Source organism: Garicola koreensis, assembly GCF_014195445.1.
Lineage (GTDB): Bacteria > Actinomycetota > Actinomycetes > Actinomycetales > Micrococcaceae > Nesterenkonia > Nesterenkonia koreensis.
In genome coordinates this window covers 340,332-1,138,164 of sequence record NZ_JACIBT010000001.1, presented here as the reverse complement: position 1 = coordinate 1,138,164, position 797,833 = coordinate 340,332, and the positions used below count along the sequence as shown (strand labels likewise).

The window sequence follows — 797,833 nt, the reverse complement described above, 5'->3', positions numbered from 1 at the left end:
CTCATTGATCTGAGCGTCGAGGCCGAAGGCGACACCCACATCGACGTCCACCACACCGTGGAGGACACCGCCATCGTCATCGGGGAGGTGCTGGCCACCGCATTGGGCGATAAGCGTGGAATCCGCCGGTTCGGCGAGGCGACCGTGCCCCTGGACGAGGCCCTGGCCCACGCAGTGGTCGACCTCTCCGGCAGGCCCTATATGGTCCACAGCGGTGAGCCCGAGGGCCAGCAGTACCACCTCATCGGCGGACACTTCACCGGGTCCATGACCCGACACGTGTTCGAATCGATCACCTACCACTCCGGCATCTGCCTGCATATGCGCCTGCTGGCCGGCCGGGACCCCCACCACATCGTCGAAGCCCAGTTCAAAGCCTTCGCCCGGGCGCTGCGCAGCGCAGCAGAGTCCGACCCGCGAACCGACGAGATCCCCTCCACCAAGGGTGCCCTGTGACCCGACCGAGCGTGGCCGTGCTCGACTACGGCTCAGGCAACGTCCACTCTGCGGTGCGAGCCCTGAACCGCGCCGGTGCCGCAGCGCAGCTGACCCGCGACACCCAGACGCTGCTGAACGCCGACGGGCTGGTGGTGCCGGGAGTCGGCGCGTTCTCTGCGGTGATGGAGGCGCTGAAGGCCATCGACGCCCCGCGCTGGATCGGCCGGCGGGTCGCCGGATCCCGGCCGGTGCTGGGCATCTGCGTGGGCCACCAGATCCTCTTCGAACGCGGGGTGGAGCACGGTGTGGCCGCCGAGGGCATGGGGGAGTGGCCCGGTGAGGTGACCGCCCTGCCCCGCGACGTCGTGGTGCCTCATATGGGCTGGAACACCGTCGACGCCCCAGCGCAGAGTGCGCTGTTCGAAGGCATCGGCCAGGAGCGGTTCTACTTTGTGCACTCCTACGCGGTGCAGACCTGGGACTTCGACCAGACCCTGGAGGTGATGCGGCCCCCGGCGATCACCTGGTCCCACCACGGAGCCGACTTCATCGCCGCGGTGGAGAACGGCCCGCTCACCGCGACCCAATTCCACCCCGAAAAGTCCGGCGACGCCGGAATGCAGCTGCTGCAAAACTGGATAGGAACACTATGAAACCCCTAGAACTTCTGCCCGCCGTCGACGTCGCCGAAGGCCAGGCCGTGCGCCTGGTCCAGGGCGAGGCCGGCTCCGAGACCGGCTACGGCGACCCCCTGGAGGCCGCCCAGACCTGGCAGCAGCAGGGGGCAGAGTGGATCCACCTGGTAGATCTCGACGCCGCCTTCGGCCGCGGGCACAACCGCGAGGTGCTGCGCCAGGTCGTCGACCAGATAAACATCAAGATCGAACTCTCCGGAGGCATCCGCGACGACGAATCCCTAGACCGCGCCCTGGAGATGGGCGCCACCCGGGTCAACCTGGGAACCGCCGCCCTGGAGGACCCTCAATGGACCGCCCGGGTCATCGCACGCTATGGAGACGCCGTCGCCGTGGGCCTGGACGTGCGCGGCGAGACCCTGGCCGCACGCGGCTGGACCAAGGAGGGCGGCAACCTCTGGGAGGTGCTCGCCCGCCTGGAGGACGCCGGCTGCCCGCGCTACGTGGTCACCGACGTCACCAAGGACGGCACCCTGCGCGGACCCAACACCGAGCTGCTGGCGGCCGTGGGGGCAAAGACCAATAAGCCCGTCATCGCCTCCGGAGGCATCTCCTCGCTGGACGACGTCGCCGCCCTGGCGAAGATGGTCTCCTCCGGTGTGGAGGGCGCGATCATGGGCAAGGCGCTCTACGCTGACAAATTCACCCTGCCGCAGGCGCTGAAGGTCGCCGCCGACTCGGCGTGATGAGCAGCCAGCAGCTGCCGGCGCACATCGCCAACCTGCTGGAACGCCAGCAGCGCACCGAGCATGGTGAGCCCGCCGACTCCGCCGGCGTTGCCTGGAGCGGGCGAGACCTCAGCGGTGCCGGCAACCCGCTGCACACCTTCGACGGCGACGACGGACACACCCCGGCCCCCATCGCCGCAGCCAGACGCCGGCTCATCGCCGGTGAGACCGACGAAGCCCAGTTCGTGGCCTCCCTGGCCGGCCAGCGACTCTTTGCTCCGGTGATCGCCACCGGCACCGGCGACGCCGACCACGGCGATAAGGAAGCCGATATTTCGCTGGTCTCGCTGACCGCCCCCGACGGGCGCCGGGCCATGCCGGTCTTCACCTCGGTGCAGGCGCTGACCGGCTGGCACCGGCAAGCGCGGCCGGTGGCAGCCGAAGCCGAACGGGTGATGCTGGCCGCCCTCGCCGAAGACGCCGAACTGGTGGTACTGGATCCCGGTGCCGCCGAGGCGCCTGCCGAACTGACCTATGTGATTCGCCGTCCAGCGCTGGAAGCCCTGGCTCAGGGGCGGCTGTGGACTCCCAGCTACTTAGACCATGAGCTGGCCCAGGCACTGGACGAGCTGCCGGATCAGTGCCCGGGGGTGGCCCAACTGGTGCTGAAGCCCCACCGGGGCATCATCACACAGGCGGGCAACGGCGCCCGGGTGCTCGGCGGCGGTCACGGCCCGGAGCTGAGCCTGGGGGTGGTGGTAAAACCCGGTACGGACGCCGTGGGTCAGCGGTTGGCACTGGCGGCCGTGGAGGCCGCCTGCGCAGACGTGGAGATGCTGTCTCAGCGTGCCGACTCGCTGCACATTCAGCTGGTGGATGGTGAGCTGGTCGAGCAGCCGCGTTAGTCCGACTGCTGCACTGTGCGCTGGATCTGGCCGCAGATGGCTTCCAGCGCCTCGGCCTCGGCCTCGTCCACGGCCGGGTGGAAGAGCTGCTTGATGTGCTGGGCATGCACCCGGGAGGCTGCGGTGAAGACTCTGCGGCCCTCATCGGTCAGCGTCGCGGTCATACCGCGCTTATCGTTGGGGTCGGCCGAACGCTCAATGAGGCCCTGAGCAGCCAGAGTCTTCACCTGATAGGAGAGTCGGGAGGGGGAGAAGACCATCTTCTCGGCCAGCTCCCCCATCCGCAGCTGATTCCCCTCCGCCTCGCTGAGCACCAGCAGCAGGTTGTAGTCGGTGATCTTCAGACCCGTGGTGGCGTGCAGCCGCTTCTCCATACGATCGGTGATCAGCGCCGAGGCTTCGAAGAACGCGCGCCACGCCTTGGCCTTCTGGGAGAATCCGGTGAGGTCACGCTGCCTGCTGGTGGGATCAATTGTCACCCGACCAGCTTACCGGCTGCTCACCCCTCAGTGCAGCGCGGCCTCAGTGAAGCGGGGCCTCAGTGCCGCGCAGCCTCAGTGCAGGGGAGCAGCGGTGGCTTCGCGGATCTGCTCCTCGCTCACCCCAGGGGCGGTCTCGACCAGCGTGAACTTGGGGTGGGCCGGATCCGAGCTGACCTCGACGACGCCCAGGTCGGTGATCACCGTGTTGACCACCCCACGGCCGGTCAGCGGCAGCGTGCACTGGGGCAGCAGCTTGGAGCTGCCGTCCTTGGTGCGATGGTCCATCAGCACCAGCACCCGCCGGGCGCCGTGCACCAGGTCCATGGCGCCGCCCATGCCCTTGACCATCTTGCCCGGGACCATCCAGTTGGCCAGATCACCGTTCGCCGCGACCTGCATGCCGCCCAGGACGGCGACGTCGAGCTTGGCCCCGCGGATCATCCCGAAGCTGGTGGCCGAGTCGAAGAATGCCGCCCCCGGGTTGGTGGTGACCGTCTCCTTGCCCGCATTGATCAGGTCTGGGTCCAGATTCTCCTCCAGGGGGTAGGGGCCGACGCCGAGGATTCCGTTCTCGGAGTGCAGGATGACTTCGCGGCCGGCCGGAATGTGGTTGGGGATCAGCGTCGGCATCCCGATTCCCAGGTTGGCGTAGTCGCCGTCCTGGATCTCCTGGGCCGCCCGGGCGGCCATCTGCTCGCGGGTCCAGCCCACTGCTGCGCTCTGCTCAGTCATCTCAGTTCTCCTCCTGTGAGCCGGTGCTCACGGTTCGCTTCTCGATCGGCTTGTCAATCTCGGTGCCGACCTCCAGCACGTGGTGGACGAAAATGCCCGGCAGGTGGACCTGGTCGGGGTCGAGCTCGCCGGGCTCGACGAGCTCCTCCACCTGGGCGATGCAGACCCGGCCGGCCATCGCCGCCGGGGGAGAGAACTGGCGGGCAGCCTTGTTGAACACCAGGTTGCCGTGCCGGTCCCCGCGGGCCGCGTGGACCAGGGAGAAGTCAGGCACGATCGACTCCTCCAGCGCGTAGCTCACGATGCGCCCGTCGGGACCGGGGAAGGGCCGCACCTCTTTGGGGCTGGACTCCTGAAGGATCTTGCCTTCGGTGTCGTAGCGGGTGGGAATGCCGCCGTCGGCCACCGGTGTGCCCACGCCTGCGCGGGTGTAGAAGGCGGGGATTCCGGAGCCGCCGGCACGCAGCTTCTCCGCCAGGGTGCCCTGCGGCACCAGCTCCAGCTCCAGCTCACCCTCCAGGTACTGGCGGGCGAACTCCTTGTTCTCTCCCACATAGGAGGAGATCATCTTCTTGATGCGGCCGGCCTTGAGCAGCAGCCCCAGGCCCCAGTCGTCGACGCCGGCATTATTGGAGGCGATGGTCAGCCCAGAGGCGCCTTGGTCCAGCAGAGCCTCAATCAGTTGGATCGGGTTGCCGGACAGCCCGAACCCGCCGACCGCCAGCGTCGCCCCGTCACCGATGGTGGCGACAGCCTCAGCCGCAGTGGCCACCGTTTTATTCACACTCACAATTGTTCCTCCTCGTCGGTCAGACGCTGCTGTCGCGAGCGCCGGTGATCATGCGGCAGTCCAGCCGCCGTCGATGGTGTACGAAGTCCCAGTCACCATACCGGAGGCGTCTGAGGCCAGCCAGGCAGCCAGAGAGGCGACCTCATCGACCTCGACCAGTCGCTTGACCGCAGATTCGGAGAGCATGATCTTCTCCACCACCTCATCCTCGCTGATGCTGTGGATCCGGGCCTGGTCGGCGATCTGCTTCTCCACCAGGGGAGTGCGCACATAGGCCGGGTTGATGCAGTTGGAGGTCACCCCGTGCTCGGCGCCCTCCAGTGCGGTGACCTTGGAGAGCCCCTCCAGGGCATGCTTGGCGGCGACGTAGGCCGATTTGTAGGGGCTCGCCCGCATCCCGTGGGCCGAGGAGAGGTTGATGATCCGGCCGAAGCCGCGCTCATACATGCCAGGCAGGGCGGCGCGGATCAGCAGGAACGGCGATTCGACCATCAGCCGGTGGATGAATCGCCACTTCTCGGGGTCGAACTCCTGGATGGGGGCCACGTGCTGGATGCCCGCGTTGTTGATCAGGATGTCGGTATCGAGTGACAGGTCCTCCAGCGCCTCGGTGTCGGCCAGATCCGTGCTCCAGGATTCGCCGCCGATCTCAGCGGCGAGGTCCTGGGCGGCCTCACCGTTGAGGTCGCAGATGGTGACTGTGGCTCCGGCTGCCGCGAAGGCCCGGGCACAGCCTGCACCGATGCCGGAGGCGCCTCCGGTGATCAGTGCGCGACGACCGCTCAGGGCACCGGCGGAGATCGGTGCGCTGCGGGTGGTCTGGGGTTCCATGAGTACCTCCTGATGTGGATCGGTTCAGTGTGCGGTCGATGGATCAGAAGGCGCCGAAGACTGACACCACGCCAATCAGGGCAGCGACGACGACGACGGGGATCGCCAGTGTGACCATACCCAGATCTTTATAGGACTGCCGGTGGGTCAGCCCGCAGACGATCAGCAGGGTGACCACCGCACCGGAGTGCGGCAGAGTGTCCAGGCCCCCGGAGGCCATGGCGGTCAGGCGGTGCATAGCTTCCAAGCTGGTCCCATCGGTCATGGCCATATTACGCAGATCGTCGCCGAAGGCGTTGAGCGCGATGGTCATACCGCCGGAGGATGAGCCGGTCAGGCCAGCAGTGACCGAGGTGGAGACCACTGAGGTCACCAAGGCGTCGCCACCCATGTTGAACACCGAGTCGCGAATGACGGCGAAGGCTGCGACTGAGGCGACCACGGCACCGTAGCCGACCTCGGAGGCGGTGGAGAAGATCGGCAGCATGGAGCGCTTCACGCCGTCGGTGAACCCCACCCGCAGCTGGCGGACGTTCTTCGCGTTCAGCGCGATGATTAGCAGGATGGCCACCAGGATGCCGACCAGCACTGCCCACAGGCCGCTGCGCTCATCCACGGTGATTCCACCGAACTGCTCGTGCTGCAGGTAGTCCCAATTCATCGCCGGGAAGATCACCAGGGTCAGGGCGAAGTTGACTGCGAACACGGTCAGCAGCGGCAGGAAGGGCACGACCCGGTTGGTGGGAACCAGGGTGTCGATGTTGTGGGAGGACCCGTCATCGGCGGAGCCGCCGATCTGCGGTTCACTGGCAGCGGAGGCGAAGTGCTCGCCCTTCTTGATCAGGGCTCCGCGGCGGTACTCAAGCCACAGCAGGCCCAGGCCGAAGATCAGCACCCCGCCGACCAGGCCGATGCCGGGGGCCGCGTAGGTGGACGTCCCAAAGAACTGGCCGGGAATGATGTTCTGCACCTGCGGAGTGCCGGGCAGGGCGGTCATGGTGAAGGTGAAGATGCCCAGGGCGATGGTTCCGGGCACCAGACGCCGGGGGATATCGGCTGCGCGGAAGAGCTCGCGGGCCAGGGGATACATCACGAAGGCCACGACGAACAGGCTGATGCCGCCATAGGTCATCAGTGCCGAAGTGATCACCGTGGCCGCGATAGCACTGCGGGTCCCTACCCAGGCGGTGACCGAACGTGCGATCGACTCGGCATAGCCGGTCACCGTCATCAGCACCCCGAAGATCGCCCCGACGAGGAACACCGGGAAATAGTTTCCGACGAAGTCAGCCATCGCCGGCATGAAAATCTCGGTATAGGACGCCAGGATGGGCGCGCCCGAGAAGATCAGAGCCACAGCTGACGCGACGGGGGCGGCCAGAACCACGGGGACACCGCGGTAGGCCAGGGTGATCAGCAGGATGAGGGAAATGATGATGCCGACGATTCCGACAACCATGCGGCCTCCTTGGATGATGAGCGGATCTGCCGACCAGCTGGCCGGATGTTCGTCTCCAGCATGGTGGCCGCAGTGTGATGTGAGCTACATTCAGTGGTTCAAGGGAATCGGCACTGTTTCGTAGCTGACTACGAAGCTAGTCGACGTCGTGCTCTTCGGCGGGGGTGGGCGGCCAGCACCCAGGAGAGTTCGATCAGGGTGTTCAGGTCACCCAGGTCGGCGCCGGTGATTTCGCGGAACCGCTGCAGGCGGTAGCGCAGCGTGTTGACATGCACCGGGATGCTCCGGGCGGCGAGTGGGATGCTCATCCGGTGGGTGAGATAGGCATCGACCGCCTCGATGACGTGCTCTCCGAACTCTCCGGTGTTCTCCAGCGGGGCAAGATGCAGCTGATGCAGCAACTGGGTGACCTCGGGGCTGGAGTGGATGCCCAAGCGCCAGGAGAGCCGCTCCAGGGTGAGGACGCCTGACATTCCCAGGGTCTGGCCGGCCTGCAGCGCCAACGAGGCCGATTCGAAGGAACGCGGGAGCTCATCGACCATGGTGGCTTCGCCCACGCCCACCGCAAGACTCTTGGGGTGGCGATCCGGCACAGCGGGTCCCGCCATGATGCCCACCAGGGAGCTGCCCTGCACGGCGGTGAGGATGCGGGTGCCGGCTGCCTCAGCCCAGGCATGGAGGCGATGCTCACGGTCACCTTCGGTGCCCGGGGGTGCATCGGCGACTAGTGCGCGCACCGGGTCGGCGGTGGGTACGTCATACAGGGTGGCGCCGCGGGTGCGTTCCGCCGGGGCCAATCCGGTGGTCACCACGTTGCGGATCCACTCCGAGCGGCGTGTGGAGTCTGCGACCGCCCGGGAGACTTCCCGCTGCTGGTAGACCTCCACGGCACGGCTGGAGAACGCGTCCCCCAGGGCCCACAGCAGTGTTGAGGACCTCAGCACCTGGTCGGCTGGGATGTTCTCCTCAGGGGCGATGTCCAGCAGCCGGTGAAAGATGAACGACAGAGACACCCGGAAGCCGGCCAGCACGCTGCCGATGGGCACACCCTGGGCGTGCCGCTCTTCAGCCAGCGCATCAGCCTCGCCCATGCCCGCAGGATGTGGTTCTGTGCCCTCCTTGATGGTCCGAATGCTCAGCGCAATATTTCTGCGCACCGATTCTTCCAAGGACCGGGTGGGGACGTTGTCGTATCCGGGAACTGTGGCGCGCAGGTTCTCCACGCTCTGCTCGACGATGGATTCGTCGTCGTGCATCTGCTGCAGCAGCTGCTCCCAGCGCTGGTCGTGCCGTGCGGAGGCTAGAGACTCAGAGGTGGGCATGCCTCCAGACTATAGGGAGACCAGCACCAGCGCGGAGCCGAAGACGATCCCTGAGGCGATCAGCGTGATGGTGGTGTATCCCAGGATGTCACGCATCTTCAGCCCCGCGATCGCCAGCAGCGGCAGCGCCCAGAAGGGCTGGATCATATTGGTCCACTGGTCGCCGTAGGCCACGGCCATGATGGCCACTGCCGGGTCGGTTCCCAGCGAGTCGGCGGCCTCCAGCAGGATGGGCGCCTGCACGGCAATCTGGCCGCCGCCGGAGGGGACGAAGAAGTTGACCAGTCCCGCGGAGAAGAAGGCGAACAGTGCGAAGGTCTGCGGGGTGGAGATTGCCACGAACGCTTCAGAGATGATGGTGATCAGCCCCGTTCCGCCCATGATGCCCAGGATGCCGGCGTAGAGCGGGAACTGCAGCAGAATCTCACCCACGTTGGAGGCGGCCTTCTTGGTCAGTGCGATCAGTTCGAAGGGATTGCGCACCAGCAGCATGATCAGCGTCAGGAAGCTCCAGTTGACGATGTCCAGCGTCAGGGAGCCGCCTCCGGAGAAATGAATGACCAGATACGCCACCAGCATCAGCCCGGTCAGCAGGGTTGGAATGCGTGAGGCGTCCACCCGGTCTGCCGGGGTCTCCACCGCCTCGTCGACCTCAACCTCCTTCTCCCGGGCATCGACGGTCAGCGGCACGATGGCCTTCGCATTGCGCGGCGCGATGAGGAACAGCGCCAGGCCCACCAGCAGGATCGTGGCCAGAACTGCGAGCAGGTTCCACGTGGTGAAGATCGTCTCGGTGATCGCAAGCGGCTCGCCGAGCTGGTCCGCGACGAAGGAGTCCGGGGTGGCTGCCAGCAGCGGCCCGGAGGCGGAGTAGCCCATGTGCCACATCACGAACCCGGAGAATGCGGCGGCCACCAGCATGGGGAAGTGCACCAGCTGCTCACGACGACGGAACTCGTAGGCGACCTCCCGAGCCAGCAGGGCGCCGGCCACCAGCCCCAGCCCCCAGGTGATCAGCGAACCCAGGGCGGCAATGAGGAACACGAACAGGTAGGCCTGCATGGCGGTCTTGGGCACCCGGGCCAGCCGGATCAGCAGCTTCCGCACCGGCCGGGTGTTGGCCAGGATGTAGCCGAGCAGAAGGACCAGCGCCATCTGCGTCATGAAGGCCAGCAGCCCGGCCAGTCCCATTCCCCACTCTTCGACCACGGTCACTGGTCCGGCGTCGGTGAAGATCAGCGCCAGGACCGCCACGATGAAGGTCAGCACGATGGCGAACACCAGAGCTGAGGGGATGAACCGCTCCACCAGGGTGTTCAGCGGGCGCATCAGTGTGCCCAGAACAGCACCACCGCCTTGGGTGCTCCGCTTGTCCGGTCCTGACTCATTCTTGTCCGGCTCCTGTGCCGTCATGGCAGCCTCCTTCGGTGCGAGAACGTCCCACTCTCACAGGTGGGCATCAGGGTTCAGCGTGCCCCTGTGGTGTGGTATACGCTACATCTGCGCATGCGAAATCAGAGGGTGAATCTTGTGTGTCGCTACAAACGGGGAGCGTCTCACGATGGGGCACGCGTTCGATACGATGAGGAGGCTGGGTGTGAACTCGACCACGTACGGGTGGGACGCTGGGGCGGCGTCGTGCCTGACCCAGTGAATCGACTGCCCAGTGAACTTAGCCGCTGACGGGAGCTGAAGCATGCCAGATGATCCGATTTCTTCTCACCCTGCGCGGATCGAGCAGCGCGGTCTCTACCTCGACGAGATGCAGCTGGGGGCGACCTATTATCACGCCCCGGGCAGAACCATCACCGAGGCCGACAACACGCTCTTCACCACGATGACGATGAACACCCAGTCGCTGCACCTGGACGCCCATTGGTCATCGGCGCAGCCCTTCGGCCAGCCGCTGGTCAATTCGATGATGACGCTCTCCACTCTGGTGGGACTGTCGGTGGGTCAGCTGACGCAGGGAACGATCGTGGCGAACCTGGGGTTCGAGGCCGTGGACTTCCCCGCCCCGGTGTTCATCGGTGACACCCTCTACGCCGAGACGCTGATCGAAGAGAAGCGCGATTCTAAGTCGCGACCGGGCCAAGGAATCGTCACCTTCGTCCATACGATGCGCAATCAGGAGGCAACGGTGGTGGCCCGCTGCACCCGAAAGACTCTGATGTGGCACTCCGCCCACGCGCCGAGGGGCAACCGGCCAGCAGGACCCGAAGCAGGAACTGATCAGAGTGAGGCAGACGCATGAGCAGCACTGTTCCACAGACGTCCGGCCCGGCGATGCTCTTCTGCCCCGCAGATCGTCCCGAGCGCTATGCCAAGGCGCTGGACCGGGCAGATTCAGTGATCTTCGACCTGGAGGACGCGGTGGCGCCCGAGCAGAAGCCAGCGGCTCGCCAGCATCTGCGCCGATGGTGCCAGGACGAGCAGAACCACGCCTATCTTGAGGCTGATCCGGTCCGTGTGGTGGTGCGTATCAATGCCGCCTCCACTGAAGACTTCGCCGCAGACCTGCAGGCCCTCTCTGGCACCGGCGTCAGAGCGGTGATGCTGCCCAAGGCCGAATCGGCCCAGCAGATCGAGAAGATCACCGAGGTCCTGCCCGAGGTCTGCGTGCTGGCGCTGTGCGAAACCCCGCTGGGCGTCATCAGGTCCGAACAGATCGCCCAGCACCGGACGGTCAGCGGTCTGATGTGGGGCTCTGAGGACCTCATCGCCGCTATCGGCGGGTCCTCCTCCCGCACCGAGCAGGGCCAGTATCGTCAGGTGGCGCAGCACTCGCGCGCCGCGGTGCTGCTCAGTGCCACCGCGTTCGGCAAGCAGGCCATCGACTCGATCTACGCCGACTTCTCCGACGCTGAGGGGCTGGCCGCTGAGGCCAGGGACGCCTCTGCCAGCGGGTTCGTGCTGAAGGCCAATATTCACCCCTCGCAGGTGGGTGTGGTCCGCAGAGCCTATGCGCCCTCGGATGAGGAGGTGGAATATGCTCAGGCGCTGCTGGCTGAGGTGCACCGCTCCGCCGGGGCGGTGCAGTTCCGGGGTGCGATGGTTGATGAACCGCTGATTCGGCATGCGGAGAACATTGTGGAACGCGCTGAGAAGCAGGAAGCCGGCGCCCCATCAGAGTAGGACGCCGGCTGCTGCGTGAGCGGTGTGTGAGGTACTACTGGTCCACGTTGACCACCTCACCATTGGTGACGTCGATGTCGACCTCGGTGTCGTTGTCCAGCTCGATCTGCCACACCACGGTGCCGTCCTCGGTGTCGAGCTCACCCTCGTCGGGTTCGGCCCCGCCTTCGGACTCAGCACTCTGGATCGCCTCGGAGATCTCGATCTCTACGGCCTCGGCCTCTTCGCGGTCGTCGCCGTCGATGTCATCCTCCTCAGTGTCGATGATCTCGAAGGACTCGGAGTCGATCTCAAGCTCCCACTCGGTCTCACCGTCATAGACGGCGACCTCGACGTAGCCGTCGTCGTCCGTGTTGTCCTCGAACTGGGTGATCACGCCACCGTCGTACTCGGCCAGGGCAGCTTCAACGGCCTGGTAGACCGGATGGTCCCCGCCGCTACCGCCTTCGGCTGTGCCCTCATCGGTAGCCGTCGCCTCATCAGTGGCAGTATCCTCGTCGGTGGCATCCTCAGTGGGAGTCTCCTCCTCTGCGGTGGCCTCCTCGGTCTCAGCAGCGGCGCCTTCATCGGCGGTCTCTGTGGCCTGGTTAGTCTCTTCGTCCGTTGCCTCAGAAGTTTCCTGGGTTTGAATATCGTCGGCTGCTCCGCCGTCTTCGGTGGTGTCTTCACCGTCGTCCGGGGCGCATGCGCTCAATCCCAGCGCCGCGACGGCGGCGAGGGACAGGGCGACTCGTGATGTTCGGCGATGTGCATGAGTTGTATTTGTCATATCTTTATATTCTCTCACGTCAACTCTTAAATGACAGTGAGACAGCTTACTCTTTGGCTTTATGAGCAAAGTCTAATGATCAGTCAATGATCAGGTGGCACGGCCCACTGTGCGACGAGTGCGCCTTCGGGTCGCAGGTGCACCGCACGGCCGGGTATCGGCCGATCCAACAGCGGCAGTATGGCCGCGAAGGATTCGGCCTCACTGCGGCTGACGGGGCTGAGAATCACGTTGCTGCCCTGAGTCCGGGCCGGGTGAGCCCAGGGCAGCTGGCTGAACACTGCCCCCGAGGCCGGCGCGGTTGCGACGACGCGGGCGCCGGCGGTGATCGCCTGCTGAACGGTGTGGTGCTGTTCAGCAGTGCACCTGTGGGCATCGTCTATCAGGAGCACCTGGGACGGATCATCCGGCACACCGGCTGCACCGTGCATCAGGGTGGCATGGGCCATCCTGTGGTCCAGCAGACGCAGGCAGCTGCTCTTTCCGGTGCCGGGGGATCCCAGGATCAGGTTCACCGGACCCAGCTGAAGGGACACCGGTGCCCACGTCAGCTGCTGCACCGCGACCACGACACCGTCATCGTTGGTCTCCGGGTGGGGTCGATGCTGTTCGGACAAGTGCTGTTCAGTCAGGTGATCCGGAAGCGCGCGGACTTGTATGACAGGACTCTGGGGCGTCGGCGGTGGGTCCTCCGTCGTCGCTTCGCTGTGGTCCGAAGTTTCGGTGCTCAGCTGCACGGTCAGCCCGGGGGAGGGGATGGTGGAGCTGATGAGCACTCCGCGGCCGGGCAGCGGGTCGGTGCTGCGCAGCTTGGGCCACAGGTAGGTGACGTCTTCCCCGGAGCCGAAGGGCAGGTAGATCCGCTGGGCAAATCGGCCGGAGAGTTTTCCCACGGCGAGCTCCCGGCTGCCGGCGAGCAGTACGCTGATTCCGGCCTGGGGGCCTTCGGCCACGAGGGTGGCCAGCTGGTGTTCGAACCCGAAGCCGGTCTGCGGGGAGGCCAACCACTGGGAGTAGCCGGTGATGACGAGCACCAGCGGCTGCTGCGACCGTCCGCGCCCCATACGCCGATCCGCCAGCTCACGGCAGAGCTGGTCCACCAGGTGGGCGGCTTCGGCCATGTGCTCTTCACTCAGCCAGGCCCCTACCCGGGGGTGCCCGTCCAGCTGGGTCAGCGATCGGTCCCCATCGAGCAGATACACGGCGACCGGCCCCTCCGCGGTGAGCAGCTGACTGGTCACCGACAGGCATACTGCTGCGGCAGCGGCGGCTGCTTCGCCGATGAGCGCATATGACTGTGGGTGCTGCGGGTCCAGGCGCAGATCGTACTGGGACTGGGATGCGGGGTCATCGACCTGCCCCAGCAGTGCACCAGGTTCTGTGCTCAGCGCGTGCTGTGGCCCTAGGGTCTGCGGCAGCGGTGGAAGAAGCGGAGTGTGCACCCGATGCAGATTGCAGACTCGCAGCTGCTCCACCAGTGTGGTGATGACATCATCATGGGTCGGTGCCGCAGGTGCCGCGGGTACCGGCAGAGACTCCGGGGCGGCGTACAGGGCAGGTTCGGTGGCCCGCAGCAGCGCTGTCTGCAGCTCCACCGGGCGCTCTCCGGGGCGACGCAGCAGGGCGCGTCCGGGTGCCCGACGAGAGATCTCTGCCGCATCGGGGGTTCCGATGACGTCCCTGGACTCGTCCTCACCCCGCATGCGAAGGGCGATCGCGGCGCCGATATTGGCGCGAATGTCGGCAGTCACGGCGCCTTGGGGACGTTGGGTGGAGAGCACCAGGTGAAGCCCCAACGACCGGCCCAGAGTCGCCAACCGCATCAGTTCGTCCAACTGGTGGGGCAGTTCGTGGGCGAAGATGCGAAATTCGTCAATGACCACCAACATGCGTGGCAGGGGGTCATCGCTGAGCATGCGGTACTCGGTGTAGTCTCCGGCGCCTGAGGAGAGAAAGAGGCGCTCGCGGCGGACCAGTTCGCTGCGGATGCTCTCGATGGTCCGCTCGGTCGCCGCTTGGGAGAGGTCGGTGACGACGCCGAGGATGTGTTCGACCCGGGCCATATGCTGAAACGTTGCTCCGCCCTTGAAGTCTACGAGAACCATAGTGAGTTCCTGCGGGCTGTAGCGTGCACACAAGGAGAGCAGCAGCGTCTTCAGCAGCTCCGACTTCCCCGAGCCCGTCGTGCCGGCGATCAGCACGTGCGGTCCGTCGCTGACCAGATCCAGCTTCTCGCAGCCGGCGGTACCTGCTCCGAGGTCGCCTACCAACTCATTAGCAGCGGCACCGGCGAACAAGTCGTCGTCAATCCTGCCCACAGCACGCTCAGGAAGTTCATCAGGTCCCGCAGAGAAGGCGGCGCGCGGTACCGCCAAGCGGCACAGCTCACGCAGCGTGGCATCGCTGAGTCCATCCATCCGAAACTCTTCGGCATGGCGTACCGCAGCTGTGGGGTCACCGCGCCGGTGCACCGTCTGATCACCGAGACTGACCTCCCATCCCGGGCGGGAGCCGTCTGCGGGATTCTGCGCGGGGAGGACAACGTGCCAACCGGCTCGCAGTGCCTGGTCGACGTCGATCTGTTCCAGGGGCTCAGCACACAGCAGTACGCCGCTGCGTTGAGACGGTGGCCCGTTGGAGGAGACGTCGGATTCGGCGATCACTCGACATGTGGGCAGATCGCGCAGCTCGGCGATGGCGAGTTCAGAGGAATCGCCGACCACAACGATCCCACCCCGGACGGGATTGAGGACCAGCTGCAAAAGAATCCATCGCAGGATCCGCAGACGCTCGCGCCGCGGCCCTGAGACCGTGGTGGTCTCTCCGGCGAGAAACTCGACCCCAACGGCCGTGACGACCCTCTCAGGGTGCTGACTCTTGGCCGTCTCTCCACTCTGCAGCTGGGCCTGCACACGGCCCAAGCCTAAGCGCACTGCTGGGTGCCCCTGCGCGTTTGCCGAGACATGAACGGTGCCCTCACCGCGAAGCAGCCGCGTCGCCCGACCAGGGGAGAGCAGGGTTCGGGCAGTCTCTGCGCCCCAGGCCTCTGCCGCCTGCTGCCGGGCACGGCGGTACCGGCTCCGCTGCCGGCGACCGTGCAGAAAGATGATGGTGGCAACTAACGCACTGGCACCGCTGAACAGCAGGAAGAACCAGAGCCCGGTCACCAGAACCAGCACCACTCCTGCCACCAGCGGCACGAGTGCGAACGCCAACATCATAGTGTTTCTGCCTTCGGGAGGCTTGCCGTCCACCGGCGCATCATGCGGCGGCCAGGACTGCGGTGCTGCCGGCGGTGGGGCGCCGAGAACCAAGTGGTAGGCAGTTGTTCCCAGTTCGAAGCCCTCAGTTGTGGTCACCGTTCTTCCGAGGTCCGTCTGCGAGCTCTTCAGCCTGACGTCATGGGCGCCGACGTCCAAAACTGCCTCGCGGCGAGAGAGGCGAGGATCGGCGACGGACACATCAACCTGCCCCCGTCCGATCACGTGCCCGCCCCGGCGCAGCGGCAGCAGGCGTCCCGCGTCAGGGCCTGAATCCAGGCACAGGCTCAATGGCGTCGCGCGAATCGCGGTGAGGGGCAGTTGCCGCGGGGCTATCAGGATCACCATGCCGGGGTGCAGCAGGGGTGACCCAGCTTCGAGGGAGGCGAGGCTGACGCCTGCAGTACTCAGTGCGAACTCAGCCCTGTCAGCGCCGGCGACGTCGGCGAGGAATGTATCTATGGCAGTCGCAAGCTGGGCTCCGGAAATGTCGTGAGCCGCCGCATCAGCCCTGACGACGATGCGGCTCTCATGGTGATAGGAGCCCGGTGCTCTCCTGAGCAGCCGCTCCCACACGGGTTCAGGCACTGCTCCGGGTGCATGCACCAAAGTCACTGCCACGCTCATTCTGCGCCTCCATGAATCCACATCTGTACCAGATGAGATATGAGCGTATATCAAACACCATCAAACGTCCCCCAAAGACAAAACAGCCTGTGGATAAGGTCCTCATCCACAGATCGTCGACAGATTCGAGCTGGTAGCACAACGCCGTATAGAATGTCCAACAAGCAGCATCCCGCGCCACAGGATGAGAATTGTTGAAGTATTCATGACCATTGACGTAGTGACGCTTCTCCGCGAGCTCGACTTCAGCATCGCCGAGGGCACCTCGAGCACGTCATGGCTTCTGGGCGCGCCGGATGGTAGGTTCTTCGAGGTCACCCTCACCGTTCCGACTACGCGGCTGAACGCCCACATCGTCCGCAATCATTCTGCCCACCAGCGGACCGATCGTCGCCTGCTGATCGGTGAGTCCGCCACTGCGCAGGTCACAGCTCGGGCCATGGCTGGTCAGATCGACATTCTCACCGCTGAGCCGATCCGGCTGATCCACCACGGGGTCACCTATGCGACGGATGACGAGCCGGTCCAGGGTCACCACGTTCCGTTTCCCAGGCGGCCGGCCTGGATGCGATGGGCCGTGGAGCGGTATCTGCTGCTGGCCAAAGAACCGGTTCGCCAGCCGATGATCGCAGCGGCTCTGGGCACCAGCCAGCAGAGCGTCTCCAATGCCGTGCGCTCTCTGGGAGAGCTCGTCGCCGACCAACCGGATGGGTTCATCGCCGCCGACCGGGCTTCGATGTTGGAGCACTGGATGGGAGTGTATCCCGGACCCGGGGGCCAGGAGTTCGGCTGGTACAGCGTGGATCCGATCGTCGAGCAGGTCTCGACAGCCGTGAGAACGGCGAATCTGCTGGGCGCGAATCCTCTTGTGAGCGGAGACGTCGCCGCAGACCAACTCGCCCCGTGGAAGCTGCCGGCCCGAGGCCGGATCTACCTCGCCGAACCCGTTGACCTACTGGGTGAGGGATTCGTGCCCGCACCGGTGAAGGAGGCCTCTCTGACCACCCGTGTCCCACGCGACCCCAGCATCCCTGGCCTGGCTGAACTCCACGCCCATGTGCGGGAACCGGCGAGGATCACCCTGGCCGATGCCGCGATCGTCTACTGGGACATGGCCATCAGCACCGACATCGACAGCGCAGAGGCTGGTGAGCACCTCGCCGCCACACTCATCGGAGACGATTCATGAGCGAGGTCGTCGAGATCAGAGTTCACGCGATGAACAGAGCCGATGATCTGTGGTACCGCGGCCAGTACGCAGTGTCCCAGGCGGTGAACGAACGCGAGGAATTCCGGATTGTGGGCGGCCACATGGTGCGCCTGTTGCTGCACGTCTATCCCACGGCTCAGGTGGTCCCTCGATCCACCCTCGACGCCGATGCCGCGATCGGCAACGTCGAAGTCGTCGGGCCCGTCGTGCACAGTCTGATGAAGCAGAAGTTCACGAAGGAGAAGGGCAATCTTTTCTCCCGGACGTTGGAGGGCGGCGAGCGAGTCGAGATCAATCTGCTGCTGCCGCGCAGCGGACCTGCTCCAGGGGTTCGGTCTCAAGCAGTACCGGGGGTCGGAGAGGTCGACACGCTGCCCGAGCTGAGCTTCGCGATGAATCAGTCCCCTTTGGTCTTGGATGTCACCGCTGAGCTGATCGGCGGCCGGACGATCCGCTACCGGACCATGATCCCCGATCCGGAGACAGCGGTGATCCTCAAGGCACACAGCTGGAACAATCGTCGAGCCGCGAAAGATCTGGCTGATCTGCATTCTCTGCTCGAGATCCGGCAGGAGCATCCGAAGACCTCATGGTCCCTGAACGACCCCCAGAGGGGATTTCGGAGGGCTGCCGCGAGGATTCTGCAGAAGCTGGGCGAACAGCTGCCTCGCCAGAGGACAGGCTTCGAGTTGCCTGCTTCTCTGGATCGGATGCGCTTGGCGGGCCTCATCGCCAAGCACGTGCGCTGAACATTTCAGCAAGCGGCCAGGAGACCTCCCCCCGTAGGCGACGCCTGGACCCAGACCTGTCAGATACTGCCGCTGACGCGCACGGCAGCTTCGATAATTAGGTCAGTCCAGTCACCAGGGCCAGTGCAGCAGGGGGTTAGCGTATATCAAACACGATCAAACGTCCCCCACAGGCAGGGGATCCTGTGGATAAGATCCCTATCCACAGATCGTCGACAGGGTCTACCCGAATACATTCCATGTCGCTAGAGTGTGAAACTGTGAGACCTTCAGCAGCGTCCCGCGGCGATCACATGACACATTCCGGCGAAAGGCCGCGTACCGAAGCTTTGACCGTCGTCGAGGACGAGGTGCGCGAGACTGTGCGCGCCCAAGGTATAGATCCCGCAGAGGACGGCGCCGCCGTCAGGACCATTGCCGACACTGTCATCGCAGACTATGACCGCAGGTCCCTCGTCTCGTCCCTGCCGCTGCTGGGGGATTTGGAAGCTGCCTCCAGGTATGTGGTCAACGCCGTAGCCGGGTACGGCGAACTCCAGCCGCTGTTGGAGGACAGCGAAGTCTCCGAAATTTGGTGGAACGATCCGAGCCAGATTTTTATCGAGCGCCGGGGGCGCCCAGAGCTGACGTCGGTGACACTGTCCGGTCGGCGCGTATCGGACCTGGTGGAACGAATGCTGAAATCGTCCGGACGCAGACTCGATCTCTCCTCACCTTTTGTCGACGCCGCGCTGCCCGACGGTTCTCGGCTCCACGTCGTCATTCCCGATATCACCAAGCAGCACTGGGCGGTGAACATCAGAAAGTTCATCACCAGGGCTTCGACGTTGGAAGACCTAGTGGGAGTGGGCTCCTTGACCCCAGGAGCAGCTGATTTCCTGGGCCACTGCGTGGCAGCGGGGTTGAACGTGCTCGTGTCTGGAGCCACTGGTGCCGGAAAGACGACTCTGCTGAATGCGCTCAGCGGCTCCGTCGGACCGCGTGAACGTGTGGTCACCGTCGAAGAGATCTTTGAGCTGCAGGTTCACCTGCGCGACGTGGTCGGTATGCAGTGCAGACAGCCGAACCTGGAGGGTGAGGGTGAGATACCGCTGCGGCGGCTGGTGAAGGAGGCGCTGCGGATGCGGCCTGACCGTCTCATCGTCGGAGAAGTCCGCGAGGCCGAGAGCTTGGATATGCTCGTCGCTCTCAACAGCGGCCTTCCCGGGATGTGCAGCCTGCACGCCAACTCGGCATCCGATGCGCTGACCAAGATCTGCACTCTGCCGCTGATGGCGGGAGAAAACATCTCCCGAAGCTTCATCCTGCCGACTGTGGCGTCCTGCATCGACCTGGTGGTCCACTGCGTGCGCACTCCGGCGGGGCGCTATGTCCAGGAGGTTCTTGGTGTCGGCACCCGTGTGGAAGCAGACACGATCGAGACCACACGGCTCTTCTCCCACGACGGTGGCAGGCTGCGTCCGAACCCGGCCGCCGTCTTCGAGCACCCGCTGCTCGACGACCGTGCCCGCGAACTGCTGCACGAGGGCAGCTAGATGAGCTATCTGTATGCTGTCGTCGCAGGGCTCGGGCTGGGGCTGGGCCTGCTGGTGACACTCAGCTCGTTCACTCCACGTCGGCCACGGGTGAAGACGAGCACCCGGACCGGGCGACTGCGCCGGCTGCTGGATGAGGCCGGCCACCAGCGGCTGCCGACATCAGCGCCCCTCATCGCCGTTCTTGCCTGCGCGGTCATCACCTTTCCCATCGTCTTCGCCGTGACCCAGGCCGTTCCTGTCGCAATATGCTTCGCCCTCTTCGCATCTGTGGTCCCGTGGGCGATTCTGAGCTGGCAGGCACGACGACGACGTGCGGTGCTCAGTGAAGTCTGGCCCGATGCCGTGGACCACCTGCGCTCTGCGATCCGTTCAGGCCTCGCCCTGCCCGAAGGTCTCATGGAACTGTCCCGCACCGGTCCAGAGGCGCTTCGGCAACCCTTCGCTGAGTTCGGCCGGGACTGGCGCGCTGGGATGCCCTTCGACGCGGCGCTGGAGCGACTGAAGAGTCGGCTCGCTGACCCTGTGGCGGATCGAATCATCATGGCTCTGCAGATCACTCGCGAATTGGGCGGCACTGACCTCGGCCGGCTCCTGGGCAGCCTGGCCGAGGTGCTTCGTGAGAATGCCCGGACCCGCAGCGAGCTGCAGGCTCGCCAATCGTGGACCATCAGCGGGGCTCGGCTAGCCGTGGCCGCACCGTGGATCGTCGTGCTGCTGCTGGCCACCCAGCCGGGGGCCGCCGAGTCCTACCGTGGAGCAGCGGGTATGGCTGTTCTGGCCGGAGGACTGGTGGTCTCGGTGCTCTGCTACCGGGTGATGCTGCGCATCGGAGTGCTGCCGAAGGAAGAGCGGGTGCTGGCATGACCGGTGAGCTGATCTGGGCGTCAGCCGGTGGCCTGGGCATCGGCGCGGGCCTGCTGCTGAGCATATTCGGGCTGCCGGTGCTCAATAAGCCTCGCATGGCGGAGCGTCTGGCCCCGTATGTGCAGTCAGCTGCGCCGAGCGCCGAGCTGTCCAAAGCACCCGTCCTCGGAGGCGCGGCACAGATCTTCGCCCCCGCTCTCAATATGGCGCTGAGGCAATTGGACCGGTTCAGCATGGATCCCGGACACCTCCAGCGTCGGCTGGACGAGGCGGACCTTTCGCTGAGCGTCACGGACTACCGACTGCAGCAGCTGGGGTGCGCGGCTGGTGCGGCGGCACTCGCCGTCGTCGGGGTCGTCGCAGCTGCAGCGTCGGGCCGCTCACACTGGTTCTTCGCGCTCATCGCGGTATCGGCCGCCACCGTCTTGGGAGTCGGGCTGCGCGACCAGGCGCTCTCGGCACGCATCCGAAGACGCCGTGCCCGCATGCTCGCTGAGTTTCCCACAGTCGCTGAGATGCTGGCTCTGGCCGTCAGCGCCGGAGACACCGCACCGGGGGCGTTCGAGCGCATCAGCCGTGCGGCCCGCGGCGAGCTCTCCACCGAGCTCAACGGCCTGATGCGCAGGACCCAAGCGGGAGTGCCCTTCACCTCAGCCCTGCGCGGGCTGGACTCCCGCCTCGGGGTCCCACAGATCGGCAGATTCCTTGAAGGTGTCGCCGTTGCTGTCGAGCGCGGCACGCCCTTGGCGGAAGTGCTGCGCGCCCAGGCCGCCGACGTTCGCGAACTCTCCAAACGTGACCTCATGGAGACTGCTGGACGACGCGAAATCAGCATGCTCGCGCCGGTGGTCTTCGGAATTCTCCCCACCACGGTGGTCTTCGCGCTCTTCCCCGGACTGTCTCTGCTCTCCATAGGACTCTGACCCACCCCACGAGAGGAAAATCATGAAACGCATCAGCGAACACCTCGCTCGGCTGCACGGCGAAGACCGGGGAGATGTTCCCGGCTGGGTGATGATCACCCTGATGTCTGCGGTGCTCGTCGCAGCCCTGCTGGCTCTGGCCACGCCGGCGCTGGAAGGCCTGTTCAACCAGGCGATCGACCAAGTCAGCCGGTGAACCGCGGCAGGTTCGGTGAAGAGCGCGGCTCGGCCACCGCAGAGTTCACCATGATCTCGGCCCTGCTGCTGGGGCTCTGCTTGGTCGTGGTGCAGATCGCCGGGATGGTCCACGTGCGCAACACGCTCATCGACGCCGCATCCACAGGTGCTCGCTTCGGTGCGCTGCACGACCGCACCGCCGACGACGGACTGGACCGCACCCGCGAACTGATCAGCAGCTCAGTCTCCGGCCGCTACGCAGAAAATGTCACATACGACTACTCCGAGTCAGCCCAGGGGCAGACTCTGCGCATCACGGTGCGAGCCCAGTATCCGCTGCTGGGCCTGTTCGCAGGAGTCGGCGACTTAGAGGTCAGTGGAAGCGCCTATGAGTTCGACTGAACCAGCTCCCCTGGGGCAGCGCCCCACAATCAGCGACGAGGAGGGGTCAGCCGTCATCGAGTTTCTGGCCCTGGGACTGTTGCTGCTGCTTCCGGCCGTGTGGTTTCTGCTGGCCGTGGCGGAGGTTCAAGCCTCCTCCTATGCCGCCGTCGGCGCCGCCGACCAGGCTGCCAAAATGCACACCACCGGCGACGCCGACCCCGGTGAGCGTGCCGCCCGAAGCGAAGCGGCCGTCACCGCCGCCCTGGCAGACTTCGGCATCGGCGCCGACCGTGCGCAGATCAGCAGGCAATGTTCACCCGGCTGCGAGGCAGAGGGCGCCCTGGTCGGCTACACGGTGGAGATTCGCGTCCCGGTCCCGCTGATCCCTGAGGTCGCCGGGCTGCAGCACCGGTTGGTCACCGTATCGGCCAGCTCCACCCAGGTGCTGGGAGAGTGAGCGGTGACTGAAGATCGTGACGATGAATCCGGGCAGACCAGCGTGCTGATCCTCGGAGTGCTGGCCGTGGTGCTGATGCTCAGTGCCGTGATCCTCGGGGCCACCACCGTGAACCTCAGCGCTCGCAAACTTGTCGCCGAAGCTGATGGTGCCGCCTCAGCTGCGGCCCACACTGCCCAGAGCAGCGGCATCGGACCCAGTGGACTGCCCCAGGCGCAGTCCGCACAGGTCACCGAAGCAGTCGAAGATCATCTGCAGACCTCCCAGGCCCACAGTCGGCACGACAATCTCACCGTGAGCCGGGCCTGGGCCTCACCGACGGGTCAGACGGTTCATGTCGAGCTGGCTGCCACCGCCCAGCTGCCGGTGCTCTCCTGGGTGCTGCCGGCTGAGGTCGAAGTCACCGGCGCCTCCCACGCCCGAGTGACCGTCCATCGCTGAGCCTGACAGGAGACGACAGCCGTGGGCGGTAGTGTAGATACGTTATGGCTGACACAGACTTTCCTGCCGAAATCGCCGAGGTACGCGACACCCTGCGGCGCATCACCGAGGTGATCGACGTTCAGGCGCTGCGTGAAGAGGTCGCAGACCTCGAAGAGCGTGCGGCTGCGCCCGATCTCTGGGACGACCAGGCCAACGCCCAGCGCGTCACCAGCCAGCTCAGCCACAAGCAGGCCCAGCTGGAGCGGATCACCACACTTGAGCAGCGCATCGACGACGCCGAAGTCATGGCCCAGATGGCAGCGGAGGAGGACGACGACGACGTCCGAAAAGAAGCCTCCGATGAGCTGGTCTCACTGCGCAGGGCGCTGGAATCCCTGGAGATCGTCACCCTGATGTCCGGCGAATACGACGAGCTCGACGCCGTGGTGACCATCCGTGCCGGTGCCGGAGGCGTGGATGCGGCAGACTTCGCCGAGATGCTGCTGCGGATGTACACCCGATGGGCCGCCTCCCGCCAATGGGAGGTCAAAGTCCTCGACACCTCCTACGCCGAAGAGGCCGGTGTGAAGTCAGCGACCTTCGAAATCAAAGCGCCCTACGCCTTCGGCACCCTCTCCGTTGAGGCCGGCACCCACCGCCTGGTGCGCATCAGCCCCTTCGACAACCAAGGGCGCCGCCAGACCGGCTTCGCCGCCGTGGAAGTCATCCCGCTGCTGGAGGGCACCGAGAGCATCGACATCGACGAGAACGACCTGAAGATCGACGTCTACCGCTCCTCCGGTCCGGGCGGGCAGAGCGTGAACACCACCGACTCTGCGGTGCGCATCACCCACATGCCCACCGGAATCGTAGTGGCGATGCAGAATGAGAAGTCTCAGATTCAAAACCGTGCGGCCGCCATGCGGGTGCTCGAATCCCGCCTGCTGCTGCAGAAGAAGGAAGAGGAGGCCGCTGAGAAGAAGGAGCTCGCCGGCAACATCAAGGCCAGCTGGGGTGATCAGATCCGCTCCTATGTGCTCCACCCCTACCAAATGGTCAAGGACCTGCGGACCCACCACGAAGTCGGCAACGCCTCCAGCGTGCTCGACGGTGACCTCGACGGGTTCATCGAAGCCGGGATCCGCTGGCGGGCCCAAGACTCAGAAAACTCCTAAAGCTTGAAGGCGCACCTGTCATGATCCGCTTCGAGCACGTCACCCGGCACTACGGCGATGCGGACGCTCCGGCGCTGAGTGACATCTCCATCGAGTTCAACCGCGCAGACTTCGTCTTCCTCATCGGCGCCTCCGGCTCCGGAAAGTCCAGTCTGCTGCGCATGGTGCTGCGCGAAAGCCTGCCGCAGCAGGGAAAAGTCTCGGTGGCCGGCCAGAACCTGAGCCTCATGCTGGAACGCCGGGTGCCTGAGTACCGGCGCAGCATCGGCATGGTCTTCCAGGATTTCCGGCTGCTTCCAGACAAAACGGTCTATGACAACGTCGCCTTCGCCATGCGCGTCATCGGAGCCTCAAGGTCCACGATCCGCAAACAGGTGATGAAGATCCTCTCCCGGGTCAAGCTCGATCACCTGGCCAAGCGCTTCCCGCATGAGATTTCCGGCGGCGAACAGCAGCGTGCCGCCATCGCCCGGGCGATCGTCAACTCCCCGGCGATCATCCTGGCCGACGAGCCCACCGGAAACCTCGATCCGCGCGCCTCCGAAGAGGTCATGAAGATCCTGCGCTGGATCAACGCCTCCGGCACCACGGTCATCATGGCGACCCACGACCGACCGATCGTCGACCGGATGAGCCGCCGCGTGGTGCAGCTGCACCAGGGCAAGCTGGTCCGCGACGAGCCCAACGGCCTCTACGATCCCCCCGAAGGCTCCGAAGCGTGGGAGATCCTCAGCGCGGAAGAGGCTGCCACCGGCCTGCGAGCCTCCGATCCGATGCCCCAGCGCACACAGCTGCACTCAGTGGTTGCCCCGGCAGCCCCTGCACCGGGCTCTGCACCGAGCTCGGACGCCGAAACCGCAGCTCCGACACCCCAGCCCACCGGGCCACAGGCGCCCGAACCACACGCGCGTGCGGCCGAACCCGTCACGGCCGTCAACCACTACCGGGTGACCTGGCCGCAGGACGACGCCGCCTCCGACTCCGCCTCCGATTCGCAGCCCGGTGCGGGGGTGGATGCAGCCGACCTGCCGCAGTTCGACGCGATACCTGCTGCCGAAACTGAGCCGGCAGAGCATACTCCGGCACCAGGACCCGCAGCGTCATCGGAACCCACACCCGCAACAGAGTCCGCAGAGCCCACAACTGACCCGGTGGACACTGTGCCGGCCGCACCCAAGACCGGATCCGCGCCGCGGCTGAACTGGCTCAGCCATGCCGAGGATCAGTCCCCGCCGACTGCCGAGCCGAAGGCTGAGCAGCAGTCTGAGGTCCCTCGACCCCGAGCCTCAGCTGCTGAGGCGACCTATGCCGAATCGCAGCGCACCGCTGAGCAGATCAGATCCTCCAAGGGCGGCCTCTTCCGCCGCAGCCGGAGGCAGCGATGAGCGGCCTGGCCTATCAGCTGGGGGAGACGCTTCGCTCGCTGCGCAAGAACACCGCCATGGTGGTATCCGTGGTGCTGGTGACCTTCATCTCGCTGGGCTTCGTCGGTGCGGCAGCCCTGATGCAGATGCAGGTCAACCAGATGACCGATGACTTCTACGACCGGTTGGAGGTCTCGGTCTTCCTCTGCACCGATGAGTCCGCGCAGTCCGCATGCCCCACCGGCCCGGTGACCGACGGTCAGCGCAGCAGCATCGAGGAGATGCTCGACGACGGCGCAGCCAGCCAGTACGTCGAATCCTGGCGGCACGAATCGCAGCAGGAGGCGTTGGAGAACTTCCAAGAGTCCCGCGGAGACAGTGTCCGTGCGGCCAACGTGACTGCCGATGACATGCCGGAGTCGTTCAGGCTGCTGCTGGAGGACCCCGAAGAGTACCCGGTCGTCACCGAGCTCTTCGCCGCAGTCCCCGGGGTGGAGTCGGTCGCGGACCAGCAGGAGATCCTCGACCAGATATTCGGCATCCTCAACGGACTCACTGTGGTGGTGCTGATCATCGCAGCAGTTATGATTCTCTGCACCGTGCTGCTGGTCTCCACCACGATCCGGCTCTCAGCGTTCAGTCGACGTCGGGAGACGTCGATCATGCGCATGGTGGGGGCCTCGAAGTCCATGATCCGTGTCCCCTTCATCGTCGAAGGGGTGGTGGCCGCTGTTCTTGGGTCGCTGCTGGCCTGCGCTGCGACCTGGGTCATCGCGGAGTTCCTGCTCGGGCAGTGGCTCTCGGAACAGGTGGTGGGCATTGCCTTCATCGGCGGGGCGGACTCATGGATCGTGATGCCGGGGCTGGTGCTGTTGGCGGGGCTGCTGGCAGGATTGTCATCCTGGGTGACAGTCCGCAAGTACCTGCGCGTATAATAGGACATCGGCTGTGAACCAACGGCCAAACCCCGTCGCTGTCCAAGGAGGTGTGATCTGTGGCGAAGAAGAAAAAGGGGCGTGCCCCGAAGGACCCCCGCAATCACACGGTTGCGCTGAACCGGCGCGCCCGCCACGACTACACCATTTCGGATAAGTATGAGGCCGGCCTGGTGCTCAACGGCACCGAGGTGAAGTCGCTGCGCGAAGGGCAAGCTTCGCTGATAGAGGGTTTCGCCGCGTTCGACGACAACCTGGAGCTGTGGCTGGAACGGGTGCACATCCCGGAGTACCTCAACGGCACGTGGACCAACCATGCGACCCGCAGGAAGCGTAAGCTGCTGCTCAATCGCAAGGAACTGGTGAAGATCTCCCGCCAGATCGAAGATCCCGGCCTGACAGTGGTGCCGCTGAGCCTGTACTTCAAAGACGGCCGAGCCAAGGTCGAGATCGGCATCGCCAAGGGCAAGCGCGAATTCGATAAGCGGCATGTGCTTCGGGAGAAGCAGGATGCCCGGGAGGCTGCGCGAGCAATGCGGATGCGCGAGGTGCGCTCGGCCTAGCAGCCCCTCAGCCGATGACGCCTGCAATATAGCCGACGAAGATCAGGACCACCAGCAGGATCGCCACAATCGCTGCCACAGTGAGGGCCACCTTTGACTTTGGTGGGCGGGTGGGCGCTGGATTCGGCGGAGTGGCGGTGGCTGAGTTTGATTCCGGTGGAGTCTGCCCCGGTTGCAGGCCCTCTGCGCCCACATCTGGGTCTTAGGTCTGCTGCGGATCCGGATCGATGTTCGGGTTCCGTGCCGTCTCGTCACGCCCGTAGCGGTCTCTGCTGTCCTCGTGCGGGGAGGTGGTCATTCCGGCTCACCTACTCGTAGTCGAATCGACAATGTGCTTCGTCCATGCCCCAGAGTTGTCCGCCAACTCATCTGTCAGTCTAACCGCGCGAAACGTCCGGTGGCATTGACACAACCTGTATGTGGGGTGAAGGGGACCTCCGAGGCGATCAGCCGGTGGGGCGGCCCCGATGCTTGCGAACTGCTGTGACGACCGCTGCGATGACCGCAGTGACGATGAAGACGCCCAGCACCACCGCAGACACCTGCGCGAAGATGATCACGAAACTCCACACGCTCTCCATAGTTACACGCTACGGAAAGCAGCCCAGGTGCACATCGGCTCCGGGGATGACTTCGGCCTCATACTGCAGGAGTAGTCAGCGGATCGGTCTCACTCATCGCGGCGGAGCTGTTGTCACGGGGCGGCTGCCAAGAGAGCAGAGGGCTTCAGCCACGAAAAAGGCCGCTGATTAGGGGTTTCCCCTAATCAGCGGCCTTTTGAACGGTGGAGCCGGCGGGAATTGAACCCGCGTCCGATCTGGATTTTCGTGGACTTCTCCGAGCGCAGTCTGCGTCAACGTGTTGCTCGGTCTCAGGTGTCATGCAGACCAGCACCTGACAGACCCAGTCGCAAAAAATGTCGGGAGTTCTTCCTGCGACGAGAACAACTCCCCAGTGGCTATCTAGCTGATGCCAGTCACTGAGTCGACAGCAAACTCAGGCTGACAGACTCGCGGTCGCTGTTATCAGGCAGCGAGGGCGAAGTCAGTGCGCTTAGATTCGGCACTTAATTGGGTGCACAAGCGGTTTTAACGTGGTCGCCTGGCATCCACGGCTCGCTTCTCCACGATCAACTCAGATCGTCGAAACCAAATCGGCCCCGTATGTGTTTATCAAACATGGTCCCACCACTGGTGGGTCTGTCAGTATATCTCAACGACGACCAACCGGGAAATGTTCCCGGCCGACTCAGCCGGCCAACGTCCAACCCAGCCAGGCACCGCCGCCTGCGGCGACTAGGCCGCATCCGGTGTGCACCAGCCACAGCGCTGCCGCTTTGACCCGGTGCCGGGTGGTCCACAGCTGCGCTGCGTGCAGCGAGACCGTGGCGAAGGTGCTCAGTGCCCCGATGAAGCCGACTGAGAGGAAACCCAGGGCGGCGGCGTCCCAGGAGGAGGTGCTGACGGCGCTGATGCCCAGCATGATGCCCAGCAGCAGCGACCCGAGCACATTGGCCACCAGGACCCCGGAGCGCAGGTAGGACTCCAGCAGGAACCGTGCGGCGGCACCCAGGGCCCCGCCGGCGGCCGCGGCCAACACCACTGGGACCGTCAGTTCCACGATCATGGTTCGTCCCCGTTTCCGAAGAGGGCCCGGCCCACGGTGATGCCGGCGGCCGCGGCCGCGGTGCAGAAGAGCATTCCCATCCCCAGATACGCCAGCATCTCCCACAGGCCGGCGGGGATCACCTCATCGCCGGCGACCGCACCGAAGAGGCTGGACTGCTGCGATGCCACCGCAGCCAGCATGACGGCGGAGAACGTGGTGAAGGAGCCCAACAGCCCAGTGCCCAGCACCGGCACGCCCCAACTGGGCAGGCCCCTCCACCGGTGAGCCACCGCAGTCAGCAGCCCCAGGGCCGCCGAGCCGCCCAGATTGATCATCAGTGTCGCCCACGGAAACTTCATGTAGTGCTCCTCGAAGGGAGCTCCGATGCTCAGCCGCAGCACCGAACCCACGGCACCGGCGACGGCGACGGCGAGGATCAGCGCACCCAGGGACAGTCCGTCCTCGCGGTGGGGCGCCCAGGGTTTGGCGGTTCGGTGATCGGATGTGGACACGGGGACCAGAATAGACCTGAGAGCGGCTTAAACCGCGACGCTGACCCGCACGGCGTGGGCAATCTGGTGCGACAGGTCGCAGTCCGGGCTGCCGGAGGGTCCCTGGAGCACCACATCACCGGAGCGCGAGGTGAGCACCCTCAGGCTCGCCCCGATCTCGATGCGCTGATCCGCCAGAGCGTGCAGCGCCTCCGGCACCGAATCGTCCACCTGCTCCACTCGCACCCGGGCGCCTTCGGGGGCCCGGCACAGCAGGGTGGTCTCCGGGTAGTCCAGGCTGAGGTCCTTCGCGGGAATCGGGTCCCCATGCGGGTCCGTGGTGGGATGGCCCAGCTTGGCGTCCAGACGTTCGACGAACGTCTCAGAGACTGCATGCTCCAGCCGCTCCGCCTCATCGTGGACCTCATCCCAGCTGTAGTCCAGTTCGCGCACCAACCAGGTCTCGATGAGCCGATGGCGGCGCACCATGGCAAGTGCCAGCCGTCGCCCGGCCGTCGTGAGCCGCAGCGGCGCGTACGGCTGATGATCCAGCAGCCCCAGCTCGGCCATCTTTCGGGTCATCAGCGATACCGAGGGATTGGAAACCCCCAGGGTTTTGGCCAAGGAGCTGGCCGTCACATCCGCACCCTCCCACTCGGCCAGGCCGTAGATCGTCTTCGCGTAGTCCTCCACCGAGGTGGTGGCACGCGGAGTCGCCCCGGTGGGCGGCAGAGTGGAACGGCCCTGGGCCGATGTTCTGGGCATAGCCCTATCCTACGGCGGTTGCATGGGAGGAAGCACGACGACGCCGCAGCGCAGCAGCCAGCCCGTGGCGCGGAGAGCACAGATAAGCCAGCACAAACTGCCCGGAGGCGCAGAGCACAATAGCCCCGCCGGTGGAGACACCCCACCAGTAGCTGGCGTAGACGCCGAGGATCGCCGCCACAGCGCCCACACTGGAGGAGATGAGCAGCATCGTGGCGAAGCTGCGGGCCAGCAGGAACCCGGTGGCTCCGGGAATCACCAGCATCGCCACCACCAGGATCACCCCAAGGGTCTGCAGTGCAGTCACGGTGGTCAGCGCCAGCAGAATCAGCAGCACTGCGGTGAGCACGCCGGTGCGCAGCCCGATGGCCGTGGCGTAAGTGCGGTCGAAGGCGAGCAGGGTGAAGTCTCTGCGCTTGAGCAGCAGCACCAGTGCGGTGACTGCGGCAAGCGCGGCCACCTGGTAGAGATCAGCGCGCGAGGTGCCCAGCACATTGCCGAAGAGCAGATCCATCAGGTGGGTCTGACTGGGTGTGGCGGAGATGAGCACCAGCCCCAGCGCGAAGAGCGAGGTGAACACCACCCCGATGGTGGTGTCACGCTTCATCGTGGTGGTTCTGGACAGCCCGGCGATGAGGGCCACTGCCAGCATGCCGAAGACGAAGGCGCCGGCACCCAGCGGGATCCCCAGGATGAAGGCCAGCACCACTCCGGGCAGCACAGAGTGGGCCACCGCCTCTCCCATCAGCGACCAGCCCATCAGCACCAGCCAGGAGGAGAGCATGCCGCAGACCGCCGATGAAATCACCGCCACGGCCAGCGCGTTCTGCATGAACGCGTACTCGAAGGGGGAGAGCAGAAACTCGATCATGACAGCGAGGCTCCGAACGCGCGGGCCAGCTGCTCATCGGTGAGCACATCCTCGGGAGCCCCGGCGGCCAGCACCCGACGGTGCAGCAGGATGACCTCATCGGCCAGCTGGTGAACACCCTCCAGATGGTGGGTGGAGATCAGCATGGTGGTGCCGGCGGCGGCCAACTGGTGCAGCAGCTCGGTGATGAGGCGCTCGCTGCTGCGATCCACCCCCGCGAAGGGTTCGTCCAACAGCATCAGCTCCGCCTGCTGAGCGATCGCGCGGGCGACGAAGGTGCGCTTGCGCTGACCTCCGGAGAGCTCTCCGATGCTGCGCCTGCGATACTGGCTCAGTCCGGTGCGCGCCAGCGCCTCGGCCACGGCCTCGCGGTCGGCGCTGCGGGCTCGCCGGATGAAGCCCATATGGGTGTAGCGGCCCATCATCACCACCTGCTCCACCGTGATGGGAAAGGTGGTGTCGATCTGTTCGTGCTGGGGCACAAAGCTCACTGCGTTTCGTCGTCGTGCCTTCGCCGGGGCCTGCCCGAACAGCCGGACGCTGCCGGTGCGTGGGGGCAGCAGTCCCAGCATCGCGGCGAAGAGCGTGGACTTGCCGGACCCGTTGGCTCCGACCAGGGCGGTGATGCGGCCGCGCCCAAGCTGCAGGTTCACACCCTCCAAGGCGGAGACCCCGGGGTAGCCTGCGCTGAGGCCGCGCACCACCACAGCTGGCCGGTCAGGTGAGGAACTATTCATAGCCGGTGAGGATCCGATCGATGTCATATTCCAGCAGGTCCAGGTAGGTCGGCACGTCACCGTCGTCGGTGAGCGAATCCACGTACAGCGGTGGGCCGAGCTCGGCTCCGGTTTCGGCGGCCACCTGCTGCTGGGCCGAATCGTTGACGGTGGACTCGCAGAAGATCGTCGGGACGCTGTGCGCCTCCACGTAGTTGATCTGCGCCTCAGTCTGGGCGGCGGTGCCCTCGTTCTGGGCGTTCAGCGACCACAGGTAGTGCTCATCGATGCCGTACTCCTGGGCCAGATAGCTGAACGCGCCCTCACAGGTGACCAGGCGGACCGGGGCGTCGAGGTTCGCAAAGCGTTCCTCCGTGGTGCGGTGCAGGCTCTGCAGCTGCTGCCGGTACGCCTCGGCGTTCTGGGCGAAATGCTCGGTGTGCTGGGGGAACTGCTCGGCCAGGGCCGCTTCGATGTTATCGATGTAGACCTCGGCATTCACCGGTGACATCCACGCATGGGGGTTGACCGGCATATCGGCTGCGGTGCCGGCGTGGTCAGGGTGGTCGCGCAGCCAGGTGACCGCGAGCGTGTCGATGCCGTCGGTGGCGGTGACCGTGGGGGCGTCAGCGTGCTGGAGGAACTGCTGGAGCCATGCCTCCAGGCCCAGGCCGTTGGCAATGACCAGATCGGCCTCCGCGGCGCCGCGAACGGCTGAGGGAGTGGGGTCGTAGCCGTGGACCTCCGCACCGGCAGGGGTGATGGATCTGACCTCCACGTGCTCGCCGCCGACCTCAGCGGCCATGTCCTGCAATACGGTGAACGTGGTCAGCACCACCGGCAGTCCGGCCTCCTCGCCGGAGTCGGTGCCGGCAGTCTCCGGGCCGGCCGGCACACAGGCAGTGAGCACCAGGGCGGTGGCTGCCGATACGGCGGCGAGAGGAGCAGTGATTTTCGCCGGAGTGGGTCTTTTAGACACCCCTACACTCTAGTATTAGGGATGACTAAACGTCGAATGGGGGAGTGTCACAGCCCAGAGTCTCAGGCGCTGCCCAGAGCGTCAGATTCAGACGCCGCCCAGGGCCTCAAGAGACCGCTGGTGCAGCACACCGTTGCTGGCCAGCGCATTGGGTCCGGTGCAGCCGGGATCATTGGCCAAGGAGGTGAAGGCCCCGCCGGCCTCCTGGACGATCGGCACCAGGGCCGCCATATCGTAGAGCTCCAGCTCCGGCTCCGCGGCGACGTCGACGGTGCCTTCGGCCACCATGCAGTAGGACCAGAAGTCCCCGTAGGCGCGGGTGCGCCAGACCGCATCGGTGAAGTCCAGGAACTGCTGGAGCCGGCCCAGGTCTCGCCAGCCGTCCAACGAGGAGTAGGAGAAGGAGGCATCACTGAGCTCGGAGACCTTTGAGACGTGCAGCTGCTTCGCTGCCGTCAGGGATTTGCCCGTGTAGGCCCCGCCGTCCTTGGCCGCCCACCAGCGGCGCCCCAGTGCCGGAGCAGATACGACCCCCACCACCGGTTCACCGTGGTCCACCAGGGCGATCAGCGTCGCCCAGACGGGCACCCCGCGGATGAAGTTCTTGGTGCCGTCGATGGGGTCAAGGATCCAGCGGCGGGACCCTGAGCCGGTTTCACCGAACTCTTCGCCGAGGATCGCGTCGCGGCCGCGCGCGCGCCCCAGCTGGGACCGGAGGACCTCCTCTGCGGCCCGGTCGGCGACGGTCACCGGCGTCAGGTCCGGTTTGGTCTCCACCTCGAAGTCCATGGCGTTGAAATGCTGCATGGTTTTGGCGTCGGCCGAATCGGCGATCACATGCGCCAGACGGAGGTCTTCGGTATAGGGGCTGGATCCGAGGCTCATGGCTAAAAGCTACCAACCAGCCGCCGCAGACTGGTGCATCCGGCGGCTCAGCGGCCGAAAATGTCGCTGAGTCGGCGACGAGGGCTCATGCAGTGCCCAGGGTCTTCTCCTGAGACGGGCTCTGGCTGCCGGTCAGCGAGCTGAGCAGTCCGCGCAGCGACTGCAGCCGGGCGCCGCCGTTGACACCGGCGTGACCGGCTGCGACGTAGGCGTCCAGCGCACAGCCGCCGGCGGGGGACTCGTGGGCGCAGCCGGGCTCACAGTCGACGCTGCCCTCCACCAGGTCCTCGAAGGCGGCCAGCACATCATCCGGGTCCACATGCGCCAGGCCGAAGGTGCGCACCCCGGGGGTGTCGATGACCCAGGAGCGCTGGGCCAGAGGCTGCTCCACCTCGGGGCCGGGTTCCAGGGTCAGCGCCACTGCTGAGGAGGAGGTGTGGCGGCCCCGGCCGGTGATCATGTTGACCCCGCCGATGGCCCGGTCCGCTCCGGTGAGCGCGTTGACCATGGTGGACTTTCCCACCCCGGAGTGGCCGATCAGGGCGGTGACCTGCCCGCAGAGCAGACGGCGCAGCTGGGCCACCGCATCGGGGGAGAGCCGGGTGCGGTCGGGGTCCTGCGTGTCGGCGCGCGAGGAGATCACTGTGGTCAGGTCCAGGTGGCTGTAGTGGGAGACCAGGTGCGCCGGGTCGGCCGGGTCCGCGGCGAGATCCGCCTTGGTGATCAGCAGCACCGGGGTGATCCCGGCCTCGTAGGCGGCCACCAGAGCACGGTCGATGAACCCGATGCGCGGCTGCGGGTCAGCGGCGGCCACCACGATCAGCAGCTGATCGGCATTGGCGACGACGACCCGTTCGGCGTCGTCGGTGTCCTCTGCTGAGCGGCGCAGCAGGGTGCGGCGCTCATCGATCTGCACCAGCCGGGCCAGGGTTCCTTCGGCGCCGGAGGTGTCGCCCACCAGCCGGACCAGGTCTCCGCAGACCACCGCCGTTCTGCGCAGCGCCTTGGCCCGCATGGCGGTGACCACACGATCCTCGGCCCCCTCGGCACTGGCCACCGCGCAGGTGTAGCGGCCGCGGTCGACTTGGACGACGCGGCCGGACTCGGCGTCGTCGTAGGTGGGGGAATCTTTGGTGCGCGGCCGAGAGCCCTTCTTGTTCGGACGCACTCGGACGTCGGATTCGTCCCAGGAGTCCCACCGGCTCATCGGTTCACCAAGGTTTCCCAACGGTCGGGGAAGTCGGGCATGGTCTTGGCGGTGCAGCTGATGTCTTCGACCCGCACGCCATCGACGGTGAGGCCGAGCACCGCACCGAAGGTGGCCATGCGGTGGTCGGCGTAGCTGAGGACCTCGCCGCCGTGGGCGATGGGGCGCAGCACGGTGAAGCCGTCCTCGGTCTCCTGCGCGGCTCCGCCGAGCCGGCGGATCTCCGCCACCAGGGCTGCGATCCGGTCGGTCTCATGCCCGCGCAGGTGCGCCACGGCGGTGAACGTCGTCTCCTGGGGGCAGAGCGCCGCCAGTGCCGCAACGGTGGGGGTCAGTTCTGCGGTGGCCTCGACCACCCCGGGGGAGACCAGCTGTTCGGGTCCGGCAACGGTGAGGGTCGCTGTGGGGGCGGACCCGTCGCTGGCCGGGGGCTCGTCGGTGAGGGTGACGGTGCAGCCGAAGTCTTCCAACAGCTTCGGCCAGCGCCGACCGATCTGGGTGGACTCGGCGGGCCAACCCGTCATGGTCACCTCACCGCCGGTGGCAGCAGCGGCGCACAGGAAGGGCCCCGCGTTGGAGAGGTCAGGCTCCACCCGCACCGTGAAGGCAGCGATCGGGCCGGGTTCGACCCTCCAGGTGTGGGGCTGCGGGGAGCTGACGCTGACTCCCACCTGCTCCAGCACGTTCAGGGTCATCTCCACGTGCTCCAGCGAGGGCACCTGGGCGCCGCGGTGACTCAGGGTGAGTCCCTGACGGAAGCCGGGTGCGGCCAGCAGCAGTCCGGAGACGAACTGGCTGGAGCCTGAGGCGTCGATGGTGATCTGCCCGCCGGCCACCGTCCCGGTTCCCTCCACGGTGAAGGGTAAAAACCCCGGCTCGGCGTCGTCTGCAATTGCCACGTCCAGAGCGCGCAGGCCCTCAAGCACTGCGCCCATGGGCCGCACCCGGGCCTCGGGGTCGCCGTCGAAACGCACCTCACGGCCGCTCAGCGCGGCCAGCGCCGGCACAAAGCGCATCACTGTTCCGGCCAGTCCGCAGTCGACCCCGGCCGGCTCCCGGCCGGCCTCAGCAGAGCTGATGGGGGTGATGCGCACTGCTGGTTCGCCGCTGGTCCGCCAGTCGGCTATGTGCTCCACCTGCGCCCCCAGGGCAGTGAGGGCGCTGAGCATCAGCTGGGAGTCGCGGGAGTCCAACGGGTTGACCACCACGGAGGGGCCGGAGGCCATGGCAGCCAGCAGCAGGTAGCGGTTGGTCAGTGACTTCGACGCCGGCACCCGGATGCGTCCGGTCACCGGCTGCGAGGCTCGTGGCGCAAGCCATCCGAGAGCAGAGTCCTGGGGCAGTGGGGCCGCAGCCGTGTTCAGGGCGTGACCTTCTGCGCATCCTTGGCGACCTGGGCCACGGCCCGCTTGGCTTCGCTCTCGGCCCTGCGGAAGGATTTCTTGGCGTCCTTCTCGAAGGCTTTCAGCGTGTCGACGGCGTCGTCTCCGAGGTCCTCGGCCCACTTGGACGTCTTCTCACCGAACTTCGCGCCCTTCTTCTGGGCGCGCTTGGAGAGGTTCTCGGCGCGCCAGCCCAAGGACGGCTTGCCGGCCAGGTCGGCGATGGCCAGGCCGAGACCACCGAGGATGGAGACGTTCTTCAGCAGCGTGGTGCGCTGTGCGGCGACGTCCTCCTTGGTCTCCACACTGGCGGTGCGGAACTCGGCGTAGGAGTTGAGCTTGTGCACTCCGCAGAGGGCCAGTGCCGCCAGGCGCGGACACTTGCCGATGGCCAGCATCGCGCCGGCGCCGACCTGCACGCCGCCGAGCACCTGGGCGGTGCGCTTCGGGTTCGATGCCACCTGCTCGGCCTGCGGGACGAGGGAGGCCAGCTCGTCAAGAGTGGTCTGCAGCTCTGCGCTGGCCTCATCGGGCCGGCGAAGGCGCTCCACGCCGCCGGCGATGAAGCTGGCACCTAGCAGTGGTCGGGCGACTTTGCGGATCAGAGTCATGCTTCTCCTCCTCGAACGGGCGGACCGGTGGGGCCCACGCCGGGAATTCGGCTGTGTCCTGAACTAATCTATCAAGCGAATCAGCTGCGAGGAATGTGAACGGCGTCGGCGTCGTTATTCTCAGTATGACAGTGGCAGCTTTAGCACCAGCGGCACCGCAGCAGCGGGTGCGCGTAGACTCGTGGGCAATGAGTGAGCGCCCAACAGTTTCAGATGCTGCCCCGGAGGCAGTCGACGTCGCCTCGGAGACCGAGGCCGCCCGGCGGTTCCGGTTCGAGCGTGAGGCCCTGCAGTATGTGGATCAGCTGTATTCAGCTGCCATGCGCATGACACGCAATCCACAGGACGCTGAGGACCTTGTCCAAGAGGCCTACACCAAGGCGTACTCCGCCTTCCACCAGTACAAGCCCGGCACCAACCTGAAGGCCTGGCTGTACCGGATCCTGACCAACACCTACATCAACATCTATCGCAAGAAGCAGCGCCAGCCGAAGCAGACCAACACCGAACAGGTGGAGGACTGGCAGATGGCCCAATCCGCTCAGCACACCAGCTCCGGGCTGCGCTCGGCGGAGACCGAAGCGTTGGACCACCTGCCCGATTCCGATGTCAAGGATGCCCTGCAGCAGATCCCCGAGGAGTTCCGCCTGGCGGTGTACTTCTCCGACGTGGAGGGATTCGCCTATAAGGAGATCGCTGAGATCCTCAACATCCCCATCGGCACGGTCATGTCTCGGCTGCACCGCGGCCGGAAGCTGCTGCGCGGCCTGCTGGCCGACTACGCCCGCGAACGCGGCTTCAGAAGACGGGAGTCCACTTCATGAGTACAGAGAACTGCAAGGACTGCGACACCCCGGCTGAGTCCGCCCAGCGGCTGGAGCGGATCTATGAGTATCTCGACGGCGTACTCTCCCGCGGGGACATCGACGACGTCCAGGCCCACCTCAACGACTGCCCGGAGTGCGCCTCCGACTACGACCTGGAGTGTGTGATCCGCAGCGCGGTCAGGCGCTCCTGCACGGAGCAGGCCCCGGATACGCTGAAGATCACCATCATGGAGCAGATCAGCCAGATCAGAACTGAAGCAGGTCACTGACCCGCACTCAACCGTGCCACCTTTTCGCCAGAAAACCCCCGCTGGAAGAGACTTCGCAGCGGGGGTTTTGCTATGGCATCACGCCGGTGAAATGGTCGACGCTCAGCCGGACAGCGGCCGCTTGCCGTGATTGGCCTTCTTCTTGCGGCGGTCCTTGCGCTTACGTCCGCGCTTACTCATAGCCGACCTCCTTCTGTAGGGAACGGAACGTGGGCTATTCTACTGCAGCTGCCCCCGTTAGGACGATGCGGCCGGCTCGGGCAGGTCCAACCACTGGTACCAGCCGCGGTGCAGCATCAGCCAGGCGATGAGCCCATAGCCGGCCTGGGCCGGACGGCCCTCGTTGGCGGTGAGGTCCTCCCGCCACTGCTGGTGGTCCACCAGCGGGGTGAATGCGTCGACGTAGGGGTGGGACCGCCGGGTGGCGACATCCTGATAGGCGCGGTTGAGCTGTGCGGCCTGCCGGTTGCGCTCAGCGTCCAGCCCCGGCAGCGGGCCCAGCACCAGGCACCGGATGCCCTGCTGGGCGGCGCGGTCGAGGATATTGGCCAGGTTCAGCCGCGCCCGCGCTGAGGTCGCGTTGACCAAGTCATGGTCATTGAGCGCGATGAGCAGCAGGTTCTCCGTGGTGGGGCCGAACCGGGGAGCCGCCTCAGCCTCCCAGCGCTGCGACAGAGCCTCAGTGCCTTCGTCGGGAACCGCAAGCACATAGTGCTGCAGCTCCACGTCCTCCAGCGGCGTCTTGGAGAGCACGCGGCCCACCCAGCCCAGGGCTCGGGGGTCGCCGACGCCGGTGAGCAGCTCATCGCCGACGACGACCAGACGCAGCCGGCGCGTCGGTGCAGGATCCTCCATACCGCTCACAGCTCGAGGTGTGGGAACGCACGGCTGAGCAGGGAATCCAGTTCCGCAGCGTGGCGCTTGGCCTGTCCCACTGAGGTCGCCGCTGACGCAGAGCGACCGATCAGGTCCACGTCCTGCTTCAGCAGCGGAACGAAGTTCAGCCCGAAGAACGGCCACGGTCCCTGGTTCTGCGGCTCGTCCTGGGTGTAGATGAACTCCGCCTCATCCGGATACTTGTCCAACTCGGCCTGCAGCTGCTCAACCGGCATCGGGTAGAGCTGCTCCAGGCGGATGACCGCAGTGGTCTCATCCTCGTGCTTGGAGCGTGTGGCCACCAGATCGTAGTAGAGCCTGCCGGAGACGATCAGGACGCGCTTGACTTTGGCGGGGTCCACGCCGTCGTCGCCGATGACCTCCTGGAAGGTGCCGGAGGTGAAGCTCTCCACACTGTTCGCCGCCGCCTTGAGCCGCAGCAGCTGCTTGGGGGAGAAGACCACCAGCGGCCGGCGCGGACGCGACACGGCCTGGCGGCGCAGCAGGTGGAAGTAGTTCGCCCCGGAGGAGGGCAGCACCACGGTCATGTTGTTCTCCGCGCACAGCTGCAGGAACCGTTCCGGCCGGCCTGATGAGTGGTCGGGGCCCTGTCCCTCGTAGCCGTGGGGCAGCAGCATGACCAAGGAAGAGCGCTGCCCCCACTTCTGCTCGGCGGTGGCGATGAACTCATCGATGATGATCTGGCCGCCGTTGACGAAGTCGCCGAACTGGGCCTCCCAGAGGACCAGAGCGTTCGGGCTGGCCACCGAATAGCCGTACTCGAAGCCCAGTGCCGCATACTCGGAGAGCAGCGAATCGTAGATGAAGAACCGAGCCTGATCATCGGTCAGGTTCTTCAGCGGGTACCACTCGTCGCCGTTGACCCGGTCGTGGAAGACCGAGTGGCGCTGCACGAAGGTGCCGCGCCGGGAGTCCTGCCCGGAGAGGCGCACCTCGGTGCCCTCCATCAGCAGGGAGCCGAAGGCGGCGATCTCGGCGAAGCCCCAGTCGATACCGCCTTCGCGGGACATCTTGGCCCGCTTCTCCAACAGCGACTTCAGCTTCGGGTGGGCGGTGAAGCCCTCGGGGATGTTGGTGTGGACCTCACCGATGTGCGCCAAGTCAGCTTCGCTGATGGCGGTGTCCTCCGCACTGCGGCTCGGCGACTCGTCCTCCGGCTCCGAGGTTGCGGGCGAGGTCTCCGGTTCGGCCCCCTCGCTCTCCTCCTCCACAGTGGAGACCGGCTGGGTCTGAGCTGCGTGAGTTTCGGTGAAGACCCGCTCCAGCCGCTGCCGGTAGTCCTGCAACGCCTGGTCGGCCTCCTCCTGGGTGATATCACCACGTCCCACCAGGGCCTCGGTGTAGAGCCTGCGGGTGGTTCGCTTGGCCTCGACCAGGTTGTACATCTTCGGCTGGGTCATGGAGGGGTCGTCGCCCTCGTTGTGGCCCCGCCGACGGTAGCAGACCAGGTCGATGACCACGTCTTTGTGGAACCGCTGCCGGTAGCGGAAGGCCAGCTGCCCCACCCGGGCCACAGACTCGGGGTCATCGGCGTTGACGTGGAAGATCGGTGCCTGGACCGCCCGGGCCATGTCGGTGGCGTAGGTCATGGACCGTGCCGCAGAGGGCGGGGTGGTGAAGCCCACCTGGTTGTTGACCACCACGTGGACGGTGCCGCCGGTGCGGTAGCCGCGCAGCTGCGACATGTTGAAGGTCTCAGCGACCACGCCCTGGCCGGCGAACGCTGCGTCGCCGTGGATCAGCAGCGGCATCACTGAGAAGCTGTTGACACCGTCGGCACCCTGGTCCAAGCGGTCCTGCATGGCCCGGACCACACCTTCGAGGACCGGATTGACCGCCTCCAGGTGTGATGGGTTGGCCGCCAGGTAGACCCGGGTGGAGTTGCCCTTGTCCGAGGTGAATGCCCCCCGGTTGCCCAGGTGGTACTTCACGTCTCCGGAGCCGGAGCTGGAACCGGCCTCGCGGCCCTCAAACTCGCGGAAGACCTGCTCATAGGTCTTACCGGCGATATTGGTCAGCACGTTGAGCCGGCCGCGGTGGGCCATGCCGATGGCCACTTCGTCCAGACCCTCGTCGGCGGCCTCGGAGAGCACCGTGTCCAGCAGCGGGATCAGCGACTCCGAACCCTCCAGCGAGAAGCGCTTCTGGCCGACGAACTTGGTCTGCAGGAACGTTTCGAAGGCCTCGGCGGCGTTGAGCCGGCCCAGGATGCGGAACTGCTCATCGCGTGTGGGCTTGGAGTAGGGGTGCTCCACCTCGTTCTGGAACCAGGCGCGCTCATCCGGGGTCTGCAGGTGCATGTACTCGATGCCGGTGTTGCGGCAGTAGGTGTCGCGCAGCACCCCCAGAATGCTGCGCAGTGGCAGGCTGGGCTTGCCGCCGAAGCCGCCGGTGGGCCATTCGCGATCGAGGTCCCACAGGGTCAGACCATGGTTCTCAATGTCCAGATCCGGGTGGGTGCGCATCTGGTACTCCAGCGGGTCCACGCTGGCCATCAGGTGTCCGCGCACCCGGTAGGAGTGGATCAGCTGCTGGATGCGGGCGACCTTGTTGATCTGCTCCTCAGGGTTGACCTGAATATCGGCGGACCAGTGGATCGGCTCGTACGGAATCCGCAGGGCCTGGAAGATCTCCTCGTAGAAGCCGTCCTTGCCCAGCAGCAGCTCGTGGATGGTCTTGAGGAACTCACCGGAGACTGCACCCTGGATGACTCGGTGATCGTAGGTCGAGGTCAGCGTGATGACTTTGGAGATCGCCAGCTCGTTCAGCGTCTTCTCGCTGGCGCCTTCGAACTCGGCCGGGTAGCTCAGCGCGCCGACACCGACGATGACGGCCTGGCCCTTCGACAGCCGCGGCACCGAGTGGGAGGTGCCGATGCCGCCGGGGTTGGTCAGCGAGACCGTGGCACCGGCATGGTCTGTGGGGGTGAGCTTATTGTCCCGGGCACGCTGGACAATGTCGTCATAGGCACCCCACCATTGGGTGAATCTCAGCTCCTCTGCGCCCTTGACGCTGGGCACGATCAGTGCCCGTGTGCCGTCGGGGCGGGGCAGGTCGATGGCCAGGCCGAAGTTCACGTGAGCCGGCTGGATCGCAGTGGGCTTACCGTCGATGACGTCGTAGGTGACGTTCATCTCCGGGTACTCGTTGAGAGCCTTGATCATCGCGTAGCCGACCAGGTGGGTGAAGGAGACTTTGCCGCCGCGGCTGCGCTTGAGGTGGTTGTTGATCACCGTGCGGTTATCGATCAGCAGCTTGGCCGGGATCGCTCGGACGGTGGTGGCCGTGGGTACCTCCAGGGAGGCATCCATATTGGCCGCGATCGCTTTGGACATGCCCTTCAGCGGGGTGTGCTGATCCTCTTTGTCCTCGTCCGGCTTCTCCGTGGGAAGCTCACTCCTAGCCGGTTCAGAGGGGATCGGAGTGCGGGATCCGGTTGTTCTGCGAGTGGTGGGCTCGGCCGGGGCCTGCCGCCGGCCGTTGCTGCTGGAGGACTGCTGGCGCTTCTCATCAGGCTTATGGCTCTGGGACTTCTGTGACTCCGCCGGCTCTGCGGGGGTGGCGGTGGCGGGGGTGGTGCTGTCGTCGGGCCGCTGATTCTCCGCCGTCGGCTTCGCGTCCACGGCATCTCGGCCGGCAGCTTCTTGCCCCGCGCCCGACTTGGAGGAGCCGCCGCTGGACCCGCTCTGCGGGGAGTCCTTGGCCTTCGAGTCCTTAGCCTGAGACTTCTGGGCGGGCGCTCCGTTGGACGCTCCGTTGGACGAGGAGTCTGCCGATGAGCCCTCGGACTCCAAGCGTCTGAAGATCTCCACCCATTTGCGATCTATCGAATCGGGGTCGACCCTGAACTTGTCGTAAATGTCGGCGACCAGCCACTCATTTCCGGGAAACTCCTCGGCAAGACGGCTGGACGTTAGTTCTGACACGGTGGATACGCCTCTTCCATATGTGGTCTTCAGCAGGTGTCGTCGCACTGCACTGTGCGTGTACTTTGCTTCAGTCCAGCATAGTGACATTGGCACCTGTGATGCCACTGCACACGGTATCGTGTCTCATGATGCAGCTTCTTCACCAACCCCCCCATGATCTGACCTACTCAGACGTCTTCCTCGTCCCGTCCCGGTCAGCGGCGAGCTCACGCTTCGACGTCGACCTCGCCGCCGACGACGGCACAGGCTCCACCACGCCGCTGGTGGCGGCGAATATGACGGCGGTGACCGGCCGGCGGATGGTGGAGACCATGGCCCGCCGCGGCGGGCTCGGAGTCCTGCCGCAGGACGTTCCGGTGGATGTCATCCGTCAGGTCACCGCATGGGTGAAGGCCCGGCACACCGTCCTGGAGACCCCGCTGAAGGTCACCGCCGCCGACACCGTCCTCGATGTGCTGCACCTGCTGAACAAGCGCAATCACGACGCCGTCTGTGTCATCGACGATGAATCTCGGCTCGCCGGAGTGGTCACCTCAGCAGACGGTGAGGGCGTGGACCGCTTCTCCTCGGTCGCATCGGTGATGCGCATGCCGCAGGTGCAGTTCACCGAAGAGCAGATCGTCGGTGATGAGGGGCTGGAGCGCGCCTACGAGTCGATGCAGGCCTCCGGCACCGACTACGCCCCGGTCACCACAGCTGACGGCACGCTGACCGGGGTGCTCAGCCGCCCCGGGGCGCTGCGTTCGACCATCTATACGGCCAACACCGATGCCTCCGGCCAGCTGAAGGTGGCGGCCGCCGTGGGCATCAACGGTGACGTGCGGGCCAAGGCCGAGGCCCTGCTGGAGGCTGGGGTCGACGTGATGGTGGTCGACACCGCCCACGGGCATCAGCAGAAGATGGTGGAGGCGGTGAGGCAGGTGCGCGCTGCAGTGGAGGCCGCCGGCCTCGCCGTACCGGTGGTGGCCGGCAACGTCGTCACCGCCGAAGGCACCCGCGACCTCATCGAAGCCGGTGCCGACATCGTCAAAGTGGGTGTGGGTCCCGGGGCGATGTGCACCACCCGGATGATGACCGCAGTGGGCCGCCCGCAGCTCTCCGCAGTGCTGGAGTGCGCTGCCGCCGCCCGCGAGCTGGGCCGCCGGGTGTGGGCCGACGGCGGCGTCCGCTACCCGCGAGACATCGCCCTGGCCCTGGCCGCCGGCGCATCCCAGGTGATGGTGGGCTCCTGGTTCGCCGGCACCTACGAGTCGCCGGGGGACCTGCTCACCGCAGCCGACGGTCGCCGCTACAAAGAGAGCTTCGGCATGGCCTCGGCCCGGGCGGTTCAGCACCGCTCCTCCGGCGAGAGCGCCTTCGCGCGGGCCCGCAAGGGACTGTTCGAAGAGGGCATCTCCACCTCCACCATGTTCCTGGACCCGGCACGGCCGGGTGTGGAGGACCTCATCGACTCCATCATCTCCGGGGTGCGCTCCGCCTTCACCTACGCCGGGGCACACACCCAGGACGAGTTCCGCCAGCGGGCGATCATGGGGGTCCAATCAGCCGCAGGATACGAAGAGGGCAAACCGGTGACCCAGACCTGGTAGAAGGTCCGGTAGAATTCCCCTGTTATGGAGTATCGACAACCCGGCTGGTGCCGGAATCTCTCACTGACCCCGCAGCCGTGGATGCGGAGGTGGCTCCGCTAAGTGGAGTGGATCCTCCTCACGCTCGGCCTCGTGCTCATCCTGGGCAACGGCTTCTTCGTCGCCGTCGAGTTCGCCCTGGTGGCTCTCGACCAGCCCACTGTTCAGCACGCCATCGACAAGGGTGATAAGCGCGCCGAAACGCTGATGCGCTGCCTCAAATCGCTCTCCACCCAGCTGAGCAGCTGTCAGCTGGGCATCACGATCAACACCCTGCTCATCGGCTACGTCACCGAACCGGCCCTCAGCCGGCTGATCGCGCCGCCCCTGACCGGCCTGGGAGTTCCCGAAGCCGCCGCCGGCGGGGTCTCGCTGCTCATCGCCATGCTGGCCGCCACCATGGCAACAATGCTGCTGGGTGAGCTGGTGCCCAAGAACCTCGCCGTGGCCGAAGCATTCCGGATCGGCCGCGCCCTGGCCCGGCCCCAGATGGTCTTCACCGCCGTGTTCAAACCGCTGATCGTAGTGCTCAACGGCTTCTCCAACAAAGTCCTGAACCGGGTGGGCCTTCAGGTCAAGGAGGAGCTCTCCGGGGCGCGGACCCCGGAGGAGCTCTCCGCGATGGTGCGCCGCTCTGCCAGCCTGGGGACCCTGGACCAGCAGACGGCGACCTTCCTGGACCGTACCCTGCACTTCTCGGAGCAGACCGCCGCTGATGTGATGACCCCGCGGCCGCGGATGAGCAGCGTGGAGGCAGAGTCCTCGCTGGAGGAGGTCATCGACACCGCCCGCCGCACCGGGTACTCCCGCTTCCCGGTGCTGGGGGAGTCCGGGGTCGACGACGTCCGGGGCGTGGTCCACGTGAAGAAGGCCGTCGCCGTTCCGCGCAGCAAGCGCGGCCCGCTGGTGGCGGCGACACTGATGAGCGATGTGACCCGGGTGCCCGAGACCATCCACCTGGACGCGCTGCTTCCGGTGCTGCGCCAGGCCCCGCTGCAGATGGCGATCGTTGAGGACGAGTACGGCGGCACCTCCGGAGCCGTCACGCTGGAGGACCTGGTCGAGGAGGTCGTCGGAGAGGTCGACGACGAACACGACGCCCTCACCCCAGGAGTGCTGCAGAGCGCGTCCGGCGACTGGATCTTCCCCGGACTGCTGCGCCCCGATGAGATCAACTCCCAGATCCTGGAGCTGAACCTCTCCGAGGACCCCGCCTACGAGACCACAGCAGGATTCATGCTCTACCACCTGGGCCGCATCGCCGCAGTCGGCGATGAGGTCCCCATCGCATCCGGCCGGCTGACGGTGCTGGCCATCGACGGCCGCCGCATCGACCGCATCCGCTTCATTCCCGACCCCGAGGTGCGCCGGCAGGCCCTGCAGGACCAGGCCGAGCGGGCCCGCCGCATGGCCCAGGAGCGCGCCGGGCACATCCGTGCCGCCGATGAGCGCCAGAGGATGGTGGAGGGATCATGACCACAGATCTGCTGGGACTCATCTGGCTGGTGGTGCTGCTGGCCGGAAACGCGTTCTTCGTCGCCGGAGAGTTCGCGGTGCTCTCGGCGCGCCGCAGCCAGATCGAGCCGAAGGCCGAAGCCGGATCCAAACGGGCCAAGACGGCGCTCTACGCCATGGAGCACGTCAGTCAGATGCTCGCGGTGGCCCAACTGGGGATCACCGTGTGCTCGCTGCTGCTGCTCATCGTCGCCGAACCGGCCATTCACCACCTGCTGGCCGTGCCCTTCGACGCCGCCGGGCTGCCGACTGCAGTGACCACCACCGTCTCGCTGGTCATCGCGCTGGTCATCGTCAGCTTCCTCCACGTCACGTTCGGGGAGATGGTGCCGAAGAACTTCGCCGTCTCCGTGGCCGACCGGGCCGTGCTGCTGCTGGCCCCGCCGCTGGTGTTCCTCTACAAGGTGCTCATGCCGCTGATCTGGCTGCTGAACTTCACGGCGAACCTGGTGCTGCGCGCCTTCCGGGTGACCCCGCGCGATGAGGTCATCTCCACCTTCACGCTGCAGGAGATGGAGACGATCGTCGCCGAATCCAAACGAGGCGGCACGGTCACCGACCAGGCGGGCATCATCGCCGGGGCACTGGACTTCACCGACCGGACCGCGCAGGAAGTCATGGTGCCCATCGAGGAGCTGATCACCGTGCCCTCAGACGTCACCCCCACCCAGGTGGAGAAGGCCGTCGGCAGAACCGGCTTCTCCCGATTCGTGGTCACCGACGAGGCCGACGCCTACTCCGGGTACCTGCATCTGAAAGACATCATGGCCCTCACTGAAGCCGATGCCGGGCACCCGGTGCCGGTCACCGCAGTGCGTTCGCTGGGCAATATGAGCCCCAGCGACGACCTCGACACCTGCCTGGCGGCCATGCAGGCCTCCGGCTCCCATCTGGCGCGCGTCATCGACGACGACGGCCAGACCCGCGGCATCCTGTTCCTGGAGGACGTGCTGGAGATCCTGGTGGGTGAGGTCAATGACGCCACCCAGGCCCGGGATTCCCGGCGTCGTCACCGGGTCACTGACTCGGCTTAGACAGACTCCGCTCAGTCTGCCGGGCCACAGAGGTCGCGCGTCTGCGGCGACCGATGAGCAGACACCCCACGTAGAACAGGAAACTCAGCGTGGTGATGTAGGGGCTGATCGGCACGGTGCCGGTGATGGCGATCATGATCCCGCCCACTGCGGAGACCACGGCGATGCCGCTGGAGAGCAGCACCACAGTCAGCGGCCGACTGCTGACCCGCAGCGCGGCCGCCGAGGGCACCACCAGCAGCGAGAGCACCAGCAGGGCACCGACCACCTGGACGCTCATCGCCACCGCCAGGCCCAGCAGCACCATGAACCCCATGGACAGCACCCCGACGCTGACCCCGCGCGCCGCTGCCAGCTGCGGGTCCACCGAGACGAACATCAGCGGACGCCAGATCAGCACCAGCACGATGCTGATCAGCACCGCCGAGGTGACCAGGGTGCGGGTCTGCAGGTCGTCGACGCCGACGACCTGGCCGGTCAGCAGACCGAACCGGTTCGCGCTGCGGCCCTGATACAGGTGCAGGAACAGAATCCCCAGGCCCAGGCCGAAGGGCATCAGCACCGCGGTCACTGCTGAGGTGTCGCGGTCGCGCAGACTCAGAATCCCGATCAGCACAGCAGCGGCCACCGCACCCACGGCCGAACCGGCGACGACGTCGACCCCGGCCAGCAGCGCCAGCGCGGCGCCTGCGAAGGAGATCTCGGCGATGCCGTGGACCACCAGGCTGGAGCGGCGCAGCATGATGAAGATGCCGATGACCCCGCCCATCAGCCCCAGCACGGCCGCGGTGATGACGGAGTTGCGCACCAGCCAGAAGAGCTCCCAATAGTCTTCGGTGCTGAAGGAAGAGGTGAACTGTTCGATCACAGCTGATCCTCCGTCGCCGGATCGTGGTCGTGATAGCCCTCCAGATGTTCGGCGAAGACCACGATGCGCCCCCGGTGCTCAATGACCTCCACCGGAGCCTGGTAGAGCTCGGAGAGCACGCAGGAGCGCATCACCTCGGCCACTGTGCCCAGCCGGTGCTGGCCGCGGGCGAAGTACAGGACCCGGTCGACGTGCTCGATGACCGGGTTGATCTCATGGGTGACGAACACCACTGCGGCTGCGCGCTCCACCGCCTGGCGGCGGATCAGCTCCGTGATGGCCTGCTGATGGTGCAGATCCAGGGAGTGCAGCGGCTCATCGCAGAGCAGCAGCGCAGGGTCGTCGGCCAAGGCCTGGGCCGCCCGCAGCCGCTGCTGCTCCCCTCCGGAGAGCAGGCCGACCGGACGGTCGGCGTAGCTTCCGGCCCCGACGTCGTCGAGCAGGTTCTGTACCCGCGTGCGGGTGGCTCGCGAGGCCCAGGGCAGTCCGTAGCGGTGGCCTTCCAGCCCCAGTGCCACCAGGTCGCGGGCGCGCAGCGGAGTCTGCGGATCCAGTGTGTGGTGCTGGGGGATGTAGCCGACCCGGCTGCTGCCCCGGCGCACCGGGGCGCCCAGCACCTGGGCGGTGCCGGCGGAGAGCCGCTGCATGCCCAGCAGCGTCTTGAGGAAGGTGGACTTCCCTGAGCCGTTGGGGCCCAGCACCGCCAGAAATTCCCCGGCCGCCAGGGAGAGGTTCACCTGCTCCCACAGGGTGCGGTCGCCGAAGCGGACTCCGGCTTCGTGCAGCTGCAGCGCCGGCTCTTGGGGTGAGGGCAGTTCCGGGGAGGACTGTGCTTCGGCGGAGGTCACTGGGCCTCCTGCAGGGCGGCCTCGAGGGTGTCGATGTTGGACTCCATCCACTCGAGGTAGCCGGCGCTGTCCTCCGGGATGGTTTCGGTGAACTCCACGACCACCGCCGAGGCTTCCTGGGCGGCGTCGCGAATGCGGGAGGCCTGCTGGGTCTCTGTCTGGGCGTTGTAGGAGAGCAGGTCGACCTCCTCACTGCGCTGCAGAGCGTCTCGGTAGAGCCTGGGGGAGACGTCGTCGCCGTGCTCGACTGCGCTGAGGAAGGCAGGGTCGGTGCGGTTGTCGAACCCCGCGTGCTCCAACAGGTAGCCGGAGACGGCCTCAGTGGCCAGATAGCTGTGCCCGGAGGCCTGCAGCTGCTGGCTGCGCTCATCCAGGGCGCCGATCTGCTCCGCCAGTTCTTCGGCTCCCTCGGCGTAGAGCTCGGCGTGCTGCGGGGCCAGCTGCCCCAGGTGCTCGGCAACCTCGAGGACGAACTGCTCCATACGGGCAAGGTCGTACCAGAGGTGCTCGTTCTGGTAGGAGTCCCCGTCCTCGTGGTCGTGGCTGTGGTCATGGTCGTGCTCGGCAGAGCCCTCGGCGACCTGGTGGACGGCATCCTCCTTCTCCGCCGCGGAGGCCAGCTGGGTGATGAAGGAGTCGTAGCCGGCACCATTGGCGATGATCACATCGGCGTTCTCCACCGCCAGCCGGTCCTGGGGTGTGGCCTCATAGGAATGCGGATCCGTGGCAGTGGAGGTCACCAGGGCCTGGACCTCGACCGCATCGCCGCCGATCTGGGAGATCAGATCCGCGTAGACGTCGGTCGAGGTGACCACTGACAGCTCAGCCTGGCCCTCCTCGTCCTCTGCCGGGGAGCTGCCGGACCCGCCGCTGGACCCCCCGCTGGACCCGCCGCAGGCACTGACCGTCAGCACGGCGAGTCCGGCCAGGGTCAGGGCAATGCTGCGCAGCGGGTTCATTCCGCACACCATACTCTTATTGCAAACTGTTCTCAAAGTCAGGTGCTGCGGGGTGTGGTGCTGCGGGGTGTGGTGCTGCTGGGTGCGGAGCCGGGACTGGGACCCGCCGCAGCGTTGGTGGAAAAACACAGTGCTGATGCAGACAATCAGTGCCGGCGCAGAAACTGGGTGGTGCGGCGCAGCAGCAGTTCGGCGTCGTAGTCCAGGGTGGCCACGTGGCGGCTGCGGCGCAGAATGACCTCCTGCACCTGTCCACCCTGGGCCTGCTCACCTAGGGCACGCTTAAGGAGGGTGGCCGAGGCCGAACCGACCACATGGTCCACCGCCGAACGCAGCAGCAGCACCTGGGTCCGCTGCGCCGCCAGCTGCGGCAGCTGCCCGCGGCAGAGGCTGAACACTCGGGACAGCTCAGCCACTGCCCGCAGCGGGGTGCGCGCATAGGCCTCTTCGGTGACTCCGGGCTTGGCGATGTCGCCGGCGATGGAGCCGATCGTGGGCTTGAGCCGGGCCAGCAGGCGCGCGCCCGCCGCAGTGCCCGGGCTCAGGCGCAGTCCGGGGTTGATCACCACCGCGGACGGGCTGCGGTGCACTGCGGCACTGCGCAGCGCCAGGGCTCCACCCATGGACAGGCCCACCGGGATCACCGTGGTGCAGCGTGCGGCCAGCCGTCGGTGGGCGGCGTCGGCAGCTTCGATGATCTCCTCGGCCCGGGTGGCGGCCAGGTCTTCCCACCGGCTGCCGTGGCCCGGCAGCAGGGGCATCTCGACGTCGAACCCCGCCTCCTTCAGACCTTCGGCCACCGGTTCCATGGATGCGGTGGTGGAGGTGAAGCCGTGCAGCAGCAGCGCCCCGGGTGCAGTCATCGCCTCGGTCCCGGGGTCACTGCCGCGCGCAGCTCTGGCACAGCCCGAAGATCTCTAAGGTGTGCTGGACGTCGGTGAACTGGTGCGCTGCGGCGAGTTCTGCGGCCCAGGACTCCAGCTGCGGCGCCTCGAATTCCACGGTGAGGCCGCAGCGGCGGCACACCAGGTGATGGTGATGCTCCTCTGCGGCGCAGATCCGGAAGATCGCCTCACCATCGTCGGGCCGCAGCGCATCGAGCAGCCCCTCCTCATGGTGGGTCTGCAGGACTCGGTAGACGGTCGCCAGGGACACCTTCTCGCCACGATCAGTCAGGATCCGGTGCAGCTCCTGAGCGGAGACGAAATCCTCCAGCGAGTTCAGGGCAGCCCACACTGCGCGCTTTTGGCGGGTGCTGCGACCCCTCACCGGGGGAGTGGAAGGCGTGGTGCTCATATGCCTGCTAAGCCTAACAGGGCGCCCATCGCAGGGTTTAGAGTGGGAGGATGAGCACAGAGTTCACCAAAATCATCGACGGCGAACTTCCGGGCCGATTCATCTGGCGCGATGAGACATGTGTCGCGTTCCTCTCCACCGGCCCGTTGGTCTACGGCCACACCCTGGTGGTGCCGCGCACCGAAGTGGACCGCTGGACCGAGGCGGACCCGCAGGAGCTCAAGCACCTGAGCGCAGTGGCTCAACGCATCGGCAAGGCCCAGGTGGAGGCATTCGGATCCGTGCGGGCAGGGTTGGCGATCGCCGGCTATGAGATCCCGCACCTGCATGTCCACGTGTGGCCCTCCAACTCGATGGCCGATCATGACTTCGGCAGAGCCATGAAGAGCCCCGACTGGGCGAAGATGGACGAGGCGGCGGAGAAGCTGCGCGTGGCGCTGCGGCTGATGGGCGACACCGAGCACGTGCCGGCTGAGGAGCACTGACGCCGGAGCCTCAGGCCTGTTTGATGGCCCGACGCACCCGCTTGGCGCTGACCGTCTGGGCGGTGCCCAGCTGTTGGGCGAAGAGGCTGATGCGCAGCTCCTCGATCATCCACCGCACCTCCGCCAGCCCGGCCGGGAGCCGCCGCTGCTGCGGGATGGCCTCCACGGCGTCGTCGTACTCATCCTCCAACTGCTGGACCTGCTGCATATCGGTGGTGTCCTTGGCCAGCGACCCTCCGGCCTCCAGCCGGTCCAGCCGGGTGAGCATGCCCTGCAGATAGCGCGGCAGCCGCCGCATCGCAGAGTACCCGGTGGCGGTGACGAAGCCGGGATGGACCAGCTGGTCGATCTGGGCCTGCATATCGGAGACCGCCGGGCGCAGCGCCGCGGACTTCACCGCGGCCAGTCGTGCCCGCACCTGCGTGTTCAGCGTGAGCACCTGGGCCAGCGAATCGGTCAGCTGCAGAGTCGTGTCGATCTGCTCAGCACGGGCATGCCGCGCGATCGACTCAAACTGGTCAGCGCTGAAGGGCAGCTCCTGCGGCACCAGGTGGTCCAGCACCGCAGTGGTGGCCTCAGCCACCAACGCGTCGACCTCGCCGAACTGGCCAAAAGCCATCCGTTCACGGTTGCTCAGGTGCTCGACCACATAGCGCTGCGGCGAGGGCAGCACAAGACGCAGCAGCTCCACCACTCCGGCCCGGTGGGTGTGCGCCTGGGTCTGCGGGGACTCGGCCACGGTGACGGACACGCCGTCTCCATCGGCGGTGAGGGCCGGGTAGCCGGTCACGCTGCGTCCGGAGACCTCCGTGACAAGGCGCCGGGGGATCTCGCCGAAGGTCCACGAGGTCTGGCTGCGCTGCTGCGGCACTGCAGCAGCTGCCGGGCCCGGTGTCGGGGAGGAAGCCGTGGAGGGGGACGCCGGCCCTGTGCGCGACTCTGTGCCCGACTCTGTGCCGGACTCGGCGGTCACCGAGCGGCTGATCGCCTGCTGGTTCTGCTGGGCGAAGCGCAGCTGCAGTTCGCTGAGATCGGCGCTGGTGTCCAGCACACGGCCGCGCTCGCTGACCACGGCGAAGGTGAAGCGCAGGTGCTCCGGCAGTGCCGCCACGTCCAGATCCTCGGGGTCCACAACGACGCCGCGCAGCCGTCTCAGCACTGTGGCCAGGCCGCTGCGGAACGGGTCGACCCCCACCTGGTGCTCCGCCTCCAGTGCCTGACGCGCCTGGGCGGCCACATCGGGGGCGGGCACGAAGTTCTTCCGCAGCGGTTTGGGCATCGAACGGATCAGGGCGGTGATCATTTCGGTGCGACGGCCGGGGATGAACCACTCGAACCGGTGGGCCACCAGCTGATTGAGGAAGATCACGGGCACCCGCACCGTCACCCCCGCCTCATAGGCATAGGTCAGCTGCAGGTCCAGACCCTCGTGCTCGATGGTGGAGGGGAAGGCATCGAGGTCCACCTGCTCCGACTCAGGGGCCATCGCCACCGATTCAGGCAGGTCCAGCAGCTCCGGGGTGTCGTGGCGCTGCTTCTTCCACCAGGCGTCGAAGGCGCGCTGGCCGGTGATGGTCTGCGGAATCCGTTCGGCGAAGAAGTCCAGCAGCTGGTGATCGGCGGCGCGCAGGTCATGGCGCCGAGTCCGTTCCTCCAGCTCGTCGATCTCTGCGAATCGCTCCCGGTTGCGCTTGTCGAAGTGGTGGCGGGTGCTCCAGTCCCCGTCGATCAGCGCCCGGCGGATGAACTCCTCCCGGGCGAAGGCAGGATCCACCTTCGCGTAGAGCACCCGGCGGTCGGCGACGATGGGCACTCCGAACAGGGTGACCCGTTCGGTGGCGAGCACCGCGCCCTGTTTGGCGGACCACCAGGGGTCCGAATAGCTGCGCTTGAGCAGATGCCCGCCCAGCTCTTCGGCCCAGGCCGGGTCGATGCGCGCCGCTGTGCGGGCCCAGAGCCGGGAGGTCTCCACCAGCTCAGCAGCCATCACCAGGTCGGGGTTCTTCTTGAACAGTCCGGAGCCGGGGAAGATGTGGAACCGGGTGCCCCGGGCGCCCTGATAGTCGCGGGTGCGCGGCTGGAACTGTCCGATGTTGCTCAGCAGTCCGGCCAGCAGGGACTGGTGCACGGCGTCGTGCTTGCCCACATGCTCCACCGTGTCGCGCACGCGAATGCGCCGCGTGGAGAGCTTGGCCTGCTGCGCCAGGTCACCCAGCTGGGTCACCAGGTCCTGCCATTCGCGGATGCGCAGCCAGTTCAGATGCTCTCTGCGGCAGAGCTTGCGGAACTGGCTGGAGGAGAGGTCGCGCTGCTGCTGGGTGATGTAGCGCCACAGGTTCAGCAGGGCGGAGAAGTCAGAGTTCTCATCGGCGAACCGGCCGTGCAGCGCGTCGGCGGCATCGCGCTGCTCGGCGGGTCGCTCGCGGACGTCCTGGATGGACAGTGCCGCCGCCAGCACAGTGACTTCGCTCAGGCAGTCGCGCCGGGATGCCTCCACCATCATCCGGCCCAGCCGCGGGTCAACCGGCAGCTGCGCCAGACGACGTCCGATGCCGGTGATCGCCCCGGACTTCTGAAGCGCCCCCAGTTCAGCCAGCAGCCGGACGGCGTCGTTGACAGCCTTGGCGTCGGGCTTCTGCATGAACGGAAAGTCCAGCAGCTGCTGCGGATTCCGGGCCAGGCCCATAGACGACATCTGCAGCAGCACACTGGCCAGTGAGGTCCGCAGGATCTCCGGGTCGGTGAACTCCGGGCGGGACTCGAAGTCCGCTTGGCTGTAGAGCCGGATGCAGATGCCCTCGCTGGTGCGCCCGGAGCGTCCGGCTCGCTGGTTGGCGCTGGCCTGAGAGATCGGCTCGATGGGCAGGCGCTGCACTTTGGTCCGGGTCGAGTAGCGCGAAATGCGGGCGGTCCCGGTGTCGATGACGTACTTGATGCCCGGCACGGTCAGCGACGTTTCAGCCACATTGGTGGCCAGCACGATCCGGCGTCGTCCCGAGGGGGTGAAGACTCTGCGCTGCTCGGCGACGGAGAGCCGGCCGAACAGCGGAAGAATCTGCGCACCCTGCAGCTTCCGATGCCGGCCCAGGGTCTCGGACAACGCGTCGGCGGCCTCGCGGATTTCGCGCTCGCCGGGGAAGAAGATCAGGATGTCGCCGTCGGGCTCATCCGCCAGCTCCAAGACGGCATCGCCCAGCGCCTCGAGCTCATCGCGCGGCTCCTGATCCTCCTGGGCCTCAGGCTCAATCAGCGGACGGTATCTGATCTCCACCGGGTAGGTGCGTCCGGAGACCTCGATGATGGGGGCGTCGGAAAAGTGTTCGCTGAAGCGCTCCGGGTCGATGGTCGCCGAGGTGACCAGCACCTTCAGGTCGGGGCGCTTGGGCAGCAGGTTCTTCAGGTACCCCAGAATGACGTCGATGTTCAGGCTGCGCTCGTGGGCCTCGTCGATGATGATCGCCGAGTACTTCCGCAGGTCCGGATCGCGCTGCAGCTCGGCCAGCAGAATCCCGTCGGTCATCAGCTTCACCGCCGTGTCCGCACCGACCTCTGCGGTGAAACGCACCTGATAGCCGATGGTCTCGCCCAGCTGGCTGTCCAGCTCCTCAGCCAGGCGCTCGGCCACAGAGCGGGCTGCGATCCGGCGCGGCTGGGTGTGGCCGATCATGCCGTGGCCGTGGGCACCCAGCTCCAGCAGCATCTTCGGCAGCTGGGTGGTCTTTCCCGAGCCGGTCTCGCCGGCGACGATGAGGACCTGATTCTCCCTCAGGGCTTCTAAGATGGTGTCCCGCTCGGCGGTGACCGGAAGCTGTTCGGGGTAGTTCAGCGCCTCAGCGGAGATGGGCTGGGCAGTGCGGGGTGGGGCAGACATATCAGCGTAAAGTCTATCGGCCCACGCGATTAGGTCATCCTGCGGGGATGGGGTTAGGATGATTCTTGCTGTTTTCAGCACCCACGGCTCAGCGGAACCGGTGCACACCGGATGAGGCGAGCCGAACGCGCGAGTGGCGGAATTGGTAGACGCGCTGGCTTCAGGTGCCAGTGCCTTCACGGGCGTGGGGGTTCAAGTCCCCCCTCGCGCACAGCAGCCCCGGGAGCTCTGCAATGAGCAGAGCACCCGGGGCTTTCTGCGTGCTCGTCAGGTGCGGGCGGCTGGGGTGCAGGTACTGTGCTGAGGATGAACATTCCCCGCGAGCAGCCGCCTGCTGAGACCCCAGCTGCTGGGAGCACAGAGCCCGACGTCGTCGTCGGTGACGACGGGCTGGCCCGGCCCGCCTGGGCCGCGGCGGATCCGATGCTGCGTGACTACTACGACACCGAGTGGGGCATGCCCATCCGTGATGAGGCGGGTATGTACGAGCGGATCAGCCTGGAAGCGTTCCAGGCCGGGCTGTCGTGGGCGACGATCCTGCGCAAGCGCGAGGCCTTCCGCGCCGCATTCGACCAGTTCGATCCCGACGCCGTGGCAGCCTACGGCGACGCCGAGGTCGAACGGCTGCTGGGTGACGCATCGATCGTGCGCAACCGGGCGAAGATTCTGGCCACCATCACCAATGCGCGGGCCACCGTGGCGCTGCGGCAGAAGGGCGGTTTGGTGGACTTTGTGTGGTCGTTTCAGCCGGCGCAGACGCCCACGCCGTCCAGCATCGCCGAGGTCCCCACGCAGTCGGCCGAGTCCCGTGCGCTGGCAGCGGCGCTGCGCGCAGAAGGGTTTGCGTTCGTGGGGCCGACCACTATGTTCGCGCTGATGGAGGCGGTCGGAGTCATCGACACCCACCTGCTTGCCGCCCACCGCCGCGGCTCCTCCGGCGTCTGGGGGCTCTGAGCTCAGCTGCCGTCAGTGTCGCGGCTCTGGGCCAGCTTGCGCTTGACGTCAGTGGCGTAGCGGTCGTGGTACTCCTGCCCGGAGAGCCGCATGATGCGCGACATGATCTCATCGGTCACCGCACGCTGGGCGAAGCGGTCCGTGGCGTTGTCGAAGTAGGAGTCGAAGGTCAGCGGCTCGCCGATGATCAGCCCCACCCGGCGCACCCGGGGGATGCTCTTGCCCACCGGTTGGACCTTATCGGTGCCGATCAGCGCCATGGGCACCACCGGCACCCGGGCCTCCAGAGCCAGTTTGGCCACCCCCAGTTTGCCGCGGTGCAGCCGGCCGTCGGGGCTGCGCGTCCCTTCCGGGTAGATGCCCAGCAGGTGCCCGTCCCGCAGAGCCTGCAGCCCGGCGTTCAGTGAGTCCGAGGAGGCCTTGCCCCCGGAGCGGTCCATCGGAATCTGCCCACTGAGGCTGAAGAACCACCGGTTGATCGTGCCGGTGACCCCCGAGCCCTGCCAATAGTCGTTCTTCGCTAAGAAACGTACCTGCCGCGGCACCACGACCGGGATGAAGATCGAGTCGGAGAATGAGAGGTGATTCGAGGCAAGAATCGCCGGCCCGTGGGTGGGAATGTTGTCCAGCCCCTTCACCCAGGGGCGGAAGGCGGTATTGACCGTTGGGGCGACGACGAACTTCTTCGCGATGCTGTAGAACGACACACCACATACTCTAAGCCGAGTGGGCGGCAAATTCTGCGATGACGTCCGCGGCAGCGCCCGGTAGTCTTAGGGTATGAGCACACGAGGCGACAACGGAAACTTCTACCGGCGCAGAACGGCCCAGCCGCAGCCGGGCCGGCCCGTTCCGAAGAACCTGGGCCAACGGGGTCCGCGCGACTACAGCGTCTCCGCGGAGGAGGACGACTTTCGCCAGCCGGACCCGAAGAACCCGGTGGCCGGGGCCAAGCCCGGCGTGGTGATCGGCGCGGCTCTGATGCTGCTGGGCATCGCCGCGCTCGTGGTGTTCCCGTTCTTGCCGGTGTCCTTCCCCGGGTGGACCACGATCGCGCTCATCGGCGTCATCGTGCTGGGGATCGCGATCCTCTTCATGCAGATGCCCTCCAAGCGCAGCAGCAGGGGTGATGGTGCACAAGTCTGAGCCCCTGATTACTGCCCAGTAGACAACAAAACCAGCGCTGATTAGTGTGAACCTCACCACCACGCCGACGACCGAGGAGGAGATGGACCTGTGAACGAATACGCAGTGCCCGCCGCCGTCAACGTTGAGCCTGAGCTCAACTCCACTGATCTGCTGGAGAAGCAGGTCGCCGAGGCGCCGGACAACGCACTCTTCGGCCGCCAGCTGAGCCCAGGCACCTGGACTGATGTCTCCGCCTCCGAGTTCCGCGAGGACGTGGCGGCGCTGGCCAAAGGCATGATCGCCAAGGGCGTCGAGGTCGGCGACCGGGTCTCCATCATGGCCGCCACCCGGTATGAGTGGACGCTGCTGGACTTTGCCATCTGGTACGCCGGAGCGATCACTGTGCCGATCTACGAAACGTCCTCACCCTCCCAGATCGCCTGGATCATCGAAGACTCCCAGGTGAAGGTGGTCTTCGCCGAGAAGGAGTCGCACGTCAAAGCGGTGGACCGGGCCGTGGCCCAGGAGAAGCTCGACGTCGTCGAACAGCTGCTGCAGATCGAAGGCGAGGACCTCGACCAGCTGCGGGCCGAGGGAGCCGAGGTCGACGACGCCGCCCTGGAGCAGCGCCGCAGCCACGCCCAGCTGAAGGACGTGGCCACCATCATCTACACCTCCGGCACCACCGGCCGCCCCAAGGGCTGCGAGCTGACCCACAGCAACTTTGTGGAGCTGAGCCTCAACGCGATTGCTTCACTGAAGTCGGTCGTTCACCGGGATGCCTCCACGGTGCTGTTCATCCCGCTGGCCCACGTCTTCGCCCGGTTCATCTCGGTGGTCAGCGTGGCAGCCGGCGCCAAGGTCGGCCACACCTCAGACATCAAGGACCTGGTGGACGATCTGGGCACCTTCAGGCCCAGCTTCCTATTGGCCGTTCCGCGGGTCTTCGAAAAGATCTACAACGCGGCAATGATGAAGGCCGAAGGCGACGGCAAGGGCGGTATTTTCCAGAAGGCGGCCGACACCGCCGTGGCCTGGTCCAAGGCCCAGCAGGCCGGAAGGGTTCCCTTCAGCCTGCGGCTTAAGCATGCGGTGTTCGACAAGCTGGTCTACTCCAAGCTGCGGGCGCGGATGGGCGGCAACGTCACCCACGCCGTCTCCGGAGGCTCGGCCCTGGGAGCTCATCTGGGCCACTTCTTCAACGGCATCGGGGTGCTGGTCATGGAAGGCTACGGCCTCACCGAGACCACAGCTCCGCTGACCGTCAACACCCCTGACAATGCGAAGATCGGGGCTGTGGGCCGGCCGCTTCCGGGCAACGCGGTGAAGATCGCCGAGAACGGTGAGATCCTCGGCAAAGGCGTCTGCGTCTTCGACGGCTACCGCAACCGGCCGGACCTGACCGAGCAGGACTTCACCGAGGACGGTTGGTACCGCACCGGCGACGTCGGCTCCTTGGACGACGAGGGCTTCCTCACCATCACCGGGCGCAAGAAGGAGATCCTGGTCACCGCCGCCGGCAAGAACGTGGTCCCCGGGCTGCTGGAGGATCAGATCCGCTCCGATGCGATCGTCTCCCAGGTGGTCGTGGTCGGCGACGGCAAACCCTTCGTGGCCGCCCTGGTCACCCTGGACCCTGAGACGCTGCCGGTGTGGTTGGGGCGCAAGGGCATCGCCGCGGACACGCCGATGAAGGAGCTGGTCGAGCATCCGGAGATCATCAGCCACATCCAGTCGGTGATCGACACGGCCAATGAGTCAGTCTCGCGCGCTGAGTCGATCCGTGAGTTCCGCCTGCTGGAGGAGGACTTCACCATCGACTCCGGTCACCTGACTCAGTCGCTGAAGATCCGCCGGGCTGATGTGATGAAGGACTACGGCGAGGTCGTCGAGCAGCTCTACGCTGATGCTGCCCAGGCTCGCGCCGACCAGTCCTGAGGGACCCGAATTCCTCTCATGATGTGGAACCTCTGTCCCCTTATTAGGTGACCGGTCAGCCTCAGCTTTAGGCTGTGGGGGTGACTATCGCAGATGAGAACCGCCTCGAGACCCCGCTGACAGCACCCGGAGAGATCCTGCAGACCGGTGCCGCAGACTATCCGGGGCTCGACGCGTGGCGGCAGCTGCCCCTGAAGCAGCAGCCGGACTGGCACGGTCACCCAGACTTCGACGACGCCTATGAGGAGCTCTCCTCCAACCCGCCGCTGGTCTTCGCCGGCGAGGTGGACAAGCTCAAGGACCGCCTGGCCAGCGTGGCCAAGGGCGAAGCCTTCCTGCTGCAGGGCGGCGACTGCGCCGAAACCTTCGACGGGGTCACCGCCGATAAGATCAGCGCCCGGGTCAAGACGATCCTGCAGATGGCCGTGGTGCTCACCTACGGCGCCTCGCTGCCGGTGGTGAAGATGGGGCGGATGGCCGGCCAGTACGCCAAGCCGCGCAGCTCCGATATGGAGACCCGCGGGGACGTGACCCTGCCCAGCTTCCGCGGTGAGATCGTCAACGGGTTCGACTTCACCGAGCAGTCGCGCATCCCCGACCCCAAGCGCATGGTGACCGCCTACCACAAGTCAGCCTCGACGCTGAACCTGGTGCGCGCCTTCACCGAGGGCGGCTTCGCAGACCTGCGGGCCGTCCAGCAGTGGAACAAGGGCTTCATGGAGAACCCGGCACATGCCAGGTACGAACAGATCGCCGGAGAGATCGACCGTGCCGTGCGATTCATGGATGCCTGCGGAGTGGAGTTCGACGGGCTGAAGCGCACCGAGTTCTACGCCGCTCACGAGGCGCTTCTGCTGGACTACGAACGGGCCCTGACCCGCATCGATTCGCGCACCGGCGAGCCCTACGTCACCAGCGGGCACTTCGTGTGGGTCGGCGAGCGCACCCGAGACCTCGACGGTGCCCACGTGGACTACCTCAGCCGCGTCCGCAACCCCCTGGGGGTCAAGCTGGGCCCCAATACGTCCCCGGAGACGGTGCTGGAGCTGATCGAGAAGCTGGATCCGGCGCGTGAGCCTGGCCGGCTGACCTTCATCACCCGCATGGGGGCGGCGAACATCCGCGAGAAGCTGCCTCCTCTGGTAGAAGCTGTTCGCGATTCAGGTGCCGAAGTCGTGTGGGTCACCGACCCGATGCACGGCAACACCATCACCGCGAAGAACGGCTATAAGACCCGACGCTTCGACGACGTCATGGATGAAGTCCGCGGGTTCTTCGAAGTCCACCGTGCTGCCGGCACCTACCCGGGCGGCCTGCACGTGGAGATGACCGGCGACGACGTCGCAGAGTGCCTGGGCGGCTCCGATGTGATTGACGAGTCCGCCTTCGACGCCCGCTACGAGTCCCTGGTCGATCCGCGGCTGAACCACAAGCAGTCCCTGGAGATGGCGTTCCTGGTCGCCGAGGCGCTGACTCAGGTGAAGTAGCCGCAGCGAGCCGGCGCTACGGGGTGCTTCCGCCCAACGGCGGGATGATGGAGTTGCTGATGCCCAGCTGATAGGCGACCAGCATCACCACGGCCACGGTGATCATGGCCACTGCCACCGCGATTCCCCGCCGTGCCGGGGTGGGGCTGCGCAGCTCTTCTATGGGGCGCTGACGCTTCTTCCGGTCGGCCCCCGGGTCGTAGCTGCGCCGGGCCGGGGCAGCGGCCGGCTGAGACGCCGTCTGCGCATCCTCGACGCTCAGTCTGCTCGGCAGCGGCACTTCGGCCACCGTCTGCCGGTCCTCCTCGGCCAGGGAGGCCCACCGCTGCGCCGATGCGTCGGCTCCCGCCTGCTGCGGCGGGGGAGGGGGAGAGCTTGCAGCCTGATGCAGGGCAGCGGTGGCGGCCTCCTGAGGCGGGCCGTCGTCGGCGGTGGGGAAGTCCTCACCCAGGGCGAGGGTCGCATCCTCATCCGTTGCGGCAGGCTCAACAGCCTGGTCGGCCTCTGCCTCCGTCGGCGCCTCGGGCATCACCGACGTGGCTGTGGCGGCGGTGCTGTGCTCGGTCTCCGACTGCTGGTGCCGCCGGTGCTTCGCCGCCGCACCGTCGAAGTCCAGCTCCTCCTCGGTGAGCTGTGCCCGCACCTCGCTGAGCATCTCCAGCAGCGCATCGGCGTTCTTTGGACGGTCGTCGGGGTCGATCCGCGTGGCCTCGCGCACCAGCTCATCCAGCGCCGGGGCCAGCCCGGGCACATACGACGAGGGACTGGGCACCGTGGAGTTCACATGCTGGAAGGCGACCCGCACCGGGGAGTCTCCGGTGTAGGGCTGCACGCCGGTGAGCATTTCGTAGAGCAGGATGCCCACGGCGTAGATGTCGGCGCGCTCGTCCGCGCCTTCGCCGGAGAGCAGCTCAGGGGAGATGTAGGCGACCGTCCCCATCAGAGTGGAGGTCCCCGAATGGTGGGTGGCCGCCCGGGCCAGTCCGAAGTCGGCCAGTTTGATCCGGCCCTCCGGGGAGACCAGCACATTCTCCGGTTTGATGTCGCGGTGCACCAAGCCGGCGCGGTGGGCTGCGCTGAGACCGGAGAGCACGGCGTGGGCATAGGCCAGCGTGAGCCGCGGCGTCATCGGGCCACGCTTCAGCAGCGTGCGCAGCGTGGCCCCGGGCACGTACTCCATGACCATATAGGCGGTCTCACGGGTCTGACCCTGGTCGAGCACCTGCACCACGTTCGGGTGGGCGATGAGCGCGGAGTTCCGGGCCTCCTGCTCGAAGCGCTGAACCACCTTGCGATCCTCGGCCATATGCGGGAACAGCACTTTGATGGCCACATCACGGTGCAGGCGCTGGTCACGCGCCAAGTACACCGTGGACATGCCGCCGCGGGCGACACGCTTGTCAATGGCGTAGCGCTGATCGATCGTGGAGCCGATCCAGCTTTCCGGGGTGCTCATAGTCTCCAGGGTATCGAAGGCTGCAGCTTGCCACCCTCAGGACGTGCGAGCCACCAGGCGCTGCCGCACCTCAGCGAAGTCTTCCAGCACCGGCTGACCCACTCCGAGCTGGCGCAGGGGACCTTCAGCGTCCACACTGGCGCGGACCAGGGCGTCGATCTCGGCCTCGACGGCGGCGACCGCCCCGCAGGAGAGCAGAATCTCGCGGGCGGCGTCGACGTCGTCCTCGCTGAGGTCCTCACGGCCCAGCATGGAGGCCAGCTTCTCCGAGGCGGGACTGGGGGAGCGGAAGAGGCCGTAGGTGACCAGTTCGGTGCGCTTGCCCTCGCGCAGATCGTCGCCGACCGGCTTGCCGGTGATCTGCGGGTCGCCGAAGACGCCTAGGAGGTCATCTCGCAGCTGGAAGGCCACTCCCACCGGCAGTGCGGCCCGGGCCAGGGCCTGCTGCAGATCCGGGTGCCCGCCGGTGAGCGAACATCCCAGTGCCACCGGATACTGCGTGGAGTACTTGGCCGACTTATAGGTCAGCACTGCCCTGGCGCGGGCGACGGCCGTCGCCTCATCGGCCGGGGCTGCGGCGACTTCGGAGAGGACGTCGAGGTACTGGCCGGTGATGACTTCAGTGTGCATCGTCCGGAACGTCTCACGGCCGCTGCGGCTGGGAGCTGCGGCGGCCTGCTCAGCCTGATCGAAGGCCTCTGCCGCCCAGGACAGGGCCAGATCGCCGGTCAGGATGGCGCCGGCCGTGCCGAAGTGCTCGGCGTCGCCGGCGAAGCTGTGCTGCGTGTGCAGCGAGGCAAACCGGCGGTGGGTGCTGGGCTGGCCGCGTCGCGTCGCGGAGCGGTCGATGACGTCGTCGTGGATCAGCGCCGCTGCCTGGAAGAGCTCCAGGGCCACCCCCAAATGCTCCACGGCAGCCTCCTCGTCGGCGGCACCGGAGGCTCGCCAGCCGATCCGGGCCAGCACGGGCCGCAGCTTCTTGCCCCCAGCGGTCAGCGCAGTCAGGGAGCTCACCAGCTCATCCGCCTCCGCGGAGACCGCACGGACCTGATCCCGCTTGGCCTCCAGGAACGCCGCACAGCGGTCATTGACGCGTTGTACAAAGTCCTGTCCGCTCACGGGCCTATCCTAGACGGTATGGCCAGGGCTCCCATCATCGCGCACGCGGATATGGATGCCTTCTATGTGGAGGCTGAGCTGCTGGACAAGCCCCAGCTGCATGGGCAGAAGGTCATTGTCGCCGGTGAGGGACGCTCTGTGGTGCTCTCCGCCTCCTACCCAGCACGAGCAGACGGAGTGCATTCGGCCATGCCGCTGAGCCGGGCGATGAGGCTCAGCCCCGACTCCACCGTGCTGCCGCCGCAGATGAGCCGCTACCGAGAGCTCTCTGCGGGCATCATGGCGTACTTTGACACGCTCACTGAGCGTAAGGAGCAGCTCAGCGTGGACGAGGCCTTCCTCGACCTCACCGGGGCCGTGCGCCGCCTGGGCACCGCCGCACAGATGGCGGCGATGATTCGCCGCGACATCCGTGCACAGTTCAGCCTGCCGGTCAGCGTGGGCATCGCAGACCGCAAGTTCATCGCCAAGATCGCCTCCACGCATGCCAAGCCCGACGGGATGTTCCTGGTGCCCCCGGAGGAGCGGCTGCGCTTTCTGCACAGCCTGCCGGTCACCGCGCTGTGGGGGGTGGGCGGAAAGACCGCCGAGGCGCTGCACCGGATGGGGCTGCGCACAGTGGACCAGCTGGCGGCCACACCGCGAGAAACGCTGCGCCGACGCTTCGGGGTCAGCGGTGAGCATCTGCACGACCTTGCCTGGGGCCACGACCCGCGGCAGGTGGAGCCGGTGCGCGCGGAGAAGAGCATCGGGGCGGAGGACACCTTCGCCGTCGACATCAGCTCCACGCAGCAGCTCAGCACCGAACTGCTGCGGCTCAGCCACCGGGTGGCCGCCCGGCTGCGTGCGGCCGGACTGGGCGCATCAGGGGTGAGCCTCAAGCTGCGCTGGAGCGACTTCAGCACGCTGAGCCGGTCGGCGACTCTGGCCCATCCCACCCAGTCCGGCTCCCAGCTGCATCAGCACGCCGCCGCTCTGCTGCACGCGCTGGGGGAGCGGCCCCAGGCGGTGCGGCTGATCGGGGTTCGGGCTGAGCGGCTGAGCACCGACGACGGTGCGCTGCAGCTGAGCCTCACCGATGCGGGCGAGGACGCCCACCAGGAGGAACGGCTGGCCGCTGAGCGGGCACTGGACGCGGTGGCGGGGCGCTTCCCCACGGTCTCGGCAGGGCCCGCGTCACTGCTGAAACGCCCTCCGGCATCCCCGGAGGGCTCTGCCGGGGCCGATGGCTGAGAGCGAAATTATGACAACTTCGTCACAGCTGATCACGCTGACTATGCCATATGAGAGCTCACCAGATAGACTGTTAACCCAGAGAAGACCACGTTGACCAGTACCGAGGAGCGTCACGATGCCACTGTCGGAGCGCGAGCAGCGCATGCTCAAGGAACTTGAGGATCAGCTCCAGTCGGAGGATCCCGGTTTCGCCAGTTCCTTGCGGGAAGCTCCTGTGGGCAAATTCAACGTCCGCAACCTCGTGCTTGGGCTGCTGGTCGTCGTCGTGGGAATCGGCGTCCTGGTCTTCGGAATCTATCAGCAGTGGATCCCAGTCGGCATTGTGGGCTTCCTGGTCATGGGCCTGGGCGTCTACTTCGCCACCACCGGCGGTGCCGGTGACTCCACCGGCGGGGGAGGCCCCGGCAACGGCGGCTCCGGAGGATCCGGAGGCTCCGGGCCCCGATCCTCAGCACCCAGCCCCTCCGGAGGCTCCTTCATGTCCAGCATGGAGGAGAAGTGGGAGCAGCGCCGCCAGCAGCCCTGAGCCAGACGGCACCCGCACGCTGCGTCGAACAGCTGAGTCCTTCGACCAGCTGAGAACCTGAACCCCCGCTTCGGCGGGGGTTTTTTGTGCCCTCCACTCTGCTCCCGGCAGCGCAGAACCGGACCACCAGCGCCCCACAGCACCGCTCAACGGCGCTGAAACGCGGCGATCTGTTCGCCTTCTCCATTTTCTCCTCCACTGCGCCCCCACCTGCCTCCACCGGAACTGAGTCCTAAAAACTCCAGGTCAGCGGCGGTTCGGTGGATACGTTCGCGTCCTGAAACTGATTCAGTGGAGACCTGCGACCATTTCTGATTGGAAAGTGGGGGGAAGTGGAGTAAAGTGGAGCGCGATGGGAGACCAGCGGTCCTGATCGGCCAAACGGGAGGTGATGTGCCGTGTTCCTCGGCACGTACACGCCTCGGTTGGACGATAAGGGGCGCCTGATCCTTCCTGCGAAGTACCGGGACGAGCTCTCTGCGGGGCTGGTCCTCACTCGTGGGCAGGAACGCTGCATCTACGTGTTCAGCACTGATCAGTTCGCGGCAGTGCATGAGCAGATGCGTCAGGCTCCGCTGACCTCCCGTCAGGCACGTGACTACATCCGCGTGTTCCTCTCCGGGGCCTCCGATGAGACCCCGGATAAGCAGGGCAGGATCACCATCCCGCCCACCCTGCGGGAATACGCCGGTCTGGACCGTGAGATCACCGTGATCGGTGCGGGCGACCGCGCTGAGATCTGGGACTCCACAGCCTGGAACGCGTACCTGGAGGAGAAGGAGTCGGAGTTCTCGTCCACCGATGAGGAAGCCATTCCCGGTCTCTTCTAGGCCACGAGTCTTAACTGCATAGGGCCCTTGAGTGCGCCTCCTTACCGCTGCGGGCGTCCTGACTTCACTTCCCCGATGTCAGGCAGCCCCAGCGGTGGGGGAGCAGGCTTAAGGGCCTTTTCTGTCCGGCCACAGGCACACCGAAGGAGACTCACATGGCAGGCGGCGCAGCTGCGGACCGGCACGTGCCGGTCATGCGTGAACGCTGCACAGCCCTGCTCAGTGAAGCCTGCCGAACCGTGGCCGCCGACGGGTCTGTGCCGGTGGTCATTGATGCCACGCTGGGGATGGGCGGCCACGCCGAAGCCCTGCTGCAGGCCGAACCGCAGGCACACGTCATCGGCGTCGACCGTGATCCCCAGGCGCTGGAGCTCGCCCAGCAGCGGCTGGGCGAATACGGCCGACGCTTTCGCGGCGTCCGCGCCGTCTATGACGAATTCGACCAGATCCTGAGCGCACTGGACCCGCAGGAGAAGCTGGCCGGGGTGCTCTTCGACCTGGGCGTCTCCTCCCTGCAGCTGGATGAGGCCGCGCGCGGCTTCGCCTATTCCTACGACGCCCCGCTGGACATGCGCATGGACGCCTCAGCGGACTCCGCGGACGAAACTGCGGCCGATATGCTGGCGCGCATCTCAGAGGCGCAGCTGCGACGGATCCTCTCCGAATACGGTGAGGAGCGCTTTTCCGGCCGCATTGCCCGCCGCATCGTGGAGGCGCGTGAGGCTTCGGCGATCACCACCACCGCCCAGCTCACCCACATTGTGGACGCCGCGGTGCCCGCAGCCGCCAAACGCCGCGGCGGCCACCCCGCCAAACGCAGCTTCCAAGCAGTGCGCATTGCCGTGAACCAGGAGCTGGAGGTTCTTCAGCGGGCCGTGCCGGCCGCCCTGGATGCGGTGGAGGTCGGCGGTCGCGTCGTGGTGCTCAGCTACCACTCCCTGGAGGACCGCATCGTCAAACGAGCCATCGCGGCCAGGACCCAGTCGTCGGCACCGGTGGGCCTTCCGGTGGAGCTTCAGGAGCACAAACCCAGCTTCACCGTCGTCGTTAAGGGCGCCCAGCTCCCCACGGAGGCCGAAACGGCGCAGAACCCGCGAGCCGCCTCCGCCAAGCTGCGGGCAGCTGAGAAGATCAGACCAACTGCAAGGAGCACAGCATGAGCGTCCTCTCTGTGGCAGAGATGCGTCCCGGCCGCGCACCGGAGCCTGAATCCTTCGCGGCTCCGTCGCTGACCGCGGTGCCCACAGTGCGTCGACGCCGCAGGGGGCTGATGGCCGGGGTGATCGCCCTGCTGCTGCTCGCCCTGGGCGCAGTGCTGATCGTCAATATTCACGTCGCCAACTCTCAGTACCAGGTGGTGCAGATGAACAACACTCACGAAAGCCTGGTGCATGAGAACGCGTCACTGACCCAACAGGTCCAGGTCCTTCAGTCGCCGCAGTCGCTCTCCAGCTCCGCAGTCACCCTGGGCATGGTGATGCCCGCTTCCGCCGGGACGTTCGAGTTGGACACCGCCGCAGTCCTCAGCGGCGCCGAGGCCGCATCCTCGGAGGAGCGGCCCACCAACTTCGTCTCAGCCCCCAGCACGGCCGGCGCAGACGCCACCGCGCCTGTCGATGTTGCTGAGCGCGCCGAGGGGGCGCCGGGCGGACTGCTCGGTGCGGGCGCGTTGCACACGCTGATCACCGGTGACGCCGGGCAGAATAGCAGTGATGAGAATCAGTCCGGCGAGGCGGACCGGACTGACCCGACACGCGGCGGCGGAACCATCGACGCGCCGTCGCTGGACTGATCGCCACAGCCGAAGGAGGGCCCATGAACCGGATTCTGTCCTTCCGCATGCGCATCGGTCTGGCGATCGTGCTCGCCATGCTCGTGCTGCTCAGCGGGCGGCTGTTCCACGTCCAGGGTCTGGACACTGCTGGCCACGCCCAGGAAGCCGTTTCCGCCCGGTTGGCCTCGGTGGAGGTGCCCGGTGTGCGCGGCGACATTCTCGACGCCGACGGCCAGGTGATGGCCACCGCCGTGGAGCACTACGACATCGTCGCCGACCCGAGGATCGTCGGCGACTACACCGTCGACGACGAAGACTTGGGGCTGCAGCGGCCGGTGACCGTCGAAGAGACTGCCGATGAGCTGGCCGAGGTGCTGGATGAGGACGCCGATGAGCTGCTGGGGAAGCTCACCGATGACGACACCCACTACGCGGTGCTCTCCCGGTCGGTCACCCCCGAAGTGCGGCAGGAGGTCAAGGACCTTCAGGCGCCGGGAATCTACGCCGAACCCGTACCTGAGCGGACCTACCCTTCGGGTCCGGTGGCCGGTTCGATCCTCGGATTCGTCGGATCAGACGGACCGCTGGAAGGCATCGAAGCCGCTGCCGATGAGCACCTGAGCGGCGAACCGGGAGAACGCATCTACGAGGTCGGTGCCGACGGGGTGCGCATCCCCACAGCAACCTACGAGGAGGTGCCGGCCGTCGACGGTCAGGACGTGCGACTGACCATCGATCAGGACCTTCAGTGGTTCGCTCAGGAGGCGGTGGCCCAGAAGACCAACGAGTACAGCGCCGAATGGGGCAATGCGACGGTCGCAGATCTGGACACCGGTGAGATCCTGGCGATGGCCGACTCGCAGACGGTGGACCCGGCTGAGCCCGGTGAGACTGATGAGCTCTTCCGGCGCCCGCTGGCACTGACCCAGGACTTTGAGCCGGGCTCGGGCGGCAAGTCCGTCACCTTCGCCATGGCCCTGGAAGAGGGAGTGACCAGCCCCACTGAGAGCTACACGGTTCCCTATAAGTACACCTCTGACGGCCAGACCATCCAGAACGCCAGAAGTCATGAGGACTATGACATGACCGCTGCGGGCATCTATGCCCGCTCCTACAACACCGGCACGGTGATGATCGGCAATCAGGTGGATGAGCAGACCCGCTACGACTACCTGAGGCAGACCGGCTACGGTCAGCCGCTGGACATCGGCCTGGGCTCTGAGGCGAAGTCCATCCTGCGCCCGCCGGAGGAGTGGGACAACCGCCAGCCGATGACCACCCAGTTCGGCCAGGGCTACACCGGCTCGGTGCTGCACACTGTGCAGATGAACCAGATGATCGCCAACGGCGGGGTGAAGCAGCCGCTGCGGATCATTGATGCCTATGTCGACCCGGACGGGACCGAACATCCCGTAGAGTCCCAGCAGGAGCGGATCTTCTCCGAGTCCACCTCAGAAGAGATGCTCAAACTGATGGAAGGCGTCGTCGACTACGGAAGCGGCCAGGGCGCTGCGATCGACGGCTACCGGGTGGGCGGAAAGACCAGCACCGCCGAAGCGGCCGGGGACAACGGAGGATTCGACGGCTACACCGTCAACTTCACCGGCGTCGCCCCGCTGGATGACCCGCAGTTCGTCGTCTCCGTCACTGTTCACCGTCCCTCCGGCAGCTTCGGGGACTGGGAGCTGGCCGACGCGTTCTCCGAGATCATGTCCCACACTCTGGCCAGCTACGACGTGCCGCCCTCCGGATCCGAGTCGGAGGCCTATGATGGTTTCGTGGGCGAGCGGCAGGACTATCCGTGGTGACTGGGGCAGATGTCGGCGCCCTCACTGAGCAGCTGCGCGCCGCAGGGCACAGCCCCATCCTGACTCCGGTGGCCGGCTACGCTGAACGGGCCAGGGTGACCGGCGCGGCGATGCGCCCCAGCGACGTTCAGGCCGGCGACCTCTACGTCGCCGTCAGCGGGGCCCGCGCCCACGGTGCAGACTTCATCGCCGACGTCATGGCCCGCGGCGCTGCCGCAGTGCTCACCGACGCCGCCGGTGTGCCCAAAGTCCGGGAGGCGGCGGGCTACCGGCTGCCGGTGATCGAAGTGGCAGCCGTCCGCGATGCCGCCGGCCCGGCCGCAGCTGCGGTCTACGGCACCACTGCCGTGTCCGACCCGGCCCTGTTCGGGGTCACCGGCACCAACGGCAAGACCACCACCACCTACTTCCTGCGCGGACTGCTCACCACGCTGCTGGCGGCGGCCAAGCGCAGCACCGGCCTGATCGGCACCATCGAAATCGCCGCCGGCGCAGAGCGCATCGCCTCGGAGATGACCACCCCGGAGGCGGTCCAGCTGCATGCGCTGATGCACCGATTCCGCGCCCAGAATGTGGCCGCAGCCGCCATGGAGGTCTCCAGCCACGCCATCAGCTACCAGCGGATATCCGGGCTCTACTTCGACGTCGCGGGCTTCACCAACCTCACCCAGGACCATCTGGACCTGCACGGCTCCATGGAAGGGTACTTCGCAGCCAAGGCAGAGCTCTTCCGCCGCGCGCGCACCCGCATCTCGGTGATCACGGTGGACGACTCCTGGGGCCACCGCATGGCCGCCGAGGCCACCGGTCACGTGGTCACCCTCGCCACCGCGGGGCCGCCGGCACAGGCCCACTGGGAAGTCTCTGATGTGGTGCCCGAGGGTCTGGGAAGCGCCTTCACCCTCACCCACCGCGAGTCGGCAGAGCGCATCCGCACCTCCACGGCGCTTCCCGGGGACTTCAACGTCTCCAACGCTGCGCTGGCGGCAGTCATGGTGCTCGAAGCCGCCTCGGATCCCACACGCCCCCAGGAGTTCAGCCGTGCCGACGTCGTTGCCGCCCTGCAGCAGGATCGGCCCTTCCACGTGCCGGTGCCCGGCCGCATGGAGGTCATCGCCACCCGACCGGCGGCCATTGTGGACTTCGCGCACAACCCGGATGCGATGATCCGCACCCTGGATGCCGTGCGCCGCCCGCTGGTCGAGCAGGGCCGGGGCAGACTGATTCTGGTGATCGGCGCAGCTGGGGAACGAGACGTCACCAAACGCCCCACTATGGGGGCGATCGCAGTGCGGATGGCCGATCACGTCATCATCAGCGACGACGACCCGCACGGCGAGGATCCCGCCGAGATTCGGGCTTCGCTCATGGCCGGGGCCCGGGACGCCCAGGCCACCGGGGGGCTAAGCACCCAGCTGCAGGAGATCGCACCGCGCGGCGACGCCATTGCTGCCGCAGCGGCTCTGGCCGGTGAGGACGACACAGTGCTGCTGGCCGGCCGCGGCCACGAGGACCACCAGGACTTCGCCGGTGAGCGGGTCGAGATCGATGACCGCACTGAGCTGGCTCACGCTCTGCGCGCGCAGGGCTTCACCGTGCTGCAGAAGGGAGACAGCACATGATCGCACTGACCGCCGCTGAGATCGCCGAGGCGGTATCCGGAGAGCTGCGCGGGATCGCCGACCCGCACAGCATCACCGTCACCGACGCCGACACCGACTCTCGCAGCGCCGTCGCCGGTTCGATGTTCATCGCCAAACCCGGAGAGCACACCGACGGGCACCGGTTCATCGACGCCGCCCGCAGCGCCGGGGCCGTGCTGGTGCTCGCGCAGCGGGCCACCACCGATGCCTCCGGGACGCCGGATCCGGCCGTGATCGTCGACGACGTCGTCACCGCTATGGGTGCCCTGGCCGCCGAGATCGTCACCCGCATCCGCGCGCACTCACCGACCACAGTGCTGGGCATCACCGGCTCCGCCGGAAAGACCACCACCAAGGACCTGCTCGCCGCCCTGCTGAGCCCCGAAGGCGCCACCACCGCACCGCAGGGCTCCTACAACGGGGAGGTCGGAGTGCCGCTGACCATCTTCGGCGCCGCACTGGACACCCGCTACCTGATCGTGGAAATGGGCGCCGACGCCCCCGGCAACATCCGCCAGCTCTGCGACATGGTCAGACCCGATATTGGGACCGTGCTGATGGTGGGCTCCTCGCACGCAGCCAATTTCGGCGACCAACAGTCCATCGCCCAGACCAAGGGCGAACTGGCCGAAGCGGTCCCGGCCGGCGGGCACGTGATCCTCAACGCTGACGATCCCCGCGTCTCAGCGATGGCCAGCCGTGCGGCCGCACCGGTGACCCGATTCGGCCAGGGCGAATCGCCCCAGGTGGCTGCCGCCGATCTGCAGCTCGACGAGGACGGGCACCCGGTCTTCACCCTGCGCATCGGCCGTGATGAGCACCGCATCAGAAGCGGACTCACCGGCGCCCACCACATCACCAACCTGCTGGCCGCAGCCGCCGCCGCCTGGCGGGCCGGGGTGGCCGTCAGCGATATCGCAGACCGGCTGCAGGGGCTGGGGCCCACCAGCCGCTGGCGCATGGAGCGCACCGAGCGGGCCGACGGGGTCACCGTCATCAACGATGCCTACAACGCCAGCCCCGAGTCGATGCGGGAGGCCCTGCGCACCCTGGCCATCCTCACCCGCGAATCCGGGCGGCGCAGCGTGGCGGTGCTCGGGGCGATGCTCGAACTCGGTGCCGACTCCACGATGGCCCACCACCGGATCGGCGAGACCGTGGTGCGGCTCAACATCGGCCTGACCCTGGTCATCGGCCACGACGCCTACCCGCTCTACCGCGGGGCGGTGGCAGAAGGCTCCTGGGGCAGCGAGGTCCAATGGGTGGAGACTGTTGAGCAGGCGCAGGACTGGCTGCGCACCGCACTGCGGGGCGGCGACGTCGTGCTGTTCAAATCATCCAACGGCGCGGGGCTTAGACTTCTCGGAGACCACATCGCCGCACAGGAAGGAATCGAGTGATCGCCGTCGTCATCGGTGCCCTCCTCGGGCTGGTCCTCACCCTGGGCGGCACCCCCCTGTTCATCCGGTTCCTCGTCAAGCGCGGCTACGGCCAGTTCGTCCGCGACGACGGGCCCACCACCCACCACGTCAAGCGCGGCACTCCCACGATGGGCGGTGCGGTCATCATTCTGGCGGTGCTGCTGGCCTATGGGGCCACCCACCTGCTTCTGGTGCTGAGCACCGATGCCGCCCGCGGGCCCACCGCCTCCGGGCTGCTGCTGCTGCTGCTGATGGTGGGGATGGGCCTGGTGGGATTCTTCGACGACGCCGCCAAGATCACCAAGAAGCAGTCCCTGGGGCTCTCTGCCTGGGCGAAGATCCTCGGGCAGGGCTCGGTGGGAGTGCTCTTCGCCGTGCTGGCCCTGCAGTTCCCGAACTCCCAGGGTCAGACCCCGGCATCCACCGCCATTTCGTTCGTCCGCGAGACGGTGCTGGACTTCGCCGTCCTCGGCCCGGTGATCGGCGCCATCCTCTTCGTCATCTGGGCCAATCTGATCAACACCGCCGCCACCAACGCGGTCAACCTCACCGACGGTCTCGACGGGCTCGCGACCGCAGCGACCGCCATGGTCACCGCCGCCTACACGGTGATCTCCATCTGGCAGTACAACCAATCCTGCGGCGGGCTGCGGTCGGTGGACTCGGTCTGCTACACGGTGCGTGACCCTATGGATATGGCCACTGTGTCGGCGATCGTCACCGGCGCGCTGATCGGATTCCTCTGGTGGAACACCGCCCCGGCGAAGATCTTCATGGGCGACACCGGCTCGCTGGCACTGGGCGGTGCGCTGGCCGGCTTCGCGATCCTGACCCACACCCAGCTGCTGTTCATCATCCTGGGCGGCCTCTTCGTGCTGATCACCCTCTCGGTGATCATCCAGGTCCTCTACTTCAAAGTCAGCGGCGGCAAGCGGGTGTTCCTCATGGCCCCGCTGCAGCACCACTTCGAGCTGAAGGGATGGGACGAGGTCACCGTGGTGGTGCGGTTCTGGATCATCGGCGCACTGGCGGTGGGCCTGGGCCTGGCCGTCTTCTACGGCGAATGGGTGCTGACGCGGTGATGGCTGAGCACGACGACGCCGCAGCGGCCGCACTCGATCAGCTGCGCGGCTGGGACGGCCCCTGGACGGGACTGCGTGTGGCCGTCACCGGCCTGGGCGTCACCGGCTTCTCCGCAGCCGACACCCTCGCCGAGCTGGGCGCGGAGGTGGTGGTGGTCGACGCCGAGGCTACGGAGAAGAAGCAGCGGGATGCCGAGACCCTGCGCATCGTAGGTGTCAGCGATATCCGCTTCGGCCCCCAGGCGGTGAGCACACTGCCGCAGATCGCCGACGCCGACCCCGACCTGATCCTCACCTCCCCGGGGTGGCGGCCCGATTCGCCGCTGATCAGCGCAGCTGCCCACGCCGGCATCCCCGTCTGGTCAGACGTCCAGCTCGCCCACCGGCTGGGGGCACGGCCCGGCGCCGCACAGCCGCAGTGGCTGACCGTGACCGGCACCAACGGCAAGACCACCACGGTCCAACTGCTGGAGGCGATGCTGATCGCCGCCGGAAAGCGCGCGGTGGCCTGCGGCAACATCGGGGTGCCGATCCTGGACGCGATCCGTGACCCGATCGGCTATGAAGTGCTCGCCGTTGAGCTCTCCAGCTTTCAGCTGCACTACACCGAAGCGCTGAGCGCCACGGCCTCGGCGGTGCTGAACATCGCCGAGGACCACGTGGACTGGCACGGCGGCTACCCCGGCTATGCCGCGGCCAAGGCCCGCATCTATGAGGGCACGGTGACCGCCTGCATCTACAACGCTCAGGACCCGGTCACCGAAGCGATGGTCGCAGCCGCCGACGTCGTCGAAGGCTGCCGTGCCGTGGGATTCACCACCGACACCCCCGACGTCTCGATGCTGGGGATGGTGGAGGACATCCTGGTGGACCGCGCCTTCCTCGAGGACCGGCGCCACCAGGCCCTTGAACTGGGCACCCGGTCCGACTTTGCCGAGCTGGCGCCTCAGCACATGGTGGCCAACACGCTGGCCGCGGCCGCATTGGCGCGCAGCGTCGGGGTCCCGCCGGCGGCCGTTCAGCAGGCCATGCGGGACTATCAGCTCACAGAGCACCGCATCCAACCGGTGGCCAAGGCCGAGGACGTGCTGTGGGTCAATGACACCAAGGCCACCAACCCCCATGCCGCCGCGGCCGCACTGGAGAGCTTCACCGATGTGGTCTGGATCGCCGGGGGCCTGCCCAAGGGCATTGACTATGCCCCGCTGGTTCAGCGGGTGGGCCACCGGCTGCGGCAGGTGATCCTCATCGGTACAGACTCTTCCCAGCTGCGCTCCAGCCTTGAGCGACACGCGCCCGGCGTGCCGGTCATCGGTGCCGGTCTGCGGGAGGATGAGACGGAGAAAGCTCTGCGCTCGGCTGCGGGCCGCACAGCCATGCGGACCGCTGTGGAACTGGCCGGACGCCTGGCCGAACCGGGTCAGACCGTGCTGCTGGCACCTGCGGCGGCGTCCATGGACCAGTTCGACTCCTACGGTGACCGGGGAGAGGCGTTCATCGAGGCGGTCGCGCAGCTGATGCAGAGCAAAGGTTTCAGCACCGACTAAGGAGGCACCAGATGCAGACCGCCTCTGACGGTTCGGCCGGTCGCGCCTGGCGTGCCGAGCGTGCGCAGCGCCGCACCCGGCGCATCCGCAGGCTCTGGGACTTCTTCGAAGGCGGCAACCCCTACACCAACTACTGGCTGGTGCTCGGCGCCACCTTCGCACTGGCGACGATGGGACTGACCATGGTGCTCTCCTCCACCTCGGTCAATGCAGACGGGCAAGCCTTCACCACAGCCAGCCGCCAGGCCGTCTGGGCCGCCATCGGGGTGATCGGGATGTTCGCCATGTCCCTGGTGCCCACCCGCTGGATGGGCACCATCGGCTGGCTGCTGATGATCCTCTCCTCCGTGCTGCTGCTGCTGGTGGCCTTCTCGCCGTTGGGCCACACCGCCGGAGGCTCGACCAACTGGATCCGCATCGGCCCGGTTCAGGGCCAACCCTCCGAGCTGGCCAAACTCGCGCTGGTCCTCTGGGGGGCGGCCGTGCTGGCGCGCAAGGGAAAGCTGATCCGGCACTTCACCCACTGGATGATGCCCTTCGTCGCCCCCGGAGCACTCGCGGTGCTGGTGCTGGTGACCGCCGGCGGAGACCTCGGCACCAGCGTGATCATCATTGTGCTGGTGGGTGCGCTGCTCTTCGCCGCGGGCGTGTCCATGCGCTACTTCCTGATCGCCGCAGCGATCGCCGCGGCCGCCGTGGCCGCGCTGATGGTGATCACGCCCTACCGCATGATGCGGGTCAACGCGTGGCTCGGCACCAACTGTGACCTCCCGCAGGAGCCCTGCTACCAGACGGAGCAGGGCCTCTACGCCCTGGCCTCCGGCGGGTTCTGGGGCGTGGGGCTGGGCCAGTCCCGCCAGAAGTGGGCCTATATCCCCGAGGTGGAGAATGACTTCATCTTCACCATCATCGGCGAGGAGCTGGGCCTGCTGGGCACCCTGCTGGTGCTGGGACTCTTCGCAGTGCTGGTCGTGGGGATCTTCCGGATTGCCGCGGCCAGCGACGAGCGCTTCGTCAAGTTCGTCTGCTTCGGCATCGTCGCCTGGCTGGTGGGCCAGGCGTTCATCAACATCGCCATGGTCACCGGAATCATCCCCGTAGTGGGGGTGCCGCTGCCGTTCATCTCCTACGGCGGGTCCGCGCTGACCTGCGCGATGCTGGGCGTCGGGGTGGTGCTGAACTTCGCCCGCCGCCAGCGCATCGATGCGACCACCCCCAACCGGGGTGCGAAGGCCACCCGAAAGCGGTCTACACTGGCACCGCTGACCAAGACCGCGTGAAACCTGAAGGGCACCTATCCGATGACAGCTCCCACAGTCGTGCTTGCCGGCGGCGGAACAGCCGGCCACGTCAGCCCCATGCTCGCCATCGCGGACGCCATCACCGGGATTGACTCCGCCGCCCGGGTGTCGATGATCGGCACCGCTGCCGGTCTGGAGACCCGGCTGGTGCCGCAGGCCGGGTTCGAACTGGACCTGATCGACAAAGTCCCGATGCCCCGGCGGCCCAGCCGCGACCTGCTTCACCTTCCGGCACGATTCCGCACCGCCGTCCGCGAAGCCGCTGACATCCTGCGCCGCCGCCGCGCTGATGTGGTGATCGGAGTGGGCGGCTACGTCTGCGCGCCCGTCTACCTTGCCGCGAAGCGACTGGGAATCCCCACAGTCATCCACGAGGCCAACACCCGGCCCGGACTGGCCAACCGCCTCGGCGCCCGCACCGCGGCCTTCGTCGGCACCGCCTTCGAAGACACCCCGCTGAAAGGTGCGCAGTGGGTCGGCATGCCGATGTCCACCGAGATCTCCCAGCTGGACCGCAGTGCGGCACGCGCCTCAGCCCGCGAAGAGCTCGGCCTGGACCCCGGACGCACCACACTGGTGATCACCGGCGGCTCCACCGGGGCGCTGAACCTCAACCGTGCCGTGGCCGCCGCCCTGACCGACCTGCTGGAGACCGACGCCCAGATCCTGCACCTGACCGGTCGCGATAAGCGCGTCACCGACAGCGCCGGAGAGCCCCTGGCAGCTGCGGGCTACCACCAGCGGGACTATCTGGACGGCATGCATCTGGCCTATGCGGCAGCCGATCTCATGGTGGCCCGCAGCGGGGCCGCCACCGTCTGCGAGGTCGCCGCAGTGGGGCTGCCGGCGGTCTTCGTGCCGCTTCCGGTGGGCAACGGCGAGCAGGAGCTCAACGCCCGCGGACACGTAGACGCCGGCGGTGCGCTGCTGGTTAAGGACGAACACTTCACCCGGGACTGGATCAGCCGCAATATTGTGCCGCTGCTGCGCGAGCCGCGGCTGCTGCAGACCATGCAGCAGCTCTCCGCCGACCGCGGCATCACCGACGCCGACCAGCGCATGGCACGGGCCGCGCTGAAGGTCAGCGCATGAGCGGTCTCAACGAGCTGGGTCACGTCCACTTTTTGGGACTGGCCGGCGTCGGGGTCTCCGCCGTGGCGAAGCTGATGCTCGCCGCCGGGGTGCCGATCTCCGGAACCGATGCCAAGGACCTGCCGGTGCTTGAGCAGTTCCGCGACGCCGGGGTGCCGGTGCGGGTGGGCTACAGTGCCCAGAACCTGGCATCGGTGGAAGCCGAGGCCGGACACCGGGTGGACACGCTGATCGCCTCCTCGGTGGCCACGGCCGGAAACCCGGAGTACGACGCCGCCGCAGCCGGCGGGCTCACCCTGCTGCACCGCTCGCAGGGGCTCGCCGCCTGCATGGCCTCCAAGCGCGCCGTCGCAGTCGCCGGAACCCATGGCAAGACCACCACCTCATCGATGGCTGCGGTGCTGCTGCACACCGCCGGCCGCCAGCCCAGCTTCGCCGTCGGCGCCGACGTCACCGGACTGGGCACCAATGCCGCCCTGGGCGCGGGGGAGTGGTTCGTCGCCGAGGCGGACGAATCCGACGGCTCCCTGCTGAACTATCGCCCCGAAGTGGCCGTGGTCACCAATGTGGAGCCGGACCACCTGGACCACTACGGCAGCGCGGAGGCAGTCGAACAGGTCTTCACAGACTTCACCGCCAACATCGTCGACGGCGGCGCCCTGGTGCTCTGCGCCGAGGACGCCGGCTGCCGCTCCCTGCAGCAGAGGGTGACCGGGGCACTGGCTGCCCGGCAGGTGAGAATCCTCACCTATGGGTTCGGGTCTGAGGCCGATCTGCGCCTTCAGGTCACCGCCGCATCCGCCGGGCAGCGGATCAGCTTCACCCACCAGGGCGCGCGTGCCGCAGCCGATCTGAACGTGCCCGGTGAGCACAACGCGCTCAACGCCGCAGCCGCAGTGGCCGTGGGCCTGCGGACTGGACTGAGCCTCAGCGCGGCGGTGGAGGCGGTGAGCGCCTACACCGGCAGTTCACGCCGGTTCGAGCTGCGCGGTGAGGTCAGCGGCATCCGGGTCTATGACGACTACGCCCACCACCCCACCGAGGTGGCGGCTGTGCTGCGCGGAGCGCGCAGCGTGGCGGGCGCAGCCCGGGTCCACGCCGTCTTCCAGCCGCATCTGTTCAGCCGGACCCGAGACTTCGCCGCCGAGTTCGGCGCAGCCCTGAAGGCCGCCGACACGGCATCGGTGCTGGAGATCTATCCGGCCCGCGAAGAGCCGATCGCCGGGGTGAGTGCCGCACTGCTGGGCCACCCGGTGCGCAGCGCCCAGGCCACGCTGGCCCATATCCGCAGCACGGCCGAACCCGGTGACATTGTGCTGACCATCGGAGCCGGAGACATCACCCACCTGGCCGCAGAGATTGTGGCAGAGCTGCAGAGGCCGCTGGAGGACCCCCGGCCCAGATGAGCTCTCCCCACGACTCTGCGCTGTCCTTCCCCGAGCCGGAGAACATCACCGCCCGCCGGCGTCGTCGTCGAGTTCTGACTGCCCTGGGGGCCGGGCTGGCAGTGCTCCTCGGGCTGGTGGCGGTGCTGCACTTCTCCCCACTGCTGCCGGTGCGGGATATGGAGATCACCGGCAACGAGCTGCTCACCGACGCGAGGACCGATGAGCTGCTGGGCGACCTCTACGGGGAGCCCATGCCGCAGGTGGGCACCGCAGAGGTGCGCCAGCGGCTGCAGGAGGAGAACGTCGTCGCCGATGTCGAGGCCCACCTGGAGCTTCCCCACACCCTGCACATCGAGATCACCGAGCACCTTCCGGTGGCCGAAGTCCACCAGGACCAGGACGTTGAGCTCTACAACGAACACGGTGAGGTGATCCGCACCTTCGCCGGCCCCGAACAGTTGGAGGCCGGTGACCACGCCGCGGTGCTGATCGAGTCTGAAGCCGCGCTGCAGGATGAGGCGATCTTCGACGCGATCGTCGCCGTGCTGGGCGAGCTGCCCGAACAGGCGCGCGGGAGGCTGGAGTCCGCGGCCGCAGAGTCCATCGACTCGGTGCAGCTGGAACTCGCCGACGGGCGCACCATCGTCTGGGGCAGCGATGAGGACGGTGCCGAGAAGGCGGCGGTGCTGCAGGCTATCCTCGCCTCCGAGGACGAGGCCTTCACCGAAGCTGAAGTGATCGACATATCCACGCCCACCACACCAGTTACTCGGTGAGCCCACCTCCGGCAGGTAGTGTGGGTAGGGAAACAACTGAAGACTCCAGTCGGGACGGCTAAGGTTCAAGCTCAACTTGAACGTTGCCCCTCGGCCCAGTGGGGCTGAAGAATGACTCCTGTCACGAAGACTCCCGGTCGGTGTATGCGGACCGAGACGACGTCGACAGAGTCTGCCGCTTCCGAGGCATCCGCGAACTGCCTCGGCAGCAGCAGGCCCACTGGAGACGGGGAAGACAGTGAGGAGTCGTTCTCGACTCTGCTGACCGTCGGGAGTCTTCGTGCATCTGTGACTTCTCAATAGCTAAGGGACATACTCACGTGGCAACACCGAACAACTACCTGGCCGTGATCAAGGTCGTCGGCATCGGCGGCGGCGGCGTCAACGCTGTCAACCGAATGATCGAGGTGGGCCTGCGCGGTGTGGAGTTCATCGCCATCAACACCGACGCTCAGGCGCTTCTGATGTCGGATGCCGATGTGAAGCTCGACGTTGGCCGGGACCTGACCCGTGGCCTGGGTGCAGGCGCCAATCCCGAGGTTGGACGGCAGGCCTCCGAGGACCACGCCGACGAGGTTGAAGAGGTCCTGCGCGGGGCAGACATGGTGTTTGTCACCGCCGGTGAGGGCGGCGGCACCGGCACCGGCGGCGCCCCAGTGGTCGCACGCATCGCCCGTTCCCTGGGTGCGCTGACCATCGGTGTGGTCACCCGTCCCTTCACCTTCGAGGGTCGCCGTCGTGCCTCCAGCGCCGACGCCGGCATCGAGGCTCTGCGCGATGAGGTCGATACGCTCATCGTCATCCCCAACGACCGGCTGCTGTCCATCTCGGACAAGAACGTCTCGGTGCTCGACGCATTCCGCTCCGCAGATCAGGTGCTGCTCTCCGGTGTGCAGGGCATCACCGACCTGATCACCACCCCCGGCCTGATCAACCTGGACTTCGCCGACGTGAAGTCGGTCATGCAGGGGGCCGGCTCGGCGCTGATGGGCATCGGCTCGGCCAACGGCGAGGACCGTGCGATCAAGGCTGCCGAACTGGCGATCGCATCCCCGCTGCTGGAGGCATCCATCGACGGCGCCCACGGCGTGCTGCTCTCCATTCAGGGCGGCTCCGACCTGGGACTGTTCGAGATCAACGAGGCAGCCCGCCTGGTCCAGGAAGTGGCCCACCCGGAGGCCAACATCATCTTCGGCGCCGTCATCGACGACGCCCTGGGCGACGAGGCCCGCGTGACAGTGATCGCCGCCGGATTCGACGACGCCGACGCCACCTCCAAGCCCGCCGCCCCGGCGGCCAACCAGGCGCCCGCGCAGCCGCAGCGCCCGGTGGCACCGGTGGCCGGGGCCACCTCCGGCGCCGCAGCCGCCCCAGCGGCCGCCTCCCAGGACACCGCACCGCAGCAGCGGGTCGAGGAGACGCAGGAGGAAGAGCTTCCGGAGATCATCGAATCCGACTACTCCGGTAAGAAGGACGACGACCTCGACGTCCCCGACTTTCTGAAATAAGACTTCTGGCCGAACCTTCCCATCGCATGACAGGCGACGTGGACTCACCGTTCTGGTGGAGCGACTCCACCGGTGATGTCCACGTCGCCTTCACGTCCGCGGAGGCCGGAAACGTAGCCACCCACATCGGTGATTCCCAGGCGGCGCTGACCAACCGCGCCGACCTGGCCCAGCACCTGGGCGCCGCCCCGCGGTTTCTGGACCAGGTCCACTCAGCGGAGGTCTGCGACGCCGACACCGCCGGGGAGGCCGCCCCCACAGCCGATGCATGGGTCGGCACCGCGTCCGCCCCGCTGGCCGTACTGGTCGCCGACTGCCTGCCGGTGCTCTTCGCGGGGATCGACCGTGACCACCGGCCGATCACCGCCGCCGCACACGCGGGCCGGCAGGGGCTGCTGGCCGGCGTCCTGGAGCGCACCGCAGCTGCGATGCGCGCCCGCGGCGCACAGTCGGTGACCGCCTGGATCGGCCCCGGCGCCTGCGGAGGCTGCTACGAAGTTCCCGCGGACATGCTCGAAGCCGTGGCGGTCAACCGGCCGAGCATCGCCTCACGCACCAGCTGGGGGACACCCGCTCTGAACCTGCGCGCCGAGGCCCGCACCGTCCTGGAGTCCGCCGGAGCCGACGTCGTCGATGTTCCCGGGTGCACCATCGAGGACCCGCAGCTGTTCTCCCACCGCCGCTCACAGCGCACCGGGGACCCGCAGGGGCGCTTTGCTGGGATAGTTTGGTTCTGATGGCACAATCGCGCAGCGCAGAACTGACAGAGAAGCTCACCGCAGTCCACGGGCGCATCGATCGCGCCGTCGCCGCTGCCGGTCGCAAGGACCGGCCCGAGCTGATCGTGATCACCAAGTACTTCCCGGCTGCCGATGTGGAGCACCTGCACGGCTTGGGTCTGCGCGACGTCGGGGAGAACAAGGACCAGGAGGCGGCGGCCAAGGCTGCGGAGACCGCACACCTGCAGGATCTGAAGTGGCACTTCGTCGGGCAGCTGCAGAGCAATAAGGCCAAGTCGGTGGCGCGCTACGCCCACGCCGTGCACTCGGTGGACCGGCTGAAGGTCGCCAACGCCCTGGCCAAGGCCGCAGCAGCCGCCCTGGAGCGCGGTGACCGCACCCGCCCGCTGCAGTGCCTGATCCAGGTGGATCTGCGCGATCCGGCAGCCGAGGACGGCCGCGGAGGTGCCGCCCCGGCAGACGTCGACGCCCTGGCTGAGGCGATCGCCGACGCCGACGCGCTGCACCTGGCCGGTCTGATGGCGGTGGCCCCGCTGGATCAGCCCGCACGCCCGGCCTTCGAACGCCTGCAGCGCCTGAGCCGCCGGCTGCGCAGCATCCACCCGCAGGCAACCGCCGTCTCTGCGGGCATGAGTCAGGACCTGGAGGACGCCATCGCCTGCGGTGCGACACACCTGCGGATCGGGCGTGATGTCCTCGGGGAAAGGCCTGCGCACCGGTAGTCTCGGTCACGCGCAGTGACAACGACACAAACCTTCCCCAGGAGAATCTCATGGCCGGTGCATTCAAGAAGACCATGATCTACCTCGGCTTAGCCGATGGTGATGATTATCACGAGGAGAGCTTCGGCAACGAAGCCCCCTCAGCGCGCAGTCACGCCCACGCAGCGACCGGCGCCGACCACAGCCGCCCCGCAGCGGCGCATGCCTCAGCCGCACACGCATCCCAGCCCACCGGCGCCGTCGTCTCCCTCGCCGATCGTGCTGGCAAGCATGAGCAGCAGCACGACGACGCCGACCCGGCGGGCTCGTACAACGGCACCAATCTGGCTGTGGATCCCGACTACCGCGCCCCGGTGACCCCCATTAAGCGCGCCCCCTCCTCCCGCGACGAGAGCTCACCTATGCGAAAGATCACCACTGTTCACCCGCGCTCCTACAATGACGCGAAGATCATCGGCGAGTCCTTCCGCGAGGACATTCCGGTCATCATGAACGTCACGGAGATGGGCGAGGCGGAGGCCAAGCGCCTGGTGGACTTCGCAGCCGGACTGGTTTTCGGGCTGGGCGGATCCATCGAGCGGGTCACCAACAAAGTCTTCCTGCTGACGCCGAAGAACGTCGAAGTGCTGGCCGAGGATCAGGCTGCCGCTGAGCCAGAGGCGAACGCCGCGTTCTTCAACCAGTCCTGAACCCAGACTCTGAGGTAGCGTAGGCGGCTGTGGACCTCATCACTGCTCCGATCTATATCCTGCTGACCATCTACCAGTACGCGCTGATCATTCGGATCATCTTCAACATCACCGAATCCTTCGCGCGCCACTGGAAGCCCAAGGGGCTGGTGCTGGTGCTCGCCGTGGGCATCTACAGCATCACCGACCCGCCGATGCGATGGCTGCAGGGCCGCATTCCACCGTTGAACCTCGGCGGAGTGTCGCTCGATATGGGGTTCATCATCCTGTTCTTGGTGGTCATCATCGGCAAAGTCGTTGTGGCCTCCATCGGGGGCGCGTGAACCTGGGCTTGAAGGTTCGGCTCCGATCGCTGAACCGGTGATGGGGTATTCTGGCCCGCGAGACTGCACGCAGCCAATTTCCGGCCACTGATAATGAGGTGAGGCATTCCTATGGCTCTGACGCCAGAAGATATCCTGAACAAGGATTTCTCGGAGACCAAGTTCCGGCCCGGCTGGGACAAGGACGAGGTCGACGACTTTCTCGATGAGGTAGTCGTTGAATGGCGCCGACTCCTGCAGGAGAACGAGGAGCTCCGCGCTGAGGTCTCCTCGCTGCAGGACCAGCTGGATCACTCACCGGAGCACGTCGAGCCCGATGAGCTCAAAGATGCTGGGCTCTCCGGATACACCGGAACCGCCGCCGAGGTCACCGGCAGTGTGGAGCCGGTCCCGGACGAGGTGCAGCAGGACGAGGCACAGGAGACCGAGCCTGCCGCAGAGTCGGCCGTCTCCGCGCACACCGACTACGCTCCGGGGACCCGCCCGGCCCAAGAACGTCCGGTGGAGGAGACGCCGGCACCGGCTGCCGCTGCAGACGCTGATCAGCCCGCCGCTGAGGCGGCCGGGGTGCTCGCCATGGCCCAGCGGCTGCACGACCAGTATGTCTCCCAGGGCGAACAGCAGCGCACTCAGCTGATCACCGAGGGCGAGACCAAGCGTGAGGAGCTCATCACCGAGGGCACGGCCAAGCGTGACGAGCTGGTCTCCGAGGGTGAGCAGACCCGTGAGCAGTACATCACTGAGGGAGAGCAGAAGCGCACCGAGCTGGTCACCGAAGCTGAGACTCGTGCGGAGAACATGATCGAAGAGGCCGAGCTGACCTCCACCCGCACGCTGAACGCCTTGGAGCGGAAGAAGTCCGATCTGGAGAGCCGGGTGAGCGAGCTGACCAACTTCGAGCGCGACTACCGCGCCCGGCTGAAGGACTACATCGAGGGTCAGCTCAACGACCTTAACGCCAAGGGGTCCATCGAGAAGGAAACCACCGGCGCCGAATAAGCGGGACCGGTAGACTTCACTGGTGCCGAAAACTACCGCCCCCAGCCGCCGCACTGCCGTTCTCGCAGCGCTCATCATCGCCGCGACGGCCTGGCTCCTCGACCAGGCCACCAAGCGGTGGGTGGAATCAACGATGACCCTGGGTGAGCGGATCGAGGCGGTGCCGCCGGTGCTTCACTGGCAGTACCACCTCAACCCCGGCGCCGCCTTCTCCATCGGCACCGACCACACCTGGATCTTCACCCTCATTCAGTTCGCCGTCCTGTGTGTGACGATCTGGTATGCCCGCAGACTCGGTGGCTCATGGCTGTGGACCGTGGGCCTGGGCGGACTTGCCGGCGGCATCGCGGGCAACCTCACCGACCGGCTGTTTCGCCCGCCGTCGTTGGTCGAGGCCGGGTTCGACCAGTTCGGCCAGGGACACGTGGTGGACTTCATCGCGGTTCCGAACTTCGCGATCTTCAACATCGCCGACTCGTTCATCGTCTGTTCGATCATCGGACTGTGCGCCATGATGCTCTTCGGCCTCAACGTTGACGGCAGCCGAGAGACGAAGAAGCAGACTGAGCAGGAATCATGAGTACGCTGACCGTCCCCGAGGAAGGCGACGCCCAGCGGGCAGATGCAGTGGTCGCGATGCTCTGCGGGATCACCCGCAGCGAGGCTGCCCAGTGGATCGGCCAGCAGCGAGTCACCTGGGCACAGGACCGCACGCAGGGCAGAGCCGCCGGAGCGCCGTTGAAGAAGTCGGAACGGCTGCCGGCCGGGTCACTGATCCAGGTGGCCGTGCCTGCGCCGAAGGACCCGATCAAGGTGGAAGCCGTGCAAGATCTGAATCTGCTCTACCAGGACGCAGACATCGTCGTCGTCGACAAACCGGTGGGGGTGGCCGCCCATCCCTCGCCCGGGTGGCAGGGGTCCACGGTGATCGGGGGACTGCTGGCCGCAGGGGTGGAGATTGCGACCTCCGGCGCGCAGGAGCGGCGCGGCATCGTGCACCGGCTCGACGTGGGCACTTCAGGAGTGATGGTGGTGGCCAAGACGGAGCGGGCCTACAGCGTGCTGAAGGACGCCTTCCGCGACCGCACCCCTACCAAGACCTACCACGCGTTGGTGCAGGGGCTGCCCGATCCCTATGCGGGCACCATCGATGCGCCCATTGCCCGTCACCCCGGACACGATTGGCGCTTCGCCGTCGTCGAGGGCGGCCGTGAGGCCCGGACCCACTACCGGCTCATCGAAGCCTACGGTTCGGCCAGTCTGATGCACGTGACATTGGAGACCGGCCGCACCCACCAGATCCGGGTGCACTTCTCCGCGCTGGGCCACCCCTGCGCCGGTGACCTGACCTACGGCGCGGACCCGCAGCTTGCCAGCAGCTTGGGGCTGACCCGACAATGGCTGCACGCGGCCGAGCTGAGCATCACACACCCAGTCACCGCAGAGCACATCACCTTCGGCAGCGACTATCCGCAGGACCTGAGGCAGGCCCTTGAGATTCTCACAGGAGGCGACCGATGAGCAGGGGCTTCGTCCATCTGCACAACCACACCGAATACTCCATGCTCGATGGTGCGGCGAAGATTGAGGACCTCTTCGCCCAGACCAAAGCGATGGGCATGCCGGCGGTGGCCACCACCGACCACGGCTACATCTTCGGCGCCTACGAGTTCTGGAAGACTGCCCAGAACTACGACGTCAAGCCGATCATCGGCCTGGAGGCGTACCTGACGCCGGGCACCCACCGCACCGACCGGACCCGGGTGAAGTTCGGTGACGGCATCGAGGACGTCTCCGGCACCGGCGCGTACACGCATATGACCATGTGGGCTGAGAACACCCAGGGCATGCACAACCTGTTCCGGGCCTCATCGCTGGCCAGCACCGAAGGCTACTTCTATAAGCCGCGCATGGACCGCGAGATCCTCCAGACCTACGGCAAGGGGCTGATCGGCACCACCGGCTGCGTCTCCGGAGAGATCCAGACCCGGCTGCGCCAGGGCCAGTATCAGGAGGCGAAGAAGGCCGCCGGCGAGTTCCAGGACATCTTCGGCAAGGAGAACTTCTTCTGCGAGATCATGGACCACGGCATCGAGATTGAGCGTCGGACCCGAACCGACCTGATGCGCCTGGCCAAAGAGATGAACCTCCCCCTGGTCGCCACCAACGATCTGCACTACACCCACGCCCACGATGCCAAAGCCCATGGGGCGCTGCTGTGTGTGCAGTCGAACTCCACCTTGGATGACCCCAAGCGGTTCAAGTTCGGCTCCGAGGAGTTCTACCTGAAGTCCGCCGAGCAGATGCGCCACCTGTTCCGCGACTACCCCGAAGCCTGCGACAACACGCTGCTGATCGCAGAGCGCTGCCAGGTGGAGTTCAACGAATCCGCCTCCTACATGCCCCGGTTCCCCGTCCCGGAGGGGGAGTCGGAGCAGTCCTGGTTCATCAAGGAGGTCGAGCGGGGCCTGGCCTACCGCTTCCCGTCCGGGATCCCCGACGAGGTGCGCCGACAGTCGGAGTACGAGATCGGCGTCATCACCCAGATGGGCTTCCCCGGCTACTTCCTGGTGGTCGCCGACTTCATCACCTGGGCCAAGGAGAACGGCATTCGGGTGGGACCCGGCCGCGGCTCCGGCGCCGGGTCCATGGTGGCCTACGCCATGCGCATCACCGACCTGAACCCGCTGGAACACGGACTCTACTTCGAGCGGTTCCTCAACCCTGACCGCGTGTCCATGCCCGACTTCGACGTGGACTTCGATGACCGGCGGCGCAGCGAAGTCATCGACTACGTGGTCAACAAGTACGGCGATGAGCGGGTGGCGATGATCGTCACCTACGGCACCATCAAGTCCAAGCAGGCGCTGAAGGACGCCGCCCGGGTGATGGGCGAGCCCTTCGCCACCGGTGAGCTGCTGACCAAGGCGATGCCCCCGGACGCTCAGGGCAAGCCGATGCCGCTGGCTGAGACCTACGACGACGCCGGTGCGCGGTACAAGGAGGCCGGTGAGCTGCGTGAGCTGCTGGACACCGATCCGCGGCTGAAGGAGATCTTCGACGTCGCCACCGGCCTGGAGGGCCTGAAGCGCCAGTGGGGCGTACACGCTGCCGGCGTCATCATGTCCTCGGATCCGCTGATCGACATCATCCCCCTGATGAAGCGCGAGCAGGACGGCGCGATCATCACCCAGTTCGACTATCCCACCAGCGAGACCCTGGGTCTGATCAAGATGGACTTCCTGGGGCTGCGAAACCTCACCATCATTTCGGATGCTCTGGAGAACATCCGGCAGAACAAGGATGAGGACATCGACCTGGAGACCCTGGACCTCACGGACCGGCCCGCCTACGAGCTGCTCTCGCGCGGGGACACCCTGGGCGTCTTCCAGCTCGACGGCTCCGGGCTGCGCTCGCTGCTGCGCCAGATGCGGCCGGACAACTTCGAAGACATCTCCGCGACCATCGCGCTGTACCGACCCGGTCCGATGGGCGCGAACTCGCACACCAACTACGCGCTGCGCAAGAACGGCCAGCAGAAGGTCACTGGCATCCACCCGGAGCTGGAGGAGCCGCTCGCCGAGATTCTGGACACCACCTACGGGCTGATCATCTACCAGGAGCAGGTGATGGCCATCGCCCAGGCGGCGGCCGGGTACTCACTGGGCGAAGCCGATATTCTGCGTCGGGCCATGGGCAAGAAGAAGAAGGCTGAGCTGGACAAGCAGAAGGTCGGGTTCTTCGAGGGCATGAAGAGCAACGGCTACTCGCAGGAGGCCACGCAGACGCTGTGGGACCTCCTGCTGCCGTTCTCCGACTACGCCTTCAACAAGGCGCATTCGGCCGCCTACGGGCTCATCGCGTACTGGACGGCCTACCTGAAGGCCAACTATCCGGCCGAATACATGGCAGCGCTGCTGACCAGCGTGGGGGAGAACCGGGACAAACTGGCCCTCTACCTCTCCGAGTGCCGGCGGATGGGCATCACCGTGACCCCGCCCAGCGTCAACGAGTCGACACTGGACTTCACCCCGGTCGGTGACGACACGGTCCGCTTCGGCATGGGTGCGGTGCGCAACGTCGGTTCCAACGTGGTGGTGGGGATGGTCTCCGCGCGCCAGGAGCAGGGCCGCTATGAGTCCTTCAGTGACTTCTTCAAGAAGGTCCCGGTCCAGGTGTGCAATAAGCGCACAGTGGAGTCGCTGATCAAAGCCGGCGCCTTTGACGAGATGGGGCACACTCGCCGCTCGCTGGTGGCGGTCCATGAGCAGGCCATTGACCAGTCCATCGGGCAGAAGCGCAAAGAGGCGGAGAACCAGTTCGACCTGTTCAGCGACTCTGCCCTCGACCTGGGCGAGGCCCTGCAGGTCAGCGTTCCCGAGCTGCCGGAGTGGGACAAGATGGATAAGCTCTCCTTTGAGCGCGACATGCTGGGGCTCTACGTCTCAGACCACCCGCTGCAGGGGCTGGAGCGCACACTGGCCCAGCATGCCGACCGTTCGATCGCCCAGGTGATGAGTGAGGACGGCCCGCCGGACAACGCCACGGTGACGATCGCCGGAATGATCACTTCCCTGCAGCGCAAAGTCGCCAAGTCGGGCAACCCCTACGCCCGGGCCGAGGTCGAAGACCTGGTCGGCACCCTGGAGGTGATGTTCTTCGGCAAGACCTACCAGGCGGTCTCCATGGTGCTCGCCGAGGATCTCGTCGTCGCCATCAAGGGCCAGGTGGACCGCCGCGAAGACGGCGGGGTGGTGCTCAAAGCCATGGACGTCACCGCCCTGGACACCCAGGAGGACGGCACAGCGGGCCCGGTGGTGCTCAGCGTTCCGGTGCAGAAGGCCACTGAGAAGGTCGTTGCGGAGCTGGGCAGCACGCTGAAGGCGCATCGCGGCAACGCCGCAGTCCATGTCAAGCTGCTCTCCGGACACAAGGTCGAACTCATGCGACTCGGCGACGATTTCCAGGTCACCCCCTCACCGGCGCTGTATGGAGATCTGAAGGTCCTACTCGGGCCGACCTGCTTGGAGAGCTGAACCACTGAACCCCTAGATGTTGTGGCGGAAAAGTTGGTGGACACTATATCTAGTAGCTAGACTGTTCGGTGGGAGAGGAGGCCCACTATGTTCTGTCCGTACTGCCGCCACGACTCATCGCGCGTGGTGGATTCCCGCTCACTGGAGGACGGCTCTGGGATCCGGCGTCGTCGCCACTGTCCGCAGTGCTCAAAACGCTTCACCACAGTGGAGACGACGTCATTGAGCGTCATCAAACGTTCCGGGGCAGCCGAACCGTTCGACCGGGCCAAGGTGATCAACGGAGTCCGCAAGGCCTGCCAGGGTCGGCCGGTCTCCACAGACGATCTGGCCGTGCTGGCCCAGGAGGTCGAAGAGTCGGTCCGCGCCTCAGGCAACGCCGAAGTGGATGCCAACGATGTCGGCCTGGCGATCCTGGGGCCGCTGAAGCGCCTGGACGTGGTCGCCTATATGCGCTTCGCCTCGGTCTACCGCGGCTTCGACAACTTGGATGATTTCGAGTCCGCTCTGGAGCAGCTGCGCCGTGAGGAGTTGGACGCAACCACCGAGTCGGGCACCAAGGTGGTGCAGCCGCGCTTCGGTTTCCGGTAGACTGGTCACTCAGGCCGGTGATGGTCTCTTCAGGGGAAGGTTGAGACCGTCACCGGTTCTTCTCTGCCCGGACCATGCTCCGCAGGGCGCTGACAGCCTCGTCCGGGTCGGTGCTGCCGAACACGGCCGAGCCGGCCACGAATGTGTCGGCCCCGGCCTCGGCCGCCCGCAGGATGGTGTCGCGGCTGATGCCGCCGTCCACTTGGACTGCCACGTGGCCGCCGAGATCATCGGCCGCTCGCCGGGCGGCGGCGATCTTCGGCAGTGTGCTCTCCATGAAGGACTGGCCTCCGAACCCCGGCTCCACGGTCATGATCAGCACCATGTCCAGTTCGGAGAGGATCTTCAGATGCGGTTCCAGGCTGGTGCCTGGTTTGACCGCCATCGCCGCTTGGGCACCGTGCGACCGCAGGTCCCGGGCGAGCGCCCCGGGCCGGGCGGCGGCTTCGATGTGGAAGGTGACCGACTCGCATCCGGCTTCGGCGTACTCGGGGGCCCAGCGGTCGGCGTCGTCGATCATCAGGTGGATGTCCAGGGGGAGTGTGGTGGCCGAACGAATGGCTTTGACCACCGGTAGGCCGAGGGTCAGGTTCGGCACGAAGTGATTGTCCATCACGTCGACGTGGACGGCGTCGGCTGATGGGATGCGGGCCAGCTCCTGGGCGAGGTTGGCAAAGTCGGCCGAGAGGATGCTGGGGTGAATAGCGCTCATACGGGCTCCTTCTGCAGCAGGGCGAAGAACATGGCGTCGGTGCCATGGATATGCGGCCACAGCTGAACACATTTGGCGGCGACGTCGTCTGCGGCGGTGGGGCGTGCGGTCATCACCTCGGCTCCGCCGGGCAGCGCGAGGTCGGCCATGACCTGGTGAGCGTCAAGGATGTGCAGGTCGCTGCGGCGGCGCAGCACGTCTTGGACTTGGACGACGGTCTCGGCCATGTGCGGTGAGCAGGTCACGTAGGCCATCAGCCCGTCGGGGGCGAGCGCGTCGGCCCCCGCGTCGAGCAGCTGCTGCTGCAGCGCCGTCAGTTCAGCGAGGTCGGAGGGCTGCCGGCGCCAGCGGGCTTCGGGACGACGACGCAGGGCACCGAGCCCGGTGCAGGGCGCGTCCACCATGATGCGGTCGAAGCTGGTTCCGAGCTCGCTGATGGTGCGGCCGTCTCCGGTGCGGACACTCCAGGCTGTGTCATCAACTGCGGCGAGGGCCTGCTCCACCAGCTTGGCACGGTGGGGAGCGGGTTCGTTGGCGGTGAGGTGGACGTCGAACTCGGAGGCCAGTGCTGCCAGCAGCGCGGCCTTTCCGCCGGGGCCGGCGCAGAGGTCCAGCCAGCGCTCGCCGGGCTGCACAGCAGGCTGGGCCAAGGCACGGGCGACCCACTGCGAGCCGATGTCCTGCACGCGCAGGGACCCCTCGCGCACCCCGTGGAGAAGACCGATGTCTCCGCCGCTGAAGCTCGCCGCCCCATCCAGCAGCTGGGACGGTTCGGCTCCGGCCTCAACGGCCGCGGCGAGATTCGCTTCGCCGCCGGAGACGCCGGGCAGGCCGATCAGGTGTACCTGCGGGGCGACGTTGTCGGCGTCCAGCAGCGCCTCGAGATCATCGGACCGCCCGTGAAGCTTCAATGATTGACGCAGGGCGCGCACCACCCACGCGGGGTGGGCGTGGCGCAGGGCGAGTGCCTCGACGTCGCTGGTGTCGGAGGTGATGGTCTCCAGCCACTCATCCCACGACTTCTCGGCTACCCGACGCAGAACCGCGTTGGTCAGCCCGGAGGGGCCGGTGCCGATCTGGTCGCGGACCAGGGCGACTGTTTCGTTGACGGCCGCGTGGGTGGTGACGCGCATATTGAGCAGCTGATGGCTGCCCAGGCGCAGTGCGTCCAGCACGGGGCGGTCCAGCTGGGACAGCTCTCGGTCGACGCATCTGCTGAGGATGGCATCGTAGGTGCCCGTCCCGCGCAGGGTGCCGTAGGTGAGTTCGGTGGCGAAGCCGGCGTCGCGCTTGTTCAGTGCGGCGCGACGGATGGCTGGGGGCAGCACCAAGTTGGCGTAGGCGTCCTCTTCGCTCACTGCCTGCAGGACTCGGAATGCGACCACCCGGGCGGCGTCGGCGCGGCGGCTGCGCTGTGACGGTGCGGCCCTGCTGTACTGGCGCTTAGCCATGGTTGCCCCCTAGTCGGACGCGTTCCTGCTGTCCGCGAAGCCAATCGGTGGTGTTCATCATCTGTTTTCCGGCGGGTTGGACCTGGCTGAGCACGACGCCGCGACCGTCTCCGGCGGTGAGCACTGCCCCGCCTTGGGGGCCGACTGCTTGGAGATCGCCCGCAGCACCTTCTGCTTCACCGTCGAACCGGCGGGCCACCCCCAGTTTGATCCGGTGGTCCCCGTGCAGCGTCCATGCGCCGGGTTCGGGAATGGTGGCGTTGATGCGATTCACCAGCTCGTCGGCAGGCTGAGTGGGGTCGATGAAGGCATCCTGGCGGGTGAGTTTGGGCGCTAAGCTGGGTTCTCCCTCCTGTGGAACAGGCAGCGAGGTGCCTTGCAGGAGCGTGGGCAACAGGTCGATCAGCAGCCTGGTCCCGAGGTCGGTGAGCTCGGTGAGAGCAGTGCCGGAGGAGGTCATCTGTGGGATGGCGTATTCGGCTCTGCCGTGCAGCGGTCCGGAGTCCATGCCGGCCTCAAGCTGGAAGACCGTGGCTGCTGTGGTCGTCTCGCCGTTGAGGATGGCGTGTTGGACGGGAGCGGCGCCGCGATACTTCGGCAGGTCGGAGTAGTGCAGGTTGACCCAACCGTGGGTGGGAATGTCCAAGGTCGCGCGGGGGAGCAGTGCTCCGTAGGCAACAATGACGCCGAGGGTGGGCTGCCAGCGGGTGAGCTGTTCAGTGGCTGTTTCGTCAACCTTCTCGGCTTTCAGCGTCGGGATTGCTGCTTCTTCTGCTTCTTGGGCGACGGGGGAGGGCGTGAGAGTGCGTTTGCGACCGATGGGCGCATCAGGGCGGGTCAGGACGCCGACGACGTCGAACCCGGCATCCACTATGCCTCGCAGGGCTTGGGCAGCGATCGCGGGGGTTCCGGCAAATACGATGCGAGTCATACCGTCGTCCCTTCTCGCAGGGCGCGGTAGGCCTTCTTCTTGTGCTCGCCGGTGAGGCGATTGAGAAAGAGCGTGCCGTCGAGGTGATCGAGTTCATGCTGGAAGCACGCTGCCAACAGCCCGGTTGCTTCGATGCGGATGGCTTGAGCGTCTTGGCCGACCCCGGTCAGCACTGCATGCGGATAGCGGTCCACGGGGCCGTAAATACCGTTGGGTACGGAGAGGCACCCTTCGCGCAGGACGGTCTCCTCGTTCTCTTCCCCATAGCGCGGAACGAAGGCCGGGTCGCCGCTCAGTTCCAGTTTGGGGTTGATCACCGCACCGCGGCTGTCCTCGACATTCCAGGTGAAGATGCGAAGACCGACACCGACCTGCGGTGCCGCGAGGCCGATTCCTTGGGCATCGTCCATAGTGGCGTACATATCGTCGATGAGCCTGTGGATGCGGGCTTCTGCTGGATCTCTGACGGGGGAGGAGGGGGTTCGCAGCACCGGATCACCGATCTGCCGAAGCGGGAGGACTGACATGCTCATAATTCTGTCACGCAGCCTGTGTGTAGTGGCTCTTGATGTCGTACCCGGCGGTCTTCAACCGATGATGCCTTCGACACAGGACCTGGAGGTTCTCCGCGTGAGTGCCACCGTGCGGCCAGGGAACGATGTGGTCGATATCGCAGCGTTCGGCGGGCGTTCGGCACCCGTCGGCGACGCATACACCGTCGCGGAACTGCAGCGCCGTGCGCAGTCTTGGAGGCGGGTAACGCCCGACTGAGTGATAAGAGAGGATGTCCTCACCATGAGCCTTGGCATCGCTTGGGCTCTCCGCCGAACCGGGTGGTTCTCCGTTCGTCCCGAGTTCGCACCATTTGAGGTTGTCATGCTGTATTCGGAGCATGTCGCGAATATGAGGACCCGGGATCACTGCTCGTCCGTCGCGGCTGATGGCCGGTTGGTCTGAGGTTCCCTTGAGGGTTGCTTCGGGGACCAGAATCCCAATGTGAGTTTCAATCTCGATCCCGTTGCTGCTTCCTCCATCAAGAAGCCAGGCGGTGAACATGTCCAGCGCACGCTGGCTGATGTTCCGAGGATCACCGTCCGCCCGCGTTTCAGGAAGGTGTCCAGCAGCTTGCGCGTCGGTGTTCATTTCGCGGGGGCGCTCGTTCGGGCCGGGTGCTTCGGGCAGGCCTATCGGCGCCCCATCAGTGATATGGAGTCCGTCAGCAAAGGGCACTTGTTGTGCATTGAGGTTTTCCTCCTGCAGCTCCTGCGCCATGTGTTGGGCTGCCTGCCCGATTTCCCAACTATCGATCAGGGTGACCTCGCTTCCCTCAGAGCGGCGACCCGCATGCATCCACTGGTTGAGTGCGCGGGTGAGCTCGAGGCGCTGTTCCTGCTGATCGATCTGGGTGGCGATGAGGGGGTTGTGTGGAATCGCCTGCTGAGGCGATCGCGCAACGGCTTCGAGCTTCTGCTGAATGCTGTGGGCTGTCATGGTCGGCATGATTGCGGTCAGCAGGCTCATGCCGTCATCCAGGTCCCGTACTGTCACGTGGCGCTCCTTCGCCGCTCGCGTAAAACGCTCGGCGGCACCGATGGGTTCGACCTTCGCGATGAAGCGCCGCAGCCAATCATTGAGCTGTCCTGGACGGTGAGTCTCGGCATACGCGGGTGCCTTCTCATCAAGCTTTTCGATGGTGCCTTCCTTGAGCGGCTTGTTCAAGGTGCCGGCAATGCTGCGCAGCGCGCCACAGGTAATTCTTCCTTCGCGGAATGCTTGCCAGACTTTGGGCAACTGTGTGCGTGCGCTTTCGGCAGCAATGTGCAGACTCGTGACGTGATGTTCAGACAGGTTGAGCGCGTCTGCCGCACACATTATGGCCGCATCCTCAGCCGTTCTTACGGCATTTTCGGACTGTTGGGCGCATAAACGAAGAGCTTCGGGGGAAGCCTCACGGGCTTGAAGACTTTCGTAGTCTGCTCGCACTTCGCGACGCGTCTCATCGGTCTGGGAGTCGATGTACTTCATGAGAGTGACAAGTTTGTTGGCCTCAGCTATGCGTGCCGCGTATTCGGCTTCCCAGATCACCCGAGTCTTTGGGTCACGGAGCTCCGGAGGCTCGGGCTGGTCGCTTGCAGCTCCAGCCCCGGAAGCCTTCTCCGATTGGTCGTCTCCGCCGGTGATGCCGGAGGGACTGTTCTCATCCGTGCCCATGATTCGATTATATCTTCGAATGACTCTCGGAGTCAATGCATTTGCGAACATATATTCTAGTTTGATGTGAATGAATGACTGTGGCTAGCTCGGCAATTTGCCGCCCGCCTACTTATCCACAGCCCCAAACTTCCTCTGGCGCATGTGACCTCAAGGCATTAGCGTAAGGAGTGGCCTCAGTCACACTCATCTTTGTGGCTGGATTCGGAAACCGTTTCAGGAACGTGAACTCGTAGTGAGCAGAGAAGCAGCCACCCGACGAAAAGGTGTTACTCGCAGTAAGCCGCCGGGTGACAGAGGTGGGTGGTCGAGCGGGAGGCGTTCCTGGTTCACCGCCGCCGGTCTGATCGGACTAGGTTCTCTCCTGGCGTCCTGCGGCGGGGGCGCTGGTGGATCGCAGCCTACGGTGTTGGAGTCGGCTCCGCCGCCGACGGAAGTGTCGCCTACAGCGTCTACTGCGGAGGAAGGATCCGGCGAATCATCTGAGCCAGGCGAAGACGAAACCGATGAAGCTGAGCCGATCCCGGCATCGTCGGAGGGTCCAGCGCAGAATTGGCCTGAGCCTGAAATTCCCGAGGCAATCTACGAGCCGACTGAAGAAGGCGCAGAAGCGCTGATTCAATACTGGTTCGACGCCCGCCACCATGCCCGCATCACCGGCGACGTGGAGGTGCTGGAGTACGTGTCGCTTCCCGACTGCGAGCTTTGTGCTGTACAGGTTGAGCGGTTGCAGGAGGTTTACCCTCAAGGTTGGTACGTCGAGGAAGTCCCAAGCACAGTCGAGGAAGAATATGTCCGGCAAGAAGGGGAAGCGATAGTCTCTGGCCTGTTTGCTTTGGATGAATCTGAGTTCCAATCCTACTGGGAAGGGGAACTTCAAAGTGGGCGGTCCCGGGAGCAGTTAGACATATTTGGATTGGACTTCCGTTTTCAAGATGGCCGGTGGCAGGCCTTCGATTTTTCCCATCTGGGCACCTCGGATGAGGGGATTGACGCAGACGACGTACGCCAGTTCGAAGAGGGGGAATAGCTGTGAGACTCCGTTCCTCACTAACCGCTTTGGCGGCCAGTACCCTAATTATGATTGGAGGCGTCAGTGCGGCCGCGTCAGGGAATGAGCCACCTCCAGGCCTGGATGCGTACTTTGAAGAAGACGCGGTGGAGGTGCAACTATCTCGTGAGACTCGCCCCTCGGAGCGTACTCGGGGGGCAGAGAGCGAGGAGGGCGCCACCGAGGAGATCCAAACACCCGGCGCGCGGCGAATCCCCGACAACCCTGTTACTTTCCCCCGAGATCCCGGTTCAGAGCCCCCGGCTGGGAATGCGGAGGGCACCGAGGCTACAAATCCACTGCCACCGGGTGAAGATGGCGCTACGGCAAGTTACTGCAGAGCGATCACCTGGACCGTTGATGAAGCCTGTCAAGCGATAATTAACCTGACCGCTTCGTCTGAGCCTTGTGCTGTCACGTCAGAAGTTGCGAGGAGCCAAGGGCAATCGAGCCTTGCTCCCGTCTGCTTCGACGAGACGCCGGAGCCAATCGCGGAGGGCCCGGTCATTGAGGAGGCTGTTGAGTTCGCGGAGGAGACGGGGGAGAGCGACGGTGAGCCTGATATCTCTGTCATCATCGAGCAGATCCCGGGGCTTGTGTCTGAGGAGTTCACCACACTGCCGATCGACGGTGGGTCGGTCCAGTTCGAAGAGGATCTGCTGGGCTTCGGCTTTATCAACCGTCACACCAATGTCTTTGCTGATGTCGAGGACCAATCGTTCCAGCGGGACATGCTCGGCATCGACGTCGAAATCCGTGCTGTGCCCGTCGACTACCACTTCGACTACGGTGATGGCGCTACGCGCACCACAGCGTCTCCCGGCAGCTCTACCGCTGATCAAGCAGCGAGCGGCTCGGCCCTCACCGACGTGGAGACCCCAACCTCTCACGTCTATCAGGAGACCGGACTATACGACGTGGACCTGACCACGACCTTCACCGGTGAGTACCGCATCGCTGGCGGCACCTGGACTCCGATCGCCGACTCCACCACAGTCGCTGCATCACCGGGGCAAGCCGACATCTGGCGCACCCAGGCCCGCCACGTCTCCGGCCAATGCGAGGACCATGCCCAATGGGGGTGCAACGGGCCCTTCACCATAGAAGGCGATGACCGGCCCCCTGAAGTCTTCGCCGACCAGTACGACGACGCCGGCAACTGGCGGGGCCCCTGACTCAGTATCTGACTCGGTCCCTAAGGGCCGGCCGGAACGGAGGCCGGCGGCGGGCCGACCGGGTTGAGCGCCCGGCCCGACTCGGCGCAGGTGCGCGCGTGCTCCCACACCTGCCGCAGCGCCCAGAACTTCCGCCAATGCGTGCGCAGGCTCGAGGAGTCCGCCTGCATGGGAACCACCTCCGCCTCAGAGACCGCCACAGCGAGAAGTACCGGCTCCACCTCCGCCTCGGCGTACGGCCATGGCTCCCACGACCCGGCCGCGGCGTCGACCAGCACCTCCTCGGCGCGAAATCCGGCCACCAGCTGCATCACCACCGAATCGTTCAGCGGCTTCGCCCGGCCGTCTCGGGTCAGGCCCTTCGTCTTAAAGTCCAGAATGCACAGCCGTCCGCCGATCTCAGCCACCAGATCCAGCGTGCCCGCATACCCCACCGTGTGGTTCCACACCGTGACCTCAGCGGCAACCGGCTTCACCCCATAGAGCTGCCACCACTCGTCCAGACGATCAGCAAAACGGGACTCCCCACGCTGCGCCAGTGCGGCTCGGGCGCCGTCCGGGTCGGCGGCAGACCCCAGGGCCGACAGCGCGAGCTGCTCGGCATAGGCGTGAACCCGGTCCCCGCGCGCCGCAGCCGCATCGCGGAACCGCTCCGCCGCCGAGGAGGCCTCCCGCGCCAGTCTGCGCAGATCCGCGGCAGAACCCACGGCGCCGTTGAGCCTGGCGTCGCTGATCAGTTCGGAAGTGGCCATATGGCCCGCCCAGCCGGTGAAGTCCTTGGCCTCCTGGGCGATCACCGTGGTGATCGAGGGAACCTCCGGAGCGCTGGTGAGCGAACGTGAGTACATGCGTCCGAACTCGGTGGCGTGAGCAAGCTGGGGGTCGGTCATAGTCCAGCAGTCTCCCACGGACCCCGGACGTGAGCGCAGTCTGCCGGGACGGCTGAGCAGCGATTGGACTCGCTCGTCGAAACTGAGTTAAAGTGTCATGTCGTCGACCGGCTGCTGGAAAGTCGGCGCTGCGGATGTAGCTCAGCTGGCTAGAGCACCACCTTGCCATGGTGGGGGTCGCGAGTTCGAATCTCGTCATCCGCTCGCAGGAGCCCGGTGGGGTGGCCGAATGGCGAGGCAACGGCCTGCAAAGCCGTGTACGCGGGTTCGATTCCCGTCCCCACCTCGCTGGGTCCGGGACGCCGGGCCTGCACACAAATGCATAGGCGCGATTAGCGCAGCGGTAGCGCGCTTCCCTGACACGGAAGAGGTCACTGGTTCGATCCCAGTATCGCGCACGAGGGGTAGAACCCTCTTGCGGATGTAGCTCAGCTGGCTAGAGCACCACCTTGCCATGGTGGGGGTCGCGAGTTCGAATCTCGTCATCCGCTCGCAGCTGAAGAACGACGCCCGGAGTCATGACGATTCCGGGCGTCGTTCTTTCTGTGGCAAGATAGTTTCTACGTGCTTACGGGATCGGTGAAAGTCCGAACCGGCGGTGACAGTCCGCGACCCAGTGCGAAGCGCACTGGTTGAACCGGTGGAAATCCGGTACCGACAGTCAGAGTCTGGATGGGAGGAGCACAGAAGGAGACTGTCCATTGGGCAACGCCCACATCTGCGCCACCACCGGCCACCAGCCGCTCATGCAGGCCGCCCTCGACGCCGCAGAGCTGGGCCACCGGGGAGCGAACCCCCTGGTCGGAGCGATCATCACCGACGACGACGGCACAGTGATCGCCACCGGGCACCACCGCGGAGCCGGAACATTCCACGCTGAGCGCGATGCCATCACCGCCGCATACGCGGCCGGGTACACCGACCTTTCCTCCACCACGCTCTACACGACGCTGGAGCCCTGCCGACACGCCGGCCGCCAACCCGCCTGCACCGAACTCATCGAGGCAGCGGCCATCACCACGATCATCTGCGCCACCACCGACCCGACTGCAAACGGCGGGGGAGCGCAGCTGCTGCGCCAGCGCGGAGCCGAGGTCACCGTTGGGGTGCTGGAAGCCGAAGCCGAGCGGCTCAACCACCGGTGGACCCTCGCCCAGCAGCAGGGCCGACCCTTCGTCACCGTTCACATGGCGCAGAGCCTGGACGCCCGCATCGCCGCGGCCGACGGCACCAGCCAGTGGATCACCTCAGCGGCCTCCCGCAGCCACACCCACCGCATCCGGCAGCGGGTGGACGCGATCCTCGTGGGCACCAACACGGCGGCGGTCGACGATCCCCGCCTCAACGCCCGCGACGACGACGGCGAACCGAGTCCGCACCAGCCGCTGCGCTGCGTGATGGGTCTTCGGCCCACCCCCGCAGAAGCGCAGCTCACTGCCGGCAGACCCGAAGGTCAGGGATGGATGCAGCTGCGCACCCGGGAGCCGCTGCAGGCGCTGCGCACCCTGGCGGCCACCGGCCACAGCGGCCACCCGGTCCGGCACGTGCTCGTCGAAGGCGGCCAGAGCGTGCTTTCGGCGTTCTTCGCCGCGGGCCTGGTCGATGAGATCTTCGTCTACACCGCCCCGCTGCTCCTGGGAGCCGGACGAGCCAGCCTGGCCGACATCGGCGTCACCACGCTGGCCCAGGGGCTGCGCTGCGAACTCGACACCGCCGACGGCGGCCCCGTCACCCTGCTGGACAACGACGTCTGCATCCACCTTGCCCCGGCCGGGCCGAAAGGAGACCACTGATATGTTCACCGGAATCATCACCGGCACCGGTCGCTGCCTCGAGCGCACCGCCGACCCGGTCAAGGGAGTCGAGCGGCTCACCTTCGACGCCGCTGGCCACACCGCCGACCTCGAGCTGGGCGGATCCATCGCCGTCAACGGGGTCTGCGTCTCCGCGGTGGAGATCGCCGGCGAGCAGATCACCGTCGAGGTGATCGAGGAGACCCTGAAGCGCACCACCCTCGGCGAGCTGACCGCCGGTGACCGGCTGAACCTGGAGCGCTGCCTGCCCGCCGGTGCGCGGCTGGACGGCCATGTGGTCCAGGGCCACGTGGACGGCATGGCCACACTGGTCGAGCGCGACCACAACGACGGCCGGCACCGCTTCAGCGTGGATGCCCAGGTGGCCAAGTTCATCGCAGAGAAGGGCTCCATCGCCGTCGACGGTGTCTCCCTGACCATCACCGAGGTCGGCGAGGACGCCGGCGCGGCCTGGTTCGAGGTCGGGCTGATCCCCACCACGCTGGCCGAGACCACCCTGGGGGGCAAGCAACTTGGCGACGGTGCCAACATCGAAGTCGACGTGCTGGCCAAATACGTCAGCCGGATGCTGAACTTCGATGCCCAGAGCACCCAGAGCACCCAGAGCACCCAGAGCACACAGAGCACCCAGAGCACACAGGTCATCGAGCACGACGACGACGCTGCCCTGCTCGCCGTGACCCCACCGAACACCCCGGCGCCGATTCTCGACCCCATTGAGGTGGCCCTGAACCAGCTCGCCCAGGGCCGGCCCGTCGTCGTCGTCGATGATGCTGACCGGGAGAACGAGGGCGACCTGATCTTCCCCGCGGCAGTGGCGAGCCAAGAGCTGATGGCGATGACCATCCGCTACACCTCGGGGGTGCTGTGCACACCAATGAGCGCTGAGCGGGCGGCGCACCTGGGCCTGCCGCCGATGACGCGCAGCAACCAGGACCCCAAGGGGACCGCCTATACCATCAGCTGCGACGCCGCGGCGGTCACCTCCACCGGCATCAGCGCCGAGGACCGGTCCATCACCGCGCGGGCGCTGGCCGATCCCGGCACCGGCCCGCAGCAGCTGACCCGGCCCGGGCACATATTCCCGCTGATCGCCGACGCCGAGGGGGTGCTGGGCCGCGACGGGCACACCGAGGCCGCAGTGGACCTGTGCCGGCTGGCCGGATACCCGGAGGTTGGGGTGATCGGCGAGCTGGTCCACGACGACGGCACCATGATGCGCCTGCCCGGGCTGCGGGAGTTCGCCGACGCCCACGAGCTGGCGCTGATCAGCATCGCCGACCTGATCGAGTACCGCGGCGGCACCGCCAGCCCCGATGCCGTGCGCGAGTCCTACCTGACCTCCTGGGAGGAGCCCCACGATGAGGCCGCCAAACTGGTCACCGGCGGGCCCCAGGTGACCCTGCCCACCGACGTCGGGGTGTTCACCGCCCAGGTGTGGACCGAACATCTCAGCGGCCACGAGCACATTCTGCTCTCCGCGCAGCAGGCAGAGACCGACAACCCCCTGGTGCGGATGCATTCGGAGTGCCTCACCGGAGACGTGCTGGGCTCCCACCGGTGCGACTGCGGCACCCAGCTGACCTCCGCGCTGGAGACCATCGAGCGCGAAGGCGGACACCTGCTCTACCTGCGCGGCCATGAGGGCCGCGGCATCGGGCTGGCCAATAAGCTGCGCGCCTACAAGCTGCAGGAGGACGGCGCCGACACGGTGGAGGCCAACGAGATGCTGGGCCTGGCCGCCGAGCTGCGCGACTTCACCGGCGCGGCGGCGATCCTGCACAGTGCCGGGCTGAGCCGGCTGCGGCTGCTGACCAACAACCCGGCCAAGGTCCAGGCGCTGGCCGCGACGGGCCTCACCGTGGAGCAGGTGCCCTCCAACGGAGTGGTGCACCGGGACAACGCGCGCTACCTGCGCACCAAGCGAGACAGAATGGCCCATATGCTCGATCACCTGCAGCTGCAGGAGCAGGGCGAAATCACCACCGAAGGAGCAGCCCACCCATGAGCGGCACCGGCACTGTGCAGATCAGCGAGGCAGAGCTGAAGGACCTGACTGCGGCGGCCCAAGACCTGGGCCTGCGGGTGGCCGTGGTCGCCTCCCGGTGGCACACCACGGTGATGGGGGGACTCATCGCCGGGGCCGGTCGGTTCCTGGAGGCAGTCGGCCTCACCGACTACACGCTGCTGCGGGCCCCGGGCAGCTTCGAGCTGCCGGTGATCACCGCTCACGCGGCGCGGCAGTACGACGTCGTCGTCGCCCTGGGTGTTGTGATCCGCGGCGGGACTCCGCATTTTGAGTACGTCTGCTCGGCCGCCACTGAGGGCCTGAGCCGGCTGGCGATCGACACCGGCACCCCCGTGGGCTTCGGCCTGCTGACCTGCGACACCGAGGAGCAGGCGCTGGACCGGGCGGGGCTGGCCTCCTCCACCGAGGACAAGGGGTTCGAAGCCGCGCACGCCGGTGTGTCCGCAGCGGTGGAAATCGCGAAGCTGGACGCTTAAGGCATAGGCTGGAGGGCGTGAAAACTTTCGATGAGCTCTTCGCCGAACTGAGCCAGAAGATCGCCGAACGCCCTGCCGGATCCTCGACCGTGGTCGCCGTGGACGCCGGCACCCATCAGATCGGCAAGAAGATCGTCGAGGAGGCCGCCGAAGTGTGGATGGCCGCGGAGTACGAAAGCCGCGAGGAGGCGGCCGAGGAGATCTCCCAGCTGATCTACCACCTGCAGGTGATGATGCTCGCCAAGGGGCTCACACCCGAGGACATCTACCGCTACCTGTGAGGAACACCCACCCCATGTCTGAACCACGCACTACGCTTCGGGTCGCCGTGCCGAATAAGGGATCGCTCTCCGAATCGGCGATGGATATGCTCTCCGAGGCCGGATACCTGCAGCGCCGCGACCGCAACGAGCTGGTCCTGGTCGACGAGGTCAATGGAGTCGAGTTCTTCTACCTGCGCCCCCGCGACGTCGCCGTCTATGTGGGCTCGGGGATCCTGCACCTGGGCCTGACCGGCCGCGACCTGTTTCAGGACGCCTCAGTGGAGACCGGTGCCCAGGAGATCATGGGGCTGGGATTCGGCCGCTCCACCTTCCGGCTCGCCGGCCCGCGGGGCAGCTTCACGGCGGCCGAGGAGCTGGCCGGCCGACGCGTGGCCACCACCTATGACGGACTGCTCTCCAACTGGTTCGCAACCCAGGGGATCGACGACGTGGAGGTCGTCCACCTCGACGGCGCCGTGGAATCCTCGGTGCGCCTGGGCGTCGCCGATGCCATCGCTGATGTGGTCGAGACCGGCAACACGCTCAAGGCCGCCGGCATGGAGACCTTCGGGGCCCCGATCATGGAGTCGGAGGCCATCCTGATCGCCGGCAACGGCAAGCCCCACGACGACGCCCAAGCGATCGAGCGCGACACCCAGCGGCTGATCCGCCGGCTGCGCGGGGTGCTGGTGGCCCGGCAGTACGTGATGATGGACTACGACATCCGCCGGGAGAACCTGGACGAAGCCATGGCGCTGACCCCCGGACTGGAATCGCCCACCATCTCCCCGCTGGCCGATGAGCGGTGGGTGGCAGTGCGCTCCATGGTGCCGGCCAAGCGCACGAACCAGCTGATGGACGAACTCTACGACCTGGGTGCGCGCGCCATCCTGGTCTCCACGATCCACGCGTGCAGGATCTGATCATGAGCCTAGCCGTACGTGTGATCCCCTGCCTCGACGTCGACAGCGGCCGGGTGGTCAAGGGGGTCAACTTCGAGAACCTGCGCGACGCCGGCGACCCGGTGGAGCTGGCCGCACGCTATGACCAGGCCGGTGCCGATGAGCTGACCTTCCTAGACGTCACCGCCTCCTCCAGCGACCGGGAGACCACCTATGACATGGTCTCGCGCACCGCTGAGGAGGTGTTCATCCCGCTGACCGTCGGCGGCGGAGTCCGCACCGCCGAAGATGTGGCAACCCTGCTGCGATCCGGCGCCGATAAGGCCTCCATCAACACCGCAGCAGTGTCCCGGCCCGAGGTGATCAACGAGATCGTCGCCCGGTTCGGCTCCCAGGTGCTGGTGCTCAGCGCCGATGTGGCACGGTCTGCGGACGTCGCATCCGGCTTCGAGGTCACCACCCACGGCGGGCGCACCTCCACCGGCATCGACGCGCTGGCGTGGTGCGTCGACGCCGCAGAGCGCGGGGTCGGCGAGATCCTGCTCAACTCCATCGACGCCGACGGCACCGAAGCCGGCTTCGACCTTGAGCTGATCGCCGCAGCCCGGGCGGTGACCCGGGTGCCGCTGATCGCCTCCGGCGGAGCCGGGGACCCCAGCCACTTCCCGCCGGCGATCGCCGCCGGGGCCGACGCCGTGCTGGCGGCCAGCCTCTTCCACTTCGGACCGGTGGACATGATCGCCCGCGTCAAGGACGAGATCCGGCAGGCGGGGTACAGCGTCCGATGAGCACACTGGAGCAGGTCAGCTACAACGACGACGGACTGGTACCGGTGATCGCCCAGGAGGCCGACTCCGGGGACGTGCTCATGCTGGCCTGGATGAACGCCGAGGCGTTGGAGGCCACCCTGAACTCGCGGCGGGCCACCTACTGGTCACGCTCGCGCGGAAGACTGTGGGTCAAGGGTGAGAGCTCAGGCAACATCCAGCAGGTGCGCAGCCTCAGCCTCGACTGCGACGGCGACACAGTGCTGCTGCAGGTCGATCAGACCGGACCCGCCTGCCACACCGGAACGCCCACCTGCTTCACCGACCGTGAGCTGGAGGTCGGGGATGCATAAATTCGGCGTCGTCTCACCCACCCGGGAGGAGTTCCTCGACCTGGCGGCCGATCACCGGGTGATTCCGGTCTCGGTGCAGGTGCTGGCCGACAGCCACACACCGCTGAGCATCTATCGCGCCCTGGCCGCGGGGGAGCCGGGCACCTTCCTGATGGAGTCGGCGGCCCCCGGGGCCGCCTGGGACCGGCACAGCTTCATCGGCGTCAACTCGGCGGCCACCCTGTCGGAGAAGGACGGCCGCGCCCACTGGATCGGGGACCCTCCGGCCGGCGCCCCCGAGTCCGGAACCGCCGCCGAGGTCCTGCAGCAGACACTTCAGTTCCTCACCGGCGATCACGGCCGGGCCCTGACCCGGCAGCTGCCGCACCTGTCCTCCGGGCTGGTCGGCTACGCCGGGTGGGACGTGGTCCGGCAGTGGGAGCGGCTGCCCGGCGGGCCCGTCGACGACGTCGGGCTGCCCCAGCTGGCCATGAACCTGATCTCAGACTTAGCGGTGCACGACAATCGTGACGGGACGGTCACCCTGATCGCCAATGCGATCAACCGCGACGGCCGGGCCACCGGTGCGGCCGCAGCCTATGACGACGCGCTCGCCCGCCTGGACGCCATGCGTGCCACACTGGATGAGCCATTGGCCGCGGAAGTCTCAGCCGCCCCACAGGACTGGGGGGAGCTGGTCGAGGCCGATCTGGCGACCAAGGTCGAGCACACCTGGGACGAGCAGCAGTACCTGGCGACGCTGACGCGGGCCAAACAGGCCATCGTCGACGGTGAGGTCTTCCAGATCGTGATCTCGCGCCGGTTCGAGGTCGCCACCAGTGTGGACGCGCTGGCGGTCTACCGGATGATGCGGCTGCTCAACCCCAGCCCCTACATGTACCTGATGCACTTCCAGACCCCCGACGGAGAGCCCTACCAGGTGGTCGGCGCCTCACCGGAGGCGCTGGTGACGGTGGACGCCGAGCAGCGGGTGATCACCCACCCCATCGCCGGCACCCGGCCCCGCGGGGGAGATCCGGTGCAGGACGACGAACTGGCCGCCGAGCTGCTGGCCGACGAAAAGGAGCGCGCCGAACACCTCATGCTGGTGGACTTAGCGCGCAACGACCTCGCCAAAGTCTGCGAGCCCGGCTCCGTGGAGGTCACCCGGTTCATGGCGGTGGAGAAGTTCAGCCACGTGATGCACATGACCAGTCACGTCCAGGGGAAGCTGGCGGCGGGCGCCTCCTCCTTCGACGCGCTGGCGGGGACCTTTCCCGCCGGAACACTCTCCGGGGCGCCGAAGCCGCGCGCCCTGCAGCTGCTGGACCAGTGGGAACCCACCGGCCGCGGCGTCTACGGGGGAGTGGTCGGCTACTTCGACCTCTCCGGGCGCATGGACGCAGCCATCGCCATCCGCTCGGCCGTGCTGGCGGGCGGGCGAGCGTATGTGCAGTCCGGCGGTGGGATCGTCGCCGACTCGGACGAGGACGCCGAGCGCCTGGAGACCGTCAACAAGGCCGCCGCCCCGCTGCGGGCAGTCCTGGCGGCAGGGAGGCTGACATGATCGGCCACCTCGCCCACTTCTTCCAGCGCCGCAACACCATCCTGGTCCTCCAGGCCGGGGCGGTGCTGCTGCTGATCTCCTCGGTGCTCACCTGGGTCAGCGTCGGCGGCGGTCAGTCCGCCGTCTCGCTCTCCGGTGCGGAGATGACCACGCTGGTGCGCACCATCGGGGTGATCGGCGTCATCGGCGGGGTGCTGATCACCATGGCCCGCCGCTGGGTGCGGGGAGCCCTGGCGGCAGTGCTGCTGGGCGGCGGACTGATCGCCCTGGCTGCTGCCGTGGTCGCGATGCTCGACCCGGCACAGGCTGCGGCCCCGGCACTGTCCAGACTGGGCGCAGACGGTGATGTCCATACCCTCGGCGTCGGCCTCTGGGCCGGTCTGGCCGGAAGCGTGGTGCTGATCAGCGGGGCCCTGGCCGTACTGCTGTTCTCACCGGGCTGGGACGACGAATCGGAAGGCGGTGCTTGATGCTCAGTCGTCGCAATGTGGTCCTCACCGCGCTGATCGGTGCTGCCGCGCTGATGCTCTCCACCACCATGACGTGGGTCTCCGCTGAGGGGCTCGGAGAGACCTCCTCCGTCTCGACGGTCTCCGTCTCCGGCTCTGAGGCCGCCGACACGGTTGCCGCGATGGGCCTGGTGGGACTGGCCGGCGCCCTGGCTGTGACCATCGCCGGGCGCACCGGCCGCCGGATCATCGCCGGACTGCTGGTCATCGCCGCCGCAATGGCCCTCTACACCTCAGTGGGTGCGCTCATCGATCCCGCCGGAGCGGCGGAGACGGTGGTGGGAGAGTTCACCGGAACCACGACGACGGCGCAGAACTATCAGCTGGGCTTCGGCGCCTGGATCGCCGCGGCGGGTGCGGTGCTGATGCTGGGGTCCTCGGCGGCGCTGCTGAGCGTCGGCCACCGCTGGCCGGACCGGAAGGCGTCGAAGAAGTACAGCCGCAGCGGCGCAGAAGACACTGCTGAGCCGGACGAGTACGACCTGTGGGACAGCCTCAGCGAAGGCGACGACCTCACCGAGCGCAGTTAGGGCGCCTGCTGATTCGCCACGTCGGCGGGTCATGGCAGAATGGACTGCAGAATTAACCACCCTGCTCTTTTCAACCACCCTGCAGAGAATTCAAGGAGAACACCAATGGCGACCAGTCAGACAGCTGCTTCCAGGGCCACCGTCCGCGACGTGGAGCAGAAGCCGCAGGCCGCCGATGAGTTCATCCACCACGACCACATCGGCCACGGCTCCACCCCGGCGGCATGGGCGCTGTGCATCATCGTCATCATCGGCTCTGTGCTGGCCGCCGTCGGCTTCATCGGCCTGGCCTGGTCCAGCCAGTGGGCCATCCTGATCTGGATCGGGGCTGCGCTGATGCCGGTCGCCATCGTCGTGGGTGTGATGATGAAGCGGATGGGCTACGGCGTGGAGATGGACGCCAACGCGGTGCTGCGCCGGGGCGGCAATCCGCGCGAGCACAGCGGCCCGGCCGCCGGCCAGCAGACCCCCGGCGCCGCGCAGACGCGCCAGCCCGAACCCAGCGTCCGCTGAATGGCTACAGTGCTCGACTCCATCATCGCCGGAGTGCGGGAGGACCTCGCCGAGCGACGGCTGAGCGTCGGCCTGGACGCAATGCGCCGACAAGCTGCCGAGGCGGCGCCTGCCCTCAACGCCCACGCGGCGCTGCAGAACGGCCGTGCGGACGAGGCCGGGGTGCGCATCATCTCCGAGGTCAAACGCTCATCCCCCTCCAAGGGATCCCTGGCGCCCATCACCGACCCTGCGGCCCTGGCGGCCGCCTATGAGTCCGGCGGGGCCAGCGTCATCTCCGTGCTGACCGAGCAGCGGCGCTTCAACGGTTCGTTGGCCGATCTCAGCGCCGTCCGCGCCGCAGTGCAGATCCCGGTGCTGCGCAAAGACTTCATGGTCGATGAGTACCAGTTCTACGAGGCCCGCGCCTACGGGGCCGACCTGGTGCTGCTGATCGCAGCGGCCCTGGATGACGCCCAGCTGCGCGACTACATGGCCCTGACCCACCAGCTGGGCATGAACGCCCTGGTCGAAGCCCACACGGAGGAGGAGATCGGGCGCGCGGTCAGCGCCGGCGCCACGATCGTCGGGGTCAACGTGCGCAACCTGAAGACCCTCGACGTCGACGTCGACCACTACTCAGCGATGGCCCGGCACCTGCCCGCCGACGCGGTCCGCGTGGCCGAATCCGGGGTCGACGGCCCCGCTGTGGTGCGCGACTATGCCGCCCAGGGCGCGGACGCCGTCCTGGTGGGCGAAGCCCTGGTCCGCCACGGCGACCCCGAGTCGGCCGTTCGAGAATTTCGGGCCGCGAGCCTGACCAAGGAGGCCATGTGACCGCGCAGAGCTACCGAGAAGCACCCGGACCCTACTTCGGCGACTTCGGCGGCCGGTGGATCCCCGAGTCGCTGGTCGAGGCCCTCGACGAGCTGGCCGAGACCTTCGCCAAGGCCAAGGCCGACCCGGATTTCGTCGCCGAGTACCAACGGCTGAGCCGCGACTACACCGGCCGGCCCTCGCTGCTGACCGAGGCCACCCGCTTCGCCGCAGAGGCCGGCTCCGCCCGGATCTTCCTCAAGCGCGAGGACCTCAACCACACCGGCAGCCACAAGATCAACAACGCTCTGGGCCAGGCGCTCATCGCCCAGCGGCTGGGCAAGACCCGACTCATCGCCGAGACCGGGGCGGGCCAGCACGGAGTGGCCACCGCCACGGCCGCAGCGCTGCTGGGCATGGAGTGCGTGGTCTACATGGGAGCCGAGGACACCCGGCGTCAGGCACTGAACGTGGCCCGGATGAACCTGCTGGGTGCGGAAGTGGTGCCGGTGGAGCACGGCTCCCAGACGCTCTCCGACGCCATCAACGAGGCCCTGCGCGACTGGGTCGCCAGTGTGGACACCACCCACTACGTGTTGGGCACCGTGGCCGGACCCCACCCCTTCCCGGAGATGGTCCGCTGGTTCCACCAGGTCATCGGCGACGAGGCCCGCGAGCAGATCCTGGACGCCGTCGGCCGGCTGCCGGAGGCTGTGGTGGCGTGTGTGGGCGGCGGCTCCAACGCCATCGGGCTCTTCCACGGGTTCCTCGACGATCCCGGCGTCGGGCTCTACGGATACGAGGCCGGCGGCGAAGGTCTGGAGTCCGGCCGGCACGCAGCGGCCATCACCCTGCGGCGCTCGGGCATGCTCCACGGTGCCCGCAGCTTCCTGATGCAGGACGACGACGGTCAGACCATCGAATCCCACTCCATCTCCGCCGGGCTGGACTACCCCTCAGTCGGCCCGGAGCATGCGCATCTGGCCCAGGCCGGGCGCGTCACCTACGAACCGGTCACCGACGCTGAGGCGATGCGTGCCTTCGAAGCCCTGTGCCGCACCGAAGGGATCATCCCCGCCATCGAGTCCGCCCACGCACTGGCCGGTGCTGTGCGGCTTTCGGCCCAATGGGGCGAGGCCGCATCCGACCGCGTCATTGTGGTCAGCCTCTCTGGCCGCGGCGACAAGGACGTGGGCACGGCAGCCAAGTGGTTCGATCTGCTGCCGCCGGACGAGGACTCCCAGGCGCCGTCGACAGGAGTGCAGGCATGAGCAGAACAGCCGCAGCCATCGACCGGGCCACAGCCGCCGGCCGGGCCGCCTTCATCGGCTACCTGCCGGCCGGCTACCCGGACAAGGAACAGTCCATCGCCGCCGCCGTGGCCCTGGCGGAGCACGGCGCCGACGTCATCGAGATCGGCATCCCCTACTCGGACCCGGTCATGGACGGTCCCGTCATCCAACAGGCCACCACCGAGGTGCTGGCCCGCGGCTTCCGCATCGCCGAGGTCTTCGAGATCGTCCAAGCGGTCGTCGAAGCCACTGACGCCGCAGTGCTGGTGATGACCTACTACAACATCATCGACCGCATGGGTCCCGACGAGTTCGCCCGCCGACTGGCTGCGGCCGGGGGAGCCGGCGCCATCACCCCGGACCTGATCCCCGATGAGGCCGCCGAATGGATCGCCGCCGCCGAGGCCCACGACCTGGACCGAGTGTTCCTCTCCGCACCCACCTCCAGCCCCGAACGGGTGGCGATGATCGCTGAGGCCTCACGCGGATTCGTCTACGGAGTCTCGCTGATGGGCGTCACCGGCACCCGCGACGCCGTCTCTGACGCCGCAGTCCAGGTGGTTGAGGCCTCCAAGGCCGCCGGGGCGGCGAGAGTCTGTGTGGGCCTGGGCGTGTCGAGTCGATCACACGTGGAGGAGATTAGCAGGTATGCTGATGGTGTGATCGTCGGCACAGTCTTGGTTGCTGCGCTGCGGGACGGGGGTCCGGAAGCGGTGGGCAGGACGGCCGCACAACTTACTGGCAGATGACCCGAGGGGGCAATACAAGTGAGTGAATCAGTCGGCTCGCCGCGCAGGCCGCGCCTGCGCGAGAGCTTCACCGGACGCAACGCCTTCATCCTGGTGGCCATCGGCTCCGCCGTCGGTCTGGGAAACATCTGGCGCTTCCCCTACATCACCTATGAGAATGGCGGCGGCGCCTTCCTCATCCCGTATCTGATCGCCCTGCTGACTGCGGGAATCCCCATCCTGCTGTTTGACTACGCCATCGGATATAAGTTCCGCGGATCCCCGCCGCTGGCGTTCAAGCGCCTGCACCCCAAGGCGGAGACCATCGGCTGGCTGCAGGTGGGCATCTGCTTCCTGATCGCGATCTACTACTCGGCGATCATCGCCTGGGCCGCCATGTACACCTGGTTCTCCCTCACCCAAGCCTGGGGCGACGACGCTGAGGGCTTCTTCTTCAACGAGTTCCTCCAGTACGACGCCGGCGGCACTGAGGGCACCGGCATCTCAGTGGACTTCGTCGCGCAGGTGGGCTGGCCGCTGATTGCGGTCTGGGCCGTGCTGCTGGTCGCGCTGGCCACCGGCGTCCGCAGGGGAATCACCATCGTCTCGATGATCGGCATCCCGCTGCTGTTCCTGATGTTCATCCTGCTGGTGGGCTACTCGCTGACTCTTGAGGGCGCGGCCGAAGGGCTCAACGCACTCTTCACCCCGGACTGGGGCGCACTGACCAACGGGACGGTCTGGATCCAGGCCTACGGACAGATCTTCTTCACCCTGTCGGTCGGCTTCGGCATCATGATCACCTACGCCTCCTATCTGAAGCGCAGGTCCAACACCTCCGGCTCCGGCCTGGTGGTCGGCTTCACCAACTCGTCCTTCGAGCTGCTCTCGGCCATCGGCGTCTTCGCCGCCCTGGGCATGTTGGCTGTGGCCGGCGGCACCGCCGTGGACGAAGTCGCCTCCTCCGGGCTCGGACTGGCCTTCGTTGCCTTCCCGACCATCGTCTCCGAGGCGCCCGCCTCGGCGCTGATCGGTGTGCTGTTCTTCGGCGGACTCACCCTGGCGGGGCTGACCTCGCAGATCTCCATCATGGAGGTCGTCATCTCTGCGGTGAAGGACAAGACCGGCTGGTCCCGGGTGAAGACCGTCGCACTGGTCGGCGGGCTGATTGCCATCATCTCGATCGTGCTGATCGGCGGCGTCTCCGGAGTGACCATCCTGGATGTGGTCGACGCCTTCTCCAACAACATCGGAATCGTCGGCGGCGCCCTGATCGCCGTGGTCATGGTGGCCTGGGTCTTCCGCCGCCTGGACTCGCTGGCCGCAGCGCTGAACCGCTTCGGCTCCTTCAAGGTCGGCCCCATCTGGAAGACCCTGCTGGGCATCGTGCTGCCAGTGGTGCTCAGCGTGCTGCTGGTGATGGACATCACCGACAAGATCACCGAAGGCTACGGCGGCTTCGACACCTGGGTCCTGGTGACCTTCGGCTGGGGGTCCTTGGCCGTGGTGATCGTCGCCTCGGTCGCACTGAGCCTGATTCCCTGGCGCGGCGCCTCCGCCATGCACCAGGAGGACCCGGACCAGGACGAAGCTGGAAAGGAGACGGTCTAGATGGATACTGCAGCAATCGTGATGATGATTGTGGCCCTGGTGACAGTGTGGGGAGGGATGGCGGCTGCGATCGTGCACCTGAGCCGACATCCTGAAGATCCCTAGGACCTTGGCACAGTCAGATCTGATAGGTTTGCCGGCATGATTTCCGCCGGTTTCCCCGCCCCGCCTCTGCGCGGCATTGACCTTCCTGGTCCCTTCTTCATCGCCTTCTACTCGCTGGCGATCATGCTGGGCATCGTCCTGGCCGTCGTTGTGGCCACCCGGCTGTGGAAATCGCGCGGCGGCAGCAGCGACGACGTGTTCTCCGCCATGCTGTGGGCAGTGCTGTTCGGCATCGTCGGCGCCCGCATCTACCATGTGCTCAGCTCTCCCGACGCCTACTTCGGCGAGGGGGGAGACATTCTGGGCATCTTCCAGATCTGGGAGGGCGGCCTGGGCATCATCGGCGCGGTGGCCGCCGGCTCAGCGGCAGTGTGGATCTTCTGCCGCCGCAGCGGCATCAAGTTCGGCGCCTTCGCCGACGCGATCGTGCCCGGTGTGATCCTCGCCCAGGCCGTGGGCCGTTGGGGCAACTGGTTCAACCAGGAGCTCTACGGGGCCACCACCAACCTGCCCTGGGGCCTGCAGATCGACACCGACCAGCAGCACCAGGCGCTGCCCGACGGCGCCAGTGAGCTCACCACCTTCCACCCCACCTTTCTCTACGAATCACTGTGGAACCTGCTGGGCTTCGTGGCGCTGATCCTGCTCTACCGACGGTTCCACTTCAAGCAGGGCCTGCTCGCCTGGACCTATGTGGCCTACTACGGGCTGGGCCGGTTCTGGGTCGAATCGCTGCGCGTGGATGAGGCGGCCAAATCCACCCAGTACCCCCTGGAGGTCATCGGCCTGGACTGGCGGCTCAATCAGATCATCGCCGTGCTGATCTTCCTCGCCGCCGTCATTGCGCTGGTCTGGCTCTTCAGCCGCCGCCCGCGGACCGACGAGGCGCTGGCCGAGGAGCTGCACATCTACACCGCCGGCTCCCCGCAGCGCAGCCCCCAGGCGCTGACCGAGGACGGTGAGGATGATCTCGAGTCTGCCGACAACGGTGAAGACGAGGGTGAAGATCACGATGAAGCAGCCGATGATCTGGACACCGAGTCCGAATCAGGTTCGGTGAGCTCCTCACAGCAGTGACTCGCGCCTCACTTCTGGGATAGGCTCAGACAGTGACTGGTCCAGCGCCGTGCCAGCAGCATCGACCGCTAGATCAACATCTGAAGGTGAGCCATGAAACACGCCAAGATCGTCGCCACATTCGGCCCAGCAACCACCGGCTACGAACGGACCCGCGAACTGATCGAGGCCGGGGTCGACGTGGTCCGGGTCAACATGAGTCACGGCGACCACGCCGTTCATGAGGAGACCTACAGCACGGTTCGTGAAGTGGCGAAGGATCTGCGGCGCGCCGTAGCCATCTTCGCCGATCTGCAGGGACCCAAGATCCGGCTGGGCCGCTTCTCCGACGGTCCCCACGAACTGGGCCTCGGAGATCGCTTCACCATCACCACTGACGAGGTCGAAGGCACCAAAGAGCGCTGCTCCACCACCTTCAAGGGCCTGCCCGCCGATGTGGAGCCCGGCGATACGCTGCTGATCGACGACGGCAAAGTCGGGCTGCGGGCCGTGGAGGTCTCCGACACTGAGGTGGTCACCGAAGTGGAGGTGCCCGGGGAGGTCTCCAACAATAAGGGCATCAACCTGCCCGGTGTGGCCGTCTCCGTCCCCGCGCTGAGCGAGAAGGACGAGGAGGACCTGCGCTGGGCGCTGCGCACCGGATTCGACATGGTCGCCCTGAGCTTCGTGCGTGACGCCGCCGACATCGAGGCCGTCCACCGGATCATGGACGAAGAGGGACGGCGGATTCCGGTGATCGCCAAACTGGAGAAGCCTCAGGCTGTTGACGCTCTGCAGGATGTCATCGACGCGTTCGACGCCGTCATGGTGGCCCGCGGCGACCTGGGGGTCGAGATGCCGCTGGAAGAGGTCCCGCTGCTGCAGAAGCGCACTGTGGAGATGGCCCGGCGCTGGGCCAAACCGGTGATCGTGGCCACCCAGGTGCTGGAATCGATGATCGACAACCCCCGGCCCACCCGGGCGGAGGCCTCCGACTGCGCCAATGCGGTGCTGGACGGGGCCGATGCGGTGATGCTCTCCGGCGAGACCTCGGTGGGCAAGTATCCGGTGCGCACTGTGGAGACTATGTCTTCGATCATCCGTTCCACCGAGGGCAAAGGGCTCGAGCGCATCCCGCAGCTGGGCACCAAACCGCGCACCCGTGGTGGGGCCATCACCCGGGCGGCCAACGAGATCGCCGAGCAGCTGGGGGTGTCCTACCTGGCCACCTTCACCCGCTCCGGCGATTCGGCCCGCCGGCTCTCCCGGCTGCGTCCGCGCCAACCGATCTTCGCCTTCACCCACGTGGAGCACACCCACAATATTCTCTGCCTCTCCTGGGGTGTGCATTCGCGCTGGGTGGAGTTCGCCTCCCACACCGACACGATGACCGAACAGGTCGATAAGCTGCTGCTGGAGGAGCGGGTCGCCGAAGCCGGTGACCTGGTGGTGATCGCCGCCGGCTCGCCCCCCGGGCAGGCGGGCACCACCAATATGGTCAAAGTCCACCGGATTGGGGACCTCCCCGCCGGCGGAGTCGACGCCGAGGCGCTGCGCCGCGGCGACACGACAGGGCTGCCGGCCAAGGAGCCGGTGGGACCCTGGCCCTCGAGCAGCGCACCCAGCGCACACAGCGCGTTCTGAGAGGCGGGCAGACACCGGGTACAATAATCCGGTGCCTCCTGGCCCGAATGGCGGAATCGGTAGACGCGCTCGACTCAAAATCGGGTACCTAACGGTGTGTGGGTTCGAGTCCCACTTCGGGCACATAGGATCAATGAACCAGGCGTGAGTGCAAGGGCGGTGAGTGTGCTGGAGGCTGTGGAGTCGGACGCGGCCTTCATCGTCAGCGCTGACCAGCGCGGCACCCGGCACCAGCTGGAGGCCGTCGTCGCCTCCGGTGAGCCCGGCAGGTGGTACCACCGAGTCCATCTGGAGGCCGATGAGGTCACCCATGACTACACCGCTGCCTGCACCTGCGGCGTGGAGGACTGTGTCCACATCCGCGCAGCCCTGGCAGCCTCGCAGACGCACCTGCCGGGCATGGCGCCGGGACGGCGTCGGACCACTGAAGGCCCGCGGCTGCAGATCGGGACCTCCACCGAGGACGGCGACTGGTTCGACCTCAACGTGACCGTCACCGTGGCCGGTGAACAGGTCGACTTTCGCCAGCTCTTCGCGGCCCTGGTGCGCGGCGAGAGCGTCTACCTGCTGCCCGACGGCTGGTACTTTCCGCTGAACACCCCGGAGCTGGAGACCCTGCGACGGGTGATCGAGGAGGCCCGGACCCTCAACGACGCGCCCAGCTCCGGGCTGCGCCTGAGCCGCTACCAGGTCGACCTGTGGGATGAGCTCACGGAGCTGGACCTGGTCGCCGCCGATGAGCATCAGTGGTGGCAGCAGGTCGCAGCGCTCACCGGTGAGCCGGAAGCGCTTGCGGTGCCGCAGAGCATCACCGCCGATCTGCGCGACTACCAGCGGCGCGGCTATCAGTGGCTGAGCTTTCTCTACGATCACCGGCTCGGCGGTGTCCTCGCCGACGATATGGGGCTGGGCAAGACCCTGCAGGCGCTGACCATGATCCAGCGGGCCAGGGACCTCGCTCCCGAGGAGCCGCCCTTTCTGATCGTCGCGCCCACCTCTGTGGTCGGCAACTGGCGCTCTGAGGCGGCCCGCTTCGCCCCTCAGCTGGACGTCGTCGTCATCTCTGAGACCCTGCGCCGCTCCGGCGCATCGCTGAGCGGGCGCATCGCCGAAGCCGATGTGGTGATCACTAGCTACGCCCTGTTTCGGATCGAGTCGGCGCAGTATCACGCCAGCCGGTGGAGCGGGCTGATCCTGGACGAGGCGCAGATGATCAAGAACCCCGCCTCCCAGGGCTACCGGGCAGCCCGGGACCTAAGCACCGGCTTCACCGTGGCGATCACCGGCACACCGCTGGAGAACAACCTGCTGGAGCTGTGGGCGCTGGTCTCGCTGTGCTGCCCCGGGCTGCTGGGCCGGCGCGAAGCGTTCGGAAGGATCTACCGGGTGCCCATCGAGAAGGAGCGCGACGCCGAGGCGCTGGGGCGACTGCAGCGGCGGCTGCGGCCGTTCATGCTGCGCCGCACCAAGGAGACCGTAGCCGCTGAGCTGCCGCCGAAGCAGGAGCAGGTGCTCACGCTCAGCCTGCACCCGGAGCACCGGATGATCTACGACCGTCGACTGCAGCGAGAACGGCAGAAGGTGCTGGGCCTAGTAGATGATATGGGGGCCAACCGGTTCCAGATTCTGGCCGCCCTGAACCACCTGCGCCAGCTGGCGCTGGACACTGAGCTGGTGGGGGAGACCCCGGTGCCCTCGGCCAAACTGGAGGCCCTGACCCAGATGCTGCCGGAGATCACCGGCGAGGGGCACCGCGTGCTGGTGCTCAGTCAGTTCACCCGATTCCTCTCCAAGGCTCATCGGGCCGTGGAGGAGGCCGGGGTGGCGTCGTCGTACCTGGACGGCTCCACCCGCGAGAGGCAGCGGGTCATCACCGAGTTCCGCTCCGGGGCGACCGAGGCGTTCTTCATCTCGCTGAAAGCCGGGGGCTTCGGCCTGAACCTGGCCGAAGCCGACTATGTGATGCTGCTGGACCCGTGGTGGAACCCCGCTGCCGAGGAGCAGGCCATCGACCGCACCCACCGCATCGGCCAGAGTCGCAGCGTGATGGTCTACCGGCTCATCGCCGGCGAGACCATCGAGTCCAAGGTGCTGGGACTGCAGGAGTCCAAGCGTGCCCTGTTCGACACGGTGCTCGGCGCCTCGGAGGCTGCCGGAGAGCCGGTGCTCAATGCCGAAGCGATCCGCGAACTGCTGCAGTGACCTCAGTGCGTGCCGCTGGTCGCTGACGGTAGAATCGGACCAGCAGTGACCGTGACGCCGCCTGCGGTGGGCGCGTCGACCCATGATTTTTCCCAAGGAGATCTGTGACTGAGCCGACTGAGACCTCACCGGAGGGAGCCACGGAGCCCACCTCAGCGCAGGCACCCAAGCGCCGGGTTCTGGTGGCTGAGGATGAGACGCTGATCCGCCTGGACATCGTCGAGATCCTCACCGACGCCGGCTATGAGGTGGTCGGTGAGGCCGAGAACGGGGAGCGGGCCGTGGAGCTGGCCCGTGAGCACCGTCCGGACCTGGTGGTCATGGATGTGAAGATGCCCGTCATGGACGGGATCACTGCGGCCAAGACCATCGCCGAGGAACGGATTGCGCCGGTGGTGATGCTCACCGCGTTCTCCCAGCGAGACCTGGTGGAATCAGCCCAGGAGGCCGGCGCCATGGCCTATGTGGTCAAGCCCTTCGGCCAGAACGACCTGGTGCCGGCCATCGAAGTTGCTGCTGCCCGGTTTGACGAGATCCGCGCCCTGGAGGCCGAAGTCACCTCCATGGCGGATAAGTTCGAGACCCGCAAGCTGGTGGACCGCGCCAAATCTGTGCTGACCTCCAAGATGGGGCTCAGCGAACCTGAAGCCTTCCGCTGGATCCAGAAGACCTCGATGGACCGGCGGCTGACGATGCGCGAGGTGGCGGAGACCGTCGTCGACCAGATGGGCTGAATCCGCCGAGCAGGGCGCGCACCCGGCAAGAGCTCCACCCATACCAATAGAAACTGTGTTCGATACAAGTGTTGAGTCTCACACGTTTCGAAGATATAATCGAGTATGGACATCGAAGCTGTGGGCACCAGGGTCGTGGAGGTGCGGCCGGTCGGGCGCATCCATCCCGCCGAGTGCGCTCGCAGCTCTGTCCTTCCCGGGGTGGCCCGCGACGTCGACGATTTCCAGGACCCCGACCGGTTTGCGCCGGTGGCGGCGGCCGAGCCCGCGACTCTCGATGACTGTCTGCCGGTGATGGATGATCCGGCAGCCGAGATGGTGCGTGACCTGGAGATCCAGTCTCGGCAGCTGGAGGTGCGCAAGACCCTGGCGCTGGTCCACTACGTCGAGAGCTTCACGGCCGAAGCTCAGCGGCAGCGCCGCGCCGATGGCATCGATGGTCGCGACGTGGTCACTGTCGCTGATGATCAGGGCGAGCGTCGGCAGTTCTGGACCGAAGATGAGCTGGTCCGCACTGATGAGGACGCCGCGATCATGTACGTCGCCCAGGCCCTGGGCTGGTCGGAGTACCGGGCTGGACGCCTCTACGACAGTGCAGTGACCGCGCGCAGCAGGCTTCCGCGGGTGTGGGAATCCTACCGCGGTGCGCGAGTATCGACTCTGGCACTGGGCAAAGTGGCCCAGGCGGCCAATAAGCTGACGACCCAGCAGGCGGTCGACGGGCTGGACAAGCGGGCGGCACGCGTTGCCGCGCGACTGCGGCCCGGTGAGCTGGACCGATGGCTGAAGCGCTTCATCGCCGATGCCGAGCCGGATCGGCACGCCGAGCGGTTTGCTGAAGCGGTCCGCCACCGCTACGTCTCCGTGCGGCCGGCCGAGGAGCACGAGAGCATGAGCATACTCACTGCGCTGCTTCCGACGGTGACCGCCCAGGCGATCTCCGGAAAACTGCGCGCCATGGCCCGCTCCCATGTGCAGCCGGTTCCGCACAATCCGGTGGTCGCAGAACCCGCCGACCCTCGTGCAGAGGCCGCAGACGGCTCCGGCAACGAGGTGCCTGCCGATATCGCCGCAGCCGGCTACACCGTCTCCGAAGAGGACTGGCTGCGTGAACAGGTGGAGCAGGCCTTCGCCGACCTCGACGAGGAACTCGTGCCCCCACCCGCAGAGATGAGGCAGCCGCAGGCCTACGTCGACGGCGACGAACGGACTTTGGGCCAACGCGAAGCCGATCTGCTCTGCGCCTGGATGCTCAGCGCAGAGCATACCGATGCGCTGCCCGTCGAGGCCCAGGTGGGACTGCTGGTTCCGCTTCAGACGCTGACTGAAGAGTCCAATGCCCCCGGCGTCATGCGGGACCGCTCAGACGCAGTGCCGGCACAGGTGATCAGGCAGCTGATCGGCGACCCGGCGAACCGGATCCGATGGCACCAGCTCACCACCGGACCTCCCCGAGATAATCTCGACGACTTTGACGTGCTGTCCCACACCTACAGCGGATACCAGGTGCCACAGATCCTGCGCGAAGCGCTCTGGTTCCGCGATGGCGTGTGCCAAACACCCGGGTGCACTGTGCCAGCTGAACGCGGCGATATCGACCACATCATGGCTTGGCCGCACGGTGACACCCGGGCGGAGAACCTCCACGTCCTGTGCCGCCGTCACCACCGGCTCAAGACTGCCGGGCACCAGTTCACCAGCCGCTGAGCAGGCCGGTCTCAGGCCGCGTCTGCGGCGACTCGGACACTGAGCAGGCCCAAGGCAGTCCCGGTGGCGGCGTCCAGTGTGCGCCGGACCGGTCGGCGACGGACCCAGCGGGCCGCAGCGTGGACCAGCACCACGACGCCCAGCAGCTGCAGGAAACCCAGGACAGGGTGGGTGACCGCCAGCAGGCTCAGTGCCCAGAGCTCCATACCCGGACTCATGAACTGCGGCAGGATCGCCACGTAGAACAGCAGCACCTGCGGGTTGGTGCAGTTGACGACGAACCCCTGACGGAAGCCGCGGGTGGCTGCGGCCCGGCCTGCGGACCCTTCCGGATAGCGGCCCCTCCACGCGGAGCGCAGAGCCTGCAGAGCCATCCACGCCAGATAGATCACCCCGACCCAGCGCACAGTCTGCAGCACCAGCTGAGACTGGGCGATGAGGATGCCCAGTCCGGCCGCGGCCAGCACAGCCTGCACCACCGCGGCGCTCACCACGCCGAAAGAGGTCGCCAGGCCTCCGCGCCGGCCATGCTGCAGAGAGTTCTTCAGCACCACCGCTGTGTCTGACCCGGGAGTCAGGGCGATCACCAGAGCGGTGAGAGCAAAGGTGAAGTACGCGTCCCATTCCATCTGGGCAGTATCGCACCGATTGGGCCGCTCGAGTCGACAGCCGGCGGCGTCTCATAAGGTGAAATGGCCCCAGCGCTGCGGCGCAACCCTGTGGGATGGGCTTAGAATCAGAAGTATGTCCGCATCCACTGAGGAAAACACCCCCGCCGCACCCAAAGCCGCCACCGGGCCGTCCAATCCTGAGAAGCCGCGCTCCTGGAAGGTCACCGACGGCTACACCGCCGCACCGGCCCGCGGGATGCTGCGCGCGGTCGGCATGGGCGACGACGACTGGTCCAAGGCCCAGATCGGCATTGCCAGCTCCTGGAACGAGATCACCCCCTGCAACCTCTCCCTGGACCGGCTGGCCCAATCCTCCAAGCACGGCGTGCACGCCGGAGGCGGCTTCCCGATGGAGTTCGGCACCATCAGCGTCTCCGACGGCATCTCCATGGGACACGAGGGCATGCACTACTCCCTGGTCTCCCGCGAAGTCATCGCCGACTCTGTGGAGACCGTGATGCAGGCCGAACGGCTCGACGGCTCAGTGCTGCTGGCCGGCTGCGACAAATCGCTGCCCGGCATGCTCATGGCGGCCGCCCGCCTGGACCTGGCCAGTGTCTTCCTCTACGCCGGCACCATCATGCCCGGCACCGCACGCTTCGCCGACGGACGCGAGAAGGAGGTCACCCTCATCGACGCCTTCGAAGGGGTCGGAGCGTGCGGACGCGGCACCATGAGCGAAAAGGACCTGGACGTCATCGAACGCGCCATCTGCCCCGGCGAAGGCGCATGCGGCGGGATGTACACCGCCAACACGATGGCCTGCATCGGTGAGGCACTGGGCCTGTCGCTGCCCGGCTCGGCCGCTCCGCCCTCAGCCGACCGGCGCCGCGACTACTACGCCCACAAATCCGGCGAGGCCGTGATCGAACTGCTGCGCAGAGGGATCACCACCCGCGACATCCTCACCAAAGAGGCCTTCGAGAACGCCATCGCAGTGACCATGGCCTTCGGCGGCTCCACCAACGCCGTGCTGCACCTGCTGGCCATCGCGCGTGAAGCCGGAGTGGACCTAAGCCTGGAAGACTTCAACCGCATCGGCGATCAGGTGCCCCACCTGGGCGACCTCAAGCCCTTCGGCCAGCACGTGATGGTCGACGTCGACCGGGTCGGGGGAGTGCCGGTGGTCATGCGTGCTCTGCTGGACGCCGGGCTGCTGCACGGCGATGCGCTCACCGTCACCGGAAAGACTGTGGCGGAGAACCTGGCAGACATCAGCCCGCCGGACATCGACGGCAGCATCATCCGCACCTTGGACAACCCGATGCACCCCAACGGCGGCATCGCGGTGCTGCGCGGCAGCCTGGCACCGGAGGGTGCGGTGGTGAAGTCTGCCGGCTTCGACGCCGAGGTCTTTGAGGGAACGGCACGGGTCTTCGAACGTGAGCAGGCCGCGCTGAAGGCCTTGGAGGAAGGTGCCATCCAGGCCGGAGACGTCGTCGTCATCCGTTATGAGGGTCCCAAGGGCGGACCGGGTATGCGCGAGATGCTGGCCATCACCGGAGCCATCAAGGGTGCGGGTCTGGGCAAGGACGTGCTGCTGATCACCGACGGCCGCTTCTCCGGAGGAACCACCGGGCTGTGCATCGGCCATATCGCTCCCGAAGCCGTGGACGGCGGGCCCATCGCCTATGTGGCCGACGGTGACCGCATCCGGGTCGACATTGCGGCCCGGACCATGGATCTGCTGGTTGAGGAGTCCCAGCTCGGCCAGCGGCAGGCCGATCCCAGCTGGGAGCCGCTGCCGCCGTATGTGACCACCGGTGTGCTGGGCAAGTACGCCAAACTGGTCGGCTCCGCGGCCGAAGGCGCCTACTGCGGGTAGTCCGGAGCGCCCGGGGTGCTAACCCACCAGCGGGGTCAGCGCCTCCACCTCTTCATCGGTGAGCCGGTCCTTGTAGAACCGGTAGATGTTGCCGGTGGCGGTCTTGCGCGCCCCGGCAGCGTCGCGTCCCGCAATGTGCTCAGCCAGTGCGGTGGCATCATGGGCGGAGCGGCGCAGCCGCGCCGCCAGTGCCGCACCGTCGGTCTCTTGGCTCAGCCGCTGCCGCGCGATGGTGGTCAGCGCGTCGTCGACGGCCTGACCGGTGGCCTGCAGCAGCTGGTTCCCCGACGCGGCACGGATGGACCAGTGGAAGCGTGAGAGCAGACGGCCGAACTCCTCAGCAATCTCGGCGTACGGCTCAGTGCCGACGCCGCTGTCGGCCAGCCGGGTGAGATCCGCCGCCCGGGAGGACACCGTCTGCTTCGCTTCGGCATCGTGGGCCACTGCGGCCAACAGGGACGCCTGACCCTCCAGCAGCAGCCGAAACTGGATCAGCTCGGCACGTGTGGTTCCCTGCTGATGGGTCATACGCATCAGCGGTCGCTCCAGGGACTCTGGGGTGAAGGCCAGCACCTCGGGCCCGCGGGGGTCGCCGGCGCGCGTATTGACGACGCCGGTGGCGTGCAGCACGCGCATCGCCTCACGGACGGTCGGTCGTGACACGGAGAAGGTCTCCATCAGCTTTCGCTCTCCCGGCAGCCGGTCACCGGGGTTCAGCCGTCCCTCACGAATTCCGGACTCAATCTGGTCCACGATCATCTCGTATGAGTTCTGCTTCTTCACAGATTCGAACTGCATCTAGGGCGCACCTTCTCTGACACGGGGGATGGCGGCGACAAGTTCGGCGGTGTAGGGGTGCGCCGGCGTCCGCATCACGGTCTCAGCCGGGCCGCACTCCACGATGCGCCCGGCGCTCATCACAGCCACCACATCGCAGCTGTGATGCACCACGTTCAGATCATGGGAGACGAAGACCAGGGTCAGGTTGTACTCCTCGACCAGGTCGTCCAGGAGGTTGAGCACCTGGGCCCGCACGGAGACGTCCAGTGCCGAGACCGCCTCATCAGCGACGAGGATCTTGGGTCGGGTCACCAGGGCGCGGGCGATCGCAATGCGTTGCCGCTGTCCACCGGAGAACTCGTGGGGATACTTCTCAGCGGAGCTGCGCGGCAGCCCCACCTGATCCAGCAGCTCGTTGACCCGGGCACCCCGCTGACTGCGGCTGGCTCCGTGCAGCGGCTCGGCGATGATGTCGGTGACACTCATCCGGGGGTCCAGTGATCCCATCGGGTCCTGGAAGACGATCTGCATGGCTTCGCGCAGCCAGCGCAGCTGCCGCTCCGGCCGCCCTGGGATCGGTTCGCCGTTCACCTCCACCTGACCCGAGGTGGGTTCGTCGAGCTTGGTGAGCAGGCGCAGAAGTGTCGATTTTCCGCAGCCGGATTCCCCGACGATGCCGAACCGCTGGCCGACGGCGACGTCGAAGGAGACGCCGCGCAGGGCCGGGACCACCATGCCGCGGCCGAAGAGCCCGGGCTTGCCGTAGGTGCGGGTGAGGTCACGGACTCGCAGCGCCGGGCTGTGCACAGCGTTGAACACCGGTGTGCCGCCCTCGGCAGGGAGAGTGAGATGCTCAGCCGCAGCCTGCGGAGGCTCATGGGCCGGGGACGCCGGCGCCGGTGATACTGACTCTGCGCGGCTCTCGAGCGTGTCTGGGGGTGTGTCTGAGGCTGCGTGTGCGTCGTCGGCGGTCTCCAGAGTGAGCAGGCGCCCGGTGGCAGGGTGGGTCTCCAGGTCCGAGGCGGCAAGCAGCGACCGGGTATAGGGGTGCTCAGGTGCGGTGAACACCCGGTCGATGGGTCCGCTCTCGACTATTCTGCCGTGGCGCATGATGATGACTCGGTCGCACACTTCAGAGACGACGCCCAGATCGTGGGTGATGAACAGCAGCGATGAGCCGACACTTTCGACCTGCTGGGCCATAAGGTTCAGCACCCGCTTCTGCACGGTGACATCGAGTGCGGTGGTGGGCTCGTCCGCCAGCAGCAGCTCGGGTCCGTTGGCCATGGCCATGGCGAGCATGACACGTTGGCGCTGCCCGCCGGACATCTGGTGGGGATAGACCGTCGCGGTGCGCTGCGGATCGGGGATCTGCACCGAGGCGAGCAGCTCCGCGACCCGTGGCCTGAGGTCTTTGGTCTTGGGGTGGTGGAGCCTGATCACCTCGGCGAGCTGGTCTCCGACCTTCATCAGCGGATTCAGCGCAGTCATCGGCTCCTGGAAGACCATGGAGAGGCGGTTTCCGCGAATCGCTGAGAGCTGGTTCTCATCGGCATTGAGTAGGTCAACGTGCTGCGGCTCGGTCTCGGGCCCCGGTTCGGCTGCGCCGCTGGTGTGGAAGGTGATGCTCCCTTCGGCATGCAGCCCCTCGTCCAGCAGTCCGATGACCGAGAGGCAGGTCAGCGACTTTCCGGAGCCGGATTCGCCGATCAGGCCCACCCGTTCGCCGCGGAAGAGATCAAAGCTGATGCCTTGGACCAACTGGTCGCTGCCGGCGCTTACGGTGAGATTCTCCACGCTGAGGAGGCGCTCTGCGGGGTCGGTGCTCAACGTGACACCTCCATTCGGGGGTCGAACCGGTCCCGCAGGCCGTCGCCGAGCAGGTTGAATCCCAATACGGCGGTGGCGACTGCCGCCCCGGGCCAGAGCACGGTCAGCGGGGCGATCTGCAGCACAGACTGTCCGTCCTGCAGCATGCGGCCCCAGGAGGCAGCGGGTGGGGGAGTGCCCAGCCCCAGGTAGCTCAGCGCCGCCTCAGCCAGGATCGCGATGGCGAAGCCGACACTGGCTTGGACGATGAGGATCCCGCGAATATTGGGCAGCACATGCCGCACCGCCAGGTACAGGGGGCCGCGGCCTGCGGCACGGGCGGCAAGGGAGTACTCGCGGCTGAGGACCTGCAGGGTCCCGGAGCGGGCCACCCGCGCCACCCCGGGGGCGAGCCCCAGGCCGAGGGCGATGATGGCGGTCAGCGTGCTGGGGGAGAATACGGCCGCCAGGACGATGGCCAGCAGCAGGGCCGGAAATGCCTGCAGGATGTCGTTTCCGCGCATGATCCACATGCCGGCCCCGCGGTCGGTCATGGCGGCGGTGATCCCGATGGGCACACCGATCAGGAAGCCGACGGTGACCGTTCCCAGCCCCACCATCAGGGGCACGCGCGACCCGGCCAGCAGCATGGAGGCGATATCCCGACCCAGCCCGTCGGTGCCCAGCCAATGCTCAGCGCTGGGGGATGCGAGTCGGTTGACCGCATCAGTGGCGGTGGGATCCTGGGGGGTCCACACCAGCGACACCGCGGCCATGAGCAGCACCACCGCCACCAGAGCGCTGCCGGTGATGATCAGCGGGGTCCCGCCCCGACGCCGTGAGCTTCGGGCCGCGGGTGGTTCGGATTGGGCTGCGGTGGTCTGTGCGCGGTCGGTGGTCATGACGCGTTCCTGAGTCGGGGGTCGATGAGCGGTCGCACCAGGTCAACAAGGAGATTGGCCAGCAGCACCAGGATCACCACACACATCACGATGGACTGAATCATCACCAGGTCGCGGTTGGCGACCGCCCGGATCAGCGTGGATCCCAGGCCCGGGATCACGAACACGGTCTCGATGACGACGGCGCCGATGATCAGGTTGGCGAACTCGATGCTGGTCACCGTGACCACCGGCACCAGGGCGTTGCGCAGGCCGTGACGCATCAGCGCCGCACCAGGCTTCAGCCCCTTGGCCCGGGCGGTGCGCATGAAGTCCTCACGCATCACCTCAAGGACGGCCGCGCGGGTGTATCTGGCGAGAATGGCCCCATTGACCAGGCCAAGCGCAAGTGCGGGCAGCGCGAGGTGCCGCAGGAAGTCCACACCGGCCTCCGGGGGTGCCCAGCCTCCGGAGGGCAGCCAGCCCAGGGTCACGGCGAAGACTGCGATGAGCAGCAGGCCGGCGAGGAAGTTGGGGATCGAGATCCCCAGTTGGCTGATGGTGGAGAACAGTGTGCCGTCGGGGCGGTGGTGGCGCACAGCGGCGAGGATGCCCAGCGGCAGGGCGATGAGGATGGCGACGCCGATGCCGCCGAGCACCAGCAGCAGGGTGACCTGCAGAGCGTCGAGCACCTGAGGCGCCACCGGGGACCGGGAAGCGTAGGAGATTCCCATGTCCCCGGTGAAGAACCCGGTGATCCACTCCAGGTACCGCACCGGCAGGGCCCGGTCGACGCCGAGCTGCTCACGCAGCGCCTGGACATCCTCCTCGCTGGCCTGCAGCCCCAGCTGTGCCCGTGCCGGGTCGCCGGGCAGGATGCCCAGCAGGAAGAAGACCACGACTGAGGCGACGACGACTGTCAGGGCAAAGATGCCCAGTCTGCGAAGCGCGTTCAGCAGCACAGTTCTCCTTGGAGGCCTGGGTTACTCGGAGACGGTGACGTCAGAGAGGTCGATGCCCACACCCAGGTCGTTCAGCGGCAGCCCTGATATGCCCTCAGTAGTGAGCCCGACGTTCGGCGGGTTGTACAGCCACGCCCCCGGGGAATCCTCGACGATGACCTCGGTCAGCTCCTCCATCGTGGAGACGTACTCGTCATCATCGGTGGCGGCGGCAGCCTGGTCGAACAGATCCTGGGCTTGGGCTGAGTCGTAGCCCCAGTAGTAGTCAGGGTTGGCGTAGTTGGCCATATTGCGGGGTTCGACGTGGTTGATGATGGCTAGGTCGAAGTCCTGGTTGACCATGTTCTCCTCCACCCAGACGGCCGGAAACTCCTGGGTCTGCAGGTCTACTTCGATGCCGACGTCCTCCAGGTTGTCCTGGATCACCTGAGCAGAGGCTTCGGCGTAGGAGCGGTTGGGCACGTTGAAGGTCAGCGACACGTCCTCGGCGCCGGCTGAGGCCAGCATCTCTTCGGCGGCGGCGGGGTCGTACTCGTAGGTGCCGGAGAAATCGGTGAAGTAGGGGTCGGTCGGCACACTGGGCCCGCCCAGAATCTCCCCGTAGCCTGCTGTGGCGGCAGCCAGAACAGCCTCCTTGTCGATGGCGGTGTGGATGGCCCGGCGCACCTCAGGCTCCGCGAGCGCCTCATGTTCCTGGTTCATCGACATCACCACCACACCCTGGCTGGAGCCCACGTGGACTTCGATGTCCTCCTCAGCCTCGAAGCTCTCGAACTGGTCGAAGGCCTCGGAGCGCAGGATCGCATCGACGCCGCCGGTGCGGATCGCGTTGGCAGCTGCTGAGGCGTCCTCAAAGTAGGTCAGCTCCACACCTGCCACTCCGGCAGCCTCCCCCCAGTAGTCGTCGTTGCGGGCGAGCTCCATCCGGACGGCGTTCTCGTAGGTGACGAACTCGAACGGTCCGGTCCCGTTGGCCTCCGTGGCCAGATCGTCCACGCTGTCCGGGGCGAACATGGTGCCCAACGGTCCGGCGAGCCAGAAGAGCGCGTCGTAGTCCGGCTCGGAGAGCATCACGGTGACCTCGTGGTCATCGACGACCTCCACCGACTCCACTGCCGAGAGCATCTCAGGGGTGTTGGCGGACCATTCGTCCAGACGCTCCAAGGAGAACTTCACGATGTCGGCGTTGAATTCGGTGCCGTCGTGGAAGGTGACCCCTTCCTGCAGCTGGAAGGTGTACTCGGTGCCGTCGTCGCTGATCTCCCAGGACTCAGCCAGCAGCGGCTGGACCTCTCCGTCAGCGTCTAAGCGCACCAGCCCCTCGTAGACGTTGTAGAGCAGGGCCTCGAAGACTGCCGCGCCACCGGTGGTGGTGTAGTCCAGGTTGGCCGGCACGGCGAACATGCCGATGTTGACATTGGCGTCGGAGGCCGACCCGGTGCCTGCCTCAGTGCCGCCCTCAGCGCCGCTGTCGCCGCCGTTGGTGGCATCGTCGCCGCCGGCCCCGCATGCGGTGAGGGCGAGTGCGCCGACGGCCAGGCCGGCGGTGAGTGCCTTGCTGAATCGAGCTGGTCTCATCAGGGTGTCCTTTTCTCTCATGGTGCGGGTGTGTGCTGATGCGCGGCGCTGACCTGCGGCCATGGTCGTACCGCGTCCTGGGGGCGCTGTGCTTCGAAGAAGGCCGCTGCGGCCAGCGCGGTGCGATCCTGGTGCCGCTGTGCGGCGATCTGCACGCCGACCGGGCTGCCTGCCTCGGTGAACCCGCCGTTGACACTGGCTGCGGGCATACCGGCGAAGTTGTACCCCACGCAGAAGTGGATATGCGACATGGCGGTGTCCACATCGTTGGAGGGCATGGGCCATTCCGCGGGGAAGGCCGGCTCCGGGGAGACGGGGGAGAGCACGACGTCGAAGCCTTCAGTAGCGCTGAGCACGCTGCGGCCCAGCGTGATCTGGGCGTCGTGGGCCTCCAGGGCCTCCTCGGCGGTGATCGTCGACGCCGCCCGGCACCACTGCGCGATGAAGGGCAGCATCTTGGCCTGCTGCTCGGGGGACTTCTGCTGGTAGTTCCGCCAGTGGCTGGCTCGCCAGAACGTGTCCACCAGGCTGACGGTGCCCGGTGCCAGGTACGGGGGAATCTCGGTGACCTCTGCGCCGGCGGCAGCGAAAGTCTCCGCGGCCCGGCGGACCACGGAAACGACTTCTGAATCTGCTGCGGTGCCGTCCCCCACATCGAGGACTATACCGACTCTGAGGCCCGCGATGCTGAGACCCAGATCACCCCAATCTGTGTCGTCGGCGGCCAAGGACCACGGGTCGGCCGGATGCGGACCGGTCAGTGCGCCCATGGACCGAGCCAAGTCGGCCACGGTGCGTCCCATCGGGCCGATGGTCCGTCCGGGGTAGGGCGGATCCACCGCGATCCGGCCGTAGCTGGGCTTGAAGCCGGCGATCCCGCACCATGAGGCGGGCAGCCGGATGGAGCCGCCGATGTCCGAGCCCAGGTTGATCGGAGCGTAGCCGGCGGCTGATGCGGCTCCGGCTCCTGAGGAGGACCCGCCGGGAGCCCAGTCCAGGTTCCACGGGTTGCGGGTGATCGGATGGGCCGAGGCGATGCCGGAGGAGAGCATCCCCAGCTCAGACATGGTGGTGCGCCCCAGAATGGACGCGCCAGCATCCAGGGCTGCGTCCACCACCGGGGAGTTCTGCGGCGCCGGTGTGGGCTCTGTGGAGGCTGAGCCCAGAATGGTGGGCCGGCCGGCCACCGCCTGGTTCTCCTTCAGGGTGATGGGAATACCGTCCAGGGGTCCGCGCTGGGTGCCCTGCTCCCAGCGGCGGCGGGAGGACTCGGCGGCGGCCACTGCGTCGTCGTCGTACCTGTCGTACATGGCCCGCAGCGCCGGCTCACGCTCATCCATCCGGCGCAGGCACGCGGTGACCACCTCCACCGGGCTCAGCTCACCGGCGGCGTAGGCCGCGCTGAGCTGGCCCGCGTCCAGATCGGGAAGGTCGGCTGCTGACTGGGACTGCATATACTCACCCTGCTGATTCGATAGTTGTGGGGTCACGGATTCGGGCTGAAGCTAGGCCGGTGGGGTGAAGCGGCCGTCCACCGCCGTCCACCCGCCGTCGACCCGCAGTGTGGTGCCGGTGACGTAGCTGGCGGCATCGGAGGCGAGGTAGACCACGGCACCGGCCAGTTCAGCCGGCAGCGACCACCGGCCCAGCGCGCTCTTGGCCGCATAGGCCTGGTGCCACTGGGGGTCGGACTTGATCTGGCTGGTCAGCCGGGTCTCCACCACCCCCGGTGAGACCGCGTTGACTCTGACCCCCAGCTCGCCGAACTCCGCGGCCGCAGTCTTCACCAGCTGGACAGCTCCGGCCTTCGTCGCCGCGTAGACCGACTGGCCGGGCTCGACGACCTGGTCGCGGATGGAGGAGAAGATGATGATGCTGCCGCGCCCGCGCTCCACCATCTTTTCGCCGAAGTACTTGATCACCGAGAAGGTGCCGCGCAGATTCAGGTCCACGACACGGTCGAACTCCTCGGGCGAATAGTCCAAAATCCGCTTGCGCACGTTCATCGCCGCAGTGAGGACGACGACGTCGACCTCCGGCAAACTCTCGGCCGCGTGGCGAACAGCCTCAGAATCAGTGATGTCCAGCTCTGCTGACTGACCTCCCACCGCCGCCGCGGCAGCCTGGGCCGCGTCGCCGTCGCGGTCGGCGCAGGTGATCAGCGCGCCGTGGTCGGACAGCGCTCGGGCGGCCTCGGCGCCGATGCCGCCGGCGCCGATGATCAGCGCGCGGCGCCCGTCCAGCCGAAACAGGTCACTGTAGGTGCCCTTCTGGTCCCTCTGATCCATGCTGCTGGTGCCTCACTTCATTCCGGCCGGATGATGGCCATCCGGGTGACGGTCAGTTCCTCAATGGCGAACCGGGGGCCCTCCCGGCCGATGCCGGAGTCCTTCACTCCGCCGTAGGGCATGATGTCGGAGCGGAACCCCGGCACCTCGTTGACCACGACTCCTCCCACCTCGAGCTCCTCAATCGCTCTGAAGGCGTTGGCCAGCGAGCGGGTGAAGATGCTGGCCTGCAGCCCGTAGCGCGAACGGTTGGCGGCCTCCAGAGCGGCATCCAGGTCTGGGACCGACCGGACGGCGACCACCGGGGCGAAGATCTCCTCGCACCAGGCCTGCGCCGTCTGCGGCACATCGAGCAGCACCGTCGGCTCCACGGTGCGCCCGCGGACGGTTCCTCCGTGAAGCAGCTGGGCGCCTGCCTGCTGGGCGCTGTGAATCCAGGCCAGAGTGCGCTCAGTGGCTGCTTCATTGATCAGCGGCGCCACCTGAGTCTCAGGTTCGCGCGGATCGCCGAGCTGCAGGGCTGCGACGCGGGGTGTGAGTTCAGCCAGGAACTCGTCGCGCACGGCATCGCAGACGATGACCCGCTGCACGGCGATGCACGCCTGGCCGTTGAAGTAGTAGCCGCCGCGCACCACCGCGTCGGCTGCCTTGGCCAGGTCGGCCTGGGCATCAACGATCAGCGCAGTGTTGGACCCCAGCTCGAGCAGGGTCTTGCGCGGGGCGGCGTCGCGGGCAATCTGATGGCCCACTGCGTCGGATCCGGTGAACGAGACGGCGGCAGCGCGGGAGTCTCTGACCAGCAGGCTGCCCACTTCGGCGTCTCCGGTGATCACCTGGATGATCTCAGGCGGCGCCCCATGTGCGGCGGCGGCCTTGCGGACCAGTGCGGCCAGCCACAGCGTCGCCAGGGGAGTGGCCGGAGCCGGTTTGCAGATCACCGGGCAGCCGGCGGCAATGGAGGGGGCGATCTTGTGGCTTGCCAGCAGCAGGGGCGCGTTGAACCCCGCAATGCCCACCACCAGGCCGATCGGCCGGCGGCTCCAGAATCCGACCATTCCCGCCCCTGATGCCTGCATGTCCAGCGGGACGGTCTCGCCGTGAATGTGGCCGACCTCCTCAGCGGCCGCCGACCAGGTGAACAGGGTGCGGGAGACCTCCACCTCACAGTCCCGCCGGGTCTTGCCGGACTCTGCGATGAGCAGGTCGGTGAGCTCCGCCCGGTGACGGTGCAGCTGCGCATGCACCTCAAGGAGTATGGCCCGCCGGGCCTCGGAGGTGAGCCGGCCCACCGGCTTCACCGCAGCAGCGCCGCTGGCCAGAGCCTGCTCGGCGTGCTCGGGCTGTCCCACCGGCGCGTGGGCGATGAGCGAATCATCGTAGGGAAAGGTCACAGCGGCGGTGGGCATATCCGTGACCCAGTCCGGTCCCACCGGCAGTCCCTGCGGGATGCTCGGCAGTGCGAACGCCTGGTGGCTCATCTGGTCTGCTCCTCCTCGCCGGGATGCGGTGACGGACCCGTCTGCTAGTCAAACCCTTGTCTGCTGGTCAGACCAGTGACGCGGCAGTTATAGTGTGGTCCACATCTCACTGAACGGTCAAGTCAGTCGGGGCCACGAGTTAGCCGGAGACACGGTCCCTGCCGCAGTCTTCGGGCAGGTCAGAATGGGGAGGACGCACCAGGATGAACGCATACAAGCTGGCCGTTGTGGGTGGCGACGGCATCGGCCCCGACGTGACGCGGGCCGCGCTGGCCGGGGTCCACGCCGCGGCGGCACGCTGCGGCTTCAGCATTGAGGCGACCGACTTCGATTTGGGGGCCGAACGCTACCTGCGCACCGGCGTGGTGCTGGAGGAGGAGACCGTCTCGGCCCTGCGCGAGCACGACGCCATACTGCTGGGTGCCGTGGGGGACCCGCGAGTAGCACCGGGCATCCTGGAGCGCGGACTGATCGTCGCTCTGCGCGTCGCGTTCGCCCAATCGGTCAATATTCGCCCGGTGCGCCTCTACCCGGGCGTGGAGAGTCCTGTCCGGGGTGTGACCGCCCAGAACTGCGACCTGGTGGTGATACGGGAGAACACCGAGGGCCTCTACACCGGCGGCGGATCGCTCTCCCACGCTGGCACGGAGCACGCCGTGGCCCTGCAGAACTCGATCACCACCGCCGCCGCCACTGCGGAGACGGTCGAATTCGCCTTCCAGCTGGCCCAGGCACGCCGCGGACGACTGACCCTGTGCCACAAGACCAACATCCTGCTCCACGCCGGAGGGCTGTGGCAGGACACCGTCGATCAGATCGGCCAGCGGTATCCGCAGGTCGAGCACGACTACGTCCACGCCGACGCCATGTGCCAGCACCTGCCGCTGGACCCGGGCCGGTTCGACGTCGTCGTCACCGACAACCTCTTCGGCGACATCATCAGTGACCTGGGCGCCACTGTGCAGGGTGGGCTGGGGCTCGCGGCCGGCGCCAACTACAACCCGCGCGGAACTGCCCCGAGCATGTACGAGCCGGTGCACGGCTCCGCGCCTGATATCGCAGGCAAAGGATGGGCGAACCCGGCTGCCGCGGCCCTGTCGGCCGCGATGTGCTTGGCCGGTCTGGGGGAGCGCACAGCTGCGCTGATCCTGGAAGCGGCGGTGGCCTCCGTCCTGGCAGAGCTGCCGAGCCTGGCCGGACCCGACATGGGGCGCAGCACCGAGGAGCTGGGCGAGCTGATTGCCGATCGGGTCTCCAGCATCGAGGCCCCGCAGAGTGAGGCCGGGGCACGGTCGCTGATGAGCGCACTGGGTGGGCTTGCACTGGGTGGAACTGCACAGGGTGGGCTTGCACAGGGGCACGCAGCGGCTGGGTGAGCCTGCCCAGCGGGAGTCCGAATAATGAGACGGCTTCAGCCGGGGATTGACTTCCCCGGTGCCTGCGGCAACGATTGGGGTCATGCGCACATTGCTATCTGCTGCAGTAGTACCCGTCATTACCCCCGCCGGGGCATGAGCGGACTGCTTGGCATGCACTGACGCACACCAATCGTTCACCCCGGCACGAGGGCCCCGACAGGGACTCCGGCAGCCGGGGTTTCGTCTGTGCAGGGGCATCGGGCGGGATTGAAACCGAGCAAGGCAGGGAAGAACACATGAGCACTCCCACACAGGAAAGCCCCACTTCGGCCGCCGCGCATCCGCCGCGCAGCGGGCGCATCACCAGCGCCGAAGCTCGACTCTACGGCCCCGGGCGCAGCGTGGCGTCCGAGTCGGTGACCGGCAGTCAGGCCATCATCCGCAGCCTGGAGGAGCTGGGCGTCACCGATGTGTTCGGCATCCCCGGTGGTGCGATCCTGCCGACCTACGATCCGCTGATGGACTCCGAGCAGATCAACCACATCCTGGTCCGGCACGAACAGGGTGCCGGCCACGCCGCCCAGGGCTACGCGATGGCTACCGGCAGAGTCGGAGTCTGCCTCGCCACCTCCGGGCCCGGGGCGACCAACCTGGTCACCGCCCTGGCCGACGCGGACATGGACTCGGTGCCCATGGTGGCCGTCACCGGACAGGTCAACGCCAGCGTCATCGGCACCGACGCGTTCCAGGAAGCCGATATCGTCGGCATCTCAAACCCCATCACCAAACACGCCTACTTGGTCACCGACGCCGATGAGATCCCCCAGGTGATGGCCGAGGCCTTCCACATCGCTTCCTCCGGCCGGCCCGGCCCGGTGCTGGTGGACATCACCAAGAGCGCCCAGGCGGCGGCGACCACCTTCTCCTGGCCGCCGAAGATCGGACTGGCCGGATACAAGCCGGTCACCCGCGGCCACTCCAAGCAGATCCGCGAAGCCGCCAAGCTCACAGCCTCCGCCCAGCGGCCGGTCTTCTACCTCGGCGGCGGGCTGATCAAATCAGAGGCGCACCGTGAGTTCCGTGAGCTGGCCGAGACCGTGGGGGCCCCGGTGGTCAACACCCTGATGGCACGCGGGGCCTTCCCCGACTCGCATCCGCTGAACGTGGGGATGCCCGGTATGCACGGCTCGGTCTCCGCGGTGGCCGCACTGCAGCAGGCTGACCTGCTGATCACCCTGGGCGCACGCTTCGACGACCGGGTCACCGGCCAGCTGGAGTCCTTCGCCCCGGAGGCCAAAGTCATCCACGCCGACGTCGACCCTGCTGAGATCTCCAAGAACCGCTTCGCCGATGTGCCGATCGTCGGCTCGCTGGAGTCGATCATCCCCGACCTCACCGCCGCGGTGCGCGAGGCCTTCGCCGCTGAGGGCCATCCGGACCTCGATTCCTGGTGGGCCAGGCTGCAGCGGCTCATCGAGACCTATCCGCTGGGCTGGACCGCCCCCGAGGACGGGCAGACCGCACCCCAGCAGGTCATCCAAAAGATCGGCGAAGCCTCCGGGCCCGAGGCCGTCTACGTCGCAGGCGTGGGCCAGCACCAGATGTGGGCCGCCCAGTTCGTGGACTACGAGCGTCCCCGCCAGTGGCTGAACTCCGGGGGGCTGGGCACCATGGGCTACGCGGTGCCCGCCGCCATGGGTGCCGCCGTCGGCAACCCCGACCGCACCGTGTGGGCCATCGACGGCGACGGCTGCTTCCAGATGACCAACCAGGAGCTGGCCACCTGCGCGATCAACCGGATCCCCATCAAGGTCGCCGTCATCAACAACTCCTCATTGGGCATGGTCCGGCAGTGGCAGACCCTGTTCTACGAGTCGCGCTACTCCAACACACACCTGAACACCGCCGTCAGCGCCACCGGTGACCAGGTGGTCCGGGTGCCGGACTTCGTCGCGCTCGCCGAGGCCTACGGCTGCGCCGGACTGCGCTGCGAACGCGAGGAGGACATCGACTCGGTCATCGCCGAAGCCCTGGAGATCAATGACCGCCCGGTCGTCATCGACTTCGTGGTCTCCCGGGACTCCATGGTCTGGCCCATGGTGCCGGCCGGCGTCTCCAACAGCGCCATCCAGGTAGCACGGAATATGACCCCGGACTTCGACGATGAGGAGGACTGACCATGGCAGCTGAGGCTGACACCACCACCCGCCGCACACTGTCGGTGCTGGTCGAAGACGTCCCCGGCGTGCTCTCCAAGGTCTCCGGGCTCTTCGCCCGGCGCGCCTTCAACATCGACTCGCTGGCCGTGGGTCCCAGTGAGGTCGACGGTCTCTCCAGGATCACCGTGGCCGTCAGCGCCGACTCCCACCTGCTGGAGCAGATCACCAAGCAACTCAATAAGCTGATCAACGTCATCAAGATCGTCGAGCTGGAGACCGGCAACTCCGTGCAGCGCGAACACCTGCTCATCAAGGTCAGGGCCGATGCCGCCACCCGGCTGCAGGTCACCCAAGCGGTGGAGCTCTTCCGCGCCAAGATCGTCGACGTCTCCACCGAGTCGCTGACTGTCGAAGCCACCGGCGCCACCGATAAGCTCGAGGCGCTGCTCAGCGTCCTGGAACCCTTTGGGGTGCGTGAGATCGTCCGCTCCGGCAAACTGGCGATCTCCCGCGGCTCCAAGTCCATGACCGACAAAGCCTTCAAATAAGATCAACCACCGCAACAACCTCAGGAGAAACCACTGTGACTGACCTCTATTACGACGACGACGCCGACCTGTCCGTGCTGTCCGGCAAGACTGTGGCCATCATCGGCTACGGCTCCCAGGGCCACGCCCACGCGCTGAGCCTGCGCGACTCCGGAGTCGACGTCGTCGTCGGGCTCAAAGAGAGCTCCGCCTCCCGGGCCAAGGCCCAGGAGCAGGGCCTGAAGGTCGCCACCGTCGCCGAGGCCGCCGAGGCCGCCGACGTTGTGATGATGCTGGTGCCCGATCAGCACCAGGCCGATGTGTACACCACCGATGTGGCCCCGAACCTGCGCCCCGGCAACGCGGTGTTCTTCTCCCACGGCTTCAACATCCGCTTCGACTACATCCAGCCGGCAGCAGACGTCGACGTCGCCATGGTCGCACCCAAGGGCCCCGGCCACGTGGTGCGCCGCGAGTTCGAGGCCGGCCGCGGCGTGCCGGCCCTGGTGGCGGTGGAGCAGAACCCCTCCGGCAATGCCAAAGAAATTGCCCTGGCCTACGCCAAAGGGATCGGCGCCACCCGCGCCGGAGTCATCGAGACCACCTTCACCGAAGAGGCGGAGACTGACCTCTTCGGCGAGCAGGCGGTGCTCTGCGGCGGTGCCAGCCACCTGGTCCAGTACGGCTTCGAGGTGCTCACCGAGGCCGGCTACAAGCCGGAGATCGCCTACTTCGAGGTGCTGCACGAGCTGAAGCTGATCGTGGACCTCATGGTCGAAGGCGGGCTGACCAAGCAGCGCTGGTCCATCTCCGACACCGCCGAGTTCGGCGACTACGTCGGCGGACCGCAGGTGATCACCCCGGATGTGAAGGAGAACATGAAGTCGGTGCTGGCCGACGTGCAGTCCGGGGCCTTCGCCAAGCGCTTCATGGACGATCAGCGCAGCGGGGCCAAGGAGTTCCAGCAGCTGCGCGAGAAGAACCAGTCCCACCCGATCGAGTCGACCGGACGCGAGCTGCGCAAGCTGTTCTCCTGGATCCCCACCGACGACGACTACACCGAGGGCACTGCCGCACGCTAGAGCGCACGACGTATTAGGCTGTAGTGGGCGATAAGCGCCGGAATCCAGGCCTCGGGGCCGATTATTCCGGCGCTTAGCGCCCACCTGAGGCATTCGCGCCCCTGCGCACCACTGCACACCGCGGCACATCACCAGCAGAACAGTAAGGAACCTAGTGAGCACTCGTCCCGTCGTCGTCCTAGCCGAGGAACTCTCACCCGCGACCGTTGAGGCGCTGGGCCCGGACTTTGAGGTCCGCCAGTCCGACGGCACCGACAGACCCCGGCTCTTTGCCGACATCGCCGACGCCGAGGCGCTCATGGTTCGCTCCGCCACCCAGGTGGACGCCGAGCTGCTCTCCCACGGAAAGAACCTCAGCGTCATCGCCCGGGCCGGGGTGGGGCTGGACAACGTGGACGTGCCCGCCGCCACTGAGGCCGGGGTCATGGTGGTCAACGCCCCGACGTCGAACATCGTCTCCGCCGCCGAGCTGACCTGCGCCCACATTCTGGGTCTGGCCCGGCACATCTCCCCGGCGCATGAGGCGCTGAAGGCCGGCCAGTGGAAGCGCTCCAAGTACACCGGCCTCGAGCTGCAGGACAAGACACTGGGAGTGATCGGGCTGGGCCGCATCGGCGGGCTGGTGGCCGAACGCATGGCCGCCTTCGACATGGAGATCCTCGCCTACGACCCGTATGTGACCGCAGCCCGCGCCCACCAGCTCGGCGTGCAGCTGGTCAGCCTCGACGAGCTCTACGAGAAGTCCGATGTGATCACCATCCACATGCCCAAGACCCCGGAGACGCTGGGCATGCTCAACGCTGAGGCCTTCGGGAAGATGAAGGACTCGGTGCACCTGGTCAACGTCGCCCGCGGCGGGCTGATTGACGAGGACGACCTGGCGGCCGCGCTGCGCGCCGGCACCATCGGCGGTGCGGCCATCGACGTCTTCGCCACCGAACCCTCCACCGACCTGGACTTCTTCGGCGAGGAGAACGTGGTGGTCACCCCCCACCTGGGCGCCTCCACCCATGAGGCCCAGGAGAAGGCCGGGGTCTCGGTGGCCCGCTCAGTGCGCCTGGCCCTGGACGGGGAGCTGGTCCCCGATGCGGTCAACGTCGCCGGCGGGGCCATCGACGAGCTGGTCCGCCCCGGGATCCCGCTGATCGAAAAGCTGGGCCGGGTGGTCACCGCGATGACCACCGAGGCGCTGACCGACGTGGAGGCCGAAGCGGCCGGCGAGATCGCCGACTACAACGTCTCCGCCCTGAAGCTGGCAGCGCTGAAGGGCATCTTCACCGATGTGGTCGAGGACCCGGTCAGCTACGTCAACGCACCGGTGCTGGCAGAGCAGCGCGGCATCTCCACCCGGCTGAGCACCGCCACCGAGGTGGAGGACTACCGCAACGTGCTCACCATTCGTGCCTCCACCTCCTCCGGCACTCAGTTCGAGGTTCGCGGCACACTGACCGGACCGAAGCAGATTGAGAAGATCGTCGGCATCAACGGCTACGACCTGGAGATCCCACTCAGTGACCACCTGGTGGTCTTCGAGTACTCCGACCGGCCCGGCGTCGTCGCTGCTTTGGGTAAAATCTTAGGCGAGCACACCATCAACATCGCCGGCATGCAGATCAGCCAGAACACCAAGGAAGGCCGGGCGCTGGCGGTGCTGACCATCGACTCCGCACTGCCGGCCGGGGCGCTGGAGACCATCAGCACCGCAGTTGAGGCGGCACTGGCGGCCGAAGTGGATCTGGAAGAGAAGTAGGAGCCAGCAGACACTCATGGCAGAGCAGCCCACGTACTACATCACCACGGCGATCACCTACCCCAACGGTGAGCCGCATATCGGCCATGCCTACGAGTATGTCTCCGCCGACGTGATGGCGCGGTTCAAGCGTCTGGACGGCTACCAGGTGCGCTTTCTGACCGGCACCGATGAGCACGGCTCCAAGATGGAGCAGACGGCTGCGGGACTGGGCGTCACCGCCCAGCAGCTGGCGGACCGCAACGCCGCGGCCTTCAAACGGGTCGACGACGAAGTGCTCAACATCAGCTACGACCGGTTCATCCGCACCACCGACGCCGATCACTACCGGGCCTCGGCTGCGATCTGGACACGGATGCGCGAGGCCGGCGACATCTACCTGGACACCTACGCCGGCTGGTACTCGGTCCGCGATGAGCGGTTCTTCACCCAGGAGGAGACCGAGGTGGACGCCTCCGGTCAGCGCATCGCCACCGAGACGGGCACCGAGGTGACCTGGACCGAGGAGGAGTCCTACTTCTTTCGGCTCTCCAAGTACCAGCAGCCGCTGCTGGACTTCTACCGGGCCAACCCGGACTTCGGCGGACCCCGAAGCCGGTTCAATGAGGTGATCCGGTTTGTGGAGGCGGGGTTGGATGACCTGTCCATCTCCCGCACTTCGGTCAGCTGGGGAATCCCCGTCCCGGAGTCCCCGGGCCACGTGATGTACGTCTGGGTCGATGCCCTGACCAACTACCTCACCGGTGTGGGCTTCCCGGACACCGACGCCGAGGACTTCACCACCTACTGGCCGGCAGATCTGCACATCATCGGCAAGGACATCTCCCGGTTCCACTGCATCTTCTGGCCGGCCTTTCTGATGAGCGCGAAGGTGGAGCTGCCCAAGCGAGTCATGATCCACGGCTTCCTGCACAACGCCGGGGAGAAGATGTCCAAGTCGGTGGGCAATGTGGTCGCCCCGGAGGATTGGGTGAACACCTACGGACTGGATGCGGTGCGCTTCTTCCTGCTGCGCGAGTTCCCCTACGGTCAGGACGGCTCCTACACCCACGACGCCGTCGTCGGGCGTAAGAACTCGGACCTGGCCAACAACCTGGGCAACCTGGCCCAGCGCAGCCTGTCGATGATCGTGAAGAACTGCGAGGGTGCGATCCCGCAGCCCGGTGAGCTGGCTCAGGCCGACCGGGCGATCCTCGCACAGGCCGAAGAGCTGCTGGAGATCAACCGGGCCGCCTACCAGGTGCAGGACTTCCACCGGGCGCTGGAGCGCACCTGGTACGTGCTGGGGGAGACTAACGCCTACTTCGCAGACCAGGCGCCCTGGCAGCTGAAGAAGACCGACGCGGCACGCATGGCCACAGTCCTCTACGTGACCGCCGAGGTGATCCGCAAAGTGGCGCTGCTGGCCCAGGCGGTGATGCCCGAATCGGCGACCAAGCTGCTGGACGCGCTCAGTGTGCCCGCCGCCGGCGACGCCGGAGCCACCAACGCCTCCAACACCGGACCGCGATCCCTCGCCGCCTTCGACGAGCAGCTGGTGCCCGGCACCCCGGTCGAGAAGCCCAAGCCCATCTTCCCGCGCCACGAAGACTAACCCCCCCCCGAGCAATTATCACCGTGTTATCGGATCATCACCCCCGCAGAGGACGGTGATCACCCGATAACCGGGTGATAAAGCGCAGGGGAGCGCAGTGACTAAGGCGCAGAGATGGCGCAGATCATCTACAACGTCAGGAGCAGCACGTGAGTACCAAGCAGTTCGACATCGCAGTCATCGGCGGCGACGGCATCGGCCCCGAGGTCGTGGCTGAGGCTCGCAAAGTCCTCGACGCCGCCCTGGCTGATCAGGACGCCCAGCTGACCTACACCGAGTACTCCCTGGGCACCGAACACTGGTTGGCCACCGGTGAGACGCTGCGCGATGAGACCCTGCAGAAGCTGCGCGGCCACGACGCGATCCTCTTCGGCGCCGTCGGCGCGGACCCGCAGGACGAGCGGATCCCCTCCGGGCTCATCGAGCGGGACCTGCTGCTGAAGCTGCGCTTCGAACTGGATCACAGCATCAACCTGCGCCCGGTGCGCACCTATCCGGGGGTGGCGACACCGCTGGCCTCCGAGGAGGACTTCGACTTCGTCGTCGTGCGTGAGGGCACTGAGGGCCCCTATGTGGGCAACGGCGGAACCCTGCGCCGGGCCACGCCGCAGGAGATCGCCACCGAGGTCTCCGTCAACACCGCCCACGGGGTGTCCCGGGTGGTCGCCGACGCGTTCGGACGGGCCGAGTCCCGACGCGGACACCTGACCCTGGTGCACAAGCACAATGTGCTCACCCACGCCGGTGACCTGTGGCGACGCACAGTCGAGGCCGAAGCGGCCAAGCACCCGCAGGTCAGCTGGGACTACATGCACGTCGACGCCGCCACCATCCACATGGTGGCCAACCCGCAGCGCTTTGACGTGATAGTCACCGACAACCTCTTCGGCGACATCCTCACCGATCTGGCCGGAGCGGTCTCCGGGGGCATCGGCCTGGCCCCCTCGGCCTCCATCAATCAGGAGGCCAGTGCGCCCTCGATGTTCGAACCGGTCCACGGCTCGGCACCGGACATTGCTGGGCAGCAGATCGCCGATCCCAGTGCCGCAGTGCTCTCCGCAGCCCTGATGCTCAACCACCTGGGCCTGAGCAGCGCGGCCGCGCGCATCGAATCGGCCGTGCACGACCAGCTGCGCGAATGGGCGCGGTCGCAGACCGGGCACGGCCTGAGCACAGCTCAACGCGGGGATGCCTTCGTGTCCCGGCTCACCCCTGCCGCTGTGAGCTGAGCACCGCTAGAGTGTGCACCAGCACCCGTCTCACCGGAACGAAAGGTCCGTATCGCCATGACCGACTTCACTGTTGAAGCGCACCACAACCCGACCTCGGCTGAGCGGATCGCCCAGATTCTTCAGGACCCCGGCTTCGGAACCCACTTCACCGACCACACAGCGGTGATCGACTGGACCGCAGAGGCCGGCTGGCACAACCACCGGGTAGAAGCCTATGGGCCGATCAGCATGGACCCGGCGGCGGCAGTGCTGCACTACGCCCAGGAGGTCTTCGAAGGCATGAAGGCCTACCGGCACGACGACGGCAGCATCTACACCTTCCGGCCGCACGCCAACGCGGCCCGGATGAACAGATCGGCCCAGCGTATGGCGCTGCCGCAGCTGGATGAGCAGGTGTTCATCCAGTCGCTGGAGCAGCTGGTGGCCGCAGACAAGCAGTGGGTTCCCGACGGTGAGGGGGAGGCGCTGTACCTGCGGCCCTTCATGTTCGCCACTGAGGCGTTTTTGGGAGTGCGGCCGGCCAAGGAGATCAGCTACCGGGTCATCGCCTCACCGGCGGGCAACTACTTCGGCGGTGAGCTCAAGCCGGTGCGGATCTGGGTCTCCCGGGAATTCAACCGGTCCGCCCCCGGCGGCACCGGCGCCGCCAAGACCGGCGGCAACTACGCCGGCTCGCTGCTGCCCCAGCAGCAGGCCGCGGAGCAGGGGTGCGACCAGGTGCTGTTCCTGGACCCGCTGCACGACAACGCCATTGAAGAGCTCGGCGGTATGAACGTCTTCCTGGTCACCAACGATGGGCGGCTGCTCACCCCGGCGCTGACCGGCACGATCCTGGAGGGCATCACCCGCTCCTCGGTCATCCAGCTGGCCCAGGACCGCGGCCTCACCGTCGAGGAGCGCCGCATCACGCTTCAGGAGTGGGAGCGCGGCGTCGACGAAGGCACCATCACCGAAGTCTTCGCCTGCGGCACCGCCGCCGTCATCACACCGATCGGTGAGCTGGTCGATGGGGAGAAGACCATCGCCTCCACCGGCACCGGGGAGGTCACCCAGGCGATCCGTGATGAGCTGCTGGGCATCCAGACCGGCACGGTCGAAGACCGGCACGGTTGGCTGCACCGGCTGGCCTGAACAGGCTGACCTGGACTGAGCCGAGCAGCTCAGAGTTCAGCCAGCGCAGCCTCCAAGTCGTCCAGGCCGAGGGCGCCCAGTGAGAGCGCCTTCATATGCCAGGCCTTCAGGTCGAACTTCGCACCGCGTGCAGCATGGGCGGTTCGGGCGGCTTCGCGACCGCTGAGCCACGCGCGCTCACCCAACTTGTAGCTGATCGCCTGGCCGGGCCAGCCCAGATACCGCACGATCTCTGAGGCGATGAACTCCCGGGACCGTCCAGAGTGCAGCCGGAAGAACTCTTCGGCCAGCTCCGGGGTCCACCTCTGACCCGGTGCGATGGGGGAGTCAGCGGGGACGGGCAGCTGAAGGTGCATCCCGACGTCGATCACCACCCGTACTGCGCGCATCATCTGGGCTTCCAGGTAGCCCATACGCTCTTCGGCGTCGAGGCAGCCCAGCTCATCCATCAGCCGCTCAGCGTAGAGCGCCCACCCCTCCGTGGCGCCGGAGGAGGAGCCGATGGTGGTCTGAAACAGCGAGAGCTCACCGGAGACATGAGCCCACTGCGCCAGCTGCAGATGGTGGCCGGGCACCCCCTCGTGATACCAGGTGGAGACCAGGTCATAGAGGGGGAAGACTGTGCGGCCCTGGGTCGGCAGCCAAGTGCGGCCCGGCCGGGCGAAGTCCACCGAGGGCCGGGTGTAGTAGGGGGCGGCCGCACTGCCGGCCGGGGCGATTCTCGCCTCCACAGTTCTGATCGGTTCGGCGATCTCGAAGTGGGTGCCGTCCAGTTCGGTGATCGCCGAGTCCATCATCTGCTGCAGCCACTGACGCACTTCCTCGACACCCTCCACACGCTTACCGTGCTCATCGAGCCAGGCCATGGTCTCCACCGGGGTGGAGCCGGGCCGAATCTGCTCGGCCAGCTCACGCATCTGCGCATCGATCCGCTGATACTCCGCCCAGCCCCAGGCGTAGACCTCCTCCGGGTCGATGGAAGCGCCCGTCCAGCGACGGGTGTTGAGCAGATAGCGATCACGGCCCACCGCGTCGGGCACACCCTGGGCGGCCGGCAGATAGGTCTCACCCAAGTAGCTGCGCATATCGGAGACTGCGACCACCGCAGAGTCGGCGGCCCGTCGCAGGCTCTGCTGCAGCACTGTGGGCCCGTTGGCCACGAAGTGGTGGAACCAGCTGGTCCCACCACTGGTCGCCTGGTCGCTGATCCACTCACCCAGCTGATCGATGATGGTCTCCACCTGCCGCGGCGCCGACAGAATCTGACGACGTCGTCCCTCCTCCAGGGTTTCTCTCAGGGACGCATAGCAGTCGCTGAACTTCGCCATCCGGGCCGCGATCACCTTCCAATCTGCCTCGGTGGCGGTGGGCATCATCAGAAACAGGGAGCGCGCCCCGTGGATGGGGGAGGCGATATTGCGCAGCACCAGCAGCTGCTCACCGGTCTCGGTGATCTGAAGCTCGACTCCGATCCGGTCGCGCAGCAGCGTGGCGCAGCGGGCCTCAACCTGGTCGAAACCCTCAGCTGGGGCCTGGGCCTGCAGCTCATCCAGCCGGGCGAGCACCTGGTGGCCCAGGTCTGTGCGCGCTCGGTGCCGCGCCGGAGAGTAGTCGGGCATCCGCTGGTCGTCGGGGTTCAGCCCCAGCGCGGTGGCCACCTGCGGCTCCAACTCGGCCAACCGGTGCACGTAGGCGTCTGCCAGCTGACGTGGGGTGCGGGCATCCTCAAGACTGCTCATGCGACCAATCCTGCCAGAGGCCGATTCTTTCGCAGGTGAATGTCCTGCTGAAGTGCACCATGGTCTGGGTGATTCGCTTGGGCGCCTGCGGTATTCCCCGTCCCTGTTTCAGCTGGCGCCGTCTGCGACGTGGACATGAAACACCTGCGGGGATCACAGCAGGGTGACTTGGTCGAGCAACTCGGCGCGGCCGCCCTGAGGGCGATAGGGTGAAGCCATGAAGATCTGCCGATTCGTCACCGACGCTGAGCCCGCCTATGGAATCCTCGCCGGCGCTGAGGGGGAGGAATCCATCATCGAACTGGTGGGAGACCCCTTCTACCAGGGCATTAAGGAGTCCGGACAGACCCATAAGCTCGACGACGTCCGGCTGGTCGCCCCCATCATTCCGCGCTCCAAACTCATCGGTGTGGGCCGCAACTACCTGGACCACGCCAAAGAGATGGGCAACGATGCCCCGGCCTCGCCGCTGCTGTTCCTGATGCCCAACACTGCGGTGGTCGGCCCCAATGAGCCGGTCACCATGCCGGCCTTCTCCGAGGAGGTCAGCTACGAGGCTGAGCTCGCGGTCGTCATCGGCCGCATCTGTAAGGACGTGCCGCTGGACCGGGTCTCCGAGGTCATCTACGGCTACACCGTGGCCAACGACGTCACCGCCCGCGACGCCCAGCGCACCGACGGCCAGTGGGCTCGCGCCAAGGGATTCGACACCTCCGTGCCGCTGGGCCCCTGGATCGAGACCCAGCTGGACAGCGAGGACCTGCGGGTCACCGGCCGACTCAACGGAGAGACCGTCCAGGACGGCAGCACCGCAGACATGATCTTCGGCGTGGCCGAACTGGTCAACTACATCTCACAGGCGATGACGCTGCTGCCCGGCGACGTGATCCTCACCGGCACCCCGGCCGGGGTGGGGCAGGTCACCGAGGGCGACCGCTTCGAAGCCGAAGTCGAAGGCATCGGCACCCTGACCAACTTCTTCCGCTCCTGAAAGGACGAACACACCACGCTATGAGCGCAGCTGCTGAGGCCTCAATCCCGCTGGTGGAGGCCACCACACCGGTACGGGTGAGGTTCTGCCCCTCACCCACCGGCACCCCGCATGTGGGGCTGATCCGCACCGCCCTGTTCAACTGGGCCTACGCCCGCCACACCAACGGCAAACTGGTCTTCCGGATCGAGGACACCGACGCCAAGCGCGACACGGAGGAGTCCTACCTGCAGCTGGTGGAGGCGCTGCGCTGGTTGGGCATGGACTGGGACGAAGGCGTAGAGACCGGCGGCCCGCATGAGCCCTACCGGCAGTCCCAGCGCGGCGAGCTCTATCAGGAGGTGCTGACCAAACTGCTGGAGGCCGGCTACGTCTACAGGGCCTACTCCACAGCCGAGGAGGTCGAGCAGCGCCACCGGGCTGCCGGCCGGGATCCCAAACTCGGCTACGACAACTACGACCGCGACCTCACCGCCGATCAGGTGGCTGCCTTCGAAGCGGAGGGACGTCAGCCGGTGCTGCGGCTTCGGGTCCCGGATGAGGACATCACCTTCACCGACCTGGTCCGCGGTGAGATCACCTTCACCGCCGGCTCCACACCGGACTTTGTGGTGGCCCGAGCCAACGGTGAGCCGCTCTACCCCTTCGTCAACCCGGTCGACGACGCGCTGATGGGCATCACCCACGTGCTGCGCGGCGAAGATCTGCTCAGCTCCACACCGCGCCAGATTGCGCTGTACCGGGCGCTGTACGCCGTCGGGGTTGCCGAGCACCTGCCGGCCTTCGCCCACCTGCCCTACGTGTTGGGGGAGGGGAGCAAGAAGCTCTCCAAGCGCGACCCGCAGGCGAACCTCTTCCACCACCGCGACCGCGGGTTCATCCGTGAGGGGCTGCTGAACTACCTGGCGCTGCTGGGCTGGTCACTGGCAGCCGATGAGGACATCTTCACCGTCGATGAGCTGGTGGAGAACTTCGACGTCACCGATGTGCTCAGCAACCCGGCCCGGTTCGACGTGAAGAAGGCCGAGGCGATCAACGGCACCCACATCCGCCGGCTTCAGGCCAAAGACTTCCGCGACCGGCTGGCGCCCTACCTGCGGGCGCAGCAGCTCATCGGCGAGGAGCTCTCCGAGCGGGAGGCCCAGCTGCTCGACGGTGCGGCACCGCTGGTGCAGGAACGCATTGCCCTGCTGGCCGAGGGTGCGGACATGATGGCCTTCCTGTTCGTGGCTGATCAGGATCTGCCGATCGAGGAGAAGGCCTTCAGCGGCATCGGGCCCTCCGATGAGGTCCTGCAGGTGCTGGACGCCTCCACGGCGGCCCTGGAGAAGCTCGACGACGACGCCTGGGGCACCGAGGCCGTTGAGTCTGCGCTGCGTGAGGCGCTGATCGATGGGCTGGGTCTGAAGCCCCGCAAGGCCTTCGGCGCGGTCCGCTCAGCCGTCTCCGGCCGGAAGGTGTCCCCACCGCTGTTCGAGTCGATGGAGCTTTTGGGCAGGGAATCTTCATTGAAGCGCATCGCCCGGTTCCGCGGACTGGCCGAAGCTCGGGGCTGAGCGCAGCGCGGTTTGCTGAGTCTGCCGATGCTCGTGTAAAGTTGTGTGGCGTTGCCCGGTTGGGCAGACAAAGCATTGGGCTATGGTGTAATTGGCAACACGTCGGTTTCTGGTACCGTTATTCTAGGTTCGAGTCCTAGTAGCCCAGCGGTCTGATTTGCAGCTCAGACTTGTGGCTTGATAAGCTACCTCAGCTCCCGCAGAGCGGGAGCATTACTTATGAAAACAGCATATGGCCCCATCGTATAGAGGCCTAGTACGCCGCCCTCTCACGGCGGTAACGCGGGTTCGAATCCCGCTGGGGTCACGAGAATTTCATACAGCACAGAGCCCCAGGTCGAATCGGCCTGGGGCTCTGTGCTGCGCCCGGACTTCCGGTGTGCTGTGAGAGGCTGAAGAGATGCGAATTCTGATGCTTCGGCACGGCCAAACGCCGTCGAACGTACGTGGTCTGCTGGACACCGGAGCGCCCGGCCCGGGCCTGACACCGTTGGGGCAGCGGCAGGCTGAGGCGGTGCCCCAGGTGCTTCAGGACCGTGAGGTGGATGCCGTCGTCGTCTCCTCGCTGCTGCGCACCTCGCTGACTGCGGCACCGCTGCTGCACCAGCGCGGGATGGAGAAGTTGATCATCCCCGGCCTTGCGGAGATCGAGGCCGGCGACCTGGAGATGGCCGATGACGAACCGTCCCAACGGACCTATATTGAGACCGCCTTCGCCTGGTCCGGCGGCGAGCTGCACCGCAGCATGCCCGGCGGCCCTGATGGTCGGGCATTCTTCAGCCGGTTCGATCAGGCGATCGCTGACATTGCGGCATCGGGGTGGCGCAGCGCAGTGGTGGTCTCGCACGGGGCCGCGATCCGCACCTGGAGCAGATCACGGGTGGAAGGAGTCGACGTCGACGCCCTGACCCGGCACCACTTCGCCAACACCGGGGCCCTGGAGATGGAAGGCGACCCTTCCACCGGGTGGCGGCTGCTGGACTGGACCTCTGATCCGATCGGTGGGGCTGAGCTGGCTTCTGAAATCGCCGAGGATCCCACCGGCGAGCCCGCCTAGAACGGCTTCCGGCGGCGGAATACGGCGTCAGGCACTGAAGTTGTGCCCGGTATGAAAACAGTGGGATTCAGCACACCAGGCGGACCGGACGTCCTTGAAGTTCTCGACCTCCCGACCCCCACCCCCGGACCCGGCGAGCTGCGCATCCGCGTGCACGCCGCAGCGGTCAACCCCACCGACCTGATGAGACGGCAGGGCACAGGAACCAGCGGGTCGAAGGCCCCCTCCCCGCCTCATGTGCCGGGAATGGACGCAGCCGGTGTGCTGGTCGAAATCGGTCCCGGAACGGACACCGAGCTGTCCGTGAACGACCACGTGATCGCTGTGGTCGTGCCCTCCGGCACCCATGGGGCGTACGCGGAGCAGATCGTGGTGCCGGCTGAATCCGCTGTCCGCGCACCGGAGGGCGCCAGCCACGTCGAAGCGAGCACGCTGCCCATGAACGGCCTGACCGCCCGGCTGGCGCTGGACATCCTGGGACTGGCTCCAGGCAGCGTGCTCGCAGTGACCGGTGGTGCGGGCGCGATGGGCGGCTACACGATTCAGCTTGCCAAGCTGGCCGGGCTGAGGGTGGTCGCAGATGCCGCCGAGGCGGACGAGGCCCTGGTCGCTGAACTCGGCGCTGATCTGGTGCTGCCCCGCGGCGAGGGTTTTGCCCAACGGGTTCGCGAGCATTTCCCCGACGGGGTCGACGGCGCGGTCGATGGTGCCATGCTGCACCAGAGCCTGGCACCAGCATTGGCCGATGAGGCCACGATCATCACCATCCGCGGCTACCAGGAGCCCGGGGAGCGCGGCACCCGCTTCCAACCGGTCTGGGTGCGCGAGTATGCGACTGCCCAGGAGAAACTCGATGAGCTGAGCCAGCTGGCACGGCAGCAGAAGCTCAGGCTGCGGGTCGCAGACACCCTGCCGAAGGATCAGGCAGCCCAGGCTCACCGCAGGCTGGAGGGCGGAGGCGTCCGGGGCCGACTCGTCATTGAGTTCTGAACGAGTCCGACCTAGCGTGGATGGTGAGCAGTGGTGTTCCCCGACCGTAGGAGAGGCAGCTGTGCCGCATGGTTCTGGATGACCTTCTCGACGTGGAGCACCGCGGCTGGCAGTCGCTGTGTGAGAGCAGCGGTGCAGACTTCTACGGCACGCTGATGCTCGACGACGGCGTCATGATCCTGACCCACGGCTACGTCTTCGATCGCCAGCAGGTCATCGACTCACTCAACGATGCGCCCGCCTGGAGCCACTATGAGATTACCGAGCCGCGTCTCATCGAGCTCACTGATGAATGCGCAGTCCTTGCCTACCGGGGCACCGCCTGGCGGCACGGGGAAGATCCGGAATTCCGGGCATTGATGTCCAGCGTCTATGTCCGGCGCGATGGGAAGTGGCGGCTGGCTTCGTACCAGCAGACTCCGGTTCCAGAATGACCAGACCACACTGCGTGACGGATATGTGAAAGGACTGCGCTGTGAAGAAAGTGACGCCGCTGCAAGTAGGCTCGATGTTTACGACCAAGCGAATGGAGGGCGCCTCGGGGCAGCCCTTCCCGCGGCACACTGCCTCCGTCGAATCCGTGCTGGTGGTGACCGAGGGACGCTGTGTTCTGAAGTTCACCGATCAGGACCATGCAGTGGAAGCAGGAGAGTCCTTCATCGTTCCCTCCGATGCATGGCACCAGGTGGTCGCAGACCCGGCTTTCAAAGCAGTCCACGTCATGCCCCACGAGATCACGTTCGAATTCGCCGAGTGACAGCTGCCTCGGCGCGCGAGGCGGCACCAGGCAGATCGTCCGGAATTTCTGAGAGTTGAAGAACTCAGGGTTCCCACTGGATGCCCTGTGGTGGGATCATGAGTACATGAATACCACACACGTCACTTTAGGCGACCGAGGACGACTGGTCATCCCCGCCGAAATGCGCAATCGACAACGCTGGAGGGCGGGCACCCCTTTGGTCTTCGTCGACACTGCAGACGGTGTAGTTCTCATGTCCCGGGAGCAGGCACGCGAACGCATCCGACAACAGCTGGAAGGTAAAGAACTGGTCGAAGAGCTCCTGTCGGAGCGACGACTTGAGGCCGAGCGGGACGACCAGGCCGCATGACTGTCATCGACGCTTCAGCGTTGCTCGCGTTCTTGAAGAGCGAATTGGGTCAGGATGTCGTAGAGGAGGCACTTGACGCCGAAGTGCGCGTCAGCGCGGCGAACTGGTCCGAGGTGGCGCAAAAGATCGCCGCCGCAAATGGGGACTGGAATATGGTGAGCACAGTCCTGAAAAGCTACGGATTACGTGTTGAACCGGTGACTGAGACGGATGCAGAAGTGGCTGCTGAAATCTGGGAACCCGGGCGTGGACTGTCCCTCGCCGATAGACTCTGTATCGCTCTGGGCACACGGTTCGATGACACAGTGATGACTGCCGATCGCGCTTGGGGCAGTGGGCGAAGGATCCGGCAGATCAGGTAGCGAGGCCGTGGCAGCCTCGTGGGACTTGCTGGATTTTTGTCGGAATGATCGGGCCCGCCGGCTTCTTAGCACCAAGAATCTGCCACTCGATGGGGGGACGACGTCGTTTCAGAAGCGGAGACGACGTCGTTGTCGACGTCGCCACAGCTGTGGCCTAGGCCAGCTGATCACCGGCTGATCTGAGCGCCTGGTCCACATCCTGGTAGAGATCCTCGGCATCTTCGATGCCCACTGAGAGGCGGATCAGGCCCTCAGGCACGCTGGTGGGCTCGGTGAGGTGGCGCCGTCGCCGCTCCGCCAGGGACTCCACCCCGCCCAGGCTGGTGGCCGGAGTCCAGATCTGCAGCCGCTCCAGCACCGCATCGGCGATCTGCTGGCTGCCGGTGTCGAGGGTGATGATCGCTCCGAACCCGCTCAGCAAAGACTCAGCCCGCTCATGCTGCGGGTGGCTGGCCAGCCCCGGGTAACAGACAGAGCGCACCGGTACGGCGTCGTCGTGGATGGATTCCTCCAGCCGCTGCGCCAGCAGCTGGGCGTTGCGCTCTGCGGCGTCCAACCGGACCGCCAGAGTCCGGACACCGCGCAGGGCCAGGAACACCTCCATCGGCCCGGGAACCGTACCGTGAAAACTGCGATGATTGTGCAGCCCCTCATACATCTGGGTATCCGAGGTGATCGCCGCGCCCATCAGCACATCTGAATGTCCGGCAATAAATTTAGTGACCGAATGAAGCACGACGTCGGCCCCGTGCTCCAAGGGATTCTGCCGCAGGGGAGTGGCGAAGGTGTTGTCCACCGCAGTGGTCACCCCCAGCTGCTTCGCTCCGGCCAGCAGTGCGGGGATATCGGCGACCTCCAGCATCGGGTTGGTCGGCGACTCGATCCACAGCATCGCTTCGGTGCCAGCCGTCTCTGCCGCAGCAGCAGCCTCACCGACAGTGCCCAGCACCTGCTCAGTATCGGCAATATCGACACGATGAAGCCGCAGCAGGCCCTTATCCTCCATCTGCTGGGCCAGGGTGGAGAAACCCATATAGGCGTGGCTGGGAAGCACCAGATGAGCACCCAGGGGAAGCTGGTTGGCCACCGCGGAGATGGCCGCCATCCCGGAGGAGAACAGCAGTCCGTGGTCGCCGCCCTCCAACTCGGCCAGCAGCTGCTCCAGCGGGTCGAAGGTCGGGCTGCCCTCCCGTGCGTACTCCAGGGAGTTCTCCGCACTGGGCCGGTACATATAGGTGGAGGTGAAATCCACCGGGTGGTTCACCCCAGCATTGGGCTGATGGGGGCGGGCTGCTGAGACTACTCGGGTGCGCTGGTTCAGGGTCACAGTGACTACGTTAGCTCAGTCTCGGTCGCTGACGACTGGCCGCGGCCCCCAGAGAGTTCAGGGCTCACACCCTGGAGCGCTTCAGCCGGCGCAGCGCCTCATCGAGGGTGGAGCGTTCCTTGCAGAAGGCAAAGCGCACCAGCCGATCCAGGTCGGCTGAGGCCTCATTGCCCAGGGTCAGCGCCGAGACGGGAATCGCTGCGACCCCAACGTCGCGCGCCAAGTCGAGGCAGAACTCCGCAGCCGGGCGATCAGTGACCTCAGCGATGTCTGCCAGCACAAAGTAGCCGGCCTGGGGCGCGTAGGGGGTCAGGCCCGCGGCCGCCAGTCCCTCGGCGAGGTGGTCGCGGCCGGCCTGCAGCGCCGCCTGATTCTCGGCGAAGAATCCACGATCATCCTCCAACCCCTGCGCCACCGCCCACTGATAGGCCGGCCCAGAGGTGAAGCTCAGAAACTGTTTGACCCCGCGGACCTTATTGACCAGTTCTGCGCTTCCGGTGACCCACCCGACTTTCCACCCAGTCACCGAGAATGACTTGCCGGCCGAGCTGACGGCGACAGCGACGTCCTCCGCACCGTCAACCGCAAGAATCGGTGTGTGCTGCACACCGTCGAAGACCAGGTGCTCATAGACCTCATCACACATGATGACGACGTCGTGCTTACGCGCTGCCGCCACGATCTGGCCCAGCTCATCGGCGGTGAACACGGTGCCGGTGGGGTTGTGCGGAGTGTTCAGCAGGATCATGGAGGTCTTCTCCGAGATCATGCTCACCAACGTCGCGACGTCGGGCCGGAAGTCGGGTGCGCTCAGCGGCACGGTGCGCAGCCGCGCCCCGGCCAGGGCTGCTATGGAGCCGTAGGAGTCGTACCAGGGCTCAAAGCTGAGCACGTCACTGTCGGGCGCGGCGAAGGCCAGCATGGTCGCAGCGATTCCCTCGGTGGCCCCGGTGGTGGCCATCACCTGATGCTGCGGATCCAACCTGACTCCGAAGCGGCGCGCCTGGTGGGACGCGACGGCCTCGCGCAGCACCGGCAGCCCCAAGCCGGGCGGGTACTGATTGTTGGGGCCGTAGGTCGGGTCCGTGATGGACTCGGCAGCTGCGCGCAGCAACCACTGCGGGCCCTCGTCGTCGGGGAAGCCCTGCCCCAGGTTGATCGCCCCGGCGGCCATGGCGGCAGCGGTGGTGCGTTCGTAGATGGTGGGCAGGACCGCTGCGGCGGCTGTGTCGTAGGTGTTGGCGCCGGCGGCGGATCGGGCCCAGGGAGAAGTCAGCATGGGGGACAGTCTAGTGGCGAGCGGCCAGAGTCACTTGTGCCCTACGCGTCGGTGCGCCAGACCTGTGGATGCTCGCAACCCTGTCGCCGACTGACGGCGCAGAGGGGTCAGACCATGGGAACATGGCCTTCATGTGCCAAGACCAGCCCCACGTGAGCCAGACCGTCAGCCAAGCCGGGGAAGAGGCGGTGCTGGCCGCCATCCGCGAGGTGATCGACCCGCACAACGCCACCCGGACGGGCCTTGAGCTGGGCTTGGGCGACGACGCCGCTGTGGTCCGCTTCGGACACGGGCAGGTGGCGATGACCACCGATACGATGGCCGAGGGCCAGGACTTTCGGCGCCGGTGGTGGGCGCAGGCACGCGACTGGGCCACAGATGTGGGCACCAAGGCCGCAGCCCAGAACCTCTCGGACATCAACGCGATGGGTGCCACCACCACAGCGCTGCTGATCAGCCTCACCCTGCCGCCGGACACCCCGCTGGAGTGGGTGCAGGACTTCTACCGCGGGGTGATCCGCGCCTGCCAGGCACCCGGGGCCCAAGACTGCCTGATCGCCGGTGGAGACCTCGCCTCCGGTGAGACCATCTCAGTGACCATCACTGCTCTGGGGGAGGCTCCCGACGGCGGCAGTCCGCTCACCCGTGCTGGTGCCAATGCCGGCGACGTGCTGGCCGTGTGCGGGCCGCTGGGTTACGCAGCGGCAGGTCTTGCTCTGCTGGAGGGCGGCCATGCTCAGCAGGAGGGAGGCTCGCATCGGCAGCTCATCCACCAGTGCCTGCTGGCCCAGCAGCGGCCAACACCACCGCTGACCGCCGGTGCGGCCGCACGCAGCGCCGGGGCCAGCGCCGGCATGGATCTAAGCGACGGGCTGCTGCGAGATGCCACGCGGCTGGCCGAGGCCTCCGCCGTCAGCATCAGGCTGGATGACGCCGCGCTCGCCGCAGAGGCCGAGCAGCTGACTGCCGTGGCTGCGGCGCTGGGGGCCAGTCCTGCAGACGCGTTGGAATGGGTGCTGACTGGGGGAGAGGACTACAGCCTGCTGGCCACCTTCAGCGCCGACGCGAAACTGCCCACCGGTTTCCGGGCGATCGGCACCGTGGTGGATGACACCGCGCTGGATGACGACACCGTGCAGACGGATAAGCCGCGCAACCGCTCACATGCGGTGCTCACCGATCACACAGTCTCCGGCGCAGGGTGGGACTCTGTGGCACCCATTCACTGACCATTGTCCTTCAGGCCGTGGTCGGCGTCGGGATTCTTCCGGACCATCTCGGTGAGCTGCTGGGCCGCGGCCGCCACGACGGGGGCGAACTTCCTGCCCGGTTGGCGGGAGAGCCGCTCAATCGGCCCGGAGATGGAGACGGCGGCGAGCACCCGGCCCGAGGGGCTGCGCACCGGTGCCGAGACCGAGGCGACGCCTGCTTCGCGCTCGCCGAGGGACTCGCCCCAGCCGCGCCGGCGCACCCCGGCCAGCACCGTGGGAGAGAAGCGGGCGCCGCTGAGCCCATCGACTAGGCGATCGTGGTCCTCCCAGGCCAGCAGCACCTGAGCCGCTGAGCCGGCCTTCATGGAGAGCTGGGTGCCCACCGGGATCGAATCGCGCAGTCCGATGGGCCGCTCGGCGGAGGCCACGCACACTCGAGCATCGCCCTGGCGGCGAAACAGCTGGGAGGACTCACCGGTGGCATCGCGCAGCTTCAGCAGGATCGGCCCGGCGGCAGAGACCAGCCGGTCATCCCCGGCGGCCGAGGCCAGCTCACCCAGCCGGGGGCCGATCACATACCGGCCGCGAACATCGCGGGCCAGGAACCGGTGGTGGACCAGTCCGCTGGCCAATCGGTGCACTGTCGGCCGGGCCAGGCCCGTGGACTCCACCAGCTGCGCCAAGGTGGCCGGTCCCGCTTCCAAAGCGTCCATAATCGTCACGGATTTGTCGATCACACCGATTCCGGAGGGGGAGTGCATCGGCTGCGGCAGATCCAGAGCAGTGGTCGGCGGGTCAGAGGTGCGTTCAGCCATGACCCTCATTATATGGGAATCATCTCAAATAATGAGACCCGGGGTCAGACTCTTCATCTTGCTCAGGTTCAGTGGTTCCCTAGATACACAGGCCCACTCGGCCGGCGCGGCCGCCACGTTCATCACCCTGCAACTATCGCGGCGGCGCATTCACACACTGGAGGACCCCATGGCAGAGAACTCGGCAGAGATGCCGCTGACGCTGGCAGAGAAAGTTTGGCGCGACCACGTGGTGGTCCGTGGTGAGGAGAAGGACGGGCAGCGCTCCCCGGATCTGCTCTACATTGATCTTCACCTGGTCCACGAGGTGACCTCCCCGCAGGCGTTCGAGGGCCTGCGTCTGGCCAACCGTCCGGTGCGCCGGCCCGATCTGACCATCGCCACCGAGGACCACAACACCCCCACTCTGGAGATCGATAAGCCGATCGCCGATCCCACCAGCCGCAAGCAGGTGGATACGCTGCGGGCCAACTGTGAGGAGTTCGGCGTGCGGCTGCACTCGTTGGGGGACGCCAACCAGGGGATCGTCCACGTCGTCGGGCCCCAGCTGGGGCTGACCCAGCCCGGCATGACTGTGGTCTGCGGCGACTCCCACACCTCCACCCACGGGGCGTTCGGCTCGCTGGCGATGGGCATCGGCACCTCCGACGTGGAGCACGTGCTGGCCACCCAAACGCTGTCGCTGAGCCCGTTTAAGACGATGGCGATCACCGTGAACGGAAGCCTGAAGCCCGGTGTGAGCTCCAAAGACATCATTCTGGCGGTCATCGCTAAGATCGGCACCGGCGGCGGCCAGGGCTACGTGCTGGAGTACCGCGGCTCTGCCATCGAAGAGCTCTCCATGGAGGCTCGGATGACCATCTGCAACATGAGCATCGAAGCAGGCGCCCGGGCCGGCATGGTCGCCCCCGATCAGACCACCTTCGACTACGTGGCGGGCCGGCCCCACGCCCCCACCGGCGAGGATTGGGACGCCGCGGTGGAATACTGGTCCAGCCTGGCCACCGATGAGGATGCCCAGTTCGACGCCGACGTGGTGCTCAACGCCGATGAGCTGGAGCCCTTCGTCACCTGGGGCACCAACCCCGGCCAAGGCGTGAGCCTCAGCGAGTCCATCCCTGACCCAGCAGGCTTCCACGATCCGGTGGATCGGGAATCGGCCGAACGGGCCTTGCAGTACATGGACCTGGCCCCCGGCACCGCAATGAAGGACATCCGGGTCGACACGGTGTTCTTAGGCTCCTGCACCAACGCCCGGCTGGAGGACCTGCGCGCTGCCGCCGAGATCATCAAGGGCCGGCAGAAGGACCCAGATGTCTCCATGATCGTGGTGCCCGGCTCCGCCCGTGTGCGGCTGGACGCCGAGGCCGAAGGGATCGACCAGGTGTTCAAGGACTTCGGGGCGGAGTGGCGCTTTGCCGGCTGCTCGATGTGCTTGGGCATGAACCCCGACCAGCTGGCCGAGGGGGAGCGGTGCGCCTCCACCTCCAACCGCAACTTCGAGGGCCGGCAGGGCAAGGGCGGACGCACCCACCTGGTCTCGCCAGTGGTGGCCGCTGCCACCGCCATCCGCGGCACCCTCTCAGCCCCCTCCGACGTCACCGCCGACGCTCCGGTGCCAGCCTGAGAACTGTGCCCGCCTGAGAACCTGCGCCGGTCCGGCCGGTCAGCCGCTGACCCGCTGCTCAAAGTTTTAGGAGAACTATGGAACCGATCACCACCCACACCGGCGTCGGGGTGCCGCTGAAGCAGTCCAATGTGGACACCGACCAGATCATCCCCGCCGTGTTCCTCAAGCGCATCACCAAAACCGGGTTCGACGACGCCCTCTTCCACGCCTGGCGGAAGAAGGACGACTTCGTGCTGAACCAGGAGCCCTACCGCCACGGCACCGTGCTGGTGGCCGGGCCCGACTTCGGCACCGGCTCATCGCGGGAGCACGCCGTCTGGGCGCTGAAGGACTACGGGTTCCGGGTGGTCGTCTCATCCCGGTTCGCCGACATCTTCTACAGCAACGCGGCCAAACAGGGTCTGGTGGCTGCCAAGGTCGCCCAGCCCGACGTCGAGCTGATCTTCAAGGAGCTGGAGAAGGAGCCCGGCACCGAAGTCACCGTGAACCTGGAGTCCCGCACTGTGCGCTGCGGCTCGGTGGAGGCCACCTTCGAGATGGACAACTACACCCGGTGGCGGCTGATGGAGGGCCTGGACGACATCTCCCTGACCCTGCGCCAGGAAGCGGCGATCACCACCTACGAAACCACCCGCGGGGCCTTCAAACCCACCACCCTGCCGGCGAAGGTGTGACCCGGACCGCATCAGGCTGATCGGGTACAGTAGCAGGGCATAATTCGCAGACCCTACGACGCTGACCCTACGAAAGGGACCACCGACCTCTATGGCCAAGCTGCTCACAATCCAAGGCGGAAAGCCGCTGCAGGGCGAAGTCCACGTGCGAGGCGCCAAAAACCTGGTGCCCAAGGCGATGGTCGCCTCCCTGCTGGGCAGCGCTCCCTCTGAGATGCGCAACGTCCCAGAGATCAAAGACGTGGAGATCGTCACCAACCTGCTGACCATCCACGGGGTCAAGGTGGAGCGGGATGCCGAAGCTGGCATCATGCAGCTGGACCCCCGCGAGACCTATTCCGCAGAGCACTCCGAGATTGACGCCTACGCCGGCGACTCCCGGATCCCGATCCTGTTCTGCGGTCCGCTGATGCACAAGAACGGCGAAGCCTTCATCCCCGACCTCGGCGGCTGCCGCATCGGCGACCGACCCATCAACTACCACCTGGAAGTGCTGCGGACCTTCGGCGCCGTGGTGGACAAACAGGTCTCGGGCATCCACATCTCCGCGCCCAAGGGTCTGCGCGGGGCCAAGCTGGAGCTGCCCTTCCCCTCAGTGGGCGCCACGGAGCAGGTGCTGCTGACCGCTGTGCTGGCCGAGGGCATCACCGAGCTGAAGAACGCCGCCGTCGAGCCGGAGATCCATGACCTGATCGCCATCCTGCAGCAGATGGGCGCGCTGATCACCGTCTACACCGACCGCACCATCCGCATCGAAGGTGTCAGCCAGCTCTCCGGGTACCGGCACCGGGCCATCCCCGACCGCAACGAGACCGCCTCCTGGGCCTCGGCCGCACTGGTCACCGAGGGCGACATCTACGTCCGCGGGGCAGCCCAACGAGACCTCACCGCGTTTCTGAACATCTACCGGAAGATCGGCGGAGAGTTCGAAGTCGACGACGACGGCATGCGCTTCTGGCACGACTCCAAACCCCTGCAGCCGCTGGTGCTGGAGACTGATGTGCACCCCGGCTTCATGACCGACTGGCAGCAGCCCATGGTGGTCGCCCTGACCCAGGCTCAGGGCGTGTCGATCATCCACGAGACCGTGTATGAGAACCGGTTCGGCTTCACCCAAGCGCTGCAGCGCATGGGGGCCTCCATCCAGCTGCACCGGGAATGTCTCGGCTCCACCCCCTGCCGGTTCGGCCAGCGCAACTTCCTGCACTCAGCCGTCATCTCCGGGCCCAGCGAGCTGACCGGCAGCGATATTGACATCCCTGATCTGCGCGGCGGGTTCTCCCACCTGATCGCTGCCCTGGCAGCCAAGGGAACCTCCAATGTGACCGGCATCGAGATCATCGCACGCGGCTATGAGCACTTCATCGACAAGATCACCGGCCTCGGCGCAGACATCGAACTCACCGAACGCTGAAGCCCCTCGTCACTGACTCGGGCCGATAAGCTGATGCTCATGACCTCCGACACAGGATCGCGCCGCCGAGAACCGGTCCCGCCGTCCAGGAAAGGCTCCCGGAAGGCGGGTGCCCGCAGACTGGGACAGCGCAGACTCGGACAGCGCAAGACCCACACCCCCTTCGCGTTCCGCATCCTCGCCGGGATAGTGCGCCCGGCGATGAACGTGCTGATGAGCAAGGAGTGGCGCGGTCTGGAGAAGCTGCCCGACACCGGATTCATCGTCGTCACCAACCACATCAGCGAAATCGACCCGCTGGCCGTGGGCCACCCGATCTACCGGGCCGGCAACACGCTGCACTTTCTGGCCAAGGACTCCCTGTTCCGGGTCCCAGTCTTGGGACTGGCGCTGCGCCGGACGAACCAGATACCGGTCAACCGCGGCGACCGCGCCGAAGTCGGCAGATCCCTGGAAGTAGCCGCCACCGTCCTCGACGACGGCGGCGCCATCGTCATCTACCCCGAAGGGACCCTCAGCCGCGACCCGGACTACTGGCCTATGCGCGCCAAAACCGGGGCCGCCCGGCTGGCCCTGACCACCGGCGCACCGGTCATCCCGGTCACCCACTGGGGAGTCCAGGACTTCCTGCCGCCCTACGGCAAGCGCCCCAAGCTGCTGCCGCGGCAGAAGTACACGCTGCAGGTGGGCGAGGAGGTGGACCTCGATGATCTGCGCTCCCAACCGATGAGCCGCACGGTGCTGGCCCAGGCCACCCAGCGGATCGAAGCAGCCCTCACCGACGGGGTGGCCCAGCTGCGCGGCCAGACCCCGCCGGCGCAGATCTGGGACCGAGCGGCCAAACAGCGGGTGCCGCGCAGCGAATCCGGCGAGGCCGCGGCAGAGGAGCCCGCATGAGCCGGGTCGCCGTCCTGGGTGCCGGCTCCTGGGGCACCACCTTTGCCAAGATCCTCGCCGACGCCGGCGGATCTCAGGTGGTGCTCTGGGCGCGCCGGGCAGAGCTCGCCGAAGAGATCAGCACCTCCCACACCAACACCTCATACCTGGGTCAGATCCGCCTGGCGCAGACCATCACCGCCACCACCAGCATCGCCGAAGCGGTCAGCGGATCCGACGTCGTCGTGCTGGCCGTGCCCGCCCAGAGCCTGCGCAGCCACCTGGCCGAGGTCAGAGCCTCGCTGAGCGAGGATGCCATCGTCGTCTCGCTGATCAAAGGACTGGAGCGCGGCACCAACCACCGGATGAGCGAGGTCATCGCCGCCGAGCTCGACCTTCACCCACGGCAGATCGCGGTGGTCTCGGGGCCGAATCTGGCCATGGAGATCGCCCGCGAAGAGCCCACAGCCTCCGTGGTGGCCTGCCAGGACCACGAGGTCGCGGAGCGGGTCGCCGCGCTGTGCTCCAGCCCCTACTTCCGGCCCTACACCAACACTGATGTGGCCGGGGTGGAGATCGCCGGCATCGTCAAAAACGTGATCGCCCTGGCGGTGGGCATCTGCGACGGCCAACAGTTGGGGGACAACTCCAAGGCCTCAGTGATCACCCGCGGCCTGGCCGAAACCACCCGGCTGGCGGCAGTGCTGGGCGGGAAGTTGGAGACCCTGTCCGGCTTGGCCGGACTCGGCGACTTGGTCGCCACCTGCGCCTCACCGCTGTCCCGCAACCGCTCCGCCGGGCGGCTGCTGGGCGAGGGGCTGACACCGGAGGAGGTCACCGCACAGTTGACCCAGACCGCAGAGGGTATGAAGTCCGGATCCGCGGTGCTGGCCCTGGGCCGCAGCCTGGGCGTGGAGATGCCGATCACCGAAGCCGTCTGCGCCGTGCTGGACGGAACCCTGGACGTGGAGAACATCGCCTCGCTGCTGCTCGCTCGCAACCTGAAAGCAGAAGGAACCTGACCTATGGCAGATGACACCGGCGCCGCTGCATCCGGCGCCCACGAAGCCACCGCCAAGCCGCGGGTCGCGGTGCTCTATGGGGGGCAGTCCTCGGAGCATTCGGTCAGCTGTGTGACTGCTGCCGGTGTGCTGCGGGCCATCGACACGGACCGGTTTGATGTGGTGGAGGTGGGCATCACCCGCAGCGGTCAGTGGACTTCGCCGGTGGTGGACCCGCGGACCCATGCCTTCGGCTCCGATGAACTGCCGCAGGTGCTGCCCTCGGAGTCGACGGTGCAGCTGTTCACCGATGCACAGGGCTCCGCCGCCCGGGGTGCGGAGCTGATCCGGCTGGGTCCCGATGGTGCGGCGTCGTCGTTGGGTGGGATTGATGTGGTGCTGCCGCTGCTGCACGGTCCCTTCGGTGAGGACGGCACGCTGCAGGGGCTGCTGGAGCTGCTGGGTGTGCCCTATGTGGGCGCCGGGATGCTGGCCTCGGCGGTGGGGATGGATAAGCACTTCATGAAGCTCGCCTTCGACGCGGCCGGGCTTCAGGTGGGTCGGTGGGAGACCATCACCGCCCGGCAGTGGGTCGCTGATCCCGACGCTGCTGTCCACCGGGTGCAGGGCCTGGAGCTGCCGGTGTTCGTCAAACCGGCCCGGGCCGGATCCTCGGTGGGGATCACCCGGGTCGATGATTGGGCGCAGCTGGATGCCGCGCTGGCCGCCGCCCGGGAGCATGATCCCAAAGTGGTGGTGGAGGAAGGCATCGATGGCCGCGAGATCGAGTGCGGGGTGCTGGGAAGCCCCGGCGACGCCGCAGCCCGGGCCTCACTGCTGGGCGAAATCGTGGTGGACCATCAGGCGGACCCCGCAGCGTTCTACGACTTTGCGGCCAAGTACCAGGACGAGGCCGCCGCCGACCTGCGCTGCCCCGCCGAACTGCCGGCCGAGGTCACCGAGGAGATTCGCCGCCAAGCCGTGGTGGCCTTCGACTCCATCGACGGTGAGGGCCTCTGCCGGGCCGACTTCTTCTACACCGCTGACGGAAAGATCCTCATCAATGAGGTCAACACCATGCCCGGGTTCACCCCGATCAGCATGTACCCCCAGGTGTGGAAGGCCGCCGGGATGAGCTTCAGCGAACTGATCACAGAACTCATCGACCTAGCCCTCGAACGACCCATCGGCCTTCGGTAGACTGGTGTCATGATGTCCTCCACAGACAATCCGTTCCGGATGCACACTGCTGACCCTGCCGCTTCGCCCGGAGGCTCCGCCACCATCGAGCGGGAGCACCAGGAGCAGCTGGCCGAGCCCGGTGACCATGAGCGCTTCTCCCACTACGTCAAACGCGATCGGATCATGGAGTCCGCCCTGGAGGGTGACGCCGTCGTCGCGCTCTGCGGCAAAGTCTGGGTCCCCTCCCGCGACCCGAAGAAGTTCCCCGTCTGCCCGGAGTGCCAGGAGATCTACGAGGAGATGAGCGGCGGAGGCGACGAGGGTTCCGGCAAGTCCGGCGGCCGCGGCTTCTTCGGCTTCGGCAAGAACTGAGAGTGACCGAACCCACTCTCTTCGACGTCGGCACCGACGTCGGCTCACAGCTCCCGCCCGCCTACCCGCACCGGGCCCCCCGCGGCACCGCGTCCACCCTGCGCCAATGGCAGCAGGAAGCCCTGGACCGCTACATCGAGCGCCGCCCGCGCGATTTCCTCACCGTGGCCACCCCGGGCGCGGGCAAGACCACCTTCGCGCTGCGGGTGGCCAAGCTGCTGGTGGAGTCCGGGGAGGTCAACCGGCTCTACGTGGTCGCCCCCACCGACCACCTGAAGCGCCAGTGGGCCGACGCCGCCGCGCGGGTGGGACTCTCCATCGACCCCAACTTCAAGAACTCCGACGGTCGCCACGGCACCCAGTTCATGGGGGTCGCGGTCACATACTCCCAGGTGGCGAATAAGCCAGCTCTGCACCGCAACAAGACTGAGGCGGGACGCACCCTGGTGATCTTTGACGAGATCCACCACGCCGGTGACGCGCTGAGCTGGGGCGAGGGGGTGCGCGAGGCGTTTGAGCCGGCCGCCCGCCGCCTGGCGCTGACCGGCACGCCCTTCCGCTCAGACACCTCGCCCATCCCGTTCGTGACCTACCAGGAGGACCCCGACGGGGTACGCCGCTCCAAGGCCGACTACTCCTACTCCTACGGCCCGGCACTGATCGATCAGGTGGTCCGGCCGGTGGTGTTCATGGCGTACTCGGGCACCATGCGCTGGCGCACCGCCTCCGGCGAGGAGATGGAATCCACGCTCGGCGCCGCAGCCACCAAAGACATCACCTCCCACGCCTGGCGCACCGCGCTGAACCCCGAGGGCGAATGGATCCCGGCGGTGCTGCGGGCCGCCCACCAGCGGCTGCTGAAGGTCCGGGACAAAATCGACGACGCCGGCGGGCTGGTCATCGCCACCGACCACGAAGCCGCACGCGCCTACGCCGCCCAGCTGGACGCGATCACCGGTCAGCGCACCACCGTGGTGCTCTCCGATGACAAATCCGCCTCCCGACGGATCGAAGAGTTCAGCGATGACGGCTCCAGGTACTGGATGGTCGCGGTGCGCATGGTTTCTGAGGGCGTGGACATACCTCGCCTGTGCGTCGGCGTCTACGCCACCTCCACCTCCACGCCGCTGTTCTTCGCCCAGGCGGTCGGCCGCTTCGTCCGGATGCGGAAGAAGGCCGAGGTCGCCAGCGTCTTCCTGCCCTCGGTGCCGGTGCTCACCGAGCTCGCCAACGAGCTGGAGGCCGAACGCGACCACGCCCTGCAGGTCCCCGAAACAGCCCAGAACGACGACGACGTCGCCGAGGAGGATCTGCTCGACGAGGCCCAGCAGGAGGACCGGGCCTCTGAGGAGCTCACCAAGGGCGAGTTCGCCGCCCTGGGCTCGCAGGCATCCTTCGACAAGGTGCTCTTCGACGGCGACGAGTTCGGCCTCGGCGGCGATATCGGCTCCGAGGATGAAATGGGATTCCTGGCCATCCCCGGGCTGCTGGAGCCCGAGCAGGTCTCGGAGCTGCTGCGCAAGCAGCAGGCCGAACAGCTCAGACGCCGCCCCGCTGAGTCCCGCAGCCGGCCCGACGTCGTCGATCATCGGGCGCTGAAGGCCACGCGCAGCAAACTGAACAAGTCCGTCTCCGCCTACGCCGCGAAGACCGGGATGCACCAGGGCAGCATCCACACCAAGCTGCGCACCGCCTGCGGCGGCCCTCCCGTGCCCCAGGCGACGCAGTCCGAGCTGGAGACCCGGCTGAAGCAGCTGCAACTCTGGTTCCTCGGCAAAAAGTAGCCGCCCTGCCCCACCTGCTCACCGGCCCCGTCCCGCCCGTCCCTCCCACCTCCCGGTCGATGTTGCGTTTCATCGGCCCAACCTGCCTTCTGCGCAACAGCAGCTGGGACGTGGGGGAGTCGACACGGGATCACCCGGTCAATGTTGCGTCCTGGGCGATGAAATGCGCACCGGGCACTTCCTGAGGCGGGGTTATCCACAGATTGGCAGGGGGTGGTTCCGCTGGGTCAGGGCCAGTGTGAAGCTGAGAGCATGACGCTGACCCTTATCCACCACCGCAGAAGCTCATGGGTGCGGAGCACGCTGATGCGTGCGGTGAACCGTGGTGAACTGCTGCGGATACGTCCGGGCGTCTTTGTCGAGACGTGGCAATGGCTGACTGCCAAACCCTGGACCCGGCATGCCGCTCTGGCTGCGGCCGTGGGACTCCAGCAGCCCACCGCCATCTTCTGCAGAGAGACGGCATTGACGATCTACGGTGTGCCACAACTCAGCGTTCCTGCTGCTGTTCACGTCCGTGCTGTCTCCACCTCAGGGTGTGGTGCGTCTGCGGCTCCGCCCGTGACAGGCAGCTCCTCGGATTCGCTGATTGCTCAGGTCAAGGCTGAGGCGGAACGCAGAGAGGATGCCTACGTCTCAGCCTTCAAGCCACTTCCATTGCGACGCTGCCTGCCACCGGTTCCTCTGCAATCCACCGCACCTGAGTCGCGAAAGCTGTACTGGTCTTCAGAGACTGGGCCAGGCGGGATCCGCGTTCCCGTGCCGGAGGTGCGCTTGGAGGACGGGACTGCTGCCGAGGTGATGACGGAGCCGCTTCCCTTTGCACTGATGGACACGCTCCCACGGTTGAGTCGGCAGAGGGCCATTGTGGCACTGGACGCAGCAATGGCTGGTCGCTATGGATACGGCAGGCGTGTCACCCGAGATGACTTGGAGACCGTGAGTGAATGGCTGTGGAGCCGCAGGGCGGTCAGGGCATGGGATTGGGCTGCCACCTTTGCCGACCCGCTCAGTGAGTCACCGGGTGAGTCCCGTTCCCGAGTCCTGATCCACCAGTTGGGCTTCGCGGCCCCGAAGCTGCAAACACCGATACGGCTGCCCGATGGCAGCACGGCCCGGCTCGACTTCGACTGGGAAGCCGACCGCGTGGCCGGCGAATTTGATGGGCGGATCAAGTTTGACCAGGCAGCGGGCCTCTCCGGCACGACCGAATCCGGCGTCTACTGGAACCAGATTCAGCGAGAGGAGAAGGTCCGAGACACCGGACGGAGCATCGCGCGCTGGAACTGGGGCGACCTGGCCGAGCCGCGGAGGCTGGAGCTGAAGCTTCTGCGCGAGGGGGTTTCGCGGCGCTGAAACAACGACCGGGAGCCGAGGGGCAGGACTTCAGAAATCCCGGAGGATGTTGCGTGTACGCTCTGTACCGCACGCGGGACGCAACATTCGCCGGGATTTTAGGTTTCGTCGCGGGTGAGGAGCTCGACGTCGGCCTCGCGCAGCTCCTGGTAGGTCTCAGTGACCTTCTCCTGGCTGACACCGGCGGTCAGGTCGGTGATCACCCGGACTGCGTAGTCGTTCTCCGCGGCGTCCAGGGCCGTGGCGCGCACACACTGGTCGGTGGCGAGCCCCACGATGGTGACCGTGTCGACGTCGTGCTCCTGCAGCCAGGAGTTCAGATCCGGGGCATCGGAGGCGATCACATCTTCGGGTTCGACTTTGATGCCCTTCTCGCCCTCGAGGATGCCGACGCGCTCCGGATCACCCTGCCGCCCCTCGAAGCCGGAGTAGCCGTCGTCGTAGAGGCCCTTGAGGAAGCGGGCCTCCAGATAGTCGGTGTCCAAGTTGTCGTGGAGCTCGGCACCCGGCGTGCCGGCGGCGCAGTGCACCGGCCAGGACTTCACGAAGTCCGGAGCATCCGAGAAGTGCTCGCCCGGGTCGATGTGCCAGTCCTGAGTGGCGACGATGGTCGAGTACTCGCCGTGGCGGTCCTCGAGGAACTCGGAGAGGTCCGCAGCGATCTGTGCACCGCCGGTGACCGCCAGCGCCCCACCTTCGCAGAAGTCGTTCTGGACATCGACGATGATCAGTGCCTCAGCCATGTCAGCCTCCTAGGTGCTGTTCTCCCGTTGGGTCAGTGCCGCTGGCCCCTACGCTACTACCCTGGGCACCGCACCCGGTAGCGTCATGGGAGCCCGGGCCGTAGAACTGCGGCCGGGCAGTGGTGGTTGCGCAGTGGTGGCTGCGCAGGCGAGGGGCCGGCTCAGGCGAAGATGGTGGGGATGACCGGTTCGCCGGAGGAGAGCCGGCGCGCCTCAGCCGGCAGCTGGTGGACCGAAGCCCGGTGCCGGTGGCCGGCGCGCCGCACACCCTCCTCGCCCGTGCAGCCAGGCTGGACCTCCCCGCCGATCACCAACGGGACCTGCAGGGTCCGGCCGGTGTATCCGGACTCTTCAACAGGAGCCTCGGCTGAGATGACCTCCGCCTCGGCCCGGCCGTCCTCGCCGATGCTGCGCAGCACAGATTTGGAGCCGCCGATGCTGGTCTTGCCGGCCGAGGCCTTCTCCACCGGAACCGGCCGACCATCAGCATCGGCACGCTCCACCAGCTTGTAGACCATCGACGCCGTGGGCGCCCCCGATCCGGTCACCAGCCGGGTTCCCACCCCGTAGGAGTTCACCGGCGCTGCGGCCAACCCGGCGATCGCGTGCTCATCCAAGTCGGAGGAGACGACGATCTGGGTGTTCTGATTGCCCAAGGAGTCCAGCAGGCCCCGCACATCGTGGGCCTGCTGCACCAGGTCCCCGGAGTCCAGCCGCACTGCGCCCAGTTCGGGCCCGGCGATCTCCACGGCCTTGCGGACGGCGGCTTCGACGTCGTAGGTGTCCACCAACAAGGTGGTGCCGGCGCCGAAGGCCTGCACCTGAGCGGCGAAGGCCTCCTCCTCGGAGTCATGCAGCAGCATGAACGAATGTGCCGCGGTGCCCACTGTGGGGATGCCCCACTCACGGCCGGCCTGCAGGTTGGAGGTGGCGGCGAAGTTCACCACCGCAGCGGCACGGGCGGCGGCGACGGCGGAGTGCTCCTGGGTGCGCCGCCCGCCCATCTCCAGGCAAAGCCGGCCCCCGGCCGCCAGCGTCATCCGTGAGCCGGCTGAGGTGACTGCGGAGTCGTGGTTCATCACCGAGAGGATGAAGGTCTCCAGCAGGCAGGCCTCTGCGAAGCTGGCGGTGACCTTCAGCACCGGCGAGTGCGGGAAGTACGCTTCGCCCTCGGCGTAGCCGCTGATGTCACCGGAGAACCGGTAGTCGGCGAGGAACTGCAGGGTGGCGTCGTCGACGATGCTCTCCCGGCGCAGGTACTCCAGCTCGGCCGCCCCGAACCGGAACTGCTCCAGCCCCTCCAGCATGCGCCCGGTGCCGCCGACCACCCCATATCGGCGCCCCGGCGGCAGCTGGCGGGCGAACACCTCGAAGGTGCATTGCCGGTGCGCAGTCCCCGAGCGCAGCGCGGCCTGCACCATGGTGAGCTCGTACTGGTCGGTCAGCAGGGCAGTGGAGGCAGAAGCATCAGTCACAGCATCTATCCTAGGTGCCACTTAGAATGGAGCCATGAGCACCACAGCCGGATCCACGCTGACTGATGAGGCCACAGACCTGGCCACGGACCTGCGCACCCTGCCCCAACGCCCCTACCAGGTGGTGGTGTGGAACGACCCGGTCAACCTGATGTCCTACGTCTCCTGGGTGTTCCGCACCTACTTCGGCCACTCCAGGAAGCGCGCCGAGCACCTGATGATGCAGGTCCACACCGACGGTCGGGCCATCGTCGCCTCCGGTGCCCGGGAGGAAGCCGAACGCGATGTCACCGCCATGCACAACTATGGGCTCCAAGCGACCCTGGAAGGGGCGGAGTAGACCCATGGCCCGTGCGTTCCGCGCCACCACCCGTGGCTATAAGGCAGACCTGGAGACCCATGAGCGCCGGCTGCTCTCCCAGCTGTGCGCCGATGTGATCACCATGCTCCAGCAGCGTGGTCAGGACATCGCCGGCGAGGAGAGCCCCGACGACGAGTTCGCGCACTTCCGCGCCGAACTGGCGGGCCTGGGTGCCGGCCTCGATGAGGAGGACGACGGCGGGCTGCAGCCTCCGCAGGACGCTGTGCTTGCCCGACTGCTGCCCGACGCCTCCGCCGACCCCGAAGAGGCCGCCCAGTTCCGCAGACTGGCCGAAAGCTCGCTGCGCGAATCCAAGATCGCTGACCTGCGCGCGGCCCGACTGGCCCTGGAGAGCAACACGGTCGCGCTCAGTGAGGCGCAGGCGCCGGTCTTCGGCCGCGCGCTCAATGATGTTCGTCTCACCCTCTCGGCACGGTTGGGCATCGAGACCGAGTCCGACGCCGAACAGGTCCACAGCGCCGCGGGTCAGGGATCGGCAGCCACCACCGAGGAGTTCATGGGAGAGCTCTACGCCTTCTCCACCTGGCTGCAGGAGACCCTGTTCTCCGCGATGCTCGATGTCTTACCCGACGATCAGTGACGATAGGCTGAGCGACGATGCGACTGACCATCATTGGCTGCAGCGGCTCGTTCCCGGGCCCCAACTCACCGGCGTCCTGCTACCTGCTCAGCGCTGAGCATCAGGGCAGGACCTGGCGGATCATCCTGGACCTGGGCAACGGGGCCCTCGGGCCGCTGCAGCAGCACATCCCGCTGGAGACCATTGACATGGTCTGTCTCAGCCACCTGCACCCCGACCACTACATGGACCTCTGTGGCCTGCACGTGGCGGTGCGCTGGCGTCCCGACGGGTGGCCCGCAGAGCGGATCCCGGTCTACGGGCCGGCTGGCACGGACCAGCGACTGGCCGCCGCCTATGGGATGGACCCTGATCCGGGGATGCACCAGGACTTCAGCTTCAACACCTGGACACCGCGGCAGCCGGTGACGGTGGGTCCCTTCACCATCACCCCGGTGCCGGTGCGCCACCCGGTGGCTGAGCCCTATGCGCTGCGCGTGGACTGCGCCGAGGACGACGGCACCGTGCGGACCCTGACCTACTCCGGAGACACCGACACCTGCCCGGGCCTCACTGAAGCTGCCCAGGACGCCGACCTGTTCCTCTGCGAGGCCGCCTACCAGGATGAGCGCGATGAGCACTTCGAGGGCATCCACCTCACCGGCGCCCGGGCCGGGGAGGCCGCCGCCGAAGCGCAGGTCAAGCGGCTGCTGCTCACCCATATTCCGGTGTGGACTGACCCGCAGACGCTTATTCACCACGCCCGGGACTCCTACGAGGGCCATCTCTCGGTGGCGGTCAGCGGCGTCACCTACACCGTGTAAACACCTGTCCTATCACCACCATGAGGAGACGTATGACGCAAGAGTATGTGCGCACCGACGGCCGTGGGGTCGACCAGCTGCGTGAGGTCACGATCACCCGCGGGTGGTCCGCCCACGCCGAAGGCAGCGCCCTGATCGAGTTCGGCGACACCCGCGTGCTGTGCACCGCCAGCTTCGAGTCCAGCGTGCCCCGCTGGCTCAAAGGCAAGGGCCGCGGCTGGGTGACCGCAGAGTATGCGATGCTGCCGCGGGCCACCGACACCCGAAGCACCCGGGAGTCGGTCAAAGGCAAGATCGGCGGCCGCACCCACGAGATCTCCCGACTCATCGGCCGCTCCCTGCGTGCCGTGGTCAATCTGGAGGCACTGGGGGAGAACATGATCACCCTGGACTGCGATGTGCTCCAGGCCGACGGCGGCACCCGCACCGCGGCGGTCACCGGAGCCTTCGTCGCCCTAGCCGACGCTGTGGAATGGGCGCGGGACAACAAGCGCGTCGCCAAGCGCGCCGAGGTGCTCACCGACTCGGTCTCCGCGGTCTCGGTGGGGCTGTTGGCCGACAACACCGCCGCCCTGGACCTGCCCTACGCCGAGGACTCCACGGCGGAGACCGATATGAACGTCGTCGCCACCGGAAGCGGCGACTTCGTCGAGATCCAGGGCACCGCCGAAGGCATGCCCTTCACCCGTGAGCAGCTCAACGACCTGCTGGACCTTGCCGTTATCGGCACCGATCAGCTCACCCAGATCCAAAAGCAGGCGCTGGCCGAATGAGCGGACCGACACCCGGAGCACGCATCGTGCTGGCCACCGGAAACCAGGGCAAGCTCGCCGAGTTCCGCGACCTGCTGGCCGCCCAGCCGCAGCTGGCCCACCTGGACCTGCAGGCCGCAGTGATCGACGCCAAGAGCGCCGGCCTCGGCGAGGTCGCCGAAACGGGGGTCACGTTCGAACAGAACTCGCTGCTCAAGGCCCGCGAGGCGGCCCGCCGCACCGGCCTGCCCGCCGTCGCCGATGATTCCGGGCTCGCAGTCGACGTCCTGGGTGGGGCGCCGGGCATCTTCTCTGCCCGGTGGGCGGGTCGGCACGCCTCCGATGAGAACAACCGCCAGCTGCTGCTGGAGCAGCTGGCCGATATCGGCGACGAGCACCGGTCTGCGGCCTTCGTCTGCGTCGCCTCCCTGGTGATCCCCGACGACGAGGGCGCCCCGTCCGCCGAGCACACCGCGCAGGGCCGGATGGAGGGCACTCTGCTCACCGAGGAGCGCGGCGGCGCCGGATTCGGCTATGACCCCATCCTGCAGCCGAGCGGGGAGACCCGATCCGCTGCCCAGCTGAGCATGTCGGAGAAGAACGCTCTCTCCCACCGCGGCGAGGCGTTCAGCGCTCTGGCAGAGAGAATCGTGGAGGCACTGACCTAAAGCATGAACCCTGTAAGCTCCCTCGCCGGCCTGCGCCCGCCCCGGGTGGCCGGGCTGAACTTCACCGCTGTGGACTTTGAGACCGCCAACGGCTTCCGCGGCTCACCGTGCGCCATCGGCCTGGTCCGGGTCCGCGACGGAAATGTTGATGAACTCTACTTCCGCAGGATCCGCCCGCCTGCAGGCTTCGACCGGTTCGACCCGCGGAACTCCGCCGTCCACGGCATCACCGCCCAACGGGTCGCCGACGAGCCCCGCTTCGCCGAGGTGTTCTCCGAGGTCGCGGCATTCATCGGAGACGACACCTTGGTGGCCCACAACGCGGCCTTCGACGTCGAGGTCTTCGAATCGTCCCTGGAGGTCTCCGGTCTGGACTCACCGGGACTGCGCGCCCTGTGCTCGGTGCGCCTGGCCCGGGCGGTGTACAAGCTGGATTCCCACACGCTGCCCAACGCCGCGGCCGAGGCAGGCTTCCATCTCAAGCACCATCACCATGCGCTCTGGGATGCGCGTGCGGCTGCGGCCATCGTGGTCGACATCGCCCAGCGCGAGAAGGTGGGCGACCTCCACGCGCTGTTCGGCCGACACTTCATCGCCCCTCAGGAGTGCGAACCCTGGAAGGCTCCGCGCGACTACGAGTCCCGCGCCACCAGGCAGGTTCGCAGCTACGGCAGCATCTTCGACGCGAGCCTCGCGGGGGCGGACGGCACCGGGGTGGAGGATGATGCGCTGCCGGAGCTGATGCAGTGGCAGGACGAGGGCCCCAACCTGCCGCCGAACCCCGAGGCGGACTCCCAGCACCCGCTGTTCGGCCACCACGTGGCGTTCACCGGGACCCTGGCGGTGCCGCGCACCCAGGCCAAGGCTCTTGCGGCGCACTGCGGGGCGACGACGTCCTCGCGGGTCACCGGCTCCACCACGCTGCTGGTCATCGGCGACGGGTTCGCCGTCGAAGACCTCGACGAGCAGCACCAGGCGGCCCTGGGGAAGGGACACCCGCTGAAGGCGCGCAAGGCTCGTGAGGCGCTGCAGCGGGTCGGTGAGGGCCAGTCGATCCGGCTCATCAGCGAGAGCGACTACCGGCAGATGCTGGGGCAACTGTGGCCCAGCGGCACCGGGACGGCTGACACCGGGTCAGCTGACGCCGGTCCAGCTACTGCGGCGCAGTGACGGCCTCCCAGCGCTGAGCCAGTTCCCCCACGACGCCGAAGAGTGGGTGACTGCCCGGCTGCGCAGTGGGCGCATCCGCCTGCGACCGAGGTTGGGGCCCGGGTTGGTGCGGGGGGTGCTGCTGGGGTGAACTGGCCCGCTGGTGCACATCGGCGACCAGCGCGCGGCTGCGCTGCAGCAGATGAGCGCCGCCGTGGGTCATCGACACGTTCTGCTCCACCCACTCCATCCGCATCTGCTCCTCGATGTAGGGCACCAGGCCCAGCGGGGCCAGGCGCAGCAGCACATCGGTGTCGCCGGTATCCGGCTGCGCCGGTGCGGCGGGGTAGTGCAGCTGCCCGGCGGACAGGCTGCTCAGCGAGGTCTCGCCGGTGTGCTCGGTGATGCGCAGCGCCCCGGAGGCCAGCAGCCGGCTCAGCGCGGCGTCGGTATCACGCGGCGGCGGTTCGGGCGCCTCGTCGGGGACATGACCGGTGACCAGCCGGTGCCAGCGCAGCCCGGCCAGCCACATGCAGGCCAGCGGGTCGGTCCCCACCCCCTGCTGGGACCAGTCCAGAACCTCCAGCAGACCGTCGGCCAGGCAGATCCGGTGCAGCAGCTCGGCGTGCAGCTGGACCACCCCGTCGGCGGGCTGCGGAAAGCCTTCGAGCAGTTCGGGGTAGAAGCGGGAGATCAGCATCTGGTCACTCACGGGTCCCAACCTACCCACGGATCCCAGCGTACCGGCCCGGCGGTGGTCCGTCGGTTTGTCCGGCCTCGGCTATAGCGTGGGGGTATGCGATTGCTGCACACTTCAGACTGGCACCTCGGCCGTGGGTTCCACGGAGCCTCGCTGCGCGCCGATCAGGCGGATATGCTCACCACCGTCTCCTCGACCGTGGAGGAGCAGCGGGTCGACGTCGTGCTGGTCTCCGGCGACGTCTACGACCGGGCGCTGCCGCCGGAGTGGGCGGTCAAGGAGCTCGAGGACGCGCTGGTGAGGCTCTCGGCCTCCGGCACTGAGGTGATCGTCACCGCCGGCAACCACGACTCGGCCCAACGGTTGGGCTTCGGCCGCGGGCTGATGACCGCCTCGGGGGTCCACATCCGCAGCGCCCTGGAGGATTCCTGGACCCCGGTGGAGCTCACCGACGACGACGGCGCCACAGTGCTGGTCTACGGCGTGCCGTACGTGGAGCCGCAGCTCTACGCCGCCGAACTGGGGGTCCGCGCCAACCACACCGCGGTGATGACCGAGATCACCGACCGGATCCGCGACGACGCCGCGCAGCGCCGGGCGGGTATGGGAGCAGAGTCTCGAACGGGTGCGGCGGCAGAGCCGCGGGTGGTGGTGATGGCCCATGTGTTCGCCGCCAAGGGCACTGCCAGTGAGTCCGAACGCAGCATCGGCGCCCCGGCGGTGCCCGAGCAGTCCTTGGATCACCACCAGGAGAGCATCGGGGGCCTGGCAGTGGTGCCCCTGGAAGTCTTCGACGGCTTCGACTACGTGGCCCTGGGGCACCTGCACGGCCGCCAGCGGCTCAGCGGCCGCATCCGCTACAGCGGCTCGCCGCTGCGCTACTCGTTCTCTGAGGAGCACCAGGCCAAGGGCGCCTGGCTCATCGACACCGAGGCTCTGCAGGATCCGGCCGAGGCGGTCACAGCGGTGGACTGGGCGATCGGACGGCCGGTCAGGCGCCTTACCGGCACCTTGGATGAGATGCTTGATGCCGAGCAGGTGGCCCAGTGGGCCGAGGCGTTCGTGCAGATCACGCTGACCGATCCGCAGCGTCCGGAACGCGCCTACCCGCGGCTGCGTGAGGTGTATCCGCACCTGATGTCCTACCGCTACGCCGGTGCCGGCACCCAGCAGCGGTACTCCACCTACTCCCAGAAGCTGCAGGAGGCAGAGACGGAGTACGACGTCGTCGTCGGCTTCCTCAACCATGTGCGCCACCGCGCGCCCAGCACGGAGGAGACGGCCACCCTTGAGGCGGCGCTGGAGGCTGTCCGATGAGGTTCCACCACTTGGAAGTCTGTGCGTTCGGGCCCTTCGCCTCGACCGAGCGGGTCGACTTCGATGCGCTGAGCTCCGACGGGCTGTTCCTGCTGCGCGGTCCCACCGGCTCGGGAAAGACCTCGGTGCTGGATGCGCTGACCTTCGCGCTCTACGGTGATGTGCCCGGCGAACGCTCCAACGACCGGCTGAAGTCCCAGCACGCGCCCGCCGACCGGACCCCCTACGTGGAGCTGGAGTTCTCCTCCGGAGAGGACCGGTACTGGCTGCGCCGCCAGCCCACGTACTACCGGCCGGCCAAACGCGCCGGAGCCAGTCCCCAGCGGGAGGGAACCGCACTGGTCATCAAACGGTTCTCCGGCGGCGGCTGGCAGCCGGTTCCCACAGCCAGGGTCGCTGAGGGTGATCTGGAGCTGCAGCAGATCATCGGGCTGAAGATGCACGAGTTCACCAAGGTGATCCTGCTGCCCCAGGGGGCCTTCGCCAAACTGCTTCATGCCTCCAACGAAGAGCGTCGGGCCATCTTGGAACAGCTGTTCGACACCGGCACCTACGAACGGTTGGAATCTCACCTGTGGGAGCAGATGCGAAAGGCCGAAACCGAGCTGAAGGACGTCGAATCCCGGGTGGATGCCCAAGCCTCGGGGGTGCGCACTGCGGCGCAGGCGCTGCTGGCAGACCAAGCCGCCGAGCTTGAGGAGGTGCAGACCCAGGACCTGAGCGCTGAGGTGATTCGGCGCGGACGCACCGAGCAGGCCGCGCTCACCGAGTCGGAACGGGCTGCGGAGTCCACCATGACGCAGGCCGCCGCGCACGCCGAGGAGCTCAGCCTCGCCCGCCAGCAGCTGAACCGATGGGCGCAGCACCGGCAGCGCAGCGATCGGCTGGAGGAGACCCGCAGCGCCGCCGAGGGGGCCCGCCGCCGCATCGCGGAGCACACGGCAGCTGCTGGAATCCGCGACTGGATGAGCACCGCTGAGCAGGCTGACCGTGCCCACGTGAAGGCCCAGCAGCACGCCGATCAGGCGGTGCTCGAGGCCCAGCAGGCGCTCAATGCGCAGCAGGACATCGCTGCCGTCTCCCTGACAGCAGAGGGTGCCGCTGACAGCCAAGCGCTGAACGCGGCTGTGACCGAGCTGGTTCAGCTCCACGTGCGGCTCAACGACGAGGAGGCCGCTGAGGCCGAAACCCGCCACACCCAGCTGGTGACAGAGGTCCAGCGGGCGCAGCGCTCGGCGGCGCAGGCGCACCAGCGGCGCAGTGAACTGGGGGAGCAGCTCGAGGCAGAGCGTCAGCAGCTGCAGCAGCACCGGCAGAAGCTGGTGGACCCCGAGGTGCAGCAGAGCAGACGCGACACGCTGCATGAGAACGTGGAGGCCGCCCGTGGGCGCACCGAGCTGATCAGCGCCCGAGACCGTCTGCAGAGCCGGCTGCAGCAGGTGGTGGAGCGCATCTCCGCGCGGCAGAAGTCCTGGGAATCCGCCCGGCAGGCCCACCGCGAGGCCTCGGAGACCTACCTGCGCTTCCACGCTCACCAGCTGGCCGAGTCTCTGGAGGCGGGCCACCCGTGCCTGGTGTGCGGATCCGTGGACCACCCTGAGCCGCTTGCCGCCACCGAGGGGACGATCACCGACAGTCAGGTTGATGCTGCCGCAGAGGCGCTGCACACCGCACAGGCGGATCTTGAGCAGGCCCGCGCCGAATACCGCACCGCCGAGGAGTCCCTGGACCAGGTGCGGCAGAGCTTGGGCGACCATCGCGACACCACCGAGGAGGAGGCTCGGAGACTGCACCAGGAGTCAGCTGATCAGCTTGCCCAGGCGGATGCCTCCGGGGCCGCGCAGCGGGCACTTCGCAAAGACATCGACGCGCTCACCTCCCGCTCAGCCGAAACCGCGCAGCAGCACACCGCAGCCACGCATCAGGAGCAGCAGAGCACTGAGGAGGCGCAGCGGCTCAGCGCCGAATCGCAGCGTCTGCACAGCCGAATAGAGCAGCTGAGAGCCTCACACGCCAGCCTCGCCGACCGACGGGCCGCCCTGAACGAGCTGAAGGCCGTGCTGACCGATGCGCAGCAGGCCGTGCAGAGTGCCGGCGAAGCCGCAGGCCAGGCTCGCCGCAGCGCCCAGGCCGCCCAGGAGCAGCTGGAGAAGTCAGTCTTCACCTCCGCTGAGCAGATCACCTCCGCCCTCTGCGCAGAGGATGAGCTCGCCGCGCGGCAGAAGAGCGTCGCAGAGTTCGACGAGGAGGCAGCGCAGCTGAGGTTCGACGCCGAGCTGGAGGACGTGCGTGCCGGGTCTCGTCGCGCCGAGAACCAGGAGCAGACCCCCACAGAGGACGCGGTGACCCAAGCCCAGGCTGCGGCTGAACAGGTCAAGCAGAACCACCAGAACAGCCACCACCAGCTCACCGCCTACACCGCACGGTTGGAATCGCTGCGCGAGTCCACCGACGCACTGGAGCAGACGCTGGCTCGCCGCGCGGATAAGACCGAGGATCTGATGCGCCGAGCAGACCTGGCCAGAACGATCAACGGCCAGGGGGAGAACACCCTGCGGATGCGGCTGACCACCTTTGTGCTCGCCGCCCGGCTGGAACGCATCGCTGAAGCCGCCACCCATCACCTGAGCACCATGACCTCGGGTCGTTATCAGCTGCTGCTGGACGCGCAGCGCCCCGGACGGGGGCTGCGCGGCCTGGACCTGCAGGTCTACGACGAATACGCCGCCCAGCAGCGGCCGGCCGAATCGCTCTCCGGGGGCGAAACCTTTATGACCTCGCTGGCCATGGCGCTGGGTCTGGCAGAAGTGGTGCAGTCCGAAGCCGGCGGGATCGGCATGGAGAGCCTGTTCATCGACGAAGGATTCGGATCCCTGGATGACCACACCCTGGAGGCGGTGATGTCGGCGCTGCACACCCTGCAGGGTGAGGGGCGACGCATCGGGGTGGTCAGCCACGTCAGTGAGATGCACCAACAGATCCCGGTGCAGCTGCGGGTGGAGAAGACCCGCACCGGCTCCACCCTGCGCACGGAACTGCCCGCATGAGCCCGGGGGAGCGGCTGCTCTCACTGGCGGCCAGGCTGCCTGCGGCGATGCTGCCCTTCGCCGCAGCATTGGGTCTTGCCCATGCGGGATATCTTCCGGCACTGGGCGCCGCGGCTGCCGCACTGGCCGGCTGCTGGGTGGGACAACTCGGCGCATCCTGGCTGCTTCACCGGGTCCACGCGCGGCACGTGATGCTGTGCGCCGCGGTGATCTACGTGGTGCTCAGTGTGCTGCTCATCGTCGCTGTGGAGCAGCAGACACTGTGGGCCGCCGTGCTGCTCTCCGGCGTTGCGGGGCTCACCGCCCCGCCGGAACGGATCATCGTGCGCAGCCGGAGGCTGGAGCGGACCGCAGTGGGCACCGGGCTGCTGCTCGCCGTGGTCTGTGGGTTTCTCTCCGCCTGGACGGTGCCGCTGGTGGCAGCGGCCTTCCTCGCCGCCACGGCAGTGCCGGTGCTGGTGATGACCAGAGTTCAGCCGCCCAAAAACTCCAGCACCGCAGACTTATAGTCCCGGGCGGTGAGCGCGTTGACGTGATTGCGGCCGGTCAGCTGCACAAAGCGCGCTGGTTGGCCGGCGGCCTCAACGAGGTTCGCCAGTTCAGCCGAGTCGGCGGCGATCTCATCGCGGGTGCCGGCGACCACCAGAGTCGGCACGGCAGGAACACCGGTCGCCGGATCATAGGCCTCAGCGGCCAGGCTGAGCCGAAGCTCCACCACATGAGGAAGATTCTGCCCCGGTAGGGCAGCAGCCACAGTCACCAGCTGCCTGGTCGTCTCATCCTGTGGTTCCGCACCCCCGGCAGCCCAGGCGCGGGCCTGCTGCGCGTCAATCTGGTCGACGTCGCCTCCGGCAGGGGCTCCGCCCATCACCAACGACACCACCCGCTCGGGGTGCTGATGGCTGAACTCCCAGGCGATGCGCGATCCCAGAGAGTAGCCGTGCACCGCCGCCGCACCGCCGGCCTGATCCACCACCTGCGCCAGATCATCCACCAGGTCCGCGTTGCGCAGACCGGCCGGGTCGACATCCTCGGAGGCCCCGTGGCCGGGCAGGTCGACGGCGATCACCGTGCGGCCGGTACCGGCCAGCGGGTCCAACCAGCCGGTCTTCACCCAGTTGAACAGCGTGTTCGACGCGAAGCCGTGGATCAGCAGTATTGGTTCCGCCTCGGGCTCAGCGTGGGCCCAGGTATGAACGCTGAGACCGTGTGCCGTCCGGTAGGACTCTGGGGCGGGATAGCGAAGGGTTCCCATGGGTGGCGCCGCTGGGCTCAGCCTGCAAGCTTGAGGGTCCGCTGGCTGTCGGAGCTGACTTCCTGCAGCAGCTGAGGATCGTCGTTGAGCAGGCGCCCGTAGGAGGGGACCATCTCCTCCAACTTCGGCCTCCAGGACTCCATCTTGGAGGGGAAGCAGCGCTCCAGCAGCCGGAACATGATGCTCGGCGTCGTTGACGCGCCGGGGGATGCGCCCAGCAGCCCGGCGATGGATCCATCGGCGCCGGTGACCAGCTCAGTGCCGAACTGCAGCATCGCCTTGCCGTTCTCGTCCTTGCGCATCATCTGCACCCGCTGGCCGGCGGTGATCATCTCCCAGGCATCTGCCGGGGCATCCGGGTAGAACTTGTAGAGCTCCTCAAGCTTCTTCTTCTGTGACTTGGTGACTTCCTTCAGCAGGAAGGTCACCAGCTCCCAGTTTCCGGCTGCCACCCCGAGCTGGGTGGCCAGGTTGTGCGGCCGCACCGAGAGCGGCAGGTCCAGGTACGAGCTGGACTTCAGGAAGTTGGTGGAGAAGCCGGCGTAGGGCCCGAACATCAGGGCTCGGCGGCCGCCGACGAACCGGGTGTCCAAGTGGGGCACGGACATGGGCGGAGCACCCTTGGTGGAGGCCAGCCCATAGACCTTGGCGTGGTGCTGCTCGGCCACCTCGGGGTCGGTGGTGCGAAGGAACTGCCCGGAGACGGGGAACCCGCCGATGCCCCGGATCTCATCAATGCCGGAGGACTGCAGCAGCCCCAGCGCCCCGCCGCCGGCGCCGACGAACACGAAGGGGGCACTGGCGTTGAGCTTCTCACCGGCTGAGGAGTTCTTGGCCCGCACGTTCCACTGGCCGTCGGAGGTGCGTGAGACGTCTTTGACCTCGTAGCCGTAGTGCAGGTCCAGTCCGGAGGTCTGCAGGTGCTCCGCCAGCTGGCGGGAGATGGCGCCGAAGTCCACGTCGGTGCCGTCGTCGAACTTTGATGCGGCCACTGGCTGGGACGGGTCCCGGCCACCGGTCAGCAGCGGGGCCCAGTCACCGATGGTGTCCATATCTTCGGTGTACTCGATGTTCTCAAAGAGCGGCTCGGCGCGCATCGCCTCGTAGCGGTCTTTGAGGTACTGCACGTTCTCATCGCCCCAGACGAAGCTGATGTGGGGCAGTGAGTTGATGAAGGTTCGAGGGTCGCCCAGGGTGCCGTTGTTCACCCAGTGGGACCACAGCTGTTTGGAGACGTGGAACTGCTCGTTGATTCCGGCGGCCTTGGCAGTGGAGATGCTGCCGTCGGCCCCACGCGGGGTGTAGTTGAGCTCGCAGAGGGCCGCGTGGCCGGTGCCGGCGTTGTTCCACGGGTCGGAGGCTTCCTCCCCGGCGCTGTCCAGCGATTCGAACAGTGCGATGCTCCACTGCGGCTGCAGCTCCTTGAGGATTGCCCCGAGAGTGGTGGACATGATGCCGGCGCCGATGAGGATCACATCGTAGCGCTGTGTGGAACTCGTCGTCACTGACTCGCTCACAGAATTCTCCTTGGATGCTGATAGAGGTTCGTCCCTGACCTTACCCGCGTGCTCAGGGGTGGAGAAATTCACTGCTGCTCGTTGAGCACAATCTCGTTGAACCGTTCGTTGAGCACCGGCGACATCGGATAGTCAGCCACCCGTGGGCCCAGCGCCAACCCAGAGATGGGGTAGGCCAGCGGCAGTGCGGGCAGGTCCTCAGCAATCACCTCCGCGGCCTCCCGGTAGAGCTCGGTGCGCGGTTCTTCCTCGGTTTCGGCACGAGCGTCACGGAGCAGCTCGGAGAGTTCCTCGTTGGTGTAGTTGAATTCGCGGCTGACCTGTCCGAACAGTCTCCCCAGGAAGGCGTGGGGGGAGCGGAATCCGCCGCTGCGGCCCAGCAGGTGCATCGCCCGGTCACCATCACCCATCAGTTGATCTATGTAGCCGTCGTCCCATCTGACCGGTTTGGGAACTATGGTGAACCCGGCGGCGGTCAGATCCGCAGCGATGGAGGCGAAAACATGCTCCGGGCGGGGCAGATAGTTCCGTGTGGTCGCTATGGGATAGTAGAAGGTCAGCGGTTCGCCGTCGTAGTCGGAGTCCTGCAGCATCTCTTGGGCCTCGGCGAGGTCGTAGCTGTAGGGCTCGGCGGCATCCGAGTGGACACCCATTGCCGGTGGTGTGAATTGGTAGGCCGGCCGGGTGCCGTCCAGAAAATAGTCCTCCACCAGGGCCTGGCGGTTGATGGCCAAGGCTGCGGCCTGGCGGACGTCGTCGTCGGCCATCACCGGGTGGGCCATGTTGAACCCCAGGTAGAGGACGGAGAACGGGTCGCGCTGCAGGATCAGCCGGCCCGCCTGCAGCAGCGAGCGCAGACTGTCGGCGGTGATGCCGTCATAGACGTCGACTTCGCCCCGGTTGAGTTCGCGCAGCCGGTCGAAGGACTTTGGAAGTGGCCGCACGACCACCTCATCGGGTCCGTTCAGGCTGCCCCAATAGTCGCTGTTGGTCTCCAGCATGGTGTCCTGGTCTTCGGTGGGCACAAACCGGTAGGGGCCGGTGCCCACCGGGGTGCGTGAGACCAGGCCCGGGTCGGAGTCGGTCAGCACGGCGGCGGAGGCGATGCCGAAGGCCGGAAGCGTCATCGCCTGCAGCAGGAAGGCGACCGGTTCGCTCAGGGTGATGACGACGGTGCGGCTGTCTGCGGCCTCCACCGACTCCAGTACGCATGCGTCGCTGCCGATGAACCCGCCGAACACCGTGGGGAAGGCCAGTGCGGTCGAGCGGCTGATGTTGCCGAACCCATAGAGGTAGTCCAGCCGGCCGGTGCGCTCAATGTTGGCTGCGACCACCTCGGCGGTCAGTTCGCTGCCGTCGTGGAAGGCGACGTCGTTGCGCAGAGTGAAGGTGTAGGTCAGCTCGTCGTCGCTGATCTGCCAGTTAGTGGCCAGCAGTGCGGCCACGGCCCCGGTGTCCGGTTCAATGCCGAGCAGGGGTTCGAAGATCTGGCGCAGGATCCGTTGCGTCTCAGTGTCGGTGGACAGCCCCGGGTCCAGGGACTGCGGCGCCGACATGGAGGCGACCACAATGCGGCCCTCACGCCGGGCGGACTCGTCGTTCGTCTCCTGCGACGACGGCGCAGGCGCGGCTGTGCCGCTGCTCAGGGTCACAGCACCGCCGGCAGCAGAGGCGGCCCCGAGGAAGTGCCGCCGGGAGAGCGCGTTCATCGGCGCCACCGAATCGTCAAGCTCGGGCGCCTGGCAGCTGTGGAACCCGGCACTGCGAGACCGGGCGGCTGCGTGAGGAAGGATGCTGAAAACGGCACGGGGCAATGCTACCGCCCCCGCAGGAGGATGACCGTGCCGTCACGTGAAGCACAGCACCGTTGCCGGCTTGTGTCGGTCGTGCGGCGTACACTAGGACTATGTTCATGAATGTCGAGGAAGTCGAGCAGGCGCTCCTCGCTCTCGATGAGCATGATCGTGTTGCCGTGATCCATCGCGGCCTGCGAAGCCTCGACACTGAGGATGCGAACGTGGATCAGGCCGAGGTCGATGCGGCCTGGCGTTCCGAGCTTCGGCGTCGCATTGACGACGTTGAAAGCGGCAAGGTCGAATTGGTGGACGTGGACGAGTCGCACGCCCAGTTGCGGGCCGAGTTGGCAGCCCGCCGCAAGTGAGGGTGGAAAGGCGCGAGCATCCCGAGGCGCGCGATGAACTCCGCGAAGCCGCGTACTGGTACGACGACCGGGAACCAGGCTTGGGCGAGGACTTCTACGACGCTATTGACGAGGCGATAGCCCGTATCTCCGACTGGCCGCGCTCCGCGCCCATGTTTCCCGACTGGGTGGACAGTCCGACTGTGCGCAGCATGGCGGTTCCGGTGTTCCCGTACCGGGTGCTCTACTACCTCGCCGATACCAGCTTCGTGATCCTCGCCTACGCGCACGAGCGACGTAAGCCGAGATACTGGCAAGACCGGCTCGACCGCTGAACCGCTGACTATGGAGGGGCCGAATCGGCACGGCGGACTGCGGTTTTCAGGCCTCGTCGCGGTCGATGCCGGCGACTGGACGAAGACGAAGCCTCCCAAGGCCGGCAGCGCCCGTGTGCGCGAGGGGGGACTTGAACCCCCACGTCAAAGACACTGGAACCTAAATCCAGCGCGTCTACCAATTCCGCCACTCGCGCTCAAGCATCGCCGCACAGATGACGACGACGCCTCAGTCTACAAGGATTCAGGCTGCGAGCTTGTCGCGCAACCGAGCCACGTGACCGGTGGCCTTGACGTTGTACTGACCCAGCTCCACGCGGCCCTGCTCATCGATCACCACTGTGGAGCGGATCAGTCCTTCGGAGACCCGGCCGTAGTTCTTCTTCTCACCCCATGCCCCGTAGGACTCGGCCACCGCATGATCCTCATCGGCCAGCAGCGGGAAGGTCAGCGACTCGTCGTCGGAGAACTTCTTCAGTGCGCTCACCGGGTCCGGGGACACTCCGAGCACCTGATAACCGGCAGCCTGCAGAGCAGTCAGGGAGTCGCGGAAGTCGCAGGCCTCGGTGGTGCAGCCGGGTGTGGCGGCCTTCGGGTAGAAGTAGACGATCACCTTCTGCCCGCGGTAGTCACCGAGCGAGACGGTGCTGCCGTCCTGCGCGGTGAGGGTGAAGTCCGGTGCGGCATCGCCGGGCGCCAGGCGCGTGCTCATAGGTGTCTCCTTCATCGGTTGTGGGTATGACCTCACTTTATCTGCGCGTGACCTGAGATCTCTACACTGTGACTATGGTCATACACACTGAGCGCACCCGCGAGGAGGAACGCGTCGTCGCCGCCCTGCGCGGAGTCTTTGACGCCTCGGTGATGAACTTCGGCTCCTACAACCTGCTCTACGCGCGCAACATGGTGGATCAGTCCACCCAGCCCGACGACGACGCCGCACCCAGTGCTGCAGGCCCCGGAGAGGCCGAGGTCTCCGTTCAGGAGGCGGTGGCTCGGGCTGCGGGTCTGCTCATCGGCTACCGCCGAGAGCCGGTGGAGCTTGTGCTCTGCCCGGTGGACACCGATCAGGTGCTGGACCGACTGGGGGAGTACGACGACGCTGTGGCCATCGCCGAGGTGCCCGCGCTGCTGAACCTCACCAACCTGGCCGGTATGGCCACCGATGAGTCATCGGTTGAGATTCTCTTCTCCACCGGACGGCGGCTCACTCTCCGCGTGGATCCGGTGGTGCAGTTTCCCCAAGTGCCGGGCCTGTCAGTGCGTCAGCACTTGGACGTGGAAGACTTCTACGACTTTCTGGACCATTTCATGGACCAGGTGGAACAGACACAGCCCTGAGCAGACACAGCCCTGAGCCAGCAACATCCCTGGGCAAGTGCACCGAGACACGGATCACTGATCCTGAAGTGGCGCAGTGCGCTGAAGCGGTGATAGGCTGACTTGTCGTTGCCCACGGAGCTGGGGGACGTTTTCATGTGAACCTCTGACGAGGTGCGGGCCTCTAGCTCAACTGGTTAGAGCACCAGACTCTTAATCTGTAGGTTCCGGGTTCGAGTCCCGGGGGGCCCACTCAGATCGTTCACATTGGCAATCAGGCCGCTGATCATGGCGATCGGCGGCTTTTTTGCATTCCGCATCTGGGGCCCACTCGCTCGCTGATCCTGCCGGGCAGGCAGCGCTCGCCGTTGAAGGAGAATCCTGTGTCACAGCCGTCCGACTCTGCGCCGACTCGCGTCTCAGGCGCACCGGAGGTTGATCGTTCGCACTCGATTCTGGCCGCCCTGAAGTCGCCGCGCCGGCTGCGCACCGAGGTGCTGGCGGGTCTGGTGGTCGCCCTGGCGCTGATCCCGGAATCGATCGCCTTCTCCATCATCGCTGGCGTCGACCCCAGGGTCGGGCTCTTCGCCTCCTTCACCATGGCAGTCTCCATCGCGTTCCTGGGCGGACGACCGGCCATGATCTCAGCTGCCACCGGCGCCATCGCCCTGGTCATCGCCCCAGTGGTGCGCGAGCACGGCCTGGACTATCTGATCGCCACGGTCATCCTCGGCGGGATCCTGCAGGTCCTGCTCGGTGTGTTGGGCGTGGCGAAGCTGATGCGGTTCATCCCGCGCTCGGTCATGGTCGGCTTCGTCAACGCCCTGGCGATCCTGATCTTCATCGCCCAGCTGCCGTATCTGATCGATGTGCCGTGGGTGGTCTACCCGCTGGTGCTGCTGGGGCTGGCGATCATTATGCTCTTCCCCCGGCTGACCAAGACGGTGCCGGCACCGCTGGTGGCCATCGTGGTGCTCACCGCCATCACAGTGACCACGGCGATCGCAGTACCCACCGTCGGCGATGAGGGTGAGCTGCCGGATTCGCTGCCGCAGCTGCTCATCCCTGATGTGCCGTTCACCCTCCAGACCGTCCAGATCATCGCCCCCTATGCGCTGGCCATGGCCGTGGTGGGGATTCTGGAGTCGCTGCTGACCGCGAAGCTGGTCGACGACGTCACCGACACTCACTCGAATAAGACCCGCGAGTCCTGGGCGCAGGGCGTGGCGAACGTGATCACCGGCTTCTTCGGCGGGATGGGCGGCTGCGCGATGATCGGCCAGACCATGATCAACGTCAAGGCCTCCGGCGCCCGCACCCGGCTCTCCACCTTCTTGGCCGGGACCTTCCTGCTGATTCTGGTGGTGGCCCTCGGTGATGTGGTGGCGATCATTCCGATGTCGGCGTTGGTGGCAGTGATGATCTTCGTCTCCTGGGCCACCTTCGACTGGCACTCGGTGCGGCCTTCCACGCTGCGCCGGATGCCCAAATCCGAAACCACGGTGATGCTCTCCACCGTGGTGGTCACCGTCTGGACCAGCAACTTGGCCTACGGCGTCGTCGTCGGGGTGCTGGTGGCCATGGTGCTCTTCGCCCACCGGGTCTCGCGCTTCACCACGGTGACCCGGCGTGACACCAACGACGACGACGGCAAGCGGCTCTACCAGGTGGAAGGGGAGCTGTTCTTCGCCTCCTCCAACGACCTGGTCTACCAGTTCGACTACAGCGGCGACCCCGATCACGTGGTCATCGACTTCTCCAAGGCTCGCATCTGGGACGCCTCCACGGTGGCTGCCCTGGACGCGGTGCAGACCAAGTACGAGGCCCGCGGCAAGACGGTCACCATCCTGGGCATGGACCCCGACAGCGCGGCACGCCACGGCCGACTCTCCGGCAATTTGGGTGCCGAGACCTGATGCGCAGACCCTTCAGCAGTGCAGGTCCTCTACCAAGAGGGCAAGGTGCAGTGCCTGAAGCACGTCGTCGTCCAGCTTCCGCCCAATCAGACGCTCCAGCCGACGCATCCGCGAGTACAGCGTTGGTCGACTGATTCCCAGCTGTGAGGCGAGCTCGGCCTTGGTGCCGGTGGGGGAGGCCAAGGCCCTGATCAGTGATCGCAGCTCTGCGGCGTGGGGTCCACGTATCCGGCCCAGCTGAGCCGAGACGAACCACCGGGCAGCCTCCGGATCATTCAGCCGGGCCACCAGCCCCAGGGCGCCTAAGTCAGACGCCTTCCAGTATCCGCGGTCGGCGGCGGCATCGCTCAATCCCGGGAAGCGCTCACTGCGCGGAAGGACAGTCTCCAAGCTGGACAGCACATGGTGGGCTGATTCCAATTCGGCCACTGCCCCCAGGATGGTCGAGCTGGGGTTACCGGAGGCGATGACGAAGGTCGGAAGGGCGTCGGGTGCTCGAGCAGCATCTGTGGCATGCCGCAGCGCTGTGCAGAAGGTTGATTCGGCGGAGTCACCCGCGCCGTGGGGCAGTGCCAGCAGTATTCCCAGGTCGTTGAAGGGCGATTCACCGGCCAGCGCCCGGGTCTGTGAGCGTGACGAGACTGCTCGCACCGTTTGTGCGACCATTTCGTGGGCCCTGGACCGTTCTGCAGCAGCCAGAGTCCGGGTCGGACGGAAGCGAAGCAACAGACTTCTGTAGTGGGCGGTGGCAGCCATGCCCAGCATCTGGGACCGCTGAGCTGCTTCCTCCACGGAGTCGAGCTGCCCACCTGCGATATCACCGATGAGATGGGTAGAAGCTTCGAGAAGCGGGTCGTAGGAATCGGCACTGGACTCGTGGGCAATGTGCCGAGCGACGAGGAACCGATGGAAGTGTTCGGTGATGTCCACGAATCGCACCTGTTCGGTGAACAGAATGACCGGCAGACACCGTTCCGTCTCTGAGAGTCTTTCCTCCACCACGGTGCGCAGCGCCTGAAGCAGCCGGTGACGGTCGGAGAGGATCTCAACAGCCAGCGCTGAGGTCTGGACTGAGTCGAGGTCGTTCAGGTACGTCCGCAGGGAAGCAACTAGATCGGTTCTCTCTTCGGTGAATCGGGACAGTGTGGAGAGCACGAACTCCTGGCCCTGCAGCAGTGCCGCTGGCCGGGGATCATCGATGGTGTGAACCCATCGAACAGGTGCAGAGAGGTCTGCGGTGGGCGTCAGCAGCTGCCAAGGGGCCTCGAGAAAGGGCGGCAGTCCCACCACGTCTGAGACTTTGAGCTGCGCGGCCTCCGGCGTTCTCCTCATAGGTTTACAGTATGTAAGAAAATACCGGAAGAAGCCAACATCCTGTCACTGTGATCACGGGCACGATGTCGCTGATGATGGAACCATGACTAACACACCACATCTGATCAACGGCCAAGAGGTTATGCCCGCAGACTCCAAGACCGCCGAGGTGGAGAATCCGGCCTCCGGAGAGGTGGTGGCGCGCATCCCGCTGGCGTCCACTGCTGAGGTGGACCAAGCGGTCGGCGCCGCCAAAACAGCTTTCGAATCCTGGAAGTCCTTGTCGCTCTCCCGTCGTGTCCAAATACTGTTTCGTTACCGGGAGCTGCTGAACGCCCGGAAGGATGAGCTGGCTGCCATCATTTCCCGCGAGCACGGGAAGGTCCACTCTGATGCCCTGGGCGAAGTCACCCGAGGATTGGAAGTTGTGGAGTTCGCCTGCGGTCTCCCGCATCTGATGAAGGGCTCAGCGACCCAGAATGCTTCCACCGCAGTAGATGTCACCTCGTCTCGTCACCCGCTGGGACCGGTGGCAATCATCACTCCGTTCAACTTCCCCGCTATGGTGCCGATGTGGTTCACTCCCATCGCGGTAGCCACTGGCAACACCGTGGTGATCAAGCCCAGCGAGAAGGACCCCAGCGCGGTGAACTGGCAGGTCCAGCTGTGGAAGGAGGCCGGGCTCCCCGATGGGGTGGTCAATGTGCTGCACGGCGGCAAGGATGCCGTCAACGGACTGCTTCACCACCCGGACATCGAAGCAGTCTCCTTCGTCGGCTCCACCCCTGTTGCTCAGCACGTCTACCAGACCGGCACTTCCACCGGGAAGCGTGTCCAAGCTTTGGGTGGCGCGAAGAACCACATGCTGGTGCTGCCAGATGCCAATCTTGATCGTGCCGCCGACAGCGCCGTCTCAGCTGGGTACGGTTCTGCGGGGGAGCGGTGCATGGCGATCTCGGTGGTGATCGCCGTAGGGGATATCGCCGATGAACTGGTGAACAAGATCGCCGAACGAACACGGGGCCTGACCATGCAGGGGGACAACCCAGACATGGGCCCGCTGATCTCCCGTGATCATCGGGACAAGGTCCGCGGGTACGTCGACGGCGCCGAGGCTGAAGGGGCCAGCCTGGTGGTCGATGGCCGCACCTGGTCTGAGTCGGACCAGCCCGAGGCAGCTTTCCTGGGGCCGACTCTGTTGGATCGGGTGACCCCAGCGATGAAGGCGTACCAGGATGAGATATTCGGCCCCGTCTTGGCTGTGGTGCGTGCTGAGACCTACGACGAAGCCCTGGAGCTGATCAACGACAACCCCTACGGCAACGGCACTGCGATCTTCACCCGCGACGGCGCTGCGGCCCGGCACTTCGAAATGGATGTCCAAGTGGGGATGATCGGCGTCAACGTGCCGATCCCGGTGCCGATGGCCTACTACTCCTTCGGCGGCTGGAAGAACTCGCTCTTTGGAGACACCCACGCCCACGGCATGGAAGGCGTGAATTTCTACACCCGCGGAAAAGTGGTGACCTCCCGCTGGGGCGACCCGGCTGAGGGTGGACTGGAACTGGGCTTCCCACAGAGCAACTGAGCGCCAGGGACCACAGAGGCTGACCGAGGACGAAACGAGGAACTATGAGCCAGACGACCCAACGGCAGGAAACCGACGGACGCATCACAGAGGAACAGATCGCGGCCGGAAACCGAGCCTATGAACTGGATCGGGAGCACGTGTTCCACTCCTGGAGTGCCCAGGACCAGATCAGTCCGATGACGGTGCTTGATGCTGAAGGATCCTGGATCTGGGACGGGGAGGGCAATAAGATTCTTGATCTTGCCTCCCAGCTGATCTTCACGAATCTGGGTCATAAGCACCCCAAGGTTATTGAGGCGATCAAAGAGCAGGCAGAGAAGCTGTGCACAGTTGCTCCGCAGCACGCCAACGATGCCCGCTCAGAGGCCGCGCGGCTGATCGTTGAGCGGCTGGCTGGTGACATCAATCATGTCTTCTTCACCAATGGAGGGGCTGATGCGAACGAGCACGCGGTGCGCATGGCCCGGCTGCACACTGGTCGGCACAAGGTGCTCTCGGCATACCGGGCATACCACGGCGGCACCCACCTGGCGATCAACCTCACCGGGGATCCACGTCGGTTCGCCTCGGATAAGGCCAGCGATGGGGTGGTGCACTTCATGCCTGCCTATACCTACCGGTCCTACTTCGGCGCCGAGGACGACAAGCAGGAAGCTGAACGAGCCTTCAATCATCTGCGAGATGTGGTGATGCTGGAAGGGGCTGACCAAGTAGCTGCGATCGTTCTGGAAGCCATACCCGGCACCGCAGGAATCTACCTGCCGCCCCCGGGGTACTTGGAGAGTGTGCAGCAACTGTGTGATGAGCACGGGATCGTGCTGATCTTCGATGAGGTGATGGCTGGCTTCGGCCGAGCGGGGAAGTGGTTCGCCCACCAGCACTTCAACGTGGAGCCAGACATCGTCACCTTTGCCAAGGGCGTCAACTCCGGATATGTGCCCATGGGTGGAGTGGCGATGGATGATGCCATCTATGCCACGTTCGCTGAGCGAGTCTATCCGGGCGGATTGACCTATTCGGGGCATCCGCTGGCAGCGGCAGCAGCCGTGGCTGCCATCAACGCGATGGACGACGAGGGCGTCATCGATCACGCTCAGCGCCTGGGTGCCGAAGTGATCGGCCCACGACTTGAGGAGTTGAAGGATCGGCACCCATCGGTGGGCGATGTGCGCGGTGTCGGGGCATTCTGGGCCATCGAGCTGGTCCAAGATCGTGAGACGAGAGAACCGATCGCTCCCTATGGACAGACCGCACCGGTGATGAACGAGATCATGGCTGAGTGCCGGCGCCGCGGGGCCCTGCCGTTTATGAACATGAACCGGCTGCACATCTGCCCACCGCTGAACATCTCAGAGGAAGACGTTCTGTTCGGCCTTGATGTGGTCGACGAAGCACTCCGCCTCGCCGACGACGTCGTGGAAAGGAAGTGAGCCATGCTCGGGCTGCCTATGACCACAGTTCTAATTGTGGGGAGCATTATGGCCTTCTGGGTCATCTACACGTTGGTTTTTTACTTCTCAACGTCGAACTGGTCACTGGAGGACGCTGATTACGCGCCCTCGCAGGACGGCGCAAGTCCCGGCGATGCCTCGCCTCGCGTGGGAGGAGGTGAGGGCCGGTGAGCATTGAACTGATCTTTCTGCTTATCTACTTCGTTGTCGTCATCACCATTGGGGTCTCGGTCACCCGAACTGCGTCCAAGGATAGGGCCGGCTACCTGCTGGGTGGACGCAACCTCGGTGCTGGCGTTACTGCCCTCCGACTGCAGAGCACCTCCATGTCCGGCTATATGTTCCTCGGCGCCGGCGGGCTGGGCTACAGTCAGGGTTACTACGGGATGTGGTACGCACTGGGCGACATCGGCGGGGGAGTTCTCAACCTCTCCATCATCGGGCGACGGATGCGCAAGCTTTCCCACATGCTGGGCTCCATCACGTCCATCGGATATCTGGAGCATCGATACCCCTCCAAGTGGACCCGCTTAGTTGCCGCACCCATCGCCCTGTTTGCCATGTTCTTCTATGTGCTCGCGCAACTGTTGGCCGGAGGGCAGGGGCTCTCCCTGGTCACGGGGTTGGACCTTAACATCGCATTGGTCATCGCCATCGGCGTCATCCTTATCTATACCTTCCTCGGCGGGTACCTGGCGGTCGCCTACACCAACTTCCTGCAGTCGATCATCATGGTCATCGGCATGCTGTGGATCTTCATCGCCACATTGCAGCACGTCGGCGGGCTGACAGCTGGCAACGAGAGCCTGGGGGAACTGAACGAGAATCTCCTGACCATGTGGGGTGCCGAGGGACAGTACTTCGGGCAGTGGGGGCTGATCCTGGGCGCACTCTTGGTCTTCTCCATCGGTTATATGGGCTGGCCGCACGTCAATGTCGGCCACATGTCGATGCGCCGTGCCTCGATCGCACGCCGGGCTGGACTCTACGCCACAGGATTCAATTTCCTCTTCATTCCAGCCGCCTACATCATCGGTATGATGGGCTTGCTTATCGTGCCGAACCTTGACGACCCGGAGATGGCTATCTTCGAAGTTGCCGACACGGTGCTGCCACCCTTCGCCGTTGGGCTCGTTATGGCCGCGATTATGGCTGCAATTATGTCTACTGCAGACTCGCTGCTGCTGCAGACTGGCACGATTGCCTCTCAGGACCTGTGGCGACGCTTTGTGCAGAAGAATTTGGGCGAGCGCAGCTCGGTCACCATCTCACGAGTGGCGATTCTGATTGTTGCGCTGATCGGACTGAGCTTCGCGCTGATCCGGCCACCGGGCGTCTTTGACATAGTGGTGTTCGCCACCTCCGTACTGGGTTCTGCCTTCGTCCCCGTCTACGTATGCGCCGTCTGGTGGAAACGGGCCAACACACCGGGTGCGATCGCATCCATGGCTGTTGGAACGGTGGTCGCTGTTGCCGCGCAGCTGTTGAACACTGAAGAGGGACTCGGACTGGACGCGATGGTTTTCGGACTCAGCGCTTCAGTCATCACCATCGTCGTGGTGTCACTTGCAACACAAAAGTCACACCCCGTGCCTGCTCGGGTCCTGGCTGCGGTTGAGGAAACGATGAAGGTCGCGCCAGCGCCTAAGCGGCTGGTCATCGGTGAGGATGCCACGCTGGCCACCCAGCGGCCGAACGTGCCCGAAGAGGATGTGAGCCTCCGCAGCGGCGACACGACTGGCCAACAAGCTGGTGGGGAGAAACCATGAGTGTGACTGCATCAGGCAACACTGATGCTGACTCCGATCACCGCAAAGACCCGCAGATCGCCTGGCCAGCTCAGATTACTGAGCAGCGAGTCAGGCAGTGGGTCTCCCGCAGGCTGCCGGGTGCCACACAGGTTCGAACCGATATGTACCATCACCCGATGCTCGGTGTTGCCTTCCAATGGGAACGACCACTCGCCCGGCCTATGCATGCCCATGCGCTGGTTGACTTGGTGGGAGGGCGAGCATACGCCGCCGAGCACTGGGACGACGTCGATTTCGTCGCGATAGACCAGGTCGAGGTCAGCAGTCACCTCTCCCCGCCCGTCCAGGCGATTGCGACCGAGCAGGCGGAGGAGGCGGCCAGGCGGTTGGTCAACGGGGTGCTGTTGCGTCGTCGGCGTCTCGATTGCGCCGGACACCTGCGGCAGTACGGTAAGCCGGTGCTTTTCGGGAAACCCAACTGGTGGATTCAGGGTGTGTATCAGAATCGGAAACTGGAGGTTATTATCGACGGCCTCAACGGTAACCATTATGTTTTTTCTGCCTGACCGGGCAGTCTTATCGCGCACCGTTGGGGCTAGGGATTGGAAGACGTAGGATTGGTCTCATGAGCACTTATGCAGTCACTAACCCAGCCACCGGCGTTGTCGAGCAGGAATACGCCACCGCCACCGATGAGCAGATCGCCCGGGCGCTTGATGCCGCCGGGGACGCGTTTCCGGCGTGGTCGGCTACCGTTGCGTCGGAGCGGGCGGCGCTGCTGAGCCGGGTCGCCGACCTCTACGAGGAGCGGGCCGAGCAGCTGGCTGCGATCATCACCCGGGAGATGGGCAAGCCTCGTAAGCAGGCGCTGGGGGAGCTGAAGATCGTCGTCTCGATCTATCGCTACTACGCCGAGCGCGGCGAAGGCTACCTTGCCGACGAAGAGGTCGACGTCGCCCGCGGGGGCCGGGCCGTGGTGCGCAATGACGCCTACGGTGTGCTGCTGGGGATCATGCCGTGGAACTTCCCCTACTATCAGGTGGCCCGCTTCGCCGCACCGAACCTGATGGTCGGCAATACGATCTTGCTTAAGCACGCCCCGCAGTGCCCGGAGTCGGCAGCGGCGATGGAGCAGCTGTTCCTGGACGCCGGTCTGCCGGCAGGGGCCTTCGTCAACGTGTATGCCAGCAATGAGCAGGTTGCGGAGATGATCATCCCCGACCGCCGGGTACAGGGCGTCTCGCTGACCGGTTCCGAGCGGGCCGGCTCGGCCGTGGCACAGGTCGCCGGCAAACACCTGAAAAAGATCGTGCTGGAGCTCGGCGGCAACGACCCATTCCTGGTCCTGGACCGTGAGGTGGTGCCGCAGGCGGTCAAGCGGGCTCTGGCATCCCGGATGGGCAACGCCGGGCAGGCCTGCAACGCGGCCAAACGCATCATTGTGCTCGATGAGTTCTACGAGGACTTCGTGGACCAGCTCGAAGACGCCGTCAAGGGTGTGCAGCTGGGGGACCCGACCTCCGATGACACCTTCATGGGGCCGATGTCCTCTGAACGTGCGGCAGAGGACCTCGACGCCCAGGTTCAGGACGCCGTCTCGCATGGGGCGAGGGTCCACTCCGGAGGACGCCGGGCGGACCGGCCCGGCCCCTGGTACGAACCCACGATGCTCACCGGCATCACCGAGGAGATGCGGGCCTACCGCGAGGAGCTCTTCGGACCGGTGGCGATGGTCTACCGTGTGGCCGATCAGGATGCTGCGGTGGCCCTGGCCAACGATTCCGACTACGGGCTCTCCGCCTCCGTCCACGCCACCGACCTGGACCGTGCCGAGCGGGTCGCGGATCAGATCGAATCCGGCATGGTCTACCTCAACGAAGGTGCCAGCACTGCTGCCGAGCTGCCCTTCGGGGGAGTGAAGCGCTCGGGCATCGGCCGCGAACTGGGGCGCTACGGCATGGAGGAGTTCGTCAACAAGCGACTGGTCAAATACGCCAAGGAGCGCTGAACCAGCCCACTGCGGAGGTGTAGGCTCGCAGCTGTGTCCTGAACCGCCCCGAACGGGCCGCGCAGCAGCTGCGCTTCGGCCGCTGCGGCGAGTAACCGCTCAGAAAGTAGGCCTCAGTGGAAAGTGCCCTGATCAGCGTCGTCGTCATCGTTGCGACGCTGGTGGTGGCCGGGATTCAGCGCATCGTAGGCTTCGGCTTCGGCATGGTGATGGCACCGTTCCTGGTGCTGATCATGCCTCCGCACGAAGGCGTCATGCTGGTGAACTTCCTCAGCATCTTTGCCCCCATTCTGATCATGTGGCAGCTGCGCCAATACATCGAGTGGGGCAAATTCCTCTGGTTGGCTGTGCCGGCCCTGCTCATCATGCCGGCGGCTGCGTGGCTGGCGGTGCACACCCCACCGGGGCCGCTGTACATCGTGGTGGCCGCTGTGGTGCTGATGGGGCTGGTCATCTCAGCGGTGATCCGCCGGGTCAGCTCTCGGGTCGATGGGCGCACAGTTCAGACGCTGACCGGCATCGGTGCTGGCGCCGGCACCGTGTTGGCTGGGGTGGGAGCTCCGGCGACCACGGTGTATACGGTGCTCTCCAGATGGTCGCTGCTGAAGATGATCGCGACGCTGCAGCCGCTGTGGCTGGTGATGTCCGCTGCGGCCTTCGGAATGAAATGGGCGTTGGACCAAGGACAGCTGCCGGGGCTGCCGTGGTGGGGCTGGGTCGGTTCCACTGCGGCGATCATCGTCGGAATCTATCTGGGCCAATGGGTGCAGCGCCGAGTCAGTGATCAGCTGATCGGTCGCAGCGTGCTCGCACTGGCGGCCCTGGGCGCATTGGCGGCCCTGTTCACCGGCGTGCGCATGACTTTCTTCTAGAAAGCCGAGCAGAACTTATATGCCGCTGCGATAACCCCGGTGTGCACTCAGCGGCGGGTGAAGATGGCAAAATGGCGGTATATCCAGCTAAACGGTAGGCTGGTCCAGTCCGTGTCTGAGGCTGCCGGACACTCGTTGAGGGCAGCGCGGAAATTCATGGCATGAGCAACAGGGCTGTTTCAGTCCGCTTACTCGGGGCGTAGTTCAGTTTGGTAGAGCGCCTGCTTTGGGAGCAGGAGGTCGCAGGTTCAAATCCTGTCGCCCCGACGACGGCACCAGTGCATCATCAGCAGTGCCGCACTGACGTCTGCGGGAGCATCCCGCACCATTACGACCGAAACGCATCAGCAATCAGGAGTCCCTACGTGGTCAAGAGCACCGTCGAAGAACTGAACCCGACTCGAGTCAAGCTCACCGTGGAGGTGTCTGGCGAGGAGCTCGAGCCGAAGATCAAGGACGCCTACAAGACCATTGCGCAGCAGGTCCAGGTCCCCGGCTTCCGCAAGGGCAAAGTGCCGGCCGCCATCATCGATCAGCGCCTCGGCCGTGAGCAGGTCATCCAGCAGGCCATCAACGACGGCCTGCAGGAGTTCTACCAGGCAGGCCTGGCTGATGCTGACATCACCCCGCTCTCCCGCCCGGAGGTCGAGGTCGAAGAGATTCCCGACACCAAGACCAACGAGGGCGCACTGAAGTTCTCCGGCGAGCTGGACATCAAGCCCGACGTGGAGCTGCCCGACTACGCCGGCCTCGAGGTCGAGGTCGAGGCCCGCAGCGCTGACGAGGAGGCCGTGCAGAGGGAGCTCGACGAGCTGCGCAGCCGCTTCGGCACGCTGAAGGACATTGACCGTCCGGCAGAGAAGGACGACTTCGTCACCATCGACCTGATCGCTACCGTCGGCGAAGAAGAGGTTGACAACGCCACCGGGCTCTCCTACCAGGTCGGATCCGGCACTATGCTGGAGGGCCTCGACGAGGCGCTGGAGGGCCTCTCCGCTGAGGAGGACGCCACCTTCGAGACCACCCTGGCCGGCGGCGACCACTCCGGCGAGGAGGCCATCGTGAAGGTGACGCTGACCGCCGTGAAGGAGCGCGAGCTGCCGGAGGCCGACGACGAGTTCGCCCAGCTGGCCAGCGAGTTCGACACGATCGAGGAGCTCAAGGCCGACCTGACCACCAAGGCCGAATCCACAGTGGTGGAGGAGCAGGGCGTAGAAGCTCGCGACAAAGTGCTGGAGAAGCTGCTGAACCTGGTGGAGGTGCCCGTCCCGGACTCCGTCGTGCAGGAGCAGACCGAGCAGCACTTCACCTCCCAGGGTCACTCCGAGGGCGATGATCACGACACGGAGGACCACCGTGCCGAGATCCGCCAGCAGACCGAGGAAGCCTTCCGCAACGAGATCGTGCTGGACATCGTCGCCGACCGCGAAGAGGTCGGTGTTGAGCAGAACGAGATCATCGAATACATCGTGGCCACTGCCCAGCAGTACGGCATGGAGCCCAACCAGTTCGCCCAGATGCTCGACCAGGCCGGACAGGTGCCCATGATCATGGGCGAGGTCCGTCGTCGTAAGGCTCTGGCCAAGGTGCTGGAGGTGGCCAAGGTCACCGACTCCGAGGGCAACGACGTCGACCTCAGCGAGTTCGTCAACCCGCCCTCAGACGAGGACGACGGCGAAGCGACCGCCGAGGCCGCCGAGGCTGAAGAGTCCGCGGAGACCGAGGATGCCGAAGAGGCCGGCCAGACTGAGGGCGCAGAGGCTGAGGAGTCCGAAGAGAAGTAGCAACGAACGGGACACGTTCCCGACGTCGTCGCAGATCCCCTCGAATGTTGCGTCGCCGCTGCGAAAACAGCGGTGCGTGCAACATTCGGGGGGATTTTCTGTGCCCGCGCATCCACACGCCCGGGCCCGAATCGACTTCAGTGCCCTGGTGGTCCCGGGGAAAGCTGGGGGAGCGGACTTGGACCTCAGGGCGGCGGACAATGCGGCGGTCGCCCAGCGTGGTGTGCCGACGGCGAACAGTGCGGCGGTGAAGACCTACTCGTCCGCGCTCTCCAGTAGGGTTCTGGGGAGAACACGAGCCTGCAACCCACTGGAGGAACAGTCCATGTCTGAGCAGCAGCCCCGGATGGCGGATGTGGATCCGGCGTCCAAGGACGACTACATTTACAACCGCCTGCTCAAAGAGCGGATCATCTGGCTGGGCTCCGAGGTCCGCGACGACAACGCCAACGCCATCTGCTCGCAGATGCTGCTGCTGTCGGCCGAGGATCCCGAAGCCGATATCTACCTCTACATCAACTCGCCCGGCGGCTCGGTCACCGCGGGGATGGCCATCTACGACACGATGCAGTTCATCCCCAACGATGTGGTCACCGTCGCCACCGGCCTGGCCGCCTCCATGGGGCAGTTCCTGCTGTCCTCCGGCACCGTCGGCAAGCGCTTCGCCACCCCCCACGCACGCATCCTGATGCACCAGCCCTCCGGCGGGATTGGCGGCCAGGAATCTGATGTGCGCATCCAGGCCGAGCTGATCAAGCACATGAAGCAGGTCATGGCCGAACTCACCGCAGAACATACCGGTCAGACGGTGGAGACGATCCTCACCGACAACGCCCGCGACAAATGGTTCACCGCAGAAGACGGCCTGGAATACGGCTTCTTCGACAAGATCGCCAGGCGCCAGGCCACCGTCTCCGGCGGCGGGGGAGCCTGACCCTCCGGCGTACGACGACGACCGCCAGAACTTCTCAAGGATTCCTCAGGAGAGACATGAACTTCACCGCTGACCAGAATTCACAGGGCGCCCAGATGCCCGGGGCTGTGCCGAGCACCCCCACGCCCTCCAGCCGCTACGTGCTGCCCTCCTTCGAGGAGCGCACCCCCTACGGCTTCAAACGCCAGGATCCCTACGCCAAGCTCTTCGAAGACCGCATCGTGTTCCTGGGCACCCAGGTCGACGACGCCTCCGCTGACGACATCATGGCCCAGCTGCTGGTGCTGGAGTCGATGGACTCCGAACGCGACATCACCCTCTACATCAACTCCCCGGGCGGCTCCTTCACCGCGATGACCGCCATCTACGACACGATCCAGTTCATCCGCCCGCATGTGCAGACGGTCTGCCTGGGTCAGGCCGCCTCGGCGGCAGCAGTGCTGCTGGGAGCCGGGACCCCCGGCAAGCGGCTCGCTCTGCCCAACGCGCGTGTGCTCATCCACCAGCCGGCTATGGGCGGCTCCCAGGGGACCGCCACTGATCTGGCCATCCAGGCAGATGAGATCGGCCGGATCCGCACCTGGATGGAAGAGGTGCTGGCTGAGCACACCAACCGCAGTGCCGAGCAGGTTCGTGAAGACATCGACCGCGATAAGTTCCTCTCCGCCGAAGAGGCCAAGGAGTACGGGCTGATCGACGAGGTACTCACCTCACGCAAACTGCCGGTGTAGGCCACGCCGGTCACTGGTGGCGTCCGCCGGGTGGCGTAGTGTTGAACACATACCGATCATCCATCCAGCTCGAGGGGTTTCTCAGTCATGGCCCGAATTGGTGAGAGTACAGATCTGCTGAAGTGCTCTTTCTGCGGCAAGAGCCAGAAGCAGGTCCGCTATAAGCTCATTGCCGGCCCCGGTGTGTACATCTGCGATGAGTGCATCGAGCTGTGCAACGAGATCATCGACGAGTACCTCAACGAGGTCCAGGAGACCCCAGAGGTCGAGCTGCCCACCCCGCGCCAGATCTACCAGTACTTGGACGAGTACGTCGTGGGCCAGGACCAGGCCAAGCGGGCACTGTCCGTAGCGGTGCACAACCACTACAAGCGCATCCGAGCCACCGGTTCGGCGGCGAGGACCGCATCCCTGGAGAAGGGCCCCTACGACGACGTGGAGATCGGCAAGTCCAACATCCTGATGGTCGGACCCACCGGATCGGGCAAGACCTATCTGGCCCAGTCGCTGGCCCGCAGGCTGGAAGTGCCGTTCATCGTCGCCGACGCCACCAGCCTCACCGAGGCCGGCTATGTGGGCGAAGACGTGGAGAACATCCTGCTGAAGCTCATCCAGGCAGCCGACGGCGACGTGAAGAAGGCCGAGCAGGGCATCGTCTACATCGATGAGATCGATAAGATCTCGCGCAAATCGGAGAACCCCTCCATCACCCGCGACGTCTCCGGGGAGGGCGTTCAGCAGGCACTGCTGAAGATTCTGGAGGGGGCGACTGCTTCGGTCGCGCCCCAGGGTGGACGCAAACACCCGCAGCAGGAGTTCATCGAGATCGACACCTCCAACGTGCTGTTCATCGTCGCCGGGGCCTTCGCCGGGCTGGAAGAGATCATCGAGTCCCGCGCCGGACGCAAGGGCATTGGCTTCGGCGCTCCGCTGTCGACCATGACCCGTGATGAGGTCACCTATGCCGACGTCGAGCCCGAAGACCTCCACAAATTCGGCCTCATCCCGGAGTTCATCGGCCGGCTGCCAGTGGTCGCCACCGTCGAGGAGCTCGACGACGACGCACTGCGCGATATCCTCACCGAACCGAAGAACGCGCTGCTGAGGCAGTACCAGAAAATGTTCGCCATCGACGAGGTCGAGCTGGAGTTCGACCAGGAGGCGATCACCGCCATCGTGGAACAGGCACAGGCCCGCGGCACCGGTGCTCGCGGTCTGCGCTCCATCCTGGAGAACGTGCTCAACCCGATCATGTTCGACCTGCCCAGCCGCGACGACGTCGCCGCCGTGACCGTCACCGGTGAGGTCGTGCGCGAAGGCGTCGAGCCGCTGCTGCTGACCAGAGACGAAGCCAAGAAACTGCGCAAGAAGTCCGCCTAACCTGCACCGAGGCTGTTTCCGGCGCCGACACGGACCCGGCAGCTGCTTCCATTTTTCCCGACGTCCCAGTAATGTTCTGGGAACAGTCAGTGATGCACATCACTTCAGACGGGAGGGGTGAAGTGAGATGGGCAAACTCCAGAAACATCGCACGCCCCGCCTGGCACTGGCTGCTGCGGCCGCTTCGGCGCTGCTGCTGACAAGCTGCGGGCAATCCGACAGCGCCCCCGTGCTGACCTGGTACATCAACCCCGACGACGGTGGTCAAGCAGCGCTGGCCCAACAGTGCACCGAAGAAGCCGACGGCGCTTACCGCATCAATACCTCTCTGCTTCCCAACGACGCGCCGGATCAGCGCGAACAGCTGGCCCGCCGCCTGGCGGCCGGGGACTCCTCGCTGGACATTATGAGTCTGGACCCGCCCTTCATTCCCGAACTCGCTGACCCCGGTTTCCTCGCACCGGTCCCCGAGGAGGTGGCCGAACGAACCACCGAAGACACCCTGGAGGGCGCCCTGGCCGGAGCCATGTGGGACGACGAGCTGGTGGCTGTGCCCTTCTGGGCCAACACGCAGCTTCTGTGGTACCGCGAATCCGTGGCAGAGGAAGCCGGGATCAACATGGATGAGCCAGTGACCTGGGACCAGCTCATGGACGTCGCTGCCGAGCAGGAGAAGTACCTCGGGGTCCAAGGAATACGCGCTGAATCCATGACGGTGTGGGTCAACGCGCTGATGGAGTCCCAGGAGGAGTCCATCCTGGTCGACCCCTCCGCAGGCGCCGAGGAGCTGGAAACCAATCTCGATTCTGAGGCCGGGCGGAGATCAGCGGAGATCCTCTCCCGCATCGGAGAAGAAGGCCTCGGCGGCCCAGGCATCTCGTCCATGGACGAAAACCAGTCCATGCTTCTGTTCCAAGGCGACGACGGCTCATTCATGGTCAACTGGCCCTTTGTCTGGCCAGCCACCAACGCTGCCGCCGAGGAAGGAAGCATCGACTCCCAGATCCCTGAAGATATGGGATGGGCCCAATACCCACGGGTGGACCCGGACACCGAAGCTGCGCCACCCCTGGGCGGAATCAACCTGGCAGTCGGCGCCGAATCAGAGCACCCAGAACTGGCCTACCAGGCGATCGAATGCGTCGTCACCCCGGAGAACCAGGCCGAATATTTTGTCACCAATGGGAACCCGCCCTCCTCGGCGGCGGCCTTCGAAGACTCCCGGGTCGAAGAGGGCTTCCCCATGGCTGAGGCGATCCGCGATTCGCTCGACAGCTCCGCCCCACGGCCGCAGACGCCGTTCTACAACGAAATCTCCGAGTCCATCCAGGGCGAGTTCACACCGCTGAGCGGCGTGGACCCGCAGACCACCCCAGCTCAGACCGACTCATACATCATAGAAGTCCTGCGAGGGGAGCGTCTGCTGTGACCGCCACCGCTGAAAACACCCCCGGTGCCGAACCCGGCGGCCGCAGAGACCGCCGGAAGGACCATTCCCCCCGGAAGTCTGACCGGGCTAAAGCTGAAGTGCGGCTGGGCTGGATGCTGGCTGGCCCGGCCTTCGTGGTCATGCTGGCGGTCACCGCCTACCCGATCGCCCAGGCGGTCTTCGACTCGCTGTGGTCCTACCGGCTGACCGCCCCCGACGAACGCTCATTCATCTTCCTGGACAACTACCTGCTGCTGTTCACCGACCCGATGTTCTGGCGAATATTCGGGGTCACGCTGCTGATCACCATAGTGACCGTCGCCGTCGAACTGGTTCTGGGCTTCGGCCTGGCCATCGTGATGCACAAGGCGCTGAAATCATTGCGCGGGCTGCTCCGAACCTCGATTCTGGTTCCCTACGGCATCATCACCGTGGTCTCGGCCTTCGCCTGGTACTACATGTTCCACATCAACTCCGGGTTCGTGAACAACTGGTTCAGCTGGGTCCCCGGCATTGACAGTGAACTGGACTGGTTCGCCAACTTCGGCACCGCGATCAGTGTCATCATGGCCTCCGAAATTTGGAAGACCACCCCGTTCATCGCCCTGCTGCTGCTGGCCGGCCTGGCTCAGGTGCCCGACGAGCTGGTGGAGGCCGCCCGGGTCGACGGCGCCACTCGCTGGCAGCAGTACAGCCGGGTGATCATTCCCAACATGAAGGCCGCCATCATGGTGGCGCTGCTCTTCCGCGCCTTGGATGCGTTCCGGGTCTTCGACAACGTGTTCATCATGACCGGTGGAGACGCGAACACCGAAGTGCTGGCCCTGCTGGCCTACCGCCAGTCGATCTCCCGGCTGGAGATCGGGCTGGGTTCAGCAGTCTCGGTCGTGCTGTTCATCGCGGTGCTGCTGATGGTCTTCATCGCCATCAAACTGTTCAACGTCGATCTGGCCGCAGGCACCGACGCCTCCGGCGGCGGGAACAAGAAGACCGGCGCTAAGAAGGGAGGGGGCAAGTAATGGCTTCGGCAAAGGGCCTCACCGGTCGGCAGAAGCTGGGATGGACCGTGGTGACCGTCCTGGTTCTGCTGTATGCGCTCTTCCCGGTCGCAGCGATATTCGCCAACAGTTTCAAAACCCAAGCTGACCTGGGAAACCCTGCTTTCTGGCCCTCGAACTGGACCTGGGAGAACTACGAGATGATCTTTGTGGGAAGTGCCCAAGAGCTCTTCCTCACCGCGCTGCGAAACTCCATCGGAATCACCCTGATTGCCACCTTCATCGCCGTGGTCCTGGCCACCCTGTGCGCCTATGCGATCGCCAGAATGGATTTCCCCGGCAAGAAGTTCATTCTCGGAACCGCGCTGGCTGTGTCCATCTTCCCGGTCATCTCCGTGGTGACCCCGCTGTTCAACCTCTGGCGGACCATCGGTCTCTACGACACCTGGCCCGGGCTGATCATCCCCTACCTGTCCCTGACCCTGCCGATCTCGATCTGGACGCTGGCCGCATTTTTCCGGCAGATCCCCTGGGAGCTGGAACAGGCGGCCCAGGTGGACGGGGCCACCCAATGGCAGGCCTTCCGCAAGGCCATTGTCCCGCTGGCCGCACCGGGGGTGTTCACCACCGCGATCATCGCCTTCTTCATCGCCTGGAACGACTTCGTCTACGGCATCTCGCTGACCTCCACCGAAGCCGCCCGACCCGTGCCAGCCGCACTGGCCTTCTTCACCGGCGCCAGCCAATTCGAAGAACCCACCGGAGCAATCTCGGCAGCCGCCATCGTGGTCACCATCCCCGTGGTGGTCCTGGTGCTGCTCTTCCAACGCCAGATCGTCTCCGGCCTGACCCAGGGCGCGGTCAAGGGATAACAGATCATGGCAGACTTCATCCGCGGGCAGAGAAGGAGATCCTCATGGCGTCCATCACGCTGAAGAACATCGTCAAGAAGTACGACGACGGCTACCCGGCGGTCAACGACGTCTCCCTGGAGATCGACGACGGCGAGTTCGTGATCCTGGTCGGCCCCTCCGGATGCGGCAAGTCCACGGTGCTGCGCATGATCGTCGGCCTGGAGGACATCACCGAAGGCGACCTGCTGATCGGCGGAGACCGGGTCAACGAGAAGGCTCCGCGCGAGCGCAACCTCGCCATGGTCTTCCAGAACTACGCGCTCTACCCGCACCTGACGGTTTTTGAGAACATCGCCTTCCCCATGCGGCTGACCAAGGGCAAGTTCACCGAGGAGCAGGTCCGCGAGAACGTGGACCGGGCCGCGACGATGCTCGAGCTCACCGAACACTTAGACCGCAAACCGGGCAACCTCTCCGGCGGTCAGCGCCAACGCGTGGCCATGGGTCGGGCGATCGTGCGTGATGCCAACGCGTTCCTCTTCGATGAGCCGCTGAGCAACCTCGACGCCAAACTGCGCGGACAGATGCGCTCAGAGATCGCTCAGCTGCAGCGCCGGCTGAACACCACCAGCGTCTACGTCACCCACGACCAGACCGAAGCGATGACCCTGGGCGATCGGGTAGCGGTGCTGAAGAAAGGCATCCTGCAGCAGGTCGCCTCCCCGCGTGAACTCTATGAGCAGCCGGCCAACCTCTTTGTCGCCGGGTTCATCGGTGCCCCGTCGATGAACTTCTTACCCGGCACGGTCAAGACCAGCGACACTGGAGGTGACGTCCTGTCCACCCCGTTGGGCGATATTGAACTGCGTGAAGACACTGCCCGGGCGGGTCAGGGCCGCGAGATTGTGCTGGCCGGTATCCGGCCGGAGTTCTTTGAGGACGCTGCCACGATGGATCAGGGCCGCAAGAGCAGCGGTTCGTTGGTGCGGATTGATGTCAGCCGCACCGAATGGCTGGGCAACGAACAGTACGTCTACGTCGACTATGAAAACGACCCCCGGGTGCGGGACGCGCTGCAGAACCTGGCCCATGAGATGGACGCCGAGGACCTGCGCACCCAGCTGGTGGTCGCCGTGGACTCCAGCTCGCGGCTGCGCGGCGGCGATGAGGCCGAACTGTGGATCGACACTGGGCGGATCCACCTGTTCGACCCGGAAACGGGTGAGAACCTCACCCGCGACGCCGAGGCCGGGGCAGAGCTGACCCGCATGGCCGCCGAGGACCGCCAGCGCGACGCCGAACGCATGGCTGCGAAAGGCGCCTGAGGCGCTTCTACTCCCAGCGGAAGAGCGAAGGGAAGCCACCCTGCTGCACCTGGCCGAGGGCACGGTGAAGAACCACGTCTCCACCATCCTGATCAAGCTGGGCGCCCGGGACCGGACCAATGCCGTACTGCGCGCCATCCGTGACGGACTCCTGGGCTGAGATGCTAAGTTGGCTGTGACACACAGCTCACCCGGACTTTGAGCGGAGAAGCACCATGAGCAGCATTCCTGCAGACCTGAAGTACAGCGCCGAGCACGAGTGGATCGCCGAGGCTCAGACCGAAGGCGTGGTGCGCATCGGCATCACTGACTTTGCCCAGGACGCCCTCGGCGAGGTCGTCTACGTGGAGCACCCCGAGGTCGGCACCACAGTGGCGGCGGGCGACGTCGTCGGTGAGGTCGAGTCCACCAAATCCGTCTCCGACATCTACGCCCCGGTCTCCGGAGAGGTCACAGCGGTCAACGAGAACCTCGACGAGGAGCCGCAGGCCATCAACGCCGATCCCTACGGCGCCGGATGGCTCTTCGAAGTGAAGCTCGCGGCGGACTCCGGGTTCGAGGCTCTGCTGAGCGCAGAGCAGTATTCAGCCCACGCCGCCTGACTGTTATAGACTGGGTTCCAAGGTCTGCCGCGGGCAGCGCTCCCGCGTGTCTGCAGATCAGGATCAGATCGACCATGTCACGTGAACACCCGTAGGAGGCACCGGTGACTGAACACTCGCACGTCGCCGGTGGCGAGAATGCCGGGGAGACCACCAGCATCTCTCTGCCGCCCACGCAGACCGGAAGCCACCAGCCCAAGCTCTCCGAGCAGGACGCCGCAGCCATCGCGGCGCTGCCCAAGAGCTCCGCACTGCTGATCGCCCACACCGGAGCCAACCAGGGCGCACGCTTCTTAGTCGATCAGGACACCACCACCGTGGGACGTCATCCTGAGGCCGACATCTTCCTGGACGACGTCACCGTCTCCCGGCGGCACGTGAAGCTTGAGCGTGTCGAGGAGGGATTCGCCGCTGTGGACCTGGGCAGTCTCAACGGCACCTACGTCAATCATGACCGTGTGGATCGACACGTGCTGGTGACCGGCAATGAGGTGCAGATCGGAAAATTCCGGCTCACCTTCTACTCCGGCACCAAATAACACGGATTTGGCCTTCGGCACGCTACTCTGGGCACGACTTCTTTCCTTCCCCTGAAACATGAAAGAGGGTTCGTCAGTGAGTGCTTCACCCGCTCGACAGCCGAAGCCGGACAAAGCCGCCGGGCCTGCAGATACCCACGTCTTCACCATCTCTGAGGTGCTGCGGGAGCTGCAGCATGAGTTCCCCGACCTGTCGGCGTCCAAGCTGCGTTTCCTGGAGGAGCGCGACTTGGTCGAACCTGCTCGCACCGCCTCCGGCTACCGGAAGTACTCCGCCGCCGACGTCGAACGCCTGCGGTTCATCCTGGCCCTGCAGCGGGACCGGTACATGCCCCTGGACGTCATCAAAGAGACGATGGACGCCATCGACGCCGGTGAGAAGCCTGAGGCGCTTCCGGTGTCTGCCCCGGTGGGTCCGCGGGAGGTCACCGCGGACCTGGCCGCACAGATCACCGGGCGGAGCCGGCCGATGTCCCGCAAGGAGCTGCGTGCGCTCTCCGGGGCCACGCGGGGAATGCTCGACACGCTGGAGAAGTTTCGCATTATCTCCGCCGACGCGAAGGGCACCTACTCCCACCATGACCTCAAGGCGGTCAAGGCGGTCCGGGTGCTGGCCCGCTACGGCCTGGAGCCCAAACACTTGGTGAGCCTGCGCCGCTCCGCCGACGCGGAACTGGATCTGATCGGCCGGGCCATGGCCCCGCATGCTGCCCGCAAGGATGCCGCAGCCCGAGCGCGGGTGGCTGAGGCCTCCAAAGAGATGCTGCAGTGTCTGCAGGAGCTGCGATCCTCCATCATGGACGCTGAAGTCGAGAAGATCGACCGGCGCTGACGGCGCTGACACCACCCAAAAATCAACAGGGCCGCACACTCCCTGCCCAAAGTGCCTCCGACCAGCCTAGACTGAGGGTATGGAAGAACAGCAGGTAGTGCTAGAAGTGGTCGGCGTCCGCGTCGAGTTGCCCAGCAACCAGCCTGTGCTCATCCTGCGCGGCTCTGAGCCTGGCACGGAGAACTACCACGTGGCCGTCGTCGTCGGGCCCGCTGAGGCTGCTGCAGTCGCCCGCGCCCTGCAGGGAGAGACTCCGCCGCGGCCGATGACCCATGATCTGCTCACCGAGGTGCTGCAGTACTCCGGCGGCGGCATCGATTCCGTGGAGGTCCGGCTGCTGGACACCAGCACCTACGCGGGCACCATTCGGATGAAGAACGGTCACGAGGTCGACGCCCGGGCCTCGGACGCCATCGCGGTCGCCGTTCGGGCCCAGTGCCGGGTCACCATGGAGAAGACCACACTGCGCGCGGTCTCGGTGACCCCGCGGGTGCGCGGATCCAGCGACCAGGCAGCCTCGAGCCCCGGCGCCAGCCCCGAGTCGCAGACCGTGCCGCGCAAGGACCCGATCTCCGAAGACGAGATCCGCGAGTTCGAAAAGTTCCTCTCCGACGCCGAGCCCGATGACTTCGACCGCTCATGAGAGCCGACCATGAGACCGGCCCAGCGGCGTGCGCTCTGGAGGCTGACACGCCGCACAGGTGCCGGACGGTACCCCAATGGTGATGCGCGCCGATACACTGAAGCATCAGAGACCAGAAGCCGAACCTGCTGGCTGCGGCCGTTGAGCAGCCCCTACCCCACGGAAGGTGCCCGTTGAGCTTGGATTCACGTGCCAATACGCCGCGAAGCCCCGCAGCGCCGACGGCCGCCGCCCAGGAGCCGCTGTTCGACGACGGCATGCCGGATTTGAATGAGGAGCTGGGCTACCGCGGGCCGATCGCCTGCTCGGCGGCCGGCATCACCTACCGCCAGCTCGACTACTGGGCGCGGACCAAACTGGTCGAGCCCTCACTGCGCAACGCCTCCGGATCCGGTTCGGCGCGGCTGTACTCCTTCCGCGATATTCTGGTGCTCAAAGTCGTGAAGCGGCTGCTGGACACCGGAGTCTCGCTGCAGCAGATCCGCGCAGCCATTGAGCACCTGCGTGAGCGCGGGGTGGACGACCTGGCCCAGATCACCCTGATGTCCGACGGCGCCAGTGTCTACGAATGCACCTCCACCGATGAGGTCATCGACCTGGTCCAGGGCGGCCAGGGCGTGTTCGGCATCGCCGTGGGCCGCGTCTGGCGCGAAGTTGAAGGAAGCCTGGCAGAGCTGCCGCGTGAACGCAGCGACAACTACGTCGCCGCAGGACGGCCCGACGCTGGTGAACCTGACGCGGGAAGCTTCGGCGGCACCGACGAACTGGCGCAGATGCGCGCCCGCCGCCAAAAAGCTTCCTGAGGACTCGATAGGGTGGGGGAGAACTCGTTCACACCCGTCGAAAGGTCCTTGGCCCATGATCCTGATCGTCGTGAAGTTTCCGGTGAAGCCCCAATTTGCGGACCAATGGCCGCAGATCGTGGCTGAGTTCACCGAGGCCACCCGCGCTGAGCCCGGCAATAAGTTCTTCGACTGGTCGCGCAGCCTCGAGGACCCCAACGAGTACGTGCTGGTGGAAGGCTTCGACGACGACGCCGCAGAAGCGCACGTGAACTCCGAGCACTTCCAGAAGGCCATGTCCGCCCAGAGCGCCATGCACCAGGCGCTGGCTGCGACCCCGAAGATCATTTCCCGGCGCATCGACGCCGACGGTTGGGACGAGATGGGGGAGATGAAGGTGGACTGAGCTGCGCCCGGCTCACCCTTCGTCGTACCCGGGCAGGTCAGACCTGGCGGGGACAGATTTCACCCTTAGGATGGAACAGTGCAGATTCTCAGCGTATCCAGTTTGAAAGGCGGGGTCGGCAAGACCTCGGTCACCATGGGCTTGGCATCTGCCGCCCTCCACAACGGGGTGAAGACCCTGGTGATCGACTTGGATCCGCACGCTGATGCCACCACCGGGCTCAGCGTCTCCCGCGGGGCCGGCCGCGAAGCCGGCCAGCTGCTGCGTGAGGCGCGCAGGGCCAACATCGCTGAGCACACCGTGCGCTCCGGCTGGATCGACCTGCTCCCGGAGGAGCTGCAGCGCGATGCCACGCTCGACGTCGTCGTCGGTTCTGCGCTGTCCTCCACCTTCGACCGTCCAGACATCCGTCCGCGCGATATGAAGCGGCTGAAGACCCTGCTCCACGGGCTCAGCGGCTACGACCTGGTGCTGGTGGACTGCCCGCCCTCGCTGTCGGGGCTGACCCGCATCGCATGGGCCGCCTCCCACCAGGTGCTGCTGGTGGCCGAACCCAGCCTCTTCTCCGTGGCCGGCACTGAACGCACGATGCGCGCCATCCGGCTGTTCTCCAACGAATTCGCCCCGCAGCTGACCCAGGCCGGAGTGGTGGTCAACCGCGCCCGGGCCGACTCCGCCGAGCACGAGTACCGACTGCTGGAGATGGAGCGGCTCTACCTGGACAAGCTGATGCTGCCGGTGCTGGAGGAGAACTCCTCCTGGCAGCAGATTCAGGGCGCGGCGTACCCGGTCCACCAGTGGCCCGGCGACCAGGTGCGCGATATGGCACAGAGTTTCGACGAGCTGCTCAAGCAGCTGGTCCCGGCGAAAGCACTGAACGGCTAAACATCTATGACTCACTATGACCTGGCGATCATCGGATCCGGTTCCGGCAATTCGCTGATCACCCCGTACTGGGACGATAAGCAGGTGGCCCTGGCCGATCGGGGCATCCCGGCCACCGGGGCCTTCGGCGGCACCTGCCTGAACGTCGGCTGCATCCCCACCAAGATGTTCGTCCGTCCCGCCGCCCTGGCCCGCACCCCCGAGGAAGCGGCACGGCTGGGCGTGGAGCAGCACACCGTCGGCGCCGACTGGCCGGCGATCCGCGACCGCATCTTCTCCAGGATCGACGGCATCTCCACCGGGGGGCGGCAGTACCGCGAAGGCTTGAGCAACGTGGAGCTGATCTCCGAGGAGATCACCCTGACCGGCACCAAGTCCTTCCGCACCGCCTCCGGCAACGAGGTTCAGGCAGAGCAGATGGTCATCGCCGCCGGTTCGCGCCCGGTGCTGTCGCAGGTGCCGGGGATGGACCTGCCGCAGATTCACACCTCCGAGACGGTCATGCGCGTGGAGCAGATGCCGCAGCGGATCCTGATCGTCGGCGGCGGCTACATCGCTTGCGAGTTCGCCGCCATCTTCTCCGGACTGGGCAGTGAGGTCATCCAGATCAACCGCAGCATCGGGCTGATGAACCAGCTCGACGAGGAGATCGCCGCAGCCTACTCGCAGCAGGCGCAGCAGAACTGGACGGTGCAGTACCAGCGCACCCTGGCCGCAGTGGAGGAGCGCAGCCCCGACCGCGACGGTGGCCCGGCTGGGGTGACCGCCCACCTGGTGACCTCAGACGGGCGTGAGGAGCAGCACGACGTCGACCTGGTGCTGGTGGCCATCGGGCGCACCCCCAACAGTGACCTGGTGGGGGCGGCCGAGGCAGGACTCGATGTGCTCGAGGACGGGCGCATCGCAGTTGATGAGCACCAACGGGTGCTCAGCGCAGGCGAGCCGGTCGAGGGCCTCTACGCACTGGGCGATATCAGCTCCGAGGCGATGCTGAAGCATGTGGCCAACCACGAGGCCCGCGTGGTCGCCCACAACCTCGAACACCCCGATCGGCTGCGCAGCCCACGGACCCACGCGGTGCCCTCGGCAGTCTTCTCCCACCCGGAGCTGGCCCAGGTGGGACTCACGGAAGCGCAGGCGGCTGAGGCCGTGGGTGCGCAGAACGTGACCACCAAGACCCAGCGCTACGGGGACACCGCCTACGGCTGGGCGATGGAGGACGAGTACGGGCTGATGAAGGTGATCGCCGACCGCCGCGACGGGATGATCCTCGGCGGCCACGCGATGGGGCACCAGGCCTCGAACCTGATTCAGCCGATCGTGCACGCGATGAGCTTCGGCCAGGACGCCTACACTGCGGCCCGCGGCCAGTACTGGATCCACCCGGCGCTGATGGAGGTCACGGAGAACGCCATGCTGGGGCTGGAAGTACCGGTGCCCGACGACGCCCCGCTGTAGGCCGAGCTCACCGGCCGGCGGCTGGGCGCAGCATCAGCCGGGGTGCCGGGCTGCGGCGGCACATTATCCCCGCCGGTGTTTCATCCGCGACGATTCTCGGCGCTCGGACGAAACGAGGGTGGGGATAATCGGTGGGGAAGGGCGAGACGGCCGGGACGGGCCGGCCAGGACCGGCTGGGGAGGCCGGCGCGACGGTCTCTCAGCGGCGCAGCGACGAAAACGCGGGGTCCGCCGCAGCCTGCAGCCGCAGCGGACCCCGCGTCGTCGTCGCAGTGTCAGGTCCCCGCAGGTTCAGTCGAACTGTGGGGTTTCGGACCGGCTGCGCTTGAGCTCGAAGAAGTAGGGGTAGTTCGCCAGGGTCACGGAGGCGTCGAAGAGCTTGCCGGCCTCCTCACCCTGCGGGATGCGGGTGATGACGGGGCCGAAGAAGGCGGTTCCGCCGAAGGCCACCACGGGGGTTCCCACGTCCTGACCGACTTGGGAGATGCCTTCCTGGTGGGAGGCGCGCATGACGTCGTCGTGCTTATCGGTCTTGGCCTCATCGACCAGCGACTCGTCCAGCCCCACTTCGGTCACCGCACGGCGGGCGACGGCCTCGAAGTCGCGGTGGCCGTTGATGTGGATCTGGGTGCCAGCCGCCGTGTAGAAGTCGCCCAGCTTCTCCGGGGCTCTCTGGCTGACCGCTGTGGCGGTGCGGGCCGGGATCCAGCGGGCCAGCACGTCCTCGTCCTCCTCGGGGGAGGCGTTCTTGGCTTCGTTGAGCACGCCAAGGCTCATCACGTTCCAGTGCGTCTCAACGTCGCGGACCTTCTCCACCTCCAGGATCCAGCGTGAGGTTGCGAAGGCGAAGGGGCAGATGGGGTCGAACCAGAAGTCCACGCGCTCAGCCATGATGAGTTCCTTTCAGATGGGTATGAGGGTCTATTCACTGCCAACTCTGCAGTGGCCAGCATCATTCCTGCCGGAGGAATCAGCCTCGGCGGATCAGCTTGTGCTGGGCGGCCTGCGCCACCGGGCGCACCACGACCTGGTCCAGGTTGATGTGGTGCGGCAGCGTCACCGCCTGAGCGATGACCTCGGCGACGTCTTCGGCCAGCAGGGGCTTGTCCACCCCTTCGTAGAGCTTCTGCGCGGCCGCGGCGTCGCCGCCGAGCCGCTTGGTGGTGAACTCCTCGGTCTTCACCAGCCCCGGCAGCACCTCGATGACCCGGATGTTGTGTTCGGCCTCCTCCAGGCGCAGGGCGCCGGTGAGCATATGCTGACCGGATTTGGTGGCGTTGTAGCCGGCCCCGCCCTCGTAGGCGACCTGCGCGGCGGTGGAGGTCAGGTTCAGCACGGTGGCCTCGCCGTGGGCGCGCAGCATCGGCAGGAACGCCTGAGTGACGTGCAGGGTGCCCAGCACGTTGACTCGGAACATCCAGCTCCAGTCGTCGCTGCGTCCGTCGGCCACCGGGTCGACGCCGAGTGCCCCGCCGGCATTGTTGATCAGTGTGTCGATGCCGCCGGCCTCAGTGATCTGCTCCAGGACGGAGGCCACCTGCTGCTGATCGGTCACATCGCAGACCAGCGGGATGATGCCTTCCTGCTCAGCCAGGTGTTCGAGCTTCTCGGCCCGGCGGGCCAGGGCAAAGACCTGCCAGCCCTCCGAGGTGAGACGTTGGGCGGTGGCGGCACCGATCCCGGAGGAGGCTCCGGTGACCAGGGCGCGTCGGGTGGGCGCAGGGTGCGTGGCGGCGTCGTGGATCATAGTTCCTAAGGATAGTGAGTTGCGGCACGGATGTGGGGTATGCGACAAAGCTGGTCCCACCTGGTGACCATGACACAATGGCACCCATGGCCGAGAACTTTGAGGGCACAGACACGCCCGCCCGCCCGCACGCACACACCCCCGCAGTCCCCGAGAAGCCCGCTCTGGAAGGTTTGGAGGCAAAGCTCGACGCCGCATGGCAGGCCGAGCAGCTCTACCACTTTGACGAGTCGGCGAGCCGCGAGCAGGTCTACTCCATCGACACCCCGCCGCCGACCGCCTCCGGGTCGCTGCACGTCGGCCACGTGTTCTCCTACACCCAGACCGATGTGGTGGCCCGCTTCAAGCGGATGAACGGCTATGAGGTCTTCTACCCGCTGGGCTGGGACGACAACGGGCTGCCCACCGAGCGGCGGGTGCAGAACTACTACGGAGTCCGCTGCGACCCTGCAGTGGCCTATGATCCGCACTACACTCCGCCGGAGAAGCCGGCGAAGAACCAGCGTGACTGGGACGCGATCAGCCGGCGCAACTTCATCGAGCTGTGCGAGGAGCTCACCCTGGAGGACGAGAAGGTCTTCGAGGACCTCTTCACCCGGCTCGGTCTCTCAGTGGACTGGCAGCAGAGCTACCGCACCATCGACGACGACTCCCGCGCCACCTCCCAGCGGGCCTTTTTGCGCGATGTGCACTCCGGCAACGCCTACACCGCCGAGGCGCCCACCCTGTGGGACATCACCTTCCGCACTGCGGTCGCCCAGGCTGAACTGGAGGCCAAGGAGCGCCCCAGCGCCTACCACCGCTACCCTTTCTTCACCGCCAACGGCGAGAAGGTCTTCGTCGAGACCACCCGGCCCGAGCTGCTGCCGGCCTGCGTGGCGCTGGTGGCCCACCCCGAGGATGAGCGCTACCAGCACCTATTCGGCCAGATGGTGACCTCACCGATCTTCGGCGTCGACGTGGAGGTCAAGGCCCACCACCTGGCGGACCCGGAGAAGGGCTCGGGCATCGCGATGATCTGCACCTTCGGCGATATGACCGATGTGACCTGGTGGCGCGAGCTGCAGCTGCCCATCCGCGCGCTGATCGGCCGCGACGGCCGCTTCTCCCGGGAGACCCCGCAGTGGATCACCAGCGAATCCGGGATCACCGCCTACCAGCGGATGGCCGGCAAGACCGTGCACTCGGCCAAGGAAGCCGTGGTGGAGCTGCTGACGGAAAACGACCTGCTCGACGGGGAACCGGAGCCGATCACCCACGCGGTGGCCTTCTACGAGAAGGGCGATAAGCCCCTGGAGGTCGTCACCTCGCGTCAGTGGTACATCCGCAACGGCGGCCGCGACGCTGACCGGCGGGCGCAGCTGATCAATCGCGGCCGGCAAGTGCAGTGGCACCCCAGCTTCATGCGCTCGCGCTACGAGAACTGGGTGGAGGGCCTCAACGGCGACTGGCTGATCTCCCGCCAACGGTTCTTCGGGGTACCGATCCCGGTCTGGTACCGGCTCGACGACGACGCCAACCCCGACTACCAGGACCCGATCCTGCCCGAGGAGTCTCAGCTTCCGGTGGACCCCTCCTCGGACCCGGCCCCTGGCCTGTCCGAGGATCTGCGTGGGGTGCCCGGCGGATTCGTGGGGGAGCAGGACGTGCTCGACACCTGGGCGACGTCGTCGTTGACCCCACAGATTGCCGGCAAGTGGGAGCGGGACAACGACTTCTTCGCCCGCGTCTTCCCCTACGACCTGCGCCCGCAGGGCCACGACATCATCCGCACCTGGCTGTTCTCCACGATGGTGCGGGCCCATTCGCTGCACGAGACGATCCCGTGGACCCACACTGCCCTCTCCGGGTGGATCCTGGACCCGGAGCGCAAGAAGATGTCCAAGTCCAAGGGCAACGTGGTGGTGCCCGATGACCTGCTGGTGCGCTTCGGCACCGACGCAGTGCGCTACTGGGCGGCCTCAGCGAAGCTGGGCGCCGACACCGCGTTCGAGGAGGCGCAGATGAAGATCGGCCGCCGTTTGGCCATCAAACTGCTCAACGCCTCCAAATTCGCCTTCGGCATGGGCGTCACTGAGGCCCACATCGTCGCTGGGGAGACTGGCTCGGGGGAGAGTGGGGCCGCGGTGATCACCGAACCGTTGGACCGTTCCGTGCTGGCCCAGCTGCGCGATGTGGTCGCCCAGGCTACCGAGCATTTTGAGAACTACGACTACGCCCGGGCACTGGGCGTGGTCGAACACTTCTTCTGGGAGTTCACCGACGACTACGTGGAACTGGTCAAGGACCGGGCCTACGGCTCCCACGGGGAGGCGGGCCAGGCCTCAGTGCGGGCGACGATGGCGACGGTGCTGGACAAGCTGCTGCGACTCTTCGCACCGATCATGCCCTTCGCCGCCGATGAGGTGTGGCGATGGTGGCGCTCCGGCTCCGTGCACGGTGCTGCCTGGCCGCAGGCCGGCGACCTGGACGCTGTGGCAGGCGATCCGACGATCCTCGGCTCGGTCAGCGAGGCCCTGTCCGGGCTGCGCCGGGCGAAGTCTGACGCGAAGGTCAAGCAGCGCACCGAGATCCTCTCCGGACGCGTCACCGGCCCGGCGGAGGAGCTGGGCCATGTGGAGGCGGCGCTGAGCGACCTGCAGGCGGCCACCAAGGCGCGCAGCCTGGACCTGATCAGCGAAGGTGAAGCGGCCCAGGAGATCGAGGTCTCCGACGTCGTCCTCGCTGAGGCCGAACAGCCTGCCTAACCCGGCAGTTGCCCGGCCCGACCCCAGACCTCCCAGCCTGAGCGCCAAACCTCACAGCGCTGTGAAGGAACTGCGCCTGATCAGGCTATGAGATCTGAATACCGCTGTGCAGTTTTCCGCCTCGGGAGGAGGTAACCATGAAGCAGTACACACTGACCCATGAGGGGCTCACGGTGGATGTGGAGTTCGATCTCGGGATGCTGTTCTGGTATCGGGCGCGACTCATCGTCAATGACGAGCCGGTCGACGAGCGCGCCGTATTCTGGGGCACTACGCGGTTGCGGACATCCAACCCCCGGCCGGTCGTGGTGGACGCGAAGACCGGGTTCTTCGGACCCAAGACGCCGGTGCTCCGCGACCACGCTGAGTCCATCCCGTTCGACAAGCGCAGCTAGGCCTCTTCAGGACAGTGGTGGAGGCCACCCCTTCCGGAACGTTCTTGGGCCCCCAAAATAAGGTAAAATGCAGGTAATGTTCAGCTGCATATAAGGAGTTCGCGTGAGGCGTGCTGGTTGGGTCGGGGCTCTGACTGTGGGGACAGTTCTGGTGGGCGGTGTGGCCGTCTACGCACAGTCTGGAGACACCACCACCACGGTGGAAAGAGTGATCGACGGCGACACTGTTGATGTCCGAATCGATGGAGAGACCGAACGCGTACGGCTGCTCAACGTAGACACCCCGGAGACGAAGCACCCCGAGAAGGAGCTGGAGTGCCTCGGGCCGGAAGCTACCGCGTTCCTGGAAGAACAGCTGCCAGTCGGGCAAGAGATTCAGCTCGAGTTCGATGAGGAGCGAACTGACCAGTACGAGCGCGTATTGGCGGGTGTGTACAAAGAGGGCGAACTGGTCAATGCCGAGATTGCCCGGGCAGGCTTTGGAGTTGCGGTGTCCTATGAGCCCAATGTGCGCTTCTATGATGAGGTGAGCAGCGCACAGCACGAAGCCGAAAGTAAGGGCCTGGGACTGTTCGACGAATCGGAAGACTGCACTGTAACCGCCATGATGAGCGCAGTCGAAGAGCAGGTCTCAGCGGTCCCGGAAGAACTTGCCGATGAAGTCAGCGGCATCGAGGAACAGGTCTTAGTCATTCTGGCTGCCGCAGAGGCAGTATCTGCCGCGCAGGCGTCGCTGGCCGTTTTCGCCGAGTTTCCCGACGTAGGTATTTCCAGGGGATTCACAGATCGTTCCGAAGAGTTGAAGAAGACACTTCGTGCCGATGCTGAAAAGCTCGAGAACCTCGAGTCAGATGCGGAAGAACGCATCGACGCCATCCAGGAGGAGGAGCGGCTCGAGGAGGAGCGGCTGGAAGAAGAGCGTCGTGAGGAAGCTGAACGGCAAGCTGAGGCCGAACGTAAGGCTGAACGCGAGGCTGAACGCGAGGCCGAACGTGAGGCCGAACGGCAGCGACAGATCACCCCGCCGGCGCCCCAGCCTGCCCCGACCACCCAGGCACCGGCACCAAAGCCAGTGCAGACAGCCTCGCCAGCTCCGGCCCCCGAACCTGAACCAGCGCCGGAGAGGACGCAGGCACCCGCACCGCCACCACCTGCGCCGAGTAAGAGCAGCGGTGGGGGAGCCGGTACGCCGAACTTAGGCCCCGATCAGGCGCCTCCGGGGTACTTACACAGGGAGGCACCGACCAGTTACACAGGTCCTCGGTGCTTCCTGCCCGGCGGCAACTGGTGGAAGCCCTGCTGATTGTCGACAGCGGCCCGTCAGTCGTGTTCCTGCTCGGCTGAGCGGACTTCGAAGACGCCGGGCAGTTCACTGAGCTGCCGGAAGAGGTCCTCGTCGGCGTTCTGCTGCCGGCGGGTGAATCGCATCGAGGCCTCGACGACCTCCCCGTCGGACGCCTCGAGCCGCTTGGTGTGGGAAAGCGTCGATTCGTAGCCCATATCGCTGGCTGCGCGCAGGATGTCACGCAGCACCCCGCGCCCGTCGGCGTAGCGGACGGAATACAGTCGGGTGCGGCCGTGCTTGGGCAGGCGGCGCACCAGCCAGGTCAGCAGTGTGACGGTCAGCAGATACAGCACCACCGTCAGGGCTGCGATCAGCGGCATCCCTGCTCCGCAGGCCATTCCCACCGCAGCGGTCACCCACACGGAGGAGGCCGTGGTCAGTCCGGAGACGATGTTCTGCCGCACAAAGATCACCCCGGCGCCGAGGAAGCCGATGCCGGTGACGATCTGGGCGGCGATGCGTGAGGGGTCCAGAATCACATCATCACCGAGCACGTGGGCGAACCCGTACGCCGAGACCAGTGTGAACAGGGCGGACCCCATGCCCACAAGAATGTGGGTCCGGGTCCCAGCTGACTTCTGCCGGATTTCCCGCTCAAGCCCGATGACCCCGGAGAGCACGAACGCGCTGATCAGCAGCAGTGCTTCAGTGAGCAGCGTGTCCGGCAAGAGGTCGAGGTCCATCTGACCAATCTAGTCGCCAAATGTGCGTGGCTGAACAGGCATCAGCCGGGGCTGCGTCGTCGTCAGCTCACGGTGACATCACCTTCGGTGCCGCTGACAGCCCTGATGTCCTCAGCTCGGATCAGCCAGACGCAGATCAGGGTCACCACGCAGGTGAAGATCACATATCCCAGCGCGACGGCCAGCCCAGGGCCTCCGATCAGCCAGGTGAGGATCATGGGGGTCAGGCCCGAAGCGACGATTCCGGAGAGCTGGTAGACGATGGAAATGCCGCTGTAGCGCGTGGAGGGCGGAAAAAGTTCGGCATAGAACGCGGCCTGGGACCCGTACATCAAGGGGTAGGCCAAGCCCAGCATGACTACCAGGACACCGGCGAGCATCCACCAGGAACCTGTCTGAATCACCCCGAAGGCCGGGAAGATGAGCAGCGCCAGCAGCACTGCACCCGCCGAGAACACCACCCGCCGCGGGATCGCATCCGAGAGCCGCCCAGACAGCGGGATGCCGAACGCCAGCACCACGGCGGCCACCATGATCGCCAACAGCACCTCCAGTCGCTCAAAGCCCACAGTGCCGGTGGCGTAGGCGATGACGAAGACCGCCCAGAGGTTGTAGGCCACACCTTCGGCATAGCGTGTGCCCATGCCCAGCAGCAGGTGGCGCCGCGAGATCCGGTCCTTCAGCAGCTGCGCCAGCGGAATCTGCCGGCGCAGCTGGCCCAGCTCCTTCTGCGCGGCGCGGAAGCTGGGGGTCTCGGCGATCTTCGAACGCAGGTAGACGCCGACGACGACCAGGATGATGCTGACGAAGAAGGCGATCCGCCAGCCCCAGGCCAGGAACGCCTCATCAGACATCACCACGCTGAGCAGTGTGAAGGCTCCAGTGCCCATCAGCAGTCCCAGCGCCAGACCAAGCTGTGGGAAGCTGCCGAAGAAGCCGCGTCTGTTCTTCGGAGCGAACTCCACGCTGAGCAGGACGGCACCACCCCATTCGCCGCCGATCGCGATGCCCTGTGCGATCCGCAGCAGGATCAGCAGGATGGGCGCCCAGATTCCGATCTGGTCGTAGGTGGGTATGGCCCCGATGAGGAAGGTGGCGATCCCCATGATGTACATCGTGGCCACCAGAGTCTTCTTTCGGCCGATCCGGTCGCCCAGGTGCCCGAACAGGATCCCGCCCAGCGGCCGGGCCAGGAACCCGACGGCGAAGGTTGAGTAGGCCAGCAGCAGCGCCACTGTCTCATCGTCGTTGGGGAAGTAGAGCTGGTCGAAGACCAAACCGGCTGCTGTGCCGTAGAGGAAGAAGTCGTACCACTCGATGGTGGTGCCGATCGTCGCTGAGGAGACCGCGGTGCGAACTTCCTTCTTGGAGACCTCCTGCGGCTGCCTGTGGGGCTCTGCAGCGGCAGTCCCTGCGGCCGTCCCGGGGCTGGTGTGGTCGGCGTCGTCGGTGTTCATAGGTTCTGGTCCTTCGCTGATCGGCATCAGAGCGATTTGCGGAAGATCTCCCGGAATGCGTGGCGATCCGCCGGGCGCGGGACGACGGCGAGCTGGCGAGTCTGCTTCAGCGTGCCGTCCACCAGGGTGTCCAGGTCGTCTTGGTCGTATCCGAATGAGCGCAGCCCGTGGGGCATGTCGATATCGCGCATCAGCGAGCGCAGGACCCCCGGCAGGGCATCGGCGCCGTCTGCGGAGGTGAAGGTCTCTCCGGAGAGCAGCTCGGCCGCCTTCAGGTGGCGCTGAGGATTGGCGACGTAGGTCCAGCGGAAGACCTCTGCGGCTGTGGCGGAGACCGCCTGACCATGGGGCACCATAGGCATCTGCGGGTAGCCCTCGGCCTGGTAGTCCTTCACGGCACCAGCCACCGGGTAGGCGTTGGCGTGGGGCAGGTGCGTGCCCGCGTTGCCGAACCCGGTTCCTGCGTACATCGAGGCCAGGGCCAGCTGGTGGCGGGCCTGCCGGTCGCGGCCGTTGATCACGGCCCTGCGCAGGTAGCGCCCCACTAAGTCCAGCGCCATCTCGCACCACACGTCGCTGACGGGATTCGATCCGGCGAAGGGTGGGCGTTTGGCGGGATCCTCAGCGGCCGGCATCCGGTCGAAGGGAGTGGCCGTATAGCTCTCCAGCGCGTGGGAGAGGACGTCCATGCCGCTGGAGGCGGTGACCTGCGGGGGCAGCGTGTAGGTCACAGTGGGGTCGACCACGGCCAGCCGGGGTTTGAGCGCGGGGCTGGAGATACCGGCTTTCAGGTGCAGGCTGAGCATGTCCACCACGCAGATGTTCGTCGATTCGGAACCGGTGCCGGCAGTGGTGGGGACCGCGATGAGCGGCTTGAGCGGTCGGTCGGGCTTGCGTCCGCCTCCGATGGGTGGGGTGATGAAATCGAGGAGCTCGCCCTGGTGGGTGGTCATGAGGTTCACAGCCTTGGCCGTGTCGAGCGCCGAGCCGCCCCCGATGGCGACGAACCCGTCCCAGTCACCCTGCCTGGCGTACTCCACGGCCTCGGTGATGGAGACATCCGTCGGTTCCACCGCGACCTGGTCGAAGACTTCGCAGGACACCCCCGCACTGCGCAGCTGCTCGGCCACCCGATCGGGGACACCAGCTTGCCGAACTCCTGCGTCGGTGATGATCAGTGCCTTGGAGATGCCGAATCCAACAACATCGGAGGAGATCTCATCGATGGCCCCCTCACCGAACTTCAGCGGCGGTGCCGCCCAAGTGAAGACAGATTCATTGGGACGCAGGTCCTGCTCCATAGGGTTCTACCAATCTCCTGTGCACAGCTGGATGATCCGGTCTGGATGATCCGGTTACCGCCGGCATGCGTCACCGACTCGCCGGACCGTGGCGAGCCTACCACCGGGTCGGCGGGCCGGGGCCGCTACGCGGGTTCTCAACGGAAAAGGTAGAATGAACGTATGGCGGATATGATCATCAGCGACCGACGGGCTTCGCGCCCCGAGGTCGCCAGCCGTCGAAGTGAGATACGAAGGCGTGTAAGCATGTGTGGCCTAGACCACGCGCGCCTCGGTGATGACGGCACTGTGATTGTGCATGCTCCCAATCCTGGTTACGGTGCTGTGGCACGATTTGCCGCTGAAGCTGCCAACATAGTTGGTACCTATGTCCACGTGATCACCGACGATGTGCCAGCTGCTCAGTCCGATGCGCCAGCGCTGTGACCGCCCTTCGAGGGCGCTCGGCGTCTACGTGCCGTCATAGCTGAATAGCCGCCAGCGTCGACTGGGCCGGGCAGGGCGGGGATTCGGCGGAGTTGACGGCGCTGGCGTAGAATGGCCCGCAGCAGCGTGGACCCGGCCATCACCGGTGAGCTTCCGGAAGAACGCAGGACGACGGGCCATTCGTCGTCGTGCCAGTAGAGCCGGACGGGTAAGCCCGTCACAGCAGTCATGGAGAGGCCCGAACCTCTGGTGCACGACACCGGGGCTCGGACAAGCAAGGTGGTACCGCGTCAGCGCGCCGACCGGCGTCGACGTCCTTGCAGAGCACCGCAGCCGCACTGGCCGTACAGCAGGATGGATCCCATGACTGAGCAGTCTTCCTCGGGCCCGACCCCCTCCCAGCCCGTCTACCCGCGCGTGACCTCCCTCGATGAGCGCAGGGTCCCCTCCGCCGTCCGGTTCCCGCAGATCGAAGAGCGGGTCCTGAAGTACTGGGACGAGGACGGCACCTTCGCCGCCTCCATCGAGAACCGCCCCGAAGAGGACGAGTTCGTCTTCTACGACGGCCCGCCCTTCGCCAACGGGCTGCCGCACTACGGCCACCTGCTCACCGGCTACGTGAAGGACCTGGTCCCGCGCTACCAGACCATGCGCGGTAAGCGGGTGGAGCGCCGGTTCGGCTGGGACACCCACGGGCTGCCCGCCGAACTGTCGGCCATGAAGGAACTGGGCATGACCGATAAGGCCGAGATCGAGTCGCTGGGCATCGAGAACTTCAACCAGGCGTGCCGCAACAACGTGCTGAAGTACACCAAAGAGTGGGAAAGCTACGTCACCCGCCAGGCCCGCTGGGTGGACTTCGACAACGACTATAAGACGCTGAACGTCGAGTTCATGGAATCGGTGATCTGGGCCTTCAAGCAGCTGCATCAGAAGGGCCTGACCTACCAGGGGTTCCGCGTGCTGCCCTACTGCTGGAAGGACGAGACCCCGCTGTCCAACCACGAGCTGCGCATGGACGACGAGGTCTACAAGGAGCGCCAGGACCCCTCCGTCACCGTCACCTTCCCGGTCACCGGGGGAACAGGCCTGGGGGAGCAGCTGCGCGGGGTGAACCTGCTGGCCTGGACCACCACCCCCTGGACGCTGCCCACCAACTTCTCCATCGCGGTGGGCCCGGAGGTCGAATACGCTGTGGTCCAAGCACCCCAGGAGGGGCCGTTCCCCGGTCAGCACATGCTGGCCGCCGAGCTGGTGGGCGCCTACGCCAAGGATCTGGGATTCACCGACAACGACGACGCCACCGCCGCCCAGGCCGCCGACGCCGCCGTCGTCTCCCGCCACCGCGGCAGCGAGCTGGCCGGGCTGAAATACCAGCCGCTGTGGGACTACTACACCGACACTGACACCTGGGGCACCCAGAACGCCTGGCAGGTGGTGGCCGAGGACTACATCACCACCACCGACGGCACCGGGCTGGTCCACCAGGCCTCGGCCTACGGTGAGGAGGACCAGCAGTCCTCTGAGGAGCACGGCATCCCGGTGATCCTCTCCGTCGACGCCGCCGGCCAGTTTCTGCCCATGTTTGCCGAGCCCACCCCCAGCGGCGAGGCCCCGCTGGCCGATATCGCCGGAGTCCAAGTCTTTGCGGCCAACCGCCCGATCATCCGGAAGCTCAGCGCCGATGGCCGCCTGGTGCGCGAACAGTCCTACGTGCACTCCTACCCGCACTGCTGGCGCTGCCGCACCCCGCTGATCTACAAGGCGGTCACCAGCTGGTATGTGGCCGTCACCGAGATCAAAGACCGCATGCTGGCCCACAACGAGCAGATCAACTGGATCCCCTCCAACGTCAAGCACGGCCAGTTCGGCACATGGTTGGCCAACGCCCGGGACTGGTCCATCTCCCGCAACCGCTACTGGGGCAGTCCCATCCCGGTGTGGGTCTCCGATGACCCCGACTACCCGCGCACCGAGGTGTACGGGTCCCTGGAGGAGCTGAAGGAGGCCTTCGGCGAGTACCCGCGCAACGCCGAGGGCGAGCCGGACCTGCACCGGCCCTGGATCGATCAGCTGACCCGGCCCAACCCGGATGACCCGACCGGAAAGTCGACGATGGTGCGGGTCGAGGACGTCCTTGACGTCTGGTTCGACTCCGGGTCCATGCAGTTCGCCCAGGTGCACTACCCCTTTGAGAACGCCGAATGGTTCGAGTCCCACCACCCGGCCGATTTCATCGTCGAGTACATCGGTCAGACCCGCGGGTGGTTCTACACCATGCACATTCTGGCCGCCGCCCTGTTCGACCGCCCGGCCTTCACCAACGTGATCAGCCACGGCGTCGTGCTGGGCTCCGACGGCCAGAAGATGTCCAAATCGCTGCAGAACTACCCCAACGTCAACGAAGTCTTCGACCGCGACGGCTCCGATGCGATGCGCTGGTTCCTGATGAGCTCGCCGATTCTGCGCGGGGGCAACCTCATCGTCAACGAGGAGGGGATCCGCGAAGGCGTGCGCCAGGTGCTGCTGCCGATGTGGAACGCCTGGCACTTCTTCGCCCTCTACTCCAACACGGCCAAGGCCGGTGCGGGCTACCAGGCACAAGCGGTCACCCACGACGACGGGCGGCTGACTCCGCTGGACCACTACATCCTCGCCGCCACCGGCGACCTGGTCCGCGATGTCACCGATGCGTTGGACGAGTTCTCGGTGGCCAGCGCCTCCGATGCGCTGCGCCGCTACGCCGACACGCTGACCAACTGGTACATCCGCCGCTCACGGTCACGCTTCTACAGCGAGGACCTCACCGCCTACGACGTCCTCTACACCGCCCTGGAGACCTTCACCCGGGTGGCCGCCCCGCTGCTGCCGCTGATCAGCGAGGAGATCTGGCGCGGCCTCACCGGTGGGCGCAGCGTGCACCTGGCCGACTGGCCCGATCCGGGCGCCTATGTGAAGGATGAGCGCGCGGTGGAGCTGATGGAGCGCACCCGGGTGATCACCTCTGCCGCCTCCGCGCTGCGCAAGCAGGCCAAGCAGCGGGTGCGTCAGCCGTTGGCAGCGCTGACCGTGGTGGTCGACGACGCCGCCGCGCTGACCGGCACCTACCAGCAGATCATCGCCGATGAGCTCAATATCAAACGCATTGACCTGCGCGAGGCCTCCGAGACCAACGCCGACGCCTGGGGGATCGGCCGCCAATTGGTGGTCAACGCCCGTGCGGCCGGCCCGCGGCTGGGCAAGGACGTCCAGCACGCCATCAAAGGGGCCAAAACCGGTGATTGGAGCATCACCGAGGGGGCCGTCATCGCCGGTGGGCTGCAGCTGCACGAGGGGGAGTACACGCTGAGCACCACCGTCTCTGAAGAGCTGGGGGACAAAGCCGTCACCGTCCTGGACGACGGCGGCTTCCTGGTGCTGGACACGGCGCTCACCGACGAGCTGGTGGCCGAGGGCATCGCCCGCGATGTGATCCGCACCGTGCAGTCGGCCCGCAAGGACGCTGATCTCAACGTCTCCGAGCGGATCTCCACCACGCTGACCGCCTCGCCTGAGGTGACCGCCGCCGTGGAGGAGCACGCCGAACTGGTCAAGTCCGAGACGCTGACCCTGCAGCTGCACCTTCTGCAGGGTGATCACAACGAACAGACCCGCGCAAGCGTCAGCCCCGTGGAGGCAGCCGATGAGTGAGCAGCAGCCCGTTGACCAGTACTCGGTGGCCAGCATCTACGCCGAGATGCTCGCCCGCGCCCCGGAGAATGACATGCGCCCGCGCCTGGAGCCGATGCGCCTGGCCATGGACGTCCTGGGGGAGCCGCAGAAGTCGGCCAAAGTCATCCACGTGGCCGGCACCAACGGCAAGACCTCCACGGCGCGGATGATCGAAGCCGGGCTGCTGGCCCACGAGCTGCGGGTCGGCCGCTACAGCTCACCGCACCTGGGCAAGGTCACCGAGCGGATTGCCGTCGACGGGGCACCGGTGGCAGATGAGACCTTCGTGCGGATCTGGGATGAGATCCGTCCGCACATCAGCTTGATCGACCAGCAGCTGTCTGCGCGCGGGGAAGCGGCCCTGACTCTCTTCGAGCTGCTGACCGTGATGGCCTTTGCGGTGTTCGCCGACGAACCGGTCGACGTCATGGTCATTGAGACCGGACTCGGCGGCACCTGGGACGCGACCAACGTAGTTGAGGCCGATGTGCAGGTCATCACCCCGATCAGCCTGGACCACACCGACATGTTGGGCGACACCGAGGTGCAGATCGCCGAGGAGAAGGCCGGCATCATCAAACCCGGCGGGTTCATGGTCTCGGCCGCCCAGCTGCCCGACGTCGCCGATGTCCTGCTGGCTGCGGCCCGCGAGGCGCAGGTGGAGTTCCGGTTCGAAGGCGTGGAGTTCGGCGTGGAGACTCGGATGCCCGGCGTGGGGGGTCAGCAGCTGACCATTCAGGGTCTCGCCGGACGCTACCCGGACCTGCTGCTGCCGCTGCTGGGCGCCCACCAGGGGCAGAACTTCGCGCTGGCCGTCGCCGCGCTGGAGGCGTTCATCGGCGGCGGTGAGCAGGAGCTGGTGCTGGAGAACCTTCAGCTGGCCACTGAGCACATCACCTCGCCCGGCCGTCTGGAGACCCTGCGCAGCGGACCGGCGATCATCGCCGACGCCGCCCACAACCCGGCCGGCCTTGAGGCCAGCGCGCTGGCGGTGCAGGAAAGTTTCGGGCTGACCAAACTGGTGCTGGTGGTCGGGATCCTTCAGGAGAAGGACGCCCGAGCGATGCTGGAGACCCTCTACCAGCAGTACGGTGAGGTGGCCGAGGAGGTCTGCTTCACCCAGTCCACCTCTCCGCGGGCGGTACCGGCGCAGACTTTGGCCGAACTCGCCCTGGACGCAGGATTCGACGAGGACGCCATCCACACCACCGACCAGCTCGACGAGGCCATCGACTGGGCAGTGGCCCGCATCGATGAGGACGAGGCCACTGCCGACGGCGGCATTCTGATCACCGGGTCCATCACGTTGGCCGGTGAGGCACGGACCCTGCTGGGCGTGGAGGACACCGGCATCACCGGCGATATCGGCGGCAGCCGGTGATGGCCCCACGCCGTACCCGCGCCCAGCGTGAGTGGCGCCCAGGGCAGAGCCAGCCGCCGCGCTCGGTGAAGGCGCTCTTCGCCTCCACGGTGCTGTGCCTGGAGGGGGTCCTGCTGTTCTTCTTCGGGCTCGCCGCCTGGGGGCTGAACCAGAACGACTGGTACGCGTGGTGGCTCTTCGGCGGCCTCTGCGCCCTCGCCGGGGTCTGTGTCCTGGCCTGCGCCGTGCTGCACAGACCTTTCGGATACCCGCTGGGGTGGGTGCTGCAGGTGATGATGGTGCTCAGCTTTGTCACCGTCGCGCTGCTCTCCGAGTATGGGCTCGGGGTGCTGCTGGCACTGATCCCTGGTGTGGCCTTTACCGCCTGCTGGTGGTACGCGGTCACCAAGGGTGAAGTGCTCGACGCGGAAAAGATGGAAAGATATAGGGCGGAAGAAGAACTCGAGGCGCAGACCCGCCGGGCCGCCTCACAGAACGAGGACCCGGACAACAACTGAGGAGCAGACTTCATGAGCGAACGTACCCTGGTGCTGATCAAACCCGACGGCGTAGCGCGCGGACTCACCGGTGAGATCCTGCGCCGGGTGGAGGCCAAGGGCTACACCATCACCGCACTGAAGCAGGTCAGCGCATCTGAGGAGCAGCTGGCGGCCCACTATGCCGAGCATCAGGGCAAACCCTTCTACCAGCCGCTGGTGGACTTTATGCTCTCCGGGCCGACTGTCGCCGCCGTGGTCGAGGGCGACCGGGTCATCGAAGGGTTCCGCACCATGGCCGGCACTACCGAGCCCACGGTGGCAGCTCCTGGCACGATCCGCGGGGACCTGGGGCGCGACTGGGGCGAGAAGGTGCAGAAGAACCTGGTCCACGGATCAGACTCGGTGGAATCCGCCGAGTACGAGATCAGCATCTGGTTCGGCTGAGCCAGCCTCCGGTATGCCGGCCAGTGAATAGTCCCATGAGCCGTGTCGGCAGGAGGAGGGCTGCCAGCCTCTCCAGCGAACTGATACTGGAGGGATGGGTTCTGCCGTGGGCGGTGGGCGGTCAGCCTCGGTTGAGCAGCGTGCCGAACTCCTGTAGGGCCGGCTCGACGACGGCGTAGTAGGACCAGCGGCCGCGTTTGGTGCGGGTGAGCAGGCCAGCCTCAACAAGTATCTTCAGGTGATGGGACACTGTCGGCTGGGAAAGGCCCAGTGGTTCGGTGAGATGGCAGACGCATGCTTCGCCGTCGTCCTCATTCTCAATGATGGACAGCAGCCGGATGCGCGCCGGGTCGGCCACTGCTTTGAACACCTTCGCCAGGGGCTCAGCCTCGGCTTCTGTAAGGACCCGGGTAAAGGTGGGGGTGCAGCAGGCAGCCTCGGCGGGCGAGACAGCTGGGGAGCCTTCGGGTGCGGAAACGGTGGCAGTACTTCCCATGGTGGTGAGTCTACGTCATGCATTGACAAGTTTCGATGGATCAGTGAAAGTGGTGCACCACATCGATATTTTTCGATTCGACGCACTGAGAGATAGGACCACAATGACGCAGACAGATCGGGGCATGGTCTCCGACGACGAGCTTCCGGTGGTGGTGATTGGTGCCGGTCCTGTGGGGTTGGCCGCCGCCGCGCATCTGGTGGAAACCGGTTTAGATCCGCTGGTGCTTGAAGCCGGAGATATCCCGGCAGCGGCGATCACTGAGTGGGGCCATATCCGGTTGTTCTCGTCGTGGCGTCACAACGTTGATGCTGCGGCACAGAGACTGTTGCAAGCTCAAGGATGGAAAGAGCCAGATCCTGCTGGGCTGCCGACCGGGGCGGAGTTTGTGGCACACTATCTGGCTCCGTTGGCGGCGGTGCCGGAATTGGTGGGCAGGATCCGCACCGGGGAACAAGTCATCGGCATCAGTCGCGGCCAACGCGATAAGACACACGCGCAGGCCCGCAGTGAGGCTCCGTTCATTGTTCGGGTTCAGAGCGCCCAGGGGCTGGTCGACTACCGGGCCCGAGCAATTATCGATGCCTCCGGAACCTGGGGGCACCCCAATCCTGTGGGAGCTGCTGGCCTTCCGGCACTGGGCGAGGATGACCCGGAGGTAGCCAGCACTTTATTGGGCGGGTTGCCGGATGTCCTGAGTGAACGGCGCCGGGAGGTCACTGGAAAACACGTCCTGGTACTCGGCGGTGGCCATAGTGCGGTCAACACGCTGCTGAACCTTGTTGCCCTGCAGCGCGAGGCGCCAGAGACGACGATCACCTGGGCGATCCGTGGAGACAGTCCAGAAGCCACCTACGGCGGCGGCGATGCGGATGGTCTGCTTGAGCGTGGCGCTCTGGGTCAGCGGCTGCGGGAAGCAGTCGAGGCTGGTCGCATCACTCTGGTGCCCTCGGCGACCGTGCATTCGCTGGCGCTCACGGAGGCGGGTCAGGTAGCGGTCACCTTCGACGACGGTCGGCGTCTAAGTCCTGATTTCCTTGCTGCCGCCACCGGGTTCCGGCCAGACCTGGAGGTCTTCCGGGAGCTGCGAGTAGACCTGGACCCAGGTGTGGAGGCCCCCTCACGGCTGGCTCCCCTGATTGACCCGCAGTTCCACTCCTGCGGCACCGTGGAAGCCCACGGGGCTGAAACGCTTGCACACCCGGAAGAGGGCTTCTTTATCGCGGGCATGAAATCCTACGGCCGAGCACCGACGTTTCTGCTGGCCACCGGCTATGAGCAGGTCCGCTCAATCGCCGCCCACCTCGCAGGCCAGGACGCCACGGTCCGACCGTTGAACCTTCCGGAGACGGGGGTCTGCTCAGCAGCGGAACCTGCGCAGACCCAGGCTCCTGACGACGCCGGTGCAGGCGGCGGGTGCTGCAGTGCTGAGAGTCAGCCGGTGACGCTCGGTGTGCCCACCGGGCTGGTGCACGGACGCGGCGGCGCCTGAGGCCTGTGTGGCAGATAGCACGGTGAAATCCCCGGAGACAGAACGTCCGCTGCTGCGGACCGTGCTGACCGGGCTGTGCATCACCCAGATCGCCGCCTGGGGCGTGCTGTACTACGCCTTTCCCGTACTTTCGGCAGAGATCACAGCAGATACCGGCTGGTCGACCTCGGCGATCACCGCCGGTTTCTCCGCAGCCCTGGTGGTTTCTGCGCTGGTCGGGATCCCGGTGGGGAAGATCCTCGATGTCCGCGGACCCCGGATGGTGATGACCGCCGGCTCCTGCCTGGCGGCGCTCGGACTGCTGATCCTGTCCTGGGCGCCGTCGCTGCCTGTGTTTGTGGTGGGTTGGCTAGTGGTCGGTGTCGCGATGGCCGGTACGCTATACCCTCCGGCCTTCGCGGCGGTGACCCGGTGGTATGGGGCCCGCAGGGTGTTCGCGCTGACAATGGTCACTTTGGTAGGTGGGCTGGCCAGCACCGTCTTCGCGCCGCTGACCCAGGCATTGACCGGCTACATGGACTGGCGCGGGGTCTATACCGTACTGGCGGTAATGCTGGCAGTGGTGACGATACCGGTGCACGCGGTGGTGCTCAGGCGCACCTGGCCAGCTGCGCACAACACCGAGGACCCCCAGGGGGATGCGGACTACTCCAACCGGATCCTGCGCAGCGGTGCCTACATCTGCATGGTGCTCGGCTTAGGCTTAGGCTCCCTGGCCGCCTTCGCCGGCCTGATCAATCTGGTCCCCATGCTCATAGAACGAGGGGTCTCTCCCACCACGGCCGCCTGGGTGCTCGGGGTTGGCGGCATCGGGCAAGTGCTGGGGCGGCTCTTCTACGCACGATTGGCGCGCGGGACCACAGTCCGGGCGCGCACGGTCATGATCTTCGGGCTGTTAGCCGTCACCACTGCTGCGCTGGCCGTCGACCTCACCCACGGGCTGCTGCTGATGGGCATTTCGATGCTGGCTGGGACCAGTCGCGGGATCTCCACCCTGCTGCAGGCCACCGCTGTCACCGACCGCTGGGGGCCCCGGGCCTACGGCAGACTCTCTGGAGTCATGAGCGCTCCCATCATGCTGGCCGTCGCCGTGTCCCCGTGGCTGGGAGCCGTCACCGCCGAGCAGCTCAACAGCTTCGAAGCCATGTATCTGATCCTTGCTGGCATCGGTGTCCTGGCCGCGGCGCTGCTGGGTTTCAGCATCCCGCGCACGAGGTCGCCGGACTCATCGGGTGAGTAGCAGCGGGTCTGCTGGAGGTGGAGATAGCCTCAGCCCAGGTCGAGGAAGTTGCGCAGCTCTGCGAAGGCTTCGCGCACTACTGAGTAGTGGGCCCACCGGCCGCGCTGCTCACGGACCAGCAGCCCCACCTCAACGAGCTTCTTCAAGTGATGGCTGATGGTGGGCTGGCTGATGTCCAGCACCTCCACCAGGTCGCAGGCGCAGACGGCGTCACAGCCCTGGGCCGCAACGTGGGAGAGCACCCGAAGCCGGGTCGGATCAGCGAGGGCCTTCAGGGTCCCCGCGATCCGCTCGGCGTCGTGGGGCTGAAGTGGCCCGCTCAGCAACGAGCAGCACTTCTGCGGTGCCTCAGTCGAGACCTTGATGGCTTCTGGTGCAGCAGTCATAGGACAACCATACATTGACGCGTATCAATCAGTCGGGGTACTGTCACTCTGTCCAATAGATGATCATCTATACGAAGGGTTCCGCGAATGAGCACCACCGGCACCAATCCTGCGCTGACCGGGGCGCCGGTGCGCCGGCAGATGTCCTTTGTGGACCGGTGGCTGGCGGTATGGATCCTGCTGGCAATGGGAGCAGGCCTGCTGCTGGGCCGGTTCATACCCGGCCTGAATACGGTGTTGGATTCCTTAAGCATCGGCGGGATCTCGGTGCCGATCGCAGTGGGTCTGCTGGTGATGATGTACCCGGTGCTGGCCAAGGTCCGCTACGACGAGACCCGCCGGGTCACCGGAGACCGGCGGCTGATCGTGCTTTCCCTGGTGCTGAACTGGGTTGCCGGCCCCGCCTTCATGTTCGTCCTGGCCTGGATCTTCTTACCCGATCTTCCGGAGTTCCGCACCGGGCTGATCATTGTGGGACTGGCCCGCTGCATCGCCATGGTGTTCATCTGGAACGACTTAGCCTGCGGAGACCGAGAGGCCGCCGCCGTGCTGGTGGCCATCAACTCGGTATTCCAGCTCTTCGCCTACGCCCTGCTGGGCTGGTTCTACCTCCAGGCCCTGCCCTCCTGGCTGGGATTGCAGACCACCTCAGCAGAATTTTCCATCACCGCGATCGTGGTCTCGGTGCTGGTCTTCCTCGGCATCCCGCTGTTGGCCGGATTCCTCACCCGCACCCTCGGGGAGAAGACCAAGGGGCGCGCCTGGTATGAGGAGACATTCTTGCCGAAGGTCGGGCCGTGGGCCCTCTACGGGCTGCTGTTCACCATCGTGCTGCTCTTCGCCATGCAGGGCGAGGCCATCACCTCCAACCCACTGGACGTCGCACGCATCGCAGTGCCGCTGCTGCTCTACTTCGTGCTGATGTTCGGCTTCAGCCTGCTGGTTTCTAAGACAGTGGGACTGAATTATGCCAAGTCCACCTCAGTGGCGTTCACCGCCTCCGGCAACAACTTCGAACTGGCCATCGCAGTCGCCATCGGCACCTTCGGGGTGACCTCCGGCCAAGCACTGGCCGGAGTGGTCGGCCCGCTGATCGAAGTCCCCGTGCTCATCGGCCTGGTCTACGTGGCACTGTGGGCTGGACGCCGACTCTTCCCCGGGGACCCGACCGTTCCCGCCCGCCGGGCATCGGCACCGACTGCTGCCGCCACCACCTCCGAGACCACGACAGGAGCCCACTCATGACCGCCTCAGCCACCCCCAGCGTGCTGTTCGTCTGCGTGAAGAACGGCGGAAAATCACAGATGGCCGCAGCCCTGATGCGCCGCCGCGCCGATGAAGCTGGCGCAGACGTTGAGGTCCACTCCGCCGGCACCCGCCCCGGCAGCACGGTGAACCAGCTCTCCGCCGAGGTCATCGCAGAAGCCGGCGCCGACATGTCAGCAGAGGTGCCTAAGCCGATCGATGCTGACCTGCTACGACGGGTCGATCGGGTCATCGTGCTCGGTGATGAAGCCCGAGTAGAACCGGTTGCGGACATGAGAGCCACCATCGAGACCTGGCACACCGAGGAACCCTCACACCGCGGCATCGAAGGTGCCGAACGGATGCGTCTGGTCCGCGACGACATCAACAACCGGGTCCGGGACCTGCTCGCTGAGCTCACAGACGGGCCAGGCAGCCGCGGCCCCCGCTGACAGTGGGCATGGGGCTAGCGGGCCTGGACGTCGAGGCGGAAACAACCGAGCACGAGATCAGCATCTGGTTCGGCTGAGCCGCAGAGCACAGCATAAGCCTGCTAGCATTGCTAGCAGAAGGTGGTGGTGATGGCAGCGATTAGCGTACGCGGCCTCAGCGAGGATATTTCCGCTCGACTGAAAGTGCGAGCCGCCCGCCACGGGCGGTCGATGGAGGCTGAGGTTCGCGTGATACTCACAGAAACTCTGACCGACGAGGAGCATGACCGGCCCAACCTTGCGCAGGCCGTCCGGACGCGCTTCGCCGGCATCGGTGCAGACGAGTTGGAGATTCCTGTCCGGCGAGACCGCCCCCGTGCCGCAGACTTGCCGGAGTAGTCGTGATCATCATCGACACCAACATCATCTCCGAGATGATGCGGGAAGAGCCGAACCCACAGGTGCTGGCGTGGACCCAGAGGGCGGGCCGGCTGCACACCACAGTGATAACTCTCACTGAGATTGACTACGGCATCGCTCGGCTTCCGGAAGGTCGCCGGAAAGATCGTCTGTCGGCAACTGCGGCCGATGTGTTCGCGGACTTTGATGACGTGATCCTTCCCTTGGATGCGCGGGCTGCACGTCGCTATGCCGACATCGTTGTCCGCCGGGAGCGGGTGGGCACCCCGATCACCATGGCAGATGCGCAGATTGCTGCTATCTGTGCGGCCCAAGAAGCGACGCTGGCAACTCGTAATACAGAGGATTTCGAAGCCACAGGCCTCACCCTCTTCAACCCATGGACCGGATGACCTGACCGCCTCGTGAGCTCACAGACGGGGCAGGGAAGCGCGACCGCCTCTGATGCCAGGTGTGACGCTACCGCGCCTGGCTGGCCTCGGTGGGGCGGGTGCCTTCGGTGAATTCGATGTGGACCGGGGAGAGCTTCAGCAGGGTGCGGTCGTAGACGATCTGGGCTGAGCGCACACGGTCGTTGGCCTTGTGGTCGGTGTACTCCTCGTACTGGGCGCAGACCCATTCGGGGTCACCGTCGGCCAGCAGCCGGCCCTGTTCGACCCAGATCACCCGGGTGCACATCTGTTTGATGGTGCCCAGGGAGTGGGAGACCAAGAAGACGCAGCCGGCCTGGGCGCGCACCTCATCCAGGCGCTTCTTGGTGCGGGCTCTGAACTGGGCGTCGCCGGTGTTCAGGGCCTCATCGATGAGCAGAATGTCGGGGTCCACTGCGGTGGCGATGGCGAACTGCAGCCGGGAGGCCATTCCGGATGAGTAGGCTCGCAGCGGCATATCCAGGGCGTCCTGCAGTCCGGAGATCTCCACGATCATGTCGAACCGGTCATCGGCTTCCTTCGGGGTCAGGCCCATGGCCAGGCAGCCGAGTTTGATGTTCTCCCGCCCGGAGATCGTGCGCACCAGTGCCGCGTTGACACCCAGCATGACCGGGGTGGAGGTCGCATAGACGTCGCCGGAGGTCGGGCGGATCTTGCCGGTCAGCAGCTTCATCAGTGTGGACTTGCCGGAGCCGTTGGTGCCGATGACTCCGACCGTCTCACCGCGCCGGACGACGAAGCTGACTTCCTCCACCGCAGGGATCTCCGCCCATCCGGATCCCAGGACGCGTTGGATTCTGCGGCCGACGCGGTTCTGGGTTTTCAGATGCTCACTGGAGGATCGGACCCGGTAGGTTTTGGAGGCGCCGTCGACCGCTACGGCGATCTTCTTCGGGTCGATGGTCTCCACCACGGGGGCGCTGTGGGTCAGCGGCTGATCGTCCCAGGGGATCTCTTCGATCTCGTCGAAGCCGAATCCATCGTCAAGGATCTCCGGGTCGACGTCGAGCCCTTCGGCGGTCTTGGTGCCGTTGGAGGCTAACCAATTGGCCCGTCGCGGGGTGTAGTTGGGGGTGTAGCTGGGTGTCGGTACGCTCATCAGTGTCCGCTCACCGCTCCCTTCCGTAGGTCTCTTCGCCCTCCCAGAAGATGATGAAGCCGATGATGGTGCCGACGACGGCCCAGGCGGCCAGCACGATCCAGCGGTAGGGGTCGGCGAAGTCGTTGTAGAGCCAGGCGTGGCGGATGATGTCCAGTACGCAGAAGGCCGGGTTGTGGTACATCAGCCACATGATCCACTCGTGGCCCTTATCGGCGAAGCGGTCGACGCTGAAGATCACCGCGGAGGTGTAGAACCAGATGCGGGTGCCGATGCTGATCAGGTTCTTCACGTCGTTGTAGGCGTTGACCAGTCGGGCGAAGACGAGACTGAGCGCCACCATGACCAGCAGTGCTAAGAAGATGGCGGGGAAGAACAGCAGCCAGTGCCAGCTGAGCGTGATCGGTTCGCGGACCATGTCCCCGATCTGCATATCGCCTAAGAAGTAGACCAGGACCGCCATCACCACGAAGGTCGGCACTGTAGCGAAGAGCTCGCGCACCGTGGAGGAGATAGGCAGGATCGCCCGCGGGAAGTTGAACGCCTGGACGACCTTCTGGTTGCTGGCGATGGAATTAGCTCCGCCGGTCACCGCGCCTTGGATGAAGCGGAAAGTGAAGACTCCGATGATCAGGTACCCGATGAAGTTGGTGACCCCGCGGTGGGTCTCCAGGATGTAGCCGAAGATCGTGAGGTACACCATCGCCTGCAGGATGGGGTTGATGACCATCCAGACCCGGCCCAGGGCATCCATGGAGTTCTGCGAGGAGGCTCGGGAGTGGGAATCGTAGATCAGAAAGTGGCGGAAGTCCCAAATTTCGCGCAGATACCGCGTGAGCCGTGGGCGGGCGCCCACACGGGCTAGGTTGGTGCCGTCCATCTGAACGACCCGCTGAGCTCCGACGGTGAAGCTGGGCGTAGTGCGCTCGGTGGCAGGTGCAGCCATGATTCCTTCCCTATCAGCCGATCGTGCCGGGCCATGAGCCCCGGCAGAGCGGCGCCCAGTCTATCAGCGCAGGTTCAGCCAGCGATGCTCCCACGCTTAGGTCATTCGTCCTCGGGGCTCACTGCGCTCAGCGCTGAGCCGGAGTAGACGGGCCTCTCCCAGTGCTCGGCGCGCAGCCGCAGCTGATGGGTCAGCGGCCTGGCCACAATGCGCCGGAGCCCGAACGCAGGGTAGCCGTGCATCAGCAGACTGGCCCAGGAGTCGGCGTCCAGAGCCAGCGCGCCCTCGGCACTGTCCAGGGAGGGGGTGAGCACATCGATGCCGGCCGCACCCAGTCCCGGAATGGCCACAGCAGCGTCATTGGCCAGGCTGCGCAGATCGGAGCTGACCCGGGCGGTGACGTCGTAGGGCAGTCCCCCGGCAAGCATGCTGACGTTCTCTTTGAGGATGTGCAGGGCACCGGCAGCCGGCACATCGGTGAGCGCCAGTCCACTGGCGGCCACCAGCTGATCGGTGATGCGCGGCCGGTTACGGCTGAGGAACACATTGCGCTGCTGATGGGCGAAGGACTGCTCCAGCAGCTGCTGGAGGGTGGATTCTCCGTCGCCGGTCACGAACAGCGGCACTCGGAGCGTGACGGCCCGGGTTTGGCCGCCGACCACGAAGAACCGCAGACACAGCGCATCCTGAAACGGCTCCAGCAGCACCCCGTCTCCCATGCCGGGAACCCGGTTGGCCTCCACGGCGACTTTCCACGCTGCATCAAACCCAGCTGCGGTGACCCCGAAGGTGACACCGGCGCCATGCCGGCCGCTGTCTGGTTTCATCACCACCGGGGCAGGAGCCGAGCGGACGAAGTCGCGGGCGGCGTCGACGTCGTCGCCGTAGAAGCGGGATGCCTCAGCGGTGGGCACACCGGCGGCTGCCCAGTACTGGCGGGTCAGTGATTTGGAGGAGCACGCCTCGGCAGCCTGATCGCTGACCAGGGTGGTTTCCCGCCCATACCTGCCGCCGACGACCCTGCCGTTGTGCAGAAAAGCGGCGCTGAACCTGTCGGTCTGGGTGACCTGGATGGTCTGCCGGGCCAAGGCGCGGTTCATGATGCGATTGTGTACGTCCATCACGGGATACCGGTTCAGCGCGTCCCACTGCGGCAGCACCTGCTCAGTGATGAACCGGCCGATGGGACGCTGCGCGTCCGGCACAGTGGTCGTCTCGGGCATGACCTACAGCCTAATATGTGCGGGGCCCGCTCAGGGACAGGCGCAACCTGTGCTCCGGGATGAAGCGGACAATGAGCGCTAGAGTGGCCGGTGATGAGCCGCATAAGTGACCTCCGACGCCGGGCGGGCCGAATCTACCGCCGGGCCACCGGCAGCGACGTCGACGCGCTGCACGCTGAGCTGAGCGAACTCGCCGGTGAGGTCAGCGCACTGAGCGCCAAAGTCCAGCAGCTGGACCCCGACCCGCTGGAGCAGACCGACGTGGCGATCCTCTCCGACTTGAGGCTGCCCGGGGGCACCACCGCATCCATCGCGGAGGAGGTTCGCGCCCAGTCGGCGGCAGGGATGAGCTCCGCACTGATCCACGCCCAGAGTCAGACCACCAAGACCATGGTCGGCTTCAGCAGCCACATCCAGAAGGTCATGACCCTCGACGACGTCCACATCGTCTCCGCACGGGCCCGGCTGCACACCTCGCTGCTGGTGATCCGCCACCCAAGAGTCATCGAAACCGCCGCCGCGCAGTTCACCGGCATCACCGCTGAGCGGGTGGTGATCGTGGCCAACCACCCCGCCGTCGACGCCGCAGGAACCTGGCACTACCACGTGCAGCAGACTGACGACCGAGTGCGCGAGCTGTTCGGTGTGGACCCGGTGTGGGCGCCGATCAGCCCGGTGGTGCGCCAGAGTCTCGCCGCCCAGCAGACAGCTGTGCGCGTGGCAGAACAGGACTGGGTGAACATCTTCGGCACCGTGCCCGAGCTTGCGGCCCGCAGCGGATTCGTCGCCGAGGTGCCGGTGCTGGGCCGGCACTCGCGCCCGCAGCGGGAGAAGTGGCCAGACACTGCCGAGGACCTGCTGGCCGCCTACCCGGACACCGGGCAGCGGCGGGTGGAGATCCTCGGCGGGGCAGAGATCCCCGAGCAGATCCTGGGCAGACTGCCGGAGGCCTGGCATGTGCAGCCTTTCGGCGCGGAGGACCCGCAGCGGTTCCTAGCTCGGGTGGACTTCTGGGTCTATATGCACCACCCGCAGTGGCGCGAGGCATTCGGACGGGCGATCATCGAGGCGCTCGCGGCGGGCTGCGTGGTGGTGCTGCCACCCTATCTGCGCGACATCTTCGCAGACGCTGCGGTCTACACCGAGCCCGCTGGAGTCCAAACCACCGTCACCGAGTTTTGGCAGTCCCGGCAGATGTTTCTGGAACAGTCCCGCCGCGCCCAGCAGTTCGCCGCTCAGTTCGGCCCGGGCACGCATCTGTTGCGACTGAAGGACTATGGAGTGAGCGATGATTGAGCGCACCGACGAACCCACAGCGGTCTGCGGTGCCTTCGGTGACCTGACCGAGGAGCACCGCCGCCGGGCAGCCGATATGGCCCAACGGGCACAGACCGAAGGCGTGGACCTCAGCGTGCAGCATCAGCAGGCGGGGATCATGGTGTTCGGCAGTTCCGCGCTGCAGATCGTCCAGCTGGCTGACGGCACCCTGGCCGCAGCCTGGAACGCCGCAGGCGCCGCGGACACAGCGGACTCCTGGACCGAGACGGCCCGCACTGCTGATGCCTGCGGGTTCCGGATCCTCGACGGCACCGGGGTGGTGCACGGCAGCGTCTCTGGCGCGCAGGTCATCTACGTCCACGCCGCTGAGGGCGCGGTCTTCTTCTCCACCCGACTGCGCTGGCTGGCCGACACCGCCGAACGGCTCACCCCCGACTGGCAGTCCTGGGCGGAGATCATCGCCTTCGGCGCCCCGCTGGAGGGCCGCACCACGTTCACCGACTACCACCGGCTGATGCCCATGGAGCACATCCAGCTGGATGAGACCGGAACCGCACAGCTGCGCTGCGCCCACTGGCCCTGGGAGGACTACACGCCGCAGACTCCGGCCAACCTGGAGGACGTCACCCACGAGACGGTGGAACAGATGGCGGCCACGATGCGCCCCTACCTGGAACCGGCAGGGGTCGCCAACCCGATGCTCTCCGGGGGCCGGGACTCCCGGATGCTGACCGCCCTAGCGCTGCGCGAGGCCCAGCAGCCGGAGCAGGTGACCGCGTGGACGACCAGCTCTGATGCCGGATCCGCCCTGGAGGAACTGATCGGTGCCCGGGTGGCGCAGCGGCTGGGGGTGCGCCAGCAGATCATCGTGGGCGGCTACGCCGACTTCGGCCAGGACTTCAGGCGCTACGTGGACGCCGTGGACTACCAAGCCTCCTTCCACTTCTGGCTGACCCCGGTGGCGCAGCGGCTGCGGCAGCAGTCCGGCCCAGTCTTCGACGGACTCGGCGGAGGCGTGTTCTTCGGCGGGGGCTTCGCTGACCCGCCCGACGCCGATTCGATGTCGGCTGCCGAGCTGGTGGAGGCACGCATCGCAGCCCGCACCCGCTACCTGAGCGCCGGACCCAAAGTGCTGAGCGAACCTGGTGCTCAGGCGGTGAGCACACGCAGCCGGGGGCGAGCTGTGCCGCTGGTGGAGAAGTACTTCGATCACCCCAACGGTCACACCCTGGCCGCCTACCGGATGCGTTCAGTGCCGGGAATCGCCCAGGCGCCGGCAAAAGTCTTAGGCGGGGCCCGGCCCACCGTGATGCCGATGATCGGTGACCATGTGGTGCGCCTGGCCCTTCAGCTGCCGCACCGGGTCAAGGCCGACGGCGCCTGGTACCCGGACCTGTTGGCCGCCTCAGATCTGCGGCTGCGCGGCATGGCCACCGCCGACGACCTGGTGGGCACCCACCACCACAAGCGGCGCATCGCCAGCCGAGAAGGTGCCGGCTACCTGGCCCGGCTCATCCGGGGGTCCGCGGTGCGGGATCTGCTCTCTAAGACGCTGGCGCAGGCCGACCCAGAGGAACCCCACGGGCTGGTGGTCTGGCAGCGGCTGCTGAACTCCCAGCGGCCCCAGCACCTGATCCGCGGACTGGCCGTACTGGCGCTGTGGCTGGAGGACTACGGTTCGCAGCTGACGGAAACCGACCCCCGAAGGATCCTCGATGCCTGATAAGCCGCTGGAGACCACATGGGTCGGAACCACGCTGCTGCCCACCCTGCGCCGGGGCCGGCGCTTCAGCCGCAGAATGCTGCGCGCAGCACGCAGCCGGATCCTGCCGCGCACCGGTGTGTTGAGCGAAGGGATGTTGGGCGAGGGTGTGTTGGGCGAGCTGCCATTCTCGCTGCCTGCTGCGGCACCACTGAGATCTGAGGCCGCCGCGGCTGAGGTCCGCCGCCTCGACGTCGTCGTGCTCACCGTCCCGGAAGCCTCCGAGCAGATTCCGCCTGAGTACCTGGAGCCGCTGATCCTGGCCGAGCAGCACAGTGTGCCGACCGTGCTGGTGGTGACCGCGGCTGCGCAGGTGCAGCACCCGCTGGCAGCGGTGGTCACCCACCTGGTCACCGCCGATCCGCAGGTGGTGGCGGCGGTGGAGGACTTCGCCGGAGCTGAGCGCACGGCGCTGCTGGACGCTCAGGGGTCGGCGGGTCACCGGGCCGCGGTCCTGCGGCGGCTCACCCGGGTTCACACGCCGGTGGCCAGGCGGTAGGGCGCGCACTGCGCCGCAACGGTGAACCGGGGTCAGAGGGAGCGGGTGAGGATTGCGTTCTTGACTTCGGAAATGGCCTTGGTGACCTGAATGCCGCGGGGGCAGGCGTCGGTGCAGTTGAAGGTGGTGCGGCAGCGCCACACCCCCTCCTTGTCGTTGAGCACCTCCAGTCGCATGTCTCCGGCGTCGTCGCGGGAGTCGAAGATGAAGCGGTGGGCGTTGACGATCGCTGCTGGGCCGAAGTACTGGCCGTCGGTCCAGAAGACAGGGCAGGCGCTGGTGCAGGCGGCACACAGGATGCACTTGGTGGTGTCATCGAAGCGCTCGCGCTCCTCCGGTGACTGTTGCCGCTCAGCGCTGGGCTCCGGGGAGTTGTTGATGAAGAAGGGCATGATCTCCCGGTAGGACTGGAAGAATGGCTCCATGTCTACGATCAGGTCCTTCTCGATCGGCAGGCCCTTGATCGCCTCCACGGTGATGGGCTTGGAGGTGTCCAAGTCTTTCACCAGAGTCTTGCAGGCCAACCGGTTGAAGCCGTTGATGCGCATCGCGTCGGAGCCGCAGATGCCGTGGGCGCAGGAGCGGCGGAAGGTCAGGGAACCGTCCGTGTACCACTTGACCTGGTGCAGCGCATCCAGCACACGGTCGGTGCCGTCCATGGTCAGCGTCCACTCGTCCCACCAGGTCTCCTCAGCACGCTCGGGGTCATAGCGGCGGACCTTCAGGGTGATCTCAAAGCTCTCAGCAGCTGCGCCGCCGTCACCGGTTTCGGCCAGGTCGATCTTGGAAGGGGGCTCTTGCTCAACTGTGGGAGTGCTCATCAGTACTTACGCTCCATCGGCTCGTAGCGGGTGAATACCACCGATTTGGTGTTGAGTCGGTGCTCTAGGTCTGCGGCGGCAGCTGGGCCACCACTTCGTGGTCTTTTGGTATCGGACCTGTTTGCGCGGCCCCGCCGGGGGAGCCGAGATCGTCGAAGAACTCCACGTTCGCCCGGTAATACTCAGACCATTTCTCCGGGAGATCATCTTCGTAGTAGATGGCTTCCACGGGGCATACCGGTTCACAGGCACCGCAGTCGATGCATTCATCCGGGTGAATGTAGAGGCTGCGCTCACCCTCGTAGATGCAGTCGACCGGGCACTCGTCGACGCACGCCAGATCTTTGACATCAACACAGGGCAGGGCGATCACGTAGGTCATCAGCACTCCTTTACGCGCACATTAGATCTCAGTGGCATAGATGCACCATCCCCGGTATCAGGTTGTGCAAGGCGCTCGCACCCAGCCCACATCGCGACCTTCGGATGCTGACCACGATAGCAGTATTTATACAAGTAGCAATGGGATAAAAGTGCCAGTCAGTCTTTGTGCGGCTGGGGGACGACCATCACCGGGCCCTCAGCGCGGAGCAGCAGCCCTCGGGAGACCGAACCCAGCATGGCGCTTTTGAATCCGCCGTTGCCACGGGTGCCGACTACAGTCAGCTGCGCTGTTCGAGATTTCTCGCGCAGCACCGCGACCGGATCACCGGACTCCACAGTTGTCGCTACCTCTACCTCGGGGAAGTGCCCCTTGACCCAGTGGGATTCGTCATTGAGGGTTTCCTGCAGTTCTGCCCGGCGCTGTTCGGTCCGCTCAGTCATCTGGTCGGTCAGCTCCGGATACCAGGTCAATGCACCCTCCAGCGGGGGCAGCACCATGAGAACCTGCAGCTGGACCTCGCGCTCCACGGCCGCCCGCGCCGCCTCCAGGACAGCTGTGCGGCTATTCGCGGAGCCGTCAACACCGACGACGACCGGCACAGAGCGCTCCACCGGGGCGAACCGAGCTGCGCCTTCGCCCTCGTCGTAATTGCCCGGAACAATGACAGTGGGGCAGTTGGCGTGTGCTGGCAGAGCCGAGGCCACCGAGCCCAGCAGCAGCCCCAAGAAGCCGCCGAGGCCGCGGCCACCGACCACCAATAGCTGCGCATCCTGAGACTTCTCCACCAGGATGCCGGCGGCGTCGCCCTCTTCAGCGACGTAGGAGACCTCGCCGGGATAGTCCTTCAGCAGCTCACGGGCCTGGTCCAGTCTCTCTTTGGTGGCCTGCTCCTTCAGCTGCTCATCGGGTACGCGCGGAACACTCGCCAGGTGGGCGTAGACCCCTGGCGGCACCGTGAATGAGGTGAGCACAGTCAGGACACAGCCGCGGCGTTGGGCGGATCGTGCAGCATAGTGCAGGGCCAGCTTTGCGTAGGGGGATCCGTCGAACCCCACCACGACCCCCAGCTTCCGGTCGGCCGAGATGAAATCCGTTGCGCCTCTGGCGGTGGCAGCGTCCTTGTCCATGGAAGGCCCTCTCTCGGGGGCGCTGGAGCGAAGACGGTAGCGGCAGCCCCCCGTGATAAACCGCCCCGGCATGACTGAGTCTAGTCGATGGCTCGACCTATACTGTGATACATAGCACTGCTAGTCTGCATGTAAAGGGCGACGACGAGGTCCTCTAACGGGACGAGGAGGGGTATTCATGGCCGCGCAGAGCGTTGGAAGCACCAATTCCCTGGGAGTTCTGGTCGGTTTCGACGGTTCCGAGCACGCCGTTCGCGCATTGCATTGGAGCGCCATCGAAGCGCTCGCCCGCGGGGTGCCGCTGACTGTCGTGAGCGCCTTCACCGTGCCCCGTCTGATCGCCGGCGATGTCCCTTACGACTCTGATGAGTCGCTGGCCCGCCGCGTGGCTGAGGAAGTGGTGGAGAAGGCCCGTGAACAGCTGAAGGACTATCCCGGCGATGTGAGTTTCCACATTGATGACGGTGACGCCGCAGGGGTGTTGGTCGCCCGATCCCGCGAGGCTGAGATCGCCGTCGTCGGTGCCCGTGGGCGCGGTGGGTTCGTCGGTCGGATGCTCGGCTCGGTCTCTTCGGCGCTGCCAGCCCACGCCAATTGCCCCACCGTGGTTGTGGATCAGTACTACGAGCCGCCTCAGGGCGAGGGTCAAGCCCGATACACGCGCGTGGATCAGCGTCCCGTCGTCGTGGGAATAGACCAGTCCAAGGGCTCCAGACTGGCAGCCCTGCGCGCGGCCGAAGTGGCCGCCGCCCTACAGGTGGAGCTGCGTGTTGTCATGGCAATCGCACCCATAGAGGGATCATTGATCTGGTACCCAGAACTGGGGCCGCGGGAGGAGGAGGGAGAACGACGCCGGCGTCAGCTGGAAGACCAACTTGAAGACGACGTGCAGTGGCTCTCCAAGCACTTCAGCACCCTGACAATCACCCCCGCACTCTATGACGGCCCCTCAGGGGAGGTCTTAGGGGAAGAGACTGACCGCTCCCAGCTGACCGTTGTAGGAACTCGCGGTCGAGGTGGAGTTGCGCGTGCACTGCTGGGCTCGACGTCCTCTGATGTCATCATGCACGCTGCGGGTCCGGTGATGGTTGTGCCGGCCGGCGAAGATCCCCGCCTCGAAGAGTAGGACGATCTTCTTTAGCATCCGGGTACGCCACAAGTGCCGATTCACTCACTATGGCTTCCCATGTGGTAGCCACAGAGTTCAGCACGGTGGCGGCAGCCAACGACTACTGGCGTTAGAACCGCACATGAACCCCCGGTGATGAGGCCTGTCTGACCGAGCTGGTATTCACTGCGCCACCTCAGATGGCTTCGTCAACGGCGACAGTGACGCTCGGCAGCCGTTTGGAGTGGCGAAAGGTGTCAGACGGTCGACAGCTACCGGGGCGTCCAGCCCCTCGAGGAGTCCTCGCATCAGACCCAGGTGCACTGAGCAGACGACGTCCTGATGGGACTGGGCTACCTCCAGAAACGGACAGTGGCGCTGCAGGACTACCAGGCCTTGACCGTCGTGGGAGACCTCTGGCGCAAAGCCGATCTGGTCTAGGATCTGGGTCAGTGCGTCCACCGCATCTTCTGGGGACTGTGCCTCAGAAGAATCCGACGACAGCTCGAGGCCCCAGGCCCGACCAGCCTCGATAGACGGCCCGACTGGGTCAGAGTCCATAGTCGCGATGAGTCTCGCCAGGACCCTAGCGAGCTGACCGAATTCGCGCTGTTTGTCCCCGGCATTCGGAACCGCCGCGGCGGTGTACATCAACGGAGGACGCCCATGGCCGCCACCGCGTCCCACGTGCCGCAGCACCAGATCGTCTGCTTCGAGCCGTTCCAGGTGAAAACGCACTGTGTTGGGGTGCAAACCGGTCTGCTCAGCGATGAACTGGACATCACATCCGGCAGCAGACGCGCGGATTACTTGAAGGACTCGTCCGCGCGAGTCAGCTCGGGCGTACTCTGCGCGATCATCGACCGGATCCTGGCTCATAACCCCACGTCCAAGCTGATTGAAGTATTCACGCTCATGCGTCGAGAATACCGTTCCTCGGTATCAACGACGTCGATCGCAGGCGGGGGACTCGCTGGCGCTGCCGGCGAGCGGCAAGGGACAATCGAGGCTATGACGTTCTTCTCCGATCCGGTCCTGGAATCCATGGCGACCCGACGGTCGGTGTCCAAAGTGGGTCCGGAGGCCCCCACCGATGAGGAGCTTCTGGAGCTTTTGGCCGCGGTGACCCCGGTGGCTGATCACAAAGCGCTGCGGCCCTGGCGGTTGATCACCCTGCGCGGGGACGACCGTGCTCGGCTGGGCGAGGCGCTGGATGCCGCGGCTGGCACAGTGCGCGAACCCGGTGACTCCAACACCAAGCCCCTGCGCGCCGAGCTGCTCATCGCAATGGTTGCCAGTCCCACCGACCACCCGAAGGTCCCAGAGTGGGAGCAGCTGGCTACCGCTGCTGGGGCGGGCCACTTGTTGGAACTGGCGCTGTGGCAGGCAGGATGGGGCGTCATGTGGCGCACCGGTGTGCTGGCCAACAGCGCGGAAGTGCGTGCGGCCCACGGGCTGAGCGAGCAAGAGCACCTGATGGGATGGCTGTACGTGGGCAGCATTTCCGACTCGTTTCGGCGCCGTATGCTCGAGTCAAACCGCCCCGCCTTGGATCCGCACCAGTTTCTGGGCTCCATGCCGGGTCCCGCCGGAGACGGTCAGCACTGAACGCCCAGCCATGAGGGTCCAGCCCTCAGGGGCGGGGGCTCAGACCACCCCGCGGGAGCGGTAGTAGGCGGCGGCGCGCGGGTCGGCCAGCAGCGGGCCGTGGACCTGCAGCACGTTCATCCCGGAGTTGATATTGGCTTCCAGGATGACTGGCCCGGAGGCGGTGATGACAATGTCCCAGCCGACGTACTCCATGAACGCCAGCCGGCCGGCGGCCTCCAGCACCAGTTCCTTGGTCTCTTCCCAGAAGGGGACCTGGTGGCCCTGGATGCGCGCACCGCTGTCGGGGTGCTCGGAGAACCAGTGCAGCTGGTTGTCCTCAGGCAGCTGCGCGGCGGCCGAGAGTGTGCCGTCGTCTAAGTCCACGTTGGCGCTCAGCCCGCCCTTGGTCCAGTTGTCGATGTGGCCGGAGCGCAGGCTGCCGATCCGTTGGGAGGCTCGGGCGATGAAGGGGGAGAAGTCGCCTTCGACATCCGGCATGGTCAGCAGCCGGATGGTGTTGGTCGAGTGCGGGTTCAGCGCAGCTTGGTCGCCGTGCTGCGTCAGTGCCGCCTCAAAGAGCAGCGGGCGGGGGAACGTGCGGACCCAGTCGGCGATCTGGTGCAGCTCAGCCGCGCTGCCGTCCATGCGGTAGCCCTCGTCGGTGAGCTTCAGTGAGCGGACCCCGTTGGCTTCGGCACCGTGGAGGGGTTTGACGAAGATGTGGCCGCGTTCCTTCAGGGTCTGCTCCAGGAAGGTCTCCAGCTCGATCCGTCCCTTCTTCGGGAACGGCTGCACATACCCGCGGGAGTGCACCCCCAACAGGTCGACGACGTCGCTGTCCAGGCCCAGACTGTTGACCAGCAGGAAGAAGGAGAACTTATTGTTCAGCACCTCCTGCAGGTGGGGACTGACCATGTTCTTGGTGCGGAAGTAGCGCTGGACGTCGTTGATGTAGAGCGAGGGGTCATTATCGGGCAGCTGATACAGCGTCACCGAGCGGGAGAGGAACCCGCGGCGCCACCATTCGGGCTTGCGGTTGGACCAGTCGGTGGCCCACCGGAACTCTTTGCGCAGGAAGCGACGAGCGGCACCGAACTGACGACGGCGGTAGCGGTAGGTCTTCGCAGTGCGCTCCGGGATCCCGCGGGGATCCTTCACGTTGTTCAGTGCGCGCTGGGCCAGTCGCTTGGGGTATCCGGGCTTTTTCGAAGGGGAGGCCGAGTCTTGGGGCATGATTGCGATGGTACCGGCGATGCGGTGCAGCGGTGGAATAGGCTCGCACAGTCCGGCGCGGCTAGTGCGGTGACAACAACGGCCTCACTCTGACCGGCGGCTCCTGCGAATGAGTACCGCAGCCAAACCCATGCACAACAGATACACCGCGCCTACGGCGACCCAGCCCAGTTGGAAGCCGCCGGGAGAGCTGATGATCGCTCCCATCGCGACTGGACCGGCGGCGAAGCCGGCGAACATGCCCGCAGTGACCACCGCACTGGCGGAGGCCATCGACTCTGAGGGGATGACTCGCATCAGTGCGCTCATCACCACGACCGATACACCCAAGGCGGAGACACCGTGCAACGCCACCGCGGTCCACAGCAGCGGTGACCAGCCGGTGGCCCAGGCCCCGTAGAAGGACGCCGCACCGGCGAAGGCCAGAATCCCCAGAGTCAGCAGCACCAGTGGCCCGGACGCGCCGCGGGCCATCACCCTGGCCCAGCCCACACGAGCCATGACGCCGACCACTCCGGATACTGCCGCGGTCACCCCACCGAGGACCAGGGAGAAATCTAACTCACGGACTGCGAAGAGCGGCATATACACGTTGGTTGCCTGGACCCCGATGCCGTTGAGCAGCCCGAATGCAGCCAACGCCCACACCATTGCCGGGTACCGACGGGCGCGGCTGCCCCCGTTCTGAGCGGAGGAGGTCGGCTCAGCGGGGCGTGACTGCGCCTCCGGCAGCAGAGGGACCGATCGCAGGGAGCGCCAGGTGAGCACCAGAAGCACCAGAGGCAGCAGCGTGGTCACCAAAGCTGCTCCCCGCCACCCCATGCCTAGGGCCAGTAGCGGGAAGATGAGGCTGGCGGTGAGCTGGCTGACTTGGACACCGGACTGTTTGACACCCACCCAGCCGATGCGACGCCGGGCAGGCACCCGCTGCAGCAGGATTCGGTTGGTCACACCATTGGGGAAGGATTGTGCGAACCCAGACATCCCCACCGCGACCAACAGCAGCCAGTAGCCGGCCGGCACCGCGGCCAGCAGCAGGGCTGCGGTCGACAGAACAAAGACGACGGTCATCAGTGACAGATCAGAGTGCCGGTCCGCCAAACGGCCCAGGGTGGCGTTGCCGAAGGCCGCGCAGGCGAAGCACACGGTAGCCAGCAGACCGAACTGCGCCTCATCGATCCCCAGGTCTCCGATGATCCTCTCACTGGTGGCACTGAGGCCGTAGAGCAGCAGCGGACCGGCTCCCACTGCACCCAGCAGGACAGTCAGCAGCCCAGGACCCGGCTTGCCCGCTGGTCTGCTCCCCATGGCGCCCTCCGATTCCTCACGCATACGGCCCACGCTGGTGCCGCCCGTTCACCTGTTGAGCACCCTATTCCATTCTTGTCGCCTCGACCGTCGGGAAGTCCCCAGGGTGGGAACCTGCCGTGACGATAGGCTGGTGGGTTGAACCGGTAGTGATCGGCAGCCGAGAGGAGAGGCCCACGGCATGTATCTGAAGACGCTGACCGTCCGCGGCTTCAAATCCTTCTCATCTGCCACCACCTTCGCCTTCGAACCCGGTGTCACAGCGGTGGTCGGCCCCAACGGCTCGGGAAAGTCCAATGTGGTGGACGCGCTGGCCTGGGTGATGGGGGAGCAGGGTGTGAAATCTCTGCGCGGGGGATCCATGGAGGATGTGATCTTCGCCGGCACCGCTGAACGTCAGCCGCTGGGACGCGCCTCGGTGAGCCTCACCATCGACAACTCCGATGCCGCACTGCCCATCGACTACACCGAAGTGACCATCTCCCGGACCATGTTCCGCTCCGGGGGATCGGAGTACACGATCAATGGCAGCAAATGCCGGCTGCTGGATATCCAGGAGCTGCTTTCCGATTCTGGTCTGGGCCGAGAGATGCACGTCATCGTCGGCCAAGGCCAACTGGACCAGATCCTCCATGCCACACCCGAACAGCGCCGCGGGTTCATCGAAGAGGCCGCCGGAGTGCTCAAACACCGCAGGCGGCGGGAACGTTCGGTACGCAAGCTGGAGTCAATGCAGACCAACCTGGACCGGCTGGAGGACCTCATCGCAGAGATCTCCCGCCAGCTGGCCCCGCTGGGCCGGCAGGCCAAAGTCGCACGACGTGCCCAACGCATCCAATACGAGGTCCGTGATGCACTCAGCCGACTCATCGCTGATGACTTAGTCCAGGCCGCCACGGCGCTGCAAGCCTCCAGCCAGGGTGAACAGCACGACGTCGACGCCGCCGCCCAGCTGAAGGACACGCTCGCTGCACAGGACACCCAGATTGCTGAGCTGAACAGCCAAGCGGAGACGCTGCGAGTGCGTGCTGAGAAGTTCAGCGCCGGCGGCCACCGGCTGGCCCAAATCCAAGAGCGGCTGCGTTCGGTCGCCTCGCTCGCCGCTGAGCGTTCCCGCAGCCTGGAAGCATCAGCCAGCGTGGACTTCTCCGCGGGTCGCGACCCCCAGCAGCTGCGCGACCAGGCCGATCAGGTGGATGAGGAGACTGAAGCCGCGCAGCAGCAGGTCGAGGCGGCCACAGCCACGCTGGAGGCCACCAGCACCGTCCGCGCTGAGGCTGAAGAGAGACTGAAGACCGAGGAATCGCGCATCACCGAGCAGCTGCGTGCAGTCGCCGATCGCCGCGCCGGACTGGCCACTCTTCACGGGCAGGTCGAAACCGCCCAAGGACGCCTCGAGGCGGCACAGTCACGACAGCGTCGTGCCCAGGACCAGCATGATGCTGAACATGCAGCAGTTGAAGAGTCCCGTGCCGAGCTGGCCGAGTTTGAGCAGCGGCTGGCCGACGTCGACACTGAGGGACCAGGGCTGGAACAGGCCTATCAGCGGGCACAGGAGCGCCACGGCGAACTGCGGTCACAGTACGAGGAGCTCACAGCTGAACAACGGCGCCTGGAGATCGCGGTCAGCGAGTACCGTGCACGCCTATCCGGGCTGCAGGCCGCACGCAGTCCCAGAGACGGTGCCGCAGCCCTGGAAGAACAGGATGCGGGGTGGATCACCGGGCCCTATGCGGACACACTGAGGGTCCACCGCGGCTGGGAGACGGCTCTTGCTGCTGTGCTGGGCTCGCTGGACTCTGCTCTGGTCGTCTCCGACGCCCAGGCAGCCTCCTCAGCCATCGCCTGGTTGGGCGATCACGGCGGTGGGCGGGCCCACCTGGTCTACCCGCAGACTGCCCAGCGCAGCGACTCTCCGTCCGGCGAGCTTCCCAACGGTGCGCACTGGGCGCTTGACGTCGTCACCGTCTCAGCCGAGCTGGCCGCGCCGCTGGTCTCGGCGCTGACTGGTGTGGTGGTCGTCGCCGACGAAGCGGCGGGGGAGCAGCTGGTGGGGACCACGGGGGTCACCGCAGCTGTCACCGCCGAGGGGGTGATCCTGCGGGCAGGCGAGCGGATCGGTGGGGCTGCAGTCGAGAACGCTGAAATCGCGATCAACGCTCAGATTGAGGAACTCTCCGCGAAGATCAGCACCGCAGAGAAGGACCTTGAGCGGGTCACCGAACAGAGCCAGCGCAGCCACACCGAGGTGAACGCCGCCGAGCTGGAGGTCAACCGAACCTTGGAGACCCTGCAGACCAACGAGACGCAGCTGAGCTCAACCACAGACCAGCTGAACCGGCTCAAAGCAGAGATTGGTCGTTCCCAGCAACGGGTCACCGGCTTCGCCCAAGAAATCCAGGAAGCCGAGACGGCCGCCGTCGACGCCGCTGAACAGCTGCGTGAGATCACCCGTCGGCTCGAAGCCGCCGAGAACGAAGAATTGGTCGAGGAGCCCTCCACTGAGGAACGCGACCGGCTCACCGAAGCGGCCTCTTCAGCCCGGCGGGAAGAGGTCGACGCTCGACTGGCCGTGCGCGCAGCCCAGGAGGAGCTCAAGCAGCTGCAGGAACGCGCAGCATCCTTGCGGCGCTCAGCGCAGGCGGAGGAGCACCGCCGCGAACAGGCCCGCCGCACCGCCGAAGCTCGCAGCGAGCGCGCCCAGCAGGCCGACACGGTGCGCATTGAAGCCGATGAGGCGATTCAGACGATCACCGCCCAACTGACTCAGACCCAAACCGCCCAGCAGACCGCGGCAGACCGGCATGCTGGGGTGAAGACACAGATCGCAGAACTGACCGAGACCCGCGCGGCCCAGTCCAAGCAGCTGGAAGAGATCACCTCTCGGCTGCACCAGGCAGAACTGCAGCAGACTGAGCTGCGCCTGGCCATGGAGGCCGCCGAGAACCGTGCCGATGAGGAGCTCAGCCTCACCGCGGCGTACCTGATCGAACACTATGGTCCCGATCAGCCCGTCCCCGATGTGGACAGCGACCATGAGGGCGACGACGCGGAAGCAGCGTCGGCGCCGTATGTGCGCGAAGAGCAGGAAGCACGGCTCGGTCGGGCTCGAAGAGACCTGAAGGCACTGGGCAAGGTCAACCCGCTCGCCCTGGAGGAGCACGCCGCACTGGAAGAGCGCCACACCTACCTGCAGGGCCAATTGGCGGACCTGAAGACGTCCCGCCAAGACCTGTTGGACATTATCGCCGAGGTCGACTCCGAGGTGCACAAAGTCTTCACCGCCGCCTGGGAGGACACGCGGATCCAATTCGAACGGGTCTTCGCCAGACTCTTCCCCGGGGGAGAGGGCCGCCTGGAGCTGACCAACCCGGAGGATATGCTCAATACCGGCATTGAGGTCCACGCCCGGCCGCCGGGCAAACGCATTCGCAGACTGTCGCTGCTCTCCGGCGGTGAGCGCTCGCTGACGGCGGTCGCACTGCTGGTGGCGATCTTCAAGGCCCGGCCATCACCGTTCTATGTGATGGACGAGGTCGAGGCCGCCTTGGATGACACCAACCTCTCCCGGCTGCTGGTGATCTTTGACGAGCTGCGGGAGAACTCCCAGCTGATCGTCATCACGCACCAAAAACGCACGATGGAGATCGCCGATGCGCTCTATGGGGTGTCGATGCGACAGGACGGCTCAACCCGAGTTGTATCGCAGCGCTTGGGAAGCTGACCACCGATGATCGCTTCCAGATAGGAACACCATCCGGATTCAAAGCCCTCCGGCCTCGGGCGGGGTACGATTTCCCTTGGGTGAACGAACCGAAAGCAGGGACTATGTTGCACCAGAAGGCAAGCTCTGAAGGCCAAAATTTCAATGCTTCTACGGGGTTGAAAATCATCCTGAAGGGGGAACTCGATACGCGCCAAATCCTTCGTGACGCCCGGTCTGCTGCGAACGTAACCGGTACTGTTGGTTGGGCACGCCGAAGGTCAGACGGCACCGTTGAAGTTGTCGCCTTCCGTCCACACGGATTGCAGGACTTCATCCAAAGCATAGAGAGCTGGACTCACGAGGCCGAGGATGTGCGAGCCGATTTTGCAGAATCACTTGAGGCCGAAGGGACATCCAATTTTCGCATTCGGCGGGAAGAATTTCTCCTTGAGAACGAAGACGACGTTGCATATTACGACTCGCTCGGCATTGATACGACGTCACGTCAGTTCCCAGCCCTGCACTCCAGCGGGCTTCTTCAAGATGCTCCGATGGCTGAGGTACAACGGTCGAAGCAGTACTGGCGTGAGCTCTGGGGTCGGGATGTGGACCCCAGTTTTCACGTCGCCTTCTCGAATGTGACTCAATCCTGGGATCGCAGGGTGGTTCCGCAAGCCGAATATCGAACGATTTGGCGTGCTTTGAACCCAGGTGCCAACTTGATAGCCGCCTATTCCGACAAGGTGCTCTTCAGCCGATTGGTCCCAAATGAGAGGCAGCCGAGGATGCCGCTTGTCTGTATCGATGGGCGCTTCTACGATGCGGATGCCAACTGGATACTGGATGACACGGAGGTCCTCAAGATACTTTCGCGAGTAGGGAGGGGTATCATCAAGCCCACGAGCCTGGACAATGGTCGTGGCGTTGAGCTCTTGGAGTACGCAGGCGAAGACAAGATCGGCGTTGGCAGCAGGAAACTGACTCTCAGGGGATTGAAGCGGCGATATCGGCAGAACTTCATGGTGCAGGAAATAGTCCCACAGCATCCGACCCTTGCCGCGCCTCACCCGGACTCCCTGAATACCCTTCGGGTCGTCACGCTTCGGTGGAACGGAGATGTTCATCACCTTCTGACCTTTGCACGGTTCGGGGTCGACGGACGCATAAACGACAATGCGGGCACGGGCGGATTGTGCGTCGGAGTGCAGGCTGACGGGTCTTTCAACACGTACGCCATCAACGAGCACGGAAAGCTCTTCGAAAGTCATCCCGATAGCAGCGTCTCATTCAAGTCCATGCCGTCGGTCCCGGGCTACGGCGACGTCGTGGAGTTCGCCCGGAGGCTCCATCACGACGTCCCTTACTTCGACCTTCTGTCTTGGGACGTCGCCATAGATCACGACGGGCTGCCCGTGCTCATCGAATGCAACTTTCGGGGGGCTGTGTGGCTGTACCAGCTTGCTACAGGACAGCCCTTATTCGGAGACTTCACCGAAGAACTGCTTAGTGCGGTTCGAAGAAGCACAGAGCGCTGAGTGCTGGTCCGGAACGTCTCGGCGCCGATGCCCCAAAGGGTGGCGGGGTTACGACGTTGTTGCTCAATTTCCCGGGCCGCTTTGAGAGTTGGCGGTGCTGTCGAACCTTCGAAGGCGCACCTGGGATTTCGTAAACGTACAAGCTATCGACGGCCTAGAATTTGTTCACGAGAAAGGTTGCAAGTGAGGTAAGAGATGCCGCTGGCCATCCAGTGCACTAGCCAATAACGGGGCGTACTCCCACGGGGTGACCTCAGGTTCACCTAAAGACCCAACAGCCACAACAAGCGCATAGCGCCTAGCTATAACGAACGGCGGATCTACAATGACGATCTTTGACAGGTTTCCACCGATTGTTGCCGATGAACCCAACACGTACGAAGATCCGGAGTCTCAAAGCATAGTTTCTCAACAACTGGACCGGGGTCGGAGTATTGGAACCCTAGTTACCTCGCGCGCGGCCGAGCGGGACGGGGCGTCAGTTGAATGGCACGGCGTTTACACTGCGATCGCGAAGAAAGCGGGCCGCCGTGTCTTATTACGCGGACATATGTGCACCGACACGGCCACCAGTGGGCAGATTGTAAGAGACAAGTACCTGACCAAGCAGTTCCTGCAGGATGCGGGGCTATCTACCCCCCGCGGTGGACTTGCTAGCACCCCCGAAGAGGCTGAAGCCATCCGAGCAGAACTTGGATCGTCGGTTGTGGTGAAGCCAAGGTTCGGGGGGCAGGGAAAGGGGGTGACGGTCAACGTGCAGTCCGCATCGGAGGTTCGTGACGCCTTCTTCGCTATAGAGGTACGGAAGCAAGGCGTTATAATTGAGGAGTATATAGACGGGGTCGAATTTAGGTTGCTGGCAACGCCAGATGAGTGTTTCGGAGCTGTAAGGCGCTTGCTTCCTCATGTTGCCGGGAATGGAACATCGACGATCGAAGAATTAATTTCTGAGAAGAATGATGTTCGCAAAAGAAACCCGAATAACTGCAGGCTTCCGATTCCCGTGGACGACACCACTGAGAAACACTTGCATCGTCAAGGTCTGACGCTCGAATCCATTTTGGCGACTGATGAACGCATAATAGTGCGCAATGTTGGGGGGATTAGTAGTGGCGGGGAGGCCAGTGAGTGTCTCGACTTACTTGACCGTTCCGTGACAACCCTGGCCTGTGATGCAATGGCTGCAATACCCACCATGGAGTGGGGAGGCGCCGACATTCTCTTATCCGCAGGGTCCGGTACACCTTATATTCTTGAGCTCAATACAAACGCCGCCATTAGCAATTCCACTTACCCCGTTTACGGCGAACCCAAAGATGTCGGGCGGGTTGCTTGGACCCGCATGCTTGCCGAGTCGTCTGTGGAGAAACAGGAGCGTCAAGGTGCGGCCCCGCTTGCTTCTCCGACAGCAGTGGAAGAGGGATGGGACGAAAGTGGTCTTGAGCACGGTGTCCAGGGGCCTAACCTCAGAGCCCTATTGGTAACCCATCTAGAAAAAAACGGTTGGCTAGTAGACGTGAAGTCGGATCGTCTCATGCGCGCCAGCAGGACGCCTCATCACGAGAAGTGGTTTAACGGCGTAATGGATGAACGCTTTCCGGCTAGGGTCAGTTCTCTATTGCGACGTCACCACACGGTGCGATCCATTCTTCGCGACGCAGACGTGCGCGTACCTAGGGCTAGCCAAGTAATCGGCATCGAGCAGATTGAAGCCTACCGAGAACGGTCAAAGGTTGGGCTCGCGCTTGTTCCGCGGGAAATGGGGTGGGCCGGCCACCAGCGTTACATGGGCGCACAAGCGGAATTATCCCTTGACATGCGCTCGAGACTGTTGGCTCAGCGCATAGTTTCGGGTGCGCATGTACGGGCTCTTTGCTCCCGGACCCGCTGCTTAGCCGTCCTTTCTCGAGACCCCAGTTACATCCCCACGACTGAGCAAGCACATCGGGTGAGCATGGCTGCTCTAGACGCAGTGAGGGCGACCCCAGGCCTGCAGTGGGCTGAGGTTGACGTTGTCATTCCGGAAGCGCTTGGGAGTGCAGTACAAGTCGAGGGCATGTCGGTCCAGAGGAACCTAGCGGGCTTCAACTACTTGTGTGCCGGGTCCTTGGAGCTGGCGCTCGATACGATCGCAGGGTTCTAGTCGGTGGATCCGTTCATGTACCTGGCGCCCGGCAGGTGCCAGGTACGTGAAATGACGACTGGTCTTACCTTAAGAGTGCTTTCCTCGCCCTTCGGCGAAGACCGAAGAAGATCCTTCGGGCCAGAATGGTGCCGCTGCCTGCTGCGGAATCGGAGACAACCTTGAAACCGTGATGAGGCTCATCCCAAACAGCGGGTTCCATGGTGACGGATGTAGGAATAGCTCGCTTGGGGCCCTGCATGGCGAGGTAGCCCAGAGCAGACACGGCGTCGGCGTTGCCGGAGACGAGAGCCTCCACGCGGTTCCGTCCCGCCGTCTTGACGTAGCCGTCTAGCCCGAAATCTTCCGCACGGCGCCGGAACCAGTCCTTGTACTTACCACGCGAAACTCGGCCCCGCACTGTCAGTTTCAGAGTCAGTTCATCGCTTGGCGTCAGAGGAAGAGCGATGTTGTTATGTGCTGAAGTCACCTCAAAGAACTTCTTCGCCACTGGAGCGGGCTCGCCCCACATCGGGTACTGGGCGCTGCCGATGGCCGCATGGGCGTTGAGTTCGATAACGGTTACCCGCTGCTCCCATATAGGCTTCGTGTGGTCCTCGATGAGCATGTCCAGCCCGCAAAACCCTAGACCTGGGACCGCCTGGACCGCTTTGACAGAGAGCTCCTTGATCGACGGGTGCATATCATCAGCAATTTCAAAGCTGTCCCCACCTTGCGATAAGTTGGCGGAGTTAGCCAGCGTCACTACCTGGCCAGGTGCCGGTACAGAGGAGAAGGAGAGGTTCCGCAGGCTCAGCTGATACTCCACGGAATCATTGATCTTGATAAGCCGTGAACTGAGGTGTGGATTCTCGCGGCGGGCGCGGTTCTTGTATTCGATAAGGTCAGCAATAGTGTGCCGGCCGTCCCCGGTGACGGAAGCGGGGGCCCGAACAACTGAGGCCACCACCTGATCGCCAATCACAACGATGCGGTAATCCTCGCCCGGAACGTGCTCCTCAATCACAAAGTCATCATCGCCGAGCTCACTGTGTCGGTACAGCTTAAGAGCAGACTCCAGTTCAGTGCGGTTTTGGATGTTGGCAACCACTCCAATACCTCGAAGACCCGCCACGGGTTTGCACACCACGGGATAACCGATGCGGTCCGCATACTCCACCGCCAGCTCCCAGTCGGCTGGTGAGAACACTCGGCCCTTCGGAACAGGGACGTCGACTCTCTTAAGCAGGCGTCGAGTAGCTTCCTTATAGGAGCAGATGGAAAGTGCGACCCCGCTGGCCAGCGGCGATCGTCCCCATTTGAACGCCATCTGCTTTTCGCTATCAGGGTCAGTGACAACAAACGCACCGTTGGGGTAACGGGCGCTCGCCATTCCGTACCGCAGCGCCTCTCGTTCGAGAAGGTGCCCCTTGGTGCCGTCCTTAGGCAGGGGCTCAATGTATGGTGCGTCCTGGAAGGCGTTGGCGGGGGTGCCCTGGTAGCTCGGCGCGGCGGGCGCTGGCGAAACGAAGTACCGCGTGACGCTGCCCATGTTCCGATCGAGTAGCGCGCCGAGCTCATCAACTGCAACGTCAGTGGGTTCGGTGTTGCAAAAGACTAGGAAGGCTTCTTTGACTGCACGGAAAACCGTGTCAAACGCCTCTTGGGAGTAATCGGTGAGCGATCGCTTGGCAGTGTACTCGGCCGTGCGAGTAAGCTCGTCGATCAAGCCCCGAGTCCGACGGTGGTCGTCCAGCGTGATCTCGTTGGGGTGCAGCGCCTCCAGCACTGCCTCGCCTGCTGACCAAGCCTCCGCGGGCAGAGGGACGTGTTCGTCGTCGTGGAATAGTTCTGCGTGGCCGAGTGCTGAAACCTCTCCGCCGGGGTGCGCACCGACGATCTGAGCGTAGATTCTGCTCGGCTGGTGGCTCTCGTCGTTACGACGCAGTCGAACGAGACGTGTAAAAGTTATCGTGGCTGGCTGCTTTACTTTGATAGCACCAGAACTGCTTTCAGGAGTGCCGATTTCAGTCAATGGATGGTCCCTTCGAGTAGTTCACTGCAGCAGCTCGGTCTCTGAGGAGCTCACCGGCCATGAGCAGCTCAGCGAGTGCTGCAAGCACCTCGGGTGAGCCCGTGGCCGTAGCTTCAACGTCCCCAGTGACGGCATCAGCGTTGTCGATGCTGATTTCGGCGCCGTAGTTCTCGGCGATATTGGGCAGTTGGTCTGCCGCTTCGGCGGCGTGGCGTAGCCCTTCGATCTCCATGTGTCGTTTAAGCGAAGTCCTAGAGGTTCCGAGGGCGATGTTCGCTTCGCGTGCCTGAAACTCAAGGAGGGCGTCACCGATGAGGTCGCCGAGAGAATGCTTGGCTGAGAGATACGTTTCTATCCGGGGTCGTTCAGCCACACTCATTACCAGCGGTCCTCGAGCCGGACCGCTGCGCTCGTCAAGAACGTCCACGGTAGCGCAGGCTAAGCCAGGTACTGCCTCAGCAGCTTTCACCAGAACGTCGATAACTTCTGGGTCCAACTCCTCGGTCACCTCACGAACCCCGGTGTTGCGGTCGCCGTCGAGTTCCACTGCCGTTATGAGGCGGCCGCCCAGGACGAAACCGCGGATGGCGCGTCCAAAAGGGTCTTCCTCGACCAACATGCGTGACCGGAGAGGAGCAACTTCATTCCCCTCTTCGTCATAGGTGAACGTGAGACGGGTGGTGGCGTAGCCGGCGATGTGTGGGTTGCTGCCCGGGGTCCGATCGGCTTTGTCGCGACGGCGAAGTTGATTGAAGGCCGCGCGCAGTTCCTCGGCGGAGTTTAATTGCCGGATGGCCCGCGCTGGGTTCTCGCCCACGCCTTCGCGCACGAGGACTGGGAATCCTAAGTTGCTGGCCCACTTCTCGGCTTTGGAGATGCTCCGCCAAGAAAAAGATGCGCCCGCGGGCTTTGGAACTTGCGCGCGCTCAAGCAGCGCGCGAGTTAAGCGCTGATCTTGGGCGAAGGTCACGGCGGACAGACCTGAAGCTTCAGGGACCCCGTGGGTAAATGACACCTGGGACGGTACGGTCGCCTCAGTGCCGGCAAGAAGTACCTGCCGCGGGAGGGACAGAACATCGAGATCTCTCGCCAGGGCTGCGCGATGCACGTGGTAACCGTCGACGAGTCTGGTTGGTAAGGGGACCCCGCCCGCGTCCACGCGGGCCTCTTCTTTACGATTCATCGGCAGACGGTCCCTTTCGAATCATATGGTGCATCTTCGCGTGCGGGCGGTTTACTCGTTACCCGGGTGAGGCAAGAGAGTGGCCCCTGAACATCTGGAACAGTCTAATCCACCCGGCGCCCGTGCTCGAAGTGCCTCGCGCAGTGATGGTCAGACTTGTGATCTGGTCAGCGGCACGTCTCCGCCGCAAGGCGGGACGCCAAGGCAATGGTGGTTCAGGGGAAGACAATGCTTTGGTGCGGTGTTAGGGACTTCATGTGAGTACCAGTGCGTTAGGGCCAGCCGCGCCTCGAATCCCAGCAGAGCTGAAGGTGCTGATCGCCTCAGCGTTCATCATCGCTATCGGCTTCGGCATCGTCGCGCCTATTCTGCCGCAGTACGCGTCCGACTTCGGAGTCTCCGCCTTCGCGGTTTCCGCGGTGGTCTCCGCCTTCGGTCTCTTCCGACTCCTATTCGCCCCGGCGTCCGGAAAACTCACACAAGCGCTGGGGGAGACCCCGGTCTATGTGATCGGGCTGCTGATCGTTGCGGTCTCAATGATAGCCACTGCGTTCGCACCCAACTTCGAATTGCTGCTCATATTCCGCGCCCTGGGCGGTATCGGCTCCACGTTCTTCACCGTCTCCGCGATGACCTTCTTGGCTCGCAAGGCGCCGCCCCGGATTCGAGGACGGGTCTCGGGGGCCTATGCCTCAGCCTTTCTCATCGGCAACGTCGCCGGGCCCCTGCTTGGCTCCGGGCTCCTGGTATTCGGCCAGCGCGTGCCATTCCTTGTCTACGGCGGTGCACTGGTGCTTGCGGCCGGGTTCGTCTTCATCATGCTGCGGGGTACCCGGCTGGAGGATCGCAACAATAAAGACACTCGAGAACGCGCCACCCTGGCAGAAGCGTGGGCACAGACCAGCTACCGCGCAGCCCTCACCTCAGCATTCGCCAACGGCTGGGCAACTTTCGGGGTTCGGAACTCCATCGTGCCGCTGTTCGCGGCGTCCGCGTTCGTCGGCGGAGGGTGGGTCATCGACTCCAGCCAGCTCGCCGGCGTCGCACTAGCCGTCTTCGCCGCCGGCAACGTCGCCGTGGTCCTCACCCTGGCCAAACGGTCTGACGAGTGGGGGCGCCGTCGCCCCATCATGGTCGGCCTAACGATCGCAGCGGTGGCCACAGGGTTCCTGGGCCTCTCGCCTGAACCGTGGGTGCTGCTGGCGCTGAGTCTGATCGCAGGTGCCGGCACCGGGCTGATAGTTCCTGCTCAGCAGGCCGCTGTTGCTGACATAGTAGGGGAGGGGCGAAACGGCGGCTCGGTCGTCTCCACTTTCCAGATGAGCCAAGACCTCGGTGGAATCCTCGGCCCGCTGCTAGCAGGGTTCCTCGTCGATTACCTCGATTACGCCTGGGCGTTCGGCATCACCGGATTGATCATGCTAATCGGTGCCGCTGCATGGACCGCCGCGCCAGAGACGCTGCCCAGCAAAACCGATTCCGATCCTTAAACAGATTCCGCTAGCTGGGCGACGCGAGAACAGACCTCGGAGGGGCAACAAGGGGGGCCGGATCAGCTGAAACGGGCCCACTCGGGCCGAGGCTTGCCCAGCACTGCGGCGTCGATTTCGGTGTCTGGGAATGAGCGGCTGTGGCGGTATTGGGTGGTGTAGAAGATCGCCCCGATGAGCAGCCAGGCGCCCATCGCGATGAACGAGGGCATCGTCAGTTGAGCAGGTGAGCCCGGTGCCAGCAGCAGCACGGTGAACGCCAAAGCGACGAGGACACCAGCGGCGGCCAGCAGCTTCAGGGGGGTGGAGGCGGAACCTTCGACGTGTTCGCGGTCCTTGTGCCCGGACCATTGGAACATCTTGTATGCACAGGCGCAGGTGTAGAGGAAGGCGAAGGTAAACCCGATCGAGGCCATATCGACAATCCAGCTCAAGGCGTTGCGCCCAAACCACGGGGCAATCAGGCAGACGGCCATCACGAAGATGACCCCCACGTTTGGGGTTTTGAACCGAGGGTGGATTTGCCGGAACGCGGAGGGGACCATGTGTGCTCGTCCCATGGCGAGCAGTACCCGGGACGAGGCGATGTAGAAACCGTTGAGCCCGGTGGCGATGCCGGTCCCAGCTCCGAGGCAGAGCACGGTCAACCCCGTGACTCCCAGAGTGTTGGTGATCACATCGGCGGTGGCCCAGACTGGCTGATCGCCGAGCAGCTCTTGCCACGGCTGCCCGGAGGCGGTGGTAGTGATCATCGCCAGGTAGATCGCGGTGGCTGATACCAGCGACCAGAAAATCAGTGGGAAGGCCTTCTTGGCCGCGAAGTTGAACTCTTCGGCGGTCTGCGGGATGTTGTCGAAGCCGATAAAGGCCCACGGTGCTATGGCCACGATCGCCAATACTCCGGCGATCGGCGCGGTGCCAGGGGCAAAGACTGGTTCCATGTTGCTGATCTGTCCGTCTGGGGAGAAGAGGACTCCGATGAGCATGAACAGCACGGCAGCGATCATGACTACGCACAGCCAGAACTGCAGTCGTGAGGAGTTGCCGCCGCCTCGAATGTTGATGGCAGCGAAGATCACCAGCGCAGCACAGGCGATCAGTACTTCGCCGAGGTAGACGTCCCATCCGGCGAGGTTATAGAGGTGGACTTGTTCGACGACTTGCGGGAAGACGTGTTTGCCCAGCAACGCCAGAGCTGAGGCATTCAGTGCGACGATCGAGACATACCCTAAGGTCATAAACCAGGCGCAGATGAAGGCATGTGTCCTGCCGAACCCAACCAGGGTGTAGGCGAAGGCCCCACCTGAGACGGGAAAGACGCGGGCGAGGAATCCGTAGCTGACGCCAACCACAATCATCAGGCCGCCGCCGATGGCCATGCCCAGCAGAGCGCCGAGGGGACCAGCGGTTCCTATCCAGTCTGCGGGCAGGATAAAAGCGCCCCACCCGACCGCTGATCCCAGGGAGATCGCCCACACCCAATGCGGATGGAGATTCTTTACCAGGCGGCCTGACGGTGCCTGCTCTGTAGCCTTAGTCATCGATGAATACCTCAACTGGTGGGAACCACGGTTCTGGCGGCTACCCCGATCGTAACGGCTGGGGCGCCACGATAGGTCTACGTGTGGGCGTGGCGGGCGATCCTGGAACGAGACAACCGCCGGACCGCGTATATTGGTTTTCATGATAGAGCGTGAACCCCAGGGAGGAGTTGTGAGCAATCAGGACTCCGAGCAGGCGCCGCTGGTTGGGATCCTCGGCGGGATGGGGCCGGCTGCCACAGTCGACTTCTACTCCAAGCTGATCGCAGCCACCCCCGCGGTTACAGACCAGGAGCACCTGCGGGTGATGATCTGATGAGTCACAAATTAACCCGAGACCTTGCATCCTTGACATCTCAAGGAGAACCGAACGAATACTCCGACGCACGCTCGCTTGAACTTACCCAGCAAAGTGTCCAGTATGGTCGCAATCTTGGGGCAGCCACGATTGCCTATGCGGCAGAACAGCAGGGAGCTAACCTTGATTGGCTTACCACACGGAGCCTATGGGCAGTTTTCAACGACCGGCGAGTAGCGATCCTCGGCCACTTCGGCACTGAATCTTGGCTTGCTTCCGCGGTGGTGGGGGACAAACTACTGGCTAAGGAGCTGATGAAGGCTGCAGGCGTCTCGGTTCCTGCTGGTCGCGGCGTATCCTCAGCAGAAGACGCCATCCAAGCACAGCAGGAAATCGGACAATCGGTCGTCCTCAAACCGGTCCATGGCAACATGGGACGTGGCGTTACTGTCAACGTCACAGACCCTGACGATATCCGTGAGGGCTTCGTTCGAGCCGCCAAGGGCAAAGCAAGCGTCCTAGTCGAACAGTATATTGACGTTGTGGCGGAGTATCGTGCTCATGCGAGCTCAACGGCGTGTGAGGGAGTTTTTCGCAGACTTCTTCCCAACATCACCGGGGACGGTCATTCGACTGTCGTTGAACTCATTGAGCAGAAAAACGAAATACGACGCCACAATCCATCCACCCGACTGGCTCCGATCCCTATAGACGCCGTCGCGGAGGGTTTCCTGCGGCGTCGGGGACTTACGTTGGACTCTGTCCTTCCACAAGGCAGACGCGTGGACGTCCGCGATGTCAACGGTATTACCAGCGGTGGTGATTCGGAGCAGTGTTGGGATCTGGTCAGCGACCCAGTCAAACAAACCGCCGTCGCAGCTGTCGCAGCGATCCCGGGTATGGACTGGGGTGGGGTTGACCTTGTCGTCGATCACAAGACTGGCATTCCGTACGTCATAGAAGTTAACAGCGACGCGGCCATCAACGGTTCAACGTTCCCTGTCTTTGGTGCGCCACGTGACCTTGGCAAGGTGCTTTGGCGCCGGATGTATGCGCGTTCAACTCCAGAACCGACTGGAGCGGCGCAGATTCCGAAACTCCTGGACGTCCCACGTCGTCTTGGCTTCTCCTTCGATACAACTGATGGCGAGAAAGTGACTCTCTCAGACTTGATGCAAAGGAAGCTTCGAGCAAACGGCTGTCGGATCATTAACCACAACCGTCGAATCTGGTCTGCTGAGACGCCGGAGGAAGATCAACTGTGGTTCGGCTCTGTGCTCAACGAGAGCGATCCTGCGATCGCCATCTACCCGGTACGCAGGCCGCTTCTTCTTCGCGAAATCCTGCGCAAATCTCGGGTCGCGAGGCCTGCGAGTCGTCGTGTCCAGACCCGCGAACAGTTGGCTGCCTTTTGCGAAAGAGTCGGCGATAGCGTGTCAGTTATGCCGGCGCGCAAGTCCTTGGGAAGAGCGCACTCGAAGCTCATCGAACGTGTGGGCCAGATCGATGAGTCGATCCTCGCTGGAAGTCACAACTGGTTCGTCCAAGCCCGTCGTCCCGGCTTACGATTCAGCGTTATTGCATCACCCCATGAGGCTCTCGCGGTGATTGCACCATCCGAACAGGCTTCACCTAGCGAAAACGTTGTAGAGGAGGTCGCCCAACTTGCTGCTCGCGCGGTTCGAGCTGTGCCGCATCTACGGTGGGCGGTCGTTGATGTTATGCGGCGCTATCCAGAGCATGAGACGCGAAAGCGTCCGAATGCCGTAGTCGAAGAACTTTCCCTCAACCCGACCTTCAGCGGTGCGAGCGAACTGGTAGCCGGATCGATGGATAAAGTACTTGACCTATTAATCGCAGGCGCCCGACCGTCAGCTCCCGATGGAGCAGCAGGACCCTCGGAAAGTCCTCAATAGAAGCTAAACGATACTCGCGGAGCGCTCGCGAGGATTCTAGAGCGTAGGGCCTGCCAGGTTGAGCCATTCATCCCGCGTAGAACGTGGCTGAACAGACGACATGAACTAGGTGACCATGCTTATCGGTGCCGCTACATGGATCGTTGCGTCCGAAACGCTGCCTGTCGAAAGTGAAGACGCCAATGCTTCCGTCCGTCGTCGCGGAGCAGGCATTCGGCCTTGAGGGTACGGTGGATGCGTGCCCGGGCCGAACGACTATCCAATCGCGATTCATATGCGTGGTCTGAGCCATGCTGGCCTGAGCACCGTGCTGCTGGAGCGGGAGTGCTTAGCCGTCGGGTTATCCACGTGGAGAACCTCCGAGCAGACTTTCATCGCTTCCGCCGCTGACGGGCAAGGCATCTCGTTCAACAAGTCCGGCACGGTGCTCAACTCACGGCCTGCCGGTCCGCTGACCACCAATAAGCACTCCACCCGCCTGCTCCTCCAAGGTGCAGGAGTACCGGTTCCCCGCGGGCGGCGTTTCGACCAAAGCAACATTGCCGCAGCCACGGCATACGCCGAAGAGCTCGGCTACCCGGTGGTGCTCAAACCACTCCACGGCGCCCAGGGACACGGGGTCGTGACCGGGATCTCCAGCACAGAAGACCTTGAATGGGCTTTCCAGGACGTAGCCTCCAGCACCTATGCTCACGACGACATCCTCGTGGAAGAACAGATCGACGGCGAGGCCTACCGCATCATCGTGGTGGGCGACCGGGCCGTGTCCGCTCTGATCAGCCGCCGCGGAGCCATCACCGGAGACGGAAGGCATACCGTGCGTCAGCTGGTGGAGCAGCGCCAAGAGCTGCGAACCCAGAATCCCCACCTGATGAGCCGGCCCATCAGCATCGATGAGCGAATGCGGCATCTGCTGGAGCGACAGGACATTACGTTAGGCACCGTGCTCACCGAGGGTCGCGTGGTGGAATTCACTTATGGCTCCAACACCCAAATGGGCGGCGAACCCGCCCAAGTGCTGCCGGAAGTCCACCCCTCGATCCTGGAAGCCAGCGTCAGTGCCGTTCAGGCGTTGCCAGGACTGGGCTTCGGCGGCGTCGACTTTCTGGTCCCCGACATCAGCCAGCCGCTGAGTCAGCAGCGGGCGGGCATATGTGAGGTCAACTCACTGCCGGCCATCGATTCCCACGAATACCCGCTCTACGGCGCAGCCATGCCGGTGGCCCGGGACATGGTGGCCGCCTCAGCGCAGCACAACGGCCTGGCGCTGGGTGAGCATCGTGACTCTGTGAACCTCAAGGTCACCATCGACGCGCCTACAGCCACCTGGCGCTACCGCCGCTGGTTGCGAACAAGGGCGCGGAAAATGCGGCTGCGCTGCCGTCTGCGGACTGACGACCAGGGCCGGTTAGCCGCCGAAGTGTTGGGCGATGCCGGCCACGCCGCCGTCTGGCTTGCGCTCATACAGGACAACCGACACCGGATCCCCGTCCGGGAGGTGGAAACCGTCCATGCCTGAACAGCACACAGAGCGCCTCCACACCGCCGGGTCTCTGAACCGGGGCCAGTACGACGCGATGTGCATCCGTGCAGCGCTGGCGTCGCGGCGGCTGCCCACCACCAGTCTTCCCGGCCAGGTGGTCTTCACCTCCGAGCAGTCTGGGCAGCCGCTGGCATTCAACCAACTCAGCTCCTACGGCGCCACCTACGGGGGGTTCGGTCTGGTGAAGACCTCACGCCGGGCCTGGCAGGTGCTCCGCCGCTCCGGGGTGCCGGTGCCGCAGTCTCAGACATTCGCCCCGGACGCCCAGGCCGCAGCTGCGGCCTACGCACAACGCATCGGCCTGCCCGCGGTGGTCTCCTCGCTCACCGGCACCTACCGGCGCACCGCCCACGACGCCGACTCCCTCAGCAAGGCGTTCGGCGAGGTCGCTGAGCGGGTCAAGGGTCAAGTGCTGGTCCACAGCACCGTCCCTGGGGAGCTGATCCGGCTGATGGTGCAGGGCCAGCAGGTCCTGGCCGTGAGAGCCCAAGGCCACCGAGGCGCACTACACCCGGAGGACCTTGACCCTGCTCTGCTGCAGCTGGCAGTGGCCGCAGTGGAGGCCATTCCAGGGTTGGACCTGGCAGCGGTCACCATCTCCGTCCCCACCTCCGACCCCCGGCTCAAGAACAGCGACGTCGACAGGCAGCCTCTGGTGGAACGGGTGATGCGTTCTCCGCACCTGCGCGACTTCGCGGCCGGTTCCCGCAGGGAAGCGCTGCGGCTGGCCGACCAGCTGGTGCAGAATGCAGCCCGAGAACTGGATATCTCGCTGGCTGAGTCGAGCGCGCGGATCTCAGCTGATCTCGTCTTTACCGGCGTGCCGGATCCGGATTCATTCGTCGCCGAGCTGGCCGCCATGGTGAATGCGCTGGGCAGAGTCACCGTGGTTCGCGAGCCGCAGAGCGTCGCTGACGGTGCCGAACTGAGTATGCGCGGACCGGCAAGTGATGTTGCACTTGTCACTACTCAATCCATAGCAGGCTTCGCCAATGGAGACTCTGCCCACCTGGTGCACTGCCGACCGGCATCGGGGGATTGAAGATGAGGCTGCAGGCGCCAGCCGCCAACAAGTCGAATAGAGTCAATTCTTACTTACAAGATATGAATATACTATAGTGTTGGAGCAAAATTGACGTCAGGAAGTTTTCGAGTTCTTATTCTGCGGCTCCCCGTAAGCGGTGGGCGCGGTCGCGGGTCCACTGGTTCATGGCTGACGGCGCCCGAGGGCTTTGCGCACTCTTTAGAGCCCTCAGCGCCGTTCGTCGAGAGTTCGGACTATGTCATCGCATCCCTTCCGATCGGAACGCTTTCGACAGACGTGGCCGTGTCACACTCGCCTGAAAGCGATGAGTTCACTGCCGGTCTCGCCAAGTTCAGGGTCCGGGTTGGGGAGATGCAGGAACTCGGCGTCAATGCAGTTCACTTGGCTTCGGGCAGCCTCTCAGACGTTGGGCAATCTGACGTGAAGGCGCTATTGGACGCGCTTGATGAACAGAACCTCAAACGCTTCGGTGCTGGGCGAAGCCTCTCTGAAGCCCTAGAACCGTTGCGAGTGGAGATCCCGAGGACAGCAGGCGGCGGCCAGCTGAACTTTTATGGCTTTCATATGCGCCCCCGAAGCTCCTCTGGCAATTCGGCGCTCATTGCGCGGGAAGATCACGTCGGTCTTGCTCCACTGAGTACCGTGGAGGTCCCCAGACCGCGGCTAGAGACCACACGCATGGATGCATTTCACGTCGCCATGCCGTCCTGGCGGACTCAGTCTGCTTGGCGCAGCCGCCTCCAGTACTCTCTGGTGCATCAAATGCTCAACAAGGACTTTGACCTCGTCCTGGGTACCGGTACTGAGCGAATGCAGGAGGTCCATCGTAAGAGGGGACGGTGGGTGGTCTATGGACTCGGAGACAGTCCCGTCGCCTCACATGACCAACCAAGATCCTCCAGCAACACGGTCGAAGCGCTGCCATTCACACTGTGGGCCATGCTCGAAGTCCACGACTCCGAGGATTCTCGGCGTGTCAGCCTGAAGCTCTACCCGGTGCGCTCTGGGGCTGGGGGTCTGAACGACGTTGCTGTTGGTCCCGTATCTGGGGAGGACTTCGAGACGGTTGTCAATGCTCTGTCTGAGCGTCCGGTTAGGCCATGGCGGTTCGATAATCCAGCGATGACGACAGGTGCTGACGAACTGGGGCACCACCTGAAACTTGACCTAGGGGCATGGTCATCTGGTCTGCGTCCATCGCGGCTGGAAGCTCTAACGACGATGGGAGACCCGAACGAGTGGCCTCTTCAGAGTCCCGGCACGACTCTCGAGGATGCGGCGATCCGCTTCAACAAGCCCTCAGGCGCGATGACGCTCCCCCTTGGAGCCCAGGCGGCGGGCGCCGAGGTTTGGTGGCTGGCGGATTCGACTTCCGTAATCGATGCCGGTGACAGACGTTTCCTCACCAACGGGCCTACTGCACACGAGTCGGATGTCGGGTCCAGGATCGTTGGGGACAAGGCACTCACCGCAGAACTCCTGCAAGCCCATGGAGTGTCAACGCCGCGGACTGAGGTAGTGCGCTCGGCGGAGGATGCAATCGGCGCGGCGAGGACCATGACAGGACCGGTCGTGATCAAACCCAAGGGTGGCAATCAGAGCCGGGGAGTTGCCACAGACCTCATCTCGGATGAAGACGTCCGAAACGGGTTCGAGTACGCGTGTCAATATAGCGACGAGATCATCGTCCAAGAGCACATCGAGGTTGACCAGGAGATGCGTGTGATGGCCTCTCCTGATGAGGTTGTGGCCGTGAATGTGCGCGTTTTCCCGCATGTGATGGGAGACGGATCCTCTACGGTCCAAGAGCTGATCCGAGACAAGAACCTTCAAAGGGCGCGGAACACCATCTTTAGGCGCGGCGCGATCCCCATCGACGGGGTCACACTGCGCTTCCTCGAACGTCAGGGAATCACCTTGGAAGATGTCCCTGCGATGGGGGAGATAGTGACGGTACGCAATGTCGGCGGCAACAGCATGGGAGCCGATATCAAGCAGGACCTGGAAAACACCAGCCATGACGTCAAAGACACCGCACGCCAAGCAATCGCCGCGATTCCTGGGTTGGTCTGGGGCGGGGTCGACCTCATCACCGACCTGACGACTGGGAAAGCTTTCGTCATCGAGATCAACACCAACGCGGGATTTCTCTCCGCCGCCTTCCCCACCTATGGCCAATCCAGGGACGTCACTAAAGACATTTACCGGCTTCGATACGCCGACACGGCACCTGTACCGGCCTCAGATTCACCTATTCAGCTACCGGACGCGTCCACTCAACCCGTCACCCTGTGGACAACACACTGCATTGGAGCTCAGGAGAGCTCGACGATCGGTGGCCCGATGCATGACTCCTGGCTGAGGCAGGGTCTCTCCGTTGAACGAATCACCGATGAGGTCAGCATCATCGTGTCACATAGCGGGGTGCGCACCTGGGTCACCGCCGAAGGACGCACATCGGCTGATCGTTACGTCCTCCGAAAAGTAATGAGACACCATTACATGATGATCCAGCTCCTCGAAGAGGACTCGGTACCTGTCGTTCGATCCCAGGCCATCACCTCAACTAAAGGGTTGGTACGCTTCGTCAAAGGACGCACCACTCAAGTCGTCCTCATGTCGACGAAATCAGCATGGAACCAAGATGGCGTCCAGACCCTGACCGAACAAGAAGCCCTCGACCTCAGCGCTCTGCCTTTCCAACCCACCTGGGTCCAGGCCCGACCCTCGGGTCGCCACCTGAGAGTACTGGCCACACCCGACAAAGCCTGGGTCATCACCGAAGAGGCACCCCGCCGAACCCTCAGCGCAACCGAGGTTGAGGAAGCCAGTCGGGTCGCCGTCCGCGCAGTACGCGCGGTTCCCGAGCTGCGCTGGGTCGCTGTCGACCTGATCCTTCGCCGTCGCCGACTGCTCGATGGCCGACCCGACCCAGTACTTGTCGAAGGTATGTCCCTAACTCCGCGATACTCTCAAGATGATCACGTCATGGCGGGAGATTTCGATGAGTTCTGCCGCCACATCATTCAGTAACGCCGCCTTAGGCGCGATCCCGGTGTGGCTCGAGAAGCGAACCTCCGAAGGAGGTACAGGGAATTAGACCTCAGCGGTCGTTCCTCCATCGGCGTGGAGGGTTGTTCCGTTGACGTAGCTCGCTGCGTCACTGAGCAGGAACGCAACCGTCTCGGCGATCACTTCAGGTTGGGCAACTCGCCCGAAAGTCAGGGTCGTTGCCTGATCCAGTTGCTCCTACGTGTAGCCGGCGGTCTTTGAGAACGGCGTCTCCACCGTTCCTGGTGCGACACCGCCGGGTCAACGCTGACCCTTTTATAGGCCCGCGATAACGGCCCAGGCGACGGCGCCGACAACGTTGCGCGTCAGAGTTAATGAACCAGTCTCGGGTTTTTCACCCAACCAGCGGGCGGGTAGATTCACTGCTCGTTTGAAAGGTTGGATCCCGTGTCAGAACAGCAGAAATCATCCGCCTCGACTGGAGGTAAGCGTACCCGGCTGGGGCCTTCGGAGAAGTATGAGATCTACGTCAACATGCTCTCTGGTCAGGCCACTCAGCGTGAGGCTGCTGAGCGGTTCCAGGTCGATCGTTCGGTGGTGGTCCACGCCTGCCGGGTCGCTAAGCAGGGCGCTCTGGATGCTCTGGCGGCCTCGGTGCCAGGACGCCGGGCCACGACGAAGAGCGCTGAGCAGCGTCAGCTGGAAGAGGCCCAGACTGAGATCGAACGACTGCGGGCCACCGTCACTGAACAGGCGGTGGAGCTGTATCTGCATCAGGGAAAATCGCGTTGGGGCTAAACGCCGGCCTGGTCCCGCCGCGAGTAGACGCTACCGTCAAGGCCGGACTGTTGGAACTGGTGAACCACGCTGGCCGTGAGGGCAACTGGTCGCTCCGCCGGGCCGCAGCGGTCCTGGGGTTAGATCATGTGCGGGTGATCCGCTGGCAGCACCGGGCACAGACTGGCCAGCTCGATGATGCCCCGCCCGGACCGGATGAGGCGGCCCACGCGCTGCTGACCGCTGAGCGGGAAGCAACCCTGGACATCGCAGAAGGCTGGGCTGAGATTGACCGGTCCCATCGGAAGCTGGCCCACCGCGGATTCAGGTTGGAGGCCTTCTATGCCTCCGAATCCACGGTCCTGCGGGTGCTGCGAGAGGCTGGGCTGCGGCTTCCTGGACCCGCAGCCCGGGAACCGTTGGACCCTCGGACATGGCCCGAGTGGGCTGAGCTGGTACCTGGGGTGATCATGATTTACGACTTCACCCATTTCCCCCGAGCTGGCCGGTGCGTGGTCGCGGTCATCGACGTGATCTCCAAATACTGGCTCTCCACGGTGGTCTCTGCTGAGGAGTCCTCCACCCAGGTCGAGGTCGCCTTCACCCGGGCACTGGTCACTGACGGCAAAGAGCACCTGCTCGATGCCGAGCTGCTTCAGGAGCTGGCCACCGGGACTGTGCCCGATAATGATGAGCGGATCCCAGTGCTGCTGGCGATCTCCGATAATGGCCCGCAGATGACCTCGAAGGCCACTGCTTCGTTCATGGCAGGGGCGCGGATCGCTCAGCACTTCGGCCGCCCCGGTACACCGAACGACCAGGCGTGGGTGGAGTCCTTCTTCGGACACCTCAAAGCTGAGAACCCGCACCTGGAGAAGATCACCGACCCCGGGGCCCTGGAGTCCGAACTGGACCGGCTGCAGGTCCACTACAACACGATCAGATTGCACGAGGGCGTCGGCTATGTCACTCCCGAAGATGAACACTACGGCCGAGGTGGAGCTATCCGCGCTGCCAGAAGAGCCGGTCTGGCAAATGCTCGGGCTACTCGAATTGCCACACGACGAAAAACCCGGAAAGATCAATCATGAGACCCACCCGCTGGTTGGGTATTAAACCCGCTCACTGGTGCATTATCTCTGACACACCTCGGATCAAGGCTAAGTGGTTGGACGCAGAAGGGTGTTGAATGTATGGATGAAGATGCGTAGTGAAGCCCAATTCGGTGAACTGTCTGAGCACTCAGCTGCACCGCATGCCTGCTCCGCGCACACCCGCCACGAAGTGCTTTCCAACCTTCCGCTGCTCAAAGACCTGCCGCAGTCTGAGGTCACTGACCTCCACGCGCAAACGCGGGCGCCGGGGTACCGCGCTGAGGAAACCATCTATCACGCCGGCCAGCGTGCCGAGCACCTCTTCGTGGTCGCCACCGGGACGGTGAAACTGATGCGCACCGCAGTGTCGGGACAGTCCATCGTCACCGAGGTGCTCGGGCCGGGGGAAGCCTTCGGTGCCCTGGCGGACCTCGCGACCTACCCCGACAGCGCGGTCGCCATGCGGCCAACCTGCGCCCTCACAGTGTCGATGACCCTGATCCGCGGGCTCATGGAACGCTACCCGCAGCTGAGCATGACCACACTGGATCAGTTGACCCGGCGCTATGAACAGTCCCGGCAGCTGATCAGCCGGCTCTCCGCCGACAGTGTGGAAGCCCGCATCGCCGCCGCACTGATCGACCTGATGGACAAGCTCGGAGAGCGCAAAGGCGATGGGGTAGTCATTTCTGTCACCCAGCAGGATCTGGCCTCTATGGTCGGGACTACGCCTGAGTCGATCAGCCGCACCCTGGGCCGGCTGCGCAGCCAAGGCATCGTCGCCACCGGCAGAGGCCACACTGAGGTATTGGACGCCCGCAGGCTGGAAGAGCTCGCTGCTTGATCAATGTCATGGTACTGCCGCTGGCGGGCCGATAGCATGGAGACGCCCCGCAAGGGGGCACCTGAACTGCATCGAAGGGGAGGGTCCACCAATGACCACAGAAACGTCCAACATCACCCGCACGCTGCTGCGCGCTGAGGGGTTCTCCTGCCCCTCGTGTGTGGCCAAGATCGAAAAGCGCGTCGGCCGACTCAAAGGCGTCGAATCAGTCAAGGTCCACTTCGCCACAGCCAAGATCGAAGTTGACCACGACCCGGAGGTCACCAGCGTCGACGAGGTGATCGCCGCAGTGAAGAAGGCCGGCTACACCGCCCGCAAGTCAGCCTTCTAGGGGGAATGCCTCTAGGCCGGGCGGCAGCCGCTTGGCCCCATGAGCAGTGGTCGTCGTCGTTGTCCCAGGCCGGCACCCCCGGTCAGACCTGGAACTGCAGGTCAGGGAACGACGACGACCTTGCCTTCAGTATGGCCCGACTCCACCGCAGCCAGGGCCTCGCGTGCCTGGCTGAGCGGATACTGGGCGGTGACGTGTGGATCCACCAGCTCGTAGGAGATCACGTCGGTGATCTTCTCCAAGGTTTCCGGATCGGTGGGCCGGCCCTGGCCGCCCAGCTCTTCCGCGGTGGCCGGGTCCGCCGCAGAGACCACCCGGTCCGCAGAGACCGCGGCCGGGGCAACGCTGCGCAGCGCGTCCCCGCCCACCAGATCGACGATCAGGTCCACTCCGTCCGGTGCCAGCTCCGCCACAGCCTCGGCCACCGCAGAGTCTGAGGCGATGAAGGTGGCTCCCTTGGCCTCCAGCAGCTCCCGTTTAGCCTCAGAGGCCACTGCCAGCACCCGGAACTGGTGCACAGCGCAGATCTGGGTGGCCATATACCCCACACCGCCGCCGGCACCCAGGATCAGCACCGTCGCTCCGGCGTCAAGATCGCCCACGTGGGTGGTGTCGTAGGCGGTAGTGCCGGCCACCGGAATGGTGGCGGCATCGGTGAAGCTGACCTCTTCGGGCTTCAGGTGGGCGGTATCAGCGTCGAACAGCGTGTGCTCGGCGAATGCGCCCAAACCTGGCGCCGGGTGGCCCAGCACCTCATCGCCGGCGGAAAAGTCGGATACGCCCTCACCGACTGCAGTAACCACCCCGGCGGCCTCCCGCCCCATGGGTGCCGGCAACTCAGCACTGCGGCCCAGCAGGCCTTCGCGGATCTTCCAGTCCACCGGGTTGACCCCTGCGGCCCGGACCTGCACCGCTATCTGGCCCGGCCCCGGCTGCGGAGGTTCCCGGTCGATCAGCTGCTCGTGCTGCGGGCCACCATATTCGGTGAATACATAAACCTTTGACACCTGCGGCGTCCTCTCTGTGTGGGCTCAGCTCTGTGTGGGCTCAGCTGTTCTTGGTGGGCTCAACGGTGTCTGCCGGGTGCTCCGGCGGGGAGTAGACGGTGTAGAGCACCAGCGGCTCCTCGCCGGTGTTGCGGAAGTTGTGCAGGGTGCCGGCTGGCACCACGCACTGGTCGCCGGCCTCCACCGGGTGCTGGTGCCCGGCCAGATCAGCGTGGCCGGTCCCGGAGATGAAGGTGAGGATCTGGTCGCCGTGTTCGTGGACTTCTTCGCCGATCTCCTCACCGGCCGGGATGGTCATGATCACCAGCTGGGAGTGCTCTCCGGTCCACAGCACCCGGCGATAGTCGCTGGATTCGACTGCGATGTCGGCGATGGTGAAGTGGGCGATGTTGCCTTCCAGCGTGAAGTGCTTATCCATAGTGTTCAACCTTTCGTCCTTGATGTGACTGGTGAGAATGTGTGTCCAGTGCGCCTACTGTGCTGTGGTTGCTTCAGTCTGCGCCGCCGCGGGCGCCGGCCGGGATGCGGAGCGGTCCATGCCGGCGTCCTCGCGGTGGTGGCGCAGCAGCCGCATGGCGTTGGCGATCACCACCAGCACTGAGATTTCGTGGACCAGCATGCCGATGGCCATGGTGACGCCGCCGAAGAGCACCCCGGCCAGCAGTGCTGCCACCGTAGTCAGGGCGATGACGATGTTCTGGCGCATGTTGTTCACGGTGCGTTTGGCCAAGCCCACCGCCTGGGGCAGCTTCAGCAGGTCGTCCTTCATCAGCGCAATGTCTGCGGTCTCGATCGCCACCCCGGTGCCGGCGGCACCCATGGCCACCCCGATCTGGGCGGTCGCCAGGGCTGGGGCGTCGTTGACGCCGTCGCCCACCATCGCCACCGTGTGTCCTTGGGCCTGCAGCTCGCCGACGATCCGCAGCTTGTCCTCCGGCAGCAGGGAGGCGTGGACCTCGTCGATGCCGACCTGTGCGGCCACTGCCTCACCCACTGATTGGTTGTCACCAGTGAGCATGACGACCTTGGCGACCCCGACGCTGTGAAGCCTGGAGACCATCTCCGGGGCGTCGGTGCGGATCCGGTCGGCCACCGCGATCACCCCGATCACCTCACCGTCGCAGGCAACAGCCATGGGGGTGCGGCCCTGGGCGGCGAGCTGCTGCACCGTCTGTTCCGCGGCGGCGATGTCACTGACCCCCTCTGCCTGCAGCAGGGGGAGGTTGCCCACCGCCAGGCGGTGCCCGTCCAGGGTGGCGACGATGCCTTTGCCCGGGACCGGTTCGGTGTGCTGGGGCAGCCCCAGCACCGGCAGATTCCGCTGCGCTGCGGCTTCGATGATCGGCCGCGCCAACGGATGCTCGGAGCCGGCCTCGGCGCGGGCGGTCATCCGCAGCACCTCGTCCTCGTCAAACTTCGGGTGCAGGGCCACCACATCGGTCAGGTACGGCCGGCCCTCGGTGAGGGTTCCGGTCTTATCCACGGCGACCACATCGATCTTCGCGGAAGTCTCGAGGAACTCCCCGCCCTTGATGAGGATCCCGTCGCGGGCGCCGCGGCCGATGCCGGCCACAATCGCCACCGGGATGGAGATCACCAGGGCCCCGGGGCAGCCGATCACCAGCAGGGTCAGGGCCAGGACGATATCGCCGGTGATCAGTCCGAAGACCACCGCCATCAGCATGATCCCGGGGGTGTACCACTTGGAGAAGCGGTCCATGAAGGCCTGGGTCTTCGCCTTGGCCTCCTGGGCCTCCTCCACCCGCTGGATGATGCGCACCAGCGTGGTGTCGGCACCCACGCCGGTGGCCCGGACCTGTAGGAACCCGCCGGTGGAGATGGTTCCGGCGAAGACTTTGTTGCCGGTGGTCTTCTCCACCGGGATCGATTCGCCGGTGATGGAGGCTTCATCCAGTGCGCCGCTGCCGCCGGTGACCACACCGTCCACCGGCACTTTGGCACCGTTCTTCACCAGGACTGTCTCACCCTGGGCGACCTCTTCGGCCGGTATCTCATGCTGCTCACCGTCACGCAGCACCACGGCAACATCAGGGGCGACGGCGATGAGCTCTGCCAGGGCTGAGCGGGTGCGGTTCAGCGTGGCCGACTCCAGGGCGTGTCCGACGGCGAAGAGGAAGGTGACCGCAGCGGCTTCCCAGTAGTTCTGCACCAACACTGCGCCGATGGCGGCCACCGAGACCAGCAGGTCGATGCCGATGACCCTGATCATCAGGGAGTTGACCGCCTTGATCACCACCGGGGTGCCGGCAACGACGGCGGCGGCGATCATGAGCACATCGCCCCAGAAGGGCTCCTCAATAATCTGGGCGACGGCGAATGAGGCCAGGATGAGCAGCCCCGAAACCACCGGAATCACCCACCGGCCATGCAGCACTGACTGGATTCTGTCCACAGGACACCGACCTCCCTGATCTCGGAACGCCCGGCTCGCATTCATCGCTGCCGGCCACGCAACACATGCTACGAGTCCATCACAGGGTCGCAGGCTCGTCCATGATCCAGGTCAAGTCAGTGAATGACAGTGAAGGACAACCAGCGTCTCTGGCCATGCCATAAGTGGCCATCACCTTCCGCGTGGTTGGTGTGATGGTTCTGCCGACTTCCTGTTCAAGGATTCGGGGTAGCGTCAGCGATGAATTGACTCCGAATACTCAAGGAGGATCAAGAGCCATGAACTATGGAGAATTCGTCAACACGGTGATCGAGCGCGGCGGTCCAAGCGACCGCGAGATGGCCGCGCAGGTGACTCAGGTCGTCCTGGCGGACCTGGGCCAGCGGCTCACCGGCGATGAAGCCCAGAATCTGGCAGACCAGCTGCCCGAGGAGCTCAAAGAGCCGGTCATCGAACATGTGGCCGCCGATCCGGTGGTTGACGACACAGATGACTTTCTGCGCCGGGTCGCTGACCACCTGGGTGAGGGAGTAGACCCCGACCAGGCCCGAACGTATGTCCGCGCGGTCTTCACCACACTGGCCCAAGCCGTCTCGGCCGGGGAGATCGACAACGTTCGTGCCCAACTGCCGGCCGGCTTCGGCCCCCTGTTCGAGTAATTCAACCGGACACCAACTACGAAACTTGGAGGAGACTATGGATACTGCTGAAGTCACCGCATTGGTACAAGAACGTGGAGGTTTCGCCTCCGCCGATGAGACGCGCACCGCGATCAGCGAAGTGCTCAACGTGCTGGGCTCTCGCGATCTGGGCGGCGAAGCCAAGGACTTGGCAGCCCAGCTTCCCGACGGCGTGAGTGAACTGCTGCTCGGCGAAGGTGAGCCAGGCGAGCACTTCGGTGCCGAAGAGTTCATCGACCGCATCCAGAAGAATCTGAACGTCAGCACAGAGCAGGCCGAGCACACCGCCCGAGCAGTGCTCTCCACTGTCACTGACGCTGTCAGCGAGGGCGAACGAGCCAACTTCGTCAACGCATTGCCCAACGATCTTTCCGGATACACCCGCTGGACCTGAGCGCGTCACTCGGCACGAGCGTGGCGCCCGTGTTCAGATCGACCAGCTCATTTCGACCACGGGGACCTCGTAGGCTCAGTCCTCCAGCAGGGCGTCTACGAAGGACTCCGTGTCGAAGGGGGCCAGGTCGTCGGGGCCTTCGCCGAGGCCGATAAGCTTCACCGGCACGCCCAGCTGCTTCTGGATGGCGACGACGATGCCGCCGCGGGCGGTGCCGTCGAGCTTGGTGAGCACAATGCCGGTGACATTGACCGCTTCGGAGAACACTTTGGCCTGGTTCAGTCCGTTCTGACCGGTGGTGGCGTCCAGCACCAGCAGCACCTCGTCCACTTCGGACTTCTTCTCCACCACCCGCTTGACCTTGCCGAGTTCATCCATCAGGTTCGCCTTGTTCTGCAGCCGTCCGGCAGTATCAACCAGGACGACGTCGGTCTCCAGCTCAGTGCCCTTGTCCACCGCATCATAGGCAACCGAAGCAGGGTCTGCGCCCTCCACGTCTGAGGAGACCGTGGGCACCCCCACACGGGAGCCCCAGGTGGTCAGCTGCTCCGCCGCAGCTGCACGGAAGGTGTCGGCTGCGCCCAGGATGACGTCCTTATCCTCGGCCACCAGCACGCGGGCCAGTTTGCCGACTGTGGTGGTCTTGCCGACCCCGTTGACCCCGACCACCAGCACCACGGCCGGCCGCCCATCAGCGGTCACCGTCAGGCGACGGTCAAACTCCGGATCAATGAGCTTGACCAGTTCCTCATGCAGCATGGCGCGCACCCGCTGCGGGTCCTTCGAACCTTCGACCGTGACCCGCTCACGCAGAGTGTCGACCAGCTCCATGGTCGAATCGGTGCCCAGGTCTGCCATCAGCAGCGTCTCTTCAATCTCTTCCCAGACGTCCTCGTCGATTTCATCACGACTCAGCAGCGCCAGCAGCGACTTGCCGAAGACGTTATTGGACTTCACCAACCGGGCGCGCAGCCGGGCCAGACGGCTGGCCACCGGTTCGGGAGTCTCCACCGCGGGGGCCGCTTCAGCCTCGGCCTCTGGGGCCTCCACAGCAGCCTCCGGGGCCTCAGCGGCGGGCCGGTCGGCGACCAGAGTGTCGCCGTCCTCGCCCTCTGCGGCACCGGGGGGCTGATCATCGGCGTCGCGAGTCTCCGGGTAGAGCCTGCGGGTCTTCTTCGGGGTCAGCTTGCGGCCGCTGACCAGCAGCGTACCGACCAGGCCGACCAGCACGACGGCGAGAACAATGAATGTGATCAGAACTGAAGTTTCCACCCGGTCAGTGTATCTGTGCCCCACCGGGGGCTTCGAAACTTAACGGTCACGCAGAACTGGAATGCCAAGCAGCAAGCAGCCAGCAGGGTTTGGCAGTGATGACGGATAGGGTGAGCTCATGGTGCGGTTTCCCGGTCCTTGCCGTCGACGTGGAGTTGGCCCGTGGAAGGCCGTCGCAGTCGCCGCTGGCGCAGCGGCCGCCGTGCCGGTGGTGACGGCAGCTTCTCTGGTGGCTTTCGACTGGCTCAAACAAAGCAGTCGGCGCAGACAGCTGGCCCCGCATCCGGGAACCTTCCACGCTGAAGTGGAGGATTCTGAGCTGAGGGTCTACACCTCCGGTGTTGAGCTGTATCGCGACATGATCGCCGCTATTGACTCAGCGGAGCGAACAGTCATTTTGCAGACCTACATCTGGAAGCCTGACGAGGTGGGCCAACGGTTTATCGATGCAATAAACCGGGCTGCTTCGCGCGGGGTCACGGTCTTTGTGCTGTATGACGGGTTTGCGAATCTGCTCGTTCCGCGAGCTTTCTATCGACAGATCTCCGAACAGGTCCGCGTGTTCCGGATGCCCATGATCGCCCGACAGTTCTGGAAGGGCCCGGTGCGCTCCACCGGAGTCAACCATTCAAAAATCTTGGTCGTGGATGATCATGTGGGGTTCGTCGGCGGGTACAACATCGGCTCGCTCTACGCGGATCAGTGGCGCGACACCCATGTGCGCGAGATCGGCCCCGAGGTGTGGGGGATGCAGCATGCCGTGGCGCGGGTCTGGAATGACGCCCACCCACCGAAAGATCACATTCCATGGATTCCCCCGCGCAGCTGGAGCTCCACGATCAACGTGGTAGCTAACCTTCCAGTGCAGCTGGTCTACCCGATCCGGCAGATGTACCTCAATGCGATCGACCGGGCTCAGGACCACATCTGGCTCACCACTGCGTATTTCATCCCGGACCAGCAGATCCTCCACGCGCTCATAGCCGCCTCCCACCGCGGGGTCGACGTGCGGGTGATGATCCCCAACCAGTCGAACCACATCGTTGCAGACTGGGTGTCACGAGGGTTCTACGGTCAGCTGCTCGAGGCCGGGGTCACGCTGCTGCTCTTCAGCAGCTCGATGCTGCATGCCAAGACCGCCACTATCGATGGGCAGTGGTCCACAGTTGGCACTGCCAATATCGACCGGCTCTCCCTCTCATTCAGCTACGAAACCAACGTTGAGGTGATCGACAGCGGCTTCGCTGCGGAGATGGAGAACATCTTCGCCGCCGACTCCCAACACTGCGACGCCCTCACTTCCCCAGAATGGCGCGACAGGCACCCCATGGCACGCGTAGCCGAAACCGCTCTGGTCCCCCTGCGCCCGCTGCTGTGAGCCCCGCAGCTATGAGCGCCCACCGCGCTCAGTGCAGAGCCGCGGCACGTGGCAGCAGGCTGGTGGCGTCACATGGAGGGAGCAGGGGCCGAAGATGAGCGGACGACGAGCGAAAACCGCATCGAGGGTGTCCTGGGTGAGGGCCTCACAGCGCACGTGGATCAGGACTCAGGCGCGTTGGCTGACGCCCGCGCTGGTCATTGGATAGGCTTGCAACCAGCCCGACGACCCACGTTGCGGTCTGTCCCGTGTGCCCCGGTGGCGACCTGTGCACCATCGGGTCCGGCAGGCAGCAGCCGGTCTTCTCCACGAGAAATGGGAATACCTGTGAAGATTGCGATCCTCGGCGGCGACGGATTCTGCGGCTGGCCCGCGTCCCTGTACTTATCGGATGAAGGCCACGAGGTGAGCATCGTGGACAATTTGTCCCGACGGGTGATCGATGAAGAGCTGGGCGCCCAGTCCCTCACGCCGATCCGGGCCATCTCCGAGCGTCGCGCCGCCTGGCAGGAGGTCTCCGGACGGGAGATCGGATTCTACCGGCTCGACGTGGCGCAAGATTACGAGGGGCTGCTGCAGTTTCTGCTCGCCGAGCAGCCGGACGCCGTCGTTCACTTCGCCGAACAGCGCGCTGCTCCGTACTCGATGAAGTCTGCGCGGCACAAGCGCTACACAGTAGGCAACAACGTCAACGCCACGCACAACGTACTGGCCGCCATAGTCGACTCCGGTTTGGATATCCATCTGGTCCATCTGGGTACCACGGGCGTGTATGGCTACGGCACTGCGGGTATGAAGATCCCGGAGGGCTACCTGGACATCGAGGTCACCGCCGACCAGGACGCCGAGGGCAACCCGGTCGAAACGCACCGCGTCCCCCAGCAGATCCTTTACCCGACTAACCCGGGATCGATTTACCACATGACCAAGGTGCTGGACCAGCACCTCTTCGCCTACTACGCGAAGAACGACTCGGCGCGCATCACTGACCTTCACCAGGGCATCATATGGGGGACCCACACAGACCAGACCCAGCGGGACGAGCGTCTCATCAACCGCTTCGACTACGACGGCGACTACGGCACCGTGCTGAATCGCTTCCTGATGCAGGCCGCCGTGGGCTACCCGCTGACGGTGCACGGCACTGGAGGCCAGACCCGTGCCTTCATCCACATCCGGGACATGGTCCGATGTGTGCAGATCGCCCTGGAGAACCCGCCGGCGGCGGGGGACCGAGTCAAGATCTTCAACCAGATGACCGAGACCCACCGCGTGCGGGACCTGGCACGTCTAGTCGCTCGAATCACCGGCGCCGAAGTCCAGATGGTGCCGAATCCGCGCAACGAGTCTGCGGAGAATGATCTGCACGTGGCCAATGACACGTTTCTGGACCTGGGCCTGCAGCCTACGACCCTCTCCGAAGGCCTGCTGTTGGAAGTCGAGCAGATCGCCGCACGCTACCGAGACCGTGCCGATCTGACCAAGATCCCGGCTACCTCCTTATGGACCACCAAGCATGAAGCCGGAGTCCCGGCCAATGCGCCGGACCGTCCGGGACCTCGCCACGCCGGCGGCGAGCGTGCTCGTCGTACCCAGACCTGAGTCCGCAGTTGCATGCGCATCGCGATGTTCACCGAGGTTTTCCTGCCGAAGATCGATGGGGTGGTGACCCGGGTGGTCCGCACTCTGGAGCATCTCGCGGAGCTGGGCCACGAAGTACTGCTGTTTGCTCCAGGAGACCCGCCGGCCACTTACGCTGGGCACCGGGTGGTTCGGGTGCGTGGTGTCTCGCTGCAATTCCTCTACCCGGAACTGAAGGTCGGGATCCCGACCCCGAATATCGCACGCGCTATGGACGCCTTCCAGCCGCACGTGGTGCACGCGGTTAACCCGATCTGGCTGGCCGCCTACGGGGTGCTCTCCGCTGGGCGGCGCGACCTGCCGCAACTGGCGAGTTTCCACACGGACGTGCCGAACTACACCGAGTCACTGCGGATCGGTTGGCTTCGGCACCCTGTGGAAGCATGGACGCGGTACTTGCACAACAGATCTGGAGTGAATCTGTGCACTTCTGATCCGATGGTTGAGCGTGCCCGTGAGGTCGGCATCCGACGTGTCGGACTATGGCCCAAGGCCGTGGACACGGTCGCTTATCATCCGGGCCACGCCTCCGCCCAGATGCGCGCGAGGCTCACCGACGGCGTTCCCCAGGCTCCGCTGGTGGTCTACGTGGGTCGCATGAGCCGAGAGAAGAACCTGGACCAGCTCATCGAACCGATGCGCCGACTGCGACGACGGGTTCCCGGTGTAAGACTGGCGATGGTCGGCTCTGGACCGCAGGTGGAGGAGCTGAAGGATCAGTTCGACCCAGCCTGGACCGTGTTCACCGGGTACATGTCTGGCACACAGCTGGCTCAGGCCTATGCCAGCGCTGACGTCTTCGCCTTTCCGTCTACCACCGAGACACTGGGCCTGGTGGCTCTGGAATCTATGGCCTCACAGGTGCCCGTGGTCGGGGCCCGGGCGGGAGGGGTCCCGTTCGTGATCGACGACGGCGAAACCGGCTTCCTCGTCGACCCCCACGATACGGAGGGTTGGGTGGACCGGCTGGAGCAGCTGCTCACCGATCAGTGCCTGCGGGAGCGGATGGGGGTCGCAGCCCGGAAAGAGACGGAACGCCACTCCTGGCGAGCGGCAACCGAGGCGCTTGTGAGGTTCTACAACCAAGCGATTCAGGCCCACCGGTAGTGCGGTGATAGAGTCCCTCGGCGTGGTGCGTCGTAGATTAGGTGGTCAGGTCCGGCGGTTCACCGTCGTTGCCGCGCTTGCGGCAGTCGTGGACCTGACGATCTACCACCTCGCGCTCGGGCTGGGGATGTGGGACCATGCTGCGCGCGCCATCAGCTTCACGGGGGGCACCGCTCTGGCTTATGTCCTCAACCGACGATGGTCGTTTTCCGTCGCGCACAGCCGACGACGCGTGGCACAATTCGTCACACTGTATGGCACGACGTTCTTTGTCGTTCTCACCCTGCACGCGGTGGCCCTGGTCGTGTTGCCGGTGACGTGGTGGACCACCACGGCGGCATGGGCTCTGTCTCAGGCTTTCGGATCGACGTGCAACTTCCTCATGCTGCGACTGGTGGTCTTCCGCGTCCGAACCAAAGCTTTGAGTGAGCACCAGCGCTCCAAAAGTGGCACCTATTCCCGTGCTGACCACGGTCGGCTACCGTGATGTGGCCTCTGAGGCACCATCGTGAGCAGCCCCCGAGGAGCACTACACTGGGAGGGCAACCCCCCGAGTTTGCAGCTGAGTGAGGTGCCGCTGCCATGAGTGTCCCAGTACAGCCGGAAATTGACCTGCAGAACCGTTTCGCGCAACAGCTTCCTGAGCTGTCGATCTCCTGGTCAGCCGAAGAAGCCCAGGACCCGCAGCTGGTGGTGCTCAATGAAGCGCTCGCCGAGCAGCTGGACCTGGACCCCAGGTTTTTGCAGAGCCCCGGCGGCGTCGAGCTCTTGGTCGGCAACCAGGTCCCTGACGCTGCGACGCCGGTGGCCCAGGGTTACGCTGGCCATCAGTTCGGGGCCTACTCTCCGCGGTTGGGGGACGGGCGCGCACTGCTACTGGGGGAGCTGACCGACGCCGAGGGGAAGCAGTGCGACATTCACCTCAAAGGCTCAGGGCGCACCCCCTTCGCCCGCGGCGGTGCCGACGGTCGGGCTGCGCTTGGCCCGATGCTGCGCGAATACCTCATCAGCGAGGCCATCCACGCCTTGGGCATCCCCACCTCCCGCTCCTTGGCCGTGGTCACCACCGGCCGTGAAATCCCGCGCGAGAAACTCGTGCCCGGCGCGGTGCTGACCCGGGTGGCCAGCAGCCACCTGCGCGTGGGCAGCTTCCAGTACGCCCACGCCGCAGGCGAGGGGGAACTGGTGCGCCGCTTGGCCGATCACGCCATCGAGCGCCACTATCCCGAGGCCGCCAACGCGGAGAACCCCTATCTCGCGCTGTTCTCCTCGGTGGTCTCGGCCCAGGCCCAGCTGGTGGCCCAATGGATGCTGGTCGGCTTCGTCCACGGGGTGATGAACACCGACAACACGACCATCTCCGGCGAGTCGATCGACTACGGACCCTGCGCGTTCATGGACTCCTTCGACCCCGCCGTCGTCTACAGCTCCATCGACCAGAACGGCCGCTACGCCTACCGCAACCAGCCGGTGATCGCCGAATGGAACCTCGCTCGTTTCGCCGAAACGCTGCTGCCGCTGTTCCACGACGACGAAGAGCAGGCCGTCGCCACAGCCCAGGAAGCCCTGGCCGCCTTCCGCAGCGAGTACAGCGCCGCCTGGCTGCAGGGCATGAAAGCGAAGCTCGGGCTGGACCAGACCCTGGACGACGAGGGCGCCTCGTCGCTGATCGACGATCTGATCACGCTGCTGCACGAAGAATCTGTGGACTACACCTCGTTCTTTCGGTCCCTGAACCAGGCGGCACGCGGTGACGCCGAACCGGTGGGGCAGAAGGTCCACAACGGTGAGCGGCTCCAGCAGTGGCTGCGCCGCTGGCTGGATCTGAACCCGCGCCCGGAGCAGATGGATAAGACCAACCCGGTCTACATCCCGCGCAACCACCTGGTGGAAGAGGCCCTCGACGCCGCAACGGACGGTGACCTTGACCCATTCCATCAGCTCGTGAGTGTCGTGACCGATCCCTACGTCGAACGCGAGGGTCTCGAGCGCTACGCATCACCGGCGCCCCAGAGCTTCGGCCCCTATATGACCTACTGCGGGACCTAAGGTGCTGTGGCGCACCCCGGCCACTGCACCTGCTTCTCCTTCTCGGGCAGGCTGCGGAACCGCTGTTCACTGACAGGCCTCGGAAATCAGCGGCGAAGGCGCCGGGTGATGCTGCTCAGCGCGGTCCGTGCGTGGCGGGCAGCCGGGCTGACCCGCTCAGAGACTCGGTGGAGCAGGCTGGACTCGGTCTCCTCGGCCAGCACCTGCAGTTTGTGGTGGGCGCTCTCCGCTGAATCCGAGGCAGCGGTGACCGCCGTCTCCAGCTCTGCGATCCGCGCGTTCTGCGCTGAAATGCGGGCATCACGCTCAGCCAGCTGGGTCGAGCTGCGCTCCTGGCCCTCACCCAGCTCTTCGCCGGCCCGGACCTGGCGCTCAGCCTGTTCGGCCACCACTGCGAAGAGCTCATCGACACGTTCGGTAAGGCGCTCGACCTGGGCGGCAATGTCCTCACCGCCGGAGACCACGTGCTCCGCGTCCTCCACGCGAGCCTGCAGCCGGGCGTAGTCGACCTCGCGCACCTGCTCCAGGCGCTCATAGACGCTGTGCAGCTCGGCGATGAGATCCTGCTGGTGGCCCAACAGTGCCGTGACCACCTGGTGGGCGTTCTCGCCCAGATCGTCTGAGGCTGTGATCTGGGGTGAGTCCTCCGCCGTCTCCATGGGGTCGGTGTGCTCAGTCATAGCCCTGATCCTACTGGGTGGAGCCACTCTGCCCGGTGTCGTGCCCAGCCTGATCGGTGCCGCGCCCGGCAGCGGACCGGGCGCCGGCCAACCGGGTGCGAGTCTCCCGATCGGTGATCTGTTGGCCCAGCTCCTCGGGGACTGCTGCGGCTCCGATATGGGCCGGAACCTGAAGGGTGCGCATGTCCTGGGCGGTCAGCGCTCGCAGCCCGGCGGCGGGGAATGCCACCAGCTGCTCCAGGAACTCCCCGCGCTGGGCGAAGGAGGCGCACCGGGCGCGGTGGGCGGCCGCCAGGGTAATCGGGTTCTCCTGGCTGCTGAGCACATCCTTACGGCCCGTCAGGGCGCCCGCCACTCGGCGGTGGGCGTCCTCGGCGGTGGACAGATACTGCAGGTGGCCGGTCAGCGCAGCTTGGATGACACGCTCATCGCTGTGCTCGCGGTCCTCATCGGCGTCGTTCTGGCTCACCCGGCCACCCTATCGGCCACCGGTCATCTGCTGAGAGTCTGAGGCAGGCCAGCCGCCAGCTGGTGTGTAAAGTACCCAGAGACCAGGTCAGGAGAGTCATGATCGAATTCCGCTCCGTCGGCAAGCGGTTCGCAGATGGGACCCGCGCCGTCTCCGACTTCTCCCTCACTGTGCCCTCGCACACCACCACAGTGCTGGTGGGCTCCTCGGGCTGCGGCAAGACCACTCTGCTGCGCAGCGTCAACCGCATGGTGGACCTCACTGAGGGCAAGATTCTCATCGACGACGACGACATCGCTGCCCGCGACCCGGTGCAGCTGCGGCGCAGCATCGGCTATGTGATGCAGCACGCCGGTCTGCTGCCGCACCGCAGGGTCATCGACAACGTGGCCACCGTGCTTCGGCTCAACGGTGTCCCCAAGGCCGCAGCGAGGCAGCGCGCTGCCCAGGTGCTGGAAACGGTCGGGCTGGACGCTTCAGTTCACCGCAAATATCCCAGCCAGCTCTCCGGCGGCCAGCAGCAGCGCGTAGGAGTCGCCCGGGCGCTGGCCAACGACCCGAACATCCTGCTGATGGATGAGCCCTTCGGCGCAGTGGACCCCATCGTCCGGGCCGAACTGCAGCAGGAGATGCGCCGGCTGCAGCAGGATCTGAAGAAGACTATCGTCTTCGTCACCCACGACATTGAGGAAGCCTTCGCCCTGGGGGACCAGGTGGTGATCCTGCGCGAAGGCGGAAAGGTCGCCCAGGTCGGCGCGCCGGCTGAGATCCTCGCTCGGCCCGCCGACGAGTTCGTCGCCCGGTTCATCGGCCTGGAGCACGGCAGACGCCAGCTGCGCGTCCGCGATGAGAACGGACGGCGCATCGTGGTGGACGAGCACGGCCGCCCGGCGGGGGTTCTGGAGTGAACGGAGTCCTGCAGTGAACGGAGTCCTGGGGTGAACTGGGCGCTCACCAACTATGAGCGCCTGCTGGATCTGGTGTGGCAGCACACCTGGATCAGCGGCTCAGCCATCGCGCTCGGATTCGCCCTGGCACTGCCGGTGGGCTGGGCGGCCTACGCCATGAAAAGCTCGCCCCACGGCGCGGTTCGCCAGCTCAGCGGCGTCACCGTCAGCCTCAGCAGCGTGCTCTACACCATCCCTTCGCTTCCGCTGTTCGTGATCATGCCGACCATTCTGGGTCTGGGGTGGCTGAACCCGATCAATGTGCTCATCGCCCTGGTGATCTATGCCTTTGCCATCATGGTCCGCGGTGTGGTCGACGCCCTGAACGCGGTACCGCCCAGCGTGCTGGACTCGGCGGCCGCCTGCGGCTTCAGCAGGGGCCAGCGCGCTATCAGCGTCACCCTGCCGCTGGCCGGCCCAGTGATGCTTGCGGCACTGCGCGTGGTCTCGGTGAGCACCGTGAGCCTGCTGAGCATCGGCGCCCTGGTGGGTGTCAGCAACCTCGGCTCGCTGTTCACCAACGGGTTCAACCGCAACTTTCCCACCGAGATCCTCACCGGGGTGGTGCTCACCGTAGCGCTGGCCCTGGTCTTCGACCTGCTGCTGGTGGCAGCCGGGCGACTGCTGATGCCCTGGAACTCCGTGGTCTCGGCAGGAGGCAGCGCATGAGCCTGCTGGAAGAGACCGTGGCCTGGTTCAGCGAACCGGCTCAGTGGTCAGGCGCCACCGGCATCCCATGGCGACTGGCCCAGCACATCGGCTACACGGCCCTGGCGGTGGCCGCCGCAGCCCTGGTGGCCGTCCCACTGGGCCTCTACATCGGACACACCGGCCGCTGGCGCAACCTGGCAGTGCTCAGCACCGGAGCCCTGCGCGCCCTGCCGACCCTGGGGCTGCTGACCCTGCTGGCCCTGCAGCTGGGCATCGGGCTTTCCGCACCGATCATCGCGCTGGCGGTGCTGTGCGTCCCGCCGCTTCTGGCCGGGATCTACTCCGGGCTGGAAGCAGTGGACCCCGCCACCGTCGACGCCGCACGGGCCCAAGGCATGACTGAGGCCCACGTGATCCTGCGGGTGGAGCTTCCCCTGGCGATGCCGCTGATCATCGGCGGGCTGCGCTCGGCAGTGCTGCAGGTGATCGCCACCGCCACAGTGGCCGCGTTCATCGGCGTGGGGGGACTGGGCCGCTATATCATCGACGGACTGGCGGTCAGCGACACCGCCCGTGTGCTCGGCGGCGCCGTCGTCGTGGTGATCTTGGCCCTGGTCATCGATGCGCTCTTCGCCGCAGCCCAACGCCTCAGCGCACACTTCGCCGACCCCGCAACCCCGACCAAGGAGCGACACGCATGAGCATCAAACGACTGGCCACCGTCAGCGCCGCAGCCCTGCTGGTTCTGAGCGCCTGCAGCGACCCCGACGACGCGGGGCAGGAGAGCGACGACGCCGCACAGGAATCGGCCGGAACCATCGGCATCGGCTCAGCAGACTTCCCGGAGAGCCAGATCATCGCCGAAATCTACGCCCATGCGCTGGAGGCCGAAGACTTCCAGGTGGAGCGGAACTTCCAAATCGGAGCCCGCGAGGTCTACATGCCCGCCCTGGAGAACGCGGAGATCGACCTGATGCCCGAATACACCGGGAACCTGCTCAGCTACCTGGACCCGGAGACCACCGCCACCTCAGCCGAGGACATCGAAGCTGAGATCCCCCAGGCGCTGCCCGAGGGCCTGGAGGTCCTGGACACCGCCGAAGCGCAGAACAAGGACTCGCTGAACGTCACCGAAGAGTTCGCAGCCCAGAACGACCTCGAGTCCATCGGGGACTTAGCCGAGCTGGAGCAGCTGAGCCTGGCGGCCAACCCGGAGTTCGCCGAACGCGCCTACGGCATCCCCGGGATGGAGGAGGTCTACGGGATCACCGACGTTGACTTCACCCCCATCAGCGACGGCGGGGGCCCAGCCACGCTGCAGGCGCTGCTGGACGGCACGGTCGACGTCGCCGATATCTACACCACCACGCCCTCCATCGAGGAGAACGACCTGGTGACACTGGAGGATCCGGAGGATATGATCGCCGCCCAGCATGTGGTGCCGGTGGTCCGTGCCGAGGCGATGGACGAGCAGGCCCGCAGCATCCTCAACGAGGTCTCGGCGGCGCTGACCACTGAGGCGCTGACGCAGATGAATGCCCGCAACTCCGGCGACGAGGTGGAGGAGCCGGCCACCATCGCGCAGGACTGGCTGGAAGAGAACGACCTGGGCTGAACTTGTTACCCTGGAGCTTTGGCACCAGAGCATTGGCACCACTGGCCCCCGGTCACCGGCGTCGCGTGATGCCCCAGACCGTTGCAGCTCCATAAGACTTCTGTAAGGAACCCCACCGTGTTCAACTCGCTCTCCGATCGGCTGGCCGCAACGTTCAAGAACCTGCGCGGCAAAGGCAAGCTGACCGAGGCAGACATTGACGGCACCGCCCGAGAGATCCGCCGCGCGCTGCTCGACGCCGACGTCGCCGTCCCCGTAGTGCGCGAGTTCATCGCCCGCGTCAAGGCCCGCGCCCTGGGCACAGAGGTCGCCCAGTCGCTGAACCCCGGCCAGCAGGTCGTCAAGATCGTCAACGAGGAACTGGTGGGCATCCTCGGCGGCGAGACCCGTGAGCTGCACTTCGCCAAGCATCCGCCGACCATCATCATGCTCGCCGGACTGCAGGGAGCCGGCAAGACCACCCTGGCCGGCAAGCTCGCCGCGCACCTGAAGAACAGGGGGCACCAGCCGATGCTGGTGGCCTGCGACCTGCAGCGCCCCAACGCGGTGGGCCAGCTGCAGGTCGGCGGTGAGCGCGCCGGAGTCCCCGTCTACGCGCCGCACCCCGGGGTCAGCTCAGAGACCGAGGAGGCCACCGGTGATCCGGTTGCGGTGGCTGAGGATTCGATCACCCATGCCAACGAGAAGCTGCACGACGTCGTCATCATCGACACCGCCGGCCGGCTCGGTGTGGATGAGGAAATGATGACCCAGGCGGCGAACATCAAATCCGCCGTCGGCGCCCACGAAACCCTGTTCGTCATCGACTCGATGATCGGCCAGGACGCAGTCAACACCGCCCAGGCCTTCAACGAAGGCGTGAACTTCACCGGCGTGGTGCTCACCAAGCTCGACGGCGACGCCCGCGGCGGTGCTGCCCTCTCGGTGGCCCAGGTGACCGGCAAACCGGTCATGTACGCCTCCACCGGTGAGGGGCTGAAGGACTTCGAGGTCTTCCACCCTGACCGCATGGCCCGGCGCATCCTGGACATGGGTGACATCTTAAGCATCATTGAGCAGGCCGAAGCCAGCTGGGACAAGGCCGAGGCCGCCAAGATGGCCCAGAAGTTCACCGACCAGGAGGACTTCACCCTCGAGGACTTCCGCGCCCAGATGCAGCAGCTGAAGAAGATGGGCTCGATGAAGAAGCTGCTGGGCATGATGCCCGGTGCCGCCGGAATGCGCCAGCAGCTGGAGCAGTTCGACGACAGCCAGCTGGACCGGGTGGAGGCGATCATCAACTCGATGACCCCCCACGAGCGCAACGCCCCTAAAATCATCAACGGCTCCCGACGGGCCCGCATCGCCAAGGGCGCCGGTGTGCACGTCTCGGAGATCAACTCGCTGCTGGAGCGCTTCACCCAGGCCCAGAAGATGATGAAGAAGATGGCCAGCGGTGGTGGCGGCGGGGACATGCCCGGCGGCATGCCTGGAATGCCCTCGATGCCCGGTATGGGCGCCGGAGGCGGCGGAAGCAGAGCCAAGAAGGGCAAGTCCAAGAAGCAGAAGCCCAAGTCCGGCAACCCCGCCAAGGCCGCCCAGCAGGCCCGCGAGGCCGAGCAGAAGCGTCAGCAGACTGCGGAGAAGCGCATGGACGGCTCCAGCTTCGGCGGCGGCGCAGGGGACATCAGCCCGGAGGACCTCAGCCTGCCCAAGGGCTTCGAGAAGTACCTGAAGTGATATCCGGTGTGCGCAGAGCCTGAGGATCTGGCAGAATGGTGAGGTACTTTGCTCAGCGTGCCGCAAGCACCCTCTAATCTTGCGCGGCTGACAAACGTTCAGCGCCCGGTTGAGACTGTTTGCATCACCCCACGCGGTTCTTACGACCAATGCGCACCATGACTGAGAAACAGGAGTAACCACACAAGTGGCAGCCACAATTCGTCTGAAGCGGATGGGTAAAGTCCGCACCCCGCACTATCGTGTCGTCGTCGCCGATTCCCGCGCCAAGCGCGACGGCGCCAATATCGAAGAGATCGGCATCTACCACCCGATCGAAGAGCCTTCGTTCATCAAGATCAACTCAGAGCGAGCCCAGTACTGGCTTTCGGTGGGCGCGCAGCCCAGCGACCGGGTGCGCAGCCTGCTGAAGATCACCGGCGACTGGCAGAAGTTCAAGGGCCTGGAGGGAACCGAAGGCACCCTGAAGACCAAGCCGGAGGCCGAAGCGTTCGTCGCCCCCGCCACGGCAACGGTGATCAACGACAAGCCCGAGGAGAAAGCCTCCGAGGACAAGACCGAGGTCCTTGCCGACGAGTCGGCGCCTGAGGAAGCTGACGCTGAGGAGAAGACCGAAGCATGAGCGACGCTGTGATCACCGACGCGCTGGAGCACATGGTCCGCGGCATCGTCGACGCACCTGATGATGTCGACGTCCGGCGCCGCAGCGGTCGGCGCTACGACACTCTCCAGGTCCGGGTGGACCCCGAGGACCTCGGCCGGGTGATCGGCCGGGCCGGCCGCACCGCCAAGTCCCTGCGCACAGTGATCTCAGCCCTGCCCGGCGGCGACGACGTCCGCGTCGACGTCGTCGACACTGACCGCCGTCGCTGAACGGGCCCTTGTGAAGTCCGTCCATCTGACACCGGTGCTCAGGTCCGTACCGCGGAGGCAGTGTTCCGATGGCACACACTGAGGATGACCCGCAGATGCCCACCCACCCCGGGGAGCGTCTGCGGGTCGCTCGCATCGGCAAGCCCCACGGCATCCGGGGCGAAGTCACCGTCCAGCTCTTCACCGACGAGCCGACTGACCGTCTGGCCCCCGGCGCGCAGCTGATCCGCGAACCCGGAGAGCACACCCAGGACACCACCCGCACCACGCTGACCGTGGGCTCCCAGCGGTGGAACAAGAAGATCTGCCTGCTCGGCTTCGATGAGATTACCGACCGCAACGCCGCCGAGGCGCTGCGCGGCTCCGTGCTGTTCATCGATGTGGCCGAGGAGGCCCCCGAGGACGACCAGTGGTACAGCCACCAGCTGGAGGGGTTCAGCTGCGTGAGCGGCGAGGATCAGCCGCTGGGCACCGTCGCCGAACTGCTGCCCGGCCCCGCCCAGGACCTGCTGGTGGTCGACACCGCCGCCGGTGAACAGGTCATGGTGCCCTTCGTGGAGGAACTGGTTCCCCAGATTGATCCCGAGGCCCGCAGCATCCGGCTGGACCCGCCGGCGGGGCTCTTCCCGTGAGCAGTCTGGCGTGGATCGCAGCGCTTCTGCCGGACCGTGGAGCTGGAGCTCCACGACGGGGCAGAAGCGCCGCGATACGTGGGCACACGGAACGGTCAGGGGGCTGATCAGCGATGCGCATTGATGCCGTCTCCATCTTCCCGCAGTTCTTCGAGGTGCTGGATCTGTCGCTGATCGGCAGAGCCCAGCAGCAGGGGCTGCTGAGCATCAGCCGGATCGACCTGCGCGACTACACCGAAGACAAGCACCGCACCGTCGACTCCCCGCCGGTGGGCGGCGGTGCCGGGATGGTCATGAAGCCCGAACCCTGGGCGCTGGCGCTGGAGGAGGTGCTGAACCAGCGCGCAGAGCAGGCTGCGCAGCGGCCCACACTGATCATTCCCACCCCCGCAGGGGAGGTCTTCACCCAGTCCACCGCGGAACAGTTGGCCGGCCACCAGCACCTGGTCTTCGCCCCCGGACGGTTTGAAGGCATCGATGAGCGCCTCACCGACTGGGCCGAAGAGCACTTTGACGTGCGCCGGATCAGCATCGGCGACTACGTGCTCAACGGGGGAGAAGCCGCAGTGGTGGTGATGGTTGAGGCCATCACCCGGCTCATCCCCGGGGTGGTGGGAAACGCCGAGTCGCTGACTGAGGAGTCCCACTCCGAGGGGCTGCTGGAGTACCCGGTCTACACCAAACCCGCTGACTGGCGCGGACACACGGTGCCTGAGGTGCTGCTCTCCGGCCACCACGCCAACATCGCCCAGTGGCGCCGCGACCAGCAGGTCCAGCGCACCCGCAAGCTGCGCCCGGACCTCTGGGCCAAGCACGTGGTGGCGCAACAGCGCGCCAAGGAGTAGGATATAGGTTTGTGCCTGCTGGGTGCAGACTCTGCCATGGGGGAGCCTGCACCACACAGACAGGCCCGGTGCGAGCAAGAGCCTCACAGCCGGAATCACACTTTGATGACCAGCGCCGCAGCGGCCTTCGTGCTGACGCGGCCCGGGTCCCTGACATCAGGACCCTGACCTGTGGCAGACGTCCTGAAGGAGAATGCTATGCAGAAGCTCGACTTCCTCGACAAGGCCAGCCTGCGCGACGACATCCCGGAGTTCGCCCCCGGGGACACCGTCAATGTCCACGTCAACATTGTTGAGGGCAAGACCACACGTGTCCAGGTCTTCAAGGGCTACGTGCTGGGCCGGCAGGGCCGCGGCGTCGGTGAGACCTTCACCGTGCGCAAGCTGTCCTTCGGCGTGGGCATAGAGCGTACCTTCCCGGTGCACTCCCCAGTGATCGACAAGGTCGAAGTGGTGGCCCGCGGTGACGTGCGCCGCGCCAAGCTGTACTACATGCGCGACCGGCACGGAAAGGCCGCACGCATTCCGGAGAAGCGCGTATCCGCTGTGGCCCGCGCCAAGGGTCGCGACGTCGAAGAGACCATCGAGGACTGACACCGGCCTTCAGCCGCCACACTGTTCGTGCACAAGAGCCCCGAGACCCCCGAGCCTGCCTCGACGTCCCGGGGCTCTTCGCATGCCCGCAGCCGGCGACCCCGACTGCGCCGGTGGGGCCTGGTCACCGGTGCGGTGGTGCTGGTGGCGATCCTGATCAGCACCGGGGTGCGGATCTTCGCCGCCGACCTCTACACGATCAGTCAGGACTCGATGGACCCCACCATCGCCGACGGCCAACGGGTGCTGGTGGACAAGCGCTACCCCGGTCCGGCCGGGGCGGAAGCTGGCGACGTCGTCGTCTTCGATGGTGAGGGCTCCTTCACCCCCTACCGGGGCGGCACGAGCCTGAACCGGGTCCTCGAGCAGATCGGCCACTGGTTCGGCATCGGTGCCCGCAGCGAGGTGTTCGTCAAGCGAGTGATCGGCTCCGGAGGGGACACTGTGGTCTGCTGCGACGACGCCGGGCGGCTGAGCCTCAACGGGGAACCGATGGATGAGGACTACCTGCCCGAACCGGTCACTGCCGAGAATCCCGCCTCGGATCTGGAGTTCGAAGCCGAAGTCCCCGCTGGTCGGATGTGGGTGATGGGGGACAACCGGCAGGACTCGCAGGACTCACGAGATCTGCTCGGCGCTCCCGGCGGCGGTATGATCAGCCAAGACCGCATTATCGGGCGGGCCACCGACGTGGTCTGGCCGTGGTCGGAGAACCGCAGCCTGGAAGGAGCCCGGCCCTGAACACCGCCGAAGAGCCGGACGGCTCGGAGGAGCCGACACCGAGCTCCCACAAGTCAGCACGCAAACGCCACCCTGCGGTCTCGTTTCTGATCGAACTGGTGATCATCGTTGGCTTGGCCGTGGTGATCTCCTTCGTCGTCAAGACCTTCTTTCTGCGTGCCTTCTACATCCCTTCCGAATCCATGGAGCCGACTCTGGAGGTCGATGACCGGATCGTGGTGAACCTGCTCGCCCCCGATGTGATGGACATAGACCGCGGCGACGTCGTCGTCTTCGAAGACACCCGCAACTGGTGGGGCAGCGGTGAGACCCCGGAGACCACCGCCTTCCAGGATGCGATGATGTTCATCGGCCTGATGCCCGACACCTCCTCGCACTACGTGGTCAAGCGCGTCGTCGGGATGGAGGGCGACACCGTGGAGTGCTGCACGGAGGAGGGCGAGATCCTGGTCAACGGCGAACCGGTCCAGGAGCCCTACGTCCACCCCGGCAATGCGCCCAGCGAACCCGAGTTCGAGGTGACCGTCCCCGAGGACCACATCTGGCTGCTGGGTGATCACCGCTCGGCTTCGGCGGACTCGCGCGCCCACGTCGACGAACCGGACCAGGGTGCGGTGCCGGTCGATGATGTGATCGGCCGGACCCTGGTGACCGTCTGGCCGCTGGAGCGGATCAGCGGCGGCGGCTCCAACAACGAACCCTTCGAAGACGTCCCGGAACCACAGTGAGCACCAACGCCACCCTGCAGCCTGAGCTTCAGCTGGCCCGCAACCGCGGGGCGCGGCTCATCGCCGGCGTCGACGAGGTCGGCCGCGGAGCCCTGGCCGGGCCGGTGACCGTCGGTGTGGCGGTCATTGATCTGGACGTCCTGACCGCGCAGACCCTCCACGACGGCGTATGGCCGGTGCTGGACGGGGTGCGCGACTCCAAGCTGCTCAGCCCCGCTGCGCGTACCCGCTGGCATCCCCAGATCTGCGAGCACACCACCCAATGGAGTGTGCAGCACCGCTCACCGGAACAGATCGATGCCGAAGGCATCACCGCATCCTTGGGAGCCGCAGGCCGTGCCGGGCTGCGAGCCGTGGAGGCGGCGATGGGACGTGAGTTGGATCTGGTGATCCTTGACGGCGTCCACGACTGGCTGACCGGCGGAGCGTCGTCGCGGGTGCAGACGATGGCCAAGGCCGATGAGAAGAGCCTCACGGTCGCCTGCGCCTCGGTGCTGGCCAAAGTCGAGCGCGATAGCCTGATGACGCAGCTGGCGGCCGAACACCCCGACTATGCGTGGGACTCCAATAAGGGGTACGGCTCAGCGGTGCACCGCCAGGCCATCCGTCTAAGTGGTGCGACCATGCACCACCGCCGCTCCTGGAACCTGGGCCTCGACGCCCTGCCCGGCCTCTAGCCCGCGCAGGCGAACCGACGGGCAGGCGCCCTCGTGCCCAGGCATTGTTGTCGGTTTTCCCCAGCTGGCTCCTACGCTCACGACTCGCCGAGCAGTTCCCACAGTTGTGCGCCTCTGCCCACCCTGATGCCGCCATTGGGCAGGCTTGTGGTCACTGACCACGAGAGGAGCAGCAATGCGAGCCAAGGACCGCACCGGGCTGGTGGGGGAGGAGCGGGCCGCGGAGTTTCTCAGCGGCCGCGGCCACAGTGTGCTGGCCCGCCGCTGGCGATCCCGCACCGGTGAGCTGGATCTGGTCACCCGCGACGGCGATGCGCTGGTGGCTGTGGAGGTCAAGACCCGTCGCGGCACCGGGTACGGGCACCCGTTTGAAGCCGTCACTGCGCAGAAGCTGCGGCGGCTGCACAAACTGTTGGCGGAATTCGCCTCTGGCCAGACGCACTGGCCCACCAAGCGCCGAGTCGACGTGGTCAGTGTGCTGATTCTCCGCCAGCCGGGCACTGGACCGCAAGCATTCATCGAGCACCTGAAGGACGTCTGAGCCATGGGTATGGGGCGCGCCCGGTCTGTGGTGCTGGTGGGCATGGACGGGCACCTGATTGAGGTCGAGGCTGATATCGGCCAGTCACTGCCGGCCTTCGTGCTGCTGGGCCTTCCCGATGCGGCACTGCGTGAGAGCCAGGACCGCATCCGGTCTGCGGCGAAGAACGCCGGCCTGCAGCTGCCGCGGCGCCGCCTGACCGTCAACCTGTTCCCCGCCTCCCTGCCGAAATCAGGATCCGGCCTCGACCTGGCCATCCTCGCCAGCGCATGGGCCGCCGACGGTCACCTCACCGGCACAGACGACGCCGTCTTCCTGGCCGAACTGGGGCTGGACGGACGCCTCAGACCCGTCAAAGGTGTGCTGCCGGCAGTGGCCGCCGCCGCCGCAGCCGGGGTGGAGACCGTCGTCGTCTCCGCAGACAACGCCGCTGAGGCCGCACTGGTTCCAGGTGTGGAGATCCTCGCCGCCGAGCACGTGTGCGATGTCGCCGCAGCCTTCAGCGCCGCCGAGAGCGCCGCTATGCCCGAAGCAGGCAGTGAGGGGATCCAACGTGTCACATCAGCAGGAGGTGGCTGCGAAGACCAGGAGGAGTCAGTGGGCCATCAGGACCTGGCAGATGTGCGCGGCCAGCATGAGGCCCGGTTCGCCCTGGAGGTCGCAGCCGCCGGGGGACACCACATGATGTTCATCGGCGCCCCCGGAGCCGGCAAAACGATGCTCGCCGAACGCCTTCCCAGTGTGCTGCCCGCCTTGGACGACGACGCGGCGATGGAGGTCACTGCCATCGCATCCATCAGCTCCCACGCCGAAACCGTCACCCGCTTGCAGCGACGCGCCCCCTACCAAGCGCCGCACCACAGCGCCTCCGCGCCGGCCATCGTCGGAGGTGGATCACGCATTCCCGTCCCGGGCGCAGTGACGCGCGCCCACCGCGGAGTCCTGTTCCTCGACGAAGCCCCGGAGTTTCCGCGCAGAGTCCTCGACTCGCTGCGCCAGCCCCTGGAGACCGGCAGCATCTGTCTGCAGCGGGCAGCCGGGCAGGTGACCTACCCGGCACAGTTCCAACTCGTGCTGGCGGCAAACCCCTGCCCCTGCGGGATGAACGTGGGACGCGGCACTGCATGCACCTGCTCGGTGGCCGAACGCCGCAGATACCTCTCCCGGCTCTCCGGGCCCCTGTTGGACCGCATGGACCTGCAGGTCCACGTCGAAAGACCCCGATCGGCGGCCATCGCGCTCCAAGAGCCGGCAGAATCCTCCGCCGAGGTGCTCAGCCGTGTGGTGCGCGCACGCCAGATTCAGCGCGAGCGGCTGCTGCCCTACGGGCTGCGGCTGAACAGTGAGGCGCCGATGTCGCTGCTCAGCCGTGACCTTCGCCTACCGGCTTCCAGTACGAGACTGCTGAACCAGGCCCTGGACCGGGCTGCACTCTCACTGCGCGGCTATCTGCGGGTGCTTCGGCTGGCGTGGACGCTGGCTGACATCTGCGCCAAGGACACACCCGACCAGGACGACGTCGACGCAGCCATGCAGCTGCGACTCACCCGGTCATGAAGGAGCCAGACCCTATGAGTACCCCACCTCAGGCGGACTGGGCGCCGCCGCAGCTGCGGAAGCAGCGCTGCGAGCTCTCCCGGCTGATCGAACCCGGAGACCTGCTGGGACCCACTGCCGTGGCAGCCCTGGGAGTCGCGAGGACGCACGAACTGATCTTCAGCGGCCGCAGACCGACCTCCGACGAGCAGCAGGCGGTGGCAGCAGCGGCCCTGGAGGCTGGCCTCAACACGTCCCGGCTCACGCTGGCCGGGGGGCTGGAACGCTGGCGCACCCGTGCTGAGCAGGCCAACGGCGAGCGTGACCTCCGGGTGCTGCACCGGCTCGGCGGCGGACTCATCGTCCCCGAAGACGACGCCTGGCCCGCACAGCTGAACGACCTGTACCCCGCCACCCCACTCGGTCTGTACTTCCGTGGTCCCGCAGTCACCGCCGATGCGGACCCGCAGCAGAACTATCAGCTGGCCCTGCAGCGGCTGCCCGCGCCGCCGCGCAGCATCGCAGTGGTCGGCTCCCGGGAGATGACAGACTACGGGGGACGGGCCGCCTTCGAGCTTGCCGAACAGCTTGCCGGTCACGGGGTGAGCATTCTCTCCGGAGGCGCCTACGGAATCGACGCTGCCGCCCATCGCGGAGCACTGCACGCAGAGCACGATGAGCGTGGTGCAAGCCCGACCTGCGCCGTCCTGGCTGGGGGTGTCGACCGGTTCTACCCGGCGGGAAACGAACGGCTTCTGCGGGCGGTGACGGAGCGCGGACTGCTGCTCTCTGAGATGGCCCCAGGATCCACCCCGACCCGCCACCGGTTCCTGCACCGCAACCGGATCATTGCCGCGCTCGCCGCAGCTGTGGTGGTCATCGAAGCCCGCTGGCGCAGCGGGGCGCTCTCTACCGCCCACCACGGGCTGGGACTGGGACGGGCGGTCGGCGCATTCCCCGGCAGCGTCTACTCCTCCAGCTCCTCCGGCTGCCACAGGCTGCTGCGTGATACCCCGGCTGAGCTGGTCACCGACGCGGCCGAGGTCTTGGAGATGATCGTCGCAGGGCCTGGGGCCGAACAGCCGGCGCTGCAGATCCCCAGCACCGAGCCGGTGACCACGCCGGACAGGGCCGCCGACCACCTCAACGACCTCGATCAGCGGCTCTACGATGCACTTCCAGCCCAACGATCCACCACCGCAGGCAAACTCTGCGGAGTCGCCGGCCTGCCCATGCCCCAGGTGCTGGCTGGAATGAGCCGGCTGGAACGTCGTGGGCTGGCGAGCGTCGCCGACGGCCGGTGGCGACGGGAGAGGTGACGCCGTTCGTTATGCTCAGCATGACGTAAACCCCAGTGACCTTGGAGCAGAGTGTGCAAGACTGCCCACTGCACACAATGCTCGGCACCGCGGTGACACGCGGGTCGAGCGAGAAACAGTGGACCTCATTTAAGGAGTGAAGACGTATGAGCAGGTTGAGCAACGGAATTCTGCGCGGAGTCACCGGGGCGTACATGCTGCAGGCCGGCTACGGCAAGCGCAACATGTCCCGTGAAGCAGCCGAAGGAACGCAGCAGTTCGCCGCCACCGGCGTTCCCCAGGTGAAGAACATGCGTGGCGAGACCTTCGGCAAGCTGCTGTCCACCGCTGAGATGGGCCTGGGTGCCGTGCTGCTGACACCGTTCATCAGCAACCGCCTGGCCGGCCTGGGCCTGGCGTCCTTCTCGGCTGCGGTGCTGTCCATCTATTTCCGCAACGATGATATGACTCAGCGTGACGGCATCCGTCCCTCAGAGCCGGGTACCGGCCTGTCCAAGGACATCTTCCTGGCGGCCATCGCCGGGGCTCTCATCAGCGACCGCAGCAAAAAGTGACGTAGTTCAGGTGGCCCCGGGCTTAGACTCCTGGGTATGGCCACTGCTGAGTTCGCGGACCCGCTGATCGATGAGTTCATCGCGCATCTGCGGGACCATCGGCGGCTCTCCGAGCACACTGTTCGCGGATACACCAGCGACCTGCAGCAGCTCAGCTCCCACAGTGGGGGCCTGCGAGGACTGAATCTGCTCGCCCTGCGCACCTGGCTTGCCGAACTGCACGCCTTAGGGCTGACCCGCAGCACGCTGAATCGCAAGACGGCCTCCGCCCGGGCCTTCACCGCGTGGGCCTATCGGAGCGGGCACCTCTCCGAGGACCCCGCGGTCAGGCTGAAGTCTGCCTCAGCTGCTGGTCGGCTTCCTGATGTGCTGCAGACCCAACACATGACTGACCTCACCAGTGGTCTGGTCACTCGGCGGGAAGCCGCCGAGGCGAACAAGGACGACGACGTGACCGCATGGGCGCTCGCCGTGCGGGACGAAGCAGCCGTGGAGATGCTCTACGCCACTGGTATCCGCGTCTCGGAGCTGGTCGGACTGGACCTGGGTTCCGTCGATCACCAGCGCCGGCTGGTGAGAGTGCTGGGCAAAGGCCGCAGAGAGCGCGCGGTGCCCTTCGGCGTACCCGCCCAGAAGGCCCTGGACCGCTGGACCGCCGAGGCCAGGGACGTGCTGGAGAACGACAAGTCCGGCGCCGCCCTGTTCCTGGGGCGTCAGGGCGGTCGCATCAATGTGCGGGTCGTGCGCAGAACCGTGGACGAGGCCCTGGCCGCTCTGGGAACGACCGCGGCCCGGGGGCCCCACGCGCTGCGCCACACCACAGCCACGCATCTGCTGGACGGCGGGGCTGATCTGCGCACAGTCCAAGAGATGCTGGGCCACAGCTCACTGGCCACCACCCAGATCTACACTCACGTCTCAGCCGAGAAGCTCGCAGCCGCCTACAGCCAAGCCCACCCCCGTGCCTGAGCTGCCCAGCCGGCCCAGCTGCTTTCTGGACCAGCGGTGTTCCGGTGCAGGTGCGTTCCGGCCCGGCTACATGTCGAAGCTGCCGAAGATGCCCTCAGCGGTGGTGAGCAGTTTCTGATCCGGCCCCACCAAAGCTGCCGCGGCTACCGAGACTGTCCGCCCCGTTCGGCGCAGACTGCTTGGGGCCTGCACACCGTTTCCGGCGCCCAGCGGCACCGGTCGGTGGTAGACCACAGCGACGTCGCTGAGCACAGCCTGTGGGTCTGCGTCCGCGCGGCCCAAGGCGCTGTGCATCCCCAGCTCCAGGGCACGGACCAGCACCCCTCCGTGGACCATGGAGGCGGCGTTGTCGGTCGACGCCTGGGGTGCTGCCGAGCGCACGGTGGTTGGGTTGCCAGAGTCTGCGCTCGACCCCGGCAGAGCATCACCCAAACCCAGGGCAGCGTCCCAGGAGCTTGGGACCGCCGATCGGTCCAGTGCGCTCGTTGAACCTGCTGAGCTGGTGCTGCGCGGCTGGTCGATCACCACGAACCGGCACGTGCCCAAGGCCACCAGGTCGCCGGCTGCATCGAACGCCTCAGTGGAGGCCACGATGGACCGCCCGCGCACTGCACGGACCCGGCCGTAGACCTGCAGCCAGCTTCCAGCCGTCAGGGAAGCGGTGAGCTGCGCGTTCAGTGACAGTGTCCGAAGGGCGCTTCCGCGGTTCGGCAAGTGGGCTGCGGCTGCCTCGCCCGCAGCGGTGTCGATGGCCACAGCCACGTGGGACAGGGACGGGGCCACGTCGTGCGGCAGTGGCAGGTGCACACTGGCCTCATCAGACTCTGTGGCGTGCAGCCGGCACCCGGTGAGTTCATCAGCAGGATGGCGCGGAGAATGGACCAAAGGAGCTTGGAGCTCAGCTGTCTTCATGTCGGGCATGGTCTCTATCATGGCAGGTATTCGGCGGCTCAGTGACTCTCCGGCGGCGGCAGTCACGGCGCAAGAGTGTCCAGTACGGCGTTGACCTGTTAACATGAGAGCGAGTCCAGAATTCACTGCAGGTGCCCTTCGGTCGTTGGGGAAGACGAACCGAGATGCACACAGTGGAGGATGGACATGTCTGAATACACCGCTCAGGGAACCGGGGCACAGGGTGTGCTGCACATCCACTCGGCCCCAGCTGCGCTCTGCCCTCATATCGAGTGGGCAGTCTCCTCGGCGGTCGACGCGCGCGTCGACTTTGCCTGGACAGCCCAGCCCGCTGCGCCGTCGACCCAACGGGCAGAGCTGACGTGGCAGGGTCCGGCGGGACTGGGCAGCAAGCTTGCCTCCACACTGCGCAGCCTCTCCCATCTGCGGTTCGAAGTCACCGAAGAGGCCTCCCCAGGACACGACGGATCCCGCTGGTCCCACACCCCGGAGCTGGGCATCTTCCACGCCATGATGGATGTCCACGGCAACATCATGGTTTCTGAGGATCGCATCCGCTACGCCTACGAACTCGGCGCCGGCGACCCAACGGTGATGTACCAAGAGCTTTCCCTGGCGCTGGGAGAAGCGTGGGACGAAGAACTGGAGCCTTTCCGCCATGCTGCAGAAGGCGCCCCGGTGCGCTGGCTCTCCCAGGTCGGCTGACCAGCCCTAGGCACACGGGACGGTGGTCCCTACACTTCAGTCTATGGAGCTCGGTGTGCTGAGAAGGTCGATGCGGACAGCCAGAAGAAAGTCCTATGGCGGACCCTCGGTCCTTGAGTGTGCTGATCGACCGGTACCGAAGACCGCAGCGGACCAGATCCTGGTCAAAATCGCCTATTCCACCGTCAACCGGACCGACCTCGGATTCCTCTACGGACGGCCGCTGCTCACTCGTGTCTTCTCGGGGCTGCGGCGGCCGGGCTGTCCCGTTCTGGGCTGTGAGTTCTCCGGCGTCGTCGAAGAGGTCGGCGCAGACGTCCGTGATTTCGCGGTGGGGGAGCGAGTCTTCGGCTACGACGACCGGGGCAGGGGCTTCGGCGGACACGCCGAATACAAGACCATCAGCAGCACCGGAATGGTCACCACTGTTCCTGCCGGAGTCTCATTCGCCCGTGCTGCTGCCAGCACCGAGGGCGCCCACTATGCCTTGTCGATCGCCGAAAAAGTCACCATCGGCCCCGGGGAACGGGTCTTAGTGCACGGAGCCACCGGAGCCATCGGTTCGGCCATGGTCCAACTGCTGATCGCCCGAGACGTTGAGGTCACAGCCACAAGCCCCACGGAGCACCTGGAGACGGTCGCCGCGTTTGGGCCGGCACAGCTCATCGACTGGCGGACGACGCCGCTGGATTCTCTGGCCCAGGAGTATGACTACTTCTTCGACGCTGTGGGTAAGAGCTCGTTCGCTGTTGCGCGCAGAGTCCTCAAGCCCGGCGGGACCTACATCTCCAGCGAGCTCGGTGCCGGGGCGCAGCATCTATGGCTGAGCATGATCAACCCGATCCAACGGATGGTGACCAAGCGCAGCATCATCTTCCCGATCCCCTCAAGGGCTCCGAAGCTGTTGGCCGAGATCCGCCACGGGCTGCAGTCGGGTGCGTTCAAGCCGCTGCTGGACCGCGAGTATCCGCTGCGCGACACAGCAGAGGCGTTTGAGTATGTTCAGACCGGCCGCAAACTCGGCAACGTGCTCATCAGGGTTGCTCCACCGGCGGGCGGGCCCCCGGCCGAGTGACGGCGCCTCAGGCGGTGCGGAAGGCGACGACGGCGTTGTGGCCGCCGAAGCCGAAGCTGGAGCAGATGCCCACCTGATCCTTGCTGCCCAGATCTCGCGGTGAGCCGCTGACCACGTCCAGCGGAATCTCGGAATCCTGATTCTCCAGATTGATGGTCACCGGCGCTTTCCGGTCGGCCAGAGCCTTCACCGTCAGCACCGACTCCACCGCACCGGCGGCACCGAGCAGGTGTCCAGTCTGAGACTTGGTGGCGGAGACGCAGATGTTCTCCAGGTGGGAGCCGAAGGCAGCTTTCATCGCCGTGTACTCGGGAATGTCACCGACCGGGGTGGAGGTCGCATGCGCATTGACATGGCTGATCTCCTCCACGCCCGCATCCGCAGAGGCCATCGCCTTGCGCAGCGCTCTGGTGGCGCCGGCGCCTTCAATGTCAGGTGCTGTGATGTGGTAGGCGTCGGATGTGATCCCGCCGCCGGCCAACTCCGCATAGATGGTGGCGCCTCGGGCTTTGGCGTGCTCCTCAGTCTCGATGACCAGCGACCCGGCACCCTCGCCCATGACGAAACCGTCGCGGTCGACGTCGTAGGGCCGTGAGGCCGCGCCCGGGTCGTCATTGCGACGCGAAAGCGCCTGCATATTGGCGAAGGCCGCCATGGGCAGCGGGTGGATGGCTGCTTCGGTGCCGCCGGCCACCACCACCTCGGCGTCGCCGTTGTGCAGCAGGTCCATGGCCATGATCAGCGACTCTACCCCGGAGGCGCAGGCTGAGACGGCCGTGCGCGCCCCAGCGTGAGCACCCAGATCCAGGCTGATCGCCGCGGCAGCACCATTGGGCATGAGCATCGGCACGGTCATCGGCAGCACCCGCCGCGGCCCCTTGTTGCGCAGCGTGTCCCAGGAGTCCAGCAGCGTCCAGACACCACCGATGCCGGTGGCGAAGCTGACCGCGACCCGCTCCGGGTCGAGTTCCACCTGGTCCAGTCCGGCGTCGGCCCACGCCTGGCGGGCGGCGACCATGCCGAACTGAGTGGAGCGGTCCATCCGCCGCGTCTCGGGCCGGCTGAGCGTCTCAGCTGGCTCATGTGAGGCTTCGGCGGCGAATGTGACCGGCAGCTGGTACTCCTCCACCCATTCGTGCTCCAGGGTCTTGGCACCAGCAGTCCCTGTCAGCGCGTTATCCCACAGGCTGGGCACGTCACCGCCGATTGGGGTGGTGGCACCGAGTCCGGTAATAACGAGGCGGCGTGACATGGGGCTCCTTTCGGAAGGGTCTTTTCAGCCCTGGGCGTTAGCGATGTAGTTGACGGCGTCGCCGACAGTGGCGAGGTTCTTCACCTCTTCGTCGGGGATCTTCACGTCGAACTTCTCCTCGGCGTTGACCACGATGGTCATCATCGAGATGGAGTCGATGTCCAGGTCCTCGGTGAAGGACTTCTCCAGCTTGACCTCTTCGGTCTCCAAGCCGGTCTCCTCCTCGACGATCTCAGCCAGGCCTGCGAGGATCGCGTTCTTGTCAGCCATTGGGTGTTTCCTTTCGGTTGTGCGGTTTTGGTCTTTCAGGAGGATACTTCCTGAGAAGCTGATTCTATGGGATGCGGATCACTTGGGCGCCGTAGACCAGCCCAGCGCCGAAGCCGATCTGCAGCGCATAGCCGCCGCTGATCTCCGGGTTCTCGCTGCGCAGTCGGTGCAGTGCCAGCGGAATCGAGGCCGCAGAGGTGTTGCCGGCATCTGCGATGTCGCGGCCGATCAGCACGTGCTCGGGCAGCTTCAGCTGCTTGGCGAGCTCGTCGATGATACGCATATTGGCCTGGTGCGGCACAAAAGCGGTGAGGTCCTCCGGCTGCAGTCCGGAGGCCTCAAGGGTCTGCTTGGCGACTTTGGCCATCTCCCACACCGCCCAGCGGAACACGGTCTGACCGTCCTGGCGCAGGGTCGGCCACAGCCGCTCCTCGGGATCCAGCAGCCGGGAGGCATCGCCTGAGGTCTGCGCGTCGAAGAGGGCGTCGCGCAGCCGCAGCAGGGAGTTGTCCATCGAGACCGCACTCCACTGCTCCCCGTTGGAGCCGAGCACGGAAGGAGAGATGCCCGCGGTGTCGGAGGGGCCGACGACGGCGGCGCCTGCGCCGTCGCCGAGCAGAAAGGAGATGGAACGCTCATGGTTGTCGATGACGTCGCTGAGCTTCTCCACCCCGACGACCAGCACATACTCTGCCGCACCGGAGCGTACCAGCGCGTCGGCCTGGCCGATCCCGTAGCAGTAGCCGGCGCAGGCGGCCGAGATGTCGTAGGCGGCAGCCGGCGTGGCACCCAGCCGGTGGGCCAGGTCCGAGGCCGCCGAGGGTGTCTGGTAGGGATGAGTCACCGTGGAGACGATCACCCCGCCCAGTTGAGCGGGCTCAATGCCGGCATCGCTGAGGGCCTCCTGGGAAGCGCCCAGGGCCATATCGACCACGGAGACATCCGCTGGTGCGCGATGGCGGGTCACGATGCCGGTGCGTTTTCTGATCCACTCATCGGAGGAGTCGATCCATTGGCAGATCTGTTCGTTGTCGACCACGACATCGGGCCGGTGGGCACCCAGGCCGATGACGGTGGTTGCCTCAGTGGGGACAGTCTGAGTCAGGGGGGCGGCGGAGTGGACGGCGGTCACGTCGGTAGGGCCTTTCGGTCTGCTGAGGATCAGCTGGTGTGCTCGGTGATGAATTCTGCGGCGCCCTCGAGGTCCTCCGGAGAGGTCAGCGCATACGAGGCGACGCCCTTGAGGCCTCGTTTGGCCAGTCCTACCAGGGTACCGCCGGGCATCAGCTCCAGGACGCCGGTGACGCCCATGGCGGACATCGATTCCATGCACTGGTCCCAGCGCACCGGAGAAGTCACCTGAGCGATGATGCGACGCAGCACCTCCGCGCCGGCGTCGACGGCGGTCCCGTCCCGGTTTGAGAGCAGGGTGACCTGCGGATCGGTGGGCTGGACTGCTTCGGCGGCCTCGGCCAGACTCTTCGCGGCCGGGGCCATGTAGTCGGTGTGGAAGGCTCCTGCGACCTTCAGCGCAATGACTCGGGTGCGCGCCGGCGGGTTCTCGGCCAGCTGCTCCAGCGCCTGTTGGGAGCCGGCGGCCACCACCTGACCGGGTGCGTTGACGTTGGCGGCCTTCAGCCCGGCCGCCTCGATGGCGGTGATCACCTCATCGGCCTTGCCGCCGAGCACCGCCGACATCCCAGTCGGAGCTGCGTGGGCGGCCTCAGCCATGGCCTGAGCGCGCACTGCGATCAGTTCCAGGGCCTGCTCATCGGTGAGCGCCCCAGCCAGGGCCGCCGCCGGAATCTCACCGACGGAGTGTCCGGAGACGAGGACCCGGTCACCCAGGGAGGCCAGCTGCTGGGCGGTCAGGCCCAGAGCGTGTGCGCTGAGCAGGCTGGCCGCAGCGATCAGCGGCTGGGCCACTGCAGTGTCGCGGATGGTGGCCTCATCAGATTCGGTGCCGTGGCGCAGCAGATCAGTGCCGGAGGCCTCGGAGAAGCCGGTCAGCAGATCACGGGCACTGGCGTCCTCCAACCACGGGGCGAGGAGGCCCGGGGTCTGGGAACCTTGTCCTGGACATACGATTGCTAGCACAGTCTCCACCTTCCCATCCTGGGGGCCGCTTCGTCCTGGACCGGGGCAACCACGTCAGCCCCGGGTGCGTTGTAGCTTTTCTACAACTCTTCTACAGTCTGCCCAGTGCCAGCGCCGTCTGCAGCACGTAGGCGTCCCGGGGCTCCATCGGGTCCCATCCGGTGACCTCAGTGACCCGCTTGAGCCGGTAGCGCACGGTGTTGGTGTGCACAAAGAGCTCCCGCGCTGTGGCCTCCAAGGAATGCCCGGCGTTGACGTAGGACTCCACGGTCTCCAGCAGAGAGTGCCCGGCCTGCTCAAGCAGCGCGTAGATTCCGGTGACCAAAAAGTGCTTCGCGTGCTGATCACCGGCCAGGGCACGTTCGGGCAGCAGATCCTCAGCGGCCACCGGCCTGGGCGCCCGGGGCCACGCATCAGCGGCGGAGAACCCGGCGAAGACTGACTGTGCGCAGCGCGAGGACTGGGCGATGGGCCCATCGTGGCTGCCGTAGACCAGCTGCCCGGCGCCGAAGTGCGGCATCACCCGGTCCAGGCCCTCGGCCAAGTCGGTGACCCCGCCCAGCAGCAGAATCAGCCGATCGCCCTGCACCCCGACGACGGCGTCGGTGGCGAAGCGTATGCATTGGCGGCGCAGGTGCGACATGAACACCGAGTCGGCCTGGTCCGGGGCGCCTCCGATCACCACCACGGTCCGGTCCTGGCTCTGCCAGCCCACAGCCGCGGCGCGGGAGGCAATCTGCTCGGTGGGCTCTGCGCGCAGCACTGCGTCCACCAGCAGCGCCTCCAGCCGCGAATCCCACGCTCCGCGGGACTCTGCGGCACGTGCGTAGACATCAGCAATCGCGAAGGCGACCTCGCGGGAGTAGCGCAGCACGGCCTCGCGCATCAGCTGCCGGTCATCAGCAGGCATCAGCCCGGGCAGCCGCTGCTCAACCGCCTCCACGATGGTGCGGATCAGCTGCAGGGCCCGCTGCAGCGAAATGGTGCGCATCAGGTCCGTCGGTGCGGGCCCCAGCAGCTCATTGACCAGCGGCAGGTTCCGCGAGGCGGGGTCCTGCAGCCAGTTGATCAGCCCCTGGATCCCGCGCTGCGAGATCAGCCGCAGCGAAGCCCGCTCCTCAGTGCCCAGCTGCTTGTACCAGGTGAGTCGCTCCTCCAGGTGCTGACCCACGGTGGTGGTCAGCGCCCCGGAGTTGCGCTGCAGCACTTTCAGGGCCTCATCGCTGACCTTCACCGCAGGCGGCAGCTTGCCCGAGTCGACGCTCATAGGGATCGAGCGTACTTTGTGCAGACCCTACAAACCAACGGGCTGCTCTGGTGGTGGGCTATTCGTCGTCGGCGGTGCCGGAGGTTCCTGCGTTGACGTTGGTGAGGTCGTACTTGGTGATGGCTTGGTCGGCCTCCTTCTCCTTGCCGAGCATCTGCAGGGCGCGCACGACCATGGAGTGGGCGTCGATGCGGAAGAGCCGGCGGGCTGCGGCCCGGGTGTCGGAGATGCCGTAGGTGTCGGCTCCCAGGGTGGCGAACTCGTTGGGCACGAATTGGCGGATCTGGTCAGGGATGGCCGACATGAAGTCGGTAGTGGCGATGATCGGGCCTTCGGCGCCCTGCAGCTGCTGGGTGACGAAGGGGACCTCGGGCTCGCGCTCGGGGTCGAGCATGGCTGACTGCTCCACGTCCAGCGCCTGGCGGCGCAGCTCGTTCCAGCTGGTCACACTCCACACATCAGCTGAGACGCCCCAGTCCTCTGCGAGGAGCTCCTGGGCCTCCAGGGCCCAGGGCACCGAAACCCCGGAGCCCAGCAGCTGGACCTTCTCCCCGTCGTGCTCGGAGGTGGAGAGCTTATAGATGCCGCGTTTGACACCCTCAACATCCAGGTGCTCTGGCTGGGCGGGGTGGGTGACAGGTTCGTTGTAGACGGTGATGTAGTACATCACGTTGTGATCACCGTCGTGGTCGCCGTACATCTCGTAGAGCCCGTTCTCCAGAATGTGGGCGATCTCGTAGCCGTAGGCGGGGTCGAAGGTCTTCACCGCGGGGTTGGTGGAGGCCAGCAGCGGCGAGTGCCCGTCCAGGTGTTGGAGTCCCTCACCCACCAGGGTGGTGCGTCCGGCGGTGGCGCCGATGATGAACCCGCGGGTCAGCTGGTCGGCTGCGGCCCAGAGGGAGTCGCCGGTGCGTTGGAACCCGAACATGGAGTAGAACACGTAGAAGGGGATGATGGGTTCGTTGTGGGTGGAGTAGCTGGTGCCTGCGGCGGTGAACGCGGCGACTGCGCCGGCTTCGTTGATGCCCGGGTGCAGCAGCTGCCCCTGGGCGGACTCCTTGTAGGCCAGCATCAGCTCACGGTCCACGGAGAGGTAGTTCTGACCGTGGGGGTTATAGATCTTCGCCGTGGGGAAGAAGGAGTCCATCCCGAAGGTGCGGGCCTCGTCGGGGACGATGGGCATGATGCGTTCGCCGATGCCCTTATGGCGCATCAGATCTTTGAGCTGACGCACAAACGCCATCGTGGTCGCGGCCTTCTGCTTGCCGGAGCCCTTCTTGGCCTGGGCGTAGGTCTTCTCCCCGGGAAGCTCCAGCGAGCTGACCCCGGCCGGGCGCTGGGGCAGGGCACCGCCGAGCTGCTTCTCCCGTTCGGCGATGTAGCGGATCTCCTCAGCGTCATCACCGGGGTGGTAGTAGGGCACGTCGTAGAGGTCGTTCTCCAGCTGCTCATCACTGACCGGGATGCGCAGCGTGTCACGGAAGCGCTTCAGGTCATCAACGGTGAGCTTCTTCATCTGGTGGGTCGCGTTGCGGCCCTCAAAGCTGGGACCCAGCCCGTAGCCCTTGATGGTCTGCGCCAGGATGACGGTGGGTTTGCCCTGGGTGGCCTGCGCGGCCTGATAGGCGGCGTAGACCTTCTGATAGTCGTGGCCGCCGCGCTTGAGCCCCCAGATCTGATCATCAGACATCTCAGCGACCATCTCTTTGGTCTTTGCTGAGCGGCCGAAGAAGTGCTCCCGGACAAACTCACCGGACTCGGCCTTATAGGTCTGATAGTCCCCGTCGAGGGTCTCGTTCATGATGCGCACCAGCTCGCCGTCGTCGTCGGCGTCCAGCAGCTCATCCCATTCCCGGCCCCACAGCACCTTGATCACGTTCCACCCGGCCCCGCGGAAGAAGGCCTCCAGCTCCTGGACGATCTTGCCGTTGCCGCGCACCGGCCCGTCCAAGCGCTGCAGGTTGCAGTTGATCACAAAGTGCAGGTTGTCCAGATTCTCATTGGCCGCCAGGTGCAGCAGCCCACGAGACTCCGGCTCATCCATCTCTCCGTCACCGAGGAAGGCCCACACGTTCTGATCCGAGGTGTCCTTGATGCCGCGGTTGTGCAGGTACCGGTTGAACTGGGCCTGATAGATCGCATTCATCGGCCCGATCCCCATCGACACGGTGGGGAACTGCCAGAAATCGGGCATCAGCCGCGGATGCGGGTACGAGCTCAGCCCATTGGGGGCCTTGGAGGCCTCCTGCCGGAACCCATTGAGCTGCTCCTCGGTCAGTCGGCCCTGCAGATACGCGCGGGCATAGTTGCCCGGTGAGGAGTGGCCCTGCCAGAAGATCTGGTCACCACCACCAGGATGATCAGCCCCACGGAAGAAGTGGTTGTATCCCACCTCATACAGCGTGGCCACCCCCGCATAGGAGGAGATGTGGCCGCCCACCCCGATGTCCTCACGCTGAGCACGATGAACCATCACCGCAGCGTTCCACCGCAGCAGACGCCGGTAGCGACGCTCCATCTCCTCGTCACCAGGGAACTCCGGCTCCTGATCCAAAGGAATGGTGTTCACATAGTCAGTGGTGGTCACCATCGGCACGCCGATCGACTTCGCCCCAGCACGCTGCAGCAGGGTGCGGATCATGTACTCCGCACGCTCAGTGCCGTGAAACTCCACCAACTGGTCGAAGGACTCCAACCACTCAGCAGTCTCCTCGGGATCAACGTCGGGCAACTGATCGACCAAACCACTACGAATGTGCGACGTCTCTTCACCAGCGCTCATGGGTAGGCACCTTTTCTCTCGGTCGTTCTGCGGCCCTGGGGTGGTGGGGCCTTCGAGGTCTTGGGTGAGCTCACAGCGGGCAGGATGTCCGCCCACCGGGGTCACAGAACGCAACTCTACCTGCTGCCTGTGGCGTTGCACTTACCGCCTGGGCCCGATTCCGCGTAACGTTGGCCATGTGGAACAGAAGTACGATGCCGCCACCAACGTGGTCGACGACACCAGCCTTCTCGACGAGCTCGGGCTCAAGCCCGACACCCTGATTCAGGAGATCGGACTCGATGACGACGTCGATGATGACCTCCGCGACGTTCTGGAGGAGCACCTTGATGAGCCGCTGATCGATGAGGACGAGCAGGAAGTGGTCGACGTTGCCCTGCTGTGGTTCCGCGACGGCGACGATGATCTCACCGACGCCCTGATGGACGCCCTCACCACGCTCGACGAGGGCGGAGTGGTGTGGCTGATGACACCGCGCTCCGGCCGTGACGGATACGTGCCGCCGGTGGAGATCCAGGATGCGGCCCCCAACGCGGGGATGCACGTGACCTCCTCCGCTGGGGTGAGCGCCAACTGGGCCGCCACCCGGCTGGTCCAGCGCAAAGCCTGAGCACCGGGGGAGAGAATCGGTGGCTGAGTACCCAGCGCGCGGGGCCGAAGCCGTCAGCCCAGACCCGGCCCGCCCAACTCTGGGCAGCACTCAGCCGGCGCCCCCTGGGACCGGTGCCGCGGCCCCAGGCTTCACGCTGCGCAATCAGCACGGTGAGAGTGTGGAGCTGGCCGCCGCTGCCGGGGCACCTGTGCTGCTGATGTTCTACCCCTTCGCCTTCAGCCGGGTCTGTGGATCCGAGCTGCGCGAGGTGCACCGGCGCTGGGCGGAGTTCCAGCGCACCGGTGCCTCAGTGCTGGCGATCAGCTGCGACGCGGTGCACACCCTGCGGGCCTATGCCGATGAGCTGGTCAACAGCCTCGAGGCCGCCGGGCGGGGGTCGGATCAGACTGGCGTGAGTCAGACTGATGGGGGCCCGCAGCTGCTCAGTGACTTCTGGCCCCACGGCGCAGCGGCACAGCAGTACGGGGTGCTCAATCCGCACACCGGGGCACCGCAGCGGGTCAGCTTTCTGCTCGACGGCGGTCTGCGGGTCCAGCATCAGATCGCCTCGCAGAACAACGAGGCGCGCAGCGTGGATCAGACCCTGCAGCTGCTGCGCACGCTGTGAGGATGTCCCGCTGTGGCGGCTGCCTGCCCGCGCAAGTACCGGACGTTTCAGTATGTGGGACGGGCTCGGTGCGACTGACCATTTCGCCTCGGTGATGAAAGACTCTGCCATGTGGATTCTGTGGACCGCGCCATCCTGGAGGCGCTGACGCACAACGCGCGCATATCCAACGCGGCGTTGGCCAAGCACGTGGGGCTCACCCCCGGGCCGTGCCTGCGGCGAGTCCAAAAACTGGAGGCCGACGGGGTGATCCTCGGCTACACGGCCCAGATCAGCCCCGAAGCAATGGGCCGCAGCTTCGAAGTCGGTGTCTCCATCGAGCTCAATCAGCTCGACCACAACAGCGTCCCGGAGTTCGAGCAGACCGTAGAGGCCTTCGACGAGGTCCGGGAGCTGTACCGGCTCTTCGGCACCCCCGACTATTTCGCCCGAGTAGCGGTGGCCGACCTGACCGCCTATGAGCGCTTCCTCACCACTCGGCTGCTGACCATTCCCGGAGTCACCGTGACCCACTCTGCCTTCCCCATGAAGGTCATCAAGTCTCCGCGCGCCGGTGTGGACACTGACGCCATCGATTCGTGAGACCCAGCCGCTGCGCCGCTATACAGTGGACATGATGCCGACGCGCGCGCCGAGTCAGCTTCTGCTGCTGGCCACAGTGCTGATGGTCACCATCAATCTGCGCCCGGCGATCACTGTGGTCGGTCCGCTGGTCGAGACCATCGGCGCCGACACCGCCCTGAGCCCCACGCTGCTGGGTCTGCTGGGCGCGATCCCGGTGATCGCCTTCGCCCTGGTCTCACCGAGCGTGCACCTGCTCAGTGGACGCTTCGGCCTGGAGCCCACTATCTTGGGCGCCCTGCTGCTGCTGGCGGCCGGCACGCTGCTGCGTGCGGCACCGCAGAACCCGCTGCTGAGCACCGAAGCCGCGCTCTTTCTGGGGACCGTGGTGCTGGCGGCCGCCATCGGGGTGGGCAACGTGCTGGTGCCGGCAGTGGTCAAACGCGACTTCCCGGACCGGGTGCCGCTGATGACCGGGGTCTACACCGCCACCATGGTGGGGGCCGCGGCCGGATTCTCGGCGGCGGCGGTGCCGCTGGCCGAGCTCTTCGACTGGGGCCCAGCTCTGGGCGCACCTGCGGTGATGGCGCTGCTGGGAGCAGCCGCCTGGACCCTGCGCATGGGGAAGGTCCCGCATCGACCGACGACGACGGCGACGACGGATCCGAGCCACGGTGCCGCGCCGGCAACCATCATCGGCCAACCCCTGGCGTGGCAGGTCACCATATTCTTCGGGCTCCAGTCCTCGCTGTTCTTTGTGCTGCTGACCTGGTTCCCGGCCGTGCAGACAGCACAGGGGGTGGGGGAGAGCCAGGCCGGCTACTGGCTGGCCGTGTTCCAGGCCGTGGGAGTCCTCAGCAGCCTGATCGTCGGCCACATCATGCAGCGCACCCGAGACCAGCGCGGGATTGCCACCGTGATCACCAGCTTCATGATCATCGGACTGCTGGGCATGATCCAGCTGCCGCAGCTGATGCCGGTGTGGGCGCTGTCCAGCGGCATCGCCTCCGGTGCACTGCTGATGCTGGGGCTGAGCTTCATCTCCCTGCGTGCCGCGACCCCCACCCAGGTGGGCAAGCTCTCCGGCATGGTGCAGGGCTTCGGGTATCTGCTGGCGGCCGGGGGCCCGGTCATGGCCGGAACGCTGTACGAGGCCACCGGCACCTGGACCCCGGTGCTGTGGGTCTGCATCGGGCTCAGCGGCGCTCTGCTGGTCGCCGGTCTCTTCGCCGGGCGCAGCGTCCAGCTGCACCGTTAGGATGTGATCATGGCACCGCGCGGCAGAAGCACTCAGAGCACCGGTTCAGCATCGGCGAGCACCTTCCGCACCGCGGAGCCAGCCTCGCTGATGCTGCTGAAAGGCTCCGAGCACTATCTGGCCACCCGAGCGCTGGACCGGATCAAGACTGCGCTGAAGGCCCAGCACCCCGATCTCGAGTACACCCGCCTGGACGCCTCCGAGGCGGGGCCGGGAGAGCTGACCAGACTGACCTCACCGTCACTGTTCGGTGAGCCGCGGCTCATCCTGGTCGAGGATCTCGCGCAGATGAACGACACCTTCCTAGCCGATGCCCTGCGCTACCTGGAAGAGCCCGACGACGAGGACGTGACCCTCATCCTGCGCCACAGCGGCGGCAACCGCGGCAAAAAGCTGCTGGACGCGCTGGGCAGACGAGCAGTGGTCATCGACTGCTCCCCGGTGAAGTCCGACGCCGATAAGCTCGACTTTCTGCGCCAGGAGTTCCGCGCGGCCCACCGCACCATCCACCCCGATGCGGCCCGGGCGCTGGTCGCCGCGGCCGGCAGCAGCCTCTCCGACCTGGGCGGGGCCGGCCAACAGCTGATGCGAGATGTCGAAGGCGAGATCACCGCCGACCACGTGGACCAGTACTTCGGCGGCCGGGTGGAGGCCAGCGCGTTCAAGGTGGCCGGGGCCGCATTCGACGGCCGTGCCGAGGCCGCAGCCAGGCTCTACCGCCACGCTCTGGCCACCGGGGTCTCCCCAGTGGCGATCACCGCCGCACTGGCCCGGCTGGGCCGGCAGATCGCCGCACTGGTGGACCACCGCGGCTCCCAGGGCCAATTGGCCTCCGCCCTGCAGCTTCCGCCCTGGCAGCTGAAGCAGGCCGCCGAGACCGCCCGGCGCTGGACTCCCACCCGGGCAGCCGACGCCGTGGAGGCAGTCGCCCAGGCAGATGCCGAGGTCAAAGGCGTCTCCCGCACACCGGAGTACGCGGTGGAGAAAGCCATTGCGACCATCGCCTCAGGAGTATGAGGTGTGGTCTGCTAAGATTGGAAGCTAGTGTCTAGGATCCGCGCAGTCGGGTCATGCACTGCCTGACGACGGCACAATCAGCCTCGCCTGCTCATGGGCCCTCTCCCTGAGGAGCAGACGGCGGATCGCCATGGTGCCCCACACCACTGAAAACTTCGGTCGTCGTCGTGCCGTGAAGAGCACACCAGGCAGTGCAGGTCATCACAGAGCAGACGTAAGGAATAACACGTGGCAAACATCAAGTCCCAGAAGAAGCGCAACCTCACCAACGAGAAGCGTCGCCTGCGCAACCAGGCGGTGAAGTCCGACGTGAAGACTGCGGTGAAGAAGGTCCGCGCCGCGGCATCCAACGGTGACAAGGACGCTGCGGTCAAGGCCCAGCGCTCCGCGGCCCGCAAGCTGGACAAGGCTGCCTCCAAGGGAGTCATCCACCGCAACCAGGCCGCCAACCGCAAGTCGGGCATCGCCAAGGTGGTCGACGCGCTCTGAGGTCAGTTGCCGGTGCCCGCTGAGGCGGCCGGAGGTAAACTTCAGGGAAGGTCCCGTACGATCTGATCGTGCGGGACCTTCCCTCTATATGATGGACTGACCCCGACGCGAAGGATGGATTGAACACGTGAGTCCCCAGGCAAGCACTCCGCTGGTGCCCGCCAAGACCGATCCTGAGATGATCCGCAACTTCTGCATCATCGCGCACATCGACCACGGCAAATCCACCCTCGCTGACCGCATGCTCCAGCTCACCGGCGTGGTGCAGCCCAGGCAGATGAAGGCCCAGTACCTGGACCGGATGGACATCGAGCGTGAGCGCGGCATCACCATCAAATCCCAGGCGGTGCGCATGCCCTGGGAGCACGCGGAGGACACCTACGCCTTCCACATGATCGACACTCCCGGCCACGTCGACTTCAGCTACGAAGTCTCCCGCTCGCTGGACGCCTGCGAAGGTGCGCTGCTGCTGGTCGACGCAGCCCAGGGCATCGAAGCCCAGACCCTGGCCAACCTGTATTTGGCCATGGAGCACGACCTGGTGATCATTCCGGTGCTCAACAAGATCGACCTGCCGGCGGCGATGCCGGACAAGTACGCCGCAGAGATCGCCGGGCTCATCGGCTGCGAGCCCGAAGAGGTGCTGCGGGTCTCCGGCAAGACCGGAGAAGGTGTTGAAGAGCTGCTGGACCGCATCGTCGAAGAGGTCCCCGCCCCCGAGGGCGACGCTGAGGCCCCGGCACGAGCGATGATCTTCGACTCCGTCTACGACACCTACCGCGGTGTGGTCACCTTCGTCCGCGTCGTCGACGGGTCCCTCGGTCACCGCGAGAAGATCAGAATGATGTCCACCGGTGCGACCCACGAGCTGCTGGAGATCGGAGTCTCCCAGCCCGAACCGAAGCCCACCCAGGGCTTGGGCATCGGCGAGGTCGGGTACCTGATCACCGGGGTGAAGGATGTGCGCCAGTCCAAGGTCGGTGACACAGTCACCTCCCAGGCCCGGCCGGCTGACGAGCTCATCCGCGGCTACCAGGAGCCCCGCCCCATGGTGTTCTCCGGGCTGTTCCCCATCGACGGCAGCGAATTCCCGGTGCTGCGCGAGGCGCTGGAGAAGCTGCAGCTCAACGACGCCGCACTGAACTTTGAGCCGGAGACCTCCACCGCGCTGGGCTTCGGCTTCCGCGTCGGGTTTCTGGGGCTGCTGCACCTGGAGATCACCCGTGAACGGCTGGAGCAGGAGTACAACCTGGAACTGATCTCCACCGCCCCCAACGTGGTCTACGAGGTCACCGACGAGTCCGGCGAAACCCACCAGGTGACCAACCCCTCGGAGTTCCCCGAGGGCAAGATCGCCGACATCCGTGAACCGATCGTCGATGCCACCGTCATTGTGCCGGCAGAGTTCATCGGCCCGGTGATGGAACTGTGCCAAAGCCGTCGCGGCGCCATGCAGGGCATGGACTACCTCTCCGAGGAGCGGGTGGAGATTCGCTACAGCATGCCGCTGGCAGAGATCGTGTTCGACTTCTTCGACAACCTGAAGTCACGCACTAAGGGCTACGCCTCCCTGAACTGGCAGGGCACCGGGGAGCAGAGCGCGGACCTGGTGAAGGTCGACATCCTGCTGCAGGGCGACAAGGTGGACGCGTTCAGCGCCATCACCCACCGCGACCAGGCCTATGACTACGGGGTGAAGATGGCCTCGAAGCTGAAGGACCTCATTCCGCGCCAGCAGTTCGAGGTGCCCGTCCAAGCCGCCATCGGCAGCCGCATCATTGCCCGGGAGAACATTCGCGCCATCCGCAAAGACGTCCTCTCCAAGTGCTACGGCGGCGATATCAGCCGCAAGCGCAAACTGTTGGAGAAGCAGAAGGAAGGCAAGAAGCGGATGAAGATGGTCGGCACCGTCGAAGTGCCCCAGGAAGCATTCATCACTGCGCTGAGCTCCGAGAGCGGGTCCAAAGAGAAGGCGAAGAAGTAGCCCAGACGATGCCCGCTCCGCTTCCCATCGGTGACCCCGTCCCCGCCGACGGCTCCTTCCCGCCGCCGGTGCGGGACGCCCTGGCCTCCCGGGCCGAGAAGCCCTTCGGCCTCTACGTCCACATCCCCTTCTGCTCAGTGCGGTGCGGCTACTGCGACTTCAACACCTACACCGCAGAGGATCTGGGCCCCGGCGCCTCCCGGGACTCCTACCCGGACACGCTGATCCGCGAACTGGAGTTTGCCGCCTCCGCCCTGCAGGCCGCCGGAGCACCGCAGCGGAAGCTGCGCACCATCTTCTTCGGCGGCGGCACCCCGACCCTGCTGCCGGCCGAGGACCTCGCACGCATCCTGCAGCGGGCACGGGACCTGTTCGGCGTCGAGGAGAATGCCGAAATCACCACTGAGGCCAACCCGGACACCGTCACCGACGAATCCGCCCAGACCCTGGCCGAGGCCGGCTTCACCCGGGTGAGTCTGGGCATGCAGTCCGCCGTGCCCGAGGTGCTGCGCGTCCTGGACCGCACTCATAATCCGGACAACGTCCCCGCAGCCCACCAGGCGGCCCGGGACGCCGGGCTGCAGACCTCACTGGACCTGATCTACGGCACCCCGGGGGAGTCCCTCCAAGACTGGCGGACCAGCCTGCAGGCCGCGATCGAGCTGCGCCCGGACCACATATCGGCGTACTCGCTGATCATCGAAGAGGGCACCGCCATGGCGGCAAAGATCCGGCGCGGCCAGCTGGCCGACATCGACTCCGATGATCAGGCCGATAAGTACCTGCTCACCGATGAGCTGCTGGTCGAGGCCGGATACCACTGGTACGAAGTCTCCAACTACTCCACCGGGGAGTCGACCCGGTCCCAGCACAACCTCAACTACTGGTTGGACTCCGACTGGTGGGGCGCCGGCCCCGGGGCGCACTCGCACCTGGCCGGGCTGCGCTGGTGGAACGCCAAGCACCCGGCCGCCTACGCCCAACGGATGCACCAGGGCGTCTCGGCCGGTCAGGGCCGGGAGCTGCTCGATGACCAGGCCATCGTCCTGGAGCACCTGATGCTGCGGCTGCGCATTGCTGAGGGCCTGGACATCGCAGAGTTCAACGGGCTTGCTGCGCTGCTGCGAGGCGGTGGTGAGCCGATCACCGCAGCCACGCTGGAGACGCTGGTCGCCGAGGGGCTGATCGAAGCCGATGCCGCCGCGGCGTCGTCGTCCTGGCCCCAGGGCAGGGCCGTGCTGACCGTGAAGGGCAGACTCTTGGCAGACGCGGTGACCCGCAGCCTGGTGGAGTGAGTGTTCCGGGTGCCTACTGGAGCAGGCGCAGATTGAGCCGGTAGCGGTAGGGACGGCCCTTATTGCACTCCGAGCCGCCGATCAGCCCGGAGATGGCCATGAACGCCCAGACGAACACGCCGCCCAGACCAGCCACGGGTGCGATCGCGGGAATGAAAGCCAGCCCGTAGAACACCAGCACGATCAGGGTCAGCGGAAGCGTGAAGTTCAGCGCCTCCTTGGACTCCTGGGTGGTGAAGGGACCGCGGTCGCGATAGACGAAGTAGATCACCAGGGCCGGCAGGCAGCCGGCCACTGCCCCGAAGTGCGACAGCGTGGCCCACCGGGTGTCCTCCTGGCGGGTCAGCATGGGGGCAGGTCCTTCTGAGCCCCGCAGCCGCTGGGACGGGCTGGGGCGAGTTCCACGGTGTGCGGAATGCTGCCGATCATGCCGGTTGCTCACAGGGTGGGCTGTCCTTTCGGGGTCGTCGGGGCACTGTGAGGTGGGAGTAGTGCCTCGTATGCGCAGATTCTACGGGCAGAGGCTTAAAGAAGTCTGGCTCAGCGCTCAGGCGTGTCTGCGCCTGTGCGAAAGATCACGAGTCGCCGACGGTGACAAAGTCGATCAGCTCCTCGACCCGGCCCAGCAGACTGGGCTCCAGGTCCGCGTAGCTGCGCACCCGGGACAGGATCTGCTTCCACCCGTGGGCGATGTCTCGCTGATCGGCGTGCGGCCAGCCCAGGGCGGCCAGGGTGCCGACCTTGATGTCGGTCCCGCGCGGAATATGCGGCCAGGAGTCCAGGCCCACCCGCTGCGGCTGGACGGCCTGCCACACATCCACATAGGGGTGCCCCAGGATCAGCAGGTTCCCCCGGGCGCCGGGCAGCCTCATGGCCTGCTCGGCAATTCGCGACTCTTTGGACCCGGGAACCAGGTGATCCAGCAGGACGCCGAGCCGACGGTGTGGTCCCGGGCTGAAGTCGGTGACGGCGGCTGCCAGGTCGTCGGCACCGTGCAGCGGCTCCACCACGATGCCCTCCAGGCGCAGGTCCTCGCCCCAGACCTTCTCGACCAGCTCGGCGTCGTGGGTGCCCTCCACCCAGATGCGTGAGGCCCGGGCCGTGCGGGTCCCAGCTCCGCTGACCGCGAAGGATCCCGAGGCGGTGCGCTGCGGGCCGCTGGGTCGCTTGGTGCGTGTGGGAGCAGTCAGCTCCACCGACTCACCCTCGATGAGGAAGCCGAAGCCCAGCGGAAAGCTGCGCACCCGCCCACGGCGGTCCTCCAGCCGGACCACCTTCACCCCGGCGGCGGCCTCGACGCCGAGGACGGCACCCACCCAGCCGGATTCGCGCTCCTCGACGACCGTGCCCACAGCGGCCTCGGCCTGCGGCACCTGCTTGAGGCTGCGGCGTCGTCGTTCCGAGAGGTTCTGGGCTCCCCAGGAGTCCCAGTCAGTGGGGAAGTTCATCAAGTATGGGAGCCTAGCAAGGTCGCAGCCCAGATACGCGCGGGAAACACTGGCTTAGCTATAATTGGCAGTCACGCATTGCGAGTGCTAATCAGTGTGCAGATCTATAGGAAATGCGGATGAGAGGAGGCGAGACCATGTCAGACACCCGACGGCTCCACGTGCTGCGCGCCATCGTGGAGGACTACGTCCACACCCGGGAACCGGTAGGCTCCAAAGCCCTGGTGGACCGGCACCACCTGCAGGTCTCGCCGGCGACCATCCGCAACGACATGGCCCACCTGGAGGACGAGGGGCTCATCGTGGCTCCGCACACCTCCGCCGGGCGCATCCCCACCGACCAGGGCTACCGGCTGTTCGTCGACCGGATCACCGAGGTCAGGCCGCTCTCAGCAGCCGAGCGGCGCGCCGTGGACATTCTCGCCGAGGCCGCAGACGACTACGACACGATGATGGAGCAGACCGTGCGGCTGCTGGCGATGCTCACCAACCAGGTCGCCGTCATTCAGCATCCGCAGCACTCCTCAGCCAAGATCCGCCACATCGACGTGATCCAGATGACCCCGCAGAAGGCGCTGACCATCGTGATCCTCTCCTCCGGACGAGTGGAGCAGCGCATGACCACCCTGGCCGAACCGGTGGACGAGGAGGGCCTGCACCTGATCGGCCAGCGACTCTCCGAGCACCTGCACCAGCGCTCGGCCGCAGCCCTGCCGCTGCCGCTGGATGACCTTATCGGGGCCGTGGAGCCCAGCCTGCAGCCAGCCATGGCAGTGATCGCCCATGCCGTGGAGACGATCCTGGAGTCTGGGCGCGTGGATCGCATCATCATGGCCGGTACTGCTAACCTCGCCAAGTCAGGTGGTGACCTGGGGCCCTCGATCGCGCCGATTCTCGAAGCACTGGAGGAGCAGGTGGTGCTGCTGCGGCTGCTGCACGAAATGCAGCAGGACCGCCGCGGACTCTCCATCCGCATCGGTCAGGAGACCTCACACGCTTCGCTGGCAGAGACCGCAGTCGTCGCCGCAGAATACGCTCCGAGCGAAGTCGGCGGGGACGGGGCCAAGCTCGGCGTGGTGGGTCCGACCCGAATGGACTACGGTTCTACAATGTCGGCGGTCCGCGCCATGGCACGGTATTTGTCCCGCATACTTTCTGAAGGATAAGAATTGACTGATCACTACGAGGCACTGGGTGTAGACCGCAGCGCATCGACGGAGCAGATCAAGAAGGCCTACCGCAAGAAGGCCCGCAAGCTCCACCCCGATGTCAACGAGGCCGAGGACGCCGAAGAGCAGTTCAAGGCGCTGGGCCGAGCCTATGAGGTGCTCTCTGACCCGCAGAAGCGGCAGAACTACGACGCCACCGGAGACCCCGACGGCCGGGCTGCCGGCGGGTTCGGCGGAGCCTCCGGATTCGGCGGGTTCAGCGACATCTTCGAGACGTTCTTCGGCGGCGGCGGTGCCGGCGGCGGCCCCGCCTCACGCACCCGCCGGGGCCAGGACTCGCTGCTGCGGGTGCGCATCGACCTGCGCGACGCCGTCTTCGGCACCACCAAGGAGCTGGAGATCGAAACCGCGGTCACCTGCTCAGTGTGCGACGGTTCCTGCAAACGGCCCGGCACCTCCTCGAGCACCTGCCCCGACTGCCACGGCCACGGCCAGATCCAGCGCCCCATGCGCTCCATCCTGGGAACGGTCATCCAGACCCAGACCTGCGCCCGCTGCTCTGGATTCGGCGACATCATCGAAGACCCCTGCCAGGAGTGTGACGGCCAGGGCCGGGTGCGCGAACAGAAGAACCTCAAATTCAAGATCGACGCCGGCATCGACCGCGGCAACCGGATCCGGCTGCCCGGTGAGGGTGAGGCCGGACTCGGCGGAGGCCCCCCAGGGGACCTGTTCATCGAAGTCGATGTGAAGCCCCACGAGGTGTTCACCCGCCGCGGCGACGACCTGCACGCCGCGGTGACCGTGCCGATGACTGCGGCCGCACTGGGCACCACCATCAGCATGGACACCTTTGACGGCGACGAGCAGCTCGAGGTCAAATCCGGCACCCAGTCGGGGGAGACGATCACCCTGCGCGGCAAGGGCGTCGCCCACCTGCGCGGCACCGGACGCGGCGACCTCAAGGTTCACCTGAAGGTGGAGACGCCCGGCCAGCTCTCCGAGAAGCAGAAGGATCTGCTGCGGCAGCTCGCTGAGGAGCGCGAGGAGGAGCCGGGAGAATCCACCACCGAGTCCAAGGGAATGTTCAGCAGGCTGCGTGAGGCCTGGGAGTCGATCTGAATCCCCCCGACGCCTAGGTCACCATGACTGCTCCGCTGTTCCACCTGGCGCCCGGACGGCTCGACGCCGCTGAGCCAGGTTCGACCATCATGCTGGACGGGGCCGAGGGCCACCATGCGGCCACAGTGATGCGGCTGGGCTCCGGCGAAGCGGTCCAGCTCTCCGACACCCGCAGCAGACGGGCCGAGGGCGTCGTCGTCGCAGTGGAGACCGGCCAGCTGCAGGTGCAGATCGTTGCGGTGAGCACCGAGGAGCCGCCGCTGCCGCACCTGGTGCTGGTTCAGGCCCTGGCCAAAGACAGACGCGACCTGCAGGCGGTGGAATCAGCCACCGAACTGGGGGTCGAGGCAGTGATTCCGTGGCAGGCCGAACGGTCGGTGGCCCGGTGGAAGCCCGGCCGCGAGGCGAAGAAGCACGCCGAATGGGTCAACACCGTCACCACCGCGGCCAAACAGACCCGCCGCACCGCGATCCCTGAGGTCCGCCCGCTGCACAGCACCGCCCAGTACGTGCAGGCGCAAGGCGAGAAGGGGCGGGGCGAGAAGGGGCAGCGGGTCGGCGTCGTCGTGCTGCACGAGGCCGAAAAGATCTCGCTGCAGACTGTGCTGCAGGAGCTCGGTGTGCTGCAGGACTTCGGCGCACCGCAGGGGCAGCGGCCGCTGGATGAGCTGCACCTGGTGATCGGCCCCGAGGGCGGGATCAGCGACCGGGAGCTGCAGCTGCTGACTGCCGCCTGTGCCCGCACCGCCCGGCTGGGGCACCATGTGCTGCGCAGCTCCAGCGCCGGACCGGCCGCCATCGCCGCGACCCAGCTGCTGCTGGGCCGGTGGGACTGGTGAATCGTGGCGCTTCTGCCTGACCGTGAAGCTGGAGGTCGACGATCCGGCAGAAGCACTGCGGAAAGTGGAGAAGGCCGGGCACCGATGGCTCAATGGCGGCTTGGACGTAGAATGGAAGCACCCGTAGACCGACCAAGTGAGGCACCTGATTACCGAGACTGCCACGACGACCCCCACTGAGCGCGAGGTTCACTTCGCCGACCCCGAGACCATGTTCCGGACCCTGGGCATCCAGGACCTGGCGCTGCGCATCCTGGTGGGCCTGTATCCGGAGGCCGACATCGGACTGCGCGACCAGCAGATCACCGTCACCGGACCGGCCCAGGACGCCGCCCAGATCGTGGAGATCCTCACCCAGCTGAAGACGCTGGCCGCCTCCGGCACCACCGCCAGCGAAGAGATCATCGAACAGATCTCCACGATGGTCCGCGCCCAGGAGGCACCCAGCAGCGCACGCATGGTGGCCACCAACATCCTCTCCCACCGGGGGCGGGCCATCCGGCCCAAGACCATCAACCAGCAAGACTATGTGGACGCCATCGACGAGTCCACTGTGCTCTTCGGAATCGGCCCGGCCGGCACCGGCAAAACCTACTTGGCCATGGCCAAGGCCGTGCAGGCGCTGCAGGCCAAAGAGGTCAACCGGATCATTCTCACCCGCCCCGCCGTGGAGGCCGGGGAGAACCTGGGCTATCTGCCGGGCTCGCTGAACGAAAAGATCGACCCCTACCTGCGTCCGCTCTATGACGCGCTGCACGACATGCTGGAGCCGGAGTCGATCCCGCAGCTGATGGCCTCCGGCACCATCGAAGTGGCCCCGCTGGCCTATATGCGCGGCAGGACCCTGAACGACTCCTTCATCATCCTGGATGAGGCGCAGAACACCACTGCCGAGCAGATGAAGATGTTCCTGACCCGACTGGGATTCAACTCCAAGATCGTAGTCACCGGAGACATCACCCAGATCGACCTGCCCCGCGGCACCGACTCCGGGCTGCGCACCGTGTTGGAGATCCTCGAGGGCGTCGAGGACATCTCCATCTCCCGATTCGGCTCCGAGGACGTGGTCCGCCACGAACTGGTCGGACGCATCGTCGACGCCTATGAGCGGCACAACAATGCCCAACGCGGCGCGTCCTCGCATCGGGGCGGTCAGCGCCGCGGCGACCGCTTCCAACGACCGCCGTCCCAACGCTCAGCCACCCAGCGGAGCTCCTCCCCGCAGAGATCCACCTCCGAACCCTCCGAGCAGGAGGAGTCGTGACGCTCTCCCTGGACGACTCCAGCGACAGTCGGCTCATCACCGTAGAGCACCTGGCTGAGCTCACCGACCTGACCGCCTTCCTCTACGCCGAGCTTGGGCTTGGTGCAGAGGTGGAACTGGCCATCACCCTGGTGGACGAGGCCGAGATGGAAGAGCTGCACCTGGAATGGATGGCTCTGCCCGGGGCCACCGACGTGATGAGCTTCCCCATGGATGAGCTCACCCCCGGCAGCCCCCACGACCCGGTGGAGGCCGGGGTGTTGGGCGACGTCGTGCTGTGCCCGGCAGTGGCGCAGGCTCAGGCGACGGCCGCCGGCCACCCGCTGATCGATGAACTCTGCCTGCTGAGCACCCACGGGGTGCTGCACCTGCTGGGCTACGACCATCACGAGGCCGCACCCCGCACCGAAATGTTCACCCTGCAGAAGCGACTGCTGGAAGAGTTCCTCGGCCACGAAGCCCCAGTGCCGACTGAAACCGAGCTCACTGAAACCGAGGCTGCCGAAACCGAGCTCACGGAAACCGAGCCTCCTCAGACCCAGCCCCGGGGTGAGCGATGACCATCACGCTGCTGATCAGCGCTGCGGCGGCCGCTGCGGCGCTGGCCTTCCTGCTCGCCACAGCGGAGGCGGCCTTTCTGCGCCTGACCCGCAAAGAGGCCGAAGAGATCGCCGAGAAGCACGGCTCTCGTGCCGTAGAGATGATCCTCGCCCAGCCGAACCCGCACACCCTGGCCCTGCAGATGTGGCGCTGGGCGCTGACCACTGTGGCACTGGTGCTGATCACCCTGACGGCGATCCTGATCATCGGGGACCTGGAGCTGGGCGCGCTCACCGCCGGCATCGCCCTGGCCGCGGCCGGGCTCATCAGCGCCGTCGCCTCACCGCGGACGATCGGACGCGCCTACCACCTTCCCATCGCCTCGGCCACCGCCCGCATGGTGCGCGGCCTGCGCCTGGCCCTGGGGCCGCTGCCGGTCTGGCTGGCCGGGGTGGGCCGCAGAATTCTCCCGGGAACTGCCGGGGACCAAGGGTTCTTCGACGACGACGAGCTGCTGAACTACATCACCCGGGCCAACGAATCAGACGTGATCGAAGACAACGAAGCAGAGCTGATCGAATCGGTCCTCGACCTCTCCAGCACCCGGGTGCGGGCCGTGATGGTTCCACGCACCGATATGGTCACTGTTGACGCCGAAGCGAACCTGGACGAGGCAATGACCCTGTTCCTGGGGTCCGGACACTCCCGTATGCCGGTGACCCGCGGCTCCGCCGATGACATCACCGGCATGGTCTACCTCAAGGACGTCGCCAATCTGGAGCACATGCTGCAGCTGGGCCGAGCCCCGGACGCGTTCGCCGACCGCGACGCCGCATCCATCAGCGTCGACGAGCTGCAGCGCGACGTCCGCTATGTGCCCGAGTCCAAGTCAGTCGGCGAGTTCCTCTCTGAGCTGCAGCGCGAATCGACCCACGTCGCCGTCGTCGTCGACGAGTACGGCGGCACCGCAGGGCTGGTGACCATGGAGGACCTCATCGAGGAGCTGGTCGGTGACATCGTTGACGAATACGACCAAGAGGTCGAAGAGGTGGAGGATCTGGGGGACGGACGACGCCGGCTCTCAGCCCGGATGAGCGTGAACGACTTCGCCGACGTCTACGACCTGGACCTCGACGACGAAGAGGACGTCAACACCGTCGGCGGGCTGCTGGCCAAGCACCTGGGACGCGTTCCCATCGCCGGCTCCGAAGTGGAGATCGACGGTGTGGTGCTGCACGCAGACCGGCTCGCCGGCCGCCGCAACCGGGTCTCCCATGTGCTGAGCTGGGAGTCCGAGGACCGCCGCGGGGCCCGCGGGGGAGTGGGCACCGACAGCGAGGACGAGGTGCTGCGTCTGGAGCACGCCGAGTCCGCGGCTGCCGACACCCCTGCCCGAACAGCTGCCCCGACGGCAGCGCATCCCCGAACGGGTCCCCTACAGAAGGTGAAACAATGAGCAGCGACCGCTCTATGCTGATCGGCGACCTCCCGGAGTTCCCCGAATACGACGAGAACTACCGGGCGGGGTTCGCCAGCTTCGTGGGCCGGCCCAACGCAGGCAAGTCGACGCTGACCAATGCCCTGGTGGGCGAGAAGGTGGCCATCACCTCCTCAAAGCCGCAGACCACCCGGCACACCATCCGCGGGATCGTCCACCGTGACCACGCTCAGCTGGTGCTGGTGGACACTCCCGGCCTGCACCGGCCGCGCACACTGCTGGGCTCACGGCTCAACGACCTGGTGATTGACACACTCAGCGAGGTCGACGTCGTCGGGTTCTGCCTGCCGGCTGACGAGAAGATCGGCCCCGGCGATAAGTTCATCGCCGCCCAGCTGAGGAAGGTGCCGCACCAGCCGGTGGTGGCGCTGGTGACCAAGGTGGACAAGGTGGCCAGGGACCAGCTGCCCGAGCACCTGGTGGCGGTGGATCAGCTCGGTCGTGAGCACCTGGCCGGCGAAGGCAAGCAGGCCGAGGGATTCAGCGCGATCATCCCGGTCTCCGCCGTGGAGGGCGATCAGGTGGATGTGGTCGCTGAGGAGCTGACGGCGATGATGCCGCCCTCTCCGCCGCTCTACCCGACCGGGGAGCTCAGCGACGAGCCGGAGACGATGATGATCGCCGAGCTGATCCGCGAAGCCGCCCTGGAGGATGTGCGCGACGAGCTGCCGCACTCCATCGCAGTGACCGTGGAGGAGATGATTCCGCGTGAGGACCGTCCGCAGGAGAAACCGCTGCTGGATGTCCACGCCACGATCCATGTGGAGCGCAACTCGCAGAAGGCCATCATCATCGGCCGCGGCGGCTCGCGGCTGAAGCAGATCGGCAGCCACGCCCGGACCGGCATCAAGAAGCTGCTCGGAACCCCGGTGTACCTGGACCTGCACGTCAAAGTCACCAAAGAGTGGCAGCGCGACCCCAAGAAGCTCAACCGGCTGGGCTTCTGACCCGGGCCGACGCGTCCCGGAGCCGAAGGTGAAACCAGAGGCGCTCCGTGTTAGCGTGATTACGTGCAGACCATTCACAGCGCACTACGACTACAGCTTCTCCGCCGCAGCGGGGAAGAGTGCGTGCGCGTGTAGGTCACTGCGGACAAACTTCCCGGTCGAATCCCCGCTGCGGAGTCTCCGGCGCTGCTTGGCAGCTGCCCCACCTCGGCCCCGCGGACATTCTTACGCCACGAATCGAAGGAAGTTTTATGCGCCAGCTGCAGAAGCCCTCTGACATGCCGTTCCGCCGGTACACCCCGTTTGAGGATCAGATCACCACTGACCTGCCGGACCGCACCTGGCCGGAGAAGATCATCAAGGACGCCCCACGCTGGTGCGCGGTCGATCTGCGGGACGGCAACCAGGCGCTGATCGACCCGATGAGCCCCGAGCGCAAGCACCGCATGTTCGACCTGCTGGTGGGTATGGGCTACAAGGAGATCGAGGTCGGGTTTCCCTCCGCCTCCCAGACCGACTACGACTTCGTGCGCCAACTCATCGAGCAGGACAAGATCCCCGACGACGTCTACATCCAGGTGCTCACCCAGGCCCGCGAACACCTCATCGAACGGACCTTTGAGGCGCTGGAGGGCGCCCCGCGTGCCATCGTCCACCTCTACAACTCCACCTCCGTGGTCCAGCGTGAAGTGGTGTTCAAGCAGGACAAGGCCGGCATCATCGACATCGCCACCAGCGGCGCCCGGCTGTGCAAGAAGTTCGAGGAGCAGCTGCTGGCCACCTCCTCGGTCGAGACTGAGATCGTCTACCAGTACAGCCCAGAGTCCTTCACCGGCACCGAGCTGGACTTCGCAGCCCACATCTCCAGCGAAGTGGTTGATGTGCTCGGAGCCACCCCGGAACGCCCAGTGATCGTGAACCTGCCGGCAACGGTGGAGATGGCCACCCCCAATGTCTACGCCGACTCCATCGAGTGGATGCACCGCAATCTGCGCCACCGCGAGTCGATCATCCTCTCGCTGCACCCGCACAACGACCGCGGCACCGGTGTCGCCGCCGCCGAGCTGGGCTATATGGCCGGCGCCGACCGGATCGAAGGATGCCTCTTCGGCAACGGTGAGCGCACCGGAAACGTCGACCTGATCACTCTGGGGATGAACCTGTTCAGCCAGGGCGTGGACCCGCAGATCGACTTCCGCAGCATGGACGAGATTCGCCGCACCGTCGAATTCTGCAACCAGATGCCGGTGCCGGAGCGCTCCCCCTACGGCGGGGACCTGGTCTTCACCGCGTTCTCCGGATCCCACCAGGACGCGATCAACAAGGGCTTCGACCACATGGACGCCCGAGCTGAGGCCGAAGGCCTGCCGCGCGAGGAGATCACCTGGGCGGTGCCCTACCTGCCGATCGACCCCAAAGACATCGGACGCAGCTACGAGGCCGTCATCCGCGTCAACTCCCAGTCCGGCAAGGGAGGCGTCGCCTACGTGCTGAAGGCCGAGCGCGGCCTCGAGCTTCCCCGGCGGGCGCAGATCGAGTTTTCCGGGGTCATCCAGCGCCGGGCGGACGACGGCGGCGGCGAAGTCACCGCCGATCAGATCTGGGAGACCTTCCAGGATGAGTACCTGCCCTCCGACGAGGGCGACCAGCAGTGGGGCCACTACCGGCTGGGCGAGGTGAAAACCTCATCCACCGCCGCCGGGGAGTTCTCCATGGACGTGGACCTGCGCACCGACGGGGCCCAGCGCCAGCTGCGCGGTGAGGGCAACGGCCCCATCGACTCACTGCTGCGGATCCTGGCCAGTGACGGTGTCGACGTGCGTCTGCTGGACTACACCGAACACGCCATGAGCACCGGCGGCGACGCCCAGGCCGCCAGCTTTGTGGAGCTGGCCATCGGTGAACGCGTGCTCTGGGGCGTGGGAATCGACTACAACACCACGCTGGCCTCGCTGCAGGCGGTGATCTCCGCGGTCAACCGCGCCCTTCGCGACGGATAGCCTCCCGGCGGACTATTCTGGCAGCGCAGCGGCCCGGCCCCGGCGTCGTGCCGGTCAATCAGTGAGGGAGGCGAAGCAGCATGGCGGCAAGTAACTTCGCCTCCCGCAGCTACCGTGATCTGGGCATCGTGCTGCGCACCCAGAAGCTGGGTGAAGCCGATCGGATCATCACCGTGCTCACTGCCTTCCACGGTCTGGTGCGTGCCGTGGCCAAGGGGGTCCGCCGCACACAGTCCAAGTTCGGGGCCACACTGGAGCCTTTCATGGTCGCTGATGTGCAGTTCGTCCACGGACGCAGCCTGGACATCATCACCCAGGCCGTCGGTCGCAGCAGCTACGGCACCATGATCGCCGCCGACTACGAGAAGTACACCGCCGCCTCCGCCATGGCAGAGACCGCCGAACGACTCACTGACACCCAAGACGGCTCCGACACTCGGCAGTTCGACCTGCTGCACGGGGGACTCTCGGCTCTAGCCCGCGGAGTCCACACTCCGGACCTGGTGCTCAGCTCGTACCTGCTGCGCTCGATGGGCTCTGCCGGGTGGGCGGTGACCTGGTCCGTCTGCGTCTGTTGCGGCGCCGGCGGGGCCCACCTGGGGTTCCACCCCGGCTCCGGCGGTCCAGTCTGCGGCGACTGCCGCCCGCCCGGCACCCGAACCATCAGCGCGGGCACCGCAGAACTGCTGCACGCCCTGCAGCACGGCCAGTGGGATCAGGCCGCCAGGTCCTCCGCGGACCTGCGCCACGAGGCGGTGGCAGTGGCCACCGACTACGCCCAACATCACCTGGAGCGCCGCCTGACCTCGCTGCGGCTGGCACAATAAACCCATGCCCGCACCCGCATCCAGAAACCCTGCGACATCCAGAAAGTCTGCGACGTCGAAGAATTCTGCGCCGTACCAGGACCCTTGGCCCCACCCGGAGGGAGCGGTGCCGCCGGCCCTTCCTGCGGAGCTGATTCCCGCCCATATCGCCGTGGTCATGGACGGCAACGGTCGGTGGGCCAATCAGCGGGGACTGCCGCGCACTGAGGGCCACCGCGCCGGTGAGCACTCCCTGATGGAAGTCATGGCCGGTGCGATCGAGTCCGGGGTCAAGCATGTCAGCGTCTACGGCTTCAGCACTGAGAACTGGAAGCGCTCCCCCGACGAGGTGCGCTTCATCATGAGCTACTCACGCGAGGTGCTGCGCCGCCAGCGCGACGTCCTGCACTCCTGGGGTGTGCGGATCCGGTGGAACGGCCGGCGCCCCAAACTCTGGCGCTCGGTCATCAAGGAGCTGCAGTCCGCCGAGGAACTGACCCGCAGCAATACCCGAGCCACCCTGACCATGTGCGTCAACTACGGCGGCCGAGCGGAGATCGCCGATGCGGTGCGGGTGATCGCCGAGAAGGCCGCCCGCGGAGAGATCGATCCGTCACGCATCCGCGAATCCACCCTCGCGGCGCACCTTCAGCAGCCGGACCTGCCCGACGTCGACCTCTTCCTGAGATCCTCCGGCGAGCAGCGGATCAGCAACTTTCTGCTGTGGCAGTCCGCCTACGCGGAGATGGTCTTCCTGGACACCCTCTGGCCCGACGTGGACCGCACCACCCTCTGGGAAGCCATCGAAATCTACGCCAAGCGGGACCGACGATACGGCGGTGCCGTGGACCGATTCGGCCCCGAAGGCTGAGCGGGGAGCCAGCGCCGCAGGCGGAGAAGCTAGGGCGCGTAGCCCCGCAGCCAGCGCGCAGTTTCGGCGTAGGCGGTGCGCCGCACCTGCTCGCCGGAGGCGAAGACATCATGCATCGCCGAGGGCAGCCGCACCACGGTGACCCGGCGACCCAGGCGCACTGCGCGGCGAGCCAGCAGCTCCACGTCGAGCACACTGTCCTTCACCTGGTGCTCCGGAGTCCACTGGGCGCGGTAGACCGTGGCGGTGGAGAGCAGCACCAGCACCGGCACCTCCATATCCAGGCCCTCGTAGATCCTGCGGTGGCCGGCGAAGACGGCCTTCAGCCAGCCGACCGTCATGCGGAACGACTTTCGCGGCCGCCACAGCGGGTGCAGCCGCCACTCGCCGTGGGCTTCGTCTGAGAGCGACTCCCAATAGGTCTCCAGTCGGGGGACCCGCAATGTGGCGGTGGGGTTGACTGCGCCCAAAGGGGTCACGATGCCCTCTGCCGCCGCCCGAGCCAGGGCGTCGCCGGGAAGCTCCAGCCACGGAGAGTTCAGCACCAGGGCACTGAGGCGGTGCGGGTTGCGCTCGGCCCACAGTGCGGCCACCAGCCCCCCGGTGGAGTGGGCGCTGATGATCGGTGCAGGCGACTGCGGATTCTCCTCCGCCATGATCGCCAGGGCCGCGGCGATCTCGGTGTCGTACTGCTGCAGGCTCTCAATATGGCCGGGCGTCTGGTGCTGGCGCAGGCTGCGCCCATATTTGCGAAGATCCAGCGCGTAGAACCGGTGCCCGCCGGCGGCCCACCGTTGGGCGGTGGGCAGATTGTAGAAATAGTCCGACCACCCGTGAAGCTGCAGCACCGGCGCCGACGGCTGCTGGTCCGGCTGGTCATCCGGCCGCGCGGAAGGCTGCTGGTCCAAACGCACCAGAGTGGCGGAGACCGGGCCTTCGAAATCTTCTCCCAGCGGCAGCGTCATGCGCGAGCAGCCCGGCAGATAGTCCTGGACCCATTGGCCGGGGGCAGAGTCCTTCATGTGCTCGGTGCTCAGCTGCTCCCACCACCGCCGCTCCCCCCACGGCTGCTCCCGCCGTGTGCCCTGCGGCGCCGGTTCCGCCTCCTCGCCCTGCGGGGCACGAAAAGATGGCGACGTCGTCATGGCTCCAGTGTAGGGATGCTCCCTGACGCAGCCGCTGACCGATAGGATCGGGGCATGCCCCGCCCCGCACCGCTGTACAGCACCGCATTCCGCACTGTGTTCTCCCGGATGGATCCCGAGCGGGCGCACTCACTGGTGGTCGCCGGCCTGCGCATCGCCCACCGCGGGGGTGTGGGCCGGCTGCTGGAGGCCCTCACCCGGCCCGACCCCAGCCTGAGCACACACGCCCTCGGGCAGCAGTGGCCATCACCCTTCGGTCTCGCCGCCGGCTTCGACAAGGGAGCCGTGGCAGTGCTTCCGCTGGGGAGCCTGGGGTTCGGCCATATCGAGATCGGCACCGTCACCGCGCGGGCGCAGCCGGGCAACGAACGCCCGCGACTGTTCCGGCTGCTGGCTGATCGGGCATTGATCAACCGGATGGGTTTCAACAACGACGGCGCCGCAGCGGTGCGCACCAGATTGGAGCGCACCCGCCGGCTCCTGACTGCGCTGCGGACTGCCGGGCGCCATGCTCCGATGATCGGGGTGAACATCGGCAAGACCAAGATCGTTCCCCTGGACGGCGCCGTGGAGGACTACCTGCTCTCCGCCCGCGAACTGGCCCCGCTGGCCGACTACCTGGTGGTCAACGTCTCCAGCCCCAACACCCCGGGGCTGCGCCAGCTGCAGCAGATCGATACGCTGGCGCCGCTGCTGCGCGCAGTGGGGGAGGAGGCCGACGCCGCAGCCGGGGCTCATGTGCCGCTGCTGGTGAAGATCTCTCCGGATCTGGCAGATGACGACGTCGACGCCGTCGCCGACCTCGTGGCGCAGCTGAGGCTGGACGGCATCATCGCCACCAACACCACAATCTCGCGTGAGGGCCTGACCAGCTCGGCCGAAACCCTCAGCGCCGCCGGAATGGGCGGACTCAGCGGCCCGGTGCTGGCTGAGCGTTCCACAGAGATCCTGGTGCGTCTGCGCCGCAGGCTGCCCACGGAGACCACCATCGTCTCTGTGGGAGGTGTGACCACTGCCGAGGACGTCGCAGAAAGGCTGCGGCTGGGGGCAGACCTGGTGCAGGGCTACTCGGGGTTCGTCTACCAGGGACCGTTCTGGGTTCGCCGCATCAACCGCGGCCTGGCCCGCATGGCCGACACGTCGCTCAGCGGATCTTCTCGCCGCGGCTGACCATCGGTTTGGGCAGGCGCAGCCGGCGCACCTGCAGGGCACGCATCGCCGAGTAGAAGCGGATCCCCTTCTCCATCTGGCCCACCCCGAACGTGGTTTCGATGCGCTTTCGCACCTGTCGGCCGACCCACCAGCACTCGACGATCACGGCGAACATCACGGCCCACAGGCTGAAGGCCACCATCGTGCGAGCCTGCTCGGTCATGATGAAGGAGGCGAAGAGGAAGACCAGCACAATGATCAGCAGCCACTCGCCGATGCCCGTGCGGGAATCGACGAAGTCCCGCGCAAGGCGCTTCTGCGGCCCCCGGTCACGGGTCGGAAGATACTTCTCCTCCCCGGTCTCCATGGCTTGGCGCATCTTCGCCCGGTCCTCAGCGACCCGCTGCCGCTGCCGTTTGCGGGCCTCCTTGCGGTCGTTGGCCACTAGGGGGCGCTTGCGGGCAGCCTCCTGCTCCCTGCGCGTGGGAGTGGGCACGCCCTTCTTCTCCGGAAGCTTCTTAGCCGGCGGCTCTTCCGCAGCCGGTTCTGCGGGCTGCGGGGGGATGGTCTCATTCTGGGTCTTCTTCTTACGTCCAAGCACTGGGCCAGTCTACTGCCGCAGATGACCCAGCCGGGAATGATGCAGGTCCAGAGTTGGTTGATACCCTTCAAGAACGAAACACCGTCACACCAGGAGAGGGAGAACGTGATGAGCATTCCGACCCAGGAGACCGCAGAGAAGACCCAGATCCGTGGCAACGAGGTGGAGGGTCACAAGACTCACCAGGTCGAGATTTCCGAGGCCGCCGCAGAGAAGGTCTCCTCACTGCTGCAGCAGGAAGGGCGCGAGGATCTGCGCCTGCGGGTCGCTGTGCAGCCCGGAGGCTGCAGCGGCCTGATCTACCAGCTCTACTTCGATGAGCGAACCCTCGACGGCGACGCTCTGCGCGAATTCGACGGTGTGCAGGTCATCGTGGACAAGATGAGTGTCCCCTATCTGGAAGACGCCAAGATCGACTTCGAGGACTCGATCTCCAAGCAGGGCTTCACCATCGACAACCCCAATGCTGGCGGATCCTGCGCCTGCGGAGACTCCTTCCACTGATCAGCCGCAGTTTCTCTACGTAATGTAGAAGTCACATTGAAACCCGCGTTCCCCGCAGGAGCGCGGGTTTCTCTGTGTCCGGCTGCCACGCCCAGGGTGTCTGACCTGCCCGACTACTACCAGTCGTAGTAGTCTTGTCCCAGCGTAATGATGTCGCTCATCGGCTCCGGAGACACCAACCGTCCGGCACTGATCGAGACCAAAGTGAACGTGCGCGAGTCACTCGCACACCAAGTGAAGAGGAAGGGCCGTCTGTGAGTTCTTCGCAGAAACGAACGGGCAGCTTCAGCCGCACGGCGAAGTCGCTCGCCCTGGCCGGGGTGACCCTGCTGGTGCTCACCGCCTGTGCTGAGGACAGCTCCGCACGGCGCGGTTGGCTGCCGGGGGAGCGGAACACCACGTCCAACACCGCAGAGATCACCGACCTGTGGATCAACTCCTGGATCGCCGCAGTGGCCATCGGTGTGCTCACCTGGGGCCTGATGCTCTGGTGCATGGTGGCCTACCGCCGCCGCAAGGGCGAAACCGGATACCCCCGCCAGCTGGCCTACAACGTGCCGCTGGAGATCCTATACACCGCGGTGCCGCTGGTGATGGTTGCAGTGCTCTTCTTCTACACCGACCAGGTGCAGCGTTCCATCGATGATCCCTATGAGGAGCCCGACCTCACCGTGGAGATCTACGGCAAACAGTGGTCCTGGGACTGGAACTACACCTACACCGCCGACGACGGCACCGAATATGAGGTCCACCAGGCCGATGTGCAGGCCAACCTCGACGGCGAGGAGGGTGTGCGCGAGACTCTTCCGACCCTCCACCTTCCGGTCGACCATGACGTCACCTTCGAGCTGAAGTCCCGCGACGTCATTCACTCCTTCTGGGTCCCGGCCTTCCTGCAGAAGCGCGATATGGTCCCCGGACGCACCAACTACATCTACCTCAGCCCCCAGGAGACTGGCTCCTTCGACGGCAAGTGCGCCGAACTGTGTGGTGAGTTCCACTCTGAGATGCTCTTCAACGTCGAAGTGGTGGAGACCGATGAGTTCGTCGACCACCTTGAGACGCTGGACGAGGGGCACCGCGGAGACGAGTACAACCGCAACCCCAACCTGTATGACCAGGAGACCCTGACCGGAGGAACTGAGCAGCAATGACGACGTTGGAATACTCCTCAGACCAGTCAGGTCAGCAGACCCGGACAGTCCCAGTGTCCAAGGGCCGGATCGCGGTGGACTGGATGACCACCACCGACCACAAGACCCTCGGGTACATGTACCTGATCACCTCCTTCGTCTTCTTCTGCCTCGGCGGCGTGATGGCGCTGATCATCCGCGCCGAGCTCTTCGAGCCCGGCATGCAGTTTTTGCAGACCAAGGAGCAGTACAACCAACTGTTCACCATGCACGGCACGATCATGCTGCTGATGTTCGCCACCCCGCTGTTCGTGGGTTTCGCCAACGCGATCATGCCGCTGCAGATCGGGGCACCGGATGTCGCCTTCCCGAGGATGAACGCGCTGTCCTACTGGCTGTTCACCTTCGGATCCATCGTGGTGATGCTGGGCTTCCTCACCCCGCAGGGAGCGGCAAGCTTCGGCTGGTTCGCCTACGCGCCGCTGTCTGACACCACCTACTCACCCGGGGTCGGCGGGGACCTGTGGGTCTTCGGCCTGGCGCTGACCGGCTTCGGCACGATCATGGGCGGCGTCAACTTCATCACCACCATCATCTGCCTGCGCGCACCGGGTATGACCATGTGGCGCATGCCGATCTTCACCTGGAACACCCTGATCACCTCGATCCTGGTGCTGATGGCCTTCCCGCCGCTGGCGGCGGCGCTCTTCGGCCTCGGGTTCGACCGGCGCCTGGGCGGCAATATCTTCGACCCGGAGTCCGGGGGTGCCATCCTGTGGCAGCACCTCTTCTGGTTCTTCGGACACCCGGAGGTCTACATCATCGCCCTGCCGTTCTTCGGCATCGTCTCGGAGATCTTCCCGGTCTTCAGCCGCAAACCGATCTTCGGCTACAAGGGTCTGGTCTACGCGACCATCGCCATCGCGGCCCTGTCCGTGACGGTCTGGGCGCACCACATGTACGTCACCGGTGCAGTGATGCTGCCCTTCTTCGCCCTGATGACCATGCTCATCGCCGTGCCCACAGGAGTGAAGTTCTTCAACTGGATCGGTACCCTGTGGCGAGGGTCGCTCACCTTTGAGACACCCATGCTCTGGAGCCTGGGCTTCCTTGTCACCTTCCTGTTCGGAGGACTGACCGGAGTCATCCTGGCCAGCCCGCCGCTGAACTTCCATGTCTCAGACACCTACTTCGTCGTGGCGCACTTCCACTACGTGGTCTTCGGCACGGTGGTGTTCGCCATGTTCGCCGGCTTCTACTTCTGGTGGCCGAAGTGGACCGGCAAGATGCTCAACGAACGTCTGGGCAAGATCAACTTCTGGATGCTGTTCATCGGCTTCCACGGAACCTTCATGATCCAGCACTGGCTGGGGGTGATGGGCATGCCGCGGCGCTACGCCGACTACATGGTTGAGGACGGGTTCACCGCGATGAACCAGTTCTCCACGGTGTTCTCCATGCTGCTGGGCGCCTCGCTGATCCCGTTCTTCTGGAACGTGTGGATCACCCACCGCAGGGGCAAGCGCGTCCTCGTCGACGACCCGTGGGGCTTTGGAGGGTCCCTGGAGTGGGCCACCAGCTGCCCACCGCCGGCCCACAACTTCCATTCGCTGCCGCGCATCCGCTCCGAGCGCCCCGCACTGGATCTGCACCACCCGGAGCTCTCGGAGCGGCACAGCCTGCAGAGCCCGGCAGGAATGATCTTCGGCCCAGCTGACCAGCAAGACAAGGCAGGAGTCTAGGAAAGTCATGAAGGTAAGCTTCATTCTCTTCGGCGGCATCGGAGTCTTCCTCCTGGTGGTCACTGTGGTCTACGGTGTATGGACCCAGATGGGCGAGCTGGCCGGCTTCCCGCTGCTGCTGCTCACCGCAGGGCTGGGGTTCATGCTCTGGTGGTATCTGCGCTCCACGGCCAAGAACGCCGACGAGGAGATGTTCGCAGACGATCCGGACGGCGAAATCTCCGACATGTCCGGAAACTACGGGGACTTCTACCCGTGGAGCTGGTGGCCGTTGGGCCTGGGCGCCGCCCTGGCGTTCGTCGTTTTCGGCCTGGCCGTCGACTGGTGGGTCCTCTACCTCTCGCTGATTCCGGTCATCTTCTTCATCACCGGTTGGGTCATGGAAGGTAACCGCAAGACCTACGCCCACTGAGGGCGCGGCCGCAGACTCTGATGAGCGTTCACCCCATTGTGATCCACGGGGAGCCGGTGCTGCACCGGCGCGCCCGCGAGGTGGAGACCTTCGACGCCGAACTGGCCGCCCTCATCACCGATATGGAAGAGACCCTCGAGGCCTCCCGGGGGGTGGGTCTGGCCGCACCTCAGATCGGCGTCGGCCTGCGCGTCTTTGTCTGGAAGTACGACGGCGACACCGGCGAGGCACCAGCTCAGGGCGCGATCATCAACCCGAGCCTGCGGCTGATCGGCAAGGTCTCCCAGCAGCTGCCTGATCCAGAGGACGACGTCGAGGGCTGCCTCTCGGCCCCCGGGTACAGCTTTCCGCTGAAGCGCAGCGATCATGTGGAGCTCACCGGATTCGACCCGGCCGGGGCGCCCATGCGTTTCGAGGTCACCGGATGGTTCGCGCGCATCATGCAGCACGAGTTTGACCACCTCGACGGCTACCTCTACGTCAACCGGCTCAAGGAGCGCTACGCCAAACGGTGGAAGAAGGTGCTCAGGCGCGAAGGTTGGAACGTGCCGGGCCATTCGTGGATGCCCGGTGTCGATCCCGATCCCTTCGGCCACGACAGTACCGAGTGATCAGAGTCTGCTGTGGCCCGGCGCCTATGAGGTGAAGGCCACCCAGCGCTGCAGCACATCGGCGGCAGCCCCGGAATCTATGGATTCCTCCGCTCGAGCCATATTGGCCCGAATTCGTGAAACGGCATCGCCGGTGGAATCCTCATCGAGGGCGGTGAGCCCGGCGGCGGCGTTGATGAGCACCGCATCGCGGACCGGACCCGGCTCCGCGGCCACCAGCCGCCGCACCAGCTGCGCATTGTGCTGCGGACTGCCGCCCTGCAGGTCCTCGACTGTGCACCGTGAGACGCCGAGATCTTCAGGGGAGAGCTCGTAGTGGGTGACGCCTTCGGCACGGACCTCCCACAGGTCTGTCTGTGCCGAGGTGGTGATCTTGTCCCGGCCGTCGCGTCCTCGGAACACCATGCCGCGCGTGCCTCGAGCCCACAGGGCCTCAGCCAGCGGACGAGCCAGCTGCTCTGAGGCGCAGCCCAAAGCCTGAGCCTGCGGGCGGGCCGGGTTGGACAGCGGGCCCAAGAAGTTGAATGCGGTCCGCACGCCCAACTGTTTGCGCGCCGCCATCACATGGCGCATCGCCGGGTGGAAATGTTGGGCGAACAGGAACGTGATGCCCACCTGCTGCGCTGCCGCGGCCAGACGCTCGGCAGGCAGGGTGAGATTGACCCCCAGGGCCTCAATCACATCAGCGGCACCGGCTGTGGTGGAGGCCCCGCGGTTGCCGTGCTTGACGACGCGAGCACCGGCACCCACGGCCACCAGCGAACTCATCGTTGAGATGTTCACGGTGCCCAGCCGATCGCCCCCGGTGCCCACGATGTCCAGGGCGGGGCCTGGCACAGAGATCGGCTCCGCTTTGGCCATCATGGCCTCAGAGAGCCCCAGCAGCTCCGGACCCGCCTCGCCCTTGGCCCGCAGGGCTGTGAGGAAGCCGGCTATCTGGACATCAGCCAACTCTCCGCTCATCAGTCGACTCATCGCCCAGGCCGCTGTCTGTTCGCTCAGATTCTCGCCGGCGATCAGCGTTTCCAACAGTTCGGGCCAGGAGACGGAAGACGGTTCAGATGAAGCAGCCATGGTCCTCAGCCTATCCGTCCCCAGGGGGACGTCGTCACTTCAGAGACCCGAAAACGGGTGCGCCCGCCTGAGGTTTACTACGCGCTGTAGAAATAATTGTGCAACTTTCAGTAACGCTCACCGACGTCGATCCCAGAGATGACGCGGAACGAGGCGTCATGGGCCGGTCTTTGGACGCGCCACACCCAGCCGGCCAATGGCAATGAAGACGATTTTCAGGACATAATGGTTCTGTGACCACTGCAACCCAAGCCTCCAACGCTCCGTCGCGCACGTTGCCGAACCGGCCAGACATGGTCTCGGTGGGCACCATGGTGTGGCTGACCAGCGAGCTGATGTTCTTCGCCGGCCTGTTCGCCATGTTCTTCACGCTGCGCTCTACGCAGCCCGAAATGTGGGCCGAGTACAGCGCCGGACTCGACGTCGCCCTGGCAACGCTGATCACCGTGATCCTGGTGAGCAGCTCCTTCACCGCACAGTTCGGCGTCTTTGCCGCGGAACGGCATCAGCCCCGGCGCACCGGCGGCCTCTGGAACGTCAAGCACTGGGGGATGGTGGAGTGGTACATCCTCTCCTTCCTGCTGGGATCCATCTTCGTGGCCGGCCAGACCTTCGAGTTCGCCGAACTGGTGTCCCACGGGACGACCATCCAGGCCAACTCGTTCGGCTCAGCCTTCTACATCACCACCGGCTTCCACGGCATCCACGTGATTCTCGGGCTCTTCGCGTTCCTCTTTGTGGTCGCCCGGGCCTACTACAGCGTGAAGTTCACCTCCAAGGAAGCCCACGCCGCCGTCGTCATCTCTTACTACTGGCACTTTGTGGACGTGGTGTGGATCGCGCTGTTCGCGATCGTCTACCTGCTGCCGATATTCGCATGACGACCCCACACCCATCACGCTCGACCCCCGCACCTGAGAAGAAAAGGACACCGGCTAAGTGAAGGCATTGACGCAGAAGCGCCGCCACCCGTTCGCCTTCGTGGCGCTGCTCCTTCTGGGACTGCTGCTCACCGGCGGACTGTATGCCGCTGCGACAACGGTCAACGAAGCGCAGGCATCCAACCTGCCCGAGGGCTACAGCACCGAGCAGGTGGAGGAGGGCGAGCGGCTCTTCACCGCCAACTGTGCCACCTGTCACGGCATGGGTGCTGACGGCACGGAGAACGGCCCATCGCTGGTGGGAGCCGGGGCCGCCTCGGTCGAGTTCCAGGTCGGCACCGGCCGGATGCCCATGCAGATGCATGGCCCGCAGGCTCAGGAGAAGCCGCCGCAGTTCAATGACGAGCAGACCAGCCAGCTGGCCGCCTATGTGGCCTCGCTGGGCTCCGGTCCCGCTGTGCCGGCCGAGGAGTATCTTGATACCGACCAGGGCGACGCCTCCCGCGGCGGCGAGCTGTTCCGGATCAACTGCGCCATGTGCCACAACGCCGCAGCCGCCGGCGGTGCGCTCACCGAAGGGAAGTTCGCACCGTCGCTGGATGGGGTTGAGCCGGTTCATATCTACACCGCGATGAGCACCGGGCCGCAGAATATGCCGGTCTACAACGACGCCAACATTCCGCCGGAGGACAAGCGAGACATCATCGCCTTCCTGAAGAATGACCACTTCCAGTCCTCCCCGGGCGGGTTCTCGCTCGGCTCCCTCGGACCGGTCTCCGAGGGTCTGCTGATCTGGACGCTGGGACTGGCGCTGCTGATCGGGTCCATGGTCTGGCTGACCTCCCGGTCCTCCTAGGACGGGCGCAGAGAACACTCAAGCACCTATACCGCACGTAAGAAACAGCAAAGGACACACACCATATGGCCGAGCAGGGTAACGGCGAGTCGGGCGCCGCCGTCACAGGCGGCGAGGGGGGCTCCGAATCGTCCGCCGTCGACAATCCCGGGCTGCCTCCACACCGCCCGCGTTTGGCTGATGTGGACGAGAAGGCCGCCAAGCGCAATGAGCGGCAGGTCTCCGTCCTGTTCCTCATCTCGATCATCGGCACGATCCTCAGCTTCATCGGCTACTTCGTCGTCGGCCAGACCGAAGGCAATTTGGGTGATCTGCGCCTGCAGAACACGCTGCTGGGCGTCGGCACTGCGCTGGCAATGCTGGGAATCGGTCTGGGTGTGGTGCACTGGGCGAAGACGCTGATGCCCGATCACGAGATCGTCGAGGACCGCAAACCGCTGCGCACGGAGGAGGACCGGGCTGAAGCGGAGCAGATCGTCACCGAGGTGATCGATGAGACGCAGATCAAACGCCGTCCGCTGCTGCGCAACACGCTGATCGCTGCTGCGCTGATCGCCCCGCTGCCCGCTGTGGTGATGTTCCGCGACCTGGACCGCAGCGACGACTTCGGCCCGGAACGCATGCGTCACACCCTGTGGGATGAGGGCGTGCGTCTGGTCCGCGACCCCACCGGAACCCCGATCCGCGCCTCGGACCTGACCATCGGCTCCGCCATGCACGTCATCCCGGAGAACCTGCCCGAAATCTCCAGCCACGGAGAACGCATCGCGGAGAAGGCCAAGGCCGTGGTGCTGCTGATGCGGATGAACCCCGATGACTTCGAACACACCAGTCCCGGCCGGGAGAACTGGACCCATGAGGGCATCATCGCCGCCTCGAAGGTCTGCACCCACGTCGGCTGTCCGGTGGCCCTCTACGAGCGCCACACCCACCACCTGCTGTGCCCCTGCCACCAGTCGACCTTCGACGCGGCTCGGGAGTTCAAGGTCATCTTCGGACCTGCCGGCAGGCCGCTGCCGCAGCTTCCGATCACTGTTGACGCCGAAGGGTTCCTGGTGGCCCGCAGCGACTTCACCGAACCTGTCGGTCCGACCTACTGGGAGCGTGGCGAAGCATGAGCGCCTCTAAGACGACATACACCGAGGCCGACTACCTGGCTGTTGATGAGTACGAGCCGAAGACCAGCGGCGGCCGGATCGCCAACTACATGGACAAGCGCGTTGCCGGCACCGGCATGGTCCGTGAGTTCGGACGCAAGGTCTTTCCGGACCACTGGACCTTCATGTTCGGAGAAGTGGCACTCTACAGCTTCATCATTGTGGTGCTCTCCGGGGCGTTTCTGACCTTCTGGTTCGACCCCTCGATGGCCACCACACGCTATGACGGCTCCTATGCGCCGCTGCAGGGCCTGGAGATGTCCATGGCCTATGCCACTTCCTTGGAACTGAGCTTTGATGTTCGAGGCGGGCTGTTCATGCGCCAGCTGCACCACTGGGGTGCGCTGCTCTTCGTCATGGCCATGGCGGTGCACATGCTGCGTGTGTTCTTCACCGGTGCCTTCCGCAAGCCGCGCGAGCTCAACTGGGTGGTCGGTGCTTCACTGCTGCTGCTGGGTATGGGCGCAGGGTTCACCGGCTACTCGCTTCCCGATGAGGTGCTCTCCGGGAACGGGCTGCGCATCATCGATGGAATGCTGAAGGGCCTGCCGGTGGTGGGCACCTACATCAGCTTCTTCCTCTTCGGCGGAGAGTTCCCCGGAAGCGAGATCATCCCGCGACTGTACTCACTGCACATCTTCATCATCCCGGCACTGATCCTGGTGCTCATCGCGGTGCACCTGTTCCTGGTCGTGGTGCACAAGCACACCCAGTACCCTGGTCCCGGACGCACCGAACGCAATGTGGTCGGCTTCCCGGTCGGACCGGTGTACGCCGCCAAGGCCGGCGGATTCTTCTTCATCGTGTTCGGCATCATGGCGCTGATCTCCGGCACCTTCCAGATCAACGCCCTGTGGAACTACGGACCCTATGATCCCTCGCCGGTGCAGGCAGGCGCGCAGCCGGACTGGTACATCGGCGTCTTCGAAGGTGTTCTGCGCCTGGTGCCGGGCACCATCGGGGATCTGTCGCTGGACTGGGTCATCCCCACACCGTGGGGAGGAAACACGGTGGCATTCCCCATCCTGCTGGGGATACTGCCGGTGGCGGTTCTGTTCATCGGAATGTTCCTCTGGCCCTGGATCGAAGCGTGGATCACCGGTGACCGCAAGGAGCGGCACCTGCTGGATCGTCCGCGCAACGCCCCCACGCGCACTGCAGTGGGCACCGCGGCTGTGACGTTCTACATGATCATGTGGGGGATGGGCGCCAACGACATCATCGCCACCCACTTCAGCCTCTCGCTGAATGACATCACCTACTGGTCCCGGGTGCTGATATTCGTCGGCCCCGTCGTCGCCTACATCCTCACCAAGCGGATCTGCCTGGCCCTGCAGCGCAAAGACCGCGAGACAGCTCTGCACGGCCACGAGGCCGGCGTCATCGAAGTCTCACCCGATGGTGGCTTCCATGAGCGGCACCAGCGGCTCAGTGACCACGAGCTGTGGACCCTGACCTCCTTCGAAGCGCCGCGGCCCAGTGGCCCCCGGCCCAACGCCAAGGGCAAGGTCACCGCCGTGGAGAAGCTGCGAGCCGGACTCAACCGCATGTGGTTTGAGGAGCGGGTGGCCCCGGTCACGCGTGAGGAGTACCAGCAAGCGCTGGAGCATGATCACCACGACGAGGACGGCGGCCTGGAGGCAGCCGGATCCTCGCAGGGCAGAATCACCCGCGGCGGAGACTGAGTCCGTGGACGTCTGAGCTGGCGCAGTCAGAGCTGCGCCGGCTCAGGAGCCCTGGCCGCGGATGATGCTTCGCAGCCTGTCCAGCCGTGCGGCGACCGCGCGTTCGTGGCCGTTCTGGCTGGGGGTGTAGTAGTCCACTCCCACCAGGTCATCGGGGGGATACTGTTGGGCGGCGAGGTGATGCGGCTGGTCATGGGCGTAGACGTACTCCGTGCCGTGGCCCAGACGCTCGGCGCCGGCATAGTGGGTGTCCCGAAGGTGGGCCGGCACGGGGCCGCCCTTGCCGGCGCGCACATCAGCGATGGCCGCTCCCAGAGCCGCATAGGAGGCATTGGACTTCGGGGCCGTGGCGATATGGACGGTGGCTTGGGCCAGCAGAATCCGTGCCTCCGGCATGCCGATGAGCTGGACGGCATCGGCCGCCGCCACCGCGGACTGCAGGGCCGAGGGATCGGCCATGGCGACCTCCTCACCGGCAGCGATCACCAGCCGCCGGGCAATGAACCGAGGGTCCTCGCCGGCGACGATCATACGAGCCAGGTAGTGCAGAGCGGCGTCGACGTCGGAGCCGCGCAGTGACTTGATGAACGCCGAGACGACGTCGTAGTGCTGATCGCCGTCCTTGTCGTATCGCTGTACGGCGTAGTCGGCGGCCTGTTCGGCGTCGGTGGCGGTGATCGTCGTCTCGCCCCGGCCGGAGGTCACCGCCGCTGCGGCTTCGGTGATGGTCAGTGCCCGGCGAGCGTCCCCGCCGCAGACGCGCAGGATATGGTCGCGGGCGTCATCGTCGAGCTGGTAGTGGCCGTCCAGGCCCCGCTCGGTGCTCAGCGCCCGGTCCAGCAGCCCCGAAAGGTCCTCCCTGGTGAGCGACTGCAGGCTCAGCAGCAGTGAGCGCGAGAGCAGGGGCGCGATCACGCTGAAGGAGGGGTTCTCCGTGGTGGCGGCGACCAGGATCACCCAGCCGTTCTCCACCCCGGGCAGCAGCGCATCCTGCTGGGCCTTGTTGAAGCGGTGGATCTCATCGAGGAACAGCACCGTGGTGATGCCGCGCAGGTCCCGGTCGGCCAGCGCCTGGTCCATGATCTGGCGGACGTCCTTGATCCCGGCGCGGATCGCGGAGAGCTGCTCAAACTTGCGCTGACCGCCCTTAGCGATCACATGGGCGATCGTGGTCTTACCGGTGCCCGGAGGCCCGTAGAGCAGAACCGAGCTGGGGCCTGCCGGCCCGGAGGACCCTTCGGCCAGCACCCGCAGGGGAGAGCCCTCGCGCAGCAGGTGCTGCTGACCGAGGACCTCATCCAGCGTCTCAGGGCGCATGCGCACCGCCAGCGGCGTGTGGCGTGCGGGCCGGCCGGAGGGCCCGCCGCCGTCGTGGTCGGACTGCGCGCTGGAGAACAGGTCTCCGCTGAGCGGATCGGTCACCGCAGCCTCCTGGAGTGGACGGTCATATCCCCTTAAGCCTATTGGTGGATTGCTGACTCCGGTTTAGCGTCGACGCCGGCTTCCCGGCGCTGCTGGGCAGTGATGGGTGCCGGTGCTGAGGTCAGGGGGTCAAAGCCGCCGCCGGTCTTGGGGAAGGCGATGACCTCGCGGATGGAGTCCTCGCCGACCAGCAGCGCGACCACCCGGTCCCAGCCGAAGGCGAAGCCGCCGTGCGGGGGAGCACCGTACTTCATCGCATCCAGCAGGAAGCCGAACTTCTCCTCGGCCTCGGCCTGGCTGATGCCCATGACGTTGAAGATTCGCTCCTGCATCTGCCGCTGGTGGACACGGATGGAGCCGCCGCCGATCTCGTTGCCGTTGCACACCAGATCATAGGCGTAGGCCAGAGCGGCGCCCGGGTCCTCGTCGAAGGAGTCGGCATACTCCGGCTTGGGTGCGGTGAAGGCGTGGTGCACGGCCGTCCAGGCCCCGGAGCCGACGGCGACGTCGCCGCTGGCCCGCGCCTCAGCGGCTGGTTCGAACATCGGGGCGTCGACGACCCAGACGAAGGACCACTTGGTGTGATCGATGAGTCCCACGTGCGCAGCGATCTCGTCGCGGGCTGCTCCCAACAGTCCGCGCGAGGGAGAGGTCTCACCGGCGGCGAAGAACACGCAGTCGCCTGCGGAGGCTCCCACAGCCTCAGCCAGGCCAGCCCTCTCCTCCTCGGAGAGGTTCTTGGCGACCGGGCCGCCCAGTTCGCCGTCGTCGCCGATGAGCACATAGGCCAGACCCTTGGCGCCGCGCTGCTTGGCCCACTGCTGCCATGCGTCCAATTGGCGCCGGGGTTGGGAAGCACCGCCGGGCATCACCACCGCACCCACATAGGGGGCCTGGAACACCCGGAACGGGGTGCTCTTGAAATAGTCGGTGAGTTCGGTGAGCTCCAGACCGAACCGCAGGTCGGGCTTATCGGTGCCGTAGCGGCGCATCGCCTCGTGGTAGGTGATGCGCGGCAGCGGGGCCCCCAGGTCCACGTCGATGAGCTTCCAGAGCTGGGCGACCAGGCCCTCGGTGAGCTCAATGATGTCTTCCTGGTCGACGAAGCTGGCCTCGATGTCCAGCTGGGTGAACTCCGGCTGCCGGTCCGCGCGGAAGTCTTCGTCGCGGTAGCACCGGGCAATCTGGTAGTAGCGCTCGATGCCGCCGACCTGCAGCAGCTGCTTGAACAGCTGCGGAGACTGCGGCAGCGCGTACCAGGAGCCCGGGGCCAACCGGGCCGGGACCACAAAGTCCCGTGCGCCCTCCGGGGTGGAGCGGGTCAGGGTTGGGGTCTCCACCTCGGTGTAGGACTGCTCGTGCAGGAAGTTGCGAGCGATCCGGTTCGCCTCCGAGCGCATCCGCATGGCCCGCTGCGGGCCCGCGCGGCGCAGATCCAGGTAGCGGTGGCGCAGCCGGGCCTCCTCACCAACCGCCACATGCTCATCAATCTGAAAGGGCAGGGGGGCGGCAGTGTTGAGGACCTCGGTCTCCTCGGCGATGATCTCCACCTCGCCGGAGACCAGCTCGGGGTTCTCGTTGCCGGCGGGCCGACGCTCCACGGTACCGGTGACCCTGAGCACGTACTCGTTGCGCAGCTGGTCGAAGTCCTTCTCCTCGCGGACCACCACCTGAGCCACCCCGGCGGCGTCACGCAGATCCAGGAAGGCCACCCCGCCGTGGTCGCGGCGACGGGCCACCCAGCCGCTGAGGGTGACGGTCTGACCAATGAGTGCGGCGTTGATCTCGCCGGTGGTGTGAGTGCGGAGCACAGTGTCCTTCCTAAAGTTCTTCGGCGGTGCTGGGTTCGTCCGTGATGCTGATGATCTGTGGTGTGCGGTCTTCGGCCGGCGGGGCCCAGATGGCGGGGTCGGCTGGGGTCTGTTCACCGGAGCGGATGTCCTTGACCTCGTGGGCGCCGTCGTCGTGGGTGAACCAGACGAACGGGATGCCTCTGCGGTCAGCATATTTGATCTGTTTGCCGAACTTCTCTGCGCTCAGCGCCACTTCGGCGCTGATGCCCCGGGCCCGCAGCTGATCGGCCACGGTCTGGGCGGCGCCCCAGTCCTCATCGGAGCTCAGGGCCACATAGACGGCGGTGGGGACTGTGCGGGAGGCGGCCAGCTCCCCGGCGTCCAGCAGCCGCGAGAGCAGCCTGGTGACGCCGATGGAGAGCCCGACGCCGGGGAAGGCCCGTTTTCCTTTGGTGGCCAGCGACTCGTAGCGGCCCCCGGAGCAGATGGAGCCCAGCTCCTCATGGCCGTGCAGCACCGTCTCGATCACGGTGCCGGTGTAGTAGTCCAGGCCGCGGGCGATCGACAGGTCCGCTTCGGCCCGGCCCGGCACCCGGGTGCTCAGTTCGCCCATCACCAGGCTCAGCTCGGCCAGGCCCTCCTCCAGCAGGGCGGTCTCACCGACAGCCTCGGCTCCCAGCAGCGCACGCACCTGGGCGGCCACATCGGGATCGGCGGTGCGGATCGAAGCCAGGGCCAAGGCCTGCTGCGCCTGTGCCTGGGTGGCGCCGGCGGATTCGGCAATCTCGGCGGCGACCCGGTCCTCGCCGACCTTCTCCAGCTTGTCCACTGCGCGCAGCACGGCGGCGGTGTCCTCGATCCCGATGGCCCGGTAGAAGCCCTCGGAGAGCTTGCGACTGTTGACCCGCAGGGTGAAGTCGCCGATGTTCAGCGCTTGGAGTGCACGGGCCATCACCACCGCGATCTCCACATCGGAGCGGACCGGCAGCTCGCCGTCGCCGACGATGTCGATGTCCGCCTGGGTGAATTCCCGGAACCGGCCGGCCTGGGGACGCTCGCCGCGCCAGACCTTCTGAATCTGGTAGCGGCGGAAGGGGAAGGCCAGGTGTCCGGCGTTCTCGGTGACGTAGCGCGCGAAGGGAACCGTCAGATCAAAGTGCAGGGCCTGCTTCGCCTCGGCGGCGTCGTCGTGGATCCGGGAGACCCCGTAGACCTCCTTATCGATCTCGCCCTTGCCCAGCAGCACCTCGACCGGTTCCACAGCGCGAGACTCGATGGAGGCGAAGCCGTGGGCCTCAAAGACTCGGCGCAGGGTGTCGAGCACATGCTGCTCCACGATGCGCTCCTGCGGCAGCAGCTCGAGATAGCCGGAGAGGGATGCTGCACGTGCCATCAGTGGGTGGGCTCCTTGAGTCTGGACGCAGGGTCTGGGGTCAGATGTTTCGCACCAACGTGCCAAACCTGACCATCATATCCGTTGCCGGTACTCTTGATGGCATGAGTCCTGCAGTCAAGCCCACATACCACCAGACTTCCCTCGACGAGGTGCGTGAGCGCACCCGCGTGGATGCCGAAGGTCACGTCTACGTGAGCCCCTCACCCCAGTCGGAATCAGGCGAAGCCGCCGGTGAGGCCGCCACGAATGCTGCCTCAGCGCCGGAGCAGTACGTGGGGCAGTTCTCCGCCGGTGGTCCGGACGAGGCTCTGCAGTACTTCATCCGCAAGTTCGACGAACTCTACAACCGTGCCCTGCTGCTGGCCGCACGGGTCGCCACCCAGGCCGACTCCGCTTCCCACCTGCGCTCAAGCCGCGAACAGCTGAGCAAGGAGCTTGATGCCGGGGTGTGGGTCGGCGACGTCGAGTCGCTGCGCAGCCTGCTGGGCGAAGTTGAGGCTGGCATTGACGCCATCGCCGCTGCGGAGGCCCAGCAGCACGAGGCGGCGCTTCAGGCCAAGATCGCCGTGCGTGAGGAGATTGTGGCCCAGGCCGAGGAGCTGGCCGCCGCCGACCCTGACACCCAGCATTGGAAGAGCGCCCAGGCGAAGATGGCTGAACTGTTCGACTCGTGGAAGTCCGAGCAGCGGACCCCGCCACGACTGACGAAGGCGCAGGAGGACCCGCTGTGGCGGCGCTTCCGGGAGGCGCGCAGCACCTTCGAGCGCCATCGCAAGGCCTTCTTCGTGCGTCGCGATAAGCAGGCCGCGGAGATCAAGCGGGCCAAGGAGGAGCTCATCGCGGAGGCGGAGGCGCTGCAGAGCTCCACCGACTGGGGCCCCACCACCAAGGCCTACCACCGGCTGATGGACTCGTGGAAGGCCGCCGGGCGCGGACCCCGCAAAGCCGAGGATGCTCAGTGGGCGCGGTTCCGGGCGGCCCAGGACGTCTTCTTCTCCGCCCGGGACCAGGCCAACGCCGAGATTGACGCCGAGTACGGCGAGAACCTCAAGGTCAAGGAGGACATCCTGACCAAGCTGCGTGAGCTCATGCCGTTCACCAAGCCCGATGCTGTCCGAGAGCGCTACCTGAAGCTGATTCAGCAGTGGGACGACGCCGGCAAAGTCCCGCGCGCCGACGTGAAGCGCATGGAGCGCGCGATCACCGAGGTTCAGGACGCGTTCCGCAGCGCCGAGGGGGGCACGCGCAGCCCGCGGGAAGCCGCCCGCACCGAACGCCAGGATGACATGCTCACCCAGTTGGAGGACACCATCGCTGCGCTGCAGGCAGACCTCTCGGCCGCTGCGCAGTCCGGTGACAGCAAGGCGCAGAAGGATGCCGAGGAAGCGCTGGCGGCACGGCGCGGCTGGCTTGAGATGCTGAAATCACGATAGATAACAGATAGATTACAATCGTTAGGTCCCAGTGTGCCTGGGCGGGCCATCCCTGTGGTCAGACCTGCCGTCGATATCCCCAGCGAGGAAATGCGTGAGCGATGAACAGCCACCCGAGGTGGGTTCTCGGCGTCGCAGACGAGAGATTCGCGAAGCCAGAGAACGCGCCCGTATGGCGCAGCGCGAACGCGAGTCTGCAGTCCGGCGGCTGAGCACCAGCTCCACCGCCGAGGCTGACGCCGACGCTGACGCGCAGGGGCACCGGCCGGCGCTGTTCGACCAGGAGACGCAGACGCCCAAGGATGAGCGCAGCCGCCGCCAGCGCGCTCCGCAGCCGGTGCCGTCACACCCCACCGACGACGACGCCGGCGGCAGCCACTCTGCCCTGGCCGCTGAGGGGTACCTCACTCGCCGCGAACTGCGCCGGCTCAAGACGCAGCAGACTCCAGTTCAGCAGACCCCAGCTCGGCAGCCGGACCAGGAGCCGAGGCCGGACCAGGGGTCAGAGTCACCTCAGGGGTCAGAGTCGCCTGACGAGTCAGGGCCGACCCAGGCGTCGGAACCGCAGGAACCGGTTCAGCAGCCAGCTCAGGAATCGGCTCAGCAGTCGGACACGACGTCCGGCGCAGCTTCTGCCGATGAGGCACCCTCTGCCGATGAGCCACTCCGGCCCTCCGATGATGTGCCCGCAGCGACGACACCTTCCACGCCCTTTGAACATGTGGTCTCCCCGCACTCTGCCGCCTCCGGCGAGTACCGCGACGTCGATGCCGAACCTCACCAGGCCGACATCTATGAGTACGATTGGGACGCGGACGCCGATGAGTTCATCGACGAGGACGACGACGGCGCGCCGATGCTTGTGGAAGCGTCCGACTACGGACGCGGATACCAGACGGTCGCACCGGCAGAGGGGTACATGAGTTTCAGCATGCTCAAGCGTCGGCAGGCCAAGCGTCGTCGTCGTAATATCACCTTGACCATTGCCCTGGCCGGCTTCGCAGTGCTGGTCATCAGCTTTGTGCTGATTGTCAACTCATTCCTGGGCGACGACACGGTCAATGACTATGAGACTCAGGCCGGAGAGACGATTGAATTCCAGGTGGTCGAGGGTGATGGCTTTGAGTCTGTGGCCAACCGATTGGTGGAGCAGGACATCATCGCCAGCGGTGATGCGTTCTGGGATGCCTTGGATGAGCTGGACAACGAGCCGACCCCGCAGGCCGGGTCCTATGAGGTCCGCGAACAGATGCCTGCCGAAGACGCCGTCGCCGCGCTGTTCGATGACAGCCCGGCCGCCCGGTACGTGGCGCTGAATCCTGGCATACAGATCGATGATGCCCTGGCAGCAATCGCCGAGGGCACCCACCTGGAACTTGAGGAGCTGGAGGAGCTCAACGCCAATCCGCAGCAGTTCGGGCTTCCGGAGGAGGCCGAATCGTTGGAGGGCTATTTGGCCCCCGGAGAGTACCGGCCCGCCCTGGACGCCACGGCGGAGGAGGTCATTGAGGCGGCGGTCGCACCGACCTTCGAAACGTTGGAAGAGCTCAACATCACAGATGAGCAGCAGCAGTGGCGCACGGTGATCATCGCCTCGCTCATCACCGCAGAGGCCAACCATGAACAGCCTGATGACTACCCGCTGATCGCCGGGGCCATCGAAAACCGTCTGCAGCCGGACAACACCGAGACCGACGGGCTGCTGCAGATCGATGCGGCCGTCAACTATGGGTTGGAGGGCGAGACGGGCCTGCACTTCAGCGACGAGGACCGCCAAGACGATTCCAACCCCTACAACACCTACCAGAACGAAGGTCTGCCCCCGGGTCCGATCGCCGCGCCGACCGTTGACACCCTGGAAGCTGCGGCCAACCCGGCTGACACTGATTACTACTACTGGGTCACGGTCAACGTCGCCACCGGTGAGACCGAGTTCAACGAAACCTACGCTGAGCATCAGCAGGATGTGCAGGAGTTTTTGCGCTGGTGCCGGGAGGAGGACGATGAGGGGCTCTGCGGCTCGGCTGAAGTGGAGGCCGCAGAGGACATGGTTGAGGAGTGAGCCGGTCCCCGGCGACGCGTGCGGCAGTGCTGGGCTCGCCCATCAGCCACTCGAAGTCGCCTCAGCTGCACACCGCCGCCTACGAGTATCTCGGCGCGAACATCGAATACAGCCGGATCGAACTGGGCGCCGAGCAGGCTGCTGATTTTCTGCGCGAGCGCGCACAGGACTACCTCGGCTTCTCGGTGACCATGCCGCTGAAGGCGGTCATGGTGCCGCAGATGAGCAGCGTCTCCGAACGGGTGAGCCTGCTCGGGGCGCTCAACACGATCAGCGTTCAGCAGAGTGTGACCGGCCCGCCGGTGCTGCGCGGGGAGAACACCGACGTCGACGGCATCACCGCAGCCCTGCGTGAGGCCGGGCTGCAGGCCCCGGGTGCGGACACAGGCGCGGACACCCTCGCGGTGATCGGTGCCGGGGCCACTGCGGCAGCGTCTCTGGCCGCGGCAGCCGAACTGGGATTCAGCAGCGTGCGGGTCTACGCCCGCTCGCCCGAACGTGCCGCATCAGCGGTTCCGTTGGCCCATCGACTGGGACTGCACAGCGAGATCCGCAGCCTGGATCAGCTGCCCAGTGATCTCAGCGGTGATCTCAGCGACGATGTCAGCGGCAGTGCGGTGGCCGCCGTCGTATCCACCCTGCCGCCGCGCACAGCCGACTCCCTGGCGGCGCAGCTGAGGCCGTTCGGCCGCGCCCTGCCGCTGCTGGATGTGGCCTATGACCCGTGGCCCTCCGCACTGGCGACGCGTTGGCGCGCCGCCGGCGGCGTCGTCGTCTCCGGACTGCAGATGCTGCTGCACCAAGCGGTCAAACAGGTGGAGATCTTCACCGAGTCCGCTGCCCGCCCGCCGACCAGCCTCAGCGAGGCGGAACACGCGCAGCTGCTGCAGCGGATGCGCGCCGCCGTCGACCTCTGAACCCTCTCCCAGCGCTGGGGCTTTTCACAGCGCTGCGCCGTCTCACAGCTCGAACCGGCTTAAGCCTGCGCCGTGCGGAGCGATAGGATGAACCCCATGTTGCGCTGGCTGACCTCCGGAGAATCACACGGCAAATCCCTGGTGGGCATCATCGAGGGGCTTCCCGCCGGTGTGGAGCTGACCACCGGCCACATTCAGCAGACCCTGGCGCGGCGCCGCCTCGGGTACGGGCGCGGGGCGCGGATGAAGTTCGAACAGGACCAGGTCCAGCTGCTGGCCGGGGTGCGCCACGGCTCCACAATGGGGGGCCCGGTGACCATCGAGATCGCCAACACCGAATGGCCCAAATGGGAGAAGATCATGTCCGCCGACCCGGTGGACCCCGCCGAGGTCGAGGGCCTGGGCCGCAACGCGCCGCTGACCCGGCCGCGACCCGGCCACGCTGACTACACGGGTATGCAGAAGTACGGCTTCGCCGAATCCCGGCCGGTGCTGGAGCGCGCTTCGGCGCGGGAGACCGCCACCCGCGTGGCCCTAGGCACTGCCGCCGGCCAGTTCCTCAGGGGACTGGGCATCACCACGGTCGCCCACACCACCGCTGTGGGCACCGTCTCGGTGCCTGAGGACGCGCCGCTGCCGGACGCCTCCGATGTGGAGAGCCTCGACGCCGACCCGCTGCGCTGCTTCCACCAGCAGACCTCGGAGGCGATGGTCGCTGAAGTCGACGCCGCGCACAAGGCCGGGGAGACGCTCGGGGGGGTGGTGGAGGTCGTCGTCGACGGTGTGCCGCCGGGGCTGGGCAGCTACGTGCACTGGGACCGCAAGCTGGACTCCCGGCTGGCGGGGGCGCTGATGGGCATCCAGGCGATCAAGGGGGTGGAGATCGGCGACGGGTTCCGCACGGCGGCCCGCCGCGGTTCCGAAGCCCATGACGAGATCGAACTGGATGATCAGGGACAGGCTGTGCGCTCCACCAATCGTGCCGGAGGCATCGAGGGCGGCATGAGCATCGGCGGCACGCTGCGGGTGCGTGCCGGTATGAAGCCGATCGCCACGGTGCCGCGCGCGCTGCGCACAGTGGACACCGCCACCGGCGAGGCGACCACCGCCCACCACCAGCGCTCCGACGTCTGCGCGGTTCCGGCCGCCGGCGTCGTCGCCGAGGCCATGGTCAGTCTGGTGATCGCCCAGGCGGTGCTGGAGAAGTTCGGCGGCGACAGCCTGCCCGAGGTACAACGCAACCTGGCCAGCTACTTGGACAGTCTCCCCACACTCGGCGGCGACCCGCAGGCGGGGGGCCACGACGGCGACCCCGTCCAGCCTCCGGCCCATATCCAGTGATCAGCCATGCCCAGCAATATTGTGCTCATCGGCCCCATGGCCTCCGGAAAGTCCACGGTGGGGTCGGCGCTCGCCCGCCGGCTGAGCCGGCCGCACCTGGACACTGACCATTTCTTCGTCGCCCGGCACGGGGCCATCCCGGTCTTCTTCCGCACCCGCGGTGAAGCGGCATTCCGTGCGGCGGAGGAGAAGATCGTCGCCGAACTGCTGGATTCCCCGCGCCCCTCGGTGGTCAGCCTCGGCGGCGGTGCGATCCTCTCAGCAGCGACCCGGCAGCTGCTCGCCGACTGCTTCGTCGTCTTCCTGGACGTCACCGAAGCCCAGGCTCAGCTGCGCATCGGTGATGCGGTGACCCGGCCGGTGCTCAGCTCGGAGCCGAACGTCACGCCTATCGAACGCTGGAAACAGATCTATGCCGAGCGTGAGCCGCTGTACCGCCAATGCGTAGACTTGGTGGTCAGTTCCGCAGAGGATACGGTCGATTCCCGAGTCGATACCATCGTGCAGAGCATGGCAGCCCGCTGAGGCGGCCACTGCCCAGCAGACAACACCACCGAAGGACCCAGGCCACATACTATGAGCCCGCAGACCGAGAATCCGGAGAACCAGCCGACGGCGGAGCAGAACACGGCCGCCGCTGAGCCCACTGTCATCACCGTGGGTGAGGGCAGCGCAGCCGGCGGTGATGTCCTGGGCTACGACGTCACCATCGGCCACGGGCTGCTCGCTGAGCTTCCCCAAGCCATTGGGCCGGCCGCAGAACGGGTCCTGGTCATCCACCCCCGGGCCCTGCGTGCCACCGGCGACGTGGTCCGCGATGATCTGGAGAAGGCTGGCTACCAGGCGGTCACCGCGGAGATCCCCGACGGGGAGGAGGGCAAACACATTCAGGTGTCCGCCTTCTGCTGGCAGGTGCTGGGACAGAACGACTTCACCCGCTCCGACGCCGTCGTCGCCGTCGGCGGTGGGGCGGTCACCGACGCGGCGGGCTTCGTCGCCGCCACCTGGCTGCGCGGGGTGCGGGTGGTGCACATGCCGACCACGCTGCTGGGCATGGTCGACGCCGCCGTCGGCGGCAAGACCGGCATCAACACCGCAGAGGGCAAGAACCTGGTGGGAGCCTTCCACCAGCCGGCAGGGGTGCTGGTGGACCTCGACACCCTGCTGACGCTGCCGCGCAACGAGCTGGTCGCCGGCCTGGCAGAAGTGGTCAAGTGTGGGTTCATCGCTGACGAGGAGATTCTGCGGATCATCGAGTCTTCCCCGGAGCAGGCGCAGAATCCGCATTCGACTCAGCTGCGGGAGCTGATCGAACGCGCGGTGCGGGTCAAGGCGGAGATCGTCAGTTCCGATGCCCGCGAATCCGGTCGCCGCGAGCACCTGAACTACGGCCACACGCTGGGCCACGCGATCGAACTGGCTGAGCGCTATCAGTGGCGCCACGGTGCGGCGATCTCAGTAGGCATGATCTTCGCCGCCGAGTTGGCCCGCAGCCTGGGCCGGCTCGACGACGCCACGGCTGACCGCCATCATTCGGTGCTGACCATGCTGGGGCTTCCGGTCACCTACCGTGACGACCGGTGGAACCAGCTGCTGGAGGGAATCCGCCGGGACAAGAAGAACCGCGGCGACACCCTGCGGTTCGTCCTGCTGAACCGGATCGGCCAGCCGGCCACCGTAGAGATCCCCGACCCCTCGATCCTCTTCGCCACCTATCAGGAGATCGGTGAATCGGCCTCACCGACTATCTCCCTCTAGCCCGCCGCCGGACCCGCCGGACTTTGCCGCGGTTCGAAACCGGGCTGTGCCGCCGCCCGATCGCAGAGGTCCTGCCTCTGCGTGGAGTTCTACCTCGACGATCTGGCAGAAGCTCTGCGATAAGTGTGAAGTAGGGGGCGGCACGGTGACGAAGGCGGGGTGAAGACGGCGCGGAGCCTGTGATTCAGGCCCGAGTGATCCGCGGAACGCCCGCCCGGGTCAGCAGCTGCACCAGGCGCGTGCAGTCCGGCTGCATCAGGTCCTCCCAGTAGAATCTGACGATCAGCAGTCCGGTGCTGCGGATGGCATCCTCACGGATCTTCTCCTGCCGCATCGCTGCGGTGAACCCTTGGTCGTACTTCTTCCAGCCGTCGAACTCGGCCACCACACCGGCAGCCTCCCATAGGAAATCGACCCGGTAGGTGGCGCCGTCGATGCTCATACTGACCTGAAGCTGGGGCTGTTGGAATCCCAGCTGACGGAACCTGGCCCGGGCCAGCGACTCGCCAGGAGACTCCGACAGCGGTGAAGCGAAGTCCAGCAGCTGCTCAATACGACGGCGGGCGCGTGCGGAGACCAGACTCTCAGCTAAGTGCTGCAGCTGATCAATGCGCTCAGAGCTTCGGGCCCCGGCCTGTCTCAACGCGGCTTCTAAGGGGACCAAACCATGCTCAAAATCAAGCCGAGAAAGGGTGTCCACCAATGCCAGCTGCAGCGGTTCAGTGTGCACCGGCAGAGTGTGGGTCCCATCGGCAGAGCCGTCGAGGGAGGGCAGGACGAGCTTGCGCTGTTCCACCGGATGCTCACGCGCTTCGGGCGCACTGACTTCCGGCACAGCTCTTTTCAGTACGTTTCCTTGTGGAACACTGTGCCCGGCCGTGGAGAATCCGCGGAACAGCGCATCGGAGTAGCTCAAACCCTGAGTGGCCCCGTGGTGGAGAGCGCGTGTCCAAAACTCACTGGACGAAAGTCTTCCGGTCAGTGAGGGCTGACTGATGGTGCGAACCGAGCTGGCTGAGTATTTTCGGACATGGACCTTTTGGGGGCACGGTCAGCAGAGGAAGCCCGTGCGCGACCAGTGCGGACTCCCGGCAGAAGACCGGGCTTCGCAGATGATGGTGGGCCGCGGCCAGCATCAACTGATACCGCTGGGAGGGATGGCAGCGAAACCACAGGGCGGCCGGCACGTAGATGCCGCGGCGCAGTCGCAGCAGACGGCCCTTCCCCAAGGCTTTGGCCAGCGACTCTCCCCACCCTGGGTCACCAGGTGTGTCCGTGGCCATCATCAGGGGGCGGGTCAGCGGTTCCATGGCTCCACAATGACTGGTCTCGGTTACTGCTGCAGAGCGACTTCACAGGTGTGGATGCGTCCTGCATACGTGGAGGTTGTCCTGATAGTGGCGCTGCTGCGGCACAGGTCGTGGGGCTTCTGCCGAATCGTGGAGCTGCAGCTCTGCGCACAAGCAGGAGCCCTGCGGACGCCGGTCGGGGGTGGCAGGCGGCCCGGCTGGAGGCTGTAGAATGAAGGGCTGGTATCCGCTTCACCGTGACAACAGAAGGTTAGACGAGTGGCATCATCCAACGACATCAAGAACGGCGCCGTGCTCAAGCTGGAGGGCCAGCTCTGGAACACCTTGGAGTTCCAGCACGTCAAGCCCGGCAAGGGCGGGGCGTTCATCCGCACCAAACTGAGGAACCTCTCCACCGGAAAAGTGGTGGACAAGACCTTCAACGCCGGGGCCAAAGTGGAGTTCGCCACAGTGGACCGCTCCGACTACCAGTACCTGTACCAGGACGGTGAGGACTTCATCTTCATGGACCTGCGTGACTTCGACCAGATCATGGTGCCCGGCACCGTGGTCGGCGATGCCGCGAACTTCATGCTGGAGTCCCAGGAGGTCTCCATCGCCATGCATGAGGGCACTGCGCTCTACCTGGACATGCCACCCTCGGTGATCTTGGAGATCACCTACACCGAGCCCGGGCTGCAGGGCGACCGGTCCAACGCCGGCACCAAGACCGCCACCCTGGAGACCGGTCACGAGATCCAGGTCCCGCTGTTCGTCGACCAGGGCACCAAGGTCAAGGTCGACACCCGGACTTCCGACTACCTCGGCCGCGTCAGCAGCTGAGCCTGAACTGATCAGCTGACAGTGGCAACACGAAGCAAAGCCCGGCTGCGGGCCCTTGAGATCCTCTTCGAGGCGGAGCAGCGCGAGCAGACCCCCCACGAGGTGCTCTCCACCCGAGTGGACAAGGCCAACATGGTCGTCAACGACTATGTCCGTACCATCATCACCGGCGTCGCCGAGCACCGCGAAGAGATCGACGAGCTGCTGGCCACCTACGCGCGCGGCTGGACTCTGGACCGCATGCCGCGGGTGGACCTGATGGCGCTGCGCATCGGCACCTGGGAGCTGCTCCACAACGCCGAAATTCCCGATGCGGTCGCCGTCTCCGAAGCCGTCGGCCTGTCGCGGCAGCTCTCCACTGAGGAATCCCCACGGTTCGTCAACGGCGTCCTCGGCCGGATCCAGAAGCTCAAACCCACCCTCGTTGAAGAGTGAACGCCCCGATAGCGTAGAGTTGCTCCAGCAGAGCAACTGCCCCGCAGACCAACTGCACAGCCACGCTCCTTTAAGCATCGTCCAGTGAGGCGAGGAAGGAGGCATTCGAGTGAGCGAACCGAACGCCGCAGCCGAATCATCGCAGGTGATGAGTGCCGCCGACATTGATCGCGCGCTGACCCGCATTGCCCATGAGATCGTGGAGGCCCAGCGCGGCACCCACGGATTGATCATCCTCGGCATTCCCCGCCGCGGGGCCCCCCTTGCTCACCGGCTCGGAGCCAACCTGGCCCGCATCGACGCGGATTTCACCCCCGACGACGCCGTAGGCGCACTGGACATCACCATGTACCGCGACGATCTGGGCAGCGGCGGCGCCCGGACCCCCGAGCCCACTGACCTGCCGCAGGCGGGAATCGACGGGGCCACAGTCGTGCTGGTAGACGACGTGCTCTTCTCCGGCCGCACCGTACGCGCTGCGCTCGACGCCCTCTCCGACCTGGGCCGCCCCGCTGCTGTGAGGCTGGCTGTGCTGGTCGACCGGGGGCACCGCCAACTGCCGGTGCGGGCCGATCACGTGGGAAAAAACCTCCCCACCTCCCGGGAGGAGCGGGTCTTCGTCCAGCTGGCAGGAGTCGACGACGTCGCCACCGAGGACGAGGCGGTGATGATCACCCGATGAGGCATCTGCTCTCCACCGCCGACCTCACCCGCACTCAGGCACTGCGCATCCTCGACACTGCCGAGGAGATGACCGGGGTCTCCGCCCGCGAGGTGAAAAAGCTTCCCACCCTGCGCGGACGCACCGTCGTCAACCTCTTCTTCGAGGACTCCACCCGCACCCGAGTCTCCTTCGAAGCCGCCGCCAAGCGGCTCTCCGCCGATGTGGTGAACTTTTCCGCCAAAGGCTCATCGGTGTCTAAGGGCGAATCGCTGAAGGACACCGTCCAGACCCTTGATGCGATGGGCGCCGACGCGATCGTGATCCGCCACGGATCCTCCGGAGCTCCGGCGCAGCTGGCGGCCTCCGACTGGTCCGAGGCGGCGGTGGTCAACGCCGGCGACGGGACCCACGAACACCCCACCCAGGCGCTGCTGGATGCGCTGACCCTGCGCCGGGACTGGCACGCCGCCCACTACGGGGAAGCCTCCAGCCCCCGCGGCACCGACCTGACCGGCATGCGGGTGCTGATCGTCGGCGACGTCCTGCACTCCAGGGTGGCCCGCTCCAACATCTGGCTGCTGACCACCCTGGGCGCCACGGTCTCACTGGTGGCACCGGGCACCCTGCTGCCGGTGGGCGTCGAGTCCTGGCCGGTCACCGTGCACTACAGCTTCGACCAGGCACTGGCCGCCGGACCCGACGCGGTCATCATGCTGCGCGTCCAGGCCGAACGCATGGGCGGCAGCTTCTTCCCCAACGCCGCCGAGTACGCCCGCCGCTGGGGGCTCACCGAGGAGCGCCTGGCAGTGGTCAACCAGCTGCGCCTGGCAGAGACCGAGGCGCCCGCACTCATCCTCCACCCCGGACCGATGAACCGCGGCGTGGAGATCTCCGCCGCCGCCGCAGATTCGGCCCAGTCCCGCATCACCGAGCAGGTCACCAACGGCGTTTCGGTGCGCATGGCCGTGCTGCACCTGCTGCTGACCGGATCCCGTGGCCACCACGACGACGACAGGAGCAGCCTATGAGCGGCGCCACCCTGATCACCTCAGCCCGGCTCTACGGCCAGGACCCTGCGGACCTGCTGCTGCGCGGGGGACAGATTGCCGCCGTCGGCGATGATCTGCGCTCCCAGGCCGCCGAGCAGCTCGACGAGGACGTCACCGTCATCGACGCGGAGGGGCTGATCGCCCTGCCCGGGATGGTGGACCTGCACACCCACCTGCGCGAGCCGGGCCGCGAAGACGCCGAGACCGTGGAGACCGGCACCCGCGCCGCCGCCCGGGGAGGCTTCACCGCCGTGCACGCGATGGCCAACTCCGCCCCGGTGGCCGACACCGCCGGTGTGGTCGAACAGGTCCACCGGCTCGGCCTGGAGTCCGGCTGGTCCGAGGTGTACCCGGTGGGGGCGGTCACTGTGGGCCTAGGCGGCGAGCGGCTGGCCGAACTGGGAGCCATGGCCGAGTCTTCCGCTGCGGTGCGCATGTTCTCCGACGACGGCCACTGTGTGGACAACGCACTGCTGATGCGTCGCGCCATGGAGTATGTGAAGTCCTTCGGCGGGTTCATCGCCCAGCACGCCCAGGAGCCGACGCTGACCGCCGAGGCGCAGATGAACGAGGGCGAGGTCTCAGCCACCCTGGGATTGCCCGGCTGGCCAGCGGTGGCCGAAGAGGCCATCATCGCCCGTGATGTGCTGCTGGCCCAGCACACCGGCGCCCGGCTGCACATCTGCCACGTCTCCACCGCCGGCTCAGTGGGGATCATCCGCTGGGCCAAAGACCGCGGGGTGGCGGTCACCGCAGAAGTCACTCCCCACCACCTGATGCTCACCGACGAGCTGGTGACCTCCTACAACCCGGTATACAAGGTCAACCCGCCGCTGCGCACCCGCGTCGACGTCGACGCGCTGCGCCAGGGTCTGGCTGAGGGCGTCATCGACGTGATCGGCACCGATCACGCACCGCACCCGACCCAGGCCAAGGAGTGCGAATGGGCGCAGGCCGCGATGGGTATGACCGGCCTGGAGACCGCCCTGCCGGTGGTGGCCCACGCCATGATCTCCACCGGGCTGATGGATTGGCGCCGCTTCTCCGAGGTCACCTCCACCGAACCCGCACGCATCTACGGCCATCAGCACCAGGGCCGGCCGCTGCAAGCCGGTGAGCCAGCCAACCTGATCCTGGTGGACCCGCAGGCCGCCGGTCCCATCCGCCCGGAGTCTCACGCCAGCAAGGGCCGCAACTCGCCCTTCGCCGGGCTCGAGCTGCCCGGCCGGGTCCGCTACACGTTCCTGGCCGGCCACCCGACCCTCGCCGAGGGTGAACTGGCCACCTCACTGACCGGGAGAGCAGCATGATTCTCACCACCGCACCGGATATGACCGGCACCTACCTGAACTACCTCTGGATCGCCCTGGGGATCATCGCAGTGTTCTGCGCACTCATCTGGCTGGGCTGGCGCAATCGCAAACGCCGCCAGCGTGATCTTGAGGCCCCGGTCGAGGTCCCCGCCCAGCTCATCGAGTCCGAACCCGAGATCGCCGCGGAGGGCATGGTCATCGGCACGGTGAAGGGGGAGCACTACCTGGACCGGGTCGCCGTGCACGAACTGGGCCTGCGCACGGTGGGACGGGTGGAGGTCCACTGGGCCGAGGCGTCGGCGGACCAGCCCCCGCCTCCCCACGGAATAGCGATCTTTCGCTCCGGGGCGCGCAACTGGTTCATTCCCGCCCAGCAGCTTCAGTATGCGGGCACCGACCACGGCATCGTGGGCAAGTTCGTGGAGAAGGACGGCACGATCATCATCGGCTGGACCCTCGGGGAGACTCAGGTGGCCACCGGGTTCCGGCCCCGGCACGCCGCCGAGGGCAAGTCGCTGCTGCAGGCCCTGAGCAGCCGCACACCCCACACCCCGCCGAGCACCCAGCCGAACACCGAACCGAACAGCCCGCCGTCGGAGGCTGAGACCGACTCGCCCTCAGCCCAGAGCCCCCACCTGTAGAAGGAGACGCCGCCTACCCCATGAGCACCACAGACACCCTTGCGCTGCTGATCCTCGAAGACGGAACCGTCTACGAGGGTGCGGCCTACGGCGCAGCCGGCACCGCCCTGGGCGAAGCAGTCTTCAACACCGGTATGACCGGCTACCAGGAGACGCTCACCGACCCCTCCTACCTCCAGCAGATCGTGGTCCAGACCGCACCGCACATCGGAAACACCGGCGTCAACGATCAGGACCCGGAGTCGCGCCGCATCTGGGCGGCCGGATACGTGGTCCGCGACGCCGCCCGCCGGGCCTCCAACTGGCGGGCGATCGGAACCCTGGACGATGAGCTCACCGCCCAGGGGATCGTGGCCATCAAAGACATCGACACCCGGGCCGTCACCCGCCGGCTGCGGGACAGGGGCGCGATGAAGGCCGGGGTCTTCTCCGGCGAGGCCGCCGCCCGGCCGCACTCCGAGCTGCTGGCTGAAGTGCGGGCGCAGCCCGATATGCGCGGCGCCCGGCTGGCCCAGACGGTCACCACGGAGGAGGCCTACCTCGTGGAGCCCGCAGAGCACCAGTGGCAGGGCGAACCGCTGGGCACCGTCGTCGCGGTGGATCTGGGGATGAAGCACATGACGCCGGTGCGCATGGCCCAGCGCGGACTGCGGGTGCACGTGCTGCCGGCCGACACCAGCTTCTCCACCATCGCGCAGCTGAAGCCCGACGGGGTCTTCCTCTCCAACGGGCCGGGCGACCCGGCCACCGCGGAGGAGCAGATCAGCCTGCTGCGAGAGATACTGGACTCCGGCACCCCGTTCTTCGGCATCTGCTTCGGCAATCAGATCCTCGGCCGGGCCCTGGGCTTCGACACCTATAAGCTCACCTTCGGCCACCGCGGCATCAACCAGCCGGTGATGGACCACGCCACCGGAAAAGTCGAGATCACCAGCCAGAACCACGGCTTCGCCGTCGACGCACCGGTGGGGGAGACCCTCACCGCGCCCGAGTCGCGCTACGGCCGGGTCCAGGTCAGCCATTCCAGCCTCAACGACTCGGTGGTCGAAGGGCTGCGCTGCCTGGACATTGCCGCCTTCAGCGTTCAGTACCACCCCGAGGCCGCCGCCGGCCCGCACGACTCCGCCTACCTGTTCGACAGGTTCGTCGAACTCATCACCGCCCACCGCAGCGGCGCACAGCTCACCGGCGCCGACACCCTTGCCCCGACCGACCGGCGGCCCAGTGCCGCTGAGACCACCACCGCCGACTCCGCCCCCGCCGCCACAGGAGGACACCAGACAAATGCCTAAGCGCTCCGACCTCAACTCCGTGCTGGTGATCGGTTCGGGCCCGATCGTGATCGGCCAGGCCGCCGAGTTCGACTACTCCGGAACACAGGCGCTTCGGGTGCTCAAAGAAGAGGGCATCCGGGTGATTCTGGTCAACTCCAACCCGGCCACCATCATGACCGACCCCGAGTTCGCCGACGCCACCTACGTGGAGCCCATCAGCGCCGATGTGATCGCGAAGATCATCGCCAAGGAGCGTCCCGACGCCCTGCTGCCCACCCTGGGCGGCCAGACTGCGCTGAACGCTGCGATCGCCCTGGACAAGACCGGCACCCTGGACGAGTACGGGGTGGAGCTGATCGGAGCCAATATTGCTGCCATCGAGCTGGGCGAGGACCGCGAAAAGTTCAAAGGCGTCGTGGAGCGCTGCGGCGCGGAGTCGGCGAAGTCACTGATCGTCCACTCCATGGAGGAGGCGCGCGGCGCCGCCGATGAGCTGGGCTACCCCATGGTGGTGCGCCCCAGCTTCACCATGGGCGGGCTCGGCTCCGGCATGGCCTACAACGAGACCGACCTGCACCGCATCGCCGGCGCCGGGCTGCAGTACTCACCCACCAACGAGGTGCTGCTGGAGGAGTCCATCCTCGGGTGGAAGGAGTTCGAGCTGGAGATGATGCGCGACTCCAACGACAACGTCGTCGTCGTGTGCTCCATCGAGAACTTCGACCCGGTGGGCGTGCACACCGGCGACTCGATCACGGTGGCCCCGGCGATGACACTCACCGACCGCGAGTACCAGAAGCTGCGCGACATCTCCATCAACATCATCCGTGAGGTCGGGGTGGACACCGGCGGCTGCAACATCCAGTTCGCCGTGGAGCCTGACACCGGCCGGGTGGTGGTCATCGAGATGAACCCGCGGGTCTCCCGGTCCTCGGCGCTGGCCTCCAAGGCCACCGGCTTCGCCATCGCCAAGATCGCCACCAAGCTGGCCGTGGGCTACACCCTGGACGAGATCCCCAACGACATCACCCAGAAGACCCCGGCGAGCTTCGAGCCCACCCTGGACTACGTGGTGGTCAAGGTCCCGCGCTTCGCCTTCGAGAAGTTCCCCGCCGCGGACCCGACGCTGACCACCACGATGAAGTCGGTGGGGGAGGCGATGTCCCTGGGCCGGAACTTCACCGAGGCGCTGCAGAAGGCCCTGCGCTCCCTGGAGCAGCGCAGCAGCGAATTCACCTTCGACGACGACGCCGACCTTGCCACCCTGCTGCAGCAGATGGCCACCCCCACCACCGATCGGATCTACCAGGTCCAGCACGCGCTGGCCGCCGGGGCCGACTTAGACGAGATCTACCGGATCACCGGCATCGACCCCTGGTTCCTGGACCAGATCCAGCTGATCAACGAGGTCGGCGACGCCACCCGCGAAGCACCGGAACTCGATGCCGCCGTGCTGCGCCGGGCCAAGCGCCACGGCTTCTCCGACGAGCAGATCGGGCGGCTGCGCTCGATGGATCCCGCCGTGGTGCGCGGGGTGCGCCACGCCCTGGGGATCCGGCCGGTGTTCAAGACTGTGGACACCTGTGCCGCCGAGTTCGAAGCGTTCACCCCCTACCACTACTCCAGCTACGACATGGAGGACGAGATCACCGGGCACCAGAAGCCCTCGGTGATCATCCTGGGCTCCGGGCCCAACCGGATCGGGCAGGGCATCGAGTTCGACTACTCCTGCGTCCACGCCACGATGGCGCTGCGGGATGCCGGCTACGAGACGGTCATGGTCAACAACAACCCGGAGACCGTCTCCACCGACTACGACGTCTCCACCCGGCTCTACTTCGAGCCGCTGACCCTGGAGGACGTGTTGGAGGTCATCGCCGCGGAGGAGCGCACCGGGGGAGTCGTCGGCGTCTTCGTGCAGCTGGGCGGGCAGACACCGCTGAAGCTGGCACGCCAGCTCGCCGAGGCCGGTGTGCCGATCCTGGGGACCTCCCCGGAGGCGATCGACCTCGCCGAGCACCGCGGGGCCTTCGACCAGGTGCTCACCGGTGCGGGGCTGGTGGCTCCGAAGAACGGGACGGCGGTGAGCTTCCAGGACGCGAAGGCGATCGCCGACACCATCGGCTACCCGGTGCTGGTGCGCCCCTCCTACGTGCTGGGCGGCCGGGGCATGGAGATCGTCTACGACGAGCCCGGCCTGGCTCGCTACATCCGGCACGCCACCGAGGTCAGCGCCGAGCACCCGGTGCTGGTGGACCGGTTCCTCGAAGATGCCATCGAGGTCGACGTCGACGCGCTCTTCGACGGCACCGACCTGTACCTGGGCGGCATCATGGAGCACATCGAGGAGGCCGGCATCCACTCCGGGGACTCCTCCTGCGTGCTGCCGCCGATCACCCTGGGCCCCGAGGTGCTGGCCCGGGTCCGCGAGGCGACAGCGTCGATCGCAGCCGGAGTGGGGGTGCGCGGACTGATCAACATCCAGTTCGCGCTCGCCGCCGATGTGCTCTACGTGATCGAGGCCAACCCGCGGGCCTCCCGCACCGTGCCCTTCGTGTCCAAGGCCACCGGGGTGCAGCTGGCCAAGGCTGCCGCCCTGATCGGCACCGGGGTGAGCATCGCCGAGCTCCGCGCCGGCTCCGGGCACGCGGCCGCCGGGATGCTGCCCGAAGCCGGCGACGGGTCCCAGCTGCCCCCGGGCGCACCGGTCGCGGTGAAGGAGGCCGTGCTGCCCTTCGCACGGTTCCGCACCACCGACGGCCGCGTCGTCGACTCGCTGCTGGGCCCGGAGATGCGCTCCACCGGTGAGGTGATGGGCATCGATAAGCACTTCGACACCGCGATGGCCAAGTCCCAGCTGGCGGCGAACAATCCGCTGCCCAGCTCCGGAAAAGTCTTCGTCTCAGTGGCCAACCGGGATAAGCGCGGGATCGTCATGCCGGTGAAGCGCATGGCGGATCTTGGCTTCGGAATCGTCTCCACCGGCGGCACCGCCGATGTGCTGCGTCGCAACGGCATCTCCTGCGAAGTGGTGCGCAAGATCGCCGAAACCCCGGAGGAGAGCGGAACTGTGCTGGAGCTGATGGAGGCCGGACGCATTGATCTGATCCTCAACACACCCAGCGGCGGCGATGCCCGCAGCGACGGCTACGAGATCCGCGCCGCCGCCACCAGCCTGGGACTCCCGGTGATCACCACGGTGGCCGGGTTCGGCGCCGCCGTCCAAGCCATCGAAGCCCAGCGCACCTTCAGCTGGTCCGTCGCCTCCCTGCAGGAGCACGCGGCACGGCTGCACCAGGCTGGTCTCACCGCCGCAGGGGCCGCGTGAGCCTGTCGCAGCCGGGATTCGGGGCTCGGCTTGCTGAGGCCTATCGGGCCTATGGGCAGCTGTGTGTGGGCATCGACCCGCATCCGGGCCTGCTCACCGCCTGGGGGCTCAACGACGACGCCGCAGGGCTGCGTGAGTTCGGCCGCCGCATCATCACCGCGGCAGCGGGCCGCGCGGCCGCGGTCAAGCCTCAGGTGGCCTTCTTCGAAAGCTGCGGCCTCGGCGGGATGGCCGCCTTGGCGGACATCATCGCCGAGGCGAAGCAGGCGGGCCTGCTGGTCATCGCCGACGCGAAGCGCGGAGACATCGGCTCCACAATGGCCGCCTATGCTGAGGCCTGGCTGAACCCGCAGAACGATTTCGGCGCCGACGCGCTGACCGTCAGCCCCTACCTCGGATTCGGCTCCCTGGCCCCGGCGGTGGAAGCCGCCCAACGCTACCGGGGCGGGCTGTTTGTGCTGGCTCTGACCTCCAACCCCGAGGGGCAACAGGTGCAGCTGGCCAGGCGCGAGCAGGAGGTGGCCCCGGGGGCGAGCTCGGCGTCCACAGTGGCCGGTCACATCGCCTCCCAAGTCCAGCAGATCAACACAGCGCGGCCGGCGCCGGATGGAGCAGCGGTGGGTGAGACAGCGGTGGGTGAGACAGCGCTAGGTGATATTGGGCTCGTCGTCGGTGCTACCACCGCGCCCCTGGCCAGCAGCAGCGGGATAGATCTCACAGCCGGCCGGCCTGCGCTGCTGGCCCCGGGATACGGCGCCCAGGGAGCCACGGCCGCACAGCTGCGATCAGGGTTCGGCTCCGCCTGGCCGCAGGTGCTGGTCAACTCATCGCGGGCAATCCTTGAGCAGGGCCCGGAGGTTGCCGACCTGATTCGCGCGATCGAGGCGTCGCAGGCTGAGCTGCGATGACGATTTTCGCCGCCGTTCGGACACACACTGTTGCCCTTCACTGTGATTAGCGTTACATTCTCCGAAAAGGGAGTGCCCGGCTGGGCACAGCATGACGCTGAGGAGTTTTCACCGTGGCACTGCGAGAACTGACCCAGACAGAGCGCGATACTGCTCGGCAGAAGGCGCTGGCGGCCCGAGCCGAACGTGCGGAGGTGAAGAAGGGGTTCGGCGCAGGCACCCTGAGCTTTCAGCAGGTGCTGGCGGCCGCAGACAGCTCGGAGGCCGTCGCCCGGCTGAAGACGCTGGAGCTGCTGGAATCGCTGCCCGGCGTCGGCCGGGTCACCGCCACCCGGATCCTGGAGGAGCTGCACGTCTCGATCAACCGTCGTCTCGGCGGGCTCGGGGTCAAGCAGCGCAGAGCACTGGTTGCGCGTCTGGCAGAATTGGGCTGATGCCTCATACCCCACACGCCGACCCCGCCGTGACCGTGCTGGCCGGTCCCACATCAGTCGGAAAATCGACCCTGAGCGGCCACATCCGGACCCACTATCCGCAGGTCCACTTCTCGGTGTCGGCGACCACCCGCCCCGCCCGCCCCGGCGAGGTGAACGGGGAGGACTACTGGTTCATCGACCCGCAGGAGTTCGACCGACTGGTCCAGGAGGACGCTCTGCTGGAGTGGGCCACCGTCCATGGGCGCCACCGCTACGGCACGCTGCGCTCCACCGTGAAGGACGCCCTGGCAGCCGGTAAGCGGGTCCTGTTGGAGATCGACCTGCAGGGGGCCCGCCAGGTGCGCCGCAGCATGCCTGAGGCGCAGTTCGTGTTTCTTGCACCTCCGAGCTGGGAAGACCTGATCTCCCGGCTCAACGGCCGCGGCACCGAATCGCCCGAGGAGCAGCAGCGTCGGCTGCAGACCGCCCGAGTAGAGCTGGCCGCAGAATCGGAGTTCGACGTCACGATCATCAATGACGACGTCGCCCGTGCCGCCGCAGAGCTGGTTGAGCTGGTGTGCGCTGACCAGCAGGTCTGAGGATCACCGCGCTTCTGCGGTAGACTTGACAGGCTGAATACGACGAAGACCAACCCGCAAAGGAAACACTCCCACGTGACTGAGCAGCTCGAAGGCATGATCGACCCGCCGATCGACGACCTGGTGACCAAGGCCGACTCCAAATACTCCCTGGTGCTCTTCGCCGCCAAGCGGGCGCGGCAGATCAACAACTACTACGCCCAGCTGCACGAGGGCCTCTTTGAGCACATCGGCCCGCTGGTGGAGACCCAGCTGAACGAGAAGCCGCTCTCCATCGCCCTGCGCGAGATCAATGAGGGCCTGCTGACCCAGAAGTCCCCCGCCGCCCAGTCCGCCGAGACTGACCCGGCCTGAGCTCCGCCGCCCTGAGGCACCGACCAGCCTCGGGCGCCTAGCCACCTATGCGCATCGTTCTGGGAGTCTCAGCGGGGATCGCCGCCTATAAGGCTGTGCACCTGGCACGGCTGCTGAAGGAAGATGGGCATCAGGTCGACGTCATCCCCACCAGCGCCTCACTGGAGTTCGTGGGCCGGGCCACCTGGGAAGCCATCAGCGGCCGACCGGTGACCAGCTCCGTGTTCGAAGGCGTCGATGAAGTCCGCCACGTCCGGCTGGGGCAGGAGGCCGACCTTGTCGTCGTCGCCCCGGCGACAGCCGACCTGCTGGCCCGAGCCCGCATGGGCGCCGCCGATGACCTGCTGACCTCGACGCTGCTGGTCAGCAGAGCACCGACGCTGCTGGTGCCGGCGATGCACACCGAAATGTGGCAGCACCCAGCCACCATCGACAGCGTCAACGTGCTGCGCACACGCGGCATCGAGGTCATGGACCCTGCCGAGGGTCGGCTCACCGGCAAAGACTCCGGCCCGGGTCGGCTGCCGGAACCTGAAGAGATCCACGCCCGGGTCCGCGAGCTGCTGACGCCACCCGGCCCCACCTTCGCCTACGCACCCCTGACCGGGACCCATTACGCACCCGATGCCGATGCCCAGCCGTCACTGCAGGGCCGGACCGTGGTCGTCACCGCAGGCGGGACCCGCGAACCCCTGGACCCGGTGCGCTATCTGGGCAACCGATCCTCGGGCAAGCAGGGGTTCGCCCTGGCCGAGCAGGCTGCGGCAGCCGGTGCACAGGTGCACCTCGTCGCCGGCATCACCGAAGCCGAGCCGCCCACCGGGCATGCGCGGATCTCAGTGGAACGCATTGAGACCGCCGAGGAGCTGCAGGAGGCCGTCCGGCGTCGCAGCGCGGGCGCCGATGCGCTCATTATGGCCGCCGCCGTCGCCGATTTCCGGCCTGCCGACTACGCGCAGGCCAAGATCAAAAAGACCGACGACGGCCAGAACCCGGTCATCACCTTGGAGCGCAATCCGGACATTCTCGCTGATCTGGTCGAGCATCGTCGCAGCAGCGGGGAGGGGCCGCCGGTCATCGTGGGCTTCGCCGCGGAGACCGGCGGCGGTGATGATGATCCGATGAAGCTGGCGCAGCAGAAGCTGCAGCGCAAGGGGTGCGACCTGCTGGTGCTCAACCAGGTGGGGGAGAACCTGGTGTTCGGCCGCGACGAGACCGAGATCCATGTGCTGGCATCCGCAGCGGCGCAGTCCGCCCTGGGAGAGAGCGAGCCGGTGAGCTGGCGCGGCACCAAGGCTGAGGCGGCCGGCGTCGTCGTCGCCCGCACCGCCCAGCTGCTGGACGCTTCCAGCCGCAGCTGAGGCCATGTCCTGACAGCTGGGTGCCCCGTATTTCCGCCGTCCTGCTGCCCTACTGGCAAGTATCCCCGCGTTGTGAAAAAACTGCGCCTCCTCAGGGGGGTGAAACTTCACAACGCTGGGAAGAATGCGCGAAGCATGCTGACAGCCGGTGGGACGGCGGGTGCAACGCTCGGCGGGGTGGAACGGTCGCGGGAGAGAGCGCCGGGGGAGGCGTGGGCGTGAACGCGTGTGACGAAAGCCCAGCGAGACTGTTCCGCACACCGCTAGGATGAGCGGGTGAGCACTTCAGATTTCCTGCGCCTGTTCTCCTCGGAGTCGGTGACCATCGGCCATCCGGACAAAATCTGCGACCAGGTCTCGGACAGCATCCTTGATGCGATGCTGAACCTGGATCCCAATTCCCGGGTGGCGGTCGAGGCGCTGACCACCACCGGACTGGTCCACGTTGCCGGTGAAGTCACCACCGACGCCTACGTGGAGATCCCGCAGATCGTCCGCCAGACCCTGCTGGGGATCGGCTACGACTCCTCAGCCAACGGGTTCGACGGCGCCCGCTGCGGCGTATCAGTCAGCATCGGCCAGCAGTCGGCGGACATCGCCGGGGGCGTGTTCAACTCGCTGGAGGCCCGCGACGGCGCCGTGGACCCGCGCGACGCCCAGGGAGCAGGCGACCAGGGCATCATGTTCGGCTACGCCACCAACGAGACCGACACCTACATGCCCACCTCGATCGCATTGGCCCACCGGCTCTCCGCGCGGCTGACCGAGGCGCGGCAGTCCGGGCAGCTGGACTACCTGCGCCCAGACGGCAAGACCCAGGTGACCATCGGCTACGACGGCGACACCCCGGTGACCCTGGACACTGTGGTGGTCTCCAGCCAGCACACCGCCGAAACCACCCAGCAGCAGCTGCAGAAGGATATCTCTGAGGTCGTCATCAAACCGGTGATCAGCGAATCCGGGCTGCAGCTCAACGACCTGCAGGAGATCATCAACCCCTCCGGGCCCTTCGTCATCGGCGGGCCCGTCGGCGACGCCGGGCTGACCGGCCGCAAGATCATCGTCGACACCTACGGCGGCTTCGCCCGGCACGGCGGCGGTGCCTTCTCCGGCAAGGACCCCTCCAAAGTGGATCGGTCCGCAGCCTATGCGATGCGCTGGGTGGCGAAGAACGTGGTGGCCGCCGGGCTGGCCGACCGTGCCGAGATCCAGATCGCCTACGCGATCGGCCGTGCCCACCCGGTGGGAATCTATGTGGAGACCTTCGGCACCGAGAAGGTCGATCCCGCCAAGATCTCTGCGGCCATCCGCGAAATCTTCGACCTGCGTCCGCTGGGCATCATCGAAGAGCTCGACCTGCTGCGGCCCATCTACGCCGAAACCGCCAAGAACGGACACTTCGGCCAGAGCCACTTCCCCTGGGAGCAGCTCAACCGGGTCGATGAGCTGAAGAGCCTCTTCGGGGCGTAGTCCCGCGGTCGGCACTGTCCGAGCGGCCACGTAGCATCGAAGGTATGAGCACTCAGCAGCCGCACAGCGAGGACGGCCGGTCGCGGCAGCCCGCGCTGCTGGACTCCCTGGCCGCCCCGGCAGTCTCTGCGCTTCCGGCCGGCTCGGCGCAGCAGCAGCCGGTGGCCCAGGTGCTGCTGGAGACTGCGGTGCCGCACCTGGACCGGCCCTTCGACTATGCGGTGCCGATGGACTTCGACGAGAAGGTCGTGCCCGGGTGCCGGGTCAAGGTCCGCTTCTCCGGCCGAGAAATGTCCGGCTACGTGCTGTCGCGGACCCAGCAGTCCTCCACCGGTGTGCGGCTGAGCCTGCTGAGCAAAGTGGTCTCCCCGCTGCCGCTGCTGGCGGGGCAGATCCATCAGCTGGCCGAGCAGGTGGCCCAACGCTACGCCGGGGTCACCGCTGACGTGCTGCGCGCGGCCATCCCGGCACGGGCCGCCCGGGTGGAAAAGGAGTTCAGCTCCCTGGCGCCGCCGCAGACTCAGCCGCATCCCGAGGAGCCGGGGCCCCGGCAAGCGGGGCTGGCGCTGAAGGGCTACGGTGAGCAGGGCCCGGCCCACTTGATTCTGCAGGCCGTGCAGCAGACACTCGCCGACGATGGCGATGCGGTCGTCGTCGTGCCTGATCAGCGTGATGTGGAGCAGGTTGCCGGCCTGTTGGAGGCTGAGCTGGGGGAGGAGGCCGTGGCCCGGCTGACGGCGGAGATGGGGCCTACCCCCCGGTACCGCGCCTATCTGCGGCTGCGCTTCGGCCAAGCCCAGGTGGCCGTGGGCACCAGGTCAGCGATCTTCGCGCCGGTGGCACGGCCGAAGCTGATTGTGATGCTCGACGACGACGATCCCAGCCACGCCGAGCCGCGCGCGCCCTACCACCATGCTCGTGAGGTGGCACTGCTGCGATCGGTGCAGACGGGGGCGGGACTGCTGTTCCTCTCCACCGCCCGCAGCCTGGAGGTGCAGCGCCTGGCTGAGCGCGGCTGGCTGCAGGAGCTGGCGCCGCAGGGTCGGACCAGGCGGGCCGCGGCACCGCTGGTGCGGGCCACCAGCGACTCCTACACCCAGGAGCGTGATCCCTCGGCACACCGGGCACGGATGCCGCACACCGCCTACCGGGCCGCCCGCGAAGGCCTGGAGCATGGGCCGGTGCTGGTGCAGGTCGGCCGGGCCGGGTTCGTTCCGGCGGTGCTGTGCCAACGCTGCCGCAGCCGCCAACAGTGCCCCGACTGTTACGGGCCCCTGGCCCTGCCGGGGAACTACGCCCAGTCCCGGGCGCTGCGCTGCCGCTGGTGCGGACTGCACCACCGCCAGCACCGGTGCGCAGAATGTGGTCACACCTCCTTCCTCGCCGCAGCCCGCGGCGCCGACCGCACCGCCCAGGAGCTGGGCCGGGCGTTTCCAAACATCCCAGTGGTCTCCTCCACCGGAGATCAGCCGGTAGAGACCATCGGGGAGCTGCCTGCCCTAGTGGTGAGCACCCCGGGGGTGGAGCCTGCGCCGGCCACCGGATACAGTGCGGCGCTGCTGCTCGACGGCGATGCCCAACTGGCCCGCGAAGGCCTTGATGTGCCCCGCCGGGTGCTGGCCCGCTGGTTCAAGGCAGCCTCCCTGGTGCGGGGGCACAGCTCCGATCCGGCTCAGTCCGGCACAGTGGTGGTCACCGCTTCACAGGATGAGCTCACCGGCGCCCTGGTGCGTTGGGACCCCGTTGGCTATGCCCGCGATGAGCTCTACCGGCGCCTGGAGCTGGGCCTGCCGCCGGCCAAACGGATGCTTAGCCTCACCGGTGATCCTGCCGAGGCGCAGGCGCTGATCAGTGAGGTCGAGCTGCCGCAGGGCGTGGAATGGATCGGCCCGGCGCCGGTGGAGGAGGGCAGGCACCGCTGGCTGCTGTTCTTCAGCTTCGCTCAGGCTGGGGACGTCATCGCGGAAATCCGACGCGCCCGGCGCACCTCCAGTGCCACGCCCACCGGGGGCAGGGCACTGCGGATCGGGGTCGACGACGTCGCCACGCTGCAATTCTGAGCCTTCCCACAGGTGCGTGGGCTCAGAGGGCGCGCAGGAACCGGCGCATCGCCCGGGCCAGCTGGGCGGGCTTCTCATAGTGCAGCAGGTGTCCCGCCCCACGGATCATCTCCATGTGCCCCTGCGGCAGGGCAGCACGCAGCCGACGTCGTCCGGTGCGGGTGCTCAGCTGATCCTGGGTGCCCGGCAACAGTGCGACCGGCAGGTGAAGGTCCTGCGCATAGTCGGCCACAGTGTGCCTGCTGGAGGCCCAATACGCCTCCCACAGCGTTTGCCGGTCGGCGTAGCTGCCGAAGAACTGCCGGTGCTGATCGCGTACATAGCTCTGCACGGCAGGGTCGGCCTCCACGATCATGGTCAGGTTGGTCAGCCCCAGAATCGCAGCCGAGCGCAGCAGGGCGTTGGCGCAGCGTTCGGGAAGCACCCGGGTGAGTCGGTAGTAGAGCTCCACGGCGGAGGCGCCGGCCAGCATCGGTCCGGAGAAGACACCGTCGCTGATCGGTGCACTGAGCACCAGCCCGGCCCACTGACGCTGGTGCTTGGCAATATGGGCCGAGGCGATCGTGGTGCCGAAGGAATGGCCCATCAGCACATCATCAGCTCCCAGGTCCAGCTGCTGGGACAGCCGGGCCACCAGCCCCGCATAGAGATCCACGGAGTGCTCCACTCGGCGGCCGGAAGCCCCCCGAACCGGTGGGGTCTGCCCAAAGCCGGGCAGGTCTGGGACGAGCACCTCGAAGTCGGGCAGCGCGTCGACGATCAGCTGCATCCCGTGGTGATCACCGCGGAACCCGTGGATCATCAGCAGCCGCGGCCGTCGCGCAGACTCGTCAGCCGAATCGCCGGTGGGGGCGTAGCGCCACAGGGCCACCTCGGTGTGCAGCCCGGTCCAGCGGGATCCTGGGCCGAGCAGGCTGAACGTCACCGGGATGCTGATGCGCTCACCGGCCCGGTGCGGATAGCCCACCCAGGCAGGGGGCGGCTGCGGTGGCGTCGTCGTGCTGCTCTGCTGTGGGTTCACGGGACTCAGTCTAGAACCCGCTCAGTCTGGAAACCGCTCAGTTCAGAGCCTGCCCAGCCAAGACCGGCTCAGTTCAGATCGGGTGGTGCTGGGTCTGAGCCAGGAGGCTGTCGTGGGAACAGCCTCAGTGTGGAATGGATGGTCCAGCCGGGCGCACTCGGGATCGATTGTCAGATTCTTGTCGTTATGGGCGTACGGGTCGCCCCAGAGCACCCACAATCCATCAACCGATGCTCAGGGGAGCCGCGCGTTTCGGCGGCCGGGACGCTGGCCGGCGCGGTGGGCGCAGAGCACAGCGGACGGGGAGCGAGCGGAGCCGGCGAAAAGGCGGTGACAGCCGGGTGTGAGCGGGCAGGCGGGGTTCTCACTTAGACTGGTGCGAGTTGATAATCCTTCCTGCCCATACGCGGAGGCTGCCGTCTCTGCGCCGATGATCCTGAGGTGTCCCACTGGTGAGCGAAACCCCCGCGACCGCTGAGAAGCAGACCTACGACTTCCGCCGGATCGAAGAGCGCTGGCAGCCGTTCTGGGAGCAGGACGGCACCTTCGAGGTGGACCCCGACGATCCCCGGCCCAAGAAGTACGTCTGCGATATGTTCCCCTACCCCTCAGGGGACCTGCACATGGGGCACGCGGAGGCCTTCGCGATCGGCGACGTCCCGGCCCGCTATGCGCGGCTGCGCGGCTACAACGTGCTGCACCCCATCGGCTGGGACTCCTTCGGGCTGCCGGCGGAGAATGCCGCGATCAAGAACAACGCCCACCCCGCCGAGTGGACCTACAGCAACATTGAGACCCAGGCCGCCAGCTTCAAGCGCTACGCGATCAGCACCGACTGGAGCACCCGTCTGCACACCTCCGATCCGGTCTACTACCGGTGGACCCAGTGGCTGTTCCTGCAGCTCTACAACCGGGGACTGGCCTACCGGAAGAACTCACCGGTCAACTGGTGCCCCAGCTGCCAGACCGTGCTGGCCAATGAGCAGGTGGTCGAGGGCGCCTGCGAACGCTGCGGCACCCCGGTCACCAAGCGTGCGCTGAACCAGTGGTACTTCAAGATCACCGACTACGCCGACCGGCTGCTGGACGATATGGATCAGCTTCAGGGCGCCTGGCCGGACCGGGTGCTGGCCATGCAGCGCAACTGGATCGGCCGCTCCACCGGCGCCTCGGTGAGCTTCGCCGTCGAAGGGGACGACGCCGAACCCATCAGCGTCTTCACCACCCGGCCCGACACGCTCTACGGGGTGACATTCATGGTGGTCGCCGCCGACGCCGACCTGGCTGTGCAGCTGGTCACCGAGACTAAGCGTGCGGAACTAGAGACCTACCGGGAAGGCCTGAAGACCGTCTCGGAGATCGACCGGCAGTCAGCGGACCGCAAGCGGACAGGCGTGTTCCTGGGCCGCTACGCGGTGCACGCGCTCACCGGGGAGAAGCTGCCCATCTGGGCCTCCGACTACGTGCTGGCCGACTACGGCACCGGTGCGGTGATGGGTGTGCCCGCCCACGATCAGCGCGATCTGGAGTTCGCCCGGGCCATGGACCTCAACGTCAACGTCGTCGTCGACACCGGCGAAGAGGACCCGGCCACCTCCGGAGTCGCCACCGCAGGTGATGGCATCGCGATCAATTCCCCCAAGTGGCAGGGCCTGGCCAAGGACGAGGCGATCACCCGGGCGATCGAAGTGCTGGAGCACGACGACGCCGGAACCGCCAAGGTCAACTACCGGCTGCGTGACTGGCTGCTCTCCCGCCAGCGCTTCTGGGGCGCGCCGATTCCGATCATTCACTGCCGAGACTGCGGGGAAGTGCCGGTCCCCGACGACCAGCTGCCAGTGACCCTGCCCACTGATATGCGCGGCGAGCAGCTTGCCCCCAAGGGCCAGTCCCCGCTGGCCTCCAACGAGGACTGGGTCAGCGTGGACTGCCCGGCCTGCGGCAAACCGGCCACCCGGGACACCGACACGATGGACACCTTCGTGGACTCCTCCTGGTACTACCTGCGCTATATCGCACCCCACAGCACCGAAGAGATCTTCCCCACTGAACAGGTCAACCAGTGGCTGCCGGTGGAGCAGTACGTCGGCGGCGTGGAGCACGCCATCCTGCATCTGCTCTACTCCCGGTTCATCACCAAAGTGCTCCACGACCTTGAGCTGGTGAACTTCACCGAACCCTTCTCCGCCCTGCTGAACCAGGGTCAGGTCCTCAACGGCGGCAGGGCCATGTCCAAATCCCTGGGCAACGGGGTGGACCTGGGCGAACAGCTGGACACCTACGGGGTGGACGCGGTGCGGCTGACCATGATCTTCGCCTCCCCGCCGGAGGACGACGTCGACTGGGCCGATGTCTCACCTTCGGGGTCCGCGAAATTCCTGGCCAGGGCCTGGCGCATCGCCCAGGACGTGACCAGCCGGGCCGGGACGGACCCGAGCCAGGGGGCCCAGCAGCTGCGCCGGGTCACCCACCGAGTGATCGCCGACGTCCAGGGACTGCTGGAGGATCAGAAGTACAACGTGGTCATCGCCCGCGTGATGGAGCTGATCAACGCCGCCCGCAAGGAAATCGACTCCGGAGCCGGGCCCGCCGATCCGGCAGTGCGTGAGGCCGCCGAGACGGCCGCTCAGATCCTCTCGCTGGCGGCGCCCTACACCGCCGAAGACATGTGGGCGATGCTGGGCCGGCAGTCCTCGGTGGCCAACTCGGTGTGGCCGGACTACGACGAGGCCCTGCTGGTGCAGGAGACCATCACCGCCGTGGTGCAGGTCAAGGGCAAACTGCGCGACAAACTGGAGGTCTCCCCGGACATCAGCGAAGCCGAACTCGAGGCTCAGGCGCTGGCGCTGCCGAAGATCCAGAAGTACATCGACGACGACGGCCCGGTGCGCAAAGTGATCGTCAAGGCGCCGAAGCTGGTCAATGTTGTCACCAGCTGATGGGGCTGTGACCAACTGATGCCCCCCTCCTCGCCGGCAGAGCGCAACGCGGCATGGGCGGCTGCCGCAGAGGCGCAGCTGCTGAGTCGGCGCCGCCGGATGCAGGGGATCAGGCCCAATATGCGCCGCACCCGGGGTCGGATTGCGGTGCTCACCGACACCGCCAGCGCCCTGCCGCTGACCTGGCAGGGCACTGCGGACCTGGGGGTGCTGGGCGAGCACCTGAGCGTGGTGGCCATACCGGTGATGATCGACTACCCGCATAATGCCGCCCAGATCTATCCGGAGGCCTCCGAGGAGCTTGACCGCGACCTGCCGCTGGCGTTGGCCCAGGGGATCGGGGTGCGCACCTCCCGGCCTTCGCCCGGGCGGCTGAGCGAGGTCTACCGCCGGCTGCAGGGCCAAGGGTTCGCCGGCATCGCGGCGATCCACCTGTCTGCCAAACTCTCCGGAACTGCCGATGCGGCGCGGCTGGCCGCCGAGGACGTTGAGATCCCGGTCTCGGTGGTCGACTCTGAGCAGGCCGGCCTCGGCCTGGGGGAGGCCGTGATCGAAGCAGCCATCACCGCTCGGCTGGGCGGAACCCTTCGGGACGTGGTGGAGGCGGCCCAGCGCAGCGCCGCCGCAGCGGATTCGCTCTTCGTGGTGCCCAACCTTGAACAGCTGCGCCGCGGCGGGAGGATCAACCGGCTCTCCTCCATCCTGGGTTCACTGATGGGGGTGAAACCGCTGCTGGGCCTGCGTTCAGGAGAAGTGGTGCTGCTGGAGCGCCCACGCAGCCTGCCCCGGGCGATCGAGCGGCTGCGGGACACTGCTGTGGCAAGTGCCCAGTCTCTGCCGGAGGCGAGGCTCGGTGTGCACTGCTTCGGCAACCCGGACCAGGGCGCCGCGTTGGCCGAAGAGCTCACCGAACACTCTGCGGCGCCGGTGCCGGTTATCGACGTTCCGCCGGTGTTGGCAGCCCACATGGGCCTGGGTGCGCTGGCCGTCTCGGTCACCGGCGGCTCCCCACACTAGCCCGACGCTACGACGGCACTGCATACCTTTTCCCCACTGACCCTCGCGCGGCTGTGACACGGGGTCAACTGCACAGAAGCACCAGCACGGCAGCCGGTGTGGTGCGCTGATTGCTTAGCCTCGCGAGTATGGAGCGCGAGCACGACAACGACTTCCAGCGGCTGCTGAGCCGCCGGGAACGCCTGCGTGCCGACCGTCAGGCCGCCCACGCAGCACCCGGTCGCATTCGACTGCGCATGGGTGCGGTGGTCGTGATCATCGCCGCACTGCTGAGTTGGCTGATCGTCTCCTGGCTCACCGGCGCCGACTCATCCGGTGAGGCGCTGCCGGAATCGGCAGAACTCGATTCCTCCGCCACGCAGCGTCCGGCAGAGCGGCCCGCCCAGACATCGACGGAAACCTCGGATTCGGGGCAGGGCCTCAGTCCCCATGAGCCGGGCCCCCAGGAGACTGGGCCCCAAGATGCGGGCACCGAAGATCGCGCTCCAGTCGTGGTGCATGTCGCCGGGGCCGTGGAGCATCCCCAGGTGGTCGAGGTCGAAGCCGGTGCCCGAGCAGCCGACGCCGTCGAAGCCGCCGGAGGGCTCACCGAGGACGCCGCCGCCGAAGGGGTCAACCTGGCGGCCCAAGCCGTCGACGGCAGCTTCATCTGGGTGCCCACCGCCGAAGAGCTCAGCGCCGATGCCCCGGGGCCACCGGCAGCCTCTGGCCAGCACGAGGCCGGACAGCCGGAAAAGCAGGGTCCCATCAACCTCAACACAGCGTCAGCCCAGGAGCTGGAGGAGCTCTCCGGCATCGGCCCCGCTCTGGCTGAGCGGATCATCAGCTACCGAGAGACCAACGGCGGATTCAGCTCCCTGAACGAACTTGCCGCCGTCAGCGGGATCGGCCCGGCGGTCATTGAGAACATTGCAGACGACGTCGACTGGTGAACCCACTGGCGGCGAGCCGGAGGCGCAGACCCACCCTGACCCGTCGTCCCAGCCACTGGATCTGCGTCTGCTGCCCGCTGCCCTGGTGGCCTGGGTCGCGGCGCTGACTGCCATCTACTCAGCAGCGGAAGTCTCCCTGCGGCTCGGCGCCGTTCTGGGTGCGGTCGGCGTCGTCAGCGCCGCTGTGCTGTGGCTTCTTCCGCGAGCTTCCTCAGCCGCGTTGTGGGGCACAGCTGTGCAGAGCGTGCTGTGTCTGGTGATTGGGGCCTGCGTGATGATCTCGGCAGGCATGACTCAGCACCGGCAGGAGTCCACCGGCTGGGCCGAGGCCGTTGAATCAGACATACCTGTCCAGCTCACGCTGCGCGTCTCGACCGATCCGCAGCCGCTGGTCAGCCCCGGCCCACATGGTGAGGAGTCTTCGGGCATCCGCACCCAAGCGGTGGTCACCCATGCCCGCCTCGGGGCAGAGCAGCAGCCGCAGCGCATCGGCTCAGATGTGGTGCTGTTCGATCGCGGCGATGAGCCCGCGGAACTGGTCGCCGGTAGGCGTTACCGGCTGACGGCGACCCTGTCACCCGCCCGTTCCGGCGATCAGGCCGCAGCCTTGGTGACTCCCTTTGGAGACCATGAGCCCCAGTCACTGCCTGAAGACAGCTGGACCCAGGTGACCAGCCTGTTCAACAGTGTCCGCTCGGCTACCACGCAGGCTGCCGGTGTGGCCGCCGGTGACGGATCGGCGCTGCTTCCCGGCATCGTGTTGGGGGACCGGTCCCAGCAGGGCCCGGAGCTGACTGAGTCGATGCGCGTCGCGGGCCTGAGCCATATGACTGTCGTCTCCGGCACCCATACCTCGCTGGTGATGGGAGCGCTTCTCGGTCTGCTGAGATGCAGTCGGGCACCGCGCTGGATGATCCCACCGGTGCTCATTGTCGGACTGGTGCTCTACGTGCTGCTGGTGCAGCCGGCGCCCAGCGTGATCCGCGCGGCGGTGATGGGCAGCATCGGCGCCCTGGCAGTCTTCGCCGGACGTGGTCGAGCATCTTCGGCACTGCTGTGCAGCTGTGTCATCATCCTGCTGCTCTACAACCCCTGGTACGCATCGAACGCTGCCATGCAGCTGTCCGCAGCCGCCACGGCCGGAATTGTGGCGGTGGGGCACCGGCTGAAGCTGATCTTCGACCGGTGGATGCCAGCGGTGCTTGCAGGACCGCTGGCACTGGCCGTTTCAGCTCAGCTGTTCGTCACCCCAGTGCTGCTGCCGATCGCGGAGGGCATCACGCTCTACAGCATTCCGGCCAACATCCTGGCGGGACCGCTGCTGCCCTTCGCAGCAGTGCCGGGGACCTTGGCGGCAGTGCTGATCGGCGCAATGCCCTGGGTGAGCACCGGGCTGCTGTGGGTTGCCGGCTTCCCAGCGGCCGGGATCGCAGCCATCGGCACCTGGGTCAGCGAACTGCCCCAGGCACTGGCACCCTGGCCCGAAGGGTGGCAGGGCTGGGCGATGGCGGGACTGTATGTGGCCGCCGCGCTCGTGCTCTGCTGGCCCATTGTTCAGGCCCGTCGTCCGCGCCGCGGCGAACTGAGCATCTTGGGGGTGGCAGCCGGAATGCTGGCCGGAGTCATCCTGCCGGCGGGCACACTGTTTGCTGCGGGACCGGCTGAACAGTGGAGGTTCGCGCTGTGCGACGTCGGCCAGGGGGACATGCTGGTGGTACGTACTGCAGAGCGGGCAGGAATCGTCGTCGACGCCGGCGAGGATCCGCAGCCGGCGGAACAGTGTCTGCAGCGACTGGGCATTGACACAGTGGAGGTGCTGATGGTCACCCATGAGCACCATGACCACTACGGCGGAGCACCTGGTGTGGCCCAGGCCGCCGACATTGAGCAGATCATCTACTCCGCCACTGCGGGCTGGGGCCCCCGTGAAGTCATTGCGGAGTTGGACGCTGACTTCAGTGAGATTCCAGAGCGTCGTGGGCAGGTGGGGGACCGGCAGGTCTATGGCGGACCGTATCCTGCCGCCTGGAGCATATGGGCCGCTGCGGACTACCACCCCAGCGCCAATGACAACTCACTGGTGACACTCTTCGAGATCTGGGATGAAAAAGGGCCAGCAGACGCAGTCGGATCCGCGAACGATCCGCTGCGCCTGCTGGCCCTGGGCGACCTCGAAGAGGACGCCGCTCAAATACTGCTGCACGCCGAGTCACTGCCGAAACACGTGGACGTGCTCAAAGTTGCTCATCACGGTGCCGCCAACGGTGGAACACAGATCCTGCAGGATCTTCAGCCACCGGTCGCGCTGATCGGCGTCGGTGAAGATAACTCCTACGGCCACCCCACCCCCGGCATCATCGATGCCTTGGGGCAGTGGGGCTCTGCCGTCTACCGCACTGATCTGCACGGCACCGTAGTGTTCAGCCTCTCAGCCGAGGGGCGGCTGGAGGCCGAAACGTTGAACTGAGATTCAGTTGACGACCGGCAGCTTGAGCTCGTCACCGACGAAGATCACGTTGGGATCTTCGATGGTGTCGGCGTTAGCGCCCCACAGGGCTTGCCAGTCGAAGCCGTAGTCAGCAGCGATGGAGGACAGGGAGTCACCGGAGGCAACCGTGTAGGTTTCCCCGCTGACCTGAACATCACCGGCCGGTGCGTAGGACTGCTGCTGCGGCTGAGGGGCCGGCTGCGTCTGCTGCTGCGGCTGGGGAGCTGGCTGAGTGTACTCCTGCTGGGGAGCCTGCTGTGTCTGCTCCTGGGGGGCCTGCTGTGTCTGCTGCTGCTGAGGTGCTTGCTGCTGCTGCTCCGGGGCGGGGGCCCCGCCGCCGCTGGGGTCACCCGAGAGGCCCAGCTGAGCGGAGCAGGACGGCCATGCGCCCCAGCCCTGCATGGACTGCAGGTTTTCGGCCACCCGAATCTGCTCAGACTTGGAAGCCTGGTGGGGCATACCGGAACCGCCGGCGGCCTGCCAGGACTGCGGGGTGAACTGCAGTCCGCCGTAGAAGCCGTTGCCGGTGTTGATGGACCAGTCGCCGCCGGACTCGCACTCGGCGAGACGGTCCCAGTCACTGGAGGCGGAGGCAACGGGTGCCTGAGCGACCATAGCGCCGCCGGCCAGAGTCGCTGCGGCCATTGAGCCGCCGACCAGCTGCTTGAGGGTCTTGGAAGTCTTCATGGAGTAGTGTTTCCCTTACTCGTCTGGGTGATCTGAACATGCAGTGTGTGAGCCTCAGAGAAGGTCACACGCACATCACAGAAGATGTTCGTGTACCAGTAAAATGTCTCAAAGAGATTACGTCAACCCGTGATACAAGCCACTCAATGGACAAGAACCCCGGAATCATGCCGATCCCGGCCCGTTATCGTCCCGTTACATGGGTTTCTGTGACTTTTCTGTGAGAGTTGTTCCGGCGGTTGTGCGGCACACTCTTGGTCTGAGCCACCACCTGCACCTGGGTGTGCCGATTCGTGCCGTCCGCCCAGTCAGAGCAGAATGGCCGCAGGGGCCGTGACCAGCGGAGCAGCCGCGGGGTGGCCCGATCAGAGGTTGGACAGCTGAGGAGTGAAATTGGCGTACTTCGAACGGATTGATGACACGCGCTTTCGGGCCACAGAGCACGTCAGCGGGGCCTGGAACGAACAGGAGCAGCATATCGCTCCTGCACTGGGGCTCATGGCACATGTCCTGGAGCTTCACCGGGATGCCCGGCGCGAGGACCGGATGCGGATCAGTTCGCTGCACTACGACATTCTGGGTCCGGTGCCGGTGGGAGAGGTCGACGTCGTCTGCCGGGTCGTGCGCCCGGGCCGGACCATCGAGCTGGTGGAGGTAGAGCTGAGCTACCAACAGCGGACCATCGTGCTGCTGCGCAGCTGGCTGCTCGCTGAGTTCGACGCCGACCACGTCCAGGGCGGCGACCTGCCCAGGATCACCGGCCCGCAGAGCTTCGAACCCTGGGATGCGACAAGCCTCTGGCCCGGTGGTCTGATCCGCTCCATCGAGGGCCGACGACGGGAAGAATCCCCCGGCCGTGCCCAGGCATGGATCAGAACTGCCCACGCACTGGTCGCCGATGAGCAGGTCAGTGACACCGCGCGGTTCATCGGACTCTTCGACGTCTCCAATGGTGTGGCCGTCCGCGCCAAGCCCGACGAAGTGGTCTTCCCCAATGTGGAGCTGACCGCCCAGCTCTTCCGGGACCCCACCGGGGAATGGGTCGGCTATGACACCACAGTGACATTCGGCCCGGACGGTCGAGGACTGACCCACACCATCATCCACGACCAGAGCGGACCGATCGGGGCCGTCACCCAGGCACTGACCGTGCGCCCGCAGCGCTGACCGGGACAAGACGCATTTCGTCGGCGCCTCTGAAGAGGGGCAGAATGTCGGTGTGAGCTCCCCCCTGCAGGACAAGCCCGGTCGTGGCCTGGCTGTGATCGGCACTGCTGCCTTCAGCAGCCAATCCGGTGCGGCAGTGGGCTCACAGGCCTTCGACACACTCACCCCGGTCGGCGTGGTGGCCGGGCGCCAACTGGTGGCCGCCGTGCTGATGGGCGCGGTCGTACGCCCCAAGTTCTGGCGATACACCCGCAGCCAATGGGTGCCGGTGGTGCTGCTGGCGGTGTTCTTCGCCGGAATGAACTCCTTCCTCTATGCCGCAGTGGACCGCATCGGCCTGGGGATGGCAGTGACCATCGAGTTCCTGGGCCCGCTGGCAGTGGCGCTGTACTTCTCCAGAGGAGCCGGACGGGGAGGCCGCGGCATCGTCTGCGCCGTCCTGGCCCTGGCCGGGGTGGTGCTCTTGGCCCGCCCCGGACCCACAAGCGACTTCCTGGGTCTGGCGATGGCGCTGGTGGCCGGTGTGTGCTGGGGCGGCTACATCGTGACCAACCGGGTAGTGGGAAAACGAGTCCCCGGCGTCGAAGGCACGGCAGTGGCCACGATGCTCTCGGCCACTGGGATGCTGCCGGTGGCGGCGGTGATCATCTGGAACATGCAGCCACCACCGCAGGCCTACCTCTTCGCCATCATCGCCGGGGTGCTCTCCACCGTGGTGCCCTACAGCCTGGACCTAATCGTGCTGCGCCACATCTCTGCGATGATCTTCGGCCTGGGCACCTCGCTGCACCCGCTGTTCGCCGCACTGATCGGCGCAGTCTTCCTGCAGGAGCACATTCCGATCATCTCCTGGGGCGGCGTGGTGCTGGTGGCGGCGGCCAACGCCCTGGCGCTGATCAGGCCACCGGATCCCGAAGCGTCGGACAGCTCATACAGCGCGGACCACCCCGACCCCGGCCCAGCTCCCCACCAGGAACCTCGATAACGTCGACCCCAGATTCACGCAGGAACGCGTTGGATGTCGGAGTGCGGTCATAGGCGATCACCACGCCCGGGGCGACTGCCAAAGCGTTGCACCCGTCGTCCCACTGCTCTCTGGCCGCGGAGTGCACATCCTGCTCGGCGGTCAGAATCCGCAGACCATGCAGACCCAGCGCATCAGCGATCGCCCGGTGGGCGTGACCGGGTTCGTGGCCCACAATGTTCAGCTCAGGGTCGCCGTCGCCGGTGCTGAGTCCGCGCGGAGTGATGGTGTAGGAGGCGACGTCGCCGAGTCCGGCGTATTCGATGAACGAATGCTCGTCGACCATGGTCATCACCGTGTCCAGATGCATGAAGTGCCGGGCCACCGGCAGCCGCAGCGCGACCACCCGGTCGGCCTGGCCGCCGGCGAAGAGACGCTTGGCCAGCCGTTCGATCCCCTGAGGCGTGGTGCGCTCGCTCATGCCCACCAGCACCGCACCGTTGCCGAGCACCAGCACATCGCCGCCCTCCACCGTGGCCCGGCCGTCGGAGATGCCCTCGGACCAGCGGCTGAAATCAGTGGAGGTGAACCGCGGGTGCCAGCGGTAGATGGCCTCATAGGTCACCGCCTCACGCATCCGGGCCGGCTTGTTCATTGAGCTGACTGCCACCCCGCCGTAGACCCAGCAGGAGGCGTCGCGGGCAAAGAGGTGGTTCGGCAGCGCAGAGACGACCAGGTCGTCGGCAGCCATCGAGTGCAGCACCACCGAGCGCGGCTCATCAATGCGCTCCAACAGCTCACGTTTGGTCATTCCGCCGATGACCAGCTCAGCGAGCTCCGCGACACTCATCGACTCGGCCATGTGCCGCAGCGCCGGCACCGCCGCGGGCCCGTGGACCCGCTCATCGAAGGTGTGGTCCAGCACATACTCCTTGGCCGCAGGCTCACTCAGCGTCTCACGCAGCAGCGCATCCAGGTGGAGCACCTCGGCCCCGGCGTCATCCAACGCCTGAGTGAACATGTCGTGCTCCTCCTGGGCCCGCCGCACCCACAGCAGGTCATCAAAGAGCAGCGCCTCCTTAGTCTCCGGAGTCAGCCGCAGCAGCTCGGTGCCGGGTCGGTGGACAATGACCTGTTTCAGCTGACCGACTTCGGAGCCGACATAGAGACTGTTCATGCTCCTCATGCTGGCACAGTCGCGCGCCAGGTGTCAGTGTCCTGCCGTCTCGCTTAGACTCTTACCGGTGAGCAGACAGACTATATACGTCGCCGCTGTGGTGATCATGGACCCCACCCGACGCGTGCTGACGGTGCGCAAGCGCGGAACCGCTCGATTCATGCAGCCGGGCGGCAAGCCCGAACCTGGAGAGAGCGGTGTGCAGACCGCGGTACGGGAGGTCGCTGAGGAGATCGGACTGCAGCTGCGGGCCGAACAGCTCACCGCAATGGGAACCTTCCATGCCGCGGCCGCCAATGAGGCGGGGTTTCAGGTGGTGTGCGAAAACTTCATGGTCACCCTAGACGACGATGCCGGCGAAGTCCTCAGCCAGATCCAGCCGGCTGCTGAGATTGCCGAGCTGCGCTGGGTTCCGCTGCAGCAGCTGCACCCCAGCGAGGACTTGGCTCCGCTGCTGACCGATGAGATCGCCCCGGCGGTGCGGCGACTGATCACAGCTTCAAGGTGAGCCCCCTCAGCCCAGCAGGGTCAGGCGCAGCAGGCCTGCTGCCCCGATGGCCAGCGCCCAGCTGACGAAGCTGCCCACCAGAAAGTACTCCGCCCGGTTGCCGTGCTCCTGATCCGCCTGGATTTCCGGGAACCGCACAATGCCTTTGGCGGCGAAGAGCCCGGCTGCTGCCGGGTAGGCGCCGATGATCAGCAGCCAGGCCAGGGTGAGCCGCTCCAGGGGGCCGATCCAGCGCCCACCCTTCAGCTGTGGACCGGGTGCGGCCGGGATCTCACCCAGCGGGGCGGTCTCACGCTTCAGTGCGGCACGGACCAGAGCGTTGGAGCTCACCGCGAGGAACAGCGTCAGCCCGGTGGCCAGCACGAGGGTCTCTTCGGTGAGCCGGCCGATCAGCGGCACCGAGGTGAAGATGGAGCCGGTGGTCAGTTCTGCGCTCAGCACCGCTAGGGAGGTCAGCAGCAGAAAGAGGATAATCATCGCCGCCCGGCGCCGCGGGGAGGCCAGCAGCTGATGCGTGGGCACCAGCGCAGGCCCGATCTGGACGGTGACGAACCAGACCAGGATTCCTGGGGTCGCCATCACAGCCTGCCACCACGGGATCACCGCGGCGGCTGTGGCCGCCGCCAGCACGGTGAGGCAGAAGATCCCCAGCAGCAGGATTCTGGCCGGCACCGTCCAGCGGCGCGGGGTCAGGACCCGCAGAGCGTCTCCGCCGCCGATGGCGATCAGGATGACTCCCAGTACTGTCATGGGCTGCCCAGTGCTCCGTTCTCCACATCACGAGTCAGTTCGTTCAAGCCGATAATCAGATCTGCCGCGCCTGAGGTGCGCAGCGACTTGGAGACTGCCGGCTGGGTGACTCCCACCTCGGCGGCGATCTGGTCCTGACTCTTTCCCTCGGCCACCCCCCGAGCGTACCGGCGAGCGTTGACACTCATGCTGGACATCAGGTGGTCGCGGGCGAACAGATACGCGTTGACCACGGCGTCGTCGTGCGTCTGTGGGCCGAGGAACCGGGTGCGCAGGCTCCGGTGGCGCTTCTGCAGATCGGCGACCTCTTCTATGGCCTGCCGCGCTCGCCACCAGCCGGGTCCGTCCTGGATCTGATCAGAGGCGGCACTGTCCACGGCGAAGACTTCGCCCTGGCCCAGGCCGAAGCGCAGCTGCGGACCATCCTCGTGCAGCAGCGCAGCGTAGAGAGTGGCGGCCAAGGCCTGGTTGCGTGAACCGTAGACGGCTTGGAGCTCATCGCCGACAGTGGGGGAGAAGGGCTTGATCGGCGGAAAAGTTTCGGTGATGGTGGTCAGCAGGTGCTCGGTGCGGCGCTGCACCGCCGACCGGTCGGAGTATGACCGCGACCGGATCACATCGGCGATCACCGCGACATGTTCAGAACTCATACCATGAGTATAAAGGTTATATTTCGAGAATATAACCCCTGATGGAATAAACCTCGGGAGGGTTTCCATGCAAGTCAGCATTATCGACGGCGATATCACGGCCCAGGACGTCGATGCGATCGTCAACGCCGCGAACTCGTCACTGCTGGGCGGAGGAGGAGTGGACGGTGCGATCCACCGGGCTGCCGGACCCCAGCTGCTGGAGCACTGCAAGCAGCTGCGCGACACCGACTGGCCGGACGGGCTGCCGCCGGGGGAAGCCGCGCTCACACCGGGGGCTGAACTGAAGGCCCAGTATGTGATTCACACGGTTGGTCCCAACCGCACAGCCGGTCAGACCGACCCGCAGGTCCTGGAGTCCTGCTTTCGCCGCAGCCTGCAGGAGGCCGCAGCGAAAGCAGCGAAGACCATCGCATTTCCGGCCATCGGCGCCGGAGTCTACGGGTGGGACCCCGCCGATGTGGCTGAGGCGGCACACCGGGTTCTCACCGAGGAGGCTGAATTGGCCGAGCGCTTCACAGAAATCCGCTTTGTGCTCTTCAGCCCCGAGATCAGCGAGATCTTCCGGCAGCGGTTCTGACGCTGCGCGAGGCGCTGCGACGGGACCGGCCGCCGTGCCCACCGCTGTGCCCCGCGGTCTGGCGGCCGCGGCCACCTGAACTGCCTGAGCTGCCCTGGCGACGACGCTGGGGAGCAGGTGCCGGTGCCGGCTTCACATAGGGGGCCGTCTCGCCCACCAGTTGGGTGACGGTGTCCGAATCGCTGCTGACCGCCTGCGGGGTGGCCTTGATGGCCGCCTTGCGCAGCAGCTGCTGAGCGTCGCGGCGCTGGTCGGGCAGGATGATGGTGGCCACGTCCCCGGAGCTGCCGGCGCGTGCGGTGCGGCCTGAACGGTGCAGATAGGCTTTGTGCTCGGCCGGAGGGTCCACGTGGACCACCAGCTCCACCGAATCCACATGCACCCCTCGGGCGGCGATATCGGTGGCGACCAGTACGCGCACATCCGGTCCGCTGAAGGCGGCAAGGTTGCGGTCGCGCTGATTCTGCGAGAGGTTGCCGTGCAGATCTACTGCCGGGATGCCCTGGGTGGTCAGCTGCTTGGCGAGCTTCTTGGCCTGGTGCTTGGTGCGGGTGAAGAGGATCCGGCGGCCGGTGCCCGAAGCCAGCGCTCGGACCAGCGGCTTCTTCTCATCAGCGGAGACTTCGAACACGTGGTGGGTCATATCCGGGACCGACGAGGTCGCCTCGTCTACTGAGTGCATCACCTCGTTGTTGAGGAACCGGCGCACCAGCTTGTCCACCTCGCTGTCCAATGTGGCGGAGAAGAACATGCGTTGGCCCCGCTCAGGGGTCTGGGCGAGCAGCCGGGTGACCACCGGCAGGAACCCCAGGTCAGCCATATGGTCGGCTTCATCAAGGACGGTGATCTCAATATCGTCCAGGGTCAGCAGACCCTGCTTGAGCAGGTCGTCCAACCGCCCCGGACAGGCGACGACGACGTCGACCCCGCCGCGCAGCGCATTGACCTGACGGTTCTGGCTGACACCGCCGAAGATCGTGGTAGTGCGCAGCTTATGGGCGGCGGCCAGCGGCTCCAGGACACCGTTGATCTGGGTGGCCAGTTCGCGGGTGGGGGCCAGAATCAGCGCACGCGGGCGTGAGGGAGCGGAGCGGGCCCCGGACTTGGCCAGCGCGGTCACCACTGGGATGCAGAAGCCCAGAGTCTTGCCGGAGCCGGTTTTGCCGCGGCCCAGCACATCGCGGCCGGCCAGCGTGTCCGGCAGGGTCTGCTGCTGGATGGGGAAAGCATCGGTCTTACCTTCAGCCGCCAGCACGTCCACCAAGGGGGCAGGAACGCCGAGCTGGGCAAAGGTCATAGAAGAATCGGAGATGGCGTGAGCCTTTCAAACTGGGTCAGACGCGCACGGGTGTCCCATGAGGTCTGACAGATGGCGAAAAGCACCGGAACGGTGCACTTCAGTCGCCGCGAGAAATTCAGTGCTGAAACCCGAACCGCAATATTTTCTGGCCCGGTGAGCAAGGCGTTCTTACGACGCACGGCGCCCCGATCGGAGCACCTGATCTCTATTCTAGCTGATCAGCGGGACAGGAGCACACAGGATGGAAGGTTGGCCGCTAGAGTGGCCACCATGTCTGAGATTCGTATCCCGATCCAACTGCGTTGGGGAGACCAGGATGCCTACGGGCACATCAATAATGTGGCCATCATGCGGATACTGGAGGAGGCCCGCGCACGGGCATTCTGGAGTGGCTCTGCAGACCCTGAAGAGACGGGCATTCTGCCACCGCTGACATCGGGTCAGCCGGTGTGGACTCTGGTGGCCGACTTTCAGCTGAAGTACCGCCAGCAGCTGGACTATCAGCGGGAACCGGTCATCGTGGAGATGTCCATCCCCACAATCGGCGGAGCCAGCTTCGTGATCAACTACGGACTCAGAGCCGCAGCTGAGGATCCCACACCGAAGATCACTGCAGCCTCGACCTTGGTGATGGTCGACAGTGTCACCGGCCGGCCCCAGCGCATTGATGCTGAAACGCGCAGTCGGCTGCGGCTCTGGTCCGGCGACGACGACTCGTAGCACCGGGTGCGGCTGGTCAGCGAGAGGCCTTCGGCCCGCGCGGACTCAGCGAGGGCATTGTGCACATCATCAGGCGCATCACGGTCTGCAGCACCTTGGTCATGGGCGATCAGATCCCCATGACCAGGCGGATGCCGTCGGTGATCTTGGAGTCTGCGTAACGGGGCACGTGCCCGACCGGTTACGGTTCGGGGAACTCGCGGCTGACCGGGCCGACCTGCGAGACCACGGCGACGGAGTACTTGCTGAGCCCGGAAGGAAATCGTCCGACACGAGCGTCGCCGGTCGAGTTCCAAAAGCGCCGCATTCGGCCTCGAGACGGCTTCCCAGTAGGGGTGCGCAGGGCGGAACGGGTCAGCGCGAGGAGGCGAACATTCGTCCCTGGGGGTCGAGTTCGCCCAGCAGAGCTTCGGTGATAGCAGAGAGCTGCTCCACCTGCTCGTCGGAGAGGCGGTCGAACACCAGCTGACGCACGTTCTCGACATGACCTGGGGCCGCGGCGACGACCTTCGCCCAACCCGCCTCGGTGAGGGTGACGTTCTTGGCCCGTCGATCCTCTGCGCAGGCTGAACGCTCCACCAACGCAGTCTTCTCCAATCCGGTGAGCACCCGGGAGAGCCGGGGCAGGGTGGCGTTGGTCATGGTGGCCAGCTCGGTGATGCGCAGGGTGCGTTCCGGCGCCTCGGACAATGAGGCCAGTGCAAAGTACTCGAAGTGAGTCAGATCCTGGTCGCGGCTGAGCTGGGCGTCCAGTGCCCCCGGCATCAGTTCGAGCACGGCGGCAGTGCGCAGCCAGGCCCTCTGTTCGTCATCATCGAGCCAGCGTGTGTCAGTCATGGTCTTACCCCTCTCATGGTTGCATCTACAACTATACCCTTGTAGCATTGTAGTTGTACATACAAGTAAAAGCGTCAGAGGAGTTCAACACTATGACTACCTTCACCATCTTCGGCAACGGAGCCATGGCCACTGCGATCGCTAGTGTGGTGACCGGCGGCGGCGCCACTGTCGAGCACATCGGCAGCAATGACAAAGACGCAGCCGTCAACGGAGACATCGTCGTGCTGGCGGTGCCGTATCCTGCGCTGGAGCAGATCACCGCGCAGTACGCGGAGAAGCTCGCCGGCAAGGTCGTCCTCGACATCACCAACCCGCTGAACTTCGAGACCTTCGACTCCCTGGTGGTGCCCTCCGACAGCTCCGCGGCGGCCGAACTGGCGGACGCACTGCCCTCATCGACCGTCCTGAAGGCCTTCAACACCAACTTCGCCGCCACGCTGAGCTCACAGACCGTCGGGGATAACCGCACCTCGGTGCTGATCGCCGGCGACGACGATGCTGCTAAGCAGAATCTGGCCTCGGCAGTGCAGGCCGGAGGAGTCGACGCAGTCGACGTCGGTTCGCTCAAGCGTGCCCGTGAGCTGGAGGCGATCGGCTTCCTGCAGCTCACCCTGGCCGCCGGCGAAAAGACCCAGTGGACCACCGGATTCACCCTGGTCCGCTGAATTCGCCCCTCGCCCAGCGAGGTTCAATGCAGGCTCAGCCTGTGACCAACTGGGCCATCTCGGCGTCGATGCCGGCCAGGGCCTGACGGTCATAGGTAGAGGTGGAGACCATCAGCTCGTCAGCGCCGGTGGTCTCCACCAACTGCTCCAGCCGGCTGCCCACTGCGGCGCGGGTGCCGGCGACGGCGCGGCCCATCGACTTCTCCACTCGCCGCTGCGTCTGGGCGCTCCACTTCTGGCTGCGGATCTCTTCTACGGGCTCCAGAGGACCGAACGCGCCGGTCTCTCTGGCCCGGGCCATCGCATAGATCTCCGGCAGGGCAAGCCCGCGGGCCTCAGCCTCGGTGTCGGCAAGGTAGACGTCCGTGGAGATGATCACCGCCGGTTCGGCCGCCGCCGACGACGGGATGAAGTCCCGGCGGTAGGCAGTCATGGCCTCTGAGATGTCAGGATCCTGAAGAATCGGCCCGCCGACCACCACCGGCATCCCCAGCGCGGCGGCCGTCTTCAGGCCCTGCCCGGTGGCCAGCAGAAACGGCTGCGGACTCTGCCGGGCGAGTGGCCGGGCGGTCACCGCCGCTGAGCGGTCCAGGTAGCTGAGCAGCTCGGCGAGGTCCTCGGCATAGGTGTCGACGTCGTCGGTGTTCTGTCGCAGTGCCCGGCGCACCGGTTCGGTGAAGCCTAAGGTCCGGCCCAGCCCCAGGTCGATCCGGTCGGGATAGAGCGCCTGGAGCATCAGGAACTGCTCAGCGACCACCAGAGGCTGGTGCTGCGGCAGCATCACCCCGCCGGAACCAAGCCGGATGCGGGAGGTGTGCGCCCCGGCTGCCGCCAGCAGCACGGCGGGGGAGCCGGAGGCGATGCCGGGCACCGCATGGTGCTCAGCGGCCCAGAAGCGGGCATAGCCCAGCCGCTCTGCGTTCACCGCTCGCTCCACGGAATGGCTCAGCGCCGCAGCCTCGGGGTGCCCGGTGCGGGTTCGGGAACGATCCAGCAGAGAGAGTCTCACATTCCTGGTCAACTGCGGGAGGATTCGAATCCTTCCCGCAGGCGCTCAGGAGCCGAAGAGGACCAGGTGGTTGCGATCCGGGTCGTTGAGTTGCAGGATGCGTGCTCCGCCGCCGGCTTCGGGCCCTCCATGATGGATGCCGACTTCGGTCAGCCGGTCCGCGGCGGCGTCCAGGTCGGTTTCACCGAGGACCATCGAGGAGTATCCGGCACGGGCGGGATCCCTCCATACCTGCAGGCCAAAGGCATCGCTGAGATGCCATTCGATCAGTCCGGCCATTGGTCGGGTATCCGGACCTCGGCCGAATAGGTGGGTGTACCACTGCTGGGCCTGATCCAGGTCGGAGACTGCGCAGTTGGCGAGCAGATGATGGATCATGGTGGAGCCTCATAACTGATTGCAGTGTGCAATTGGTGACATGAGTCAAGCATATGTGCTTGTGCAGTGCAAGCAGTTTGTGTGAAGCTGGAAACCTTCCTGAACCGTGGGCTGCGGCTCAGCCGATCCAGAGAGGAACACGCTATGAGTGCTGAGAGTTCAGCGGCGCATGAGTCGAAGCTGGTAGTGCGTCGTCATGTGCAGGCGTCGCCGCAGGAGGTCTTCGCCCTGCTGAGTGACCCTTCCCGCCACGACCAGACGGAGCCCGGCGACTGGGTGGGCGAAGCCATCCACCCTGAACCGATCACCGGCGTCGGTCAGGTCTTCGGCATGCGGATGTTCCATGTCAACGCCGGAGGGCACTACCGCATGGACAATAGGGTGACGGCCTTCGATCCAGATACCAGGATCGCGTGGGCGCCGGGCCAGTACGACGACGACGCACACCTGAGCACCGGCGGCTGGGTGTGGCAGTACGACCTCGCCGCTGGGCACGGCGGCACCGAGGTCACCCTGACCTATGACTGGAGCGCGGTGCCCGAATCGCTGCGCTCGGAGCTGGGACTGCCGCCCTTCGGCCCAGAATTCCTCGAGGAGTCCCTCGAAGCACTGGATCGGGCGCTCTAAACGCGCTGCTGCGCCCACTCCCGCCAGGCGACTTTCAGATCCCATGCCTCCTCGGCGTGGACGGAGACCCCGCGCTCTCCGGCGCGGCGGGTGCGGCCACGAATGATCATCAGCTGAGTGCCGAACAGCAGCGGACCGGCCTGCTGCTGGGCCTCTTCGAAGAATGCGGTATCCGCGCAGCCGGTGCCGTCATCGAGGCTGATGAACACCGTGCGCTTTCCTGAACGCATCGGTGGGGTCTGGGTGGCTACCCGGATCCCGGCGATGAGGACTTCAGAGTTGCTTCTGATGCGCAGCAGGTCTGCAGCGGCGGTGACCCCCAGCTGATCCAGCAGGGGCCGGTAGGCCTCGATGACATGTTCCTCAACCTCCGCCGAGAGGCTCTCAAGCTCTGAAGCGACCTGCTCTGCGGCTGTGGGGTCGGGGATCGAGGCGTCCATGAGCTGACGGTCGTTGAAGAGCCGGGGCTGGGCAGGGTCCTGATGCTGTGCCGACTTCCGGGGGGCGGCGGTCAGCTGCCGGATGTAGCTGATGATGCTTCCGCGTCCGGCCGGGCCCCGGCTCTCCTGGGCAAGGTCGTCGAAGGCCCCCAGGGTGGCCAGGCGCACCATCAGCGGCCGGGACGGCTTGGCGCGGTGATAGAAGTCGGTGATGGAGGCATAGGGCTGGCCGGCGAGGATGCGGGACAGTTCTGCTGCGCTGATGCCTCTGACATCGCGCAGCGAGAGCCGGATGCCCTTCTCTTCGGTCGAGATCTGTTCCACCCGGTACTGATCAGCGGAGGCATTGACGTCGATGGGCAGCAGCGGGATCTGCATGCGGCGGGCCTCCGACATCATCAGTCGGCGCGGATACATCCCGGGGTCGTGTTCGAAGATCCCGGCCATGAACTCCACCGGGTAGTGGGTCTTCAACCACGCGCTCTGGTAGGTGGGCAGGGCGAAGGCGGCCCCGTGGGCCTTGCAAAAGCCGAAGCTGCCGAAGCCGCGCAGGGTCTCCCAGATCCGGTCAATATCAGCGTCACTGAAGATCCGCCGCTCTGCTTGGTCTGTGCGTTGGGCCGTCTGTGCGCGGAAGGCAGGCTCGATCGTCTCGACGTCGTGCTCCATGGACCGGCGCAGCTCATCGGCTGTGGCCAGCGAGACGCCCATGGTCTCGTGCAGGATGCGCAGCACATGCTCGTGATAGATCACCACCCCGTAGGAGTCCTGCAGGAAGTCGGCGAACCGCGGGTGCAGGTAGTCGATGCGCTCATAGCCGTGTTTGCGGTCAATATAGGGGGTGACCATATTGCCCTTCATGGGCCCGGGCCGGAACAGCGAGATGTCAGCGATCAGGTCCTCGTACTTATCCGGCTGCAGCTTGCCCAGCAGCTCGCGCTGACCGGGGGATTCGATCTGGAAGCAGCCCAGAGTGTGGGTGGTGCGGATCATGGCGAAGGTGGCCTCGTCGTCGTGCGGTATGGAATCTAAGTCGATCCTGCCCGCCGCAGAGATATAGGGGGCGTCCACCGGCAAGCCGCCCTCGACGGCGGCGCTGGGGCCGTTGCTCCGCTTAATCTCGTGGACGGCGTGAGCCATGGCCGACTGCATCCTGACTCCGAGCACATCGAGCTTGAGCAGGCCCATGTCGTCGATGTCGTCCTTGTCGAACTGCGACATCGGCAGCCCGATGCCCGAAGGCTGGGTCGGGGTGACCGAGAGCAGGTCGCTGCTGCCCAGGATGACCCCGCAGGGGTGCATCGAGATGTGCCGGGGCAGCCGGTCCAGCCGTTCGGTGAGGTCGACCAGCATATCCAGCTGCGGCTCGCTCTCCACCTGCGCGGCGATGTCCCGCAGCTCCGGCTTGGTGGCCAGCACCTCACGGAACTGCCCGGCGTCGAAGCGCCAGATGCTCTCCGCGACCCGGTCGACCTGCTCTTCGCTCAGGCCCAGGGCCTGGCCGGCGTCGCGGGCTGCCCCGCGGGCCCGGTAGGCGTTCTGCATCGACAGCAGAGTGACCCGGTGGTGGCCGTAGTGGTCAAAGATCGCTTCATAGACCCGGTGCCGCTGGGCAGATTCGATGTCCACATCAATATCCGGCAGCGTGCTGCGGGCGTGCCCTAAGAACCGTTCGAAGAGCAGGTCATGCTCCAAAGGGTCCACATTGGAGATCCGCAGCAGGTAGTTCACCAGGCTGCCGGCGCCGGAGCCGCGGGCCTGAACACGCACGTCCATACTGCGGATGAGATCGACGGTCTCGGCGACCGCCAGAAAATAGGTCTCGAAGCCGAAGTGGCCGATGGTCTCCAACTCGTTGGCCAGCTGATCTTCGATGCGTCTCAGCTGAGGGCCGTCAGCACGCGGATAGCGCTCAGAAAGCGCAGTCTGGCAGCGCCGGCGCAACACAGCGGACGGGTCCTCCTCCACGCCGATCGCCTCCAGCTCAGGTACTTTGGGCCAACGCCACCCCACATCGGAGTCCGGGTCCAGCCGGCAGCGCTCAGCCAGCTGCTCGGTGCGGCTGAGCAGGTCCACCGCAGCATCACTGCCCAGCCCGGCATACTCGGTGATGGTGCGGGCCAGCTGCTGCATCTGCTCCGGCGGCTTCAACCAGGCTTGGGCATTGGGCTGAGGCTGAAAATCGCCCAGTGGCAGCAGGTGGGCCGCCGAATCGAGCACATCACCGGTGACCGCATCGTCCGGCTCCAAATATCGCACGGCGTTGGTCAGCACCGCAGGGACCTCGGCGGCATGAGCCAGCTGCAGCATGGCTGCGGCGTGCTTCAGGCTCCCCGCACTGCCGGGCTTGGTGTGGTGGCAGACGATCTCCACCGCCACACCGCCGGCAAGACGCTGCCTCCACCCGGTGAGCAGCCGCTGGGCTGCGGCGTCGTCGTCGGCCAGCACTGCCCGGCCCACATCTGAGCCGGGTCCCAGCAGCACTGTTCCGGTGGTGCCGGATTCGCCGGTGAGGAAGAGTCCCGGTCGTTTGGGGTCCACCCATGCGGTGCGGTTCGCGGAGCCGTGGGGCGTGCGCTTGGTGCCGCGGCGCGCCGATGAGTGGGACGAGGAGATCAGCCGGACCAGCGAGGCCCAACCAGCACCGGCGTTGTGACCATGGGCCAGCACTGTGACCTCTGAAACGGCGACCTCCGACGCGGGGCCGGCATCCTTGACCTGCAGGTTGACCCCCACGATGGGGGAGAGGCCCGCTTCCCGGCAGGAACGGATATGGCGCACCGCACCATAGATCCCGTCCCGATCAGTGATCGCAGCCGCTTGGGCCCCAGATGCCTGGGCAGCGGCCACCAGTGCTTCGGGGCGTGCAGTGCCGTAGTGCGCGGAGAAGGCACTGGCGACATTCAGGTGAGTGAAACGGTCCATAGGACTCCAGCTAGTCGTAGACCGCAGTGATCGGCCATTGGTCCCCGCTGCTGACGGCCAGGTCGAAGATCAGCAGCTCAGCGTTGTCCAGGGCCTTGGCGGTGACCTGCCACATGGGCCGCTCCACCACCTGAGCCGCCTGCCCGGCAGCCACGCGCACCGGAGACTCCCACCACGAGGTCCGGTCCATCCACGCGATGGGTTTGGCGACCACCACGAAGCGCCGCCCACACCACACCAGGCGCTCTGGTGCACCGGCAGGGGTGGTCCACACAGTGGCTGCCGCGGGGTGGGCCGATGGGTCGACACTCATAGCCGCATGCCTAGCCATCGACGAACACTCACATAATCGAACATACTTTCGAGTGTAAGTCGGAACCCGGACACCGCCAAGTGGCAGAACCCTCACCGGCAGCTCTGCGCTGGCTGCAGCGTCAGGGTCTGTTCTCAGCGGCACCGGCGGATTCAGTGCCGACGTGGAGCTTTTCCCCTTGCCAGCTCAAGATTAGCCGTGTAAGTGTTTCATATGCGAGATGGCGAAAAACTGCCCAAGCGAGGCGCCCCCCGAATGCTTGCCGGCACACTGACCGGCATGCTGATCCTCACCGTGGCCGCCTGCAGCCCCGATGAGGAGGACTCTCAAGAAGTTCCGCACCACAGCTTTGTCAGCCGCCCAGACCTGAAACCGGCCCAAGTGGAGATCACCCAGGGCGAGGGCTGGACCTCGGAGTACCAGGACGCGGACGAGTACATTTTCTGGACCCCGAACTACGGTTCGGACACCCCCTCCTCCGGGGCGAAGATCTTCGATCTTGAGGGGGAGCCGGTCTGGGTGGCCCCAGATGATCCGGACGATTCGCAGGACAACTACTTCGACCTGCGGATCCAGCAGTACCGCGGTGAACCTGTGCTGACCTACTACCAGGGCCCCAGCGAGGGGGGCCGGGGCTACGGCGACATCTTCATCCTCGACGAGTCCTACCAACAGATCGCTCAGGTCACCACGACAGGAGACTTAGAGCCGGGCAATGCCGACTTCCACGACACCACCATCACCGAGGACGACACGATGCTCATCGGCGCCTACGTGCCTGCCCAGGCTGATCTCAGCGAGGTGGGCGGTCCCGAGGACGGGTGGGTCGATGAGGCGGTGATCCAGGAGATCGACATCGCCAGCGGCGAGATGCTCTTCGAATGGAGCTCACTGGACCACGTCCCCGTCTCCCACGCGAAGAACGACTTCGACGACGAGCAGGAGGAGCTGGACGATGAAGCAGAGGAGGATGAGGAACCTGCGCAGCTCGGCACCGAGGAGGAGCCCTTCGACTACTTCCACATCAACTCGATGACCGAAGACCACGACGGCTCCATCCTGGTCTCGGCTCGGCACACCCACGCGGTCTACAAGCTGGACCGTCAGACCGGTGAGCTGGACTGGACCTTGGGTGGCTCCGGCAGCGACTTCGACATGGACGACGACGCCGTCTTCGCCTGGCAGCATGATGCCCAGCGAGCCCCCGACGGTACGCTGACGCTGCTGGACAACCACGCCAACGGAAGCGCCAGCGACGAAACCTCACGAGGACTGCGCCTGAGCGTGGATGAGGAGGCGATGACCGCCTCGCTGGTCACCGAATACGCTCCGCCGGATGACCGTTCCGCCGGCAGCATGGCCAACGCCAACCCGCTGCCCGACGGCAATATGCTCATCGGCTGGGGAGCAGAGCCCCACTATTCGGAATACACCAAGGACGGCGAGCTGATCTACGACGTCTGCCACGGCGCTGGCTGCTACGGGGACAACTACCACGGCGGCGGCGGCAGCTACCGGGCGTATAAGGCCCCCTGGGAGGGTCAGCCAGAGACCGACCCGGATGTGGTGATCACCGATGAGGACGACGAGGGACGCCTCGCCCACGTCTCGTGGAACGGAGCCACGCAGGTCGCCCAATGGCGCCTGCTGAGCGGCGAGGACGAGTCCAGTGCCGCTGCGCACACCACCGTGGAGCGGGACTCCTTCGAAACTGCGATTCCCCTCCCTGAGGATGCGCAGTACACCGCCGTTGAGGCCCTGGATGAGAACGGAGAGGTGCTCGGCGTCGGCGAACCTGAGGATCCCGAAGAGAACAGCTCGAACTAGGAGAGTCCATGAGCGAGAATTCAACGAATCTGCACGTCAACGACACCGGCGGCACCGGCCGAGCCGTGGTGCTGATCCACGGCTGGCCGCTCTCCAGCGAATCCTGGTCAGCCCAGATCGGACCGCTTCAGGACTCCGGTTACCGGGTGATCACCTACGATCGGCGCGGATTCGGCAGGTCGCAGAAGCCCGCCGCCGGATACGACTACAACACCTTCGCCGATGACCTGCACGACGTCCTGGAATCCCTGCAGCTGCAGCAGGTCACCCTGGTGGGCTTCTCCATGGGCGGAGGCGAGGTGGCCCGCTACGCTCACCGGCACGGAACAGCCCGGCTGCACTCAGTGGTGTTCGCAGCCGCAGTTCCTCCCTATCTGATGCGGTCCAGCCAGAACCCCGATGGGCCATTGGATGAAGAAACCTTCCTCCAGATGCGCGGGTCCCTCGAACAGGACCGGGAGGCCTTCTTTGAGGACTTCACCACCGGCTTCTTCTCCGTGGGCGATGAGCTCACCGTCACGGAGCAGCAGCGGCAGGAGGCCCTAGATATGGCCAAGCAGTCGGATCAGGCCGCGGCCCTGGCGTCCATGGACGCGTGGGCTCAGACCGATTTCCGTGATGACCTGCGCGCCATTGATGTGCCTACCTTGGTGATCCACGGTGACAGCGACGCCACAGTGCCGCTGGAGGGTTCGGGTCAGCGTACCCACCAGGCTGTGAGTGACTCCGAGCTGAAGGTGGTCCAGGGCGCTCCCCACGGGCTCAACGTCAGCCATGCCGAGGTCTTCAACGAGGCGTTGCTGAGCTTTCTCCAGCGCTGAGACGTCGGCGGGACCCCTGCTCGCTGCTCGTCTGCGGTAGCCTCAGCAGTATGTGCGGACGCTACGTCATCGCCCGAGCCACCGGTGATCTGGTCCCCCTGCTCGAGGCCGAGCCGGGACTGACCTACCGGGAGCGCATCTCCTGGAACGTGGCGATCACCAGTGAGGTGCCGATCCTGCTGGAGCGGGTCGACGACGACGCCGAGATCCACCGGGAGCTGCACACTGCCCGGTGGGGGCTGCTTCCGGTCTGGGCGAAGGACCGGACCTTCTCCAACCGGGCCTTCAACGCCAGAAGCGAGACCGTCACCCAGAAGCCGACGTTCCGCTCCGCAGTGCGTGCCCGGCGCTGCGCAGTGCTCGCCGACGCCTACTACGAATGGACCGGACCCAAGGGCGCTAAGCAGCCCTATGCCGTCCGGCCCGCAGATCACGGGCTCATCACCTTCGCCGGACTCTATGAGTGGTGGAAGGACCCGGAGACTGCCCAGTGGGTGCTCTCCTGCACCATCCTGACTGGCCCGTCCCCAGAGACCGGCCAGGGCGACACCCTCGATGAGCTGGCCCAGCTGCACGACCGCATCCCGCTGGCGATGAGTCCGGAGACCGCGCAGCACTGGTTGAGCTCCGGCCGACTCAGCGCGGATGAGGCAGAGGCCCTGGTCGAACGGATCCGGGCCGAGTCGTTCGGCGTCGTCGCGGACTGGGAGGTCTACCCAGTGGACAGGGCAGTGGGCAGTGTCCGCAGCGAGGGCCCGCAGCTGATGGAGCCGATCACCCCACCAGGAACATCCGGCAGTCTGCCTCAGTTGTGACGGGGTGTGCGAGAACGCCCATCGTGCAATGCCGCACGGGGCTCACCGCCGTCGTCGTTTGAATTGTTTCTTATTGCTGAAAGAGGAGCGCTTGCATGTCTGTGCTGATGGACCCGCTGACCCTGGGCTCGGTGAGCCTCCCGAATCGGATCATCATGGCACCATTGACCCGAGCCCGGGCCGGGGATGCGCGGGTTCCCACTGACCTGATGGTCCAGTACTACACCCAGCGGGCCGGCGCTGGGCTGATCATCAGCGAGGCCACCTCCGTCAGCCCCCAGGGGGTTGGCTATCACGGCACCCCGGGCATCTGGAACCAGGAGCAGGTCGCCGGGTGGCAGAAGGTCACCGAGGCTGTCCATGCTGCCGGCGGGCGGATCTTTCTGCAGCTGTGGCACGTAGGGCGGATCTCCGATCCGGAGCTGCTCGGCGGCGAACTGCCGGTCGCTCCCAGCGCGATCGCCGCTGCCGGGCGGGTGAAGCGGCTGCGCCCCCGCCGCCCCTACCCTCAGCCGCGCGCGTTGGAGGCTGAGGAGATCCCCGGCGTCATTGAGGACTTCCGGCGTGGGGCACAGAACGCCGAACGTGCCGGCTTCGACGGGGTGGAGATCCATGCGGCCAACGGGTACCTGATCGATCAGTTCCTGCAGGACAGCACCAACGTGCGAACAGACGACTATGGCGGATCAGTGGAGAACCGGGCTCGCTTTCTGCTGGAGCTCACTGACGCGGTCACCGAGGTATGGGGCCCAGACCGCGTCGGCGTCCACCTGCGGCCGCGCGGGGAGGAGCACGACATGGGCGACTCCGATCCCGGCTCGGTATTCGGATACGCGGCCCAAGAGCTGGGGCGGCGCGGCGTCGCCTTCCTGTTCGTCCGGGAGGTCGAGGCTGATGACAGCCTCATCGGTCAGATCCGCCGCAGCTTCGGCGGACCGGTGATCGCCAACGACGAGATGACCAGCGACGACGCACAACGGCTGATCGAAGCCGGTGCAGCTGATGCGGTGGCCTTCGGCCGCGACTACATCGCCACACCGGACCTGGTCGAGCGGATCGCGCTGGGGGCGCAGCTGAACACCCCGAACCCGTCCACCTTCTATCCGGACTCCGGCGAAGACCTCTCAGTGGGCTACACCGACTACCCGGCTCTGGTGCAGCAGCCGGCGTAGGGGAGCCTGCCGCCAGGGGTGATGGCCTCAGGTGTGGAAACAGCCGGTGAGCACCGCGTGTGCGTAGGGCAGGTGCACTGCCGCGCTGGCAGCCAGCAGCGCCAGGCCCGCGGTGACCACAGCAACGGTTGAGACGGTTGCGCCGGTGCTGTGGTGCGGTGCCACCAGCTGACGGATCCGGTCGGTGCCGGCGGCGTGCAGCGCTAGCGGCTCGGGCCGTGCTGCCGCTGGCTGTTTGGGAATCTCACCGATCTTCAGCAGGGCGCTGGCCAACACTGCAGTGCCTGCATGGCCGCGTGCTGTGTTATCCGCGGCGACCTCCAGGTAGTGCGGAACAGCAGCAGAGACTGTGCGGACCAGCGGCACGGCTCGCAGCGGCCGGCTGATGCTCTCCAGCAGAGTCAGGATGAGGTGATGGCGCTGGCGCAGGTGGGCCTGCTCATGGGTGAGCACCGCGGAAAGCTCATCGGGGGTCAGGGTGTCAATGAGCCGGCGGGAGACCACGATCGCCCGGCAGCGGCGGGGCAGGGCATAGGCTACCGGGTCCGGGTCCTCGACCACCATGACCCGGACCCCCTGAACCGTCTCAGCTGCGGCTGCCCCCGCCAGGCGCTGGCAGAGGGTGCGCATCAATGATCGCCGGCGGCCGTAGGAGCGCAGTGCCGAGATCAGCAGCACCGCCACCAGGACCACCGGCGCGCCCAGCAGGGGAATCGCCGGGATCAGGGTCTCCACCCCGGCGCCGGACCCCAGCGGGCTGGCCGCGTCCAAACATCGTTGGCAGACTTCACCGGCTCTGCCGGGCAGTACGGTGCTGGAGCTGGAGGTGACCCAGGCCAGCATCGGGCCGACGGCGGCGATCCCCAGCAGCCACAGCGCCAGCACAGCAGACAGCACTGCGACGGCGACCCGTGGGGTGCGCATCAGCTTCGGAGCCGCCCAACGGATGATGGGCGCCCCGTAGACCCCGACCAGCGCAAGGCAGGCAATGAACACCGCTGCGGCCACAGTGAGGCTCACGATGCTTCCTGCTCCTCGGTCGGGGACTGGTCGAGGTAGTGACGCAGCATGCTCAGTTCGTCGTCGGGCATGTCTTTGACGAAGTGCAGGATCGACGCGGCACGGTCGCTGCTGGATTCCAGGGCATGGCGCATCATCTGGGCAGTATGCGCTTCCCGACTCACTTCGGGAACATAGGAGACGGCGCGGCCCTGGTGCTGGGAGCGCACGAGGCCCTTGCGCTGCAGGTTCTGCATCACCGTAGCAATTGTCGTGTAGGCCGGCCGCTGCTCAAGGGTGTCCATCACGTCGCGAACGCTGCACGGGCCCTGCTGCCACAGCAGCTCCATCACCTGGGCCTCCAGTGCGCCCAGCTGCGGTGCCCGAGAGCCGGCGTCCTGAGGCGTCTCAGCGGTCATGCGCCCACCCTTTCCGCGGCTGCTGGCGAGGACTGCGCCGGTGCCGCACACAGGACCTGACCCTTCAGCCGGATGACTAGGGCGAGTGCGCAGAAGATCACGGCCGCACCGGCGAGGTAGGGCTGAACCGGAGTGAACCAGGTGATCGCCCCCGAGTAGCCCAGGGCCAGCAGGGCGATCTTATTGCAGACCGGGCAGCCCACCGCGAACCAAGCCAGCACGGTTCCGGCCAACCCGAACCTGCTGCTGCGCCGCTGACTGGACTCATCGCTGTCCGCCGGCGCAGCAGGGGCAGCACGGTGGGCACGCACATAGGTGGCGATGAGCATGCCGGTCAGCGCAGCGGTGAGGATCCAGATCGGATAGTTCCACCACACCGGCTCAATATCACGAGCGAAGACCGGATTGGGGATCAGCACCGTGGCGACGCCGATGACCAGGGCCACCGCCGCGGCACTGATGACGGCGGCGCCGATCTGGCGTGGGGTCCACATGCGCAGTCCCTGCCATGCCAGGTGGAGCAGAGTGCGCAGCTGATCGGTGCCTCGGATTCGCGGTGCCATGATGTCCTCTACTATGCCGGATCGTGACGAACTTGCATAGTTACTATGCCACATAGTTACTATATGGGATAGTAATCAAAGCTTCTGACCGCTTCTGTGAAGGAACCCACTCCATGTCCGATAAACCTGCCCTGACTGGACGCAGCTGGCTGATTCCGGTGCTGGTGCTCGCTGCGGCCGCCGTCGTCATCGCCGTGCTGCTGTGGCCCGACGACGATGCGCAGCAGAGCCGCGCAGGCCAGGGCCCCGATCAGCAGAGCCAGAGCGCCGAAGAGGACGTTCCGGCCGATGTGGTCAACCCCGATGAGTACGAAGATCCGGACCAGACCGACTTCAGCTACGTGGAGGCCCGCGATGAGCAGGACCCGCTGGCTGCCGGCGACGTGGATGCTCCGGTGGGTCTGGTGGTCTTCTCCGACTACCAGTGCCCGTTCTGCGCGAGCTGGAGCCACGAGACGCTGCCGGCGATGATGGACTACGTCGAAGCCGGGGACCTGCGGATCGAATGGCGTGACCTCAACGTCTTCGGCCCTGCCTCGGAGGCAGCCTCGCAGGCGGCCTACGCCGCTGGACTGCAGGGTGAGTTCTGGCAGTACCACGATGAGCTCTTCGTCGAGGGCGAGACCCGCTCCGAATCAGCCCTCAGCGACGAGGCGCTGACCGAACTGGCCGGCGAGCTGGGATTGGACGTGGAACAGTTCAGCCAGGACATGCACTCTGATCAGGTCATTGAGGAGATCGAAGCGAACCAACAGATGGGCTTCGACCTGGGCGCCCATTCCACCCCGGTCTTCGTCCTGGACGGGGAGCCGGTGGTCGGGGCCCAGCCCACCGAGGTGTTTACCGACGCCGTCGACGAGGCTCTGGAAGCCTCCCAGGAGTAGACACCCATGGATATCAGCCTGCTGGCGGCCTTCCTCGGCGGAATACTGGCCCTGCTCAGCCCCTGCGGAGCCCTGCTGCTTCCCGCATTCTTCGCCTCAACCCTGGGCAGCCGGATGCGACTGTTGCTGCACGGGGGCATCTTCTACCTCGGACTGACCATCACCCTGGTCCCCCTGGGACTGGGCCTGGGCGCCCTGGGCTCGCTGGTGACCTCCTACTGGAACGTGCTGGTGATCGGCACCGCAGTGCTGCTGATCGTGCTGGGAGCGGCCCAAGCACTGGGCTTCGGCTTCGATGTGGCCAAATACCTGCCCGGGGCTGATCGGCTGCAGCAGCAGGCCCACAGCCGCACCGGGGCAGTCCGGACCCTGCTGCTGGGAGCAGCCAGCGGCGTGGCCGGCTTCTGCGCCGGTCCCATCCTGGGGGCCATTCTCACCCTCGCCATGGCCCAAGGAGGGTCCTTGGAAGCCGGACTGATGCTGGCGGTCTACGGGCTGGGCATGGTGGTGCCGCTGACCCTGCTGGCCGCTGTTTGGACCAGGCTCAGCCCGCGGACCATCAGCGTGATCCGCGGACGCGGATTCCGGTTCCTGGGACGGCAGCTGCACACCACCTCTGTGATCACCGGGCTGCTGATCATCGCTATCGGGGTGCTCTTCTGGGTCACCAACGGCCTGGTCGACGCACCCTCGTTGGTGCCGGCCGGCGTCCAGCGCTGGCTGCAGTCGAGCGCCGGCGTCCTCTCCTCCCCAGTATGGGACGCGGTGCTGGTCGCCGTCGTCGCTGCGGTGATCATCAGTCTCTGGGCACTTCGCCGCAGACGGTCGCGCCCGGTGTCAGCAGACCAGAACCGCTCGGCAGACCCAAGCCGACCAGTCAGGCAGTCACGATGAGCCGAGTCGACCGGCCCGCCCCTCGTGGTGGCGCAGCAGCCGTGCTCCTGGCGGCCGGACTGCTTCTCGCCGCCTGCGGTGGGCCGGAAAACAGCACTGGGCAGGCGAACAACACGCAGCAGGCAAACACTGGGGCCGAGGAGGTGCCCGAGTATGAGCCCTCCCCGGTCACCGTCGAGGAGCAGGCGCCGGAAGCCCAGGTCGGCGAGCTGCGGCTGCCGTATCAGTTGGATGACCGCCCGCTGCTGGACCCCACCTGGGACACAGCCCCCAAGAGTGCTGACGGGGTCTTCCTCGCCCCCGGCGACACCGGAGGCCTCCTGACCTTCACCGCCGCCGATGCCGAGGGGAACATTCTCTGGCAGGCAGAGCGGCCCCGGGCATGCTCCGGGTTCACCATCACCCACGACGGCGAACGCCCCCTGGCGGTGCTGACTGACATCGACCCAGAAGAGGGAACCTTCGGCAGCCCCACCGCCACGGCCTATGACCTGCGCACCGGGGATCAGGTGTGGGGCCCGGTCCAGGTGCCCGGCCCGCACCAAGGCCCAGGCGCGGTCTTCGCGGCACCACCGCAGGAGCAGCTGGGCGAGGTTGGCCCGCGCATGGTGCTCGACCCCGCCACCGGAGACATCCTCGCCGATGAGAGCACGGATGGCTCAGCACATGTCGTCGGCGAGTACCGCGGAACTGTCCTGCTGGCAGATGACACCCATCTGCACGCCTACCGCCACGGTGCTGAGACGGCTGACTGGAGCCTGCCGCTGCAGGAGTACGGCTGGGAGGCCGAGGCGCTGCACAGCTGGGACACCGCTGGCCCAGGTGGCGGTGCGGCCGCACTGGTCGGCGGGGAGTCGGAGGAGCGGGTCCTCATTGATCTTGAAACCGGGGATCCCATCGCCGAAGACGTGCGCGACGCCGCATTTGAGGTCACCTCAGGAACCTGGATCGCCCTCGGTGATGAACTCACCGGATACGACGACGCCGGTGAGCGGCTCTTCAGCAACTCAGAAGCGCAGAGCCTGCAGCTGGAGGGCACCGGCGGAGTGCTGGTCTACCTCCGCACAGCGCAGGGCCAGCTGCAGGCCCACAACGCGGTCAGCGGCGACATCGCTGAAGCCTACGACCCCGATGGTGAAGGGTCCCTGGCTGTTCCGTTCCACATCACCGACACCGGCGGCGGAATTGTGCGCAGCCAGGGGAGTCTGCTGCTGGTGCCGGTTGATGCGGCAGCTACTGCCAGTTGATGGTTTTGAGACCGTAGGTGCCCTTGACGATGATGAGGATGAAATCAATGAGCTGCCAGACGCCGAAGGTGGCCCAGCTCAGCAGCAGCTTGGCGATCCCCACACCCGCGTGGCCGAGGTAGAACCGGTCGATGCCCAGCGTGCCGAGAAAGAACGACAGCAGGATCGCCGCGGCATGGCTCTTCGGCGGCCCAAAGCCTCCCGGGTAGGGCAGATAGCCCTGCTGGTACGGGTTCCCCTGGTAGTAGTAGGGGTGATCGTGTGGACGATACGGCTCCTCGCCGAACGGCTGCGACATGGACTGCTCCTTCAGAGTGCGTGATTCCTCCCGGGCGAAGGCCGTGCTCGCTGCCTCCTAGTCTGCCCGCTGCCTCTCAGTCTGCCTGATTCCTCGGCAGGCTGCGAGAATTCACTCATGACCACACCGAGCACTGTCGAACAGTACTGCGGACAATTCTCCGCAGACGCTGCCGATCTTCTGGCCGAACTGTGCAGTCTGAGCAGAAGCGCGGCCCCTGCAGCCACCGAAGCGATCAAATGGGGCCACCCGGCTTTCCTCCACCCGCAGGGCACCATTCTGTTCGTCTTCAGCGGGCATAAGAAGCACGCCAACTTCGTCTTCACCCCCAGCACCCGCGAGGCTTTCGCCGACGAGCTGGTCGGGTTCACCACCGGCAAGGGCAGCGTCCAGCTGCCGTATGGGAAACCGGTGCCGACCGAGCTGCTGCAACGCATGATCAGGTATCGGATCCGGGAGTTCGAAGACGACGGGGTGAACTGGATGTAGCTGGATGGAGGCACTGCCACCACAATGCTTGCTATTAACAAGTAAATAGTTCAGAATTACAAGTATGCGGAGCTATTCGGATGCTTGTGGGATCACTCGGGCCCTCGATGTGGTCGGGGAACGCTGGGCGATGCCCGTGGTGCGCGAACTGATCTTCGGGCCGCGTCGCTATTCAGACCTTGCCGCCGCCCTGCCGAATGTGAGCACCAACATCTTGGGTGCCAGGCTCAAAGAACTTACTGCGGCTGGGGTGACAATCAAGCGGCGCATGGCCGCACCGGCTGCGGCGACTGTCTACGAACTGACTCCCTGGGGTGCCGCGCTGGAACCCGCCCTGATCGCCCTGGGACGCTGGGCCGCACACACGCCGACTGACCTGGAGCATCAGTCCTTCAGTGCGTCGTCGTTTGCTTTGTCGTTGAAGACGACCTTCGACCCGGACGCGGCGGCACAAGTGAACCTTGCGCTGCGCTTGGTGATGGGAAGCGATGTCTTTGACGCACAGATCACCGACGCAGACTTCACCATCCGGCGGGCTGACATGACCGACGTGAACGAATTCGCTGACCTCGGCAGTGGCGCAGTCACGCGTGTGGAGGCGGAGCCGAAGACGATGGCCGCGCTGGTGTATCAGCGTCTGGACCCGTTCGAAGACTTCCACAGCGGTGAGGTGCGCATCGGCGGGCCGTCGGAATCATGGCAGACCTTCACCCGATGCTTCACACTGCCCGAGCCCCCGATGAAAGGAAGCCCATGAGCACCGTTGTCGCAGATATCTCCATGTCCTTGGACGGTTATGTCACCGGCCCAGAGCCCGATTCCGAAAGCGGCCTGGGCCGCGGGGGTGAGGCGATTCAGCAGTGGGTCTTCCAGTCGCACTCCTCGCCGCAGGACCAGCAGTTCCTCAAAACATCAGCAGAGGCCACCGGCGCCATCATCATGGGGCGCAGAACCTTTGACTTCATTGATGGACCCAACGGTTGGGACGATCAGGTCAGCTACGGCTACGACCAGCAGACCCCGTCCCGCCCTGCGGTCTTTGTGGTGACCCACCACCCGCCGCAGCAGAGCCGGTTGGCTGACGGGTTCGCGTTCATCACCGACGGAATGGAAGCAGCAGTATCCGCGGCGCGCCAAGCTGCCGGGGTGCGCGAGGCCGTCATCATGGGCGGGGCCGAGGTGATTGGCCAGGCGCTCGCCGGGGGACTGGTCGACCAGCTTCGCATCCACCTTTCGCCGGTTCTGATGGGGTCGGGTACGCGCCTGTTCGATCTGGTGGGAGAACGACTGCTGACCCAAGCCGACGTCGTCGTCACCCCCCACGCTACGCACCTCACCTACCTGGTGGGGCCGGATGAAAGGCAGCAGCCATGAAACTCAGCGTCAACCTGTTTATGACCCTCGACGGTGTCTCCCAGGCGCCGGGCAGTCCGGAGGAGGACACCCGCGGCGAATTTAGCTTCGGAGGGTGGCTGATGCCGCTGTTTGATGAGGGCTGCGGCCGTGCAGTCGACGGCTGGTTCTCCCACACCTCGGCACTGCTTCTGGGTCGCCGAACCTATGACACGTTTGCCAGCCACTGGCCCCAGGTGACCGACCCTGATGACCGTGTCGCCGATCAGATCAACAGCGGCCCCAAGCATGTGGTCACGTCCTCGCCAACCGGTGACGTCTGGTCGAGCACCACTACTGTGCTCGACGGGGATATTCTTGCACGCATTCGGGACCTGAAGGCACTGCCCGGGGATGAGCTGCAGGTTCATGGCAGCATTCGGCTCGCGCGTGCCCTGCACCAGGCAGGGATGGTCGATCTCTATCGGTTCCTGCTGGCACCAGTCGTCGTCGGTGCAGGCGCGGGCATATTCGGTGCGGAGGGACCCGCACTGACGATGACCACCTCGGCCAGCACCGTCACAGACAGTGGTGTGGTCGCCCTGGAACTGACCCCTGGTGAGTTCGGCACAGCCAGCGCAGCAGTGGAGGATGGCACCGACACGATCGAACATCCCGCATAACGTGGCCGCACCGCGGGGCCGGGGCACACGTCGCCGCGATTGACCTGTTAAATTGGTGCTGGCACTACCTGTGCCCTCGCGCAGTCGATGATGAAGTGCTCGTCTGACCATGTCCATCATGAAGGCTGACAAGACCGCCAAAGATCTGCAGGCGGTCGAGGACAAGATCGCCGCAATGCCGGAACCGTACGCGAGGATCGGTGCGCGGCTGCACGAGACGATCCTCAGTGCCGGGCCGAAGCTCAAGCCACGACTCTGGTGCGGCATGCCTGGCTATGCCACCGGACGCAGTGCGCCAGTGCTGGTGTTCTTCCGCCTCGACGACGGGGTGATGTCGCTGGGCCTTTCCGAGAAGGCGCGGATCGAACGCGAACCCGACAGCACGTTGTACCCCAGTGCCTGGTTCCTCGATGAGATCGATGACGCCACTGCCGCGAAGGTGGCAAACCTGGTGGGCACAGCGTTCCGCTGAGTCATCCTCGCACAAAGCTGAAGGGCCCCGGTCAGCTGACCGGGGCCCTTCACATGGGGTGAGCGACGGGGCTTGAACCCGCGACCCTCGCGACCACAACGCGATGCTCTACCAGCTGAGCTACGCCCACCATATGCGTGCTGTGCGGGCACTGTCCCGCTCAAAGCACCAATACAGCATACACCCTGGCCAGAGGTAAAGCACATTCGTCAGCGCCTGTGGAATGCGCCGACCCGGTCGGCGGTTGAAGCAGATATGAGTCCGATTCGCATTGATATTTGGAGTGACTTCGTCTGCCCGTTCTGCTACATGGGTGAAGCTCTGCTGCAGCAGGCCCTGCAGGACTACGACGACGCCGACCAGGTCACCATCCGCTACCACAGCTACCAGCTGATGCCCGAGCTGCCGACCGACACCGCCATGAACTCCACTGAGATGCTGGTCCAGCACAAGGGCATGGCACGGGAGCAGGCCGAAGCCGCCAACGCCCAGGTCACCGGGCGCGCCGCCAGCCTCGGACTGGACTACCGGTTGGAGCAGTCCATCGCCGCCAACACCCGCACTGCCCACCGACTGACCCACTACGCCGCCGAGCACGGCACGCAGCGCACCCTGGTCCGCAGGCTCTTCGCCGCCCACTTCACCGAAGGACTCAACCTCGGCGACGCTGATACGTTGGCCGACCTCGCCGCCGAGGCTGGGCTCAACCGCGAAGCCGCATACGGCGTCGTCGTCGGTGATGACTACGCCGCCGCAGTTGATGCCGACATCGCCCAGGCCAAGCAGATCGGGGCCAGCGGTGTACCGTTCTTCGTGTTCAACCAGCGCCTGGCGCTCTCCGGGGCCCAACCGGTGGAGGCGTTCAAGGACGCCCTGCGGCAGGCTGCTGAAGAGCCGGCAGAGCGTCTATGACCCAGCCTCGGTTCGCCTCGGTCCTTGTGATCGGTGCAGGCCAGGCCGGGCTCTCGGCCGGCTATCACCTGCAACGCACCGGCTATCGCCACGCCACGGGCCAGTACGACGTCGGCGCAGAGACCTTCGCGGTCTTCGACGTCAACCCTGCCCCTGGTGGCGCCTGGCAGCACCGCTGGGAGTCGCTGACAATGGCCACCGTCAACGGGATCTTCGACCTGCCGGGGATGACCAAACCCGACCAGGACCCCCAGACCCCTGCGCGGACGGCGGTGCCGCAATACTTTGCGCAGTTCGAAGCGACTATGCAGCTGCCCATCCTGCGGCCGGTGCAGGTGACCGAGGTGCGTCCAGCCGATGAGGATCCCGACGGCGACCTGCTGGTCACCACCGACGACGGCCAGTGGCGCACCCGGGCGATCATCAACGCCACCGGCACCTGGAACAACCCGCTACTGCCGGACTACCCGGGCAGTCAGACCTTCACCGGGACCCAGATGCACACCCGCGACTATGTGACGCATCGCGACTTCACCGGCCAGCGGGTAGCCGTCGTCGGCGGGGGAATCTCTGCGCTGCAGCATCTGGAGGAGATCTCCCGGGTGGCGACCACACTCTGGTACACCCGGCGGGAACCGGTCTTCGGGAAATTTGGCAGCAGCGGTGAAATCGATGGCCGGCGCGTGATCGAAGAAGTCACCGCCGCCGCCGAGGCCGGCAAGCCCACGTCCAGCGTGGTCTCCTACACCGGCCTGATCTGGAACCGCGAGGCCCAAGCAGCCCACGAGCGCGGTGCGTTGAACCACCGGCCGATGTTCACCGGCATCGAGCCCTACGGAGTGCGCGAGGCTGATGGCAGCTTCACCTCAGTGGACACCATCCTGTGGGCCACAGGCTTCCGCCCGGCCCTGAAACACCTGGATCCGCTGGGGCTGCAGAACTCCGAAGGCGGCATCCAGGTGTCCGGCACCGAAGTGGTCGCCGACCCGCGCGTGCACCTGATTGGGTTCGGGCCCTCGCAGTCGACTGTGGGCGCCAACCGGGCCGGCCGTGATGCGGTGCGTCGGCTCAGCCGAGCGCTCAGCCCAGTGGGGTAGGGCAGCAGACCGTCTGCGGCCCGATCGAGAGTCACTGTGGCCCCGCTGACCGAGGCTGACAGTGGTCCCGTAGAAACCCAAGGTTCGGCTTCCGGTCAGACTCAAGACCGTGTCACAGGATTGTCAGTAAGCTGGGCGAGGACGCGGTATTCGCCGACGCGGTACCGGAGGACTCGAACGTTGAGCCGATGAGCGAAACGTCGGGTGGTTCTGGTGCGCAGGGAGGACTCTGAATGTCGTGGGTTGAACGGCTTCAAAGTATCTTCGTGGCTGCAGCGGCGTTGGCCGGTCTAGGCATCGGCTTGATCAGTCCGCTGGGCGAGGTGGGTCAGTATGTAGTGATCCCAGCGCTGCTGGTGATGCTCACTGCCGTGTTCATGCAGATGGACGCCTCCCATGTCGGTGAGGTCCGCCGGGCTAGGGGCCTGGTAATGGTCAGCCTGATATTGAACTATGCCTTTACCCCTGCCCTGGCCTGGGCACTGGGATCCGGGCTGCTCGGTGACCAGCCGGACCTGCGCATCGGACTGCTGTTGCTGCTGGTGACACCATGTACCGACTGGTACCTGATCTTCACCGCCATGGCTCGTGGTCACACCGGAATCGCCGCCGCGCTGATGCCGGTCAATCTGCTGCTGCAACTGGTTCTGCTGCCGATCTATGTGCTGCTGCTCAGCGGTGAGGCGGCCATGGTTGATGCCGGCACTCTTGCCGAAGCGGTCCTGCTGATGCTGCTGACCCCACTGGTGGCGGCATTGGGACTGCGCTGGGCAGCGGTTCGTCTCAAGGGACCACGGTGGCGTGAGCAGCAGCTCAACCAGTGGGCGTCTCGGCTGGTGATCCCGTTGTTGTGCCTGGCGGTGCTGGCCATGTTCGCCTGGCAGGCCCCGGTAGTTGCTGAGAACGGACTAGAGATTCTGCTGCTGGTGCCGCCCCTGGCGATCTTCTTCATGGTCCTACCTGTGGTCTCTACTGCCGTCGCCTGGCTGCTGCGGCTTCCCGGCCCCCAGCGGGTGACCCTGACGATGGCAACTACGGCCCGAAACTCGCCCATTGCCTTGGGCATTGCGGTGGCGGCCTTTCCCGACCGGCCGCTGATCGCAGTGGCGCTGGTGGTGGGTCCGCTGATTGAGCTGCCGGTCCTGGCTGTCCTCAGCCAGATCATCCGATACCGTGGCCGACACCACACCACTGGCGGTGAGTCGACGCCGAGCAGCGCCCAGTGAGTTCAAGGGCCAATCGTCGATCGCAGCGATCACTGAGCTGCCTCATCGACGTCCCCGTATAGTCTGGTTCCGTTCCAGGGGAATCTTGAGTATGGTATTGGTGTGATCTCTTGAGTCGATTGCCGTGTCCTGCGTCTGAGGCTAGCGCCCCGCAGGACCCCGCCCTGGTCCTCGAGGTCATATATGTCGCACTCTGCTTTGCCGTCGCACCTTCGTGTCGATGGTGTCTCATTCAGCTATCCCGACCGACGGGTTCTTACCGACGTCTCTCTGACCGTCTCCGCCGGGGAACGGGTCGGCCTGATCGGCGAGAACGGATCTGGAAAGTCCACCCTGCTGAGGATCGCCGCCGACCTGCTCACCCCCGACGCTGGGACGGTGACCGCCCCCAGGACTCGTCGCGGAGCATCTGCGGTAGGCCTGCTGCACCAACAGCCCCCGTTCGACCCAGAAGGGAGACTCCACCATGTCATCGAGACCGCTGTCGCCCCAGCCCGCGCCGCCGCCCAAGCAGTAGCTTCGTCTGCCGAGAAACTGGGTACCACCCCGGAGAGCACGTCGGCGCAAGCAGGATATGCCGCCGCACTGGCCGAAGCTGAACGCCTCGATGCTTGGGAGACCGATTCCAAGATTGCCTCGATGCTCGCTGGGCTCGGTCTCGCCAATCTGAGCCACAGCACACCCGTTGGTGACCTGTCAGGAGGTCAACGAGCACGAGTCTCACTCGCCTGGCTGCTTCTTCACGGTCCCGACGTCCTTCTGCTCGACGAACCAACAAACCATCTCGACGACGCCGCGACAGCCCAGCTGCACCGGACGCTGCTGGGGTGGAACGGACCAGTACTGATAGCCAGTCATGACAGGGCCTTCCTGGACGAAACTGTCACCTCACTGGTCGACCTTGACCCAACGCCGACGCCTGAGACTGTCGTCTCCAGCGATGACCACGATGACACCGGATCAGGGCTAGGAATCACACGGTTCACCGGCGCCTACACCGACTATCTCGCCGAACGGGCAGGCGCTCGCCAGCGCTGGCAGCGTCAGTATCGCGAGGAACAGGCCCAGTTGCGGCGACTGCAAGCCGCAGTCGGTGAGAGCCACACTGTGGGCCATGCGCAGTGGCGGCCGCGCACAGAGGTCCGTGCTGCCGCGAAATACTTCGCCGACCGCAATGCTAGGGCGGTCTCTCGCAGGGTCAATGATGCAAAAGCCCGGCTGGAGACCCTTCAGCGCGACCAGCTCAGCAAGCCACCAGGAGAGCTTCGGTTCGCCGGGATTCCCGCGAGGCCGGACCGGGCGCCGACGCAGCAGCCGCCTGGCCCGGTTCTTCAAGCAGACAGCGCTTCGAGGACCGGTCGTCTGGCACCGGTCACCCTCACTGTGGGTCAGGGTGATAAGTGGCTGATCACAGGACCCAACGGCTCGGGCAAATCTACTCTGCTCCAGCTTCTCGCCGGCCTTCTCGAACCCAGCGCCGGGCAGATCCAGAGGAAGGAGAACCTGCGGTTCGGACTCCTTACCCAGAACACCGATCTGCCTGACCCGTACGAGAAAGGCCCGGGTCGTACTGCCCAGGACTGCTACATCGACGCCGTCGGTCGGGCCCGCGCTGAAGAGCACCCGCTGCGCGACTTCGGTCTTCTCGCCATCCGTGATGAGAACAGGCCCCTGCGGGCACTGAGTGTGGGACAGCAACGCCGACTCATGGTGGCTATCTTGTTGGCCGACCCGCCCGAGGTGCTGCTCCTCGATGAACCTACTAACCATCTCTCGCTGCTTGTGGCGACCGACTTGGAGGCCGCCATTGAAACCTTTCCCGGCGCCGTGGTGCTCGTATCCCACGACCGGTGGCTGCGCAGACGATGGGCCGGACAGCACCTGAATATCGAAGCGATCAACGACGACCACTCACGGAACCGGACACCAGAGGAAGGACCACTATGAACGTTCCTGACCCGAATAAGCTTCACCCCTCCACTCGCCCTGAACTGCGGAACGTGATCTTTCTGAAGAATCAGATCACCAGTCCGCTCATCGAGGTCGGTGATTACAGCTATTACGACGATGAAGGCACCCGCCCACCTTTCGAGCAGGCGAACGTCCACTACCTCTTCGGACCTCAGCGACTGATCATCGGGAAGTTCACTGCCATAGGCCCCGGGGCGACTTTCATCATGCCGGGAGGGTCACACCCGATGGTTGGGGTCTCAACATTCCCGTTCACGATGTTCGGTGGCGAATGGACTTCTCGCACGCTCGCGACGTTCCAGGGGATAGAGCAGCGCGGCGATACCACTATTGGTCATGATGTCTGGATCGGCCGAGAAGCAGTCATCATGCCTGGAGTCACCATCGGAGATGGGGCAGTTGTGGGAGCCCACGCTGTGGTCTCCAAGGATGTCGGCCCCTACGAGGTTGTCGTTGGCAACCCTGCCCGGGTGATCCGCTCCCGATTCAGCAGTGACGAGATTGAGGCTCTTCTCCGAATCCGATGGTGGGACTGGCCTATCGACACGATCACCGCTCACGCAGCGGAGTTGATGGGAGGACAACCCCAAGACATCGTCGAACTCCGCGACCAGTCATACCAGACTTCATAAACTCATGGGTGTCCTTGGTCGCTCAGTCGGTGGTGCCAATAGCCAGGTTTGCGGCGCTCGTGTGCATAGGCGAGGATCAGGAGCGCATCCGCTTCCACGGTGTAGATGACTCGGTACGGGTATCGACGAATGGCCTTGCTACGGATCACGGTTCCGTCATCAGCGGTGGTGAAAAGCGGGGCGGCGTTGGGCCAGTAGGAGATGTCGTCCCGGGCTTGCTGGGCGCGGTCGATCAGCGCCAGGCCGATTCCTGGTTCCTGGGTTTCGTACCAGCGCACGGCAGCGTCGAACTCCGCGACGGCCTCGGGATGCTCCCGCTGGACCAGGCTCATCCGGTCAGCGAGGCACGCAACCGGGCGTAGTGCTCGTCAGCATCGACCAACTCGACGGCCCCAGCACGGACCTCGGCCAGCCGTCGAGTGGCCTCAGCGCGCCACGCTGCGTCAACCTCGTCTGTATCGGCAGCATCGTGGAGGCTTTCGAGCAGAGCGTTGGCCACGACTGCACGCTCATCGGCATCGAGCGCGAGACCGTCCCGTATCAAACCTGTGGTATCAGGTGCCATGTCTTCCAGTTTACGCCGACCCACCGACAAACACCCGAAGCGTCTTTGTCAAAGTCCGCGTGCTGCTCCTGGCCGGCCTCGACGGTCCAGACCTGTGTGGTCCACCCGATCCGGGCTGCGATGCTCTATATCTCCTACGCCGACCGCAAGACAGTGGCTGCGGCTCTGCGACCGATCTACACCGCCCCCAGCGTCGGGGCCGCTGAGACCGAGCTGCTGAACTTCGCCGAGTCCGCGATGGGCCAGAAGTACCCAGTGTTGGTGGCAGTCTGGGAGAACACCTGGGAACGGTTCGTCCCATTCTTGGCCTTCCCCGAGCCGGTGCGCAAGATCATCTACACCACCAACTCGATCGAGTCGCTGAACTACCAGCTGCGAAAAATCATCAAGAACCGCGGGCATTTCCCCAGCGACTGATCATCGAGACGTTCACTGCCACAGGTCCCGGCCCGGGGCGACTTTCATCATGCCGGGAGTCACCATCGGAGATGGGGCAGTTGTGGGAGCGCAGCAAGGGCGCTGGGGCAGAGCCGTTCAGGCCAGCATGTGGGCCCGGTAGTGGCGCAGCTCGGCGATCGAGTCCTGAATGTCTCCCAGGGCTCGGTGGTTGCCGGTCTTCTCCGGGGCGGAATCTAACACGTCGGGGTACCAGCGCCGGGCCAGTTCCTTCAGTGTGGAGACGTCAATGAGCCGGTAGTGCAGGTGTCTGGTCAGCGCCGGCATGCCCAGCCGCAGAAATGCCTTATCGGCGTGCACCGAGTTGCCGGCCAGCGGAGCCGCCCCAGACTCGGGCACCCAGGCCTTCACATACTCCAGAACCCGCTGCTCGGCGGCCCGCAGGTCCAGCCCGTCATCCAGCTCGGCCAGCAGACCGGAGGAGGTGTGCATCTCACGCACAAACGTCGACATGGCCGCCAGCGCCTGCGGCTCGGGCCTGAGCACGACGTCGACCCCCTCACCGAGCACGTTGAGGTCCGCATCGGTGACCAGAGCCGCCACTTCGATCAGCACATCGGCGTCCGGGTTGAGCCCCGTCATCTCACAGTCGATCCACACCAGGCGCCCGGACCAGTCACCGCCGGGAGTCTGCCGCGGAGCGTCGGACGTCTCAGAGTTCTGCTTATCAGTCACGCAATCACCCTACCCGGCTGAGGAAGATGTCGCCGGGGCCGGTAAACTCTGCTCAATGACCACGCAGCGCACCCGGGCCACCGGCCCCATCGTCGAGGGCCTGATCGGATCACTGATGATCCTTCTGGGCTCCTTCGGCGTCGGCTGGTTGGTCTCCATCTCATCCATCGCCCGCTGGGAATGGGTGATCCGGCTGCGCACCGAAGCCGACGGGGTCATCTTCTCCACCATCGTGCTGACCCTGGGGTGCTGGGTCATGTTCCGCGCCTGGCTGCGGCTGGGTCGCCACCTGCGCGGCCCGGACAACGAGGGCCCGTGGTCGCAGGGGACCCTGCGCACGGTCAACATCGCCACGGCCGTCTGGGCGGCACCGCAGCTGCTGGTGGTCCCGATCTTCTCCCGCGACGTCTTCGCCTACCTCAACCAGGGTCGGCTGGTGCTGGCTGGTGAGGACCCCTACACCACCGGGGTCTCGGCCCTGGAGAACTGGTTCCACCTGGGAACCGACGTGGCCTGGGCCCAGGATGAGACCCCCTATGGGCCCCTGTTCCTCTGGCTGGAGGCCGCTGTCATGGGCGCCTCCGGAGACAATCCGGACCTGGCCATCTTCCTGTTCCGCCTGGCGTGCGTGGCGGGGGTGGTGATGATCATGTACTGGGTCCCCAAACTCGCCCGGCTGCACGGGGTCGACGGCGCCCGCGCCCAGTGGATCACCGTGGCCAACCCGCTGCTGATCATCAGCTTCATCTCCAGCGCCCACAATGACGCACTGATGGTCGGCTTCGCGCTGGCCGGCATCTGGTCAGCCGCCCACAGCAGGGGAGTCCTCGCCACCTTACTGGTGGTGATCTCCATCGGCATCAAACCCATCACCATGGTGATCCTGCCCTTCATCGCGCTGCTGTGGGCCGGGCCCGGCTCCTCGTGGGGACGAAAGTTCCAGTACTGGTTCTACACCGCCGCCATCGCCGGGGCGGTGCTGCTGGCCGTGGGTTTCATACAGGGCTACGGCTTCGGCTGGCTCTCGGTCATGGCCGGCACCGGCACCGGCGCGACCTTCTGGTCCCCGCTGGCCATCGTCAACGGCTGGCTCTCCACCGTTCTGGGCGCCTTCGGGGTCCCCACCTACTGGAGCTTGGACACGGTGCGGCTCATCGGTCGGATTCTCAGTGTGCTGGTGGTGATCTACCTGATGTTCCGCGGCCCCGACACGCGCATCGTCCGGCGCCTGATGTGGGCCTTCACCGCCCTGGTGGTGCTCTCGCCGATCATCCAACCCTGGTACCTGCTGTGGCTGCTGCCGCTGTTCGCGGTCACTGGGATCCGGCGTAACTGGGAGTTCAAATGGGTGGCCTTCACGGTCGCGTTCTTCCTCGCCTTCGGTGCCGCTGACCAGCTCTCCCTCCATCAGTTCCTGGAGCTGGAGGGGCAGATGGCGGCCCTGTCGATGACGGTCTCCTGGACCTGCATCGCTCTGCTGGCCCTGGTGGACCCCAGCACCCGCTGGGTGGTGTGGAATCGTTGGCAGCTGCCCCGGCTGAACCTGCGCTGGCCCTGGAGCTCCAAGGCTGCCGAACCAGAGCCGCCGCTGTCCACCTCCCAGTTGCATGCGGTCACCGGTGAGAACCACACCCCCCACCGCGACGACGACGCCGCACCTGACGACGACAGCCCAAGGCAGGCCCCCGGTGACTGAACCCATCCGGCCGACTGCCAGCAACCCCATCAGCGCCGCCGCAGAGTCGCTGCGTGAGTTCCTGGGTCGGTTCCGGGCCACCTCGTGGCTCATCGGTGGGCCCGAAGGGGCGGTTTCGCATACTCTGCGCCAGGGACTGCTGGCCTCCCTGATGATCATGGTCGGCTCCTGGGGTGTGGGATACCTGGTCATGGCCCCCAGTTCCTGGCTTGCGGTGAACCCGGCCCTGGTGCCGCTGCGCACCACCACCGGTGGCGTCGTCACCTGCGCAGTGCTGCTGGCGATCGGCGCGCTGCTGCTGCTGCGTTCCTGGCTGCGCCTGGCTCAGCGGGTGAGCAGCTGGGACGCCTCCAGTGTGTCGGTGATGCGCCGGGCGGTGTTCATGTGGGGCGCCCCGCTGCTGCTGTGCTTTCCGATCTTCTCCCAGGACGTCTTCTCCTACTGGGCTCAGGGCGGGCTGCTGCACGCTCAACAGAACCCCTACGAGGCCGGCGTCTCGGGGCTGCCGGGATGGTTCGCCGTCGGCGCCGACGAACAGTGGGCCGAATCCCCCTCACCCTACGGTCCGCTGTTTTTGGTCTTCGCCCAGGGAGTCTGGTTCCTCTCCCAAGGTATTCCAGAGGTTGCCGTTCTGGCCTTCCGCATGCTGGCCGTGCTGGGGGTTGCGCTGATGCTGGTGGTCATTCCGCTGCTGGCTCGGACCTTCGGGTCGCAGCCGGGCTGGGCGCTCTGGCTGTGTCTGCTCAACCCCCTGAGCCTGATCGTCTTCATCCCCGCTGCGCACAACGATGCGCTGATGATTGGTCTCATCCTGACCGGAGTCTGGTACGCGGTACGAGGGCGGCGACTGGCGGCGGTGCTGCTGCTGGTGGGCGCGGTGGCGATCAAACCCATCGCCATGGTGGTGCTTCCCTTCGTGGTGCTGCTGACCCTGAAAGACACCTCCAGCTACCTGCTGCGCCTGCGCGAATGGGCCTTCGCCACCCTGATCGCGGTGCTGCTGCTGGGCGGCGGGGGATGGCTGCTGGGCGTGGGGGTCGGGTGGTTCACCGCAGCGTTGGGGGCCGGCTCGGCGATTCTGCAGGGCGCCCCGATCGGGCTGGCCGGGCTGGGAATCGGCCACGCCGCTGAAGCGCTCTCCGGGGTCAACGCCGAGACGGTCGCCTCCTGGGTCTATGCCGCAGCACGCATCGGCTCCGCAGTGGTGCTGGGGGTGCTGCTGCTGTGGCCACGTTTGGGCAACCCTGTGCTGTGGGCCGGCTACGGGCTCACGGCAGTGGTGCTGGCCTCCTCCATCATCCAGCCGTGGTACCTGCTGTGGGTCCTTCCGCTGTTCGCGGTGGTCCATGTCTACCGCGGCCGTGCCCTGGTGGGGGTGATCCTGCTGCTGACCGTGCTGACGCTGCTGCCGATGATCGGTCAGCTCTCGGTGGCCCAGTGGATGGACACGCTGCTGGTCCAGGCCATCGTCATCGCGGTGGCCGCCCTCTATCTGATCTATATTATGTTCTTTGACCCCAACACCACCACCCTGTTCAGCGTCAAACGCGTTTCCCAGCGATGGAACGCCGCCCAGGGGTGGCAGAGCCTGAAAGAGCTGCCCAAGCCCCAGACCTCCTGGGCGGCGGAGAACATCTACCAGAAAGCCCGGTGAGCGTGAGCCCTCGAAACTCCCTGCGCCTGAGCCCCAAGCAGCTGGGCGTGCTGCTGGCAGCCACAGTGGTGGGTGCGCTGCTCTCACTGCTGGCGGTCCAATGGTGCCGCGTCAACGGGTGGACCGACCCTGGCCAGCACATCCACATGTGCTATTCGGACGTCTCCCTGCTGTTCGCCGAACGTGGCCTGGCTGAGGGTCTCTTCCCCTTTGTCGACGACGTCGCGCCCGACCAAGTCATGGAGTACCCGGTGCTGCTGGTCCTGGTCGCCGGCGCACTGGCCGCCCTGGTGCCCGGTGAGGGGTTGGACGCTGAACGGGTGCTGGCCTTCTACGACCTCAACCATCTGGCCGTGGTGGCCTGCTGGCTGGCAGTGGTGATCATCACCGCACTGTCCACCGCCGGATCCCGACGACGCGACGCGCTGCTGGTGGCCCTGGCTCCGGGCATCATCCTGACCATCTCCATCAACTGGGACATGTGGGCAGTGTTCCTGGGCGGATTCGCGCTCCTGCTGTGGGGCCGGGGCCGCAGCGTGTGGGCCGGCATCCTGCTGGGCCTGGGGGCGGCGATGAAGCTCTACCCGCTCTTCTTCCTGGGTGCGATCCTGGTGCTGTGCGTCCGCGCCGGGCGGCTGCGGTCCCTGGTCGCCGTCGTCGTCTCTGGGGCGGGGGCCTGGCTGGTGGTCAACCTGCCGTTCATGCTCACCCAGTTCGAGCAGTGGTCGACCTTCTACCGGTTCTCCTCCGAACGGGAGGTCAGCTTCTCCTCCATGTGGCTGGCCTTCCAGTGGCTGCCGCTGGACGGGGAAGGGTTCTCGCTGCTCTCCAACGGGCTGTTCCTGCTGTGCTGCTTAGGCATCGCCTACCTGGGATGGGCGGCCCCGCAGCGGCCACGGATGGCTCAGCTGTGCTTTTTGATCGTGGCCAGCTTCATCCTGCTGGGCAAGGTCTACTCCCCGCAGTTCGTCATTTGGCTGATCCCGCTGGTGGTGCTGGCCCACCCGAGGCTGCGAGTGTTCCTCATCTGGCAGGCCGCTGAGGTCTTCCACTGGGCCGCAGTGTGGATGATGAGCGCGAAGATCACTTCCGGTGGGACCTTCGGGGAGGGCCACTACGTCATCGAGGCCGCCTACGGTCTGGGCATCGTGGCCCACATGGCCGCGGTGATCTGGATCATGGTGCTGGTGGTCAGAGACATCCTGAACCCCCAGCACGACACCGTTCGTACCGCCCACATGCACGACGGCGGCAGCGGGGATCCGCTGGGCGGTCACCTCGGCCCACACCCGGACGCGTTCACGCTGCCGGGACTGGGGGCACGCCGCCGCACCTCCATCAGTTGGTAGGGGCGCACCCGCATGCTTGAGATGCTCAGCGTCGTCGCGCCGCTGTTTCTGATCATCCTGCTGGGGTTCGCCGCCGGCTTTGCCCGGCGCTTCCGCGAGGCGTCGCCGTATCTGAACGGTTTCGTCTTCTACTTCGCGCTGCCGACCTTCCTGTTCTCCGCGATGACCCAGGCCCCCGCCGTCGACTCCGTGCCGTGGGCGATGCCGCTGATCGTGCTCACGGTGACCCCGGCGCTGTCGATCGGACTGTACTACCTGTGCCGGGGGATCGGCGGGCCGACCCGAGCCGGTGCTGCGCCGACCTCGCTGGCGGGGACCTTCGGCAACGTCGGCTACTTCGGCATCCCCATCTCCATCGGGGTGCTGGGGCCCGAGGCCGGACTGGCGGCAGGGCTGGTGCATGTGGTGCACAACGTGTTCTACATGAACGGCTACCCGCTGGTGCGCACTGTGGTGAGCACCGGTGAGGAAGGCGGCCGCTCCCGCAGCGTCGCTGCGCTGTGGCGCACCCGCATCTGGCCGGTGCTGCGCCGCGGAGTGCTGATGAACCCGATGTTCGCCGCCATCGCCGTGGCGCTGGTGGTCGCCTTCGGAGACTTCAGCCTGCCGCCGCTGATCGAGGAGCCGGTCACCCTGATGGGGGACACTGCGGTGCCGCTGGCGCTGTTCTGCATCGGGCTGGCGCTGCACCCGGCGCTGGAGGGGGTGCGCAGCGGGGGAGTGACCCTCAGCCCGATCGCCCTGGGGACCACGGTGAAGCTGCTGGTGCTGCCGGTGCTCACCTGGGCCGCAACGTTGCTGTTCTACGATCAGCTGGGCCCGGTCTGGGCGGGCACGCTGATCATCATGGCGGCCACACCCTCATCCACGACCGCCTTCCTGTTCAGCTCGGAGTACGACGGCGACGGCCGGCTGGCCGCAGCCATTCTGGTGGCCAGCACCGGGCTGTCGCTCATTACCCTGCCGCTGGCGGCAGAAGTCCTGCTGTGAAGCGGACCCTTCTGTCCTTCACCCCTGGCGACTAGGCTCGGCATCAGAGCCTGGACGGTGTCCGGGGATACGGCAGCGACAGGAGGCAGTGAGCGATGAGTGAGAGATCCTCTGGCGAAGACTCTGAGATGACAGACTCTGGAATCACAGACTCTGGGGTCGCAGACTCACCCGGCGTCGTCGGTGCTAATGCTCTGGGTCATCTGCCCGACAGTGATCCGGAGGAGACCCAAGAGTGGGTGGAGTCGCTCGACGGGCTGGTTGAGAAGGACCGCGATCGGGCGCGGCTGACGCTGATGCGCCTGCTCGCCCGTGCCCGCAGCCACCAGTTGGAGGTCTCAGGACCGACGAGCACTGACTACGTCAACACCATCGCCCCCGACCAGGAGCCGCAGTTTCCCGGTGATGAGCACACTGAGCGGCGGATCCGTGCCTTCATCCGGTGGAACGCCGCGGTGATGGTCGCCCGCGCCAACCGCCCCGAGATCGGGGTCGGCGGACACATCGCCTCCTACGCTTCGGCGGCCAGCCTCTACGAAGTCGGCTTCAACCATTTCTTCGCAGGCCGGGACAACAACCGGTCCGGCGACCAGGTCTTCTTTCAGGGTCATGCCTCCCCGGGCATCTACGCCCGGGCCTATCTGGAAGGTCACCTCAGTCAGGAGCAGCTGGACGGCTTCCGCCAGGAGATCTCCCACCCCGGCGGCGGGCTGCCCTCCTATCCGCACCCGCGCATGATGCCCGACTTCTGGGAGTTTCCCAGCGTGGTGATGGGACTGAGCCCGCTGACATCGATCTACCAGGCGCGCTTCAACCGGTACCTGCGTGGTCGAGACATCGCCGACACCGGTGATTCCCATGTGTGGGCCTTCCTCGGCGACGGGGAGATGGCGGAGCCGGAGTCGACCGGTCAGATCGAGCTGGCCGGCCGTGAGGGCCTGGACAATCTGACCTTCGTCATCAACTGCAACCTGCAGCAGCTCGACGGGCCGGTGCGCGGCAACGGCAAGATCATCCAGGATCTGGAGGCCCAGTTCCGCGGTGCCGGATGGAACGTCATCAAGGTGGTCTGGGGTCGCGATTGGGACCCGCTCTTCGCCGAGGATGACGACGGAGTGCTCATCGACGCGATGAACGCGACCCCGGACGGGCAGTTTCAGACCTACTCCTCGGAATCCGGCGACTATATCCGCGAGCACTTCTTCGGCCGCGACTCCCGGCTGGCGGCCATGGTCGAGGACCTCTCCGACGAGGACCTGGAGCTGCTCTCCCGGGGCGGCCACGACTACCGCAAGGTCTATGCCGCCTTCCGCGCCGCCCGCGAACACGTGGGACAGCCCACGGTCATCCTGGCCCACACCGTCAAGGGATGGACGCTGGGCCCTGATTTCGAGGCCCGCAACGCGACCCACCAGATGAAGAGCCTCAGCGAGTCCGAGCTGAAGCGCTTCCGTGACCGGCTGCGGCTGCCGATCTCCGACGAGGCCCTGGAGGAGGAGCTGCCGCCCTACTATCACCCCGGCCACGATTCGGAGGAGATGGAATACCTGCACCGGCGCCGGCAGGAGCTGGGCGGTTATCTTCCGCGGCGACGCGTGGACCCACAACCGCTGACGCTGCCCGACGACGACGCCTACCAGGACCTGCGGGACGGGTCGGGATCCAACTCCATCGCCACGACGATGGCATTTGTGCGACTTCTGCAGACACTGCTGAAGGACGAGTCCATCGGCGAGCGCTTTGTGCCGATCATCCCCGACGAAGCGCGCACCTTCGGCATGGACTCCCTGTTTCCCAAGTCCAAGATCTACTCGCCGGCGGGGATGACCTATGAGGCGGTCGACCGGGACAAGCTGCTGTCCTGGCAGGAGTCAACCAGCGGCCAAATGCTGCACGAGGGCATCACGGAGGCTGGGTCGATGGGCTCGGCCATCGCAGCCGGCTCCTCCTACGCCACCCACGGGGAGCCGATGATCCCGGTCTATGTCTTCTATTCGATGTTCGGCTTCCAGCACACCGGCTCGCTGATGTGGGCGATGGCCGACCAGCTGGCCCGCGGCTTCCTCATCGGAGCCACCGCCGGCCGCACCTCGCTCAACGGTGAGGGGCTGCAGCACCAGGACGGACAGTCGCCACTGCTGGCCTCGGCCAATCCCGCCTGCGTGCACTACGACCCGGCCTTCGGCTTCGAGATCGCCCACATCGTCCGCGACGGGCTGCAGCGCATGTACGGCAGCACCGAGCAGCACCCGCAGGGGGAGGACGTCTTCTACTACCTCACCCTCTACAACGACCCCTACCCGCAGCCGCCCGAACCGCAGACCGACACGGCCCAGCTGAATGAGCAGATTCTGCGCGGACTCTACCGCTACCAGGACGCTCCGGCAGCCGATGAGGGCTCAAGCGACGGCGACCGGGCACGCCCCGGGGCACAGATCCTGGCATCGGGGGTTGCTATGCCCTGGGCTGCTGAGGCGCAGCGGCTGCTGGCCGAGGAGTGGGGCGTGGCCGCAGACCTCTGGTCGGCGACCTCCTGGAACGAGCTGCGCCGGGAGGCGATGGCCTGCGATGAGGCGAACAGGCTGCACCCCGGGTCAGAGCAGCGCGTCCCCTACGTGAGCCGCGCGCTGAGTGAGCGGGGCGGGCCCGTGGTCGCGGTCAGCGACTTCATGCGGGCCGTGCCGGATCAGATCGCACCCTGGGTCACCGAGGACTACACGTCGTTGGGCACCGACGGCTTCGGCCGGTCAGATACTCGCCCCACGCTGCGGCGGTACTACGGCGTGGATGCGCAGAGCATCGTGGTGGCAGTGCTGTCGCTGCTGGCCGACCGCGACGAGGTCGAGCAGGACACCGTCCAGCGCGCGATCGATCGGTACCAGCTGGGGGACTAGCACCTCACCATCCTCAGGCGGGGGCAGGGTATGTCACACCGCCGGAGCCGATCACAGCTCCTGGGCTCAGCTGCGCCGCACTGAGCTGACCGGGTCCCAGAATGTGCTGCACCGCTTCGTTGCGGGCCAGCAGATGATCGGCGATGATCCGCCTGTGGCACCGCCACCACACCGCCTCGGAACACATCAGGGCCACGCGCTGGGCCTGCCCCCACTCGCGCAGCCGGCCGAGATCACCGGCGAACTCATCGGAGAGCGCATGGTCGGCATAGTTGTGGAAGCTGCGGTTCTGCCACCATGCATTTGTCTCGAACGGCACGGTCCTGCTCACCCGGCGGCGCCCCGCCAGGCCTTCCGCGCGGCGATATCCCACCTCGGCCTCGGCAAGGGACCGGCAGAGCGCATCCTGATCGAAGTGCGGATACCGCCTCGATCCCGGAAGACGCCGAACATCAACGATCAGCTCGACACCGCTGCTGCCCAGCAGATCGAGGAACTCGACCAGCGATCGGGTCGAGTGCCCGATCGTCAAGAACGGCTCAGGCATTCAACGTCTGCTCTGACTCAGCGGACTGGTGCGGGTGAGCCTGCCGCAGCACCGCCACGAGAAAGTCTGCCTGCTCATCAAATGGCCGCAGGTCCCAGGTGGACAGCAGCAGGTCAGCCACCAGGCCCCCGGCGCGGGCATCGTCGAGGAAATCCTCCACGTCGTAGCCGCGTGCAGTGCCGAAGCCGATCGCGAGGCGCCCGGTCCCATTGAGGTGAGCAGCCATGCGCCGCAGCACCTCCCGACGCGTGCTGGGCGCGAGGAAGGTCATCACATTGCCGGCGCTGAGGATCACGTCAAACCCCTCGGTGATCCCGCGGGAGGGCAGGTCCAGCTCCGCAAGGTCCCCCACAAGCCATGTGGGGCCGGGAAAGTCCTCCTCAGCGGCAGCAATGAGCACCGGATCCACATCCACGCCGACCACATGGTGGCCCTGCCGTCCGAGGTAGCCGCCGTGGCGACCCGGCCCGCAGCCTGCGTCCAAGATCCGCGCGCCGCGCGGCGCCATAGCATCGACGAACCGGGCCTCACCGACCAGATCCGCGCCCTCGGCGGCCAGCCGCCGAAACCGCTGGATGTACCAGGTGGAATGATCAGGGTCCTTAGTGGTGATCTCCACCCACTTGCTCTGCTCTGGTCTGCTCTGCTCATCCGGCCTGCTCTGTTCAGTCATAGCCCCATCATGCCTGAGGGATGCGACGAGGTGGCTGTGCTAGATGTTCTGCCGGATCACCTGGGCCGGATTTCCCACCGCGACCACCTGGGCGGGGATGTCCTTGGTGACCACGGCCCCGGCACCGATGACTGAGTTCTTCCCGATGGTGACCCCGGGGCAGATGGTCACACCCCCGCCGAGCCACACGTTCTGCTCAAGGGTGATGGGTGCTGAGCCTTCGACCTTGTCCCGGCGGGCTGTGGGCTCCACCGGGTGGGTGGCGGTGAGCAGCTGCACACCCGGGCCGATCTGGCAGTCGTCGCCGATGCGGATGCGGGCGACGTCGACGGCGATCAGGCCCCAGTTGATGAACACCCGCTCACCCAAGCTGATGTGGAAGCCGTAGTCGGCCTGCACCGGGGCACGAACGTGGGTCTCGGCACCGAAGCTGCCGAAGACGTCTGCTGCCAGGGTCTGGCTGCCGTCGGGATCGGTCTGGTAGGCCTGGTTGAATGCGGCGGTGCGCTGGGCCGCCTCGGCTTGGGCGGCGGTGATCTGGGGATCATCGGAGATGTAGCCGTCGCCGGCGATCATCCGCTCATAGTTGGATCGCGGGTCACCAGCGAAGTAATCAGAACTCATGGGCTCCCAGCCTAATATCTAGCGGGGCACCACCGTCACCGGGCAGCTGATGCCGGGAGCGCGACTGATCCGCGCATCTGCCGTGACCAGCACGCAGTTGAGCTCTTCGGCAAGCGCGACGTATCCGGCGTCGTTGGCAGAGAGATTGTCCCGAAGTTCCCATACGCGTTCAAGGACGCCATGAGTGCCGTACCGAGTGATGCCCAGCCGACGCCAGGTATCCAACGTTGCCCAACCGCTGTCGGTGGACAAACGACCAGTGCTGACGAGTCGGCGCAGGCCACTGGTGACCTCTGAATCGATGAGATGAGGTGCGTGCAGCTGTTCGCGCGTCATGTGATCGCGAGCCGATCCGGCGTTCAGCAACGCCGACAGGGCTGCCGAGGCGTCCAGGACGATCACCTCTCGGCGCGCTCCTGCTCAACGGCCTCGACAATCACGGGAACCCCAATGTCCAGGTCCGGAAGTCTGCCCATCAGCGCAGGGTTGTCAGCCCGACGAGTTACCTCGGCAAGTTCACGAACAGCAACGCTGCTGACCGAGGCGCCGTAGTGATCGGCGAGGCGCTGAAGTCTCCGTGCCACATCATCAGGCACATTTCGCAGATACAGGGTCTTCATGTTTCATAATGCTAGCATCAGCGTGGCGTTGTGACCAGATTCCGAGCCGGTGTCGGGATGGCCCTTCTGCAAAGTCGCCAACCGTGCTGTGATGAGTGCATGAGCTCACCGACCCTGCCGTTCTTCGACGACACCGATGTGGAACGTGTGCTGTGCGTCGTCGCTCACCCCGATGATATGGAGTACGGGGCCTCAGCCGCCGTGGCCCGGTGGACCTCGCTGGGCGTGCGGGTCTCCTATCTGCTGCTCACGGCCGGGGAGGCGGGTATGCGCAGCCGCCCGCCGCAGGAGGTCGGCCCGCTGCGGGCAGCCGAGCAGCGTGCCGCCTGCGCCGCGGTCGGGGTGGAGGATCTGACCATTCTGGACCTGCCCGACGGCACCCTGGAAGCCTCGCTGCAGACCCGGAAGCACATCACCCGTCACATCCGCAGGACGAGGCCGGATGTGGTCATCACCCAGCCCTGGGAGCTGCAGGTCGATTGGGGGCTCAATCACGCTGACCACCGGGCGGCGGGCCTGGCCACAGTGGACGCGATGCGCGACGCCGACAACCCCTGGGTCTTCACCGACCTGCTCACCGAGGAGGGCCTGGATCCGTGGGGCGCACAGTGGCTGCTGGTGCCCGGCAGCCCAGCGCCGGATCAGCTCATCGACGTCTCCGGAAAGCCGCTGCAGCAGGCGGTGGAATCGTTGGAGGCCCACGCAGAGTACCTGGCTGAACTCGGCGGCGACTTCAGCCCGGCGGCCATGCTGGAGGAGATCACCGCCTCGGCCGCGCGGCAGAGCAGCCTGCCCCAAGTCAGTCACGCCCTGGCGGTCCAAGCCCACCGGATGTAACCCAAGCCGGCATGCGGTTCGAGGACAGTTTGCCAAACGTTCACGTGCGCGTGGTCTGATGGTGCATCGTGAGCCGCCCGACGCCGAACACCCATGATCAGCGCCCCGGAACCATCGCGGAGGTCTTCTGGATCTTTCTGCGCCTGGGCCTGACCAGCTTCGGCGGTCCCGTGGCCCACCTGGCCTACTTCCGTGAAGCCTTCGTCGAGCGCCGCCGATGGCTCACCGAGAAGGCCTATGCCGACCTGATCGCCCTGTGCCAGTTTCTGCCCGGTCCCGCCTCCTCGCAGGTGGGCATGGCACTGGGGCTGCAGCGCGCGGGTTTCGGCGGCATGCTGGCCGCCTGGTTCGCCTTCACCATGCCCTCGGTGATCCTGCTGGTGGGCTTCGCCTACAGCCTCACCTGGGCCGGTGACCTCTCCGAAGCCGGCTGGGTCCACGGGCTGAAGGCCGCCGCCGTCGCCGTGGTCGCCCACGCCGTGCTGGGGATGGCCCGGACTATGACCCCGGACGCGCCCCGGGCCACGATCGCCGCCGGCGCCGCCGTCGTCGTGCTGCTGGTGCCCCATCCCCTGGTGCTGGTGGCTGCCATTGCCGCCGCCGGACTCATCGGCCTGCTGTGGCTGCGCCCGGACACGGACCAGCCCGCACCCGAGGACGCCTTCACCGTGCCCATCCCCAAAGGGGTAGCCATCACCTGCGTGGCGCTCTTCTTCGCGCTGCTGGCGACTCTGCCCTTGTTGGCGGCGCTGACCGGCAGCACGGCGGCCTCCCTCGCCGACACGTTCTACCGCGCCGGAGCCCTGGTCTTCGGCGGCGGCCACGTGGTGCTGCCGCTGCTGGAGGCAGAGACTGTGCAGACCGGGCTGGTCGACGCCGACGTCTTCCTCGCCGGCTACGGCGCAGCCCAAGCCGTACCGGGTCCGCTGTTCACCTTCGCTGGGTTCCTGGGAGCATATCCGGGCGGTGCAGATCCCGCGGCAGCAGCCGCAGCCGGACCCGCATCACTGATGGGATTGGTCGGCGCAGTGATTGCCGTGCTGGCGATCTTCCTTCCCGGTGGGCTGCTGGTGGTGGGGTCCCTGCGCTTCTGGGAGTCGCTGCGCAGCAGCCCCACCGCGCGCCGGGCCATGTTGGGATTCAACGCCGCAGTGGTCGGCATCCTGGCGGCCGCGCTGTATGACCCGGTGTTCACCTCCGGGGTCATCGACGTCGGCGTCGAAGCCCTGGCAGTGGCCGTTGCGGCCTTCGTCGCACTGAACAAGTGGAGGGCGCCGGCCTGGGCGGTGGTCATCGCCGCCGGACTGGTGGGTTGGGTCATCCTCTGAGGCGGACTCTGGGAACGCCGCTCGGGGAATAAGTCTCTGACAATTACCGATATCTAACTGAGAGACTACTTCTGAGTATGGGAGACGCACTATGGAAATCGGCGCCTACAGCTTCGGCGACACTCCGCTGAACTCCGACGGCAGTCCACGGCCCACCGCTGAGGCGATCAGCAACCTGCATGAGGCGATCGTCCACGCCGACGCAGCAGGGTTGGACTACTTCGGCGTCGGCGAGCACCACACTCCCAGCATGCCGGCATCCTCGCCCGGTGCCACGATCGCCGCCGCGGCCGCCGCGACCAAGCAGATCACCCTGGGCAGCGCCTCGAGCATCATCAGCACCGATGACCCGGTACGGGTCTATCAGCAGTTCGCCACCGCTGACGCGATCTCCGGAGGCGGCCGTGTGGAGATCACCGCAGGCCGCGGCTCATCAGTGGAGACGTTTCCGCTGTTCGGCTACAGCCTGGAGGACTACGACCGGCTCTACGCAGAGAAGCTCGACCTGCTGATGGCGCTCAACGCAGCGGGAAACGAGTTCTTCAGCTGGTCGGGATCGGTGCGTCCGGACCTGGACAACCTGGCAGTGGTTCCCCGGCCTGTCGCCGGGACGCTGCCGATCTGGTTGGCCACCGGCGGCAACCCAGGCTCCTCAGCCCGCGCCGGAACGCTGGGACTGCCGGTCTCCTACGGCATCATCGGCGGAGCCCCACACCGGTTCGCCCCGCTGGCCGAGCTCTACCGGAAATCAGCCGCCCAGGCCGGCCACCGGCCGGACCAGGCAAAAGTATCAGTCGCCGCCATGGGCCTGGTGGCCCCCACTAAGGCCGAAGCCGTCGAACGCTTCTACCCCGGCTGGTACAACCTGAACGTGGAGATGGGCCAGCGCCGCGGGTGGCCGGAACCAGACCGCCGGGACTATCTGGCCCAGGCCGATGCCCCCGGCGCCTACTACATCGGGGACCCCGATGAGGTTGCGGAGCGCATCGTGGACCTGCACGGACACCTGGGTCACATGCGCCACTTCCTGCAGATGGACCTTGGCGGCCTTCCGCATGAGCATCTGATGGAATCGATCACCCTGCTGGCCACCGAAGTGAAACCCCGCGTCCAGCGCCTGCTGGAACGCAGCCGGTGAGCGCTGACCTGCAGCAGTGCCGCCGAGCGCGCACCCTGTTCAGCGAATCTCGGGATGAATTAGATACCATCTGCCTCTGATGGTCACAACGAAGCCCCGGGGGAGCGCGCGTCTGCACGCGCTCGACGTTGCCCGGGCGCTGGCGATCTTCGGCATGATCGTGGTGAACGTCGGCCCCTACACCACTGAGGGTCCGGCCTCGCTGATCATCCGGGCGCTCAATGGCCGGGCCTCGATCCTCTTCGTGGTGCTGGCCGGCATCGGGGTGACCTTTCTGGCCCGCCGTCCGTTCACCAAACGGGTCAGCCGCCGCTCCACGCTGCTCTGGCGCGGTCTGCTGCTGATGCTCATCGGTCTGGCGCTTCAGGTGTTCGATCACGGCGTCAACGTCATCCTGCCCACCTATGCCGCCCTGTTCATCCTGGCGGCCTTCGTGGTGCGACTGTCTATGCGGTGGCTCTTCTGGGCCGCAGTGGCCTCCACCTTCTTGGGCCCGGTCATCTGGATCCTGGTGCGCCAGCTCACCAACTTCCAGATAGACCCGGCCAGATTCGGCGACACCCCGCTGGAGCTGGTGACCGCCGTCGTGATCTCAGGGCCCTATCCGCTGGTGGTGTGGATAGCCCCCTTCATGCTGGGCGTCTGGGTCGGCAGGCAGCCGCTGGGAAACCCCACCGTGCAGCGGCGGCTGATCATCGGCGGCGCAGTGGCAAGTCTGGGTGCCTTCATCCTCTCCCGGATCCTGCTGGCGATCTTCGGCCACCCGGACCAGGGCGTGGTGGAGTGGGACAGGCTCTTCTCCAGCTTCGGTCACTCCCAGATGCCGCTGTGGGTGATCAGCGCATCCGGCACCGCGGCGCTGACCATCGGGGTGCTGCTGCGCCTGGTGCCCTCCGCCGGACGAGCGATCCGGCCGCTGATTGCTGTGGGGCAGATCCCGCTGACCGCCTACGCGGCGCATCTGATCATCATTGCGCTGCTGGTGCATCCGGGTCCCGAGACTCCGGCGATGGGCCTGCTGGTCAGCACGGTGATGATGGTGGCGATCGTGGCGTACTCTACCGTCTGGGTCGCCAATTTCCGCTATGGCCCGCTGGAGGCGCTGCTGCGCATGCCGCCCTCGTTCTTGAAGGTCTCCTACCAACCCCCGCAGCGGCACCGCCGCCGGCAGTACATCCGCCCCTACCCCCGCCACCCCAAGCGAGCGTGATCACTGATGCGAACCTCTCCACCCCCACGCACCACCCAGCTGGCTGCGGTGAGCCTCGCGGCCGCGCTGGCCCTGTCCTCCTGCGGCATCTTCGAGGAGCCGCCGCCACCGGCAGAGCCGGTTGAGGAGGGCGAGAGTGCCGCCCCGGGACAGGCGCAGCCCGAGGAGCCCAGCCCCGATGTGAGTGACTCGCAGAGCGCGACCTCCGAGGCTTCGGAGTCGGAACCGACCCTGGAGGGCCAGGGCATCAGCGCGGCACACCCCTTAGCGGTCGAGGCCGGCGAGCAGATCCTGGCGGACGGTGGCAACGCAGCCGACGCCGCGATCGCCACCGCCTTCGCCGTCTCGGTGGTGGAGCCGTTCGCCTCAGGCATCGGAGGCGGAGGCTCAGCCATCGTCGCCGGCTCTGACGGTGAACCGACCTTCTACGACTACCGGGAGGTGGTGAACAACGACGGCGAGATCCCCGAATCAGGCACCGGGATCCCCGGGTTCACCGCCGGCATGGGAAAGCTCCACGAAGACCACGGATCCATGGAGTGGGACCAGCTGCTGGCCCCGGCGAGGCAGCTGGCCGCCGGCGGGTTCAGCGTCAGTGAGTTCCTCGCCCTGCGGATGACCCAGCCCGGCGGTCCGGCAGCGGTCACCGAGCTGGATCACTACGCGCCCGGCGGGGAACCGTTGGGCGCAGGCGATCAGCTGGTGCAGCAGGAGCTGGCTGAGACCCTGCAGACTCTGCAGACCAACGGTGCTGAGGACTACTACACCGGAGAACTGTCCCAGAGCCTGGTCGAGACCGTCGAAGGAGTCGACGCCGAATCCTTAGCGGACTACGAGGTGATCGTCACCGACCCGGTCCGCGGGCAGTTCGGTGAGCGGGAGCTGATCGGCCCGCCGCCCTCGCTGCCCGGGGCGCCGACGATCCAGATGATGCAGATCGCCGAGGCCAACGGCATCGCAGATATGACACCGGGCTCCGCCGACTATGTGGACACCCTCTCCCAGGCCTGGCTGGTGGCCGAGGAGACGGTGATGACCGAGCTGGGCGACCCCAACTTCATTCAGGTTCCGGTCGATGAGATGACTGATGCTCAGCGCAATGCGGACATCGACCTCTCCGCCCACACTGCTGATCAGCCGGTGGCCGGCGACTCCAAGGCGCCCAACACCACGCACATCAGTGTGGTCGACGAGACCGGCATGGCGATCTCTATGACCAACACCATCATGTACTTCTGGGGCTCAGGAGAGAACGTCGACGGCTACTTTGTGAACAATCACCTCTCACGCTTCGACGCCATCGATTCTGCCGCCAATGAGCCCGAACCCGGCCGCCGCACTGTCACCTGGTCCAACCCGATGATGGTCTTCGACGCCGAAGGGCGTCCTGAACTGGTCATCGGCAGCCCCGGCGGCCACCAGATCCTCAACATCCTAGGAACAGTCTTCACCCAGTGGGGGCTGCAGGGTGCTGACCTGGAGTCCGCGGTGCAGTCCCCACGGTTCCGCGCTGAGGGCGAGACCCTCTACCTGGAGGCAAGCCACACGCCTGAGCAGGTCGCCTCGCTGCAGGATGCGGGGTGGAGCACCGAGATCTGGCCGAACGAGCAGTCCAGCTTCGGGTCGGTGCAGCCGATGGAGGTCGACTATGAGTCCGGTGAGCTGTACAGCGTCGACGATCACCGGCGCGACGGCGCCCACAGCATCCTGGACTGACCCGGCGTCGTCGAACGAGGCAGCACAGCGGTGATGCAGTAGCGTAGAGCCACAAGACGGGGTGCTTCAGCGCAGATCGCAGAGGCTGAGAACAGACCCGAAGAACCTGTGACGGTAATGCGTACGAAGGGACAGCAGTGACCACTGAGCGCACTATTGCGAACATTCTCTCCATCGCCGGAACCGACCCCACCGGCGGTGCTGGCATCCAGGCGGATCTGAAGAGCTTCTCCGCCCACGGCGGCTACGGCATGGCGGTGATCACCGCACTGGTGGCCCAGAACACCCTGGGGGTGCGCGAAATCCACGCCCCGCCCACAGACTTTCTGCGCGCTCAGCTGGAGGCCGTCACGGACGACGTCGCCGTCGACGCGGTGAAGGTCGGCATGCTGGGAAACGCCCAGATCGTTGAAACCGTGGCAGCCTGGTGGGATGAGACGTTCGGCCCCGGCGTCGACCAACCCGTCTCTAAGCGCGCGCCGGTGCTGGTGGTGGACCCGGTGATGGTGGCCACCAGTGGGGACCGACTGTTGGAGCGTGCCGCCGAGGACGCCCTGCAGGGGTTCCTGCACCGGGCTGACCTGCTGACTCCCAATGTGCCCGAACTGGCGCTGCTGGCCGGCGCCGAACCGGCGGCGACTCCCCAGGGGCTGATCACCCAGGCTGAGCTGGTCGCCGATGCTCATCAGGTGGTGATACTGGCCAAGGGTGGGCACCTGATCGCCGGTGACCGGGTCACCGACACCTTGGTCTTCCCCACCGCGCAGGGCCAGCGACCCCAGTCGGTGAGCGTCTCCTCACCGCGCATCCGGACGAAGAACACCCACGGCACCGGCTGCTCGGTCTCCGCGGCCCTGGCCACGCTGCGGGCCCAGGGGCGCAGCTGGGAATCCAGTCTGCGGATCGTCAAAGAGTGGATGACCCAGGCGCTGCGCGGGGCTGATCAGCTCCAGGTCGGCGCGGGGCAGGGTCCGGTGCACCACTTCGCGCAGATGTGGAGCAGCCCGGATCCAGACGGTGCAGCGCGCAGGCTCAGTTCAGCGGATGCCCTGAACGGTTGACGATCTCTTCCCAGCTGCTGGCCGGGGGGCGCTGGGAGGGCGTCGGACCGCTTCTTTCCGGGTCGGAGGAGGTGTCCTGTTTGCTCAGACCGGTGACTCGGTCACGGATTTCGGCCATCTGCTGGTCCAGGGCGTTGGCCTGGTCGGCGGCGTCGCGCAGGTCGTGGTGGATGTCTTCGGGAACTTCGCCCTGGTAGGTGTAGTAGATCTTGTGCTCCAGCGAGGCCCAGAAATCCATGGCGACAGTGCGGATCTGGGCCTCAACGAAGACGAACTCGGTCCGGTTGGACAGAAACACCGGCACCTGCAGGATCAGGTGCAGGCTTCGGTAGCCGTTGGGCTTGGGGGAGTGGATGTAGTCTTTGACCTCCACCACCTGAATATCGGGCTGGGAGGAGAGCATCTCGGCCACCCAGTAGGCATCGGAGACGAAGCTGGTGGTGACCCGCACCCCGGCGATGTCACGGATGGCTGAGCGGATCCCCTCCAGGGTGGGGTCGGAGCCATAGCGCTGGACCTTCTCCAGGATCCGCTCCAGGGGCTTCAACCGGTAGTTGACGTGCTCAATGGGGGAGTACTCACGAGTGTGCTCGAACTCCTCGCGCAGCACATTGATCTTGGTGAGCACCTCATCCATGCCGAACTTATAGTGCAGCTGAAACTCGGTGAGCTGGCGACGCATATCGATCAGCCGGTCCATATCAGAGGTGGAGCCGTTCTCATCGGCGCGGGTGTTCAGCTGGGCCAACAGTTGGCGATACAGGTCGCCGTCAGCCTGCTTCACAAGCTCGTCGGTTGGAATCTCCTCTGTTGGGCTGATCCCAGAGGCCATTGCTCTCTCCTACAGTCTCGTGCTTTCGCAGTGCGCCTGGGGCAGCGCACCAGCAGCGGTGCAGTGGTTCCCTACTGATTCTTCATTCTACCGGCTGGATCTGGGAAGACCCATGAGGTCGCCGTCGCACCACGTCAATCAGCAGAACAGACGCTGGAGGACAACACGCCGAGGCAGAACTGATTTTTCTGGGGATTGTCGCCCCCCGCCGGCTGTGGAGAACTGGCCGCGGATGCGCTGGTTCCGCGCGCTGATGCCGCTGTCGTCCTCCACAAGGGGTGTGCACATAAAGTGGAGAACTACATGGATGTCAGTACATCATCTTGTGGTTGGTGACTTGGCCGAACCCAAGATGTAGTATTGCTGTATCGGATCGGCCGCACCGAACAAGACGGCCACAGGGCCTTCATTCATCACGAGGCCACAGACACGATGTCAGTCGAAAGCAGACAACTCTTTAGGGGAGCAGCATGAGCGTCACCGTCTACACCAAGCCCGCCTGCGTGCAGTGCAACGCGACCTACCGCGCCCTGGACAAGAACGGGGTCACCTATAAGACCGTAGACATCTCTCAGGACGCCGAGGCCCTTGAGCGGGTCCGTGCGCTGGGCTACATGCAGGCCCCTGTGGTCATCACCGACTCCGAGCACTGGTCCGGCTTCCGCCCGGACAAGATCTCCGAGCTGGCCACAGGCGAGACAGCCCGCGCGGCTGTCGCCTGAACCACACCCATACCACCCATACTGCGCGGGAGCGGCGCAGCCGCCGCGCAACAGGAGAGTGAGCTGTGCAGACCTCCGCATCGCTGATCTACTTCTCCTCGGTGTCGAACTACACGCACCGATTCGTGGAGAAGCTGAAGCTTCCCGAAGGGCAGACGGCACGACTGCCGCTGCGCACCAACGAGGAGACCCTCTCAGCCGAAGAGCCATTCGTGCTGATGCTTCCCACCTACGGCGCCAACGGCGGCAAAGGGTCGGTGCCCAAGCAGGTGATCAAGTTCCTCAACGTGGAGTCCAACCGGAACCTGCTGCGCGGAGTCATCGGCTCGGGCAACACGAATTTTCACGACAGCTACTGCATAGCCGGCGACATCGTCGCCCAGAAGTGCGCCGTGCCGCACTTGTACAGGTTTGAATTGATGGGCACCGAGGACGACGTGTCCAAAGTCCACAAGGGATTGGAAGAGTTTTGGAAACAGCAGTCAAGTCTCTTAACCGTATAGATGAACCAGCCTTGGCCAAGGAGGTCCCCCCGCAGTGGGAGGGGCTGAGCTACCACGAGCTCAACGCCATGCTGAATCTCTACGGCCCTGACGGCGAGATTCAGTTTGAGGCTGACCAGCTGGCGGTGCGCAAGTACTTCCTCGAGCACGTCAACGTCAATACGGTCTTCTTCCACAACTTGGACGAGAAGCTGAACTACCTGGTGGAGAACGACTACTACGAGACCGAGACGCTGGACCAGTACAGCCGTGAGTTTCTGCACCAGCTCTGGGATGCGGCCTACGCGGCGAAGTTCCGCTTCCCGACCTTTTTGGGCGCCTTCAAGTTCTACACCTCCTATGCGCTGAAGACCTTCGACGGCCAGCGCTATCTGGAGCGCTTCGAGGACCGTGTCTGCATGGTCGCCCTGCACCTGGCCCGTGGCAGCGAGGACCACGCGATGCGGATCATGGATGAGATCGCCTCGGGCCGCTTCCAGCCGGCCACCCCCACCTTCCTCAACTCTGGCAAGAAGCAGCGCGGCGAACTGGTCTCCTGCTTCCTGCTGCGGGTGGAGGACAACATGGAGTCCATCGCCCGCGGCATCAACTCCTCGCTGCAGCTCTCCAAGCGCGGTGGAGGGGTGGCACTGTCACTGACCAACATCCGTGAGGCCGGTGCCCCGATCAAGCAGATCGAGAACCAGTCCTCCGGCGTCATCCCGGTGATGAAGCTGTTGGAGGACTCCTTCAGCTATGCCAATCAGCTGGGCGCCCGCCAGGGCGCCGGTGCGGTCTACCTCAACGCTCACCACCCGGACATCTACCGCTTCTTGGACACCAAGCGCGAGAACGCTGACGAGAAGGTCCGCATCAAGACGCTCTCCATGGGCGTGGTCATCCCAGACATCACCTTCGAGCTGGCGAAGAAGAACGAGGACATGTACCTCTTCAGCCCCTACGACGTGCAGCGCGTCTACGGCAAGCCGTTCAGTGAGATCTCGGTGACCGAGAAATACTACGAGATGCTCGATGACTCCCGCATCCGCAAGACCAAGGTCAACGCCCGGGACTTCTTCCAGACCCTGGCGGAGATCCAGTTTGAGTCCGGCTACCCCTACATCATGTTCGAAGACACGGTGAACCGGGCCAACCCGATCGCCGGACGGATCACCATGTCCAACCTGTGCTCGGAGATCCTGCAGGTCTCTGAGCCCAGCGAATACTCCGCTGATCTGGGCTACGCCGAGGTGGGCAAGGACATCTCCTGCAACCTGGGATCGCTGAACATCGCCAAGACGATGGACTCCCCAGACTTTGGCCAGACCATCGAGACCTCCATCCGTGCCCTGACCGCAGTCTCAGACATGTCCTACATCGACTCGGTGCCCTCCATCGCCGAGGGCAACAGGCGCAGCCGCGCCATCGGCCTGGGTCAGATGAACCTGCACGGCTACCTGGCGCGCGAGCGGGTCCACTACGGCTCCGAAGAGGGCCTGGACTTCACCAACATCTACTTCTACACGGTGCTCTACCACTGCCTGCGCGCCTCCAATCTCCTGGCCAAGGAGAACGGGTCGGCCTTCGACGGCTTCGAAAACTCCACCTACGCAAGCGGTGAGTTCTTCGACAAGTACATCGACCAGGTGTGGGAACCGGCCACCGAGAAGGTGCGTGAGCTCTTCGCCGGTGTCTCCATCCCGGATCAGGCCGATTGGCGCGAGCTGAAGGCCGAAATCATGAAGCACGGGATCTACAACCAGAACCTGCAGGCTGTGCCGCCGACCGGTTCGATCAGCTACATCAACAACTCGACCTCCTCGATCCACCCGGTGGCCTCCGCCATCGAGATCCGCAAGGAGGGCAAGCTGGGACGGGTCTACTACCCGGCGCCCTACCTGACCAATGAGAACCTGGAGTACTACCAGGACGCCTACGAGATCGGCTACGAGAAGATCATCGACACCTACGCGATGGCTACTCAGCACGTCGATCAGGGGCTGAGCCTGACCCTGTTCTTCAAGGACACGGCCAGCACTCGGGAGATCAACAAGGCCCAGATCTACGCGTGGAAGAAGGGCATCAAGACCATCTACTACATTCGGCTGCGTCAGTTGGCCCTGGAAGGCACTGAGGTCGAAGGCTGCGTCTCCTGCATGCTGTAAGGCGTCAGCCGCGGCACCGTTACCACCACCACTTCAGAACTAGGAGGGGGCCAGGCCCCGCATCAGCATGACGACCACGACGAGCAAGATTATTGATCCGATCCACGCGATCAACTGGAACCGCGTCGAGGACCCCAAGGACGCAGAGGTCTGGGACCGGCTGACCTCAAACTTCTGGCTGCCGGAGAAGGTTCCGCTCTCCAACGACATCCAGTCCTGGGCGCAGCTCAATGACGACGAAAAGCGGATGACGACTCGGGTGCTCACCGGCCTGACCCTGCTGGACAGCATCCAGGGCACCCGCGGTGCGGTCAGCCTCATCCCGGACGTGCTGACCATGCATGAGGAGGCAGTGCTGTCCAACTTGGTCTTCATGGAGCAGGTTCACGCCAAGTCCTACTCCTCGATCTTCTCCACGCTGCTATCCACTGCTGAGATCGATGAGGCCTTCGCCTGGTCGGTGGACAACGAGCCGCTGCAGCGCAAGGCGCGCACCATCGTGGACCACTACGAAGGTGACGATCCGCAGAAGCGCAAGATCGCCTCGGTGATGTTGGAGTCGTTCCTGTTCTACTCCGGCTTCTACGCGCCGATGTACTGGTCCTCCCGGGCCCAGCTGACGAACACCGCTGACCTGATCCGGCTCATCATTCGTGATGAGGCCATCCACGGCTACTACATCGGCTATAAGTACCAGCGGAACCTGGAGAACGATTCGCCGGAGCGCCGCGAGGAGCTGAAGAACTACACCTTCGAGCTGCTGCAGGACCTCTTCGACATTGAGGAGTCCTACACCCGCGACCTCTACGACCCTCTGGGCCTGACCGAGGACGTCATGGCCTTCCTGCGCTACAACGCCAATAAGACCCTGATGAACCTCGGCTATGAGGCGCTGTTCCCCAGTGAGATGGTCAGGGTCAACCCCGCCATCCTGGCGGCACTGACCCCGAACTCCGATGAGAACCACGACTTCTTCTCCGGCTCCGGCTCCAGCTACGTGATCGGCAAGGCCGTAGAGACCGAAGACGAAGACTGGGACTTCTGAGCTAGCACAGAAAGGTCATGTTCATGAACATCCAGGGAGCAGTCATCGTGGTTACCGGCGGTGGGGCCGGCATCGGAAGAGCAACAGTCCTTGAACTTCTCCGCCGCGGCGCCAACGTGGCTGCGGTGGATCTCAACGACGAGGGGCTCCAGCAGACCGCCGCACTTGCCGAAGCCGGCGACAGGCTGAGCCTGCACCAACTGAACATCACCAACCGTGAGGCTGTTGCGGCCCTGCCCGATGAGGTCGCCGCCCAACACGGCAAGGCCGATGGGCTGATCAACGTCGCCGGCATCATCCAGCCCTTTGTGAACATCGTGGATCTGGAGTTTGACCAGATCGAACGAGTGATGAGCGTCAACTTCTGGGGCACGCTCAATATGGTCAAAGCGTTCCTCCCTGCCCTGATGAAACGGCCCACGGCCAGCTTGGTCAACGTCTCCAGCATGGGCGCGCTGCTTCCGGTACCCGGGCAGAGCGCCTACGGGGCCTCCAAAGCAGCAGTCCGACTACTGACCGAGGGGCTCTACGCGGAGCTGCAGGGCACCAACGTGGCGGTCACCGAAGTGTTTCCTGGCGCTATCAGCACCGAGATCAGCAAAAACTCCGGTGTGGAGCGTGCCGCGGCCTCAGTAGACCCCGCCTCAGCGAAAACCACGACCCCGGAGGAAGCCGCACGCCAGATTGCTGAGGCAGTGGAGAAAAAGACCTTCCGGCTGCACATCGGCAGCGACGCGAAGCTCTTCGACAAGCTCAGCCGCATCATCCCGCAGCGAGCTATCGGCATGATTGCCAAGAGAATGAAAGACCTGGTATGAAGCCTAGTCAGCGCAGGGCTGCCGGTCTCTGAGCCGTGAACTGGGTGCGTTGCTCAAAGGCTGCGCCCCAGCCAAGCAGCTGAACATCCCGGTAATGGGCAGCGGCCATCTGGAACCCCACCGGAAGCCCCTCAGCAGTGAACCCGCCGGGCACACTGAGCACCGGCAGTGCGGTGGCAGACAGCACGGAGGCTGAGCGCATCCAGTCCAAATATGTTTCAGACTCAGTACCTGCCACTCGCTGCGGGTACCGCAGCGACGCGTTGAACGGCAACACTTGGGCCGCCGGGCTGAGGAACAGGTCGTAGGTGTCGAAGTAGGTGCGGACATGCTGCTGAAGCCGAGCGGAGGCAGCGGTGGTTTCGACCCGCTGCTCTGCTGAGAGCGACCAGCCTTCCTCGACGTTCCACACCACTTCAGGTTTGATGTCATCCCGATGGGTACGCACCAGCTCACCGTACTGCTCGGCGAAGGTCATCGCCCGGGTCGCATGAAAGACGGCATCAGCTTCGCTGAAGTCGATGGTGGCCTCCTCGACCACGGCACCCAATTCTTCGAACACGGACAGCTGGGCTTCTAGGGTCTCCACCACCTCCGGCTCCACAGGGATCCCTATGCCGAAGTCCGCAGACCACCCAATTCGCACCCCGCGCATATCGGTGTTCAGCGCCCCGGAGAACGAAGAACCGTTCAGCGGTGCCGCCGATGGAAGCTGCGGAACCGGCCCGGCAGCGGCGGACATGAACAGGGCAGCATCTTCCACAGATCTGGACATCGGCCCGGGGGTTGCCAGCCATTGCTCGTCGTTGGTCGGAGACGGTGCGGGAATCACTCCATAGGAAGGTCGGAACCCCACCACATTGCAGAACGACGCCGGAATACGAAGGGAACCACCCATGTCGCTGCCATCGCCCAGCGGCTGAATACGAGCAGCAACAGCGGCAGCGAGTCCACCGCTGGACCCGCCGGCGCTGCGGTCCGGGGCGTAGGGGTTGGTGGTGGTGCCGAGGACGCTGTTGAACGTATGCGAACCTGCCGCAAACTCTGGGACGTTGTTCTTGCCTGTGGAGATCACCCCGGCCTGACGCAGCCGAGCGATGATCAGATCATCCTGATCAGGTACATGGTCGGTGAAAACCGGCGAGCCCATCGTGGTCCTCATCCCGCGGGTTCGGTGGGTGTCCTTATGCGTCATCGGAAGCCCGTGCAGTGCTCCCACCGGCACACCGGAAGCCCTCGTCCGATCAGCCTCAGCGGCAGCTGCCAGGGCGCCATCGGCATCGACAGTGACCACAGCATTGATCACCGGGTTGACCTCCTCGATGCGCTGCAGGTGAGCTTCGACCAGCTCTCGGGAGGAGACCTCCTTGGTGCGCAGTCGCCTCAGCAGCTCCGTGGCGCTGCAGTCCAGCAGCTCATTCATCCGTCACCTCTGTCTCGGTCTCCGGCCCCGATACTGTCGGCAGCCCGGGTGTCGCGATGGTACCTGCGTCGGGCTGCGCTGGCCCAGGGCCACGTCATCAGCGCCCAGACCGCGCAGATGAGCACTGCTTCTGAGATCAGATAGAACGGCCAGGGTCCCAGAGCATCCAGCAGCGAAGGGCCGTCTGGGGCCCCGTTGAGATAGCCGTAGTTGGTTCCGGCCAGGGAATTGAGCGTGAAGGTCACCACGGCCCAGCCCACTGTGATCGCCAAGGTGATTCCATAGCCGCGCCATGTGGGCCGGTACCCCAACCCGACGATGAACACCAAAGGAGCGACGAAGACCGTGATGTGCAGCAGCCAGTACATGATGAACTCCAACACCGGGTAGTCGTAGAAGTTCAGATCAGCGGTGATGATCGACTGCACGTTCAGCGTCAGCCCCCAGTAGTAGATGACCGCCAGTGCCCACTGCGGACGCCAGATGAGCGCAATCGATGTCACCAGGCGCAGCACATCTGAGAGGTGCATGGGAAGGGACTCCTCCAACACCCAGTTCTGCGGCAACCAACCCCACGCCAACCACGCAGTGCTCAGCACAAGGAACGCCCAGCCGCAGGTGCGAATGATCCGGTGCTCAGCCCTGCTGCCGCGAATTGTGCGAGCCCCCCAGATCGCAAGCGCCGTGACGACGACGGTCAGCACCAGCATGGTCAGGTGGGCGGCACCGAAAAGGTCCATGCTTCCCGACTGCGAAGCGGGAGCCGCCTGTGGCGCAGATGAGGCGAGCAGGCCGAGGTTCCACACCGATGCTGAAGCCATGCCAGAAGTCTATAGACCTACTGGCCGGCTTCCAGCAGCTCACGGGGCATGGCCCCTGCTTTCACCCAACCACAGGGCATGCTCAAAGTGGCTGACGGACTCGGCGCCGCGATCATCCCTGCGATACGCGTTGGTCACCAGCTGGACCACATGCTGGGAGGTCAGCCTCAGCCTCTGATCACCATAGGCGTAGCGCGCCACGAAATTGGTCAGCTGGGAATCCACCTGCGCTCCCGGAACTCCCAGGTTCGTGGCGAAGTAGGTGAGCGCGACTCTGCCCAGGCCCTGCACACCGGCGAAGACCTGCCGCACGTCCCTGAGTCTCTCGCCGGTGACATCCCGGGCTTCAACAATGGGCGGGGTCAGGGTCAGCAGACCCCGTGCGACCTCCATGACGGCTTCGCTGCGCAGGTTCGCTCCGGTCTTCGCGTAGCCCATCAGCGCACGGACAACGCTTTCGTCCAGCTGGGTCAGGGAACGCAGGTTGTCCTCTGCCTCCGGGTGCTCCTGGGCGAAGGTGAAGACGCGGCCGGTGATGTCGCGTTCCGGATGGTGGGGTTCGTAGGTGGGATGCAGAAAGTAGATGGCGTCCAGCAGGGCAAGGCTGATGCTCTCCTGCCAGGCTCCGTGGTAGGTGCTGAACAGTTCATCGGGCAGGTGGTCTATGGCTTTCCTCAGGGCGGTTTCGTCAGCCCCATAGTCTTTTCTCCTCATATTCGGCAGACTATGGACAGCCGCGGACACGCCCGCTGTCCATCAATGACGGAACAACCGGATCTGAGGGTTTATACTGCGCGACCCTTACTGATGTTGAGGGTCCTGCGGGTTCGCGCTGCCCAGTGCGCTGTCGGCGGCGACCAGCAGGTGGTCGATGGTCGGCACGCCCTCTGCCCGCATCACCTCGGCACCTTCGGCGTCGCGCACGATGACCGTAGGGGTGGATTCGATCTGGTGCTCAGCGGCAAGCTCAGGCTGGTCAGCGACGTTGTGCTCGCGGATACTCGCCGTCGGCAGCACGCGCAGCGCCTGTTCCAGCAGGCCGCGGGTATGACGGCAGTCTCCGCAGAACGAGGAGGAGAACAGCTCGAATTCGACGGCGGGCATCGTCTGCTTCTGCGTGTCAGCGATGGCTTCAGACACATCGGCATCGCGTGCTGATTCGTCCATATCTGAGCCAACCACCGAGCGGGATGGCTTATTTCACGTCATTGGACGCTGAGGACCTTGCTGGGGTTCATGATCCCCTGCGGGTCCAAGGCGGACTTGATGGCGCGCATCGCCCCCAGTGCGGAGGCGTGCTCCTTCGCCAGAGCGTCCACTTTTCCGGTGCCGACCCCGTGCTCACCGGTGCAGGTGCCGCCCATCGCCAGGGCGCGGTCCACCAGCCGTGACGCCAGCTGCTCAGCCCGGGCTGCGGCGTCGTCGTCCTGCGGCGGCACCACGATGGCCACGTGGAAGTTGCCATCGCCGACGTGACCCACAATGGGGGCGACCAGACCAGAGGCCCGAACATCGGCCTGGGTCTGCACAATGGACTGCGGCAGCTGCGAGATCGGCACGCACACATCAGTGGGAATCGCCGCAGAACCGGGCACCAGCGCGAGTGCTGCCGGCAGCGCGTCATGGCGTGCCTGCCACAGCACCGCCGATTCCGCAGGGTCGCCGGAGGAGGCGAACTCCACGGCGTCAAATTTCTGCGCCAGCGCGCTGAACTGGGCATACTGGGCCGCAACGTCGGGGCCGTGACCGGTGAACTCCACCATCAGGGTGTCCGCCACCGGGGCCCGGTAGCCGCTGTATGAGGCCAGCGCCTCCACTGTGGCCTCGTCCAGGAGTTCCACACGCCCCAGCCGCAGCGCCGAACGCATACTGGCCACCACCAAATCCGCCGCCTCACCCAGTGAGGGCAGCGACCAGATGCCCATCATGGTGGCCGCCGGCACTGGGTGCAGGGTCACAGTGACCTCGGTGATGATCCCCAGGGTGCCTTCGGAGCCGACCAGCAAGTGGGTCAGGTCGTATCCGGCTGAGGTCTTCTTGGTGGTGGAGCCGGTGGTGATCACCGAGCCGTCGGCCAGCACGGCAGTGAGGCCGATGGTGTTCTCCTTCAGGGTTCCGTGGCTGACTGCCGTGGTGCCGCTGGCGGAGGTGGCGGCCATGCCGCCGAGGCTGGCGTCCACACCGGGGCCCACGGGAAAGTGCAGGTCATGCGGGGCCAGTGCGGTGTTCAGCGCGGACTTCATCACCCCGGCTTGGACGCGGGCGTACATATCGTCAGCGGCGATCTCGATGATCTGATCCATCGTGGACAGGTCCACGCTGACGCTGGCGGCGGTGGTGTTGGCCCCGCCCTCAAGCCCGGTGCCCGCACCCCGGGGCACCACGGGCACCGTATGCTCAGCGCAGATTCTCATGGCAGCGGCCACCTCGTCGGTGTTGCGCGGCCGCACCACGGCCAGGGCAGGCTCCCATCGGTGGGAGGAGCGGTCCTGGGCCGTCTGATCGAGCAGCTGCGGATCAGTGAAGACGACCTCGGATCCCAAGGCCCGGGTCAGTGCCGCGACGACGGGCGCGGTGGGACGATGGGCGGCTGTGGTGTCCATCAAGTCAGGATACTGCGGTGGGGCAGCAGCCGCAGCAGCGTCCATTAGACTCATATCCCATGTCATCAGTGGGGGAGCTTCTGGTCTACAGGCAGCGGCACAGCCGCGGCGCCGCTGAAGACCTGGACCTGGCCGTCACGCTGCTCAACGGCACTCGCAGATACGCCAAGGATCCCGGACACCCTGAGGCGACCGGGCCGATGATCCGCATCTACCGGCCCCAGCCCACTGTCGCCTTCGGTCAGCGTGACCGTCGGATGGTCGGATTCGACGACGCCCAGCAGGCCTGCTGGGAGCTGGGCTTCACCCCCGTGGTCCGCCGCGCCGGGGGACGGGCGGCCGCCTATCACCGCGGGTCCCTGGTCATCGACCACATCGAACCGGATCCGGACCCGATTCGGGCCTCCCGGGCCCGGTTCAGCGCCTTCGCCGACCTCTTCGCCGAAGCATTGCAGACCGCCGGCGTCGACGCTCGCACCGGGCCGATTCCGGGGGAGTACTGCTACGGGGAACACTCCGTCCACGGCGTCGACCCTGATCAGCTGGATGTGCGGATCAAACTGATCGGCACCGCCCAGCGCCAGATCGCCACCGGCTGGCTGTTCTCCTCGTCGATCATCATCGAGGACGGCGCACCGATCCGCAGGGTGCTTGTGGACACCTATGCGGCCATGGGGCTGGAGTGGGACCCGCTGAGCGCCGGAGCGGCGGAAGACCTGAACCCCGGGGTCAGCGTGGAGTCAGTGGAGGAGGCCATACTGAAAACCTACGCCCAGCACTGGAACCTGACAGCAGGCACCCCTGCTGCCCTGGCTGCCGGGGTTTGATCACCGCCCCGAGCTGATCACCGCCCGTAGGTGAAGGCTTCGGTGAAGTTCAGCACGATCGAGGCGAACACCAGCAGGTAGATCACCAGCACCACCACCCACCACCAGTCGGCGGCGATGCGCTTCAGCCTTGGCGAGGCTGGCAGCACCCCGTGGATCATATTGCGGGCGGTGACGACGACGAACAGCGGAATCACCGCAGCCCAGACGACCATGCAGTAGGGGCAGAGCACCCCGATGCTGTAGCTGGCGGAGTACCAGAGCCAGGTGATGAAGCCGAAGGCGAAGAGGACTCCGGCCTGCAGCCCGCCGTAGTACCAGGCCGGAATCCGCCCGCCGACGGCCAACAGGCTGATGGCCACCCCCACCAGCAGCGGGAAGCCGATCACACCCAGGAAGATGTTGGGGAAGCCGAAGGTGGAGGCCTGCCAGGACTGCATCACCTCACCGCAGGAGACCCACGGGTTCACATCACAGGCGGCGACGTGCTCCGGGTTGTTCCACAGCAGCACACGCTCATAGAGGAGCATCAGGCTGGCCGCTGCACCTACCAGCCCGGTGACCAGCAGCCAGAGCGCAAATCCGCGCGGCCGGGCGAAGGCGGGGACACGCCCGGGGCGCTGGTCAGCCTCTGCCGAGTCGGCGGCGTCCGTGGCCCCGGTGTTGGGGGCGGGATCGGTAGTTCGCATGGGCCAATCGTACGTGGGACCGGCGGTGATTATGGATGGTGTGCGATAATGAACACATCGGAGTCGCATGCCACACGTGCACTTCGAGAAGACTTTCACTGGCAGGAGCAAGCACAACTGAACACGTGGAGGCAGGCGCCCGTCGTGGACGACGAAGGTCCGCACGGAGTTACGAAGCAGATGCACGAAGCCGCCGCCCCACGAGTCAGCACATTGACTGTTCACCACCGCGAGTGATCGCTGTTGCAGACCGCGTAGAGCGCGCCGGCTCATCCAGAGTCCTGGCAGCGCCCGGTGGAGACGGCGAGAACAAGAGAATTTCATGACGAGAGCCGTCAGGTTCCGCTGAGTGTGGCAGCAGGTTCCCGACGGCGGAAAACGACCTAACCCAATGACCCAGACGCCGACTTCCAATAATGAACCGGACGAAATCTACAACCCGTTCAGCCCCGCGCCGAGCACCCCGGCACCAGGCACCGGTGATGATGACGCTGCGGCCAACACCGACCAGGGCCAGAGGAAACAGTACGGCAGCGGCCAGCCCAGCACCGACCAGCCAAGCAGCGATCAGGCCAGCGGTGACCAGTCCAGCAGCGACCAGAGCGCCGCAGATGTGATGTTCCAGGCGCCTGACCTCTCCAAGGTGGCGCCCAAGCAGCCCGCTCAGCAGGATCAGCACCACAGCACCGACGACGACGGCGGCCCCGGCGGGCGGAAGAACAGCCGCCGCAAGCGTCGTCGCGGAGGACGTCAGAAGGGCCGCGGCGAGAACGGCGAGCAGCAAAGCTCCGAGAGTTCCGACTCCTCGGCAGGCGACTCCGGTGATGGCCAGCAGAAGAGCGGACAGCAGAAGAACGCTCAGCAGAAGCAGGGATCCGGCCAGTCGAAGAAGTCCCGCGGCTCCTCAAACAAGGAGTCCTCGAACAAGGACTCCCCGCCCAGTTCCGGAAACGGCGGTGCCGAGTCGGCCGAGGAGGATGACGATAAGGTCATCCGCCGCACCCGACGTCGTCGTCGTGGGTCCTCTGATTTGGATATTGAGGAGACCGACGAGGACGGCCACACCGTCACCCGCATCCGTTCCGGCCGCGAAGCCGGGGAGAACGCCCCGGACAAGGTCACCGGCGTCAAAGGCTCCACCCGGCTTGAGGCCAAGCGACAGCGTCGTCGGGACTCCCGAAACGGGGGTCGGCGCCGCGGCATCATCACCGAGGCCGAATTCTTAGCCCGCCGGGAATCGGTGGACCGCAAGATGATCGTGCGCCAGCGCGGCGAACGCATCCAGATCGGGGTGCTGGAGGACGGGGTCCTCGCGGAGCACTACGTCTCCCACACCACCGCAGACTCGCTGATCGGCAACGTCTACCTGGGCAAAGTCCAGAACGTGCTGCCCTCGATGGAGGCCGCCTTCGTCGACATCGGCCGCGGCCGCAACGCGGTGCTCTACGCCGGCGAGGTCGACTGGTCCGCCTCCAACATCGGCAATGCCCCGCGCAAGATCGAAAACGCCCTGAAGTCCGGCGACTCGGTGCTGGTGCAGGTGACCAAGGATCCGGTGGGCCATAAGGGAGCGAGGCTGACCAGCCAGGTCTCCCTGCCCGGCCGGTACCTGGTCTATGTGCCCGGCGGCTCGATGACCGGTATTTCACGCAAACTGCCCGACACCGAGCGCGCCCGGCTGAAGAAGGTCCTGCGGGACCAGATGCCCGCCGACGCCGGGGTGATTGTGCGCACCGCCGCCGAGGGCGCCTCGGAGGAGGAGCTCACCAACGATGTGAACCGGCTGCGCGCGCTGTGGGAGAGCATCGAGACCCAGTCGAAGGACAAGAAGGTCCTCGCCCCCGAGATGCTCTACGCCGAACCGGACCTGACCATCAAAGTAGTCCGCGACGTGTTCAATGAGGACTTCTCCGCCATGGAAGTCCAGGGGGAGGAGACCTGGGACAGCGTGGAGGCCTACGTGACCTACGTGGCCCCCCACCTGCTGGACCGCTGCCGGCAGTGGAGCCCCGAAGAGGGCCAGACCCAGGACATCTTCGCCCACCACCGGATAGATGAGCAGCTGAACAAGGCACTGCAGCGCCACGTGAACCTGCCCTCCGGCGGGTCGCTGGTCTTCGACCGCACCGAGGCGATGACCGTGGTGGATGTGAACACCGGTAAGTTCACCGGCTCCGGGGGAAACCTGGAGGAGACGGTCACCAAGAACAACCTGGAGGCCGCCGAGGAGCTCGTCCGGCAGCTGCGGCTGCGCGACATCGGCGGGATCATCGTGGTGGACTTCATTGACATGGTCCTCGAGTCCAACCGGGACCTGGTGCTGCGCCGGATGGTGGAGTGCCTGGGCCGGGACCGCACCAAACACCAGGTGGCCGAGGTGACCAGCCTGGGGCTGGTGCAGATGACGCGCAAGCGTATGGGCACCGGGCTGCTGGAGGTCTTCTCCTCCGAGTGTGAGCACTGCGCCGGACTGGGCTACCACACCCACCCGGAGCCGGTGGAGAAGCAACCCTCCTACAACTCACACGGTGACACCCAGTCCTCACGGGGCTCCAAGAAGCGCCGCAATAAGCGCCGCCGCGACGACAACGACCGCGGATCCTCTGCACAGGAGCGCAATAAGCTCGAGCAGGCCTCCCAGGGGATGGCCAAGGTGGCTGCGGCCACCAACGGAAGCGGCAACGGCGGCTCCACCGACGGTGATTCGAACAAGGACAGCTCCACCGATGGAAGCGGCACAAAGCACGACGCCGATAAGGCGGTGCTGACTATCGGCGGCGAAGAGGTGGAGGTACCCCGCGGCAGCGCCGAGACCCAGAGCGGCGACAACCAGCCTGCTGCGCCGAAGGCGGACCAGCAGAAAACCGGCCAGAAATCAGGGCAGAAGACAGACCAGCAGTCAGCTCAGAAGTCGGGCCAGAAGCCTGAGGGCAAGGCTTCGCTGGACTCCGTCGACCAGGCGCTGGACTCCCGCAGTGCGACGGGCGGGCGCAGGCCGGCGCCGAAGCGGCGTCGTCGTGCTGCTGGGTCTGCCCAAGGTGCTTCCGGTGAGGTCTCCCAGGTGGACACCTCCGCCTCGGGGGCCGGATCGACGTTCGCGGCCTCTGCCGCAGAGACTGAACCAGGCCAGAGCAAGCCGGCGCAGGAGCCGGTCATGCTGGGTGTGGGAGTTTCTGCTGAGCAGATCAGCCGCGCCCAATAAGCGTTCAGTTGCTCACAGGCAGCGGTTCGCGTAATATAGACCCCTGGTGTCGAATGGCATCCACAGTCTTTTGGACGCTGAAATCACCGAGATCCTTTGGAAATCTTCAGGCTGATCACAGCGCCTCTATGTCCAATGTAAGTCAACGAGAGAAGTGAGTCCCAAGTGGTGTACGCGATTGTCCGCGCAGGCGGCCGCCAGGAGAAGGTTTCGGTAGGAGACCTCGTGACCCTTGACCGCGTCGACGCTGAGGCGGGCAGCACCATTGAGCTGCCGGCAGTGATGCTGGTGGACGGGGATAAGGTCACCACCTCCGCCGATGAGCTCTCCGGCGTCAAGGTCTCCGCCGAGGTTCAGGAGAACCTGCGGGGCAAGAAGATCGTCATTCATAAGTTCAAGAACAAGACCGGCTACCACAAGCGCCAGGGCCACCGCTCGGAGCTGACCCGGGTGAAGGTCACCGCAATCGCCTAGGCGAACACGGTAAACTGGCAGCAGATTTTCCATTCCTGAGAGGCAGGCAGACCTATGGCAAGCAAGAAGGGTGCGAGCTCAACTCGCAACGGCCGCGACTCCAACCCCCAGTTCCTGGGCGTGAAGCGCTTCGGCGGCCAGGACGTGACCGCCGGGTCGATCCTGGTGCGCCAGCGCGGCACCAAGTTCCACCCCGGAGCCAATGTGGGCCTGGGCAAGGACGACACGCTCTTTGCCCTGGCCACCGGTTCGGTGGAGTTCGGCAGCAAGCGCGGCCGCAAGGTCGTCAACATCGTGCCAGCGGCCAGCTGAACGCAGCCGCTTATGGGTCGGCCCACGCCGACCTCCCCCTGAAGGGCCCCGCAGCGGATTCGCTGGCGGGGCATTTCAGTATCCGCACCACTGATCGGAAGGAGATCAGCCATGGCCCACTTCGTTGACCGTGTGGTGCTGCACGCCGCGGCCGGCAACGGAGGCAACGGCTGCGTCTCGGTGCACCGGGAGAAGTTCAAACCCCTGGGAGGGCCCGACGGCGCCAACGGCGGCGACGGCGGCCACATCGAGCTGGTGGCCGATCCCAACACCACCACGCTGCTGGACTACCACCACCGGCCCCACCGCAGCGCTGAGAGCGGCGGCCCGGGCCAGGGCGGGCTGCGCCACGGGCACAAGGGCAAGACCCTGGAGCTTGCTGTGCCGGAGGGGACCGTAGTCAAGGACCGTGAAGGCACTGTGCTGGCTGATCTGGTCGGTGCCGGGGCCCGGATGCGCATCGCCACCGGCGGCCAGGGCGGTCTGGGCAACGCCGCACTGGCCTCGAAGAAGCGCAAGGCCCCCGGCTTCGCCCTGCTGGGCACCCCCGGGCAGAGCCGAGACATCGTCCTGGAGCTGAAGTCAGTGGCCGATATTGCCCTGGTCGGCTTCCCCTCCTCCGGCAAGTCCAGTCTGATTGCGGCCATATCGGCCGCCCGGCCGAAGATCGCCGACTACCCCTTCACCACGCTGGTGCCCAACCTGGGAGTGGTCGAAGCCGGCGAGACCCGGTTCACCGTCGCCGATGTGCCCGGGCTGATCCCCGGAGCCGCCGAGGGCAAAGGCTTGGGTCACGAGTTTCTGCGCCACGTGGAGCGCTGCGCAGCCATCGTCCACGTGCTCGACGCCGGGTCCCTGGAGACCGACCGGGACCCGCTGGGGGACCTGGAGGCCATCGAGGCCGAACTGGACGCCTACGCCCCCGACGCGGTGGGCTCCGTCGAGGGTGAGCAGCCCCAGGCCGCCGTGCCGCTGAACGAACGGCCCCGGCTGATCGCGCTGAACAAGACCGACCTGCCCGACGGCGAGGAGATGGCCGATATGGTCCGCGCCACCCTGCAGGAGCGCGGCTACCAGGTCTTCGACATCTCTGCGGTGGCCCGCAAGGGGCTGCGCGAGATCACCTTCGCCATGGCCGAACTGGTCAACCAGGCCCGCGCCGAGCGCGAGGTCGAAGCCGCCCCGGTGCCGGTGACCGTGCGGCCCAAGCCCATCAACGAGAAGGGCTTCACCATCACCGCCGAAGAGCGCGGGGTGCCCGGTGAGGGCGTGGTGCCGCTGTGGCGGGTGCGGGGCACCAAACCAGAACGCTGGATCCTGCAGACCGACTTCAGCAACGATGAGGCGGTGGGCTACCTGGCCGACCGGCTGCAGGCCATCGGCATTGAGGATGAGCTGTTCCGCATCGGGGCCAAACCCGGTGATGCGGTGCTCATCGGTGCGGACGAGGACGGCGTCGTCTTCGACTGGGAGCCCACGATGGCCGCCGGGGCAGAGCACCTCAGCGGCCCGCGCGGCTCCGATGTGCGCTTCGAGCAGCACCACCGGCCCACCCGGGGGGAGAAGAAGCAGGATCAGGCCGAGCGCCGCGCTGCCCGGCGCACCATGCGCGAAGAGATGGAAGAGATCTACCGCGCAGAGGACGACGGCGAGGTGGAGGTGGTCTTCACCCAGCAGGACCGCACACCGTGAGCGCCGGCTCGGTGATCACTTCGGCAGCCGACCTCACCAGCGCGAAGCGCGTGGTCATCAAGATCGGCTCCTCCTCGCTGACCACCGTGTCCGGGGGGATCAGCGTTGACGCGCTGAACTCGCTGGTGCATGCGGTCCAGCAGATGCGCAGCAACGGCACAGCAGTGGTGCTGGTCTCCTCTGGGGCGATCGCCGCCGGTCTGGCGCCGCTGGGGCTGGCCGCACGTCCACACGATCTGGCCACCCAGCAGGCCGCCGCCGCCGTCGGGCAGGGGGAGCTGCTGGCCCACTACTCGAGGGCCTTCGGCGAATACCGGGCCACCGTCGCCCAGCTGCTGCTGACCGTGGATGACCTGATCCGCCGTTCCACCTACACCAACGCGCTGCGTGCCCTGGAGAAGCTGCTTGCCCTGGGCACTGTGCCGATCATCAATGAGAACGACGCCGTGGCCACCGCAGAGATCCGGTTCGGCGACAACGACCGGCTTGCCGCAGTCACCGCCAACCTGCTGCACGCGGATGCTTTGGTGCTGTTCTCCGACGTCGACGCGCTCTACGACGGCCCACCGGCGCAGGGCGGCCAACCGGTGGCCCGGGTGCGCAGCCGCGAAGACCTCACCGGGGTCACCCTGGGGCCCCGCGGCCGCGCCGGTGTGGGCACCGGCGGCATGGTCACCAAGGTGGAGGCCGCCCAGATCGTCAACGACAACGGCACCCCCGCCGTGCTCACCTCTGCCGCCAATGCGGCCACCCTGCTGACCGGCGGGCAGGTCGGGACCTTCTTCGAAGCCCGGGGCAAACGCCGCGGCGCCCGCTCGGCCTGGCTGGCCCACCTGGCCCACACCGAGGGCAGCCTCTACATCGACGCCGGGGCGGTCACCGCCGTGGTCCAAGACCGCCGCTCGTTGCTGCCGGCCGGAATCACTGAGGTCGCCGGCACCTTCGACGCCGGCGACGTGGTGGAGGTGGCCGGGCCCGACGGGCTGGTCCGCGCCCGCGGGGTGTGCGCCTTCAGCTCCGCACAGCTTCCGCAGATGCTCAGACGCAGCACCGCCGAGCTGGGCGAAGAACTGGGCTCGGACTATCAGCGCCCGGTGATCCATACTGATGACATGGTCAGAGTGCAGGCTTGAAATGGAGGTACCCGCATGAGCGTAGAAGCCGCAGGTAAGGCCGGGGGATCGGTCGCACAGATCAGCCGCCGGGCACGGGAGGCGGCCCGGCCGCTGGCGGGCCTGGACCGCAGCCACAAGGATCAGGCCCTGGCGGCGGTGGCCGCCGGGCTGCGCGAATCCGGAGCCGACCTGATCGCAGCCAACGAGCAGGATCTCGCCCGGGCGCAGCAGAACGGGCTGCCCGCCTCCATGCAGGATCGGCTGCAGCTGTCCCAGCAGCGGATCGAGGAGCTGGCCGCCGCTGTGGAGGAGATCATGGGCTTGGAGGACCCGGTGGGACGGGTGCTGCAGGGCCGGACCCTTCCCAATGGGCTGCGGCTGAGCCAGGTCGCCGTGCCGCTGGGTGTGCTGGGTGCGATCTACGAGGCCCGGCCCAACGTGACCGTGGACATCGCCGCCCTGGCGATCAAATCCGGCAACGCGGCCATCCTGCGCGGCGGATCAGCCGCCCAGGCCACCAACGAGATGCTGCTGTCCATCATCGGCCGGGCCTTGGCCACCACCTCGGTGCCGGTGGACGCGGTCCAGTCCATCGACGCCTTCGGCCGCGAGGGTGCCACCGAGCTGATGACCACCCGCGGCAGCGTGGACGTGCTCATCCCGCGCGGCGGACGCGACCTCATCCAGCACGTAGTGCGCAACTCGGTGGTGCCGGTCATCGAAACCGGCGAGGGCAATGTGCACATCTTCATCGACGCCACCGCCAACCCGCAGCAGGCCGCCGAGATCGTGCTCAACGCGAAGATCCAACGCCCCAGCGTGTGCAACGCCGCCGAAACCCTGCTCATCCACGCAGGCGCCCAGGACGCCGGGCCCCAGGTGCTGACCACCCTGCACCAGGCCGGCGTCGTACTGCACTTAGATCCACGCGCGAAAGCCTGGTTCGGCGAGGCTGAGCACCAGGGGGCGGACGTCACCGAGGTCACCGGTGAGCACTACGCCACCGAGTTCAACGACCTGGAACTGGCCGTCGGGGTGGTCGACTCCTTGGATGAGGCGATTGAGCACATCCGCACGCACAGCACGGCGCACACCGAGGCGATCGTCACTGATTCGGTGGCCAATGCCGAGACGTTCATCGCCGAGGTGGATGCGGCCGCGGTCATCGTCAACGCCTCCACCCGGTTCGTCGACGGCGGCGAGTTCGGCCTGGGCGCTGAGGTGGGGATCTCCACCCAGAAGATGCACGCCCGCGGACCCATGGGCATGGCCGCACTGGCCACCACCAAATGGATCATCCGCGGTGAGGGCCAGATCCGCGAATAAGGTGCCCGGTGGTCTCCGAGCGTCACCTAGAGTCCGTCATCTGGACTGTATATTTCATTTAGTGGATACTGGAGTGACGAACTCACCGACAACACACGCAACCGTGGAGCGATTCCCGCTCCGAGCCAGGAGGATCAGAATATGAGCAAGTACGTCGACGTCGACGGTCTTTCGGTGGACTCGCAGCTGCATGAGTTCATCGGCAGCGAGGCACTTGAGCACGCAGACCTGTCAGTAGACGAGTTCTGGGCCGGTGTGAAGAAGATGATCACTGATCTGATGCCGCGCAACCGGGAGCTGCTGCAGCGCCGGGAGGAGCTGCAGACCCAGATCGATTCCTGGCACCGGCAGAACCCCGGGACCGTGGACCAGGGCGCCTATGAGGACTTCCTCACCCAGATTGGCTATCTGGTCGCTGAGCCGGATGATGTGCAGGTGAGCACTACTGGGGTGGATGCGGTGATCGCTGATATCGCCGGGCCTCAGCTGGTGGTGCCGGTGACCAATGCACGTTACGCGCTCAACGCTGCCAACGCGCGGTGGGGCTCGATGTATGACGCGCTCTACGGCACCGACGTGATCGAAGGTTCCCCGCAGCCGGGCGGCTATGACAAGGCTCGCGGGGCCAAAGTGGTGGCCTACACCCGGGCTCTGCTCGATGAGTTCGTCCCGTTGGCTCAGGGCAGCCACGCCGACTCCACTGGCTACGCCATCGAGTCTGGGCGGCTGGTCGTCACCCTGAAGCAGGGGGAGACGACGCCCTTGGCCGACGCTGAAGCGCTGGCCGGCTACACCGGCGATCCCGCGAATCCGGACGCGGTTCTGCTGCGTCACAACGGCCTGCACTTAGAGCTGCAGTTCGATTCCAGCACTGAGGTTGGAGCCGAGGACAGTGCGTCGATGAGCGATGTGGTCTTCGAATCGGCGCTGACCACGATCGTCGACTTCGAAGACTCGGTGGCCACTGTCGATGCCGCAGACAAGGTGGAGGCCTACCGGAACTGGTTGGGGCTGAACCGCGGTGACCTGGCCGAGACCTTCGAGAAGGACGGCAAGAGCCGCACCCGCCGGCTGGCCAAGGACCGTGAGTATGTCGGCCCCGAGGGCGGCAGCCTCACCGTTCAGGGCCGCTCCGTGCTGCTGGTGCGCAACGTGGGGCACCTGATGACCACCGACGCCGTACTGGACCCCTCCGGCCAGGAGATCGGTGAGGGCCTGCTGGATACGATTGTCACCACCCTGGGTGCACTTGACGGACGCAGAGAGTCCAACGAGTTCCGCAACGGCCGCACCGGCTCGATCTACATCGTCAAGCCGAAGATGCACGGCCCCGAAGAGGTGGCCTTCACCGTTGAGCTCTTCAGCCGGGTCGAGCAGCTGCTGGGCCTGCCGGCCGGGACCCTGAAGATGGGGCTGATGGATGAGGAGCGGCGCACCAGCGCGAACCTGAAGGCCTGCATCGCCGAGGCGAAGGACCGGATCGTGTTCATCAACACCGGGTTCCTGGACCGTTCCGGCGACGAGATCCACACCTCGGTGCAGGCCGGCCCGATGGTCCGCAAGGCCGATATGAAGTCCCAGCCCTGGATCGGCGCCTATGAGGACCAGAACGTCGACATCGGCCTGGAGGTCGATCTTCCCGGCCACGGCCAGATCGGCAAGGGCATGTGGGCGATGACGGAGCTGATGGCCGATATGGTCGCCCAGAAGAGCGGTCATCCCACCGCCGGAGCCTCGGCCGCATGGGTGCCCTCACCCACGGCCGCCACACTGCATGCGATGCACTACCACCGGGTCGACGTCGCCCAGCGGCAGAGCGAGCTGCGCGGCACCCGGCGCAGCACGCGCAGCGAACTGCTGACCATCCCGGTGGTCGCCACCCCGGACTGGACCGATCAGCAGCGCCGCGAAGAGGTGGACAACAACGTCCAGTCCCTTTTGGGGTATGTGGTGCGCTGGGTCGACCAGGGCGTGGGCTCCTCCAAGGTGCCCGACCTCTACGGGACCGCGCTGATGGAGGACCGCGCCACGCTGCGGATCTCCTCGCAGCTGCTGGCCAACTGGCTGCACCACGGGGTGGTCAGCGAAGAGCAGGTCAGCGAGTCCATGGAACGTATCGCAGCCGTGGTCGATGAGCAGAACGCCGACGATGATCAGTACCGGCCCATGGCGCCGAACTTCGAATCCAGCATCGCCTTCCAAGCTGCTCGTGAGCTGGTCTTCGACGGATTGGCCCAGCCCAACGGCTACACCGAGCCGATCCTGCACCGGCGTCGTCGTCAGGTCAAAGCAGCCCAGCGCTGAGGTCCCGCTGCGCCGAGGCTCATGCACGCCCGCCGGTGTCACCCAAGGGTTCCGTCATTCAGGACGGGGCCCTTCGGTGCGCCGGTGGGCGAATGGGCCCGGTATTCACGTAGACTTGATGTGTTATTTGTCGTCCGTTGAGGGAGAGGCATGCTGAACCTGCCGTTCGCTGCACAGATGTTGTCCGCTGAAGGGGCAGAGGAGTCCGCACTCTTTATGCCCAGCCACTGGTTCGGCATCATCATGTTCGCCATTCTGCTGTTTGCCCTGCTGATCACCCTGGGGTTCTCCAATAAGGGCAGAGAGCTGCCGGCGGAAGCCCACTCGGACCACTGAAACCCGGCAGCAGGACAGTTTGACGCCCCCAACCTCGCAGGCCACGGCCTCAGATCAGCCCCGGCGCCGCCGCCTGGGGATCATGGGCGGGACCTTTGACCCGATCCATCACGGCCACCTGGTGGCAGCCAGCGAAGTCGCCGCCGAGTTCGAGCTCGACGAGGTCGTGTTCGTGCCCACCGGCCAGCCGTGGCAGAAGGAGACCGGCGAAGTCACCGGCGCGGAGCACAGGTACCTGCTGACGGTGATCGCCACCGCATCCAACCCGCGGTTCACCGTCTCCCGGGTGGATATTGATCGTGGCGGCAAGACCTACACCATCGACACGCTGCGCGACTTTTCGCACCTGTACCCGGATGAGGAGCTGTTCTTCATCACCGGTGCTGATGCGATGGCCCAGATCATGTCCTGGAAAAACGTGGAGGAGCTCTGGGGCCTGGCCCACTTCGTCTCGGTGACCAGGCCCGGGTACCCGAGTGAGGATTTCGGCCGCAAGAACCAGATCTCGCTGATGGAGATCCCCGCCATGGCCATCAGCTCCACCGATCTGCGTGAACGGGCGGCGGGGGATAAGCCGGTCTGGTACTTGGTGCCCGACGGTGTGGTCCAGTACATCAATAAGCACCGGCTGTACCAGCCCGAATCCAGCACACGCCCGCTGGTGGACCATGTGCGGTCCCCGGCCGGGCTTACCATGGTGGGCAAAGACCAGGAGGCTTTCTAGATGAGCGCAGACACCACTGAGCAGGACAGGGCTGGAGACAACGAGAAGCGCGCCCGCTACCTGCCGGTCTCCCGCCGGGAGCTGCGCCGCCGTCGTGAGGAGGAGCTGGCCGCCCAGCGCGCCGCCCAGGAGGAGGCCGAGGCCACCGTCGATGAGTTGGCCCAGCCACCAGCAGAGGCGGGCACCGCGGATTCTGACGACGAGCTCTCCCGTGCGGTGGAGGACACGGAGGCCACCGAGGCCATCGAACTGCCTGCGCCGCCGCCGCGCGATGATTCTGAGGCTGAGATCTCGAAGGCAGAAGACGCTGCTGTTGAGAGTGCTGCGGATGATGAGTCTGAAGACGCTGAGGAAGAGCTTCCGGTGGAGGTCGCCGAGGCCGAGCTTCCCGAGCCCGCAGACGAAGAAGGCCCCGCCCGGCCCGAGGAGGAGCTCGCCGACGCCGAGGCCGAAGAGCCCGACGACGAGGACCTCAACCTCCCGGAGGCCGGCACAGACGAACCCGCTGAGCCCGCTGAAGCTGAGCTAGCTGATCCGACTGAACCTGCTGAACCCGACGTGGCGCTCTCACCCGAAGAGGTCGCCGCCCTGACGGCCGAGCAGGACGCCGAAGCAGCGGAGGACGCAGCCGCCGAGGACGAGCCTGCCGAAGGCGAGCACGACGACGACGCCGACGAAGTCGATGAGACTGAGGGTGACCCAGACGCCGACACTGAGGCCGAGGCCCCGGAGCTCATCGACTATCAGGATGCGCCCATTCCGGCGTCACGGCGTGCCCAACGGCTGCTGCGGGACACCGAATCGCTGCCCAGACTGGCCCCGGAGCTGATGGATGAGCTCAACGAGACCACAGGCCAGATCGCTAAGCATGATGACCCTGAGCGGGTGGACCCTGAGCTGCTGAAGAAGCAGCAGGCCTTGGCGGCCAAAGCCATGCAGGCCAACCAGGCGCGGATGCGTCAGCAGCAGGAAGAATCCGATCGTGAAGCCCAGCGACGCAGCCACCAGCGGCCCGACTCTGAGGTCATCACCGGCAAAACGGTGCGCGACGCCCGCGACGGCGACCACCAGGAGGAGATGTTCCTCACCGGCCACATCGAACCGGTCGACGCCCAGGGCGCCCACGGGCTGGAGCTCAACGAGATGCTCGATGCGAGCTCCAAGCAGGCCGGCAGGCAGAACATGATGATGTGGCTGCTGGTCGTGCTGGCGGTGCTGCTGCTGGTGGCGATCGGCGTCGTGATCTTCACGGTATTCCTCTAGAATGGGGGCCTCATGACTGTTCCTGACACTGTGCTCTCTGAACTGCGAACCGCGGCTGCCGCAGCGGCTGACAAACTCGCCACCAACATCTCCGGCTTCGACGTGGGGGAGCGGTTGGGCATCACCGATGCGTTCCTGGTCTGCTCTGCGCCCTCAGACCGGCAGCTGAAATCGATCTGCGACGAGATCGAATACCAGCTCAAGGAGCAGCACCAGTCCTCACCGGTGCGCCGTGAGGGCCGCGACTCTGACACCTGGGTGCTGCTGGACTACGGGCACATGGTCATCCACGTCCAGCACCAGGAGGATCGTGCGCTCTACGGTCTGGACCGGCTGTACGCTGACGTGCCGAAGGTCGATCTGGGACTGGCGGCAGAGTCCGACGACGCCGTCGCCTGAGCACGCGGGGGAGTGGCGTTGCGATTTGCTTAGGGCCCTTCACCCGCAGTAAAGTGTAAGGGTTGCCAACGCAGAGATGCGGTGGCGAGAACTAAATGAATACGGGGCATTGGCGCAGCTGGTAGCGCGTCTGTATGGCATACAGAAGGTCATCGGTTCGAGTCCGATATGCTCCACCACCACTCATCACGAATCGAGCTCCACCAACTGGTGGGGCTCGTTCCGTACGTGCTGGACGACTTGTCCTAGGAAACTACTCTCGAATGTGGCAGACGTTGTCGGCGTGCTACGGGCTCTTCGCGAGGCAGCAGGGACGAACAGCGGCGTGGCGTTGGCTGGATAGAGGTCGAGACCTTCCATGACAGTCAGTGGCCATGTCCGGCCCTACGGCTAGGCTGAATCAGATCAACACGTAATGTCCGCGCCGCGCGGAGGAGATGCCAACAATGCCTCAACAGTCCTCATTGACACCTAATACTGAGATTCTGCTCTACGCAGCAGAGGACGGTGCTACTCGAGTCGATGTGCGGCTTGAGGGCGAGACTGTGTGGCTGACTCAGCAGCAGCTAGCGGAGCTGTTCCAGAGCTCGCGCACCAACATCGTGGAGCATATTCAGCACGTCTATGACGAGGGTGAGCTGGACGAAACAGCAACCTGTCGGAATTTCCGACAGGTTCGGCAAGAGGGCTCTCGGCGGGTCGCCCGCCAAATTCCGCACTACAACCTCGACATGATCATTTCGGTGGGCTACCGCGTAAAGTCCGCCACCGCTACCAAGTTCCGCATCTGGGCAACCGAACGGCTCAAGGAGTACCTGGTACAGGGCGTGGCCATCAACAACCGCCGCCTGGAGCAGCTGGGTTCCATGGTAGAGATCCTGCAGCGCTCCAGTGATGAAGTGCTCGGTGGAGTGGCTGAGGTGCTGTCGCAGTATCTGCCGAGCCTGCAGTTACTCCAGCACTACGACGAAGGCGACCTGCCTACACCCGAGGGCACCGCCCCACGCTGGCAGCTCACCTACGATGAAGCCCGCGGGATTATTAATGAACTTGCCGCCCAGTTCCCCCAGAATACGTTGTTTGGCCAAGAACGTGGCGATGGCCTACGCGGCATCATAGAAGCGATCTACCAGAGTTTCGCCGGGCAGGAGCTCTACGCCTCAGCCGAGGAGAAGGCTGCGAACCTGCTGTACCTGATCATCAAGGACCACCCGTTGGCGGACGGCAACAAGCGCTCCGCTGCCGCACTGTTTGTGACGTTCCTGAGCAAAAACGGACTACTTCAGGACAGTTCTTCCCAGGTAGCCATCTCTAACAGCGCACTGGCGGCAATCACGCTGATGGTGGCGATGAGCAAGCCCCAAGAGAAAGAGCTGATGATCGCCCTGGTGATCAACATGCTCACTGCACCCAATGCAGCGTAATCGTTGACGGAGTGGACGAGATAGCAACCTGTAAGGATTTCTTACAGGTTGTGCAGTGGGCTTCAACCCCTCGGTGGCACACCTCGCCGCTTCAGGTTGTGGTGGACAGTCTTGCGGTGGATGTTTAACGTCTCCGCAATCTGCTGTAGAGGGAGACCCGCCTGATAGTCGCGGACAATGTTGTCCACCTGCTTGGAGGTCAGCTTGGCACGGCGGCGTACGCGGGCTGGGCCCTGTTGTGGCTCGTTGTGTATGTACCGGAGCCCTTGCGGGCACACAGAGGCATCAAAGTCCTCGTTCAGGCGCCTCTGATCTGCCATGTTTACGGTGGTGAGTATTCGAAGCTTTGGAGGCCACCCGATATTGCGTCCGGGGGCCAGCGATATTGTCTCTGGGGTCCAGCGGTGGTGTCCTTCGGGGCCACTACGCTCAATCGCGGGTCATTCGCGCTGCTGATCCAACACGCCTTTCTGCTCAGCGCGCCAGGTGGGCACCTGTGCAAGCCCTGTTGTAGCAATGCCGCTAGGTCCCCGCTCCAGCCGAAGCGGATTGCACCCGCGGCCTGCTGCAGAACCGTGCTGGGGGGCACATACTCAGAAGCCTCTGCTCCCTTCACGGCTTCGGACCGCGTGGGTCTTCTCCCCCCACGGACTGCTGCGCTTCTGCAGCGTATTCGTTCGCGCATAGGAATCGGCCGAAGGGCACTGGCCCCCACGCCAGCCATCATCGGCACCCATCACCTCGATTGCATCCTCAGCTTCCCGGCCCCCGAACACACGACCGGTGGACCCCAGTAAAGCGAATATTCAGTGGGGATTCTGACGAAAGGAGCCCTCATGACTGATCAGAATAGTTCGAGTAATTTCGATTTTCCATTGGGATGTCCAGACCCGTGCGGATAATGCCAGTTGCTAAAGTGCTGTACAGCAGAAGCACTCAGGAAGTGAGCATGATGACCGATCCACTGGCAGAAGATTCTGGGCTGATGGGTGAGCGCCTGTGGTCACGCGGCACTGATCACATCGACTGTGAGTTGCCGGAGCGCCGGTTGGAACCGCCGCGCGAACTCGATCTGCGGCGCACAGACGAACCTCATCAGTGACGCTCAACCGCGCTGCAGATTGAGACCGGTACTGTGGTGGCCATGGCTTCTATGGACTCGGCAGCGCAGGCAGAGATCGACGTCGTGGAGTTTTGCCGCGACCTGATTCGCATCGACACCACCAACTGGGGCGAAGGCAACGCCAAAGGCGAGCGCGAGGCGGCAGAATACTGCGCCGCGATCATGCGGGAGGCGGGCCTGGAGCCGCAGTTCTTCGAACCTCCTGACGGTGAGGCTCGCACCAGCGTGGTCGCCCGGATGGCCGGCACTGACCCCGACGCCGGCGCGCTGGTGGTCCACGGTCACCTCGACGTGGTCCCCGCCCAGGCCGAGGACTGGCAGGTCGACCCTTTCTCCGCCGAGCTGATCGACGGACTCATCTGGGGCCGCGGTGCGGTGGACATGAAGGACATGGACGCCATGATCCTTGCGGTGCTGCTGCAGATGGCACGCGAGGGCCACCAGCCCAAGCGCGACATCATCTTCGCCTTCTTCGCCGACGAGGAGGACAACGGCCGCTACGGTGCCGGCTGGCTCACCGACACCCACCCGGAACTCTTCGACGGCGCCACCGAGGCCATCAGCGAAGTCGGAGGCTTCTCCGCGGACATCGCCGGGCAGCGCGCCTACCTCATCCAGACCGGGGAGAAGGGCGTTCACTGGACCAAGATGATCGCCGAGGGCACCGCCGGCCACGGCTCCGCAGTCCACAGCGACAACCCCGTGGTGCACTTGGCCGAAGCGGCGGCAGCCATCGGCAACTACCAGTGGCCCATCGAATACACCAAGACTACTCGTGCGCTGTTCGAACAGCTCTCCGAGCTCACCGGCATTCCGTTCGACCCCGAAGACCCCAGCGCACTGATTGAAGCCACCGGCTCCACCGGAAAATTCATCGCCGCCACCCTGCGCAACACCTCCAACCCCACCAAGTTGGAGGCCGGTTATAAGCACAATGTGGTCCCCGGCACCGCCGAAGGACTCGTTGATGCCCGCACCCTGCCCGATCAGGACGCGAAGGTCGCAGCAAAACTGGCAGAACTCGCCGGTGAGAACATCCGCTTCGAGCTGCTCAACGAAGGCATCTCCCTGGAGGCGCCCTTCTCCGGGGCGCTGGTGGAACAGATGGTCTCCTCGCTGCGGGCCGAGGACCCCGACGCCGTCGTGCTGCCCTACATGCTCGGCGGCGGCACCGACAATAAGCACCTGGCCAAGCTGGGCGTGACCGGCTACGGCTTCGCGCCCCTGCGCCTGCCGGCCGAACTGGACTTCACCGGCATGTTCCACGGCGTGGACGAACGGGTCCCCGTTGACGCGCTGACCTTCGGCGTCCGGGTCATGCACCGGTTCCTCACCGCGCAGTAGTCCGACGACGAACCCGGCCTGAGCACATGCCTGAGAAGCGGAGACCACCTCAGACCCCACCGCTGAGAGTCGTCCTCAACCTGCAGCAGCGACTGCGGGAGAGCGACATTCCAAGCGCTGTGGGCGGCTCGGGGCTGCTGGCCTCCCTGGGGCTGATCGACCGGGTCAACGACTGGGACCTGTGCGTCGACGCCGAACCGGCAACGGTCCACGCACTCATCGAGGAGCTGGGACTCAGCTTCAGTCGCCGGAGTCGATCGGGGATATTCCGGACCGAAGCGCTCTTCACCGTCGACGCGGCCGACCATCAGATCGACGTGCTGGTGGGCTTCGCGCTGGCCTCACCCAGCGGCACAGTCACCATCCCGGCGCGGGTCAGCCACCGTTGGCGTGGTTTAGAGATGGCCCAGCCCGAGGACTGGCGACGTGCCTACCGCCTGATGGGCCGCCAGGACCGTGCCCAGCTGCTGGAAGACTATCTTCAGGCCGTGCGCTGAACGCGCATGATGCGCCGGCGCAGCCAGTACTTGCGCACTCCACCGATGTAGAGCCGGGTGCGGCGCAGCTCCCAGCGGCCGTATTCCGCGTGATCGACCACCTGGCGCCGGACCTCCTTCAACGACTCCTGCGGCTGACAGGTCAGCACCATATACTCCCAGCCGCGGCCATCCATGGTTTCGGTGACATAGCGGTCAGTGGCCAACATGCAGACCACCATAGGACACACGATCCACTCTGTGCAGTGGACCCGCCGGATGGGGGTCTTACCTCCGCTGGGAAGCGTTGATACTGTGATGGCTATGAACATGGATCCGCGCATCGCGCTCAGCGCCCTCACCAACGCGCTGGAGGAGCACCTCTCCACCGCGGTCAACCGCCGCAGCGACGACGACCCCGCCGTGGAATCGGCCTTCTACAGCGTGGCTGACGCCTTCGAGGCCTACGAGGATGCGCTCTTCGGCGCCACCGGGGAAGTCACCCCGCTGGACCTCTACGACGAGGACGACGACGATACGCTCGATGATGACGACCTCGACACTGACAGCGACGGCGCAGACACCGACGGCGCAGACAACTGATCCCTGCTGGAATCGGAACCCTGCTGGCAGCTGAACTCTGTTGGTAGCTGAACACTGGGCGCGCCGTTTACCCGCACTGACCCGACTGCACTAGGCTTCCTGCGTGCAGTGGATTGAAGCGATCATCCTTGGCCTGGTCCAAGGCATCACCGAGTTCCTCCCCATTTCCAGCTCTGCGCACCTGCGCATCGTCGGTGAGTTCCTCCCCGGAGCCGCCGACCCCGGGTCCGCCTTCACCGCGATCAGCCAGCTGGGCACCGAGGCCGCCGTCGTCGTCTACTTCTGGCGCGACATCGTACGCATCATCCGCGCCTGGTTCGCCGCCGTGGCCGGCAAACTGCCGCACAATGACCCGGATGTGCGCATGGGGTGGATGATCATCGTGGGCAGCATCCCCATTGTGATCCTCGGACTCGTGTTTGAGGACTACATCGACACCGTCTTCCGGACCCTGTGGCTGACCGCCACCATGCTGGTGGTCTTCGGCTTCTTCCTCGCGGTGGCCGATCACTACGGCAGACAGAAGAAGCCGCTGGAAGAGCTGAGCATCCGCGACGGCATCATCTACGGCTTCGCCCAAGCCATGGCGCTGATCCCCGGCGTCTCCCGCTCCGGGGGCACCATCACCGCCGGGCTGCTGATGGGCTACACCCGTGAGGCCGCGGCCCGCTACTCGTTTTTGCTGGCCATCCCCGCCGTCTTCGGCTCCGGCTTCTATAAGCTCATCGGCTCTGTGGAGGAGCCCAGCGGCCCCTACAACTTCGCCCAGACCATGCTGGCCACCGGTGTGGGGTTCGTCGTCGCCTACGTGATCATCGGTTGGTTCCTCAAGTACGTCTCCACCCACTCCTACACGGTCTTCGTCAACTACCGGATCCTGCTGGGCCTCTTCGTCTACATCTGCCTCGGGTTCGGAATTATCAACGCCTGAGCCGAGTTGCTCCCCATAAGAACTGTTGCCACTTTGAACCACCCCTGTGACTGTGAATCATCCTTGTGACCCCCTGCGAAAGGACCGTCTGCGTGAGATCGTGGAGTGCCCCTGATGTGCCCAGCCTGCCCCAGCTGGCAGAGAGCCTGAGGCTCTACGACACCCCCAACGCAGCCACGCTGCCCACCACCTCCGACGACGGACTGGCCTCGCTCTACGTCTGCGGCATCACCCCATACGACGCCACCCACCTGGGCCACGCCAACACCTACGTGCAGTTCGATCTGCTGGTGCGCTACTGGCGTGCCGCCGGCCTTCAGGTCAACTACGTCCAGAACGTCACCGACATCGATGACCCCCTGCTGGAGCGCGCAGAGGCCACCGGGGTGGACTGGCGTGAGCTGGCCGAGGAGCAGACCGAACTCTTCCGCCAGGACATGGACGCCCTGGACGTGATCCCACCGACCTCCTACATCGGGGCAGTGGAGATGATTCCGGAGGTGGTGGAGGATGTGGAGCGTCTGGCCGACCTGGGCATCGCCTACCAGGTGGAGACCGACGACGCCGCCGGGGCTGACTACTACTTCGACATCGCCGCCGCCGAATCCCGGTCCGACTGGCGGCTGGGCAGTGTGGGCGGCTACGACCGGCCCACCATGGAGGAGCTCTTTCCCGAACGTGGCGGAGACCCGCAGCGGTCGGGCAAACGCGACCCGCTGGACCCGCTGCTGTGGCGGGCCAGGCGCGCGGGCGAACCCTATTGGGACGGCGCCGGCCTGGGGGAGGGCAGGCCCGGCTGGCACATCGAGTGTTCGGTGATCGCCCGCCGCAGGCTGCCCGCACCCTTCACCGTTCAGGGCGGAGGCTCCGACCTGCGCTTCCCGCACCACGAATTCTCCGCCGCCCACGCCACCGCCGCCGACCAGGTCCCGCTGGCGCAGCGCTATATGCACACCGGAATGGTGGGGCTGCAGGGCGAGAAGATGTCCAAGTCACAGGGCAACCTGGTGCTCATCTCCAGGCTGCGCGAACGCGGGGAGGACCCCCAGGCGATGCGCACCCTGCTGCTGAGCAACCACTGGCGCAGCGACTGGAGCTACACCGACGCCGACCTCAGTCGCGCCGCAGAGCGCCTCACCGCCTGGAAGCAGGCACTGGCCGCGGCACCGCAGGCCCAGCACGACGACGCCGCTGCCGTCGACGCGGATGCGCCCGAGGAGCTGCAGCGGGCGCTGATGGCTGCTCTGGCGGATAACCTCGATGCTCCGGCGGCACTGGACCAGCTTGACCAGTGGGCCGCCGGCAACCTGGCCGCCACCACCAGTACCAAGCGTGTGGCCGAGGTAGTCCAAGCCCTGCTGGGCCTGGACCTGACCAGCTGAGCCTGGATCTGACCGGCTGAGAATCCGCTTGTGCAGGGGGCGGAGAACCTGGAAATGGTAGGTTCTTTCGTACCCGAGGAGAGCAGGAGAGTTGTGCCGCAGTTCCGCAAGCGATCGGCCCCAGGGGCCCTGAAGGAACGGCTGCGTCAGTGGGCGAGTCGCCCGGAAACGTTCACCGACGTTCTGCAGATCAGTAAGACCGTTGTGGCCGCCACGGCTGCCTGGGCGCTCTCCATCTACGTCCTGGGTTCCCAGATGCCCTTTCTGGCGCCGTGGACGGCGCTGCTGACCGTCCACGCCACGGTGTATCGCTCGTTCGCCCACGGTGCTCAGACCACCGTATCCTCGGCAGTCGGGGTGGGCCTGTCGTTCGTCGTCGGCCACTTCTTGGGGGTGAGCCTATGGACGTTCGCACTGGCGCTGCTGGTGGGAGTGGTGATCTCCCGTTTCCGCTGGGTCAGAGATGAAGGCGCAGCGATCGCGACCACGGCGATCTTCATACTCGGCAACGACTACTCCCAGCAAGAGTCACTGTTGGGCGAGCGAGTCCTGGAAGTGGGACTGGGGGTCGCACTGGGCGTGGCGGTGAACATGCTGGTGCTGCCGCCGGTGCGGGACCAGCAGGCCAGCCGCTACGTCGACAGCATCAACCGCCGGATGGGCGCAGTGCTGCTGAATATGGCCCACGAGTTTGACGAATCGTGGGACACCGACCAGGCAGAGTCCTGGCTGAAGGAGACCAATTCGATGACTGCGGAGCTGGGCTCCGCCTGGTCAGTGGTGCGCTTCGCCCGTGAAAGCAAAGTCGCCAACCCGCGCTTCGGAATGCGCGTGCAAAAGGCACAGCGCCGGCGGGCCACGCGGGAGGATCAGGTCAGCTATGAGGAGATCCTCGGCAGGATCGATGAGGGAATCTCCCACCTTCGCAACCTTACCCGCACTCTGCGTGAGGCCTCCTACGTCCAAGGCGGCTGGGACGCCCGATTCCGTGAGCAGTGGGTGGAGGTTGTCCGAGGCGTCGGTGAAGCAATCGCCGATCCGGATGCAGAAGTCGAGCAGTACTACGACCACCTGGACGAACTGGCCTCTGAACTCTCTGACGCGGACAGCCTGCCCGACAGCGCATGGCCGCTCTACGGGGCGCTGCTGACCAGTGTGCGCCACATCGTGATAGTGGTCGACGACGTGGGCTCAGCCCGCGAAGCACGCGAGGCCTCCGAGAAGACCGACCCCTGACTCGGTCCAGAGGAGGTTCTGCACGGTTGTCTGACAGCGATGGGACCTACTTCTCCGGGGGCTTGCGGCGCTTCAGATAGCGTTCGAACTCTTCGGCGATCGCCTCGCCTGAGGCTTCGGGGAGGTTGGTGGTGTCGGTGGCCTCCTCCAGGCGCTTGACGTAGTCGGCGATCTCCTCGTCGTCCTCGGCCAGATCGTCGACCCCACGCTCCCAGGCGGCGGCGTCCTCGGCGATCTCTTCGGCCTCGTGGGTGTCCAGGGAGAGCCCCAGCAGCTCCTCGAGCTTGCGGATCAGTGCCAGCTGCGCCTTCGGCGAGGGGGCCTGGCCCACGTAGTGCGGCACCGCCGCCCACAGCGAGACGGCCGGCACACCAGCCTGATGGGCAGTGTGGGAGAGCACCCCGACGATCCCGGTCGGACCCTCATAGGTGGGCTCATCAATGTCCAGCAGCGCACGCAGCTGGGAATCCTCACTGGAGAACGATGTGGGAATCGGCCGAGTGTGCGGCACATCGGCCAACAGCGCACCCATCAGCACCACAGCAGTGACCTCGTGTTCGGCGGCCTTGGTGAGCAGGTCTGCGGTGTAGGCCTGCCAGCGGAAGCTGGGCTCCACCCCGTGGACGAAGAGCACATCGAACTCACCACGTGGGGGCGTGGCGCGCAGGATGGTGGTCGCCGGCCAGATGATCTCGCGGTGGCCGGAATTGTTGACCACTTTGGGCCGGGAGAACTGAAAGTCGTAGTACTCCTCCTCGGTGAGCTTCTCCACCAGGTCCGCATCCAGGGCGTGGGCGACGCTGCGCACCGCGGCTGAGGCTGCCCCGCCGGCGTCGTTCCAGCCCTCGAAGGCCAGCACCATCACCGTGGGCCGGCCGGTCTCCTCGGCGGACTCGTCGGCGATGCTGCGCAGGTGGGCAGCCAGCAGCTTGGCCCTGTCCAGGCCACCGGCTGGGCCGTCAGGGTCCTCAGAGTCGGGTGGGCGATTCTCCTCAGTCACGTTCCTCACAGTAGTCCCAGTGCCTGCGCCGGGGAAGTACGATGGAGACCATGTCAGATTTGCAGGCCGTGTTCTGGGATATGGACGGCACACTGGTGGACACTGAGCCCTACTGGATCGCCGCTGAGCGCGAACTCGTGGAGTCCTACGGAGGCGCCTGGAGTCAGGAGCAGGCCCACCTGCTGGTCGGCCAAGCCCTGGAGTACTCCGCCTCCGTGCTGCAGGGAGCCGGTGTGGACATGGGAAACCGTGAGATCATCGACCACCTCACCGCCGACGTCGCCGCCCGCTGCGCTGAGCGCATCCCATGGCGCCCCGGCGCCCGTGAGCTGCTGCAGGCGCTCAACGACGAGGGCGTACGATGCGCGCTGGTGACCATGAGCTTCGCGCCGCTGGCCGAGGCCATCGTCTCCGCCCTGCCGGCCGGCAGCCTGGAGTGCGTGGTCACCGGGGACGTGGTCTCCGCCGGAAAACCTGACCCCGAGGCCTACCACTCAGCCTTCACGATGATGGCCGCCGACCACGCCCAGCGCACCGGCGAGGAGCTGGACCGTGCCCGCTGCATCGCCGTGGAAGACTCCATCCCGGGCACCGCCTCCGCCGTGGCCTCCGGCATGGTCACGGTGGCCGTGCCCCACTACGCGCAGCTGCCCGAGCACGGGGCCTGGCACCTGGTGGACAGCCTGGCCGGCCTCGGCGTCGATGACCTGCGGGCCCTGCTGCGCAGCCCGGTACCCGTCAGCGCCGCACCAGCCAGCGCATGAGCGATCACAGCACCACAGGCCGGGCGGTCGGCGCCCATATGCGCACCGGGGCGCTGAAGGCCGGCGAACGCGTGCAGCTCACCGACTACAAGGGCCGGCGATCCACCATCACCCTGGCCGAGGCCGGGCAGTGGCACACCCACCACGGGGTGCTGCACCACGACGCGCTCATCGGCCAGCCGGAGGGCATCGTGGTCACCAACGAGGGCGGGCACCAGTACCAGGTGCTGCGCCCGCTGCTGAACGACTTCGTGCTCTCCATGCCGCGCGGACCCACAGTGGTCTACCCGAAGGACTCCGCGCAGATCGTCCAACTCGCCGACGTCTTCCCCGGCGCCCACGTGCTGGAGGCCGGCGTCGGCTCCGGGGCACTGTCCATCTCGCTGCTGCGGGCGGTGGGCGAACACGGCACTCTGCACTCCTACGAGCTGCGCGAAGAGTTCGCCGAGATTGCCCGGGCCAATGTGGACGCCTTCTTCGGCGACGCCCACCCCGGCTGGCAGATCCACCAGGGCGACGCCGCCGTGGTGCCCACAGACATTGAGCGCCCCGGCAGCGTCGACCGGGTGGTGCTGGACATGCTCGCCCCCTGGGACTGTCTGGACATGGTCTCCACTGTGCTGGCGCCCGGCGGAGTCTGGGTCAGCTATGTGGCCTCAGTGACCCAGCTGTCCCGACTGGCCGAAGCCGTCCGCGACTCCGGAGGCTTCACCGAACCCGAGGCCCACGAGATCATGCTGCGCACCTGGCACCTGGACGGCCTGGCCGTGCGGCCCGACCACCGGATGGTCGCCCACACCGGGTTCCTGCTCTCCGTCCGGCGCTTAGCCGATGGCCAGCAGCCGCTGGCGCTGAAGAAGCGCGAGAAGGTCTCCGAGCCCGCCGCTGAGGACACCGCCGCCTGGGCCGGCACCAGTTGGCAGGCAGGTCAGGAAACAGCTGATCAGGGCCCGGTCTGGGATGAGGCTAACCTGGGAACACGGACGGTCTCCGGCAGGAAGGCCCGCCGAGTACGCAGCCACGCACAGTCCATCGCCGAGGCAGCACAGGAGGTGCCCGATGGCCGCTGACCACAATGACGCCGAACACCGCGACGCCGCACAGCAGGCCCAGCAGAAGCTGGAGCAGGCGCACCGGCAGATCGACAACCTGCGGCACCGCCAGCGCGACCTGGAGCAGCAGCTGCAGACCGCCGGGCGGCACAATGAGCGGATCACCGGCATGCTGGAGTCCACCCGCGGGCAGATCGAGCAGCTCAAGGAGGCCCTGGAGGCCGACGGGAACCCACCGTTCACCTACGCCTCGGTCATCCGCTACCACCCAGCCCGCGACGCCGCCGAGGGCCGCGAAATCGAGGCCGCCACCGCCGCCGGCTGCGATGTGCTGCACGCCGGACGCAAGATGCGGGTCTCCGTTTCCCCGCTGATCAGCACCGAGGAGCTGATTCCCGGAGCCGAAGTGCTGCTGAACGAGAACCTCAGCATCATCGCCGTCGGCGCCCCGGAGCGCACCGGCGAGGTCGCCCGCATCAAAGAGGTGCTTCCCGATGACCGGCTGGTGATCATCACCCGCGGTGAGGAAGAACGGGTGGTCCGCCTGACCCCGGTGACCGATAAGCCCGAAGGTCACCCGGTGCGCATCGGCGACGCGGTCATCGTGGACCTGCGCACCGGCACCGCCACCGAAGTCGTCGCGCTCTCCGAGGTCGAGGACGTGGTGCTGGAGGAGTCCCCCGACGTCTCCTACGCCGACATCGGCGGCCTGGCCGATCAGATCGAACAGATCCGCGACGCCGTCGAACTGCCCTTCCTGCACGCCGGCCTCTACGAGGAGCACGGCCTGCTCGCCCCCAAGGGCATCCTGCTCTACGGCCCGCCGGGCACCGGCAAGACCATGATCGCCAAGGCCGTGGCCTCCTCGCTGGCCGATGAGAACGGCGACGGCGCCTTCTTCCTGAACATCAAGGGCCCGGAGCTGCTGAACAAATACGTCGGTGAGACCGAACGCCATATCCGGGTGATCTTCTCCCGCGCCCGTGAGCGGGCCTCCGGGGGCCGGCCCGTCGTCGTCTTCTTCGACGAGATGGAAGCGCTGTTCCGCACCCGCGGCACCGGGGTCTCCTCCGACGCGGAGACCACGATCGTGCCGCAGCTGCTGGCCGAGATCGACGGGGTGGAGTCGCTGGACAATGTGATCGTCATCGGCGCCTCCAACCGTGAGGACATGATTGACCCGGCCATCCTGCGGCCGGGCCGGCTGGACGTGAAGATCCGGGTGCAGCGGCCCTCCGCCGATGGGGCGCGGGAGATCCTGCGCATCCACCTAGGCTCCGATGTGCCGCTGCGCGCCTCCCTGATGGCCGACCACGGCGGCGCCGTCGCTGCCCGCGAGGCGCTGATCAACACGGTGGTGACCCGGCTCTACCCGGAGCAGGCCGGGTTCATGTCCGGTGCGGTGCTCTCCAACGTGGTGGACCGGGCCAAGAAGGGCGCGATCAAGGAGTTCCTCAGCAATGAGCAGGACCCGGCGGCCAAGGGGCTCACCGCAGAGCACCTGGAGGCCGCGCTCGAAGCCGAGATGACCGAGCAGCGGGCCATGATCAGCGGAATGGGACTGAACCCATGAGCGTGCGCCGCCTCATCGGCATGGAGACCGAGTACGGGATCCACGCTCCGGCCAACCCGAAGGCCAACCACGTGGCGCTGTCCATCGAGCTGGTCAACGCCTACGCCGCCCACGTCACCGAAGCGGGCGGATCGGTGGCCGGCACCGAGTGGGACTACCAGTCAGAATCACCGCTGGTCGATGCCCGCGGCTGGGTGCTGCCCCGCTCAGCCGCCCACCCCACCCAGCTGACCGACAGTGATGAGGCGCTCAGTTACGCCGCCGAGCAGGAGGCCGGCTCTGGGTCGGTCCGCGATGCGCTGGGCAATGTCTCCGGAGGTGACCCCAGCCCGGCCGACACCGCCGAGCGCGGCGGGTTCAACGCCCCCGGCTCCGCCCACTGGCGCGGAGACTTCTTCCAGCTCAACGAGGACCAGCCGCAGCTGCTGATGAACCTGGTGCTGGGCAACGGCGCCCGGTTCTACGTGGACCACGCTCACCCCGAATACTCGGCGCCGGAGACGATCGGGGCCAAACGTGCGGTGCTCTACGACGTCGCCGGTGACGAGGTTGCCCGGGCCGCGGCGGCCAGGCTCAACCGGGAGCCGAACTCCCCAGAGGTGCTGCTGTATAAGAACAACACCGACAACAAATCGGTCTCCTACGGTGCTCATGAGAACTATCTGGTGCCGCGCAGCCTGGCCTTCGACCAGCTGGTCACCCACCTGCTGCCGTTCTTCGCGACCCGGCAGATCTTCTGCGGCGCCGGCCGGGTGGGCATCGGCCAGCTGGCGCAGCAGGCCGGCTTCCAGATCTCGCAGCGGGCCGACTTCTTCGAAGAGCCGGTGGGCCTGGAGACCACGGTGCGCCGACCCATGATCAATACCCGTGATGAGCCCCACGCGGACTTCGACTCGTGGCGGCGGCTGCACGTGATCATCGGCGACGCCAACATGAGCGAATACTCCGCCTGGCTGCGGGTGGGCACCACCGCCCTGGTGCTGGACATGATCGAAGCCGGCAGGGCCCCCGTGATCCGGCTCAGCGACCCGGTGGCGGCACTGAAGGCCGTCTCCCACGACCCGAGCCTGAAGACCACGGTGAGCACCGACCGCGGCCCCATGACGGCAGTGGAAATCCAGCGGCTGTACCTGCAGGCCGCAGTGGAGCACGCCGGTCAGGCCAGCAGCCCCGGCCTGCCGCACACGGTGCCGGACACCGAGACCGCCGAGGTGCTCGAAGCCTGGGAGGAGATCCTCACCGATCTGGAGGAGGACCCCGCCCGCGCCGCGGACCGGGTCGACTGGGTCGCGAAGCTGCAGATCTTAGAGTCCTACCGTCGCCGCGACGGGCTGGACTGGGACTCGGCGCGGCTGGGGATGATCGACCTGCAGTACCACGACCTGCGTGAGCAGAAGGGCCTCTACTACTGGCTGGTCCGCGCCGGGCGGATGCGTCGGCTGTTCAGCGACGAACAGGTCACCTGGGCCGCGACCCACCCTCCGGAGGAGACTCGGGCCTGGCTGCGCGGAAAGCTCATTTCCGACTACAGCCACCTGGTCGCCGGGGCTTCTTGGGACCAGATCCTGCTGCGCCCCGACGAGGCCTCTTCACCGGTGCGGCTGCGGCTGGCCGAACCGGAGGCCGGCCGGCGCACCGAGGCCGAACCCGTTCTGGAGTCGGCTGCGGATGCCCCCAGCATGATCTCGGCGCTGCAGAAGCTGCTCGGCAGCGGCCGATGAGGGAATAAGCACCCACGTTCATGACCTAATATGGGTAAGACGCCCTGAAGGAGGATCACCGATGGCATCCCAGCCCCAGAAGCAGCCCCGCCGTCCCGGCGGCGAAGACGATCAGAGCCCCGAAGCGGCAGCGCAGGCGAAGGCCAACCCGCAGGCGAGCCAGCAGGCCGAGGAGCTGGACAGCCTGCTCGATGAGATCGACACCGTCCTGGAGTCCAACGCTGAGGAGTTCGTCAGCAGCTTCGTGCAGAAGGGCGGACAGTAGCGCGTGGACCGCCGCATCTTCGGCGTCGAGACTGAGTTCGGCATCTCCCACCGGCCCGTGGAGGGCCGGGGTCTGCCGCCCGATGAGCTGGCCCGCTACCTGTTCCGGCCGGTTGTGGAGTTCGGCCGCAGCTCCAACATCTTCATCCCCAACGGGTCCCGGCTCTACTTGGACGTCGGCTCCCACCCCGAGTACGCCAGCGCCGAATGCGCCGACCTGATCGATCTGATCGCCAATGAGAACGCCGGGGACCGGATCATGCATGACCTGGCCGTCGCTGCGGAGAAGGCCATCCACCTAGACGGATTCAGCGGGCAGATCTACGTGCTGAAGAACAATGTGGACTCCGCGGGAAACTCCTACGGCAGCCACGAGAACTACCTCATCCCGCGCACCACCCACTTCCGCAGACTCTCCGGCATCCTGCTGCCGTTTTTGGTGACCCGTCAGATCATCAGCGGGGCAGGCCGGGTGGTGCCGGCAACGGATGAGACCGAGGCCCACTTCGCCTTCTCCCAGCGGGCCGATCACATGTGGGAGGGCATCTCTTCGGCGACCACCCGGGCACGGCCGATCATCAACACCCGCGACGAACCCCACTCCGACGCCGCAACCCACCGCCGGCTGCACGTGATCGTCGGCGACTCCAATATGTCCACCACCACCGCGCTGCTGCGCTACGGATCCACCGACCTGGTGCTGCGCATGATCGAAGCCGGTGTGCCGATCGGCGACTATGAGCTGGAGAACCCGATCAGCGCCATCCGCCACATCAGCCACGACATCACCGGCCACGCCGCAGTGCGCGTCCGCGGAGCCGAAGACCACACCGCAGTGCAGATCCAGCGCGGTCTGCTGCAGCGGGCCCAACGCTTTGTCGCAGAGCACGGCGCCCACCACGAGCACGTCGAGACCGTGCTGGAGCTCTGGGAGCGTGCTCTGGAGTCGGTGGAGACCGGGGACCACACGCTGATCGACCACGACATCGACTGGGCGATCAAGAAGCGCCTCGTCGAGGAGGTCGCTGATGCCCGCGGCCTTGAGATGGGCCACCGGCGCCTGGAGCAGGTGGATATGGCCTATCACGATGTCAACCCCGACCGGGGGCTCTTTCACATGCTGCGCCGGCGCGGCCGCGCCACCGATGTGCTGGACGCCGGCGCAGTGACCGAGGCGATGATCACCCCGCCGGCCACCCGGGCGGCGCTGCGCGGGCAGGTCGTCTCCACTGCTCGGGCCTATGGTGCGCAGAGCACGGTGGACTGGGTCCACCACAAGCTGACCGACCGGCCCCTGGACGCGGTGATGCTCAAAGACCCCTTCGCCGTCGTCGATTCACGCATTGATGCGCTGCTGGACAAACTCGGAGACCGCAGCAGTCAGCTGCGTGAACGCACCCTGGATGAGCGCCGGGGGAGCGGGGCCTCGTTGGCGCTGACTGACCGCTACGCACTGCTGGGCGAGCCCGAGCGCGACGAGCCCCCGCTGATCTGACGAATTCACCCACACCTAGTAAGGTTCCCCTGATGCGCACTAGAAATTTTGCCCTGCCGACTGCCGCCGTTTTATTGCTCACAGCATGCGGTCAAGATGATGAATCCTTTTTTGAACCGTCTGGAGCTGCCGGGTTGGGGGATTCTGATGCTCTTCTAGACGTTGACCTTCATGTTCGAGATGATAACCAGCCCGAGGTCGTTCTCTACTCCCCGGTCGACACCGACGAGGGTGCCTCCCGGGTGCTTCGTTCCGGCGACGGCGAGCAGGTCAAGGAAGACTCACTCCTTGAGGTTCGGCAGGTGGCGGCCTCACCGGAGAGCGGTGATGTGATGGGCCACAACTTCGACGCCGAGCTTCCGCAGATCGCCTGGCTTCCCAGCATGGAAGAGACCGGGATGGACATTGATCAGTTCTACTTCGATGCGCTGACTGCCGAGGGGGTGACGGTCGGCTCCGATGTGGCCATCTACTACCCGGCAGATGACGAGGGCGCCCACGATCAGCAGCTGGCCATCTTCCGACTGGAGGACCAGTACCCCGCCTACGCTGACGGCGAAGTCCAGGAGCCGTCCGGCGACCTGCCGGAGGTCACCAACGAGATCGGCGAAGCCCCAGAGCTGCAGAACCACGACTCCGAGGCTGAAGCACCCGAGGAGCTTGCCACCGAGGAGCTGATCGCTGGCGAGGGCCGTGAGATCGCCGAGGACGACCAGCTCTTCGTCCAGTACCGCGGCTGGCAGTGGCAGAACGGCGAGGAGTTCGACGGCTCCTGGACCGAGGACGGTGAAGCCGGCCAACCGTTCGGATTCTCACTGACCGGGGGTGTGATCGACGGTTGGATTGAAGGCATCCCCGGAAATAACGTCGGCGACCGGCTGATGCTGGTGATCCCGCCGGAACAAGCCTACGGCGAAGCCGCCGACGATGAAGGACTCACCGAAGGCGGCCAGCCCGGCGGACACCTGATCTTCGTCATCGACATCGTCCAGGCGATCAGCCCTGACGACCTTCCCGAGCCTCAGCAGCAGCCTCAGCAGCAGCCCATGCCGGAGGACATGTCCGAAGAGGAGCTGCAGGAGATGCTGGACCAGATGGAGCAAGGCGAAGATACCGACAAGTGAGTTTCTAAGTTTGTCGTGGATTCGAATGGAACGTCTTCGCAGGGTGTCGGCATGCGCACGTTGGGTGCGGAATCGTAATCGGTGTGCACGGCTAGATTTACAAGCCGTAGACTCTTGAAGGTGATATCCAGGAAAATTTCAGCGTTTGTAACTACTTGCATTGCCAGCGTGGTGTTGGTGGGGTGTGCCTCACAGTCGATGCCCGAAGCACCACTGACCGAGACTCAACTCACCGATAGAGTCCTGAGCGAAAGTCAGTTGCCGGCGGGATTCGAGAGTGACGGAGACCCGAGGGTTCTAGATATTGAAGAGTTCTCGCTGCGGGAAAAGTATCTCGGCGGGTTCTTCGCGCTTAATGCCCTCGAAAACGTTCAGGGTGATTGCCAGAACGTCCTCGATGATTTGTGGCGAAGCAGTGTGGATACTCACGCGGCCTTAGTTGCGTCGTACTCTGATTGGCAGGATGGTATTTTTGATGCGTATCTGCTGAGCACCGCCGCTGAGGGAGATGTAACGGGGGCGTTCGATGCTGTAGGGGGATCTTGTTCCGAAGAACAGAATCAGAATTCGTCTAATTCGGTTTATGAGTTTGACCAAATGTCTGGCGACCTGAGCGGTTTCGAAGTCGTGCTGAAGGGTGCGCGCGACGATTCTGAGGGGGAGGACGTACCGGATCCGAACTACCGAGTCGGTGCGATGAGTTACGGCAACAACCACATAGTCGTGGAAGCCGGTTTTATGAATCGGGAGAACTTTGACGAAATCTTAGAAGCGGCGTTGGAATCCTTTGAGAATCCGACATCCGTAGACGGCACCCACGACGGGTAGGAAGAGGACTGAATAGTATGAGTTTCGGACAGCGCAGTTATGACCGTACCCGGCCAGAGGTCGACTTCCCCGAAGGTCCGCTTCCGCAGGAGCTGGTTATTGAGGACATGATCCCCGGCTCCGGCGCTGAGGTGGTTCCCGGCGACGAGATCTCCTGCCACTACGTGGGTGTCTCCTGGTCCACCGGGGAGGAGTTCGACGCCTCCTGGAACCGCGGCAAGCCGCTGGACTTCACCGCCGGCATCGGCCAGGTCATCCAGGGCTGGGACCAGGGTCTGATCGGGATGAAGGAGGGCGGCCGCCGCCGCTTCGAGATTCCGCCGCACCTGGGCTACGGGGAGGCCGGCGCCGGAGCCGCGATCGGCCCCAACGAGACGCTGATCTTTGTGGTCGACCTGGTGAAGGTGCGCAAGGCCTGAACCGATGGCGCAGCAGGGGGAGCAGACAGTGCAGGCGGACCCGATGCTGGTCCGGTGCCTGACCCTGCACCAGAGCGTGCTGGAGCACAGCCCGCACGGGCTGACCAAGGAGCAGATCTACCAGCAGGTCGACGGCTACGCCGGCCGCTACCGCGAGGCCCAATTCCTGGACCAAGCCTCCCGGGAGCGGGAGCTCTCCGCCCTGGAGCGCCGGTTCAGCTCCGATAAGCAGTACCTGCGCTCAGCCGGGATCCCGATTCAGGAGTCTGAGGACCTCACCGGCGATCACCGCTACCGCATCCCCACTGAGGAGTACGGGCTTCCCGATCTTCAGCTCAGCCAGCAGGAGCGCCTAGCGCTGCATCAGGCCAGAATGCTGTTCTCCGCCAGCAGCGTCCGCGGCCTGCAGCACGCGATGTGGGCGCTCAGCGGCACCGCCGAGAACCCAGCTGCCGCCGAAGACCCTGGCGCACCGACCGTCCTGCAGGCCTCCCTCGGTTCGGCGACAGAGCTGGACCGGCTGCTGGAGATCAGCCTGATCGGTCTGCGGACGCCGATCACCTTCACCTACACCGGCCGCGGACCCAGCAGCACCCAGCGGCGACGTGCGGTGCCCCTGGCCCTGGGAGGCCGGGGCCACTGGTACTTAATCGGCCACGACCTGGACCGCCGGGCACAGCGGATCTTCAGGCTGGACCGGATCCAGGACGCCGTCGTCGAGCTGAAGACCAAGGACCTGGGCAGCGCCGAACGCGACGAGGTCGAGCAGCAGGCGAACGCACCGGACTTCGACGCCGGGCAGACGCAGACCATCCTGCGCCGCATGGCCGAATACCAAGAGCCGCGCGAAGCCCTGCAGGCCGTCATCGACGCCCATTCCGGCCAGGCACCGGAACCGGGCCGGCTGCGGCCGGTCGGCGCAGAGGTGCGCAAGGACAATATCGGGCTGAGCACCGACCGGGTCATCAATATGACCGCCTACCTGCTGGACAACGAAGGTGTGCCGCCCAGCCGGCTGCTTTCGGAATACCACATCACCGCCGAGCAGCTGCACCGGGACCTGCTGAGCATCGAGCAGTCGGGCCCCAATGTGGGCATGAGCCGCTACGTCAGCGTGGAGCCGGAGCTTCCCCTGGACCGGGCCAGCTTCGATGAGCACTACCTCGGCGCCGATGAGCCGATCATCCTCACCGTTCCCGACGGCACCTCGGCTGCGGCCATGCACCGGCCCGTCTCGCTGACCAAACCCGGGGCGCTGAGCCTGCTGATCGCGCTGAAGGCCCTGATCGAAGTCTCACCGGCGCAGCATCAGCACCTGACCGATGCGGCTCACAGTGTGCAGCAGAAGGTGATGGGCGTGGTGCCGGAGTCCATCGCCTCGGCAGCTGAGGCCATGACGCTGCAGCGCACTGATGCCGACTCCGAGGCGTTGGGGGTCATCGAAGCGGCCATCACCGGGGACTACGCGCTGCAGCTGCACTACACCGACGCCGCCGGAGGCTCCTCGCACCGCAGCGTGGAACCGGTGCATGTGATCTACGACGGCCCGCACATCTACCTGCGGGCCTGGTGCCGCAGCGCAGCCGGGGAGCGGCTCTTCCGGTTCGACCGCTTCCAGTCGCTGACCCCGCTGCCGGACTCGGCGCGCAGCGCCGAAGCCCACGCGCTGGAACGCACCGAGGCCGGGCCGGCCGCCGTGCAGAAGACAAGCGACTCACTCACCGGCGTCGTACTGCGCTTTGCGCCCTTCGCCGCCGCGGCCCCGCGATTCGCCCCCGAGCTGCAGCGCAGAGACTCCCGCGACGGCTCCGTGTTCATCCGCACCCACTTCGCCTCGCGCCGCACGGCGATCACCATCTGCTTGGAGGCCGGAGGCGACATTGAACTGGTCCACCCCGAAGACCTGCGCCACCAGGTGCTGCGCGCCGCCGAAGAGCGGCTCAGCGACCTGGATTCGCAGTCCAGGTGAGTCCGCTAAACTTGGACCATTGAGGAAAGGACACTCGTAATGGGAATTCAAGGCTGGCAGTGGCTGATCATCCTGGCCATCGTTCTGCTGCTCTTCGGCGCCACCCGGCTGCCGAAGCTGGCGAAATCCATGGGCCAGTCTGCGCGGATCTTCAAGTCAGAGATCAAGACCACCAATGAGGATCAGAGCTCCGGTGACCACACCGAGGGTGAGCCGCGCGCCGTCCAAGGCGAAGTCGTCGACCCCACCGCTGAGGCGCACAGAACGCGCAAGCCCAAAGACCACCGCTGACCCCGGATGACGCTCGCTGAACGCGGCCAGCCGGCTGAGGGGGCCACGAAGAAGCGCCGCAAGGGGCGTCGCCGCGACCCCGAGGCCCATATGTCGCTGCGCGAGCATCTCAAAGAGCTGCGCAAACGCCTCACCATCGCGGCAGTGGGCATTGTGGCCGGTTCGGTCGCAGGCTTCTTCCTCTACGACTGGATCTTCGAGCTGCTCTCCGACCCCGTTCAGGGCTACACAGACGCCGAGGGCAACCGGCTGACCCAGATCGCCTTCAACGCCGTCGGCCAGCCCCTTGACCTGCTGATCCGCATCTCACTGTTCGTCGGCGTCATCATCTCCTCACCGGTGTGGCTCTATCAGCTGTGGGCCTTCATCATGCCCGGGCTGCGCAAGGTCGAGAAGCGCTACGCGATCGCGTTCATCGGCGCCTCGGTTCCGCTGTTCGTCGCCGGGATCCTGATGGCCTACATTGTGCTGCCGCGGGCCATCGAGTTCTTCTTCAGCCTCAACCCCGAGGGCACGGCGAACATCATCGCCCCCGACATCTACTTCACCTTCGTGCTGCACCTCTTCCTGGCCTGCGGCGTCGCGATGGTTGTGCCGGTGGTCCTGGTGGGCATCAATATGATGGGCATCGTCAGCGGCAAGCAGATCCTGCACTCCTGGCGCTGGGTGGTGCTGCTGATCGCCGTCATCTCAGCCATGGCTGCCCCGGGAGGCGAGGCGATCACCATGTTCTTCCTCATGGGCCCGATCACCGCGCTCTTCGCCGTCGCGATCGGCCTGTGCCTGCTCCACGACAGACGCCGCGCTAAAGGTGAGGCCGTATCTGCTTGAATGGCAGGTATGCCTGATCTTCACGAAGAGAACCTCACCCGCGAGGAGGCCCGCGCCCGCTCAGCGGCCATCTCGGTCTCGCACTACCAGGTCCACGCTGACCTCTCCGACGCTGCCGGGGAGAATGCTGCCACCTATCCGGTCGAGACCCGCATCGACCTCACGTACACCCCCACCCACGACGACGCCGGCTTGTCGGACTACATCTTCCTGGACTACATCGGCGCCTCGGTGGAGTCGCTGAGCATCAATGGCGAACCCCGGCCCATCGACACCCATGTCGGCGGCGCACGGATCCTGCTCTCCGGGCTCAGCGAGGGGCAGAATGTGGTGGAGATCCGCTCGCACTCGCGTTTCAGCCGTTCCGGGGAGGGCATGCACCGGTTCGTGGACCCCAGCGACGGCCAGGTCTACCTCTACACCCAGTACGAGCCGGCCGACTGCCGCAGGGTGTTCCCGGTGTTCGAGCAGCCCGACATCAAGGCCCGATTCCGCTTCGCCGTCACCGGGCCGGTGACCTGGCAGCTGCGCTCCAACAGTCCCGAAGTCTCCCGCCAGACCGTCAGCGGCCACGCCGCAGGGCTGGAGGGGGTGGGCCTGGTGAAGGTCAGCTTCGCCGAAACCGAACCGATGAGCACCTACATCACCACCCTGCTGGCCGGGCCCTATCACTTGGTCAGCGACCAGTGGCGCGGGAGCGTGCCCGGCGGTGAGCCCTTCAGCATCGATCTGGCCCTGCTGTGCCGCAGATCACTGGCCGAACACCTCGACGCCGAGGAGCTCTTCACCGTCACCAAACAGGGTTTGGACTTCTTCCACGCCGAATTTGCCTACCCCTACCCCTGGGGAGCCGGTGCTCACGGCAGGCAGAAGTACGATCAGGTCTTCGTCCCGGAGTACAACCTGGGTGCGATGGAGAACCCCGGTCTGGTCACCTTCACCGAAGCCTATGTGTTCGACACTGCGGCGACGCAGGCCCAGCACGAGACCCGCGCCAACACCATCCTGCACGAGATGGCGCACATGTGGTTCGGCGACCTGGTCACCATGGGCTGGTGGGACGATCTGTGGCTGAAGGAGTCCTTCGCCGACTACATGGGCGCCTACGGGGTGGATTCGGCCACCGAGTTCACCACCGGATGGATCTCCTTCGCCAACTCGCGCAAGGGGTGGGCCTATGTACAGGACCAGCTGCCCACGACCCACCCCATCGTCGCCGACATCACCGATCTGGAGGCCGCCGACCAGAACTTCGACGGCATCACCTACGCCAAGGGGGCCGCAGTGCTGAAGCAGCTGGCCGCCTACGCCGGTCAGGACTCCTTCCGCACCGCAGCCCAGCGGTACTTCGCCCGCCATGCCTTCGGCAACGCCACTCTGCAGGACTTCCTCTCCGAGCTGGAGGCCACCACCGGAAAAGACATGCACACCTGGGCACAGGCGTGGCTGCAGACCGCCGGCATTCCGGTGCTGGCCGCAGAGATCGACGACGCCGGAACGCTGTCGGTCCGCCAGAGCGGGACCGATCCCACCACCGGTGATCCGGTTGCTCGGCCGCATGTGACCCGCGTGGGACTCTTCACCCTGGACGGCACAGGAGCGCTGACCCGGACGGCCTCAGTCCCAGTGGAGATCCCCCCCGATGCCCCCGACGGGCTCACGGAGGTGCCGGGCATCAACCTTCCCCAGGAGGAGGTGCCGCGGCTGATCCTGCCCAACGATGAGGACCTGACCTACGCCAAGCTGAGCCTGGACCCGGCCTCGGTCGCCGCGGCGCTGAGCTGCCCGGTGGGCGACCCGCTGGCCCGCGCTACGGTCTGGGCCGCACTGTGGTCCATGGTCCGTGACGCCGAGCTGACCGCTGCGCGGTTCGTGAACGCCGTCACCACCCTGGGGCTGCAGATCCCGGAAGTCTCGGTGGCCTCCACACTGCTGCGCCAGGCCGATGCGGCCACCGACCGCTTCGCCCCAGCCTCCCAGCGCGCCGAGCTGGAAGCCCAACTGACCTCCCGGCTGGCCGAATTCATCGCTGCCGCTGAGGGCTCAGACGTGCAGCGCGCGGCGGCGCGCACCCTGGCCAGCGTCTCTCGCCGCAGCCCCGAGCAGCTGGATCTCATCGCGGATCTGCTGGACGGAAACGCCGCCGACAACGGCATCAGCGGACTCGACGTCGATGAGGAGCTGCGCTGGGCCTTCCTGCAGGCCCTGGCGGCCCACGGCCGCGCCGACGCACAGATGCTCGACGCCGAGCTGAACAGCCGGACTACGGCGCGCTCGAGGATCGCCCACCGGCTGGCGCTGGCGGCCCGGCCGGACCGAAAAGTCAAGCAGGCGGCCTTCGATCAGGCGCTGACCGGCACCGACGCCGAGGGTGTGGAGCTCTCCAACGATCATCTCAGCGCCACGGTGGCCGGGTTCTGCGCTGACCCCCAGGGCCTGACGGCCGACTTCGCTGAGGCCTACTTCGAATCGCTGACGGGGGTGTGGGAGAAGATGACCCAGGGTCAGGCGACGCGGGTAATCCGTGGGCTCTTCCCCGGCAGCCAGAGCCTCAGCCCCGGCCAGCAGCCGCAGAAGCATCCGGTGGCTGTGCTGACCCGCGATTGGCTGGCCGAGCACACAGCGGCCCCGGCCGCGCTGCGCCGCATCCTCGTCGAGGAGCAGGATCACCTGCTGCGGGCGCTGAGCGCTCAGGCCGGGGCTGCCTAGTCGCTCTTACTTCTTTCTACTCTTGTTGGCGGCCCGCTTGCGGTCCACCAGCGTCTTCTCATCCACTGGTGCCTCGGAGGAGGCCCGCAGCCTGCGGTAGTAGTCCATGGCCTCATCCTGACGGGCCTTCTCCGCGCCGGAGGCGACCTCCATGCGCACATGCTCCGGGGCGAACCCGAAGCTGTCGACCAGATCCTGGGCGTGGGGCCGCACCCGTGCCACCAGACGGTTGATGTAGGGGGCCAGGGTCCTGGCCCGCTGTGAGGACATCCGCCCGTTGCTGAGGTACCAGCCCAGGGAGTCCTCGATCTGGCTCAGTGCAAAGATGTCGCGCAGCCAGGTGAGCACCTGTACAGTGCCGGGGTCCTTGATCCTCTCCAGGGCGTCGGTGAAGGACTCCCACAGCAGCAGGTCGGCGTGGGCCTTGGCGGCGCTGATGATCTCGTACTGGTGCTCGTTGAACTTATCGGCCTGCTGCTGCGGGGACAGCTTGGCCACGCTGCGCAGCTCAGTGGCCACATCGGCGACCAGCTGACGCACCCGGCCGGCCAGCAGCCCGTGCTGCACCTCAGGCTGCTTGAACCAGTTGGCGCTGCGTCGCTCGTTGCCGGTGTCGCGCACCTCCTGCAGCGCCCGGCGCAGGCCGAAGCGGTGCATCACCGTGTCTGAGGCCTGGTTGGCCACGTAGCTGGCCAGCGCCCCGACGTCGGCGTCCTTGAACTCGGCGGCGTAGTCGGCCAGCAGCCGCTTGGCGACCAGCTGCAGCAGCACGTTGTTGTCGCCTTCAAAGGTGACGTAGACGTCCAGGTCTGCGTGCAGGGAGGTGAACCGGTTCTCGGAGATGTAGCCGGCCCCGCCGCAGGCTTCACGGGCCTCCTGCAGCGCGTCGAGTGCGTGCCAGGTGGTGGTCGGTTTTATGGCCGCGGCCAACGTCTCAAGCTCCTGACGGTTCTCATCAGAGCCGTCGCGGCCGGAGAAGACCTCATCGAGTTTGGCCAGCAGCTTCTCGTGCGCGAAGGAGGCGGCGTAGGTGGTCGCCAGCCGCGGAATCAGCCGGCGCTGGTGCAGCTGATAGTCCAGCAGCACCTCCTCCTCAGTGGGGGAGGCGGCGTTGAACTGGCGGCGCTGATTGCCGTAGGTGATCGCCCCGACCAGGCCCAGCTTCGAGGCCGAGACGGCGGCACCGGTCAGCGAGACCCGGCCCTGCACCAGAGTGCCGAGCATGGTGAAGAACCGCCGGCCCGGCGATTCGATGGAGGAGTAATAGGTGCCCTCGGCGTCGACGTCGCCGTAGCGGTTGAGCAGATTGGTGCGCGGAATGCGGACCTGATCGAAGCTGACCTGGCCGTTGTCCACACCGTTGAGACCGCCCTTATGGCCGTCGTCGGTGATGGTGATTCCCTCCAGGGGCTCGCCGCTGTCATCACGGATGTCCATGTAGAAGCAGTGCACCCCGTGGTTGACCCCCTGGGTGATCAGCTGGGCGAAGACCACAGCGGCCTTGGCGTGCAGGGCCGCGTTGCCCAGGAAACGCTTGGTGGCGGCGGTGAAGGGTGTGTGGACCACGAATTCCTGGGTCTGCGGATCGTAGGTGGCAGTGGTTCCCAGGGCGGCGACATCCGAGCCGTGGCCGAATTCGGTCATCGCGTAGGCTCCGGGCACGGAGAGATCCATGATCCCGGGCAGGAAGCGTCCGTGATGCTCGTGGGAGCCCAGGTGCATCACCGCTGCGCCGAACAGGCCCCACTGCACACCTGCCTTGATCTGCAGGGAGGGATCAGCGGTGACCAGCTCCTCGAAGGAGGCGATGTTGGCCCCGTGGGCGTCCTGGCCGCCGAACTCGGCGGGGAACGCGCGGTGGACCGAGCCGCTCTCGGTCAGTGCGATGAGCTGCTTATAGGTCCGCTCGCGCTGGTCCTCGGTGCTGAGTCCCTCGATCTTGTGGAACTGCGGATCCTTCATCTGTTCCCGCGCATCGCGGCGCACATCCGGGAAGTCGCCCAGCAGCAGCTGTTCGACCTCTTCGACGTCAACGGACGCCATGGAGAACTCGTCGGTGGTGGCGTCGTCGTGAGCAGTGGTCATAGGGAACCTCCTGAGGGAGAATTTAGGCGTTGGTGATAGCCGACACCTGTAGTCTAAGATACTGATGAGTAATAAAGCCACACGGGAAGGTGAAACACCATGGCAGACATCCGCGACGCCGTCATCATCGGCGCAAACCGCATACCTTTTGCCCGCGCCCACGGCGCCTACGCCAAGGCCTCCAATCAGGACATGCTGACCTCCACGCTCAACGGCCTGGTTGCCCGCTACGGGCTGCAGGGCGCCCAGCTGGGAGCTGTGGCCGGCGGTGCGGTGATGAAGCACTCCAAGAACTTCAACCTGGTGCGCGAATCCGTGCTGGGCACCCCGATCGCTTCCAACACCCCGGCCTACGACGTGCAGATGGCCTGCGCCACCGGGATGGAGGCCATCGGCTCGCTGGCCAATAAGATCAAGCTGGGCCAGATCGACTCCGCCATCGGCGGCGGGGTGGACTCGATCTCCGATGCCCCCATCGTGGTCACCGATGCGCTGCGCGGCATCATCATGGAAGCCAACCGGGCCAAGACCACCGGGCAGCGGCTGAAGGCGCTGGCGAAGATCCGGCCCGGCCACCTGGCCCCGCAGGCTCCGGGGGTCAACGAACCGCGCACCGGGCTGTCGATGGGCGAGCACATGGCCATCACCGCAGACCAGTGGGGGATCTCCCGCGAAGAGCAGGACGAACTGGCCCTGGCCTCCCACAAGAACTTGGCGAAAGCCTACGACGACGGCTTCTTCGACGACCTGGTCACCCCGTTCAAGGGGGTGGACCGGGACAACAATATGCGCGCCGACTCCACCATGGAGAAGCTGGGCAAGCTCTCCCCGGCGTTCGGCAAGGACCTGGGCGATCAGGCCACGATGACGGCGGCCAACTCCACTGCCCTGACTGACGGCGCCTCGGCGGTGCTGCTGGGCTCGGAAGAGTGGGCCGATGAGCGTGACCTGCCGAAGCTGGCCAACTTCATCGACTACGAAGAGGGCGCAGTGGACTTCGTCGACGGTGCGGAGGGGCTGCTGATGGCGCCCACCTACGCCGCGGCACGGATGCTGAAGCGCAACAACCTCAGCTTCGAGGACTTCGAGTACTTCGAGATCCACGAGGCCTTCGCCTCCACCGTGCTGGCACAGATGAAGGCCTGGGAGTCTGCGGAGTTCTGCCGCGAGAAGCTGGGTCTGGACAAGCCGCTGGGCACCATCGACCGCAGCCGACTCAATGTGAACGGATCCTCCCTGGCTGCCGGGCACCCGTTCGCCGCCACCGGCGGACGCATCGTGGCCACCCTGTCCAAGCTGCTGCACGGCAAGCCGGGCAAGCTGGGCTTCATCTCAGTCTGCGCCGCAGGCGGCCAAGGAATCACTGCGATCATCGAAGGACGGTGAGACTGACTTCATGGCAACTGATACCTACACCGAATTCGTCAACAGCGGCCTGGGCCGGAAGATCACCAAGAGCCTGGGGCTGCCGCAGCCGGCCAAGCTGCGCCGCTACCGGCCGGAGGCACCGCTGATCGAAGGCCCCGTCGTCGTGGTGGGTGCATCAGAGGTGGCGGACAATATTGCCGCCCGGCTGCTCACCTGGGATCTGGACGTGCGACGCCACATCGGCCCTAAGGAGAAGGTCGCCGCCGTCGTCGCCGTCTTCGACACAGCGGCCACCCCGGCTGATCTCAGCAGAAACGTGCTGGAGCTGGGCGGGATGCTCAAACAGCTCAAGCCCTCCGGGCGGGTGATCACGGTCTTCCGCGACCCCGAGTCCACAGACGACCCGACCGCCCGCGCTGCGCGCAAGGGCGCAGAGGGTATGACCCGGTCGCTGGCGCACGAGATGCGCGCCGGTGCTACGGCCAACGGCATCGTGCTGCACGAACAGCTGGACGCGACTGCCCCCGGGGTGGCCGGTGCGCTGCGTTACCTGCTCTCGGGCCGCTCCGCCTTCGTCTCCGGACAGTTTGTCAGCGTCAACAGCGTCAACGGCCAGCTTCCCCATGACTGGGCCGCCCCACTTCAGGACCAGGTCGCGGTGGTCACCGGTGCTGCCCGCGGGATTGGGGCCTCCATCGCCAAGGTGCTGCGTCGCGACGGTGCCCAGGTGATCCTGGTCGACGTCCCGGCCGCCGGGGAGGCGCTGGCAGCTGCGGCCAATGAGGTCGAAGGCACCGCCCTGCAGCTGGACATCACCAGAGACGACGCCGCCGAGCGCATTCTGGATCATGCCCAGCAGCACTACGGCCGCTTGGACATTGTGGTGCACAATGCCGGCATCACCCGCGATAAGCTGCTGGCCAATATGGACGCCCCGCGCTGGGATTCGGTGATCGCGGTGAACATTGAGTCACAGCTGCGAATGAACCGGACGCTGCTGGGCTCGGAGCTCTTCAGCCGTGTCGAGAACGGTGTGGGCCCGCGCATCGTCTCGCTGGCTTCGACCTCAGGCATCGCCGGAAACCGCGGACAGACCAACTACGCGGCCTCCAAGTCCGCGGTGATGGGCATGGTCTCGGCAGGTTCGGCTCAGCTGGAGGCCCGCCACGGCACGATCAACGCCGTGGCACCGGGCTTCATCGAGACCGAAATGACCGCGAAGATGCCGCTGGGCACCCGCGAGGTGGCCCGCCGGCTGAACTCCCTGAGCCAGGGCGGGCTGCCGGTCGACGTCGCCGAGACGGTGGCGTTCCTCGCCTCGCCCTCGGCGGCAGGCACCTCAGGGCTGACCCTGCGGGTCTGCGGCCAGAACCTGGTAGGAGCGTGATCGCATGACGCGGACCATCGACCTTCCGAACCTGAGTTCGCTCTACCGCCGCGCGGCACTGGGTGCGCTGAAGTCGAAGCTCTCCTCCAACGGCTCACTGCGCGGGCTGACTGTGGAGCCGGTGGTGGCCCGGCATCCGGGCATCAGCGAGCAGCAGGTGGAGGACTACCGGCGGCTGTTCGCCGGGGAGGCCTTCGACGGCGCCCACCGCGGCGCGCTGCCCTCAGTGCTGATCCACATCGCCGCGTTTCCAGTGCAGATGGGCCTGATGAGCAGCAAGGACTTCCCGCTGCCGCTTTTGGGCATGGTGCACCTGGCCAACACGGTGGAGCACCACCAGCCGGTCATGCCGAACACATCGCTGCAGATCCTGGTGAAGGCGCAGAACTTCCGTGCCCACCGCAAGGGGACCCAGGTGGACATTACGGTGGACGTCTACCCGCAGGGCGTCGACGTCGACTCCGCTGACCAGAGTGAGCTGCTGTGGAGCGGGGTCTCCACCTATTTGGGGATTGGCACCTTTGTAGCGGGCAAGCCGGAGGGCGAGCAGTCCCGGCGCGGCCAGGGCGGCTTCACGCCCCCGAGGAAGACCGCGCAGTGGAATCTGGGTGCCGGTGCCGGTCGCGACTATGCCGCCGTCTCGGGTGACTATAACCCCATACACGTCTCCAACCTGGCGGCCAAAGCCCTGGGTCAGCGCGGGATGATCGCCCACGGCATGTATTCGGCCGCCCGGATGCTCGAGGGCCGAGAGCCGGAATCGGCCGGGCACCGGTGGAGCATTGAGTTCGAAGCGCCGGTGGCGCTGCCAGGGACGGTCAACTTCGCTGTGGAAGACATCTCCGACGGCACCCAGCGCTTCACCGGATGGAACGCACGGAAGAACCGGCGCCACTTCACCGGTGAGCTGATCCTTCCCTGACGGCTGCGTAGACGGCCATGGCGGCAGTGAGGGTGCAATGACCCCTATCACCACTTATGGTGCACCAACGGCCTGATGCGCCGCCCGTAGAGCTCTTGGACCGCGGCCATAAACTCAGCGGGCAGCGGGTCCGTCTCTGCAGCCGCCGCATTGCCGCGGGCCTGCTCGGGGCTGCGGGCACCGGGTATCACGGTGCTGACTCCGGGCTGCTGCACTGCCCATGCCAGGGCGGCTGCTGAAGGCTTCAGTCGGAAGTCGCGCGCCAGTTCGGAGAATTCGGCAGCCGCATCAACGCCGGTTTCGAAGTCGACTCCGGCGAAAGTCTCTCCGATGTCGAAAGCCTCACCGTGCCGGTTGAAGCTGCGATGGTCGGTATCCGCGAAGGTCGTCTCCTTGGTGTAACGACCGGTGAGCAGACCGCTGGCCAGTGGCACACGGGCGATGATTGCCGTCCCGGCCTGCCGGGCCGCAGGAATGACTTCCTCCAGCGGCTTCTGCCGAAAGGCGTTGAGGACGATCTGCACGCTGGCGACGTTCGGCCTGGCTATGGCACGCAGCGCCTGCTCGCAGGTCTCGACACTGACCCCGTATGCGGTAATGGTTGCGTCCTCAACCAGGGAGTCGAGAGTGTCGAAGACGAGGTCTGAGCCATACACATCGTCGGTGGGGCAGTGCAGCTGCACCAGGTCCAGCGTGTCGACGCCCAGATTGGCGCGTGAGCGGTCGGTCCATGCCCGGAAGTTCGCGGCCGTGGCGTGCTCCAGCGTCGGTTCCGGCGCCCGACGGATCATCTTCGTGGCAACGGTGCCGCCCCACGTGGGGTTCTTTGCGAGCCAGCGGCCGATCAGCTGCTCGCTGCGCCCGTCACCGTAAACATCGGCAGTGTCGAAGAGGGTCACCCCAGATTCGACGGCGGCATCCAACACCGCCAGGGCATCGGCCTCAGCCACGTCTCCCCATTCGGTGCCCAGTTGCCAGGTGCCCAATCCGATGCTGGAGACCCTGCGACCAGTAGGTCCAAAAGTCCTATGCTGCATTTTGATCCTCCGCCTCAGCTCATCGATACCAAGATTTTCACTTCTGAGTCCTTGTTCTCGATGAGCCGGTTGAATCCCTGCTCAACGATGTCGTCGGCGAGGATGCGACTGGTGATGAACGGCTCCAGGTTCACCTTGCCGCTCCGCACCAGCTCGATCGCCTCGGCGTGGTCATGGGCGTAGCCGATTGTGCTGCCCATCTCACGATCCTGCATGGTCAGCTGCGCGGTGATGTCGAGTTCGACCGGACTCGAGTGGAGCGCGACGACCTCCAGCCGTCCTGCGGGGGCCAGCACGTCCAGAAGCTGCCCGACGACGGGGCCCGCGCCGGCGGCGTCGAATGCCACTTCGGCGCCTGCTTGATCAGTATGGGATGCCACTGCCTTGCTGAGGTCTTCATTGACCGGGTCCACCACGAAGTCGGCGACATCGGACTGTTGCGCCACCTGGCGACGGGTCTGGGAGGGTTCGCTGATAATGGTTGTGACGTTGTATGCCTTCAGCACTGAGGCGACCATCAGACCAATGGGTCCCGCTCCACCGACGACGGCAGTCTGTCCGCTCTTCACCCGGGAGTGCTGGACGGAGTGGACGGCGACTGCCAGCGGTTCGATCATGGCCGCGTGGTCCAGCGGCATCTCGCCGACGGGGTGCACCCATTCCTTGTCGACGACGATGTGCTCGCTGAGTCCACCGCCTCTACCTGAGATGCCGATGAACCCCATTTTCTCGCAGAGGTTGTAGGCTCCCTGGCGGCAGGCCGGGCAGGTGCCATCGACCATAAGCGGTTCGACCACCACGGAGGCGCCGACGGAGAGGCCGGTCACGCCTTCGCCGACTTCTTCCACCACACCGGAGAACTCATGGCCGAGAACTACCGGCAAGGTCTCACCGGAGAGCGGGTGCGGCTCCTGCTCAGTAGGCGCGGGCGGGATCGGACCATCGTGGTAAAGATGCAGGTCACTTCCGCAGATGCCGTTGTAGGCTGGCGCGATCTTCACCGCTCCGGAGCGTAGCTGGGGTTCCTCCACATCTTCGATGCGCAGGTCTTCCTTGCCGTAGTAGAGAACTGCCTTCATGTTCCTGCTCCTTTCGATGTATGGATACTGTGCTCTGAGGCTACCCACATGGGCCTGCGGAGGCTATGGAAGAGCGGTGTGACATTATCGACCCGCACGCAGCCGCGTCTGCCGCGCCGGTAGGCATCTGGTCATACGGCGTAGGTGATGGGGTGTGCGGCGGTGTGGATGAGGTCTGCCGGTGGGCACTGTGGTCGTCTTCGGGGTCTGTCTCGGGGGCTGTCTCGTCCGGTGGCCTCCGGTGGTGCTGGTGGGTGGAGGAATCCGTGGGATTTCAGCCGGTGGTGCCGGCGGCACAGGCTGGATAGGTTCGCTGCGTTGGTGGGGCCGCCGGCGTCGAAGGGTGTGTGGTGGTCGATGTCGGATCGTTCTGCGGCGATGGTGCAGCCCTGTGTGGTGCATACCCCGTCGCGGAAGAGCAGTGCGTCGCGCAGCCGCTGTGGCGGGTAGCGGCCGGCATAGGTCACCGAGAGCACGTCCACATCAGCACCGGCCCGGTTGGGGCGGGTGCGCCCGTGGTACCAGTGGTGCTCAGCGTCTGGGTGCCCGGCGAGGGTGCGGGCCTGGTCGGCGGCGAGCATCCAGGACCGGTCAGCGGCCATGGCGGGCTGGTTGCTCCCCCCGGTCAGGGTGGTTTCGGGGATCATGATCATGATCTTCGCCTCCACCGGCCGGGCACCGTCTTCTGGGGTGTCGCCGGTGCGCAGCCACGCGGAGAACAGATCAGCCTCCCGCTGAGCCAAAGTCGGCATCTGGGCCTGATGGCCCGTTGCTGAGCCATTGTCGGCGCCAGCCTGGTGCTGCGGGGCGCCTGTGTCCCCAGTGTCTTGGGCCGCCGTGTCTTGGGCCGCCGTGTCTTGGGCGGCACGGTGGTGGCGGCGGGCGGTGAGGCTCAGGCGTTTCTGGATCGCGGCGGCCTCCACGGTGGGGATCCGGGCCTCGATGAAGCTCATCCCATCGGTGCCGTGGCTGAACCCGACGTACCGCTGGGCACGGTTCCTCGCGCACTGGGCGGTGTAGGCGTCATAGTCCAGGTGGGCGATGAACCGGTGCAGCCAGTTCTGAAAGTCCCCCAGGCTGCGGTCAATGGCCTCCAACGCTGCGGCAGGATCCAGACGCTGCACATCGGCGCCCGCGAGGTTCAGGCCCGTCAGGTTTTGGGCGGCGGTGCTGATCTTGCGCAGTCGCAGCGTATCGATCAGGCCCCGGCAGAAGGCCTCCCAGCTCCAGGGCAGGTGCTCACGGGCGTACTCGGCCACGTTGAGGGTGATCGCAGTGCTCTGATCACTGAACCCCAACAGCAGAGCCGCCTGATGCACCGCGGCCCGCTCGGCAGCATCCTGGATGAAGTCGTACTCGTCGCAGTGCTCGTCCCGGCAGGCGGCCACATGATCCACCAGGACCCTGATTTTGGCCGCTTCGGCTTGCCGCGCGGAGACTTGATGCTCCCACGCTTGGGCCAGGGCAGGCTCATCCATCAGATGCCGCAGCTTCGGCGGCACCGGTGGGGTAAGCAGCTGCTGATCATCCATACCCACCACACTAGATGTGAGGTAGGACACGACCACTGTCACCAACAAGAGGACCGAGCAGACCTCAGCGCGGCGTCGTCCAGAGCGTCCAGCGGTCAGATTCCCGGATGCCGGTCTGCCGGAGAGGCGGCGGCGATTCCCTGGGCACTGAAGTCCATCGCCATGACCGCAGACTACACGCGAGAGAAGTTGATAAGTTCGTGCGCATGGCCAATCCACAGCATCCCAGCGTGTCCCATGTCATCGCCGACCTGCAGCGGCACGGGCTTCACCCGGAGGTGACCTGGTTCGACGACGCCACCACCACTGCGGCTGCTGCGGCCGAAGCGTTGGGCATTTACGTGGGGCAGATCGCCAACTCCTTGGTGTTCACCCTGGATGAGGAGCCGATCCTGGTGCTGACCTCCGGAGCCCACCGGGTGGATACCGACTGGCTCGGGCCCCACCTGGGCGGGACGATCGGCAGGGCGAGCAAGGACGTCGTCAAAGCCGCGACCGGCCAAGTCATCGGGGGAGTGGCGCCGGTCGGGCACCCGCACCCCGTCCGAACGTTTGTGGACACAGCCCTGCGCGGTTACAGCGAAGTGTGGGCGGCCGCCGGTCATCCAAAGACGGTGTTTCCGACGACGTACGAGCAGATGCTGACCATCACCGCCGGGACGCCGACCGCCGTGAGACCATGACCGCTGTGCGACCCTGACCACTGCGCGACCATGAGAGCCGCAGCGGGGGCTGTCAGCCGCGGAGAATCTTCTCCATGGCTTTACCGCGGGCGAGCTCGTCGATGAGCTTGTCCAGGTAGCGGATCTGCTGCATCGTGGGCTCTTTGATGTCTTCGACGCGCACCCCGCAGATGACTCCGGTGATCAGACTGCGGGAGGGGTTCAGCTCCGGTGCCTGGGCGAAGAACGTCTTGAAGTCGGTCTCAGCCTCCAGCTGCTGCTCAAGCTGCTTCTGGGTGTAGCCGGTCAGCCAGCGGGTGATCTCATCGACCTCTGCCTGGGTGCGGCCCTTCTTCTCCGCCTTCCTCACATAGTGGGGATACACGTTGGAGAAGCTCATGGAGTAGATCTTGTGCTCAGCCATCCCTCTATTATGCTCAGGCAAGCACCCGATCACCACCGGGAAGCTGGGTGCGCCGAGAGGGACTCGAACCCCCGACACCTGCGGTGTAAACGCAGTGCTCTAACCAACTGAGCTATCGGCGCAAAGCGTGCTGGCAGGATCGGCCAGCACAAGGGGAAAGTCTAGCAAACCGACGACGGCGGCAGAGAACCGCTATCCGCGCAGGTCGGTCAGCGCGGCCTGCTCCGTCGCAAACAGGGCCGCACCGACGATTCCGGCGTTGTTCACCAGTGCTGCCGGGACCACCTCGGCGCGCAGTCCGGTCACGTAGGGCAGAAAATCGTCGCTGCGTTTGGAGACGCCGCCGCCGATGATGAACTGATTCACCGCCTGAATCCGTTCCACGTGGGTCAGGTACCGGCGCAGCACCTCACCGTACTCGTCCCAGGGCTGATCGGCCCGCTGCCGGGCGGCGGCTGAGACTTTGGTCTCGGCGACCACGCCCTCGAACTCCAGGTGCCCCAGCTCAGAGTTGGGGACCAGGACGCCGTCGTGCACCAGTGCCGAACCGACCCCGGTGCCCAGGGTCACCGTCATCACGGTGCCGGTGCGTCCGGCTCCGGCGCCGTAGCGGGCCTCTGCCAGCCCGGCGGCGTCGGCGTCGTTGAGTGTGAAGGTGCGGCCCGGCAGGTGACCCAGCAGCAGACCAGTGTCGCAGTTGAGCCAGGACTGATCGATGTTGGAGGCCGACAGCACCACATTGTCGATCACGATCGCGGGGAAGGTCACGCCCACGCTCAGATCAGTCTGTGCAGGCGCGCCGTTGCGGCTGAGCAGCTCGTCGAGAATCTGGCCGATCACCTCGGCCACCGCCTCAGGGGTGGCCGGCTGGGGCGTGGGAATCCGGAAGCGCTTTCCCACCAGGGTGCCGTCGGTGAGATCGACGATGCCGCCTTTGGTGCCGGTGCCGCCGACGTCGATCCCCACCGCGAGCTGGGGCAGGTCAGTCAGCGCCGCAGCCGCGGTTGGGGGCACGGCAGCGGTGGGCGGCTTGGGCGCAGGGTTCGGCATAGCTCTCCACAGAAATCACACGTTGGGACGGACGCAGTAATTGATGGCGACGCGACGCTGCGTCAAGGGATCCATGTCAGGGGATCTGTGCAACAGGATAGCGTGTCCTCAGTCTGCGGAGGGGAGGGTGAGGATCTCGGCGCCGTCGTCGGTGACCACCAGGGTGTGCTCGAACTGGGCGGTGCGGCGCTGATCGCGGGTGACTGCGGTCCACTGGTCCTCCCACAGGTACCAGTGGCGGGTGCCCAGGGTGAGCATCGGTTCGATGGTGAAGACCATGCCCGGCTCCATGGGCTGGGAGTACTCCGGGGCGGCGTCGTAGTGGGGAATCACCAGGCCGGTGTGGAAGGCCTCGCCGACGCCGTGGCCGATGAACTCGCGCACCACCCCGTAGTTGAACCGCTTGGCGTAGGACTCGATGGCCCGGCCGATGACGTTGATCGGGCGCCCGGGCTTCACAGCACGGATGGCGCGCATCATCGCCTCGTGGGTGCGCTGGACCAGCAGCGTGGACTCCTCATCCACCTCGCCGACCAAGAACGTGACGTTGTGGTCGCCGTGGACGCCGTCCAGATAGGCGGTGATGTCCAGGTTCACAATGTCGCCGTCGTTGAGGACGGTGGAGTCGGGGATGCCGTGGCAGATGACCTCATTGACCGAGGTGCAGATGGACTTGGGGAACCCCCGGTAGAGCAGGCAGCTGGGATAGGCGCCGCGCTCGATGAGGTAGTTGTGGGCGAAGGCGTCGAGTTCGTCGGTGGTGACTCCTGGTCTGATGAGCTCGCCGGTGGCCACCATGCAGTCGGCTGCCAGCTGGCCGGCACGCCGGATCCGCTGCACCGTGTCCGGGTCGTAGGCGTCGGGACCGGTGTACTTGGGCGGCTCCGACAGCCCCACGTAGTTGGGCCTGTCGATGTGGGCAGGCACCGAGCGTTCGGGGGAGACCGTGCCGGGGGTCAGAGTACCTACAGGGGCAGTGGAGGTTGCAGAAGCCATGGGTGTCAGTCTATCTGCCGTGCCGGCCGGACAACTCCTGCTGCCGCTGCCCCGCTCTGGGCTCTGGTGGGCGATAAGTGCCGCTTCGTTGGCAGCTCACCGCGCTATTGCGGCGCAAAACGCCCACCAGACGGTGCGGTGGGCGGTGCGGTGGGCGGTGCGGTGGGCTGGGCCCTTGGGTGGGCACTGGAGGTGACGCTGGGCGTAGGCTGGGTGTATGGCTGATTACTGGTACAACATCAACACCGGGCAGGTGGAAGAGGGCGCGAAATCTAGCTGGAAACACCTGCTGGGCCCCTATACGACGCATGCGGAGGCCAGCCGAGCCTTGGACCGGGTCCACCGGAACAACCAGCGTTGGGAAGAGGGCGGCGTCGACGACGACGGGGATGCTGACGTGCAGGACGACGACGCCCAGACCTCCTGAAGCTGTCTGTTCCAGGCAGCGAACGCAGGATTCATGCCAGCGCCGGTGTCCCGGCCGTTGGGTAGAGTGGAAATCGCTGGAGCATCCCACATTCTCAGGAGGCCGGGTACACCATGGACCGTCAGCAGGAATTCGTGCTGCGAACCATTGAGGAGCGCGATGTGCGCTTCGTGCGGCTGTGGTTCACCGACGTCGTCGGCACCCTGAAGTCAGTGGCTCTGGCCCCGGCGGAGGTGGAGGGTGCCTTCACCGAGGGCTTGGGCTTCGACGGCTCCTCCATTGAGGGGCTCTCCAGGGTTTTCGAATCGGACATGCTGCTGAAGCCTGACCCCTCCAGCTTCCAGATTCTGCCCTGGCGCGGTGAGGACGAGCCCACCTCGCGCATGTTCTGCGACATCCTCACCCCCGACCAGGAACCGGCGGCGGCCGACCCGCGCTTTGTGCTGCGCCGCCAGCTCGACGAGGCCGCAGAGATGGGCTTCACCTGCTACACCCACCCGGAGATCGAGTTCTATCTGCTGAAGTCGGAGGAGCTCGACGAACAGGGACAGCCCGTGCCGGCCGACAGAGCCGGCTACTTCGACCACAGTGCGGGGATCGTCGCCCAGGACCTGCGCCGGCAGACGGTCAACATGCTGGAATCGGTGGGCATCTCTGTGGAGTTCAGCCACAGTGAGGCCGGACCCGGCCAGAACGAGATCGACCTGCGCTACGCCGACGCGCTGACCACTGCGGACAACATCATGACCTTCCGCACCATCGTCAAAGAGGTCGCACTGGCCCACGGCAAGTACGCGACCTTCATGCCCAAACCCTTCGGCGAGCATCCCGGCTCCGGTATGCACACCCACTTCAGCATGTTCGAAGGCGACACCAACGTGTTCTTCGACCCCAGTGCGGAGTTCAACCTCTCCACCACGGCACGGCAGTTCATCGCCGGAGTGCTGACCCATGCCCCGGAGTTCACCGCCATCACTAATCAGTTCGTCAACTCCTATAAGCGGCTCTGGGGCGGGGGAGAGGCACCCAGCCACATCTCGTGGGGGCACAACAACCGCTCGGCCCTGATGCGGGTTCCGCTGTACAAGCCCACCAAAGGAGGCTCCGCCAGGGTCGAGTTCCGCGGCAGCGACGCCTCCACCAACCCGTATCTGGGCTACGCGGTGATCATCGGCGCGGGGCTGAAGGGCATCCAGGAGGGCTATGACCTCTCAGAGCACGTCACCGAGGACGTCTGGTCCCTGACCACCGCAGAGCGCAAGGCACTGGGGCTCAACCCGCTGCCGAGCACCCTGCACGACGCGATCCGCAAGATGGAGGAGTCCGAGCTGGTCGCCGGAATCCTCGGTGAGCAGGTCTTCGAGAACCTGCTGCGCAATAAGCAGGACGAGTGGGACGAGTACCGCATCAACGTCTCACCCTTTGAAGTCAACAAGTACCTGGGCATGGTCTGACCCATGGGCTCGACGTCGCAGACCGAAGACGGCGCATGAGCGAAGTCGCATCCCGGGACCTCATAGCCGCAGGCTTCCAGGAGCTGCAGCGGGCGGAGACTTTTCTCGCCGATGACGAGCTGGCCGACCTCGACCCCGCGTCCCTGGTCCGCACCCTGGCGGAGGCGCCCAACGCCGATGAGGCCCTGCTGCTGCTGATCCGCCTGGCCGAACGGGCCCCAGACGTCCACGACCTCTTCCGCCAGGGGGATCGGCACTACCCCGCGGCTGTCCCGCTGATTCGCCTGCTGGGCGCCTCCCCGCCGCTGGGCGAGTTCCTGATCCGGCACCCCGAACACACCGACATCCTTACCGAGCCCTGCGGACCGCAGCCTCATGTGGTCGGCGCCGATGATCTGCTGCGCACCATGATGAGCGCAGTGCGGGCCGACGCCGACGCTGAGCTTCCCGCCGCCCGGCTCAATGAGGACTTCACCGCCAAGGACGCTGGTCGGGCCCTGCGGATCGCCTATCGGCGCGAAGTGGCCCGACTGGCCCTGCGTGACCTCTGCGCCGACGATCCGGCCGGCTATGTGCCACAGGCCTCGCGTCAGCTTGCCGACGCGGCTGCCGCCGCCGTCGAAGGGGCACTGGCCGTGGCCCGGGCCGAGGAGGAGAGCCGCAGCCAACAGGCGTCCAGGGTGGAGCTGGCCGTCATCGGTATGGGCAAAACGGGGGCACGGGAACTGAACTATGTCTCGGACGTGGACGTCCTCTTCGTCCACCGTGCCCCAGATGACGTCGACGAGGACACCGCCCAGCGAATCGCCGCTGCGCTCTCCGGGGGGATCGCCAAAGTGCTCAACGCCTCCGAAGGTGAACCCGCACTCTGGGAGGTAGATGCCAACCTGCGGCCCGAGGGTCGGGACGGGCCGCTGTCCCGCACGGTGGCGTCGCACCAGCAGTACTATCGGCGGTGGGCCAGCGGGTGGGAGTTTCAGGCCCTGCTCAAGGCCCGTCCCATCGCCGGCAGCCGCAGCCTCGGTGAGGCTTACATGGAGGCCATCTGGCCGCTGGTGTGGCAGTCCTCGGCCCGGGAAGGCTTCGTGGAGAACGTGCAGGCGATGCGCCGCCGGGTCTTCGCCAACATCCCCTCCGAGCAGACCGACCGGGAGCTGAAGCTGGGACACGGCGGGCTGCGTGACATCGAGTTCACCGTCCAGCTGCTGCAGCTGGTCCACGGCAGGGTGGACCCCAGCATCCGAGTCCGGGACACATTGTCAGCCATTGCGGCCCTGGGAACCGGCGAGTACGTCTCCAGCCGCGACCAAGCGGCCATGATCCGCTGCTACCAGCAACTTCGGCTCTACGAGCACCGGATCCAGATGCGCCAGCTGCGGCGCACCCATCTGATGCCGGAGGATGAGACTCAGCTGCGCGCCCTTGCTCAGGCCACCCGGCCGCCGGGCCAGACTCGACGCCATGCGCCCGAGGGTTTCCTCAAGGCGTGGCGAGCCACCCGCCGTGAAGTCTCCACCTTCCACCAGAAGATCTTCTACCGGCCGCTGCTGTCGACCACTGCTGTGCTGGCCGACGACGAGGTCAGGCTCTCCGCAGAGGCGGTGCGGGACCGGCTGAGCGCGCTGGGCTACAGCGACACCGCCGGCGCCCTGCGACACATCGAGACGCTGACCTCCGGGGTATCACGCAAGGCGACCCTGCAGCGGCGCATCCTGCCGGCCATGCTGGGCTGGCTGGCCGAGGGCGTCGACCCCGATCACGGCCTGCTGGCCTTCCGACGCATCAGCGAGTCCCTGGGTGCCAGTCCCTGGTACCTGACCATGCTGCGGGACTCGTCGATGGCCGCGGAACGACTTTCGCATATGCTCACCAGCTCCAAGCTGATCTCCGAGATGCTGGAGCATATGCCGGAGTCTGCCCGGTGGCTGGGGGAGGATGACCTGCTGGTCACCCACAGCTTCGAGACCCTCTGGGCAGAAGTGCGCAGCGCCATCGCTCGTCACAACGGGCAGCTCAGCTCTGCAGTCCGCCCGGCACGCATGATCAGACAGCGCGAAACGCTGCGGATCGCCATTGCCGAAGCATGTGGGCTGCTCTCGGTGGAGGAGGCCGGCCGGGCGCTGTCAGCCGCCGACCGGGCGGCCGCCGTCGGGGCCCTGCGGGTGGCGGAGAACGAGATCCGCCGAGAGGGAGACTTGGCGGTGGAGTTCCTGATGGTCGCCATGGGCCGCCAGGGCGGCCAAGAGATCAGCTACGGCTCAGATATGGACGCGATGTTCGTCCACCGTGCCCTTCCCGGGGCGAAGAAGGCCGAGGCGGACTCCCAGGCGCAGAAGATCGCCCTGCGCATGACCCAGCTGCTCTCCAAACCGGTCAGACCGGCAGTGCGCGGCGAGTTTCCGCTGCAGGTTGATGCCGACCTGCGCCCGGAGGGAAAGAAAGGCCCGCTCTCCCGGTCCCTGGACTCCTACCGAGAGTACTACCAGCGGTGGATGGCCACCTGGGAGCGGCAGGCGCTGCTGCGCGCCCGACCAGCCGCCGGCTCTGATGAGCTCGCCCACGATTTCACCGAACTCATCGACTCGGTCCGCTACGATCAGCCTCTCCAAGAATCCGAGGTGCGCGAAATCCGCCGCCTCAAGGCCCGGGTGGAGGGCGAGCGGCTGCCACGCGGGGCCGACCCGGCGCGGCAGGTCAAACTGGGCCGCGGAGGGCTCACCGACGTCGAGTGGGTGGTGCAGCTGCTTCAGCTCCAGCATGCCCACCACAAACCGGTGCTGCGCACCACCGGCACTCTTCAGGTGCTCAACTCCCTGGTCGATGAGGAGCTGCTGGCCCCCGACGACGCCGCCGCACTGGCCGATGCGTGGCTGCTGTGCACCAGGGTGCGCAGCGGAATCGTGATCTGGAGCGGCAAACTCTCTGACGTGCTGCCCTCATCGCGATTGGAGTTGGAGGCCATCTCTCGCTGGTGCGGGTTCGACAAAGGACGCGCCGCCGCCTTCGAAGAGCACTACCTGCGCACAACCCGGCGCGCCCGGCAGGTCTTCGAGAAGCTGTTCTACGACAGTTAGGCTTGCGCCTCGACAGCTAGGACTGTGCCGGCGACGGTGCCAACAGCTCGACGGCGCGATGCTGGACCTGCTCGTCAGGGGCAAGATTGACCAGCATCAGCTCATCAGCCTGCACCTGATCGGCGAAGCTCTCCAGCCAGGCAGTCACCTCGTCCGGGCCCCCGGAGGCCGTGCGGGACAGCATACCCAGCACCTGCTGGCCTGCCGGGTGGTCGCGCAGCTGCTCCACGTCGTCCTCGGCCAGTGACCGGTTGCGGCCCAGCATCATCTTGATCCAGCTGTTCTCAGCTCGGTGCCGCTGGTCCCGGGCGGTGTCGGCGTCGTCGTGAACCACCACATTGGCTGCTGCGATGAAGTGCGGCTGCGCGTCGGGGCCCAGCAGCGACCCGGAGGCGCTGAAGTTCTCCCGGTAGGTCTGCGCAGCCTGCTCGAGCATCTGCGGGGCAAAGTGTGAGGCGAAGGCATAGGGCAGCCCCAGGGTGGCCGCCAGCTGGGCGCCGTAGAGAGATGACCCCAGAATGTAGAGCGGCACATCGGTGCCGTGACCGGGGAAGGCGTTGACCTCTGGGATGCGGGTGTGTCCGGTCAGATAGCCGGAGAGTTCCATGACATCGGCGTGGAACCGGTCAGATTCGGTGCCGTCACGCCGCAGGGCGCGCATGGTCTGCCCGTCGGTTCCGGGGGCGCGGCCCAGCCCCAGGTCGATGCGGCCGGGGTAGAGGGTCCCCAGTGTGCCGAACTGCTCGGCGATCACCAGCGGGGAGTGGTTGGGCAGCATGATGCCCCCGGCCCCGACGCGCAGGTGCTCGGTGTTCGCGGCAATGTGCTGGATCAGTAGGGAGGTCGCCGAGGATGCGATGTGAGGCATGTTGTGGTGCTCGGCGAACCAGATGCGGGTATAGCCGCTGCGGTCAGCAGTCTGCGCCAGGCGCACGGACCGGTTGATCGCATCGGCCATGGGTTCGCCCTGACGGACGCGAGCGAGGTCTAGCCAGGACAGGGGGCGGGATACAGGTGAGCTCATATACATCCCAACTCACCGAGCCGGTCAGAACATTCCGGGACCTGATGAGGGGTTCCCATATAAGTGAATCAGCGGCAGAATCGGCACCCCGGCCTGATCAGCTCGGGTCGCGCCTGGTCTGAGGAGTCAACGTAATGCTGACCCGATTGCACGATCTGCTGCGGCTGCGCACCTCGCCGCCGATATTCTTCAGCGCGGCCGCGCTGATGATCCTGTTCGTGATTACCACCATCGTCTTCACCGAACCCCTCGATGCAGCCGTCACCGCCGCCTCAGACTGGCTCTACACCAACCTGGGCTGGTTCTATATCCTCGGTCTCACCCTGTTTCTGATCTTTCTGGTCCTCGTCGCGATCAGCCGGTTCGGCCGTGTCACATTGGGCCCCGATGACTAAGCTCCCGAGCACTCCGGTTTTGCGTGGTGCGGCATGCTGTTCGCCGCCGGCATCGGCAGCATTCTGATGTTCTGGGGCGTGGCCGAACCGGTCAGCCATTTCGGCGATCCGCCGCGCGGGCCTGAGCTGGGGATAGAACCCGGAACCACCGAGGCTGCAGCAGATGCGATGAACTTCACCTTCTACCACTTCACCCTGCACACCTGGGCCATCTTCACGCTGCCGGCACTGTGCTTCGCCTACTTCATCCACAAGCGCAACCTGCCGCCCCGGGTCAGCTCGATCTTCCAGCCCATCCTGGGCGAGCGGATTCATGGGCCGATCGGCAAGGTCATCGACGTGGTCGCCATCATCGGCACCGTCTTCGGCGTCGCGGTGTCCCTGGGGTTGGGCGCCCTGCAGATCAACGGCGGAATCTCTCGTGTGTTCGGCATCCCCGAGAATGCCGTGTGGCAGCTGGTCATCATCGGCGTCGTCGGCGGGGCGGCAATGATCTCGGTCGCGTTGGGTTTGGACCGTGGCATCAAAGTGCTTTCCAACGTCAACATCTGGGTGGCAATCGGGCTGCTGGTGTTCATTCTGGTGACCGGCTCCACCCTCTTCGTCCTGCAGGGCACCATCGAGGCAGCGGGCAGCTACCTGATAAATCTGCCCGAGTTGGCGCTGTGGAACGACGCCTTCGCTGACTCTGGCTGGCAGGACTCCTGGACCGTCTTCTATTGGGCCTGGACGATCAGCTGGTCACCTTTCGTGGGCATCTTCATCGCTCGGATCTCCAAAGGCCGCACGGTCCGGCAGTTCGTTGCCGGGGTGCTTGGGGTCCCTGCGGGCTTCTCGGTGCTGTGGTTCGGCATCTTTGGCCATGCTGCTTTCGACATTGAGCTCAACGGTGAGGGCGGTCTGGTCCAAACGGTTGTCGAGGACGAGGACATCCCCGGCGCGCTGTTCGCCTTCTTAGCGAACTACCCTGCCTCCACGTTCGTCTCGGTGATCGCGATCATGGTGATCGTGATCTTCTTCATCACCTCGGTAGACTCTGCGGCTCTGGTCACCGACACGATGGCCAATGGGCACGAAGACTTCAACCCCCTGGGCCAGCGCATCTTCTGGGCCGTCGCTATTGCTGTGATCACCGCCGCTCTGCTGGTCTTCTCCGGCAGCGGGGGCCTGGAGGCGCTGGAGAAGACCATTGTTCTGGTCGGCCTGCCGTTCTTCGTGATGGGGTACTTCCAAATGTATGCCCTGTATCGCGGTCTGCGAGAAGATGCCAGCGAGCTGCCTCCGATGCGAACACGCACCTGGAAAAAGGTACTGCCCCCCGAAGAGCATGATCGGCGCCAGGACGAGCGCGAGTTCGACACCTCCGAAATCGTCGTCGAACCTGAGGCTGTTGATGAGCCGCCGGTGATGCGTGACCCCTACGTTGATAAGGACCGCCCGGCCGGACCGCGAGGCACGATCGCGGCGAGGACAGGTTCGGCAAGAATCGGCAGGCAGGCGCGCAGTCAGAAGCCGACGGACTCCGAATAGGAGAAGGCCACGCAGTCCGCTCCCATACTCTGGCCTTTGCCGTGCGGAGGACCCTAGACTCAACGCACAGGAAGCTATACCGGCCGGCACCCCCGACCGAAAACTATTGGGAGGACCAACGTGGCCACAGTTGCCCGCAATATTGTCGACACCCTGCACGCCAGTGGTGTGAAGCGCGTCTATGGGATTCCCGGAGATTCGCTGAACGGGATCACCGATGCGCTGCGGGCCGCCGGAACGCTGGATTGGATCCAGACCCGGCATGAAGAGGCTGCCGCATTCGCCGCGAGTGCCGAAGCCCAGCTGACCGGCGAGTTGGCCGTATGCGCCGGCAGCTGCGGGCCGGGGAACCTGCATCTGATCAATGGGCTCTATGACGCTCAGCGCTCACGCACCCCAGTGCTGGCAATTGCCGCGCACATCCCCAGCGAGGAGATCGGGTCGGGATACTTCCAGGAGACCCACCCCCAGGAGCTCTTCAGAGAATGCAGCGTCTACGTCGAACAGGTCGCCCACCCGGAACAGATGCCGCGGCTGCTGCGAATCGCAATGCGCGAAGCGCTGCAGAAGCGCGGGGTGGCCGTGCTGGTGATCCCCGGCGACGTCGCCCTGGCAGACATCAAGGCCGAAGCGGAGACCATCACTGCGGCCCGCTCCCACGTCACCCCTGCCGAGGATCAGCTCGACCGTGCCGCTGAGGCACTCAACACGTGTGAGAAGGTCACCATACTGGCCGGTGCCGGGGTCGAGGGTGCCCACACGCAGCTGCTGCAGGCCGCCGAGCGGCTTCAGGCTCCCATCGTCCACGCACTGCGGGGCAAGGAGCACGTCGAATACGACAATCCCTACGACGTCGGGATGACCGGTCTGTTGGGCTTCTCCTCCGGATATAAGGCCATGGAGGCGGCCGAGACCCTGGTGGTGCTGGGCTCAGACCTTCCCTACCAGCAGTTCTATCCGGATGCGACCATCGTCCAAGTCGACATCCGAGGCGAGCAGATCGGGCGCAGGGCAGCGGTAGACGTCGGACTCGTCGGGGGTGTGAAGGAGACCCTGGAGCAGCTGCTGCCCCGGCTGGAGGCCCACCGGGACGCTAAGCATCTGGACACCATGACCAAGCACTACCAGAAGACGCGCAAGGGTTTGGACTCTCTGGCCAGCCCCTCGAAGCGGACCATCCACCCGCAGTACGTGGCCCGGCTGGTGGACGAAGCAGCCGACGACGACGCAGTGTTCATCCCAGACGTGGGCAGTCCGGTGATCTGGGCCTGCCGCTACCTGAGCATGAACGGGCGGCGCCGACTCATCGGGTCCTTCGCCCACGGTTCGATGGCCAATGCTGTCTCCCAAGGCATCGGGGCTCAGCTGGCCTATCCGGATCGGCAGATCGTTGCCCTGGCCGGTGACGGGGGACTGGCGATGCTCATGGGTGAGCTGCTGACCATCGCCCAATATGATCTGCCCCTGAAGATCGTGACCTTCAACAACTCCTCGCTGAACTTCGTGGAGGTGGAGATGAAGGCCGACGGCTTCGTCAATTACGGCACCGGGCTGAAGAATCCCAACTTCGCAGACATGGTGGAGACTATGGGGATTCGGGGAATCCGTGCGGAGACCTCCAAGGAACTTCCCTCAGCGATGCAGGACTTCATGGCCCATGACGGGCCTGCGCTGCTGGACGTCACCACGGAACGCCAGGAGCTGTCTATGCCGCCGGCGGTGACCGCAGCCCAGGCCAAGGGATTCACCCTGTACGCCATCCGCACCGTTCTCAGCGGCAAGGGTGATCAGCTGCTGGACCTGGCCAGGACGAACCTGCGCCAACTCTTCTGAGGCCCGGTGCGCCTGACCCCTCCGCCTCAGACGGAGAAGTAGAGCTCGAACTCATAGGGGTTCGGGCGCAGGCTCAGCGGGAGGATCTCCTCTTCACGCTTATAGTCGATCCAAGTCTGGAGGAGCTCCTCGGTGAAGACCCCGCCTTCGAGCAGGAACTCCTGATCCTGCTCCAGGGCTGCCAGCGCCTCGTCCAAGGAGGCGGGTGCCTGCGGGATGTCCTTCAGCTCTTCGGGGGGAAGCTCGTAGAGGTCCTTGTCGACCGGCTCGTGGGGCTCAATACGGTTCTTAATACCGTCCAGTCCGGCCATCAGCATGGCCGCGAAGCCCAGGTAGGGGTTTCCCGAAGCGTCGGGGGCGCGGAACTCAATGCGCTTGGCCTTCGGGTTTGAGCCGGTGACCGGGATCCGGATGGCCGCTGAGCGGTTGCCCTGGGAGTACACCAGCGAAACCGGTGCCTCGTAGCCTTTGACCAGGCGTCGGTAGGAGTTGACCGTCGGGTTGGTGAACGCCAGCAGCGCGTGGGCGTGCTGCAGGATGCCGCCGATGTACCAGCGCGCAGTGTCTGAGAGGTTGGCGTAGCCCTTCTCGTCGTAGAAGAGCGGCTCACCCTCGGTCCAGAGTGACTGGTGGACATGCATGCCCGAACCGTTGTCCTCGAACACCGGCTTGGGCATAAAGGTTGCGGTGAACCCATAGGTGGCCGCAGTGTTCTTCACGACGTACTTGAACTTCTGGATGTCGTCGGCGGAGTGGGTCAGCGTGTTGAATTTGTAGTTGATCTCCTGCTGGCCGGGGGCACCGACCTCGTGGTGGGCCCGCTCGACCGAGAGGCCGGCACGCTCCAGGGCCAGCACAATCTCATCACGGACCTCAGCGGTCTGGTCCTGCGGCGAGACCGGATAGTATCCGCCCCTATTGGCCATCCAGTGACCGCCCGGCACATCCTTCGCCTCGCCGGAGGACCAGGAAGCCTCCCGGGAACCGATGGAGTAGAAGGACTCCTGCGGTGTGGACCTGAACGAGACCGAGTCGAAGAGGAAGAACTCCGCCTCGGGACCGAAGAGGGCCGTATCAGCGATGCCGGTGGACGCCAGGTACTCCTCGGCCTTCTGCGCCACCCCGCGCGGGTCGCGCCCATAGGGCTCTCCGGTGAGCGGACTGACGATCGAGAACGTCATCATTAGGGTTTTGGCGTCGCGGTACTCATCCACATAGGCGGTGCTGGGATCGGGGATCAGCTGCATGTCTGAATCCTGGATGCCCGCGAACCCGCGGATGGAGGAGGCGTCGAACAGCTGACCGTTCTCGAAGAAATCCAGGTCCACCGTGTGGGCGGGGACGTTGAAGTGGTGCTGCAGGCCGGGAAGATCGGTGAAGCGGACATCGACGAACTTCACACCCTCGTCCTCAATGAACTTCAGGATTTCCTCTGGGCTGGAAAACATGCGTGCAACGCTCCTCGACAGGTGAGTTTCAGTACCGACCCCTCCAGAATAGTCGCCGAAGAGGGCTGATGATTGTCACGCCAACGCTTGCGGCATGTTTCCGAGTGCGCAGTCTGCTCGGAACCGGGTGCTGGATTAGACTGACATGGTGCCCACTGACGATTCCCCCGCTTCCCGCTGGCCCGGCGACGAGCTGGGCCTGCCCGCATTCGGCCCCGGGTCCTTGGCCCCCTGGAGCCGCCGGATCCTGGCGCTGTTCATCGACTGGGGCATCGCCACTGTCATCTCCGCCACCTGGTTCGATTTGGACCCGTGGGTGACCCTGGGCATTTTTGTCCTGATGCATGTGGGCCTGGTGGGCATGCTGGGGGTCAGCATCGGCAAGCGCCTGGTGCGCATTCAGGTGGTGCGCGGCCAGCGGATCCCCGGGCCCATATGGGCGCTGGCGCGCGTTGCCCTGCTGCTGCTGGTGATCCCCGCCGTCGTGGTCGGTCCGGACGGACAGCCGTTGCATGACAGAATTGCAGGAACCGTTCAGCTGCGCATGTGAGGTAAGAGGACCGTGAATACCCTGGCACAACACTCCACCACCCGACGTCGTACGTCTTGGCCCATCGCCTCGCTGGCGGTGCTGCTCGCCGTCAGCGCCTGCGGCGCGGACCCGGTGCCCGAGGATGCCGGTCAGGGCACCGAAAGCGGCACCATCCCCGGCCCCACCCTGGATGAGCAGGACCCCGACGGTGAGACTGCGGCTGAGGATCCGGGCGATGAATCTGCGGAGACTGAGAGCACGGACCAGCCAGATGAGGCAGCCGAGTCTGATGACGCGCAGCCCGAGTGGCCGGCGGCGAACACCACCACGATGACCCCGGAGACCACGATCTCCGAGCCGGCGATTTCACCGAAATCCATCGTCTCCAACGGCCACGGTCTGGCGATCGCCAACAACATGATGTACCAGAACACGGTCACGCTCTACGACACCGAGTCTCAGGAACTGGTCCAGGAGCTTCCCGATACGATCAGTCCCGAGGAGTTCGGCGTCGAGGGCTACCCGCAGACGGTCTCCGGAGCGCCGGTGGAGGCGGTGTGGACTGAGGACGGCGAATACGCCTATGTCTCCCAGTACCGCCTGGAGGATATGGGCGCCGAGGCGTTCGACGACTGCCGCAACGGCGACGCGATGGCGCCCAGTGCGGTCTACCGGTACAGCGCCGAGGCCCAGGACTGGGACCAGTTCATCGAGGTCGGCCGGGTGCCGAAGTTTGTGGCGCTGACCCCGGATGAGTCGCGGCTGCTGGTGACCAACTGGTGCGACTTTGACCTCTCGGTGATCGACACCGAGACCGGCGAGGAGGAGATGCGGGTGCCGCTGAGCTCTCAGCCGCGCGGAATCGCTGCTATGCCGGACAACGAGACCGTCTACGTGACCGCAATGTATGCCAATGAGCTGTGGGAGGTGGATCTCGAGTCCGGTGAGGGAGAGGTCATCTACAGCGCCGGTGAGTTCCCCCGGCACCTGGTGCTCTCCCCGGACTCCGAGGTCCTCTACGTGACGTTCGCCTGGTCTGACCTGCTGGTGGCCTTCGACACCGAGACCAATGAGGTGATCGACTCAACCAGCACCGGCCGGGAGCCGCGCACTATGGACATCTCCGCCGACGGCACGGCGCTGTATGTGGTCAACTACCACGAGGACACGGTCTCCAAGTTCGACGCCGAAACGCTGGAGGAGATCGACCGGCAGGCCACTGACCCCCAGCCGATCGGAGTGACCTACGATGAGCCCACCGGCTCAGTGTGGGTCGCCAGCTATGCGGGGTCGCTGAACATCTACGACGACCACACGGCGCAGCGTTAGACCGTGGCGCGGGGCTCGGTTGTGCGCGGCTGAGCCAGACCAGATTCAGTGGTGAGCCCGCGGGTGGTGTAGCGGCTGCGGTAGCGATCATGGACGCCGATGCTGGCGACGATCGTCAGAGCTGCGCCGAGCATGTGCAGGCCCACCAGCAGAATCGGAAGACCGGTCAGGTGCTGGACGTAGCCTAGGGCTGCCTGGAACACGATCACCGTCACTAAGAACCAGCCGGCCCGCTGCTGCGCGGGTGAGGCGGCGAGTCTGCGCTGGCGGATCACGATGACGATGGCAGCCGCGCAGAGAATGTAGACCGGCACTACGTGCAGCCGGGTGACCAGCTCGGGGGTGAACTCATGCCGCGGTGAGCCCGGGTCTCCAGCGTGGGGGCCGGTGCCGGTGACGATGGTTCCCAGGACCACGGCGGCCCATCCGGCCAGGAGGATGATGGGGGTCAAACCGGTCGTCACGGCATCGCGTTCGCCGTCGACCAGGGGTTTGCCTGGGGTTCCCTGGTGCTTCAGCTCCAGGGCGACGCGGTTGCGCAGCATCGTCGCGACCATGACCAGCCCCGCGGAGAGGATGAAGTGCAGCCCGACCACCCACGGGTTCAGATCGGTCCAGACGGTGATGCCGCCGATGACACCCTGCAGCGGGATGCCGAACCCGATGACGAGGGAGTAGATCACCAGCGACCGGTGGGTGCGCCACAGCCGCACCACCGCCAGGAACATCGCCACACTGATGGCGATCAGCACATAGGTCAGCAGTCGGTTTCCGAACTCAATGACCCCGTGGACCCCCATCTCGGGTGTATTCACCCAGGACTCAGCGGTGCATCGCGGCCACTCGGGGCAGCCCAGCCCGGAGGCCGTCAGCCGCACCGCACCGCCGGTGAGGATGATGCCGATATTGGAGATCAGCGTCGCCCAGGCAAGCACCTTGGTGGCGGTGGTAATGCGGGTGGGAAGCTTCGAAATCATCAGGTCACCTATCTCCACCGGAACCAGCGGCGGGCAGCTAGCAGCGCGAGCACGGCCCAGCTCGCGAGAATAAGAACGGGCACGACGGCGAAGACCCCGTCAGCGGCGGCAGCGCGGGCGGCCTCACCCAGGGCCGCTGAGGGCAGCAGCAGAAGCAGCACCCCGGGGCCCTGATGATCCAGTGCGAAGATCGTGCCGCCGGCGGCACCCAGCAGCACCCAGGCCACATTGGTGACCGCCAGGGTGGCCTCTGCCCGTACGGTGCCCGCCAGCAGCAGGCCCAGTGCGGTGAAGGCCGCAGCTCCCAGCACCAGGACGGCCAGCAGCCAGACCAGGCCCAGCGGGTCCGGCGACCAGCCCAGGGTGAGGCCGGCGGCGCCGAGCACCACCAGCTGCACCATGATGACGCTGAGCACGGCCACGGCTTTGCCGAGGATCAGGCCGGTGGGGCCCAGGGGAGTGGTGGCCAGGTAGGCCAGCACCCCGTACTGGCGGTCGAAGCCGGTGGCGATTCCCTGACCGGTGAAGGCCGAGGCCATCACCGCCAGTGCCAGTACGCCGGGGACCAGGGCGTCGATGCCTCCGGTGGCACTGCTGATCAGGTCCAGTCGGTGCACCCCGATCAGCACCAGCAGCGGCAGGATGAGGGTGACCAGCAGCTGCTCGCCGTTGCGCAGCGTATTGCGGGTCTCGTAGCGGCCGTGGGCCAGTACCCGCTGCAGCGCAGGCGCTGGTCGGGAGCGGGGTCGGGGACTGGCCGAGGTCAGCTCGCTCACGGTGCGGACACCTCCCAAAAGACGTCCTCAAGGGTGCGGGACTCGAAGGTGATCTCTGAGGGCATCAGCCCGATGTGCTGCCACCAGGAGCTGAGGCTGCCGAAGTCGGCCGGATCAGCAATGTCGCTGACCGCCCACCGGGCGCCGGCCTGATTGGCGCCTGCCCCGTCAAGCTGCACGGGCAGCGGCGCGGCGTGCAGCTCCTCAGGGGTGAGCCTGCGCGGGGAGACGAACACCAGCCTGCGCGCCGGGCCGTCTGCGCGCTGCCCCGTAGTGCCGTTCTGGGCGTCGTCGTGTGCGCCGTCGTGTGCTGCGGTGAGTTCGGCCACGGTGCCGTGACGGACCACGAGGCCGTCTTTGAGGATGAAGACGGTGTCGGCCAAGCGTTGGGCTTCCTCCAGCAGATGGGTGGTGAGCACAATGCCGCGGCCCTGGTCGCGCAGCTGCTCGATCAGGTCGAAGACCACCTGCCGCGACTGGGGGTCCAGGCCGGCGGAGGGCTCGTCGAGGAAGACGACCTCCGGATCGCCGATCAGTGCGGCGGCCAGGGCGACGCGCTGCTTCTGCCCTCCGGAGAGCCGGCGGATTCCAGTGGTGAGGAAATCGGACATGTCCAGGCGGTCGACCAGGTCATCCAGCGGCCACGGGTTCTGATGGAGCCTCGAGACGTGCTTGAGCAGAACGGCCGGCGGCACGGCCTGGGGCAGCCCGCCGTCCTGCAGCATCACCCCGACCCGGGCACGCAGGTCGGCTCCGGCTCGGTAGGGGTCCTCGCCCAGCAGCTCAACAGTGCCGGCTGAGGGGCGCAGGAGTCCCTGGGCGCAGTTGAGCGTGGTGGTCTTACCGGCACCGTTGGGCCCGATGATCACCGTCACCTGGCCCGGTTGGGCGGTGACGTCCACGCCGGAGAGGATCTCGGTGACACCGCCGGCGCTGCGCGCCGAACCGACGGCGTAGCGCACCTGGCGCAGACTGAGACACAGGGGTTGCTGGGACACCCGACCAGTCTACCGTTTTCTACACAGCGTAGAAGTAGCGGCGACCCAAGCCTCCAGCATCTGCTGATCAGGGCTGCTTCCACCCCCAGCGCGGTAGGCGTGCACATCTGTTACTCTCAGGTAACTGAGTACGCCGACGCCCGACCCCGAACGGCGATGATTGATATGTCCGACTCACCTCGCTGCGATGTGCTGATCATCGGTGCTGGCCTCGCCGGGCTCGTTGCCGCCCACGAACTCACCACCGCCGGCAAACGGGTTGCCATCCTGGACCAGGAGAATGCACACAACATCGGCGGTCAGGCCTTCTGGTCCTTCGGCGGCCTGTTCCTGGTCAACAGCCCCGAACAGCGACGCCTGCGCATCCGCGACTCTGCGGAACTGGCGTGGAACGACTGGCAGGCCAGTGCAGCATTCGACCGTCTGGATGATGAGGATTCTTGGGCGGTGCGGTGGGCGCGGGCCTACGTCGACTTCGCGGCCGGTGAGAAGCGCTCCTGGCTGGCCTCCCACGGCATCAGTTTTCTGCCGACCGTCGGCTGGGCGGAGCGCGGCAGTTTCAGCGCTGAGGGCCACGGCAATTCCGTTCCGCGTTTCCACGTGGCGTGGGGGACCGGCACCGGTGTGGTTGGTCCTTTCGTCGAATCTGCCCATCGAGCCGTGGACGCGGGCCTCCTGGACTTCTACCACCGGCATCGGGTCGATGAGCTGGTCATCAGTGCGGGCCGGGTCCAAGGGGTGCGCGGCAGTGTGCTGGCTGAGGATGACGCATCCCGTGGGGCGGCCTCCAGCCGTGAAGTGACGGGCCAGTTCGACTTCGAAGTCTCGGCGGTGATCGTGACCACCGGCGGGATCGGAGGCGATCACCAGATGGTGCGCAGACACTGGCCCGCCCGCCTGGGAAGACCGCCGCGCAGTATGCTCACCGGCGTCCCCGAGCACGTGGACGGACGCATGCTGGACATCGCCGGCGACGCTGGTGCCCGGCTGGTGAACCGGGACCGCATGTGGCACTACGTGGAAGGGGTGAAGAACTGGGATCCGGTGTGGCCGGAGCACGCCGTGCGCATCCTCCCCGGGCCCTCCTCCATGTGGTTCGACGCCCTCGGTCGGCGGCTGCCCGAGCCCTATCTGCCCGGTTTCGACACGATGGGAACGCTGAAGCATCTGCGCACCAGTGCGGAGATCGCTGAGTATGACCATTCCTGGTTCATCGCCACCCAGTCCATAGCGCGCAAGGAGTTTGCGCTCTCGGGCTCAGAGCAGAACCCCGACATCACCGAACGCAGCAAGCGCGAGTTCATCCGCCAGCGGCTCTTGGGCCGTGACGCCACCGATCCTGTGGAGGCCTTCAAGACCCACGGAGCCGATTTCGTCGTCGCCAACACCCTGGAGGAGCTGGTTGAGGGGATGAACAGCCTGGCCGATGAGGCACCTCCGCTTGATCCGGCAACGATCCGGGCCCAGATCCGTGCCCGCGACCTGCAGATGGACAATCCCTACGCCAAGGATGCGCAGGTGATGGCCATCCACAACGCACGCAGGTCCCTGGGCGAACGGCTGGGCCGCACTGCCGCACCGCATAAGATTCTGGACCCGGCACACGGGCCGCTGATCGGGGTGAAGCTCCACGTCCTGACCCGCAAGAGCCTCGGCGGTATCCAGACCGACTTAGATTCCAGGGTGCTCGACGACGACGGCGAAGCCATCGACGGCCTCTATGCAGCCGGTGAGGTCGCTGGATTCGGCGGCGGCGGAGTGCACGGCTACAACGCACTGGAGGGTACGTTCCTGGGCGGGTGCATGTTCTCCGGCCGCGCCGCCGGGCGCCACGCCGCAGCAACCGCCGGATGACTCAGGTTCTCACTGCCAGCTCCTCACCAGCACTCAGAGAAGGGCATCCATCATGGATTCAGCATTGACCACCTTCGGGCTGCCCATTGCGTTGGGAATCATCATGTTCGGCTAGGGCTGAGCCTGACCGTCAGCGATTTCACGCGAGTGGGCAAGCACCCCAAGGCGGTTCTGGTTGCGCTGGGGGCTCAGCTGATCGTGCTGCCCATGGTCTGTTTCGGGCTCGTGCTGCTCTTCGACCTGTCACCGGTGCTGGCGGTGGGGATGATGATGCTCGCAGCATCACCCGGTGGCAGCTCGGCGAACCTGTTCAGTCACCTCTTCGGCGGCGACGTGGCGCTGAACATTTCGCTCACTGCCATCAACTCAGTCATCGCGGTGGTGACCCTGCCGCTGATCACGAACCTGGCGATCTGGGTCTTCGACCCCTTCGACGACCAGCTGGGCCTGCAATGGGCGAAGACCATTGAGGTGTTCGCCATCGTGCTGCTGCCGGTGCTGGCCGGCATGCTGATCCGCCGCACCTGGCGCCAGTTCGCCGCAGCGATGGACCGACCAGTGCGGATCGCCTCCGTCATTGTGCTGGCAGTGGTCATCGCGGGTGCGGTGGTCACGAACTGGGACATTCTCGTGGAGGACGGGCCGCGTCTGATCGCCATCACTGTGCTGTTCTGTCTTCTCAGCCTTGCAGTGGGCTTTTGGGCCCCCAGAGGGTTCGGGATCGAACCGCGACAGGCCCTCGCGTCTTCCTTCGAGATCGGCATCCACAATGCGACGCTGGCGATCGTGATCGCTCAGACGGTGATGGGCTCGGTCGAGCTGAGCCTGCCGGCGGCGGTGTACGGGGTGCTGATGTTTTTTATCGCCCTGGGCTTCGGGTACCTGGTACGTGGGCGTGCTGCCGCTGCTCAGCCGGTGCAAGCCGGCGAGCACTGAGACTCCGGCGAAAGCGGGCGCCGTCCACGTGTCACCACCAGTGGTGGGCCGGCCGCGTCGACGTCGTCACTGCTGTGCCGATTCCGGCAGTCCGACATTCTGCAGCCGCAGCTGACCGCGCGCCAGCACTTTGGCTGTTTCGTCGTCGGTGATGACCACCAGCCACAGCTGCTGGGTGCGCCCCTGCTGGAGGGCTTCTGCAGTGACGGATGCTTGCCCGCCGGTGGAGGCTCGCAGGAAGTCGGTGGCGTTGTGCACGCCCATGGCGAACTGGTTGCGCGCCTGGACGGCGTGGCTGGCGGCGACACTGCCCGCTGTTTCAACAATGGTGGTATAGACCCCGCCATGGACCACGCCCCACGGGGTGAAGTGTTCTTCGCCGAGCTCCACATGACCGCTCAGGCGCGTCTCGCTGACCTCGTCGATGACGAATCCTGAGGCGGCGACGAAGGTGCTGACGCTCTCTGATGACGCGTCCGAACCGTTCGTGGCACTCTGTGTGGTCGTACTCTGTGGGGTCGCACTGTCTGGCATCGCAACTCTCCTCTGCCCTCGCTTCTCGTTCTGATGGCACACTACCGCTGGTTGGGCTGCGTCCGCGGCCACACCGCAGTCAGCGGCGTCGTCCGCGTGCGCGTTCATTGGAGCGCAGCCGCTTGGTCAGGGGCCGCATCGTCACATCACCCAGCACGATCCCGGCGGCGATCGCGGTGATGATGATCAGCGCGTCGAACAGCAGATAGAGCCCGGTGCTGCGCAGCCCGGCGGCGTCACTGATGGCGATCTGGTACATGCCCCGGAACATGACCAGGCCCGGGAGCATGAACATCATCGCCGGGACCGCGACCACCAGCTGCGGAGCGCCCAGCCACAGTGCAGTCACCCGCGCCAGCGCGCCGATCACGATCGCGCCGAGCAGAGGTGTGAACCAATCGCCGAAGCCCAGCAGCTCGCCGGTGTAGAAACCCATGAAGCCGCAGGCGGCGATCGCGCCGGTGGGAAGCAGCAGGCGGTACGGGGCCTGCTGCACCACAGCAGCGGTCACCGCAGTCAGAAACACCAGGCACACCAGAACCACCGGATGGTAGATGCGGGTGATGCCCTCTGCGACTTCCACCTGGGGCGCTCCGACGCGGTCGGCCAGCACCACAGCCACCATGATGCCGGCGGTCATTCCTGCGAATGCCACCAGGGACGAGACCAGCCGGCCGGCCGCAGTGATGGGGAAGGCGTTGATCGCATCCTGCAGCGCGGAGACGATCCGCACGCTGGGAAGCAGAATCATCAGGCCTCCGGCGACCACCATGGAGGGGGTGATATCGGCTCCGAGAGTCAGCGCACACAGAGCCACCAGGGTGGCCAGCATCCCGCCGGCGGCCAGGGCGAAGATCTCTGGCACCCGCTTCAGCGTGAGCCGTCGCGTCACTGCCAGCACCAGCAGTGCGGCGGCAAAGCCCAGGGCCGCATCCAGCGGCGGGGCGCCGGTGTAGCTGGCGAACAGTCCGGCGAAGACCGCCCCTGCCAGTGTGACGGCCCACCGTGGATAGGGTTTGGGTTCGCTGGTGATCTCTGCCAGCTCCCGCTGGGCTTCAGCTCGGGTGTAGCGGCCTGCGGCAATATCGGTGACCAGCCCATGCACCTCGCTGAGGGCCCGGAAATTGGCGGACCAGGACCGGACCACGCGCACCCGTGAATAGGGAACTTTCCCGTCGGGGGCCCAGTTGAGGATGATCGACTGGTTGGTGATGTCAGCATCAGTGTTCTTCATGCCGAAGGCCGCGCTGGTGGCGATGATGGAGGTTTCGACCTCCAGTGCCCCGGCTCCGTAGCGAAAGAGCGCCTCTCCGAGGTCGAGCACGAAGCTGAGGGCTTCCAGCTCCTCAGCTTCGCAGGGTTCCTCCACCTCCTGCGGGTTCTCATACAGGCTGCCGCTCAGGTAGTCGATCATCGGCATCTGCCCGGTGGCCGGCGCGGGCTGCTGAATCACTCGGCGGAGGATGAGCCGGGCGCCGGAACTCTGAACCGAGGGGTCTCGGGAACTGCGACACGGTGTGCCCAGCCAGCCGCGTGGTGTTTTCTGACTAGGTTCGGCGGGGGTGGCCGCATGGGAGGCCGGCGCCTCAGGATCTGCGCTCAGCGGCTGGATCTGTGTGATGGGCGCGGTGCGGCTGTCGAATTCGAACCTGAGGGCCTCGGTCGCAGTCTCCTCCGCCTCCTCCTCGAGGGGGTGGGGGTCAGCCTCGAACTCGGCCCAATCTGCCGCCGCGTCCTCCCCGGCCGAGGTCTGCCATGAGTGCCTCAGGGATTCAGCAAGGTGCCGGACGAATCCCGACTCCTCGGAGGAGTCTTCACTCTCGCCGGCGGAGGGTCGGATCACCGGCACCAAGGTGGCATGGGTGTCGCCGCTCCAAATGACCGGATCAACCGGGGTACTCGCCGCCAACGGGACGGGTTCCGGGGCGGATTCTGCGGGGTCGGAAACGTGGTCTGCACCCACGACGTCGTCGTGGTCACGGTTGGAGTCGACTGAAGAGTGGGGCATGGCGGGCCCTCCGAAACTCTGGAGATAATGAGAACCCTCACAGAGGGCAGATCATAATAATCCCACGGCCGCAACCGCCGCGACAAGAGGCTGTTTCGCGGCTGCAGATTGGTCGAACTGTAAGGTGATTCGCAGGATGCCTGAAGGAGAATCACTGACGCGGCTCTATGGGTGCACCAATTAGCGACGCAGCCCGCTCTGAGCCGATGCCGAGGGCGGCGATCATCGTCGCCCTGGTGCTGATGGCTGCCTTCGGGCTGCTGGCACTGGCGGTGCACCACCAATGGGGCCCCGTTGAGTCCGCGGACCAGGCGGTTTCCCACGGGCTGGAGGAAGCCCGCAGCTGGTGGCCGCAGGTGGTCGCTGCGATGCACGCGGTGACCCACCTGGGCGCCCCTGAGCTGTGGCGGACGATCCACATCGTCATCGTGGCGGTGCTGCTGATCTCTCGCAGGATTCGCTCAGCGCTCTTCGTGGCGGTCACCGCTGGGGTCGGAGGCGCCGCGACCACCGGCCTGAAACACGTGGTGGGCCGTGAGCGGCCGGACTGGCCGGACCCGGTCGCCCTTGCAGACGGGTTCGCGTTCCCCAGCGGTCACACCACCGGCACTGCCATCGGCATCAGCGTGCTGCTGACGCTGCTGCTGCCGCGATTAGGCGGTGGGTGGCGACGGCTCCTGCTGGTCCTGGGCGTCGTCGTCATCCTCGCTGTGGCCAGCAGCCGAGTCATCATAGGCGTGCACTGGACCAGCGATGTGCTGGGCGGTCTGGTGTTCTCAGCGGCCTGGGTGCTGCTGATGTGGACGCTCTTCTTTCCGGGCAGACAGGCAGCACGCAGACGGCATGCATGAGTGTTTCGCTTCAGATGCGCCACGTTGGCGAAGCTGTGGAAGCAGTCTGCGCGGCGGAAGCAGAGTCAGTGGCCAAACTCGTCGGCGTCCAGCCGGGCACCGGCTCCGGTGTCGACGGCGTCGACAGCGGTCATCTCATCGGCGCTGAGCTCGAAGGAGAGCACGTCCAGGTTCTGTCGCTCTCGGGTGGGGTCACCGGATCGCGGAATCGCCACCCGGCCCTGCTGCAGGTGCCAGCGCAGCACGATCTGAGCCGGGGTCCGGTTCAGCCGCTCAGCGGGTCCCCGGACTGCAGGGTCTTCCAGGACGGCACCACCGCGGCCGAGCGGACTGTAGGCAGCGGTGAGCACACCGGCACCGGTGTTGGCCCGCTCGATGCTGCGCTGGGCGTGGTGGGGGTCGACTTGGATCTGGTTGACCGGCGGGACCAGCCCCGCCTCGAGCACCTTCTCCAGGTGATGGGGCTTGAAGTTGGACACCCCCCATGAGCGCACCAGGCCGGTTTCGACCAGGGCCGCCAATGACTCGCAGCTGCGCACGTAGCGGTCCTGATCCGGGTTGGGCCAGTGCACCAGGAGCAAGTCAAGGTAGTCCAGCCCCAGACGCTGCAGGGCACGCTCCGCGGCGGACCGGACAGTGGCGACGTCGCCATGTGAGTCTCTGTTGAACTTGGTGGTGACAAACACCTCACTCCGCCGGAGCCCGGACTCGGCGACCGCTTGTCCGACAGCGTCCTCGTTCGCGTAGTTCTCGGCGGTATCAATGTGTCGATACCCACTGTCCAGGGCTTGGCCGACGGCTTCTCGGCATTGGCCCCCAGTTAAGGGCGAGGTGCCCAGCCCGATCCTGGGAATCTGCACCTCAGTTACGCTGGTGCCGTTCAGTACGGCGTTGTCGCTCATCACGGGATCTCCTTACCTGTTCTGCGGCTTTGGTTCTGCGGCTGAGCATGTCAGTCTCTCAGCACGAAACCAAGCTCCACCGGCTCGTCCCAGCAGTCCGACTGTACGGTGACCGAACACCGGCGATAGGGCTCTTAAGGGTCACCTTGCTAGACCTGCTTTTTTGAATAGGTCATAATAGTGTCATGCAATTCGACGTTGAGACTGCGGCGCACTCGGAGGATCCCAGTGTGCTCGAGTCCGACAGCTCAACACGCGACCGCGTGCTGCAGCTGGTGGTGGCCGAAGGCCCCATCAGCGCTGCCCAGCTGGGCCGCAAGCTGAGCCTCACGGCGGCAGCGGTGCGCCGTCACCTCGACACGATGACCGAGCAGGGAATCGTCGAGGTCAAGAACATCTCCAGCCGCAGCAGAGGCGCGGGCCGGCCCTCCCGCCGGTACGTCATCTCTTCGGCGGGCCAGCAGGTGCTCGGCAATGATTACCTGAATCTGGTGCACACCGCCCTGGAAGTCATCGACAGCCGCACCGCAGCGCCGTCCGAACACCCCAAGGACATGGGCGAGGACCAGGCGGCGGCGCCGGAGCGCTCCCCAGCGGCCCGGGAGGTGGCCCGCGAGTACTTTTCCCAGTTCGAAGAGCGCTACGCCGCCGAACTGCAGGCAACGGAGAACCTCGACGAACGCACCGAGAAGCTGGCAGGATTCTTCAACGATCACGGTTTCGCCGGCTTCACCCGACTGGTGGGCCGGGACAATCCGCTGCTGGCGATGCAGTCGACCCAGCTGTGCCAAGGTCACTGCCCGATCCGGGAAATAGCAGCCGCCCATCCGGTGTTCTGTGAGGAGGAGACAAAGATGATCGGTCGCCTCCTGGACGTCGACGTCCGTCGGCTGTCCACCCAGGCTGCAGGCGCACATGTCTGCACCACCCATGTACCCGTCGGCCGGGAGAAGCTCGCTGAAGAGCGCAGAGCTCGAGCCGAACAAGGAGACCAGACCAGCGCGACCGCAGCAATGAGCGGCCGCAAGCGCATCGTCATCTCACCACGTCAACAAGAGAGGTTGTCATGACCGAGCAGATCAGCAAAACGCAGGAGACTCTGCAGAGCACCGAGGACCCTGGTGTGATCCAGGAGGTTCTGGACAACAACCCAGAGATCAAGAGCCTCGGGAACTACGAGTACGGCTGGTCCGACTCTGACGACGCCGGCGCCAGCGCCAAGCGCGGGGTAGACCAGGCCGTCGTTGAGGACATCTCCGGCAAGAAGGACGAGCCCGAGTGGATGCTCAAGATGCGCAAGAAGGGCCTGAAGTACTTCCAGCGCAAGCCCACACCCACCTGGGGCGCCGACGTCTCGGACATCGACTTCGACAACATCAAATACTTCGTCCGCTCCACTGAGGGCCAGGCCCAGACCTGGGAGGACCTGCCGGAGGACATCCGCAACACCTACGAGCGTCTGGGCATCCCGGAGGCTGAGCGTGACCGTCTGGTCGCCGGTGTGGCCGCCCAGTACGAATCCGAGGTGGTCTACCACCAGATCCGTGAGGACCTGGAGGAGCAGGGCGTCATCTTCATGGACACCGACACTGCGCTGAAGGAGCACCCGGAGTTCTTCGAGGAGTACTTCGGCTCAGTGATCCCCGTCGGTGACAATAAGTTCGCCGCCCTCAACACCGCCGTCTGGTCCGGAGGCTCCTTCGTCTACGTGCCGAAGGGCGTCCACGTGGAGATTCCGCTGCAGGCCTACTTCCGCATCAACACCGAGAACATGGGCCAGTTCGAGCGGACCCTGATCATCGCCGATGAGGACTCCTACGTCCACTACATCGAAGGCTGCACCGCACCCATCTACAACACCGACTCCCTGCACTCCGCTGTGGTGGAGATCGTGGCGAAGAAGAACGCCCGGGTGCGCTACACGACCATTCAGAACTGGTCCAACAACGTGTACAACCTGGTCACCAAGCGTGCAGTGGTCGAAGAGGGCGGCACGATGGAGTGGATCGACGGCAACATCGGTTCCAAGGTGACCATGAAGTACCCGGCGGTCTACCTGACCGGTGAGCACGCCCGCGGCGAGACCCTTTCGGTCGCCTTCGCCGGTGAGGGCCAGCACCAGGACACCGGCTCCAAGATGGTCCACATGGCGCCCAACACCTCCAGCTCCATCGTCTCCAAGTCGGTGGCGCGCTCCGGGGGCCGGGCCTCCTACCGAGGGCTGGTGCAGATCAATGAGAACGCGCACAACTCCGCCAACTCGGTGATCTGTGATGCGCTGCTGGTGGACACCATCTCCAAGACGGACACCTACCCGTACATCGACATCCGGGAGGACGACGTCACCCTGGGTCACGAGGCCACAGTCTCCAAGGTCTCAGAGGACCAGCTCTTCTACCTGATGAGCCGCGGACTCTCCGAGACCGAGGCGATGGCCATGATCGTGCGCGGCTTCATCGAGCCGATCGCACGTGAGCTGCCCATGGAGTACGCCCTGGAGCTCAACAGCCTCATTGAGCTGCAGATGGAAGGCTCCGTCGGCTAGTTCCCACCCGCCACCACGTTGTGCGCAGTCCGGCTCCGGGCTGCGCACAACGTGCGAGATCAGACCACCAGATGCGCAACTGACCAAGAACAGGGAAGAGTACACACGATGACCAATACTCCTTCAAAGGAGGACGTGGCCGGAGTCGATGTCGGCGAACGCCGCATCTCCATCCCCGGATTCACCGAGGAGGGCGAGAACCTCTCCAAAGAGACCAACGCTGCCGATGAGCACAGCCACGGCGGTGTGGGTGAGTCCGAGGAAGTCACATCGGGCGCCGGATCACGCGCCAAGCGCCACACCGGATACGACCCGGCAGGATTCCCTGAGCCCAGCGGGACTGAGGAGGAGTGGCGATTCACTCCGCTGAAGAAGCTCGCCGGGGTGCTCAGCGACCAGCCCACGCACGGTGCCGGCACCGATCAGGAGTCCGTTGACTACCAGGTCAGCGAAGGCCAGCAGGGCGTTGAGATCTCCACACTGACTGATGGTCAGAGCCCGCGCGGCAGTGTGCTGCAGCCGGCCGACCGTGCCGCCGTCCTCGGGTACAAGAACACCGAGCAGGCGCTCTACGTCAAGATCACCGAAGGCGCTGAAGTCACCGAACCGGTGCGCATCACCATCACCGGCACTGCGGCAGGCGCCCGGGCCAACAGCCACATCGTGCTGGAGACCGAGCCCAACGCCAAGGCAGTCTTCGTCATCGACCACCGCGGAAGCGCGGACTTCAACGGCAACCTGGAGGTCAAGGTCGGCGAAGGCTCCACCGTCAACGTGGTCTCCCTGCAGCGGTGGAACGACGACGCCGTCCATGTCGGCCAGCACGACGCCGAGGTCGGCAAGGACGCCAGCTACAAGCACGTGGCCGTGAGCCTGGGCGGTGAGGTGGTTCGGCTGAACACCAACTTCCGCTACGCCGCCGAAGGCGCAGAGGCCGAAATGTACGGCCTGTACTTCGCCGACGCCGGTCAGCACATCGAGCACCGCACCTTCGTGGACCACAACAGCCCGCGCAACACCTCCAACGTGCTCTACAAGGGCGCACTGCAGGGCAGCTCCGCACGCACTGTGTGGATCGGTGATGTGCTCATCCGCAAGGCGGCCGAGGGGACCGACTCCTACGAGAAGAACCAGAACCTGGTGCTCACTGACGGCGCCCGTGCCGACTCGGTGCCGAACCTTGAGATCGAGACCGGCGTCATCGAGGGTGCCGGGCACGCCTCCTCAACCGGCCGGTTCGACGACGAGCACCTTTTCTACCTGATGTCGCGCGGCATCCCGGAGAAGATCGCCCGCCAGCTGGTGGTGCGCGGCTTCCTCAACGAGGTCGTCCAGAAGATTCAGGTGCCCAGCATCGAGGAGTCGATCTCCGAGGAGCTGGAGCGCGAGCTGGAGATCTCCGGCAACTGAGCACCGTCGTCGTCGTTCGTTCACAACACTTTTAGGAAAAGGAACCAAGCAGATATGTCTACTCTCGAGATCAAAGACCTGCACGTCTCCATCGAGACGGAGCAGGGCACCAAGGAGATCCTCAAGGGCGTCACCGTGACCATCTCCTCCGGTGAGATCCACGCCGTCATGGGGCCCAACGGCTCCGGCAAGTCCACCCTGGCCTCCACCATCGCCGGGCACCCGCGCTACGAGGTCACCAGCGGCTCCATCACCCTGGACGGGCAGGACGTGCTGGAGATGGACCCCGACGAGCGTGCTCAGGCGGGGATGTTCCTGGCCATGCAGTACCCGGTGGAAGTCCCCGGTGTGACCATGACCAACTTCCTGCGCACCGCCAAGACCGCCATCGACGGCGAAGCGCCGAAGCTGCGCACCTGGACCAAAGAGGTCCGCGAGGCCATGGAGAAGCTGAAGATCGACGCCGACTTCGCCAGCCGCAACGTCAACGAAGGCTTCTCCGGCGGTGAGAAGAAGCGCGTGGAGATCCTGCAGCTGGAACTGTTCAAGCCGAAGTTCGCGGTGCTGGACGAGACCGACTCCGGCCTGGACATCGACGCGCTGCGCGTGGTCTCCGAAGGTGTGAACCGAGCCCAGAGCGAGAACAACATGGGCACCCTGCTGATCACCCACTACACGCGGATCCTCAACTACATCAAGCCCGACTACGTCCACGTGTTCGTCGACGGCCGGGTCGCCGAGCAGGGCGGCCCGCAGCTGGCCGACGAGCTGGAGGAAAACGGCTACGACCGGTTCCTGGCCGCGGTCTGAGACCCACAGTGTCTGAGCTGCTCGACGTATCCGGAGACTTCCCGCTCCTGGGCCGCACGGTCCGGGAGGGGAAGCGGCTGGTGTACCTGGACACCGGTGCAACGGCGCAGAAGCCCACTGCGGTGCTCGACGCCGAACGTGGTTTCAATGAGCGCCACAATGCCGCCGTCCACCGTGGGGCACATCAGGTCGCCGAGGAGGCAACGGAGGCCTACGAGTCGGCCCGGGCCGCGCTTGCTCAGTTCGTCGGTGCCGACTTCGGCGAGATCGTCTGGACCAAGAACGCCACCGAAGCGCTGAACCTGGTCGCCTACGCGTTCCTCAACGCCACCCTCGGGCTCGGCGGTGCCGAAGCGAACGGGTTCCGGCTGCGCGAGGGTGACGAAATCGTGGTCACCGAACTGGAGCATCACGCAAACCTGGTGCCCTGGCAGCAGCTGGCAGCCAAGACGGGGGCGGTCCTGCGGTGGATCCCCGCCACAGCTGATGGGCGGCTGGACACCGAGCAGCTGGACGTGATCGGGGAGAAGACCCGCATCGTGGCCTTCACCCACGCCTCCAACGTCACCGGCGCCATCACCGATGTGGCCCCCATCGTGGAGCGGGCGAAGAGAAACGGGGCGATGACCGTGCTGGACGCCTGCCAGTCGGCCGCCCACCTTCCGGTGGACTTCCACGCCCTGGGACTCGACTTCGCCGCCTTCTCCGGGCACAAGATGCTCGGGCCCACCGGCGTCGGCGCGCTCTACGGCCGCGCAGCACTGCTGGAGCAGATGCCGCCGTTCATCACCGGCGGTTCGATGGTTGAGATCGTCACCATGGAGGAGACCACCTTCCTACCGCCGCCGCAGCGGTTCGAGGCCGGCACCCAGATGGTCGCCCAGACCGTGGGGCTGCACGCCGCGCTCGACTATCTCAGCGACATCGGCATGGAGCGGCTCGCCGCCCATGAGGACCAACTCACCGCCCTGCTGCTGGAGGGCATCGCCTCCGTGCCGCAGGTGCGCGTGCTGGGACCCACGGACACCCGAGACCGGCTGGCCGTGGTCGCGTTCGAGGTCGACGGCGTCCACCCCCACGATGTGGGACAGGTCCTCGATGACCAGGGGCTGGCGGTGCGCGTGGGTCACCACTGCGCCCAGCCGACGCACCGCAGCTTCGGGGTGCACGCCTCCACCCGCGCCTCCGCCGGCGTCTACACCGGTGCAGCCGATGTGGAGGCCTTCATTGCCGGGCTGCACCGGGTAATCGACTTCTTCGGGGTGGGTGCCTGATGGCCTCAGCAATGGAGCAGCTCTACCAGCAGGTCATCCTGGACCATTCCCGCCTGCGCAGCGGAGAGCGCAGCCTGGAGCACCCGCACGGGGAGTCCTTTCAGGTCAACCCCACCTGCGGAGACGAATGCCGGGTGCAGGTGAGAGTCACCGAGCGTCGGCTGACCGAACTGGGATGGACCGGCAAGGGCTGCTCGATCTCCCAGGCGTCGCTGTCGGTGATGCATGAGATGCTCGAGGGTGAGAGCTTCGACGATGCCGAGGAGCTCGGCGAGCTGTTCCGCGAGCTGATGCGCAGCCGCGGGGCGGAGCTGGAGCCTGCCGATCAGCAGCAGCTGGAGGATCTCAGCGCCTTCACCGGTGTGGCCAAGTACCCCGCGCGCATCAAATGCGCACTGCTGGGCTGGATGGCGCTGCGTGACGCGATGCTGCAGGCCCAGCACGACTGACCCCTAGCCACAGTCCGCACCGCTCGGGCATAGTTGAAGACTAGGATGCGTTGCACCTAGCAGAACCACCACAGAAGAGGAGAGCCGCATGAGCGAGACAGCTACTGCACAGACTCCACTGGAAGACATCGAAGAGGCCCTCAAAGAGGTCATCGACCCTGAACTGGGCATCAACATCGTCGATCTCGGGTTGCTCTACGGCCTGAACTACGCCGAAGACGGCGCCCTGATCATCGATATGACCCTCACCACCGCCGCCTGCCCCCTGACTGACGTGCTGGAGGAGCAGGTCAGCCAGAACATCGGCACCATGGTCGATGAGTGGAGGCTCAACTGGGTCTGGATGCCGCCATGGGGACCGGAGAAGATCACCGATGACGGCAAGGAGCAGATGCGGGCCCTGGGCTTCAACATCTGATCACCAGCCTCATCGGCGGTGGTGCTGTCCCAGCGCCAACTGCCTGTAGAACGTCAGCGCAGGGGCGGGCTCGTCATCGGCGACCAACCGGCCGCCCTCAAAGACGAGCACCCGCTCCGCCTGCGCGGCCAGTTCAAGATCATGGGTGGCCACCACCACCGGCACCTCCATGTTCAGCAGCCGGTGCTGAAACTCCTGGGCATTGGCCAGATCCAACAGGGTGGTCGGCTCATCGGCAAGCACCAGCTCGGGGCGCACTGCGAGCACCCCGGCAAGAGCCACCTTCTGGCGCTCACCGGAGGAAAGCTCGTAGACGCTAGAGTCGGCACGCTCACCCAACCCCATATCCTCCAGGATCTCCAGGGCCGCTGCCCTGCGCTGTCGGCGGGCCAGACCAGCCTGCTTCAGCGAGAACTCAATATCCTCAGCCACCACCGGCATCACGATCTGCGCCTGCGGATTGGCGAAGACGAAGCCCGTCCGCGGCGGCCCCGGCGCAAACGTGACAGTGCCCGAGCTGGGTTCGACCAGACCGGCGATCAAGCGCAGCAGCGAGGACTTCCCCGAGCCGTTGGCACCGACGACGGCGACCGTGCCCTGAGTGATTTCCAGGGTGAGCGGATGCAGAATACGGCGCGCGCCTCCCTGCGGGTCCACTGCGTCCAGGCACACCGAATCCAGCAGGGTCGTTAGACTGTCCAGGTTGCCCACACAACACCTCCGATCTGAACTATAGAAGGACTATTACCGTTGATCAGCGTATCCAACCTTGAGCTGCGCGCCGGAGCGCGTCTGCTGATGGACGACGTGTCATTCCGCATCGACTCCGGCGACAAGATCGGACTGGTCGGCCGCAACGGAGCCGGAAAGACGACCATGACCAAAGTGCTCGCCGGTCAGGCCCAGCCCACCGGCGGGCATGTGGAGCGCCGCGGATCCATCGGCTACCTTCCGCAGGACCCCAAAGTTGAGGATATGGAGCAGCTGGCACGCGACCGGATCCTCTCCGCCCGCTCCCTCGATGTGGTCTCAGCCAAGCTGAAGCAGGCCGAAGAGGAGATGGCCGGTGACGACCCGGCCGCCCAGCAGAAGGCCATGAACGCCTACGACCGGCTGCAGGCCCGCTTCGACGCCGCCGGCGGCTACTCAGCAGAGGCCGAAGCGGCCACCATCTGCAACAACCTGGATCTTCCCGAACGGGTGCTGAGCCAGCCGCTGCGCACTCTCTCCGGCGGACAGCGCCGGCGTCTGGAATTAGCCCGGATCCTCTTCAGCGACGCCGACACGCTGCTGCTGGACGAGCCGACCAACCACCTCGACGCCGACTCCATCGTCTGGCTGCGCGAGCACCTGAAGCACTTCTCCGGCGGCGTGCTGATCATCAGCCACGATGTGGAGCTGGTGGAGTCCACGGTGAACCGTGTGCTCTACCTGGACGCCAACCGCATCACCGTCGACATCTACAACATGGGGTGGAAGAAGTACCTGGCCCAGCGCGACCAGGATGAGGCGCGCCGCAAGCGGGAGTTCGCCAACGCGTCCAAGAAGGCCTCCTCGCTGCGCGCACAGGCGGAGAAGATGCGCGCCAAAGCTACCAAGGCTCAGGCGGCCCAATCCATGCTCAAACGCGCCGACCGCATGATGTCTGGGGTCGAAGGAGCCCGGCAGGCGGAGAAGGTCGCCAACATCCGGTTCCCCGCACCCGCCTCCTGCGGCAAGACCCCGCTGATGGCTCACGGGCTGAGCAAGTCCTACGGCTCCCTGGAGATCTTCACCGGACTCGACCTGGCCGTGGACCGCGGCTCACGCGTCGTCGTGCTGGGGTACAACGGCGCCGGCAAAACCACCCTGATGCGGCTGCTGGCCGGTGTGGACACCCCCGACTCCGGAATCGTAGAGAGCGGCCACGGTCTGAAGCTGGGCTACTTCGCCCAGGAGCACGACACCCTGGACACCCAGCGCTCAGTGCTGCAGAACATGAAGACCGCCGCACCCTTCCTCAACGACACTGAGCAGCGCAAGATCCTCGGGTCCTTCCTGTTCAGCGGCGATGACACCGCCAAGCCCGCCAGTGTGCTCTCCGGCGGTGAGAAAACCCGGCTCGCCCTGGCCACACTGGTGGCCTCCAGCGCCAACGTGCTGCTGCTGGACGAGCCGACCAACAACCTGGATCCCGCCTCACGCGAAGAGATTCTGGCCGCCCTGCGCACCTACGAGGGCGCCATCGTACTGATCTCCCATGACCCCGGTGCCGTGGAAGCGCTGAACCCCGAGCGGGTCGTGCTGCTGCCCGACGGTGTGGAGGACCTCTACACCAACGACTACGCGGACCTGGTCACTCTGGCCTGAGGCGGTCCTCCACCCAGGCGTCTTCGACGTCCTCATCGCTGTACTGGCCGTTCTGCTTCCTGCGCTGCCGCTTGGCCTCGCGCATGCGCTCCTGACGCACCACTTGAGCGGTGCCCGCCTCCATGGGCGCCCCGCCGGCCAGCTCCTCCATGTCGCGGTTGCGCGCATGGATCCGGGCGGCATACCCCCAACCGACGAAGCTCATCAGCCCGAAGGCGCCCCACTGCATCGAATAGCTCAGGTGCGGTCCCTCGTCCAGCTGCGGCCGCGCCAACTGCTGCGGCTGCTGGGCAGGCTGGGGCGACTCCTGCGCCATCAGCCCATAGGCGCCGGTGGCCATCGGGTAGTCGAGGTGCTGCTGATACTCATCCAACGAGATGGAGGCCAGCTGCCCTTCGGGTGCGCCGCGGGAGATGTCCTCCTCACCCGGCTTCAGCCGCACCGTGACTTCGACCTGGCCCTGGGGCGGTTCGGGGTTGTACTGGGGAAGGCTGCCGTCCTCGCTGGCGGTGGGCAGCCACCCGCGAGAAACGATCACCGTCTCCCCGGTGCTTGAATCACGGAAGGGCACCAGCTGCTCGTAGCCGACCTGCCCGCCGTGGCCGCGGTTGCGCACCAGCATGAAGTCCTCATCCTGGTATTCGCCGCGCATCCGAGTCACGGTCCACTCGTCGTTGGCAGCGGGGGAGTGGAACAGGTCACGGACCTCAGAATAGGGGACCGGGGCCTCGTCGTAGTTCTCCACCACCCGGTTGTTCTCCTCTACGGCTGCGTCCCTGCGATCCAACTGCCACTGGCCCAGGAAGTAGCAGGAGACGGCGAACACGGCGCAGATTGCCAGCCAGCCCAACCAGGTGGGGCTGAGCAGGAAGGCGTACCGGTTCTTCATTCGCGCGCCCGGCTCTGCTCGTCGGCCTCCAGCGGGTCGGTGCTGCGCCAGAACAGCCGCTGACGCAGAAAGCCCTCCAGCCACTCGCGGTGCTCATCACAGGCCAGCCAGATTTTGCGGCGTTCGGGGTCGTGGATCTTGGGATTGTTCCACCGGATCTGCCAGACGGCTGCGGCCCGGCAGCTCTTGCGTGAGCATTGGGGCTCCTCGGGTCCGGCCTGTTGCGAACCCAGTGATCCAAGAAGGTCCATCAGGCTCCGTCCTCCGGTTCGGTACGATTGGGCTTCGATTCGGTGCGGCTGGGCTTCGGCTCGGCCTCCACTTCGCCGTCGATGACCGCGGAGGTATCGGGGGCCTGCTGCTCGTCCGGTTCGTTCTGCTCCCACCACTGCCTGGGTTCGGGCTCCTCATGACCGGTGCCCAGCTGCCGCTGCGGCGCCTCATCAGCCCGCTGAGCGGCGTAGCGGTCCCCCCCGGCGTTGGCGTTGACCACCGCAATATAGGGCAGCACTGTTGCGGCCAGCGCCGGCACCAACGCCCACCAGGTCTCCCAGACGACTGCGACCACGGCGGCTGCGACGAAGCACACCAGCCGGAGCGACATCGCGATCGTGTAGCGCACCATGCGTGAGCGCTGCTCAACACTGTGCCGCACCGGCGCGTCAGTGATGGAGTGGACAGGCTGGCTCATCTGCCTCATTCTACTCCTCCGCCGATCTTTACTACAGCCGGTAGAAGTCGTCGTCGGGCGTTGTGACACGCTGAAGAGCATCGTGTTCCCGTAGGGTGTAGGTCGACGGCAGGGGCCACGGAGAGCACCGGCGGAGCAGAACTGATGATCAGGAGGAGCATGAGTCCACGAAGCGTACTCATCACGGGAGGCAATCGCGGTATCGGCCGCGCGATCGCTGAGGAGTTCATCGCAGCCGGAGACCATGTGGCGGTGACCACTCGCAGCGGCGAGGCACCTGAAGGTGCGCTCGGGGTGGCAGCTGATGTGACGGACACCGCCAGCGTCGAGGCTGCCTTCACGACTGTCGAGGAGGCCCACGGCCCGGTCGAGGTGCTGGTGGCCAACGCCGGCATCAACCGCGACACGCTGCTGATGCGGATGAGCGAAGAGGACTTCTCTGCGGTGCTGGACACCAATCTCACCGGCGCCTTCCGTGTGCTGAAGCGGGCCTCGAAGGGAATGCTTCGGATGAAGCGGGGCCGGGTGGTGCTGATCGGCTCGGTGGTGGGTCTGTACGGATCTCCCGGGCAGATCAACTACGCCGCCTCCAAATCTGGGCTGGTCGGCATGGCACGCTCGCTGACGCGTGAGCTGGGGAGCCGAGGCATCACCGCCAATGTGGTGGCCCCAGGGTTCGTCCGCTCAGATATGACCGATGAGCTCGACGAAGCCACGCAGAAGTCGTACTTGGCCAATATCCCCGCCGGCCGGTTCGCCGAGGCCGACGAGGTGGCACGGGTCGTACGCTGGGTCTCCAGTGCGGAGGCGGCGTACATCTCCGGGGCTGTGATCCCGGTGGACGGCGGACTGGGAATGGGACATTAGAAAGGACACTCATGGCACAGGATCTTCAGGGCAGAGGCGCGATCGTCACCGGATCCTCTCGCGGGATCGGCGCAGCCACCGCCGCGCTGATCGCTCAGCGCGGCGCCGGAGTGGTGATCAACTATCGGGCAAAGGCACCGCGGGCTAATAAGGTGGTCAAAGGCATAGAATCCTCCGGCGGCTCGGCGGTGGCAGTCCAGGCTGACCTCACCGAGGCTGCCGGGGCACAGCAGCTGGTGGATGCGGCCGTGCAGAACTTCGGCGGACTCCACATTCTGGTGCTCAACGCCTCCGGCGGCATGGAGGCCGACCGTGGTGAGGACTATGCGCTGAAGCTCAACCGCGACGCCCAGGTGAACATGGTCACCACCGCCGTGGAGACTATGCCGGCTGGCTCGCAGATCATCTTCGTCACCAGTCACCAGGCGCACTTCATCCACGAGACGGCCACCATGGACGCCTATGAGCCGGTAGCCCGCTCCAAGCGAGCCGGTGAGGATGCGCTGCGGGAGCTGCTGCCCACACTTGATGACAAGGGCATCACGCTGACCGTCATCTCCGGTGACATGATCGAGGGCACCATCACCGCCACGCTGCTGGACCGCGCGCAGCCCGGGGCCATCGATGCTCGTCGCGAAGCCGCCGGGCGGCTCTACAGCGTCGACGAGTTCGCCGCGGAGATCGTGCAGCTGGTCGGTCGTGAGGACCTGCCCCAGGCCCATACGGAGCTTGTCGGCGGCGCCGAGGACTTCCTGCGCGCCAACTCGTAGACCTCGGGAGGAGCCACTGCCCCGACCGAGGAGCCAGGGTCGCCGCTCTTGTCGGCTTCCGCAGCCCACCATAGAGTCGGGACCATGAATGCCGACTCCGCCGATCCTCAGTTCCCCCGCAGCAGGACCAGCCTGAACCCGGCCTTGATGTGAGAACTGAGCCAGTCCCAGACATCGGGATTGACTCCTACCGCGGGCTGGGCCGCCTGCAGGGCCGCAAGGCTCTGGTGACCGGCGGCGATTCGGGCATCGGTGCCGCCGTTGCCATCGCCTTCGCCCGCGAAGGCGCCGATGTGGCCATCGCGTACCTGCCTGCCGAAGACACCGACGCCGAACGGGTGCTCAGAGCCGTCGAGGAGGCCGGCCGCACTGGAATCGCCCTGCCCGGAGACCTGATGGACCAGCAGTATCGCGCCAGCGTAGTCGATTCGGCCGCAGAGCAGCTGGGCGGTCTAGATATTCTGGTCAACAACGCCGGCAAGCAGGTGGTCAACAGTTCGCTGGAGGAACTGAGCGACCAGCAGGTGAACGACGCCTTCCAGATCAACATCACATCGATGTACACGCTCAGCCGTGCGGCGCTGAAACACATGGGGCCAGGTTCAACGATTGTGAATTCGACGTCGGTCCAGGCCTATGAGCCCAACCCGATGCTGCTGGACTACGCGGCCACCAAAGCTGCGATCAACAACTTCACCAAGGGCTTGGCCCAGTCACTGGCTCCGCGCGGAATCCGGGTCAACGCCGTGGCCCCGGGCCCCATATGGACGGTCATCCAGCCCAGCGATGGTCAGCCCAAGCAGGCACTGCCGAAGTTTGGCCACAACACCCCGTTGGGCCGAGCCGGGCAGCCGGTGGAGATGGCCCCGGCCTACGTTTTCCTCGCCTCAACCGAGTCGAGCTTCGTCGTCGGCGAAACCCTCAATGCCAATGGCGGCACCCCCACCCCGTAATCACGCCAGCGGCATTGGGCCCTCAGGACCAGAGCAGCAGCAAGACTGTCGGCACGGCCAGCAGAGCCGCTGATGCCGCCGCTGCAGCTGCGATCGCCGGCCTGGCGAGGGGCTCTGGCGGGATCAGCAGCCGCTGCAGCCGGGCACCGGTGATGTGGGTGGTGTGGGTGCCGGCGGCTTGGGACGGCTGGTGCTCTGTCTCGGACTCCGGCGAACTCAGCGCCAGCGCCCGCAGCAGGTCCTCGCGCGAGTGGTGGCTCAGGGCGCCGTCGTCGGCGAGCATCTCGGTCAGCTCCAGCACCGCATCACGCCCGTACCGTGTGGTCGGCAGCCACGGCAGGGCCCGGTACCAGGATTCGAAGGCCACCGTCAGCAGGTGGTGACGCTGAGCCAGGTGCGTGTTCTCATGCGCGACGACGGCGGCAACCTCATCCCCGGTGAGCTGCTCCAGCAGACCCCTGGACAGCACGGTGACTGACCGCGCATTGGTGCGGCCGGGCAGGCAGTAGGCCAGGGGAGCCTCAGACTCGATGACATGCGCCTCATGGTGGCCCCGCCCCGCGTGCAGCGCCGGGTTCTTCTCGGCCTGCAGCGGGGTGGAGAGCAGATCAACCAGCTGGCGGTGCCGCCGCCGGGCGCTGCGAACCCGCAGGTAGGTGCGGATCAGCGTCAGCAGCAGATGTCCGCCCAGCAGCAGACCCAGACAGAGCGCAAAGATGTGAACCGGGTGCACTTCAAGATCACCCAGAGCGGCATAGTCCTCCGCCGCCGCCAGCATGAACGCCCTGGTCACCGCTTCCGGCAGCGACGCGCCGAACGGAGACAGTCCAAAGGCGATCGGCGCGCCGACCAGGGAGAGCCCCCCGGCCAGCGCGATCGCCTGCCAGACCAGCATGGCGGCCCGGGGCGAGCGTGCGCTGAAGCGTGCTCGGTGCAGCAGCTTGGGCACGGGCACGGCCAGAACGGCGGCCAACAGAGCCAGAAACAGGGCGATAGGTTCCACTGGCGCACCAGTCTACGCCGCTGCGGGCTGGTCGCTACCGGGAGAGGATCCTGCGCAGGGAAGCGGCCTCAGACTCGGAGACGCCGCCGATGAACCGGGCCAGCACGGCCTCCCGGTCCGAGGCGGTGCCCAACACCTCATTGAGCATCTCCACCGTGTGCTCCTCGCGGGAGGCAATGGCAGCGTAGCGGTGGGGCCGGGTGGTGCGCTCACGCTGCACTAAGTTCTTCTTCTCCAGGCGGGAGAGCACAGTCAGCACCGTGGTGACAGCCAGATCCTCCTCCAACTGGTCACAGACTTCATTGGCGCTCAAACGCTGCCCTGAGTCCCACAGCAGGGTCATGACGGAACGCTCCAGTTCGCCGAGGCTGGCCATGGGGTTCTCCTTTCACCGGTGCACCACCAGAATACGCCGCAGCGCCCGATTTTTCTACACGCTGTAGAAGTGTTTCGCCAGCGCCTCCGGACTGGAGGACACGGCGTCGATCGCCTGCTCCAGCGGAACCCCTGTCCCGTCACGTCGGCCCATCTCCACCGGCAGGGTCCGCGCCACCCCGCTTCTGGCGGCAGCCATCGCCGGAGACATGGCGGCAGCGCCCAGGGTCAGGTGGTCCTCGCCGCGCAGGAACCGGTGAGCACGCACACCTCCGGTCGCCCGTCCCTTGGCCGGGAACTCATGGAGTGCGGTGACTTTGACGCTCTGGGCGCCCAGACCATCCAGGGTCCCTCCGCCGGCGGCACAGGTGACTACCACCGCCGCGTCTTCGGCAGCATCGGCGGCAATGACGTTGAAGCCGATGACCGTGTCCCCGGCGCCGAGCTTCATGCCCGCCACACCCGTACCGGTCCGACCCTGGGGCCGCACCAGGGACGCGTCACAGCGCAGCAGCTGGGCTCCGGAGGAGATGAAGATCAGCTGATCCTCCTCGGCTGCGGAGACGGCAGCACCGACGACGACGTCGCCGTCCTTCAGCCCCATGACCTCCCACTCATCTCGGTTGAGCGGATAGTCGGGGTTGACCCGCTTCACCCGGCCAGCGGCGGTGCCCAAGGCGATCACCGCGTCCAGCGGCACGAAGCCCAGCAGCTCTTCACCGCGGCCCAGCGCCAGGAAGTCCTTCACCTTGGCGCCCTGATTGAGGTTGAGGGTGCCGCCGGCAATCTCCAGCGTGGGCATATCCACCACCGGCACGCGGATCATCCGTCCCGCCGAGGTCACCGCCCCCACTTCGCCACGGGCAGTAGTGGCCACCAGGGAGCGCAGCACATCGTGTTTGCGGCGACGGCCCGGGTGCACCAGCTGGGACCGGTCGGTGGTGCGCGCCAGCATCCCGGAGGCCGAGAGCACCGCCCAGCAGGCGGAGTCGGGGATCTGCAGCGAGCCTGCGGCGTCGTCGTCCTGCTTCTCAACCGGGGCGGCACGCAGAGGTTCAGCCTCGGCGTCGACCAGTTCGGTGCGCCGCTGCTGGCCGTAGGACTCGGCCACCTCGGCCAGCTCGTCGGAGACCGTCTTGCGCAGCAGCTGCTCGGACTCCAGGATGGCGGTGAGCTGGCTGATCTCATCCTCCAGGCGCTGCTTCTCATCCTCCAGCTCGATCGTGGAGAAGCGGGTCAGCTGCCGCAGCCGCAGCTCCAGAATGTGATCGGCCTGGGGGTGGCTGAGATCGAACACCGTCATCAGCCGTTTCCGGGCGGTGCCGGTGTCCTCCGCCGCGCGGATGATCTGGATGACCTCGTCGATGTCGACGATGGCGATGAGCAGACCCTCCACCAGGTGGAGCCGGTCTTTGCGCCTGCCCAACCGGTGGGCGGTGCGGCGGCGGACCACATTGATGCGGTGATCGACGTAGACCTGCAGCAGCTGCAGCAGGCCCATCGTATGGGGCTGTCCGTCCACCAGGGCCACGTTGTTGATCGCGAAGCTGGTCTCCAGCGGGGTGTGCTTATAGAGCTGGGCGAGCACCGCCTGCGGGTTGAACCCCGCCTTGAGCTCGATGACCATGCGGGTGCCGTGTGTGCGGTCGGTCAGATCCAGCACATCCGAGACGCCGACGAGCTTCTTGGACTGAACGGCGTCCTTGGCCTTCTCGATGACCGACTCCGGCCCGATCATATACGGCAGCTCGGTGACCACGATCCCGGTCCTGCGCGCCGAGACCTGCTCGATGCTGACCTTCGCGCGCGTCTTGAACCGGCCCCGGCCGGTGCGGTAGGCCTCCCGGACGCCGTCGAGCCCCACAATCCGTCCCCCACCGGGAAGGTCGGGACCCGGGATGTGGACCATCAGGTCCTCCAGGCTGGCGTCCGGGTGCAGGATCAGGTGCTGGGCGCCGGCGATGACCTCGCCGATGTTGTGCGGGGCCATATTGGTGGCCATACCCACCGCAATGCCTGAGGTGCCGTTGACCAGCAGATTGGGGAAGGCGGCCGGCAGCACGCTGGGCTGGGTGAACTGGTTGTCGTAGTTGGGCTCAAAGTCGACCACGTCCTCATCGAGGTCAGCGGTCATCGCGATCGCCGCCGGCGCCATCTTCGCCTCGGTGTAGCGGGCGGCGGCCGGGCCGTCGTCCAGTGAGCCGAAGTTTCCGTGCCCGTCCACCAGCGGCAGGCGCAGCGACCAGGACTGCGCCAGGCGCACCAGGGCGTCGTAGATCGCGGAGTCTCCGTGCGGGTGCAGCTTGCCCATCACTTCGCCCACCACCCGGGCCGACTTCACATGGCCCTTCTCCGGGCGCAGCCCCATTTGGGCCATCATGTAGAGGATCCGGCGCTGCACCGGCTTCAGCCCGTCGCGGGCATCGGGCAGCGCCCGCGAGTAGATGACCGAATAGGCATACTCCAGGAAGGAGGTCTCCATCTCCGAGGAGACATCGATATCCATGATGTTGGTCTCAGGAGTCACCGGGGCAGTGGTGGAGCCATGGTGAGCGGCGGGTCGGCGGGCCATAGAAGAGAAAACGGTCCTTGTCTCGTGCAGTGGTCACAGATGTGGTTAGTCTTGATCCTATGGGTGACCACGCACAAGTCAGCGGATATCCGTCCCATTGGGAGGCCGATGTCGTGCTTCGCGACGGCGCAGCCGCCCATCTGAGACCGGTGTCTCCCGAGGACGCCGACCGGATGGCGCGCATGCATGCCGCACAGTCGGACTCCTCCATCTACCTGCGATATTTTACGTTCAAGTCCACCCTCACCGACAAAGAGCTGCGGCGGTTCACCCAGGTCGACCACGTTGATCGGGTCTCCCTAGTGGTGCTGCTGGATGAGGAGATCATCGGGGTGGGCGGCTACGACCGGATCGACGGCGCCGAAGCCGAGGTCTCCTTCAACATCTCTGACGCCCATCAGGGCCGCGGCATCGGTTCGATCCTGCTGGAGCACCTGGCAGCCGCCGGCCGGGAGCACGGTCTGGAGGAGTTCTCCGCAGAGGTGCTGCCGGAGAACCGCAAGATGCTCGCCGTCTTCTCCGAGGCTGGCTATGCGGTCCAGCGCCGGTTCGAGGACGGGGTGGCGCTGCTGAGCTTCTCCATCGACCCCACCGACCGGTCCCGGGCGGTCATGGAGTCCCGGGAGCACCGCGCGGAGTCCCGCAGCGTCGGCGAGCTGCTGGCGCCTGAGCATATCGCCGTGATCGGCGCCTCACGCGAGTACGGGTCGGTGGGCTACCACCTGCTGCACAACATCGTGGAGGGCATGTTCACCGGGGCGGTGCACTCGGTCAATCCCCAGGCTCTGGAGATCGGCGGCGCCCTGGCCTACGAGTCCCTGGAAGAGATCAAGCACGACGTCGACCTGGCCGTGGTCTGTGTGCCCGCTGAGCAGCTTGAGGAGGTAGTGGCCGACTGTGGCCGCAACGGCGTCAAGGGGCTGCTGCTGATCACTGACGGGGTGCCCACCGGTAATCGTGCCGAGCGCGGGCGTCACGGGGTGCTGGACCAGCGTGAGCTGGTCCAGCTGGCCCGCCGCTGGGGCATGCGGCTCATCGGACCGGCCTCAGTGGGCCTGATCAACACTGACGCCGACGTCTCGCTCAACGCCTCGCTGTCTCCGACGATGCCGATCCCAGGTCGGGTGGCGCTGTTCACCCAGTCCGCCTCCATCGGCGTCTCCCTGTACGCGCAGGCCCACCGGCGCCAGCTGGGCCTCTCTGCGGCCATCTCGGCCGGAAATCGGGCCGATCTCTCCGGCAATGACGCCATGCAGTACTTCGAAGACCACGACCCCACCGGGGCAGTGGGCATCTATCTGGAGTCCTTCGGCAACCCGCGCAAGTTTTCCCGTATCGCCCGGCGGCTGGCCCTGACCAAGCCCGTGGTGGTCGCCACCGGAGATCTCACCGGCCACCGGCTGCCCCCGGGTCACCAGGTGCGCACCTCCCGGGCGCCGCAGGGTGCGGTGGACGCGATGCTGGACAACTCCGGGGTGATCAAAGTCGGCAACCACGACTCCCTGATGGATGTGCTGCAGGTGCTCGCCACCCAGCCGCTGCCGGCCGGGGATAACGTGGGGGTGCTCTCCAACTCCGGTTCCATGGGGCGGCTGCTGGCCGATGCCGCGGAGTCCTACGGGCTCAGCGCCACGACGGTCATCGGTGACCTGGACTTAGAAGGCACCCGGGCCGCTGCCGAGCAGAACCTGCGCACCCAGCTTGCCGCGCTGTTCGAAGACGACAGCGTCGATGCTGTGGCAATCTGCCTGCAGCCCACGGTGACCGGTCACCACCACAACTTCTTCCGCGCCATCTCCCAGACCGGGGCCGAATACGCCAAACCCATGGTGATGTCGCTGATCGGGACCCTGGACACCGATGTGGCGCTGAACCGCATCGGCGACGCCGGACCCGTGCTGGAGGCCTCGGCCCTGCAGCAGGGAGTGCCCGTGTTCTCCTCGCCGGCCCGGTCAGTCTCCGCGCTGGCCAAGACCGCCCGCTACCAGCGGTGGCGCGCCCAGGGGGTGGGCGCCAGCTACGTCCCGCAGGGCCTGGAGGGCACCCAGGTATCCCGGCAGGCCGATGCGCTGCTGAACGAATGGTTGACCAGAGTCGACGGCGCCTCCGAGGGCCGACTCTCCCAGCAGCAGACCACGCAGCTGCTGGACCTCTACGGGCTGAATGTGTATCCCTCCATCGGTTTCGACACCATCGACGACGCCGTCCAGGCGGCCCAACGCGTGGGGTATCCGGTGGCGGTGAAGTCCACCAACGCGTATCTGCGTCACCGGCTGGACCTGGGCGGGGTGCAGCTGAACATCGATTCGGAGTCCATGCTGCGCCGCGTGATCGAGGATATGCGTCGCCAGCACGCCAAGTACGGCAGCCCCGGACTGGAAATCCAGGCGATGGGCCCCACGGGACAGGGCTGCATTGTGCGCGCCATCGAAGACCCGCTGATGGGCCCGGTGCTCTCCTTCGGCCTCTCCGGAGACGCCGTGGACCTGCTCGATGACTGGGGGCACGCCGTGCCGCCGCTGACCGACCAGGACGTCAAACGGCTGGTCAGCACCCCCAAGGCGGCGCAGAAGCTCTTCGGCTACCGAGGCATCCCCGCCGTGGACGCAGCGGCCCTGGAGGAGACGGTGCAGCGGGTGGCGATGCTGAAGGACAACCACCCGCAGGTCGCCAATCTGCAGCTCAGCCCGCTGCTCGCCTCGCCGGAGGGAATCAGCATCCTGCACGCCAGTGTGGACATCGCCAACCCCGAACAGCGCACAGACTCCGCACGCCGGGCCATCTCACGGTACTGAGTTCCGCGCCCGTTCCGGTTCTCCCAGCAGTATTCGGATCACCCAGCCTGAGGAGACGCAGTTCCTTCACAGCGCTGGGAAGACTGCCGCTGTGACGAGAGCGCTGCAGCGCCCTGGGGGCTCAGCTGAGCACCATCGCCGGCGGTGAAGGAGTACTCCTGCAGGTTGGACACGGTCCCGGTCACCAGCTCCTCGATGCCGGCCCGCGTCTCGACCGTCTGCAGGGTGGCCGCATCGGAGTAGGTCGCCGGCCGGGGAGGAGCCAGCATGGTGCAGCAGTCCTGGTCCGGCAGCATGGATATCTCGGCGGTGCCGATGCGGCGCGCCTCGGCGATGATCTCTTCCTTGTCCCAGCCGATCAGCGGGCGCAGCACCGGCCGTGTGACGGCGTCGTCGACGGTGTGCAGGTTGCTGATCGTTTGGCTGGCCACCTGCCCCAGGCTGTCCCCGGTCACCAACGCATCAGCCTTTTGGCGTCCGGCCAGCTCCTCTGCGATGCGCAGCATCAGCCGACGCTGGGCCACCGTGCGCAGCCCCGGCGCCGACGAGGAGGCCAGGGTGCGCTGTGCGCTGCCGAGCTGGGCCACCCACAGTCGCGAGCGCGGCTGGTACCTGCTGAGCTGACGCACCAGCGCATAGGCCTTATAGATGGAGGAGGGATCGGTGTAGGGCGCCCCGGAGAAGTGCACGAAGTCGCACGCCAGCCCACGCTTCATCATGCGCATCGCCGCAACCGGTGAGTCGAATCCTCCCGAGAGCAGCACCATGGCCCGGCCGCTGGAGCCCACCGGCAGCCCGCCCACCCCACGCAGCCGCTGCACGGAGACGAAGGCGTCGCCGAAGTTGACGTCGACTCTGATGGTCACCTCTGGGTGGCTGAGGTTCACCGGCCAGCCGGTGGCTCGCTGAATCTCGGCCCCCAGGTACCGGTTCAGATCCGCCGAGGTGTGTTCGAAGCGCTTATCGCGGCGCTGCGCAATCACGGCGAAGGCCCGCGGCCGCTGCTGCAGCTCATCGCCGAACCGTTCCCGCAGCTGATCCAGAGCCGCATCCAGGAACGCCTCAGGTGCCTTCTGCGTGCACTTCGCCGGGTCCACGACGTTGATGCCGGGCACCTCAGTCATGCGTTGGGCCAGCTGGGCACTGTGGTCGCTGGGGAAGAGCACAAACATGCCCCCACGAGGCTGAATCGCCACTGACCCGCTCTCCGCAGGCAGCGCTGCGATGATATTGCGGCGCAGCGCTCGGGTGAACAAGGCGCGGTTCTCGCCTTTGAGGAAGGCCTCTCCCAGTTTCACCAATACGCAGTGCTGCATCGTCACAGTCTTTCGCCTTTCCGCCCCTGGTGCCAGCTCTTCCCAGGGGTTTTCAGATATCACAGCCTGAGGAGGCGCAGTTCCTTCACAGCGCTGGGAAGATCGGGCTCAGAGCACTGTTCTCAGAGCACTCCGCCGGTGCGGCGAACGTGGCGACCCAGCTTCTGCAGCCCCTGCTCGATCGATGTCCGCGGACTCCAGTCCAGCACCTCACGGGTGTGCCGCTGGTCGAACCAGTGGGCGGTGGAGAGCTGCTCCGCCAAGAACTTCGTCATCGGAGGCTCGTCCGCGTGGGGCCCGGTGGCCGCCCAGAGCTTCTCAATCGCCAGTCCGGCGGTTTTGGCCACCGCAGCAGGCACGCGCAGTGTGGGCTGCCGGGCCCCTCCGGCCGCCGCGATGCCGGCAATCAGCTCCCCGATGGGGCGGGGCTCACCGTTGGTGACCATCAGTCTGCGGCCGGACAACGGCTGCTCGGCGGCGATGATGGGCAGCTGGCGCAGCCCGGCGACGAACGCGTCCACCGCGTTGTCGATGAACAGCGTGTCCACCAGCGGCGCCCCGGTCCCCAGGATGGGCAGCCGTCCGGACCGGGCGCGGTCGATGATGCGTTTGGTCAGCTGCCCGTCGCCGGGGCCCCACACCAGGTGCGGACGCATAATGAGCACATTGGTGCCCGCCGAGCCGCGCGTCTGCGCAATGAGCTCGGCTTCGGCCTTGGTCCGCGCATAGTGGCCCTCCGCGCGCTGGGGATCGGCCGGACCGGCCGAGGCCCCCACCAGGGAGGAACCCGCATGCGCCACGGAGGGCGATGACACATAGAGGACGTTCTCCACCCCAGCGCCCCAGGCGGCGTCGAAGAGCTGCTCGGTGCCCACAATGTTGATCCGCTCGAAGTCTTCCCGCCGTCCGGACACCGACACCTTGGCGGCCATGTGCAGGATCGCGTCCTGGCCCGCTACCGCACGCTCCACGGCCTGCGGGTCGGTCAGCGAGCCGCGCACCTCATGCACGGTGTCCAGGCCCGAGGAGCTGCGCTGGAAGGTGGTGACGGTGTATCCCAGATCGGCCAGTCGGGCTGCCACACTGCGGCCCAGCAGTCCGGAGGCGCCGGTGACCAGCACGCGGGCGGGGGGAAGGATCTCTTGGCTCATGGGGCGGACACCTTCTGCCCGGCCAGCACCTGTTCGGCCCAGGCGGCCAGCGCGGTGCGCTCAATCTTGGAGTTGTGCCGAATGTCGGTCGGCAGCCGCTCCACCACCAGCACCGCAGAGACCGCCGCCTGCCTCGATGCTGCGCGCACCGCTCGGCTGACCTCAGGTTGGGCCAGGGGAGAGGAGCCCAGGCTGAGCCGCTGCCCCGGTGCGGGCTCGACGACGACGACGATCGCCTGAGTGCCCGCCGGGCCGACGCCCACTGCGGCGCTGCGGGCGACCGCATCCAGGGCGTCCACCGGAGTCTCCACCACACCGGGGCCCACCGGGCCCTCGGCGGTGGTGATCACATGCTGCAGCCGGCCCTGAATCCACACTCGTCCGGCCTCGTCGATATGACCGACGTCGCCGGTGCGGTGCCAGAGCAGATCGTCCTTCTCGTCGCGACGCGACTGCCGGTCGGTCAGCCAGAGCCGGTCGTAGCCGGCCTTGAGGTGGGCCGCTGAGACCACCAGCTCGCTCAGTGTTCCCTGCGCCCGCTCGGGGTCCAGCAGCTGCTGGGCCGGCCGGCCGAGTCCGTCCAGCGGGGCCAGTGCGAAGCGCACCCCGGCCACGGCCCGGCCCACACAGACACCGGGCTGGCCGGTGGCCATGGCGCGGTGGACCTCTTTGCGCTCAATATCGGCCTGCAGCAGGCCCTCAGTCATGCCGTAGGGCGTGTGGATCTCTGCCTGCGGGAACAGCTGGGCCACCTGGTCCAGCAGGTCCGGATGCACCGGCGCGCCGGCGGAGAGCACCAGACGTATCCTGCCCAGTGCGGTCCGCTGCTGCTCAGTCAGCTCCGCCGAGGTGGCCACCACGTTGCGCAGGGCCGCCGGGGAGCCGAAGAACATGGTCGCCTCACCGGTCAGCGCAGCCTCAGCCACGGCCCGTGCGGTCAGTGTGGCGGGTTTGGTCACCGACATATCGGCAGTGACTGAGGTCGCCCCGATGGCAGGGCCCAGCAGGGCGAACGGGGCGAAGCCGGCGATGAGCGAGGATCCGGGCTTCACCTGAAGGTGGTGGCGGAGCAGTGCCACCAGGGCTCCCAGCCGCTGGTGGGTGTAGATCACGCCCTTTGCCGGTCCGGTGGATCCGGAGGTGAACAGAATCGCCGCCGGATCATCGGCCTCCGGGTGCGCCAGCTCCTTCAGCGCAGGGGTCTCGTCGCCGCGCAGCAGCCGCTGCACCGAGGCGACGGTGCCCAGTGCGCGGGCTGCCCGCGGTGAGAGCGGGTCCATGCTGATCCGGGTGCCGGGCCAGCCCATGGCCCGGGCCAGGACCAGACCGGGCCGCTGACCGATGACCCAGTTGGGCCGAGCGCTGCGCACCGCGCGGGTCATGCCCCTGATGCCCAGGCCGGCGTCGGCGACGACGGCGACCGCCCCCAACCGCAGGCACGCGTAGAGGACCACGGTCAGCGAGTTTCCGGGCTGGACCAACAGGCTCACCCGGTGTCCGCGCCGGACTCCGAGCCGGTGCAGCCCGGCGGCGAGCGTGTCCACCTGGGTGTTCAGCTGCTGCCAGCTCAGAGTCGCGCCTTCCGGGCCTGCGGTCATATCGACCACTGCGGGGGAGTCGCGGCGCCAGGAGAGGCTCATCGCCTCCAGCTGCTCGTGCAGCCGGGTGGGGGGCTCCGCCGGCGGCGGGGAGGTCCCGTCCGGGGGCCCGGTCATGCCGAACTGGTCCTGAAGCCAGGTGAAGAGCACCTCAGCGATGTCCCGGTCCTCGGAGACCAGGTGGCCGGCCCCTTCGAAGCGGTGCAGATCCGCGTGGGGCACCCGCTCCAGCAGGTCGTTGAGGTAGCGGTCGCGGAAGACCGGGTCCTTGGGGCCCCAGACCAGCAGGGTCGGCTTCTCCCACTGCTGCAGGCCCGAGGAGGCCCGCTCCAGGGCCTCGCGGGAGGGGTGCTCAGCCGCTGCGGGGATATCGGCGACGAAGCCGCCGATGCCTCCGCGGCCCAGCCGAGAGACGTAGGGGGCACGGTAAGCGGCCGCCACCTCCGGCTCCAGGCCGCCCTCGGCCAGGGAGAGCGTCACGCGCAGGAAAGCGTCGGTGAGCACAGTGGAGCCGGCCAGCACCCCAGGGGTCATGGCGGCCCGCAGCGCGGTGGGCACCGGTTCGGCGTGCGGATGATCAACGGCCGTGTTGAGGCTCATCGCAGCCTGGACCAGGTTGCGGTGGCGCACCGCCCACGCCAGCGAGATGACTCCGCCCCAGTCGTGGCCGAGGGTCACCAGGGGCTTGTCGATCTCGACGTCAAGGGCGTCCATGAGACCGTCCAGGTCATTGAGCCGCTGCTCCATGCCCCGATAGCTGGTGGCGTGCGGCCCGGGCGGATCCGGGTGGGCCAGCCGCTCGGAGAAGCCCATGTCCAGCTGGTCCGGTGCGATGACCCGCCAGGCCTGGCCGGGCCGGGCCTGCTCCACGGAGGAGCGCAGCACGTGGCGCCACATATAGGACCAGGTGGGGTTTCCGTGCAGCGCGAGGATGGTGCCGGTGGGGGTGATCCCCCGGGCCTGCAGGGCCGGGCCGGTGTCCAGCACGTGAAAGCCGCGGTCGCCGTCGTCGGTGCGGGCGCTCACCAGCTGCGACCACTCAGGGTCCAGGCCGGGCAGCGGGGTGTGCCGCAGAGCTGCGAAGGGCGAGCGGGCCGCGGCTGCGGGGATCGGCTTCCAGAGGGTCAGCGGCGAGGGCCAGCTCACCATTGGATCTCCACCATGGCAGTGTTGAGCCCCGATCCCACGCCCATGCACAGCACCCGGGACCCGCGATCGAGCTTGGGCGCCTCCCGGGCGAGGGTGATGGGCAGCGATGCCGGGCCCACGTTGCCCAGTTCGGGGTAGGTGACCGGCACCCGCTTCTTGTCCAGCTTGGCGGCTTTGATGATGGATGAGGTGTGCAGGGAGGACACCTGGTGGGTGACGTAGGAGTCCATCTGCTGCCATTCGAAGTGCTCCTTGGCGTCCTTCCACGCGTCCATGACCAGTTCGAGTCCGCCTTCGAGCAGACCGCGCGCGTCGGTGAACATGCCGTTGTGGTCGCCTACGCACAGGTTGTGGTGCTGGGTGGCCGCCCGGGTGACCCCGCCGATGATGCGGTGACCCTCGGGGTGGTCATCGGCCGGGCCGATCACGGCAGCAGCGGCCCCGCACCCCAGGGTCAGCGAGGCGAACTCGCTCATAAAGTCGTCGCGGGAGACCTCCTGCTCCAGGGAGTTGATCCGCTCCACCGTCGCCTCCTGAACCCACCGTGGGTCCTCGCCGTTGACGATGAGCACATACTTCACCTGGCCGGCGTCGATCAGTGAGCTGGCCAGGGTCATGGCGTTGACGAAGCCCAGGCAGGCGTTGGTGATGTCGAAGTTCATCGCCGAGCTGGGCAGCCCCAGGTCGCTGTGCACCCCGACGGCCACCGAGGGCTCCAGGTGCACCCGGGAGACCGAGGTGTTGATCATCATCGACACCTCCGAGCCGTCGATCCCCGCCTGACGCAGGGCCCGCCGCCCGGCTTCGACCGTGGCGGTGCGGACCTCGCCGTCGGCGCTCCAGTTGCGCCGAGCCTTGACGCCGGCGACTCGCTGCAGCAGACCGTGGGGCAGCTTCAGCCGCTTCAGCGCGTCGGCCAGCCGGCCGTCCAGCTCGCGGGAGGTCAGCACCTCCGGAGCCTCCACCTCGGCCACGGACAGCAGCGCGGCATTCTGATGGTGAAAGGTCGAATTTCCCTGAGCTTGGTATTGCGGCACCTGGCCATTATCCAGAATGGAGCGCGTGCAATGCCAATCGGGACCGGGGATACCATGTCATCTATGGGCATATCCACCATCACGCTGAAGGAAGCCATTGACCGCGGCGGCTTCTATCCCTCCCTGGTGCACCACACGGTCACCGAGGCGCTGGACGGCCGCGAGGCTGAGCACCAGATCGTCCACGTGGACACCCACTTCGACATGGAGGAGGTCCACCGGCACATCACCGTGCTGGTCCTGGCCGGTGAGGTGGTCGTCGTCGCGCATCTGGATGATCACCCGGCCGAGCACGACGACGCCGCAGCCGAGGGCAGCGGTGAGGTGGTGGCGCGGATCTCCACCGAGGTGGTGCCGGTCTCGCGCATCCGCTCCCTGATCCTCTCCGAGGTCCACCGGCATCCGGAGCAGTTCCGTGCCGACCGTGCGCTGGCGGAGGTAAGCCTGAACCTCAACTGGACCGGCGGGGCCCGATTCGACTCCATGCCGGCGGACTGCGGCAACCCCGAATGTATGGCCGATCACGGCGACACCGGCACCTGGGTGCCCGAGGACATCACCCTGCGCATCGCCGCCACCGCTGAGGGAGACTCCGCAGTGGATGAGGCGCGCAGCTTTGTGCGCGCGCTTCGCCGGGCCAGCGTCGATCACGCGCGCTGAACCGGTGGGGACGCCTTCCGCCCCCGACTATGACGGGGCGCACCTTCGACACGTGCTCACCTCTGCGGCAGCCGCACTGGGTGTGGGCGGATTCAGCAACCAGCTGAACCTGCCGGAGTCCAGCATCACAGTGGTCATTCTCGCTGACGGGCTGGGGGATCAGAATCTCGCCGGGCACACCGGCCACGCGCGGTTCCTGTCGCGTCCCTGGCGCAGCGCCCAGCAGGGGCGCAGCCTGGACACCGGGGCGCCCACCACCACCGCCGCGTCACTGACGTCATTGGGGACCGGGCTGACGCCGGGGGAGCACGGCATGGTCGGCTACGACGTCTTCGCCCCGCACCTGGGACGGGTGGTCAACATGCTCGGCAGCTGGGACGCCGAGGTGGATCCGATCAGCTGGCAGCCCGAGCCCACGGTGCTGGGCGCCGCAGAGGCCTCCGGGACCGAAGTGCTGACCGTCTCCCGGCCCCAGTTCCGCGACTCGCCGCTGACCCGGGCCGCGCTGCGCGGAGGCCAGTTCGCCGGATCCAGCACCATCGCCGGGCGCTTCGGGCTGGCGGCCGACTGGATCGCCGGCCACCGGCCGCGCACGGCAACTCTGCGCCGGGGGCCGATGCCGAAGCTGCTGGTCTACCTCTACATCGATGAGTTGGACAAGACCGGCCACAACCTCGGCGTCGGCTCAGCGAAATGGGTGACCATGCTGGAGAACGTCGACGCCGCCGCCGCACAGTTCAGTCGGCAGCTGAAGGAGCGCTTCGGCGCCCAGGCCAGCGTGCTGCTCACCGCCGATCACGGCATGATCAATGTGGCCCAGCAGAACCGGATCGATATCAGCGAACGTGCTGACCTGCTGCGCTCGGTGCGGCACACCGGCGGTGAGCCGCGGATGGTGCAGCTCTACACCGAGCCCGGGGCCGCTGAGCAGGTCCGTTCAGTCTGGCAGCAGGAGTTCGGGGACCTGGTGTGGGCGGTGACCGCCGAGGAGGCGCTGGCCGCCGGCTGGTTCGGCCCGGTGCGGGCGGGGGTGCGTCCGCGCATCGGGGACGTGCTGATCGCCGCCCGTCAGGAAGCGGCCATCTTCCACACCGACCGGACCGGGACCCAGCCGCTGTCCATGGTCGGTCAGCACGGATCGCTCACCGAGGCGGAGCGGCGGGTGCCGCTGCTGGAACTGACCGGCCGCGGCTTCGCGGACTGAGGCTGCTCACCTGAGGCTGTCCACCCCGGGCTGCCTTCAGGTCGGGGTGCAGGCGTTCGTGGATGCGCTCAGTCGTCCTTGGTGCCGAAGAGAATGTCGTCCCAGCGCGGCATAGCGGGCCGCCGCGATGAGGAGCGCTTCCGGCGCGGTGGCCTCTCCGCCGTCGGCTGCGCATCATCGCCTGCCCGCTGCGGCTCCTCGGCGGTCGGGGCGGCGTCGTCCTCGCCCGGATCCTCATAGCTGAAGCCCCACGCGTCGGTGCTGCCGGACTCCGCAGCGGGCTGCTCACCCGACTGCTGCGCATCAGCCGACCCAGGGGAGTCCGACTCAGGGGAGTCCGACTCAGGGGAGTCCTGCCCTGGGGCGTCCTGTTCGCGGGAGTCCTGCACAGCCCGCAGGGGAGTCGGTGCGGATTCGGCCGCTGGGTCGTCCTTGGTGAGCAGCGTGGCCAGCTTGTCATCGCCGGACTCGTCGGACCCCAGCCGCTGTCCGCGCCGGGCACGCAGAATATCCAGCAGGTCCTCGTGGTCGGTGCCGTCCTCATCTGCGGATGCCGCCGGCACATCGGCGGACCTCACGCTGCTGCGGGCGGCCATCGTGCGCTGGTCCACGTCGAAGGGCTCCTCCACTGCTTCGAGACGGCGTCCGCTGCCGCGCGCCGAAGAAGCCGGGGGCAGGCTGATGAGCGACTCGGCCCATTTGTTCACCGCACGCACGGCCTTCGATGAGGCGTCGTAGACCCACTCTGCCGGGGGCCGCTGGCCGATCGCCTCCGCATGGGCCTGCGAGCTTTCGGCATCAAAGTCGGCGACGACGGCCCACAGCCCGTCCTCCCGGCGCCACGCGTCCCAGGTCAGCGTGCTCAGCTGCACCCCGATCGCGCGCAGCCGGACCTTGACCATGTCTTCCAACGTGGCCGGCGCGTCGCCGAAGGCCATGCGGTGATTCTCGGCAGTCGAGGCCCGGGCCACCATGGTGTCGCGCGCTCGGGATGCGTAGAACGCCCGCTCGTCGGCCACCGGGCCCGCGTAGCGCAGCACCTGCGCCTCGGAGAGGCCGGAGGCCTCGATCACTTCGGCCACGGTGGCGCCGGTGCGCAGCCGGGCCTGAATTTCGCGTGGAGAGAACGAGGTGGGCTTACCGGCTGCACGCTGCTGAGTGGCTGAGGCGGGGCGGGCCACCGCAGACTTCAGCGCCTGGTCAATGGGCAGGGCGAACTCTGCCCCGGCGTCGTCGGAGAGCAGCAGCTGGGGCTCCTCACCCTCAGCCTGGATCCCCACGATCCGCAGATTCTGCATCGGTGGATTCCTCCCGATTGCCTCAAGCTGGTGTTGTCCTGTGACGCAAACTGTATCGCGGGCAGAGGGTACGTCCACAGGTCGTCTCAACCCGACATAGAAGGATTGCCGCCCCTGCGGACCACCCGCGCCGGCACCCCGATTTGTCAGGGCAGGTCGGATGCGACACAATCTGTGCGACCTTACTCATTATCTGCTGCGCACCAACGCTGACAGATGATGGCAGAACCACCATTGGAGCACCTGTTATGGCAACTGATTACGATGCCCCGCGGAAGAACGAGGAAGATGCCAGCGAAGACTCCATTGAGGAGCTGAAGAACCGCCAGACCAACCGTCAGGCACCGGTGGTCGACGAGGACGAGACGGAGACGGCTGAAGGGTTCGAGCTGCCCGGCGCGGACCTCTCCGACGAGGAGCTGCAGGTCCGGGTGCTTCCCGCCCAATCAGACGAGTTCACCTGCGCCTCCTGCTTCCTGGTGCGGCACCGCTCCCAAGTGGCCCGCGAAGAGGGCGGACAGCTCTTCTGCACCGACTGCGAGGGCTGACTCACCCCTGACCGGCTTCACCAGCTGGGGGCTGCACTAGTTCTGGCTGATGGAGACGCCGGCCTCGTGCACCGGCTCCTGTGATCCCAGGGCCGCCAGCAGCGTCTGCGGGTGGCGGGTGGAGAACAGCCAATAGGGGGTGGGGTCCTGCGGGTCGCTGACCTCCACGGTGATCACCGCATCGATCCACCCCCGGATGCACTGGTAGCTGCGTGCGTCGAATCCCGGGCCCAGCTGCTCGCGGGCCGCGTCGCCGCGATGAGCCGCCGCACGGCCCAGATCCTGATGCGCGATGCGCGCCCGGCCGACTCGCAGCTCCTCATCGCTGACCTCAACGGTGGGGGTGGTCGCCAGCAGGGCGGCAACGCACAGCGCGATCCCGACCACCAGGGCAATCACGCCGTAGAGGACACCGACCGGGAAGAACGCGATGGAGACCGAGGCGCCGATGCCCACGGCGACCACCCACAGCCACCAGCCCGGCCACAGCTTCTCCCGGTAGCGAAGGCCCGGGCGCAGAGAGTCGTCAGAGTTCATACTCTCTATGATCGCACGGCTCACCGGGTACCTGCAGGCGAGCGCGGCCACCCAGGCTGACTCTGTAGACTCGGTGGTGTGCACAGAATCCACCTCCCGGTCCAGCAGCTGGACCCTGAGCTGCCGCTTCCGCGGTACGCCCACCACGACGACGCCGGCGCCGACCTGCTCTGCGCTGAGAATCTGACCCTGCAGCCGGGGGAGCGCCGTCTGGTGCCCACTGGTCTGGCGGTCGCCATCCCCGAAGGATGGGTGGGGCTGGTCCACCCGCGCAGCGGTCTGGCCGTCAAGCACGGTGTCACCGTGGGCAACGCTCCCGGCACGATTGACCCGGGGTACCGCGGGGAGGTCAAAGTGCTGCTGGTCAATACCGACCGTACCGAAGCCGTCACTTTCAGCAGGGGGGACCGGATCGCTCAGCTGCTGCTGCAGGAAGTGGCCCAGGCTGAGTTCAGCCCCGTCGATGAGCTCCCCGAGACGGTCCGCGGAGCAGGCGGCTTCGGCTCCAGCGGAGTCAAGACCTCCGCCTGAACAGAATTCCTACGCTGAGCAACCGCCGCTGACGCAGAGGGTCACCGGCAGAGAAGGAGAGGCATGCTCTTCGGAAAGAAGAAGAAGGACCAGGCCAAGCGCCCCTCCACCATCAGAGAGGCGATGGCCGAGGAGTCCGAGGATCAGGTGGAGATCACCGAGGCCGAGGCGGGCCAGAACGACGACGCCGTCGTCGCCTCCGAGGATGCCGCTGGGGAGGACGTCCCCGCGGCCCAGGATTCCGCCGAGGAGCCGGCAGCTCCTGAGACCACTCCGCAGGACGTCAGCGAGATCACCTCCAAGAAGGGCTACGTCGACTTCGGTGCCCTGCTGGTCCCGGCCGCCAAGGACCAGAAGGTCCGGCTGGACATTGATCAGAAGTCCAAGCGTGTGGTGTCGCTGACCATTGCCGTGGGAGCGTCCAGCATTCAGCTGCAGGCCTTCTCCGCACCCAAATCCGGCGGCATCTGGCAGGACGTGCGCCAACAGATCGAAGAGTCGGTGGTCAAGCAGAAGGGCCGGGTCAAACAGGTCGACGGGCCCTTCGGCCGGGAGCTTCATGCCCGGGTGCCCACTGTGCTGAAGGACGGGCGCAAAGGCTGGCGTGCCGCCCGGTTCATCGGCTTCGAAGGCAGCCGCTGGTTCCTGCGCGGGGTCATCGGTGGACGCGGCGCCATCGACCGTCAGGCCGCCCAGGGAGTTGAGGAGCTGTTCTCCAAGCTGGTGGTGGTCCGCGGCGATGAGCCGCTGCCTCCGCGTGAGCTGCTGAAGCTCAGCCCCCCGGCAGGGGCAAAACGAGTGGTGGCCCCACGGCGCAGTCCCCAGAGTGCCCAAGGCAGCGCCCAGAGCACCCAAGCCGGTTCCGGCGCCTCCACCCAGCAGACGACGGGGTCGAACCGGACCAGCAATCGAACCAACGGGGTGCCGCAGCAGGCGCAGGGCCCGGGGCAGCAGTAGCCCATCATGACCGATAACGACAGCGCGGGGCAGGTCGGCCGGCAGCTCTCCGGAGCGGCGGCCGGTCGTGTCCGGGCTCGTGAGGACGGGTCCTTGGATGTGATGGCCTCCATCGGCGGTTGGCGCGGCCTGGCCGAGGCGAGCCTGCCGGCCGCCGGCTTCCTGATCGCCTATCTCCTCACCGAAGAGCTGGTGCCGGCGATCCTGCTGGCAGTGGGCCTGGGGGCGGTTTTTACCGTCGTGCGGCTGCTGCAGCGCGGAAGCCTCATCCAGTCCTTCTCCGGACTGGTGGGCGTGGGGATCTGCGCGGCCTTCGCCTACTTCTCCGGAGACGCCCGCGGCTACTACGAACCCGGCTTCGTCATCAATGTCGCCTATCTGATCGGCTTCGGCGTCTCGGTGCTGGTGAAGTGGCCCTTCATGGGGATCCTCTTCGGACTGATCCGCGGGGAGGGCTTCGACTGGAGGTACGACGCCGTTCGCCGTCGTCGCTACGCGCTGGCCACCTGGCTCATCGCCGCGGTGCTGGCGGCCCGGCTGGTGGTGCAGTTTCCGCTGTACCTGGCCGACAACGTCGCAGCGCTGGGGGTGACCCGCCTGGTGATGGGCGTACCGCTGTACGCGCTGGCGCTGTGGCTGGGTTGGATGCTGACCCGTCCGGGGCCGCAGGGGATCGTTGCCGACTCCGAGGCGGAGGACGCCTCCCCATGACCGGAAACCGGGTGCTGACCCTGACGGTGGGGCCGATGTCCCACGGCGGCCACTGCGTAGCACGCCATGAGGGCCGCGTGGTCTTCGTCCGCCACGCCGTACCGGGGGAGCGGGTCCGGGCAGTGCTCACTGAGGCGGCTGAGTCGGCCAAGTTCTGGAGGGCTGACACCGTCGATGTGCTCGAACCCTCTGACCACCGCCGCAGGCACCCGTGGAAGCAGGCCGACGCGCTGCGTGCCTACGACCAGAACCAGGTGCCGGTGGGCGGCGCCGACTTCGGCCACATCAGCGATTCGCACCAGCGCCGGCTCAAGTCCCAGGTCTTCCGCGACACGCTGGCGCGCATCGGCGGCATCGAGCTGAGCGACCTGGAACTTCCCGATGCGGCAGCGGACGGCGAGCCCTCGGTGCAGGCCCTCTCCGGGGCGACCGGCAGCGGACTGCACTGGCGCACCCGGGTGAGCTTTGCAGTCCGTGAGGGATCCTTGGCGATGAAGCCGCACCGGTCCCACGAGCTGATTCCGCTGCGGTCCATGCCGCTTGCCGTCGAAGCGGTGTCAGCCTCGCACATCTTCTCCTGGGACTTCAGCGGGGCCGACACCGTCGACGTCGTCGCCCCCGGCGGCGAAGCACCCCTGACCCTGGTGGTCCACGCCTTCGAAGAATCAGCTGAGGCGGTCAGTGGGCGGCTGGCCGAGCAGGCGCAGCAGGACCCGGGGGTGGGCAGTGTGATCCTGGCCGTGACATCGCCACAGCCCCAGCGGCGCGCCAACCGTGGGCCCAAGGGGGCTCGGCGTCGGCGCTTCGATCAGCTGGGCCCTGCGGCGGTGGAGCACCGTGTGCTCACCGGAGAGCGCACCGTGGAGGAGCCGCTGCCGGTGGCCGCGGCAGGATCAGCTGGTCCCGGGGCTGCGGTGCGGCTGCCGGCAGAGGGCTTCTGGCAGGTTCACCGCTCGGCTCCCCAGGCGCTGGTGGAGACGGTGGACAGGATGGCCAGACTGCCCAGAGGCGGCTCAGCGGCTGACCTCTACGCCGGGGCCGGACTCTTCAGCGCCTGGGCGGCGGACACCGTGGGCCCAACGGGTCAGGTGCTTTCGGTGGAGGCGGCAGAGGCCACCAGCGGCGCCGCCCAACGGCTCTTCGCATCCCAGCCGCATGTGGAGGTGGTCACCGCACCGGTGGAGCGGCTCGCCCACCGGCTGCAGCCTGCCGACGTGGTGCTCCTGGACCCGCCGCGGGCCGGGGCGGACAAGCGTGTGCTCAGCGGGATCAGCGCATCCTCTCCGGGGCAGATCATCTATGTCTCCTGCGACCCCGCGTCCTTCGCCCGTGATGCCAAACGGCTCCTCGAGCTGGGGTGGCGGCTGAAGGACGTGGCCCTGCTGGATATGTACCCCAACACCCACCACATGGAATCGGTGGCACTGTTCGAAGCCTGAGCCTGCGCGACTTCAGGAGTGCGTCCGCCGGTGACGTGCGATATGAGTAGGATAGTCAGTGGAGAAACAAGGCAGTCAGTCGCCTTCCCAACGGCTGAGGCCGTGTCAATGCAGACAGACAAGGAGCTCCTCGTGAGTACAGTGGACAGCTTCGGAGCAAAGGGCGTTCTCAACGTCAACGGCGCCGACTATGAAATCTTCCGCCTCAACCAGGTCAAGGGGTACCAGTCCCTGCCGTACAGCCTGAAGGTTCTGCTGGAGAACCTGCTGCGCCATGAGGACGGAGAGAACGTCACCGCAGAGCACATCACGGCACTGGGCAGCTGGGACGAGACCGCCCAGCCGACCACCGAGATTCAGTTCACCCCCGGCCGGGTGCTGATGCAGGACTTCACCGGCGTGCCCTGCGTCGTCGACCTGGCCACGATGCGTGAGGCGGTGGAGGACCTCGGCGGTGACCCCAATAAGATCAACCCGCTGGCTCCTGCTGAGATGGTCATCGACCACTCTGTCCAGATCGACGCGTTCGGCAGCGCTGACGCGATTGAGCGCAACATGGACATCGAGTACCAGCGCAACGGGGAGCGCTACCAGTTCCTGCGCTGGGGCCAGACGGCGTTCGAGAACTTCAAGGTAGTGCCCCCAGGCATGGGCATCGTCCACCAGGTCAACATCGAGTCCCTGGCACGGGTGGTCATGACCCGGGCCAGCGGCGGCGCGCTACAGGCCTACCCGGACACCTGTGTCGGCACTGACTCGCACACCACCATGGAGAACGGCCTGGGCGTGCTGGGCTGGGGCGTGGGCGGCATTGAGGCCGAGGCGGCGATGCTGGGCCAGCCGATCTCCATGCTGATCCCGCGTGTGGTGGGATTTAAGCTCACCGGCGAGATTCCTGCCGGGGCCACTGCCACCGATGTGGTGCTGACGATCACCGAGAAGCTGCGCCAGCACGGAGTGGTGGGCAAGTTCGTGGAGTTCTACGGCCAGGGTGTGGCCAAGGTGCCGCTGGCCAACCGTGCCACCATCGGCAACATGAGTCCGGAGTTCGGCTCCACCGCCGCGATGTTCCCCGTCGACGAGGTGACCACCGAATACATGCGCCTGACCGGCCGCACCGAGGAGGAGATCGCCCTGGTGGAGGCCTATGCCAAGGAGCAGGGCATGTGGCACGATCCGGACCGTGAGCTGCGCTTCTCCGAGCAGCTGGAGCTGGACCTCTCCACAGTGGTGCCCTCCATCTCGGGGCCGAAGCGCCCGCAGGACCGCATTGAGCTCACCGACGCCAAGGAGCAGTTCCGCAAGGACATCCACAACTACGTCGACGAGACCGCCGCTGCGCTCGGGGACGGAACCAACGGCCGCGTCGACCATTCGGTCGATGAGACGTTCCCCGGCTCCGATGCGCCGGCGCACACCCCCGACGAAGCGCAGGACCCGGCGGACAAGCCGCGGCCGGCAGACCCGTCCGCCACGCCCGCAGAGGGCCGACCATCACAGCCGGTGCCGGTCACGATGCCCGACGGCCGTGAGTTCCACCTGGACCACGGTGCGGTCTCCATCGCGTCCATCACCTCCTGCACCAACACCTCCAACCCCAATGTGATGCTGGCAGCCGGTGTCCTGGCCCGCAACGCAGTTGCCAAGGGACTGGATCAGAAGCCCTGGGTCAAGACCTCCATCGCACCCGGATCCAAGGTCGTCACCGACTACTACGAGAAGTCCGGGCTCATCGAGTACCTGGAGAAGATCGGCTTCTACGTGGTCGGCTACGGCTGCACCACCTGCATCGGCAACTCCGGCCCGTTGGAGGAGGAGATCGCCCAGACGGTGCAGGAGCAGGACCTGGCGGTGACCTCCGTGCTCTCGGGAAACCGAAACTTCGAAGGACGCATCAACCCCGATGTGAAGATGAACTACCTGGCCTCCCCACCGCTGGTGGTCGCCTACGCCTTGGCGGGGACCATGGACTTCGACTTCGAGAATGACCCACTGGGCCAGGACTCCGAGGGCGCAGACGTCTTTCTGCGCGACATTTGGCCCGATCCCGCTGAGGTGCAGCAGATCATCGATGAGTCCATCGACACCGACATGTTCACCTCCAAGTACTCCACTATCTTCGACGGTGACCACCGGTGGCAGAACCTGAAGACCCCCGAAGGTGCGACCTTCACCTGGGAGCCGGACTCCACCTATGTGCGTAAGGCTCCCTTCTTCGAAGGCATGGAGATGGAGCCCGCCCCGGTCTCCGACATCGAGGGCGCACGTGTGCTGCTGAAGTTGGGCGATTCGGTGACCACCGACCACATCTCACCGGCCGGCTCGTTCAAGTCGGACACTCCTGCAGGCCGCTACCTGCTGGAGAACGGCGTGGCTCGCAAGGACTTCAACTCCTACGGCTCCCGCCGCGGCAACCACGAGGTGATGATCCGCGGCACCTTCGCCAACATCCGCATCAAAAATGAGCTGCTCGACGGTGTCGAAGGCGGCTTCACCCGCGACTTCACCCAGCCGGACGCGCCGCAGGCCGCGGTCTACGACGCGGCGCAGAACTACCAGCAGCAGGGCACCCCGCTGGTGGTCCTCGGAGGCAAGGAGTACGGCTCCGGCTCCTCGCGCGACTGGGCCGCCAAGGGCACCCGGCTGCTGGGTGTGGGAGCCGTCATCACCGAGTCCTTCGAACGCATCCACCGCTCCAACCTCATCGGCATGGGCGTGCTGCCCCTGCAGTTCCCCGAGGGTGAGTCGGCCAACACGCTGGGGCTGACCGGCTTTGAGACCTACAGCATCTCCGGAATCACTGCCCTGAACGAGGGTGAGATCCCCGACACGCTGAAGGTCACCGCAACGGCCGAGGACGGCTCCACGACCGAGTTCGACGCTGATGTGCGCATCGATACTCCCGGGGAGGCCAACTACTATCGCCACGGTGGCATTCTGCAGTATGTCCTGCGCCAGCTGGTGAAGTAGAGCTTCGCCCGCAGCATCTGCGGTGCGCCCGTCCTGACCCACTGTGTCGGGGCGGGCGCACCGCTGTCTCGTCCGGTTCTGGCCTGTTGTATTACTCACCGGTAGGCTGTGTGGCAGAACACTGCTCTTCGCTCAACTCAGGAGGCTGCTTCCCATGACCCAAGACTTTTCCGCCTACGCCCACCTGCCCCAGGAGTTCGACGCTGAGGTGGTCACCCACAGCCGCATCGAAGATGTACAGCTGCCCGCAGGCGCTGGAACATTGGCGCTGATCCGCCTGGACAACGACTCCGAGAAGCGCCCCAGCACCCTGGGTCCCGCCTCGCTGATCGAGTTCGGCGAGGCGGTGGCGTCCCAGTACTCCCGGGCCGAGTCGGGAGAGATCGTGGGTCTGGGCATCATCGGCAAGCCCGGAGTGCTGGTGGCCGGTGCCGACATTGTGGGGGCTCAGCAGCTGAAGGAGACCGCCCATGGCATCGCCCTGGCCGAACTGGGCCATCAGGCCTATGACCTGGTGGAGGACTTCCCAGCTCCAACCTTCGTCTTCATCAACGGCACAGCCCTGGGCGGAGGCCTGGAGATTGCGCTGCCGGCCGACTACCGCACCATCTCCACCGCTGCTGCGGCGATCGGTCTGCCGGAGGCGTTCCTCGGCCTGGTGCCCGGCTGGGGCGGAATCTACCGGCTGCCCCAGATCATCGGGCCACAGGCGGCACGCAAGATCATCTTCGACAACGCGATGAACAACAATAGGTCGCTGAAGGGGCCGCAGGCCTACGAAGCTGGCATCGCCGATGCCCTGCTGGAGGCCGAGAGCTTCGAGCAGGATTCCCTGGAGTTCGCCGCCCGAGTCCTCTCCGGTGACACGCAGACCCTGGAGACGGTGCAGGCGCACCGCGTCGCTGATCGCAGCACCGACGCCTGGGACGATGCTGTGGCGAAGGCTGAGCAGCTGGTGGCGTCCAAGACCGGTGACACTGCACCCGGACCGCTGTGGGCCCTGCAGATCTTCAAGCAGGTGCGCCACCGCAGCCGTGAGGAGAGCCGGGCCGATGAGGTCCAGGCCTTGGGCGAGCTGCTGGTCTCCGCCGAGTTCCACAATGTGGTCTACGCATTCATGGAACTGGTGCAGAAGCGGGCCAAGAAGCCCGCCGGTGTGCCCGAGGCCGCGCCGAAGCCCATCGGTCAGGTCGGCGTCGTCGGCGCTGGTCTGATGGCCTCCCAGCTGGCCCTGGTCTTCGCCCAGCACCTGCAGGTGCCGGTGGTGCTCACTGACATTGAGCAGCAGCGTGTGGACAAGGGGCTCTCCTACATTGAGCAGCAGGTGAGCAAGCAGGTGGACAAGGGTCGGATGACTGCTGAGCAGGGCCAGGCACTGACCGGGTTGATCTCCGGCTCCACCGACAAATCGGTCTACGCGGAGGCCGACTTTGTGATCGAGGCGGTCTTCGAAGAGATCAGCGTCAAGAAGCAGGTCTTCGCCGAGCTGGAGGAGATCATCTCCCCGGAGGCGATTCTGGCCACCAACACCTCGTCACTGTCCGTCACCGAGATGGCAGCCGACCTGAAGCACCCTGAGCGGGTGATCGGCTTCCACTTCTTCAACCCGGTGGCCGTCATGCCGCTGGTGGAGATCGCGCGGACCCCACAGACGGCGCAGACACCTATCGCCACCGCCTTCGACCTGGCGGCCACACTGCGCAAGACCCCGGTGCTGACCAAGGACTCCACCGCCTTCGTGGTCAACCGGGTGCTGTTGCGGATGATGGCTGAGATCCAGAAGGCGTTCGACGACGGCACGGATGCCGCTGTGGCCGATGAGGCGCTGAAGCCCCTGGGTCTGCCCATGTCGCCCTTCGACCTGCTGGCCATGGTGGGCATACCGGTGGCCCAGCACGTCACCGAGTCCCTGCGGTCCAGCTTCGGGGAGCGGTTCTACGTCTCCAAGAACCTGCAGGCGCTCATCGACGCCGGCGTCACCAAGATCTGGAGCACCGATGACAGCGGCAATAAGTACATCAGCCAGTCGACCCAGCAGCTGATGGAGTTCGGGGAATCCCCGCAGTCCAGCGATGAGGTCTTCACCACGGTGACTGAGGCCCTGGCCGAAGAGATCGGCCTGATGCTCGACGAAGAGGTGGTCGCCTCGGTGAAGGACATCGATCTGTGCCTCATCCTGGGGACCGGCTGGCCCTTCCACCGCGGCGGCATCAGCCCCTACCTGGACCAGATCGGGGTCAGCCAGAGGGTCAACGGCAAGCTGTTCCATCCATGATCAGCTGCTGCAGCCGCCGCACGTTCTTGGGTGCCGGCACGGCCGGCGCCTCCGTGGTGGTGCTTGCTTCCTGCGGCGGCGGGGATGAGGAGGAGCAGTCCCGCCGCTGGGTGAGCATCGAGCTGGATCAGGAGCTGGATGTGGGCCAGTCCCGCAGCGTGGCCCACCAGGATCAGCAGCTGCTGCTGCACCGTCCCACTGAGGAGGAGGTGCTGGCGTTCTCGGCGGTGTGTCCCCATCAGGGCTGCACTGTGGGCATCGCAGAGGAGCACTTTGAGTGTCCCTGCCACGGTTCCCGGTTCGAGCTGACCGGCCAGTGGCAGTCCGGACCGGCTGAGCAGCCCCTGCGGCGGCTTGAGGCGCAGTTGGAGGGCACCTCACTGCGGGTGCTGCTGTAAGTTCAGTCAGCGGCGTATGGTGCCGAACACCGGAATATCACCGGTGGGCGTGTCCTCACCGGGAAGCCTGCGGGCAAAGGGCACCTTGGTGCCCAGCACCTGAGCGACCGTGTCTTGGGCGATCCGGGAGGCGGTGAGCCCCACCCGCTCCAGGACTTGGCTGCGGGAACCGTGGGCGAGGAACTCCACGGGCAGCCCCACTTCGTTGAGCGCGGTGTCCACGCCGGCTTCGCGCATGACCTGACGGATTCGTGACCCGACGCCGCCGGCCTTCACCCCGTCCTCGATGCAGACCACGATCCGGTGGCGGGCCGCCAGCGACACGACCGAATCGGGTACCGGCAGGACCCACCGGGGGTCCACCACCGTGGCGGTGATTCCCTGGTCCTGGAGCCGGCGGGCCAGATCCAGGGAGAGCTCTCCCATGGCACCCACTGAGACGATCAGCACATCGTTGCCGTGGGGACCCTCAGCTGAGTCGCTGGCGTGCAGAACATCGACGCCGTCGTCCAATCGGTGCACCGCGTCGATCTCGTCGTTGACCGATCCCTTGGAGTAGCGCACCACAGTCGGTGCGTCGTCCACGGAGACTGCTTCGCGCAGCTCTTCGCGCAGCCGCGTCGAATCCCGCGGTGCCGACAGGCGCAGACCTGGGACCATCTGCAGCAGGGACAGATCCCACATGCCGTGGTGGCTGGGCCCGTCGGGGCCGGTGACTCCTGCGCGGTCCAGCACGAAGGTCACACCTGCCCGGTGCAGGGCCACATCCATCAGCAACTGGTCGAAGGCGCGATTGAGGAACGTCGCATAGAGCGCGACCACCGGGTGCATCCCGCCATAGGCGAGCCCGGCTGCCGAGGCCACTGCATGCTGCTCAGCGATGCCGACGTCGACCACGCGCTGGGGGTGGTTGCGGGCCATAGTGCGCAGACCCACCGGGTTGACCATGGCGCCGGTGAGCGCGACGATGTCCGAGCGCTCGTCAGCGATCGTGGCGATCTCCTCTTCAAACACTGAGGTCCAGGAGCGTGCTGAACCGCGGCTGACCGCTTCGCCGGTCTCCGGGTCGATCACACCGACGGCGTGGAACTGGTCGGTCTCATCAGCGCGCGCCGGTGCGTAGCCCCGACCCTTCTCGGTGATCGCGTGGACGATCACCGGTCCCTCATAGTTGCGCGCGTCGGTCAGGGCTTCCTCCATGGAGCGCTGGTCGTGGCCGTCCACCGGACCGATGTACTTCATCCCTAAGTCTTCGAAGAGGCCCTGGGGGGACCAGAAGTCTTTGGCGCCCTTCTTCGCAGCGTGCAGGCTGCGGTAGACGACCTGGCTCACCGGCCCGCCCTGCTGCAGACGCTGCTTGGTGCCGTCCATGACCGTCTCATAGGCACGGTGGGTGCGGACTTTGTCCAGCACGCCGCGACGCAGCTTGGAGAGCTGATTGGCTATTCCGCCCACAGTGGGGGAGTAGGAGCGGCCGTTGTCGTTGACCACAATGACCACCCGCCGGTCATTATCAGCGGCAATATTGTTCAGCGCCTCCCAGGCCATGCCTCCGGTGAGCGCACCGTCGCCGATGATCGGCACCACATACCGATCGCCCTCGGAGTTCAGGGACCGGGCGCGGGAGATCCCGTCGGCCCAGGCCAGTGAGCTGGAGGCGTGCGAGGACTCGACGATGTCGTGCACCGACTCCGCGCGCTCCGGGTAACCGGAGAGCCCGTCCTGCTGGCGCAGTGTGGAGAAGTCCTGGCGGCCGGTGAGAAGCTTGTGCACGTAGGACTGGTGGCCGGTGTCGAAGATGATGGAGTCACGGGGGGAGTCGAAGACTCGGTGCACTGCCAGCGTCAGCTCGACCACCCCGAGGTTGGGCCCCAAGTGGCCACCGGTGGCGGAGACGTTGCTGATCAGGAACTGCCGCAGCTCCTCGCCCAGGCGAGTCATCTGCTCGCTGCTGAGTTTGGAGAGGTCCTGCGGAGTCTGGATCGTGTGCAGAATGGTCATTCCCATATTCTACCGAGCCGGTCCAGCTCAACGAAGCCCCCGGGCTGAAGCGGGACGCTCACAGCTCCTCCAGCGGATCCGGTTCCAACAGCGCCACAGTGATGATGGCGGCAGTCTGCTGGATCTGCCACTGACGGGCCTGCAGCTGCCGCAGTCGCTGCGTGACGGTGTCCAGGTTTATGGGCGCCGGCTGCTCCCAGCACAGCTGCTTGAGCACCGCTGGAGCCAGCAGGGTCTCCGGCATGACGTGCAGCGCCTCAGCGTGCGCTGCCAGCCGCGCTTTGGCGGTGCGGAACTGCCGGAAGGCCAGCGGGCTGCGTTCCTTCCAGCTGCGTGGCGACGGCGGGGCGTTGCTGGACACCCGGCGCACCGGCAGATCCTCGGCGGCTGCTCCGGTCTGCACGGTGCGGACCCAGCGCGGAGCCTCACGTTTGGCGGCGCGGCCGTGGAACCCGGGCACGGCCAGCAGCTGGGGCACAGTGCGCGGCTGAGCATCAGCCGCAGCCACCAGCGCTGAGTCCGGCAGCAGACGCCCGGGGGCGATGTCCTTCTTCTCCGCCAGCGATTCGCGGGCCGACCACAGTTCTCGCAGCACCGCCAGCTTCTGCGGCGACTTCAGCCTGCTCAGACCGTTGGTGCGTCGCCACCGCTCAGCCTTGGGAGTCCGAGCCGGTCTGAGCGTGCGCAGATGCTCGAACTCCTCGGCGGCCCATTCACTCTTGCCCTGCTCATCCAGCAGGTCCTTCAGCTGCGCGCGCAGTTCGATCAGCAGCTCCACATCGAGGGAGGCGTAGCGCAGCCAGTCCTGAGGAAGCGGGCGCCGGGACCAGTCTGCGGCGGAATGCTCTTTGGCCAGGCGTACGCCCAACAGGTGCTCCACGACCGCGCCGAGGCCCACTCGCGGCAGCCCCGTCATACGGGCAGCCAGTTCTGTGTCGAAGAGGTGGTGGGGGTGCATCCCCAGTTCGGCCAAGCACGGCAGGTCCTGGCTGGCGGCGTGCAGAATCCACTCTGCCTCGCCCAGGGCCCGCTGGATCGGGATCAGCGTGTCGAAGGGTTCGGGGTCTATGAGCCATATGCCGGCACCTGCCCGCTTGAGCTGCACCAGGAAGGCGCGCTGGCCGTACCGAAAGCCGGAGGCGCGCTCGGCGTCGACGGCCACCGGCCCGGTGCCGGCTGCCAGGGCTTCGGCGGCGCGCTGCAGCCCACGGTCGGTCTCAATGACCGGCGGCACGCCCTGGTCGGGTTCGGTGAGCAGCCGCAGCTGACTCTCTGGGGGCGTCTGGTCCGTCTGTTCCGCCATGATCAGCCCCTCCGAATGTGGGGCAGGGTGAGCACTCCGTCGGGCACCGGCGGCAGACCTGCGAAGGAGCAGACCATATCGGCCCACGCCTCCATGTGTGGGGCGAACGAGGTGTCAGCCGGGGTCCAGGAGGCGCGCAGCTCCACATCGTTGCTGGCCTGGCGGCTCTGCAGGGAGCCGAAGGATTCGGACAGGATGCGGGTCGCCGTGCCACCGGCGTGGGAGTACTCCACCCCGTACTGGGCCAGCGAATCGCACAGCCACGTCCAGGCCACCGAGGCCAACAGCGGGTCGTTTCCCATTTCGGGCTCCAGGGCGGCACGAATGTAGATGACCATCCGGAACGTTCCGCCCCAGGCCTGCTGGCCGGCCGGGTCGTGCAGCAGGATCATCCGACCGGTGGCCAGGTTCTCCTGCCCTTCAGCGCTCCGGCGCAGACGGGTCACCGGGTGTGCGCCGGAGCTGGCGGCCTCGCTGGTGATTTCGGCGCGCAGCGCCACCGCATACGGGGCAAGCTTGCGCGGGGCGGGGACCTCTTGGACCAGGGCCTCAGGGCGCGGGGCGGCGCGGCGCAGCTGGGTGAGCGCACTGCGGAACGACTCCGGCAGCTGGTCGATGCCGGGCCCAGCCGCCGCGCGCGCGGCGGAGTCGCCCAAGGGTCCGAAAAGGGTCACCTGCTCAGACTAGAGATCAGTGCGTTGCAGGTGAGTCAGGCACGCCGCACACCGGCTCATTCCCCGGCGGCGGTGGCGACCAGCTGCCGGATCTGCTCGTCGGTGGTCTGCCAGGAGCACATCAGCCGCAGCACCGGGTTTCCGGTGGGGGCGGTGTCCCACACGTGGGCCAGGTATCGGCTCTGTATACGCGCTGCCACGTCCTGCGGAACTTCCGGGAAAACCGCGTTGACGGCCGGGGAGCCGGCCAGTCGCACCCCGGGGATCTGGGCCAGCTGCTCACCCAGGGAAGCCGCCTGCGCGTTGGCGTGTTTCGCATTGTCGCGCCACAGCTCAGATCCGAAGAGTCGGAGCAGCTGGGCGGAGATGAAGCGCTGCTTGCTGGCCAGCTGCATCGAGAACTTGCGAATGTAGTCGGCTCCGCGGCTGCGCTCGGGGTTAATCACCACCACCGCCTCAGCTGACATGGCCCCGTTCTTGGTGCCGCCCAGGGACAGCACATCGACGCCGACATCAGCGCTCGCCTCGCCCAGCGAGACCCCCAGCGCCGCGGCCGCGTTGGCGATCCGGGCGCCGTCGACGTGGACGCCCATACCGTGGGCGTGTGCAGTCTCGGCAAGCGCCGCCGTCTCCTCCAAGGTATAGAGCGACCCCAGCTCAGTGGACTGGGTGAGGCTCACCGCCAAGGGCTGAGCGGCGTGGACGAATCCCACCGCCGAGGTCTCGGCGAGGATGTCCTCACCGGTGAGCTTTCCATCGGCAGTGTGGCGGGGGAGCAGCTTCATCGCGCCCACTCGTTCGGGGGCCGCACCCTCGTCGTTGTTCACGTGGGCCTGCTGGGCACAGATGACCCCGCCCCACCGGGGAAGCAGCGCCTGCAAGGCCACCACATTGCCGCCGGTTCCGTTGAAGACCGGCAGGATCTGCGCCTGGGCGCCGAACTCCGCCTTGGCCCACTGGGTCAGCTGCTCGCTGCTGGCATCCGCCCCGTAGGGCAGGGCCGAATCCGCATTGGCGTCACTGAGCGCTTCCAGCACTTCGGCGCTGACTCCCGCGGTGTTGTCTGAGGCGAAGGTGGGATCAAGTTCGGCTGAGCCGCGGGCGCGCTGGCTGCCCACTATCAGCCCTGCCCGGCCTGTGCGTTCTCTTCGAACCGCATGGAGATGGAGTTGACGCAGTAGCGCAGGTCGGTCGGCGTTTCGAAGCCCTCACCCTGGAACACGTGTCCCAGGTGCGACTCGCAGGAGCCGCAGCGCACCTCGATGCGCTCCATACCCAAGGAGGTGTCCTTAATATAGGTAACGTTGGCGTCTTCGCTGGGCTGATAGAAGCTGGGCCAGCCGCAGCGGGCGTCGAACTTTGTGTCTGATTCGAAAAGCTTCGCGCCGCAGGCCCGGCAAGTGTAGACCCCAGTCTGCTCGTTGTCCCAGTACTCACCGGTATAGGGGCGCTCCGTTCCGCCCTGGCGCAGCACGTGGTATTCGAAGTCGGAGAGCTGCTCACGGTACTGATCATTACTCATTCCTCCATTCTACTGATAGCGCGAGAGTGCTCCCGCCTTCAGGTTGGAGGTGAATCGCGCGCTCACTCTGGGCGCTGCTGGCCTCTGATGAACTCCTCGACCTTCTCGATGGTGGGGCCACCCACAGTGCCGACGTAGTACGACCGTGACCACAGATGCCCACCCCAGAGGTACCGGCGAAGGTGTTTCATGTGGTCCCGCCGCAAGATGCGGGAGGAGACGCCCTTCAGCGAGTTCACCAGCTTCGAGAGCTGGACTGTGGCGGGAAAGCGTACCAGCAGGTGGACATGGTCTTCCTCGCCGTTGAACTCCGCCAGTTCGCAGCCGAAGTCATCACAGACCTTAGACATCACCTTCCGGCAGTGCTGAAGTATCTCGTGGGCTCACCCCACCGGGGACCAGCAGCGGATGCTGGCGAAGTCATTGGGGTGTGCTCGCGCGGTGTTCAACGACTTCGTCGCAGAGCGAGGCCGGCTGTATCAGGCCGGGTTCCATAGGGAGGTCAGCTTCGCTGAGACCTCCCGGAGAGTGTTGATCGAGGCCAAGGCACCTGGTGGTGCTCGTCCGTATCTGGCGGAGGTCTCCTCGGCGATGCTTCAGCAGTCCGTCCGCGATGCCGAAGCTGGGTACCGAAACTTCTTCGCCAGCCTCTCGGGCACCCGGAAGGGGCCGAGGATCGGCCGACCCAGGTTGAAGTCGAAGCATCAGCACACTCATCGGATGAGGTTCGCCCGCAATGCCGGGTTCAAGGTGGAGGACCAGTCCCATCAGGGCCATGGTTTCCTCACCCTGCCGAAGATCGGCAGGCTGCCTCTGGTGCTGTCCCGGCCTCTGCCCTCTGCTCCATCGTCGGTGACGGTGACCGCTCATGCTGATGGCACCTATGAGGTCAGCTTCGTGGTGGAGGTCGAACCACGCAAGGCCCTGGAGCCCGCCCATGCTGCGGCAGGTGTTGATGTAGGCATCACCAGCTTAGCTGCTGTCGCCTACGAGGATGGCACCAGTCACAAGATCGTCAACCCCCGGCATCTGAAGGCCCGTGAGCGGAAGCTGGCCCGTGCCCAACGCAAGCTCTCCCGGTGCCAGAAAGGATCGAAGAACCGGCAGAAGACACGAACCCAGGTCGCCAAGCAGCACCGGAAGGTGCGGCAAGCCCGGTTGGATCATCACCACAAGCAGGCCCGAGCACTGGTGGACAATACCCACGCCATCGGACTCGAAGAACTCAACGTGGCAGGCATGATCCGCAACCACCGGCTGGCCAAAGCGCTCTCCGACACTGGCATGTCGCAGTTCCTGCGCCTGATCCGCGAGAAGGCGGAGGAGACTGGGCGCACGGTGGTCACGGTGGACCAGTGGTTCCCATCCTCGCAGTTGTGCTCCGAGTGCGGATGTTCCGGTGGGAAGAAGGGGCTGGGTATCCGGCAGTGGTCTTGCTCCTGTTGCGGCGCGGTGCTGGACCGGGACATCAATGCCGCTGTGAATGTGATGATCGCCGCCGGACTGGCGGAGATCGAAAACGCCTGTGGAGGCAGCGTAAGACCAGCACCCGTGCTGGCAGAGCCGATGAAGCAGGAACCCGCCGAACAGACCCCGACCCTCCTCGGGGCTGTGTAGGAATCCCCCACCTTCAGGCGGGGGAGGAAGTCAAGTGTGCCCGTAGAGTGGGGCAGAGGTGTCACGATCAGGGAGGGATATGAACCGGGATCTGAAGCGCGCACTGCGGCGAGCCAGAGACTCTTCCGAATGGGCTCAGGCCAGGGGGGAGCGACAGGTCAAGGCCCTGCTTGGGCGCATGCGCGGGGAATCCGAACCGACCCCATGGGTTCGTGCTGCAGCCCTGGGTGCCGGCACCGGCCTGGCTGCGGGTATGACGCTGACTGCTGCGGCCTCGGCTGTGGCCGGCTACTTCGCCCACCGGGTGGTCACCCCCGTCAAGGAGCGTGTGGAGGACCTGGAGGTTCTGGCCGTGGTCAGCGGGCGCGACGGCGACGAGGTCATTCTGCCGGCCACTCCGGAGACCATGGTCGACGGAGTCTACGGACTCTACTTCGACGGCGGACAGTCCTTCGCCCGCATCGGCGAGATCACCAGCTTCACTCCCCGCGACGGCACGCTGGCCAGGCGTGTGGAGTCGGTCAGCAGCGGGGATCTGCGCACCGCAGTGCGTGGGTGGTGGTCCTCCGTGGTGTACCTCAACCCAAAGGAGGCGGGATTCGACGCCGACGACGTGCTCGTCGATCTGCCCGGTGGGCGGGCTCCGGCCTGGTACGTGCCCGCCAAAGGCTCAGCGGGCCGACTGGCGGGCAAGAACATCTGGGCGGTGATGGTCCACGGTCGCGGAGGCCGGCGCACCGAATGCATCAAGGCCCTGCCGGTGGCGGCGGCGCTGGGAATCGACTCGCTGCTGATGTCCTACCGCAATGACGGTGAGGCGCCGGCCGCTCCCGACGGCAAGTACGGCCTGGGCATCACCGAGTGGGAGGACGTGGAGGCCGGGGTCCGCTATGCCTTGGACCACGGGGCAGAGGAGGTCGTCCTCTTCGGCTGGTCGATGGGCGGAGCGATCTGTCTGCAGGCGGCCGACCTGTCCCCGCTGGCCACCCGCGTGCGCGGACTGGTGCTCACCGGCCCGGTCATCGACTGGATCGACGTGCTCGCCTCCCAGGCTCGGGCGCTGAACATCCCTGAACCGGTCGGGCGACTGACCCGCTGGTTCATCTCCAACAGGGCCGGCCGCCGGGTCACCGGTCTGGCCTCCCCATTGGACCTGAAGGTGCTCAACTGGATCGACCGTGCCGATCAGCTGCATATGCGCACCCAGATCCTGCACAGCATCGACGACAACGTGGTCCCCTACGGCCCCAGCCGGGACTTGGCCCAGAAGAACTCCATGGTCTCGTTCGTGCCGTTCACCAACGCCCGTCACGTCAAGGAATGGAATCACAATCCCGACCGGTGGAACGAGCACGTCCATAGTTGGCTGATGGACCTGTTCACCCGGCCTGAGCCGGGCCAGCGCCCGTTGGAGGAGGAGCCGGCCGACGAGCAGGCCGGGGCTTAGCCGAACGAGGTCAGCCGGCCCGCTGGCCCTGGTGCTGGCGAATATTGTGCTTCACGCGGCCGAGCATCGCGCTCATTCCACGTAGGCGCAGCGGCGTGATCGCCTTGGCAAGTCCCATCCGCTGGTGCAGGTCATCGGGGACGTCCAAGATCTGCTGGTAGGTCAGCCCCGAAAGGCCCTGCTGCAGGATGGAGGCGAAGCCCCGGGTGGTGGGTGCTTCTGCTGGAGCGGAGAAGATCAGCTGGGCGGTGTTGGCGTCGTCGTCGTACTCAACTGCCAAGAACAGCGGCGACTGGCACTCCACCACCTGTTCCATCTGCTCGTGGTAGTTGCCCCCGTAGGTCTCGGGCAGCTCCGGCAGTTCGCGGGAGAGCTCCAGCAGCAGCTCGAGCCGCTCCCGCTCGGAGACGGCGTGGAAGTCCTCCACAATCTCGGTCAGCGTCTGCGGAAGATCAGCGGTTTCGGTCATGTCTCCATGCTACCGGCGGGGAGCCTCCCCCGGCTCTTCGCCCACAGCGATAGGCAGCCGCACAGCGTTGCCCCATTCGGTCCAGGAACCGTCGTAGTTGCGCACGTTGGGGTAGCCCAACAGGTGCTGGAGCACGAACCAGGTGTGGGATGAGCGCTCCCCGATGCGGCAGTAGGCGATCACCTCATCGGCCTGGCCGACTCCCGCCTGCTGAGTGTAGATCTCCTCCAGCTCGGCGCGAGATTTGAAGGTGCCGTCCTCGTTGGCTGCGCTGCCCCACGGAACGCTGGCGGCGGTGGGGATGTGGCCTCCGCGCAGGGCGCCCTCACCCTCCATGCCGGCGGCCACGGTGACCTCACCGGTGTACTCGGGGCCGGAGCGGACATCGATCATGGGCTTGCCGAAGTGATCCATCACGTCCTCGCGGAACGCGCGGAAGGTCTGGTCATCGCGCTGGGCCGGGACGGGGTACTGGGTCCGCTGCGGTGTGCGAACCTCCGTGGTGACCTCCCGGCCCTCATCGATCCACTTGGCGCGGCCGCCGTCCAGCAGCCGCAGGTCCTGGTGACCGAAGAGGGTGAACACCCAGAGCGCATAGGCAGCCCACCAGTTGGACTTGTCGCCGTAGAACACCAGCGTGGAGTCCGGGCTGATCCCCTTGGAGGAGGCGAACTCGGCGAACGCCTCAGCGTCGAGGAAGTCCCGGGTGACCGGGTCGTTGAGGTCGGTGTGCCAGTCGATCTTCACCGCTGAGGGGATGTGGCCGGTCTCAAAGAGCAGCACATCCTCGTTGGACTCAAGAACCACCACGTTGGGGTCGTTGAGATGCTCTGCGAGCCAGTCGGTGCTGACCAGCGCCTCGGGGTTGGCGTACTGGGAGAGGTCCTTCTCAGTCATGGGCCACCTTTCATAGGGCTCACGGAATCGTGGTCACTTATGCCTTCAGCTTACGCCGGGCGTCCACCGGCTCACAGGCTGTTGTCATCTGGGGCAACGTCAGGACGGCGCGATTATTTCAGTAGAGTGGAGACCATGGCCTCCACCATCGAAACTGCCACGCCCCTCTCGCAGCGCACACCCCAGGTGAGCGTCGATGATCTGCTGGCCGGCTTGGAACCCTCGTTCCGCTTTGCTGAGGTCTCCTTCGACTCCTACATCCCTGACCAGGCGCACCCCTCGCAGGCGGAGGCAGTCGAGGCGCTGCGCGGCTTCACCCAGACGATCGGCGCCAAACCTGCTGGCTCGCTGCTCGGCAGGCTGTTCGGCGGCAAGTCCAAGCCTGCCGGTGCGGCAGGAATCTACCTCGACGGCGGTTTCGGCGTCGGCAAGACTCACCTTTTGGCCTCGCTGTACCACGCCGCCGGTGAGCGCGGGGTCCCCGGTGACCGGCGGGCCTTCGGCACCTTCGTGGAGTACACCAACTTGGTCGGCGCCCTCTCCTTCCGCAGAACAGTGGAGGTGCTCAGCAGCTACCAGCTGGTGTGCATCGATGAGTTCGAGCTGGACGACGCTGGCGACACCACCCTGATGTCACGGCTGCTGCGCGAGCTGGCCGATGCAGGGGTCAAACTGGCCGCGACGTCCAATACCCTGCCGGGCGCGCTGGGGGACGGGCGCTTCGCCGCCGATGACTTCAAACGGGAGATCCAGGTGCTGGCCGATCAGTTCCGGGTGGTCCGCGTCGACGGTGAGGATTACCGCCACCGCGGGCTGGCAGAAGCTCCGCCGCCGCTGGCAGACTCAGCGGTGGAAGAGTTCGCCGCAGAGCACTTCAGCGACCAGCAGGTGGTGGTCGATGACTTCACCGCTCTGTGTGAGCACCTCTCCACCGTCCATCCCAGCCGCTACCGACAGCTGCTCACCGACGTCGATGTGCTGGTACTCAAAGACGTGGAGACCATCACGGCGCAGGCGTTGGCGCTGCGCTTCGTGGTGCTGGCCGATCGGCTCTATGACCAGGACGTGAAGGTCGTCGCCTCGGGCGTGCCCTTCGACCAGCTCTTCACCGCGGAGATGATGAGCGGCGGCTACATGAAGAAGTACCACCGTGCCGTCTCACGGCTCACCGCACTGGTCCGAAGCGGACAGATGGGGGAGCAGGCGTTGTAGTGTACCTAGTCCCACGTTCATCAGCCGTTCACTGCTCAGTGCTTCTATGGCGACGTCGTCATCACTCACGGAAAGGGGTCTGAACCGATGGTCAAACAATCTTGGGAAGGATTGGAGTCAGAACCCCGGCAGAATCTGCGCGAGTTCATTGACCAGCTGCGCGAGGGCGGCTACAAGGTCACCGACGGCCACACCCCGGATCCGGACCTGATCGACCCGCACGGCAACGCTGTGGAGACCTGGCACGAGAACTACCCCTACGACGAGCGTCTGGACCGGGAGTTCTACGAGCTGGAGAAGTATCACCTGCAGGTGGAGCTGCTGAAGTTCCAGTACTGGGCCGAGGACTACGGCCTCAAGCACGTCATCGTGTTCGAAGGCCGCGACGCCGCCGGCAAGGGCGGCACCATCAAACGTTTCACCGAGCATCTCAACCCGCGCACGGCCCGGGTGGTGGCCCTGTCCAAGCCCAGTGACCGTGAACAGGGTCAGTGGTACTTCCAGCGCTACATCTATCATCTGCCGACCGCCGGGGAGATGGTCCTCTTTGACCGCTCCTGGTACAACCGGGCCGGTGTGGAGCGAGTGATGGGCTTCGCCTCCGACGAGGAGTACGAGACCTTCATGCAGCAGGCTCCGGTCTTCGAACAGATGCTCATCGACGCCGGAATCCACCTGACGAAGTTCTGGTTCTCGGTGACGCGCAAGGAACAGCGCACCAGATTCGCCATCCGACAGATCGATCCGGTGCGGCAGTGGAAGCTCTCGCCCATGGACCTGGAGTCCCTGGACCGCTGGGAGGCCTACACCGAGGCCAAGGAGGAGATGTTCCGGCGCACCGACACCGATCACGCGCCGTGGATCACGATCAAGTCCAATGATAAGAAGCGTGCGCGGCTGAACGCGATGCGCTATTTCCTCTCCCAGTTCGAGTATGAGGGCAAGGATCACGAGATCGTCGGCGAGCCTGACCCGCTGCTGGTCCGGCGCGGCCGCAACGCGGTGGGCGACTGAGCCGCCGCATCTGCCCCCGGGTAGGATCGTGGAGGCAGTGACCGACTCAACACCGACTCTGCACAAACCGACTCTGTATGAGGGAGACGCAACACATGGGCGCTGATATTGGAGTGACCGGCCTGGCGGTGATGGGGGCCAATCTGGCCCGGAACCTTGCTCGCAACGGTTATACCGTCGCTCTGCACAACCGCACCGTGGCCCGCACGGATGCGCTGATCAACTCCTACTCAGCTGAAGGGGCCTTCGTCCGTACCGAGTCACTGACCCAGCTGGTTGAGGCTTTGGAACCTCCGCGGCGGGTCTTGGTCATGGTCAAGGCTGGTGCCCCTGTGGATGCGGTGATCGATGAGCTGGTGCCGCTGCTGGATGCCGGCGACATCGTCATTGATGCGGGCAACTCCTTCTATGAGGAGACCCGGCGTCGGGAGGAGGCTCTGCGCCAGAAGGGCCTGCACTTTGTGGGTGTGGGCGTCTCCGGCGGTGAGGAGGGTGCTCTGCACGGGCCTTCGATCATGCCCGGCGGCTCTGCGGAGTCGTATCAGACCTTGGGCCCGATGCTGGAGAGCATCGCAGCTGAGTATCACGGTGAGCCCTGCTGCGCATGGGTGGGCACCGACGGGGCCGGGCACTACGTGAAGATGGTGCACAACGGCATCGAGTACGCCGATATGCAGGTCATCGGTGAGGCCTATGACCTGATGCGCTCCTTGGCCGGGCTCGAGCCGGGGCAGCAGGCGCAGGTGTTCCGCGATTGGAACACCACTGATCTTGCCTCCTACCTGATCGAGATCAGCTCCGAGGTCCTGGAGCAGGAGGATGAGCTCACCGGACGGCCGCTGGTGGATGTGATCACCGACTCTGCCGGGCAGAAGGGCACCGGCCGGTGGACGGCGATCTCAGGTTTGGAGGTCGGCTCTCCGGTGAGTACCATCGCCGAGTCGGTCTTCGCCCGCTCGATCTCTTCGCAGCGCACGCTGCGTCAGCAGGCTCAGCAGGTGTTCACCGCTGGGGTCAGCACCAGTGTGGCAGCAACGGACCTCTACGCCTCCGAGGACGCCCAGCAGGACTTCGTTGAGGATGTGCGCAAGGCGCTCTATGCCTCCAAACTGGTCTCCTACGCCCAGGGCTTCGATATGCTCACCGCCGCCGGCGAGGAGTACGGCTGGGACCTGGATATGCGCACGATCGCCTCACTGTGGCGGGCCGGGTGCATCATCCGCGCGGATCTGCTGGACACCATCATGAAGGCCTATGAAGCCCCGGCTGGTCAGCGGCCGGCGAACCTTTTGTTTGCTGAGGAGTTCACCGAAGCGATCAATGAGTGCCTGCCGGCCTGGCGCCGGGTGGTTGCCGCGGCGGCCACCTACGGGGTGCCGGCACCGGTGTTCAGCTCCTCGCTGGCCTATTACGATGCGCTGCGCGCCGAGCGGCTTCCGGCCAGCCTCACCCAGGGGCTGCGTGACTACTTCGGCGCCCACACCTACCAGCGCATCGACAAGCCCGGCACGTTCCACACCCGGTGGAGCGAAGACCGCTCCGAAACCGAAGTGTGACCCCTGGGCCCGGTGGGGGCCTCAGATGAACAGGGCAGGGTCCAAAGCATAGGCCGAGGGATCAACCAGCGGCTCATGCTCCTCCTGGCGGCGCTTGCGGTTCTGGGCTGGCACTCCCACCAGCACTGAGTCGTCCGGGGCGGACTTCACCACCACAGCGTTGGCTCCCACGGCGGACTCCGGGCCGATCTCCACCGGTCCGATCACCTTGGCGCCGGCTCCGACGATGACCCCGTCGCGCAGTGTGGGGTGCCGCTTGGTCTGCTCCAGGGAGCTGCCCCCCAGGGTCACCCCCTGGTAGAGCATGCAGTCGTCGCCGATCTCTGTGGTCTCACCGATGACGACACCCATACCGTGGTCGATGACGAAGCGTCGCCCAATCGTCGCACCAGGGTGGATCTCGATGCCGGTGAGGCCTCGGGTGACCTGCGAGATCACCCGGGCCGGGGTCTTCATCGGCCTGATGCGCCAGAGCCGATTGGCCACACGGTGGGCCCAGATGGCGTGCAGGCCGGAGTAGACCAGCACGATCTCGGCTGTGCCGCGTGCGGCGGGATCGTGTTCGCGTGTGGCGGTGATGTCCTCACGCAGTCGGGAGAGAAAGCCCACAGTGGGTTCTACCTTTCGCAGGATTCAGCGGTGGCCTCGGCGGCGGTCTCAGCCGCGAATGTCTTCATAGAGGAGAGTGGAGATGTAGCGCTCACCGAAGTCGGCAGCGACGGTGACGATCAGCTTGTCCTTCATCTCTTCGCGGGCAGCGACCTCCAGGGCGGCTGCCACCATTGATCCTGTGGAGATTCCGCCCAGGATGCCTTCTTTGGTTCCCAGGTCGCGGGCGGTAGCGATGGAGGTCTCCAGATTGGCGGTGAGGACCTCGTTGTAGATGTCGGTGTCCAGCACCTCAGGCACGAAGTTCGGTCCGAGACCCTGCAGCTTGTGGGGGCCGGGCTGCCCACCGGAGAGGATGGGGGAGTCTTCCGGCTCCACGGCGACGATGTGCACATCTGACTTGTTCTCACGCAGTTTGCGACCGGCACCGGTGATGGTGCCTCCGGTGCCGATGCCCGAGACCAGCACATCGACCTGACCATCAGTATCGCGCCAGATCTCTTCGCCGGTGGTGGTGTAGTGAATCTCGGCGTTGGCCTCGTTGGCGAACTGCCGGGCCCAGATGGCGTTGTCGCTCTCCTCCACAACTGCCTTGGCATGTTCGACCGCGCCGCGCATCCCCTCAGCACCGGGGGTCAGCACGATCTCTGCGCCGTAGGCGCGCAGCATGACCCTGCGCTCAGTGGACATCGTCTCGGGCATGGTGAGCACCACGCGGTAGCCACGGGCGGCACCGACCATGGCCAGGGCGATGCCGGTGTTTCCGGAGGTCCCCTCCACGATGGTGCCGCCGGGTTTGAGGACCCCGGCCTTCTCGGCGGCGTCGACGATGGCGGTGCCGATCCGGTCCTTCACCGAGGATGCGGGGGAGTAGAACTCCAGCTTCACCGCCACGTTGCCCGGTAAGTCGGCGTCGAGCTGGTTCAGCCGGACCAGCGGAGTGTTGCCGACGGCCTCAGTGATGTTGTTGAGCATGCCCATGAAGATGAAACCTTTCGTTGAGTACTGCTGGGGTAAAAGAGGTGTTACCCAAAGCCTACCTAGGCGAGGATCTCCTCGCGGATCCACTCTGACCAGTGCTGGCGCAGCAGATTGACCTTGGGGTCGATGATGAAGTGACAGTAGCCGGCTTCGGGGCGGCGGACGTGAAAGTTCTGGTGCTCGGCCTCGGCCTCATAGACCTCACCCAGCGGCTCCAGTGCCGTGACGATGGGGCGGTCGAAATGCTGCTGTGCGCCGTCTATCACCGCCTGGAACTCCGCCTGTTCAGCCGCGGTGGTGTAGAACATCGCCGAGCGGTACTGGGGGCCGACGTCGTGTCCCTGACGGTTCAGGGAGGTCGGGTCGTGGGTGGAGAAAAAGACCTCGTACAGCACGCTGGCAGGCAGCTCGTTGGGGTCGAAGGTGATCTCCACGGCTTCGGCGTGGTCAGTGGTCCCACTACACACGGCGTAATAGTTCGCGGTCTCGGCCGACCCGCCGGTGTAGACACTGCGCACTCGGGTGACGCCGCGCAGGCGGCGGGCGATGGAGTCTAAGCACCAGAAGCATCCGGCTGCCAATACAAGGGTCTGTTGAGTCATATCGGTGCAAACTCAGCCGCACTGCGGTTCATTCCTGGCCGCCGTCAGCGCAGCAGGGTAGAAATGGACCATGGAGACTCCAACTCTGCAGCAGGTGCTTGAGGTGGCCGAGGAGCTGTGGCCCACCTCACTGGCCGAATCGTGGGACGCCGTCGGGCTGGTCGCCGGACGCCGGGACCGGCCGGTGCACACCATCCATTTTGCGGTGGACCCGGTGGCGGCGGTGGTCAACGAGGCCTGCGAGGCCGAGGCCGACCTGCTGATCACCCACCATCCGCTGCTGCTGCGGGGGGTCACCACAGTCGAGGCGGGCACGTTCAAAGGTGAGGTCATCCACCGCCTCATCGAATCAGGCTGTGCGCTGCTCACCGCTCACACCAACGGCGACTCGGCCGTGGGCGGAGTCAATGATGTGCTCGCTGAGATTCTGGGTCTGCAGGACGCGCAGCCGCTGAAGCCCGATGCGGATGGGCTGCCTGAAGAGGGGCTGGGCCGCATCGGCACCCTGCCGCAGGGCACCACATTCGGCGAGTTCGCCGCCACCGTGTTCGGCGTCCTTCCCGCTGTGGCGCAGGGAGTGCGCGCCGCCGGGGACCGGGATGCCTTCATCCAGCGGGTCGCACTGTGCGGGGGATCTGGAGACTCGCTGCTCGCCGCCGCCAGGGAGGCCGACGCCGATGTCTACATCACCGCAGACCTGCGCCACCACCCGGCATCGGAGGCGCGGGAGGCGGTGGGCGATCAACGCCCGTTCCTGTTGGACGTCTCACACTTCGCCAGCGAATGGCTGTGGCTGCCGGCAGCCGCACAGAGCCTGGACCGCAGGCTCAACGACGCCGGCTTCGAGGTCGAGATCGCCGTCTCCGGGATCAACACGGATCCGTGGGACTTTGTCATCACCCCGGGCCAGTAGCTGCGCCAGTGCCGCTGATCGACGCGGTGGGGGATAGGCTGGTCGCTCGTGAGTGACTTGATCGTTGAGGCAGACGGCGGCAGCCGTGGAAACCCTGGAATCGCCGGTGCCGGAGCCCTGGTGCGCAACCAGCAGGGCAGTGTGCTGGCAGCTGTGGCGATCCCGCTGGGACGGGCCAGCAACAACGTTGCCGAGTACACCGGTCTGGTCGAAGGGCTCAAGCTGGTCCGCAGCCTCGACGCTGAGGCCCGGGTGGAGGTCCGTATGGACTCCAAACTGGTGGTTGAGCAGATGAGCGGGCGGTGGAAGATCAAACACGCCGACATGCGGCGCTTGGCCGCTGAGGCCGCTGGTGTGCTGCCCGGTGCACAGATCACCTACACCTGGATCCCGCGCGGGCAGAACGGCGACGCCGATGCGCTCAGCAATGAGGCGATGGACGCCTGCGCTGCAGGCACCGAGTGGGATGCCTCAGCCAGCGCTATTCAGCCCGTGCGATGAGGTCCAGCTGGTGCGGCCGCTTTCCCGCTGCCTCGCGCAGCTCAACCTCCCAGTGGGCTGAGGCGATCTCCGCGACCTCGTCTGGGCGGCTGGGCAGCTGAGGCTGACGCAGCAGCATCCCAGCCAACAGCCCCCGGGCGTGCTTGGCGAAGTGCGTCACCACTCTGCGCTGACCGTGCTTTTGGGTGAAACTGTTGACCACCAGAGTCTGCTGCGCACCCGGTCTGAATGCCGGCACGTATGTGGAGGAGCGGCAGTCGATCACCAGCTGGTCACCCACCACGCTGGACAGGTGCGTCTCCAACGCCGAGCGCCAGAAGCTTGCCAAGCGTCCTGGGTCCCGGTGGTCGCCGAAGGGGGAGAGGGTCACGCCCATCGACAGCCGGTGGGCCGGAATCATATCGGTGAAATTTGTCACACCGAAGAGTCCGGAGAAGATCAGCACCTGATCGGCGGCACGCTGCATCTCGACGGCGCTCAGCGAGTCGGCGTCGAGCGCTTCGAACAGCACTCCGGTGTAGATCTGGTGCGCCGGTGCCGCCGCGGCGGTGAGCAGGCTGCGGTTCGCCTCAACCTCCGCCATCACCGTGGACCCGACCTTCAGCACCTGCTGAGCGTCCTGGCGCCCACTGGCTTCGATCAGCGCCTCCAGCACCTGCATGCGCTGCTCACGCACCTGCGGCAGGGCCAGCGCATCCAGGTCCAGCCGACTCTGGGACGTATCGGGCGGGGCGGCTTTTCCCTCACTGGGAGGCAGGAAGACAAACACTCCAGAACACTAACAGCGCCCTGCGGGGCGTAGACTCTTAGCTGCAGGACGGGTCGGCCAGGCCATCGCGGTGCACTGATGAGGTGCATCGAGGAAAGTCCGGGCTCCGCAGGGCAGGATGGTGGGTAACGCCCACTCGGGGTGACCCGCAGGCCAGTGCCACAGAAAACAGACCGCCCCGGCACGCCGGGGTAAGGGTGAAACGGCGGTGTAAGAGACCACCAGTGCACCGGGTGACCGGTGCGGCTCGGCAAACCCCATCCGGAGCAAGGTCGAACAGGATGCGCGGAGCCTCACGGCTCCTGCAGGGCTGCCCGCCCGAGCATCCGGGTTGACTGCTTGAGGCCCGTGGCAACACGGCGCCCAGATGGATGATGGTCCACGACAGAACCCGGCTTATCGGCCGACCCGTCCCCTCGACTAGACTCTGTCCGAGACAACGACGTCTTCACCAGGAGGAACTAACCCCGTGTCTGCACCTGTGAGCGAACACCTCAACGAATGGATCGACCGCGAGGCTCAGGCTGAAGCCATGATCCCGCTGATCGGCCGCCTGTACCGGGAAAATAATGTAGTGACCGGCATCTACGGCCGTCAGCTGGTCAACCAATCCGCCATCGACATTCTCAAAGCTCACCGGTTCGCCCGGCAGGTCGACGAAGTCGAACTTCCCATCAGGGACACGCTGCCGCTGGTGCAGACGCTGACCACCCTGGACCTGGGTGCAGCCAGCATCGATCTGGCCCGGCTGCACAATAAGTTCAAGGCCTCCGGCACCAGTGATGTGGAGGCCTTCCTGCGCGAGGAGCTCAGCGACGTGGTCGGCCAGAAGGGCCAGGGGCGAGCTGAGCCTCGCGACGTGGTCCTCTACGGGTTCGGGCGCATCGGACGACTGATCGCCAGGATCCTGGTCGGCCATGCCTCCTCCGCCTCCGGACTGCGGCTGCGGGCCATCGTGGTGCGCAAGGCCAAGGGCGAAGACCTCGCCAAGCGCGCCTCGCTGCTGCGCCGCGACTCAGTTCACGGGCCCTTCGCGGGATCCATCCGGGTGGACGAGGAGAAGCAGGCCATCATCGCCAATGGCACCTACATTCAGGTGATCTACGCTGACAGCCCCGAAGAGGTCGACTACACCGCCCATGGGATCGATGATGCCGTGGTGGTCGACAACACCGGCATCTGGCGCGATGAAGAGGGTATGGCCAAGCACCTGCAGTCCAAGGGCGCCTCACGGGTGCTGCTGACCGCCCCCGGCAAGGGCGGCATCAAGAACATCGTCTTCGGGGTCAATGAGCGCACCATCACTCAGGAGGACACCCGGGTATCGGCGGCGTCCTGCACCACCAATGCCATCACCCCGGTGGCCAAGCTGATGCAGGATGAGTACGGCATTCATCACGGGCACGTCGAAACCGTCCACGCCTACACCAATGATCAGAACCTCATTGACAACTACCACAAGGGCGAACGGCGCGGACGCTCCGCGGCGCTGAATATGGTGCTCACCGAGACCGGTGCCGCCCAGGCAGTCGCCAAAGCGCTGCCGGAGCTTCAGGGCAAGCTCTCCGGCAATGCGATCCGTGTTCCCACCCCCGATGTGTCCATGGCGATCCTCAATCTGGAGCTGGAGCGCGAAACCACCAAGGCAGAGCTCAACCGGTTTCTGCGCAGCCAATCGCTGGAGGGCCCGCTGGCCCAGCAGGTGGACTACATCGACTCCGCTGAAGTGGTCTCCACTGACTTTGTCGGCTCAACCGCGGCCGGCGTCGTCGATGGCCTGGCCACCATTGTCAACGGCACCCAGGCCATTCTGTATGTCTGGTACGACAATGAGTTCGGCTACTCGGCTCAGGTGGTGCGCGTCCTGGAGCACATGACGCAGTCGGAGCCGGCCAAATACCCTCTGGACGGCTGATGCGACTAGGCTGAGTGCCATGGCAGAGTTCATTTACAACATGGTCAGAGCCCGCAAAAAGGTGGGCGACAAAGTCATCCTCGATGACGTCACGATGTCCTTCTACCCGGGTGCCAAAATTGGCGTGCTCGGCCCCAACGGCGCGGGCAAGTCTACGATCCTGAAGATCATGGCCGGCCTCGACGAGCCTTCCAACGGTGAGGCCCGGCTCAGCGCAGGCTACTCAGTAGGGATCCTGCTGCAGGAACCTCCGCTGAACGAGGAGAAGACGGTGCTGGGCAACGTCCAGGAGGGCGTGGGCGAGATCTACCAGAAGGTGGTCCGCTTCAACGAGATCAGCGAGGAGATGGCCAGCCCGGATGCCGACTTCGAGGCACTGATGGAGGAGATGGGCACGCTTCAGGCAGAGATCGATGCCGCCAATGCCTGGGACATCGACTCACAGCTGGAGCAGGCCATGGATGCGCTGCGCTGCCCCCCAGGCGATGAGCCGGTCACCCACCTCTCCGGTGGTGAGCGCCGCCGCGTGGCACTGTGCAAGCTGCTGCTGTCCAAGCCGGATCTGCTGCTGCTCGATGAGCCCACCAACCACCTCGACGCCGAATCGGTACTCTGGCTCGAGCAGCACCTGGCCTCCTATGAGGGCGCTGTGCTGGCCGTCACCCACGACCGCTACTTCTTGGACCATGTGGCCGAATGGATCTGCGAGGTCGACCGCGGCCGGCTCTACCCCTACGAGGGCAACTACTCGACCTACCTGGAGAAGAAGCGCGCTCGCCTGGAGGTCCAGGGCAAGAAGGACGCCAAGCTCGCCAAGCGGCTGGCCGAGGAGCTGGAGTGGGTCCGTTCCAATGCCAAGGGCCGTCAGTCGAAGTCCAAGGCTCGTCTGGCCCGCTACGAGGAGATGGCCGATGAGGCAGAGAGGACGAAGAAGCTGGACTTCGAAGAGATCCAGATTCCGCCCGGTCCCCGCCTGGGCACCCAGGTCATCGAGGCCGAGAACCTGCAGAAGGGCTTCGGTGACCGTCAGCTCGTCGACGGGCTTTCGTTCTCGCTGCCGCGCAACGGCATCGTCGGTGTGATCGGCCCCAACGGAGTGGGCAAGACCACCCTGTTCAACAGTATCGTGGGCATGGAGGACCTCGACGACGGCAAGCTGACCATCGGTGACTCGGTGAAGATCTCCCACGTTGACCAGTCTCGTGCCGGCATCGACCCGGACAAGAGTTTGTGGGAGGTGGTCTCCGACGGTTTGGACTTCATCCAGGTCGGCAAGGTCGAGATTCCCTCCCGCGCCTATGTCTCCCAGTTCGGGTTCAAGGGCCCGGACCAGCAGAAGAAGGCCGGGGTGCTCTCCGGCGGTGAGCGAAACCGGCTCAACCTTGCGCTGACCCTGAAACAGGGCGGAAACCTGCTGCTGCTCGATGAGCCCACCAACGACCTGGACGTAGAGACCCTGGGTTCACTGGAGAACGCGCTGCTGGAGTTCCCCGGCTGTGCCGTGGTCATCTCCCACGACCGGTGGTTCCTCGACCGAGTGGCCACCCATATTCTGGCCTGGGAGGGCACCGAGGATGAGCCCGGGCGGTGGTACTGGTTCGAGGGCAACTTCGAGTCCTATGAGAAGAACAAGGTGGAGCGCCTCGGCGCCGATGCGGCTCGCCCCAGCCGTGTGACCCACCGCCGACTCACCCGCGGCTGAGCTGAGGTCTCAGCCAGCCCGCTGCAGCTGCGGCTCCCCCTCCCACGGAGGAGCCTGTGGGTCAGCGGGCTGGTCCTGAGCCGGTTCGGCCGCCGGGCCGGGGGACTCGCCGGGGTCAGCGGATTCGCTGGGGTCGGCTGATTCTGGTGACTCGGCTGACTGCTGCGGATGCGGCTGATCCTGCTCGGCGGGCTCCTGGTGGCCTTCGGACCGGAAGCTGCCGTTGGTGACCTTGGAGAACTCGGTCCGCCCGAAGCTCAGATCATGGCCCACACTCTGGGCACTGATCTCCACGTCTGTGCCGCGGACGCCGTCGTCGTTCTCCCATTGGCGGACTTTGGGACGGCCCACCACGACGATCGGGTCTCCTTTGCTGATGGATTCAGCCACGTTGCCGGCCAGTCGCCCGAAGGCTGCCACGGTGTACCAGTTGGTGCTTCCGGAGGCCCATTCTCCAGTGTGGGAGTTGCGCCAACGCGGGGTGGAACCGAGCCTCACGGTGGTCACCTCAGTGCCTGAGGGCGGGGTTCTGCGCTCCGGGTCGGTGCCGGCGAAGCCTCGTACTGTGATTGTGTCGGACATGATTTTCCTGACTCCACGGCCTTCGGATCACTTCTCCGCTGAGGGCCGGCCGTGAACTGGTCGCCGCCAGCGGCTGCTACCAGTGTTGAACGCCGGGTGACTGTTCGCACCGCCCGCTGCCTGCTGTGTGCAGCGCTCGGTGTGTCTCCGGATCCCTGTTGGGATGTGGACAACTACGGCCCCCAACGCAGTCGCCAGCTGCCCTCCGTCTGAGATCACGACGAACTGGCTACGCTCACAGGGCGCGCAGATGCGCCAGGACCAGGCCGATGGGAATACTGATCAGGGTTATTGTGAGCAGTATCCGGTAGGTCCACAGAGCCCACGCAGGTCCTTGGCGACTGCCTCGGACTGTGCGGATCATCAGCACCAGCGTGACCACCAGCAGCAGACCACCGGCGTCGACGAGCAGCGGCATGGTCAGCAGAGTTCCCCCGATGACGGCCGCACTGCCCATGTTCCATGCCGCCAGCTGCGCCACCAGCATGGGGACGCCGGGTCGTTGAGCTGCCAGTGCGTGCTGGGCGGCGCCCAGCCCCGCTTGAACAACTCCGCCGACCAGCACTTGATAGGCCGCAGACCACGACCCGTGCTCTAAGTCCAATGGCCCGGTGACCGCAGCGACCAGCCCACCGCTGATGATCCAGATCAAGCTGAGACCGCCGAAGAGCAACGGAGCACGCTCCTCAACCCATGGGCGGGGAGTCTCAGTCATGAATTCGCCTCAGTCATGGACGCGCCTCAGCTGACGCGGCAGAGGATGAAGCCTCCGGTGCAGCTGATGCGCAGCCATTTGCCCAGCGAATAGACGTCACTGACTCCGCCCTGGGCCGAGAGGAAGCCGAGCGAGAACGCGCCGAAGGCCGCCCCGGCCGGTATGGGGGTGCCTGCCACCACGTCGTCGGAGGGCGCCGGCTCTACGGCCCGGCCCCAGACACGTTCGCGAACCTGCTCCACCACGTGTGCGCCGGCCGTCTCGGGCACCACATCGGCGACTTCGGCGATGCCGTCCTCGGCGGTCTTGCGCAGGGTGGCGTCCGAGAGCCGGCCGCGCGGTTCCCAGCCTGAGCGCGGAGGAGTGACGGCCGTCCAGGGCGCGTTGATGCTTGCCGGCGGAAGCGGCAGCTCCATCGATGCCGGGTTCAGCCGGGCCAGCCGCTCACTGATGGAGCCCAGCTCCACGGTCACATCTGCGTGGCTCGACTCTGCCAGCGCCATGGTGCGCAGGCCCAGGACGGCGGGGATCGTGGAGTTCAACGATCCCGGGGTCATCACCGGCAGCCACGCTGCCAGGACGGTCCCGACCGCCTGCAGTCGGATACCCTGTTCGTTGATGCGGCGTCCTCGTTTGACGAACGTCCCTAGGTCCTGGAGCGATGCGGCCTCGGCGAAGCGGAGCAGCTGAGTCATAGGATGATTGTGTCAGAAATCAACGCTTAAGGAGCCTTCAATGCCGGAGATTGAGCACTCGGGACGTGAGCCCCGGGAGGCCGCGAAGCAGCTGGTGGACATGCTGGAGCTGCAGCTCGTGGCGTCCGACGCCGAGTCCGGTCAGCGGCGCTTTATGGCACCGGTGTTTCCGCAGGCGTTCTGGCGGGTCTTCGGCGGTCAGGTGCTGGCGCAGTCGACTGCTGCGGCCATGGCCACGGTGCAGAGCGATCGGGTGGTTCACTCGGTGCACGGCTACTTTCTGCGACCCGGGGATGCGAAAAAGCCGATTGAGGTGGTGGTCGATGAGCTGCGCGACGGCGGCTCATTCTCTGCCCGACGGTCCCAGGCCTATCAGGACGGCAAGCCGATCCTGTCGATGATCGCCAGCTTTCAGAAGCCCTCTGCGGGCCTGACCCACCAGCAGCAGATGCCGGAGAACATCCCCCAACCGGAGGATTTGGCGGCCCCGGAGGAGCTAGTGAGTCATGTGAAGCATCCGGTGGCCCAGGAGTGGGGCCACGGCAGGCCCTTTGAGATTCGCCACATCGACCGTCCCATCTATCTCGACGCGGACCGAGACCTGCGAGCAACCAACGCGGTGTGGATGAAGACGCGCGAACTGCTGCCGGATGACCCCAATATCCACCGGGCGGCGATCCTTTTCGCCTCCGACTACACGCTGTTAGAACCGGTGCTGCGTGCTCACGGCTACTACTGGGCCAAGCCGAGCCTGAAGGTCGCCTCATTGGACCACGCCTTCTGGTGGCACCGCGACGCCCGGGCTGATCAGTGGCTGCTCTATCTGCAGGAATCACCCAGCGCCCAGGGTTCGCGCGGACTGGGCACCGGTTCGATCTACACCCGCGATGGTCAGCTGGTCGCCACCGTCGCTCAGGAGGGGATGATTCGCCCTCCCCAGGGCATTCGGCCCAAGATCCGTGAAACGCTGCAGCGCAGAGCTGTCAGCGGAAGCCGCACGCAGCGGCAGCTGAATCAGAAGTACAGCTCAACCTGGCGTTCCCGCTACCTGGACTGAGGCCGCTCGGTAGGCGCTCAGTGTCTGCCGGGCGGTCGACTCCCAGGAGTACTGTTCAGCCAGTGCCGCCGCCGCTTCGCTGCAGCGCCGCCATTGGTTGTGGTCGGTGGCCAGGCTGCTGATCTGCCGGGCCCACTGCTGCGGGTCCAAGGAGTCGATGAGCTTTCCGCTGCCGCCGTGCTGGATCAGTTCGATCAGTCCTCCCACTCGGTGCGCCAGCACCGGTGTGCCGCAGGCCATGGCCTCCAGCGCGACCAGACCGAAGGATTCGCTGTAGGAGGGGACCAGCACCGCGTCGGAGGCGCGGAACAGGTCGGCAAGCTCGGGATGGGGCAGCGGCTCGGTGAGGACGACGACGTCGGAGACCCCGGCCTGGTGGGCCAGGTCAGCGATATCCACCTCATCTGCTCCGGACTGTCGGCCCGCTACGGTGAGCTGCACGGTGATCTGCGGCAGCAGCTCGCGCAGCCGTCCCACGGCCGCAACAGCGACCTGCGGCCCCTTGTGCGGCTGCAGACGCCCGGCGAAGGTCAGCCGCAGCGGACGCTGACCCACCGGCTGAAGCCGCGGGTCCGCACCGCTGGGCGGGTGGAATACGGACAGGTCCGTGCCGGGGGAGACCAGGGTGATCCGCTCGGCCGGCACCGCAAAGATCCGCTGCAGGTCAGCAACCTCGTCGTAGGTGTTGGCGGTCAGCTGCGCCGCAGCGGCGACGATCCGCTCTTCGGCCTGATGCCGTCGCGGATCCTCCTGCGCATCGGGGTCACGTTCGAGTTTGACCGCACCGATGGTATGCATAGTGTGCACCAGTTCGCAGCCCAGCTGCTCAGCCAGCGTCAGACCGGCCAGACCTGAGATCCAATAGTGGGAGTGCAGCACGTCCACCGGCTGCGGGGAGGCTTGCAGCAGGCTCTGCTGAGCGCGATGCCCCAGTTCGTCGAGACACTGCAGCAGCTGGCTCTTGTCCTCTCTGCACTTGGTGCAGACACGCAGCACGTGGACGCGTCGTCCGTCGTCGAGGGTGCGCCAGGAGTCACCTGCGGTGCCGTCGTCGTAGGTGCCGTCGAGGTCTGTGGTGACGATGTCGACCGCATAGCCCTGCGCGGCCAAGGCCCTGGAGAGCGCGTTGACGTAGACGTTGAGGCCACCAGCATCACCGCGGCCGGCCTGGGCCAACGGGGAGGTGTGGAGGCTCAGCATGACAATCCGCCGCTGAGGCCGGGTGAGCTGCTCAGCGGTCACGGAGTCATCGGTCATGCTTTCTCCGGTTGGCCGGTGATAGGTGGTACTCATGCTACAGCGTGGCCCTCAGCGCAGGTATTCCGCGCACTTGTCCGCCTGCTCAATGTCACGGTGCAGCACCCAGAGCCCGTGGTCGTCCTCGGTGACCGTGTCAAAGCCGAGCCTCTCGGCGCGCGCGAACGCCTCATCCGGGGTCAGCGGAGTGTTGCCGCCGAGCTCCTCGACCTGCTCATCGATGATCAGCCACTGCAGGTCCTCCTCGGCGGTGGTTCCGTTCAGGCCCACATACGTTCGGTCCACCAGGTGCGGCACTGCGGTGTCGGCGGCCTCGACGCACACGTCGTCGGGGATCTGCTCCACCGCTCGGGCGTGGGCCTCAGCTCGTTCGCTCATCGACCAGTTCGCCGCGGTCAGCGTGCGCTGATAGGGGAACACCTGGGGGAAGAGCATCGACCCGATGGCGCCCGCGATGAGCACCGTGGCCGGAAGCGCGGTCGCCAGACGCCGGGTCAGCGGCCGCTTCAGGGAAATCCGCGGCACCACCAGTCCGCTGTGGGTCAGCCGACGCACCACATCCATAGCGGCCAGCAGCAGCACCGGGGCGATGATGGCGTCGTACTGGTACACCGGCGCCCACACATTGAGCCGGTCGTTCCACAGCCTGGACAGCACGATGGGCCCGGCCAGCAGCACGTAGGGTGAGAGCAGCGGTGCCAGCCACAGCGGCACCAGGTGCAGCAGCCACAGCCCGACTTTCAGCGGGTGGTCGAACAGTGCGACGACGGCGTTCCACGGTTGGGTGAAGATGGTGACGATGGCCGCACTGGCCGAGGCCCCCAGAGCGGTGTACTCCCAGTACTGGAAGTCTGCGCCTGCTGAGAAGTGGGGGATCACCACGCCGATGGCGAACCATAGGCCGCCAAGCCCCAGCAGCGCCGTCACCACCGCGGGCCACCACTGCCTGCGCACTGCCAGCACCATGGCCACCGCCAGCACGGTGGCCCCCATATCTTCGCGCACGCTCAGCATTGCGGCAGCCAGGGCCACTGCCAGCCACATCCGACGTCGTTCGATGGCCCAGATGATCCAGGCGATCAGGGGCACGCCGAAGGCGACCTCGTGAAAGTCCCAGTTGACGATGGCCTGGAACGGCCACCACAGCAGCAGTGCGGCCGCACTCAGCAGAGCCGGGCGATGGCTGAACCAGGACCGAACCACCAGGTAGACCGGGATCGCGGTGGAGACCAGCAGTCCGATCATGCCGATGTTGAGCATCCGCGGGTCATCCCAGATCCAGTAGAGCGGTGCGAACAGGGCTATGACCGGATGAAAATGATCACCGAGCAGGTGGAAGTCCTCGCCCTTGATCGGCACGATCGGCGGTTTGAACAGCGCATACTGGCGCACCGCCTGATCGAAGATGCCCAGGTCATAGCCTTTGGCCTCGAAGTTGCGGAAGCGCAGCAGCGAGTGGATCAGAGCCAGCAGCCCGCCGGCAAGCATGACCAGTCCCAGCTGGACCTTATGACGCAGGGGCAAGCGGCTTCCTTCAGTGACGAGCGGTGAGCTGTGCCCGAGGAGGGATTCGAACTCTCCGGGCCGGATCGAGTCTAACACCCCTCGATGTCGCACGAATAAAGGGATGCAGGCCGATTCATGGCCCATGTATAGACCTTACGTTTACGGCGGTATTGGTGGTCTCAGGCGGCATGTTGTCCCCTGAATGGCGAGGCCCTGGTCATCGCACTAATGGTCGGACTTATTTGCGCCCTACCTGGTGGTTCACGACCTCGACCTGATGAACCGCAACTTCATCACCGCCGAACCCGAAGCACTGGCGCCCCTTGCCGGTGGTCTGCTCCGGGGTCCACACCGCCGCCTCCTCGTCTATGTGCGACACCAGTGCTCGCGCCGTCGTGTTCGCGGCCTGGCAGAGGTAGTGAACATGACGCACCGCTGGGGCAGTGGGAGCACCGCCGGGCGCATCGAAGCAAGTCGGTCCGGCGTCAGCCCCTGGACCATACGTCGCATTACCCTCAGGGGCCGACTGTAGTGCAAGGGCATCGACGTCTTCCCATTCCGTGACGCAGTCGACTGCGCTCATCTCTCGATCCGGGGTCGCCGGGGCGCGTTCCTCCACGAGGACGTCGAGGTCGTAGAACACATCGACATCCCAGAGTTCACTATTCGGGGCCGTCGCCCAATCGGCGGCTCCGGGCAGCTCGATGATGCCGTTGCCGTCCGGTGAGTATCCCATATCGAGCACGGCTTCATACGCTGCGGCGGGTCCGGTATCGTCGTCGATCCATAGCTCGAAGAGATCGTCGTGCGGCTCCCATTCTTCAGGCTCCGCGGCTTCGGTCTCGGCAGGCTCGGAGGACTCCGACGGCGGTGCCGACGATGGCTCGACGTCAGCGCACCCAGCGGCCAACAGGCCGACGAGAGCGAGCGCAGCGGCGAAGGTGGTGCGGTCGGTTTTCTTCATGGTGATCTCCTTGTCGCGCAGGTGCACCTAGATGTGTAGGTACCCATGAGGCGAGGACTAGGGTCGAGACCCCAGTCCTCGCACTGGTCCTGCGCCCTATCACCCCTCGTGGCCGTAGCAGTCCTCACCCTCAGCGGGGGGTGTCCACCAGCTGCGCATCTGGGAGGCTTCCCACGCAAAGGACCGGTATTCTTCCTCGGAGGCAGTGCTCTGTGGGTGCTCCGGCGGCAGTGCTGTCCCGTGAGCAATCGGATCCATGCAGGTGCTGTGGTAGTGCTCCCACGTAGGGAGCTCGATGAAGTCCGGGTGGCACTCGGGGTCGGGCAGTTCCTCGCCTTCGGCGACCCCGGCGGGCCACCCGGCAGGCTCGTGGCCTTCGTTCGCCTCTATTGCCTCCGGGTCGGTGCAAGTGTTTGGGGTCACCGGCTCCGGAACTTCCATGTGCTTTTCAGCAGAGAACGAGCCTTCTGTGATCGGTAAGTCATCCTCAGCTATATCTTCAACAGGCGTGGAGTCAAAGGTCGGCTCTGGATCCTCCCGCTTGGCCTTCATCTCAGCGTGGGTGTAGGTGGTGCCGTCTGCCAGATGGTAAGTGTCGCCGGCCTTCGCGGATTCGGGCCTATTCTCATCCCATTCTGCGTTCCAGTCTCCGTCTTTGTCCCACTCACCGGAGGATTCGGCCTCAGCTTTCGTGGTCTCGGTCTCAGCGGAGGCTTCTGCGGAAGCCGTTTGTGTCGGCTCAGTAGGCTCCGACTGCGGCCCCGGATCCTCGGCACTGCACCCAGCGGCCAGCATCCCAACGACGGCGAGCGCGGCGGCGGCGAGCGTAGTGCGGAGATTTCGGTTACTCATGGTGGAGCCCCCCTTTATGGTTTTGCACCTAGGTCGTCCAGGTTGCCATAAGGCGCGGATTCGGGTCGAGACAGGTGGCCGTGGAGGACGACCACCAGCCGGTCGATTCATGCGTAGTCGTGGACGATCTCCAGTGCTTCGACCAGGTCGGCCTGGGCGCTCGTTCCGTGGTTCCGAGTGGAGGTCTGCATGGTTTCTAACCTTCGTAACCAGTCTTCGGAGTGATTTCTGACAGCAGTGTTCTCACAATTTTGCGGACGGACTGCTACGAGATTCCGAACCATGCCGCTATGCGATACATGGTCACGCCGGCGGGGTGGCGGCGCCGTATTTCGGCGTCACGATTCTGCCGTGCTGCGTTGAGGACGGACTATGCAGTCAACTCCGCGTAGCGGGTGAACAGGACCTCTTGCCGCTCCTTCTCAGAACTACAGGTGCTCTTCGCACCGAATGCCCGGTCTACCACGGCATCCAGTGCATCGTGTGCTTTTAAGAGGGCTGGGTCCATGGCGAGCGGAGTGTAGTGGTCGGCGAGCGAACGTTCGGGGTGTTGCTCGCGAGCCCGTAGCACCCCTTTGCCCGCCGTAATGATCCGTTCCCGCAGATCATCGCTGGTGGGCGGGAGAGGAAGCGTGTACCACGACAGAGTTGAGCCGAACCGCAGATCTGACTTGAGGCGTCCCCACAGTCTTTTGCCAGGTAATGAACATCGATGATGACAGCACCGCAAATTGGAACCCATCAGGGTCAGCCGCTTGGAAAGCGGAATCGAGGGGACAATCTCAGATCTACCGGCTCTGCATCCCTGCTATATCAACGATCTTATTGTGCCCGAGGAGGGATTCGAACCCCCGACCAGCGGATTAGAAGGCCGCTGCTCTATCCCCTGAGCTACTCGGGCGTGGGTCTGTGCGACCCGGCACAACAGTCTACCGGTTCTGCCCAGCGACTCAGCTGTTCACCATGGCGTGGGCGGCACGGTCCAGGTAGTCCCACAGGACCTCCTGGTGCATCGGCGAGAGGTCAGCGGACTCCACGGCGACCCTCATGTACTTCAACCAGGTGTCGCGAGCCTCGGCGTCGACCCGGAAGGGCATGTGCCGCATCCGCAGCCGAGGGTGTCCGCGCCGCTGCTGGTACGTCTTGGGTCCGCCCCAGTACTGCTCCAGGAACATCAGCAGCCGCTCCCGCGCCGGACCGAGATCCGCTTCGGGGTAGTGGGCCCGGAAATGCGGGTCCTCTGCGACCTGGTCGTAGAAGACGTCGACGATCCGCTGAAACGTCTCCCGGCCACCGACCTGAGCGTAGAAACTGTTGGGATCGACCTCATCAGCAGCGTCCTCACCGGCCACCGGTTGACCGTCGGGCCCCGGCAACACACCCAAGTTTGCCGACTGGCCCTGCTGAGGGGACTGCGCCTGAGGAGCCTGCTCCTGCTGAGCGGACTGCGGTCTTCCGGTCACCTGGGAAGGAGGCTTGCCCACCGGGGTGACAGTCTGGATGGGGGCGCCGAGCCGGCGGGAGAATTTCGGCCGCTCCGACGCCGGGGAGTCACGCTGGTCGCCGTCGTCGTCGGGGGTGTGGTTCTGCTTGTCCATGATGAGGGCAACGATACCGGCGTCGTGACTGTTCCCAGATACGCTGGGCGGGTCCGCTGCAGAGTCGCCCGACGACGAAAGGTCCTTAAGTTACTGATGCGCGTCCACATCGCCACTGATCATGCCGGCATGGAACTCTCCGCACACCTGGTGAAGCACCTCGGATCGCTGGGGTATGAGGTCATCGACCATGGTCCGCAGACCTATGACGCGCAGGATGACTATCCCGGGTTCTGCCTGCATGCGGCTGAGGCGGTAGCGGCAGAGCTCACCGCCGGTCAGGACGCCCTGGGCGTGGTGCTGGGAGGCTCCGGCAACGGCGAGCAGATCGCCGCCAATAAGGTCACCGGCATTCGCGCCGCCCTGGCCTGGAACCTGGAGACCGCACGGCTGGCCCGCGAGCACAACAACGCCAATGTGGTGGCTCTGGGAGGACGCCAGCACAGCCTGGCCGAGGCCACTGAGATCGTCGAGGCCTTCCTGAGCGCTCAGTGGAGCGGCGAGGAGCGCCATACGCGCCGGATCGGCAAGATCAGCCACTATGAGCAGACCGGCGAGATCCTCGACTGAGACTGCTGACTCCTGGTGCCTGAAGGACACACACTCCACCGCCTGGCCGACCAGTTCCAGCGGCTCTTCATCGGCCGAAGCTGGCGCGTGACCTCACCGCAGGGGCGCTTCACCGCCGGTGCGGCACAGCTGAGCGGCCGTGCCCCCGAACGCGCAGAGGCCTGGGGAAAGCAGCTGCTGGTGCATGTGGGTGCCGACATCTGGCAGGTGCATCTGGGGCTCTACGGGGCCTTCAGCTTCCGCGGCGACACCAGCTTTGACGCCGCCGAAACGCTCGGGGCTCCGCGAACGGCCGCGGCGCAGCTGAAACCTGAGTACGCCGACGACGGCTGGATCATCCCGGTGGCCGCCGTGGGTGCGGTTCGCGCACGGATCCACGTGCCCAACGGGTGGGCGGACCTGCGGGGCCCCGCCCGGTGCCGGGTGCTCAATCCGATGCAGTACGAGGCGCTGATCGCCCGCCTCGGCCCTGACCCGCTGCGTCAGCCTCCCGGGGAGATCCGGGAGCCTCTGCTGGAGCAGTTCCGAGTGAACCTCGCCCGGCGCCGGGTCAGCATCGCCGCCGCGGTGATGGACCAGGCGGTCATCGCAGGGGTCGGCAACATCTACCGGGCTGAATCGCTCTTTGTGGCGGGCATCGACCCGCACACCCCAGCGAACGAGCTGCCGGGGGCCCGCGTCGATGCCCTCTGGCAGACGCTGACTGATCAGCTGCGCACCGGGGCGGCAGAAGGCATCATCCGCACGCTGCGTGAAAACGACCCATACCTGGGTCTGCGCGGGGCCGATGTGCACGACTACCGGGCTGGCGCGGCCGTTCGCTCCGGGGCAGCTGTGCGGCGTCATTGGGTGTATCAGCATCAGGGCACCCCGTGTCTGCGCTGCGGTGAGACGGTGCAGATGCGCCAGCTGCAGGGCAGGCGGCTGTACTGGTGCCCCGGCTGCCAGGTTCGGTGACTGCCCAGTTCTCGGTTCGCCGGCGGCTGCGGCAGGCGGGCACAGCTGGTGTCCCGTAGAATCACGACGTCAGAGGTTCATCAGGGCTCGCGCGGTCCTGGACAATCGATCAGGAGAGCATAGGCGAAGTGTCCGAACACATCAGCATCACACTCAACGGCGCACCCACGACCCTTGAGGCGGGCACCACTGGAACTGCACTGTTCGCCGACTCTGCCTCCACTGTGGTGATGCGGGTGGACGGCGAGCTCTGGGACCTCGCCCGTCAGATCCCCGCCGACGCCGAGGTCCAACCGGTCTCAATCTCCGAGCCCGAGGGCCTGGATGTGCTGCGCCACTCGACTGCCCATGTGATGGCCCAGGCCGTCCAGCAGCTCTTCCCGGACGCCAAGCTGGGGATCGGCCCCTACATCACCGACGGGTTCTACTTCGACTTCGACGTCGAGAGTCCCTTCACGCCTGATGATCTGAAGAAGATCGAGAAGGCCATGCAGAAGATCATCAACCAGAACCAGACCTTCGAACGTGAAGTGGTCGACCTTCAGGAGGCCACCCGACAGATGGCCGACGAGCCCTATAAACTCGAGCTGCTGGGGCACGGCCAGGGTGCCGACTCGATGGCGGAGGGCGCCGGCGTGGAGGTCGGCGGCGACGTCATCACCGTCTATCACAACGTGGACCGCACCGGCGAACGCGTGTGGAGCGACCTGTGCCGCGGACCCCACCTGCCCAACGCCAAGCTGATCACCAATGCCTTCGCGGTGATGCGCGCCGCCGGCGCCTACTGGCGGGGCCAGGAGTCCAACCCCCAGCTGCAGCGGCTCTACGGCACCGCCTGGCCCACCAAGGACGACCTCAAAGCGTATAAGGAGCGGCTGGCGGAGGCTGAGCGGCGCGATCATCGCCGCCTGGGCAAGGAGCTGGACCTGTTCAGCTTCCCCGAAGAGGTCGGCTCCGGGCTCTCGGTGTGGCACCCCAAAGGTGCGGTGGTGCGCGGTGAGATGGAGCAGCACGCACGACGCCGCCACCTGGAGGCGGGCTACAGCTACGTCTACACCCCGCACATCTCCAAGAGCGACCTCTTCGCGACCTCCGGGCACCTGGGCACCTACGCCGAGGACATGTGGCCGCCCATCCATATGGACGAAGAGCGCGACGAACAGGGCCAGGTCACCAAGCAGGGTCAGGACTACTACCTGAAACCCATGAACTGCCCCATGCACATCCTGATCTACGCCGAGCGCGGCCGCAGCTACCGCGAGCTGCCCATGCGGCTGGCGGAGAACGGCACGGTCTACCGCAACGAGCGCTCCGGAACTCTGCACGGGCTCACGCGGGTCCGCGGCTTCACCCAGGACGACGCCCACCTGTTCGTCCGTGAGGATCAGCTGGAGGAGGAGATCACCAAAGTGGTGGACTTCGTGCTCTCGCTGCTGCGCGACTTCGGCTTAGAGGACTTCGAGCTGGAGCTCTCCCTGCGTGATGAGCAGCAGGAGAAGTGGATCGGCTCGGAGCAGTACTGGGAGTCTGCCACCCAGGCGCTGCGCAACGTGGCAGTCGCCTCGGGGCTGAAGTACACCGAGATTCCCGGTGAGGCCGCGTTCTACGGGCCGAAGATCGACCTGAAGATCACCGACGCGATCGGTCGCAAATGGCAGCTCTCCACGGTGCAGGTGGATCCGAACCTGCCGGAGCGCTTCGACCTGGAGTACACCGCCGCCGACGGGTCCCGGCAGCGGCCCATCATGATCCACCGGGCGCTCTTCGGTTCCATCGAGCGCTTTGCCGCCATCCTGGTGGAGCACTACGCCGGGGCGTTCCCCGCCTGGCTGGCCCCAGTGCAGGTGCGCGGCATCCCGGTGGCCGAACCCTTCAACGACTACCTCGCCGAGGTGATCGAGAAGCTGAAGCGCCGCGGAGTCCGGGCCGAGTTGGAGGACGGCACCGACCGGTTCCCCAAGAAGATCCGCACCGCCTCCAAGGAGAAGATTCCCTTCGTGCTCATCGCCGGGGGCGACGACGCCGAGTCCGACGCCGTCTCCTTCCGGTTCCGGGACGGCAGCCAGGAGAACCAGGTGCCGGTGGATGAGGCGGTTGAGCGCATCGTCCGGACGATCGAGGACCGCGAGGTTTAAGCGATGCAGCCCCACAGCGTCGACGACTTTGAGCTGGCCGGTGTCCCCGACGCCTTCCAAAGGCTGTGGAGCCCCCATCGAGCCGCCTACCACTCCCGGGGACAGAACCAGGTCACCGGGGAGGGCGACTGTCCGTTCTGCCTAGCTCCTCAGCGCAGCGACGAGGAGTCGCTCATCGTCCACCGCGGTCGCAGCTGCTTCGTTCTGCTGAACCTGTATCCGTACAACCCGGGGCACCTGTTGGTGTGCCCCTACCGCCACGTGCCCGATCTCACCGACCTCAGCGATCAGGAGTCAGCGGAGTTCATGCGGCTGAGCCAGCAGGCGATGGGGGTGCTGCGCGAGGTGGCCAAGCCCTCTGGCATCAATCTGGGCATCAACCAGGGCAAGGTCGGCGGCGCGGGCATCGCCGCCCACCTGCATCAGCACCTGGTGCCGCGCTGGGCAGGCGACACCAACTTCATGCCGATCATCGCCCAGACCAAGAACCTCTCAGCCACCCTGGGGGAGACTCAGCAGCTGTTGGCTGAAGCCTGGGCTCGCGCCAGCAAAACCGAGACCCACGCCTGATGCTGAAGTACGCTCGGCGTTTCTTCCACGCGATCTTCACGCCCCTGGCCAAGACTCTGCTGCGGATGGGGCTGACCCCCAATGCGGTGACTGTCATCGGCACGCTCGGGGTGAGCCTGGGTGCGTTGGTCATCTATCCCATGGGTCACCTGTTCTGGGGCACCGTAGTGATCACCTTGTTCGTCTTCAGCGATCTGATCGACGGGCTGATGGCCACTTTGGGTGATCAGCACAGTGAAGTCGGTGGATTCCTGGACTCAGTCTGTGACCGCTTTCAGGACAGCGCAGTCTTCCTGGGGCTGATGCTGTGGTTCTTCGGGTCGGGGCAGAACTACTGGATCGGGGTGGCCGCTGCGGTCTGCCTCATTCTGGGGCTGATGGTCTCCTACATCCGTGCCCGCGCCGAATCGCTGGACTATGACGCGAACACCGGCATCGCCGAACGGCCCGAGCGGATGGTGGCCACCCTGGTGTTCACCGGCTTTGTGGGGCTGGGACTGCCCGAGGTGGTGCTGCTGGCAGTGCTGACCCTGTTGGCGGCAGCCTCGCTGATCACCGTGATCCAGCGGATGATCACTGTGGTCCGCCAGTCCCAGCAGCGCTGATCATTTGCCCATAAACCACTGTGTCCCCGCACGCTAGTAAACTGGCTGCAGAGTATCGAACTGTTGCCACCTGCAACGAAGCCGTTTCACACAATCCACGAGGAGAACCATGGCCGGCCACTCAAAATGGGCCAACACCAAGCACCGCAAGGCTGCCGTGGACGCCAAGCGGGCGAAGATCAACGCACGCTACATCAAACAGATCGAAGTTGCCGCACGCAACGGCGGCCCCGATGTTGACGGGAATCCAGGGCTGGACCTTGCGGTGTCCAAGGCGAAGAAAGAGTCGGTTCCCAACGACAACATCGACCGGGCGATCAAGCGCGGCGCCGGGCTGAGCGGAGAGGCCGTCGACTACGAGGAGGTCACCTACGAGGTGCGCGGTCCCGCCGGGTCAGCCCTGCTGGTGGAGTGCCTGACGGACAACCGCAACCGGGCCGCCTCAGACGTGCGGGTTGCGGTGTCCCGCTCAGGCGGCACCGTGGCAGACCCCGGGTCGGTCGCCTACATGTTCCAGCGCAAGGGCGTGGTCACCGTGCCCAAGACTCAGGGACTGAGCGAAGATGATGTGCTGGATGCCGTGCTGGAGGCGGGAGTCGAGGACGTCGTCGAGCAGGAGACCCACTTCCACATCCGGTCGGAGCCCACTGACTTCTCCGAGGTGCTCAATGGGCTGCAGGCCGCCGAGATCCACTACGACTCCGACGAGGTGGCGTTCCTCTCCGACATCAAGGTCGATCTTGAGCTGGAGGACGCCAAGAAGTTCCTGCGGCTGCATGACGCGCTGGACGACGTGGACGATGTGCAGAGCATTCACACCAACGCCGACCTCAGCGAAGAGACCCTGGCCGCACTCGACGCCGAGAGCTGATCGGTGGTCTCGACCCGCGCACTCAGCGGCACAGCCGGCACCTCCCGGGTGGCTCAGCGCATCCTGGGGGTGGACCCCGGCCTAACCCGGTGCGGCTTCGCGGTGGTGGAGATGCTGCCCAACCGTCGGGGTGATTCCCTGCACGTGGAGGTCAAAGGCACCCGCAGCGATCAGGACTTGGCTGAGCGGATACTGGCCATCCAGCGGGCCGCTGAGACGGTTCTGGAGCGCTATCTGCCCGATGTGCTGGCCATCGAGCGGGTCTTCGCCTCCAATAACGCGCCCACCGCGATCGCCACGGCGCAGGCCTCGGGCGTCATCATCGCCGCTGCGGCGGCACGCGGTGTGCCGGTCGCCTGGCACACCCCCTCTGAGGTGAAGGCCGCGGTGACCGACGACGGCCGGGCGAACAAGGACGCCGTGGCCCGGATGGTTCAGCGCATCCTGGGACTGCCCAGACTGCCCAAACCAGTCGATGCCACCGACGCCTATGCGGTGGCGATCTGTCACGGCTGGCGCTCCGGAGTCGGAGCGAAGTTCAGCGCCACTGCCGCCACGCAGACCCACCAGGGAGCGCGCACCGCACTGCAGCGGGCTGCCGAAGAACGTACCGCTGGGCTGACCCGAGCCCAGCAGGCCTGGGCGGAAGCCGAGAAGCGAGCCGGCAGGCCCTCCGGCCGCAGCTGAGCAACCCGGGGGAGCAGGACACGCGCCGCTCGGTCAGCCCTGCTGTCACCCTCGAGGGATAGGGTAGTCGAAGATAGATTCTAATCTGATGGTATTCTGCTCTGTCGTATTCTGGGCGGACCCAGCGAAGGGAAGGTTCTATGATTTCCAGCATCCGTGGTGAGGTGCTCCAGCTGGGGCTGGACCATGCCGTGGTGGAAGTCTCCGGCTTCGGCCTGAGCGTCCACGCCACCCCGCAGACGCTGAGCACCCTGCGCGCAGGCACCACGGCGCTGCTGCAGACCGCATTCGTTCCCCGCCAGGACGACGCTCCGCTGCTGTTCGGCTTCGCCGACGCCGACGAGCGGGAGATCTTCACAACGCTGCTGGCCATCTCAGGCATCGGACCGCGGCTGGCGCTGGCGGTGCTCAGCGTCCACCCGCCCGACGATGTGCGCACCGCCATCCGGAACTCCGATACGGCCGCCTTCACCAAGGTCCCCGGAATCGGGAAGAAGACTGCCCAGCGGATCCTGCTGGAGCTGGCCGGCAAGCTCGTCATCGAACCTCAGGAGGACGCTGCCGGGACGGCCGAGACCGGCGCGGGGGGTGCGGCCACCGCCTCGGCGACTGTGGCCGAGGTCCGGGCCGCGCTGGCCTCGCTGGGCTGGACGGAGAAGGACGCCTCGGCAGCAGTTGATGCCACCCTGCGGGCCGAACCTGAGCTGGCCGATGCCGACACCTCAACTGTGCTGCGCAGCACGCTGCGCTCCCTGGGTGCGGCCAAGGCCGGGGGCAGTCGATGAGCGAGACCGAGCACCACGACGCTGCAGCAGAGCAGGCGGCGCCCCGCGAGCTGGTCAACACCGCACCTGCAGCGGAGGAGAAGACCATGGAGGCCGCACTGCGGCCCAAGGCGCTGGAAGACTTCGTGGGCCAGTCCACGGTGCGCGGACAGCTCTCCCTGGTGCTGCAGTCCTCGGCGATGCGTGGTGCCGCAGCTGATCACGTGCTGCTCTCGGGTCCGCCGGGACTGGGAAAGACCACGTTAGCGATGATCATTGCCGCCGAAATGGGGGCCGCGCTGCGCATCACCTCGGGTCCGGCCATCCAGCATGCCGGAGACTTAGCCGCGATCCTCTCCTCACTCACCGACGGAGAGGTGCTCTTCATCGACGAGATCCACCGCATGTCCAGACCCGCCGAAGAGATGCTCTACATGGCTATGGAGGACTTCCGCGTCGACATCATCGTCGGCAAAGGAGCCGGGGCCACCTCGATTCCGCTGGAGCTGCCCTCATTCACACTGGTCGGTGCCACCACTCGTGCTGGGCTGCTGCCGGGTCCGCTGCGTGACCGGTTCGGCTTCACCGCCCATCTGGAGTTCTACAGCGTCGATGAGCTGCACCAGGTGCTGCGCCGTTCGGCGAGCATGCTCAACATCAGCGTCACCGAGGACGGCTTCGCCGAGATCGCCTCACGCTCACGCGGCACGCCGCGCATATCCAACCGCCTGCTTCGCCGGGTCCGCGACTGGGCGCTGGTGCACGGCATCGACCAGGTGGACCAGCAGGCCGCCTCGGAGGCGCTGAACACCTATGAGGTGGACTCCCTGGGGCTGGACCGCTTGGACCGGGCCGTATTGGATGCCCTGTGCACCAAGTTCCGCGGAGGCCCGGTCGGGCTCTCCACGCTGGCGATCCTGGTGGGGGAGGAGACTGAGACGGTGGAGTCGGTGGCGGAGCCCTTCCTGGTCCGGGAGGGGCTGCTGGCCCGCACTCCGCGCGGACGCATCGCCACCGACGCCGCCTGGGAGCACCTGGGCCTGGAGGCGCCGAAGCCCACCACCACTGACGAGGGACCGGCCGCCCCTAAGCTCTGGGACGAATAGTTCCGCTCCCGGCCGCGCCCAGGCACAGAAATTCACCCCGACCTGCTAGTCTTGCCCGTTGTGATTGACACCTTTCTGACCCAAATCCAGGCCGGCGATGCTGCGGGCGAGCCAGCAGGCGGCGGCATCCTGATGTTCGTCATGCTGGGCATGCTTGCCCTGCTCATCTTCATGACCTTCCGTCGCAGCCGCAAGGCCCGCCAGTCCCAGCAGCAGGCCCACGCCGGTGCCGTGGTCGGCGCCGAAGTGGTGACCGCCGGGGGCATGGTCGGCACCATCGTCTCCCGCGATGAGGAGTCCCAGCGCATCGTCCTCGAGTTCTCCAACGGCGACCGCGTCGACTTCCTGCTTGTTGCCGTCCAGCAGATTCTCACTCCTGCTCCCGGACAGCAGCCCAGCGACGAAACCAGCTGAGGCAGCTCTGAATGGCTGCACCGAAGCCCGTCCGTGCCGCCCGCGGGGCCCTGGTCGCCCTCTTTCTGATCCTGGTCACCATGGGCGGGCTGCTGGCCTACGGCGTCCAGGAGGGCCGCGCCCAGTGGGCTCCGCTGCTAGCACTTGACCTGGAGGGCGGCACCCAGATGGTGCTCTCGCCGCAGACTGAACCCGGTGAGCAGGTCGACGACGAACAGCTGCAGCAGGCCGTAGAGATCATTCGTCAGCGCGTTGACGGCACTGGCGTCGCCGAAGCCGACATCGCCGTTCAGGGCTCGGAGAACATCGTCGTCAGCCTGCCGGGCACACCGGATGAGGAGACCCGCGAGCTGATCCAGGCTCCGGCAGACATGGAGTTCCGGCCCGTGCTGCGCGCTGAGACCGACCCTGAGTTCCTCGATGATGTCATTCTGGACGCCCAGCGTGAGGAGCTCAGCGACGAGGAGCTTGAAGAGCTCGAAGCCGAACTGGAAGCCCAACGCGAATCCCAGGACGACTCCGAGACTCAGGAGGAGGCGGTGCCGGAGGACTTTGAGGAGCCCGACGGCGAGCCGCAGAACAACTCCGACCTGAACTGGATCACCCCCGAGCTGGCCGCTGAGTTCGCCAACTATGAGTGCCAACGCGACATCTCGCTGGAGCAGCGTCAGGCTCAGGAGCCGGACGAGCCGCTGATCACCTGTGACCCCGAGCGCGGGGAGAAGTTCCTGCTGGGCCCCGTCGACGTCGACGGAGAGCATATCGACGACGCCAGCTGGGGCGCCGAGCAGACACCCGGCGGCCAGTCCTCGGGCTTCTACCAGGTGACCGTGCACTTCGACAGCACCGGCACCGAAGAGTTCCGCGAATCCTCCACCCGCCTCTACGGCTTCGGCCAGAATGAGGCCCAGAACAGGTTCGGGATTGTCTTGGACGGACATGTGGTGGTTGCTCCCAGCATGAACGCCCCCATCACCGACGGCAACGCCAGCATCACCGGTGACTACTCCGAGGAGGAGGCCGAACAGCTGGCTGAGCAGCTGCGCTACGGCTCCCTGCCGATCTCCTTCTCCATCGAATCCGAGCAGCAGATTTCAGCGACCCTGGGTGCTGACCAGCTGCGCATGGGTCTGCTGGCCGGCATCATCGGTCTGCTGCTCACCGCCGGCTACGCCATCTTCCAGTACCGGTCCCTGGCGCTGGCAGTGACCATCCCCTCGCTGGTGGTCAACGCCGCACTGACCTGGTGGGCCATCTCACTGCTGGGCTGGACCGACGGGTATCGGCTGTCCTTGGCCGGCATCGCCGGGCTCATCCTGTCCATCGGGCTGACGGCCGACTCGTTCGTGGTCTACTTCGAACGCGTCAAGGACGAACTGCGCGAAGGCCGTTCGCTGGCCGGATCGGTGGAGGCTGGCTGGTCCCGGGCCAGACGGACGATTCTGGCCTCGAAGGCCGTCAACATCCTCGCCGCCGTCGTGCTCTACCTGGTGGCTGTGGGCAATGTGCGAGGGTTCGCCTTCACCTTGGGGCTCACGGCGCTGATCGATGTGATCCTGGTCTTCCTGTTCACCCATCCGATGATGCAGCTCTTGGCGCGGCGCACCTTCTTCGCAGCTGGCAAGCGGTTCTCCGGGCTCAGCGCCAAAGCGCTGGGCGTGGACGTGCTCTACCGCGGGGCGGGGCGGTTCGCCCGACGACGATTCCACGCCCAACAGGCCGAGGGTGCCGACCTCGCCGAGTCGCAGTCGGCCGCGGGCGACCGTGCCGAGGAGGTGCCTGACATTTCGGAGCAGCAATGGGCACAGATGACCATCGCCGAACGTCGCGAAGCCCGCAGCGCCGCGGCCCGCAGCCGAGAGCGGCAGCATCAGGAGTCCGCCGTGGGCTCCTCGTCCGGCGCCGCCCCGGAGGTACCACCGGACACTGTAGGAGGTGATCGCTGATGGCTGCAGGATTCGCCAAGGCCGGCAACCAGCTCTACACCGGTGAGCGCGCCTATCCGTTCATCCAGCGCTCCCACCTGTGGTTCCTCATCGCAGCGGCTGTGGTGGTCATCTCCATCGCCATTCCGTTCCTGCGGGGCGGCTTCAACCTGGGCATCGAGTTCACCGGCGGCAGCGAGTTCACCATCTCGCAGACCGACCAGGCCGATGTCAGCATCGGTGAGGAGGCGGTGCAGGAGTCCTCCGGCCAGGGGGCCACCGTCACCAACATCTCCGGTGACACCATCCGGGTGCAGACGGAGCAGCTCGACGACGAAGAGACGCTGCAGGTCGCCGAATCACTGCAGCAGGGCTACGGTGTCAGCGCCGACCAGGTCTCCTCCACGTTCATCGGCCCGGTCTGGGGTGAGCACGTCTCCCAGCAGATGCTGATCGGCCTGGTCATCTTCCTGGGGCTGGTGACCATGTATATGGCCGTCTACTTCCGCACCTGGAAGATGTCGGTAGCTGCCATGGCCGGACTCGGCTTCGTGGTGGTCACCACTGTGGGCATCTACGCGCTCACCGGCTTCGAGGTCACCCCTAGCGCCATCATTGGGTTCTTGACCATCCTCTCCTATGCGCTCTACGACACGATGGTGGTCTTCGACAAGATCCGCGAAAACGTGAACAGCCTGCACGCTCAGAAGGACCAGACCTTCACTGAGCGGGTCAATCTGGCGATCAACCAGACTCTGGTTCGGTCGGTCAACACCTCGGTGGTCGGCATTCTGCCGGTGGGCTCCATCCTGTTCATCGGTTCCTGGCTCCTGGGGGCCGGCACGCTGCGCGACATTGCCCTGGCACTGTTCACCGGCATCATTGTCGGCACGATCGCCACCATCTTCATCCAGGCTCCGCTGTTCGCGCGGATGCGCCGCAGCGATGCTGATGTGGTCGAACACACCCGGCAAGTGCTGGCCCTGCGTGAGGAGCGCGGTGTCGGAACGGTCACCCACTCCGGCACCCCGTTGGACGCCGAGGGCCGGCCGACTGCGTTCCCCGCGCTGCCCGAACCTGAGCCCAGCGACGACGAGGACGAGGATCTCGGCTATGAGATCGTCATCTCCGACGACGGGTCCCCTTCTGCCCCCAGCGGGGGAAACCGGTAGACTGGTGTGCACTGTCTAGACGGAACTGCTGAGACGGATGTTGGTCGGAGGAGAGTAGGCACTGAGCAAGTGAACGACGACGGCACACGGCCCACGGACCAGGCGGCAGCTGGGTCTGCAACAGGTGTGCCTTCGCCCACTGGCTCCGCCTACGGCAATCAGCTGGCGGAGACCGCCAGCAGCCGCTCCACCGGTGACAGCTCGTCCGGGTCGGCGGCACCGGCCGCAGCCCAGCGCCGCAGCCGCAGTGTGGGTGCGTTGAACAGTTCGGAGGACTCGCCGCTGCTGGAGCCGCTGCTGCGCGCGATGCGGGCCAATGATGCGCAGGCTGACCTGCCGCTGATCCGCAGGGCGTTCGACGTCGCTCACCATCACCATCAGGATCAGAAGCGCAAATCCGGTGACCCCTACATCACCCATCCGGTCGCCGTCGCTACGATCCTTGCGGAGCTGGGGCTGAACGGATCCACCCTGGCTGCGGCGCTGCTGCACGACACGGTGGAAGACACCGACTATTCGCTGGAGCGCCTCACCGAGGACTTCGGTGACGAGATCGCCCTGCTGGTCGATGGTGTCACCAAACTGGACAAGCTGAAGTTCGGCGACGCCGCACAGGCCGAGACCGTGCGCAAAATGGTCCTCGCGATGGCCAAGGACATCCGGGTGCTGATGATCAAACTCGGCGACCGGCTCCACAATGCGCGCACCTGGCGCTACGTCGCTGCCGAGTCCAGCGCGCGCAAGGCGAAGGAGACCCTGGAGATATTCTCCCCGCTGGCTCACCGGTTGGGCATGAACACGATCAAGTGGGAGTTGGAGGATCTCTCCTTCGCCGCCCTGTACCCGAAGGTCTATGAAGAGATCGTCCGGCTGGTCGGCGACCGCACTCCGCAGCGGGAGAAGTTCCTCTCCGAAGTGCGCACCACGATCGCCGATGACCTCAACGCCTCCAACATCGCAGCAACAATCACCGGTCGCCCCAAGCACTACTACTCCATCTATCAGAAGATGATCGTCCGCGGCCGCGAGTTCGACGATATTCATGACCTGATGGGTGTGCGCATGCTGGTGGACTCGGTGCGCGACTGCTATGCGGCACTGGGGACCCTGCATGCACGCTGGAGTCCGCTGCCGGGGCGGTTCAAGGACTACATCGCCATGCCCAAGTTCAATATGTATCAGTCCCTGCACACCACGGTGCTGGGCCCCCAGGGCAAACCGGTGGAGGTGCAGATCCGCACCTATGAGATGCACCGCCGAGCCGAGTACGGTGTGGCCGCCCACTGGAAGTACAAGCAGACTCAGCGCGATGGGTCGAAGCCGCCGGCCACCGACAGCGCCACAGCGGCTGCTGCCACCGGCACCGCGCAGTCGCCGCAGGCAACCCAGCAGAACCAGGCCACTGCAGACATCAGCTGGCTGCGGTCCCTGGTGGATTGGCAGTCTGAGACCACCGACCCCGACGAGTTCCTGGAGTCGCTGCGCTACGAGATCAACGCCCGCGAAGTCTTCGTCTATACCCCCAAGGGTGAAGTCATCTCGCTGCCGGCCGGTGCCACACCTGTGGACTTCGCCTACGTGATTCACACCGACGTGGGCCATAAGACCATCGGCGCCCGCGTCAATGGAAAGCTTGTGCCGCTGACCTCTGAGCTGCAGCACGGTGATTGGGTGGAGATCTTCACCTCGAAGGCCGAGGGTGCCGGCCCGTCCCAGGACTGGCTGATGTTCGTTAAGTCGGCGCGGGCCAGGAACAAGATTCGGCACTGGTTCTCCAAGGAGCGCCGCGAAGAGTCGATCGAACGTGGCAAGGAGTCGCTGACCAAGGCGATTCGCCGGTCGAATCTACCGCTGCAGAAGGTGCTGAGCCCCGATGTGCTGCTCACCGTCGCCGAGGAACTGCACTACACCGACATTTCCGGACTCTACGCCGGTGTGGGGGAGGACCACGTCTCCACGCAGAATGTGATGGAGCACCTCACCGCACTCTTCGAGCCCGACGACGAAGAGTCCGAGGAGCACGACACCACCCCCATCACCTCACCGCCGCTGCGCACCAGTGAGTACGCCGACGCCGGGGTGATCGTCCGCGGAGCAGGAAACGTGCTGGCCAAACTGGCGCGCTGCTGCACGCCGGTGCCCCCGGACGAGATCGAAGGGTTCGTCACCCGGGGTCATGGTGTGTCGGTGCACCGGGCAGACTGCCGCAACGTCCAACAGCTGCGCCAGGAGCCGGGCCGTCTGGTGGAGGTAGACTGGGCCCCCACCAAGAGCTCCGTCTTCCTGGTGGAGATCCAGGTCGAGGCCCTGGACCGCAAGTCGCTTCTCTCCGATGTCACACGCACCTTGGCGGAGTCCCAGGTCAATATTCTCTCCGCATCCGTGCAGACCTCGACCGACCGGGTGGCGATCTCGCGCTTCAGCTTCGAGATGGGCGATCCGCGCTACCTGAATCACGTGCTGAACTCGGTGCGCCGCATCGATGGGGTCTATGACGTCTATCGCACAGTGGGCAAGCGCCGCGAGGCGCACTGATCCACCAGCTGCTCCGCACGGACTGCGCGCCTGCTGCGAGGTCCAGGCAGCCCGAGAATCCGCACCACGGCTGCCAGCACGTCGTCGCGGACGCCCGGGGCGTACCGCAGCAGCTCACCGATCAGGTCCATCCGATGTGCCGTACCCTGCTCGTCCTCCGGTGAGGGGCTCAGCACGCTGTGGTCGCGCTCATGCAGCGGCTCGCTGCTGCGCGGCCAGTAGTGCAGCTGGTCGCTGAGCCCCTCCCCGTCGAGCAGCTGATCCAGGCTGCGGCGACTACCCGCTGCCCCGATGCCGCAGTAGATGTCTGCGGCGGTGCGCGTGGGATTGGTGATGGTCATACGCCCGATGCGCTGCGTCTCCTGCGCAGACAGTGGCACCTGATAGACCCGCCAGGCGCCGTCGGTGGGGCGCCGGTAGACGCCCTGAGTGATCACCTGCGCCCGGTGCGGCGGGTCCAGGCCCAGGTGCACCCATGCGGCGGTCTCACCGCAGAGCACCCCGCAGCTGCGAAGTGCCGTGCTCAGCAGCGCCGCGGCAGCCGCTGAGCGGACCGTGGCGGTGGCCGAGAGCTGGCGCTCGGCGTAGACATCGGCGAGCATATGGCGCAGCACACCCTGGGCGACCATGGTCTGCAGCTCCGCTGCGGTGAAGGGGTAGCCGGGGCGGTAGATGCCCGTCAGTGGGGCTGCTGCTGTTTCCATGGCTCAACAATGCTCGCTGAGCTGAGCCGACACAAGAGGGGTCACTTCAGCTGTGGATAAGACCGGCCGGCCTCTTCCACAGCGCAGCGTCAGTCCGCTGGGCTGGTCACCGGTTCACCCGGTTCCGATCCCAGAGATGCTCGCATGTCCAGGGCGTGGGTGAGGATCTCCACGGCCGCCGCCTGGTCAATGCTGCCGCGCTGATGCTTAGCCTCCACGCCTGCCGCGCGCATCTTTTCGGCCGCCGAGACGGTGGAGAGGCGCTCATCCACCAGGCGCACCTGCACCTGCTGCTCCGCCCGGCTCAGCCGCACAGCCAGTTCGGCGGCGTAGTCGCGGGCCTTCTGCGTCGACGCAGTCTCCGCCGCCGAGAGTGACAGGGGCAGGCCCACGTATATCACCTGCGCGTCGCGGTCCCGGGCGATCCTGACCAGCATCCGCTGGTCCGAGCAGCGCTTCGGGTCGCGCCGAAGCGTCATCACTGGTGTGGCCAGCAGCGCATCGGGGTCGGAGGCGGCAAGTCCCACTCTGGCCTCGCCCACGTCGACGGCGAGCCGCACGCCGGGCCGCTGAGCGCTCATTCAGCCGCGGCTGCGCACGTCGGCGACCACGAGGTCCAGTGCCTGGGAGATCTTTGAGACGTCCTGTCCGCCGCCCTGGGCCAGGTCGGGCTTTCCGCCGCCTCCGCCGCCGAGCACCCCGCAGGCCCGCTTCACCAGGTCGCCTGCGGCGATTCCCTCGGCACGCGCTGCCTCCGTGGTGGCGATGACGATGACGGGCCGGCCCTTGGACTCTGCGGCGGCTGCGATCACCGCTGGGTGGCTGCCGAAGCGTCCGCGCAGGTCCAGCACCAGCTGACGCAGGTCGTCACCGCCGGCCTCACCTGCATGATGGGCCACGACGGCGACACCGTCGGCGTCCACCGCGCTCTGCACGAGCTGGCCCGCCTGGGCGCGCAGCTGTTCGGAGCGCAGCCGCTCCACCTCACGCTCAGTGTCCTTCAGCTTCTGCAATGTTGCTGAGATCCGGTCAGGGACCTGGTCGGCAGGAACTTTGAGCATCTCCGTCAGCTGATTGACCAGAGTGCGTTCAGCGGCGAAGTGGCGGAACGCGTCCAGGCCGACCAGTGCCTCCACCCGGCGGTTGCCCGAGCCCACTGAGGCCTCCGACATCAGTGCCAGGGTGCCGATCTCAGCGGTGGTGTCCACGTGCGTGCCCCCGCACAGCTCGCGGGACCAGGGGCCGTTGAGCTCCACGACTCGAACCTGGTCTCCGTACTTCTCGCCGAAGAGCATCATCGCACCCATCGCCTGGGCCTCCTCGAAGGGCACGACCTTGGTCTGCACCGGGTGATTATCGCGCACTGCCAAGTTGGCGACCTCCTCCAGCTCCTGGCGGGCGGAGGGTGACATGGCGTCGTCGTGGGTGAAGTCGAAGCGCAGGTAGCCCTCCTTGTTGAAGGAGCCTGCTTGGACGGCCTCCGGACCGAGCACATCGTGCAGGGCGGCGTGGATGATGTGGGTGGCCGTGTGCGCCTTCTCCGCATCGAGACGACGCCGCACATCGATCGCGCCCACCGCTTGGGCGCCGACGGCCACTTCGCCCTCAGCAACTGTGGCCCGGTGCACGGAGAGCCCCTTGATGGGGGACTGCACGTCGCGGACTTCAAGGGTGAAGCCGTCGCCGGTGATACGTCCGGTGTCGGCGGCCTGGCCGCCAGCCTCCGCGTAGAACGGGGTGGCATCCAGGACGATCTCGATCTCCTCGCCGGCTGCGGCGCTGGTGCGATATTCGCCGTTGACCAGGATGCCGCGGATATGGGACTCAGTGGCCTCTTCGGTGTATCCGGTGAAGGCGGTGGGGGAGTCGGCCAGCAGCTGGTGGTACATCTCGGTGTTGGCGTGTCCGGACCGCTTGGCCTTGGCATCGGCCTGGGCGCGGTTGCGCTGCTCGGTCATCAGCTGGGTGAAGGTGGCCTGGTCCACGCTGACCCCGGCCTCCTCGGCCATCTCCAGGGTGAGGTCGATGGGGAAGCCGTAGGTGTCGTGCAGCGCGAACGCGTCGTCTCCGGTCAGTGGGGAGCCAGACTGCTTCGCCTGTGCCACGGCGCTCTCCAGGCGGGTGGTGCCGGCGGAGATGGTCCGCAGGAAGGCCTGCTCCTCCCGGACTGCGGTGGCTCTGAAGGCGTCGAATCGTTCTTCGACCACCGGGTAGACGGCCTTCATCGCGTCCTTGGAGGCTGCGATGAGGTCTGCGAAGACCGCGTCCTCCACGCCCAGCAGCCGCATGCCGAGGATCACCCGGCGGATCAGGCGCCGGAGAATATAGCCGCCGCCCTCGTTGGAGGGGCGCACACCGTCGGAGATCAGCATCAGCGCGCTGCGGGTGTGATCAGCGATCATGCGCAGCCGAACGTCGACGGCGTGGTTGGGATCCTGCGGGTCTTCGGTGGAGGTGTAGCTCACCCCGGCCAACTCAGCGGCCCGGTCCAGCACCGGGCGCACCTGGTCGGTCTCGTAGATGCTGTCCACGCCCTGAAGCACCATGGCCAGCCGCTCCAGCCCCAGCCCGGTGTCGATGCTCTTGGACTTCAGCGGCCCGGCGACGTCGAAGTCGGTCTGCGAGCGGACCTCAGAGAGCCGGTACTGCATGAACACCAGGTTCCAGATCTCCACGTAGCGCGTCTCATCGGCGGCCGGACCGCCCTCGACGCCGTAGCTGGGGCCGCGGTCGTAGTAGATCTCCGAGCACGGGCCCCCGGGGCCCGGCTGGTGGGTGTGCCAGTAGTTGTCCTCAGCGTCGAAGCGCTGAATCCGCTCCTCGGGCACCCCCACGGAGTCGCGCCAGATCTCGTAGGCTTCGTCGTCGTGCTCATAGACCGTCACCCACAGCCGTTCCGGGTCCAGGCCGTAGCCGCGCAGCCCGGTGGCTGGGTCGCCCTGCACCGATGTGGTCAGCAGCTCCCATGCCATGGGGATGGCCTGCTCCTTGAAGTAGTCGCCGAAGGAGAAGTTGCCGCACATCTGGAAGAAGGTGCCGTGCCGTGCGGTCTTGCCGACCTCTTCGATGTCTTCGGTGCGGATGCACTTCTGCACTGAGGCCGCCCGGGGGTAGGGAGGTGTCTCAGCGCCGGTGAAATAGGGGATGAAGGGCACCATTCCCGCGATGGTGAACAGCAGCGAGGGTTCCGGCGAGACCAGCGAGGCTGAGGGGACCTTGGTATGACCCTTGGCGCTGAAGTAGTCATGCCAGGTGCTCGTGATGTCCTGCGACTTCATCGGTGTGCAGTGTCCTTATCGTTGAGGCGCGGGTTCAGGTGACTGGATAAGTTTACGCCGAACGCACAGAGCCCGCCGTCTCCGAAGCGGATGCGGCGGGCCCTGAGCGGATAAAGTGTGTGCGAATCAGCGCGCGTAGTACTCGACCACGAGCTGCTCCTCGCAGGTCACGGGAACTTCTGCGCGAGTCGGCTTGCGGGTCAGAGTGGCCTGCAGCTTCTCGATCTCCACAGTCAGGTAGCCCGGGACCGCCGGCAGAACTTCCTGGTGGGCGCCGGCGGCGGCGACCTGGAAAGGCTCGAACTTATCGCTGCGCTCGTGCACGTGAATCATCTGGCCGGGCTTGACGCGGAATGACGGGCGGTCGACGCGCTTGCCGTTGACGACGATGTGGCGGTGCACCACGAACTGGCGAGCCTGAGCAATGGTGCGGGCGAAGCCTGCACGCAGCACCAGTGCGTCCAGCCGGGACTCCAGCAGCTCGATGAGCGTCTCACCGGTCAGGCCCTCCTGGCGGCGGGCCTCTTCGTAGTAGCGCAGCATCTGTGCTTCGCGGATGCCGTACTGGGCGCGGAGCCGCTGCTTCTCGCGCTTACGCACCGAGTAGTCGGAATCGGCCTTGCGGCGGGTACGGCCGTGCTGGCCGGGGCCGTAGGGGCGACGATCCAGGTATTTCTGGGCCTTGGGCGTCAGCGCGACGCCGAGGGCGCGGCTGGCCTTCACAGTACGACGACTGCGCAGGGGACTGGTAGGCATAGGTGTCTCTTTCTGCTCTTCGTGGACGGCATCGTGTTTATCCGCTGCTCATGGCAGTGTCATGAGCAGCTCCTGGCCTCCGTCAGATCAGTCAGTGGGAGAGCTCGAGCTGCCGATTGCTCGATGACTACGACGAAAGACGTGCTTTCGCCTGCCAGACAACGCTCTAGTCTATCAGAGGAGCGCCCTCAGCCGCGCAGTGCCTTGCGGTCAGGCCGTGAGCGGAAGGGGTCCACGCCCTTGGGGATGGGCGGCTGAGAGATCGGCAGGGCCGAGAGGCGGCGCTCAATCTCGTGGACCTCGTGCTTGGTGAGCTTCTTGTCCAGCTTCTTGAGGTGTTTGGTGAGCTTGGGCAGCGGCACCTGATGGTTGCCTGCGCGTCCGGACTGCACCACCACGATGGGGACCTCGTTGCGCAGCACCGGCCGCAGGCGCTTGCGCGTCTTCTCCACCATCTTCTTCACCCGGGCCGGGGGGCCTTCGGTGACCAAGATGACGCCCGGCTTGCCGACCACACGAAAGACGGCGTCCTGAGTCTTGGCGTCCATGGCGATCGGCTCTTCGGAGACCACCCAGCCCCGGCGCAGGGTGTTGAGCGCGGCCGCCGCAGCTCCGGGACGGCCCTCGATGCGCGCAAACGCAGCCTTCTCTGCACGACGGTTCATCACGATCATGGCCGCCAGCAGGGCGAAGGGCGTGGCGACCAGCAGGCCGGTGATCCAATTGAGCAGCAGGGTGACCAGGACGAAGGCGACGGCGAAGGTCACCAGCGCGGCAAGCAGCATCCACCAGACAATGTTCGGGTCGTGGGCCCGTGTCATGGTGAAGACCTGCTTGATGCGGGCGAAGAACCCTTCACCCTTGGCCTTCTTATTGGTCTTGCGCTTCTTCTTATCGACCTTCTGCTGCTCGCGCAGCTTCTTCAGCTCAGCCTTGGCTGCCTGCTTGGAGGTGGGCTCGGTAACGGAGGATTTGTCTGCCATGATGTCCTCCATCGTATCCGATGGGCCTGCATAATCCCCAGACGCAGCTGGGCCTCAGAAGCCTGCCGCAACCAGCGTGGAAGCCTCCTGCTTGGTCTGTCCGGAGGGCTGAATGTGGGAGAGCTCCTCAGGGATCTCCCACCCCTTCTTCTGCATGGCTTTGGCCCACAGGGACCCGGCCCGGTAGGAGGAGCGGACCAGGGGCCCGGACATCACACCCAGGAAGCCGATCTCCTCGGCCTCCTGAGAGATCTCCATGAACTCCTGGGGCTTCACCCACCGGTCCACCGGCAGGTGCCGGGGCGTGGGACGCAGATACTGGGTGATGGTGAGCAGATCACAACCGGCGTCGTGGTGGTCCTGCAGCGCTTCGCTGATCTCTTCGCGCGTCTCGCCCATACCCAGGATGAGATTGGACTTGGTGATCATTCCGCGCTTGCGGCCCTGGCTCAGCACATCCAGGGACCGCTCGTAGCGGAACGCCGGCCGGATCCTGCGGAAGATGCGCGGCACAGTCTCCACATTGTGGGCGAAGACCTCAGGTTTGGCCTCAGTGATCGCGGCGATGTTCTCCTCATGGCCGTTGAAGTCGGGGATGAGGATCTCTACCCCGGTGCCCGGATTCAGCTGGTGAATCGTGCGGATGGTCTCCGCGTACAGCCAGGCTCCGCCATCGGGCAGGTCATCGCGTGCTACACCGGTGACGGTCGCGTAGCGCAGCTCCATCTCCCGGACCGACTCAGCCACCTGCAGCGGCTCACTCTCATCCAGGGCGGCGGGTCGGCCGGTGTCGATCTCGCAGAAGTCGCAGCGTCGGGTGCATGCGGACCCGCCGATGAGGAAGGTGGCTTCGCGGTCTTCCCAACATTCAAAGATGTTCGGACAGCCAGCCTCTTCGCACACCGTGTGCAGGCCCTTGCCTCCCACGCGCCGCTTCATCTCGGCGAACTCGGGACCCATCGTGACTTTGGTCCGCATCCATTCTGGTTTCCGCTCCACCGGGGTCGCGGCGTTCTTCGCCTCAACGCGCAGCATCCGGCGACCTTCAGGGGCCAGCGCTCCGGTTGAGGCAGTGGAGGTGGGTGCACATCCGCTCACGAGGGGATTCCTTCCTTCGGCTGCGAGGTTGAACAGGCAGAGCGCTCCTCAGCGTGCTGACCTGAGGGGGCGCTCTCCTCTGATGAGGTGTAGCGCGGCAGAGTACGACCCAATTCCGCCGCCATGCGCTCGGAGATCTCGGCCGGGGTCACGGTGCGGCCCAGCTCAGCGCTGACCGTTGTGGTGCCGGCGTCGGAGATGCCGCAGGGCACAATATTGCTGAACGGGGAGAGGTCGTTGGAACAGTTCAGGGCGAATCCGTGGGTCGTCACGGATTGGTGGACACGGATGCCGACTGCGGCGATCTTCTTGTCCGCGGGGCCGCCGGTGATCCATACCCCCGAACGCCCTTCGACCCGCTCGCCCCGGATCCCGTAGTCCGCAGCCAAGACGCTGATGATGGCCTGCTCCAAGGCACACACATAGTCCTTGACCAGTGCTCGGTTCCGGAGTTTGAGGATCGGATAGCCGACCAGCTGACCGCGGCCGTGCCAGGTGATCTTCCCACCCCGGTCGACGTCGACCACCGGTGTGCCGTCCTTGGGCCGATCCTGGGGTTCGGTGCGTCTGCCTGCGGTGTAGACGTCGGCATGCTCCAGCAGCAGCAGAGTCGAGGGGGCCTGCCCGTCAAGCACCTGCGCGTGCAGGCTGCGCTGCAGGTCCAGGGCCTCGGCATAGTCGACCAGTTTCGGATCGAAGCCGAGATTGCGGGTCGGTAGTTCCATGCTCTTACCCTACGCCTTGTGCCGGAGTCGATGACGCCGTAAGTCATCGCCATGCGAACGTGTCAGATCCCGCCTGATCAGCAGATTCTCCATGGGGGACGCCCAGCCTGTGGATAACTTCTGCAGAGTTCGGCGATTCTCGGCAGTCTGGGACCATGAGTCAGCACCAGAATCCTCATCCAGCCCCTGCCGCAGCGTCCCGGAGCATCGCCGGTCTCGCGTCGCCTCCCCAGGTGCCGGGACTGAGTGTGGGACGCCTGTTGGGCCTCGGTGGTCGCGCCGCCGTATGGCTGGTGCATCCCCGGCCGGGGGCCGAGCCCCGCTCGAACGCCGAGGTCGTGTGGGTCAGCGGCGGGTCCGAGATTCCGCAGCAGCTGGCGCTGAAGGTTCCGCTGGCGAAGCCGCAGGCAGTGATGAGCCTGCGCAGCGGCCGCGAGGAGCTGGACGCGATGCTTCCGCTGCACCACGACCATCTGGTGCGTGCCTGGGGGCTGACACGCACCCAGGGTGTGCCGGGCGTGCTCATGGACGCCTACCCGGCCGGCTCATTGGCCCAGCTGCTGCGCTCCGCCGGCCGCCTGTCGGCTGGTGCGGTGGTGACCGCACTGACACCGGTGGCCTCAGCCCTGGAGCATCTGCACCGGTTGGGCGCCTGCCACGCAGATGTCAGCACAGCCAATATTCTGCTCAGCTATGAGGGTCGGCCCGCCCTGGCGGACCTGGGGGAGGCAGCACTCTTGGGCATGGGGTCCGTGGACGGCTCGCCCGAGGACGACGTCGCCGCCCTGGCCGCTGCGGCATGGGAGCTGCTCACCGCCCGGCGTCCGGATCAGAGTCCGCACCGGGCGCCGCTCGGCGCGCTGCGGCCGGAGCTTCCACTGGCACTGGTGTCGCTGCTGGAGGAGTGTTTGGGCGCGCCGCCGGGGCAGCGCCCCAGTGCGGAGGAGTTCGCCGCAGAGCTCTACGACTGCGCAGAGCCCACCGCCCTGCGGCTGGCCGCTCACGTCGATGATGAGGCCCTGGCAGAGCTTCCCACACAGCTTCCAGTGCGCCAGGAGCCCGGCCCATCGAAATGGACCGGGCTCCTGAGGCGCTTCGGGTTCAGATCGCGTGGGACTCAGAGGCCCAGCTGGGCCTCGAAGTTCCCCTCCTCCAAGCGCGCCTTCAGCGTCTGGAGGAAACGGCCGGCGTCGGCGCCGTCGACGATCCGGTGATCGTAGGTCAGCGAGAGGTACATCAGGTGGCGGATGCCGATGGTGTCATTGCCATCGGCGTCGGCGACCACTTTGGGCCGCTTCTCGATGATGCCGGTGCCCAGGATGCCCACCTGCGGCTGATTGATGATCGGAGTGTCGAACAGCGCCCCCACCGACCCGATGTTGGTGATGGTGAAGGTCCCTCCGGAGAGTTCGTTGGGGCCGATCTTGCCGTCGCGGGTGCGCTCACCCACATCGGAGATCCGCTTGGCCAGGCCCGCGATGGACAGGTCTCCGGCGTCGTTGACCACCGGTACCAGCAGCCCCTTCTCGGTGTCGACTGCGATGGCCAGGTGCTCAGCGTCGTGGTAGGTGATCTGCTGCTCGTCCTGGTTGTACTCCGCGTTGAGCTTGGGGTGCTGCTTCAGGCCCTCCGTCACGGCCGTGGCGATGAACGGCAGGTAGGTCAGCTTCACACCGTTGGCCTGCTGGAAGCTCTGCTTGGCCTTGGCCCGCAGGTTGACGACGCGGGTCATGTCCACCTCTTGGACCTGGGTCAGCTGCGCGGAGACGTCCAGGGATTCCTTCATGCGCTGGGCGATGACCTGGCGGATGCGTGGCGCCTTCTCGGTGGTGCCGCGCTTGGTGGTGTCCACCTGGACCTGAGGCGCCGGCTTTGCCTCTGTTTCGCCGCCGTCGGCCTCAGCCGAGCTCTTCTTGGACTCCACGGCGTCCAGCACGTCCTGCTTGCGGATGCGTCCGCCAACTCCGGTCCCTGTGACCTGGGAGAGGTCCACGTCTTCCTTCTTGGCCAGTCGGCGCACCAGCGGAGTGACGTATCCCTCGGCCGAGCTGTCCGAGGAGCTGTTCGCCGGGGCCGGAGTGGAGGTCTTCTGCGAGTCCTGCTTCGGCTCCTCCTTGGGCGGCTTCTGCTCCTGCTTCGGCTCCTCAGCAGGCTCAGGCTCGGGCTTCTCCTCCTTCTCCTGGGAGACTTCGGCGGCCTCCTCAGTGGGCTCTTCAGACTTCGGAGCAGATTCGCCGGAGCCGGAGCCCACAAGTGCCAGCACGGCACCGACTTCGACTTCCTCGTCCTCGCTGACCTTCAGCTCCTGCACCGTGCCGGCCACGGGGGAGGGGACCTCGGTGTCGACCTTATCGGTGGAGACTTCCAGCAGCGGCTGGTCGACCTCCACCTCGTCACCGACGTCGACGAGCCAACGGGTCACGGTGCCCTCGGTGACGGACTCGCCCAGGGCAGGCAGGGTGACCTCTTCGGAGTCGCCGGAGGTGTCCTCGGCCGGGCTGTCCTCCTCGGTGGTGGCCTCGCCGCCGCCGGACTCACCGGCCGCTGGGGTGGGGGCCTCCTCCTCGGCGGCCTCTTGCGTGGACTCCGAGGACTCGGCCGACTCTGACTCCGCAGGCGCTTCTTCGGACTCTGCTTCGTCCTCGCCGCCTTCTTCTGACCCTTCGTCCTTTGAGCCTTCATCCTCGGAGCCGCCGCCTGCGCCGGAGCCGTCGCCGATCTTCACCAGGGGTGCGCCGACTTCGATCTCTTCGTCCTCAGCGACCAGCTGCTCCTCAACGACGCCGGCAACAGTGGAGGGAACTTCGGTGTCGACCTTATCGGTGGAAATTTCCAGCAGCGGCTGGTCGACCTCGACCTCCTCTCCGACCTCGACGAGCCAGCGGGTGACAGTGCCTTCGGTGACGGATTCACCGAGTTCGGGAAGGTTGACAGTCTCAGACATGATGTCCGTCTCCTACTCGTGGTTCTTAGGTGCCTGGTCGTTGGTGGCCTGTGCTCTAGCCGTGCAGGGGGTGACCGAAGAGCGCCATGGCGGCTTCCCCCATGGCCTCGTTCTGTGTGGGGTGGGCGTGGACCAGCGTGGCGACGTCCTCCGGGTAGGCTTCCCAGTTGACGATGAGCTGAGCCTCACCGATCTGCTCGCTGATACGGGAGCCGATGCCGTGGACCCCGACGATGGGTCCGTCCTTGACCCCGATCATTTTGATGATGCCGCCGGTGCCCAGGATCGAGGATTTACCGTTCCCGGCCAGGTTGTACTCGGTGATCTGCAGGTTGTCCTTGCCGAACTCCTCCTCAGCCTTGGGCTGGGTGTAGCCCACCGACATGATCTCCGGCTCGCAGAAGGTGACCTTCGGAATGTTGATGTCCTCCACCACCAGGGGGCTGTTGCCAGCGATCTCCTCGGCGACGAAGATGCCCTGCTGGTAGCCCCGGTGGGCCAGCTGCAGCCCCGGCACGATGTCCCCGATGGCGTAGATGCTGCCGACCCCGGTGTGCAGACGCTCATCGGTGATCACGAACCCGCGGTCCAGAGTGACGCCCTGATCTTCGAAGCCCAGGCCCTCGGTGACTGGTCCGCGGCCCACGGCCACCAGACAGATCTCCGCCTCAAAGGTCTTGCCGTCCTCCAGGGTCACCTTGACGCCGTCGGAGGTTTCCTCCACGTCTTTGAAGAAGGTGCCGGTGTTGGCGGTGATGCCGCGCTTCTTGAAGCTGCGCTCCAGCTGCTTGATGATCGCAGGGTCCTCATTGGGGACCAGGCTGGGCAGCCCCTCGATGATGGTCACCTCGGTGCCGTAGCTGGTCCAGGCGGAGGCGAACTCGCTGCCGATGACCCCGCCGCCGAGCACGATGGCGGACTTGGGCGTGTAGTCCAGCTCCAGCGCCTCGGTGGAGGTCATGATCCGGTCGCTCACCGGCAGTCCGAAGGTCTTGGCGGTGGAGCCGGTCGCCAGCACGATGTGCTTGGCCTGGTATGTGGTGCCCTCGACGTCGACCTCGTTCTCCGAGACGAGCTTTCCCTCACCTTCGATGACCTGGACCTTGCGCATCTTCAGCAGTCCGGTGAGCCCCTTGTGCTTTCCGGCGACGATGTCGTCCTTATATTCGCGGACCTTCGCCATGTCGATGCCCTCGAAGGTGGTCTTCACACCGTACTTCTCGGACGAACGAGCATCGTCTGCCAGCTCTGCGGCGTGCAGGTAGGCCTTGGTGGGGATGCAGCCGGTGTGCAGGCAGGTGCCGCCGAGCTTGGACTTCTCCACCAGGGCGACGCTGAAACCATGCTGGACGCTGCGCAGTGCCGCGGCATATCCTGCGCTGCCGCCTCCGAGGACCAGTACGTCGAATTCTTCGGCCACGTGTCAGGCTCCTTTGGTGTGTGGAATTCTCAAATTACAATCCTGCTCATCAGACTATCAGCGGCCCAGACCCTGCAGATAGCTCATCAGCGTGCGCACAGTCACCCCCGTGCCGCCCTTGGGCGTGTACCCGTAGGCACCCTTCTCGTTGAAGGCCGGACCGGCAATATCAATGTGAGCCCACGGGATGCGTGAGGCCTCCTTGTCCAACGCTTTGGGGTCGGCGTCGGGCCGCTCGGCGACGAACTCGCGCAGGAAGGCTGCCGCGTTGAGCATGCCGCCGAATCGGTCTCCGGTGTTGGTCAGGTCCGCCACCTGAGACTCGAAGCCGCTGAGGGCCTCCTCCGGGATCGGCATGCCCCAGTGCGACTCCCCGGCACCCTCTGATGCGCCCACCAGAGTGCCGCGCAGCTCCTCGCTGCCCATCACCCCGACAGTGCGTGCACCCAGGGCGACCATCTGTGCCCCGGTCAGGGTGGCGACGTCGATGATTGCGTCGGGGTGCTCCTCACCGGCGGCTACGATCCCGTCGGCGAGCACCAGTCGACCCTCTGCGTCGGTGTTGAGGACCTCCACCGTCTTGCCGCCGTAGATGGTGATGACGTCCTCGGGCCGCTGGGCGGTGTCTGAGGGCATGTTTTCCGCCAGGCAGAGCCAGCCGGTGACCTTGACCGGCAGGTCCAGGTCGGCGGCCGCCCGCACCACTGCGGCCACTGTGGCGGCACCGGCCATATCCAGCTTCATGGTCGTCATGGCATTGGCAGGCTTCAGCGACAGCCCTCCGGAGTCGAAGGTGATGCCTTTGCCCACCAGGGCAATATGGGCCACCGGTTTCGCGGGGGAGTGCTCCATGCGCACCAGTCGGGGCTTGCGGGAGGATCCGACGCCGACCCCGAGCAGTCCGCCGAAATGCTCCTTCTGGAGCTGGTTCTCGTCCCAGACTTTGACCTTGAGCTTGGTGCCCTTGGCCTGGGTCTTCACGATGTCTGCGAAGGACTCCGGATAGAGGTGGCTCGGGGGCGTGTTGACCAGGTCCCGCGCAGCTCGCACCGCCGATCCGACCACGGATGCGCGGGCGACGGCGGCTTTGGTGTGCTTGTCCTTCAGCGGGGTCAGCACCACGATCTCGGAGACCGGGGTCTTCTGCCGGGCCTCCTGGCTGCCCTTGAAATGCAGAAAGTTGTAGGCCCCCATGGCCGCACCCTCGGCCACCGCGGAGACCTGCTCGACGGTCGCGCACGGCAGCGCCAAGGCTGCTGAGGTGGCAGAGGCGAGCTGGCGCACTGCAGAGCCGGCAGCCCGACGCAGTGCCTCTGTCGAGACGCCGCCGTCGGGCTCACCGGTGAGTGGGCCCACACCGATCAGGACCAGGGTCTCGGACTTGAATCCATCAACTCCCGGCAGCCGCAGCAGCTGGTCAGCGGCGCCGGTGGCGCCCAGGGCGGCCAGCGAACCACCCACGCCTGTGGCGGCCTTCTCGGCCAGCGGGTTCGGCAGCAGCACCGGGCCGTCGGGGCCCTTGGCCACACCGAGCACCAGGGCGTCGGCGTCGACCTTCTCAACTGCGGAGGATACGGCGGTCACTGAGGGAGAGAATTCATTAATCACGCTCCTGATCCTATCCAAATACGCGCCGGGAATGTGTGGATCAGGCAGACTGTTGTCGCTATCGACTGTCAGCAGCCCACGTCACCGTGAAGGGAGAGCAGCTGATGAGAGATCCATTCGACCTTCTGCATGTGCATGCTGAAGCTGCGCAGGAGAACCCCGAGGACCCCGCCGCGATCAGCACCGAACTGGTGCTTCATGCCCAGTCCAGCCCCTGGAGCACGGCCCCGGCCCCCAGAATGCCGCTGGTGGTGTCCCTGGCCGGTCACACCGATGCGGGCACGCTGAGCGAACAGCTGGCTGAGTCGCTGCTGGGCACGCTGCCGCACAAGCAGCTGGCCAGCTTCGACGTCGACGCGCTCTATGACTACCGCTCCCGCCGTCCGCACATCACCTTCACCGACAACCGCTTCACCGACTATCAGGGCCTGCAGCTGAACCTCTACGAGGTGCGTGACGCGATGGACAGGCCGTTCTTGCTCCTCAGCGGCGACGAGCCGGACTTTCAGTGGGAGCGGGTCACCGACACCGTCCTGGAGCTCGTGGACCGTCTTGATGTCTCCCTGATGGTGCTGGTCGACTCCCTCGGACTGCCCACCCCGCACACCCGTCCGCTGGGCGTGACGGCGCACGGCAACCGTCAGGATCTCATCGACGGGATCTCCACCTGGTCGCCGGACGCTCAGTTGGAGGCTGGCCTGAGCCAGATGCTGGAGATGCGCGCCGATGCCTCCGACCACGAGGTGGTCGGCTACACGATCCATGTGCCGCACTACCTGGCCGGCGGCAAATATCCTCAGGTGGCTGTCGCGGCCCTGGAGTACGCCGGCGCGGCCTGTGAGCTGATGCTGCCCACCGATGAGCTGCGTGAGGCCGCCCGCACCGTCGACGTCGACATCTCCCGCCAGGTGGAGCGCAGCCCGGAGATCACCCAGCTGGTGGAGCGTCTGGAGACCAACTTCGACGAGTACGCGACTCCTGCGCAGCGGTCGCTGCTGCTGACCGATGACAACGATGTGCCCGATGCCGAAGAGCTGGGCGCTGCGGTGGAGGAGTATCTGCGCAGCCGCCCCGACGACGTCATCTTCGGTGGCGCATCGTCTGCGGAGAAGGCAGGGTCTGCGGAAGCCCAGGACGACCACCACGGCGAGCCGCAGTCCGGTGACCAGCCGGACACCAATGGCTCCGACGACAATCAATCCGAGGACGAGGGCCCTTCCGGGTCCTGACGTCTTCCCACCGGAACGTGTCCCCGCTGGGACTTTTCCCCACCCGGGGTGGGCTGTTGGCGACACGCTGAGCACTCACCAGCGCCGGCGGCCACGGTAGCTGCCACCCCAGGGGCCGGTGACGCTGGGTCCATGACGATTCAGCAGAACCGCAACCCAGACCCTGACCCTTCTCACCACCGACGCCGGGAGGGCGGCGCACCGCTCATCATTGACCGGGCTGGTGACGCGCTGGCCCTGGTGCGGCACAGCTTCGGCGAACTGCCCAGAGAGTCGCTGGTGCTGATCGGACTGTACAACGGCACCAGCGGCGGGCATCTGCGCATGGATCTCGCCCCGGCCCTGCAGCAGCCGCGCAGCTGTGCGCAGAGGGCCGCAGCATGGCTGGCCGGCCCAGAGGCTGATCCCGTCCCCGATGCCGTGGTGGCGGCCGTGCTCACCGAGTCCGCCCCGCACCCCGAGCAGCACCACGGCCGCGCCGTCATCGATGAGCTGTCAGAGATCCTTCAGCACCAGTACCAGTGTGAGCTGCTGAGGACCTGGTATGTCGGCGCAGGCTCCGTCCGGGACTTCGACTGCACCGATGCCCGGTGCTGCCCCTACCCGGGACTCATTGTCGACGACGAACTGGCCGCCGCGCTGACCCGCTCTCCCCAGCTGGAGATCCTGACCCGACCCACCCCGCCGGAAGAGACCATCGAGACATTCCTCAGGGTCCCGCTGTCGCCCTCAGCGCCGAGCCCCCAGCAGGTGGCCGCGCTGCGCGAGTGCGCTGCGTTCCACCATGACATCAACGCAGCCCTGCACCTGTGGGAGCACTCCATCACCGAGATCACCACCACCGGCGGCTGTGAGTCTGTCCAGCGGCCGGAGCACGCCGCACAGCTGCTGCACAGCGCTGAGGATTCGCTGCTGGTCCAATCCCTGGCTCCGCTGGCGGCAGTGAGCATCGAGGCGGCCAGCATCCGGAGCCCTGCTGAGCCGGACCGGGGCAGCTGGCCGGCGCAGCCGAGACCGCCGGTGACCGAACAGTGCCATCAGCAGTATCTCGCTGCACTGACCGGTCAGACCGACTACGCCCCGCAGTGGGCCCGCGTAGATGCTTTGGACGCCCTGCTGCACCTGCTGGTCCCGTACCCCGGGCCCCAGCAAGTGAACCTGGTCGCTCTGAAAGGGTGGATAGAATGGGCCAAAGGCTGCGGCAGCAGTGCCACCCTTGCCGTCAACACCTGTCTCGCAGACCAGCCGGACCATCAGCTGGCAGGTATTCTCGCCGAACTCTTCGACGTCAGCGGCCCCTGCCAGTGGGCTCGGGTCAAACAGCACAGCCACGGCTGGTGGCGGAGCAGGCAGTCTGTCTAGCTCTGTATAGAGCAGTCGGCTCACACTTTTCCACCCGTCGCTGCGGATTATCTCGGCAGGGCGGGAATGACTCGGCCACTTATGGTGTTAGCATCCCCATATAGGACCCTGCAGCCCTGGTCGGAGTGCGTTCTCCCCAGCGGACTTGACAGGGTCATTGGCGCGTTGGCCACCGGGGACGCATTCCCACGCGGCCTCTGGTCGGCGCGCAGCATCTACGTAACGAGTCGGAAGGTCACCGTGCCCACTACTGCGTCGAAGTCCACAGAAGAGACTGCCGCCGAAGCGGAGGAGAAGCAGCCTACATCAACACGCGCCAAGACCACCCGCGCCAAGTCCAACAAGAGCTCCGCCTCAACCGCTAAGAAGTCTTCAACCGCCAAGAAGTCCTCATCAGCGAAGAGCACCAAGAGCGGGACCACCAAAACGGCCGAACCGGCCGAGGCCGAGACCTCGGAGCCCACGGCGACGAAGAAGACAGGTGGCCGCAAGAAGGCGCCCGACGCCGTCGACGAGATTCTGGCCGAGGTCGACGAGGCCTCACCCACGGAGGCGCTGGAGAGCGCCGTGGCCAAGGCCGAGGACGAGGGTGAAGACGCTGCGGACCTGGTCACCGCCAAGTCGGGGGCATTGGATGAGGACGAAGCTGGCTCTGGCCGCGGGTTCGTCATCTCCAACGCCGATGATGATGACGCACCTGCTGTGCAGGTCGTCTCCGCCGGCGCCACCGCCGATCCGGTCAAGGACTACCTCAAACAGATCGGCAAAGTGGCGCTGCTCAACGCCGAACAGGAAGTTGACCTGGCCCTGCGCATCGAGGCGGGTCTCTACGCAGCCCACAAATTGGCCAATGAGGCTCGCAAGGACAAGCGCCTCAAGCGCGACCTGGAGTTGGTTGTGGCCGATGGGCGGCGCGCGAAGAATCACCTGCTGGAGGCGAACCTGCGTCTGGTGGTCTCGCTGGCCAAGCGCTACACCGGACGCGGCATGCTGTTCCTGGACCTCATCCAGGAGGGCAACCTGGGACTGATCCGCGCGGTGGAGAAGTTCGACTACACCAAGGGATTCAAATTCTCCACCTATGCCACCTGGTGGATCCGCCAGGCCATCACTCGAGCAATGGCCGACCAGGCGCGCACCATCCGTATCCCGGTGCACATGGTCGAAGTCATCAACAAGCTCGCCCGAGTGCAGCGGCAGATGCTGCAGGATCTGGGACGCGAACCCGCTCCGGAGGAACTGGCCGCAGAGCTGGACATGACCCCGGAGAAGGTCGTCGAGGTCCAGAAGTACGGCCGCGAACCCATTTCCCTGCACACGCCCCTGGGGGAGGACGGCGACTCAGAGTTCGGTGACCTCATCGAGGACTCCGAGGCGGTCGTTCCCTCCGACGCTGTCAGCTTCACCCTTCTGCAGGAGCAGCTGCACTCGGTACTGGACACCCTGGCCGAACGGGAAGCTGGCGTGGTCGCCATGCGCTTCGGCCTCACCGATGGTCAGCCCAAGACCCTTGACGAGATCGGCAAGGTTTATGGGGTGACCCGTGAGCGTATAAGGCAGATAGAGTCCAAGACCATGTCCAAGCTGCGCCACCCGAGCCGCTCTCAGGTGCTGCGCGACTACCTGGACTGAGACGAGGTCTTTTTTACGGACTAGCGGGATACGGTTCCCGACACAAAGATGCCCCGGAGAGGATTCTCCGGGGCATCTTTGGTGCGTGACCAGCGTCCCTCAGGAAATGCGGGCCGACTCGTCAGTCCACGTCGCAGTCTTGGGCCGCAGGGTGGACTCCACCTCACGTCCGTGGTGGTTGCAGAACAGCAGCGCGCCGCCGGAAGCGAGCTCAGCGCGGATGTAGGCCTGTGCGCCGCAGCGATCACAGCGGTCCAGGGCCGTCAGGGTCGGTCGTTCTTCCAGAGTGCCAGTAGTCCCGGTCATCTCGCCTCCTAGCGTCAAACTTGATGTGTCACCCATACAACCACGCAATGCCCCGGCTCATTCGCGAAAAGCCCGCGATCGGCGCGCCTTTCGCCACCGGCGAATACGCGCGGCCGGCACCGGCGCTCCTGCCGGCAATCGCACCCCAGGCGTCGTAGGCTGTAGGGAAGCCCTGCCCAAAACAACCCCACGGAGGCTCCTGTTGGCCCAGCGTGATGAGTACAACGCACGGCACCTTTCGGTCCTGGAGGGCCTTGAGGCTGTGCGCAAGCGCCCCGGCATGTACATCGGCTCCACCGACTCCCGCGGGCTGATGCACTGCCTGTGGGAAATCATCGACAACTCCGTCGACGAGGCCCTGGCCGGCTACGCGTCCTCCATCTCCATCACCCTGCACAAAGATGACTCTGTGGAAGTCACCGACGACGGTCGCGGCATTCCTGTCGACATCGAGCCTCGCACCGGGCTCTCCGGACTGGAGGTGGTCTTCACCAAACTCCACGCCGGCGGCAAGTTCGGCGGCAGGTCCTACAACGCAGTCGGGGGCCTGCACGGAGTCGGCGCCTCAGTGGTCAATGCGCTCTCCGGGCGGCTGGACGCCACAGTGACCCGCGGCGGCAAAGTTCACCAGCTCTCCTTCCGCCGCGGCGAACCTGGCACCTTCGCCGGAAACGGGCCCAACGACTCCTTCACCCCCGCGGAGGAAGGGTCACCGCTTCAGGTCTCGGGAAAGGCCAAACGCGGAGTTACCGGCACCACTATCCGATACTGGGCCGACCGAGAGATCTTCACCCCCGATGCACACTTCCTCGAAGACGAGTTGGTGAACCGTGCCCGGCAGACCGCGTTCCTGGTCCCCGGGCTGCGCTTGAGCATCCGAGACGAGCGCGGCGGCGAGTCCAGCGAACAGGTCTTCCAGTATGACGGCGGCATCAGCGAATTCGTCGATCACCTCAGCCCCGACTCCGCGGTGACTGGAATCTGGAGGATCCAGGGCCACGGAAAGTTCACCGAGCGCATCCCCGTCGACGGCCGCATGCAGGATATTGAGCGTGACTGTGAAGTCGATATCGCCATGCGCTGGGGCGTGGGATATGACACCGCGGTGAAGTCGTTCGTCAACATCATCGCCACCCCCAAGGGCGGCACCCATATGGCCGGATTCGAGCAGGCCCTGGTCAAGGTGTTCCGCAAAGTGGTGGAGGCCAACGCCCGCCGGCTCAAAGCTGGTAGGGACAAGCTGGACAAGGACGATGTGCTCGCCGGTCTGACCGCTGTGGTCACCGTGCGCATCGCAGAGCCGCAGTTCGAGGGCCAGACCAAGGAGGTGCTCGGCACTCCCGCGGCCCGACAGATCGTCACCAAGGTCGTCTCTGACCAGCTGGAGGCCAGGCTGAACTCCACCAAGCGGACCGAAAAGCAGGAAGCGACCTCTGTGCTGGAGAAGGTCGTCTCGGAGATGAAGGCTCGGATCGCCGCACGGCAGCACAAGGAGACTCAGCGGCGCAAGAACGCCCTGGAGAACTCCTCGATGCCGGCCAAGCTGGTCGAATGCCGCTCCAAGGACGTCGAGTCCTCCGAGCTCTTCGTCGTCGAGGGCGATTCAGCACTGGGTACGGCCAAACTGGCTCGTTCCTCAGAGTTCCAGGCGCTGCTTCCCATCCGCGGCAAGATCCTCAATGTTCAGAAGGCCTCAGTGGCCGATATGCTCTCCAACTCCGAATGCGCCGCTCTGCTGCAGGTGATCGGTGCCGGGTCAGGGCGCAACTTCGACCTGGATGCGGCCCGCTACGGAAAAGTGGTGCTGATGACCGACGCCGACGTCGACGGCGCCCATATCCGCACTCTTCTGCTGACCCTCTTCTTCCGCTATATGCGGCCGCTGATCGAAGCTGGCCGCGTCTTCGCGGCGGTGCCTCCGCTGCACCGGGTGGAGATCATCAATTCCGGCTCCCGGCCCAATGAGGTCCGCTACACCTATTCGGAGTCGGAGCTGGTCACGCTGCTGGCTGACTTGGAGAAGCAGTCCAAGAAGTACAAGGAGCCCATCCAGCGCTATAAGGGCCTGGGGGAGATGGACGCCGATCAACTCTCAGAAACCACGATGGACCCCGCCCACCGGTCCCTGCGCCGAATCCGGGTCGAGGACGCCGAAGCGGCCGAGCGGGTCTTCGACCTGCTGATGGGCTCCGTGGTGGCACCGCGCAAAGACTTCATCATCGCTGGTGCCCACGCGTTGGACAAGGGCATGATCGATGCGTAGCAATTGTTCTACGAGATGTAGAAGTCAGTCGCGGACAGTTACACTGGATAGGTGACCGAACTGACTGCTCGCACCGCTGAAGGGGATACCGCACCCGCCTCCGCCGAACGCACTCCGCTGCGACGCAAGGTCGGCGCCTACATCTCGCTGACGAAGCCGCGGGTCATGGAGCTGCTGCTGGTCACGACCCTGCCCACGATGTTCTTCGCCCAGGGCGGCCTTCCCGATTTCTGGACCGCACTGGCCACTATGTTCGGTGGGGCCTTCGCCGCCGGATCAGCCTCGGCGTTCAACTGTTACTTCGACCGTGACATGGACCGGCTGATGAACCGCACCAAAAAGCGGCCGCTGGTCACCGGAGAGCTCAGCCCCACCGAAGCGCTCATCTTCGCGTCCCTGCTGGGGATTGCCGCACTTGCCGTCCTCTGGTTCGGCACCAACCCGCTGGCGGCCGGTCTGGGCGCGCTGGCGATATTCTTCTACGTCGTCATCTACACCCTGCTCCTGAAGCGGCGCACCAAGCAGAACATCATCTGGGGCGGACTGGCCGGGTGCTTCCCGGTGCTCATCGCCTGGGCCGCGGTCACCGGAACGCTGGAACCTTCAGCCTTCGTGCTGTTCTTCATCGTCTTCCTCTGGACACCGCCGCACTACTGGCCGCTGTCGATGAAGTACCGCAGCGACTACCAGAACGCCGACGTTCCAATGCTGGGGGCCATTGCCACCGCGAAGACCGTCTCCGTGCAGGTGGTGCTCTACACCTGGGCCACTGTGGTGTGCTCGCTGCTGCTGATCCCGCTGGGCTCGGCCGGCATCACCTACACCGCCTTCGCACTGGTGGCCGGGGGCTGGTTCCTCTACGAGGCCCACGTCCTCTACCGTCAAGCCCAAGACGAGTCACTCACAGACAAGAAGGCCATGAAGGTCTTCCACCTCTCCATTCTCTACCTCACCCTGCTGTTCGTCGGACTGTGGATCGACCCATTCATCGGCAGCCCCCTCTTGGGCTGACCCGCTGCGATGAGTGTGCGCGTGGAGTGCCGGGACCTCAGCGTCGTCGTCGAGGACACCGCGCTGCTGGCTCCGACCAGCTTCTGCCACCAGGCTCCGGGTCTCATCGCACTCACCGGACCCAACGGGTCGGGTAAGACCACGCTGCTGAAGACCTTGGCGGGCCGTCAGCTGCCCACCTCGGGTCAGTGCCTCATCGATGGCCAGACGCCCTACGAGTTCGACCCGGGATTCCGCGCGACAGTGGCCTCGCTGATCGACACTCCGCCGATCGCCCGGGATATGACGCTGCTGGAGCAGCTGGCCCTGGTGCGGGTCTCCTGGGGGCACGACGACGACGCCTTCGGCGCTGCCCAGCAGTTCCTGGACCGGCTGACCATCGCACAGCTGGCGGAGCGCTTCCCGTTCGAGCTCTCGGCCGGTCAGCTGCAGCTGTTCGCCGTGGCGCTGACGCTCAGCCGGCCATCGAGCCTGCTGCTTCTGGACGAACCCGAACGGCACCTGGACGGCGAAAGAGTGCACGCGCTGCTGGGGGTGGTCCAGGAGCGGGTGCAGGCCGGTGCTCTGGTGATCACTGCGACCCACCGTGCTGAGCTGATAGCGCACACCGACTCTCAGATCGAGCTCGAGCACAGCGTCTCTGCCGTATGAGGACCCAGGCCGTATGAGCAGCCGTCCCGTATGAGCAGCGAGTCGCTGCGACTGCGCGCCGCCCGCAGCATCTACCGGGACCGGGTCGGGGCGCCCACAGCCGGTGACCGGTGGTTCTCGCTGTATCTCATCGCTTTCCTCACCGGCTGGTATGTGCTGCCGGTGGCCTACGTGATCGGGGACTATCTGGATCCTGAGTTCGCCCGATCGCTGACCGACGCCGAGACCGCCCCCTATGTGGCGTCCGCGGTGGTGCTCCTGGGCGTCGTCGCCCTGTGGTTGGGCAGAGCGCAGGGTCCAGCTGTGCTCAGCCCGTTCTTAGCTCATACGCTGCTGGGCACCGATATCTCCCGACGGCGCATCCTGCTGCGACCGACCCTGACTGCGCTGCTGATAGCCGCAGCGGTGCTCTGCCTGCCCGCAGTGATCACCATGTTCGCCTTCACCCAGGCCGGGGCCTGGGGCTGGGGGAGGTTCGGCGAACTGGTGATCGCAGCCTTCCTCGGCGGACTGCTCCTGGGACTGCTGGCATTTGTGGGTCAGCGCATGCGGCTGGCGTGGGTCGTGCTGCTCACCACCGCAGCTGTGCCGCTCGGGGCCGCGCACCTGTTCTCACCTGCGAGCATCACACTTTCTCCGGCCGGCTGGTTCACCGCACTCTGGTCCGCACCTGCAGCCGGGGTGGGCACCGAGCGCTGGTCGCTTCTGCTGCTGGGCACGGCGGCACTGCTGGGCCTGGCGGCCTTGGCGGTGATGCCTGCGCTGCTGGGGCGTCTGCCTGCCCACCGGGTCCTGGAGCAGAGCCGCCGGATATCCGATGCCCGGCTGTTCACCTCCGTGGGCAGCGTCGGCGACGCCGCGGACCTGTTCCGCGCCAAGCCTCGGCGTCGACTCTCTGGCCACGCCGTCGCTTCCCGCACGGGCCCATTCGCAGCTCTGCTCCTGGGACTGCGCCAGGATGTGGTCACTACTGTGCGATCCCCACTGTCCGCGGTGGCGGCCCTGACTCTCATGCCCACCGGTGCGGCCCTGCTGACCCTGGCAGCCGCGGCAGTCGGGGCGGACTTCTCCGACAGCGCGCTGATCGTCACCGTCCCCACAGCTCTGCTCGGGGGCCTGCTGATGTTCATCGGCACCGGCAGTCTCACCGAGGGATGGCGGCAGCTGAAGCGCGAACTCGACGCGGCTGCCCTCTTCGGATGGTCAGCCCGTGCCGCACTGGGCCGGCGTCTGCTGTGGCCGGTGACCGCCACCGCGGTGCTGACAACCCTGGGCACGACTCCTGTGCTGATACTCACCGCATCCGAGGGCACAGCCGGGGCGTGGACCGCCGGGCTGGCCCTGCTGATCCTCAGTGCCCGCTACTTTCAGTCGATGCGGCCCAGAGACATTCCGGTGGAGTTTTTGGCACCCACGCTGCTGCCCGGGGGCATGGACCTCTCCGCGGTGAAGATTGTGGCCTGGTTGGGTGATGGTGTCATTCTGGTCACCACCGGGGTGCTGGCCGTCGTCGTTCTTCCGTGGTCGCCGCAGACGCTGGCAGCGGTCCTTCTGGTGCTGGTGCTGATCGGCATGCTCTGGGGGTGGGGGCGCACCGGCCACAGTTTCTTCGCCGCAGCGCCCAGGCGCAGGCTCTAAGCTTCTGCGCTCAGCCGCCGGCTGCCGCACCCTCCATCGTCAGGACCAGCTTTCCGGTGGTGCGATTGGTCTCTCCGGCTTCGTGGGCACGGGCGGCCTGGGTCAGCGGAAAGGTCTCGGCAATCGTGGCCCGCAGCAGGTCCGCCTCCATGAGATCTGTGATTGCTCGCATGCCCGCCTGGTCGGCTTCCACCAGGATGAGCTCGGCGCGAACGCCGCGCCGTTGGGCCTCATGATGCAGCCCCTGGGCCGGGACCGGAACGGTGGAGACTAAGGTGCCGCCCGCCCGCAGGGTTCCCAGCGAGCGCAGCTGATTGTCACCGCCGATAGTGTCCAGAACGACGTCGACACTGCTCACCGCATCAGCGAAGTCGACGGTGCGGTAGTCGATGACCTCATCAGCGCCCAGCCCGCGGACGAACTCATGCTTGGGCGCACTGGCTGTGGCGATGACGTAGGCCCCGCGCGCCTTGGCGATCTGGACCGCAGCATGACCCACGCCGCCGGCCCCAGCGTGGATCAGCACGCGATCTCCGGCGCCTATGCCTGCGGTGTCGACCAGAGACTGCCAGGCAGTCAGCCCCACCAGCGGAATCGCCCCCGCCTGCACGTGGCTGATCGCTGCCGGCTTGTGCACGAACGCCCGAGCCGGGCCGAGAGCGAACTCGGCGTGGGAGCCGGCCCCGTGCGGATAGGGGAGCATGCCGAAGACCTCATCACCGGGTTTGAACAGGGTGACTCCCAGCCCCACCTGTTCCACCACACCGGAGACGTCCCAGCCCAGGGTGTAGGGCGGGTCGCCGAGGAACCGTCGACCCGAGCGGTGCTTCCAGTCAGTGGGGTTCACGCCCGCCGCCCGCAGCCGCACCAGCACCTGGCTGATGCCCGGCTTCGGGCGCGGCACTTGGGTTTCGTACAGGACCTCCGGGCCGCCGAAGGCGTTCTGGCGCATCGCTTGCATCATGGCAGGTGCGCTCTGGCTGTGTGTGCTGGCTGAATCGCTCATGGCCCCATCCTCCGCCCGGAGTCGCCCGGCGGCAAAGCCGGCACCACGACCGGGCGGCGCGGACCAGCACTGAGCAGCCCCCGCCACAGGACTGCGCCGTCACAGCACAGCCCCCTACGGAGCATCGACCCAGTCGACGCCGGCTGCGGTGAGTTCTGCGCCGCCTGAGCTCAGCGAGGCGGTGCGTTCCTGCAGGGTCAGGATCGGTTCTTCCTCATCGGCGACCGCCAGGTTCAGCACTGCGTGGCCGGGGCTGCTCGCATAGTCAGTGCCCAGGACTGTGATGTCCAGGCTGCGCAGTTCGTTCTCCCAGCGCCCGGCTTCGGCGATCGGCGCAGGAAGGGAGAACACAGCCATCCGCTGTCGGGTCAGGAATGCCTTCTGCTGCCGAGCGTGGTCCAGCCCGGCCACTACGGAGTCGGAGTAGGCACTGACCAGTCCGCCGGCCCCCAGCAGTGTTCCACCGAACCAACGCACCACCACAGCCGCCACATCGCTGAGGTCCTCCGCGCCGGCCGGCATCTGGGCTTTGGTCAACGCCTCCAGCATGGGGGCGCCGGCGGTCCCTGATGGTTCGCCGTCGTCGTTGGCTCGCTGGATCCGCCGGTCGTGCCCGAGCACCCACGCGCTACAGTGGTGGCGAGCGGTGTGGTGCTGCCTGCGCAGGTGGTCCAGGAAGCCCTGCGCGTCATCGGTGGAATCGGCCCGCCGCATGAGGACCAGGAACCGAGATTTCTTCCGCTCCACCTCGGCCCGGATCTCCACACCTGGGGTCAAGACGGTGTAACGGGAGGAGAACGCAGTCATGGGGGTAAGCCTATGTGCTGTATTGTCATCCCGTACTGCGAGTTTCAGCGGAAGGACGTGAATGAGTCTGAGCAGCCAACGCATCGCTGATGTGTATCAAGAGGTCATTAACCGCAACCCAGGCGAAGCTGAGTTCCACCAGGCTGTGCGGGAAGTGTTTGACTCCCTGCACCGCGTTCTCGCCAAGCACCCCGAATACGTAGAGGCCTCCACGTTGGAGCGGATCTGCGAACCGGAGCGGCAGATCATCTTCCGCATTCCATGGACCGACGACAACGGCGGGGTGCACATCAACCGCGGGTTCCGCGTCCAGTACAACTCTGCGCTGGGCCCCTATAAGGGTGGGCTGCGCTTCCACCCTGACGTGCTGTTGGGCACTGTGAAGTTCCTCGGCTTCGAGCAGGTGTTCAAGAACGCGCTCACCGGACTGCCGCTGGGCGGCGGCAAGGGCGGCACCGACTTCGACCCCAAGGGCCGCAGCGACGGCGAAATCATGCGCTTCTGCCAGTCGTTCATGACTGAGGCATACCGCCACCTGGGGGACCGGGTTGACATTCCGGCCGGGGACATCGGCGTCGGGCCCCGCGAAATCGGTTACCTCTTCGGCCAGTACAAGCGCATCAGCAACCGCTACGAGTCCGGGGTCATCACCGGCAAAGGCATCACCTGGGGCGGGTCACTGGTGCGCACTGAAGCCACCGGCTACGGCACCGTCTATTTCACCGAGCACATGCTGCGCACCCGGGGACAGTCCTTCGACGGCACCACTGCGCTGGTCTCCGGATCCGGCAACGTAGCCATCTATGCCGTCGAAAAGGTCCATGAGCTCGGCGGAACCGTGGTGGGTGCCTCTGACTCGTCCGGATCGGTCTATGACCCCGACGGCATTGATCGGGAGCTGCTGCGCGACGTCAAGGAAGTCCGGCGCGGCCGCATCAGTGACTATGCCCAGGAGCGCCCCCGGGCCGAGTTCATCCCCGGCCGCGGGGTGTGGGCTGTGGCAGAGAAGACCAACATCGACGTCGCCCTGCCCTGTGCCACCCAGAACGAGCTTCATGAGAAGGACGCACACACACTCATCAAGGCTGGGGTATCCGCCGTCGCCGAAGGTGCCAATATGCCGACCACACCGGAGGCGATCCGCGTGCTGCGTGAGGCCGGGGTGCTCTTCGGCCCCGGAAAGGCCGCCAACGCCGGGGGAGTGGCAACATCTGCCCTGGAGATGCAGCAGAACGCCAGTCGTGACTCGTGGTCCTTCGAGTACACCGAACAGCGACTGTCAGAGATCATGGAGAACATTCACATCCGGTGTGCTGAAACCGCCGATGAGTACGGCATTCCTGGTGACTATGTCGCCGGGGCCAACATCGCCGGGTTCACCCAGGTCGCTGATGCGATGATCGCCCAAGGAGTGATCTGAGCTCACCTCGATACTGCCAGGGGCGTTCACTTCCGTGGCGCTGCCCCTGGGCCACCAGGGGACGAGGTGCTCACAAGGCTCCACTCAGCGTGGCACTGTCAAATATGTATGGGCACCGAAGTGGCCCGCCACGAAGGGCGGGCCACTTCGGTGTGCCTTCACTGGCTGTAGTCAATGACCACGCGACCGTCGATCTTTCCATGCTCCATCTCATCTAAGACCGCGTTGATGTCAGACAGCGGCCGTTTGGTGAACGTCGGGCGAATGAGCCCCCGTGCGTAGAAGTCCAAGGCCTCGACCATATCCTGACGAGTGCCCACGATGGAGCCCCGGATAGTCAGCCCCTTGAGCACGATGTCGAAGATTGGTGCGGGGAACTCGCCTGGCGGAAGCCCATTGAAGACGATGATCCCGCCGCGTCGGGTCATGCTGATGGCTTGACCGAAAGCACTGGGGTGGACCGCAGTCACCAGCACGCCATGGGCACCACCAATCTGCTTTTCGATCTCGGCAGCTGGGTCCGCGCCCAGCGCATTCAGCGCTATCTCGGCGCCGTGCCGCTTAGCCAGGGCGAGCTTGTCATCGGCTATATCGACTGCGATGACACGCATTCCCATGGCCACTGCGTATTGAACGGCAACATGACCGAGTCCCCCAATTCCAGAAATCACGACCCACTGCCCCGGCCGCACCTCTGTCCTCTTCAAAGCCTTATAGACAGTGACACCCGCGCACAGCAGCGGGGCAATTTCGTGGGGGTCAGCACCATCTGGAATGACGGCGGCATAGGCTGCGTCGACCAACATATACTCGCCGAATGAACCGTCGGTGGTGTAGCCACCGTTCACCTGCTGCTCACAGAGGGTCTCCCACCCGGTCCGGCAATATTCGCAGGTGCCGCAAGCACCCCATAGCCAGGCGTTTCCTACCATCTGCCCCACCTTCAGATTCTGGACGCCGTCGCCCAGCTTCTCGACCACGCCCACCCCCTCGTGTCCGGGGACGAATGGAGGTGAAGGTTTTATGGGCCAGTCACCGTGGGCGGCGTGCAAGTCGGTATGGCATACACCCGATGCAATCACTTTCACCAGGGCTTGCCCTGGACCCGGATCTGGCACCGAATAGTCGGTGACATTCAGATCCTTGCCGAACTCTTCGACTACGGCGGCTGTCATCGTAGACATAGCATCTCCTTCGTCACATTCGCTTGCGGCATCAACATTCTGTGATGCCTATTACGGTTGTGACTCTAATCTCGACAAAGTTGCATCAGCGTTGCATCCGTGCCACCAGGACAGCTCGCTGAGGAGAATCTGCGGGAAGTATGCGAAGGGCCGTGTAGAGGGCGTGCTCGTCATCAGTTGCCTCTGGCAGCTGCAAGTACCGCCAGAGATCCTCGGCGGATCCATCAGCAATAATGGCTTCGCGCAGGGTCAGAGCCAACGACCTTCGCAACTGCACGATTCCTGGGGCCTCGGAGCTGGGCAACAGTGGCCCGTCATACACATCTAGAGCGGCTCGCCGGTCACCGGCGGTGACTGCGTTCAGCGCAGTGATGCCATCGAACTCCAGCGAGGCGGACAGCCGGTACGGCTTGGACTCGAGCCGGACGCCCCCCGATGCAGGTGTTGATTCCAACACTCTGCGCAATCGCACGATCTCTGCGCGAAGAGCCACTTCGTGTCCTGGTTCGCCAAAGAGCATTTCAGCCAGCTCTGAAGCGGTCATTCCCCCGTTGCCAGTTTCAGCATGCCAGCTCAGCAGAGCCAGGATTTCCGCGTGCCGCAGAGTGAGGCTCACCTGGTCAGCCCCAGCGCGCAGCTGCGGGTTCAGCGTTCCCAGGCTGGCCAGCTGTGGGACGGGTGAGACCAGGGGCATGGCCCGCAGCTCACTTTCTGCCGCTCCGATGGCGGCGTAGATCAGCGGCAGCGAATGGGTGGCGATGGCCTCCTCACCGCCGGTGAGGTCAACAACTCCCAGCAGCGCACCACTGTGCGGGTCCCGGATCGGGGCCGCCGAGCAGGAGAAGGCATGGGCAGAGAACGCGTAGTGCTCCTCCTGATGGACCTGGGCACCATTGCCGGTGAACAGCGCCGTTCCGGGGGCATTGGTGCCGATCGCCGCCTCCGACCAGTTCGCACCGGGCTGAAATGCCCCGGCCTCGGCCCGGCGCAGCATCCGATGGTCACCATCCACCCACAGCAGGCACCCCTGCGCGTCACCGATGGCCACGATGAGCCCTGCCGCGGCGGCGGGCCCCATCAGGAGCCGCTGAAATATCGGCAGCACCGGCGCCAACGGGTGCTCTCGACGGTAGGCGCTCAGATCGGCGTCGTCGAGCTGAATCGGAGCCACTGCATCAGTGGGGTCGGTCAGACTGACGGCGGAACGGCCCCAGGATTCGCGCAGCATCGGGTGCAGCCGTGCCCAAGTCCCCGGCTCATCCGGCAGTGCCTTCACCACATGCACCTTTCAGCCGACGTGTCGTACTTCACAGTGTAGGCGTTGAATCGGCCACTGGGACAGCCGCTGCATGCGTGACGCAACGTTCGTGCAACCTGACAGCGGCTAGACTCTAAAAACCTACGTGATGTCCCTCACATTACGTGGGGGAGTACGCACTGACAGCACAGGAAGAAGGAGTCACCATGACCGTCTATTCACAGCCGGGCACTGCGGGAAGCGTCGTCGAATATAAGGCCCGCTACGACAACTTCATCGGCGGCGACTGGGTTGCCCCGGTGAAGGGCCAGTACTTCGAGAACCCCTCACCGGTCAACGGAAAACCGTTCACCGAAGTGGCACGATCCACCGCCGAAGATATTGAACTGGCCCTGGACGCCGCCCATAAGGCGGCCCCGGCGTGGGGGAAGACCCCCGTTGCCGAACGCGCGGTGATCCTGAACAAGATCGCCGACCGTATTGAGGAGAACCTGGAGAAGCTCGCCGTCGCTGAGACCTGGGACAACGGCAAGCCGGTGCGCGAATGCCTGGCCGCCGACCTTCCGCTGGTGGTCGATCACTACCGCTACTTCGCCGGCACCATTCGAGCCCAGGACGGTGGGGTCAGCGAGATCGACGCCTCCACTGTGGCCTATCACTTCCAGGAACCGCTGGGCGTGGTCGGTCAGATCATCCCGTGGAACTTCCCGCTGCTGATGGCCACCTGGAAACTTGCTCCGGCGCTGGCGGCTGGCAACGCGGTCGTCCTCAAGCCAGCCGAACAGACCCCTGCCTCCATTCTGGTACTGATGGAACTGATCGGTGATCTGATTCCCGACGGTGTGCTCAATGTCGTCAACGGCTTCGGCGCCGAGGCCGGCGCCCCGTTGGCGTCCAACCCGCGCATCGCCAAGATCGCCTTCACCGGTGAGACCACCACCGGCCGTCTGATCATGCAGTATGCGTCCCAGAACCTGATTCCGGTCACCCTGGAGCTGGGTGGCAAGAGCCCCAACCTCTTCTTCGAGGACGTCGCCTCCCGCGACGACGCCTTCTACGACAAGGCCCTGGAGGGCTTCGCCATGTTCGCGCTGAATCAGGGCGAGGTGTGCACCTGTCCCTCCCGAGCGCTGATCCAGTCGAGCATCATCGATGACTTTCTGCCCGCGGCGGTGGAACGCACCAAAGCGGTCAAGCAGGGCAACCCGTTGGACACCGAGACGCAGGTGGGCGCGCAGGCCAGCAACGACCAGCTGGAGAAGATCCTCAGCTACCTGGACATCGGCAAGCAGGAGGGCGCTGAGGTCCTCACCGGTGGCGGACGCGTGGACCTTGGCGGGGACCTGAGCGGCGGCTACTATGTGGAGCCCACCATCTTCCGCGGTGACAACTCCATGCGCATCTTCCAGGAGGAGATCTTCGGTCCCGTGGTCTCCGTGACAGACTTCTCCGACTATGACGAGGCCATCTCAGTCGCCAACGACACCCTCTACGGTCTGGGTGCCGGAGTGTGGTCCCGGGAGCAGAACATCGCCTACAACGCCGGCCGTGACATCCAGGCCGGCCGCATATGGACCAACTGCTACCACCAGTACCCGGCACATGCGGCCTTCGGCGGGTATAAGAACTCCGGATTCGGCCGCGAGAACCACAAGATGATGCTGGACCACTACCAGCAGACGAAGAACCTGCTGGTCAGCTACAGCGAGGACAAGCTCGGCTTCTTCTAAGCCGAACCGGAAGGAGGCGGCCATGGCTGCTCAGCGCATTGATGTGACTGCGGAGGCAGCGGCTCTGCTGCGGCAGCTGCGGGATGAGCACGGTGCGGCACTGATGTTCCACCAGTCCGGCGGGTGCTGCGACGGCTCGGCACCTATGTGCTTCACGCAGGGCACGTTCATGACCGGCCCGGCCGATGTGCTGCTGGGCCACTTGGAGCCGGGCACCCCCGAACCGGTGCCGGTCTGGATTTCGGCCGCCCAGTTCGAGTACTGGTCCCACACTCACATCACCATTGATGTGACCCCGGGCCGCGGGGCAGGGTTCAGCATCGAAGGGCCCACCGGCAACCGGTTCATCATCCACTCCCGGCTCTTCACGCAACAGGAGCAGGCCGATCTGGAACCGGTCACCACCGGCTAGCGGCGGTGCGGCGTCGTCGTCCCGGGCTGAGGCCCTCCTAAAATGGGGCTCGACGACGACGCCGGGCAGCCGCCGGGCGCGAATGCTCCCAGATAGGGTGAGGCGATGAGCACTGCGCATGAGCGCCTCCCGGGGCCCTCCGCTGATTCGACCACGGTCCCATGGTGGCGCACCGCGGTGATCTATCAGATCTACCCGCGGTCCTTCGCCGACGCCGACGGAGACGGCGTCGGCGACCTGAAGGGGGTGACCGGAAGGCTCCAGGAGCTGGCAGACCTCGGCGTTGACGCCGTCTGGCTCAGCCCCTTCATGACCTCCCCGCAGAAGGACGGCGGCTATGATGTGGCCGACTTCTGCGACGTGGACCCTCTTTTCGGCACGTTGGAAGACTTCGATGAGATGCTCGCGGCCGCTCATGCCCGCAGCCTGCGGGTGATCGTGGATCTGGTGCCCAACCATTCCTCGGATCAGCACCGGTGGTTCCAGCAGGCGTTGGCCGCCGTCCCGGGAAGCCGAGAGCGCGCCCGCTACATCTTCCGCGACGGCACCGGCGAGCGTGGGGAGCGGCCTCCCAATAATTGGACCTCAGTATTCGGCGGGCCGGCCTGGACCCGGGTCACTGAGGCCGACGGGAGCCCGGGTCAGTGGTACCTGCACCTGTTCGACTCCAGTCAGCCCGATTTTGACTGGGCCAATGAGGAGGTCTGGGCTGAGTTCCGCCGGATTCTTCGCTTCTGGCTCGACAGGGGAGTGGACGGCTTCCGGGTCGACGTCGCTCATGGGCTGGTCAAGGATCAGGACTTCCCGGACTACGCCCCCGATCCGGACGCCGCCTCCATGGGAGGCGAGGAGACTCCGGCCCCCTACTTTGAGCAGCCCGGCGTTCATGAGATCTACCGGGATTGGCACCAGGTGCTGGCCGAGTACAGCGGCGACCGCGCACTGTGCGGGGAGGCCTGGGTCTCCTCAGTGGAGAAGATGGCGCTGTGGGTGCGGCCTGGGGAGATGCACCAGACGTTCAACTTCGAGTTCCTCATGGCCGCCTGGGATGCCGTTGAGGTGAAGGACATCATCGACCGGTCGCTGAGCGCGTTCGGCAGTGTGGGTGCACCGGCGACCTGGGTGCTGTCGAATCACGACGTCGTGCGCCACGCCACGCGCCTGGCGCTGACCGAGGAGAACCCGCAGGGGACCGGCATCGGCCCGAACTTTGCCGGGCTCGGGGATCCTGCCGAGGGCCTGCGGCGAGCGCAGGCGGCTACGGCTCTGATGCTGGCTCTGCCCGGGTCCGCCTATCTCTATCAGGGCGAGGAGCTGGGTCTGGATGAAGTGCACGACCTTCCCGATGAGTTTCGGCAGGACCCCACGTGGTTCCGCACCGGCGGCGACCGCTACGGCCGGGACGGTTGTCGGGTCCCGATTCCGTGGCGGAGCGGCGCGCCGGCGCTGGGATTCAGCCCCACCGGCAAGTCCTGGCTTCCGCAGCCGCGGCGCTGGAAACCGCTGGCACGCGAGAAGCAGCGGAGCAATCCGCAGTCCACGCTGAACCTCTACCGGGGCCTGCTGAGACTGCGCAGAGACCACCAGCTGGGCGCCGGAGAGCTGCAGTGGCTCAGCGGCTACCCGCAGGATGTTCTCGCTTTCCGGAACCTCGGCGTCGTCGTCATCGTCAATCTCAGCTCAGTTCCGGTGGCGTTCGACTCTGAGGCAGCCGTGCTGGCCGCCAGCGGTCCGCTGCACGACGGGCTCATCCCCACCGACACGACAGCATGGTTTGCGGCGGGATCTCCCACATAGGGTCGGGCGGGGATGGGGCGGTCAGTCGATCAGTCCGGCGGCACGGCGAGTGGTCTGATTCGCGTGAGCTGAGTAGCGCGGCAACCACTTCTGCATGCCGGCTGCGGCCAGCGGGCCCATAAGTGACGCCGCCCAGATCCCTGCCGCCAACGATCCCAGGGCCGCTCCGGCAGAGAGGATCAGCGGCCCGGCCCCGAGCCCAATGTCGGTCAGCAGTCGCCACGCCCCCAGGAACTGGGGCCGCCCGTGGCTGGGGGAGATGTCTGAGGAGATGGTCATCATGATCCCCGAACCCAGGCCGTTGGCGAAGCCCAGCAGCATGGCCACGATCGCCAGGCCAGCAGTGGTGGAGGTGAGCGGGAAGGTGGCCATGGCCACCCCGAGCAGGACCATGGCCGGCACGCCCAGCCAGAGTCGGCCGAAAGTATCCATGACCTTTCCGGCCGGGTAGAAGAGCAGCATGTCGATTCCGCCGGCCAGTCCGAAGAGCAGCGAGATGGTCGTCGGGTCCACACCGACGAATTCGCCCCACAGCGGGATCACCTGTTGGCGGGCGCCACGGGCTGCGCCCACCAGCATGCCCACAGCACCCATGGTGGCCAGCATTCTGCGATGGGCAGAGAGCACCTGCCAGAAACGTGGCTTATCGGCCACCTCCGCGGTCTGAGTGGAATCAGTCTGCGACCGGTGCTTCCGCGTCGGTCGGGCCAGCCAGACGGTGACCGAGGCCGCCGCAGCAGTGATGACCGCCAGGATGAACACTGCGCGCATATCCGAAAAGTGGGTGATCCCGGCACCTAGGAATGGACCTGCAAACTGTCCGATCCGGTGCACACCGCCCAGCGTGGAGAGCACGCGTGCTCGCTTCAGCGGTGGTGTGATCTCGGTGAGGTAGGAGTGGCGGGCCAGGTGGAAGACGGCATTGGCAGCACCGACCAGCAGCACCGCTGCCCCCAAGATGATCAGCGACGGCGCCGCAGCAGCACCGAGGAATGCCAGCGCAGCCAGAGATCCGGCCAGGACCATCGCCGCACGGTCGCCGATCTTTGATGCCAGGGCACCTGCGGGCAGATCGGCGAGGATCTGGCCGAGCGGAAGCATGGCGGCGATGACGCCGGCCGCCGCCAGCGTGGCGCCCTGTCCCACAGCGAAGGGGGCGACGATCGGCAGAATCGCCCCATTACCGACGCTGAAGATGAAGGCGGGTATCAGTGCCCCGACCACAACGTCCCGTTTGGGGAACAGGGGAGCAGCAGCTGATGGGCGATCGGACACGGAGACACAGCATAGTCACCAAACCTGGATCCAGACGGTTTCCCCACAGCGGGGGAGACCTCCCGGGGGAGGACCGCCCTCGGGGCGAACAGCGCGAGCGTAGACCGCTAATGTAATCTTTGGTACATTCCGGGCCATGGTGACCTCGATCGCATCCGTCTGCCTGTCGGGCAGCCTCACAGAGAAACTGCACGCCTGCGCGAAAGCAGGTTTCGACGGCGTCGAGATCATGGATGCAGACCTCACAGTCGCTTACGAATCCCCCGAAGAGATCCGCGCCCTGTGTCAGCGACTGGGTCTGAGGATCGACATGTTTCAGCCTTTCCGTGACGCAGAGGGCGTGGAGGATGAGGTCTTCGAGGAGAACCTCAGGCGCGCTCGGGAGAAATTCCGCACCATGAACCGTCTCGGCGCTGACCTGATGCTGGTCTGCAGCAATGCTGGCACCGCGAGCATCGATGACGACCAGGTGGCGGCCCGGCAGCTGGGAGAGCTTGCCGACGCTGCGGCTGAGTACGGGGTTCGCATCGCCTATGAGGCGCTGGCCTGGGGCCGGTACGTCAGTGACTACAGGCACGCCTGGCGCCTGGTCCAGGCGGCAGACCGCCCCAACCTCGGCACCTGCCTCGACAGCTTTCACATCCTCTCCCGCGGGCACGACCCGGCAGGCATCGAACAGATCGAGGGGGAGAAGATCTTCTTCCTCCAACTGGCCGATGCCCCCCAACTGGATATGGACCTGCTGTCCTGGAGTCGGCACCACCGACTGTTCCCGGGGGAGGGTGCCTTCGACCTTGCCCAGTTCCTGTTCCATGTTCTGCGCGCGGGCTACCGCGGTCCGCTGTCGCTGGAGGTCTTCAACGACACCTTCCGGCAGACCGACGTCTACCGCACGGCGGCCCACGCTCAGCGTTCGCTCACGTGGTTGGCGGACCAGGCTGCTGCCCTGGATCACCGCCGCCAGAGCATCCTGCCTGCGGCGCAGCCCCCGCGGGCCATCGATTTCGTCGAGATCGCCGGAGTCGACTTGGCTGAGGTGGATCATCTGATGGACCAGCTCGGGTTTGCCTTCCGCGGCCGACATCGGCGTAAGCCCGTCCGCCTCTGGTCCTACGGCGAGGCGCGGATCATCCTCAACGAGCAGCCCAAGCTGCAAACCCCCAAGATCGCCGGGCTGGGCCTGGAGGTCGCAGACAGCGCTCCGGCCGCTGAGCGGGCCGAAGCCTTGGGAGCCCCACCGGTCTTCCGCAATACCTCCACCGGCGAGCAGAATCTACGGGGGGTCTCTTCGCCGGACGGCACGGAGATCTTCTGGAATGATCAGATCGGCCCGGACGGCTGGATCTCGGAGTTTGAAGGCGGCTTGGCGCCCAACGGTGACTCCGGCACCATCGACCACGTCAATCTCTCCTATCCTTGGCAGGACTTCGAAGAAGCTGTGCTCTTCGCGACCAGCGTGCTGGGCTTGGAGGCCACCCCGGCCGCCGAAGTCCCCGGGCCGCTGGGACTGGTCAGGAGCCAGGTGATGCATACCGCCGACCGCATTGTGCGGCTGCCGCTCAACCTCGCTCCACCCACTGCACCGGTACCGCCGCGGCACATCGCCCTGGCCTGTGACGACATCATCGCGGTGGCCGCCGACGCGCGCTCCCGAGGCCTGCAGTTCCTGGCCGTGCCGGACAACTACTACGACGACTTGGCCGCTCGGTTCCCGCTGGCCCCAGACTTCATTCATCGGCTGAAGGATCTCGACCTGCTCTACGATCAGGACGATGCCGGCGAGTTCATCCACTTCTACACCCCCACCATCGGTGACTTCTTCCTGGAGATGGTGGAACGCCGCGGCCAGTATGACGGATACGGCGCCCCAAATGCGCCTGTGCGTCTGGCCGCTCAGCGCTCCCTCCTCAGCTGAGCAAGCCGCCGGCACAGATTCGCAGCGAAATATTGACGTCTAATGTAATACCCGGTACGTTCATACCGACACCATGGTGACCCAGCTCACCCACTGCTGACCAGAGAATCAAGGAGTCGCATGAGTTCTCCGCTCCGCACCGTGCTGCGGCGAGCCGGCAAAGTCCTCACGGCCGCAGAAATCAGTCTGGGCGCTCTGATGCTGCTCACCATCTTCGTACTGATCGGCATCCAGGCCGCCCAGCGCCACCTGCCGGGAGAAAGCATCGCCTGGACCGGGGAAGTCTCACGGTTCGCGCTCCTCTGGCTCACCTTCTCGGTGGCCGGGGTGCTGATCACCCACCGCGGCCACATCACCCTGGAGGTCGTGGACATTCTTCCGCGTCCACAGCTGGTGCGCACCGTGCAGATCTTTGCTCTGCTCGTTGTGGCAGCAGTTGCAACCGGTCTGGCCGTGGAAGCCTTGACCCTAGTCCAGACCCAGGGAATCCTGCGCTCCCCAGTACTGGGCATGTCCATGGCACTGGTCTACATCCCCGTGCTGGTGGGCATGATCAGCACCGTGCTGCGTTCGCTGCTCAGCGCCGCAGACATCACTCTGCACGGCCCGGTGCTGCCCTCAGACCCCACACATCCCTCGGAGGTGCAGACCCAGTGACCCTCCTGCTGCTGGCGGCAAGCATCGCCATTCTGCTTCTCCTTCGGGTGCCTGTGGCATTCGCCTTCCTCGGACCCTCCCTGGTGTACATGCTCATCGACGGACAGTCCTCCGGGATGAGCCTGCGACAGGTCGCCGCCGCGGCGCAGAGCTTCCCGCTGCTGGCGGTTCCGCTGTTCATCTTCCTGGGAGCGCTGGCCAATCACGCCGGGATCGCAGACCGGCTCTTCAACTTCGCCATGGCGCTGCTTGCCCGGGTGCGGGGGAGCCTGGGATATGTCACCGTCGGGGTCAGCGTCGGCTTCTCCTGGATGAGCGGATCAGCAGTCGCCGATTCAGCCGCCCTGGGCAAGGTCCAGATCCCTACGATGGTGCGCAACGGCTACAGTCGCCGGTTCGCCACCGGCATCTCCTCCACCTCCTCGCTGATCGCGCCGGTGATGCCGCCCAGCATTCCCGCAGTCATCTTCGCCGGCCTGGCGGCAACCTCCACCGGTGCGCTCTTCGCCGCAGCTGTCGTTCCGGCTCTGCTGGTGGCCGTAGGCCTGTGCGTCGTCGTCTGGCTGATGCTCAAGCGCGAGCCCAACGTCTCTCGAGAGACGTTCGACCTCGCCACACTGATCTCCACCTCCAAGGGCATCCTGCTGCCGATCCTGACCCCCGTGATCATCCTCGGAGGAATCCTCGGCGGACTCTTCACACCGACCGAAGCGGCCGGCGTCGCAGTCGCCTATGTGCTGCTGATCGCGCTCATTGGGCGGTCACTGACATGGCGCGGACTGCTTTCGGCCATCCGCGAGACCGTCATGACCACCGGTGCCATCATGATCATCGTTGCCGCAGCAGCACTGCTGGGCTACATCCTCGCCCGGGAACGTCTTCCACAGATGCTGACGGAGCAGCTGCTGTCGCTCACCGAAAGCCCCACCGTCTTCCTGCTTCTGGTGATGCTGCTGATGCTGGTGCTCGGCACTGTCATCGACGCGACCGCAGTTCTGGTGCTCGTGGTTCCCGTGCTGCTGCCGATCGCGCAGCAGTACGGCATCGACCCGATCGCGTTGGGCGTGGTACTCATTCTTTCGCTGATGATCGGCCTGCTGACCCCTCCGGTGGGCACGGTGCTCTTCGTCACCGCGGCCGTCTCTGACACCAAGGTCGGCGAGGTCTTCAAAGGGGCCTTGCCCTTCCTGGCACCAATCGTGATCGTCACTGTCCTAGCCGTCCTCTTCCCGGATGCGGTCCTCTACCTGCCGGAGGTGCTGGGACTGTGACCACCACGCTGAACCGTTCAGTTCTGATCGGACTCATCGGCCACGGGGTAGGCCCCTCACTGACTCCGCCGATGCATGAGATGGAAGGGGCCCGCCAGGGTCTGCGGTACCTGTACCGCACCATTGAGTTCAGTCCGGACAATGATCCGCGGCAAAGACTGATGGAACTGATCCGCAGCGCACGCGCCTTCGGCTTCGACGGACTGAACCTGACCTATCCGGTCAAGCAGACCGCCCTTTCACTGTTGGACGAGATGTCGACGAGCGCGCACATGGTGGGTGCCGTCAATACTGTGCGCTGGCAGAACGGCCGGCTGATCGGCCATAACACCGACGTCTCCGGCTTCCGGGCTGCCCTGGACGACGCGCTGGGAAGCGAACCACTGGGTCGGATCGTGCTGATCGGCGCCGGGGGTGCCGGATCCGCCGTATCCCATGCTGTGGCTATGCGAGGGGCCGAACACCTCACCATCGTCGACGCCGATCCCCACCGGGCCCGGGACCTGGCCAACAACATTTCTGCACTGCATCACCAAGCTGTGGATGCCGCTTCCGTCGACGCGCTGCCCAGCCTGCTGCCACTGGCCCAGGGCCTGATCAACGCCACCCCGATCGGCATGGCCGACCACCCCGGCTCCGCCGTGGATGCGAACCTGCTGCGGCCCCCGCTGTGGGTCTGCGACGTCGTCTATCGGCCCGTGGAGACCGAGCTGCTGCTGACTGCCCGGCACCGGGGATGCCGCACGATCTCGGGCCTGGGTATGGCGATGCACCAGGCAGCCGATGCCTTTGAACTCTTCACCGGCAAAATCGCGGACCGCTCTGCCATGCTTACTCACCTGAAGCACCTTGTAGCTGCTGAGAACTCCTCACAGCCTGTTCACTAATGAAAGGAATCACCATGTCACACGCACCCCGAAACGGCACTCGCTGGGCGGCGCTGCTCACCTTGCCGGCCCTGGCCCTGGTCGCCTGCGGCGGCAACGACGACGGCGCAGACGACGGCGGCGGCGACGGCGGCGGCGACGGCGGCGGCGACGGCGGCGACGGCGGCGGCGACGGCGGCGGCGACGGCGGCGGCGACGGCGGCGGCGAGCAGACCAACGGAGCCACATCGCTGACCTTGGCCCACAGCTACAACGACGACCAGCCCCAAGCACGGTGCGGTGCCGACGTCATCCAGGAAGAGGTCGCTGCCGCCGACGTCGGCCTAGACATCGAGATCTACGGCGCCAGCCAGCTGGGCGGCGATGCCGACCGCATTGCTTCGGTTGCTTCCGGCGACATCGATATCGACATTCAGGGCGCCTCCGCGCTCGGGGCAGTCTATGAGCCCGTCAGCGTGCTGGACGCGGCCTACGCATTCGACGGCCCGGACCATCTGGCCAACTACATGGCCAGCCCCGAGGCCGAACAGATGATTGAGGACTTCGCGGCGGAGACCGGCGTGCGCGCCCTGGGCACCTGGTCTGCCGGGGCCCGGCACTTCACGTCGAACCAGCCTATCCGCACCCCTGAGGACCTGGAGGGTCTGCGGATCCGCTTCCCCGGATCTCCGCAGTACCTGATGAACGCCGAAGCGCTCGGGGCTGACGCCACCGAAGTCGCCTATGAGGAGCTCTACCTCTCACTGCAGCAGGGGGCAGTGGACGGTCAGGAGAACCCGCTGACGAACATCGAGTCGGAGAGCCTGGCTGAGGTGCAGGATTACCTGAACCTCAGCGCCCACCAGCTCAACACCAATTTGGTGATTATCTCGGAGGTGTGGGATGACCTCAATGAGGAGCAGCAGGAGGCTCTGAACGCAGCGGTGGAGACGGCTGTGACTGAGGTCACCAACTGTGTCGCCGAGGATGAGGAGGCCACTCTGCAGGAGTGGGAGTCCGGCGATGAGTGGGAAATCATCGATGATGTAGACGTTGACGCATTCCAGGAGCAGGCCGTCAGCCACCTGCAGGACACATTGGAGGGTGACTCGCTGCAGGTCTTCGAAGACATCCGCAGCACCTCAGAGTGAGCAGGTGACCTCGCTCGTCGAGTCAGTGACCGGGGTGGTGCCGGCGGATCAGCTCGGCACCACCCTGATCCACGAACACCTGATCGTCAGCGACCCCGAGTTGGACCTGAACCTTCCGCACCCGGAGTGGGACGAAGACCGGGTGGGAAGCAGGCTCCGCGCACAGCTGGACCAGCTCTCCGCCCTGGGCGTGGAGACCATCGTGGATCTCACCGTCCCCGGGCTCGGCCGCGATGTGGGGCGGATTGCTCAGCTGGTCCACGACTCTGCGGTGCAGATCGTGGTCTCCACCGGCTACTACACCAGTGATGTCCTGCCCCCCTTCTTCCGGCTCAACGGGCCGGGCCGTTTGGTCACCGGCCCCGATCCGCTGACCGAGATGTTTCTGAATGACATCACAGCTGAGATCGCCGGCACATCAGTCCGGGCGGGCATGATCAAGGTCGCCTCCGATGACCGGGGGATCACCGAGGACGTCGCCCGCGTCTTCCGCGCCGCGGCCGCGGCTCAGCGTCAGACCGGTGTGCCGATCACAACACACTCTGACCCTACGACCCGCAGCGGTCTGGAGCAGCAGCAGCTCCTCGGCCAGTTCGGGGTGCCTCTGGGCAGGGTTGTCATAGGCCACAGCGGCGACTCGACCGATATTGGCTACCTGCGCGAACTGGCTGAGGCTGGCTCGTTCATTGGGTTTGACCGGTTCGGCATGACCCATATGGGTCGGGACGCCGATCGGCTCAGGACGCTGCAGACCCTGCTGGAGCTGGGATACCAGGACCACATCGTGCTCTCCCAGGATGCGGCGGTGTTCAGCCGCATGACACCACCCACGTGGAGAGCCAGGCATGCTCCGCAGTGGCGAATGGACCATCTGCACACCACGATCCTGCCGCAGCTGCGCGCCGCCGGAATCGACAGCCGCCTGGAGCGCCAGCTGCTCGTGGACAACCCGCGCCGCGTGCTGGTGGGAGAGTGAGCTCGCTGACTGGGGGAGCCAGGGTCGAGGTTCTGGTAGCCTTCGAGGCGACAAACGGAGGTTCACATTGACAGAGCGACGCATCCGCCAGCGCGACGCTGTTCGCACTCGGGCTGAACTGCTGGAGGTTGCCACCGGGGTCTTCGCCGATGCCGGATACTCTGGTGCGCGGATCGATGAGATCGCTCGCCGCACCCGCACGACCAAGCGGATGATCTACTACTACTTCGGAGGCAAGGAGCAGCTTTACCTTGCCGTCCTGGAGAACGTCTACCGTGGTATCCGTGACAAGGAGCAGACCCTGCACGTCGATGAGCTGGCTCCGGCCGACTCACTGCGCCAGTTGGCCGAGCTCACCTACGACCACCACCTGGCCAATGACGAGTTCATCCGGCTGGTAGCGATTGAGAACATCCACCGCGGTCGCTACATCCGTCAGATCGAAGCGCTTCGAGATCTGAGCAAACCCGCGGTTGGAGTGCTGGACATGATCCTTTCCCGGGGGCGGGCTGAGGGCCATTTCCGCAGCGACGTCGACGCCGTCGACGTGCATCTGCTCATCAGCTCCTACTGCGTATTCCAGGTCGCCAATAAGTACACCTTCGGGTACCTCTTTGACCGCGACCTCGGCGCGGATGCTCACCGTGACCATCTGCGCTCCATGATTGGTGACGTCGTCGTCGCCTGGCTCACCGACCGGTGAACCGGATCCCGCCCTCGGGCCTCAGCTGCGGCCTGCAGCAGCTGGACGCCAATTTCAGCCCAGCTCGGTAGGGTGGAGGGCATGACTTCACCGGCCGAGCGCTATGCCCAGTGGCGACAACGAGCAGCCGAGGCGAAGACGCAGCTTGGTGCCTTCCGCGCCGAGCAGACTTTCGACTTAGACGAGTTCCAGCTTCAGGCCTGCCGACATCTGGAATCCGGTCAGGCCGTGCTGGTGGCTGCCCCCACTGGAGCCGGCAAGACCATCGTCGGGGAGTTCGCGGTCCACCTGGCCCTGGCCCAAGGCAAGAAGGCCTTCTACACCACTCCCATCAAGGCGCTGAGCAATCAAAAGTTCCGCGACCTACGCACAGAGTACGGCTCAGACCGGGTCGGCCTGCTCACCGGTGACATTTCCATCAACTCCGAGGCAGACGTGGTGGTCATGACCACTGAGGTCCTGCGCAACATGCTCTATCAGGACTCCAGCACGTTGGGGGACTTGGGACATGTGGTGATGGATGAGGTCCACTATTTGGCCGACCGGTTCCGTGGGGCGGTGTGGGAAGAAGTCATCATTCACCTGCCGGAGTCGGTGCAGCTGACGGCACTGTCGGCCACCGTCTCCAATGCCGAGGAGTTCGGCGCCTGGCTGGACACCGTCCGCGGCGAGACTGCTGTGGTCGTCTCAGAGCACCGTCCGGTGCCGCTGTCGCAGCACATGATGGTCGACTACGAGCTGCTTGACCTCTTCGTCGAGTCGGCAGGCAAAGACAACCAGGTCAAACAGCTGGTCAACCCCGAGCTGCAGCAGCTGGCCCACTATTCACAGGCCCCGTCCTCACGTCGCTCCGGCGGGCACCGGGGGCGGGGCAGAGGCCGCCGCGACAGTCGCCGTGACCTGGGCCGCTCAGCTCACCCCTCCAAGCAGGGGGTCTCCACACTCTCCGGCTCTCCGGTCGGCAGGCCTCGGCTGAGTCGGCCCAAGATGATCCGCACCCTGGATCGGGAGGGGCTGCTGCCGTGCATCGCCTTCATCTTCTCCCGCGCCGGGTGCGAAGCCGCTGTCGAGCAGTGCCTGCACCACGGGATCCAACTGACCAACAAGGCTGAGGCCGTGGAGATCAACTCCCGGGTGGAGAAGATGGGCTGGGAGCTGCCCGCCGAGGACCTGGCGGTCCTGGGGTTCGACAGCTTCCGTGAGGCTCTGATCAACGGTATTGCCGCCCATCACGCCGGTATGCTGCCTCCGTTCAAAGAGCTGGTCGAGAACCTCTACGCTGAGGGTCTGCTCAAAGTGGTGTTCGCCACTGAGACCCTCGCCCTGGGCATCAACATGCCCGCACGCACGGTGGTGTTGGAGAAGCTGGACAAGTTCAACGGCGAGTCCCACCAGGACATCACCCCGGGGGAGTACACCCAGCTGACCGGTCGGGCGGGTCGTCGCGGCATCGACGTGGAGGGCCATGCCGTCGCCATCTGGCAGCCGGGCATGGACCCGCGTCAGGTGGCCGGATTGGCATCGAAGCGCACCTATCCGCTGAATTCGTCCTTCACCCCCAGCTACAACATGGCGGTCAATCTGACGGCACGGTTCGGCCGGCGCCGCGCACGCACCATTCTGGAGTCCTCGTTCGCGCAGTTCCAGGCTGATCGTGCCGTGGTCGGTTTGGCCCGCGACGTCGCCAAGCGTGAATCCTCCCTGAACGGCTATGAAGAAGCCATGCAGTGCCATCTGGGTGATTTCGGCGAGTACGCGCGGCTGCGGCGCGAACTCAATGAGCGGCAGAAGGATCAGGCCAAGTCCCGCAACCGGCAGCAGCGCCGCGAGATCATTCGTGTGCTCAGCGCTCTGGAACCCGGCGACGTCATTGATGTCCCCGGCAAACGCCGACTGGGGGCCAGCCTGGTGGTCCATTCAGCACCTGAGCACGACCCCCGCCCGGGGGTGATCACCGAGGACGCCAAGCTGCGCAACGTGACCATCGAAGACTTCCCGCAGCCACCAGAGGTGATCTCCAGTGTGCGCCTGCCCCGCAAACCACAGGTGAAGGTGCCGAAGATCCGCCGTGACCTCGCCTCCACCATGCGCAGTGCGCTGAAGGAGCGGACACCAGCACGCCGCAACGCGCCGCAGCCGGGTTTCGGGTTCGTCGAGGACGCCCTCACCGACGACGCCGAGACTGTTCAGCAGCTTCAGTCGGCGCTGCAGCGTCACCCGTGCCACTCCTGCAGCGACCGCGAAGACCATGCCCGATGGGCTGAACGCTGGTGGAAGCTCAAACGAGAGACTGACCAGCTGCAGGCCAAGATCGACCGGCGCACCGGATCCATCGCCAAGACCTTCGACCGGGTGTGCGGAGTGCTGTTCGAACTGGGACATCTGCAGCCCGCCGATGACGAGCTGCTGCCCAGCATCGAGCCGATCGAGGAGGAGTTCCACGCAGAGGAGTTTTTGGTCACCGAGCGCGGGCAGCGGCTGCGACGCATCTACGGAGAGCGCGACCTCTTCACCGAGATGCTCATGGATCGCGGAGCGCTGGCTCAGCTGAGCGCCGAGGAGATCGCTGCCTTCTCCACGCTTTTGGTCTACCAGGCCAAGCGCGAGGACGAGGGCGCGACTCCGCAGATGCCCACCAAGGGGCTGTCCCACGCTGTACGCACCGGCCTTGAAGTTCATGCTGAACTTGAAGCTTTGGAGAAGCGGCATCATCTGCAGCCCACCGATGTCCCAGAGATGGGCTTGGCGATTCCGATGTACTCCTGGGCCTCCGGGGCCAGCCTGCGCGTTGCGCTGGAGGATTCACCCCTGGCGGCCGGGGACTTCGTGCGGTGGGCGAAGCAGTGCATCGACGTACTGGACCAGCTCTCCGCCGTGCCCACCGCGACGGCGAAGTTTGCCTCCAGGTGCCAGGAGGCCGTTGACCTCATCGCCAGGGGAGTAGTGGCCTACTCCTCGGTCGCCTACGAAGATTTGGAAGAAGACTTGGAGGAAGATATTGACCGTGACGAACCCGACGACCACTGAGACGAGTACGGGCAGGACTCCTGTGATGCTGCACAACGGGACCGTACATTCCACGGATGAGCCCTACGCCGAAGCCATGCTCGTCGAAAATGGCCAGGTGGCGTGGCTGGGTTCCGATGAGACGGCGCAGCGCTTGGCCGATGAACGCATGCTTCACCAGGACCTGGATCGTGGGTTGGTGACCCCGGCCTTCGTCGGCTCGGCAGCGGTGACGCTCGAACAGCTCGAGGCCGGCACGCTGACCGAGATCCTTGACGGGGCAGCCACCAGCTTCGGCTGCTCGACGCTGCGGCTGCGCGTCCCGGTGGAGGCCCAGAAGCTCACCGGCGATACGCGGGATTCCCTGGCAGAATCCCTGCGCAGTGCACTCACCACGGCGGGGGAGCATCCTGTGGCGGTGTACCCCGTGGTCGAGCTGACCGGGGTCCGCGCCGATGGTGGGGCTCCCTCGATTGCTCCGGTGAACACGATGCTGGACCTGCTGGGGGAGTTGGACCCCGTGGCTGAGAACCCGATCGCAGTGCAGCTGCGCTTCGCAGAAGTGATGCCGAACCTTCTGGGTGTGCGTTCCTGGTGCACCGAAGCCGGCCGTCAGCTGTTCCTGGAGTGCACCGAAGCCGAGGCCGCCGAAGTGGTTGATGCGGTGGTGACCTCTCATCAGCACCTGCGTGAGCTGAAGCAGACGCCCTCACCGGTGACGCCCACTGTGCTGGTGGGCTTTGACTCCGCTGCCTCCGAGCACTGGGAGACGCTGCTGAACACGGGCGTGCATGTGCTGCTTAATCGCCCCGGCCATTTGGCCACCGCCCTGCGAGCTGGAGTCCCCACGGCCGCCGCGCCGCCGGAGGGCCAGAATCCCTGGCAGCTGGTCTCCGAGCACGTGCACTTCGACGACGACCCCGTCTCAGTGCGCGCCGGCTTCAACGCGCAGACTCGTGGGGCCTATCGTTCCCTGGTCGGAGCCGCCCCGGAGTCGGCTCAGCTGAATCCCGGTTCTGCCGCGACCTACACGGTCTGGGAGGTGGACCAGCTGGCGGTTCAGACTCCCAACTCCACGGCCGCGGCCTGGAGCACCGACACTCGTGCGCGCACCCCACTGCTGCCCTTCCTGGACGGAGTGGAGCTGCCACGGTTAGTCGGCACGGTCGTCGCCGGTGAGACCCTGTAGGTTGGGATCCATGAAGACCCTGACCATCATCCCCACCTTTAACGAGATCGATGCGCTGCCGACCACTATCGATCGGCTCCGGGCCGCAGTGCCTGAGTCTGATGTGCTGATCGTCGACGACAACAGTCCTGACGGCACCGGCGACCTTGCCGAGGAGATGCGCGACCACGACGAGCAGATCCACGTGCTTCACCGCACGCAGAAGAACGGCCTGGGTGGCGCCTACATCGCTGGTTTTCACTGGGGTTTGGCCCGTGACTACCAGGCGCTGGTGGAGCTGGACGCCGACGGCTCTCATCAGCCCGAGCAGCTGCCGGCGCTGCTGGCCGCCCTGGACCAGGCTGATCTGGTGATCGGGTCCCGCTGGGTCCCGGGCGGATCTGTGGTGAATTGGCCGCTGCACCGGGAACTCATCTCCCGCTGTGGAAGCTACTACTCACGCGCGATGCTGGGGCTGAAGGTTCGCGACATCACTGCAGGCTTCCGGGTGTTCCGGCGCTCCACGCTGGAGGAGGTGGACCTGGATGCCATCGAGTCTGTCGGCTACGGCTTTCAGGTGGATATGACTTTCCGCGTAGCGCGTCAGGGAAAGACGATCCGGGAAGTGCCGATCACGTTTGTTGAGCGCACACTGGGGGAGTCAAAGATGAGTTCGGGCATCGTCCTGGAGGCCATAGGCAATGTGACCAAATGGGGTCTCAGCGCGCGGGCCGAGACGCTGGCCCGAAAGGTGCGATCCTTCAGCCAATGACCGCCCTGGAATACAGGGTGGTGAGAAGGTCTCTAGACCTTTTCGCCGCGGCGCTCGCGCAGAATCTTCAGCCGATCTTTGAGGATGTCTTCAAGGTCCTCCTGGGACCGGCGCTCCAAGAGCATGTCCCAGTGGGTCCGCACCGGCTTCTCCGCTGGTGCCTCTGGTGCGTCGCCCTCTGCCAGCACACCGACTTTGCCGGAGGGGGTGGTCCAGGTGCCGGGGATCTCAGCCTCGGAGGAGAAGGTGACCGAGATCCGCTCTCCGTCGTCGCAGACATATTCGATGTTCTGCCGGGGGGCCGGCTCTACGCCCTGCTCAGTCTCCATGGACTGGGCGCCAAGACGCATGCCGCGCAGGCTGCGATCGCTCATCGTTCTTCCTCCAAAAGCAGTTCTACACACAGTTTGATTCGGACACCATAACGGGGCCGCCCCACAGTTTATTCCACGGACCGGCCCCGGTGGGTGCAGGGATGCTATTGCTTCTCAGGGTCCTGCGGCTGCTCCGGCTCCGGCTCGTCCGGGGGCCCCTCAGCCTGCGGGGGAGCGGCCTCAGCGTCGTCGCTGCGGGTTTGGGCGGCCTCTTCGGCCTCTTCTTCCTGGCGCAGAGCCTCCGGGTTGCCCTTCTCCGCGCGGCGGGCCTCCTTCTCCAGTTCCTTGGTGCTCAGGTAGCGCGTGTCGTCGTCGGTCACTGACGTCGAGCGCGCAGATTCGGCCAGGTCGGCGATGGCGCTGGAGATTCCTGGACGTCCCTTTCGGCCGGCACCCTCGACCTCCTGGGAGCGGCGCTCTCGCAGTCTTCTGGCGCGGGCCTCCAGGGATTTCTCCCGGTCCTCGTAGGACATGTTCTCACTGCCGGCCGTTTCGCCGCTGAAGGCTCCTGAGAGGCTCTTCAGTGCCTCGCCGAACTCTCCGGGGATGACGAACATGGTGTTGGACTCGCTCTTGGCCATCTCTGGGAGAGTCTGCAGGTACTGGTAGGAGAGCAGCTCAGGGCTGGGCTCTGAGGCGTGAACCGCACTGAAGACGGTCTCGATGGCTTGAGCCTCGGCGTTGGCGGAGAGAATGCGGGACTGCGCCTCACCCTCAGCCTGCAGGATCGCTGACTGGCGCTCACCTTCGGCATTGAGAATCGCAGACTGCTTGGTCCCCTCCGCGGTGAGAATCGCGGCGCGGCGACTGCGTTCGGCACGCATCTGCTGCTCCATGGAGTCCTGAATGCTGTGCGGGGGATCAATGGCCTTCAGCTCCACCCGGGCCACCCGAATGCCCCAGCGGCCGGTGACCTTGTCCAGTTCTCCGCGCAGCATCGAGTTGATCTGATCACGGGAGGTCAGCGCCTCTTCAAGGTTCATTCCACCCACCACGTTACGCAGGGTGGTGGTAGTCAGCTGCTCCACAGCCACGATGTAGTTCTGGATCTCATAGCTGGCAGCTTTGGGGTCAGTGATCTGGAAGTAGACCACAGTGTCAATGGAGACCACCAGGTTGTCCTCGGTGATGACCGGCTGGGGCGGGAAAGAAACGACCTGCTCGCGCATATCCAGCAGCGGCAGCAGCCGGTCGATGAAGGGCACCAGCAAGGTCAGTCCGGGGCCCTGGGTTCGCTGGTACTTGCCCAGGCGTTCCACAATTCCGGCGCGCGCCTGGGGGATGATCCGTACGCTCTGCGCCAAGATCACGACCACGAAGGCGACCAGCGCCAGAAGTACGACGATTAGGACGAAATCAGGCATTGTCTGCAGCTTCCATTCATGTGGGGTGTGATCATTGTGTTCTCAGGCCTGGGGGGAGTGCGGGTCAGGCCAATCGATGCGTGAGGTCGGCTTGAGATAGACAGTGGCTCCGTCGACGGACTCGACCACCGCCGAGGTGCCTGCTTCGATGGTGTGCCCGCCGACCACGCGGGCCGTCCACGTACCTCCGTCAACTTCTGCCAGCCCTTCAGTGTCGGTCACCGACTCGAGGGCATGGGCCTCCATGCCCTGCATCCGGTCAATATTGGTCAGTTGGTCCGGCGAACCCTTCTTCAGATGCTTCAGAGCCACCGGCCGCACCGCACCGAGCATCAGCAGCGCGGTGATCGCTGCCACGACTACCTGGATCCATCCGTCGCCGCCGGCCAAGGAGACGGTCATCGCCGCCAATGCGCCGGCGGAGAGCATCAGGAAAAGCATGTCCAGGGTGAAGACTTCCAGGACCAAAAGCACGAACGTCAACGACAGCCAAGCAGCCCAGAGGTTCTCGCCGAACCATTCGATCATGAGAGCCTCCTTGATCTGCTCGGTCTGTGACGGGCCTACAGCATGGTGATCTGCATCAACATCTGAACTCTCAGCTTAATCGACTCGCAGAAACCCCGTCGAGATGATCTCCGGCTGACGCCGTACTGAGCCGGGAGCACCCCCGCTGTCATGGCCGTCGAGACCAGCGACGTCGAGTGGCTCAGTGGCAGCGCGGCAGGGCGTGCGGGTCGATATCCTGAACCGTGACATCTCGTAGTGTTATGTAGTAGTATGTAGGTGTGAGCATCCGGGTGGATTGGCATAAGCGTGCTGCCTACATCCGGCTACGTCACGCTATAGAGCCGAGTTGGGCTGATGAGGCGGTCGACGATGATTACGCGGTCTGGCTTGTGCCCGATCCAGCCAGCCGTTCGGGCTATGCGGTCCGAGTCATTGGCTACTCACCCAGCGTGGGCACGGTCCTGACGGTGATTCTTGTAGACGCGGCCGCAGACCCACGCGAGCAGCCAGACGGGCAGTGGGGGGGAGAAACGCATGGATAGCAAACCAGCGCGACCAGCGCAACTACGAGGAAGTGGAACCATGAGTAGAATCGACAACCTCCTCGCCAAGGAAGGCGCGGCGGCAGAGAACTATGAAATGCCCGAGCAGTTGCCCGATCATGTGCAGGTGAGTCGTCGCAGCCGCGCGAAGCCCACCGTAATCTCGGTGCGGTTGTCGCCAGAAGAGAACAGCGAGCTTCAGCGCGCAGCCCAGGAGGCCAACCTGCCGGTCTCGACGCTGGTCAGGCTCTGGGCACTTGAGAGGCTGCGGGAAGAGGAACAAGACAGCAGCAGTGTTGCGGCACGCCTTACGCGGTTGGAACAGGAAGTTTTTCAACAGAACGCTTGAGGGCAGCGCTCGCCGGGCTGATCAAATCGAACGATACCGTTCGGACAAGTCGGGACAACTCTGTGCTGTTTCGAGTCGATCTCGTGGCTTTACTGGCAGGGACAGGAGCTGAGGAGCCGGGAGCACCCCTTCTCATGGCCCTCGAGACCAGCGACGTCGAGTGACTCAGTGGCTCACCGGCCAGCGGACACCATCTATGACGAGCGAGGTGGGCTTAGGTCCTGGACCTCGAGGTAGTGGGCCAGCGCGAGCTCGACCTCTCCAAGTTGGTCCCGGGCGAGGTAGTCGACGGGGTCACCGACGACGGAGTCCACGTCGATCGAACGAATCTGGTCGACCAGTAAGCGCGTCAGCCGACCAGCGACTTCAAGCTCGGGACGATGCACCGATGGTCCGGCCGAAGTGGACGTAGGAACCACGGTGACAACAGACAAGGGTGAATCCGACGGGGAGAGGACCAACCCCAATCGCTTGCCACCCTGCTCGTGGCTTCGCGAGCGACCCAGGTCGATCCGATAGACGGCCCCCCGGATCACCAGGCCTCAGGCTCCGTGTTGAGGTCCTCGCTCTTCAGCGCCTCAGCGTCTGCGCGGAACTGGGCCAACCAGCGTTCATGATCCAGCAGCCTTAGCGCTCGGCGCAGCGTCTCCGAGGTGCTCTCGCCGGGTTGGCCGGCCTCGCGCAGGATGCGCTCGTCGTCCGGCGTCGGGCGGAAACCGATCGATGCAGGCATAGCACCCATCGTACCGCAGGTTTAACAAATGTTGAACACCCGCAGCCCGCAGGCGGATCGTCAGACCAAGCAAGTCGATGAGTTTGACACGTTTCTGCCAGCACTGGCGGGGCCGACGTGGTCGCCGGCAGGGGAGTTGATGAGGCGAGAGTTGGGGGATCGGCGTTCGACTCATGACCAGGTGTAGCACTTGCCGTCAAAAGGTGCCACACCTGGTCGCATGGCAGTGCGCGAATTCGGCATCAGGGACCTGAGGAATCACACCACAAGGGTCCTGGACGCAGTGCGTGCCGGCGAGGTCGTGTATCTGATGAACCGAGGAGACCGCGTCGCGGAGATTCGCGCCGTCGACCGCCGCCGTCCTGTCGAAGCGCTGGTCAAGAAGGCCAAGGAGGTCTCGACCGGCGACACCGGTGCCTTCGATGAACTCATGGACGCCAAGCGAGCCGACACCGCCGTCCAGGCTGCGAAGGACGAGGCTCTGTGGGGCTGATCCTAAACACCTCGGCGATCATCGGTTGGGTCGAGCTGCAAGATGCGAACCTGATCGAGTGGCTGCTCGAGAACGCCGGCGAGGACATCCCCAACGTCCATATAGTCACCCTTGCCGAGCTGGAACGCGGCGTCCTCGAAGCACCTGATGAGGCAGCCAGGTCCCGGCGCGCCGACACGCTGAACTTCGGTCGAGATGAGCTGCGTCAGGCGTCGTTCTCAGACACTGTCAAGCAGGCGCACCTCTTCGGGATCGTGAGCTCGGTCGTAAGTCGGAAGGTGTCTCACAACGCCTGCTGGATCACCGCCGCAGCACTCGGCGCCAACGACACCCTCGTCACGATGGATCAGCAGCTTGCCGATCAGCTCCGCGCAGCATCGCAGGTTGCCAACCACCTGTCCCGATGGCTCCGCAAGCGCCAACGGCAGCTCAAGGTCAAACACTTCAGCCGGTAACGACTGCCGCCGTCGTGATTATTAGTCCGATAATCTACATTATGTCAACTTAAAGCGAGACGGCGGGCAGGATTACAGAACGGCGACGATCATCCGCCTCTCCCCAACTGCGCCGTAGAGCTCTGCCGGACTCCCGGGAGCCGAGACGTTTCCCACATGCACAGCGTGGGACACACTGGAGGCATGCCCGATTCAGATGAGGTCACCACGCAGAATTCGACGCTTGAGCAGTGGACGCGCGCTTTGAGCGAGTCCGTCGGCTCCCCCGGCGGCGGCGCCGGAGCCGGGGTGATGCTTGCCATGGCAGCATCACTGACCTCCATGGTTGCCGGCTACAGCCACGCGCAGCCGCACCAGCGGGATACGCTCCACGAGGTTCGTGCCAGAGCGCACGAGCTGCGGCGCACTGCCCTGCAGCTGGCTGACGAAGACGCTGAAGCCTCGCACGCTTTCGGCGCGGCGTTCAAACTGCAGCGCGGACCCCAGCGTGACGATGCCATACGCGGGGCCTCACTTGATGCGGCGGCGACCTCCTCTGCCGTCGGCGAGCGCGCCACAGAAGCAATTGATGACCTGAGCTGGTTGTCAACGCACGGAAACCCAGCGCTGATCGCCGACGTCGTCGTCGCCTTCGGCGCACTCAGAGCAGCCGTGACCGGTGCGCGCACTAACGTCAGCTTCGATCTGGCCACGCTTCGGTCCTCCGGCGCCACCCTGGACCAGATTCACCGGCAGCATCCCAGACTCTGGACAAGGGTCGAAACGTTCGATGCGGCCATCTCACGCATCGATGTGTGCGTCGCGGAGGTCGATCATCGTGCCGCCCCGACAGACTCGCACTGACCCCTCCCCCTCCCCCAGAGTGAGAATCGGCTGGGCTGTGTTGCAATGGATTCATGGCCGAACCATCCCCCCACGACGACGCAGCCCTCACCACGCACACGTCGGTGCGCCCGGCACGTTCGGCGATCGGGTTCGGTGCCGATGCCGTGCTGGTCGTGCTGTTCGCAGTCGTGGGCAACAGATCCCACGCCTCCGGGCTCAGTGCTGCCGAGGTGTGGTCGACGGCATGGCCGTTTCTGATGGGCTTAGCGCTGGGCTGGTTGATCACCGTGTCCTGGCGGCACCCCAGCAGCATCTGGCCCAGCGGCGTCGTCGTGGTGATCGTCACCGTGGCCTCGGGCATGGTGATGCGGCAGCTGTTCACCGACGGTGGCGTCCAGCTGTCATTCGTCATGGTGGCCACCCTCACCCTGGCGGTGTTCATGCTGGGCCGGCGCCTGGTGACCAGGCTGCTGTTCCGGCGCCGCTGAGCTTCAACCTGGGCACCGGGTGATGACCAGCAAATACTCAGGTCAGTATCGGTGCGGTGGGCCCTGTCAGCGCCCGGTGAACAGTCCACGCTCGACGAACAGCCCATCGGGCCAGCGCTAACCGACTCTCTTAGGAGGGCGCCGCAATGAAAGCAGTCACATGGCAAGGTCCGCGCAACGTTTCCGTGGAGACGGTCCCCGACCCGGTGCTGCAGCAGTCCAATGACGCGATCATCGAGGTCTCCTCTGCTGCGATCTGTGGCTCTGATCTGCATCTCTATGAGGTTCTGGGACCGTTCATGACAGCCGGCGACATCATCGGTCATGAGTCGATGGGCCGGGTGGTCGAAGCGGGCTCGGAATCTCATCTCTCCACCGGCGACCGGGTCGTGGTCCCCTTCCAGATCGCCTGCGGCGACTGCTTCTACTGCCGCAAGGGGCTGCAGACCCAGTGCGAGACCACACAGGTCACCGAACAGAGATCCGGCTCCCAACTCTTCGGCTACTCTCAGCTCTACGGCGCGGTTCCCGGCGGCCAAGCAGAGTACCTGCGGGTCCCCCACGCCGACTACGGACCCATCAAGGTCGGCGAGGAGCTGGAGGATCACCGCTACCTCTTCCTCTCCGATGTGCTGCCCACCGCTTGGCAGGCGGTCGCCTACACCCACTGTGAGGCAGGCGATTCGGTGGCCGTCGTCGGGCTGGGTCCCATTGGTCAGTTCGCCGCTCGCATTGCCAAGCATCTTGGCATGACGGTCTATGCCATGGACCCTGTCGCTGAGCGTCGCGAAATGGCAGCACGCCACGGTGTGCACGTCTTTGACAGCGGTGACGAGTCAGTCTCCGCGATCCGGGAGGCCACCTCAGGTCGAGGCCCTGATGCGGTGATCGACGCCGTCGGCATGGAGGCTCACGGCGATGCCCAGTCGGCTCTGGCGAAGTTCGCCCAGCGCTCCGTCCAGTTCCTTCCCGATAAGGTGGGGCAGCCGGTCATGGCCAAAGCTGGCGTGGACCGGCTCGCCGCGCTCTACACCTCCATCGACCTGGTGCGCCGCGGCGGCACCATCAGCCTGTCCGGGGTCTACGGGGGCCAAGCCTCTCCGCTGCCGATGCTGACCCTGTTCGATAAGCAGATTCAGGTCACTATGGGCCAGGCCAACGTGAGGAACTGGGTGGATGGGATCATCCCCCTGGTGGAGGACCACTCAGATCCGCTGGGCATCGACGATTTCGTCACCCACCGGATGCCGCTTGAGAAGGCTCCAGAGGCGTACAGCATGTTCCAGAAGAAGGAGGACGGCTGCATCAAAGTCGTCCTCAACCCGTGAATCGTTCGTCCTGACTGCCGACCCCTACCCGAAGGAGTGTCATGACGCAGAAGGCACAGCAGGATCCACACAGCAAACATTACGACGACGATATGCCCGCGCACGCAGATGTCGGTCAGCCTGGTCATACTTCGCAGACTGACCCCACCCCGGACCATGGGGAGGACAGCTATGTGGGTGCAGCTCGGCTGCAGGGCAAGAAGGCCCTGATCACCGGCGGTGACTCTGGTATCGGTCGCGCAGTGGCAGTTGCCTACGCCCGTGAGGGTGCAGACGTGGCTATTGTGCATCTGCCCCAGGAACACCAGGACGCGCAGACCACCTTGGGCCTCATCCGCGAGAGCGGACAGCAGGCGGTGGCCTATCCTCAGGACCTCACTGCCGACGGTGCCGCCGAAGAGGTGGTCAACGCCGCTGTCTCTGACCTGGGCGGGCTCGACGTCGTCGTACTCAATGCCGCCGTCCAGCGGGCGCGATCCCGCTTCGAAGACACCCCCATGTCTGAGATCAGAAAAGTCATCGACACCAATCTGGTCTCCCACATTGCTGTGGCCCAGGCGGCGGTTCCGCATCTGGGGCCGGGCTGTTCCATCATCACCACCACTTCCATCCAGGCGGCAGGCCCCGCTCCCCCGCTGTTCGACTATGCGATGACGAAGGCCGCGCAGGTCTCCTTCATCGAAGTTCTCGGTATGGAGCTGGGTGAGAGGGGAATCCGCGTCAACGGAGTCGCCCCAGGACCCGTCTGGACTCCGCTGATCCCCGGCACTAACTTTCCTCAGGGCAAGGTGCAGCACTTTGGGCAGGACACACCCCTGGGCCGTGCGGGTCAGCCGGCCGAATTGGCCGGGGCCTACGTCTACCTGGCCTCGGAGGAGGCCAGCTACACAGCCGGAGCCGTCATTCCAGTCACCGGAGGAAAACCATTCACAGGAGGATGATCCACCATGGCTGAGCAGAAGAACCGGTCACCGGTCAAAGATGAAGAACTGTACGAGACGCTGCGCGAAGAGCAGGGGTACTCCAAGGAGAAGTCCGCCCGCATCGCCAACGCAGCCAGCAACGAGGGCCGCGATACCCAGGGCGAGAAGGGAGGCACCTCCCCCAGCTACGAAAAGTGGACGGTTGATGAACTCAAAGATCGCGCCAAAGAGCTGAACCTCAGCGGATACTCGGATATGAACAAGGATCAGCTCATCGACAAGCTGCGCAACCACTGAGATCGCAGCGGACCGCTGACAGTGGTGCTGACCTGTTCCTTTCGGGACACGATGCAGAGACAACAAGACCCCCGCCTGAGCTGTTCTGCTTCAGACAGGGGGTCTTGCAACGTGGTCGGCCTAATCAGACGAAGGTTCCGTCTGACTGTGACCGGTGCGCGGAGGGGGACTTGAACCCCCACCCTCTTATACGAGGACTAGCACCTCAAGCTAGCGCGTCTACCTATTCCGCCACCCGCGCAGGGGGCCTGCTGCCACACTGAATTCTCCAGGTGAAGCCAGGAGAGCTTAGCACGGCAACAGTCCGGCGACCCAATCGGAGAGGGTCGCCGGAAAAGTGCTGCTACTTCTTGCCGCCGAAGCCCTTGAAGCGCTGGTTGAAGCGCTCCACGCGTCCTGCGGAGTCCAAGATGCGCTGCTTGCCGGTGTAGAAGGGGTGCGAAGCAGCTGAAACTTCGACGTCGATCACCGGGTAGGTGTTGCCGTCTTCCCATTCCATGGTCTTCTCGGAGCTCACCGTGGAGCGGGTGAGGATCTTCTCGCCGGAGGACAGATCGTTGAAGATCACCGGCTGATACTTCGGGTGAATGTCAGTCTTCATATGTGTGGTGTCCTTTTCGTACGCCGCTGGATTTTGCCAGAAGCCTCAGGGATTATAGGGCGCGGAAACACAGGCCCGAGCCTGGTGGCCAATGAACTACCCTACCGCACCGGCCGGTGAGTCTCCAACGCTATCCCACGATCAGATCTCGAATCATCACTGTCAGCGCCACCAGCCCCAGGGTAATGATCACGCTGCGCAGCACCACCGGGCTGAGCCGGCGTCCGACCCAGGCGCCGATGAGCCCACCAAAGGTGGAACCCACCGCAATAATCGCCACCACACCCCAGAGGATCATCCTCTCGTCCGGTTCCCGGAGCAGGTAGTCCACGATGAGGTAGTTGATTCCCGCCACCAGGTTCACCACTGCCACCAGCAGGTTCTTCACCCCGTTGGCCTGCTGAATGGTCGATGCGAGAAAGATCCCCAGCACCCCCATGAGGAGGATGCCTTGGGCTGCCACGAAGTAGCCGCCGTAGACTCCGGCGAGGAAGACCAGCAGAATCAGCGGCCACTTCACGGACCGGGCGGCCTTGGCCGCTGCCGCCTCCGGAGCATCCCCCGGCGAGGGTGTCTGCGGATCAGCGGCCTGCTCTGCCGCGCGGCCCTTCACCCAGGCAGAGAGCTTCGGCTGTGCCAGGACCATCGCCAGGGACAGCACGATCAGCGCGGGAGCGACACGACCGAAGATCTCCTCCGGCAGCGTGACCAGCAGCGTGGCGCCGACCACTCCCCCAAGAAATGACGCCGGCACCAGCTTGGCCAGCACCGGCTTCACCTTCACGATCTCACGCCGATACCCCCAGGCGCCGGTAAAGCCGCCTGCGATCAGCCCCATAGCGTTGGAGATGGTCGCTGACACCGGAGGGACCCCCATGGCCACCAGCACCGGGAACGTCACCAGCGTGCCGGAACCCACCACTGTGTTGATGGCACCGGCCCAGATTCCTGCCAGCAGGATCAGCAGCAGAAATCCGACGCCGAGCCCGTGCAGCTCGAAGTCGAGCAGAGCTTCCATGCGCTACTGCGCCATGAATGCGGAGTAGCGGCCGCCTCGCTCTGCCAGCTCCAACGGCACATCGAACGTGGCGCTCAGATTCTGCGACGTCAGGGTCTGCTCCATCGGCCCGGCCGCGACGGCCTCCCCATCACGCAGCAGCAGCACATGGGTGAACCCCGGCGGGATCTCTTCCAGGTGGTGGGTCACCAGGACCGTGGCCGGGGCGGTCTCGTCGCTGACCAGCTCGGCGGTGCGGGCCACCAGCGCCTCGCGGCCGGCTAGGTCCAGGCCGGCGCCCGGCTCATCCAGCAGCAGCAGCTCCGGGTCGGTCATCAGAGCCCGGGCGATCTGCACCCGCTTGCGCTCGCCCTCACTCAGCGTTCCGAAGGGCCGGTCAAAGACGGTCCCCACGCCCCAGGCGTTGAGCAGGTTGAATGCGCGCCGTTCATCGAAGCGTTCGTACTCCTCCCGCCAACGGCCCGTCACCCCGTAGGCGGCAGTGACAACGGCGTTGAGCGCGGTCTCCCGGGCGGGCAGGGCGTTGGCCACAGCGTTGGAGCACAGCCCGATCAGTGGGCGCAGATCAAAGACGTCGACCTGGCCCAGAGTTTCGTCCAAGATCTGCACGGAGCCGGAGCTGGGAAACATTCGTGCCGCAGCGATCTGCAGCAGCGTCGTCTTTCCGGCCCCATTGGGCCCCAGGATCACCCACCGCTCATCCTCATTGACGTGGAAGCTCACATCGTTGAGCAGCAGCTTGCGGCCACGGCGCACGCTCACGCCGTCGAGGTTCAGGACTGGACTCATGAGCACAACACTATCTAATGAGCACGTCCGGACAGGATAAGGTGAATCCGCTATGACTGATGCTTCTGCCGGGGCCGTTGCCATGATCGCCGCCGATCAGCTCGACGGTGCTCTCATCCGCTCACTGACCGCAGAGTTCGACCGCCGCGGCGTCGTCCACCATGCGGAAGCGGCGAGCTTCAGCTCAGCGACCGGCCCGGTCCGCGCGGTGCGCTGGTGGCTCTCGCTGGCCGACTCCGACGACGACTACGGCACCCAGCTCATCCATTCACTGTTGGAGGACGCTGCGGAGCAGCTGGGCGGTGTGGAACGGACCACCACCACGGTGCTTCCGAGACAGCTGGACAGCAGCGGCACCAGGATGCTGATCATGGACGTCGACTCCACGCTGATCGATCAGGAAGTCATTGACCTCCTCGCCGATCATGCCGGACGCGCCGCAGAGGTCGCCGCAGTCACTGAGAGGGCCATGCGCGGGGAGTTGGACTTCGCGGAATCTCTGCACGCGCGAGTGCAGACTCTTGCCGGGCTGCCGTCCTCGGTGCTCACCGAGACCTTCGCCCGTGTCTCTGCCACCGCCGGTGCTGCGGAACTGATCGCAGCCTTCAGCCGGGACGGGCACCCGGTCTTCGCCGTCTCCGGGGGGTTCACCCAGATTCTTGCGCCGCTGGCCCAGCAGCTGGGCCTGACCGACTTCGCCGCCAACCACCTGCAGCTCGCCGACGATCAGCTGACCGGACGCGTCGAGGGCGAAGTGGTCGACCGGACGGTCAAGCGCCGACGGATGCAGCAGTGGGCCGCTGAGTATGCCGCAGATGCTCAGAATGTGGTCGCAGTCGGCGACGGCGCCAACGATCTGGATATGGTGACCTCAGCAGGTGTGGGGGTGGCCTTCTGCGCAAAACCAGCTCTGGCCGAGCATGCCGACCTGGTCATCAGGCACCGGAACCTTGAGCTGGTGGGCTACGCCCTGGGTCTGAGCCGGAAGGACGCAGACGAATACTGACTCCGCCGGTAGGCTGGAGTGAGAACCGGCACAACGATGTGCCTCCACTTACCCCTGATGGAAACGAACCGCCCTTTGGAGGACACTGAAGTGACCGAAACCGCCGTCAACGCCTTGCCTGACCTCACCGATCTGGACCGTCGTGCCGTGGATACCCTGCGGGTGCTGGCCGCCGACGCTGTGGAGAAGGTCGGATCCGGCCATCCTGGAACGGCGATGTCCTTGGCTCCGGCCGCCTACATCCTCTTCCAGCAGGTTATGCGCCATGACCCCGCAGATCCGCGCTGGATCGGTCGCGACCGGTTCATCCTCTCGCCGGGCCACAGCAGTCTGACGCTGTACCTGCAGCTGTTCTTCTCCGGCTACGGCCTGGAGCTGGAGGACATCCAGCAGCTGCGCACCTGGGGGTCGAAGACCCCCGGGCACCCCGAATTCGGGCACACTGACGGAGTCGAGATCACCACCGGGCCGCTGGGCCAGGGGCTGGCATCAGGGGTCGGCTTCGCCTATGGGCAGCGGCGGATGCGCGGACTGCTGGATCCCGACGCCGCACCGGGCACCTCACCCTTCGACCACAGAGTATGGGTCATCGCCTCAGACGGCGATCTGCAGGAGGGCGTCACCTCTGAGGCCTCGTCCCTGGCCGGTCACCAGCAGCTGGGCAGCCTCAACGTGATCTGGGACGACAACGAGATCTCGATTGAGGATGACACCAACATCGCGTTCACCGAAGACGTGATGGCCCGCTACGAAGCCTACGGCTGGCACGTCCAGCGGGTGAACTGGCTGAAGACCGGTGACTACGCCGAAGACATCGCCGAGCTGCAGCGAGCACTGAGCGCCGCGCAGCAGGAGACCTCCAAACCATCCCTGATCGCGCTTCGCACGGTGATCGGCTGGCCCTCCCCCAAGAAGCAGAACACCGGCGCCATCCACGGCGCCAAGCTCGGCGATGAGGAACTCACCGGCCTCAAGGAGTTCCTCGGATTCGACCCGCAGCAGCACTTCCACGTCGATGAGGAGGTGCTCGCCCACGCCCGGCAGATCACCGCCCGCGGCACCGAGGCCCGGGCAGAGTGGGAGAAGTCCTACCACGAGTGGCGCAGCCGCAACGCCGAGGGGGCGGCGCTGCTTGATCGGCTCACCGCCGCGGAGCTGCCGCAGGACTGGGAGAAGAGCCTGCCGGAGTTTCCCGCCGGAGACGCCCTGGCCACCCGCGCCGCCTCCGGCAAGGTCATCAATGCCCTGGCACCAGTGCTGCCGGAGCTCTGGGGAGGCTCGGCCGATCTTGCCGGCTCGAACAACACGCTCATCGCCGCCGACCCCAGCTTTGTGCCGGAAGGTCACTCCACGGAGAAGTTCGCCGGACACCCCTACGGGCGCAATCTGCACTTCGGGGTGCGCGAGCACGCCGCCGCAGCGATCACCAACGGGATCCAGCTCTCCACACCGCTGCGCACCTACGCCGGCACCTTTCTGATCTTCTCCGACTACCAGCGCCCGGCCGTTCGGCTCGCGGCGCTGATGGGAATCGGGTCCATCTTCGTGTGGACCCACGATTCCATCGGGCTGGGCGAAGACGGCCCCACCCACCAGCCGGTGGAGCAGCTGGCCAGCCTGCGCGCGATCCCTGGGCTGGACGTGGTCCGGCCCGCTGACGCCAATGAGGTGGCCGTCGCCTGGCGCGAGGTGATCAGCCGCGCTGACCGTCCGGCCGGCATCGCACTGACGCGTCAGGGGGTGCCGACCTTCGCCCGCGGTGCGGCAGGGGCCACCGCCGAGGAGTTCGGCTCGGTGGAGGGTGTAGCCAAGGGCGCCTATGTGCTCGCCGAAGCTGTCCGGGACGGCGTCGTGGTGGGCCCCGATGTGATCCTCATCGGCACCGGATCGGAGGTCGACTTGGCGGTCCAGGCGCGCACGGCCTTGGCCGCCGAGGGGGTGGCTGCCCGCGTCGTCTCAGCCCCCTGCCTGGAGTGGTTCGACGAGCAGGAGGCGACCTACCGCGAATCCGTGCTGCCTCCGGCCGTCAGAGCGCGCGTGGCCGTTGAGGCCGCCCACCCGATGACCTGGTACCCCTATGTCGGCGATGCCGGCCGCATCGTAGGCTTGGACCACTTCGGCGGCTCCGCGGACTACAAGGACCTCTACGAACAGTTCGGCATCACTGCCGACGCCGTCGCGGCCGCGGCCAAAGACTCTGTGCGCGCAGCCGCCTGATCACGACCTCGTCCCAAGGAGAATCATGACCGCAGAAGACACCGGAAACCGGCACACCAAAGAACTCTCCGACCTCGGCGTCTCCATCTGGTTGGACGACATGTCACGGGAGCGGCTGAACTCCGGGTCCCTGGCCAAGCTGATCGACAGCCACCATGTGGTCGGGGTCACCACCAACCCCACGATCTTCGAAGCGGCCGTGAACTCCGGCGATGCTTATGAGCAGGCGCTCAGCCAGCTGGCCTCCCGGGGCGCCGACGCCGAGCAGGCCGTCTTCGAGATCACCACCTCGGACGTGCGCGATGCCTGCGACCTGTTCGCCGGGGTCTACTCGGCCACCAACGGCGTCGACGGCAGGGTCTCCATCGAGGTCGACCCTCGGCTCGCCCGCGATGCTGAGGCAACCATCGAAGAGGCCAAGCGACTCTACAAAGCGGTGGACCGCGAGAACGTGATGATCAAGATTCCTGCCACCGTTGAGGGAATCGAGGCCATCGCCGCGGTGCTGGCCGAGGGCATCAGCGTCAACGTGACCCTGGTGTTCTCCCTGGAGCGCTACCGGGCTGTGATCAACGCGTTCATGCTGGGTCTGGAGAAGGCCCACGCGGACGGCCTGGACATCTCCAAGATTCACTCGGTGGCCAGCTTCTTCGTCTCGCGGGTGGACACTGAGGTGGACCATCGCCTCGAGCTTGCCGCTGAAGAGGGCAGGCCCAGCACGGAGAAGCTGAAGTCCCGGGCGGCCATCGCCAACGCACGCCTGGCCCACCAGATCGCCACGGAGTCCTTCAGCTCCGAACGGTGGCTCCTGCTGGCCGAGCGCGGCGGTCAGCCGCAGCGGCTGCTGCTGGCCTCCACCGGCACCAAGGACCCGAACCTCTCCGACACCCTCTACGTCACTGAGCTGGCCGCCGCCGGTGTGGTCAACACGATGCCGGAGAAGACGCTCAATTCGCTGGCCGAGCAGGGCGAGGTCGAAGGCGACACGATGACGGACACCTACGTGGACTCCAACCGGGTGCTCGACGGTGTCTCCGCCGCCGGCATCGACTACCGCGACGTCGTCGAGACACTGGAGCGCGAGGGCCTGGAGAAGTTCGACAAGTCCTGGCAGGGGCTGCTGAGCACCATCGATGAGGGGCTGAAGCGCAACTCCTGAGTCTTCAGGACTGCGCAGTCGCCGCCGTCGTATTACCTGACTGAAAAGGAAGTCTGACTATGAGTTCGCTGTCGCTGTCACTGTTGGGCGCCGCCCGCGCCGGTGCCGAGGCGCAGGTCCCCGGCCTGCTCGATCACGAGTTTGCCTCCCGGCTGGCGGCCAAGGACCACACGCTGTGGGGCCCGGCTGCGGAGAGTGAGGCGGCTGAACGACTCGGATGGGTCTCCCCCTTCGAGTCCGCGCAAGCACTGCTGAGCCAAATCGGTCAGCTGCGGGAGAATCTGGCCGCAGAGGGCGTCACCCGCGTGCTGCTGGCCGGTATGGGCGGCTCATCCTTGGCGCCGGAGGTGATCTGCGCCAGCGACGACGTCGACCTGGTGGTGCTGGACTCCACCGACCCGCAGCAGGTCGCAGCGACGCTGACGGATCTGGACCGCACCGTGTTGGTGGTCTCATCCAAATCCGGCTCCACAGTGGAGACCGACTCGCAGCGACGGATCGTACAGCGAGCCTTCGCCGACGCCGGCATCGACCCCCAGTCACGCACAGTGGTGGTGACTGATCCGGGCTCACCGTTGGCCCAGCAGTCTGAGCAGGACGGTGTGCGGGCACTGTTCACCGCGGACCCTACGGTGGGCGGCCGGTACTCGGCGCTCACTGCCTTCGGCCTCGTCCCCTCTGGGCTGGCCGGAGCCGACGTGGAGACGCTGCTGGAAGACGCTGAGGATGCCGCTGAGGTTCTCTTCGCCGACGACGCGGCCAACCCCGGCCTGCAGCTGGGGGCGGCCATCTCGGCCACCTCCCCGCTGCGCGACAAGCTGGTGATCGTCGACGCCGGCTCGACGCTGGTGGGGCTGGGCGCCTGGATCGAGCAGCTGATCGCCGAGTCCACCGGCAAGGACGGCACCGGGGTGCTGCCGGTGATCGTCGCCGACGGTGAACCGGAGCTGACCCGCGAGGCCGGTGATGTCCTGGTGGTGGAGATCGTAGACGTCGAGGCTGAGGACGGTGCCTCCGTCGATGCCGATCCGGAGGAGACGGTCGTGACCCCCCATGTGGTGCGCACCGGCGGAAGCCTGGGCGCCCAGTTCATGCTGTGGGAGACCGCCACGGCAGTCGCCGGAGCCGTGCTGGGCGTCAACCCCTTCGATCAGCCGGATGTGGAGTCGGCCAAGGCCGCTGCGCGTGGGCTGCTTGACTCCCCCGCCCCTGCCGCCGGGGAACCGATCCGAGACGGCGCCGTGGAGATCCGCACCCGTGGTGATCAGGTGCTGCTGACCTCCGGGCAGGCAACTGTGGCCGAATCCGTGCAGGCGCTGCTGGCTCGGGTGCCGGACAACGGCTATGTGGCGGTGATGGCGTATCTGGACCGGATCGCAGAGTCCCAGCTCGGCGACCTCAGACCTCAGTTGGCCGCGCAGTCCGGCCGGCCGACCACTTTCGGCTGGGGCCCCCGGTTCCTGCACTCCACGGGGCAGTTTCACAAGGGTGGGCCCGCCGTCGGCGTCTTTCTGCAGATCACTGCCGCCGCTGACCATGACCTGCAGGTCCCGGACCGGCCCTTCACCCTGGGCAGTCTGATCTCCGCCCAGGCTGACGGTGATGCCCAGGTGCTCGCCGATCACGGCCGACCGGTGCTCCAGCTGCACCTGAGCGACCGAGGTGCCGGCATCTCCCAACTTCTCGAGGTCGTAGGCGAACTGGGCTGATGCGGTCCACGTCCTCACCCCACGGTGATCCCCTGGCGCAGGCACTGCGGCCCAGCTCCGCCGCACAGCAGGGCAGCGCCTCCTCACGGCCGGCGGGGCCCTGCGCCCTGGTGATGTTCGGCGTCACCGGTGACCTGGCGCGCAAGAAGCTGCTGCCGGCCCTCTACGATCTGGCCAACCGCAGGCTGCTGCCGGATAGCTTCTGCGTCGTCGGGTTCGGCCGCCGCGACTGGAGCGACGCTGATTTCGCCGCTGAGGTGGAGAGCTACGTCCGAGCCGGCGCCCGCACACCCTTCAACGCGGAGACTTGGCAGCGGCTCGCCGCCGGGCTGCGGTTCGTCCCGGCCCAGGGATTCGACGACGACGATGCCTTCGCCCGCTTGGGCCAGACCCTGGTGGAGCTGGAGGACTCCCGCGGAACGGGAGGAAACCATGCCTTCTACCTCTCGATCCCGCCCAATTCCTTCGAGACGGTCTGCGAGAAGCTCTCTGCCCATGGGCTGGCACGCCGCTCCCAGTCGGCAGTGGATTCCTGGTCCCGGGTCATCATTGAGAAGCCCTTCGGCCACGACGAGGCCAGCGCACACGAGCTCAACCAGGTGGTGGAGTCGGTGTTCGCCTCCAACGAGGTGTTCCGTATCGACCACTATCTGGGCAAAGAGACGGTCCAGAACCTCTTAGCGCTGCGCTTCGCCAATCGGCTCTTCGAACCGCTGTGGAACAACCAGCATGTTGATCATGTCCAGATCACCATGGCTGAGGAGATCGGCATCGAAGGCCGTGCCAGCTACTACGACGGCGTCGGCGCCGCTCGAGACGTCATCCAGAACCATCTGCTGCAGCTGCTGGCGCTGACCGCCATGGAGGAGCCCATCAACTTCGACGCCGATCACCTGCGGCGGGAGAAGGAGAAGGTGCTGGAGGCCGTGCAGGTCCCCGAGGACCTCGATGCGGCCAGCGCCCGAGGTCAGTACAGCTCCGGTGAGCAGAACGGGCAGAGCATCGCAGGCTTCCTCAATGAGGAGGGCTTCGACCCGGAGTCGATCACCGAAACGTTTGCGGCGTTCAAACTGGGTGTGCGCACCCGGCGCTGGGCCGGAGTCCCCTTCTACCTGCGCAGCGGCAAGCGGCTGGCCACCCGGGTCACGGAGATTGCGGTGATGTTCCGCCGGGCCCCGAACCTGCTGTTCACCAGTGCCGACGAGGATCAGTTCGGGCAGAATGCGCTGATCATCCGGATCCAGCCGAACGAGGGTGCCACGCTGCGCCTGGCCTCCAAAGTGCCCGGAACCCAGATGGACATTCGCGACGTCGACATGGACTTCAGCTACGGAAGCACTTTCACGGAGCAGTCCCCCGAGGCCTATGAGCGCCTGATCCTCGATGTGCTGCTGGGAGACCCTCCCCTGTTCCCCCGCCACCGTGAGGTGGAGCTCTCCTGGCAGATTCTTGACCCGTTCCTCAAGCACTGGGAGTCACAGACGCAGCAGCCGATGCCCTATGCCCCAGGCTCCTGGGGCCCCGAGTCCTCGAACGACCTGCTACGCCGCGACGGGCGCCAGTGGAGGCTGCGTTAGCGGAGGTCGTCGAAGCCTGTGAAGCGGCTGGTCTACCAGCCTGAGTTGACTTGGATGAGCAGCGCCAGGCTGACGATGATCAGCCCCCAGACGATGCCCAGGACCACGGTGAGTCGGGTGAGGTTGCGTTCGGCGACCCCGGATGAGCCCAGCGAGCTGGTCACCCCGCCGCCGAACATATCCGACATGCCGCCGCCGCGTCCCTTATGCAGCAGGATGAGGAGGATCAGCAGCACGCTGATCAGCAGCAGCAGGACTTGGAGTCCAATCGTCAGGAGAGACACTGAGACCTTTCAAAGTATGAGGGCGACTTCACGCGCCTAACAGGATACAGCTTTTAGTCGGTGATGTGTTTTTCGAACCGGGCGATCTTGGCGAACTCCTCCGCGTCCAGGGAGGCTCCACCGACCAGCGCCCCGTCCACATCGGAGCCTTGGAGGATGTGGGCGACGTTGCCGGACTTCACAGAGCCGCCGTAGATGACCCGGATCGTGTCAGCGAATCCGCCGCTGTAGAGCTCGGCGAGTTTGGCGCGGATGGCCGCGCTCATCTGCTGGGCGTCCTCGGGCCCGGCCACTTTGCCGGTTCCGATGGCCCACACGGGCTCATAGGCGACGACCAGCTCCCCCAGCTCTTCGGCGGTGATGCCCTGCAGCGCTGCCTGAAGCTGGGCCAGCGTGTGCTGCACATGTTCGCCGGCTTCACGGACTTCCAGCCCCTCTCCGATGCACAGCACCGGGGCCAGTTCGTGGCGCAGTGCGGCGTGGATCTTCGAGCGCACAGTCTCGTCGTCCTCGCTGTGGTTCTCACGGCGTTCGGAGTGGCCGATGAGGACCTGCGCGCACCCCAGCTTCTGCAGAAACGCTCCGGAGACGTCACCGGTGTGGGCCCCCGAGTCGTGGGCGGAGAGGTCCTGGGCGCCGTAGTCCAGGTCGAGTTTGTCACCCCTCACCAGAGTCTGCACCCCGCGCAGGTCGGTGAAGGGCGGGAAGACCGAGACCTGTACCCGCCGGTAGTCGTGGTCGGCGTCGTCCAGGGTCCACGCCAGCTTTTGGACCAGGGCGATCGCCTGCATATGATCCATGTTCATCTTCCAGTTGCCGGCGATGAGCGGGCGGCGGGTGAACGTGCCGTCCTTCTGTGCAGTCATCGTATAACTCCCTTTCGTCGGGGGGGGGTGGGCGCGGCCGTGGGTGGCAGCTGCGGTTCAGGCGCCGAGGGCCTCGATGCCGGGCAGCCGCTTACCCTCCAGGTATTCCAGGCTGGCGCCGCCGCCGGTGGAGATATGGCCGAAGGCGGAGTCGGCGAAGCCCAGGGCACGCACTGCGGCTGCCGAGTCGCCGCCGCCGACCACCGAGAGCCCGTCGGTCTCGGATAGCGCCTCGGCTACGGCCATGGTGCCTCCGGCGAAGGCTTCCATCTCAAAGACTCCCATGGGGCCGTTCCAGAAGACGGTGTTGGATGAGCTGATCTCGGTGGCGAACGCCTCTGCGGATTCGGGTCCGATGTCCAGCCCCAGGGCGTCGGCGCCGTGGCGGCCGCTCTCCAGCGCCTCCAGCGGGAGCACCTCGTGCTCTGCATCGGGCGCGAAGGAGGCGGCCATGACGATGTCGGTGGGCAGCACCAGTCTGCAGTCCTGCTGTGCGGCCCGGTCGATGAAGTCTTTGACGGTGTCCAGTTTGTCGTCCTCCACCAGGGAGGCGCCGATGCCGTGGCCCAGTGCTTTGGCGAAGGTGAAGACCATGCCCCCGCCGATGAGCAGCGTGTCGGCCCTGGGGATCAGGTTCTCGATCACGGCCAGCTTGTCGGAGACCTTGGAGCCGCCGAGCACCACAGTGTAGGGCCGGTTCGGGTTCGCCGTGAGCCTGTTCAGCACCTCCAGCTCCGCGGCGACCAGGTCTCCCTGGTAGGCGGGCAGTATGTCCGCGATGTCGAAGACGGAGGCGTGTTTGCGGTGCACCGCACCGAAGGCGTCGTTGACGTAGGCGCCGCGCTCACCGGTCAGCGCAGCCAGTTCCTGGGCCAGCTGCGCACGTTCGGCAGATTCCTTGGACGTTTCTCGGGGGTCGAATCTGACGTTCTCCAGTAGCAGGATCTCGCCGTCGTCCAGCTCGGCCGCCGCGGTGCGGGCGCCGGGGCCGACCAGGTCTTCGGCACGCTTCACCGGCACGTGGGCCAGCTCCTCCATGCGCTCTGCCACCGGGGCCAGCGAGTACTGCGGATCGGGTGCCCCCTTCGGCCGACCCAGGTGGGCGGTGACGATGACTCGGGCTCCTGCTCCGGCCAGCTTCTCCAGCACCGGCAGGGAGGCACGGATTCTGCCATCATCGGTGACCCGGCCCTCGGCGAGCGGCACGTTCAGGTCTGAGCGGACCAGCACGATGCGGCCGGTCAGACCTTCGGCCATCAGGGTGCTGAGTGTGGCTGCGGTCATCGTCTGCAAGCTTCCCTTCTCATCGTGCGGCGCTCAAGCCGGGGCCCGGCTCTCAGTGCTCAGATTACCAATCTCTGGATGCGTCGGCGCCCCGGTCCCCCGCTGTTTGGGGAACTGGGACCTCCCAGCGTGGTATCGGGCCCGGCGCGGGCCGCTGCCGTCGCAAGTGGGCGATATGCGCCGCAATAATCCGACCACGCTGGTGTTTTCCGGCACGTAACGCCCACTACAGGTTCACGACAGGCTCAGGGATGCGCAGCGTGCCGCTGCCGGGCCCGCTGTCAGAGCCGCTGTCCGATGTAGTGTGCCATTTCGACCAGGCGGGAGGTGTAGCCGTATTCGTTGTCGTACCAGGAGAAGACCTTGACCGTGTTGCCGATGACTTTGGTCAGCGGAGCGTCGAAGATCGAGGCGTGGGGGTCACCGATGATGTCGGTGGAGACGATCGGGTCCTCGTTGTAGGCCAGAGCACCGGCCAAGGAGCCTTCGGACGCCTTTTTGAAGGCGGCGTTGACGTCCTCGGAGGTGACCCCGTTCTTGTCGATGGTCACCGTCAGGTCGGTTCCTGAGCCGGTGATGGTGGGGACCCGAACTGCGAAGCCGTCGAGTTTGCCGTCCACCTCGGGGATGACCTCGCCGATGGCTGCCGCAGCCCCGGTGGAGGTCGGGACCATGTTCACCCCCGCAGCACGGGCGCGGCGAGCATCCGAGTGTGGGGCGTCGTGCAGACGCTGGTCTCCGGTGTAGGAGTGGATGGTGGTCATCAGGCCCTCAACGATGCCGAACTCGTCGTTGAGCACCTTCACCAGCGGCGCCAGGCAGTTGGTGGTGCAGGAGGCGTTGGAGACCACCGTGTGCCGCTGGGCGTCGTAGGTGTCTTCGTTGATGCCCAAAATCAGGGTGGCGTCGGAGTCCTTGGACGGAGCCGAGATGAGGACCTTCTTCGCTCCGGCGTCCAAGTGTTTGGAGGCCGAGGCCTTGGTGGTGAAGATTCCGGTCGCCTCGATGACGATATCGACGCCCAGCTCACCCCAGGGCAGGTTGGCCGGGTCCCGGTCGGAGAGCAGCCTGATGCGGCGGTCCCCGGCGACCAGATGATCATCCTGCAGTGTCACCTCTTGGGGAAAACGGCCCAGCACCGAGTCGTACTTGGTCAGATTCACCAGCGATTGCGGATCTGTGAGGTCGTTGACGGCCACGAGCTCAAGGTCCTGACCCTGGTCCTCCAGGACGCGCAGGACGTTGCGTCCGATCCGTCCGAAACCGTTGATTGCGATCTTCGTCGCCATAGTGTGGGGGCTTCCTTCCGTCTCCGGCTGCAGTTGAGGGGATAACTGCCCTCAGACACGCGTTGGGGACCGGCAGACTGAATAGGCTTCAGCCCGCCGACCCCCAATAACGTCGTTGTCCTCAGGTGATCTGCAGAACGTGTTCAATTGTCTCTGACTATTGTCTCACAGTCGCACTAAATCCTGTGAGGTGCACCATACTGGTGTATCAGGGGGTGACCAGCTTCGCGGCGCCTGCACGGGCGGCGGCCAGTCGCGAGGCGACGTCGTCCCAGTTGACGACGTTCCAGAACGCCTTCACGTAGTCGGGCTTCACGTTCTGGTAGTCCAGGTAGAAGGCGTGCTCCCACATGTCCAGCATGAGCAGCGGAGTAGTGGCCACCGGCACACCGTTCTGCTGATCGTAGAACTGCTCGATCACCAGGTTTCCGCCGATGGGCTCGTAGGCCAGGATGGCCCAGCCGGAGCCCTGAATGGTCAGCGCAGCCTGGGTGAACTGGTCGCGGAACTTCTCGAAACCGCCGAAGTACTCGTCGATGGCAGCTGCCAGCTCACCCTCGGGGCGGCCCTGGCCGTTGGGGGTCATGTTCTTCCAGAAAATGGAGTGGTTGGTGTGGCCACCCAGGTTGAACTGCAGATCCTTCAGCAGCTTCGGAGTGGTGGAGTAGTCCTCCTTCTCCCGGGCCTCGGCCAGCTTCTCCAGGGCGGTGTTCGCCCCGCCCACATAGGTGTTGTGGTGCTTGGAGTGGTGCAGTTCCATGATGCGTCCGGAGATGTGCGGCTCCAGGGCGCCATAGTCGTAGTCAAGCTCAGGAAGGGTGTATTCAGCCATGCGTTCCTCCTAATGACGGTTTTGTCGAGGTCAGCGCCTCGCTGGCTTCAATCCTATGCACCTGCGCGCAGACCTGAAAGGGGGTGAAGCACTGTGACGTGCCGATTTCACCACTGGTGGAACCCTCAGCTGTCCAGCATCTCCTCGGTGACGTTCTTCTCGGTGCCGGCGACGCCCTGATCCCCGGCGCGCTTATCGGCCATTGCCAGCAGCCTGCGGATCCGTCCTGCGATGGCGTCCTTAGTCATGGGCGGATCAGCGAGGCGGCCGAGCTCATCGAGGGAGGCGTGCTTATGCTGCAGGCGCAGCCGGCCCGCGTACTCCAGGTGTTCGGGCACGTCTTCGCCGAGGATCTCCAGGGCCCGCTCCACCCGGGCCCCGGCGGCCACAGCGGCCTGTGCGGAGCGGCGCAGGTTGGCGTCGTCGAAGTTGGCCAGCCGGTTGGCTGATGCACGGTGCTCGCGCCGCTGACGCCGCTGCTGCCATACCCCCAGGGTCCTGCGGGCTCCCATGTGGGTGAGCAGCTGGGCGATGGAGTCGGCGTCGCGGATCACCACACGATCTGCGCTGCGCACTTCGCGGGCCTTGGCAGTGATTCCCAGCCGGCGGGCAGCGCCGACCAGCGCCAGGGCGGCTTCCGGGCCGGGGCAGGTGACTTCCAGGGAGCAGGACCGGCCGGGTTCCGTCAGGGACCCGTGGGAGAGGAAGGCTCCGCGCCACACGGCGACGGCATCTGCGGCCGAACCGTTGACGATGACGGCGGGCAGGCCCCGAACGGGCCGGCCGCGCGCGTCGACCAGACCGGTCTGGCGTGCCAGCGCATCGGCCTCCCGCACGACCCGCACCACGTAGCGGGCCCCGCGCTTCAGCCCGTTTCCGGAGACGACGATGATCTCGCAGCTGTGCCCATAGATCTCCCCCAGGTGGGCGCGCAGCCGGCGTGCAGTGACCGCGTGGTCGAGTTCGGCCTCGATGACGATTCGTCGGGAGACCACGTGCAGGCCGCTGGCGAAGCGCAGCATCGCCGAGACCTCGGCCTTGCGCTCGGAGGTGGTGGAAACCTCGACTCTGGAGAGTTCGTCCTTGACCGACTCGGTCAGCGCCATAGCTATCGGGTCCTTGCAGGTGTCGTCGTCGTGGTGGTCGGTGGCCTTCTCAGCGAGGGCCATCGTACTGAAGTTTCGTCTGAGTCAGGCAAACTGCCTCATCAGCTCCGGTGAACGGCGCTCACCCATGGAACACCTCGTTGAATGCGATGGCCAGGCGCAGCGGGTCGTGGACGTCGGGCCGGTCCTTGCTGCGGACCCGGGCGTAGGTGATCTCCGCTCCCAGCCGCTCTGCCGCTGCGGCGAACTCTTCCTGCTCCGCCTCGCTGACGCTGCCCAGATCCGCAACGACGGCGTCGATGCGCAGGCCCGGGGCGTAGTGGGCGATGACATCCAGGTGCTCCGCCGGGCTCATGCCGCGGGTCTCGCCGGTGTCAGCATTGAGGTTCATCACCACACAGCGCTTGGCTTCGGTCTCGTTGAGGGCGCTGCGCAGATCCTCCAGCAGCAGGTGCGGCAGCACGGAGGTGTACCAGGAGCCGGGGCCGAACACGATCCAGTCGCTGAGCTCGATGGCGGTGACCGCCTCAGCGCACGCTTCAGCTTCGGCCGGGTGAATCTGGACGTCGGTGAGCCGTCCGAGCTTGCCGGCGTGGGCCAGCTCCGCCTGCGATGAGATGCGCCCCTGCTGCTTCTCGGCCTGCTCAGGCTGGACCAGTCCGGACATGGTCAGCGGGGTCCGAGACATCGGCAGCACCTGTCCGCGGGCTCCGAGCAGCGCCCCGGCCCAGCGCAGCCCGTCCACGGGATCGCCCAGCAGCTCCCACAGGGCGACGATGAGCAGGTTGCCCATGGCGTGGCCATCGAGGCTGCCGGTCACTCCGGCCTTGGAGGTGAACCGGTGCTGCATCACATCGGCCCAGGTCCTGCCCCAGTCGGTGTCGTCGCAGAGCGCGGTCAGCGCCATGCGCAGATCCCCTGGGGGGATGATGTCCATGTCCTGGCGCAGCCGGCCGGAGGAGCCGCCGTCGTCGGCTACGGTGCACACGGCCGTCAGGTGCTCGGCGGCGATGATGCGCAGCGCTGCGAGGGTGGCTTTGAGCCCATGGCCCCCGCCGAGGGCGGAGACGCGGAACGAGGGACCCCCGGGCAGGTTCCGGAGGTTCTGGGTGGTGGTCAGCGGCGGCGACCCGGGGATGGGCTGACTCATGGCAGTCGGCCCTACTCCCGGCCCAGGTCGCGGTGCACGGTGTTCACGGTGACGTTGGGCAGCTGCGCCAGACGACGTGCCAGTTCGTCGCCGATCGCCACGGAGCGATGCTTGCCGCCGGTGCAGCCGACCGCCAGTGTGGCGTAGTGCTTGTTCTCCTGACGGTAGCCCTCCAGCACCGGCATCAGGGCCTCCACATAGCGGTCCACGAACTCACCGGCGCCCTTGTTCACGAGGACGTAGTCACGGACCTGCTCGTCCTGGCCGGTCAGCGCGCGAAGTTCCGGCACCCAGTGCGGATTGGGGATGAAGCGCACATCGGCCAAGTAGTTGGCATCGGCCGGCACCCCGTACTTGAAGCCGAAGCTCATCACGTTCAGTCGCAGAGTGATGGGGCCGTCGTCGTTGAAGAGCTCGTTGACGGAGTTTGCCAGGGTGTGCACGTTCAAGTCCGTGGTGTCCAGCACGATGTCGGCCTGCTCCTTGACCGCGGCCAGCATCTCACGTTCGGCCCGCAGCCCGTCCAGTATGCGCCCGGAGCCCTGCAGCGGGTGGGGCCGCCGGCCCTGTTCGAACCGGCGCACCAGCAGCTCGTCGGAGGCCTCCAGGAACAGCACCCGGTAGGTGATGCCGGCTGCGGCGATCTGGGCGAGGCTCTCCTGCATCGAAGAGTAGAGTCCGCGGCTTCGCGCGTCGAGGACCACGGCCATCTTCTCCACGGAGCCGGGGTTGCGCGCCACCAGGTCCATCATGGTGGCGATGAGCTCCGGCGGCAGTCCCTCCACCACGTACCAGCCCATGTCTTCCAGCGCGTGGGAGGCGGTGGTGCGCCCGGCCCCGGACATGCCGGTGATGATCAGCAGCTCCTTCTCCGGGGGCTTGACCGATTCCAGACTGGGCTGCTGCGCGGGCTGCTGTGCGGGGTTCGCCGCAGCCGGTGCGGCGCCTGCGGCGGCGTCGTGCTCCCCGTGTGCGGACTGGTGGCTCATGGTCACGACTCTACCCCGTGGAGCGGTCGCCGTCAGCCGGATTCCGGGCCGCTGCCCCGCAGGTGCTCCAGGATGCTCTGGGCGGTCTGCGCCCCGATGCCGGGGACCTCTGCGACCTGTTCCGCAGTGGCTTTGGTGAGGTTCGCCACCGAGCCGAAGTGGGCCACCACCGCTGCCCGGCGCTTGGGTCCCAGACCTGCCACCTCGTCCAGGGCGGAGGCGGTCATCTGCTTCGACCGTGCCGAACGGTGGTGCTGGATGGCGAACCGGTGGGCCTCATCGCGAATCCGCTGCAGCATGAAGAGTGCCTCGGAGGTGCGCGGCAGCACCAGCGGAAAATCGTCCTGAGGCAGCCAGACCTCTTCCAACCGCTTGGCGAGGCCGACCACAGCCATCTCCTGCAGGCCCAGTTCGTCCAGTGCCCAGCGGGCGGCGTTGACCTGGGGCTGACCCCCGTCGACGACGACCAGGCTGGGCGGGTAGGCGAACTTCTGCTCATCGCGCCCGGTAGCCTCGGAGATCTCACCAGACTCCAGCGGGCCCTGCTCGGCGATCTCCTTCAAGTACCTGCTGAAGCGCCGGGTGATCACATCGTGCATCGCAGCAGTGTCATCGACGGCGACGTCACCGCGTATGGAGAACCGGCGGTAGTCGCGCTTCTTGGGCAGACCGTCCTCAAGCACCACCATGGAGGCCACCACATTGGTCCCGGAGGTGTGGGAGACGTCGAAGCATTCGATGCGCATCAGCGGCTCGGCGAGATCCAGGGCACCCTGCAGCTCGCGCAGCGCGGCCGAACGGGTGGTGATGTCGCTGGAGCGCCGTGCCTTGTGCAGCTTCAGCGCCTGTTCGGCGTTCTCCGCCACGGTGCCCAGCAGCGCCGCCTTGTCCCCGCGGCGCGGCACCCGCAGGCTCACCCGTGCTCCGCGGCGTTCTGAGAGCCATTCGGTCAGTTCGGCGTGGTTCTCCGGCAGCGCAGGGACCAGGACTTCGCGGGGGATCCGTTCGGCGTCGGGCATATCGCCGTAGATCTGCAGCACCAGCTGCTCAGCGAGGCGGGCGTCGTCGATCTCTTCGACCTTCTCTGAGATCCAGCCGCGCTGACCGCGGATCCGGCCCTGCCGCACGTGGAAGACCTGGGCGCTGGCCTCCAGCTCGTCCTGGGCGAAGGCGAAGATGTCGGCTTCGGTAGCTTCGGGCAGGACCACGGCGTTGCGTTCGAACACCCGGCGCAGCGCCTCCAGCTCGTCGCGGTGGCGGGCGGCGTCCTCGTAGCGCAGCTCGGTGACGGCCTGCTTCATCTGGCCTTCGATGCGGCGCATATGGGGTCCGGGCCGGCCCGCCATGACGTCGACGAACTCCTCGGCGAGCTCGCGATGGTCCTCCACGGAGATGTTCCCCACGCAGGGGGCGGCGCATTTGTCGATGTAGCCCAGCAGACAGGGCCTGCCGGAGGCGGCGGCACGCTTATAGACCCCGGCCGAGCAGGAGCGCACGGGGAAGACCCGCAGCATCGTGTCCACGGTTTCGCGGATGGCCTTGGCCGGGTGGAAGGGACCGAAGTATCGGACGCCGGGCTTCTTGTCTCCGCGCATCACTTGGACCCGCGGGACCTTCTCATTCATGGTCACCGCGAGGTACGGGTAGGACTTGTCGTCGCGGTACATGATGTTGAACCGCGGGGTGTGCTGCTTGATCCAGGTGTACTCCAGCTGGATGGCCTCCAGCTCCGAACCCACCACCGTCCATTCCACCGAGGCTGCGGCGTGGACCATGGCGAAGGTTTTGGGCGGCAGCTGCTTCACCGAGGTGAAGTAGGAGTTCAGCCGGGACCGCAGGCTCTTGGCCTTGCCCACGTAGACGACCCGACCGTGGGGGTCCAGGAACCGATACACCCCGGGATGGGTGGGGATCTCGCCGGGTTGGGGGCGGTACGACGCCGGTTCAGCCATCGGCTCCACTGCTTGGGTCGCGTGGGGTGCTTGGGTCGCTCGGACTTGGATCGCTGGGGGGTGCGTTGTAGGCGTGCACCCGCTGCTGGCCGGAGAGTTCGGCGATGGCGTCCATGATCTGGCCGGTGGCCTGCCGGCGCACCGGCAGCGGGTGCTTCTCCCCCAGGTGTTCGAACTGCAGCGGCTCACCGATGTGCATCTGAAACTTGGCCGGCCGGATCATGGTCCGGCCCGGCGGCTGCAGCCGCTGGGTGCCGATGAGCCCGACGGGGACGACGGGGGCGCCGGTGGCCAGGGCCAACCAGCCGACTCCGTTCTTTCCCCGGTACAGCCTGCCGTCACGGCTGCGGGTGCCCTCCGGGTAGATGCCGATGCCGTAGCCGGCTCTGATCATGGTGGTGAGGTCGAACAGCGCCTCCACGGCACCGGACTGTTTGGTGCGGTCCACCGGCACTGAGCCGAAGGATTCGAAGAAGAACTTCTTGCCCCGGCCACGCAGACCGGGTTGGGTGAAGTACTCGGCTTTGGCGATGAAGCTCACTGGTCGGGGGAAGATCCCTTGGATCAGCACGGAGTCCAGGAAGCTTAAGTGATTGCTGGCGACGATGAAGCCGCCGTCGTCGGGCACGTTCTCGAGTCCGGTGACCACCGGTCGGCAGAGCAGACGCGTCAGTGATCCGCCGGCGCTGCGGATGCGCTCTTGGCCTTTGGTGCGTCCTTCCAGGACGGCGGTGGTCTCAGGTGTCCCCGGTGCAGTGCTCACTTGGTGGAGTCTAACAATTCCGGCACATTCCTCAGCTGAGCGCCGGCGCCAGGAACCGGCCGGTGTGCGAACCGGTGCTCTGGTGCTCGGCGGCCACCTGCTCGGGAGTGCCCTGGGCGACGACCAGTCCCCCGCCGGATCCGCCCTCGGGCCCCAGATCCAGCAGCCAGTCGGAGGACTTGATGACATCCAGGTTGTGTTCGATGGTGACCACGGTGTTGCCCTTGTCCACCAGACCCTGCAGCACGGCCAGGAGCTTGCGGATGTCTTCGAAGTGCAGCCCGGTGGTCGGCTCGTCCAAGACGTAGATGGAGCGGCCGTTGGAGCGCTTCTGCAGCTCGGAGGCGAGCTTCACCCGCTGCGCCTCACCGCCGGAGAGCGTGGTGGCGGCCTGACCGAGCCGCACGTAGCCCAGCCCGACCTCGACCAGGGTGTTCAGGTGCCGGGCGATGGGTGCGAAGGCGGCGAAGAAGTCTGCCGCCTGCTCGATGGGCATGTTGAGCACTTCGGCGATGTTCTTGCCCTTGTAGCGGATCTCCAGGGTCTCGCGGTTGTAGCGATCCCCTTGGCAGACCTCGCAGGGCACGTAGACATCGGGCAGGAAGTTCATTTCGATCTTCAGGGTGCCGTCGCCGGTGCATGCTTCGCAGCGTCCGCCCTTGATGTTGAAGCTGAACCGTCCGGGCTGGTAGCCGCGCGCCTTGGATTCGTTGGTGGAGGCGAAGAGCTTACGAATGTGGTCGAACACCCCGGTGTAGGTGGCCGGGTTGGACCGTGGGGTGCGGCCGATGGGGCTCTGGTCGACTTGGATGATTTTGTCCAGGTGATCTTCGACGCCGTCGATCCGGCGGTGGCGGCCGGGCACCTGGCGGGCGTTGTTGAGCTTATTCGCCAGGGCCTTGGCCATGATTTCGTTGATCAGCGTGGACTTTCCCGAACCCGAGACCCCGGTGACGGTGAGGAACACCCCCAGCGGGACGTCGACGCTGACGTTGTCTAAGTTGTTCTCCTCGGCCTCCACGATGCGCAGCATGCGATCAGCGTCGACGGCGCGGCGCTGCTGCGGCACGGCGATGACTCTGCGGTTGGCCAGGTAGTCGCCGGTGATGGAGTTCTGGTTCTCGTACAGACCCGCGACGGAGCCGGAGTGGACGATGTGTCCGCCGCGCTCCCCCGCCCCGGGCCCGATGTCTACGATCCAGTCAGCCTTGGCGATGGTCTCCTCATCGTGCTCAACGACGATGAGCGTGTTGCCCAGATCCCGCAGCCGGGTCAGGGTCTTGATGAGCCGGGCGTTGTCTCGCTGGTGCAGTCCGATGGAGGGCTCGTCGAGCACGTAGAGCACCCCCACCAGTCCGGAGCCGATCTGGGTGGCCAGCCGGATGCGCTGGGCCTCTCCGCCGGAGAGCGTGCCCGCGGCCCGCTCCAGGGTGAGGTAGGTCAGGCCGACGTCGAGCAAAAACTGCAGCCGGGCGTCGATCTCCTTCAGCACCTGATCAGCGATCTTGGCATCACGGCCGCTCAGCTGCAGTGCGGCGAAGAACGCTGCGCAGTCCTCCAGGGACAGCCGGGCCACATCGGCGATGGAGCGGCCGTTGACCAGCACGGACAGCACCGCCGGGTTCAGCCGCTGACCGTCGCACCCCGGGCAGGGGATCTGGCGCATGTACTGTGCGTAGCGGTCGCGGGCGTTGTCCGACTCGACCTCTGAGTGCTTGTGCTCAATGTGGGAGAGCACACCTTCGAACCCGCTGGTGTAGCGGCGCTCGCGGCCCCACCGGTTGCGGTAGGAGACTTTGACCTTGAAGTTGCGCCCGTGCAGAAGCGCCTTCTTGGCTTTGGCGGGCAGGTCCTTCCACGGGGTGGTCATTGAGAAGTCGAGCTCCTCGGTGAGCCCGCTCATCAGCCGCAGCCAGTATTTCTTCGTCTCCACCCCCATGGCCCAGGGAGCAATGGCGCCCTCGTTGAGGGAGAGCGTGTCATCGGGGACCACCAGGTCCGGATCGACCTCCAGCCGCGATCCGATCCCGGAGCAGACCTCGCAGGCGCCGAAGGGCGAGTTGAAGCTGAAGGTGCGCGGTTCGATCTCGTCAATGGGCAGCGGGTGCTCATTGGGGCAGGCGAGGTTCTCGGAGAAGCTGCGGTACTTGGGGCCGGTCAGCCCCTCCGGCACACGGTCGGGATTCGCGGGCTCGCCCGCCTCGTCGAAGTCGACCAGGTCGATGAGCACCCGACCATCGGCCTGCTTCAGCGCCGTCTCCACGGAGTCGGTGAGCCGCTGCTGGATGCCCTCGCGGATGACCAGGCGGTCGATGACCACTTCGATGGAGTGCTTGTACTGCTTCTCCAGAGTGGGCGGGTCGTTGAGCTGAATGAGTTCGCCGTCGACCAGCGCGCGGGAGAACCCTGAGCCGGCCAGCTCCCGGAAGAGGTCCTTGAACTCCCCCTTGCGGTCACGGACCACCGGGGCCAGCACCTGGAACCGGGTCTTCTCCGGGAAGGCGAGGACCTGGTCGACGATCTGCTGAGGGGTCTGCCGGTCGATCACCTCACCGCACTGCGGGCAGTGCGGCACACCGATGCGCGCCCAGAGCAGGCGCAGGTAGTCGTGGATCTCCGTGACGGTGCCCACGGTGGAGCGCGGGTTGCGGCTGGTGGACTTCTGGTCGATGGAGACCGCTGGGGAGAGTCCTTCGATGAAGTCGATGTCCGGCTTGTCCACCCGGCCCAAGAATTGGCGGGCGTAGGCGGAGAGCGACTCCACGTACCGGCGTTGGCCCTCGGCGAAGATGGTGTCGAAGGCCAGCGAGGACTTCCCGGACCCCGAGAGGCCGGTGAACACGATGAACGCATTGCGCGGCAGCTCGACGCCGACGTTCTTCAGGTTGTGCTCGCGGGCGCCCTGGACCACGATGCGGTCCGCCTCTGCCAGGCCGACGGCGGCGGCACCGTTCTTACCGGGCTCCTCCGCGGACCCGGCGCGGTAGTAGTCGTCGACAGATTCGATCACGGGGGCAGACGTCTCAGGCACGCGCCTCATTCTACGACCGAACCCTGACTCGAACAAGTGTTCGAGGTCACGATCGAGGGGCACATTCACCGCTTCGTGGCCTATGAGTGAGTCCGCGCCTCGGCATACACTGGAACCCATGGCCCCGGAAACATCCTTGATCTACGACCTGCCCGCAGTCACCGTACGGCGCATCGCAGTGAGCGAGATGAGCAACAACGTCTACCTGCTCACCGCCAAGAAGTCGGGGGTCCAGGTGCTCATCGACGCCGCCGATCAGCCTGACACCGTGGAGGCGATGCTGACCGCCGCCACCGAAGACACCCCCTGCTCCCCCGGTCTGCGCGCCGTGCTCACCACCCATCAGCATTGGGACCATATTCGCGCCCTGCCGCAGCTGGCGAGCACGCGGGGGGTGGACACGCAGGGGGTGGAGCTGGCCGCCGGCGCCGAGGACGCCGCAGCGATCGAATCGGCCCAGGGGGTGAGCATCCACCGACGGCTGCAGCACGGTGAGACCCTCCAGTACGACGGGATCTCTCTGGATGTGATCCACCTGCGTGGTCACACCCCCGGCTCAGTCGCCTTCGTCTACCCGGTGGAGGACGGCCCAGCCCACATCTTCACCGGGGACGCGCTCTTCCCCGGCGGAGTGGGCAAAACCTGGAGCAGCGAGGACTTCTCCTCACTGATTGACGATGTGGAGACCCGGATCTTCGACGAGTACGACGACGACACCATCATCCACCCCGGTCACGGGGCGCCGACCACTCTGGGTGAGGAACGGCCGCAGCTGAGCCAGTGGCGCGAGCGCGGCTGGTGAGCCCCAGCACGGCAGTCGCTGCCCCCATACTTGAGGTCCCCGAGACGGCCGCGTGGCGGCCGCTGGCCCCGGAAGAGCTCTTCGAGGCGTTCAACGCCTGGGTCAACGCCCGCGGTCTGCAGCTCTACCCGGCGCAGGAGGACGCGGTTGCCGAGCTGGCCGACGGGCATCACGTGATCATGTCCACCCCCACCGGTTCGGGGAAGTCCATGGTGGCGCTGGCCGCTCACTTCTTCGCCCTGACCCGCGGTGAGCGCAGCGTCTACACCGCCCCCATCAAAGCGCTGGTCTCCGAAAAGTTCTTCTCCCTGGTCGAGGTCTTCGGCGCAGCGAATGTGGGCATGGTGACCGGGGACTCGTCGGTCAACGCTGAGGCGCCCATCATCTGCTGCACCGCGGAGATCCTGGCTAATGAGGCGCTGCGTGAGGGCGCAGACGCTGATGTGGGCCCGGTGATCATGGATGAGTTCCACTTCTACGCCGACCCGCACCGCGGCTGGGCCTGGCAGGTGCCGCTGATCGAGCTTCCGCAGGCGCAGTTCCTGCTGATGTCAGCCACCCTGGGCGACACCAGCTCGTTCCAGCGCCAGATCGCCGAGCGAACCGGCCGCGACGTCGTCGTCGTCTCGTCGGCGTCTCGTCCGGTGCCGTTGAGCTACCAGTATTCCACCACGACCCTGGTGGACACGTTGGAAGAGCTGGCCGAGACCCAGCAGGCACCGGTGTATGTGGTCCACTTCTCCCAGCGGGCCGCGGCAGAGAGTGCGGCGGGGCTGATGAGCCTGAAGCTGCTCTCCAAGGCGGAGCGTGAGCTGCTGGGTGAGCAGCTGAAGACCTTCCGCTTCGCCAAGGGGTACGGTCAGACGCTCTCGCGGCTGCTGAAGTCCGGCGTCGGAGTCCACCACGCGGGCATGCTGCCCAAATATCGCAGGCTGGTGGAGCAGCTGTCCCAGCAGGGGCTGCTGAAAGTCATCTCCGGAACCGACACGCTCGGGGTGGGCATCAACGTGCCCATCCGCACAGTGCTGCTGACCGGACTGTCCAAGTATGACGGGATCCGGGTGCGCCAGCTCAATGCGCGCGAGTTTCACCAAATCGCCGGACGCGCCGGACGCGCCGGCTTCGACACCGAGGGCACTGTGGTGGTCCAGGCGCCCGAGCATGTCATTGAGAACGAGTCCGCGGCCCGCAAGCTAGCCGCCAAGCACGCCGGTGACGAGGCCAAACTGGCCCAGGCGATGAAGACCAAGCCCAAGAAGAAGCCGCCCGAAGGGTTCGTCTCCTGGAGCGAGAAGACCTTTGAGCGGATCATCGACGCCTCCCCCGAGCCAATGGTGTCGCGGATGCAGGTCACCTACGCCATGGTGCTGCACCTGCTCAACCGCCCGGACAACACGATTCTGGCGGCGCGGCGGCTGATCACCAGCTCCGATGAGACCCCGGCCCGCCAGGCCCAGCTGCAGCGCCGGGCGCTGCAGATTCTGCGTGAGCTGCTGGCCGCCGGTGTGCTGGAGCGGCTGGATGAGCCCGACGCCGATGGCCGCACCGTGGATCTGCAGGTCGAGCTGCAGGACGACTTCGCCCTGAACCAGCCGCTGGCGCCCTTCGCGGTGGCCGCCCTGGACCTGCTGGACCCGGAGTCCGAAACCTACGCGCTGGATGTGATCAGCGTCATCGAATCGATCCTGGAGACCCCGCACCAGGTCACCGGGGCGCAGGTGAGGAAGCTCAAGGGCGAGCGGATCGCTGAGTTGAAGGCCGAGGGGGTCGACTACACCGAGCGGATGCGGATCCTCGACGAGATGACCCACCCGCAGCCGTTGGCCGAACTGCTTCAGCAGCAGTTTGAGGTCTACCGGGCCGCGGCCCCCTGGGCCGGAGACCACGAGCTGGCGCCCAAATCGGTGGTGCGCGACATGATCGAACGCGCCTTCACCTTCGTCGACGCGGTAAACTTCTACGGCCTGGCCCGCAGTGAAGGGGTGCTGCTGCGCTACCTCTCCGACGCGTACCGCACACTGAGCCGGACCGTGCCCGCCACACAGGTCAGCGAGGAGCTGGAGGACCTGATTGAGTGGCTCGGCGAGGTCATCCGGCAGACCGACTCCTCGCTGCTGGAGGAGTGGGAACGCCTGGCGGCCGCTGATGACCCGCAGAAGCTCGCCGAACTGCAGCGCGAGCAGAACGAGGCCGCACCGCAGGCTCCGCCCACCGGCATCAGCGGCAATGAGCGCGCGTTTGGGGTGCTGATCCGCAATGCCATGTTCCGCCGCGCTGAGCTCTTCGCCAATGAGCGGGAGGAGGCGCTGGCGGCGTTGGAGCGGGAGCACTCCCCCACCTCGGAGTTCGCTTCGCCGGACCGCTGGGCCCAGGCCCTGGATACGTTCTTTGACGAGTACGACGACGTCTACACCGACGCGAAGGCACGCAGCGCCGAACACTTCCGGTTGGACAAGAACCCGACCGACCGGCCGGACTTCTGGCACGCAGTCCAGGTGCTCGACGACGACCAGGGAAACCACGACTGGGTGATCAGTGCCTGGGTCGACCTTGCCGCCTCCGACGAGGCCGAGGCTGCTGTGATCGCTGTCGACCACGTAGGAGAGCTGAAGGCTCTATGACTGCCTCACGTCAGCTGATCGACGGCACCCGCATCACCGATCACCGCGTCAGCGTTCCGCTGAACTGGGCAGAGCCCGAGGGTGAACAGATCACTGTTTACGCCCGGGAGTTCGTCGCCGCTGAGGCGCTTGCTGAGGGCGAGCCCCACGTGCAGCAGCTGCCGTACCTGCTGTTTCTGCAGGGCGGCCCGGGTGGGAAGGGCAACCGTCCGCCGAAGCTTTCCGGCTGGATGGCCGAGCTGGGCAAAGACTTTCGGATCATCATGCTGGACCAGCGCGGCACCGGCCTCTCCACCCCGCTCAATCGGCAGTCCCTGACATCGCGCGGCTCGGCTGCTCATCAGGCCGCCCACCTGCGCCGCTTCCGGGCCGATTCCATCGTCGAGGATGCCGAGGCGCTGCGCGCCCAGTTGGGCATCGCGTCCTGGACCGTATTCGGGCAGAGCTTCGGTGGGTTCTGCACCTTGACCTACCTGTCCTTCCGCCCCCAGGGGATGAACCGTGCGCTGATCACCGGTGGTCTGACGCAGCTGACCGGGCACGCGGACCGCGTCTATCAGCACACGTATCAGAAGGTCGCCGCCCGCAATGCGGAGCACTTCACTCGGTTTCCCGAGGACCGGGACACGCTCGACGCGGTCGTCGCCCACCTGCGGGAGAACGACGTGCGGCTGCTGGACGGCTCTGCGCTGACCGTGGCCCGCCTGCAGCTGCTGGGTCTGCTGCTGGGCGGAAATGCGAAGGCCGATACGCTGCACTACCTGTTGGAGGAGGCCTTCATGGGTCCGGAGAGGACCCAACTGTCGGACACGTTCCTCGCCGCGGTGGGCCAGCACATCTCCTTCGCTTCCAACCCGCTGTATGCGGTGATGCATGAGTCCATCTATGGTCAGCCTGCCGAGCTCGCTGGCGGCCGCGGAAGCACTGATTGGGCTGCCCAGCGGGTCCGCGACGAGTTCGCCGAGTTCTCTCCCGAGGCGGCATCGCCGCTGCTGCTCGGCGAGATGATCCTCCGTGAGCACGTGCAGCTGGACCCAGTGCTGGAGCCGCTCTTCGAAACGGCCAATGAAGTGGCCGCCATCGATGACTGGGCCCCGCTCTATGACCTGGACCAGCTAGCGCGCAACACGGTGCCCGCGGCCGCTGCGGTCTATACCGACGACGTCTTCGTCCCCCGTGAGCTGGCCCTGGAAACTGCTGAGCGAGTGCGCGGACTCAGCGTCTATGAGACCGATCAGTTCCACCACGACGGCATCAGCGACGACGGCCCCGCCATCCTGCGCGAGCTGCTCTCCCGCACTGAGTTCTGATCGATCAGGCCGTGGTCTGAAGTCACCAGTGTCCTATGGCTGCGGCACGTCCTCATCTGCGGTGCGCGGTCGAGCGTCCGTGCACGTCTGACAACTGTCGCCTACTGCGCCGCCTGGATTGCCCGCAGCTCGCGTTTGAGGTCGCCGAGCTCGTCACGCAGCCGGGCGGCCAACTCGAAGTTCAGCTCCTCTGCGGCCCGGTGCATCTGTTCGGTGAGCTGGGCGATCAGATCCTCAGTGCTGGCCGCAGGGGTCTGCGCCGCCAGGCTCTCCTGGCCGGCGTCCGGGTCCGTGGCCTCGGCGTCGTCGTCCTTCTGCAGCGCGGTGAGACCGCGGTGGCCCTTGCCGTATTGGAACCCGGTAGCAAGACCGCCCATCCCCTGCAGCAGGTCGGCGGTGTCAGCGTCCTCGCGGGCCAGCTGGTCGGTGATGTCGGCGATGCGCTTCACCAGCGGGGTCGGGTCGATGCCGTGCGCCTCGTTGTAGGCGATCTGCTTCTCCCGGCGCCGGTTCGTCTCATCGATGGCCCGCCGCATGGAATCGGTGACCTTATCGGCATACATGTGCACCTGCCCGTACAGGTTGCGCGCGGCACGGCCGATGGTCTGGATCAGTGAGGTGGTCGAGCGCAGGAAACCTTCCTTATCGGCGTCGAGGATCGCCACCAGGGAGACCTCGGGCAGATCCAGGCCCTCACGCAGCAGGTTGATGCCGACCACCACGTCGAAGGTTCCCTGGCGCAGTTCGCGCAGAATCTCGATGCGCCGCAGCGTATCCACATCGGAGTGCAGGTACTCCACCTTGACCCGGTGCTCCAACAGGTACTCGGTGAGGTCCTCCGCCATGCGTTTGGTCAGCGTGGTCACCAGCACCCGCTCCCCGCGCTCACTGCGGGCGCGGATCTCCTCCAACAGGTCATCGATCTGGCCCTTAGTGGGTTTGACCACCACTTCAGGGTCCACCAGCCCGGTGGGGCGGATGATCTGCTCCACCGCGCCGTCGGCCTGCCCGAGCTCGTAGCTGCCGGGAGTGGCGGACATGTAGACGGTCTGGCCGATGCGGTCCAGGAACTCATCCCACTTCAGCGGCCGGTTGTCCATGGCCGAGGGCAGCCGGAACCCGTGGTCCACCAGCGTGCGTTTGCGCGACATATCGCCTTCATACATACCGCCGATCTGCGGGATGGACACGTGCGATTCGTCCACGATCAGCAGAAAATCGTCTGGGAAGTAGTCCAGCAGGCAGTGTGGGGCGGAGCCGGCTTCGCGGCCGTCGATGTGCCGGGAGTAGTTCTCGATGCCGTTGCAGAAACCCATCTGCTGCATCATTTCCAGGTCGTAGGTGGTGCGCATGCGCAGCCGCTGAGCTTCCAACAGCTTGTCCTGGGACTCCAGCTCCTGCAGCCGCTCGCGCAGCTCGTCCTCAATGGTGGTGATCGCCTTGGCCATACGGTCGTCGCCAGCCACATAGTGGCTGGCGGGGAAGATGTACATCTCATCCTCCTCACGCACCACGGTGCCGGTGAGCGGGTGCAGCGTTTGGATCGATTCGATCTCGTCGCCGAAGAGCTCGATGCGCACCGCGAGCTCCTCATACATGGGGATGATCTCCACGGTGTCCCCGCGCACCCGGAAGGTGCCGCGGTGAAAGTCGGTGTCGTTGCGCACGTACTGCATGGCCACGAAGCGGCGCAGCAGCTCATCGCGGTCAATCGTCTCTCCGCGCTTGACCGGCACCATCTGGGCGATGTACTCCTCCGGGGTGCCCAGACCGTAGATGCAGGAGACCGTGGCCACCACCACCACGTCGCGGCGGGTCAGCAGTGCGTTGGTGGCCGAGTGCCGCAGCCGTTCCACCTCGTCGTTGACCGAGGAGTCCTTCTCAATGAAGGTGTCCGTCTGCGGGACGTAGGCCTCCGGCTGGTAGTAGTCGTAGTAGGAGACGAAGTACTCCACGGCGTTGTTGGGCAGCAGTTCGCGGAACTCGTTGGCCAGCTGCGCGGCCAGCGTCTTGTTCTGGACCATCACCAGTGTGGGACGCTGAACCCGTTCGATCAGCCAGGTCGCCGTCGCGGATTTGCCGGTGCCGGTGGCGCCCATGAGCACCACGTCCTTCTCTCCGCCCTCGATCCGTTCGGCGAGCTCCTCGATCGCTTGGGGCTGGTCGCCGGAGGGGCTGAACGGGCTCTCGACCCTGAAGGGTGCGACCGTCCGCGAAATCTTCGGCGCAAGACTCATCGTTGGCTCACTTCCCGTCTGCTTGGTGTGGGTCGGGTCCCCGGCTCACTGACCTGCCAGTCTACGCGCTCGCCTTCGAAGCTCTGTTCGACAGTGTGCTCCACAGCCGGTCCACCTGCTCGTGCAGTTCCTCCAGGGTGCCGGAGTTGTCCAGCACGACGTCGGCTGCCGCGGACCGCTGTTCGTCGCTGGCCTGGGCGCTGATGCGGGATTCGGCATCGGCCCGGCTCATGCCGCGGTTCTCTGCCATGCGGCGCACCCGCTGCTCGTGGGGCGCCTGAACCACGACGACGACGTCGAACCTCTCCTGCTGACCAGTCTCGACCAGCAGCGGAATGTCTTCGACCACGATGCGTCCCTCACCGGCGGCTTCACGCAGCTGCGTCGCCGCTGCCCGCACCCGGGGGTGGATGATGGAGTTGAGCGCCGCCCGGGCGTCGTCGTCGTTGAACACCTGCTCCCCCAGGGCCGGGCGGTCCAGGGCACCCTCCTCGGTGATGACGTCCTGGCCGAACTCGGTGTGGATCTCGGCCAGTCCTTCGGTGCCCGGTGCCACGACCTCACGGGACAGCTCGTCGGCGTCGATCACGATCGCGCCGTGCTCAGCCAACCGCTGCGAGACTGCGGATTTCCCTGAAGCGATGCCGCCGGTCAGCCCGACACTGAGAATTCGGCTCATTCTTCGATCCTATGTCCGAAGATGCCCGCGCCGAAACTGACAATCGGGAGCGGGTTTCCCACTCCTGCTGACGGTTTCGGCGCGGGCATCCGCGCAGCGTGGCCTCAGTCAGGTGCGCGGTGGGTCGTCCCGGTGGGGGTTGGCCTGATCCACCACGGGAATCTCACCGGTGCGGATGCGGTACTCAGTGACCACTTCCGGCTGTTCGACGTGCTCCACCTCCGGGGCGTTCTCCGGTTGGGAGCCCTCGGCGTAGTCAGGCGCCACCACTGCCGTGGCCAGCGTGTCGTCGTTCTCATACATTCGCCGCTCGTACTCCTCCGGCGGCAGGGTCTGCAGCCAGCGGCGCGTGCGCAGGCTGCCGAGTTCTCCGGCGTCCTCGCGCATCGCTCGGGACAGGTTGAACATGATGAAGTACCCGAGGATGAAGAACGGCAGGCCGAAGACCAGGGCCACGTTCTGCAGGGCCGTCAGTCCGCCCTCGCCCGTGGCGGTCAGCAGCAGTGCCGCGATCAGGCCGATGGACACCGACCAGAACGCACGCTGATGCAGCGGGGCGAATCCTTCAAACCCGTTGCACATGTCATCGAGGACCAGCGAACAGGAGTCCATGGAGGTGACGAAGAAGATGCCGACCAGCATGACCGCAATGGAGGAGGTCAGAGTCGCCAGCGGGAATTCCGCGAGGAAGGCGAACAGTGCGGTCTCCACGCCGTCGTCGATCACCGTGTCCACCAGGCCGCCGTCGCCGTTGAGTTCGATGTCGAAGACGCCGGTGCCCCAGACGCCGAACCACACGATCGTAAACAGCGTGGGAAGACCCAGGACCCCGGTGACGAACTGACGCACTGTGCGCCCGCGGGAGATCCGGGCGATGAAGATGCCGACGAAGGGTGCCCAGGCAATGGTCCACGCCCAGTAGAAGATGGTCCAGCCTTCCTGCCAGCCGGTGGATTCCAAGGTGTCGTTCCAGAACCCCAGCTCCGGCAGCATGGTCAAGTAGACGCCGGCCCACTCGAACATGCCGCGCAGCAGGTACACCGTGGGACCGGTGACCAGGATGAAGAGCAGCAGTGCCATGGCCGTCCAAATGTTGAAGTTCGACAGCCGCTTAATGCCCTTCTCCACCCCGAGCACCGAGGAGATGGTCGCAATCAACGTGACCACAGCGATGATGATGATGAAGGACCAGGCACTGTCGGGCACGCCGAGCAGCTGCGCCAAACCGGCGTGGATCTGCATGGTCCCCAGGCCGATGGACACTGCCACACCGAAGATCGTGCCCACGATCGCGAACACGTCGATCGCTTTGCCGATGGGGCCGTGGATGCGGTCGCCGATCAGCGGCTGGAAGAGGGAGGACACCCGCGGGGGAAGCTTGCGCTTGTAGATGAAGTAGGCGAAAGCCAGACCCGGCAGGGCAAAGATGGTCCAGGTGTGCAGCCCGAAGTGGAAGAGCGTGAAGCCCATGGCTTCACTGGCCGCCTCCGTGGTGCCGCCCTCGATCCCTTCCTGGGCGCCGCGCGGTGGATTCGCAAAGTGGTTGGCCGGTTCCGCCACGGCCCAGAACATCAGAATGGTGCCGATGCCGGCGGCGAAGAGCATGCCGAACCAGGTGATGTCACTGTGCTCGGGCTTCTCCTCGTCATCTCCGAGCTTCATTCGGCCGAAGCGTCCCACCGCCATCCAGATCAGGAAGAGCAGAAAGATGGTCACCCCGGAGGTGTAGAACCAGCCCATATTGTCGTAGAGCCAGCCCGAACCCGCTCCCCAGAAGTTGCCCATTTGGGTCGGGATGACCAGTGTGACGATGACGAAAACGGCGATGATGGCCGCTGAGACGAAGAATACGACCGGACTCGTGCGCAGCCGGAACAGGTCGTGGACCTTATGGAGCATGAGATTCCTCTCGGTGTCGGCACGGGCCGGATTCCGACCCTCAACGGTGCTTTACCGTAAGCATGATCACACCCCAAATGCAACAGAAACCGCCGATCAACGTAGGATCAGGCGGTTTCTGCTGGATTTTTTCAGTTATTCATCACACGAGGCGGGGCAATTCCCCGCGGTCGGAGTCGGAATCTACTTGCCTCCGGTGAGCTTCTCCCGCAGAGCGGCCAGCGCCTCGTCGGAGGCCAGCGTTCCGCCGTCCTCCTCCGCAGCCGGAGTGGAGGAGTAGTTGGAGGGGGCAGCCTCAGCCGGCTTGCGGGCGGGGCTGCTGCTGGAGGATGAGCCGCCGGAGACGGACGCCTCGGCAGCGGCCTCAGCATCAGCTTCCACAGCCTTGCGGACCTGCTCCTTGTGCGCCTCCCAGCGCTCCTGAGCGGCGGCGTACTGGGCCTCCCAGGCAGCGCGCTGGTCCTCGTAGCCTTCCATCCACTCGTTGGTCTCCGGGTCGAAGCCCTCGGGGTACTTGTAGTTGCCCTCGTCGTCGTACTCGGCGTCCATGCCGTAGAGCGCGGGGTCGAAGTCCTCAGCGTCGGGGTCGACACCCTCATTGGCCTGCTTCAGCGACAGGCTGATCCGGCGGCGCTCCAGGTCGATGTCGATGACCTTGACGAAGACGCCGTCGTTGACGGAGACGACCTGTTCGGCCAGGTCCACGTGGCGCACTGCCAGCTCGGAGATGTGCACCAGCCCCTCGATGCCGTCCTCGACGCGCACGAATGCGCCGAAGGGCACCAGCTTGGTGACCTTGCCGGGCACGATCTGGCCCAGCGCGTGGGTGCGGGCGAAGGTCTGCCACGGGTCTTCCTGAGTGGCCTTCAGGGACAGCGAGACGCGCTCACGGTCCATGTCCACCTCAAGCACCTCGACGGTGACCTCCTGGCCGACGTCGACGACCTCGTTCGGGTGGTCGATGTGCTTCCAGGACAGCTCGGAGACGTGGACCAGACCGTCGACGCCGCCGAGGTCCACGAAGGCACCGAAGTTGACGATGGAGGAGACCACACCGGTGCGCACCTGACCGCGCTCGAGCTTGTTGAGGAAGCTGGAGCGGACCTCGGACTGAGTCTGCTCCAACCATGCGCGGCGGGAGAGGACCACGTTGTTGCGGTTCTTATCCAGTTCGATGATCTTAGCTTCGAGCTCCTGGCCGATGTAGGGCGCCAGGTCGCGGACCCGACGCATCTCCACCAGGGAGGCGGGCAGGAACCCGCGCAGGCCGATGTCCAGGATGAGGCCGCCCTTGACGACCTCGATGACGGTGCCGGTGACCACACCCTCTTCGTCCTTGACGCGCTCGATGTCGCCCCAGGCGCGCTCGTACTGGGCGCGCTTCTTGGACAGAATCAGCCGGCCTTCCTTGTCCTCCTTCTGGAGGACCAGGGCCTCGACTTGATCGCCGACGGCGACGACTTCGTCCGGGTCCACATCGTGCTTGATGGACAGTTCGCGGGACGGGATGACGCCTTCGGTCTTGTACCCGATGTCCAGGAGGACCTCGTCACGGTCGACCTTGACGATGCTGCCTTCAACCATGTCGCCGTCTTCGAAGTACTTCATCGTCTCATCGACGGCTGCCATGAACTCTTCTGCGGTTCCGATGTCGTTGACGGCAACCTGAGGGGCACCGGGTGCTGTTGCGGTGGTGGTCATGTAGTAGGGGCTCCGATATGGATAGTTTTCGTTGGGTCAGTGCACGATTGGTTGAGCACTGAGCGATGGACAAACGTACAGCGCTTGAGCGCACACGAGGTGTTCGCGTACATTCGAGCGGGATCTGTAGCAGACGTCAGGTTCAGCACCCGTAGGCACTGGAACCCGCTCTGTGCGCAGAACGCGCCGTTTCAGTCTATACTGCCGGGCCAACGTGATTCAACTGCGCACACGTGGCTCAGCCCGCTCAGCCGGTGCTGCACCCCCCCTCAGAAGTGAGTGGCGCAGAAGGGGGCTGTGGCCAGGTCGAAGGTGGCGGCGAAGGCGCCCCAGTCGGCGTGGTCGCCGGCGGTGATCCGGCCTGCGTCGCGCATAGTCAGCACCGAGACGTCGCCGAGGTAGAGCGATCCCAGGGTTTCCACATCGAGGGTGAAGTGCTGCGGCGTCGTCGCGCTCTGTGTGCTGGTGACTTGGGCGATGCCTCCCGATACGGAGACCGTGAAGGTGCCTGCGGCGATGCCCAGCGGATCGGTGAGGCTCAGGCTGAACTCGCCGTCGGAGCTCCACGCCCGGGCCTCCAGTGCCGCGACCGGGTTGAGAATGCGCACCCAGAGCATGTCCTCCACACCGGTAATGCTCCAGGCGCGAGCATTGGTCAGCGCGTGCGGGGTCGGGTCCTGCACCGGTGCGCGCAGCGTGGCCCGCTCGACAGTGTCCAGTCCGCCCAAATAGCGCCACAGCTCCCGGCGGCTGATCTCGCTGCGAACGATGAGGTCGCCCACGGCGATCGTGCTGGGTTCGGTCTCCCACCCCCGATGGGAGTAGGTGACATAGCCGCCGATGGTGCCGTCCTCCAGCACGTGCACGGCCGCTCGCAGGTTGCGGTTCCAGCCGCCGCGCTCCTGCGGGTCCCACTGTGCGGAGCGGGACTTCCAGTACCAGGCCTGGCGTCCCAGGGAGCCGCGGGTTGAGGTGTGAAAGTCTGCGAACACCTCTTTGATCGTGGACTCAAGTTTGGTGGGGTCAACCATCAGCACCTGACCTTCGGCGCCGGCGCGCAGCTGCAGCCGGTCTGCGGCACTCTGCCCCAGATCCACCTGAACTTTGGCGTCACGGGTGGCGACGCCGAACCCGAAGCGACCGTAGATGCTGCCCTCGCTGGCTGTGAGCACCGTGACAGCAAGGCCCTCGGCCACCGCCCGGTGCAGCGAATCAGTCATCATGTGCTTCAGGATCCCGCGCCGTCGGAAGCTGGGGGTCACGGTGACTCCGGTGATCAGCCGGGCCGGCAGCGGCTCGGCCCCGCCGGCGTTGAGCGTCTTGTCGTAGTCGACGAAGGTGCCCACCGGATGCTCGTAGCTGAAGCCGACCTGCTCCAACGCCTCACCCCACGGTTCCAGGGCGGCGAAGCCGGGGGCGAGGTAGACGCCGTACATGCGCTGCTGATCCTGCATGAACAGCTGTGCCTCGCGGGCCGTCTGCTGCTCAGTCAGCCACTTTTCGTAGAAGTTGAACTCCACGGTGCGGGTGAAGGCCGCCGTGGCGGCATCAGCCCGCTCGGCCTCCATCCCTGGGGAGAAGCTGCGGCTGGCCAGCCCCTCGGCCAGAGGGGCGACGTCGGGCATCTGGGGCGCGTAGTCAGAACTCACCCGTTCAGCCTAAACCGTCGGCGAGGTCATGGCCCACAGTCCCGTCTCCTGCAATCGCAGCGCTTCTGCCCGATCGTGGGGCTCCAGCTCCACGATCAGGCAGAAGCTCGACGATTCGGCGGAGGGTGATCCAACGGAGCCCGGGGCAGAACCCCAGCGGGGGCCGGCGCCCGCGAACTCAGTGGGCGGCGTCGTGCCAGGATTCGCCGACGCCCACGTGCACATCCAGCGGGACGGTGAGATCTGCGGCCGCACCCATCTTCTCCACCAGCATGGCCTCGACCTGCTGCTGCTCCCCCGGGGCGACTTCCAGCACCAGCTCATCGTGGACCTGCAGCAGCATCCGCGAGCGCAGTCCGGCTTCCCGCAGGCCCGCGTCGACGTCGATCATCGCGCGTTTGATGATGTCGGCCGCCGAGCCTTGGATCGGCGCGTTGAGGGCGGCCCGCTCAGCCATCTGACGCAGCTGGCGGTTGTCGCTGACCAGGTCGGGCAGGTAGCGCCGACGACCGTAGATGGTGGAGGTGTAGCCGTCCTGCTTGGCCTGGGCGACGATGTCGCGCAGGTAGTCGCGTACGGCGCCGAAGCGTTCGAAGTACTCGTTCATCAGTTCACGGGCCTCGTCGACGCCGATGCCCAGCTGCTTGGAGAGCCCGAAGCTGGAGAGCCCGTAGACCAGCCCGTAGCTCATGGCTTTCACCTTGGAGCGCTGCTCGGCCGTGACCTCATCGGTGCCGACTCCGAACACCCGAGACCCCACGAAGCTGTGCAGGTCCTCGCCTTCGAGGAATGCGCTGATCAGCTCCTGGTCCCCGGAGAGGTGAGCCATGATGCGCATCTCGATCTGTGAATAGTCCGCAGTCAGCAGCGTCTGGAAGCCCCGGTCGACGACGAAGGCGTCGCGGATCTTGCGACCGGCGGCGGTGCGCACCGGAATGTTCTGCAGATTCGGGTGCAGCGAGCTCAGCCGCCCAGTGGCGGCCACCGTCTGCGCGTAGGTGGTGTGGATGCGGCCGTCGTCGCCGATCGCCTCGATCAGCCCGGTGACGGTTTGGCGCAGCTTGCTGGCGTCGCGGTGGTTCATCAGGTGCACCAGGAACTCGTGCTGTGTTTTGGTCAGCAGCTCCTGCAGCGTCTCCACGTCGGTGGAGTATCCGGTCTTGTTCTTCTTCACGCCCTGGGTCGGTAGCTGCAGCTCATCGAAGAGCACCGCCTGCAGCTGCTTGGGTGAGCCCAGGTTCACCTCACGGCCGGCGGCGGCGTAGGCGGCCTCCGCGGATTCGGTGATGGAGCGTTCGAACTCGGCGTCCAGCGCCTCCAGGCGCTCTCGGCTGACTGCAATGCCGGTCAGCTCCATCTGCAGCAGAATCTCGGCCAGCGGGATCTCCAGCTGGTGCAGCAGGTGCTCAGCCTTGCGGTCGATCAGCTCGGCGTGAAGCGTGGTGGAGAGAGTGTGCAGCAGCGTGCCCTGCAGCGCGGCGCGGGCCAGGTCCTCCTCGGTGACACCGGGGGTCACATCGTGGCCGTTGAACAGGTCCAGCTGGCCGCCGTCGGCGTCGTTGCCCTCGCGGAACTTCTCACCGCCGATGTAGTCGCCGGGATTGGTGGAATGGCCCAAGTACTGGGTCGCCAGGTCGGCGAAGGCGAAGTTCCGGCGGTCCGGCTGCACCAGGTAGCCGGAGATCAGGGTGTCCTCCGCCGCTCCGCGCAGGCTCAGGCCCCGCCAGGTGAGACGCTTGCCGCCGTCCTTATAGTCGTGGACCAGCTTGGCCGCGTCCGGATCGGCCAACCACTGCGCCAATGCGGCCTCCACCTGCGCATCGGCATCGGCCAGAGCGACAGCCAGCGCGGTGACCGTCTGCTCGTCGTCACTGCCCGGTGGGGTCAGGACGACGGCGAGCGCTTCGGCCACTCGGCCGGCGTCGTCGCGCTTGGCTTTGGTGGACAGCGATTCGTAGGCGCGGTCCAGGCACAGGGTCACGCTGATGGGCGCGTCCTGGTGGGCAGCGAAGAACTCGGTGAGCTGCCGGGACTCCGCGACCAGGCGCACCTGCGGAAGGGTCTCGGTGGGCTCGGCTGCCAGGTCGGCGTCGGGGAAGCGTGCGGAGAACGTGTCGAAGAGTCGGTCGCGGATCTGGTTGAACTGCAGCGCGTCGAACAGCGGCTCCACGGCCTCGCGATCCGGCGCGGTGAGCACGCACTCGTCGATGTCGGTAGGCAGGTCGAGGTCTGTGACCAACCAGTTGAGCTCCAGATTGCGCTGCACGTTCTCAAGCGCGGCCCGCAGGTTCTCTCCGACCTTGCCCTTGATCTGATCGGCGTGCTCGATGATTCCGTGGGCGGATCCGTACTGCGCGATCCATTTCGCCGCCGTCTTGGGCCCGACCTTCGAGACTCCGGGCAGATTGTCGGCGGATTCGCCCACCAGTGCCGCCAGGTCCCGGTACTTCTCCGGCGGGACCAGGTATTTCTCCTCCACGCCGGCCGGGTCGAGGCGGACGGTCTTGGTGATGCCGGTGGTGGGGTAGTCCAGGTGGGTGTTCTCGCTGACCAGCTGCAGGGCATCGCGGTCACCGGAGACGATCAGCGTCTGCCACCCCGCCGCAGCGGCGCGGGTGACATAGGTGGCCACGATGTCATCAGCCTCGTAGCCCTCCATTGTCACCGCGGGGATGTTCATGGCGGCGGCGACTTCTTTGATCAGGTCGATCTGTCCGGAGAACTCCGGCGGCGTTTTGTCCCGGCCGCCCTTGTACTCGTCATACGCCTGATGCCGGAAGGTGGGGGTGTCCAGGTCGAAGGCCAGCGCAACATGGGTGGGCTGCTCTTCGCGGATGAGCTTGAGCAGCATGTTCGTGAAGCCGTGCACCGCGTTGGTGTACTGGCCGGAGGTGGTTTGGAAGCTCTCCGTCGGCAGCGCGTAGAACGCGCGGAACGCCATGGAGTGGCCGTCGATCACCAGCAGCTTATTGCCCTCAGTAGTCACCCACACACCTTATCGCCTTCAGCCGGGCGACCATGGATAAGCTGTTGCGCATGAGCAACGACGCCGCCCTCGCCGCCACCGATGACACTGCCCGACCCGATGACACCGGCCCATCCGATCACACTGGCCGGACCGACGACGCCGACCGGACTGAAGGTGCTGCCCGAGCCGATGAGCCCTCCCCTCCCCTGGGCCCGGTGGGGGTGCCCAGCCCGCTTCCCGATGAGCACCAGCGCCAGGCACGCATGGCCGCCATGGGAGTGCCCGAAGAGTACTGGGACTGGATGGGGCCTCATGGTGTGCCGCCCATGGGGGTGCGACTGGGCCTCAGGTTCCAGCGGATGAGTCCGGAGAAGCTGGTCGCCACGATGCCGGTGGGCGGCAATGAGCAGAACGTGGGTCTCTTCCACGGCGGCGCGCATATGGTGCTGGCCGAGACTCTGGGCTCCTTCGCCGCGATCCTTCACACCCGGGTGAACCTGGGGGTGGAACGCATGGTGGTGGGCACGGAGCTGGGCGCCACCCACCACCGATCGGCCACCCAGGGGTTGGTCTGGGCGACCTGCACGCCGCTCAACCTGGGCAGGCAGCTGGCAGTCCACGAGATCGTGATGCACGACGACGAGGGGCGCCGGCTCTCCACCGCCCGCATGACGAACATGATTCTGGCCCCGCGGGACTGACCGTTTCCGCCCCTGCCGACGTCGGCCCCTCCCTTGCCGGCGTTGAGTGTGTCGGAACCTGCAGAATACGGCGGAGACGCTGGCTATTCGCGAAGTTCCGACACACTCAACGCGTCAGTCAGCGAGGAAGTGGTGCAGGGCCGCTTCGATGGCTGCGGCGTGGCGCTCGGCGGTATAGCGCCGACGCACCAGGTCAAGACCTGCCTGGCCCATGTGTTCGATCTGCTGCGGGGCATCCAGCGTCTCCAGCAGCACAGCCCGCAGGCTCGCAGCGCTTCCGACCTGGTAGTAGCGACCGGTCTGGCCCTCGATGACCGCCTCCACCTCGGGGCTGGAGTCACGGTGACCCGCCTCGGCCACCACCGGCACGCCGAATCCCAGCGCCTGGATGACGTTGAGCCCGGCTCCGCCGATCGACAGTGCCAGATCGGCTCCGGCATAGAGCTCCTTCAGCACGGCCAGGTCATAGACGGCGCCCAAAAACTGCGCATCAACACCCGAATCGGCGAAGACGCGTTCCAACCGGGCACGCTCGGCACCGTCGCCGACGATCATCACCCGGGGGCGCATGTGCTGCTGGGGCCAGTCGCGCAGGGCCTCGGCGAGGGTGTCGAGCCGGTGGCGGGTGGTCAGCCGCGAGGAGTAGACCAGCGTGGGCCGCTCATCAGTAGCCTGGTCGTCAGGATCCCGGCCCTCAAGATCCTGGGCCTGCAGCGGCTGCTCGGGCAGCTGCTCTTCTGAGTAGAGGCTGTTATAGACCACCTGAATCTTCGACTCCGCGACGCCGTAGGAGACGCCCAACTCCTTGGCCTTTTCGCCGTAGACCATCACCCCGTCCACCAGGTGGTAGAAGGGCAGTCGCAGACGCCGCTTCAGTCCATCCTCAGGGCGCTTCCACCCGTGGCCCCACAGCAGCACCCGACGACCACGGATCCGGCCGGCGGCCGCCGCCACCCAGGTGGAGACCGTGTGAATCCGGCCCTCCAGCACAAAAGCGTCGAAGCCACCGCGCCAGACGGCGGCCACCTGGCCCTTCTCCCACCACAGCCCACCGGCGGAGAGCGTCTCCAGGGGCTGAACTGCCCGCAGTGTCTCCTCCGAGGCGGAACGGATGCGCTCAGCCTCGGTGGACTCAGCGTTCTTGAAGCGTCCCACCAGCTTCAGGGCGAAGGACGACGTCTGCTGCAGCCGACGCACCAGCGGCTCGCGGTAGTGCGAAACCGTGGGTTGGATCTGCAGCCGTATGCGGGGGGCGCTCATTCCTTCAGCCTAGTTTCTCGGCGGTGAAAAGCCCGCCAGGCCAGCGGCGTGACGGGCGGTGATGAGACGATGGAGGGGATGACGGGAATCGAACCCGCGTAGCCAGCTTGGAAGGCTGGGGCTTTACCATTAAGCTACATCCCCGCTCGCTGAAGAGCGCTCAGCTACCTTACCAAGCACCGGGGTCAGGGCAAAACTGCCGGGGCTCTGCCGCACCGCGGCCCTGCGACATGCGGCCGCTGTGCGCAACATCGAGTGGGCGATCCTGCGGGCAGGTGCGGACATCCCCGGCTGTGTTGCGCTGGGGGCCGTGTGCAGCCACGCCGCGCAACATCGATCGGGATCTCAGGTGCGCAGTGAGCAGCGCGGCGCGGCGGGATGACCGCACACCGGTAGAGTCGAGGCGTGGGAACTTCTGCCGACCTCAACAATCACCTGGCCACCGTTCAGGCTCAGGCGCGCCGGACCGCTTCCGAGCAGAATCTGCAGCTGGCGGTCATCGTTGCGGTCTTCAACAACGGTGAGCACCTGCGCACCACCGCCTTCCCCTCCCTGGTGGCCTCGGCACACTTCCACAGGATGCACGTGCTGCTGATCGACGACGGCTCTACCTACCAGCACACTCTCGACGCCGTGGCTGAACTGGCCGCCGGCCACCCCAACGTCACCGCGTTCTACCGCCCCACCGGCGGCTCCGGCTCAGCCTCACTGGCGCGCAACGCCGGCCTCGCCCTGGCGTTCACCGACTATGTGGGCTATCTAGACCCCGACGACGAGCTGCTGGAGGGGCACTGGGCGCTGGTGGAGGCCCTGGAGGAGCATCAGGACGCCGAACTTGCGATCGGCAATCAGGTCCGGGTCTTCAACGAGGAGGCCCAGCCGGTGAACAACCTTCGCCACTACCTGCACCGTCAGGTGCGCCCGGGGGTCGCCGCCGCCGGTCCGGAGGTGCTGGCGGAGGCGGAGTTCCGCACCACCAATCTGAGCTCGTGGGTGGCCCGCACCCAGTGGCTGAAGTCCACCGGGCTGGAACAGGTTGCCGGTGCGGCTGGGCAGGATTCGCTGTTCTTCATGCAGGTCTTCGCCGCCGCCTCACGCTTCGCCGCTGTGCAGCAGCCGACCTACCGGTATCACATGCAGGTCTCCGGCTCGATGGTCAACACCATCACCACCGGCTATTTCCGCAAGGCGCTGCTGCGCGAGCGTGCCCAGCGGGACTGGCTGGAGGAGGTGGGGCTGTTGGAGGTGTTCCGTCAGCACCGCTTTGAGCCCTTCTTCGTCACCTGGTACTTGGCGAAGTTTCAGGCGGTGCCGTGGCCGCAGCGCGAGGAGTCGGTGGCGCTGCTGACCGAGATCGCGGCCCTGTACGTCGGCGACCCCTCGACCCATCGGTGGCGGTTCCCGCAGACCATGCAGTTCTTCGGCAGGTGGTCCCTCCCCTCGGTGCAGGGGCTGCGCCCCTGGGCGGGGAGCCTGAAGCGCGCAGCGCAGAAGACCCGCGCCGGTGCTGCCGACCGGGCGTCGCGGGCAGCGCACCGGATCAGGCAGAACGCGCGTACTCGTGGCGGGAGCGACCCGTCAGACTGAGCAGCATGCCTGCTCCCTCACACAGGTAGTAGTCATCGGTGTATGTCACCGGCAGCCTGCGCAGCCGCTTTCCGGCTCGCCGCAGAGACCCATACCCGGCGCGCGCCAGGCCCTCGGCGACAATCTGAACGGTCACGGCCGCTGGACCCGCATGAGCCCGACGACGACGTTTCATCGCGCGCACCTGCCCCCCGCGCACCGCCCGACGACGCAGCCATTCGCGGCTGGCGCGGGCTGCCGGCACATCTTCGGTGACCACTGCCTCCGCGCACCACCAGTACTGCGCCCCGGCCATCATCATCCGCTCGAAGAGGTCGGAGTCTGATCCGCCGGTGAAGTTGAACCCCTCATCGAAGCGGAAGTCGGCAGCGGTGAACCAGTGGGCCCGCACCAGCGTGTTGTTGGTGGCCAGCCTGCGCGGGTGCGGTCCGGTGGAGAAGTCTGTGCGCCTCACGAACCCGTAGGCGGCCAGCCACTCGGGCTCACCGGCGGCGAAGACCGGCAGCACCGGTCCGGCTACCGCGTCTGCTCCCGAAGAGTTGGCGCAGTCCAGCAGGGCAGTGAACCAGTGCGGGTCCACTCGTTCGTCGTCGTCGATGAATATCACTGCGGCCGCATCCGCCGGCGCTGCGCGCACCGAGGCGTTGCGTGCTGTGGCGATCCCCGGGGTCGGTTCGTGGAGGTAGACGGCGTCGGGGTACTGCTGCTGGACCAGCGTCTGCGCGCGGGCCTCTTCGGAGTTGTCGACCACGATCACGTGGGGGTGGACAAGCGTGGAGCCGACGGGCATCTGCACCGCCCGCAGGGAGGTCAGCAGATCAGCCAGCAGGTCATTGCGATCATAGGTGCAGATCAGCACCCAGGTGTTCTGTGGGTTCAGGTTCTGCAGGCTCAGGTCCGGCTGCTCAGGGCTCATCAGTGGCTTCCTCGGCCGCATCGCCGGGGACTTCTTCGGTGACGCCGGCGTCCTCGTCGACCTCCTCGGTCTTCTCCAGGTAGTCGACGAAGCCGTCCATGTTCTCGTTCTGCAGGGAAAGCTGCAGCACCTGCATCAGGTCGTCGTCGGGCATAATCACCTGCGCCCCGCCGGTGGTGACGGTGTTCTCGCCGGTGGGCATGGTGAACATGTGGATATCGTCGGCGCGCAGGTTGCGCATATCCATGGCGTAGCCCACCAACGTGTCCGAATCCACCCCGGAGTCCATCTCCATGTGGGGCAGGATCGCTTCCAGCACATCGATGATCCGTTCGGGGTTGCCCAGCGTGTCCCCGGAGAGGAAGCGCTCAACAATGCTGCGCAGCATCAGCTGCTGGTTCTGGACTCGCACATGGTCGCCCTGGGGGAAGGATTTGCGTTCGCGCACGAACCGCAGCGCATCGGAGCCGTCGAGCCTGATATTGCCCTGCGGGTAGAACGCCGGGTTGCGCTGGCCGGCAGAGAAGGCGCGCGGGTTGTCCACATACACGCCGCTCAGTGCTGTGGTCAGATCGGAGAACCCTTCGAAATCGATGCTGACCACATGGTCAATATGGGTGTAGAGCATCTCTTCGACAGTGTCGACCACCAGCGAACGTCCTCCCGCGGCAAGTGCGGAATTGACCCGGCCCATTCCCTGTCCGGGCACCTCGACCCAGAGGTCACGCATGATCGACATGACATAGGCACCGGAGCGGTCCTCCGGGATGTGGAGCAGCATCAGCACATCCGAGCGCTCTCCGCCCTCACCGGTGCGGCTGCGGTACTCCTCCTCAGACTCACCGCGGCTGTCCGAGCCCATCAGCAGAATGTTGAGGGTGCCCTCCGACGTGCGGTAGGAGCTCTCGTCGTCGAGGTCATCAAGATCCTCGATCACGTTGCGGTTGTCTTCGAAGGCGCTCTGCAGCCGGCCGGCATAGAGGAGGGCGACGACGACCGCGGCGATCAGCAGAAGGGCGAGGACGGAGAGGACGATCGCTGTGACGCGCCTCCGGCGGCTCTTCGGCTTCTTTGTGGTCTCAGGATCCGGTTCAGCGCTTGCGACGCCGCCTTTGGCCCGGCGAGGACGGTGCGAATCAGGGGGGTGCACTGTCCTCCTCTCAGCTGGGCCCGAGGGTGTAGTGATCCAGCACGAGAGTCAGGATATCCGACTGACCTTCCCCGGCTGTGAGCTCCTCCACTGTGACTCGGGCCGCCTCCCGTTCGGCGTCCTTCTTTGATGAGCCGGTTCCGGAGCCGTAAGGGGTCTCAGCGATGGTGAGCACCGCGGAGAACGTCTTGCTGTGATCGGGGCCCGATTCGGTGATGGCATAGCTGATCTCACCCAGGGCTCGCGCCGCGGCGATCTCCTGGACGGTGGTCTTCCAGTCCTTGCCGACCGTCATCGCTTCCTTGTCGCTGAGCAGCGGGATCACCAGCCGAAGCACCAGCTGGCGTCCGGCTTCGATGCTCGTGCTCAGATAGGCGGCACCGATGAGGGCCTCCATCGTGTCGGCGAGGATGGAGTCCTTATCGGCGCCCTGGGTGCGCAGCTCCCCCTCACCGAGACGGATATGGGGGCCCACCCCTAGGCCGCGGGCGATGCGGGCCAGTGCTCGGGTGGAGACCAACGCGGCGCGCAGCTTGGCGAGGTCGCCCTCGGGCAACTCGGCGAAGGTGCGGTAGAGGTAGTCGGTGACCGCGAAGCCGAGCACTGAATCGCCGAGGAACTCAAGTCGCTCGTTGGTGGGGATCCCGTGATTCTCGTAGGCGTAGGAGCGGTGCGTCAGGGCAAGACGAAGAGTCTCGGGGGCGATATGCACCCCGAGACTCTTCAGTAGCTCGTCTGAGTCTGCCAATCCCTTATCCTGCGGGACGTGACGGCTCAGGCGTCTGCGACTTTGCGGCCCTTGTACTCGTAGAACAGCGGCGTGTCGGCAGAGTCAGTGACCAGCTTTGCCTGGTGCGGACGACTGTAGACGACACGGCCGTTCTCCACGCTCTTGACCAGCGTGGGCGCCTCGGCCTTCCACTGGGAGCGCCGGTGACGGGTGTTTGCACGGGACTTTTTCCGCTTTGGAACAGCCACGGTGTCTCTCTTCTCTCTCGTTGACGGTCAGTGTCTGGGGTCTAGTCTCTCACGGGGACGGCGATTTTCTGCCCTCTTCGGGCAGGTCGCCGTCGTCTTGGGCGTTGTTCAGCTCTGCTGCCAGGCCGGACAGTGCCGCCCATCGGGGGTCAAGCTGCTCGTGAGCATGCTCCGGGTCGTCCTCCATGCGGAATCCGCACTGGGAGCACAGCCCGGGGCAGTTCTCGCGGCAGACCGGCTGGAACGGCAGCGCCGATACCATCAGGTCCCGAAGCACCGGTTCGACATCCACAGTGAGGTCATCGGAGACGACACTGGTGTCATCGCCCTCGTCCTCACCGGGATTCGCGTCCCAGGTGAACAGCTGCATCACGTCCACTGTCAGCGGGTAGCTGAGCGGATCGAGGCAGCGTCCACACTCTCCGACGACCTCCGCAGAGGCGGTCCCGGAAAGCAGCACACCCTCATGCACGGATTCCAGGCGCAGATCCAGATCCAGGTCGCTGGCTTCTGGAACGCCGACCAGCACAGTGGCGAAGTCCGCCGGGGCCGGGACCGTGCGCGAGAGTGTGTCCTGAGCTCCGGGTTTGCCCTTAAGCTCCTTGACGTCCACCTGCAGCAGAGTCTTCTGCTGTGGATGTATCACAGCGCAACAGTCTACAGACCATCACGCCAATGGCCTAACTGTCTGCGCTGCAGACGCTCAGAGACCGGCGGAGAATTCCTTCAGCCAGCTGCGCAGGCCGGGGCCGAGATCCTCACGGTCCACCGCAAGAGTCACCACAGCCTTGATGTAGCTGAGTTTGTCCCCGGTGTCGTAGCGGCGACCGCGGAAGATCACCGCGTGCACTCCCCCGCCCTCCTGGGCGGGCTTTGCCGCCATGGCCTGCAGCGCATCAGTCAGCTGGATCTCGCCACCGCGGCCCGGAGGGGTCTGCTCCAGCTGGGCGAAGATGGCCGGATGCAGGATATAGCGGCCGATGATCGCTAAGTTGCTGGGCGCCTCCTCCACCGGTGGCTTCTCCACCAGCCGGGAGACCGGAACCACGCTGACCGGCTCACCGTTTCCATCGGTCTGCAGGTGTGTGCCCGCAGCGTCGACGACGCCGTAGGCGGAGACTTCGTCCTGGGGGACCTCCATGACGGCGATGACTGAGCCGCCCAGCTCCTGCTGGGTCTCCATCATCAGGGTCAGCAGCTCGTCGCGGGGGTCGATCAGGTCATCGCCGAGCAGCACGGCGAAGGGCTCATGGCCGACGTGGTACTTGCCGCAGAGCACGGCATGGCCCAGGCCCTTGGCCTCGCCCTGGCGCACGTAGTGGGTCCCCTCCACCCGGGTGGCCCCTCGAACTTTGTCGAGCTTCTCGGTGTCACCCTTGGCCTCCAGGGTGGCCTCGAGGTAGGGGGCCCGGTCGAAGTGGTCCTCCATGGACCGCTTGTTCTTGCCGGTGACCATGAGGATGTCCTCCAGCCCGGCCTTCGTCGCCTCGGAGACGACGTACTGGATGGCCGGCTCGTCCACCACCGGAAGCATCTCCTTGGGCATGGCTTTGGTCGCCGGCAGGAAGCGGGTTCCCAGCCCAGCGGCAGGAATCACTGCTTTGCGGATCGGCGTCCCTTGGCTCATAGGCTCCCCTTCATAGTAGTTACTGCGAGTGTCTGTGTTCGGTCAGGCGCCGGTGCACCGAGTGCGGCACGAATTCGCTGACGTCTCCGCCCAGCGAATGAACCTCTTTGACCAGTGTCGATGAGAGGTGGGAGTGGCGGCCGTCGGCGGTGAGGAAGACGGTCTCCACACCTGCAAGGTGTCGGTTCATGGTGGACATCGAGACCTCGTAGGGCACGTCATGGGCACCGCGCAGCCCCTTCAGCACCGCTGAGGCGCCGACCTCCTTGCAGAAGTCGGTCAGCAGCCGGCCGGTGTCCAGCGGCTTGACACTCACCCCGCGCAGGTAGGAGAAGGTCTCCCGCGCCATGGCCATGCGCTCCTCCAGCGGGAACAGCGGAGTCTTATGCATGTTGGCGGAGACGGCGACGACGACCTCGTCGAAGAGGTTGGCCGCTCGCGCAATGACCTCCACGTGGCCATTGTGCAGAGGGTCATAGGATCCAGGGCACACTGCAAGCTGCATAGGTTCAGCCTACAGGCTCAGAGCGCGCCGACGGCGAAGCTGCCGAGGCGGGCACCACCGACTCCAGCACCCTCAGAAGGCGCCGAAAGAGCAGGTCCCGGTCGAAGGCCGTCTCGGCGAGGTCCAGCGCGGCAGCCGAGGCCTTGTGCCAGTCGATCTCTCCGGAGTCGATCTTGGAGATCAGCTGGCCGGCGGCCTCCTCCGGGCTGCGGGAGAGCTGCCAGCCGGCCCCGTGCTCGGCGAGCATCTCGGGAAGCCAGCCTGCGTGATTGAAGAGCACCGGGCGCGCGGCCGCCAGCGCGTCGAAGACTTTGTTGAGGGAGTTGATCTCCAGGGCCGGGCTGTCCACCAGGGTCGACACCGCGAAGTCCGCGGCCGGAAGCATGCGTTCGATCTGGGTGCGCGGGATCTTGCCGGGCAGCACCTGCTGGGGGGCGAGCCCATACCGGACGGCGATGCGGCGGCACTTCTGCGAGTCGGAGCCCTCGCCGAAGGCGACGACGCGGACCTTCTGGCCGCGGTTCTTCAGCTGACCGGCCAGGTGGATGAGCCACGGGAGGTCGTAGGTCACTCCGAAGCTTCCGGCGTAGAAGAGCACCGTCTCCTCGGGGGCCCAGCCCAGCTCCGCACGGATCTCACTGCGCTGGCGCCGGCCGGCGGCGAAGTTCTCCACATCGGAGGCGTTGGGGACCACGGTGGTCCGCGCCTGCGGCCGCACCCGCCGGATCCCGGCCTCCATCCCCGGAGAGAGCGCAATGATGTGGTCTGCTGAGCGGTAGGCAAGCTTCTCCAGCTGCTCGGCGACGCGGATCGTCAGCGGGTTCTTCAAAAAGCCCAGCGCCACCGGCGCCTCAGGCCACAGGTCCCGGACTTCGAAGACGAAGGGGACCCGACGAAGCCTGGAGGCGATCATGCCCGGCACCGCAGTGGTCAGCGGAGTCGAGGAGGCGAAGACGACGTCGGCCCGCACCCGGGCGGCGTGATAGCAGGCCTGGGTCATGAAGGAGATGAAGGACCGCACTCGCTGCTGGAAGATCATCGAATTCTCGTACGGTGCGGCGAGCCGGCGAATCGTCACGCCTTCCAGCTCCTGATGCATCTTCTCGCGGCCACCACAGATCACGGTCACCTCGTGGCCGGCGCGCGCCAGCCGGCGCGCGAACTGCCAGGGCCGCTGCCAGCCGGACTCCCAGGGGAAGTTGAAGTGCTGGTGGATGTAGACGATACGCACCCGCCCAGTCTACGATGACCCGGCCCCTCAGCCGTACTCCTGCCTCGCCGGCTCGGCCAACCAGATCTGCGTGGAACCGTAGGTCTTCTGGTGGAAGCACCGCAGAGTCGGCGGCCACGCCGGCTCGGTCGCCCGCGCGTCGCGTTCGACCACCACGGTGGCGGCTTCGTGCAGCTGCTCACCGGCGGCAGCCAGCAGCGTGGCCAGCTCCGCCTCGGAGAACTGGTAGGGCGGGTCGAGGAACAGCAGTTCGATCGGCTCGCCCTGCCGCGCATTCAGATGCTTCAGGGCCGTATTCTTGCTCACCCGCACCGCCGGGCCGAAGGCGGCGGCGTTCTTCGTCAGAGTTTTGAAGGCGGCCTCGGCGCGGTCCACCGCCTCCAGGGTGCGCGCCCCACGGCTGAGCGCCTCCAGCCCCAGCGCCCCGGATCCGGCGAACAGGTCGACGACGACGGCGTCCTGGATCGCGTCATATCCCTCCAGCCGGGAGAACAGCGACTCCTTCACCCGGTCGCTGGTGGGCCGGGTGCCGTTGGAGGGCACCGGCGCAAGCCGGCGGCCCTTGTGCTCACCGGCGATGATGCGTGCCATCGTGATCTCCCTTCCTCGGGTTGCGGCTGACGCTGAGGTCAGGCTAACTCTGGTGCACGTAGTCCTCTGCGCGCTCGTGCTGCAGCCGCCAGTCTTCCACCGCTCGCCACAGCGACGGCGAGGACCGCCATTCAGGGTCTTCGACGCTGAGCTGGCGAATGTGCGTCGCGGCCGCGTCGATCAGTTCGGCGTCGGTGACGATGCGCAGCCGTTTGAGCGTGGAGACGCCGCCGGACTGGGAGACGCCGAGCACATCGCCTTCCCGACGGCGCTGCAGGTCCAGCATCGCCAGCGCCATGCCGTCGGTGTGTTCGGCCACCTCCTGCAGGCGCTGAACGGAGGGGTGTTCGGTGGGCATCCGCGTCACCAGCAGGCACTGATTGTTCTGCGTCTGCCCGCGGCCGATCCGCCCGCGCAGCTGGTGCAGGGTGGAGACGCCGAAAGCATCGGCGTCGAGGATGACCATCAGGGTGGCCTCGGGAACGTCCACGCCGACTTCGATGACTGTGGTGGCGATGAGCACCTGCAGCCGACCTGATTCGAACTGGCCCATCACCTCAGCAGACTCGGCAGCGGGCAGCTGGCCGTGCAGCGTGCCGCTGCGCAGGCCTCGCAGGTTCGGGTGTGCGGCGAACCGCTGCTCGACGACGTCGACCGAGGCGTCCTTGCTGATGTGTTCGAGGGCCTGACTGCGGGAGAAGTCGATGTGGATCACGGTGCCGTCGGGCCGTGCAGTGGGGAAGCTGACGTGCTCGTCGTCCTTCTCCATGCCGAACCGGTGCAGCAGCTGACGGTCGAGCTGCTCCTGGGTGCGCTGACGGGCGCTGATCTTGGGGCAGACCACATACACCTGGTGGCCGGCTTGGGCCTCCTCGCCGATGCGTTCCCACACGCGCTCATCCCAGCGTGGGCCCAGCATAGTGGGCACCACATGGGTGTCGATGGGGCTGCGCCCGGAGGGCATTCCGGTCAGCACGGTCAGCTCCAGGTCCCCGAAGGCGGTCATGGCTACTGAGCGTGGGATCGGGGTCGCTGACATCACCAGCATGTGGGGGGTGGGGCTGTAGCGTTCACGCAGCGCATTGCGCTGGGCGACGCCGAAGCGGTGCTGCTCGTCGACCACCGCCAGGCCCAACTGGGCGAACTGCACCGTCTCCCCCAGCACCGAATGGGTTCCGATGACAATGTCTGCTGCCCCGGATGCGATGTCCAGCAGAGCTTCTCTGCGCTCTGCGGCGGCCTGTGACCCGGTGAGCATCACGATCTTCAGCGGCGGCGCCTGATCATCGGCCAGCAGCCCGGTGCGGGTCTCATCGGCCAGTCCGCCGAGCATGCGGCGCAGTGATCGCAGGTGCTGGCGGGCGAGCACCTCCGTGGGGGCGACCAGTGCCGCCTGTGCTCGGCTGTCGACGACCTGCAGCATGGCGCGCAGCGCCACCAGCGTCTTGCCGGAGCCGACCTCGCCCTGCAGCAGCCGGTTCATCGGGCTGGCGCGGGTGAGGTCGCTGCTGATCAGCTCTCCGCATTCGCGCTGGCCTTCGGTCAGCTCAAACGGAAGCTGCGCGTCGAACGCGGTCAGCCGTGCTCCGGCTGTGCCGGGGGCGGGTACGGCCTGCTGCTGACCGGCGAGCCGACGGCGGCGATCCATCAGCCCCTGAAGCAGCAGCGCCTCGGTGAACCGGAACCGGTGCCATCCCTGCGTGGGGGCCCCGGGACCGCTGGGCCGATGGACCATCTCATAGGCTCCGCGCAGATCCGGCAGCCGCTCGGCCTCGACGATGTGCTCCGGGATCGGGTCCAGCCACGTCGAGAAGTCGGTCTGATCCAGCACGACGTGCACTGCGCGCATAATTGCCAGGCTGGAGATCCCGGAGGTGGCCGGGTAGATCGGCAGCACCTCGCCGATGTCGGTGTGAAAGCTCTGACCGGCATGCCCCGGCTGTGCCTGCGGTCCGGCCAGCACGTCGAAGCTGGGGTTGGTCAGGGTCGGCCGGCTGCGGAAGATGCGGACCTTTCCCTGAAACATCGCCACAGTTGCGACCTTGAGCCTGCGCATGGCCTCAGCGCCGCCGAAGAACCCCAGCGTCAGCGTCTCGTCCTCATCCCCCTGCACGACGACGTCGACGACCCTGCGGGGGTTGGACCTGCGGGGGTTGGGCCTGCGGGGATCGGAGTGCAGCTTGCGCTCGCTCAGGCTGACCACCCGGGCAACGAACGTGGCGTAGTCCCCCTCTCGCAGCTGGGAGAACTTCGAGAGTTCGTTGTGCGGCATGTACTGCCGGGGGAAGTGGTCCAGCAGGTCAGCGACTGTGGTGTACCCGAAGCCCTTCTGCAGCTTCTGCGCGGTCTTCGGCTCCAGCAGCCGACTCAGGGGACTCGCCGCACGCACCGGCTCACTCATTGACGGGACCTCTCAGCTGACTTCCCTGGTGCCGCCGAGCGGTGTCAGCGTGCTGGACTCCAGCGGACCAGCATCGCGCACTGCGCTCAGCGTGGCCTCCGACTCCGTGGTGTGCACGTGGATTCGCCACCGGTAGGTGCCGTCCGCCGCTGCTTCGGCGGCCGGTCCGATGGGCGTGATGATGACCGATTCGCCCAGCTCGTCGAGCTGATGCCGCAGCGAGGCGGCGCCGAGCGGGTCCAGACGCACGGTGCACATCAGTTCCATCGCCTCCGGATCCGCCGCCGGTGCGCTGGTGCCGGCCCCCTCGGGGGCGGGGTCCCAGCCGGAGAGCCCGTCGGGGAGGCTGAGGTCCAGCTGTGAGCCGCTGACCGTGGCGCGCAGGGCGTCGAAGATCAGCAGCAGCCCGAGCCCTCCGGCGTCGACGACTTTGGCCTCGGTCAGCGGTGCCAGCTGCTTCTCCGTCTGCTCCAGGGCGTCCCGGGCAGTGGCCAGAAGGGGTCCCATCGCATCCTCCAGCGCCGCGCGCGAGTTCGGTTCGCCGGCTTGGGCGGCACCGTGTCTGGCCTGATCCCGGATGGCGTCCAGCACAGACAGCATTGTGCCCTCCACCGGTTGGGACAGGGCCGACCAGGCACGCAGGCTGGCCCGCTGCAGCCCTTGGCTCAGGCCGTCTACGGTGAGACGCTGGCGACCGTGCAGGGGCTCTGCGAAGCCGGAGATGAGCACAGCCAACAGGGTGCCCGAGTTGCCGCAGGCCTGACCCATGGCCTCCGCCCCGGCGACGGAGAGCAGCTCCCCGAGGTCCTCACTGGTGGCCTCATCGGCGGCGCGGCGGCAGGCTCGCACAGTGGTCAGCATGTTCGCCCCGGTGTCGGAGTCGGCCACCGGAAACACATTGAGCCGGTTGAGGCGCCCAGAGTGGGTCTGCAGCGCTTCCTCCGCCAGGGCGAACCACCGGCGGACAGCGGCGGTGCCCTTCACCTTGCCCTTCACAGACGTCAACCCCTCACGTCCTTGCTCTTGCCATGTCTGCTGGTGCTCTTATTCTCGCCCACGAGGGCCGCTCAGTCGCTGAGGTACTCGTCCAACCTATCCTCATCCAGCGCCTGGGAGATCTCCTCCATTGCCTGTTCGTCCTGGTAGAAGATCCACTGACCATCGTCACTGTAGCCGTTTCCGCCGGTGGGAAGAGTGGAGAACTGCATATTGTCCGCGGCCCCACGAGCGTCCCACGCCAGGGATGCGGCCCTTGAGGCGCTCAGATCCTCGTCGGTGATCAGGTGATCGGAGAAGGTGGAGACCATGTCGTTGACGCGCAGCGGGTTCGCCAGGGTGGCCGGCGAGGCGGCCTCGTCAACGACGGCCCGGATGAGGGCCTGCTGGTTGCGGATGCGCTGCAGGTCGCCGTCGGGGAAGCTGCTGCGGTGGCGCACGAAGCTCAGTGCCTCATCGGCATTCATCTCTTGGGAGCCGGGGTTGAACGTGTACCCGTCGTTGGTGGTGAAGGATTCGGGGTAGCTGGATTCTACGGTGACTCCTCCCAGAGCTTCCACCAGCCCGACGAAGCCCAGCAGGTCCACTGCCGTGATGTGATCGATCCGCACATCGAACAGCTGCTCGACAGTCGCCCGCGTCAGCCAGGGCCCTTGGTCCCCGCCCAGGCTCAGGCCGGCGTTGACCTTGTGCCACCCATAGCCGCCGGGGATCTCCACCCAGAGATCCCGCGGGATCGAGACCACCTGCACCGAGTCCTGGCCGGCGGGAATGTGAATGAACATCATCGTGTCGCTTCGCCCCCCGCCGGGTACCCGCGGCAGGTCCTCGTCCGCTCCGGATCCGCCGTTGGAGTCAGAGCCCAGCAGCAGAATATTCGTCGCGTCGGTCGCCTCGGGGCGGTCCTCGCCCAGCGGGTTCGTCGGGTCCTCTCCGGAACCATCCGAGTCTGCTTGGGGAAAATGTGTGACGTTGGAGCTGTAGGAGCGCTGCAGCACCAGAAGATAGGCGCCAGCGAGGATCAGGGCAATCAGCACCACAACTGCTGTGCCGCCGAGCACCCAGCGTCCGCGGCGCTTACGGGTGCGGCGGTCCTGATCCTCCGGGTCGTAGACAGAGTGAAGGGACGCACCCTGGTGGGAGGGGTCGCCTGCGGTCATCGGTCAGCTCCTCAGTAGCCTGCACGCGACGCTGATGGCGCGCAGAAGAAGTTTACTCCACAATATGTCACGTGACTGATTCCGCTTTCCGCACCCGGTCCGCCCGCCAGAGACTCGGCGCACTCAGTGGTGCCGGTGCGCTGCTGGCGCTGACCGCCTGCGCCCCTGTCGCCAGTGTGGAGCCGGGGCCCCAGGCCCAGGATCCAGCCTGTGCGGACGTGATGCTCACGCTTCCGGAGGAGATCGGCGACTATTCGCAGCGTCCGACCACCTCGCAGGCCACCTCCGTGTGGGGGGACCCTTCTGCTGTGGTGCTGCGCTGCGGGGTGGAGCCCATCGGGCCCACTGAGCACCCCTGTGTGGCACCGGCCGGCGTGGATTGGGTGTGGATTGATCATCAGGACCATGTGCAGCTGATCAGTTACGGCCGTGAGCCCAGTGTGGAGGTGCTGCTGGACGGCGATCAGCTCTCTGAGGACACCACCATGAACGCGCAGTTCGCACTGTCCGAGCCCGTGAGCCGCATAGAGCAGACCCGTCAGTGCACCGACCTGCTGGACTCGGGTCAGCCGGACGAGGGCTGAGCGGTTGGGATCAGAGCTGAGCCGGTGGGCTCAGAAGAGTGCGTTGGCCAGTTTGCGGCGCGAAGCCGCCACACGGGGGTCATGGTCCCCGACGATGCTGTACAGCTCCACCAGATGCTTGCGCGCCGTCTCCCGATCGTCTCCCGGGTGGCTCTGGATGAAGCGGACCAGTCGTGCGAAGGCGTCCTCGACATGGCCGCCGAAGACGTCGACGTCTGCCACCGCAGTCTGGGCTGCCACGTCGTCGGGGGCGTCTGCGGCACGCTGGCGCACGGCCGCGACATCCGCATCCTGGGTACGCCGGATCAGCTGCACCTGAGCGAGGCCCAGCTTGGCATCACTGTCTGCGGGATTCTCCTTCAGCGCCTCCTGGTAGGCAACGACGGCGCCGTCGTAGTCTCCCTCCTCCAAACAGTCCCGAGCTTTCTGGTGCAGCGGCGGGAGCTCTTCCTCCTGCTCTTCCTCAGACCCTTCCCTGGTGCCCTGGGCAGGCAGCGTGCCGGTGACCCCGTGCTGGGTTCCCAGCTGCAGGATCTGGGTCACCAGCTGCGGCAGCTGCTCGGCCGGCGCCTGGGAGTCGAATTCACCGATGGGCTTTCCGGAGAGGAACGCGGTGACCACGGGAAGTTGGCCGGCCTGTTCGGCGATCTCCGGTGAACTGGCGGCATCCAGTGTGGCCAGCAGAATCCGCCCGCCCTGAGCATCGACGGCATCGGAGAGCACGGTCCTGAACCGCTGGGAGGTTTCGTCGCCTCCGTGCATGAGCACCAGCGCGGGCGCCTGGGAGGAGAGCTGGACGATCTGTTGGAGCTGTTGGGGCTGGATCGCCACGACCCACGAGTCGCGGCCACCGGCTGGCTGTCCGACTTGGGGAGAGCTCTGCTGGGCTCCGCCCTGGTCGGCCAGGGAGGAGAGGTCGACCGCTCCCCGGCTGTTTACGGATGGCGCGTTGTCAGAAGGCTGTTCAGTCATCACTCATCATCGTACCCATCGAACCACTCCGGGGTCTCGATCGTTGCGTCAAGAATGATGTCATCCACCCCGAGCAGCACTGCGTCCTCCTCTGAGTCCGGGGCCGGCAGGTGAACCACCACCGACTCCAGTGTGGTGATTTCCGTGGGGAAGGTGGTCCAGTCGGTGCCCAGCATGTCGACGATGAGCTCGTCCTCCAAGAAGATGGTGTCGCCGTCCTCCAACGGTGCCATCTGCATCCTCATCTCGAAGGAGCCGGCCACCACAGTGGAGCCGTCTGGCAGCTGCAGCGCTGTGGTGCCTTCCCGGCCCTCTGGGTCCGGGAAGTTGAGCTCTGTGTCGTCGGCCGCTTCGGCAAGGTCCTGGTGGTACTGGTGCAGGCTGTCGATGTATGTGCTCTCAGCCACCCTGCTGCCGAAGTCGTGATCGGCGTCGGTGAAGTACTCCGCCATGCCGGAGAGGGCTTCCACCGGAGCGGTCCCGTCCACCTCTGCCTGGGGATCCACCATCTCGGTGCCTCCCTGCTCGGTGGAGAGTGAGGGGAACTCGGTGCCCGGGGCCATCATCGCAGTATGCACCAGCTGATAGTTCTCCCGGGCGCTCTGCTGCTGAAGAACCAGAACCTGCGGGACCTCGGTGTCAGGGTGTTCAGTGATCACCATGGCCTGGCGCGGAAATTCCTGGTTGCTGGAGACTGCGGCGGAGAGCACTTCGGTGCCCACCGGCGCTGGGGCATCGTCCTGGGCCGCGTCCTGGTTGCGGTAGGCCGTCTGCCGGGCCGTCAGAGCCGCGCCTGCCACGCGTTCCTCCAGCATCTCACTGTCCTGCTCAGCGTCGGCGGCTTCGACGACGTCAGAGATGTCAGTCAGGATGCGGTCCAGCTGAGAGCTCAGCAGCATCGAGTAACCCTCCGCAGACATCTCTTCGTCGACGTCGACGTCTTCATCCGTCTCGGTCTCCAGATCCTCTGCGTCGGGCTCCTCGGCCGGCTCTGACGGCTGCCCCGTCTCCTCTGACAGGCCCGTCTCTTCCGACTGATCTGTCTCTTCGGGCTGGTCTGTCTCCTCCGACTGGCCCGTCTCCTGCGGCTGATCCGTCGGCTCGTTCTCTGCGTGGGCCGGTCCGGCCAGTCCGAGGGCAGCTCCGGCTGCCAAGGCGATGCTGGTCAGCGCCGAGGTCAGTGACCGAGCACTTCTGGTGAAGTCGCTGCGTTGGGAATGCTCGGTGTCAGCGGCGTCGGCGTCCTTCGATGCGGGCGCGTCAGCTTCTGCCGGCGCCGCCTGCCCGTCGCCCGGCTGGTCATCCTCAGGCGTGTCCCCGTCCGAGTCGCGGGGCCTGCGGCGTGAGGTGCTCGCCCAGTAGAACAGGCCCAGGGATATCAGCAGCACCAGAGATCCTCCGATCACCAAAGCGATCCCACCAGCCTGGGACTGCGGCTGGACCTGCTCGATGGTGATCGCTGCCGGGGCCGGCTGTTCTCCGTCGCGGAAGATCAGCAGTGACCAGTCACCGGAATCATCCGGAGTGCTCCACCGGTAGAGCAGGTCGCCCTCGGCGGTCTCGGTGGCTGCCCACAGATCCGAACCGCTCGGGTTGGGAGCCTGGGTCTCGCCGTCGACGTACTCGGCATCAATGTGTCCGGCATCGTCACCCTCCGCCTCGGTGAGGCCGGTCACCCGATTGTGCGCGGCATCACCGATCCATGCCTCCACGTCAAAGGTCCGTCCCACAGCCAGGCTGTACTCGCCCTCGGCCTCGATGGTGAACTCCTCGAAACCCTCTTCAGCGTCGACCAGGTCGTCGGTGACCACGGTGAACGGGGCGTCCTCAGTTCCCTGAGTCTGGACAGTACGGGTCTCCTCGCTCTCGGCGCTGAGCTGGCCGATGCCCAGTCCCAGCAGGAGAAGACCGAGTAGAAGAGTGATGGCGGCGTAGATATAGCGCACGTGCGGGAATCCTTCGGAGGATGGCGACAGGTCGATGTTCAGCGCCCTATCATATCGAAGATAACGATCTGATCACAATTCAGGTTTCGTCCAGGCACAATCCTTCCCCTCACGGCTGATGCCTGGCCCGGATGCGCGCGATTCCGCACAGGGTGCGACAATGCTCAGGTGGCAAAGGGTAAGCGCCGTGGTGGCAAGAACTCGAAGTGGCAGCGTGAGCACAGGCCCCTGTCCACCTCGTTCCTGGCCCCTGGAGGGATCTCTGCCGGGCGTGCCAGCCGTCGCGACGGCGAATACCACCTGCGGCACATCTCCGGCGCCGCTGCGCGGAAGGCCTACACCTGTCCCGGCTGTGGGCTGCAGATTCCGCCGGGGACTGCCCACGTGGTGGCCTGGCCGGCCGATTCGATCCTCGGCGACGAGTTCGCTGCATCGCAGCGCAGGCACTGGCACCAGCACTGCTGGAGGATCGGCGGCTGAATCGGCGCTCAGAACAGGCGCGGCGCCTGATCGTCCTCGCCCTTCATGTCCTCATAGTCGAGCACCACACAGCGGATCCCCCGATCCTCAGCGAGTGTGCGGGCCTGTGGTCTGATCTGCTGGGCGGCGAAGACCCCCGCCACCGGTGCCAGCAGCGGGTCCCGATTGAGCAGCTCCAGGTATCGAGTCAGCTGCTCCACCCCGTCGATGTCTCCGCGGCGCTTCAGCTCCACCGCCACGGTGCCCTCGGGCCCCTTGGCCAACAGGTCCACCGGCCCGATGGGGGTGGGGTGTTCGCGCCGGATGAGACTGTGCCCTGCCCCCAGCCGCTCAATCTGTTCGGCCAACAGGCGCTGCAGGTCCGATTCGACGCCGTCCTTGACCAGACCGGGGTCCCGGCCCAGCTGGTGGGATGAGTCGTGATGGATCTCGGAGATCAGGATGGTCAATATGTCATCAGACTTCTCAGCCGCCACGGTCCAGACCTGTTCGATGCCGGCCTGGACCTGCTCAGCGTCCGGGTCGCGCACCCGCATCGAAGCTGGCGGGGACATCCAGTTCAGCGGCTTATAGGAGCCGCCGTCGGAATGGATCAGCACCGCACCGTCCGCCTTCACCATCAGCAGTCGCGTCGCCAGGGCGAGGTGGGCGTTGAGCCGGCCCGAGTATGTCACCGAGCAGGTGGCAATCACTAATCGCACAATGAATCATCCTCGTAGGGAACAGTTGAGCCTGGGGTCCCCGCTCCGGACGGCAGGGGGACCCCAGGCTCAACAGCGGCAGACTCAGCGGCCGCTACGTTCCGTTGGTCAGGTCTGCATCATCGGCGACGACGGTGACCTTGTCCGAATCGACGGAGAAGAAGCCGCCGGAGACGGTGGCAGTCAGCGCAGGGCCCTCGACAGGTTCGATGACCAGTTCGCCTTCGACGAGCACTGCGAGCACCGGAGTATGTCCGGGCAGGATGCCAATATCACCCTCCTTGGTGCGTCCGCGGATGGACTTCGCCTCACCCGTCCAGACCGCGTGGTCGGTGGCGACGACCTGAACGTCCAGCACTGCCATGGAGATCAGCCCTTCTTCTGCATCTCGGAGTACTTCTGCTCAACGTCCTCCAGACCGCCGACGTTGTAGAACGCCTGCTCGGGAACGTGGTCGAGGTCGCCGTTGGCGATAGCGTTGAAGCCCTCGATAGTGTCCTTGATCGGCACCGTCGAGCCTTCCACACCGGTGAACTGAATAGCAGTGTAGGTGTTCTGGGACAGGAACTGCTCAATCCGTCGAGCGCGGTTTACGGTGACCTTGTCCTCTTCGCCCAGCTCGTCGATGCCGAGAATGGCGATGATGTCCTGCAGCTCCTTATTCTTCTGCAAGATCTGGGTCACCCGGGTTGCGGCGTCGTAGTGCTCCTGACCAACGTACTGCGGATCCAGGATGCGGCTGGTGGAGGCCAGCGGATCCACTGCCGGGTACAGACCACGGGAAGCAATCGCGCGCGAGAGCTCGGTGGTGGCGTCCAAGTGCGCGAACACATTGGCCGGCGCAGGGTCGGTGTAGTCATCGGCGGGCACATAGACCGCCTGCATGGAGGTGATGGACCGGCCCCGGGTGGAGGTGATCCGCTCCTGCAGCACACCCATCTCGTCGGCCAGGTTGGGCTGGTAGCCCACGGCTGAGGGCATCCGGCCCAGCAGCGTGGAAACCTCCATGCCCGCCTGGGAGAAGCGGAAGATGTTGTCGATGAAGAGCAGGACGTCCTGGTCCTCCACGTCACGGAAGTACTCCGCCATGGTCAGACCGGACAGTGCCACACGCAGACGGGTGCCTGGCGGCTCATCCATCTGACCGAACACCAGTGCGGTGTCCTTCAGGACCCCGGCCTCCTCCATCTCCACCCAGAGGTCGTTGCCCTCACGGGTGCGCTCGCCGACGCCGGCGAAGACCGAGGTGCCGCCGAAGTTTCGGGCGACACGGGTGATCATCTCCTGGATGAGCACGGTCTTGCCCACACCAGCACCACCGAAGAGACCGATCTTTCCGCCCTGAATGTAGGGGGTCAGCAGATCGATCACTTTGATGCCGGTCTCCAGCATCTCGGTGGAGCCCTCGAGCGAGGCGAAGTTCGGGGGCTCGCGGTGGATCGGCCAGCGCTCCTTGACCTCCAGCTGTTCAGTGGGCATGTCCAGGGTCTCCCCCAGGACGTTGAAGATGTGGCCCTTGACGCTGGCGCCGACCGGCACGCTGATCGGAGCACCGGTGTCCTGCACCGGGGCGCCGCGGACCAGGCCGTCGGCACCCTTCAATGCGATCGCCCGCACCAGGTTGTTGCCCAGGTGCTGGGCCGTCTCGAAGGTGATGGTGCTCGTCTCGCCGCCGAGGGTCAGCTCAGCAGTCAGAGCGTTGTAGATCCCGGGGATGGCGTCTGCGGGGAATTCAATGTCCACAACCGGGCCGATGACCCGGGAGATTCGGCCGGTGGCACCCGGCTGCACGGCCCCGCTGGGCTGTTCTGCAGTAGTGGCAGTCATCTCTCTCACTTCGCTTGATTCTTCGATGATGTCAAAGGGTTCTAGGACGCCAATGCGTCGGCTCCGGCGATGAGCTCGGTGAGCTCCTGGGTAATCTCAGCCTGGCGGGCGTTGTTCCGCAGCAGCGTGTACTCGCGAATCAGCTCATCAGCGTTGTCCGCAGCAGACTTCATGGCCTTCTGGCGCGAGGCCAGCTCAGAGGCCGAGGCCTCCAAGGTGGCCGTGAAGATGCGCGACTCGATGTATCGGGGAAGCAGTGCGTCCAGCACCTCTTCCGCAGAGGGCTCAAATTCGTAGAGCGGCAGCTGCCCAGCCTCGGAGTCCTCGTCCTCCACCACCGACAGCGGAAGCAGCCGACGTACCGTGGGCTCCTGCGTCATCATGGACTTGAACTGTGTGTAGACCAGGTAGAGCTCGTCGACGCCGCCCTCGTCGACCGGCTGCACGAAGCGATCCACCAGCTTCTGGGCGATGTCGCGCGCCTGATCGCTGTCTGGGGATTCGGTGCTTCCGGTCCATACCCCGTCGTACTCACGGCTGCGGAAGTCATAGAAAGCTTTGGCCTTCCGCCCGTAGAGGTAGGGCCGGACTTCGACTCCCTGACCCTGCAGCCGGGCCACCAGGGACTCGGAGTGCTTCAGCGCGTTGACGGAGTAGGCACCGGCCAGACCACGGTCGCTGGTCATGATCAGCACCGCGGCCCGCTTGGGCTCAGTGACCTGGTCAGTCAGGACGTGTTCGACCTCCTGATGCGAAGCCACTGCCGAGACCGCACGGGTGATGGCCTCAGCGTAGGGCGTAGCCCCCTGGGCACGGACCCGCGCCTTGCCGACACGTGACGTCGCGATCAGTTCCATCGCCTTGAAGATCTTCTTCATCGAGCTGGTCGATGCGATCTTCTGGCGATAGACCCGAATCTGGGCACCCATGCTTGTCCTTCCCTAGTCAGTCGAAAGATCTGTCCTCAGCGAGCCGGGGCTCACTTATTGGTACGGATCTCTTCCTGTTCGATGTCGTTGTCCGAGAGTTCCTCGGCAGGCTCCTGCCCCACAGAGGGCGCCTCCGCCTCGGACTGGAAGCTCTTCTTGAACTCCGTGATCTGCGTGTTCAGTGTGTTGGAGGTGTCGTCCTCCAGCTTGCCGGTGGACACGATGGCGTCAAGCACATCTGTCTTGCGCCTGAGGTGATCGATCCATTCGACTTCGAAGCGGCTGACATCGCCGAGGGCAACATCATCCAGGTGGCCCTGGGAGCCTGCCCAGATGGAGACGACCTGCTCCTCGAACGAATACGGCGTGTACTGCGGCTGCTTCAGCAGCTCCATCTGACGCGCACCGCGGGTCAGCTGCTGCTGGGAGGCCGCATCCAGGTCCGAGGCGAACATGGCGAAGGCCTGCATGTCCCGGTACTGCGCCAGGTCCAGCTTCAACGTGCCGGAGACCTTCTTCAGCGCCTTGGTCTGCGCGGCACCGCCGACGCGGGAGACGGAAATGCCCACGTCGACCGCCGGACGCTGGTTGGCGTTGAACAGATCGGACTGCAGGAAGATCTGGCCGTCGGTGATGGAGATGACGTTGGTCGGGATGTAGGCCGAGACGTCATTGGCCTTGGTCTCCACCAGCGGCAGTCCGGTCATCGATCCGCCGCCCATGTCGTCGGAGAGCTTCGCGCAGCGCTCCAGCAGACGGGAGTGCAGGTAGAACACATCTCCGGGGAATGCCTCACGGCCCGGCGGGCGCCGCAGCAGCAGCGAGACCGCACGATAGGCCTCGGCCTGCTTGGAGAGGTCATCAAAGATGATCAGCACGTGCTTGCCGCCGTACATCCAGTGCTGGCCGATGGCCGAGCCGGCGAAGGGCGCCAAATACTTGAAGCCTGCCGGGTCAGAGGCTGGTGAGGCCACGATCGTGGTGTATTCCAGCGCCCCGTTCTCCTCCAGGGTCTGCCGGACCGAGGCGATGGTGGAGGCCTTCTGGCCAACCGCGACGTAGATGCAGCGGACCTGCTTCTCCTCGTCGCCGGACTCCCAGTTGGACTTCTGGTTCAGGATCGCGTCAATGCCCAGCGCGGTCTTGCCGGTCTGCCGGTCGCCAATGATCAGCTGACGCTGGCCGCGGCCGATCGGAATCATCGCGTCAATGGCCTTGATACCGGTCTGCAGCGGCTGATCGACGGACTTGCGCTGCACCACCGAGGGTGCCTGCAGCTCCAGGGCTCGGCGGCCTTCGTCCTCGATCTCGCCCAGGTCGTCGATGGGTGCCCCCAGCGGGTCCACCACGCGGCCCAGGAACTTATCGCCCACCGGCACGGAGAGGACCTCTCCGGTGCGGGTGACTTCCTGGCCCTCTTCGATGCCGGAGAACTCACCGAGCACCACAACACCGATCTCTCGGGTGTCGAGGTTCTGGGCCAGGCCCAGGGTGCCGTCCTCAAAACGAAGAAGTTCGTTCGCCATGGCCGAGGGCAGTCCCTCGACTCGTGCGATGCCGTCACCTGCGGAGATCACGCGGCCGACCTCGGTGCGCTCGGCGCTGCCGGGGTCGTATGACGCGGCGAACTCGTTCAAGGCACTACGGACGTCGTCGGCGTTGATGGTCAAGTCGGCCATCTGCTGTCCCTGCTCTCCTCTGTCAGCGGCCGCGGATGCTGCTGCGGCCTATTTGGTTCAACGTTCAGGTAAATGGGCTAGCGCTCAGCTAGCGGGAAATCTTCCGCTGCAGACTGTTCAGCCGGGCGGCCACGGTGCTGTCGACCACTTCGTCTCCGACCTGCGCACGGATTCCGCCGACCACTGTGGGATCGACGACGACGTCGAGCCTCAGCTCCCGACCGAAGTACCGGTCCAGGCTGCTGGACAGCTTCTCCAGGTAGGCGCCGCCGAGGTCCTTGGCTACAGTGACCTGGGCGATCCAGCGCTGTTGGCGGGCGGCAACAGTCGATGCGAACTCCCCGACCAGTGCGGTGGGGCGCATCCCCCGGGGGGCGGTGACAGCCCGGTCGATGAGCAGCCGTGCCTCGGCAGAGGCGGCGGGGCTGAGCCGGGCGGCCAACTTCTGCTTCGCCGATGCCGGGGCCTGGTGGTCGGTCAGGGCATGCTGCACCTCATGGGAGCCGGCAACGGTGTGCCGAAAGCCCAGCAGTGCGCCTTCGAGCTCCTCCAGCCCCTGAAGGCCGGTGCGCTCAGCCTGGGCGGCCACCACAGTCACCGCGAGATTCTCAATGGCCTCACCCAGGTCACGGTCAGCGCCCCAGCGGCGAGAGACGACCGCTTCGAGCATAGTGACCGTCTTCTGCTGTGCCTGGGCGCCGAACAGTGAGCGGACCACGGCGGCCCGCTCCTGCGGCTCACGCGAGGGGTCAGTCAGGGCCCGGCGCAGTGCAGCAGAGTGATCCATCACATCCAGTGCGGAGAACAGCTCGTCAGCAACTGTCAGCTCCGAGGCGGAGATCGTCTCCGCCAGCTCGCTGGCCAGCGCGGCCTGAGATTCGCTGGTGACGGTTGCCATTAGTGTGCTGCTCCCTGGGCCTGCTCAGATTCCAGGTCGGTCAGGAACCGGTCCACCACCCGCTGGGAGCGGGCGTCGTCCTCAAGTGCTTCACCGACAATCTTTGAGGCCAAGTCGGTGGCCAAGGTCCCGACATCAGCCTTCAGCGCAGCTGCCGCACTGGCGCGCTCCGCTGCAATCTGAGCATTCGCCTGCTCACGAATGCGCGAGGCTTCTGCTGCGGCCTTCTCCTGCGCCTCAGCAACAATCTGGCCGGCCTCGGACCGTGCCTCATCGCGGATGCTGGAGGCCTCGGCCCGGGAATCAGCGAGCTGCTGCTCATACTGAGCCTTCAGCTCAGCTGCTTCAGCCTGAGCCTCCTCGGCCTGGTTGATGCCGCCCTCAATCGCTTCAATACGGTTCTGGTAGGCCGCCTCGAAGCGTGGCACGATCACCTTGATCACAAGGACAAGCAGCACCGCGAAGCCGATGAGGACCACGAGGAGTTCCCAGACATTGGGGACAAGCGGGTTTGCGTCCTCGGATTCCGCTGCCTGGATCAGGGATGCACTGATCATGTGTTCACCCATCTTTTCTAGTCTGACGTTCTGCGTGGGTCACCAGCAACTGGCGCACCCGGCGATGTTGGATTGCCGTACGTCAGAGCACAAAGGCGAAGACGATGGCCAGAATGAACACTGCCTCAGCCAGTGCGAAGCCCAGCAGGGCAATCGGCTGCAGCACCCGCTGTGCCTCGGGCTGGCGGGCCACACCGTTGACGTATGCGGCGAAGATCAGGCCGATCCCGATGGCCGCACCGGTACCGGCGAGGCCCATACCGATCATGTTCAGAGTGCCTTCCATGTACTTCTCTCTTTCTGTCCAGCTCCCGGCGACTCTCACCGGGAAGTTTCTTTCGGGAAATCTTTTACGTTCTAGTGCGCGTCTGCCTCGACGGAGCTTTGGATGTATATGGCGGTCAGCAGCGCGAAGACGAATGCCTGCAGGACCATCATGATCAGCTCCAGGAAGTACAGCGGTATTGACCCCAGCAGGACCAGTACGCCCATAGCGGTGCTTCCCAGACCCTCCTGCTGCACCATGAGGAACTCAGCTCCGGAGCCTGCCAGCATCACAATGATGTGTCCGGAGAGCATCACTGCCATCAGTCGCAGCGAGTGGGTCAGCGGCCTGATCAGGAAGTTAGAGAGGAACTCCAACGGGGTCAGGATGATCAGCAGCGGCTTGGGCACCCCTGAGGGCACGGTCATCAGCTTCATGAACCTGCCGCCGTGCAGCTTGAATCCCAGCACGACCCAGACGAACCATACGACCCCGGCCAAGGCGTAGGCCGGACCGGCGTGGGAGAAGGTCGGCAGCTGCAGGAACGGGATCGCTCCGAAGAGGTTGTTGAACAGCACGAAGAAGAAGACGGTGAACAGCAGCGGGACCCACGGCTTGAAGTGCTTCTCCCCCAGGATGTCGCGGCCCAATGTGTTGCGGACGAAGCCGTAGGCCGATTCAGCCACGTACTGGCCGCGCGATGGGACCAGAGCATTCTTCCGGATGCTCCACGTGAACAGCACATAGATCAGCAGCACCGAGAGCAGGGCCAGGAGCATGTTCTTGCCGAAGCCGGTGCCCCATTCGGCCATCCACGGCAGGATCTCCGGAAGATGGGTCTCACTGATGGTGGGCGGCTGGAAGCCGCCCTCTTCGGCGGCTCTCGGGGCAAGCGATGACAACGCTGGTCCTCTCATCGGTCGTCGAACGAGCGAGACATAGACATCTCAGCATCGGGCGAAGGAAGTCGGCGCAGAAGTAACACGACCACAATCCCGGGCAATCCTACCAAAGCGCTTGAGGCTCCGATCGGCGTGTGTACCTGCTGCGACAACACTACTACAAACGGTAGAAAAGTCTTGCATCTAATCATCCGGCTGCACCGAGATTCGCATCTGAGAGAAGCTGAGGATCTCAGCTGCCTGCCACACCAGGACCACGACGACGCCCGCGCCGAGGGCCCAGCCCGAATCCAGCCAGTCGCCGGGCCGGACCAGGAGCACCACCACGGCCAGGACGGCGACTTTGATGCCGAATCCGATCATGAACAGCGGGATCGCCAGGTGCGGGGCATGACGGTCGGCCCAGTCAATGAGGGCGAGGGAGAGGAAGGAGAACGCCAGAGTTCCGCCGCCGCCGGCTCCTGCTGAGGCGGCGGCCAGTGAACCGCTCACCAGGGTGCCGAGTCCCACGGCGATCAGGACCGTGACGACTCCTGCCGTGGTGGTGACCAGCAGCACCCGGCGCCAGCCGGTGGCGTTGGGAAAGAGCGTGGGCGCTCCCATCATGTCCTCTCCGGATCCGGTTCGGCATCCTGGGACTGTGGGGCTGCCCGCGTCTGTGGGACTGCCCGCGTCTGTGCGGCTGCCTCGGCGTCGGTGGGGTCAGCTGGGTCGGGCTGCTGCAGTGCCCGGCGCAGCCAGGACCCCTTGGACAGCACGATGGCCGCGCCCAGGGCGAGCAGCATGAGAACCAGCACCAGCTGCCAGGGAAGGAAGTTGAAGGACACGGAGCCGAATGCGAAGAGTCCGGCCCAGAGGTAGAGCAGCAGCACCGCCTGCGGGTGGGTGAAGCCGGAGTCGATGAGTTTGTGGTGCAGGTGCCCACGGTCTGGGCTGAACGGCGAGGATCGTCGCGCCGTGCGCCGGATGACGGCCAGGATCAGGTCCAGCAGCGGAAGGATCATCACCGCCAGGGGCAGCAGCATCGGCATATAGGCCGGAATGTTGCGGAAGCGGAACGTCTCCTCGTGCAGATCCAGGGAGCCGGTGACGATCAGCGCCCCGGAGACCATGACCAGGCCCAGCAGCATCGCGCCGGTATCTCCCATGAATACTTTTGACGGATGGAAGTTGTGCGGCAGGAATCCCAGACAGGATCCGATCAGCACCGCCATCAGCAGCGTGACCAGATTCGAGGCGTCGAACTCGTTGATGGACAGGGTCAGCAGATAGCTGTAGAAGAAGAAGGCGGAGCCGCCGATGGCCGCGACCCCGGCGACCAGCCCGTCCAGGCCGTCGATGAAGTTGAAGGCGTTGATCGTCATCACCACCAGGAAGACGGTCAGCGCCCCCTGCAGCGCCGGTCCCCCGACCCCAAGCCAGCCCACGGGCATGACCTCCAGGCGTATGTCGTGCAGCACCAGGATCAGCCCGCAGGCGATTTGAGCCGCCAGCTTCAGCACCCAGTGGATGTCCCAGGCGTCGTCGGCCATACCGGTGACCAGCACCAGGGTCATCGCTGCCAGCAGGCCGATCACCGGGGTGAGGTCGCTGAAGAGGCCCGACAGGTACGGGATCGTCGCTGCGGCGATGAGTCCGGCCACCATGCCCAGGTAGATCGCGACCCCGCCCCAGCGCGGCTTGACCTCAGTGTGAATGTCACGGGAGCGGATCGGGGTATAAATGCCCAGCCGCAGCCCCAGACGACGCACCGGCGGGGTCAGCACGTAGGTGACCAGCCCGGAGACGCTGAGCACGATGAGGAAGTAGACCATGTCTGCCCTAGGTCTGAGCCTCTGAGTCGTCTGCCTGCGTTGGTGACGGCTCTGGCTGCATCGGCCGGACCTGCGGAACTGCTGCCTGCAGCTCGTGCAGCGGGATCGACCCTGCGCGCACTGTCTGGGGCGGCTCAACAGTGCAGTCGACGATGGTCGAGGGCGCTGCAGTGTCCCGGGCACCGGCGTCGAGGTAGACGCCGACCGACTCGGCGAGCATCTCTCGGGCCGCAGCGGCTGTGGTGGCCGCTGGCTGCCCGGTGCGATTGGCAGAGGAGACGGCCATCGGCCCCACTGTGCCCAGCAGCTCCAGGGCGACTTCGTCGGCCGGCATTCGCAGGGCGACCGTGCCGCGGGTCTGACCCAGATCCCAGGCCAGGGAGGGCTGAGCCTGCAGAATCAGGGTCAGTCCACCGGGCCAGAACGTCTCGGCCAACTGGCGGGCAGCGTCTGGAATCTCGGTGGCCAGCGCGTCCATGACCGCGTGCCGGGCGATGAGCACCGGCGGCGGCATGGCCCGGCTGCGGCCCTTGGCGGCCAGCAGCACTGCTACTGCGGTGGTGCTGAACGCGTCCACGCCGATCCCGTAGACCGTATCTGTGGGCAGCACGACCGGCTGCCCGCTGTGGACGGCCTGCAGAGCGGCTGCTAAGCCTTCGGGTCGGGTGTGCGGATCGGCCACATCATAGGTCTCACTCACGCGCTGTATTCTTTCACATGCCCAGCTCGGCCTCGGCAGCTGCCCACCGCGAAACCCGCACCCTTCGGGGCCGCAGGGTCAGTCTTCGGCGGCACGGTGGGCCGCAAGGGCTTCTCTGCGGCTCTGCTGCTCCACAGGATCCGGCACCGGGACCGAGGCCAGCAGCCGCTGGGTGTAGGGGTGCTGGGGGTCGGTGAGCACCTGCTGGCCGGCGCCGTACTCGACCAGCTCTCCGCGGTACAGCACTCCGATCCGATCAGCGAGCATGCCCACCACCGCCAGGTCGTGGCTGATGAACAGGGTCGCGAAGCCCAGGCGCTGCTGCAGCTCGCTGAAGACTTCCAGCACCCGTGCCTGCACGGACACGTCCAAGGCGGAGGTCGGCTCGTCGGCGACCAGCAGCTCCGGCTCCAGGGCAAGCGCACGGGCGAGACTGACACGCTGCCGCTGTCCGCCGGAGAGCTCGTGCGGGTAGCGATGGGCGTAGTGGGTCGGCAGATGGACTGCGTCCAGAAGCTGGCGCACCGAGGCGGCGGCCTCGCGAGCGTCTGCCGCCCGACCGTGGATCAGCAGGGGCTCGGCAACGGCTTCACCCACTGACAACAGGGGGTTGAAGGATGTCGCCGGGTCCTGGAACACGAACCCCACCCGGGAGCGCAGCGGTCGGAAGGAGCGCTCCCTGAAGCCGACCATCTCGTGGCCGAGCACGCTCAGTGAGCCTCCCGTGGCGCGGGTCAGTCCGACGATCGCCCGGCCGATGGTCGTCTTGCCGGAGCCGGACTCGCCGACCAGCCCGAGCACCTCCCCCGGGGCGAGGGTGAAGTTGACCCCATCGACCGCCCGGAACCCGGGGCGGCCCAGCCGGCCGGGGTAGACGATCTCCAAGTCCCGCGCATCCACCAGCGGAGCTGCGGTTTCGTCCTGCTGCTGCGCTGAGTGTGCTGGCTCCGAGTCCGACGCCGCGGTAGTGAGCCGAGGCACTGCACTGAGCAGGTGCTGGGTGTACTCGTGGCGCGGATCGGCGAAGAGCTCCCGGACGCCGGCCTCCTCCACCACTTCCCCCTGGTACATCACTGCCACCCGGTCGGCGAGGTCAGCCACCACTCCCATGTTGTGGGTGATGAGCACGATGGCTCCTCCGAAGTCGTCCCGCACGCGACGCAGCAGGTCCAGGATCTCCGCCTGCACAGTGACGTCCAGGGCGGTGGTGGGTTCGTCGGCCACGATCACCTTCGGCCCCAGGGCCAGCGCCATGGCAATGACGATGCGCTGCTTCTGGCCGCCGGAGAACTGGTGCGGATAGTGATCCACTCGCTCCTGCGGATCGGGAATGCCGACCGTGCCGAGGATCTCCACCGCCCGTGCCCGAGCCTGCTTGCGGGAGTGCTGGCCGTGGGCGCGCAGCCCCTCGGCGATCTGCCAGCCCACGGTGTACACCGGGTTCAGCGCAGTGGCGGGCTCCTGGAAGACCATAGCCACGTCGCGGCCGCGCACCTGGCGCAGCTGGTCCGGGGAGAGCTGGACGACGTCGTTGCCCGCCAGCACCACGGCGCCGGATGCGCTGGCGCTCTCCGGCAGCAGGCCCAAGATGCTCTTGGCGGTGACCGTCTTGCCCGAGCCGGACTCACCGACCACAGCCAGCACTTCGTTGGGCCGCACATGAAGCGAGACCCCCTCCACGGCGTGCACGGGCTCACCATCGGTGGCGAAGCTGATGCGAAGGTCCCGGATGTCGACGGCGACGTCGGGGGCTTCCTCGGTGGTCCTGCGGTTCTGAGCAGCTGCCATTACGCGGCTCCCTTCATGGCTGTTGCCGTGCGCCGAGGCTGTCGCCTGGGCCGACGACGTATTCGCAGGCGTGGGTCGGAGAGGTCGTTGACCGATTCGCCGACCAGCGTGATGCCCAGCACCAGCAGCACGATGGCGGCTCCGGGGAAGATACCGGTCCACCAGATTCCGCTGGATACGTCTGCGATGGCGCGGTTGAGGTCGTAGCCCCACTCGGCGGCAGCTGTGGGATTGATGCCGAAGCCCAGAAAGCCCAGTCCGGCCAGCGTCAGGATCGCCTCAGAGGCGTTGAGAGTGATGATCAGCGGCAGCGAGCGTGTCGCGTTGCGCAGCACGTGACGGGAGAGGATTCTGGGTGTGGAGGCGCCCAGCACTCGGGCGGACTCCACGAAGGGCTCGGCCTTCAGACGCACCGTCTCTGCGCGGATCACCCGGAAGTACTGCGGCACGAAGACCACGGTGATCGAGATCGCCGCGGCGAGGATGCCGCTGAGGAACCCGGATTCCCCGCCCGAGATGACGATGGAGACCACAATGGCCAGCAGCAGCGAGGGGAATGCGTAGATGGCGTCGGCCAGCGTGACCAGCACCCGGTCCAGCCAGCCGCCCAGGTAGCCGGAGATCAGCCCCAGGGCGATACCCAGGAATATGGACAGGATGACGGCGAGGATCACCGTCAGCACCGCGGTCTGGGCGCCCCAGATCACCCGGGAGAACACATCGTAGCCGCCCACGGTGGTCCCCCACCAGAACTCGGCTGAGGGCGGCGCCTGCCGGGGAAAGGACCCGTCCGGGCCGGAGAGCTGGTTGAAGCTGTAGGGAGCGATGAGCGGGGCCAACAGGGCCATCAGCACGAACAGTGCGCTCAGCACCAGTCCGGCGACCAGCATGCCCCGCTGCAGCCCCACGCTTCGGCGCAGGTGCCACACCAGGGGCAGCCGCTTCCACCGCGGCTCGCGGCCGGCGGTCTCGCCGTGGGCCACCGGGTCTGTGGGGGTCTCTTCGGTGCTCGCGGATGTCATCAGTACCTCACTCTCGGGTCGATGAGCGCGGCGACGACGTCGACGATGAAGTTGGTCACGGCGACGATCACAGCCAACAGCGCCACAATCCCCTGGACGGCCACAAAGTCCCGCGCACCGAGGTACTGGGCAAGCTGGAAGCCCAGCCCACGCCACCCGAACGCCGTCTCGGTGAGGATCGCACCGCCGAGCATCAGGGCGATCTGCATGCCCATAACGGTGATGATGGGGATCAGCGCAGGCTTAAAGGCATGCTTGCGCAGCAGCCGCGACTCCCGCACGCCGCGGGACCGGGCGGCGTCGACGAAGCCCATGGACAGCGTGCCGATCATGTTGGTTCGTACCAGTCGCAGGAACACCCCGGCGGTGAGCAGACCCAGCGCCACCGCGGGAAGCACCGCGTGGGCCAAGACATCTGAGATGAGGTCCCAGCGCCCGGTGCGCAGCGCATCGATGATGTTGATGCCCGAGGAGCCGGAGATCCGGTCCAGGATCAGCTGGGTCGACGGACTGGCCCGGCCTGATAGGGGAAACCATCCCAGCCAGACCGAGAAGACCAGCTGGAGCAGCAGCGCTGCGAAGAACACCGGGGTGGCGTAGCACAGGATGGCGAAGATGCGCAGCACTGCGTCCGGGAGCCTGTCACGGTGGAAGGCGGCGAGGCGGCCCAGCGGCACGCCCACCACCAGCGCCACCAGCAGGGAGAAGAAGACCAGCTCCAGGGTGCCGGTGCCGTAGGTGATCAGGATGTCGCTGATCTCTCGGTTGTCTGTAATGGTGCGGCCGAAGTCCCCGGTGAAGATCTGCCCGATGTACTCGAAGTACTGCACCATGATCGGGCGATCATAGCCAGCCTCTGCCAGACGCTCGGCCAGCTGCTCGGGAGTCAGCCGTCCGCCCACTGATGCGGAGATGGGGTCTCCCACCACTCGCATCAGGAAGAAGACCATCGTCACCAGGATGAAGACGGTGGGGATGATCAGCAGAAAACGTACTAATATGTAGCGCCCCAGGCCGCCGCCGCCGGATTCCTTCTTTCCGGCGGCGGCGGTCGGCGCAGCCTGTTCGTCAGCGACGCTCACGCTGCTCCTCTTCCAGCACTGAGGCTTCGTTCACTGTTCAGCGGCTCAGCGGGGCGTAGCGGAACTTGAAGGACGCGTCCAGCGTCACGCCGCTGATGTCGTTGGCCGCCACTGCCACCTGTGCGCCCTGAAGGTAGGGAAGCGTGGAGAGGTCCTCGGCCACCAGCCTCTGGGTCTCCTCGATCAGCGCGGCACGCTCGTCCTCGTCCGGGGTGGTCGCCTGAGCCTGGACCGTCTCCTGCACCTCTTCGTCGGAGTAGCCGTTGGCCAGGAAGTTGTCCTCACCGAAGAACGGAGAGAGGAAGTTGCCCGCATCGGAGTAGTCGGGGAACCAGCCGAGCTGGTACGCGGGGTAGACGCCCTCAACGCGCTCGCTGTTGTAGGTGTCCCACAGGGTGGACTGCAGACTGACGTCGAAGAGGCCGTCGGTCTCCAGCTGGCTCTGGATCATGGCGTACTCCTCGTCGGAGGAGTTGCCGTAGTGATCGGGGCTGTACTGCAGGTTGATCTCTACCGGAGTTTCGACCCCAGCCTCCTCCAGCACAGCGGCTGCGGCCTCAGCGTCGGGTCCGCCCTCGCCGTCGCCGTACATCTCGCGCAGCGGCTCGATGGCGCCGGTCAGTCCCTCTGGGACGTAGGAGTACAGCGGGGTGTAGGTGCCCTGGTAGATCTCCTCGCTGAGTGCCTCACGGTCCAGCAGGTGGGCAGCGGCCTGCCGCACCGACAGTGCCTGCTCCTCATCAGCCTGCCCGGTCTCGGTGCCGTAGGGCTGGGTGCCGAAGTCGAAGACGATGTAGCGGATCTCGCCGCCCGGGCCGTCGTGGACGGTGACGTTCTCGTCCTCGCGCAGGTCCCCCAGGTCGGTGGGGCTCAGAGTGCGGAACGCCAGGTCGATGTCGCCCTCCTGCACCGCGAGCTTCAGCTGAGTCTCCTCAGTGAAGTATTGGGCGGTGACCTCATCGTTCTCGGCCGCGCCGAGCAGACCCTGGTAGTCCTCGAAGGGCTCGTAGCGGACCAGCTCGTTCTCCGTGTAGTCGGTGATCATGTACTGGCCGGCGAAGGCGTTGCCCTCCACGATCTCATCCGAGGGGGTCGCCTCCGTGGCGGAGAAGACGTCCTCATCAACGATCGGGCCCGCCGGGGAGGATAGGACCTGCGGGAAGGTCTGATCGTCCTCACTGTTGAGGTGGAAGACTACGGTTTGCTCATCCGGGGCCTCCACGCTGTCCAAGTTGGACAGCAGCGTCGAGGGGCCGTTGGGATCGGCGATCTCCACCTGACGGTCGAAGGAGAACTTCACGTCCGAGGAGGTCAGCTCATTGCCGTTGGCGAAGGTCAGCCCCTCCTTGAGGGTGACGGTGTACTCGCTGGGTGCGGTGAACTCCGCCGACTCAGCAATGTCCGGCTCCACGTCCGGGCTGCCGTAGGGGGTGTTCATCAGGAACGGGTATACCTGGTTCTGCACTGCGAACGAGCCGTTGTCGTACGAGGCGGCAGGATCCAGAGCGGTGACGACGTCTGTGGTTCCGACGGCGACACTGCCGCCGGACTCCTCACCGTTGCCTCCATTACCTCCGCCGTCGGCGTTTTCGGTTTCTGCGCATGCCGCAAGCACGAGCGTGAGAGCTGCGGTGAGGCCAACCGCGCTGACGGCGCGGCGCCGTGGTCCGGCTGGTGCCATGATTCACATCCTTGACGATAGAGGGCGGCCAGCAGCATTCGTTCTGCCGCAGCCGCAGACCCGGCAGGTCGTCCGTGTCCGGCGTCAATTGAAACACATCACACTTTCACCTTGAAACAGACACGGCGTGAGCTCAAATTTGGCTCCATCCGTCGAGTCGGATGGCGATCAGGCGGCAGATCGCAACCGGGCTGAGGTGGCGCGTGCTCGGCCGGTGAGGTCCTGGTGTGTGGTGACCTCGTCCAGCCCAGGGTCGGCGGCGCAGATCTGTCGCAGGGCTGCTGCCTGGGCTTCGGCGTGCTCGATGATGAACCAGCCGCCGGGCTTCAGTACCCGGCCGGCAGCGTTGATCACTGCCCGGGGCAGCTGCAGCCCGTCTGCTCCCCCGCCGTAGAGGGCGAGGTGCGGGTCGTGCTCACGAACTTCGACCTCGGTGGGCACCGCTTCGGCGGGAATGTAGGGCGGATTGGAGACGACGACGTCGAAGCTTGCCTGCCACTCCTCGGGAAGCTCGCGCATGTCGTAGCGGTGCAGGGTGACCCCGTGCGGGCCCAGGTTCAGCTCCGCCCAGGCGGCGGCTTCGGCCGAGAGCTCCACCGCGTGGACTTCAGCCGCAGGGAACTCGGCGGCGACGGCGGCGGCGATGGCTCCGGAGCCGGTCCCCAGATCAAGCACCGATGGCCTCGGCGGCCCGTGCTGGGCGAGCCGGTCGAGCACCACTTGGACGACCTGTTCGGTCTCCGGTCGTGGAATGAACACCCCCGGTCCCACGTGCAGTTCCAGTGTGCGGAAGGGCGCGCGGCCGGTGAGGTGCTGCAGGGGAACCCGGCGTGCCCGCTCATCCACCAGAGTCTGGACCGCCGCGGCGCTCTCCTCGGACAGCGTTCGGCCGGTGAGGGCCGCGGCCTGCACCTGGCCCCGGCTGAGGCCCAGCACGTGTCCGATCAGCAGTTCGGCATCCACCTGCGGACTGGTCACCTGGGCCCGGGCCAACTGGTGGGCGCTCTGCCGGATCAGGCCAGCCAGTTCGTTGGTCACCGGGCAGCACCCCGAGGCATTCGGCCCGGCCCAGTCCCGCGCGGCGTCGCTGCCGCTTCGCCGCACGCCGCTGGCCCATCCCCGCAGCCCCCTGCATCGGCTAATGGGCGATATGTGCCGCTACATTCGGCGGAGGCCCGTTTATTGCGGCGCTTATCGCCCACCAGCGCGGCACGAGGCACTCGGACTGTCACGTCCTGCTCATGACGCGTCGGAGACAGCAGCCAGCCGCTCCTGCTCGTCCAGCTGGACGCAGGAGTGAATGACCGCACCCAAGTCTCCGTTGATCACCGCATCCAGGTTGTAGGCCTTATAGCCGGTGCGGTGGTCGGCGATGCGGTTCTCGGGGAAGTTGTAGGTGCGGATGCGTTCTGAGCGGTCCATCGTGCGCACCTGGGAGGCACGGGCGGCGGCGTTGTCGGCGTCGATCTGCTCCTGCTGGTGGGCCAGCAGACGCGAACGCAGCACACGCATGGCAGCATCGCGGTTCTGGATCTGGGACTTCTCGTTCTGCATCGCCACCACGATGCCGGTGGGCAGGTGGGTGATGCGCACCGCAGAGTCGGTGGTGTTCACGCTCTGCCCGCCCGGCCCGGAGGACCGGTAGACATCAATCTTCAGATCGTTCTGGGCGATCTCGATCTCTTCGGGCTCATCGACCTCCGGCAGCACCAGCACCGCGGCCGCCGAGGTGTGGATGCGCCCCTGGGACTCAGTCTCCGGAACGCGCTGGACCCGGTGGACCCCGCCTTCGAACTTCAGGTAGGCGTAGACCCCCTCGGCGGGGTCGTTGGTATTGGACTTCACCGCGACCTGCACGTCCTTGTAGCCGCCCAGATCGGAGAGTGTGGAGGAGAGAATCTCGGTCTTCCACCCCTTGGACTCGGCGTAGCGGACGTACATGCGCAACAGATCCCCGGCGAAGAGTGCGGCCTCGTCGCCGCCGGCACCGCCTTTGATCTCTAGGATCACGTTGCGCACATCATGTTCGTCGCGGGGAATCAGCATGCGCAGCAGCCGTTCGGAGGCAGCGTGCAGATCCTCCTTCAGCTGCGGCACCTCGGCGGCGAAGTCGGCGTCGGCCTCGGCCAGCTCTTCGGCGGCCTCGAGATCCTCCTTCAGCTGCGTCCACTGCGTATACGCCTCCACCACTCCGTTGAGCTGAGCGTAGCGGCGGCCCAGCTTCCGTGCCAGGGACTGGTCGGCATGGGTCTCCGGCTCCGCCAGCTGCACCTGAAGCTGCTTGTGCTCCTCCAGCAGTGCGCCGACCGAGTCGAACATGCGGGGGTCGATCTCAGTGCTCATCGCTTGGTTCCCTACTCCCCTTCACGCGTCAGTGGCCACAATTGTCTGCCGAGGCTGCTGCCCTGCCCCGATGCGGCGGAGGAGTCGGCCACTGCTGTGCGACAGATCCGGTGAGGCAAGAGAAAGCCCCGGACCCGAACATCGTGGGTGGCACGACGACGGATCCGGGGCTGCTCAGCTATTTCTCGTTCTTACCGCCCAGGGTGGTCTTCGAGATCAGCATCAGGAACTCAGCATTGGACTTGGTCTCCTTGAGCTTATTGATCAGCAGCTCCAAGCCCTGCTGCTGGTCGAGTCCGGAGAGGACCCGGCGCAGGCGCCACATGATCTTGATCTCCTCGGGCGAGAGCAGTGCCTCCTCACGGCGGGTGGAGGATGCGTTGACATCCACCGCCGGGAAGATGCGACGGTCCGAGAGGTGCCGGCTCAGCCGCAGCTCCATATTGCCGGTGCCCTTGAACTCCTCGAAGATGACCTCGTCCATCTTGGAGCCGGTCTCCACCAGGGCGGTCGCCAGGATGGTGAGCGAGCCGCCGTTCTCGATGTTGCGGGCGGCACCGAAGAAGCGCTTGGGCGGGTAGAGCGCGGCGGCGTCCACACCGCCGGAGAGGATGCGGCCTGAGGTCGGGGCAGACTGGTTGTAGGCACGGCCCAGCCGGGTCATGGAGTCCAGCAGGATCACCACGTCCTTACCCAGCTCCACCAGGCGCTTGGCCCGCTCGATGGCCAGTTCGGCCACTGTGGTGTGGTCATCGGCAGGGCGGTCGAAGGTGGAGGCGATGACCTCACCGTCAACACTGCGCTGCATGTCGGTGACTTCCTCGGGGCGCTCATCGACCAGCACCATCATCAGGTGCACCTCGGGGTTGTTCTGCTTGATGGCGTGGGCCACCGACTGCAGAATCATGGTCTTGCCTGCCTTGGGCGGGGAGACGATGAGTCCGCGCTGGCCCTTGCCGATCGGCGAGATCAGGTCGATGACGCGCGGGCCGACTGCACCGGCGTCGCCGGACTCCAGGCGCAGCCGCTCCTGCGGGTAGAGCGGGGTCAGCTTGCCGAAGTCCACCCGTTCGGTGTTCTCGTCGACGGGGCGCCCGTTGACCTTCTCCACCTTGACCAGGGCGGCGAACTTCTGCCGCTTATTGCCGCGCTGCTGCTGTTGGTTCTCGTTGGGCGCCTTGATGAACCCGGTGACGACGTCACCCTTGCGCAGCTTGTTCTTCTTCACCTGCTGCAGGGAGACGTAGACGTCGTTCTGGCCCGGCAGGTAGCCCGAGGTCCGCACGAAGGCATAGTTGTCCAGCACGTCGACGATGCCGGCGATCGGGATCAGCTGGTCCTCGTCGGTCACCTCAGTGTCGTCGTGGTCCGGTCCCCGCTGACGATCGCGTCCGCGCCGGTTGCGGTCGTTGCGGTTGCGCCGACGGTTGCGCCGGTCGTTGCGGCCGCCGTCGTCGTCACCACCGTGCTGCTGGTTCTGCTGACCCTTCGGCTGCCCACCGTCCCGGGACTGTGAATCGCCCTGGGACTGCGAGTCGTGCTGCTGCTTGCCGCCATCCTGGGCTGACTGACGGTCATCACCGCCGCCTTGGTGGGAGGCCTGGGAGTCATGCTCCTGGTTATCGTCGCCGCCGCGCTGACGGTCGCGCTGACGACGGTGACGGTTGCTGCCCTTGGGCTGGCCGTCCTTGGGCTGGCCGTCTTTGGGCTGCTCCTCCTTGGAGTGCTCGCCGGGGGCGCCGCCGTCGTTCTTGGAGTCGTTGTTCTTGGACTCCTGGTGACCGTTGCGGTCGGCGCTGTGCGATTCGGTGCTGTCCGATTCGGCCGGCTGGTCTGCGGCCGGCTTCTCTGCAGGTGCCCTCTTCGCGGGGGCTTGGGCCGATTCGGCCTTGGCCTTCTCCGCCGCTTCGCGGTCCTTCTTCTGCGCGTCGCGATCGGCGACGGCGCCTCCGCGCTGGTGGGCAGAGATTGCCTCCACCAGGTCGGACTTGCGCATGCGGGATGAGCCGGCGATGCCCAGCTGTGAGGCCAGAGCCTTCAGCTGAGCCAGTTTCAGGCCGGCCAGTCCGCTGTTGTTGTTCTGGGGTGCCTCTTCGGCAGTCTGAGCCTCAGGGGCTTCAGTAGTGGTATCTGTCACGAAGGTTTCCTTCTCCCTCGTCGGGAAGGTCGTCTCAGTGTGCGACCAACGATTTCCATGGCGGTCTTTCGCGGCCATCTGTAGTGCGAGAGTTTCCCATCACTGACAGTGGGCAGTGCACATTCAGTGCACAGTTCAGAAGAATCAACCCATAGCGGGAAAGCGCGATGTGCGCGAAAGCTATGCGGCGACGAATTGGTCACCGCGGTATCTCTACTGTAACACCTGAGGTCGTGATCGGCAGGTTCCAGGGGACGAATGTGTCCCCAGCCGCCCGCGCAGAGGTGGATTCATCGATGTGGGCGATCACCGAGTCGCTGTGCGAAGCGTCGGTGAGCACCAGCACGGCCGGCCCCGCCCCGGAGATCACTGCCGGATGGCCGGCGGCCCGCAGCGAGTCGACCAGTGCCATCGAAGCCGGGAATGCGCTGCGACGGTACTCCTGGTGCAGGAAATCCTCAGTGGCCTCCATCAGCAGGGCCGGGTCCGTGGTCAGCGCGTGGACCAGCAGCGCTGCCCGGGAGGAGTTTCTCGCGGCCTGCTCGTGGGCCACGTTCGCCGGCAGCACATCGCGTGCCGCCCGGGTGGACTGCACAAAGTCGGGCACGGCCACCACGGTGCTGATCTGCGGATGCGGCACCAGCGGCGCGGTGCGAAAGACCAGCTCGTTCGGCTCACCGGTGGACCAGGAGACGGCCACTGAGCCGCGCAGCGCCGGGGCGTAGTTGTCCGGGTGACCCTCGATGCGGGAGCCGATCTGCAGCTTTTCGTCGTCGCTGAGCCCCTCGGGGATCAGCTGATCTGCGGTCGTCACCGCAGCGGCAATGGCGGCGGCCGAGGAGCCCAGGCCCCGGGAATGCGGAATCACGTTGGTGGCCCGCACCTGCAGATCGGGCAGCTGGTAACCCTTGGCGGCCAGGATCTTTTCGGTCACGGTCACCAGCAGGTGGGAAGCATCGGTGGGCAGACTCTGGGCACCTTCACCGACGACGACGACGCCGACCCGCGGTGCCGACGCCTGCTGCCGCGGAGAGGCGGTGACCTGGATCTCATCGCGCAGCTCAAGGGCCAGTCCCAGGGTGTCGTACCCCGGCCCCAGGTTGGCGCTGGTGGCCGGCACCCGCAGCGTGAAGCTGTGCGGTACCGACAGCGGCGCGCGCAGCTGCGCCGCCGGTCTCCCCGCGGCGTACTCCGGGGCCACGCCCTCTCCCAGCTGCGCAGCGGTCATATGCAATCCACCCCCGTCTGCAATCCGGCCCCCTTCGTCACAGTCCCAGCGCGTGGGCCACGGTTTCGACGTCCTGGGGCAGTTGGGTCGGGGCCGCAGCGGATTCGGCGGCACCGGTGAGTTCCGGGTTCTCCACTGCCCAGTCGGGGTCCTTCAGCCCATGGCCGGTGACGGTGATGACCCACCGCTTGCCCGGCGGAACCCGGCCGGCCGCGTGCTCCTTGATCAGTCCTGCCGCCCCGGAGGCGGAGGCCGGTTCCACGAAGACCCCCTCCTTGGCGGAGAGCCACCGGTGTGCGTGGAGGATCTCCTCGTCGGTGACCGCTTTGATCAGACCCCCGGACTCGTCACGGGCAGCCTCGGCGTGCTCCCAGGAGGCCGGGTTCCCGATGCGGATGGCGGTGGCCACCGTCTCCGGTTCGGTGATCGGGTGACCGGCCACGATGGGTGCCGAGCCAGCAGCCTGGAATCCCCACATCGTGGGCAGTGAGGTGGCCACGGCGTCGTCGTAGTACTCCTTGTAGCCCTTCCAGTAGGCAGTGATGTTGCCGGCGTTGCCCACTGGAAGCAGGTGGTAGTCGGGCGCGTCGCCCAGGGCGTCGACGACTTCGAAGGCGGCCGTCTTCTGCCCCTCGATGCGTGAGGGGTTGACGGAGTTGACCAGGAAGACCGGGTAGTTCTCCGCCAGTTTGCGCGCCACGTCCAAGCAGCCGTCGAAGTTGCCGTCGATCTGGATCAGTTCCGCGCCGTGGGCGATGGCCTGTGACATTTTGCCCATGGAGATCTTTCCCGCCGGCACCAGCACTGCGCAGGTGAGTCCCGCCTGGGTCGCGTAGGCGGCGGCCGAGGCTGAGGTGTTGCCGGTCGACGCGCAGACCACGGCCTTGGCGCCCTCGGCCAGGGCTGCGGTGATGGCCATGGTCATGCCGCGGTCCTTGAACGAGCCGGTGGGGTTCATCCCCTCGACCTTGAGGTGGACCTCACCCTCGACCAGCGCGGAGAGTGCGGGGGCCGGAACCAGCGGTGTGCCGCCCTCGCCCAGGGTGATGATGCGGGTGGTCTCATCAACCGGCAGCCGGTCGGCGTATTCAGCGATGACGCCACGCCACTGGTGAGCCATAGTTGCCTGCCCTTCCTACTTCTCGACTTCGACGCGCAGCACCGAGTTGACGACCTTGACCACGTCCAGGCCGCGCAGCTCCTCGACAGTGGCGTGCAGGTCCCGCTCGCTGGCCAGGTGCGTGACGATCTGAACCTTGGCCCCGTTATCGGGTTCGTCCTCGATCTCGCCCTCCACGGTGACCACGCCGGGCTGGCGCATCGACTCGATGGAGACGTGGTTGGCGGCCAGCACCTGGGCGATCTCGGCGATGACACCCTCCCGGTCGGCCACATCCATATCGATGTAGTACTGGGTGGACGCCCGTTCGATCGACAGCGGCGGCAGCTCGGTGGCACTGGAGACGGTCGTCGCCGTTGGGGTCGGCGCATGCATCCGGCGCGCCGCTGAGACCAGGTCACCCATAATCGCGCTGGAGGTGGGCTGACCGCCGGCTCCCTGACCGTAGAACATGAGTTCGCCGGCGTTCTCCGCGACGACGAACACGGCGTTGAAGGCCCCGCGGACACTGGCCAACGGGTGGGTGCGCGGCAGCAAGGTCGGGTGGACCCGCAGCACCGCCCCGGTGGAGTCGGACTCCTTCTCCGCGATGGCCAGCAGTTTGATCACGTAGCCGGAGGCCGAAGCCGCCTCAATGTCTTCCTGGGAGACCCCGGTGATGCCCTGGCAGTAGACGTCGTCGATGCTGAAGGGGGCGTGGAAGGCCAGGGTGCCCAGGATCGCTGCTTTGGCTGCGGCGTCGTGGCCCTCGATGTCTGCGGTCGGGTCGGATTCCGCGTAGCCGAGCTTCTGCGCCTCCGTCAGCGAATCGGCGAAGGCCGCCCCGGTGGTGTCCATCTGATCCAGAATGTAGTTGGTGGTGCCGTTGACGATGCCCATCACTTTGGTGATGCGGTCACCGGAGAGCGACTCCTGGATCGGGCGAAGAATGGGAATGGCCCCGCCCACCGAGGCCTCGAACCGCAGCTCGGCGCCGGATTCGGCGGCGACGGCGCTGAGCTCCGCACCCCGGCTGGCCAGCAGTGCCTTGTTGCCGGTGACCACGGTGGCGCCGCGGCGCAGCGCCCGCTCGATCAGCTGCCCGGCCGGCTCGTCGCCGCCGATCAGCTCAACGACCAGGTCCACCTGGTCCACCAGGGCCTCGGCGTCGGTGGTCAGCAGCTCTCCGGGGATCTTCCAGTCGCGGGGCGCCTCCGGGTCGCGCACCGCCACACCGGCCAACCGCACCGGGGCGCCGACTCGCGAGGAGATGAGGTCGCGTTCCTCCACCAGGGTGCGGGCCACCAGGGAACCGACGTTGCCGGCCCCGAGCAGGCCGATGGTGATCGTGTCTTCAGAGCGGGCCATCATCACCTCTACATCTACGCAAGTGGTCTAACATTCTGCGGCGTCGTCGTCATGGTTGTGCTGCGGCTCCCGATCCGGTGTATCCGGTGTCCCGGGCCAACATCTGGTCCACTGTCTCGCCTTCGATGAGCACCTGTGCCGCACCGTTGCTGACGGCGACCACCGGTGGTCGGGTGAGATAGTTGTAGTTGCTGGACAGTGAGTGGCAGTACGCGCCGGTGGCCGGCACGGCGAGGATGTCCCCGCGGGACACAGCCGGTGGCAAGTATACGTTTCGCACCACTATATCGCCGGATTCGCAGTGTTTGCCCACGATGCGAGACAGGATGTGTGTCCCGGTGATGCTGCGCGAGGCCAGGACCGCGGAGTAGTCGGCGTCGTAGAGCACCGGCCTCGGGTTGTCCCCCATGCCCCCGTCCACTGCGATGTAGCGGCGGGTGATTCCATCGTCGACGACGACGTCCTTGGTGGTGCCGGTGGTGTACAGGGTGACCCCGGCCGGGCCGACGATGCTGCGGCCGGGTTCGATGCTGATCTGCGGCAGGCCGATGCCGTGCTCGGCGCAGGAGGCCCGCACGGCGGCGGCCAGCGCTGCGGCGATCTCTGCGGGGTGGCGGGGCTGATCCGCCTCGGTGTAGGCGATGCCGTGGCCGCCGCCCAGATCCAGTTCGGTCAGCGCGACGCCGTAGACCGACTCGATGCGGGCCAGGAAGGCGATGAGCTTATCGGCGGCCAGCTCAAAGCCCTCAGGCTCGAAGATCTGCGAGCCGATGTGGCAGTGCAGCCCGACCAGTTCGACGCCCTCGGCCGCCAGTGCACGCTCCACTGCGGTCCAGGCCGGGGATCCGAGATAGGGGTTGGCCGCGTCGGTCTCGACGTCGGGGGTCGGGCCGTGCGGGCTCAGCGAGAGGCCGAACTTCTGGTCCTCGTGGGCGGTGGCGATGTACTCATGAGTGGAGGCATGGACTCCCGGCGTCAGTCGCAGCAGCACCGTGGCGGTGCGCCCCATCGCGGAGGCGATGACCGAGATGCGCTCGATCTCTTCGACGGAGTCGGCGATGATGCGCCCCAGACCCAGTTCCACCGCCCGGCGGATCTCCGCGTCGGACTTATTGTTGCCGTGCAGCCCGATGCGGGCGGGGTCGATGCCAGCGGCCAGTGCGATCGCGAGCTCTCCGCCGCTGGCGGTGTCGATGTTCAGCCCCTCCTCGGCGGCCCATCGCGCCGCGTGGGTGGAGAGGAAGGCCTTGCCGGCGTAGTAGACGTCGACGCCGGTGCCCTCGGCCTCGCCCGATGCGGCGAAGGCAGCGCTGAAGGCTTCGCGGAACTGACGTGCTCGGGCACGAAAGTCGGTCTCGCTGAGCACGTAGAGCGGGGTGCCGTAGGTCTCGGCCAGCTCGGAGGCCGCGACTCCGCCGATGCTCAGCTCACCGTCTGCGGTGCGCGCAGTGTCTTGGGGGAACAGGGCAGCCTCCAGGTCCTCGGTGCTCTCTCGGACGGACAGCCAGTCCGGGGCCAGCGGGTGCGGTGTGAGCATGTTCTCTGCCGTCACATCTTCGCTGGTCACATTCGCTCCGGGGCGCTCACGCCGAGCAGGTCCAGCCCGTTGCGCAGCACCTGGACGGTGGCGTCGTTGAGCCAGAGCCGGCTGCGGTTCAGATCGGTGACCGGCTGCCTCTCCCCGCTCTCGGTGACGCTGGGGGCGATCCGGCATTTGGCGTACCAGGCATGGTAGGCCGCCGCCAGGTCCTCCAGGTAGCGGGCCACTCGATGAGGCTCGCGCAGCTGGGCGGCGCGGGCCACAAGCGTGGGGAACTTCGCCAGGTGCGCCAGCAGCTCCTCCTCCCGCTCATGGCTGAGCAGCCCGGCGTCGAACCCTCCCCCATCATCTGGCCCAGTGCGTTCCACCCCCTGGGCGTGGGCGTTGCGTGCGGCGTTGCAGGCCCGGGCGTGGGCGTACTGGACGTAGAAGACCGGGTTGTCGTTGGTCTTGGAGCGCAGCAGCTCCGGGTCCACGTCGATGGCTGAGTCTGCTGGGTAGCGTCCCAGCGTGTAGCGCAGCGCATCGGTGCCCAACCATTCGATGAGGTCGTCCAGGGCGATGATGTTGCCGGCCCGTTTGGAGAGCTTGGCGCCCTTGACGCTCATCAGCTGGCCGATGAGGATCTCAATGTTGTGTTCGGTGTCGTCGCCGGCGCAGGCCGCCAGTGCCTTCAGCCGGCCCACGTAGCCGTGGTGATCGGCACCGAGCAGGTAGATCTTCTCGGTGAAGCCGCGCTGACGCTTATCCAGGTAGTAGGCGGCGTCGGCGGCGAAGTAGGTCGGCTCCCCGTCTGCTTTGATCAGCACCCGGTCCTTATCGTCGCCGGAGTCTGTGGTGCGCAGCCAGACGGCGCCGTCGCGGTCTTCGACGTGGCCCTGTTCGCGCAGGGTCGCTACGGCGTCGTCGAGTTTTCCGGACTCGTGCAGCGTGCGTTCGGAGGTGAAGACGTCGAAGTGCACCCCGAAGTTCTCCAGGGTCGTCCGGATGCGGCGCATCTGCTCCTCGTAGGCGATCTCGCGGGCGATCGGCAGCGCGTGGGTGCGGTCCTGGTCTTTGATGTCCGGGTGGTGCTCCAGGACGGTCTGCGCCAGTTCGCTGATGTACTCGCCCGGATAGCCGCCCTCGGGCACCTCGTCACCGTGCAGGCGGGCCAGCACGGACTCGGCGAAGGTGTTCATCTGGTTGCCGGCGTCGTTGATGTAGTACTCGTTGGTGACCTCGGCCCCGGAGGCTCGCAGCAGCCGGCTGAGGGCATCTCCCAGGGCGGCCCAGCGGGTGTGGCCGATGTGCAGCGGCCCGGTGGGGTTGGCGGAGACGAACTCTAGGTTGATGCTGGACCCGGCCAGCGTCTGGTTCTGGCCGTAGGTCTCGGCGGCTTCGACGATCGCCCGGGCCAGCTGACCTGCCGAGGCGGCGTCGAGGGTGATGTTGATGAAGCCGGGCCCGGCGATCTCCACCGCACTGATGCCCTGCTGCTCGTTCAGGCGGACAGCCAGCACCTCGGCCAGCTCGCGGGGCTTCATGCCGGCCGGCTTGGCCAGCTGCAGGGCGATGTTGGTGGCCCAGTCCCCGTGTGCGCGGCTCTTGGGCCGCTCCACTCGCACCTCGTCGGGGATGGTGTCGAGGGCGACGTCGCCGGCGGCTGCGGCCTCGGCGAGCACGGATTTTACGATGGCGGAGAGTTCCTCTGGAGTCACCCCAGCAGTCTACGTGTTCGGCACTGGCCCCGCCGTCCCCCGGGTTCTGTTCTGAAGTGCGACGCGCCTAGAGCACCAGCGGGAGCAGCCCGTAGAGCCCGGTGGCGATCATATAGAGCCCCAAGCCCAGCAGGGTGAGCCCGCTGATCAGTTCGATCCAGCCGGTGACCCGCGGGTTGGAGAGCCACCGGTTGGCGGCGTCGACGATGAGCACCAGCCCCAGCAGGTAGAGCAGAATGGCCGCGGCCACGGTTCCGCCCAGTACTGCGATGACGAACAGCGGCCCGGATTCTCTGGGGGTGAACTGCGGGAACAGCGCGAGGAAGAACAGTCCGGTCTTCGGATTGGTGAGGCAGGTGACGATGCCGGCGCCGAAGGCGGTGGTAGCCTTCACCGATTTGGTGGACGCCGGCTGGGTCTGCTGCACCCCGGAGGCGGTGATGACGGAGGCGTCGCGGAACCTGGCGCGTGCCGTCAGCGAGGTGCGTGCGCCCAGCCAGATCAGATAGCTGCCGCCGGCCAGGCTGACGATGTAGTAGGCGCTGTCTGAGGCGTCGAAGAGGGCGGCCAGCCCGAGTGCGGCCAGCACCGCCCAGATGAACAGGCCGAATGTGGTGCCCAGGGCCGCGAAGATGCCGGCACGCCTGGACACCAGCGCGTAGCGCAGCGAGAGCAGCGTGTCGGGGCCCGGTGTGATCGCCAGGATCACTGCGACGCCGACGAATGCCAGGTAGGTGCCCAATGTCACGGCATCATCATCGCAGAAGGCCCGTCAGAAAAAGTCACCCCACCAGCAGTTCCGGTGGGGTGACGACAAGTCTGGCTCCAGGCGTTCTGCCGGGCACCTATGCTCCGGCGGAACGCGGTCACCAAACCGCACAACTTGTGACGCTGATCACTATAGTACGCAGAGCCCGAACGCTCAAATCACCGAAGCTCGGAGTACGGCCCGTGACAGACCGAGTCCGAACGCGACACAAGGACCACAGAGTCCAGGCTCCCGAGAGAATCGTGGCACCGCACCGAACACTGACCAGCATCCGGCCCTCGTCCTGCTACCTACAGCGGCCCACCCGGCTCTCGTCAACCGAAAGGCCCGTTTCACAGATTTAAAGAAGTCTGCAAACAGGGAATGTCAAGGTTGATCTGAGTGGTGTGACAGCGGTCGTGTCCGAGGCCATGCCTACTGTGACCCGTGTCGGTATCGACCGACTGGATTACTTCCCATCACTCGCGTTCTGAGAGGAACTTTTTATGACACAGCAAGACATGTACCCGCCTGCCGGCGCCCCTGGAGCACCACCGGAGCAGCCAAAGAAGGGGTTGGGCATTGCAGCGATGGTCTTGGGCATCATTGCACTGGTGTTCGGCTTCATTCCGTTCATTGCTACGCTCAGCTTCTTTCTGGGTCCGCTCGCCGTAGTGCTGGGAATCATCGCATTCATCAATCGACGGGGCCGTGGCCAGGGCATTGCCGGCGTGATCACCGGAGCAATCGGCGCAATAGTAGCGCTAATCGGTTTCGCTCTTACCGGCGCGTTCTTCGCCGCTGTCGACGAGGAGGTGCAGAACTCGGAGGACACCACCAACAACTCCGAAGAGAGTGAGCAGGCACCAGAGGATGACGCTGCTGAAACCGCCGACGAGGCCAGTTCCGAAGATGAATCCAGTACCGAGGAAGACACGGAAGCCTCCGGGGACGCGGGCAGCAGGGACAACCCTCTGCAGCTTGGCGAGACCTTCGAAGCTGGTGACTGGGCTGTGACCATCAACTCGTTCACCCCGAACGCGGCAGACGAGGTCGCAGCGGAGAACCAGTTCAACGAGCCCGCACCTGAAGGAAGCGCCTATGCTCTTATCAATGCCGACGTCACATACAGCGGCAGCGAATCAGAGATGGTCATGATGGGCGTAAGCATCGACTACGTGACCTCCAGCGGTGAGACAGTCGGAGCCTTCGACTCGATGGCCGTCGCCCCAGACGCGTTGGACAGCAGCGCCGAACTGTTTGAAGGCGGCAGCGAATCAGGAAACATCGCCCTCGCGGTGCCAGAAGATGATGACGGCGTCATCCGTGTCCAGCTGGGCATGCTCAACCAGGAAGACGCCTTCTTCGCCACGGAGTGATTCAGACATGAGAAAACCCCCGCGATCGACTTAAGGCGATCGCGGGGGTTTTCTGTTGGTGCCCCCGAAGGGATTCGAACCCCTGACCTTCGGTACCGGAAACCGACGCTCTATCCCCTGAGCTACGGAGGCGGGATCGCTGGTTGCGACCGATCCAGGTTACCAGGCCGAGCCGGAGACGGCGACTTCAGAATTTGTGCAACTGTTCTATTGCAGATCAGGCTGGAGTGCCATATTTTGCTTGCGTGAACCGGGGCGGTGGATAAACAGCGCCACCCTCACTCCCTGCGAAATCCGCTGCCAGCCGATCGGATCAGCTCTCAGTGCCGCAGCACGTCAGATGGATGCTATGGCCGCCGGGTGGGGCCACCGGCTCGCGACCCTGAAAGACCGCGCAGAACGACCTTAGAAGAACTAAAAGCGTAAGGAATCGAAAGGACGATTTGGCGATGCCACAAGCAACCCCGTTTCTCACCTTCCAGCCTGGCCGTGGGCAAAGCGCCGCCGAGGCCATGGACACCTACCTCGGCCTGTTCGATGACGGCCGGGTCCTGACCGACCAACGCTACGGCGCTGAGGGCCCCGGTGCAGAAGGGACGGTCATATTGGCGGAGTTCGTGATAGCCGGGCAGCACTTCCGCTGCAGCGACAGCTTCATCAAGCACGAGTGGGATATCACTCCGGCGGTTTCGGTGATGGTCGACTGCGATTCTGTAAACGAGCAGCAGCGCCTGTTCGACGCCCTCGCTCAGGGTGGGAGAATCTATATGCCTCTGGACGACTACGGCTTCGGTCCGTTCGGCTGGGTCGAAGACCGCTTCGGGGTCTCGTGGCAGTTGGCCGCGCCAGCAGGCGAAAGCGCAGCGCCGGAACCTTCCGTCTGATCAACCTGGTCAGCCGGTGACGGCGACCTGGTAGCTCCACAGCTCACTGGACATGCCCACCGGCTTTCGCTTCGGTTCGCCGTCGTGCTCTCCGTGAGACGTCTTGAAATCCTGAGAATCTCGCCAGTTCTGATAGTCCTCTTCGGAGTCCCAGCGTGTCACCACCAGCCACTGGTTCCGCCCGTCAGTGGGCTGCAGCAGCTCGAATCCCTGGAAACCGGCCGTACCAGCCATGGAGTCCTGGTGAGCCGCAAATCGCTGGCCCAGCTGGTCGCCGGAGTCCTCGGGCACTGTGATGGCATTGATCTTGATGACACTGGTGCTCATTGCCCCAGTCTACTCAGCGCAGCAGAGAACACTGTCGCTAGAACAGTGTCGGCTGACCGCCCTGCCCGGAGAGTTCCAGCCCCGGCAGTTCTTCGGCCCGATCGCTGAGTGCCGTCTGGGACGCTTTCTCGGGCGAATCGCGGCCGCGCCAGGCCGGCGGTGGCCGGTCGAGGAATCCGTGGCGGCGTCGTGCTGCGGCGGCCTGCTGACCCAACCACTTCTTATAGTCCTTATCCGCATAGCTGCCGAAGTCTCCCCTGGAGCTGCGGTAGAGACGCCGATACTTCGGCACCAGTTTGGGATACTCGGCCTGCAACCACTGCATGAACCATTCCCGAGCGCCGGGCCTCAGGTGCAGCGCTCCGGTGGTCACCCACCCCGCGCCGGCATCAGCCAGTGCAGCGTGGAGTCGGTCAAGCTGGTCCTGGGAGTCGGTCAGCCACGGCAGGATCGGCATGGCCATTACGTTGCATTCGAGTCCAGCGTCGGTGATGGCACGGATAAGATTCAGTCGTGCCCGTGAGTCGGGCGTGCCGGGCTCCACCTTCTGCTGCAGCTCAGTGTCCATGATCGCCAATGACACCGCCACGGAGACCGGCACCTTCTTAGCCGCCTCGACCAGGAGCGGCAGATCGCGCTTGAGCAGCGGCCCTTTGGTGAGAATCGAAAACGGGGTCCCCGAGTCAGCCAGGGCCCGGATGATCCCCGGCATGAGCCCATAGCGGCCTTCGCTGCGCTGATACGGGTCGGTGTTGGTGCCCAGGGCGACGTGCTCGCGCTTCCAGCTCGGTTTGGACACCTCGGCGCGCAGCACCTCGACCACATTGGTCTTCACCACAATTTGTGTATCAAAATCTTTCCCTGAATCTAAATCAAGATATTCATGCGTCTTTCTCGCGAAGCAGTAGCGACATTGATGAAGGCATCCACGCGTCGGATTAATAGTCCACTTAAATGGCATATTAGAGTTTTGGGGAACTTTGTTCAAGGCGGACTTGGCGGCCACCTCGTGGAAGGTGACACCCTCGAACTCCGGAGCGCGCACACTGCGAACCAAGCCCTTCATGGGCAGCAGTGCCGCCTCGCCGACGTCGTCGACCCTTTGCCCCTGCCACCGCATGCTCTCATTCGAACATATGTTCGAGTTCAGCTCAAGGGTAGGTCTCCTTCAGACCAGCAGAAATACTCCGATCAGCGCAGTTCCTCCTGCCAGGAGGCTGCCCGCACCCCCGAGCAGCAGGGCGGGACCGCCGGTGCGCAGCAGGGTCCGCAGGTTCACCGACGCACCCACTGCCGCCATCGCGATGGTGAGCAGCATCGTGGTGATCTGGGCGATGAAGTCCGAGGTCTCGGCAGGAATCGTCGTCAACGAATTCACTGCGACGGCCAGCAGGAAGCCAAGCACGAACCACGGCATGATGCTCGCCGTGCCAGCACCGTGGGCGGACCCTGAGCGGGCATCCATCAGTCGCACAGCGACCACGGCCGGCGCCAGCAGCAGCACCCGGGCAAGCTTCACCACGGTGGCCGCCGCGAGCGCGGTGGCACCGACAATTCCGCCTGCTGCCACGACTTGGGCGACCTCGTGCACGCTGGCCCCGATCCAGACGCCTGCCTCCTGCTCCCCCAGGTTGAGAATGGACGCGAGCATCGGCAGCGCCACCATGGCCACGGTGCCGCAGAGAGTCACCACTGCCAGCGCAGTGGCGGCGGCCTCCCCCAACGCCCGGCCCCGGTGATCCTTACCGTCGCCGCGGTCGAGCACCGATGCGGCCGCCGCGACCGCTGAGGCCCCGCAGATGGCGGTGCCGGTGGCCAGCAGCGCCGTCGTCGTAGGGTCGGTGCGCAGCAGTGGGCCCAGCAGGCGCATCCCGAGGAATGTCACCAGTACGGTGACCAGCACGATCACCAGCACCTCCCAGCCCAGGGCGGCGATGTCTCCCAGGGCCAGCTCAAGGCCCAGCAGCACGATGCCTGCGCGCAGCGGTACTTTCGCAGCCCAGGCCAGCCCACTCTCGCCCCACCAGGGAACCCACCCCAGGGTGCGAAGAGCCATGCCGAGCACGATGGCGATCAGCAGGCTGGAGACCGGCACCCACTCGGCGAGAAAGCGCTCAGCCACTGCCGCGACCACCAGCGCCAGGGCAGCACCCGGCAGCAGCTGGTAGCCGCGTTCGATGAGCCGCTGCGGGTCGAAGGATCCGCGTGGGGAGGATGACACCGCAACAGTCTAGGACGCCCACACCGTCGCGTGCTCCGGTTCTTCCCCACCACATTCGCGCTTCCCCGTGTAATTCCACGGGGTAACGGCAATATGGCGGGGAACATTCACCCCACCACCGGGCGTACCGCCAGGCCGGCAGCCGGCAGCAGCAGCGCCGTCGTAGACTGTTGCGGTGCCTGAATCCGTTCCCGCTCCCACGTCCCAGCCCGCTGCGCCGTCGTCCACTCCCCCAGTGAACGACCGCAGCAGCTTCAGCTTCCAGGTTCACCACCGGATCGAGGGTGGCTTGGGGCGCACCGGCACCATCAGCACCCCGCACGGGCAGATCCAGACCCCGGCGTTCATCCCCGTGGCCACCAAGGCGACCGTCAAAGCCGTCCGGCCGGAGGAGATGAGCGAACTGGGTGCCCAGGCGGTGCTGGCCAACGCCTATCACCTGAACCTGCAGCCCGGTACTGATGTGCTCGATGCCGCTGGCGGTCTGGGGAAGTTCATGAACTGGGCCGGCCCCACGTTCACCGACTCCGGCGGCTTCCAGGTGATGAGCCTGGGCGTAGGCTTCAAGAAGACCATCTCCATGGACACCTCCCGAGTCACCAACGACGACGCCGTGGCCCCCGAGCATGAGCGCCGCGCCTTCGTCGACGACGACGGGGTCACCTTCCGCTCCCACATTGATGGCACCGTGCACCGGTTCACCCCGGAGATCTCAATGGAGCTGCAGCATCAGATCGGTGCTGACATGATTTTCGCCTTCGACGAGCTGACTACCCTGTTCAACACCCGCAGCTATCAGGAGGAGTCGCTGGAGCGCACCCGTCTGTGGGCTCAGCGGTGCCTGGTGGCCCATCAGCGGCTGAGCGCAGAGCGCAGCCACCGCCCGTATCAGGCGCTCTTCGGGGTGCTGCAGGGTGCCCAGTATGAGGATCTGCGGCGCAGGGCCGCCCGGGATCTGGGCAGCATGGAGGCCGAGGGCCAGGTCTTCGACGGGTTCGGCATCGGCGGTGCCCTGGAGAAGGAGAACCTCGGCACAATCGTCGGCTGGGTCTGCGAGGAGCTGCCGGAGAGCAAGCCGCGGCACCTGTTGGGCATCTCGGAGCCGGATGACTTCTTCACCGCCATCGAGAACGGTGCGGACACCTTCGACTGCGTCCAACCCTCACGGGTGGCGCGCAACGGCCGCGTCTACACTCCCGACGGCTACTTCAACGTACCCCAGGCGAAGTACAAGAAGGACTTCACCCCGATCCAGGCCGACTGCGGCTGCTACACCTGCCAGCACTACACCAAGGCGTATCTGCATCACCTGTTCAAGGCCAAGGAGATGCTCTACTCCACCCTGTGCACCATCCACAATGAGTACTACACGGTGAAGCTGGTGGACGACATCCGCGACGCCATCGCCGCGGGCCGGTTCTACGACTTCCGCGACGAGACCCTGGCGCGCTACGCAGGCCGCATCAGCTGAGCACGACGCCGCAGATGAGCACGACGACGGCGCAGCTTAGCCCTCCACCGGGGTCAGTGGGTCCTCACCGTTGAGCACGGCGACCAGGTTCTTCAGCGCCAGCGATGCCATGCGGTTGCGCGTGGCGTCTCCGGCGGAGCCGATGTGCGGCAGCAGCACCACGTTCTCCATTCCGCGCAGCCGCTCGTTGATCGCCGGCTCGTATTCGTGCACATCGAGTCCGGCCCCGCCCAGGTGCCCGGAGTCCAGGGAATCTGCCAGCGCTTCCTCGTCCACCAGCGGTCCGCGTGCGGTGTTGAGCAGATAGCTGCCGGGCTTCATGGCCGCCAGTTGGTCTTTGCCGATCAGGTGCTTGGTCTCAGCGGTCAGCGGGGCGTGCAGCGAGACGACGTCGGAGGCTGCGATCAGCTGCTCCAGCGTGGCAGGTTCCACGCCGAGAGCCTTCGCTTCGGCAGAGTGGGCGCGGCGGCCGGTGGCCAGGATGTGCATCCCGAAGGCGGCGGCCCGGCGGGCGGTGGCCATACCGATGCGCCCCAGCCCCACAATGCCCAGAGTGGAGCCGGCGGAGATGTCCAAACCCACAAAGCTCTGCGGGCCCCAGATCCATTCTTTGCCGGTGCGTATGAACCGGTCCCCTTCGGCGACCCGGCGCACCGTGCTCAGCAGCAGCGCCAGCGTGAGGTCGGCGACTGATTCGTCGAGGACCCCAGGGGTGTTGGTGACGGTGACCCCGCGCTCAGCGGCCGCGGCGACGTCGATATTGTCATAGCCCACCGCCATATTGGCCACCACCTGGAGCTGCTCCCCGGCGGCGTCGAGCACTTCGGCGTCGATCCGGTCGGTCACCATGGTCACCAGTCCCGAGGCACCGCGCACGGCGCTGAGCAGCTCCTCGCGCGACGGTGGGAATTCGGTATCGGGGTGGATGCGCAGCTGCGGCCTCAGCTGGGGCCGGAACTCGTTGAGAACGGCCTCATCCAGTGGGCGCGTGAGAAAAACATGCTGTTGCTCAGGCATGGTGCCACCCTACCGGCGCCCTCGGCGTCTGAAGGCCCGAGTGAGTCGCACCGTCCGGAATAGGCGTCAGTCCCGCAGTTGTTGCCTCGGGTGTAGCAGAGTCCAGGTTTACTAACGCGTAAGGAACTGAAGCGACATTGTCTGTACCTCTGAGCATTCTTGACCTCGTGTCCATCCCTGAGGGCTCCACCGCCCGCGATGGCATCGCCGCCTCCATGGAATCCGCACGGCATGCCGATCAGCTGGGCTATCACCGCCTCTGGTACGCCGAACATCACAACACGCCCAACCTGGCGGCCAGCTCCACCGCGCTGCTGATTTCCCAGGCAGCAACGGTCACCGAGAAGATCCGCTTGGGCTCCGGCGGCGTGATGCTGCCCAATCACGCGCCCCTGATGGTTGCCGAACAGTACGGGACGCTGGCCAATATGCACGGCCCGCGCATCGACCTGGGACTGGGTCGTGCCCCCGGCACTGACCAGATGACCGCGCAGGCACTGGCGCGCTCCTCCGGCGAGCCCCAGGAGTTCGCCCAGAACATCTACGACATGCAGGGCTGGTTCGGCGCTGACGGCACCGCCCACAGTGCGTCGATCCAATCGGCGGTCTCCGCTGATACCCACGTGCCGATCTGGGTTTTGGGGTCGACCGTCAACGGCGCCTCCATCGCCGGGCAGTTGGGGCTGCCGTTCTCGCTGGCCTCACACTTCGCACCGGATCAGATCGACGAGGCGATCCGGGTCTACCGGGAGTCGTTCACCACCGAGGCGCCGACTGCGCAGATCGATAAGCCCTACGTGATGGCTGGAATCAACGTCGTCGTCGCCGACACCGATGAGGAAGCCGACTACCAGTTCACCACCCTGGAGCAGATGTTTCTCGACATCACCCGCGGTCGGCAGCGCAAGATCCAACCGCCGATCGATCCGGCGCAGCTGGCCGAGACGGGCGCGCGCGAGAACCCGATGCTGCGCATCAAGGCCGTGGGCTCCCCGCAGACCGCTCGCCGACAGCTCAGCGAGTTCGTCGAGCGCACCGGAGCGGATGAGCTCATCACCACCACCTACGCCTACGATCCGGCAGTGCGCGATCGCTCGCTGGAGCTTCTGGCCGACGTCTGGTTCTGAAACCCAAAAAGCCCCGGCGTCCCTGGTGCTGATCGGGATGCCGGGGCTCTTCTGTGGTCGGGCTAGCGGGATTTGAACCCACGACCTTCCGTCCCCCAGACGGACGCGCTACCAAGCTGCGCTATAGCCCGTGAATGTGCCTCTGAACCGGCGAATCTGCGCCGCAAGCACCGAAACAGTCTACATCATCTCTGCGGGCAGAACCGCACCCCCACATCCACCGGCGGGGTGCTTGCAGGCAGCTGCTCGTAATCAAAACGTAATGACGAAGCAGCGCAAAGCTCCACACGATGTGCCGACAGGGTGACTAGCATCGACACATGCACTCGCGCCTTCCCCTTTTTGCGGGTGTGCCCGGGAAGTCTGCGGCAGTTGCGCTGACCGCCGCACTGTTGGTCACCGGCTGCACGCCCAACCCGTTCGGCACCGGAGAATCTGGCCTGGAACCGACCTCTGCCGTCCAAGCGGCACCCGTGGCTGCCCAGCATTCGGCACAGTCCACCATGGCCGACGCCGCTGAAGAGCTGGCCCGTCGTATTGAGCAGGCTCAGCCCAGCGGGCCGGTTGCTGCCTCATCCGGGGCGCAGGACGCCGAACCCGAAGGAGCTCCCGTCCAGGAAGATGAGGACCGGGCAGGGGTGGACCGGCACCGCAGTGAGCTGAACTCGTGGGCCGAATCAGTCACTGAGGCCCAAGCGGCGGATGCCGAGCAGCAGCGTCTGGCCGAAGAGGAAGAAGCCCGGCGCGAGGCCGAAGCTGAGGCCGAACGCCAGCAGCAGGCTGCCGAGGACGCACAGGAGCAAGCGCAGGAGGAAGCCCAGGAAGACGCCCAGCCTGCGCCTGAGACGCAAGCCGACGACGCCGAACACGTCACTGACCCCGAGGCTGAGGAGTCTGCGCAGCCGGCGCCGGCACCTGACCTTGAGGAGTCGCTCAGCACCCCGGCTGATCCCCAGGTGGCGTTCACCGGCGACATGAACATCTATCTGCAGGATCTGGCCGCTGCCCACCCGGGCAGCATCACCATCAGCCTGCAGGAGCTCACCGGAGCCCAGCGCAGCGCCTCAGTCGGCGGCCGCACTGCCCAGGTGACGGCCAGCACCTATAAGCTCTATGCCGCTTACAGCCTCATTCGGCAGGTCGAATCAGGTGCCCTGAGCTGGAGCGACTCGGTCTCCGGAGGCCGCGATCTGGCCCAGTGCTTCCACGACATGATCGTCGTCAGCGATAACCCCTGTCCCGAAGAGATCGGCGCTGACATCGGGTGGAGCACCATCTACTCAGATGCGGCTGCCGCCGGGGCCACTGTCACCGGCCAGGGCCAGGGGGCGATCGTCACCTCCGCCAACGACTTAACCTCCATGCTGGCGCGTCTGGAGACCGGGCAGCTGAGCATCAGCGAGGCCGGACACGACCGGCTGCGCGAAGCATTGGGAGCCAATGTGCACCGCCTGGGGGTTCCTGCTGGCAGCACCGGCCAGGTGCTGAACAAGCCCGGTTGGATCGATGGATACGTGCACGACGCGGCCATTGTCCGCCACCCACAGGGCACCTACGTGCTGAGCATTATGAGCGAAGGCTCCAGCTGGCACTCCCTGGCCGGGATCACCCGCAGCGTCGAGACCGCACTCTACGGCGGTTAGCTATTTGCACAGCTATTTACGCCTGCGCCGCTCGCGCACCCGCATCTGCACCTCGATCGGGGTGCCGGTGAAGTCGAAGGTCTCGCGCAGCCGGCGGGTGATGAAGCGTCGGTAGCCCGGCTCCAAAAAGGCAGTGGTGAACAGCACGAACTTCGGCGGCCTCGTCGAGGGCTGAGTCGCAAAGAGAATCCGGGGCTGCTTGCCGCTGCGCACCGGGTGCGGGTGCGCGGCCACCAGTTCCCCCAGGAACGCATTGAGCCGACCGGTGGGGATCCGCTGCTCCCAGTTGGCCAGCGAGGTCCGCAGCGCAGGGGCCAACTTATCCTTGTGCCAGCCGGTGCGGGCGGAGACGTTGACCCGCGGCGCCCATGACGCGTGGCCGAGGTCGCGTTCGATCTCCCGTTCCAGGTAGTAGCGGCGCTCACCGTCCATCAGGTCCCATTTGTTGTAGGCAAGCACCACTGCCCGGCCGGAGTCCACCGCCATCTGCACCAGGCGGACGTCCTGCTCGCTCAGCGGCTCGTCCACGGCCAGCAGCACCACAGCCACCTCAGCCTTGTCCAGCGCACGCTGGGTGCGCAGCATGGCGTAGTACTCACTGCCGGAGGCCATGTGGGTACGACGCCGGATCCCGGCCGTATCAACGAAGCGCCACTGCTCCTCACCCAGGGTGATCAGCTCATCCACCGGGTCCCTAGTGGTGCCGGCGACCTCGTCCACCACGACACGGTCGGAGCCGGCGAGCTTATTGAGCAGCGAGGATTTGCCCACATTGGGCCGACCCACCAGCGCGACGCGCCGCGGTCCGCCGGTGGGGGTCAGTCCCCCGTACTGCGCGGTCTCCGGCATCGCCTGCAGCGCCGCGTCCAGCAAGTCGCCGGTGCCGGAGCCGTGCAGCGCCGACACCGGGTAGGGTTCGCCCAGTCCCAGATTCCACAGCGGGTAGACCTCGGTCATCTGAGCAGCGGAGTCCACCTTATTGGCTGCCAGCAGCACCGGCTTCTTCTTGCGCCGCAGCATCTTCACCACGGCCTCGTCCACAGCGGTGGCTCCGACCAGCCCATCAAGCACCAACACCACCGCGTCGGCCTCGTCGACGGCGATCTCGGCCTGCTCAGCCACCCGCTTCTGCATGCCTTTCGCGTCGGCCTCCCAGCCGCCGGTGTCGACCAGCGTGAAGTCCTTCCCGTTCCACTCGCCGAGGTAGGAGACCCGGTCGCGGGTCACCCCGGGCACGTCCTCCACCACGGCTTGGCGGGAGCGGATGATCCGGTTGACCAGCGTGGATTTGCCCACATTGGGCCTTCCGATGATCGCCAGGACCGGTGGCGCCGGTGTCTGCTTACGCTCCAACTCGTCCTCGTACTCGAGGTCCAGCAGCGCGGCGTCGTCGTCTTCGAGCTCATAGTCGCTGAGCCCGGCACGCAGGGCAGCGGCTCGGGCTTCGGCGTCGTCGTCGGTGATTGCGGCCAGGCGTTCGGCCCATCGCTCATCGTTTCCGGTGGGCGCGTACTCCTGGGCGGAGTCGGTGTCCTCAGAGGCCATCAGCGGCAGTCTCCTGTACGCTTTCGACGCGGCCGATGAGTGAGTCCACGGTCTCATCGAAGGTCAGCTCCGATGAGTCCAGCACGGCCACCCCGTCAGCAGCTTCGGTGAAATTTGTGGTCGCAGAGTCTCTGCGGTCGCGATCGAGGACCTGACGCTTCAGCGCCTCGGCGCTCTGGCCGTCTCCCAGCTGGGCGCCGCGGCGGCGCAGCCGGGCTTCGGCGGAGGCGGTCAGCAGCACGCGGACCTGCGCGTCCGGGGCCACCACGGTGGTGATGTCACGGCCCTCGGCCACAATGAATCCGGCCTGATCGATGATGCGGCGCTGGGCGCCGATCAGCACCTGGCGGGCCTTGCGGTTGGTGGCCACATCCGAGACCTTCTCTGAGATCTGCGGCGCCCGGATCTCTGCGGTGACATCAGTCTCGCCCACAGTGATGATCTGGTGCTGCGGATCGGTGGAGATGTTCAGCGGCAGCTCCTCCACGGCGACGGCGACCGCGTCCTCGTCGCGCAGCGCCACGTTCTGCTGCACGCAGTACCAGGTGGCGGCTCGGTACATGGCTCCGGTGTCTAAGTAGGCGGCTCCCAGCCGGGCGGCGGCGGCACGGCACACGCTGGACTTGCCTGAGCCGGAGGGCCCGTCGACGGCGACGACCATGCGATCAGAGTCAGGCTCCGTCGCGGCGCTGGGCCCCTGCTGTGTGCTGGTGCTCATCAGAGAACCACCTTCCATCCCATCTCGGTCAGCGCCTGGGCCAACTCTTCTCGTCTGCCCGGCAGCACCGACAGCTCCACCATACCTACCTGGTGGCCGGCCGAATGTTCCATGCGCAGGTCTTCGACGTTGACACCGGCGGTGGTGACATCGTTGAGCACTGCGGCGATCTGCCCCGGCCTATCATCCACGATCACGGTGACCACAGCGAAGGACTGCGGCGGTGCGCCGTGCTTGCCCGGAATGCGGACCACCCCGGCGTTGCCCTCGGCGACCAGCTGGGCGATGTCTGCCTGAGACCCCGACGCCGAGGGGTCCTCCAGGGTGCTGATCAGCCGTTCGACGTCGTCCCGCAGTCCGTAGAGCAGGTCCACCACCGAGCGGGAGTTGGCGGAGAGGATCTGGACCCACAGGTTGGGGTCGGAGGCGGCGATTCGGGTCACATCACGCAGCCCGTTGCCGGAGAGCGCCAGTGCCCCGTCTGCGGCGTCCTGCAGCCGGGAGGCGACCAGCGAGGCCGCCACTTGGGGCAAGTGTGAGGTCAGGGCTACTGATTCGTCATGGGTGACCGCGTCCATGCGGTGCACGCTGGCGCCCAAGTCCCGGCCCAGGTCGGTGGCCCGCCTCACTGCCTCCGCGGTGGAGAGCTGGGCGCCGGTGGTCGGTTCCACCGCAGGGCAGATCACCCACGGCATGGAGGTGAACAGCTCTCCGCGTGCTGCCACGGGCCCGGACCGTTCGCGTCCGGCCATCGGGTGAGTGCCCACGTAGCGCGCCAGGTCCTCAGTGACCAGCTCCGCGTCAGGATCAGCGGCCGTGGCCAGCAGCTGGTTCAGGATCTGGGCCTTCACGGAGGCAATATCGACGACGACGGCGTGGCGGTACCGGCTCAGCGCCGCGGCGACCTCGACGGCGGTGACCTCCGGCGGTGCGGCGATGACCACCAGGTCCGGATCCGGCGCGTGCTGGGTGATCCGGGTGCCGGCCCCGATGTCTTCAGCGATGGCTGCGGCGCTGGGTGAGGGATCGCTGAGCCACACCTGGTGGCCGGCGGCGCGCAGAGCCAGCCCGATGCTGGCGCCCAGCAGTCCGGTGCCGCGGATCAGTGTGGAGCTGGGTTCAGCCACCTGGGCTCCTTTCGGCCGCCGGGGCGTGGGTGAGGTCGCGCAGGTGGCCGATCTCTTGGGCGCCAAGGTCGCGCAGGCTCCCCTGGGGCTGGTCGCCGATGACGATGCTGCCGATGCCGGTGCGCACCAGGCGCTTCACGGGGTGGCCGAGCGCCTCGAATATCCGGCGCACAATCCGGTTGCGCCCGGAGTGCAGCGTGAGCTCCACCATGGTGCGCCCGCTGGTGGAGCCGACGATCACGCAGTGGTCAGCGGCGATCGGTCCGTCGTCGAGCTCGATTCCGGTCTCCAGACGTTTGGCGCTCTTCCTGGACATGTCCCCTGCGACCTCCGCCAGGTAGGTCTTGGGCACCTCATAGGAGGGGTGGGTGAGTCGGTTGGCCAGGTCGCCGTCGTTGGTGAGCAGCAGCAGACCTTCGGTCTCATAGTCCAGCCGGCCCACGTGGAACAGTCGCGCGCTGCGGTGGGCATCCTGCAGGAAGTCCCCGATGCTGCGGCGGCCCTCGGGGTCGGCCATAGTGGTCATGACTTTGGTGGGCTTGTTGAACATCACGTACTGATGCTCCACATCAAGGTTCACCTGCAGACCATCGACTTTGATGCTGACCGCTTGGGGATCCACGCGCACCCCCGGCTCCACGATGATCCGTCCGTCCACGGCGACGCGGCCCTCGGCGATGAGGTCTTCGCAGACCCGGCGGGAGGCGACCCCGGCGTTGGCGAGCACCTTCTGCAGGCGGACGCCGGTCTCGGTGTGGACGGCGCGGAAGTTGGCTTCAGCCTCATCGGCACGGATTTTGGCGGCCTTCGGCTCAGAGACGATGAGCCGCTCGGGCCGTTCGGAGGCGAAGGGGCCGCCGGAGGCACCGGGTCTGGGAGTCCGAGGTGCTCGTGCCGTGCGCGGGGCACGACGGCGCTCAGGTGAGTTCCTCGACGTCATGCGGACTATATTACCGGTCTGGACACGGTCCTTTTCCCACCTGACCGCGGACCCCGCCGGTTTTCCCCGGGACTCCGCCGGTTTTTCGCAGAGCTTCTGCCCCATCGTGGAGAAACAGCTCCACGTTCTGGCAGAAGCCCTACGAAAAGTGGAGGGTTGGGGCAGGGCGGTCGAGGGGCTACGTCAGTCGAGAGCGGGATCCTCGGCGTCCAAGTCCTCGGCGTCCAAGTCCTCGGCGTCCAAGTCCTCGGCGTCCAAGTCCTCGACCCCGGGCAGGTGCGGTGAGAGTTTGGGCAGGTCGCTGATGCTGTCCAGCCCCAGGCGCTCCAGCAGTTCCGCGGTAGTGGTGTAGAGGGTCGCGCCGGTCACCGGGTCCGCGCCTGCGGTGTCCAGCAGCCCGCGCGCCACCAGCGTGCGCACCACCCCGTCGACGTTGACCCCGCGGATGGCGGCAACCTGCGAGCGCGAGACCGGCTGCCGGTAGGCGATCACGGCCAGGGTCTCCAGCGCGGCGGAGGAGAGCCGGGTGGTCTGACCGGCCAGCACGAAGGCGGAGACCTCCTCGGCGTAGCGCACCCGCGAGTAGTAGCGCCAGCCGCCGGCCACCTCGCGCAGCTCGAAGCCGCGCTCCCTGCCGCCGTCGGCGCCGTCGGCCTCTGCGCGCAGCTCATCCAGCAGGGCGAGGACCTGGTGTTCGGCCAGGTTGACCGCGGCGGCCAGCTCGGCCGGGGTCACCGGTTCCTCGGCCACCAGCAGCACGGCTTCCACGGCGGCCAGATAGTCGTTGTGGGTGACCAGGTGATCGCTGGAGGCCGCCTCCAGGGCCGGGTTCATGCCGGTGGTGCCGCTCATCAGCCGTCCCATTCCGCCGCAGCCGAGGATTCGGCGGCCAGCGCGGCCGAGGGCTCATCCGCCCCGGCCCAGGTCACGGTCAGCTCCGCCAGCGGGGCGTCCTGGATGAACTCGACCTGCCGGTCGCGGAACAGCTCCAACAGGCCCAAAAAGCGCACGACGACGACCAGCCGGTTCTCCGCCGAGGCGACCAGCTCCGCGAATCGGCACTGGCCCGCCTCACGCAGCTGTTCGGTCATGGCCGCGATCTGATCGCCGACGTTGACGGTGTGGGCGTGCAGGTGCTGCATCTGAACGTGATCGGGCTCCAGCTGCTGACGGGCCAAGGCCTTCTCCGCCAGGGCTTTGAGGTCCTCAGCGGTGGTGTTCCAGACCAGCTCCGGCAGCAGGTGGCCCATGTCGGGGTGCTGACCGGGGGTGCGTGGGAAGCGCCCGGCGTTCTGAGCGACGGCGCTGCCCATGTGTTCGGCGATCTGTTTGAACGCCTTGTACTGCAGCAGTCGGGCGAAGATCAGATCCCGGGCTTCCAGGGCGGCGATGTCCTCCTCGGATTCGGCCTGGGCACCGGGAAGCAGCTGGATCAGCTTCATATCCAGCAGTGTGGCGGCGACGAAGACGAAGTTGGAGGACTCCTCCAGCGCACGGTCGGCCTCCAGGGTGCGGACGTAGCCGATGAACTCATCGGTGACCTCGGCCAACGCCACCGTGGTCACATCCATTTCGCGCTTGGCGATGAGCCCCAGCAACAGGTCGAAGGGCCCGTCGAACCCGTCCAGGCTGACGGTGAAGCCGGATGTGACCTCACTGTCCTCCTGAGCGGCCAGTGTCATGGGGAGCCGCCCCGGTGGATCAGCTCTCGGGCCAGCTGCCGGTAGGCTTTGGCGCCGTCGTGCTTGACGGCATAGCTGGTGATCGGCTCTGCGGCCACCGAGGCGTCGGGGAACTTCACCGAGCGTTTGACCACGGTCTCGAAGACGCGCTCGCCGAAGGCCTCCACGATGCGTTGGATGACCTCCTTGGAGTGGGTGGTGCGCAGATCGACCATGGTGACCAGCACCCCGTCGATTTCCAAGTCAGGGTTGATCCGGTCCTGGACCTTCTCGATGGTGTCCTTCAGCATGGCGACGGCGCGCAGTGCGAAGAACTCGGCGACCAGCGGGATGATCACCCCGTGGGCGGCGGTGAGCGCGTTGACGGTCAGCAGTCCCAGGCTGGGCTGGCAGTCAACGATGATCACGTCGTAGTCGTCACGCACCGTGCGCAGCGCCCGGGCGAGCACCTGTTCGCGGCCGACCTCGGTGACCAGCTGGACCTCTGCTGCGGAGAGGTCGATATTGGCCGGCAGCAGGTCCACCTCGGGAATGTGGGTGGAGATCAGGGCGTCGGCCACCGTGACGTCCTTCTCCAGCATCACGTTGTAGATCGTGGTCTCCAACTCGTGCGGGTTGGCGCCCAGTCCGGCCGAGAGCGCCCCCTGGGGGTCGAAGTCGACCATGAGCACCCGGCGGCCGTACTCCGAGAGCGCGGCGGCCAGGTTGATGGAGGAGGTGGTCTTGCCCACTCCGCCCTTCTGGTTGACCATGGCGATCACTCTCGCCGGGCCGTGGGAGGTCAGCACCGAGGGTTCGGGGAACTCGCGCTTGGGGCGGCCGGTGGGGCCGATGATCGCATCACCGTGGATGGTGAACAGCGGTGTCGGCTCGTCGGTCAACGTGGATTCCCCTAACGATGGTCCTCTGCGGCCCGCGCGTACGGGCTCCTCTGACGTGTCCAGACCAGATTACCCGGTGAGATGTCTCGGGCAAGCAGCTGGGTCAGCGGCGCAGCACCGGCACCAGGTCATCGATGACCTGAGCGTCCTCGATGGTCGAGGGCACCGTGTACTCCTCGCCGTCGGCGATCTGGCGCATCGTCTTGCGCAGCACTTTGCCCGAGCGGGTCTTCGGCAGCGCGTCGACGACGACGACGTCTTTGAAATCTGCGACCGGACCGATGGTGCTGCGCACCTGGGCGACCAGTTCGGTGCGCAGCTGCTCCTCGCCGATGTCCGAACCGGCCTTCAGGACCACGAACCCGGCGGGCCGCTGCCCCTTCAGCTCGTCACGCAGGCCGATGACGGCGCATTCGGCCACCGCCTGGTGTTCGGCCACCGCCGCCTCGATCTCTCCTGTGGAGAGCCGGTGACCGGAGACGTTGATGACGTCGTCGCTGCGGCCCATGACGAAGATGTAACCGTCCTCATCGATGTAGCCGGAGTCTCCGGTGGTGTAATACCCCTCGAAGGCCGACAGGTAGGTGTCGATGTAGCGCTGGTCATCGCCCCACAGGGTGGAGAGGTTGCCCGGCGGCAGCGGCAGGCGGATCACGATGTTGCCCTGCTGCCCGGCTGGCAGCGGGTCTCCCGAGGGATCGAGCACCTCGACGTCGAAGCCGGCCATCGGCAGGGTTGCCGAGCCTTCTTTGACCGGCAGCTGCTCGATGCCCACCGGGTTGGCTGCGATGGGCCAGCCGGTCTCGGTCTGCCACCAGTTGTCGACGACGGGCACGCCCAGCCCCTCACCGATCCAGCGCTGTGTCTTGGGGTCCAGGCGTTCGCCGGCGACGAACAGCCAGCGCAGCGAGGAGATGTCGTAGCGCTGCAGCAGCTCAAGTTCGGGGTCGGCCTTGCGGATGGCGCGCAGGGCGGTGGGCGCGGTGAACAGGCTGGTCACCCGGTGCTGGTCCACCACTCTCCAGAGCGCTCCGGCGTCTGGGGTGCCCACGGGTTTGCCCTCGTAGAGCACCGTGGTGGCCCCGGCCAGCAGCGGCGCGTAGACGATGTAGGAGTGTCCCACGACCCAGCCGACGTCGGAGGCGGTGAGGATCGTGTCGTCTTCGCCGACGTCGAAGATCGCCGAGATCGACCAGCGCAGCGCTGCGGCCGTGCTGCCCTGGTCTCGCACCACTCCCTTGGGCCGGCCGGTGGTGCCGGAGGTGTGCAGAACGTAGAGCGGGTCGGTCGAGGCGACCGGCACCGGCTCCACCGGCGCGGCCGTCTCCAGCAGATCCTGCCAGTCGTGCCAGCGTGCCGGGGACTGTTCGGGGGTCTGCTGCGCCTCGGCGGTGAAGCCCGCCCGGTGCCAGACGACGACCTCACCGACTCGGTGCTGGGCCAGCTCGACGGCTTCTGCAACCTTGGGCAGGTAGTCGATGGTGCGGCTGGGCTCCACACCTCCGGTCGCGGTCAGCAGCACGGTCGGCTCCGCGTCGTCGATCCGGGCGGCGATGCCTTTGGCCGCGAAGCCGCCGAAGACTACGGAGTGCACTGCGCCGAGGCGGGCGCAGGCGAGCATGGCGATCGGGGCCTGCGGGATCATCGGCAGGTAGATGAGCACCCGGTCTCCGTGTCCGACTCCGAGCTGGGCCAGCATCCCCGCGGTGGCGGCGACCTCATCACGCAGCTCACGGTAGGTGTAGCTGCCTGAGTCCGCAGTGACGGCCGAGTCGTAGATGAGCGCGGTATGGTCACCGCGGCCGGCCTCCACGTGCCGGTCCAAGGCGTTGTGGCTGACGTTGAGCTCGCCGTCGGGGAACCAGCTGTACAGCGGCGCCTCGGCGCTGTCCAGGGCACGAGTGGGAAAGCGGCTCCACTCCAAGTCTTGGGCAGCGTCGAGCCAGAAGGACTCAGGGTCCTGCAGCGACTGCGCGTGGACGCTCCGGTAATCAGTGGGGTCTGTGATCGGTGACTGCGACATGGTGAGCTCCTCTGTCTGTCAGGTGATTCGTCTCACATTCTAAACGGGCCGTGCTCTGCTGTTCTGCGGTGTTGTGTTGCCCGCCCAGCCGCTAGGCGGGGTCGATGACCAGCAGCAGGTCTCCGCCTTGGACCTGGTGGACCTCGGTGAGCAGGGTGCGTTTCACGGTTCCGGCTACGGAGGTGGTGATGCCGGCCTCCATCTTCATCGCTTCGATGGTGGCGATGTTTTGGCCGGCCTCGACGGTGTCGCCCTCGGCGACGGTGAGGCTGACTGCTCCGGCGAAGGGGGCGGCGACGTGGTTGGGGTCGTTGGGATCAGCACGTTCGGCTTCGTGTGCGGTGACCTCGACGCTGTTATCGCGGACCATGACTTGGCGCAGTTGGCCGTTGAGGGTGCACATCACCATCCGCATGCCCTTCTCATCGGGTTCGGAGACGGTCTGCAGGGTCACCAGCAGCCGCACCCCTTTGCCCAGGGAGATGACGTGCTCGTGGTTGGTGGTCATCCCGTAGAGGAAGTCGCGGGTGTGCAGCACCTGCAGGTCCCCGTAGGCCTGCTTAGCGGCCTCGTAGTCGCCGGTGGGACCGGGGAACAGCAGCCTGTTCAGCGCGGCCCTGCGGGTGGCGGAGTCGGCGTCCAGAGCCTCAGTGTCCTCAGCCGAGAGGTCCTCAGTGACCGGCTTGACGCTGCGGCCCTCCAGGGCTCTGGATCGGAAGGGCTCGGGCCAGCCGGCCGGCGGGTCGCCCAACTGTCCGGCGAGGAACCCGATGACCGAGTCGGGCAGGTCGTAATCCTGCGGGTTCTGGGCAAACTCTTCCGGTGAGGCGCCCAGGCCGACCAGCTGCAGGGCCAGGTCGCCGACGACTTTGGAGGAGGGGGTGACTTTGATCAGCCGGCCCAGCATCTTGTCTGCGGCACTGTACATCTCCTCGATCTGTTCGAACCGCTCCCCCAGCCCCAGCGCGATGGCCTGCTGACGCAGGTTGGAGAGCTGCCCGCCGGGGATCTCGTGGTGATAGACCCGTCCGGTCGGTGAGGGAAGCCCGGATTCGAAGGGACTGTAGATGCCGCGCACCGTTTCCCAGTAGGGCTCCATGGCCGAGACTTCGGCCAGGCCCAGACCGGTGTCGCGCTCGGTGCCCTCCAACGCCGCCACCAGCGCGGAAGCCGGTGGCTGCGAGGTGGTGGCCGCCATCGATGAGGTCGCCACATCCACCGCGTCCACCCCGGCCTCGGAGGCGGCCAGCAGGGTGGCCAGCTGCCCGCCGGCGGTGTCGTGGGTGTGCAGGTGCACCGGCACATCAAAACGCTCGCGCAGCGCGGTCACCAGGGTCCTGGCCGCTGCTGGGCGCAGCAGACCGGCCATGTCCTTGATCGCCAGAATGTGGGCCCCGGCATCGACCATCCGCTCGGCCAGCCCCAGGTAGTAGTCCAGGGTGTAGATGTCCTCTGCCGGGTCGGTGAGGTTGCCGGTGTAGCACAGGGCGGCCTCGGCCACCGCCGTAGACGTCGCGCGGACCGCCTTGATGGCCGGGATGATCTGGTCGACGTCGTTGAGGGCGTCGAAGATCCTGAAGATGTCCACCCCGGTGGCTGCCGCCTCCGCGACGAAGGAGTCGGTGACCTTCAGCGGGTAGGGGGTGTAGCCGACGGTGTTGCGCCCGCGCAGCAGCATCTGCAGCGGAATGTTGGGCATCTCCTCACGCAGCAGCGCCAACCGCTGCCAGGGGTCCTCCTGCAGAAACCGCAGGGCGACGTCGTAGGTGGCCCCGCCCCAGACCTCTGCGGAGAACAGGCCCGGCATCGTGTGGGCCACCGCCGGGGCCGCCGCCAGCAGGTCACGGGTGCGCACCCGGGTGGCCAGCAGCGACTGGTGAGCATCACGGAAGGTGGTGTCAGTGACCGCCAGGGCGGTGCGGTCCCGCAGAGCCGCAGCGAACGCCTCGGGGCCCTGCTCCAGCAGCAGGTCACGCCAGCCAGCCGGCTTCGGCTGCGCCGAGGGGCCGTCGAAGGGGCTGCGGTCAGGCTCATCATTCTTATCCCCGGGGAAGGCGGGAAGCTTATCGCGGGGGTCGATGCCCTCCACCCGCGGCCCATAGGGCTGATTCACCGTCACATCAGCCAGGTACTGCAGGGCCTTGGAACCACGGTCCTGGGACCGGTTGACCTGGGTGAGCTCCGGGTGGGCATCAATGAAGTCGGTGGCCACATCCCCGGTGAGAAACTCCTCAGAGTCCAGCACATTCATCAGAAACGGAATATTGGTGGCCACACCACGGATGCGGAACTCTGCCAGGGCACGCCGGGTGCGCTGGACCGCGGTCATGTAGTCATGGCCGCGGCAGGTGAGCTTGACCAGCATCGAGTCGAAGTGCGGACTGATCTCCGCACCGGTGTAGACCGTGCCGCCATCCAGCCGGATCCCCGAACCCCCGGCCGAACGATAAGCGGTGACCGTACCCACATCGGGCCGGAACCCATTGGCCGGATCCTCAGTGGTGATCCGGCACTGCATCGCCGAACCACGAATCCGCAGCTCATCCTGGACCAGACCCAGATTCGCCAGCGTCTGACCGGCGGCAATGCGCATCTGCGCGCCCACCAGGTCCACATCAGTGATCTCCTCGGTGACCGTATGCTCCACCTGGATCCGCGGGTTCATCTCAATGAACACGTGCTGACCAGCACGCTCCCCGGCGGTCTCCAGCAGAAACTCCACCGTGCCGGCGTTGCGGTAGCCCATCGTGGCGGCGAAGGAGACCGCATCCCGATACAGCGACTGCCGCACCTGATCATCAAGATTCGGCGCCGGAGCAATCTCCACCACCTTCTGGTGACGACGCTGCAGCGAGCAGTCCCGCTCAAAGAGATGGACCACATCCCCGGCACCATCAGCGAGCACCTGCACCTCAATATGGCGCGGCCGCACCACGGCCTGCTCCAAAAAGACCGTCGGATTGCCGAAGGCGGTCTCGGCCTCATTCATCGCCTCACTCAGCGCAGACGGCAGCGCCTCAGCGGTCTCCACCCGGCGCATACCGCGACCACCACCACCAGCCACAGCCTTCACAAAGATCGGAAACCCGATCCGATCCGCCTGCGCCAACAGCTCCTCAGAATCAGAAGAAGGCTCAGAAGAATCCAGCACCGGCACCCCAGCCGCTTTGGCCGCACGCAAAGCACGCACCTTATCGCCGGTGGACTCCAGCACATCAGCCTCCGGACCGATGAAAGCAATCCCAGCCTCTTCAGCCGCACGCGCCAAATCCGGATTCTCCGACAAGAACCCATAACCGGGATAGATCGCATCAGCACCAGACTCACGAGCGACCCGGACGATCTCCTCCACGTCCAGATAGGCCCGCACCGGGTGACCCTCCACACCGATCCGGTACGCCTCATCAGCCTTCTGCCGGTGCAAAGAATTACGATCCTCATGCGGATAGACCGCTACCGTACGAGCACCAAGCTCAACAGCAGCCCGCAGGGCACGAATAGCAATCTCACCACGATTGGCGACAAGAATCTTGCGGAACATTGCAGGAGTTCTCCCTCAGTGGTCGGTGTGGGCCCCATCGCGGCGGCCCGAGGTGCCACGCCCGAAGAGTTACGGACACCGGTGATTCTGGCACACCCTTGCTGACCTGTATACAGGAAATGAGAAGTTTGTCGAAATTTATGGGAGACCTAGTCCTTTCCGGGGTGTTGTGTATACACTGCCAGTATGCGTGCAAGTGATTCGGCCTACACGTCACTTCGTGAGGACATCATCGAGGGTCGGCTGGCCCCCGGGGCTGCCCTGGCCGAGATCGAACAGTCCCGACGCCTGGGCGTCTCCCGCACCCCGGTGCGCGAAGCGTTCTCCCGGCTGGTGGCGGACGGGCTGGCTGTGCAGACTCCGGGCCGCGGGTCGGTGGTCTCCGAAATCTCTTTGGACGACGTCGACCGCCTCTTCGAAGTGCGCATCCCGCTGGAGACCCAGGGCGCCTCGCTGGCGGCACGCCGCGGCTCCCCCGAGGTCTTCAGCCGCCTGGCCGAGGAGTTCGGTGAGGCCGGCTCGGAGCCGGACCCCAGCGTGCACTATGCGCTTGCGGCCCGCATGGACGCAGCGGTCGACGCGGCGGTGGGCAACCACTATCTGAGCACGATGCTCGCGACCCTGCGGGTGCACCTGGTGCGCATCCGCCGACTGGCCAGAGACCAGCCGGAGCGGCTGGCTGAGTCCGCGGCGGAACATCGGGAGGTGTGCCGCGCCATCGCCGCCGGTGACCCACAGGCCGCCCAAGCCGCCGCAATGCTGCACCTGCGCCGCAGCTTGACCTACATCACCGCTCAGGGCGCCCCGGAATCTTCCGCCGCCTAAGAGCAGCACCACACTTCACCACATCCACCACGAGAGGAAACGGACCAAGAGGATGATCAACCACACCGTGCGGGTCTACCGCAGCGAAGAGAACCTCCCCCACCAGGATCAGCTGGCCCATAAGATCGCCCAGGTTGCTGCTGACCCGGTCGAGGTCGAGCAGGACGTCACCGAGATGATCATCAACCGGATCATCGACAATGCCTCCGTGGCGGTGGCCTCCCTGCACCGCGCGCCGATCGTGGCCGCCCGCGCCCAGGCGCTGGACCACACGGCTCCGGCCGGCGGGAAGGGCGCCTCAGTCTTCGGAGTCTCTCAGCGGACCTCACCGGAGTGGGCCGCGTGGGCCAACGGGGTGGCCGTGCGTGAACTGGACTTCCACGACACCTTCCTCGCCGCAGAATACTCCCACCCCGGCGACAACATTCCGGCAGTCCTCGCCGCCGCTCAGCACACCGGACGATCCGGCGCAGAGCTGATTCGCGGCCTGGCCACCGGCTATGAGATCCAGGTGAACCTGGTCAAGGCCATCTGCCTGCACAAGCACAAAATCGACCATGTGGCGCACCTGGGCCCCTCAGCCGCAGCTGGCATCGGCACCCTGCTGGGACTGAACACTGAGACGATCTTCCAAGCGGTGGGACAGGCGCTGCACACCACCACTGCCACTCGCCAGTCGCGCAAGGGCGAGATCTCGACGTGGAAGGCTCACGCGCCGGCCTTCGCAGCGAAGATGGCAGTGGAAGCTGTGGACCGGGCCATGCGCGGCCAAACGTCACCGGTACCGATCTATGAGGGCGAGGACGGAGTCATCGCCTGGATGCTGGATGGCCCCGACGCGCGTTACGAGGTCCCGCTGCCGCAGCTGGGGGAGGCCAAGCGGGCCATCCTGGACACCTACACCAAGGAGCACTCGGCGGAGTACCAGGCTCAGGCGTGGATCGATCTGGCCCGCAAGCTCCACGGTGAGCACCCCGAGGCTGCGGACCCGCAGAACGTGGAGTCGATAGTGATCCGCACCAGCCATCACACCCACTATGTGATCGGCTCCGGCGCCAATGACCCGCAGAAGTACGAGCCCACCGCTTCCCGCGAGACCCTGGACCACTCGATCCCCTACATCTTCGCGGTGGCGCTGCAGGACGGCACGTGGCACCATGCCGACTCCTACGCCCCCGAACGTGCCGGGCGCCCGGACACTGTGGAGCTGTGGCACAAGGTGGTCACCGAGGAGGACCCGGAGTGGACCCGCCGCTACCACTCGCTGGACATTTCGGAGAAGGCGTTCGGCGGCTCCGTGGAGATCCGGATGAAGGACGGCCGGGTCATCTCTGATGACATCGCCGTCGCCGACGCCCACCCGCTGGGAGCCCGGCCCTTCGCCCGGGAGCAGTACATCGGCAAGTTCCGCAGCCTGGCTGAAGGGCTGCTCGATGCGAGCGAGATCGAACGGTTCCTCGACGTCGCCCAGAGCGCTGAGACGCTGCAGCCCGGGCAGCTGGAGCAGCTCAACGTGCTCGCCCCTGCCGGTGCCATCGACCTGGCCAGCTCACCGAAAGGACTGTTCTGATGTTGTACGCAAAGACCACCCCGGAGCAGAAGCGCACGAACCTGCGCGAGATGCTCACTCCCGGCGCGGCCCGGCAGTTCCCCGGCACCTTCACGCCGCTGAGTGCACCGCTGATTCAGCAGAAGGGCTTCGACGGTCTCTACGTCTCCGGTGCGGTGCTGGCCAACGAGCTGGGGCTGCCCGATATCGGGATGACCACGCTGACTGAAGTGACTCAGCGCGCTGGGCAGATCGCCCGGGTCTCGGACCTTCCCACGCTGGTGGACGCCGACACCGGATTCGGCGAGCCGATGAACGCCGCCCGCACGGTCCAAGAGCTGGAGAACGCCGGTGTGGCCGGGTGCCACATCGAAGATCAGTTCAACCCCAAGCGCTGCGGGCACTTGGACGGCAAGGCCGTGGTGGATCTGGACACTGCCAGCAAACGGATCCGCGCCGCCGCAGACGCGCGCCGCGACGAGAACTTTCTGATCATGGCGCGCACCGACATCCGTGCCGTGGACGGGCTCTCCGCAGCGGTCGATCGCGCCAAAGCGCTGGTTGACGCAGGGGCAGATGCGATCTTCCCCGAGGCCATGGCGGATCTGTCGGAGTTTGAGGCTGTATGCAGCGCCGTCGACGTTCCGGTGCTGGCCAATATGACCGAGTTCGGCAAGTCTGACCTGTTCACCCGGGATCAGCTGGCAGCAGCCGGGGTGGCGCTGATCATCTACCCGGTGACGTCGCTGCGCTCAGCGTTCGGCGCCATTGAACGCACCCTGGATGTGATGGCCGAGCACGGCACCCAGCAGCCGGCGGTCGAAGACATGATGACCCGCGCCCGGCTCTACGAACTGGTCGACTACGAGTCCTACAATGCCTTCGACACTGGTATCTTCAACTTCGAAGTGCCGCAGCAGTCTGACTGAGCATCGCCCACTTCCACTGCATTCTCACCCAAGGAGGTCACTGATGACCGAAGACAACGTATACAAGGGACTGGCCGGGGTGGTGGCTGACTACACCGCTGTCTCCAAGGTCAACCCGGAGACCAACTCGCTGCTCTACCGCGGCTACCCGGTGCAGCAGCTTGCCGCCCAGCTCAGCTTTGAGGAGGTCGCACTGCTGCTGTGGAATGCGGAGCTTCCCAGCGCCGATGAGCTGCAGCAGTTCATCTCCTTCGAACGTTCCCACCGGGCGCTGGACCCTGCTGTCAAGCAAGCCATCGACCTGCTGCCCACCGACTGTCACCCGATGGATGTGGGGCGTACCGCCATCTCGGTGATGGGTGCCGCCCACCCGCAGTCCGAGGACGCGTCGCCGGAGGCCGAACTGGCCAAGGCGCAGGAGGTCTTCGCCGCCTTCCCCGCCGTCGTCGCCTATGACCAGCGGCGTCGTCGTGGACTGCAGCCGGTGGAGCCGCGTGATGACCTGGACTACTCGCAGAACTTTCTGTGGATGACCTTCGGCGAGGAGGCCGCCGAGGAAGTGGTGGACGCTTTCCGGGTCTCGATGGTGCTCTACGCCGAGCACTCGTTCAACGCCTCGACCTTCACCGCACGGGTGGTGACCTCCACCCAGGCGGATCTGCATTCGGCGATCACTGCGGGCATCGGTGCGCTGAAGGGTTCGCTGCACGGCGGCGCCAACGAGGCGGTGATGCACACCTTCGAGGAGATCGGCATCGACAAGAGCGAGTCCCGCGAGCAGGCGGCGGACCGGTCGAAGGCCTGGATGGAGCAGGCACTGGCGGAGAAGCGCAAGGTCATGGGCTTCGGCCACCGGGTGTACAAGAACGGCGACTCCCGAGTGCCCACCATGCAGCGGGCCCTGGACGCGATGGTCGCCCACTACGGACGCGGCGAGATCATGGGGATCTACGACGGGCTGCAGGCGGCGATGGACGAGGCGAAGGGCATCCTGCCCAACCTGGACTATCCGGCAGGGCCGACCTATCACCTGATGGGATTCGATACCGAGATGTTCACACCGCTGTTCATCGCTTCCCGGATCACCGGGTGGAGTGCCCACGTGATGGAGCAGCGGGCGAACAACGCGCTGATCAGGCCGCTGAGTGCCTACAACGGCCCTGAGGAGCGGCAGCTGCCGGGGCAGGCGACCGACTGAGCCCCTCAGAGGGCACGCGGATGGGCAGTGACGTATTGGCTGCGCAGCGACTCCGCGGTGACCTTGGTGTAGATCTGGGTGGTGGTCACCGAGGCGTGGCCCAGCAGCTCCTGCACGGTGCGGATATCAGCTCCGCCGTCGAGCAGATGGGTGGCGCAGCTGTGCCGCAGGGTGTGTGGTGAGATGTCGCTGCTGAGCCCTGCGGCATCGGCGGTCTTCTGCAGCACCGTCCAGGCGGACTGCCGGGAGAGCCGGGTGCCCAGCCTGTTGAGGAACAGTGCGGGTGAGGCGGCACGGCGGGTTCTGGCCGAGGAGGCTTTGGTGACCGTCTCTGCCAGGGCGGGGCGTCCGGCGCTGAGATAGTCTCCCAATGCCTTCTGCGCCATGCGTCCCAGCGGGACCATCCGCTGCTTCTGACCCTTACCCGTCACACGCACCAGCACCAGACCCTGGTCGCCTGCCTGGTGGAAGGAGTGCACGTCGTCGACGTCCAGTGCCGCCGCTTCGCTGATTCGAGCCCCGGTGGCATAGAGAAACTCCAGCAGGGCCCGGTCCCGCAGCCCCAGGCTGGTAGCAGGGTTGGGCGCCTCTATGAGCCGGGTGACCTCCTCGACGCCTAGGGCCTTGGGCAGCGATTGGGTCAGCTTGGGGGCGGCGACCTCCTGGGCCGGATCGTGGGTGGTGCGGCCCTCCTGGGCCCAGTACTTGTGCACCCCCCGCACTGAGGCAAGCATGCGGGCTGTGGAGCTTTCGGACAGTGCGGTGCCGCCGTCGTCGCCGGCGGTGACCCGGCGCAGAAAGTCCGCGATGCCGGTGGCCGACACCCCGGCGGCAGTGGTGATCCCGGTGTCCGCCAAGTGGACGACATAGCGCGCTAGGTCCCGTTCGTAGGAGGCCAACGTATTCGCCGAGGAGTCCCGTTCGATGCGCAGGTGCCCCAGGTAGTCGGCCACCTCGGCCCACAGCGGTGACGCCGCAGCCCTCTGCCGGAACTTGGGGCGCGGCGGCTGGGTGCTCTGCGCAGGGTCGCTCATGGTAGGCGGGACCGGTGGCGGGCTCAGCTCTTCTGCTGCAGTGCGGCGCCGATGAGTCCTGCGAAGAGCGGGTGCGGGTTGGTGGGCCGGGACTTCAGCTCCGGGTGGGCCTGAGTCGCAATGTAGTAGGGGTGGGTCTGCCGGGGAAGCTCCACGAACTCCACCAAGGTGCCGTCGGGGCTGGTGCCGGAGAAGACCAGTCCGGCCTCGGTGAGCTGATCCCGGTAGGTGTTGTTGACCTCGTAACGGTGCCGGTGCCGCTCTGAGATGTCGGTGGTGCCGTAGGTTTCGGCCGCCACGCTGCCTTCGGCGAGCACAGCGTCGTAGGAGCCCAGCCGCATCGTGCCGCCCAAGTCTCCGGCGCCGGAGACGATCTGCTCCTGCTCTGCCATCGTGGCGATGACCGGGAACTGGGTCTCTGGGTCGAACTCGGTGGAATTGGCGCGGCTCATGCCCAGCACGTTGCGGGCGTATTCCATGACCATGGTCTGCAGGCCCAGGCAGAGGCCCAGGGCTGGGATCTGGTTCTCACGCGCGTAGCGCAGCGCACCGACTTTGCCGTCCAGGCCGCGAACTCCGAAGCCCCCCGGTATGCAGACGGCGTCTACGCCGTCCAACGCTGCTGCTGCGCCCTCAGGGTCGCTGCAGAGGTCGGAGGCCACCCAGCGGATCCTGGTGCGGGCCTGGTGGGCGAAGCCACCGGCGCGCAGCGCTTCGGTGACGGAGAGGTAGGCGTCGGGCAGGCCCACGTACTTGCCGACCAGGGCTACCTCAATCTCATGGTCGGGTTGGTGGACCACATTGAGCAGCTGGTCCCACTTGGTCCAGTCCACGTCCTTGAACTTCAGGTCCAGGGCCTGGACCACATAGGCGTCGATGCCCTGTCTGTGCAGGATGCGCGGAATGTCGTAGATGCTGGGCGCATCAGCACAGTTGACCACCGCATCGACGTCGACGTCGCACATCCGCGAGATTTTGCCGCTGATCTCGGTGGGCAGCTCACGGTCGCTTCGCAGCACGATGCCGTCAGGCTGGATGCCCAGGCTGCGCAGGGACGCCACGGAGTGCTGGGTGGGTTTGGTCTTCAGCTCCTGGCTGGGGCCGAGATAGGGGATCAGGGAGACATGGAGGAAGAACACGTTCTCCCGGCCGATGTCCTGGCGCAGCTGGCGGGCCGCCTCCAGGAAGGGCTGGGACTCGATATCACCGACGGTGCCGCCAATCTCGGTGATGATCACATCCGGGGCCTCCCCCGATTCGGCAGGAAGCCGCATGCGTCGTTTGATCTCATCGGTGATGTGCGGAATGACTTGGACGGTGTCGCCCAGGTAGTCGCCGCGACGCTCCTTCTCGATGACTGCGGAGTAGATCTGGCCGGTGGTGACGTTGTTGAGTCCGTCCAGGTTTTCGTCGAGGAAACGTTCGTAGTGACCGATGTCTAGGTCGGTCTCTGCGCCGTCCTCAGTGATGAACACCTCACCGTGCTGGAACGGGTTCATGGTGCCTGGGTCGACGTTCAGATAGGGGTCCAGCTTCTGCATGACCACCGAGAGACCGCGGGCTCGCAGCAGATGCCCGAGCGAGGAAGCCGTGAGGCCCTTGCCGAGGGATGAGACGACCCCTCCGGTGACAAAGATCTGCCGACTGATAGGAGGGGTGTTTTGGGACCGGGAATTATTACGCTGAGCCACGGGGTTCCAGCCTATCATTGGTTGTGAGCGTTTTGGGTGCGTTCATACCTTCTCTGCTGCCGCGCCGTCCAACAGCTCACCGGCATGAGCACGGGCGGAGGCTGAGTCTTCTTGGCCGGCGAGCATCCGGGCCAGCTCCTCGACCCGCTCTTGGGGCGGCAGCGGGCCGACGTCGGCGGCTGTCACCCCTGCAGAGGAGTCGGAGGTCTTCAGGACCCGGATGTGCTGATCGGCATAGGCGGCGACCTGCGGCAGGTGGGTGACCACAATGACTTGGGAGTGCCGAGCCAGTTTGGCCAGTCTGCGTCCGATTTGTACGGCGGCCTTTCCCCCGACGCCGGCGTCCACCTCGTCGAAGATGAATGTGGACGCCGGAGCCTGTTCGGCCAGAACGACTTCCAGGGCGAGCATCACCCGGGAGAGCTCACCGCCGGAAGCGCCCTTTCCCAACGGCAGCGGGTGAGCCCCCGCGTGGGGGCGCAGCAGCAGCTGAACAGCGTCGGCGCCGAAGCGGGTGAGCTCATCAGCAGCAGTGACCTCAACACTGAGGTGTGCATGCGGCATGGCGAGGGCGGCCAGTTCCTCATCCACGGCAGCTGCCAGCTTGTCGCCGGCTGTGACCCGATGCTGGGTGAGCTGCTCGGCTGCTTCGCGCAGCTGGGCGTGCAGCGTCTCCACCGTCTCGGTGAGCTCCTCGATGCGGTCGGCGTCGGTGACCAGGGTCGCCAGCCGCTGTCGCGATTGCTCGGCCCAACGCAGCACGTCCTCGACCTCCGGGCCGTAGAGCCGCTGCAGCTGGTCAATCTCCGCGCGGCGCTGGTGCACCTCGGCGAGCCGTTCGGGCCCGGACTCGTCGAGCCCGGCGGCATATACCCCCAGTTGGGAGGCGGCGTCGCTGAGCAGGGTGGAGACTTCGCCGATCTGCTGGGATATCTGCGCCAGTTCAGAGTCCTGATCGGTGACGGAGGTCAGTCCGTTGAGACTGTTTTCGACCAGCTCGACCGCGTTGGACCCAGGGTCCACCGCCTCAGCCGCATCGGCCCCGGAGAGCAGGGTCTGGGCGGTGCGGGCGGCTTCGCGCAGCCCCTCGATGTTCTCCAGTTTCAGCGATTCGGCCTTCAGCGCCGCGTCCTCATCCGGCTGCGGCTCGACGGCGTCGATGGACTCCAGCGCCTGCTGCAGCTGTTCGGCCTCACGTCGGCGCTCCACTTCGTGGGCAGTGATCTCCTCCAGTTCTGCCTTCTGCCGACGGTAGGTGTCGAAGGACTGCTGGTAGTCGTCCAGCAGCCGGGCGAAGTCGCGGCCTGCGTAGGTGTCCAGTGCCGAACGCTGAGCGGCCGGAGCCTTCAGCCGCAGCTGGTCGCTCTGTCCGTGTACGGTGACCAGTTCTGCCCCCACGTCGCCGAGCACTGAAATCGGCACCGGCCTGCCGGCGACAGTGGCTCGGCTGCGGCCCTTGGCGCTGAGCGCACGGCCGATCAGCAGCGGCTCCTCCCCGGCGTCCTCGTCCATGGTGGCCCCGGCTTCCGCGGCTCGGCGGCGCGCAGGGTGGGTGGCTGCCACGTCAATCTCAGCGTCAACTGTGGCCTTCTGCGCCCCGGATCGCACCGCAGATGCTTCGGCCCGCGCGCCCAGCAGAAGCCCCAGTGCGGTGACGACCATCGTTTTTCCCGCCCCGGTCTCGCCGGTGACCACGGTGAACCCGGGGTGCAGCTCCAGCGCGGCACGGTCGATGACCCCCAGTCCGCTGATTGTGACGTGTTCGATCACTCGGCGGCCCCCTGCCCTGGGTTGGGATGGGGCAGGATGTTTGCTGCTTCCACCGGTCCGCGCCAGCCTGTGGTGGGGAGGTTGAACTTGTCCACCAACCGTTGGGAGAAGGATGTGTGGTGCACTCGGGCCAGCAGCACGGGCCGGTCGGAGCGGGTGACCTCCACCCGTGATCCGGCGGGCAGCTCGATGGATCGGGCGCCGTCGCACCAGAGGATGCCGTCCTCATCGGCGCGCTGGAGCAGTTCCACAGCCATGATCGAGCTGGGGTCGACCACCAGGGGCCGGGCGAACAGGGCGTGGGCTGAGATCGGGACCAGAACCAGAGCCTCCACCTCGGGCCACACCACGGGTCCGCCGGCGGAGAAGGCGTAGGCGGTCGAGCCGGTCGGGGTGGACATGACGACGCCGTCGCAGCCGAACGCGGAGACCGGGGCGCCGTCGATTTCGATGACGAGCTCGACCATGCGTTGGCGCGAGGATTTTTCGATGCTGGCCTCGTTCAGCGCCCAGCTGCTGCTGATGTGGTGATCGGCATGCCACACTTGGACGTCGAGGGTCATGCGCTCCTCCACGCTGTAGTTCTGATCGACGACCCATTGGACGGATTCATCCAGTTGGGCGCGTTCAGACTCTGCCAAGAAACCGACGTGGCCCAGGTTGACTCCCATCAGGGGCACCTGGGAGTCGCGGGAGAGGTCCGCTGCCCGCAGGATGGTGCCGTCGCCGCCGAGCACCATGCCGACCTCACACCGGCTGACCGGCACGTCACGCTCCGCCACGGCCACGTCGGCTTCGGCCAGCCGGTCGGCGGCCACCGCGGAGATGGCTTCGATGTCGTGGGGGAACATCACCGGGCACAGTCCGGCGCGCCGGAGGCTCGATGCCACGGTGACTGCGGCGTTGACGGCCTCGAGACGTCCGGTGTGCGCCACGATGAGCACTTCGCGGGTCATCGCACCTCCTTCGGTGACTGTCGGTCGCTGAAGTCGACGGTGTCCAGGTCAGCTGAGTCGAGCTCGGCTCCGAACAGCCTATCGTCCGCAGCGGACACACCTGCCGTTTTCTTCCACAGGCACAGAAAGAATTCGGCGTTTCCGTCCTGTCCGGCAAGTGGGGACCGGGCGATGCCCACAGTGGTCAGTCCTGCGTCTGCTGCTGCGCCGATGACCGATTCCACGGCTGCTCTGCGTTGGGCCGGATCGGTGACCACCCCGGTGCGCGGAAGCAGCACACGACCGACCTCGAACTGCGGTTTGACCATGATCAGCAGGGCTGCGCCCTCGGCCGCCAGGCCCGCTAGGGGGCTCAGCACCAGTCGCAGCGAGATGAAGGAGAGGTCGGCGACGATCAGGCCGAAGGGCTCACCGAGGTCTCCGGGCTTCACGTAGCGCAGATTGGTTCCTTCACAGCTGCTCACTCGTGGGTGTTCGCGCAGCTGTGGTGCCAGCTGGTCATGGCCCACATCAGCAGCGGTCACATGCTTCGCCCCCTGTGCGAGCAGCACCTGGGTGAACCCGCCTGTGGAGGCTCCGGCATCCAGACAGCGCATCCCTGCGGGGTCGACGCTCGGAAACAGCTCCAGGGCGCCGAGCAGCTTATGGGCTGCACGGCTGACCCACTGGTCCTGTGCTGAGACGGTGATGTGCGCGGCGGCGGTGACTGCGGTTGAGGCTTTGACGCCGCTGCGTCCATCGACCTGGACCTCTCCGGCGCTGATCTGCTGGGCGGCCCGGGTGCGGCTGGTGGCGAGCCCGCGGGAGACCATCTCCTTGTCCAGACGCGGGCTCATGTCAGTCCCGTGGAATGGAGTCTAGACGCGCGCTGAGGTCCTTATGCAGCCCTTCTGCCTCTGTGATGTGCGCATCAAGCTGCTCCAGGGTGAGTTCCTGCTCCAGCTCCGGCGACTGCTGCCCCGGCTGCTGCTGCGAAGACGCTGGCTGCTCGGCTGTTTCGGTCGCTGGCTCTCCGGGTTCCTCCGGTGTGCGGCTCATGGCAGTTCCCGGTGCTGGTCGGTGAAGAGGTCCTGGAGGGTCTCCAGGACGACGTCGGGCCGCTGCTCTGCGGTGGAGGCTGCGGCTTCAGCGGCTGTGGTGGCTCCGGTGAGCACCAGGGCCGTGGTGAAGCCGGCGCGGTTCCCGCCCAGCACGTCGGTGTCCAGGCGGTCTCCGACCACCAACGGCCGCCGGGCCCCGAGGGCTTCAGCCGCCTGCAGGAACATCACTGGTTCGGGCTTTCCGGCCGCCTTGGGGCGAATGCCGGTGGCGAAGCCGACTGCTTCGACCAGCGCGCCATTTGCTGGTGCCAGTCCGCGTTCCCGGGGCACGCTGCGATCCAGGTTGGTTGCGATCCATACTGCACCCTGGTTGATGGCGTAGGAGGCCTCTGCCAGGTCGGTCCAGCCCACACCTGGGTCGAACCCCTGGATGACGGCGTCAGGGTGGCCGTGTGCGGAATCTGCGAGGCTGTAGCCAGCCTCCTCGACCAGCCGGCGCAGCGAGTCGCTTCCGGTGACCAGTACCCGTGCTGGGGGTGGGACGTCCTGGAGCAGCATCGCCACTGCTGCTGGTGCTGAGCCGAAGACTTCCTGCGGCTGCGCGGGCACGCTCAGCTCTTGCAGGTGCGCGGCGATCTGTTCTGCCGATCGCGAGGCGTTATTGGTGACGAACGCGCAGCCGACCCCCCGGCTTCTCAGCTGCGCCACTGCTGCCGGGGCTGCGGGCACCGCGTGCTGTCCGGCATAGAGGACGCCGTCAAGGTCGAACAGCACAGCGTCGTGATGGTCAATCAGCGCCACGTCTCTAGTTCCCCCTGCGGTCTGCTGGGTGACCTCCGCGGGCACTGTGTGCAGGCGAATCGGCGACGACGTCTTTGGCCTGCGGCAGTGCGGAGGCTTCGTCCTCCTCGCCGAAGTCTAAGATCTCCGGCTGCTCGAACGCGCCCATTCCCAGAGCCTGCTCCGCCACACCGACTCGTCGGTGCCACTTCTGCGCCTCCTCGCTGCGGCCCACCTGCTCAAGGCAGTCCGCGTAGAGGCCGAAGAGTCGCGGGCTGAAGCTGTAGGCCCGGTTGATGTCCAGCTCCGGGACCTCCAGTGCCCGCACGGCAGCAGCATAGTCACCGCGGTCTTGGTGGACGCCGGCGACCACCATGGCGAGTTCGGCACGTGCAGATCCCGTCAGCTGCTGCGCTTCGGGCTCCTGGGCAAGTTCCATCGCCTTATCGGGTTTGCCGAGTCCGCGCAGGCAGTCTGCCATGACGGCCAGGTGCGTCTGGTCGCCGCTGATGCGGCGATAGGTGCGAAGCTCGCGCAGCGCTTCAGCATAGTCCCCGGCCTCGTAGGCGACCAGGCCCACTGCCTCCCGCACCAGTGCCAGTCGACCGCCCCTGCGGGATGCGGCCAGTGCGTGCTCCAGGGCCAGCTGTGGGTCCAGGTCCATGAGGCGGCCTGCCATCACCAGGTGTTTGGCGACCCAGGTGCGGTTGGAGTCATTCAGCGTGCCCAGCTGACGTGCGGACTCTCGATCAAGTTCCTTACCAGTGACGTCGTCGTCGATCTCCGGGGACCGGCCGCGGTCCTCGCTGTTGGAGCGTCTGAGGTCGCTGGGGTTGCGGGGCGGCGGCTCCCGACGAGCTTCTGGGTTCATCGATGGATCTCTTTTCGTCACGTCATCAGAATACCTGTCACCAGTGACGCCGCGGCAGGCGGCGGGCAGTCGGTGGCGGTCCAGACAGCGAAAGACCCCTGGTCGCTGCGCCGTTGCAGAGACCAGGGGTCCTCTTTAATGTGTGTCCGGCGGTGTCCTACTCTCCCACACTCTCTCGGGTGCAGTACCATCGGCGCTGTGGGTCTTAGCTTCCGGGTTCGGGATGGGACCGGGCGTTTCCCCCACGCTATGACCACCGTAACTCTGACCCAACCCGCACCTGTGTGAGCCAGTCAGTGACTGCTGCCCGGCAGGGGGTTGGAAATCTATTACGTGTCCATCACTGTCATGTCTTAATTGTCATGTTTTATCAGTGGTGTTGCACTATGTGTTTATACCTGGTGTTTAAACCTGGTGTTTATACGTGTTCCCTGTACGTGTAAACGTGTGTGGGGTTTGTGGTCTGGGGACCGCCTAGTGGACGCGAGCATACTCACCAATTCTTGTCTCATAACCCTGGTGGGCTTGGATGGTGTGTAAGTGATCGGCTTATTAGTACCAGTCACCTTCACGCATTGCTGCGCTTCCAGTTCTGGCCTATCAACCCCATGGTCTATAGGGAGCCTTCACACCAAAAGGTGAAGGAGATCTTATCTCGAAGCCGGCTTCCCGCTTAGATGCTTTCAGCGGTTATCCATCCCGAACGTAGCTAATCAGCGGTGCCCTTGGCAGGACAACTGACACACCAGAGGTTCGTCCGTCCCGGTCCTCTCGTACTAAGGACAGACCTTCTCAAATCTCCAACGCGCGCAGCGGATAGGGACCGAACTGTCTCACGACGTTCTAAACCCAGCTCGCGTACCGCTTTAATGGGCGAACAGCCCAACCCTTGGGACCAACTCCAGCCCCAGGATGCGACGAGCCGACATCGAGGTGCCAAACCATGCCGTCGATATGGACTCTTGGGCAGGATCAGCCTGTTATCCCCGAGGTACCTTTTATCCGTTGAGCGACGGCCCTTCCACACGGTGCCGCCGGATCACTAGTCCCAACTTTCGTTCCTGCTCGACATGCCTGTCTCACAGTCAAGCTCCCTTGTGCACTTACACTCGACACCTGATTGCCAACCAGGCTGAGGGAACCTTTGGGCGCCTCCGTTACTCTTTAGGAGGCAACCGCCCCAGTTAAACTACCCACCAGGCACTGTCCCTGGACCCGATCAGGGTCCGAAGTTAGATGCTCAACAACACCAGAGTGGTATTTCAACTTACGACTCCACGACCACTAGCGTGGCCGCTTCACAGTCTCCCACCTATCCTACACAGGTGATGTCAAACACCAATACCAAGCTATAGTAAAGGTCTCGGGGTCTTTCCGTCCTGCTGCGCGTAACGAGCATCTTTACTCGTAATGCAATTTCGCCGAGTTCACGGTTGAGACAGCGGGAAACTCGTTGCTCCATTCGTGCAGGTCGGAACTTACCCGACAAGGAATTTCGCTACCTTAGGATGGTTATAGTTACCACCGCCGTTTACCGGGGCTTAAATTCTCCGCTTCGCAGCCCACAAGGGGCCACTAACAGGTCCTCTTAACCTTCCGGCACCGGGCAGGAGTCAGTCCGTATACATCGTCTTACGACTTCGCACGGACCTGTGTTTTTAGTAAACAGTCGGTTTCCCCTGGTCTCTGCGGCCACCACCAGCTACTAGGAGCGTGTCCTAGCCACCAGGGTGGCCCCCCTTCTCCCGAAGTTACGGGGGCATTTTGCCGAGTTCCTTAACCATGATTATCTCGATCGCCTTAGTATTCTCTACCTGACTACCTGTGTTGGTTTAGGGTACGGGCGGCTAAAACCTCACGTCGATGCTTTTCTCGGCAGCATAGGATCACCGGATCCCCCACCCAAAGTGGGGGCCCATCAAATCTCACCGATACACCAGTGGCGGATTTGCCTACCACTGCGGCTACATTCTTAGACCCGGAACAACCATCGCCGGGCCCGGCTACCTTCCTGCGTCACACCTGTTAATACGTTCGCTCCACCGCTTCAGGTCCCACGCTCAGCTCCCCACCTGATCCTCGAAAGGACCAGTATGAGAAACCTCGGGTGGTTAGTCTCAGCAGCTTCACGTGGACGGTTCTTCGCCGGTACGGGAATATCAACCCGTTGGCCATCGACTACGCCTGTCGGCCTCGCCTTAGGACCCGACTAACCCAGGGCAGATTAGCTTGACCCTGGAACCCTTAGTCATTCGGCGGCAACGTTTCTCACGTTGCTTTCGCTACTCATGCCTGCATTCTCACTCCAACACACTCCACAGCCGCTTACGCGACTGCTTCACCGCAGTGTCGGACGCTCCCCTACCCAACCAGCCGCAAACGACTGATTGCCACAGTTTCGGCGGTGTGCTTGAGCCCCGCTACATTATCGGCGCAGAATCACTTGACCAGTGAGCTATTACGCACTCTTTCAAGGATGGCTGCTTCTGAGCCAACCTCCTGGTTGTCTAAGCAACTCCACATCCTTTTCCACTTAGCACACGCTTAGGGGCCTTAACCGGTGGTCTGGGCTGTTTCCCTCTCGACGATGAAGCTTATCCCCCACCGTCTCACTGCCACGCTCTGACTTCACTGGCATTCGGAGTTTAGCTGACGTCAGTAACCTTGTAGGGCCCATCAGCCATCCAGTAGCTCTACCTCCAGGAAGAAACACGCAACGCTGCACCTAAATGCATTTCGGGGAGAACCAGCTATCACAGAGTTTGATTGGCCTTTCACCCCTACCCACAGCTCATCCCCCCAGTTTTCAACCTAGGTGGGTTCGGGCCTCCACGTGCTCTTACACACGCTTCACCCTGGCCATGGGTAGATCACTCCGCTTCGGGTCTAGACCCGGCAACTAAACGCCCTATTCAGACTCGCTTTCGCTACGGCTACCCCACACGGGTTAACCTCGCCACCGAGCACTAACTCGCAGGCTCATTCTTCAAAAGGCACGCCATCACACCACAAATGATGCTTTGACGGATTGTAGGCACATGGTTTCAGGTACTATTTCACTCCCCTCCCGGGGTACTTTTCACCATTCCCTCACGGTACTGATTCACTATCGGTCAGTAGGGAGTATTCAGGCTTACCAGGTGGTCCTGGCAGATTCACACACGATTCCTCGAGCCGCGTGCTACTCGAGAACCCAGCACAGCCGGCAGACACGCATTACCACTACGGGACTCACACCCTCTCCGGTCAGGGACTCAACCCTGTTCGCATATACGCCTGCACCTCAACTGCATAGGCCGGTGGACCTATGACACTGGGCCTCACAACACCCGCTGCGCAACCCCCACCGGGTATCACACGCAACAGGTTTAGCCCCATCCGCTTTCGCTCGCCACTACTCACAGAATCACTCTTGTTTTCTCTTCCTACAGGTACTGAGATGTTTCACTTCCCTGCGTTCCCCCTCACCGCCTATACATTCAGCGGCAAGTCACACACCACAACAGCATGCGGGGTTTCCCCATTCGGACATCCTGGCCTCAACACTTGGTTATCAGCTCCACCAGGCTTATCGCAGATTCCCACGTCCTTCATCGGCTCCTACTGCCAAGGCATCCACCATGCGCCCTTAAACACTTACACCAACCGGTGCAAGCCACCAGAACACAAAACGACAAACGCTTCGCACAGACAAAAATAAAAGATGCTCGCGTCCACTATGCAGTTCCCAAACAACAACCCCCACCCCCATCACCACAACACCAACGCCGCAGCTACCTGGAACAGGGAAAAAACAAGACCGCAGTCCTGAGAACCCAACAGCGCACCAACAACACCAACCCCGAAGGACCAGTGCCTAAAATCTATTGATATTCCACCCATGAGCAAAACCACCAGCACGACACTCGCGCACTGACATGGCCACCCCAACTACAGGGGCGATGCTCCTTAGAAAGGAGGTGATCCAGCCGCACCTTCCGGTACGGCTACCTTGTTACGACTTAGTCCCAATCGCCAGTCCCACCTTCGACCACTCCCCCCGGAAAAACCGGTTAGGCCGTGAGCTTCGGGTGTTACCAACTTTCGTGACTTGACGGGCGGTGTGTACAAGGCCCGGGAACGTATTCACCGCAGCATTGCTGATCTGCGATTACTAGCGACTCCAACTTCACGAAGTCGAGTTGCAGACTTCGATCCGAACTGAGACCAGCTTTCAGGGATTAGCTCCACCTCACGGTATCGCAACCCACTGTACCAGCCATTGTAGCATGCGTGAAGCCCAAGACATAAGGGGCATGATGATTTGACGTCATCCCCACCTTCCTCCGAGTTGACCCCGGCAGTCTCCCATGAGTCCCCACCACTACGTGCTGGCAACATAGGACAAGGGTTGCGCTCGTTGCGGGACTTAACCCAACATCTCACGACACGAGCTGACGACAACCATGCACCACCTGTACACCAGCCCCGAAGGGAAACACTGTCTCCAGCGCGATCCGGTGTATGTCAAGCCTTGGTAAGGTTCTTCGCGTTGCATCGAATTAATCCGCATGCTCCGCCGCTTGTGCGGGCCCCCGTCAATTCCTTTGAGTTTTAGCCTTGCGGCCGTACTCCCCAGGCGGGGCACTTAATGCGTTAGCTACGGCGCGGACGACGAGGAACGCCCCCCACACCTAGTGCCCAACGTTTACGGCATGGACTACCAGGGTATCTAATCCTGTTCGCTACCCATGCTTTCGCTTCTCAGCGTCAGAAACAGCCCAGAGACCTGCCTTCGCCATCGGTGTTCCTCCTGATATCTGCGCATTTCACCGCTACACCAGGAATTCCAGTCTCCCCTACTGCACTCTAGTCAGCCCGTACCCACTGCACACCCGGAGTTGAGCCCCGGGCTTTCACAGCAGACGTGACAAACCGCCTACAAGCTCTTTACGCCCAATAATTCCGGATAACGCTCGCGCCCTACGTATTACCGCGGCTGCTGGCACGTAGTTAGCCGGCGCTTCTTCTGCAAGTACCGTCACCCCGAAGGGCTTCGTCCCTACTGAAAGCGGTTTACAACCCGAAGGCCGTCATCCCGCACGCGGCGTCGCTGCATCAGGCTTGCGCCCATTGTGCAATATTCCCCACTGCTGCCTCCCGTAGGAGTCTGGGCCGTGTCTCAGTCCCAGTGTGGCCGGTCACCCTCTCAGGCCGGCTACCCGTCATCGCCACGGTAGGCCACTACCCCACCGTCAAACTGATAGGCCGCGAGCCCATCCAAGACCGTTAAAAACTTTCAACCCCACACCATGCGATGCGAAGTCCTATCCGGTATTAGACCCAGTTTCCCGGGCTTATCCCAGAGTCAAGGGCAGGTTACTCACGTGATACTCACCCGTTCGCCACTAATCCACCCCCAGCAAAGCTGGAAGCATCATCGTTCGACTTGCATGTGTTAAGCACGCCGCCAGCGTTCATCCTGAGCCAGGATCAAACTCTCCATTGAATGATTATCAAAAGAGAAACAATAACCAGTTTTCTTCAGTCCCACCCTGCCGGAAAAACAAGGCCTCACGGAACCAAAAGAAAGACTCGTTATTGATCAATCCTTGGCAATGTCGTAACGCACTACACGGGGGTGTAGGCGTTACGTCTACCAATTAAAATTTGGTATCAATAAACTTGGTACGCTATTGAGTTCTCAAGCTGCGGGCGCTGCCGGCACCATCAGAAGAAACCCTCTGAATCGCTCCGGAGCAACTTCTCTAAGTTACCCTTCCGGCTGCACCCTGTCAATTCGGCATTTTGCCGAACTGGGCACACCCATCAAGGATCAGACCTCGAAAAGTGGTTGCGGGGTGAATCACCCCTGATTGTGTCCCGGGCTCTGCCCTGGGCACAGTCAGCTACTTTACACACACCTGAAGTGCCCACGCAAACCACTTTCGGGTGATGCTCACCACACTGTTCTTTGCCTCCCAGATCGCGCTGATCTGGGGCGACAGTGTGACTTAGGCCCTGCTGATCAGAGCCAGGCTCTTCTTGCCCCGGCGCACCAGCAGATACTTGCCGTGCAGCCAGTGGGACTCTTCAACGGGACTCTCGCTGTCGGCGACCGTGTGGTTGTTGACGTAGAGGCCGCCGTCCTTGATGGTCCTGCGCGCCTCCGACTTGCTGGCCACCAGCTCCGTCTGGGTCAGCAGCGCCACCGGGGTGGCATCCTGGATCCTCAGCTCCGCGGTGGGAAGCTCCTCAGCGATCGCCTGCAGAGTGGGTTCGTCGATCTGAGCAAGATCGCCTCCGCCGAAGATCGCCTGCGAGGCAGCTATCACCTTCTCGGTGGCGGCCTCTCCGTGCACCAGAGCGGTGACGTCCCATGCCAGGGCACGCTGCGCCTCGCGCTTGAACGGCGCGTCCTCAACAGCCCGGCCCAGCTGCTCAATCTCATCGCGGGTGCGGAAGGTGAAGACCTTCAGCCGATCCACCACATCAGCATCGGCCGTGTTGAGCCAGAACTGGTAGAAGGCGTAGGGCGAGCAGAGCTCGGCGTCGAGCCAGATCGCGTTGCCCTCTGATTTGCCGAACTTCGTCCCATCGGAGTTGGTGATCAGCGGGGTGCCCAGAGCGTGGACGTGCGCGCCTTCGGCGCGTCTGACCAGTTCGGTGCCGGCGGTGAGGTTGCCCCACTGGTCGGAGCCGCCGAACTGCATGGTGCAGTGGTAGTCGCGGTAGAGCTGAAGAAAGTCATAGCCCTGCAGGACCTGGTAGCTCAGTTCGGTGTAGGAGATGCCCTCATCAGAGTTCAGCCGCTTGGCGATAATGTCCTTTTTGACCATGGTGCCCACCCGGAAGTGCTTGCCGATGTCGCGCAGCATCTCCAAGGCGCCCACACCCTGCCACCAGTCCAAATTGTTGACCATCTGGGCGGCGTGGGGACCGTCGAACGAGATGTAGTGCCGGACCTGATCCTGTAACTGCCTGACCCACCCGGAGACAGTCTCAGGGGTGTTGAGCACCCGTTCACCCGACTGTCGGGGATCGCCGATGAGCCCAGTGGCCCCACCGACCAGCCCCAGCGGTTTGTGCCCAGCCAACTGAATGCGGCGCATCGTCAGCAGCTGCACCAGGTGCCCCAGGTGCAGCGAGGCTGCCGTGGGGTCGAACCCGCAGTAGTAGGTGACCGGTTCCCCGGCCAGCGCCTCTTCCAGGGCGTCCTCATCAGTGGATACATGCACCAGTTCGCGCCACTTCAACTCTTGGAGGATGTTGTCGAAGCTGGAGTCGTTGCGCTGCTGGGCCAGAGCGGGGTTCGGGCTGTTGTCGGTCACGAAAACACGTTACCGCAGAATCATCGAAGGTCTCAGAATCCTGCCGGCAGGTCTCGCGCGGCGAGCACCCGCAGGGACTGCGTCGAGCGGGTCAGGGCGACATAGAGGCTGCCGACTTTGCCCGCCGCCTCATCCAGAAGCTCCGCGGGTTCGATGAGCACCACGCCGTCGAACTCCAGTCCCTTAGCTTCGGCCGCACTCAGCGCGACGACGTCCTGGGTCATGGACCCTGCGCCCTGACCGACTCGTCGGCCGTAGACCTCCACCAAGCTCTCGCGGATGGACCCGACCAGCGGTTCCGGGGCGATGACGGCGATCAGCCCCTCTGCCAGCCGCTGCCGCTCAGCGGCGACTGCGGCGGTCGCGGCGGCAACAAGATGCTCAGCCTGGTGGTGGGTTTCGATGATCGGCTCATAGTCACCCTCACGGACTGTGCGCAGCTGGGTGGTCTGCAGGCCGTTGGCTTCGGCGACGCGCTCGGCCAGCTCCACGATATTTCGTGGAGTCCGGTAGTTGACGGTGAGCTCCTCCACTCGCAGCCGATCGTCGATGAAGGGGGCGAAGGCCTGCTTCCAGCTGGTGGTCGCCGAGGGGGATGACCCCTGGGCGGTGTCCCCCACCGCGGTGAAGGACTTCAGCGGGCACCGGCGCATCAGGATGTGCCACTGCATCGGTGTCAGCTCCTGGGCCTCGTCGACGACGACGTGTCCATACGTCCAGGTCCGGTCGACGCCGGCGCGCTCGGCGGCGGTCATCGTATGCCCGGTCTCTGCGTTGAGCGCGGCGACGGCTTCGGCATCGAGGAAGCCTTCGATCCCCATCTCTTCCAGCTGCGGGCCGGCGTTCTCCACCGCCTTCTGCGCGTTCTCCAGATCCTTCTGCCGCGCGGCCTGCTGCCGCGCCTCTTCGCGGCCGGCAGTTTCGTCGAGTTCGCCCAGAAGCTCTGCTGCCTCATCCAGCAGCGGCACATCGGCCGTGGTGAAGGCGGCGCCCGGCTCTCGGCGCAGCAGCTGACGTTCGGAGTCCTCGAGCTGAGGTGCGACGGCGGCAAGGTACTCGGGCTTGGCGTAGAGGTCCTCAAGCAGCGCCTGCGGAGTGCGCGGCAGCCAGCACAGGTTCAGCAGAACGCGCACCTGCGCAGCGTTGCGCACGTCCTCGACCAGGTAGCTCCGGTCCGCCTCGTTGCCCTGGGAGCGATTGGCCAGGATGTCTTCCAACGTGTCTGCGATCTCTTTGACCATCACCTTCACAAAGGTGGCCCGGGCCTCGTTGTAGGGCTTGCCGGTGGCCTTGGCTCGTTCGATGCCGCGGTTGATCATTTTCGGGGTGACCTTGACCTTGACCCCGTCGACGACGATGTGCCGCGCTTCGGCGATGGTGCGCCGCCGGTGAGCGACGGCGTCTGCGATGATCTGCACCCAGTCGAGCCGTCCCTTGATCTCGGCGAGAGCCTGGTCGCTCTCCTCCACCCCGCGCACTCCCGGGTAGAGATCTGCCAAGGAGGACATCACCACCCCGGTCTCCCCCAGCGAGGGCAGCACCCGTTCGATGTAGGACATGAAGGTGGAGCTGGGGCCCACGATGAGCACCCCGGCGGACTTCAGCCGCTCTCGGTGGGTGTAGAGCAGGTAGGCCGCTCGGTGCAGCGCAACGGCGGTCTTGCCGGTGCCGGGCCCGCCTTGGACCACCAGGATCCCCGACCGGTCAGCTCGGATGATGCGGTCCTGCTCGGCTTGGATGGTGGCGACGATGTCGCCCATCTGTCCGGTCCGCCGGGCAGTGACTGCGGCCAGCAGCGCGCCGTCGCCGTGGTTCTCGGTGCCTTCCTCGAGCATCGCAGGGTCCAGCACCTCGTCCTCGATACCCTGCACCGAACGGCGTTTGAGCAGCAGATGACGACGACGCCGCACGCCCTGACGGTCGAATGCCGTGGCTTGGTAGAAGACTCCCGCCTCAGGTGCCCGCCAGTCCAGCATGAGCCGCTGCCGGGACTCAGTGCTCAGGGCGATGCGGCCGATGTAGCGGGACTCATCAGTCTCCAGGTCCAGCCGGCCGAAGACCAGCCGGTCATCGACGGCATTGAGCTGAGCCAGCCGATCCTCATACATGGTGGCGAAGGCGTCGCGCTCGGACATGTTCTGCATAGTGCCCACTGCGCCGGAGCTGCGGACCTTGGCAAGCTGAGTCCGGGCCTCCTCGCGCAGTTGGTCCAGACGGCGATAGAGGGCTCCCACATAGGCGCGCTCCTCGTCGATGCCCGCATTCAGCGGCGGCATGACCACCTCAGCTGCGGCGTCGTCGTGCTCGCCGTGCCCGTTCTCGTTCAGCGCGGCCCCGCTGGCCGGTGCGTTCGTGTCAGTCATTGATGGTGGGTGAACTCTCGATCTGGCGAAAATTGATCAATCAATACTACTCCTACCCCGGTAAACGGAAGGTGACGTACCCAATACAGGGCAGTGAGACGTGTGCTGCTCCTCAGGCAGAGCAGTAAGCACACCCCAGTTCTCGAGGTCTTGTCTGCCGCCTGCGGCGGTGACTACCGTGACGCACACGCGCAGTGCGTACGCGCCCACCCTGACAGGAGTGCAGAGATGATTGAATTTCTGGAGTCGTCGGAGGACCTCGTCGCTGTCCGTGCCAGCGGCAGTGTGGAGAAGAAGGACTGGGAGGCCGTCACCTCGGCGCTGCGTGAAGCCCTGGAGCGTCACGAACGTGTCTCGGTGTATGTGAACCTTCTTGATCGCGAGTCGATCAGTGCTGGGGCAGTCGCTGAGGACCTGATGACGGCGCTGAAGAGCTTGGGCAGCCTGGACCAGTTCCACAGGGCCGCCGTCGTCACTGAGGCGGGGTGGATCGAGACCATGGTGGAGACCAGTGACAGGCTCCTCTCCGGGCTGGAGACCAAAGTGTTCAGCACCGGTGAGGAGGATGAGGCTCTGCGGTGGGCAGCATCCTGAGGATCGCGGCCCGCTGGCCTGTGGGGCGCATCAGAGTCTGCGCTCGATCAGAGCCTGCACTGGGGTCAGTGCACCCGGACCAGGGTGAAGCCGTCCCACCCTTTCAGGCCCACAGTCTGCATTGAGGTGGCGGTGAGCCGGTCATCGGCTCCGATCGCCTCGATCAGCTTTCGGGTGCCCAGGGTGGCCTCATCGTCGGAGTCCTGCTGGATGACGTCTCCGCCGCGGACCGTGTTGTCGATGAGGATCACCGTTCCCGGGCGGCTGAGCGTGACCGCCGCCTCCAGGTACAGCGGGTTGGATTCCTTATCGGCGTCGATGAAGACCAGATCAAACGGTTCTGTGCCCTGGTCGATCATGGCGCGCAGGGAGTCCGCCGCCTTCCCCAGGACGATCTCCACCCGCTCAGCCAGACCGGCCTGCACCAGGTTCCGCTGGGCCACCTCGGCGTTGGTCTCCTCCAGCTCACAGGTCACCACCTGCCCCGCCGGACCGGCGGCCCGGGCCAGCCAGATGGCTGAATACCCGGCCAGGGTGCCGATCTCCAGGATGCGCTTCGCGCCGCTGATCTGGACCAGCAGGGAGAGCAGCGCTCCCATGTTGGGGGTCACGTCGATCCCCGGAAAGAGCGTGTCTGAGGAGCTCTCCCGCGCTGCGGTCAGCACCTGGTCCTCCCCGATCAGCTGATCGATGAAGTACTGGTCCACTGCGGCCCAGACATCTGTCTGGTCGTTGTTCGACGCACTCTCTGATGCACTCATGTGGCTCAGCCTAGCCTCCGCTCAGATCCGGCGGAAGGGCCCCCTCCTCGAGCGTCGGAACCCCCTTGCCGGGCCGGTACGCCGATACGCTGCGGTCCTGATCGACCCAGAATCGCCACGGGAACTGGTGGCTGCCTCCGATGCCCGAGACTCCGACGCGGGGACCAGTTCGCACAGCCTGCGACGACGACGCCGGGCGGAGCACGAAGCTGACCTCCTGGTTGGGCGCGTGCTGGTTGGTCTCATGCTCAGCGGCCTGCTCGCGGATCTGCAGGGCCGTGCCGTCCATCGGCAGTCCCACCCCGAGCCCCTGGCCCAGCCGCCCGGGCCCGGAGAGCAGCTTGGCGCCGGTGTCCTTGCCGCCCCGACGTTCCACCGCAAGCTCGCGGCCGGCGAGCACCTCACCGGCGCGCAGCAGCACTCCCCCGGCACCGGCGGCATGGGCGGTGAGGTTCAGGCAGAAGTGGATCCCGTAGGACTGATAGATGTAGGCATGCCGCGGCGGTCCGAACAGCGAGGCGTTGCGCGCGGTTCTGCCGTTGTAGCTGTGCGCACCGGGATCTTCCCCCTGGTCGCCGTAGGCCTCCACCTCGGTGATGCGCACGGTGACCGAGCCGCGCGCTGTGGTGACCGTGAGCCGGCAGCCCAGCAGATGCGGGGCAACCTCGAGCGCGTGGGCGTCGAACAGTTCTGTCAGTTCTTGAGGGTTCACAGTGATCCATGGTCCCAGAGAAATCATCGTCCCAGACGATTCATGGTCCGCCGCGGCCTCCGCCGCCGGAAGCGTCATCGCCCGAGGTAGCCTTCGGCGTAGTCGGCAACCTCGTTGGCGTACTGCACTGACTGGTTGTAGGCGGTCACCGCATCATTCCAGCCCCGGTCGGTGGTGAGGTCGCTTCCCTCATCACAGAGGTAGGTCGCCGCGGCGAGGGCGGCGTCGTCGATATTGTGCACATCCGCCTCGCCGTCCTGATTGCCGTCGGCGGTGTACCGCTGCCAGGTCTGCGGGATGAACTGCATCGGGCCCACCGCCCGGTCCCATTCCTCGTCGCCGTCGAGCTCACCCTCGTCGGTGTCCGGGATTTCCAGTACGCCTTCGCTGCCGTCCAGCGGCACTCCGGTGATGTGCGGTTCCACGTCGCCGCGCTCATCGACCTCTGCGCCGTCGTAGGCGCCGTGGACCGACTCCACCTGACCGATGCCGGCCAGGGTGTTCCAGCCGATTCCGCAGGCCTCGTTCGTCTCAGCGACGTAGGGCGGCCGCGCCGGCGTAGGCTGCCAGTGGACGTTCGGGAATCCGGGTAGCTTCGGCAGTCTCAGCCACCCACTGGGGATCGACCATTTCGGTGATCGGGGTCTCTGCCGCATCGCCGCTGGCCTCCTCATTGAGGGCCGGCGTCTTTCGGTCTGGAACCTCTTGGGTCGGCGCCGGGGGGTACCCCAGCTCCGTGGGGTGGGGGGTCTGCGGCTGGTGATCGGCGGCGCAGAACTGCACGAGCACGACGACGGCGCTCACCGCGGCCACACCGCCCAGCGCCGGATAGAGCCGGCGCCGACGACGCTTCGCGCTCCCGGTTCGCTCCTCGCCGACGGGGCGATGCTGGTTCGGCTGCTTCGAGGTGATGCTCAGCCTGTGCGATCAGCTGCCAGCAGCGGACTCAGGTCCGCCAGCTCGGCGCGGAACTCCGCTGCGCGCTCCTGGGCGGAGGCCCCCTGTTCGGCCACGCGCACCGGTGCGGTTCCGCCGAGGCCGTCGCGGGAGGCCAACGATCCCTGCACTGTCAGCACCTCGCGCACGTTGGGGGTCAGCGCCGGGTGAATGTCGGCCAGCTCCTGGTCGGTGAGCTCGTGAAGCTCCTTGGCGGGGCTGTGCTGCTCACAGGCGCGCACGCACTCCCCGGCCACCTCGTGGGCCACCCGGAAGGCGACCCCCTGCCGGACCAGCCACTCGGCCACATCCGTGGCCAGCGAGAAGCCCTGCGGTGCCAGTTCGGCCATCCGCTCGGGGTGGAAGGTCAGCGTGGCGATCATCCCGGAGACTGCCGGCAGCAGCATCTCCAAGGTGTCGACGGCGTCGAACGCCGGCTCCTTGTCCTCCTGCAGGTCCCGGTTGTAGGCCAGCGGCAGCGCCTTCAGCGTGGCCAGCAGCCCGGTCAGGTCCCCGATCAGCCGGCCCGACTTGCCGCGGGCGAGCTCGGCGATGTCCGGGTTCTTCTTCTGCGGCATGATCGAGCTGCCGGTCGAGTAGGCGTCGTCGAGGGTGACGAACGCGAACTCCTTGGTGGCCCAGATGATCACCTCTTCGCTGATGCGGGAGAGGTCGATGCCGATCATGGCGGTGACCCAGCTGAACTCGGCGACCAGGTCGCGGGAGGCGGTGCCGTCGATCGAGTTCTCCACCGGTGCGGTGAAGCCCAGCTCCTGCGCCACG

The 797,833-nt window shown here is 65.9% G+C and carries 724 protein-coding genes, 19 tRNA genes, 3 rRNA genes, 2 other RNA genes, 5 pseudogenes and 1 riboswitch (1 of these 754 running past the window's edge); of the genes and pseudogenes, 448 read left to right on the top strand and 305 right to left on the bottom strand.

What is annotated here, in order from left to right; all coding sequences use genetic code 11:
* From FHX47_RS05365 to FHX47_RS05350, 4 genes are all read left to right on the top strand, one after another.
* On the top strand, positions 1-456 hold a 456-nt coding region (locus FHX47_RS05365), incomplete at its 5' end, for an imidazoleglycerol-phosphate dehydratase (RefSeq protein ID WP_183357779.1).
* Positions 453-1,091 (top strand): imidazole glycerol phosphate synthase subunit HisH, encoded by a 639-nt coding sequence (hisH, locus tag FHX47_RS05360; RefSeq protein ID WP_183357778.1) that lies wholly within the window; start codon positions 453-455, stop codon positions 1,089-1,091. The genes FHX47_RS05365 and hisH, both read left to right, overlap by 4 nt.
* Complete coding sequence (priA, locus tag FHX47_RS05355; protein ID WP_183357777.1) at positions 1,088-1,819, top strand: bifunctional 1-(5-phosphoribosyl)-5-((5-phosphoribosylamino)methylideneamino)imidazole-4-carboxamide isomerase/phosphoribosylanthranilate isomerase PriA; 732 nt, start codon at positions 1,088-1,090, stop codon at positions 1,817-1,819. Before hisH ends, priA begins: the two co-directional genes overlap by 4 nt.
* The gene (locus tag FHX47_RS05350) at positions 1,819-2,706 is read left to right on the top strand and encodes an SseB family protein (RefSeq protein WP_183357776.1); all 888 of its coding nucleotides are present in this window, start codon (positions 1,819-1,821) and stop codon (positions 2,704-2,706) included. The genes priA and FHX47_RS05350 overlap by 1 nt, the downstream gene beginning before the upstream one ends.
* On the opposite strand, the gene FHX47_RS05345 is transcribed toward FHX47_RS05350, so the two are convergent.
* The 7 genes from FHX47_RS05345 to FHX47_RS05315 form a co-directional block, all read right to left on the bottom strand.
* Positions 2,703-3,185, bottom strand: coding sequence for a MarR family winged helix-turn-helix transcriptional regulator (locus FHX47_RS05345; RefSeq protein WP_343064307.1), 483 nt, complete (start codon positions 3,183-3,185; stop codon positions 2,703-2,705). The two genes, FHX47_RS05350 and FHX47_RS05345, sit on opposite strands and share 4 nt — an antisense overlap.
* A 75-nt stretch (positions 3,186-3,260) precedes the next feature.
* On the bottom strand, positions 3,261-3,920 hold the full coding sequence (locus tag FHX47_RS05340; protein ID WP_183357775.1) for a CoA transferase subunit B: 660 nt from the start codon (positions 3,918-3,920) through the stop codon (positions 3,261-3,263).
* Position 3,921: 1 nt separating this feature from the next.
* On the bottom strand, positions 3,922-4,710 hold the full coding sequence (locus tag FHX47_RS05335) for a 3-oxoacid CoA-transferase subunit A (protein ID WP_183357774.1): 789 nt from the start codon (positions 4,708-4,710) through the stop codon (positions 3,922-3,924).
* Positions 4,711-4,758: 48 nt separating this feature from the next.
* Positions 4,759-5,541 carry a 3-hydroxybutyrate dehydrogenase gene (locus FHX47_RS05330; protein ID WP_183357773.1) on the bottom strand — a complete coding sequence of 261 codons (783 nt, stop codon included), beginning with the start codon at positions 5,539-5,541 and terminating at the stop codon, positions 4,759-4,761.
* Positions 5,542-5,584: 43 nt separating this feature from the next.
* Positions 5,585-7,000: a GntP family permease gene (locus tag FHX47_RS05325; protein ID WP_183357772.1), complete on the bottom strand. Its 1,416-nt coding sequence runs from the start codon at positions 6,998-7,000 to the stop codon at positions 5,585-5,587.
* 128 nt (positions 7,001-7,128) lie between these two features.
* A complete protein-coding gene (locus FHX47_RS05320) occupies positions 7,129-8,322 on the bottom strand; it encodes a PucR family transcriptional regulator (RefSeq protein ID WP_183357771.1) in 1,194 nt (397 codons plus the stop codon).
* Between the two features lie 9 nt (positions 8,323-8,331).
* The gene (locus tag FHX47_RS05315) at positions 8,332-9,651 is read right to left on the bottom strand and encodes a short-chain fatty acid transporter (protein ID WP_183357891.1); all 1,320 of its coding nucleotides are present in this window, start codon (positions 9,649-9,651) and stop codon (positions 8,332-8,334) included.
* A 367-nt stretch (positions 9,652-10,018) separates the two neighbouring features.
* On the opposite strand from FHX47_RS05315, the gene FHX47_RS05310 reads away from it, so the two are divergent.
* The gene (locus tag FHX47_RS05310) at positions 10,019-10,576 is read left to right on the top strand and encodes a MaoC family dehydratase (RefSeq protein ID WP_183357770.1); all 558 of its coding nucleotides are present in this window, start codon (positions 10,019-10,021) and stop codon (positions 10,574-10,576) included.
* On the top strand, positions 10,573-11,457 hold the full coding sequence (locus tag FHX47_RS05305) for an HpcH/HpaI aldolase/citrate lyase family protein (RefSeq protein WP_183357769.1): 885 nt from the start codon (positions 10,573-10,575) through the stop codon (positions 11,455-11,457). Before FHX47_RS05310 ends, FHX47_RS05305 begins: the two co-directional genes overlap by 4 nt.
* 34 nt (positions 11,458-11,491) lie before the next feature.
* Here FHX47_RS05305 and FHX47_RS05300 read toward each other — a convergent pair whose 3' ends face one another.
* A complete protein-coding gene (locus FHX47_RS05300; protein WP_183357768.1) occupies positions 11,492-12,226 on the bottom strand; it encodes a PepSY domain-containing protein in 735 nt (244 codons plus the stop codon).
* An 83-nt stretch (positions 12,227-12,309) separates the two neighbouring features.
* Entirely contained in the window at positions 12,310-16,113 is a 3,804-nt protein-coding gene (locus FHX47_RS05295) for an FtsK/SpoIIIE domain-containing protein (RefSeq protein ID WP_183357767.1), read from the bottom strand.
* 205 nt (positions 16,114-16,318) lie between these two features.
* On the opposite strand from FHX47_RS05295, the gene FHX47_RS05290 reads away from it, so the two are divergent.
* The 13 genes from FHX47_RS05290 (at position 16,319) to smpB (ending at position 26,875) form a co-directional block, all read left to right on the top strand.
* Positions 16,319-17,302, top strand: coding sequence for a hypothetical protein (locus tag FHX47_RS05290; protein WP_183357766.1), 984 nt, complete (start codon positions 16,319-16,321; stop codon positions 17,300-17,302).
* Positions 17,299-18,072, top strand: a complete 774-nt coding sequence (locus FHX47_RS05285) for a hypothetical protein (RefSeq protein WP_183357765.1) — start codon at positions 17,299-17,301, stop codon at positions 18,070-18,072. The genes FHX47_RS05290 and FHX47_RS05285 overlap by 4 nt, the downstream gene beginning before the upstream one ends.
* 293 nt (positions 18,073-18,365) lie before the next feature.
* Positions 18,366-19,607, top strand: coding sequence for a TadA family conjugal transfer-associated ATPase (locus FHX47_RS05280; RefSeq protein WP_183357890.1), 1,242 nt, complete (start codon positions 18,366-18,368; stop codon positions 19,605-19,607).
* Positions 19,608-20,474 carry a type II secretion system F family protein gene (locus tag FHX47_RS05275; protein WP_183357764.1) on the top strand — a complete coding sequence of 289 codons (867 nt, stop codon included), beginning with the start codon at positions 19,608-19,610 and terminating at the stop codon, positions 20,472-20,474.
* On the top strand, positions 20,471-21,397 hold the full coding sequence (locus FHX47_RS05270) for a type II secretion system F family protein (RefSeq protein WP_183357762.1): 927 nt from the start codon (positions 20,471-20,473) through the stop codon (positions 21,395-21,397). Before FHX47_RS05275 ends, FHX47_RS05270 begins: the two co-directional genes overlap by 4 nt.
* A gap of 22 nt (positions 21,398-21,419) precedes the next feature.
* Positions 21,420-21,593, top strand: a complete 174-nt coding sequence (locus tag FHX47_RS05265; RefSeq protein ID WP_183357895.1) for a hypothetical protein — start codon at positions 21,420-21,422, stop codon at positions 21,591-21,593.
* Positions 21,590-21,976: a TadE/TadG family type IV pilus assembly protein gene (locus tag FHX47_RS05260; RefSeq protein WP_343064306.1), complete on the top strand. Its 387-nt coding sequence runs from the start codon at positions 21,590-21,592 to the stop codon at positions 21,974-21,976. Before FHX47_RS05265 ends, FHX47_RS05260 begins: the two co-directional genes overlap by 4 nt.
* The gene (locus FHX47_RS05255) at positions 21,963-22,415 is read left to right on the top strand and encodes a hypothetical protein (protein WP_183357761.1); all 453 of its coding nucleotides are present in this window, start codon (positions 21,963-21,965) and stop codon (positions 22,413-22,415) included. The genes FHX47_RS05260 and FHX47_RS05255 overlap by 14 nt, the downstream gene beginning before the upstream one ends.
* A gap of 3 nt (positions 22,416-22,418) precedes the next feature.
* Positions 22,419-22,856 carry a hypothetical protein gene (locus FHX47_RS05250; RefSeq protein WP_183357760.1) on the top strand — a complete coding sequence of 146 codons (438 nt, stop codon included), beginning with the start codon at positions 22,419-22,421 and terminating at the stop codon, positions 22,854-22,856.
* Positions 22,857-22,900: 44 nt separating this feature from the next.
* Positions 22,901-24,013 carry a peptide chain release factor 2 gene (gene prfB, locus FHX47_RS05245; protein ID WP_183357758.1) on the top strand — a complete coding sequence of 371 codons (1,113 nt, stop codon included), beginning with the start codon at positions 22,901-22,903 and terminating at the stop codon, positions 24,011-24,013.
* 20 nt (positions 24,014-24,033) lie between these two features.
* Positions 24,034-25,398, top strand: a complete 1,365-nt coding sequence (gene ftsE / locus FHX47_RS05240) for a cell division ATP-binding protein FtsE (protein WP_183357757.1) — start codon at positions 24,034-24,036, stop codon at positions 25,396-25,398.
* Positions 25,395-26,312 carry a permease-like cell division protein FtsX gene (gene ftsX, locus FHX47_RS05235; protein WP_183357756.1) on the top strand — a complete coding sequence of 306 codons (918 nt, stop codon included), beginning with the start codon at positions 25,395-25,397 and terminating at the stop codon, positions 26,310-26,312. The genes ftsE and ftsX overlap by 4 nt, the downstream gene beginning before the upstream one ends.
* A gap of 59 nt (positions 26,313-26,371) precedes the next feature.
* The gene (gene smpB, locus FHX47_RS05230; RefSeq protein ID WP_183357755.1) at positions 26,372-26,875 is read left to right on the top strand and encodes an SsrA-binding protein SmpB; all 504 of its coding nucleotides are present in this window, start codon (positions 26,372-26,374) and stop codon (positions 26,873-26,875) included.
* A 7-nt stretch (positions 26,876-26,882) separates the two neighbouring features.
* Here the strand turns inward: smpB and FHX47_RS05225 are convergent, their stop codons facing one another.
* From FHX47_RS05225 to FHX47_RS05170, 13 genes are all read right to left on the bottom strand, one after another.
* Positions 26,883-27,068, bottom strand: a complete 186-nt coding sequence (locus FHX47_RS05225; RefSeq protein ID WP_183357754.1) for a DUF6480 family protein — start codon at positions 27,066-27,068, stop codon at positions 26,883-26,885.
* Between the two features lie 253 nt (positions 27,069-27,321).
* Positions 27,322-27,456 (bottom strand): hypothetical protein, encoded by a 135-nt coding sequence (locus FHX47_RS10955; protein WP_281376177.1) that lies wholly within the window; start codon positions 27,454-27,456, stop codon positions 27,322-27,324.
* A gap of 201 nt (positions 27,457-27,657) precedes the next feature.
* Positions 27,658-28,036, bottom strand: a transfer-messenger RNA (tmRNA) gene (gene ssrA / locus FHX47_RS05220).
* Positions 28,037-28,123: 87 nt separating this feature from the next.
* Entirely contained in the window at positions 28,124-28,501 is a 378-nt protein-coding gene (locus FHX47_RS05215) for a fluoride efflux transporter FluC (RefSeq protein ID WP_183357753.1), read from the bottom strand.
* Entirely contained in the window at positions 28,498-28,995 is a 498-nt protein-coding gene (locus tag FHX47_RS05210) for a CrcB family protein (protein ID WP_183357752.1), read from the bottom strand. The genes FHX47_RS05215 and FHX47_RS05210 overlap by 4 nt, the downstream gene beginning before the upstream one ends.
* A gap of 27 nt (positions 28,996-29,022) precedes the next feature.
* Entirely contained in the window at positions 29,023-29,739 is a 717-nt protein-coding gene (locus tag FHX47_RS05205) for a metal-dependent transcriptional regulator (protein WP_183357751.1), read from the bottom strand.
* Positions 29,740-29,743: 4 nt separating this feature from the next.
* Positions 29,744-30,610, bottom strand: coding sequence for a metal ABC transporter permease (locus tag FHX47_RS05200; protein ID WP_183357750.1), 867 nt, complete (start codon positions 30,608-30,610; stop codon positions 29,744-29,746).
* A complete protein-coding gene (locus FHX47_RS05195; protein WP_221205986.1) occupies positions 30,607-31,347 on the bottom strand; it encodes a metal ABC transporter ATP-binding protein in 741 nt (246 codons plus the stop codon). Before FHX47_RS05195 ends, FHX47_RS05200 begins: the two co-directional genes overlap by 4 nt.
* Positions 31,340-32,305 carry a metal ABC transporter solute-binding protein, Zn/Mn family gene (locus FHX47_RS05190; RefSeq protein WP_183357748.1) on the bottom strand — a complete coding sequence of 322 codons (966 nt, stop codon included), beginning with the start codon at positions 32,303-32,305 and terminating at the stop codon, positions 31,340-31,342. Before FHX47_RS05190 ends, FHX47_RS05195 begins: the two co-directional genes overlap by 8 nt.
* A gap of 87 nt (positions 32,306-32,392) precedes the next feature.
* The gene (gene hisN / locus FHX47_RS05185; RefSeq protein ID WP_183357747.1) at positions 32,393-33,190 is read right to left on the bottom strand and encodes a histidinol-phosphatase; all 798 of its coding nucleotides are present in this window, start codon (positions 33,188-33,190) and stop codon (positions 32,393-32,395) included.
* 85 nt (positions 33,191-33,275) lie between these two features.
* Positions 33,276-34,397 (bottom strand): ribosome small subunit-dependent GTPase A, encoded by a 1,122-nt coding sequence (gene rsgA / locus FHX47_RS05180; protein ID WP_183357746.1) that lies wholly within the window; start codon positions 34,395-34,397, stop codon positions 33,276-33,278.
* The gene (gene aroA / locus FHX47_RS05175; RefSeq protein WP_281376204.1) at positions 34,394-35,740 is read right to left on the bottom strand and encodes a 3-phosphoshikimate 1-carboxyvinyltransferase; all 1,347 of its coding nucleotides are present in this window, start codon (positions 35,738-35,740) and stop codon (positions 34,394-34,396) included. The genes rsgA and aroA overlap by 4 nt, the downstream gene beginning before the upstream one ends.
* Positions 35,741-35,757: 17 nt before the next feature.
* Positions 35,758-36,390, bottom strand: a complete 633-nt coding sequence (locus FHX47_RS05170; RefSeq protein ID WP_183357745.1) for a DoxX family protein — start codon at positions 36,388-36,390, stop codon at positions 35,758-35,760.
* Between the two features lie 188 nt (positions 36,391-36,578).
* Here FHX47_RS05170 and FHX47_RS05165 point away from each other — a divergent pair, with 188 nt between their 5' ends.
* Positions 36,579-37,214: a sigma-70 family RNA polymerase sigma factor gene (locus FHX47_RS05165; RefSeq protein ID WP_183357743.1), complete on the top strand. Its 636-nt coding sequence runs from the start codon at positions 36,579-36,581 to the stop codon at positions 37,212-37,214.
* Positions 37,211-37,486: a mycothiol system anti-sigma-R factor gene (rsrA, locus tag FHX47_RS05160; RefSeq protein WP_183357742.1), complete on the top strand. Its 276-nt coding sequence runs from the start codon at positions 37,211-37,213 to the stop codon at positions 37,484-37,486. The genes FHX47_RS05165 and rsrA overlap by 4 nt, the downstream gene beginning before the upstream one ends.
* 102 nt (positions 37,487-37,588) lie before the next feature.
* Here rsrA and FHX47_RS11115 read toward each other — a convergent pair whose 3' ends face one another.
* Genes FHX47_RS11115 through FHX47_RS05150 form a run of 3 tightly spaced genes read right to left on the bottom strand, consistent with a single transcriptional unit; the run spans position 37,589 to position 42,309 of the window.
* Entirely contained in the window at positions 37,589-37,666 is a 78-nt protein-coding gene (locus FHX47_RS11115) for a 50S ribosomal protein bL37 (RefSeq protein ID WP_425484894.1), read from the bottom strand.
* A 57-nt stretch (positions 37,667-37,723) separates the two neighbouring features.
* Entirely contained in the window at positions 37,724-38,341 is a 618-nt protein-coding gene (locus tag FHX47_RS05155) for a GDSL-type esterase/lipase family protein (protein WP_183357741.1), read from the bottom strand.
* Positions 38,342-38,346: 5 nt separating this feature from the next.
* Complete coding sequence (locus tag FHX47_RS05150) at positions 38,347-42,309, bottom strand: multifunctional oxoglutarate decarboxylase/oxoglutarate dehydrogenase thiamine pyrophosphate-binding subunit/dihydrolipoyllysine-residue succinyltransferase subunit (protein WP_343064305.1); 3,963 nt, start codon at positions 42,307-42,309, stop codon at positions 38,347-38,349.
* Positions 42,310-42,440: 131 nt separating this feature from the next.
* Between FHX47_RS05150 and guaB1 the strand changes: the two genes are divergently transcribed.
* The 3 genes from guaB1 to FHX47_RS05135 all read left to right on the top strand — a co-directional run bounded on the left by guaB1 (position 42,441) and on the right by FHX47_RS05135 (position 46,489).
* Positions 42,441-43,901: a GMP reductase gene (guaB1, locus tag FHX47_RS05145; protein WP_183357887.1), complete on the top strand. Its 1,461-nt coding sequence runs from the start codon at positions 42,441-42,443 to the stop codon at positions 43,899-43,901.
* 102 nt (positions 43,902-44,003) lie between these two features.
* Complete coding sequence (locus FHX47_RS05140; RefSeq protein WP_183357739.1) at positions 44,004-45,416, top strand: CNNM domain-containing protein; 1,413 nt, start codon at positions 44,004-44,006, stop codon at positions 45,414-45,416.
* A complete protein-coding gene (locus FHX47_RS05135) occupies positions 45,413-46,489 on the top strand; it encodes a hemolysin family protein (RefSeq protein ID WP_183357738.1) in 1,077 nt (358 codons plus the stop codon). Before FHX47_RS05140 ends, FHX47_RS05135 begins: the two co-directional genes overlap by 4 nt.
* On the opposite strand, the gene FHX47_RS05130 is transcribed toward FHX47_RS05135, so the two are convergent.
* Genes FHX47_RS05130 through FHX47_RS05110 form a run of 5 tightly spaced genes read right to left on the bottom strand, consistent with a single transcriptional unit; the run spans position 46,473 to position 50,460 of the window.
* Positions 46,473-47,354 (bottom strand): metal ABC transporter permease, encoded by an 882-nt coding sequence (locus FHX47_RS05130; RefSeq protein ID WP_183357886.1) that lies wholly within the window; start codon positions 47,352-47,354, stop codon positions 46,473-46,475. The genes FHX47_RS05135 and FHX47_RS05130 overlap by 17 nt on opposite strands.
* Complete coding sequence (locus FHX47_RS05125) at positions 47,354-48,205, bottom strand: metal ABC transporter ATP-binding protein (protein ID WP_343064304.1); 852 nt, start codon at positions 48,203-48,205, stop codon at positions 47,354-47,356. The genes FHX47_RS05130 and FHX47_RS05125 overlap by 1 nt, the downstream gene beginning before the upstream one ends.
* Positions 48,202-49,293, bottom strand: a complete 1,092-nt coding sequence (locus tag FHX47_RS05120; protein ID WP_183357737.1) for a metal ABC transporter solute-binding protein, Zn/Mn family — start codon at positions 49,291-49,293, stop codon at positions 48,202-48,204. The genes FHX47_RS05125 and FHX47_RS05120 overlap by 4 nt, the downstream gene beginning before the upstream one ends.
* Before the next feature lie 17 nt (positions 49,294-49,310).
* The gene (locus FHX47_RS05115) at positions 49,311-50,027 is read right to left on the bottom strand and encodes an alpha/beta hydrolase (protein WP_183357736.1); all 717 of its coding nucleotides are present in this window, start codon (positions 50,025-50,027) and stop codon (positions 49,311-49,313) included.
* Between the two features lie 16 nt (positions 50,028-50,043).
* A complete protein-coding gene (locus FHX47_RS05110) occupies positions 50,044-50,460 on the bottom strand; it encodes a Fur family transcriptional regulator (protein WP_183357735.1) in 417 nt (138 codons plus the stop codon).
* Between the two features lie 50 nt (positions 50,461-50,510).
* Between FHX47_RS05110 and FHX47_RS05105 the strand changes: the two genes are divergently transcribed.
* The gene (locus FHX47_RS05105; protein ID WP_183357734.1) at positions 50,511-50,945 is read left to right on the top strand and encodes an HIT family protein; all 435 of its coding nucleotides are present in this window, start codon (positions 50,511-50,513) and stop codon (positions 50,943-50,945) included.
* A 10-nt stretch (positions 50,946-50,955) separates the two neighbouring features.
* On the opposite strand, the gene hrpA is transcribed toward FHX47_RS05105, so the two are convergent.
* Positions 50,956-54,816 carry an ATP-dependent RNA helicase HrpA gene (gene hrpA / locus FHX47_RS05100; protein WP_183357733.1) on the bottom strand — a complete coding sequence of 1,287 codons (3,861 nt, stop codon included), beginning with the start codon at positions 54,814-54,816 and terminating at the stop codon, positions 50,956-50,958.
* Positions 54,817-54,943: 127 nt separating this feature from the next.
* Between hrpA and FHX47_RS05095 the strand changes: the two genes are divergently transcribed.
* Together FHX47_RS05095 and FHX47_RS05090 are read left to right on the top strand one after the other, a co-directional pair.
* Positions 54,944-55,027 (top strand) — tRNA-Leu (locus FHX47_RS05095).
* 95 nt (positions 55,028-55,122) lie between these two features.
* A complete protein-coding gene (locus FHX47_RS05090) occupies positions 55,123-55,770 on the top strand; it encodes a DNA-3-methyladenine glycosylase I (protein WP_183357732.1) in 648 nt (215 codons plus the stop codon).
* Between the two features lie 2 nt (positions 55,771-55,772).
* Here the strand turns inward: FHX47_RS05090 and FHX47_RS05085 are convergent, their stop codons facing one another.
* On the bottom strand, positions 55,773-56,477 hold the full coding sequence (locus FHX47_RS05085) for a 1-acyl-sn-glycerol-3-phosphate acyltransferase (protein ID WP_183357731.1): 705 nt from the start codon (positions 56,475-56,477) through the stop codon (positions 55,773-55,775).
* Between the two features lie 73 nt (positions 56,478-56,550).
* On the opposite strand from FHX47_RS05085, the gene FHX47_RS05080 reads away from it, so the two are divergent.
* The 3 genes from FHX47_RS05080 (at position 56,551) to FHX47_RS05070 (ending at position 60,323) form a co-directional block, all read left to right on the top strand.
* Positions 56,551-56,916: a hypothetical protein gene (locus FHX47_RS05080; RefSeq protein WP_183357730.1), complete on the top strand. Its 366-nt coding sequence runs from the start codon at positions 56,551-56,553 to the stop codon at positions 56,914-56,916.
* 90 nt (positions 56,917-57,006) lie between these two features.
* A complete protein-coding gene (locus tag FHX47_RS05075; RefSeq protein WP_183357729.1) occupies positions 57,007-58,836 on the top strand; it encodes an AMP-binding protein in 1,830 nt (609 codons plus the stop codon).
* 86 nt (positions 58,837-58,922) lie between these two features.
* The gene (locus FHX47_RS05070) at positions 58,923-60,323 is read left to right on the top strand and encodes a class II 3-deoxy-7-phosphoheptulonate synthase (protein WP_343064319.1); all 1,401 of its coding nucleotides are present in this window, start codon (positions 58,923-58,925) and stop codon (positions 60,321-60,323) included.
* Positions 60,324-60,339: 16 nt separating this feature from the next.
* Here the strand turns inward: FHX47_RS05070 and FHX47_RS05065 are convergent, their stop codons facing one another.
* Both FHX47_RS05065 and FHX47_RS05060 read right to left on the bottom strand, forming a co-directional pair.
* Positions 60,340-61,779, bottom strand: a complete 1,440-nt coding sequence (locus FHX47_RS05065; RefSeq protein ID WP_183357728.1) for a protein kinase domain-containing protein — start codon at positions 61,777-61,779, stop codon at positions 60,340-60,342.
* A 36-nt stretch (positions 61,780-61,815) separates the two neighbouring features.
* A complete protein-coding gene (locus FHX47_RS05060; RefSeq protein WP_183357727.1) occupies positions 61,816-62,898 on the bottom strand; it encodes a polyprenyl synthetase family protein in 1,083 nt (360 codons plus the stop codon).
* A gap of 18 nt (positions 62,899-62,916) precedes the next feature.
* Between FHX47_RS05060 and dinB the strand changes: the two genes are divergently transcribed.
* From dinB to nrdR, 24 genes are all read left to right on the top strand, one after another.
* The gene (gene dinB / locus FHX47_RS05055) at positions 62,917-64,131 is read left to right on the top strand and encodes a DNA polymerase IV (RefSeq protein WP_183357726.1); all 1,215 of its coding nucleotides are present in this window, start codon (positions 62,917-62,919) and stop codon (positions 64,129-64,131) included.
* Between the two features lie 118 nt (positions 64,132-64,249).
* The gene (locus tag FHX47_RS05050; protein ID WP_183357725.1) at positions 64,250-64,660 is read left to right on the top strand and encodes a DUF3040 domain-containing protein; all 411 of its coding nucleotides are present in this window, start codon (positions 64,250-64,252) and stop codon (positions 64,658-64,660) included.
* A gap of 398 nt (positions 64,661-65,058) precedes the next feature.
* On the top strand, positions 65,059-65,490 hold the full coding sequence (mraZ, locus tag FHX47_RS05045) for a division/cell wall cluster transcriptional repressor MraZ (protein WP_183357724.1): 432 nt from the start codon (positions 65,059-65,061) through the stop codon (positions 65,488-65,490).
* A gap of 155 nt (positions 65,491-65,645) precedes the next feature.
* A complete protein-coding gene (gene rsmH / locus FHX47_RS05040; RefSeq protein WP_183357723.1) occupies positions 65,646-66,650 on the top strand; it encodes a 16S rRNA (cytosine(1402)-N(4))-methyltransferase RsmH in 1,005 nt (334 codons plus the stop codon).
* A complete protein-coding gene (ftsL, locus tag FHX47_RS05035; RefSeq protein ID WP_183357722.1) occupies positions 66,647-67,282 on the top strand; it encodes a cell division protein FtsL in 636 nt (211 codons plus the stop codon). The genes rsmH and ftsL overlap by 4 nt, the downstream gene beginning before the upstream one ends.
* Before the next feature lie 23 nt (positions 67,283-67,305).
* On the top strand, positions 67,306-69,072 hold the full coding sequence (locus tag FHX47_RS05030) for a peptidoglycan D,D-transpeptidase FtsI family protein (protein ID WP_183357721.1): 1,767 nt from the start codon (positions 67,306-67,308) through the stop codon (positions 69,070-69,072).
* On the top strand, positions 69,069-70,694 hold the full coding sequence (locus tag FHX47_RS05025) for a Mur ligase family protein (RefSeq protein ID WP_343064303.1): 1,626 nt from the start codon (positions 69,069-69,071) through the stop codon (positions 70,692-70,694). The genes FHX47_RS05030 and FHX47_RS05025 overlap by 4 nt, the downstream gene beginning before the upstream one ends.
* Positions 70,691-72,115 carry a UDP-N-acetylmuramoyl-tripeptide--D-alanyl-D-alanine ligase gene (locus tag FHX47_RS05020; RefSeq protein WP_183357719.1) on the top strand — a complete coding sequence of 475 codons (1,425 nt, stop codon included), beginning with the start codon at positions 70,691-70,693 and terminating at the stop codon, positions 72,113-72,115. The genes FHX47_RS05025 and FHX47_RS05020 overlap by 4 nt, the downstream gene beginning before the upstream one ends.
* Complete coding sequence (mraY, locus tag FHX47_RS05015) at positions 72,112-73,218, top strand: phospho-N-acetylmuramoyl-pentapeptide-transferase (RefSeq protein ID WP_183357718.1); 1,107 nt, start codon at positions 72,112-72,114, stop codon at positions 73,216-73,218. Before FHX47_RS05020 ends, mraY begins: the two co-directional genes overlap by 4 nt.
* Complete coding sequence (murD, locus tag FHX47_RS05010; protein WP_246327914.1) at positions 73,200-74,765, top strand: UDP-N-acetylmuramoyl-L-alanine--D-glutamate ligase; 1,566 nt, start codon at positions 73,200-73,202, stop codon at positions 74,763-74,765. The genes mraY and murD overlap by 19 nt, the downstream gene beginning before the upstream one ends.
* An 11-nt stretch (positions 74,766-74,776) precedes the next feature.
* Positions 74,777-76,045, top strand: coding sequence for a putative lipid II flippase FtsW (gene ftsW / locus FHX47_RS05005; protein ID WP_183357717.1), 1,269 nt, complete (start codon positions 74,777-74,779; stop codon positions 76,043-76,045).
* Positions 76,046-76,066: 21 nt separating this feature from the next.
* On the top strand, positions 76,067-77,158 hold the full coding sequence (gene murG, locus FHX47_RS05000; protein ID WP_183357716.1) for an undecaprenyldiphospho-muramoylpentapeptide beta-N-acetylglucosaminyltransferase: 1,092 nt from the start codon (positions 76,067-76,069) through the stop codon (positions 77,156-77,158).
* The gene (gene murC / locus FHX47_RS04995) at positions 77,155-78,564 is read left to right on the top strand and encodes a UDP-N-acetylmuramate--L-alanine ligase (RefSeq protein WP_183357715.1); all 1,410 of its coding nucleotides are present in this window, start codon (positions 77,155-77,157) and stop codon (positions 78,562-78,564) included. Before murG ends, murC begins: the two co-directional genes overlap by 4 nt.
* The gene (locus tag FHX47_RS04990) at positions 78,561-79,322 is read left to right on the top strand and encodes a cell division protein FtsQ/DivIB (RefSeq protein WP_183357714.1); all 762 of its coding nucleotides are present in this window, start codon (positions 78,561-78,563) and stop codon (positions 79,320-79,322) included. The genes murC and FHX47_RS04990 overlap by 4 nt, the downstream gene beginning before the upstream one ends.
* 320 nt (positions 79,323-79,642) lie before the next feature.
* Positions 79,643-80,830: a cell division protein FtsZ gene (ftsZ, locus tag FHX47_RS04985; RefSeq protein ID WP_183357713.1), complete on the top strand. Its 1,188-nt coding sequence runs from the start codon at positions 79,643-79,645 to the stop codon at positions 80,828-80,830.
* A gap of 26 nt (positions 80,831-80,856) precedes the next feature.
* The gene (locus FHX47_RS04980) at positions 80,857-81,567 is read left to right on the top strand and encodes a purine nucleoside phosphorylase YfiH/LACC1 family protein (protein WP_183357712.1); all 711 of its coding nucleotides are present in this window, start codon (positions 80,857-80,859) and stop codon (positions 81,565-81,567) included.
* Positions 81,567-82,292 (top strand): YggS family pyridoxal phosphate-dependent enzyme, encoded by a 726-nt coding sequence (locus FHX47_RS04975; protein ID WP_183357711.1) that lies wholly within the window; start codon positions 81,567-81,569, stop codon positions 82,290-82,292. The genes FHX47_RS04980 and FHX47_RS04975 overlap by 1 nt, the downstream gene beginning before the upstream one ends.
* 50 nt (positions 82,293-82,342) lie before the next feature.
* Entirely contained in the window at positions 82,343-82,981 is a 639-nt protein-coding gene (locus tag FHX47_RS04970; protein ID WP_183357710.1) for a cell division protein SepF, read from the top strand.
* A 29-nt stretch (positions 82,982-83,010) separates the two neighbouring features.
* A complete protein-coding gene (locus FHX47_RS04965) occupies positions 83,011-83,304 on the top strand; it encodes a YggT family protein (protein WP_183357709.1) in 294 nt (97 codons plus the stop codon).
* A 111-nt stretch (positions 83,305-83,415) separates the two neighbouring features.
* Entirely contained in the window at positions 83,416-84,303 is an 888-nt protein-coding gene (locus FHX47_RS04960; protein WP_183357708.1) for a DivIVA domain-containing protein, read from the top strand.
* Between the two features lie 22 nt (positions 84,304-84,325).
* On the top strand, positions 84,326-84,883 hold the full coding sequence (locus FHX47_RS04955; protein WP_183357707.1) for a signal peptidase II: 558 nt from the start codon (positions 84,326-84,328) through the stop codon (positions 84,881-84,883).
* On the top strand, positions 84,880-85,824 hold the full coding sequence (locus FHX47_RS04950; RefSeq protein ID WP_183357706.1) for an RluA family pseudouridine synthase: 945 nt from the start codon (positions 84,880-84,882) through the stop codon (positions 85,822-85,824). Before FHX47_RS04955 ends, FHX47_RS04950 begins: the two co-directional genes overlap by 4 nt.
* Positions 85,821-89,339, top strand: a complete 3,519-nt coding sequence (gene dnaE / locus FHX47_RS04945; RefSeq protein WP_183357705.1) for a DNA polymerase III subunit alpha — start codon at positions 85,821-85,823, stop codon at positions 89,337-89,339. The genes FHX47_RS04950 and dnaE overlap by 4 nt, the downstream gene beginning before the upstream one ends.
* A gap of 87 nt (positions 89,340-89,426) precedes the next feature.
* The gene (nrdR, locus tag FHX47_RS04940) at positions 89,427-89,930 is read left to right on the top strand and encodes a transcriptional regulator NrdR (RefSeq protein ID WP_183357704.1); all 504 of its coding nucleotides are present in this window, start codon (positions 89,427-89,429) and stop codon (positions 89,928-89,930) included.
* A gap of 49 nt (positions 89,931-89,979) precedes the next feature.
* Here the strand turns inward: nrdR and rpe are convergent, their stop codons facing one another.
* Genes rpe through FHX47_RS10670 form a run of 5 tightly spaced genes read right to left on the bottom strand, consistent with a single transcriptional unit; the run spans position 89,980 to position 95,235 of the window.
* Positions 89,980-90,642 (bottom strand): ribulose-phosphate 3-epimerase, encoded by a 663-nt coding sequence (gene rpe / locus FHX47_RS04935; RefSeq protein ID WP_183357703.1) that lies wholly within the window; start codon positions 90,640-90,642, stop codon positions 89,980-89,982.
* The gene (locus tag FHX47_RS04930) at positions 90,639-92,093 is read right to left on the bottom strand and encodes an RsmB/NOP family class I SAM-dependent RNA methyltransferase (protein ID WP_183357702.1); all 1,455 of its coding nucleotides are present in this window, start codon (positions 92,091-92,093) and stop codon (positions 90,639-90,641) included. Before FHX47_RS04930 ends, rpe begins: the two co-directional genes overlap by 4 nt.
* Positions 92,086-93,024, bottom strand: a complete 939-nt coding sequence (gene fmt, locus FHX47_RS04925) for a methionyl-tRNA formyltransferase (RefSeq protein ID WP_183357701.1) — start codon at positions 93,022-93,024, stop codon at positions 92,086-92,088. Before fmt ends, FHX47_RS04930 begins: the two co-directional genes overlap by 8 nt.
* Positions 93,021-93,551 (bottom strand): peptide deformylase, encoded by a 531-nt coding sequence (gene def / locus FHX47_RS04920; RefSeq protein WP_183357700.1) that lies wholly within the window; start codon positions 93,549-93,551, stop codon positions 93,021-93,023. The genes fmt and def (FHX47_RS04920) overlap by 4 nt, the downstream gene beginning before the upstream one ends.
* A gap of 13 nt (positions 93,552-93,564) precedes the next feature.
* Complete coding sequence (locus tag FHX47_RS10670; RefSeq protein WP_221205984.1) at positions 93,565-95,235, bottom strand: HNH endonuclease signature motif containing protein; 1,671 nt, start codon at positions 95,233-95,235, stop codon at positions 93,565-93,567.
* Positions 95,236-95,644: 409 nt separating this feature from the next.
* Between FHX47_RS10670 and FHX47_RS04910 the strand changes: the two genes are divergently transcribed.
* Together FHX47_RS04910 and FHX47_RS04905 are read left to right on the top strand one after the other, a co-directional pair.
* Positions 95,645-96,265 (top strand): DUF6318 family protein, encoded by a 621-nt coding sequence (locus FHX47_RS04910; protein WP_183357699.1) that lies wholly within the window; start codon positions 95,645-95,647, stop codon positions 96,263-96,265.
* Positions 96,266-96,882: 617 nt separating this feature from the next.
* Positions 96,883-97,461 (top strand): hypothetical protein, encoded by a 579-nt coding sequence (locus FHX47_RS04905; protein WP_343064302.1) that lies wholly within the window; start codon positions 96,883-96,885, stop codon positions 97,459-97,461.
* Positions 97,462-97,481: 20 nt separating this feature from the next.
* On the opposite strand, the gene FHX47_RS04900 is transcribed toward FHX47_RS04905, so the two are convergent.
* The gene (locus tag FHX47_RS04900; protein ID WP_183357698.1) at positions 97,482-98,351 is read right to left on the bottom strand and encodes a cytochrome; all 870 of its coding nucleotides are present in this window, start codon (positions 98,349-98,351) and stop codon (positions 97,482-97,484) included.
* Positions 98,352-98,481: 130 nt separating this feature from the next.
* On the opposite strand from FHX47_RS04900, the gene FHX47_RS04895 reads away from it, so the two are divergent.
* From FHX47_RS04895 to FHX47_RS04770, 26 genes are all read left to right on the top strand, one after another.
* Positions 98,482-98,555, top strand: a tRNA-Gly gene (locus FHX47_RS04895).
* A gap of 11 nt (positions 98,556-98,566) precedes the next feature.
* A tRNA-Cys gene (locus FHX47_RS04890) sits at positions 98,567-98,637 on the top strand.
* A 40-nt stretch (positions 98,638-98,677) separates the two neighbouring features.
* A tRNA-Val gene (locus FHX47_RS04885) sits at positions 98,678-98,749 on the top strand.
* 19 nt (positions 98,750-98,768) lie between these two features.
* Positions 98,769-98,842: transfer RNA gene (locus FHX47_RS04880), tRNA-Gly, on the top strand.
* 70 nt (positions 98,843-98,912) lie between these two features.
* Positions 98,913-99,039: riboswitch (FMN riboswitch) on the top strand.
* Between the two features lie 13 nt (positions 99,040-99,052).
* A complete protein-coding gene (gene ribD, locus FHX47_RS04875) occupies positions 99,053-100,144 on the top strand; it encodes a bifunctional diaminohydroxyphosphoribosylaminopyrimidine deaminase/5-amino-6-(5-phosphoribosylamino)uracil reductase RibD (protein WP_246327913.1) in 1,092 nt (363 codons plus the stop codon).
* A 1-nt stretch (position 100,145) separates the two neighbouring features.
* Positions 100,146-102,173 (top strand): 3,4-dihydroxy-2-butanone-4-phosphate synthase, encoded by a 2,028-nt coding sequence (gene ribB / locus FHX47_RS04870; protein WP_183357697.1) that lies wholly within the window; start codon positions 100,146-100,148, stop codon positions 102,171-102,173.
* Entirely contained in the window at positions 102,170-102,670 is a 501-nt protein-coding gene (gene ribH / locus FHX47_RS04865; protein ID WP_183357696.1) for a 6,7-dimethyl-8-ribityllumazine synthase, read from the top strand. Before ribB ends, ribH begins: the two co-directional genes overlap by 4 nt.
* Before the next feature lie 17 nt (positions 102,671-102,687).
* A complete protein-coding gene (locus tag FHX47_RS04860) occupies positions 102,688-102,951 on the top strand; it encodes a phosphoribosyl-ATP diphosphatase (protein WP_183357695.1) in 264 nt (87 codons plus the stop codon).
* A 14-nt stretch (positions 102,952-102,965) separates the two neighbouring features.
* Positions 102,966-103,856, top strand: coding sequence for an ATP phosphoribosyltransferase (gene hisG / locus FHX47_RS04855; RefSeq protein ID WP_183357694.1), 891 nt, complete (start codon positions 102,966-102,968; stop codon positions 103,854-103,856).
* A gap of 2 nt (positions 103,857-103,858) precedes the next feature.
* Positions 103,859-104,623 carry an imidazole glycerol phosphate synthase subunit HisF gene (gene hisF, locus FHX47_RS04850; RefSeq protein WP_183357693.1) on the top strand — a complete coding sequence of 255 codons (765 nt, stop codon included), beginning with the start codon at positions 103,859-103,861 and terminating at the stop codon, positions 104,621-104,623.
* Positions 104,620-104,955 (top strand): phosphoribosyl-AMP cyclohydrolase, encoded by a 336-nt coding sequence (gene hisI / locus FHX47_RS04845; RefSeq protein ID WP_183357692.1) that lies wholly within the window; start codon positions 104,620-104,622, stop codon positions 104,953-104,955. The genes hisF and hisI overlap by 4 nt, the downstream gene beginning before the upstream one ends.
* Complete coding sequence (locus FHX47_RS04840; protein WP_183357691.1) at positions 104,948-106,501, top strand: chorismate-binding protein; 1,554 nt, start codon at positions 104,948-104,950, stop codon at positions 106,499-106,501. Before hisI ends, FHX47_RS04840 begins: the two co-directional genes overlap by 8 nt.
* Positions 106,498-106,971, top strand: a complete 474-nt coding sequence (locus tag FHX47_RS04835) for a Trp biosynthesis-associated membrane protein (protein ID WP_183357690.1) — start codon at positions 106,498-106,500, stop codon at positions 106,969-106,971. The genes FHX47_RS04840 and FHX47_RS04835 overlap by 4 nt, the downstream gene beginning before the upstream one ends.
* The gene (locus FHX47_RS04830; protein WP_183357689.1) at positions 106,971-107,540 is read left to right on the top strand and encodes a Trp biosynthesis-associated membrane protein; all 570 of its coding nucleotides are present in this window, start codon (positions 106,971-106,973) and stop codon (positions 107,538-107,540) included. The genes FHX47_RS04835 and FHX47_RS04830 overlap by 1 nt, the downstream gene beginning before the upstream one ends.
* Before the next feature lie 105 nt (positions 107,541-107,645).
* Complete coding sequence (locus FHX47_RS04825) at positions 107,646-108,053, top strand: HGxxPAAW family protein (RefSeq protein ID WP_183357688.1); 408 nt, start codon at positions 107,646-107,648, stop codon at positions 108,051-108,053.
* Entirely contained in the window at positions 108,054-108,869 is an 816-nt protein-coding gene (gene trpC, locus FHX47_RS04820; protein ID WP_183357687.1) for an indole-3-glycerol phosphate synthase TrpC, read from the top strand.
* Complete coding sequence (trpB, locus tag FHX47_RS04815) at positions 108,866-110,119, top strand: tryptophan synthase subunit beta (RefSeq protein WP_343064301.1); 1,254 nt, start codon at positions 108,866-108,868, stop codon at positions 110,117-110,119. Before trpC ends, trpB begins: the two co-directional genes overlap by 4 nt.
* Positions 110,116-110,889 (top strand): tryptophan synthase subunit alpha, encoded by a 774-nt coding sequence (trpA, locus tag FHX47_RS04810; RefSeq protein ID WP_183357686.1) that lies wholly within the window; start codon positions 110,116-110,118, stop codon positions 110,887-110,889. The genes trpB and trpA overlap by 4 nt, the downstream gene beginning before the upstream one ends.
* Positions 110,890-110,907: 18 nt before the next feature.
* Positions 110,908-112,479 carry a sodium-dependent transporter gene (locus FHX47_RS04805; RefSeq protein ID WP_183357685.1) on the top strand — a complete coding sequence of 524 codons (1,572 nt, stop codon included), beginning with the start codon at positions 110,908-110,910 and terminating at the stop codon, positions 112,477-112,479.
* On the top strand, positions 112,480-112,584 hold the full coding sequence (locus FHX47_RS04800) for a methionine/alanine import family NSS transporter small subunit (protein ID WP_183357684.1): 105 nt from the start codon (positions 112,480-112,482) through the stop codon (positions 112,582-112,584). It begins immediately after the preceding gene.
* Positions 112,585-112,620: 36 nt separating this feature from the next.
* Positions 112,621-113,661 (top strand): prolipoprotein diacylglyceryl transferase, encoded by a 1,041-nt coding sequence (lgt, locus tag FHX47_RS04795; protein WP_183357683.1) that lies wholly within the window; start codon positions 112,621-112,623, stop codon positions 113,659-113,661.
* A gap of 93 nt (positions 113,662-113,754) precedes the next feature.
* Positions 113,755-115,284: a pyruvate kinase gene (gene pyk / locus FHX47_RS04790; RefSeq protein WP_183357682.1), complete on the top strand. Its 1,530-nt coding sequence runs from the start codon at positions 113,755-113,757 to the stop codon at positions 115,282-115,284.
* A 41-nt stretch (positions 115,285-115,325) separates the two neighbouring features.
* Positions 115,326-115,407 (top strand) — tRNA-Leu (locus FHX47_RS04785).
* Between the two features lie 21 nt (positions 115,408-115,428).
* Positions 115,429-117,486 carry a DEAD/DEAH box helicase gene (locus FHX47_RS10825; RefSeq protein WP_221205983.1) on the top strand — a complete coding sequence of 686 codons (2,058 nt, stop codon included), beginning with the start codon at positions 115,429-115,431 and terminating at the stop codon, positions 117,484-117,486.
* Positions 117,487-117,590: 104 nt separating this feature from the next.
* Positions 117,591-118,220 (top strand): ANTAR domain-containing response regulator, encoded by a 630-nt coding sequence (locus FHX47_RS04775; RefSeq protein ID WP_183357681.1) that lies wholly within the window; start codon positions 117,591-117,593, stop codon positions 118,218-118,220.
* Between the two features lie 105 nt (positions 118,221-118,325).
* Entirely contained in the window at positions 118,326-119,927 is a 1,602-nt protein-coding gene (locus FHX47_RS04770) for an HNH endonuclease signature motif containing protein (protein ID WP_183357680.1), read from the top strand.
* 11 nt (positions 119,928-119,938) lie between these two features.
* Here FHX47_RS04770 and FHX47_RS04765 read toward each other — a convergent pair whose 3' ends face one another.
* The gene (locus tag FHX47_RS04765) at positions 119,939-120,556 is read right to left on the bottom strand and encodes a LysE family translocator (RefSeq protein ID WP_183357679.1); all 618 of its coding nucleotides are present in this window, start codon (positions 120,554-120,556) and stop codon (positions 119,939-119,941) included.
* Positions 120,557-120,671: 115 nt separating this feature from the next.
* Between FHX47_RS04765 and ilvD the strand changes: the two genes are divergently transcribed.
* A complete protein-coding gene (gene ilvD / locus FHX47_RS04760) occupies positions 120,672-122,423 on the top strand; it encodes a dihydroxy-acid dehydratase (RefSeq protein WP_183357678.1) in 1,752 nt (583 codons plus the stop codon).
* 18 nt (positions 122,424-122,441) lie between these two features.
* Here ilvD and FHX47_RS04755 read toward each other — a convergent pair whose 3' ends face one another.
* Genes FHX47_RS04755 through FHX47_RS04720 form a run of 8 tightly spaced genes read right to left on the bottom strand, consistent with a single transcriptional unit; the run spans position 122,442 to position 132,199 of the window.
* Positions 122,442-123,221: a FadR/GntR family transcriptional regulator gene (locus tag FHX47_RS04755; RefSeq protein ID WP_183357677.1), complete on the bottom strand. Its 780-nt coding sequence runs from the start codon at positions 123,219-123,221 to the stop codon at positions 122,442-122,444.
* The gene (locus tag FHX47_RS04750) at positions 123,222-125,033 is read right to left on the bottom strand and encodes a dipeptide ABC transporter ATP-binding protein (RefSeq protein ID WP_183357676.1); all 1,812 of its coding nucleotides are present in this window, start codon (positions 125,031-125,033) and stop codon (positions 123,222-123,224) included.
* Positions 125,030-125,914, bottom strand: a complete 885-nt coding sequence (locus FHX47_RS04745; protein ID WP_183357675.1) for an ABC transporter permease — start codon at positions 125,912-125,914, stop codon at positions 125,030-125,032. The genes FHX47_RS04750 and FHX47_RS04745 overlap by 4 nt, the downstream gene beginning before the upstream one ends.
* Complete coding sequence (locus FHX47_RS04740; RefSeq protein WP_183357674.1) at positions 125,911-126,855, bottom strand: ABC transporter permease subunit; 945 nt, start codon at positions 126,853-126,855, stop codon at positions 125,911-125,913. The genes FHX47_RS04745 and FHX47_RS04740 overlap by 4 nt, the downstream gene beginning before the upstream one ends.
* A gap of 21 nt (positions 126,856-126,876) precedes the next feature.
* Positions 126,877-128,454, bottom strand: a complete 1,578-nt coding sequence (locus FHX47_RS04735) for an ABC transporter substrate-binding protein (protein ID WP_183357673.1) — start codon at positions 128,452-128,454, stop codon at positions 126,877-126,879.
* Positions 128,451-129,887: an amidase gene (locus FHX47_RS04730; protein WP_183357672.1), complete on the bottom strand. Its 1,437-nt coding sequence runs from the start codon at positions 129,885-129,887 to the stop codon at positions 128,451-128,453. The genes FHX47_RS04735 and FHX47_RS04730 overlap by 4 nt, the downstream gene beginning before the upstream one ends.
* Before the next feature lie 51 nt (positions 129,888-129,938).
* The gene (locus FHX47_RS04725; RefSeq protein ID WP_183357671.1) at positions 129,939-130,721 is read right to left on the bottom strand and encodes an SDR family NAD(P)-dependent oxidoreductase; all 783 of its coding nucleotides are present in this window, start codon (positions 130,719-130,721) and stop codon (positions 129,939-129,941) included.
* 17 nt (positions 130,722-130,738) lie between these two features.
* Complete coding sequence (locus tag FHX47_RS04720; RefSeq protein ID WP_183357670.1) at positions 130,739-132,199, bottom strand: aldehyde dehydrogenase family protein; 1,461 nt, start codon at positions 132,197-132,199, stop codon at positions 130,739-130,741.
* A 203-nt stretch (positions 132,200-132,402) separates the two neighbouring features.
* Here FHX47_RS04720 and FHX47_RS04715 point away from each other — a divergent pair, with 203 nt between their 5' ends.
* From FHX47_RS04715 to FHX47_RS04680, 8 genes are all read left to right on the top strand, one after another.
* Positions 132,403-133,575: a 3-isopropylmalate dehydrogenase gene (locus FHX47_RS04715; protein WP_183357669.1), complete on the top strand. Its 1,173-nt coding sequence runs from the start codon at positions 132,403-132,405 to the stop codon at positions 133,573-133,575.
* A gap of 278 nt (positions 133,576-133,853) precedes the next feature.
* A complete protein-coding gene (locus tag FHX47_RS04710) occupies positions 133,854-135,734 on the top strand; it encodes an acetolactate synthase large subunit (protein ID WP_183357668.1) in 1,881 nt (626 codons plus the stop codon).
* 2 nt (positions 135,735-135,736) lie between these two features.
* Complete coding sequence (gene ilvN, locus FHX47_RS04705) at positions 135,737-136,264, top strand: acetolactate synthase small subunit (protein WP_183357667.1); 528 nt, start codon at positions 135,737-135,739, stop codon at positions 136,262-136,264.
* Between the two features lie 35 nt (positions 136,265-136,299).
* Positions 136,300-137,325: a ketol-acid reductoisomerase gene (gene ilvC / locus FHX47_RS04700; RefSeq protein WP_183357666.1), complete on the top strand. Its 1,026-nt coding sequence runs from the start codon at positions 136,300-136,302 to the stop codon at positions 137,323-137,325.
* A gap of 154 nt (positions 137,326-137,479) precedes the next feature.
* Complete coding sequence (gene serA, locus FHX47_RS04695; RefSeq protein WP_183357665.1) at positions 137,480-139,075, top strand: phosphoglycerate dehydrogenase; 1,596 nt, start codon at positions 137,480-137,482, stop codon at positions 139,073-139,075.
* Between the two features lie 16 nt (positions 139,076-139,091).
* Entirely contained in the window at positions 139,092-140,669 is a 1,578-nt protein-coding gene (gene metG, locus FHX47_RS04690) for a methionine--tRNA ligase (RefSeq protein WP_246327912.1), read from the top strand.
* 149 nt (positions 140,670-140,818) lie between these two features.
* A complete protein-coding gene (locus FHX47_RS04685; protein WP_183357663.1) occupies positions 140,819-141,898 on the top strand; it encodes a 3-isopropylmalate dehydrogenase in 1,080 nt (359 codons plus the stop codon).
* Between the two features lie 57 nt (positions 141,899-141,955).
* The gene (locus FHX47_RS04680; protein WP_183357662.1) at positions 141,956-143,032 is read left to right on the top strand and encodes a branched-chain amino acid aminotransferase; all 1,077 of its coding nucleotides are present in this window, start codon (positions 141,956-141,958) and stop codon (positions 143,030-143,032) included.
* Between the two features lie 29 nt (positions 143,033-143,061).
* On the opposite strand, the gene FHX47_RS04675 is transcribed toward FHX47_RS04680, so the two are convergent.
* Positions 143,062-144,771 (bottom strand): DUF885 domain-containing protein, encoded by a 1,710-nt coding sequence (locus tag FHX47_RS04675; RefSeq protein WP_183357661.1) that lies wholly within the window; start codon positions 144,769-144,771, stop codon positions 143,062-143,064.
* A 217-nt stretch (positions 144,772-144,988) separates the two neighbouring features.
* Between FHX47_RS04675 and FHX47_RS04670 the strand changes: the two genes are divergently transcribed.
* From FHX47_RS04670 to FHX47_RS04625, 10 genes are all read left to right on the top strand, one after another.
* Entirely contained in the window at positions 144,989-145,762 is a 774-nt protein-coding gene (locus FHX47_RS04670) for a fumarylacetoacetate hydrolase family protein (RefSeq protein WP_183357660.1), read from the top strand.
* A gap of 20 nt (positions 145,763-145,782) precedes the next feature.
* Complete coding sequence (gene gltX, locus FHX47_RS04665; RefSeq protein WP_183357659.1) at positions 145,783-147,318, top strand: glutamate--tRNA ligase; 1,536 nt, start codon at positions 145,783-145,785, stop codon at positions 147,316-147,318.
* Positions 147,319-147,394: 76 nt separating this feature from the next.
* Positions 147,395-147,466, top strand: a tRNA-Gln gene (locus FHX47_RS04660).
* Between the two features lie 86 nt (positions 147,467-147,552).
* Positions 147,553-147,625: transfer RNA gene (locus FHX47_RS04655), tRNA-Glu, on the top strand.
* A 93-nt stretch (positions 147,626-147,718) separates the two neighbouring features.
* Positions 147,719-148,375 (top strand): histidine phosphatase family protein, encoded by a 657-nt coding sequence (locus FHX47_RS04650; RefSeq protein WP_183357658.1) that lies wholly within the window; start codon positions 147,719-147,721, stop codon positions 148,373-148,375.
* A gap of 51 nt (positions 148,376-148,426) precedes the next feature.
* Positions 148,427-149,365, top strand: coding sequence for an NADP-dependent oxidoreductase (locus tag FHX47_RS04645; RefSeq protein WP_183357657.1), 939 nt, complete (start codon positions 148,427-148,429; stop codon positions 149,363-149,365).
* Between the two features lie 68 nt (positions 149,366-149,433).
* Positions 149,434-149,799, top strand: coding sequence for a nuclear transport factor 2 family protein (locus tag FHX47_RS04640; RefSeq protein ID WP_183357656.1), 366 nt, complete (start codon positions 149,434-149,436; stop codon positions 149,797-149,799).
* A gap of 74 nt (positions 149,800-149,873) precedes the next feature.
* Positions 149,874-150,122 carry a cupin domain-containing protein gene (locus tag FHX47_RS04635; protein ID WP_183357877.1) on the top strand — a complete coding sequence of 83 codons (249 nt, stop codon included), beginning with the start codon at positions 149,874-149,876 and terminating at the stop codon, positions 150,120-150,122.
* A 106-nt stretch (positions 150,123-150,228) separates the two neighbouring features.
* On the top strand, positions 150,229-150,474 hold the full coding sequence (locus FHX47_RS04630; RefSeq protein ID WP_183357655.1) for an AbrB/MazE/SpoVT family DNA-binding domain-containing protein: 246 nt from the start codon (positions 150,229-150,231) through the stop codon (positions 150,472-150,474).
* Positions 150,471-150,836 (top strand): type II toxin-antitoxin system VapC family toxin, encoded by a 366-nt coding sequence (locus FHX47_RS04625; RefSeq protein ID WP_183357654.1) that lies wholly within the window; start codon positions 150,471-150,473, stop codon positions 150,834-150,836. Before FHX47_RS04630 ends, FHX47_RS04625 begins: the two co-directional genes overlap by 4 nt.
* A gap of 154 nt (positions 150,837-150,990) precedes the next feature.
* Here FHX47_RS04625 and FHX47_RS04620 read toward each other — a convergent pair whose 3' ends face one another.
* Together FHX47_RS04620 and FHX47_RS04615 are read right to left on the bottom strand one after the other, a co-directional pair.
* Entirely contained in the window at positions 150,991-152,163 is a 1,173-nt protein-coding gene (locus tag FHX47_RS04620; protein ID WP_343064300.1) for a trans-sulfuration enzyme family protein, read from the bottom strand.
* A gap of 64 nt (positions 152,164-152,227) precedes the next feature.
* The gene (locus FHX47_RS04615) at positions 152,228-153,442 is read right to left on the bottom strand and encodes an aminotransferase class I/II-fold pyridoxal phosphate-dependent enzyme (RefSeq protein ID WP_183357653.1); all 1,215 of its coding nucleotides are present in this window, start codon (positions 153,440-153,442) and stop codon (positions 152,228-152,230) included.
* Positions 153,443-153,594: 152 nt separating this feature from the next.
* Between FHX47_RS04615 and thiL the strand changes: the two genes are divergently transcribed.
* The gene (gene thiL, locus FHX47_RS04610; protein WP_183357652.1) at positions 153,595-154,671 is read left to right on the top strand and encodes a thiamine-phosphate kinase; all 1,077 of its coding nucleotides are present in this window, start codon (positions 153,595-153,597) and stop codon (positions 154,669-154,671) included.
* Here thiL and FHX47_RS04605 read toward each other — a convergent pair.
* On the bottom strand, positions 154,665-155,414 hold the full coding sequence (locus tag FHX47_RS04605; protein WP_183357875.1) for an IclR family transcriptional regulator: 750 nt from the start codon (positions 155,412-155,414) through the stop codon (positions 154,665-154,667). The genes thiL and FHX47_RS04605 overlap by 7 nt on opposite strands.
* 244 nt (positions 155,415-155,658) lie before the next feature.
* Between FHX47_RS04605 and leuC the strand changes: the two genes are divergently transcribed.
* From leuC to FHX47_RS04560, 9 genes are all read left to right on the top strand, one after another.
* On the top strand, positions 155,659-157,095 hold the full coding sequence (gene leuC, locus FHX47_RS04600) for a 3-isopropylmalate dehydratase large subunit (protein WP_183357874.1): 1,437 nt from the start codon (positions 155,659-155,661) through the stop codon (positions 157,093-157,095).
* Positions 157,096-157,172: 77 nt separating this feature from the next.
* Positions 157,173-157,772: a 3-isopropylmalate dehydratase small subunit gene (leuD, locus tag FHX47_RS04595; RefSeq protein WP_183357651.1), complete on the top strand. Its 600-nt coding sequence runs from the start codon at positions 157,173-157,175 to the stop codon at positions 157,770-157,772.
* A 91-nt stretch (positions 157,773-157,863) separates the two neighbouring features.
* A complete protein-coding gene (gene murA / locus FHX47_RS04590) occupies positions 157,864-159,186 on the top strand; it encodes a UDP-N-acetylglucosamine 1-carboxyvinyltransferase (protein WP_183357650.1) in 1,323 nt (440 codons plus the stop codon).
* A gap of 39 nt (positions 159,187-159,225) precedes the next feature.
* Positions 159,226-160,083: a lysophospholipid acyltransferase family protein gene (locus FHX47_RS04585; RefSeq protein WP_183357649.1), complete on the top strand. Its 858-nt coding sequence runs from the start codon at positions 159,226-159,228 to the stop codon at positions 160,081-160,083.
* Complete coding sequence (locus FHX47_RS04580; RefSeq protein WP_183357648.1) at positions 160,080-161,084, top strand: NAD(P)H-dependent glycerol-3-phosphate dehydrogenase; 1,005 nt, start codon at positions 160,080-160,082, stop codon at positions 161,082-161,084. The genes FHX47_RS04585 and FHX47_RS04580 overlap by 4 nt, the downstream gene beginning before the upstream one ends.
* 3 nt (positions 161,085-161,087) lie before the next feature.
* Entirely contained in the window at positions 161,088-162,263 is a 1,176-nt protein-coding gene (locus FHX47_RS04575; RefSeq protein WP_183357647.1) for a D-alanine--D-alanine ligase family protein, read from the top strand.
* 12 nt (positions 162,264-162,275) lie between these two features.
* Positions 162,276-162,617 (top strand): DUF3039 domain-containing protein, encoded by a 342-nt coding sequence (locus tag FHX47_RS04570; RefSeq protein ID WP_183357873.1) that lies wholly within the window; start codon positions 162,276-162,278, stop codon positions 162,615-162,617.
* 2 nt (positions 162,618-162,619) lie between these two features.
* Positions 162,620-164,401, top strand: coding sequence for a DEAD/DEAH box helicase family protein (locus FHX47_RS04565; protein ID WP_183357646.1), 1,782 nt, complete (start codon positions 162,620-162,622; stop codon positions 164,399-164,401).
* 774 nt (positions 164,402-165,175) lie between these two features.
* Positions 165,176-165,757 (top strand): hypothetical protein, encoded by a 582-nt coding sequence (locus FHX47_RS04560; RefSeq protein WP_183357645.1) that lies wholly within the window; start codon positions 165,176-165,178, stop codon positions 165,755-165,757.
* A gap of 98 nt (positions 165,758-165,855) precedes the next feature.
* Here the strand turns inward: FHX47_RS04560 and FHX47_RS04555 are convergent, their stop codons facing one another.
* Together FHX47_RS04555 and FHX47_RS04550 are read right to left on the bottom strand one after the other, a co-directional pair.
* Entirely contained in the window at positions 165,856-166,500 is a 645-nt protein-coding gene (locus tag FHX47_RS04555; protein WP_183357644.1) for an isochorismatase family protein, read from the bottom strand.
* Between the two features lie 161 nt (positions 166,501-166,661).
* Positions 166,662-167,948: a nicotinate phosphoribosyltransferase gene (locus tag FHX47_RS04550; protein ID WP_221206063.1), complete on the bottom strand. Its 1,287-nt coding sequence runs from the start codon at positions 167,946-167,948 to the stop codon at positions 166,662-166,664.
* Between the two features lie 61 nt (positions 167,949-168,009).
* Here FHX47_RS04550 and clpS point away from each other — a divergent pair, with 61 nt between their 5' ends.
* Genes clpS through FHX47_RS04520 form a run of 6 tightly spaced genes read left to right on the top strand, consistent with a single transcriptional unit; the run spans position 168,010 to position 172,330 of the window.
* Positions 168,010-168,315 carry an ATP-dependent Clp protease adapter ClpS gene (gene clpS, locus FHX47_RS04545; protein WP_183357642.1) on the top strand — a complete coding sequence of 102 codons (306 nt, stop codon included), beginning with the start codon at positions 168,010-168,012 and terminating at the stop codon, positions 168,313-168,315.
* A gap of 4 nt (positions 168,316-168,319) precedes the next feature.
* A complete protein-coding gene (locus tag FHX47_RS04540; RefSeq protein ID WP_183357641.1) occupies positions 168,320-168,937 on the top strand; it encodes a DUF2017 domain-containing protein in 618 nt (205 codons plus the stop codon).
* 17 nt (positions 168,938-168,954) lie between these two features.
* A complete protein-coding gene (locus FHX47_RS04535; RefSeq protein WP_183357640.1) occupies positions 168,955-169,740 on the top strand; it encodes an MBL fold metallo-hydrolase in 786 nt (261 codons plus the stop codon).
* Positions 169,741-169,772: 32 nt separating this feature from the next.
* Complete coding sequence (gene rph / locus FHX47_RS04530; RefSeq protein ID WP_221205982.1) at positions 169,773-170,513, top strand: ribonuclease PH; 741 nt, start codon at positions 169,773-169,775, stop codon at positions 170,511-170,513.
* Positions 170,510-171,160 (top strand): RdgB/HAM1 family non-canonical purine NTP pyrophosphatase, encoded by a 651-nt coding sequence (gene rdgB, locus FHX47_RS04525; protein WP_183357639.1) that lies wholly within the window; start codon positions 170,510-170,512, stop codon positions 171,158-171,160. The genes rph and rdgB overlap by 4 nt, the downstream gene beginning before the upstream one ends.
* A gap of 3 nt (positions 171,161-171,163) precedes the next feature.
* Positions 171,164-172,330 carry a 3'-5' exonuclease gene (locus FHX47_RS04520; RefSeq protein WP_183357638.1) on the top strand — a complete coding sequence of 389 codons (1,167 nt, stop codon included), beginning with the start codon at positions 171,164-171,166 and terminating at the stop codon, positions 172,328-172,330.
* On the opposite strand, the gene FHX47_RS04515 is transcribed toward FHX47_RS04520, so the two are convergent.
* Positions 172,314-173,021 carry a hypothetical protein gene (locus FHX47_RS04515; protein WP_183357637.1) on the bottom strand — a complete coding sequence of 236 codons (708 nt, stop codon included), beginning with the start codon at positions 173,019-173,021 and terminating at the stop codon, positions 172,314-172,316. The genes FHX47_RS04520 and FHX47_RS04515 overlap by 17 nt on opposite strands.
* An 84-nt stretch (positions 173,022-173,105) precedes the next feature.
* Between FHX47_RS04515 and FHX47_RS04510 the strand changes: the two genes are divergently transcribed.
* Genes FHX47_RS04510 through FHX47_RS04500 form a run of 3 tightly spaced genes read left to right on the top strand, consistent with a single transcriptional unit; the run spans position 173,106 to position 177,882 of the window.
* Positions 173,106-174,326, top strand: coding sequence for an exonuclease SbcCD subunit D (locus FHX47_RS04510; protein WP_183357636.1), 1,221 nt, complete (start codon positions 173,106-173,108; stop codon positions 174,324-174,326).
* The gene (locus tag FHX47_RS04505) at positions 174,323-177,373 is read left to right on the top strand and encodes an AAA family ATPase (RefSeq protein ID WP_183357635.1); all 3,051 of its coding nucleotides are present in this window, start codon (positions 174,323-174,325) and stop codon (positions 177,371-177,373) included. The genes FHX47_RS04510 and FHX47_RS04505 overlap by 4 nt, the downstream gene beginning before the upstream one ends.
* The gene (locus tag FHX47_RS04500; protein WP_183357634.1) at positions 177,370-177,882 is read left to right on the top strand and encodes an MFS transporter; all 513 of its coding nucleotides are present in this window, start codon (positions 177,370-177,372) and stop codon (positions 177,880-177,882) included. Before FHX47_RS04505 ends, FHX47_RS04500 begins: the two co-directional genes overlap by 4 nt.
* Here FHX47_RS04500 and FHX47_RS04495 read toward each other — a convergent pair.
* The 3 genes from FHX47_RS04495 to FHX47_RS04485 all read right to left on the bottom strand — a co-directional run bounded on the left by FHX47_RS04495 (position 177,846) and on the right by FHX47_RS04485 (position 181,854).
* A complete protein-coding gene (locus FHX47_RS04495; RefSeq protein ID WP_183357633.1) occupies positions 177,846-178,628 on the bottom strand; it encodes an alpha/beta fold hydrolase in 783 nt (260 codons plus the stop codon). The two genes, FHX47_RS04500 and FHX47_RS04495, sit on opposite strands and share 37 nt — an antisense overlap.
* Before the next feature lie 17 nt (positions 178,629-178,645).
* Positions 178,646-180,145, bottom strand: coding sequence for a malate:quinone oxidoreductase (locus FHX47_RS04490; protein ID WP_343064298.1), 1,500 nt, complete (start codon positions 180,143-180,145; stop codon positions 178,646-178,648).
* Between the two features lie 68 nt (positions 180,146-180,213).
* Positions 180,214-181,854, bottom strand: a complete 1,641-nt coding sequence (locus FHX47_RS04485; RefSeq protein ID WP_246328033.1) for an ABC transporter substrate-binding protein — start codon at positions 181,852-181,854, stop codon at positions 180,214-180,216.
* Positions 181,855-182,051: 197 nt separating this feature from the next.
* Between FHX47_RS04485 and FHX47_RS04480 the strand changes: the two genes are divergently transcribed.
* A complete protein-coding gene (locus FHX47_RS04480; RefSeq protein WP_221205981.1) occupies positions 182,052-182,306 on the top strand; it encodes an addiction module protein in 255 nt (84 codons plus the stop codon).
* A gap of 2 nt (positions 182,307-182,308) precedes the next feature.
* Positions 182,309-182,620: a type II toxin-antitoxin system RelE/ParE family toxin gene (locus FHX47_RS04475; RefSeq protein WP_183357631.1), complete on the top strand. Its 312-nt coding sequence runs from the start codon at positions 182,309-182,311 to the stop codon at positions 182,618-182,620.
* 116 nt (positions 182,621-182,736) lie between these two features.
* Here FHX47_RS04475 and FHX47_RS04470 read toward each other — a convergent pair.
* Together FHX47_RS04470 and bcp are read right to left on the bottom strand one after the other, a co-directional pair.
* A tRNA-Leu gene (locus FHX47_RS04470) sits at positions 182,737-182,817 on the bottom strand.
* 47 nt (positions 182,818-182,864) lie between these two features.
* Complete coding sequence (gene bcp / locus FHX47_RS04465; protein WP_183357630.1) at positions 182,865-183,332, bottom strand: thioredoxin-dependent thiol peroxidase; 468 nt, start codon at positions 183,330-183,332, stop codon at positions 182,865-182,867.
* A 74-nt stretch (positions 183,333-183,406) separates the two neighbouring features.
* Here bcp and FHX47_RS04460 point away from each other — a divergent pair, with 74 nt between their 5' ends.
* The 3 genes from FHX47_RS04460 to FHX47_RS04450 all read left to right on the top strand — a co-directional run bounded on the left by FHX47_RS04460 (position 183,407) and on the right by FHX47_RS04450 (position 185,856).
* On the top strand, positions 183,407-183,961 hold the full coding sequence (locus tag FHX47_RS04460; protein ID WP_183357629.1) for a hypothetical protein: 555 nt from the start codon (positions 183,407-183,409) through the stop codon (positions 183,959-183,961).
* A 157-nt stretch (positions 183,962-184,118) separates the two neighbouring features.
* Positions 184,119-184,192: transfer RNA gene (locus tag FHX47_RS04455), tRNA-Lys, on the top strand.
* A gap of 200 nt (positions 184,193-184,392) precedes the next feature.
* A complete protein-coding gene (locus tag FHX47_RS04450) occupies positions 184,393-185,856 on the top strand; it encodes a SulP family inorganic anion transporter (RefSeq protein WP_343064318.1) in 1,464 nt (487 codons plus the stop codon).
* Between the two features lie 12 nt (positions 185,857-185,868).
* On the opposite strand, the gene FHX47_RS04445 is transcribed toward FHX47_RS04450, so the two are convergent.
* A complete protein-coding gene (locus FHX47_RS04445) occupies positions 185,869-187,188 on the bottom strand; it encodes a PucR family transcriptional regulator (protein ID WP_183357627.1) in 1,320 nt (439 codons plus the stop codon).
* An 85-nt stretch (positions 187,189-187,273) separates the two neighbouring features.
* Between FHX47_RS04445 and FHX47_RS04440 the strand changes: the two genes are divergently transcribed.
* The 24 genes from FHX47_RS04440 to FHX47_RS04325 all read left to right on the top strand — a co-directional run bounded on the left by FHX47_RS04440 (position 187,274) and on the right by FHX47_RS04325 (position 210,425).
* Positions 187,274-188,758, top strand: a complete 1,485-nt coding sequence (locus tag FHX47_RS04440) for a CoA-acylating methylmalonate-semialdehyde dehydrogenase (protein ID WP_183357626.1) — start codon at positions 187,274-187,276, stop codon at positions 188,756-188,758.
* 44 nt (positions 188,759-188,802) lie between these two features.
* Positions 188,803-190,191 carry an aspartate aminotransferase family protein gene (locus FHX47_RS04435; RefSeq protein ID WP_183357625.1) on the top strand — a complete coding sequence of 463 codons (1,389 nt, stop codon included), beginning with the start codon at positions 188,803-188,805 and terminating at the stop codon, positions 190,189-190,191.
* A gap of 188 nt (positions 190,192-190,379) precedes the next feature.
* The gene (locus FHX47_RS04430; protein WP_183357624.1) at positions 190,380-191,981 is read left to right on the top strand and encodes a sodium:solute symporter family transporter; all 1,602 of its coding nucleotides are present in this window, start codon (positions 190,380-190,382) and stop codon (positions 191,979-191,981) included.
* Between the two features lie 2 nt (positions 191,982-191,983).
* The gene (locus FHX47_RS04425; RefSeq protein ID WP_183357623.1) at positions 191,984-192,529 is read left to right on the top strand and encodes a hypothetical protein; all 546 of its coding nucleotides are present in this window, start codon (positions 191,984-191,986) and stop codon (positions 192,527-192,529) included.
* Positions 192,530-192,588: 59 nt separating this feature from the next.
* Complete coding sequence (locus tag FHX47_RS04420) at positions 192,589-193,971, top strand: NAD-dependent succinate-semialdehyde dehydrogenase (RefSeq protein WP_183357622.1); 1,383 nt, start codon at positions 192,589-192,591, stop codon at positions 193,969-193,971.
* Between the two features lie 116 nt (positions 193,972-194,087).
* On the top strand, positions 194,088-194,843 hold the full coding sequence (locus tag FHX47_RS04415) for a sulfite exporter TauE/SafE family protein (RefSeq protein ID WP_343064297.1): 756 nt from the start codon (positions 194,088-194,090) through the stop codon (positions 194,841-194,843).
* A gap of 193 nt (positions 194,844-195,036) precedes the next feature.
* Positions 195,037-195,110 (top strand) — tRNA-Pro (locus FHX47_RS04410).
* A 98-nt stretch (positions 195,111-195,208) separates the two neighbouring features.
* Positions 195,209-196,627 carry a trigger factor gene (gene tig / locus FHX47_RS04405; RefSeq protein WP_183357621.1) on the top strand — a complete coding sequence of 473 codons (1,419 nt, stop codon included), beginning with the start codon at positions 195,209-195,211 and terminating at the stop codon, positions 196,625-196,627.
* 325 nt (positions 196,628-196,952) lie between these two features.
* Positions 196,953-197,561: an ATP-dependent Clp protease proteolytic subunit gene (locus tag FHX47_RS04400; RefSeq protein WP_183357620.1), complete on the top strand. Its 609-nt coding sequence runs from the start codon at positions 196,953-196,955 to the stop codon at positions 197,559-197,561.
* 56 nt (positions 197,562-197,617) lie between these two features.
* Positions 197,618-198,292: an ATP-dependent Clp protease proteolytic subunit gene (locus FHX47_RS04395; RefSeq protein ID WP_425484889.1), complete on the top strand. Its 675-nt coding sequence runs from the start codon at positions 197,618-197,620 to the stop codon at positions 198,290-198,292.
* Between the two features lie 87 nt (positions 198,293-198,379).
* Complete coding sequence (gene clpX / locus FHX47_RS04390) at positions 198,380-199,672, top strand: ATP-dependent Clp protease ATP-binding subunit ClpX (RefSeq protein WP_183357619.1); 1,293 nt, start codon at positions 198,380-198,382, stop codon at positions 199,670-199,672.
* 127 nt (positions 199,673-199,799) lie between these two features.
* Positions 199,800-201,101, top strand: coding sequence for an extracellular solute-binding protein (locus FHX47_RS04385; RefSeq protein ID WP_183357618.1), 1,302 nt, complete (start codon positions 199,800-199,802; stop codon positions 201,099-201,101).
* Positions 201,098-202,120 (top strand): carbohydrate ABC transporter permease, encoded by a 1,023-nt coding sequence (locus tag FHX47_RS04380; protein WP_343064296.1) that lies wholly within the window; start codon positions 201,098-201,100, stop codon positions 202,118-202,120. Before FHX47_RS04385 ends, FHX47_RS04380 begins: the two co-directional genes overlap by 4 nt.
* A complete protein-coding gene (locus tag FHX47_RS04375; RefSeq protein WP_183357617.1) occupies positions 202,120-202,971 on the top strand; it encodes a carbohydrate ABC transporter permease in 852 nt (283 codons plus the stop codon). Before FHX47_RS04380 ends, FHX47_RS04375 begins: the two co-directional genes overlap by 1 nt.
* Positions 202,972-203,015: 44 nt before the next feature.
* Entirely contained in the window at positions 203,016-204,278 is a 1,263-nt protein-coding gene (locus FHX47_RS04370; RefSeq protein ID WP_183357616.1) for an ABC transporter ATP-binding protein, read from the top strand.
* Complete coding sequence (locus FHX47_RS04365; protein ID WP_343064317.1) at positions 204,262-204,438, top strand: LuxR C-terminal-related transcriptional regulator; 177 nt, start codon at positions 204,262-204,264, stop codon at positions 204,436-204,438. The genes FHX47_RS04370 and FHX47_RS04365 overlap by 17 nt, the downstream gene beginning before the upstream one ends.
* A gap of 55 nt (positions 204,439-204,493) precedes the next feature.
* On the top strand, positions 204,494-204,880 hold the full coding sequence (gcvH, locus tag FHX47_RS04360; protein WP_183357615.1) for a glycine cleavage system protein GcvH: 387 nt from the start codon (positions 204,494-204,496) through the stop codon (positions 204,878-204,880).
* Between the two features lie 104 nt (positions 204,881-204,984).
* Positions 204,985-205,419 (top strand): FHA domain-containing protein, encoded by a 435-nt coding sequence (locus tag FHX47_RS04355; RefSeq protein ID WP_183357614.1) that lies wholly within the window; start codon positions 204,985-204,987, stop codon positions 205,417-205,419.
* A 76-nt stretch (positions 205,420-205,495) separates the two neighbouring features.
* Positions 205,496-206,251 (top strand): transcriptional regulator FtsR, encoded by a 756-nt coding sequence (gene ftsR, locus FHX47_RS04350; RefSeq protein ID WP_343064295.1) that lies wholly within the window; start codon positions 205,496-205,498, stop codon positions 206,249-206,251.
* A gap of 79 nt (positions 206,252-206,330) precedes the next feature.
* Positions 206,331-206,894 carry a bifunctional nuclease family protein gene (locus FHX47_RS04345; protein ID WP_183357612.1) on the top strand — a complete coding sequence of 188 codons (564 nt, stop codon included), beginning with the start codon at positions 206,331-206,333 and terminating at the stop codon, positions 206,892-206,894.
* Positions 206,895-207,067: 173 nt separating this feature from the next.
* Positions 207,068-207,697, top strand: coding sequence for a MerR family transcriptional regulator (locus tag FHX47_RS04340; RefSeq protein ID WP_281376176.1), 630 nt, complete (start codon positions 207,068-207,070; stop codon positions 207,695-207,697).
* Between the two features lie 55 nt (positions 207,698-207,752).
* Positions 207,753-208,082, top strand: a complete 330-nt coding sequence (locus FHX47_RS04335) for a putative quinol monooxygenase (RefSeq protein WP_183357611.1) — start codon at positions 207,753-207,755, stop codon at positions 208,080-208,082.
* A gap of 78 nt (positions 208,083-208,160) precedes the next feature.
* Positions 208,161-208,967, top strand: coding sequence for an AAA family ATPase (locus tag FHX47_RS04330; RefSeq protein ID WP_183357610.1), 807 nt, complete (start codon positions 208,161-208,163; stop codon positions 208,965-208,967).
* A 6-nt stretch (positions 208,968-208,973) separates the two neighbouring features.
* Entirely contained in the window at positions 208,974-210,425 is a 1,452-nt protein-coding gene (locus FHX47_RS04325; protein WP_183357609.1) for a mycothione reductase, read from the top strand.
* A 291-nt stretch (positions 210,426-210,716) separates the two neighbouring features.
* Here FHX47_RS04325 and FHX47_RS04320 read toward each other — a convergent pair whose 3' ends face one another.
* Together FHX47_RS04320 and FHX47_RS04315 are read right to left on the bottom strand one after the other, a co-directional pair.
* On the bottom strand, positions 210,717-211,316 hold the full coding sequence (locus tag FHX47_RS04320) for a mycothiol-dependent nitroreductase Rv2466c family protein (protein ID WP_183357608.1): 600 nt from the start codon (positions 211,314-211,316) through the stop codon (positions 210,717-210,719).
* Positions 211,317-211,395: 79 nt separating this feature from the next.
* Positions 211,396-212,172 (bottom strand): SDR family oxidoreductase, encoded by a 777-nt coding sequence (locus FHX47_RS04315; RefSeq protein ID WP_183357607.1) that lies wholly within the window; start codon positions 212,170-212,172, stop codon positions 211,396-211,398.
* Between the two features lie 86 nt (positions 212,173-212,258).
* Here FHX47_RS04315 and valS point away from each other — a divergent pair, with 86 nt between their 5' ends.
* The 3 genes from valS (at position 212,259) to FHX47_RS10950 (ending at position 216,617) form a co-directional block, all read left to right on the top strand.
* On the top strand, positions 212,259-214,919 hold the full coding sequence (gene valS, locus FHX47_RS04310) for a valine--tRNA ligase (protein ID WP_183357606.1): 2,661 nt from the start codon (positions 212,259-212,261) through the stop codon (positions 214,917-214,919).
* Between the two features lie 137 nt (positions 214,920-215,056).
* Positions 215,057-215,314 carry a hypothetical protein gene (locus FHX47_RS04305; protein WP_183357605.1) on the top strand — a complete coding sequence of 86 codons (258 nt, stop codon included), beginning with the start codon at positions 215,057-215,059 and terminating at the stop codon, positions 215,312-215,314.
* A gap of 103 nt (positions 215,315-215,417) precedes the next feature.
* Positions 215,418-216,617, top strand: coding sequence for a thermonuclease family protein (locus FHX47_RS10950; RefSeq protein WP_183357604.1), 1,200 nt, complete (start codon positions 215,418-215,420; stop codon positions 216,615-216,617).
* A 17-nt stretch (positions 216,618-216,634) separates the two neighbouring features.
* Here the strand turns inward: FHX47_RS10950 and FHX47_RS04295 are convergent, their stop codons facing one another.
* The 3 genes from FHX47_RS04295 to FHX47_RS04285 form a co-directional block, all read right to left on the bottom strand.
* Complete coding sequence (locus tag FHX47_RS04295; protein ID WP_183357603.1) at positions 216,635-217,342, bottom strand: MgtC/SapB family protein; 708 nt, start codon at positions 217,340-217,342, stop codon at positions 216,635-216,637.
* A 62-nt stretch (positions 217,343-217,404) separates the two neighbouring features.
* Positions 217,405-218,799: an MFS transporter gene (locus FHX47_RS04290; RefSeq protein WP_183357602.1), complete on the bottom strand. Its 1,395-nt coding sequence runs from the start codon at positions 218,797-218,799 to the stop codon at positions 217,405-217,407.
* A 26-nt stretch (positions 218,800-218,825) separates the two neighbouring features.
* Positions 218,826-220,100, bottom strand: a complete 1,275-nt coding sequence (locus FHX47_RS04285; RefSeq protein WP_183357601.1) for a hydroxyacid-oxoacid transhydrogenase — start codon at positions 220,098-220,100, stop codon at positions 218,826-218,828.
* 789 nt (positions 220,101-220,889) lie between these two features.
* Here FHX47_RS04285 and ileS point away from each other — a divergent pair.
* Genes ileS through ndk form a run of 4 tightly spaced genes read left to right on the top strand, consistent with a single transcriptional unit; the run spans position 220,890 to position 226,541 of the window.
* On the top strand, positions 220,890-224,216 hold the full coding sequence (ileS, locus tag FHX47_RS04280) for an isoleucine--tRNA ligase (protein WP_183357600.1): 3,327 nt from the start codon (positions 220,890-220,892) through the stop codon (positions 224,214-224,216).
* A complete protein-coding gene (locus FHX47_RS04275; protein ID WP_183357599.1) occupies positions 224,209-225,618 on the top strand; it encodes a bifunctional folylpolyglutamate synthase/dihydrofolate synthase in 1,410 nt (469 codons plus the stop codon). The genes ileS and FHX47_RS04275 overlap by 8 nt, the downstream gene beginning before the upstream one ends.
* Complete coding sequence (locus tag FHX47_RS04270; RefSeq protein ID WP_183357598.1) at positions 225,618-226,115, top strand: DUF4233 domain-containing protein; 498 nt, start codon at positions 225,618-225,620, stop codon at positions 226,113-226,115. Before FHX47_RS04275 ends, FHX47_RS04270 begins: the two co-directional genes overlap by 1 nt.
* Positions 226,116-226,127: 12 nt before the next feature.
* Complete coding sequence (gene ndk / locus FHX47_RS04265) at positions 226,128-226,541, top strand: nucleoside-diphosphate kinase (RefSeq protein ID WP_183357597.1); 414 nt, start codon at positions 226,128-226,130, stop codon at positions 226,539-226,541.
* Positions 226,542-226,662: 121 nt separating this feature from the next.
* Here the strand turns inward: ndk and FHX47_RS04260 are convergent, their stop codons facing one another.
* On the bottom strand, positions 226,663-227,037 hold the full coding sequence (locus tag FHX47_RS04260) for an ArsR/SmtB family transcription factor (protein ID WP_183357596.1): 375 nt from the start codon (positions 227,035-227,037) through the stop codon (positions 226,663-226,665).
* 103 nt (positions 227,038-227,140) lie between these two features.
* On the opposite strand from FHX47_RS04260, the gene FHX47_RS04255 reads away from it, so the two are divergent.
* Both FHX47_RS04255 and FHX47_RS04250 read left to right on the top strand, forming a co-directional pair.
* Positions 227,141-228,529: an FAD-dependent oxidoreductase gene (locus tag FHX47_RS04255; RefSeq protein ID WP_246327910.1), complete on the top strand. Its 1,389-nt coding sequence runs from the start codon at positions 227,141-227,143 to the stop codon at positions 228,527-228,529.
* A gap of 7 nt (positions 228,530-228,536) precedes the next feature.
* Positions 228,537-229,769 carry an MFS transporter gene (locus FHX47_RS04250; protein WP_221205980.1) on the top strand — a complete coding sequence of 411 codons (1,233 nt, stop codon included), beginning with the start codon at positions 228,537-228,539 and terminating at the stop codon, positions 229,767-229,769.
* 29 nt (positions 229,770-229,798) lie between these two features.
* On the opposite strand, the gene FHX47_RS04245 is transcribed toward FHX47_RS04250, so the two are convergent.
* Positions 229,799-230,155 carry an ArsR/SmtB family transcription factor gene (locus FHX47_RS04245; RefSeq protein ID WP_221205979.1) on the bottom strand — a complete coding sequence of 119 codons (357 nt, stop codon included), beginning with the start codon at positions 230,153-230,155 and terminating at the stop codon, positions 229,799-229,801.
* An 87-nt stretch (positions 230,156-230,242) separates the two neighbouring features.
* Here FHX47_RS04245 and arsB point away from each other — a divergent pair, with 87 nt between their 5' ends.
* The 4 genes from arsB to FHX47_RS04225 all read left to right on the top strand — a co-directional run bounded on the left by arsB (position 230,243) and on the right by FHX47_RS04225 (position 232,643).
* Positions 230,243-231,400, top strand: a complete 1,158-nt coding sequence (gene arsB / locus FHX47_RS04240) for an ACR3 family arsenite efflux transporter (RefSeq protein ID WP_183357594.1) — start codon at positions 230,243-230,245, stop codon at positions 231,398-231,400.
* On the top strand, positions 231,397-231,852 hold the full coding sequence (locus FHX47_RS04235) for an arsenate-mycothiol transferase ArsC (RefSeq protein WP_183357593.1): 456 nt from the start codon (positions 231,397-231,399) through the stop codon (positions 231,850-231,852). The genes arsB and FHX47_RS04235 overlap by 4 nt, the downstream gene beginning before the upstream one ends.
* A 129-nt stretch (positions 231,853-231,981) precedes the next feature.
* Positions 231,982-232,230, top strand: a complete 249-nt coding sequence (locus tag FHX47_RS11110) for a FitA-like ribbon-helix-helix domain-containing protein (RefSeq protein ID WP_183357592.1) — start codon at positions 231,982-231,984, stop codon at positions 232,228-232,230.
* A 2-nt stretch (positions 232,231-232,232) separates the two neighbouring features.
* On the top strand, positions 232,233-232,643 hold the full coding sequence (locus FHX47_RS04225) for a PIN domain-containing protein (RefSeq protein ID WP_183357591.1): 411 nt from the start codon (positions 232,233-232,235) through the stop codon (positions 232,641-232,643).
* A gap of 67 nt (positions 232,644-232,710) precedes the next feature.
* On the opposite strand, the gene FHX47_RS04220 is transcribed toward FHX47_RS04225, so the two are convergent.
* From FHX47_RS04220 to FHX47_RS04210, 3 genes are all read right to left on the bottom strand, one after another.
* Complete coding sequence (locus FHX47_RS04220) at positions 232,711-233,781, bottom strand: ABC transporter ATP-binding protein (protein WP_183357590.1); 1,071 nt, start codon at positions 233,779-233,781, stop codon at positions 232,711-232,713.
* A gap of 10 nt (positions 233,782-233,791) precedes the next feature.
* Entirely contained in the window at positions 233,792-234,727 is a 936-nt protein-coding gene (locus tag FHX47_RS04215) for an ABC transporter permease (protein WP_183357589.1), read from the bottom strand.
* A gap of 101 nt (positions 234,728-234,828) precedes the next feature.
* Positions 234,829-235,950 (bottom strand): hypothetical protein, encoded by a 1,122-nt coding sequence (locus FHX47_RS04210; protein WP_183357588.1) that lies wholly within the window; start codon positions 235,948-235,950, stop codon positions 234,829-234,831.
* Between the two features lie 93 nt (positions 235,951-236,043).
* On the opposite strand from FHX47_RS04210, the gene FHX47_RS04205 reads away from it, so the two are divergent.
* Genes FHX47_RS04205 through FHX47_RS04195 form a run of 3 tightly spaced genes read left to right on the top strand, consistent with a single transcriptional unit; the run spans position 236,044 to position 239,489 of the window.
* Entirely contained in the window at positions 236,044-237,246 is a 1,203-nt protein-coding gene (locus FHX47_RS04205) for a glycosyltransferase (RefSeq protein ID WP_183357587.1), read from the top strand.
* Positions 237,239-238,951 carry an asparagine synthase-related protein gene (locus FHX47_RS04200; RefSeq protein ID WP_183357586.1) on the top strand — a complete coding sequence of 571 codons (1,713 nt, stop codon included), beginning with the start codon at positions 237,239-237,241 and terminating at the stop codon, positions 238,949-238,951. The genes FHX47_RS04205 and FHX47_RS04200 overlap by 8 nt, the downstream gene beginning before the upstream one ends.
* On the top strand, positions 238,944-239,489 hold the full coding sequence (locus FHX47_RS04195; RefSeq protein ID WP_183357585.1) for a hypothetical protein: 546 nt from the start codon (positions 238,944-238,946) through the stop codon (positions 239,487-239,489). Before FHX47_RS04200 ends, FHX47_RS04195 begins: the two co-directional genes overlap by 8 nt.
* A gap of 32 nt (positions 239,490-239,521) precedes the next feature.
* On the opposite strand, the gene FHX47_RS04190 is transcribed toward FHX47_RS04195, so the two are convergent.
* From FHX47_RS04190 to FHX47_RS04180, 3 genes are all read right to left on the bottom strand, one after another.
* Positions 239,522-240,310 (bottom strand): succinate dehydrogenase iron-sulfur subunit, encoded by a 789-nt coding sequence (locus tag FHX47_RS04190; RefSeq protein ID WP_183357584.1) that lies wholly within the window; start codon positions 240,308-240,310, stop codon positions 239,522-239,524.
* A gap of 64 nt (positions 240,311-240,374) precedes the next feature.
* A complete protein-coding gene (gene fdxA / locus FHX47_RS04185; protein ID WP_183357583.1) occupies positions 240,375-240,692 on the bottom strand; it encodes a ferredoxin in 318 nt (105 codons plus the stop codon).
* A 158-nt stretch (positions 240,693-240,850) separates the two neighbouring features.
* Positions 240,851-241,822, bottom strand: coding sequence for a universal stress protein (locus FHX47_RS04180; RefSeq protein WP_183357582.1), 972 nt, complete (start codon positions 241,820-241,822; stop codon positions 240,851-240,853).
* Between the two features lie 178 nt (positions 241,823-242,000).
* Between FHX47_RS04180 and FHX47_RS04175 the strand changes: the two genes are divergently transcribed.
* From FHX47_RS04175 to FHX47_RS04165, 3 genes and pseudogenes are all read left to right on the top strand, one after another.
* On the top strand, positions 242,001-242,948 hold the full coding sequence (locus FHX47_RS04175) for a universal stress protein (protein ID WP_183357581.1): 948 nt from the start codon (positions 242,001-242,003) through the stop codon (positions 242,946-242,948).
* Positions 242,949-242,962: 14 nt separating this feature from the next.
* Positions 242,963-243,064, top strand: a pseudogene (locus tag FHX47_RS11105) (hexameric tyrosine-coordinated heme protein); the annotation flags it as partial.
* An 877-nt stretch (positions 243,065-243,941) separates the two neighbouring features.
* A complete protein-coding gene (locus FHX47_RS04165) occupies positions 243,942-244,538 on the top strand; it encodes a nitroreductase family protein (RefSeq protein ID WP_183357580.1) in 597 nt (198 codons plus the stop codon).
* A gap of 39 nt (positions 244,539-244,577) precedes the next feature.
* Here FHX47_RS04165 and FHX47_RS04160 read toward each other — a convergent pair whose 3' ends face one another.
* Complete coding sequence (locus tag FHX47_RS04160; RefSeq protein ID WP_183357579.1) at positions 244,578-245,753, bottom strand: sugar-transfer associated ATP-grasp domain-containing protein; 1,176 nt, start codon at positions 245,751-245,753, stop codon at positions 244,578-244,580.
* 84 nt (positions 245,754-245,837) lie between these two features.
* On the bottom strand, positions 245,838-247,085 hold the full coding sequence (locus FHX47_RS04155) for an MFS transporter (protein WP_246327908.1): 1,248 nt from the start codon (positions 247,083-247,085) through the stop codon (positions 245,838-245,840).
* A gap of 157 nt (positions 247,086-247,242) precedes the next feature.
* Here FHX47_RS04155 and smc point away from each other — a divergent pair, with 157 nt between their 5' ends.
* The 3 genes from smc (at position 247,243) to FHX47_RS04140 (ending at position 254,445) form a co-directional block, all read left to right on the top strand.
* Positions 247,243-250,785: a chromosome segregation protein SMC gene (gene smc, locus FHX47_RS04150; protein ID WP_183357578.1), complete on the top strand. Its 3,543-nt coding sequence runs from the start codon at positions 247,243-247,245 to the stop codon at positions 250,783-250,785.
* A gap of 104 nt (positions 250,786-250,889) precedes the next feature.
* Entirely contained in the window at positions 250,890-252,302 is a 1,413-nt protein-coding gene (locus FHX47_RS04145) for a sugar-transfer associated ATP-grasp domain-containing protein (protein ID WP_183357577.1), read from the top strand.
* 325 nt (positions 252,303-252,627) lie between these two features.
* The gene (locus tag FHX47_RS04140; protein ID WP_183357576.1) at positions 252,628-254,445 is read left to right on the top strand and encodes an ATP-grasp domain-containing protein; all 1,818 of its coding nucleotides are present in this window, start codon (positions 252,628-252,630) and stop codon (positions 254,443-254,445) included.
* Positions 254,446-254,509: 64 nt separating this feature from the next.
* On the opposite strand, the gene FHX47_RS04135 is transcribed toward FHX47_RS04140, so the two are convergent.
* On the bottom strand, positions 254,510-256,459 hold the full coding sequence (locus tag FHX47_RS04135) for an acylphosphatase (RefSeq protein ID WP_183357575.1): 1,950 nt from the start codon (positions 256,457-256,459) through the stop codon (positions 254,510-254,512).
* Entirely contained in the window at positions 256,452-257,642 is a 1,191-nt protein-coding gene (locus FHX47_RS04130; RefSeq protein WP_183357574.1) for a hypothetical protein, read from the bottom strand. Before FHX47_RS04130 ends, FHX47_RS04135 begins: the two co-directional genes overlap by 8 nt.
* Before the next feature lie 257 nt (positions 257,643-257,899).
* Here FHX47_RS04130 and FHX47_RS04125 point away from each other — a divergent pair, with 257 nt between their 5' ends.
* Positions 257,900-259,132 carry an MFS transporter gene (locus tag FHX47_RS04125; RefSeq protein WP_183357573.1) on the top strand — a complete coding sequence of 411 codons (1,233 nt, stop codon included), beginning with the start codon at positions 257,900-257,902 and terminating at the stop codon, positions 259,130-259,132.
* A gap of 62 nt (positions 259,133-259,194) precedes the next feature.
* On the opposite strand, the gene FHX47_RS04120 is transcribed toward FHX47_RS04125, so the two are convergent.
* Positions 259,195-260,673, bottom strand: coding sequence for an APC family permease (locus tag FHX47_RS04120; RefSeq protein WP_183357572.1), 1,479 nt, complete (start codon positions 260,671-260,673; stop codon positions 259,195-259,197).
* 142 nt (positions 260,674-260,815) lie between these two features.
* On the opposite strand from FHX47_RS04120, the gene FHX47_RS04115 reads away from it, so the two are divergent.
* The 5 genes from FHX47_RS04115 (at position 260,816) to FHX47_RS04095 (ending at position 268,508) form a co-directional block, all read left to right on the top strand.
* Positions 260,816-260,989, top strand: a complete 174-nt coding sequence (locus FHX47_RS04115; protein WP_221205978.1) for a hypothetical protein — start codon at positions 260,816-260,818, stop codon at positions 260,987-260,989.
* A complete protein-coding gene (locus FHX47_RS04110; RefSeq protein WP_183357571.1) occupies positions 260,989-262,887 on the top strand; it encodes an ATP-binding protein in 1,899 nt (632 codons plus the stop codon). The genes FHX47_RS04115 and FHX47_RS04110 overlap by 1 nt, the downstream gene beginning before the upstream one ends.
* Before the next feature lie 274 nt (positions 262,888-263,161).
* On the top strand, positions 263,162-264,406 hold the full coding sequence (locus tag FHX47_RS04105; RefSeq protein WP_183357570.1) for an ATP-binding protein: 1,245 nt from the start codon (positions 263,162-263,164) through the stop codon (positions 264,404-264,406).
* A complete protein-coding gene (locus FHX47_RS04100) occupies positions 264,399-265,472 on the top strand; it encodes an ATP-grasp domain-containing protein (RefSeq protein ID WP_183357569.1) in 1,074 nt (357 codons plus the stop codon). The genes FHX47_RS04105 and FHX47_RS04100 overlap by 8 nt, the downstream gene beginning before the upstream one ends.
* A 90-nt stretch (positions 265,473-265,562) precedes the next feature.
* On the top strand, positions 265,563-268,508 hold the full coding sequence (locus tag FHX47_RS04095) for a CapA family protein (protein WP_183357568.1): 2,946 nt from the start codon (positions 265,563-265,565) through the stop codon (positions 268,506-268,508).
* A 63-nt stretch (positions 268,509-268,571) separates the two neighbouring features.
* Here FHX47_RS04095 and FHX47_RS10945 read toward each other — a convergent pair whose 3' ends face one another.
* Positions 268,572-268,700 (bottom strand): SDR family oxidoreductase, encoded by a 129-nt coding sequence (locus tag FHX47_RS10945; RefSeq protein ID WP_281376199.1) that lies wholly within the window; start codon positions 268,698-268,700, stop codon positions 268,572-268,574.
* A 234-nt stretch (positions 268,701-268,934) separates the two neighbouring features.
* Between FHX47_RS10945 and FHX47_RS04085 the strand changes: the two genes are divergently transcribed.
* From FHX47_RS04085 to FHX47_RS04070, 4 genes are all read left to right on the top strand, one after another.
* The gene (locus FHX47_RS04085) at positions 268,935-269,285 is read left to right on the top strand and encodes a hypothetical protein (RefSeq protein WP_221205976.1); all 351 of its coding nucleotides are present in this window, start codon (positions 268,935-268,937) and stop codon (positions 269,283-269,285) included.
* The gene (locus FHX47_RS04080; protein WP_183357567.1) at positions 269,276-270,355 is read left to right on the top strand and encodes an integrase core domain-containing protein; all 1,080 of its coding nucleotides are present in this window, start codon (positions 269,276-269,278) and stop codon (positions 270,353-270,355) included. The genes FHX47_RS04085 and FHX47_RS04080 overlap by 10 nt, the downstream gene beginning before the upstream one ends.
* Positions 270,356-270,461: 106 nt before the next feature.
* Entirely contained in the window at positions 270,462-271,202 is a 741-nt protein-coding gene (locus FHX47_RS04075) for a Crp/Fnr family transcriptional regulator (RefSeq protein ID WP_183357566.1), read from the top strand.
* Positions 271,203-271,293: 91 nt separating this feature from the next.
* Positions 271,294-271,533, top strand: coding sequence for a cation transporter (locus FHX47_RS04070; RefSeq protein ID WP_183357565.1), 240 nt, complete (start codon positions 271,294-271,296; stop codon positions 271,531-271,533).
* A 101-nt stretch (positions 271,534-271,634) separates the two neighbouring features.
* Here the strand turns inward: FHX47_RS04070 and FHX47_RS04065 are convergent, their stop codons facing one another.
* From FHX47_RS04065 to FHX47_RS04055, 3 genes are read right to left on the bottom strand one after another with little or no spacing between them, the layout of a single operon-like run.
* Positions 271,635-272,540 (bottom strand): alcohol dehydrogenase catalytic domain-containing protein, encoded by a 906-nt coding sequence (locus FHX47_RS04065; RefSeq protein WP_183357564.1) that lies wholly within the window; start codon positions 272,538-272,540, stop codon positions 271,635-271,637.
* Positions 272,541-272,580: 40 nt separating this feature from the next.
* Positions 272,581-272,958: a cupin domain-containing protein gene (locus FHX47_RS04060; RefSeq protein WP_183357563.1), complete on the bottom strand. Its 378-nt coding sequence runs from the start codon at positions 272,956-272,958 to the stop codon at positions 272,581-272,583.
* Positions 272,959-273,012: 54 nt separating this feature from the next.
* Positions 273,013-274,953: a heavy metal translocating P-type ATPase gene (locus FHX47_RS04055; RefSeq protein WP_183357562.1), complete on the bottom strand. Its 1,941-nt coding sequence runs from the start codon at positions 274,951-274,953 to the stop codon at positions 273,013-273,015.
* A 278-nt stretch (positions 274,954-275,231) separates the two neighbouring features.
* On the opposite strand from FHX47_RS04055, the gene FHX47_RS04050 reads away from it, so the two are divergent.
* Together FHX47_RS04050 and FHX47_RS04045 are read left to right on the top strand one after the other, a co-directional pair.
* Positions 275,232-275,612 carry a DUF2267 domain-containing protein gene (locus FHX47_RS04050; RefSeq protein ID WP_183357561.1) on the top strand — a complete coding sequence of 127 codons (381 nt, stop codon included), beginning with the start codon at positions 275,232-275,234 and terminating at the stop codon, positions 275,610-275,612.
* Between the two features lie 37 nt (positions 275,613-275,649).
* Positions 275,650-276,027 (top strand): DUF2267 domain-containing protein, encoded by a 378-nt coding sequence (locus tag FHX47_RS04045; RefSeq protein WP_183357560.1) that lies wholly within the window; start codon positions 275,650-275,652, stop codon positions 276,025-276,027.
* 75 nt (positions 276,028-276,102) lie between these two features.
* Here the strand turns inward: FHX47_RS04045 and ftsY are convergent, their stop codons facing one another.
* Positions 276,103-277,299: a signal recognition particle-docking protein FtsY gene (ftsY, locus tag FHX47_RS04040; protein ID WP_343064294.1), complete on the bottom strand. Its 1,197-nt coding sequence runs from the start codon at positions 277,297-277,299 to the stop codon at positions 276,103-276,105.
* Between the two features lie 118 nt (positions 277,300-277,417).
* Here ftsY and FHX47_RS04035 point away from each other — a divergent pair, with 118 nt between their 5' ends.
* The 5 genes from FHX47_RS04035 to FHX47_RS04015 all read left to right on the top strand — a co-directional run bounded on the left by FHX47_RS04035 (position 277,418) and on the right by FHX47_RS04015 (position 283,474).
* Positions 277,418-278,677, top strand: a complete 1,260-nt coding sequence (locus FHX47_RS04035) for a phospholipase D-like domain-containing protein (RefSeq protein ID WP_183357559.1) — start codon at positions 277,418-277,420, stop codon at positions 278,675-278,677.
* Positions 278,678-279,004: 327 nt separating this feature from the next.
* The gene (locus tag FHX47_RS04030) at positions 279,005-280,279 is read left to right on the top strand and encodes an NAD-dependent epimerase/dehydratase family protein (RefSeq protein WP_183357558.1); all 1,275 of its coding nucleotides are present in this window, start codon (positions 279,005-279,007) and stop codon (positions 280,277-280,279) included.
* Positions 280,280-280,291: 12 nt separating this feature from the next.
* Entirely contained in the window at positions 280,292-281,425 is a 1,134-nt protein-coding gene (locus tag FHX47_RS04025) for a glycosyltransferase family 4 protein (RefSeq protein WP_183357557.1), read from the top strand.
* A 22-nt stretch (positions 281,426-281,447) separates the two neighbouring features.
* Entirely contained in the window at positions 281,448-281,912 is a 465-nt protein-coding gene (locus FHX47_RS04020; RefSeq protein ID WP_221205973.1) for a GtrA family protein, read from the top strand.
* A gap of 95 nt (positions 281,913-282,007) precedes the next feature.
* Positions 282,008-283,474 (top strand): protein adenylyltransferase SelO, encoded by a 1,467-nt coding sequence (locus tag FHX47_RS04015; RefSeq protein WP_183357555.1) that lies wholly within the window; start codon positions 282,008-282,010, stop codon positions 283,472-283,474.
* An 86-nt stretch (positions 283,475-283,560) separates the two neighbouring features.
* On the opposite strand, the gene FHX47_RS04010 is transcribed toward FHX47_RS04015, so the two are convergent.
* Entirely contained in the window at positions 283,561-284,154 is a 594-nt protein-coding gene (locus FHX47_RS04010) for a hypothetical protein (RefSeq protein WP_183357554.1), read from the bottom strand.
* A 10-nt stretch (positions 284,155-284,164) separates the two neighbouring features.
* Positions 284,165-284,623: a hypothetical protein gene (locus FHX47_RS04005; RefSeq protein ID WP_183357553.1), complete on the bottom strand. Its 459-nt coding sequence runs from the start codon at positions 284,621-284,623 to the stop codon at positions 284,165-284,167.
* Between the two features lie 98 nt (positions 284,624-284,721).
* Between FHX47_RS04005 and FHX47_RS04000 the strand changes: the two genes are divergently transcribed.
* The 18 genes from FHX47_RS04000 to FHX47_RS03915 all read left to right on the top strand — a co-directional run bounded on the left by FHX47_RS04000 (position 284,722) and on the right by FHX47_RS03915 (position 299,564).
* Positions 284,722-285,531, top strand: a complete 810-nt coding sequence (locus tag FHX47_RS04000) for an ABC transporter ATP-binding protein (protein WP_183357552.1) — start codon at positions 284,722-284,724, stop codon at positions 285,529-285,531.
* A 30-nt stretch (positions 285,532-285,561) separates the two neighbouring features.
* Positions 285,562-286,239, top strand: coding sequence for an ABC transporter permease subunit (locus tag FHX47_RS03995; RefSeq protein WP_183357551.1), 678 nt, complete (start codon positions 285,562-285,564; stop codon positions 286,237-286,239).
* A complete protein-coding gene (locus tag FHX47_RS03990; RefSeq protein ID WP_183357550.1) occupies positions 286,236-286,922 on the top strand; it encodes an ABC transporter permease in 687 nt (228 codons plus the stop codon). Before FHX47_RS03995 ends, FHX47_RS03990 begins: the two co-directional genes overlap by 4 nt.
* Positions 286,919-287,836 carry an ABC transporter substrate-binding protein gene (locus tag FHX47_RS03985; protein WP_183357549.1) on the top strand — a complete coding sequence of 306 codons (918 nt, stop codon included), beginning with the start codon at positions 286,919-286,921 and terminating at the stop codon, positions 287,834-287,836. The genes FHX47_RS03990 and FHX47_RS03985 overlap by 4 nt, the downstream gene beginning before the upstream one ends.
* A 117-nt stretch (positions 287,837-287,953) precedes the next feature.
* Positions 287,954-289,555 carry a signal recognition particle protein gene (ffh, locus tag FHX47_RS03980; RefSeq protein ID WP_183357548.1) on the top strand — a complete coding sequence of 534 codons (1,602 nt, stop codon included), beginning with the start codon at positions 287,954-287,956 and terminating at the stop codon, positions 289,553-289,555.
* 187 nt (positions 289,556-289,742) lie between these two features.
* Positions 289,743-290,177, top strand: a complete 435-nt coding sequence (gene rpsP / locus FHX47_RS03975; protein ID WP_183357547.1) for a 30S ribosomal protein S16 — start codon at positions 289,743-289,745, stop codon at positions 290,175-290,177.
* Positions 290,178-290,185: 8 nt separating this feature from the next.
* A complete protein-coding gene (locus tag FHX47_RS03970) occupies positions 290,186-290,428 on the top strand; it encodes an RNA-binding protein (protein WP_183357859.1) in 243 nt (80 codons plus the stop codon).
* 68 nt (positions 290,429-290,496) lie between these two features.
* On the top strand, positions 290,497-291,060 hold the full coding sequence (gene rimM / locus FHX47_RS03965) for a ribosome maturation factor RimM (RefSeq protein WP_246327907.1): 564 nt from the start codon (positions 290,497-290,499) through the stop codon (positions 291,058-291,060).
* A gap of 113 nt (positions 291,061-291,173) precedes the next feature.
* On the top strand, positions 291,174-291,905 hold the full coding sequence (gene trmD, locus FHX47_RS03960; protein WP_183357546.1) for a tRNA (guanosine(37)-N1)-methyltransferase TrmD: 732 nt from the start codon (positions 291,174-291,176) through the stop codon (positions 291,903-291,905).
* 198 nt (positions 291,906-292,103) lie between these two features.
* Positions 292,104-292,499: a 50S ribosomal protein L19 gene (gene rplS, locus FHX47_RS03955; protein WP_183357545.1), complete on the top strand. Its 396-nt coding sequence runs from the start codon at positions 292,104-292,106 to the stop codon at positions 292,497-292,499.
* A gap of 27 nt (positions 292,500-292,526) precedes the next feature.
* On the top strand, positions 292,527-293,240 hold the full coding sequence (gene lepB, locus FHX47_RS03950; protein WP_183357544.1) for a signal peptidase I: 714 nt from the start codon (positions 292,527-292,529) through the stop codon (positions 293,238-293,240).
* The gene (lepB, locus tag FHX47_RS03945) at positions 293,201-293,968 is read left to right on the top strand and encodes a signal peptidase I (RefSeq protein ID WP_343064293.1); all 768 of its coding nucleotides are present in this window, start codon (positions 293,201-293,203) and stop codon (positions 293,966-293,968) included. The genes lepB (FHX47_RS03950) and lepB (FHX47_RS03945) overlap by 40 nt, the downstream gene beginning before the upstream one ends.
* Positions 293,965-294,645, top strand: coding sequence for a ribonuclease HII (locus FHX47_RS03940; protein WP_183357543.1), 681 nt, complete (start codon positions 293,965-293,967; stop codon positions 294,643-294,645). The genes lepB (FHX47_RS03945) and FHX47_RS03940 overlap by 4 nt, the downstream gene beginning before the upstream one ends.
* Positions 294,646-294,820: 175 nt before the next feature.
* Positions 294,821-295,186: a YraN family protein gene (locus FHX47_RS03935; protein WP_183357542.1), complete on the top strand. Its 366-nt coding sequence runs from the start codon at positions 294,821-294,823 to the stop codon at positions 295,184-295,186.
* A gap of 3 nt (positions 295,187-295,189) precedes the next feature.
* Entirely contained in the window at positions 295,190-296,743 is a 1,554-nt protein-coding gene (locus FHX47_RS03930) for a YifB family Mg chelatase-like AAA ATPase (protein WP_183357541.1), read from the top strand.
* 14 nt (positions 296,744-296,757) lie between these two features.
* Positions 296,758-298,041: a DNA-processing protein DprA gene (locus FHX47_RS03925; protein WP_183357540.1), complete on the top strand. Its 1,284-nt coding sequence runs from the start codon at positions 296,758-296,760 to the stop codon at positions 298,039-298,041.
* A gap of 146 nt (positions 298,042-298,187) precedes the next feature.
* Positions 298,188-298,595 carry a hypothetical protein gene (locus FHX47_RS03920; RefSeq protein ID WP_183357539.1) on the top strand — a complete coding sequence of 136 codons (408 nt, stop codon included), beginning with the start codon at positions 298,188-298,190 and terminating at the stop codon, positions 298,593-298,595.
* 36 nt (positions 298,596-298,631) lie between these two features.
* Complete coding sequence (locus tag FHX47_RS03915) at positions 298,632-299,564, top strand: tyrosine recombinase XerC (protein ID WP_183357538.1); 933 nt, start codon at positions 298,632-298,634, stop codon at positions 299,562-299,564.
* 66 nt (positions 299,565-299,630) lie between these two features.
* Here FHX47_RS03915 and FHX47_RS03910 read toward each other — a convergent pair whose 3' ends face one another.
* On the bottom strand, positions 299,631-300,497 hold the full coding sequence (locus FHX47_RS03910; RefSeq protein ID WP_183357537.1) for a PaaI family thioesterase: 867 nt from the start codon (positions 300,495-300,497) through the stop codon (positions 299,631-299,633).
* A 165-nt stretch (positions 300,498-300,662) separates the two neighbouring features.
* Between FHX47_RS03910 and FHX47_RS03905 the strand changes: the two genes are divergently transcribed.
* Positions 300,663-301,181, top strand: a complete 519-nt coding sequence (locus tag FHX47_RS03905) for a DUF3145 domain-containing protein (RefSeq protein ID WP_183357536.1) — start codon at positions 300,663-300,665, stop codon at positions 301,179-301,181.
* A 43-nt stretch (positions 301,182-301,224) separates the two neighbouring features.
* The gene (locus FHX47_RS03900; protein ID WP_183357535.1) at positions 301,225-302,256 is read left to right on the top strand and encodes an NAD(P)-dependent alcohol dehydrogenase; all 1,032 of its coding nucleotides are present in this window, start codon (positions 301,225-301,227) and stop codon (positions 302,254-302,256) included.
* 7 nt (positions 302,257-302,263) lie between these two features.
* Here FHX47_RS03900 and FHX47_RS03895 read toward each other — a convergent pair whose 3' ends face one another.
* From FHX47_RS03895 to aceE (FHX47_RS03870), 6 genes are all read right to left on the bottom strand, one after another.
* Positions 302,264-303,508 (bottom strand): beta-ketoacyl-[acyl-carrier-protein] synthase family protein, encoded by a 1,245-nt coding sequence (locus tag FHX47_RS03895; protein WP_183357534.1) that lies wholly within the window; start codon positions 303,506-303,508, stop codon positions 302,264-302,266.
* 24 nt (positions 303,509-303,532) lie between these two features.
* The gene (locus tag FHX47_RS03890) at positions 303,533-303,778 is read right to left on the bottom strand and encodes an acyl carrier protein (RefSeq protein ID WP_183357533.1); all 246 of its coding nucleotides are present in this window, start codon (positions 303,776-303,778) and stop codon (positions 303,533-303,535) included.
* Positions 303,779-303,842: 64 nt separating this feature from the next.
* Complete coding sequence (locus FHX47_RS03885; protein WP_183357856.1) at positions 303,843-304,883, bottom strand: beta-ketoacyl-ACP synthase III; 1,041 nt, start codon at positions 304,881-304,883, stop codon at positions 303,843-303,845.
* Positions 304,884-304,939: 56 nt separating this feature from the next.
* Positions 304,940-305,875: an acyltransferase domain-containing protein gene (locus FHX47_RS03880; protein WP_183357532.1), complete on the bottom strand. Its 936-nt coding sequence runs from the start codon at positions 305,873-305,875 to the stop codon at positions 304,940-304,942.
* Positions 305,876-305,966: 91 nt separating this feature from the next.
* Positions 305,967-307,142, bottom strand: coding sequence for a PucR family transcriptional regulator (locus FHX47_RS03875; protein WP_183357531.1), 1,176 nt, complete (start codon positions 307,140-307,142; stop codon positions 305,967-305,969).
* Between the two features lie 58 nt (positions 307,143-307,200).
* Positions 307,201-309,924 carry a pyruvate dehydrogenase (acetyl-transferring), homodimeric type gene (gene aceE / locus FHX47_RS03870; RefSeq protein WP_183357530.1) on the bottom strand — a complete coding sequence of 908 codons (2,724 nt, stop codon included), beginning with the start codon at positions 309,922-309,924 and terminating at the stop codon, positions 307,201-307,203.
* A 178-nt stretch (positions 309,925-310,102) separates the two neighbouring features.
* On the opposite strand from aceE (FHX47_RS03870), the gene FHX47_RS03865 reads away from it, so the two are divergent.
* The 8 genes from FHX47_RS03865 (at position 310,103) to hemW (ending at position 317,748) form a co-directional block, all read left to right on the top strand.
* Positions 310,103-310,534, top strand: a complete 432-nt coding sequence (locus FHX47_RS03865; protein WP_343064291.1) for a DUF3052 domain-containing protein — start codon at positions 310,103-310,105, stop codon at positions 310,532-310,534.
* A 19-nt stretch (positions 310,535-310,553) separates the two neighbouring features.
* Positions 310,554-311,144, top strand: a complete 591-nt coding sequence (locus FHX47_RS03860; protein ID WP_221205969.1) for a redoxin domain-containing protein — start codon at positions 310,554-310,556, stop codon at positions 311,142-311,144.
* A gap of 111 nt (positions 311,145-311,255) precedes the next feature.
* The gene (locus tag FHX47_RS11060) at positions 311,256-311,726 is read left to right on the top strand and encodes an Lrp/AsnC ligand binding domain-containing protein (protein ID WP_183357528.1); all 471 of its coding nucleotides are present in this window, start codon (positions 311,256-311,258) and stop codon (positions 311,724-311,726) included.
* Positions 311,727-311,757: 31 nt separating this feature from the next.
* The gene (locus FHX47_RS03850; RefSeq protein ID WP_221205968.1) at positions 311,758-312,963 is read left to right on the top strand and encodes an MFS transporter; all 1,206 of its coding nucleotides are present in this window, start codon (positions 311,758-311,760) and stop codon (positions 312,961-312,963) included.
* A gap of 9 nt (positions 312,964-312,972) precedes the next feature.
* Positions 312,973-313,980: a DNA polymerase III subunit delta gene (holA, locus tag FHX47_RS03845; protein WP_183357526.1), complete on the top strand. Its 1,008-nt coding sequence runs from the start codon at positions 312,973-312,975 to the stop codon at positions 313,978-313,980.
* Positions 313,981-314,208: 228 nt separating this feature from the next.
* Positions 314,209-314,469: a 30S ribosomal protein S20 gene (rpsT, locus tag FHX47_RS03840; protein ID WP_183357525.1), complete on the top strand. Its 261-nt coding sequence runs from the start codon at positions 314,209-314,211 to the stop codon at positions 314,467-314,469.
* 127 nt (positions 314,470-314,596) lie between these two features.
* Positions 314,597-316,453, top strand: a complete 1,857-nt coding sequence (lepA, locus tag FHX47_RS03835) for a translation elongation factor 4 (RefSeq protein WP_183357524.1) — start codon at positions 314,597-314,599, stop codon at positions 316,451-316,453.
* Between the two features lie 8 nt (positions 316,454-316,461).
* Positions 316,462-317,748: a radical SAM family heme chaperone HemW gene (gene hemW, locus FHX47_RS03830; protein WP_183357523.1), complete on the top strand. Its 1,287-nt coding sequence runs from the start codon at positions 316,462-316,464 to the stop codon at positions 317,746-317,748.
* 13 nt (positions 317,749-317,761) lie between these two features.
* Here hemW and FHX47_RS03825 read toward each other — a convergent pair whose 3' ends face one another.
* Positions 317,762-318,097, bottom strand: a complete 336-nt coding sequence (locus FHX47_RS03825; protein WP_183357522.1) for a DUF4870 domain-containing protein — start codon at positions 318,095-318,097, stop codon at positions 317,762-317,764.
* Positions 318,098-318,323: 226 nt separating this feature from the next.
* Positions 318,324-319,196 carry a DUF3097 domain-containing protein gene (locus FHX47_RS03820; RefSeq protein ID WP_183357521.1) on the bottom strand — a complete coding sequence of 291 codons (873 nt, stop codon included), beginning with the start codon at positions 319,194-319,196 and terminating at the stop codon, positions 318,324-318,326.
* Between the two features lie 137 nt (positions 319,197-319,333).
* Here FHX47_RS03820 and hrcA point away from each other — a divergent pair, with 137 nt between their 5' ends.
* The 10 genes and pseudogenes from hrcA (at position 319,334) to FHX47_RS03770 (ending at position 330,252) form a co-directional block, all read left to right on the top strand.
* Entirely contained in the window at positions 319,334-320,362 is a 1,029-nt protein-coding gene (gene hrcA / locus FHX47_RS03815; RefSeq protein ID WP_183357520.1) for a heat-inducible transcriptional repressor HrcA, read from the top strand.
* 3 nt (positions 320,363-320,365) lie between these two features.
* Entirely contained in the window at positions 320,366-321,487 is a 1,122-nt protein-coding gene (dnaJ, locus tag FHX47_RS03810; RefSeq protein ID WP_183357519.1) for a molecular chaperone DnaJ, read from the top strand.
* A 23-nt stretch (positions 321,488-321,510) separates the two neighbouring features.
* Complete coding sequence (locus tag FHX47_RS03805; protein WP_183357518.1) at positions 321,511-322,326, top strand: 16S rRNA (uracil(1498)-N(3))-methyltransferase; 816 nt, start codon at positions 321,511-321,513, stop codon at positions 322,324-322,326.
* Between the two features lie 211 nt (positions 322,327-322,537).
* Complete coding sequence (locus FHX47_RS03800; RefSeq protein ID WP_183357854.1) at positions 322,538-323,590, top strand: PhoH family protein; 1,053 nt, start codon at positions 322,538-322,540, stop codon at positions 323,588-323,590.
* Positions 323,591-323,598: 8 nt separating this feature from the next.
* Positions 323,599-324,063 (top strand): annotated as a pseudogene (gene ybeY / locus FHX47_RS03795) (rRNA maturation RNase YbeY); the annotation flags it as partial.
* 83 nt (positions 324,064-324,146) lie between these two features.
* A complete protein-coding gene (locus FHX47_RS03790; protein ID WP_183357517.1) occupies positions 324,147-325,586 on the top strand; it encodes a hemolysin family protein in 1,440 nt (479 codons plus the stop codon).
* 14 nt (positions 325,587-325,600) lie between these two features.
* The gene (era, locus tag FHX47_RS03785; RefSeq protein ID WP_183357852.1) at positions 325,601-326,575 is read left to right on the top strand and encodes a GTPase Era; all 975 of its coding nucleotides are present in this window, start codon (positions 325,601-325,603) and stop codon (positions 326,573-326,575) included.
* Positions 326,576-326,826: 251 nt separating this feature from the next.
* On the top strand, positions 326,827-328,575 hold the full coding sequence (gene leuA, locus FHX47_RS03780; RefSeq protein ID WP_183357516.1) for a 2-isopropylmalate synthase: 1,749 nt from the start codon (positions 326,827-326,829) through the stop codon (positions 328,573-328,575).
* An 80-nt stretch (positions 328,576-328,655) separates the two neighbouring features.
* Positions 328,656-329,402: a DNA repair protein RecO gene (gene recO / locus FHX47_RS03775; RefSeq protein ID WP_183357515.1), complete on the top strand. Its 747-nt coding sequence runs from the start codon at positions 328,656-328,658 to the stop codon at positions 329,400-329,402.
* Between the two features lie 4 nt (positions 329,403-329,406).
* Positions 329,407-330,252 (top strand): isoprenyl transferase, encoded by an 846-nt coding sequence (locus tag FHX47_RS03770; protein WP_183357514.1) that lies wholly within the window; start codon positions 329,407-329,409, stop codon positions 330,250-330,252.
* Between the two features lie 29 nt (positions 330,253-330,281).
* On the opposite strand, the gene FHX47_RS03765 is transcribed toward FHX47_RS03770, so the two are convergent.
* On the bottom strand, positions 330,282-331,397 hold the full coding sequence (locus tag FHX47_RS03765; RefSeq protein ID WP_183357513.1) for an alpha/beta hydrolase: 1,116 nt from the start codon (positions 331,395-331,397) through the stop codon (positions 330,282-330,284).
* A 54-nt stretch (positions 331,398-331,451) separates the two neighbouring features.
* Between FHX47_RS03765 and FHX47_RS03760 the strand changes: the two genes are divergently transcribed.
* Complete coding sequence (locus FHX47_RS03760; protein ID WP_183357512.1) at positions 331,452-332,567, top strand: quinone-dependent dihydroorotate dehydrogenase; 1,116 nt, start codon at positions 331,452-331,454, stop codon at positions 332,565-332,567.
* Here the strand turns inward: FHX47_RS03760 and FHX47_RS03755 are convergent.
* On the bottom strand, positions 332,542-333,150 hold the full coding sequence (locus tag FHX47_RS03755; RefSeq protein WP_183357511.1) for a DUF3043 domain-containing protein: 609 nt from the start codon (positions 333,148-333,150) through the stop codon (positions 332,542-332,544). The two genes, FHX47_RS03760 and FHX47_RS03755, sit on opposite strands and share 26 nt — an antisense overlap.
* Before the next feature lie 108 nt (positions 333,151-333,258).
* On the opposite strand from FHX47_RS03755, the gene FHX47_RS03750 reads away from it, so the two are divergent.
* The 5 genes from FHX47_RS03750 to def (FHX47_RS03730) all read left to right on the top strand — a co-directional run bounded on the left by FHX47_RS03750 (position 333,259) and on the right by def (FHX47_RS03730) (position 337,552).
* Positions 333,259-333,654 carry a HesB/IscA family protein gene (locus FHX47_RS03750; RefSeq protein ID WP_183357510.1) on the top strand — a complete coding sequence of 132 codons (396 nt, stop codon included), beginning with the start codon at positions 333,259-333,261 and terminating at the stop codon, positions 333,652-333,654.
* A gap of 254 nt (positions 333,655-333,908) precedes the next feature.
* Positions 333,909-334,808 carry an aa3-type cytochrome oxidase subunit II gene (gene ctaC / locus FHX47_RS03745; RefSeq protein ID WP_183357509.1) on the top strand — a complete coding sequence of 300 codons (900 nt, stop codon included), beginning with the start codon at positions 333,909-333,911 and terminating at the stop codon, positions 334,806-334,808.
* Positions 334,805-336,529, top strand: coding sequence for an aa3-type cytochrome oxidase subunit I (ctaD, locus tag FHX47_RS03740; RefSeq protein ID WP_183357508.1), 1,725 nt, complete (start codon positions 334,805-334,807; stop codon positions 336,527-336,529). Before ctaC ends, ctaD begins: the two co-directional genes overlap by 4 nt.
* 7 nt (positions 336,530-336,536) lie before the next feature.
* Positions 336,537-336,941 carry an aa3-type cytochrome oxidase subunit IV gene (gene ctaF, locus FHX47_RS03735; protein WP_183357507.1) on the top strand — a complete coding sequence of 135 codons (405 nt, stop codon included), beginning with the start codon at positions 336,537-336,539 and terminating at the stop codon, positions 336,939-336,941.
* Positions 336,942-336,961: 20 nt separating this feature from the next.
* Complete coding sequence (gene def / locus FHX47_RS03730; RefSeq protein ID WP_183357506.1) at positions 336,962-337,552, top strand: peptide deformylase; 591 nt, start codon at positions 336,962-336,964, stop codon at positions 337,550-337,552.
* Positions 337,553-337,576: 24 nt separating this feature from the next.
* On the opposite strand, the gene trpD is transcribed toward def (FHX47_RS03730), so the two are convergent.
* Entirely contained in the window at positions 337,577-338,626 is a 1,050-nt protein-coding gene (trpD, locus tag FHX47_RS03725; RefSeq protein WP_183357505.1) for an anthranilate phosphoribosyltransferase, read from the bottom strand.
* Between the two features lie 233 nt (positions 338,627-338,859).
* Here trpD and ctaE point away from each other — a divergent pair, with 233 nt between their 5' ends.
* The 4 genes from ctaE (at position 338,860) to qcrB (ending at position 343,205) form a co-directional block, all read left to right on the top strand.
* A complete protein-coding gene (gene ctaE / locus FHX47_RS03720) occupies positions 338,860-339,507 on the top strand; it encodes an aa3-type cytochrome oxidase subunit III (protein ID WP_183357504.1) in 648 nt (215 codons plus the stop codon).
* A 58-nt stretch (positions 339,508-339,565) separates the two neighbouring features.
* Positions 339,566-340,363 carry a cytochrome bc1 complex diheme cytochrome c subunit gene (gene qcrC, locus FHX47_RS03715; protein ID WP_183357503.1) on the top strand — a complete coding sequence of 266 codons (798 nt, stop codon included), beginning with the start codon at positions 339,566-339,568 and terminating at the stop codon, positions 340,361-340,363.
* 65 nt (positions 340,364-340,428) lie between these two features.
* Complete coding sequence (qcrA, locus tag FHX47_RS03710) at positions 340,429-341,481, top strand: cytochrome bc1 complex Rieske iron-sulfur subunit (protein ID WP_183357502.1); 1,053 nt, start codon at positions 340,429-340,431, stop codon at positions 341,479-341,481.
* A complete protein-coding gene (gene qcrB, locus FHX47_RS03705) occupies positions 341,478-343,205 on the top strand; it encodes a cytochrome bc1 complex cytochrome b subunit (protein WP_183357501.1) in 1,728 nt (575 codons plus the stop codon). Before qcrA ends, qcrB begins: the two co-directional genes overlap by 4 nt.
* Before the next feature lie 42 nt (positions 343,206-343,247).
* On the opposite strand, the gene FHX47_RS03700 is transcribed toward qcrB, so the two are convergent.
* Genes FHX47_RS03700 through hisS form a run of 3 tightly spaced genes read right to left on the bottom strand, consistent with a single transcriptional unit; the run spans position 343,248 to position 347,813 of the window.
* On the bottom strand, positions 343,248-344,627 hold the full coding sequence (locus FHX47_RS03700; RefSeq protein WP_343064289.1) for a replication-associated recombination protein A: 1,380 nt from the start codon (positions 344,625-344,627) through the stop codon (positions 343,248-343,250).
* Between the two features lie 38 nt (positions 344,628-344,665).
* Complete coding sequence (gene aspS, locus FHX47_RS03695; protein ID WP_183357500.1) at positions 344,666-346,438, bottom strand: aspartate--tRNA ligase; 1,773 nt, start codon at positions 346,436-346,438, stop codon at positions 344,666-344,668.
* Positions 346,439-346,448: 10 nt separating this feature from the next.
* On the bottom strand, positions 346,449-347,813 hold the full coding sequence (gene hisS, locus FHX47_RS03690) for a histidine--tRNA ligase (RefSeq protein ID WP_183357499.1): 1,365 nt from the start codon (positions 347,811-347,813) through the stop codon (positions 346,449-346,451).
* A 104-nt stretch (positions 347,814-347,917) separates the two neighbouring features.
* On the opposite strand from hisS, the gene FHX47_RS03685 reads away from it, so the two are divergent.
* The 6 genes from FHX47_RS03685 to aroB all read left to right on the top strand — a co-directional run bounded on the left by FHX47_RS03685 (position 347,918) and on the right by aroB (position 355,327).
* The gene (locus FHX47_RS03685; RefSeq protein WP_183357498.1) at positions 347,918-349,249 is read left to right on the top strand and encodes a DUF349 domain-containing protein; all 1,332 of its coding nucleotides are present in this window, start codon (positions 347,918-347,920) and stop codon (positions 349,247-349,249) included.
* A 94-nt stretch (positions 349,250-349,343) separates the two neighbouring features.
* Positions 349,344-351,311, top strand: coding sequence for an endolytic transglycosylase MltG (gene mltG / locus FHX47_RS11055; RefSeq protein ID WP_183357497.1), 1,968 nt, complete (start codon positions 349,344-349,346; stop codon positions 351,309-351,311).
* Positions 351,308-352,228: a shikimate dehydrogenase gene (locus FHX47_RS03675; protein WP_183357496.1), complete on the top strand. Its 921-nt coding sequence runs from the start codon at positions 351,308-351,310 to the stop codon at positions 352,226-352,228. The genes mltG and FHX47_RS03675 overlap by 4 nt, the downstream gene beginning before the upstream one ends.
* Before the next feature lie 96 nt (positions 352,229-352,324).
* The gene (aroC, locus tag FHX47_RS03670; protein ID WP_183357495.1) at positions 352,325-353,569 is read left to right on the top strand and encodes a chorismate synthase; all 1,245 of its coding nucleotides are present in this window, start codon (positions 352,325-352,327) and stop codon (positions 353,567-353,569) included.
* Between the two features lie 6 nt (positions 353,570-353,575).
* On the top strand, positions 353,576-354,094 hold the full coding sequence (locus tag FHX47_RS03665; RefSeq protein ID WP_183357494.1) for a shikimate kinase: 519 nt from the start codon (positions 353,576-353,578) through the stop codon (positions 354,092-354,094).
* A gap of 51 nt (positions 354,095-354,145) precedes the next feature.
* Positions 354,146-355,327, top strand: a complete 1,182-nt coding sequence (gene aroB / locus FHX47_RS03660; protein ID WP_183357493.1) for a 3-dehydroquinate synthase — start codon at positions 354,146-354,148, stop codon at positions 355,325-355,327.
* Positions 355,328-355,511: 184 nt separating this feature from the next.
* On the opposite strand, the gene FHX47_RS03655 is transcribed toward aroB, so the two are convergent.
* Together FHX47_RS03655 and FHX47_RS03650 are read right to left on the bottom strand one after the other, a co-directional pair.
* Complete coding sequence (locus tag FHX47_RS03655; protein WP_183357492.1) at positions 355,512-356,243, bottom strand: hypothetical protein; 732 nt, start codon at positions 356,241-356,243, stop codon at positions 355,512-355,514.
* Between the two features lie 40 nt (positions 356,244-356,283).
* Positions 356,284-356,637, bottom strand: coding sequence for a hypothetical protein (locus FHX47_RS03650; protein ID WP_183357491.1), 354 nt, complete (start codon positions 356,635-356,637; stop codon positions 356,284-356,286).
* A gap of 258 nt (positions 356,638-356,895) precedes the next feature.
* Between FHX47_RS03650 and efp the strand changes: the two genes are divergently transcribed.
* The 15 genes from efp (at position 356,896) to FHX47_RS03575 (ending at position 373,331) form a co-directional block, all read left to right on the top strand.
* Positions 356,896-357,459 (top strand): elongation factor P, encoded by a 564-nt coding sequence (gene efp / locus FHX47_RS03645; protein WP_183357490.1) that lies wholly within the window; start codon positions 356,896-356,898, stop codon positions 357,457-357,459.
* Between the two features lie 21 nt (positions 357,460-357,480).
* A complete protein-coding gene (gene nusB, locus FHX47_RS03640; protein WP_183357489.1) occupies positions 357,481-357,894 on the top strand; it encodes a transcription antitermination factor NusB in 414 nt (137 codons plus the stop codon).
* A 109-nt stretch (positions 357,895-358,003) separates the two neighbouring features.
* Positions 358,004-358,576: a bifunctional pyr operon transcriptional regulator/uracil phosphoribosyltransferase PyrR gene (pyrR, locus tag FHX47_RS03635; RefSeq protein ID WP_343064288.1), complete on the top strand. Its 573-nt coding sequence runs from the start codon at positions 358,004-358,006 to the stop codon at positions 358,574-358,576.
* Entirely contained in the window at positions 358,573-359,586 is a 1,014-nt protein-coding gene (locus tag FHX47_RS03630) for an aspartate carbamoyltransferase catalytic subunit (RefSeq protein WP_183357488.1), read from the top strand. The genes pyrR and FHX47_RS03630 overlap by 4 nt, the downstream gene beginning before the upstream one ends.
* Positions 359,583-360,917, top strand: a complete 1,335-nt coding sequence (locus tag FHX47_RS03625; protein ID WP_183357487.1) for a dihydroorotase — start codon at positions 359,583-359,585, stop codon at positions 360,915-360,917. Before FHX47_RS03630 ends, FHX47_RS03625 begins: the two co-directional genes overlap by 4 nt.
* Entirely contained in the window at positions 360,914-361,561 is a 648-nt protein-coding gene (locus FHX47_RS03620) for a PH-like domain-containing protein (protein WP_183357486.1), read from the top strand. The genes FHX47_RS03625 and FHX47_RS03620 overlap by 4 nt, the downstream gene beginning before the upstream one ends.
* A gap of 20 nt (positions 361,562-361,581) precedes the next feature.
* Positions 361,582-362,853 (top strand): glutamine-hydrolyzing carbamoyl-phosphate synthase small subunit, encoded by a 1,272-nt coding sequence (gene carA / locus FHX47_RS03615; RefSeq protein ID WP_183357485.1) that lies wholly within the window; start codon positions 361,582-361,584, stop codon positions 362,851-362,853.
* Complete coding sequence (carB, locus tag FHX47_RS03610; protein ID WP_183357484.1) at positions 362,846-366,163, top strand: carbamoyl-phosphate synthase large subunit; 3,318 nt, start codon at positions 362,846-362,848, stop codon at positions 366,161-366,163. Before carA ends, carB begins: the two co-directional genes overlap by 8 nt.
* Positions 366,160-367,071, top strand: a complete 912-nt coding sequence (gene pyrF / locus FHX47_RS03605; RefSeq protein WP_343064287.1) for an orotidine-5'-phosphate decarboxylase — start codon at positions 366,160-366,162, stop codon at positions 367,069-367,071. The genes carB and pyrF overlap by 4 nt, the downstream gene beginning before the upstream one ends.
* A 113-nt stretch (positions 367,072-367,184) precedes the next feature.
* Positions 367,185-367,505: an integration host factor, actinobacterial type gene (gene mihF, locus FHX47_RS03600; RefSeq protein ID WP_183357483.1), complete on the top strand. Its 321-nt coding sequence runs from the start codon at positions 367,185-367,187 to the stop codon at positions 367,503-367,505.
* Entirely contained in the window at positions 367,505-368,086 is a 582-nt protein-coding gene (gmk, locus tag FHX47_RS03595; RefSeq protein WP_183357482.1) for a guanylate kinase, read from the top strand. The genes mihF and gmk overlap by 1 nt, the downstream gene beginning before the upstream one ends.
* 75 nt (positions 368,087-368,161) lie before the next feature.
* Positions 368,162-368,440, top strand: coding sequence for a DNA-directed RNA polymerase subunit omega (rpoZ, locus tag FHX47_RS03590; protein WP_343064286.1), 279 nt, complete (start codon positions 368,162-368,164; stop codon positions 368,438-368,440).
* A 47-nt stretch (positions 368,441-368,487) separates the two neighbouring features.
* Entirely contained in the window at positions 368,488-369,801 is a 1,314-nt protein-coding gene (locus FHX47_RS03585; RefSeq protein WP_183357481.1) for a bifunctional phosphopantothenoylcysteine decarboxylase/phosphopantothenate synthase, read from the top strand.
* Between the two features lie 276 nt (positions 369,802-370,077).
* On the top strand, positions 370,078-371,271 hold the full coding sequence (metK, locus tag FHX47_RS03580; RefSeq protein WP_343064285.1) for a methionine adenosyltransferase: 1,194 nt from the start codon (positions 370,078-370,080) through the stop codon (positions 371,269-371,271).
* 44 nt (positions 371,272-371,315) lie between these two features.
* Positions 371,316-373,331, top strand: coding sequence for a primosomal protein N' family DNA-binding protein (locus tag FHX47_RS03575; RefSeq protein ID WP_183357480.1), 2,016 nt, complete (start codon positions 371,316-371,318; stop codon positions 373,329-373,331).
* 22 nt (positions 373,332-373,353) lie between these two features.
* On the opposite strand, the gene FHX47_RS03570 is transcribed toward FHX47_RS03575, so the two are convergent.
* Complete coding sequence (locus tag FHX47_RS03570) at positions 373,354-374,352, bottom strand: alpha/beta fold hydrolase (protein WP_183357479.1); 999 nt, start codon at positions 374,350-374,352, stop codon at positions 373,354-373,356.
* A gap of 449 nt (positions 374,353-374,801) precedes the next feature.
* On the opposite strand from FHX47_RS03570, the gene leuS reads away from it, so the two are divergent.
* From leuS to FHX47_RS03550, 4 genes are all read left to right on the top strand, one after another.
* The gene (leuS, locus tag FHX47_RS03565; RefSeq protein WP_221206045.1) at positions 374,802-377,291 is read left to right on the top strand and encodes a leucine--tRNA ligase; all 2,490 of its coding nucleotides are present in this window, start codon (positions 374,802-374,804) and stop codon (positions 377,289-377,291) included.
* A gap of 18 nt (positions 377,292-377,309) precedes the next feature.
* Complete coding sequence (locus FHX47_RS03560; RefSeq protein WP_183357478.1) at positions 377,310-378,308, top strand: DegV family protein; 999 nt, start codon at positions 377,310-377,312, stop codon at positions 378,306-378,308.
* Positions 378,309-378,436: 128 nt separating this feature from the next.
* On the top strand, positions 378,437-379,240 hold the full coding sequence (locus FHX47_RS03555) for a helix-hairpin-helix domain-containing protein (protein WP_183357477.1): 804 nt from the start codon (positions 378,437-378,439) through the stop codon (positions 379,238-379,240).
* Positions 379,218-381,707, top strand: a complete 2,490-nt coding sequence (locus FHX47_RS03550) for a ComEC/Rec2 family competence protein (RefSeq protein ID WP_183357476.1) — start codon at positions 379,218-379,220, stop codon at positions 381,705-381,707. Before FHX47_RS03555 ends, FHX47_RS03550 begins: the two co-directional genes overlap by 23 nt.
* Before the next feature lie 3 nt (positions 381,708-381,710).
* Here FHX47_RS03550 and FHX47_RS03545 read toward each other — a convergent pair whose 3' ends face one another.
* Positions 381,711-382,415, bottom strand: a complete 705-nt coding sequence (locus FHX47_RS03545; RefSeq protein WP_183357475.1) for a LysM peptidoglycan-binding domain-containing protein — start codon at positions 382,413-382,415, stop codon at positions 381,711-381,713.
* A 393-nt stretch (positions 382,416-382,808) separates the two neighbouring features.
* On the opposite strand from FHX47_RS03545, the gene FHX47_RS03540 reads away from it, so the two are divergent.
* A complete protein-coding gene (locus FHX47_RS03540) occupies positions 382,809-383,582 on the top strand; it encodes a thioesterase family protein (protein ID WP_183357474.1) in 774 nt (257 codons plus the stop codon).
* A gap of 52 nt (positions 383,583-383,634) precedes the next feature.
* The gene (locus tag FHX47_RS03535; protein ID WP_343064283.1) at positions 383,635-384,567 is read left to right on the top strand and encodes an EamA family transporter; all 933 of its coding nucleotides are present in this window, start codon (positions 383,635-383,637) and stop codon (positions 384,565-384,567) included.
* On the opposite strand, the gene FHX47_RS03530 is transcribed toward FHX47_RS03535, so the two are convergent.
* Entirely contained in the window at positions 384,479-385,723 is a 1,245-nt protein-coding gene (locus tag FHX47_RS03530) for an arginine deiminase (protein ID WP_183357473.1), read from the bottom strand. The two genes, FHX47_RS03535 and FHX47_RS03530, sit on opposite strands and share 89 nt — an antisense overlap.
* Before the next feature lie 67 nt (positions 385,724-385,790).
* On the opposite strand from FHX47_RS03530, the gene FHX47_RS03525 reads away from it, so the two are divergent.
* Positions 385,791-386,231 carry an NUDIX hydrolase gene (locus tag FHX47_RS03525; protein WP_343064282.1) on the top strand — a complete coding sequence of 147 codons (441 nt, stop codon included), beginning with the start codon at positions 385,791-385,793 and terminating at the stop codon, positions 386,229-386,231.
* A 6-nt stretch (positions 386,232-386,237) separates the two neighbouring features.
* Here FHX47_RS03525 and FHX47_RS03520 read toward each other — a convergent pair whose 3' ends face one another.
* Positions 386,238-386,981 carry a hypothetical protein gene (locus FHX47_RS03520; protein ID WP_183357472.1) on the bottom strand — a complete coding sequence of 248 codons (744 nt, stop codon included), beginning with the start codon at positions 386,979-386,981 and terminating at the stop codon, positions 386,238-386,240.
* Positions 386,978-387,631 carry a SatD family protein gene (locus FHX47_RS03515; RefSeq protein WP_183357471.1) on the bottom strand — a complete coding sequence of 218 codons (654 nt, stop codon included), beginning with the start codon at positions 387,629-387,631 and terminating at the stop codon, positions 386,978-386,980. Before FHX47_RS03515 ends, FHX47_RS03520 begins: the two co-directional genes overlap by 4 nt.
* A gap of 67 nt (positions 387,632-387,698) precedes the next feature.
* Here FHX47_RS03515 and FHX47_RS03510 point away from each other — a divergent pair, with 67 nt between their 5' ends.
* Complete coding sequence (locus FHX47_RS03510) at positions 387,699-388,211, top strand: O-acetyl-ADP-ribose deacetylase (protein ID WP_183357470.1); 513 nt, start codon at positions 387,699-387,701, stop codon at positions 388,209-388,211.
* On the opposite strand, the gene FHX47_RS03505 is transcribed toward FHX47_RS03510, so the two are convergent.
* Complete coding sequence (locus tag FHX47_RS03505; RefSeq protein ID WP_183357469.1) at positions 388,183-389,508, bottom strand: DEAD/DEAH box helicase; 1,326 nt, start codon at positions 389,506-389,508, stop codon at positions 388,183-388,185. The two genes, FHX47_RS03510 and FHX47_RS03505, sit on opposite strands and share 29 nt — an antisense overlap.
* A 273-nt stretch (positions 389,509-389,781) precedes the next feature.
* Here FHX47_RS03505 and FHX47_RS03500 point away from each other — a divergent pair, with 273 nt between their 5' ends.
* Positions 389,782-390,231 carry an acyl-CoA thioesterase gene (locus tag FHX47_RS03500; protein ID WP_183357468.1) on the top strand — a complete coding sequence of 150 codons (450 nt, stop codon included), beginning with the start codon at positions 389,782-389,784 and terminating at the stop codon, positions 390,229-390,231.
* Positions 390,232-390,585: 354 nt separating this feature from the next.
* On the opposite strand, the gene FHX47_RS03495 is transcribed toward FHX47_RS03500, so the two are convergent.
* Positions 390,586-391,068, bottom strand: coding sequence for a MarR family winged helix-turn-helix transcriptional regulator (locus FHX47_RS03495; protein WP_183357467.1), 483 nt, complete (start codon positions 391,066-391,068; stop codon positions 390,586-390,588).
* Between the two features lie 92 nt (positions 391,069-391,160).
* Between FHX47_RS03495 and FHX47_RS03490 the strand changes: the two genes are divergently transcribed.
* Positions 391,161-391,736, top strand: coding sequence for an NADPH-dependent F420 reductase (locus FHX47_RS03490; RefSeq protein ID WP_183357466.1), 576 nt, complete (start codon positions 391,161-391,163; stop codon positions 391,734-391,736).
* A 34-nt stretch (positions 391,737-391,770) separates the two neighbouring features.
* On the opposite strand, the gene FHX47_RS03485 is transcribed toward FHX47_RS03490, so the two are convergent.
* Together FHX47_RS03485 and FHX47_RS03480 are read right to left on the bottom strand one after the other, a co-directional pair.
* A complete protein-coding gene (locus tag FHX47_RS03485; RefSeq protein ID WP_183357465.1) occupies positions 391,771-392,745 on the bottom strand; it encodes an MsnO8 family LLM class oxidoreductase in 975 nt (324 codons plus the stop codon).
* 45 nt (positions 392,746-392,790) lie between these two features.
* Complete coding sequence (locus FHX47_RS03480) at positions 392,791-393,123, bottom strand: VOC family protein (RefSeq protein WP_183357464.1); 333 nt, start codon at positions 393,121-393,123, stop codon at positions 392,791-392,793.
* 144 nt (positions 393,124-393,267) lie between these two features.
* Here FHX47_RS03480 and FHX47_RS03475 point away from each other — a divergent pair, with 144 nt between their 5' ends.
* Complete coding sequence (locus FHX47_RS03475; protein ID WP_183357463.1) at positions 393,268-393,750, top strand: SRPBCC family protein; 483 nt, start codon at positions 393,268-393,270, stop codon at positions 393,748-393,750.
* Here FHX47_RS03475 and FHX47_RS03470 read toward each other — a convergent pair.
* A complete protein-coding gene (locus FHX47_RS03470) occupies positions 393,747-397,115 on the bottom strand; it encodes a DNA polymerase III subunit alpha (RefSeq protein WP_183357462.1) in 3,369 nt (1,122 codons plus the stop codon). The genes FHX47_RS03475 and FHX47_RS03470 overlap by 4 nt on opposite strands.
* A 10-nt stretch (positions 397,116-397,125) precedes the next feature.
* A complete protein-coding gene (locus FHX47_RS03465) occupies positions 397,126-397,428 on the bottom strand; it encodes a DUF6504 family protein (RefSeq protein WP_183357461.1) in 303 nt (100 codons plus the stop codon).
* A 255-nt stretch (positions 397,429-397,683) separates the two neighbouring features.
* On the opposite strand from FHX47_RS03465, the gene FHX47_RS03460 reads away from it, so the two are divergent.
* The 4 genes from FHX47_RS03460 to FHX47_RS03445 all read left to right on the top strand — a co-directional run bounded on the left by FHX47_RS03460 (position 397,684) and on the right by FHX47_RS03445 (position 402,063).
* On the top strand, positions 397,684-399,255 hold the full coding sequence (locus tag FHX47_RS03460) for an arylsulfotransferase family protein (RefSeq protein WP_183357460.1): 1,572 nt from the start codon (positions 397,684-397,686) through the stop codon (positions 399,253-399,255).
* Between the two features lie 8 nt (positions 399,256-399,263).
* The gene (locus FHX47_RS03455) at positions 399,264-400,076 is read left to right on the top strand and encodes an alpha/beta fold hydrolase (RefSeq protein ID WP_183357459.1); all 813 of its coding nucleotides are present in this window, start codon (positions 399,264-399,266) and stop codon (positions 400,074-400,076) included.
* Between the two features lie 50 nt (positions 400,077-400,126).
* Positions 400,127-400,891, top strand: a complete 765-nt coding sequence (locus FHX47_RS03450; protein WP_183357458.1) for an SOS response-associated peptidase — start codon at positions 400,127-400,129, stop codon at positions 400,889-400,891.
* 95 nt (positions 400,892-400,986) lie between these two features.
* On the top strand, positions 400,987-402,063 hold the full coding sequence (locus FHX47_RS03445; protein ID WP_183357457.1) for an alkene reductase: 1,077 nt from the start codon (positions 400,987-400,989) through the stop codon (positions 402,061-402,063).
* A gap of 27 nt (positions 402,064-402,090) precedes the next feature.
* Here the strand turns inward: FHX47_RS03445 and FHX47_RS11050 are convergent, their stop codons facing one another.
* The 3 genes from FHX47_RS11050 to FHX47_RS03430 are packed head-to-tail and all read right to left on the bottom strand — an operon-like array spanning position 402,091 to position 404,044.
* Positions 402,091-403,083, bottom strand: coding sequence for a M48 family metalloprotease (locus FHX47_RS11050; protein ID WP_183357456.1), 993 nt, complete (start codon positions 403,081-403,083; stop codon positions 402,091-402,093).
* A complete protein-coding gene (locus tag FHX47_RS03435) occupies positions 403,080-403,481 on the bottom strand; it encodes a BlaI/MecI/CopY family transcriptional regulator (RefSeq protein WP_183357455.1) in 402 nt (133 codons plus the stop codon). The genes FHX47_RS11050 and FHX47_RS03435 overlap by 4 nt, the downstream gene beginning before the upstream one ends.
* Positions 403,478-404,044 (bottom strand): hypothetical protein, encoded by a 567-nt coding sequence (locus FHX47_RS03430; protein ID WP_183357454.1) that lies wholly within the window; start codon positions 404,042-404,044, stop codon positions 403,478-403,480. The genes FHX47_RS03435 and FHX47_RS03430 overlap by 4 nt, the downstream gene beginning before the upstream one ends.
* Before the next feature lie 113 nt (positions 404,045-404,157).
* Between FHX47_RS03430 and FHX47_RS03425 the strand changes: the two genes are divergently transcribed.
* Genes FHX47_RS03425 through FHX47_RS03415 form a run of 3 tightly spaced genes read left to right on the top strand, consistent with a single transcriptional unit; the run spans position 404,158 to position 407,069 of the window.
* Positions 404,158-404,928, top strand: coding sequence for a DsbA family protein (locus FHX47_RS03425; RefSeq protein WP_183357453.1), 771 nt, complete (start codon positions 404,158-404,160; stop codon positions 404,926-404,928).
* Between the two features lie 6 nt (positions 404,929-404,934).
* Positions 404,935-405,822: a cytochrome c biogenesis CcdA family protein gene (locus FHX47_RS03420; protein ID WP_183357452.1), complete on the top strand. Its 888-nt coding sequence runs from the start codon at positions 404,935-404,937 to the stop codon at positions 405,820-405,822.
* On the top strand, positions 405,819-407,069 hold the full coding sequence (locus FHX47_RS03415; RefSeq protein ID WP_183357451.1) for a hypothetical protein: 1,251 nt from the start codon (positions 405,819-405,821) through the stop codon (positions 407,067-407,069). The genes FHX47_RS03420 and FHX47_RS03415 overlap by 4 nt, the downstream gene beginning before the upstream one ends.
* Here FHX47_RS03415 and FHX47_RS03410 read toward each other — a convergent pair.
* A complete protein-coding gene (locus FHX47_RS03410; protein ID WP_183357450.1) occupies positions 407,056-407,367 on the bottom strand; it encodes a TM2 domain-containing protein in 312 nt (103 codons plus the stop codon). The genes FHX47_RS03415 and FHX47_RS03410 overlap by 14 nt on opposite strands.
* Before the next feature lie 117 nt (positions 407,368-407,484).
* Between FHX47_RS03410 and FHX47_RS03405 the strand changes: the two genes are divergently transcribed.
* From FHX47_RS03405 to FHX47_RS03385, 5 genes are all read left to right on the top strand, one after another.
* Positions 407,485-407,856 carry an iron chaperone gene (locus FHX47_RS03405; protein WP_183357449.1) on the top strand — a complete coding sequence of 124 codons (372 nt, stop codon included), beginning with the start codon at positions 407,485-407,487 and terminating at the stop codon, positions 407,854-407,856.
* 64 nt (positions 407,857-407,920) lie between these two features.
* On the top strand, positions 407,921-408,613 hold the full coding sequence (locus tag FHX47_RS03400; RefSeq protein WP_183357448.1) for a winged helix-turn-helix transcriptional regulator: 693 nt from the start codon (positions 407,921-407,923) through the stop codon (positions 408,611-408,613).
* Positions 408,610-409,230 (top strand): dihydrofolate reductase family protein, encoded by a 621-nt coding sequence (locus FHX47_RS03395; protein WP_183357447.1) that lies wholly within the window; start codon positions 408,610-408,612, stop codon positions 409,228-409,230. The genes FHX47_RS03400 and FHX47_RS03395 overlap by 4 nt, the downstream gene beginning before the upstream one ends.
* Complete coding sequence (locus FHX47_RS03390) at positions 409,227-409,871, top strand: dihydrofolate reductase family protein (protein ID WP_183357446.1); 645 nt, start codon at positions 409,227-409,229, stop codon at positions 409,869-409,871. Before FHX47_RS03395 ends, FHX47_RS03390 begins: the two co-directional genes overlap by 4 nt.
* A 118-nt stretch (positions 409,872-409,989) precedes the next feature.
* The gene (locus tag FHX47_RS03385; RefSeq protein WP_246327906.1) at positions 409,990-410,343 is read left to right on the top strand and encodes a DUF1801 domain-containing protein; all 354 of its coding nucleotides are present in this window, start codon (positions 409,990-409,992) and stop codon (positions 410,341-410,343) included.
* A gap of 54 nt (positions 410,344-410,397) precedes the next feature.
* Here the strand turns inward: FHX47_RS03385 and FHX47_RS03380 are convergent.
* Positions 410,398-410,473 (bottom strand) — tRNA-His (locus tag FHX47_RS03380).
* A 125-nt stretch (positions 410,474-410,598) separates the two neighbouring features.
* Between FHX47_RS03380 and FHX47_RS03375 the strand changes: the two genes are divergently transcribed.
* The 5 genes from FHX47_RS03375 to FHX47_RS10935 all read left to right on the top strand — a co-directional run bounded on the left by FHX47_RS03375 (position 410,599) and on the right by FHX47_RS10935 (position 416,181).
* On the top strand, positions 410,599-411,255 hold the full coding sequence (locus tag FHX47_RS03375; RefSeq protein ID WP_183357444.1) for a DsbA family oxidoreductase: 657 nt from the start codon (positions 410,599-410,601) through the stop codon (positions 411,253-411,255).
* Positions 411,252-412,352 (top strand): flavin-containing monooxygenase, encoded by a 1,101-nt coding sequence (locus FHX47_RS03370; RefSeq protein ID WP_183357443.1) that lies wholly within the window; start codon positions 411,252-411,254, stop codon positions 412,350-412,352. The genes FHX47_RS03375 and FHX47_RS03370 overlap by 4 nt, the downstream gene beginning before the upstream one ends.
* 233 nt (positions 412,353-412,585) lie before the next feature.
* Entirely contained in the window at positions 412,586-413,578 is a 993-nt protein-coding gene (locus FHX47_RS03365) for an arsenic resistance protein (protein WP_183357442.1), read from the top strand.
* A 183-nt stretch (positions 413,579-413,761) separates the two neighbouring features.
* Entirely contained in the window at positions 413,762-415,525 is a 1,764-nt protein-coding gene (locus tag FHX47_RS03360) for an ABC-F family ATP-binding cassette domain-containing protein (protein ID WP_183357441.1), read from the top strand.
* Positions 415,522-416,181, top strand: coding sequence for a CatB-related O-acetyltransferase (locus FHX47_RS10935; protein ID WP_183357440.1), 660 nt, complete (start codon positions 415,522-415,524; stop codon positions 416,179-416,181). The genes FHX47_RS03360 and FHX47_RS10935 overlap by 4 nt, the downstream gene beginning before the upstream one ends.
* Before the next feature lie 2 nt (positions 416,182-416,183).
* Here the strand turns inward: FHX47_RS10935 and FHX47_RS03350 are convergent, their stop codons facing one another.
* Both FHX47_RS03350 and FHX47_RS03345 read right to left on the bottom strand, forming a co-directional pair.
* On the bottom strand, positions 416,184-416,513 hold the full coding sequence (locus tag FHX47_RS03350) for a type II toxin-antitoxin system RelE/ParE family toxin (RefSeq protein ID WP_183357439.1): 330 nt from the start codon (positions 416,511-416,513) through the stop codon (positions 416,184-416,186).
* Entirely contained in the window at positions 416,510-416,746 is a 237-nt protein-coding gene (locus FHX47_RS03345) for an addiction module protein (protein ID WP_183357438.1), read from the bottom strand. Before FHX47_RS03345 ends, FHX47_RS03350 begins: the two co-directional genes overlap by 4 nt.
* 66 nt (positions 416,747-416,812) lie before the next feature.
* On the opposite strand from FHX47_RS03345, the pseudogene FHX47_RS03340 reads away from it, so the two are divergent.
* Positions 416,813-417,160: pseudogene (locus FHX47_RS03340) on the top strand (transposase); the annotation flags it as partial.
* Positions 417,161-417,280: 120 nt separating this feature from the next.
* On the opposite strand, the gene orn reads toward FHX47_RS03340, so the two are convergent.
* Complete coding sequence (gene orn / locus FHX47_RS03335) at positions 417,281-417,877, bottom strand: oligoribonuclease (RefSeq protein WP_425484886.1); 597 nt, start codon at positions 417,875-417,877, stop codon at positions 417,281-417,283.
* A gap of 55 nt (positions 417,878-417,932) precedes the next feature.
* Here orn and mptB (FHX47_RS03330) point away from each other — a divergent pair, with 55 nt between their 5' ends.
* The 5 genes from mptB (FHX47_RS03330) to aceE (FHX47_RS03310) all read left to right on the top strand — a co-directional run bounded on the left by mptB (FHX47_RS03330) (position 417,933) and on the right by aceE (FHX47_RS03310) (position 426,460).
* Entirely contained in the window at positions 417,933-419,573 is a 1,641-nt protein-coding gene (gene mptB, locus FHX47_RS03330; RefSeq protein WP_183357437.1) for a polyprenol phosphomannose-dependent alpha 1,6 mannosyltransferase MptB, read from the top strand.
* On the top strand, positions 419,566-421,227 hold the full coding sequence (mptB, locus tag FHX47_RS03325; RefSeq protein ID WP_183357436.1) for a polyprenol phosphomannose-dependent alpha 1,6 mannosyltransferase MptB: 1,662 nt from the start codon (positions 419,566-419,568) through the stop codon (positions 421,225-421,227). The genes mptB (FHX47_RS03330) and mptB (FHX47_RS03325) overlap by 8 nt, the downstream gene beginning before the upstream one ends.
* Positions 421,228-421,229: 2 nt before the next feature.
* Positions 421,230-422,576: a glycosyltransferase family 87 protein gene (locus FHX47_RS03320; protein ID WP_343064281.1), complete on the top strand. Its 1,347-nt coding sequence runs from the start codon at positions 421,230-421,232 to the stop codon at positions 422,574-422,576.
* 12 nt (positions 422,577-422,588) lie between these two features.
* Positions 422,589-423,566 carry an AEC family transporter gene (locus FHX47_RS03315; protein WP_183357434.1) on the top strand — a complete coding sequence of 326 codons (978 nt, stop codon included), beginning with the start codon at positions 422,589-422,591 and terminating at the stop codon, positions 423,564-423,566.
* Between the two features lie 95 nt (positions 423,567-423,661).
* Positions 423,662-426,460, top strand: a complete 2,799-nt coding sequence (gene aceE / locus FHX47_RS03310; RefSeq protein WP_221205966.1) for a pyruvate dehydrogenase (acetyl-transferring), homodimeric type — start codon at positions 423,662-423,664, stop codon at positions 426,458-426,460.
* Positions 426,461-426,473: 13 nt separating this feature from the next.
* Here aceE (FHX47_RS03310) and FHX47_RS03305 read toward each other — a convergent pair whose 3' ends face one another.
* Genes FHX47_RS03305 through FHX47_RS03285 form a run of 5 tightly spaced genes read right to left on the bottom strand, consistent with a single transcriptional unit; the run spans position 426,474 to position 428,924 of the window.
* Positions 426,474-427,007, bottom strand: coding sequence for a DUF488 domain-containing protein (locus tag FHX47_RS03305; RefSeq protein ID WP_183357433.1), 534 nt, complete (start codon positions 427,005-427,007; stop codon positions 426,474-426,476).
* Positions 427,000-427,680 carry a class I SAM-dependent methyltransferase gene (locus FHX47_RS03300; RefSeq protein WP_183357432.1) on the bottom strand — a complete coding sequence of 227 codons (681 nt, stop codon included), beginning with the start codon at positions 427,678-427,680 and terminating at the stop codon, positions 427,000-427,002. The genes FHX47_RS03305 and FHX47_RS03300 overlap by 8 nt, the downstream gene beginning before the upstream one ends.
* Positions 427,681-427,719: 39 nt before the next feature.
* On the bottom strand, positions 427,720-428,304 hold the full coding sequence (locus FHX47_RS03295; RefSeq protein WP_183357431.1) for a sugar O-acetyltransferase: 585 nt from the start codon (positions 428,302-428,304) through the stop codon (positions 427,720-427,722).
* Between the two features lie 18 nt (positions 428,305-428,322).
* The gene (locus FHX47_RS03290; RefSeq protein WP_183357430.1) at positions 428,323-428,706 is read right to left on the bottom strand and encodes a PIN domain-containing protein; all 384 of its coding nucleotides are present in this window, start codon (positions 428,704-428,706) and stop codon (positions 428,323-428,325) included.
* Positions 428,703-428,924 (bottom strand): antitoxin, encoded by a 222-nt coding sequence (locus FHX47_RS03285; RefSeq protein ID WP_183357429.1) that lies wholly within the window; start codon positions 428,922-428,924, stop codon positions 428,703-428,705. The genes FHX47_RS03290 and FHX47_RS03285 overlap by 4 nt, the downstream gene beginning before the upstream one ends.
* A 99-nt stretch (positions 428,925-429,023) precedes the next feature.
* On the opposite strand from FHX47_RS03285, the gene FHX47_RS03280 reads away from it, so the two are divergent.
* The 6 genes from FHX47_RS03280 (at position 429,024) to thiD (ending at position 436,214) form a co-directional block, all read left to right on the top strand.
* Entirely contained in the window at positions 429,024-429,761 is a 738-nt protein-coding gene (locus FHX47_RS03280) for a PIG-L deacetylase family protein (RefSeq protein ID WP_183357428.1), read from the top strand.
* A 68-nt stretch (positions 429,762-429,829) separates the two neighbouring features.
* A complete protein-coding gene (gene chrA / locus FHX47_RS03275) occupies positions 429,830-431,089 on the top strand; it encodes a chromate efflux transporter (protein ID WP_183357427.1) in 1,260 nt (419 codons plus the stop codon).
* A gap of 91 nt (positions 431,090-431,180) precedes the next feature.
* Positions 431,181-432,227, top strand: a complete 1,047-nt coding sequence (locus FHX47_RS03270; RefSeq protein ID WP_183357426.1) for an LLM class flavin-dependent oxidoreductase — start codon at positions 431,181-431,183, stop codon at positions 432,225-432,227.
* A gap of 79 nt (positions 432,228-432,306) precedes the next feature.
* On the top strand, positions 432,307-433,437 hold the full coding sequence (locus FHX47_RS03265) for a DUF418 domain-containing protein (RefSeq protein ID WP_183357425.1): 1,131 nt from the start codon (positions 432,307-432,309) through the stop codon (positions 433,435-433,437).
* 6 nt (positions 433,438-433,443) lie between these two features.
* A complete protein-coding gene (locus FHX47_RS03260; RefSeq protein ID WP_183357424.1) occupies positions 433,444-435,153 on the top strand; it encodes a gamma-glutamyltransferase in 1,710 nt (569 codons plus the stop codon).
* A gap of 137 nt (positions 435,154-435,290) precedes the next feature.
* Complete coding sequence (thiD, locus tag FHX47_RS03255; protein WP_183357423.1) at positions 435,291-436,214, top strand: bifunctional hydroxymethylpyrimidine kinase/phosphomethylpyrimidine kinase; 924 nt, start codon at positions 435,291-435,293, stop codon at positions 436,212-436,214.
* Here the strand turns inward: thiD and FHX47_RS03250 are convergent.
* Positions 436,186-437,046 carry a GTP pyrophosphokinase gene (locus FHX47_RS03250; protein WP_183357422.1) on the bottom strand — a complete coding sequence of 287 codons (861 nt, stop codon included), beginning with the start codon at positions 437,044-437,046 and terminating at the stop codon, positions 436,186-436,188. The two genes, thiD and FHX47_RS03250, sit on opposite strands and share 29 nt — an antisense overlap.
* Before the next feature lie 470 nt (positions 437,047-437,516).
* On the opposite strand from FHX47_RS03250, the gene nrdH reads away from it, so the two are divergent.
* From nrdH to FHX47_RS03225, 5 genes are all read left to right on the top strand, one after another.
* Positions 437,517-437,768 (top strand): glutaredoxin-like protein NrdH, encoded by a 252-nt coding sequence (gene nrdH / locus FHX47_RS03245; RefSeq protein ID WP_183357421.1) that lies wholly within the window; start codon positions 437,517-437,519, stop codon positions 437,766-437,768.
* Positions 437,769-437,833: 65 nt separating this feature from the next.
* The gene (nrdI, locus tag FHX47_RS03240) at positions 437,834-438,271 is read left to right on the top strand and encodes a class Ib ribonucleoside-diphosphate reductase assembly flavoprotein NrdI (RefSeq protein ID WP_183357420.1); all 438 of its coding nucleotides are present in this window, start codon (positions 437,834-437,836) and stop codon (positions 438,269-438,271) included.
* A gap of 11 nt (positions 438,272-438,282) precedes the next feature.
* Positions 438,283-440,415: a class 1b ribonucleoside-diphosphate reductase subunit alpha gene (gene nrdE / locus FHX47_RS03235; RefSeq protein ID WP_281376167.1), complete on the top strand. Its 2,133-nt coding sequence runs from the start codon at positions 438,283-438,285 to the stop codon at positions 440,413-440,415.
* 67 nt (positions 440,416-440,482) lie between these two features.
* Positions 440,483-441,460 (top strand): class 1b ribonucleoside-diphosphate reductase subunit beta, encoded by a 978-nt coding sequence (gene nrdF, locus FHX47_RS03230; protein WP_183357418.1) that lies wholly within the window; start codon positions 440,483-440,485, stop codon positions 441,458-441,460.
* Positions 441,461-441,483: 23 nt separating this feature from the next.
* The gene (locus FHX47_RS03225; protein WP_183357417.1) at positions 441,484-442,278 is read left to right on the top strand and encodes an SDR family NAD(P)-dependent oxidoreductase; all 795 of its coding nucleotides are present in this window, start codon (positions 441,484-441,486) and stop codon (positions 442,276-442,278) included.
* Between the two features lie 7 nt (positions 442,279-442,285).
* On the opposite strand, the gene FHX47_RS03220 is transcribed toward FHX47_RS03225, so the two are convergent.
* The 5 genes from FHX47_RS03220 to FHX47_RS03200 all read right to left on the bottom strand — a co-directional run bounded on the left by FHX47_RS03220 (position 442,286) and on the right by FHX47_RS03200 (position 447,125).
* Entirely contained in the window at positions 442,286-443,701 is a 1,416-nt protein-coding gene (locus FHX47_RS03220; protein WP_183357416.1) for an amidase, read from the bottom strand.
* Positions 443,698-444,522, bottom strand: a complete 825-nt coding sequence (locus FHX47_RS03215) for a YwaF family protein (protein WP_246327905.1) — start codon at positions 444,520-444,522, stop codon at positions 443,698-443,700. Before FHX47_RS03215 ends, FHX47_RS03220 begins: the two co-directional genes overlap by 4 nt.
* 39 nt (positions 444,523-444,561) lie before the next feature.
* Complete coding sequence (locus FHX47_RS03210) at positions 444,562-445,236, bottom strand: hypothetical protein (RefSeq protein ID WP_183357415.1); 675 nt, start codon at positions 445,234-445,236, stop codon at positions 444,562-444,564.
* Between the two features lie 87 nt (positions 445,237-445,323).
* A complete protein-coding gene (locus FHX47_RS03205; RefSeq protein WP_246327904.1) occupies positions 445,324-445,689 on the bottom strand; it encodes a thioredoxin family protein in 366 nt (121 codons plus the stop codon).
* 38 nt (positions 445,690-445,727) lie between these two features.
* The gene (locus tag FHX47_RS03200; RefSeq protein ID WP_183357414.1) at positions 445,728-447,125 is read right to left on the bottom strand and encodes an FAD-binding oxidoreductase; all 1,398 of its coding nucleotides are present in this window, start codon (positions 447,123-447,125) and stop codon (positions 445,728-445,730) included.
* A 59-nt stretch (positions 447,126-447,184) separates the two neighbouring features.
* On the opposite strand from FHX47_RS03200, the gene FHX47_RS03195 reads away from it, so the two are divergent.
* Positions 447,185-447,952 carry a lipoate--protein ligase family protein gene (locus FHX47_RS03195; protein WP_183357413.1) on the top strand — a complete coding sequence of 256 codons (768 nt, stop codon included), beginning with the start codon at positions 447,185-447,187 and terminating at the stop codon, positions 447,950-447,952.
* 17 nt (positions 447,953-447,969) lie between these two features.
* Here the strand turns inward: FHX47_RS03195 and FHX47_RS03190 are convergent, their stop codons facing one another.
* Positions 447,970-448,641: a vitamin K epoxide reductase family protein gene (locus tag FHX47_RS03190; protein ID WP_183357412.1), complete on the bottom strand. Its 672-nt coding sequence runs from the start codon at positions 448,639-448,641 to the stop codon at positions 447,970-447,972.
* Between the two features lie 391 nt (positions 448,642-449,032).
* Here FHX47_RS03190 and FHX47_RS10790 point away from each other — a divergent pair, with 391 nt between their 5' ends.
* The 13 genes from FHX47_RS10790 (at position 449,033) to FHX47_RS03125 (ending at position 463,212) form a co-directional block, all read left to right on the top strand.
* Positions 449,033-451,843, top strand: coding sequence for an Rne/Rng family ribonuclease (locus FHX47_RS10790; RefSeq protein WP_246327903.1), 2,811 nt, complete (start codon positions 449,033-449,035; stop codon positions 451,841-451,843).
* Between the two features lie 165 nt (positions 451,844-452,008).
* On the top strand, positions 452,009-452,317 hold the full coding sequence (rplU, locus tag FHX47_RS03180) for a 50S ribosomal protein L21 (protein WP_183357411.1): 309 nt from the start codon (positions 452,009-452,011) through the stop codon (positions 452,315-452,317).
* Positions 452,318-452,371: 54 nt separating this feature from the next.
* Positions 452,372-452,629: a 50S ribosomal protein L27 gene (gene rpmA / locus FHX47_RS03175; RefSeq protein WP_183357410.1), complete on the top strand. Its 258-nt coding sequence runs from the start codon at positions 452,372-452,374 to the stop codon at positions 452,627-452,629.
* Between the two features lie 111 nt (positions 452,630-452,740).
* Positions 452,741-454,321 carry a GTPase ObgE gene (obgE, locus tag FHX47_RS03170; protein ID WP_183357409.1) on the top strand — a complete coding sequence of 527 codons (1,581 nt, stop codon included), beginning with the start codon at positions 452,741-452,743 and terminating at the stop codon, positions 454,319-454,321.
* Positions 454,318-455,454, top strand: coding sequence for a glutamate 5-kinase (proB, locus tag FHX47_RS03165; protein ID WP_183357408.1), 1,137 nt, complete (start codon positions 454,318-454,320; stop codon positions 455,452-455,454). Before obgE ends, proB begins: the two co-directional genes overlap by 4 nt.
* Before the next feature lie 15 nt (positions 455,455-455,469).
* Positions 455,470-456,762 (top strand): glutamate-5-semialdehyde dehydrogenase, encoded by a 1,293-nt coding sequence (locus FHX47_RS03160; protein WP_183357407.1) that lies wholly within the window; start codon positions 455,470-455,472, stop codon positions 456,760-456,762.
* 141 nt (positions 456,763-456,903) lie between these two features.
* Positions 456,904-459,066, top strand: coding sequence for a malate synthase G (locus FHX47_RS03155; protein WP_183357406.1), 2,163 nt, complete (start codon positions 456,904-456,906; stop codon positions 459,064-459,066).
* Between the two features lie 150 nt (positions 459,067-459,216).
* Complete coding sequence (locus FHX47_RS03150) at positions 459,217-459,402, top strand: hypothetical protein (protein ID WP_183357405.1); 186 nt, start codon at positions 459,217-459,219, stop codon at positions 459,400-459,402.
* An 82-nt stretch (positions 459,403-459,484) separates the two neighbouring features.
* Complete coding sequence (gene nadD / locus FHX47_RS03145) at positions 459,485-460,126, top strand: nicotinate-nucleotide adenylyltransferase (RefSeq protein ID WP_183357839.1); 642 nt, start codon at positions 459,485-459,487, stop codon at positions 460,124-460,126.
* Positions 460,127-461,389 (top strand): prolipoprotein diacylglyceryl transferase, encoded by a 1,263-nt coding sequence (locus FHX47_RS03140; protein WP_183357404.1) that lies wholly within the window; start codon positions 460,127-460,129, stop codon positions 461,387-461,389.
* Between the two features lie 12 nt (positions 461,390-461,401).
* Positions 461,402-461,788, top strand: a complete 387-nt coding sequence (gene rsfS, locus FHX47_RS03135; RefSeq protein ID WP_183357403.1) for a ribosome silencing factor — start codon at positions 461,402-461,404, stop codon at positions 461,786-461,788.
* Between the two features lie 103 nt (positions 461,789-461,891).
* Positions 461,892-461,967 (top strand) — tRNA-Ala (locus FHX47_RS03130).
* A gap of 267 nt (positions 461,968-462,234) precedes the next feature.
* Positions 462,235-463,212: a virulence RhuM family protein/type II toxin-antitoxin system death-on-curing family toxin gene (locus tag FHX47_RS03125; protein WP_183357402.1), complete on the top strand. Its 978-nt coding sequence runs from the start codon at positions 462,235-462,237 to the stop codon at positions 463,210-463,212.
* Positions 463,213-463,274: 62 nt separating this feature from the next.
* Here the strand turns inward: FHX47_RS03125 and FHX47_RS11100 are convergent, their stop codons facing one another.
* Entirely contained in the window at positions 463,275-463,532 is a 258-nt protein-coding gene (locus FHX47_RS11100; protein WP_183357401.1) for a helix-turn-helix domain-containing protein, read from the bottom strand.
* Between the two features lie 629 nt (positions 463,533-464,161).
* Between FHX47_RS11100 and FHX47_RS03115 the strand changes: the two genes are divergently transcribed.
* From FHX47_RS03115 to FHX47_RS03105, 3 genes are read left to right on the top strand one after another with little or no spacing between them, the layout of a single operon-like run.
* On the top strand, positions 464,162-464,314 hold the full coding sequence (locus FHX47_RS03115) for a hypothetical protein (protein ID WP_183357400.1): 153 nt from the start codon (positions 464,162-464,164) through the stop codon (positions 464,312-464,314).
* Positions 464,315-464,356: 42 nt separating this feature from the next.
* Positions 464,357-465,679 carry a M20/M25/M40 family metallo-hydrolase gene (locus FHX47_RS03110; RefSeq protein ID WP_183357399.1) on the top strand — a complete coding sequence of 441 codons (1,323 nt, stop codon included), beginning with the start codon at positions 464,357-464,359 and terminating at the stop codon, positions 465,677-465,679.
* 26 nt (positions 465,680-465,705) lie between these two features.
* Positions 465,706-466,176 (top strand): hypothetical protein, encoded by a 471-nt coding sequence (locus FHX47_RS03105; RefSeq protein WP_183357398.1) that lies wholly within the window; start codon positions 465,706-465,708, stop codon positions 466,174-466,176.
* Here the strand turns inward: FHX47_RS03105 and FHX47_RS03100 are convergent.
* Positions 466,161-466,385, bottom strand: a complete 225-nt coding sequence (locus FHX47_RS03100) for a DUF5703 family protein (RefSeq protein WP_183357397.1) — start codon at positions 466,383-466,385, stop codon at positions 466,161-466,163. The two genes, FHX47_RS03105 and FHX47_RS03100, sit on opposite strands and share 16 nt — an antisense overlap.
* Positions 466,386-466,479: 94 nt before the next feature.
* Here FHX47_RS03100 and FHX47_RS03095 point away from each other — a divergent pair, with 94 nt between their 5' ends.
* The 4 genes from FHX47_RS03095 (at position 466,480) to FHX47_RS03080 (ending at position 470,307) form a co-directional block, all read left to right on the top strand.
* Positions 466,480-466,758 (top strand): hypothetical protein, encoded by a 279-nt coding sequence (locus FHX47_RS03095; protein ID WP_183357396.1) that lies wholly within the window; start codon positions 466,480-466,482, stop codon positions 466,756-466,758.
* A 103-nt stretch (positions 466,759-466,861) separates the two neighbouring features.
* Positions 466,862-467,689, top strand: a complete 828-nt coding sequence (locus tag FHX47_RS03090) for an undecaprenyl-diphosphate phosphatase (RefSeq protein WP_183357395.1) — start codon at positions 466,862-466,864, stop codon at positions 467,687-467,689.
* A 92-nt stretch (positions 467,690-467,781) separates the two neighbouring features.
* Entirely contained in the window at positions 467,782-469,071 is a 1,290-nt protein-coding gene (gene mshC / locus FHX47_RS03085) for a cysteine--1-D-myo-inosityl 2-amino-2-deoxy-alpha-D-glucopyranoside ligase (RefSeq protein ID WP_183357394.1), read from the top strand.
* Between the two features lie 93 nt (positions 469,072-469,164).
* A complete protein-coding gene (locus tag FHX47_RS03080) occupies positions 469,165-470,307 on the top strand; it encodes an FUSC family protein (RefSeq protein ID WP_343064280.1) in 1,143 nt (380 codons plus the stop codon).
* Positions 470,308-470,353: 46 nt separating this feature from the next.
* On the opposite strand, the gene FHX47_RS03075 is transcribed toward FHX47_RS03080, so the two are convergent.
* On the bottom strand, positions 470,354-471,235 hold the full coding sequence (locus FHX47_RS03075) for a proteasome assembly chaperone family protein (RefSeq protein ID WP_246327997.1): 882 nt from the start codon (positions 471,233-471,235) through the stop codon (positions 470,354-470,356).
* Between the two features lie 122 nt (positions 471,236-471,357).
* On the opposite strand from FHX47_RS03075, the gene FHX47_RS03070 reads away from it, so the two are divergent.
* From FHX47_RS03070 to pepN, 13 genes are all read left to right on the top strand, one after another.
* Positions 471,358-472,071: an HAD family hydrolase gene (locus FHX47_RS03070; protein WP_246327902.1), complete on the top strand. Its 714-nt coding sequence runs from the start codon at positions 471,358-471,360 to the stop codon at positions 472,069-472,071.
* On the top strand, positions 472,068-473,141 hold the full coding sequence (locus tag FHX47_RS03065) for a tRNA (adenine-N1)-methyltransferase (protein WP_183357391.1): 1,074 nt from the start codon (positions 472,068-472,070) through the stop codon (positions 473,139-473,141). The genes FHX47_RS03070 and FHX47_RS03065 overlap by 4 nt, the downstream gene beginning before the upstream one ends.
* Positions 473,131-474,696 (top strand): proteasome ATPase, encoded by a 1,566-nt coding sequence (arc, locus tag FHX47_RS03060; RefSeq protein ID WP_183357390.1) that lies wholly within the window; start codon positions 473,131-473,133, stop codon positions 474,694-474,696. The genes FHX47_RS03065 and arc overlap by 11 nt, the downstream gene beginning before the upstream one ends.
* A complete protein-coding gene (dop, locus tag FHX47_RS03055; protein WP_183357389.1) occupies positions 474,693-476,417 on the top strand; it encodes a depupylase/deamidase Dop in 1,725 nt (574 codons plus the stop codon). The genes arc and dop overlap by 4 nt, the downstream gene beginning before the upstream one ends.
* Positions 476,418-476,478: 61 nt before the next feature.
* On the top strand, positions 476,479-476,682 hold the full coding sequence (locus tag FHX47_RS03050; protein WP_183357388.1) for a ubiquitin-like protein Pup: 204 nt from the start codon (positions 476,479-476,481) through the stop codon (positions 476,680-476,682).
* A gap of 3 nt (positions 476,683-476,685) precedes the next feature.
* Complete coding sequence (gene pafA / locus FHX47_RS03045; protein ID WP_183357387.1) at positions 476,686-478,176, top strand: Pup--protein ligase; 1,491 nt, start codon at positions 476,686-476,688, stop codon at positions 478,174-478,176.
* 134 nt (positions 478,177-478,310) lie between these two features.
* The gene (locus FHX47_RS03040) at positions 478,311-479,300 is read left to right on the top strand and encodes an FKBP-type peptidyl-prolyl cis-trans isomerase (RefSeq protein WP_183357386.1); all 990 of its coding nucleotides are present in this window, start codon (positions 478,311-478,313) and stop codon (positions 479,298-479,300) included.
* A 120-nt stretch (positions 479,301-479,420) separates the two neighbouring features.
* Positions 479,421-480,128 (top strand): hypothetical protein, encoded by a 708-nt coding sequence (locus FHX47_RS03035; protein ID WP_183357385.1) that lies wholly within the window; start codon positions 479,421-479,423, stop codon positions 480,126-480,128.
* A gap of 17 nt (positions 480,129-480,145) precedes the next feature.
* Entirely contained in the window at positions 480,146-480,547 is a 402-nt protein-coding gene (locus tag FHX47_RS03030) for an FKBP-type peptidyl-prolyl cis-trans isomerase (protein ID WP_183357384.1), read from the top strand.
* A 4-nt stretch (positions 480,548-480,551) separates the two neighbouring features.
* Positions 480,552-482,516, top strand: coding sequence for a helix-turn-helix transcriptional regulator (locus tag FHX47_RS03025; RefSeq protein WP_183357383.1), 1,965 nt, complete (start codon positions 480,552-480,554; stop codon positions 482,514-482,516).
* 39 nt (positions 482,517-482,555) lie between these two features.
* Positions 482,556-482,807, top strand: a complete 252-nt coding sequence (gene tatA / locus FHX47_RS03020; RefSeq protein WP_183357382.1) for a twin-arginine translocase TatA/TatE family subunit — start codon at positions 482,556-482,558, stop codon at positions 482,805-482,807.
* Between the two features lie 6 nt (positions 482,808-482,813).
* Positions 482,814-483,638 carry a twin-arginine translocase subunit TatC gene (gene tatC, locus FHX47_RS03015; protein ID WP_183357381.1) on the top strand — a complete coding sequence of 275 codons (825 nt, stop codon included), beginning with the start codon at positions 482,814-482,816 and terminating at the stop codon, positions 483,636-483,638.
* A gap of 9 nt (positions 483,639-483,647) precedes the next feature.
* Complete coding sequence (gene pepN, locus FHX47_RS03010) at positions 483,648-486,347, top strand: aminopeptidase N (protein ID WP_183357380.1); 2,700 nt, start codon at positions 483,648-483,650, stop codon at positions 486,345-486,347.
* 6 nt (positions 486,348-486,353) lie between these two features.
* Here pepN and FHX47_RS03005 read toward each other — a convergent pair whose 3' ends face one another.
* Positions 486,354-488,432: an acyl-CoA dehydrogenase family protein gene (locus FHX47_RS03005; RefSeq protein WP_183357379.1), complete on the bottom strand. Its 2,079-nt coding sequence runs from the start codon at positions 488,430-488,432 to the stop codon at positions 486,354-486,356.
* A gap of 99 nt (positions 488,433-488,531) precedes the next feature.
* Here FHX47_RS03005 and FHX47_RS03000 point away from each other — a divergent pair, with 99 nt between their 5' ends.
* The 3 genes from FHX47_RS03000 to FHX47_RS02990 are packed head-to-tail and all read left to right on the top strand — an operon-like array spanning position 488,532 to position 492,109.
* Positions 488,532-489,818 carry an acetyl-CoA C-acetyltransferase gene (locus tag FHX47_RS03000; RefSeq protein ID WP_183357378.1) on the top strand — a complete coding sequence of 429 codons (1,287 nt, stop codon included), beginning with the start codon at positions 488,532-488,534 and terminating at the stop codon, positions 489,816-489,818.
* A 10-nt stretch (positions 489,819-489,828) separates the two neighbouring features.
* Positions 489,829-491,187 (top strand): 3-oxoacyl-ACP reductase, encoded by a 1,359-nt coding sequence (locus tag FHX47_RS02995; RefSeq protein ID WP_183357377.1) that lies wholly within the window; start codon positions 489,829-489,831, stop codon positions 491,185-491,187.
* Positions 491,188-491,191: 4 nt separating this feature from the next.
* Positions 491,192-492,109: a MaoC family dehydratase gene (locus FHX47_RS02990; protein WP_183357376.1), complete on the top strand. Its 918-nt coding sequence runs from the start codon at positions 491,192-491,194 to the stop codon at positions 492,107-492,109.
* A 47-nt stretch (positions 492,110-492,156) separates the two neighbouring features.
* Here the strand turns inward: FHX47_RS02990 and FHX47_RS02985 are convergent, their stop codons facing one another.
* The 3 genes from FHX47_RS02985 to FHX47_RS02975 all read right to left on the bottom strand — a co-directional run bounded on the left by FHX47_RS02985 (position 492,157) and on the right by FHX47_RS02975 (position 495,757).
* Positions 492,157-493,146, bottom strand: coding sequence for an aldo/keto reductase (locus FHX47_RS02985; RefSeq protein WP_183357375.1), 990 nt, complete (start codon positions 493,144-493,146; stop codon positions 492,157-492,159).
* Between the two features lie 14 nt (positions 493,147-493,160).
* A complete protein-coding gene (locus tag FHX47_RS02980) occupies positions 493,161-494,225 on the bottom strand; it encodes a 2,3-butanediol dehydrogenase (RefSeq protein ID WP_183357374.1) in 1,065 nt (354 codons plus the stop codon).
* 131 nt (positions 494,226-494,356) lie between these two features.
* Positions 494,357-495,757, bottom strand: coding sequence for an HNH endonuclease (locus tag FHX47_RS02975; RefSeq protein WP_183357373.1), 1,401 nt, complete (start codon positions 495,755-495,757; stop codon positions 494,357-494,359).
* Between the two features lie 206 nt (positions 495,758-495,963).
* Between FHX47_RS02975 and FHX47_RS02970 the strand changes: the two genes are divergently transcribed.
* On the top strand, positions 495,964-496,440 hold the full coding sequence (locus tag FHX47_RS02970) for a YbaK/EbsC family protein (RefSeq protein WP_183357372.1): 477 nt from the start codon (positions 495,964-495,966) through the stop codon (positions 496,438-496,440).
* A 52-nt stretch (positions 496,441-496,492) separates the two neighbouring features.
* Here FHX47_RS02970 and FHX47_RS02965 read toward each other — a convergent pair whose 3' ends face one another.
* The 4 genes from FHX47_RS02965 to map form a co-directional block, all read right to left on the bottom strand.
* Positions 496,493-496,843, bottom strand: coding sequence for a DUF2200 domain-containing protein (locus tag FHX47_RS02965; RefSeq protein WP_183357371.1), 351 nt, complete (start codon positions 496,841-496,843; stop codon positions 496,493-496,495).
* A gap of 48 nt (positions 496,844-496,891) precedes the next feature.
* A tRNA-Val gene (locus FHX47_RS02960) sits at positions 496,892-496,965 on the bottom strand.
* Between the two features lie 70 nt (positions 496,966-497,035).
* Positions 497,036-497,893, bottom strand: a complete 858-nt coding sequence (gene ppgK / locus FHX47_RS02955) for a polyphosphate--glucose phosphotransferase (RefSeq protein WP_183357370.1) — start codon at positions 497,891-497,893, stop codon at positions 497,036-497,038.
* A 108-nt stretch (positions 497,894-498,001) separates the two neighbouring features.
* The gene (map, locus tag FHX47_RS02950; RefSeq protein WP_183357369.1) at positions 498,002-498,889 is read right to left on the bottom strand and encodes a type I methionyl aminopeptidase; all 888 of its coding nucleotides are present in this window, start codon (positions 498,887-498,889) and stop codon (positions 498,002-498,004) included.
* Positions 498,890-499,106: 217 nt separating this feature from the next.
* Between map and FHX47_RS02945 the strand changes: the two genes are divergently transcribed.
* From FHX47_RS02945 to FHX47_RS02935, 3 genes are all read left to right on the top strand, one after another.
* Complete coding sequence (locus FHX47_RS02945) at positions 499,107-499,316, top strand: SPOR domain-containing protein (RefSeq protein ID WP_183357368.1); 210 nt, start codon at positions 499,107-499,109, stop codon at positions 499,314-499,316.
* 113 nt (positions 499,317-499,429) lie between these two features.
* Entirely contained in the window at positions 499,430-500,770 is a 1,341-nt protein-coding gene (glnA, locus tag FHX47_RS02940; RefSeq protein WP_183357367.1) for a type I glutamate--ammonia ligase, read from the top strand.
* A gap of 35 nt (positions 500,771-500,805) precedes the next feature.
* Complete coding sequence (locus FHX47_RS02935; protein WP_183357366.1) at positions 500,806-503,844, top strand: bifunctional [glutamine synthetase] adenylyltransferase/[glutamine synthetase]-adenylyl-L-tyrosine phosphorylase; 3,039 nt, start codon at positions 500,806-500,808, stop codon at positions 503,842-503,844.
* 16 nt (positions 503,845-503,860) lie between these two features.
* Here FHX47_RS02935 and FHX47_RS02930 read toward each other — a convergent pair whose 3' ends face one another.
* Positions 503,861-504,868: an LLM class flavin-dependent oxidoreductase gene (locus tag FHX47_RS02930; protein ID WP_183357365.1), complete on the bottom strand. Its 1,008-nt coding sequence runs from the start codon at positions 504,866-504,868 to the stop codon at positions 503,861-503,863.
* A 134-nt stretch (positions 504,869-505,002) separates the two neighbouring features.
* On the opposite strand from FHX47_RS02930, the pseudogene FHX47_RS02925 reads away from it, so the two are divergent.
* Positions 505,003-506,793, top strand: a pseudogene (locus FHX47_RS02925) (BCCT family transporter).
* A 120-nt stretch (positions 506,794-506,913) separates the two neighbouring features.
* Positions 506,914-508,626, top strand: a complete 1,713-nt coding sequence (gene poxB, locus FHX47_RS02920) for a ubiquinone-dependent pyruvate dehydrogenase (RefSeq protein ID WP_183357364.1) — start codon at positions 506,914-506,916, stop codon at positions 508,624-508,626.
* A gap of 26 nt (positions 508,627-508,652) precedes the next feature.
* On the opposite strand, the gene glnA (FHX47_RS02915) is transcribed toward poxB, so the two are convergent.
* Positions 508,653-510,074 (bottom strand): type I glutamate--ammonia ligase, encoded by a 1,422-nt coding sequence (glnA, locus tag FHX47_RS02915; RefSeq protein WP_183357363.1) that lies wholly within the window; start codon positions 510,072-510,074, stop codon positions 508,653-508,655.
* Between the two features lie 145 nt (positions 510,075-510,219).
* Between glnA (FHX47_RS02915) and FHX47_RS02910 the strand changes: the two genes are divergently transcribed.
* Positions 510,220-510,624 (top strand): RDD family protein, encoded by a 405-nt coding sequence (locus FHX47_RS02910; protein ID WP_183357362.1) that lies wholly within the window; start codon positions 510,220-510,222, stop codon positions 510,622-510,624.
* A 12-nt stretch (positions 510,625-510,636) separates the two neighbouring features.
* On the top strand, positions 510,637-511,935 hold the full coding sequence (locus FHX47_RS02905) for a YVTN family beta-propeller repeat protein (protein ID WP_183357361.1): 1,299 nt from the start codon (positions 510,637-510,639) through the stop codon (positions 511,933-511,935).
* On the opposite strand, the gene FHX47_RS02900 is transcribed toward FHX47_RS02905, so the two are convergent.
* The 3 genes from FHX47_RS02900 to FHX47_RS02890 are packed head-to-tail and all read right to left on the bottom strand — an operon-like array spanning position 511,932 to position 514,686.
* Positions 511,932-512,912, bottom strand: a complete 981-nt coding sequence (locus FHX47_RS02900; protein WP_183357360.1) for a COX15/CtaA family protein — start codon at positions 512,910-512,912, stop codon at positions 511,932-511,934. The two genes, FHX47_RS02905 and FHX47_RS02900, sit on opposite strands and share 4 nt — an antisense overlap.
* 8 nt (positions 512,913-512,920) lie before the next feature.
* A complete protein-coding gene (locus FHX47_RS02895) occupies positions 512,921-513,679 on the bottom strand; it encodes an ABC transporter permease (RefSeq protein ID WP_183357837.1) in 759 nt (252 codons plus the stop codon).
* 5 nt (positions 513,680-513,684) lie between these two features.
* A complete protein-coding gene (locus tag FHX47_RS02890) occupies positions 513,685-514,686 on the bottom strand; it encodes an ABC transporter ATP-binding protein (RefSeq protein ID WP_343064278.1) in 1,002 nt (333 codons plus the stop codon).
* A 165-nt stretch (positions 514,687-514,851) separates the two neighbouring features.
* On the opposite strand from FHX47_RS02890, the gene FHX47_RS02885 reads away from it, so the two are divergent.
* Together FHX47_RS02885 and FHX47_RS02880 are read left to right on the top strand one after the other, a co-directional pair.
* Positions 514,852-516,540 (top strand): FAD-binding dehydrogenase, encoded by a 1,689-nt coding sequence (locus FHX47_RS02885; protein WP_183357359.1) that lies wholly within the window; start codon positions 514,852-514,854, stop codon positions 516,538-516,540.
* 147 nt (positions 516,541-516,687) lie between these two features.
* Positions 516,688-517,476, top strand: a complete 789-nt coding sequence (locus FHX47_RS02880) for a bile acid:sodium symporter family protein (RefSeq protein ID WP_343064277.1) — start codon at positions 516,688-516,690, stop codon at positions 517,474-517,476.
* Between the two features lie 66 nt (positions 517,477-517,542).
* Here the strand turns inward: FHX47_RS02880 and FHX47_RS02875 are convergent, their stop codons facing one another.
* Together FHX47_RS02875 and FHX47_RS02870 are read right to left on the bottom strand one after the other, a co-directional pair.
* A complete protein-coding gene (locus FHX47_RS02875; RefSeq protein ID WP_183357358.1) occupies positions 517,543-518,010 on the bottom strand; it encodes a PaaI family thioesterase in 468 nt (155 codons plus the stop codon).
* Between the two features lie 79 nt (positions 518,011-518,089).
* The gene (locus FHX47_RS02870) at positions 518,090-520,018 is read right to left on the bottom strand and encodes a threonine/serine exporter family protein (RefSeq protein ID WP_183357357.1); all 1,929 of its coding nucleotides are present in this window, start codon (positions 520,016-520,018) and stop codon (positions 518,090-518,092) included.
* A gap of 167 nt (positions 520,019-520,185) precedes the next feature.
* On the opposite strand from FHX47_RS02870, the gene FHX47_RS02865 reads away from it, so the two are divergent.
* Positions 520,186-520,869, top strand: a complete 684-nt coding sequence (locus tag FHX47_RS02865; RefSeq protein WP_183357356.1) for a phosphatase PAP2 family protein — start codon at positions 520,186-520,188, stop codon at positions 520,867-520,869.
* Between the two features lie 65 nt (positions 520,870-520,934).
* On the opposite strand, the gene FHX47_RS02860 is transcribed toward FHX47_RS02865, so the two are convergent.
* Complete coding sequence (locus tag FHX47_RS02860) at positions 520,935-521,771, bottom strand: aldo/keto reductase (protein ID WP_183357355.1); 837 nt, start codon at positions 521,769-521,771, stop codon at positions 520,935-520,937.
* Positions 521,772-521,956: 185 nt separating this feature from the next.
* Between FHX47_RS02860 and FHX47_RS02855 the strand changes: the two genes are divergently transcribed.
* From FHX47_RS02855 to FHX47_RS02825, 7 genes are all read left to right on the top strand, one after another.
* Entirely contained in the window at positions 521,957-522,841 is an 885-nt protein-coding gene (locus FHX47_RS02855; protein WP_183357354.1) for a helix-turn-helix transcriptional regulator, read from the top strand.
* On the top strand, positions 522,838-524,316 hold the full coding sequence (gene sufB / locus FHX47_RS02850) for a Fe-S cluster assembly protein SufB (protein WP_183357353.1): 1,479 nt from the start codon (positions 522,838-522,840) through the stop codon (positions 524,314-524,316). Before FHX47_RS02855 ends, sufB begins: the two co-directional genes overlap by 4 nt.
* Positions 524,317-524,424: 108 nt before the next feature.
* Complete coding sequence (gene sufD, locus FHX47_RS02845) at positions 524,425-525,726, top strand: Fe-S cluster assembly protein SufD (protein WP_183357352.1); 1,302 nt, start codon at positions 524,425-524,427, stop codon at positions 525,724-525,726.
* Between the two features lie 54 nt (positions 525,727-525,780).
* Entirely contained in the window at positions 525,781-526,536 is a 756-nt protein-coding gene (sufC, locus tag FHX47_RS02840; protein ID WP_183357351.1) for a Fe-S cluster assembly ATPase SufC, read from the top strand.
* Between the two features lie 8 nt (positions 526,537-526,544).
* On the top strand, positions 526,545-527,810 hold the full coding sequence (locus tag FHX47_RS02835) for a SufS family cysteine desulfurase (protein WP_343064276.1): 1,266 nt from the start codon (positions 526,545-526,547) through the stop codon (positions 527,808-527,810).
* Positions 527,810-528,259, top strand: coding sequence for a Fe-S cluster assembly sulfur transfer protein SufU (sufU, locus tag FHX47_RS02830; protein ID WP_183357350.1), 450 nt, complete (start codon positions 527,810-527,812; stop codon positions 528,257-528,259). Before FHX47_RS02835 ends, sufU begins: the two co-directional genes overlap by 1 nt.
* Positions 528,260-528,347: 88 nt before the next feature.
* Positions 528,348-528,677, top strand: a complete 330-nt coding sequence (locus FHX47_RS02825) for a metal-sulfur cluster assembly factor (protein WP_183357349.1) — start codon at positions 528,348-528,350, stop codon at positions 528,675-528,677.
* Positions 528,678-528,686: 9 nt separating this feature from the next.
* Here FHX47_RS02825 and FHX47_RS02820 read toward each other — a convergent pair whose 3' ends face one another.
* The gene (locus FHX47_RS02820) at positions 528,687-529,388 is read right to left on the bottom strand and encodes an energy-coupling factor ABC transporter ATP-binding protein (RefSeq protein ID WP_343064275.1); all 702 of its coding nucleotides are present in this window, start codon (positions 529,386-529,388) and stop codon (positions 528,687-528,689) included.
* Positions 529,389-529,427: 39 nt separating this feature from the next.
* Between FHX47_RS02820 and FHX47_RS02815 the strand changes: the two genes are divergently transcribed.
* Positions 529,428-531,026 (top strand): ABC-F family ATP-binding cassette domain-containing protein, encoded by a 1,599-nt coding sequence (locus FHX47_RS02815; protein WP_183357348.1) that lies wholly within the window; start codon positions 529,428-529,430, stop codon positions 531,024-531,026.
* On the opposite strand, the gene FHX47_RS02810 is transcribed toward FHX47_RS02815, so the two are convergent.
* From FHX47_RS02810 to FHX47_RS02800, 3 genes are read right to left on the bottom strand one after another with little or no spacing between them, the layout of a single operon-like run.
* Complete coding sequence (locus tag FHX47_RS02810) at positions 531,013-531,915, bottom strand: SURF1 family cytochrome oxidase biogenesis protein (RefSeq protein ID WP_183357347.1); 903 nt, start codon at positions 531,913-531,915, stop codon at positions 531,013-531,015. The two genes, FHX47_RS02815 and FHX47_RS02810, sit on opposite strands and share 14 nt — an antisense overlap.
* Positions 531,912-532,166: an acetone carboxylase gene (locus FHX47_RS02805; protein ID WP_183357346.1), complete on the bottom strand. Its 255-nt coding sequence runs from the start codon at positions 532,164-532,166 to the stop codon at positions 531,912-531,914. Before FHX47_RS02805 ends, FHX47_RS02810 begins: the two co-directional genes overlap by 4 nt.
* Positions 532,166-532,606: a DUF3099 domain-containing protein gene (locus FHX47_RS02800; protein ID WP_183357345.1), complete on the bottom strand. Its 441-nt coding sequence runs from the start codon at positions 532,604-532,606 to the stop codon at positions 532,166-532,168. The genes FHX47_RS02805 and FHX47_RS02800 overlap by 1 nt, the downstream gene beginning before the upstream one ends.
* 159 nt (positions 532,607-532,765) lie before the next feature.
* Here FHX47_RS02800 and fabG point away from each other — a divergent pair, with 159 nt between their 5' ends.
* The 3 genes and pseudogenes from fabG to FHX47_RS02785 all read left to right on the top strand — a co-directional run.
* Positions 532,766-533,473, top strand: a complete 708-nt coding sequence (gene fabG, locus FHX47_RS02795) for a 3-oxoacyl-ACP reductase FabG (protein WP_425484882.1) — start codon at positions 532,766-532,768, stop codon at positions 533,471-533,473.
* Positions 533,474-533,484: 11 nt separating this feature from the next.
* Complete coding sequence (locus FHX47_RS02790) at positions 533,485-534,243, top strand: SDR family oxidoreductase (protein WP_183357343.1); 759 nt, start codon at positions 533,485-533,487, stop codon at positions 534,241-534,243.
* A 116-nt stretch (positions 534,244-534,359) separates the two neighbouring features.
* Positions 534,360-535,196, top strand: a pseudogene (locus FHX47_RS02785) (SDR family oxidoreductase); the annotation flags it as partial.
* A gap of 22 nt (positions 535,197-535,218) precedes the next feature.
* Here FHX47_RS02785 and FHX47_RS02780 read toward each other — a convergent pair.
* From FHX47_RS02780 to FHX47_RS02770, 3 genes are read right to left on the bottom strand one after another with little or no spacing between them, the layout of a single operon-like run.
* Complete coding sequence (locus tag FHX47_RS02780; protein ID WP_183357341.1) at positions 535,219-536,199, bottom strand: M48 family metalloprotease; 981 nt, start codon at positions 536,197-536,199, stop codon at positions 535,219-535,221.
* Positions 536,200-536,233: 34 nt separating this feature from the next.
* Positions 536,234-536,575, bottom strand: coding sequence for a BlaI/MecI/CopY family transcriptional regulator (locus FHX47_RS02775; RefSeq protein ID WP_183357340.1), 342 nt, complete (start codon positions 536,573-536,575; stop codon positions 536,234-536,236).
* A gap of 54 nt (positions 536,576-536,629) precedes the next feature.
* A complete protein-coding gene (locus FHX47_RS02770) occupies positions 536,630-539,146 on the bottom strand; it encodes a DNA gyrase/topoisomerase IV subunit A (protein ID WP_183357339.1) in 2,517 nt (838 codons plus the stop codon).
* 59 nt (positions 539,147-539,205) lie between these two features.
* Here FHX47_RS02770 and FHX47_RS02765 point away from each other — a divergent pair, with 59 nt between their 5' ends.
* Positions 539,206-541,941: a bifunctional acetate--CoA ligase family protein/GNAT family N-acetyltransferase gene (locus tag FHX47_RS02765; protein ID WP_183357338.1), complete on the top strand. Its 2,736-nt coding sequence runs from the start codon at positions 539,206-539,208 to the stop codon at positions 541,939-541,941.
* Between the two features lie 38 nt (positions 541,942-541,979).
* Here FHX47_RS02765 and thiI read toward each other — a convergent pair whose 3' ends face one another.
* From thiI to FHX47_RS02745, 4 genes are all read right to left on the bottom strand, one after another.
* On the bottom strand, positions 541,980-543,257 hold the full coding sequence (gene thiI / locus FHX47_RS02760) for a tRNA uracil 4-sulfurtransferase ThiI (RefSeq protein ID WP_183357833.1): 1,278 nt from the start codon (positions 543,255-543,257) through the stop codon (positions 541,980-541,982).
* 122 nt (positions 543,258-543,379) lie between these two features.
* A complete protein-coding gene (locus tag FHX47_RS02755; protein WP_183357337.1) occupies positions 543,380-544,408 on the bottom strand; it encodes an NAD-dependent epimerase/dehydratase family protein in 1,029 nt (342 codons plus the stop codon).
* On the bottom strand, positions 544,405-547,155 hold the full coding sequence (locus tag FHX47_RS02750; RefSeq protein ID WP_183357336.1) for an alpha/beta fold hydrolase: 2,751 nt from the start codon (positions 547,153-547,155) through the stop codon (positions 544,405-544,407). The genes FHX47_RS02755 and FHX47_RS02750 overlap by 4 nt, the downstream gene beginning before the upstream one ends.
* Positions 547,149-548,192 carry a 3-oxoacyl-ACP synthase III gene (locus FHX47_RS02745; RefSeq protein ID WP_183357335.1) on the bottom strand — a complete coding sequence of 348 codons (1,044 nt, stop codon included), beginning with the start codon at positions 548,190-548,192 and terminating at the stop codon, positions 547,149-547,151. Before FHX47_RS02745 ends, FHX47_RS02750 begins: the two co-directional genes overlap by 7 nt.
* Positions 548,193-548,255: 63 nt before the next feature.
* Between FHX47_RS02745 and FHX47_RS02740 the strand changes: the two genes are divergently transcribed.
* Together FHX47_RS02740 and FHX47_RS02735 are read left to right on the top strand one after the other, a co-directional pair.
* Entirely contained in the window at positions 548,256-548,852 is a 597-nt protein-coding gene (locus FHX47_RS02740; RefSeq protein WP_183357334.1) for a DUF5998 family protein, read from the top strand.
* Positions 548,853-548,904: 52 nt separating this feature from the next.
* Positions 548,905-550,056 (top strand): alkaline phosphatase family protein, encoded by a 1,152-nt coding sequence (locus FHX47_RS02735; RefSeq protein WP_183357333.1) that lies wholly within the window; start codon positions 548,905-548,907, stop codon positions 550,054-550,056.
* A gap of 68 nt (positions 550,057-550,124) precedes the next feature.
* Here the strand turns inward: FHX47_RS02735 and sepH are convergent, their stop codons facing one another.
* Positions 550,125-551,354 (bottom strand): septation protein SepH, encoded by a 1,230-nt coding sequence (gene sepH, locus FHX47_RS02730; RefSeq protein WP_183357332.1) that lies wholly within the window; start codon positions 551,352-551,354, stop codon positions 550,125-550,127.
* 248 nt (positions 551,355-551,602) lie between these two features.
* Between sepH and FHX47_RS02725 the strand changes: the two genes are divergently transcribed.
* Positions 551,603-551,902, top strand: a complete 300-nt coding sequence (locus FHX47_RS02725; RefSeq protein WP_183357331.1) for a DUF4193 domain-containing protein — start codon at positions 551,603-551,605, stop codon at positions 551,900-551,902.
* A gap of 36 nt (positions 551,903-551,938) precedes the next feature.
* On the opposite strand, the gene FHX47_RS02720 is transcribed toward FHX47_RS02725, so the two are convergent.
* Positions 551,939-552,439: a DUF3093 domain-containing protein gene (locus tag FHX47_RS02720; RefSeq protein WP_183357330.1), complete on the bottom strand. Its 501-nt coding sequence runs from the start codon at positions 552,437-552,439 to the stop codon at positions 551,939-551,941.
* Positions 552,440-552,517: 78 nt separating this feature from the next.
* On the opposite strand from FHX47_RS02720, the gene dut reads away from it, so the two are divergent.
* The 7 genes from dut to FHX47_RS02685 all read left to right on the top strand — a co-directional run bounded on the left by dut (position 552,518) and on the right by FHX47_RS02685 (position 561,720).
* Positions 552,518-552,970 (top strand): dUTP diphosphatase, encoded by a 453-nt coding sequence (dut, locus tag FHX47_RS02715; RefSeq protein ID WP_183357329.1) that lies wholly within the window; start codon positions 552,518-552,520, stop codon positions 552,968-552,970.
* A 63-nt stretch (positions 552,971-553,033) separates the two neighbouring features.
* Complete coding sequence (locus tag FHX47_RS02710) at positions 553,034-553,927, top strand: DUF3710 domain-containing protein (protein ID WP_246327900.1); 894 nt, start codon at positions 553,034-553,036, stop codon at positions 553,925-553,927.
* A 6-nt stretch (positions 553,928-553,933) separates the two neighbouring features.
* Positions 553,934-554,638 (top strand): DUF3159 domain-containing protein, encoded by a 705-nt coding sequence (locus FHX47_RS02705; protein WP_183357328.1) that lies wholly within the window; start codon positions 553,934-553,936, stop codon positions 554,636-554,638.
* Positions 554,635-556,077, top strand: a complete 1,443-nt coding sequence (locus tag FHX47_RS02700) for a class I SAM-dependent RNA methyltransferase (RefSeq protein WP_183357327.1) — start codon at positions 554,635-554,637, stop codon at positions 556,075-556,077. The genes FHX47_RS02705 and FHX47_RS02700 overlap by 4 nt, the downstream gene beginning before the upstream one ends.
* 132 nt (positions 556,078-556,209) lie before the next feature.
* On the top strand, positions 556,210-559,047 hold the full coding sequence (locus FHX47_RS02695; RefSeq protein ID WP_343064274.1) for an aconitate hydratase: 2,838 nt from the start codon (positions 556,210-556,212) through the stop codon (positions 559,045-559,047).
* Positions 559,048-559,201: 154 nt separating this feature from the next.
* Positions 559,202-561,322 (top strand): 3-hydroxyacyl-CoA dehydrogenase NAD-binding domain-containing protein, encoded by a 2,121-nt coding sequence (locus tag FHX47_RS02690; protein ID WP_183357325.1) that lies wholly within the window; start codon positions 559,202-559,204, stop codon positions 561,320-561,322.
* Entirely contained in the window at positions 561,319-561,720 is a 402-nt protein-coding gene (locus FHX47_RS02685) for a Rieske (2Fe-2S) protein (RefSeq protein ID WP_183357324.1), read from the top strand. Before FHX47_RS02690 ends, FHX47_RS02685 begins: the two co-directional genes overlap by 4 nt.
* A gap of 6 nt (positions 561,721-561,726) precedes the next feature.
* On the opposite strand, the gene dxs is transcribed toward FHX47_RS02685, so the two are convergent.
* From dxs to tnpA, 6 genes are all read right to left on the bottom strand, one after another.
* A complete protein-coding gene (gene dxs, locus FHX47_RS02680) occupies positions 561,727-563,721 on the bottom strand; it encodes a 1-deoxy-D-xylulose-5-phosphate synthase (protein WP_183357323.1) in 1,995 nt (664 codons plus the stop codon).
* 58 nt (positions 563,722-563,779) lie between these two features.
* Positions 563,780-565,024, bottom strand: a complete 1,245-nt coding sequence (locus tag FHX47_RS02675; protein ID WP_183357322.1) for an HRDC domain-containing protein — start codon at positions 565,022-565,024, stop codon at positions 563,780-563,782.
* A gap of 2 nt (positions 565,025-565,026) precedes the next feature.
* Entirely contained in the window at positions 565,027-565,698 is a 672-nt protein-coding gene (locus FHX47_RS02670; RefSeq protein ID WP_343064273.1) for a DUF3000 domain-containing protein, read from the bottom strand.
* A gap of 56 nt (positions 565,699-565,754) precedes the next feature.
* Positions 565,755-566,816: a beta-eliminating lyase-related protein gene (locus FHX47_RS02665; protein ID WP_183357321.1), complete on the bottom strand. Its 1,062-nt coding sequence runs from the start codon at positions 566,814-566,816 to the stop codon at positions 565,755-565,757.
* A gap of 2 nt (positions 566,817-566,818) precedes the next feature.
* Positions 566,819-567,220 (bottom strand): peptide-methionine (R)-S-oxide reductase MsrB, encoded by a 402-nt coding sequence (gene msrB / locus FHX47_RS02660; protein ID WP_183357320.1) that lies wholly within the window; start codon positions 567,218-567,220, stop codon positions 566,819-566,821.
* Positions 567,221-567,282: 62 nt separating this feature from the next.
* Positions 567,283-567,594, bottom strand: coding sequence for an IS200/IS605 family transposase (gene tnpA / locus FHX47_RS02655; RefSeq protein WP_343064315.1), 312 nt, complete (start codon positions 567,592-567,594; stop codon positions 567,283-567,285).
* Between tnpA and FHX47_RS02650 the strand changes: the two genes are divergently transcribed.
* Together FHX47_RS02650 and FHX47_RS02645 are read left to right on the top strand one after the other, a co-directional pair.
* Positions 567,593-568,837 (top strand): RNA-guided endonuclease InsQ/TnpB family protein, encoded by a 1,245-nt coding sequence (locus tag FHX47_RS02650; protein WP_343064314.1) that lies wholly within the window; start codon positions 567,593-567,595, stop codon positions 568,835-568,837. The genes tnpA and FHX47_RS02650 overlap by 2 nt on opposite strands.
* Before the next feature lie 79 nt (positions 568,838-568,916).
* Positions 568,917-570,284 carry an alpha/beta hydrolase family protein gene (locus tag FHX47_RS02645; RefSeq protein ID WP_183357317.1) on the top strand — a complete coding sequence of 456 codons (1,368 nt, stop codon included), beginning with the start codon at positions 568,917-568,919 and terminating at the stop codon, positions 570,282-570,284.
* 10 nt (positions 570,285-570,294) lie between these two features.
* Here the strand turns inward: FHX47_RS02645 and FHX47_RS02640 are convergent, their stop codons facing one another.
* Together FHX47_RS02640 and FHX47_RS02635 are read right to left on the bottom strand one after the other, a co-directional pair.
* Complete coding sequence (locus tag FHX47_RS02640) at positions 570,295-570,753, bottom strand: SufE family protein (protein ID WP_183357316.1); 459 nt, start codon at positions 570,751-570,753, stop codon at positions 570,295-570,297.
* A gap of 9 nt (positions 570,754-570,762) precedes the next feature.
* Complete coding sequence (locus FHX47_RS02635; protein ID WP_183357315.1) at positions 570,763-571,650, bottom strand: sulfurtransferase; 888 nt, start codon at positions 571,648-571,650, stop codon at positions 570,763-570,765.
* 135 nt (positions 571,651-571,785) lie between these two features.
* On the opposite strand from FHX47_RS02635, the gene zapE reads away from it, so the two are divergent.
* From zapE to gndA, 3 genes are all read left to right on the top strand, one after another.
* Positions 571,786-572,862 carry a cell division protein ZapE gene (gene zapE / locus FHX47_RS02630; protein ID WP_183357314.1) on the top strand — a complete coding sequence of 359 codons (1,077 nt, stop codon included), beginning with the start codon at positions 571,786-571,788 and terminating at the stop codon, positions 572,860-572,862.
* A 111-nt stretch (positions 572,863-572,973) separates the two neighbouring features.
* Positions 572,974-573,876, top strand: coding sequence for a polyphosphate kinase 2 (ppk2, locus tag FHX47_RS02625; protein ID WP_425484881.1), 903 nt, complete (start codon positions 572,974-572,976; stop codon positions 573,874-573,876).
* A gap of 95 nt (positions 573,877-573,971) precedes the next feature.
* Entirely contained in the window at positions 573,972-575,432 is a 1,461-nt protein-coding gene (gndA, locus tag FHX47_RS02620; protein WP_183357312.1) for an NADP-dependent phosphogluconate dehydrogenase, read from the top strand.
* 21 nt (positions 575,433-575,453) lie between these two features.
* Here the strand turns inward: gndA and epsC are convergent, their stop codons facing one another.
* From epsC to msrA, 3 genes are read right to left on the bottom strand one after another with little or no spacing between them, the layout of a single operon-like run.
* Positions 575,454-576,041, bottom strand: coding sequence for a serine O-acetyltransferase EpsC (epsC, locus tag FHX47_RS02615; protein WP_183357311.1), 588 nt, complete (start codon positions 576,039-576,041; stop codon positions 575,454-575,456).
* Between the two features lie 48 nt (positions 576,042-576,089).
* A complete protein-coding gene (gene cysK / locus FHX47_RS02610) occupies positions 576,090-577,022 on the bottom strand; it encodes a cysteine synthase A (protein ID WP_183357310.1) in 933 nt (310 codons plus the stop codon).
* A gap of 59 nt (positions 577,023-577,081) precedes the next feature.
* On the bottom strand, positions 577,082-577,624 hold the full coding sequence (gene msrA, locus FHX47_RS02605; RefSeq protein ID WP_183357309.1) for a peptide-methionine (S)-S-oxide reductase MsrA: 543 nt from the start codon (positions 577,622-577,624) through the stop codon (positions 577,082-577,084).
* 70 nt (positions 577,625-577,694) lie between these two features.
* Here msrA and FHX47_RS02600 point away from each other — a divergent pair, with 70 nt between their 5' ends.
* The gene (locus tag FHX47_RS02600) at positions 577,695-578,537 is read left to right on the top strand and encodes a Nif3-like dinuclear metal center hexameric protein (RefSeq protein ID WP_183357308.1); all 843 of its coding nucleotides are present in this window, start codon (positions 577,695-577,697) and stop codon (positions 578,535-578,537) included.
* Positions 578,538-578,585: 48 nt separating this feature from the next.
* Positions 578,586-579,038 carry a reverse transcriptase-like protein gene (locus FHX47_RS02595; protein WP_183357307.1) on the top strand — a complete coding sequence of 151 codons (453 nt, stop codon included), beginning with the start codon at positions 578,586-578,588 and terminating at the stop codon, positions 579,036-579,038.
* Here the strand turns inward: FHX47_RS02595 and FHX47_RS02590 are convergent.
* Positions 579,019-579,807 (bottom strand): peroxide stress protein YaaA, encoded by a 789-nt coding sequence (locus FHX47_RS02590; protein WP_183357306.1) that lies wholly within the window; start codon positions 579,805-579,807, stop codon positions 579,019-579,021. The two genes, FHX47_RS02595 and FHX47_RS02590, sit on opposite strands and share 20 nt — an antisense overlap.
* 49 nt (positions 579,808-579,856) lie before the next feature.
* On the opposite strand from FHX47_RS02590, the gene rnpB reads away from it, so the two are divergent.
* The 3 genes from rnpB to ettA all read left to right on the top strand — a co-directional run bounded on the left by rnpB (position 579,857) and on the right by ettA (position 583,424).
* An RNA gene (rnpB, locus tag FHX47_RS02585) (RNase P RNA component class A) lies at positions 579,857-580,222 on the top strand.
* A gap of 54 nt (positions 580,223-580,276) precedes the next feature.
* Positions 580,277-581,722, top strand: coding sequence for a glyceraldehyde-3-phosphate dehydrogenase (locus FHX47_RS02580; RefSeq protein ID WP_183357305.1), 1,446 nt, complete (start codon positions 580,277-580,279; stop codon positions 581,720-581,722).
* Positions 581,723-581,741: 19 nt separating this feature from the next.
* Positions 581,742-583,424, top strand: a complete 1,683-nt coding sequence (gene ettA / locus FHX47_RS02575) for an energy-dependent translational throttle protein EttA (protein ID WP_183357304.1) — start codon at positions 581,742-581,744, stop codon at positions 583,422-583,424.
* Between the two features lie 9 nt (positions 583,425-583,433).
* Here the strand turns inward: ettA and FHX47_RS02570 are convergent, their stop codons facing one another.
* From FHX47_RS02570 to FHX47_RS02560, 3 genes are all read right to left on the bottom strand, one after another.
* The gene (locus FHX47_RS02570; protein ID WP_183357303.1) at positions 583,434-584,006 is read right to left on the bottom strand and encodes a single-stranded DNA-binding protein; all 573 of its coding nucleotides are present in this window, start codon (positions 584,004-584,006) and stop codon (positions 583,434-583,436) included.
* A 235-nt stretch (positions 584,007-584,241) separates the two neighbouring features.
* A complete protein-coding gene (locus tag FHX47_RS02565) occupies positions 584,242-584,721 on the bottom strand; it encodes a hypothetical protein (RefSeq protein WP_183357302.1) in 480 nt (159 codons plus the stop codon).
* A 26-nt stretch (positions 584,722-584,747) separates the two neighbouring features.
* Positions 584,748-585,416 carry a DUF8185 domain-containing protein gene (locus tag FHX47_RS02560; RefSeq protein WP_183357301.1) on the bottom strand — a complete coding sequence of 223 codons (669 nt, stop codon included), beginning with the start codon at positions 585,414-585,416 and terminating at the stop codon, positions 584,748-584,750.
* Between the two features lie 40 nt (positions 585,417-585,456).
* Between FHX47_RS02560 and FHX47_RS02555 the strand changes: the two genes are divergently transcribed.
* Positions 585,457-586,473 carry an acyl-CoA thioesterase gene (locus FHX47_RS02555; RefSeq protein WP_183357300.1) on the top strand — a complete coding sequence of 339 codons (1,017 nt, stop codon included), beginning with the start codon at positions 585,457-585,459 and terminating at the stop codon, positions 586,471-586,473.
* Here the strand turns inward: FHX47_RS02555 and FHX47_RS02550 are convergent.
* From FHX47_RS02550 to FHX47_RS02525, 7 genes are all read right to left on the bottom strand, one after another.
* Positions 586,444-587,730 carry a glycosyltransferase gene (locus FHX47_RS02550; RefSeq protein ID WP_183357299.1) on the bottom strand — a complete coding sequence of 429 codons (1,287 nt, stop codon included), beginning with the start codon at positions 587,728-587,730 and terminating at the stop codon, positions 586,444-586,446. The genes FHX47_RS02555 and FHX47_RS02550 overlap by 30 nt on opposite strands.
* 51 nt (positions 587,731-587,781) lie before the next feature.
* A complete protein-coding gene (locus FHX47_RS02545) occupies positions 587,782-589,254 on the bottom strand; it encodes a DUF2079 domain-containing protein (RefSeq protein ID WP_246327899.1) in 1,473 nt (490 codons plus the stop codon).
* A gap of 220 nt (positions 589,255-589,474) precedes the next feature.
* Complete coding sequence (locus FHX47_RS02540) at positions 589,475-590,200, bottom strand: hypothetical protein (RefSeq protein ID WP_183357298.1); 726 nt, start codon at positions 590,198-590,200, stop codon at positions 589,475-589,477.
* Positions 590,201-590,299: 99 nt separating this feature from the next.
* A complete protein-coding gene (locus tag FHX47_RS02535) occupies positions 590,300-591,052 on the bottom strand; it encodes a hypothetical protein (protein ID WP_183357297.1) in 753 nt (250 codons plus the stop codon).
* Between the two features lie 370 nt (positions 591,053-591,422).
* Positions 591,423-591,794, bottom strand: coding sequence for a type IIL restriction-modification enzyme MmeI (locus tag FHX47_RS11045; RefSeq protein ID WP_343064272.1), 372 nt, complete (start codon positions 591,792-591,794; stop codon positions 591,423-591,425).
* 86 nt (positions 591,795-591,880) lie between these two features.
* A tRNA-Arg gene (locus tag FHX47_RS02530) sits at positions 591,881-591,953 on the bottom strand.
* A 49-nt stretch (positions 591,954-592,002) separates the two neighbouring features.
* The gene (locus tag FHX47_RS02525) at positions 592,003-592,404 is read right to left on the bottom strand and encodes a globin (protein ID WP_343064313.1); all 402 of its coding nucleotides are present in this window, start codon (positions 592,402-592,404) and stop codon (positions 592,003-592,005) included.
* A 342-nt stretch (positions 592,405-592,746) separates the two neighbouring features.
* Between FHX47_RS02525 and FHX47_RS02520 the strand changes: the two genes are divergently transcribed.
* The 13 genes from FHX47_RS02520 (at position 592,747) to FHX47_RS02460 (ending at position 606,961) form a co-directional block, all read left to right on the top strand.
* Complete coding sequence (locus tag FHX47_RS02520) at positions 592,747-593,220, top strand: ribose-5-phosphate isomerase (RefSeq protein ID WP_183357295.1); 474 nt, start codon at positions 592,747-592,749, stop codon at positions 593,218-593,220.
* A gap of 15 nt (positions 593,221-593,235) precedes the next feature.
* Positions 593,236-594,177: an Fpg/Nei family DNA glycosylase gene (locus FHX47_RS11040; RefSeq protein WP_183357294.1), complete on the top strand. Its 942-nt coding sequence runs from the start codon at positions 593,236-593,238 to the stop codon at positions 594,175-594,177.
* A 128-nt stretch (positions 594,178-594,305) separates the two neighbouring features.
* Positions 594,306-596,312 (top strand): threonine--tRNA ligase, encoded by a 2,007-nt coding sequence (gene thrS / locus FHX47_RS02510; protein WP_183357293.1) that lies wholly within the window; start codon positions 594,306-594,308, stop codon positions 596,310-596,312.
* Positions 596,313-596,315: 3 nt separating this feature from the next.
* Positions 596,316-596,882, top strand: a complete 567-nt coding sequence (locus tag FHX47_RS02505) for an HIT family protein (protein ID WP_183357292.1) — start codon at positions 596,316-596,318, stop codon at positions 596,880-596,882.
* Complete coding sequence (pgsA, locus tag FHX47_RS02500) at positions 596,879-597,487, top strand: phosphatidylinositol phosphate synthase (protein WP_183357829.1); 609 nt, start codon at positions 596,879-596,881, stop codon at positions 597,485-597,487. The genes FHX47_RS02505 and pgsA overlap by 4 nt, the downstream gene beginning before the upstream one ends.
* A gap of 109 nt (positions 597,488-597,596) precedes the next feature.
* Positions 597,597-598,358, top strand: a complete 762-nt coding sequence (locus tag FHX47_RS02495; RefSeq protein ID WP_183357291.1) for a YebC/PmpR family DNA-binding transcriptional regulator — start codon at positions 597,597-597,599, stop codon at positions 598,356-598,358.
* Positions 598,359-598,361: 3 nt separating this feature from the next.
* Positions 598,362-599,045 carry a crossover junction endodeoxyribonuclease RuvC gene (gene ruvC / locus FHX47_RS02490; RefSeq protein ID WP_343064271.1) on the top strand — a complete coding sequence of 228 codons (684 nt, stop codon included), beginning with the start codon at positions 598,362-598,364 and terminating at the stop codon, positions 599,043-599,045.
* A gap of 140 nt (positions 599,046-599,185) precedes the next feature.
* The gene (ruvA, locus tag FHX47_RS02485) at positions 599,186-599,830 is read left to right on the top strand and encodes a Holliday junction branch migration protein RuvA (RefSeq protein WP_183357290.1); all 645 of its coding nucleotides are present in this window, start codon (positions 599,186-599,188) and stop codon (positions 599,828-599,830) included.
* Complete coding sequence (ruvB, locus tag FHX47_RS02480; RefSeq protein WP_183357289.1) at positions 599,827-600,915, top strand: Holliday junction branch migration DNA helicase RuvB; 1,089 nt, start codon at positions 599,827-599,829, stop codon at positions 600,913-600,915. Before ruvA ends, ruvB begins: the two co-directional genes overlap by 4 nt.
* A gap of 60 nt (positions 600,916-600,975) precedes the next feature.
* Positions 600,976-601,329 (top strand): preprotein translocase subunit YajC, encoded by a 354-nt coding sequence (locus FHX47_RS02475; protein ID WP_183357288.1) that lies wholly within the window; start codon positions 600,976-600,978, stop codon positions 601,327-601,329.
* 11 nt (positions 601,330-601,340) lie between these two features.
* Positions 601,341-603,275: a protein translocase subunit SecD gene (gene secD, locus FHX47_RS02470; protein WP_183357287.1), complete on the top strand. Its 1,935-nt coding sequence runs from the start codon at positions 601,341-601,343 to the stop codon at positions 603,273-603,275.
* On the top strand, positions 603,275-604,426 hold the full coding sequence (gene secF / locus FHX47_RS02465) for a protein translocase subunit SecF (protein WP_183357286.1): 1,152 nt from the start codon (positions 603,275-603,277) through the stop codon (positions 604,424-604,426). The genes secD and secF overlap by 1 nt, the downstream gene beginning before the upstream one ends.
* Positions 604,427-604,675: 249 nt before the next feature.
* Positions 604,676-606,961, top strand: coding sequence for a RelA/SpoT family protein (locus tag FHX47_RS02460; RefSeq protein WP_343064312.1), 2,286 nt, complete (start codon positions 604,676-604,678; stop codon positions 606,959-606,961).
* On the opposite strand, the gene FHX47_RS02455 is transcribed toward FHX47_RS02460, so the two are convergent.
* The 7 genes from FHX47_RS02455 to lipB all read right to left on the bottom strand — a co-directional run bounded on the left by FHX47_RS02455 (position 606,925) and on the right by lipB (position 614,505).
* Positions 606,925-607,665 carry a hypothetical protein gene (locus FHX47_RS02455; protein ID WP_183357284.1) on the bottom strand — a complete coding sequence of 247 codons (741 nt, stop codon included), beginning with the start codon at positions 607,663-607,665 and terminating at the stop codon, positions 606,925-606,927. The genes FHX47_RS02460 and FHX47_RS02455 overlap by 37 nt on opposite strands.
* A gap of 89 nt (positions 607,666-607,754) precedes the next feature.
* Positions 607,755-608,246: a Holliday junction resolvase RuvX gene (ruvX, locus tag FHX47_RS02450; RefSeq protein ID WP_183357283.1), complete on the bottom strand. Its 492-nt coding sequence runs from the start codon at positions 608,244-608,246 to the stop codon at positions 607,755-607,757.
* The gene (gene alaS / locus FHX47_RS02445; RefSeq protein ID WP_183357282.1) at positions 608,247-610,943 is read right to left on the bottom strand and encodes an alanine--tRNA ligase; all 2,697 of its coding nucleotides are present in this window, start codon (positions 610,941-610,943) and stop codon (positions 608,247-608,249) included. It abuts the gene before it with no gap.
* 126 nt (positions 610,944-611,069) lie between these two features.
* Positions 611,070-611,699 (bottom strand): 30S ribosomal protein S4, encoded by a 630-nt coding sequence (gene rpsD / locus FHX47_RS02440; protein ID WP_183357281.1) that lies wholly within the window; start codon positions 611,697-611,699, stop codon positions 611,070-611,072.
* A gap of 188 nt (positions 611,700-611,887) precedes the next feature.
* Positions 611,888-612,682 carry a DUF4191 domain-containing protein gene (locus FHX47_RS02435; protein WP_183357280.1) on the bottom strand — a complete coding sequence of 265 codons (795 nt, stop codon included), beginning with the start codon at positions 612,680-612,682 and terminating at the stop codon, positions 611,888-611,890.
* A 54-nt stretch (positions 612,683-612,736) separates the two neighbouring features.
* Positions 612,737-613,717: a lipoyl synthase gene (lipA, locus tag FHX47_RS02430; protein ID WP_183357827.1), complete on the bottom strand. Its 981-nt coding sequence runs from the start codon at positions 613,715-613,717 to the stop codon at positions 612,737-612,739.
* 59 nt (positions 613,718-613,776) lie between these two features.
* Entirely contained in the window at positions 613,777-614,505 is a 729-nt protein-coding gene (lipB, locus tag FHX47_RS02425) for a lipoyl(octanoyl) transferase LipB (protein WP_183357279.1), read from the bottom strand.
* Positions 614,506-614,660: 155 nt separating this feature from the next.
* Here lipB and FHX47_RS02420 point away from each other — a divergent pair, with 155 nt between their 5' ends.
* On the top strand, positions 614,661-615,719 hold the full coding sequence (locus FHX47_RS02420; protein ID WP_183357278.1) for a protein kinase domain-containing protein: 1,059 nt from the start codon (positions 614,661-614,663) through the stop codon (positions 615,717-615,719).
* Here FHX47_RS02420 and sucB read toward each other — a convergent pair.
* From sucB to FHX47_RS02405, 3 genes are read right to left on the bottom strand one after another with little or no spacing between them, the layout of a single operon-like run.
* A complete protein-coding gene (gene sucB, locus FHX47_RS02415) occupies positions 615,623-617,449 on the bottom strand; it encodes a 2-oxoglutarate dehydrogenase, E2 component, dihydrolipoamide succinyltransferase (protein ID WP_183357277.1) in 1,827 nt (608 codons plus the stop codon). The genes FHX47_RS02420 and sucB overlap by 97 nt on opposite strands.
* 55 nt (positions 617,450-617,504) lie before the next feature.
* Positions 617,505-618,869 carry a dihydrolipoyl dehydrogenase gene (gene lpdA, locus FHX47_RS02410; RefSeq protein WP_183357276.1) on the bottom strand — a complete coding sequence of 455 codons (1,365 nt, stop codon included), beginning with the start codon at positions 618,867-618,869 and terminating at the stop codon, positions 617,505-617,507.
* A 57-nt stretch (positions 618,870-618,926) separates the two neighbouring features.
* Entirely contained in the window at positions 618,927-620,477 is a 1,551-nt protein-coding gene (locus tag FHX47_RS02405) for a leucyl aminopeptidase (RefSeq protein ID WP_183357275.1), read from the bottom strand.
* A 104-nt stretch (positions 620,478-620,581) separates the two neighbouring features.
* Between FHX47_RS02405 and FHX47_RS02400 the strand changes: the two genes are divergently transcribed.
* The 3 genes from FHX47_RS02400 to FHX47_RS02390 all read left to right on the top strand — a co-directional run bounded on the left by FHX47_RS02400 (position 620,582) and on the right by FHX47_RS02390 (position 624,700).
* A complete protein-coding gene (locus FHX47_RS02400) occupies positions 620,582-621,706 on the top strand; it encodes a PAC2 family protein (RefSeq protein WP_246327898.1) in 1,125 nt (374 codons plus the stop codon).
* Between the two features lie 132 nt (positions 621,707-621,838).
* The gene (locus FHX47_RS02395) at positions 621,839-623,068 is read left to right on the top strand and encodes a DUF4192 family protein (RefSeq protein ID WP_183357274.1); all 1,230 of its coding nucleotides are present in this window, start codon (positions 621,839-621,841) and stop codon (positions 623,066-623,068) included.
* Between the two features lie 81 nt (positions 623,069-623,149).
* On the top strand, positions 623,150-624,700 hold the full coding sequence (locus tag FHX47_RS02390) for an RNA polymerase sigma factor (protein ID WP_183357825.1): 1,551 nt from the start codon (positions 623,150-623,152) through the stop codon (positions 624,698-624,700).
* A 99-nt stretch (positions 624,701-624,799) separates the two neighbouring features.
* Here the strand turns inward: FHX47_RS02390 and FHX47_RS02385 are convergent, their stop codons facing one another.
* Entirely contained in the window at positions 624,800-625,006 is a 207-nt protein-coding gene (locus tag FHX47_RS02385) for a DUF7455 domain-containing protein (RefSeq protein ID WP_183357273.1), read from the bottom strand.
* A gap of 202 nt (positions 625,007-625,208) precedes the next feature.
* On the opposite strand from FHX47_RS02385, the gene FHX47_RS02380 reads away from it, so the two are divergent.
* Genes FHX47_RS02380 through FHX47_RS02365 form a run of 4 tightly spaced genes read left to right on the top strand, consistent with a single transcriptional unit; the run spans position 625,209 to position 630,569 of the window.
* Entirely contained in the window at positions 625,209-627,269 is a 2,061-nt protein-coding gene (locus FHX47_RS02380; protein ID WP_183357272.1) for a DNA gyrase/topoisomerase IV subunit B, read from the top strand.
* A gap of 60 nt (positions 627,270-627,329) precedes the next feature.
* Positions 627,330-628,280, top strand: a complete 951-nt coding sequence (locus FHX47_RS02375; RefSeq protein ID WP_183357824.1) for a heme o synthase — start codon at positions 627,330-627,332, stop codon at positions 628,278-628,280.
* A gap of 9 nt (positions 628,281-628,289) precedes the next feature.
* Entirely contained in the window at positions 628,290-628,931 is a 642-nt protein-coding gene (locus FHX47_RS02370; RefSeq protein ID WP_183357271.1) for an ABC transporter ATP-binding protein, read from the top strand.
* 30 nt (positions 628,932-628,961) lie between these two features.
* On the top strand, positions 628,962-630,569 hold the full coding sequence (locus FHX47_RS02365; RefSeq protein ID WP_183357270.1) for a hypothetical protein: 1,608 nt from the start codon (positions 628,962-628,964) through the stop codon (positions 630,567-630,569).
* A 10-nt stretch (positions 630,570-630,579) separates the two neighbouring features.
* On the opposite strand, the gene FHX47_RS02360 is transcribed toward FHX47_RS02365, so the two are convergent.
* Both FHX47_RS02360 and FHX47_RS02355 read right to left on the bottom strand, forming a co-directional pair.
* Positions 630,580-631,575 carry an NADP-dependent oxidoreductase gene (locus FHX47_RS02360; RefSeq protein WP_183357269.1) on the bottom strand — a complete coding sequence of 332 codons (996 nt, stop codon included), beginning with the start codon at positions 631,573-631,575 and terminating at the stop codon, positions 630,580-630,582.
* Positions 631,576-631,689: 114 nt separating this feature from the next.
* Positions 631,690-632,382 (bottom strand): IMPACT family protein, encoded by a 693-nt coding sequence (locus FHX47_RS02355; protein ID WP_183357268.1) that lies wholly within the window; start codon positions 632,380-632,382, stop codon positions 631,690-631,692.
* 61 nt (positions 632,383-632,443) lie between these two features.
* Here FHX47_RS02355 and gdhA point away from each other — a divergent pair, with 61 nt between their 5' ends.
* The gene (gdhA, locus tag FHX47_RS02350) at positions 632,444-633,802 is read left to right on the top strand and encodes an NADP-specific glutamate dehydrogenase (protein ID WP_183357267.1); all 1,359 of its coding nucleotides are present in this window, start codon (positions 632,444-632,446) and stop codon (positions 633,800-633,802) included.
* 158 nt (positions 633,803-633,960) lie between these two features.
* On the opposite strand, the gene adhP is transcribed toward gdhA, so the two are convergent.
* Together adhP and FHX47_RS02340 are read right to left on the bottom strand one after the other, a co-directional pair.
* A complete protein-coding gene (adhP, locus tag FHX47_RS02345) occupies positions 633,961-634,986 on the bottom strand; it encodes an alcohol dehydrogenase AdhP (RefSeq protein WP_183357266.1) in 1,026 nt (341 codons plus the stop codon).
* Positions 634,987-635,071: 85 nt separating this feature from the next.
* Positions 635,072-636,262 carry a helix-turn-helix domain-containing protein gene (locus FHX47_RS02340; RefSeq protein WP_183357265.1) on the bottom strand — a complete coding sequence of 397 codons (1,191 nt, stop codon included), beginning with the start codon at positions 636,260-636,262 and terminating at the stop codon, positions 635,072-635,074.
* 188 nt (positions 636,263-636,450) lie between these two features.
* On the opposite strand from FHX47_RS02340, the gene exaC reads away from it, so the two are divergent.
* From exaC to FHX47_RS02325, 3 genes are all read left to right on the top strand, one after another.
* Complete coding sequence (gene exaC / locus FHX47_RS02335) at positions 636,451-637,974, top strand: acetaldehyde dehydrogenase ExaC (RefSeq protein ID WP_183357264.1); 1,524 nt, start codon at positions 636,451-636,453, stop codon at positions 637,972-637,974.
* Positions 637,975-637,996: 22 nt separating this feature from the next.
* Positions 637,997-638,386 (top strand): DUF779 domain-containing protein, encoded by a 390-nt coding sequence (locus tag FHX47_RS02330; RefSeq protein WP_183357263.1) that lies wholly within the window; start codon positions 637,997-637,999, stop codon positions 638,384-638,386.
* A gap of 105 nt (positions 638,387-638,491) precedes the next feature.
* Positions 638,492-640,183, top strand: a complete 1,692-nt coding sequence (locus FHX47_RS02325; protein WP_183357262.1) for a glycoside hydrolase family 13 protein — start codon at positions 638,492-638,494, stop codon at positions 640,181-640,183.
* Between the two features lie 21 nt (positions 640,184-640,204).
* On the opposite strand, the gene FHX47_RS02320 is transcribed toward FHX47_RS02325, so the two are convergent.
* Positions 640,205-641,458, bottom strand: coding sequence for an MFS transporter (locus FHX47_RS02320; RefSeq protein ID WP_183357261.1), 1,254 nt, complete (start codon positions 641,456-641,458; stop codon positions 640,205-640,207).
* Between the two features lie 136 nt (positions 641,459-641,594).
* On the opposite strand from FHX47_RS02320, the gene FHX47_RS02315 reads away from it, so the two are divergent.
* The 10 genes from FHX47_RS02315 to FHX47_RS02275 all read left to right on the top strand — a co-directional run bounded on the left by FHX47_RS02315 (position 641,595) and on the right by FHX47_RS02275 (position 653,943).
* The gene (locus FHX47_RS02315; RefSeq protein ID WP_183357260.1) at positions 641,595-643,373 is read left to right on the top strand and encodes a bifunctional sugar phosphate isomerase/epimerase/4-hydroxyphenylpyruvate dioxygenase family protein; all 1,779 of its coding nucleotides are present in this window, start codon (positions 641,595-641,597) and stop codon (positions 643,371-643,373) included.
* Between the two features lie 120 nt (positions 643,374-643,493).
* On the top strand, positions 643,494-644,030 hold the full coding sequence (locus FHX47_RS02310; RefSeq protein ID WP_183357259.1) for a TRAP transporter small permease: 537 nt from the start codon (positions 643,494-643,496) through the stop codon (positions 644,028-644,030).
* On the top strand, positions 644,027-645,301 hold the full coding sequence (locus FHX47_RS02305) for a TRAP transporter large permease subunit (RefSeq protein WP_183357258.1): 1,275 nt from the start codon (positions 644,027-644,029) through the stop codon (positions 645,299-645,301). The genes FHX47_RS02310 and FHX47_RS02305 overlap by 4 nt, the downstream gene beginning before the upstream one ends.
* Positions 645,298-646,188, top strand: coding sequence for a shikimate dehydrogenase (locus tag FHX47_RS02300; RefSeq protein ID WP_343064269.1), 891 nt, complete (start codon positions 645,298-645,300; stop codon positions 646,186-646,188). The genes FHX47_RS02305 and FHX47_RS02300 overlap by 4 nt, the downstream gene beginning before the upstream one ends.
* A 14-nt stretch (positions 646,189-646,202) precedes the next feature.
* Positions 646,203-647,318, top strand: a complete 1,116-nt coding sequence (locus FHX47_RS02295) for a DctP family TRAP transporter solute-binding subunit (protein ID WP_183357257.1) — start codon at positions 646,203-646,205, stop codon at positions 647,316-647,318.
* 4 nt (positions 647,319-647,322) lie between these two features.
* A complete protein-coding gene (locus FHX47_RS10780; protein ID WP_343064268.1) occupies positions 647,323-648,294 on the top strand; it encodes a phosphotriesterase family protein in 972 nt (323 codons plus the stop codon).
* A gap of 67 nt (positions 648,295-648,361) precedes the next feature.
* Positions 648,362-648,997: a TetR/AcrR family transcriptional regulator gene (locus FHX47_RS02290; protein ID WP_246327896.1), complete on the top strand. Its 636-nt coding sequence runs from the start codon at positions 648,362-648,364 to the stop codon at positions 648,995-648,997.
* A gap of 81 nt (positions 648,998-649,078) precedes the next feature.
* Positions 649,079-652,024: a DEAD/DEAH box helicase gene (locus FHX47_RS02285; protein WP_183357255.1), complete on the top strand. Its 2,946-nt coding sequence runs from the start codon at positions 649,079-649,081 to the stop codon at positions 652,022-652,024.
* A 25-nt stretch (positions 652,025-652,049) separates the two neighbouring features.
* Positions 652,050-653,192, top strand: a complete 1,143-nt coding sequence (locus FHX47_RS02280; RefSeq protein ID WP_183357254.1) for a hypothetical protein — start codon at positions 652,050-652,052, stop codon at positions 653,190-653,192.
* Between the two features lie 10 nt (positions 653,193-653,202).
* The gene (locus FHX47_RS02275) at positions 653,203-653,943 is read left to right on the top strand and encodes a polyprenol monophosphomannose synthase (RefSeq protein WP_183357253.1); all 741 of its coding nucleotides are present in this window, start codon (positions 653,203-653,205) and stop codon (positions 653,941-653,943) included.
* Between the two features lie 32 nt (positions 653,944-653,975).
* Here the strand turns inward: FHX47_RS02275 and FHX47_RS02270 are convergent, their stop codons facing one another.
* The 3 genes from FHX47_RS02270 to FHX47_RS02260 all read right to left on the bottom strand — a co-directional run bounded on the left by FHX47_RS02270 (position 653,976) and on the right by FHX47_RS02260 (position 656,209).
* Complete coding sequence (locus FHX47_RS02270; RefSeq protein WP_183357252.1) at positions 653,976-654,317, bottom strand: RNA polymerase-binding protein RbpA; 342 nt, start codon at positions 654,315-654,317, stop codon at positions 653,976-653,978.
* A 104-nt stretch (positions 654,318-654,421) separates the two neighbouring features.
* A complete protein-coding gene (locus FHX47_RS02265) occupies positions 654,422-655,681 on the bottom strand; it encodes an SPFH domain-containing protein (protein WP_183357251.1) in 1,260 nt (419 codons plus the stop codon).
* A gap of 42 nt (positions 655,682-655,723) precedes the next feature.
* Positions 655,724-656,209 (bottom strand): NfeD family protein, encoded by a 486-nt coding sequence (locus tag FHX47_RS02260; protein WP_183357250.1) that lies wholly within the window; start codon positions 656,207-656,209, stop codon positions 655,724-655,726.
* A 564-nt stretch (positions 656,210-656,773) separates the two neighbouring features.
* Here FHX47_RS02260 and FHX47_RS02255 point away from each other — a divergent pair.
* Positions 656,774-657,082 carry a plasmid mobilization protein gene (locus tag FHX47_RS02255; protein WP_183357249.1) on the top strand — a complete coding sequence of 103 codons (309 nt, stop codon included), beginning with the start codon at positions 656,774-656,776 and terminating at the stop codon, positions 657,080-657,082.
* Between the two features lie 194 nt (positions 657,083-657,276).
* Here FHX47_RS02255 and FHX47_RS02250 read toward each other — a convergent pair whose 3' ends face one another.
* Together FHX47_RS02250 and FHX47_RS02245 are read right to left on the bottom strand one after the other, a co-directional pair.
* Positions 657,277-657,618, bottom strand: coding sequence for a type II toxin-antitoxin system PemK/MazF family toxin (locus FHX47_RS02250; protein ID WP_183357248.1), 342 nt, complete (start codon positions 657,616-657,618; stop codon positions 657,277-657,279).
* Entirely contained in the window at positions 657,615-657,815 is a 201-nt protein-coding gene (locus tag FHX47_RS02245) for a hypothetical protein (protein ID WP_183357247.1), read from the bottom strand. The genes FHX47_RS02250 and FHX47_RS02245 overlap by 4 nt, the downstream gene beginning before the upstream one ends.
* 220 nt (positions 657,816-658,035) lie before the next feature.
* Here FHX47_RS02245 and FHX47_RS02240 point away from each other — a divergent pair, with 220 nt between their 5' ends.
* From FHX47_RS02240 to FHX47_RS02210, 7 genes are all read left to right on the top strand, one after another.
* Positions 658,036-658,308, top strand: a complete 273-nt coding sequence (locus FHX47_RS02240) for a type II toxin-antitoxin system Phd/YefM family antitoxin (RefSeq protein ID WP_183357246.1) — start codon at positions 658,036-658,038, stop codon at positions 658,306-658,308.
* Positions 658,299-658,763, top strand: a complete 465-nt coding sequence (locus FHX47_RS02235; RefSeq protein WP_183357245.1) for a PIN domain-containing protein — start codon at positions 658,299-658,301, stop codon at positions 658,761-658,763. The genes FHX47_RS02240 and FHX47_RS02235 overlap by 10 nt, the downstream gene beginning before the upstream one ends.
* 183 nt (positions 658,764-658,946) lie before the next feature.
* Positions 658,947-659,606: a cyclodeaminase/cyclohydrolase family protein gene (locus FHX47_RS02230; protein ID WP_183357244.1), complete on the top strand. Its 660-nt coding sequence runs from the start codon at positions 658,947-658,949 to the stop codon at positions 659,604-659,606.
* Positions 659,607-659,659: 53 nt separating this feature from the next.
* Positions 659,660-660,076, top strand: coding sequence for a DUF3054 domain-containing protein (locus FHX47_RS02225; protein WP_183357243.1), 417 nt, complete (start codon positions 659,660-659,662; stop codon positions 660,074-660,076).
* A 146-nt stretch (positions 660,077-660,222) separates the two neighbouring features.
* Complete coding sequence (locus tag FHX47_RS02220) at positions 660,223-661,404, top strand: alcohol dehydrogenase catalytic domain-containing protein (RefSeq protein WP_183357242.1); 1,182 nt, start codon at positions 660,223-660,225, stop codon at positions 661,402-661,404.
* A 41-nt stretch (positions 661,405-661,445) separates the two neighbouring features.
* A complete protein-coding gene (locus tag FHX47_RS02215) occupies positions 661,446-662,345 on the top strand; it encodes an SDR family oxidoreductase (RefSeq protein WP_183357241.1) in 900 nt (299 codons plus the stop codon).
* A gap of 6 nt (positions 662,346-662,351) precedes the next feature.
* Positions 662,352-662,624 (top strand): SAP domain-containing protein, encoded by a 273-nt coding sequence (locus FHX47_RS02210; RefSeq protein WP_183357240.1) that lies wholly within the window; start codon positions 662,352-662,354, stop codon positions 662,622-662,624.
* Positions 662,625-662,779: 155 nt separating this feature from the next.
* On the opposite strand, the gene FHX47_RS02205 is transcribed toward FHX47_RS02210, so the two are convergent.
* From FHX47_RS02205 to FHX47_RS02190, 4 genes are all read right to left on the bottom strand, one after another.
* Positions 662,780-662,865: transfer RNA gene (locus FHX47_RS02205), tRNA-Leu, on the bottom strand.
* A 102-nt stretch (positions 662,866-662,967) separates the two neighbouring features.
* Entirely contained in the window at positions 662,968-663,225 is a 258-nt protein-coding gene (locus FHX47_RS02200) for a type B 50S ribosomal protein L31 (RefSeq protein ID WP_183357239.1), read from the bottom strand.
* A 130-nt stretch (positions 663,226-663,355) separates the two neighbouring features.
* A complete protein-coding gene (locus FHX47_RS02195) occupies positions 663,356-664,243 on the bottom strand; it encodes a sulfite exporter TauE/SafE family protein (protein WP_183357238.1) in 888 nt (295 codons plus the stop codon).
* Between the two features lie 3 nt (positions 664,244-664,246).
* The gene (locus FHX47_RS02190; RefSeq protein ID WP_183357237.1) at positions 664,247-665,032 is read right to left on the bottom strand and encodes an ABC transporter ATP-binding protein; all 786 of its coding nucleotides are present in this window, start codon (positions 665,030-665,032) and stop codon (positions 664,247-664,249) included.
* Between the two features lie 52 nt (positions 665,033-665,084).
* On the opposite strand from FHX47_RS02190, the gene serB reads away from it, so the two are divergent.
* From serB to zwf, 5 genes are all read left to right on the top strand, one after another.
* The gene (gene serB / locus FHX47_RS02185; RefSeq protein WP_183357236.1) at positions 665,085-666,038 is read left to right on the top strand and encodes a phosphoserine phosphatase SerB; all 954 of its coding nucleotides are present in this window, start codon (positions 665,085-665,087) and stop codon (positions 666,036-666,038) included.
* Positions 666,039-666,095: 57 nt separating this feature from the next.
* The gene (tkt, locus tag FHX47_RS02180) at positions 666,096-668,255 is read left to right on the top strand and encodes a transketolase (RefSeq protein WP_183357235.1); all 2,160 of its coding nucleotides are present in this window, start codon (positions 666,096-666,098) and stop codon (positions 668,253-668,255) included.
* 25 nt (positions 668,256-668,280) lie between these two features.
* Complete coding sequence (gene tal / locus FHX47_RS02175; RefSeq protein ID WP_183357234.1) at positions 668,281-669,414, top strand: transaldolase; 1,134 nt, start codon at positions 668,281-668,283, stop codon at positions 669,412-669,414.
* Positions 669,415-669,473: 59 nt separating this feature from the next.
* Positions 669,474-671,123, top strand: a complete 1,650-nt coding sequence (locus FHX47_RS02170; protein ID WP_183357233.1) for a glucose-6-phosphate isomerase — start codon at positions 669,474-669,476, stop codon at positions 671,121-671,123.
* Between the two features lie 113 nt (positions 671,124-671,236).
* Entirely contained in the window at positions 671,237-672,700 is a 1,464-nt protein-coding gene (gene zwf / locus FHX47_RS02165) for a glucose-6-phosphate dehydrogenase (RefSeq protein WP_246327976.1), read from the top strand.
* A gap of 32 nt (positions 672,701-672,732) precedes the next feature.
* Here zwf and secG read toward each other — a convergent pair whose 3' ends face one another.
* The 11 genes from secG to uvrA form a co-directional block, all read right to left on the bottom strand.
* Positions 672,733-672,984: a preprotein translocase subunit SecG gene (gene secG, locus FHX47_RS02160; RefSeq protein ID WP_183357231.1), complete on the bottom strand. Its 252-nt coding sequence runs from the start codon at positions 672,982-672,984 to the stop codon at positions 672,733-672,735.
* A 53-nt stretch (positions 672,985-673,037) separates the two neighbouring features.
* Positions 673,038-673,850 carry a triose-phosphate isomerase gene (gene tpiA, locus FHX47_RS02155; protein ID WP_183357230.1) on the bottom strand — a complete coding sequence of 271 codons (813 nt, stop codon included), beginning with the start codon at positions 673,848-673,850 and terminating at the stop codon, positions 673,038-673,040.
* Between the two features lie 57 nt (positions 673,851-673,907).
* Positions 673,908-675,134 (bottom strand): phosphoglycerate kinase, encoded by a 1,227-nt coding sequence (locus FHX47_RS02150; RefSeq protein ID WP_183357229.1) that lies wholly within the window; start codon positions 675,132-675,134, stop codon positions 673,908-673,910.
* 281 nt (positions 675,135-675,415) lie between these two features.
* On the bottom strand, positions 675,416-676,423 hold the full coding sequence (gene gap / locus FHX47_RS02145; RefSeq protein WP_183357228.1) for a type I glyceraldehyde-3-phosphate dehydrogenase: 1,008 nt from the start codon (positions 676,421-676,423) through the stop codon (positions 675,416-675,418).
* Positions 676,424-676,631: 208 nt separating this feature from the next.
* Positions 676,632-677,255 (bottom strand): superoxide dismutase, encoded by a 624-nt coding sequence (locus FHX47_RS02140; protein ID WP_183357227.1) that lies wholly within the window; start codon positions 677,253-677,255, stop codon positions 676,632-676,634.
* Positions 677,256-677,380: 125 nt separating this feature from the next.
* On the bottom strand, positions 677,381-678,361 hold the full coding sequence (whiA, locus tag FHX47_RS02135; RefSeq protein ID WP_183357822.1) for a DNA-binding protein WhiA: 981 nt from the start codon (positions 678,359-678,361) through the stop codon (positions 677,381-677,383).
* A 121-nt stretch (positions 678,362-678,482) separates the two neighbouring features.
* Complete coding sequence (locus tag FHX47_RS02130) at positions 678,483-679,511, bottom strand: gluconeogenesis factor YvcK family protein (protein ID WP_183357226.1); 1,029 nt, start codon at positions 679,509-679,511, stop codon at positions 678,483-678,485.
* An 11-nt stretch (positions 679,512-679,522) separates the two neighbouring features.
* Positions 679,523-680,500 carry an RNase adapter RapZ gene (gene rapZ, locus FHX47_RS02125; RefSeq protein ID WP_183357225.1) on the bottom strand — a complete coding sequence of 326 codons (978 nt, stop codon included), beginning with the start codon at positions 680,498-680,500 and terminating at the stop codon, positions 679,523-679,525.
* A 32-nt stretch (positions 680,501-680,532) separates the two neighbouring features.
* Positions 680,533-682,452: an excinuclease ABC subunit UvrC gene (gene uvrC, locus FHX47_RS02120; protein ID WP_183357224.1), complete on the bottom strand. Its 1,920-nt coding sequence runs from the start codon at positions 682,450-682,452 to the stop codon at positions 680,533-680,535.
* Positions 682,445-683,176: a lysophospholipid acyltransferase family protein gene (locus FHX47_RS02115; protein WP_221206019.1), complete on the bottom strand. Its 732-nt coding sequence runs from the start codon at positions 683,174-683,176 to the stop codon at positions 682,445-682,447. The genes uvrC and FHX47_RS02115 overlap by 8 nt, the downstream gene beginning before the upstream one ends.
* A 70-nt stretch (positions 683,177-683,246) precedes the next feature.
* Positions 683,247-686,147 (bottom strand): excinuclease ABC subunit UvrA, encoded by a 2,901-nt coding sequence (uvrA, locus tag FHX47_RS02110; RefSeq protein ID WP_246327973.1) that lies wholly within the window; start codon positions 686,145-686,147, stop codon positions 683,247-683,249.
* A 217-nt stretch (positions 686,148-686,364) separates the two neighbouring features.
* Here uvrA and FHX47_RS02105 point away from each other — a divergent pair, with 217 nt between their 5' ends.
* Genes FHX47_RS02105 through FHX47_RS02095 form a run of 3 tightly spaced genes read left to right on the top strand, consistent with a single transcriptional unit; the run spans position 686,365 to position 690,979 of the window.
* Positions 686,365-687,048 (top strand): MBL fold metallo-hydrolase, encoded by a 684-nt coding sequence (locus FHX47_RS02105; RefSeq protein ID WP_183357222.1) that lies wholly within the window; start codon positions 686,365-686,367, stop codon positions 687,046-687,048.
* 26 nt (positions 687,049-687,074) lie between these two features.
* Positions 687,075-689,669, top strand: a complete 2,595-nt coding sequence (locus FHX47_RS02100) for a DUF3516 domain-containing protein (RefSeq protein WP_183357820.1) — start codon at positions 687,075-687,077, stop codon at positions 689,667-689,669.
* Positions 689,666-690,979, top strand: a complete 1,314-nt coding sequence (locus tag FHX47_RS02095; protein ID WP_183357221.1) for an alpha/beta fold hydrolase — start codon at positions 689,666-689,668, stop codon at positions 690,977-690,979. The genes FHX47_RS02100 and FHX47_RS02095 overlap by 4 nt, the downstream gene beginning before the upstream one ends.
* A 101-nt stretch (positions 690,980-691,080) precedes the next feature.
* Here FHX47_RS02095 and uvrB read toward each other — a convergent pair whose 3' ends face one another.
* The 6 genes from uvrB to polA all read right to left on the bottom strand — a co-directional run bounded on the left by uvrB (position 691,081) and on the right by polA (position 702,130).
* Entirely contained in the window at positions 691,081-693,216 is a 2,136-nt protein-coding gene (gene uvrB / locus FHX47_RS02090) for an excinuclease ABC subunit UvrB (RefSeq protein ID WP_183357220.1), read from the bottom strand.
* Between the two features lie 61 nt (positions 693,217-693,277).
* A complete protein-coding gene (gene coaE, locus FHX47_RS02085; protein WP_221205962.1) occupies positions 693,278-693,895 on the bottom strand; it encodes a dephospho-CoA kinase in 618 nt (205 codons plus the stop codon).
* Positions 693,896-694,003: 108 nt separating this feature from the next.
* Positions 694,004-695,794: a BCCT family transporter gene (locus FHX47_RS02080; protein WP_183357219.1), complete on the bottom strand. Its 1,791-nt coding sequence runs from the start codon at positions 695,792-695,794 to the stop codon at positions 694,004-694,006.
* A gap of 183 nt (positions 695,795-695,977) precedes the next feature.
* Positions 695,978-697,495 carry a 30S ribosomal protein S1 gene (gene rpsA / locus FHX47_RS02075; protein WP_183357218.1) on the bottom strand — a complete coding sequence of 506 codons (1,518 nt, stop codon included), beginning with the start codon at positions 697,493-697,495 and terminating at the stop codon, positions 695,978-695,980.
* Between the two features lie 269 nt (positions 697,496-697,764).
* A complete protein-coding gene (locus tag FHX47_RS02070) occupies positions 697,765-699,144 on the bottom strand; it encodes a GNAT family N-acetyltransferase (RefSeq protein ID WP_183357217.1) in 1,380 nt (459 codons plus the stop codon).
* Positions 699,145-699,322: 178 nt separating this feature from the next.
* Entirely contained in the window at positions 699,323-702,130 is a 2,808-nt protein-coding gene (gene polA / locus FHX47_RS02065; RefSeq protein ID WP_343064267.1) for a DNA polymerase I, read from the bottom strand.
* A gap of 50 nt (positions 702,131-702,180) precedes the next feature.
* Here polA and FHX47_RS02060 point away from each other — a divergent pair, with 50 nt between their 5' ends.
* Positions 702,181-702,813 (top strand): hotdog fold thioesterase, encoded by a 633-nt coding sequence (locus tag FHX47_RS02060; RefSeq protein ID WP_183357216.1) that lies wholly within the window; start codon positions 702,181-702,183, stop codon positions 702,811-702,813.
* A 114-nt stretch (positions 702,814-702,927) separates the two neighbouring features.
* On the opposite strand, the gene FHX47_RS02055 is transcribed toward FHX47_RS02060, so the two are convergent.
* Positions 702,928-704,073, bottom strand: coding sequence for a glycosyltransferase family 4 protein (locus tag FHX47_RS02055; protein WP_183357215.1), 1,146 nt, complete (start codon positions 704,071-704,073; stop codon positions 702,928-702,930).
* 70 nt (positions 704,074-704,143) lie between these two features.
* Positions 704,144-704,217: transfer RNA gene (locus FHX47_RS02050), tRNA-Gly, on the bottom strand.
* Between the two features lie 261 nt (positions 704,218-704,478).
* On the opposite strand from FHX47_RS02050, the gene FHX47_RS02045 reads away from it, so the two are divergent.
* Complete coding sequence (locus tag FHX47_RS02045) at positions 704,479-705,660, top strand: glycosyltransferase (protein ID WP_183357214.1); 1,182 nt, start codon at positions 704,479-704,481, stop codon at positions 705,658-705,660.
* On the opposite strand, the gene FHX47_RS02040 is transcribed toward FHX47_RS02045, so the two are convergent.
* The 12 genes from FHX47_RS02040 to FHX47_RS01985 all read right to left on the bottom strand — a co-directional run bounded on the left by FHX47_RS02040 (position 705,614) and on the right by FHX47_RS01985 (position 717,215).
* Positions 705,614-706,576, bottom strand: a complete 963-nt coding sequence (locus FHX47_RS02040) for a glycosyltransferase family 2 protein (RefSeq protein ID WP_183357213.1) — start codon at positions 706,574-706,576, stop codon at positions 705,614-705,616. The two genes, FHX47_RS02045 and FHX47_RS02040, sit on opposite strands and share 47 nt — an antisense overlap.
* Positions 706,566-707,726: an LCP family glycopolymer transferase gene (locus FHX47_RS10775; RefSeq protein ID WP_183357212.1), complete on the bottom strand. Its 1,161-nt coding sequence runs from the start codon at positions 707,724-707,726 to the stop codon at positions 706,566-706,568. The genes FHX47_RS02040 and FHX47_RS10775 overlap by 11 nt, the downstream gene beginning before the upstream one ends.
* A 10-nt stretch (positions 707,727-707,736) precedes the next feature.
* Positions 707,737-708,474, bottom strand: coding sequence for a ribonuclease III (rnc, locus tag FHX47_RS02030; RefSeq protein ID WP_183357211.1), 738 nt, complete (start codon positions 708,472-708,474; stop codon positions 707,737-707,739).
* Between the two features lie 26 nt (positions 708,475-708,500).
* Positions 708,501-708,704, bottom strand: coding sequence for a 50S ribosomal protein L32 (gene rpmF, locus FHX47_RS02025; RefSeq protein WP_183357210.1), 204 nt, complete (start codon positions 708,702-708,704; stop codon positions 708,501-708,503).
* Positions 708,705-708,753: 49 nt separating this feature from the next.
* A complete protein-coding gene (locus FHX47_RS02020) occupies positions 708,754-709,347 on the bottom strand; it encodes a YceD family protein (protein WP_343064311.1) in 594 nt (197 codons plus the stop codon).
* Between the two features lie 60 nt (positions 709,348-709,407).
* Positions 709,408-710,331: a UTP--glucose-1-phosphate uridylyltransferase GalU gene (gene galU, locus FHX47_RS02015; protein ID WP_183357209.1), complete on the bottom strand. Its 924-nt coding sequence runs from the start codon at positions 710,329-710,331 to the stop codon at positions 709,408-709,410.
* Between the two features lie 19 nt (positions 710,332-710,350).
* A complete protein-coding gene (coaD, locus tag FHX47_RS02010; RefSeq protein ID WP_183357208.1) occupies positions 710,351-710,836 on the bottom strand; it encodes a pantetheine-phosphate adenylyltransferase in 486 nt (161 codons plus the stop codon).
* Positions 710,837-710,840: 4 nt separating this feature from the next.
* Positions 710,841-712,067, bottom strand: coding sequence for a glycosyltransferase (locus tag FHX47_RS02005; RefSeq protein ID WP_183357207.1), 1,227 nt, complete (start codon positions 712,065-712,067; stop codon positions 710,841-710,843).
* Between the two features lie 27 nt (positions 712,068-712,094).
* Positions 712,095-712,658: a 16S rRNA (guanine(966)-N(2))-methyltransferase RsmD gene (gene rsmD, locus FHX47_RS02000; RefSeq protein ID WP_183357206.1), complete on the bottom strand. Its 564-nt coding sequence runs from the start codon at positions 712,656-712,658 to the stop codon at positions 712,095-712,097.
* A gap of 43 nt (positions 712,659-712,701) precedes the next feature.
* A complete protein-coding gene (locus tag FHX47_RS01995; protein ID WP_183357205.1) occupies positions 712,702-715,059 on the bottom strand; it encodes an ATP-dependent DNA helicase RecG in 2,358 nt (785 codons plus the stop codon).
* A gap of 12 nt (positions 715,060-715,071) precedes the next feature.
* The gene (locus tag FHX47_RS01990) at positions 715,072-716,055 is read right to left on the bottom strand and encodes a DAK2 domain-containing protein (RefSeq protein WP_343064310.1); all 984 of its coding nucleotides are present in this window, start codon (positions 716,053-716,055) and stop codon (positions 715,072-715,074) included.
* Between the two features lie 71 nt (positions 716,056-716,126).
* Positions 716,127-717,215 (bottom strand): LCP family protein, encoded by a 1,089-nt coding sequence (locus FHX47_RS01985; protein ID WP_183357203.1) that lies wholly within the window; start codon positions 717,213-717,215, stop codon positions 716,127-716,129.
* Positions 717,216-717,286: 71 nt separating this feature from the next.
* Here FHX47_RS01985 and FHX47_RS01980 point away from each other — a divergent pair, with 71 nt between their 5' ends.
* Complete coding sequence (locus FHX47_RS01980; protein WP_343064266.1) at positions 717,287-717,799, top strand: DUF3515 family protein; 513 nt, start codon at positions 717,287-717,289, stop codon at positions 717,797-717,799.
* Between the two features lie 30 nt (positions 717,800-717,829).
* Here FHX47_RS01980 and FHX47_RS01975 read toward each other — a convergent pair whose 3' ends face one another.
* Both FHX47_RS01975 and FHX47_RS01970 read right to left on the bottom strand, forming a co-directional pair.
* Entirely contained in the window at positions 717,830-718,771 is a 942-nt protein-coding gene (locus FHX47_RS01975; RefSeq protein ID WP_183357202.1) for a tetratricopeptide repeat protein, read from the bottom strand.
* Entirely contained in the window at positions 718,771-720,717 is a 1,947-nt protein-coding gene (locus FHX47_RS01970) for a hypothetical protein (RefSeq protein WP_183357201.1), read from the bottom strand. Before FHX47_RS01970 ends, FHX47_RS01975 begins: the two co-directional genes overlap by 1 nt.
* A gap of 168 nt (positions 720,718-720,885) precedes the next feature.
* Here FHX47_RS01970 and FHX47_RS01965 point away from each other — a divergent pair, with 168 nt between their 5' ends.
* Complete coding sequence (locus FHX47_RS01965; protein WP_183357200.1) at positions 720,886-721,197, top strand: hypothetical protein; 312 nt, start codon at positions 720,886-720,888, stop codon at positions 721,195-721,197.
* Positions 721,198-721,205: 8 nt separating this feature from the next.
* On the opposite strand, the gene nucS is transcribed toward FHX47_RS01965, so the two are convergent.
* The 25 genes from nucS to FHX47_RS01840 form a co-directional block, all read right to left on the bottom strand.
* Positions 721,206-721,898, bottom strand: coding sequence for an endonuclease NucS (nucS, locus tag FHX47_RS01960; RefSeq protein ID WP_183357199.1), 693 nt, complete (start codon positions 721,896-721,898; stop codon positions 721,206-721,208).
* A gap of 94 nt (positions 721,899-721,992) precedes the next feature.
* The gene (locus FHX47_RS01955) at positions 721,993-722,262 is read right to left on the bottom strand and encodes a F0F1 ATP synthase subunit epsilon (RefSeq protein ID WP_183357198.1); all 270 of its coding nucleotides are present in this window, start codon (positions 722,260-722,262) and stop codon (positions 721,993-721,995) included.
* A gap of 5 nt (positions 722,263-722,267) precedes the next feature.
* Positions 722,268-723,725 carry a F0F1 ATP synthase subunit beta gene (gene atpD, locus FHX47_RS01950; RefSeq protein ID WP_183357815.1) on the bottom strand — a complete coding sequence of 486 codons (1,458 nt, stop codon included), beginning with the start codon at positions 723,723-723,725 and terminating at the stop codon, positions 722,268-722,270.
* A 41-nt stretch (positions 723,726-723,766) separates the two neighbouring features.
* Positions 723,767-724,654: a F0F1 ATP synthase subunit gamma gene (locus FHX47_RS01945; RefSeq protein ID WP_183357197.1), complete on the bottom strand. Its 888-nt coding sequence runs from the start codon at positions 724,652-724,654 to the stop codon at positions 723,767-723,769.
* Positions 724,655-724,704: 50 nt separating this feature from the next.
* Positions 724,705-726,333, bottom strand: coding sequence for a F0F1 ATP synthase subunit alpha (atpA, locus tag FHX47_RS01940; RefSeq protein WP_183357196.1), 1,629 nt, complete (start codon positions 726,331-726,333; stop codon positions 724,705-724,707).
* Between the two features lie 88 nt (positions 726,334-726,421).
* Positions 726,422-727,231, bottom strand: a complete 810-nt coding sequence (locus FHX47_RS01935; RefSeq protein ID WP_183357195.1) for a F0F1 ATP synthase subunit delta — start codon at positions 727,229-727,231, stop codon at positions 726,422-726,424.
* Entirely contained in the window at positions 727,231-727,788 is a 558-nt protein-coding gene (locus FHX47_RS01930; RefSeq protein WP_183357814.1) for a F0F1 ATP synthase subunit B, read from the bottom strand. The genes FHX47_RS01935 and FHX47_RS01930 overlap by 1 nt, the downstream gene beginning before the upstream one ends.
* An 82-nt stretch (positions 727,789-727,870) precedes the next feature.
* On the bottom strand, positions 727,871-728,074 hold the full coding sequence (locus FHX47_RS01925) for an ATP synthase F0 subunit C (protein WP_183357194.1): 204 nt from the start codon (positions 728,072-728,074) through the stop codon (positions 727,871-727,873).
* Between the two features lie 71 nt (positions 728,075-728,145).
* Complete coding sequence (gene atpB, locus FHX47_RS01920; protein WP_425484879.1) at positions 728,146-728,955, bottom strand: F0F1 ATP synthase subunit A; 810 nt, start codon at positions 728,953-728,955, stop codon at positions 728,146-728,148.
* 183 nt (positions 728,956-729,138) lie between these two features.
* The gene (locus FHX47_RS01915) at positions 729,139-729,561 is read right to left on the bottom strand and encodes a hypothetical protein (protein ID WP_183357192.1); all 423 of its coding nucleotides are present in this window, start codon (positions 729,559-729,561) and stop codon (positions 729,139-729,141) included.
* Entirely contained in the window at positions 729,558-730,769 is a 1,212-nt protein-coding gene (locus FHX47_RS01910; protein WP_183357191.1) for an MraY family glycosyltransferase, read from the bottom strand. The genes FHX47_RS01915 and FHX47_RS01910 overlap by 4 nt, the downstream gene beginning before the upstream one ends.
* A gap of 7 nt (positions 730,770-730,776) precedes the next feature.
* On the bottom strand, positions 730,777-731,469 hold the full coding sequence (locus FHX47_RS01905; protein WP_183357190.1) for an L-threonylcarbamoyladenylate synthase: 693 nt from the start codon (positions 731,467-731,469) through the stop codon (positions 730,777-730,779).
* A 78-nt stretch (positions 731,470-731,547) separates the two neighbouring features.
* Complete coding sequence (locus FHX47_RS01900; protein WP_183357189.1) at positions 731,548-733,257, bottom strand: ABC transporter ATP-binding protein; 1,710 nt, start codon at positions 733,255-733,257, stop codon at positions 731,548-731,550.
* Positions 733,257-734,279, bottom strand: coding sequence for an ABC transporter permease (locus FHX47_RS01895; RefSeq protein ID WP_183357188.1), 1,023 nt, complete (start codon positions 734,277-734,279; stop codon positions 733,257-733,259). The genes FHX47_RS01900 and FHX47_RS01895 overlap by 1 nt, the downstream gene beginning before the upstream one ends.
* Entirely contained in the window at positions 734,279-735,361 is a 1,083-nt protein-coding gene (locus FHX47_RS01890; RefSeq protein WP_343064265.1) for an ABC transporter permease, read from the bottom strand. Before FHX47_RS01890 ends, FHX47_RS01895 begins: the two co-directional genes overlap by 1 nt.
* Before the next feature lie 37 nt (positions 735,362-735,398).
* Positions 735,399-737,042, bottom strand: coding sequence for an ABC transporter substrate-binding protein (locus FHX47_RS01885; protein ID WP_183357187.1), 1,644 nt, complete (start codon positions 737,040-737,042; stop codon positions 735,399-735,401).
* 168 nt (positions 737,043-737,210) lie between these two features.
* Complete coding sequence (gene prmC / locus FHX47_RS01880) at positions 737,211-738,080, bottom strand: peptide chain release factor N(5)-glutamine methyltransferase (RefSeq protein WP_183357186.1); 870 nt, start codon at positions 738,078-738,080, stop codon at positions 737,211-737,213.
* 201 nt (positions 738,081-738,281) lie between these two features.
* Positions 738,282-739,361 (bottom strand): peptide chain release factor 1, encoded by a 1,080-nt coding sequence (gene prfA, locus FHX47_RS01875; protein WP_183357812.1) that lies wholly within the window; start codon positions 739,359-739,361, stop codon positions 738,282-738,284.
* 202 nt (positions 739,362-739,563) lie between these two features.
* Positions 739,564-741,522 carry a transcription termination factor Rho gene (gene rho / locus FHX47_RS01870; protein WP_343064264.1) on the bottom strand — a complete coding sequence of 653 codons (1,959 nt, stop codon included), beginning with the start codon at positions 741,520-741,522 and terminating at the stop codon, positions 739,564-739,566.
* Positions 741,523-741,721: 199 nt separating this feature from the next.
* A complete protein-coding gene (gene thrB, locus FHX47_RS01865; protein WP_183357184.1) occupies positions 741,722-742,750 on the bottom strand; it encodes a homoserine kinase in 1,029 nt (342 codons plus the stop codon).
* A gap of 37 nt (positions 742,751-742,787) precedes the next feature.
* Entirely contained in the window at positions 742,788-743,870 is a 1,083-nt protein-coding gene (gene thrC / locus FHX47_RS01860; RefSeq protein WP_183357183.1) for a threonine synthase, read from the bottom strand.
* A 15-nt stretch (positions 743,871-743,885) separates the two neighbouring features.
* A complete protein-coding gene (locus FHX47_RS01855) occupies positions 743,886-745,217 on the bottom strand; it encodes a homoserine dehydrogenase (protein ID WP_183357182.1) in 1,332 nt (443 codons plus the stop codon).
* 49 nt (positions 745,218-745,266) lie between these two features.
* Entirely contained in the window at positions 745,267-746,754 is a 1,488-nt protein-coding gene (gene lysA, locus FHX47_RS01850) for a diaminopimelate decarboxylase (protein WP_183357811.1), read from the bottom strand.
* A 26-nt stretch (positions 746,755-746,780) separates the two neighbouring features.
* On the bottom strand, positions 746,781-748,457 hold the full coding sequence (gene argS, locus FHX47_RS01845; RefSeq protein WP_183357181.1) for an arginine--tRNA ligase: 1,677 nt from the start codon (positions 748,455-748,457) through the stop codon (positions 746,781-746,783).
* A 67-nt stretch (positions 748,458-748,524) separates the two neighbouring features.
* Positions 748,525-749,205, bottom strand: a complete 681-nt coding sequence (locus FHX47_RS01840) for a LysE family transporter (protein WP_183357180.1) — start codon at positions 749,203-749,205, stop codon at positions 748,525-748,527.
* 506 nt (positions 749,206-749,711) lie between these two features.
* Here FHX47_RS01840 and FHX47_RS01835 point away from each other — a divergent pair.
* Positions 749,712-750,584, top strand: a complete 873-nt coding sequence (locus FHX47_RS01835; protein WP_183357179.1) for a DUF4190 domain-containing protein — start codon at positions 749,712-749,714, stop codon at positions 750,582-750,584.
* A gap of 56 nt (positions 750,585-750,640) precedes the next feature.
* On the opposite strand, the gene FHX47_RS01830 is transcribed toward FHX47_RS01835, so the two are convergent.
* Positions 750,641-750,716 (bottom strand) — tRNA-Arg (locus FHX47_RS01830).
* Between the two features lie 317 nt (positions 750,717-751,033).
* Between FHX47_RS01830 and FHX47_RS01825 the strand changes: the two genes are divergently transcribed.
* A complete protein-coding gene (locus tag FHX47_RS01825; RefSeq protein ID WP_183357178.1) occupies positions 751,034-751,468 on the top strand; it encodes a VOC family protein in 435 nt (144 codons plus the stop codon).
* A gap of 9 nt (positions 751,469-751,477) precedes the next feature.
* Here the strand turns inward: FHX47_RS01825 and FHX47_RS01820 are convergent, their stop codons facing one another.
* The 3 genes from FHX47_RS01820 to FHX47_RS01810 are packed head-to-tail and all read right to left on the bottom strand — an operon-like array spanning position 751,478 to position 754,016.
* Positions 751,478-751,795: an antibiotic biosynthesis monooxygenase family protein gene (locus tag FHX47_RS01820; protein WP_183357177.1), complete on the bottom strand. Its 318-nt coding sequence runs from the start codon at positions 751,793-751,795 to the stop codon at positions 751,478-751,480.
* A 37-nt stretch (positions 751,796-751,832) separates the two neighbouring features.
* The gene (locus FHX47_RS01815) at positions 751,833-752,915 is read right to left on the bottom strand and encodes an Rv2578c family radical SAM protein (protein ID WP_183357176.1); all 1,083 of its coding nucleotides are present in this window, start codon (positions 752,913-752,915) and stop codon (positions 751,833-751,835) included.
* 48 nt (positions 752,916-752,963) lie between these two features.
* Positions 752,964-754,016 carry a putative sulfate exporter family transporter gene (locus tag FHX47_RS01810; RefSeq protein WP_183357175.1) on the bottom strand — a complete coding sequence of 351 codons (1,053 nt, stop codon included), beginning with the start codon at positions 754,014-754,016 and terminating at the stop codon, positions 752,964-752,966.
* Between the two features lie 175 nt (positions 754,017-754,191).
* Between FHX47_RS01810 and tgt the strand changes: the two genes are divergently transcribed.
* Entirely contained in the window at positions 754,192-755,487 is a 1,296-nt protein-coding gene (gene tgt / locus FHX47_RS01805) for a tRNA guanosine(34) transglycosylase Tgt (RefSeq protein WP_183357174.1), read from the top strand.
* A gap of 36 nt (positions 755,488-755,523) precedes the next feature.
* Here tgt and FHX47_RS01800 read toward each other — a convergent pair whose 3' ends face one another.
* A complete protein-coding gene (locus FHX47_RS01800; protein WP_183357173.1) occupies positions 755,524-756,504 on the bottom strand; it encodes a 2-hydroxyacid dehydrogenase in 981 nt (326 codons plus the stop codon).
* Positions 756,505-756,641: 137 nt separating this feature from the next.
* Here FHX47_RS01800 and FHX47_RS01795 point away from each other — a divergent pair, with 137 nt between their 5' ends.
* Positions 756,642-757,631 carry an LLM class flavin-dependent oxidoreductase gene (locus FHX47_RS01795; RefSeq protein WP_183357172.1) on the top strand — a complete coding sequence of 330 codons (990 nt, stop codon included), beginning with the start codon at positions 756,642-756,644 and terminating at the stop codon, positions 757,629-757,631.
* A gap of 54 nt (positions 757,632-757,685) precedes the next feature.
* On the opposite strand, the gene FHX47_RS01790 is transcribed toward FHX47_RS01795, so the two are convergent.
* Positions 757,686-757,762: transfer RNA gene (locus FHX47_RS01790), tRNA-Pro, on the bottom strand.
* 189 nt (positions 757,763-757,951) lie between these two features.
* On the opposite strand from FHX47_RS01790, the gene FHX47_RS01785 reads away from it, so the two are divergent.
* Positions 757,952-759,274 (top strand): serine hydrolase, encoded by a 1,323-nt coding sequence (locus tag FHX47_RS01785; protein ID WP_183357171.1) that lies wholly within the window; start codon positions 757,952-757,954, stop codon positions 759,272-759,274.
* Positions 759,275-759,286: 12 nt separating this feature from the next.
* Here FHX47_RS01785 and der read toward each other — a convergent pair whose 3' ends face one another.
* The 9 genes from der to FHX47_RS01740 all read right to left on the bottom strand — a co-directional run bounded on the left by der (position 759,287) and on the right by FHX47_RS01740 (position 771,731).
* On the bottom strand, positions 759,287-760,819 hold the full coding sequence (gene der / locus FHX47_RS01780) for a ribosome biogenesis GTPase Der (protein ID WP_183357170.1): 1,533 nt from the start codon (positions 760,817-760,819) through the stop codon (positions 759,287-759,289).
* On the bottom strand, positions 760,809-761,537 hold the full coding sequence (gene cmk, locus FHX47_RS01775) for a (d)CMP kinase (protein WP_183357169.1): 729 nt from the start codon (positions 761,535-761,537) through the stop codon (positions 760,809-760,811). Before cmk ends, der begins: the two co-directional genes overlap by 11 nt.
* On the bottom strand, positions 761,537-762,664 hold the full coding sequence (locus tag FHX47_RS01770) for a prephenate dehydrogenase (RefSeq protein ID WP_183357168.1): 1,128 nt from the start codon (positions 762,662-762,664) through the stop codon (positions 761,537-761,539). Before FHX47_RS01770 ends, cmk begins: the two co-directional genes overlap by 1 nt.
* Complete coding sequence (locus tag FHX47_RS01765) at positions 762,657-763,604, bottom strand: pseudouridine synthase (RefSeq protein ID WP_246327895.1); 948 nt, start codon at positions 763,602-763,604, stop codon at positions 762,657-762,659. Before FHX47_RS01765 ends, FHX47_RS01770 begins: the two co-directional genes overlap by 8 nt.
* Before the next feature lie 183 nt (positions 763,605-763,787).
* Positions 763,788-764,456, bottom strand: a complete 669-nt coding sequence (scpB, locus tag FHX47_RS01760) for an SMC-Scp complex subunit ScpB (RefSeq protein WP_343064263.1) — start codon at positions 764,454-764,456, stop codon at positions 763,788-763,790.
* Positions 764,456-765,286 (bottom strand): segregation and condensation protein A, encoded by an 831-nt coding sequence (locus FHX47_RS01755; RefSeq protein WP_183357166.1) that lies wholly within the window; start codon positions 765,284-765,286, stop codon positions 764,456-764,458. Before FHX47_RS01755 ends, scpB begins: the two co-directional genes overlap by 1 nt.
* Positions 765,283-766,167 (bottom strand): ParA family protein, encoded by an 885-nt coding sequence (locus tag FHX47_RS01750; protein ID WP_246327894.1) that lies wholly within the window; start codon positions 766,165-766,167, stop codon positions 765,283-765,285. Before FHX47_RS01750 ends, FHX47_RS01755 begins: the two co-directional genes overlap by 4 nt.
* A 103-nt stretch (positions 766,168-766,270) precedes the next feature.
* Positions 766,271-768,190, bottom strand: a complete 1,920-nt coding sequence (locus FHX47_RS01745; protein WP_183357165.1) for an acetate--CoA ligase — start codon at positions 768,188-768,190, stop codon at positions 766,271-766,273.
* A 91-nt stretch (positions 768,191-768,281) separates the two neighbouring features.
* Positions 768,282-771,731: a pyruvate carboxylase gene (locus tag FHX47_RS01740; RefSeq protein WP_183357164.1), complete on the bottom strand. Its 3,450-nt coding sequence runs from the start codon at positions 771,729-771,731 to the stop codon at positions 768,282-768,284.
* A 186-nt stretch (positions 771,732-771,917) separates the two neighbouring features.
* Between FHX47_RS01740 and FHX47_RS01735 the strand changes: the two genes are divergently transcribed.
* Genes FHX47_RS01735 through FHX47_RS01720 form a run of 4 tightly spaced genes read left to right on the top strand, consistent with a single transcriptional unit; the run spans position 771,918 to position 776,232 of the window.
* Complete coding sequence (locus FHX47_RS01735) at positions 771,918-772,556, top strand: GntR family transcriptional regulator (RefSeq protein ID WP_183357163.1); 639 nt, start codon at positions 771,918-771,920, stop codon at positions 772,554-772,556.
* Positions 772,557-772,608: 52 nt separating this feature from the next.
* Positions 772,609-774,126, top strand: a complete 1,518-nt coding sequence (locus FHX47_RS01730; RefSeq protein ID WP_183357162.1) for an MmgE/PrpD family protein — start codon at positions 772,609-772,611, stop codon at positions 774,124-774,126.
* Complete coding sequence (prpB, locus tag FHX47_RS01725; protein WP_183357161.1) at positions 774,126-775,034, top strand: methylisocitrate lyase; 909 nt, start codon at positions 774,126-774,128, stop codon at positions 775,032-775,034. The genes FHX47_RS01730 and prpB overlap by 1 nt, the downstream gene beginning before the upstream one ends.
* Positions 775,035-775,077: 43 nt before the next feature.
* Positions 775,078-776,232 (top strand): bifunctional 2-methylcitrate synthase/citrate synthase, encoded by a 1,155-nt coding sequence (locus tag FHX47_RS01720; protein ID WP_183357160.1) that lies wholly within the window; start codon positions 775,078-775,080, stop codon positions 776,230-776,232.
* A gap of 5 nt (positions 776,233-776,237) precedes the next feature.
* Here the strand turns inward: FHX47_RS01720 and FHX47_RS01715 are convergent, their stop codons facing one another.
* The 13 genes from FHX47_RS01715 to FHX47_RS01655 all read right to left on the bottom strand — a co-directional run bounded on the left by FHX47_RS01715 (position 776,238) and on the right by FHX47_RS01655 (position 793,960).
* Positions 776,238-777,266, bottom strand: a complete 1,029-nt coding sequence (locus FHX47_RS01715) for a site-specific tyrosine recombinase XerD (protein WP_183357159.1) — start codon at positions 777,264-777,266, stop codon at positions 776,238-776,240.
* Positions 777,267-777,289: 23 nt separating this feature from the next.
* On the bottom strand, positions 777,290-778,975 hold the full coding sequence (gene pyrG / locus FHX47_RS01710; RefSeq protein ID WP_183357158.1) for a CTP synthase: 1,686 nt from the start codon (positions 778,973-778,975) through the stop codon (positions 777,290-777,292).
* A 24-nt stretch (positions 778,976-778,999) separates the two neighbouring features.
* Entirely contained in the window at positions 779,000-780,727 is a 1,728-nt protein-coding gene (recN, locus tag FHX47_RS01705) for a DNA repair protein RecN (protein WP_183357157.1), read from the bottom strand.
* Entirely contained in the window at positions 780,724-781,683 is a 960-nt protein-coding gene (locus tag FHX47_RS01700; RefSeq protein WP_183357156.1) for an NAD kinase, read from the bottom strand. The genes recN and FHX47_RS01700 overlap by 4 nt, the downstream gene beginning before the upstream one ends.
* The gene (locus FHX47_RS01695; protein ID WP_183357155.1) at positions 781,680-782,519 is read right to left on the bottom strand and encodes a TlyA family RNA methyltransferase; all 840 of its coding nucleotides are present in this window, start codon (positions 782,517-782,519) and stop codon (positions 781,680-781,682) included. The genes FHX47_RS01700 and FHX47_RS01695 overlap by 4 nt, the downstream gene beginning before the upstream one ends.
* Position 782,520: 1 nt before the next feature.
* A complete protein-coding gene (locus FHX47_RS01690; protein ID WP_183357154.1) occupies positions 782,521-782,721 on the bottom strand; it encodes a hypothetical protein in 201 nt (66 codons plus the stop codon).
* Positions 782,718-783,524, bottom strand: a complete 807-nt coding sequence (locus FHX47_RS01685) for an HAD-IIA family hydrolase (RefSeq protein ID WP_343064262.1) — start codon at positions 783,522-783,524, stop codon at positions 782,718-782,720. Before FHX47_RS01685 ends, FHX47_RS01690 begins: the two co-directional genes overlap by 4 nt.
* A gap of 4 nt (positions 783,525-783,528) precedes the next feature.
* Positions 783,529-784,395: a tetratricopeptide repeat protein gene (locus tag FHX47_RS01680; RefSeq protein WP_183357153.1), complete on the bottom strand. Its 867-nt coding sequence runs from the start codon at positions 784,393-784,395 to the stop codon at positions 783,529-783,531.
* A gap of 123 nt (positions 784,396-784,518) precedes the next feature.
* Positions 784,519-784,635: ribosomal RNA gene (gene rrf / locus FHX47_RS01675) — 5S ribosomal RNA — on the bottom strand.
* A gap of 271 nt (positions 784,636-784,906) precedes the next feature.
* Positions 784,907-788,016, bottom strand: a 23S ribosomal RNA gene (locus tag FHX47_RS01670).
* A 310-nt stretch (positions 788,017-788,326) separates the two neighbouring features.
* Positions 788,327-789,862 (bottom strand): 16S ribosomal RNA (locus FHX47_RS01665).
* The 16S, 23S and 5S rRNA genes sit together here, the layout of an rRNA operon.
* A 505-nt stretch (positions 789,863-790,367) precedes the next feature.
* On the bottom strand, positions 790,368-791,684 hold the full coding sequence (gene tyrS / locus FHX47_RS01660; protein WP_183357152.1) for a tyrosine--tRNA ligase: 1,317 nt from the start codon (positions 791,682-791,684) through the stop codon (positions 790,368-790,370).
* A 32-nt stretch (positions 791,685-791,716) separates the two neighbouring features.
* Positions 791,717-793,960 (bottom strand): HelD family protein, encoded by a 2,244-nt coding sequence (locus FHX47_RS01655; protein ID WP_246327959.1) that lies wholly within the window; start codon positions 793,958-793,960, stop codon positions 791,717-791,719.
* Between the two features lie 315 nt (positions 793,961-794,275).
* Here FHX47_RS01655 and FHX47_RS01650 point away from each other — a divergent pair, with 315 nt between their 5' ends.
* Entirely contained in the window at positions 794,276-794,641 is a 366-nt protein-coding gene (locus FHX47_RS01650) for a SpoIIAA family protein (RefSeq protein WP_183357150.1), read from the top strand.
* Between the two features lie 65 nt (positions 794,642-794,706).
* On the opposite strand, the gene FHX47_RS01645 is transcribed toward FHX47_RS01650, so the two are convergent.
* The 5 genes from FHX47_RS01645 to argH all read right to left on the bottom strand — a co-directional run.
* Positions 794,707-795,402 carry an O-methyltransferase gene (locus FHX47_RS01645; RefSeq protein ID WP_183357149.1) on the bottom strand — a complete coding sequence of 232 codons (696 nt, stop codon included), beginning with the start codon at positions 795,400-795,402 and terminating at the stop codon, positions 794,707-794,709.
* 10 nt (positions 795,403-795,412) lie between these two features.
* Positions 795,413-796,192 (bottom strand): DNA-3-methyladenine glycosylase, encoded by a 780-nt coding sequence (locus tag FHX47_RS01640; protein WP_246327893.1) that lies wholly within the window; start codon positions 796,190-796,192, stop codon positions 795,413-795,415.
* Positions 796,189-796,593, bottom strand: a complete 405-nt coding sequence (locus FHX47_RS01635; RefSeq protein ID WP_343064261.1) for a lytic transglycosylase domain-containing protein — start codon at positions 796,591-796,593, stop codon at positions 796,189-796,191. Before FHX47_RS01635 ends, FHX47_RS01640 begins: the two co-directional genes overlap by 4 nt.
* 52 nt (positions 796,594-796,645) lie before the next feature.
* Positions 796,646-796,918 (bottom strand): hypothetical protein, encoded by a 273-nt coding sequence (locus tag FHX47_RS11035; RefSeq protein WP_343064260.1) that lies wholly within the window; start codon positions 796,916-796,918, stop codon positions 796,646-796,648.
* A 110-nt stretch (positions 796,919-797,028) separates the two neighbouring features.
* Positions 797,029-797,833: the 3' portion of an argininosuccinate lyase gene (argH, locus tag FHX47_RS01630; protein ID WP_183357148.1), read on the bottom strand. Its footprint extends 692 nt past the window's final position; the window shows 805 of its 1,497 coding nt (coding positions 693-1,497); the start codon falls outside the window, past its right edge; the stop codon is at positions 797,029-797,031.

Bases quoted from the DNA above. Each gene is read 5' to 3' on its own strand.
- FHX47_RS02790 (WP_183357343.1), top strand. From the start codon at position 533,485: ATGGCACAGGATCTTCAGGGCAGAGGCGCGATCGTCACCGGATCCTCT.
- FHX47_RS04325 (WP_183357609.1), top strand. From the start codon at position 208,974: ATGACTCACTATGACCTGGCGATCATCGGATCCGGTTCCGGCAATTCG.
- ilvN (WP_183357667.1), top strand. From the start codon at position 135,737: ATGGCAGCTGAGGCTGACACCACCACCCGCCGCACACTGTCGGTGCTG.
- sufB (WP_183357353.1), top strand. From the start codon at position 522,838: ATGACCGAGCAGATCAGCAAAACGCAGGAGACTCTGCAGAGCACCGAG.
- FHX47_RS01815 (WP_183357176.1), bottom strand. From the start codon at position 752,915: ATGCGGTGGCAGGGGCAAAGGGTCGACGACGTCGGCGAGGCGGCACTG.
- FHX47_RS05050 (WP_183357725.1), top strand. From the start codon at position 64,250: ATGCCACTGTCGGAGCGCGAGCAGCGCATGCTCAAGGAACTTGAGGAT.
- FHX47_RS03545 (WP_183357475.1), bottom strand. From the start codon at position 382,415: ATGAAGACTTCCAAGACCCTCAAGCAGCTGGTCGGCGGCTCAATGGCC.
- FHX47_RS03155 (WP_183357406.1), top strand. From the start codon at position 456,904: ATGAGCAAGTACGTCGACGTCGACGGTCTTTCGGTGGACTCGCAGCTG.
- FHX47_RS04615 (WP_183357653.1), bottom strand. From the start codon at position 153,442: ATGCTGACTTCTCCCTGGGCCCGATCCGCCGCCGGCGCCAACACCTAC.
- FHX47_RS04270 (WP_183357598.1), top strand. From the start codon at position 225,618: ATGGCCCCACGCCGTACCCGCGCCCAGCGTGAGTGGCGCCCAGGGCAG.
- dxs (WP_183357323.1), bottom strand. From the start codon at position 563,721: ATGACCATTCTGCACACGATCCAGACTCCGCAGGACCTCTCCAAACTC.
- FHX47_RS03470 (WP_183357462.1), bottom strand. From the start codon at position 397,115: ATGGACCGTTTCACTCACCTGAATGTCGCCAGTGCCTTCTCCGCGCAC.
- hisG (WP_183357694.1), top strand. From the start codon at position 102,966: ATGTCTGAACCACGCACTACGCTTCGGGTCGCCGTGCCGAATAAGGGA.
- FHX47_RS03495 (WP_183357467.1), bottom strand. From the start codon at position 391,068: ATGACTGACACACGCTGGCTCGATGATGACGAACAGAGGGCCTGGCTG.
- lgt (WP_183357683.1), top strand. From the start codon at position 112,621: ATGATTTCCGCCGGTTTCCCCGCCCCGCCTCTGCGCGGCATTGACCTT.
- FHX47_RS04835 (WP_183357690.1), top strand. From the start codon at position 106,498: ATGATCGGCCACCTCGCCCACTTCTTCCAGCGCCGCAACACCATCCTG.
- FHX47_RS03575 (WP_183357480.1), top strand. From the start codon at position 371,316: ATGAGCACTCAGCAGCCGCACAGCGAGGACGGCCGGTCGCGGCAGCCC.
- FHX47_RS04205 (WP_183357587.1), top strand. From the start codon at position 236,044: ATGAGCCGCATAAGTGACCTCCGACGCCGGGCGGGCCGAATCTACCGC.
- FHX47_RS04720 (WP_183357670.1), bottom strand. From the start codon at position 132,199: ATGAGCCACCAGGCGTTCGCACTGCCGAGCATCCCGCAGGGACTGCCG.
- FHX47_RS02455 (WP_183357284.1), bottom strand. From the start codon at position 607,665: ATGGAAACAGCAGCAGCCCCACTGACGGGCATCTACCGCCCCGGCTAC.
- rplS (WP_183357545.1), top strand. From the start codon at position 292,104: ATGCAGAAGCTCGACTTCCTCGACAAGGCCAGCCTGCGCGACGACATC.
- msrA (WP_183357309.1), bottom strand. From the start codon at position 577,624: ATGACTCAACAGACCCTTGTATTGGCAGCCGGATGCTTCTGGTGCTTA.
- FHX47_RS03400 (WP_183357448.1), top strand. From the start codon at position 407,921: ATGCGGAGCTATTCGGATGCTTGTGGGATCACTCGGGCCCTCGATGTG.
- FHX47_RS02150 (WP_183357229.1), bottom strand. From the start codon at position 675,134: ATGACCGCAGCCACACTCAGCACCCTGATGGCCGAAGGTCTGACCGGC.
- murG (WP_183357716.1), top strand. From the start codon at position 76,067: ATGACAGCTCCCACAGTCGTGCTTGCCGGCGGCGGAACAGCCGGCCAC.
- FHX47_RS02210 (WP_183357240.1), top strand. From the start codon at position 662,352: ATGGCTGAGCAGAAGAACCGGTCACCGGTCAAAGATGAAGAACTGTAC.
- cysK (WP_183357310.1), bottom strand. From the start codon at position 577,022: ATGGGCATGCTCAACAACATCACTGAGGCCGTCGGCAACACTCCGCTG.
- FHX47_RS03920 (WP_183357539.1), top strand. From the start codon at position 298,188: ATGAGCAGGTTGAGCAACGGAATTCTGCGCGGAGTCACCGGGGCGTAC.
- ftsL (WP_183357722.1), top strand. From the start codon at position 66,647: ATGAGCGTCCTCTCTGTGGCAGAGATGCGTCCCGGCCGCGCACCGGAG.
- FHX47_RS04505 (WP_183357635.1), top strand. From the start codon at position 174,323: ATGAGGTTCCACCACTTGGAAGTCTGTGCGTTCGGGCCCTTCGCCTCG.
- FHX47_RS03390 (WP_183357446.1), top strand. From the start codon at position 409,227: ATGAAACTCAGCGTCAACCTGTTTATGACCCTCGACGGTGTCTCCCAG.
- nrdF (WP_183357418.1), top strand. From the start codon at position 440,483: ATGACGACCACGACGAGCAAGATTATTGATCCGATCCACGCGATCAAC.
- FHX47_RS03195 (WP_183357413.1), top strand. From the start codon at position 447,185: ATGTCATCAGTGGGGGAGCTTCTGGTCTACAGGCAGCGGCACAGCCGC.
- FHX47_RS05295 (WP_183357767.1), bottom strand. From the start codon at position 16,113: ATGAGCGTGGCAGTGACTTTGGTGCATGCACCCGGAGCAGTGCCTGAA.
- ctaF (WP_183357507.1), top strand. From the start codon at position 336,537: ATGAAGGTAAGCTTCATTCTCTTCGGCGGCATCGGAGTCTTCCTCCTG.
- FHX47_RS01995 (WP_183357205.1), bottom strand. From the start codon at position 715,059: ATGAGTGAGCCGGTGCGTGCGGCGAGTCCCCTGAGTCGGCTGCTGGAG.
- FHX47_RS02130 (WP_183357226.1), bottom strand. From the start codon at position 679,511: ATGAGTCAGCCCATCCCCGGGTCGCCGCCGCTGACCACCACCCAGAAC.
- rsmH (WP_183357723.1), top strand. From the start codon at position 65,646: ATGGCAGGCGGCGCAGCTGCGGACCGGCACGTGCCGGTCATGCGTGAA.
- FHX47_RS04710 (WP_183357668.1), top strand. From the start codon at position 133,854: ATGAGCACTCCCACACAGGAAAGCCCCACTTCGGCCGCCGCGCATCCG.
- FHX47_RS03930 (WP_183357541.1), top strand. From the start codon at position 295,190: ATGGGTATGGGGCGCGCCCGGTCTGTGGTGCTGGTGGGCATGGACGGG.
- FHX47_RS04200 (WP_183357586.1), top strand. From the start codon at position 237,239: ATGATTGAGCGCACCGACGAACCCACAGCGGTCTGCGGTGCCTTCGGT.
- rapZ (WP_183357225.1), bottom strand. From the start codon at position 680,500: ATGAGCCACCAGTCCGCACACGGGGAGCACGACGCCGCCGCAGGCGCC.
- FHX47_RS04140 (WP_183357576.1), top strand. From the start codon at position 252,628: ATGACGATCTTTGACAGGTTTCCACCGATTGTTGCCGATGAACCCAAC.
- FHX47_RS01765 (WP_246327895.1), bottom strand. From the start codon at position 763,604: ATGACGTCGAGGAACTCACCTGAGCGCCGTCGTGCCCCGCGCACGGCA.
- FHX47_RS04120 (WP_183357572.1), bottom strand. From the start codon at position 260,673: ATGACTAAGGCTACAGAGCAGGCACCGTCAGGCCGCCTGGTAAAGAAT.
- FHX47_RS03205 (WP_246327904.1), bottom strand. From the start codon at position 445,689: ATGGACGAATCAGCACGCGATGCCGATGTGTCTGAAGCCATCGCTGAC.
- aceE (WP_221205966.1), top strand. From the start codon at position 423,662: ATGAGTGAGAGATCCTCTGGCGAAGACTCTGAGATGACAGACTCTGGA.
- FHX47_RS02885 (WP_183357359.1), top strand. From the start codon at position 514,852: ATGTCCGACTCACCTCGCTGCGATGTGCTGATCATCGGTGCTGGCCTC.
- FHX47_RS03805 (WP_183357518.1), top strand. From the start codon at position 321,511: ATGACTGCTCCGCTGTTCCACCTGGCGCCCGGACGGCTCGACGCCGCT.
- FHX47_RS03905 (WP_183357536.1), top strand. From the start codon at position 300,663: ATGTCTGAATACACCGCTCAGGGAACCGGGGCACAGGGTGTGCTGCAC.
- prfB (WP_183357758.1), top strand. From the start codon at position 22,901: ATGGCTGACACAGACTTTCCTGCCGAAATCGCCGAGGTACGCGACACC.
- FHX47_RS04165 (WP_183357580.1), top strand. From the start codon at position 243,942: ATGACGTTCTTCTCCGATCCGGTCCTGGAATCCATGGCGACCCGACGG.
- FHX47_RS01755 (WP_183357166.1), bottom strand. From the start codon at position 765,286: ATGACACTGGCCGCTCAGGAGGACAGTGAGGTCACATCCGGCTTCACC.
- FHX47_RS02825 (WP_183357349.1), top strand. From the start codon at position 528,348: ATGAGCGAGACAGCTACTGCACAGACTCCACTGGAAGACATCGAAGAG.
- FHX47_RS02550 (WP_183357299.1), bottom strand. From the start codon at position 587,730: ATGACCGATGACTCCGTGACCGCTGAGCAGCTCACCCGGCCTCAGCGG.
- FHX47_RS02865 (WP_183357356.1), top strand. From the start codon at position 520,186: ATGGGTGCACCAATTAGCGACGCAGCCCGCTCTGAGCCGATGCCGAGG.
- FHX47_RS04385 (WP_183357618.1), top strand. From the start codon at position 199,800: ATGGGCAAACTCCAGAAACATCGCACGCCCCGCCTGGCACTGGCTGCT.
- FHX47_RS01895 (WP_183357188.1), bottom strand. From the start codon at position 734,279: ATGACATCCGCGAGCACCGAAGAGACCCCCACAGACCCGGTGGCCCAC.
- FHX47_RS02270 (WP_183357252.1), bottom strand. From the start codon at position 654,317: ATGAGCGATCGCAGCCTGCGCGGCATGCGTCTTGGCGCCCAGTCCATG.
- FHX47_RS03250 (WP_183357422.1), bottom strand. From the start codon at position 437,046: ATGGCCTCTGGGATCAGCCCAACAGAGGAGATTCCAACCGACGAGCTT.
- FHX47_RS04840 (WP_183357691.1), top strand. From the start codon at position 104,948: ATGCATAAATTCGGCGTCGTCTCACCCACCCGGGAGGAGTTCCTCGAC.
- FHX47_RS04730 (WP_183357672.1), bottom strand. From the start codon at position 129,887: ATGCAGTCCCAGTCAGCAGCCGACCTTCCCGATCTGGACGCGGGCCAG.
- FHX47_RS01785 (WP_183357171.1), top strand. From the start codon at position 757,952: ATGCACTCGCGCCTTCCCCTTTTTGCGGGTGTGCCCGGGAAGTCTGCG.
- FHX47_RS03265 (WP_183357425.1), top strand. From the start codon at position 432,307: ATGGTCACAACGAAGCCCCGGGGGAGCGCGCGTCTGCACGCGCTCGAC.
- FHX47_RS03050 (WP_183357388.1), top strand. From the start codon at position 476,479: ATGGCATCCCAGCCCCAGAAGCAGCCCCGCCGTCCCGGCGGCGAAGAC.
- FHX47_RS04210 (WP_183357588.1), bottom strand. From the start codon at position 235,950: ATGCCCGAGACGACCACTGTGCCGGACGCGCAGCGTCCCATCGGCCGG.
- FHX47_RS04335 (WP_183357611.1), top strand. From the start codon at position 207,753: ATGATCCTGATCGTCGTGAAGTTTCCGGTGAAGCCCCAATTTGCGGAC.
- FHX47_RS02190 (WP_183357237.1), bottom strand. From the start codon at position 665,032: ATGAGTCCAGTCCTGAACCTCGACGGCGTGAGCGTGCGCCGTGGCCGC.
- FHX47_RS04715 (WP_183357669.1), top strand. From the start codon at position 132,403: ATGAACGCATACAAGCTGGCCGTTGTGGGTGGCGACGGCATCGGCCCC.
- FHX47_RS02765 (WP_183357338.1), top strand. From the start codon at position 539,206: ATGGGTGACCACGCACAAGTCAGCGGATATCCGTCCCATTGGGAGGCC.
- FHX47_RS04400 (WP_183357620.1), top strand. From the start codon at position 196,953: ATGTCTGAGCAGCAGCCCCGGATGGCGGATGTGGATCCGGCGTCCAAG.
- lipB (WP_183357279.1), bottom strand. From the start codon at position 614,505: ATGGAACTACCGACCCGCAATCTCGGCTTCGATCCGAAACTGGTCGAC.
- FHX47_RS04640 (WP_183357656.1), top strand. From the start codon at position 149,434: ATGGTTCTGGATGACCTTCTCGACGTGGAGCACCGCGGCTGGCAGTCG.
- FHX47_RS03435 (WP_183357455.1), bottom strand. From the start codon at position 403,481: ATGACCGCTGAGACGCCTCAGGACGCCGGCTCTCGGGCACCGCAGCTG.
- prfA (WP_183357812.1), bottom strand. From the start codon at position 739,361: ATGTTCGACTCGGTCGGCGCACTGCTGGAGGAGCACAAGCAGCTTCAG.
- def (WP_183357506.1), top strand. From the start codon at position 336,962: ATGAGCGTTCACCCCATTGTGATCCACGGGGAGCCGGTGCTGCACCGG.
- FHX47_RS04045 (WP_183357560.1), top strand. From the start codon at position 275,650: ATGGATACTGCTGAAGTCACCGCATTGGTACAAGAACGTGGAGGTTTC.
- FHX47_RS03685 (WP_183357498.1), top strand. From the start codon at position 347,918: ATGAGTCCTGCAGTCAAGCCCACATACCACCAGACTTCCCTCGACGAG.
- FHX47_RS03825 (WP_183357522.1), bottom strand. From the start codon at position 318,097: ATGCTGACCCGCCAGGAGGACACCCGGTGGGCCACGCTGTCGCACTTC.
- FHX47_RS02395 (WP_183357274.1), top strand. From the start codon at position 621,839: ATGACGATTCAGCAGAACCGCAACCCAGACCCTGACCCTTCTCACCAC.
- FHX47_RS04175 (WP_183357581.1), top strand. From the start codon at position 242,001: ATGGCCGCGCAGAGCGTTGGAAGCACCAATTCCCTGGGAGTTCTGGTC.
- FHX47_RS03305 (WP_183357433.1), bottom strand. From the start codon at position 427,007: ATGCCTGAGCCGTTCTTGACGATCGGGCACTCGACCCGATCGCTGGTC.
- msrB (WP_183357320.1), bottom strand. From the start codon at position 567,220: ATGAGTAATGATCAGTACCGTGAGCAGCTCTCCGACTTCGAATACCAC.
- holA (WP_183357526.1), top strand. From the start codon at position 312,973: ATGGCACCGCGCGGCAGAAGCACTCAGAGCACCGGTTCAGCATCGGCG.
- carA (WP_183357485.1), top strand. From the start codon at position 361,582: ATGAGCACCACAGACACCCTTGCGCTGCTGATCCTCGAAGACGGAACC.
- leuA (WP_183357516.1), top strand. From the start codon at position 326,827: ATGCGCCAGCTGCAGAAGCCCTCTGACATGCCGTTCCGCCGGTACACC.
- FHX47_RS05300 (WP_183357768.1), bottom strand. From the start codon at position 12,226: ATGACAAATACAACTCATGCACATCGCCGAACATCACGAGTCGCCCTG.
- serB (WP_183357236.1), top strand. From the start codon at position 665,085: ATGACTGATGCTTCTGCCGGGGCCGTTGCCATGATCGCCGCCGATCAG.
- FHX47_RS01945 (WP_183357197.1), bottom strand. From the start codon at position 724,654: ATGGGTGCCCAGATTCGGGTCTATCGCCAGAAGATCGCATCGACCAGC.
- FHX47_RS02565 (WP_183357302.1), bottom strand. From the start codon at position 584,721: ATGACTGAGACTCCCCGCCCATGGGTTGAGGAGCGTGCTCCGTTGCTC.
- FHX47_RS11115 (WP_425484894.1), bottom strand. From the start codon at position 37,666: ATGAGTAAGCGCGGACGTAAGCGCAAGGACCGCCGCAAGAAGAAGGCC.
- sufD (WP_183357352.1), top strand. From the start codon at position 524,425: ATGACCAATACTCCTTCAAAGGAGGACGTGGCCGGAGTCGATGTCGGC.
- FHX47_RS03005 (WP_183357379.1), bottom strand. From the start codon at position 488,432: ATGACCACTGCTCACGACGACGCCACCACCGACGAGTTCTCCATGGCG.
- FHX47_RS02535 (WP_183357297.1), bottom strand. From the start codon at position 591,052: ATGAGTAACCGAAATCTCCGCACTACGCTCGCCGCCGCCGCGCTCGCC.
- FHX47_RS02970 (WP_183357372.1), top strand. From the start codon at position 495,964: ATGGCCAATCCACAGCATCCCAGCGTGTCCCATGTCATCGCCGACCTG.
- FHX47_RS02990 (WP_183357376.1), top strand. From the start codon at position 491,192: ATGACGCGGACCATCGACCTTCCGAACCTGAGTTCGCTCTACCGCCGC.
- priA (WP_183357777.1), top strand. From the start codon at position 1,088: ATGAAACCCCTAGAACTTCTGCCCGCCGTCGACGTCGCCGAAGGCCAG.
- FHX47_RS05135 (WP_183357738.1), top strand. From the start codon at position 45,413: ATGACCACAGATCTGCTGGGACTCATCTGGCTGGTGGTGCTGCTGGCC.
- FHX47_RS04930 (WP_183357702.1), bottom strand. From the start codon at position 92,093: ATGGCTAAGCGCCAGTACAGCAGGGCCGCACCGTCACAGCGCAGCCGC.
- FHX47_RS02390 (WP_183357825.1), top strand. From the start codon at position 623,150: ATGGTGTTAGCATCCCCATATAGGACCCTGCAGCCCTGGTCGGAGTGC.
- pyk (WP_183357682.1), top strand. From the start codon at position 113,755: ATGAAACACGCCAAGATCGTCGCCACATTCGGCCCAGCAACCACCGGC.
- tpiA (WP_183357230.1), bottom strand. From the start codon at position 673,850: ATGACTGCACAGAAGGACGGCACGTTCACCCGCCGCCCGCTCATCGCC.
- FHX47_RS01695 (WP_183357155.1), bottom strand. From the start codon at position 782,519: ATGAGCCCGCGTCTGGACAAGGAGATGGTCTCCCGCGGGCTCGCCACC.
- FHX47_RS02325 (WP_183357262.1), top strand. From the start codon at position 638,492: ATGAGCACTGCGCATGAGCGCCTCCCGGGGCCCTCCGCTGATTCGACC.
- FHX47_RS03770 (WP_183357514.1), top strand. From the start codon at position 329,407: ATGCCCGCACCCGCATCCAGAAACCCTGCGACATCCAGAAAGTCTGCG.
- FHX47_RS02105 (WP_183357222.1), top strand. From the start codon at position 686,365: ATGGCCCCGGAAACATCCTTGATCTACGACCTGCCCGCAGTCACCGTA.
- FHX47_RS02435 (WP_183357280.1), bottom strand. From the start codon at position 612,682: ATGGCAGACAAATCCTCCGTTACCGAGCCCACCTCCAAGCAGGCAGCC.
- def (WP_183357700.1), bottom strand. From the start codon at position 93,551: ATGTCAGTCCTCCCGCTTCGGCAGATCGGTGATCCGGTGCTGCGAACC.
- galU (WP_183357209.1), bottom strand. From the start codon at position 710,331: ATGAGCCAAGGGACGCCGATCCGCAAAGCAGTGATTCCTGCCGCTGGG.
- era (WP_183357852.1), top strand. From the start codon at position 325,601: ATGCTGATCGGCGACCTCCCGGAGTTCCCCGAATACGACGAGAACTAC.
- FHX47_RS04975 (WP_183357711.1), top strand. From the start codon at position 81,567: ATGGCACAATCGCGCAGCGCAGAACTGACAGAGAAGCTCACCGCAGTC.
- FHX47_RS03215 (WP_246327905.1), bottom strand. From the start codon at position 444,522: ATGGCTTCAGCATCGGTGTGGAACCTCGGCCTGCTCGCCTCATCTGCG.
- secF (WP_183357286.1), top strand. From the start codon at position 603,275: ATGGCTGCAGGATTCGCCAAGGCCGGCAACCAGCTCTACACCGGTGAG.
- FHX47_RS03650 (WP_183357491.1), bottom strand. From the start codon at position 356,637: ATGGAACCGCTGACCCGCCCCCTGATGATGGCCACGGACACACCTGGT.
- FHX47_RS02775 (WP_183357340.1), bottom strand. From the start codon at position 536,575: ATGGCCAGCCTCGGCGAACTGGAGCGTTCCGTCATGACCCTGCTGTGG.
- FHX47_RS02095 (WP_183357221.1), top strand. From the start codon at position 689,666: ATGACTGCCTCACGTCAGCTGATCGACGGCACCCGCATCACCGATCAC.
- FHX47_RS03225 (WP_183357417.1), top strand. From the start codon at position 441,484: ATGAACATCCAGGGAGCAGTCATCGTGGTTACCGGCGGTGGGGCCGGC.
- FHX47_RS04105 (WP_183357570.1), top strand. From the start codon at position 263,162: ATGCGTGGTCTGAGCCATGCTGGCCTGAGCACCGTGCTGCTGGAGCGG.
- FHX47_RS05280 (WP_183357890.1), top strand. From the start codon at position 18,366: ATGACACATTCCGGCGAAAGGCCGCGTACCGAAGCTTTGACCGTCGTC.
- FHX47_RS04630 (WP_183357655.1), top strand. From the start codon at position 150,229: ATGAATACCACACACGTCACTTTAGGCGACCGAGGACGACTGGTCATC.
- clpX (WP_183357619.1), top strand. From the start codon at position 198,380: ATGGCCCGAATTGGTGAGAGTACAGATCTGCTGAAGTGCTCTTTCTGC.
- FHX47_RS01820 (WP_183357177.1), bottom strand. From the start codon at position 751,795: ATGAGCACCAGTGTCATCAAGATCAATGCCATCACAGTGCCCGAGGAC.
- ruvX (WP_183357283.1), bottom strand. From the start codon at position 608,246: ATGAGCGCTCAGCGGCCCGGCGTGCGGCTCGCCGTCGACGTGGGCGAG.
- FHX47_RS02980 (WP_183357374.1), bottom strand. From the start codon at position 494,225: ATGAAGGCAGTTCTCTACTACGGCAAGGAAGACCTGCGCATCGAAGAT.
- FHX47_RS03140 (WP_183357404.1), top strand. From the start codon at position 460,127: ATGAGCGCAGACACCACTGAGCAGGACAGGGCTGGAGACAACGAGAAG.
- FHX47_RS04260 (WP_183357596.1), bottom strand. From the start codon at position 227,037: ATGGGAAGTACTGCCACCGTTTCCGCACCCGAAGGCTCCCCAGCTGTC.
- FHX47_RS02975 (WP_183357373.1), bottom strand. From the start codon at position 495,757: ATGGATGATCAGCAGCTGCTTACCCCACCGGTGCCGCCGAAGCTGCGG.
- FHX47_RS02310 (WP_183357259.1), top strand. From the start codon at position 643,494: ATGAGTTCTCCGCTCCGCACCGTGCTGCGGCGAGCCGGCAAAGTCCTC.
- FHX47_RS03915 (WP_183357538.1), top strand. From the start codon at position 298,632: ATGGCCACTGCTGAGTTCGCGGACCCGCTGATCGATGAGTTCATCGCG.
- FHX47_RS03105 (WP_183357398.1), top strand. From the start codon at position 465,706: ATGCCTGAGAAGCGGAGACCACCTCAGACCCCACCGCTGAGAGTCGTC.
- FHX47_RS04110 (WP_183357571.1), top strand. From the start codon at position 260,989: ATGAGTCACAAATTAACCCGAGACCTTGCATCCTTGACATCTCAAGGA.
- FHX47_RS04495 (WP_183357633.1), bottom strand. From the start codon at position 178,628: ATGGGAACCCTTCGCTATCCCGCCCCAGAGTCCTACCGGACGGCACAC.
- FHX47_RS02365 (WP_183357270.1), top strand. From the start codon at position 628,962: ATGAGCAGCGAGTCGCTGCGACTGCGCGCCGCCCGCAGCATCTACCGG.
- FHX47_RS02230 (WP_183357244.1), top strand. From the start codon at position 658,947: ATGCCCGATTCAGATGAGGTCACCACGCAGAATTCGACGCTTGAGCAG.
- FHX47_RS04735 (WP_183357673.1), bottom strand. From the start codon at position 128,454: ATGAGAGAAAAGGACACCCTGATGAGACCAGCTCGATTCAGCAAGGCA.
- FHX47_RS04180 (WP_183357582.1), bottom strand. From the start codon at position 241,822: ATGGACAAGGACGCTGCCACCGCCAGAGGCGCAACGGATTTCATCTCG.
- qcrA (WP_183357502.1), top strand. From the start codon at position 340,429: ATGGCCGAGCAGGGTAACGGCGAGTCGGGCGCCGCCGTCACAGGCGGC.
- FHX47_RS05195 (WP_221205986.1), bottom strand. From the start codon at position 31,347: ATGAATAGTTCCTCACCTGACCGGCCAGCTGTGGTGGTGCGCGGCCTC.
- pepN (WP_183357380.1), top strand. From the start codon at position 483,648: ATGCCTGATCTTCACGAAGAGAACCTCACCCGCGAGGAGGCCCGCGCC.
- FHX47_RS03280 (WP_183357428.1), top strand. From the start codon at position 429,024: ATGAGCTCACCGACCCTGCCGTTCTTCGACGACACCGATGTGGAACGT.
- FHX47_RS02675 (WP_183357322.1), bottom strand. From the start codon at position 565,024: ATGGCGGAACAGACGGACCAGACGCCCCCAGAGAGTCAGCTGCGGCTG.
- FHX47_RS01730 (WP_183357162.1), top strand. From the start codon at position 772,609: ATGATCAACCACACCGTGCGGGTCTACCGCAGCGAAGAGAACCTCCCC.
- FHX47_RS02995 (WP_183357377.1), top strand. From the start codon at position 489,829: ATGGCAACTGATACCTACACCGAATTCGTCAACAGCGGCCTGGGCCGG.
- gcvH (WP_183357615.1), top strand. From the start codon at position 204,494: ATGAGCAGCATTCCTGCAGACCTGAAGTACAGCGCCGAGCACGAGTGG.
- FHX47_RS02505 (WP_183357292.1), top strand. From the start codon at position 596,316: ATGCAGCCCCACAGCGTCGACGACTTTGAGCTGGCCGGTGTCCCCGAC.
- FHX47_RS04900 (WP_183357698.1), bottom strand. From the start codon at position 98,351: ATGACCGACCCCCAGCTTGCTCACGCCACCGAGTTCGGACGCATGTAC.
- FHX47_RS03350 (WP_183357439.1), bottom strand. From the start codon at position 416,513: ATGAGCCTGGTCCAGCGGGAGCATCCCGAGGCCGTCGCGGAGTTCGAC.
- exaC (WP_183357264.1), top strand. From the start codon at position 636,451: ATGACCGTCTATTCACAGCCGGGCACTGCGGGAAGCGTCGTCGAATAT.
- hisS (WP_183357499.1), bottom strand. From the start codon at position 347,813: ATGGCACGTGCAGCATCCCTCTCCGGCTATCTCGAGCTGCTGCCGCAG.
- FHX47_RS03760 (WP_183357512.1), top strand. From the start codon at position 331,452: ATGCCCCGCCCCGCACCGCTGTACAGCACCGCATTCCGCACTGTGTTC.
- FHX47_RS02240 (WP_183357246.1), top strand. From the start codon at position 658,036: ATGGCAGTGCGCGAATTCGGCATCAGGGACCTGAGGAATCACACCACA.
- FHX47_RS02245 (WP_183357247.1), bottom strand. From the start codon at position 657,815: ATGCCTGCATCGATCGGTTTCCGCCCGACGCCGGACGACGAGCGCATC.
- prpB (WP_183357161.1), top strand. From the start codon at position 774,126: ATGTTGTACGCAAAGACCACCCCGGAGCAGAAGCGCACGAACCTGCGC.
- FHX47_RS02705 (WP_183357328.1), top strand. From the start codon at position 553,934: ATGACCGATAACGACAGCGCGGGGCAGGTCGGCCGGCAGCTCTCCGGA.
- FHX47_RS01915 (WP_183357192.1), bottom strand. From the start codon at position 729,561: ATGATGGGAGCGCCCACGCTCTTTCCCAACGCCACCGGCTGGCGCCGG.
- tatC (WP_183357381.1), top strand. From the start codon at position 482,814: ATGACGCTCGCTGAACGCGGCCAGCCGGCTGAGGGGGCCACGAAGAAG.
- thrB (WP_183357184.1), bottom strand. From the start codon at position 742,750: ATGACCGCTGCGCAGCTGGGAGAGGGCGTGGCCCCGGAGTACGCCGCG.
- FHX47_RS04320 (WP_183357608.1), bottom strand. From the start codon at position 211,316: ATGGCTGAGCGCGTGGACTTCTGGTTCGACCCCATCTGCCCCTTCGCC.
- FHX47_RS02195 (WP_183357238.1), bottom strand. From the start codon at position 664,243: ATGGAAGCTCTGCTCGACTTCGAGCTGCACGGGCTCGGCGTCGGATTT.
- FHX47_RS03200 (WP_183357414.1), bottom strand. From the start codon at position 447,125: ATGGACACCACAGCCGCCCATCGTCCCACCGCGCCCGTCGTCGCGGCA.
- FHX47_RS02330 (WP_183357263.1), top strand. From the start codon at position 637,997: ATGGCTGCTCAGCGCATTGATGTGACTGCGGAGGCAGCGGCTCTGCTG.
- sufU (WP_183357350.1), top strand. From the start codon at position 527,810: ATGGCCTCAGCAATGGAGCAGCTCTACCAGCAGGTCATCCTGGACCAT.
- murD (WP_246327914.1), top strand. From the start codon at position 73,200: ATGGGTGCTGACGCGGTGATGGCTGAGCACGACGACGCCGCAGCGGCC.
- FHX47_RS03475 (WP_183357463.1), top strand. From the start codon at position 393,268: ATGAGTGCTGAGAGTTCAGCGGCGCATGAGTCGAAGCTGGTAGTGCGT.
- FHX47_RS03115 (WP_183357400.1), top strand. From the start codon at position 464,162: ATGATGACCGATCCACTGGCAGAAGATTCTGGGCTGATGGGTGAGCGC.
- hrcA (WP_183357520.1), top strand. From the start codon at position 319,334: ATGTCAGACACCCGACGGCTCCACGTGCTGCGCGCCATCGTGGAGGAC.
- alaS (WP_183357282.1), bottom strand. From the start codon at position 610,943: ATGAAGTCGCAGGACATCACGAGCACCTGGCATGACTACTTCAGCGCC.
- FHX47_RS02275 (WP_183357253.1), top strand. From the start codon at position 653,203: ATGAAGACCCTGACCATCATCCCCACCTTTAACGAGATCGATGCGCTG.
- FHX47_RS02690 (WP_183357325.1), top strand. From the start codon at position 559,202: ATGACCCAAGACTTTTCCGCCTACGCCCACCTGCCCCAGGAGTTCGAC.
- FHX47_RS03315 (WP_183357434.1), top strand. From the start codon at position 422,589: ATGCTTGAGATGCTCAGCGTCGTCGCGCCGCTGTTTCTGATCATCCTG.
- FHX47_RS02570 (WP_183357303.1), bottom strand. From the start codon at position 584,006: ATGTCCGACACAATCACAGTACGAGGCTTCGCCGGCACCGACCCGGAG.
- dnaE (WP_183357705.1), top strand. From the start codon at position 85,821: ATGAGCAGGGGCTTCGTCCATCTGCACAACCACACCGAATACTCCATG.
- FHX47_RS02370 (WP_183357271.1), top strand. From the start codon at position 628,290: ATGAGTGTGCGCGTGGAGTGCCGGGACCTCAGCGTCGTCGTCGAGGAC.
- coaE (WP_221205962.1), bottom strand. From the start codon at position 693,895: ATGAGCCGAATTCTCAGTGTCGGGCTGACCGGCGGCATCGCTTCAGGG.
- FHX47_RS03300 (WP_183357432.1), bottom strand. From the start codon at position 427,680: ATGACTGAACAGAGCAGGCCGGATGAGCAGAGCAGACCAGAGCAGAGC.
- ribH (WP_183357696.1), top strand. From the start codon at position 102,170: ATGAGCGGCACCGGCACTGTGCAGATCAGCGAGGCAGAGCTGAAGGAC.
- FHX47_RS03765 (WP_183357513.1), bottom strand. From the start codon at position 331,397: ATGACGACGTCGCCATCTTTTCGTGCCCCGCAGGGCGAGGAGGCGGAA.
- whiA (WP_183357822.1), bottom strand. From the start codon at position 678,361: ATGGCGCTGACCGAGTCGGTCAAGGACGAACTCTCCAGAGTCGAGGTT.
- FHX47_RS11110 (WP_183357592.1), top strand. From the start codon at position 231,982: ATGGCAGCGATTAGCGTACGCGGCCTCAGCGAGGATATTTCCGCTCGA.
- FHX47_RS02720 (WP_183357330.1), bottom strand. From the start codon at position 552,439: ATGAACTCTGACGACTCTCTGCGCCCGGGCCTTCGCTACCGGGAGAAG.
- FHX47_RS05310 (WP_183357770.1), top strand. From the start codon at position 10,019: ATGCCAGATGATCCGATTTCTTCTCACCCTGCGCGGATCGAGCAGCGC.
- FHX47_RS05115 (WP_183357736.1), bottom strand. From the start codon at position 50,027: ATGACTGCACCCGGGGCGCTGCTGCTGCACGGCTTCACCTCCACCACC.
- nrdR (WP_183357704.1), top strand. From the start codon at position 89,427: ATGTTCTGTCCGTACTGCCGCCACGACTCATCGCGCGTGGTGGATTCC.
- FHX47_RS03370 (WP_183357443.1), top strand. From the start codon at position 411,252: ATGACCCAGCCTCGGTTCGCCTCGGTCCTTGTGATCGGTGCAGGCCAG.
- rpsA (WP_183357218.1), bottom strand. From the start codon at position 697,495: ATGACCACCACCGCAACAGCACCCGGTGCCCCTCAGGTTGCCGTCAAC.
- FHX47_RS04115 (WP_221205978.1), top strand. From the start codon at position 260,816: ATGATAGAGCGTGAACCCCAGGGAGGAGTTGTGAGCAATCAGGACTCC.
- thiI (WP_183357833.1), bottom strand. From the start codon at position 543,257: ATGCAGCACTGCGTATTGGTGAAACTGGGAGAGGCCTTCCTCAAAGGC.
- FHX47_RS03445 (WP_183357457.1), top strand. From the start codon at position 400,987: ATGTCTGTGCTGATGGACCCGCTGACCCTGGGCTCGGTGAGCCTCCCG.
- FHX47_RS02540 (WP_183357298.1), bottom strand. From the start codon at position 590,200: ATGAAGAAAACCGACCGCACCACCTTCGCCGCTGCGCTCGCTCTCGTC.
- FHX47_RS01935 (WP_183357195.1), bottom strand. From the start codon at position 727,231: ATGGCAACCGTCACCAGCGAATCTCAGGCCGCGCTGGCCAGCGAGCTG.
- FHX47_RS04745 (WP_183357675.1), bottom strand. From the start codon at position 125,914: ATGACCACCGACCGCGCACAGACCACCGCAGCCCAATCCGAACCACCC.
- FHX47_RS02635 (WP_183357315.1), bottom strand. From the start codon at position 571,650: ATGACTGAGAAGGACCTCTCCCAGTACGCCAACCCCGAGGCGCTGGTC.
- hisF (WP_183357693.1), top strand. From the start codon at position 103,859: ATGAGCCTAGCCGTACGTGTGATCCCCTGCCTCGACGTCGACAGCGGC.
- sufC (WP_183357351.1), top strand. From the start codon at position 525,781: ATGTCTACTCTCGAGATCAAAGACCTGCACGTCTCCATCGAGACGGAG.
- FHX47_RS02215 (WP_183357241.1), top strand. From the start codon at position 661,446: ATGACGCAGAAGGCACAGCAGGATCCACACAGCAAACATTACGACGAC.
- FHX47_RS03260 (WP_183357424.1), top strand. From the start codon at position 433,444: ATGCGAACCTCTCCACCCCCACGCACCACCCAGCTGGCTGCGGTGAGC.
- FHX47_RS01745 (WP_183357165.1), bottom strand. From the start codon at position 768,190: ATGTCGCAGTCACCGATCACAGACCCCACTGATTACCGGAGCGTCCAC.
- FHX47_RS03460 (WP_183357460.1), top strand. From the start codon at position 397,684: ATGCTTGCCGGCACACTGACCGGCATGCTGATCCTCACCGTGGCCGCC.
- ilvD (WP_183357678.1), top strand. From the start codon at position 120,672: ATGTCCGCATCCACTGAGGAAAACACCCCCGCCGCACCCAAAGCCGCC.
- FHX47_RS03220 (WP_183357416.1), bottom strand. From the start codon at position 443,701: ATGAATGAGCTGCTGGACTGCAGCGCCACGGAGCTGCTGAGGCGACTG.
- FHX47_RS04255 (WP_246327910.1), top strand. From the start codon at position 227,141: ATGACGCAGACAGATCGGGGCATGGTCTCCGACGACGAGCTTCCGGTG.
- thrC (WP_183357183.1), bottom strand. From the start codon at position 743,870: ATGGCTCACCAGTGGCGTGGCGTCATCGCTGAATACGCCGACCGGCTG.
- FHX47_RS04060 (WP_183357563.1), bottom strand. From the start codon at position 272,958: ATGGATAAGCACTTCACGCTGGAAGGCAACATCGCCCACTTCACCATC.
- leuD (WP_183357651.1), top strand. From the start codon at position 157,173: ATGGAACCGATCACCACCCACACCGGCGTCGGGGTGCCGCTGAAGCAG.
- FHX47_RS01690 (WP_183357154.1), bottom strand. From the start codon at position 782,721: ATGAGCCGCACACCGGAGGAACCCGGAGAGCCAGCGACCGAAACAGCC.
- FHX47_RS03360 (WP_183357441.1), top strand. From the start codon at position 413,762: ATGTCGCACTCTGCTTTGCCGTCGCACCTTCGTGTCGATGGTGTCTCA.
- FHX47_RS04540 (WP_183357641.1), top strand. From the start codon at position 168,320: ATGGCCCGTGCGTTCCGCGCCACCACCCGTGGCTATAAGGCAGACCTG.
- atpA (WP_183357196.1), bottom strand. From the start codon at position 726,333: ATGGCCGACTTGACCATCAACGCCGACGACGTCCGTAGTGCCTTGAAC.
- ctaD (WP_183357508.1), top strand. From the start codon at position 334,805: ATGACGACGTTGGAATACTCCTCAGACCAGTCAGGTCAGCAGACCCGG.
- FHX47_RS02220 (WP_183357242.1), top strand. From the start codon at position 660,223: ATGAAAGCAGTCACATGGCAAGGTCCGCGCAACGTTTCCGTGGAGACG.
- FHX47_RS05110 (WP_183357735.1), bottom strand. From the start codon at position 50,460: ATGAGCACCACGCCTTCCACTCCCCCGGTGAGGGGTCGCAGCACCCGC.
- FHX47_RS03150 (WP_183357405.1), top strand. From the start codon at position 459,217: ATGCTGAACCTGCCGTTCGCTGCACAGATGTTGTCCGCTGAAGGGGCA.
- FHX47_RS04195 (WP_183357585.1), top strand. From the start codon at position 238,944: ATGCCTGATAAGCCGCTGGAGACCACATGGGTCGGAACCACGCTGCTG.
- FHX47_RS02555 (WP_183357300.1), top strand. From the start codon at position 585,457: ATGCCGGAGATTGAGCACTCGGGACGTGAGCCCCGGGAGGCCGCGAAG.
- FHX47_RS02985 (WP_183357375.1), bottom strand. From the start codon at position 493,146: ATGCAGCATAGGACTTTTGGACCTACTGGTCGCAGGGTCTCCAGCATC.
- FHX47_RS04235 (WP_183357593.1), top strand. From the start codon at position 231,397: ATGACCGCCTCAGCCACCCCCAGCGTGCTGTTCGTCTGCGTGAAGAAC.
- FHX47_RS02685 (WP_183357324.1), top strand. From the start codon at position 561,319: ATGATCAGCTGCTGCAGCCGCCGCACGTTCTTGGGTGCCGGCACGGCC.
- FHX47_RS04570 (WP_183357873.1), top strand. From the start codon at position 162,276: ATGTCCTCCACAGACAATCCGTTCCGGATGCACACTGCTGACCCTGCC.
- FHX47_RS04825 (WP_183357688.1), top strand. From the start codon at position 107,646: ATGGCGACCAGTCAGACAGCTGCTTCCAGGGCCACCGTCCGCGACGTG.
- rpsD (WP_183357281.1), bottom strand. From the start codon at position 611,699: ATGCCTACCAGTCCCCTGCGCAGTCGTCGTACTGTGAAGGCCAGCCGC.
- FHX47_RS02710 (WP_246327900.1), top strand. From the start codon at position 553,034: ATGCTCTTCGGAAAGAAGAAGAAGGACCAGGCCAAGCGCCCCTCCACC.
- FHX47_RS01720 (WP_183357160.1), top strand. From the start codon at position 775,078: ATGACCGAAGACAACGTATACAAGGGACTGGCCGGGGTGGTGGCTGAC.
- obgE (WP_183357409.1), top strand. From the start codon at position 452,741: ATGGCCCACTTCGTTGACCGTGTGGTGCTGCACGCCGCGGCCGGCAAC.
- FHX47_RS03480 (WP_183357464.1), bottom strand. From the start codon at position 393,123: ATGATCCATCATCTGCTCGCCAACTGCGCAGTCTCCGACCTGGATCAG.
- FHX47_RS01985 (WP_183357203.1), bottom strand. From the start codon at position 717,215: ATGACCGCAGGCGACCCCTCCCACCAGGGTGCGTCCCTTCACTCTGTC.
- FHX47_RS01855 (WP_183357182.1), bottom strand. From the start codon at position 745,217: ATGGCCCGCTCTGAAGACACGATCACCATCGGCCTGCTCGGGGCCGGC.
- FHX47_RS04800 (WP_183357684.1), top strand. From the start codon at position 112,480: ATGGATACTGCAGCAATCGTGATGATGATTGTGGCCCTGGTGACAGTG.
- FHX47_RS02420 (WP_183357278.1), top strand. From the start codon at position 614,661: ATGAGTCAGCACCAGAATCCTCATCCAGCCCCTGCCGCAGCGTCCCGG.
- FHX47_RS04485 (WP_246328033.1), bottom strand. From the start codon at position 181,854: ATGAACGCGCTCTCCCGGCGGCACTTCCTCGGGGCCGCCTCTGCTGCC.
- FHX47_RS03500 (WP_183357468.1), top strand. From the start codon at position 389,782: ATGTCTGAGATTCGTATCCCGATCCAACTGCGTTGGGGAGACCAGGAT.
- glnA (WP_183357363.1), bottom strand. From the start codon at position 510,074: ATGTTTTCCAGCCCAGAGGAAATCCTGAAGTTCATTGAGGACGAGGGT.
- FHX47_RS04445 (WP_183357627.1), bottom strand. From the start codon at position 187,188: ATGAGGAGAACGCCGGAGGCCGCGCAGCTCAAAGTCTCAGACGTGGTG.
- FHX47_RS03900 (WP_183357535.1), top strand. From the start codon at position 301,225: ATGGAGCTCGGTGTGCTGAGAAGGTCGATGCGGACAGCCAGAAGAAAG.
- FHX47_RS03285 (WP_183357429.1), bottom strand. From the start codon at position 428,924: ATGAAGACCCTGTATCTGCGAAATGTGCCTGATGATGTGGCACGGAGA.
- hisN (WP_183357747.1), bottom strand. From the start codon at position 33,190: ATGAGCCTCGGATCCAGCCCCTATACCGAAGACCTCCGTCTGGCGCAT.
- FHX47_RS03365 (WP_183357442.1), top strand. From the start codon at position 412,586: ATGTCGTGGGTTGAACGGCTTCAAAGTATCTTCGTGGCTGCAGCGGCG.
- FHX47_RS01700 (WP_183357156.1), bottom strand. From the start codon at position 781,683: ATGACCCGCGAAGTGCTCATCGTGGCGCACACCGGACGTCTCGAGGCC.
- FHX47_RS03620 (WP_183357486.1), top strand. From the start codon at position 360,914: ATGATTCTCACCACCGCACCGGATATGACCGGCACCTACCTGAACTAC.
- FHX47_RS10935 (WP_183357440.1), top strand. From the start codon at position 415,522: ATGAACGTTCCTGACCCGAATAAGCTTCACCCCTCCACTCGCCCTGAA.
- clpS (WP_183357642.1), top strand. From the start codon at position 168,010: ATGAGCACCACAGCCGGATCCACGCTGACTGATGAGGCCACAGACCTG.
- FHX47_RS03625 (WP_183357487.1), top strand. From the start codon at position 359,583: ATGAGCGGCGCCACCCTGATCACCTCAGCCCGGCTCTACGGCCAGGAC.
- FHX47_RS04190 (WP_183357584.1), bottom strand. From the start codon at position 240,310: ATGAGCACTCCCACAGTTGAGCAAGAGCCCCCTTCCAAGATCGACCTG.
- FHX47_RS05205 (WP_183357751.1), bottom strand. From the start codon at position 29,739: ATGCCCAGAACATCGGCCCAGGGCCGTTCCACTCTGCCGCCCACCGGG.
- FHX47_RS03630 (WP_183357488.1), top strand. From the start codon at position 358,573: ATGAGGCATCTGCTCTCCACCGCCGACCTCACCCGCACTCAGGCACTG.
- FHX47_RS01800 (WP_183357173.1), bottom strand. From the start codon at position 756,504: ATGCCTGAGCAACAGCATGTTTTTCTCACGCGCCCACTGGATGAGGCC.
- FHX47_RS01825 (WP_183357178.1), top strand. From the start codon at position 751,034: ATGCCACAAGCAACCCCGTTTCTCACCTTCCAGCCTGGCCGTGGGCAA.
- FHX47_RS05315 (WP_183357891.1), bottom strand. From the start codon at position 9,651: ATGCGCCCGCTGAACACCCTGGTGGAGCGGTTCATCCCCTCAGCTCTG.
- FHX47_RS04990 (WP_183357714.1), top strand. From the start codon at position 78,561: ATGAGCTCTCCCCACGACTCTGCGCTGTCCTTCCCCGAGCCGGAGAAC.
- FHX47_RS02725 (WP_183357331.1), top strand. From the start codon at position 551,603: ATGGCAACTGATTACGATGCCCCGCGGAAGAACGAGGAAGATGCCAGC.
- rph (WP_221205982.1), top strand. From the start codon at position 169,773: ATGACGCAAGAGTATGTGCGCACCGACGGCCGTGGGGTCGACCAGCTG.
- tkt (WP_183357235.1), top strand. From the start codon at position 666,096: ATGGAAACGAACCGCCCTTTGGAGGACACTGAAGTGACCGAAACCGCC.
- FHX47_RS01925 (WP_183357194.1), bottom strand. From the start codon at position 728,074: ATGGAAGGCACTCTGAACATGATCGGTATGGGCCTCGCCGGTACCGGT.
- uvrB (WP_183357220.1), bottom strand. From the start codon at position 693,216: ATGAGTCTTGCGCCGAAGATTTCGCGGACGGTCGCACCCTTCAGGGTC.
- FHX47_RS02360 (WP_183357269.1), bottom strand. From the start codon at position 631,575: ATGAGCGATTCAGCCAGCACACACAGCCAGAGCGCACCTGCCATGATG.
- rdgB (WP_183357639.1), top strand. From the start codon at position 170,510: ATGAGCGGACCGACACCCGGAGCACGCATCGTGCTGGCCACCGGAAAC.
- FHX47_RS04290 (WP_183357602.1), bottom strand. From the start codon at position 218,799: ATGAACACCGACGACGCCGACCACACCAGCCCCGGGACGGCCGCAGGG.
- zapE (WP_183357314.1), top strand. From the start codon at position 571,786: ATGGCCTCCACCATCGAAACTGCCACGCCCCTCTCGCAGCGCACACCC.
- ribB (WP_183357697.1), top strand. From the start codon at position 100,146: ATGTTCACCGGAATCATCACCGGCACCGGTCGCTGCCTCGAGCGCACC.
- FHX47_RS05155 (WP_183357741.1), bottom strand. From the start codon at position 38,341: ATGGAGGATCCTGCACCGACGCGCCGGCTGCGTCTGGTCGTCGTCGGC.
- FHX47_RS03430 (WP_183357454.1), bottom strand. From the start codon at position 404,044: ATGGCACCGCGAATCCGAGGCACCGATCAGCTGCGCACTCTGCTCCAC.
- FHX47_RS04160 (WP_183357579.1), bottom strand. From the start codon at position 245,753: ATGCCCCAAGACTCGGCCTCCCCTTCGAAAAAGCCCGGATACCCCAAG.
- FHX47_RS05105 (WP_183357734.1), top strand. From the start codon at position 50,511: ATGAGCACAGAGTTCACCAAAATCATCGACGGCGAACTTCCGGGCCGA.
- FHX47_RS04025 (WP_183357557.1), top strand. From the start codon at position 280,292: ATGCGCATCGCGATGTTCACCGAGGTTTTCCTGCCGAAGATCGATGGG.
- FHX47_RS03110 (WP_183357399.1), top strand. From the start codon at position 464,357: ATGGCTTCTATGGACTCGGCAGCGCAGGCAGAGATCGACGTCGTGGAG.
- zwf (WP_246327976.1), top strand. From the start codon at position 671,237: ATGTTCGGCGTCACCGGTGACCTGGCGCGCAAGAAGCTGCTGCCGGCC.
- FHX47_RS03405 (WP_183357449.1), top strand. From the start codon at position 407,485: ATGACCACACCGAGCACTGTCGAACAGTACTGCGGACAATTCTCCGCA.
- FHX47_RS02900 (WP_183357360.1), bottom strand. From the start codon at position 512,912: ATGATTTCGAAGCTTCCCACCCGCATTACCACCGCCACCAAGGTGCTT.
- FHX47_RS01885 (WP_183357187.1), bottom strand. From the start codon at position 737,042: ATGGCACCAGCCGGACCACGGCGCCGCGCCGTCAGCGCGGTTGGCCTC.
- FHX47_RS02855 (WP_183357354.1), top strand. From the start codon at position 521,957: ATGCAATTCGACGTTGAGACTGCGGCGCACTCGGAGGATCCCAGTGTG.
- FHX47_RS04675 (WP_183357661.1), bottom strand. From the start codon at position 144,771: ATGAGCAGTCTTGAGGATGCCCGCACCCCACGTCAGCTGGCAGACGCC.
- rsgA (WP_183357746.1), bottom strand. From the start codon at position 34,397: ATGAGCCGGTGGGACTCCTGGGACGAATCCGACGTCCGAGTGCGTCCG.
- metG (WP_246327912.1), top strand. From the start codon at position 139,092: ATGGCAGAGCAGCCCACGTACTACATCACCACGGCGATCACCTACCCC.
- FHX47_RS05325 (WP_183357772.1), bottom strand. From the start codon at position 7,000: ATGGTTGTCGGAATCGTCGGCATCATCATTTCCCTCATCCTGCTGATC.
- FHX47_RS04555 (WP_183357644.1), bottom strand. From the start codon at position 166,500: ATGGCTGAGGCACTGATCATCGTCGATGTCCAGAACGACTTCTGCGAA.
- FHX47_RS05030 (WP_183357721.1), top strand. From the start codon at position 67,306: ATGAACCGGATTCTGTCCTTCCGCATGCGCATCGGTCTGGCGATCGTG.
- leuC (WP_183357874.1), top strand. From the start codon at position 155,659: ATGCCGCTGACGCTGGCAGAGAAAGTTTGGCGCGACCACGTGGTGGTC.
- FHX47_RS04000 (WP_183357552.1), top strand. From the start codon at position 284,722: ATGATCGAATTCCGCTCCGTCGGCAAGCGGTTCGCAGATGGGACCCGC.
- FHX47_RS05350 (WP_183357776.1), top strand. From the start codon at position 1,819: ATGAGCAGCCAGCAGCTGCCGGCGCACATCGCCAACCTGCTGGAACGC.
- FHX47_RS04075 (WP_183357566.1), top strand. From the start codon at position 270,462: ATGAAGATGCGTAGTGAAGCCCAATTCGGTGAACTGTCTGAGCACTCA.
- pyrG (WP_183357158.1), bottom strand. From the start codon at position 778,975: ATGATAGGCTGGAACCCCGTGGCTCAGCGTAATAATTCCCGGTCCCAA.
- FHX47_RS04980 (WP_183357712.1), top strand. From the start codon at position 80,857: ATGACAGGCGACGTGGACTCACCGTTCTGGTGGAGCGACTCCACCGGT.
- recO (WP_183357515.1), top strand. From the start codon at position 328,656: ATGGCGGCAAGTAACTTCGCCTCCCGCAGCTACCGTGATCTGGGCATC.
- FHX47_RS04580 (WP_183357648.1), top strand. From the start codon at position 160,080: ATGAGCCGGGTCGCCGTCCTGGGTGCCGGCTCCTGGGGCACCACCTTT.
- FHX47_RS02640 (WP_183357316.1), bottom strand. From the start codon at position 570,753: ATGACCGAAACCGCTGATCTTCCGCAGACGCTGACCGAGATTGTGGAG.
- FHX47_RS02140 (WP_183357227.1), bottom strand. From the start codon at position 677,255: ATGGCTGAATACACCCTTCCTGAGCTTGACTACGACTATGGCGCCCTG.
- FHX47_RS04245 (WP_221205979.1), bottom strand. From the start codon at position 230,155: ATGACTGCTGCACCAGAAGCCATCAAGGTCTCGACTGAGGCACCGCAG.
- FHX47_RS04510 (WP_183357636.1), top strand. From the start codon at position 173,106: ATGCGATTGCTGCACACTTCAGACTGGCACCTCGGCCGTGGGTTCCAC.
- FHX47_RS03270 (WP_183357426.1), top strand. From the start codon at position 431,181: ATGGAAATCGGCGCCTACAGCTTCGGCGACACTCCGCTGAACTCCGAC.
- secD (WP_183357287.1), top strand. From the start codon at position 601,341: ATGGCTGCACCGAAGCCCGTCCGTGCCGCCCGCGGGGCCCTGGTCGCC.
- FHX47_RS04500 (WP_183357634.1), top strand. From the start codon at position 177,370: ATGAGCCCGGGGGAGCGGCTGCTCTCACTGGCGGCCAGGCTGCCTGCG.
- FHX47_RS03990 (WP_183357550.1), top strand. From the start codon at position 286,236: ATGAGCCTGCTGGAAGAGACCGTGGCCTGGTTCAGCGAACCGGCTCAG.
- mptB (WP_183357437.1), top strand. From the start codon at position 417,933: ATGACCACGCAGCGCACCCGGGCCACCGGCCCCATCGTCGAGGGCCTG.
- gltX (WP_183357659.1), top strand. From the start codon at position 145,783: ATGAGCGCAGCTGCTGAGGCCTCAATCCCGCTGGTGGAGGCCACCACA.
- uvrC (WP_183357224.1), bottom strand. From the start codon at position 682,452: ATGGCTGAACCGGCGTCGTACCGCCCCCAACCCGGCGAGATCCCCACC.
- FHX47_RS04725 (WP_183357671.1), bottom strand. From the start codon at position 130,721: ATGGATCAGAGGGACCAGAAGGGCACCTACAGTGACCTGTTTCGGCTG.
- FHX47_RS01955 (WP_183357198.1), bottom strand. From the start codon at position 722,262: ATGGCAGTGCTGGACGTTCAGGTCGTCGCCACCGACCACGCGGTCTGG.
- FHX47_RS04050 (WP_183357561.1), top strand. From the start codon at position 275,232: ATGAACTATGGAGAATTCGTCAACACGGTGATCGAGCGCGGCGGTCCA.
- FHX47_RS02560 (WP_183357301.1), bottom strand. From the start codon at position 585,416: ATGACTCAGCTGCTCCGCTTCGCCGAGGCCGCATCGCTCCAGGACCTA.
- FHX47_RS05285 (WP_183357765.1), top strand. From the start codon at position 17,299: ATGAGCGAGGTCGTCGAGATCAGAGTTCACGCGATGAACAGAGCCGAT.
- FHX47_RS10790 (WP_246327903.1), top strand. From the start codon at position 449,033: ATGACCCAGACGCCGACTTCCAATAATGAACCGGACGAAATCTACAAC.
- lipA (WP_183357827.1), bottom strand. From the start codon at position 613,717: ATGCTGCGCGTTGAGGCGAAGAACGCCGCGACCCCGGTGGAGCGGAAA.
- adhP (WP_183357266.1), bottom strand. From the start codon at position 634,986: ATGTCTACGATGACAGCCGCCGTAGTCGAAGAGTTCGGCAAGGATCTG.
- cmk (WP_183357169.1), bottom strand. From the start codon at position 761,537: ATGAGCACCAGCACACAGCAGGGGCCCAGCGCCGCGACGGAGCCTGAC.
- FHX47_RS02495 (WP_183357291.1), top strand. From the start codon at position 597,597: ATGGCCGGCCACTCAAAATGGGCCAACACCAAGCACCGCAAGGCTGCC.
- aceE (WP_183357530.1), bottom strand. From the start codon at position 309,924: ATGAGCGCTGGTGAAGAGACGTCGCACATTCGTAGTGGTTTGGTCGAT.
- FHX47_RS04440 (WP_183357626.1), top strand. From the start codon at position 187,274: ATGACTAACACACCACATCTGATCAACGGCCAAGAGGTTATGCCCGCA.
- FHX47_RS05020 (WP_183357719.1), top strand. From the start codon at position 70,691: ATGATCGCACTGACCGCCGCTGAGATCGCCGAGGCGGTATCCGGAGAG.
- FHX47_RS04635 (WP_183357877.1), top strand. From the start codon at position 149,874: ATGTTTACGACCAAGCGAATGGAGGGCGCCTCGGGGCAGCCCTTCCCG.
- FHX47_RS10955 (WP_281376177.1), bottom strand. From the start codon at position 27,456: ATGGAGAGCGTGTGGAGTTTCGTGATCATCTTCGCGCAGGTGTCTGCG.
- FHX47_RS02520 (WP_183357295.1), top strand. From the start codon at position 592,747: ATGCGCGTCCACATCGCCACTGATCATGCCGGCATGGAACTCTCCGCA.
- FHX47_RS02255 (WP_183357249.1), top strand. From the start codon at position 656,774: ATGAGTAGAATCGACAACCTCCTCGCCAAGGAAGGCGCGGCGGCAGAG.
- FHX47_RS03415 (WP_183357451.1), top strand. From the start codon at position 405,819: ATGAGCCGAGTCGACCGGCCCGCCCCTCGTGGTGGCGCAGCAGCCGTG.
- gdhA (WP_183357267.1), top strand. From the start codon at position 632,444: ATGAGTCTGAGCAGCCAACGCATCGCTGATGTGTATCAAGAGGTCATT.
- scpB (WP_343064263.1), bottom strand. From the start codon at position 764,456: ATGAGCGGCACCACCGGCATGAACCCGGCCCTGGAGGCGGCCTCCAGC.
- rsmD (WP_183357206.1), bottom strand. From the start codon at position 712,658: ATGGCACGCATCATCGCCGGTGAGCACAAGGGCCGCCGGCTTGCGCCG.
- arc (WP_183357390.1), top strand. From the start codon at position 473,131: ATGGCCGCTGACCACAATGACGCCGAACACCGCGACGCCGCACAGCAG.
- rpmA (WP_183357410.1), top strand. From the start codon at position 452,372: ATGGCAAGCAAGAAGGGTGCGAGCTCAACTCGCAACGGCCGCGACTCC.
- FHX47_RS05215 (WP_183357753.1), bottom strand. From the start codon at position 28,501: ATGATCGTGGAACTGACGGTCCCAGTGGTGTTGGCCGCGGCCGCCGGC.
- FHX47_RS03790 (WP_183357517.1), top strand. From the start codon at position 324,147: ATGACCATCACGCTGCTGATCAGCGCTGCGGCGGCCGCTGCGGCGCTG.
- FHX47_RS04035 (WP_183357559.1), top strand. From the start codon at position 277,418: ATGGTGCGGTTTCCCGGTCCTTGCCGTCGACGTGGAGTTGGCCCGTGG.
- FHX47_RS04755 (WP_183357677.1), bottom strand. From the start codon at position 123,221: ATGCAGTTCGAATCTGTGAAGAAGCAGAACTCATACGAGATGATCGTG.
- FHX47_RS02060 (WP_183357216.1), top strand. From the start codon at position 702,181: ATGAGCAACGACGCCGCCCTCGCCGCCACCGATGACACTGCCCGACCC.
- FHX47_RS02225 (WP_183357243.1), top strand. From the start codon at position 659,660: ATGGCCGAACCATCCCCCCACGACGACGCAGCCCTCACCACGCACACG.
- FHX47_RS04305 (WP_183357605.1), top strand. From the start codon at position 215,057: ATGAAGCAGTACACACTGACCCATGAGGGGCTCACGGTGGATGTGGAG.
- FHX47_RS04285 (WP_183357601.1), bottom strand. From the start codon at position 220,100: ATGGAGCAGGACCTGCGTCCCAATGAATCTGTCTTCACTTGGGCGGCA.
- ppgK (WP_183357370.1), bottom strand. From the start codon at position 497,893: ATGCCGAACCCTGCGCCCAAGCCGCCCACCGCTGCCGTGCCCCCAACC.
- FHX47_RS04960 (WP_183357708.1), top strand. From the start codon at position 83,416: ATGGCTCTGACGCCAGAAGATATCCTGAACAAGGATTTCTCGGAGACC.
- ftsE (WP_183357757.1), top strand. From the start codon at position 24,034: ATGATCCGCTTCGAGCACGTCACCCGGCACTACGGCGATGCGGACGCT.
- FHX47_RS03070 (WP_246327902.1), top strand. From the start codon at position 471,358: ATGTCAGATTTGCAGGCCGTGTTCTGGGATATGGACGGCACACTGGTG.
- FHX47_RS04295 (WP_183357603.1), bottom strand. From the start codon at position 217,342: ATGGACCTCGACCTCTTGCCGGACACGCTGCTCACTGAAGCACTGCTG.
- FHX47_RS03210 (WP_183357415.1), bottom strand. From the start codon at position 445,236: ATGAGGAGAAAAGACTATGGGGCTGACGAAACCGCCCTGAGGAAAGCC.
- FHX47_RS01650 (WP_183357150.1), top strand. From the start codon at position 794,276: ATGATTGAATTTCTGGAGTCGTCGGAGGACCTCGTCGCTGTCCGTGCC.
- FHX47_RS02170 (WP_183357233.1), top strand. From the start codon at position 669,474: ATGAGTTCGCTGTCGCTGTCACTGTTGGGCGCCGCCCGCGCCGGTGCC.
- FHX47_RS04015 (WP_183357555.1), top strand. From the start codon at position 282,008: ATGAGTGTCCCAGTACAGCCGGAAATTGACCTGCAGAACCGTTTCGCG.
- FHX47_RS04130 (WP_183357574.1), bottom strand. From the start codon at position 257,642: ATGAATCGTAAAGAAGAGGCCCGCGTGGACGCGGGCGGGGTCCCCTTA.
- FHX47_RS02600 (WP_183357308.1), top strand. From the start codon at position 577,695: ATGGAGACTCCAACTCTGCAGCAGGTGCTTGAGGTGGCCGAGGAGCTG.
- guaB1 (WP_183357887.1), top strand. From the start codon at position 42,441: ATGCAGCTTCTTCACCAACCCCCCCATGATCTGACCTACTCAGACGTC.
- FHX47_RS03065 (WP_183357391.1), top strand. From the start codon at position 472,068: ATGAGCGATCACAGCACCACAGGCCGGGCGGTCGGCGCCCATATGCGC.
- FHX47_RS03875 (WP_183357531.1), bottom strand. From the start codon at position 307,142: ATGAGCGTCGACTCGGGCAAGCTGCCGCCTGCGGTGAAGGTCAGCGAT.
- FHX47_RS02355 (WP_183357268.1), bottom strand. From the start codon at position 632,382: ATGACTGCGTTCTCCTCCCGTTACACCGTCTTGACCCCAGGTGTGGAG.
- FHX47_RS01975 (WP_183357202.1), bottom strand. From the start codon at position 718,771: ATGACTGAACAGCCTTCTGACAACGCGCCATCCGTAAACAGCCGGGGA.
- FHX47_RS02800 (WP_183357345.1), bottom strand. From the start codon at position 532,606: ATGAGCCAGCCTGTCCACTCCATCACTGACGCGCCGGTGCGGCACAGT.
- trmD (WP_183357546.1), top strand. From the start codon at position 291,174: ATGCGCATTGATGCCGTCTCCATCTTCCCGCAGTTCTTCGAGGTGCTG.
- ftsX (WP_183357756.1), top strand. From the start codon at position 25,395: ATGAGCGGCCTGGCCTATCAGCTGGGGGAGACGCTTCGCTCGCTGCGC.
- FHX47_RS04275 (WP_183357599.1), top strand. From the start codon at position 224,209: ATGAGTGAGCAGCAGCCCGTTGACCAGTACTCGGTGGCCAGCATCTAC.
- FHX47_RS01835 (WP_183357179.1), top strand. From the start codon at position 749,712: ATGACACAGCAAGACATGTACCCGCCTGCCGGCGCCCCTGGAGCACCA.
- FHX47_RS04765 (WP_183357679.1), bottom strand. From the start codon at position 120,556: ATGGAATGGGACGCGTACTTCACCTTTGCTCTCACCGCTCTGGTGATC.
- dinB (WP_183357726.1), top strand. From the start codon at position 62,917: ATGGCCAGGGCTCCCATCATCGCGCACGCGGATATGGATGCCTTCTAT.
- gndA (WP_183357312.1), top strand. From the start codon at position 573,972: ATGGGCGCTGATATTGGAGTGACCGGCCTGGCGGTGATGGGGGCCAAT.
- FHX47_RS02385 (WP_183357273.1), bottom strand. From the start codon at position 625,006: ATGACCGGGACTACTGGCACTCTGGAAGAACGACCGACCCTGACGGCC.
- FHX47_RS02265 (WP_183357251.1), bottom strand. From the start codon at position 655,681: ATGCCTGATTTCGTCCTAATCGTCGTACTTCTGGCGCTGGTCGCCTTC.
- FHX47_RS04625 (WP_183357654.1), top strand. From the start codon at position 150,471: ATGACTGTCATCGACGCTTCAGCGTTGCTCGCGTTCTTGAAGAGCGAA.
- FHX47_RS03890 (WP_183357533.1), bottom strand. From the start codon at position 303,778: ATGGCTGACAAGAACGCGATCCTCGCAGGCCTGGCTGAGATCGTCGAG.
- FHX47_RS03490 (WP_183357466.1), top strand. From the start codon at position 391,161: ATGACTACCTTCACCATCTTCGGCAACGGAGCCATGGCCACTGCGATC.
- qcrB (WP_183357501.1), top strand. From the start codon at position 341,478: ATGAGCGCCTCTAAGACGACATACACCGAGGCCGACTACCTGGCTGTT.
- ndk (WP_183357597.1), top strand. From the start codon at position 226,128: ATGAGCGAACGTACCCTGGTGCTGATCAAACCCGACGGCGTAGCGCGC.
- FHX47_RS04830 (WP_183357689.1), top strand. From the start codon at position 106,971: ATGCTCAGTCGTCGCAATGTGGTCCTCACCGCGCTGATCGGTGCTGCC.
- FHX47_RS03295 (WP_183357431.1), bottom strand. From the start codon at position 428,304: ATGAGTTCTGATTACTTCGCTGGTGACCCGCGATCCAACTATGAGCGG.
- FHX47_RS03190 (WP_183357412.1), bottom strand. From the start codon at position 448,641: ATGCGAACTACCGATCCCGCCCCCAACACCGGGGCCACGGACGCCGCC.
- FHX47_RS04345 (WP_183357612.1), top strand. From the start codon at position 206,331: ATGGAAGAACAGCAGGTAGTGCTAGAAGTGGTCGGCGTCCGCGTCGAG.
- FHX47_RS02055 (WP_183357215.1), bottom strand. From the start codon at position 704,073: ATGAGCGCCCCCCGCATACGGCTGCAGATCCAACCCACGGTTTCGCAC.
- FHX47_RS04010 (WP_183357554.1), bottom strand. From the start codon at position 284,154: ATGACTGAGCACACCGACCCCATGGAGACGGCGGAGGACTCACCCCAG.
- FHX47_RS02645 (WP_183357317.1), top strand. From the start codon at position 568,917: ATGAACCGGGATCTGAAGCGCGCACTGCGGCGAGCCAGAGACTCTTCC.
- FHX47_RS05330 (WP_183357773.1), bottom strand. From the start codon at position 5,541: ATGGAACCCCAGACCACCCGCAGCGCACCGATCTCCGCCGGTGCCCTG.
- FHX47_RS03665 (WP_183357494.1), top strand. From the start codon at position 353,576: ATGCCCAGCAATATTGTGCTCATCGGCCCCATGGCCTCCGGAAAGTCC.
- hemW (WP_183357523.1), top strand. From the start codon at position 316,462: ATGCCCGCTCCGCTTCCCATCGGTGACCCCGTCCCCGCCGACGGCTCC.
- gmk (WP_183357482.1), top strand. From the start codon at position 367,505: ATGCCTCATACCCCACACGCCGACCCCGCCGTGACCGTGCTGGCCGGT.
- FHX47_RS04460 (WP_183357629.1), top strand. From the start codon at position 183,407: ATGGTCATACACACTGAGCGCACCCGCGAGGAGGAACGCGTCGTCGCC.
- FHX47_RS01740 (WP_183357164.1), bottom strand. From the start codon at position 771,731: ATGTTCCGCAAGATTCTTGTCGCCAATCGTGGTGAGATTGCTATTCGT.
- trpD (WP_183357505.1), bottom strand. From the start codon at position 338,626: ATGGCTGCTTCATCTGAACCGTCTTCCGTCTCCTGGCCCGAACTGTTG.
- FHX47_RS04650 (WP_183357658.1), top strand. From the start codon at position 147,719: ATGCGAATTCTGATGCTTCGGCACGGCCAAACGCCGTCGAACGTACGT.
- FHX47_RS01930 (WP_183357814.1), bottom strand. From the start codon at position 727,788: ATGATCAGTGCATCCCTGATCCAGGCAGCGGAATCCGAGGACGCAAAC.
- dop (WP_183357389.1), top strand. From the start codon at position 474,693: ATGAGCGTGCGCCGCCTCATCGGCATGGAGACCGAGTACGGGATCCAC.
- FHX47_RS02400 (WP_246327898.1), top strand. From the start codon at position 620,582: ATGAGAGATCCATTCGACCTTCTGCATGTGCATGCTGAAGCTGCGCAG.
- FHX47_RS03160 (WP_183357407.1), top strand. From the start codon at position 455,470: ATGAGCGTAGAAGCCGCAGGTAAGGCCGGGGGATCGGTCGCACAGATC.
- FHX47_RS02860 (WP_183357355.1), bottom strand. From the start codon at position 521,771: ATGAGCGACAACGCCGTACTGAACGGCACCAGCGTAACTGAGGTGCAG.
- FHX47_RS03395 (WP_183357447.1), top strand. From the start codon at position 408,610: ATGAGCACCGTTGTCGCAGATATCTCCATGTCCTTGGACGGTTATGTC.
- FHX47_RS04220 (WP_183357590.1), bottom strand. From the start codon at position 233,781: ATGAGCGTACCGACACCCAGCTACACCCCCAACTACACCCCGCGACGG.
- FHX47_RS01900 (WP_183357189.1), bottom strand. From the start codon at position 733,257: ATGGCAGCTGCTCAGAACCGCAGGACCACCGAGGAAGCCCCCGACGTC.
- FHX47_RS03895 (WP_183357534.1), bottom strand. From the start codon at position 303,508: ATGTCACGCCGCCTCGTTATTACCGGACTCGGTGCCACCACCCCAATC.
- FHX47_RS03420 (WP_183357452.1), top strand. From the start codon at position 404,935: ATGGATATCAGCCTGCTGGCGGCCTTCCTCGGCGGAATACTGGCCCTG.
- FHX47_RS03800 (WP_183357854.1), top strand. From the start codon at position 322,538: ATGTTCCGGACCCTGGGCATCCAGGACCTGGCGCTGCGCATCCTGGTG.
- FHX47_RS03100 (WP_183357397.1), bottom strand. From the start codon at position 466,385: ATGTTGGCCACTGACCGCTATGTCACCGAAACCATGGATGGCCGCGGC.
- tal (WP_183357234.1), top strand. From the start codon at position 668,281: ATGACCGCAGAAGACACCGGAAACCGGCACACCAAAGAACTCTCCGAC.
- map (WP_183357369.1), bottom strand. From the start codon at position 498,889: ATGGCTTCTGCAACCTCCACTGCCCCTGTAGGTACTCTGACCCCCGGC.
- FHX47_RS03750 (WP_183357510.1), top strand. From the start codon at position 333,259: ATGAGCATTCCGACCCAGGAGACCGCAGAGAAGACCCAGATCCGTGGC.
- FHX47_RS04770 (WP_183357680.1), top strand. From the start codon at position 118,326: ATGGACATCGAAGCTGTGGGCACCAGGGTCGTGGAGGTGCGGCCGGTC.
- FHX47_RS02700 (WP_183357327.1), top strand. From the start codon at position 554,635: ATGACCGGAAACCGGGTGCTGACCCTGACGGTGGGGCCGATGTCCCAC.
- FHX47_RS03505 (WP_183357469.1), bottom strand. From the start codon at position 389,508: ATGACCTTTGCCCAGCTCGGCGTTCCTGCCCCCTTGGTGGACGTGCTG.
- nrdH (WP_183357421.1), top strand. From the start codon at position 437,517: ATGAGCGTCACCGTCTACACCAAGCCCGCCTGCGTGCAGTGCAACGCG.
- lysA (WP_183357811.1), bottom strand. From the start codon at position 746,754: ATGCTCACACCGCACCCGCTGGCCCCGGACTGGCTGTCCGTCCGAGAG.
- FHX47_RS05265 (WP_183357895.1), top strand. From the start codon at position 21,420: ATGAAACGCATCAGCGAACACCTCGCTCGGCTGCACGGCGAAGACCGG.
- FHX47_RS02770 (WP_183357339.1), bottom strand. From the start codon at position 539,146: ATGGCCCGCCGACCCGCCGCTCACCATGGCTCCACCACTGCCCCGGTG.
- murC (WP_183357715.1), top strand. From the start codon at position 77,155: ATGAGCGGTCTCAACGAGCTGGGTCACGTCCACTTTTTGGGACTGGCC.
- FHX47_RS04480 (WP_221205981.1), top strand. From the start codon at position 182,052: ATGTTCATGAATGTCGAGGAAGTCGAGCAGGCGCTCCTCGCTCTCGAT.
- FHX47_RS02810 (WP_183357347.1), bottom strand. From the start codon at position 531,915: ATGAAGAACCGGTACGCCTTCCTGCTCAGCCCCACCTGGTTGGGCTGG.
- FHX47_RS04435 (WP_183357625.1), top strand. From the start codon at position 188,803: ATGAGCCAGACGACCCAACGGCAGGAAACCGACGGACGCATCACAGAG.
- FHX47_RS04535 (WP_183357640.1), top strand. From the start codon at position 168,955: ATGCGACTGACCATCATTGGCTGCAGCGGCTCGTTCCCGGGCCCCAAC.
- FHX47_RS02040 (WP_183357213.1), bottom strand. From the start codon at position 706,576: ATGAGCCCTGAGCAGCCGGACCTGAGCCTGCAGAACCTGAACCCACAG.
- FHX47_RS10670 (WP_221205984.1), bottom strand. From the start codon at position 95,235: ATGGGCACGGATGAGAACAGTCCCTCCGGCATCACCGGCGGAGACGAC.
- FHX47_RS03850 (WP_221205968.1), top strand. From the start codon at position 311,758: ATGATGCCGACGCGCGCGCCGAGTCAGCTTCTGCTGCTGGCCACAGTG.
- FHX47_RS01640 (WP_246327893.1), bottom strand. From the start codon at position 796,192: ATGACGCTTCCGGCGGCGGAGGCCGCGGCGGACCATGAATCGTCTGGG.
- FHX47_RS03095 (WP_183357396.1), top strand. From the start codon at position 466,480: ATGAACATGGATCCGCGCATCGCGCTCAGCGCCCTCACCAACGCGCTG.
- FHX47_RS03820 (WP_183357521.1), bottom strand. From the start codon at position 319,196: ATGAACTTCCCCACTGACTGGGACTCCTGGGGAGCCCAGAACCTCTCG.
- FHX47_RS01655 (WP_246327959.1), bottom strand. From the start codon at position 793,960: ATGCCGCCGCTGAATGCGGGCATCGACGAGGAGCGCGCCTATGTGGGA.
- FHX47_RS03030 (WP_183357384.1), top strand. From the start codon at position 480,146: ATGAGTTTCGGACAGCGCAGTTATGACCGTACCCGGCCAGAGGTCGAC.
- rimM (WP_246327907.1), top strand. From the start codon at position 290,497: ATGGCACACACTGAGGATGACCCGCAGATGCCCACCCACCCCGGGGAG.
- FHX47_RS03125 (WP_183357402.1), top strand. From the start codon at position 462,235: ATGCCTCAACAGTCCTCATTGACACCTAATACTGAGATTCTGCTCTAC.
- ettA (WP_183357304.1), top strand. From the start codon at position 581,742: ATGGCAGAGTTCATTTACAACATGGTCAGAGCCCGCAAAAAGGTGGGC.
- sucB (WP_183357277.1), bottom strand. From the start codon at position 617,449: ATGTCTGAGACTGTCAACCTTCCCGAACTCGGTGAATCCGTCACCGAA.
- FHX47_RS03000 (WP_183357378.1), top strand. From the start codon at position 488,532: ATGGCAGACATCCGCGACGCCGTCATCATCGGCGCAAACCGCATACCT.
- FHX47_RS04395 (WP_425484889.1), top strand. From the start codon at position 197,618: ATGAACTTCACCGCTGACCAGAATTCACAGGGCGCCCAGATGCCCGGG.
- FHX47_RS04215 (WP_183357589.1), bottom strand. From the start codon at position 234,727: ATGGCTGCACCTGCCACCGAGCGCACTACGCCCAGCTTCACCGTCGGA.
- FHX47_RS03385 (WP_246327906.1), top strand. From the start codon at position 409,990: ATGAAGGCTGACAAGACCGCCAAAGATCTGCAGGCGGTCGAGGACAAG.
- FHX47_RS02740 (WP_183357334.1), top strand. From the start codon at position 548,256: ATGGGCATATCCACCATCACGCTGAAGGAAGCCATTGACCGCGGCGGC.
- rsfS (WP_183357403.1), top strand. From the start codon at position 461,402: ATGACTGTTCCTGACACTGTGCTCTCTGAACTGCGAACCGCGGCTGCC.
- FHX47_RS03425 (WP_183357453.1), top strand. From the start codon at position 404,158: ATGTCCGATAAACCTGCCCTGACTGGACGCAGCTGGCTGATTCCGGTG.
- FHX47_RS02200 (WP_183357239.1), bottom strand. From the start codon at position 663,225: ATGAAGACTGACATTCACCCGAAGTATCAGCCGGTGATCTTCAACGAT.
- FHX47_RS04100 (WP_183357569.1), top strand. From the start codon at position 264,399: ATGCCTGAACAGCACACAGAGCGCCTCCACACCGCCGGGTCTCTGAAC.
- FHX47_RS05305 (WP_183357769.1), top strand. From the start codon at position 10,573: ATGAGCAGCACTGTTCCACAGACGTCCGGCCCGGCGATGCTCTTCTGC.
- FHX47_RS03925 (WP_183357540.1), top strand. From the start codon at position 296,758: ATGAGTACCCCACCTCAGGCGGACTGGGCGCCGCCGCAGCTGCGGAAG.
- FHX47_RS01735 (WP_183357163.1), top strand. From the start codon at position 771,918: ATGCGTGCAAGTGATTCGGCCTACACGTCACTTCGTGAGGACATCATC.
- fmt (WP_183357701.1), bottom strand. From the start codon at position 93,024: ATGACTCGCATCGTATTTGCCGGAACCCCCGCGATCGCTGCCCAAGCC.
- FHX47_RS04605 (WP_183357875.1), bottom strand. From the start codon at position 155,414: ATGCACTCCCCCTCCGGAATCGGTGTGATCGACAAATCCGTGACGATT.
- FHX47_RS04420 (WP_183357622.1), top strand. From the start codon at position 192,589: ATGAGCACTTATGCAGTCACTAACCCAGCCACCGGCGTTGTCGAGCAG.
- FHX47_RS03410 (WP_183357450.1), bottom strand. From the start codon at position 407,367: ATGTCGCAGCCGTTCGGCGAGGAGCCGTATCGTCCACACGATCACCCC.
- FHX47_RS03935 (WP_183357542.1), top strand. From the start codon at position 294,821: ATGCGAGCCAAGGACCGCACCGGGCTGGTGGGGGAGGAGCGGGCCGCG.
- FHX47_RS04315 (WP_183357607.1), bottom strand. From the start codon at position 212,172: ATGATCCACGACGCCGCCACGCACCCTGCGCCCACCCGACGCGCCCTG.
- FHX47_RS03520 (WP_183357472.1), bottom strand. From the start codon at position 386,981: ATGACAGTACTGGGAGTCATCCTGATCGCCATCGGCGGCGGAGACGCT.
- FHX47_RS04670 (WP_183357660.1), top strand. From the start codon at position 144,989: ATGAAGATCTGCCGATTCGTCACCGACGCTGAGCCCGCCTATGGAATC.
- FHX47_RS11045 (WP_343064272.1), bottom strand. From the start codon at position 591,794: ATGGGTTCCAATTTGCGGTGCTGTCATCATCGATGTTCATTACCTGGC.
- FHX47_RS02930 (WP_183357365.1), bottom strand. From the start codon at position 504,868: ATGAGCTCACCTGTATCCCGCCCCCTGTCCTGGCTAGACCTCGCTCGC.
- FHX47_RS03515 (WP_183357471.1), bottom strand. From the start codon at position 387,631: ATGAGTTCTGAACATGTCGCGGTGATCGCCGATGTGATCCGGTCGCGG.
- FHX47_RS03555 (WP_183357477.1), top strand. From the start codon at position 378,437: ATGGAGCGCGAGCACGACAACGACTTCCAGCGGCTGCTGAGCCGCCGG.
- FHX47_RS02285 (WP_183357255.1), top strand. From the start codon at position 649,079: ATGACTTCACCGGCCGAGCGCTATGCCCAGTGGCGACAACGAGCAGCC.
- FHX47_RS03560 (WP_183357478.1), top strand. From the start codon at position 377,310: ATGCCCCCCTCCTCGCCGGCAGAGCGCAACGCGGCATGGGCGGCTGCC.
- FHX47_RS04145 (WP_183357577.1), top strand. From the start codon at position 250,890: ATGTTGCACCAGAAGGCAAGCTCTGAAGGCCAAAATTTCAATGCTTCT.
- FHX47_RS05200 (WP_183357750.1), bottom strand. From the start codon at position 30,610: ATGATCGAGTTTCTGCTCTCCCCCTTCGAGTACGCGTTCATGCAGAAC.
- ruvA (WP_183357290.1), top strand. From the start codon at position 599,186: ATGATTTCCAGCATCCGTGGTGAGGTGCTCCAGCTGGGGCTGGACCAT.
- FHX47_RS04645 (WP_183357657.1), top strand. From the start codon at position 148,427: ATGAAAACAGTGGGATTCAGCACACCAGGCGGACCGGACGTCCTTGAA.
- fdxA (WP_183357583.1), bottom strand. From the start codon at position 240,692: ATGACCTACGTGATCGCCCTGCCCTGTGTTGATGTCAAAGATCTGGCG.
- FHX47_RS05275 (WP_183357764.1), top strand. From the start codon at position 19,608: ATGAGCTATCTGTATGCTGTCGTCGCAGGGCTCGGGCTGGGGCTGGGC.
- FHX47_RS05270 (WP_183357762.1), top strand. From the start codon at position 20,471: ATGACCGGTGAGCTGATCTGGGCGTCAGCCGGTGGCCTGGGCATCGGC.
- FHX47_RS04970 (WP_183357710.1), top strand. From the start codon at position 82,343: ATGGCCGGTGCATTCAAGAAGACCATGATCTACCTCGGCTTAGCCGAT.
- FHX47_RS03910 (WP_183357537.1), bottom strand. From the start codon at position 300,497: ATGATAGAGACCATGCCCGACATGAAGACAGCTGAGCTCCAAGCTCCT.
- FHX47_RS02805 (WP_183357346.1), bottom strand. From the start codon at position 532,166: ATGGACCTTCTTGGATCACTGGGTTCGCAACAGGCCGGACCCGAGGAG.
- hrpA (WP_183357733.1), bottom strand. From the start codon at position 54,816: ATGTCTGCCCCACCCCGCACTGCCCAGCCCATCTCCGCTGAGGCGCTG.
- FHX47_RS03530 (WP_183357473.1), bottom strand. From the start codon at position 385,723: ATGAACAGTCTCTATGTCGGCTCCGAAGTCGGTCAGCTGAAACAGGTC.
- FHX47_RS02315 (WP_183357260.1), top strand. From the start codon at position 641,595: ATGGTGACCTCGATCGCATCCGTCTGCCTGTCGGGCAGCCTCACAGAG.
- FHX47_RS03465 (WP_183357461.1), bottom strand. From the start codon at position 397,428: ATGAGTGTCGACCCATCGGCCCACCCCGCGGCAGCCACTGTGTGGACC.
- FHX47_RS02875 (WP_183357358.1), bottom strand. From the start codon at position 518,010: ATGCCAGACAGTGCGACCCCACAGAGTACGACCACACAGAGTGCCACG.
- FHX47_RS04950 (WP_183357706.1), top strand. From the start codon at position 84,880: ATGAGTACGCTGACCGTCCCCGAGGAAGGCGACGCCCAGCGGGCAGAT.
- murA (WP_183357650.1), top strand. From the start codon at position 157,864: ATGGCCAAGCTGCTCACAATCCAAGGCGGAAAGCCGCTGCAGGGCGAA.
- FHX47_RS02295 (WP_183357257.1), top strand. From the start codon at position 646,203: ATGTCACACGCACCCCGAAACGGCACTCGCTGGGCGGCGCTGCTCACC.
- ruvB (WP_183357289.1), top strand. From the start codon at position 599,827: ATGAGCGAGACCGAGCACCACGACGCTGCAGCAGAGCAGGCGGCGCCC.
- FHX47_RS04520 (WP_183357638.1), top strand. From the start codon at position 171,164: ATGAACCCTGTAAGCTCCCTCGCCGGCCTGCGCCCGCCCCGGGTGGCC.
- rsrA (WP_183357742.1), top strand. From the start codon at position 37,211: ATGAGTACAGAGAACTGCAAGGACTGCGACACCCCGGCTGAGTCCGCC.
- FHX47_RS04575 (WP_183357647.1), top strand. From the start codon at position 161,088: ATGGCAGATGACACCGGCGCCGCTGCATCCGGCGCCCACGAAGCCACC.
- FHX47_RS03455 (WP_183357459.1), top strand. From the start codon at position 399,264: ATGAGCGAGAATTCAACGAATCTGCACGTCAACGACACCGGCGGCACC.
- FHX47_RS03345 (WP_183357438.1), bottom strand. From the start codon at position 416,746: ATGGCACCTGATACCACAGGTTTGATACGGGACGGTCTCGCGCTCGAT.
- FHX47_RS01910 (WP_183357191.1), bottom strand. From the start codon at position 730,769: ATGGTCTACTTCCTCATCGTGCTCAGCGTCTCCGGGCTGGTCACCTAC.
- FHX47_RS03375 (WP_183357444.1), top strand. From the start codon at position 410,599: ATGAGTCCGATTCGCATTGATATTTGGAGTGACTTCGTCTGCCCGTTC.
- aroB (WP_183357493.1), top strand. From the start codon at position 354,146: ATGAGCCCGCAGACCGAGAATCCGGAGAACCAGCCGACGGCGGAGCAG.
- arsB (WP_183357594.1), top strand. From the start codon at position 230,243: ATGAGCACCACCGGCACCAATCCTGCGCTGACCGGGGCGCCGGTGCGC.
- carB (WP_183357484.1), top strand. From the start codon at position 362,846: ATGCCTAAGCGCTCCGACCTCAACTCCGTGCTGGTGATCGGTTCGGGC.
- FHX47_RS04375 (WP_183357617.1), top strand. From the start codon at position 202,120: ATGGCTTCGGCAAAGGGCCTCACCGGTCGGCAGAAGCTGGGATGGACC.
- FHX47_RS11100 (WP_183357401.1), bottom strand. From the start codon at position 463,532: ATGGCAGATCAGAGGCGCCTGAACGAGGACTTTGATGCCTCTGTGTGC.
- FHX47_RS02260 (WP_183357250.1), bottom strand. From the start codon at position 656,209: ATGATCGAATGGTTCGGCGAGAACCTCTGGGCTGCTTGGCTGTCGTTG.
- FHX47_RS05065 (WP_183357728.1), bottom strand. From the start codon at position 61,779: ATGAGCACCCCGGAAAGCTGGATCGGCTCCACGATCGATCAGCGCTAC.
- FHX47_RS05255 (WP_183357761.1), top strand. From the start codon at position 21,963: ATGAGTTCGACTGAACCAGCTCCCCTGGGGCAGCGCCCCACAATCAGC.
- aroC (WP_183357495.1), top strand. From the start codon at position 352,325: ATGTTGCGCTGGCTGACCTCCGGAGAATCACACGGCAAATCCCTGGTG.
- FHX47_RS03985 (WP_183357549.1), top strand. From the start codon at position 286,919: ATGAGCATCAAACGACTGGCCACCGTCAGCGCCGCAGCCCTGCTGGTT.
- bcp (WP_183357630.1), bottom strand. From the start codon at position 183,332: ATGAGCACGCGCCTGGCGCCCGGCGATGCCGCACCGGACTTCACCCTC.
- FHX47_RS02755 (WP_183357337.1), bottom strand. From the start codon at position 544,408: ATGAGCCAAGAGATCCTTCCCCCCGCCCGCGTGCTGGTCACCGGCGCC.
- FHX47_RS03510 (WP_183357470.1), top strand. From the start codon at position 387,699: ATGCAAGTCAGCATTATCGACGGCGATATCACGGCCCAGGACGTCGAT.
- FHX47_RS04680 (WP_183357662.1), top strand. From the start codon at position 141,956: ATGACCGACTTCACTGTTGAAGCGCACCACAACCCGACCTCGGCTGAG.
- gap (WP_183357228.1), bottom strand. From the start codon at position 676,423: ATGGCGACGAAGATCGCAATCAACGGTTTCGGACGGATCGGACGCAAC.
- FHX47_RS02935 (WP_183357366.1), top strand. From the start codon at position 500,806: ATGAGCGAAGTCGCATCCCGGGACCTCATAGCCGCAGGCTTCCAGGAG.
- FHX47_RS02280 (WP_183357254.1), top strand. From the start codon at position 652,050: ATGCTGCACAACGGGACCGTACATTCCACGGATGAGCCCTACGCCGAA.
- FHX47_RS02965 (WP_183357371.1), bottom strand. From the start codon at position 496,843: ATGGCTGAGCACAAGATCTACTCCATGAGCTTCTCCAACGTGTATCCC.
- FHX47_RS02910 (WP_183357362.1), top strand. From the start codon at position 510,220: ATGGTGCCCACTGACGATTCCCCCGCTTCCCGCTGGCCCGGCGACGAG.
- FHX47_RS05080 (WP_183357730.1), top strand. From the start codon at position 56,551: ATGAGCACACGAGGCGACAACGGAAACTTCTACCGGCGCAGAACGGCC.
- coaD (WP_183357208.1), bottom strand. From the start codon at position 710,836: ATGCAGCTTGCAGTGTGCCCTGGATCCTATGACCCTCTGCACAATGGC.
- FHX47_RS04155 (WP_246327908.1), bottom strand. From the start codon at position 247,085: ATGCGTGAGGAATCGGAGGGCGCCATGGGGAGCAGACCAGCGGGCAAG.
- tatA (WP_183357382.1), top strand. From the start codon at position 482,556: ATGGGAATTCAAGGCTGGCAGTGGCTGATCATCCTGGCCATCGTTCTG.
- sepH (WP_183357332.1), bottom strand. From the start codon at position 551,354: ATGCAGAATCTGCGGATCGTGGGGATCCAGGCTGAGGGTGAGGAGCCC.
- FHX47_RS01715 (WP_183357159.1), bottom strand. From the start codon at position 777,266: ATGAGCGACCCTGCGCAGAGCACCCAGCCGCCGCGCCCCAAGTTCCGG.
- rpe (WP_183357703.1), bottom strand. From the start codon at position 90,642: ATGAGCGCTATTCACCCCAGCATCCTCTCGGCCGACTTTGCCAACCTC.
- FHX47_RS02080 (WP_183357219.1), bottom strand. From the start codon at position 695,794: ATGCTCCATAAGGTCCACGACCTGTTCCGGCTGCGCACGAGTCCGGTC.
- FHX47_RS05320 (WP_183357771.1), bottom strand. From the start codon at position 8,322: ATGCCCACCTCTGAGTCTCTAGCCTCCGCACGGCACGACCAGCGCTGG.
- FHX47_RS01645 (WP_183357149.1), bottom strand. From the start codon at position 795,402: ATGAGTGCATCAGAGAGTGCGTCGAACAACGACCAGACAGATGTCTGG.
- FHX47_RS05165 (WP_183357743.1), top strand. From the start codon at position 36,579: ATGAGTGAGCGCCCAACAGTTTCAGATGCTGCCCCGGAGGCAGTCGAC.
- FHX47_RS05090 (WP_183357732.1), top strand. From the start codon at position 55,123: ATGAACATTCCCCGCGAGCAGCCGCCTGCTGAGACCCCAGCTGCTGGG.
- trpA (WP_183357686.1), top strand. From the start codon at position 110,116: ATGAGCAGAACAGCCGCAGCCATCGACCGGGCCACAGCCGCCGGCCGG.
- hisI (WP_183357692.1), top strand. From the start codon at position 104,620: ATGAGCACACTGGAGCAGGTCAGCTACAACGACGACGGACTGGTACCG.
- FHX47_RS02945 (WP_183357368.1), top strand. From the start codon at position 499,107: ATGGCTGATTACTGGTACAACATCAACACCGGGCAGGTGGAAGAGGGC.
- smc (WP_183357578.1), top strand. From the start codon at position 247,243: ATGTATCTGAAGACGCTGACCGTCCGCGGCTTCAAATCCTTCTCATCT.
- FHX47_RS05340 (WP_183357775.1), bottom strand. From the start codon at position 3,920: ATGACTGAGCAGAGCGCAGCAGTGGGCTGGACCCGCGAGCAGATGGCC.
- ftsW (WP_183357717.1), top strand. From the start codon at position 74,777: ATGCAGACCGCCTCTGACGGTTCGGCCGGTCGCGCCTGGCGTGCCGAG.
- atpD (WP_183357815.1), bottom strand. From the start codon at position 723,725: ATGACTGCCACTACTGCAGAACAGCCCAGCGGGGCCGTGCAGCCGGGT.
- FHX47_RS03450 (WP_183357458.1), top strand. From the start codon at position 400,127: ATGTGCGGACGCTACGTCATCGCCCGAGCCACCGGTGATCTGGTCCCC.
- FHX47_RS04585 (WP_183357649.1), top strand. From the start codon at position 159,226: ATGACCTCCGACACAGGATCGCGCCGCCGAGAACCGGTCCCGCCGTCC.
- FHX47_RS04370 (WP_183357616.1), top strand. From the start codon at position 203,016: ATGGCGTCCATCACGCTGAAGAACATCGTCAAGAAGTACGACGACGGC.
- FHX47_RS03585 (WP_183357481.1), top strand. From the start codon at position 368,488: ATGCGCATCGTTCTGGGAGTCTCAGCGGGGATCGCCGCCTATAAGGCT.
- FHX47_RS02750 (WP_183357336.1), bottom strand. From the start codon at position 547,155: ATGGTGAGCTGGCCCTCGCCGCTGACCCTCTGGAAGCCGATCCCCGCA.
- trpC (WP_183357687.1), top strand. From the start codon at position 108,054: ATGGCTACAGTGCTCGACTCCATCATCGCCGGAGTGCGGGAGGACCTC.
- FHX47_RS05290 (WP_183357766.1), top strand. From the start codon at position 16,319: ATGACCATTGACGTAGTGACGCTTCTCCGCGAGCTCGACTTCAGCATC.
- der (WP_183357170.1), bottom strand. From the start codon at position 760,819: ATGGCCTCTGAGGACACCGACTCCGCCCAGGAGTACGCGCCCACCGGA.
- ileS (WP_183357600.1), top strand. From the start codon at position 220,890: ATGACTGAGCAGTCTTCCTCGGGCCCGACCCCCTCCCAGCCCGTCTAC.
- FHX47_RS03025 (WP_183357383.1), top strand. From the start codon at position 480,552: ATGGCGCAGCAGGGGGAGCAGACAGTGCAGGCGGACCCGATGCTGGTC.
- valS (WP_183357606.1), top strand. From the start codon at position 212,259: ATGGCCGAGAACTTTGAGGGCACAGACACGCCCGCCCGCCCGCACGCA.
- FHX47_RS02870 (WP_183357357.1), bottom strand. From the start codon at position 520,018: ATGCCCCACTCTTCAGTCGACTCCAACCGTGACCACGACGACGTCGTG.
- nadD (WP_183357839.1), top strand. From the start codon at position 459,485: ATGGGCGGGACCTTTGACCCGATCCATCACGGCCACCTGGTGGCAGCC.
- glnA (WP_183357367.1), top strand. From the start codon at position 499,430: ATGGACCGTCAGCAGGAATTCGTGCTGCGAACCATTGAGGAGCGCGAT.
- fabG (WP_425484882.1), top strand. From the start codon at position 532,766: ATGAGTCCACGAAGCGTACTCATCACGGGAGGCAATCGCGGTATCGGC.
- FHX47_RS04070 (WP_183357565.1), top strand. From the start codon at position 271,294: ATGACCACAGAAACGTCCAACATCACCCGCACGCTGCTGCGCGCTGAG.
- FHX47_RS05170 (WP_183357745.1), bottom strand. From the start codon at position 36,390: ATGACTCTGATCCGCAAAGTCGCCCGACCACTGCTAGGTGCCAGCTTC.